At 62.9% G+C, this 653,742-nt stretch carries 664 protein-coding genes and 7 tRNA genes; 337 read left to right on the top strand and 334 right to left on the bottom strand.

The genetic code is table 11. From position 1 onward, the window contains the following. Both BM173_RS14530 and BM173_RS03905 read right to left on the bottom strand, forming a co-directional pair. On the bottom strand, positions 1-2,443 hold a 2,443-nt coding region (locus BM173_RS14530; protein ID WP_177201793.1), incomplete at its 3' end, for a beta strand repeat-containing protein. 382 nt (positions 2,444-2,825) lie between these two features. Beyond that, positions 2,826-3,668, bottom strand: coding sequence for a DUF2569 family protein (locus BM173_RS03905; protein ID WP_143089558.1), 843 nt, complete (start codon positions 3,666-3,668; stop codon positions 2,826-2,828). 368 nt (positions 3,669-4,036) lie between these two features. Here BM173_RS03905 and BM173_RS03900 point away from each other — a divergent pair, with 368 nt between their 5' ends. The 14 genes from BM173_RS03900 to BM173_RS03835 all read left to right on the top strand — a co-directional run bounded on the left by BM173_RS03900 (position 4,037) and on the right by BM173_RS03835 (position 16,254). Then, positions 4,037-4,225: a Flp family type IVb pilin gene (locus BM173_RS03900; protein WP_090477458.1), complete on the top strand. Its 189-nt coding sequence runs from the start codon at positions 4,037-4,039 to the stop codon at positions 4,223-4,225. Between the two features lie 72 nt (positions 4,226-4,297). Continuing rightward, entirely contained in the window at positions 4,298-5,221 is a 924-nt protein-coding gene (cpaB, locus tag BM173_RS03895; RefSeq protein WP_090477455.1) for a Flp pilus assembly protein CpaB, read from the top strand. Next, entirely contained in the window at positions 5,211-6,677 is a 1,467-nt protein-coding gene (locus tag BM173_RS03890; RefSeq protein WP_245755744.1) for a type II and III secretion system protein family protein, read from the top strand. The genes cpaB and BM173_RS03890 overlap by 11 nt, the downstream gene beginning before the upstream one ends. Beyond that, on the top strand, positions 6,661-6,942 hold the full coding sequence (locus BM173_RS03885) for a hypothetical protein (protein ID WP_143089557.1): 282 nt from the start codon (positions 6,661-6,663) through the stop codon (positions 6,940-6,942). Before BM173_RS03890 ends, BM173_RS03885 begins: the two co-directional genes overlap by 17 nt. Positions 6,943-6,957: 15 nt before the next feature. After that, a complete protein-coding gene (locus BM173_RS03880) occupies positions 6,958-8,637 on the top strand; it encodes a TadE/TadG family type IV pilus assembly protein (protein ID WP_090477449.1) in 1,680 nt (559 codons plus the stop codon). Then, positions 8,634-9,128 (top strand): TadE/TadG family type IV pilus assembly protein, encoded by a 495-nt coding sequence (locus BM173_RS03875; RefSeq protein ID WP_090477447.1) that lies wholly within the window; start codon positions 8,634-8,636, stop codon positions 9,126-9,128. Before BM173_RS03880 ends, BM173_RS03875 begins: the two co-directional genes overlap by 4 nt. Further along, complete coding sequence (locus BM173_RS03870) at positions 9,125-9,733, top strand: TadE/TadG family type IV pilus assembly protein (protein WP_090477445.1); 609 nt, start codon at positions 9,125-9,127, stop codon at positions 9,731-9,733. The genes BM173_RS03875 and BM173_RS03870 overlap by 4 nt, the downstream gene beginning before the upstream one ends. A gap of 7 nt (positions 9,734-9,740) precedes the next feature. Beyond that, positions 9,741-10,922, top strand: coding sequence for a CpaE/TadZ family protein (locus BM173_RS03865; protein ID WP_090477443.1), 1,182 nt, complete (start codon positions 9,741-9,743; stop codon positions 10,920-10,922). A gap of 1 nt (position 10,923) precedes the next feature. Further along, positions 10,924-12,318 carry a TadA family conjugal transfer-associated ATPase gene (locus tag BM173_RS03860; RefSeq protein WP_090477441.1) on the top strand — a complete coding sequence of 465 codons (1,395 nt, stop codon included), beginning with the start codon at positions 10,924-10,926 and terminating at the stop codon, positions 12,316-12,318. Next, positions 12,318-13,319 (top strand): type II secretion system F family protein, encoded by a 1,002-nt coding sequence (locus tag BM173_RS03855; RefSeq protein ID WP_090477439.1) that lies wholly within the window; start codon positions 12,318-12,320, stop codon positions 13,317-13,319. Before BM173_RS03860 ends, BM173_RS03855 begins: the two co-directional genes overlap by 1 nt. A gap of 1 nt (position 13,320) precedes the next feature. After that, a complete protein-coding gene (locus BM173_RS03850; protein ID WP_090477436.1) occupies positions 13,321-14,295 on the top strand; it encodes a type II secretion system F family protein in 975 nt (324 codons plus the stop codon). 1 nt (position 14,296) lies between these two features. Beyond that, the gene (locus BM173_RS03845; protein ID WP_090477435.1) at positions 14,297-15,127 is read left to right on the top strand and encodes a tetratricopeptide repeat protein; all 831 of its coding nucleotides are present in this window, start codon (positions 14,297-14,299) and stop codon (positions 15,125-15,127) included. 9 nt (positions 15,128-15,136) lie between these two features. Beyond that, positions 15,137-15,601 carry an A24 family peptidase gene (locus BM173_RS03840; RefSeq protein ID WP_090477433.1) on the top strand — a complete coding sequence of 155 codons (465 nt, stop codon included), beginning with the start codon at positions 15,137-15,139 and terminating at the stop codon, positions 15,599-15,601. Positions 15,602-15,603: 2 nt separating this feature from the next. Beyond that, positions 15,604-16,254 carry a hypothetical protein gene (locus BM173_RS03835; RefSeq protein WP_090477431.1) on the top strand — a complete coding sequence of 217 codons (651 nt, stop codon included), beginning with the start codon at positions 15,604-15,606 and terminating at the stop codon, positions 16,252-16,254. A 6-nt stretch (positions 16,255-16,260) separates the two neighbouring features. On the opposite strand, the gene BM173_RS03830 is transcribed toward BM173_RS03835, so the two are convergent. After that, on the bottom strand, positions 16,261-16,950 hold the full coding sequence (locus BM173_RS03830) for a helix-turn-helix domain-containing protein (protein WP_177201791.1): 690 nt from the start codon (positions 16,948-16,950) through the stop codon (positions 16,261-16,263). 143 nt (positions 16,951-17,093) lie between these two features. On the opposite strand from BM173_RS03830, the gene BM173_RS03825 reads away from it, so the two are divergent. The 3 genes from BM173_RS03825 (at position 17,094) to groL (ending at position 20,686) form a co-directional block, all read left to right on the top strand. Next, the gene (locus BM173_RS03825) at positions 17,094-18,500 is read left to right on the top strand and encodes an MATE family efflux transporter (RefSeq protein WP_090477427.1); all 1,407 of its coding nucleotides are present in this window, start codon (positions 17,094-17,096) and stop codon (positions 18,498-18,500) included. A gap of 195 nt (positions 18,501-18,695) precedes the next feature. After that, positions 18,696-18,983 (top strand): co-chaperone GroES, encoded by a 288-nt coding sequence (groES, locus tag BM173_RS03820; protein ID WP_090477425.1) that lies wholly within the window; start codon positions 18,696-18,698, stop codon positions 18,981-18,983. Positions 18,984-19,036: 53 nt separating this feature from the next. Beyond that, positions 19,037-20,686, top strand: a complete 1,650-nt coding sequence (groL, locus tag BM173_RS03815; protein WP_090477422.1) for a chaperonin GroEL — start codon at positions 19,037-19,039, stop codon at positions 20,684-20,686. Positions 20,687-20,788: 102 nt separating this feature from the next. On the opposite strand, the gene BM173_RS03810 is transcribed toward groL, so the two are convergent. Continuing rightward, positions 20,789-21,814 carry an endonuclease/exonuclease/phosphatase family protein gene (locus tag BM173_RS03810; RefSeq protein ID WP_090477420.1) on the bottom strand — a complete coding sequence of 342 codons (1,026 nt, stop codon included), beginning with the start codon at positions 21,812-21,814 and terminating at the stop codon, positions 20,789-20,791. A 78-nt stretch (positions 21,815-21,892) separates the two neighbouring features. Continuing rightward, positions 21,893-24,085 (bottom strand): DUF305 domain-containing protein, encoded by a 2,193-nt coding sequence (locus BM173_RS03805; RefSeq protein WP_090477418.1) that lies wholly within the window; start codon positions 24,083-24,085, stop codon positions 21,893-21,895. Positions 24,086-24,291: 206 nt separating this feature from the next. On the opposite strand from BM173_RS03805, the gene BM173_RS03800 reads away from it, so the two are divergent. Both BM173_RS03800 and BM173_RS03795 read left to right on the top strand, forming a co-directional pair. Then, a complete protein-coding gene (locus BM173_RS03800; RefSeq protein WP_090477417.1) occupies positions 24,292-24,699 on the top strand; it encodes a baeRF12 domain-containing protein in 408 nt (135 codons plus the stop codon). A 126-nt stretch (positions 24,700-24,825) separates the two neighbouring features. After that, on the top strand, positions 24,826-25,848 hold the full coding sequence (locus BM173_RS03795; protein WP_090478488.1) for a serine hydrolase: 1,023 nt from the start codon (positions 24,826-24,828) through the stop codon (positions 25,846-25,848). A 100-nt stretch (positions 25,849-25,948) separates the two neighbouring features. Here the strand turns inward: BM173_RS03795 and BM173_RS03790 are convergent, their stop codons facing one another. Continuing rightward, positions 25,949-26,200 carry a hypothetical protein gene (locus tag BM173_RS03790; protein ID WP_090477415.1) on the bottom strand — a complete coding sequence of 84 codons (252 nt, stop codon included), beginning with the start codon at positions 26,198-26,200 and terminating at the stop codon, positions 25,949-25,951. Positions 26,201-26,443: 243 nt separating this feature from the next. Here BM173_RS03790 and polA point away from each other — a divergent pair, with 243 nt between their 5' ends. From polA to BM173_RS03775, 3 genes are read left to right on the top strand one after another with little or no spacing between them, the layout of a single operon-like run. After that, entirely contained in the window at positions 26,444-29,278 is a 2,835-nt protein-coding gene (polA, locus tag BM173_RS03785) for a DNA polymerase I (RefSeq protein ID WP_090478486.1), read from the top strand. Beyond that, positions 29,275-30,585 (top strand): sensor histidine kinase, encoded by a 1,311-nt coding sequence (locus BM173_RS03780; protein ID WP_090477412.1) that lies wholly within the window; start codon positions 29,275-29,277, stop codon positions 30,583-30,585. Before polA ends, BM173_RS03780 begins: the two co-directional genes overlap by 4 nt. A 12-nt stretch (positions 30,586-30,597) precedes the next feature. Then, positions 30,598-31,677: a mechanosensitive ion channel family protein gene (locus BM173_RS03775; RefSeq protein ID WP_090477411.1), complete on the top strand. Its 1,080-nt coding sequence runs from the start codon at positions 30,598-30,600 to the stop codon at positions 31,675-31,677. Between the two features lie 22 nt (positions 31,678-31,699). On the opposite strand, the gene BM173_RS03770 is transcribed toward BM173_RS03775, so the two are convergent. Next, positions 31,700-34,009, bottom strand: coding sequence for a CDC48 family AAA ATPase (locus BM173_RS03770; protein ID WP_090477409.1), 2,310 nt, complete (start codon positions 34,007-34,009; stop codon positions 31,700-31,702). 419 nt (positions 34,010-34,428) lie between these two features. Here BM173_RS03770 and BM173_RS03765 point away from each other — a divergent pair, with 419 nt between their 5' ends. From BM173_RS03765 to BM173_RS03740, 6 genes are all read left to right on the top strand, one after another. Beyond that, the gene (locus BM173_RS03765; protein WP_090477407.1) at positions 34,429-35,136 is read left to right on the top strand and encodes a CoA transferase subunit A; all 708 of its coding nucleotides are present in this window, start codon (positions 34,429-34,431) and stop codon (positions 35,134-35,136) included. After that, positions 35,133-36,038 carry a 5'-nucleotidase, lipoprotein e(P4) family gene (locus BM173_RS03760; protein ID WP_090477405.1) on the top strand — a complete coding sequence of 302 codons (906 nt, stop codon included), beginning with the start codon at positions 35,133-35,135 and terminating at the stop codon, positions 36,036-36,038. Before BM173_RS03765 ends, BM173_RS03760 begins: the two co-directional genes overlap by 4 nt. Before the next feature lies 1 nt (position 36,039). Beyond that, positions 36,040-36,705, top strand: coding sequence for a CoA transferase subunit B (locus BM173_RS03755; RefSeq protein WP_224803398.1), 666 nt, complete (start codon positions 36,040-36,042; stop codon positions 36,703-36,705). 7 nt (positions 36,706-36,712) lie between these two features. Beyond that, positions 36,713-37,861: a CaiB/BaiF CoA transferase family protein gene (locus BM173_RS03750; protein WP_090477403.1), complete on the top strand. Its 1,149-nt coding sequence runs from the start codon at positions 36,713-36,715 to the stop codon at positions 37,859-37,861. Positions 37,862-37,948: 87 nt separating this feature from the next. After that, positions 37,949-38,485, top strand: coding sequence for a GbsR/MarR family transcriptional regulator (locus BM173_RS03745; protein WP_090478480.1), 537 nt, complete (start codon positions 37,949-37,951; stop codon positions 38,483-38,485). Positions 38,486-38,567: 82 nt separating this feature from the next. Beyond that, positions 38,568-38,975 carry a hypothetical protein gene (locus BM173_RS03740; RefSeq protein ID WP_090477401.1) on the top strand — a complete coding sequence of 136 codons (408 nt, stop codon included), beginning with the start codon at positions 38,568-38,570 and terminating at the stop codon, positions 38,973-38,975. A 59-nt stretch (positions 38,976-39,034) separates the two neighbouring features. Here the strand turns inward: BM173_RS03740 and metK are convergent, their stop codons facing one another. The 6 genes from metK to hisS form a co-directional block, all read right to left on the bottom strand. Continuing rightward, positions 39,035-40,273, bottom strand: coding sequence for a methionine adenosyltransferase (gene metK, locus BM173_RS03735; protein WP_090477400.1), 1,239 nt, complete (start codon positions 40,271-40,273; stop codon positions 39,035-39,037). A gap of 33 nt (positions 40,274-40,306) precedes the next feature. Then, positions 40,307-41,902 (bottom strand): apolipoprotein N-acyltransferase, encoded by a 1,596-nt coding sequence (gene lnt / locus BM173_RS03730; protein ID WP_090477398.1) that lies wholly within the window; start codon positions 41,900-41,902, stop codon positions 40,307-40,309. A 64-nt stretch (positions 41,903-41,966) separates the two neighbouring features. After that, entirely contained in the window at positions 41,967-42,617 is a 651-nt protein-coding gene (locus BM173_RS03725) for a DUF4167 domain-containing protein (protein WP_090477396.1), read from the bottom strand. A gap of 234 nt (positions 42,618-42,851) precedes the next feature. Beyond that, a complete protein-coding gene (gene prmC / locus BM173_RS03720; RefSeq protein ID WP_090477394.1) occupies positions 42,852-43,673 on the bottom strand; it encodes a peptide chain release factor N(5)-glutamine methyltransferase in 822 nt (273 codons plus the stop codon). 9 nt (positions 43,674-43,682) lie between these two features. Next, complete coding sequence (gene prfA, locus BM173_RS03715; protein ID WP_090477392.1) at positions 43,683-44,750, bottom strand: peptide chain release factor 1; 1,068 nt, start codon at positions 44,748-44,750, stop codon at positions 43,683-43,685. Between the two features lie 2 nt (positions 44,751-44,752). Beyond that, positions 44,753-45,988, bottom strand: a complete 1,236-nt coding sequence (hisS, locus tag BM173_RS03710) for a histidine--tRNA ligase (RefSeq protein WP_090477390.1) — start codon at positions 45,986-45,988, stop codon at positions 44,753-44,755. Between the two features lie 219 nt (positions 45,989-46,207). On the opposite strand from hisS, the gene ppa reads away from it, so the two are divergent. After that, positions 46,208-46,741 carry an inorganic diphosphatase gene (gene ppa / locus BM173_RS03705; protein WP_090477388.1) on the top strand — a complete coding sequence of 178 codons (534 nt, stop codon included), beginning with the start codon at positions 46,208-46,210 and terminating at the stop codon, positions 46,739-46,741. 1 nt (position 46,742) lies between these two features. On the opposite strand, the gene BM173_RS03700 is transcribed toward ppa, so the two are convergent. The 3 genes from BM173_RS03700 to BM173_RS03690 all read right to left on the bottom strand — a co-directional run bounded on the left by BM173_RS03700 (position 46,743) and on the right by BM173_RS03690 (position 49,913). Next, the gene (locus BM173_RS03700) at positions 46,743-48,128 is read right to left on the bottom strand and encodes a mechanosensitive ion channel family protein (protein ID WP_090477386.1); all 1,386 of its coding nucleotides are present in this window, start codon (positions 48,126-48,128) and stop codon (positions 46,743-46,745) included. Beyond that, positions 48,128-49,474, bottom strand: coding sequence for a TldD/PmbA family protein (locus tag BM173_RS03695; RefSeq protein WP_090477383.1), 1,347 nt, complete (start codon positions 49,472-49,474; stop codon positions 48,128-48,130). Before BM173_RS03695 ends, BM173_RS03700 begins: the two co-directional genes overlap by 1 nt. Before the next feature lie 64 nt (positions 49,475-49,538). Next, complete coding sequence (locus BM173_RS03690) at positions 49,539-49,913, bottom strand: hypothetical protein (protein WP_090477382.1); 375 nt, start codon at positions 49,911-49,913, stop codon at positions 49,539-49,541. 219 nt (positions 49,914-50,132) lie between these two features. Here BM173_RS03690 and lptB point away from each other — a divergent pair, with 219 nt between their 5' ends. The 3 genes from lptB (at position 50,133) to ctrA (ending at position 53,219) form a co-directional block, all read left to right on the top strand. Next, positions 50,133-50,903 (top strand): LPS export ABC transporter ATP-binding protein, encoded by a 771-nt coding sequence (gene lptB, locus BM173_RS03685; RefSeq protein WP_407692144.1) that lies wholly within the window; start codon positions 50,133-50,135, stop codon positions 50,901-50,903. 26 nt (positions 50,904-50,929) lie between these two features. Continuing rightward, positions 50,930-52,384: an RNA polymerase factor sigma-54 gene (gene rpoN, locus BM173_RS03680; RefSeq protein ID WP_090477378.1), complete on the top strand. Its 1,455-nt coding sequence runs from the start codon at positions 50,930-50,932 to the stop codon at positions 52,382-52,384. Between the two features lie 139 nt (positions 52,385-52,523). Then, a complete protein-coding gene (gene ctrA / locus BM173_RS03675) occupies positions 52,524-53,219 on the top strand; it encodes a response regulator transcription factor CtrA (RefSeq protein WP_090477376.1) in 696 nt (231 codons plus the stop codon). Positions 53,220-53,283: 64 nt separating this feature from the next. On the opposite strand, the gene BM173_RS03670 is transcribed toward ctrA, so the two are convergent. Next, the gene (locus BM173_RS03670; protein WP_177201790.1) at positions 53,284-54,174 is read right to left on the bottom strand and encodes a glycosyltransferase family 2 protein; all 891 of its coding nucleotides are present in this window, start codon (positions 54,172-54,174) and stop codon (positions 53,284-53,286) included. A 100-nt stretch (positions 54,175-54,274) separates the two neighbouring features. Here BM173_RS03670 and trmB point away from each other — a divergent pair, with 100 nt between their 5' ends. Genes trmB through BM173_RS03655 form a run of 3 tightly spaced genes read left to right on the top strand, consistent with a single transcriptional unit; the run spans position 54,275 to position 57,072 of the window. Beyond that, on the top strand, positions 54,275-54,976 hold the full coding sequence (gene trmB / locus BM173_RS03665; protein ID WP_090477372.1) for a tRNA (guanine(46)-N(7))-methyltransferase TrmB: 702 nt from the start codon (positions 54,275-54,277) through the stop codon (positions 54,974-54,976). Between the two features lie 60 nt (positions 54,977-55,036). Continuing rightward, positions 55,037-56,410 carry an NAD-dependent succinate-semialdehyde dehydrogenase gene (locus tag BM173_RS03660; RefSeq protein WP_090477370.1) on the top strand — a complete coding sequence of 458 codons (1,374 nt, stop codon included), beginning with the start codon at positions 55,037-55,039 and terminating at the stop codon, positions 56,408-56,410. Between the two features lie 5 nt (positions 56,411-56,415). Next, positions 56,416-57,072: an SDR family NAD(P)-dependent oxidoreductase gene (locus BM173_RS03655; RefSeq protein ID WP_090477368.1), complete on the top strand. Its 657-nt coding sequence runs from the start codon at positions 56,416-56,418 to the stop codon at positions 57,070-57,072. A 3-nt stretch (positions 57,073-57,075) separates the two neighbouring features. Here the strand turns inward: BM173_RS03655 and BM173_RS03650 are convergent, their stop codons facing one another. From BM173_RS03650 to BM173_RS03640, 3 genes are all read right to left on the bottom strand, one after another. Then, positions 57,076-57,684, bottom strand: coding sequence for an outer membrane protein (locus BM173_RS03650; protein WP_090477366.1), 609 nt, complete (start codon positions 57,682-57,684; stop codon positions 57,076-57,078). Between the two features lie 114 nt (positions 57,685-57,798). After that, on the bottom strand, positions 57,799-58,935 hold the full coding sequence (locus BM173_RS03645; RefSeq protein ID WP_245755743.1) for an aminotransferase class V-fold PLP-dependent enzyme: 1,137 nt from the start codon (positions 58,933-58,935) through the stop codon (positions 57,799-57,801). Positions 58,936-58,939: 4 nt separating this feature from the next. Next, positions 58,940-61,204: an NADP-dependent malic enzyme gene (locus BM173_RS03640; RefSeq protein WP_090477364.1), complete on the bottom strand. Its 2,265-nt coding sequence runs from the start codon at positions 61,202-61,204 to the stop codon at positions 58,940-58,942. 116 nt (positions 61,205-61,320) lie between these two features. On the opposite strand from BM173_RS03640, the gene mutS reads away from it, so the two are divergent. Genes mutS through BM173_RS03625 form a run of 3 tightly spaced genes read left to right on the top strand, consistent with a single transcriptional unit; the run spans position 61,321 to position 64,768 of the window. Continuing rightward, positions 61,321-63,945, top strand: a complete 2,625-nt coding sequence (mutS, locus tag BM173_RS03635; protein WP_090478474.1) for a DNA mismatch repair protein MutS — start codon at positions 61,321-61,323, stop codon at positions 63,943-63,945. A gap of 26 nt (positions 63,946-63,971) precedes the next feature. Further along, the gene (locus tag BM173_RS03630; RefSeq protein WP_090477362.1) at positions 63,972-64,316 is read left to right on the top strand and encodes a hypothetical protein; all 345 of its coding nucleotides are present in this window, start codon (positions 63,972-63,974) and stop codon (positions 64,314-64,316) included. 41 nt (positions 64,317-64,357) lie between these two features. Further along, the gene (locus BM173_RS03625; protein ID WP_090477360.1) at positions 64,358-64,768 is read left to right on the top strand and encodes a YidH family protein; all 411 of its coding nucleotides are present in this window, start codon (positions 64,358-64,360) and stop codon (positions 64,766-64,768) included. Here the strand turns inward: BM173_RS03625 and BM173_RS03620 are convergent. The 5 genes from BM173_RS03620 to gluQRS all read right to left on the bottom strand — a co-directional run bounded on the left by BM173_RS03620 (position 64,765) and on the right by gluQRS (position 67,771). Beyond that, the gene (locus BM173_RS03620) at positions 64,765-65,109 is read right to left on the bottom strand and encodes a hypothetical protein (protein WP_090477358.1); all 345 of its coding nucleotides are present in this window, start codon (positions 65,107-65,109) and stop codon (positions 64,765-64,767) included. The genes BM173_RS03625 and BM173_RS03620 overlap by 4 nt on opposite strands. A 47-nt stretch (positions 65,110-65,156) precedes the next feature. After that, on the bottom strand, positions 65,157-66,029 hold the full coding sequence (locus BM173_RS03615; RefSeq protein ID WP_090477356.1) for a 3-hydroxyacyl-CoA dehydrogenase NAD-binding domain-containing protein: 873 nt from the start codon (positions 66,027-66,029) through the stop codon (positions 65,157-65,159). A 71-nt stretch (positions 66,030-66,100) separates the two neighbouring features. Continuing rightward, a complete protein-coding gene (locus BM173_RS03610) occupies positions 66,101-66,679 on the bottom strand; it encodes a cob(I)yrinic acid a,c-diamide adenosyltransferase (RefSeq protein WP_090477355.1) in 579 nt (192 codons plus the stop codon). Between the two features lie 21 nt (positions 66,680-66,700). Further along, complete coding sequence (locus BM173_RS03605; protein WP_090477353.1) at positions 66,701-66,931, bottom strand: HIG1 domain-containing protein; 231 nt, start codon at positions 66,929-66,931, stop codon at positions 66,701-66,703. A 9-nt stretch (positions 66,932-66,940) separates the two neighbouring features. Beyond that, the gene (gluQRS, locus tag BM173_RS03600; RefSeq protein WP_090477351.1) at positions 66,941-67,771 is read right to left on the bottom strand and encodes a tRNA glutamyl-Q(34) synthetase GluQRS; all 831 of its coding nucleotides are present in this window, start codon (positions 67,769-67,771) and stop codon (positions 66,941-66,943) included. A gap of 116 nt (positions 67,772-67,887) precedes the next feature. Here gluQRS and BM173_RS03595 point away from each other — a divergent pair, with 116 nt between their 5' ends. The 3 genes from BM173_RS03595 to BM173_RS03585 all read left to right on the top strand — a co-directional run bounded on the left by BM173_RS03595 (position 67,888) and on the right by BM173_RS03585 (position 70,735). Then, positions 67,888-68,496 (top strand): HNH endonuclease, encoded by a 609-nt coding sequence (locus BM173_RS03595; RefSeq protein WP_090477349.1) that lies wholly within the window; start codon positions 67,888-67,890, stop codon positions 68,494-68,496. A gap of 2 nt (positions 68,497-68,498) precedes the next feature. After that, positions 68,499-69,524 carry a S41 family peptidase gene (locus BM173_RS03590; protein WP_090477347.1) on the top strand — a complete coding sequence of 342 codons (1,026 nt, stop codon included), beginning with the start codon at positions 68,499-68,501 and terminating at the stop codon, positions 69,522-69,524. Between the two features lie 164 nt (positions 69,525-69,688). Continuing rightward, entirely contained in the window at positions 69,689-70,735 is a 1,047-nt protein-coding gene (locus tag BM173_RS03585) for a phosphatase PAP2 family protein (RefSeq protein WP_090477345.1), read from the top strand. On the opposite strand, the gene kynU is transcribed toward BM173_RS03585, so the two are convergent. The 7 genes from kynU to dksA all read right to left on the bottom strand — a co-directional run bounded on the left by kynU (position 70,728) and on the right by dksA (position 76,366). Continuing rightward, positions 70,728-71,966, bottom strand: a complete 1,239-nt coding sequence (gene kynU / locus BM173_RS03580) for a kynureninase (RefSeq protein WP_090477343.1) — start codon at positions 71,964-71,966, stop codon at positions 70,728-70,730. The two genes, BM173_RS03585 and kynU, sit on opposite strands and share 8 nt — an antisense overlap. After that, positions 71,959-72,606, bottom strand: a complete 648-nt coding sequence (gene kynB, locus BM173_RS03575) for an arylformamidase (RefSeq protein WP_090477341.1) — start codon at positions 72,604-72,606, stop codon at positions 71,959-71,961. The genes kynU and kynB overlap by 8 nt, the downstream gene beginning before the upstream one ends. Beyond that, a complete protein-coding gene (locus BM173_RS03570; protein WP_090477339.1) occupies positions 72,603-73,394 on the bottom strand; it encodes a tryptophan 2,3-dioxygenase in 792 nt (263 codons plus the stop codon). Before BM173_RS03570 ends, kynB begins: the two co-directional genes overlap by 4 nt. A gap of 51 nt (positions 73,395-73,445) precedes the next feature. After that, entirely contained in the window at positions 73,446-73,916 is a 471-nt protein-coding gene (locus tag BM173_RS03565) for a DUF4112 domain-containing protein (protein ID WP_090477337.1), read from the bottom strand. A 5-nt stretch (positions 73,917-73,921) separates the two neighbouring features. After that, positions 73,922-75,382, bottom strand: a complete 1,461-nt coding sequence (locus BM173_RS03560; protein ID WP_090477335.1) for an ABC transporter substrate-binding protein — start codon at positions 75,380-75,382, stop codon at positions 73,922-73,924. Positions 75,383-75,421: 39 nt separating this feature from the next. After that, positions 75,422-75,787, bottom strand: a complete 366-nt coding sequence (locus BM173_RS03555; protein WP_090478472.1) for a PilZ domain-containing protein — start codon at positions 75,785-75,787, stop codon at positions 75,422-75,424. Positions 75,788-75,907: 120 nt separating this feature from the next. Beyond that, positions 75,908-76,366 carry an RNA polymerase-binding protein DksA gene (gene dksA / locus BM173_RS03550; RefSeq protein ID WP_090477333.1) on the bottom strand — a complete coding sequence of 153 codons (459 nt, stop codon included), beginning with the start codon at positions 76,364-76,366 and terminating at the stop codon, positions 75,908-75,910. A gap of 271 nt (positions 76,367-76,637) precedes the next feature. Here dksA and BM173_RS03545 point away from each other — a divergent pair, with 271 nt between their 5' ends. Continuing rightward, positions 76,638-76,970: a sel1 repeat family protein gene (locus BM173_RS03545; protein ID WP_090477331.1), complete on the top strand. Its 333-nt coding sequence runs from the start codon at positions 76,638-76,640 to the stop codon at positions 76,968-76,970. A gap of 7 nt (positions 76,971-76,977) precedes the next feature. On the opposite strand, the gene BM173_RS03540 is transcribed toward BM173_RS03545, so the two are convergent. From BM173_RS03540 to BM173_RS03520, 5 genes are read right to left on the bottom strand one after another with little or no spacing between them, the layout of a single operon-like run. Continuing rightward, on the bottom strand, positions 76,978-78,111 hold the full coding sequence (locus tag BM173_RS03540) for a GNAT family N-acetyltransferase (protein WP_090477329.1): 1,134 nt from the start codon (positions 78,109-78,111) through the stop codon (positions 76,978-76,980). Next, positions 78,108-78,875 (bottom strand): glycerophosphodiester phosphodiesterase family protein, encoded by a 768-nt coding sequence (locus BM173_RS03535; RefSeq protein WP_090477327.1) that lies wholly within the window; start codon positions 78,873-78,875, stop codon positions 78,108-78,110. Before BM173_RS03535 ends, BM173_RS03540 begins: the two co-directional genes overlap by 4 nt. After that, positions 78,853-79,311: a RidA family protein gene (locus tag BM173_RS03530; RefSeq protein ID WP_090477325.1), complete on the bottom strand. Its 459-nt coding sequence runs from the start codon at positions 79,309-79,311 to the stop codon at positions 78,853-78,855. The genes BM173_RS03535 and BM173_RS03530 overlap by 23 nt, the downstream gene beginning before the upstream one ends. Beyond that, complete coding sequence (locus BM173_RS03525; RefSeq protein WP_090477323.1) at positions 79,308-79,937, bottom strand: hypothetical protein; 630 nt, start codon at positions 79,935-79,937, stop codon at positions 79,308-79,310. The genes BM173_RS03530 and BM173_RS03525 overlap by 4 nt, the downstream gene beginning before the upstream one ends. After that, on the bottom strand, positions 79,934-80,140 hold the full coding sequence (locus BM173_RS03520; protein WP_412093797.1) for a DUF3572 family protein: 207 nt from the start codon (positions 80,138-80,140) through the stop codon (positions 79,934-79,936). Before BM173_RS03520 ends, BM173_RS03525 begins: the two co-directional genes overlap by 4 nt. A 131-nt stretch (positions 80,141-80,271) precedes the next feature. Here BM173_RS03520 and BM173_RS03515 point away from each other — a divergent pair, with 131 nt between their 5' ends. The 4 genes from BM173_RS03515 to BM173_RS03500 all read left to right on the top strand — a co-directional run bounded on the left by BM173_RS03515 (position 80,272) and on the right by BM173_RS03500 (position 82,747). Continuing rightward, positions 80,272-80,640, top strand: a complete 369-nt coding sequence (locus BM173_RS03515) for a response regulator (RefSeq protein WP_090478469.1) — start codon at positions 80,272-80,274, stop codon at positions 80,638-80,640. 118 nt (positions 80,641-80,758) lie between these two features. Beyond that, complete coding sequence (locus BM173_RS03510) at positions 80,759-81,001, top strand: acyl carrier protein (protein WP_090477319.1); 243 nt, start codon at positions 80,759-80,761, stop codon at positions 80,999-81,001. Continuing rightward, positions 81,001-82,257, top strand: coding sequence for a serine palmitoyltransferase (gene spt, locus BM173_RS03505; RefSeq protein WP_090477317.1), 1,257 nt, complete (start codon positions 81,001-81,003; stop codon positions 82,255-82,257). Before BM173_RS03510 ends, spt begins: the two co-directional genes overlap by 1 nt. A 58-nt stretch (positions 82,258-82,315) precedes the next feature. Further along, a complete protein-coding gene (locus BM173_RS03500; protein WP_090478463.1) occupies positions 82,316-82,747 on the top strand; it encodes an OsmC family protein in 432 nt (143 codons plus the stop codon). A 57-nt stretch (positions 82,748-82,804) separates the two neighbouring features. Here BM173_RS03500 and BM173_RS03495 read toward each other — a convergent pair whose 3' ends face one another. Next, a complete protein-coding gene (locus tag BM173_RS03495) occupies positions 82,805-83,650 on the bottom strand; it encodes a sterol desaturase family protein (RefSeq protein ID WP_090477315.1) in 846 nt (281 codons plus the stop codon). A gap of 100 nt (positions 83,651-83,750) precedes the next feature. Here BM173_RS03495 and BM173_RS03490 point away from each other — a divergent pair, with 100 nt between their 5' ends. Next, positions 83,751-84,386, top strand: coding sequence for a Crp/Fnr family transcriptional regulator (locus BM173_RS03490; RefSeq protein WP_177201789.1), 636 nt, complete (start codon positions 83,751-83,753; stop codon positions 84,384-84,386). Position 84,387: 1 nt separating this feature from the next. Here BM173_RS03490 and BM173_RS03485 read toward each other — a convergent pair whose 3' ends face one another. Further along, positions 84,388-85,026, bottom strand: a complete 639-nt coding sequence (locus BM173_RS03485) for a YqaA family protein (protein ID WP_090477310.1) — start codon at positions 85,024-85,026, stop codon at positions 84,388-84,390. Positions 85,027-85,239: 213 nt separating this feature from the next. On the opposite strand from BM173_RS03485, the gene BM173_RS14755 reads away from it, so the two are divergent. From BM173_RS14755 to BM173_RS03470, 4 genes are all read left to right on the top strand, one after another. Then, on the top strand, positions 85,240-85,785 hold the full coding sequence (locus BM173_RS14755; RefSeq protein WP_245755742.1) for a hypothetical protein: 546 nt from the start codon (positions 85,240-85,242) through the stop codon (positions 85,783-85,785). Continuing rightward, the gene (locus BM173_RS14890) at positions 85,689-86,000 is read left to right on the top strand and encodes a DUF2793 domain-containing protein (RefSeq protein WP_425438795.1); all 312 of its coding nucleotides are present in this window, start codon (positions 85,689-85,691) and stop codon (positions 85,998-86,000) included. Before BM173_RS14755 ends, BM173_RS14890 begins: the two co-directional genes overlap by 97 nt. Positions 86,001-86,197: 197 nt before the next feature. Continuing rightward, positions 86,198-87,331: an OmpA family protein gene (locus tag BM173_RS03475; protein WP_177201787.1), complete on the top strand. Its 1,134-nt coding sequence runs from the start codon at positions 86,198-86,200 to the stop codon at positions 87,329-87,331. Between the two features lie 95 nt (positions 87,332-87,426). Continuing rightward, positions 87,427-87,960: a superoxide dismutase family protein gene (locus BM173_RS03470; protein WP_090477305.1), complete on the top strand. Its 534-nt coding sequence runs from the start codon at positions 87,427-87,429 to the stop codon at positions 87,958-87,960. An 8-nt stretch (positions 87,961-87,968) separates the two neighbouring features. Here the strand turns inward: BM173_RS03470 and BM173_RS03465 are convergent, their stop codons facing one another. The 7 genes from BM173_RS03465 to BM173_RS14840 form a co-directional block, all read right to left on the bottom strand. Then, positions 87,969-89,612, bottom strand: coding sequence for an MFS transporter (locus tag BM173_RS03465; RefSeq protein ID WP_245755741.1), 1,644 nt, complete (start codon positions 89,610-89,612; stop codon positions 87,969-87,971). Positions 89,613-89,616: 4 nt separating this feature from the next. Beyond that, on the bottom strand, positions 89,617-90,333 hold the full coding sequence (queC, locus tag BM173_RS03460) for a 7-cyano-7-deazaguanine synthase QueC (RefSeq protein WP_090477303.1): 717 nt from the start codon (positions 90,331-90,333) through the stop codon (positions 89,617-89,619). A gap of 39 nt (positions 90,334-90,372) precedes the next feature. Continuing rightward, positions 90,373-90,783 carry a hypothetical protein gene (locus BM173_RS03455; RefSeq protein ID WP_245755740.1) on the bottom strand — a complete coding sequence of 137 codons (411 nt, stop codon included), beginning with the start codon at positions 90,781-90,783 and terminating at the stop codon, positions 90,373-90,375. A 125-nt stretch (positions 90,784-90,908) separates the two neighbouring features. After that, complete coding sequence (gene hslO / locus BM173_RS03450) at positions 90,909-91,814, bottom strand: Hsp33 family molecular chaperone HslO (RefSeq protein ID WP_090477299.1); 906 nt, start codon at positions 91,812-91,814, stop codon at positions 90,909-90,911. 46 nt (positions 91,815-91,860) lie between these two features. Next, a complete protein-coding gene (gene argF, locus BM173_RS03445) occupies positions 91,861-92,823 on the bottom strand; it encodes an ornithine carbamoyltransferase (RefSeq protein WP_090477297.1) in 963 nt (320 codons plus the stop codon). Continuing rightward, entirely contained in the window at positions 92,823-94,013 is a 1,191-nt protein-coding gene (locus BM173_RS03440) for an aspartate aminotransferase family protein (RefSeq protein ID WP_090477295.1), read from the bottom strand. The genes argF and BM173_RS03440 overlap by 1 nt, the downstream gene beginning before the upstream one ends. A 133-nt stretch (positions 94,014-94,146) precedes the next feature. Then, positions 94,147-94,902 (bottom strand): cold-shock protein, encoded by a 756-nt coding sequence (locus BM173_RS14840; RefSeq protein ID WP_090477293.1) that lies wholly within the window; start codon positions 94,900-94,902, stop codon positions 94,147-94,149. Positions 94,903-95,158: 256 nt separating this feature from the next. On the opposite strand from BM173_RS14840, the gene BM173_RS03430 reads away from it, so the two are divergent. Both BM173_RS03430 and BM173_RS03425 read left to right on the top strand, forming a co-directional pair. Next, complete coding sequence (locus BM173_RS03430) at positions 95,159-95,977, top strand: TerC family protein (RefSeq protein WP_090478458.1); 819 nt, start codon at positions 95,159-95,161, stop codon at positions 95,975-95,977. Further along, the gene (locus BM173_RS03425; protein ID WP_090477291.1) at positions 95,974-96,414 is read left to right on the top strand and encodes a protein tyrosine phosphatase family protein; all 441 of its coding nucleotides are present in this window, start codon (positions 95,974-95,976) and stop codon (positions 96,412-96,414) included. The genes BM173_RS03430 and BM173_RS03425 overlap by 4 nt, the downstream gene beginning before the upstream one ends. On the opposite strand, the gene BM173_RS03420 is transcribed toward BM173_RS03425, so the two are convergent. Beyond that, entirely contained in the window at positions 96,415-97,833 is a 1,419-nt protein-coding gene (locus BM173_RS03420; protein ID WP_090477289.1) for an amidohydrolase, read from the bottom strand. A 62-nt stretch (positions 97,834-97,895) separates the two neighbouring features. Here BM173_RS03420 and BM173_RS03415 point away from each other — a divergent pair, with 62 nt between their 5' ends. From BM173_RS03415 to BM173_RS03405, 3 genes are read left to right on the top strand one after another with little or no spacing between them, the layout of a single operon-like run. Further along, positions 97,896-98,297 carry a hypothetical protein gene (locus BM173_RS03415; RefSeq protein WP_245755739.1) on the top strand — a complete coding sequence of 134 codons (402 nt, stop codon included), beginning with the start codon at positions 97,896-97,898 and terminating at the stop codon, positions 98,295-98,297. A gap of 9 nt (positions 98,298-98,306) precedes the next feature. Next, the gene (locus tag BM173_RS03410; protein ID WP_090477287.1) at positions 98,307-99,245 is read left to right on the top strand and encodes a sterol desaturase family protein; all 939 of its coding nucleotides are present in this window, start codon (positions 98,307-98,309) and stop codon (positions 99,243-99,245) included. A 24-nt stretch (positions 99,246-99,269) separates the two neighbouring features. Continuing rightward, positions 99,270-100,856 carry a GMC family oxidoreductase gene (locus tag BM173_RS03405; RefSeq protein WP_090477285.1) on the top strand — a complete coding sequence of 529 codons (1,587 nt, stop codon included), beginning with the start codon at positions 99,270-99,272 and terminating at the stop codon, positions 100,854-100,856. Here the strand turns inward: BM173_RS03405 and BM173_RS03400 are convergent. From BM173_RS03400 to BM173_RS03365, 8 genes are all read right to left on the bottom strand, one after another. After that, positions 100,853-101,386 (bottom strand): GNAT family N-acetyltransferase, encoded by a 534-nt coding sequence (locus tag BM173_RS03400; protein ID WP_090477284.1) that lies wholly within the window; start codon positions 101,384-101,386, stop codon positions 100,853-100,855. The genes BM173_RS03405 and BM173_RS03400 overlap by 4 nt on opposite strands. Positions 101,387-101,454: 68 nt before the next feature. Beyond that, the gene (locus tag BM173_RS03395; RefSeq protein WP_090477282.1) at positions 101,455-104,223 is read right to left on the bottom strand and encodes a TonB-dependent receptor plug domain-containing protein; all 2,769 of its coding nucleotides are present in this window, start codon (positions 104,221-104,223) and stop codon (positions 101,455-101,457) included. A gap of 245 nt (positions 104,224-104,468) precedes the next feature. Continuing rightward, positions 104,469-105,809: an ammonium transporter gene (locus BM173_RS03390; RefSeq protein WP_090478453.1), complete on the bottom strand. Its 1,341-nt coding sequence runs from the start codon at positions 105,807-105,809 to the stop codon at positions 104,469-104,471. Positions 105,810-105,826: 17 nt separating this feature from the next. Then, complete coding sequence (locus tag BM173_RS03385; protein WP_090478450.1) at positions 105,827-106,165, bottom strand: P-II family nitrogen regulator; 339 nt, start codon at positions 106,163-106,165, stop codon at positions 105,827-105,829. Positions 106,166-106,307: 142 nt separating this feature from the next. Beyond that, complete coding sequence (locus BM173_RS03380) at positions 106,308-107,009, bottom strand: endonuclease/exonuclease/phosphatase family protein (protein WP_090477280.1); 702 nt, start codon at positions 107,007-107,009, stop codon at positions 106,308-106,310. Between the two features lie 7 nt (positions 107,010-107,016). Further along, positions 107,017-107,574, bottom strand: a complete 558-nt coding sequence (locus tag BM173_RS03375) for a pyridoxamine 5'-phosphate oxidase family protein (protein ID WP_090477278.1) — start codon at positions 107,572-107,574, stop codon at positions 107,017-107,019. Then, positions 107,574-108,443, bottom strand: a complete 870-nt coding sequence (locus BM173_RS03370; RefSeq protein WP_090477276.1) for an alpha/beta fold hydrolase — start codon at positions 108,441-108,443, stop codon at positions 107,574-107,576. The genes BM173_RS03375 and BM173_RS03370 overlap by 1 nt, the downstream gene beginning before the upstream one ends. A 37-nt stretch (positions 108,444-108,480) precedes the next feature. Next, a complete protein-coding gene (locus BM173_RS03365) occupies positions 108,481-110,025 on the bottom strand; it encodes a peptide chain release factor 3 (protein ID WP_090477274.1) in 1,545 nt (514 codons plus the stop codon). Between the two features lie 143 nt (positions 110,026-110,168). Between BM173_RS03365 and BM173_RS03360 the strand changes: the two genes are divergently transcribed. After that, on the top strand, positions 110,169-110,759 hold the full coding sequence (locus BM173_RS03360) for a hypothetical protein (protein WP_090477272.1): 591 nt from the start codon (positions 110,169-110,171) through the stop codon (positions 110,757-110,759). Positions 110,760-110,768: 9 nt separating this feature from the next. Here BM173_RS03360 and BM173_RS03355 read toward each other — a convergent pair whose 3' ends face one another. The 9 genes from BM173_RS03355 to hisN form a co-directional block, all read right to left on the bottom strand. Further along, entirely contained in the window at positions 110,769-111,521 is a 753-nt protein-coding gene (locus tag BM173_RS03355; protein ID WP_090477270.1) for an SDR family NAD(P)-dependent oxidoreductase, read from the bottom strand. Beyond that, on the bottom strand, positions 111,518-113,911 hold the full coding sequence (gene pheT, locus BM173_RS03350; protein WP_090477268.1) for a phenylalanine--tRNA ligase subunit beta: 2,394 nt from the start codon (positions 113,909-113,911) through the stop codon (positions 111,518-111,520). Before pheT ends, BM173_RS03355 begins: the two co-directional genes overlap by 4 nt. Next, positions 113,908-115,008, bottom strand: coding sequence for a phenylalanine--tRNA ligase subunit alpha (gene pheS, locus BM173_RS03345; RefSeq protein ID WP_090477265.1), 1,101 nt, complete (start codon positions 115,006-115,008; stop codon positions 113,908-113,910). The genes pheT and pheS overlap by 4 nt, the downstream gene beginning before the upstream one ends. A gap of 110 nt (positions 115,009-115,118) precedes the next feature. Further along, positions 115,119-116,024 carry a helix-turn-helix domain-containing protein gene (locus tag BM173_RS03340; RefSeq protein WP_245755738.1) on the bottom strand — a complete coding sequence of 302 codons (906 nt, stop codon included), beginning with the start codon at positions 116,022-116,024 and terminating at the stop codon, positions 115,119-115,121. Then, positions 116,021-116,953 carry a helix-turn-helix domain-containing protein gene (locus BM173_RS03335; protein WP_090477263.1) on the bottom strand — a complete coding sequence of 311 codons (933 nt, stop codon included), beginning with the start codon at positions 116,951-116,953 and terminating at the stop codon, positions 116,021-116,023. Before BM173_RS03335 ends, BM173_RS03340 begins: the two co-directional genes overlap by 4 nt. A 114-nt stretch (positions 116,954-117,067) precedes the next feature. Next, positions 117,068-117,427, bottom strand: coding sequence for a 50S ribosomal protein L20 (rplT, locus tag BM173_RS03330; protein ID WP_090477261.1), 360 nt, complete (start codon positions 117,425-117,427; stop codon positions 117,068-117,070). Positions 117,428-117,452: 25 nt separating this feature from the next. Then, positions 117,453-117,656 (bottom strand): 50S ribosomal protein L35, encoded by a 204-nt coding sequence (gene rpmI, locus BM173_RS03325; RefSeq protein WP_040964345.1) that lies wholly within the window; start codon positions 117,654-117,656, stop codon positions 117,453-117,455. Positions 117,657-117,775: 119 nt separating this feature from the next. Next, positions 117,776-118,540 carry an SDR family oxidoreductase gene (locus BM173_RS03320; protein WP_245755737.1) on the bottom strand — a complete coding sequence of 255 codons (765 nt, stop codon included), beginning with the start codon at positions 118,538-118,540 and terminating at the stop codon, positions 117,776-117,778. A 12-nt stretch (positions 118,541-118,552) separates the two neighbouring features. Beyond that, positions 118,553-119,335: a histidinol-phosphatase gene (gene hisN, locus BM173_RS03315; protein WP_090477260.1), complete on the bottom strand. Its 783-nt coding sequence runs from the start codon at positions 119,333-119,335 to the stop codon at positions 118,553-118,555. A gap of 84 nt (positions 119,336-119,419) precedes the next feature. Between hisN and BM173_RS03310 the strand changes: the two genes are divergently transcribed. Beyond that, the gene (locus BM173_RS03310; protein ID WP_090477258.1) at positions 119,420-120,430 is read left to right on the top strand and encodes a helix-turn-helix domain-containing protein; all 1,011 of its coding nucleotides are present in this window, start codon (positions 119,420-119,422) and stop codon (positions 120,428-120,430) included. 3 nt (positions 120,431-120,433) lie between these two features. Here BM173_RS03310 and BM173_RS03305 read toward each other — a convergent pair whose 3' ends face one another. Both BM173_RS03305 and glpX read right to left on the bottom strand, forming a co-directional pair. After that, on the bottom strand, positions 120,434-121,369 hold the full coding sequence (locus BM173_RS03305) for a ribose-phosphate pyrophosphokinase (RefSeq protein WP_090477256.1): 936 nt from the start codon (positions 121,367-121,369) through the stop codon (positions 120,434-120,436). A gap of 94 nt (positions 121,370-121,463) precedes the next feature. Next, positions 121,464-122,438: a class II fructose-bisphosphatase gene (gene glpX, locus BM173_RS03300; RefSeq protein WP_090477254.1), complete on the bottom strand. Its 975-nt coding sequence runs from the start codon at positions 122,436-122,438 to the stop codon at positions 121,464-121,466. Between the two features lie 89 nt (positions 122,439-122,527). Here glpX and BM173_RS03295 point away from each other — a divergent pair, with 89 nt between their 5' ends. After that, positions 122,528-123,160 (top strand): hypothetical protein, encoded by a 633-nt coding sequence (locus tag BM173_RS03295; RefSeq protein WP_143089555.1) that lies wholly within the window; start codon positions 122,528-122,530, stop codon positions 123,158-123,160. On the opposite strand, the gene BM173_RS03290 is transcribed toward BM173_RS03295, so the two are convergent. From BM173_RS03290 to BM173_RS03280, 3 genes are all read right to left on the bottom strand, one after another. Beyond that, positions 123,114-124,421, bottom strand: coding sequence for a homoserine dehydrogenase (locus BM173_RS03290; protein ID WP_090477250.1), 1,308 nt, complete (start codon positions 124,419-124,421; stop codon positions 123,114-123,116). The two genes, BM173_RS03295 and BM173_RS03290, sit on opposite strands and share 47 nt — an antisense overlap. Next, positions 124,414-124,830: an acyl-CoA thioesterase gene (locus tag BM173_RS03285; protein ID WP_090477248.1), complete on the bottom strand. Its 417-nt coding sequence runs from the start codon at positions 124,828-124,830 to the stop codon at positions 124,414-124,416. The genes BM173_RS03290 and BM173_RS03285 overlap by 8 nt, the downstream gene beginning before the upstream one ends. Before the next feature lie 69 nt (positions 124,831-124,899). After that, on the bottom strand, positions 124,900-125,721 hold the full coding sequence (locus BM173_RS03280; RefSeq protein WP_090477246.1) for a hypothetical protein: 822 nt from the start codon (positions 125,719-125,721) through the stop codon (positions 124,900-124,902). A 392-nt stretch (positions 125,722-126,113) separates the two neighbouring features. On the opposite strand from BM173_RS03280, the gene BM173_RS03275 reads away from it, so the two are divergent. The 5 genes from BM173_RS03275 (at position 126,114) to BM173_RS03255 (ending at position 129,254) form a co-directional block, all read left to right on the top strand. Further along, positions 126,114-126,767, top strand: coding sequence for an energy transducer TonB (locus BM173_RS03275; protein ID WP_224803303.1), 654 nt, complete (start codon positions 126,114-126,116; stop codon positions 126,765-126,767). Between the two features lie 50 nt (positions 126,768-126,817). Further along, positions 126,818-127,606 carry a MotA/TolQ/ExbB proton channel family protein gene (locus BM173_RS03270; protein WP_090477242.1) on the top strand — a complete coding sequence of 263 codons (789 nt, stop codon included), beginning with the start codon at positions 126,818-126,820 and terminating at the stop codon, positions 127,604-127,606. 75 nt (positions 127,607-127,681) lie between these two features. Then, complete coding sequence (locus tag BM173_RS03265; protein WP_177201785.1) at positions 127,682-128,212, top strand: ExbD/TolR family protein; 531 nt, start codon at positions 127,682-127,684, stop codon at positions 128,210-128,212. A gap of 36 nt (positions 128,213-128,248) precedes the next feature. Beyond that, positions 128,249-128,680 (top strand): ExbD/TolR family protein, encoded by a 432-nt coding sequence (locus BM173_RS03260; protein WP_090477240.1) that lies wholly within the window; start codon positions 128,249-128,251, stop codon positions 128,678-128,680. Between the two features lie 142 nt (positions 128,681-128,822). Continuing rightward, entirely contained in the window at positions 128,823-129,254 is a 432-nt protein-coding gene (locus BM173_RS03255) for an ExbD/TolR family protein (RefSeq protein WP_090477238.1), read from the top strand. Positions 129,255-129,257: 3 nt separating this feature from the next. Here BM173_RS03255 and BM173_RS03250 read toward each other — a convergent pair whose 3' ends face one another. The 5 genes from BM173_RS03250 to BM173_RS03230 are packed head-to-tail and all read right to left on the bottom strand — an operon-like array spanning position 129,258 to position 135,120. Continuing rightward, a complete protein-coding gene (locus BM173_RS03250) occupies positions 129,258-131,726 on the bottom strand; it encodes a ligase-associated DNA damage response DEXH box helicase (protein WP_090477236.1) in 2,469 nt (822 codons plus the stop codon). A gap of 46 nt (positions 131,727-131,772) precedes the next feature. After that, positions 131,773-132,585, bottom strand: a complete 813-nt coding sequence (locus BM173_RS03245) for a DUF2059 domain-containing protein (RefSeq protein ID WP_143089554.1) — start codon at positions 132,583-132,585, stop codon at positions 131,773-131,775. Between the two features lie 23 nt (positions 132,586-132,608). Further along, positions 132,609-134,012: a phosphoglucomutase/phosphomannomutase PgmG gene (gene pgmG, locus BM173_RS03240; protein WP_090477232.1), complete on the bottom strand. Its 1,404-nt coding sequence runs from the start codon at positions 134,010-134,012 to the stop codon at positions 132,609-132,611. After that, positions 134,009-134,311: a J domain-containing protein gene (locus BM173_RS03235; protein ID WP_090477230.1), complete on the bottom strand. Its 303-nt coding sequence runs from the start codon at positions 134,309-134,311 to the stop codon at positions 134,009-134,011. Before BM173_RS03235 ends, pgmG begins: the two co-directional genes overlap by 4 nt. After that, positions 134,308-135,120 (bottom strand): division plane positioning ATPase MipZ, encoded by an 813-nt coding sequence (locus tag BM173_RS03230; RefSeq protein ID WP_090477228.1) that lies wholly within the window; start codon positions 135,118-135,120, stop codon positions 134,308-134,310. The genes BM173_RS03235 and BM173_RS03230 overlap by 4 nt, the downstream gene beginning before the upstream one ends. Positions 135,121-135,209: 89 nt before the next feature. Between BM173_RS03230 and panC the strand changes: the two genes are divergently transcribed. Beyond that, positions 135,210-136,061, top strand: coding sequence for a pantoate--beta-alanine ligase (gene panC, locus BM173_RS03225; RefSeq protein ID WP_090477226.1), 852 nt, complete (start codon positions 135,210-135,212; stop codon positions 136,059-136,061). 29 nt (positions 136,062-136,090) lie between these two features. Here panC and BM173_RS03220 read toward each other — a convergent pair. From BM173_RS03220 to pepN, 9 genes are all read right to left on the bottom strand, one after another. Next, positions 136,091-136,164: transfer RNA gene (locus BM173_RS03220), tRNA-Gly, on the bottom strand. A gap of 57 nt (positions 136,165-136,221) precedes the next feature. Continuing rightward, on the bottom strand, positions 136,222-136,854 hold the full coding sequence (locus BM173_RS03215; protein WP_090477224.1) for an OmpA family protein: 633 nt from the start codon (positions 136,852-136,854) through the stop codon (positions 136,222-136,224). Next, positions 136,851-138,704: a cation:proton antiporter gene (locus tag BM173_RS03210; protein ID WP_090477222.1), complete on the bottom strand. Its 1,854-nt coding sequence runs from the start codon at positions 138,702-138,704 to the stop codon at positions 136,851-136,853. Before BM173_RS03210 ends, BM173_RS03215 begins: the two co-directional genes overlap by 4 nt. A gap of 92 nt (positions 138,705-138,796) precedes the next feature. After that, positions 138,797-139,333 (bottom strand): adenine phosphoribosyltransferase, encoded by a 537-nt coding sequence (locus tag BM173_RS03205; protein WP_090477220.1) that lies wholly within the window; start codon positions 139,331-139,333, stop codon positions 138,797-138,799. Between the two features lie 93 nt (positions 139,334-139,426). Continuing rightward, a complete protein-coding gene (locus BM173_RS03200; RefSeq protein ID WP_090477218.1) occupies positions 139,427-140,278 on the bottom strand; it encodes a cytochrome c1 in 852 nt (283 codons plus the stop codon). Positions 140,279-140,303: 25 nt separating this feature from the next. Beyond that, entirely contained in the window at positions 140,304-141,596 is a 1,293-nt protein-coding gene (locus BM173_RS03195; RefSeq protein WP_090477216.1) for a cytochrome b, read from the bottom strand. A gap of 23 nt (positions 141,597-141,619) precedes the next feature. Continuing rightward, positions 141,620-142,192, bottom strand: a complete 573-nt coding sequence (gene petA, locus BM173_RS03190) for a ubiquinol-cytochrome c reductase iron-sulfur subunit (RefSeq protein ID WP_090478439.1) — start codon at positions 142,190-142,192, stop codon at positions 141,620-141,622. A 217-nt stretch (positions 142,193-142,409) separates the two neighbouring features. Beyond that, positions 142,410-143,093 carry a peptidoglycan editing factor PgeF gene (gene pgeF / locus BM173_RS03185; RefSeq protein ID WP_090477214.1) on the bottom strand — a complete coding sequence of 228 codons (684 nt, stop codon included), beginning with the start codon at positions 143,091-143,093 and terminating at the stop codon, positions 142,410-142,412. 10 nt (positions 143,094-143,103) lie between these two features. Beyond that, the gene (pepN, locus tag BM173_RS03180; RefSeq protein WP_090478437.1) at positions 143,104-145,758 is read right to left on the bottom strand and encodes an aminopeptidase N; all 2,655 of its coding nucleotides are present in this window, start codon (positions 145,756-145,758) and stop codon (positions 143,104-143,106) included. A 42-nt stretch (positions 145,759-145,800) separates the two neighbouring features. Between pepN and BM173_RS03175 the strand changes: the two genes are divergently transcribed. After that, a complete protein-coding gene (locus BM173_RS03175; protein WP_090477212.1) occupies positions 145,801-146,577 on the top strand; it encodes a Rossmann-fold NAD(P)-binding domain-containing protein in 777 nt (258 codons plus the stop codon). On the opposite strand, the gene BM173_RS03170 is transcribed toward BM173_RS03175, so the two are convergent. Continuing rightward, positions 146,560-147,498 carry a DMT family transporter gene (locus tag BM173_RS03170; protein WP_090477210.1) on the bottom strand — a complete coding sequence of 313 codons (939 nt, stop codon included), beginning with the start codon at positions 147,496-147,498 and terminating at the stop codon, positions 146,560-146,562. The genes BM173_RS03175 and BM173_RS03170 overlap by 18 nt on opposite strands. After that, a complete protein-coding gene (locus tag BM173_RS03165; protein WP_090477208.1) occupies positions 147,495-148,502 on the bottom strand; it encodes a threonine aldolase family protein in 1,008 nt (335 codons plus the stop codon). The genes BM173_RS03170 and BM173_RS03165 overlap by 4 nt, the downstream gene beginning before the upstream one ends. A gap of 52 nt (positions 148,503-148,554) precedes the next feature. Here BM173_RS03165 and BM173_RS03160 point away from each other — a divergent pair, with 52 nt between their 5' ends. Continuing rightward, complete coding sequence (locus tag BM173_RS03160) at positions 148,555-148,848, top strand: GNAT family N-acetyltransferase (RefSeq protein ID WP_218152619.1); 294 nt, start codon at positions 148,555-148,557, stop codon at positions 148,846-148,848. On the opposite strand, the gene BM173_RS03155 is transcribed toward BM173_RS03160, so the two are convergent. The 4 genes from BM173_RS03155 to BM173_RS03140 all read right to left on the bottom strand — a co-directional run bounded on the left by BM173_RS03155 (position 148,845) and on the right by BM173_RS03140 (position 152,294). Then, the gene (locus tag BM173_RS03155) at positions 148,845-150,365 is read right to left on the bottom strand and encodes a PH domain-containing protein (RefSeq protein ID WP_090477206.1); all 1,521 of its coding nucleotides are present in this window, start codon (positions 150,363-150,365) and stop codon (positions 148,845-148,847) included. The genes BM173_RS03160 and BM173_RS03155 overlap by 4 nt on opposite strands. Further along, a complete protein-coding gene (locus BM173_RS03150; RefSeq protein WP_090477204.1) occupies positions 150,362-150,829 on the bottom strand; it encodes a PH domain-containing protein in 468 nt (155 codons plus the stop codon). Before BM173_RS03150 ends, BM173_RS03155 begins: the two co-directional genes overlap by 4 nt. A 32-nt stretch (positions 150,830-150,861) precedes the next feature. Beyond that, positions 150,862-152,031, bottom strand: a complete 1,170-nt coding sequence (locus BM173_RS03145) for an acyl-CoA dehydrogenase family protein (protein WP_090477202.1) — start codon at positions 152,029-152,031, stop codon at positions 150,862-150,864. Between the two features lie 188 nt (positions 152,032-152,219). Next, positions 152,220-152,294: transfer RNA gene (locus tag BM173_RS03140), tRNA-Thr, on the bottom strand. A 113-nt stretch (positions 152,295-152,407) separates the two neighbouring features. Between BM173_RS03140 and BM173_RS14525 the strand changes: the two genes are divergently transcribed. The 10 genes from BM173_RS14525 to BM173_RS03095 are packed head-to-tail and all read left to right on the top strand — an operon-like array spanning position 152,408 to position 161,230. Next, the gene (locus BM173_RS14525) at positions 152,408-152,551 is read left to right on the top strand and encodes a hypothetical protein (RefSeq protein WP_177201784.1); all 144 of its coding nucleotides are present in this window, start codon (positions 152,408-152,410) and stop codon (positions 152,549-152,551) included. Between the two features lie 33 nt (positions 152,552-152,584). Next, positions 152,585-153,271, top strand: a complete 687-nt coding sequence (gene gpmA / locus BM173_RS03135) for a 2,3-diphosphoglycerate-dependent phosphoglycerate mutase (RefSeq protein WP_090477200.1) — start codon at positions 152,585-152,587, stop codon at positions 153,269-153,271. A 2-nt stretch (positions 153,272-153,273) separates the two neighbouring features. Further along, the gene (gene purE / locus BM173_RS03130; RefSeq protein ID WP_090477198.1) at positions 153,274-153,756 is read left to right on the top strand and encodes a 5-(carboxyamino)imidazole ribonucleotide mutase; all 483 of its coding nucleotides are present in this window, start codon (positions 153,274-153,276) and stop codon (positions 153,754-153,756) included. Continuing rightward, the gene (locus tag BM173_RS03125; RefSeq protein ID WP_090477196.1) at positions 153,756-154,814 is read left to right on the top strand and encodes a 5-(carboxyamino)imidazole ribonucleotide synthase; all 1,059 of its coding nucleotides are present in this window, start codon (positions 153,756-153,758) and stop codon (positions 154,812-154,814) included. The genes purE and BM173_RS03125 overlap by 1 nt, the downstream gene beginning before the upstream one ends. Continuing rightward, entirely contained in the window at positions 154,811-155,287 is a 477-nt protein-coding gene (locus tag BM173_RS03120; RefSeq protein ID WP_090477194.1) for a dihydrofolate reductase, read from the top strand. Before BM173_RS03125 ends, BM173_RS03120 begins: the two co-directional genes overlap by 4 nt. Continuing rightward, positions 155,284-156,453 carry a dipeptidase gene (locus tag BM173_RS03115; protein WP_090477192.1) on the top strand — a complete coding sequence of 390 codons (1,170 nt, stop codon included), beginning with the start codon at positions 155,284-155,286 and terminating at the stop codon, positions 156,451-156,453. Before BM173_RS03120 ends, BM173_RS03115 begins: the two co-directional genes overlap by 4 nt. Next, positions 156,450-157,391: a bifunctional riboflavin kinase/FAD synthetase gene (locus BM173_RS03110; protein WP_090477190.1), complete on the top strand. Its 942-nt coding sequence runs from the start codon at positions 156,450-156,452 to the stop codon at positions 157,389-157,391. The genes BM173_RS03115 and BM173_RS03110 overlap by 4 nt, the downstream gene beginning before the upstream one ends. After that, positions 157,384-160,284 (top strand): isoleucine--tRNA ligase, encoded by a 2,901-nt coding sequence (ileS, locus tag BM173_RS03105; RefSeq protein ID WP_090477188.1) that lies wholly within the window; start codon positions 157,384-157,386, stop codon positions 160,282-160,284. Before BM173_RS03110 ends, ileS begins: the two co-directional genes overlap by 8 nt. Then, the gene (lspA, locus tag BM173_RS03100; protein WP_177201783.1) at positions 160,281-160,823 is read left to right on the top strand and encodes a signal peptidase II; all 543 of its coding nucleotides are present in this window, start codon (positions 160,281-160,283) and stop codon (positions 160,821-160,823) included. Before ileS ends, lspA begins: the two co-directional genes overlap by 4 nt. Beyond that, on the top strand, positions 160,820-161,230 hold the full coding sequence (locus BM173_RS03095; protein ID WP_090477186.1) for a DUF3035 domain-containing protein: 411 nt from the start codon (positions 160,820-160,822) through the stop codon (positions 161,228-161,230). Before lspA ends, BM173_RS03095 begins: the two co-directional genes overlap by 4 nt. Before the next feature lie 24 nt (positions 161,231-161,254). On the opposite strand, the gene BM173_RS03090 is transcribed toward BM173_RS03095, so the two are convergent. After that, a complete protein-coding gene (locus BM173_RS03090; RefSeq protein ID WP_090477184.1) occupies positions 161,255-162,580 on the bottom strand; it encodes a hemolysin family protein in 1,326 nt (441 codons plus the stop codon). A gap of 168 nt (positions 162,581-162,748) precedes the next feature. On the opposite strand from BM173_RS03090, the gene BM173_RS03085 reads away from it, so the two are divergent. Continuing rightward, positions 162,749-163,441: a YiaD family glycine zipper/OmpA-like lipoprotein gene (locus BM173_RS03085; RefSeq protein ID WP_090477182.1), complete on the top strand. Its 693-nt coding sequence runs from the start codon at positions 162,749-162,751 to the stop codon at positions 163,439-163,441. Between the two features lie 70 nt (positions 163,442-163,511). Here BM173_RS03085 and BM173_RS03080 read toward each other — a convergent pair whose 3' ends face one another. Then, positions 163,512-164,294, bottom strand: coding sequence for a 3'(2'),5'-bisphosphate nucleotidase CysQ (locus BM173_RS03080; RefSeq protein ID WP_090477180.1), 783 nt, complete (start codon positions 164,292-164,294; stop codon positions 163,512-163,514). A 118-nt stretch (positions 164,295-164,412) separates the two neighbouring features. Between BM173_RS03080 and sucC the strand changes: the two genes are divergently transcribed. Continuing rightward, the gene (gene sucC / locus BM173_RS03075; RefSeq protein WP_090478430.1) at positions 164,413-165,612 is read left to right on the top strand and encodes an ADP-forming succinate--CoA ligase subunit beta; all 1,200 of its coding nucleotides are present in this window, start codon (positions 164,413-164,415) and stop codon (positions 165,610-165,612) included. A gap of 13 nt (positions 165,613-165,625) precedes the next feature. On the opposite strand, the gene BM173_RS03070 is transcribed toward sucC, so the two are convergent. Next, a complete protein-coding gene (locus BM173_RS03070; protein ID WP_090477177.1) occupies positions 165,626-166,135 on the bottom strand; it encodes a DUF6265 family protein in 510 nt (169 codons plus the stop codon). Positions 166,136-166,337: 202 nt separating this feature from the next. On the opposite strand from BM173_RS03070, the gene BM173_RS03065 reads away from it, so the two are divergent. The 4 genes from BM173_RS03065 (at position 166,338) to BM173_RS03050 (ending at position 170,067) form a co-directional block, all read left to right on the top strand. After that, the gene (locus tag BM173_RS03065; protein ID WP_090477175.1) at positions 166,338-167,084 is read left to right on the top strand and encodes an electron transfer flavoprotein subunit beta/FixA family protein; all 747 of its coding nucleotides are present in this window, start codon (positions 166,338-166,340) and stop codon (positions 167,082-167,084) included. A gap of 27 nt (positions 167,085-167,111) precedes the next feature. Next, positions 167,112-168,041, top strand: a complete 930-nt coding sequence (locus BM173_RS03060) for an electron transfer flavoprotein subunit alpha/FixB family protein (protein WP_090477173.1) — start codon at positions 167,112-167,114, stop codon at positions 168,039-168,041. Between the two features lie 161 nt (positions 168,042-168,202). After that, positions 168,203-169,033: an energy transducer TonB gene (locus tag BM173_RS03055; protein WP_090477171.1), complete on the top strand. Its 831-nt coding sequence runs from the start codon at positions 168,203-168,205 to the stop codon at positions 169,031-169,033. A gap of 110 nt (positions 169,034-169,143) precedes the next feature. Then, positions 169,144-170,067 (top strand): energy transducer TonB, encoded by a 924-nt coding sequence (locus tag BM173_RS03050; RefSeq protein WP_090477170.1) that lies wholly within the window; start codon positions 169,144-169,146, stop codon positions 170,065-170,067. 16 nt (positions 170,068-170,083) lie between these two features. Here BM173_RS03050 and BM173_RS03045 read toward each other — a convergent pair whose 3' ends face one another. From BM173_RS03045 to BM173_RS14380, 6 genes are all read right to left on the bottom strand, one after another. Continuing rightward, positions 170,084-171,295, bottom strand: a complete 1,212-nt coding sequence (locus tag BM173_RS03045; RefSeq protein ID WP_090477168.1) for a DUF445 domain-containing protein — start codon at positions 171,293-171,295, stop codon at positions 170,084-170,086. Positions 171,296-171,377: 82 nt separating this feature from the next. Beyond that, entirely contained in the window at positions 171,378-174,848 is a 3,471-nt protein-coding gene (locus BM173_RS03040) for an efflux RND transporter permease subunit (RefSeq protein WP_090477167.1), read from the bottom strand. Between the two features lie 4 nt (positions 174,849-174,852). After that, a complete protein-coding gene (locus BM173_RS03035) occupies positions 174,853-176,049 on the bottom strand; it encodes an efflux RND transporter periplasmic adaptor subunit (protein ID WP_090477165.1) in 1,197 nt (398 codons plus the stop codon). Positions 176,050-176,263: 214 nt separating this feature from the next. Beyond that, entirely contained in the window at positions 176,264-176,530 is a 267-nt protein-coding gene (locus BM173_RS03030) for a GlsB/YeaQ/YmgE family stress response membrane protein (RefSeq protein WP_090477163.1), read from the bottom strand. Between the two features lie 136 nt (positions 176,531-176,666). Next, complete coding sequence (gene sciP, locus BM173_RS03025; RefSeq protein ID WP_090477161.1) at positions 176,667-176,966, bottom strand: CtrA inhibitor SciP; 300 nt, start codon at positions 176,964-176,966, stop codon at positions 176,667-176,669. Continuing rightward, the gene (locus BM173_RS14380; RefSeq protein ID WP_143089552.1) at positions 176,967-177,260 is read right to left on the bottom strand and encodes a hypothetical protein; all 294 of its coding nucleotides are present in this window, start codon (positions 177,258-177,260) and stop codon (positions 176,967-176,969) included. It lies immediately after the preceding gene. A 105-nt stretch (positions 177,261-177,365) separates the two neighbouring features. Between BM173_RS14380 and mnmA the strand changes: the two genes are divergently transcribed. Continuing rightward, positions 177,366-178,520: a tRNA 2-thiouridine(34) synthase MnmA gene (mnmA, locus tag BM173_RS03015; RefSeq protein WP_090478427.1), complete on the top strand. Its 1,155-nt coding sequence runs from the start codon at positions 177,366-177,368 to the stop codon at positions 178,518-178,520. On the opposite strand, the gene BM173_RS03010 is transcribed toward mnmA, so the two are convergent. Then, entirely contained in the window at positions 178,521-178,859 is a 339-nt protein-coding gene (locus BM173_RS03010; protein WP_090477158.1) for a hypothetical protein, read from the bottom strand. Positions 178,860-178,893: 34 nt separating this feature from the next. On the opposite strand from BM173_RS03010, the gene BM173_RS03005 reads away from it, so the two are divergent. Continuing rightward, a complete protein-coding gene (locus tag BM173_RS03005; protein WP_090477156.1) occupies positions 178,894-180,027 on the top strand; it encodes a serine hydrolase domain-containing protein in 1,134 nt (377 codons plus the stop codon). Here BM173_RS03005 and BM173_RS03000 read toward each other — a convergent pair. From BM173_RS03000 to pdxH, 3 genes are read right to left on the bottom strand one after another with little or no spacing between them, the layout of a single operon-like run. Continuing rightward, positions 180,006-180,809, bottom strand: a complete 804-nt coding sequence (locus tag BM173_RS03000) for a PhzF family phenazine biosynthesis protein (RefSeq protein WP_090477155.1) — start codon at positions 180,807-180,809, stop codon at positions 180,006-180,008. The two genes, BM173_RS03005 and BM173_RS03000, sit on opposite strands and share 22 nt — an antisense overlap. Beyond that, the gene (locus BM173_RS02995; protein ID WP_090477153.1) at positions 180,806-181,741 is read right to left on the bottom strand and encodes a cation diffusion facilitator family transporter; all 936 of its coding nucleotides are present in this window, start codon (positions 181,739-181,741) and stop codon (positions 180,806-180,808) included. Before BM173_RS02995 ends, BM173_RS03000 begins: the two co-directional genes overlap by 4 nt. Next, positions 181,738-182,361 (bottom strand): pyridoxamine 5'-phosphate oxidase, encoded by a 624-nt coding sequence (gene pdxH, locus BM173_RS02990; RefSeq protein ID WP_090477151.1) that lies wholly within the window; start codon positions 182,359-182,361, stop codon positions 181,738-181,740. Before pdxH ends, BM173_RS02995 begins: the two co-directional genes overlap by 4 nt. 201 nt (positions 182,362-182,562) lie before the next feature. Here pdxH and BM173_RS02985 point away from each other — a divergent pair, with 201 nt between their 5' ends. The 3 genes from BM173_RS02985 to fabI are packed head-to-tail and all read left to right on the top strand — an operon-like array spanning position 182,563 to position 185,335. Then, on the top strand, positions 182,563-183,510 hold the full coding sequence (locus BM173_RS02985) for a DnaJ C-terminal domain-containing protein (RefSeq protein WP_090477149.1): 948 nt from the start codon (positions 182,563-182,565) through the stop codon (positions 183,508-183,510). Positions 183,511-183,515: 5 nt separating this feature from the next. Next, entirely contained in the window at positions 183,516-184,505 is a 990-nt protein-coding gene (locus BM173_RS02980) for a YihY/virulence factor BrkB family protein (RefSeq protein WP_090477147.1), read from the top strand. A gap of 23 nt (positions 184,506-184,528) precedes the next feature. Then, complete coding sequence (fabI, locus tag BM173_RS02975; protein ID WP_090477146.1) at positions 184,529-185,335, top strand: enoyl-ACP reductase FabI; 807 nt, start codon at positions 184,529-184,531, stop codon at positions 185,333-185,335. Position 185,336: 1 nt separating this feature from the next. On the opposite strand, the gene wecC is transcribed toward fabI, so the two are convergent. The 10 genes from wecC to BM173_RS02925 all read right to left on the bottom strand — a co-directional run bounded on the left by wecC (position 185,337) and on the right by BM173_RS02925 (position 193,973). Beyond that, on the bottom strand, positions 185,337-186,602 hold the full coding sequence (wecC, locus tag BM173_RS02970; protein WP_090477144.1) for a UDP-N-acetyl-D-mannosamine dehydrogenase: 1,266 nt from the start codon (positions 186,600-186,602) through the stop codon (positions 185,337-185,339). Between the two features lie 72 nt (positions 186,603-186,674). Continuing rightward, a complete protein-coding gene (wecB, locus tag BM173_RS02965; RefSeq protein WP_090477143.1) occupies positions 186,675-187,799 on the bottom strand; it encodes a non-hydrolyzing UDP-N-acetylglucosamine 2-epimerase in 1,125 nt (374 codons plus the stop codon). Positions 187,800-187,841: 42 nt separating this feature from the next. Continuing rightward, the gene (locus BM173_RS02960; RefSeq protein ID WP_090477141.1) at positions 187,842-188,447 is read right to left on the bottom strand and encodes a hypothetical protein; all 606 of its coding nucleotides are present in this window, start codon (positions 188,445-188,447) and stop codon (positions 187,842-187,844) included. Between the two features lie 95 nt (positions 188,448-188,542). Beyond that, positions 188,543-189,070, bottom strand: coding sequence for a demethoxyubiquinone hydroxylase family protein (locus BM173_RS02955; RefSeq protein WP_090477139.1), 528 nt, complete (start codon positions 189,068-189,070; stop codon positions 188,543-188,545). Next, positions 189,067-189,546, bottom strand: a complete 480-nt coding sequence (locus tag BM173_RS02950) for a disulfide bond formation protein B (protein ID WP_090477136.1) — start codon at positions 189,544-189,546, stop codon at positions 189,067-189,069. The genes BM173_RS02955 and BM173_RS02950 overlap by 4 nt, the downstream gene beginning before the upstream one ends. Positions 189,547-189,564: 18 nt before the next feature. Then, complete coding sequence (locus BM173_RS02945) at positions 189,565-190,905, bottom strand: S41 family peptidase (RefSeq protein ID WP_090477134.1); 1,341 nt, start codon at positions 190,903-190,905, stop codon at positions 189,565-189,567. Between the two features lie 103 nt (positions 190,906-191,008). Next, positions 191,009-192,241 (bottom strand): murein hydrolase activator EnvC family protein, encoded by a 1,233-nt coding sequence (locus BM173_RS02940; RefSeq protein WP_090477133.1) that lies wholly within the window; start codon positions 192,239-192,241, stop codon positions 191,009-191,011. 18 nt (positions 192,242-192,259) lie between these two features. Next, positions 192,260-192,682 (bottom strand): 23S rRNA (pseudouridine(1915)-N(3))-methyltransferase RlmH, encoded by a 423-nt coding sequence (locus BM173_RS02935; RefSeq protein ID WP_090477131.1) that lies wholly within the window; start codon positions 192,680-192,682, stop codon positions 192,260-192,262. A gap of 130 nt (positions 192,683-192,812) precedes the next feature. Beyond that, positions 192,813-193,232 (bottom strand): ribosome silencing factor, encoded by a 420-nt coding sequence (gene rsfS, locus BM173_RS02930; protein WP_090477129.1) that lies wholly within the window; start codon positions 193,230-193,232, stop codon positions 192,813-192,815. Between the two features lie 69 nt (positions 193,233-193,301). After that, complete coding sequence (locus tag BM173_RS02925; RefSeq protein WP_090477128.1) at positions 193,302-193,973, bottom strand: nicotinate-nucleotide adenylyltransferase; 672 nt, start codon at positions 193,971-193,973, stop codon at positions 193,302-193,304. Positions 193,974-194,288: 315 nt separating this feature from the next. Between BM173_RS02925 and BM173_RS02920 the strand changes: the two genes are divergently transcribed. Both BM173_RS02920 and BM173_RS02915 read left to right on the top strand, forming a co-directional pair. Beyond that, the gene (locus BM173_RS02920; protein WP_090478423.1) at positions 194,289-195,374 is read left to right on the top strand and encodes a M23 family metallopeptidase; all 1,086 of its coding nucleotides are present in this window, start codon (positions 194,289-194,291) and stop codon (positions 195,372-195,374) included. Positions 195,375-195,393: 19 nt separating this feature from the next. Further along, entirely contained in the window at positions 195,394-195,786 is a 393-nt protein-coding gene (locus tag BM173_RS02915; RefSeq protein WP_090477126.1) for a bactofilin family protein, read from the top strand. A gap of 87 nt (positions 195,787-195,873) precedes the next feature. Here the strand turns inward: BM173_RS02915 and BM173_RS02910 are convergent, their stop codons facing one another. The 5 genes from BM173_RS02910 to BM173_RS02890 all read right to left on the bottom strand — a co-directional run bounded on the left by BM173_RS02910 (position 195,874) and on the right by BM173_RS02890 (position 201,610). Further along, a complete protein-coding gene (locus BM173_RS02910; RefSeq protein WP_090477124.1) occupies positions 195,874-197,577 on the bottom strand; it encodes a long-chain-fatty-acid--CoA ligase in 1,704 nt (567 codons plus the stop codon). Positions 197,578-197,675: 98 nt separating this feature from the next. After that, complete coding sequence (locus BM173_RS02905; protein WP_090477122.1) at positions 197,676-198,410, bottom strand: DUF1013 domain-containing protein; 735 nt, start codon at positions 198,408-198,410, stop codon at positions 197,676-197,678. A 117-nt stretch (positions 198,411-198,527) separates the two neighbouring features. Beyond that, the gene (locus BM173_RS02900) at positions 198,528-199,604 is read right to left on the bottom strand and encodes a glycosyltransferase family 4 protein (protein ID WP_090477120.1); all 1,077 of its coding nucleotides are present in this window, start codon (positions 199,602-199,604) and stop codon (positions 198,528-198,530) included. Further along, positions 199,601-200,500, bottom strand: a complete 900-nt coding sequence (locus BM173_RS02895) for a UDP-2,3-diacylglucosamine diphosphatase (RefSeq protein WP_090478421.1) — start codon at positions 200,498-200,500, stop codon at positions 199,601-199,603. Before BM173_RS02895 ends, BM173_RS02900 begins: the two co-directional genes overlap by 4 nt. A 96-nt stretch (positions 200,501-200,596) precedes the next feature. Further along, positions 200,597-201,610 carry an NAD(P)H-quinone oxidoreductase gene (locus tag BM173_RS02890; protein WP_245755736.1) on the bottom strand — a complete coding sequence of 338 codons (1,014 nt, stop codon included), beginning with the start codon at positions 201,608-201,610 and terminating at the stop codon, positions 200,597-200,599. Positions 201,611-201,710: 100 nt separating this feature from the next. On the opposite strand from BM173_RS02890, the gene BM173_RS02885 reads away from it, so the two are divergent. The 5 genes from BM173_RS02885 to BM173_RS02865 all read left to right on the top strand — a co-directional run bounded on the left by BM173_RS02885 (position 201,711) and on the right by BM173_RS02865 (position 207,670). Next, positions 201,711-201,911, top strand: coding sequence for a DUF1192 domain-containing protein (locus tag BM173_RS02885; RefSeq protein WP_090478415.1), 201 nt, complete (start codon positions 201,711-201,713; stop codon positions 201,909-201,911). A 142-nt stretch (positions 201,912-202,053) separates the two neighbouring features. Then, the gene (clpA, locus tag BM173_RS02880; RefSeq protein WP_090477118.1) at positions 202,054-204,444 is read left to right on the top strand and encodes an ATP-dependent Clp protease ATP-binding subunit ClpA; all 2,391 of its coding nucleotides are present in this window, start codon (positions 202,054-202,056) and stop codon (positions 204,442-204,444) included. Between the two features lie 69 nt (positions 204,445-204,513). After that, positions 204,514-205,518: a ligase-associated DNA damage response exonuclease gene (locus tag BM173_RS02875; protein WP_090477116.1), complete on the top strand. Its 1,005-nt coding sequence runs from the start codon at positions 204,514-204,516 to the stop codon at positions 205,516-205,518. Between the two features lie 2 nt (positions 205,519-205,520). After that, positions 205,521-207,113 (top strand): cisplatin damage response ATP-dependent DNA ligase, encoded by a 1,593-nt coding sequence (locus BM173_RS02870; RefSeq protein WP_090477114.1) that lies wholly within the window; start codon positions 205,521-205,523, stop codon positions 207,111-207,113. Between the two features lie 47 nt (positions 207,114-207,160). Further along, a complete protein-coding gene (locus BM173_RS02865) occupies positions 207,161-207,670 on the top strand; it encodes a DUF1993 domain-containing protein (protein ID WP_090477112.1) in 510 nt (169 codons plus the stop codon). Here the strand turns inward: BM173_RS02865 and BM173_RS02860 are convergent. Genes BM173_RS02860 through BM173_RS02830 form a run of 7 tightly spaced genes read right to left on the bottom strand, consistent with a single transcriptional unit; the run spans position 207,654 to position 214,267 of the window. Beyond that, positions 207,654-207,941 carry a DUF167 domain-containing protein gene (locus tag BM173_RS02860; protein ID WP_090477111.1) on the bottom strand — a complete coding sequence of 96 codons (288 nt, stop codon included), beginning with the start codon at positions 207,939-207,941 and terminating at the stop codon, positions 207,654-207,656. The genes BM173_RS02865 and BM173_RS02860 overlap by 17 nt on opposite strands. After that, on the bottom strand, positions 207,922-208,488 hold the full coding sequence (locus tag BM173_RS02855; protein ID WP_090477109.1) for a gamma carbonic anhydrase family protein: 567 nt from the start codon (positions 208,486-208,488) through the stop codon (positions 207,922-207,924). Before BM173_RS02855 ends, BM173_RS02860 begins: the two co-directional genes overlap by 20 nt. Further along, on the bottom strand, positions 208,485-209,042 hold the full coding sequence (locus tag BM173_RS02850) for a GNAT family N-acetyltransferase (RefSeq protein WP_090477107.1): 558 nt from the start codon (positions 209,040-209,042) through the stop codon (positions 208,485-208,487). Before BM173_RS02850 ends, BM173_RS02855 begins: the two co-directional genes overlap by 4 nt. Then, complete coding sequence (locus BM173_RS02845; RefSeq protein WP_090477105.1) at positions 209,035-209,589, bottom strand: GNAT family N-acetyltransferase; 555 nt, start codon at positions 209,587-209,589, stop codon at positions 209,035-209,037. Before BM173_RS02845 ends, BM173_RS02850 begins: the two co-directional genes overlap by 8 nt. Further along, positions 209,586-211,631 carry a spermidine synthase gene (locus BM173_RS02840; protein WP_090477103.1) on the bottom strand — a complete coding sequence of 682 codons (2,046 nt, stop codon included), beginning with the start codon at positions 211,629-211,631 and terminating at the stop codon, positions 209,586-209,588. Before BM173_RS02840 ends, BM173_RS02845 begins: the two co-directional genes overlap by 4 nt. Further along, entirely contained in the window at positions 211,624-212,625 is a 1,002-nt protein-coding gene (gene hemB, locus BM173_RS02835) for a porphobilinogen synthase (RefSeq protein ID WP_090477102.1), read from the bottom strand. The genes BM173_RS02840 and hemB overlap by 8 nt, the downstream gene beginning before the upstream one ends. 37 nt (positions 212,626-212,662) lie before the next feature. Continuing rightward, positions 212,663-214,267 carry a peptidoglycan DD-metalloendopeptidase family protein gene (locus BM173_RS02830; RefSeq protein WP_425438792.1) on the bottom strand — a complete coding sequence of 535 codons (1,605 nt, stop codon included), beginning with the start codon at positions 214,265-214,267 and terminating at the stop codon, positions 212,663-212,665. Positions 214,268-214,463: 196 nt separating this feature from the next. On the opposite strand from BM173_RS02830, the gene BM173_RS02825 reads away from it, so the two are divergent. From BM173_RS02825 to BM173_RS02795, 7 genes are all read left to right on the top strand, one after another. Continuing rightward, positions 214,464-216,971, top strand: coding sequence for a helicase-related protein (locus BM173_RS02825; RefSeq protein WP_090477100.1), 2,508 nt, complete (start codon positions 214,464-214,466; stop codon positions 216,969-216,971). Then, the gene (locus BM173_RS02820; protein ID WP_342741967.1) at positions 216,866-217,285 is read left to right on the top strand and encodes an RNA-binding S4 domain-containing protein; all 420 of its coding nucleotides are present in this window, start codon (positions 216,866-216,868) and stop codon (positions 217,283-217,285) included. Before BM173_RS02825 ends, BM173_RS02820 begins: the two co-directional genes overlap by 106 nt. Then, positions 217,282-217,620, top strand: a complete 339-nt coding sequence (gene fdxA, locus BM173_RS02815) for a ferredoxin FdxA (protein WP_040964444.1) — start codon at positions 217,282-217,284, stop codon at positions 217,618-217,620. Before BM173_RS02820 ends, fdxA begins: the two co-directional genes overlap by 4 nt. Before the next feature lie 13 nt (positions 217,621-217,633). Beyond that, the gene (locus tag BM173_RS02810; protein ID WP_245755734.1) at positions 217,634-218,452 is read left to right on the top strand and encodes a YihY/virulence factor BrkB family protein; all 819 of its coding nucleotides are present in this window, start codon (positions 217,634-217,636) and stop codon (positions 218,450-218,452) included. A 183-nt stretch (positions 218,453-218,635) separates the two neighbouring features. Further along, positions 218,636-219,169, top strand: a complete 534-nt coding sequence (locus BM173_RS02805) for a CarD family transcriptional regulator (RefSeq protein ID WP_090477095.1) — start codon at positions 218,636-218,638, stop codon at positions 219,167-219,169. A gap of 134 nt (positions 219,170-219,303) precedes the next feature. Then, a complete protein-coding gene (locus tag BM173_RS02800; protein WP_090477093.1) occupies positions 219,304-220,083 on the top strand; it encodes a head GIN domain-containing protein in 780 nt (259 codons plus the stop codon). Between the two features lie 53 nt (positions 220,084-220,136). Then, on the top strand, positions 220,137-220,466 hold the full coding sequence (locus BM173_RS02795) for a hypothetical protein (protein ID WP_090477091.1): 330 nt from the start codon (positions 220,137-220,139) through the stop codon (positions 220,464-220,466). Here BM173_RS02795 and BM173_RS02790 read toward each other — a convergent pair. Continuing rightward, positions 220,463-221,398 (bottom strand): L-threonylcarbamoyladenylate synthase, encoded by a 936-nt coding sequence (locus BM173_RS02790; protein ID WP_090477089.1) that lies wholly within the window; start codon positions 221,396-221,398, stop codon positions 220,463-220,465. The two genes, BM173_RS02795 and BM173_RS02790, sit on opposite strands and share 4 nt — an antisense overlap. Positions 221,399-221,446: 48 nt before the next feature. On the opposite strand from BM173_RS02790, the gene BM173_RS02785 reads away from it, so the two are divergent. Continuing rightward, the gene (locus tag BM173_RS02785) at positions 221,447-223,186 is read left to right on the top strand and encodes an acyl-CoA dehydrogenase family protein (RefSeq protein WP_090477087.1); all 1,740 of its coding nucleotides are present in this window, start codon (positions 221,447-221,449) and stop codon (positions 223,184-223,186) included. Positions 223,187-223,206: 20 nt separating this feature from the next. On the opposite strand, the gene BM173_RS02780 is transcribed toward BM173_RS02785, so the two are convergent. After that, on the bottom strand, positions 223,207-224,658 hold the full coding sequence (locus BM173_RS02780; protein WP_090477085.1) for a PQQ-dependent sugar dehydrogenase: 1,452 nt from the start codon (positions 224,656-224,658) through the stop codon (positions 223,207-223,209). Positions 224,659-224,735: 77 nt separating this feature from the next. Between BM173_RS02780 and BM173_RS02775 the strand changes: the two genes are divergently transcribed. Further along, a complete protein-coding gene (locus BM173_RS02775; RefSeq protein ID WP_090477084.1) occupies positions 224,736-225,218 on the top strand; it encodes a GAF domain-containing protein in 483 nt (160 codons plus the stop codon). A gap of 99 nt (positions 225,219-225,317) precedes the next feature. Beyond that, the gene (locus BM173_RS14740; RefSeq protein ID WP_245755733.1) at positions 225,318-226,082 is read left to right on the top strand and encodes a glycine zipper 2TM domain-containing protein; all 765 of its coding nucleotides are present in this window, start codon (positions 225,318-225,320) and stop codon (positions 226,080-226,082) included. A 42-nt stretch (positions 226,083-226,124) separates the two neighbouring features. Here the strand turns inward: BM173_RS14740 and BM173_RS02765 are convergent, their stop codons facing one another. From BM173_RS02765 to BM173_RS02740, 6 genes are all read right to left on the bottom strand, one after another. Continuing rightward, positions 226,125-227,063 (bottom strand): ParB/RepB/Spo0J family partition protein, encoded by a 939-nt coding sequence (locus tag BM173_RS02765; RefSeq protein ID WP_090477082.1) that lies wholly within the window; start codon positions 227,061-227,063, stop codon positions 226,125-226,127. After that, positions 227,060-227,851, bottom strand: a complete 792-nt coding sequence (locus BM173_RS02760; RefSeq protein ID WP_090477080.1) for a ParA family protein — start codon at positions 227,849-227,851, stop codon at positions 227,060-227,062. The genes BM173_RS02765 and BM173_RS02760 overlap by 4 nt, the downstream gene beginning before the upstream one ends. Then, positions 227,848-228,477, bottom strand: a complete 630-nt coding sequence (gene rsmG, locus BM173_RS02755; RefSeq protein ID WP_090477078.1) for a 16S rRNA (guanine(527)-N(7))-methyltransferase RsmG — start codon at positions 228,475-228,477, stop codon at positions 227,848-227,850. The genes BM173_RS02760 and rsmG overlap by 4 nt, the downstream gene beginning before the upstream one ends. After that, positions 228,477-230,333, bottom strand: coding sequence for a tRNA uridine-5-carboxymethylaminomethyl(34) synthesis enzyme MnmG (gene mnmG / locus BM173_RS02750; RefSeq protein WP_090477076.1), 1,857 nt, complete (start codon positions 230,331-230,333; stop codon positions 228,477-228,479). Before mnmG ends, rsmG begins: the two co-directional genes overlap by 1 nt. A 65-nt stretch (positions 230,334-230,398) precedes the next feature. Beyond that, entirely contained in the window at positions 230,399-231,673 is a 1,275-nt protein-coding gene (gene mnmE / locus BM173_RS02745; RefSeq protein WP_090477075.1) for a tRNA uridine-5-carboxymethylaminomethyl(34) synthesis GTPase MnmE, read from the bottom strand. Between the two features lie 14 nt (positions 231,674-231,687). After that, a complete protein-coding gene (locus BM173_RS02740) occupies positions 231,688-231,951 on the bottom strand; it encodes a DUF6489 family protein (RefSeq protein WP_090477074.1) in 264 nt (87 codons plus the stop codon). 110 nt (positions 231,952-232,061) lie between these two features. On the opposite strand from BM173_RS02740, the gene BM173_RS02735 reads away from it, so the two are divergent. Genes BM173_RS02735 through BM173_RS02725 form a run of 3 tightly spaced genes read left to right on the top strand, consistent with a single transcriptional unit; the run spans position 232,062 to position 234,756 of the window. Beyond that, positions 232,062-232,757 (top strand): dienelactone hydrolase family protein, encoded by a 696-nt coding sequence (locus BM173_RS02735; protein ID WP_090477073.1) that lies wholly within the window; start codon positions 232,062-232,064, stop codon positions 232,755-232,757. A 14-nt stretch (positions 232,758-232,771) separates the two neighbouring features. Next, entirely contained in the window at positions 232,772-234,361 is a 1,590-nt protein-coding gene (locus BM173_RS02730) for an FMN-binding glutamate synthase family protein (RefSeq protein WP_177201782.1), read from the top strand. Next, a complete protein-coding gene (locus BM173_RS02725; RefSeq protein WP_090477071.1) occupies positions 234,358-234,756 on the top strand; it encodes a nuclear transport factor 2 family protein in 399 nt (132 codons plus the stop codon). The genes BM173_RS02730 and BM173_RS02725 overlap by 4 nt, the downstream gene beginning before the upstream one ends. A 26-nt stretch (positions 234,757-234,782) precedes the next feature. Here BM173_RS02725 and BM173_RS02720 read toward each other — a convergent pair whose 3' ends face one another. The 4 genes from BM173_RS02720 to hemE form a co-directional block, all read right to left on the bottom strand. Then, entirely contained in the window at positions 234,783-235,172 is a 390-nt protein-coding gene (locus BM173_RS02720; RefSeq protein WP_090477069.1) for a BLUF domain-containing protein, read from the bottom strand. Positions 235,173-235,215: 43 nt separating this feature from the next. Then, on the bottom strand, positions 235,216-236,481 hold the full coding sequence (gene rho / locus BM173_RS02715) for a transcription termination factor Rho (protein WP_090477067.1): 1,266 nt from the start codon (positions 236,479-236,481) through the stop codon (positions 235,216-235,218). Positions 236,482-236,644: 163 nt separating this feature from the next. After that, positions 236,645-237,088 carry a CopD family protein gene (locus tag BM173_RS02710; protein WP_090477066.1) on the bottom strand — a complete coding sequence of 148 codons (444 nt, stop codon included), beginning with the start codon at positions 237,086-237,088 and terminating at the stop codon, positions 236,645-236,647. Between the two features lie 31 nt (positions 237,089-237,119). Continuing rightward, entirely contained in the window at positions 237,120-238,145 is a 1,026-nt protein-coding gene (gene hemE, locus BM173_RS02705; protein ID WP_090477064.1) for a uroporphyrinogen decarboxylase, read from the bottom strand. Positions 238,146-238,457: 312 nt separating this feature from the next. Here hemE and BM173_RS02700 point away from each other — a divergent pair, with 312 nt between their 5' ends. From BM173_RS02700 to BM173_RS02660, 9 genes are all read left to right on the top strand, one after another. Beyond that, complete coding sequence (locus tag BM173_RS02700) at positions 238,458-239,315, top strand: pyruvate, water dikinase regulatory protein (RefSeq protein WP_281247522.1); 858 nt, start codon at positions 238,458-238,460, stop codon at positions 239,313-239,315. Beyond that, on the top strand, positions 239,312-239,908 hold the full coding sequence (locus BM173_RS02695) for a Maf family protein (RefSeq protein ID WP_090477062.1): 597 nt from the start codon (positions 239,312-239,314) through the stop codon (positions 239,906-239,908). Before BM173_RS02700 ends, BM173_RS02695 begins: the two co-directional genes overlap by 4 nt. Beyond that, a complete protein-coding gene (gene aroE / locus BM173_RS02690; protein ID WP_090477061.1) occupies positions 239,905-240,756 on the top strand; it encodes a shikimate dehydrogenase in 852 nt (283 codons plus the stop codon). The genes BM173_RS02695 and aroE overlap by 4 nt, the downstream gene beginning before the upstream one ends. Continuing rightward, positions 240,753-241,355 carry a dephospho-CoA kinase gene (coaE, locus tag BM173_RS02685; protein ID WP_090477059.1) on the top strand — a complete coding sequence of 201 codons (603 nt, stop codon included), beginning with the start codon at positions 240,753-240,755 and terminating at the stop codon, positions 241,353-241,355. Before aroE ends, coaE begins: the two co-directional genes overlap by 4 nt. A 41-nt stretch (positions 241,356-241,396) precedes the next feature. After that, the gene (gene dnaQ / locus BM173_RS02680; RefSeq protein WP_090477057.1) at positions 241,397-242,083 is read left to right on the top strand and encodes a DNA polymerase III subunit epsilon; all 687 of its coding nucleotides are present in this window, start codon (positions 241,397-241,399) and stop codon (positions 242,081-242,083) included. A gap of 67 nt (positions 242,084-242,150) precedes the next feature. Next, positions 242,151-242,720, top strand: a complete 570-nt coding sequence (gene hpf / locus BM173_RS02675; protein ID WP_090477055.1) for a ribosome hibernation-promoting factor, HPF/YfiA family — start codon at positions 242,151-242,153, stop codon at positions 242,718-242,720. Between the two features lie 18 nt (positions 242,721-242,738). Beyond that, positions 242,739-243,191, top strand: a complete 453-nt coding sequence (locus tag BM173_RS02670; RefSeq protein ID WP_425438791.1) for a PaaI family thioesterase — start codon at positions 242,739-242,741, stop codon at positions 243,189-243,191. Then, on the top strand, positions 243,188-243,538 hold the full coding sequence (locus BM173_RS02665; protein ID WP_090477052.1) for a DUF1491 family protein: 351 nt from the start codon (positions 243,188-243,190) through the stop codon (positions 243,536-243,538). The genes BM173_RS02670 and BM173_RS02665 overlap by 4 nt, the downstream gene beginning before the upstream one ends. Positions 243,539-243,740: 202 nt before the next feature. Then, positions 243,741-244,394 carry a cell wall hydrolase gene (locus BM173_RS02660; protein WP_090477050.1) on the top strand — a complete coding sequence of 218 codons (654 nt, stop codon included), beginning with the start codon at positions 243,741-243,743 and terminating at the stop codon, positions 244,392-244,394. Positions 244,395-244,458: 64 nt separating this feature from the next. Here BM173_RS02660 and xth (BM173_RS02655) read toward each other — a convergent pair whose 3' ends face one another. Genes xth (BM173_RS02655) through BM173_RS02645 form a run of 3 tightly spaced genes read right to left on the bottom strand, consistent with a single transcriptional unit; the run spans position 244,459 to position 246,075 of the window. After that, complete coding sequence (gene xth / locus BM173_RS02655; protein ID WP_090477049.1) at positions 244,459-245,244, bottom strand: exodeoxyribonuclease III; 786 nt, start codon at positions 245,242-245,244, stop codon at positions 244,459-244,461. 38 nt (positions 245,245-245,282) lie between these two features. Continuing rightward, the gene (locus tag BM173_RS02650; RefSeq protein ID WP_090478398.1) at positions 245,283-245,612 is read right to left on the bottom strand and encodes a HesB/IscA family protein; all 330 of its coding nucleotides are present in this window, start codon (positions 245,610-245,612) and stop codon (positions 245,283-245,285) included. Between the two features lie 31 nt (positions 245,613-245,643). Beyond that, entirely contained in the window at positions 245,644-246,075 is a 432-nt protein-coding gene (locus BM173_RS02645; RefSeq protein WP_090477047.1) for a CBS domain-containing protein, read from the bottom strand. Between the two features lie 111 nt (positions 246,076-246,186). Between BM173_RS02645 and BM173_RS02640 the strand changes: the two genes are divergently transcribed. Then, on the top strand, positions 246,187-246,492 hold the full coding sequence (locus tag BM173_RS02640; RefSeq protein WP_090477045.1) for a hypothetical protein: 306 nt from the start codon (positions 246,187-246,189) through the stop codon (positions 246,490-246,492). An 8-nt stretch (positions 246,493-246,500) separates the two neighbouring features. On the opposite strand, the gene BM173_RS02635 is transcribed toward BM173_RS02640, so the two are convergent. The 5 genes from BM173_RS02635 to BM173_RS02615 are packed head-to-tail and all read right to left on the bottom strand — an operon-like array spanning position 246,501 to position 251,687. Continuing rightward, positions 246,501-246,869, bottom strand: a complete 369-nt coding sequence (locus BM173_RS02635; protein ID WP_090477043.1) for a (2Fe-2S) ferredoxin domain-containing protein — start codon at positions 246,867-246,869, stop codon at positions 246,501-246,503. Further along, positions 246,859-248,979, bottom strand: a complete 2,121-nt coding sequence (locus tag BM173_RS02630) for a dipeptidyl-peptidase 5 (RefSeq protein ID WP_090477041.1) — start codon at positions 248,977-248,979, stop codon at positions 246,859-246,861. Before BM173_RS02630 ends, BM173_RS02635 begins: the two co-directional genes overlap by 11 nt. A 42-nt stretch (positions 248,980-249,021) precedes the next feature. Further along, on the bottom strand, positions 249,022-249,528 hold the full coding sequence (locus BM173_RS02625; RefSeq protein ID WP_090477039.1) for a DUF2497 domain-containing protein: 507 nt from the start codon (positions 249,526-249,528) through the stop codon (positions 249,022-249,024). A 56-nt stretch (positions 249,529-249,584) separates the two neighbouring features. Beyond that, on the bottom strand, positions 249,585-251,087 hold the full coding sequence (locus BM173_RS02620) for a TolC family outer membrane protein (RefSeq protein ID WP_090477037.1): 1,503 nt from the start codon (positions 251,085-251,087) through the stop codon (positions 249,585-249,587). After that, positions 251,088-251,687, bottom strand: coding sequence for a protein-L-isoaspartate O-methyltransferase family protein (locus tag BM173_RS02615; protein WP_090477035.1), 600 nt, complete (start codon positions 251,685-251,687; stop codon positions 251,088-251,090). Between the two features lie 159 nt (positions 251,688-251,846). Between BM173_RS02615 and BM173_RS02610 the strand changes: the two genes are divergently transcribed. The 3 genes from BM173_RS02610 (at position 251,847) to BM173_RS02600 (ending at position 255,420) form a co-directional block, all read left to right on the top strand. Further along, positions 251,847-253,364 carry a fumarate hydratase gene (locus BM173_RS02610; protein WP_090478397.1) on the top strand — a complete coding sequence of 506 codons (1,518 nt, stop codon included), beginning with the start codon at positions 251,847-251,849 and terminating at the stop codon, positions 253,362-253,364. A 99-nt stretch (positions 253,365-253,463) separates the two neighbouring features. Next, entirely contained in the window at positions 253,464-254,690 is a 1,227-nt protein-coding gene (locus tag BM173_RS02605; protein ID WP_090477032.1) for a sensor histidine kinase, read from the top strand. Next, positions 254,683-255,420, top strand: a complete 738-nt coding sequence (locus BM173_RS02600) for a LytR/AlgR family response regulator transcription factor (protein ID WP_090477030.1) — start codon at positions 254,683-254,685, stop codon at positions 255,418-255,420. Before BM173_RS02605 ends, BM173_RS02600 begins: the two co-directional genes overlap by 8 nt. A gap of 90 nt (positions 255,421-255,510) precedes the next feature. On the opposite strand, the gene BM173_RS02595 is transcribed toward BM173_RS02600, so the two are convergent. Further along, positions 255,511-255,816 carry a UrcA family protein gene (locus BM173_RS02595; RefSeq protein WP_090477028.1) on the bottom strand — a complete coding sequence of 102 codons (306 nt, stop codon included), beginning with the start codon at positions 255,814-255,816 and terminating at the stop codon, positions 255,511-255,513. 129 nt (positions 255,817-255,945) lie between these two features. Between BM173_RS02595 and BM173_RS02590 the strand changes: the two genes are divergently transcribed. The 4 genes from BM173_RS02590 to BM173_RS02575 all read left to right on the top strand — a co-directional run bounded on the left by BM173_RS02590 (position 255,946) and on the right by BM173_RS02575 (position 258,296). Continuing rightward, entirely contained in the window at positions 255,946-256,287 is a 342-nt protein-coding gene (locus tag BM173_RS02590; RefSeq protein ID WP_245755731.1) for a hypothetical protein, read from the top strand. A gap of 39 nt (positions 256,288-256,326) precedes the next feature. Then, positions 256,327-257,184 carry a diacylglycerol kinase family protein gene (locus tag BM173_RS02585; protein ID WP_090477024.1) on the top strand — a complete coding sequence of 286 codons (858 nt, stop codon included), beginning with the start codon at positions 256,327-256,329 and terminating at the stop codon, positions 257,182-257,184. Continuing rightward, positions 257,174-258,034: a metallophosphoesterase family protein gene (locus BM173_RS02580; RefSeq protein WP_090477022.1), complete on the top strand. Its 861-nt coding sequence runs from the start codon at positions 257,174-257,176 to the stop codon at positions 258,032-258,034. Before BM173_RS02585 ends, BM173_RS02580 begins: the two co-directional genes overlap by 11 nt. Positions 258,035-258,098: 64 nt before the next feature. After that, on the top strand, positions 258,099-258,296 hold the full coding sequence (locus BM173_RS02575) for a hypothetical protein (protein ID WP_090478394.1): 198 nt from the start codon (positions 258,099-258,101) through the stop codon (positions 258,294-258,296). A gap of 107 nt (positions 258,297-258,403) precedes the next feature. On the opposite strand, the gene rpsI is transcribed toward BM173_RS02575, so the two are convergent. The 5 genes from rpsI to BM173_RS02550 all read right to left on the bottom strand — a co-directional run bounded on the left by rpsI (position 258,404) and on the right by BM173_RS02550 (position 261,625). Then, positions 258,404-258,928 carry a 30S ribosomal protein S9 gene (gene rpsI, locus BM173_RS02570; protein ID WP_090477020.1) on the bottom strand — a complete coding sequence of 175 codons (525 nt, stop codon included), beginning with the start codon at positions 258,926-258,928 and terminating at the stop codon, positions 258,404-258,406. Beyond that, the gene (gene rplM / locus BM173_RS02565) at positions 258,928-259,407 is read right to left on the bottom strand and encodes a 50S ribosomal protein L13 (RefSeq protein ID WP_090477018.1); all 480 of its coding nucleotides are present in this window, start codon (positions 259,405-259,407) and stop codon (positions 258,928-258,930) included. The genes rpsI and rplM overlap by 1 nt, the downstream gene beginning before the upstream one ends. 166 nt (positions 259,408-259,573) lie before the next feature. Further along, the gene (locus tag BM173_RS02560) at positions 259,574-260,290 is read right to left on the bottom strand and encodes a hypothetical protein (RefSeq protein ID WP_090477017.1); all 717 of its coding nucleotides are present in this window, start codon (positions 260,288-260,290) and stop codon (positions 259,574-259,576) included. Continuing rightward, a complete protein-coding gene (gene cutA / locus BM173_RS02555) occupies positions 260,283-260,603 on the bottom strand; it encodes a divalent-cation tolerance protein CutA (protein WP_090477014.1) in 321 nt (106 codons plus the stop codon). The genes BM173_RS02560 and cutA overlap by 8 nt, the downstream gene beginning before the upstream one ends. Then, entirely contained in the window at positions 260,600-261,625 is a 1,026-nt protein-coding gene (locus BM173_RS02550; RefSeq protein ID WP_090477012.1) for a COX15/CtaA family protein, read from the bottom strand. Before BM173_RS02550 ends, cutA begins: the two co-directional genes overlap by 4 nt. Positions 261,626-261,766: 141 nt before the next feature. On the opposite strand from BM173_RS02550, the gene BM173_RS02545 reads away from it, so the two are divergent. From BM173_RS02545 to BM173_RS02530, 4 genes are all read left to right on the top strand, one after another. Further along, positions 261,767-262,171, top strand: a complete 405-nt coding sequence (locus BM173_RS02545) for a MerC domain-containing protein (RefSeq protein ID WP_090477010.1) — start codon at positions 261,767-261,769, stop codon at positions 262,169-262,171. 9 nt (positions 262,172-262,180) lie between these two features. Beyond that, a complete protein-coding gene (gene thiS, locus BM173_RS02540) occupies positions 262,181-263,152 on the top strand; it encodes a sulfur carrier protein ThiS (protein ID WP_090477008.1) in 972 nt (323 codons plus the stop codon). 73 nt (positions 263,153-263,225) lie between these two features. Beyond that, a complete protein-coding gene (locus tag BM173_RS02535; RefSeq protein WP_090478392.1) occupies positions 263,226-263,753 on the top strand; it encodes a hypothetical protein in 528 nt (175 codons plus the stop codon). A gap of 3 nt (positions 263,754-263,756) precedes the next feature. Continuing rightward, positions 263,757-264,236, top strand: a complete 480-nt coding sequence (locus tag BM173_RS02530; RefSeq protein WP_090477006.1) for a hypothetical protein — start codon at positions 263,757-263,759, stop codon at positions 264,234-264,236. Here the strand turns inward: BM173_RS02530 and BM173_RS02525 are convergent. The 3 genes from BM173_RS02525 to BM173_RS02515 form a co-directional block, all read right to left on the bottom strand. After that, complete coding sequence (locus BM173_RS02525; protein ID WP_425438790.1) at positions 264,233-266,035, bottom strand: AMP-dependent synthetase/ligase; 1,803 nt, start codon at positions 266,033-266,035, stop codon at positions 264,233-264,235. The genes BM173_RS02530 and BM173_RS02525 overlap by 4 nt on opposite strands. A gap of 111 nt (positions 266,036-266,146) precedes the next feature. Beyond that, positions 266,147-267,859, bottom strand: a complete 1,713-nt coding sequence (gene ggt / locus BM173_RS02520) for a gamma-glutamyltransferase (protein ID WP_090477004.1) — start codon at positions 267,857-267,859, stop codon at positions 266,147-266,149. An 11-nt stretch (positions 267,860-267,870) separates the two neighbouring features. Then, positions 267,871-268,899, bottom strand: coding sequence for a quinone-dependent dihydroorotate dehydrogenase (locus tag BM173_RS02515; RefSeq protein ID WP_090477003.1), 1,029 nt, complete (start codon positions 268,897-268,899; stop codon positions 267,871-267,873). 351 nt (positions 268,900-269,250) lie between these two features. On the opposite strand from BM173_RS02515, the gene BM173_RS02510 reads away from it, so the two are divergent. The 12 genes from BM173_RS02510 to BM173_RS02455 all read left to right on the top strand — a co-directional run bounded on the left by BM173_RS02510 (position 269,251) and on the right by BM173_RS02455 (position 277,756). Next, entirely contained in the window at positions 269,251-270,168 is a 918-nt protein-coding gene (locus BM173_RS02510) for an AraC family transcriptional regulator (protein WP_090477001.1), read from the top strand. 99 nt (positions 270,169-270,267) lie between these two features. Then, positions 270,268-270,678: an SUF system Fe-S cluster assembly regulator gene (locus BM173_RS02505; protein WP_090477000.1), complete on the top strand. Its 411-nt coding sequence runs from the start codon at positions 270,268-270,270 to the stop codon at positions 270,676-270,678. Between the two features lie 8 nt (positions 270,679-270,686). After that, positions 270,687-272,171 (top strand): Fe-S cluster assembly protein SufB, encoded by a 1,485-nt coding sequence (gene sufB, locus BM173_RS02500; RefSeq protein WP_245755780.1) that lies wholly within the window; start codon positions 270,687-270,689, stop codon positions 272,169-272,171. Further along, a complete protein-coding gene (locus tag BM173_RS02495) occupies positions 272,171-272,503 on the top strand; it encodes a hypothetical protein (protein ID WP_090476996.1) in 333 nt (110 codons plus the stop codon). Before sufB ends, BM173_RS02495 begins: the two co-directional genes overlap by 1 nt. Beyond that, positions 272,500-272,985, top strand: a complete 486-nt coding sequence (locus BM173_RS02490; RefSeq protein ID WP_090476994.1) for an endonuclease domain-containing protein — start codon at positions 272,500-272,502, stop codon at positions 272,983-272,985. Before BM173_RS02495 ends, BM173_RS02490 begins: the two co-directional genes overlap by 4 nt. Beyond that, the gene (locus BM173_RS02485; protein WP_090476992.1) at positions 272,982-273,656 is read left to right on the top strand and encodes a hypothetical protein; all 675 of its coding nucleotides are present in this window, start codon (positions 272,982-272,984) and stop codon (positions 273,654-273,656) included. Before BM173_RS02490 ends, BM173_RS02485 begins: the two co-directional genes overlap by 4 nt. A 22-nt stretch (positions 273,657-273,678) precedes the next feature. Further along, the gene (sufC, locus tag BM173_RS02480; protein WP_090476991.1) at positions 273,679-274,431 is read left to right on the top strand and encodes a Fe-S cluster assembly ATPase SufC; all 753 of its coding nucleotides are present in this window, start codon (positions 273,679-273,681) and stop codon (positions 274,429-274,431) included. Next, entirely contained in the window at positions 274,428-275,198 is a 771-nt protein-coding gene (locus tag BM173_RS02475) for a SufD family Fe-S cluster assembly protein (protein WP_090476989.1), read from the top strand. The genes sufC and BM173_RS02475 overlap by 4 nt, the downstream gene beginning before the upstream one ends. Continuing rightward, positions 275,195-276,412, top strand: coding sequence for an aminotransferase class V-fold PLP-dependent enzyme (locus BM173_RS02470; protein ID WP_090476987.1), 1,218 nt, complete (start codon positions 275,195-275,197; stop codon positions 276,410-276,412). The genes BM173_RS02475 and BM173_RS02470 overlap by 4 nt, the downstream gene beginning before the upstream one ends. After that, positions 276,409-276,912, top strand: coding sequence for an SUF system Fe-S cluster assembly protein (locus BM173_RS02465; protein ID WP_177201781.1), 504 nt, complete (start codon positions 276,409-276,411; stop codon positions 276,910-276,912). Before BM173_RS02470 ends, BM173_RS02465 begins: the two co-directional genes overlap by 4 nt. Further along, positions 276,912-277,397 (top strand): GNAT family N-acetyltransferase, encoded by a 486-nt coding sequence (locus BM173_RS02460; RefSeq protein WP_090476985.1) that lies wholly within the window; start codon positions 276,912-276,914, stop codon positions 277,395-277,397. Before BM173_RS02465 ends, BM173_RS02460 begins: the two co-directional genes overlap by 1 nt. After that, a complete protein-coding gene (locus tag BM173_RS02455; RefSeq protein WP_090476984.1) occupies positions 277,397-277,756 on the top strand; it encodes a HesB/IscA family protein in 360 nt (119 codons plus the stop codon). Before BM173_RS02460 ends, BM173_RS02455 begins: the two co-directional genes overlap by 1 nt. Positions 277,757-277,780: 24 nt before the next feature. Here the strand turns inward: BM173_RS02455 and BM173_RS02450 are convergent, their stop codons facing one another. Genes BM173_RS02450 through BM173_RS02440 form a run of 3 tightly spaced genes read right to left on the bottom strand, consistent with a single transcriptional unit; the run spans position 277,781 to position 279,870 of the window. Further along, positions 277,781-278,710 (bottom strand): hypothetical protein, encoded by a 930-nt coding sequence (locus BM173_RS02450; RefSeq protein WP_090476982.1) that lies wholly within the window; start codon positions 278,708-278,710, stop codon positions 277,781-277,783. 58 nt (positions 278,711-278,768) lie between these two features. Next, positions 278,769-279,194: a hypothetical protein gene (locus BM173_RS02445; RefSeq protein ID WP_090476980.1), complete on the bottom strand. Its 426-nt coding sequence runs from the start codon at positions 279,192-279,194 to the stop codon at positions 278,769-278,771. After that, positions 279,187-279,870 (bottom strand): EI24 domain-containing protein, encoded by a 684-nt coding sequence (locus tag BM173_RS02440; protein ID WP_090478383.1) that lies wholly within the window; start codon positions 279,868-279,870, stop codon positions 279,187-279,189. Before BM173_RS02440 ends, BM173_RS02445 begins: the two co-directional genes overlap by 8 nt. A 113-nt stretch (positions 279,871-279,983) precedes the next feature. On the opposite strand from BM173_RS02440, the gene BM173_RS02435 reads away from it, so the two are divergent. Continuing rightward, positions 279,984-280,979: an adenosine kinase gene (locus tag BM173_RS02435; protein ID WP_090476978.1), complete on the top strand. Its 996-nt coding sequence runs from the start codon at positions 279,984-279,986 to the stop codon at positions 280,977-280,979. Between the two features lie 7 nt (positions 280,980-280,986). Here BM173_RS02435 and BM173_RS02430 read toward each other — a convergent pair whose 3' ends face one another. Genes BM173_RS02430 through purD form a run of 3 tightly spaced genes read right to left on the bottom strand, consistent with a single transcriptional unit; the run spans position 280,987 to position 283,645 of the window. After that, entirely contained in the window at positions 280,987-281,385 is a 399-nt protein-coding gene (locus BM173_RS02430) for a hypothetical protein (RefSeq protein ID WP_090476976.1), read from the bottom strand. Positions 281,386-281,443: 58 nt separating this feature from the next. Next, positions 281,444-282,361, bottom strand: coding sequence for a M23 family metallopeptidase (locus BM173_RS02425; protein WP_090476974.1), 918 nt, complete (start codon positions 282,359-282,361; stop codon positions 281,444-281,446). 9 nt (positions 282,362-282,370) lie between these two features. Further along, on the bottom strand, positions 282,371-283,645 hold the full coding sequence (gene purD, locus BM173_RS02420) for a phosphoribosylamine--glycine ligase (RefSeq protein ID WP_090476972.1): 1,275 nt from the start codon (positions 283,643-283,645) through the stop codon (positions 282,371-282,373). On the opposite strand from purD, the gene xseA reads away from it, so the two are divergent. The 4 genes from xseA to BM173_RS02400 all read left to right on the top strand — a co-directional run bounded on the left by xseA (position 283,644) and on the right by BM173_RS02400 (position 287,219). Then, positions 283,644-285,053, top strand: coding sequence for an exodeoxyribonuclease VII large subunit (gene xseA / locus BM173_RS02415; RefSeq protein WP_090476970.1), 1,410 nt, complete (start codon positions 283,644-283,646; stop codon positions 285,051-285,053). The genes purD and xseA overlap by 2 nt on opposite strands. A gap of 24 nt (positions 285,054-285,077) precedes the next feature. Beyond that, positions 285,078-285,287 (top strand): DUF2093 domain-containing protein, encoded by a 210-nt coding sequence (locus tag BM173_RS02410; protein ID WP_090476968.1) that lies wholly within the window; start codon positions 285,078-285,080, stop codon positions 285,285-285,287. Beyond that, a complete protein-coding gene (locus BM173_RS02405; RefSeq protein WP_090476966.1) occupies positions 285,287-286,204 on the top strand; it encodes a M23 family metallopeptidase in 918 nt (305 codons plus the stop codon). The genes BM173_RS02410 and BM173_RS02405 overlap by 1 nt, the downstream gene beginning before the upstream one ends. Before the next feature lie 103 nt (positions 286,205-286,307). After that, complete coding sequence (locus BM173_RS02400) at positions 286,308-287,219, top strand: esterase-like activity of phytase family protein (protein WP_177201780.1); 912 nt, start codon at positions 286,308-286,310, stop codon at positions 287,217-287,219. Positions 287,220-287,308: 89 nt separating this feature from the next. On the opposite strand, the gene rpmB is transcribed toward BM173_RS02400, so the two are convergent. After that, positions 287,309-287,599 (bottom strand): 50S ribosomal protein L28, encoded by a 291-nt coding sequence (gene rpmB / locus BM173_RS02395; RefSeq protein ID WP_090476962.1) that lies wholly within the window; start codon positions 287,597-287,599, stop codon positions 287,309-287,311. 157 nt (positions 287,600-287,756) lie between these two features. Here rpmB and BM173_RS02390 point away from each other — a divergent pair, with 157 nt between their 5' ends. Then, complete coding sequence (locus BM173_RS02390) at positions 287,757-288,212, top strand: nucleoside deaminase (protein WP_090476961.1); 456 nt, start codon at positions 287,757-287,759, stop codon at positions 288,210-288,212. After that, positions 288,212-288,748, top strand: a complete 537-nt coding sequence (locus tag BM173_RS02385) for a TPM domain-containing protein (RefSeq protein ID WP_177201779.1) — start codon at positions 288,212-288,214, stop codon at positions 288,746-288,748. Before BM173_RS02390 ends, BM173_RS02385 begins: the two co-directional genes overlap by 1 nt. Before the next feature lie 22 nt (positions 288,749-288,770). Here the strand turns inward: BM173_RS02385 and BM173_RS02380 are convergent, their stop codons facing one another. Genes BM173_RS02380 through BM173_RS02360 form a run of 5 tightly spaced genes read right to left on the bottom strand, consistent with a single transcriptional unit; the run spans position 288,771 to position 292,800 of the window. Beyond that, the gene (locus BM173_RS02380; RefSeq protein WP_342741966.1) at positions 288,771-289,541 is read right to left on the bottom strand and encodes a ribonuclease T2 family protein; all 771 of its coding nucleotides are present in this window, start codon (positions 289,539-289,541) and stop codon (positions 288,771-288,773) included. Beyond that, positions 289,471-289,893 carry a hypothetical protein gene (locus BM173_RS02375; protein ID WP_090476956.1) on the bottom strand — a complete coding sequence of 141 codons (423 nt, stop codon included), beginning with the start codon at positions 289,891-289,893 and terminating at the stop codon, positions 289,471-289,473. Before BM173_RS02375 ends, BM173_RS02380 begins: the two co-directional genes overlap by 71 nt. Positions 289,894-289,931: 38 nt before the next feature. Then, positions 289,932-290,792, bottom strand: coding sequence for a carboxylating nicotinate-nucleotide diphosphorylase (nadC, locus tag BM173_RS02370; RefSeq protein WP_090476954.1), 861 nt, complete (start codon positions 290,790-290,792; stop codon positions 289,932-289,934). Next, complete coding sequence (locus BM173_RS02365) at positions 290,792-291,586, bottom strand: LytR/AlgR family response regulator transcription factor (protein ID WP_090476953.1); 795 nt, start codon at positions 291,584-291,586, stop codon at positions 290,792-290,794. The genes nadC and BM173_RS02365 overlap by 1 nt, the downstream gene beginning before the upstream one ends. Next, entirely contained in the window at positions 291,583-292,800 is a 1,218-nt protein-coding gene (locus BM173_RS02360) for a sensor histidine kinase (protein WP_090476951.1), read from the bottom strand. Before BM173_RS02360 ends, BM173_RS02365 begins: the two co-directional genes overlap by 4 nt. An 81-nt stretch (positions 292,801-292,881) precedes the next feature. Between BM173_RS02360 and BM173_RS02355 the strand changes: the two genes are divergently transcribed. Next, positions 292,882-293,490 (top strand): HD domain-containing protein, encoded by a 609-nt coding sequence (locus BM173_RS02355; RefSeq protein WP_090476949.1) that lies wholly within the window; start codon positions 292,882-292,884, stop codon positions 293,488-293,490. Positions 293,491-293,493: 3 nt separating this feature from the next. Here BM173_RS02355 and BM173_RS02350 read toward each other — a convergent pair whose 3' ends face one another. From BM173_RS02350 to BM173_RS02310, 9 genes are all read right to left on the bottom strand, one after another. Then, positions 293,494-294,174, bottom strand: coding sequence for a DsbA family protein (locus BM173_RS02350; RefSeq protein WP_090476947.1), 681 nt, complete (start codon positions 294,172-294,174; stop codon positions 293,494-293,496). Between the two features lie 25 nt (positions 294,175-294,199). Beyond that, complete coding sequence (locus tag BM173_RS02345; protein WP_090476945.1) at positions 294,200-295,582, bottom strand: M48 family metalloprotease; 1,383 nt, start codon at positions 295,580-295,582, stop codon at positions 294,200-294,202. Positions 295,583-295,593: 11 nt separating this feature from the next. After that, a complete protein-coding gene (locus BM173_RS02340) occupies positions 295,594-296,517 on the bottom strand; it encodes an alpha/beta hydrolase (protein ID WP_090476943.1) in 924 nt (307 codons plus the stop codon). Then, complete coding sequence (locus BM173_RS02335) at positions 296,514-297,617, bottom strand: App1 family protein phosphatidate phosphatase (RefSeq protein WP_090478377.1); 1,104 nt, start codon at positions 297,615-297,617, stop codon at positions 296,514-296,516. The genes BM173_RS02340 and BM173_RS02335 overlap by 4 nt, the downstream gene beginning before the upstream one ends. Before the next feature lie 56 nt (positions 297,618-297,673). Next, positions 297,674-299,686: a PAS domain-containing protein gene (locus BM173_RS14885; RefSeq protein ID WP_090476941.1), complete on the bottom strand. Its 2,013-nt coding sequence runs from the start codon at positions 299,684-299,686 to the stop codon at positions 297,674-297,676. A gap of 104 nt (positions 299,687-299,790) precedes the next feature. Continuing rightward, on the bottom strand, positions 299,791-300,246 hold the full coding sequence (locus BM173_RS02325) for a DUF2141 domain-containing protein (protein ID WP_090476939.1): 456 nt from the start codon (positions 300,244-300,246) through the stop codon (positions 299,791-299,793). Beyond that, positions 300,243-300,959, bottom strand: coding sequence for a sterol desaturase family protein (locus BM173_RS02320; protein ID WP_090476938.1), 717 nt, complete (start codon positions 300,957-300,959; stop codon positions 300,243-300,245). The genes BM173_RS02325 and BM173_RS02320 overlap by 4 nt, the downstream gene beginning before the upstream one ends. A gap of 49 nt (positions 300,960-301,008) precedes the next feature. Beyond that, on the bottom strand, positions 301,009-301,512 hold the full coding sequence (locus BM173_RS02315; protein WP_090476936.1) for an MmcB family DNA repair protein: 504 nt from the start codon (positions 301,510-301,512) through the stop codon (positions 301,009-301,011). A gap of 49 nt (positions 301,513-301,561) precedes the next feature. After that, entirely contained in the window at positions 301,562-301,960 is a 399-nt protein-coding gene (locus BM173_RS02310) for a hypothetical protein (protein ID WP_090476934.1), read from the bottom strand. A gap of 127 nt (positions 301,961-302,087) precedes the next feature. On the opposite strand from BM173_RS02310, the gene BM173_RS02305 reads away from it, so the two are divergent. The 3 genes from BM173_RS02305 (at position 302,088) to BM173_RS02295 (ending at position 304,167) form a co-directional block, all read left to right on the top strand. Beyond that, positions 302,088-302,164: transfer RNA gene (locus BM173_RS02305), tRNA-Arg, on the top strand. 87 nt (positions 302,165-302,251) lie between these two features. Continuing rightward, positions 302,252-303,274 carry a diacylglycerol/lipid kinase family protein gene (locus BM173_RS02300; RefSeq protein WP_090476932.1) on the top strand — a complete coding sequence of 341 codons (1,023 nt, stop codon included), beginning with the start codon at positions 302,252-302,254 and terminating at the stop codon, positions 303,272-303,274. Then, positions 303,271-304,167, top strand: coding sequence for a hypothetical protein (locus BM173_RS02295; RefSeq protein WP_090476930.1), 897 nt, complete (start codon positions 303,271-303,273; stop codon positions 304,165-304,167). Before BM173_RS02300 ends, BM173_RS02295 begins: the two co-directional genes overlap by 4 nt. Here the strand turns inward: BM173_RS02295 and BM173_RS02290 are convergent. The 5 genes from BM173_RS02290 to BM173_RS14520 all read right to left on the bottom strand — a co-directional run bounded on the left by BM173_RS02290 (position 304,158) and on the right by BM173_RS14520 (position 308,862). Continuing rightward, positions 304,158-304,652: a DUF2141 domain-containing protein gene (locus tag BM173_RS02290; protein ID WP_090476928.1), complete on the bottom strand. Its 495-nt coding sequence runs from the start codon at positions 304,650-304,652 to the stop codon at positions 304,158-304,160. The two genes, BM173_RS02295 and BM173_RS02290, sit on opposite strands and share 10 nt — an antisense overlap. Positions 304,653-304,772: 120 nt before the next feature. Continuing rightward, the gene (locus BM173_RS02285) at positions 304,773-306,377 is read right to left on the bottom strand and encodes an ATP-binding cassette domain-containing protein (RefSeq protein WP_177201778.1); all 1,605 of its coding nucleotides are present in this window, start codon (positions 306,375-306,377) and stop codon (positions 304,773-304,775) included. Between the two features lie 109 nt (positions 306,378-306,486). Beyond that, entirely contained in the window at positions 306,487-308,322 is a 1,836-nt protein-coding gene (locus tag BM173_RS02280; RefSeq protein WP_090476924.1) for an asparagine synthetase B family protein, read from the bottom strand. A 75-nt stretch (positions 308,323-308,397) separates the two neighbouring features. Further along, entirely contained in the window at positions 308,398-308,532 is a 135-nt protein-coding gene (locus tag BM173_RS14835; protein ID WP_281247520.1) for a hypothetical protein, read from the bottom strand. Positions 308,533-308,592: 60 nt separating this feature from the next. Next, positions 308,593-308,862: a PqqD family protein gene (locus tag BM173_RS14520; RefSeq protein WP_177201776.1), complete on the bottom strand. Its 270-nt coding sequence runs from the start codon at positions 308,860-308,862 to the stop codon at positions 308,593-308,595. Between the two features lie 133 nt (positions 308,863-308,995). Between BM173_RS14520 and rpe the strand changes: the two genes are divergently transcribed. The 8 genes from rpe to BM173_RS02235 all read left to right on the top strand — a co-directional run bounded on the left by rpe (position 308,996) and on the right by BM173_RS02235 (position 317,830). Continuing rightward, entirely contained in the window at positions 308,996-309,658 is a 663-nt protein-coding gene (rpe, locus tag BM173_RS02270) for a ribulose-phosphate 3-epimerase (protein ID WP_090476921.1), read from the top strand. Beyond that, on the top strand, positions 309,655-311,517 hold the full coding sequence (locus tag BM173_RS02265; protein ID WP_090476919.1) for a heparinase II/III family protein: 1,863 nt from the start codon (positions 309,655-309,657) through the stop codon (positions 311,515-311,517). Before rpe ends, BM173_RS02265 begins: the two co-directional genes overlap by 4 nt. A 5-nt stretch (positions 311,518-311,522) precedes the next feature. Further along, positions 311,523-313,109, top strand: a complete 1,587-nt coding sequence (gene purH / locus BM173_RS02260; protein WP_090476917.1) for a bifunctional phosphoribosylaminoimidazolecarboxamide formyltransferase/IMP cyclohydrolase — start codon at positions 311,523-311,525, stop codon at positions 313,107-313,109. Positions 313,110-313,328: 219 nt separating this feature from the next. After that, on the top strand, positions 313,329-314,009 hold the full coding sequence (gene msrA, locus BM173_RS02255; protein WP_090476916.1) for a peptide-methionine (S)-S-oxide reductase MsrA: 681 nt from the start codon (positions 313,329-313,331) through the stop codon (positions 314,007-314,009). A 36-nt stretch (positions 314,010-314,045) separates the two neighbouring features. Further along, complete coding sequence (locus BM173_RS02250) at positions 314,046-314,513, top strand: Fur family transcriptional regulator (RefSeq protein ID WP_090476914.1); 468 nt, start codon at positions 314,046-314,048, stop codon at positions 314,511-314,513. Positions 314,514-314,594: 81 nt separating this feature from the next. Then, entirely contained in the window at positions 314,595-316,517 is a 1,923-nt protein-coding gene (gene dxs / locus BM173_RS02245; RefSeq protein ID WP_090476912.1) for a 1-deoxy-D-xylulose-5-phosphate synthase, read from the top strand. A gap of 6 nt (positions 316,518-316,523) precedes the next feature. Then, the gene (locus BM173_RS02240) at positions 316,524-316,946 is read left to right on the top strand and encodes a hypothetical protein (protein ID WP_090476910.1); all 423 of its coding nucleotides are present in this window, start codon (positions 316,524-316,526) and stop codon (positions 316,944-316,946) included. A gap of 86 nt (positions 316,947-317,032) precedes the next feature. Next, positions 317,033-317,830 (top strand): crotonase/enoyl-CoA hydratase family protein, encoded by a 798-nt coding sequence (locus BM173_RS02235; protein ID WP_090476908.1) that lies wholly within the window; start codon positions 317,033-317,035, stop codon positions 317,828-317,830. A 1-nt stretch (position 317,831) separates the two neighbouring features. Here BM173_RS02235 and BM173_RS02230 read toward each other — a convergent pair whose 3' ends face one another. The 5 genes from BM173_RS02230 to BM173_RS02210 all read right to left on the bottom strand — a co-directional run bounded on the left by BM173_RS02230 (position 317,832) and on the right by BM173_RS02210 (position 323,584). Beyond that, positions 317,832-318,509: an NnrU family protein gene (locus BM173_RS02230; protein ID WP_090476906.1), complete on the bottom strand. Its 678-nt coding sequence runs from the start codon at positions 318,507-318,509 to the stop codon at positions 317,832-317,834. A 54-nt stretch (positions 318,510-318,563) separates the two neighbouring features. Next, positions 318,564-319,073, bottom strand: coding sequence for an FKBP-type peptidyl-prolyl cis-trans isomerase (locus tag BM173_RS02225; protein WP_342741965.1), 510 nt, complete (start codon positions 319,071-319,073; stop codon positions 318,564-318,566). Next, on the bottom strand, positions 319,070-320,449 hold the full coding sequence (locus BM173_RS02220) for an amidohydrolase family protein (RefSeq protein ID WP_090476904.1): 1,380 nt from the start codon (positions 320,447-320,449) through the stop codon (positions 319,070-319,072). The genes BM173_RS02225 and BM173_RS02220 overlap by 4 nt, the downstream gene beginning before the upstream one ends. Continuing rightward, positions 320,446-321,816 carry an amidohydrolase gene (locus BM173_RS02215; protein WP_090478371.1) on the bottom strand — a complete coding sequence of 457 codons (1,371 nt, stop codon included), beginning with the start codon at positions 321,814-321,816 and terminating at the stop codon, positions 320,446-320,448. The genes BM173_RS02220 and BM173_RS02215 overlap by 4 nt, the downstream gene beginning before the upstream one ends. A gap of 103 nt (positions 321,817-321,919) precedes the next feature. Next, complete coding sequence (locus BM173_RS02210; RefSeq protein WP_090476902.1) at positions 321,920-323,584, bottom strand: peptide MFS transporter; 1,665 nt, start codon at positions 323,582-323,584, stop codon at positions 321,920-321,922. Positions 323,585-323,793: 209 nt separating this feature from the next. Here BM173_RS02210 and BM173_RS02205 point away from each other — a divergent pair, with 209 nt between their 5' ends. The 8 genes from BM173_RS02205 (at position 323,794) to BM173_RS02170 (ending at position 329,916) form a co-directional block, all read left to right on the top strand. Beyond that, positions 323,794-324,135, top strand: a complete 342-nt coding sequence (locus tag BM173_RS02205; RefSeq protein ID WP_090478369.1) for a GntR family transcriptional regulator — start codon at positions 323,794-323,796, stop codon at positions 324,133-324,135. A gap of 157 nt (positions 324,136-324,292) precedes the next feature. Continuing rightward, positions 324,293-324,574 (top strand): integration host factor subunit beta, encoded by a 282-nt coding sequence (locus BM173_RS02200; RefSeq protein WP_090476900.1) that lies wholly within the window; start codon positions 324,293-324,295, stop codon positions 324,572-324,574. Between the two features lie 67 nt (positions 324,575-324,641). Beyond that, a tRNA-Leu gene (locus BM173_RS02195) sits at positions 324,642-324,726 on the top strand. Between the two features lie 162 nt (positions 324,727-324,888). After that, positions 324,889-325,518 (top strand): PilZ domain-containing protein, encoded by a 630-nt coding sequence (locus tag BM173_RS02190; RefSeq protein ID WP_090476897.1) that lies wholly within the window; start codon positions 324,889-324,891, stop codon positions 325,516-325,518. Between the two features lie 98 nt (positions 325,519-325,616). Next, entirely contained in the window at positions 325,617-327,179 is a 1,563-nt protein-coding gene (locus BM173_RS02185; protein WP_090476895.1) for an NAD(P)/FAD-dependent oxidoreductase, read from the top strand. 7 nt (positions 327,180-327,186) lie between these two features. Further along, positions 327,187-327,594, top strand: a complete 408-nt coding sequence (locus tag BM173_RS02180) for a GtrA family protein (protein WP_245755730.1) — start codon at positions 327,187-327,189, stop codon at positions 327,592-327,594. 55 nt (positions 327,595-327,649) lie between these two features. After that, positions 327,650-328,123, top strand: a complete 474-nt coding sequence (locus tag BM173_RS02175) for a GtrA family protein (protein WP_090476893.1) — start codon at positions 327,650-327,652, stop codon at positions 328,121-328,123. After that, a complete protein-coding gene (locus tag BM173_RS02170) occupies positions 328,123-329,916 on the top strand; it encodes a hypothetical protein (RefSeq protein ID WP_090476891.1) in 1,794 nt (597 codons plus the stop codon). The genes BM173_RS02175 and BM173_RS02170 overlap by 1 nt, the downstream gene beginning before the upstream one ends. A 6-nt stretch (positions 329,917-329,922) precedes the next feature. Here the strand turns inward: BM173_RS02170 and msrB (BM173_RS02165) are convergent, their stop codons facing one another. The 4 genes from msrB (BM173_RS02165) to BM173_RS02150 all read right to left on the bottom strand — a co-directional run bounded on the left by msrB (BM173_RS02165) (position 329,923) and on the right by BM173_RS02150 (position 334,217). Beyond that, positions 329,923-330,417, bottom strand: coding sequence for a peptide-methionine (R)-S-oxide reductase MsrB (gene msrB / locus BM173_RS02165; RefSeq protein WP_090478364.1), 495 nt, complete (start codon positions 330,415-330,417; stop codon positions 329,923-329,925). Between the two features lie 96 nt (positions 330,418-330,513). After that, entirely contained in the window at positions 330,514-331,851 is a 1,338-nt protein-coding gene (locus BM173_RS02160; protein WP_090476889.1) for a cytochrome P450, read from the bottom strand. Between the two features lie 150 nt (positions 331,852-332,001). Continuing rightward, a complete protein-coding gene (locus BM173_RS02155) occupies positions 332,002-333,222 on the bottom strand; it encodes an ABC transporter permease (protein ID WP_090476886.1) in 1,221 nt (406 codons plus the stop codon). Continuing rightward, positions 333,219-334,217: an ABC transporter ATP-binding protein gene (locus BM173_RS02150; protein ID WP_245755729.1), complete on the bottom strand. Its 999-nt coding sequence runs from the start codon at positions 334,215-334,217 to the stop codon at positions 333,219-333,221. Before BM173_RS02150 ends, BM173_RS02155 begins: the two co-directional genes overlap by 4 nt. A gap of 71 nt (positions 334,218-334,288) precedes the next feature. Here BM173_RS02150 and queG point away from each other — a divergent pair, with 71 nt between their 5' ends. Then, positions 334,289-335,323, top strand: a complete 1,035-nt coding sequence (gene queG / locus BM173_RS02145) for a tRNA epoxyqueuosine(34) reductase QueG (RefSeq protein ID WP_245755779.1) — start codon at positions 334,289-334,291, stop codon at positions 335,321-335,323. Here the strand turns inward: queG and BM173_RS02140 are convergent. From BM173_RS02140 to BM173_RS02095, 10 genes are all read right to left on the bottom strand, one after another. Then, on the bottom strand, positions 335,307-336,533 hold the full coding sequence (locus BM173_RS02140) for an NAD(P)/FAD-dependent oxidoreductase (RefSeq protein ID WP_090476883.1): 1,227 nt from the start codon (positions 336,531-336,533) through the stop codon (positions 335,307-335,309). The genes queG and BM173_RS02140 overlap by 17 nt on opposite strands. Before the next feature lie 53 nt (positions 336,534-336,586). After that, complete coding sequence (locus BM173_RS02135; RefSeq protein WP_090476881.1) at positions 336,587-341,284, bottom strand: NAD-glutamate dehydrogenase; 4,698 nt, start codon at positions 341,282-341,284, stop codon at positions 336,587-336,589. Positions 341,285-341,457: 173 nt separating this feature from the next. Next, complete coding sequence (locus tag BM173_RS02130) at positions 341,458-342,432, bottom strand: LLM class flavin-dependent oxidoreductase (protein ID WP_090476879.1); 975 nt, start codon at positions 342,430-342,432, stop codon at positions 341,458-341,460. Further along, on the bottom strand, positions 342,429-343,265 hold the full coding sequence (locus tag BM173_RS02125; RefSeq protein WP_090476877.1) for a tetratricopeptide repeat protein: 837 nt from the start codon (positions 343,263-343,265) through the stop codon (positions 342,429-342,431). The genes BM173_RS02130 and BM173_RS02125 overlap by 4 nt, the downstream gene beginning before the upstream one ends. Then, on the bottom strand, positions 343,262-344,011 hold the full coding sequence (locus BM173_RS02120; protein WP_090476875.1) for an alpha/beta fold hydrolase: 750 nt from the start codon (positions 344,009-344,011) through the stop codon (positions 343,262-343,264). Before BM173_RS02120 ends, BM173_RS02125 begins: the two co-directional genes overlap by 4 nt. Positions 344,012-344,049: 38 nt before the next feature. Next, positions 344,050-345,123: a M48 family metallopeptidase gene (locus tag BM173_RS02115; RefSeq protein WP_090476873.1), complete on the bottom strand. Its 1,074-nt coding sequence runs from the start codon at positions 345,121-345,123 to the stop codon at positions 344,050-344,052. 1 nt (position 345,124) lies between these two features. Then, positions 345,125-346,210, bottom strand: coding sequence for a YjgN family protein (locus tag BM173_RS02110; protein WP_090476871.1), 1,086 nt, complete (start codon positions 346,208-346,210; stop codon positions 345,125-345,127). A gap of 93 nt (positions 346,211-346,303) precedes the next feature. Next, positions 346,304-346,495, bottom strand: a complete 192-nt coding sequence (locus BM173_RS02105) for a helix-turn-helix transcriptional regulator (protein ID WP_090476869.1) — start codon at positions 346,493-346,495, stop codon at positions 346,304-346,306. Further along, positions 346,492-347,070: a hypothetical protein gene (locus tag BM173_RS02100; RefSeq protein WP_090476867.1), complete on the bottom strand. Its 579-nt coding sequence runs from the start codon at positions 347,068-347,070 to the stop codon at positions 346,492-346,494. The genes BM173_RS02105 and BM173_RS02100 overlap by 4 nt, the downstream gene beginning before the upstream one ends. Further along, positions 347,067-347,252 carry a hypothetical protein gene (locus BM173_RS02095; RefSeq protein ID WP_143089550.1) on the bottom strand — a complete coding sequence of 62 codons (186 nt, stop codon included), beginning with the start codon at positions 347,250-347,252 and terminating at the stop codon, positions 347,067-347,069. The genes BM173_RS02100 and BM173_RS02095 overlap by 4 nt, the downstream gene beginning before the upstream one ends. 161 nt (positions 347,253-347,413) lie before the next feature. Between BM173_RS02095 and BM173_RS02090 the strand changes: the two genes are divergently transcribed. The 4 genes from BM173_RS02090 to BM173_RS02075 all read left to right on the top strand — a co-directional run bounded on the left by BM173_RS02090 (position 347,414) and on the right by BM173_RS02075 (position 352,854). Further along, on the top strand, positions 347,414-349,078 hold the full coding sequence (locus tag BM173_RS02090) for an alkaline phosphatase D family protein (protein ID WP_090478358.1): 1,665 nt from the start codon (positions 347,414-347,416) through the stop codon (positions 349,076-349,078). A 260-nt stretch (positions 349,079-349,338) separates the two neighbouring features. After that, positions 349,339-351,357, top strand: a complete 2,019-nt coding sequence (thrS, locus tag BM173_RS02085) for a threonine--tRNA ligase (RefSeq protein ID WP_090476864.1) — start codon at positions 349,339-349,341, stop codon at positions 351,355-351,357. 9 nt (positions 351,358-351,366) lie between these two features. Next, positions 351,367-352,113: a sulfite exporter TauE/SafE family protein gene (locus BM173_RS02080; RefSeq protein WP_090476862.1), complete on the top strand. Its 747-nt coding sequence runs from the start codon at positions 351,367-351,369 to the stop codon at positions 352,111-352,113. Continuing rightward, entirely contained in the window at positions 352,114-352,854 is a 741-nt protein-coding gene (locus BM173_RS02075; RefSeq protein ID WP_090476861.1) for a sulfite exporter TauE/SafE family protein, read from the top strand. On the opposite strand, the gene BM173_RS14830 is transcribed toward BM173_RS02075, so the two are convergent. The 10 genes from BM173_RS14830 to BM173_RS02030 form a co-directional block, all read right to left on the bottom strand. After that, on the bottom strand, positions 352,843-352,971 hold the full coding sequence (locus tag BM173_RS14830; protein WP_263617854.1) for a hypothetical protein: 129 nt from the start codon (positions 352,969-352,971) through the stop codon (positions 352,843-352,845). The two genes, BM173_RS02075 and BM173_RS14830, sit on opposite strands and share 12 nt — an antisense overlap. Before the next feature lie 34 nt (positions 352,972-353,005). Beyond that, the gene (locus tag BM173_RS02070) at positions 353,006-354,010 is read right to left on the bottom strand and encodes an agmatine deiminase family protein (RefSeq protein WP_090476859.1); all 1,005 of its coding nucleotides are present in this window, start codon (positions 354,008-354,010) and stop codon (positions 353,006-353,008) included. A gap of 87 nt (positions 354,011-354,097) precedes the next feature. Beyond that, complete coding sequence (locus BM173_RS02065) at positions 354,098-355,828, bottom strand: flotillin family protein (RefSeq protein ID WP_425438794.1); 1,731 nt, start codon at positions 355,826-355,828, stop codon at positions 354,098-354,100. A 39-nt stretch (positions 355,829-355,867) separates the two neighbouring features. Then, positions 355,868-356,506 carry a YqiJ family protein gene (locus BM173_RS02060; RefSeq protein ID WP_090476855.1) on the bottom strand — a complete coding sequence of 213 codons (639 nt, stop codon included), beginning with the start codon at positions 356,504-356,506 and terminating at the stop codon, positions 355,868-355,870. 474 nt (positions 356,507-356,980) lie between these two features. Next, positions 356,981-358,279, bottom strand: a complete 1,299-nt coding sequence (locus tag BM173_RS02055; protein ID WP_090476853.1) for a cytochrome P450 — start codon at positions 358,277-358,279, stop codon at positions 356,981-356,983. Further along, complete coding sequence (locus BM173_RS02050) at positions 358,279-359,826, bottom strand: acyl-CoA synthetase (RefSeq protein WP_090476851.1); 1,548 nt, start codon at positions 359,824-359,826, stop codon at positions 358,279-358,281. The genes BM173_RS02055 and BM173_RS02050 overlap by 1 nt, the downstream gene beginning before the upstream one ends. Positions 359,827-359,986: 160 nt before the next feature. Next, positions 359,987-360,676, bottom strand: a complete 690-nt coding sequence (locus BM173_RS02045) for a M23 family metallopeptidase (RefSeq protein WP_245755728.1) — start codon at positions 360,674-360,676, stop codon at positions 359,987-359,989. A 141-nt stretch (positions 360,677-360,817) separates the two neighbouring features. Next, positions 360,818-361,618 carry a ferritin-like domain-containing protein gene (locus tag BM173_RS02040; RefSeq protein ID WP_090476849.1) on the bottom strand — a complete coding sequence of 267 codons (801 nt, stop codon included), beginning with the start codon at positions 361,616-361,618 and terminating at the stop codon, positions 360,818-360,820. After that, a complete protein-coding gene (locus BM173_RS02035) occupies positions 361,615-362,085 on the bottom strand; it encodes a peroxiredoxin (protein ID WP_090476847.1) in 471 nt (156 codons plus the stop codon). Before BM173_RS02035 ends, BM173_RS02040 begins: the two co-directional genes overlap by 4 nt. After that, on the bottom strand, positions 362,082-364,766 hold the full coding sequence (locus BM173_RS02030; RefSeq protein ID WP_090476844.1) for a bifunctional [glutamine synthetase] adenylyltransferase/[glutamine synthetase]-adenylyl-L-tyrosine phosphorylase: 2,685 nt from the start codon (positions 364,764-364,766) through the stop codon (positions 362,082-362,084). The genes BM173_RS02035 and BM173_RS02030 overlap by 4 nt, the downstream gene beginning before the upstream one ends. A gap of 101 nt (positions 364,767-364,867) precedes the next feature. On the opposite strand from BM173_RS02030, the gene BM173_RS02025 reads away from it, so the two are divergent. Continuing rightward, positions 364,868-366,556, top strand: coding sequence for a M28 family metallopeptidase (locus tag BM173_RS02025; protein ID WP_090476843.1), 1,689 nt, complete (start codon positions 364,868-364,870; stop codon positions 366,554-366,556). Positions 366,557-366,632: 76 nt separating this feature from the next. Here the strand turns inward: BM173_RS02025 and galU are convergent, their stop codons facing one another. Next, positions 366,633-367,511: a UTP--glucose-1-phosphate uridylyltransferase GalU gene (gene galU, locus BM173_RS02020; protein WP_090476840.1), complete on the bottom strand. Its 879-nt coding sequence runs from the start codon at positions 367,509-367,511 to the stop codon at positions 366,633-366,635. Positions 367,512-367,636: 125 nt separating this feature from the next. Here galU and murA point away from each other — a divergent pair, with 125 nt between their 5' ends. Continuing rightward, positions 367,637-368,920, top strand: coding sequence for a UDP-N-acetylglucosamine 1-carboxyvinyltransferase (gene murA, locus BM173_RS02015; protein ID WP_090476838.1), 1,284 nt, complete (start codon positions 367,637-367,639; stop codon positions 368,918-368,920). Between the two features lie 71 nt (positions 368,921-368,991). Further along, entirely contained in the window at positions 368,992-369,219 is a 228-nt protein-coding gene (locus BM173_RS02010) for a hypothetical protein (RefSeq protein WP_177201775.1), read from the top strand. Here BM173_RS02010 and BM173_RS02005 read toward each other — a convergent pair whose 3' ends face one another. The 3 genes from BM173_RS02005 to BM173_RS01995 form a co-directional block, all read right to left on the bottom strand. Beyond that, positions 369,220-369,513: a ribbon-helix-helix domain-containing protein gene (locus BM173_RS02005; RefSeq protein WP_090476834.1), complete on the bottom strand. Its 294-nt coding sequence runs from the start codon at positions 369,511-369,513 to the stop codon at positions 369,220-369,222. A gap of 155 nt (positions 369,514-369,668) precedes the next feature. Then, complete coding sequence (gene phbB, locus BM173_RS02000) at positions 369,669-370,394, bottom strand: acetoacetyl-CoA reductase (RefSeq protein WP_090476832.1); 726 nt, start codon at positions 370,392-370,394, stop codon at positions 369,669-369,671. Positions 370,395-370,524: 130 nt separating this feature from the next. Then, on the bottom strand, positions 370,525-371,319 hold the full coding sequence (locus BM173_RS01995; protein WP_245755727.1) for a hypothetical protein: 795 nt from the start codon (positions 371,317-371,319) through the stop codon (positions 370,525-370,527). A 273-nt stretch (positions 371,320-371,592) separates the two neighbouring features. On the opposite strand from BM173_RS01995, the gene BM173_RS01990 reads away from it, so the two are divergent. Genes BM173_RS01990 through holA form a run of 4 tightly spaced genes read left to right on the top strand, consistent with a single transcriptional unit; the run spans position 371,593 to position 376,138 of the window. Next, positions 371,593-372,042 (top strand): DUF3576 domain-containing protein, encoded by a 450-nt coding sequence (locus BM173_RS01990; protein ID WP_090476828.1) that lies wholly within the window; start codon positions 371,593-371,595, stop codon positions 372,040-372,042. 46 nt (positions 372,043-372,088) lie between these two features. Then, positions 372,089-374,602, top strand: a complete 2,514-nt coding sequence (gene leuS / locus BM173_RS01985; protein ID WP_090476825.1) for a leucine--tRNA ligase — start codon at positions 372,089-372,091, stop codon at positions 374,600-374,602. After that, positions 374,602-375,087, top strand: coding sequence for an LPS assembly lipoprotein LptE (gene lptE, locus BM173_RS01980; protein ID WP_090476824.1), 486 nt, complete (start codon positions 374,602-374,604; stop codon positions 375,085-375,087). The genes leuS and lptE overlap by 1 nt, the downstream gene beginning before the upstream one ends. 13 nt (positions 375,088-375,100) lie before the next feature. After that, positions 375,101-376,138, top strand: a complete 1,038-nt coding sequence (gene holA, locus BM173_RS01975) for a DNA polymerase III subunit delta (protein WP_090476821.1) — start codon at positions 375,101-375,103, stop codon at positions 376,136-376,138. On the opposite strand, the gene BM173_RS01970 is transcribed toward holA, so the two are convergent. The 4 genes from BM173_RS01970 to BM173_RS01955 are packed head-to-tail and all read right to left on the bottom strand — an operon-like array spanning position 376,135 to position 379,141. Continuing rightward, positions 376,135-377,277, bottom strand: a complete 1,143-nt coding sequence (locus BM173_RS01970; protein ID WP_090476819.1) for a nucleotidyltransferase domain-containing protein — start codon at positions 377,275-377,277, stop codon at positions 376,135-376,137. The genes holA and BM173_RS01970 overlap by 4 nt on opposite strands. Beyond that, positions 377,277-377,828, bottom strand: coding sequence for an LptA/OstA family protein (locus BM173_RS01965; protein WP_090478353.1), 552 nt, complete (start codon positions 377,826-377,828; stop codon positions 377,277-377,279). Before BM173_RS01965 ends, BM173_RS01970 begins: the two co-directional genes overlap by 1 nt. Then, complete coding sequence (lptC, locus tag BM173_RS01960; RefSeq protein WP_090476817.1) at positions 377,828-378,499, bottom strand: LPS export ABC transporter periplasmic protein LptC; 672 nt, start codon at positions 378,497-378,499, stop codon at positions 377,828-377,830. The genes BM173_RS01965 and lptC overlap by 1 nt, the downstream gene beginning before the upstream one ends. Before the next feature lie 24 nt (positions 378,500-378,523). Then, positions 378,524-379,141 carry a ribonuclease D gene (locus tag BM173_RS01955; protein WP_090476815.1) on the bottom strand — a complete coding sequence of 206 codons (618 nt, stop codon included), beginning with the start codon at positions 379,139-379,141 and terminating at the stop codon, positions 378,524-378,526. 80 nt (positions 379,142-379,221) lie between these two features. Here BM173_RS01955 and BM173_RS01950 point away from each other — a divergent pair, with 80 nt between their 5' ends. The 3 genes from BM173_RS01950 to BM173_RS01940 all read left to right on the top strand — a co-directional run bounded on the left by BM173_RS01950 (position 379,222) and on the right by BM173_RS01940 (position 381,050). After that, a complete protein-coding gene (locus tag BM173_RS01950; RefSeq protein WP_090476814.1) occupies positions 379,222-379,908 on the top strand; it encodes a uracil-DNA glycosylase in 687 nt (228 codons plus the stop codon). 163 nt (positions 379,909-380,071) lie between these two features. Continuing rightward, a complete protein-coding gene (locus tag BM173_RS01945) occupies positions 380,072-380,398 on the top strand; it encodes a molecular chaperone DnaK (RefSeq protein ID WP_090476812.1) in 327 nt (108 codons plus the stop codon). 106 nt (positions 380,399-380,504) lie between these two features. Further along, on the top strand, positions 380,505-381,050 hold the full coding sequence (locus BM173_RS01940) for a DUF4287 domain-containing protein (RefSeq protein WP_090478350.1): 546 nt from the start codon (positions 380,505-380,507) through the stop codon (positions 381,048-381,050). A gap of 44 nt (positions 381,051-381,094) precedes the next feature. Here the strand turns inward: BM173_RS01940 and BM173_RS01935 are convergent, their stop codons facing one another. From BM173_RS01935 to BM173_RS01920, 4 genes are all read right to left on the bottom strand, one after another. Next, complete coding sequence (locus tag BM173_RS01935) at positions 381,095-382,531, bottom strand: glutamate synthase subunit beta (protein ID WP_090476810.1); 1,437 nt, start codon at positions 382,529-382,531, stop codon at positions 381,095-381,097. Then, a complete protein-coding gene (gene gltB, locus BM173_RS01930) occupies positions 382,531-387,192 on the bottom strand; it encodes a glutamate synthase large subunit (RefSeq protein ID WP_090476808.1) in 4,662 nt (1,553 codons plus the stop codon). Before gltB ends, BM173_RS01935 begins: the two co-directional genes overlap by 1 nt. A gap of 264 nt (positions 387,193-387,456) precedes the next feature. Continuing rightward, the gene (locus BM173_RS01925) at positions 387,457-388,209 is read right to left on the bottom strand and encodes a hypothetical protein (RefSeq protein WP_090476806.1); all 753 of its coding nucleotides are present in this window, start codon (positions 388,207-388,209) and stop codon (positions 387,457-387,459) included. Beyond that, a complete protein-coding gene (locus BM173_RS01920; RefSeq protein ID WP_090476804.1) occupies positions 388,206-389,438 on the bottom strand; it encodes a TIGR04063 family PEP-CTERM/XrtA system glycosyltransferase in 1,233 nt (410 codons plus the stop codon). Before BM173_RS01920 ends, BM173_RS01925 begins: the two co-directional genes overlap by 4 nt. Before the next feature lie 101 nt (positions 389,439-389,539). Between BM173_RS01920 and BM173_RS14515 the strand changes: the two genes are divergently transcribed. The 5 genes from BM173_RS14515 (at position 389,540) to BM173_RS01900 (ending at position 394,027) form a co-directional block, all read left to right on the top strand. Beyond that, on the top strand, positions 389,540-389,713 hold the full coding sequence (locus BM173_RS14515; RefSeq protein ID WP_177201757.1) for a hypothetical protein: 174 nt from the start codon (positions 389,540-389,542) through the stop codon (positions 389,711-389,713). After that, entirely contained in the window at positions 389,706-391,085 is a 1,380-nt protein-coding gene (locus BM173_RS01915) for a putative O-glycosylation ligase, exosortase A system-associated (RefSeq protein ID WP_090476802.1), read from the top strand. The genes BM173_RS14515 and BM173_RS01915 overlap by 8 nt, the downstream gene beginning before the upstream one ends. 41 nt (positions 391,086-391,126) lie before the next feature. Next, the gene (locus tag BM173_RS01910) at positions 391,127-392,194 is read left to right on the top strand and encodes an acyltransferase family protein (protein WP_245755726.1); all 1,068 of its coding nucleotides are present in this window, start codon (positions 391,127-391,129) and stop codon (positions 392,192-392,194) included. Between the two features lie 143 nt (positions 392,195-392,337). After that, on the top strand, positions 392,338-392,787 hold the full coding sequence (locus BM173_RS01905; RefSeq protein WP_090476800.1) for a MaoC family dehydratase: 450 nt from the start codon (positions 392,338-392,340) through the stop codon (positions 392,785-392,787). 61 nt (positions 392,788-392,848) lie between these two features. Beyond that, positions 392,849-394,027: an acetyl-CoA C-acyltransferase gene (locus BM173_RS01900; protein ID WP_090478344.1), complete on the top strand. Its 1,179-nt coding sequence runs from the start codon at positions 392,849-392,851 to the stop codon at positions 394,025-394,027. Positions 394,028-394,104: 77 nt separating this feature from the next. Here the strand turns inward: BM173_RS01900 and BM173_RS01895 are convergent, their stop codons facing one another. Further along, positions 394,105-394,875, bottom strand: coding sequence for a GIN domain-containing protein (locus tag BM173_RS01895; protein ID WP_090476798.1), 771 nt, complete (start codon positions 394,873-394,875; stop codon positions 394,105-394,107). Between the two features lie 128 nt (positions 394,876-395,003). Between BM173_RS01895 and BM173_RS01890 the strand changes: the two genes are divergently transcribed. Further along, the gene (locus tag BM173_RS01890) at positions 395,004-395,612 is read left to right on the top strand and encodes a DUF4126 domain-containing protein (protein WP_090478341.1); all 609 of its coding nucleotides are present in this window, start codon (positions 395,004-395,006) and stop codon (positions 395,610-395,612) included. Here the strand turns inward: BM173_RS01890 and metW are convergent. Continuing rightward, on the bottom strand, positions 395,602-396,189 hold the full coding sequence (gene metW / locus BM173_RS01885; protein WP_090476796.1) for a methionine biosynthesis protein MetW: 588 nt from the start codon (positions 396,187-396,189) through the stop codon (positions 395,602-395,604). The two genes, BM173_RS01890 and metW, sit on opposite strands and share 11 nt — an antisense overlap. Then, on the bottom strand, positions 396,186-397,277 hold the full coding sequence (gene metX, locus BM173_RS01880) for a homoserine O-acetyltransferase MetX (RefSeq protein ID WP_090476794.1): 1,092 nt from the start codon (positions 397,275-397,277) through the stop codon (positions 396,186-396,188). Before metX ends, metW begins: the two co-directional genes overlap by 4 nt. 69 nt (positions 397,278-397,346) lie before the next feature. Here metX and hisC point away from each other — a divergent pair, with 69 nt between their 5' ends. Further along, complete coding sequence (gene hisC, locus BM173_RS01875; protein ID WP_090476792.1) at positions 397,347-398,465, top strand: histidinol-phosphate transaminase; 1,119 nt, start codon at positions 397,347-397,349, stop codon at positions 398,463-398,465. After that, on the top strand, positions 398,462-399,367 hold the full coding sequence (locus tag BM173_RS01870) for a prephenate/arogenate dehydrogenase family protein (RefSeq protein WP_090476790.1): 906 nt from the start codon (positions 398,462-398,464) through the stop codon (positions 399,365-399,367). Before hisC ends, BM173_RS01870 begins: the two co-directional genes overlap by 4 nt. Here BM173_RS01870 and BM173_RS01865 read toward each other — a convergent pair whose 3' ends face one another. Genes BM173_RS01865 through ftsE form a run of 4 tightly spaced genes read right to left on the bottom strand, consistent with a single transcriptional unit; the run spans position 399,368 to position 402,243 of the window. Beyond that, the gene (locus BM173_RS01865) at positions 399,368-400,048 is read right to left on the bottom strand and encodes a lysophospholipid acyltransferase family protein (RefSeq protein WP_090476788.1); all 681 of its coding nucleotides are present in this window, start codon (positions 400,046-400,048) and stop codon (positions 399,368-399,370) included. Between the two features lie 4 nt (positions 400,049-400,052). Next, positions 400,053-400,583, bottom strand: coding sequence for a YdcF family protein (locus tag BM173_RS01860; protein ID WP_090476786.1), 531 nt, complete (start codon positions 400,581-400,583; stop codon positions 400,053-400,055). Then, positions 400,580-401,515: a cell division protein FtsX gene (locus BM173_RS01855; RefSeq protein WP_090476784.1), complete on the bottom strand. Its 936-nt coding sequence runs from the start codon at positions 401,513-401,515 to the stop codon at positions 400,580-400,582. Before BM173_RS01855 ends, BM173_RS01860 begins: the two co-directional genes overlap by 4 nt. Further along, positions 401,512-402,243: a cell division ATP-binding protein FtsE gene (gene ftsE / locus BM173_RS01850; RefSeq protein ID WP_090478338.1), complete on the bottom strand. Its 732-nt coding sequence runs from the start codon at positions 402,241-402,243 to the stop codon at positions 401,512-401,514. The genes BM173_RS01855 and ftsE overlap by 4 nt, the downstream gene beginning before the upstream one ends. A 159-nt stretch (positions 402,244-402,402) precedes the next feature. On the opposite strand from ftsE, the gene BM173_RS01845 reads away from it, so the two are divergent. The 4 genes from BM173_RS01845 to BM173_RS01830 all read left to right on the top strand — a co-directional run bounded on the left by BM173_RS01845 (position 402,403) and on the right by BM173_RS01830 (position 407,575). Then, the gene (locus BM173_RS01845; protein ID WP_090476782.1) at positions 402,403-403,254 is read left to right on the top strand and encodes a zinc-ribbon domain-containing protein; all 852 of its coding nucleotides are present in this window, start codon (positions 402,403-402,405) and stop codon (positions 403,252-403,254) included. A gap of 114 nt (positions 403,255-403,368) precedes the next feature. Further along, positions 403,369-403,455: transfer RNA gene (locus tag BM173_RS01840), tRNA-Leu, on the top strand. A gap of 127 nt (positions 403,456-403,582) precedes the next feature. Further along, positions 403,583-404,140, top strand: coding sequence for a PAS domain-containing protein (locus BM173_RS01835; RefSeq protein ID WP_090476780.1), 558 nt, complete (start codon positions 403,583-403,585; stop codon positions 404,138-404,140). Continuing rightward, positions 404,141-407,575: a CheR family methyltransferase gene (locus tag BM173_RS01830; protein ID WP_245755725.1), complete on the top strand. Its 3,435-nt coding sequence runs from the start codon at positions 404,141-404,143 to the stop codon at positions 407,573-407,575. Here BM173_RS01830 and BM173_RS01825 read toward each other — a convergent pair. After that, a complete protein-coding gene (locus BM173_RS01825) occupies positions 407,535-407,912 on the bottom strand; it encodes a response regulator (protein ID WP_090476778.1) in 378 nt (125 codons plus the stop codon). The two genes, BM173_RS01830 and BM173_RS01825, sit on opposite strands and share 41 nt — an antisense overlap. Positions 407,913-407,996: 84 nt before the next feature. Beyond that, complete coding sequence (locus tag BM173_RS01820) at positions 407,997-409,439, bottom strand: patatin-like phospholipase family protein (protein ID WP_177201774.1); 1,443 nt, start codon at positions 409,437-409,439, stop codon at positions 407,997-407,999. 72 nt (positions 409,440-409,511) lie between these two features. Between BM173_RS01820 and BM173_RS01815 the strand changes: the two genes are divergently transcribed. Beyond that, positions 409,512-411,107 (top strand): FAD-binding oxidoreductase, encoded by a 1,596-nt coding sequence (locus tag BM173_RS01815; protein WP_090476774.1) that lies wholly within the window; start codon positions 409,512-409,514, stop codon positions 411,105-411,107. A gap of 3 nt (positions 411,108-411,110) precedes the next feature. Here the strand turns inward: BM173_RS01815 and BM173_RS01810 are convergent, their stop codons facing one another. Continuing rightward, positions 411,111-413,876, bottom strand: coding sequence for a phosphoenolpyruvate carboxylase (locus BM173_RS01810; RefSeq protein ID WP_090478333.1), 2,766 nt, complete (start codon positions 413,874-413,876; stop codon positions 411,111-411,113). Between the two features lie 267 nt (positions 413,877-414,143). On the opposite strand from BM173_RS01810, the gene mtnP reads away from it, so the two are divergent. The 4 genes from mtnP to BM173_RS01790 all read left to right on the top strand — a co-directional run bounded on the left by mtnP (position 414,144) and on the right by BM173_RS01790 (position 420,299). Next, a complete protein-coding gene (mtnP, locus tag BM173_RS01805) occupies positions 414,144-415,016 on the top strand; it encodes an S-methyl-5'-thioadenosine phosphorylase (protein ID WP_090476772.1) in 873 nt (290 codons plus the stop codon). Beyond that, positions 415,013-416,500 (top strand): glycerol-3-phosphate dehydrogenase, encoded by a 1,488-nt coding sequence (gene glpD / locus BM173_RS01800; RefSeq protein ID WP_090476770.1) that lies wholly within the window; start codon positions 415,013-415,015, stop codon positions 416,498-416,500. The genes mtnP and glpD overlap by 4 nt, the downstream gene beginning before the upstream one ends. A gap of 86 nt (positions 416,501-416,586) precedes the next feature. After that, positions 416,587-419,724 carry a bifunctional proline dehydrogenase/L-glutamate gamma-semialdehyde dehydrogenase PutA gene (gene putA / locus BM173_RS01795; RefSeq protein WP_090476767.1) on the top strand — a complete coding sequence of 1,046 codons (3,138 nt, stop codon included), beginning with the start codon at positions 416,587-416,589 and terminating at the stop codon, positions 419,722-419,724. A gap of 47 nt (positions 419,725-419,771) precedes the next feature. Then, positions 419,772-420,299, top strand: a complete 528-nt coding sequence (locus BM173_RS01790) for a hypothetical protein (protein ID WP_090476765.1) — start codon at positions 419,772-419,774, stop codon at positions 420,297-420,299. Here the strand turns inward: BM173_RS01790 and BM173_RS01785 are convergent. Further along, on the bottom strand, positions 420,296-421,375 hold the full coding sequence (locus BM173_RS01785) for an AI-2E family transporter (RefSeq protein WP_090476763.1): 1,080 nt from the start codon (positions 421,373-421,375) through the stop codon (positions 420,296-420,298). The two genes, BM173_RS01790 and BM173_RS01785, sit on opposite strands and share 4 nt — an antisense overlap. A gap of 19 nt (positions 421,376-421,394) precedes the next feature. After that, positions 421,395-423,935 (bottom strand): DNA topoisomerase (ATP-hydrolyzing) subunit B, encoded by a 2,541-nt coding sequence (gene gyrB, locus BM173_RS01780; protein ID WP_090478330.1) that lies wholly within the window; start codon positions 423,933-423,935, stop codon positions 421,395-421,397. A 128-nt stretch (positions 423,936-424,063) separates the two neighbouring features. On the opposite strand from gyrB, the gene BM173_RS01775 reads away from it, so the two are divergent. Together BM173_RS01775 and BM173_RS01770 are read left to right on the top strand one after the other, a co-directional pair. Next, complete coding sequence (locus BM173_RS01775; protein ID WP_090476761.1) at positions 424,064-425,449, top strand: L-serine ammonia-lyase; 1,386 nt, start codon at positions 424,064-424,066, stop codon at positions 425,447-425,449. Continuing rightward, positions 425,443-426,147 (top strand): ZIP family metal transporter, encoded by a 705-nt coding sequence (locus BM173_RS01770; protein WP_090476759.1) that lies wholly within the window; start codon positions 425,443-425,445, stop codon positions 426,145-426,147. Before BM173_RS01775 ends, BM173_RS01770 begins: the two co-directional genes overlap by 7 nt. On the opposite strand, the gene BM173_RS01765 is transcribed toward BM173_RS01770, so the two are convergent. Beyond that, complete coding sequence (locus BM173_RS01765) at positions 426,144-427,037, bottom strand: alpha/beta fold hydrolase (RefSeq protein WP_090476757.1); 894 nt, start codon at positions 427,035-427,037, stop codon at positions 426,144-426,146. The two genes, BM173_RS01770 and BM173_RS01765, sit on opposite strands and share 4 nt — an antisense overlap. Before the next feature lie 193 nt (positions 427,038-427,230). On the opposite strand from BM173_RS01765, the gene BM173_RS01760 reads away from it, so the two are divergent. Next, positions 427,231-427,602: a PilZ domain-containing protein gene (locus BM173_RS01760; protein ID WP_177201773.1), complete on the top strand. Its 372-nt coding sequence runs from the start codon at positions 427,231-427,233 to the stop codon at positions 427,600-427,602. Positions 427,603-427,611: 9 nt separating this feature from the next. Here BM173_RS01760 and nadB read toward each other — a convergent pair whose 3' ends face one another. Beyond that, entirely contained in the window at positions 427,612-429,189 is a 1,578-nt protein-coding gene (nadB, locus tag BM173_RS01755; protein WP_245755724.1) for an L-aspartate oxidase, read from the bottom strand. 129 nt (positions 429,190-429,318) lie between these two features. On the opposite strand from nadB, the gene BM173_RS01750 reads away from it, so the two are divergent. After that, positions 429,319-429,507, top strand: coding sequence for a hypothetical protein (locus BM173_RS01750; RefSeq protein WP_090476753.1), 189 nt, complete (start codon positions 429,319-429,321; stop codon positions 429,505-429,507). Between the two features lie 4 nt (positions 429,508-429,511). Here the strand turns inward: BM173_RS01750 and BM173_RS01745 are convergent, their stop codons facing one another. Beyond that, positions 429,512-430,450, bottom strand: a complete 939-nt coding sequence (locus BM173_RS01745; protein ID WP_090476752.1) for an ABC transporter ATP-binding protein — start codon at positions 430,448-430,450, stop codon at positions 429,512-429,514. 55 nt (positions 430,451-430,505) lie between these two features. Between BM173_RS01745 and BM173_RS01740 the strand changes: the two genes are divergently transcribed. From BM173_RS01740 to BM173_RS01725, 4 genes are all read left to right on the top strand, one after another. Then, positions 430,506-430,766, top strand: a complete 261-nt coding sequence (locus BM173_RS01740) for a zinc-finger domain-containing protein (RefSeq protein ID WP_090476750.1) — start codon at positions 430,506-430,508, stop codon at positions 430,764-430,766. 54 nt (positions 430,767-430,820) lie between these two features. Then, positions 430,821-432,245, top strand: a complete 1,425-nt coding sequence (gene tldD, locus BM173_RS01735) for a metalloprotease TldD (RefSeq protein ID WP_090476747.1) — start codon at positions 430,821-430,823, stop codon at positions 432,243-432,245. A 63-nt stretch (positions 432,246-432,308) separates the two neighbouring features. After that, entirely contained in the window at positions 432,309-432,719 is a 411-nt protein-coding gene (locus tag BM173_RS01730; protein WP_224803053.1) for a hypothetical protein, read from the top strand. Continuing rightward, positions 432,716-433,267 (top strand): DUF924 family protein, encoded by a 552-nt coding sequence (locus tag BM173_RS01725; RefSeq protein WP_245755723.1) that lies wholly within the window; start codon positions 432,716-432,718, stop codon positions 433,265-433,267. The genes BM173_RS01730 and BM173_RS01725 overlap by 4 nt, the downstream gene beginning before the upstream one ends. Here BM173_RS01725 and BM173_RS01720 read toward each other — a convergent pair. From BM173_RS01720 to BM173_RS01690, 7 genes are all read right to left on the bottom strand, one after another. Next, positions 433,257-433,904 carry an endonuclease III domain-containing protein gene (locus tag BM173_RS01720; RefSeq protein ID WP_090476745.1) on the bottom strand — a complete coding sequence of 216 codons (648 nt, stop codon included), beginning with the start codon at positions 433,902-433,904 and terminating at the stop codon, positions 433,257-433,259. The two genes, BM173_RS01725 and BM173_RS01720, sit on opposite strands and share 11 nt — an antisense overlap. A 6-nt stretch (positions 433,905-433,910) precedes the next feature. After that, the gene (locus BM173_RS01715; RefSeq protein ID WP_090476743.1) at positions 433,911-434,624 is read right to left on the bottom strand and encodes an endonuclease III domain-containing protein; all 714 of its coding nucleotides are present in this window, start codon (positions 434,622-434,624) and stop codon (positions 433,911-433,913) included. Positions 434,625-434,665: 41 nt separating this feature from the next. Continuing rightward, the gene (locus tag BM173_RS01710; RefSeq protein WP_090476741.1) at positions 434,666-435,448 is read right to left on the bottom strand and encodes a class I SAM-dependent methyltransferase; all 783 of its coding nucleotides are present in this window, start codon (positions 435,446-435,448) and stop codon (positions 434,666-434,668) included. Positions 435,449-435,519: 71 nt separating this feature from the next. Then, entirely contained in the window at positions 435,520-437,094 is a 1,575-nt protein-coding gene (guaA, locus tag BM173_RS01705) for a glutamine-hydrolyzing GMP synthase (RefSeq protein WP_090476739.1), read from the bottom strand. 69 nt (positions 437,095-437,163) lie between these two features. Beyond that, positions 437,164-437,499, bottom strand: coding sequence for a hypothetical protein (locus BM173_RS01700; RefSeq protein WP_090476737.1), 336 nt, complete (start codon positions 437,497-437,499; stop codon positions 437,164-437,166). Between the two features lie 86 nt (positions 437,500-437,585). Beyond that, the gene (locus tag BM173_RS01695; protein WP_177201772.1) at positions 437,586-439,625 is read right to left on the bottom strand and encodes a toll/interleukin-1 receptor domain-containing protein; all 2,040 of its coding nucleotides are present in this window, start codon (positions 439,623-439,625) and stop codon (positions 437,586-437,588) included. A 492-nt stretch (positions 439,626-440,117) separates the two neighbouring features. Then, positions 440,118-441,674: a class I adenylate-forming enzyme family protein gene (locus BM173_RS01690; RefSeq protein ID WP_090476733.1), complete on the bottom strand. Its 1,557-nt coding sequence runs from the start codon at positions 441,672-441,674 to the stop codon at positions 440,118-440,120. A gap of 349 nt (positions 441,675-442,023) precedes the next feature. Between BM173_RS01690 and BM173_RS01685 the strand changes: the two genes are divergently transcribed. The 3 genes from BM173_RS01685 to BM173_RS01675 all read left to right on the top strand — a co-directional run bounded on the left by BM173_RS01685 (position 442,024) and on the right by BM173_RS01675 (position 446,535). Beyond that, positions 442,024-442,524 (top strand): energy transducer TonB, encoded by a 501-nt coding sequence (locus BM173_RS01685; protein WP_177201771.1) that lies wholly within the window; start codon positions 442,024-442,026, stop codon positions 442,522-442,524. A 580-nt stretch (positions 442,525-443,104) separates the two neighbouring features. Further along, a complete protein-coding gene (locus tag BM173_RS01680; RefSeq protein WP_090476730.1) occupies positions 443,105-445,159 on the top strand; it encodes a ribonucleoside-diphosphate reductase subunit alpha in 2,055 nt (684 codons plus the stop codon). Positions 445,160-445,248: 89 nt separating this feature from the next. Beyond that, entirely contained in the window at positions 445,249-446,535 is a 1,287-nt protein-coding gene (locus BM173_RS01675; RefSeq protein WP_090476727.1) for a glycosyltransferase, read from the top strand. Positions 446,536-446,626: 91 nt separating this feature from the next. On the opposite strand, the gene BM173_RS01670 is transcribed toward BM173_RS01675, so the two are convergent. Both BM173_RS01670 and BM173_RS01665 read right to left on the bottom strand, forming a co-directional pair. After that, positions 446,627-446,872: a DUF2171 domain-containing protein gene (locus tag BM173_RS01670; protein ID WP_090476725.1), complete on the bottom strand. Its 246-nt coding sequence runs from the start codon at positions 446,870-446,872 to the stop codon at positions 446,627-446,629. A 383-nt stretch (positions 446,873-447,255) separates the two neighbouring features. Further along, positions 447,256-447,567 carry a hypothetical protein gene (locus BM173_RS01665; protein WP_090476723.1) on the bottom strand — a complete coding sequence of 104 codons (312 nt, stop codon included), beginning with the start codon at positions 447,565-447,567 and terminating at the stop codon, positions 447,256-447,258. Between the two features lie 196 nt (positions 447,568-447,763). On the opposite strand from BM173_RS01665, the gene BM173_RS01660 reads away from it, so the two are divergent. Together BM173_RS01660 and BM173_RS01655 are read left to right on the top strand one after the other, a co-directional pair. Beyond that, positions 447,764-448,822 (top strand): ribonucleotide-diphosphate reductase subunit beta, encoded by a 1,059-nt coding sequence (locus BM173_RS01660; protein ID WP_090476721.1) that lies wholly within the window; start codon positions 447,764-447,766, stop codon positions 448,820-448,822. 119 nt (positions 448,823-448,941) lie between these two features. Further along, on the top strand, positions 448,942-449,859 hold the full coding sequence (locus tag BM173_RS01655) for a sulfotransferase domain-containing protein (RefSeq protein ID WP_090476719.1): 918 nt from the start codon (positions 448,942-448,944) through the stop codon (positions 449,857-449,859). A 16-nt stretch (positions 449,860-449,875) separates the two neighbouring features. On the opposite strand, the gene BM173_RS01650 is transcribed toward BM173_RS01655, so the two are convergent. Next, a complete protein-coding gene (locus BM173_RS01650) occupies positions 449,876-450,415 on the bottom strand; it encodes a thermonuclease family protein (protein ID WP_090476718.1) in 540 nt (179 codons plus the stop codon). 86 nt (positions 450,416-450,501) lie between these two features. Here BM173_RS01650 and BM173_RS14725 point away from each other — a divergent pair, with 86 nt between their 5' ends. The 3 genes from BM173_RS14725 (at position 450,502) to BM173_RS01635 (ending at position 451,852) form a co-directional block, all read left to right on the top strand. After that, the gene (locus tag BM173_RS14725; protein ID WP_245755722.1) at positions 450,502-450,954 is read left to right on the top strand and encodes a DUF1294 domain-containing protein; all 453 of its coding nucleotides are present in this window, start codon (positions 450,502-450,504) and stop codon (positions 450,952-450,954) included. Positions 450,955-451,044: 90 nt separating this feature from the next. Then, positions 451,045-451,296, top strand: a complete 252-nt coding sequence (locus BM173_RS01640; protein WP_090476716.1) for an HP1242/YdcH family protein — start codon at positions 451,045-451,047, stop codon at positions 451,294-451,296. A 259-nt stretch (positions 451,297-451,555) separates the two neighbouring features. Then, on the top strand, positions 451,556-451,852 hold the full coding sequence (locus BM173_RS01635) for a DUF1294 domain-containing protein (RefSeq protein ID WP_090476714.1): 297 nt from the start codon (positions 451,556-451,558) through the stop codon (positions 451,850-451,852). Between the two features lie 189 nt (positions 451,853-452,041). On the opposite strand, the gene BM173_RS01630 is transcribed toward BM173_RS01635, so the two are convergent. Then, the gene (locus BM173_RS01630; protein WP_090476712.1) at positions 452,042-452,677 is read right to left on the bottom strand and encodes a hypothetical protein; all 636 of its coding nucleotides are present in this window, start codon (positions 452,675-452,677) and stop codon (positions 452,042-452,044) included. Between the two features lie 101 nt (positions 452,678-452,778). On the opposite strand from BM173_RS01630, the gene BM173_RS01625 reads away from it, so the two are divergent. The 6 genes from BM173_RS01625 (at position 452,779) to BM173_RS01600 (ending at position 456,605) form a co-directional block, all read left to right on the top strand. Beyond that, positions 452,779-453,054, top strand: coding sequence for a hypothetical protein (locus BM173_RS01625; RefSeq protein WP_090476710.1), 276 nt, complete (start codon positions 452,779-452,781; stop codon positions 453,052-453,054). Between the two features lie 117 nt (positions 453,055-453,171). Beyond that, the gene (gene argB / locus BM173_RS01620) at positions 453,172-454,056 is read left to right on the top strand and encodes an acetylglutamate kinase (protein ID WP_090478317.1); all 885 of its coding nucleotides are present in this window, start codon (positions 453,172-453,174) and stop codon (positions 454,054-454,056) included. Positions 454,057-454,133: 77 nt separating this feature from the next. Then, complete coding sequence (locus BM173_RS01615; RefSeq protein WP_224803033.1) at positions 454,134-454,418, top strand: YggT family protein; 285 nt, start codon at positions 454,134-454,136, stop codon at positions 454,416-454,418. Further along, the gene (folD, locus tag BM173_RS01610) at positions 454,415-455,308 is read left to right on the top strand and encodes a bifunctional methylenetetrahydrofolate dehydrogenase/methenyltetrahydrofolate cyclohydrolase FolD (RefSeq protein WP_090476708.1); all 894 of its coding nucleotides are present in this window, start codon (positions 454,415-454,417) and stop codon (positions 455,306-455,308) included. Before BM173_RS01615 ends, folD begins: the two co-directional genes overlap by 4 nt. Continuing rightward, positions 455,305-455,985, top strand: a complete 681-nt coding sequence (locus BM173_RS01605; protein ID WP_143089548.1) for a hypothetical protein — start codon at positions 455,305-455,307, stop codon at positions 455,983-455,985. The genes folD and BM173_RS01605 overlap by 4 nt, the downstream gene beginning before the upstream one ends. Then, positions 455,982-456,605, top strand: a complete 624-nt coding sequence (locus BM173_RS01600) for a MarC family protein (RefSeq protein ID WP_090476704.1) — start codon at positions 455,982-455,984, stop codon at positions 456,603-456,605. The genes BM173_RS01605 and BM173_RS01600 overlap by 4 nt, the downstream gene beginning before the upstream one ends. Before the next feature lie 3 nt (positions 456,606-456,608). Here BM173_RS01600 and BM173_RS01595 read toward each other — a convergent pair whose 3' ends face one another. Together BM173_RS01595 and BM173_RS01590 are read right to left on the bottom strand one after the other, a co-directional pair. Beyond that, positions 456,609-457,220 (bottom strand): LON peptidase substrate-binding domain-containing protein, encoded by a 612-nt coding sequence (locus tag BM173_RS01595; protein ID WP_090476702.1) that lies wholly within the window; start codon positions 457,218-457,220, stop codon positions 456,609-456,611. Between the two features lie 4 nt (positions 457,221-457,224). Next, positions 457,225-458,148, bottom strand: coding sequence for a tetratricopeptide repeat protein (locus tag BM173_RS01590; protein WP_090476699.1), 924 nt, complete (start codon positions 458,146-458,148; stop codon positions 457,225-457,227). Between the two features lie 197 nt (positions 458,149-458,345). Here BM173_RS01590 and BM173_RS01585 point away from each other — a divergent pair. Together BM173_RS01585 and BM173_RS01580 are read left to right on the top strand one after the other, a co-directional pair. Then, a tRNA-Gly gene (locus tag BM173_RS01585) sits at positions 458,346-458,420 on the top strand. A gap of 111 nt (positions 458,421-458,531) precedes the next feature. Continuing rightward, on the top strand, positions 458,532-460,712 hold the full coding sequence (locus tag BM173_RS01580; protein WP_090478312.1) for a TonB-dependent receptor: 2,181 nt from the start codon (positions 458,532-458,534) through the stop codon (positions 460,710-460,712). Positions 460,713-460,720: 8 nt separating this feature from the next. Here BM173_RS01580 and BM173_RS01575 read toward each other — a convergent pair whose 3' ends face one another. The 4 genes from BM173_RS01575 to BM173_RS01560 all read right to left on the bottom strand — a co-directional run bounded on the left by BM173_RS01575 (position 460,721) and on the right by BM173_RS01560 (position 464,987). Then, complete coding sequence (locus BM173_RS01575; protein WP_090476697.1) at positions 460,721-461,896, bottom strand: saccharopine dehydrogenase family protein; 1,176 nt, start codon at positions 461,894-461,896, stop codon at positions 460,721-460,723. Between the two features lie 76 nt (positions 461,897-461,972). Next, positions 461,973-462,527 carry a dCTP deaminase gene (gene dcd, locus BM173_RS01570; protein WP_090476695.1) on the bottom strand — a complete coding sequence of 185 codons (555 nt, stop codon included), beginning with the start codon at positions 462,525-462,527 and terminating at the stop codon, positions 461,973-461,975. Positions 462,528-462,606: 79 nt separating this feature from the next. Continuing rightward, positions 462,607-464,559, bottom strand: coding sequence for a hypothetical protein (locus BM173_RS01565; protein ID WP_090476693.1), 1,953 nt, complete (start codon positions 464,557-464,559; stop codon positions 462,607-462,609). Then, complete coding sequence (locus BM173_RS01560) at positions 464,556-464,987, bottom strand: hypothetical protein (RefSeq protein ID WP_090476691.1); 432 nt, start codon at positions 464,985-464,987, stop codon at positions 464,556-464,558. The genes BM173_RS01565 and BM173_RS01560 overlap by 4 nt, the downstream gene beginning before the upstream one ends. A 105-nt stretch (positions 464,988-465,092) precedes the next feature. On the opposite strand from BM173_RS01560, the gene BM173_RS01555 reads away from it, so the two are divergent. Continuing rightward, the gene (locus tag BM173_RS01555; RefSeq protein ID WP_090476689.1) at positions 465,093-466,334 is read left to right on the top strand and encodes a glycosyltransferase family 4 protein; all 1,242 of its coding nucleotides are present in this window, start codon (positions 465,093-465,095) and stop codon (positions 466,332-466,334) included. Here the strand turns inward: BM173_RS01555 and BM173_RS01550 are convergent. From BM173_RS01550 to BM173_RS01515, 8 genes are all read right to left on the bottom strand, one after another. Continuing rightward, entirely contained in the window at positions 466,331-467,548 is a 1,218-nt protein-coding gene (locus tag BM173_RS01550; RefSeq protein ID WP_090476687.1) for a WcaI family glycosyltransferase, read from the bottom strand. The genes BM173_RS01555 and BM173_RS01550 overlap by 4 nt on opposite strands. Before the next feature lie 10 nt (positions 467,549-467,558). Next, complete coding sequence (locus BM173_RS01545) at positions 467,559-468,140, bottom strand: hypothetical protein (RefSeq protein ID WP_245755721.1); 582 nt, start codon at positions 468,138-468,140, stop codon at positions 467,559-467,561. A gap of 133 nt (positions 468,141-468,273) precedes the next feature. After that, positions 468,274-469,071: a DUF1295 domain-containing protein gene (locus BM173_RS01540; RefSeq protein WP_090476685.1), complete on the bottom strand. Its 798-nt coding sequence runs from the start codon at positions 469,069-469,071 to the stop codon at positions 468,274-468,276. After that, positions 469,064-469,693 carry a 1-acyl-sn-glycerol-3-phosphate acyltransferase gene (locus BM173_RS01535; RefSeq protein WP_090476683.1) on the bottom strand — a complete coding sequence of 210 codons (630 nt, stop codon included), beginning with the start codon at positions 469,691-469,693 and terminating at the stop codon, positions 469,064-469,066. The genes BM173_RS01540 and BM173_RS01535 overlap by 8 nt, the downstream gene beginning before the upstream one ends. A gap of 64 nt (positions 469,694-469,757) precedes the next feature. Beyond that, entirely contained in the window at positions 469,758-470,420 is a 663-nt protein-coding gene (locus BM173_RS01530; protein ID WP_090476681.1) for a hypothetical protein, read from the bottom strand. Between the two features lie 161 nt (positions 470,421-470,581). After that, positions 470,582-472,192 (bottom strand): carboxyl transferase domain-containing protein, encoded by a 1,611-nt coding sequence (locus BM173_RS01525; protein ID WP_090476679.1) that lies wholly within the window; start codon positions 472,190-472,192, stop codon positions 470,582-470,584. A 10-nt stretch (positions 472,193-472,202) separates the two neighbouring features. After that, a complete protein-coding gene (locus BM173_RS01520; protein ID WP_090476676.1) occupies positions 472,203-472,508 on the bottom strand; it encodes an alkylphosphonate utilization protein in 306 nt (101 codons plus the stop codon). Further along, positions 472,505-473,674, bottom strand: a complete 1,170-nt coding sequence (locus BM173_RS01515; RefSeq protein ID WP_090476675.1) for an isovaleryl-CoA dehydrogenase — start codon at positions 473,672-473,674, stop codon at positions 472,505-472,507. The genes BM173_RS01520 and BM173_RS01515 overlap by 4 nt, the downstream gene beginning before the upstream one ends. A 232-nt stretch (positions 473,675-473,906) precedes the next feature. Between BM173_RS01515 and BM173_RS01510 the strand changes: the two genes are divergently transcribed. From BM173_RS01510 to BM173_RS01495, 4 genes are read left to right on the top strand one after another with little or no spacing between them, the layout of a single operon-like run. Beyond that, positions 473,907-475,349 carry a sensor histidine kinase gene (locus BM173_RS01510; RefSeq protein ID WP_245755720.1) on the top strand — a complete coding sequence of 481 codons (1,443 nt, stop codon included), beginning with the start codon at positions 473,907-473,909 and terminating at the stop codon, positions 475,347-475,349. Between the two features lie 49 nt (positions 475,350-475,398). Then, positions 475,399-475,884 carry a hypothetical protein gene (locus BM173_RS01505; RefSeq protein WP_090476671.1) on the top strand — a complete coding sequence of 162 codons (486 nt, stop codon included), beginning with the start codon at positions 475,399-475,401 and terminating at the stop codon, positions 475,882-475,884. Continuing rightward, positions 475,881-476,648, top strand: coding sequence for an ATP-binding cassette domain-containing protein (locus BM173_RS01500; protein WP_090476669.1), 768 nt, complete (start codon positions 475,881-475,883; stop codon positions 476,646-476,648). The genes BM173_RS01505 and BM173_RS01500 overlap by 4 nt, the downstream gene beginning before the upstream one ends. Beyond that, complete coding sequence (locus BM173_RS01495) at positions 476,645-478,180, top strand: ABC transporter permease/substrate-binding protein (protein WP_090476667.1); 1,536 nt, start codon at positions 476,645-476,647, stop codon at positions 478,178-478,180. The genes BM173_RS01500 and BM173_RS01495 overlap by 4 nt, the downstream gene beginning before the upstream one ends. A gap of 1 nt (position 478,181) precedes the next feature. Here the strand turns inward: BM173_RS01495 and BM173_RS01490 are convergent, their stop codons facing one another. Genes BM173_RS01490 through lgt form a run of 3 tightly spaced genes read right to left on the bottom strand, consistent with a single transcriptional unit; the run spans position 478,182 to position 480,590 of the window. Next, on the bottom strand, positions 478,182-478,607 hold the full coding sequence (locus BM173_RS01490) for a DUF2147 domain-containing protein (protein ID WP_090476665.1): 426 nt from the start codon (positions 478,605-478,607) through the stop codon (positions 478,182-478,184). 55 nt (positions 478,608-478,662) lie between these two features. Next, positions 478,663-479,718: a class I SAM-dependent methyltransferase gene (locus BM173_RS01485; protein ID WP_245755719.1), complete on the bottom strand. Its 1,056-nt coding sequence runs from the start codon at positions 479,716-479,718 to the stop codon at positions 478,663-478,665. Further along, a complete protein-coding gene (gene lgt, locus BM173_RS01480) occupies positions 479,715-480,590 on the bottom strand; it encodes a prolipoprotein diacylglyceryl transferase (protein ID WP_090476663.1) in 876 nt (291 codons plus the stop codon). The genes BM173_RS01485 and lgt overlap by 4 nt, the downstream gene beginning before the upstream one ends. A 176-nt stretch (positions 480,591-480,766) precedes the next feature. Between lgt and BM173_RS01475 the strand changes: the two genes are divergently transcribed. The 3 genes from BM173_RS01475 (at position 480,767) to BM173_RS01465 (ending at position 488,038) form a co-directional block, all read left to right on the top strand. Further along, positions 480,767-482,461 carry a class I adenylate-forming enzyme family protein gene (locus BM173_RS01475; protein WP_090476661.1) on the top strand — a complete coding sequence of 565 codons (1,695 nt, stop codon included), beginning with the start codon at positions 480,767-480,769 and terminating at the stop codon, positions 482,459-482,461. After that, positions 482,458-485,217: a [protein-PII] uridylyltransferase gene (locus BM173_RS01470; RefSeq protein ID WP_090476659.1), complete on the top strand. Its 2,760-nt coding sequence runs from the start codon at positions 482,458-482,460 to the stop codon at positions 485,215-485,217. The genes BM173_RS01475 and BM173_RS01470 overlap by 4 nt, the downstream gene beginning before the upstream one ends. Before the next feature lie 85 nt (positions 485,218-485,302). Further along, positions 485,303-488,038 carry a TonB-dependent receptor gene (locus BM173_RS01465; protein ID WP_090476657.1) on the top strand — a complete coding sequence of 912 codons (2,736 nt, stop codon included), beginning with the start codon at positions 485,303-485,305 and terminating at the stop codon, positions 488,036-488,038. Between the two features lie 79 nt (positions 488,039-488,117). On the opposite strand, the gene BM173_RS01460 is transcribed toward BM173_RS01465, so the two are convergent. Continuing rightward, positions 488,118-488,780 (bottom strand): YggS family pyridoxal phosphate-dependent enzyme, encoded by a 663-nt coding sequence (locus tag BM173_RS01460; RefSeq protein WP_090476655.1) that lies wholly within the window; start codon positions 488,778-488,780, stop codon positions 488,118-488,120. Here BM173_RS01460 and BM173_RS01455 point away from each other — a divergent pair. The 4 genes from BM173_RS01455 to ald all read left to right on the top strand — a co-directional run bounded on the left by BM173_RS01455 (position 488,779) and on the right by ald (position 494,603). Beyond that, a complete protein-coding gene (locus BM173_RS01455) occupies positions 488,779-489,318 on the top strand; it encodes a thiamine phosphate synthase (RefSeq protein ID WP_090476653.1) in 540 nt (179 codons plus the stop codon). The two genes, BM173_RS01460 and BM173_RS01455, sit on opposite strands and share 2 nt — an antisense overlap. A 185-nt stretch (positions 489,319-489,503) precedes the next feature. Next, the gene (locus tag BM173_RS01450; protein WP_090478303.1) at positions 489,504-491,843 is read left to right on the top strand and encodes an FtsK/SpoIIIE family DNA translocase; all 2,340 of its coding nucleotides are present in this window, start codon (positions 489,504-489,506) and stop codon (positions 491,841-491,843) included. 12 nt (positions 491,844-491,855) lie between these two features. Continuing rightward, the gene (locus BM173_RS01445; protein ID WP_090476651.1) at positions 491,856-493,409 is read left to right on the top strand and encodes a DUF389 domain-containing protein; all 1,554 of its coding nucleotides are present in this window, start codon (positions 491,856-491,858) and stop codon (positions 493,407-493,409) included. A 78-nt stretch (positions 493,410-493,487) separates the two neighbouring features. Continuing rightward, positions 493,488-494,603: an alanine dehydrogenase gene (ald, locus tag BM173_RS01440; RefSeq protein WP_090476648.1), complete on the top strand. Its 1,116-nt coding sequence runs from the start codon at positions 493,488-493,490 to the stop codon at positions 494,601-494,603. Here ald and BM173_RS01435 read toward each other — a convergent pair. Genes BM173_RS01435 through BM173_RS01430 form a run of 3 tightly spaced genes read right to left on the bottom strand, consistent with a single transcriptional unit; the run spans position 494,600 to position 497,287 of the window. Continuing rightward, positions 494,600-495,004 (bottom strand): acyl-CoA thioesterase, encoded by a 405-nt coding sequence (locus BM173_RS01435; RefSeq protein ID WP_177201770.1) that lies wholly within the window; start codon positions 495,002-495,004, stop codon positions 494,600-494,602. The genes ald and BM173_RS01435 overlap by 4 nt on opposite strands. Next, on the bottom strand, positions 495,001-495,123 hold the full coding sequence (locus BM173_RS14825) for a hypothetical protein (protein WP_281247519.1): 123 nt from the start codon (positions 495,121-495,123) through the stop codon (positions 495,001-495,003). The genes BM173_RS01435 and BM173_RS14825 overlap by 4 nt, the downstream gene beginning before the upstream one ends. A gap of 4 nt (positions 495,124-495,127) precedes the next feature. Continuing rightward, positions 495,128-497,287: a S9 family peptidase gene (locus tag BM173_RS01430; protein ID WP_090478300.1), complete on the bottom strand. Its 2,160-nt coding sequence runs from the start codon at positions 497,285-497,287 to the stop codon at positions 495,128-495,130. A gap of 153 nt (positions 497,288-497,440) precedes the next feature. On the opposite strand from BM173_RS01430, the gene BM173_RS01425 reads away from it, so the two are divergent. From BM173_RS01425 to BM173_RS01400, 6 genes are all read left to right on the top strand, one after another. Beyond that, entirely contained in the window at positions 497,441-499,246 is a 1,806-nt protein-coding gene (locus BM173_RS01425; protein ID WP_090476644.1) for an aminopeptidase P family protein, read from the top strand. Positions 499,247-499,308: 62 nt separating this feature from the next. After that, positions 499,309-499,704 (top strand): VOC family protein, encoded by a 396-nt coding sequence (locus BM173_RS01420; protein WP_090476643.1) that lies wholly within the window; start codon positions 499,309-499,311, stop codon positions 499,702-499,704. Continuing rightward, positions 499,704-500,105, top strand: a complete 402-nt coding sequence (locus tag BM173_RS01415) for a cupin domain-containing protein (RefSeq protein WP_090476641.1) — start codon at positions 499,704-499,706, stop codon at positions 500,103-500,105. The genes BM173_RS01420 and BM173_RS01415 overlap by 1 nt, the downstream gene beginning before the upstream one ends. Before the next feature lie 180 nt (positions 500,106-500,285). Beyond that, the gene (locus BM173_RS01410; RefSeq protein WP_090476639.1) at positions 500,286-500,966 is read left to right on the top strand and encodes an EF-hand domain-containing protein; all 681 of its coding nucleotides are present in this window, start codon (positions 500,286-500,288) and stop codon (positions 500,964-500,966) included. A 46-nt stretch (positions 500,967-501,012) separates the two neighbouring features. Continuing rightward, the gene (locus BM173_RS01405) at positions 501,013-501,747 is read left to right on the top strand and encodes a response regulator (protein ID WP_090476637.1); all 735 of its coding nucleotides are present in this window, start codon (positions 501,013-501,015) and stop codon (positions 501,745-501,747) included. Continuing rightward, a complete protein-coding gene (locus BM173_RS01400) occupies positions 501,744-503,147 on the top strand; it encodes a sensor histidine kinase (RefSeq protein ID WP_090476636.1) in 1,404 nt (467 codons plus the stop codon). The genes BM173_RS01405 and BM173_RS01400 overlap by 4 nt, the downstream gene beginning before the upstream one ends. Here the strand turns inward: BM173_RS01400 and BM173_RS01395 are convergent. Continuing rightward, positions 503,144-504,670 (bottom strand): helicase HerA-like domain-containing protein, encoded by a 1,527-nt coding sequence (locus BM173_RS01395; protein ID WP_090476634.1) that lies wholly within the window; start codon positions 504,668-504,670, stop codon positions 503,144-503,146. The two genes, BM173_RS01400 and BM173_RS01395, sit on opposite strands and share 4 nt — an antisense overlap. A 109-nt stretch (positions 504,671-504,779) precedes the next feature. On the opposite strand from BM173_RS01395, the gene pabB reads away from it, so the two are divergent. From pabB to BM173_RS01355, 8 genes are all read left to right on the top strand, one after another. Beyond that, positions 504,780-506,588 (top strand): aminodeoxychorismate synthase component I, encoded by a 1,809-nt coding sequence (gene pabB, locus BM173_RS01390; protein WP_090476632.1) that lies wholly within the window; start codon positions 504,780-504,782, stop codon positions 506,586-506,588. After that, positions 506,589-507,251 (top strand): RluA family pseudouridine synthase, encoded by a 663-nt coding sequence (locus tag BM173_RS01385; RefSeq protein ID WP_090476630.1) that lies wholly within the window; start codon positions 506,589-506,591, stop codon positions 507,249-507,251. Continuing rightward, complete coding sequence (gene arfB / locus BM173_RS01380) at positions 507,251-507,655, top strand: alternative ribosome rescue aminoacyl-tRNA hydrolase ArfB (protein WP_090476627.1); 405 nt, start codon at positions 507,251-507,253, stop codon at positions 507,653-507,655. Before BM173_RS01385 ends, arfB begins: the two co-directional genes overlap by 1 nt. Positions 507,656-507,797: 142 nt before the next feature. Then, complete coding sequence (gene rpmG / locus BM173_RS01375; RefSeq protein WP_090476625.1) at positions 507,798-507,965, top strand: 50S ribosomal protein L33; 168 nt, start codon at positions 507,798-507,800, stop codon at positions 507,963-507,965. 77 nt (positions 507,966-508,042) lie between these two features. Then, complete coding sequence (locus BM173_RS01370) at positions 508,043-508,705, top strand: LolA family protein (protein WP_090476623.1); 663 nt, start codon at positions 508,043-508,045, stop codon at positions 508,703-508,705. Positions 508,706-508,969: 264 nt separating this feature from the next. Further along, a complete protein-coding gene (gene xth, locus BM173_RS01365; protein WP_090476622.1) occupies positions 508,970-509,767 on the top strand; it encodes an exodeoxyribonuclease III in 798 nt (265 codons plus the stop codon). Further along, positions 509,716-510,825, top strand: a complete 1,110-nt coding sequence (gene ribA / locus BM173_RS01360) for a GTP cyclohydrolase II (protein WP_090478297.1) — start codon at positions 509,716-509,718, stop codon at positions 510,823-510,825. Before xth (BM173_RS01365) ends, ribA begins: the two co-directional genes overlap by 52 nt. Then, entirely contained in the window at positions 510,822-511,322 is a 501-nt protein-coding gene (locus BM173_RS01355) for a GNAT family N-acetyltransferase (protein ID WP_090476620.1), read from the top strand. Before ribA ends, BM173_RS01355 begins: the two co-directional genes overlap by 4 nt. Here the strand turns inward: BM173_RS01355 and asd are convergent. From asd to recQ, 7 genes are all read right to left on the bottom strand, one after another. Further along, positions 511,301-512,161, bottom strand: coding sequence for an archaetidylserine decarboxylase (asd, locus tag BM173_RS01350; protein WP_090476618.1), 861 nt, complete (start codon positions 512,159-512,161; stop codon positions 511,301-511,303). The two genes, BM173_RS01355 and asd, sit on opposite strands and share 22 nt — an antisense overlap. A gap of 26 nt (positions 512,162-512,187) precedes the next feature. Continuing rightward, positions 512,188-512,451 carry a DksA/TraR family C4-type zinc finger protein gene (locus tag BM173_RS01345; protein WP_090476616.1) on the bottom strand — a complete coding sequence of 88 codons (264 nt, stop codon included), beginning with the start codon at positions 512,449-512,451 and terminating at the stop codon, positions 512,188-512,190. 46 nt (positions 512,452-512,497) lie between these two features. After that, on the bottom strand, positions 512,498-513,511 hold the full coding sequence (locus BM173_RS01340; protein WP_342741964.1) for a right-handed parallel beta-helix repeat-containing protein: 1,014 nt from the start codon (positions 513,509-513,511) through the stop codon (positions 512,498-512,500). Between the two features lie 33 nt (positions 513,512-513,544). Then, positions 513,545-513,802: a hypothetical protein gene (locus BM173_RS01335; RefSeq protein WP_090476612.1), complete on the bottom strand. Its 258-nt coding sequence runs from the start codon at positions 513,800-513,802 to the stop codon at positions 513,545-513,547. 1 nt (position 513,803) lies between these two features. Next, positions 513,804-514,007: a type II toxin-antitoxin system antitoxin gene (locus BM173_RS01330; RefSeq protein ID WP_090476609.1), complete on the bottom strand. Its 204-nt coding sequence runs from the start codon at positions 514,005-514,007 to the stop codon at positions 513,804-513,806. A gap of 25 nt (positions 514,008-514,032) precedes the next feature. Beyond that, a complete protein-coding gene (locus tag BM173_RS01325; RefSeq protein WP_090478293.1) occupies positions 514,033-514,923 on the bottom strand; it encodes an SPFH domain-containing protein in 891 nt (296 codons plus the stop codon). 92 nt (positions 514,924-515,015) lie between these two features. Continuing rightward, a complete protein-coding gene (recQ, locus tag BM173_RS01320) occupies positions 515,016-516,800 on the bottom strand; it encodes a DNA helicase RecQ (protein ID WP_090476607.1) in 1,785 nt (594 codons plus the stop codon). A 130-nt stretch (positions 516,801-516,930) separates the two neighbouring features. On the opposite strand from recQ, the gene BM173_RS01315 reads away from it, so the two are divergent. From BM173_RS01315 to BM173_RS01290, 6 genes are all read left to right on the top strand, one after another. Then, positions 516,931-517,221 (top strand): hypothetical protein, encoded by a 291-nt coding sequence (locus tag BM173_RS01315; RefSeq protein WP_090476605.1) that lies wholly within the window; start codon positions 516,931-516,933, stop codon positions 517,219-517,221. Between the two features lie 103 nt (positions 517,222-517,324). Beyond that, positions 517,325-517,525, top strand: coding sequence for a lipoprotein (locus BM173_RS01310; protein ID WP_090476603.1), 201 nt, complete (start codon positions 517,325-517,327; stop codon positions 517,523-517,525). Between the two features lie 3 nt (positions 517,526-517,528). After that, positions 517,529-518,710 (top strand): acyl-CoA dehydrogenase family protein, encoded by a 1,182-nt coding sequence (locus tag BM173_RS01305; protein WP_224802989.1) that lies wholly within the window; start codon positions 517,529-517,531, stop codon positions 518,708-518,710. A 3-nt stretch (positions 518,711-518,713) separates the two neighbouring features. Beyond that, on the top strand, positions 518,714-519,940 hold the full coding sequence (locus BM173_RS01300; protein WP_090476599.1) for a CoA transferase: 1,227 nt from the start codon (positions 518,714-518,716) through the stop codon (positions 519,938-519,940). A gap of 5 nt (positions 519,941-519,945) precedes the next feature. Continuing rightward, on the top strand, positions 519,946-521,178 hold the full coding sequence (locus BM173_RS01295; RefSeq protein WP_090476597.1) for an acetyl-CoA C-acetyltransferase: 1,233 nt from the start codon (positions 519,946-519,948) through the stop codon (positions 521,176-521,178). Next, entirely contained in the window at positions 521,178-522,032 is an 855-nt protein-coding gene (locus BM173_RS01290) for an HTD2 family dehydratase (RefSeq protein ID WP_090476593.1), read from the top strand. The genes BM173_RS01295 and BM173_RS01290 overlap by 1 nt, the downstream gene beginning before the upstream one ends. On the opposite strand, the gene ppk2 is transcribed toward BM173_RS01290, so the two are convergent. After that, a complete protein-coding gene (gene ppk2, locus BM173_RS01285; protein WP_281247518.1) occupies positions 522,029-522,799 on the bottom strand; it encodes a polyphosphate kinase 2 in 771 nt (256 codons plus the stop codon). The two genes, BM173_RS01290 and ppk2, sit on opposite strands and share 4 nt — an antisense overlap. 56 nt (positions 522,800-522,855) lie before the next feature. Between ppk2 and phhA the strand changes: the two genes are divergently transcribed. After that, the gene (phhA, locus tag BM173_RS01280; protein ID WP_090476591.1) at positions 522,856-523,797 is read left to right on the top strand and encodes a phenylalanine 4-monooxygenase; all 942 of its coding nucleotides are present in this window, start codon (positions 522,856-522,858) and stop codon (positions 523,795-523,797) included. A 70-nt stretch (positions 523,798-523,867) separates the two neighbouring features. On the opposite strand, the gene BM173_RS01275 is transcribed toward phhA, so the two are convergent. The 5 genes from BM173_RS01275 to BM173_RS01255 all read right to left on the bottom strand — a co-directional run bounded on the left by BM173_RS01275 (position 523,868) and on the right by BM173_RS01255 (position 529,491). Next, the gene (locus BM173_RS01275; RefSeq protein ID WP_090476589.1) at positions 523,868-524,119 is read right to left on the bottom strand and encodes a hypothetical protein; all 252 of its coding nucleotides are present in this window, start codon (positions 524,117-524,119) and stop codon (positions 523,868-523,870) included. A gap of 82 nt (positions 524,120-524,201) precedes the next feature. Then, positions 524,202-524,456 carry a GlsB/YeaQ/YmgE family stress response membrane protein gene (locus BM173_RS01270; RefSeq protein WP_090476587.1) on the bottom strand — a complete coding sequence of 85 codons (255 nt, stop codon included), beginning with the start codon at positions 524,454-524,456 and terminating at the stop codon, positions 524,202-524,204. Positions 524,457-524,552: 96 nt separating this feature from the next. Further along, entirely contained in the window at positions 524,553-525,347 is a 795-nt protein-coding gene (locus BM173_RS01265) for an undecaprenyl-diphosphate phosphatase (RefSeq protein ID WP_090476585.1), read from the bottom strand. Between the two features lie 95 nt (positions 525,348-525,442). Beyond that, positions 525,443-527,557, bottom strand: a complete 2,115-nt coding sequence (locus BM173_RS01260) for a M13 family metallopeptidase (protein WP_090476582.1) — start codon at positions 527,555-527,557, stop codon at positions 525,443-525,445. Positions 527,558-527,694: 137 nt separating this feature from the next. Then, positions 527,695-529,491, bottom strand: a complete 1,797-nt coding sequence (locus BM173_RS01255) for an ABC transporter transmembrane domain-containing protein (RefSeq protein ID WP_245755777.1) — start codon at positions 529,489-529,491, stop codon at positions 527,695-527,697. 201 nt (positions 529,492-529,692) lie between these two features. On the opposite strand from BM173_RS01255, the gene BM173_RS01250 reads away from it, so the two are divergent. Next, positions 529,693-530,925, top strand: coding sequence for a polyhydroxyalkanoate depolymerase (locus tag BM173_RS01250; RefSeq protein WP_090476578.1), 1,233 nt, complete (start codon positions 529,693-529,695; stop codon positions 530,923-530,925). A 75-nt stretch (positions 530,926-531,000) separates the two neighbouring features. Then, positions 531,001-531,372 carry a SpoIIAA family protein gene (locus BM173_RS01245; RefSeq protein WP_090476576.1) on the top strand — a complete coding sequence of 124 codons (372 nt, stop codon included), beginning with the start codon at positions 531,001-531,003 and terminating at the stop codon, positions 531,370-531,372. A gap of 17 nt (positions 531,373-531,389) precedes the next feature. On the opposite strand, the gene fghA is transcribed toward BM173_RS01245, so the two are convergent. The 5 genes from fghA to BM173_RS01220 form a co-directional block, all read right to left on the bottom strand. Further along, positions 531,390-532,238 (bottom strand): S-formylglutathione hydrolase, encoded by an 849-nt coding sequence (gene fghA, locus BM173_RS01240; protein WP_090476574.1) that lies wholly within the window; start codon positions 532,236-532,238, stop codon positions 531,390-531,392. Continuing rightward, on the bottom strand, positions 532,235-532,744 hold the full coding sequence (locus BM173_RS01235) for a prolyl-tRNA synthetase associated domain-containing protein (RefSeq protein WP_090476572.1): 510 nt from the start codon (positions 532,742-532,744) through the stop codon (positions 532,235-532,237). Before BM173_RS01235 ends, fghA begins: the two co-directional genes overlap by 4 nt. A 4-nt stretch (positions 532,745-532,748) precedes the next feature. Next, the gene (locus BM173_RS01230; protein WP_090476571.1) at positions 532,749-533,129 is read right to left on the bottom strand and encodes a VOC family protein; all 381 of its coding nucleotides are present in this window, start codon (positions 533,127-533,129) and stop codon (positions 532,749-532,751) included. Positions 533,130-533,190: 61 nt separating this feature from the next. Then, positions 533,191-533,547, bottom strand: a complete 357-nt coding sequence (locus BM173_RS01225; protein ID WP_090476570.1) for a cupin domain-containing protein — start codon at positions 533,545-533,547, stop codon at positions 533,191-533,193. After that, positions 533,547-534,653 carry an S-(hydroxymethyl)glutathione dehydrogenase/class III alcohol dehydrogenase gene (locus tag BM173_RS01220; RefSeq protein WP_090478287.1) on the bottom strand — a complete coding sequence of 369 codons (1,107 nt, stop codon included), beginning with the start codon at positions 534,651-534,653 and terminating at the stop codon, positions 533,547-533,549. The genes BM173_RS01225 and BM173_RS01220 overlap by 1 nt, the downstream gene beginning before the upstream one ends. A gap of 99 nt (positions 534,654-534,752) precedes the next feature. On the opposite strand from BM173_RS01220, the gene BM173_RS01215 reads away from it, so the two are divergent. The 4 genes from BM173_RS01215 (at position 534,753) to BM173_RS01200 (ending at position 536,780) form a co-directional block, all read left to right on the top strand. Then, a complete protein-coding gene (locus tag BM173_RS01215; RefSeq protein WP_090476568.1) occupies positions 534,753-535,157 on the top strand; it encodes a hypothetical protein in 405 nt (134 codons plus the stop codon). Positions 535,158-535,228: 71 nt separating this feature from the next. Beyond that, on the top strand, positions 535,229-535,675 hold the full coding sequence (locus BM173_RS01210; protein ID WP_090476566.1) for a hypothetical protein: 447 nt from the start codon (positions 535,229-535,231) through the stop codon (positions 535,673-535,675). A gap of 74 nt (positions 535,676-535,749) precedes the next feature. Next, positions 535,750-536,421: a glutathione S-transferase family protein gene (locus BM173_RS01205; RefSeq protein ID WP_090476564.1), complete on the top strand. Its 672-nt coding sequence runs from the start codon at positions 535,750-535,752 to the stop codon at positions 536,419-536,421. Between the two features lie 38 nt (positions 536,422-536,459). Beyond that, positions 536,460-536,780, top strand: coding sequence for a hypothetical protein (locus BM173_RS01200; protein ID WP_143089547.1), 321 nt, complete (start codon positions 536,460-536,462; stop codon positions 536,778-536,780). Between the two features lie 31 nt (positions 536,781-536,811). Here BM173_RS01200 and mutM read toward each other — a convergent pair whose 3' ends face one another. Beyond that, positions 536,812-537,627, bottom strand: a complete 816-nt coding sequence (gene mutM, locus BM173_RS01195; protein WP_090476560.1) for a bifunctional DNA-formamidopyrimidine glycosylase/DNA-(apurinic or apyrimidinic site) lyase — start codon at positions 537,625-537,627, stop codon at positions 536,812-536,814. Between the two features lie 56 nt (positions 537,628-537,683). Between mutM and BM173_RS01190 the strand changes: the two genes are divergently transcribed. Further along, complete coding sequence (locus BM173_RS01190; RefSeq protein WP_090476558.1) at positions 537,684-538,415, top strand: class I SAM-dependent methyltransferase; 732 nt, start codon at positions 537,684-537,686, stop codon at positions 538,413-538,415. A gap of 2 nt (positions 538,416-538,417) precedes the next feature. Further along, positions 538,418-539,980, top strand: a complete 1,563-nt coding sequence (gene ubiB, locus BM173_RS01185; RefSeq protein WP_090476556.1) for a 2-polyprenylphenol 6-hydroxylase — start codon at positions 538,418-538,420, stop codon at positions 539,978-539,980. Position 539,981: 1 nt separating this feature from the next. Here the strand turns inward: ubiB and BM173_RS01180 are convergent, their stop codons facing one another. Then, entirely contained in the window at positions 539,982-540,365 is a 384-nt protein-coding gene (locus BM173_RS01180; RefSeq protein WP_090476554.1) for a hypothetical protein, read from the bottom strand. 129 nt (positions 540,366-540,494) lie between these two features. On the opposite strand from BM173_RS01180, the gene BM173_RS01175 reads away from it, so the two are divergent. Together BM173_RS01175 and dut are read left to right on the top strand one after the other, a co-directional pair. Further along, entirely contained in the window at positions 540,495-542,276 is a 1,782-nt protein-coding gene (locus BM173_RS01175; RefSeq protein WP_245755718.1) for a bifunctional phosphopantothenoylcysteine decarboxylase/phosphopantothenate synthase, read from the top strand. Further along, a complete protein-coding gene (gene dut, locus BM173_RS01170) occupies positions 542,269-542,730 on the top strand; it encodes a dUTP diphosphatase (protein ID WP_090478286.1) in 462 nt (153 codons plus the stop codon). The genes BM173_RS01175 and dut overlap by 8 nt, the downstream gene beginning before the upstream one ends. Here the strand turns inward: dut and BM173_RS01165 are convergent. Both BM173_RS01165 and BM173_RS01160 read right to left on the bottom strand, forming a co-directional pair. Further along, positions 542,727-543,017 carry a hypothetical protein gene (locus tag BM173_RS01165; RefSeq protein WP_218152618.1) on the bottom strand — a complete coding sequence of 97 codons (291 nt, stop codon included), beginning with the start codon at positions 543,015-543,017 and terminating at the stop codon, positions 542,727-542,729. The two genes, dut and BM173_RS01165, sit on opposite strands and share 4 nt — an antisense overlap. 131 nt (positions 543,018-543,148) lie before the next feature. After that, positions 543,149-543,859 carry a DUF4136 domain-containing protein gene (locus BM173_RS01160; RefSeq protein ID WP_245755717.1) on the bottom strand — a complete coding sequence of 237 codons (711 nt, stop codon included), beginning with the start codon at positions 543,857-543,859 and terminating at the stop codon, positions 543,149-543,151. Between the two features lie 239 nt (positions 543,860-544,098). Between BM173_RS01160 and BM173_RS01155 the strand changes: the two genes are divergently transcribed. The 3 genes from BM173_RS01155 (at position 544,099) to BM173_RS01145 (ending at position 545,903) form a co-directional block, all read left to right on the top strand. Continuing rightward, entirely contained in the window at positions 544,099-544,845 is a 747-nt protein-coding gene (locus BM173_RS01155) for a YebC/PmpR family DNA-binding transcriptional regulator (protein WP_090476550.1), read from the top strand. Positions 544,846-544,953: 108 nt separating this feature from the next. Then, positions 544,954-545,436, top strand: a complete 483-nt coding sequence (gene ruvC / locus BM173_RS01150; protein WP_090476548.1) for a crossover junction endodeoxyribonuclease RuvC — start codon at positions 544,954-544,956, stop codon at positions 545,434-545,436. 119 nt (positions 545,437-545,555) lie between these two features. Further along, positions 545,556-545,903, top strand: a complete 348-nt coding sequence (locus BM173_RS01145) for an ArsC family reductase (RefSeq protein WP_090476546.1) — start codon at positions 545,556-545,558, stop codon at positions 545,901-545,903. On the opposite strand, the gene BM173_RS14505 is transcribed toward BM173_RS01145, so the two are convergent. Together BM173_RS14505 and ubiG are read right to left on the bottom strand one after the other, a co-directional pair. Then, positions 545,897-546,064 (bottom strand): hypothetical protein, encoded by a 168-nt coding sequence (locus tag BM173_RS14505; RefSeq protein WP_160595685.1) that lies wholly within the window; start codon positions 546,062-546,064, stop codon positions 545,897-545,899. The genes BM173_RS01145 and BM173_RS14505 overlap by 7 nt on opposite strands. A gap of 50 nt (positions 546,065-546,114) precedes the next feature. Next, positions 546,115-546,873: a bifunctional 2-polyprenyl-6-hydroxyphenol methylase/3-demethylubiquinol 3-O-methyltransferase UbiG gene (gene ubiG, locus BM173_RS01140; RefSeq protein ID WP_090476544.1), complete on the bottom strand. Its 759-nt coding sequence runs from the start codon at positions 546,871-546,873 to the stop codon at positions 546,115-546,117. A gap of 53 nt (positions 546,874-546,926) precedes the next feature. Here ubiG and BM173_RS01135 point away from each other — a divergent pair, with 53 nt between their 5' ends. From BM173_RS01135 to BM173_RS01120, 4 genes are all read left to right on the top strand, one after another. Beyond that, positions 546,927-548,207 (top strand): aspartate kinase, encoded by a 1,281-nt coding sequence (locus BM173_RS01135; protein WP_425438789.1) that lies wholly within the window; start codon positions 546,927-546,929, stop codon positions 548,205-548,207. Next, on the top strand, positions 548,204-548,479 hold the full coding sequence (locus BM173_RS01130) for a hypothetical protein (RefSeq protein WP_143089546.1): 276 nt from the start codon (positions 548,204-548,206) through the stop codon (positions 548,477-548,479). The genes BM173_RS01135 and BM173_RS01130 overlap by 4 nt, the downstream gene beginning before the upstream one ends. Positions 548,480-548,486: 7 nt before the next feature. After that, positions 548,487-549,659, top strand: coding sequence for a formate-dependent phosphoribosylglycinamide formyltransferase (purT, locus tag BM173_RS01125; RefSeq protein ID WP_090476539.1), 1,173 nt, complete (start codon positions 548,487-548,489; stop codon positions 549,657-549,659). A gap of 65 nt (positions 549,660-549,724) precedes the next feature. Next, positions 549,725-550,741, top strand: a complete 1,017-nt coding sequence (locus tag BM173_RS01120; RefSeq protein WP_090476537.1) for an NAD(P)H-dependent flavin oxidoreductase — start codon at positions 549,725-549,727, stop codon at positions 550,739-550,741. Positions 550,742-550,802: 61 nt separating this feature from the next. On the opposite strand, the gene BM173_RS01115 is transcribed toward BM173_RS01120, so the two are convergent. Continuing rightward, positions 550,803-551,090: a MarR family winged helix-turn-helix transcriptional regulator gene (locus BM173_RS01115; RefSeq protein WP_143089545.1), complete on the bottom strand. Its 288-nt coding sequence runs from the start codon at positions 551,088-551,090 to the stop codon at positions 550,803-550,805. Positions 551,091-551,359: 269 nt separating this feature from the next. Between BM173_RS01115 and BM173_RS01110 the strand changes: the two genes are divergently transcribed. Next, positions 551,360-553,003, top strand: a complete 1,644-nt coding sequence (locus BM173_RS01110; RefSeq protein WP_090476533.1) for a YadA-like family protein — start codon at positions 551,360-551,362, stop codon at positions 553,001-553,003. A gap of 143 nt (positions 553,004-553,146) precedes the next feature. Continuing rightward, positions 553,147-554,001 (top strand): formyltetrahydrofolate deformylase, encoded by an 855-nt coding sequence (gene purU / locus BM173_RS01105; RefSeq protein ID WP_090476532.1) that lies wholly within the window; start codon positions 553,147-553,149, stop codon positions 553,999-554,001. Here purU and BM173_RS01100 read toward each other — a convergent pair whose 3' ends face one another. Beyond that, positions 554,002-556,149 (bottom strand): PQQ-dependent dehydrogenase, methanol/ethanol family, encoded by a 2,148-nt coding sequence (locus tag BM173_RS01100; RefSeq protein WP_245755716.1) that lies wholly within the window; start codon positions 556,147-556,149, stop codon positions 554,002-554,004. 129 nt (positions 556,150-556,278) lie between these two features. Here BM173_RS01100 and BM173_RS01095 point away from each other — a divergent pair, with 129 nt between their 5' ends. Then, the gene (locus BM173_RS01095; RefSeq protein ID WP_090476530.1) at positions 556,279-557,145 is read left to right on the top strand and encodes a dienelactone hydrolase family protein; all 867 of its coding nucleotides are present in this window, start codon (positions 556,279-556,281) and stop codon (positions 557,143-557,145) included. A 1-nt stretch (position 557,146) separates the two neighbouring features. Here BM173_RS01095 and BM173_RS01090 read toward each other — a convergent pair whose 3' ends face one another. Then, positions 557,147-558,097, bottom strand: coding sequence for a complex I NDUFA9 subunit family protein (locus tag BM173_RS01090; protein WP_090476528.1), 951 nt, complete (start codon positions 558,095-558,097; stop codon positions 557,147-557,149). Between the two features lie 172 nt (positions 558,098-558,269). Here BM173_RS01090 and BM173_RS01085 point away from each other — a divergent pair. After that, positions 558,270-558,356, top strand: a tRNA-Leu gene (locus BM173_RS01085). Positions 558,357-558,416: 60 nt separating this feature from the next. Here the strand turns inward: BM173_RS01085 and BM173_RS01080 are convergent. The 3 genes from BM173_RS01080 to BM173_RS01070 all read right to left on the bottom strand — a co-directional run bounded on the left by BM173_RS01080 (position 558,417) and on the right by BM173_RS01070 (position 561,060). Continuing rightward, entirely contained in the window at positions 558,417-559,955 is a 1,539-nt protein-coding gene (locus BM173_RS01080; RefSeq protein WP_143089544.1) for an acetyl-CoA acetyltransferase, read from the bottom strand. A gap of 113 nt (positions 559,956-560,068) precedes the next feature. Beyond that, positions 560,069-560,407 (bottom strand): ArsR/SmtB family transcription factor, encoded by a 339-nt coding sequence (locus tag BM173_RS01075; RefSeq protein WP_090476524.1) that lies wholly within the window; start codon positions 560,405-560,407, stop codon positions 560,069-560,071. Beyond that, complete coding sequence (locus BM173_RS01070) at positions 560,404-561,060, bottom strand: peroxiredoxin (protein WP_090476522.1); 657 nt, start codon at positions 561,058-561,060, stop codon at positions 560,404-560,406. The genes BM173_RS01075 and BM173_RS01070 overlap by 4 nt, the downstream gene beginning before the upstream one ends. 72 nt (positions 561,061-561,132) lie before the next feature. Here BM173_RS01070 and BM173_RS01065 point away from each other — a divergent pair, with 72 nt between their 5' ends. The 9 genes from BM173_RS01065 (at position 561,133) to BM173_RS01030 (ending at position 568,982) form a co-directional block, all read left to right on the top strand. Then, positions 561,133-562,065, top strand: coding sequence for an MBL fold metallo-hydrolase (locus BM173_RS01065; protein WP_090476520.1), 933 nt, complete (start codon positions 561,133-561,135; stop codon positions 562,063-562,065). Beyond that, a complete protein-coding gene (locus BM173_RS01060) occupies positions 562,062-562,523 on the top strand; it encodes a YeeE/YedE family protein (protein WP_090476518.1) in 462 nt (153 codons plus the stop codon). Before BM173_RS01065 ends, BM173_RS01060 begins: the two co-directional genes overlap by 4 nt. Further along, a complete protein-coding gene (locus BM173_RS01055; RefSeq protein ID WP_090476516.1) occupies positions 562,520-562,939 on the top strand; it encodes a DUF6691 family protein in 420 nt (139 codons plus the stop codon). The genes BM173_RS01060 and BM173_RS01055 overlap by 4 nt, the downstream gene beginning before the upstream one ends. Next, entirely contained in the window at positions 562,939-563,349 is a 411-nt protein-coding gene (locus tag BM173_RS14670) for a protein tyrosine phosphatase family protein (RefSeq protein ID WP_218152617.1), read from the top strand. Before BM173_RS01055 ends, BM173_RS14670 begins: the two co-directional genes overlap by 1 nt. After that, positions 563,346-564,569, top strand: coding sequence for an NAD(P)/FAD-dependent oxidoreductase (locus BM173_RS01050; RefSeq protein WP_218152616.1), 1,224 nt, complete (start codon positions 563,346-563,348; stop codon positions 564,567-564,569). Before BM173_RS14670 ends, BM173_RS01050 begins: the two co-directional genes overlap by 4 nt. A 15-nt stretch (positions 564,570-564,584) precedes the next feature. Then, a complete protein-coding gene (locus BM173_RS01045; RefSeq protein WP_177201768.1) occupies positions 564,585-566,342 on the top strand; it encodes a SulP family inorganic anion transporter in 1,758 nt (585 codons plus the stop codon). 74 nt (positions 566,343-566,416) lie between these two features. Beyond that, positions 566,417-567,859, top strand: a complete 1,443-nt coding sequence (locus BM173_RS01040) for a cytochrome ubiquinol oxidase subunit I (RefSeq protein ID WP_090476511.1) — start codon at positions 566,417-566,419, stop codon at positions 567,857-567,859. Beyond that, entirely contained in the window at positions 567,859-568,854 is a 996-nt protein-coding gene (gene cydB / locus BM173_RS01035) for a cytochrome d ubiquinol oxidase subunit II (protein WP_090476508.1), read from the top strand. The genes BM173_RS01040 and cydB overlap by 1 nt, the downstream gene beginning before the upstream one ends. Next, positions 568,854-568,982 carry a DUF2474 domain-containing protein gene (locus BM173_RS01030; RefSeq protein ID WP_090476505.1) on the top strand — a complete coding sequence of 43 codons (129 nt, stop codon included), beginning with the start codon at positions 568,854-568,856 and terminating at the stop codon, positions 568,980-568,982. The genes cydB and BM173_RS01030 overlap by 1 nt, the downstream gene beginning before the upstream one ends. 51 nt (positions 568,983-569,033) lie before the next feature. Here the strand turns inward: BM173_RS01030 and BM173_RS01025 are convergent, their stop codons facing one another. Beyond that, on the bottom strand, positions 569,034-570,218 hold the full coding sequence (locus BM173_RS01025; RefSeq protein WP_090476503.1) for a glycine C-acetyltransferase: 1,185 nt from the start codon (positions 570,216-570,218) through the stop codon (positions 569,034-569,036). A gap of 9 nt (positions 570,219-570,227) precedes the next feature. Then, positions 570,228-571,256, bottom strand: a complete 1,029-nt coding sequence (tdh, locus tag BM173_RS01020; protein ID WP_090476501.1) for an L-threonine 3-dehydrogenase — start codon at positions 571,254-571,256, stop codon at positions 570,228-570,230. A 74-nt stretch (positions 571,257-571,330) separates the two neighbouring features. Between tdh and BM173_RS01015 the strand changes: the two genes are divergently transcribed. Then, on the top strand, positions 571,331-571,897 hold the full coding sequence (locus BM173_RS01015) for a helix-turn-helix domain-containing protein (RefSeq protein WP_090476499.1): 567 nt from the start codon (positions 571,331-571,333) through the stop codon (positions 571,895-571,897). Between the two features lie 18 nt (positions 571,898-571,915). On the opposite strand, the gene BM173_RS01010 is transcribed toward BM173_RS01015, so the two are convergent. Together BM173_RS01010 and BM173_RS01005 are read right to left on the bottom strand one after the other, a co-directional pair. Further along, positions 571,916-573,388, bottom strand: a complete 1,473-nt coding sequence (locus BM173_RS01010; protein ID WP_090476498.1) for an SLC13 family permease — start codon at positions 573,386-573,388, stop codon at positions 571,916-571,918. Next, a complete protein-coding gene (locus tag BM173_RS01005; protein ID WP_143089543.1) occupies positions 573,375-574,220 on the bottom strand; it encodes a hypothetical protein in 846 nt (281 codons plus the stop codon). Before BM173_RS01005 ends, BM173_RS01010 begins: the two co-directional genes overlap by 14 nt. Positions 574,221-574,361: 141 nt before the next feature. Here BM173_RS01005 and BM173_RS01000 point away from each other — a divergent pair, with 141 nt between their 5' ends. From BM173_RS01000 to BM173_RS00985, 4 genes are all read left to right on the top strand, one after another. Continuing rightward, entirely contained in the window at positions 574,362-575,279 is a 918-nt protein-coding gene (locus BM173_RS01000; protein WP_090476494.1) for a LysR family transcriptional regulator, read from the top strand. Positions 575,280-575,382: 103 nt separating this feature from the next. Next, a complete protein-coding gene (locus BM173_RS00995; RefSeq protein WP_090476492.1) occupies positions 575,383-578,514 on the top strand; it encodes a TonB-dependent receptor domain-containing protein in 3,132 nt (1,043 codons plus the stop codon). Positions 578,515-578,537: 23 nt separating this feature from the next. Then, positions 578,538-579,755, top strand: a complete 1,218-nt coding sequence (locus tag BM173_RS00990) for a M14 family metallopeptidase (protein WP_090476490.1) — start codon at positions 578,538-578,540, stop codon at positions 579,753-579,755. Beyond that, a complete protein-coding gene (locus BM173_RS00985) occupies positions 579,752-581,362 on the top strand; it encodes an N-acyl-D-amino-acid deacylase family protein (protein WP_090476489.1) in 1,611 nt (536 codons plus the stop codon). The genes BM173_RS00990 and BM173_RS00985 overlap by 4 nt, the downstream gene beginning before the upstream one ends. Here the strand turns inward: BM173_RS00985 and BM173_RS00980 are convergent. From BM173_RS00980 to BM173_RS00970, 3 genes are all read right to left on the bottom strand, one after another. Then, positions 581,359-582,738 (bottom strand): FAD-dependent oxidoreductase, encoded by a 1,380-nt coding sequence (locus BM173_RS00980; RefSeq protein ID WP_090476487.1) that lies wholly within the window; start codon positions 582,736-582,738, stop codon positions 581,359-581,361. The genes BM173_RS00985 and BM173_RS00980 overlap by 4 nt on opposite strands. A 191-nt stretch (positions 582,739-582,929) precedes the next feature. Then, positions 582,930-584,210: an acyl-CoA dehydrogenase family protein gene (locus tag BM173_RS00975; RefSeq protein WP_090476485.1), complete on the bottom strand. Its 1,281-nt coding sequence runs from the start codon at positions 584,208-584,210 to the stop codon at positions 582,930-582,932. Continuing rightward, positions 584,210-585,529: a phosphotransferase family protein gene (locus BM173_RS00970; protein WP_245755715.1), complete on the bottom strand. Its 1,320-nt coding sequence runs from the start codon at positions 585,527-585,529 to the stop codon at positions 584,210-584,212. The genes BM173_RS00975 and BM173_RS00970 overlap by 1 nt, the downstream gene beginning before the upstream one ends. 196 nt (positions 585,530-585,725) lie before the next feature. Here BM173_RS00970 and BM173_RS00965 point away from each other — a divergent pair, with 196 nt between their 5' ends. The 9 genes from BM173_RS00965 to BM173_RS00925 all read left to right on the top strand — a co-directional run bounded on the left by BM173_RS00965 (position 585,726) and on the right by BM173_RS00925 (position 595,440). After that, positions 585,726-586,907, top strand: coding sequence for a molybdopterin molybdotransferase MoeA (locus BM173_RS00965; RefSeq protein ID WP_090476482.1), 1,182 nt, complete (start codon positions 585,726-585,728; stop codon positions 586,905-586,907). A 23-nt stretch (positions 586,908-586,930) separates the two neighbouring features. Then, positions 586,931-587,926, top strand: coding sequence for a GTP 3',8-cyclase MoaA (gene moaA, locus BM173_RS00960; protein WP_090476480.1), 996 nt, complete (start codon positions 586,931-586,933; stop codon positions 587,924-587,926). 79 nt (positions 587,927-588,005) lie between these two features. Continuing rightward, the gene (locus BM173_RS00955) at positions 588,006-589,094 is read left to right on the top strand and encodes a CaiB/BaiF CoA transferase family protein (protein ID WP_090476478.1); all 1,089 of its coding nucleotides are present in this window, start codon (positions 588,006-588,008) and stop codon (positions 589,092-589,094) included. Positions 589,095-589,122: 28 nt separating this feature from the next. Beyond that, on the top strand, positions 589,123-590,541 hold the full coding sequence (locus BM173_RS00950; RefSeq protein WP_090476476.1) for an aldehyde dehydrogenase family protein: 1,419 nt from the start codon (positions 589,123-589,125) through the stop codon (positions 590,539-590,541). Continuing rightward, a complete protein-coding gene (locus tag BM173_RS00945; RefSeq protein WP_090476474.1) occupies positions 590,541-590,990 on the top strand; it encodes a MaoC family dehydratase in 450 nt (149 codons plus the stop codon). Before BM173_RS00950 ends, BM173_RS00945 begins: the two co-directional genes overlap by 1 nt. 55 nt (positions 590,991-591,045) lie before the next feature. Beyond that, the gene (locus tag BM173_RS00940; protein WP_090476472.1) at positions 591,046-591,714 is read left to right on the top strand and encodes an exopolysaccharide biosynthesis protein; all 669 of its coding nucleotides are present in this window, start codon (positions 591,046-591,048) and stop codon (positions 591,712-591,714) included. Positions 591,715-591,764: 50 nt separating this feature from the next. After that, positions 591,765-593,693, top strand: a complete 1,929-nt coding sequence (locus tag BM173_RS00935) for a DUF3604 domain-containing protein (protein ID WP_090476470.1) — start codon at positions 591,765-591,767, stop codon at positions 593,691-593,693. Next, positions 593,690-594,472 (top strand): peptidyl-prolyl cis-trans isomerase, encoded by a 783-nt coding sequence (locus tag BM173_RS00930; protein WP_090476468.1) that lies wholly within the window; start codon positions 593,690-593,692, stop codon positions 594,470-594,472. The genes BM173_RS00935 and BM173_RS00930 overlap by 4 nt, the downstream gene beginning before the upstream one ends. Continuing rightward, positions 594,469-595,440: a HupE/UreJ family protein gene (locus BM173_RS00925; RefSeq protein WP_090476466.1), complete on the top strand. Its 972-nt coding sequence runs from the start codon at positions 594,469-594,471 to the stop codon at positions 595,438-595,440. The genes BM173_RS00930 and BM173_RS00925 overlap by 4 nt, the downstream gene beginning before the upstream one ends. On the opposite strand, the gene BM173_RS00920 is transcribed toward BM173_RS00925, so the two are convergent. The 4 genes from BM173_RS00920 to BM173_RS00905 are packed head-to-tail and all read right to left on the bottom strand — an operon-like array spanning position 595,410 to position 599,545. Then, complete coding sequence (locus tag BM173_RS00920) at positions 595,410-596,837, bottom strand: efflux transporter outer membrane subunit (RefSeq protein WP_090476464.1); 1,428 nt, start codon at positions 596,835-596,837, stop codon at positions 595,410-595,412. The two genes, BM173_RS00925 and BM173_RS00920, sit on opposite strands and share 31 nt — an antisense overlap. Continuing rightward, complete coding sequence (locus BM173_RS00915) at positions 596,834-597,826, bottom strand: efflux RND transporter periplasmic adaptor subunit (RefSeq protein WP_090476463.1); 993 nt, start codon at positions 597,824-597,826, stop codon at positions 596,834-596,836. The genes BM173_RS00920 and BM173_RS00915 overlap by 4 nt, the downstream gene beginning before the upstream one ends. A 1-nt stretch (position 597,827) precedes the next feature. Continuing rightward, positions 597,828-598,535, bottom strand: a complete 708-nt coding sequence (locus BM173_RS00910; RefSeq protein WP_090476461.1) for an ABC transporter ATP-binding protein — start codon at positions 598,533-598,535, stop codon at positions 597,828-597,830. Continuing rightward, entirely contained in the window at positions 598,532-599,545 is a 1,014-nt protein-coding gene (locus BM173_RS00905) for an ABC transporter permease (protein WP_342741969.1), read from the bottom strand. Before BM173_RS00905 ends, BM173_RS00910 begins: the two co-directional genes overlap by 4 nt. A 194-nt stretch (positions 599,546-599,739) precedes the next feature. Between BM173_RS00905 and BM173_RS00900 the strand changes: the two genes are divergently transcribed. From BM173_RS00900 to BM173_RS00885, 4 genes are all read left to right on the top strand, one after another. Then, positions 599,740-600,384 (top strand): TetR/AcrR family transcriptional regulator, encoded by a 645-nt coding sequence (locus BM173_RS00900; protein ID WP_090476459.1) that lies wholly within the window; start codon positions 599,740-599,742, stop codon positions 600,382-600,384. A gap of 80 nt (positions 600,385-600,464) precedes the next feature. Continuing rightward, on the top strand, positions 600,465-602,429 hold the full coding sequence (gene ftsH / locus BM173_RS00895) for an ATP-dependent zinc metalloprotease FtsH (RefSeq protein ID WP_090476457.1): 1,965 nt from the start codon (positions 600,465-600,467) through the stop codon (positions 602,427-602,429). Between the two features lie 74 nt (positions 602,430-602,503). Beyond that, positions 602,504-602,887 carry a hypothetical protein gene (locus tag BM173_RS00890; RefSeq protein WP_090476455.1) on the top strand — a complete coding sequence of 128 codons (384 nt, stop codon included), beginning with the start codon at positions 602,504-602,506 and terminating at the stop codon, positions 602,885-602,887. Positions 602,888-602,961: 74 nt separating this feature from the next. After that, the gene (locus BM173_RS00885) at positions 602,962-603,261 is read left to right on the top strand and encodes a hypothetical protein (protein WP_090476453.1); all 300 of its coding nucleotides are present in this window, start codon (positions 602,962-602,964) and stop codon (positions 603,259-603,261) included. Positions 603,262-603,267: 6 nt separating this feature from the next. Here the strand turns inward: BM173_RS00885 and BM173_RS00880 are convergent, their stop codons facing one another. Together BM173_RS00880 and rpoZ are read right to left on the bottom strand one after the other, a co-directional pair. Continuing rightward, a complete protein-coding gene (locus BM173_RS00880) occupies positions 603,268-604,419 on the bottom strand; it encodes a DUF3667 domain-containing protein (protein ID WP_090476451.1) in 1,152 nt (383 codons plus the stop codon). A gap of 108 nt (positions 604,420-604,527) precedes the next feature. Then, positions 604,528-604,872 (bottom strand): DNA-directed RNA polymerase subunit omega, encoded by a 345-nt coding sequence (rpoZ, locus tag BM173_RS00875; protein ID WP_090476450.1) that lies wholly within the window; start codon positions 604,870-604,872, stop codon positions 604,528-604,530. Positions 604,873-604,981: 109 nt separating this feature from the next. On the opposite strand from rpoZ, the gene BM173_RS00870 reads away from it, so the two are divergent. Continuing rightward, positions 604,982-606,163: a phospholipase D-like domain-containing protein gene (locus BM173_RS00870; RefSeq protein ID WP_090476448.1), complete on the top strand. Its 1,182-nt coding sequence runs from the start codon at positions 604,982-604,984 to the stop codon at positions 606,161-606,163. A 3-nt stretch (positions 606,164-606,166) separates the two neighbouring features. Here the strand turns inward: BM173_RS00870 and BM173_RS00865 are convergent, their stop codons facing one another. Continuing rightward, a complete protein-coding gene (locus BM173_RS00865; protein ID WP_177201767.1) occupies positions 606,167-607,690 on the bottom strand; it encodes a replicative DNA helicase in 1,524 nt (507 codons plus the stop codon). Positions 607,691-607,830: 140 nt separating this feature from the next. Between BM173_RS00865 and BM173_RS00860 the strand changes: the two genes are divergently transcribed. Genes BM173_RS00860 through BM173_RS00845 form a run of 4 tightly spaced genes read left to right on the top strand, consistent with a single transcriptional unit; the run spans position 607,831 to position 610,462 of the window. Next, complete coding sequence (locus BM173_RS00860) at positions 607,831-608,334, top strand: UPF0262 family protein (protein ID WP_090476444.1); 504 nt, start codon at positions 607,831-607,833, stop codon at positions 608,332-608,334. Positions 608,335-608,338: 4 nt separating this feature from the next. Beyond that, positions 608,339-609,046, top strand: coding sequence for a glycoside hydrolase family 25 protein (locus tag BM173_RS00855; protein ID WP_090476441.1), 708 nt, complete (start codon positions 608,339-608,341; stop codon positions 609,044-609,046). A gap of 19 nt (positions 609,047-609,065) precedes the next feature. Next, the gene (locus tag BM173_RS00850; protein WP_090476439.1) at positions 609,066-609,470 is read left to right on the top strand and encodes a cytidine deaminase; all 405 of its coding nucleotides are present in this window, start codon (positions 609,066-609,068) and stop codon (positions 609,468-609,470) included. Next, entirely contained in the window at positions 609,467-610,462 is a 996-nt protein-coding gene (locus tag BM173_RS00845) for a S66 peptidase family protein (RefSeq protein WP_090476437.1), read from the top strand. Before BM173_RS00850 ends, BM173_RS00845 begins: the two co-directional genes overlap by 4 nt. A gap of 10 nt (positions 610,463-610,472) precedes the next feature. Here the strand turns inward: BM173_RS00845 and BM173_RS00840 are convergent, their stop codons facing one another. The 3 genes from BM173_RS00840 to BM173_RS00830 are packed head-to-tail and all read right to left on the bottom strand — an operon-like array spanning position 610,473 to position 612,633. Beyond that, positions 610,473-610,832 carry a hypothetical protein gene (locus BM173_RS00840; protein ID WP_090476435.1) on the bottom strand — a complete coding sequence of 120 codons (360 nt, stop codon included), beginning with the start codon at positions 610,830-610,832 and terminating at the stop codon, positions 610,473-610,475. Positions 610,833-610,878: 46 nt separating this feature from the next. Continuing rightward, the gene (locus tag BM173_RS00835) at positions 610,879-612,018 is read right to left on the bottom strand and encodes a M14 family metallopeptidase (protein ID WP_090476434.1); all 1,140 of its coding nucleotides are present in this window, start codon (positions 612,016-612,018) and stop codon (positions 610,879-610,881) included. Continuing rightward, entirely contained in the window at positions 612,019-612,633 is a 615-nt protein-coding gene (locus tag BM173_RS00830; protein WP_090476432.1) for a DUF4136 domain-containing protein, read from the bottom strand. It lies immediately after the preceding gene. Between the two features lie 103 nt (positions 612,634-612,736). On the opposite strand from BM173_RS00830, the gene galE reads away from it, so the two are divergent. The 3 genes from galE (at position 612,737) to BM173_RS00815 (ending at position 614,675) form a co-directional block, all read left to right on the top strand. Beyond that, complete coding sequence (galE, locus tag BM173_RS00825; RefSeq protein WP_090476430.1) at positions 612,737-613,750, top strand: UDP-glucose 4-epimerase GalE; 1,014 nt, start codon at positions 612,737-612,739, stop codon at positions 613,748-613,750. A gap of 93 nt (positions 613,751-613,843) precedes the next feature. Next, positions 613,844-613,969: a type B 50S ribosomal protein L36 gene (ykgO, locus tag BM173_RS00820; protein WP_007165381.1), complete on the top strand. Its 126-nt coding sequence runs from the start codon at positions 613,844-613,846 to the stop codon at positions 613,967-613,969. 91 nt (positions 613,970-614,060) lie between these two features. Further along, positions 614,061-614,675: an HAD family hydrolase gene (locus tag BM173_RS00815; RefSeq protein ID WP_090476428.1), complete on the top strand. Its 615-nt coding sequence runs from the start codon at positions 614,061-614,063 to the stop codon at positions 614,673-614,675. Positions 614,676-614,759: 84 nt separating this feature from the next. Here the strand turns inward: BM173_RS00815 and BM173_RS00810 are convergent, their stop codons facing one another. Continuing rightward, positions 614,760-615,101 (bottom strand): CC_3452 family protein, encoded by a 342-nt coding sequence (locus BM173_RS00810; RefSeq protein WP_090476425.1) that lies wholly within the window; start codon positions 615,099-615,101, stop codon positions 614,760-614,762. Between the two features lie 187 nt (positions 615,102-615,288). Between BM173_RS00810 and BM173_RS00805 the strand changes: the two genes are divergently transcribed. From BM173_RS00805 to BM173_RS14720, 3 genes are all read left to right on the top strand, one after another. Beyond that, a complete protein-coding gene (locus BM173_RS00805; RefSeq protein WP_090476423.1) occupies positions 615,289-615,843 on the top strand; it encodes a winged helix-turn-helix transcriptional regulator in 555 nt (184 codons plus the stop codon). Between the two features lie 41 nt (positions 615,844-615,884). Then, on the top strand, positions 615,885-616,145 hold the full coding sequence (locus tag BM173_RS00800; RefSeq protein WP_245755714.1) for a hypothetical protein: 261 nt from the start codon (positions 615,885-615,887) through the stop codon (positions 616,143-616,145). A 111-nt stretch (positions 616,146-616,256) separates the two neighbouring features. Then, complete coding sequence (locus BM173_RS14720; RefSeq protein WP_245755713.1) at positions 616,257-616,604, top strand: hypothetical protein; 348 nt, start codon at positions 616,257-616,259, stop codon at positions 616,602-616,604. A gap of 3 nt (positions 616,605-616,607) precedes the next feature. On the opposite strand, the gene BM173_RS00790 is transcribed toward BM173_RS14720, so the two are convergent. Together BM173_RS00790 and BM173_RS00785 are read right to left on the bottom strand one after the other, a co-directional pair. Then, positions 616,608-617,831 (bottom strand): serpin family protein, encoded by a 1,224-nt coding sequence (locus BM173_RS00790; RefSeq protein ID WP_090476419.1) that lies wholly within the window; start codon positions 617,829-617,831, stop codon positions 616,608-616,610. A 34-nt stretch (positions 617,832-617,865) separates the two neighbouring features. Beyond that, on the bottom strand, positions 617,866-619,374 hold the full coding sequence (locus BM173_RS00785) for a YifB family Mg chelatase-like AAA ATPase (protein WP_090476417.1): 1,509 nt from the start codon (positions 619,372-619,374) through the stop codon (positions 617,866-617,868). A gap of 292 nt (positions 619,375-619,666) precedes the next feature. Here BM173_RS00785 and BM173_RS00780 point away from each other — a divergent pair, with 292 nt between their 5' ends. From BM173_RS00780 to yihA, 6 genes are all read left to right on the top strand, one after another. Continuing rightward, complete coding sequence (locus BM173_RS00780; RefSeq protein ID WP_143089542.1) at positions 619,667-620,416, top strand: alpha/beta hydrolase; 750 nt, start codon at positions 619,667-619,669, stop codon at positions 620,414-620,416. Positions 620,417-620,564: 148 nt separating this feature from the next. Continuing rightward, entirely contained in the window at positions 620,565-620,699 is a 135-nt protein-coding gene (rpmH, locus tag BM173_RS00775) for a 50S ribosomal protein L34 (protein WP_090478272.1), read from the top strand. Between the two features lie 88 nt (positions 620,700-620,787). After that, entirely contained in the window at positions 620,788-621,171 is a 384-nt protein-coding gene (gene rnpA / locus BM173_RS00770) for a ribonuclease P protein component (protein WP_090476413.1), read from the top strand. After that, the gene (gene yidD / locus BM173_RS00765; RefSeq protein ID WP_090476411.1) at positions 621,168-621,377 is read left to right on the top strand and encodes a membrane protein insertion efficiency factor YidD; all 210 of its coding nucleotides are present in this window, start codon (positions 621,168-621,170) and stop codon (positions 621,375-621,377) included. The genes rnpA and yidD overlap by 4 nt, the downstream gene beginning before the upstream one ends. 70 nt (positions 621,378-621,447) lie before the next feature. Continuing rightward, complete coding sequence (gene yidC, locus BM173_RS00760) at positions 621,448-623,205, top strand: membrane protein insertase YidC (protein WP_090476409.1); 1,758 nt, start codon at positions 621,448-621,450, stop codon at positions 623,203-623,205. 11 nt (positions 623,206-623,216) lie between these two features. Beyond that, the gene (gene yihA, locus BM173_RS00755; protein WP_090476407.1) at positions 623,217-623,870 is read left to right on the top strand and encodes a ribosome biogenesis GTP-binding protein YihA/YsxC; all 654 of its coding nucleotides are present in this window, start codon (positions 623,217-623,219) and stop codon (positions 623,868-623,870) included. 22 nt (positions 623,871-623,892) lie between these two features. On the opposite strand, the gene BM173_RS00750 is transcribed toward yihA, so the two are convergent. The 3 genes from BM173_RS00750 to BM173_RS00740 form a co-directional block, all read right to left on the bottom strand. Next, a complete protein-coding gene (locus BM173_RS00750; protein ID WP_143089541.1) occupies positions 623,893-624,765 on the bottom strand; it encodes a helix-turn-helix domain-containing protein in 873 nt (290 codons plus the stop codon). 117 nt (positions 624,766-624,882) lie between these two features. After that, complete coding sequence (locus BM173_RS00745) at positions 624,883-625,911, bottom strand: cupin-like domain-containing protein (RefSeq protein WP_090476403.1); 1,029 nt, start codon at positions 625,909-625,911, stop codon at positions 624,883-624,885. Between the two features lie 55 nt (positions 625,912-625,966). Beyond that, positions 625,967-626,383 carry a VOC family protein gene (locus BM173_RS00740; RefSeq protein ID WP_090476401.1) on the bottom strand — a complete coding sequence of 139 codons (417 nt, stop codon included), beginning with the start codon at positions 626,381-626,383 and terminating at the stop codon, positions 625,967-625,969. 280 nt (positions 626,384-626,663) lie between these two features. Between BM173_RS00740 and BM173_RS00735 the strand changes: the two genes are divergently transcribed. Beyond that, the gene (locus tag BM173_RS00735; protein WP_090476400.1) at positions 626,664-627,323 is read left to right on the top strand and encodes a glutathione S-transferase family protein; all 660 of its coding nucleotides are present in this window, start codon (positions 626,664-626,666) and stop codon (positions 627,321-627,323) included. Next, the gene (locus BM173_RS00730) at positions 627,290-628,183 is read left to right on the top strand and encodes a S1/P1 nuclease (RefSeq protein ID WP_090476399.1); all 894 of its coding nucleotides are present in this window, start codon (positions 627,290-627,292) and stop codon (positions 628,181-628,183) included. Before BM173_RS00735 ends, BM173_RS00730 begins: the two co-directional genes overlap by 34 nt. On the opposite strand, the gene BM173_RS00725 is transcribed toward BM173_RS00730, so the two are convergent. After that, positions 628,180-628,647, bottom strand: coding sequence for a cupin domain-containing protein (locus BM173_RS00725; RefSeq protein WP_090476397.1), 468 nt, complete (start codon positions 628,645-628,647; stop codon positions 628,180-628,182). The two genes, BM173_RS00730 and BM173_RS00725, sit on opposite strands and share 4 nt — an antisense overlap. Positions 628,648-628,676: 29 nt before the next feature. Here BM173_RS00725 and dapE point away from each other — a divergent pair, with 29 nt between their 5' ends. The 3 genes from dapE (at position 628,677) to BM173_RS14500 (ending at position 631,408) form a co-directional block, all read left to right on the top strand. Further along, a complete protein-coding gene (gene dapE, locus BM173_RS00720; RefSeq protein WP_090476395.1) occupies positions 628,677-629,810 on the top strand; it encodes a succinyl-diaminopimelate desuccinylase in 1,134 nt (377 codons plus the stop codon). 38 nt (positions 629,811-629,848) lie between these two features. Next, entirely contained in the window at positions 629,849-631,087 is a 1,239-nt protein-coding gene (locus BM173_RS00715; protein WP_090476394.1) for a dicarboxylate/amino acid:cation symporter, read from the top strand. A 144-nt stretch (positions 631,088-631,231) separates the two neighbouring features. Further along, on the top strand, positions 631,232-631,408 hold the full coding sequence (locus BM173_RS14500; RefSeq protein WP_177201766.1) for a hypothetical protein: 177 nt from the start codon (positions 631,232-631,234) through the stop codon (positions 631,406-631,408). On the opposite strand, the gene nth is transcribed toward BM173_RS14500, so the two are convergent. Genes nth through dapB form a run of 3 tightly spaced genes read right to left on the bottom strand, consistent with a single transcriptional unit; the run spans position 631,405 to position 633,609 of the window. Beyond that, positions 631,405-632,055 (bottom strand): endonuclease III, encoded by a 651-nt coding sequence (nth, locus tag BM173_RS00710; RefSeq protein WP_090476392.1) that lies wholly within the window; start codon positions 632,053-632,055, stop codon positions 631,405-631,407. The two genes, BM173_RS14500 and nth, sit on opposite strands and share 4 nt — an antisense overlap. Next, positions 632,052-632,876 carry an ion transporter gene (locus BM173_RS00705; RefSeq protein ID WP_090476390.1) on the bottom strand — a complete coding sequence of 275 codons (825 nt, stop codon included), beginning with the start codon at positions 632,874-632,876 and terminating at the stop codon, positions 632,052-632,054. Before BM173_RS00705 ends, nth begins: the two co-directional genes overlap by 4 nt. Positions 632,877-632,880: 4 nt before the next feature. Beyond that, positions 632,881-633,609 (bottom strand): 4-hydroxy-tetrahydrodipicolinate reductase, encoded by a 729-nt coding sequence (gene dapB / locus BM173_RS00700; RefSeq protein WP_090476388.1) that lies wholly within the window; start codon positions 633,607-633,609, stop codon positions 632,881-632,883. A 35-nt stretch (positions 633,610-633,644) separates the two neighbouring features. Between dapB and BM173_RS00695 the strand changes: the two genes are divergently transcribed. Next, on the top strand, positions 633,645-634,349 hold the full coding sequence (locus BM173_RS00695) for an NAD-dependent deacylase (RefSeq protein ID WP_090476386.1): 705 nt from the start codon (positions 633,645-633,647) through the stop codon (positions 634,347-634,349). Positions 634,350-634,380: 31 nt separating this feature from the next. Next, positions 634,381-634,857: a hypothetical protein gene (locus BM173_RS00690; RefSeq protein WP_090476384.1), complete on the top strand. Its 477-nt coding sequence runs from the start codon at positions 634,381-634,383 to the stop codon at positions 634,855-634,857. Here BM173_RS00690 and BM173_RS00685 read toward each other — a convergent pair. From BM173_RS00685 to rpsT, 4 genes are all read right to left on the bottom strand, one after another. Further along, positions 634,854-635,618 carry a HesA/MoeB/ThiF family protein gene (locus BM173_RS00685; protein WP_090476382.1) on the bottom strand — a complete coding sequence of 255 codons (765 nt, stop codon included), beginning with the start codon at positions 635,616-635,618 and terminating at the stop codon, positions 634,854-634,856. The genes BM173_RS00690 and BM173_RS00685 overlap by 4 nt on opposite strands. 2 nt (positions 635,619-635,620) lie before the next feature. Continuing rightward, positions 635,621-636,046, bottom strand: a complete 426-nt coding sequence (locus BM173_RS00680) for a DUF983 domain-containing protein (RefSeq protein WP_090476380.1) — start codon at positions 636,044-636,046, stop codon at positions 635,621-635,623. Between the two features lie 111 nt (positions 636,047-636,157). Then, a complete protein-coding gene (gene dnaA / locus BM173_RS00675; RefSeq protein WP_090476379.1) occupies positions 636,158-637,615 on the bottom strand; it encodes a chromosomal replication initiator protein DnaA in 1,458 nt (485 codons plus the stop codon). 455 nt (positions 637,616-638,070) lie between these two features. Continuing rightward, entirely contained in the window at positions 638,071-638,331 is a 261-nt protein-coding gene (gene rpsT, locus BM173_RS00670) for a 30S ribosomal protein S20 (RefSeq protein ID WP_090476377.1), read from the bottom strand. Positions 638,332-638,553: 222 nt separating this feature from the next. Here rpsT and msrB (BM173_RS00665) point away from each other — a divergent pair, with 222 nt between their 5' ends. Then, positions 638,554-638,952 (top strand): peptide-methionine (R)-S-oxide reductase MsrB, encoded by a 399-nt coding sequence (gene msrB, locus BM173_RS00665; RefSeq protein WP_090476375.1) that lies wholly within the window; start codon positions 638,554-638,556, stop codon positions 638,950-638,952. A 106-nt stretch (positions 638,953-639,058) separates the two neighbouring features. Then, positions 639,059-641,263: a transglycosylase domain-containing protein gene (locus BM173_RS00660; RefSeq protein WP_090476373.1), complete on the top strand. Its 2,205-nt coding sequence runs from the start codon at positions 639,059-639,061 to the stop codon at positions 641,261-641,263. A 79-nt stretch (positions 641,264-641,342) separates the two neighbouring features. Here BM173_RS00660 and BM173_RS00655 read toward each other — a convergent pair whose 3' ends face one another. The 3 genes from BM173_RS00655 to hflK all read right to left on the bottom strand — a co-directional run bounded on the left by BM173_RS00655 (position 641,343) and on the right by hflK (position 644,982). After that, complete coding sequence (locus BM173_RS00655; RefSeq protein WP_090478269.1) at positions 641,343-642,893, bottom strand: Do family serine endopeptidase; 1,551 nt, start codon at positions 642,891-642,893, stop codon at positions 641,343-641,345. Positions 642,894-643,025: 132 nt separating this feature from the next. After that, positions 643,026-643,859, bottom strand: a complete 834-nt coding sequence (gene hflC / locus BM173_RS00650; protein WP_090478266.1) for a protease modulator HflC — start codon at positions 643,857-643,859, stop codon at positions 643,026-643,028. Between the two features lie 13 nt (positions 643,860-643,872). Beyond that, entirely contained in the window at positions 643,873-644,982 is a 1,110-nt protein-coding gene (hflK, locus tag BM173_RS00645; protein ID WP_245755712.1) for a protease modulator HflK, read from the bottom strand. Positions 644,983-645,294: 312 nt separating this feature from the next. Between hflK and BM173_RS00640 the strand changes: the two genes are divergently transcribed. Genes BM173_RS00640 through BM173_RS00625 form a run of 4 tightly spaced genes read left to right on the top strand, consistent with a single transcriptional unit; the run spans position 645,295 to position 650,847 of the window. Next, positions 645,295-646,062 (top strand): Mrp/NBP35 family ATP-binding protein, encoded by a 768-nt coding sequence (locus tag BM173_RS00640; protein WP_245755775.1) that lies wholly within the window; start codon positions 645,295-645,297, stop codon positions 646,060-646,062. Then, a complete protein-coding gene (locus BM173_RS00635; RefSeq protein ID WP_090476367.1) occupies positions 646,041-648,365 on the top strand; it encodes a xanthine dehydrogenase family protein molybdopterin-binding subunit in 2,325 nt (774 codons plus the stop codon). Before BM173_RS00640 ends, BM173_RS00635 begins: the two co-directional genes overlap by 22 nt. 10 nt (positions 648,366-648,375) lie before the next feature. Beyond that, complete coding sequence (gene hemH, locus BM173_RS00630) at positions 648,376-649,398, top strand: ferrochelatase (protein WP_090476366.1); 1,023 nt, start codon at positions 648,376-648,378, stop codon at positions 649,396-649,398. A 48-nt stretch (positions 649,399-649,446) separates the two neighbouring features. Next, positions 649,447-650,847: a cytochrome P450 gene (locus tag BM173_RS00625; protein ID WP_090476364.1), complete on the top strand. Its 1,401-nt coding sequence runs from the start codon at positions 649,447-649,449 to the stop codon at positions 650,845-650,847. Here BM173_RS00625 and BM173_RS00620 read toward each other — a convergent pair. Together BM173_RS00620 and BM173_RS00615 are read right to left on the bottom strand one after the other, a co-directional pair. Next, a complete protein-coding gene (locus tag BM173_RS00620) occupies positions 650,822-651,094 on the bottom strand; it encodes a hypothetical protein (RefSeq protein ID WP_090476362.1) in 273 nt (90 codons plus the stop codon). The genes BM173_RS00625 and BM173_RS00620 overlap by 26 nt on opposite strands. Further along, positions 651,094-651,252 (bottom strand): DUF1674 domain-containing protein, encoded by a 159-nt coding sequence (locus tag BM173_RS00615; RefSeq protein WP_177201765.1) that lies wholly within the window; start codon positions 651,250-651,252, stop codon positions 651,094-651,096. The genes BM173_RS00620 and BM173_RS00615 overlap by 1 nt, the downstream gene beginning before the upstream one ends. A gap of 56 nt (positions 651,253-651,308) precedes the next feature. On the opposite strand from BM173_RS00615, the gene BM173_RS00610 reads away from it, so the two are divergent. Together BM173_RS00610 and BM173_RS00605 are read left to right on the top strand one after the other, a co-directional pair. Then, entirely contained in the window at positions 651,309-652,556 is a 1,248-nt protein-coding gene (locus BM173_RS00610; RefSeq protein ID WP_090476359.1) for an RsmB/NOP family class I SAM-dependent RNA methyltransferase, read from the top strand. Positions 652,557-652,670: 114 nt separating this feature from the next. After that, positions 652,671-653,684, top strand: coding sequence for an amidohydrolase family protein (locus tag BM173_RS00605; protein WP_090476357.1), 1,014 nt, complete (start codon positions 652,671-652,673; stop codon positions 653,682-653,684). Positions 653,685-653,742: the final 58 nt, after the last annotated feature.

Raw genomic sequence — 653,742 nt, 5'->3', positions numbered from 1 at the left:
TGAAGGACGTGACAACCGCATCGTCCGCGCCGACGGTGTCGTTGGCAAGAACATTGCCGCCAACCGGGCCGTATTCGCCCGCAGCAATCGCATTGCTGTCGTTCTCTGCACTTGGGGCATCGTCGATGATGGCGATGACCAGCGTGGTCGAAGCCGTGTCGCCGTCGCTGTCGGTAACGGTGAGAGAGAAGCTCTCGCTGTCCGGATCGGAGAGCGTATTGTCGAGCAGTTCGAAGCTGTAGCTGTAGGCGCCATTGCTTTCGGTGATCGTCAGTACGCCGCTGTCGGTCGCAACCTGTCCGCCACCGGTCACATTGACGCCGTTGATGACGAGCGAAGCTACGGTATCGCCGTCGGTCGTGATCGAGATGACACCGGTTGCGATTTCCCCGTCGCTTGCCGAGTTCGAACCGGCAGGTTCGCCATCGCGAGCGCCCAGGGCGGCCTCGTCGACGTCATTGTCGCCTTCGACCGCAATCTCCGGAGTGGAATCGGGCGAAAGGGTCAGCGTTACGGTGGCGGTCGAGACATCACCGTCGCCATCGGTAATGGTATACTGGAAGGTGACGGTTCCGGTCTCACCTGCACCCGGGGTGTAGGTGAAGCTGCCGTCGTCATTGTAGGCGAGGCTGCCTGTACCGCTGAGCGATCCGTCTACGGCTTTAACGCCGGTCGCAAGGTCCACGCCGTCTGCGCCGACAGTATCGTTGGCCAGGACATCGATCGAAATCGAAGCGTTTTCGCCAGCCTGCGAGGCGGTGTCGTCGATCGCCTCCGGAACGTCGTCGACGATCGTGATGTTCAGATCGTCTTCGGCCTGGTCGCCGTCGAGATCGGTAATGACGATCGGGAAAGTGACGGTCGTGCCGTCGGTATCGCCAGTATTGTCGGTCAGCTCGTAATCATAGGTGATCGTGCCGACGCCGGTTTCCGGGTCATAGGTGTAGCCGGTAACGGTAAGCGTGCCGGTATCGTCCGACACAACGACCTGCGGCAGGTTGTCCGGATCGATGACGGTGCCGCCGATGGTGATCGTGTCGACGCCGTCGGGCGAAGTGAAAGTGATCGTGCCGGTCGCGGTCTCATCATCGCCGTCGAAATTCGAGCCTTCGGGTTCGTCGTCGCGGGTATCGGTCGTCGGCGGGAGCTGGCCCTCTTCGACCACTGTCGCGTCATCGCCTTCGGGAACGTTGGTGATCACGTTCGGCGCATCGCCGATAATGATCGTCAGCGTCGCGGTGCTGGTGCTGCCGTCCGCATCGGTGATCGTATAGGTGAATTCCTCGCTGACACCGCCGGGAGTGTTGACGAAGCGATCATAGGAATAGCTGCCGTCGGCATTGAGCGTAAGTTCACCATAAGTGCCGACAAGGGTGTCGCCGGGGGCTGCCGATCCGCCGCCATTGGCGAAGCTCGTGACCGCACCGGCTTCGGCATAACCGTCGGCGCCGGATTCGTCGTTGTCGGTGACATTGCCGAAGATCGTGTCGTGCGAACCGCCCGGCACGTCGTTGCTGTCATCGCGTGCAATCGGCGCATCATCGATCACATTGATCTGGAGCGTCGCGGTGGCGCTGTCGCCATCGGTGTCGGTGACCGTCATCGAGAACGAGCCGTCGACGGTTTCGCCGACAAGGTTGTCCGTCAGCGTGAAAGAAAATCCGATCTCGCCACCTTCGATGTCGATGCTCGTGATCGTAAGGATGCCCTTGTCACCGACGAAGGTCTGGCCGACTTCGGTGATCGCAACGCCGTTGATGGCCACCGACGCAACGCCGTCGGGCGAATTGAACACGATCGTCCCGGTCGATGTTTCGAGGTTGGTCTCGTCCTGGGTGCCTTCGCTCTCGTCGGTCCCGTCGACAGTGCGGGCCGGCAGGCCCGATTCGTCGACCGTCGCGATCGCGTTGATGACGCCTGCCGGATTGTCCGGCGTTTCGACCACAATGTCCGGATCCTGGTCGACCAGGTACGGAATGATCTCGCGTTCTTCGGGTTCGGGGAACTGGAGCTGCGTATAGGGAAGCAGGTCGCCGATATCGTAGGCGGCCTGGATATTGCCCGGATCGACTTCGAAGTTGCCGCCCGAGCTCTGCGGATCACCGGCAGCGGGCTGCGGCTCGTTGCCGGTCAGCAGGGCTGCGAGGTTGGCCGCAGGAACGGTGACACCGTCGACCACGATCTGGGGCACGATGATCGCGCCTTCGGGAATGACGATGCGCGTTCCGTCGTCGAGAACGATTACGAGGTCGCGGCCTGAGGAAGTCAGGTTTTCGAGCGACGCCCCGTCGGGAAGGAAGACGACACCGTCTTCATTGGGAACGAGGACGATGTCCGCATTGGCACGAGTGGCCGCGGCCGAGGACTGGCTGTTGCCGGTGTCCATGTCCTGGCTGTCCTGTGCGTCGGCGAATTCGCCATTCTGCTCGAAACTGTCCATCATCTCGGTCCTCTTCTCAGCCGGATGGAGGAGCGAAATCCCCTCCGTAACGCGAGAATTGCCGAACATGATGCGAGCCGCGAAAGACTGGGAGACCACCCCCCAAAGATCGTTTCGAGCAAGATACGGGCACAGGCCCGTCCAGCAATTTTCGCGGCCCGACTTTTCATCTCCACTCGGCGAATCGAGTTGCCGGAGAGACGTGTCGTTGCATTATGTGAAACAGTTTGGGGGCGATCTTTCAATGTTGTTAACTACTTGGCGTCGCCCTCAAATCACCCGAATCAAGCAAATTTCAGGCGAAAATCGCCACTAAAACACTGATTTTTCGCGATACATTGTCACTGTCCGGTTTTGGGACGAGAAGACAACAATTCGGTGCGGCTCAGGCGCTCGCAGAGACCCTTTGCCGGAAGGTAACGTTCACACGGTCCGAGAGGAGCAGATAGGGCATCCAGATGAAGATGCTGACCATGACCGTGTTCATATTGGCCATGAGCAGGGTGCCCAGGGGCTCGGCCACTTCGACCGGCAGACCCACGCCTGAAAGGGATCCCGCGATCGCAACCTGCGCGAGAATGTCGAGGATCCAGACATAGGCGAGCATCTTTGGAAAGAGGGGCACGCGGCGGAGTGCCAGGACAAAGCAGACCATGTAGAAGAAGTTCATCATCGCGAGCTCGGTCGCCATCGCGAGATAAAGGATATGACTCCACGCGGGCGCGTGCGCGAGAAGCGCGGGCTGGATCATGAAGAACTCACCTGTCCGCATCACGATGCCGAACAACAGCCCGACGAGAAGCGAGGTCAGGAAGCCGGTCGTCCCATAAAGCGGGTGGCTATGCGCCTCCTTGAGACGCAGACTCCTCCAGCGCCCGAACAGGGCGAGCCGGACACCCGGTGCATCGTCGATCGACTGAAAGGCAGCGCGGGCCAGTAGGAAGCCGATCAGCGGCGCAATGATGATCGCGAGGTAGGGAACTGCGGCAAGGGCAAGCCAGTCCATGGTTGCCCCAAGCCTCCCCGCCTTGACCAGCTTTGCAACCGAAAGCAGCGCCATGACGCTCACCCATGCAACGGCCAGGTGGGTGAGATGCGCCTCGATCCAGCGGGTTATTGCCACACTCCTGAGCGCGAGCTTTCCGGCATAGGCCCTGACAGCGATAGCGATCGGCCCTGGGGATCGAACCCCTTCCTGAGTCACCACCCCCAGGAAGTTCCGAATCATTTCAATCTCCTAGCCGAATCACAATCGTGCGGCGCACGCGGCATTCGGGTAAAAATGCATCACTTCTAGCTTTTGTTAACCTACGATCTTTACTTTTGCCCAATTTAAGTTACTAAAAAGTAGACAAATTATAAAAGCGTTGCACCGAAGTTGACCGTAAGCAGCGTTTGAGTGAACTTAATTGTGCTCCGAGGGAGCCAGCGTGAAACGAGCCGGTGCATCCGGTTACATAACCAAAACAGGTCGCGCCGGTTCCAACACGTTACCCCCCTCGGGCGGGCCAATCCGGAAATAGATGCCGGAGGTCCTGTGTATGAAATGACAGATCGTCTCTCCTGGCGGATGTCTTCAAGACTTGGGGTAATACTATGTTCAAGAACTACATCACTGAAGAAGCCGGTGCATCGGCAGCTGAATACGCTCTGATCCTCGCTATCGTCGGCGCCGTGATCGCTACGGCAACCATCGCGCTTCGCGGCGAAATCGTCACCGCGATCAACAACGCGAAGTTGAATGTTGCTAATGCGAACTCGCAGAACACCGCTCCGTCGGTCTAAGCAATAATTAAGGTCCCGCCGGCACAGTCGGCGGGACCTTTTCTCGTTTGTCAACTCGGGGGGGTAAAGATCATGCGTGGCAGGAATCTGCTCATTGCGGGTATCGCCGTATTTCTCGGCCTGTTGGCCGTGTACCTGGCGAATGCCTATTTTACCGGAATGGAAGAACGGCAGGAAGCGATAGCCGAAGAGCAGCAGCTCGCCCGCATCGTGGTCGCCACCCAGCCCATGAGTTTCGGCCAGCCGTTGACCGACACCACGGTCCGGCTTGCAAACTGGCCCGCAGAATCCGTTCCGGACGGGGCCTTCACTTCTCTCGAACAGGCCATGATGGGCGGGCGCGTCGCGCTTCGTCCGATCGTGCCTGGCGAACCCATCCTTGCCACCAAGGTCAGCGGCGACAATGGCCGCGCGAGCCTGGCATCCAACCTGCCCGAAGATATGCGGGCAGTCTCCATCCCCGTTAATGCGGTTGCCGGTGTCGGCGGTTTCGTTCGCCCGGGCGATGTGGTCGACGTCATGTTGACCCGCATGATCCCTGGCCAGAACCAGCAACAGCAGGACAAGATGACCACGGTCGTCCTCGAGAACGTACTGGTTCTCGGCATGGACCAGGTTGCAGACGAGAATGCGACCGAGCCGGTAGTCACCGCCACCGCAACTCTGCAGGTGGACATGTTCGGCGCGCAGAAGCTGACGCTCGCCCGCGAAGTCGGCAACCTCAGCCTGGCACTGCGCAACGTTGAAAACCAGGAAGTCGGCGCGACGGAAACGGTCGTGGCAAACGATCTTGGCGGCGGTGGGCGCTACATCAACCGCAGCTCCGGTGCTCCGGCGCCTGTTCTGGCGGCTCCGTCCTATTCTCCGCCTTCCCGCGGCGCGACTTCTGCGCCCAGGCAGGCACGCGCACCGGCCCGTTCGCGCGGTCCGACCATGAGCGTGGTGCGTGGCACCAATGCTGAAACCTATTCCGTGGAGACGCTCCGTGGCAATTAAGCACTCAGCCCTTTCGGCTCTCGCCTTCGCAACCGCGCTCGGGGCGGCCACCGTTCCCCACGCAGCCATCGCCCAATCGGGTTATGCCAGCGAATCCATGCATGCCGGTACGGTGGAAATCCCGGTCAACAAGAGCCAGGTCGTAACGGCTGACGTGCCGATCGACCGTGCGATGATCGGAAACGACACGATCGCAGACATCCTGCCCGTATCCGACCGCTCGGTTTACGTGCTCGGCAAGGAAATCGGCACGACGTCGCTGACGCTTTACGATCGTTCGAATCGCGTCATTGCGGTTATGGACATCGCCGTCGGTCCCGACGTGCTGAGCCTGCGTGAACAGATGGCCGACCTCATGCCCGGCGAAACTGTCGACGCGCGCATGACCGGTGACGCTATCGTTCTCTCTGGCACCGTAAGCGATGCTGGCGTTGCCGACCGCGCGGTCCAGCTAGCCTCCGCCTATGCAGGCGAAGACAAGGTCGTGAACCTCATGACCCTGGGCGGCAGCCAGCAGGTGATGCTGGAAGTCCGTTTCGCCGAAGTATCCCGCAGCATCGGCAAGGACCTTGGCGTCCGAACGTTCTTCAACGGCGATAGGGTTTCAGGTGTTACCGGCCCCGGTTCCCAGCTTACGCCTGGCGGTGGGTCCAGCAATTTCGGCAATGGCGACCTGCAGGTCTCTGAAGTCACTAACGCTTTCGGCGTTATCACCCGCAGCTTTACCGATATTCTCGGTCTCGATGTGGATGTCGCGCTTGATGCGCTGGAAGAGAAAGGTCTCGCCAAGACGCTTGCCGAGCCTACTCTCGTCGCCCTTTCGGGGCAGCAGGCATCGTTCCTTGCCGGTGGCGAATTCCCCGTACCGGTTGTCCAAAGCGGCGGTGTCGGCGGCGGACAGGCAGGCATCACCGTCGAATTCAAATCCTTCGGCGTCGGGCTTGGCTTCACTCCGACTGTGTTGTCGAACAAAGTCATCAACCTGATCGTCGAGCCGGAGGTCAGTTCGATCGACCAGAGCGCGTCGATCACGCTCAACGGCATTCGCATTCCGGGCCTCCAGACTCGGCGTGCCAGCACGGTGCTGGAACTGCGCGATGGCGAAAGTTTTGCCATTGCCGGGTTGCTGCAGCGCGATTTCCAGACGACAGTCAATCAGGTTCCGCTGCTCGGCTCGATCCCGCTGATCGGATCGCTGTTCCGCTCGACCAGCTTCCAGAAGGGCGAGACCGAACTGCTGATCATCGTGACGCCGCGCCTGGTCGCGCCGATCCGGCCCGAGCAGGTTCAGTTGCCGACAGACAGGGTCAAGGACCCGATTCAGGCCGATGTACTTCTGAACGGCAATGCACATCGCACCAACGACCTGCCGCCGATCGCCGGCGATACTCCGGCCAATACGCAGCAGGGCACAGAAACCAACGCGCAGGAGGCAGCCGATGGCTACGAATACTAAGGCTCTTCGCACCGTGCTGCTGACCGCAGGCGTTATCGCCACGGCAGGCTGCGCGACCGGTAGCGGAAACGACTTCATGGCGGACACCAGCTGGGGCGAAGCAAATCGTCGCACGATGGCCGCCCAGGTTATCGATCCCAATCCTGTATACGAAACCGCGATCCCGCCGACGACTGCCCAGAACGCGGTCGCTGCCATCGATCGTTATTACGACGATGCGGTCAAGGAGCCCGACGAGGTCTCCACGACTGCATCGCCGGAATAGACCGGACATGAAACAATGGTTAGCGCAAAAAACCTCATAAACAGGTTCCGTAAGGAAGAGCGCGGCGCAGTCGCCGCGACCTATGCGCTAGCCATTATCCCACTCGTTGCCATGGCTGGGCTCGGTTTCGACTATGCCCGCATGGCCGGGATGGATTCCGAACTTCAGAATGCGGCCGACCAGGCGGCTTTGGCAGCGGCCACCCAGTTGGACGGGAAAGCCGGAGCTTGCGCACGCGCAGGAAACGCCGCGATCGGTCTTGTCCAGAACCAGACCATTCTTGCCGACGGCAATGACGCGATCGATGTTGATACGACGATCGCAGTAGCCAACAATCAGTGCAGCGCTTTCGCTAATATCAGGTTCTTCTCTGCCTACACCGATCCGGGCACCTTTACGCTCGCAACCGGTGACGCAGATGCCGATTTCGTGGAAGTAACAATTGACGGACGCGAAGTCACCTATTCGCTCGTCGCGGCGGCTGGTGCCGACGGTGCGGACGGGCTCGCACTGGCCGTTGCCGGCCTAGGGTCTGCGCTATGCAAGGTGCCGCCAGTCATGATGTGTAATCCGAACGAGACCACAGATCCGGATTTCAACATCGCCAATTATGTCGGCAAGGGCATCCGGCTCGTTGCGAATGTGAATGGTCAGAACGGCGCTGGCGAGAGTGTCGACGAAGATCCCGGTAGTTATGGCCCAGGCGTTTTCGGTTATCTCGAAACCGGCGCCGGGAATGGTGCGGTCGCAACGGCGCGGACGCTTGGTCGATCGTCGCTGCCCGGCGATTGCGTCTCCATCGACGGTGCAGATGTGAAGCCAGGTCAGCAGGTTAGCGTACTAGATGCCCTTAATGTGCGCTTCGGAATCTACGCCAACGGTCTCAATAATGTATGCGATGCGGACAACGGCTTGTGCCCGCCCTCCGCCAACAGCCGCATCGACCTGGTTCGGGAGGTTCCGCCCGGTGGCAGCAGCGGCTCGTGCTCCATTGGCCCCGGAGGCTGGGAAGTCGGTCCCCGACCCTACCGCGCGGTCGACGCGGTGAACAATATAGATCCCAGCAACACCCAGCCCATGGGCTATCCGCGCGACAAATGCCACGCGACCAGTCTTGCGGGCAACTGCACGGGGAACGGCAATTCGCGCATCGGTGACGGCAACTGGGATCGAAATGCTTATTACGTGACCAACGGGCTTGGCAGTATGCCGACGACCTGGTCGTCCTACGGCTATCCCGAGCTTGCGGGACGAACCACCCCCACACGGTATCAGCAGTTCCGTTACGAGTACGAGAACGCCGCGACGATGCTGGCTAGAAAAACTTTTCAGCACACTCGCACCAGTCCGCCGATCAAGACCATCGATTATGAACACCAGGGTTCACCGTTGTGCCAGGCGCCTGGCATAGCTCCCGGCACCACTCCGGACCGGCGCGTGCTGAGCATCGCCGTGATCAATTGCTCGACAGCAGACAATGGTGGTCCAGTTTCGGCTAGCACGACAGACGCTGATATCGGGAAGTTCGTCGACGTGTTCCTCGTCGAACCGACCGCACGCCGCCTCGCACCCGATGGAACGCGCTACACGAACAACAGCGATGTCTACGTTGAAGTTATCGGCGCCACCACCGTTGGGGGCGGCGGCACGCAGGGTCAGGAAATCCGCAAGGATGTTCCTTATCTGATCGAATGACCGACTGCCGTGCCTTTTGCCATCGGCAGGATGGGGCTGCCGCGTCTGAAATGGCGCTGATGCTGCCGCTTTTGCTGGCGATGATGTTCGTGGGCTTTGAGGCGGGCCACTATTTTTACACCGAACAGAAGGTAGTCCAAGCTGTTCGCGAAGGGGCTCGCTATGCCGGACGTCGTCCATTCGCCGATTTCCCTTGCGGGGGCGCTGCCAGCGCAACTGCAATCAGCGAAATCAAAAATGTCACACGCACCGGTGTTCTCACTGGTGGGACGCCGCGTATTTCAAACTGGGACGCGAACCTGATCAACGTCAGCTACACCTGCAACGCAGGCTACGCGACCTCCGGTATCTTCAAGGGTAACAGCGGCGGCGCTCCCATTGTTACGGTGAGCGCCGCTGCAGGTTACCCTTCGCTTTTCGAGAGCCTTGGCCTTATTGACAGCAGCACTCAGGTCTTTGCGTCGGCTCAAGCAGTGGTGAACGGCATATGATGCGTTTCACATCCCAATTCTCGACGTTCATTAAGGACACACGCGGCTCTGCGGCGGAATTCGCTCTCGTACTTCCGGTCTTGATCCTATTTCTTCTCGGAATTTTCGATGTCGGCTATTATGCTTGGCAGATAAACCGTGCCGAAAAGGCTGTGCAGATCGGCGCTCGGTGGGCCGTCGCAACAGAAATGGTACCGTCTGGATTGGCGAGCTACAGCTTCGCCACGAGCGGCGGCATCGAACAGGGCACAATCGTCCCGCAGTCGTCATTTCCAGGCCTGACATGCACCAGTAGTGGATGCACATGTAAAGGCAGTTGCAGTTTTCCAACTACCGCTAACTCCTCTGCATTCACGAGCATCGTAAATCGAATGCAGGAGATAAAATCCGAAATCCAGGCCAGCAACGTGCGGATTGAGTACGACTGGTCAGGCCTCGGTTTCTCGGGAGACCCCAACGGCCCCGATGTCGCGCCAATCGTCACGGTGAAGCTCATCAATATGCAGCACACACCGATTTATAGCCTGTTTACGGGTACTATCGCGTTGCCTGAGTTCGCTTATTCGCTGACCGCCGAAGACAGCGCTGGCAGCTATTCGAATTGAGAGCGCCATGACCGATTTTTCTGACACCTACGAAACGGACAACGGGATGACCCTTCCAGAAGGCGTGCATGTGTTCGCGCGTAAAGAGGCGCTGGGCAATGTCGCCATCCTCGAAGATTCGGTGACCTTGCACCGCCTGGGCACGGCCGAGGATTTTCCGGAGCAGGCCGTCGCCCAAGCAGCGATCGCGGTGGTCGAGATCGATTCCGATGATCCGGCGTCGCTTGCCCGGCTCGAACGCTTGCGGGCCAAGCGTCCCAGCCTGCCCGTCATTGCCGGATTGCAGGACGCACCGGTAAGAACGGTCCGCTCCTTGCTGCGTAAAGGCGTTTCCGATGTGCTGGAATTGCCCTTCTCCAGCGAAGAACTGATTGCTGCCATTGTAGACGTTTCGCGCGATGCCAAGCCGTCTACGCCTGCGGTTCCGACCAAGCTTGCACCGGTTGTCGCGGTACTCGGCGCGGCTGGCGGTGTCGGGGCCACCACCGTGGCGACCCAACTGGCCACGATGCTGAGTTCGCGTTTCGGCGAAGGCGCGCGCACCGCTCTCATCGACCTGTCCTTGCAGAGCGGCGATGCCGGAGCTTATCTCGACAAGCGCCCGCGGATGACGATCAGTCACCTGTTCGACGCTATCGACAAGATCGACGACGACCTCATGCGGTCGGTAGCCGTGGACTGCGGTGACGATCTCGATCTTTTTGCCGCTCCCGACGATATCGACCCGATCGAAAGTGCATCGGCCGATGCGATCGCAAGGATGATCCGCGAAACGCGCAAACGTTACAGCGCTGTGGTGCTGGACATGCCCGCGACCTTGCCGAACTGGGCGATGCCCATCCTGCTGTCGGCGGATGAAGTCGTACTGGTCGGCGTGGGCCGTATCGCTGCGCTGCGTCACGTGAAACGCAAGCTGTCGCTGCTCCAGATGCTCGGCCGCGAACGCCAGAACATCTCGGTTGTGCTCAACCGGATTTCGGGCGGTTTATTTAAGCGTTCCGATGTGTCCCAAATGGAGGACCTGCTCGGATATGACGTTGCGCAGACGTTAGAGGAAGATACGCAGTTGGTCGAAGAGGCACAGCTGCAGGGCGTGGGTGTCTCGACGCTACAGAAGCGTGCGCGCCTATCTCGCCAGATCGCCGACCTGGCCACTTCGATCAGTGCGAAGATCGGGAAGGAATACTGAGATGTGGAAGACCAAACTCGACGAGACGTCGCACGAGGCGCCGGTCACCCAGCAGAATGACGCCGACCTGATTTCTGCCGAGGATGAGGAACGGATCCTTTTCGGCAAGAAGGACGAGCATACCGAAAAGATGCTCAGGCTGAAGCTGTCGATCCATCACAGCCTGCTCGATCGCCTGAACCTGGCCATGCTCGACCAGACGCCTACCGAGCAGATCAAGGCACAGATTTCCAGCATCCTACCAGAATTGCTGGCCGACTTCGACGAACCGCTCAACCGCGAAGAGCGCGAAAAGCTGGTGCAGGAACTGGTCGACGAGCTGATGGGTCTCGGCCCGCTCGAGCCGCTTCTTGCCGACGAAACGATTACCGACATCCTGGTCAATGGCCCTGAAACGGTCTTCGTGGAAAAGCGCGGGATGCTCCAGCCGGTGCCGACAAGGTTTCAGGACGAAAAGCACCTGATGCGCGTGATCCAGAAGATCGTCAGCGCGGTCGGTCGCCGGGTGGATGAAAGCTCGCCTTTCGTTGACGCCCGCCTCGCCGACGGCTCGCGTGTGAACGCCATCGTCGCACCGCTTGCGCTCGACGGTTCGCTGGTCTCCATCCGTAAGTTCGCCAAGAGCCCGATCAGCATCGCCAAGATGATCGATTTGGGCAGCGTTCCCGAACAAATGGCTCCGGTGTTCGAAGCGATTGTCAAATCGCGGCGCAACGTGCTTATCTCCGGTGGTACCGGTTCGGGTAAGACGACGCTGCTCAATGCCATGTCGTCCTACATCGACGAGGCGGAACGCATCGTCACCATCGAGGACTCCGCCGAACTCCAGCTGCAGCAGGCGCACGTTGCCCGCCTGGAGACACGTCCGGCGAACATCGAAGGAAAAGGCGAGGTCACCCAGCGCGATCTCGTCAAGAACGCGCTTCGTATGCGCCCCGACCGCATTATCGTCGGCGAGGTCCGCGCCGGCGAAGCCTTCGACATGTTGCAGGCCATGAACACTGGCCACGACGGCTCGATGACCACAGTCCACGCCAACACCCCGCGCGACGCGCTGAGCCGTGTCGAGCAGATGATCGGCATGAGCGGTATTGACATCACGTCGAAGAGCTCCCGCGCCCAGATTGCCTCGGCCATCAACGTCGTCGTCCAGGTCGGACGGCTTTCCGATGGTCGCCGCAAGATCAAGAGCTTGTCCGAAATTACCGGCATGGAAGGGGAAACGATCACCATGCAGGAAATCTTCCGCTTCCGCATGACCGGACGCGCAGATGACGGCTCGGTCCTCGGCCATTTCGAGGCCACCGGCATCCGGCCCAAGTTCCTCGACGAGGCTGAATCCCACGGCATGCATCTTTCGCCCGAACTGTTCCGTCCGGACATGCAGCTGGGCTGATGACGACCGAGATCATCCGCATCGTCTTCCTGCTGGCGATTTTCGCCGCAGCCTTCCTTCTGTTCCAGACTGTCGGCCGAGCGGTCGCGGCCCGCAGGGCACATACTGTCGCCACCAACCGGCGTATGTCGCTGATCCAGAAAGGGACGACACGCGAGGACCTGTATGGAGAACTGCTGAAGAACCGGCCTCGCGAACACGAGGCGCTGCCTCCGCTGTTGCGACGCATGGCGATCGGCTTCGAGCATATGATCTACACGTCCGGCATTACCTGGAGCATTTCGCAGGTTCTGATCGCGATGGCAGTCGGCATTGGCCTTCTCTTCATCATCGCGTTGGGAATCGCTGTAGGTGCCGGAGCGGAAATCGGCTTTGGCGCTGTCCAGCTGTGCCTTCTTTTTGCGATCGCAGCAGGGGCAGGCATTCCGTATTTCATCCTCAAGCAGGTCGCGAATAGCCGTCGCAAGACCATGGAAAAGCAGTTCCCGGTCGCGCTCGACATTTTCGTGAGGGCCCTTCGTTCAGGGCACCCTGTCGCCTCTGCAATCGAGCTTTTGACCCAGGAGATGGAAGACCCGATCGGTTCGGAATTCGGCCTTGTGAGCGACGAGATCACTTATGGTGCGGATCTGACCACCGCCCTTGATTCAATGGCCGACCGCTGGAAACTGGAAGATATGCGCATGTTTGTCGTCTCGCTCTCGGTCCAGAGCGAAACGGGCGGCAACCTTGCGGAAATTCTCGAGAACTTGGCCGGCGTGATCCGCGATCGTGCAGCCATGTACATGAAGGTTCGCGCTTTGAGTTCGGAAGGGCGAATGACCGGCTGGATGCTCAGTATCCTGCCGATCTTCGCATTCGTGACGACCTTCCTCGGGGCGCCCGAATTCTATCTCGATGTCGCGGAAGACCCGATTTTCATCTTTGGCTCGATCTTCCTGATCCTGCTCTATTTCGTCGGTGTCTTCGCCATTCGCAAACTCGTCGATCTGAAGGTCTGATATGCTCGAACTCGCAGCCACAAGCCTTGTCGTCCGCCTCCTCGTCCTCGCGCTGATCTTCGCGTTGGTGACGGGAGTGATCCTAATCGTCGTGAATGGTGTCGAGGCACGTCGCCGGGCCAGCCAGCAAATCGCACGACTGGATTCCAATGCCGCGTCGAACGAAAAAGCAAATCTCGTCCGCTCGGATTCCGACAGCCGTTGGGCAAAGATTGCGGACAGCATCGAGCGCACGGGCCTGAGCCTAACCGATCCGAAGAACCACAAGCTTGAAAAGCAGCTCAAGATGGCGGGCTATTCCAGCCCCAGCGCACCGCGCGTCTACACAATGGCGCGGATCGGAATGGTGTTTCTTTTCCCGGGCCTTTTCCTGCTGCTGATTTCTTTTAGCTCGGAGCCGCCCGGGCTTCTGAACATCTACCTCTATTGCTCGATCCTGGCTGCTCTCGGCCTCTACATCCCCAACCTTTTCATTCGCGCCAAGGCGGACCGCCGGAAATCCGAAATCATCAACGGATTTCCCGATGCGCTCGACCTCGTGCTGGTCTGCGTCGAGGCAGGGCTTGGCCTTGAATCCGCGCTTGACCGAGTGGGCCGCGAAATGACGAGGTCTCACCCTCTCATCGCGCACCTGATGATCGAGACCGTTCTGATGACCCGTGCCGGTGCATCGCGCGAGACCGCGCTACGCCAGCTGGCGGATTCCTCGGGTGTCGATGAAATTCGCTCGTTCGCCACGCTGCTGATCCAGTCGGACAAGCTGGGCACGAGCATCGCCAACACCTTGCGCGTCTATGCCAACGAGATGCGTGAGGCGCGCAGGATGCGGGCCGAGGAAAAGGCCCACCGCATCCCTGTTCTGATTTCCATTCCGCTTGTCGCTTGCATGTTGCCGACAATGATCGGCGTGCTGGTCCTGCCGGCAGTCATCATGTTCGTGCGCGACATCGGTCCCGCTATGTCTGGAGGAGGATAAGATGAAGAAAGTTCCTGCAACACTGGCCGCACTTGCGGTCGTCATGCCGCTGTCGGGCTGCCAGAGCTTCATCAACGCCTTCAACTTCGGCGATCACACCCGGTCCACCCAGCCACTGTTCGGTCAGGCCGACCTTGAAGAAGGTCGTCGGCTTCTTGCCGAAGGGCAGTACGGCAACGCAATCCCCGCCCTTCAGCGTGCAGCGCTGAATCGCCAGACCGCGCCTGATGCGGCCAACGCGCTCGGCGTGGCCTATGCGCGCATTGGCCGAGGCGACCTGGCAGAAAGATATTTCCGCGCAGCAGTGACGCTCGCACCCCAGGATGCAAAATTTGCAGCCAATCTAGAGCGTTTTTATGCCAGCGATCTCGCTCAGGATATGCGAACGCTCCACGCTCAACGCGAAGAGGCCCGCAAGGCCTATGCGGAATTCGCGCAGTCCGAGGCCTCGATTGCCGCACAGCCAATCAACGAGGAACGCCTTGTCCAGAGTGGTGGTGAGCAGCGCAAGATCACTCTCGAACGCGGCACGGCGACCGCTCGTATCGCCCTCGACGGCGCAGAGCCAGGCAAGGCCCGTGTAAGGGTCCGCACCGCCAAGGCAGGCGAAACTCCTGCCGCATCGAGCCGGTCGGTCCGTGTTCGCGTCAGCGGCGAGCCGGTCCGTCCGCGCGCTTCCGCACGCCCGACCGAAGTACGCATCCAGTCGTCGGGCAACTATCCGATGCGCGTTCGCATCGGGGCCGATCGCCCCAATGAAAGGACCGTCGCAGACGGGTATCCCATGCGTGTAAGCCTCAGGGGTCCCAAAACCGACGAGCGTAAGGACTAACGACGGACGATGGCCCTCGCGACTATCTCGTTCGGCGTTCTCGCCGCGCTTTCCTCTGTCGGTGCGATCACCGACATCGTCACTCGCAAACTCCCGAATATCCTTTCGCTTGTCCTGGTATTGGCCGGGCTGGGGTTTGCATTGGCGATAGGAGGCTGGGCCGCACTGGGCTGGCACGCCCTTCATGTCGTCGTCGCCTTCGCGATCGGATATTTCATGTTCGTCTGGAACATCTTCGGCGCGGGAGACGGTAAATTCTATGCCGGCTCGGCCGCATTCTTCCCGATCATGGATGCTCCTGCCCTGGCGCTCTGTATCGTCCTGGCGGGCGGCGTCCTCGCCCTGTTCTGGTTTACCTTGAAGCGTTTCATCAAAGGCATGAAGCGCCGCAAAGATGATTTCGCAAAGCTGCCCTACGGTGTCGCCATCGCAGTAGGTTCCGTCGGATACGCCGCTTTAACCACGCTTGGATGAGCATGGAGGCGGCTCTGGCAAATGCGCGACCGAGGGGGGCAAGGCAAAAAGCCACCTTCCTCGGTGTCGCAATAGTCCTGGTCCTCGCCGGGTTTGCCATTTTTGCTGCTCCTTCATGGCAAACCGCGTCCAAAGAGAAGGCGGGGATATTCCGAGTTGCCCTTCAGCCCAACCAGACCAAGACGCGTCTGCCTGAAATCCAGCCTCTTTCGCAGAATAGGCAGACAGTTGAGGACGAGCCGGCTCAAACAGCTGAAACCCGTGGCCCGGAAGAATTGCCCACCCCTGAAGCACCGAAAGTCGAATTGGTGGATGACACCCCATCCAACGAGCTGATGAAACTTTCGTACCGGCTCGAACCGGCATTCGACGGTGGGCCTGACGGCGTGCAGGTGCAGAAGAACCTCGTCCGGGAAGGAAGCGGCGAGACGAGCCTGCCGATTTTCCTGATGGGCGGGACGCGCATCGAAATCGATCGCGAAGCTCTGGCTGACGCTCTGACTAAACTCGGCCTCGACCAGCAAGCCTTTTCGTTGCCCGAGCAAAAGCGCCTGACCTTGGAGGCTGTGCGGGGCTCCGGCGTGGATCTCGCTTATGACGCAATCCGGGACCGGCTCGTTCTCAACAACGCACCGGACGAAGCCCGGCCTTAAGAAGGGTCAGTCTTCTTCGCCCCAGTCGATCCGGACATCGATGCGGCTCTCATCGACACCTGCCGCCTCCGCTATCCGGCGGCGGGCATCGCGCACTATGTCCGCGAGTGATCCGGTTTCGAGATCATCGGATGAACGTACTGCCGGTGCGCCATAGACCAGTTCAAGCTCCGAAATACCGAGTTCGACAGCAAGCCTTTGCATCGTGGTATGGCGCGGACGCACACGGTCGCTTTCCCATTTCCACAAGGTCGGTTTGCTCACTCCAGCCAAACCCGCGAGCGCGCGCATGGACAGTCCGCGATTCTTGCGCAGGCGCTTGATGCGCTCGCCTAGCGTTTCGTTGTCGACACCGTGCAGTTCGTCGGAATGGCCGGATGCGAAATCCGCCGCTTCCACTTCCTCGTCGGAGAGCTGCTTTGCGAAACTGCAGCCGTAAAGCTGGTCGTCGAACCAGACCACCTTGGCGATCACCGGACCGATTTTCGGAAGGACCACCTCAAGCGGATCGTCGAGCGACAGGCTCGCGGCTGTCTTCACCAGCATTCCGCTCGGGGAGAGGTTGAGGACTTCCGCGTCGAATGCCCGCCCCGACTGGCCCACACCGGTGCGAAGCCGCAGGACGAGACGTCGCGCCCGCCGACGCGGGTCTCCTTCTTGCGCGACACTTTCCGCAGTCTCGACTTCTTCCGACACCCTAACTTCCCGCATTATCCATGGACACAGCCCATGATCGACCCAAAGCCGTAGTGTGGCAAAGCGGTGCCAGTTTGTCACCGCGTAATCGCCGGGCACTCACAGCCATTGGTTCCCACTTTCACTTATCTTACCAGACAGCGATGCAGGACGCGCGTTCCATTGCACCCACGTCATCGGACGTCGAAGGCTGGAGCGGCGAATTTCGCGCGACCTTGAAGCTGGGGTGGCCCCTGGCAGCAGCAAACCTGCTTCAGATGCTGACCTATGCGGTCGACGTCATTTTCATCGCACGGCTTGGCGAAGCGCAATTGGCGGCTTCGGCGCTTGCGATCGCCCTGTTCGGCCTGGTGATGTGGGCATTGTCGGGGCTGACCGGGGCTGTGGCTCCGGTGGCCGCCGCCGAATTGGGGGCGCGCGCACCTGCGCTGCGGCCGGTGCGGCGCAGCGTGCGCATGGCCATGTGGCTCGCGGCAATCGCCGGGACACTGGGGATGGGATTGTGCCTATCGCTCGGCCCGCTGATGCGCGTCACCGGTCAAGAGTCGCAAATCATCGCACTCGCGATCGAATATAACGCGATACTCGTGCTCTCCCTCATCCCGATGCTGTTTAATAACGTGTTGCGCAGTTTCGTATCGACGCTCGACCGACCGATCCTGGCCACCGCAATCACGGCAGGTGGCATATTCGTCAACGCGCTCGCCAACTATGCCTTCATCTTCGGCAATCTCGGCGCTCCCGAGCTTGGTCTTCGCGGCGCGGCCGTGGCCACCATCATCACTACGCTGACAACCCTCACCGCGTACGTTCTGGTGATCCGCCTCGATCCGCGCCTTCATCGCTACCGCGTGTTCGGCAGGTGGTGGTCGCCCGACTGGGCGCGGTTCCTGCTGATCGTCCGGATCGGTGCACCCATCGCCCTGACGATCACGGCGGAAGCGGGCATCTTCGGGGCAGCTGCATTCCTGATGGGCAATATCGGGGCGGCGCAGCTTGCCGCGCATACGGTGGCGCTGCAGATCGCGGCCCTCGCTTTCCAGGTCCCGTTCGGTATCGGCCAGGCTGCGACCATCCGGGTCGGCTATTTTTATGGGGCGCGGGATCGAGAAGGAATGAAGCGCGCCGGATGGATGTCGATCTGGGTCGGGACGGGGTTCATGGTGATAACGGCCCTCGCCATGATCCTGATCCCCAAGCCGCTGATCGCTATCTACGTGGATCCGTGGGACCCGAAAAATGCAGTGCTGGTCGGTTTTGCGCTCAAATACATCGTCATCGCCGCGGCATTCCAGCTTTTCGATGGAATGCAGGCGGTCGCGGCCGGGGCTTTGCGCGGTCTGCAAGACACCCGCGTCCCGATGTGGATAGCGGCCTTTTCCTATTGGGTCCCCGGGATCGGTACTGCGCTTGTCCTTGGATTCTACACGCCGCTCGAAGGCACAGGCGTGTGGATCGGCCTTGCGACCGGCCTCGTATTTGCGGCCGTGCTTTTAGGCTGGCGCTGGCATCGCAGGGACGAATTGGGGCTCACCACCTTCGCTCGTTGAGAGGTCTGGCGTCGCGCTTGAACGGCGAAAGCGACGGGCCCCTGTTGGCACCACCCACGGTCGATCCAAATTTAGAAAATTTCCGTTCCGCGACCTGTTGACTCGGCCGCGGCGCATCCCCATTTGCGCCCCGCTGGCACTCTCGACGTGGGAGTGCCAAATCAGGTATTCACTCTCAGTAGAAAGGTCATCACCATGGCATTTCGTCCGTTGCACGACCGAGTTCTCGTGCGCCGCATCGAAGCAGAAGAAAAGACCGCCGGCGGGATCATCATTCCCGACAGCGCCAAGGAAAAGCCGAGCGAAGGCGAAGTCGTCGCCGTTGGCAACGGTTCCAAGGCGGAAGACGGCACCGTGACCCCGCTCGACGTGAAGGCGGGTGACCGCGTTCTCTTCGGCAAGTGGTCCGGCACCGAGGTCAAGCTCGACGGCGAAGACCTGCTGATCATGAAGGAAAGCGACATCATGGGAATCATCGGCTGATCGCCGACCCTACCGCTTTCTAACGACACCCAAGTATTCCAGGAGAAACACCAATGGCAGCCAAGGACGTAAAGTTCGGCCGTGACGCGCGCGAAGGCATCCTGCGCGGCGTCGACACCCTCGCCAATGCCGTCAAGGTCACGCTGGGCCCCAAGGGCCGCAACGTCGTGATCGACAAGAGCTTCGGCGCACCCCGCATCACCAAGGACGGCGTTTCCGTCGCCAAGGAAATCGAACTGAAAGACAAGTTCGAGAACATGGGCGCGCAGATGATCAAGGAAGTCGCATCGAAGGCGAACGACGCCGCCGGTGACGGCACCACCACGGCAACCGTTCTTGCCCAGTCGATCGTGACCGAAGGCATGAAGTCGGTCGCAGCGGGCATGAACCCGATGGACCTCAAGCGCGGCATCGACCTCGCGGTTGGCAAGGTCGTCGAAGACCTCGCCGGTCGTTCGAAGGAAGTGTCGGGCAGCGAAGAAATCGCACAGGTCGGCATCATTTCGGCCAATGGCGACCGTGAAGTCGGCGAAAAGATCGCCGAAGCCATGGAAAAGGTCGGCAAGGAAGGCGTGATCACCGTCGACGAGAGCAAGGGTCTCGAATTCGAGCTCGAAACCGTCGAAGGCATGCAGTTCGACCGCGGCTACCTGTCGCCCTACTTCATCACCAACCCGGAAAAGATGACGGTCGAACTCGAAAACCCGTACATCCTGATCCACGAAAAGAAGCTTTCGAACCTTCAGGCGATGCTTCCGGTTCTGGAAGCGGCTGTCCAGTCGGGCCGTCCGCTCCTTATCATCGCGGAAGACATCGAAGGCGAAGCGCTGGCCACCCTCGTGGTCAACAAGCTGCGCGGCGGCCTCAAGGTTGCAGCGGTCAAGGCTCCGGGCTTCGGCGATCGTCGCAAGGCGATGCTGCAGGACATCTCGATCCTGACCAAGGGCGAAATGATCAGCGAAGACCTCGGCATCAAGCTCGAGAACGTCACGCTCGGCATGCTCGGTGAAGCCAAGCGCGTCACCATCGACAAGGACAACACGACCATCGTCGACGGTGCCGGCTCGGAAGACGACATCAAGGCCCGCGTTTCGGAAATCCGCACGCAGATCGAGAACACCTCGTCGGACTACGACCGTGAAAAGCTGCAGGAACGCCTCGCGAAGCTTGCTGGTGGTGTGGCCGTCATCAAGGTCGGCGGTGCTACCGAAGTCGAAGTGAAGGAACGCAAGGACCGCGTCGACGACGCGCTGCACGCAACCCGCGCAGCCGTCGAAGAAGGCATCGTCCCGGGCGGCGGTACTGCCCTGCTCTACGCGACGAAGGCTCTCGATGGTCTCGAAGGCGCCAATGACGACCAGACCCGCGGCATCGACATCATCCGTCGTGCGCTGCAGGCTCCGGTTCGCCAGATCGCGACCAATGCCGGTCATGACGGTGCGGTTGTCGCAGGCAAGCTAACCGACGCCAACGACACCTCGCTCGGCTTCAACGCCGCTACCGACACTTACGAAAATCTCGTGGCTGCCGGCGTGATCGACCCGACCAAGGTCGTGCGCACCGCGCTGCAGGACGCAGCTTCGGTTGCCGGCCTGCTCATCACCACGGAAGCTGCCATCGTCGACCAGCCGGAAGACAAGAGCGGCGCGCCCGCAATGCCCGACATGGGCGGCATGGGCGGTATGGGCGGCATGGGCTTCTAAGCCTAACCGACCAGCCGACAGGCTAAGAAGAGGCCCGGCGGGAGCGATCCTGCCGGGCCTTTTTCTTTTGTTCGTGCCTTAGACCCCGGCGACCGGGGGCTATCAGCTCTCGGCAGCCTCAGCGGCAGTTGCTCCTTCGATATCGGCGTCCGCCGAATTCGGGTCGACGCAGACCTTGGCGATGAGCGGCAAGTGATCGGAACCCACGTCCTCGCCGATCTCCAGCTCTTCGACCTTCACGCCGTTCTTCACGAAGATCTGGTCGAGCGGCCAACCGACGAAGGAATAGTCGGCCGGGAAAGTCGGGTAGCTGCCGCGCCCGGCGCGAGGGTCGAAATAGCCGCCCTCGCGGGCGAAGCGCGATGTCGTATCCGACCACGGCACGTCGTTGGAATCACCAATGGCCAACACATTCTCAAGCTCGTCCGGTGTCTTCGCGCCCGCCCTGGCGATATTCGCATCGCGCGTTGCGGTAGATTCACCCGGCAACGGGGGCCTGGGATGCAGACCGATCACTTCGAAGCGCGCGCCGTCGCCCATGCGAAGCGTTGCGTAGAGCGTTGGTGTGTTCGAACTGGTGTTCGCCACCATTTCGGCCCGATCGGTCCGCAACCTCGTGGCGAATGCCATCCCGTATTTATTCTCCAGCGGCATATCCAGGCGATAGGAATAGCGCGACAGCTGCGGGGCAAGCTCTTCGACCCACTTCTCGTTCGTCTCCATCAGCAGGAGAATGTCGGGGTCGACGCTATCGATCAGTTGCGCCGTGCGATCATACTGATCGTTCGATTGCAGCACATTGAAGGCGAGCACACGGGCACAGCTCATCCCGTCTACCTCGTCCGGCAGAGCGACCTGCGGCGAGGCGAGGAACGTGTAAGGCCAGAGCCGCCACAGGTTGATGCCGATGGTCAGGAAAGCCAGCACCAAGGCCGTGATCCATCGGGGCCGCGCAACGAATATCGCAGCAATCCCCAAGATTCCGGCGAGCATCATCATCGGCTCACGCAGGAAGTCGAGCATGCGGACAGCGCCGCGGTTGGTATCGTAAAGCGACACCAGCGACAGGATCAGGAAAAGCGCGAGAAATGCGAGGATTGCTTTCCCGGCAAGGCTCAGATTTTTCAAAGATATTCCCCCACAGCCTCAAAAATGGCTCGGGGTCTATACCTCGGCGCTCCGCGATTGTTCCGCTTCTGGGGGCGATCAGCCCCCCTTGCGGCTCTCCTCTGCTGCCCGGACCACCTCGTCGGGCCAGGTGACCTGAGTCTGCGTTTGCGGGTTGAACAGTTCGCCCTCGAACTGCGCCGCTTCCGCCGCCGCGATCTCCTCTGCCGTGAGGAACTCGCTCGGCTCGAGCGCGAAGATGTCGAGCCCGCGGGTAATTTCGGTCGCGTAGATACGTCCTTTATACCAGTAGGCCGACCAGTAACCGCCGGTGACCAACTGGTCCTCGTCGATCGGTCCGCGGTCGAAATAAGCGATCTCGAACGGGTTCGCCGCATCGGTGAAATCGATCACCGAAATGCCGCCCTGGTACCAGGCCTGCACGAAAATATCGCGGCCCGGGACCGGAATGATCGAGCCGTTGTGCGCGACGCAATTTTCCTTGTCGCTCTGCGGTGCGGGCAGTTTGTAGGTGCCGCGATATTCCAGCTTGCTGTCCTCAAGTGCATAGAATGCGTTGGCGCCCCAATCCATCGGATCGCCTGCCTGGCAGCGCGGACGGCCGCCCCCGCCCCACTCGTCGGTGAAGAGGACCGTGGTGCCATCATTGCTGAAAGTGGCGGAGTGCCAATAAGCGAAGCCCTTGTCGGTGACGTCGGCGATCCGGACCGGTTTACGCGGATCGGAAATGTCCATGATGATGCCATTGCCCGAGCAGGCACCGGCGGCGAGATTCTTGGCCGGGAACACCGTAATGTCGTGACACTGGTTGGTCACATTCGTTTCCTGCGTGCCTTCGCCGTGATTGCCGCCACGCCACAGGCCAGCAATTTGCCCATCGGTCGCGAAGACGCGCGGGCTATCGACGATGCGGGCCGCCGAAGGATTGGCGACCGGGATTTCGATCACGTCGATGCTGAACAGAGCGGTCTCGTCACCGGCGGTATCGAAGCATCCGGCCAGCTCCTCGTCATCACGGACATAGGATGTGCCCGAATTGTAGAGGACGATTGTCTCGTCATCCGCAGAGACGATCGAATGTGTGTGACTGCCGCGACAAGTCTGGACCAGCCCGACCTGGCGGGGCCGCGTGATGTCCGAAATGTCGAAGATGCGGATACCGCGGAAACGGTCTTCGCTTACTTTTCCATCGACACCCTGGAGGCCGCAATCGACGCGGGCGCGGCTGTCCTGAACGCTCATGACCAGAAGATCGCCGACGATGGAAACGTCACCCTGCCCACCAGGGCAAACCGTGGAACTGACAAGCTGGGGCACGCCGTCATCGCCAAGTCGGTAAGCGTTGAAGCCGTGATAGCTGCCTGCCACCAGGAGGTCGCCTGAGAAGGCCATGTCGGTATTGGCGAAGTCCAGCAGCGAGCCGCGCTTGCCGAACTGGGGCTCATCCTCTTCCTCGTCGCCGTCCTTCTTGGCCTTCTTCTCGTCATCGTCCTTTTCGATCAGCGGCTGCAATTGCGCCGGATTCTTGGGGTCGAAGAAACCCGCGGGCTTGGGCTGGGCCGCAACGAGGCGCAGGCCGGAGATTGCCTCGCCCGCGTCGCGCAGGCCGGCGGTCAGTGTCGCTCGCGGATCGCTGGACAGCTGGGCGAGCAGCGCGTTCATACGGTCGATCTCGGCCTGCTGGTCGCTGACCACGTCATTGGTGAACTCGAACATCACTGGCTCGTAGGCGCTGCCCGGGGCCTCATGCAGGGTCTTGACCATGGTGAGCGCGCCCTTGTGATGCTCGATCATCAGGCGCAGGAACTGGCGGTCGAAATCCGTTCCGCTGGATGCCGCGAGTTCAGCCATTTGAGCAGGCGTCGCCATGCCCTTCATGATCGAATGGCCCGCGTGACCTGCGTGCATGGAATGGTCCATCGCAACCGCTTCGCCGCGCGCTTCCAGCCACTCGGTCATGAAGGCGATTTCGTCCTTCTGCGTGGCGAGGATACCGGCGGCGATCTTGCTCACCGCATCGTTGCTGGTGCGATCCGGTGCAAGTTCCGCCATCTGGACCGCTTGCCGGTGGTGGGTGATCATGCCCTGCATGAACACGACATCGCCAGGCGAGTAGGAGATATCTGCAAGCGCAATCGCTTCTTCACGGTCGATTACGCGCGGTGCTTCGCCCGGCGCACCGGGCAGAACGATCGGCACTTCCTGCGCCAGTGCTGCGTGCGAAGTCGTGAGCAGCATGCCCGCAACCATGGTGCGAAGTGTCGTTTTCATGTCAGTCCTCTGCGAATCCCAAACCCTTGGCGCGCATAGTCCCGACCGCGCCGGGCGGGTCAAGCGCAAAGGCCGCGGGCACAAGTCGCTGGTCGATCATCGTCGGCAGTCCGGCGAAGTGCGCAAATGATCGGTGCTTGGCGGACCAAATCGGACGCTGGCTCGTTGGTAGGGAGGGAACCTAAAAAGCATCCGAGGAGAAACCGATGAAAGTGCCCCACAAGGCGCATGTCGCAATCGTAGACGGCGAAAGCTTCACGATCATGAGGAACACCGGCAAGCCGTTCGAGCCCAAGCTCGGCGACGCCTCGAAACCGAACCTGAACCCGAGCAATTTCAGCGCGGGAGTGCGCCACCAGGACGATATGGGCCAGCGCACCGGCGCTACCGATCTCAATGAACTGGCCCATGGCGCAGCCGCAGCGGAATGGCTCAATGCCAAGGCGATTTCCGGAGAGATCACCGACGTGCTGGTGATTGCCGATCCCAAGACGCTGGGCGAAATGCGACGCCACTATCACAGCGAACTCGAAAAGCGCCTGGTCGGCGAAATCAACAAGACCGTGACCGGCGAAACGACCGAGCAGATCGAGAAGGTTATTGCGGCTTCATAACGTCGAGAACCACCCGATCGAAAGCAACGAGCGCCCGCGCGACACATTCTGTCGCGCGGGCGCTTGCGTTTCGGCCGCAGGTTTCGTTAAGCAACGCCTAACCAAGGACTTGCTACACAGATGGACATGCGGATGAGGAAACTAGGCAAGATACTTGTTACGGCGGCTCTGGCAGTCGGTGCGGCAACTGGCGCAAATGCGCAAACCACCACCTACCAGGCGCAGTTCGACCAGATGCTCGGCACGCAAGAGCGCGCGCCGCAGACGTTCGAGGCAATTTACGAAAACGCGCTCGAGCAGACCATTGCGGAACTCGCCGATGGTTCGAAGGGCCGTATTGGTGTTGCCGCAGTCGACTTGTCGACCGGCAAGACGGTTTCGGTCCTGGGCGACCAGCTTTTCCCGATGGCGAGTACCAGCAAGATCGCCGTGGCGGCGACGTTCCTCGAAGGCGTCGAGAAGGGCAAATGGAGCCTGACCAGCGAGTTTCCGCTGCTGCTTCCGCGCCGCTCCGCGAAATTCTCCAGCCCCCGTGCACCGGTCTACGAAGGCCAGTACATGAAGGCGATCGACCTGATCGAAATCATGATCACCCGTTCCAGCAACCCGGCAACCGACGCGCTGCTGCGTGTTGTGGGCGGACCTGAGGCGGTCAATGACTGGATGCGCAGGCAGGGTATCGATGAATTCAGCATCGATCGGGACATCGCCACCCTCGTGCGCGACGATGGCGAATATGACCCGGCCCAGCATATCGACCCGCGCGATGCCGCGACCCCCAAGGCGATGCTCGAACTCCTGACCGGCCTCTACCAGGGCAAGTACCTGTCGTCAGAAAGCCGTCGCGTTCTACTGGGCGCTATGAGCCGTACGCGGACAGGGAAGCGCCGTATTCCGGCCCTCATGCCCGCCAGCGTGAAGGTAAGCCACAAGACGGGTTCGCTGAACAACACTTCGAGCGACGTCGGCATTCTCGAGACCCCGGATGGACGCGCCGTCGCGGTCGCCATCTATGTGACCGGCCAGGGCTCGCGCCTCAATCGCGAAGCGAAGATCGCACAGATCGCCCGCGCCCTGCACGATGGGTATTCCGCCCAGAGCGGCCAGCGCAAGCGCGTGTGGACCAACGCGGAACACAACGGCGGCTAATCCCCTCACGGGCATCGAAAAGCGAGCGGACACGAAAAAGGGCGGCGCCTTGCGGCACCGCCCTTCTTGTTTCGTCGGTTAACCGGCGAAGCGTGCTGGATTAGTCAGCAGCAGCTTCAGCTTCGGTTTCGCCTTCGACTTCAGCTTCGACTTCAGCAGCAGCTGCGTCAGCTTCAGCAGCAACTTCTTCACCAGCTGCTTCCATGGATTCGCCAGCGGCTTCCATGTTTGCTTCTGCGTCTGCAGCAGCCGAGTCAGCGGTGTCAGCAGCTGCGTCTTCGGTAGCTTCCGAGCAAGCAGCGAGCGAGAGAGCAGCAGCCGAAGCAGCAGCGAAAAGAGCGATCTTACGCATAAAGATAATTCCTTAAACAGCGAGTTTATGGGCCGGGGAATCGGTATTCCGTCCCCCGACGCAAGGTCCGAATTCGGGCCTCACAGTGTCTAAATAATGGCGGGATTGTGGCGCTGCAAGCGAATTCGCCACATTCATGCCCGATTTGCCATCGATTTGCCGGATTTCCGCCACTTCCCGGCCACATTTTTTCGTGTGCTTTGCGCTCCCCAAAGTGTCGACTCGCTGCTAGTCACCGTTGCAATGGCCGATAAAAACCACCTCTATCTTGTCGACGGATCCGCCTACATATTCAGGGCGTACCACCGCTTGCCTCCCCTGACCGATCCGGAAGGCACCCCGGTCGGCGCAGTTTACGGCTACACGACCATGCTGTGGAAGCTGGCCGAAGATCTCGACAAGGCAGACGGCCCCACCCACCTTGCGGTGGTGCTCGACAAGTCGAGTCATTCCTTCCGCAACGAAATTTACGACCAGTACAAGGCCAACCGGCCCGATCCGCCGGAAGACCTCGTTCCGCAATTCCCGCTGATCCGCGATGCGACCCGTGCGTTCTCCTTGCCCTGCATCGAAGAACCGGATGTCGAGGCGGACGACATGATCGCTTCCTACGCCCGCGCCGCGCAGGCCCAGGGGTGGGACGTCACCATCGTTTCCTCCGACAAGGACCTCATGCAGCTTGTCGGCGAAGAAAACGGGGCGAGGATCGACATGCTCGATACGATGAAGAACGCCCGCATCTATATCGAGGAAGTCGAGGAGAAGTTCGGCGTTCGCCCCGAGAAGGTCGGCGATGTCCTCGCGTTGATGGGTGACTCGGTCGACAACATCCCTGGCATCTTCGGGGTCGGCCCCAAGACCGCCAGCAAGCTGATCGCCGAACACGGCGACCTGACGTCCGCGCTCGATGCTGCCGAAGACATGAAGAAAAGCAAGCTCAAGGAACGCCTGATCGAGCATCGCGAGGATGCCGAACTCAGCCGCGTGCTTGTGACGCTTAAGGAAGACTGCGGTCTTCCAGTCGAGCTTGACGACATGAAGCTCGACGGCGTGCCGAGCGAGCCGCTTGCCGCTTTCCTCGAAAAGCACGGCTTCACCAGCCTCTTGCGCCGCCTAGAAGCCGGTAGCGGGAGCCCGGGCAAGTCGAATGATCTCAATCCCGCCAAGCAGGAAACTGCCGGAGCCGCGTCGGCGCCCGAAGGTTCCGTCCAGCCGCTGCCCGAGATGCCTGCTGTCGACCGGTCGACCTATGAGTGCGTGCAGTCGCTCGACCGGCTCGAGGACTGGATCGCCCGCGCCCAGAAGGCTCGCCTGCTGGCAGTCGATACGGAAACCAGCGCGCTCGACAGCATGGCCGCCGATCTCGTCGGCATCAGCCTTGCGATCGGCCCGAACGAGGCGTGCTATATCCCGCTCGCCCATGGCGGATCGGATATGTTTGCCGAGAAGCCAGACCAGATCGGTCTCGACGAAGCGCTGGACGCGCTGCGACCCCTGCTCGCGTCGGATGCGGTCATCAAGGTCCTGCACAACGGCAAATACGACCTCAACGTCCTTTCGCGATACGACGTTGCCGTATCGCCGGTCGAAGATACCATGGTCATCAGCTTCGATCTCGATGCCGGTCGCGGGCTCGACGGGATCGGCGGTGGTCACGGCATGGACGAATTGGCGGATCGCCACCTTTCGCACACCTGCCTCACGTTCAAGGAAGTCTGCGGCACGGGCAAGAAAGCGATCCCCTTCGGCGAGGTTCCGCTCGACAAGGCGACCGAATATGCAGCCGAGGATGCCGATGTAACGTGGCGCCTTTACCAGCACCTCAAGCGCCGCCTCCCGCAGGAGGGCGGCACGGCGATTTACGAGCGGGTCGATCGCCCGCTCGTGCCGGTCGTCGCGCGCATGGAACAGCGCGGTATCAAGGTAGACCGCGCGCGGCTCGCCGGACTGTCGCAGGAATTTGCGACCGAAACCGGGCGACTGGAAGGCGAGATTCACGAGCTTGCGGGCAAGGAGTTTACCGTCGGCAGTCCCAAGCAACTGGGCGACGTGCTGTTCGATACCCTAGGATACAAGGGCGGCAAAAAGGGCAAGAGCGGCCAGTATTCGACGGATCAGTCGGTGCTGGAGCGGCTGTCGGGCGAAGGCGCCAAGATTGCCGACAAGGTGCTCGAATGGCGGCAGCTCACCAAGCTCAAGTCGACCTACACCGATGCTCTTCAGGAAGCGATCAATCCGAAGACCGGCCGCGTCCATACCAGCTATAGCCTGGTCGGCGCGCAGACCGGGCGCCTGTCATCGACCGATCCGAACCTGCAGAACATTCCGATCCGCACGGCGATCGGCCGCCAGATCCGCGAAGCTTTCGTGGCTGAGGAAGGCAACGTCCTGCTCGCCGCCGACTATTCGCAGATCGAACTTCGCCTTGCTGCGCACATGGCCGATGTCGGTCCGCTCAAGGATGCTTTCGCCAATGGCGAAGACATCCACGCCCGCACCGCAACCGAGATGTTCGGTGAAGTGACGCGCGACACCCGCGCACGGGCAAAGACGATCAATTTCGCGATCCTTTACGGCATTTCGCGCTGGGGGCTGGCCGGCCGCCTCGGCGTCGAACCCGACGAAGCGCAGGACATGATCGATACCTATTTCCAGCGTTTCCCGGGCATCCAACGTTACATCATGGAAACCCTCGAGACGGTACGGGAGCGAGGATATTCAGAAACGCTTTTCGGTCGCAAGACGTGGTTTCCCCGGATCGGCTCAAAGAACCAGGCGGAACGGCAAGGAAGCGAGCGAGCGGCCATCAACGCTCCGATCCAGGGGACCAGCGCGGATATCATCAAACGCGCGATGATCCGCATGGAAGATGCCTTGGCCGACGCGGGATTGGAGAAGGTCAAAATGCTGCTTCAGGTGCATGACGAACTCGTCTTCGAATTGCCTGAAGGCGATGTCGCCAAGGCGTCCGAGGTGATCGAAGAAGTGATGTCCAGCGCGGCCCGGCCAGCCGTTACGCTCGACGTGCCTCTCGGTGTCGAAATCGGCACCGGCAAGAGCTGGGACGCAGCACATTGAAGGATTTTGCCGCCCTAGTGCGCCGCGGACAGCGCTGGCCGAATGCGGTCCTTTCGCTGATCATTTTCGGTGCGATGTTCGCCCTGATTTTCCTCGTCTACCAGACGCTGGAAGGCGAGCGCCGCGAACGCGAGCAATCCCGCCTGACGGCCAGCGTCCTGGCCGAATTACAGGAAGTGGAATATGCCGCACTCAATGCCGAAACCGGCCAGCGCGGCTATCTGATCACATTGGATCGACGCTACCTGTCGTCCTACCAGCAGGGTAGCGAACAGATCGAACCGTCACTGAGGCGCCTGCGCGACCTGCTGGGCGATGAGACCACGGTCCGCCAGGCTGAACTGCTCGACCAGATCGACTCTCTTGCGCGGGCGAAGTTCTCCGAAATGGAGGAATCGGTCATGCTGATCGAGGATGGACGTCTTCTCGACGCGCGTCGTTCGATCCTTTCCGATGAAGGCCAGGAAGCGATGGAACGCCTGCGCAGGGCGGTCGACGAAATGCGCGTGATCGAGCGCCAGATACTGGCGCGGCAAGCCGCCGACACAGCCCGCCTCGAAGCGCGCATCCTGCCGCTATTGGGCGGTCTCATCATCCTGATCCTCGTAGCGATCCTGCTCGGCGCGAGACTCGTTTCCCGAGCAGCGCGCGCCGAGGCCGAGGCGGCGCAGGCGGCGGCAGTGGGCGAAGCGCGCGACCGCGCCGACCTGCTCGCTCGCGAACTCAATCACCGCGTGAAGAACCTGTTCGCGGTGGTGCTTGCCATCGTCCAGATGAGTGCACGCGACAAACCAGAAGCAAAGCCCGTGACGGACAGTATTGCCGAGCGTATCCGCGCGCTGCTGACCGCGCACGAGGTAAGCCAGGGGGCGCTGGACACCCAATTGGCGTCCCTGGAGGCGCTGATCGACACTTCGCTGGCGCCTTACAGGTCATCGACCCAGACAGCGAACATCGACGGGCCGGAGGTCCTGCTGCCTGCCAAACGGATCACTCCGCTTGGCCTCGTCTTCCATGAGCTGACGACGAACGCGGTCAAGTACGGCGCCTGGGCCCATGGTGGAACGATCGACGTCAGCTGGACCCGCAAGGATGACAGGATCAAGCTCGTCTGGCGTGAAACCGGCGTGCCGCTCGACGGTGAACCGGACCGCAAAGGCTTCGGCAGCCTGCTGATGAACAGTGCCGCACGTCAATTCGGCGGCACGGTGGAGCGCGATTTCACCAAGGACGGGCTGATCGTCACCATCGACTTGCCGGTCGAACAGGGCGCGACTTCGCTTGCAAGCGATCCGGAGGCTCCCTAGTTGCTCTCTCGCATGCTCGAACGTTACGATCCGCGAAACTGGCCCATTTCGTACGAGGGCCTACTCCACACGGGTATTGTTCTGACGGCGGCGGTCATTCTCGCGCTGGTCCTGCACTACCTCGTCTTCGCCGCGCTACGCAGGTTCACCAAGACTTCGGACAGCCAGATCGACGACGTCATCGTCGAACGCGTGCGCAAGCCGTTGCGCTGGGCGATCATCGGCTTTGCCATCTCCATTGCTGCGGAAAACGATCATCTCGTCGGGGATGGTTGGGACGTCTTCAGCTCGTTCCTGACGCCTTTCGTGCTCGGCTGGGTCGCCTATTCGCTGGTGAAGGGATTTGCAGCCGGGTATTCACGCCAAGTCGAACTGACCGGCGACGAGGTCGCCACACGGTCCCTTCGCACCCGCATCTCCATCCTGTCGCGCACCGCGACCTTCGCGATCGTCATCATCACCATATCGCTGGTCATGCTGAGCATTCCCGGCGTCGCAAAAGTCGGGACAACCCTGCTTGCATCGGCCGGTCTCGCCGCACTCGCTATCGGTGCCGCGGCGCAGCCGGCCCTGAAATCGCTCATCTCCGGCCTGCAGATGGCCCTGACCCAGCCCCTGCGCATCGGCGATCTCGTCAAGGTCGAAGGCCAGGCCGGTCGCGTCGAGGAAATCCGCATGAGTTTCGTGACCGTGCGCACATGGGACGAACGGGTACTGGTGGTACCCACTTCCGTATTCCTCGAGAATGCGTTCGAAAACTGGTCACGCGTCAGCGAGAAGTTGACCGGTCCCGTGATGCTGCATCTCGATCCGGCGACCAAGGTCGAACCGATCCGCGAAGAATTCGAACGCTTCGTGAAGGCGCATCCGCTGTGGGATGGGCGCAACGTCGCCCTGTTGATGACGGAAGCCTATCCCGAAAGCATCGAACTGCGCCTTTCGATGAGCGCAGAGACGATCGGGGACCTGTTCAACCTGCGCTGCGCCACCCGCGAGCACATGGTGGAATGGCTACGCGAGAACCAGCCGGGCGCGCTTATCCGGCACCGCCTTGAAGTAGAAGCGGCAAACCAGCGGGTGATGGGCGGCTGAGCGACGCCCACCACCGCTCGGCTCAGTGTTTCTGGTCGCGGGTACTCTCGACCATCCCTTCGTGAATAAAGCCGATCGGCTGCACCTCTGCTGCCCGCTTCTTCAATTCGCCCCGCATCTTGCGATACTCTGCTTCCATCTTGGAAGTTACCGTGGCGCGGCTGTCTTTCAGGGCTTCGGCAAAATCGGCTGCCGTGACTTCCTGCACATCGCCGCCCGCCCGCTGGAGCGCGTTGAGACCCGCACGGCGAACCACGTCTTCGAGGTCGGCGCCGGTGAAGCGCTCCGTCTTGCCGGCAACGTCGGTCAGGGAGACGTCCTCGGCTAGCGGCATGTTGGCCGTATGGATGCCGAGGATCTGTTCCCGGCCCGGCTTGTCGGGCGTGCCGACATAAACGAGTTCGTCGAAACGACCGGGTCGCAGCAGGGCAGGATCAACCAGCGTCGGCCGGTTGGTGGCCCCGATGACGACGACCGACTGGAGTTCTTCCAGCCCGTCCATTTCGGCAAGAATGGTGTTCACCACGCGGCCCGTGACCTGTGGTTCGCCCTGCCCGCTTCCGCGCGCGGGGACGAGGCTGTCGATCTCATCGATAAAGATCACGCAGGGTGCGACCGCACGTGCGCGTTTGAACATGCGGGCAATCTGTTGTTCGCTCTCGCCATACCATTTCGACAGCAGGTCCGAACTCTTCATCGAGATGAAATTAGCCTTGGCCTCCTTCGCCACGGCTTTGGCAAGGAGGGTCTTGCCAGTGCCGGGAGGACCATAGAGCAGGAAGCCCTTGGCGGGCCTGATCCCGAGGCGACGGAAAGCGTCGGGATTCCTCATCGGCAATTCGATGCCTTCCTTCAGCTTCTCGATGGCATCGCCGACGCCGCCGATATCGCTCCACCCGACATTGGGCATCTGGACCATGACTTCGCGCATTGCCGAAGGCTGGATGCGCTTGAGGGCTTCGAGAAAGTCCTCGCGCGTGACGCATAGCTCGTCGAGCACTTCTGGCGGGATAGTCCGTTCATCAAGGTCGATCTTGGGCATGATGCGGCGCACGGCATCGATGGCCGCTTCGCGTGCAAGCGCGGCGATGTCCGCGCCAACGAAGCCGTAGGTAGCCTTCGCCAGTTCCTGCAGGTCGACCCGATCGCCGAGCGGCATGCCGCGCGTATGGATGCCAAGAATTTCGCGACGCCCCTGTTCATCGGGAACACCGATTACGATCTCGCGATCGAAGCGGCCCGGCCGCCGCAGCGCTTCGTCGATCGCGTCTGGCCGGTTGGTCGCGGCGATCACCACGAGATTCAAGCGCGCTTCCAGTCCGTCCATCAGCGTGAGGAGCTGGGCGACAAGGCGCTTCTCGGCCTCGCCCGGCACGCGGTCGCGTTTCGGCGCAATGGAGTCGATCTCGTCGATAAAAATGATCGCAGGCGCCGACTTGGTAGCTTCCTCGAAGACCTGGCGAAGCGCCTTTTCGCTTTCGCCATAGCCGGAGCCCATGATTTCCGGACCGTTGATGGTGAAGAAATTCGCATCGCTTTCATTGGCGACGGCCTGCGCAAGACGGGTCTTGCCGGTTCCGGGCGGGCCGTGGAGCAGCACGCCCTTGGGCGGATCGACGCCGAGGCGGGTGAAGAGTTCTGGATAGCGCAGGGGCAGTTCGACCATCTCGCGCAATTGCTGGATGGTCTCGCCCATGCCGCCGACATCGTCATAGTTGATGATCGCCCTGGCGTCGCGCGGTTCTTCGAATTCCGCACGCAGTTCCACCTCTGTATTCTCGTCGATATGGACGATCCCCTTGGGGCTGGTCGAAACGACCGACAGCCTGATCTGGGTCAGCGCATAGGCAGGCGCATTGAACATGCGGCGCACTTCCTGAGGCATGTTCTGCACCGGCTGCTGTCCGGTCGTGGCGACGAGGTCACCGGCCATGATGGGCTTCTGGAAAAAATTGCGCTTCAGCGCTTGAGCCGGCCCCTGGAGGCGCATCTCGCGGTTGGCCGGCGCGAAGATGACCCGTGTCGCAGGCCGCGATTCCGCAGCGACCACTTTGACATGCTCGCCTGAACCGACTTCCGCATTGCCGCGCTGCAGGCCATCGAGGCGGATCACGTCGAGCGACTGGTCCTCGTCGTAAGCGGCCATCGCAATCGCAACGGTGTCGCGCTTGCCGGTGATCTGCACGGTGTCGCCTTCGGTGATGCCGAGAGCCTGGAAAGCGGAGCGCGGCATGCGCGCGATACCCTGGCCGCTTTCTTCCTGGCGTGCTGCGGCGACCTGAAGTCTTACCGTCTTCTCATCCACCGCAGTCGCTGCATCGGCATCGGCCATCCGGAAACTCTCCCTTGCATCAATTCGAATTCGTCATGCCAGAAATGGGCACAGGACACGAAACTGCAATGAGCGAAGCGCCCGAGGGGTCCGAAAAGGGGCCAACCGCAAGCAAGAAAAAACCCGGCTGGTATTCCGAGGAATGACCAACCGGGTCTGAAAGTCTTGGGAGAGGATGCCTGAAAGGCACGCCTGCATATGCTCTCGTCGCGCAAATTGTGCAAATGCGAAAAGAACAAGGTTTGTTGCGTCAAACGCAACTAAAGGGGGGTGATATGGAGAAAACCAATTTGTTTTCATAAGGATACACACGCCCCACCAGTCGGCGTTTGTATTGCAATGCAGCATTGCGTTGGCGATCCCGCAGAGCCCAATTCCACGACGTGACACTGTCGGATGAAGCGGTTAGATGGCGATGCATGAAGAAACTCTACCCAGACGCCGCCTCGGCCCTCGACGGGCTTCTCAAGGACGACATGTTGATTGCCAGCGGCGGTTTCGGCCTATGCGGCATACCCGAGCGACTGCTCGCGGCGATCCGCGAGAGCGGCGTGAAGGGTCTGACCTTCGCCAGCAACAATGCCGGCATCGACAATGAAGGCATCGGCATGCTGCTACGCACGCAGCAGGTGAAGAAGATGATCTCTTCCTACGTGGGAGAGAACAAGGAATTCGAGCGTCAATTCCTCTCCGGCGAACTGGAGGTCGAGTTCTGCCCCCAGGGCACCCTGGCAGAACGCATGCGCGCCGGCGGCGCTGGCATCCCGGGTTTCTACACCAAGACGGGCGTTGGCACGCAGGTCGCCGAGGGCAAGGAAGTAAAGACTTTCGACGGGGAGGATTACATCCTCGAACGCGGGATCTTCGCCGATCTCGCCATCGTCAAGGCATGGAAGGCGGACGAAACGGGCAACCTCGTTTTCCGCAAGACAGCGCGTAACTTCAACCTGCCCGCCGCGACCTGCGGCAAGACCTGCGTGGTTGAGGTCGAAGAGATTGTGCCGACCGGCAGCCTCGATCCCGACTGCATCCACCTGCCTGGCGTCTACGTCCAGCGCATGATCGTGGGAGCACCCTACGACAAGAAGATCGAATTCGTGACGACGCGTGAGAGGGCCGAAGCATGATGCGCACAATCATGACCTCGATTGCGGCGCTTGCGCTGGCCGGTTGCGCCACCACCCCCGCTCCGCAAGCGCCGGTCGCCTCGGCCGATGCGCCCGACACGATGCAATGGCTCTACGGCTCCGGCGAAGCCGCCGGTGCCTCCATCCAGGCGTGGCGCAATATCGCCGACTACGCGATCGCCCGTTCGCGTGAGCGCCGCACCCCGCAGTCGGTCACCATGGGCATCGGCGGCAAGATCGCAGGACCTGCAAGCTGTGCGCTGGGCGAAAGCTGGAAGCCGCTGGCAGTCGTCTTCGACGTCGACGAGACCGTCATCCTGAACCAGGGGTATGAATACTGGACGACCGTCACCGGCAATTCCTTCTCCAAGGAAAGCTGGGAAAAGTGGGAGAAGACGGGCGCCAGCTATATCCGCCCCGTCCCCGGCGCGGTCACGGGCATCCGCCGCCTTCGCGAAGCGGGCATCACCCCGGTCTTCAACACCAATCGCGAATTCAGTCCCGAAGGCGCCGCGCGCGCGATCGCGGCCGCAGGCCTTGGCGAGGCGGTCCACCGCGACACGCTGTTCCTGCGCGGCGACGACGGCGTGAACAGCGGCGACAAGGATGGGCGCCGCGCTCTCATCGCGGAGCGCTATTGCGTTGTGGCACTGGCCGGGGACAATCTTGGCGACTTCGCCGACGTCTTCAACGACGATGCGCGCACCCCGCTCGAGCGCCGCGAACTGGCTGCACGTGGCGATCTTGCGCAACTGTGGGGCAATGGCTGGTTCGTCCTGCCCAACCCCGTCTACGGATATTCGCTGAAAGGCACGGTGGAGCAGGTCTTCCCCGAAGGCACCCGCTGGTCGCCCGAAACCGTACCCTCCGACGCCCCGGCAATCATGAATGAAGGCAATTGATATGAGCGAGACAGCAGAAAAGATCGGCTGGGACCGCGACCAGATGGCTGCCCGCGCCGCGCAGGAGCTGGAAGACGGCTATTACGTGAACCTCGGCATCGGCATTCCGACGCTGGTGGCGAACCACATTCCCGATGGCATGCACGTCACCCTGCAGAGCGAGAACGGCATGCTCGGCATCGGGCCCTTCCCCTATGCAGGCGAAGAAGACGCCGACCTCATCAACGCGGGCAAGCAGACAATCAGCGAATTGCCGCACAGCGCCTATTTCGACAGCGCTGCCAGCTTTGCGATGATCCGCGGCGGCCATATCGACCTGACCGTTCTTGGCGCGATGGAAGTGGCCGAAAACGGCGACATCGCCAACTGGATGATCCCCGGCAAGATGATCAAGGGAATGGGCGGCGCGATGGATCTCGTCGCGGGCGTGAAGAAGATCATCGTGGTCATGGATCACAACAGCAAGGCGGGCGATCCCAAGTTCATCCCGGAATGCACCTTGCCGCTGACCGGCCAGAACGTGGTCGACATGATCATCACCAACCTCGGGGTGTTCAAGCGATCCGACCATGAAAGCCCGTTCCGGCTGATCGAACTGGCCCCCGGCGTGAGCGAGGAAGACATCGCCGCCAAGACGACCGCCCATTACGAGGTCGCCCTGGGCTGACGCCGCCATGGCCGACTGGCTCGACAATCCACGCAACGAGAATGCTCCGCTCGCGGGGTTGAAGGTGCTCGAGCTGGCGCGTGTGCTGGCGGGCCCCTGGGCGGGACAGATCCTTGCCGATCTGGGTGCAGACGTCATCAAGGTCGAGAGCCCGGAAGGCGACAATACGCGCATCTGGGGGCCGCCTTGGATCGAGCACGGAGGCGAGAAGACAGCGGCCTATTATCATGGCTGCAATCGCGGCAAGCGCGGGATCGTGGCGAATTTCCGCGACGCAGATGACCTGGCCGCGATCAAGACGCTGGCTGCCGGGGCGGACGTCGTGCTCGAGAATTTCAAGCCCGGTGCGCTCGCCAAGTTCGGCCTCGACTATGCTTCGCTAGCGGAGGCGAACCCGGCGCTGGTCTATTGTTCGATCACGGGGTTCGGCCAGGATGGCCCGCGCCGTGACGAGCCGGGATATGATTTTGTTATCCAGGCGATGAGCGGGTTCATGTCCCTTACCGGCGAACCGGATGGCTATCCGATGAAGCACGGGGTCTCGATCAGCGATCTGGCCTGCGGGCTCTGGTCGGCCAATGCGGTGCAGTCGGCACTTTTGATGCGGCATCGCACCGGCAAGGGCCAGCGGATCGACATGAGCCTGCTGGATTGTTCGGTCGCCCTCTTGGCAAACCAGGCGATGAGCTATTTCGCGACCGGCCAGAATCCGCCGCGCATGGGCAATGCCCATGCACAGGTCAGTGCGTATGGGGTCTTTCCGACAAAGGACGGACCCGTCGTTCTGGCTCCCGCCAACGATGCGCTCTTCCGCAAGCTGCTGGCGCTGCTCGACCGGCCCGACCTGCTGGAAGACACGCGTTTCGCAACCAATGAGGGGCGGGTCGCAAATCGCGCGGAAATCGATGGCCTCATCGCGGGCGAAACCGCCAAGTGGTCACGCGAAGACCTGCTTGCCGCTTGTGCCGAGAAGGGCGTGCCTGCGGGCCCCATCAATACGCTCGACCAGGTGTTTGCAGACCCTCAGGTACGGGCGCGCGGAATGCAGATTTCGCCAGAGGGCGTACCCGGCCTTCGCAGTCCGTTCTCCTTCTCGGATGCCGAGATGACGCTTGATTGTCCCTCCCCTGCGAAGGGCGAGCACAACGCCAGCTGATCCGTAGATCTTGCACCCCTTATTGACGTCACCCGTAATTTCTGTAATTACAGAAATCACAAAAGGAGCCGAGTCGTGGCCGAGATCATGGAAATCCCCGAAGCGCGCGCATTTATCCTCCATTGGGGTGAGATGGGCAGCGAATGGGGCGTCAACCGCTCGGTCGCGCAGATCCACGCCCTGCTCTATCTGTCAGATCGCCCGCGCCACGCGGAGGATATCTGTGACAAGCTAGGCCTCGCCCGTTCGAATGTCTCGAATGGCCTGAAGGAACTTCAATCCTACCAGATCGTGCGCCGCGTCCACGTCGAGGGTGACCGGCGCGACCACTTTGTCGCGGAAAGCGATCTGTGGGACATGCTCATGAAGATCACGGCCGAGCGCAAGCGGCGCGAGATCGATCCGACGATCCAGCTATTGGGCGAGCTGTCCGAAAGCCTGGCCAAGCGGGAGCACGTGCCCGAGCACCTGCGCGAACGTGTCGGCCGGATGCACGAATTCATCGGCAATCTTGCAGGCTGGTATGCCGACGTCCGGCGCCTGCCCAAATCGACCCTTGTGACCTTGATGAAACTCGGCAGCCGCGTGGCGCGTCTCCTGCCGGACGGCAAGACCAAGACCTGATCCCTAAACCAGCGAAAAGGAGCGTCATCGAAGTGCTGTAAATAGCGATTTCTCAAATTTCAGAAATTAGAGGAGAAACCTCATGTACCTCGTTCCAGCATATGTCGCCTATCTCGTTATCAGCATCGGCCTCACGATCTGGGTCGCGCGCACGCTGTCGAAGAACGGGATCGTCTTCCTCAAGGAATGCTTCGGACACGACGATAATCTCGCGCACTCGACGAACCACCTGCTCGTTGTCGGCTTCTATCTCGTCAACCTGGGATGGATCTTGCTGACGCTGCGTTTCGGCAGCGAGCCCCAAGGCGCGGCAGAGGTGCTCGAATTTCTCTCGACGAAAATAGGCCTCGTGGTCGTCGCGCTCGGATTCATGCACTTCTTCAACATGAATGCCGTCGCCAAGTTCGGGCGCAAGGTCGGCCAATGGCTGCGCGAAGACGACTATGGCAACCAGCGCGAACCGCAGCCCCAAGGCGTCAAGCTCGGCTGAAGCGGTTCGACTGCAAGAAAAAGGGCGGCCTGTAGAGGGCCGCCCTTTCTCGTTTCAAATCAGGCCAGCGCGGCCTTCAGATCGTCGATCAGATCGGTGCGCTCCCACGGGAAGGCATCGCCGTCAGCCTGCCGCCCGAAATGCCCGTAGGCGGCGCTCTGGCGATAGATCGGCTTGTTGAGGCCCAGATGCATGCGAATGCCGCGCGGGGTCAGGCCGCCCAGTTTCTCGATCGATGCGATCGCATTTTCCAGCGCTTCGTCGGTAACGCCATCGGCACAAGTGCCGTGCGTGTCGACATAGAGCGACAGCGGCTTCGATACGCCGATCGCATAGGCAAGCTGGATCGTGCAGCGACGCGCGAGGCCTGCCGCGACGATATTCTTGGCAAGGTAGCGCGCGATGTAAGCGGCGGAACGGTCGACCTTGGTCGGGTCCTTGCCACTGAAGGCGCCGCCGCCATGCGGAGCCGCGCCACCATAGGTGTCGACGATGATCTTGCGGCCAGTGAGACCGGCGTCGCCATCAGGACCACCGATTTCGAAAGCGCCGGTGGGGTTGATATGCCATTGCGTGTCGTCGGACAGCCAGCCTTCGGGCAGGATGTCGGCAACGACGCCGCGGACATAGGACTTCAGTTCGGCTTCCTTTTCGCCCTCGTGATAGCCCCTCGCGTGCTGAGAAGAGACCACGATAGCAGTGCATTCCTTGGGAACGCCGTTTTCGTAACGCAGGGTGACCTGGCTCTTCGCGTCCGGTTCGAGGAACGGCGCGGCCCCGCTCTTGCGATCTGCGGCGAGACGCTCGAGGATCTTGTGACTGTAGTCGAGGGTAGCCGGCATCAGATCGGGCGTTTCGTTACAGGCAAAGCCGAACATGATGCCCTGGTCGCCAGCGCCCTCGTCCTTGTTGCCGCTGGCATCGACGCCCTGCGCAATTTCCGAGGACTGGCCGTGAAGATGGTTTTCGAAGGTCAGCGTCTGCCAGTGGAAGCCTTCCTGCTCGTAACCGATTTCGCGCACGGTACGGCGGACAGCCTTCTCGATCTCTTCCTTTGCGCCCGGCGCCCAGCCGCCGTTCTCTGCCCATTCGGGGTTGGCGGCATCATACATCGGTGCGCAACGGATTTCGCCCGACAGGATGACCCGCTGGGTGGTGGTCATGGTTTCGCACGCCACGCGAGCTTCCGGATCCTTGGCCAGCATGAGGTCGACGATGGCGTCGGAGATCTGGTCGGAAACCTTGTCTGGATGGCCTTCCGAAACGCTTTCGGAAGTGAACAGGTAATCAGTGCGCATTGAGACCCCGGAAATAGAGATATAAAGAAAGCTTTATGTGTGACCCGACACGTAACGGTCTCGCACGCGCATGGCAACCAAAGAACAGGCGAAAAGAACCATTGACCAGATAAGTGTCAGCCAGTGGCCGAAGAGCGAGAACAGGGTCGCGCCCGAAGGCGGAGGCACCATGGTGTCGATCCGGTCGGCCTCGCCCCGGCCGATATGGCTGCGCACGACGCCGCGCGCGTCGATCACGGCGCTGATCCCTGTCGTGGTGGAGCGAAGCACCGGCAGGCCTTCCTCTATTGCCCTCATCCGCGCTTGTGCGAGGTGTTGCGGCGGGCCCCAGCTTCCGAACCAGCCGTCGTTCGAGGGATTGAAGATATAGTCCGGGCGCTCCTCCCGATCGACGACCTCGCCGGAAAAGACGATTTCGTAGCAGATCTGCATGCCCGCCTTGCCGTATTGTTTCAGATCGACCGTCTGAGGTCCGGGCCCGGGGATGAAGTCGATACTGCCCGCGACCAGCCTGGTCAGACCGAGCGGCTCCAGCAAAGCGCGCATCGGGAGGTATTCGCCATAGGGGACGAGGTGGGCCTTCGCATATCGCGGTCCGATCAGCCCGTCGGCCGTGATCGGCGTGATCGCATTGTAGGCTCCAGTCGCCCTGCGGTATCCCTCGACCTCGCCGATTTCCAGATCGACCGCACCTGTCAGTAGCAACCCGCCATCGCCGATCGCCTGGCCGATACGGAAGCGGGCGAAGGCCGGGTCGCCTCCCGCTGTCATCCGGTCGTAATAGCGCTGCGGATACCCCTCGCGCAAATAGTCGGGCACGCCGCTTTCGGGCCACAGGATCAGCCTCCTGTCCACTTCACGCCGCTTTTGGCTAAGCGATGCTATCTGCTGGAACTGGTCCTCGAACTTGGTCGGATCGTCAATCTCTTCCTGCTTGAGATTGGGCTGCACGAGCGTGAGGGCGAGTGTCCCTTCACGAGCCGTTCCCGCAGGCCAGAGCATGCCAAGGATGAGCAGAACGCCGACGATGCCAAGCGCCCTCCGGTGCCGTGCGGCAACCAGCCAGGCGAGCACTCCGGCAAGAGCGACCAGCAATCCCGACAGTGCGTAAGTGCCGGTAATAGGCAGCAGGCGCGCCAGGCCGGGGCGCGTCCAATCCCCCAGGAATGCCATCGAAAATGGTCCCCAAGCATAGCCGGTGAAGACCCAGCTCTTGAACCATTCCGCAGCGATCCACAGCCCCCCGAAAGCCAATGAAAAGACGGGTAACTTATGCCTGCCGCAGAGCATCCATGCGCCCCAGCTTGCCAGGGCAGGCCAGATCGCGAGGTAGAGCGAGAGGAGCGGGACGGCGAGCCAGCCGAGCCAGGCGGGCATTTCCGCTTGGTAGGTGAAGGCCGTCGCGATCCAGTTGTTCGTGAGGGTGAAATGCGCGACCCCGAACAGCCATCCCGCACAGAAAGCGCCCTTGGCGCTCGTCAGTCGGTGGAGCAGCCAGACGAAACCGGCCATCCCTGCTAGCGCAAGTGGCCATAGGCCGAGCGGCGGATACCCGAGTGCCGACACCAGCCCAAGCGAAAGCACGCTCCAGTACGGATGCCGGTCAAGGAAGTCGGAAATGCGATCCATTGCCACGCCTGTTAACAACGGGCGCGGCAATGGCAATCGAAAGCGTCAGCCGTAATGGCCAGCCTCAGCCGACAGCGCTTTCCGCGTCGGTGTCTTCGGCCTTGCGGCGACGGCGACGCGGTGCGGGCTTGTCGTCACCGTCATCGTCGTTCGAACCGATCGCAGGCGGCAGGGCGGCTGCGTCGATCTCGCCTTCTACGCCCTGCTCTCCCTCGATGCTCTTCGGAGCCTTGCGGGGGGCGCGGCGCTTCTTCGGCTTGTCTTCGCCGTCGTCGCTGCGGAACGAGTTGTCCGAACCGTCGTCGTCATCGCCGGAATTGTCGCGCGACTTGCGTTGGCGGCCACCCGACTGGTCCTGGCCATCGTCGCGACGCGAGCGCTGACGGCGGTTCTGGCGGCGATCATCGCCGTCGTCGTCATCATCCTCGTCATCGGAAGAATTGCCTCCGCGCTCTTCGTTGCGCTTCGCCTTGGCTTCTTCCTGGCGTGCCTTGTTGTCCGCGATCACGCGGAAATAGTGGTCGGCAAACTGCAGATAGTGTTCGGCCTGCACGCGGTCGCCATTGTGCTGGGCGTCCTGGGCAAGCTTCTTGTACTTGTCGAGCAGCTGCGGAGCGTTGCCGCGCGCGCGACTGTCGATCCGGTTCGCCGAATTGGCACCGCCCTGGTTGCGATTGCCGCGACCGCGACGACGGTTATTACGATTATTGTTCAAGGATACTCGTCCTCATCAATGGCGCGGCACGAGGCAAAGCCCGCAACTGCCGCGAATCCCCTTGCGCACAAGACGCCTCCTGACGTCGTGCGTGCCCCTTTTCGTGCATGGTATACGGGGCCGAATGCCTCGCACCAGAACTGCAATGTCGGAGCTAGAACCGGTGGGGCGAAGTTACCCGCACACCACTGGCCTATGGCCAGATTTAGAGCCTCGAATCGCCTTTGCCAAGCCTTATCTAAGGATAAGTGCTCTCGGACGGTCAGCGAGGTCCCTGCGAAGCTCGATTGCGAAGCCCGAGTCGTGCGCGATGGCGGAGACCTGCGCGGCCTGATTTGCGCCGATTTCGAGCACTGCCGCACCGCCTGCAATAATCAGCTTGCCAAGCTGCGGAATAATCACGCGATAGTCGTCAAGCCCCTCTGCACCGGCAAACAGGGCGCTGGCGGGTTCGTAATTGCGCACATCCGGGTCGAGGGAGGCATCCTCTTCGACGTAGGGCGGATTGCAGAGGATGAGGTCGAATTGGCCCAATCCTTCCGACCAACCGGCATCCAGCCAGCTACGTGTCAGGAATTGTGCGCGTTCCGCAAGGCCGAGGCGCTCCCCGTTCTCTTGCGCAATTTCCGTCGCAGCCGCCGAGGCATCGATACCGACCCCGCTCGCCTCAGGCAGCTCGTGGAGCACGGCGAGCAGCAGGGCGCCCGTCCCCGTCCCCATATCGAGCACGCGCCGCGCGTCCGGCGCCACTTCCAGCGCCGCCTCGACGATTGTCTCGCTATCGCCGCGCGGGATCAGCGTGTCCGGCGTGACGAGAAACTGCAGCCCGAGAAATTCCTGCAATCCTGTGATGTAGGCAACCGGTTCGCGTGCGATGCGCCTTGCGACGAGACCGTCGAACGAAGGAGGTTCGTCCTCGCGCATCAGCGTGACGAGCATGCGAGAGCGCGAGACGCCCAGCGCATGCGCCATCAGCAATTCGGCATCGAGCCTAGCAGTGTCGCTGGTTGCGGACAGCCGTTCCGCCGCTTGGCGGATCGCATCGGCGACCGTCATCGCGCGCGCTCAATCATTGAGGGCGGCGAGACGCTTGGCTTCGTCTTCCGCGATCAGCGCATCGATCAGTTCGCCTAGGCCCGGCCCGGCGATGATCTGGGGCAGCTTCTGCAAGGTCAGGCCGATGCGGTGATCGGTCACGCGGCCTTGCGGGAAATTGTAGGTGCGGATGCGTTCGGACCGGTCTCCGCTGCCGACCATGGCCTTGCGCGCTTCCGCCTCGGCACCCTGCGTCGCTTCGCGCTGGGCATCGTAGAGGCGCGTGCGCAGGACCTGCAGCGCCTTTTCCTTGTTCTTGTGCTGGCTGCGCCCGTCCTGGCAGGTGACAACCGTTCCGGTCGGCAAGTGGGTGATACGGATCGCGCTATCGGTGGTGTTGACGTGCTGGCCGCCTGCGCCGCTGGCGCGGTAGGTGTCGATCTTGAGCTCGGTCGGATCGATCTGCACATCGACCTCGTCGGGTTCAGGCAGCACGGCCACGGTGGCCGCCGAGGTATGTATCCGCCCGCCGCTTTCGGTTTCGGGCACGCGCTGGACCCGGTGGACCCCGCTTTCGAACTTCAGTTTCGCAAAGACGCCGGCGCCCGTGACATTGGCGACGACTTCCTTGAAGCCGCCGACTTCACTCGCGCTGAGGCTGACCGGTTCGACCTTCCAGCCCTGCTCGGCCGCGAAACGTTCGTACATCCGGTAAAGATCGCCTGCGAACAGCGCCGCCTCGTCGCCGCCTGTCCCGGCCCGGATTTCCAGCATGGCCGGCTTGTTGTCGGCACTGTCGCGCGGGAGCATGGCGATGGCAAGTTGCCGTTCGGCTCGCGGAAGGCGCTCGCGCAGCGCGGCGAGCTCCTCCTCGGCCATGGCTTTCATTTCCGGATCGGCGAGCATTTCTTCCAGCTCGGCAATCTCTGCGCGCGCCGCCTTCACTTCGGCCGCGACCTTGGCGACCGGTTCCAGTTCGGCATAATCGCGGCTTGCCTGGACGAACTCGTCGCCCTCCAGCTGGCCCGACGCCATGCGCGCCTCGAGCTCGGCGAAGCGATTGGCGATCTGGTCAAGACGTTCGGCGGGGACTTTCATGATCAGTCGAGCAGCTTCTCGATAGTGTCTTTGGCACCGTCATCGGCCTTGATACGCACGTGTTCAACACCGTCGCGCAGGTCGAATGCGACGATCTTGTCCGCTCCCGCTTTGACAGCCTTGTCGAAACGCTTGCGAGGGCTGCCAGTGGCCATGAGGTCGGCAGAGTGACCGGCCGCCCTGATCTTTCCGATCGCAGCAATGGCGCTCTGGATCAGTTCGTCGTTCTCGACCACCACGACCACGTCGGCGTTCGGCTCATCCTTGTCCCCCACCAGCATCGCCAGCCGCTCGATCCCCGCAGCCCAGCCTACGGCAGGCGTCGGCGCGCCACCCAGGCTTTCCATCAGCCCGTCGTAGCGGCCGCCGCCGAGGATGGTGCTCTGACTACCCAGCTTGCCGGCGGCCTCGCTGCCCTCGTCGGGAATGAATTCGAAGGCCGTGTGACGGTAATAGTCGAGCCCGCGCACGAGGCTTTCGGCGCGCTGCCATTTCACGCCCGCCGCATCGAGACCGCTGGTGACGGCTTCGAAGAAGGCCTTGGCCTCCTCGGTCAGGAAATCGTCGATCTTGGGCGCATCGGCAACGAAGCGCTGGTCGCGGCGATCCTTGCTGTCGAGGATGCGCAGCGGGTTCTTTTCCAGCCGTTCCCGCGAATCTTCGCTCAATTCGTCCTTCACGGCGCGGAAGTATTCGACCAGCGCGGCGCGCCAGGCTTCGCGGCTGTCGCCATCGCCCAGCGTGTTGAGGTGCAGCGTCACGCCCTCGATGCCGAGTTCCTTCAGCAGCTGGTCGGCCATGGCCAGCAGTTCCACGTCCGCCTGCGGTTCTGCCGCGCCGATGATCTCCGCATCGATCTGGTGGAACTGGCGATAACGGCCCTTCTGCGGCCGCTCGTAACGGAACAGGGGGCCGTGCGTCGCGACCTTGAGCGGGGCGTGCTGCTGCCAGCCGTTCGACAGGTAGGCACGCGCGATCCCGGCGGTGAATTCCGGGCGCAGTGTCAGCGAATCGCCGCCGCGGTCCTCGAAGGAATACATTTCCTTCGACACCACATCGGTGGTCTCGCCGATGGCGCGGCTGAATACCTCGGTCTTCTCGAAGACCGGCATTTCCACGCGGCGGAAGCGGTAAAGCCTGCGCACGCGCTCGAAAGTCTCGACCACGAAGGCGAAGGCTTCTGCATCGGCGCCGAAAATGTCCTGCGTTCCGCGGATAGCTTGGGGAGTTTTTGCCATGGGAGGCGCGATTAGGACTATCGTCCCCCTTCCGCAATGCTTCGCAAGCCGCTATCGGCCCCGCGAAGTCTTTCTGGGGAGAGGGGCCAGTGTCTTTTCCGCCTCGCGGCGGGACGGTGTCAGCCCGCTCCCCCACCCGGCCACCCAACGAATACAATCCCATGGGTGGCCGGGTGGGGGAGTGGGCCGGAGCCGCAACCTTTTAGAAGAAGAGTATCCATGCGCATCGACATGATCCCCGTTGGCGACAATCCGCCCGAAAGCCTCAATGTCATCATCGAAGTGCCCACCGGCGGCGAACCGGTGAAGTACGAATTCGACAAGGAAAGCGGCGCGCTGTTCGTCGACCGCATCCTCCATACGCCGATGCGCTATCCGGCGAATTACGGCTTCGTGCCGCACACGCTCAGCCCGGATGGCGACCCGCTCGATGCGCTGGTCATCGCGCGCTCGCCCTTCATCGCAGGCTGCGTCGTGCGTGCGCGCCCCATCGGCGTGCTGAACCTCGAAGACGAGCATGGCGGCGATGAAAAGCTGATCTGCGTGCCGGTCGACACCACCTTCCCGTATTATTCGGACGTTGGCGAAACCAAGGACCTGCCGAGCATCATCTTCCAGCAGATCGAGCACTTCTTCACCCACTACAAGGATCTCGAAGCCGAAAAGTGGGTTCGCGTGGGCGCTTGGGGCGATGCCGCCGAAGCGCGCAAGATCGTGAAAGAAGCGATCGAACGTTACGAAGCGGACAAGTAAGTCATTCCACAGGCCGTGAGTGGTCGAGCAGGTCCTTGTCCTGCTCGCCGCCGGTCTGGCGCCGTTCTTCCTCGACCATCTCCACGATCTCGTCGACAGGCCGCACGTCATCGTCGGCTGCGGTGACGGTAATCGGGGGCGCCTTCTGGCTTGCCGCTTCCTGTTCCTTCTCGCGCGTTCCTTCCGCGCGGTTCTCGAACGGCAGGGTGGCGGAGCGCGGATCGAAGCGCAGGCGATAGATCGGCTCGGGCAGTCCGAAGCCTGCTTCTTCGAGCGCTTCCTTCACTGCCGGGATGGCCTGGCTCTGCGCCTTCCACCAATCGGTCTCGTTCTGGTCGATCCAGCCGAGGAAACGGATCACCACGTTCGAATCGCCGACTTCGATGATGCGTGCTTCAGGCGCGGGTTCGGGCAGGATGAAATCCAGCCCTTCCAGCACTTCGCGGCCAAGCTTGCGGGCAGCGCGCGCATCGTCATCCGCATCGACGCCCAGCTCGAACTGGAAGCGGCGCTGCGGGTTGCGCGTGAAATTGGTGATGACCGCCTTGAACACCTGGCTGTTGGGAATGCGAAGGTGGTTGCCATCAAGCGTCATAAGGATGGTCGCGCGGCTGGTGAGGCGGATTACGCGCCCTTCCAGATCGCCGATCAGCACCCAGTCGTTGGCGCGAAAGGGCTGGCGCAGGCTCAGCATGAGCGAGGCGACGTAATTCTCGATCGTATCGCGTAGCGCAAAACCGAGAGCGAGACCGATGAGGCCCGCCCCGCCGAGCACCGCACCAAGCAGGGCCGCCGCACCGATCATGTCCAGCGCCACGACCAGGCCGCCGACGACGAACACGAAGCGGATTGCACTGGCAATAAGCTCGGCAAGGAAGCTGTTTGGCGCGATCCTGTGCCACAGCGCGCCGAGGCCTGCGATCAGGTAGCCGACCAGGGCAATGCCTGCCCATACTGCGAGCGCCAGGCCGATAAGCGGCAACATGGCGAGAAATTGCGACCAGCGATCGGCCAGCGCGTTGAGCCCTTCGCCCTGGGCGGCGATCGAGACATCGCGTTCAAGGTCGTTCTCGACCGTGACCACACCGCTCACGCGCCCGGCTATGGCCTCGGCGCGGGAGATAGCATCCTGGTCGGGCACGACTCCGGAAAGGGTCACGACGCCAGAGCTCACACCCACTTCGACTTGTCGGAAGGCAGGCAGTTCGGCGAAGATTCCCTCGATACGCTCCGCAATGCGTTCATCCGACCCTTCATCGACGGTGGCGTCGATTTCCTGCTCGGGCGCTTCGGGCGGCGCCTCCTCGGCGGCCGGTTCTGGAGCGGACGGGAGGATCGCGAGGGCAGGCGTGGCGAATGCCAGTGAAAGGGCGGCGAGCCAGCGCATCAGTCGCCAGCCACCGTCATGCCGTCAACGCGGATTGTCGGAACGTTGATCGATTTGTGCATCTCGAGGTCGTTTGCAGGCGTCATGGCGCGGAACATCTCCAGCAGGTTTCCAGCGATGGTGATCTCCGCCACCGGCCCGGCGATCTCGCCATTGCGGATGCGGAAGCCGGTTGCGCCGCGGCTGTAATCGCCGGTGATCATATTGACCCCCTGCCCGAAGAGGCCCGTGACATAGAGGCCGTCGGCAATATCGGCCATCAGTGCCTCCGGAGTTACATCGCCTGCCTCCAGATGGCCGTTGCTGGCGCTGACGCCGGGCGAGCCGCCCCCCGAACGCGCCGCATGCCCCGTCAGTCCGAGGCCAAGCTGCCGGGCGGAGGCGACATTGCTCAGCCAGCCGAAAATCCGTCCGTTCTCAACCAAGGCGCGCGGTGTGCTGGCGACGCCTTCGCCGTCGAACGGGCGCGAGCGCATGCCCCGCACGCGCAAGGGATCTTCGACGATCCGGATGCTGCTGTCGAACAATTCATCGTCTTCGCGGCCGAGCAGGAAGCTCGCCTTGCGCGCGATTGCAGGCGCGCCCATCGCGCCGATCAAATGGCCGAGAAGGCCGCCCCCGATGCGCGGATCGAAAACGACAGGCATCTTGCCGCTGGGCACCGAACCCGGCTTGACCTTGGCCACCGTCCGCTCGCCCGCCTTCGTGCCGATTTCTTCCGGCGTAAGCAGGTCAGCGTAATGACGGGCGCTGCGCGAAGCATAGTCGGTCTGCATGTCGCTGCCCTCGCCCGCGATGACATTGGCGGACAGCGAAAATCCGGTTCCGGAGTAGCCGCGCGCGAAGCCTTCCGAAGTGACGAGTGCAACCACCGCCTGGCCGGCGCTGGCCGAACCACCATTGCTGTTGGTGACGCCTTCGACTGCCCGTGCCGCTTCTTCGGTGGCACGCGCAGCCTCGCGCAAGGCGGCAGGTTCGATGTTCGTATCGTCGAAAAGGTCGAGATCGGGCAGGTCACCGGAGAAAAGGTCATCCCGGTCCGCCAACCCCGCATAGGGGTCCTCGGGCGCATGACGCGCCATTTCGACCGCGCGCTGGGCCAGTGCCTTCAGCCCCTCGGGTGCGAAGTCGCTGGTGTGGATCGAGGCGGAGCGCTTGCCCACGAAAACGCGCAGGCCGATTTCCTCGCTCTCGGTGCGCTCGACCTCTTCCAGTTCGCCCAGGCGGACGGTCACGCTTTCCGAGGAATCCGCCCGCGCCACGGCATCGGCCGCATCCGCTCCGAGGGAGCGGGCCAGCGCCACGAGGTCGTCGCAGCGCGCCAGCGCGGTTTCGGTATCGATCATCTAGGAATAACTCCGCTGAACCCTGTTGGGGTCCGGCTAGAGCGCGAAGGCTGCGCCTGCAAGCTCAGGCAAAGGCCAGCTTGAACGCACCGGTCAGCAGGACGGGCAGGCCGATCGCCAGTGCCCACAGCATGATCTGGTCGCGGCGGAACGCGCCCGTCATTTCGGGATCGGCCGCTTCGGCGTCCGACAGATTGACCCAGCGCTTCTCGAACCAGCGGCAGGCGGGAATGATACCGGCCACGAGCACAACGAGCGCGAGATAGGGAAGGATGGAGGATACGCCCTGCTTCATAGCGTGGACGGTCATGAAAATCTGCAAGGCGGTGTAGACGATCAACGCGTAGGCGACATTGTCGCTCATCGCCCGGCGCAGGTCGCGGTGGTGTTCCGTGTCGTGCGTCTCGGCTGCGGCTGCGTCGTCGATTGCCTTGCCCATCAGGCGTCTCCCCGTATTTTCTCTCCGACTCGCATTGTTTCAAAATTGCGAAACTCTGGCAAGCGGCTTCCGATATATTACCCGACCGTCTCGCCCGGGGCGTTTCACGACGTCCCTATGACGTCCATGCATAAATCCTGCCAGTTCGTCGATTCCCAAGCTGCGCGGGGTTTTCAGGGACGCCATGCATGCTATGGCCAGCCCATGGCAGATCTCACCATGAGTCCTGAGAACGATGCGGTGCATGACGCCGCCCCGCCCATTCCGCAGGGCGGCCTCGAAGTCATTTCCATTGCGAAAAGCTACGACAAGCGCGCGGTCCTGACCGATATTTCGCTGTCGGTCGGCAAAGGCGAAGTGCTCGGCCTCCTGGGCCCCAACGGCGCGGGCAAGACGACGTGCTTCTATTCGATCATGGGCCTCGTTCGCCCTGATGCGGGCCGCATCCTGATGGACGGCGAAGACGTGACCAAGCTGCCGATGTATCGCCGGGCGATCCTGGGACTAGGCTACTTGCCGCAGGAAACCAGCATCTTTCGCGGGATGACGGTCGAGCAGAATATCAACTGCGTACTCGAAATGGTCGAACCGGACGCGGCGACACGAGAAGCGGAACTGGAGCGTCTGCTGGACGAATTCGGCCTCACCCGCCTGCGCTCTAGCCCAGCGATGGCGCTGTCGGGCGGTGAACGCCGCCGCGCGGAAATCGCCCGCGCCTTGGCGGCGAAGCCTTCGATCATGCTGCTCGACGAACCTTTTGCAGGTATCGACCCGCTCTCGATCAGCGACATCCGCGATCTCGTGAAGGACCTTAAGACCCGCGGCATCGGCGTACTCATCACCGATCACAACGTGCGCGAGACGCTGGAAATCGTGGACCGCGCCTGCATCATCTATGGCGGACAGGTGCTCTTCGCCGGAACGCCCGAGGCACTGGTGGCGGACGAAAACGTCAAACGCCTCTACCTCGGCGAAAACTTCACGCTGTGATCGCGGCGCGCGCCCGGAGCTGACTTATGGCGCTCGGTCCGAGGCTAGACCTACGGCAGACGCAATCGCTGGTGATGACGCCGCAATTGCAGCAGGCGATCAAGCTGCTGGCGCTGTCCAATTTGGAAATCGAAACCTTCGTCGCCGAAGCGCTGGATAGCAACCCGCTGCTCGAAATCGGGGAAACGCGGCGCGAGGCCGGAGAGGACGCCCCCGAGGCATCACCCGATGAACATGACAGCGCGCCGGGTCCCGACGGCGAAGGCGCGCTCGACATTGCCCAGCATGCGCTCGATCCGGAGGCCGCGCCGGGCGACATGGGCGATTGGGGGCAGGCGGCCAGCGGCGGCGGTTCGGGCGAAGACATGCCCGAATTCGAAAATCGCACATCGGACGGGGTTACGCTGGCCGAGCACCTGATGGAACAGGTCGGCGCGCAGGCGCACGACGCGCGCGAGGCGCTTATAGCGATCCGGATTATCCACGAGCTGGACGACGCCGGTTACCTCCAGGCGGAACTCCGCCAACTGTCGGACGAACTGGGCGCGCCGCTGGCGGAAGTCGAGCGCGCACTGGAGCTCGTCCAGTCGCTCGATCCCACCGGCGTCGGAGCGCGGTCGATCAGCGAATGCCTTGCCCTGCAAGCCAAGGAGGCCGACCGCTACGATCCCTGCATGGCGCGGCTGATCGACAATCTCGACCTCCTGGCCAATGGCGATATCGCCCGGTTGAAGCGGTTGTGCGACGTCGATGATGAAGATTTCGCGGACATGCTGGCGGAACTCAAAGGATACGATCCCAAGCCGGGCTGCCAGTACGGCGGCGCGAGCGAGGCGGCGGTCGTACCCGACGTTCTGGTCACACCGAAAGGCAAGACCGGCTGGTCGATCCGCATCAACGAGGCGAGCCTGCCGCGCCTGGTGGTGAACCGCGAATATTACACGGAACTGGAATCGGGGGCGCGGGACAAGGCTTCGCGCAAATGGCTTAATGAACAGCTGGGCGAGGCCGACTGGCTGATCCGCGCCTTGGACCAGCGGCAGAAGACCATCCTCAAAACCGCCAGCGAAATCGTTAAGCGGCAGGAGGGCTTCTTCCGCGAAGGCGTATCCGCGATGCGCCCGCTGACCCTGCGCGAAGTAGCGGAAGAAATCGAGATGCACGAAAGCACCGTCAGCCGCGTGACGAGCAACAAATACCTCCACTGCCCGCGCGGCACGTTCGAGATGAAATACTTCTTCTCCAGCGGCGTCGCGGCCGCCGACGGCGAAGGCGCCAGCAGCGAAGCGATCAAGGCGCGCATCAAGGCGCTGTGCGAAGGGGAGGACCCGAAGAAGGTCCTGTCCGACCAGAAGCTGGCCGACCTCCTCAACGAAGAGGGCTTCGACCTCGCCCGACGCACCGTGGCGAAGTACCGCGAGGCCATCGGCATCGGCTCTTCCGCGCAGCGCCGCCGCGAGAAGAAGCTGAAATCATTGTGAGTCCCATCTGCAACACTGAAAAATGTTAACCCTTTTTACTCCACGTTAACCTTTTCCGTTCAGACCTGCTGTGGTTAACAACGGGCAACACCTCTTTACAGGGGGTTACCGCAAACAGGGGCAAGGGGGGACCAGACCCATGCGTGTACTGCTGATCGAAGACGAGCCGACAACCGCCAAGGCTATCGAGCTCATGCTGACTACCGAAGGGTTCAACGTCTATTCGACCGATCTGGGCGAAGAGGGTTTGGATCTCGGCAAGCTGTATGATTACGATATCATCCTGCTCGACCTCAACCTGCCGGACATGCACGGCTATGACGTGCTCAAGAAGCTGCGCGTCGCCAAGGTGCAGACCCCGGTCCTGATCCTTTCGGGCATTGCCGAAATGGACAGCAAGATCCGCAGCTTCGGTTTCGGCGCAGACGATTACGTCACCAAGCCGTTCCATCGCGAAGAACTGATCGCCCGCATCCACGCCGTTGTGCGTCGTTCGAAAGGCCACAGCCAGTCGATCATCCGCACCGGCAAGCTGGCCGTGAACCTCGATGCGAAAACCGTCGAAGTCGACGGCGCCCGCGTCCACCTGACCGGCAAGGAATACGCCATGCTGGAGCTGCTTTCGCTCCGCAAGGGCACCACGCTGACGAAGGAAATGTTCCTCAACCACCTCTATGGCGGCATGGACGAACCCGAACTCAAAATCATCGACGTCTTCATCTGCAAGCTGCGCAAGAAATTGAGCCATGCTTGCGGCGGTGAGAACTACATCGAAACCGTCTGGGGCCGCGGCTACGTCCTGCGCGACCCGAACGAAGAGGCGGAAGCCGCCTGATAAGATCAACCGCTTGGACAGCGAGTGAAGGCCCGGCCCCGACAAGGGATGCCGGGCCTTTTCGTTATTGGTGCGGCCTGTCCAGCAGGATGCGAAGATAGGGTGAGAGGCGGTGGCCCATGCGGGTGATCGGCGAGCTGCTGTATCGCGCCACGAACCGCCGCCAGTCGCGACCATGGATTGCACCGGCCTCCCGCCAGCGCGCGCGCAGTCTCGCGAACTTGGACAAGACGGGGTCGAGCGAACTTCCCGCGACCGGATTGGCATCACAATAGCCGACCGGCTTGCCCGCAAGCACGCAAGGGATACCGGCAGCCCCGGCACGCAGGCCATAATCGAGGTCGCCGTAGATATGCTCGAACATGGGATCGAGCGGGCCGAGACGCTCGAAAGCCGCTGCCGACACCAGCACCGCATTGCCGCTGATCGTGTCGATCTTCTGCGGCGCGCCATCGGGTGTGGCTAGTCTCATCCGCAATGGCCTGCGGAGCGGTTCAGGCCTGAGATGTCCGCCATAAGTGACCTCCCCCTCCGGCCCGCGTGCAAGGGTTGCTCCTGCGCAGATTACCGCGCCGCGCTCATCCCGCGATTGCTCGGCATCGGTCAGCATGCCCTCCAGCGCGCACGGAAGGAGTTCGACATCGTCGTTCAGCCAGAAATACCAGTCGTAGTCCGTGGCCGCCGCGCTCGCCCGTTCCCAGGCCAGCCGCATTCCGCCGTTCCAGAACAGCGTGCCGTCACCCTCGATGACATTGGCCTGCGGCAAGAGGTCGAGCACCGCCCTGCCCGTTCCGTCCTGCGATCCGTCATCGACAAGGAAAAGATCATCGTCCCGGAACTCCGGCTGGTCGGCAAGCGCGCGAAGACAGGCGAGAGTCGTCTCGCGCCGGTTGTGGCACGTCATCAGCACCGCGATGCGCGGACCATGCGTTTGATCGGATGCAGTGACGGCCATTTCGCCTGAACGCCTAGCGTGCGTTTCCCGCCCGCTACAAGCGGCAAGCCCTCGCCTGCCTCTGGACAAGTCGGGCGCAATCGGCTTAGCGCCGCGCCCCATGTCAGCATTCAAGGAAGGCGATCCGACCACGCTCAACCGGCTGTATGGCCGCAGCCAGGGCAAGCCCCTGCGCGCCGCCCAGCAGGAACTGGTCGACAAGCTGCTGCCCCAGATCGCCGTCCCCGCCGAGGGACCGGTGACGTCCGAGCGCCTGTTCGGTTTCGAGCGCCCGCTGCATTTCGAGATCGGCTTTGGCGCGGGCGAGCATCTGGCCTATCGTGCCGACCTCTTGCCCGACCACGGGTTCATCGGGGCCGAGCCCTTCCTTAATGGTGTGGCGCAGGCGCTGACCCATATCCGTGACGGCGGCCTTGCCAATGTCCGTATCCAGCACGGCGATGCATTGGAGGCGCTGGCCCGCGTTCCCGATGGGGGCCTGACGATGCTCTACCTCCTCCATCCCGATCCCTGGCCCAAGAACAAGCACGCCAAGCGCCGGATGATGAACGACGGGCCGGTCCGCATGATCGCCGACAAGCTCAAGCCCGGTGGCGAATTCCGGTTCGGGACCGACCACCCGGTTTACCTGCGCCACGCGCTCATGGTCATGCGCCGCTTTACCGATGAATTCGAATGGCTTGTCGACGGACGCGAGAGTTGGGAAAACCGTCCATCCGGCTGGTGCGAGACGCGCTACGAACACAAGGCGCGCAACACCTACGGCCACGAGGTCTGGTACTTCCGCTTCCGCCGCAAATAAGCGCGGAACGCATGGCGGGGCGCGGCGATTGAACGGGTATAGGCCCAAAGGAGCGCCCGCTTGATTACCACGACCAACCCCGCCACCGGCGAAACCATCGCCACTTACGAAACGCTCGACGACAACGGCATCGACGCGAAGCTGGAAGCGGCGACGCGCACCTACCGCGAATGGCGCACGAGCCCGATCGAGCAGCGGGTGGAATTGCTCTCCGCCCTCGGCGATCTCTACGAAAGCAACAAGGAAGAGCTGGCCCGCCTCGCGGTAACCGAGATGGGCAAGCCGATCACGCAGGCGCGCGGCGAGGTCGAGAAATGCGCCAGCCTGTTCCACTATTTCGCCGAAGCCGGCCCGCCCATGCTGGAATCGGAATTCTGGGAGCTGTCGGACGGCGGACGCGCAGAAGGCCGCTGGCTGCCGCAGGGCCCGGTCCTCGCCGTCATGCCCTGGAATTTCCCTTTCTGGCAGGTAGTGCGCTTCCTTGCGCCGACCATCCTTGCCGGCAATGTCGGCGTCCTGAAACACGCCAGCATCGTGCAGGGCGTGGCGCACCGGATGGAAGAACTGGTGCTCGAGGCTGGCGGGCCGGAAGGCCTCTTCCAGAACCTGTGCGTTTCCTCCGATCCCATCGGCGACGTCATTGCCGACACGCGTATCGTCGCCGCTACACTGACCGGCAGCGAAGGCGCGGGTAGCGCAGTGGCCCAGCAGGCGGGCAAGCATTTGAAAAAGGTCGTACTGGAACTTGGCGGCAGCGATCCTTTCGTCGTCATGCCGTCCGCCGATCTCGACCAGGCGGTGGAGGACGCGGTCTTCGCGCGCATCCAGAATAACGGCCAGTCCTGTATCTGCGGCAAGCGCACCATCGTCCATGCCGACATCCACGATGCCTTCGCCGAAAAATTCATCGCCGCGCTCAAGGACGTTAAGCTCGGCGATCCGATGGATGACGATACCGAGCTCGGCCCGCTGTCGAGCGAGGGGCAGCGCGACACTGTGCTCGACCAGGTCGCCACGGCGAAGGATGAAGGCTGCACACTCCTGTTCGGAGGCGAGAAGCTGGACAGCGAGGGCGCGTGGATGACCGCCGGATTGCTGACCGACGTGCCGCTCGCGAGCGAGACCGGGACCGACGAAATCTTCGGCCCCGTCGGCCAGATCTACAAGGCGAAGGGCATCGAGGAGGCGATCACTATCGCCAACGCCATACCTTTCGGCCTCGGCTCGGCAGTCTGGACCAATGACGACGAAGAGCGCGAGATTTTCGCCAACCGTATCGAAGCGGGCATGACGACTTTCAACGCCGTCAATGGCTCCAAGATCGAAGCGCCCTTCGGCGGCATCAAGAAATCGGGCTTCGGGCGCGAATTGTCGCACCACGGCCTGCATGAATTCATGAACCTCAAGACGCTGGTCTATCCGGCGGAAGGATAATCGAAATGAGCAAGACCATCCTCATCGTCGGCGCATCGCGCGGCATCGGCCTCGGCCTCGCCAAGGAATTCAAGAGCCGCGGCTGGGACGTCATCGCGACCGAACGCTCCACCAGCCACGAGCTGCACGCGCTCGACGACGTGCGCATCGAGACGATGGACGTGACCAAGCCCGAAACCTTCGAGGGCTTCGACACCAAGGTCGATGCGGTAATCGTGAATGCCGGGATCACCGGCGCGAAACACCAGTCGGCCGTCGATGCGACTGCGGACGAGGTGGCCGAGGTGATGATGACCAATGCCTTCGGCCCGGTGCATCTCGCCAAGTCCGTCTTGCCGCATATCGCGGACGGCGGAACGCTTGCCTTCATGACCTCGCTCATGGGTTCGATCGAAGACAGCTCGGGCGGGTTCGAGCTTTACCGCACCAGCAAGGCGGCGCTCAATATGCTGGCCAAGGGCGTTTCGGAGCAGGACGCGGGTCCGCGCGGCATTGCCACGCTCGCGCTGCATCCGGGCTGGGTCCAGACCGACATGGGCGGCCCCAATGCCAAGATCACCGTCGATGAAAGCGTGAAAGGCCTTGCCGATGTGGTCGAGGGCGCCGCGGGGAAGAGCGGCTTCCGCTACGTCGACTACACCGGCAAGGACTTGCCTTATTAAGGCTTAGAAGCGCACGCCGAGCCCGGCGACGACCTGGTCGGTCGTGGCATCGCCCTGGTCGATATCGGCCAGGTTGCTGTAGTTGGACCGGCGATATTCGAGGCGTGCCTCGAACGGTCCGGGAAGCTGGACCTGCAGGCCGCCGCCGAAGCGGAAACCGTCGGCGTTTTCATCGAGATCGGACAGCGATCCACTCTCGGTGAAAGCCGTGGTGTCGAGCGCGGTGTAGCCGGCCTTGCCGTACGCAGTGATGCCAGGCGTCAAGGCGAAACCGGCGCGCGCGCCAATGTAGTACTGGCCGTTAGTTTCCAAGCCCTCGCGCGCACCGCCGAAGCTGTCCGGGAAGCTGGTCGTACCGTCGCTGGTCGAGAGTTCACCTTCCACGCCGACGAAGGCGCTGCCGAGCGAAAGGTCGTAACCGGCAGTGATGCCGTAGACCGCATTGTCGGCGCTGGCCGTCGCGCTGCCGTCTTCGGCATCGACATCGAGGCCTTCATAGCCGCCGATGACGCCGATGTGCAGGCCGCCGGGAGCAGCGTTCTGCGCCTGCGCAACCGACGGAACGGCGATCATGCCTGCGCTAAGCGCAGCCATTGCGAATATCTTCTTCATGGGAATTTCCTTGTTTTGCGATCCCTGTTGAACCGCCCCCTGTCGCCGCGCGGATTGCGCGCGCGTGAACCGCGGCGTCAGGATTGCAGAGCGCTCGACGAACGGTGCCCGCAGCTAGGCGAGGACCCTGCGCAAGGTCGCCAGCAGCGCCTCTTCGTCGGCCTCGGTATTGTAGAGGTGCGGCGTCACGCGCAGCGACTGGCCGCGGGCGGATACGAAGACCTTCGCTTCGCCCAGCTTTTCGGTGAGGCCGTCCGGCAGGCCAGCGGGAAATTCGAGCGAAAGGAAGTGCGGCGCTCGTTTTCCGACAGGGGCGGAGGTTAGACCCAATTCCGCTGCCTTTGCGGCAAGGCGACTGGTCTTGTGCGCAAGGGTCTCCGCGATCGCGCCGACGCCGTGATCCAGCAGGAAATCGAGGGCGGCACCCGCCCCCATCATCGAGGGCGCATTGGACTTCTCGCCCATGTCGAATCGGCGCGCGCCCGGCTGGTAATCGCCGCGATAATCGACCAGCCGGGTGAAATCCTGCGATCCGGCGCGGTTGATCCAGTTCTGCTCGATCGGCCGTCCGCCTTGGTGCTTGGGATCGACGTAAAGAATACCGAGGCCATAGGGGCCCATCAGCCATTTGTAGCAGGCGGCAACCGCGAAATCGGGCTTCACGGCATTAAAATCGATCGGCATCGCCCCCAGCGATTGCGTGAGGTCGAGGACCAGCGCCGCGCCGACACTGCGACATTTCTCGCCCACCGCGACGAGGTCGACCACGCGCCCGTCGGCCCAGTGGCAATGCGGCACGGCAACGATGGCGGTATCCGCGTCGATCGCGTCCAGCACGGCACCGGTCCAGCAGGCATCGGCCTCGCGCCGGACGGCGATCACCTCGCCTCCTTCGCGCTGGGCCAGTTCCTGCCAGGGATAGACGTTGGACGGGAATTGCTCGCCCAGCGTCACAACCTTCCGCCCCTGCCCGAGCGAAAGGTTCGCGGCTGCGACGGCAAGGCCGTAACTGACCGAAGGCACCACGGCGAGATTGTCGGGCGCCGTGCCCACCAAGCGCCCCGCTTTTTCGCGGAAGGTTTCGACCAGCGTGAAGAAGTCCTGCGGGTGGAAATTCCATGGCTGCTCTTTCAGCCGCGCGCCCTCCACCATCGCTGCGCTGACCGCGTGCGACAGCGGCGCCATGTAAGCGCAGTTGAGGTAGCGGACGTCCTCAGGGATCGAGAACAGGTGCCGCTGCGAGGCGATCACCGGATCAGCCCAGCACGCCCGCGCTCGCCAGCACCGCCAGCGTCAGGATGTCGGGCGCGATCGCCGTCATGGGCGCGATCTGGACCGGCTTTTCCATGCCGATCATCATCGGGCCGACAGTGGTTTCCCCGCCCAGTTCGCGCAGCAGCTTGGCCGACAGGTTCGCGGATTGCAGGCCGGGCATGATGAGCACGTTCGCCGGACCCGACAGGCGGTTGAAGGGATAAAGCTCCATCACCTTGGGGTTGAGCGCGGCATCGGGCGCCATCTCGCCTTCGTATTCGAAGTTCACCGTATCGTCTGCATCGAGGATCGCCACCGCATCCCGGATATTGCCAAGCCACTGGCCCGACGGATTGCCGAAGGTGGAATAGGACATAAAGCCGACGCGCGGCTCGTGGCCCATGCGGCGTGCGACCGCAGCAGTCTCGCGCGCGATATGCGCCAGCTGTTCTGCCGTGGGGCGTTCGTTGATGGTGGTGTCGGCAAGGAAGGTGGTGTGGTTCTTGCCGATCATCATGTGGATGCCGAAGGGCACCGCACCGGGCTTTTCGTCCAGTACCCTGCCCACTTCGCGCGCGGTCTGGGCAAAGGTCCGGGTGAGGCCGGAAATCATCCCGTCACCGTGCCCCAGCGCCACCAGCAGGGCGGCGAAGACATTGCGCTCCTGGTTCACCATGCGGGCAACGTCGCGCTCGGTATAGCCGCGGCGTTGCAGGCGCTTGTAGAGATAGTCGACCATGGCCGGGACCTTGTCCGACACCTTGGAATTCTCGATGATCCAGTCGTCGGGATCCTCCACCGCCAGTTCGATCAGCTTTTCGCGAACCTTGTCGGTCCGGCCCACCAGGATCGGCTCGCCATAACCGAAATCGCGGAACTGGATCGCGGCGCGCAGGGCCACTTCCTCTTCCGCTTCGGCAAAGACCATCCGCTTGGGATTGGCCTTGGCGAGGTCGTAGATGTTGGTGAGCGCCGCCGTGGTCGGGTTGAGCCGCGCCTTCAGCTTGTGGCGGTATTCGTCCATGTCCTCGATCGGGGCCTGGGCGACGCCGGAATCCATCGCCGCCTGCGCCACCGCGCTGGAGACGACTTCCATGAGGCGCGGATCGAAGGGTGCGGGAATGATGTATTCCTCGCCGAACTGGTGGGTCACGCCATAGGCGGCGGCGACTTCCTCGGGCACGCGTTCACGCGCGAGTTCCGCAATCGCGCGTGCGGCGGCGACCTTCATTTCCTCGTTGATCGCGGTTGCCTGGACGTCGAGCGCGCCGCGGAAGATGAAGGGGAAGCCCAGCACGTTATTGACCTGGTTGGGATAATCGCTGCGCCCGGTCGCGATGATCGCATCGGGGCGGACCGCCTTGGCGTCTTCCGGCATGATCTCGGGCACCGGGTTGGCCATGGCGAAAATGATCGGCTTGTCCGCCATCTTCTCCACCCATTCCGGCTTCAGCGCACCGGCAGCCGACAGGCCGAGGAAAATGTCCGCCCCGTCGAGCGCTTCTTCGAGGCTGGTTGCCGAAGTCGCGACGGCATGCGCGCTCTTCCACTGGTCGACGCCTTCGCGGCCCGGAGTGATCGGGCCGGACCGGTCGCACACGATGACGTTCTCGTGCGGAATGCCGATGGCCTTGATCAGCGCGGTGCAGGCAAGCGCAGAGGCGCCCGCGCCGTTGACCACCATCTTGCAGTCCTTCAGCTCGCGCCCGCTCAGGTGGCAGGCGTTGATGAGGCCCGCAGCGGCAATGATTGCGGTACCGTGCTGGTCGTCGTGCATGACCGGGATGTTCATGCGTTCGCGCAGCGCCTGCTCGATGATGAAGCATTCGGGCGCGGCGATGTCTTCGAGGTTGATGCCGCCGAAGCTCGGCTCCATCAGGGCAACCGCTTCGATGAACTTGTCCGGGTCTTCCGTGTCGAGTTCGAGGTCGATCGAATCCACGTCGGCGAAGCGCTTGAACAGCACCGCCTTGCCTTCCATCACCGGCTTCGACGCGAGCGCGCCGAGGTTGCCGAGGCCGAGGATCGCCGTACCGTTGGAAATCACCGCCACAAGGTTCGAGCGCGCGGTATATTTAGCCGCATCCTGAGGGTTGGCCGCAATCGCTTCGACCGGAGCCGCCACGCCCGGCGAATAGGCGAGGCTGAGATCGCGCTGGCTCGCCATGGGCTTCGACGCGATGATCTCGATCTTACCGGGACGGATCGTCTCGTGATAGAACAGCGCCTCGCGCGTGGTGAATGCGGTCGGTTTTTCGTCGGCCATGAAAGTCCCTGTGTCGGCTATTGCCTTCGCCCTAAGGGCATTTGGCGACAAGTCATAGGGGGAAAGACGCTTTGCGCCGCTTCCCGAATCGCGCGGCTCCCAGCTACGGCATGGGCATGGCCGGCAAACCCACCCCGATGATGGAACAATACCTCGCGCTCAAACGCGAAGCGGGCGACGCGCTCCTGTTCTATCGCATGGGCGACTTCTTCGAACTGTTCTTCGACGATGCGCGCATTGCGGCGGGCGTGCTCGACATCGCGCTGACCAGCCGCGGCGAGCATGGCGGGGAGCCGGTGCCGATGTGCGGCGTGCCGGTCCATTCGGCGGAAGGTTACCTCGCGCGCCTGATCAAGGGCGGGTGCCGGGTCGCGATTGCCGAGCAGACGGAAACTCCCGACGAGGCGAAGGAACGCGCCAAGCGCGAAGGCAAGCCGGTGTCGAAAGCGCTGGTGGCGCGCGATATCGTGCGCTTCGTCACGGCCGGCACCCTGACCGAAGAAGCCCTGCTGGAGCCGCGCCGCGCGAACCTGCTGGTCGCGATTGCGCCGGTTCGCGATGCGATCGGGCTAGCGTCCTGCGACATCTCCACCGGCCGTATGGAACTGGAAGAATGCGCGCCCGACCGGCTCGATGCGGCGCTGGCGCGCTTGGGCGCGAGCGAAGTGGTCGCCCCCGAGGATTGGGAGCCAAACTCCGAGGACGTGATTGCCCGCCCCCGCGCCGATTTCCGCAGCGAGGATGGCGAAGCGCGGTTGAAGGATCTGCACGGCGTCGCGACGCTGGACGGCCTCGGCGATTTTACGCGTCCCATGCTGGCGGCGGCGGGCGGGCTTATCGCCTATCTCGACCATGCGGGGCGCGGCCAGCTGCCCTTTCTCCTGCCGCCGGTCGCGCGCGGATCGGGCGCGCATCTCGCGATGGATGCGGCAACCCGCACCAGCCTCGAAATCCTTGCTGCACAGAACGGCGGGCGTGAGGGCAGCCTCATTGCCTGCGTCGATCGCTGCGCCACCGGGGCCGGTGCGCGGCAACTGGCCGAAGACCTGTCCGCGCCCTTGGCCGACCTTGGCGCGGTCGAGGAACGGCTCGCCGCCGTCCATCACTTCCACGCCGACCCTCTGCTGCGCGCAGACCTGCGCGCGATCCTGCGGCAGGCTCCCGATATCGGGCGCGCATTGGGTCGCATCGTGGCAGGGCGCGGAAGCCCGCGCGACCTGGGCCAAATCCGCGACGGCCTCTCGGAGGCGCGCCGCGTGAGAGACATGCTTTCGCAAAGCGCGGACCTGCCCCCGCTGCTCGAAAGGATGCTCGGCGCGCTTGGCGGACATGGTGCGCTAGTCGACCATCTGTCGCGCGCACTCGTTCCGTCCCCGCCGACGGAACGCAGCCAGGGCGGTTTCATCGCCGAAGGCTACGACCACGCGCTCGACGCGCTACGGGAAACCAGCGGCAATGCGCGGCGCGCGATTGCGGCGCTGGAGGCGAAGTATCGGGAGGAAACCGAAACCGCCTCGCTCAAGATCAAGCACAACAAGGTGCTCGGCTATTTCATCGAAGTGCCTACCAAGCACGGTGACAAGCTGATGGCGCCCGACAGCGGCTTTGCGCATCGCCAGACGATGGCCGGCGCGGTCCGCTTCAATTCGGTGGGCCTGCACGAAGAAGCCAGCCGCATCGCCGAGGCCGGCGCCCATGCCCTCGCCGCCGAGGACGCGCATTTCGAGCAGCTGGTGGGTGAAGTGTGCACCGACCGCGAAGCCATCGCCGCGACTGCTGCCGCGCTTGCCCGAATCGATGTGTCCGCTGCGCTGGCGGAACGCGCGGTAGAGGGCGACTGGTCGCGGCCCGAGATGCTGGACGAGCCCTGCCTCGAAGTGACCGGCGGACGTCACCCGGTCGTGGAGCAGGCGCTGGCCAAGGCGGGCGAACGCTTCGTCGCCAATGACTGCACGCTGGGGCAGGACGACCGGCTGTGGCTGATCGGTGGCCCGAACATGGGCGGTAAATCGACTTTCCTGCGGCAGAATGCGCTTATCATGTTGCTGGCACAGGCGGGCAGTTTCGTCCCCGCGACCTCTGCAAGGATCGGCCTTGCCGACAGGCTGTTCAGCCGCGTCGGGGCGAGCGACAATCTGGCGCGCGGGCGCTCCACCTTCATGGTCGAAATGGTCGAGACTGCTGCGATACTGAGCCAGGCGACGGATCGCAGCTTCGTCATCCTCGACGAAGTCGGGCGCGGCACGTCGACCTATGACGGCATGGCGCTGGCGTGGGCCGTGGTCGAGGCCGTGCACGAACAGCTCGCCTGCCGGTGCCTTTTCGCAACGCATTATCACGAGCTGTCGCGCCTTGCCGACACCTGCGACGCGCTCAGCCTCCACCATGTCCGTGCGCGCGAATGGAAGGGAGACCTTGTCCTCCTTCACGAGCTTGCAAAAGGTGCGGCGGACCGCAGCTACGGCCTTTCGGTGGCCAAGCTGGCTGGTGTCCCTGCCCCTGTCATCAAGCGCGCGAAAGCCGTGCTCGACAAGCTGGAAAAGGGCCGCGCAGAAACGGGCGGACTTGCCGCAGGGCTCGGCGACCTGCCCCTGTTCGCCGCTAGCGTGGAAGCTGCCGGAGAGCAGGACGATGGCCTCGGCGCGCTGATCGATGCCATCGACGTCGACGCGCTCAGCCCGCGCGAAGCCCTTGAAAAACTCTACGAGCTGAAGGCGCAAGCGGCGGAAAGAAAGGTTTAACCGGGGCGGCGCTATAGTTGCTTCCCATGGAAACCAGCGTCTTTACCAAACAGCGCAAGAAGCTCATCATGATTGGGCTGTTCCTGCTGTCCGTCGTCTTCATGGTCGGCCGCGAGGAAGACCCGGGTATGCTCCAACAGATTGCAGAGCAGACGGGCGAACAGACGCAAGGTCCGCCGGTCGCACAACCCGGTGCACCCGTGCAGCAACAAGCGTCCGCGCCGCGCTCGCAGGTCCGGCAGGACCCCGCGCTGGACGACTGGTATGCTCAGGCAGGCACGCTCAATGCGCCGATGGAACCCTCGCCGCAGGACAACAGCTGGCTGATCAACGACACCGAGCCGCTCGTTTCCACCGAACCGGTCGGTTGAGCGACCGGGGAACCTGCGCCTTCGCCATTCGCTGAAACTGAATGGCACAGGACGATCCACCCAAAGATACCGACAAGAGCACCGAGTGGGCAGAGTTCCGCACGGACCTTGCCGAAGACCGCAACATCATGGCGATGGAGCGCACCTTCGCCGGTTGGATGCGCACGGCATTCGCGGCGATCGGTATCGGTCTTGGCTTCAGGGCCGTGTTTGGGGAATTCCAGCCGCCCTGGCTAGCCAAGGCAATCGCGACGATGTTCATCGTGGGTGGTGCATGGCTCGCCGTCACGGCGGAAAGGCGCGCATGCAAGACGCTCGCCCGGCTCGATCCGCACGAGTTCGAGGCGATCAGCACGCCGAATTTCAAGGTAATGGCCTATGCCGTCGCCACAGGCTCCGCGATACTTGTCGCGGGCCTGTGGATCCTCAATGACGGCGATCTGGCCGGTTAGGTGCCGTCGCCGCGCAGGCCGTCGGGCTTGTGCTCCTTGCCGTACTTATCGACATTGTCGTCGTGGTTCGGTTCGCCGCGATAGGCGTCCATGTCGATCCGGCCCGAACTTTCCATGTCGCGCATGTGATCGATGGTGTCCTGCGTGGAATCGCCCATCAGGCCCGACTTGTTGTCGCTCTTTTCGCTTTCGGTCGGCGAAGTGGTTTCCGTCGTCACCTGCTGCGCCTGTTCGGCCACTTCATGGGCCTGGTTGCGGTGATCGTCCTGTTCGTCGTTATGCGTTTCGGGCGCGAGGCCCGACTGGCGCATTTCCTGGCTCTCTGCCTTCGTATCGGTCATGCAAAATCTCCTTTGCACAACCAACGGGCGGCGAGGCTGGGAGGTTCCTAGCGCGTGGGGATCGGAGCCTCGCCCGCATAGTCGTAGAAGCCGCGACCGGTCTTGCGGCCGAGCCAGCCGGCTTCGACATATTTCACCAGCAACGGAGCCGGACGATACTTGCTGTCGCGCGTGGTGCGATAAAGGACCATCAGGATGTCGAGACAGGTGTCGAGACCCACGAAATCGGCCAGCTGCAGCGGTCCCATCGGGTGGTTGAGGCCGAGACGGCAGCCCTTGTCGATGTCTTCGATGCCCGCCGTCGACTGACCAAGGACGAAGATCGCTTCGTTGATCATCGGCAAGAGGATGCGGTTGACGACGAAGCCCGGCTCGTCCTGGCTCAGCACCACTTCCTTGCCCAACGCTTCTGCGAAGCCGCGGGTGCGCGCGGTGGTTTCCTCGCTGGTGGCAAGGCCGGGAATGACCTCGATCAGGCCCATCACGGGGACGGGATTGAAGAAGTGCAGGCCGATGAAACGCGCCGGGTCGGGCGAATAGTTCGCCATGCGGGTGATCGGGATCGAACTCGTGTTCGACGCCATGATCGCATCGGCGCGCAGTTTCTCGCCCGCCTTTTCGAAGATCGCCTGCTTGATCTCTTCCTTCTCGGTCGCCGCCTCGATGATCATCTCGGCCTCGTCCATGCGCGCATAGTCGCCGACCGGCGTGATCCGGCCCATGGTCGCTTCGGCATCCGCGATTTCGATCTTGCCGCGCCCGACCAGCTTGCCGAGGGCCTTGTCGATCTTGCCGACGGCAGCCTCTGACACGTCCAGGTTCACGTCGGCGAGCAGCACCTGCATACCGTGCTGCGCAATGGTCTGCGCAATGCCGGAGCCCATCTGGCCCGCACCGATGATGGCGATCGTCTTGCTCACGTGATTTTCCCTTCGCAGATGCAGCAAAGGCGCTGCACTAGCGAGAAGGAAGGCCGCTGGCTAGCGCGGCTTCAGCGATTTGCGCCGGGAACCCACTTCACATCGTCCGCGCCGTTGGAATTGGCCACGCGGGCGAGGACGAAGAGATAGTCGGAGAGCCGGTTGATATAGGCCAGCGCCTGCGGATTGACCGCCTCGCCGGCGGCAAGTGCAACGCAGGCACGCTCTGCCCGGCGGACGGCCGCGCGCGCCACGTGAAGGCGCGCCGAGGCTTCACTACCACCGGGGAGCACGAAACTGGTCAGGGGTTCGAGATGCGCGTTGGCTGCATCAATAGCCTCTTCCAGCCATGTCACCTGCGCGGCGACGATCCGCAGCACCATTTCCGAAGGCGCGAAATCATCGCCCTCTTCGGCAGGTGTCGCAAGGTCGGCACCGAGATCGAACAGATCGTTCTGGATGCGGAACAGCGCCTGTGCATGCTCGCTATCCACCAGGGCGACGGCTGAATGGCCGAGCGCGCTGTTCGCCTCGTCCACCACCCCGATCGCGTCCATGCGCGGCGCGTGCTTGGCAACGCGTGAGCCGTCGACGAGGCCGGTCGACCCGTCATCGCCGGTGCGCGTGTAGATCTTGTTGAGCTTGACCACCCCTGACCCCGCCTGGCCGGATCAGGCGGCGACGGCGAGCATGATCGCCATGATCACGATGGCTACCGCCTGCCATTTGACGCGCGCCATCATCGCCTTGTTCTGCTTCAGCTGCATTTCGGTGGCGTCCACCTGCTCGCCGCTCTGCAGATCGATCTTGGTCGATTGGAGGAAGGCCACCACGCCGCGAACGAGGGACACGACGACCATGATCATGGCCGCGAGGATTAGGATGACGAAGACAGTGTTCATGGGGCCTACCTAGGTACTGACGAGCGAAATTCCAGTTGGAAACTCTTCAGCGCGCAGCGCGCCGGCAAGTTCCCGCCCGTCCTCGCCCGCAAGGCGGCGATCGGCGAGGCTCGGCGATCCGCGCCGCTTGGCCAGCTTCTGCCCGGTCTCGTCGACCAGAATCGGATGGTGGTGCCATTCGGGCACCGGCAGGTCGAGCAGCGCCTGCAGCACCCGGTGCACATGGGTGAGGGCAAACAGGTCCTGCCCGCGTGTGACCAGTGTCACCCCGTCCGCCGCATCGTCGAGCGTCATGGCAAGATGGTAGCTGGCGGGTGCGTCCTTCCTCACCAGTACGACATCGCCGAAGGGGCGCGGGTCGGCCATGATGAGACCGGCAAGCTCGTCCTCCCAGAAAATCTCGCCCACTTCGGCCATCGCGCGGTCCACGTCCAGCCGCAGCGCGGCAGGCTTTTCGGGATCGAGCAGGCGGCCCTTGCAGGTGCCGGGATAGATCGCGCCCTCCGGTCCGAAGCGCGGCTCCGCCGCCTGGATATCGGCACGCGTGCAGGTGCACGGGTAAAGCAGGCCGCGATGCAGCAGCTCGCGCGCGGTCTCTTCATAACTCGCCAGCCGGGTCGATTGCGCGGGCACTTCTTCCCATTCCAGCCCCAGCCATTCGAGGTCGGCGCGGAATTCGTCGGCCAGTTCGGGGCGCGAGCGTTCGCCGTCGATATCCTCAACCCGCAGCAGGAAACGCCCGCCCCGCTCGCGCACCAGATCGTGCGCCACGATCGCCGCATAGGCGTGGCCGAGATGCAGCGAACCATTGGGGCTTGGGGCGAAGCGGGAAACGATCAAGTGACGGGACTCGCTGGATAAGCTTGTGGATAGCCTGTCTGTAACAGTCTTGACCCTTTTGTTTGCAAGTGCATTCTCAACCTCATCGGGGAGGGACGCGCACGTGTCTACGACTGATGTTCAAGGCTGAGTTACTCGAACGCGCGGCTCGTTTCCGCAGCGCCGACGAGGATCCGACACGAAATCTGGAATCGTGTCCCTCGCTCGTGCTCAATGCGGATTACACGCCGCTATCCTATTATCCGCTGAGCCTGTGGCCCTGGCAGACCGCGATCAAGGCGATCTTCCTCGACCGGGTGGACGTGATCGAGACCTATGAGCGCGAGGTCCATTCGCCCAATCTCGATATGAAGATCCCCAGCGTGATCGCGTTGAAGCAATATGTGAAACCGTCCGAATTTCCGGCCTTCACGCGCTTCAACCTGTTCCTGCGCGACCGCTTTTCCTGCCAGTTCTGCGGCGACATGAACAACCTGACCTTCGACCACGTCGTGCCGCGCCGCCTGGGCGGCAAGACGACGTGGGAAAACATCGCGACCGCCTGCGCGCCCTGCAACATGAAGAAGGGCGGCCGCACGCCGAAACAGGCGGGCATGACGCTCTATCACGAGCCGATCCGGCCGACGCACTGGCAATTGCAGCAGCACGGCAAGATGTTCCCGCCCAACTACCTGCACGAAACCTGGCGCGACTGGCTCTATTGGGACATCGAGCTGGAGGCGTGAGCTTGGCGACATTGCCAAGCCGCTGGTCGCTGGCTGCGGCCTGTGCCGCCCTTGCCCTCGCCAAGCCGGTTGCGGCGCAGGAGGGTGCTGCGCCATCAGAGCCGGAAACCCCCGCCGCCTATGTCGAGCATGCGCTGGACCTCCTCCAGCGGTTCCACATGAATCGCGAGCAGGTCGATTGGGATGCAATGCGCAGAGCCGTCATGGTGCTGTCCGCACACGCACAAGCCCCGCGCGACACGCATTCCGCCCTGCGCGCAGCGGTGGTCGCGATGGGGGACAATCATGGCTACCTCTACGTACCCCAGCCGCGCCTGCAATCGACTGGGTGGTCCGGCAAGGACGCCGCCGCGCCGCCCATGCCCGAAGGAAAGGCGCTGGAAGGCGACATCGCCTATCTCATGCTCCCCCGCCTGACGACGGTGGGCGGGAACGAGGATGTCGGCGCGCAATATCGCGATGCTCTGGTCCAGACCGTGCAGCGGCTCGATCCGTCGGCCCGCTGCGGCTGGGTGATCGACCTCGCCCGGAACTCGGGCGGGAATATGTGGCCGATGCTCAACGGGCTGGACCCGCTCTTGGGCAAAGGGCCGTTCGGCTATTTCGTCGGCATCGAGGGCCGCGCAGCCTGGATCAGGGGCGAAGAGGCGATCTCGTCCCAGAGCGGCGCTGAAGCCGATACGGGCGAACCGAAATACGCGATCGCCAATTCCGACGCGCCGATTGCCGTCATCTTCGGACCGCGCACTGCCAGCACCGGAGAGATGGTCGCCGTTGCGCTCGCCGGGCGCACCGGCAGCCGCAGTTTCGGGGCGCGTTCGGCCAATTACACCATGGCGGTCCGCCCCTTCGAACTGAGCGACGGCGCCGTTCTCGGCGTCACCTCGAGCAAGGTCGCCTATCGCGACGGCACTGTGATCGAAGGCCCGCTGGTCCCCGACGAGGAGGTCGAGGGCGACGCCCTCGAACCGGCGCTGGAATGGCTGCGTGGACGGTGCGGGTCGGCGGCCGGCCAACCAACCGGCTAGGTCCTTTAAGGTGTGCCGCTATCATTAGTTCCAGACGTCGATTGATCGCACGATAATCCGGCGTCTTCGCGGAGATTCGGGACAGGATACGCGGAACTGTCCTGCTGGGGAACAAGCGCACCTTTCTGCTTCAATGGGAGATAGTAGTAGGACACTCTGTAGAAATGGAACAAGCACTGGATCGACCGAATGTCGGAATGCGGGGGAAATTGTTCGAGGGTTATGCCCCCCAGTTCCTGTGTCTTTTCTCTCTTATGCTCACCCACTTCCTGATCGCTGCGCATTTCACCTCGCGAACAATACAGGATTTGCTACCGCTCAAATTTTTCGGCGAGGTCATGGTATTAGGAACGCTGCCTGTTCTCGCACTAATATTACTGTGTGCAATAAAAATAACAGTCCGACAGATCGACAAACCGACGATTACGCTAGTTCGTCTCGTCTATTCAAATCGTAGCTGGATTCTGCGATCGCTGCTCTTGTTCGCGATAATGCTGCCTACCGCTCAAGCCTTCGTTGCGCTCAAGGTTGCCATACCTTCAATCGTTCCATTCTACGCCGACCCCTATTTGGCGGCATTAGATCGTATGTTGTTTCTTGGTATCGACCCTTGGCGCTTTACGCACGCAATTTTCGGTCTGCCGGCTACCGTAGTCATTGATTGGGTATATGCGTCCTGGGGAGGAGTGGCGACTGCAGTCATGCTTTGGGCGGCGTTCGACCGTGACCCGCAATTTCAAATCAAGGCAGCATTTTCGCTGTTTCTCACTTGGGCCGTGCTCGGAAACGCCCTCGCCATCGCGCTGTCATCGGTGGGTCCGATCTTCTACTACGATTTTTATGGCGCGACGACCTTCGCACCATTAATGGAAATGTTGCCGGAATCCCTTATCCTGCACGATGCGCGCAACTTCCTCCTCGAAAGCCTTGGCCAAGGCAATTTCGGTTCTGGTATCAGCGCCGCGCCATCCCTTCATGTCGCGGTGACATGCCTTTTGTTCTTAATGGTCCGAACAAAATTTCGAAATCGGTGGGTAACAAGCTTCGCGGCAACCTATCTGGTATTGATCTTTATCGGCTCGATACATCTTGCATGGCACTACGCGCTGGACGGAATTATCTCGCTTTTTGCTGTGCCGTTAATCTGGCGTTACGCTGTCCGTTCGCAGGCGCAAACGTCCGCTTCCGATCAAATACAAGCCGTCAGGTAACTGCCGCGCGCTCCTGGAATTCGGCGCGTTGCCATTCTCCGCTGTCCAGCACTTCGGCTAAGTGCCTTGCAGCTTCGGCCATGTCTTCGAAGCGTAGGTAAGCCGGAGCGAAGCCGAAGCGCAGGATGTCCGGATCACGGAAGTCGCCGATCACGCCGCGCGCGATCAGGGCCTGGCAGATGGCGTAAGCCTCTTCATGCCGGAACGAGAGCTGGCTGCCCCGCTCCGCCGGGTTGGACGGGCTGACGAGTTCCATTTCCACGCCGTTTTCCGCGAGGCACTGGCGGAAGAATTCGGACAGCTTCTGCGATTTGGCATAGAGCCGCTCGATCCCGATTTCTGCGATGAGATCGACGCCGACCTCCAGCGCCACGAGCCCGAGAATTCCGGGGGTGCCGCACAGCAGGCTGTCGACCCCGGCGGCTGGCGTGTAGTCGTCGCTGAAGGCGAAGGGCCTTGCATGCCCCATCCAGCCAGAAAGTGGCTGGCGAAGTGCGGAGTCCTCTACATTATCGGCTATATGGTGTTCAGTCGCGACGAAGGCATATGCAGGCGCTCCGGGGCCTCCGTTGAGATATTTGTACCCGCAGCCGACGGCGAAATCCGCTTTGCAATCAGCAAGATGCACCGGAAGAGCCCCGCCCGAATGGGACAGGTCCCACAGCACCAGCGCACCCTTTTCATGGGCCGCGCGGGTCAGTGCCTCCATATTGAATAGCTCACCGGTCTTGTAATGTGCATGGGTGAGCAGCAGCAGGGCCACGTCCTCGTCGAGCGCCTCGAGCAATTGGTCGCGCTCGACCAGCCGACGCTCCGCAAGCCCCTGTTTTTCCAGCCCTTCGATCATGTAGACGTCGGTCGGGAAATTGCCCGGCTCGCTCAATACGACCTTGCGCCCTGGCCGCATCGCGAGGGCTGCAGAAATCAGCTTGTAGAGGTTCACCGAAACGCTGTCGCACGCGATGACCTCGTGCGGCTGCGCGCCGATCAGCGGTGCGATCTTGCCGCCGACACGCTGCGGAAGGTGGATCCAGTCGGCGCTGTTCCAACTGCGGATGAGGTTGCGGCCCCATTCCTCGCGCACCACCTGCTCCAGCCGCGCCGGCGTGGCGCGTGGCAGGCAGCCGAGGGAATTGCCGTCGAGATAGACAACACCTTCGGGCACATCGAACCGCTCGCGAAATTGCGCCAGCGGATCGGCGGCATCGAGACTACGTGCGCGCTCAAGCATCCGGGATTTCCCGCAGAATTGCGCGGGTCAGGCCAGCATCCCCGCCCCCGACCTTGAGCGGGAGGGCGATCAATTCGTACCGCCCCTCCTCCACCCCGTCGAGCACGAGGCCTTCGAGGATACGCATCGCATTCTTCGCCACCGCCTTGTGGGCATCCATCGTCTTGGAATCCTGCGGATCGACGCTCGGCGCGTCCGTGCCGATCAGCTTTACGCCTTGCAGCGCCAGCCACTCGATCGCCTCTGACGAAATCGGTGTCCAGTCGCTGCGCCATTCGTCATGCGGGAAGCTGTCCCAGGTGCGGAAGAGCACGCGGTCGACGCTGTCGAGGTGCGGAAGATCGGCGACGTCGATTTCGCCGGAAACGCCGCGGGCATCCACAACAAGGCATTGCCCGATGAAGGGGTCGAGCTCCATGCTCGCGGCATCCATTCCGTCGGCGGAATAGTGCAGCGGCGCGTCGGCATGGGTGCCGGAATGCGTGGTCATCGTCATCTTGCCGACATTGACCGGAGAGCCGTCCTCCATCCGCCACGTCCGCTCGAAACCGAACTCGGTATCACCCGGCCAGACCGGCAGTCCGGGGCGCAGGACCTGGCTGATATCGAAGATCCGGAGCGAACTGCGCCACGAACTCATATCGCGGTCCTCACGCTCAGCAATTCGGGGAAAAAAGCCGCTTTCAGCACGCCGGCGAGGTAGGGCACGCCCGGCGTGCCGCCAGTGCCGCGCTTGAAGCCGATGATCCGCTCAACCGTCTTGAGATGGCCGAAACGCCAGCGCTGGAAATGGTACTCCAGGTCGACCAGCTTCTCGGCCAGTTCGTAAAGGTCCCAGTGCTCCTTGGGCGAACGGTAGATTTCGGCCCATGCCGCCTCGACTTCGGAGGAATGCTCCCATGCGGCTCCGACATCGCGATCAAGTACTGCGTCCGGAATGGCGAAGCCGCGCCGGGCGAGCAGCGCGACGACTTCGGCATAAATGCTCTTGCGCTCCATTTCCGCGCGCAAATCCGCCGCCACTTCGGGCGTCGCTTCGTGCATGGTGATCATGTCCGGATTGCGCCCGCCGAGAAGGAATTCCATCATGCGGTATTGCGCGCTCTGGAAACCACTCGACCCGCCGAGATGGGGGCGGATGGTCGAATAATCGTGTGGCGTCATCGTGCTGAGCACATCCCAGCTCTGGATCAGCTGACCTTGCGCCCGTGCCACCCGTGCCAGCATCTTGAACGAGGGCCTGAGGCGATCCTCGACAATGCAATCGCGCGCCGCGAAGAGCTCGTGCAGGCACAGCTTGAGCCACAGTTCGCTGGCCTGGTGGACGATGATGAACAGCATCTCGTCATGCGCATCCGAGGAAGGATGCTGGGCGGCGAGTATCCGATCGAGGTCGAGATAGCTGGAATACGTTACGTCCTGCGTCATGCGCCCTGCCTTATGGCTGGGACGCACAAGGCGCAATGGTCGCAACCGAAACTACTGATCGATGACCCGCGTTTCAGGGTGGTGCTTGTCGAGGTGCTTGCGGATGGTGCGCAGGTTCTTGGTGTTGGACCGGTAGAGCACGTCGAACGCGTCGCCGATTAGCGGCACTGCACCGACTGCCGTGTCGAAACCGACGCGGCCGAGCATGTGCCAAAGCTTCCATTTCGGCAGGCCGAGATTGCGCGCTTCCCACACGATATAGCTGCCCATTGCGGCGGTAATGATATCGCCTACCACCGGAACAAGGCCCACGATCGTGTCGAGACCGATGCGATAATTCGTGCCCGGCAGGACCATGCTGCGTTCGAGGATCATTTCGAGCGCTTCGACCCTGCGCCGGATCGATTGCGGATCGCTTCCGGTGGGCAAATCGAAGGCAAAACCCTGCGCATATGCGCGATTTTCGGTGCGATCCTGGCCGCCCTGATAGGGCTCTATCGGAGTGAGGCGATTGTCTTCCATTACCCCTAGATGGGCGCGCGGGTGAGCGGGAACAAGGGATGGAAGGCCCACGGGTTCTCGGAAAAGCCTTCTACATCCGAGCGCACCTGCGCCCAGCGGATCGGCGCACCGAGCGGAATATAGTAGTTTAGCGAGGTCAGACTTTGCTCCGCTTCGATGAGGTAGGACGCTTCCTCGTCCGGGCTCTGGGCATCGACCGATAGCGAAACGAGGAAGTCGACATCTTCCGAGCAGACCTGCGGCGAAACCTTGCAATTGAACTGGTTCAGGAACCAGCGGGTACCGGCGAACCGCGCAACGCGGTCCCGCAGGACGAGATCTGCCGAACGGCGGTTCTCGGCGCGCTCGGCCGCGATCCCGACCTGCCCGAGGTCAGCGCTCAGACGCTCGAACAATATGTCGGAACCCGGGCCGTCCGGCAGGGCAATGGAGATGCTGGGCGCCCGGCCATTGGCATTGGTCCACGTCGAGGCGCGTTGAGCCGCCCTGCTGCGGCGCTGGTCGAGCGACAACCCGTCCCACCGCGCCGGGGCCCGGGCGACAGTCGCGGGCAAATCGTCCGGCACGATGCGGTTCGATGCATTCCAGCCCTCGATACTGAGCGCACTGGCAATCGCGCCGCGGTCGATGGCGAGCGCGATTGCTTCACGGTTCTCGCTCGATGCGAGAAAACCCTCGCGGCGGATGACGTCAAAGCCAAGCAGTCCGACCGCAGAGTCGAGCCTTACGCTGGCGCGAGCGAACGTACTGGTGGATGCAAGGGGCAAGTCCTGCATTCGCCCGCCAAGCATGAGGTCGTACCGGTTCTGCGCGAAACCCTGTGCCGCCTCTTCAGCGCTCACCGATTGGAAGCGGATAGAGCGCAAGCCTTCTTCCCAGTCCTGCTGCGGCGGCAGGCCGCGTTGTTCGGGCGGCATCACTTCGAGATTGACTGCATCGTCCGATCTCGCCGCTACCAGCGGTCCCGTGCGCGCGAATTCTCCGGCAATCCCGAGTTCGGGCTGTGCGAGCAGCTGCAGGAGGCCGGGCATCGCGCTTTTGAGGCGGATTTCGACCACCCTCCCGGTCATCGCACGCACATCGGCAACCTTGGCAAGGTCCAGCCCCAGGCTCGTCCCCTCGAGCCGGGATAATGTGCGGACCAGCGAATCCCTCACACTATTGGCGGTGAGGCGCGAGCCGTCCGGCAAATCGAACTCGGTGATCCTGAAGATATAGCTCTTGCCATCGTCGGTGACGATCCAGCGTTCGGCAATGGCGGGCACCACCTGCCCGTCGGAGTTCAGCCTGACCAGGCCCTGGTGCGTAGCGGCTCGGATATGCTGGGCTGCCGGCCCGATCCGCAGGCCGGTCTCGAAGGCATCGGATGGCGCACCGATAAATGCGACATCGACGACTCCGTCATCCTCGCGATTGTCGCAGGCGGCCAGTGCCAGGATTGCGATAAGGGCTGCCGGGAAACGCATGACGCTGGGTTAGCAGCGACACGGTTTCACGCAAGCCGGTCAGATTTTACGCAGTCCGTTGCCGTATTGCGCGAATTTGCCGACCGGACGAGCGTAGCGGGGCGCTTCGGACTCTGACTGGACAGGCTGCGCCCGCGCGGCTTTCGAATCGATGTCCTGTTCGAACGCGATGCCCATGCGGTTACCCTGCACCCATGCGACAGTGCCGCGCACGGGGTGGATGTTCCGCAGTTCGACGACCACGCGGTCTCCGCGCGACAGCATAAGGAGGCCTTCCGCCATCATGCCGCCGTCCGACAGGTTGCGCACCTTCACGCGCGACATTTCGTTCGCGCTGTCCAGGCGGATTTCCGCCGTCAGGAAAAGGCTATCCCGATTGAGATGTCGCGTGTCGATCGAAGACAAGGCCAATCGCTCCAAGGCTGCTCGTTCCAGGCACGGCGAAGTGCCATGCGTCGTAACGTCGCAAGCTAGCGATTGCCCGTGAAGAAATGGTTACCTCGCCCGCAAGATTTGCGCGGCAAGTCAGGTGTCGCGCGAGATCTTTTCGCGGCGCTCGTGGGCGGTCTGCGCTTCCACGGTCATGGTAGCTACCGGCCGCGCGATCAGACGACGCAAACCGATGGGATCGCCCGTCTTTTCGCAATAGCCGTACTCACCCTCGTCGATCCTGCGCAGCGCCGCATCGATCTTGGAGATGAGCTTGCGCTGGCGATCGCGGGTGCGCAGTTCGATGCCCCAGTCGGTTTCGGACGATGCGCGGTCGTTGAGATCGGGTTCGCGGATCGGACCGTCCTGAAGCGACTGCAGCGTCTGTCCCGCTGCATCGTGGATGGACTTCTTCCAGTCCAGCAGCAACACGCGAAAGAAGTCGAGCTGCCGTTCGTTCATGTACTCTTCGTCGTCTGACGGAACATAATTGTCGTCGACGGCGGCTTTCGCCTTTGCAAGTTTTTCGGAGACACTCGAAGCCGAAGTGGCCATTGATCCCGTATTCCTTCTACCCAAGGTACTCGAAGCTGCTCCTACCCGCCGGGCCGAATTTTTCCGGTCCCGTGCTGCTTCCTAGATGGCGCGGCCTATAGGTCGCAGCTTGGCGCCGCACAAGGAGCAATCCGGAGACTTCCAGAGCCCTGTGGCAAATTCGACGCATCGAAAGCGCAGATGCATGAAACCGCGTTAACCTTTTATTGACCATAAAGGCCGAGGACTGTCCTCACCCGGCGGGGGGCCGGGGCAATGGGGGAAGTTCGAAATGACCGTACTCACGAGCATCGAAGGCGGCGCAGGCCGTATCGACCAGACCAATGAAGGCGTAGCCACGATCGCCGAATGCCTCTCGCAGTATGCCAAGGGTAGCATCGACGCGCTTTACGATCTGGGTGTCGCTTTCTCGACCGGAAGCCACGGTGTCGTGTGCGACATGATCGAAGCGCACAAATGGTTCAATATCGCTGCATCCAAGGGCCACGAAGAAGCGGCCTGGTGCCGTGCGGACGTGTCCGACGAAATGACCGCCCGCGAAATTTCCGAAGCCCAGCGCCGCGCTCGCCAGTGGCTCAGCGAAGGACAGCGCAAGGTCGCCTGAACGCCGGTCAGCCGCGCTTGAACGGAGTGCGGCGATCAAGGTAATTGCGATCTGCGGCAACGCCCTTGCGCTCGCGCTCGAGGAAGTCCGCGATGGCTTCGCGAAAGCCGGGGTCGGCGATCCAGTGAGCGGAAGTGGTCTCCACCGGCTCATAGCCGCGAGCCAACTTGTGACCGCCCTGCGCACCCGCCTCGACGCGCGACAGGCCGAGTTCGATCGCGGCATCAATCGCCTGGTAATAACAAAGCTCGAAGTGCAGGAAGCGCACGTCCTTCGTGCACCCCCAATACCGCCCGTAAAGCGCCTCGCCGCCGATGAAATTGAGCGCACCGGCAATCGGATTGTCGTCTTCCAGCGCCAGAACCAGCATCAATTGATCGCCCATCCGCTCGCCGAACAGATCGAAGGCATCGCGGGTGAGATAGGGACGTCCCCATTTCCGCGCGCCGGTATCCTGGTAGAATACCCAGAACGCATCCCAATGCTCGGGGCGGATATCGTCTCCCGTCAGCCTGACGATATCGAGACCGGCTTGCGCGGCTGCCCGCTCCTTGCGCAGATCCTTGCGCTTGCGGGAGGTGAGCGAGGCGAGAAAATCATCGAAACTTGCGTAGTCGCGGTTCATCCAGTGGAACTGGATATCCTTGCGCAGCAACCATCCGGCAGCTTCGAAAAACTGGATCTGGTGTGGCTCGATGAAGGTCGCATGAGCACCCGAAAAACCGTTCTGCAGGCACAATTGCTCGGCAGCTTTCAGGAGCGGAGCTGCAAGGCTGTCGTCCGACAGCAGCAGCCGCGGACCTGTGGCGGGTGTAAAAGGCGCGGTGATCAGGAGCTTTGGGTAATATTCGCCCCCTGCCCGCTCGTATGCATCGGCCCAGGCGTGATCGAAGACGAATTCGCCTTGGCTATGCCCCTTCAGATACGCCGGCAGTGCGGCCAGCGGCGGGCCATTTTCGGAAGATATGATGACCGGCGCGCTCTGCCAGCCGGTCCCAGCGCCGACGCTGCCTGAATCTTCCAGTGCCGACAGGAATTCATGACGCATGAAGGGATTATCGCCCGCCAGCGCATTCCAGGCATCTTTCTCGATCGCGCCGACCGATCCTACAACCCTTGCGGCAAGTTCGCCTTCGCTCACGCCAGGCCGTCCCCTTCGGCAATAAGCGCGTCGGCAAACTGCTCACCCTTCTTACGGCTTGCGGCGGAATTGACCGTCCAGGTCAGGACCGGAAAACCGCGCTCCTTCAGTGCCGCGACCATGGGATTGGGAAGCGCAGCCACGTGATAGGCGATGAATTCCGGCTTCGCGATCCACAGGGCAAGATGACGCTGCCACGCCTGCTGCGTCATCCCATGCTCGTCCTCGCGCACCACGAGCCCGCGAACGGTGTTCGGCGAGTGTTCGGCAAACCAGCGGCTGACGCGGGGATCGAAACTCATCACAGCGTGACGGCCGTCGTAGCCTGCCAGCGCATCGCGCACCGCTCGGCAGCTTTCCTCGATATCGTAGCGGCGACGGGACTTGAGTTCGACCAGGATCGGGACACGTGTGTCGACCAGATCGAGCAGGTCGCCCAGTCGCGCAAGCTTGTGCTCGCTGTCGAGGAAAGCGATCTGCGCCAGCTCGTCGGCACTGTAGTCGGACAAGGGGCCGGAAATGCCGGTTAGCCTGTCGAGCTCCCAATCATGGACCAGCATGGGCGCGTGGTCGCGGCTGCGCTGGATGTCGCATTCGATGCCCAGCCCCGCTTCGGCGGCGAGCTCGAACGCGGCGAGGGAATTTTCCGGCACGCCGTCCCGATGCATGCCCCTGTGCGCATAAGTCCAGTCGCGCAGCCACCCGACCCGCGCCGGGTCGGGGGCAGGTACGATCAGCCGGTCAAGCGGGGCGAAGAGCGACAATCGCGTCGACCTCTACTGCTGCATCGAGCGGGAGGACCGGCACGCCGACAGCGCTGCGCGCATGACGGCCCGCGTCACCGAAAACCTCGAACATGAGGTCGCTGGTTCCATTCACGACCTTGGGCTGGTCGGTGAAGTCCGGCGTACTCGCGACGAAGCCGCCGAGCTTGACGATCTGTTCGACCCGCTCGAGCAAGCCGGCAGCCTTGAGCTGCGCCATGATCATCAGGCCGGAGGCGCGCGCCGCTGCCTGACCCTGTTCGAGCGACACATCCGCGCCTAGCTTGCCGGTCACAAGCCTGCCTTCGACGAAGGGAAGCTGGCCGGAGATGTAGGCGGTCTGCCCGGACACGACGAACGGCTGGTAGCTGGCTACCGGTGCGGCCGCTTCGGGCAATGTAATGCCCAGTTCTTCCAGCCTTGCTTCGATGGTCATGCGGTTTCCTTTTCGAGTTCGTCCTTCAGCCACGGAAGGGCGTGTTCCCAGGTATCGATCCGCGCATCGGCATGGCCGGAGGTATGTGCGCAGTCGATATGCGGTGCCAGCATCGGCTCGCCGCACAGGTGCAGCGTCGTGATCTGGCCGATCGTTTCGCGCGCCGAACGGTGATGCTGGGCAAGGTCATCGATGAAGATCGCCTTGGTCGGATTGTATTCGTCGAGAATGCGCTGGAGCGCCGGTCCTTTGGGGCCCTGGTTGGTGAAGACGCGGGCGTTGAGGCCGTGATCGGCAAGCTGTCGGGTGCGCATCTGCTGGCGCTTGTCGACGAGGTTGGTGAGGATCACCACGTCCGCCTGCTCGCCGAGTTCGTTGATGCCTTCGATGGCGCCCGGGATCGGCGACTGGCGGTGCATCTCGGTATCGAAGAACTTGCCCAGCATCCGCCAGATGTCGTCGGGCGCAAGGATCTCGCCGGTTTCCTGCCACCTCAGGGCCTGGGAGAAATCGTTGCCGTTCATGCGGAATTCGACGCCCTGCGTTTCGTCCAGCCAGTCGCGGAAGGGCGATACCATGTAGAGCAGTACTTCATCGCAATCGGAGATGATCAGGGGGCGGCTCATGCAGACAGGCTCCTGTGGGCAGCGACAAGCGCTTCGGGCGTCGTGCCCAGCGCATCGGCAGCCGAGATAAGGTCGGGTTCGTGATTTGCGAGGAATTCAAGCACGGCCGCCTGCACTGCGCGCTCGCCGATACCATGGCGAAGGCGTTCGGGCGTCAGGCCGGTAAGGGACAGCAACCGCTCGGCGCGCCGGTCGTCTACCAGCGCCCAGCCGAGTGCCTCAAGCGCCAGGACTTCGGGTGCGCGGGTTTCGCCGGATTTGTCGTTGGATAGAATTGTCAGCCCTTTCGCTTCTCACTATGCCCCGGTGCCAGATCGCAGGAGACGGCAAGCACGTGGCAAAGAGAATACTCGTTGTCGAGGATAACGACCTCAACCGGAAATTGTTCTGTGACGTGCTGAAGGCCAACGGCCACGAGGTCGTGCCGGTCGCCGATGGCAACAATGTCATCGCCACTGCCCGCAAGTTTGCGCCCGATCTCGTCATCATGGACATCCAGCTGCCCGGTGTAAGCGGGGTCGATTTGATCGCCGAGCTCAAGGACAATGGCGATCTCGCCAAGGTGCCGGTGCTCGCTGTAACCGCCTATGCGGGCAAGGGCGACGAGGAACGCATCCGCGGCGCGGGCGCGGAAGATTACCTCGCCAAACCGGTATCGATCGGCCCCTTCATGGCGGCCGTACGTCGCCTTGTCGGCGAGTGAGATAGCGCGCCCACGCTTGACAAGCGGGTCCGGAAACCGCTTTGCCGCCCATTGATTATCTACTGCAAGCGCCGCGGGTCGCCCCTGCCGCTGTAACATTACAAGGACTGGACCCTTCATGGACCGTGCCGAAGTCGACGCAAAAATCCGCGAAATCGCAGAACCCTTCAACAAGAAGGGCGTCACCATCACCGAAGAAACCAGTTTCCAGAACGACCTGGAATTCGACAGCCTGACCGTCATGGATTTCGTCGCCGAGATCGAGGACGAATTCGACATCATCATCAGCATGAACCAGCAGGCCGAGATCGAGAAATACGGCCAGCTCGTCGATGCCGTGACCAAGATGCAGGCCGACTGATGAGCGAGGGTATCTCCCAGCCGGACCAGCCGCAGGCGCTCGAGGGACACGCGGGCGACAAGGATCTCTTCTCCAAGTTCGACGACATCATCGCGATGCGCCAGGGTCTGCTCGATAGCGGCGTCGAGGACCCGTTCAACCTCGTCATGGAAAAGGTTCTCTCGCCGACCCGCGCGATCTGCAACGGGCGCGAGACGATCCTGCTCGGCACTTATAACTACATGGGCATGACCTTCGACCCGGACGTGGTCGAAGCGGGCAAGCAGGCGCTGGCCGATTTCGGTTCGGGCACGACCGGCAGCCGCGTTCTCAACGGCACCTACCAGGGGCACAAGGATGTCGAGGAAGCACTCAAGGACTTCTACGACATGGACCACGCGATGGTCTTCTCTACTGGCTACCAGGCCAATCTTGGGATCATCAGCACCATAGCCGGAAAGGGCGACTACATCGTCCTCGACATCGATAGCCATGCCAGCATCTGGGACGGCTGCGCGATGGGCAATGCCGAGGTCGTGCCTTTCAAGCACAACGACATCGAAGCGATGGAAAAGCGCCTCCGGCGCATCCCCGAGGATGCCGGGAAGCTGGTCATCCTCGAAGGCGTCTACTCGATGCTTGGCGATATTGCACCGCTGAAGGAAATGGTCGCCGTCGCGAAGAAATACGGCGCGATGGTGCTGGTCGATGAAGCGCATTCCATGGGGTTCATCGGCGAAAACGGACGCGGCGTGGTCGAAAGCGCCGGCGTGATCGACGACGTCGATTTCATCATCGGCACCTTCTCCAAGAGCGTCGGGACGGTCGGCGGTTTCTGCGTTTCGAACCACCCGAAGTTCGACATCATGCGCCTCGTCTGCCGCCCATACGTCTTCACCGCCTCGCTCCCGCCGAGCGTGGTGGCGACCGCCTGCACCTCGATCCGCAAGCTCATGCACGGATCCAATAAGCGCGCGCATCTCTGGGAAAATTCCAAGAACCTGCACAAGGGGCTGAAGGACCTGGGCTTCCAGCTTGGCACCGACGAACCGCAAAGCGCGATTATCGCGGTGATCATGCCCGACCTCCAGCAGGGCGCGGCCATGTGGGAAGCGCTGATCAAGAACGGGCTCTACGTGAACCTCGCAAGGCCGCCGGCAACGCCTGCCAACATGACCCTGCTACGCTGCTCGCTCTGCGCCGAACACAGCGAAGAGGAAGTGGGCGAGATCCTCGAAATTTTCGAGAAAGCGGGCAAGGCCGTAGGGATAATCTGACCAGGCGGGAACGCGCATCCCCGCCTGCTCGTCTCCTTCCATGAAGGAGAACGATCAGATGAAGACGACCAATAGCGGCAGCGCGACATACGAAGGCCTTGGCAAGGACGGCAAAGGACATGTCTCAACCGGGTCGGGCGCACTTGCGGCCCAGCCTTATGGCTTCAATACCAGGTTCGAGGATGCGCCTGGCACCAATCCGGAAGAGCTTGTCGCCGCTGCCCATGCAAGCTGTTTCACCATGGCCCTGTCATTCAAGCTGGCCGAAGCAGGCTTCACCGATGGCAGCGTCGTCACCAGCGCGGAAGTCACGCTCGAAAAGGAAGACGGCGGATTTACGGTGACGAAATCGGCGTTGTCGACCAAGGGCAAGGTCGAGGGTATGGACCAGGCCAAGTTCGAAGAACTGGCCGCCGATGCGAAGGCCAACTGTCCGATCTCGAGACTGCTGAACTGCGACATCACTCTCGAAACCGAATTCGAAGGCTGAGACCAGTTCTTCGCGAGAAAGGTCGGCCGGGGGTTGCGAACCGGCCGGCCTTTCCCGTCAGGCGACCTTGGCGGTCGCCTCCTCTCCAACTGAAGGTTCAATTTCCCGGTTCTCGGGGAAGATCGGCCACATAAGCTGCTGGCCCAATGTGGCGGGCGCGAGGTTTTCAACGCCATAGCTCTTTGGGAAGCTGCGCGTGATCTTCGCAGTGCCGAACAGCATGTCCCAGAAGAATAGCAGGTTCCCGTAATTACCCTTGTATTGCACCGCCGGATCGTCGGCGTGTCGGCCGTGGTGCGCATGGTGCGTGGCAGGGGTCGAGATGGTGCGTTCGACCACCCACATGACGGGAGAGAGCCACTTGATCTTGTAGAGCGGCTTGTCCCAGGCGACGTCGGAATGCGCGCCGGTGATGACCAGCAGCTTCACCACGATATACCCGGCATATACCCAGCCAAGGCCGAGGTAGATCAGGATACCCGACAGCCAGATGCCCGGCATCATCGCATAGTAAAATAGGTTGTTTCGGTACACGAGCCGCACGCTCATGTATTTCGCGTTATGGTGCGCGCGATGGAGGTTGTAGAGCCAGTGAAAGCTGTGGCTCGCGCGGTGCCACCAATACTGCATCATGTCGTCGAGGATCAGGAACAGGCCGATCGCAAGGAAGATATTGATGCCGGACAGCGCGCCCTCCCATTGGGGGGCGACCATTCCGGCGAGAGTCGCCGAGGTAAAAAGAACGACAGGCTGGGTTAGCCCGAGCAGCATGATCATGCTGACCGCTTCCACGATTCCATCGTCGCGGGTCTGTTCGGATTTGCGGAACAGGTTGGTCCGCCACAGCTCCAGCAAGGCGAAGCCGAGGTAGATGCAGATGATCGCAATGGTCGAAGCAGGCATGGGTCTCTCCCTTGTCGATTCCCGGCCTAGCGTTTACCGAAGCGAAATAATGTCAAATGTTTTACATTCTGACCCGACTCGGCGCTCGCTGGTGTCGCCCATGCTGTTTTCCAGCCTCGATCCAGCCTTGCAGGCCCACCTGCTGCGCGGGTCGGCGGAGCGGCGCTACGAGGACGACCAAATCATCCAGCAGCGCGGAGAGATGGCGGATGGTTTCTGGCTGATCGAGGCCGGCGAGGTCATGGTCGGCCAGTTCCTGCGCGAAGGAGATTTTCGCGCGGTCGCCCTTCTTGGCAAAGGCGATTCCTATGGCGAGCTCGCGGTATTCTCCAACCGCCCCCGCATCGTCGATGCCGTGTCGCGCGGGCAAAGCACGCTGAGGCACATATCGGCACACCGCTTCCTCGATGCGCTGGGCAACTACCCCGCGTCGATGAGAGCGCTATTGGGCGCCCTCTCTCACCAATTGCAGGACACGCTTTCGCTGCTGGCAGGGATGCGGCGCGGGACCAATCCGGCGAGAATGGCCGAGCTGCTCGTCAACCTGGCAGGTGAGGTCCGGCGCGAAGCCCGGGTCGAAATCACCCAGCAGGAACTTGCAGAGCTGCTCGGTATCACACGGGTCACGGCCAACGCCGCGCTCAAGATCCTGCAACAGGCAAGGCTGATCGAGCGCGGGTACGGCACGATTATCGTGCGCGACCGCGACCGGTTGATGAAGTTCGCGTTGGACTAGATCAGCTGGCCTCGATGGCGGGCGGACTGCTGCACACGCCGCCTTCCTCGTCCTCGCTGCCGCCAAGCTGCGTGAGGACCAGCACGCCGCCTACCACCAGGACGACGAAGGCCGTGGTGACGAGGCCCAGGTACTTGTCGATCACCTGCTTGATCGGCGCGCCGAAGACGCGGAACAGGATGCCCACCGTCATGAAAATGAGGGCGCGGGCAAACAGGCTCGACAGAACGAAAGTGACGAGGTTCATGCCGACAAAGCCCGCCGTAATGGTCAGCAGCTTGAACGGCACCGGCGTCGCTCCGGCGATCAGGATCGCCTCGAAGTCGTATTCGCGCAGATGGCACGCCGCGACGGGAAATGCCTCGGTCAGGCCAAGCGCGCCGATAAGCCAGACCCCGACCGTATCGTAGAGGCCCCACCCGATCGCATAGCCGAGCAAGGCACCCGCGACTGATGCCAGAGTGGCGACGAGAGCGAACTTCACCGCCTTCTTCGGTTCGGCAAGGCACATGAGGCCGAGCAGAGGATGCGGCGGGATCGGGAAAAAAGACGATTCCACGAAGCAGAAGAATGCCAGCCACCAGACCGCATGCGGGTGCGCAGCCTTGTCCATCGTCCAGTTGTAGAGGCTGCGCAGCATGTTCGTGTGACCCTCGAAATCGAAGCCAGCGACCTAAGGCACCGGGACTGTGTAGGCAAGCGTCACCGTATAACCTATTTGGTTCTTTTTTCTTGACATCGTGGCGCTATTTGGCTAGACAAATGAAACATCGCGATAGTGTGATTCACTCCGAAGGGCGGCCGGCAGGTCGCCCTTTTGCGTTTCATGCGTCCGCCGGATCGGGAGGGAGCCATGGGAAAATCACGATCTTCTGCCCGCCACGCCTGGGAAGCCGCGTTCCTCAAGGCATTGCGCGAAAACGGCAAGGTCAATGCAGCTGCGCATGCCGCCGGAATAACCACCGGGCCGCCCTATAACCGGCGCAAGGTCAGTGCATCCTTCGATGCGGAATGGAAACAAGCGCTCGCCGCCTACAACAGCGGGAAAAGCAAGCGCATCCGCAACAGCGAGGAGCGCACCGCCCCGCGCCAGTGGAAACGCGTCTTCCTCGATGCGCTTGCGGAAACGTCCAATGTCGCAGGCTCGGCAAGACAGGCGGATATCGCCCCGCGTGTGGCCTATCGCACCCGTCGCAGCTGCGACGACTTCGCCGCCGACTGGCGCGCCGCGCTGTTCGAAGGATATACCAATCTGGAAATGGAAGTGCTCGGATACCTTCGCGATCCGGCCCCTGCCAGGCAATTTTATCGTCGCCTCCGGCCTCGCCGGAACCCGGAGCTTGCTACATTGTCGGCGCCCAACCGAGCGATGAGTGGACCGGGAGGGAAGGCTCGATAGCTGGATGGATCGATGGTCAATGGACCTTCGTGGCCCCGTACCACGGCCTGATCGTCTACGATCGGCAAACCGCGGGATCGCTGGTGTACCGGGATGGGTGGGTACGCCATCAGGCACCCACGCTGCCTTCCGGTGGCAATACCATAGATGCGGAAGCAAGAACGGCTATCGAGGAATTGGTCGCGATACTGAGGCAGCACGGCTTATTCCCTTGATTGTTCGGAACCGTCTTCGCAGGATGTCGTTTGAGTGATGTCCGAGGGTGAGATATCGCTCGGACAGCTTTGTATTTCGACGGGAATCGCGACATTCTTGCAACAGTTCCCGTCCAATGCTTGCTTGCCACGTGTGAACGGGAAAGTTAGATAACCACCACTCGGTGGCTCCAATTCGCAAAAAGGGGAAATAAATAATGCGGAATTTCGTCCTAGGAATGGCGATGGCCTCTACGGCCCTTGCATCGCCTGCCCTCGCACGAGACAATTCGTGGTACATCGGCGCCGAATTCGGCCCGATGATCGCTGAAGATCTCGATCTCAACCTTCTTGATGAAGACGACGCAACGGTCGATACGCTCATCGTAGATACCGACACCGGCTATGACGGTGGTGGTTACGTCGGATACGACTTCGGTGCGTTCCGCCTCGAAGCTGAAGTAAGCTATCGCGATGCGAATGTCGAAAGCGTCGATGTGGGCGCTACGGGCCTCGCAAACGCTTCAGGAGCTATCGCTCCGGCTGGTGAGACCGCCGCTGTCGGTAGCATCAACTCGCTCAGCTTCATGCTGAACGGCCTGTTCGACTTCGGTCCCGATGATGGCCTCCAGCTCTACGCTGGTGGCGGTATCGGTGTTGCTCGCACTAGTGTCGAAGGACGTATCGCAAGCGCGGGAAGTCCCTCGATCGACGATTCGAGCAGCGACATCGCATGGCAGCTTCTTGCTGGCATCAATGCTCCGCTGAACGACAATCTCGACGTTGGCCTGCGTTATCGCATGTTCACCGCTGAAGACGTCCAAGTTGTCGATCTCGGCGGCCGCGCTCTCGACGGCAAGCTGCGCACGCACTCGCTGATGGGTACGCTCACCTACAACTTCGGTGCGCCTACTCCTCCGCCGCCCCCGCCGCCGCCGCCGCCGCCGCCTCCTCCGCCCCCGCCGCCTCCGCCGCCGCCGCCGCCGCCGCCGGCTCCGGTTTGCCAGCAGGGCCCGTACATCGTCTTCTTTAACTGGGACGAGTCGGACATCACTCCGGAAGCGGCAACGATCCTCGACAACGCAGTCTCGGCATACGCCAACTGCGGCATGGCTTCGGTCATGCTGGCGGGTCACACCGATACGTCGGGTTCGGCTCAGTACAACATGGGTCTCGCCGAGCGTCGTAACTCGTCGGTCCGTGATTACCTGACCGCACGCGGCATTCCCGATGGTCGCATCAGCAGCGAAGCCTTCGGCGAATCGCAGCTGCGCGTTCCGACCGCCGACGGCGTTCGCGAACTCCAGAACCGTCGTGTGGAAGTCACCTACGGTCCGGGTTCGGGCATGTAATTTCACTCACCGAGTGAAAACAGGATTAGGGGCCGGAGCAATCCGGCCCCTTTTTCGTTGGTCCCTTGTCTTCTCAATGAACAAGGGATCCCGGAATGAAATACGCAAAAGCCCTCGTCGCGATATCCGCAGCACTCCAGCTCGGCGCCTGCTCGAGCTACGGCAGCCTGCCGACCGAACGGGTGGGCAGCGCTACACTCACTTTCGCAAACGGGCTGCCCGCCGGAACAGTCCAGCTTTTCTCGGACAGTGATGGAGTTACCATGGGAGTAGCGGTCACCGGCCTCGAACCAGGCCCGCACGGCTTCCACCTTCATACCACCGGCAAATGCGAAAGCCCCGGCTTCCAAAGCGCAGGGGGCCATCTCAACCCTGCAGGACGCGAGCACGGGAGTGACAATCCCGCCGGCAAACACCTTGGCGATCTACCGAATCTGGTAGCGAACGACACAGGACGTGCGACCGCCCAGTATGACTTGTCAGGTTCGGCCGGCGACGTTCTTGGCGATATATTCGACGCAGACGGCACTGCGGTCATGATCCACGCAGGACCTGACGATTATCGCAGCGATCCGGCAGGCGATGCCGGTTCGCGCATCGCCTGCGGTGTCATCAAAGCCGCCAGCTAGAATACCTCTCAGACTGCCTCGCCGGCCGCGCGGGCGCGCTCGAGCACCGAGGCGCCCGCCGCCGGAACAAGCTTAAGCGCGGCGAGCAACAGCACGAAGCCAAAGGGTGCAGCCACCAGCGTGGTCAGCATCCCGGTGCTCAACCCTCCGGGGCTGACGGCCGAGACATATCCTGCAAGGAACGGCCCGATGCCCAGTCCGATCAAGGTGGTCGACAGGAAGAAGATGGCTGTCGCCATTCCACGCATGCGGGGCAGAACCAGCGCCTGGCTGCTGGCAGCCGCAGCGCCGAGCGCCGAAGCGCCGGTCATCTGCGCAAAGAAGCTAGCCACATAGAAAACCGTCAGACTGTCGGTAGTGTACGCGACGACGATCGGCGGAAGCGAAGCGAGCAGCCCGAACAGGATGACCATCACGCGACCGTTCTGGAATTTCTCGAGCAAATAGTCTGCCATGCGTCCACCCAGGATCACTCCGAGAAAACCTGCGACCGCAGAGGGTGCGCCAAGAAACCAGCCAAGATCCGTTTTGTCGGCCCCGAGGACACGCTCCGCATAGGGCGCGCCCCAATAGGACGCTGCATAAGCCATGAATGCTACCGTGCCGTAGCCCAGCACGACGCTGAGGAACGCGGGCGAGCCCCAGGTCAGGCGGAAGGTCGGAAGATCACGTGTGTACAGCGCGGTCGCCCAGCTGAAGACAGCGTAGTATCCAACTCCGAGGAAGAGCCACTGGTCGCTTACGGGCACACCGGCCGCGGTCAGTCCTACCGCGTCCGACAAATAGGCCGAGGCCCCGGGGGTGATTGATGTCAGGAAGACCGCAATGACAGCAAAGGCGACAAGCCCGGCGACATTGACGGCGAAGGCACCAATTCCACGTTGAAACGCTCCAAGCAGTGTGAACGGGGGGATGACCTGGAAGAGTTCCTGGAAGAAGCCGCGGAACGGATGCGGATTTTCCGGAGTGGGCAGGCCGTCGATTTCTCCGCGCACCGGTTCTCGCAGGGTCAGGACCCAAAGCGCGAGCAGAAGTCCGGGAATACCCACCGACAGGAACGCTGCCTGCCATCCGACGAGACCTAATGGACCACCATCGGGATAAGCTTCGTTCCAGTTCTCGACGACGAGTCCGCCGATTAGCAGCGAAATACCACCGCCGATGTATAGGCCGCTCGAATAAATCGCGAGCGCAGTTGCACGCAGCCGCGCCGGAAACCAATCGGAGATCAACGAATAAGCCGAAGGGCTGGCCGTCGCCTCGCCCACGCCAACACCTACGCGCGCAGCTGTTAAGGCCCCGGCATTCTTGGCAAAACCCGACAGTGCAGTCATTGTCGACCACAGTGCCAAGCCAATCGTCATCAGCCGGATGCGTTTCCAGCTGTCGGCCAGTTTGCCGAGCGGGATCCCGAAAAGAGCGTAGAAGACGGCGAACGCAGTCCCGTAAAGAAATCCGAGATAGTCGTCCTCGACACCAAGGTCGGCCTTGATGTCATTGGCCAGGATCGAAAGAATCTGCCGGTCGATGAAATTGAGAACGTATACAAGGACGAGAACGCCCAGCGCATACCAGCTGTAGGCGGGGACCTTGGTATCCGGTTGAGGCGACGCTTCGATCGGCTTCTCGCTTGTAACGTCGCTCTGGTTCAAATTCCTACTCCCTCAAATCAGGCGCTCCCGGCGCATAGGCAGTCGTATCGATTAGCCCCGCTTCGTCAAAGCCCTTTCGACGAAGTCGGCAGGAATCACACGCGCCACAGGCCGTTCCGTCTTCGGTTGGGTCATAGCAAGACCAGCTCCAGGAAGGGTCGAGATCGAGGCGATAGCATTCGCGCGCAATGTCGGCCTTGCTCATGTGCTGGAGCGGCGCGTGGATCGAGAACGGCTCGCCTTCGACACCCTGCTTGGTACCGAGCCTCGCGGTTTCGGCAAAACTGGCAATGAACTCCGGCCGGCAGTCGGGATAGCCCGAGTAGTCGAGCGCATTAACACCGATGAATATATCGCGGGAGTGCACGCTTTCGGCAAAAGCGGTCGTGAGGGCGAGAAATACGAGATTGCGGGCCGGAACATATGTGACCGGTATGTCGTCTCCGACGCCTTCCTTGGGTACGTCGATATCGTCGGTTAGCGCCGATCCGCCGAAACGTCGCAGATCGAGAGGGAGCTCAACGTGGCGGGACACGCCCAGAAGTTTGGCAATCTTCCGCGCCGATTGGAGTTCGCGAATATGTCGCTGGCCGTAGTCGATCGTTAGCGCATGGACCGCATATCCCGCTTCCCGTGCGAGAGCTGCGCTGACCATCGAGTCCAAGCCGCCCGACAGCAGTACGACTGCCGGCGGCGAATCCGCATTGTTCACTTCATTCATGAAACGCCAGCTAAAGCCTTCACCCTGCGCGGGCAATGCTCACTGGCAGGAACCGATGCGGCGCGCCTCGGCCGAAAACTGGAATGGACGCCCGCCCACAATGCCCTGGCTATCGATCTGCACCAGAGCAGGACCTTCCTTGCGCACGTTGGTGCGGCCATAGCCGTCGCCCGGGCACGTGTACTGGACAGTCACTTCGTTGCGGCCATCTTCGACCACGAAGCGATTGCATCCGCTCGCCGAGTGACGCAACTGGATCAGCTCACGGCCGGAACGGACACACACCTTGCGGGCCGGGGAACCGTCGCGAAACCGCAGCTGCCATTCGCCTTTATCGAGCGAATCGAGCATGGCGAGCGATGACTGGGCGAGAGTTGGTGACGCAACGGCACCGGCGCACAGCAATGCAAATGCGCCTCCGATCACACCAAGTTTCTGTTTTCCGGTCACTTTTCCCAATTACCTCGATTTATGTGCCTGATACTTCGTATCTAGTGCAAAATTATGAACATTCTGCGCTGAACCACTGCAGAACAAGCGGGTTCCCAGTATCGACAGGCACACAGTGTATCAGGCTAGGCCTCAATCGGGAACTGGCGCGAACAGAATGCGCAGTCGACTTGAATTATTCCGTTCTCGTCACGCATTTCGGCCCGATCCGCTTCCGCGAACTTGGCAAGTACGCTTTCGTAGTGCTCGACCGAACACCTGCAGCCCTTCTCGATTGTGTGGCCGCTGCTGATCCGGATCTCCTCTTCTTCGTGGAAGAGACGCCAGACAATCGCTTCGAGTGACAGTTCCGGGTCGAGCAATTCCTCGTGGCGGAGCGAACCTGCCAGGACCGAGACATGCTCCCACTCCGGGTGGTCGAGCCTTGCGTGAAGGCGCTCGCGCCCCTCTTCACCATCAGGCAAGTGCTGCACCAGCATGCCCGCAGCCATACAACTGCCCGCGTTTGATCTGACCGCGGTACGGATCAGGGTCGGAACCTGCTCGGACTGGAAGAAATAAGCCTCGCAAGCCTCGGCAAGGGAGTCTCCTTCGAGAGGGACGATACCCTGATAGCGCCCACGCCCTTCGGCCATGTCGAAGGTGATAGCGAGGTAGCCCTTCCCGAACAGCGCGAAAAGCGACGGGTTCGCGCCAAGTTCGACGAGCTTGTCGGAGTCGAAATCGACGTAGCCGCGAAGCGCGCCGTCCTTGTAGTCGCAAACGAGCAGGTTGATGGCGCCGGCTTCGGTTTGAGCCTGCATCGTGACCTGCGATCCCTCGCCCTTCAGCAACCCTCCCATGAGCGATGTGAGCACGAGCGCTTCGGCCAAGAGGTGCGTAATCGGCGCAGGGTAATCGTGGGCGGAGAGGATCTCGTCGAGAGCCGTATCCAGCCGCACGACGCGGCCGCGCGCATCCCGCGACGGGATGGCGAATGAAAGGGTCTTGCCGGCGAAAGTTTCGTCCTGGTCGGGCTGATTATCGGTCATGCGGCGCAATATGGTGCGGCGCGCCCGGATTTACAGACCCCGATGGCTAGCCCAGCAATCCGTGACACCAGAGCAGGATGGCTTTTTGCGCGTGGATGCGGTTCTCCGCCTCGTCGAAAACGACCGATTGGGAGCTTTCGAACACGTCCTCGCTCACTTCTTCCCCGACATGGGCAGGCAGGCAATGCAGGAATTTTGCGTCTTGCTTGGCCAGCGCCATCAGGTCGGCATCGACTTGAAACGGCGCCATCGCGGCGAGCTTGGCTTCCGCATGATCCTGACCCATCGACACCCACGTGTCGGTTACAATCACGTCCGCTCCGCGCGCCGCTTCACCGGCATCGTTGGTCAGTGTTACCTTCGAGCCGGCAGATCGGGCCAATTCGACGAACTCGGATTCCGGCTCATATCCGGCTGGCGTTCCCACGCGCACGTTGAACTTGAAGAGGCCAGCCGCTTCCAGGATCGAATGAAGCACGTTGTTGCCATCGCCCAGCCAGGCGATCTCCAGCCCGGGCAGCGCCTTGCCATGTTCCACCATGGTCAGCAGGTCGGCCACGATCTGGCAGGGATGCGAGCGGTCTGTCAGCCCGTTGATCACCGGCACGTGGGCATAATGCGCCAGTTCCTCCGCCTTGGCGTGATCGTCGGTGCGGATCATGATCGCATCGACCATCCGGCTGAGCACGCGAGCGGTGTCTGCGATGCTCTCGCCGCGACCGAGCTGGCTGGTACCGGAATCAAGGATCAGCGCCGATCCGCCGAGCTGGCGCATCGCGATATCGAAGCTGACGCGCGTACGGGTCGAATTCTTCTCGAAGATCATGCCGAGGACATGGCCCGCGAGCGGTGCATCGGCGTCGGGCTTGCCCTTGGGCCAGCCTGCCCGCGCCGCCTTACGGTCCTGCGCATCGGCGAGCATGGCGGCAATCGCATTTCCGCCCGCGTCTGACAGGTCGAGGAAATTCCTCACTGCCGGCCCCAGGTCTAGTGCGTTGCCGCCTGCCATCAGGCGCCTTCCGGATCGAAGCTTGCCGCGCCTGCGGAAAGCTTGTCGAGGAATTCGTCGAACTCCGCATCGCCCGCCACCAGCGGCGGCAGGACACGCAGGGTCTGGTCGCCGGCCGCAACGCAAAGCAGCTGGTGATTGTCACGCAGGTGGACGAAGAACGGCCGGCTTTCGACCTTCATCCGGATACCGAGCATCAGGCCCTTGCCGCGCACGAAATCGAAGAGGTCGGGATAGTTGCCGATGAATTGCTCGAGGCGGCTGCGCAGGCGTTCGCCCTTTTCCGTCACTTCGGCGAGGAATTCGTCATTCGCGACCGCGTCCATCACGGCCATGCCGGCAGCCATGGCCAGCGGATTGCCGCCATAGGTTGATCCATGGGTGCCGAAGCCCATACCGCGCGCAGCCTTTTCGGTCGCAAGGCAGGCGCCAAGCGGGAAGCCGCCGCCGATGCCCTTTGCACTCGCCATCACATCGGGCTCGACGCCGTAGTGTTCATAGGCATAGAGCTTGCCGGTGCGAGCGACGCCGCATTGCACTTCGTCGAATACGAGCATGAGATCGTGCTCGTCACACATGGCCTTGAGGCCGTGGATGAATTCGTCCGATGCCGGACGGATGCCGCCTTCGCCCTGGATGGGTTCGACGAGGAAGCCCGCGGTCTTGTCGCTGACCAGCGCCTTCGCGCTCTCCAGATTGTCGAATTCGGCATACTGGAAACCGGCGAGCAAGGGGTGGAAGCCCTTGTGCATCTTTTCCTGATTGGACGCGCTGATGGTGGCCATCGTGCGGCCGTGGAAAGCGTTGGTAAAGGTGATCAGCTCGGTGCGGTTCGAGTCGCCATCTTCATGCTGGTGATATGCGCGCGCAGTCTTGATCGCGGTTTCGACCGCCTCTGCGCCGGAATTGGTGAAGAACACCGTGTCGGCGAAAGTCTTGTCGACGAGCCGCTGCGCCAGTTCCTCGCCCTGCGGACTGCCGTAGAGGTTCGAGACATGCATCAGCTTTTCGGCCTGGCGCTGGATCGCCCCGATCAGCCCCTTGTGGCTGTGGCCGAGCAGGTTGACGGCGATCCCGCTGGCGAAATCGAGATAGCGCGTACCATCTTCGTCGATCAGGTGGCAATGGTCGCCCTCGACAGGACGAACGCCGCAACGCGGGTAAACGGGCATCAGCGGGGTAATCGACATCGGACCTCCGGTATTCTCGAAAAGCGAAACGACAAATGGCGGCCCCTAAAGGGAACCGCCATCTGCGTAATGATCGACGATCTATTGCTTCTGCAACGCCGGGTCAAACCGGCGCTACGGAAACCGGCGGAAATTATTCCGCAGGTACGAGATTGACCGCCGAATACTTGCCTCGTCGGTCGACCTCGAGATCGAACTCGTAGCGTTCGCCCTCGTTGATGGCCGACAGACCCGAACGCTCGACCGCGCTGATGTGCACGAAAGCATCGGGCTGGCCGTCGTCACGCGTCAGGAAGCCGAAGCCCTTCATAGAGTTGAAGAACTTGACCGTGCCGGTCGCCTTCTCACCGGTCAGTTCGCGGCGCGGAGCTTCGCTGCGCGATTCGACCGCGATGACATCGCCGACAACCTGCAGGTCCTGCGCCGACACCTTGCCGCCGCGATCCACGAGGTTGAATTCGAGTTCCTGTCCTTCTGCCAGGCCTTCGAGACCGGCGCGCTCGACAGCGCTGATGTGAACGAAGATATCTTCGCCGCCGGTATCCTGCTGGATGAAGCCGAAGCCCTTCTGCGAATTAAAGAACTTCACCTTACCTTTGCCGGTGCCGACAACCTGGGCAGGCATGCGGTTGCCACCGCCGCCACCGCCGCCACCGCGCGGACCACCGCCGAAGCCGCCACCGCCGCGATTGCCGCCGCCGAAGCGGTCACCACCGCCACCGCCGCCACCGAAACGATCGCCACCGCCACCGAAGCGGTCACCGCCGCCACCGAAGCCGCCGCCCTGCTGGTCGAAACCGCCGCCCGGACCACCGAACGGATCGTAGCTGTCTTCCCCGAAACCGTCCCGCTTGTCCCGTCCGCGGCGGCGCCCTCTGTCGTAACCCATAACCCTGCAAATACCTTGTCGTTCAGCTCGAAACTCACTGCGAACGGCGCGGGAGCTGAAACGCGCCGGACGCGGGCAGACACGAGCGAAATGCGCGAGACCTACCCCTCAAACCATTACGCATAGCGCGAAACCGCGCGTCAAGCGAATGATTTAGCATTTACACCAAGTGTCGCGAGCGATTGTGACATTTTCGCATGAAATCACGCAGGTTTCTTCGCTTGCATGGGCGACCGGGCTTCGGCATCGGTTCGACATGGAAATCATGCAGCTTCTCAGCGACCCGGCCGCCTGGCTTGCGCTGCTCACCTTGATCGCCCTCGAAGTCGTTCTCGGCGTCGACAATCTCATCTTCATCGCGATCTTGTCCAACAAGCTGCCCGAACACCAGCAACAGCGCGCGCGACGTATAGGGCTTGCGCTGGCGCTGATAATGCGGATCGGCATGCTGCTCCTGATCGGCTGGCTAGTCACCTTGCAAACCCCGCTGTTCGATCTGGGAATCGTGGGTCCTCCGGTCGAGGGGACCAATAAGGCGAGCTTCGAGACTGCCTTTTCCGGTCGCGACCTGATCCTCCTGGCAGGCGGCCTTTTCCTCCTGTGGAAGGCCACCAAGGAAATCCACCATTCGATGGAGCCGGAAGACGATTCGGGCGATCTCCTCGACAAGACCCCTGGCGTCGGCGCAGCCGCCACCGCAACCTTTGGCGCGGTCATCGCACAGATCGTCGCCATCGACCTGGTGTTCTCCGTCGATTCGATCCTGACTGCGGTCGGGATGACGGACGACATTCCGATCATGGTCACGGCGGTCGTGATCACTGTCGGCATCATGATGGTTGCAGCCGACCCGCTGGCCAAATTCATCGAGAAGAACCCGACGCTGGTCATGCTGGCCCTCGCCTTCCTCGTGATGATCGGCCTCGTGCTGATCGCCGACGGCTTCGGCTTCCATGTGCCGAAGGGCTACATCTACGCCGCCATGGGATTCTCGGTCGGCGTGGAAATCCTCAATATCGTACAGCGACGCCGCCGGGCAAAAGCCGCTGCGCTCGCCAAGGGAGACGTCGCATGAGCGATTTTCGCAGGATCACCGACACCTTCTACGCCAGCCCCCAGATCGACCCCGCGCAGGTAGGGGAAGCCAAGGAGCAAGGCGTCACGCTGATTGTCAACAACCGTCCCGACGGCGAGGAAGCCGGACAGCCGGAAGGCGCAGCAATCGAAGCTGCCGCACACGAGGCCGGCCTCGACTATGTTGCGATCCCGGTCAGCTCGGCGGGTTTCAGCCAACCGCAAGTCGAAGCCTTGCGCGACGCGCTGGGCCAAGCCGAGGGCAAGGTCCTGGGCTTCTGCCGGTCCGGTACCCGCTCGACCTTCCTGTGGTCGCTTGCACAGGCTGCCAATGGTACGGAACCCGACACAGTGGCAGCCGCAGCGCTGAGCGGTGGCTACGATGTCTCGCCCATTCGGCCGGCCATGGATGCGCTGTACGCCAACGCCCGCGGCTGATTACTCGCGATAATCGAGCGGGGGATCGCGGTCCCCCAGCAACGAGACGTATTCGTAGTCTTCGCCCCGCGCAGCGTCGAATTCGGCGCGGGCCGCCTTGCGCAATTCCTCGTTCGTATAGAGTTCGGCTGCCATCAGGGTCAGCGCCTTGGCGGCCAGCTGGGCACCTTTATGCCCGATCGAATGGCCGCTTGCTGCAACAGCCTGCCAGCTGTGTGCGCTCGTCCCGGGTACCCAGGTCGCGGTGCGCACGCCGACAGTCGGGGTCGCCCAGGACACGTCGCCTACGTCGGTAGAGCCATAGCCCAGTGTCTTTGCATAAGGCTGCACCTTGCCGGCCTCTTCGAGCGGTTCGGCATTCTCGCCGAAGCTCTTCGAGATTTCCTCGGCCCAGGCACGTTCTTCGGAAGTATACTCGATCCCGCCGAGGCTGCGCAGCTTGCGATCCATGGCGCGGGCCAGCGTCTCGTTGACGAGCAAGGGGTTGTTGCCGTGGATGACCTCCCACTCGACCTCCGTGCCCGTGCCCATTGCAGCGCCTTTTGCCGCCGCTTCCAGGCGGGTCCACAGCGCCTGCACTTCGGCAGCATCCGAATGCCGCACGTAATAGAATACCTCGGCAAAATCGGGGATGACATTGGGGGCCGATCCACCCTCGGTGATGACGTAGTGGATGCGCGTGTCCATGCTGGTGTGCTCGCGCATCATGTTGACCATCATGTTCATGGCCTCGACCCCGTCAAGCGCGCTGCGTCCGCGTTCGGGAGCGCCGGCGGCATGGGCGGAGATACCCCGGAACCTGAACTTTGCAGAACGGTTGGCGAGGCTGGTCCGGGCTGCTGCACTGTTTTCATCTGCCGCGTGCCAGTGAAGCGCGATATCGACATCGTCGAACAGCCCGGCACGGGTCATGTAAACCTTGCCCGATCCGCCTTCTTCGGCCGGCGTGCCATAGAGCCGGATGCGCCCGGGCGTCCCGGTCTTTTCCAGCCAGCGCTTGACCGCAATCGCCGCAGTCAGCGAACCGCCTGCAAACAGGTTATGGCCGCAGGCATGTCCCGCACCATGTTCCGATTGCTCGCGCGTGGGCGCAGCGGTCTGGCTGATACCGGGCAGGGCATCATATTCTGCAAGGATCGCGATGATCGGGCCGCCTTCGCCCCATTCGGCGAGGAAAGCGGTGGGAATATCTGCGATGCCGGCCTCAACCTGGAAACCCTCGCTCTGCAACTCATCCTGCAGCAGCCCGCTAGACCGGTTCTCAAGATAGCCGAGCTCGGCCCAGTCCCAGATTTGCTGCGAAACGCGCGCCGTGCGGTCACCCTGCGCTTCGACCTCTGCGACCGGGTCCGCAGTTTGTGCAGCAAGGGGCATGGAAAGGCAGGCGGCGACCAGCGGTATCAGGGCGAGTTTTTTCATTGTGCATCTCTCCGTTTGGACAAGCTTGCCGCAAAGCGAAGCGCGTGCCAATCGGTATCGCCATGGATATCCCACCCGCCCTCCTCCAGTTTCTCGGATCGCTCGTCGCCATCCTTGCGCTGGCAGGACTGGCCTTCGCCTTGCGGCTGGGGCCAGCGCCACGCCTAAAGGACGAGCAAGCAGCTCGCGCGGCCGCAGACGAAGCGGTCAGCGGTTTCGATCCGGTGGACATCGCGCTCGATCGGGGCGGCGCCGGCGCACTCATGCGCGATACTAAAGGGCGCATCCTGCTGCTCCGGCAGCACGGGAGCCATTTTGCAGGACGCGTGCTGACAGGCGCTGCGGTTGTCTCTCGCGACGGCGATGCCCTGCTGATCGACACGGCAGAGAAACGGTATGGCACGGCGCGCCTTGAGATCCCCGATCCTTCAGCTTGGATGCAGGCGATCGAGGCGATACAGTAGCGCATAGCCATGCCCGATTTTTCACCCACCGAACTGGCCGTTCCAGGCTTTGTCGCCCTCGTCCTGATCGAGATGATCTGGGCCTGGCGCAAGCGGCCGGAAAGCTATGAGCCGAAGGATACGCTCACCAGCCTTGCCTTCGGCCTTGGCAGCACGGTCGCCGGACTGCTGTTCGGGGGCCTGTTTTTCGCGCTGTTCCTGTGGGTCTGGCAGTTCCGCCTGTTCGACATCGAATGGAGCTGGTGGGCCTTTGCGCTGTGCTTCGTGCTCGACGACCTCAAATATTACTGGGTCCATCGCTTCGGCCACCGGGTGCGGTGGTTCTGGGCGAGCCATGTGAACCACCATTCGAGCCAGCATTACAACCTGTCCACCGCGCTCCGCCAGACCTGGACCGGGTTCCTGACGCTCGGCTTCGCTTTCGCGCTGCCGCTGGTGCTGATCGGCTTCCACCCCGGGATGATAGCGCTCGCGGGCGGGTTCAACCTCATCTACCAGTTCTGGATCCACACCGAGGCGATCGACAAGATGCCCCGCTGGTTCGAGGCAGTGATGAATACGCCCAGCCATCACCGCGTCCACCATGCCACCAACCCGCGCTATCTCGACCGCAACTATGCCGGCGTGTTCATCGTCTGGGACAAGATGTTCGGGACCTTCGAGCCGGAGGTGAAGGACGAGAAAATCCGCTACGGGATCGTCAAGCAGCTCGGCAGTTTCAACCTGCTGTGGGCGGTCTTCCATGAATGGATCGGCATAGCGCAGGATATGTGGCGCGCGCCTTGGGGCAGCAAGCTCGGCTACCTGCTGCGCGAGCCCGGCTGGACCCATGACGGTAGCCGCGAGACGAGCGACCAGATCCGCGCCGCCTGGCTCGAACGGCAGGGGGCGGCCCCAAAACAGGTTTCAAGTGAAAACCCGATTGCAGGCGACGCCGAGGCTGCCTAACCTCTCGAATCGAGAGGAGTTATCATGGACGAATTCGATGTAGTCGTTGTCGGTGGCGGCAGCGGAGGCAGTGCAGTCGCGGGGCGTCTGGCTGAAGCGGGCAAGCGCGTCTGCCTGCTCGAGGCAGGCCCGCGCAACAACGGCATGCTGGTGCGTACGCCGGGCTTTATGCCTTTCCTGCGCAATGCGTCGAACTATCGTTATGACACGGTTCCGCAAAAGGGGCTCAACGGGCGTATCGGATACCAGCCGCGCGGACGGGGCCTTGGCGGATCGTCGGCCATCAACGCGATGGTCTACATCCGCGGCAATTCCTTCGATTACGACCAGTGGGAAAGCCTCGGCTGCACCGGCTGGTCCTATGACGATGTGCTGCCCTATTTCAAAAAGGCCGAACACAATGTGCGCGGCGAAGACGAATTCCATGGCGATGATGGCCCTCTGTGGGTGAGCGACCAGAAATGGCCGAACCCGGGCAGCCTCGCCTTTGTCGAAGCCGCTGCGCAATTGCAGCTGCCGCGCAATGGCGATTTCAACGGCGCAAAGCAGGAAGGCTTCGGCCTCTACCAGGTCACCCAGAAAGATGGTGAGCGCTGGTCCGCCGCGCGCGCCTATGTCGAACCCAAGCGGGGATCGAAGAACCTCGATATCAGGATCGGGGTAACGGTGCAAAAGCTGGAGATCGCGGACGGCCGCGTGACCGGCGTGACCTATTCGGCCGGCAAGCGCCGCCGCACCGTTACCGCAAAGGGAGGCGTTGTCCTTTGCGCAGGCGCTTTCAATTCTCCTCAGGTGCTCATGCTGTCCGGGATCGGCCCGGCCGAGCACCTGAAGGAACACGGCATCGATGTCGTGATCGACAAGCCGGCCGTCGGGTCAGACCTGCAGGATCACATCGACTACGTTTCCAGCTGGGAAACCGAGAGCAAGGAATTCATCGGGAGTAGCATTGCCGGCACCGCCCGGATGGCGAAAGCCATTATCGAGCATCGCCGCAAGCGGACCGGCATCATGACCACGCCCTATGCAGAGGCTGGTGGCTTCTGGAAGGTCATGGATGATGCCCCTGCCCCCGATATCCAATGGCACTTCGTGCCCGCAATGCTGGAAGATCACGGCCGCGAGAATGTGAAGGGCCATGGCTTTTCGCTCCATGCCTGCGTGCTGCGCCCCGAAAGCCGCGGGACGGTCCGCCTCGCCAGCCGCGAGGCGAGCGATGCGCCGGTGATCGACCCGAACTTCCTCGACGACGACCGCGACATCGCTGTCCTGCGCAAAGGCGTTCGCCTCTCGCATCGCATCGCCGCCTCGCCGAGCCTTGCAAAGTACGATCCGCAGGACCGCTATCCCATCGATCTCGACGATGACGCCCAGCTTGACGAGCTGATCCGCAACCGCGCCGATACCGTTTATCACCCGGTCGGAACCTGCCGGATGGGACCCGACGATAGCGATGTCGTCGATCCCACGCTCAAGGCGCGCGGTGTCGAAGGTCTGTGGATCGCAGATGCATCGATCATGCCGCGTCTCGTCAGCGGCAACACCAACGCGCCGAGCATCATGATCGGCGAACGGTGTGCCGATTTCGTAAAGGCGGAACTGGGCGCCTAGCGCGCGAGCCGCTTGGCCATGGTTGCAAGGGGGACGGGCACCGCGCCGTTGGTGTCCTCCCATTCGCTTTCCACCAGATAACCGCAGCGCTCGTAGAACGGCTTGCCAGCCATGGTGGCCGCCATTTCGATTTCGGCGAAGCCTTCCTTCGCAGCAGCGGCTTCGGCTGTCTCCAGGATGAGGCGACCGATACCCTTCTTCGTATGATGCGGATGGGTATACATCGCCCTGATCCGGGCGCGCTCGCTGGCAGGATCGAGGAGGCGCGGATCGCGTCCCGCCGAATGATTGCCGCCGTATAGCGTAGCCCGGCGCGACCATCCGCCGCACCCTACGACGATGCCGTCCTCGACGACACAGAAATAGGTCCCGTCTTCGATCAGCAGGCGGTCAAGGCCCATTCCGGCCTTCGATGCCTCGATCTGCTCGTCCGTCAGATACCCGACCTGCAATCGCTCGATCGCGAGGTCCATGAGTTGGCGGATATCGTCTTCGTCCTGATCGGTCGCAATTCTGATTTCGAGCATCATCAGGTCCTCAAGCAAAAAGGGGCGACCATCGAGGCCGCCCCTTTTCGATCACTGTGTCTACCCGTGGCTTACCACTGGAAGCGGGCGCGCAGGTAGTAGCTGCCGCCGTTGAAGCCGAAGGGCGAACGTTCGCCGTACTTCGCACCGACGATGCCCGAATAGGGGTTCAGCGTCGGGTAGTTGTCGAACATGTTCTGCGCACCGACTGCCAGTTCGAGGCCGTCGATCACTTCATAGCCAAGCTCCGCGTCGAAGGTCAGCTCTGCCGATGCATCGATCGGAAGGGTCGAATCCTCGAGGTGGGCTTCGTAATAGCTGCCGAAGTAGTTCGCGCGCAGGAGTCCGCGGAGACGGCCCTGTTCGTGGGTGATGTTGAGGAACCCCTTCCACTTGGGCAGGCTTTCCTCCAGCTGGCGGACACGGGTAGCCGAGATGGTTTCGCCAACATCGGTCACTTCCGTTTCGGTGTAGTTGATTGCCAGCGTTGCACGCGTTGTGCCGCCTTCGATCGGGTAGAGCCTTGCATTCGCCACGAAGTCGAGACCCTGCGTGCGGGTATCGAAGTCGTTGTTGAAGAAGGTGAAGGCCACGAGGTCTTCGAACCCGGTGAAGTCGTTGCGGTCGATCACCCCTGCACCGTCGAGCTGCGTGAGCAGTTCTGCCGGAGCCGGCGTGAAGGTATCGGTGCAATTGTTTGCCACGCCTTCACGATTGGCGAGATAGCAGAGCGCTGCCGGGAAATCGATCGTCGAGGAACGCGAGATGCGATCCTTCAGCTTGATGTTGAAGTAATCGAGCGTGACCGAGAAATCGCCCATGTCGCCAGCGACACCGAGGGTGAAGCTGTCGGCTTTTTCGGGCCCGAGGGTCGGGCGATCGAGGCCGAGGCCGCCATTGGCGACCGTGTCCGCGATGTAGTCCGAAGCGATCAGGCCGGCAGGGCTGAACAGCGGGAAGGTGCCTTCGTCCTGCAGTTCGCCGTTGGAGAACTGCGTGGTGACGTTGATCACGTTCGCCTGGCCTGCGGTCGGGACGTGGAAACCGGTCGAATAGGTACCGCGAAGGCGCCATGCGTCCGACAGTTTGAACAGGCCGCCCAGTTTCCAGGTCACGGTATCGCCGAAGCTCTTGGTGTCTTCGTAACGAACCGCGCCCTGCAGCGTCAGGGCGTCGATCAGGTCGGCTTCGATATCGATGTAAGCCGCCTTGTTGTCTTCCTTGCTTGTGCCGGCCGAATTGGTGGCGAAGCCGGGGAAGCCGTTCGAGCTGGTCGAGAAGCCCTGTCCGGTCGGATAGGCAGCGCTCGGCTGGGCGAGCGGGCCGAGCTCGAAGGAGGCCGGATCGCCGGCAGTGATGCCGAATTCCTCGTCGCGATATTCGGCACCGGCCGCGATGTAGACGCTGCCCTCACCCAAGGCGAGATTGTAGCCGAGATCGAGGTTGACCACATTTTCCGTCTGCGAATAACCGCCGGGGTTGAATTCGGTCGGCGTGTTCGGGCCAAGCGAAGCGTTCACGGTGTTGCGGATCGAAAAGCTCGATTTGTTGCGACCGTGGCGATAGCTGAGGTCGAAATCGAGCGCGTTGAACAGCTGGCCGCGGATACCGACGGCAGCCGAGTAATCCTCGATATCGCCGCCGAAACGCGGGGTGAAGCCGCCCGGGAACAGCTCGACGAACGAGAAGCAGTTCGCGTCTGCCGAAACCTGCGCCAGGATGGTGGGATCGGGAATCAGGCCGCCCTGCGTAAGCGGGATACCGGCCGGGCAATCGCCTGCCGTATCGATCGATAGGTCACCCACGAGGACCGAAGCGACACCGCCATCTTCCTCGGCAAGGGGAGCGCCCGTCGCAGGATCGACGAAGGGTCCGGCATAGACGCCGCCGCGATTGGTCGGGTTGCGGAAGAAGAAGCCGCCGTCGACGTTACGCTCGGCGTAGTTGCCGAAAGCGTAGAGTTCGATGGCGGGCGAGAGTTCGAGGCCGAAGTTGGCAAAGAACTTCATATCGTCGTTGACGTTCGGCTGGCCCCAGATCTGGGCCGGATCGGCAACGGCGGTATTGCCGGCGGCGATCAGCGCGGCAGCGTCGTCGCGCTGGACGGAGCGGACAGTCGCATCGGATTCGCCATATTCAGCCGACAGGTTGAGGAAACCTGCTGCCGTGACCGGGATGCCGACATTGGCAGCGATGGTGTATTTGTCGCCGTCGCCTTCATAGGTTTCGCCCCATTGGGCGGACACGGTGCCGCCGTCCGGGCTATCCTTGAGGATGAAGTTGAGAACGCCGGCGATCGCGTCCGAACCATATTGCGATGATGCGCCGTCGCGCAGCACCTCGAGTTGCTTGATCGCGATCGACGGGATGACCGAAATGTCGGGGCCCTGCGAGCCGTCCGAGATCCCGCCGCCGAGGAAGGCGATAACCGCAGCACGGTGCTGGCGCTTGCCGTTGACGAGGACCAGCGTGTTATCGGGCGAGAGCCCGCGAAGGTTGGCCGGGCGTACCAGCGTGGCAGCGTCCGAAATCGGCTGCGTGCCGACGTTAAACGAGGGCACCGAAACGCGCAGGACGTTGCCGATGTCGCTATCGGCCTGGTTGTTCAGTTCTGCAGTGGAAACGATATCGACAGGTGCGACGGTGTCCGCAGCCGAGCGGTCGGCCTGGCGGGTACCGGTGACGATGATGGCGCGATCGGCCTGTTCGGCGGCGACTGCATCGGTTTCGATCCGTGTCTGAGAATCCTGCGCCATTGCAGGCGCGGAAGCGACAAGCGCTGCTGCACCACAAAGAAGCGCTGCACGCGTCGCAAGAACACTGTTCTGATTATTAGTCATTACTCTCTCCTCCCGAGAACAAAGCCTAGTGATTGAATCTGACGCCTGAGAACGAACTTGCGCAATAGTATTTCGTGAGGTGGTGAATGAAGCGAAAATTAGTGTGACAGCTTTGCAACATAAAAAGAGGCCGGCCCCGTTAGGGAACCGGCCTGTTAAAGTCTTGTGTTCGCAGGAGGAACATGGGTGGGCGGGGCCGCCCGTGAGGAGAGAGGAGAGAGGAGGCGGCCCCGCCGAGTTGGTGATCAGTTGTAGGCGCGTTCTCCGTGTTCGGAGATATCGAGACCTTCGACTTCGGCGTCTTCGGTGACCCGCAGTCCGATCAGAGCCTTGACGATGAGGCCGGCGATCAGGGTGCCGATACCGGCCCAGGCTATGGTTACGAGGACGCTGAACGTCTGGATCCAGAGCTGCGCGCCGAGAGCGGTCGAACCGTCTCCGGGGCCGCCGAGGAACGGCTGGTAAACGACTGCCGTACCGATGGCGCCGACGATGCCGCCCACGCCGTGGATGCCGAATGCATCGAGGCTGTCGTCATAGCCGAACTTCATCTTTACCTTGGCGACGAAGATGTAGCAGACGGCCGAGCTCAGGATGCCGAGCAGGATCGCGCCGAACGGGCCGCTGTTGCCTGCTGCCGGGGTGACGGCGACGAGGCCTGCGATAACGCCCGAGCAGAAGCCCAGCGCGCTGCCCTTGTGGCCCGCTGCCCGCTCGATGACCATCCAGGTCAGCGCACCGGCTGCAGTGGCGACGAAGGTGTTGATCATCGCAAGACCGGCCGAACCGTCGGCTTCCAGAGCCGAACCGGCGTTGAAGCCGAACCAGCCCACCCACAGCAGGCCCGTGCCGACCATGGTCAGCGTCAGGCTGTGCGGCATCATGGGCTCCTGCGGCCAGCCACGACGCTTGCCGAGGAGGTATGCAAGGACAAGGCCCGAGATACCGGCGTTGATGTGCACCACCGTACCGCCAGCGAAGTCGAGCGCGCCGTCTTCGAACAGCAGACCTCCGCCGGCCCAGACCATGTGTGCGATCGGGAAGTAGACGATGGTCAGCCAGATCGGCACAAATGCCATAACCGCGCTGAACTTCATGCGCTCTGCCGTAGCGCCCAGGATCAGGGCAGCGGTGATGGCTGCGAATGTCATCTGGAAGCTGATGAAGACGTACTTGCTGATGACCTCGTCGGTGAAGGTCGCGGCAGTGCTGCTCGCGTCGGTACCGGAAAGGAAATAGCTGCCACCGCTGATGAAGAGACCGAGAGTGCCTTCATAAGTGGTGTCGCCGAAAGCGAGGCTGTAGCCCCACATCACCCAGATCAGCATGGCGAGCGCGGCAGTGGCGCCGATCTGCGTCATGGTTGAGAGCATGTTCTTCGAACGGGTCAGGCCGCCATAGAACAGGGCCAGGCCCGGAAGAATCATCAGCATCACCAGAACGGTGGCGGTCATCATCCAGGCGTTGTTGCCGGGGTTGGGCACGGCGGCAGCCGCTTCGGCGGCCTCCTGTGCGAAAGCTGCCGTGGCAGTGGTGAACGAGGCGGCAAGGACGCCGGCCCCGGTAAGAATCTTGCGCATGGTCATGGTGCTCTCCTTGCGGCTCACAGCGCGGTTTCGCCGGTTTCGCCGGTGCGGATGCGGGTGGCGTCGGCGAGGTCGAAGACGAAGATCTTCCCGTCGCCGATTGCTTCGGTGCTGGCAGTTTGCTGGATCGTCTCGATGACTTGCGGTGCGAGATCGCCCGCCACTGCGATTTCCAGCTTCACCTTGGGAAGCATGTTGGTCGAATATTCGGCACCGCGATAAATCTCGGTCTGCCCCTTCTGGCGTCCGAAGCCCTTGACCTCGGACACGGTCATTCCGGCCACACCAATGCTCCCGAGCGCTTCGCGCACTTCGTCGAGCTTGAATGGCTTGATGACAGCGATGATGTATTTCACGCCTTCACCCCTCTGGCTGCGCACCGGCCAAGCACCGGCTTTCGCACCTGCAGCACGAAGCGTGCCAAACGCGTATCGGGAGTGTTTTCAGGCTAATTCAGGAGCTCGGGCAGGATGCAATGCCCAATTATTAGGCTGCTGCCTATTTTTCCATCAGCTCCAGCGTCGCAACCACGGGAAGATGGTCAGAAGCCACTGCGGAAAGCGCGGTGTGGTGGACATGCGCCGAATGGCAGGCCCAGTGACGGCTCGCGACGATCCGGTCGAGCGTGGCAACCGGCTGGCGGCTCGGATAGCTTTTCCCCGGCGTGACCACGGTCCAGTCGCTGGCAAATTCGCGCATGGCCCCTGTCGCGCGGCCCCACTGGTTGAAATCGCCCATAATCACCGTCGGCACCGGCTGCGTGGCTGACGCAACGAAATCCAGCAGCGAGCGGATCTGGTCGCGACGACGCAGGCCGGACAGGTCGAGATGCGTGCCGATAACCCGCATCATATGCCCCTCGACCATCAGATCGCCGCAGGCGGCCCCGCGCGGCTCCAGCGTCGGCAGGTCGAGCGCCTCGCCGCCATGGACATCCATCCCGCGCCTGACGAGGATCGCATTGCCATGCCAGCCGATACTGCGCGGGCGCTTGGCCACTTCAACCAGCCGCCAATGCGTGTCGTCGAGTTCGGCGCGCGGAATCGTGGTCGCCCGATCACCGATCCTGCGATCGACTTCCTGAAGTGCGATTATGTCGGCGTCGATTTCGTGGATGACCGAAAGGATGCGCTCGGGATCGCGCTTGCGGTCGAGCCCGACCGCCTTGTGAATGTTGTAGCTGGCGAAAGTAAGCTTCACGCGCGCGCTATTCGCCCCCGATATAGCGGTCGGTCGTGCGCACGGGGATGCCGTCGATACTTGTGTCGCGGCCCTGCTGCTTGGTCAGCCATTCTTCCGGATCGGACTGCTTGTGCGCCTTCTGCAGCGTCGCGCGTTCGTCGCGATATTCCATGAAAGGTACACCCCAGCCGCAGCTAGTCTGGACGCTTTCGACGGCAATGTCGAAAATCTGCCGCGTGCCGGGCAGCAGGTCGAAATGTGCTGCGAGTTCCGCCCAATCCGCGTCCTGAGGCAGCACCGCGCGCCCGGTGCCGTAAATGCGCAGGATCAACGCCGGCCGGTCGAAATTGCAGAACATCAGCGTAATGCGCCCGTCGCGCGAAAGGTGGGCGTGGGTTTCATTGCCCGATCCGGCAAGGTCCAGATAGGCGACACGCCCGGGCCCGAGAACGCGAAATGCATCATAGCCCTTGGGGCTGAGATTGATGCGGGCATCTTCGGCGGCGGTGGCGACAAAGAAGACCGGCTGCTTGCCGATCATCGCGATGTGCTTGTCATCCAGCGCGTCGAAGAATTCCGCCATCAGAGAAAATCCCTGATCGTCTTTATGAACCGGTCGAACTGGTCGTGATGGAGCCAGTGTCCGGCATTTTCGAACTCGATCACCTTGGCATTGTCGAAATGATCGAGCCTGCCGTCGCCTTCGGGATTGGAGGCCCAGCTGTCCGCCCCGTAAAGCAGGAGGGTGGGCGCAGTGATCGCAGACCATGTCTGGTGCAGGAACTCATCGGCGATGTCCTCGACCGCCCAGACGTTGAGATGCGGATCGAATTTCCAGCTGTAGGTTCCGTCCTCGTTGCGGTTCACACCATGGATGGTGAGATGCCGCGCCTGTTCTTCCGTCAGGTAGCTGTTTTCCTCGATCATTCGCGCGAAAGCGGATTCGATGCTGTCGTACTTACGCGGCATCCGTCCCGAAGCTCCGCGCTTTTTCTCGATCCATTCCTTCAAGCGCACGGGATATGGGTCCTCCCGCATCTCGGCCTGCCGCTTGGGGCTGGGACCGAGGCCCTCGATCGCGACGATCTTGGTCACCATTTCGGGGAATGTGCCCGCGTAGCGCAGCGAGACGTTGCCGCCCATCGAGTGGCTGACGATCGTGACCGGGCCGACGCCGAGCTGATGGACCAGCTGCGCAAGGTCATAGACCATGTCGTTGACGTGGTAATTGCCGTCCGAAACCCAGTCGCTGTCGCCGTGGCCGCGGTGATCCATCGCCACGACGTGCCAGTCGTCGCGCAATTCTTCGGCCACCCAGTCCCAGCTGCGCGCATGGTCGCGCCCACCATGAACCAGCACGAGAGGCGGCTTTCCGCGGTTGCCCCAATCGAGGTAATTGAGGCGCAGGCGTTGGGAAATGAAGGTTTGGGAAGTCGGGCCGGTAAGCGTCATGGCGTTCCCATGCCGCGAAGCAGCGCCGCTCGCAAGCCTACCGCTCCTTCGTGGCCGAGAAGGTCAGGTCGGGATTCTTTTCCTGCTGGTAGGAAACGTCCCACGGGCTCTTGGCCATGAACACGAGGTCGCCGTCGCGGTCGCGAGCGAGGTTGGCGCGATTGTATTTCTCGAATTCATCGAGCGCCTTCTCGTCGCCCTTGAGCCACCGCGCGGTCGCGAAGGGCGACGCTTCGAGGCCCGCCTCCACCTTGTATTCGGCCGAAAGGCGGCTGATCAGCACTTCGAGCTGGAGCTGGCCGACCACGCCCACGATGTGCTGGGCGCCGAGTTCGGGATAGAAGACCTGGATCACGCCCTCTTCCGACAGATCGTCGAGCGCCTTGCGCAACTGCTTGGTCTTGGTCGGGTCCTTCAGCTGGACGCGGCGCAGAATTTCCGGTGCGAAATTCGGCAGGCCGGTGAAGCGGATGTCGTTCTTTTCAGACAGCGTATCGCCCACGCGCAGCGTGCCGTGGTTGGGGATGCCGATGATGTCGCCGGGTTCGGCGAAATCCGCGACCTCGCGGTCCTGTGCGAAGAACAGGATCGGCGAATGGATCGAGATCGGCTTGCCGAGGCCCGACGGGGTCAGCTTCATGCCGCGTTTGAAGGTGCCGGACACCTGCCGCATGAAAGCGATGCGGTCGCGGTGGTTGGGGTCCATGTTCGCCTGGACCTTGAAGATGAAGCCGGTGACCTCGTCACGGGTAGGCTCGATCTGTTCGTCACCCGCCGGCTGGGGGCGCGGCGGCGGCGCGTATTTCGCGATCGCCTCGATCAGTTCTGTCACGCCGAAATTCTTGAGTGCCGACCCGAAATAGACCGGGGTGAGGTCGCCATTGCGATAGGCCTCGAGATCGAATTCGGGATAGCCGATCTGCGCCAGTTCGATGTCCTCGGCGAACAGCTCGGGCAACTCCGGGTTTTCGTCGCGCTTGCCCTTAAATTCCTTCGACGGACCTTCCGGCCGCGCCACCGCGCCGGTTTCGAAATCGAGGATGCCTTCGAACTGGCCGCCCATGCCCACCGGATAGGCTTGCGGACTGACGTCGAGCGCCAGCATGTCGGCAATCTCGTCGAGCAGTTCGAACACCGGACGCCCTTCGCGGTCGACCTTGTTGACGAAAGTGATGATCGGCACGCTGCGCAACCGGCAGACCTCGAACAGCTTGCGCGTCTGCGGCTCGATACCCTTCGCGGCGTCGATCACCATGATGGCGGAATCGACGGCAGTCAGCGTGCGATAGGTGTCTTCGGAGAAGTCTTCGTGCCCCGGCGTGTCGAGCAGGTTGAAGGTGATGCCATCGCGCTCGAACGTCATGACAGAGCTGGTCACCGAAATGCCGCGCTGCTGTTCGATCTTCATCCAGTCCGAACGCGCACGACGGGCGGCGCCGCGCGCCTTCACTTCGCCGGCGAGGTGGATCGCGCCGCCGGTAAGCAGCAGCTTCTCGGTCAGCGTCGTCTTACCCGCGTCGGGATGCGAGATGATCGCGAAAGTGCGGCGGGACTGAGTGGTATCGGAATTCGCTTGCGCCATGCGCCGCGCGCTAGACCGACAGCGCCCCCGCGTCCACCGCTAAGCGTGTTGGACAGGGCTTGTCGCCTTAAGCGAATGGAAACACTCGCTATTTAGGTTGAGGCGACGAATTGGGGGGCATCATGTCTATATTACGCAGCATAATGACTATATTTGGCGCTATTTTCTTGGCGTCTTGCGGGAATTCCGGCGAATATTACGAGAAAACGCCTGAACAGGTGACGCATGCTATCAAGAGTGCGCACCTTCCAACACATGTGCTCGGCAAGCAGATCAAGCGCAGCCGCGTCACCCAGCCCGCTCCCGATACGGTGGTCACGACCCTGCTGGGCGAAGGCGGACGCGAAATGATGCACTTCGTCACCACCGTCACGCCCGATGGCACCGGCTCGCGCGTCGCCACCGAGATCGCGATCCCGGAAGGGGTGAAGGAGCGGCTCGACGAAGCCGTGGCGAAGGACCCGATGGCGAATTACGCAATGAATCTGATGCACGTCGTCGCGCGTGAACACGTGGTCGCGGCGATCGAGGGCCGCCCGTTCGACATGACGCTCGGCAACCCGAACGCGCAGGCAGCAATGGAAATGAACCCGCAAATGCGTGCCCAGTTCGAACAGGCGAACAAGGCCGCGTCGGATATGGCCAAATACGAGCAGCAGCTCGATTTCGAACAGAATTACGGCAGCGACTGGGGTGACAGCGGAGCTGGCACAAGCGACGGCTGGGGCAATTGAGCGGGGGCGTCAGCCCTCGCCGCGGGCGACCCGGAAGCCGCCGAAACTCTGGCTGACCGGCATCAATTCGAGCGTATTGATGTTGAGATGCGGCGGCAGCTCGGCGACCCAGCGCACGGTTTCGGCGATATCGCCTGCGGTCATGGGATCGGCGCCGCCATAAAGCGTTTCGTGCGCTTCCTCGTTGCCGCCCGTGCGCACGAGCGTGAATTCGGTTTCCACCATGCCCGGCTCGATCGAGCACACGCGCACGCCCGTGCCATGCAGGTCGGCCCGCAGGCCAAGGCTGAACTGGCGCACGAAGGCCTTGGTCCCGCCATAAGCATTGCCGCCCGGATAGGGATAATTGGCCGCCACGCTCGAGATATTGATGATCGCGCCCTTGCGCTCGATCAGCGCAGGCAAAAGCTTGTGCGTGATCGAAGCCAGGGCCGTGACATTGGTCTCGATCATCGTCTTCCACTGGTCGAGATCGGCCTCCTGCGCAGGAGCCGTGCCAAGCGCCAGGCCGGCGTTGTTCACCAGCAGGTCGATAGCCGCAAACGCTTCGGGAAGATTGGAGAGCGCCTCATCGCGCGCCGCTTCGTCGCGGACGTCGAAGCTGGCCGCATGGACCTTATCCGCACCCAGATCCGCGACCAGTGCGTCCAGCCGTTCCTTGCGCCGCCCCGTCGCCACACAGCGCCAGCCGCTCGCAACCAATGCGCGAACCGTCGCCTCGCCGATCCCCGAAGTTGCGCCAGTGACGAGGGCAGTCTTCATCCGCGCAGCTCCGCACCCTGCTTGGCCGCATTTGCGACGATCTTGTCCGAGATCGCCTTGATCTCTTCGTCGGTAAAAGTCTTCTCGCCGGGGCGCAGCACGACTTCAACCGCGACCGACTTGTGGCCTTCGGGCACTCCCTGGCCGGCAAAGACATCGAAAACGCGAGCGTCGACTATCGCTTTCTTGTCCGCTCCGCGCACTGCTTTAACGAGGTCGCCTGCAGGCAGCTCCGCCGGGACGAGGAACGCGAAGTCGCGGGTCACGTCCTGCAAGGCCGGTGGCGCATAGGTCGCGCGCGCAAATCCGCCCCCGCCTTTCTTCGCCGGGATCGCGTCGAGGAATATCTCGACTGCCACGACCGGACCATCAATGTCGAAAGCCTTGAGCGTGTTGGGATGCAGCGCACCGAAGCGGGCGAGCACGTTCTTCGGGCCGAGACGCAAGGTGGCGGACTGGCCGGGGTGGAACTGCTCGCCAGCCTCGCCCATCACCATCAGGTTGCCGACCGGGGCACCGGCTGATTCTAGCAGCGCAACGGCTTCTGCCTTGGCGTCATAGGCATCGAACTTGGCGCCCTTGCCATTGGACCAGCCGCGCGCGGTCTTCTCTCCGGAAAGCACGACGCCGAGCGTCGGCTTTTCGTCACTCGCGCCATTTGCCCCGCGGAAATAGCGTCGCCCGATTTCGAACAGGCGCGCGCCGTCGGACCCGCGATCGGCATTGCGCTTGGCTGCAGAAAGCAGGCCCGGGATGAGCGAGGGGCGCATGGCCTTCATGTCCTCGCTGATCGGATTGTCCAGAACCCACAGCTGGGCACCGTCCGCGAAATGCTCCGCTTCGGCGGTCGGCAGGAAGGACCATGTGATCGCTTCGTTGAGACCGCGTGCGGCCGCGGCACGGCGCAGCTTGCGCTCCGCCTGCTGGAGCGGGGTTGCCGTCGGCAATGCGACACCGGGACGGCGCGGAAGTGGGGTGCTTTCCACCTCGTCGATACCGTGGATGCGGACCACTTCCTCGACCAAGTCGGCCGGGCCTTCGATATCGTGGCGGCGCGGCGGGCATGTGACCGTCCAGTCATCACTCACTTCGAAATCCAGCGAAGTCAGGATGGCGCGCTGCTCGTCCTGGGGGACTGCAAGGCCGCCGAGACGCTCGGTCAGGTCGGGGTCGAACTCGATCTTCAGCGCTTCGGTCGGCGGAGTGCCTGCGCGCACCACTTCGGTCGGCTCACCACCGCAGGTCTTGGTGATCAGGCTGGTGAGGATGGCGAGGCCATCGTCGAGATATTCCGGATCGACACCGCGCTCGAAACGTGTGCGCGCGTCGGAGGCAAGGCCGAGCTTGCGCCCCGTCACGCCGATGCGCTCCGGATTGAAGTATGCGATCTCGAGCAGGACGTCGGTGGTGCCCTGCGTCGCGCCCGAATGCTCGCCGCCCATGATGCCGGCGATATCGTGCACGCCGTTGTCGTCGGCGATCACGGTCATCGTGTCGTCGAGCGTGTAGGTCTTCTCGTTCAGCGCCTCGACCGTTTCGCCGTTCCTGGCGCGGCGCGCCACGACAGCGCCCGACAGCTTGGCCAGGTCATAAACGTGCGCCGGGCGACCGAAAGCGAGCATCAGGTAATTGGTCGCGTCGACCAGTGCCGAGATCGGGCGCTGGCCTGCCGCAATCAGGCGGCGCTGCATCCACTCGGGCGAAGGCTTGGTGTTGTCGACCCCGCGTACGACGCGGCCATAGAACGCCGGGCATCCTTCCGGATCGTCGGTGCGGATCTCGATCGGGCATGGGCCTGACGTCTCGATAGCCGAGGCTTCGACCGGCTTGAAGGTGCCGAGACCGGCCGCCGCAAGATCGCGCGCGATGCCTTCGACGCCCATGCAGTCGGGGCGGTTCGGGGTAATGGCCACATCGAAAATGGGCGAAGCATCGTGATACTCGGCGAAGGTCTGGCCGACCGGTGCGTCTTCGGGAAGCTCGATGATCCCGTCGTGCTCTTCGCCCAATTCTAGTTCGCGAACCGAACACATCATTCCGTTCGATTCGACTCCGCGGATCGCGCTCCTGCGCAATTCCATGCCGTTCGCCGGGACAACCGCACCGGGCAGACCGAGCACGCCCTTCATGCCGGCCCGCGCATTGGGCGCACCGCACACGACCTGCAGCGGATCGCCCTCACCGGTATCGACAGTCAGCACCTGCAGCTTGTCGGCATCGGGATGCTTGGCTGCGGTCAGCACCTTGGCGACACGAAAGCCTTCCAGCTTTTCTGCCGGGTCCTCGATCCCCTCGACCTCATGGCCGATACGGTTGAGTGCAGCAGCGATGTCCGCGACGCCCGCGTCGGTATCGAGGAAGTACTTCAGCCATTCGAGCGAGAACTTCATGCGCTTGCTCCCACGCCTGCGGAGAGGGTCGGCTGGTCGAAGGGCGAGAAGCCGTAATGATCGAGCCAGCGCTGGTCGCCGTCGAAGAAGGCGCGCAAATCATCCATCCCGTATTTGAGCATCGCGAGGCGGTCGACGCCGACGCCGAATGCGAAACCCTGCCATTCGTCAGGATCCAGCCCGGCGAATTCGATCACGCGGCGGTTGACCATGCCGCTGCCGAGCAATTCCATCCAGCCGTGACCCGGCGCATCGCCGTCCCCGCCAAGCACGCGGCGCCCGTTCACGTCCTGCCAGCCCACATCGACCTCGACCGAAGGTTCGGTGAACGGGAAATAGGAGGGGCGCAGGCGCAACACGATATCGTCGCGCTCGAAGAACGCCTTGAGGAAGGTTTCCAGCGTCCACTTGAGGTGGCCGAGATTGATATCCTTGTCGATGACGAGGCCTTCGACCTGGTGGAACATCGGCGTGTGGGTGGCGTCGCTGTCGGAGCGATAGACGCGGCCCGGCGCGATGATGCGGATCGGCGCGCCCTGCTTGACCATCGAGCGGATCTGCACCGGCGAGGTGTGCGTACGCAGCAGCATGCGGCGCCCCTCGCTGTCCACATCGGGGAAATAGAAGGTGTCATGCATGGCGCGCGCAGGGTGCGTTTCAGCCATGTTGAGCGCGGTGAAGTTGTGCCAGTCGTCTTCGATTTCGGGACCGGTGGCGACCGAGAAACCGAGGTCGGCGAAAATCTCCGCCAGCTCGTCCATTACCTGGCTGACGGGGTGGACGCTTCCCTTTGGCGATTGCGGTTCGGGCAGGGTAAGGTCGAGCGTTTCGGATGCGAGCCGGCGTTCCAGTTCGGCTGCATCGAGCGCATCCTTCTTGGCGGCGATCGCATCGGCGACATCGCTGCGCAGGCCCTGGATCTTCGGCGCTTCACTCTGGCGCTCTTCAGGGCTCATCTTGCCCAGCGTCTTCATCAGTCCGGAAATCGAACCCTGCTTACCAAGCAGTTCGACGCGCAAGCTCTCCAGGGCGGCGGCATCCTGTGCTTCTTCGATACGCGTCAGCGCGCTCTCACGCATTGTAGCCAGATCGGTCATCTATTCCTCGGGAATCCTGTAGGGGGCTGCCTCTAGCGGCATAGGCCGAAATGCTAAAGCCCAGTTTCGGGGTCGAGGGCTAGGTGCGTCGCCAAAACTCGACTTCGCTGTCAGCTTGCGGGTCTTGCCGGCCTGTGAAGCACCTGCACCGCTTCCCCCGCCACCGCCTGGCGCGCCTTGGCGGCCGCACCGAGAACGGGGTGGGGCAATCTCGCATATTCGCGCGGCCCCATTCCCATGAATCGCTTGAAGTCGCGGGTGAACTGGGCCTGGTCGTAATATTGCGGGTCGAGCGTCTCGATCCAGCGCATCGACGGGTCAAGCATGAACTGCGCAAGGCTACGCAGGAAGCGTTGGTGTCGGATCAGGAGCTGTGGCGGAAAGCCGAACACATCCAGGGCGAACCGCTCCAGCGTGCGGGTCGTCATCGCGAGTTTTTCGGCGAGGTGGGCGACAGTTGCGCAACCGGGGTCGAGGAGGGCGCGCTGGGCCTCGACAATTTCCGCTTCACGCTTGCTGGGCTTGGCCAGCAGCTTGCCGAAGAGCGTGAAAATCGCATCTTTCTGCGCGAGGGTGCTGTTGCTGCGGGATATCTGTGTGAGCGGCGTCAATTGCTGCAAATCTGAATCGGCTTCGACATCGCACATTCGGTCCGCATATTCGGCGGCACTTTTGCCGGAGAGCCTTGCCCAGCCGGCGGGGAGTATGCCCACACCCCAGGTGTGGCATGGTGGAGCGACGAATTCGGCAGCATGGCTCGTCGGGCCGGTCATCACGAGGCGTGGCACGTTCACGGGGGTGCCTGGCCCGATACTGGCAGACAGCTCCCCTTCCAGCACGATGCGAAGATTGAACCACTCCGGGTGCAGCCAATCCCGGATCGGCTCCGCCGCGCTGCCAAGCTCAGGCTCGACCACATCGAACCGGTATACGGTCGTAATGAAAGGCCTCAGCTGCTCGGGAGGCAGGAAGAATTCGAGTTCGACGGCCAGCGCGCCGCGCGCAGTGTCGGTCAAGACGCGCTTCCGCCGTCGAGATCCTGCCGCGGCTTGTCGAGCGTCTGCACAGGAGACCCCCAGATGCGCTGACGCTCGGTCATGAACGCGTTGAGGATGGGATGATCGATGGTCGCATATTCGGTCGGACTCATGCCCATGAATTCATGAAACTCGCGCACGAAATGCGGCTGGTCGTGATAGTGCCGGTCGATAGTCCGCGACCAGCTCTCCCCTTCTGACAGCATGAATGCAGCGAGACTGCGCATCATCCGCTGTCGGCGCAGCAGGAACCGCGGCGAAAATCCGAAGTGCCGGTTGCAAAGCCGCTCCAGCGTACGCTTGTGCATCTTTGCCGCGTCGGCAAAGTCGTCGATCGAGGTGAGGTAAGGATCGACCATGGCTTCATGGATCGCGATGATCCGCGTCTCGTCACGCGTCGGCTGCAGATTTTCGCGCAAGACCTGGACCAGCTTTGCAAACTGCTCCTCATCGTCCTGCGATGGCTCACACAGCAATTCGCACAAGTCCGCCAAATGCCGGAAGGTCGGGTGTTTTTCGCCATCGGTGATGATGTTTGCGGATTCGTTGGCGGGCTTGGCTATCAATTTCGCCCAGCCTAGCGGCTTCAGGCCGATGCCCCACATCCTCGTCTCGCCCATCTCGAAATAGACCGGCTTGGAACTGGGGCCGGTTGCCTGGAATCGTGCGCCGTCGACAAAGGACGACTCGGGCGCGTCAGGGTTCACCACCTTCGCGTAGGGCGCGTTTTCGCAGAAGAACCTCAGATTACCCCATTCGGGCTGCAGGTAATCGGTCACCTTGGCCCCGCCACCGATCCTTGTTTCGAGAAGGTAGACCGTCGTCAGGCACGCCGCGAGGTCTTCGGGCGGCGGAAAGAAGCGCACCGTCAGGTCGAAGTCCGTTTCGGGTTGCTGGTCGTGGACCATGCAATCCAAGATATCGGATGGACGGGATTTCGCAAATCCGGCGGCACAAAAAGAAAGGGCGCCTCCCAAAAGGAGACGCCCTTGCTTGCGTTCAAACCTGAAGGTTCGAGCCGATTAGGCCGGAAGAGCCTTCTTGGCCTGCTCGATGATCGCCTTGAAAGCCGCAGCTTCGTTCATGGCGAGATCGGCCATGACCTTACGGTCGAGCTCGATACCGGCAAGCTTGGTGCCGTGCATGAACTGCGAATAGGTCAGACCTTCGGCGCGAACCGCAGCGTTGATACGCTGGATCCACAGAGCGCGGAAGTTGCGCTTCTTGATCTTGCGGTCGCGGTAAGCGTACTGGCCAGCCTTTTCGACGGCCTGGCGAGCGACGCGGATGGTATTCTTGCGGCGACCGCGATAGCCCTTGGCCTGGTCTAGGAGCCGCTTGTGCTTCTGGCGCGTGGTAACGCCGCGTTTAATGCGAGGCATATCTTATTCTCCTTGAGTGTCGCGATCAGTCGAGGCCGTAAGGCGCCCACTTCTTCACCGTCTTGGTGTCGGCTTCCGACAGGACAGTGGTGCCGCGGTTCTGGCGGATATACTTCGCATTGTGGCTGATCAGGCGGTGACGCTTGCCAGCGACGCCGTGCTTGACCTTGCCGTTGGCGGTGATCTTGAAGCGTTTCTTCACACCGCTCTTGGTCTTCAGCTTGGGCATTTTCATCTCCTTTGCAGAGACACGTCGAACCAGCCCTGGCAGCCCTTGTCGCCAGGCCGGCACATGAATCACGTGTCGGTGAAGGCGCGCGAGATAGCGATTCTGCCCGCGAATGCAAGTCAGAAGTGGCTGAGGTAGCCGCCGTCCACGGCCAGGGTCTGCCCGGTGATGTAACTCGCCTCGTCCGAGGCGAGGAAGGCAACCGCCCCCGCGATTTCCTCCGGCTGCCCCCAACGCCCCAGCGAGGTCCGCCGCGAAAGGTGGGCGGCCGTTTCGTCATCGGCGACCATCTCGCTGTTCGCCTCCGTGGCGAAATAGCCGGGCGCGACCGAGTTGACCGTGATACCTGCAGGCCCGAGCTCTGCAGCGAGGGCACGCGTGAGGGCATCCAGCCCGCCCTTGCTGGCCGTATACAGGACATCGCCTCGAGCAATCCGGGCGGCGATGGACGTGATGTTCACGATCCTGCCGCGACCCTTGCGCGTCATATAGGCAGCGGCCCTGCGAGCCAGATCGAACGGCGCCACGAGGTTGACCTCGAGCATTCGGGCCATGTCCGCACGCACGACGTCATCAAGATCGCGCCGGTCTCTCTGGCCGACATTATTCACCAGTATGTCGATCCCGCCCGCGCCTGCCATTTCCTCGATGGCCGCCCGGGTGGCATCGTCGTCGCAAATGTCGAATGGAAGGATCCGGCAATCGCCTGCGATCGCCGCGCGGGCCTCCTCCAGCGCCGAAGCGTCCCTGCCATTCAGCCAGACCTGCGCTCCTCGCTGCGCCAGACGCTCGGCAATCGCAAAGCCGAGCCCTCTCGAGGCACCCGTTACGAGGGCCGATCGGCCCTCCAGCGAAACGCCCGCATCCATTTCAGCCTTTGCCATCCTGACGGCAGGTCAAAGCGCCAGGTCCATCGCTTCCAGGACGTCCTCTAGCCGGGCGGCATCGCCGATAGCCAGCACATTGCCGTCGCTCGCGGAATGCAGCGGCCCGCCGCTCCAGTCGCACATCAGTCCGCCCGCCCCTTCAACCACCGGAGCCAGCGCGGCGAAATCGTGCAGCTTCAAACCCGCTTCGCACACGATGTCGACATGACCGCTCGCCACCAGACCGTAATTGTAGCAGTCGCCGCCATAGATGATCTTGCGTTCGGCCACCGCCTTGGCGAGGCCCATGAAGTGATCGGCCTCCTGGTCGCTGAACTGGTGCGGAGTGGTAGTGGCAAGGACCGCGTCGGACAGCGACCGGCAGGGCGCGGATCGCACGGGCTTGCCGTTGAAAGTCGTCTCCTTGCCGGAGAATCCAGCCCAGCGTTCGCGTCCGATTGGCTGGTCGATGATGCCCAGAACCGGGAAGCCGTCCTGCAGCAGCGCGATAAGGGTCCCGAAAATCGGCCTTCCGGCAATGAAGCTGGTGGTGCCGTCGATCGGATCGAGCACCCATTGCCGCCCTGCGCCCTCGTTGCGGGTGCCATATTCTTCCCCGACAATACCATCATCCGGATACTCCGCCTCGATCAGCGCGCGCATCGCTGCCTCGGCAGCGCGGTCGGCTTCGGTGACGAAGCTGGAGTCGGATTTCTTCTCCTGTTCCCAGTTGCCGCGAAACAGGGGGCGAATGGCATCGCCCGCCGCATCGGCAAGGCGGTTGGCGAAGGTAAGATCGGAACTTGTTGGCATGGGCCTGCATTTGCTGTCTTAAGGTCCGCGGTCAAGCTCGCTTGATCGCGCCTCCGCCTTCGGGTCGTACTGAAGGGGAATTTCGTGACCACGTCGAAAGACGACCAGGAGAAGCCGGCCAACGGTAAGGCCGATGCAGACCTGCCTCCGATTCAGTCACATACTGGGTCCACGCGGCAGGGCATGCCGCTTGCCCTGAACCGGGCACCCGGAAAGGACCTGCAGGACTGGATCATGCGCATCGGCGTGACGTCGGTCGACATGCCAGAAGGCGCATCGATCGAGTGCATGTCATTGTGCGAACATCCGGTCATCCGCATGATCTACGGCGCGAAATGGACTGCGTGGACAGCCGATGGAAAAATCGAATACGAGCCCGGCAACAAAGGCCTCGTGCTCTATTTCGGCCCCGAAACAAAGGCGATGAACCTCAGGGTCGATGGATCCTTCCGCGTGGTTTCCATCAACTGCACCTCGGCATTCGCGACGAATTTCGGACTGCCGGACCCCCGCGATACGCTCGATCGCATCCTTCCGTTCGATCCCATTAGCGGTCTCCAGAAGATCGCGCCTGGCCACCACCCGCAAGAAGATCCCCATGCTTGGCTCGATGCGAGCGAGGCTGCATTGCGCGACTCCCTGCACGCAGCATCGCCGGACAGGCCGCATGATCTGCTGGACGAGTTCGAGCGGCTGACTCTTACCAAACCCACCGCCAGCCTTTCCGAATTTGCGGCCGACCGCGACATCACACCGCGCACGCTTGAGCGCACTATTTCGCGAAATTGGGGAGTGACGCCAAAATTCGCGCTCCGGCGAGCCCGCGCGCTCGACATGGCGGCGGCTCTCCTGGGTGTTGCCGATACCTCCGAGGAGCCCGAGCTGCGCCTGCGTTATTTCGACCAATCGCACATGACGCGCGAGATGCGTCACTTCTTCGACCACACGCCGGGCGCCATGCAGACGGGCGACTGCCCGCTCCTGCGGATCACGATGGAAATTCGCCAGTCGCGCAGGCTCGAGGCCATCGCCAAGCTTGCGGGGTCGGAAAAACCTTCGTGGCGCGACCCGTCGGCCGAGCCGGGTACCGACTAGCCCTCAGTCGAAGAGCGAGCTGACCGAACTTTCGTCGGCGATCCGCCGGACAGCTTCGCCGATCAGCGGGGCGATGGTCAGGATGCGGATGCGTTCGGAATCCGAGGCCGCATCCGTCGGCTTGATGGAATCGGTGATGACCAGTTCCTTCAGAGCCGACCCGTCGACGCGCGCGACCGCACCACCGGAAAGAACGCCGTGCGTAATATAGGCCGCCACCGAAGCGGCGCCTTGGTCGAGCAGCGCCTGGGCCGCGTTGCACAGCGTGCCGCCCGAATCGATGATATCGTCGATCAGGATGCAGTGACGGCCCGATACGTCGCCGATGATGTTCATGACTTCGCTTTCGCCCGGACGATCGCGGCGCTTGTCCACGATGGCCAGCGGTGCATTGTCGAGGCGCTTAGCCAATGCGCGTGCGCGCACGACGCCGCCGACGTCGGGCGAAACGACCATGAGGTCCTGGTCGCCGTACCGCGCCTGGATGTCGGCAGCCATGACCGGCGCCGCATAGAGATTGTCGGTCGGGATATCGAAGAAGCCCTGGATCTGGCCTGCGTGCAAATCGACCGAGAGAACGCGGTCGGCACCTGCCTCGGTGATGAGGTTCGCTACCAGCTTGGCCGAGATCGGCGTACGCGGTCCGGGTTTCCGGTCCTGCCGGGCATAGCCGAAATAAGGGACCACGGCGGTGATGCGCCGCGCCGAAGCGCGCTTGAGCGCATCGATGCAGATCAGCAATTCCATGAGATTGTCGTTCGCCGGATAGCTGGTCGACTGGACGACGAAGACATCCTCGCCGCGCACATTCTCGTGGATCTCCACGAAGATTTCTTCATCGGCGAAGCGGCGCACCTGCGCATCGACGAGAGGCATTTCGAGATAGCCTGCGATCGCACGCGCGAGCGGCAGGTTCGAATTGGCGGCCATGATCTTCATGTGAGCGAATCCCGTGTCGGCTGGCAGTCACTCCCGCCTAGCGACACGTCATGGGATTGCAACATGACAAGCGGGGCATTCCCCGCTTCGCTGGTTATTTCGTGCGATGTTCGCCCTTGATCCAGCGCACCGTGCCGCTGGAGGCGCGCATGACCACGCTTTCGGTCGTCATCTTGCCGCCGCGCAGGTACTTCACGCCTTCGAGCAGGCTGCCCGAGGTGACGCCGGTCGCGGCAAAGATGCAGTCGCCCTTCACCAGATCGTCCCGCGTGTAGATACGGTCGAGATCGGTGATGCCCCATTTCGCAGCGCGGGCCTTTTCGTCGTCGTTGCGGAACACCAGCCGTCCATTGAACTGGCCTCCGACACAGCGCAGCGCGGCTGCGGCCAGCACACCTTCGGGTGCGCCGCCCTGGCCCATGTACATGTCGATCGTGGTTTCTTCGTCCGTCACTGCGATCACGCCTGCCACATCGCCATCGCCGATCAGGACAACGCCGCATCCCAGCGAGCGCAATTCGGCGATCAGGTCGGCATGCCGGGGACGGTCGAGCACGCAGACGATGATGTCGCCCGGCTCCACACCCTTGGCCTCGGCGACGGCTTTCACGTTCTCGGTCGGCGATTTGGCGAGATCGATAATGCCTTCGGGATAGCCCGGGCCGACCGCGAGCTTGTCCATGTAGACATCGGGCGCGTTGAGCAGGCAGCCTTCTTCGGCTGCTGCCAGCACGGCCAGCGAATTGGGCCCGGCCTTTGCGGTGATGGTCGTGCCTTCCAGCGGGTCGAGAGCGATGTCGATTTTTGGCCCCTTGCCCGGTGCGCCGCCGACCTTTTCACCGATGAACAGCATCGGCGCCTCGTCACGCTCGCCCTCGCCGATGACGACCGTGCCATCCATATAAAGGGTGTCGAATGCCTTGCGCATCGCTTCGACTGCAGCAGCGTCGGCGGCCTTCTCGTCGCCGCGGCCGATCAATTTCGACGCAGCAACCGCTGCCGCTTCGGTCACGCGGACCATTTCAAGGACGAGGACGCGGTCGAGGGAATTTTCAGCAGGCGAGTTCATGGGGTGTTCAGTCCTTGGAGCGAGTTTGGGGCCCAGGTGGATGGCCCGCGAATTCGTATGCGCGGGCCGATATACGCAGGAGCATCATCTTGTCGAGACTTGGCTGGACGGGCCTCTGCATTCTTCTGGCTTCGGTCTCCCAGCCGGCCTTGGCGCAGGAGGCGCTGGAAGCCCAGTCAGCCACGCCGCCGGAGCGGATCGACCTGCTGGTACCCGAAGAGGTGGACGACGAAGACGAGCAGCGTCTCGAGGATTGCAGCGAGGAACAGGACGCGGCGGAAATCTCCCGCGAGATCATCGTCTGCCGCCGTCGTAACACCGAAAATTCGAGATATTACGACAAGGACGAAACAGAACGACGCATCGCTGCGCGCTCGCAAGGTCAGAAGCCCGTAGATACTTTCGGCATCCCCAATCACGGATTTGTGGCAGCGCGGGGCTGTTTCATCGGCCCGTGCCCGCCCCCGATGCCCGTCCTTATCGACGTCGGTGCCTTGCCCGAAGCACCGCCGGGATCAGACGCGGACAGAGCCGCGCGCGGTCTGGCCCCGCGCGGAAACGACGGCCTCGTCGCGCCTGGCCCTGGCGAAGCAGAAATCGTTCACAGCGCTGGTATGCAGGACAATGCCGAGCAGCTCGGCCTGCCCGAGCCCGACCTGCACGACGATGAGGAGGTCAGTCCTTCAGGATCGGCATCACCAGAGGAGCAGCCGTCAGGCTAGGCGAGCCCTCCAAGAGCGAAAGCGCTTCGGTTACGCAGCGCTCCGGCCCTTCGTGGGTCACCATCGCCACCTGGACTTCGCCGCCATCGTGGTCGCGGCTGCGCTGGATCATGCTTTCGATCGAAACGCCCGCATCGCGCATGGCGGCGGTTATCTCGGCCAGCACACCGGGCCGGTCCGCAACTGTAAAGCGCAAATAGTCTCGCCCGATCCTGTCGCCGGGGTCGGCCGCAGCGCAGCTTTGCAGCGCCGTGACGGGGACCGAGAACGGCGCGCCGCTCTGGCCGCGCGCGATTTCGATGAGATCCGCGACCACGGCGCTGGCGGTCGGCTTGTCGCCTGCCCCTGCCCCCTGGAATAGCAACCTGCCCGAAAAATCGCCTTCCGCGACCACGGCATTCGTCGGGCCGGTCACCGCTGCAAGCGGGTGGCGGAACGGCACGAGGCACGGGCGCACCCGCTGCAGCAGGCGCGGCCCCTCTCCGTGGTCCTCCAGCGTGGCGATACCGACCAGCCGCACCACGTAACCGAGTGCATCCGCTTGGGCGATGTCGCTCGCCCGGACCTGCGTTATGCCTTCGGTCTGGACGGCATCGAAATCGATCCGCGTCCCGAATCCGATGGCTGCAAGTATCGCCAGCTTGTGCGCGGCGTCCACGCCTTCGATGTCGAAAGCCGGATCGGCTTCGGCGTAGCCCTTCTCCTGCGCGGCCTGAAGCATCTCGTCGAAGTCGGCGCCCGTGCGCTCCATCTCCGACAACACGTAATTACAGGTGCCGTTGAGAATGCCGTAGATACGGTTGAGCGCATTTGCGGCAGTACCTTCGCGCAATCCCTTTACGACCGGGATACCGCCAGCCACCGCAGCTTCGAAAGCGAAGGGCGACTTCTTGATCGCGGCGAGTTCGGCCAGCTCGAGCCCGTGATGGGCCACCATCGCCTTGTTCGCAGTGACCAGGCCCTTGCCTGCATCGAGGGCGGAGCGGGCGAGCGTGAGCGCGGGGCCGTCGGAGCCGCCGACCAGTTCGACAACGACATCGACATCCGCGCGGGCCGCCATGGCCTGCATGTCGTCGACCCAGGCATACCGGGAAAGGTCGACGCCCCTGTCCTTGCTCCGCTCGCGAGCAGTCACCGCGACGATCTCTATCGGCCTGCCGGCGCGGGCAGCGATCATGTCGCGGTTGGTTTCGATCAAGCGGATCACTCCGGTGCCGACAGTGCCGAGACCTGCCAGCGCTATGCGCAAGGGATCAGACATCGGCGCCCTCCCGTGCCGGGAAACCGAAAGCCTCGCGCACCGCGTCGGGCACAGGAGTAGGGCGACCTTCGGGCAGGTCGACATGAACATTGTAGAGACGAATCTCCGCGCGAAGGTCGCCTTCTTCCGCGCCGTGAAGCGTGATGAGCGTCTCCATGCTCGAATTGCCGATCCGGACCACCGTAAGGCGGCCCTCGATCAATTCTTCGAGGCGGATTGGCGCGAGATAATCGACTTCCGCGCGGCGCACGTGGAATTCGACGTCGGTTGGCATTCCGCGCTCCCGCGCTTCGCGGAAAAATTCGCTGACGAGGACGTCGGCGTATTCGAGATAGCGCGAATTGAAGACGACGCTTTGGGGGTCGACCTCTGCGTAGCGCACGCGGAATGTATGACGATAGGGATCCATGCGGGACCGCCTAGCGCAGCATATGCACCCGCGTGAACCAGTTTGTCTTTGCAGGCCCTAAGCGGGCATTCAGTCGGTCGTACGCTCGCACGGGCCCAGCTGGTCGATCACGAAGGCGTAATCGCGCGCCGCAAGGTCGCGAGCACGCTGGTCCTGGGCGAGGTTTGCCGTGCCCGGCAGGTCCCGCGGCAAGGCGCAGGCTAGACGATACCACTCCAGCGTTCCGGCTTGCGGCGGGCGCGCGGCCTGGTCGACGATTTCGGTCCACGACACGCCCCAGCGCGGAGCCTGGCCGGGGCGGCGAACCACGGTCACGGACACCGGCCCGTCTTCTTCCGTATCAAGGAACAGCTGGGTTTCCGATTCGCCCACGAGCGTTCCTTCGACAGCAAGGGCATCGGAAACGCGGGTGATTTTCGGCGGGGCTTGCGGAGATACGAGATCTGCAAGGATCGGCCGCAGCCGGTTTTCCAATTCGGGTGAATAGAGCAATTGCGCATCGGTGCCGACGAGCTGGATCTCCCCCGGACGGCCGGCCACCGGCCTAGCGAACAGGATGACCTCCTGCTTCTTGAGCTTGGGAACCTTGCCTTTCGCATCGAGCGGGACATCGACCAGATACTTCAGTTCTTCGCCCACCGGCACGGTCCCGGCGATCAGCGAGCCGGTACGCGCCTCGACATAGAGACGCGCAAATCCGGGTGCGAGTCCCGGTGCGCGCTCGGGTGAAACCTGCGCCTGCTTGCGGATTTCAGCCCTGATGACGAGCGGCGTTCCATCGGAAAGCTGGACCAGGTCGGCATAGGTCATGCGCGGCGCGTTGTCCTGCGAAGCAGCCGGGACGGCAAGCGCCACTGCCGCCGAAATCGCGAAGAAAGTCTTTGAAAACATGGGCGCAATAAGCCTTCTCGAATGCTGGGACCATTAAGGTTTCGCCGTCTCGTAGGTCAACCGATCCAACGCTGCCAAGGTTCCTCTCATCGTAGCCGTGAATTGCCCCTTAACCGGAAAAGGGTTTGCCCCTGTAAAGCATCGCAGCTAAGGGATGGGCCTGAGCCGGGCGAATGATACAATATTGCCTGAAACGACCGTTTTCGGGAGTTTTCGGGAACAGCCCCTGGTTCGCAGCGCTCTATCCCCTAGGGGATATTGCTTGCATAGTATGGAATTCGGCGTCGGGATTGCGGTCAGAAATACCTCCCCCCACGGCGCCAAAACGGCCCGGTGCGAATCGGGCAGACACGATGGAGTGATGCAACCGAATGGCTTATGCTGACCAAGAGATGAGTGGCAATCGCATCGTTGCGATCATCATCGTTGCCCTCATCCACATAGGACTCGGTTACGCCCTGATTACCGGACTTGCCCTCGATGTGGCTAAGTCGGTCGTCGAACGCGTGACCACAATCGACGTGGAAGAGCCGCCGCCGCCGGAGCCTGAGGACGAACCTCCGCCCCCGCCGGAAGATATCCCGGAGACGGCACCCCCGCCGCCCGTGGCACCACCGCCGCCGATCAATATCGCTCCGGCTCCGCCGCCCATCCGCACCCAGACGACGATCCCGCCGCCGGCACCGCCCGCCGTCCGGATTCCGCCGCCCGCTCCGCCCGCTCCGCCGGCACCGCCCCCCGCGCCTTCCAAGGCTCGTGGTGCAAGCCCCAAGGGCCAGAGCAGCTGGGCAAGCCGGATTCAGCGTAACTATCCTCGCCGCGCAGAACGCGACGGTGTCGAAGGTAACGTTGGTGTGAGCGTGACTGTTGGCACCGATGGCCGCGTGGCTGGCTGTACAGTTACAAGTTCCAGTGGTTCGAGCGACCTGGATACCGCAGCGTGCGATGGCATGACCCGCTATGCGCGTTTCGATCCGGCTCTCAATACGGCGGGCGATCCGATTACGGATACCTACCGGACCACGATCGTATACCGTCTCAACTAAGCTTTTCCCGCCATTGAGGCGGAACGTAATTTTCGAGAGGACTACTCGCTATGACCTTTGAACTTCTTGCTGCTGCCGCCGATGCAGCTCCGCAGACCTCCTTCGGTTTCTGGGAAGCAATGGAACAGGGCGGCTTCGTCGCCTGGTTCATTCTCTCCGTCATGATCATCATGTCGGTCGGTTCGTTCTACATTCTCTTCACCAAGCTGTTCGAACAGCAGAAGGTGATGAACCAGTACAAGGGTGTGAAGAACACCTTCTGGCGCTCCAATTCGCTCGACGAAGGCGCCAAGAAGCTCGACAAGAACAGCGCATGGCGCCAGCTGGTCGACGATGCCGTCAAGGCACGCGACAGCCACCACAAGATGGGCGACAGCCTCGAAGCTCACGACTGGCTGCACGGTTCGCTCGATCGTTCGGAAGCAACGATCAACGCCAAGCTCGCAGGCGGCCTGCCGTTCCTCGCGACCGTCGGTGCAACCGCACCGTTCGTCGGTCTGCTCGGTACGGTTATCGGTATCTACCGCGCACTGATCAACATCGGTGCCGCCGGTTCGGCTTCGATCGACAAGGTCGCAGGCCCGGTCGGTGAAGCACTGATCATGACCGCCATCGGCCTCCTGGTCGCTGTTCCGGCCGTGTTCGCCTACAACTGGCTGCAGAGCCGTAACCGTCGCATCGCCGAACTGATGAGCGGTTTCACCACCGACCTGCTCGCCAACATCAGCTCGGACGGCAAGATCCGCCCGGCTGCAATGACGGCGACGTCGACCCAGCAGGCAGGCAAGGTAGCTGCCAAGCCCGCAACCGGCACTGCGACCGGCGCGGTCAAGAAGTAAGACGGATTGGCGGGGGCCACTGGCCTCCGCCCCTTCCGACACATTGATTTCTTTTAGCTACGGACAGGACACAAGATGGCGGTTCAGGTAGGCGGCGGCGCAGAAACGCCCATGTCGGACATCAACACCACCCCCCTCGTGGACGTGATGCTGGTGCTTCTGATCATCTTCCTCATCGCGGTCCCGGTCGCGATCCAGACGATCGAGAAGCTCGAGATCCCGATCTTCGAGTCCCTGGAATCCAAGGACAAGGTCGAGAACCTTCTCCTCACGGTCAGCACCACCGATGCATCGGGCCGGAGTGCTGGCGAGCCAGGTTTCGAGGGCGCATCGCGCAACGGCGAATGCCGGGTGTATTTCAACAATACGACCCCGGTTACCTCCGAAGAGCTTTACGACCAGGCGTTCGAACGTCTCGACCAGATCGTCCAGCGCTACGGTGGTCCCGAAGCGATCATGGAAGACCCCGAAGCAATTCCGCAGGTCCACATCCGCGGTGACGTGAATGCACCGTGGTCGTGCGTCGCGGGGGCGATCTACAACGTGCAGGCGGCCGGTTATCCGACTGTCGGCTTCATCTCGAACCCGGTCGACCCGAACGGCTGATCGGCTTCGAGCCAGAATTTCTAGGGAGATACCCTCATGGCAATGTCAGGCGGCAAGGATGATGGCGCCCCGATGATGGAAATGAACATGACGCCGTTGATCGACGTCCTGCTCGTTCTCCTCATCATGTTCATCATCACCATCCCGGTGGCGACCCACTCGGTCGATATCGACCTTCCGCAACCGAACCCGAATCCGCCCCCCGTCACGGTGGAGCCGGACAAGAACAAGCTGGTCATCACACCGACGGATGAGCTGCTCTGGAACGGCGAAGTCATCCAGGAAGGCGATCTCGTCAACCTGCTGGCCCAGTCGCTGACGATCAATCCGGAACCCGAACTGCAGTTCGAGCCGGAAGCACAGGCAAGCTACGAAGCTTCGGCCCGCGTGCTCCAGATCATCAAGTCGAGCGGCGTGACCAAGTTCGGCTTCGTCGGAAATGAACGCTATCGCAGCTTCGGCAAGTAAACGCCGAGCCAGATTTAAGGAAAGGGGCGGAGCGATCCGCCCCTTTTTTTTTGTGCCTGCAATCCCCGCCGCCCACCTTCCCTCCCGTATTGCGCATTCCATTTGGTATGTTATGCTATTACATATATAGAGGGAGAGTGAGATGCCGTATCCCGCCACCACGAGACAGAATGTCGGCCGCCCGATGAGCGATCTGAACATCACTCCGTTGATCGACGTGATGCTGGTCCTGCTGATCATGTTTATCCTCGCCATCCCGATCGCCACGCACGCGCTGCAAGTCCCTTTGCCAAGCGGAAGTCCGTCCAACCCGATCGAAGAAACGAATGTCGTCCATATCGATGCATCCGATCGCCTGTTCTGGAACGGCGCGGAGATGGACCGGCAAGGCCTGCTCAACCAGCTGGCTGGCGTCGCTGCGATGGACAGCCAGCCGGTCGTCCGCTTCGACCCCGATGGCCGGGCGAGCTATGCCACCTCGGCCCGCACCATCGCTCTGATAAAGGATTCAGGGGTCGAGAATTTCGCGTTTGTCGGGAATGACCGGTATCGGAACTTCGGTCGCACACAGTAGGGCTCAGTGGGGCTCGTGAGCCTCGTCGACACGCATGGCCGCACCGGCCAGGCTCTCCGCCTCGAGCAGCAACTCGTCATCGACCGAGCCCTGCGGCGTCGCTTCACGCCCGATCATGACCATGACCGGTACAGCGAGCGGACTGACCCGGTCGAGTTCGACATGGACCAGCTCCTCCGCCGCCCGATCGAGCAGGCTGCCCAACCGCCCCACATCGGTCATCCGCGTCCTTGCATCGGCCCATGCCGCTTCGAGGAGGACGTGGTCGGGTTCGTACTTGCGGAGCACATCGTAAATCAGGTCGGTCGAAAACGTGACCTGCTTGCCCGTCTTTCGCTTGCCGGGATGCTGCCTCTCGACCAATCCGCCGATAACGGCCACCTCTCGGAAGGCCCGCCGCAGCAGGTGCGAATTTTGAACCCACTCGATAAATTCGTCCTGCAGGATGTCGGGTGACAGAAGCGGGGCGGGATCCTTTACCGATTTTAAGCCCCATACCGCCAGTGAATAGTCATTGGCCACGAAGCCTCCCGGCATGAGGCCGCGATCCTCCATCCGGCGGGTGATCAGCATTCCAAGGCTCTGGTTCGCGTTCCAGCCTTCGAAGGTATAATAGACGCTGTAATGGCGTTTCGCGTGTGGGAAGCTCTCGACCAATAGCTGGCCCGGTCCCGGCATCTGCGAGCGCCAGTCCTGCACCTCCAGCCATTCGCGCACGTCTTCGGGAAAACGTGCCCACCCTGCCCGGTCGACCAGCATGCTTCGCACGCGGTCAGCCAGATGTGTGGTGAGCGGCATTCGCGCCCCGCCATAGCTCGGGATCATCGCGCTCGCCTTGGCGGCCTTCACAAGCACTTCCATGTCCTGCAGCTTTACGACCTCCAGGCTCATCCCGGCAAAGGCAAATGTGTCGCCCGGGCTCAGGGAGGCTGCAAAGCGTTCCTCGATCTTGCCCAGGCTGCGTCCGCCGCGCCCGCGACCCGAATTGATCCGCACCTCCAGCATCTCGCTGTCGATGATGATCCCTGCGTTCATTCTGTGTCGCTGGGCCTGTTCGGGATGGCTCAGGCGCCAGACACCCTCATTGTCGCGCACGATACGCTTGAACTTGTCATAGGCTTCGAGCGCATAACCGCCGGTGGCTACGAAGGTCAGGACGCGCTGCCATATCTCCTCGTCGATCCAGGCGTATGAGAGGCTGGACCGGACCTGCGCCAACAGCTCACCTTCCTCGAAAGGCGCGGCACAGGCACAAGCCATCACGTGCTGGGCGAGCACATCGAGGCCTCCGGGACGGAAATCCTCTCCGTCGCGCCGCCCTTCGTCGACCGCTTCCTTGGCCGCGGTGGCCTCCAGGAATTCAAAGCGGTTGCCCGGGACCAGCAGCGCCCGGCTCGGCTGGTCGAGCCGGTGGTTCGCACGCCCGATGCGCTGCAGCAAGCGGCTCGATCCCTTCGGAGCGCCCATCTGGACGACCAGGTCGATATCGCCCCAGTCGACGCCGAGATCGAGGCTAGCCGTCGCGACGAGCGCGCGCAGTTCGCCGCGCGCCATTGCACCCTCCACCTTGCGCCGCGCCTCTTTGCTCAGAGAACCGTGATGGATGCCGATCGGCAGGTTCTCATCGTTCACATCCCACAGGTGCTGGAAGATGTATTCGGCAAGGAACCGCGTGTTCGTAAATACCAGCGTCGTACGGTTCTTGCTGATGCGCTCGTAAAGCTGGGGAATGGCCCACGTCGCCGCATGCCCGCCCCACGGCACCCGCTCCTCGTCCGGAAGCAGTATCTCGACCTCGGACGGCGCGCCCTGCTCGCCCTCGACCAGCTCGACCGTGTCGAGATCGCCCCACGGGGCGAGCCACTCGAGGAAAGCCTCGGGACTGGCAACCGTCGCCGACAATGCCGCGCGCCGCATGTCCTGAGCAATTGCTTGCAGGCGCGAAAGGGCAAGCGCGAGGAGATCGCCCCGCTTGCCGGTGGCGAAGGCATGCACCTCGTCGATAACTATCCGCTTGAGGCCCGAGAACAGCTCGAAGCTGTCAGGGAAAGAAAGCAGGAGCGACAGGCTCTCAGGCGTCGTCAGCAGGACATGCGGCGGTTTCTGTCGCTGGCGGCGCTTGCGATCCGACGGCGTATCGCCGCTGCGCGTTTCCACCGTGATCGGCAGTCCCATCTCCTCGATCGGCGTGAGGAGGTTGCGTTGCACGTCATGTGCGAGCGCCTTCAGCGGCGAGACGTAAAGCGTATGCAGGCCATCGGGGGGGGCCTTCCCGTCAAGTCGCTCTTCGGTGAAGTCGGCAAGCGTCGGCAGAAAACCCGCAAGCGTCTTGCCCGCGCCCGTGTCGGCGACCAGCAAGGCGTGGCGCGAGGCATCGCTTGCCTCGAGCATCTGGCGCTGGTGCCGGCGGATGCGCCAACCGCGACCGGCAAACCAGTCGTTGATCTGGGAAGGAACCGCCTGCTCGCTCACCTAATCACAGCGCACCGAAAGGGGCGACGTTCCCAGCCTCAATGGTTCAGAACGGCGTGTCCTGGGCAGCGGTTTCGACCGCGACCTCCATTCCGAAGACCAGATCTTCTTCGCTCAGCCCGGTCAGCTCCTGCAGCCGCGCCTTCTCTTGCGCGGAGAGCGCCGAATAGGTCCGGCGTTCGGGCAGGTCGGCCATCGCTGCCTTCATCTTCTCTTCCATCGTGGCGAACTGTTCCATCATCACGGGCATGCTGCTCATGGCCGCGCTCATGATGCGGGGGTCGTTCGCCAATTCGAACGATTTCGCCGCGAAGGTCGAGCCCGATGGCGTTGCGAAAAAGGCGTTGAGATCGTTGAGTTCGGTGGCGGTGAAGGCGACGGCATAGGCCTCGCTCATACCCTTGCGCATGGCGGGTTCCATCGCTGCCATGACCTCACCCATCGCATCCTTGACGAATGCCATTTCGCGGCGCTGGCGCTCCTGCCAGTTGGGATCGATGATCGAGGCGATTTCCTTGACCTGTTCCTCGGTCACTTCAAGCTCGGATTCGTCGTAACCGATCGTATCCGCAAGGCTCGGCCCGGCTTGCGCCGCAAGATCCATGAACGGGCCCAGTATACCGCCGAAAGTGGAATCGATGACTTTCTGCATCGAACCTTCGGGCATCATCTTGTCGATGACCTGCCGGGCCAGGGGAAGGCGTCCCTCCTCCTCCGCAGAGAGTGGTTCGACGGCGAATGCCTGCATCATCGCAGCCATGACCTCGGCGTCTTCGGTTCCAGTATCCTCGTCCTGCGCCCATAGGGGCTGGGCCGACAGGGCCAGCGGCGCGCCGAGCGCCAGGATCCACTTTTTCACGATAATACCCTCCATCCGGAAAATCAGTGTCCGACGCTCTCGCCGCGCTCGAGGCCGGACAGGCGCAGCTGTTCGTCGATCTGGTCCATCAGTCGCGCGAGACCTTCCTGCGTATCGCTCTCGGCCCGCGCAACCAGCACGTCCTGCGTGTTCGAAGCGCGCAGCAACCACCAGCCGTCCTCGGTATTGACGCGCACGCCATCGGTGCCGTTCACTTGCGCATCGCTGTTCGCAAGGCGGTCCTTCACTTCCTCGATCGCTGCGAACTTGCGGCTTTCGTCCACCTGGAAGCGCATTTCCGGCGTGTTGATCATATCGGGCATCGCGCCGCGCAGATCGGTCACCGACTTGCCCAGGCGCGCCGATGCCGCCAGCAGGCGCACACCTGCATAAAGCGCATCGTCGAAACCGTAATATTCGTCGGCGAAGAAGACGTGGCCGCTCATTTCGCCGGCCAGCGGCGAGCCAGTTTCCTTCATTTTGGACTTAATCAGCGAGTGGCCGGTCTTCCACATCAGCGGTTCGCCGCCGCACTTCTCGACATGGTCGAATAGCGCGCGGCTGGCCTTCACATCGGCGATAATCGTCGCTCCGGACATGGTCGTCAGAAGGTCTTCGGCATAGATCATCAGCAGTTGGTCGCCCCAGATGACGCGCCCTTCGCCGTCGATCGCCCCGATCCGGTCCCCGTCGCCATCGAAAGCCACTCCGAAATCGAGGGACTTTGCGGAGACGAGCTTTTTCAAATCTGCAAGGTTTTCCTCGACAGTAGGGTCGGGATGATGATTGGGAAATTCGCCGTCGACTTCGGTATAGAGAAGATGATGCTCCCCGGGCAGCCGGGCGACCAGCTTTTCAAGAGCGGGTCCGGCAGACCCGTTCCCGGCATCCCAACCGACGCGAATACCCTCCAGCGCCTCGGCATCGATCCCGTCGAGTGCGGTAATCATGCGCGAGACGTATTCGTCGACGATATCGCGATCCTCGACCGTGCCCGTACCGTCGCTCCATTCGCCCGCAGCCGAACGCCTGCCAAGCTCCTGGATGTCCCCGCCGAAAAACGGACGGCCCTGAAAGACCATCTTGAAGCCGTTGTAATTGGGGGGATTGTGGCTGCCGGTTATCTGAATGCCGCCGTCGATATCGCGGTCGCTTGCTTCGGCATAATATAGCATCGGCGTCGGGCCGAGGCCTACGCGAACCGCATCGCAGCCTGCTGCGTTCAAGCCTTCGACCAGGGCGTGTTCGAGCATCGGGGAGCTAACTCGTCCATCGTAGCCGACGGCAACCCGCTCGCCCCCGGCTTCGCGCAGCATGGACCCGAATGTACGGCCGATCGCGCGCGCATCGTCCGCGCCCAGCGTTTCGCCGATGATGCCGCGAATATCGTATTCGCGCAGGATTGTGGGGTCGAAAGTATGGCTCATCGGGGAGGCTCCGGAGATTCGTAAGGGAGTTCGTTGATCAGCAGGTCGCGTGCGGCGTTCAGTTCCTGCATCTGCGCCTTGTCGCCACCCTTGTCGGGGTGGAGCATGCTGGCCATCCGGCGATGCGCTTCGCGAATCTCGCGGTGATCCGCGCGCGCCGAAACATTGAGCAGCTTGCGCGCCTTGAACAGCGCTTGCTCGCGCGTCGGTGTAGCGCGCAAGTAGTCCCATGGCCACTTGCCGAGCGCCCAACGACACAGGACGGAAATCAGCGCGGCAATAATCAGGAAACGGGTCATTCGGCCGCCTCATCGATCGGTGGAAACGCGGTTCCCGGCAATCGCAGCGCCGCGACGAGACCGCGCAGCTCCTGCCGGGCGACCAGGTGGCTGGTGCCCAGCTCACCCAGATGCCCCTTGTCGAGGAGGGTGAGGCCGGACGGGAACAGTTCGCGGTAGATCACGCGCTCCGACAGGCCTTTCGCAGTGCGAAAACCGACGCGCTTGGACATTTCCGCCAGCGCCTGTTCGATGCGAGCCATGTTGCGCGCCTCGGTGTGGCCCGTGCGGTTGCGCACGACGACCCAGTCCATTTGTGCACGCTGCTGGTCGATCTGCTGGCGGCCGCGCTTGATCCGCGCCTCCCAGATGAGTTCAGCGTAGAAAGAGAGCTTCTTGACCTTGAATGTCTCTCCCTCGACCTGGCCGATGAGGTCGAAATCGACGAAGCTGTCGTTCATCGGGGTCACAAGCGTGTCAGCCTGGGTCGCCGCGAACCGGGCGAGCGGATCGTCGCGGCCGGGCGTGTCGACGATGATGAAATCGGCTCCGGCGCTGTGCTCCTCAACGAAGGCGGCGAACTCCTCCGGTGCCAGATCCTCGATCGTGTGGCAGCGCACTGTAGGAAGCTCGATATTCCGGCGCTCGGCGGTGTCGGCCCGGTTCTCGAAATAGCGGCACATGGTGCGCTGGCGATGGTCGAGATCGAATGCGACCACATCGGCGCCGCGATAGGCCAGCGCGACGGCCACGTGAACGGCCGTGGTCGACTTTCCGGTGCCGCCTTTTTCATTGGCGAAGGTAATCCAGTGGGGTGCGGTCTGGGACACGGTAAGTAAAGATACTCGCAAATTGTTGCTGCAAGCCCGCGCTCGGCGCTAGGGCGTCTGAATTGATCCTTATCCAAGGGGATAGACTGGTGCAAACGGCCCGTGAACTGGAAGTGTTGAGGAAGGCGGTCGACGCGCTGCGAGGCGATGGCGCGACCATTGCGCTGGTGCCGACGATGGGTGCCCTGCACGAGGGACATCTGACCCTGATGCGCGAAGCCAGGCGCACTGCGGATCACGTCGTCGCCTCGATCTTCGTCAACCCGCGCCAGTTCGGAGAGGGCGAGGACTTCGACGCCTATCCCCGCCAGCTTGCGCGCGATTCCGAACTGCTCGAAAAAGAAGGCGTCGCGCTGCTGTGGGCGCCGCAGCCGCAGGAAGTCTACCCGCAAGGCTATGCGACCAATATCTCGGTGGCGGGCGTCAGCGAAGGGCTGTGCGGCGGAGACCGGCCCGGCCATTTCGACGGCGTCGCCACCGTCGTCTGCAAGCTGTTCAACCAGGTCAGGCCGGACATAGCCTTCTTCGGCGAGAAGGACTGGCAACAACTTGCCGTCATCCGCCGGATGGCGCGCGACCTCGACCTGACCCAGCCCCATGTCGATGCGATCAGGGGCGTGCCGATCGTGCGTGAAAAGGACGGGCTCGCGATGAGCAGCCGTAACGCGTATCTTTCCCGCGAGCAGCGCGAACAGGCAGGCGCCCTTCCCCGCGCGATGCGCGATGCAATCGCCGTTTTGTCCGAAGGCGGAGAAGCAGAGCGGCCACTCGGCAATCTTCGCGAAGTGCTCCAGGTCAGCGGGTTCGACAGCGTCGATTATGCCGAGTTGCGCGATGCAGACAGCCTGGAACCCCTGGAAAAGGACAATGGCAATGCACGCCTGTTCGTGGCGGCACGCATCGGCGGCACGCGGCTGATCGACAATATGGCGGTGGAATAGACCCTACAGACGCTGGCGAGAGCGGAGGTTGGAGCGGGTAAGGGGAATCGAACCCCTCTAGCCAGCTTGGAAGGCTGGAGCATTACCACTATGCTATACCCGCCCACACCTGCTTGGGCGGGAGCGCAGATGCCACCGGGAGTGGCCCCGCGTCAACAGGTCATTCGCCGTTGGTGCTGCTTTCTTCGCCGCCCGCCTCATCGGTCTGCGTGATGGTTTCGATAAGCGTGGGTGCGCGGGCTTCATCTGCGTCGAATGCCTCGGTTTCGATCGTCACTTCGACCCGGCGATTCGCTGCGCGCCCTTCTTCGTTGGGTGAGCCGTCGGGAAGGGCATTGGGCTCCACCGGGTTCTGCTCGCCGAATGCGACGATCTCAATGCGCTCTTCCTCGACGCCGTTCTCGACGAGGAAATCGCGCACGGCCTCGGCGCGTTCGCGAGAAGCAGTCTCGTTCGCTTCGTCGCTACCGTCGCTGTCGGAATGACCGCCGAGCAGGATCCGCCCACCTGCGCCCATCTGAGGTGACTTCAGGATCGTAGCGAGCTCGGCGCGCGCGGCCTCGGTCAGTTCACTGGTTCCATCGGGAAAACCCAGCGTCGTTTCGAGCGGCGGAAGCGCGTCTGCAGCGGGGCCTCCGGCAGGCCCTTCGCCTTCTTTCTCGAAGATCGACCGCGGACCATCGCTATCCGTAGGTGCGGGTTCGGGCGCCTCCTCGCGGCCGCATGCCGACAGACCGACTGCTGCACATGTCAGGAAGGCCGCACCGGCCCAGTTGTTCCAATTCCGGTTCATGCCGGCTCTATCCCCTGTTTTCGTCCAGATTTCTTGCGCGCAGCGTTCTCTTCCGCCGTGCGCGGCTGGGGCGGAAGAAAGCTCAGGATCGTGTCGCCAGCGCGGGGTTCCGGGCGCGACGCATGAGTGAAGAAACGGATCACCCCACCCCTGCGGATCAGCAGCAGCATGTTCGCCGCATCGGGCAGCCGCTCCTGCGCGTCCTCGAAGTCGAATTCATCGGACAGCTTGGTCTTGCGAAATACCCACCCCTGACGCTGCCGCTCGGAAACATCCTCGACACCGAAACCCGATTCGAACAGCGCGCGCCCGCGTAAGCTTTCCGGAAGCGAGTGCTTGTCGTCGGACTGAGCCGCCTCGCCGAGCTGGAACACCGCGTCCCGCCCGATTTCATGGGCGAATTCGTTGCAGACGAGCGCATTGTAAGCTTCGTTCTCGGTCGCGGCCACGAGGTTCTGATAGGGCGCCAGCTCAAGATTGTGCTCCGTCGCCTCGTTCAGGATTTCGCCGTGATAGAAGGGAATTCCCTTCTGGCGGGCCAGCGCGAGACGCTGCCAGCTGGAATCGACGATCAGGACCGGAGCCTTCATCTCCTGGACCTGCTCCGCCAAAGCGATGGTCCACGGCGTGCTGCCGACGATCAGAATGCCGGGGCGGGTTGCGCCTTTCACCTTGAGCAGCTTGGCAACGAAGTCGACTGTGAAACCGTGCGCCACGATAGTCACGACGACCACGGCGAAGCTGAGGCCGATGAGCAAGTTGCCATCGGTGAAGCCGAGATCGGACAGGCGCAGTGCGAACAGGCCCGAGATGGCGACCAGCACGATCCCCCTCGGCGCGATCCAGGCGAGAAACAGGCGCTCATTCCACGGGATGTTCGTGCCGAGCAGACTGATCAGGATGGTCGCCGGGCGGACGAGGAACAGCAGGGCGAGCAGGAACAGCCCGATAGGCCAGTTGATGTAGCGAATGTCCTCGATACTGAGCGATGCCGACAGGAGAATGAAAATCCCCGACACCAGCAAGACCGCGATATTCTCCTTGAACGGGTGAATGGACCGCAGACTTGATACATTCATGTTCGCAAGGGCTACGCCCATGACCGTTACGGCTACAAGACCGGCTTCGTGTTCTATGAGATTGGATACGACGAACACGCCGACAACCGCCGTGAGTAGGACCGGAACCTTGAGATATTCCGGGACTGCACCGCGGGGGAATGACCATGCTATCGCCAGCGCGGCGACATAGCCGATAAGTCCGGCGATGATCGCGGCGATAATCAGCGGGGGGACGACCTCGAACAGCGTCGCATTCGGCTGTTCGGCCACCTTGCGGAAATACTCGTAAGCAATGACAGCGCACAGCGCCCCGGTGGGATCGTTGACGATCGCTTCCCACTTCAGGATCGAGGCGGGCCGCGACTTGATAGAGCTTTGCCTGAGCAACGGAATGACGACCGTCGGTCCTGTCACCACGAGGATGCCCCCGAACAGGATTGCTACTTCGGGAGCCAGGCCGGCGATGTAGATGCCCGCCAGCGCTCCGAGCAGCCACCCGATCGCGACCCCCACCGTCGCAAGGCGAATGACGGCACTACCGGTATGGCGCAATTCGCGGAAATCGAGGCTCAAGCCGCCTTCGAACAGGATCAGCGCGACGCCGACTGCGACCATCGGTTCGAGAAGCTCGCCGAACGCATGTTCAGGATCGAAGATTCCGAGCACGGGCCCGGCCAGGAAGCCTGCTGCGAGCATGAGAACGATTGCGGGCCACCCGGTTCGCCACGCGATCCATTGCGCACCGATGCCCAGAATCCCCACCAAAGCTATGACTAGTGTCTGTTCCATGCCCCTCGCAACGTCAGTCGACCTTCAGCAAAAGGCCACCGTGCATCAATGCCCGAAAGCCGAACTATTTCCAAATTTAGCGAAATTCCGGGCTAGTCGCCTTCGAATTGCATGAGCGAGGTGACCTCGACGCTGCAATCGCGCAGCTTTCGCGCGCCCCCGAGGTCCGGCAGATCGATGATGAAGCTTGCTGTCTGTACCCGCGCACCGGCCTTGCGGAGCAGTTCCGTTGCGGCACAAGCCGTGCCGCCTGTCGCGAGGAGGTCGTCGACGATGGCCACGTGGCAGCCATCGCCGATGGCCTCGGGATCCATCTCGAGCCGATCGCTGCCGTATTCCAGCGCATAGTCGACACCGATCGTCTTGATAGGCAGCTTCCCGGGCTTGCGAATGGGAATGAACGGCTTGCCGAGCGCCGCTGCCACTGCCGCGCCGAAAATGAAGCCGCGGGCCTCCATGCCCGCGATCGCATCGACAGGAGCCCGGGAAACCTCGGCGGAGAGCCAGTCGACGCTTGCACGGAAACCCTCGCCGTGACCGATCAGCGTCGTGATGTCGCGGAACTGGATGCCGGACTTGGGGAAATCGGGGATCGTTCGCACAAGCGACTTCAGCTGTTCAGGTGACATGGCGCGCCTTTACACTGGAGAGGAACAGAAATGAAAACGCCCCCGCCATCGCTTCGATGGCAGGGGCGTTCATAATGAGCGAGAGGATCTCGATCAGTCTTTCTTGGGCTTCACTGCCGCCCAGATCTGCTGCTTCGACATGTACGCGAGGATGGTCGCGAACAGGAGGAAGATGAGCACCGGCCAACCGGTCTGCTTGCGCTTCACCAGGGTCGGCTCGGCCGTCCAGGTCAGGAAAGCGGCGACGTCTTTCGACATCTGCTCGATGGTTGCTTCCGTACCGTCGTCGTAAGTCACCTGACCATCGGTCGTGAGCGGCGGTGCCATCGCGAGGTTGAGGTTCGGGAAGTACGGGTTGTGGTGCAGGCCCGGTCCCGGAGCTGCTTCGGGATGTTCTGCAAGGAGCTCTTCCGAAGGAGCCTGGTAGCCCATCAGCAGCGAGGCAACGTAGTTCGTGCCGTCACCGCGTGCCTTCGTGATCAGCGAAAGGTCCGGCGGGATCGCATTGTTGTTGGCAGCGGCAGCGGCCACGGCGTTGGGATAAGGCGACGGGAAGTAATCGGTCGGAAGGCCCGGACGCATGGCCGCCTCACCGGTATTCGGGTCGATACCCGGCACCTGCTTGGAGGCTGCGTAGGCTTTCACCTGACCTTCGTCGTAGCCGAGTTCTTCCAAGTTACGGAACGCTACGAACTTGAGGCTGTGACATGCCGAGCAGACTTCGTCGTAGACCTTGAGGCCGCGCTGGAGCTGCGCCTTGTCCCACTTGCCGAAGGGCCCGTCGAACGAGAAGGCGATGTCCATCGGCTTTTCGTAGGGTACGTGGGCGGCAGTCTCTTCCGTAGCGGCATTATAGGCGCCGATGACGAATGCGAAGAGGGCTACAAATGCGAAGCCGAGGCCAACCAGGATGGCTACGAGGCGGACGCTGAGAAGTTTGGTCATGACCTGAAGATCTTTCTCGTATCGCTTAGACGGCCGGCGTCGTGTTTTCGCCGAGCACGGCCTTCTTGTCCGAACCAAGCACCGCCTCGGTGATGGAATACGGCAAGGGTTCGGGCTTTTCGACACTGCTGATGATCGGGAGGATCACCAGGAAGTGCAGGAAGTAGTACGCCGTGGCGATCTGGCTGAGCATCACATAGGGCTCTTCAGCCGGAGCACCGCCGCAGATGAACAGGACGATCATCGTCGGGATCAGGCCGAACCAGAAGAACTTGCGGAACAGCGGACGGTAGTGGCCGCTGCGAACCGGCGACTTGTCCAGCCAGGGCAGGAAGAACCACAGCAGGATCGAAGCGAACATCGCGATCACGCCCCACAGCTTGGCCGGGAGAATGAAGTCGACGGTGAAAGCGCGCAAGATCGCGTAGAACGGCCAGAAGTACCATTCGGGAACGATGTGCGCCGGCGTCGAAAGCGGGTTGGCTTCGATATAGTTGTCCGGGTGACCGAGTGCGTTGGGCAGGAAGAAGACCATCGCGAAGTAGGCCAGCAGGATGACGCCGAGGCCGAAGCCGTCCTTTGCCGTGTAGTACGGGTGGAAGGGAACGGTGTCGCTTTCGCTCTTCACTTCGACGCCCGTCGGGTTCGACGAGCCCGGGATGTGCAGTGCCCAAATGTGGAGGATGACCACACCGGCGATCACGAACGGCAGCAGGAAGTGCAGCGAGAAGAAGCGATTCAGAGCGGCGTTATCGGGGGCGAAACCACCCAGAAGCCAGATCTGGATCGGCTCACCGATAAGCGGAATTGCGCCGAACAGGCCGGTGATGACCTTCGCGCCCCAGAAGCTCATCTGGCCCCAGGGAAGCACGTAACCCATGAAGGCGGTTGCCATCATGAGCAGGAAGATGACGACGCCCAGCAGCCAGATCATCTCGCGCGGGGCCTTGTAACTCGAATAGAACAGGCCGCGGAAAATGTGCATGTAGACGACGATGAAGAAGAAGCTCGCCCCGTTTGCGTGGGCATAGCGCATCATCCAGCCCCAGTTGACGTTGCGCATGATGTGCTCGGTCGTTGCGAATGCGACTTGGGCGTTCGCAGCATAGTGCATCGCCAGCACCACGCCGGTGACGATCTGCAGCACGAGGAAGAAACCGGCGAGGACGCCGAAATTCCAGAAATAGGAAAGGTTGCGCGGAACCGGGTAACCGGCACCGACCGCATTGTAGACGAGGCGCGGAAGCGGCAGCTTCTCGTCGAGGAAGCGGGTGAAGCCGTTGCTCGGCTGATATTCGCGTGCCCAGGGAAAGCTCATGTCTGTGTCTCTCGTCTTCTAGCTCAACCGACCTGGATTACCGTGTCCGAGGTGAACTCGTACTCCGGCACTTCGAGGTTCGTCGGGGCCGGACCCTTCCTGATGCGGCCGGCAGTATCGTAGTGCGAACCGTGGCAAGGGCAGAAATAGCCGCCATACTCACCCTTCACTTCGCCTTCTGCGGCGCCAAGCGGCACACAGCCGAGGTGGGTGCAGACACCCATCGTGACCAGGATGTCGCGATGACCTTCCTTGGTGCGGTCTTCGAGGCTCTGCGGATCACGGAGCGAACCTGTCGCCGTGGCATTTGCCGCAGCGATTTCCGCATCGGTCAGACGCTTCACGAATAGCGGCTGCTTGCGGAAGACCGCCTTGATGGCCTGGCCCGGTTCGATGCTCGATACGTCCACTTCCGTCGAGCTGGCCGCGAGAACATCCTTCGACGGCGCCATCTGGCTGACCAGCGGGTAGACGATGAAGACACCGCCCACGCCTGCAGCGCCGATTGCGGCGATGTCGAGGAAGTCGCGACGACGGATTCCGTCATCGGTCTGTGCTACGGTTTCAGTGGAAGCGGTTGCAGTTGTGTCTGCCATCAGCGCGTTGCCTTGCCTGCCTTGCGGGTCGAATGCCTGGGTTGGCACACGACGTGAAAGAATTGCGATCCGTTGCCCGGAAATCCGGTGCGGGCAATGCCCGAGGCGAAAAAGCCTGTGCGAAAGCCCCCGGTGTCCCGGTTTGGTCCGGGCCTCTAGCCTTATTGCGCCCCCTTGCCAACCGCCATTTTGGCCATGCGAGTTCGGCTTTATGCAACTATGCAGTCAGGCAGATTGCGCTGAACTGGCGTCCCTCGGTCGGCTCTGCGCGATGTGTCGACCGGCGATAGGAGTAAAACCGCGATTCGTTGGCATAGGTGTCGAGCGAGAGGCGATCGATATCCTCTACCCCGGCGAGTGACAGCCGCCACGCCGCGTAACCCTCCAGATCGAACTGCCAGTGGCCTTCACGACCGGCCTCGAAAAATCGATGCGCGGCGCTTTCGAACTTCGCCCGAAAAGCATCGTCTACCTCGTAACTGGCCTGGGCGATGCACGGGCCGATCGCAGCGGAGATGCGATCTGGCCGGGCGCCGAGTGCTTCCATCGCCGCGACGGTGTTTTCGAGGACACCGCCATGCGCACCGCGCCAGCCGGCATGGGCCGCACCGATGACCCCCGCGCCGGCATCGTGGAGCAATACCGGTGCACAGTCGGCGGTCACGATCGCCAGGCGAAACTGCGGCACCTTGGTCACCATCGCATCCGCCTCGGGCCGGCTCTCGAAATCGAAATCGCTTCCTACGACTATACAGTCTGCAGAATGCACCTGCTTGAGCAACGCGGTCGGCGCATCGCCGCCTATTCGATCCAGCTCTCGCCTGTCCGATTGAGGTCCGGTGAGGAAACCATGGGCAATCCCGATACGGTCGGATCGCAACAGATCTTGACCTTCCGCCACGCGCTTTTCCTCAATCGGCCAGGCTTCTGGAAACCTGCTCGTACGTATCGCGCGACAGCTTCTCCGCCTTTGCGATCCGCTCAAGCTGCTCGCGCATGAGAGCCGCCCGTTGCGACTCCACCTTGCGCCACCGCCCGAGCGGCGGCACGAAGCGCGCAGCCGTCTGTGCGTTGATCGGATCGAGCTCGAGGATGAGGTCGCCGATCATCTTGTAGCCCTCGCCGCTGGCCGCGTGGAAGCCTTGCGGGTTCCCGGCAAAGGCCATGTAGAGCGACCGCACGCGGTTCGGATTTCGCAGGGTGAAATCGGGATGGTCGGCAAGGGCCTTCACATGCTCGACGACCTTGGGATGAAGCGAAGAGGCCTGCAGTGCAAACCACTTGTCGATCACGAGGGCATTGCCTTCATAGCGGTTGTAGAAATCGAGCAGCTTGTTGGTCCGCTCCACACCTTCTAGTCCGGTGAGCACCATGAGAGCGCCCTGCCGGTCGGTCATGTTGTCTGCCCGGTCATACTGGTGGGCCGCCAGTTCAGCCGCCTTTTCGGGATCGCTGGCTGCCGCATAGGCGAGCACCATGGTTTTCAGCTTGCGCGCGCCTTTTGCTTCCGCATCGAGCGAGAACGGGACCTGTTCGGCCCGCTCGTAGAGCCGATGCAATGGCTCCGAAAGCTGGCTACCGATCAGCGCCTTGAGACGCTCGCGCTCGGCATGGATGAGGCCCGGGTCGGCCAGCTCCATCTGTTCTGCGATGTAGGTCTGGCTTGGCATGCTCATCAGCTCGCCTCGCATCAGGTCGTCGATGTCCGGATCGGCAAGGATAGCGCCCATCGCTTCGGCGATACTCGCGCCGCCACGGTTGCGCTCCTCTTCGGAAAGCTTGCCGCCGACCGCGGCGACCAGATGCCGGACCATCAAGTCCTGCATGGCCTCGTAGCGCGCAAAGGGATCGTTATCGGAGGCTGCAAGGAACACGAGATCCTCGCGATCGATCGCACGGTCGATCGTGACCGGCGCCGAAAAGCCCCGATTGATCGACAGGACTGGTTTGTTGGCAAAGCCGTCGAACCGGTGCTCTGCCGATTCGGTGTCGAGCACGACCAGCTTTTCGCCGCTGTGCGACGCGCTCTGTTGGTCGAAAAGAGCCAGCTTCAGCGGGATCGGCATCGGCTTCTTGTCCGGCTGACCGGGCGTCGGCGGGACGGTCTGGCGAAGTTTCAACACTGCCTCCTCGCCTTCGTGCGTCAGCTCGACCGAAACCTTCGGCGTTCCGGCCTGCGAATACCAAAGGCGGAACTGTTCCAGATCGAGCCCCGCGCCATCCTCGATCGAGCGGACGAAATCCTCGCAAGTCGCCGCTTCGCCGTCGTGCCGGTCGAAGTAGAGGTCCGTGCCTTTGCGGAAGGCTTCTTCTCCGGCCATCGTGCGCATCATGCGGATGACCTCGGCGCCCTTGTTGTAGACTGTCGCCGTGTAGAAATTGCTGATTTCGCGATAACTGTCCGGGCGGATCGGGTGCGCCAAGGGTCCGGAGTCTTCGGGGAACTGGGCGAGGCGGAGGATGCGGACATCCTCGATCCGTTTCACCGGCTCGCTGCCCATGTCCTGGCTGAAGAGCTGGTCGCGCAAAACGGTAAAGCCCTCCTTGAGCGAGAGCTGAAAAAAGTCGCGGCAGGTGATCCGGTTACCCGACCAGTTGTGGAAATACTCGTGACCGATAACGCCTTCGACCGCATCGAAGTCGCCGTCGGTCGCGGTTTCGGGATCGGCCAGCACGTATTTCGTATTGAAGACGTTGAGGCCCTTGTTCTCCATGGCGCCCATGTTGAAGTCCGAAACCGCAACGATGTTGAACAGGTCGAGATCGTATTCGCGCCCGAAGGCTTCCTCGTCCCATTTCATCGAGCGCTTGAGGCTCTCCATCGCGTGCTCTGTCCGAGGCAGGTCGCCGTCGCGAACCCACACGTTGAGCTCGACCTCGCGGCCGTTCATGGTGGTGAAGCTATCGCTACGGGCGACAAGGTCGCCAGCCACCAGGGCAAAGAGGTAGGACGGTTTGGGCCAGGGGTCGTGCCACTCTGCCCAGTGAGTGTCGCCGTCCTCTCCTTCGTCGGTCCGGTTGCCGTTGCACAGGAGGATCGGGAACTGGTCCCTCGCACCGCTCATCCGAACGGTGAATGTGCTGAGCACATCGGGCCGGTCGGGGAAAAAGGTTATCCGCCGGAAGCCTTCCGATTCGCATTGCGTGCAGAGCATTCCGTTCGAGGCGTAAAGGCCCATCAGCTGCGTATTGGAGGACGGATCGATTTCGGTCTCGATCGCGATCTCGTGCGCTTCGCCAGGAAGCGTCAGCACGAGATCGTCGCCATCCATGGTGTAGGCTCGCGTCGGTTCGCCGTCGACTTTCACACTCGTCGGGACCAAGCCGTCGCCATTCAGCCTGATTGTCGGTGAGGCATCGGCCTTGGCATTGCGCGCTACGGTCAGCCGCGATCTGACGCGGGTGCTCTCTAGGCCGAGGTCGAACTCGAGACGGGTCTCGGGCACCATCCACGGGAAAGGACGATAATCCTCGCGCCTGATCTCGGGCGGATCGTGCGGCTCCACGGCTGCATCCGCCATTTCGATGTTGCCGTCAGGGCTCGAGGGAGTGCGTGCTATATCCATGTTCATCCTGTGAATCTGAAACCTTTACGCTAGAACGCGCCGATGGCTCGATTGTTCATCTTCGGTCTCGGCTACACGGCGGGACGAATTGCGCAAGCGATGCGCGGTTCCGGCTGGCACATCGATGCAAGCGGAAGTGCTGGCAATATCGCTTTCGACGACATGGACGCAGTGCTTCGCGCCCTGGGTTCGGCCAGCCATGTCCTGAGTTCGGTGCCACCCGCCGACGGCACGGATCCGGTGCTGGACCGATACGGACACGCGCTGGAAGGCAAATGGCTTGGCTATCTCTCCTCCACCGGGGTCTACGGAGATGCAGAGGGCGCCTGGGTCGATGAAGGCAGCCCGACCGGCGGTGGGCGGCGCACGGCGCGTGCGCAATGCGATGCGCGGTGGCTGGAGCTGGATGCACGCGTCTTCCGACTACCCGGCATTTACGGCCCCGGACGCAGCGCTTTCGAGAGGGTGCGCGAAAACAAGGCCCACCGCATCGATCTGCCCGGACAGGTTTTCAGCCGTGTGCATGTGGAAGACATCGTTTCGGGTGTCGTCGTCGCCATCGAGAAAGATGCGCCGGCGGGCGCCTACAATCTCGCAGACGACCTGCCCACGAGCCAGAATGCGGTGATCAAGGAGGCCTGCCGCTTACTAGGGACCGAACCGCCACCCTTGGTGTCGATGGAGGAAGCAGACCTCTCGCCCATGGCTCGCGGATTTTATGCCGAGAACCGCCGGGTCGCGAATGGAAAGGCCAAGCGGCTGCTGGACTGGAAGCCTCGCTATCCGACCTATCGAGAAGGTCTAGGCAGCCTGCTTTAGCGCCGGTGGCGGCGTCTGCCGGGCGCGCAGGGCAATGACGAGGCCGATCAGCGCCAGCACTGCGCCAATCACGGTCTGCGTGGTCCACCGGTAATCTTCGAACAGGGTGGACAGGAGCATCGCTACGATGACGGTCACAATACCGTTATAGGCTGCCCTGCCTGCCCCGATTTCGCGTACGAGGGTATAGTGGAGCGGAAAGGTCACGACGCTACCGGCCAGTGCCAGCCACCCGATGCCGAGCCAGAAGCTCTGCCTGTCCGGAAGCTGCGGCGGACCGGCTGTGAACCAGGCAAGGGCGAAATCGGCGATCGTCCCGTAGAGCATCGCCCAGGCCAGCAAGGAGACCATCGGCAGCGCGCGGCCGGTCTCGTTGGCCTGCACGACATTCGCGATACTTGCGGCAAGAATGCCGAACACGGCCCACAGAATTCCGAGCGGGATGCTGCCGCCCAGCGGGTTCAATCCCGCTTCGTGGATGAGCAGCAGGGCGATGCCTGACAGTGCGACGACAGTTCCCACGACAAAGCCCCGGGTGATCCTTTGCCCAAGTAGCCACCAGCCGAATGCGGCATTGCTCACGATCAGCATCGTGAACATGACCGCGACGATGCCGGAAGTCAGGTGAAGCTCGGCCCGGTAGACGAAGTTGAAGTTGGCGCAGAACTGGGCGATCCCGATGGCGATTGCGAGGATGTGGCCGTTCCTGCCGATCGCCAGCGACCGGCCCATGACGCGGGCCAGCAGGAACATGGCAGGGGTCGCAATTGCGAAACGTACCGCCACCGACCAGCTGGGCGCGGCCCCGTCGATCTGGTCGGTAATGACCCACCAGGTCGAGCCCCAGATCATTCCGGTGAGGAGAAAAGGGATGACGATGCGCCAGCGCAGCAGCGTCGTCTCTCCCGCCGAAACGCTCATAGGCCGGAGATCGCCGATGCCAGCGCCTGCGCGTCTTCTTCGCGGGTGTTCCACGCAGTGACGAACCGCGCTGCGTCGTCGCCCCAATCGTAAAAGCCGAACCCACGTGACCTCAGCGCCTCGCGCTCTGCAGCACTGCAACGCACGAACACCTCGTTCGCCTCGACAGCGTGCATCAGTCGCTCACTGCAGGCTCCAGCAATTTCCTGTGCAGCGGCATTTGCCGAGCGGGCATTGTGGAGCCAGACATCACCGTCGAGCATGGCGTGAAGCTGTGCCGCGAGATAGCGCCCCTTGCTCTGCAGATGGCCAGCGCGCTTGCGGCGATAGCGCGCGACATCGGCCAGTCCGCGATCGAAGAATACGATCGCCTCTGCGGTCATTCCGCCGTTCTTGACGAAGCCGAAGCTGAGCGCATCCACATCACCGGCAGCTTCCGCGGCTGAAACATCGAGAAACGCCACCGCATTGGCGAACCGCGCACCATCCATGTGAAGCCAAAGCCCGCGATCCTTCGCGAGAGCGGAAATAGCGGCGAGTTCCTCGGGCCGGTAAACGCGCCCGTACTCGCTCGCCTGGGTAATGGAAATCGCGTGCGGCTGGACCTGGTGTACATCGTCGCGGATCGGATCGATTACCGCGCGAATGCTATCGGGCGACAGCTTTGCGCCATCACCCTCGCCCAGAAGCAATTTCGCGCCGTGCAAATAGAAGCCCGGCGCACCGCCCTCGTCCATTTCGATATGTGCCTCTTCATGGCACACGACCCCGCCGTGCGGCTGGACCATGGTCGCCAGCGCGAGGCAATTGGCGGCCGTCCCCGTCGCCACCCAAAGGACTTCACAATCGCGCCCGAACAGCGCGGAAAACTTCTCGTCGAGCGAAGCGCTGTGTGCATCGCCGTCATAGGGTGCATCGCTCGCATCGGCGGCACGCAGGGCGTCCCAGATCGCCGGGTGGACGCTGGCTGCATTGTCGGAGAGAAACTGGGCCTGGCTCGTCATAGGGGAACGCCTCTAGCGCGCACGGCGTTGCTTGCACAGAAAGGAAATCTGCGTGAGCGATACGATCGAAATCCAGCACGAAGGAAACGAAACAGAGGGGCGGTACTTCACCTCAGTCGAGGGTGCTGCGCGGGAAGCCGAGCTGACCTGGCGCGCCGAAGGCGACGTACGTCACGCCACCCATACCTTCGTCCCGACCGAGGCACGCGGGCAAGGCCTGGCCGCCAAGCTGGTCAAGGCCATGATAGAAGATGCGAAGGAACAGGACTTTCGTATCGCGCCGGATTGCTCATACGTGGAAGGATATTTCAGGCGGCATCCTGAACTCTCGGACTTGCGCGCCTAGGCCGGCTCGACCCGCGCCTCCAGCAAGTCGGAGAAATCGGTTTTGCCGATACTCTCGAGGATAGCGCTCCGCCACTTGTTCGCTTCCTCTAACGGCATTCCGTGAACGCGCAGCTTTCCGCCAGCAAGCCCTAAGAGCAGGCTTGCATAACCACGGCGCCTGGCGATCGGCCCCTGCAGGATTTCGACCGACTGGAGCTTCGTGCGCGATCCAATAGCGAGGCTGGGCGCAAACCAGCCATGCCTTGAATAGAGCTGGGTCTTATCGAGCGCATGACGATCATGGCGCCAACGCCACCAGTGATGCGCAATGATCCATGCGAGCGCGATCGCGGGGATGAGCCATTGCCAGGATGGCGTGATGAAGATCGCGGCAATAGTGACCGGCAAGAGTACCAGGCTGGCGAGGATCATCTTGTCGAGGCGATACCGGTCCATGGCGCGGTGCCAGGTGATGTCGCTCCCTGGCAGCGCGAAGCCGGTTTCCGCAACGATAGGCGCGATTTCGTCCATCTGTGCGAATGGCGCAGCTTCGTGATTGGCCGCGCCGCTGTCACTCGCAAGGCTGATCACCTTGAGCCCGTGCCAGCCGAACAATCTGCGCAGGAAACCCGTTTCCAGCCTCAGTGCCTGGACCCTGTGCACGGGCATGACGAGATCGGTGCGGGTCAACAATCCGCGGCGGCGGCGAAAACCTTTCGGTGTGCGATCGAGACGAAAATCCCACTCGCGCAGCGCCGTGCGCACAATCCCGGTCGCGAAACCGAGAACTGCGAGGCTCGCCACACCGATCATGACGCCGATTGCTTGTGCCAGGGGGCCAAGCCCGGCCAATTGCTGGCCCGGCCCTGCCAACCTTTCCTGCCAGAGGTCGAGATCCCAGATATCGAAGGGGAGCAGGAACTCGAATTGCTGTGCAAGACCGCCGATCACCGCGACCACAGCCATCGAAAACTCGAACAGCCCGAATGTCAGCACCCGCTTCGGTCCCATCTGGAAAAGGGGCGCGCTGCTCTGTTCGGGATCGGTTTGCGGAACTTCGGACAAGGCTTGCGGTGCATCCTCGTCGCGTCGCTCCTTCACGACTTCCCGCAGCCGCTCCCCTTCCGCTTCGGAAAGATAGGCAAGCGAGAGGTCCTCCTTGCCGCCAGCTCCGGTCTCGAACTTCACTGCGACGAGGCCGAAGAGCCGGGGAAGCAGCTTCTGTTCGATGCTCACATCCTGGATACGCTCGTAAGGGACCGATCTGGCGGCGCGGGACAACAAGCCCTTCTCGACCCGGATGTCGGCATCGCCGGTAGCGTAGGTCAGCCGTGTCCACTGTAGGTACTGTGCCACCAAGTTGCCGACGAACAGCAGGCCAAATATCGGCAAGGCAAACGAAAGTCTGTCCAGTTCGTCGCGCATGACGACGAACAGCGCGGCCGCGGCCGGAATGAAACGGATTATGTAGCTGACCGCCTCCACCAGGAAGGTGCGCGGATCGGTTCGCTTCGGTTCGCGAAGGTCGCCCGTCATTGCGTGTCGCGGCGGATAGCGGCGCGGATCTGCTCCCGCATCGCCATGGCGTCTTCATGGGCAAGACCGGGAAGCGATACGGAGGAATTGTGACTGCCCGCCGTGTGAACCGTGAGCGTTGCAAGATGGAACGCCCGCTCGAGCGGACCTTGGTCGACATCGATGTGCTGGACGCGGCCGAAAGGCACGACCGTATCCGAGCGGAAGAGCACGCCGCGCACCACGCGCAGCCTTTCTTCCGCCAGGGAATAGCCGCGCGTCGCATAGCGGCGCATTGGCAGCCAGACGACGAGGTACAAGACGACCAACAGGACCGGACCCCAGACCACACCGGTCCAGCCCGGTATCATGAATTCCGCAATGCTGGCCCCGGCGAGCAAGACGACCGCAAATATCGCCGCGACGAAGCGCATCATCGTTTTGTAGCGCGGATCGAGTTCGGTCAGCCCCGTCGTGTCTTCCATGCCGTTATACCTAGGCAATACAGCGCCGGCTATCAACGCCTTTGATCGAAGCGGCGCCCAACGATTGCTGCGGCGATATTGGTTTTCTGCACGTCGGTGGTGCCGCCAGCGATGCCCCAAGCGAACCCGTCCCGCACGCGCTGCTCCATGCCGTATTCCTTGTGGTAGCCATAGCCGCCCATGACCTGCATTCCATTGGCGGTCACGCTACGCACGATATCGTTGGCAAAACACTTCGCGGTCGAGCTTTCGTATACGCTCGGCAGCCCATCGGGGTTGTGCTCCGCATTGGCAGCCGCGCGATAGATCAGCAGGCGCGACGCTTCGACCTGCATCGCCATTTCCGCCAGCCGCATCTGCACCGCCTGGAAATCGACGATCGGTTTCCCGAACGCCTCCCGCTCCTGCACATACTCGGTCGCCTGCTCCAGCGCGGCCGCAGCAAGTCCGAGCGACTGCGTGGCATTACCGCAGCGTTCCAGCCCGAAGGCGCTCATCAACTTTCCGAAACCGCCGGCGGGGACGATCTCGTTTTCCTTGGGCACCTCGACCCCGTCGAAGGTGATGTCCCGCGTTTCGATCCCCCGAAAGCCCATAAGCTGTTCGCGCTTGCCGAAGCTCACGCCTTCCATTTCCTTGTCGACCAGCAATGCGCCGATCCCCTTCGCCCCCGGGGCGTCGGAAAGCCGCGTGTAGACGACGTAATAGCGCGCATGCCCTGCGCCGCTGGTCCATCGCTTGTTGCCATCGAGAAGGTAGTGGGTGCCCTCGTCGCTTGCGCGGGTGGTGAGGTCTGTGAGCGCCGTTCCGGCATCGGGTTCCGACATGGAAACGGCCACCGTCGCCTCGCCTGAAACGACCTGCGGGATCACTTTCGCCTTGATCGCATCGCTTCCGAATCGCTCCAGCGTGCGAACGGGTCCGACCAGCGCCTCGAATACGGGGAAGGCGACGGCATTGGAGATCATCGCGAATTGTTCGAGCACCAGCAGTGCCTCGAGATGGCCCAGCCCCAGACCGCCATATTCTTCCGGCAGGTTCACCCCCAGAAAGCCCATCTCGCCATACCGACGCATCATGTCGGCCGGAACGGAGAAGTCCTTTTCCTCCATCTCGCGTGCTAGGTCGGGCAGTTCCTTGCGTGCAAAGGTGCGCGCCGCGTCCTGAAGTTCGCGCTGTTGTTCGGTCAGGCGGAAATCCATGAAATTCTCCCTCTGCGAAAGGACTGCCGCCGGGAGTGGGCTGGTGCAACCGAAAATCCGGGCCGGCGGAGGCCGGGCAAGGGCGACCGCCCGCCCGCAGGCGCTCGACGCGGAACGCGGCGAGACTGCGCCGAGGACGCTCGCACGGAGGTGCGAGCGAAAAACCAAGATTCATTTTCGAAAGAAAATGGTGCTGCTGGGGAGGATTGAACTCCCGGCCTCACCCTTACCAAGGGTGCGCTCTACCACTGAGCTACAGCAGCACGGATCCTCCGCAAGAACGCTTGCGGGGTGGAGGCGCGCGCTATTGGCAGACACGGCGGATAAGTCAACCTTCGCTTGCGACACAGGCCGAATTTCGCAAAAGGATTGCGCAATGAGCCAGCCAAACGACAAGATGACCCGCGAAGAGCGGCTTGCAGCGAAACTTCGCGAGAATCTGCGCCGCCGAAAAGGACAGGCGCGGGAAATCCGCGAATCGGATGCAGACGGGGTTTCCAAGCCCGACTCAGACCGCTAACGCGCAGTGCTCCTAGGGAAACAGGGAGCGCCCATGTCCAAGCTGATCCTCGTCCGTCACGGCCAGAGCGAGTGGAACCTCGCCAACCGGTTCACCGGCTGGTGGGATGTCGACCTCACCGAGAAGGGCGAAACTGAAGCGCGCCAAGCCGGTGAGCTGATGAAAGCGAAGGGCGTACTGCCCACGACCGCTTTCACTTCCGTCCAGAAACGCGCCATCAAGACGCTCAATATCGCGCTCGAAGCGTGCGACCGCCTCTGGATCCCGGCGACGCGCGACTGGCACCTCAACGAACGGCATTATGGCGGGCTGACCGGCCTCAACAAGCAGGAAACGCGCGAGAAGCACGGTGACGAGCAGGTGCATATCTGGCGCCGCAGCTTCGACGTTCCGCCTCCCGAGCTCGAGCCGGACAGCGAATTCGACCTCTCCGATGATCCGCGTTACGCCGGTATCGACGTGCCGCGCACCGAAAGCCTCAAGCTGACGATCGAGCGTGTGCTCCCTTATTGGGAAGAAGCCATCCTCCCGCAGCTAGGCAAGGGCGAGACGGTCATCATCTCGGCCCATGGCAACAGCCTGCGCGCCCTGGTCAAACACCTGTCCGGCATTTCCGACGACGAGATAACCGGGCTGGAAATACCGACCGGCCAGCCCATCATTTACGAATTCGACGGGACGCAGGTGTCGGGCGAACGCTATTATCTGAAGGACAGCTGATTATGGGGGCAAAGGTCGCAATCGTCATGGGTAGCCAGTCGGACTGGAAGACCATGACCTGCGCAGCCGAAGTGCTGGAGGAACTGGGTGTGGAGACCGATGTGCGGATCGTCTCCGCCCACCGGACACCGGACCGGATGTACGATTTCGCCAAGGCCGCGGAGGCCGATGGCTTTCATGTCATCATCGCAGGGGCAGGCGGCGCGGCTCACCTTCCCGGCATGATCGCGGCCCTTACCCACATTCCCGTCCTCGGCGTCCCGGTCCAGTCCAGGGCCTTGTCCGGAGAGGACAGCCTGCTCTCCATCGTGCAAATGCCTGCAGGCGTCCCGGTCGGCACTCTCGCAATTGGCGAAGCGGGCGCCACCAATGCTGGCCTCTTGGCAGCGGCAATTCTGGCCAATGGGGACGCCAAGCTCGCAGCGCGGCTCAAGGCCTGGCGCCAGGCCCGCAGCGATGCCGTCACAGAGCGGCCGGAAGACTGATGCTGAAGCGGGGCTCGACGATCGGCATCCTCGGAGGAGGCCAACTCGGCCGGATGATGGCCGTCGCCGCGACCCAGCTCGGATATCGCTGCATCGGCTATTCGCCGGAAGGCGATAACGTCGCTGCCGAGGTCTGCGAGGACTTCTTCACCAATCGCTGGGACGACCAGGCGGCCTTGGCGGCATTCGCCGCACGTTGCGACGTCGTCACCTGGGAATTCGAGAACGTGCCCGTCGCGACCGCCCGGGCCTTTCCTTCCGACAAGATATTTCCCGACCCCAAGGCTCTCGAAACGGCGCAGGACCGCCTCAACGAGAAAAGGTTTATCGAGGGGCTGGGCGGCAAGCCGGCAGCCTATGCGAAGATTGATTCCCAAAGCGATCTCGAAGCGGCGACCGACCGGCTTGGCGCGCCCGGCATCGTGAAGACCCGCCGCGACGGTTATGACGGCAAGGGCCAGTGGCGCATCATGTCGGGCCGCGATGCCGCGGCCCTCAAACTCCCCGATGTCCCCGCGATCTACGAAGGTTTCGTGGAATTCGATGCCGAGTTCTCGGTCATTCTCGTGCGGGCTCAGGATGGCGAAATCCGTTTCTGGGACAGTTCGCGCAACGTCCATGAAAGCGGGGTTCTCGCAGCGTCCTACCTTCCGGCCGGAGAAGCGGTCGAACCTCAGGTGGAACAGGCTCGCAAGCTCGCGGGACAGGTGGCCGATGCCCTTGGATACGTCGGCGTACTGACGCTCGAATTCTTTGCAACTCACGAAGGCCCCATCTTCAACGAGATGGCACCCCGGGTGCACAATTCCGGCCACTGGACCATCGAGGGCGCGGCAACCAGCCAGTTCGAGAACCACATCAGAGCCGTTGCGGGACTGCCCCTCGGCGACACGCGCACCACCGCAAACGCGGTCGATATGCGCAACATCATCGGCAGGGATATCGAGGCTGCCCATGCATTCCTCGCGGACGCCGATACCCACCTGCACGATTACGGCAAATCGGAAGTCCGTGAAGGGCGCAAGATGGGCCATCTCACCCGCCTGACCCGCGCATGAGCCTGTTCTGTATCTATGCACGGGCCGCCAATGGCGCGATCGGCAAGAACGGCCAGCTTCCTTGGCACCTGCCTGCCGATCTGAAACGTTTCAAGGCGCTTACCATGGGCCAGCCGATGATCATGGGCCGCAAGACCTTCGAGAGCTTGCCCGGCCTGTTGCCCGGACGCCGCCATATCGTCCTGACCCGGAAAGAGCGTTGGGACTCCACCGGCGCCGAGGTGGTGCGCTCTGTCGAGGAGGCCATCGCGACCGCTGGCGATAACGCTGCTATCATTGGCGGCGCCGCCATTTTCGACGTCTTCCTGCCTCTGTCGGACCGGGTAGAACTGACGGAGATCCACCAGGATTTCGATGGCGATGTCTTCATGCCCCCGCTTGGCCCTGAATGGGAAATCGCCGGACGCGAGGATTTCGATGCCCAGGCAGACGCTCCTGCCTATTCCTTCCTGACCTACGAGCGGTCGGAATGAAGCGGCGCATCCTTCTTGGTCTTGGGGCGGTAGTCCTGCTGGCAGTTGTCGGCTTCTTCGCTTTTGGTCCGGCGATGGTCGAGCGGGGCATGAACAAGGTCGATGGCCTGCCCCTGATCGAAGTGTCGGACGAAGCGCGGACGCTTCATGACAGCCTCACCATCGTCGACCTGCATTCCGATACGCTCTTGTGGAACCGTGATCTTCTGGACCAGAGCGACCGGGGGCATGTCGATCTGCCGCGCCTCCAGCAGGGCAACGTCGCGTTGCAGGTTTTCTCCAGCGTTACAAAAACACCGCGCGGGCAGAATTACGATGCGAATGGCGCGGACACCGACAACATCACCCCGCTGGTCATCGCGCAGCTGCAGCCGGTGCGGACCTGGGGAAGCTTGCTGGAGCGCTCGCTTTACCACGCACAAAAGCTTGATCGGGCGGTCCAAGGTTCCGGCAATCAGCTCGTGTCGATCCGCGGCCGGGATGACGTAGCCGGGCTGCTGGGGCGCCGCGCGGTCAAGAACAATGGGACCGGCGTCCTCTTCAGTGCGGAAGGCCTGCAAAGCCTCGAGGGCGACATCGACAATCTCGACACGCTATACGCTGCTGGAATGCGCATGGCGGGGCTCACGCATTTCTTCGACAATGAACTGGCCGGTTCGATGCATGGCCTCGAGAAGGGCGGGCTGACCGACATGGGCCGCGAGACCGTCAAGCGGATGGAAGCGATGGGCATGATCGTCGATATCGCGCATTGCAGCCACCAGTGCGTTTCGGAAATTCTCGCCATGGCGACCCGCCCCGTGGTCTCCAGCCATGGCGGTGTGCAAGCGACCTGCGAGGTGAATCGCAATTTGACGGACGAAGAAATCCGCGGTGTCGCGGCGACCGGCGGGATCATCGGTGTCGGTTACTGGGAGGGCGCCGTATGCGACACCTCCCCTCGCGCAACTGCGAAAGCGATGAAACATATTCGCGATCTCGTCGGGATCGAACACGTCGCGCTGGGCAGCGACTATGACGGCGCGGTCACCGTGCGCTTCGACACTTCAGAGCTGACACAGGTGACGCAGGCCCTGCTCGACGAAGGCTTTTCCGAGGAAGAAATTCGCGCGGCCATGGGCGGCAATGCGGTGCGCGTGATCGGCGAAGGGCTGGTGCCGCAATGAGGTTTCTCGACCACCGCGACCCGCTGCCCGAGAGCCTGCGCGGCGCGATCATCGCGCTGGGCAATTTCGACGGGTTCCACCTCGGCCACCAGGCTGTCGCGAAGCAGGCGATCGACTGGGCGCGCGCAGACGGACGCCCCTCGATCATCGCGACCTTCGATCCGCATCCGGTCCGCCATTTCAAGCCCGACGCCCCGCCGTTCCGGCTGACCACGCTGGAACAGCGGCAGGAGCTTTACCTTGCCGCCGGTGCGACCGCGATGCTGGTGTTCCACTTCGACGGCGAACTGGCGGGGACGACCGCAGAAGATTTCGTGAAGGTCCTTCTGGCCGAACATCTCGGTGCGGCAGGTGTCGTCACCGGCGAAGACTTCACCTTCGGCAAGGCGCGCGGCGGCAATTTCGAGAAGCTCGTCTCGCTCGGCAAGGAAGTCGGGATCGAGGCGCGCGCCGCTCAGCCGGTTCTCGATGGCGGCAAGCCGGTTTCTTCCAGCCGCGTGCGCGAGGCGCTGCGTGAAGGCGATCCGCAGGAAGCCGCACGCCTGCTTACCCGGCCTTTCGCGATCCGCGGGATCGTGGAGCATGGCGACAAGCGCGGGCGCACGATCGGCTATCCTACTGCGAACCTGTCGATCGAGCATTACCTGCGTCCCAAATACGGTATCTACGCCGTGACGGGCCGTATCCTTTCGACCGGCCAAGAACTGCTCGGCGCGGCGAATATCGGGGTCCGCCCCCAGTTCGAGCCGCCCAAGGAATTGCTCGAACCCTATTTCTTCGATTTTTCCGGCGATCTTTATGGCCAGGAAATCGAAGTGGCCTTCCATCACTTCCTGCGCGGCGAGGCGAAATTCGATTCGCTCGAGGCGCTCACCGCGCAGATGGAGAAAGATTGCTTGGAAGCGCGCCATCTACTAAGCGCGCGCGGCAATGACTGAACAGCGCGACTATAAAGACACGGTCTTCCTTCCCAAGACCGATTTTCCCATGAAGGCCGGCCTCCCCCAGAAGGAGCCGAAGATCCTTGCGCGCTGGCAGGAAGAAAACCTCTACGAAGAGCTGCGCGAGAGCCGCAAGGACCGCGAGAAGTTCATCCTTCACGACGGCCCGCCCTATGCCAATGGCGACATGCATATCGGCCATGCGCTGAACCGCATCCTCAAAGACATGGTGGTGCGTTCGCAGACGCTGCTCGGCAAGGACGCGCCCTTCGTCCCCGGCTGGGATTGCCACGGCCTGCCGATCGAATGGAAGGTCGAGGAACAGTTCCGCAAGAAGAAGCGCGACAAGAACGCGATTCCGGCCAGCGAATTCCGCGCCGAATGCCGCGCCTATGCGCAAAAATGGGTCGATGTTCAGCGCGAGCAGCTGAAGCGCCTCGGCCTGATGGCCGATTTCGACAATCCGTACCTCACCATGCAGTTCGAGAGCGAGGCGACCATCGTTGCCGAGCTGATGAAGTTCGCCGAAGCCGGAAACCTCTATCGCGGTTCGAAGCCGGTGATGTGGTCGCCGGTCGAGGAAACCGCGTTGGCCGAAGCCGAGGTCGAATACGAGGACATCACCTCGACCCAGATCGACGTGGCGTTCGAGATCGTTGAGGGCCCCCTATCCAACATGGCAGGAACTCATGCCGTGATTTGGACGACGACACCTTGGACGATCCCGGTGAACCAGGCTTTGGCCTATGGTCCTGAGGTCGACTATGTCATTCTTCACATCCACACGCAGCCGAATGGTGACGTAGCGCAATCGGCGCGAGTATCGGATGTCCTGATCGCAGAAGCGCTAGTCAGCGAATTCTCGGCGCGTGTGGGCCTAGAAGAAGCTCATTACGAAGTCGTCTGGCAAGGCAAGGGCTCCGACCTCGCCGGAACGATCGTTCGCCACCCGATGCACCATCTTGGCGGGTTCTACGCCAAGCCGCGTCCCCTTCTCGCGGGTGATTTCGTCACCACGGACAGCGGTACGGGCCTCGTCCATATGTCGCCCGACCATGGCGAAGACGACTTCCTGCTCTGCCGCGAACACGGCATCGAACCGGTCTTCGCGGTCATGGGCGACGGGCGCTATCGCGACGACTGGGAATGGCTGGGCGGCAATGACGAGCGCCGGCGCGCGGTGATCAACAAGGCGTTCAATTCGCCCGAAGGGCCGATCTGTTCGGACCTTCGCGAAGCAGGTGCGCTGCTTTCGGCCAGCGACGACTACGCGCACTCCTATCCCCATTCGTGGCGCTCCAAGGCCAAGGTCATCTATCGCTGCACGCCGCAGTGGTTCGTGCCGATGGACAAGCCGCTCGACACGGGCGACTTCGACGTCGCCGCGCCCGAAGGCTTCGGCGCTGCCGTCGCGATGTTTACCAGCAAGGACCACTCGACCTTGCGCGAAATCGCCATGCGCGAGATCGAGCGGGTGAAGTTCTATCCCGAGAAGGGCCGCCGCCGCATCGGCTCGATGGTCGAAGGCCGCCCTGACTGGGTGCTTTCCCGCCAGCGCGCATGGGGTGTGCCGATCACGCTCTTCGTGCGGCAGGACGGCACCTATCTGCAAGACCCGCAGGTCAATGCCCGCGTGGTCGCAGCGGTGAAGCAGCAGGGCGTCGATGCCTGGGACGAAAGCCGCAAGGCCGAATATCTCGGCGCGGACCACGACCCGGCAGAGTTCGAGATGGTCACCGACATTCTCGACGTCTGGTTCGATTCGGGTTGTACTCACGCCTTCACGCTCGAAGGCGACCGCTGGCCCGACCAGCGATGGCCCGCCGACCTTTATCTTGAAGGCAGCGACCAGCATCGCGGCTGGTTCCAGTCTTCGCTGCTCGAAAGCTCCGCCACCCGCGGCCGCGCGCCTTATGACGCGGTGCTGACCCATGGCTTCACCATGGACAAGCAGGGCAAGAAGATGTCGAAGAGCCTCGGCAACACCATCGACCCGCTGAAGGTCATGGAACAGTACGGCGCCGACATCATCCGCCTCTGGGCGCTCTCCGTAGACTTCACCGAAGACCACCGCATCGGCGATGAAATCCTGAAAGGCGTGGGCGACCAGTACCGCCGCCTGCGCAACACCTTCCGCTATTTGCTCGGCGCGCTCGACGGTTTCGTCGGCGACATGGGCGATGCGGGCGAAATTCCCGAGCTCGAAGTCTACGTCCTTGCGCTGCTGGCCGATCTCGACGGCAAGCTGAAGGCGGCGCTCGAAAGCTACGACTACAACACCTACACGCGCCTGCTGGTCGATTTCTGCAACGAGGACCTGTCCGCGTTCTATTTCGATATCCGCAAGGACTGCCTCTATTGCGATGGGCCAGACAGCGTGAAGCGCAATGCCTATCGCACCGTGCTCGACCTGCTCTTCCACGCGCTGGTCCGCTATGCCGCGCCGGTGCTGGTGTTCACGGCGGAAGAGGCCTGGACCACGCGCTATCCCGATGGCGGCAGCGTGCACCTGCTCGACTGGCCCGCGGTGCCGGGCGTGACTGCCGATGGCGCGCGCTGGGATGCCTTGCGCGAATTGCGGGAGCGGGTGACCGAAGCGATCGAACCGCTGCGCCGTGACAAGACCATCCGCTCCAGCCTCGAAGCCGATGTCGTCGTGCCTGCGAGCGCGGTGCCCGAAGGCTTCAGCGACGAAGACCTCGCCGAACTGTTCATCACCGCGTCAGTGACGCGCGGCGATAGCGATACTGTGACTGTCACTCGAACCGGCGAATCCAAATGCGGCCGTTGCTGGCGCCTGCTGCCCTCGGTTTCCGAGGACGGTGCCCTGTGTGACCGCTGCGACGATGTCATCGAACAGATGGACGCTGCAGGGAGTTTTGGGGAATGACCCCGGTCCTGCGCAATCGCCTGATCGGCGTGGCGATCGCCTTTGCGATCTATGCGGTCGACCAAGTCGTCAAATGGTGGGTCGACGGCCCGCTCGCCCTCAAGGTGCCGGGCGACAAGCTCGACCTCCTGCCTTTCTTCGATTTCTACCGCGTCCACAATTACGGCGTTTCGCTGGGGATGTTCGAGGCGACCAGCCCGGAGACGCGCTGGATCCTCGTCGGCGTCACGGCGCTGATCGCCCTGTTGGTCACGGTATGGATGTTCCGTGAGAAGCTGCTTGGCGACATTCTCGGCCTCTCGCTGATCCTCGGCGGTGCGCTCGGGAATATCAAGGATCGCTACGAACTGGGCTATGTCCTCGACTATGCCGACTTTCACATCGGGGATTTCCGCCCCTTCCTCATTTTCAACATCGCAGATGCCGCTATCACCATCGGCGTCGTAATCATCCTTGCCCGCGCGTTCTTCATGGGCGACAAGGAAGTCGACGACATGATGGACGGCAAGACGGCAGACGCCGCGGAGAGCAATACATGAACACCTTCACTCGCATCGCCCTGGTGAGCGCCGCCGCAAGCACGCTCGCAGCCTGTGGCAGCGGCGGTTTCCTCAATCGCGAACGTCCCGACGAATTTGCCGTGCAGCGCCAGGCTCCGCTGGTCGTGCCGCCGGACTTCAACCTCGTCCCGCCGGCACCGGGCGCTCCGCGTCCGGCAGAAGGCACGGCTGCAGAACAGGCTCTCGAAGCCCTGTTCGGTGGTCCGGCTGCGCGTAGCTCGGTCGAAACTTCGGTGCTCGACCGTGCCGGCTCTGCGGAGCCGGGCATTCGCAGCATGATCGGTAGCGAAGGCACCAATACGGTCGCCAAGGGCAGCGTGACCCGCGATATCGTGGCCGCACCCGAAGGCGACGGTGCTACGGCGCAGGCCGTAATCCCGGGCTGATTACGCTTCCCGCTTCGGGAAGCTTCAACCGTCCCCGTCTTCGGAAGGTTTCGCTGCGTCGAGCGCGCTGACCAGGAGCTTGTCGATCCGGCGTTCGTCGAGGTCGATGACTTCGAAGCGCCAGCCTTGCTCCTCGAACCACTCGCCCTCGGCCGGAAGCTTTTTCAACACTGCGAGGACGTAGCCCGCGACGGTCGCGAATTCGCGGTCTTCGCCATATTCGAGCCCCAGCCGGTCGGCGAGCGCATCCGCACTTAGCGAACCCGAAACCAGGAGCGAGCCATCCGCACGCTCCACGATACCCGGCGAGTCGCCCGGATCCTGGTCGCTGGCGAAATCGCCGACGATTGCGGTCAGAAGGTCGACCGGCGTCACAATCCCGTCGAGATGGCCGTATTCGTCATGGACCATCGCCATGGCGATATCGGCCTGCTGCAAGACGCGCAGGGCATCCACGGCATCGAGCTGGTCCGGAACCACCTCCGCCTTGCGCAGGAGGTCCTGCAGGATCACCGGACCTCCGGCCACTTGGGCCGCCAGGATTTCGCGCACCCTCACAAGGCCGAGGACCTTGTCGGGGGATCCGTCCGCAACGGGCCATACCGAATGGGGGCTTTCGGCCAGAAGGCTGGAAATCGCATCCTCGTCCGCTGCGATATCGATCCAGTCGATCTCCGTCCGCGGCGTCATCACTTCGCGCACGGGGCGTTCGGCAAGCCGGACCACGCCCGACAGCATCTGGTGCTGTTCGTGCTCGATTACCCCGCTTCGCGTAGCCTCTGCGAAGAGCATGTGCAGCTCTTCCGCCGTGACCGCACTTTGACCGGCCGGGCGCACGCCGAGCAGGCGGATGATGAGGCTGGAAGAGGTATCGAGGAGCCAGACGAGCGGCGCGGCGACCTTCGCGATAAAGGCCATCGGCAATGCCATCGCAGTGGCGATCGGCACGGCAGCGCGTAACGCGATCTGTTTCGGCACCAGTTCGCCGATCACGAGGCTGAAATAGGTCGTAAGCGCAATGACCAGCGCAAAACCGACCTGGGGCGCCCAGTCCGCGGGCAGCCCGATGGCGGCAAGGCGTTCCCCGACCGGACCGCCGAGGCTGGCACCGGAGTATGCACCCGCGACGATGCCGACGAGAGTGATCCCGATCTGTACGGTCGAAAGGAATTTGCCCGGATCCGCCGCGAGGGCGATGGCCGCTTGCGCTCCGGCACTGCCTTGCTGGGCTGCGCCTTGTAGCCTTCCGGTGCGCGCGGAAACGATGGCAAGTTCGCTCATGGCGAAAACGCCGTTGAGCATGATGAGCCCGGCGATGATGAGCAGGTCTGTCCAGGGAAAGGGTGTCACAATCCTGCGCTAGCACAAATTATCGCGCATGCCAGTGCTTCGCGGAACACTAGGCCGTTTCGCTTGTTTGGAACCTTCAGAGGCGCTGGTGGGCGCGTCCCACATGGCGTGTCGGCACCGGCTCGTAAGGAGCCGCTGGCCGTCATAACTCTAGAAGGGGATATATTTATGCAAAAATCACGGATTTTCCTCGCAGGCTTCTCGGCTGTCGCCCTCATGGGCACCTCGGCCTGCGTCACCGACCCGAACACGGGTGAAAAGAAGATTTCGCGCACCGTTCTCGGCGGCGTCGGCGGTGCAGTCGCCGGCGGCCTGCTTGGCGGCGTCATCGGCGGCAAGACCGGCCGTATCATCGGTGCTGCAGGCGGCGCAGCTGCCGGCGGCTATGTCGGCTACAAGATGGACCAGCAGATCAAGGAGCTCGAAGAGCAGACTGCCGGTTCGGGCGTAGACGTCAGCGAAGTAGATGGCGGCGAGGCTATCCTCGTGAACCTGCCGGACGGCGTAACGTTCGCCACGGGCAGTGCCACGATCAACAGCGCATTCCGCCAGACACTCGACCGGGTCGCGCAGAACCTCGTCCAGTATCCGAACAGCCTGATCGACGTATACGGCTACACCGACACCGTTGGTGCCTCGGACTTCAACCAGCGCCTTTCGGAACAGCGTGCGCAGGCAGTCGCAAACTATCTGACCAGCCGCGGCGTGAGCTCTTCGCGCATCCGCTGGATGGGCTTTGGTGAAACCAACCTCGCAGTCCAGACTGCGGATGGCGTTGCCGAACCGCTCAACCGCCGCGTCGAAATCAAGATTATCCCCTTCGACCAAGACGATGTCGAAGCAGCCCAGCAGGGCAACTGATCCGAGCCTTTCGGAAAAGTCGCAGGAAAGGGGCCGGGCCAAAACCCGGTCCCTTTTTTATTTCGGGTTGCTACTTGGAAGCCAGGGTCGCCGCCCGGTCGGCGAGATGCGCAACCGTTGCGGAATGGATGCCGGGGGCGCTCACCACCATCCCGAACTCGCGCGGGTCGCGCTTGTTGTAGTTCAGCTTGCGGCCGAAAGCGTCCGAGACTGCGGCCCCCGCTTCGCGCGCGATAAGTGCCGCTGCCGCGATGTCCCACTCGAATCCCCAGCGCAGGGTCGCGACCAGATCGGCCTCATCCGCTGCAACCATCGCCATGCGCAGCGCAATCGAGTTGGGCTGGTAGACTTTCTCGAGCATCCGGTCCTGCTTCATCAGGTCCGCTGCAGGGACACGGGCGCCGGTGAATTCCTCGCGCTTGGACGAAACGAGCTTCTCGCCGTTTCGCCACGAACCCTGTCCGGCAGTTGCCTGCCAGACTTCCTTGCGGGCGGGCGCGCAGAGCGAGCCGATCAGGGGCCGCCCTGCACTTATCAACGCCACCGACACTGCCCAGCCCGGACGGCCACGAATGAAATCGCGTGTTCCGTCGATAGGGTCGACGAGCCAGATAAGATCGCGGTCGAGACGCGCCGGATCGTCGACCGTCTCTTCCGAAAGCCAGCCGGCTGCAGGCAAAAGAGCGCCCAATTCCCGCTTGAGGAAGGCGTCGACGGCCAGGTCGGCTTCGCACACCGGGCTGCCCGGAGTCTTTTCCCAAGTGCGCACGTCGTTGCCCGCCCCGGGCCAGAGGTCCAGCGCGATGCGCCCCGCTTCGGAGACGATCGATTCGAGTCGCTTTGCGTCGATCATGGATGGGAAGCGCACCTGCACCCGAAAGTCGCACTTTTCAAGCGCGGCCAGACATGCTTATGCGGCCCCGCAACTCGATTCCCCCAGCCGCGCAATACGCGAAGGACGAAAGCCCGAAATGAACATCCACGAATACCAGGCCAAAGAACTCCTCGCTAAGTACGGCATCGCCGTTCCCGCAGGACACGCAGCGATGACCGTCGAAGAAGCGGTCGCAGGCGCGAAACAGCTTCCCGGGCCGCTTTACGTCGTGAAAGCCCAGATCCACGCCGGTGGCCGCGGCAAGGGCAAGTTCAAGGAACTCGGCCCCGATGCGAAGGGCGGCGTCCGCCTGTCGAAGAGCATCGAGGAAGTCGAGGCGAACGCCAAGGAAATGCTCGGCAACACGCTGGTGACGATCCAGACCGGCGATGAAGGCAAGCAGGTCAATCGCCTCTATGTCACCGACGGCGTCGACATCGCGCATGAATACTATCTCTCGATGCTGGTCGACCGCGCCAGCGGCCAGGTCGCCATGATCGCGTCGACCGAAGGCGGCATGGACATCGAGGATGTCGCGCACGAGACGCCCGAGAAGATCACCACGATCACCATCGACCCGGCACAGGGCTTCATGCCCCACCATGGCCGCGCGGTGGCCTTCGCCCTCAAGCTGACCGGCGATACCAACAAGCAGTGCCAGAAGCTGGCCAAGCAGCTCTACACCGCCTTCATGGACCTCGACATGGAAATGCTCGAGATCAATCCGCTGGTGGAAGACAAGGACGGCAACCTGCTCGTCCTCGACACCAAGATGAGCTTCGACGGCAACGCGCTCTATCGTCACAAGGACGTAGAAGCGATGCGCGACGAGACCGAGGAAGACCCGGCCGAAGTCGAAGCATCGGAATACGACCTCGCCTACATCAAATTGGACGGTAACATCGGCTGCATGGTCAACGGCGCAGGCCTCGCCATGGCGACGATGGACATTATCAAACTGAACGGCGCTTTCCCGGCGAACTTCCTCGACGTGGGCGGCGGCGCGACGACCGAGAAGGTCACTGCGGCGTTCAAGATCATCCTCAAGGATCCGGCAGTCGAAGGCATCCTCGTGAACATCTTCGGCGGCATCATGCGCTGCGACACGATTGCCGAAGGCATTGTCGTGGCGGCCAAGGAAGTCGAGCTGGACGTGCCGCTAGTCGTCCGCCTCGAAGGCACCAATGTCGAGAAGGGCAAGGAAATCCTCGCCAATTCGGGCCTGCCGATCGTTCCTGCAGACGATCTGGGCGATGCCGCTCGCAAGATCGTGGCAGAGGTGAAAAAGGCGGCCTGAGCGCCGCCCGGATTTACTCGACCCGTTCGAACCGGAAAACGAGCTCGCTTATCTCGCCGCCTGCGCTCTTCATGCGCACGGCGGCGACGAGGCCGTTGTCGCCATCGCAGCGCAGCGTCAGCGCCCGGAAATAGGCGGCGCAGTCCTCGAGAGCGATGAGCTTGAAGGTTACCATGCCTCCCTTGTCTTCCCACGCGGTCAGGTCGGCATTGAAGTGTTTGAGGCGCATGACCAGCGAGCCTTCTTCCTCCATCAGGTAGATGTGCTCGGTAAACATGATCTCGGTTTCATCCTTCATCTGGATGAAGGTGCCGACCATGGTGTTGCCTGTGGGAAGCAGCCAGCTTTCGTGCGCGGGAGCACCGCCTATGCCGGTGCCGCTCCAATGGCCCACCAGCCACCCCATCTGCTTTAGCGAAGCGGGGGGCGGAGTGTGATCCTCAGGCGTGTCCCGTACTTCTTGCGCGGCGACCGACGAGGGTGCGAGGGTTAGGGCCGCTGCAATCATCATCCAGTCGCGCATCACAAACCTCCTGCCTTTGCAGGGAAACTATTCGCTACGCCATCCATAGTAAAGGTGAGCAGCCTGCAGCGCTTGACCTGAGGATTTCCGCGGGCGAGAGGCTGCTGCAACGGTTTCGAATATCCGCCCCTCCCAACTTGACGTTTACGTAAACGCAAGCTAGGCGGGCGGCACAGTTTCTATCGAGAGGAAGGTAACACCCATGAAAATCCTCGTCCCCGTCAAGCGGGTGATCGATTACAACGTCAAGCCCCGCGTGAAAGCCGATGGCTCGGGCGTGGACTTGGCGAACGTCAAGATGAGCATGAACCCCTTCGACGAAATCGCCGTCGAAGAGGCGATCCGGATCAAGGAAGCCGGCAAGGCGGAAGAGATCGTCGCCGTATCGGTTGGCCCGGCCAAGGCGCAGGAAACGCTGCGCACTGCACTCGCCATGGGTGCGGACCGTGCGATCCTCGTCGAAACCGACGATGAAGTCGAACCACTCGCCGTCGCCAAGATCCTCAAGGCTATTGCCGAGGAAGAGACCCCGGGCATCGTAATGCTGGGCAAGCAGGCGATCGACGACGATTCGAACCAGACCGGCCAGATGCTCGCAGCCCTCATGGGCCGTCCGCAGGGCACCTTCGCCAACACCGTCGAAGTCGATGGCGACAGCGTCACCGTGAAGCGCGAAGTCGATGGCGGTCTCGAAACCGTGAAGCTTACGCTTCCGGCCATCGTCACTACCGATCTTCGCTTGAACGAGCCGCGCTATGCTTCGCTGCCCAACATCATGAAGGCGAAGAAGAAGCCGCTCGATACCAAGAGCCCGTCCGATTACGGCGTCGACACCGCGCCGCGCCTGAAGACAACCAACGTCTCCGAACCGCCGGTTCGCCAGGCAGGCGAGAAGGTCGAAGACGTCGATGCGCTGGTCGCCAAGATCAAAGCGCTCGGCATCGCGTAAGAACCCGGACAGGAAAGGAATAGACTTATGAAAACTCTCGTCTGGGTCGAACACGACAATGCCGAGATGAAGGATGCAACGCTGGCTGCGGTCACTGCCGCCAGCAAGCTGGGCGAAGTCCACCTGCTGGTTGCAGGTTCGGGCTGCCGCGCCGTTGCGGAACAGGCCGCAAAGGTTGCGGGCGTGGGCAAGGTCCACCTCGCCGACGACGCAGCTTACGAGCATGCCTTGGCTGAGAATGTCGCGCCCCTGATCGCCGATCAGATGGGCCACCACGACGCTTTCGTCGCACCCGCCACCACCACCGGCAAGAACATCGCGCCGCGTGTTGCAGCACTGCTCGACGTTATGCAGATTTCGGACATCCTTTCGGTCGAAGGCGAGAAGACCTTCACCCGTCCGATCTATGCCGGCAATGCGATTGCGACCGTCGAATCGTCCGACGCAAAGCTGGTCATCACCGTCCGCGGTACTGCCTTCGACAAGGCGGCGACCGAAGGCGGCAGCGGCACGATCGAGGAAATCTCCGGCCCTGCCGATGCTGGCCTATCCAGTTTCGTAAGCGCCGAGATCGCCGAGAGCGACCGCCCGGAACTCACCAGTGCCAAGGTAATCGTATCGGGTGGTCGTGCGCTCAAGGACGGCGAGACCTTCGAACAGATCATCACGCCGCTGGCGGACAAGCTCGGTGCAGGCATCGGCGCATCGCGCGCCGCGGTCGATGCCGGCTACGTCCCCAACGACTACCAGGTCGGCCAGACCGGCAAGATCGTCGCTCCGGAAGTCTATATCGCGATCGGCATCTCCGGCGCGATCCAGCACCTTGCAGGCATGAAGGATTCCAAGACCATCATCGCCATCAACAAGGACGAGGACGCGCCGATCTTCCAGGTCGCCGACATCGGCCTCGTGGCGGATCTGTTCAAGGCGGTTCCGGAGCTTACCGAAAAGCTTTAAGTCAAACTTCGACTTGAATTCATAACCCCTCCGCTACATGATCGTAGCGGAGGGGTTTTTCTATGTTCGGTCGCAAATCATTACTTTCGCTTGTCATAATGGCTTTGCTCGCGGGATTTTCGTCGGGCGCCTCGGCTAAGGAGCGGGAGCCTGAATTGCTCATGCCGCTCGGCCCGTGGCAGCTCGATATGGGCGAACACAAATGTCGCTTGGCGCGTCTGTTCGGCACCGACGAAGCGCAGACAATATTCATCCTCGACCAATGGAACCCGGCTGTTTCAGCGCAGTGGGCAGTAGCGGGCCCGCCGGTGCGCAGGATCAGGTACAGCCGCGAGGCTTCTTTCGCATTCGGACCGGATGGAGACGCGGAAGAATTTCGCTTCACCCCCGGCACGCTTGATAACTATGGAGATGTCATCGGCGACAGGTCGACAGTAACGGCCCACTCCCATCCGCTGCCGGGAGAGAGTGACTACGATTGGGGCGCAAGTCCACGCGGCATTCTCTCACTCGACACTTCGAACGCCGCCTCGATCGAGACGCTCATGATCAGCCAGAAGGGCGCCCACTCATTTTCCTTGCGGCTCGGCCCGATGGAAAAGCCGTTGACGGCGTTCAACGCCTGTATGGAAAATCTGGTCGAGTTCTGGGGCTTCGATCTGGAAGAACAGAAAGCCGTTTCTACTCCGGCCCGGATCCTGAACCTGGAGAAGGTCGCGGGACGCGTGCAGCAGAGCTACCCGCGCGATGCGTTACGCAACCGAGCACAAGCCGACTTTCACTTGCGCCTGACAGTGGGGACGGATGGCAGTGTGGAGGAGTGCTTCCTGATCAATCAGACGATCGCCAAGGACTTCGACATGACCCGCCATCCATGCACCACCTTCAAGACGATCGCTGAGGCCGAACCGGCGCGAATGGCCGACGGAACTCCTGTCCGCACGTTCTTCAACACGCGCATCGTCTATCGCATGCGCGGGAATGCGCCGTGATTCACTCGCGCGGATACTCGCTAATTCGAGTTCAACGCGCGCTCCGCACCTTGGAGCAATCTCGAAGTTCGCCAGGCTGTCCCAGCTCCCATCAAGATGAGAATTATCGCATGAAAGCTATCAAAACGTCAGTGCTTGCTATCGCACTTACCATTGGCGCACCGGCTCTTGCAGAAGCAGGGTCGAACGGCGAGACCAGTGCAGCCCAGGGGGAGAATGAGCTGCCCTTCCAGCCAGACGGCCAATGGCGCCTGTCTTCGCTAGATGACGGGTGCTCTGTTTCCCGCGATTTCGTCCGCAAGGATGATCGGGTCACCCTGTCCTTCAAACGCATCCATCCCGCGTCCGATGTGCAATTCGCGATTATCGGCGGCCCCCTTTCACAGCGAAGCGGATCGCTGAAGGCGGGTTTCTCAGTCGAGCGCGAACTCACCGATTATCGGCGTATAGCGACGGCATCCATTGGCGATCGCGAGGGCTTGGTTTTTGCCGGCCCCCTGTTCGGGAGTGCGGATTGGGATGAAAGCGACGATCTAGCCAAACAGACCACCGATTTCGTCGCCATCGATCCGCTCGAGAGCCAGATTACGCTGCGTACACGGGCAATCGACAAAGCTGTCAGCGCGCTGGACCAGTGCGTGACCGAACACTTGAGAAAGTCGGGTTTGGACCTTGAAGCGCACAGGGGCTTCGAGACCCATGCAACCCCCAAGGACATCAAGGATTGGGCGCAAAAGCTACAACGTGACTATCCGAACGACGCTTTGCGCGGCGGATTGCAGGGCCCGGTGCCGGTGCGCCTAATTGTCGACGGGTCGGGTCGCGTGACCCGTTGCGATGTGACGAACTACCTGACTGCCCTCGTTTTGCGGCAGACCGCCTGCGATCTCTTGGTCAAGCATGCGCGTTTCAATCCCGCAACCGGCAGGGATGGCCAGCCGGTCACAGATTACTACTGGACAACTGTAGTGTATCGCATGGCAGGTCGCGGATTTTCATCAGACGCACACGGTTTCCAGATCCGTCACGACTGAGGCCAGAGCCAGTCGCTTAGAACAGGAACGTCGAAAGCCCGTGGATCGTCAGGCCGACGAGCCCGCCCACCAGCGTCCCGTTGATACGGATGAACTGGAGATCGCGGCCGACTGCGCCTTCTACACGGTCGGTCAGGGTAGTGGCATCCCAGCGGCGGACGGTTTCGGACACCAGCTGCACGATCTGGTCGCCGTAACGCGTCGAGATTCCTACGGCCGTGCGGCGTGCGAAGCGATTGACCTGTAGCTGGAGCCGGTGGTCATCGCGCAACGCGGCGCCAAGCTCGCCCAAGGTTTCGCCAAGATAGGAGGGCCCGACACCGCCGGACTCCTTGATCGAGCGGATCAACCTTGCCCTGATCCGCTCCCAAACGCCCTGCCACCAATCCGCAATCGCGGGATTGGTGAGGAGCTCGCTCTTCAACCGCTCGACCCGTTCCTGCATTTCAGGATCCTCGCGCAGGCCCTTGGCGAGTTCTTCAAGCCCTTCCTCGATCTTGTCGCGAAGCGGGTGTTCCGGATCGACGAGCACCTCTGCAAGGAGCTTGTAGAGGCCATCGATGACCGAATTCGCGAGCCGCTCGTCCAGGCCGGTAAAGCGCAGGACGGCGTTGGCGCGCTTGTGAACCATGTCGCGGACCAGCGCTTCGTTGTCTTCCAGGACCAGGCCGGCCCAGCGGATGATTTTATCGATAAGCGGTTTGTGCCGGCCATCTGCGATCATCGCATCGAGCATTCCGCCGAGCAGCGGAGCGATCTCCAACTTCTCGATCTGCGCAGCGATCCCGCTTCGCACCTGAGTGCCAAGCCGGTCGGGATCGAGGGATTCGAGGACTTCCACGGCCAGGTCCCCGGCACCTGCACGTATGCGTGCATCCTGCGCAGCCCTTGGGTCGGCGAGGTAGGAGCCGACGGCACCGGCAAAGTTCATGGTGCCCATCCGTCTCGCCACCACCTGCGGCGTCAGGAAATTGCTGCGCAGGAAATCCGCCATCGTATCGGCGATGCGATCCTTGTTCTCCGGGATGATTGCGGTGTGCGGGATCGGAAGCCCGAGGGGGCGCCGGAATAGCGCGGTAACCGCGAACCAGTCCGCGAGGCCGCCAACCATCGCCGCCTCGGCAAAGGCATGCACGTAACCCCATGCAGGGTGCACAGCCAGGTAACGGCCGGAGAGGATGAATATCGCGGCCATCAGGACGAGCATGCCGGTTGCCGCGCGCCGCATCGCTCGCGCACGGTCCGGTGGTATCTGTCCCGCCGTTGCTCCGGAAAGGGGAGTTAGTCCATCCGCCATAATCAGGCGACGATCACTCGGCCGGATCGATCCCGGCTTCTCCGTGGGCGTTACCGGAGACAGGCTTGCCGTCATCGCCAGGGCGATAGGTCAGGAAGCGCCTGCGCATCCATGGTCCCGCGCGCTTTTCGAAACCGTCGGCGAGACTGAAGCCCGCCGGGACGATCAGCAGCGTCAGGAGGGTGGACAGGATGAGGCCGCCGATGACCATGGTGCCCATCGGGGCACGCCAGGCGCCATCGCCCGAGCCAAGCACACCCGACAGCGCCGTGGGCACCATGCCCGCGGTCATGGCGACAGTGGTCATCACAATCGGCTGGGCGCGTTTGTGACCCGCATCGATGATTGCGTGCAGCTTGCGAGTGCCGCGATCCATCTCTTCGATAGCGAAGTCGATCAGCAGGATGGAGTTCTTCGATACGATGCCCAGCAACAAAAGGATGCCGATGTAGACCGGCATGGACTGCGGCTGGCCAAACATCCAGACAAGCAGGATGCCGCCGAGCGGAGCCAGCGCAAGAGACGTCATATTCACCAGCGGGCTCATCAGGCGCTTGTACAGCAGGACGAGCACGGCGAAGACCAGCAGCACGCCCGACATGATCGCGATGAGCAGGCTGGAAATCAGTTCCTGCTGCCATTCGTCCTCGCCCACCACGTCGCGAATGACGCCTTGCGGCAAGTCCTGCAGGATCGGCAACTGGTCGATTTCCTGCTGTGCCTCACCCTTGACGACGCCCTGGGCGAGATCGGCGCCGACCAGCACACGGCGGTTCTGGTTATAGCGCTGAATGGCCGTGGGCCCGGAACCGAAGGATACTTCGGCGACGCGAGACAGGGGCACCGAGCCGCCCGACGCCGTCGGGACCGGAAGGTTCTTGATCGTGTCGAGGTTCTCGCGCGATTGCTCGGGCAACTTCACCCTGATCGGGATCTGACGATCGGAGAGCGAGAACTTGGCTGCGTTCTGTTCGATTTCGCCCATGGTCGCGATACGGATCGTCTGGCTAAGCGCGACGGTGGAAACACCGAGCTCGGCAGCGATATTATCGCGCGGCGTAATCAGGATTTCCGGCCGGTTGATGTCGGCGCTGATGCGGGGGGCAACGAGCGAATCGATACCCTTCATCTGTTCGACCAGCGTAGCCGCGGTCTCGTTCAGCAAATCGGGATCCGAACCGGCGAGCATGACCGTCATGTCGCGGCCGGAACCGAAGCCACCCGATTGCGATGCGAAGCGCACGCGGGCATCGGGGATTTGTGCGAAGACAGGAGCGATTGCGCGCTCGAATTCGATCGAGGTCCGTTCACGGTCCGGACGAAGCGTCACATAAAGCGTTGCCTGCCCTTCGCGCACGCGCTCCAGCGCGAGCTCGACTTCCTGCTGCTCGTAGAGAATGTCGGCGACCTGATCGACGACCCGCTCTGTCGTTTCGAGCGTGGTGCCTGGCACCATTTCGATTTCGACGCGGCTATTCTCGTCGTCGATGACAGGCTGGAACTGGGCCGGAGTTATCGAGAACAGGAGGATGGTCAACAGCAGCGAGAAATAACCGACGCCCAGCATCCAGATACGATGATCGAGGAAGCGCGCGCGCATGTATTGCCAGCCATTACGGATGTTCTGGCCGCAGAAGCGCACGACCACGCCTATGGCCGCAAACAAGGCCAGAATAGCGAGAAAACCGGCGGCGAGGGAGGCCACGAGCTGAAGCAACTCGATAAGGCGTGAAACGAGGCCGGCAAAAAAGCCGTCATCTGATCCGACGACTGACTCTACGAGCTCTAGCCCCGTCAACATGCCCGAGACCGCAAAGGTCGCTGCGGCAGAAAGCACCAGTGTTACCAGCACAACGCCCAGCAGACCGATGACGTAGAGCCAGCGGCGGCGCGGGCTCTCTATTCCGTCACGCGCCGCGTACATCTTGCCCCGGTTGAGCGACCAGCGCAGCACATCCATATAGCGGTCCATCATCGGACCTTCGCCGTGCGATTGCTGGCCCTGCGCCTTCAGGAAGTAGGCGGCAAGCATCGGCGTGATCATTCGCGCCACGGCAAGGGACATGAGCACGGCAACCACTACGGTGAAGCCGAAGTTCTTGAAGAACTGGCCCGAAATCCCCGGCATGGCGCCGACCGGGAAGAAGACCGCGACGATGCAGAAGCTGGTCGCTACGACCGGTAGGCCGATCTCGTCGGCGGCGTCGATCGATGCCTGATAGGCGCTCTTACCCATGCGCATATGTCGCACGATGTTTTCGATCTCGACGATCGCGTCATCGACCAAGACCCCGGCCACGAGCGCCAAGGCAAGCAATGACAACTGGTTCAAGTTGAACCCGAGCAGGTCCATGAACCAGAACGTGGGAATGGCGGAGAGCGGAATCGCAACCGCGGAAATCGCCGTGGCACGCCAGTCACGCAGGAAGAAGAAGACGACAACAACTGCCAGGATCGCGCCCTCGATCATGGCTGCCATGGCACTGTCGTACTGGTTCTTCGTGTATTTGACCGTGTTGAAAAGAGGTATGAATTTCACGCCCGGGTTGGCGGCCTCGATCTCTTCGATCTGGACGAGAGCTTCCTCGAACACGGTGACGTCCGACGCTCCTTTGGCACGGGACATTGCGAAGTTGACGACTTCCTTGTTGCGCACCTTGCTGATCGAAGTCCGTTCCGAAAAGCCGTCACGTACAGTCGCCACATCCGAGAGCTTCACCGTGCGGCCACCGCCGAGCTGGATCTGACGCTCGCCAAGCTCGAATGCGCTGGCATTATTGCCGAGAACGCGAACCGACTGACGCGTGCCGCCGACCTCGGCCATTCCGCCGGCTGCATCGAGATTATTCTGACGCAGGACACTGTTGATCTGGCTGGCCGTTACGCCGAGCGCTTGCATACGCGGAAGGTCGAGAATGACCTCAATCTCGCGGTTGACGCCGCCGAAGCGATTAACCTCCGCCATGCCTTCGATGCCGAGCAGTTGCTTCGCGACCGTATCGTCGATGAACCAGCTGAGGCCTTCGATGGTCATGTCGTCGGCTTCGACGGCGTAGATGGCTAGGAAACCGCCGGAAATCTCTTCCTTGGTGATCCGGGGCTCAAGGATACCGTCTGGCAGACTGCCGCGAATCTGGTCGACCGCGTTCTTTACTTCTGCAACCGCATCGTTCGGATCGGTACCGATCTCGAATTCTATGAACGTATTCGAGCTGCCCTCGCGGGCCGTCGAATTGAGCGAAGCCACCCCGTTGATCGAGCGCACTGCCGATTCCACGCGCTGGGTGATCTGGTTCTCGATCTCGGTCGGCGCTGCACCGGGCTGCGAGATGGTGACGTTGACCGCAGGAAATTCGATGTCCGGATTGTTCACCACGTCCATGCGGGCAAAGCTGATCAGGCCCGCCAGCAGGAGGGCCGTGAAAGCAACCAGGGGAATGACTGGATTGCGGATCGACCATGCAGAGATATTGCGGAAATTCACGCGCTTATTCCCCGCCCAGCTTGACCAGGTCCGGCACCACCGTTTCGCCTTCGGTCAGGAAGCCACCGGCCCGCAGAACGACCTTTTCCGAACCCGTCAGGCCTTCCGAGATGACGATGCCGCGCGAGGTAACCTCACCGGTGGTAACGCTGCGGCGCACGGCCTTGTTCTCGCCATCGATGACGAAGACATAGTCGCCCTCGCGATCGGACAGGACGGCGCTTTCGGGCAGGATGGGCGCGACGAGCGTCCCGCTCGAAATCGTTGCGGTAGCGAAGCCGCCGGGACGCAATTCGGGTGCGTAAGGAAGCGCTATGCGGGCGGTGCCCTGGCGGTCCTGCGCATCGATAGTCGGCGCAAGCTGCCAGATCTGGCCCGAGAAGGACTTGTCGGAACCCGAAGGGGTGACTTCGGCGGATTCACCGGGCGAAAGGCGCGCGAGGTCCGCTTCGCTCAATCGCGCAAGCATTTCCATCTCACCGCCCTTGGCGATCAGGAAAAGCGGCGGGGAGCCACCGCTGACGGTCTGGCCCGGCTCGACATTGCGTTCGAGGACCAGCCCGGCGCTCGGCGCGACGATATTCAGACGTGCATTGCGAGCCTGAAGTTCGCGCAGGGATGCCTGGGCTACACGGACACGTGCGGCTGCTGCATCGCGGGTGGCGGTCAGGCGGTCGACATCGGCCTTGGACACGAAGCCGCGCTCGACCAGCTGCAAGGCGCGGTCGAGATTTGCCTGCGCCAGATTGGCATCGGCCTGGGCGACCTGGATCTGGGCAGCAGCGCTTTGCGCCTGCTGTGTCTGGACGGAGCGGTCGATGACGGCAAGGACCTGGCCCTGTCGCACCCAGCTACCCTGCTCGACCGGCACGGAGATGACCCGGCCACCCTCGCCGACGACACCAACCGGCATTTCCCGGCGCGCGGCAAGCGTACCTGTCGCAGTAATTTCACCGGTCACAGTCGTGCGACCAGGCGCGATGACGCTGATCGAGGGCGCCTGTGCATCGCGATTGTCGTCGGCAGCAGTCTCGCCGCCCGACATCAGCATGTATCCGCCGATGATTGCGGCCAGGATGAGGATCGCAGCAATCACCCAGCGGGCCTTGCCGGTGGTGAAGCGTGCGAAACCGCCCTGCTCTGCGAACTTCACGTCCGAGGCATCACCAAGGTCGGATTTGATTTCGGTCTCGTAATTCATTCGTTCGCCCCGGCCGTCACAACCTTGTTACTCGATCACTGTATTAGTCGAGTAAATCACAATGCGCAAGACTGCGCGTTTCCGCCCTACGAGCGTGCTTCGATGAGAGCAATGGCGCACTCTATGAAGGTGCGACCCTGCCTGACGAACGGGCACTAAAAAGGGCGGCGAGTTGCCCCGCCGCCCCAAATACTATTTCTCTAGACGTTCGGCGTTACCGGACCCGGCCACGCTGGACGAGATTGGCGATGCCGAGCAGGACGACTGCGCCGACAACGGCAATGATGAGGCCGGTCAGCGAGAATTCCTGGACGCTTCCCTGGACGCCGAGCAGCGGGCCGGCGATCAGGTTACCGAGGACCGAGCCTATGCAACCGACGACGATGTTCCAGAAAATGCCCATCGAGGCATCACGGTTCATGACGAGACTTGCGAGCCAGCCGGCAATACCACCGACGATAAGTGCGATAATCCAACCCATTGAACTTCCTCCTGTTATTTGCCGTCGCCCTCCCCTCGAAAGAGGCAAAATGACGGAAGAACCCCACACCGCATGGCGGAGCGGGGATAATCGGAAAGCGAATGGTTTCGGGATTGGTTCCCGCTGTCGGAACCGATCAGTACTTGAACTGGCGCTCGTACAGGTCGCGATAATGCTGGATGCGGGTCACGCGCAGGCCCTGCATGCCGGAACGGTCGACCGCCCGCTGCCATGACGCGAATTCTTCCAGCGTCAGCCCGTAACGTTCGAGCACCTCGTCGATGGTCAGCAGACCGCCGTTGACGGCAGCCACGACCTCGGCCTTGCGACGCACGACCCAGCGCTTCGTCTTGGGCGAAGGAAGGTCCTTCAAGGTCAGCGGCTCGCCAAGCGGGCCGATTACCTGTGCAGGGCGGATGTCCTGGTTCTCGATCATCTATTTCTCTTTGTCGCCATGCACCGCACCATTTGCGGCTCGAGAAGGGTTTAGCCCGGCTACTTTGCCATGCACTAAATCAGTGTGGTTAATGGCGCTTTTACCATTCTCGCAGTTTTCGCGCCGGACTTCGCCGAAGGCCTCGAAGCCACCGACCGAACCCTTGGCGAGTTCGGTCCGCAGTTCGCGAGTCGCCTCGAGGCGCGCGACCAGCTCGGTCCAGCGAAACCGCTGCAAAACCTCGCTTTCACGTCCGTCGACGAAAGCCTTCCGATTGATGTGCCCCTCAAACATGCCATCCTGAATAGCGCGCTATGGTAAAGAGACTGTGAAGCATCGGTTCCGGCGCGAAACCGTAAATGGTGGAGATGCAGCGCAAGGGCGTGTATGGGGCGCGCCATGCCCGAATCCCGCCTTCTCGAACCGGCCGCTGCGGCCGATCTTTTCGACCTGCCTCGTCCGGCCAGCGAATGCCGCATCGTCGTGGCGATGTCGGGCGGCGTCGATTCATCGGTCGTGGCCGCGCTCGCTGCAAAGAGCGGCGCCGAGGTCATCGGCATTACCCTCCAGCTTTACGATTACGGCGCAGCCACAGGGCGCAAGGGCGCATGCTGCGCGGGCGACGATATCGCCGATGCGCGCGCCGTCGCCGATCGCCTCGGCATTGCGCATTACGTCTACGATCACGAAAGCGCCTTTCGCGAGGACGTGGTCGAGGCATTTGCGGACGAGTATCTTGCCGGGCGCACGCCGGTGCCGTGCATCCGTTGCAACATGGGCCCGAAGTTCACAGACCTGTTTGCCATGGCTCGCGAGCTCGGCGCGGACTGCCTCGCCACCGGACATTACGTCCACCGCGTCATGGGGCCCGCCGGAAGCGAGCTACACCGCGCAGTCGATCCTGCGCGCGACCAGTCCTATTTCCTTTATGCAACGACGCAGGACCAGCTGGACTATCTCCGCTTCCCGCTTGGCGGATTGCCGAAAGCGGAAGTGCGCGAGCTGGCCGAAGCGGCCGGCCTGCGCAATGCGGCCAAGCCCGACAGCCAGGACATCTGCTTCGTGCCCGATGGCGACTATGCAAAGATCGTCAAGAAGATGCGTCCCGAGGGTTCGGCTGCCGGAGATATCGTCCACGCGGCGACAGGCGACGTTCTTGGCAAGCATCAGGGCGTCATCCATTATACCGTCGGCCAGCGCCGCGGCCTCGATATCGGCGGCCAGCCGGAACCGCTTTATGTCGTGGGCATCGATGCGGAAGCCGCCCGCGTACTCGTCGGCCCGAAGCGGATGCTCGCCGTGTCGAGCGCGACCGTCATCGAGACGAACCGCATCGGCCCGGTGCCGGATGCAGGTCTGACGGCCAAGGTGCGCAGCATGGCAAAGCCGGTTCCGGTGACGATCGAGGGGCCTTTCGGCGAAGGCGCGAAAACGAGAATACGTTTTGCGCAGCCCGAGTTCGGTGTGGCGCCCGGACAGGCGGCCGTTATTTATGCAGGTGAAAGGGTCGTCGGCGGCGGCTGGATCGACGAGACCGAACGCCTCACGGCGTAATCAGCGGTCCCATTCCTTGAGGATGCAGCCGTAACCTTCACGGTAGGTCGCCGTATCGGAAGCGATGAGCGGCACGCTGGCCGTCACGGTCATCGAATCCGTATTCTCGCTCAGCATCACGAATTCCATGCCTTCCAGCTTGTCCTTCGCGCAGTCCGTAAGGCTGCGTCCGGCAACGAAGCGGCATGAACACGCCACGCGTGCGCCATAGGCCGTGCCGGCCTCGGCCGTGCGCCTCACGCTGTCGCCCCAGGCCAGCCACAACGCGCCCGCCAGAACCGCGACGAGGATCAGGAGCCACAGCCAGCGGCTGGAAAAAATTGAGCGATTTTTCGCCATTGCGAGAGCGGTTTCCCCGTGCGAGTGCGTGCGTATGATTCTGCGGTCGCGCTCCCTTATCGCCCTTGTCCTTGCCACTACAAGCCTCGCGTCTTGCGGAGGCCCCGGACCCGCGGAAGAGCCGCCGCTGAGCGAAGAAGCGATGGCCGCCGTGACGGACAATGCAGGCGCGCCGCGCAAGGCGCTGGCCCGTGAAATCGACGATTTGTTCGAGATGGAAGGGCTTGGCGATACCCGCGCGCTCGTCGTCATGCACGACGGCCAGATCGCGGCCGAGCGGTATGGCGAGGATTACGATGCCGACACGCGTTTCGTCAGCTGGTCCATGGCGAAGACCGTGACTGCCATGCTGATCGGCCAATTGGTCGGCGACGGCCTGCTGCGCCTCGATGCGCCCGCCCCCGTCCCGCGCTGGCAACGGAGCGGCGATCCGCGCGCTGACATCACGCTGCGTCACCTGCTCCAGATGCGCTCGGGCCTCGAGCATACGGAGGCCGGCGACCCGCCTTACGAGAGCAGCGAAGTGCGTATGCTCTTTCTAGAAGAACGCGACGACATGGCCGGTTTCGCGACCGCCCAGCCGCCGGAAGCCGAGCCGGGCGAGAGGTTCGAATATTCCTCGAACACCACTGTTATCCTAGCCGACATTGCCGCTCGCGCGCTTACGGAAAGTAGCGATCCCGACGAGCGGCGCCGCGCAGTGAGCGATTATCTCCACGCCCGCCTGTTCGATCCGCTCGGGATGGATTCCATGGTTCTGGAATTCGACCGTGCCGGCACGCTGATCGGCGGTAGCCTGATGCATGCCGACGCCCGCGACTGGGCGAAGCTGGGCGAGCTCCTGCGCCGCAAGGGCTCGCATCGCGGCGAGCAACTGGTGCCGCGCAGCTGGGTGGACGAGATGGTGAAGTCCAGCCCCGCCTCGCCGCACTACGGACTGCAGACCTGGCTCAACCGGCCCAATGGCGAGGACGAACACCCGCTGTTCCCCAACCGCGCACCGCAAAGCGCTTTCGCAATGATCGGACACATGGGGCAGTATGTTTTCGTCTCGCCCGAACAGGGGCTGACCGTGGTGCGCCTTGGTCATTCCGACGCTGCCGAACGCAAGGCCATGCTTCAGCAGCTGGCCGATATTATCGAGCTCTATCCCGCCGAGGGCAGGTAGAACTCGCCCTTCACCACGGTCACGCAGTCGCCCGACAGCCAGGCCTGATCGCCCTCGCGGCGACAGGTCGCATGGCCGCCGCGCTGCGAGGCCTGGAAGGCCGTGAAGCTGTCGCGGCCGAGCTTTTCGGTCCAGAACCACGTCAGCGCGGCATGGGCCGACCCGGTGAAACTGTCCTCATCGACGCCGCCGCCTGGAACGAAGACACGGCTCACGACATCGGTATCGCTTCCGCGTGCCGTGCAGATGAACTGGTCATTCCCGAGCGCCTTCAATCCGCGCATATCGGGCTCGATCGCGCGCACTTCGTCTTCACTCTCGTAAAGGTAGACGCCGTAACCTTCGGGATTGAGCCAGACTTCCTGCGGCTGTGCACCCAGCAGCGACACGGCATCATCCCAAGACCCGCGCTCTGTGGGGATCAGCGGTAGGCCGAGTTCATAGCCCGCACTGCTCTTGCGCACTTCCAGCAGCCCGGCCTTGCGCGTGCGAAAGGTAACGCGGTCCTCGCCGCTCTTCGAAAGCAGCACATGTCCGCTCGCCAGCGTCGCATGGCCGCACAGGCGCACTTCCTCCGTCGGTGTGAACCAGCGCAACTCGTAATCCGCCTGCCCGCTCGTATCGGGAATGACAAAGGCGGTCTCGGCGAAGTTGTTCTCTTCCCCGATGGCCTGGAGGACATCATCGTCGAGCCAAGCCTCCAGCGGCATCACGGCCGCCTGGTTCCCCTTGAATGCGGCATCCGCAAACGCGTCGACATGCCAGTATTCGAGTGCTGTCACTTCTCGCCTCCCAGACGATCGAATTCGTTTTCCTCGACCAGCGGGTTGTCGGGTTCATCGACATGGCCTTCGGGATCGATGTGGATCAGCAGCTCCATATCGGGGAACTGGCCGCACAAGTCCTCCTCGACCCGCTCGATGATGTCGTGCGCTTCCTCAACCGTCATGGTGCCGGGCAGGTCGACATGGAACTGCACGAAATCGCGGTGCCCGCTGGTGCGAGTGCGCAGGTCGTGCAGGTTCGATAGCTCGGGATGTTTTGCAGCGGCCTCGACGAAGGCGAGGCGTTTTTCCTCGGGCCATTCGCGGTCCATCAGATCGTCCACCGCATCCCGCGCGGCGTTGAAGGCGCCCCAGGCCAGCCACGCCGCGATGGCGAGACCGAAGGCGGGGTCCGCACCCCGCAACCCCACGAACTGGTCGAGCACCAGGGCCGCAATCACTGCAAGGTTGAGGAAGAGATCGGACTTGTAATGCAGGTGGTCGGTCTGGATCGCCAGGCTCCGCGTCCGGTTCATCACGTAGCGTTGCCAGCCGAGCAGCGCGAAGGTCAGCACGATCGCGACCAGCGACACGCCAATGCCCTCGGCCGCGGCCTCGGTTTGCTGGCCCTCCGCAAATCGCAGGATGGCGCGGGTCGCGATGCCGAACGCCGACAGGGATATAAGCATGACCTGGAAAATCGCGGCCAGCGCCTCTGCCTTGCCGTGGCCGAAGCGATGGTCTTCGTCCGCCGGCTGCGAAGCGATCCACACGCCGGTCAGCGTGGCGAGGCTGGCGATAAGGTCGAGCGCGGAATCGGCAAGACTGCCGAGCATGGCCGTCGAACCGGTTTTCCAAGTCGCCCAGGTCTTGAGCGAAACGAGGATGACGGCAACGCTGATCGAAGCGAGCGCGGCAGAGCGTGCGAGGCGGGCGCGATCGGTGCTCATGGATAGAGCAACGTGTTGGACCAGCCATCGGTCGGCGCTGTCCGCGTGAAGCGGCGGCGGTCATGCAGGCGGTACTGGCGGTCCTGCCAGAACTCGACCGCGGTCGGCGTCAGCAGGAAGCCGGTCCAATGCGGCGGGCGCGGGATGTCGCCCTCCGGATAGCGTTCTTCCAGGGCCGCCACACGGTCGAGATATACTTGCCGGTCGGGCAGCGGCCGCGACTGGTCGGAGGCCGCCGAACCGATCTGCGAGACGCGCGGTCGCGAATGGAAATAGGCATCGGCCTGTTCGCTGCTCACTTCCTGTAACGGTCCCTCGATACGGATCTGGCGGCGCAGGCTTTTCCAGTGGAAGAGGAGCGACGCCTGCATATTGGCACGGATTTCCTCGCCCTTGCGGCTTTGGGCATTGGTGTAGAACACGAAGCCGCCGCCCTCACCCCAATGCGTGCCATGCCCTTTCAGCAGCACCATGCGCACCGAGGGCATGCCGCTTTCACTGGCCGTGGCGAGCGCCATGGCATTGGGATCGTTCGGCTCGCTCGCCTTCGCCTCTCCGAACCATTCTTCGAACAGGGTGAACGGATCGGTGACGGGAATCGCGCTTTCGCTATCGCTCATCGGGCAGTCCTACAGAGTGGAACGGGTGGAACACAGTCCTGGGGCAAAAAACCTTGCCCGCGCGTTTGGCCGCAGAATGGCGGAACTTCGCGGGGATGAGGATGGTTGAAGCGGTGCATGACGCGTTCCCTATATCCCGCTTCGTCCGTAGGAAAGCCTCTCCGCTTGCGCGGACAACGTGTTGCACCTAGCTAACACGCTATGGCCGATCCCTATTCCACCCTTGGCGTCCCGCGCTCTGCATCCGAAAAGGATATCAAGAGCGCATATCGCAAGCTCGCCAAGGAGCTTCATCCCGATCGCAACAAGGACAACCCCAAGGCGGCCGAGCGCTTCAGCGAAGTGACCAACGCCTACGACCTGCTGTCGGACAAGGACAAGCGAGCCCAGTTCGACCGGGGCGAGATCGATGCCGAGGGCAATCCGACCAATCCGTTCGGCGGCATGGGCGGCGGGTTCGGCGGTGGCGGCCACCCGGGTGGCCAGCGCGGCTTCCGGCCCGAGGACTTCCAGGGCTTCAGCCAGGAAAACGTCGATCTGGGCGACATTTTCGAAGGCTTGTTCGGCGGCGGTCGTGCAAGCTCGCGCGGTCGCGGCGACCCGTTCGGCGGGCGCCGTGCGCCACCGCCCAAGGGCGCCGACATAGCCTATACCCTGCGCGTCCCCTTCACCGATGCGGCCTCGCTCAAGGACCAGCGCATCACACTGGCCGACGGTAAAACCATCGACCTGAAGCTCCCCAAGGGTGTCGAGGACGGCACGCAGATGCGCCTCAAGGGCAAGGGTGAACAGGGTCCGGGCGGCGCGGGTGACGGGCTCGTCACGATCCGCATCGACCGGCACAAGCTCTACAAGCGCGAGGGCGACGATGTGCGCTTCGACCTGCCGATAACGCTCGATGAAGCGGTGAACGGCGCCAAGGTCCGCGTGCCCACGGTCGATGGTCCGGTCATGATGACCATCAAGGCCGGCACCAGTGGCGGATCGGTCCTGCGCCTGAAGGGCAAGGGTTTTTCCAAGAAGGACGGCAGCCGCGGCGACCAGCTCGTGACGCTCGAAATCCAGCTTCCCGGCGACCTCGGCGAACTTGCCAAGCGTCTCGATGGGTGGAAGGACGAAAGCGACCCACGGAGCAAACTCGGGGTATAGGGCCTTTGGTACATCATCCGCTTCCGCAGCCTGAAGAGCGCGAGGTACGGTCGCTCTCTCCGGAAGCGAGGCGGCAGGAGGCGGTCACCCTGCGCGGCCGTGTGGCCAAGCGGGTCGGTCCCGGTACCTATTTCTTCCAGGTCCTGAAGCGCACCGCCGTCGGCACGTTCAACGACGGCTTCATCCACGCGGGAAATCTCGCCTACCTGGCGATGCTGTCGATCTTCCCCTTCTTCATCCTGGGCGCAGCGATATTCTCGCTTTTCGGCGAAGAGGCGGAGCGGGCGGCAACGATCAACGCTGTCCTTGTCGCCCTTCCCCCCATGGTCGGCAATGTGATCGAACCGGTCGCGCGCGACGTGATCGAGGCGCGTAGCGGCTGGCTGCTGTGGGCCGGTGCCCTTGTGGCCCTGTGGACCGTCGGCAGTCTTGTCGAGACCATCCGCGATATCCTGCGCCGGGCCTATGGGACCAAGATGACCAAGGCCTTCTGGAAGTACCGGATATTTTCGACCGGCGTGATCATCGGCGCCGTCCTGCTGCTGATGCTTTCGCTGCTCGCACAGGTCGTCATCGGTGCGGCGCAGCAAGTGATCGAGGCCTATTTCCCGCAGCTCGTCAGCTACATCACCGACCTCAGGATTTCGCGCATCCTTCCCGCAATCGGCCTGTTCGGCTCGCTGTACATGATCTTCTATTCGCTCACCCCGTCGCATTATCGCCACCGTCGCTATCCAAAGTGGCCGGGTGTGCTGTTCACTACCTTGTGGTGGATCCTCGTCACGACGCTGATGCCCATCGTTCTGCGCAGCTTCTTCACCTACAACCTGACTTACGGCAGCCTTGCCGGGATCATGATCGCGCTGTTCTTTTTCTGGCTTGTCGGGCTTGGTGTGGTTATCGGCGCGGAATTGAATGCGGCGCTTGCCGAAACGCCCGAGGAAGAAGAACTGGGCGAAGACGGCGAAGCAGACACGGCCGCGCAGACGGATTGAAGATCGAAGGAAGGAAGGCAGCTATGGGCTCACTGATGCAGGGCAAGCGCGGACTGATCATGGGTCTCGCCAACGACAAGTCGCTGGCATGGGGCATCGCCAAGAGGCTGCGCGAAGAAGGCGCGGAACTGGCGTTTTCCTACCAGGGCGAGGCTCTGAAGAAGCGCGTCGGCCCGCTCGCCGAACAACTCGGCAGCGACTTCACTTTCGAATGCGACGTTTCCGACATGGATGCGCTCGACAGCGCGTTCGACACGCTGAAAGAGCGGTGGGACACGATCGACTTCGTCGTCCACGCGATCGGTTTCTCCGACAAGAGCGAACTTCGCGGAAAATATGTCGACACCAGTCTCGACAATTTCCTGATGACGATGAACATCTCAGCCTACTCGCTGGTCGCGGTGGCCAAGCGCGCGCGCGAGATGATGCCCAATGGCGGCAGCATATTGACGCTGACCTATTACGGGGCGGAAAAGGTCATCCCGCATTACAACGTGATGGGCGTGGCCAAGGCGGCGCTGGAAACCAGCGTGCAGTACCTTGCCAACGACCTCGGCCCGGAAAACATTCGCGTCAACGCGATCAGCGCCGGACCGATCAAGACGCTGGCGGCCAGCGGCATCGGCGACTTCCGCTACATCCTGAAGTGGAACGAGTACAATTCGCCCCTGCGTCGCAATGTCACGATCGAGGACGTGGGCGGATCGGGCCTCTATTTCCTGTCCGACTTGTCATCGGGCGTGACCGGCGAGACGCACCATGTCGATGCCGGCTATCACGTCGTCGGCATGAAGCAGGAAGACGCGCCGGATATCGCGCTCGACAAGTAGGTCAGGCGACGTCGGGCCAGATGCCGCGCGTGTCGTAGACGGCCTTGCCCTGCCGTTCTTCGGGCGGGATCACCTTGAAGACATCGTGGTCGACCAGCGTGATGAGGACATCGCTTTCCTCGAGCGCCGTGTCGATATCGACCAGCTCGGCACCCGTCCCGTCGAATTCCTTCGGCAGCTCGCCCGCATAAGGCTCCACCACCTGCACGCGCTCGCCGAATTCGCGCGCGAGGCTGGCTGCCACATAGCGCGCCGGGCTTTCCCGAAAATCGTCGATATTCGCCTTGAAGGCGAGGCCGAGACAGGCGATTTTCGCGCCCGGGTGCGCCTCTACCAGTGACTTCGCGCGGGCGAGGACGTGATGCATTTTCGCGTCATTGGTCTCGCGCGCCTGGCGAATGATCTTTGCTTCTTCGGGCGCGCCGTGGACGATGAACCACGGATCGACCGCGATGCAGTGCCCGCCCACACCGGGGCCGGGGGTGAGGATGTTCACGCGCGGGTGCCGGTTGGCGAGTCGGATCACTTCCCACACGTCGAGGCCCTGCTTGTCGGCGATCATCGAAAGCTCGTTGGCAAAGGCGATATTCACGTCGCGGAAGCTGTTTTCGACCAGCTTGGTCATTTCCGCGCTGCGCGCATCGGTGGTGACGCATTCGCCTTTTACGAAGCGCTTGTAAAAGGCGAGCGCCTTGCGAGCACAGCGCGGGGTGATGCCGCCGATCGAGCGATCGTTATGCGTCAGCTCTTCCAGGATCTTGCCCGGCAGCACGCGCTCCGGGCAATAGGCGAGGCTGACGTCGGGCTGTCCGTCCGTCAGACCGGGCATGGCGAGATCGGGCCGTTCGGCCGCCATCGCATCGCGCATGGCCTCCGTCGTGCCGACGGGCGAGGTTGATTCGAGGATCACCACGTCGCCCTTCTTGAGGACCTTCGCCACGTTCTTCGCCGCAGCCATGACATAGGACGTATCCGGCGTGTGGTTGCCGTCCTTGGCGAAGGGCGTGGGCACGGCGATGACGAAGACGTCGGCCGGGGCGACTTCGGTGGAGGCCTTGAGCAGGCCGCGCTGGACCACCGCCTGCACCAGGCCATCAAGGTCGACTTCCTCGATATGGATCTCGCCGCGATTGATCGTGTCGACGACATTCTGCGTCACGTCCACGCCGTGAACGGGGCAACCCGCCCGCGCGATGATCGCCGCCGTGGGCAGGCCGATATAGCCAAGTCCGATGACACAGACTTCCGGTTTGATGTCGCCGCGCATTGTAACTGTGATTCCCGTCCCAAATTCCCCGCCTGCCTAGCCGACGAGGGTAAATTTACCAGTAACGCTAAGTCAGGCTTTCGCCAGCAGGTCGCAGATGCGCTGTGAAGAGTGTCCATCCCCGAACGGATTGTGTGCTCGTGCCATGGCGGCATAGGCATCATCGTCGTCGAGCAAGCCCAAGGTCTCGCGCACGATGGTGTCGGCATCAGTGCCCACCAGTTTTGCCGTACCCGCCTCCACGCCCTCGGGGCGTTCGGTCGTCTCGCGCATGACCAGGACCGGCTTGCCGAGGGCGGGCGCTTCTTCCTGCACGCCGCCGCTATCGGTGAGCATGAGATGGCTGATATCGAGAAGGCGCGCGAAATGCGGATAATCCAGCGGTTCGATCAGCGCGACATTGTCGAGCCCTGCAAGCTGCTCGTTCATCACGGCGCGCACATTCGGGTTGAGATGGACGGGGAAAATAACCGCAACATCATCACGCGATGCAATAATCCTAACCGCATTGGCTATACTCTGCATCCCGTCGCCAAAGTTTTCGCGGCGGTGGCTGGTCATCCCGATGATGCGCTTGCCCGCAAAACGCGCCTCGAGATCGGCAAGGCCCGAGGCAAGCGAAGGCTCCTGTTCGATGCGCGCGGTCACCCATTTGAGCGCGTCGATCACCGTATTCCCCGTAACGTGAACGCTGGCAGGATCGACGTTTTCCTTGAGCAGGGCTGCAGCGCTGGTTTCAGTCGGCGCGCAGTGTAGCGCAGCGAAGGTGCCCACGACCCTGCGATTGACCTCTTCGGGCCAAGGATGATGGATATTCCCGCTCCTGAGCCCCGCCTCCACATGGCAGACAGGGATCTTGCGGTAATAGGCAGCGATCGCGCCTGCCATGACAGTTGTCGTATCGCCTTGCACCACCACCCAGTCGGGCTGCTCTTCGTCGAGCACCTTGCCGATGCCTGTAAGCGCGCGGGCGGTGAGCTCGTCGAGGGTCTGGCCCGGCGTCATCAGGTCGAGATCGTGGTCGGGCGACACCCCTGCGATATCGAGCACCTGGTCGAGCATCCCGCGGTGCTGCGCAGAGACGCAGACGCGGCTTTCAAAGCGCTCGTCCGCCTGCAAGGCGTGGACAAGCGGGAAAAGCTTGATCGCTTCGGGCCTGGTGCCGAAGACGGTGAGGATTTTGGGGCGCGCGGTCATGGCGCTGCGCTGTAACCGCAATTGGTTAACGGGCCATAGACCTTATTCGGGCTGCTCGTCGGTCTCGGCATCGCCGGCAACAACGGTCGCCTCGGGCTGGGGCAGCGCCTCTTCATCGCCCGGCAGCGGTTCGCCGCGCTCGCGGGCGAGGCGCTCCATATATTCGCGCTCGATCATTTCGACATCGCGCTGCTGCGCTTCGGCATCTTCGTCGATCGTCGAAAGGCGCTCCGCGCGCTGGGCCGCGATGATTTCCGAGAAGCGCACGGCAGAGCCTTCGCGCTTTTCTTCATAGGCCTGGTCGATGAATTGCTCGGTACAACCGGTGAAGTTTGCCGGGCCGGTTGGGGTGCAGGACATGATGCCCGAGGCACCGACCATTTCGAAGCTTTCGACGCGGTCGGCCCAGCTCTGGTTGGCCGGGCTCTTCGAATAGCGCAGCGCTTCGGGGATGCGATAGCGTTCCGCCTCGGCCTTGCGCGCGCAGACGACGATTACGTCACCCTCGCTCGGCGGGCATTCGTCTTCGCCGTAGACGATCACCATGTTGTAGCGGTCGTCACCCGTGTCCACCGGCACCTGGGCGATCGCCGGAGCGCCGAGCGTTGCGCCAGCGATTGCGGCAAAAGCGAGAAGCGGCTTGGACATGGTCAACCTCGTGAATTGTGTGCGCCCGTGACTAAGCGCGCGCATGCGTGAACTGTCAATGAAGCGAACGGGCGCGCGGCCCGGTTCCCGTCCCGCTAGATACGCTCGGAAATGCGGATGGCGGCGCGGCATCCGAGGCGGATGAGGCCCGAGAGGACCGGATAGGCGGGCGCACGCTCGGCCCCCGCGGCAAGCGCCGCATCGCGGTGTTCGCGTTCGTCTTCGCGAAATTGTTCGATCATCGCGGCAAGCTCCGGATCCTCGCCGGTTTCTTCCAGCTGGTCGAGCTGGTCGGAATAGTGCTTGTCGATCTCGGTTTCGACCGCAGCAGTGCAGGCCATGGCCGCTTCCGGCCCGATCATCGCCGTTACTGCGCCCAAGGCGAAGCCGGCGCGATCCCAGAACGGCTGCAGCGCTGTCGGGCGCACGCCCCGGCGAGCCATAAGCGCATCGAACTTGGCCCGGTGATCGGCTTCCTGCTCGGCCATCCCCGCGATTTCCGCCGAATGCGGTCCGCGATCGCCCATGACGGCAAGCTGTCCCGCGTAAATCCGCGTGGCGCCGAACTCTCCGGCCTGATCGACGCGGATCATGCGGGCGATGTGGTCGGGGGTCTTGGTCATACTGCCTTGTCCTTTGCCAACAGGCGCAAGATGGTGAGCCCGCCCAGGGTGGACAAGAGGAAGTTGAAGCCCGCAAGGCTGATACCGAACAGCGTCCAGGGCGCTTCGTCGCAGCGCACCAGCGGGGCGTTCATGATGGCATCGAGCGCGCTCTGCCCGTCACCGGGTAGCGGGGCAGCGGCACAGGAGGTGATTCCTTCCCACAAATCGTATTCCACACCGGCGTGAAAGAACCCGATGGCGCCAGATGTGAGGATGCCGCCGGCCGCCAGCGCGACGAGCAGCTTCTTGTTCGGCACAAAGAACGACAGCAGCGCGAGTGCCAGCGCGGCGAAGTGGGGCCAGCGCTGCCACCAGCACATTTCGCACGGATAGAGGCCGAAACCGTATTGCGAGATATACGCGCCCGCCAAGAGCGCGGCAGGAAGTGCAAGGGCCAGCCGCTGGGCCAGCTGCATCGAGGGGGTCTCGGTCATAGCGGGCGGGTGCTAGCCCTACTTGCGGCGCGCGGCAACCGAGCTCGGGGACGTGCGGCTGAGCGTTTGCAGTGCATAGTGGAGCTGGAAATCCTCGATGCCCTGCTCCTCAAGCTCCGCAGCCGTCATCTGGAAGCGCGGATCCTGGCGCTTGTCCGCCTCCATGTCCTCGTCCTTGAGGCCAAGCTCGTTGACGAGATGCCCGCGAAGATCGCTTTCGCGCATCAGGAAGCGGTTGCGCTTTGCAAGGTCCGGATCGGACAGCTGCGGCACAGTGATGTCAGGCTTGATACCGCCTTCCTGCACCGAGTGGCCCGAAGGCGTGTAATAACGCGCCGTCGTCAGCTTCAGCGCGGCATCGCGGCCTAGGGGCAGGAGCGACTGCACACTGCCCTTGCCGAAGCTGCGCTCGCCCATGACCACCGCACGGCGATGGTCCTGCAGCGCGCCTGCCACGATTTCGCTGGCGGAAGCGGAGCCTGCATCGATCAGGACGACGATCGGTAGGCCTTCTGCGATGTCGCCCCGGAACACGGTTTCCGCTTCGTAGCTGATCGATTCGCCGCGCGCCCTGCCGCGCTGGGATACGATCTGCCCGTCGGTCAGGAACAGGTCGGACAGCGCGACAGCCTCATCGAGCGATCCGCCCGGGTTGGAGCGCAGGTCCAGCACGAGGCCGGTCAGGCGGCCCGTGGCCTGCTTCTGCAAGTCCTTCCACGCGGCGAAGACATCGCTGCCGACATCGCGGGAGAACTCGTTGATCATGATGTGACCGATGGAATTCTTCTCCAGCTTCCAGGTCACAGGTTCCAGTTCGATCAGGCCGCGCGTCACGTCGACTTCGAAAGGCTCGTCACGGCCGGGGCGGAACACGGTAAGGCGGATCGAAGTGCCTGCCTTGCCGCGCATGCGCGCGACGGCTTCATCGAGTTCGAGGCCATAAATCAGTTCGCCGTCGAGGTGCGTGATGTAATCGCCTGCCTTGACGCCTGCTTCATCGGCCGGGCTGCCGCGAAAGGGCGAGATAACTTTCACTGCACCATCTTCACCGACGACCGAGAGGCCAAGGCCGGAGTAGTTGCCGTCGATCATCGTTTCGAGGCGCTGGAGGTCCGATCCGTCGAGATAGCCGGAATGCGGATCGAGCGCTGCCAGCATGCCGTCGATTGCGCCGTTGATAAGGACATCATCCTCAACCGGCTCGACATAGCTCGCCTTGATCCGCTGGTAGACCGAGAAGAGCTTACCGAACTCGGGCCCTGCGCTGCCTTCGACGCGGGCCAGCCCGGCCGTCGTTGCGGGGACCAGCGCGACTGCGGTCACAAGGGCTGCGGAACGGGCCAAGACGGCGAATTTCATCGGCAATATCCTTCAAACGTATGCGCATTGTATAGCGCACGCGGCGTGAATGAAAGATGAGCCGCAAGCTGTCCCGCAAGGGAACGGTTTTTCGACCGACCGCCTAGCGTAGAAGGTCGAGCGGATTGACCGGTTCGCCATCCCTGCGAACCTCGAGCGCCACTTGCGATCCTGCAGGGCCGGCTTGTCCGAGCGGAGAGCCTGCCGTGACCGACTGCCCGACCGCCACCGATACGCGTGACATCCCCGTAATGAGGCTGGTCCAGCCATTGGCGTGTTCGATAATCGCGATTGCGCCGAAGCCCCGGTATGGTCCGGCGAACACGACACGCCCCTCGCCGGGAGCAACGACCTGCGCGCGGGGCCGCGCCGCCATCGCCAGACCGGAACTGCGCTCGCCGCTCGCATCGGGATCACCGAAGCCGGTCACGACGCGGCCCCCGACAGGCAGGATATAGCGATCCGGAGCAGCGGTTGAGCTCGGCAGAGGCCGAGGTGTGGCCGCAGCAATGGGCGAGGTTGCTGCAGGCGCGCTTCCCGGCCGCAGCACCGGCCCGGGCAGTGCAGCCAGGCGGCTTCGCATCGCGGCCGCCGCCTCAAGGTCGCCTACCAGGCTGTCGAGGTCCCGGGCCTCTTCTGCGAGGAACAGGGCGCGTTCGGCCTCTCGCGAAGCGCCGCCAGCGGCGCGCTGGGCTTGCAACCGCTCTTTCTCCGCAAGGGCGAGCATATTGCGCCTGCGCGAATCGAGGCTGGCTTCGGCCGCTCGCAGGCTTTCGAGTGTTTGCAGCTGTCGCGTCTCGACATCGCGCGCGAGATCGAGTTCGGATCGCAGGCCGGATGTCCGCTCTTTCACGATCGGGATTGCGGCCGACAGGGCAGCCCTTGTGTGCACCAGATCTTCCAGCGAGCCAGGCTGGAGTGCCGCCAGGGCCAGGGGGCGGCGTGCCATGGTCTGCAGAGCCGCAGTGAGCCGCATGAGCGGTTCCCGCTTCCGCGAGAGCTGGCGATCGAGGTTCTGTTTCTGAATGTTGAGCAGGGCCAGTTCCGCCTCCGACGCGGCAATGGCAGCTTCGGATTGCTGGACGCGCGCAGCAAGCGCGGCCGCCTCGCTTTGCGCCTTGCCTGCACTTTCCTGCAAACGGCTCGCCCTCTGCTCGAGCCGCTCTGCCCGCGCACGGGCATTGCGTTGCTGCTGGCGCGCTGCCTCGAGCGCCTCGCGCGCGCCGCTCGCACCAAGGGCGGCCGCAGCGCTTGCGCCACCGGGCGATGCGGTCCCCGGCAAGGCGAGGACAAGGGCAATCAACAGGGCCGTGGAAATGGCTGCGGCGCGGATCATGACGCCATTACTGCCCCATCACCCACTGCGATGATAGGGGTGACCGGCGATGATCGTCGTCGCGCGGTACAATTGTTCGGCGAGCATCGCTCGCGCCAGAAGGTGCGGCCAGGTCGCCTTGCCGAAGGCGAGCAGGAGGTCCGCTTCGCCTCGCTCTTGCTCCGAATGTCCGTCTGCCGCGCCCAGAACGAAGCGACATTCACGCATGCCATCATCGCGCCAGCGCTCGAGAGTTGCGGCCAGCTTCTCGGACGAAATATCCTTGCCGCGCTCGTCCAGGAGCACGGTTTTATAGGGCGATTGCGGCTCCGGGATCCGCCCGCCGGTCTCGGGCAACTCGGTAAGTTTCACCGGCCATGTCAGCCGTTTCTCATACCGTGCCACGAGCTCCGCCTCCGGCGAGCGGGCAATCTTTCCACGAGCGATAATATGGAGAAGCAAAGCACGAACCCGTGGTCTCACCTGGCCGGAGTCACGGCAGTCAGAGGGCGACTGCCCGCCCGCAGGTGCCCGCAGCGAAGCGGAGGAATGGCACCGAGGACGCTCGCGCGGACGCGCGAGCGCAAGACGATTACGCCATGCCGGCTACCGGTGGCGCATCACCGAACGCCCACATGCGCTCCAGATTGTAGAAGCTGCGGACTTCGGGGCGGAAGAGGTGCACCACGACGTCACCGGCGTCGATCAGGACCCAGTCCGCTGCCGGAAGGCCTTCGAGTTTCACCGGGCCGAAGCCCTCTTTCTTGACCGTTTCGGCAAGCTTTTGAGCCATCGAAGCCACCTGGCGGGTAGAGCGGCCCGAAGCGATCACCATGTGATCGGCAATCGAGGTCTTCCCTTCGAGATCGATGGTAACGATCTCCTGCGCCTGGTCGTCGTCGAGTTGCTTGAGCACGAGCGAAAGCAGCGGATCGTCCTTGGCATCAGCCATGCGAACCACCTTCGCCGTGTCGGTCCCGGAACTGGCCGGGTTGGTATGCGCCTGTGTCATAGGCGTGCATCGTACTCCTGAATGCGGGGGTCGAAGAGACCGTGGGTATCATGGGAAAGGCAACGCGCATCATGGCGCAGTTGTTTCCTCCCGTGACGGGATCGGACGATGAGTCACCTGGTCTCGAAGGGTTTTACCGGCGTGGCGTGATGCCCAGTCGGGATCGGCGCGGCGGATTGCCGTGGCCGAACGCGGGTCGGGATCGAAACGCAATGTCACCAGTGCCGGTGCGCTCCATTCGCCCCCATTAGCAAAGCTGGCGAGAGGAACACGAAAGCGCCCCAGCCAGGCCATCGCGGGGCTTGCGATAGCGGCACCATCATAGCCGGGCCGCGCGATGACCGCAATCGGCATCCTTCGCGCGATCCCCCGCCAGTCGCGCCAGCGATGGAACTGGGCAAGGTTATCGGACCCCATGAGCCACACGAAATCGTGCTTGGGATAACGCCGCTGGATCGCGCCCAGCGTATCGACGGTAAACCGCGTCCCCAGCTCGCGTTCGATTGCGGTCGCGCGGATCGGCGCGCGGCGGGCCTGCTCCATCGCCGAGGAAAGGCGAGCGGCTAACGGAGCCATGCCCTCCTTGGGTTTGAGGGGATTACCGGGAGAAACCAGCCACCAGACTTCGTCCAGTCCCAGCGCCTCGCGCGCGAAAAGCGATATGCGCCTGTGGCCGCCATGCGCGGGATTGAAACTCCCGCCCAACAGGCCGATTCGCCGTCCATTCGCGCGGTACGTCATTCCCACCGCCTAGCACTGCGGCAAATGCTTGTCAGCGCGCCAGAATCGGACCGAATCATGCGCCGCGTGGTAAACACCGACTTAATCTTTGGTTCCCGGTTTTGATCGGAAATTTCGCGTCGATGAAACGACTCGTCCCGCCAAATCATCGACTCGTGGATTCCGGTAAGGGTTTATTCGATTTTCCCGGGAACCTTTGTTAGCGATCTCAAACAAGGGTCAAAGACCAAGGGACGGGTCGTTTTGGATAAAGACATCGCAAGCGGCGGGCGCATTGCCCGTATCAAGAGCTGGTTTCCGGATCGCGAATTTTTCATGCGCTCCGAAGGCCAGGTTCGCTTCATCACCATTTCATCGCGCGTACAGATGACCGCAGCGGCAGTGGCCGTCACGGTCCTTCTGGTGTGGGCGCTGTCGATGGCAATTGCCGGCTGGGCGCAGTACCGCGCCTCCGCAGATCGCGACCTCCTGCTCGATCGCGAAGCCAAGGTCGCCACCCAGGAAGAACGTTTCGCCGCCTATAGCGAAGATCTCGACGCGGTGAGCGACGATCTCGACCGCCGGATGGAATTCATTGAAGGCGTCGCAGAACTGCTCCCCGAAGATCTCAAGGTGGACACGGCCGTATCCGATTCGACCGGTGAAGCCGCCGCCACGGTCGAAAAGGTTTCCGCCGCGTTCCCCGAAGCCGCCAAGCTCGCCCGCATCGAAGCCCGCCAGCTTGCCGTAGTCGAAGGACTGACCCGCTATGCTGACTGGCGTGCGCAGCGCGCCGCAGAAGCGCTCAAGAAGCTCGACCTCAACCCGGCGCAGGTGATCCGCACCAGCCGTAACCAGGCGATGGGTGGTCCGCTCGACGGCCTGGCCACTGCCGCCGACGGCTCGATCGATCCGCGCTTCGAGCGCCTCGGCCTGTCGATGGAGCGCATGGCCGCTCTCGAACAGGCACTTGAAGGCGTCCCCCAGTTCGCCCCGGCCCGCAAGGACCTGATCTCGTCGGGCTTCGGCTATCGCCGCGATCCCTTCAACGGCCGCGCAGCGATGCATAACGGCCTCGATTTCCGCGGCGCGACTGGCACCCCGATCTATGCTGCCGCCAAGGGCCGCATCACCTTCGTCGGCCGCAAGGGCGGTTACGGCAACACGGTCGAGATCACCCACGGCAATGGCCTGATGACACGCTATGCGCATATGTCGCGCTTCAACGCCAAGGTCGGCCAGCAGGTCGGCGCAGGCGACACCATCGGCGCGATCGGCAGCACGGGTCGCTCCACCGGTCCCCACCTCCATTTTGAGGTCCGGATCAACAACAAGGCGGTCAATCCGCGCACCTTCCTGGAGACAGCCCCCCATGTTCTCGAAGAAATCCGCCGAGCCCCCGAGCTCGCCCACGCCCACTAATTCCGGACGCAGCGCACCCATGGCCAGCAAGAGCAATTCCACGTTTTCGGTCCTCGGTTCGGACCTTGCCATCAAGGGCGACATCAAGGCTTCGGCCGACCTGCATATCGACGGCAGCGTCGAAGGCGACATCTCCTGCTCCAGCCTGGTGCAGGGCGAAACCAGCACCGTGACCGGCGCGATCAAGGCGGAAAGTGCCCGCCTGGCGGGCACCGTCAATGGATCGATTACTGCCCGCGAACTGGTCATCCTGAAAACCGCCAAGATCAATGGCGACGTATTTTACGATGCGCTGACCATCGAACAGGGCGCACAGGTAGAGGGCCGCTTCGCACACCGCGATGCAAAGCCCGCCGCAGCGGCGCCGCAGCAGCAGCAGGCGAGCAAGCCGGACCTCCAGGTCGCCAGCTAAAGCCGCTTACAGTTTGGAGGGGATGAAGGTCGCCCTGCGCACGACGCAGGGCGACCTTCTTCTTTCATGGAATAGGCCGACAAGTCCTCAGTCGAGCACTTCGGCGCGCAAAGCCTTGCGGTCGAGCTTGCCGATCATGGTCTTGGGCAGTTCTTCGCGTACTTCGACACCGCACACGCGTTCGTGCTTGCCGATGCGAGCGTTGAGCCATTGGCGCAGGGCGTCGCCGTCCGTTTCGGCATCGGCGTTCAGCGTCACATAGGCTTTCGGACACTCGCCAAGGTAATCGTCCGGAATGCCGATCACGAGCGCTTCCTTGACCGCGGCGTTTTCGAGCAGGACATCCTCCACCTGGCTCGGGAAGACCTTGAATCCGCCCACGGCGATCATGTCCTTGATGCGATCGACAATTTCGAGGAATCCGTCCTCATCCATCGTCGCGACGTCTCCAGTGCGAAGATAGCGTTTGCCGTCGCGTTCGACGAACGTGTCGGCATCGGTGTCCGGACGGTTCCAGTAACCGCGCATGATCTGCGGTCCGTGAACCGCCAGTTCGCCAGGTTCTCCTTCGGGGGCGAGTTTCGTGGGATCTTCCTTGTCGAGGAAAATGACCTCGGTGCCCATCACCACCTGGCCGATCGTGCCTTTCTTGCGCACCCCCTCATAGGGATTGGCCGACACTACGCCCGAACTTTCCGTAAGTCCGTATCCTTCGACGATGCGAACCCCGGTCGTTTCCTCGAACTTGGTGTGGACCGGCGCGGGCATGGGCGCGCCCCCGGAAATGCACACCTTGATCGACGAGACATCGGTCGAAGAGAGCTTGGGATGGTCGAGCAGTGCCTGGAACATCGTGGGGACGCCCGGAAACCCGGTGGTCTTGTACTTTGCAATGGTCTCCAACACCTGCCCTGCCTCGAAGCGCGGGACCATGGCGATCGAAGCGCCGGTCACCATGGCGTGGTTCAAGAGCGCGGTATTTGCGAAGACATGGAAGAATGGCAATGCGCCCATGAAAACTTCGCTCGATGGATCGCCGTAAGGGTTGAGGCCGGCGACCTGCTGCGCGTTCATCGCAAGCTGGGAATGCCCGAGCATGGCGCCCTTGGGCCGCCCGGTCGTGCCGCCGGTATACTGGAGCAGGGCGATATCGTTCTCGATATCGATACTGGGCAGTTGGGGCGGTCGTCCATCCAGCCAGTTGGCCCAAGCGAGGTCGCCCTGGACATCCGACCAGCGCCGGACAGAAGCACTCGACTTCCCCTTGGGCAATTTGGCAATCTGGCTACGCTTGAAGAGCTTGTATGCGAGGCCCTTCAGCGACGGGAGCATATCCGCCAGCGATCCAACCACCAGTTTTTCGAGGCTCGATTCCTCAAGAACCTGCTCGGCAGTTCCGTATAGTTCGGGCACATCAACGGTCACGAGGACGCGGGTGCCGGAATCTTCGACTTGCCAGCTCAGTTCCTCGACCGTGTAGAGCGGCGAGAAGTTCACGACGATCGCACCAGCCATCATCGCACCATAATATGCCGAGGCGTAAATCGGGACATTGGGCAGGAACAGTCCGACCCTGTCGCCCTTGGCGATCCCCATTTCGATCAGTCCAGCAGCGAAGCGCTGCGCATCGGCGAAAATCTCGCCGTAGGTATAGGTCCGTCCCAGAAAATGGAGGAACGGCGCCTGCGGATTCTTCGCGGTCGTCTTGGCCAGCAGATCGGGCAGGCTGGCCACTTCGAACTTCGCGTCCCACGGCGTCGGATGGTGATAGGTATACTTGCTTACATCCATGTCAGTAACATGGCCTATCTCGCACTAAACGCAAGCAAAAAGGGCGGGCGAAGCTCTGTGCCTCGCCCGCCCTTCGCGTATCGTATGTCGGAGGAAATTCAGCCCTCGTCGGAAGGGGCCGCAGGTGCTTCGCCCGCTTCTTCGGCCGCACGCTTGGCGCGCAGCCATTCCTCGGCCTCGGCTTCCTGTGCAGCTTCGGCGGCGGCCTTTTCATTGGCATCGCGTTCGGCGCGCAGTTCTTCGATCAGCTTTTCGCGATCGCTGACACCGCTGGGTGTTGCCGCAGCCTCACCCTCTTCGGTCACGGGCTTGTTCTTGGCTGCCTTGGCGACGACGGCATCAAGCTCGCGCTGCGAACACAGGCCCAGAGTGACCGGATCCTTGGGCTGGATGTTCTGGATGTTCCAGTGGCTACGCTCACGGATCGCGGTGATCGTGTTGCGCGTTGTGCCGATGAGCTTGGAAATCTGGGCGTCCGAAACTTCCGGATGGCTACGCAGCAACCATGCAATACCGTCGGGCTTGTCCTGCCGCTTCGAAACCGGCGTGTAGCGCGGGCCCTTAGTGCGGCTGACCGCGACGGGCGCGCGCTGCATCTTGAGCCGGTATTCCGGATCGGCCTGCCCCTTCTCGATTTCTTCCTGCGTCAGCTCGCCCGAATGGAGCGGGTCGCGACCGGTGTACTTGCTGCTGGCGAGATCGTCGGCCATGGCCTGGACTTCCAGGATGTGGAGGCCGCAGAACTCGGCGATCTGTTCGAACGAAAGACCGGTGTTGTCGACCAGCCAGGTGGCGGTCGCATGCGGCATCAGCGGAGTGGGTTGGTCGGCCATGAATATGCCTTTTCTCAAGTCTGAAAATAGAAGGGCCGCCCCTCGCGGAGCGGCCGTTGCCCTTCGCATGTAGGCGACAGGTGCGGATTCGGCAAGCGCGATCAGCCCGCCGCCGGCTCAGGCGCGGATTGTTTCCCGGTGCGAGAGCGGCGCAAGTCCGTCGAGGAATTGCGCGCTGGCCGCTTCCCATGAATACTGCCGCGCGAAACGGGCGCAGGCCTTGCGGTCGCAATAAAGTGCGGCGTCGATCGCCCGGTCGAGCTGAAACGAAAGCGCCCCGACCTCGTCGGACACGATGTCGCGCGGTCCGGCAACGGGAAATGCCGCGACCGGGGTTCCACAAGCAAGCGCCTCTATCATGACAAGGCCGAAGGTGTCGGTGAGGCTGGGAAAGACGAAAACGTCCGCGCCGGCATAGCAACCGGCAAGCTCGCTTCCAGTCCTGCGGCCAAGAAAGAGGGCATCGGGATAGGCCCTGCGCAGATGCTCGAGCGCCGGACCGTCGCCGACTACGACCTTGCTGCCGGGGCGCGAGGAGTCGAGGAAAGCCTCGAGATTTTTCTCCACCGCTACTCTTCCGACGTAAAGCTGGATCGGTCGCTGGAGGTTCTCGAACTCCTTTGGCGGCGGCGCGTCTGGGGTGAAGCAATCAAGGTCGACACCCCTGCTCCAATGATGGAGCCGGTCCAGGCCATGCTCCCTCAGCTCCGTGCGGATGCTCGGCGTTGCCACCAGGATCCGGCTAGCGGGTCGATGAAACCAGCCGATGTAGCGCCAGAACCAGTCGCTTGGCAGGCGGGTGCGCTTGGCCAGATAGTCGGGAAACTGGGTGTGATAGGCGGTGGTGAATTCGATGCCATGCTTCACACAGTGATGGCGCGCCGCCAGCCCCAGCGGGCCTTCGGTCGCGATATGGATGGCATCCGGGGTGAAAGCACGCAGGCGCGCGGAGATTGTCGCCGGGCTCGTCAGCGCGAGCCTGATTTCGGGATATGTCGGGCACGGGACGCTGCGAAAGGCATCGGGCGAGACGACCATCACATCATGGCCCAATCTGCGCAGATGGTCGCACGTCGTGGTGAGCGTGCGGACCACGCCGTTCATCTGCGGGAGCCACGCGTCGGTTACGATGGCGATCCGCTGGGGGGTAATGGCAGGCCCCTCGAATTCGAGCGACAGGCGCTGCGCGTTCATGCAGCCTGCATGGCCGGTGCCGCCTGCGCGGCCTTTTCGGCCTCGCGCTTGGCGATTTCGTCGGGCCAGTGGAGGATTTCCATGGTGCCGTCGAAATGCTCGACCAGCGCGGTGCAGCCTTCGACCCAGTCGCCGTCGTTGTAATAGGCGACCTCGCCCTCGCCGTGCTTGAAGTCGCGCATTTCCGCGGTGTGGATGTGGCCGCAGACCACGCCGTCGACACCGCGTTCGCCCGCGGCCCGCGCAACTACCGATTCATATTTCGAGATGAACTCGACGGCATTCTTCACCTTGTGCTTGGCCGCTTTCGAGATCGACCAGTACGGCAGGCCCAGCAGCTTGCGCACCGAGGCGACCCAGCCGTTCAGCTGCATCATGGCGTGGTAAAGCGCATCGCCCACGAAAGCGAGCCAGCGGTGGGCGAGCATGACGGTATCGAATTCATCGCCATGGAGGACCATGAGGCGGCGCCCATCGGCAGTATCGTGAAATGCCGCGCGAGCGATCTCCACCCCGCCGAAATTCATGCCCGAGAAGGGCCGCACCATCTCGTCGTGATTGCCGGGAATGTAGACGATGCGCGTACCGCGATGTGCGCGCTTGAGGATGCGCCAGACGATGTCGTTGTGTTCGGCTGGCCAGTAGAACTTCTTCTTAAGCCGCCAACCGTCGATGATGTCGCCGACCAGATACATCGTGTCGCTGTCGGTGTGGTCGAGGAAGTCGATCAGCAGTTCGGCGTTGCAACCCTTGGTGCCGAGATGGATGTCGCTGATCCAGATCGTACGGAAGCGGCGGCGCTCCTCCAGGCTGGTGCGTTCGGGCACCTTTGGTTTGACCGGCAGGAAGCTGGAAACATTGGCGAAAGCGGTAAGGTCGGGCGTGAGATTGGTCATGCACATTCCCCCTGAATCTGGGGCGTGCATGGCAGGGAATTGTTACGTCAGCATCGCAGGCGCATTACACAAGCGCGTCTTTGCTACGGTTCGGAGTCAGTCCTCGCCGGACACTTTGAGGACAATCTTTCCGATGTGATCGCCTGCTTCCATACGGGCATGGGCCGCGCCGACCTCGGTCAGCGGAAACACCTCGTCCATGACCGGGGCGACCGTGCCGTCCTCGAACAGAGGCCACGCATGGTTGTAGATTTCGTCTGCCAGCAGAGCCTTGAACTCGTCCGAGCGCGGGCGCAGCGTCGAGCCGGTCAGCGTCTGCCGCTTGCTCATGAGCTTCGCCATGTTGATTTCCGCCTTCAGCCCGCCGAGCACGGCAATCGTCACATGACGCCCGTCGACTGCGAGGCAGTCCAGGTTTCGCTGCACGTAATCGCCCGACACCATGTCGAGGATGACATCCGCCCCCTCGCCATTGGTAAACTCGTTCACCTTCTCGACGAAGTCGTCGGTCTTGTAATTGATCGCGAGATCCGCGCCGACGCCGCGCGCAGCCTCGCACTTTTCGTCGCTGCCCGCCGTGGTCACGACCTTGAGGCCGAATTCCTTGGCGAGCTGGATCGCCATTGTGCCGATCCCGCTGGTGCCGCCGTGAACGAGGAAGGTTTCCCCGTCGCGCGCCCAGCCCCGCTCGAACACATTGTGCCACACGGTGAACAGTGTTTCGGGAATTGCCGCAGCGGTTGCCATGTCCATGCCCTGCGGGACCGACAGGCAGTGTTCCGCATGGGCGAGGCAATATTCGGCATAGCCACCGCCCGATACCAGCGCGCAGACGCGGCGGTTGAGCATCTCCGGCGGGGCCTCGTTACCGATCGCCACGATCGTCCCCGAAACCTCCAGCCCCGGAATGTGCGAGGCACCCGGCGGGGGCGGATAGAAGCCCTGGCGCTGGATTACATCGGGCCGGTTCACGCCGGCATGGTCGACCTTGATCAGCACCTGCTTGCCGGTGGGCACCGGGACGGGCAGGGTTTCGGCACGAAAAACATCCGGACCACCCGGTGCATCGAAGCCCATCGCGGTCATCGTTTCCGGCAGATTGCTGGCCAAACCTTCCCCCTTTTCAAATGTGCGGCCCGGCGGCCACGAAGCGGTGCATTAACGCGCAGCCGTGTTGACAGCAACCGCGCAAAGGCAGAGCATGGCCGCCATGGATGACGACGCCCGTCCACGCCCCAAAGGCGATGCCGCCAGCCTCCTCGCCGGAGAAGACCTGGCACCCTATTCCATCGACGAACTGGCCGACCGCATCCGTCTTCTCGAAGACGAGATCGCGCGTGTCGAAAAACACCGCCTGAAAGCCGCCGCGCATCGCGATGCAGCCGACGCCCTGTTCGGGCGAAAGGACTAGGCGGTGGTCGGGGGGCTGAAATTCCGCAGCCCGCTTCCCATATGCACGAAACACGCCGCCGCGTGGTCAGCTTTCGTCAAGCTTGACCCCTTAGGCTCTCCCTGTCTCGCCATTCTGCGAGTCCCTCGAAAGTAGGAACCGAATGCCAAGCTTCGCCGCGAACCTCGAAAAGACCCTTCACGCAGCTCTCACCGATGCGGGCGAGCGTCGCCACGAATATGCGACGCTGGAGCACCTGCTGCTCGCGCTTATCGGCGATGAGGACGCCGCCCAGGTCATGACCGCTTGCGGTGTCGATCTCGGCGAACTGACGACGGTCGTCACGCAATATCTCGAACAGGAATACCAGTCGCTGAAATCGGACGACGGTGCCGATCCGCAGCCGACAGCCGGTTTCCAGCGGGTGATCCAGCGCGCGATCCTGCATGTCCAGTCTTCGGGCAAGGACACGGTGACCGGCGCAAATGTGCTGGTGGCCCTATTCTCCGAACGCGACAGCTATGCGGTCTATTTCCTGCAGCAGCAGGACATGAGCCGTCTCGATGCGGTCAGCTTTATCAGCCACGGCATCGGCAAGGGTGGCAAACAGGTCGAAGGCCGTCCGCCGCAGGGCGCGGAAGAAGCGCAAAGTCCCGATGCTCCCGAACAGGCGAAGGGCGGCGACAAGAAGGAAACCGCACTCGACCAGTTCACGGTGAACCTCAACCAGAAGGCCGAGGACGGTCGTATCGACCCGCTGATCGGCCGCGGGCCGGAAGTGGACCGCACGGTCCAGATCTTGTGCCGCCGGTCGAAGAACAACCCGCTCTATGTCGGTGATCCGGGCGTCGGCAAGACCGCCATCGCGGAAGGTCTCGCGCGCAAGATCGTCGAAGGCGACGTCCCCGAAGTGCTGCAGGACGCGGTCATCTACTCGCTCGACATGGGCGCGCTGCTGGCAGGCACCCGCTATCGCGGCGATTTCGAGGAGCGGCTGAAGCAGGTCGTGAACGAGCTCGAGAGCATGCCCGAAGCCGTGCTCTTCATCGACGAAATTCACACGGTGATCGGTGCCGGCGCGACCAGCGGCGGCGCGATGGATGCGTCGAACCTGTTGAAGCCCGCACTTTCGAGCGGTTCGATCCGCTGCATCGGCTCGACCACCTACAAGGAATTCCGCAACCACTTCGAAAAGGACCGCGCCCTGTTGCGCCGGTTCCAGAAGATCGACGTGAATGAGCCGACGATCGAGGACACGATCAAGATCCTCAAGGGTCTGCGCAGCGCCTTCGAAGAGCATCACAAGGTCAAGTACACCCCCGATGCGCTCAAGACCGCCGTCGAGCTTTCGGCGCGTTACATCAACGACCGCAAGCTGCCCGACAAGGCGATCGACGTGATCGATGAAGTGGGCGCCATGCAGATGCTGGTGCCGCCGAGCCGCCGCAAAAAGAAGATCACCGCACGCGAGGTCGAAGCCGTCATTGCGACAATGGCGCGCATCCCGCCGAAATCGGTATCGAGCGACGACAAGAAAGCACTCGAAAACCTCGAGCGCGATCTCAAGCACGTCGTCTTCGGCCAGGATCCGGCAGTCGAGAAGCTGTCGACGGCCATGAAGCTGTCCCGCGCAGGCCTGCGCGATCCGGACAAGCCCATCGGTTCGTTCCTGTTCAGCGGCCCGACCGGCGTCGGCAAGACCGAAGTCGCGCGCCAGCTCGCCTCGATCATGGGTATCGAACTCAAGCGCTTCGACATGTCCGAGTACATGGAGCGTCATTCGATCAGCCGCCTGATCGGTGCGCCTCCGGGCTATGTTGGTTACGACCAGGGCGGTCTTTTAACCGATGCGGTTGATCAGAATCCGCATTGCGTGCTGCTGCTCGACGAAATCGAGAAGGCCCACCCGGACCTCTTCAACATCCTGCTGCAGGTGATGGATAACGGTCGCCTGACCGACCATCACGGCAAAACGGTCGATTTCCGCAACGCGGTCCTCATCATGACGACCAATGCGGGTGCATCCGACATGGCCAAGCAGGGCATCGGTTTCGGCGACGTATCCAAGGAAGATGCGAGCGAGGAAGCGGTGAAGCGCATGTTCACGCCGGAATTCCGCAATCGTCTCGATGCAATCGTGCCGTTCGGTTACCTCAACAAGGCAACCGTGGCCCGCGTGGTCGACAAGTTCATCCTCCAGCTCGAACTGCAGCTGGCCGAACAGAATGTCGATATCCAGTTCGACGCGGAATCGCGCGCATGGATGGCGGACAAGGGCTATGACAAGCTCTACGGTGCACGCCCGATGGGTCGCCTGATCCAGGAGAAGATCAAGCAGCCGCTCGCCGAAGAACTCTTGTTCGGCAAGCTGGCCGATGGCGGTGAAGTCGCAGTGACGATGAAGGATGGCAAGCCGTCGTTCGAACTCACACCCGCCCCGCCCAAGACCAAGCCGAAGCGCAAGCCCGCGGCGAAGAAGAAGGCGGCGCCCAAGAAAAAGCCCGACGCAGATGCCAGCGAAGGCGGCAGCAAGGGCGATAAGGGTAAGGACTGACATCCTGCCTTAAGCAATCGAAGGGGCGCGGATCGGGAACGGTTCGCGCCCCTTTCGCTTGAGTCGGCGATGGCCGCGCCTTTTTCCTGGATCAAACCCGAACCGCACGGGATCTACATCGAGCCGGCCGATTGCTGGGTCGATCCTTCGCGGGCAGTCGGCAAGGCGTTGGTGACGCATGGCCACGCCGATCATGCGCGCGGAGGTCACGGCCAGACCGTCGCAACCCCCGAAACGCTGGCGATCATGAAGTTGCGCTACGCAACTTCCGAAGGCGCTACCCCGGTCGAATATAGCGAAACGATCCGCCTGCCCGGCGGGGTCGATGCGACCTACATCCCGGCAGGCCATGTTCTCGGCAGCGCGCAGATATTGCTAGAACATGCGGGCGAACGAGTGATCGTGACAGGCGACTACAAGCGACGCGCCGACCCCACCTGCCCGCCCTTTAAGGTCACGGCTTGCGACATCTTCATCACCGAGGCGACCTTCGGCCTGCCCGTGTTCTGCCATCCCCCGATCGAGGAGGAGATGCGCAAGCTGCTGGACCGGCTCGCCGCCCATCCGGATCGCTGCGTGCTTGTCGGTGCCTATGCCCTGGGCAAGGCGCAGCGCGTCATCGCGGAATTGCGGAAAGCTGGGCACACGGACCCGATCTACCTGCACGGCGCGATGGAGAAGATGTGCCGTCTCTACGAGGAGCACGGCGTGGATCTTGGCGAGCTTCGGCTGGTCGCCGACCACACGAGAGAAGAAATGCGCGGGGCCATCGTCGTATGTCCGCCATCTGCGCTGAACGATCGCTGGAGCCGCCGCCTGCCCGATCCGATCACTGCCATGGCAAGCGGCTGGATGCGTGTGCGCCAGCGTGCTCGTCAGCGAAACGTCGAATTGCCGCTGGTCATTTCGGACCACGCGGACTGGAGCGAGCTCACCCGCACGATCCGCGAAGTCGATGCGCAGGAGAACTGGATTACCCACGGGCGCGAGGATGCACTGCTGCGCTGGTGCCAGTTGCATCAAAGGCGCGCCCGCGCACTGGCTCTCGTCGGCTATGAAGACGAGGACGATTGAGCGTGGAAGAGTTTGCCGCACTCGTCGATGCCCTGGTCTATACGCGGTCGCGCAACGAGAAGTTGCGCCTGATTGCGGAATATCTGAGGGCCACACCCGATCCCGACCGGGGCTGGGCGCTGGCCGCACTCGCTGACGGACTGGATTTTCCAGCCGTAAAGAGTTCGACCATCCGTAATCTGATGAAGGACCGCGTCGATCCGGTCCTTTGGACGCTCAGCCGCGACTTCGTCGGAGATACGGCAGAAACCGCCAGCCTACTCTGGCCGGCACCGGAGGAGCCACCCTCCCCGCCCACGGTGAGCGAGGCGGTCGAACTCCTTTCCTCGATGAACCGCAAGAGCGTGGTCACCGAACTGCCGCGCCTGCTCGACCGGCTCGACGCATCGGGTCGCTATGCCCTGCTCAAGCTGGCGACCGGCGGAATGCGCATCGGTGTCTCGAGCCGACTGGCGAAGACCGCCTTCGCACAGGCGTTCGACGTGTCAGTCGACGAAGTCGAAGAGTACTGGCACGGCCTCGCCGCGCCCTATCCCGAACTGTTCGACTGGGCAGCGCACGGAAAGGACCCGCCCGATATCGAGAACCTGCCGACTTTCCGGCCGTTCATGCTCGCGCATCCGCTGGAAGAAACGGTCGTCGACCCGGCGGAATATGCCGCCGAATGGAAATGGGACGGCATCCGCGTGCAACTAGTACGGGCAGGCGGTGAAACCCGGCTTTATTCGCGCAGTGGCGACGATATCTCTGCGACGTTCCCCGAACTTCTCGACGTGCTTCCGTTCAACGCCGTGCTCGACGGGGAATTGCTGGTGCGAGGCAATGTGCAGGGCGGAGAGGCCGGAGGCGCCGCCAGCTTCAACGCGCTCCAGCAGCGCCTCGGCCGCAAGACCGTGAGCAAGAAGATGCTTGCCGAAGCGCCCGCCTTCGTGCGCCTCTATGACGTCCTCATCGCCGAGGGGGATGACCTGCGCGAAAAGGACTGGACCAGTCGCCGCGCGGCGCTGGAGCGGCTGATGGCACGGCTGCCGGAAAGCCATTTCGACCTTTCGAGCCTGGTGGAGGCCCGCGATTTCGAGCACCTGGCAGAAATCCGCGAAGGCAGCCGCGACGATGCGATCGAGGGCCTCATGCTCAAGCGCAAGGACAGCCCCTATATCGCGGGGCGACGCGTCGGCTACTGGTACAAGTGGAAACGCGATCCGCTGCTGGTCGACTGTGTGCTTATGTACGCCCAGCGCGGCAGCGGGAAGCGATCCAGCTTCTTTTCCGACTACACCTTCGGTTGCTGGGACGGCGATCCCGACCAAGGAGCCGACCTGCTGCCTGTCGGGAAAGCCTATTCCGGATTCACGGACGAGGAACTGAAGAAGCTCGACCGCCACGTGCGCAGCAATACCGTCAACCGCTTCGGACCGGTGCGCGAAACCGACAAGAGCCTCGTCTTCGAGGTGGCTTTCGACAGCGTGCACGAGAGCAAGCGGCACAAGTCCGGTCTCGCCATGCGCTTTCCGCGGATTCACCGCATCCGCTGGGACAAGCCTCCGCACGAAGCGGACCAGATCGAGGCGCTGCGCTCCCTAGTGAGGGATTGACGCCGCGGCTGCTCCGGCTAGGCCAGGCGCCTGTCCGGGAGATTTCGATGACACCTCACGATTTGCTGATACCGACGTGGCGCAACATGCTGCGCGCCCTTTCGGGTATGACCGACAAGGCTGCCACGCACGAAAAAGGCGATGCATTGCTGGCCGAGAAGCTGGCGGATGACATGCTCCCCCTCTCGACCCAGTATCGCTTCGTGACCAATCTGCCCGGTGAGGGCCTGGCCAGGCTGGCGGGCCTCGACTTCACATCCAGGGACGACGATCCTGCGACCTTTGCGGAAGCCAAGGAGCGGATCAGCGAAGCTTTGGCCATGCTCGACCGGGTTCGTCCGGACGACTTCCTTGGCGCCGAAGAGAAATTCGACATGACATTACCCATCGGCATGACCTTCCACCTTTCGGCGCAGGACTATGCGCGCGATTGGGCACTGCCGAACTTCTATTTCCACACGAGCACCGCCTACGCCATCATGCGGATGAACGGAGTCGGTCTCGGCAAGGCGGACCTGGTCCCGCACATGGGCGCTTACGTCAAAGCTGCCGGATAATCCTGAAGAGCTTTTCGCGCGAAGTTGCGCCGCGCAACAATTCGACCTCAGACGGCGCAACGCGCAAAGCCTGAGCAAGCAGGACACGCACTGCCTCGTTTGCCGCGCCATTCTGAGGTTTGGCTCGGACTTTGGCCGACACCTTCTCGTTCTCGATCAGAATGGCTTGTGTCCGGGCGCCCGGAGTGACCCGGACCGCAAGGCGGCCCTCGGAATCGATCAAACGGGCAAGCGCACCGGGTTCGGGCAGGTCAGCTCTTGAGCGCTTCATCCACTGCCGCCGCATGGTGCCGCGCGTTTTCGGCGTAATGCGCGGTGCCCATTCGCATACCCATCACCGCCGCTTCGTCGAGGTCACGCATCTTGCGCGCGGGGCGACCGCCCCACAACTCCCGCTCTCCCATCACCTTGCCTTCGGTGAGCATGGCGCCGGCGGCGAGCATGGCATCGCTGCCGATCACGGCCTTGTTCATCGCGATTGCGCCAAGGCCGACGAACCCGCGGTTTTCGATCACGCAACCGTGGATCATGGCCATGTGACCGATCAATACGTCATCGCCGATGATGAGCGGAGAGCCATCTGGGTCCCCCGGACGCGGCGGATCGCAGTGGAGTACGCTGCCATCCTGCACATTCGTCCGCTCCCCGATGACGATACGGCTGACATCCGCGCGCAGGACACAGTTGTACCAGATCGAACTTTCTGCCCCGATCGTGACATCGCCAACGATAGTGCAGCCGGGTGCGATGAATGCGCTGTCGTCGATCTTCGGAGTCTTGCCGTGGATCGGCACGATATTCACACCGGGGCGGTTCATTGGTTCTTCTCCCATTCCTCACGGGTCAGGCTGTACTGGATGACCCGCTGGTCTTCGGGCGGGTATTCGGGATCATCGAAATCGAGATCGGTCCGCCGCGTCATGCCGAGCTTTTCCATCAGTTTCCAGCTTCCGACATTCGCCTCGCTGGTCAAGGCGACGACGTGCGGCGCATGCACCCGGCAGAATGCCCATTCGAGCACCGCCTCCATCGCCTCTCGCGCATAGCCGCGCCTCCACCGGTCTTCGCGGACCAGCCAGCCGACTTCGTGATCGCCCTGGTTCGGAGCAAGCGGGTTGTCGACCTGCTTGATCCCGCAATGACCCACGAGATCGCCGGTCGCCTTTTCGATCATCATCAGGAAGCTGAAGCCGTGACGCGAATAAAGCGCCTGGGCCTTCGCATGCTTCGCCTCGATTTCGTGCAGTTCCTTTACACCGCCGAGTCTCGCCATCACCGTTGGCGTGTTGAGAACGCGCATCTGCTCTGCAGCGTCGCTCTCTTTGATTGTTCGCAGGATGAGACGGTCGGTTTCAGCGATAATGTCAGCCATTCCAGCTATCCGCCTCGATCGAGTACACGATGATTACAGGGTTCTCCGCATCGAACTCGTCATTGGCGAAGTCCAGATCCTCGCGCCGCTTCATACCGAGCCTTTCCATGAGTCCCCAGCTGGGGGAATTGCCGTGGACGGTCAGGGCGATCACTTCTTCTGCGCCAAAGCGGGCGAAAGCGAGATCCAACGACGCTATGGCTGCCTCTTTTGCGTAGCCCTTACCCCAGGCATCTTCGCGCAGGCGCCAGCCGACCTCCATCATGCCGACCGGCCCGCCGGCCTGGTTACACCGCTTCAAGCCGCAAAAGCCGAGAATGGAGCCGTCGGACTTGCGTTCCACCACCCAGAAGGTGTGGCCATGCTCCTCTTGATAGGAGAGCAAGCGGTTTTGCGCAGCGGCGCGCTTTTCATCGTCGCAGATCCCGCCCAGCCAGCGCATTACGGAGGTTGTATTGGTCGCCTCCCAGAAAAGAGGCCAGTCCTCGTCCCTCCAGTCCCGCAGGACCAGCCTATCAGTCTCATGCCGGAAGGGGGCGCCGTTCATTCGGTCAGGTTCACCTTCAGATGCGGAAGTACCGAAGCGTAGTCGTCCGTCCAGAGCCTTTCGGCAGGCTCGCCCAAGGGCTCCCAACCTTCTTGCGCGGTAATGCTCTCGAGCTTGGATCCGTCAGCGCTCAGCGCGATCCAGCCGGACGTGAACGTCCGCGCTTCCTTGTTTTCCATATCGTTGCGGATGGTGGCGGTTAGCCCGGCATCACGCGCCAGAGCTTCGATCACCGGCTCGAGCTTGATGAAGCGATTGCTGATGTGGATCAGAAGTACGCCATCGGGCTGCATCACCCGCCGGTACACGGCGATTGCCTCGCGGGTCAGCAAGTGCAGCGGAATGGAATCAGACGAGAAAGCATCGATGACGAGCACATCGAACGCATCGCTTGGCAAGGCTGCCAGCTCCAGACGCGCATCACCGATGATTGTTTGCGCATCGGGGGTACATTCCGAAAGGTAGGTGAATTGCCCGCGGGTGGAATAGTCGAGGACGGCGGGGTCGATCTCGAAATAGGTCCACTCCTGGCCCGGCTGGCGATAGCAGGCGAGCGTTCCGACCCCCAGGCCGACTACGCCGACGCGCGCCTCGTCACCGACCAGGCGCGGCGTCTGTGCCAGCACCCGACCGACACCGGAATCGCGGCCATAATATGTCGTCGGCTCGGTACTTCCCTCCATCTGCATTCCGTGGGTCGTCGTGCCGTGGATGAGCCAGCGCGAACCGTCGTTCTGTTCCGCGACAGTGTAGATTCCGAAATAGCTTCGGGTCCGGTCGCCTACAGTGCTCAGGGCGATTTGTGTCGTCAGGCCCGTAAACATCATCACGCAGAAAACTGCGAAGACCAGTCCGGCACGAAACAGGATTTGCCGGATACGGATGCGCTCGAGCAGGTGCTTCCAACCGTCCAGTGGCAAGAGCGCTACCAGCGCGATGATCAGGATGGGATGCTCCCAGGTCCAATCAAACAGGACTGGTGCAAACAGGGCGGTGAAAGCCCCGCCTATCACGCCGCCAAGCGACATGAAGAGATAGAAGCGCGTAAGTTCGCTCGCCGGCGGGCGCAAGGAGTAAAGGCGCGCGTGGAGCGCAATCGCTCCGATGAAGAGCAGCGCTATCGTGGCTATCCCGGCGGTTACCCCAAGGTCCGCTTTCTCGCCGATCGAAAGCGCTGCACACAGGGGCACCAATACCGGCGCGGACAGCACGAACAGCCGGGCCAGTTTGCGGTTCTCGGCAAAGGCAATCGAGAACGAGAGCAGGTAAAGACCGAGCGGAATCACCCACAACAGCGGCATCGCCATGATGTCGGTCGTGAGGAAGGTGGTCGTTGAAAGCATCAATCCCGAAGGCACGGCCGACAAGATCAACCACAGCGCGATTGTGGAGCCCTTGATCTTGGAATGCGCCTCTTCGGCGACATGAGTGACCGCAACCGCCTTGCGCCGCGCGAAGGCAACGCTCGCGACCAGCAGGACCAAGGCGCCGTACCCGATCGTCCAGAGCTGGCTTTGCTCGCCGAGAGGAAGGATGGGTTCGACGAGGAGAGGATAGGCAAGCAGCCCGCCGAAGCTTCCGAGATTGCTGGCAGCATAAAGCGGATATGGATCGCCCGCTCCGTCGCCCGCGGCGTACCAGCTCTGCATTAGCGGTGCCTGTGCCGAAACGGCGAAGAAGACCGGGCCCACGGTCAGGAGGAAGAGCCACGGCACCCAGACGACTTCCCAGCCCGGAGCCGCAGCGCCGCCTGCCTTCAGTGCAAGCGGCAGGGTCAGGCCGGCGAGGACGAGCAAGGCGACGTGGACCATCGCCTGGCGCTTGATCGCAAACCTGCCGATGAAATGTGCGTAAGCGTATCCGCCGAGAAGCAGCGCCTGGTAAACCAGCATCGCGCTGTTCCAGACATTGGGCGCGCCGCCGAGCCGCGGCAATGCCATGCGCGCGACCATCGGCTGGACCATGAACAGCAGGAAACTGCCCACGAAGATCGTGAGAGTGAACAGCCAGCGGCGCGAAGCTGCGCTACCCGCCTCAGCCATTTAGCAGCCTTGCCGCCACAGGGGCGTGATAGGTCAGCACGCCCGAACATCCGGCACGCTTGAATGCGACGAGCTTCTCCATAAGCAAGGCATCGCGGTCGCCGATGCCCGCTGCAGCGCCTGCCTCGATCAGCGCATATTCGCCGCTGACCTGGTAAGCATAGACCGGAACGCCGAATGCCTGCTTCGCCCGCCAGATAACGTCGAGGTAGGCGAGACCGGGCTTCACCATGACGCTGTCAGCCCCCTCGGCGATATCGAGCGCAATTTCGCGCAAGGCCTCGTCACCGTTGGCAGGGTCCATCTGGTAGCTCTTCTTGTCGCCCTTGAGCAGACCGCCGGACCCCACGGCGTCACGGAACGGGCCATAGAAGGCCGAAGCATACTTCGCGGCGTAGCTCATGATCTGGACATTGGGATGCCCGTTCATCTCGAGCGCCATGCGAATGGCCTTCACGCGGCCGTCCATCATGTCCGATGGCGCGACGATATCCGCCCCGGCGTCTGCCTGGACCAGCGCCTGGTCGACCAGAACTGCGACGGTGTCGTCGTTCAGGACATAGCCGTCCTCATTGACCAGCCCGTCCTGGCCGTGACTTGTATAAGGGTCGAGCGCCACATCGGTGAGGATGCCGATATCGCTCCCGCAAGCGTCGCGAACGGCCTTGATGGCCCGGCACATCAGATTGTCCGGATTGAGGGCCTCTGCACCGTCCTCGCTGCGCGCGCTTTCCGGAGTGTTCGGGAAAAGAGCGATGCAGGGAATGCCCAGGTCGACAGCTTCCCTCGCCCGCTTGACGATCCCGTCGACCGACCAGCGCGATACTCCGGGCAGGCTCTGTACCGGATCCTCCACACCTTCGCCGTCGGTCACGAAAAGCGGCCAGATCAGATCGGACACGGTCAGCACGGTTTCGCGCTGCATGCGGCGGCTCCAATCGTGGGCTCGCGTGCGGCGCATGCGCGTGGCTGGGTAGGATGCGTTGCTCGTCATGGGGCCCCTGTGCTGCAATCGCTGTGGCGGTTCAATCTCAGGATACCTGCTGCGGCATGTTGAGCTTGTCGATCTCGCGCTTCGGCCCTTCTTCCGCCGCTTCATCCGCTGTAGGCGCCAGATCTTCCAGCGCAGCCCCTGCTTCGACGGTTCTGATCTTGCGCAGCGCCTCGCGGAATTTCTGAAGCTCGTCGCCGGAAAGCTGGGCGCGGGTGACAAACTTCACCGACGCCGGATTTACCGAGCGGCCACCGCGATACATTTCGTAGTGAAGGTGCGGTCCCGTCGAAAGGCCGGTCGATCCGACGTAGCCGATGACCTGCCCACGCTTGACCGATTGGCCGCCGCGCACCGCGATCCGGCTCATGTGGCAATAGCGCGTATCGATGCCGTTCCCGTGACGCAGGCGCACCGCATTGCCGCACCCGCCCATTCGGCCTGCTCCGGTCACCCGGCCATCGGTTACGGCGACTATCGGCGTGCCGTGGCGCGCTTTGAAATCGACCCCGGCATGCATTCGCCGATAGCCAAGAATGGGGTGGCGACGCATACCGTAGCTCGAGCTCATTCGGCCCGGAACCGGTGCCATCAGGCCGCCGCGCTCTTCCCCCACGCCCGAAGCTTCGTAGAACTGTCCGTCCTTGCCCCAACGCATCAGTTGGATCGGCTGGCGCGAACCGCGCTCCAGTCCGGCAAACAGCAGCTGGCCCGCCTGACGCTCCCCCGTCGCAGCACGGCGATGCGAGATGATCATATCGAAAGTGTCCGTCTCGCGGACTTCGCTGTCGAGGCTGACCTGAGCGGAGAGGGCCTTGAGATATGCCTGGATCGCGCTTGCCGGCGCTCCGGCGGCCCGGGCGGACCGATACAGGCTGTCGCCTACGGTTCCGCGGATGCGAAGCGGCGTTTCATCGACCCGGATGATCTTGCGCGACAAAGTCAGGTTGTCGCCGGGGTCCAGTCTGGACACAGCCAATTCGAGATCGAAGCGTGCGCGGAACTTCAGTTCTTCCAAAGGCCGCGAAGCCCCGGGAGCTGGTCGCCGGCCCAAGGTGATGTCGATCTGGGTGCCCGGCTCAAGCTCACTCAGCGGCATGGCCCGTTCCACCAGCGACAGGATGTCTTGTGCTTCCGACCTGCCGACACCCGATCGCAGCAGGGTTCGCTCGAAGCTGTCTCCCGACCCCAGCGTTGCCAGCATCTGTAACTGCGGACGTTCGGGCGCCTCGGCCAGCGGTCTCACGAGGTTGCTCGGCCCCATCCGGCGCCCGGTATCGGCTCCGAGCGCAAGCGGAAGGATCGCCTGGCTGTGATACTCGCCAAGGATTTCGCCATCGTCAGGCAGCGGCGAAGCAGCTTCCAGCGGCGCAAAATCGGGCCAGAATGCCAGTGCTACGACAGACAGGCCGACAAAGGTGCCCAGCCCCCTGAACCAGCGCTTCGAGCCGATGTCGGCCCCGAGGTCAGGCGCGATGTCGAGTGTTTCGATGCGAGCGAAAACTTGCGATTTGAGCGTGCCGAGAGAGAACTTGCCGGTGCTGCCGGCGCGGCCGGTTGCATCGGCCACAGGATCAGCATCAGGAGCGCGCTCACCCGCAGCCTGCCCCACCGAAATCTGATCTGGCTTGTCCAAACCGGACACCTGCACCTGAATTCCTCCGTCACGACGAATGGCGCGATCCCGCGCGCCCGCCGATCTATATTTGCGGAGTAGTCTATGCAGGATTCAAGGTAAAGACACGCTTAACTCAGGCCTTCTCGGGCCCGAATTGCGCCGAGTTGCGGGTATTGCGTGGCGAGCGGTTGCACTGCCTGCGGCGCACTGCCACCTAGGTTTCGTGAAAGACGCCTCGATCAAGGCGGTCCTCGGGCCCACCAATACCGGCAAGACCCACCTCGCCATCGAACGAATGTGCGCGCATTCGAGCGGTGTGATCGGCTTCCCGCTGCGCCTGCTTGCGCGCGAAGTCTATGACCGACTGGTCGCGATAAAGGGCGAGAAGGCGGTCGCGCTGATTACCGGCGAGCAGCGCATCGAGCCTGCTGGGGCGCGATACCTGTGCTGCACGGTGGAGGCCATGCCTCGGTCGCCCGACGCGGCCTTCGTCGCACTCGACGAAGCACAGCTGTCCGCCGACCGCGAACGGGGACACGTCTTTACCGATCGCCTGCTCAATGCGCGCGGGCGTGAGGAAACGATGCTGCTGGGTGCCGCAACCCTGGAGCCGATGGTCAAGGCACTCGTTCCCGACGCCGAGATATCCGACCGGCCGCGCTTTTCGACGCTTACGCATATCGGACCGAGGAAATTGTCGCGCCTGCCGCCGCGCAGCGCGATTGTCGCGTTCAGTTCCGAAGCGGTCTACGCCGTCGCCGAGATGCTCCGCAGGTTTCGCGGCGGTGCGGCTGTCGTCATGGGAGCGCTTTCACCGGAAACGCGCAACAAACAGGTCGAATTGTTCCAGAATGGTGAAGTCGACTACATCGTCGCGACCGACGCCATCGGGATGGGGCTCAACCTCGATGTGAACCACGTGGCCTTCGCGGGGCTGACCAAGTTCGACGGCGTGCGGATGCGCAGGCTTCATCCGGCCGAAATGGCCCAGATTGCCGGGCGCGCAGGCCGCCACCAGCGGGACGGGACCTTCGGGACGCTCGCCGGTGCAGGCGGGAAGATGGGGCCCGCCCCAGAATTTACCGAGGAAGAAGTCTACGCGATCGAGGAACACCGCTTCGCGCCGATCACCAAGCTGTTCTGGAGAGAGGCGGAGCCACGCTTCGACAATATCGCCACACTGATAGGCGATTTGGAGACGCCGCCCCGGCACGAAGCGCTCCGCCTTGCGCCGGAAGCGATCGACCTGGCCACCCTCAAGCGCCTCGCCGAAGAGCCTTTCGCCGCCACCATCCGCGGCCACGGACAGGTTCGCCGGTTCTGGGAGGCCTGCTCGCTTCCCGACTTCCGCCAGCGTGGGCCGGACGTACATGCCCGCTTCGTTGCGCGGTTGTGGCAAGATCTCCAGCAGGGCTATATCGGAGCGGACTTCGTCGCGGCGCGGATCTCCGAACTCGACAATACGAGTGGTGACATCGATACCCTGCAAGGGCGGATCGCCGCGATTCGCTCCTGGGCTTATATCTGCCAGCGCCCGGACTGGGTTCTGGCGCGTGACGAAATGGCGTCGCGTGCCCGCGCAGTCGAAGCAAAACTATCGGACGCGCTCCATGCGCGGCTGACCGAAAGATTCGTGAACCGAAGGACGGCTATCCTGATGAAATCGCTGGGACAGGACGCATCCATGCTCCCCATTACCCTTACGGACGACGGCATCCTCAAGGTCGAGGACGAACCCTTGGGCCATGTCGAGGGATTCCGGTTTGTCGTGGATGCGGCGGCCAATCATGCGGACCGCAAGATGCTTCTTGCTGCGGCCGAAAAGGCTTTGCCGCGCCTGCTTGGCGAACGCGCCGATGCCTTGGCTGCGTCCGGGATGGAGGAGATCGAGATCGGACGTGGGGCCATCCGGTGGAAGGGCCAGATGCTTGCGAAACTGCGTACGCGCGACGGGCAGGTGAAGCCCGAGCTCGAACCTGCACGAGAGCTGGCAAGCCTGTCCGATGCTTCGCGAGCCAATCTGATGGCGGCGCTCGACGCATGGCTCGACAAGCAGCTCGAGCCGCTCGAGCCGCTGCGCAAGATGCATATCGCCGCCACCAATCCCGATGCCGGATCGCAGGCCCGCGCCTTGTTGTTGAACCTCATTTCTGGCCACGGCTTCGTCACGCGCGAAAAAGCAGGGATCGAGCATCTGCCCAAGGAAATGCGCCCTTTCCTGCGCAAGATCGGGGTCACGTTCGGCGCTCTCGACATCTATTCGCCGATGCTGCTCAAGCCTGCGCCGCGACAGCTGCTCCATGCGCTGGGCATCGATCGTCGTCCGCTGCAGGAGGCCATGCTTCCTGTCATTCCGGACGCGAAGAAGCTTCCGTCGGGCTATCGCCATGCCGGGTCGCAGGCCATCCGGCTCGACCTTGCAGAGAAGATCTTTCGCTCCGCCCACGAAGCGCGGGCCAAGGCGGACAAGAGCCGCAAATTCCGCCTCGACCTCGCCCTTCCGATCTCGATCGGCCTGGAAGAAAAGAATGCCGAGCGCCTGCTCGGACAGGCCGGATTCCGGGTCCAGCGCGCGAAGCCCTTGGCAGAAGGCGCATTCGGTCCGCCCCGTCCCGACAGCTGGGAGTGGCGTCCCTCCCGCCGCAAGCAGCAACGCAGCGCTCCCGCCGCGAGCAAACCGCGCGAAGGCAGCGCATTTGCCGGGCTGGCGGATCTCATGAAGCAGGGCTGAGCGTGCGGATCGACCGTTTGCTCTGCTTGCTGCGCTTCGTGCGAACCCGCAGCGCGGCGAACAGGCTGGTCGGCATGGGTCACATCCGGCGCAATGGCGAACGCGTCACCAGGTCCAGCCGGGACATCCAGCCGGGCGATGTGCTCACCCTCCCCCTCGGGAACGCAGTGCGCCTGATCGAAGTTCTCTCACTACCCGATCGCCGCGGACCCCCAAGAGAAGCGCAGGCTTGCTACCGCGAGCTTGACCCGGGCGGACAAAATGGAAATAGCAGCGGCAAGACCACTGCGAGACAGGGAAATATCGCACCATGACCTATGTCGTCACCGACGCTTGTATCAAATGCAAATACACCGATTGCGTCGAGGTCTGCCCCGTCGACTGCTTCTACGAAGGCGAGAACATGCTCGTCATCAACCCGTCTGAATGCATCGATTGCGGCGTGTGCGAGCCGGAATGCCCGGCCGAAGCCATCCTGCCGGACACGGAAGACAATCTGGAAAAGTGGCTCGAGCTGAACACCAAGTTCTCCGCCGAATGGCCGAACATCACCAGCCAGAAAGAGCCGCCCGCAGATGCGGACGAACACAAGGGCGAAGAAGGCAAGTTCGACAAGTACTTCTCGCCTGAACCCGGCGAAGGCGACTGATCCAGCCATCGCTTTGCTGGACGATCTGAAAGCCGCTTGGGCCAGGGGCGGCGAAGACAATATCGGTATCATCGCTGCGGGAGTGGCGCATTATGCGTTGCTCGCCCTCGTGCCTACGCTCGGCGCAGTGGTTCTCGGCTATGGCCTCTTCGCCGATCCGGAGACGGTCGCGGGCCATATTGCGACATTATCAGAGAATTTGCCCGCATCTGCGGCAGAACTGATCGGCGATCAATTGAAGAATGTGAGCGAAGGCGCAGCCGGGGCGAAGGGATTCGGCCTGCTGCTTTCGCTCGCAATTGCCCTGTTCGGCGCCCGCAACGGAGCGCGCGCCCTGATGACGGGTTTGAACATCGCTTTGGGCGCGAAGGAAGAGCGCGGCTTCGTAAAAGGTAACCTGGTCGCACTGCTTATAACGATAGCAGGCGTCGTGGGACTGGCCGCCGCCGGCGGGGTGATTACCGCCATTGCCGCAGTGTCCGGTCCGATCGGCGATATTGCGGGTTTCGCGACCCTCCTGCTTGTCGCCAGCGGTGCGGCCGCCCTGCTCTACCGTTTTGCACCCAACAAGCCCGCGCCCGATTGGGACGTCATCTGGCCCGGTGCCATACTGTTTGCAGTGACCTGGATCGCGGCAACAGCAGCCTTCGCCTACTACGCCGCAAATTTCGGCAATTACAACGCCACTTACGGATCGCTGGGTGCGGTGATCGTCCTGATCACCTGGTTCTATGCCAGCGGCTTCTTCCTCTTGCTCGGGGCGGAACTGGTGGCGGAGCGCGCGAAGGGAGCGCGAACCCGATCGACCGAAAGCGTCGCAGACTCGCAATAATCCACATACTGTGCTATATAATGCAACAACTGCGCCGGTGTGCTCCCGGCCAGATGTGAGAATCGAAAGGGCCGGAAGAGCATCCAACCTGCAATTTGACCACTATACCGTGCTCCCTTGGGGATTGCGGGCAGGGTCATTCGCAGCGCGGAAATCTCGGTCGGCCCGGTGAAAGGATTATGCATGGCGAGCAAGGCTGATGCCTTCGACGTTGGCGATTACGTCGTTTACCCCAAGCACGGTGTGGGCCGTGTGATCGAACTGCAGAGCGAAGAAATCGCGGGAATGCAGCTCGACCTCTACGTACTGCGTTTTGAAAAAGAGCGGATGACCCTGCGCGTCCCGGTCAACAAGGTCGAATCGATTGGTATGCGTAAGCTGTCGTCGGACAAGACGCTCAAGGAAGCGATGGAAACCCTGAAGGGCAAGCCCAAGGTCAAGCGGACCATGTGGTCGCGCCGTGCGCAGGAATACGAAGCCAAGATCAATTCGGGCGAAATCGTCTTGATCGCCGAAGTGACGCGCGATCTTTTCCGTCCCGACGATCAGCCGGAACAGAGCTATTCCGAACGCCAGATCTTCGAAGCTGCCTCCAGCCGCCTCGCTCGCGAGCTCGGTGCGATGGAAGAAACCGACGAAGCGACTGCGCTTGAAAAGATCCTCGATGTCCTGCGCGAGCATGCGCCGCAGTATTACGAGAACACCGAAGAAGCCTGATCGGCAAACGCCATCGAGCAATCGACGAAGGGGCCGCTCCGCAAGGGGCGGCCCTTTTCGTTTGCCTTGAATTGGCGGCCTCAGTGTATTACGTAGGCAATACGGAAAATGCGGGCAATAGAGGGATACCGCCAATGCTGACCAGAATTCTCAAGGGCCTCGCGCCCGTCGCCGCCCTGGCCGCCAGCACGCTTATCGCGGGTTGCGACGGCGTGAACGTCACTATCGGCGATAGCGAAGGCGTGCCGCTGGCAGAAGTCGACATGGCCGGTGCGAACCCTTCGGAAATCGTTCTCGCCTCGCCCGACACGATCATCGTCAACAAAGGCGACGCGCTCGATATCGAGGTCTCCGGCGACCAGGCTGCAGTCGATGCCTTGCGCTTTCATCTCGATAACGACTCTCTCGCCGTGAGCCGCGAAAAGGACAGCGGCAAGGACCTCGGCACGGCTACCGTGCGGGTCACCATGCCTAGCCTGACCGCCATGGTCCTCGCTGGCTCTGGCACCATAGAAGCCGACGAAATGAGCGGACCGGCCGAAGCGACCATCGCGGGGTCGGGATCGGCGAAAGTCGGCACCATCGCGGCCGAGAAGCTCGAAGTTACCATTGCCGGCTCGGGCGATTTCGAGGCATCCGGCGATGCGAAGTCGCTTGAAATGACGATTGCCGGGACCGGTAAGGGCGCGATGAGCAATCTCCAGGTCGACACCGCGGAAGTCACCGTCGCCGGTTCGGGCGATGCGGAATTTTCGTCCGATGGCACGGTTGAAGCGAATATCGTCGGATCGGGAACGGTGACGGTGAACGGCAGCGCAACCTGCGAAGTCTCCTCGATGGGATCGGGCAAACTGGTATGTCGCAGCGGCGCAAAACCGGCGCAGGACGACGCCGCGGAAGAATCCGAAGCTTAAGTCATCGCCTGGCAAGGGAATATGGGCTAGGCGGCCACGCGAAAGGACTTCGCATGCGCCGCCCAGCCACCCTTGCCCTGATTTTCGCCGCATTTTCCGTAAGCGGCTGCGTAAGCACGCTTGTCGATGTTGCGACCGCTCCCGTAAAGGTTGTGAGCAAAGGTGTAGACCTGGCGACTACCAGCCAGTCGGAAGCCGATGAAAAGCGCGGGCGCGAGATTCGCCGTCGCGAAGAGCGCCTGGCCAATCTGGAACGGGAATACGAAAAGCAGCTGGATGAATGCGAGGAAGGCAATCGCCGAGCCTGCAGCGAGGCGCGCGATACCTACGCCGAGATGCAGCAAATCTTGCCGACTATTCCCGTCGAACCTGACGAAGATTAATCCGGCGGTGTCGCCGCGCGGCGCAGCCTGTCGTTGATCGCCTTGCCGATATCCCGATCCGGGATGGATGCCACAGCCATGCGCGGCTTGTCGGATGCCGCGCCGAGGTGCAGGCAGGCATAGAGGCGTGACGCCGCCTCTTTGAGATCGCCGACCTCGGACAGCGTGCAATCTCCAGCGATATCGCCGAAGCCGATCATGAACTCGTCATCTCCATGGTCGCCAGCATTGAGGCGCAAGGGCTTTCCGGGAGCGTAATGGCTGGCGAGCTGGCCCGGCGCCTCGATGCCCGCAAAGCCGGAAGCCGAGTTGCGCCGCGCAACTTTGACCGGACCCGGTCGTAGCTGGTCGACGTTACCGTCGTCCCGGACAGCAAGAATCGTCGATTCAAGCCCCGCCTGCGACGCTCCCCCATCGATCACCGCATCGATACGGCCATCCAAGGAGGCAAGCACATGCTTCGCACTCGTCGGGCTGATAAAGCCGCTGCGATTGGCGGACGGGGCCGCCAAGGGAAAGTCGACAGCTTCGAGCAATGCCGACATGACAGGATGATCCGGCATACGCAGGGCCAGCGTCGGGAGTCCGGCCGCGACCCTTGCTGCCAGTCCTGCATCTTCCCGCCTGGGCAGTACGAGCGTCAGGGGCCCCGGCCAGTAATCCTGCGCAAGCTCCCTTGCTTTCGCGCTGAATACAGCGAGGCGCTCCGCCCGCTCTATCGTAGGCACATGGACGATGAGCGGATTGAAGCTCGGCCGTCCCTTCGCCTCGTAGATGCGGCCCACTGCTTCTTCACTGTCCGCCCTCGCAGCGAGTCCGTAAACCGTTTCGGTCGGCACTGCGACGAGCCCACCCGCCCGCAGGATCGCCGCGGCACGTGCAATGCCACTTTCGTTCGCCTGAAGCGTTTCCGTAGCGTATTTGCCGCTCATGCCCGCGCGCTATATCTGACGCTCGAGAAAGCCAAGAGGAATGCATTCGTGACCTACACCCCCGCCACCCAGGACCAGCTGCTCGCCATTCGGGTAAATGCCGGAATCGAAGAGCTCGCGACGACCGAGAAATTCGCCGCAGCCGAGCCCGACATGGTCGAGGCTATTGTAGAGGGCGTGGGACAATTCGCGGCAGGGGAATTCGCCCCCCTCAACCGAATCGGTGATCTCGAGGGCGCAAAGCTAGAGAATGGGGTGGTGCGCCTGCCGGACGGGTTCGACTCTGCCTACGAGGCCTATGTCGAACAGGGCTGGAATGCGATCGCGTCCCCTGCCGAATTCGGTGGCCAGGGTCTGCCCTTCACGCTTGCATGCAATGTGCTGGAAAATCTCGGCACGGCAAACATGGCCTTCAACCTTCTGCCTATGCTGAGCGTTGGCGCGATTGAGGCGCTAGAACATCACGGTTCTGGTGAACTGCAGCAGAAATATCTTCCCAAACTGGTTAGTGGTGAATGGTCCGGGACGATGAACCTTACCGAGCCGCAGGCCGGTAGCGACGTGGGCGCCCTCAGGGCAACCGCCGTACCGATCGAAGATGGTGAGCATGCCGGAAAATACCGCATCAAGGGCCAGAAGATCTACATAACCTGGGGCGAACACGAGCTCTCGAAAAATATCATCCATCTCGTGCTGGCCCGGCTGCCGGATGCGCCGGAAGGCAGTAGGGGCATTTCCCTTTTCGTCGTGCCCAAATATCACGTCGATGCCGAGGGCAATCCCGGAGCGCGAAACGACGTGCGCTGCGTCAGCCTCGAGCACAAGCTTGGTATCAACGCCTCGCCCACCTGCGTGATGAGTTATGGCGATAACGACGAATGCATCGGCGAACTGGTCGGCGCTCCGCACCGCGGGCTGATGGCCATGTTCACGATGATGAACAATGCCCGCATCAATGTCGGCAACCAAGGCGTCCAGATTGGCGAGCGCGCGACCCAGCAGGCGCTCGATTACGCTAAGGAGCGGGTGCAATCGGCTCGCGCCGGTTCTCCGGATCGCAATCCCGTGTCGATTATCGAGCATCCTGACGTACGCCGCATGCTCCTGAGGATGAAGGCCCTGACCGAGGGCGCGCGAGCCTTGCTTTACTACACCGCTGGCCAGGTCGATCGCGGAACGCTGGGCGACGATGCGGCGCGCGCGCGTGGCGAAGTCCTGACGCCGCTGATCAAGGCGTGGGGAACGGACATCGGGATCGAAGTCGCCAGCCTTGGCATCCAGGTCCACGGAGGCATGGGATTTGTCGAGGAGACCGGTGCCGCGCAGCATTGGCGCGATTCGCGTATCGCACCGATCTACGAAGGCACTAACGGTATTCAGGCCGCCGACCTCGTTACACGCAAGCTGGGCATGGACGACGGCCAAGCGCTAGTCTCGCTGACGGAAGACATCGCGCGCGACTGCGCCGAAGAACCGGCGTTGTTTGCGCTCGCCGGCGATTGCGCAGCGGTCGCCAAGTGGATGCGCGAGGAAGCCAGCCTCGACGACCGCCTCGCAGGCAGCGTGGCCTTTACGACAATGCTGTCCGTAGCTGTCGCCGCATGGCAGCTGGTGCGCCAGCTGCGCGCCGTAGAGGCTGGAAGCGCACCGGCATTGGCCAAGACCAAGCCGGCGAGCGTCCGGTTCTTCCTCGATCGTATCGTGCCCGAAGCCGCCGGCCTGCGCGCCGCTGCGACAGCAGGTTCGGAAGATCTCTACGCGATCCCCACCGAGGCGCTGCTCGGCTAAGCCAAGTTGCGCCGCGCGACTTAGTCTACAGTCACTTCCCGGGCAAAATCTTCGCCGGAGAACGTCGCGGCTTGCCCTCTAAGCTCACGCTGCGGAGGCAGGCTGCGACCGGTAACCCTTTCGATAGCGCCCTGGGGCGTGGCGCCTGGAGCGCTGACGCGCCAGATGATCCCGGCAGTGTCGTCGCTAACCAGCAGCGAGCCGTCTCCGGCCCATTCGACCCACGTCGGCCGCCCGCGGGTCTTCCCATCACCGGTCAGGAAGCCGCCCAGAACCTCGATCGGCTGCCCGGTCGGGTTTCCGCGGTCGTCGAAAGGAACGTAAACGACGTCGTAGCCCGACGGCGGCTTCCGGTTCCACGAACCGTGGCGCGCAATGAAGGCCCCGCTCGAGAAGCCCTCGCCCAATGCTGCACCTTCGCGGCTGAAGACCAGGCCCAGCGCCGCCACGTGAGGGCCAAGCGCATATTCGGGCGTGCGAATGTAGTTGATGTAAGAGGGGTAGGGATATTTTACGCGGCGATCGAAGTTGTCGCCCCAATATACCCACGGCCAGCCGTATTGCGCGCCTATGGGAACATTGGTGAGGTAATCGGGCACAAGGTCCGACCCGAGCATGTCGCGCTCGTTCACGGTCGTCCAGAGCTCACCCGACCAGGGGCTGAAATCCAGGCCGTTTGCATTGCGAAGCCCGCCGGCGAACATTCGCTGGGTTCCGGAAGCGAGATCAATCTCCCAAATCAGGGCGCGGCCCTCTTCTGCCTCCATACCCTTGTCGCCGATATTGGTATCCGAACCGACCGCCACATAGAGCCTGTCACCGTCAGGGTGGATGGCCAGATTACGCATCCAGTGGCCGCCAGCCGGCGCCAGGTCGGCAACCTTGACCGCTTCGCCAGAAGGTGCGTCGGCACCAAGTTCGTAGGGGAATGCAAGCACTTCGTCGTGATTCGCGACGTAGAGAGTGCCATCCGTCCAGGCGAGGCCCGAAGGAGAATCGAGGCCGTCGATGAGCACCTGGCGCGTTTCTGCAATTCCGTCGCCGTTACCATCCCGAAGCAAGACCACCTGATTAGGCGATTCGCCCCCGGCGCCCGCACGACTCATCAGCAAATCGGCAATCCACGCGGTCAGGCCGCCCCCGTCTTTGGCGGGAGCGCGTGTCAGCGAGACCAGAATATCGCCGTTCGGCAGGGCCTGCAGGGTACGCGGATGGTCCAACCCGTCCGCAAAGCGCTGCACCTGAAAGCCTTCTGCGGCATCCGGCACTTCGCCTTCCTGCCAGCCGATCGGCTCGGCGATCGCAATGGTCGGGAAGGTTTCGGCATCCGGTTCATCGAGACGCGGATCGGTGCCCACCACCTCGTCGAACGGAATGTCGGCCGTGTCGCCGCGCGAGACGAAGAAGAAGACGATCCCGAGGATCACGATTATGACGAGAAGGGCGATGCCCAGCTTTTTGAGGATGCTCATGCGATCCAGCGTTACGCCAGCGAGGCTTGACCCGCAACGCCCCTTGCATCGCGCGCGCCGCCGCCTAGATCGCTGGCATGTTTGATTTTCGTCCCGATCCCGATTGCCCCAAGCCCGAAGCATACCGGCAACTATGCGAGGCGGCGGACGCCCTGACGTCCGGCGAGCCGGATGCCGTCGCCAATATGGCGAACAGCGCTGCCTTGCTTTGGGAGTTCCTTCCAGAGCTGAACTGGGCGGGTTTTTATCGCCTTGTCGAGGGTGAGCTCGTGCTCGGTCCTTTTGTGGGCCGTCCGGCCTGCATCCGGATACCGCTCGGTAGCGGCGTTTGCGGTGTAGCTGCAGCCAAGAACGAAACTCAGTTGGTCGAGGATGTCCACGCGTTTCCGGGGCATATCGCATGCGACGCCGATACCAATTCGGAACTGGTCGTTCCCGTGGTCCGCGAAGGCCAAGTCGTCGCGGTTATCGACCTGGACAGCCCCCAAAAGGCTCGCTTCGACAATGAAGACCGCGCCGGGATAGAGAAACTGGCCGCGATCCTGTCCGACCGGATCTGATTCTGCCCCGCAATAAGACGGTCGGCAGCGGCGCTTTGCGATAACGGGCCCGGCTTGGTATTTCGGCTCGAGTAGCCTTTGCCTCATGGAGTCTCGGGAATGAAGAATTTCGCCATCGCCCTGTCCGGCGCAGCTCTGTGTGCGTTCACCCCAGTGTCTGCCCAGACGTCCGAAGGGGACGCGGCAAGCGCGGGCGACGCACCGGCAGACCGGGGAATTGAGGTCGAAGTCGTTGAAACGGTATTTCCGACGGAGCGCGTCATTCCGAGGCGCCAACCGCCGGTCGTTATCGAGAGAGTCGAGATCGAGGACGTCCCTGACCGAGCAGGAGCCAACTTTACCCGAACCCCTTCAGTACCGACCGCGCGACGCGTGGTGACGAAACGGCGAATGTACACTCAGGGCAGTCAGGGCGAGCAGGTGGAGGTCATCGGTCTTCCCGCCGGTGCGCATGTCGTGCAATTCGATCGAGAGGCATGGCTTGCGGAATGCCGTAGCCGATTGGCAACTTATGACGAGACCGATCGGGGCAAGGTTCTAGGCGCTTTGGTTGGCGGAGCGATCGGCGGGGTAGCCGGAAATCGAATAGCCGGCGACGGGAATCGCTCGCTCGGCACCGTCGTAGGAGCAGGCGTGGGCGCAGCAGCGGGTAGCGCTGTCGGGGATTCCGTAGACGACGCGCGGCGTGGAGCAGCCTCGCTCTATGGAGAATGCGAGGCCTACCTCGACGACTATATGGAAAGTGCCGCTGCAGGCGAGCTACGTCACTCGCCAAGCTATTATGGCCAGGAGTATATGCTGGTGCCGGTGACGGTTTCCGAGCCACAGAAGGCTGTCTATCGGGAAGTCACTCCGGAAGAATGATCTATCGATTTTAAGCTATTGATTTTGCGTTTTTTCTCAAATTCAGATGTCCCCGCCTGTGAGGCGCTGACAGATAAGATCAAGCTGGTCTAGCGTATGGTAGCGGATGGTGACCGTCCCCGTGCTCGGCGTCTCGTCCGTCTTGATCCGCACCGGCAAACCGAGAAATTCCTCGAGATGGCCCTGTACGGCCGCAATATCCGCATCCGTTTCGGCTTCGGGGATCTGGGGTTTGACGCGACCTGAGGCTGCCGGGCGAGATGCCTTGCGTACGAGTTTCTCGACTTCGCGGACCGAAAGCCCTTCCTTCGCTGCACGTGCCGCAATGGCAGACGCGTCGTCATTGCCGATCAAGGCGCGCGCATGGCCCATTGAAAGCTTGGAGTTGGCCAGGAGATCCTGGACATCGTCGGGCAAGGCCAGTAAGCGCTGCAAATTGGCGATGTGGCTACGGGATTTGTCGACCAAGCCCGCGATTTCGGCCTGAGTCATGCCCTCGTCTTCCGCGAGTTTCTGATATGCGCGGGCCTCTTCCAAAGGATTGAGATCCTCGCGCTGGAGATTCTCGATAAGCGCCAAAGCGAGGACTTCGCGCTCTTCCAGATCGCGAACGATCGCGGGGATCTGGTGAAGTCGCGCCCGCTGGGCAGCGCGCCAGCGACGTTCGCCGGCCACCAGCCGATATTTGCCGCTCGCCCTCGCAGTGACGATGACGGGCTGGATCACGCCCCGCTGGGCGATGGATGCGGCCAGTTCGTCGAGCGCCTCGTCGTCGAAATGCGTCCTTGGCTGCCCGGGCAATGGTTCGATATCGGCAACGGGGATTGAGCTGAGCCCCGAGGTGACAGAAGGCGCAGCTGCACTAGCCAACTCGTTGCTTTCGTTACCGGAATTGACCAGCGGCTCCTCGCGCTGGACTTCTCCAAGCAGCGCGCCGAGCCCGCGGCCAAGCTTCTTCTTGCGATCGATTGCCTGGCTCATGCGGCCTTCCTCCTCTCGGGCAGTCTTCCGATTAATTCGCGCGCCAATCCGATGTAGGCGCGACTACCGGGACAATTGTGGTCATAGACGAGCGCCGGCATGCCGTGGCTGGGCGCTTCGGATAGCCGCACATTACGCGGGATTACGTTCTCGAAGACGAGCTTCCCAAGGCAATCACGGACATCGTCCGCGACCTGGTCGGTGAGCCGGTTGCGACGATCGAACATGGTGAGCGCTATTCCGACGATACCCAGGTCCGGATTGAAGCGTTGCTGGACACGTTCGACCGTCTGCAACAGTTGGCTCAGCCCCTCCAGCGCAAAGAATTCGCATTGCAATGGCACTAGAAGCGTATCGGCTGCTCCCAAAGCGTTCAGGGTCAGAAGCCCCAAAGACGGCGGGCAATCGATAAAACAAATATCGTAACTTCCGAAACCGGTTGTGCCTGACTGTGCCAGCGCTTTCGACAGGCGCGCAGTGCGGTCATCGACGGCGACCAGCTCCACCTCGGCTCCTGATAGGTCCTGGGTCGCGGGAACGATGTCGAGGCCGGGAATTTCAGTCGGCTGCGCGCATTGCGCCAAGGTGCCTTGCTCGAGCAGAAGATCGTAGCTGGAATACTTCCGATCAACGCCCTCAATCCCCATACCGGTCGACGCGTTGCCCTGAGGGTCAAGGTCGATGAGGAGGGTTTTCCAGCCGGTGGCGGCCATCGCGGTTGCGATATTGATGGCCGTGGTCGTTTTGCCCACGCCACCCTTCTGATTGGCAATTGCGACGGTAATCACGCTTTTTCCCTCACTTTGCCCCGACCAACAACAATTCCCGCCTCCCGATCCGTGAGTGACTGTTCCACGTGGAACATTTTCGACTCCCGTCCGGGTAGCTCCTGCACTTCATGAGCCGCAGAACGCCCTTTCGGCAACACCCAGCGTGTGTCGTCTGTGGAGAAGCGTGCGGATAAACGCAGCAGTTTGGCAAGCGGCGCAAACGCGCGAGCCGAAATAATTCCAGCCTCGACTGTCGTGACTTGCTCTAAACGACACCCTTCGATGCGGCAATTTTCCAGGCCAAGCTCCGAGCTCATTCTTTCGAGCCACTCCACCCGTAAACGGCGGGACTCGATCAGCACAAACTCAATTTCGGGCCGCAAGATCGCAAGGACCAACCCGGGAAAGCCGGCACCACTCCCCAAATCTAGCCAAGGGCCCTTTGTTTCACGTGGAACGTGGTCCAGCAATTGCGCCGAGTCTGCGAAATGGCGGACCCAGATGTGGTCCAGCGAACCCTTGGCCACAAGGTTCTGGCGCTGATTCTCTTCTTTCAGCCGTTCGGAAAGCTCTGACAGGGAGTGAATAGCTCGCGCCCCGCCCTTCTCTTCAATGTAGGCTCGCGCTTCTTTTTCCCGCTCCATCACAGGGCTTGAACCTCTTGCGCACGCTTCACATGTACCATCAACGCGGCGAGAGCTGACGGGGTAACTCCGGGTATTCGCCCTGCCGCCGATAAAGTTGGAGGCTTTGCGGCTGTCAAACGCTCGACCATTTCGTTGGACAGGCCAGGTACTTCTGCAAAAGCGAACTCCTCCGATATCCGCAGATGCTCGCCCGCACGAAGCTCGCGCAGCTCAGCATCTTGGCGCTCAAGATAAGGCGAGTAGAAGGCATCCTCCGCCATCTCGACGGCGAGCGAGTCCGAGGCATCGAAACCATCAAGGTGAGAGGCAAGATCTTGCAGCATGACGTGACCGCCCTTCAACCATTCCCGAGCGCTTCGACCGCGCGCATCCGGCTTCACCGAGCGGGCGCTGGACTGCAGATCTTTGGCGGAGATCGTCTGCGAGAGAAACGCATCGATCATGTCGCGCCTGCCCTCACGCTCCTCAAACCACCGGCGGCGCCCCTCGCCAACCAGTCCGACGTCGATCCCCAAGGGTGTGAGGCGTGTGTCGGCATTGGCTGCGCGTAGCCGCAGCCGATATTCCGCACGCGATGTGAGCATGCGATATGGCTCCGTCACACCCTGCAGGGTGAGATCGTCGATCATCACGGCGATGTATGAATTTGCCCGATCGAGCTGCGCGCCCTCGGTCTCAAGCGCCCTCCCCGCCGCATGCATTCCGGCCACAAGCCCTTGTGCTGCGGCTTCCTCGTAACCGGTCGTGCCATTGATCTGACCTGCGCAATACAAACCGGGTATCGCTCGCACCTCGAGAGTTGAACGGAGGGCGCGTGGATCGATGTGATCATACTCGACGGCATAGCCCGGCACCTCCATCGATACTTTCTCCAAGCCTTCTATCGCGCGGAGCATGTCCAGCTGCACGTCGACCGGAAGCGAAGTACTTATGCCGTTGGGGTAGACCGCACGCGTCGAGAGGCCTTCCGGCTCGAGGAAGATCTGGTGCCCGTCCCGATCTCCAAAGCGATGGATCTTGTCCTCGATCGAAGGACAATAGCGCGGACCAGCGGCGCCAATCGCGCCCGAGAATAGCGGTGATCGCTCAAGATTACTGCGGATGATGTCGTGGGATGCCTCGTTGGTGCGGGTGATTGCGCAAAAGACCTGGGGGTTTGCCCGTCCACTCGACAGGGACGACATAGTCCACTGCTCTTCGTCCGATGGCTGAACATCCAACCGAGCCCAATCGATTGTCCTCCCATCGAGGCGGGGCGGAGTTCCAGTCTTGAGGCGCGCCATCGGCAAATCAGCACCACGCAGCTGCTCTGCCAGACGATGTGCGGCATTCTCCCCGATGCGCCCACCTTCGAAACGCTCCTCGCCGCGGAATAACGTGCCCCCGAGGAAGGTTCCGGTACACAGAATGACCGAGCGCGCCTCGATAGAACTACCGTCGGCAAGCTCAATGCCCGTAACGGTGCCATCTGCGAGCCTCAGCGCCGCCGCTTCCCCCTCAACCAGTGTCAGATTGGATTGAGAATGTACGATGCCCTGCACCGCCGCATGGAATAGCGCGCGATCCGCTTGCACACGCGGTCCCCATACGGCACTGCCTTTTGACCGATTGAGCATCCGGTAATGGATTGCCGCCGCGTCGGCAGCACGGCCGATCACCCCGTCGAGAGCATCCACCTCCCTCACTAGGTGACCCTTCCCGAGCCCGCCGATTGCAGGATTACAGCTCATCGCACCGATCTTCGACAGGTCGAAACTGACGAGAGCCGTATCAGCGCCCATCCGCGCAGACGCGCAGGCCGCCTCAACGCCAGCGTGCCCGCCGCCGATCACTATGGTGTCAAATCTTTGCATAAAGCGCCCGATAAATGTGTTTGCCTATCGGGTCAAAGCCTCGCGGTGTTCCACGTGAAACAATCTCATTTCCCGATGCAGAAGCGCCCGAACAAGGCGTCGAGAACTTCCTCGGTCGATTGGCGGCCAAGCAGCCTGTCAAATGCCCTGCGGGCGAGCCTTAAGCGCTCCCCTATGAGGAGGAGGTCATCACCCTCTCCAATCCCCTCCAGAGCATCGAATGCGTGACCGAGCGCCTCGGCCTGGCGTTGGTTGAAGGCAGCCATCCCGCGCTTGGGGACCAAGCCCCTCGCCCTCGCCACCAAATCCTCCACCAAGCGCTCCAGCCCGACACCGCTGGCGGCCGAGAGTGTGTGATCAGCGTTCTTCTTTCCAGTCCCTTCGAGATCGCATTTGGCCGCAATCTCCAATGCACCTTCCGGGCCTTCTCCTTCAGCGCCAAGCCAAAGGACGATATCGGCCTTCTCGAGCTCTTTGCGCGCGCGGTCGATGCCGATGGCCTCAACCAGGGCCGCGCCATCGTCCCTGAGGCCGGCAGTGTCGATCAATACGAATGGCATGCCCTCGAACGCCACCGGCCTCTCGATAACGTCACGGGTAGTCCCCGCTTCATCGGTGACGATCGCAGCGCCTTCGTTGAGAAGAGCATTGAATAGAGAGGATTTTCCGGCGTTCGGCGGACCGGCAAGCACGACCCTGATGCCATCGCGCAGCCGCTCTGCACGCGGAGCCTGCAGCGCGCCGCGAATATCTGCCAAGACTGCTGACAACCCATCCTGAAAGGCGGGCGGCAACACCTCCACATCATCCTCGTCAGAAAAATCGAGCGCCGCCTCGACATAGGCGGACAAGCCGAGAACCTGCGATCGCCACACATCGACCTGGCTAGAAAGCGCGCCGTCGGCAGAGGCCTGGGCTGCGAGCCTCTGCAATTCGGTTTCTGCCGCCAGCAGGTCCGCCAGACCTTCCGCCTCGGCGAGATCCAGCACACCATTCGCGAATGCCCTTCTGGTGAATTCGCCGGGCTCCGCTCTACGCAACCCCGGGATCGAACCCAGTGCACCCTCGATCGCAGCGACAACGGCGCGCCCACCATGGCAATGGATTTCCGCCAGCTCTTCCCCCGTGGCTGTTTGCAGGCCGTCGAACCAGAGGACGAGCGCACGGTCCAGAACGCCCCCTGCCCCGTCCCTCAGGGTCCGCAGCGTTGCCCGGCGAGGCTCCGGCACTTTTCCTGCAAGCCGCTCCAGAGCCTCCCGCGCACTTCCACCGCTGATCCTGATGATCCCGATAGCGGCAGGAGGCGATCCGCTCGAAAGAGCGAAGATCGTATCACTCATGAGGAAGAGCTATCCTAGTCGTCCGAAGACTTGGTGGTCTTGCCGGAAGTGCGCGCAGCATTGGCGCCTTCCATAAAGCTCTGGAACAGCTTGAAACCGGCCTGCCCCATAGGAGCGAGCTGCCGCGCGTATTCCTGCAGCTGGTCCGGACTGGAAACGCCCTTCATCGCTTTCGACATCATATCGACGTAGACATCGTTCGCCTTTCCGACATCGGGCAGGCCCATGAAGGTCCGCGCCTCCTCTGGCGTACAGTCGATTTCGATTTGGACCTTCATCGCGTTTCCTCCGTTGAATGCCCAGAAGACATCTGGGTCTTTCCATATCTGGGTTTGCCAGCCCCGCGCCACAAGCGCTAGGCCTGCAACTATCTAGGGAGAATACACGCATGAGCGAACTGGTCACCATCTCCACACTCGATGGCGCAAACACATTCAACGCGTATGTCGCGAGGCCGGCCGACAAGCCGAAGGCCGCGATCGTAGTCATCCAGGAGATTTTCGGAATCAACGCCGGAATTCGCCGCAAGTGCGACAAGCTCGCGGAAGACGGATACCTGGCGGTGGCCCCGGACCTGTTCTGGCAATTCGAGGATGGCATCGAACTCGATCCCGATATCGAGCCGGAAATGAATAAAGCTTTGGATTTATTCGGCAAGTTCGACCAGGACCAAGGCGTCCGGGACATCGAGGCGGCGATCAAATATGCACGCGGCCAAGGGTGCTCCAAGGTCGGCGCGGTCGGATACTGTCTTGGCGGACGGCTCGCCTACATGACCGCGGCACGTACGGACAGCGATGCGACGGTCGGATATTACGCCGTCGGCGTCGACAATCTTCTGGACGAAAAGCACGCCATCGCGAACCCGCTCATGCTCCACATCCCGACCGAGGACGGTTTCGTGGACAAGGAAACCCAGGCAGCCATGCATGCCGGCCTCGACGACCACCCCAAGGTAACGCTTCACGATTACGAGGGTCTCGATCACGGCTTCGCGACGGAGTTTGGTAATCGTCGAAGTGATGAAGCTGCGAACCTTGCCGACCGCCGCACGAGCGAGTTTTTTGCCGAACACCTGGCCTGAAGGCGTCGATCCAAATGGAAAAGCTCCCCTTCCGGTACATTATCCCGGTCCTTCTCTACGCGCTGGTGGCGATTGCCGGACTATGGGAGCCGGCAAGGTGGTTGCTGTGGATCCTGGTTCCCGCTCTGCTTGTTGCAGTCTGGGATTTTTCGCAGGAAAAACATACCCTTAGAAGGAATTACCCGCTCATCGCCCGGATCAGGTGGATCATGGAGGACCTGCGCCCCTTCGCCCAGTCCTACGTGGTCGAAGGGGATCTCGAGGGCAGGCCGTTCAGCCACCAGGCTCGCGCGCTTGTTTATGCACGGGCCAAGGGCGACCTCGACTCGCACCCCATGGGGACCGAGCTCGACGTCTATTCAGACGAGTATGAGTGGGTCGGCCACTCGATTGCCCCCTCCTCCACCGCGCCCGAGGAATGGCGCGTGACGGTCGGCGAAAACACTTGCGCCAAGCCGTACTCATCGTCCCTCCTCAATATCTCCGCCATGAGCTTCGGGTCGCTTTCCGGACGTGCGATCGAAGCGCTTAACGCCGGCGCGAAAGAGGGTAACTTCGCGCACAACACCGGCGAAGGCTCGATCAGCAAGTATCATCGCAAGCCCGGAGGCGACCTGATCTGGGAATTGGGAAGCGGCTATTTCGGCGCAAGGGCCAAGGATGGCCGGTTCGATCCGGACCAATTCAAGGAAAACGCCGCCTCCGACCAGGTCAAGATGATCGAACTGAAACTGAGCCAGGGGGCCAAGCCCGGTCACGGCGGCGTCCTGCCCGGCGCAAAGGTGACCAAGGAAATCGCAGAAGCCCGCGGTGTGCCGGTTGGGGAAACCGTCACCTCACCGGCAGCACACCCGGAATTCGACACACCGATCGAAATGCTCGAGTTCGTGACAAGGCTGCGCGAATTATCGGGCGGCAAGCCTGTCGGCATCAAGCTGTGCGTGGGCCTTCCTCACGAGATTTTCGCTGTCGGGAAAGCGATGCTGGAAACCGGGATGCACCCGGATTTCATCACCGTCGATGGCGCGGAAGGCGGGACGGGCGCCGCACCTCTCGAGCTTTCCAATTCTGTCGGAATGCCCCTGCGTGAAGGGCAGATCTTCGTACGCAACATGCTTGTGGGCACCGGCCTGCGCGATAAGGTCAAAATTGCCACGTCAGGCAAGATCCACTCGGGCGCCCAAATGGCCAAGAGCTTCGCCCTCGGTGCCGACTGGTGCAATGCGGCGCGGCCTTTCATGTTCTCACTCGGCTGCGTGCAGTCGATGAACTGTCACAAGGGCACCTGCCCTACGGGCATCGCCACACAGGAAGAGTGGCGTCAGCGCGGCCTGATCGTCGAGGACAAAGCCCCGCGCGTAGCCCGTTTCCAGCGACAAACGCTACATTCTTTGCGCGAGATCACGATCGCCATGGGTCTCGATAAGCCCTGGGACATGAAACCGCTCGATATGCGAGAACGGATCAATGGTGCGCGATCTGATGCCTTCGACAAGATATACTATTTTGCCGAACCGGGTGTGCTGCTCGACAAGCCGTCTTCCACTCCCCTCGCCCGCCATTGGGAGGCGGCGAGAGCCGACAGCTTCCGGAGGCATGCATGAGCGCAAAAATCGGTTTGAAGCGATGGCATGAGGTAATCGATGCCGGGTCGCAGCCGGAGGACCTCGCCGCAATCATCCGGGAAGATGCCCAGTTCCACTCACCCGTCGTGCACACGCCGCAAAAGGGCCGCGACTTGGTGGTGGGTTATCTCTCCGCTGCGGGCAAGACTCTTGGGAACGACAGTTTCGCCTATGTGCGCGAACTGGTCGACGGCCCGAACGCCATGCTGGAATTCACTACGGAAATGGGCGGGATACACGTCAACGGCATCGACCTGATCGAGTTTGACGAAGCCGGTATGATCGTGGATTTCAAGGTGATGGTGAGACCACTCAAGGCGGTCAACAAGGTCTGGGAAGAAATGGCCGCAATGCTGCAAAAGCAGGCCGGCTGAGCTGCTGACCGGCTCTCTTGAGAGGTCTATTTTCCCAGGAAGCCATCCACCAGCGCGAAGATCTCCGGCCCGCCGGGCTTGGTCGACAGTTTGCGCCTCAATTCCTCGAGGGCCGGCTCGGCCGAAAAGGAAATCAGGTGCTTCATTTCCCAATCGGGAAACCAGCGCTCGTCTGCCGCACTGCGGTGCAGGACCTCGATGGTGTGGTGCCTTGGATCCGCTTCGAGGTCTTCCAGCAAGGCCTGGAGCGCCAATGCCGGTCCTTCGATCATCTGCAGGAAGCGGTCCGCATCGTACAGCAGGAAGCCTGTCACCGCGCGCTTGGGATTGTTGCGTGCCGAAACCTCCACGATCTCGAACACGTCGGGCGTGTCGGTGCCTTTCGAGGCGATGCTGCTGTAGACGATCCGATCCACTGAAGTGCCGCACGGCGGGGCGGGCCCGCCGTGCCTCGTCCTCCTACTGGTTCATATTGGCGAAGAAGTCTTCGTTGGTCTTGGAATCCTTCATCTTGTCGAGGAGGAATTCCATCGCATCGACCGTGCCCATCTGCATGAGGATACGGCGCAGGACCCACATCTTCGACAGCTTGTCCTTCTCGACCAGCAGTTCTTCCTTGCGGGTACCGGACTTGCCGACGTCGAGAGCCGGGAAAATGCGCTTGTCGGCAACCTTGCGGTCGAGGACGATTTCGCTGTTACCCGTGCCCTTGAACTCTTCGAAGATAACTTCGTCCATGCGGCTGCCGGTATCGATCAGCGCGGTCGCAATGATGGACAGTGAGCCACCTTCCTCGATGTTACGCGCCGCACCGAAGAAGCGCTTAGGGCGCTGGAGGGCATTGGCATCGACACCGCCGGTGAGCACCTTACCCGAGCTGGGCACCACGGTGTTGTAGGCGCGGCCAAGGCGGGTGATGGAGTCGAGCAGGATGACGACATCGCGCTTGTGCTCGACAAGACGTTTCGCCTTCTCGATCACCATTTCGGCGACCTGGACGTGGCGGTTTGCAGGTTCGTCGAAGGTCGAGGAAATAACTTCGCCCTTCACGCTGCGCTGCATGTCGGTGACTTCTTCCGGACGCTCGTCGACGAGCAGGACCAGGAGGAAGACTTCCGGATGGTTATCGGTGATCGCCTTGGCGATGTTCTGCAGCAGGACGGTCTTACCGGTACGCGGCGGAGCGACGATCAGCGCGCGCTGACCCTTACCCTGCGGCGAGATGATATCGATCACGCGTGCCGACTTGTCCTGGACCGTCGGATCGAGCGTATCGAGCGACAGCTTCTGTTCCGGGTAGAGCGGGGTCAGGTTATCGAAATTGGTGCGGTGGCGGACCTGGTCGGGATCTTCGAAATTGACGCTGGTCAGCTTCGTCAGCGCGAAATAGCGCTCGCCTTCCTTGGGTGCGCGGATTTCACCTTCGACAGTGTCACCGGTGCGCAGGCCCCATTTACGGACCTGGTTCGGCGAGACGTAGATATCGTCGGGACCGGCGAGATAATTCGCCTCGGGGCTGCGCAGGAAGCCGAAGCCGTCTTGCAGCACTTCGATCGTGCCGATGCCCATGATCTTTTCGTCATATTCTTCATCTTCCGCCAGTTCGCGAAGAATGCAGAACATGAGGTCCTGGCGGCGCATGGTCGATGCGCCTTCGACGCCCAGTTCCTCGGCCATTGCCACGAGGTCTGCGGGCGCTTTTGCTTTCAAATCTTTGAGATGCATGTGTTTTTACTCAGGTATATGGAATGGCCGGCGGGTCGGTATGGGCTTGGAGAAAGCAGACCCGGCACCCTTTTGAATCGCGGGGGCCTCTTGCCGGTTGGTGGAATGCAGATAAATGTAGCCCCGCCTGCCGTCAATCGGCAAACGATGGTCGCGGCCAGCGTCAGAACGGTTTGACGATCACCAGGACGACAATCACCGCAAGCAGGATGCCGGGCACTTCGCCGTACAGCCGCAACTGTTTTTCGCTAAGCGGGCGGCCGCCTCTCGACATGGCCTTCGACTTGGCGACCATGAATCCGTGAAAGCCGGTCAGAAGCAGCACGAACAGCAGTTTCGCATGAAACCAGCCCTGATCGAAGGCACCGATACTCATCGCAAGCGCGAGACCAAGGACCCAGACGACGATCAGGCTCGGCGTCAGGATGATCTTGCGCAGCAGGCCCATGCGCTTGGCCCATGTCGCTTCCTCGTCGGATCCCACCGCGGCTTCGTGGCAGTAGATCATCTGGCGCGGGAGCATAAACAGACCGGCCATCCAGAACACCATGAAAATGATGTGGCCGGCCTTCAGCCAAAGATAGGTCATCGCAAGAATATCCTGCATGCAGTCGATGTAGGGATAGCAGGCAGCTTCGTCACCCCTGCCAGCCTCGGACGGTTGCAATCAGGCGCTCCACATTCGCAATCGGGGTGCGGCGATCGATGCCGTGACCCAGGTTGAAGACATGGGGCCGGTCGGAAAAAGCCTCGAGGATTGTCTCGATGCGCGTTTCGAGGGCCGGACTACCCGAAAGCAGCAGAAGCGGGTCCAGATTGCCTTGTACGGCAATCCCAGCCGGTAATTCGCGCGCGACCCACACCGGATCGAGCGTTTCATCGACCCCGACGGCCTTCACACCGGTTTGACGGGCATAGGCAGGGAGCTTTTCACCAGCCCCCTTCGGAAAGCCGATGATGGGCGTTTCGGGATGTCGCTCGGCCAGCGCCGTAACGATCTTCGCATTGGGAGCGATGACCCAGCGTTCGAATTCATCGGGCGCCAGACTGCCGGCCCAGCTGTCGAAAAGCTGGACGGCTTCTGCCCCGGCCTCGATCTGACCGGAAAGGTATTCGATCGTCTCATGGGCGATCGCATCGATGATCGCCTGCAGTTTGCCCGGGTCTCGATAAGCCATGGCCCGCGCATCGTGCTGGTCGCGGCTCCCCTCGCCCGCGACCATGTAGGTCGCAACTGTCCACGGGCTACCAGCAAAGCCGAGCATCGTAGTATCGCTCGATAGACGCTGACGGCAAAGGCGAACCGTTTCGTAAATCGGTTCATAGCGGGAGCGGTCGGGACTTAACCCGTCGAGGTCGGCATCCACCAGCGGCGGGGAAAGTTTCGGGCCTTCGCCTGCCAGGAATTCGAGATGCTGACCCAGCGCATGGGGCACGATCAGGATATCGGAGAAGAGGATCGCTCCGTCGAACCCGAACCTGTCGATCGGCTGCATCGTGATCTCGCAAGCCGCCTCGCTGTCGTAAGCCATCGCGAGGAACCCACCCTTCTCGGCGCGCAATTCGCGGTATTCGGGAAGGTATCGACCGGCCTGGCGCATGAGCCAGAGCGGCACCTTGTCAGCGCGCTTACCGTTCAGAGTGTCGAGCAGAAGGCCGGGCATCGAGAGAGAGTCCAATCCAATAAATAAGTATTATTATAAGAGTTGAAGGAGTCTGTTGGCCCTGTGGATATCGGGCATAGCCGCCCCCTGCCCCATTTCTCCCGCAAGGAAAAGGCCGGATGCCGGATTGCGACTCGTGGCAGGCCGTGAGTCGAGTCAAACTTATCCCGCTTCTCCCCAGCCTGCGCAAAAATTCCATTTGCTGTGCGGGAATCGCCCCCGAAGAGGACTCGCAATGGGGAGTGAATCGATCCCCGAACTTGTCGCCAGACTTGTGCCGTGGTTTATCCGGTGCTTCTCCACAGGCCGAAAGTGACCACCATCGCCGACCGTATCCATCTCCACCTCCTGTCCGATTCCACCGGCGAAACGCTTGAAATGCTGGCCAAGGCCGCGCTCGCCCAGTTCGACGATGCCGATGTCGTGCGCCATTTCTGGCCGATGGTCCGCTCGCGGCAGCATCTCGACAGGATCGTGCCGGAACTCAAGGCCAATCCTGGCCTCGTACTCTTCACCCTCGTCAATCCCGAAGCGCGTGCCCGCCTCGAAGAGGTATGTACGAAAAATGGCCTGCCCGCCGTGCCGATCCTCGACCGGGTGACCGAAGCGCTTGAGAAAGCGCTTGGCCAGGAAGCCCATGGAAGACCGGGGCGCCAGCACCAAATGGACAAGGCCTATTTCGAACGCGTCGAGGCTATCCAGTTCACGATCGCCCATGACGACGGGATCGGGTGGGAAAACTGGGAAGAAGCCGACATCATTCTCGCGGGCGTGTCACGTAGCTCCAAAACCCCGACAAGCATCTATCTGGCCAACCGCGGGTTCAAGGTCGCGAACATTCCGCTGGTTGTCGAGAGCCCCCCGCCCCCCAAGCTCTTCGAGCTGAGCAAGCCCCTGGTGGTTGGCCTTACGACCGCGCCAGAGCGGCTCGTCCAGATCCGCCGCAACCGCCTGCTCACGCTGAACGAACAGTCGCAGACCGCCTATATCGATAACGAGCGGGTCAAATCGGAAGTGGCCTTCGCGCGCCGGATGTTCGCCGACAATGGCTGGCCCGTTATCGACGTGACGCGCCGCTCGATCGAGGAAACGGCGGCCGCCATCATTCGCCTTTGCAGCGAGCGCAGCCACAAATCCGGTGGCGATTTCGAAGGGGTGAAGGCGATATGAGCGGCATTGCAGGCACCGGCATCGTGCTCGCCTCGAATTCCGCCTCGCGCAAGGCGATGCTGGATGCAGCCGGCGTTTCCTATTCGGCAAAGCCCGCCGATGTCGACGAACGTGGTTTGGAAGCGGAGATAGAAGGCGCCGATCCTGCGGAAATCGCGCAGGCTCTCGCCGCGGCAAAGGCGACCGGCGTGAAATCCGACTGTCTGGTCTTGGGCAGCGATTCCCTCGTCGAGGTCGATGGGCGCAGGTTCGACAAACCTGCAACCCGCGACCAGGCCGCCGAGCACCTGCGTTTCTTTTCGGGCAAGGTAATGACCTTGCACAGCGCTGCTGCGCTGGCACGAGACGGGAAGATCGTCTGGATGGGATCGGATTTCGCGCGCCTCAGAGTTCGGGAGCTGTCCGAGGATTTCATCGAAGCCTACCTCGATGCCGAATGGCCGGAAGTCTCCTACTGTGTCGGGGTTTTCCGGATCGAGGGTCCGGGCGTGCAATTGTTCGAAAGCATCATGGGCGACCAGTTTACCGTGTTGGGAATGCCGTTGCTCCAGGTTCTGGGCGCGCTGCGCGATGAAGGCGCCCTTCCCTCGTGAAGCCTTACGCAGAGGTCATCGGCGACCCGATCGCGCAGTCCAAGTCTCCTGCGATCCATGGCTTTTGGATCGAGAAGCTTGGGATCGAGGCCGAATATCGCGCCCACCACGTCGCATCGTCCGGTCTCGAAGGTTATCTTGTCGAACGGCGGGGGGACCCCGATTGGCGCGGGTGCAATGTCACCATGCCGCACAAGCAGGCGATAATCCCTTACCTCGACCGGATGGAGCCCCTCGCCAAGCGCGTGGGAGCGGTAAATACGGTCGTGAAGGCTCCTGACGGAGCGCTGGTAGGGCGTAACACGGATGTCGCAGGCTTTCTCGAACCTTTGCGATCGGAACTGTCGGGCACGCATTTTTTCCGGATGGCACGCATTCTGGGCACTGGAGGTGCAGCGCGTGCGATCGTGGCGGGTCTTGCGAAGGAAGGGTTCACTCTAGTCCTCGCCGGACGCAATACCGATAAGGCACGCGCTCTTCTCGACGAGCTGGCCGAAGGAGAACACCACGTCGCGCCGCTGTCGCATTTTGCCGAAGTGACGGACTTTGCCTTCGACGACCGGGACGGCTGCTGCGATTTGGTCATCAATGCCAGCCCACTGGGAATGCGCGGACAGCCCCCCCTGCCCTTCGACTGGAGCCATGCCCCACCCGGATCCATCGCCTATGACATCGTCACCGACCCGCTCGAGACAGCTTTCCTGAAGTCGGCGCGCGATGCGGGGCTGCAGACTATCGATGGCCTTTCCATGCTGATCGGTCAGGCCGCGGCCGCCTTTCGGTTTTTCTTCGGCACAGAGGCACCGCGAGAGCATGATGGCGAGCTGCGCAAAAGGCTGACCTCGTGACCCGTCCGACCATAATCGGCCTGACCGGCTCGATCGGGATGGGCAAATCCACGGTCGCCGAGATGTTCGAGCGTGCGGGCGTGCCGGTTTTCGATGCCGACAGGGAAGTGCGCAGGATGCAGGGCCCCGGCGGGAGGCTCGTCGCCGCTATCGAAGCTGAATTTCCGGGTAGCACCGATGAAACCGGGGTTCTGCGCGACAAGCTCGGCAAGCTGGTGTTCGGCGACAAAGCCGCCCTCGCCCGCCTCGAGGCCATCGTTCACCCGGCAGTCGCCGAAGAACGGGGGGCCTTCCTGATCGAACACGCTGGCCAGGACATGGTCGTCTTCGACATTCCGCTCCTGTTCGAGAAAGGAGGCTCCGAGGCGGTGGATGTGGTGGTCGTCGTCTCTGCCCCGGCCGAAGTCCAGCGCGAGCGCGTGCTGGCCCGGCCCGCGATGACGCCCGAGAAATTCGCGCACATACTGTCGCTTCAGGTTCCCGACGCAGATAAGCGCGCTCGCGCCGATCACATCATCGACACCGGGACAACGCTTTCGCAAACCGAACAGGCGGTGCGCACCCTCATCGATGAATTGCGCAGCCAGTCGCGAGTCTAAAATCCTTGTAATCCGCCAGCACGAGTCCGATAGTCCCTGCAATGCGCGAGATCGTTTTCGATACTGAGACCACCGGCCTTGATCCCAAGACAGGCGACCGGATGGTCGAAATCGGTTGCGTGGAAATGGTCAATCTCGTCCCGACGGGTGAGGTGTTCCACGCTTACTACAACCCGGAACGCGACATGCCCGCCGGAGCAGAAGCGGTGCACGGCTTGTCTGCGTCCTTCCTGTCCGACAAGCCTCTATTCCGCGATACGGCGCATGAATTGCTCGATTTCATTGGCGATGCACCGCTGATCGCGCACAATGCCGGCTTCGATTTCGCGTTTCTCAACGCCGAACTGGCCCTGTGCGAGCGCGAGGCGATCTGCATGAGCAGGATGGTCGACACCGTCGCCATGGCCAAGAAAAGGCACCCGGGCGCGAAATTGTCGCTGGATGCGCTGTGTTCGCGCTACGGCATCGATCGCAGCCATCGCGTCAAGCACGGCGCACTGCTCGATGCGGAATTGCTCGCCCAGGTCTATGTGGAACTCAAGGGCGGTCGCCAGATCGGCCTGGAGCTCGCGGCAGAGCGGGTGCAGGTCGTGGAACAGGATGTGGTCGCCGTTCGCCAGGCCCCGGACCGTCCGCGCCGCGAACCGCGGGCCCACGCGCCCAGCGAGGAAGAGCTTGCGCGCCACAGGAAATTCATGAGCGGGATCGAAAACCCGCTTTGGGGTTAGTTTCGTTGGAAGGCGCGGCGCATGTCGCCACGTTCCCGACCGGCATGCTGCGGTAAAGGAGAGAATTATGGATATTCGCGTCTCGGGTCATCAGATCGATACCGGCGCTGCGCTGCAGACCCATGTCGAAGACCGCATGCAAGGCATCGTCGACAAGTATTTCAACCGCGCGATTTCCTCGCACGTCACCTTCGGCAAGGCGGCTGGCGGCGCGTTCTCTTCGGACATCGTCACCCACGTCATGCAGGGCCTCATCCTCAAAGGTCATGCAGAGGCGCACGATATCCACCAGGCGTTCGACAAGGCGGCAACCAAGATCGAAAAGCAGCTCCGCCGCTACAAGAGGCGGATTCAGGACCGGCACGAGCAGGCACAATATGCCATGCGCGAGGAAGAGGCCGCCTATACGATCTTCGCCGCGCCCGAGCCCGAGAATGACGATGAGATCACTGCGGACAGCCCGCCGATCGTCGCAGAGACAAGCGCGATGATCCCCGAATGCTCCGTGGCCGATGCGGTCATGATGCTCGACCTGCAGAACACCAATGCGCTGCTGTTCAAGAACGGCGCTACGGAAGCGCACAACATGGTCTACCGCCGGCCCGATGGTTCGATCGGCTGGGTCGAGCCGCGCTGACGGGACATTTCGATGGCAATGTCTGGCAATAGCGGCGCGGAGGGTCACTGGCGCGCTCTTGAGGGATTGTACGCCTCTGCACCCGTAAACGGCCTGTTCGATTCTTCGCTCGAGATCACCGGGGAAGGCAGCGCGCGCATCACTTTCGATGTGACCGAGGCTGCCTATCATGCAGCCGGCGCAGCGCACGGGACGATCTACTTCAAGATGCTCGACGATGCGGCATTCTATGCGGCGAATACGCTGGTTACGGACCGTTTCCTGCTGACCACGTCCTTCAACCTCCATTTCACCAAGCCGGTCCGCGAAGGGCGCGTTACTGCGGAAGGGCGCTGGGTCAGCGGCAAGCGGCGCGTTTTTGTGGCCGAATCACGGTTGGTCGATGCCGAAGGTGACGAAATAGGCCGCGGCACGGGCACCTTCATGAAATCGCGCATCTCGCTCTCCGGCCTGCCGGGATATGCCGCTTGAGCCACGGCTTCGAAGACGCGCGCCTGCCGACACATATCGAGGTGAGCGGCCTGATACGCCAGGCCCAGGCCGCCGGAGGTTTTGCTACCGTACTTCAATCGGGCGAGCGCGATGCAGGAACGCTGGGCATATTAACCACACACAGTGGCAAAAATACAATGTTTTGGGAGCGAATGCCGCAGCTTGATGGGACACGCCGCTTTCAGGCGACAAAGCTGCAAGACACTGAAAACACGACGGATTTTGACGAGTATATCCGTCGCCGCATGGACCAGGACCCCGATCTTTGGATTTTGGAGCTGGATGGCCCCGAAATGGAACGGCTCATCGATTCCGACCCCCGTTAACTTGACACGGTTTCAATTGTGACTATTTGGCTGCCCAGCTTCGATGCGTAGGCGGCTTTGGACGACAATGGGGTCGGCAAGCTAGCACGCAGACGGGGAACGACCGGCAGGCTCGAAAAACGGATCTGAATACCATGGCGCAAGTAACGTGCCTCTGATCCCGGCCTGCGACTGCGAGTTCACCGCTTAGTCACTCGGAATAATGCGAAAGACTTACCTAGCCCTCGCGGCGAGCGCGGTTACGCTTGTTGCAAGTTTCGCCGGTGCAGAAGAAACCGGCTCCATCGCCTTCGCTGCTGAAGCGGATGGCGAGACGATCGTCTCCGAAACCGAACTGACCGATGAGGTCGTGCCGGTATTCGTCGAAGGCGAAGTCGTCCAAGAGCTTCCTGAAGAAACGGAAGCCACCCAAGAAATTCCCGCGGACGCGCCGAAGGCCGAGAGCCTGCACGCCCTGGTTTCCACCATGCCTGCAGCCGGACAGCTGTCGGAAGAGATGCGCTGCCTTGCAGGCGCCGTCTATTTCGAATCGCGCGGTGAGCCGCTCGAAGGCCAGCTGGCTGTTGCGCAGGTCGTCATCAACCGCAGCGAATCGCGTCAGTTCCCCTCCAGCTATTGCGGTGTGGTCTACCAGCGCGCCCAGTTCAGCTTCGTTCGCGGCGGTAAAATGCCGCGCATCAAGCAGGGCTCTGCTGCGTGGAAACGCGCCAAGGCTGTTGCGCGCATTGCGCACCAGGGCCTGTGGGACAGCGAAGCCGACGATTCGCTCTATTTCCATGCGAATTACGTCCGCCCCAGCTGGGCAAAGCGCAAGGTCGCTCGCGCCACAATCAAGACGCACATCTTTTACCGATAAATTTCCTTGGACGGGAATATGAGGCCGCTGCGCTCAGGCGTGGCGGCCTTTTGCTTTCGGGTTGTCAGTCGGCGATCTCAACCCAGACCGGCGTGTGGTCGCTGGACTTCTCGCGACCGCGATATTCCTTGTCTACGCCCGCTGCCGTCATCCTGTCGGCGAGTTCGGGCGAGAGCAACAGGTGGTCGATCCTGAAGCCATGGTCGCGCTGCCAGGCGCCTGCCTGGTAGTCCCAGTAAGTCCACACGCCGCCGCGCGGATTGAGTGTATCGATCGCATCGGTCCAGCCGTCACCAAGCAGCCTGAAATAGGCGTCGCGCGATTCCGGTTGCATCAACGCATCGGATGCCATCGCCTTGGGCGACCAAACGTCCTTGTCTTCCGGAATGACGTTGAAATCGCCCAGCACGACAGCAGGCACTTCTTCTTCCCACACGGCTTTCATGCGCGCGCGAAGCTTTTCCATCCACGCCAGCTTGTAATCGAACTTCGGGCCCGGATGCGGATTGCCGTTGGGCAGGTAGAGATTGCAGATGCGCACCCCGTTCACTTCGGCTTCGAGATAGCGGGCCTGTTCGCCTTCGCCATCCTTGGGTCCGTCGATGCCCAGCCCGCGCTGGATTTCGACCGGCTTCACGCCATCGGCCAGGATCGCGACGCCGTTGAAGCTCTTCTGCCCATGCCAGATGGCATGATAGCCGATGCTTTCGAATTCTTCGGCCGGAAAGCCCTCGTCCATCGTCTTGATTTCCTGCAGGCAGGCGACGGATGGGCGGGTTTCTTCAAGCCACTCCTTGAGGCGTGGAAGGCGGGCCTTGATCCCGTTGATGTTGAAAGTGGCGATACGCATGGGCGAACTGATGCCCGAAAGCGCCGCGCGGGTCTAACCTAAATCCCGAAGCTCGAACCGCATCCACACCCGGCCGCAGCCTGGGGGTTCTCTACCTTGAATGCCGCGCCGCCGAGGGATTCGACGAAGTCCACTGTGCTTCCCGCGACCAGATCGAGACTTACAGGGTCCACCACGAGGCGCACTCCATCGGTTTCGCTCACGCTGTCGTCCGCATCGGGACCGTCGGAAAGATCGAACTTGTACTGGAAGCCGGAGCACCCGCCGCCTTCCACGGAAAGGCGCAGGATGGCAGGTTTCGCCTGCTTTTCGGCAATGGCCGCGACTCGCGCAGCTGCCGAGGGGGTAAGGGTGAGCATATCGGCCATGTCGGTCATGTAGGGAGCAGGTCGGCCCTGCTCAAGCGTGCGTGATGTAATCCCGCAAGGCCTCGGCTTCGTGCTGGACCTCGTCGAAACGTGACTTAACGAGGTCGCCGATCGAGATGAAGCCGCACATCGCCTCACTCTCGATCACCGGAAGGTGGCGAATGCGACGACGCGTCATGAGCGCCAGGGCGTCGTCGATGAGCGTTGCACGCTCGACGGTAATCGCCGGGGAGGTCATCACGTTTCCGACACGCTGATCGAGGCAGCTTTGCCCCTCTTCGGCCAAGCGGTGAATTACATCGCGTTCGGAAAAAATTCCTGCGACACGGCCCTGTTCGAGCACGGGGAGGGCGCCGATCCGCTTCTCCGCCAGGATGCGAACGGCATCGCGCACGGTCTGACCCACTTCCACCGAGATGATGTCCGAACTTGCCCGACCCTCGATAAGTGTGCCGATATTCATGCGCGCCTCCGTGTTCTGCCTGTCGGAAGAATGCCATTTTTTGCCTGCTTTGGCGAGTCGGGCGCATCACGCTTGTTGAAGAGCCGTGCCGCAATCGCCATGAGAAGGGCCATGACCAGACATTCGCCGCTCGATGATCCGGAACAGGCTGCATATGCCTGGGCGCGTTTTCGCCGCCTCATGCGCTTCCTGTTCCTGCTGACCGTCGGCATCGTCGCGATTGCCATGGCGCTGCTGTACAAGCAGGGGAGCGCGGCTTCCGTGCATTACTACATCGCCATCGCGCTCGGCATCGGTTTCACGATGCTGCTGACAGGCGCGCTGATGGGATTGATGTTCCTGTCGTCCGGTACGGGACACGATGAATCGGTCGAAGACCCGACCCGCGAGAGTTGGCAGGACAAGGACGCGGACTAGGACAGAGGCTATTCGGGCGCGTGAAGCCGGTATTCTTCTACCGGAACACCGCCGATCAGGTGGCGCTGGATGATCGCCTCGAGGACTTCCTCGTTGCAGGAGTGGTACCAGACGTTCTCCGGCCACACGACAGCAATCGGCCCTTTCGCGCAAATCTGGAGGCAATCCGCCTTGCTACGCTGGACTGTCGCTTCCCGGCCGACGAGGCCGAGTTCCTTCATCCTCTTCTTGAGATAGTTCCAGGCCGCCTTGCCGTCCTCGCGCGAGCAGCATTTCTGCTTCTCGCTGACGGCGCACAGGAAAATCTGCCGCTCGACACTGCCCGCTCCGATCTTGGCAAAGGCGCGCCGGGCTTTCTCCAGCGACTTACTCACTATCGCTTTCCGGCTTCAGCCAGCGGTCGAGCCAGGCGAATACGGTGTCATGCCACTGCAACGAGTTCTTCGCGCCGAGAACCCAGTGGTTTTCGGTCGGGAAGACCAGCAACTGGCTCGGGATCTGGCGCTCCTGCAAGGCGGTGAAGCTGGCGAGGCCTTGCGTATAAGGCACGCGGAAGTCCTGCTCGCCGGTAATGACGAGCATGGGTGTCTGCCAGTTCTCGACGTAGTTCACCGGGTTCCAGCGCTCATAGGCTTCGCTGTTTTCGGCATAGGAGCCTCCGAATTCCCACTTGGGAAACCACAGCTCTTCCGTCGTGTAATAGAAGCTGCGCATGTCGAAGAGGCCGTCGTGCTGGACGAGGCAGTCGAACCGGTCGGGCCATTGTCCGGCGATCCAGTTCATCATGTAACCGCCGTAACTTGCACCCATTGCACAGGCGCGAGTGCCATCGATCTGGCTGTCCTTCTCCAGCGCTGCGGCGAGGCCCAGTTGCAGGTCTTCGAGGGGCTTTCCGCCCCAATCATTGCGGATGCTATCGGTGAAGGCCTGCCCGTAGCCCGTCGAGCCATGGAAATCGACGGAGATGACCGCATAACCCTGGCTGGCGACAACGCGGGGGTTCCACCGGCTCGACCAGCCGTCGTTGAACGATCCTTGGGGGCCGCCGTGCACATAAAGGATAGCGGGCATGGGCCCTTCGTGACCGTCGAGCTTGGTAATCTGGCCCCACACGGTATCGCCACCCGCGCCTGTGAAACTGAAGCGTTCGACCACGACAGGAGCGAGCCGTTCCATCACGTCGGCCGCGACCTGCGTCATCGGCTTGGCTTGGCCCCAGTCACGCGACAGGTACAATTCGGACGGCGCACCGATCGAATTGCGTGTGAACACGAGATCACCGCCGTGCAGCGGTGTGATGTCTGAAATACGCGCCTCGTTCCCGGCCATCAGATCGAGCCGTTCGACCGACCCGTCGCGCGGATCGATGCGGTATGCGGGCGTATCGAGCACGTCCTGCGCCCCGGCAACCAGCCAGCGCGAATCCGGCGTCCAGGCGAGGCTCTGGAAACTGCGGTCGAAGGCTGAGGTAAGGGCGGTCGTCACGCCGGTCTTGAGATCGCGCAGCATGACCACCTGGCGGTCGGCCTCGTAGGTGGGGCGCGCCATGGCGACATAGGCCAGATACTGGCCGTCGGGCGAGGGTGTGGGAAGCGCATCGAGAGCTTCGTTCGCGGCGGTCAGGTTGACCGGCGCATTGCCGGACAGGTCCGAAAACCAGATGTCGAGATTGGTGGAGTAGGGCTCGCCCGCGCCGGTTTCGCGCGCGGTAAAGAACATGCTCTTGCCATCGCTCGACCATGCGACGTCTTCTCCGCCGCCGAAGGGCATCGTCGGGGTGTCGCCGTTCGGGCCGCCCGCACCCAGCGGGCCGTCGACAGCCGTACCCGTGCCTGTGGCGACACCGTTTTCGATCGGGAAGGTAAAGACACGGCTGAGCGTGCCGGGCGTCTCCCAGCTATCCCAATGCCGGTAAAATCCGCCGTCGCCTTCGTAGAGCCGACCGTTGCCGGGCCCCGGGAGGTGCGCCTTCGCGCTGTCATCGCAATCGATGGCGGTGCAGGTGCGCGCAATGTCGGTCCAGATCGCGATATGCTCACCACCGGGCGAGACGCTGTATCCGTGAACTGCGCGGGGCAGCGCGGTGACCTGGGACTTGTCGGAAACCGTGCCGTCCGCAGCGATCCGTGCGCGCCAGACCTGGCTCGTCGCATCGTCTCCCTCGCCGTCGGCGATGAAATAGAGCCAGTTGTCGTCGGCGAAGGACGCCGATCCGCCATCGATGTCGAGTGCGATAGGGGCGCTGTCCGGCTCTGCAAGCGAGCGGAGGTACAGAGTGCTGGTTCGCTTGTAGCTTTCCGGGTCGGTGGTCGTCACCGCGTAGACCGCGTGCGTCCCTTCGGGATTCACCGCCGGGCTTCCGAGGCGCGGCATGGTCACGAGATCCTGCGCGCTCATCGGGGCAGCTGCGTCTTGCGCAGCGAGCGGCGTGGCGAGGAGCGCGAGTGCGCTAGCGAGCGGGAGTGCGGCCCGGATGTTCTTCGTCATGGCGCGCGGTGTAGCGCGCACAAGTGCGCAAGGGTAGGGGGATTAGCTCTTCTTGCCGGCGATGCGGGCGATCTCTGCCTTCACGAGGTCTTCGACCATCCCGGGCAGGTTGTTGTCGAGCCATTCCGCCAGCATCGGGCGCAGCATATCGCGTACCAGGCCCTCGAGCGAAGTTTCGCCCTGACGCACGATCTGCGGCTGCTTGCCGGGCTGCGAAAGCATGGCGAGCGCGGCAAAGTTATCGCGCATGGCCTGACGGGTATCGCCGCGGGTCAGGGCGTCCGCGTCGTCATCATCCTCGTCAGAAGCGTAAGCGTCCGCATTGCTGGAATGGGCTACATCGACAGCGATCTCTTCGCCGAGATCGTTGCCCAGCTCGAGCACGTCTTCCGCTTCCTGCTCGTCGACGGGTTCGCTGATTTCGGCTGGCGCTGCACGGCGGCTGCGACGCTCGGCGATCATCTCGCTGCGCTCTTCGCTATCGCGTGCGATGACTTTCTTGATCGAGTCGAGGATTTCCTCGACCGAAGGTTCGCCCTGCTGTCCCATGCCTGTCCCTGTTGCCTCCAACGAATCCCGAATCGGGACGCTTGGTATAGACCAGCCTAGTCGGCCGAGTCAGCAGTTTCGGGAATTTCCGCAGTCGCAGCAGGGACATCCACCGTCCTCGGGGACTGCGCGACCGGGTCGGGATCCCGCGCCCAGTCGAAGATATTGCCGCTCACGCGGTCGTAATTGACGACCGGATCGTAGAGGACACCTTCGTCCGCAAGACCCAGATCGCGCGCTTCGGCACGGCCCATTGCAGCGAGGAGGCTGAAGCCTGCGACATAGGCATTGCGGCGCGCGGTCACGAGCTGGACGCGGCTTTGCAGCAATTCCTGTTCGGCATTGAGCACGTCGAGGATCGTCCGGTTGCCGATCGAGTTTTCCGCCCTCACGCCTTCGAGGCTCAGTTCGGCGGCGGAGACGGCGGATTGCGAACTTTCGATGATAGCGAGGCTGGCCTGCCAGCTCGACCACGAGGCCCTGACCTGCGCAATCACGTCGCGTTCTGCGGCGATGACGTTTTCGAGCGCAGCGGAAGCGCGGGCCTGCGCCTGGCGCTGGAGCGCTGCCGTCCGGCCGCCTTGGAAGATCGGGAGGCGGAGGGAGACACCCATCGATGCTCCGGCTGCCGTCTGGTCGCTGGGCACGATCGGGCTATCCGGATCGGTCGGGTCGAGGCGCCCGTCGGCCACACTGCCAAGGAAGTTCTGGTAATCGTAGCCGGCGAAGACGGATACCCGCGGGAGCCGGCCCGAACCGGCCACGTCGATATCGTAGCCTGCGGCGGCGGCCCGTTCGCGCGCGGCGATCAGGTCCGGATTCGATTCCAGCGCGATATCGACAGCCGTCGATAGGTCTTCCGGGAAGCCCGGAAGCGGGGGAGGGGGGGCGAGCTCGCTAGGGGCGTCGCCTACGAGGGCGATGTAGGTCTCGCGCGCGGCAATGAGGTTGGCTTGCGCGCTACGAAGATCGCCCTGGGCGACGGCGAGGCGCGCCTGCGATTGGGCAACATCGGTGCGCGTCAGGTCGCCGATCTCGAATCGGTCGCTCGTTGCATCGACGTTGATCGAGAGCACGTTCACCTGGTTGGCCGAAAGAGCGACCAGTGCCTGGCCGCGCAGCACGTCCATATAGGCGGCGACGACCTGGCTGAAGATGGCGCTTTCTGTGGCGCGCAGGTCGGCCCGGCCGGCATCGACACGTTCCTTGGCGGATCGAACGGCATTCTTGACCGCCCCGCCGGAATAGATCGGGACGCCGAGATCGACCCCGGCAGTCAGCGAACGGCCTGGAGCGAAGAAACTGGTCGAGTTCTGCTTGAGGACCTCGGTATAAGTCGAGCTGGCATCGACCGAGGGCAACCCGGCCGCGCGTTCCAGCGGCACGCCGGCGTCGGTCGCCCTCAGCTGGGCGCGCGCAGCCTCGAGGGTGGGGTTATTCAGATAGGCGTCCGTCAGCGCTTCCTGAAGCGTGTCTGCGTGTGCAACACCCTGCGGTACGGCTAACGCTGCGACAGCTGCCGAAAGCGCCAGGACTGTACGGACCCCTCCCGAATTCATTCAGAAACTCCAGCTTTCCGGTTTGTCGAATGCGCCGAGGCGGGGAACGCCCATTTCGGCGAGCGGCAAGAGCGCCAGCGCCTTGCCCGATTTGCGTCCGGTGGCGAGGCGGGTCACGCCGCGCTCGACCAGACCGGTTACGATGCGCCCTTCTTCGGCCACCAGCTTGGCCACATTGGCGGGGACGTGCTCTACGGCACCGTCGATCAGGACGAGTGTGTAATCGCCCTTTTTCTTCGTTGCCGCAGCCTTGTCCGCGCTCAACACCTCGACCGAGCCGACCAGCGGTTCGATCAGGGCTGGCAAATATCCGCTGCCGCCATCGATCACGAGAACCCTGTCCTCGCTCGAAGGGCGTGCTTCGGCCAGCATCGCACCGTGAAACAGCGGTGCAGGCAGGAAGCCGCCATCGGCAAGCCGGATGGCGCGGTCCATATAGGCCGTGCCCTTGGCGTTGTCGGGTACGAAGTCTTCGCGCGGCACGGTCCCCATGCGTTCGATGACGAAAGCCTCGTTGACACCGCTGGTGCGCAACTGGCTGTCGATCATCGCCTTGCGGGCGACGGAGAAATCGGGGCGAGTGGTCGTTGTAGTGTTCATGGCTATCCGCGAGCTGTATTGCAGTAATAACACGCTTATGCAAGCTCCCGTTGCCTTAGGCGCAAGACCCGTTGCTTCCAAGCGCTTTGACCGATGGCCTCAATCGCGCCTATCGGGGAGCGCAAATCTGCAACATGGGAACGCGCGGCGATGAGCGACATGACAACCATCAAGGAACAGGACCTGATCGAGAGCGTCGCCGACGCTCTGCAATACATCTCCTATTATCACCCGATGGATTACATCCGCGCCCTGGGCGAGGCGTATGAGGCGGAGAAGGGCCCGGCGGCAAAGGACGCGATCGCGCAGATCCTGACGAACAGTCGCATGTGCGCGGAAGGTCATCGTCCGATTTGCCAGGACACGGGCATCGTCAATGTCTTCGTGAAATGGGGCATGAATTGCCGGCTCGATTCGAAGCGTTCCCTCCAAGAAGTCGTCGATGAGGGCGTGCGCCAGGCATACAACCATCCGGACAACAAGCTGCGCGCCTCGATCCTTGCCGATCCCGCCTTCACCCGCCGCAACACGCGCGACAACACGCCCAGCGTACTCTCGGTTGAAATGGTCCCCGGCGATACTGTCGAGATCGACGTCGCAGCCAAGGGCGGCGGCAGCGAGAACAAGTCCAAGTTCAAGATGATGAACCCATCCGACAACATCGTCGACTGGGTGGTCGAACAGCTTCCCTCCATGGGTGCGGGCTGGTGCCCTCCGGGTATGCTCGGGATCGGCATCGGGGGCACGGCCGAACACTGCATGAAGCTGGCCAAGCTGTCGCTGATGGACCCGATTGACATGGGGCAGCTCAAGCAGCGCGGTGCGCAGACTGACCTCGAACAGCTGCGGATCGATATCTTCGATGCGGTCAATGCGCAGGGCATCGGTGCCCAGGGGCTGGGCGGCCTGTCGACCGTGCTCGATGTGAAAATCATGGATGCGCCCTGCCATGCGGCGGGAAAGCCGGTGGCGATGATTCCCAATTGCGCCGCGACGCGTCATGCGCATTTCACGCTCGACGGATCGGGTCCCGCCTATCTCGACCCGCCGAACATCGACGAATACCCGCAGGTCACGTGGAAGCCGGATTCGGCCGCACGGCGCGTGGACCTTAATTCGCTGACGCAGGAAGAGGTCGCCAGCTGGAAACATGGCGATCGCCTGCTCCTGTCTGGCAAGATGCTGACCGGGCGCGATGCCGCGCACAAGCGGATCAAGGACATGCTGGAGGCCGGTGAAGAGCTTCCCGTCGAATTCAAGGGCAGGGCGATCTACTATGTCGGCCCGGTCGATCCGGTCATGGGCGAGGTCGTCGGTCCCGCGGGTCCGACCACTGCCACGCGCATGGACAAGTTCACCGAGATGATGCTCGACCTCGGCCTTCTCGCCATGATCGGAAAGGCCGAACGCGGCCATGACGCGGTCGAGGTCATCAGCAGATTCAAGGTGGCCTACCTCATGGCCACCGGCGGGGCCGCCTATCTGGTCAGCCGAGCGATCAAGGGAGCAGAGGTCGTCGCTTTCGAAGATCTCGGCATGGAGGCGATCTACGAGTTCGAAGTTCAGGACATGCCTGTCACCGTTGCCGTGGATAGCGAAGGCAAGAATGTCCATACGCTCGCACCGGCCGAATGGCGTCGGCGCATAGCGGAAAACGATCTCGAACCCGCCGAATAGCATTCATCATCGACCAACGGCATGAGCCGTTCGACCGCCGGACTTCCCTTGTGACCGGCAGACAGGCACATAGGGCCTGTTTTGAACGCTGAACGCCAGATGAATTCGGAAGTCGCCAATGTCCCGGTCAGGACGGTCCTCGTCTCGATCGCGGGGCTGTGGCTGGCCTATTTCCTGCTGATCACAGCCCGCGGTGCGGTTGTCGGTCTGGAAATGCAGGACGCGCTGCTGTGGCGCCGTTTCCTGGTCTGTGTCGCGGGGGCGGGGGTAACCGTCCTGCTGTGGCTATGTATCCGGCTCTTCATGCGCCACACGCTGGCGGTGAAGATGTGGGTGGCCATCGTCATGGCCGCGCCTGCCTCGCTGCTGATTGCGCAGATCAACACCATGGTTTTCTCGCCCATCGAAGACCAGGTCCGGCAGGAAATAGGCGCGAAGAGGGGCCTAAATATCCGCCGCGACGAATCGGGTAACCTTCTCCTCGATGTGCCCGCGCCCATTCCCGATAACGGAGGAGCGGGCGACGGATCACCCGATGCCGATAGCCAGACCGTCACGGCATCCATCGTAATCGAACCGGCACCGACTGCTGCCGACACCTGGCGCCGACTGACGGACCTCGCGCTCAGCCGCTATTTCCTGCTGCTCGCGTGGGCCGCGCTCTATCTGGCAATGTTCGCCGGAGTTCAGGCCAGGGCCGCAGAGCGCAGGGGCGAGCGGTTCAGGAGTGCGGCGAAGGCGGCCGAGCTGCGCAGCTTGCGTTATCAGGTCAATCCGCACTTCCTGTTCAATACGCTCAATTCCCTTTCAGCCTTGGTGATGACCGGCAAGGAGGATCGCGCCGAACAGATGATCCAGTCGATCTCGCGGTTCTATCGCCACTCTCTCGCCGACGATTCCACCGGCGATGTAACGCTCGAAGACGAAATCGACCTGCAGGAGCACTACCTCGAGATTGAGTCTGTTCGTTTCCCCGAGCGGCTGAAGGTCGATGTCGACCTTCCCCGAGACCTTGCCCAGTTGAAAGTGCCCGGCATGATCTTGCAGCCGCTAGTCGAAAATTCGGTCAAGTACGGGGTTTCGGCCAGCAACAAGCCGGTGACCATCAGGATCGTCGCGCGCGAGGAATACGGCCGGCTGGTGCTGCGTGTCAGTGACGACGGTCCGGGAATGCCAAGCGGGCACAAGGGCGGCTTCGGAATCGGCCTCGCCAATGTACGCGATCGTCTGGAGGCGCGGTTCGGGAACGAGGCATCGATCACATCCGGCGCATCGCTCGACGGTTATGAAACAGAACTCCGACTACCGATGGTGAAGCATGGCTGACGAGAACGGCGATAAACTCAAAACCCTGATCGTCGATGACGAGCCGCTTGCGGTTGAGCGCATGCAGGTGATCTGCGCGAAAATGGAAGACCTTTCGGTCGTGGGCACTGCCAGCGACGGTGCGCAGGCGCTGCGCTTGATCGAGGCCCTGGGCCCCGACCTGATCCTGCTCGACATGACCATGCCCGAGGTAGATGGCCTTTCCGTCGCCCGCGAACTGGCCGGCCAAGACGAACGGCCGGCGGTCGTATTCGTTACCGCGCACGATAACTACGCGGTCGAGGCCTTCGACCTCGACGCAGTCGATTATGTGCTGAAGCCGGTCAAACCGGAAAGGCTGGAGCGCGCAATCCAGCGCGCCCTGTCACGGCGCACCGATACCGAGCGCAGCGAGAGCAAATGGCTCGAGGAATTGTGGATCCCGCATCGTAGCGAACTCATTCGGATCGAAACCGATGAAGTAAGCCGCATCGATGCCGAACGCGATTACGTGCGCCTGCACGTCGGAGACAGGTCCTATCTCCTGCTGCAGACGATCGCGGGGTTGGAAAAGCGGCTGGACCCGGCGAAATTCATCCGCATCCACCGTTCGACCATCCTCAAGAAGGAACACATCAAGGGCCTGCGCCACGATGGGCTTGGCGTGTGGTCGGTGGAAATGGATGACGGTGAGGCACTGCGCATCGGGCGGACTTACCTGCCCAAGGTCAAGGCGATGGCGGGCCGTTAATAGTCTGGCGAGTTACCTGGGAAAAGGGAGGACCCCGACCGGGGGACTGCATTCCGATCGGGGTCCAGAGGATTAGACGGACTGGGGGTATCAGCCGCCTCTTGCGTGCCGTTCTACGACGGCAGCAAACTGGGCATCGATCGTTTCCTTGGTTTCATCATAGCAGCGCTGGGAATCGCGGCTGCGGATGCGCGATCCGAGGCGCGTTTCGTCGAGGCCGCAAACCTTCCGTGCTGCCGCTTCGATGCGGAATTCCAGGCGTTCCAGGCCTTCCGGCGAGGACAGGTTGAGGTCGCGATATTCGACTGAAATCGTTTCTTCCTGCGCCTTGTTTGCAGATGCGGCTCCGGGCGCTGCAAGGGCAATGGCGGCGAGCATAATCAGGGGGGTCTTCATAACATCTCTCCAGTTGGCGGCAGGCCCCGGGTGTCTAGGGGGACTGTTGGGGTAGGGCCTGCCGCTGCACACCGTATTACTCAGCTACAACTGTAGTCGCACGCCTGTATCGACCGGCGGCGACGGCGATTGGACGATTTGCGTTCAACCTCCGACGAAGCGCGATTCGCAATCTGCGAACGACAAGCCTATTCTTTCGCCCCTATGCTTCTGGTTGTTCTTTTCGTTCTTGGGGTCGCAAATTTTGCCGTTCATCGGGCCGTGCTCGACAGTGGACACCCCATGCTCGATGCGCTCCCCGGCTTTTACCGCAGCGCCGGAGGCCGCATGTCGCTCGGCTTCGAGTTTTTAGTGTTGCTGGCCGCGATGCTTCTGGCGGGTAACGGATGGCCCGGCGCGGTCACTGCGTATGGCGTCTATAGCGTGCTGAATCTCGGGACGGCGTGGCTGGTTTTGTCGGGCCGGATATAGCCGCAGGGAACCGCCTCGGAGCTGGCGCGCTAAACCCCTATGCCGACTGAGGAAACCATCTGGCTTCTGTGCAACGCCGAAAGCGGCAGCAATAGCGACGCTGCGCTTGAAACGCTCGACACCTATTGCTGCGATCACGGCTTTAACATCTCGCGGCGGATATGCTTCCCGGACGAAGAACTGCCGAACGCCGAAGACCTCGAAAATGCCGGGATCGAACGCCTCGCCATCTTCACGGGGGACGGCACGTTGAATGCGGCCATCACCAATCTCTACGGATGGTCAGGTGAAATCCTCGTGCTGCCGGGAGGCACGATGAACCTCCTGTGCAAGAGGTTGCACGGTGAAGACGCCGATCTCGAAACGATTGTGACGCGTGTTGCCAAGGGCGCAGGACGCAGGGTCAGGCCCAATATCGCACGCTGCGAAGCGGGCGATGCACTCGCAGGGCTGCTTGTGGGGCCGGCAACCGCTTGGGGCGATGTGCGCGAGGCCATGCGCGACGTGGACGTCGCCGCGCTCTCAGAAGAAACCGGCGACGCGGTCGCGCAGACCGCGGGAGGTGACAAGATTCATTGTCTCGAGCCCGCGCTCGGGCGCAGGGACGGCTATCCCCTGGTTGAAATCACACCATCCCATCGCGGTATGCAGCTCGACGGGTATTACGCCGACACGACGACGGATTACCTGCGCCACGGTTTCTCCCTCTTGCGCCGCAGGTTCCGAGAGGGCCCTCACGAAAGGCTCGGCCTCGTCGACGAGATGGTGTTCGAAAGCCAGCAGAAGCAGGATATTCCCGTCCTCGTGGATGGGGAGAAGGGCAAAGTGAGCGCCGGATCCGCATTCACGGTGGCTGCATGCGAGGTTGATCTGCTAGCGACACACCATGGCTACTGACGCACGGCGCATATTCCATCTTTCGGACATTCATTTCGGGCTCGAAAACAATCGCGCCCTCGACTGGGTGAAACAGGAGATTTCAGAGAAGCGTCCCGACGCCGTGGCGATTACCGGCGACTTGACCATGCGGGCGCGACATCGTGAATTCGCGGCGGCGACAAGCTGGATCAATTCGCTGGACGCCCCGGTGACTGTCGAAGTCGGCAATCACGACATGCCGTATTTCAACCCGATCGAACGCTTCTTAGATCCATATCGCCGCTTTCGTGGAATGAGCGAGAAGGTCGAACGCGAAATCGACCTGGGCTGTCTCGCCATAATACCCCTGAAGACAGCTGTGCGCGCACAGCCGCGACTGAACTGGTCCAAGGGATGGGTCACCGACGCCGCTCTCGAAAAATGCCTGCGGATGATCGACAACCTGCCAGCGGGCGAGAAGGCTCTTGTCACAGTGCATCACCCGCTTCGCGAGGTTGGCACGCAAGGGACTGCGCTGACGAAGAACGGTGACAAGGCGCTGCGCGAACTGGCAAAACGTCCGGTCGCGGCCGTCTTATCCGGTCACGTGCATGACGCCTTTGATATTCTCGAGGACACGGTAGAGGGCCCCGTCCGGATGATCGGTGCCGGTACGCTGTCGAAGAGGACGCGGTCTACACCGCCCAGCTTCAACGAAATTGCGTGGGACGGCGAGCGGCTTTCTGTCACAGTGCGCAATCTGGAGGACGTGCAGACCGGTGACATGCAGATCGACGATGTCCCTGAAAATGCACTGCCTCCCCGCAGCCCGGGAGAGCCGGTCGCTCCCGTCCGGCAAATCCCTCGGGTTGACCCGCCGGTTCACTGATCGTCGCCTAAGCAGATTTTAACCAGTTTCTGCGATGTCGGTTTTCTACAAAGGGAAACTGGCGATGGAATTTGTCAAAGCTGTGCCCCTTGGGGGCATCCTGACCTTCGTGGTCGCATTGATCATCGGATCGCAGGGGTCGCGCGGCGGCTTCCTGTCGATCTTTCGTGCCGACATGATGCAGTACGAGTTCTGGTGGAGCTGGCCGCTCTTTTTCGCAGGCACCGGTCTCGCCTGGATGATCATGATGATCCAGCGCTGACAGCCGGGCGACTGGCTCCGCAGCAATTCTCAGAAGTACAAACGAAAAGGGCGGCCCCAACCGGAGCCGCCCTTCCTCGGTGTTCGTAAAGAACCTTGTGAAGCGAATTAACGCTTCGAGAACTGGAAGCTACGACGTGCCTTGGCGCGGCCGTACTTCTTACGCTCGACCACGCGGCTGTCGCGGGTGAGGAAGCCGGCGGCTTTGACCGTCGAACGCAGGGCCGGCTCGTACTTGGCGAGTGCCTGCGAGATACCGTGCTTCACGGCGCCTGCCTGGCCCGAGAGACCGCCGCCCTTGACGGTGGCGACCACGTCGTACTGACCCTGGCGCTCGGTGATGGCGAACGGCTGGTCGATCACGAGGCGCAGCGTCGGACGTGCGAAGTACACTTCCTGATCGCGGCCGTTGACGGTGACCTTGCCGCTGCCCGGGACGAGCCAGACGCGTGCGGTAGCGTCCTTACGACGACCGGTTGCATAAGCGCGGCCCTGGGCGTCGAGTTCCTGCTCGCGCAGGGGAACGTCGGCCTTGGCAGCGATCTCTGCCGAATCACCCTCGGGTGCGTCGCCGGCGATGTCCTTCAGATCTGCGAGATCCGAGACGGTTTCGTTCTTGGTTTCGTCAGCCATTATGCAACAGCCTTGTTCTTGCGGTTCATCGAAGCGACGTCGAGCGTCTTGGGCTTCTGGCCCTCATGCGGATGCTCGGTGCCGTTGTAGAGGTGGAGCGCCTTCATCTGCGCACGGCCAAGCGGGCCACGCGGGATCATGCGCTGCACGGCCTTTTCCAGGACGCGCTCGGGGAAACGGCCTTCCAGCACCTTGGCTGGGGTCGTTTCCTTGATGCCGCCGGGGTGGCCGGTGTGCTTGTAATAGATCTTGTCGGTCATCTTCTTGCCGGTGAACTTCACCTTGTCGGCGTTGATGACAATGACGTGATCGCCGCAATCGACGTGCGGAGTGTAGCTCGGCTTGTGCTTGCCGCGCAGGATGTTGGCGATAATCGCCGCAAGACGGCCGACGACGAGGTTTTCCCCGTCGATGATGTGCCAGTCCTTTTCGACCTCTGCCGGCTTTGCCGACTGGGTCACCTTGGTGAGAGCCTTCATGGCTTGATGTCCGTTTTCTCGAGTTCAACGTGCCGTCAGCCGACACGAAATCACATCGCAAGCCTTGAATCAGACCTGCTGAGCGCGCGCCAATTGGCGTTTGAACCTCGATTCGTCAAGCTTTTCCGCGCGTCTTGGGGGAGGTAAAATAGTACGCAGAGATAAATCAGGCGATTTCCCACACCTCGCCGGACTGGCGCGAAGTATAGCCGACAGTTGTCGCCACGGTTCGCTCGAATGTGCGCAGCAGGCCGCTAACAGGATCGACCTCGACCGTCACCGCCACTTCGTAGGAGCCCGAGAGCCCCTCAGAAAGTTCCACCGGACGCGTGTCGATCCGGGTCCCGGGGACAGGATAGATCAGATCCTGCGGTATCTGGCTGACCATTTCGGCCGCCGTCTTGCCGATATTCGTCACGAAATCCGCCGCGGTCTGCCTTTCGCTCGCGTTAGCGAAGGCGTCGTCGAACATTTCGATCGCTTGTCTGACGGCCTGGCGGGCGCCGACGCCCTGCCCTTGCGACCAGTCGACGATCAAACCTGTACGATCCAGTTCCAATGGCAGGAAACCGCTTGCATCCCGCTGCTCCTCGATCGCGGCCATCGCCTTTAGAGGAGGCGGGACCTGTACGCTGACGGCTACCTGTTGCCCGCTTAGCCGGGCGCCTGCACCCAATTTCTCGAACTTACAGGACCAGTCGCGCACCACCTCGATGGCGGCACCTCCACGAAGGCTGCGGACCAGTTTGCGCCTCAGCCGGATCGGATGTTGCGGAAATGCGACCGGCTTTCTGGGGGAGGCAATCACGTGCGTCGCGCCCATCGGCAGCAAGGCCAGCGCACCCAGGGCACGCAAGACGCGTCGCCGTTTGCTGTCAGTCATCGACCCCGCTCCCCAAATGCCCCAGCCAATCGGTCGTGGCCGATCCGGCGATGCAGGGCCATCCGAGTATTGCCGGAGTGTCGTAAGGGTGCAAGTCTTCCAGCCGGGAAATTGCCCGCTCAAGCAAGGACTTGTCCGTCTTTATAAGGACCGGAATCTCTTCGCCTTCCCCGATCTCGGAATTCCAGACGAAAAGCGAATAGATTGATGCCCCGACATTGATGCAGCCTATCAGCCCTTCCTCGATCAGGACGCGACCGGTTTCCTTCGCGCTATCCTCGTCGGGGAACGGACAATAGATCAGGGCGGTCACACCCTGCGTCCAAGGAGATGTGCGGCCCAAACAAAGGCTGCCACCAGCAGCGCGCCGACCACTTGGTGCGAAACCGCTATCCAGAGCGAAACGCCGGTCATCACGGTGGCTATACCCAGGACGATTTGCGTCCCGAATGCCGAATGGATCGCAACCGAAGCCTTGCGCTCGATTGTGCGCACCCTCCGGGCCATCACGATCAGTGCGGCGACGGCCACCCACGCCCACCAGCGGTGCATCCAGTGGATGAGGTAGGGATCGTGCGCCATCGCGTAGAGCAGGCCGCGCGAGCTATCATATTCGGGGATGAAGCGCCCCTGCATCAGCGGCCAGCTGTCACTGGCGAGCCCGGCATTGAGGCCCGCCAACCACGCAGCCAAGAGCAATTGGAGGAACAGCACGGCACCGACCCAGCTCGCCGTCGCGGTCCAATGCGCCATGCGCTTGTTGCCTCGCGCAAACTGCCTGAGGTCGAGCGCGACCCAGACCAGCGCGCCAAGCGTCAGCATGGCTGTGAGGAAATGGAGCGACAGCATGAAGTGGCTGACGTCGGTCATCGTCTCGTTGAGGCCGCTCTTGACCATGAACCAGCCGAAGACGCCCTGCAGTCCGCCGAGCGCCAGCAGCGCGACCAGGCGAAGCTTGTAGCCTTGCGGGATTGCCTTGCGGACCCAGAACCAGGCGAGTGGCAAGGCGAAGGCAAGGCCGATCAGCCGGCCCCAGAGCCTATGGAACCACTCCCAGAAATAGATGAACTTGAAGGCAGCCAGATCCATTCCGGCGGGTCCGGTCACATTCTTATACTCGCCGGTCGCCTTGTAGAGGTCGAACTCCGCTTGCCAGGCCGCTTCGCTCAAGGGCGGGATCGCGCCCGTTATCGGTTTCCATTCGGTAATCGAAAGGCCGCTTTCGGTGAGGCGTGTGATGCCGCCCACGGCGACCATCACGATAACCATAGCGGCGACGAAAAAGAGCCAGTTTGCAAGGGCAATCGGGCGAAGCTGCGCAGGATTGGAAATCATGACGCGCCTGTTTGCCGCCGCAGGACGCGAGCGCAAGTGAGAATCGCTCAACGGCAGGTTCGCCGCCTGCAAGTCCGGAAAAAGAAAGGTTTTAACGCGAGACCCTTGTATCACGTGATACTATCACATATCTCGCATGACATGTTGCAACGCGCCATTTCTCCGATTCGTCGGCGTCTCGACCGTGTCGGTATCGGCCTTTCGGGCCTGTGCGCGCTTCATTGCCTGCTTTCGATCGTGCTCGTTTCCGGTCTTGGCATCGGCGGGGAATTCTTCCTTGCACCCGAACTGCATCGCTGGGGGCTCGTTGTCGCCACGCTGATCGCGGCAGTTGCAATCGGCTGGGGCGCACTGCGCCACCGGATGGCCGCGCCTTTCGTTATCGCCATGACCGGCCTGACCTTCATGGGCGGTGCGCTGGCCGTTCCGCACGGGATGAAGGAAGCGGTCCTGACGATCATCGGGGTCGCCCTGGTTTCGCTCGGACACATATTGAATATGCGCCATTGCCACTCGGCCGCTTGCAAGGAGCGCTGCGGAGACTAAGTCGGGCGCATGATTGCGCTGACTGTAAATGGCGAAACCCGCCGCACCGCTGCCTCGACCATCGCCGAACTCGTGCGTGAGCTCGAACTCGATCCGGCCAAGGTCGCAGTCGAGCACAATGGCGTGATTGCTCCGCGCAGCGAACTCGATTCGCACGCGATCGCGGATGGAGATACGCTCGAGATCGTCCATTTCGTGGGTGGCGGCCAGGGCGACGACAGCTGGAGCGTGGCGGGTCGTACCTTCAAGAGCCGCCTCATCGTGGGCACTGGCAAATACAAGGATTTCGAACAGAACGCTGCCGCGCTCGAAGCGAGCGGGGCGGAAATCGTCACTGTGGCGGTGCGCCGGGTCAATGTCAGCGACCCCAAGGCGCCGATGTTGACCGATTATATCGACCCCAAGAAGGTCACCTACCTGCCGAACACCGCGGGATGCTTCACGTCCGAAGACGCCATCCGCACCTTGCGGCTGGCGCGCGAGGCAGGCGGCTGGGACCTCGTCAAGCTGGAGGTGCTGGGCGAGGCGCGCACGCTCTATCCGAACATGCGCGAAACGCTCACCGCGACGGAAACGCTCGCCAAGGAGGGCTTCTTGCCCATGGTCTACTGCGTGGATGATCCGATCGCAGCCAAGCAGCTCGAAGATGCGGGCGCGGTCGCGGTCATGCCTCTCGGCGCACCTATCGGCTCGGGCCTTGGCATCCAGAACCGCGTGACGATCCGGCTCATCAAGGAAGGCGCCAACGTCCCTGTGCTGGTCGATGCGGGTGTCGGCACAGCCAGCGATGCTGCGGTGGCCATGGAACTGGGTTGCGACGGCGTGCTGATGAACACTGCGATCGCGGAAGCGAAAGACCCGATCCGCATGGCCCGCGCCATGAAGAGGGCGGTCGAGGCCGGGCGCGATGCCTATCTCGCCGGGCGCATGGCGACGCGGAAATACGCCGATCCGTCGAGCCCGCTTGCCGGCCTGATCTGATCCGGCCCAGGCCGCTTACCGGACGTTAACCATATTCGCGGACACTCTACCTGTAACAGGGGGGGTGCCGATCATGGCCGTTGCAAATACCGCTTCGATGACCATCGCAGAGATGCGCGAGTTCGCCAGCTTCACTGCGGCGGAACAGCGATACATCCGGCGCAGCCTCGATATCGGCCTCGGCCGGTGCGATGCCTTCCGCATCTGGGGGCGCAATGCGGGCGAGAACGCAGCGATCCGCAGCCAGTATGTGACCTATCAGGAACTCAAGGCCCTGCGCGGTTCGATCCCGGTAGATTCGAGCCTCGACCGGATCGAGGGTTTCGTGGGCAAGCTTACCCGCGTCGCCGCCTTCGACCTGGCGCAGGAGCGGATCGACAGCTTCTCGGCTTTCCGGTTCCTCTACGAGCGTCTGCTCGGCGCCGACGCACGGCCATGGCTGCCGAGCGCCTTTTGCGCCGCAGCCGCCCTTCCGCAAATCCGGCCCGACCGGCGCAAGATGCTGCTGCAATCGCTAAGCGAAGCCGCCGCAACCGCTCCCGGCTGGTCCGACCGCGCGCCGAGCTTCTACCCCGAATTTATCGAGGAAGCGGCTGCGTAATCGATGTCTGATCTTGTCGAATTGGCCCACGCTGCCGACTGCTGGCGAGGCTCATGCCTCAATTACTTTGCCCGCACCGAGGCTGCGGTTGCGAAGACGCTCGAAGCCGCACAGGCAAGTGGGAAACTCCGAAACATCAGACATCTCGCCGGTCAGCGTCTGTCAGACTTGATTGCCCTATCAGGTGAGATCGATGCGACCGACAAACAGAAATCAGCGTTGTCGAAAGCACTGAAAAGCTGGCAATCTCTGGAGCAAAACCGTCAGTATCTCGCGCATGGCGTCGCGACCATCGCAGTCGATCAGAAAGGTGCTTGGATCGCGATCTATGATTTGAAAACTTACCGCTCGAACGTGGGGAAAGAAGAGCGCTGGGCCGTTAAACAATCGGAAGCCGAAGAATTTTCTTCCCAGTTAGGACAAGCGTTCAAGTTGCTCAGCGGTCAGCTAGGACAGTTTCGCAAACGGATCGAAGCAGCCTAACCCCGGTAAAGCCCGTCCAGCCGGTCGCCGTAGCGTTCCTTGATCTTGTGGCGGCGGATTTTCATCGAGGGGGTCATTTCCTCGTTCTCGATGCTGAAGGCTTCGTCTGCAAAGGCGAACTGGCGGACTTTCTCGATGACCGACAGGTCCTTGTTCACGCGGTCGACCGCCTTGCGCACGGCGCTGCGGAATTCCGGATCGTCCTGCAGCGCCTTGAGGTCGAACTTCTTGCCATTGGCGCGCGACCATTCGACTGCCCATTCGGCATCCGGCACCAGCAGGCCGACGATGTAGGGGCGCTTGTCGCCCGCCACCATGGCCTGCCCGATCTCGGGCTGCAGCGTCAGCATGCCTTCGATCTTCTGGGGCGCGACATTGTCGCCCTTGTCGTTGACGATCATGTCCTTCTTGCGATCGGTGATCACGATCCGTTCTTTCTCGTCCAAATGGCCGATATCGCCCGTGTGCAGCCATCCGTCCTTGATCGTGCGCTCGGTCTCCGACTCGTTCTGCCAGTAGCCGTGCATGACAAGCTCGCCGCGGCACAGGATTTCGCCATCCTCGGCGATCTTCACATCAACGCCGCGCATGGCAGGACCGACGGAATGCATCGCGATGCCAGCCTTGGGCCTGTTGCAGGCGATCACCGGGCCCGCCTCGGTCTGGCCGTATCCTTGCAGCATGGTGAGGCCCATCGAATCGAAGAAGATACCGACTTCGGGGTTGAGCGGTGCGCCGCCCGATACCATAGCCTTCATCCTGCCGCCGAAGCGCTGGCGGATCTTCGGCTTCAAGAGCCGCCCGACCATCGCATCTTTCAAGCCGTCGCCGAACTGGCGCTTGCCCTCTGCGCGGCGGGCGCCGACTTCGAGCGCGGTGTTCATGAGCTTTTCGGCAAGGCCGCCCTGCTTTTGGACCTGCTTCATGATCCGTGTGCGCAGCACTTCGAAGAGGCGCGGCACGACGACCATGATGGTGGGGCGGGTTTCCTCGATATTGCTCGCGAGCTTTTCCAGCCCTTCGGAATAGAAGATCTGCGCCCCAACGCTGATCGGCAGGAATTGGCCGCCGGTATGCTCATAGGCGTGCGACAGCGGGAGGAAGGAGAGGAATCGCTCTTCGTCGCCAAGCCCGAAATCCTCGATCAGGATTTCCGCCGCGCCTGCAGAATTGCACAGGATCGCGCCGTGATGCTGCTTCACCCCGCGCGGGGCACCGCCGGTGCCGCTGGTATAGATGATACAAGCCGTATCGCCCCTGCCGATCTCGGCAATGCGCTTCTCGACCGCGGCCCGCGCAGCCACGGCGTCGCCTTCGATCATGGTCGACCAGTCATGATAGGTGAAGCTGCCCGACTGCTGGCGATGCAGGTCCTCGATGCCGATGACATGCTCAGCAATGCCGGTCGATTGCAGCGCGCCGTGTAGCGGCTTGAGCAGTTTTTCGGTCGAGACGATAACCGCGCGCGAGCCCGAATTGTCGAGAATATGTGCGTGATCGCGCTCGGTGTTGGTAACGTAGGCGGGAACCGTGATGCACCCTGCCGCCATGATCGCGAGATCGGCGATGCACCACTCCGGGCGGTTCTCGGAGACGAGGCACACGCGGTCGCCGTCCTTGAGGCCGAGCCCGCGCAGGGCTCCGGCGAGCAGGCAGACGCGGTTTGCCGCTTCGCCCCAACTCATCGTTTGCCAGCTGCCATCCGCTTTCCAGCCGAGGAACGGCTGGTCGGTCTTGGCATCGGCGCGCTTCAGGAAAAGTTCGACCAGATTGTTCGCGGAATCGATATCCGACAGCACAGGCAGGCTCCTCGAAAAACGTATGTTCTGTTCTGTTCTGACGCGGCAAGGCCGCACGGCAGGGGCTTAGGCTCACGCCGCGCCAACAGCAAGAGAGCTGCGTTTCGCCCCTCAGGGCATATCGACAAATCCTTCGAGGCGCGGATCGCGCGCACTCTGCCACCTATCGCCGCGCATCAGCAGCGCGCCCGCCTTGATCGGCGCCTGGCGTATGACCAGATCTTCGTGACCGAGCGCGCGGAAGGCCTCTGCCTGATCCTCAAGCCATGTGCCTTCTTCCAGCAATACGCGCTCGCCGAAGGCCATCATGAACGGCAGGCGCAGCGCCTCTTCGGCCGACAATCCGAAGTCGATCGCTCCAATGATGGCGCGCGCGGTCGTCACCGGGATCGTGCTGCCGCCCGCAGCGCCGACGGCCATGAACGGCCGTCCTTGGGAATCGTAGATCACGGTCGGTGACATGGACGAGCGCGGCCGTTTCCCGCCCTCGACCCGGTTGGCCACCTCTCGTCCCTCCACGACAGGCGAGCGGCTGAAGTCGGTCAGCTCGTTGTTGAGATAGAAACCACCGACCATCAGGCCAGAGCCGAACGCGCCCTCGATCGTCGAGGTATAGCTCACCATCGTATTCTCGCTGTCGACGACGGCGAAGTGCGATGTGCCGTGTTCTTCCGGCTCGTCGCCGTCGGCCATTGCGGTGGTGGCACCGGGCGGTGTTCCGGCTTTCGCCTCGGCCAACGATTCCTGCGGCGAAATCAGCGCACTCCGGCCGGCAAGATAGGTGCGGTCGAGCAGCCCTTCGACCGGAACGCTCACGAAGTCGGTGTCGGCAAGGTAGATCTCGCGGTCGGCATAGGCGAGCCGCTGCGATTCGAGGAACAGGTGCCAGGTGACCGGATTGTCCGCGCCCAAGGATGCCAAATCGAACCGTTCGAGCTGGAGGAGCATCTGCTGGACCGCCACGCCGCCCGATGTCGGCGGACCCATGGAACAGATGCGATAGGTGCGATAGCTGCTGCAGACAGCGTTGCGTTCTTTTGCTTCGTAACCGGCGATGTCCTCATAGGTCATCGCGCCCGGTTTAGGCGTGTCTGCCGCCACAGCCGTCGCAATCGCAAGGGCGCGGGTGCCGGAATAGAATGCCTCGCGGCCGCCGCTGGCTAGCGATTCGAACGTGCGCGCCAGCGCCTCGTTCTGCACCAGCGTGCCGACCGGAAGCGGCTCTCCGAAGGTGTCATAATAAAGCGCCCGCGCTTCGGCGGTGTGTGCGGCGCGATCCTTCGACCGGCCAAGCGCATCGTGCATCCGCGGATTAATCTGGAAGCCTTCGCGTGCCAGCTCGATGGCCGGGCCGAACAGCTCCGACCATGCCAGCTTGCCATGCGCGGCATGGGCCTTCGCGGCGAGCGCGATGTTGCCCGGCACGCCCACACTCAGGCCGCTGCGGACCGATTGCATGAATGGCGGTACATTTCCTTCATCGTCGAGGAACCAGTCGGGCGTCGCGGCGGCGGGCGCGGTCTCGCGTCCATCGAATGTCGTGACATCGCCGTCGGCTTCGCCACGCACCAGGAAGCCGCCACCGCCGATGCCGGAACTTTGTGGCTCGACCACCGTGAGTGCCAGCATCACAGCGATCGCTGCATCGGTGGCGCTGCCACCCTTGGCGAGGATCGCCTCGCCCGCTTCCTGCGCGCGCGGATCGGCGGCGCTCACCGCTCCTGCGGGCACGGTGGCGACCGTGTCCTGAGGCGCGGGTGCGGGATAGGTCGCGCACCCGGCGAGGGCGAGCGATGCGAGCGAGGTTACGAAGATGTTTCTCATGGTCGGCGACGCTATGCCGTTCCGACGGCCTCTGCAATCGAGGAAAAGCCGTCACGCTTCATCAGGCGTTCCAGCCCGCGAGTGATCGCACGGGGCAGGCCCGGTCCCTCGTAGACCATGGCGCTGTATAGCTGGACCAGGCTCGCTCCCGCCCGGATGCGTGCCCAGGCATCTTCTGCGGTCGCAATTCCGCCGACGCCGACCAGCGGTATGCCCCCGCCTGTCGCGCTGCGGAAATCCTCGAGCCGCTGCTGTGCGAGGTCGCGCAGCGGTTTGCCCGAAAGGCCGCCGGCTTCGTCACGCTGTCGCGACGCCAGGTCGGGCCGCGTGATGGTCGTATTCGAGACGATCAGTGCGCCCAGTTTCTTGTCGAGCGCGATGCGCGAGATCGCATCGATATCTGCCGGTTCAAGATCCGGTGCGACCTTGAGAAAAACCGGTGGACCTTCATCGCCGCGCGCATCGAGAACCGCTTCGAGCAGCCCGGTAAGGGCGCTCTCGTCCTGCAAGGCGCGCAGGCCCGGTGTGTTGGGGCTGGAGATGTTGACCGCGAGATAGCTGGCCAGCGGCGCCATCATGCGCGTCATTTCGACGTAATCGGTAACCCTGTCTTCGCTGTCCTTGTTGGCGCCGATGTTTATACCGACGATCCCGCCACGGAGCGCTCTCGCCTCTAGCCGCTGGCGGGCCGCTTCTCCGCCGCCATTGTTGAAACCCATGCGATTGATGACGGCGCGGTCTTCCACCAGCCGGAACAGGCGCGGCTTCGGATTGCCAGACTGCGGGCGCGGCGTGATCGAGCCGACCTCGGTGAAGCCGAATCCCAGGCCCAGCAATTGGTCGGGCACTTCTGCGTCCTTGTCGAACCCTGCTGCCATGCCAACGGGGTTGGGGAATTCGAGTCCGGCCACATTCACAGCGAGTTTGCCGGGGCGCGATCGGGTTGCCCGCGGCATTGCTTTCAGTCCGGCGATCGTAAGGCGGTGCGCGCGCTCGGGGTCGAGTGCGAACAGGGCGGGACGGGCAAGATGGAAGATCATGGGCGGGCGCTATGACGCAGCCGCAATCGGCTGTCGAGCGAGCGCCTCAAGTCATTGTAAAATTCCGCCAAAGTTGCCTGAATTGAAACGAGTGTCGCATGCATACAATCAAAAATCGGCCGACTCGTTCTATTCAGCACCTGCGACCCGAAGGGCTCGGAGCAGCTTTGCAACGAGTTCTCAACTATAGAGGGCGGCTCTCAACGGGCCGCCCTTTTTTTGTCCGGCTGGAATTCTGCACTTCATTTTGCCCCGTCACATTCCGGACATAAACATAGGACAATTGCCTGTTTAATCGCGCAACGCTAGTTACTGCGCACGAATGGGTGCTCGGGTCGCAGGGGACAGAGCTTGGAAAATCCAAACGGGGCAGATGGCCTTCCGTACAGCTTCGAATTTATCGAAGCCCCGGCGGACCTGAAGCCCTATTGCAATTCGCTTTACATCTTCCGGGCGCAAGCGCCGGGGTTCGAGGACTGCCTGCCCGCCTATTCCGGACAACTCGCCGTAGTGCCTCAGGGTTCGGCGGACGTATTCTTCGAGAAGGGCAAGCCATCGCGAACAGGCAATGTCGTGATGCAAGGCGCGCTGCTGAAGGCGCGCGAATTCCATATTCATGGCCCCATGCTGATGCTGGGCTTCTCGCTGAACTTTCGCGGCTGGGCTGCGCTGACGGGCCTGCCCGTGAACGAATACCACGATTGTTTCGTCCCGATCGAAAAGGCTTTCGCTCCCGATCTGCAAGACCGGCTGAAGGCGCTTCCCCTTGCCGTGCGCGAGGGCAGGATGGACGAGAAGGCCGGCCTCGAAGAACTGGCCGACATCGTGCGGTGCGGGATCAGCGAATTGTCCGAGCGCCATGTCCAGGTGATCGACACGACGCTGCAGTGGCTGTCCTCTTCGTTCAAGCCGGACATCGAGGAATTGCAGGACAAGCTGCCCTATTCGGAACGGCAGATGCAGCGCCTCGTCACGCGCTTCTTCGGCCAGCCCCCGGTTCGCCTGATTCGCCGCTATCGTGCGGTTCGCGCCGCCACGATCCTGTCGCTGCCGCAGCTTGACCCCGAACTCGAAGCGGAAATCCGCGATGCGTTTTACGACCAGGCACACATGATCAAGGAAATCCGCGAGTTCACCGGGCGCACGCCGCGCCGGCTTGAGGTGAACAAGGAAACCCCGGTCCGCGACATGCTTGGGCCCGACGGCTATTCCTCGGTCGACCTGTTCGGCGGCAGCCAGGACCGCCAGCTCGGCCGCACCCCCAACTAAGCCAGAACTGCTAACGACTCGCAACAAGCGGAAATCCGTTGAAACCGCGGGTTTGCGCCCATACGTGGCTAATCGGAACAGATTCGTCCGATTTAAGATATGCGCCTTTCGAACCTTGCAGATTACGCTGTCGTCACGATGAGCCAAGCGGCCCGCCATTGCGGCGGGGGCAGGGTAAGTGCGTCCGAACTGGCTGCGGAAACCGGCCTTCCTGCACCCACCGTGCAGAAGCTGGTCAGCAAGCTGGTGGGCGCAGGGTTGCTCCGTTCGGTACGCGGTGCAGGCGGCGGCTTGCAGCTGGCCCGGCCGGCTGCAGCAATCAGCCTGGCCGATATCGTCGAGGCCGTCGAAGGCCCCATCGCCCTCACCGCCTGTGTCGAGGGAACCGATTGTTCGGTCGATCATGAATGCCGGGTCAGGCCGCACTGGCCGCTGGTGAACGAAACTTTGCGCAGGGCGCTGGCTGACATCAGCCTGGTGCAGCTGGCGCAGGAAAAGGAACTCGCGTGAGCGAAGACATGGACATCCAGGACCGCGCGGAAATGGACAAGGATGCGCGTGAAGCTGCCGAAAAGGCGGCCGAATACGAGCACGGCTGGTCCTCCGATATCGAGACGGAATATGCCGAAAAGGGCCTGACCGAAGACACGGTCCGGTTCATTTCGGCCAAGAAGAACGAGCCGGAGTGGATGCTCGACTGGCGGCTCAAGGCCTTCCGCCTGTGGCAGAAGATGGAAGAGCCGAACTGGGCGAAGCTCGGCTATCCGGAAATCGATTACCAGGATGCCTATTATTACGCCGCGCCCAAGAAGAAGGAAAAGCTCAAGTCGCTCGACGAGCTCGATCCGGAGATCAAGGCGGTCTATGACAAGCTCGGCATTCCCGTGGCAGAGCAGGAAGTGCTCGCCGGGGTCGAAGGGGCGCGCAAGGTCGCCGTCGATGCCGTGTTCGACAGCGTCAGCGTCGCGACCACCTTCCGCGAGGAATTGAAGAAGGCGGGCGTCATCTTCCTTTCCATCAGCGAGGCGATCCAGGAATATCCCGAGCTGGTGAAGAAATGGCTCGGCAAGGTCGTGCCGCAAAAGGACAACTACTTCGCGACACTGAACTGCGCGGTCTTTTCGGACGGCACCTTCGTCTACGTGCCCGAAGGCGTGCGCTGCCCGATGGAGCTGTCGACCTATTTCCGCATCAATGCCGAAAATACCGGCCAGTTCGAACGCACGCTGATCGTTGCCGAGAAGGGCAGCTATGTCAGCTATCTCGAAGGGTGCACCGCGCCGATGCGCGATGAAAACCAGCTCCATGCCGCCGTGGTCGAACTGGTCGCGATGGAAGATGCCGAGATCAAGTACTCGACCGTCCAGAACTGGTACCCGGGCAATTCCGAAGGCGTCGGCGGGATCTACAATTTCGTCACCAAGCGCGGCCTGTGCCAAGGCGCGCGCTCGAAGATCAGCTGGACGCAGGTCGAAACCGGCAGCGCAGTGACGTGGAAATATCCGTCCTGCGTGCTCAACGGCGAAGACAGCGTGGGCGAATTCTACTCGGTCGCGGTGACCAACAATTTCCAGCAGGCCGACACCGGCACCAAGATGATCCACAACGGGAAGGGCAGCCGTTCGACGATCATCTCCAAGGGTATTTCGGCGGGCAAGTCGAACAACACCTATCGCGGGCGCGTGGCCGTGGCGGCCAATGCCGACAATGTGCGCAATTTCACCCAGTGCGACAGCCTGTTGCTGGGCGACAAATGCGGTGCGCATACCGTGCCCTATATCGAGGTGAAGAACCCCTCGGCCACGATCGAACACGAAGCGACGACGTCCAAGATTTCGGACGACCAGCTGTTCTACGCCATGCAGCGCGGGCTCGACGAGGAAGAGGCCGTGGCGCTGATCGTCAACGGCTTTGCCAAGGACGTGCTCAAAGAGCTGCCGATGGAGTTCGCCGTCGAAGCGCAGAAGCTGCTGGCTATTTCGCTTGAGGGGAGTGTGGGGTGATGCGGCGCGAATGGATTCTGGGTTGTGCCCTATTCGCTGCTGCGTGCGGGCAGAGTGCGGAGAAAGAGGCGTCGTTCGAGGATGTCTCGACTGCGACCCTCGCCTATGCAAATTGCATCAATGACGAGGCTGCCGGGTCTGCCCCGGACGCGGGCTCACAGGACGAGGTCGTAGCTGTGATCCTCCGGGCCTGTGATGCGCAACGATCGACCGCCCTTGAGAGCGGGGCGGTGCCGACCATGGCGGCATCTCAAGCCGAGTTCGATGAAATACACGAAGGGTTGGCGCGTAGCCTGCTCATGGACGCGCAAGAAAAGGCTGAAGCCCAGTGACCGACCGCAAGACCCTCCAACTCCGCGATCCGTCCGAAACCGGTGACGAGGCCCCTTCGATCAAGAAGAAGGGCCGCGGCTGGGAGATTTCCGAGAAGCGGCTCGATGCGCTGCATGAACAGGCACGCGAAATGCGGCGCCACTCTACCGAGGCGCACAAGGCGCTGGCCGAAAAGTTCGCCAAGGCCAATCTCGGCCCCTTCACCTTCAAGCGCCATGCCGTCGTCGGCAGCGCGATCGTCGACTTCAACTGTCACAAGCTCGGCATGGCGATCGCCATCGACGAGGAGGGCCAGAACGACACGCTCGCCAAGCGCCGCGACAAGAGCCTCGAGGCTGTCGGCATCCGCGTGATGCGCATCGCCGCCAAGGACATCCTCGAAAACATGGATGCCGTGCTCGAACGCATCACGCTCGGCATGCGCAGCCGTATCGCCGACAAGCGCCAGCGCCGCGCCGATCACGAAGGAGCCAACCGATGATCCTTGCTACTGCCGCCTCCCTACTGCTTGTCAGTTCTCAGGCAGGCGAAGCCGTAACAGCCGAGTATCCGGAAGATTCCGAAACCTGGGCACTCGAATACCCGAGCCTCATCGGCGCTTTCGTCGATGACTATTACAGCTGCCTCAAGAGCGGGAACTACATCGTCGGCGACGGAAGAGGGTTCGCTGACCAGTATCGAGGCGATATCCAGCGCTGCGCCAAGCAGGCAGTCAAGCTGGAGCAGGGCGCTAACGATCGCTTGTCCGAGCGCGGGCGCACCGATGAAGCCAGCCCCGAACATGTCGCGGAGATCTTCGAGACGATCCGCCGCATCCATGTCGCGCGCGGCGCTGATCTCGACGGCTTGATTGCGGCCGGTCTTTCCAATCACCGCCGGTATCGTGCGGAACAGGAAACGACGGTCGACGCCGCCTGCGTGGCGCGCGTCACCGAGCTTCGCACCCAGCGCGAGGACTTCGCAGCCACGGAAGGCCCGAAGCTGGAGCACATCCACGACAAGGACGAATATAGCGACGAAGATCGCCTCGCCCTGATGAATTATTCAACCGAGCTGCTGCGCCTCACGCGCATGATGCAGTTCGAGATGCGTCGCTGCCCGGGATCGGAAATCGCGGACAATACGGCGCAAGACCAAGTGCCCAATAGCTAAGCGGCGCGAACAGGACATACCGATGCTCAAGATTGACAATCTCACCGCCGAAATCGACGGCAAGACCATTCTCAATGGCCTCAGCCTGGAAGTGGCTGCGGGCGAAATCCATGCCATCATGGGGCCCAACGGCGCGGGCAAGTCCACGCTGTCCTATGTGCTCGGCGGCCGTCCGGGCTACGAAGTGACGGGCGGCTCGGTCACCTTCCGCGGCCAGGACCTGCTCGACATGGAACCGCACGAGCGCGCTGCGGCAGGGCTGTTCCTCGGCTTCCAGTATCCGGTCGAAATTCCCGGCGTGTCCAATGTCCAGTTCCTGCGCGAGGCGCTCAATGCCCAGCGCAAGGGCCGCGGTGAAGAACCGCTCTCGGGCGGCGAATTCCTGAAGCTGGCCAAGGAAAAGGCCGCCCTGCTGAAGCTCGACATGGACATGCTCAAGCGCAATGTGAACGTCGGCTTTTCCGGTGGTGAGAAGAAGCGCGCCGAGATGGTCCAGATGGGCATCCTCGACCCTGCCTTTGCCGTGCTCGACGAAACCGACAGCGGTCTCGACATCGATGCGCTGCGCGTGGTGGGCGATGGCATCAATGCGATCATGCGCGACAGCGGCAAGGGTGTCCTGTTGATCACCCACTACCAGCGCCTGCTCGACGTGGTGAAGCCCGACAAGGTCTCGATCCTGAGCAAGGGCCGCATCGTCAAGACCGGCGGACCGGAGCTTGCGCTGCGGCTCGAGAACGAAGGCTATGACGCGGTGATGGCGGAGCCTGCATGACCCAGGACGTCGCTTTCCCCACCCGCAAGGACGAGGCGTGGCGCTATTCGGACACGGATGCGCTGGCCGGCATGGACCTCGGCGTATTCGACCGCTGGCAGGACATCGAAGTCCCCGCCGGCGAGACCTTGCGCGAAACACTGGTTATCTCCGACGAGAATGCCGATCCCGACGGCGTCGAACTGCGCCGCTTGCGGGTCAAGATCGGCAAGGGCGCGCGTTTCGAACTGTTCGGCGTCATCGCCGGTGCGCAGCTGGGCCGGGTCGAGGTTGTCCTGACCCTTGCCGAAGGTGCTCATTTCGAAATGGGCGGCATCACGGTGGGCGGTCGCTCGACCGTGCGCGAATTCGTCACGCGGGTGGCCCATGAAGAGCCGAACGCAACCAGCAACCAGATCGTGCGCAGCGTCCACTGGGGTAAGGGCACGGGCAACTTCCTCGGCCGGATCGATGTTGTGCGCGACGCGCAGAAGACCGATGCTGCGCAAAGTTTCAAGGGCCTGCTGCTTGAAAAGGGCGCGAGCGTGAATGCCGTGCCGCAGCTCGAAATCTTTGCGGACGACGTGAAGTGCGAACACGGCGCCAGCGTCGGCCAGATGGACGAGAATGCGCGTTTCTACATGGCTGCGCGCGGGCTTTCCCCCGAAGCGTCGCGCCGCCTGCTGGTGCAGGCCTTCATCGGCGATGCGCTGGTGGAACTGGACGACGAGGCCGAGCAGGAACGCCTGCTGCGCATCGCGCTCGACAAGCTGGACAAGCACCTGTGAGCGACACGGCAACACTGACCCGCAAGGCCGATTTCCCGGGCCTGCTGACGCCTGACGGCGCCCCTTGGCACTACCTCGACACGGCCGCCACGGCGCAGAAACCGCAGGCGGTGATCGACGCCATGTCGCGCGCCATGGGCAGGGATTACGCGACCGTGCACCGCGGCGTCTACTCGCGCAGCGCGATGATGACGCAGGGCTATGAGGCCGCACGCAGGCGCGTTGCGGACTTCACCGGCGCGCAGTCGGAAAACGAGATCGTGTTCGTGCGCGGCGCGACCGAAGCGATCAATCTCGTCGCCGCAAGCTGGGGCATGACCCGGCTGACCGAAGGCGACCGCATCGTGCTGTCGACGCTTGAACACCATTCCAACATCGTGCCCTGGCAGATGGTGGCCGAGCGCACGGGCGCGCAGATCGACGTCTGCCCGCTGACCGAAAACGGCTGCATCGACCTCGGCGCGCTGGAGGCGATGATCGGCCCGCGCACCAAGCTGGTGGCGCTGGCCCATGTCTCGAACGTCCTCGGCAGCGTGCTCGATGCGCGCAAGGCTGCGGATCTCGCCCATTCGGTCGGTGCTAAGATCCTGCTCGACGGCTGCCAGGCGGCACCGCGCATGACGCTCGACATGAAGGCGCTGGATTGCGACTTCTATGCCTTCTCGGGCCACAAACTCTACGGCCCGACCGGGATCGGCGTGCTGTGGGCGCGTGAAGACATCCTCGACTCCATGCCCCCTTGGCAGGGTGGCGGTGCGATGATCGACAAGGTCTCGTTCGAAGGCACGACCTATGCCCCGCCGCCGCAGCGTTTCGAAGCGGGAACGCCGATGATCACCGAGGCGATCGCGCTCCATGCGGCGATCGATTACGTGGCCGCGCAGGACCCCGATAAGCTGTACGAACACGAGAACGGCCTTGCGAGAAAGCTGCGCGAGGAATTGCGCCGCACGAATGCCGTGACGCTGTTCGGACCCGAAGAAAGCGCGGGGATCGTCTCCTTTGCTCTCGAAGGGGTTCACCCGCACGATCTCGGCACCATATTGGATGAAGAGAACGTGGCGATCCGCGCAGGCCATCACTGCGCACAGCCTCTGATGGAGCATCTCGGCGTGCCCGCAACCGCACGCGCCAGCTTTGGCCTCTACAGCGACGAGAACGACATTGCCGCCCTAATGCGGGGCATTGAAAGGACCCGGAGGATCTTCGGATGAACAAACCGTCTGACGACAAGGATTTCATTGCCGCACCATCGCCGGCGGACACGGTGGTCGGGAAGCCTCCGCGTGCGCGTGTGTCCGATGCGATCGACCCCGACGAAACCGCGGGCGAGAAGCTGGAGCGTAAGCGCGATTACCTCGAAGGCTTTCTGCAGAAGAAGCCGGAAGCGGAAAGCGTGACGGGCACCGGCGGCAAGCTGCAGCAGGCGGTCGTCGATGCGCTCAAAGAAATCTACGATCCGGAAATCCCGGTGAACATCTACGACCTCGGCCTGATTTACGGCGTCGAGGTATCGGACGAAGCCGACGTGATCGTCACCATGACGTTGACCACGCCGCATTGCCCGGTTGCCGAAACCATGCCGGGCGAAGTCGAATTGCGTGCCGCCAGCGTTCCCGGCGTGCGCGATGCAGAGGTAAATCTCGTCTGGGATCCGCCGTGGGGCCCGGACAAGATGACCGACGAGGCACGGCTCGAACTGGGCATGCTCTGATGGGCAAAATCACCACCCGGATTGCCAATTATGGCGATGAAAGCGATGCGAGTACCGTGGTCGAATTGCTCGACTGCTACGCCCGCGATCCGATGGGTGGTGGCGAGCCGCTTGGCGACGAGGTTCGCGAAAACCTCATTCCGGGCCTTGCAAAAACGCCCGGCGCCTTTTCGATCCTCGCCTTCGACGGCGATGATGCGGTCGGCCTCTCCAATTGCTTCACCGGCTATTCGACCTTCGCCGCGAAACCGCTGGTCAACATCCACGACATGGTGGTGCGCGATGGCCAGCGCGGCAAAGGCGTGGGCAAGGCGATGTTCGATGCCATCCATGCAGAGGCCCGCCGCATCGGCGCCTGCAAGGTGACGCTCGAAGTCCTCAGCGGCAACCACTCCGCCAAGGGGCTCTACACCGCGCAAGGCTACGGCGACTACGAACTGGACCCGGACAAGGGCCACGCGCTATTCTGGCAGAAGAGACTGTAATGACCGAGACACGCACCCGCCCCGCACCCAAGGCCGCCGTCATCCTGACGCCGCGGGCCGAGCAGCGCGTTGCCGACCTCATGGCCAAAGCTCCCGACGATGCCATCGGTGTGAAACTGTCGACCCCGCGCCGCGGGTGTTCGGGCCTCGCCTATTCGGTCGATTACGTGACCGAAGAGGCCAAGTTCGACGAGAAGATCGAGACCCCGGGCGGCGTCTTCTACATCGACGGGGCGAGCGTCCTCTACCTCGTGGGCAGTACGATGGACTGGGTGGAGGACGATTTCTCCGCCGGATTCGTGTTCGACAATCCCAACGCCAAGGGCGCGTGCGGCTGCGGCGAAAGCTTCATGGTCTAAGCCGGTCCCGCCGGCCGGACCCGATCACCCTTCCGCGAGGAAATCCAGCAAGGCCTGCTCGTATTCGTCGACTTCGCCGTCGGCGTGAATTTTGCCGTCGAGCCACGCCTGTTCGGTGGTGGTGACCTTTTCTGCTTCGACGATGCGATCTTCCATCGACGCGGTTGTGCCACGCTTGCCGAAGACCTGGCCGAAGACGTTGGGCGATGCTTTTGCCATGCGCCCGACGAACCGCCCGACGCTGCGCGAGGTGTCGGCCATGAAGATGTCCAGTTCTGCAGCTCGTTCGCGGCTGATCTGGGCATTGGGCAGGTGGAAGCCCTGCAAGTAGCTGGCGATGCCTTGCACGAAGAGGCGCTTCCATTCCGGATCGTTGTCGGCGTGGAGCGTAGCGTCCTTGAGGCGGAACAAGAGGTCGGCTTCCGACCGCCCGACCCCACCCGGACGGGCGCTGGAGGGAGCAAAGATCGCGCGGCGCAGGATCTGCGCTTCGGCGGCGGTGACGTTACCCTTTTCCATCTGGCCGCCGCGATGGGTCGGCCCGGTGCCGTTAAGGACGGCATCTTCCATGCGTTCGATCACCCAGTCCTTCAGGCTTTGCGGGACGTTCTTCGCACGCTCGAAAATCTTCACGACGAGTTCGCATTCGGCCATCGAACCGAATTCGCCGTCATGGTCGATCCGTGCGACCAGCCAGTCGGCGTTTTCCTGGCTGACATAGCCCTTGGGCTCCAGCTGCATGACCGTGAAAACGCTCAGCGCCTCGACGAAAAACTCGGTCCATTCGGGCCCGCGCTCGGTCAATTTGTCGTTGAGCGCGAAGATCGCGTCCGCCTCCGCCCTGGTGATGATACCATCGGGCCAGCATTCGCGGCGCAGCTGCAGAACTTCTTCGGGCGTGACCTTGCCGACTGCCGCAGCATGTTCGGCGATTTGGTCGAATTGCGTACTCATTGTTCCAAGTCCCCCTGAATGGACCCGATTTCCCTAGTATTACGCTATTAATTTCATCTTACCGACGCAGCGCCGCGACGCAAGCTGCGCGGTCGACGTCGAGGGAATCGCTGGCCCTGCGCGCCGATACATAGGTCGCGCTGGGCTGTGCGCCGGGCGACAGGGGGTAGAGGTAGATATCGAGTACGCAGGCCGGCCCGGTGAACTGCAGCTTGAGCGCATCGCCCTCCTTCACCTCCAGCCGCGGCGGACCGAAGATATTGGCGAGCGCAGTCGCATTCTTGCCGATCACGCCCTCGAGGCCGGGGACATTCATGACCCGCGGGGCGATGAAACCTCCCGAAGACGGGGCGACCTCGACCGGTTGCTGGGGCGGCGGCGTCGTGACCGGCGCGCGCGGCGGCGGGGCCGAAGGAGCGGGCGGCGCGCTGACGCAGGCCGAAAGCCCGGTGGCGACAAGTAGAAGCGGAACGAACTTACGCATCGGTTTCTCTCCCGCGATGCACCATATGGGTTGCGCTTGCCGCGCCGATGACGGGAGCAAGCAGATTGGCGAAGGGCACGAGCAGGATCGCCGCCACCGTGCCGCCGAGGAGGAATCGCTGCGCAGCCGAAATCGGCGCAATCTCCTGCGGATGTCCGCGATGACGCAGCCACACCATGTCCTGCAACTCGCGGCCCAGCAGCCAGGCGTTGACCGCCCAGAACAGGATCGCCGTCCCCACGCCGGTCACCAGCAGGATCAGCGCGAAAGGCAATGCCGCAAGGTTTACCAGCAAAGCGCGCACGGTCGATCGCACGCTGTTCGCCAGCTCCTGCCGGAACGGGAGATCGGCGACCTTTGCCGCATGGGGATAGTGGCGCGCTTCCACCGCCCGCACGATCTCATCGGCGAAGAATTGCAGGACGAATAGCGCCACGAAGCGGAACAGCAGCCAGCCGGCAACGACCGTAAGCAGGACGGCGGCAATGGCGCTAATCTCTGCACTCAAGCCTACACCATAGGCTACAAGTGCTTTGTAAAGCGCGGTGAGTACTACAGAACCTATCACGAGAAATATCGCGATCGTGACCGCTATGCTTTTTACCAGCACCTTCACGATCGCCGGATCGCCCAACTGGCCGAGTGACAGGGTAAGGGCGCGGGGAAGCGATATCATCTCCTGCCAGCGATTGCGCAGATGGGCGGCGCAAGTCAACGCCGCCCTTGGCCAATGCCCGACGAAGCGCTAACGGCGCCCGACACACCGTTTACACATCCTCCGGAGTACCAATGTCCCAGCCCCGTTACGACGTCATCGCCATCGGCAACGCAATCGTCGATGTCATGGCCCCCTGTGAAGACGATCTGATCGAAGAGCTCGGATTGGCGAAAGGCGGAATGACGCTTGTCGATACGCCGCGCGCCAAGGAACTTTACGACGCAATGGGCCGCGCGACGGAGATCTCCGGCGGTTCGGCAGCCAATACGCTGGCGGGTATGTCCTCGCTCGGCGCGCAGTGCGCCTTTGTCGGCCAGGTCGCCAAGGACCAGCTGGGCGAAATCTTCAGCCACGACATCCGCGCCGTCGGTATCGACTTCGACACCGCGCCGCGCGACGGCGATCCGCCCACCGCGCGCTGCCTCATTTTCGTGACCCCCGATGGCGAGCGCACGATGAACACCTTCCTCGGTGCCAGCCAGTTCCTGCCCCCTGCTGCGCTCGACGACGAGCTGATTGCCAGCGCCGGGATCCTCTATCTCGAAGGCTATCTCTGGGACCCTGAAGAACCGCGCAGCGCCATGCGTCGTGCGATCGACGTCGCCCGCGAGGCTGGCCGCAAGGTCGCTTTCACCGCCAGCGAAAGCTTCGTGATCGAACGCCACGGCGACGATTTCCGTGCCCTGATCGAAGAGGGCAAGATCGACATCCTCTTCGTCAACGAGCACGAACTGGCGACGCTGACCGGTGAAGACGACTTCGACGCCGGCCTCGCTGCGCTGACCGATAAGGTCCCTGTCCTCGTCGCAACGCGCAGCGCCAAGGGTGCCGTCGGCATCGCGAATGGCGAGCGCGTGGCAATCGAAGCCGAACCGATCGAGCAGGTCGTCGATACGACGGGTGCGGGCGATCTCTTCGCGGCAGGCTTCCTTACTGGCCATGCACGCGGCGAAAGCCTCGAAACCTGCCTACGGATGGGCGCGATCTGTGCGGCCGAAATCATCAGCCACATCGGCGCGCGCAGCGAGAAAGACCTGAAGGCGCTCGTCGCCGAAAAGCTCGGCTGAGACCCGGTCAGGACGGGGGCTTGTGGTAGTCCTCGTCCTTCAGGCTGAGGATGTAGTGGGCAAGTTCTGCCGCCTGCTCGGGATCGAGATCGAAATCCATCACTAGCGGGTAATTGTGCGCGTCGGTGAGATAGGTTTGCAGCGTTTGCTCGGTCACGCCTTCACGATTGGCAATATCGGCAAAGGTCGGCGCGTCGGGATTGGGCGATAGCCACGGTTTCTCGACCGCGTGACATCCGCCGCAGGCGCCCTGTGCAAAGGCGAGCGGATTGTCGTGCGCCATATTCGAGGGCGCAGGGCCGGCACTGGCTTCCTGTTCATCGGCATAAGCTGTCTGGCAGCCGCATAGGGCAAGGGCGCCAATGGCGGGCAGGGCGAGGCGAGCAAGCGATCCGGTTCTTTCCATGCTCCGAGTGTGCCGCTCCAATTGCCGAAAAGGCAAGTGCAAAGCGCTGGGCTGCATCTCAGAGGCAGTCGCCGCGCGCGAGATAACGCCCTTCGAAACGGATCGGTACCGGGACAAGGCGTCCATTATCACCCTCCTCCTGCGCGTGAATATGCAGGTGCGGTTCTTCAGTATTGCCGGAATTGCCGACCAGGCCGAGAACGCTTCCCGCTGAAACGGTATCGCCTTCCGAAACCCTTACGGAACCCTGCTTGAAATGGGCCATCAGCACTTCGCGCCCGTCGCAGCTCAGCAGGACGATGTTCGCTCCGTCGCGAGAGCGGTATTTGTGCCCCGCCAGGACATCCGTCTTGTCATTCTCCGTCTCGACGACCTCTCCGGTGCATGGTGCGATTACCGGTGTTCCGAACACCGCGTAATCTTCCGGCGAAAGCGGCTTGGGATAATGGGATAGTCCGGACTTTGTCCTGAACCCCTGTGCGTTGGTCGCTATCAGGTCGACGGAATGCTTTTCGAAGTCCGCCGCCGTGCTTGCGCTCACGACGTAATGCAGGTTCAGGCCGACGGAGGCTCCTCCCGACAGGACGCAATAACCGGCGTCCTCGGGCAGCGGGCTGGCCAGTGACAGATAAGGTTCGTCGGGGGCGATCCGCCCCGTCACTCCCTGCCAGATCATGGCTGCCCCCAAGGCGGCCAGGCCAACTGCCGCGAAGAGGCTGGCGCGACCTGCGGCATTGTCGGGCGCAGGTTGACGGAGCCATCTAATGCAGGCCGCTCCGAACAGGGCGAGATAGAAAACCGCGCCCAGCGGGGGCGGGTATATCCACACACCGAGCAAGAGGATGCCCGCTAGGAATGCGGATGCCCCGCCGACCACCCACAGCTTTCTTCCAAACGGAGCGGGTCGTGCGAAAAACAGGCCACGGATCAGCGCAATCAGCGCCAGGTTCTGGAAGACCAGCCCGTAAAGCAGCATGGAACTGCCTTACCCCCGCTCGCGCCTGACCTCTCGCTGGCCGATGTCGCGGCGGCAGAAACCTTCCGCGAAGTCGATGGCGTCGACCGCGGCATAGGCATTGCGCTGCGCCTCGGTCGCGCTCGCGCCTTTTGCAGTCACATTGAGCACCCTGCCGCCGTTCGCAACGAGCTGGCCATCTGCCATCTTCGTACCTGCATGGAAGACCTTGGCCCCGTCCGCCTCCGCATTGCCGAGATGAATGGCGCCGCCCTTCTTCGGAGTATCGGGATAGCCTTCTGCAGCCATGACGACTGTCAGCGCGAACTGGTCCGCCATGCGCGGCACCTCGATCTGTCCGAGCCGCCCTTCCGCGCAGGCGTGCATGATCTCGACCAGATCGCTTTCCAGCCGCATCATCAGAACCTGGCATTCCGGATCGCCGAAACGCACGTTGTATTCGATCAGCTGGGGGCCGGTCTTGGTAAGCATGAGACCTGCGTAAAGGACGCCCGAATAGGGGTGTCCTTCTTCGCGCATGGTCCGGACCGTGGGTTCGATGATCTCGCGCATGACCTGGTCTTTCAGGGCGTCGGTCAGGACCGGTGCAGGTGAATAGGCGCCCATGCCGCCGGTATTGGGGCCGGTGTCGCCCTCGCCCACGCGCTTGTGGTCCTGCGCACTGCCGATCGGAACAATGGTCTCGCCATCGGTGAGGGCGAAATAGCTCGCCTCCTCGCCCTGCAGGAATTCCTCGATGACGACTTCGCTGCCCGCGCTGCCGAATTTGCCGTCGAACATTTCGGAAAGGGCGTGCTGCGCTTCCTCGCGGGTTTCGGCGATGACGACACCCTTGCCTGCCGCAAGACCGTCTGCCTTGAGGACGAAAGGCGGGTCGAATTTCTTGAGCGCACCCCAGGCCGCCTCGAGCGAGGTGCACCGTTCGAACCGCGCGGTCGGGATGCGGGCGCGCTGGCAGAGCTCCTTGGTAAAGCTCTTGCTGCCTTCCAGTTGCGCGGCTGCCTTGGAGGGACCGAAAACCGCCACGCCTGCCGCACGCAGATCGTCTGCCAGCCCGTCCACCAGCGGCGCTTCGGGGCCGATCACGACCAGGCCGATGGACTTGTCGCGGCAAAACTGCTCCACCGCTGCGTGATCGCTTGCATCGAGCGCAATGCACTCGGCACATTCGGCCATTCCCGGGTTGCCGGGACTAGCCCACAGCTTGTCGCATTGCGGCGATTGCGCCAGTTTCCAGCCAAGCGCATGTTCGCGACCACCGCCGCCCAGCAAAAGGATATTCATGCCCGCCGATTTCCCGTCAGATTCCCAAGATGACAGTCTGGTAGCGAAGGGGCGCGCCGGGGACAACGCCGCCCCGCTCTCGATCAGCGAGATTTCCGGCCTGCTCAAGCGCACGGTGGAGGAGCGGTTCGGCTATGTGCGCCTGCGCGGCGAGCTTTCGGGCGTCAAACGCGCGGCTAGCGGACACATGTATTGCGCGCTCAAGGACGAGAAGGCGGTTATCGATGGGGTGATGTGGCGCGGCAATACCCAGCGCCTTGCGTTCCAGCCCGAAGATGGCCTGGAGGTCGTGGCCAGCGGCAAGTTGACGACCTATCCCGGCCGCTCGAAATACCAGATCGTGATCGAGCGGATGGAACTGGCAGGCGAAGGGGCTCTGCTGGCACTGCTCGAAAAAACGCGCGCGCGCCTCGCTGCAGAAGGGCTGTTCGACGAGGGGCGCAAGCGGGCGCTCCCGTTCCTGCCCCGCACCATCGGCGTGGTGACCTCACCCACCGGCGCAGTCATTCGCGACATCCTCCACCGCCTTGCCGACCGCTTCCCCAGCCGGGTGATCGTGTGGCCCGTCCTCGTGCAAGGGCAGGGTGCGGCGGACCAGGTGGCAGGCGCGGTGCGCGGTTTCTCGGCGCTACCCGAAGGGCATTCCGACCGGCCGGACCTCGTCATCGTCGCGCGCGGGGGCGGTTCGATCGAAGATTTGTGGAGCTTCAACGAAGAAGCGGTCGTTCGCGCGATAGCCGAATGCTCCATCCCGACGATCAGCGCGGTCGGTCACGAAACCGATACCACTCTGGCCGATTACGCTGCCGACAGGCGCGCGCCGACGCCGACCGCGGCCGCCGAAATCGCCGTGCCTGTCCGACAGGAACTTGCCGCTACATTGGCCGATTTCGGCGCACGGCAGCAGCGCGCCATACTGCGCCCCGTGCAGCTCGGTCGCGAGCGGCTGGAGGCTCGGGTCCAGCGCATGCCCAAGCTGGAGGTGCTGCTGCAGCCCCAGGCGCAGCGGCTGGACGATGCCGCCACGCGGCTCGCCAACGGGCTACGCGACCGCGCAGCCCGCGCGCGTGACCGGCTGCAATCCGACCGGGCAAGGCTCAATGCACCCCTTTTGAAAATCCGCGTAGAGCAGGCGCAGCAGCGCCTGACTGCCGTATCTCGCCTGATGGTCTCGCTCGATCCGGACAATGTCGTGAAGCGCGGCTACGTGCGGGTTATCGGACCGGAGGGCAGGACTGTTACTACCCATGCGGCCGCGGCGAAAGAGGCTGCCCTGACGCTGAAATTCCGCGATGGAGACCTGGCCGTCACGACGGGCAAGGCACCGCAGGCGCCCACGGCCCCGAAACCGCGCGCGAAGCGCCCGGCGAAGGGAACACCACCAGCGCAGGATGATTTGTTCGGATAGGCGCGAAGTGCTAGGACGCTCACCATGCTGATGAACAAGAATTCCGGCCCCGCTTCGGGCGAGGCAAAGCTGCAATACGGCCCGAACGGCTTTCGCGTGTTGCGCGCAGGCCAGCACGTTTTCTGCGCCGCTTCGGGCGAGGCGATCCCGCTCGACGAATTGCGTTACTGGTCGGTAGAGTACCAAGAGGCCTACGCGACACCGCAACTCGCAACGGAGCGTCTCAAACCGTGATGCGCCATAGGGTCGCGCCGCTACTTTTTCTCCTCACTGCCGCTTGCGTCGCTCCCGCGCAGGGCACGCCCGTGACCGCATCGGAAGAGGTGGTCGTGAGCGAGCCTGCGCCGGCGCCAGCGCCGACTGTGGTTGAAGAGCCAAGGCCCGAACCCGCAAAACCGGTCGATTTCACCTTCATCGGCGAACTGACGCAAGGCGGCTGGATGCGCGGCGACCTTGGTCCCGGGCGATGGACCGCGCAGTTGGGCGATCAGGAAATCGCCGTCGATGACGAAGGCCGCTTCTTTGCCGCATTCGACAGGGACAGCCCCGCGAAGATCGAATTCAAGGCGACGAGTGGCAATCTGGTCTATGCGCGGGAGACCATCACCGTCGATCCGCGCGAGTGGGATATCGAGCGCGTCAATGTCGCCAAAGGTACGGGCGGGGGCGGTGCGGCTTGGTGGGCGAAGCGTGAGCCGGAATGGCTGGCGATCCGCGATGCCCGGGCGAAGGAAACCGGGGCCGAGGGTTGGATGCAGGAGTTCATCTGGCCGGTAACCGGGCGCATCTCTGGTCGTTTCGGCCGCCAGCGTATCTATCGCGGCGAACCGGGCAGCTATCATTCCGGTATCGATATCGCTCCCGGCAATGGCGCTCCTTTTGTTGCGCCTGCTGGCGGTGTTGTCGTGCTCGCGCGGACAGGGTTCAGCCTTGAGGGCGGTATCATCATCCTCGATCATGGTGCGGGCCTGAACAGCGCCTTCATTCACCTCTCGCGGCTGAGAGTGGCGGAGGGTGACCGGGTCGAACAGGGCCAGCTGCTTGGAAATGTCGGTGCTTCGGGCCGCGCTACCGGGCCACACCTTCACTGGAGCCTGATGTGGCGCGAGAAGCGGCTCGATCCGCTCCTGTTCCTGCCTCCCATGCCATGAGGTTGGGAGCATACCCGCAGGTCGCGCCACGGCATGCGTTTACTCGATGCGGATAGGCCGGATTTTCTTTGTTGCGCTTCTTGCCCTGGGCCTGTCGCCCGGGGTGTTCGTGCGCAGCGATGTCGCGCCGCCGGATCTAACAGGGTCAGTCGAGATACGCGCGCTCGCGTTCGATGCTGTGACGAATGGCCCCCTGTCACTTGGCGGGCTTTGGCACCTGACAAGCGAGAACGACGGGTTCGGTGGTTACTCCGCATTGGTTTCCCTGGGCGAGGACATGTTTCTCGCAGGCAGCGATGCAGGACGCGTCCTGCTGCTGACCCGACCCGACCGGGAGGGGCCGGCCCCGGAAGTGTCCGGTTTCACGGGGTTCTCGAACGACGGCTGGATCCGGATCGACCTCGAATCGATAGTGCGAGATCCGCAAACAGGACGTTTCTGGTCGGGCATCGAGGGGTCGAACCATATTGTGAGGTTCAACCCGGACAGGACTTGGTCGGCGGCATTTAAACCGCCTGCCATGCAGGACTGGGCGAACAATTCAGGCGCGGAAGCAATGGTGCGCCTTGCCGACGGCAGGATCATCGTGATCGCCGAGGAGGATCGCGGCGATGCCCGGCACGAGGCGTTGCTTTTCGAAGGCGATCCCGTCCGCGGCGCCGTTCCTGCCGGCTTCACCCTGATCGGCGAGAGGGGGTACAACCCTGCGGAAGCGACGCTTCTGCCCGATGGAAGGGTCCTCGTAATCCTTCGGGCATTCGAACTTGGCTTGCCGCCCTATTTTTCCGTGAAGCTCGCGACGTTCGACCCGCAGGACATAAGGGACGGTGAAGCTATCGCCCTGCAGCCACTGAGCGATCTTGGGCGCCCGTTCCCGCAAGAGAACTTCGAGGGGGCCGTGGTTACGCAAGAGGCCGGTGGCGATTGGGCTATCTGGCTCATCTCGGACGACAATTTCAGCAAGCTCCAAAGGACCCTGCTGATGCGATTGGACTGGCCCGAAGCCGCTCGATAACCAGGTAGAAAACAGCAAAAGGCGCGCAGGCAAGACCCGCGCGCCTTTTCACATATCAAGCCCTGGAACGGCGCCGAAGCGCCATCGCCTTAAGCGGCTTCGGCGACAGCCTTCTTGAGCTCGCGCTTTACCTTGAGCGCGTTGGCCGAAAGCTTTTCGTCCTTGGTCTTCAGCAGCCAGTTGTCGAGACCGCCGTTGTGTTCGACCGAACGCAGGCCCTGGGTCGAAACGCGGAACTTGAAGCTGCGATCGAGCTTTTCGCTCAGCAGCGTGACGTTCTGCAGGTTCGGCAGGAAGACGCGCTTGGTCTTGTTGTTGGCGTGGCTCACATTGTTGCCGACCTGGCGGCCCTTGCCGGTGAGTTCGCAAATACGCGACATGGTTCAGTCTCTTCGTTCGAATGGGCGGGCGAGTTCCCTTGACCGCTTTTGCGGGTGAGGGGCTCATAAATCCCGGAAAGCGGCGCGCATAGCGGCGAGGGTGCGAATCGTCAAGCACGTTGCGCCCCCGCAGCCTGCGGGCTAGCGAGGCGCTGGTATGACAGGCTGGACCCTTCCGCAACCGATGAAGCGCGCGCTCGAACTGGCGGAGGCCAGCGCAGCAGCGGGCGAAGTACCGGTGGGTGCAGTCATCTCACGCGACGGCGAGGTAATTGCCGAGGCGCACAATACGCCGCGCGAGACTTGCGATCCGACCGCGCACGCCGAGATCCTCGCGATTCGCCGTGCGGCAGTAGTGCTCGGCCAGGAACGCCTTTCCGACTGCGAACTATGGGTCACGCTGGAACCTTGCGCCATGTGCGCAGGTGCGATCGTGCACGCAAGGCTGGGCAAGGTTTACTACGGGGCGAGCGACCCCAAGGGAGGCGCGGTGGAACACGGCGCCCGGGTTTTCGAGCAGGAACAATGCCTGCACCGCCCCGAAGTCTATTCCGGGATTGGGGAAGCCAGGGCCGCCCGGATGCTGCGCGAATTCTTCAAGGCCCGCCGTTGATGAGGCGCCTCTCCCATATAGTCTATGGTCCGCTCGTTTTCGGCGCAGCGCTGGTCGGATGCCTGGATCAATCGCAGGCCGATCCAGCCCCGGTTGCGGTAGAAGAATCCCGTCCGGCTCCCTCGGTGGAACTGCTTGGGCCGGTTTCGGATCATGCCAATCTTCTTACGCCGGCAGCAGAGCAGGCGATTGCCCAGAAGCTTATCGACCTGGAGAAGGCCACCGGACACCAGATGGTGGTTGTTACCGTCGGCAGTCTCAAGGGGCGCGAGATTGCGGACTACACGACCGATCTGGGCAATGCCTGGGGGATCGGTCGCGCAGGTGTCGATGATGGCGTCATCCTCCTGGTTGCTCCTAACGAGCGCAGGGTGAGGATCGCCGTCGGCTACGGTCTTGAGGAGGTGTTGCCGGACGAGTTCTGCTCAGCGGTGATCCAAGATTCGATCCTGCCTCATTTCAGGCAAGATGATTATCTTGCGGGCATCGCTGCCGGGACCGATGCGCTGGTCGGAAGGCTGAGGAAGCAAAGCTGACCGGGCGTCTTCTTGTTGTTCCTTACAGACCCCGCCAGATCTTCGCAGCCTGCTTGTCCTTTGCGCCAAAGCGCTGTGCATCGCAGGCTTCGGGCATGAAGCGCCTGTCGTAACAAAGCCGCAATTCCTCGAGCCATCCCTTGCGATCGAGGTGCACGCCCACAGCCTCGGGAAACCAGCCCGGATTGGCGTCTGCAAAGCGGGTGCGGATGGTGCCGGCGGTGAGGTCGTCCTCGCGGCTGATGCGCACGAAATCCGGCCACCGCAGACCATCGTAAAGTATGCGCGTCACCTTGAAATAGGTCGCCGGGCGCCGGGTCATGCAACTGCCGTGCTTTTGCCACTGGCGGGCAAGGAGCGACGCATCGGGGCTCATGCAGAGATTGGGCCTCAGTACATCGGCGCTGACCGGTGTCCGCGCACACCACTGGGGCCATGTACGCCCGCTGTTCGGCCATAGGCCGTGAACGGTGAAACCGAACCGGCCTTGCCTGCCGGAGCATTGCCGGGCGTGCCGCCTGTCATCCTCGCGAAAGCGGCAAAACTCCGGACTCCAGCTGAGCGCCAGGGTGTAGCCGGTGACAGGCAGGTTCCGCGCCCGTCCTTCGTCGCGAAGCTGCGGTGTCTGTACATTCGCAGGAAGACGACATTGATAGGCCTGCGCCTGGGCAACGCTGGCAAACCCCAGCGAGGCGATAACAGACGCAGCAATAAGACCGGCTCTAATCGCCCGAGCCTCGCTTCTGCGCGAACCAGGCCTTCGCTTCGGGAGTAAAGAGGAAATAGACGGCACCGACCGTCATGATCGTACTGATCCAGCTGATGATCACGCTGACCATTGGCGCCTCGCCGCCGCTTCCCATCGCCGCCGCGTAGACGCCGTAGGCGGCGAAGAGAGCGAGCACGTATTTAACGAACTCGATCCGCAGTTTGGAAACGAGGAACCACAGTGCCAGAGCGATGAAGATCCAGAACGCCAGACCGGCAATCAGGAGCCCTTGTCCCATCGGTGCGATACCCTGGGCGGCCAGCTCGTCGTTGGAAATCTCGACCATGGTGTCGAAGACCAGCAACACGCCGAGCAAGGAAACGGCCACCGAGCCGAGATAAAGCAAATCGAACTTTTTGATCGCTGCAGGCTTCATGGCATCCCCCTCACATTCAGGAACGGAATGCACCCGAATTACAGCGGGGTAAAGTCCAGACCGATATCTGCCGCAGGTGCGCTCTGGGTGAGCCTGCCGACGGATACGTAGTCGACACCGGTGGCGGCCTTTGCCTTGATCGTGGCAAGATTGATGCCGCCGCTGGCTTCGGTCGGGACCCGGCCCGCCACCAGCTCAACGGCTTCGCGCAACGTCGGTGGCTCCATGTTGTCGAGCAAGAGCCGCGTGGCCCCGGCTTTGAGCGCTGGTTCGATCTGGTCGATACGGTCGACTTCGCAGATGATGTCCTCGACGCCTGCGTCGACCGCGCGGCGCACCGCCTCGCCAACGCTGCCCGCGACGAGGACGTGGTTGTCCTTGATCATTGCAGCGTCCCACAGGCCCATGCGGTGGTTCGCACCTCCGCCCATGCGGACCGCGTATTTCTCGAGATGGCGCAGGCCGGGAATGGTCTTGCGGGTGTCGAGCAGGGTGCAGTCGGGATTGTCCATCGTCGCGACATATTGCGCAACCATGGTGGCGATGCCCGACAGGTGCTGAACGGTGTTGAGTGCACTGCGCTCTGCCGTCAGCATGGCTCGGGCGTTGCCTTCGAGGCGCATCAGGTCGGTCCCGGCCGGAACGCTTTCGCCCTCTTCGACCAGCAACTCGATTGTCATGTCCATATCGAGCGCGCGGAAGAAAGCTTCCGCCACCGGAAGGCCTGCGACGCGGATGTCGTCGCGCGTGTCCATTACGCCGGAGAACCGCGCGTCTGCTGGAATGACGCTTTCGCTGGTTACGTCACGCCCGCCGCCGGGAAGGCCTTGGCCGAGATCCTCGGCGAGCGTCTCGCGCACGAAGGCGGCGAGGTCGAATCCGTCTAAGGTGAAGCCCATCAGTGGACGAAGCGTGCCACGACGTCGCGATAGGAACGCGAAACTTTCACTTCCGCGCCGCTATCGAGGACCAGAAAGCATTCGCCGTTCGTATGCGGCTTTACCTGGCGCACCTGGTCCAGATTGACGATGGTCGAGCGGTGTACGCGCTGGAACTTGCGCGGATCCAGGCGGCGTTCGAGGTCCTTCATCGTCTCCCGCAGGATAAGCGAATTATCGCCGGTATAGATGCACATGTAGTCGCCGGCAGCCTCGATATGCTCGATTGTCTCGACTTCCACACGGAAGATCTGGCCGCGGTCTTTCACGTTGATCAGCTTCTCGTAGCGGCCGGCAGCCTCGGCATCTTCCTCGCTCGTCTCGACCGCTTCGGGTGCGACTTCGGAAAGGACGCCGCGCAGGCGATCGGCTTCGTCGGAGGACTTCTTCTCGGCGAGGCGCTGGCGGACGCGCTCGATGGTATCGGCGAGCTTGTCCTCGTCGACCGGCTTCATCAGGTAGTTGACCGCATTCGCCTCGAAGGCGCGGATGGCATGTTCCTGGAAGGCGGTGACGAACACGAACAGCGGCGGTTCGATCTCCATGACGCCCTGGACCACGGAAAAGCCGTCGAAGCCCGGCATCTGGATGTCGAGAAAGACGAGGTCCGGTTTCAGCGTCTTGATCGCGCGGATCGCCTCACGCCCGTTCTGGCAGGTTTCGATGATCTCAACGTCATCGAACGGTTCGAGGCGTAGCTGAAGCCCCTGGATTGCGAGCTTTTCGTCGTCGACGAGGATCGTGCGAATAGTCATGGCTTGGTACTTACCTTCTGGGGGGCAGACGGGGGATTAACGGCCAAGGCAGTGGCTTGTTTCTCGGCCAATGTCCCCTGCGCTGCGGCAGGCGGCTCTTCCTCGTCGGCGAGTTCGTGCGGAATTTCGATCAGCACGGTGAATCCGCCCGACTCGGGTGAGCGGATTTCGAAACGGTGGTCGTCGCCATAGGCCTGCGCCAGGCGATCGCGAATATTGGCGAGACCCACGCCCGTCGAATCGCGGCGCTTGTGCGTGGCCATTACGGCGGGAAGGTCGTCCGCGACCCCTCCGACGTCGACGCCGGGCCCGGTGTCAGACACCGTAATCCTCAGGCGTGGCCCGACGATCTGTGCGAGCAGCGAGATTTCGGCGCCCTCTTCTTTGGGACTGACGCCGTATTTGATCGCATTTTCGATAAGCGGCTGGAGGAGCATGGAAGGGACCTGGGCCTTGGCGGCCCTGTCTTCGATCCTGAAATTGGTGCGCAAGCGGTCCTCGAACCGCATCTTCTCTATACTGAGGTAGAGCTGCAGCGTCTCCGCCTCCTGTGCGACGCTCACCTTGCCGCCCGGCTGGGTTACCAGCGTGTGCCGCAGGAAGCTGGAAAGACGGGTCAGCATCGCATTCGCCGGCTCGGTCTGCTTGAGCAGGACCAGTGTGCTGATCGAGTTGAGAGTGTTGAAGAGGAAATGCGGATTTAGCTGGTACCGCAGCATGGCCAGCTGTGCGCTGGTGGCCTGGGCCTCGAGCCGCTCCAGACGGTCGGATTGCTCCTCCACCTGGAGGAAGAAATTGATCGCATAGTAGAGCGCCGACCAGGCGCCGAGCAAGGTTAGGTCGAAGAAATAGATGCCCACGAACAGGCTGACGAAACTCCCGCTCGAAGACGTGCCCGCGACTTCCAGCACCCAGCTATCGATGAAGGCATAAATGCCCGTTGCGAACATCAGGACAACCGCGGTGCTGCCCCATGTCACCAGCGGCCTTTGCGCGATCAAGTAATTGTACACGACGGAAAGGATCAGGCTGAGCGAGAAGCCCGTGATCGTCGCAATCAGGATAATGACGAGGCGCTCTGCCGGCTGGTCGTTCGCCACGGCAGACATGACGCGCAGCATTGTCGCCCCGCCCCAGCCTAACAGCTGGAGGTTCCAGAACGCCTGGTTCTTGTTCGCGAAGAACGGCGTAGGGCTAAAGGGCAACACGGCCATCGTGAGGCTTCCCTAGCCCAATTGCCGCGCCCTGCGCCAGTCGCTAGGATATATGGCAAGAAAGCACTTGGGAGAGAGCCGATGAACAAGCCGGAAAACCTGACCCACTCGATCGAGGAGCGCGCCAAGTTCCGCGAAATGAAGGAAGGCACGCAGGAAGACTGGGCGATCATCGGTGCGGAATACATGGCTTTTGCCAAGGACTTGCCCGACCGTGTGCTCGATCACCTCAAGCTGCTCGACGGCGATTTCGGCGGATTTCCGGTCTGCCGCCTCGAACATTCCCTGCAAACCGCGACTCGCGCGCATCGCGACGGACGTGACGAGCAATATGTCGTGATGGCGCTGCTCCACGATATCGGCGACACGCTGGGCAGCTACAACCACCCGGAAGTCGCGGCTTCGATCATCAAGCCCTTCGTGACCGAGGAAATCCACTGGATCTGCCAGAACCACGGCGCGTTCCAGGGCTATTACTATTTCCATCACCTCGGCATGGATCGCAATGTGCGCGACAAGTTCCAGGACAGCCCGCATTACCAGGCCTGTGCCGAATTCTGCGAGAAGTACGACCAGGCGGCCTTCGATCCCGATTACGAGAGCGAACCGCTGGAATTCTTCGAGCCGATGGTGCGCCGTGTGATGGCGAAGCCGCTTGCCTCGATGTACGCCAAGGCGATCGAGGAATAGGGCCTAGCTGCCGATCGCTTTCGCCAGCTGGTCGTAGCCGACCGCGCCTTCGAATGCCTTGTCGCCGGTCACCCAGCTGGGTGTTCCGGAAAAGCCGAGCTGCTGGGCCAGCGCCTGGTTGCGTGCAAGTTCTGCCGTGACCTCTTCCGATGCGCCGTATTCCTGGGCCGCCTCGAGATCGAGACCGGCTTCGCGCGCCGCCGCCATCACGTTTTCGGGCGCGGTCGATCCCATCGCGAACATGGCGTGGTAGAACGCGTCGAACTTGCCCTGTTTCGCTGCGGCCAGTGCCATCCGTGCGGGCACATCGCTGCCCTGGAACAGCGGAAGTTCGCGGATGACAACGCGTAGCTCGGGATCGTCGGCGACGAGGCGGTCGATATCCTCGGTGCTGATCCTGCAATAGCCGCAGGCATAATCGGTGAACTTCACCAGCGTGCGCGAACCCTCCGGATTACCGAGAACCGCGCCGGGGAACGGTGTCGTCACTTCGCTGGAAATGGAGGCCAGCGAATCGCGCGATTGCTGCTCCTGGTAGGCGTTTGCCATCGCGGGCAGGATGTCGGGGTTTGCGACGAGGTACTCGCGGGTCTGCGAATTGCCCAACCCGCTGAACGAGAAGAGCGCCGCGCCTGCGAACCCGAACACCAGCGCAATCAGCGCTGTTACAAAATGCCGTGCCATCGTCCTGTTCCCCGTTCCTGCTGCTCTATCGCCGCCTGCGGCAGCTACGGTCCTTGCTCATTTCGCACTGCTGTTCGAGCAATGCCCGTGCCTGCATGCCGATATCCTGCGCCCGCAACCAGTCGGGTGATCCGACAGGCAAACCTGCTTCCGCCGCCTGTGCGCTGCGCATCGCGAGTGCATATTCGCGCTTCATGACTTGCTGTTCCGCACTGGCCAATCGTGCGCGGGGCATGTCGCCGCGCGCGGCATAGACGACCCCGAGCTGGTACCATGCGAAGGGATTGTAGCGATCACGACCCACCGACGCGCGCAGCACACGCTCCGCCTCTTCGTAGTTTGTCTCGTCCTCGGTAGCGATCAGCGCATGGCCGAAGAGCGATGCGATTAGGGGCTCGGCGCGGCTTAGCGTGGTGGCTTCGCGAAGGTACGTAAGCGCCTCGTCCGGGCGGCCCGATTCCAGCAGGACCTGGCCCTTCAGCTCGAGGAAGTAAGGGTCGGCAGGGGCGCGCTCGATCAGCAGATCGGCGGTTCCGAGCGCGCGCTCCATCTTGGCCTGCTTGTGATAGGCATAGGCGCGAGCGACGAGCGCGGGTGTGGAGGTGTCGCTTTCCGGATAGTCACGCAGGGTGTGCTCGGGTTTCGCGACATAGCCCATGAGTTTGGCCTTCACCCGCTGGAAACGCGCTTCCAGCGCCGGGTCGCTCGGCTTGTTCCAGGCGGGATCCTTTTCATAGGTGCCGCGCAGGGTCGAGATGCGGTCGCCCGAAAGGGGGTGCGTGCGCCAGAAGCCAGCTTCCTCGTCCTGGCTGAAGCCCCGCCGCATCTCCATGTTCAGCAGCTTGCCAAAGAAGGATAGGGAACCGCGACCGGAAATGCCTGCGCGCGACAGATATTCGGCACCCGCCGCATCGGCACTCGCCTCCTGTGTGCGGGTGAACGAGAGAACGGAGCTGAGCGCGGCGCTCTGCCCGGCCATCATCAGGCCCATCGCAGCGTCGGTCGAACCGGCAAGCGCTGCGCCGATACCGGCAAGCATGGAGAGCAGCGAGATATTGCCGGCCTTGGCGTAACCTTCGCCGATGCGATTGATATGGCCGCCGGTAATATGGCCCAGTTCGTGAGCGATCACGCCCTGCACTTCGTTTGCGCTATCGGCAGCGTCGATCAGGCCACTGTGGAGGTAGATCGCCTGGCCGCCTGCAACGAAGGCGTTGAGGCTCGGGTCATTGATCAGCACCATCTCGACATTGCCAGGCTCGAGGCCTGCGGCTTCGACCAAGGGAGCGGCAATCTCGTCGAGGAACGCTTCGGTTTCCGCATCGCGCAGAACCGATTGTGCGGCCAGGGGCTGGGCCGCCAGGACAAGAAGCGCGACAAGGGCGAAGAGGTGGGAAAGCAGGCGCATCGGCTCTCCTCTTACGGGGTTTTGGCCTGAACCGGAACTGAAAGCGCTGCGTTCCGATCGAGGAAGCTGATGAACGTATCGATCACTTCCGGGTCGCGCCGCCAGGGATGGGCGAGGGCAAGCAGCGGGTCATTATGCGTCATGGCCGGCATGAAAAGCGTCTGCACGCCTGCCCCGCCTTGCTCCAGCGCGGCGGCAAGGGCGCGGGTATTGCGCGGTTTGACGAGGCTGTCCTGTTCCCCGTGCACCAGCAGCATGGGAGGGGCATCGCCGCGCACATGGTTTACCGGCTGGCTTTCCGCGCCCACACCCACAGAGCCGAAGGCGGCCCGGGTGGAATCGCTGTCATAGGGATAGAAATCGTAAGGCCCTGCCAGTCCGATCACGCCGCGGATCGCCGCACGCGGAACGCCAGCTTTTGCCAGCCAGCGTTCTTCCAGTGCCACCTGCGCAACATTGTATGCTCCGGCTGAGTGACCGGAAAGCAGGATGCGGTCGGGGTCACCGCCATAGGTCGCGATGTTCTCATGGACCCACGCCGTCACGGCTGCCGTGTCCTGAAGCATCGCCGGATAGCGGCCGTTGTCGCGCAGGCGATATCCGCCCAGCACCACGACGAACCCTTCCGGAGCAATGTTCCGGGCGATGAAGCCGTAGTCGTCCGGATCGCCATTGCGCCAACTACCGCCGTGGATGAAAATCAGAACCGGCAGGGCCTTGCTGGCGGATGGGTCGCCATAGACGAGGAGTTTCTGGCGCTTGTCGTCGCCGAGGCTCTGCTTGTGCAGCAGCTGGACGGCGGTCTTGCCGCCGGAAATCCGATCCACCGCGTCGAGGACGGCAGGACCGTTGCGATTGATTGCGATCAGGACCGCGCCGCCGGCGATCAGGGCGAGGCCCACGATCACGCCCACTATCAGCATCACCGTCTTCACGCTGCCTCCGTTTCGCCCTTGCCGACCGACTTGACGACATTCTGTGCTTCATCGTCCTCGAGCAATCCGATCGAGGCGAGGAATTTGCGCCCTTCCTCATAACCCTCACCAAGCCAGAGCGGGATGTTTGCGGACTTCAAAGACTGTTTGGCAGCAAGTTCTTCCGGGCTCATCGCTTCGCCGACCTTACGGATGAAGACCGCCCTGACCCTGCCCGGATTGCTGGCCGCTACATCGGCAAAGGCGGTTAGGTCACCCTGGCTGTCATCGCCGATCAGCGCGAATTTCATGTCGGGATAGGTCGCCAGGATCCCGTCGATTGCGGCGCGCTTGTGAGCGCCGTGGCTGGAGGATCCGAATGTTGCGCGATTGAGGCCCCAGTCGCGCAACATGATCGGGCCAAGCGGCAACCCGCGGCCCTTCATGTAGGTGACGAGATAGGAAAACAGGTTCCACGGGCTCGACGAAACGTAGAAGAAGGGGCGCCGTGATGCGCGCTGGTGATCGCCGGCGTGGCCATTCTGCCCGTGATGGTCCTGCCCGCCGCCCAAGGCGTTGTAGAATACGTCCGCGCCGGGAACGAGGATACGTTCTTCCGGCATCTGCATGAGCACTCGCCGCCAATTACGCATCACCGCGCGGAAATTCCCGGTGATCCCCGTTTCGATGATCGTATCGTCGATATCCGAGATGAATCCGAGCGACGTGCTTTTGCCCGGCGCGAGCACGTGTCCGTCGAGGCAGTGTTCGCCTTCGCCATTGGACCAATGGAAGCTGACCGTCTCCCATTCCGGTTCCTCGCCATAGGGCCAGTCACCCTCCAGCCTGATGTCGAAATGGACGAAGCCCTCCTTGTCGGTCACGCCCTGGTGCCGCTGCGATTGTTGGCCCGGAGCGGCGATCTCGAGCTCGACCGGCAGGCCCTCCACTTCATGGCTGGCAAACTGACCCATCATGGTGCGCATCGCCTGCCATTTTCCCGACTTCGCAAAGCTGCTGTCGCGCGAGCGCAAGGCGCGGGCGGTGATGAACAGCCGCTCCTCGTTGCGATATCCGAAATAGGGCTGGATCCGGACGGGTGCGGTGGGGAAAAATGGCATGGGCCGCAGCGCTAGCGCGTGCGGCCCATCCATCTCAAGCACTTATTCGGGAAGGTTCACTTCGCCAGCAGTTTGCGGGCCGCCTTTTCGAGCAGCACACGATCTTCTTCCAGTTCGCCGACGACGACCAGTTCACCCGTTTCGGTGCGTCGCACCATGACGAGGGCGAATTCGGGGCCTTCCGCGTCGATATCTTCAAGCTGAGCAGGCTCGATCGCGCGCAGCTTCTTCGCCAGCGTTTCGCGGATGCCCGTGCCATCGTCTTCGACCGGCTTGCCCTGTTCTTCCTTGCGGGCACGGCGCTCTGCCTGGACGACGCCCTTAAGGCCGCCCTCTGCCTCGCGCAGGAATTCGGCCAGATGGCCGCGTTCGATGCCGACACGGTGCGCATGGGTCAGCACGGCTGCATATTCGGTCAGGCGCGTCTTGTCGTAATCGGCGCCAAATACCAGCTTCACGATCGGCGTCATCGGCGCGCGATCCTGCACGGTCAGGCCGTTGTCGGCGATGATCTCGCCAAAGTCCTCGGGCGAGTTCTGCGCCTCGAGGCTGAAATCGTAGGCAAGGCCGACCGCTGCATAAAGTGCCTTGCGGCTGCGGTCTTCGGTGCTCTGCGCGGCCTGCGCCAGCTCACGTGCCGCAGCCAGGCAATCATACAGGCCTTCGGGCGCGACCTCTTCGGCAGCTGCGATGACGGCAGCGTCTTCCGCAGCTTCCACCACAATCGGGTCATCATCGGTCCGAACGGGTAGTTCCTCGACATCCCCGCCCGCAACGGAGGCTGGCGCTTCCTCGATCGCCCCCTCGAGGTCGAGCTGTGCGACGCTGTCGTCAGTGTCGACATGCTCGACCGATTCAGCCGCCGTTTCTTCCGCTAATTCGGGCGCTTCGAACGGTTGATGTGCCGCGATCTCGAAGGGTTCGGCCGGTTCTTCCGGCTCATAGGCCTGCGGAATGGGCGACGATTGGGGATCGCTCGCGGCGCTGATCGTGCTGAGGTCGACGGTCTTCTTGTCACGTTCGCCGCGGCTCACCAGCGACATGAGGCTGCTGCCGGCGTTCTCGTCGGCAAGCGGATCCACGACGTCTTCGACGTCTTCGTCTTCAATCTCTTCGTCGTCCCAGTCCGGCAGCCCGTAGTCGGCCGCAGTCTTCATGCCGCTATCGAAATCGCCGTCGTCCATGTCGGCATCTTCGCTACCCGGATCGGGCGCAAGGCTGCCGAGCGGGTTGCCCAGGGCATCGACGCCGCGTTCCTTGCGAGCCGGCAGGTCCTCCGTGCCGGTGTCGCCGAAGCTCGGAGCCGGCAGCGCCTCTTCGATATCCTCTTCGACGACTTCGGCGGTGCCGAGATCGAAAACATCGTCTTCCTGGTCCCAGTCGTCATCGTCCTCGGCGGACAGGTTCTCAGCCGGCTGCGTCAGGTCGAGGACATCGTCGATATCGCTGTCGTCACTCTCTTCGAGATCGTCTTCGCCAGCCAGCGCCTGGTCGATCTGTAGAAGCAATTCGTCGGCAGTCTTGGCGTCGGCCAATTCCTTCCAGTTGATCACACCGAAGATGAAGTCGATGCTTTCGTTATTGCTGGAATACGGAAGCAGGATGCCGCGATACAGGATCGTCACGCCGCGCTGGTTGACGAATTCCGCTTCGAAACCGATCGGCGCCTCGTTGGCGATGATCTGCATGTAGTGATCGGTAATCCGGCTCAGCAGCGAGCGTGGCGACACATCTTCGAGATGCGTCAATTCGCCATCGACGTCGCATTCCTGGCGCAATTCGTCTCCGACGAAGCGCACAGCCGGGTTCTCAACCCCGCTCGTGAAATCGAGCAGCACCGAATAAGGACCGAAATCGTCGAGCAATTCCGGTTCGAGATCTTCGATATCGGGATAATTGGCATCGCCGAGCAGGCTGGCCCAGTGATTGTAGGCGCGCACCTGCATGCGGCGCTCGTCCTGGCCGACCGGCGAGGGCGGCGGATCGAGATCGACGCCGTCCTCCTCGACGAAATCGTCGAGATGGTCCTGTGCGTCCTGCGCGTCAAATGCGCCGCCAAACCTGTCCATCGCTTAAAAGCCCCCGAATGCGAGTTACGGTATTCGAGACAGGCTATGAGGCAGGTGTAGTAAAAATAGGGTTAAGGTTAATGCCGGTTAGGCTGCGCGCACCATCACAGCAGATAGCGCATCTTGATCGTAAGCTCGCGGTCGCTCGTTCCCATGTCGAATGCGGCGTCGCGAAACTTCGGCGGACCCATGCGAACCGGCGCATCGCGCGAAAAACCGAAGCCTTCCTTCGGCATCATGCCCAGGACACGGTCGGCCTTGCCGTTGGAGTTTTCGTCATGGAGCAGAGCGATTGCATAGCGGCCGGGCTTCACTCCATCGAATGTGAAAGTCACTCCGCTCTCGCGAGCGTTCACACTCGTAGCGTGGATGCTGGCGGTATCCTTGCAATCGGGAAAATCGCTTTGTGCAGTCGTCATGCAGGCGCGCAGGAGGCCCTTGTCGTTGCGCAGGTCGGTGACCTTCACCGTAATGCGTACGCCGGTATCCTTCGCGGGCGGCGGCGCGCCCGCGCTCAGCGCCAGTGCGCATAGCGGCAGCACGGCGAACCGGGCTTTCATACGCGTTCGCTCAGACCGCGATCGGTCTTGCACAGCCGGTCCCAGAACCGGAAGTAGAGGCCGTAATTGCATCGATACTCTTCATGATGACGCTGGTGATGACTGGCGGTTATAAGCCAGCCTCCCAACCGGGAATGAACGAGGCGGCGGGGAAACATCTCCCACCCCATGTGATTGGTGACGCCCATGATCGTCATCACGGCCAAGACGAGGCCAAGCATCGCGATATGGATCGGGATGACGAAGACGAGCGCGGGAATGACGACGGCACCGGTGAGCGCTTCCCACGGATGGAAGCTCATGGCTGCCCATGCGGTGGGAGGGCGGCTGGCGTGATGCACCGCGTGCATGGCGCGGAACAGGCGCGGACGATGCATCCACCGATGCGTCCAGTAAAACCAGGTGTCGTGCAGCGCGAGATAGGCCAGCGGCGCGATGGGCAGATACCAAAGGGGCATTGCGTCCCACTGCGTATAGATTTGCGTCCAACCGCGTTCCTGCCAGCCCCAGGCGACTATCCCCGCCGGAATGCCATAGATCGCCGCCGACACCAGCGACCACGAGATTTCGCGCCGTATCTGCGGTCCGAGCCGGTCGTGGTAGCCCGGACGCCGGAAACGCGTCGCGAGCGCGAATACCCCGCTCGACGCGAAGTATCGCGCGGCGATGATCGCCGTCATGGCCAAGGCCGAAAAGAAAATCGCGTCCCACATGATCCCGCGCGCATTATGCCGCAGGATGCATTAAAAAAAAGCCGAGAACTTACTCTGCGTTGCCCCAGGGCGCACAGTGTGGATCGCTGGCAACGGTCATGCGCCGCATTGCGGCCCGGGCGAGACGCTCCACCTCGACCTTGCGGCGGGCGGCTGCCAGCGGCTGGAGCGGGGCCGGCCGGACGATTTCACCGTCATAGCCATCGGCAAGGATGATGCCGCAGCAATCCGGGCGATAGTCATCCCCCTCGAGCACGGACCGGTCGAGCCCGGGCGGCAGGCCCCAGTAGAAGCGGTCGCAAAAATCGAGATAATCGGGCCACTTGCCATCGCCGAGCAGGTCGCCGCGCTGGACCTTGATCTCTACGATCACCACGCGGCCCTTGTTGTCGAGCCCCATGAGGTCGGCCCTGCGTCCATTGCGCAACGGCACTTCGGGGATCAGCCAGACATCGTTCCTTGCAAAGAGCCGGGCGATGCCGCGTGCCACGTCGACAGCAGTTTCGGAGCCTGTAGCGCGCTCGGCAGATTCGATGACGGGGGAATCACTCATACCCCCGAAATGGAACAGAATGGGAACGCGGTCAAGCGCGAGGGAGTGCTCAGCAATCGGGAGCGAGGGCGATGATCGCATCGCGCGAGGCATGGAATTCCCGCCACAGGGTGAGCGCTGCGCTGGTGGTGTCCCGGCCGCCGGCGCTTAGGGCCAACAGCGCGCGCAGGCCTGGCTGCATTACTGCTGCAAGGTCGTCCACGCCCCGAAGGACCATGTCGTACTGGTAGCCCCCTTTGGCAGCCGCTCGGCGGGGCAGGCCGGTCACGGCTTCGCTTTCTTCGGGGCGGCCAAGCTGGGCGAGCACGCCGATAGCCGCGGCGGCCTCGTGCACCGCTTCCCATTGTGCCGCCAAATTGGCGTGGTCGCGCGCAGTGGGCGCACGTCGATCCAGCGGCGGAAGCATGGTCGCGTTCGAAAGGTCGAATTCATGGCTGAGCGCGTTCATGGACACGATGTGTAAGGCGGCGGCGATTGCCAAATCGCTAACGCCCCGCGCTGGCGGGGAGGAAATTTCTCTGGCAGGGCGCCAGCGGCCTTGCTAAGCGCCCGCTTCGCCCAGGCGGCAAGGCCAGGCACCCGTAGCTCAGCTGGATAGAGCGCTGCCCTCCGAAGGCAGAGGCCACAGGTTCGAATCCTGTCGGGTGCGCCACTTGCTTCGGGCGTTTCTCCCACCCTCGCATTGCAGGCCGGACAGCGCTGCACTATCGAGAGGGTTCCTCTTCCACGGCGAACCGCAATGGAGCGCACCATTCACAACCATCGGACAGCGCCTGAGGCAGGGACGCGAACGCCCGGCAGTGAGCCGCCGTTCGTGGCCGCCAAGCCGCGCATAGCGATGGTCCATAACCCCCGCTCGCATCGCAACAAGGGCAGGCAGGCGGAGAATGTGGAAGGCGTCGACATCACTGTCGTCCAGCCGCGGACGAAGGACGAGTTGTCGGAGGCGCTGGCGCAGCTCCGCGACGACGGTGTCGAATTTCTGATCATCAATGGCGGCGACGGCACAATCCGCGATGTGCTGACCATGGGCCAGCTCGTGTTCGGCGAGAATTGGCCGACACTAGCCGTCCTGCCACGCGGCAAGACCAACGCGCTCAATGTCGATTTGGGCGCTCCGTCGGACTGGAGCCTTTCGGCGGCAGTCGAAGCGCTTCGTTCGGGCAAGCGGGTGCAGCGGCGCGCCCTCACCGTCGCCGGCGAAGGCAGCGACGAACTCCCGATGCTCGGTTTCATCTTCGGCGCGGGCGCATTCACGCTCGGGATCGAGGCCGGGCAGGATGCGCACCGGATCGGGTTTTTCGATTCCCTTGCGGTAGGGGCAACTGCCGCCTGGGGCGTGTTGCAGGTTCTCTTCGGTAGCAATGCGAACCGGTGGCGCCGCGGTACTGCAATGGAGCTTGCCTACGAGCCATCGGGCGAAGCGATGGCGCATTCAACGCATGGCGATCCCGGACGCAGGCATATCATGTTGGCCACCACGCTTCAGCGAATGCCGATGGGCATCCAGTTGTTCGCAAAGGACCAGGCGCCGATCCGGCTCGCGATCCTCGATCGGCCACGGAGGCGTATTTTCGCTTCGCTCCCGGCCATCCTTTCAGGTTGGCATCCCGCCTGGCTTTCTTCGGCCGGCCTCCATCAGATCAGTGCGGAAGCTTTTTCGATCGAGCTCGAGGCGCCGTTCATTCTCGATGGCGAGCACTTTCCGGCAGGCCGATACCATATCGGCCAGGGCCCCGAACTGACCTTCGTGACCGCGTGACCGGAACGCTGGGCCAGCGCATCGAAACCTCGCTCGATGCCGGGGTCCGCGATGAAGTGTCCGCCTATGCGGCCATGCTCGCCGAAGAGGCGGGTGCGCGCGCCGTGCTGTTCTACGGCTCCAACCTGCGCACAGGATCGCTCGAAGGCGTGCTGGATTTCTATGTCCTGCTTCCAGGTTCGCAGGCAGAGCGAATCTGGCCGCGCGTCAGCTACCGCGAATGGGTGCATGGCGGAGCGGTGTTGCGCGCCAAGATCGCGACCATGTCGCTCGAACAGTTCGCCTCGGCCGCCAGCGGCCAGAGCCGTGACACCACGATCTGGACCCGCTTCGTCCAGCCGAGTGCGCTGGTATTTGCCGGGGACCAAGATGCGCGCGGCGAGGTTCTGGATGCCATCGAGGCAGCGGCGAAGACGGCCGCACGTTTTGCGGCCGCGCTGGGACCGCAGGAAGGCAGGGCGGAAGATTTCTGGCGTGCACTTTTCCAGGCAACCTACCGGGCAGAGTTCCGCGTCGAAAAGCCGGGCCGCGAGGATTCAATCCTGTCGGTAAATGAAGCGCATTTCGATGGGCTGTTGCCTCTTGCATGGTCAGCGCAGGGCATCGCCTTCGAACGCAATGCAGAGTTGTTGAAGCCGAACTTGCCGGATCGGGAGAAAACGGAAATCCTGCGGCAGTGGCGAAAGCGGGAGCGGCTGGGCAAAGCCCTCAATATCCTGCGCCTTGCCAAGGCCACAACCACCTTCGACGGAGCGGCACGCTATGGTGCGTGGAAACTCGAACGCCACACCGGCATAGCGCTTGAAGTGACGCCGTTTCGCGAGAAGCACCCGCTCCTGGCAATGCCGGGCGCGGCATGGGAATTGTGGCGCGCAAGGCGCAATCAGCGATAACGCATCCGGATCGAGATCGATTCCACACCCTGGCCGACCGTGAAGGCGACCTTCTTGTAGCTGGGTTTGCCCAGATTGAAGATGTTGAGGCTGGGATTGTTCGACATCGCGCCGCCATCGGCGAAGATATCGGTCTTGCCATTGCCATTGATATCGTGACGCACGGCGATGCCATAGGTCCCCGGGGTCGCTATCGGCATGCAGAAACGCATCGTGCCCGCCTTGGCGGGGACTTCCATGCGAGTGAGCCATCGTCCTGTCTCAAGCCAGTCCGCTTTGGTGGCGCGGTACGACTGGATGCGCAGGGTGCCCTTGCTTTCCTTGATGTCGGTTACGCTCACCCAGACCCCCGGCTTTCCGCTCTGACAGCGGGCAGGGTCATGTTTAATTTCTTGGCCGTACCCGGCTTGGGCAACGGCAGAAGGGGCGATCGCAGCCAATGCGATCGCGGCAGAGCCTGCGAGGGCAAAAGGTTTGATAGTCATGAAAAGCCCCGTGAATTACTAACTAGGATCGAGAAGGCGGCGCATGCGCATGTCTCGAAGGTTTGGATACTGGATAGCAGAACGCGCTGAATTACGCCTGAATTGCCGCTCTTCGACCTGTTAAGGTGCCACCACTCGGCCACGCTCCAGCCGGATCACCTGGTCGGCAAGCTCGGGCAGGATGCCGCGATGGGCGATCGCGATGACGGTGGTCTTCTTGGTCATTCGGCGCAGCGCCTCGGCGATCGCTTTCTCGCTGGCACTGTCGAGTGCGCTGGTCGCTTCGTCGAGAATGATAAGGTCGGGTGAGCGAAGGAGCGCCCGCGCGAGGGCAATTCTTTGTTTCTCGCCACCCGAAAGCTCTCGTCCTGTGGCCCCGACCGGGCAATCGAGCCCACCGGGAATTTCCCTGACGAACCCTGCGTGCGCGTCCTCCAGCGCGGCCCACATGCAATCATCCGTAGCCTTGGCATCGGCGAACCGTAGATTGTCGCGAATGGTCCCTCCGAAAATCACGGGTTCCTGCTGGACATAGGCCGTCCGGCTGCGCCAGCTGCGCAGCATAGCGCCCTCCAGACATGTCCCATCTATCGCTACGGTGCCGGTATCAGGAGACGTCAGGCCAGAACAGATATCGGCCAGCGTGCTCTTGCCCGAACCGGATGGTCCACAAATCGCCACCAGGCAATTTGCCGGGATTTCCATGTTGATATGTTCGAGTGCACTTTCCCGACCTGCAAATCGCACACCGACATCACGCAAGCTGAGGACGGTTCTGAAATTCGGAGCCGGGGCACTCGCGGCCGTGTCGGTGTGAGCCTGCGAGGCCTCGATGAACCTTCGCGCATTGTCGAAAGCCGGCGCAGCATGTGCCCAGCCTTGCGCGTGGGCCTGCACCTGGCCGACCAGCGGCAGCGCGCGCACGAAAATGGCAGCGAGGGTAAGCACTGTGGGCAGCGGAATGGACAGTTTAGCCACTGCCGCCCAGATTGCGAGCGCCGCCACAATGGCGCCGCCGATTTGCAGGATCGCCTGGGCCAGCGCATTCGACCCGATATAGGCGCGCTCGGTCCGGCGCAGGCTGGAGAATCCATGGTCGAGCAGGCTAGCGTGCTCGCTTTCCTTCTCGAAACTCTTGATGACCCGCAGCCCGCGCATCGTTCTGGAGAGATTTGCGTGGATCGCGTCATGTCTTTCGGAAAGGTCTTCCCCGATCGCGCGCGCCCTTCGCCGGACAGGAGCAAACAGCAGATACGTCAGAAGCGCGCCCGCGGCTGCGACAAGGGCTGCAGGCGGCGAAACGACGAGCGCCGCTGCCAAGAGGGCGGCAAGCGCGAGTGTGAGCCGCACGAGGCTGGCGAGCATTTCCACCGCATAGGCGCAGCGGTTGATATCACTGACAAGAAGGGCCTCGGCTTCGCCCTCGCGCAATCCCGAAAGCCAGCGCCAGCGCGCGCCCAGCATGCCTTGCACGGCCGTCATGCGCAGGCTGTCGACCAGCGCGCGCGAGAGATCCTGTACGCTCAAGGCTCGCCAGACTTCTGCTGCAGCCCGAAGCGCTACGAGCGCTACGAAGAGTGCCAAGAGGACCGGTAGCTTTAGCTCTAGCCCGGTAGGGAGAATGGACGCCTGCCCGGTGGTCGCATCGAGAGAAGCGAGTAGCGGGACGAGCAGGACGAAACCGGCGCCCTCGGATGCGGCTGAAACGAACGATGCGAGGGCCAAGTTGATTGTGCCTCGCCGCATTGCGGGCTGCCTCAATTGCCTGAATGTCTCGCGCAGTGCCATCGTCACGCCTCTATGCTTTGGCGTGCGCGCGGGTCAAAGCCGGCGCTCATAGGTCGTTTCGATTCTCGAGATGGCCGATGAAGCGCGCGGCGAGTATGGCGCGCGGCAATGCCAGTATACGGGGCCAGTCCGTTTCGATGTCGTGGCCGGGATGTTCCGGCCACTCGTCGATCAGAGTTAGCAGCCTTTCTATGTCGAGGATTTCGCCCAGGAAGGGGTGTGTCCTCGCAATCTCGAGGACGTGCCGCATTTCCTCGCGCTCGGTCGTCATTCGTGCATGCCAGTCGATATTGTGAAGGCCATGCTTGCGGTTCGTGCGGATCGCTTCGGGAAGCCTGCCAATGCCCATGAGGCGAGCGAGCCGCCGCTCTTCGCCATCCCACGCGAAGGCCCTGGCAGGGAGGGAGAGGCAGAACTCGATCAGCGGGCGATAGGCCGTAACGTCGCGTTTGCGCACGCCATAGAGCTGCTCGAATGCCAGATCGACATCGAAGGCTGGACCATCTGCGTCCCGCAATTCGCGCTCGACCGCCTCCTCGCGGCTGCGATCGAAAGTGAGGTCGCTCCATGCCGAGCTGGTTCCCCTCATCTCCGCTCTCGCAGCTTGTCGCTTGCGCGCATCGCCCGATAGCGGCGTGAGCAAGGCGACCATGTCCGCGCGCCCGGGATGTACCAGGGTGCGAAGCGCGCGCCGGATAGGCCGGGGTAAACGGGGCAGGACGGTCAGCGCCATGAACTTTCGCGACAAGCTGCGGCTGTCGCCGGGACGGTTCTTCAGCAGCCGCACCAATTGTCCCAGTTTCCCGGGCGCTGCATATTCGCAATAGGCATAGCGACCATCGTCGCTGATCGTCGGATTTCCCATGTCCGCTGTCAGCAGGCTGTCGCATCCCAACTCGCGCGCCTTGCGATACACTCCGTGATACATCCCGACATTCGCGAGGCCGGGGGCGAAAACCTCCGAAGCGGCGAACACGTCTCTCGCACCACGATCTGGAGGGCCGATGTCGTTATCGGCTACGTGCCAATCGATTTGTGGGTACTGAGCGACCAGCGTTCTGGCCAATTCGCTTTCGTCCCCCATGGTGCCTTCAGTCGCGGTTCCATCCCAACGGGTATCCGGCACGAAGGTAATTGCCGCCAAACGTCGATCTTTCGGCAAGGCTTGCAAAAGCGACGTGGCAACCAGAGGAGAATCGAGGCCGCCGGACAATGTGACCGCGGGCTTACTTGCCCATTCCCAGGCCTTGCTCGCAGCCTCGTCCAGTAGCTCGCGCGCCCGCTCGACGGCGGCATGTTCATCGTAAGTTTCTTCGCTGACAGGCGGAGGCAGGCAGTACCAGCGGCGAGTGCGATGCTCCGCCGTCGCGACAGTTACAGTGGCGCCAAGCGGCACCATGCGGATGCCCTTGTACCACGCCTCTTCCTCGTCCGACCGCCAATCGTAGGCGAGCTCGTCGACCATTCTTTCGAAGTCCGGTTCCCGAGGAGCGTTTGCCGCGAACAGGGCGCGCAAAAGGGGCGATGCAACGCAGCGTTCCGCTGTTGCATGGTAGTAGATGGGCGGCGCACTCCAAGGCGAGCGAGACAGGCGAAGTGCGCCGTCGGGAAGCCGTGAAATCGCGGCATAACAGCCGATAATCAGCTCATCCGCCTGCTCGCCTAATTCTTGCAGTGCCGCAGAATACAGGACGGCCGGATTTTCGGGCGCGACTGAAAGCTGCTCCGCTAGCTCTCGGGCGTTGTCGATCCAGCCGGAGAAAGCCGTGTCGACGCCATGCGCATTGCCGATCGAATCTCGCGCCGATGCGGCGAGAAACAGGCTGTCCTTTCGAAGGGTTTGCGGCGTGGCCCTATCGTAGAGCGAAACTGCATCCAGCACCGATCTTGTGTGGGGAGGTCGTGCCCCGGACCAATCGACAATTCCAGCGATCATGCCGATCGTGCGGACTTGTCGTCAGGAACGCTTGTTTCCGGCAGCTTGCGCAAAAGGAACGGGCGGGCCAGCGATGTCGCGGATCGTGCCGAGGCGCACCAGTTCCGGACGCTGCCACGGGGCCTTGCCGGTTTTGTCGTCATTCTTTCGGGTCATGCTGGTGGGCCTTTCGATGCCGATCATAACATTCCATTGCCGCGGGTCAAAAGCCCGATTTCAATTGATTTCCTCGACCAGCCGTACGTCGGCCAGCGCTTTCACCAGCCCGGCCGCGTCCCGCTCTATCGCCTGTGCCGTCGCATCGAAAGAGGGCGCGAGAGCCTCTGCAATCGCCTTTGTATCGCGCCTCCCGTCGATAGCATCCCAGATTGCGCGGGCGGTACCGCTCAGCGAAAACAACTCACCACCATCGAGATCGATCAGCAGGATCTCGTCTCCGACCTCGGTCGCGATGAAATTCCCTGTAAGCTTTCGGATGGCGGGCATGCTCGCGACCTTATCGGGAAAACGCACCGGTTCCACCCCGTATCGTGGAAAAGCGTGGGCGCGCGGCTTGTGGGGTGGTGGCTCGCGCGCGTAGGCGAAAGGCAGGCTCATCGCGAACCGCCGGAAAGCGCCCATGACTGCCCCGTTGATTTCCCCCTCCATTCTGTCCGCCGATTTTGCCCGGCTGGGCGAGGAAGTGCGTGCAGTCGACGAAGCTGGTGCCGACTGGATCCATATCGATGTGATGGACGGGCACTACGTCCCCAACATCACCATCGGTCCGGCCGTCGTGAAAGCGCTGCGCCCCCACTCGGACAAGCCGTTCGACGTCCATTTAATGATCGCTCCGATCGACCCTTACCTTGAAGCATTCGCAGATGCGGGCGCGGATATCATCACGGTCCATCCCGAGGCGGGTCCGCATATCCACCGCACGCTGCAAGCCATCAAGGGCCTGGGCAAGAAGGCGGGCGTGGTCCTCAATCCGGGTACGAGCGTCGATGCGCTCGACTATCTGCTTGAAGACGTCGACCTGGTCCTGGTGATGAGCGTCAATCCCGGCTTCGGCGGACAGAGTTTCATTCACTCCCAGCTGCGCAAGATCGAGGCAATCCGCAAACGGATCGACGCGCTTGGCAAGGATATCCGCCTTGAAGTGGATGGCGGTGTCGATCCCACTACTGCGCCCCTCTGCGTCGATGCAGGGGCGGACGTGCTGGTGGCTGGGTCTGCCACCTTCAGGGGTGGGCCGGACAAATACGCATCCAATATCGCAGCCCTGAAGGGGCTTGGATGATGGAAGGGCATGCCGACCTGCTGAGCGTTGCGCGCGAAGATGCGTCGGACGAAGAGCAGGTCGCGCTGCCCCTCGGCGATACGCCCGAACCACTCGTCACGCCGGCGCCGGTGAATGAACCGGAAGCGGAAATCGAACCGGCACGGGCGCTCGTGCTTGCGGACTTCCAGCCGCCTCGCAGCGGCCCGCTCCATTCTGCAATGCGGCTGGCGTACAAGCTCGGGGTGCCCGGGCAGATCCTGTCCTCTCCCCTGCGCAAGCCTGCCAAGCCCCGCCTCCTTGGAACGGTGCAAAGCCCGCTTGAAGGCAATCGGACGGCTGGTGTCGCCCTGCGGGCCGGGCAGTTTTTCGCAGGTGGGCTGAAGCATCCGCTTGCCAAGGTCGACTATCGTTCGCCGTCGAAGATGACGCCGCCGTTCGTTCGCGCGGTGCATGGCTTCACCTGGATGCGTGATCTCGCGTCCAGCGCTCCGCGTGCGCAATGTGCTGGCACGGCGGGCGACATGTTTGCTGCCTGGCTCAAGGCGAACCCGCAGCCGGGGAAGGGTCCTGCCTGGACTGTCGAGCTTGCCGGCATCCGGCTGCTCAACTGGCTGGTCCATGCGCCGATCGTGCTGACCGGCGAGGGTGAGAAGCACAAACCCAGGTTCCTCGAGGCGCTCGAGGCCACGGCTCGCTGGCTCGATCGCAATGTGACGCGTGAAGACGACCGTCTGGCGCAGGCGTCCGGCTGGTCGGGAATGCTCGCTGCGGGTCTGCTCCTGCCCGATGGCAAGGCACGGAAACTCTACGCGGAAGCAGGGCTGCTGCGTACTTTGGGCGAGATGGTCAGCGACGACGGAGGTGTCCTCTCGCGTTGTCCTTCGGCGCAGGCCGATGCGATCGCCCTGCTTGTCGAAGTCCGTGCCTGCTATGCTGCCGTCGGCGAAGAAGCGCCTGCGGCCCTCGACACGATGCTGGCTCTGCTTGTTCCTGCCTTGCTCGGTGTGCGCATGGGCGATCGCGGTCTTGGCAGTTGGCAGGGCGGCGCGGCCATGAGCGAGAGCGATCTCGACGCTCTCGTTACTGCGAGCGGCGTTCGGACCCGCCCTTTGGCAGAAGCCGGACAGTGGGGCTTCCAGAGGGTGAAGGCCAAGGAGGCGGTGCTGGTATTGGACGCTGCCCCGCCGCCAAAGCCTCGCCATGCGCGCCATGCATGTGCATCGACGCTGGCGTTCGAATTCTCGCACGGGCCGCAGCGCATCATCGTCAATTGCGGCGGGGCGGCGTTGGCGGGCGCATTGGTCCCGGCGCGGATCGAACAGGGATTGCGGGGCACTTCGGCCCATTCGACCATGGTATTGGACGATGCCAACTCCACTGCGATCCTCTTGCACGGCCAGATCGGCAAGGGTGTCGAAGAGGTCGATTTCACGCGCGAGACCCTGTCGCAGGGCAAGAAGTCGGGCACCAGGCTGGAGGCTGCGCACAATGGCTACGCCGCGCGCTTCGGCCTCGTCCACCGCCGCATCCTGATCCTGTCGGACGAGGGCGAGGAATTGCGCGGCGAGGACGTCCTCGAACCGTCGGGCCGCAAGGGCAAGCGCGGCAAGATCGGTTATGCCATGCGCTTCCATCTCGGACGCGGGATAGAGGCCAAGCCGACAGAGGACGGGCGCGGCGTGCATCTCGTCATGCCCGATGCAAGCTACTGGCAATTCCGCCTCGGTGGCGATAGCGGCGAGGCCGGCTGCAGCGTCGAGGATTCGCTGTGGGTCGATGGCCACGGACGTCCGCATGCAACGAAGCAGATCGTAGTCGAAGGGCTGACCGCCCGCAGCGGGGGACGCTTCCCCTGGCTGCTCAAACGAATGGGGTAATTCACTTGGCTGATGTGGCAATCAAACGGGCACTGCTTTCGGTGTCCGACAAGAGCGGATTGGTGGAACTGGGCACCGCGCTGGCTGGCAAGGGCGTGGAACTGGTCTCGACCGGCGGCACGGCCAGGGCGCTACGCGAGGCCGGCCTCGAAGTGAAGGACGTCTCCGATCTGACCGGTTTTCCGGAAATGATGGATGGCCGGGTCAAGACGCTGCATCCCATGGTCCATGGCGGCCTTCTCGCCGTGCGGGACAACCCCGAACACGCCGCCGCCATGGAGGAGCACGCGATCGGGGCGATCGATCTCGTCGTGGTCAATCTCTATCCCTTCGAGGCGACCGTGGCCAAGGGAGCGGAGCGTGACGAGATCATCGAGAATATCGATATCGGCGGTCCTTCGATGGTGCGTAGCGCCGCCAAGAACCACCAATATGTGACGATCGTCACCGATCCTGCCGACTACGAAATGCTGATCGGCGAGCTTGATCAAGGTGGCGCTACCTCGCTCGAATTCCGCCGGAAATGCGCTGCAAAGGCCTTTGCGGCCACGGCAGCCTACGACAGCATGATCAGCCAGTGGTTCGCTTTCGCCGACCAGGGTGAAACCTTTCCCGGCATGCTGGCCGTCAACGGCAAGGCCCCGGTCGAATTGCGTTACGGCGAAAATCCGCACCAGAAAGCGGCGCTTTACACACCTGTCGGCCCGCACGCGAAAGGCATCGCACAGGCGGAACAGCTGCAGGGCAAGGAGCTCAGCTACAACAATTACAACGACGCCGACGCCGCGCTCGAACTGTGCGCGGAATTTGCGGGCGGCGACCCGGCAGTCGTCATCGTCAAGCACGCCAACCCTTGCGGCGTGGCGCAGGCATCGACCCTGATCGAGGCGTGGAATGACGCGCTCGCGTGTGACAGCGTTTCGGCCTTCGGCGGCATCGTCGCGGTCAATACCGAGCTCGACGGAGAAACGGCTGCGGCAATCTGCGAGATTTTCACCGAGGTCGTGATCGCTCCTTCTGTCAGCGACGAGGCGCGCGAGGCTTTTGCAAAGAAGAAGAACCTTCGCCTGCTCGTTACCGGCGACCTGCCCGATCCGCGTCGCGGCGGATTGATGGTCAAGCCCATCACCGGCGGCCTCCTCGTTCAGACGCGCGATAATGGCGCGATCAGCGAAGCCGATCTGAAAGTCGTCACACAGCGCCAGCCGACGGAGCAGGAGTTGAAGGATTGCTTCTTCGCTTGGACCGTTGCGCGGCACGTGAAATCCAATGCGATCGTCTATGCCAAGGACGGCGCCACCGCCGGAATCGGGGCAGGTCAGATGAACCGCCGCGATTCGTCGCGCATCGCCGCGATGAAGGCTGCGGAGGCCGCCGAGAAATACGAGTGGTCCCAGCCGCGGACGGTCGGCAGTGCAGTGGCGTCGGATGCATTCTTCCCCTTCGCCGATGGCCTGCTGGCCGCGGCGGAAGCAGGGGCGACGGCTATCATCCAGCCCGGCGGATCGATCCGCGATGACGAGGTTATCGCCGCCGCCGACGAGAAGGGTCTCGCGATGGTGTTCACGGGCATGCGCCACTTCCGTCACTGATGCGCGGGCTGATCGCCTGAACGAATTACAACCATCGCATTAACTATGTTGCAATCGGTGTGCCTGTAACCAGATGGCCAGGCACACCGAAAGACATCGCATGAACCTGTTTACCCCTGACCTCTATCGCAATTTCGGCATCGGCTTCATTGCCGGTGCGCTCGTCGTCGCCGCTTCGAACGGAGAGGCGCTGCTAGCAGCTATTCCGGCGCTGTTCTGATGCGCAAGGTTGCCGCCCTCGTTGCCGCAGCCGCCCTGTTCGGGGCAAGCGCATGCCAGCAACCGGCTTTCGCCGCCGAGCGGGTCGTCGAAGCGCCTGCCGCCTCGCGCATTGCCAAGGAAGGCTCCGGCCTCAAGACCGCCATCTTTGCCGGCGGGTGTTTCTGGGGTGTGGAGGCCGTGTTCAGCCATACCAAGGGCGTCACCAGCGCGGTTTCAGGCTATCACGGCGGCACCAGACGCCAGGCGGACTACAAGCTGGTATCCTCCGGCATTACGGATCATGTCGAAGCGGTGAAGGTCACCTACGACCCCCGCGTCGTGCGCTATGACGAGTTGTTGCGCATCTTCTTCTCGGTCATCGCCGATCCGACGTTGAAGGATCGCCAAGGTCCGGATCGCGGCGCACATTACAACGCAGAGCTTGTTCCGCTTTCAGCCGAACAGCGCGCTGTCGCCTCGGCCTATCTGTCTAAGCTGAAGAAAAGCGGTCTCTGGTCACGCCCGATCGTGACTTCGATAGAACCTGCGAAAACCTTCTATCCTGCCGAGACTTACCATCAGGATTTCGCCGCGAAAAACCCGCGACATCCGTATATCGTCCGCTGGGATGTGCCCAAGGTGTCGGCGCTGAAGCGGCTCTACCCCTCGCTTTACCGGGCAAAGTTCAGGCGCAACTAACTTGCACCTTGGCGGGTGGGCGCTTACCTCCCTCCCATGGCCCAGCACGCACATTCCCATAAGGAACATTCCGGCGAAGACCTGGTCGATGCCGCTCGTCACACGCTCACTGATGCGGGCGAGCAATGGACCGGTATGCGCCAGTCGGTTTTTGAAGAGCTTTCCCGCCACGAAAAACCGGCGAGCGCTTACGACATCGCCGACAATCTTTCGGCCGCGCGGGGCAAGCGCGTGGCCCCCAACAGTGTCTATCGCATCCTCGACCTGTTTGTGCGCAACAATCTCGCCAACAGGATCGAGAGCGCCAATGCCTATCTCGTCAACACGCATCCGGGCTGTCGCCACGATTGCATTTTCCTGATCTGCGACGATTGCGGCAAAGCCCTGCACATCGACGACGACCGGGTGACCGGCGCGCTTCGCGAAGCAGGCAAGGACGCCGGTTTCGTCGACGTCCGCCCGGTGGTCGAACTGCGCGGCCTGTGCGACGAGTGCGGCGCCTGAAGGCTTCTGCCGCCAGGCCGTGCATGACTTGCGACAAGCCGTTCATCGACAGTTGTGAAAACGCCGTGTAAGGCACTCGCCATGACGACGCGCCCCGATACGCCGCTGCTGGATACAGTCGATACTCCGGCTGACCTTCGCAAACTCGATAAATCCCAGCTGCGCCAGCTCTCCGACGAGCTGCGCGCGGAGATGATCGATGCCGTCGGCACGACCGGTGGCCATCTTGGCTCGGGCCTCGGCGTGGTCGAGCTTACGGCGGCCATCCATTATGTTTTCGATACGCCGACCGACAAGCTCGTCTGGGACGTCGGACACCAGTGCTATCCGCACAAGATCCTGACCGGGCGGCGCGACCGGATCCGCACCCTGCGCCAGGGTGGCGGCCTTTCGGGCTTCACCAAGCGCGCAGAAAGCGAATACGATCCTTTCGGTGCGGCGCACTCCTCTACCTCGATCAGCGCGGCACTGGGCTTTGCCATGGCCAACAAGATGCAAGGGCGTCCCGGTCGCGGCATCGCGGTAATCGGCGACGGCGCGATGAGCGCGGGCATGGCCTATGAGGCGATGAACAACGCCGAACAGGCCGGCAATCGACTGGTCGTGATCCTCAACGACAACGACATGTCGATCGCTCCGCCGGTCGGTGGCCTCTCTGCCTATCTCGCGCGCATGGTGTCGAGCAGCGAGTACCTCGGACTTCGTTCGATGGCATCGAAGATCGCCCGCAAGATGGGCCGCCGCGTGTGGGGCGGGCTCGAAAAGGCGGAAGAATATGCCCGCGGCATGGTTACCGGCGGGACGATGTTCGAAGAACTCGGCTTCTATTACGTGGGGCCCATCGACGGGCACAATCTCGACCACCTGATTCCGGTGCTGGAGAATGTGCGCGACAGCGAACAGGGCCCTGTCCTGATCCATGTCGTGACGCAAAAGGGCAAGGGCTATGCGCCTGCCGAAAACAGCGCCGACAAGTATCACGGTGTCGCCAAGTTCGACGTCGTGACCGGTGAGCAGAAGAAATCTTCGGGCGGTCCGCCCGCCTACCAGAACGTCTTCGGCGAAACTCTGGCCAAGCTCGCTAATGACGACCCGCGTATCTGCGCGATTACCGCCGCCATGCCCAGCGGCACGGGGGTCGACAAATTCGCCAAGGCGCATCCCGACAAGGCCTTCGACGTGGGCATTGCCGAACAGCACGGTGTGACCTTTGCTGCGGGACTTGCGGCCGAAGGCATGCGTCCGTTCGCGGCGATCTATTCGACCTTCCTCCAGCGCGCCTACGACCAGGTCGTCCATGACGTCGCGATCCAGAACCTGCCCGTGCGCTTCGCCATCGACCGCGCTGGCCTCGTGGGCGCCGATGGCTGCACCCATGCCGGCAGCTTCGACATCACCTATCTCGCCACCCTGCCCAACATGGTCGTGATGGCCGCCGCCGACGAGGCGGAGCTGGCGCATATGACCTATACCGCGGCCGAATATGACGAGGGCCCCATAGCCTTCCGCTATCCGCGCGGCGCGGGTGTGGGCGTGAAAATCCCGGAGAAGCTCGAGAAGCTGGAGATCGGCAAGGGCCGCATCGTGCGTGAAGGTACGAAGGTCGCCATCCTCTCGCTCGGCGCGCGTCTCGAAGAGGCGAAGAAGGCTGCCGACCAGCTGGAGGCCAAGGGCCTTTCGACCACAGTTGCCGACATGCGTTTTGCCAAGCCGCTCGACACTGCCCTGATCGAGAAACTGATGCGCAGTCACGAAGTAGTCGTGACCGTCGAGGAGGGTGCAATCGGCGGCCTGGGCGCACATGTGCTGACCTTTGCCTCGGACGAGGGCCTTACCGACAGCGGCCTCAAGGTCCGCACCATGCGCCTGCCCGATATTTTCCAGGACCAGGACGATCCGGCCAAGCAATATGACGAGGCCGGTCTCAATGCGCCGCAAATCGTCGACACCGTGCTCGGCGCGCTTCGCCACAATTCCGCAGGTGTCGAAGAGGCGCGGGCTTAGCATTGCATGGGGGAAGCGTTTGGCATCCCCGAATGGCTGGCGATGTTGCTATGGGTCGCGACGGGCTTGATCGTCGCGATGGCCTATGGCTATTGGAGCCTTAAGCGCTCGCACGAGCGTGTTGCCGCAAGCCGGCCGAACCTCGCCAAGGACCAATTTATCGCCGCCATGGCTCCGGACTGCACGGACAAGGTTTCGAGATTCTTGTGGGATCAAGCGATCCAGTACGTCGAGCCCAGGCTCACTCCGCACCCTGACGACGATCTGATCCTCGACCTGAAAATCGACGATGATGATCTTGCCATGGACTGGCCGCGAGAGTGGGCGGAGCGGGAAGGGTTCCACCACAGCAATTTGCCAGACTGGCCAGACGGTTGGTCCAGCACAATTCGCAACTTTGGCCGTTGGTTGGACATGGGCCCGCAATAGGCAATGTCGTTTTGGACTCGATCCGTGGCTGGGGTGACGACAAAGGCGGCTAGTGCCATGGGTAGGTCCGAAAGGATTATCAGCTCATGAGCCTGCTCCAGATCGATACCGACAACCACATCACCACACTCACGCTGAACCGGCCCGACAGCATGAACCCGCTGGGTGCGGCAGGGGACGGCGACGCTTTCGTCGCCGCGTGCGAGGCGATCAACGCCGACATGGACGTGCGCTGCGTCATCCTGACCGGGGCAGGGCGGGCATTCAGTGCCGGCGGCGACATCAAGGCGATGAAAGAGAAGACGGGCAATTTCGGGGGTACCGCGCCCGAGATCGCCGATGGCTATCGCAACAACATCCACAAGATCCTGCGCGCGCTGTATTCGCTTCGCGTGCCGCTTGTCGCGGCGGTCAACGGTCCCGCGATCGGCCTGGGCTGCGACCTCGCCTGCCTCGCCGATATGCGGATTGCGAGCGAGAAGGCGAAGTTCGGCGTCACGTTCCTGAAGCTCGGCATCATTCCGGGCGACGGAGGCACGTGGATCCTGCCGCGTATCATCGGTGAGGCGCGTGCGGCGGAGCTGTTTTACACCGGCGACGTGATCGATGCCGGAACCGCTCTCGACTGGGGGCTGGTGAGTAGGGTTGTCGAGCATGATGTCCTGATGGATGAGGCGCAGACACTCGCCGCCAAGGTCGCAGCCATGCCCCCGCATGCCCTACGTCAGGCTAAGAACCTCATGCGGCAGGGGCGTTCGACGACTTACGACGCGGCGCTCGAGATGGCCGCCAATGCGCAGGCGCTGATGCATTCGACGCGGGATCACATGGAAGGCGTCGACGCCCTGATCGAAAAGCGCGCGCCGAAGTTCACCGGAGACTAGGTCAGCCGATCCAGCGCCATACCCCTGCCGGTATTCCGCCTGCGTGGATGTGGCTCCAGCTGATCAGAAGCCAGACTGCGATACCTGCAACCCAGAGGCCGACGCCCGCCTTCGGCAGATTGCTCCAACGCGGCCAGTAGCTCGTGCGGGCCTCCCAGTGTTGCCAGGCTTCGCCCATCAGGACTTCCTTCTTTCGATCCTGCATCCGCGCGCCGACGAGAGCCAGGACGAGGATGGAAATGGCGACTATATTCGTGCGCCAACTCCACCACAGGACGATGTGGCTCACCGCCCACAAGGCGAAACCCCACATCATCGGATGGCGGGTCACCAGGTAGACGCCGCCCGGGTCTCTTTCGGCAAATTTCTCTGCGCCGGGTGCCGGGGAGGCAGGATTACCCCTCAGCGAGCCAAGGAACAACACCAGCGCGGGCAGCGTCAGTGCGGTCGCGATGATCCAGCCGATTGCGCCGCTACCGCCCAGGCCGCCGGAAGTAACGCTGGTGAAAGCGAAATACATCCAGACCATGCACGCCGCCGCGACCAAGCTGTAGAGCGCCATGAAGCCCCCTGAGCCGAGCAGCCGCACAAGCGTGCCGCGCAGCGGGTGCGACAATGCGAAATGTGTCCCGACAAAAGCGGTCGACGCGGCGATCAGCGAAACGAGAGCGGTATCCATGGCTATCTCCCCAGCCGGAGCAAGGTAAGTAGCAAATAAAAACCTATCTGGCAATCACTGGCTTTCGATGCCCAGCAATTCGACCTTGAAGACAAGTGTCGCGCCGCCCGGGATCGGACCCTTGCCCTTCGCTCCGTAGGCCAGGTCGGCGGGTGCCGCGATCTCGATCGCATCGCCGACACGCATCTCGGGAATGGCCATTTGCCATGCCTTTATGAGGCGCCCCAGGGGGAAGGTAACAGGCTCTCCCCGGTCATAGCTGGAATCGAACGTTTCCCCGTCGATGAACATGCCCGCATAGTGGACGGTGACCCGGTCGGCGACAGTCGGCTTGGCGCCGCTGCCCGCATATTCGAGATAGCGCCAATAAAGACCACCATCCATGTATCGCCAGCCATCTTCCGGCGCGAGATTGGCAAGATAGGCCTGCTGCGCGTTCATCCAGGCGATATCCTGCGAACGGTCGGGCGGGCTATCCTGCGCAACCGCCGTGTATGTTCCGACTGCGGCGAAGGCGGCCGCTACGGCAAAGGCCATGCCGCGCATTTCCTTGGGAATGCTCACCAGTCGTAGGCCTCCGGCAGGGTGCTTTCATCGAGCTCGCGATATCGATCGCGCAGGCGGCTCTGATGGTTTTCGAGTGGCTGCTCGATCCCGTCGATATAGACCCGCACCACCGATGACCCGACTTCGAGCGGATCGCCGTCCCAAATCACCAGGTCGCCATTGGCGCCAAGCGCAAGGACGCCGGCCTTGCCGCCCATTCCGCTGATTTCGGCAGGGACCGAGGTGATCGCTGCGAATGCCTGACCCCAGCTAAGCCCGTCGGCACCCGGCATGCGTGTCAGCGCGACCAGATTGCCCGCATACTGGTTGAGATTGCGCGGATTCTCCATGGCTGAGGCGTTGATCGCAACCTTCACGCCCGCCTTTACCATGCGTCCGATATTCGATTGGGTGCTGGCCAGCTGATCGAAGCCTTGCGGCAAATCGTCGAGGCCGTCGGCAATGACTGGAATACCCGATGCGGCGATGTCGCTAGCCACCAGCCAGCCTTCGCTCGCGCCCACCAGGACCATGTCTAGGCGCGGGAACTCCTTCTTCAGGGCCAGCGCGCTGCGAATATCGGCGGCCCGCTCCACCATGACGTAGAGCGGCTGCTCCCCGCGTGCGACCGGCACCAGTGCTGCTGCGTCGAACCGGGTCAGAAGGACGTCGGACGCGCGATCGCGCGACGTGCGTGCCATGCGGCTGTCGATACCGATATCGTCACCCTGGCGCGAAGTGCCTGCGCTACCGGTGCTCCGGATCGTACCGCTGCGTTCGAACTCGCCTGCTTCGAGGAGGGCATTGCGGAAGAGGGCTTGCGCCGAGGTCCTGCTGCCGCCCGAGAGGCGTGCACCGCCTTCTCCCAGCTCGACGACCTGGAATGCGCGTGGCTTCGTGACTGCATTCGCGTCCGACCCAAGGTCGATGATCGCGCCCTGACCTGCGAAGATCGACCCGCTCGCAGAGCCGACCACTGCGGCGCGCGTGATGCCCGCCGCACGGTGGATGAGGATGTGCTGCGAGGCAGGATTGATCACCGGTGCCACGTCGAGCGCGGCGCTGAATGGCGAGCCACCAGCGCGAATATCGTTGGATTCGCTTACCGCTCCGACGTCCCACAACCCGAGGTTTGTGACCGTCGCGAAAAGTCCCGGCGTAACCCAGCGACCTTCCCCGTCGATAATTGCGGACTGCGGCGCGGTGGGCATATTCGCAGCGCTTCCCGCGTAAACCACCTTCCCGCCTTGCAGGACCACCGCACCGTTTTCGACCGGTTCGGAGCCGTCACCGGTCGCAACGGTCACGCCGGTGATGGTTACGTCCTGTGCCGCCAGGGGAAGAGCGGAAGCGAGCGCTGCGAGGCTCGCTGTGAATGTCAGCGCGCGCTTCATTTCACGTCTCCTTCACCCGGCTGGCCGAGCTCGAAGTCGCTCACCGGCCGACGCTTGCGGTCCATGGCATCGAACAGCAATGCGCCATCCACCCAGACCTTTTCGGGGCGCGAATAGACGCTGAGGGGATCACCGTTCCACAGGACCACGTCGGCCATCTTGCCCGGCTCGAGGCTGCCGGTCATCGCGTCGATGCCCATGGCCTTGGCGGGGTTGAGGGTGATCCAGCGGATGACCTGCGCATCGGAGATATCGATCCCGACGCGCGCACCGGCAGCCTGTGCCTTCGCCGCTTCCTGGTTGAGACGCTGGATTCCGTTAGCATCGTCGGAGTGGATAACGACGCAAGCATCTTCGCGCTGGAGGTAGGCCGCGTTCTCGAGAATGCCGTCGTAGGCTTCCATCTTGAAGCCATACCAGTCGGCCCATATCGCGCTGCACACGTCGTTTTCGCGCAGGAGATCGCCGATTTTGTAAGCTTCGACTGCGTGGTGAAACGCGCTCACCTTATATCCCATCTCCTTGGCCATATCCATGACCAACGCCATCTCGTCAGCGCGGTAGCAGTGATTGTGGACGAGGATTTCGCCGTCGAGAACGCCCTTCAATGTTTCCTTCGCAAGGTCGCGCTTCTTGCCGTCATAGGCCTTCGCATCGAGCCAGGTCTGGCGATTGACCGCAAAATTGCCCATGCGGGTCGAGGGCATCCGGCCGCGATTTCCGTAGACGCGTTTCGGGTTCTCGCCGCAGGCCATCTTGAAGCCATAGGGCGCGCCGGGGAACTTCATGCCCTGCACGGTGCGCGATGGCACGTTCTTCAGCGTCGCGCTGCGTCCGCCCATGAGGTTGGCCGAGCCGGGCAGGACCTGGAGGCTGGTCACCCCGCCATTCGCCAGAGCGCGGGCAAAGCCCGGGTCCTGCGGCCAGACGGAATGTTCTGCCCAGACTTCCGGGGTGGTCGGGCTGGTGGCCTCGTTACCGTCGGAATGCGCATCGACGCTAGGCGTCGGATAGTCGCCGAGGTGGGAATGGATGTCGATAATACCCGGCGTCACGAACTTGCCCGTTCCGTCGAACACCGCGATGTCGGCCGGAACCGGTGTGTCGGGGCCCCCGATCGAGACGATCTTGCCGCCGCTGAAGAAGACCGTTCCGTTGTCGATCCTGCCACCCACACCGTCGTAGATGGTCGCGCCGACCAGTGCCGTGGGCGCACCCGGATAGGGCTCATACGTCGACGGGAACGGCGTGTCGGTGGTCGCCTGCGACGCGCTGGCGCTCTCGGCTTCCGCGGTCCCGGTGGTGGAACAGGCGGCGAGAGCGATGGCAAGCGCACCTGCGGCGATGGTCTGGAGCTTTGTTGTCATGGGTGCCTTCATGCCGTGAGACTTCGGATTTGCAAATATGGCGCGCAAAGAAAAAGGGCGCGGATTTCGCCGCGCCCTTTTCGTCAGTGTTGCAACTGAACGATCAAACGTCGTTGCGGGTCGCCGGGTGGACGCCTGCAGCCTGCGGCTCGGCCGGGAATTCCGACTGGCCTTCCAGATCGTCGTCGATGGACTCGTCCTTGATCGTGTCGAGATGCATCAGCTTCTTGATCAGCGGGCTGACGACCATGACGCCGACACCGATCGCGACGGCAAACCAGCCGACGGTCGAGTAAACGTCGAGGACGACCTGCTTGCCGGCTTCCTCGCCAACGCCCTCTGCACCGGTTGCCGCGGCGATCAGGCCGGCAGCGAAGTTACCCGTGGCCGAAGCGAAGAACCAGGTACCCATGATGAGCGAAGCCATGTGGGCCGGGCTCAGGCGGTTCATCGCCGAAAGGCCGACCGGCGAAAGGCAGAGCTCGCCGGTGGTGTGCAGCAGGTAGATGAGGAAGATGAAGATGACCGGCGTCGGCACGTTCACGCCAACGCTTTCAGCGCCCCAGACAAGAACCAGAAAGCCGAGGCCGACCTGGATCACGGCAAGGCCGAACTTGAGCGGGGTGCTCGGCTCGGCACCCTTGCGGGCCAAGCCCTGCCACAGCATCGCGAAGAGCGGCGCCAGGAGCACGATGTAGATCGCGTTGATCGACTGGAACATCGAGGCGTTGACGCCCTGAGTATCGACGTGACGGTCGGTAAACAGGTTCAGCGACGAACCGGCCTGTTCGAACAGCGCCCAGAAGACGATCGAAGTCAGGATGAGGAACATGGCCGCGAAAATGCGGTCGCGTTCTTCGCTTGGCAGCTTGGTGACTGCGGTGAAGAGCACGTAAAGCACGAGGCCGCCACCGAAGGCGCCGAGAACGTATCCGACCATTTCCTGGTACTGGATTGCAGCCCAGCACAGGGCGACCATCGCAAGGCCGGCACCGTAGATGCCCCATTCCTTGCCGCCCTTGATCTTGGACGGATCCTTGGGCTCGCCCTTGCCGAGAAGCAGCGGCTTGCCGAGGACGAAGAACACGAGGCCCAGCAGCATGCCGAAGCCGGCGAGGCCGAAGCCGTACTGCCAGCCATAGGTCTGGCCGAGATAGCCGCAGATGATCGAGGCGGTGGCCGCGCCGACGTTAATGCCCATGTAGAAGATGGTGTAGGCCGGGTCGCGGCGAAGGTCGGTGCGCGAGTAGAGCTGGCCGACGATGACCGAGATGTTCGCCTTGAGGAAGCCCGAGCCCACGATGATGAGGGCAAGCGCCAGCCAGAAGACATTGATCATCGGGTCGGCCTGGCCGCCGCCGCCTTCGAAGGCCATGAAGAAGTGGCCGAAGGTCAGCAGGACGGCGCCGAACAGGACAGCCTTGCGCTGGCCGATGTACTGGTCGGCGAGATAGCCGCCCACGACCGGCGTAATGTAGACCAGCGCCGTGTAGGCGCCGTAGATGACCGAAGCCTCGCTATCCGAGAACAGCCAGTGCTGGACGAGGTAGAAGATGAGCAAGGCGCGCATGCCGTAGTAGGAAAAACGCTCCCACATTTCGGCCATGAACAGCAGGAACAGACCCTTGGGGTGTCCCAGAACCTCTGCCTGCGGGCGCGTGACCAGCACGCTGCCCCCGATAAGGAACGCGGCCAAAGCGATGACGGCGATCCAGAAAGCCCACATTTCGAACATGGAGTCGAAAGTGAAGAAGAGACCTTCGATCATTAGTGTGAAATCCTTATTGTCCCTGAGGGACGCGCAGCTGCGCCTGCCCTCCCCGAAGAAGCGCGCACCCTAGCGCTATCTGCGCTCATGTGAAGCCTTAGTTACAAACGCTACCAGCTTGTTGGGGGTGTGACGGAAGAAATCCGGGAACCTTGCGCGCCGCGCTGTATTATGGCACTGAAGCACTATTCGCCAACCGGGGACCGGCCATGAGCAACCAGACCAAGCCCGTTTATCTCAAGCTGCGTGACCAGATCGCGGCTGCAATCATCGACGGGCGCTACCAGGAAGAGGAAATGCTTCCCTCGGTCCGGGCTCTTGCTGCCGAACAGGGCGCCAATCCGCTCACCGTTGCGAAGGCTTACCAGCAATTCCAGGCGGACGGGCTGGTCGAAGTCCAGCGCGGTGTCGGCATGTATGTGGCGCGCGGTGCCGCCGAGAAGCTGCGCAAGCGCGAGAAAGAGACCTTCCTTTCGCAAGAGTGGCCAGAAATCACTGCGCGGATAAAGCGCCTCGGCCTTAAGCCGGACGAGCTTCTGGCTGCAGTTTGAGGCGCTGATGTCCCGCTAAGCTACGGGCGGGCATTAACAATTGCTATCTTATCAGGGTTCTGGCAGGGTTTCCCGCGTTGTGCAGGGGGTCAGGCATGACGTGAGGGCGCATATCATAATCTGCATCGCGCGGGGCGCGATCGAGGGAGCCTGAAAAATGATTCGATCCGAACTTCTTGCTGCGCTGGCAGACGACAATCCGGACCTGCGCCCTGAAGAGGTCGAACAGGTAGTCGATATCTTCTTCGAAGAACTTGCCCAGCGCCTTTCCGAAGGTGGCCGCGTGGAACTGCGTGGTTTCGGTGCCTTCTCCACCCGTGAGCGCCAGGCACGCCAGGGCCGTAATCCCCGCACCGGCGAAATGGTCGATGTCCCCGCCAAGCGGGTGCCCTATTTCAAGCCGGGCAAGGATATGCGGGAAAATCTCAACAAGAACTAACCGGGGCTCGCCCCGCCTTCGCGATTGCGAGGGCCGAAGCTTCGTTCTAGGCACCCTCGCCAGACGTGCGGGTGTGGCGGAATGGTAGACGCCGGGGACTTAAAATCCCCTGTCCTCTGGACGTGTGGGTTCGAGTCCCACCACCCGCACCATATCCCTGACATCACCGTCCATGCATAGCGGCTGCCATTTGCGCAACGCCTTTATCCAGGTGTTAATACCTACTGCTTTACTAGAGCCCTTCAAAGGGGCGCTAAGCCAAGACTCGTTCCGGCCAATTGGGGACTGCCGGATTCTTGGGAGAATGTGTGAGCATGGATTATACATCGGGCATCGGGACGCGTGCCGGGACTGGCTATGTCGATAGCGAGCAGCGGGGGGCTCCGCGATACACATCGCTCATCAGGTCTGCCAAGCTGGTGTGCGGCCAGGGAGAATTCCTGTGTGTCGTGCGGGACGTGTCATCGACGGGCATCTCGCTGCGCGCATTCCACAGCTTGCCGACCGACCCAACTCTCGCGCTCGAGCTGCAAAACGGCGAATCCTTCGAGATCAAGCAGGTCCGGTCCTCCGGCCTTGAAGGCAGTTACCGGTTCGACAAGCCGGTGGTCGTGGAACGCCTCGTCCATGAGACCTGGAACTTCCCCAAGCGACAACTGCGCCTCAACATCACGATCCCGCTGACGATTTCCTCCCTTACCCAGAAGGCCGAGGCAGTCACTCTCAACATCTCGCAGCAGGGCGCGCGCATCGAATGCGACAGCGTCTTTGCGCTGGACCAGACTGTGCGCGTGGAAGGTGAAGGTTTCCCCGAAACGCAGGCGAAGATCCGCTGGCGCAGGGATTCGAATTACGGTCTCGTGTTCGAGAATACATTCTCGCTGCGCGAATTTGCACTGATGGCGGCGTCGGTCCAGTGCCCGACCATGCTGGAGCCGCAATAGCCGGTTCAGTACGGCAAATTCACGGCGTCCGAGACACTTTTTAACGAATAGCTAACCATTTTCATTCACTTCCGGCTATAGAGATGCCGGGGGTTTCAATGAATAGTGTCAACACGCCGCTCAAAGTCGACGTAGCGATCATCGGTGCGGGGCCTGCGGGCCTGACGGCAGCCTACCTGCTGACTAAGCAGGGTAAGTCGGTCGCGATTATCGAAAAGGATCCGACTTACGTCGGCGGCATCAGCCGGACCGTGGAGCACGAAGGCTATCGCTTCGACATCGGCGGGCACCGCTTCTTTTCGAAGAGCTCGCAAGTCGTCGACATGTGGAACGAGATCCTCGGCGAGGACGATTTCATCCAGCGCCCCCGCATGAGCCGCATTTATTACGAAGGGAAGTTCTACAGCTATCCGCTGAGGGCCTTCGAGGCTTTGTCCAACCTTGGCATCCTGCGCTCGACCGCCTGCATGGTCTCCTACCTTCGCTACAAGCTCTTCCCGATCAAGGAGGTGAAAAGCTTCGAGGACTGGACCACCAACCAGTTCGGCAAGCGCCTCTATTCGATCTTCTTCAAGACCTACACCGAGAAGGTGTGGGGCATGCCGTGTGACGAGATGAGCGCGGACTGGGCAGCCCAGCGCATCAAGGGCTTGTCGCTCTGGAGCGCTGTTGTCGATGGTCTCAAGCGCAGCCTTGGTCTCAACAAGAAGCCCAATGACGGTATGGCGACCAAGACGCTGCTGGAAACCTTCCGCTACCCGCGCCTTGGCCCCGGCATGATGTGGGAAGCTGCGCGCGACAAGGTTCTGGCAAGCGGACATGGCCATCTCTTCATGGGCCACGAACTGTCGCAGCTCTCTGCCGATGGCAAAGGGGGGTGGCGCATGAGCGCGCGAGGCGATGGCGGCGAGGTCGTCATCGAAGCGGACCATGCAATCAGCTCCGCCCCGATGCGTCAGCTGGCGAAGCGCCTTCACCCGCTGCCGGAGAGCACGATCCAGGGCAACGATCTTAAGTATCGTGACTTCCTCACCGTCGCGCTCATGGTCGAGGGAGAGGACCTCTTCCCCGACAACTGGATCTACATTCACGACAGCAAGGTACAGGTCGGCCGCGTGCAGAACTTCCGTAGCTGGTCGCCGGAAATGATCCCCGACCCGGATATGGCGTGCGTGGGTCTCGAGTATTTCTGCTTCGAGGGCGACGGGCTGTGGTCGATGGACGATGCGGACCTGATTGCCCTGGCAACCGATGAAATGGAAGCGCTCGGACTGGTGGACCGAAATAAGGTCAAGAGTGGTGCAGTCGTCCGCCAGGAAAAGGCGTATCCCGTCTATGACGAAGATTACGCCAGTAATGTCGAGGCGATGCGGGCCGAACTGGAAGCGAAGCACCCCACTCTCCATCTCGTCGGCCGCAATGGAATGCACCGCTACAACAATCAGGATCACGCCATGATGACGGCCATGCTCACCGTCGAGAACATTCTGGCGGGCGAGCGGATTTACGATACCTGGTGCGTCAATGAAGATGCGGAATACCACGAAGCGGGCGATGAAGGCGCGGAGACTTCTCTACCGAACCGGACGATAAGCGCCGATCAGGCCGCAGCGCTGGCCTCGGTCCGCGACGTGCCGGAGCGGGTCAAGAAATCCGCCTGACCATGAATTGAGCGGGCTTTTCCATCGCATTTTCCAGTGGCGGCTGGCCCGCTACATGGTGGCGAGCTTTGCCGGCACGATTGTCGATCTCGGCGGCTTCCTCTTGCTGTATGCAAACGGAATGGCACCGGTTGGCGCTGCGACCGCAAGCTACATTCTGGGTGTAGCGATCCACTGGATCGTATCGAGCCGCTTCGTGTTTGCCGATCGGCTCGCAAGGCCGGGCATGGCGCGGGGCGCCCAGCAGGTGCTCTTCGTGCTATCGGCCCTCGCCGGTCTCGCAATTACGGCAGGCATTGTCTGGTTCGCCGGCGAGGCCGAGGTCGATCCCCGGATTGGGAAACTGGTGGCGATGGGCGCAAGCTTCCTTGCCGTCTGGACTATTAGGCTGCTGTTCGTGTTTCGCCCCGATTGATCCCGGTATTACTTCAAATGGCTGGCGCCCGGCGCGAATTTGCGTTTTATTTACCATGATTTGCGAAACAGGCTTGCTGCACGAACGTGCGGCGCCGATCGCGATAGGGGGCAGATTGATCGAATTGCTGGCACGGCTGCGGGATATCCGCCTGGTTCGCTACGGATTGGCGAGCATCGGTGCGCTTGCCGTGGACATGGGCTTTTTCCTGCTCTTGCTGGCAGGGGGAATGTCCTCGCCATTGGCTGCAGCTGCGGGCTATTCGCTCGGCATTATCGTTCACTGGCTCATGTCCAGCAGGGCCGTATTCCAGGATAGCGTTGCACAGCGCGGTGCGGGACGCGGACGCCAGAAGGTCCTGTTCGTCGCCTCCGCTCTCATAGGCCTTGCCCTGACGACCGGCATCGTCTGGGCCGGAGAGCGATCGGGTGTGGATCCCCGGCTGGCCAAGATGGCTGCGATCCTCGTCAGCTTCCTCGTTACATACCTGTTGCGCAAGACGATCGTTTTCAGCCGGGCGCTACCCTGATGGACGAAGACCGCCGCCTGCGAGCAGACAAGCATCCTGTGTTCTGGGTGATTGCCATCTGGCTTCTGGGCGTCGCGTTCCTGAGCGTGCTTGCATATCCCTATATCATCGAGCGGCGTTTTCCCGGGCCTGACGATGTCTTGCGCCTGGTTCAGGTGCGTGACCTCCTGGCCGGTCAAAACTGGTTTGATCTGCAGCAATACCGCATCAATCCGCCGGACGGCGTGGCGATGCATTGGTCGCGCATAGTGGATATTCCCCTCGCGCTTTCGATCCTTGCGCTGCAACCGCTTGTCGGCACCGCGACGGCCGAATGGGTCGTCGCCCTCGTACTGCCGTTACTGCTGTTGCTGGCCATATTCCTGGTCGTTTCCCGCCTTGCCTGGCGCCTGCTCGGCAGGAGCGCGGCGATCATGTCTGTGCTCGTCCTTACCCTGTGGTCGAGCTTCATGATGCAGATGCAGCCGCTGCGCATCGACCACCACTCATGGCAAATACTGAGCGTCGCCATCGCTCTCTGGGCAATTTCATGGCGCAAGGCGGCTAGCGGAGGAGCGGTCGCCGGTATTGCCATGGGCGTGGGCGTCATGGTCTCGCTGGAAGTCTTGCCGATGGTCGCCGCTTTCGGTGGCGTGCTCGCACTTCGATGGGCGAGGGATTATCGCAATCGGGCGTGGCTCACCGCCTATATGCAGGCGCTGGCGTTGACGATGGTCATAACCTTCGCACTGACGAGAGGGCTGCCCGGGGCTTCGGTATATTGCGACACGATTGCGTTGCCGCACGTGGGATTCTTCGTGATCGCAGCCCTGGGAACAGGAGTGATCGCCGCGTTGCCGAAATTGCCCCTCGCCGTTCTGGTTTTCCTTTTTGGAATAGTCGGTGCGTTGGGGTTGGGCTTTATCGCGCTGGCCGGCCCGCAATGCTTTACCGCCCCCTTCGGTGTGCTCGACCCCCTCGTGAACGAGTTCTGGTACTCGAACGTGCGCGAAGGAATGCCGATCTGGGAGCAGAAAACCGACAGCGGTCTGAGGGGCGCGGTCCAGATGCTGCTGGGGCTGGGTACCTGCGTGCTGCTAGTACTCAGAAAGCGGGACTGGCAACGGACCTGGTGGATCGAGCATCTGCTGCTGCTTGTCGTGGCTTGCCTCGCCACCATTGCAACCTTCCGTTCCTTGTATTTCGTCGCCGTGATCGCTGCGGTGCCGATCGGATGGGCGGCGAGCGTCGCAATCCGAATGGTGCTGGAGGGCGGTACCCTGCCGAAGCGGGCAGGCGCGGCGCTACTGACGTATTATGTCTTGCTTCCGGGCGGCATCGTGACACTCGGCGCGACCTTCTTGGGCAAACAGGACACGCTCGTGACGCAGGAAAGCCATTCGGACATAGTGGAGCTGAGGGAATCCGCTTGTGATCTCGGGCGCAGCACGACGGGGCTTGCCGCACTGCCAAAGTCGACGATTTTTGCGCCGCTGGACGTGGGGCCATTCATCCTGCTCAACACCCCGCATTCGGTCGTTGCCAGCGGTCACCATCGTGCGAATTTCGCGATGCGCGACGTTCTCGCTGGAATGATGTCGCCACCCGATGAAGCACGACGGCTGGTGGCGCGGCACCAGGCGGATTTCGTTGTCATCTGCACGGATATTGCCGAGCCCCACACGCTGGCGAATGCCGGTGGTGAGCAAAGTCTTGCCGTGACGCTCTTGGCAGGAGATCCGCCCGACTGGCTCGAGCCGGTAGACCTCGATGGCCCCGAGGCTTTGAAGGTTTGGCGCGTGCTCCCCTACTGACGAAAGTCAGGCCGGACGAAAATCCATCGCGACGCCATTGATGCAATGACGCTTCCCGGTCGGGCGCGGGCCGTCGCTGAAGATGTGCCCGAGATGCCCTCCGCAGTCGGCGCAATGCACTTCGGTGCGGGGGTAACCGAGTTTGAAATCCCGGCTTGTGCCGACAGCCCTCTGGTCGACCGGCGCCCAGAAGCTCGGCCAGCCGGTTCCGGAATCATACTTGGTCTTGGAACTGTACAGAGCATTGCCGCATCCCGCGCATACGAAGACCCCGGCGCGCTTTTCGTCGTTGAGGGGGGACGAGTAAGGCCGTTCGGTACCTTCCTGCCGCAGGACGTAGAATTCGCTTTTGGTCAGCTTGCTGCGCCATTGGGCTTCGCTCAGCGAGACGGGGAAGCTCTTGGCCTCGGCCCGGCCGGACCCGCAGGCCGCGAGAGCTGCAAAGCTCGCTGTTGCACCGATCCAGCCGAGAAAGCCCCGGCGCGAAGGTATGTTGGTCATGGCGTCGTTCCGTTTCATGCGCGAATGATAGACCTGCGCACCTGAACTTACGCTTGAAACGGCAGAAAGGTTACGAAGCGCTGCGGCGCATCACCGTCAGAATTCGGTGATTTCGACCTCGAGCTTGCGGAACCCATGGACGAAGTTCGCCCGCACGCGCTCGATGTCGCCGGCCACGTGGACCCGCATGCGGCGCTTGTGCAGTTCTTCGAGCAGGACGCGCAGCTGCAGCTCTGCCAGGCGGGCACCGACGCAGCGGTGGATGCCGTAGCCGAAAGCGATGTGGCGACGGGCGTTCTCGCGCTCGATATCCAGCTTGTCGGGGTTCTCGAACACCTGCTCGTCGCGATTGGCGCTGAGATACCACAGCACCACCTTGTCTCCCTTCTTGATCTGCTTTCCGAAGACCTCGGTGTCTTCGGTGCAGGTGCGGCGCATATGCGCGAGCGGGGTCTGCATGCGCAGGATTTCCTGCACGGCGTTGGGAATGAGGTCGGGGTTCTGTTCGAACTTCTTGCGCTGGTCGGGGTTCTTGTCGAGCTGGTAGATGATACCGCTCATCGAATTGCGGGTCGTGTCGTTGCCGCCGACGATCAGCAGCACCAGATTGCCCATGAATTCCTCGGGCCGCATCTGGTTCATCGCTTCGGAGTGGATCATCATGGAGATGAGGTCGTCGCCCGGCTCCTTGTCCATCGTGCGTTCGACCCACAGCGACTGGAAGTAAGCCCCCATTTCGTGGAGGAAGCTCCAGCGCATCTCGTCGAGCTCGCGAACGCTGGCGAGTTCGGTATCGCCCGACCAGTCAGACCAGAAGGTCAACAGGCGACGGTCTTCCCAGGGGAAGCCGAACAGGATCGCAAGCATGCCGGTGGTCAGTTCGATCGATACCTTGTCGACCCAATCGAAGACTTCCCCGCGCGGCAGGGAGTCTAGCAATTCGCCGGTGCGCTGCCGGATCTCGCCTTCCATCTCGGCCATGCCGCTCGGCGTGAACTTGGGAGCGACGGTGCGCCGTTGGCCCGTGTGCTGCGGCCGGTCCATGGCGATGAACATCGGCAATTCGCGCCGGTCGACACCGCTTTCGGCCAGCTCTTCTTCGGTAAGACGGTTGAGGATCGTGATGCCGCCATATTCCCAGCTGGACGAGAATATCTCGGGCAAGGCTTCGATATGCTGGATCGCCTTGTGCTGCACGACCGCCCAATAGGGGCCGAAGGGGCTATCTTCGATATAATGCAGCGGGCCGGCTTCGCGCATCTCCTTGAAGATCGGCTGCCAGGTGTTCTCGTAATAGATATCGCTCCGGCTGACGTCCCACTTGTGCGTGTGCTGGAGCCGCTGTTCCGGATGCTCTTCGAAGTGCCTGGTCAGCGCTTCGTAGGCTGTCGGGCTCGAACGGACTTCGGGTCGCTGCGGGGCGATGGTGGCCATATCTCTCTCCGTTTTGGCGGACTCTTTGGCGAGTCTCTGCCGTTATCCTCTGCGGTGCATCCTGAACTAACTGACATGCGTGTCAATAGTGCGTTGCAAAACGGAACCTAAATCGCCCCCCTTTCGCAAGATTGCATCAATGCGACGCAATTACGGGCGCGTAGCCCTGCGCAAGGAAAAGCGTGACTTCGCCGTGCCGCCTCCGGTGCCCGACTTCATGACCAGCTTGCGGAACAGGCCTGACCCGGTGCGCACGAAAATCGCGACCCAAAGCAGCTGCCAGGCAAGTGCTGCGGTATGGGTCCAGAGGACCGGCGACTGTGCCGCGCGGGCAACCATCGCATAGGGCGAGGAGACCGGGAAAAGCACCGCGAAGATCTCCGCCGCCGAGCCGGGATCGCTGAGCGAGTAGGTGGCGAGGAAGAACACGGCGAGTTGCAGGATCGTTGCCGGCATCGACAGCGTCTGCACATCGCGCACGGTCGGAGCCATCGAACCGATCGTGAGGAAGATCGAGCCGATCAAAAGATAGGCCGTGGCGAAATAGGTCACGAACAGGATCACGAAGAGCGGCCAACCCACGGCAGGCTCGGGTATTGGGCCGAGCGCGGCGCTGCCGAGGGTCAGGACCAACAGCGCAATGCCGCCCCATACCGCGATGCCGACGAAACTGACCGCCAGCATGGCGAAAAGCTTGCCATAGAAAACCGCTTCCATCGGAATGGCCGCAGCAAGGATTTCGATGATCTTGTTGGCTTTCTCCTCGACGAGGTTGGAAAGGACCATGCCGGCCAGAAGCATCGTCAGGAGGAACAGGAGCGTGATCGCCCCGGTGGCGGTCGCCGTCTGGGCGCTACGGATTGTCGCGACGCTGGTTTGCGTCGGCGAGAGGTTCACTTCCGGCAATTCCGCACTCGAACCGCCAAGCGCCTGCGCAGAAAGCAGGGCGACCTCACCCTGCCACCGTGCGATCCGTTCCTCGGTACCCGTCAATTGCGGGGTCTCGAGCGACCCTGTCAGGACCGCGCCGAAATTGTCCGATTTGTCGGCAAGCAATTCGGCCGCATCTCTTCGGTCGCTTTCCGGGACTGTCACGATCGCTGGCAGGCCTACCGCTTCGGCCAGATGCTCATGCGCCCTTGCGAAGGCGGCATTCTCGGCATTGGACAGGGCTACTGCCAGTTTGGGTGGATCGGAACTCTCTGCAGCCTTGGCGCCCAGTGCACCGGCGGTCGCACTGATCGCTCCGAAGAAGATTGGGCCGAGCAGGAAGAAGAGGAAGGCCTTGGAGAACAGGATTGCCCTGAAATCCCGCCGCGCCATGACCAGCGCCGCGCGCCAGAGCGGAAGCCTGCTTGCATTGTCGCTCATGCCAGATCTCCTGCCGCGTCTTCATCGAGTGCGCGCGCCGCGGCTTCACCGGCAATCTCCACGAAGGCATCGTGAAGACCGGCCCGTTCTATCGATAGCGAGAGAATGCCTGCGCCTCCCTCTATGAGCCGTTTGAGCAGCTCTTCGATCCCGCTCTCGGGCACGGGGAAATACCAGAAATGGCCACCATGCGCCTTCGCGTCGTGGCGGGCATCGTCGGGTAGGGCAGATCTCCATTCGCCGCCGCCATTGGCTGTCTCCAGTCGCACTTGCGCGGGGATTCGGTCGCGTGCAGCGTCCACCGATCCGGCATAGGGCACCTTGCCGCCCGCGATGATCGCCACGTCGTCGCAAAGCCTTTCAGCGTGGTGGATGACGTGGGTCGAAAAGATAACCGTCGTCCCGTCATCCGCCAGCTCGCGGATCATGCCTTCGAGCTTACCCTGGTTGATGGCATCGAGACCGCTGAAGGGTTCGTCGAGCACTACCAGTTTCGGCTTGTGGACCAGGCTTCCGAGCAGTTGCACCGTCTGCGCCATGCCTTTGGACAGCTGGCGGATCTGGCGGTCGATGGCGTGGCCAAGGCCGTGCGCTTCCATCATCTCGCGCCCGCGCCGCTTGCCTTCCTCGACAGGCAGGCCGCGCAAGGCACCGAGGAAACCGATGGCTTCATCGCACTTCATCGCAGGATAGAGGCCGCGCTCCTCGGGCAGGTAACCGATCAGGCGCGCTATCTCGTGGGGGCGTTCATGGCCGAAAATGCGGCGCACCCCCTCGTCGGGATCGATAATGCCGAGCAGCATGCGCAGGGTGGTCGTCTTGCCCGCTCCATTGGGCCCAAGAATGCCGTAGATCGCGCCTTCAGGGACGCTGATATCTACTCCGTCGACGGCGAGTGTATCGTCGAACCGCTTGACCAGGCCCTTTGCTTCTATGGCAAGTGGGGGCGACGTGTCGGTCAGGGGTCGCGGCATGGCGTTCGGCTCGGTAAGCATGCATCAGCGTTAACCGCGCCGAGTGAACGGGAGCAACAGCAAGTTTGGTTAAGAACCCTTCTTTGAAGGCCCTGCAGGAGGATCTGCGCAAGGAAGCACGCGCACTCGGCTTCGCTGCATGCGGCTTCACTTCTGCGGGCGAGGATCGCACGCGTACAGAGAGGCTCGAAGAATGGCTGGGCGAGGGCAGGCACGGCTCGATGGAGTGGATGGAGGCGCGAAAAGAGCAGCGCGCTTTTCCGCAGGGCCTGTGGTCGGAAGCGCGCAGCGTGATTGCGCTGGGCATGAGCTATGCGCCCGATGTGGATCCGCTGGCGCTTGAGGGCAATCCCGATAAGGCGCGGATTTCGGTCTATGCCCAGGGACGTGACTATCATGACGTCGTGAAGAAGGCGCTCAAGGCCCTGGCGCGCTGGCTCATCGAACAGGAGCCGGACAGCGAGCTCAAGGTCTTCGTCGATACTGCACCGGTCATGGAAAAGCCCCTGGGAGAAGCCGCCGGGATCGGCTGGCAGGGCAAGCACACCAATCTGGTCAGCCGCGAACATGGCAGCTGGCTGTTCCTCGGTGCTATCTATTCGACTCTGCCGTTCGAACCCGATGCGCCGGGCAGGGATGTGTGCGGGTCGTGCCGCGCCTGCCAGGATGCCTGTCCGACCGCCGCCTTCCCGTCACCCTACCGGCTCGATGCGCGCCGGTGCATTTCCTACCTGACGATCGAGCACAAGGGACCGATCGCGGAAGAGTTTCGCGAAGCACTGGGCAACCGGATTTACGGCTGCGACGATTGCCTCGCGGTGTGCCCATGGAACAAGTTCGCGGACAGCGCGCACCGGCATCTGAAGCTTGCACCACGCGAGGAATTGCAGGCCCCCGATCTCGCGCGCTTCCTCGCATTCGACGATGCAGGGTTTCGCCAGTTCTTCTCTGGCTCGCCGATCAAGCGGATCGGCCGCGATCGGTTCGTGCGCAATTGTCTCTACGCAGCGGGAAACAGCGGGAGCGCGTGGCTGGCTCCATTGGTCGAGGCGCTTCGCGGCGACCCAGATCCGGCAGTGAGCGATGCGGCCGACTGGGCAGCCGCGCGGCTCAGAGCATTTCCTTGAGCGGAACCGCGGTGTCGGCGAGAAGGTCGGGATCGACCTCCGCCCGCGCTTCCACCAGCTTGCGTCCCTGCGCGTAGTCGCGGGTATTGTTTACGCAATCGAGCGCGATGACGCCGCCTTCCTTGAGGTAGATCATGGCGAACTTCCGGTCGGCCGGGTCGCCCCGCAGCACGCAGCCATCGTGGCCGGTGGAAATGCCGACAGTCTGCAGACGCAAATCGTACTGGTTCGACCAGAACCAGGGGACGGCGTCGTAATCCTGCTTGTCGCCCATGATCGCCTTGGCCGCGACGGTTGCCATGTCGTTGGCGTTCTGGACCGATTCCAGCCTGATGACCGCGTTGTCCGCATAGGGATTGGCATGCGCGGCGCAGTCACCGATGGCGTAGATATCGTCGAGTGACGTGCGGCAGTAAGTGTCGACGTCCACTCCGTTGCTGCCTGCGGCGCCTGCCGCAATCAACGGCCCGACCGAAGGCACGATGCCGATCCCTGCAATCACGATGTCGCAGGGAATGGTCTCTCCGGTGGTGAGGGTCACGCCGGTTACGCGTCCGTCGTCGCCTTCAATGCGTTCCACGCCCGTCTCGAGCCGCAGGTCGACCCCGTGCGCGCGATGTTCGGCAGCGTAAAAGCCCGACAGTTCCGCTCCGGCAACCCGCGCGAGAACGCGGTCCTGCATCTCGATTACGGCCACGTCGCAGCCGAGCTTGCGCAATACGGCAGCGGCTTCGAGCCCGATGTAGCCCGCGCCCACGATGACCGCTCGCTTGGCGCCGCCTTCCAGTTCGGCCTTTAGTGCATCGGTGTCACGGCGTCCGCGGATCGTATGGACGCCAGCCAGGTCCGCGCCCGGGCATGACAGGCGCCGCGCATCGCCGCCACCGGCCCAAATGAGCTTGCGGTACGTCACCTTGGTATCGTCGGACAATGCGATGGTGTGCGAACGCGGATCAATCTCGTTCGCATTCGCGCCGAGGCGCAAGGTCACGTTGCGATCGGCCCAGAACTGTTCCGGCCGGATCAGGATCTTCTCGAAGGGCTTGTCGCCCGCCAGATAATCCTTCGACAGTGGCGGGCGCTCATAAGGCGGGTTGCGGTCGCGGCTGACCATGAGGATCGTATCCTCATGCCCCGCCTGGCGTAGCGCGATAGCAGCCTGCGCTCCGCCATGACCCGAACCCACGATGACGACGTCGTAATGCTCCATGACGCGCAGGGCTGGCGCTAAACTCTCACGCGGTCAAGCATTCCTGCGCCGGATCAGCGCGCCAGCAGGTTACGCGCCATGCTGGCAATCTGCGCCAGCATGGCCGGTGCAACCGGGGTTTGCGACTGAGCCCGCTCGATCATCGAGCGGAACTGCCGCATCGCCGACTGGTGGTCCGCAGCCCAGGCCTGGACCACCCCGCGCATGTCTTCCTTCGCATCCTTGCGGCGCGAGAGGCGGCGCAGCAGGTCAAGCCGCATCTGCTGGAAATCGCGCGCGATCCCGGAGACGAGCAGGCGCTCCCACACATCCGACGGGTTCATCAGGGCAGCAGTACCCTGCGCCCAGTCGATGCCGAGGCTTGCCCCGATATCGGTGAAGCCCAGCGTCAACGGTTCCGGATCGAGGCCCGTATCGGCAGCCAGCTTGGCGAGGCCGACCGATCCGTCGAGATTGAAGATATGCGTGATCCGCGAGGCAATCGCATCATTCGCCCCTGCGTCAGTGAATGTCTCGTGCAGGTTTTGCGACTGGTCCTTTAGCTGCGAGCCAAGCAGCTGGTCGGTCGACTTGACGAGCAGGGCGACGTTCTTGCCGAGCTCTTCAACCATCTCGGCAGGACGCACACGCCCGGCAGCGGTGCGCAGGACGTCGGACATCAAATTGCCGACGGCAGCGGCAAGGCGATCGAACAGCAGGAGACGCGCGGTCTCGTCGATCTTGGCATTGTCCAGCTCGTTCCAGATGGTCCTGAGATCGAACAGATGCGCGGCCGCGACGAAGGCACCCGCGACTTCGGAAAGTTCGACCCCTTCTTCTTCGGCCAGCTCGAACGGGTGGATGATCCCGATCCGGTTGACCATCGCATTGGCGAGCTTGGTCGCAATGATCTCGCGGCGCAGGCGATGGTTTTCGATCTGCTTGCGGAACCTGCCGCGCATCGGTTCGGGGAAGCTGCGCATGAGCAGGTCGTGCAGGATCGGATCGTCCGGCAGGTCGCTGGTCTGGATCGCGTCCTGAAGCACCAGCTTGGCCGACGACAGCAGCACTGCGAGTTCGGGGCGGGTCAGGCCGATGCCGTCGGCCGCACGGCGCTGCAGCGTCTGGTTGTCGGCGAGGCCCTCGGTCTTGCGATCGAGGTTGCCGCCGTCTTCCAGCGTTTCAATCAGGTGCAGTTGCGACGCCATGGCCCGCGCGCCGCCCTTCTCGGCGATCGACAGAGCCAGCGCCTGCAAGCGATTGTCTTCCAGGACGAGATCCGAAACCTCGTCGGTCATCTCTTCCAGCAGCTCAACGCGCTTGGGTTCGGACAGGCGGCCTGCGCGCTTGGCAGCGGCGAGGGCGATCTTGATGTTGACCTCGTTGTCCGAACAATCGACCCCGGCGGAATTGTCGATGAAATCGGTATTACAGCGCCCGCCGCCAAGCGAATATTCGATGCGTCCGGCCTGCGTCGTGCCGAGGTTGGCGCCTTCGCCGATAACCTTGGCGCGCAGGTCCTTGCCGTCGACGCGCAGCGCGTCGTTCGCCGGGTCACCGACCTGGACGTTATTTTCGCTGCTGGCCTTGATGTAGGTGCCGATGCCGCCGAACCAGATCAGGTCGACCGGTGCCTTGAGGATTGCCGAGATCAGCGCTTCGGGCTCGATCTCGTCCTGTTCGATGCCGAGCACGCCCTGCATCGTTTTCGACAGCTTGATGGTCTTGGCATCGCGCGGATAGACACCGCCGCCACGCGAGATCAGGGCCTCGTCATAATCCGCCCAGCTCGACCGGGTCATTTCGAAGAGGCGCTTCCTTTCCTTCCAGCTCTTGGCCGGATCGGGATTGGGATCGAGGAAGATGTGGCGGTGATCGAAGGCCGCGACGAGCTTGATGGCCTTGGACAACAGCATGCCGTTTCCGAAGACGTCGCCGGACATATCCCCGCATCCCACGACCTCGATGGAATCGGTCTGCACGTCGATCCCCATTTCGAGGAAGTGGCGCTGGACGCTGACCCAGCCGCCCTTGGCCGTGATGCCCATGGCCTTGTGGTCGTAGCCCTTAGAGCCGCCGCTGGCGAAGGCGTCGTCGAGCCAGAAGTCGCGGCTTTCGGCGATCGCATTCGCGACGTCGGAGAAACTGGCCGTGCCCTTGTCCGCGGCCACGACGAAATAGGGATCCTCGCCGTCGGTGATGACGACATTGTCAGGGTGCACGACCTTGTCGTCGACGATGTTATCGGTGACCGACAGCAGGCTGCGGATAAAGACTTCGTAGCTGGCCTTGCCCTCTGCTGCCCAGGCATCGCGATCGATGGACGGATCGGGCAGTTGCTTGGGGTAGAAACCGCCCTTCGCGCCCGCCGGTACGATCACGGCGTTCTTCACGCGCTGCGCCTTCATCAGGCCAAGGATTTCGGTGCGGAAGTCGTCCCGGCGATCGGACCAGCGCAGGCCTCCGCGGGCGACCGGGCCGGAGCGCAGGTGGATGCCCTCGACGCGACGCGAATACACGAAGATCTCGCGCCATGGCACGGGCTTGGGAAGTCCCGGCACCATCGAACTGTCGATCTTGAATGCCAGCGCCTCGTTGGCTGCCGGCGCGAAGACATTGGTGCGCAGGATGGCGTCGATCAACGCCTTGTAAAGGCGCAGAAGGCGGTCGTCGTTGATCGCCTTGACCCTGGTCAGTGCGCGCCGGATCGTGTCGCCCGCTTCCTTGGCCGCTTCCTCGCGGTTGCCGTCGAAGTCCGGGTCGTGGCGTGCGGTGAACAGGTCGATGAGGGCGCGGGTGATATCCGCCGATTTCGCCAGCGCATCGACGACCGTGTAGATCGTGAACCCCATCCCGATCTGGCGCAGGTAGCGATAGAAAGCGCGCAGCCATTCGGTCTGGTGCGCGTCAAGCGCGGCTTCGACGACAAGGCGGTTAAAGACATCGTTTTCGGCCTGCTCGTTGAGCACGGCGCCGATCGCATCCTCGATCCCTTCAGCCCGCTCGATCAACTCGTCAGCATCGAGCCCGGGGGCAAGCTGCAGTGCAAAATCGTGGATAGTCCCGAGGCGTCCTTCTTCGAGGACCGTCGGCATTTCCGAGCGCACGTGGAAGCCGAAGTTTTCCAATGCGGGGACGGCATCGGACAGCGGCAGGCTGCCCTCAGCCTGGTACAGTTTCAGGCGCAGGCAGCGCTCGTCATCACGCTCGCACAGATACAGGCGTGCGCCGCGGTGGGGCGCCTCGTCTTCGTCATCGGCGTGATGGCCGAGTGCGCGCAGGCGGGCGATATCCTCGGCCGCCTCGCGAGGGCCGAAGCGCGCGCGATAGGCGGTCGGGAAAGCTTCTGCGAAACGCAGGGCCAGCGCCGCTGCCCGGCCTTTTTCCTCGAAGGCGAGCAATTCGTTCTCGACCGCTTCGCTCCATCCGCGAAGCAGGGTCTGGAGCTGTTTTTCGAGAGCCGCTTCGTCGGGCTTCTGGGCGCCTTCGCGAATGTCGAGGACGAACCGTAGCATGGCGAGATTGCCGCCTTCTACCTCGAGGCTCCAGTCCAGCAGTCGCGCTTTCGCGCCTTCTTCGAGCAGGCCGAGGATCTGCAAGCGCACCTGTGTGGCGAGCATGTCGCGCGGCATCCACACGAAGGCAAAGAGGTGGCGGGCCAAGGGCGCTTCGACCAGGGCCAGGCGCGGGCGAGGCCGGTCGACCAGGCTCATCATGGTGGTAGCGATGCGCGCGGTGTCTTCTTCGGAAAAGCCGATCACGAGGTCGTGCGGCAGGGCCGTCAGGGCGTGGACCAGCGCCTTGCCGGCATGGCCGGTGTCGTCGAAATTCAATTCGTCGCGGATGGCGTCGAGCCGTTCGCGCAGGATCGGGACGCTGCGTGGAGGCGAGGCGATTGCAGCGCTCGTCCAGACGCCGGCGTGGACCGAAAGAGCCGTAACCTTCTTGCCGTCGCGGATCGGGACGATGAACAGGTCGAGCGGCACGCGGCGGTGCACGCGCGCCATGTGGTTGGCCTTGATGATCAGCGGCGTGCGTGCTTCGCCCTTGCCCTCGAACCAGGCGAAGGCGCGCTCGTAGCTGGCATCGACCAGCAACTGGCGGGAGGAAGTGCGGCAGATGCCAAGCTCGTTTTCCTGCGATCCATCGCGTTTGCGAACGACATGGCCCAACTGCGTGAGCATGCCCGAATTCAGCCATTCGAGCAGCGCAGCGCCTTCTTCATTATCGACCCGGTCGACATCGGCGCCCATCGCTTCCTGGAGCTTTGGCCAATCGCACACGGCGGCGCGGACGTCGGCGAGCGTTTCCAGCAGGGTCTCCTCGATTGACTGCCTGCGCTTGGCGTCGACGCGCGGCGCCTCGAGGTAGATCATCGATTCCCAGAAAGCCTCTTCCGGCTCGCCTTTTATGACCTTGCCGAGTGCGCCATCGCTGGTCCGTTCGACCGGGACGACCGGGTGGATCAGGCGATCGATGGCAAGGCCCATTGCAGCGATTGCCGCCGCAGTGGAATCGACCAGAAACGGCATGTCATCATTGATGATCGCAATGCGCGTATAGCGGCGGTCGTCGCTGATCGACTGGATCGCGATCGCGGGTTCGCCAGCAGCGCGCTTCTCGGCAGTTTCGGCAAGGAAAGCGGCTGCTTCGAACAGGTGCTCGTCATCGATCGGAGTGTCGCCTGGAAGCAGGGATTCGCGCATGTGCTGCGCAATGGCCTTGGCTTGGGGGGACATGCTCTGGCTTGCCTTGGCGGCTGTGGAACCCATGAAAGGCCTCTCGCTTGCGGCGTACGATACTTTCGCACCCGTGTAATTTCCGAGTCGTCTTCGGCGACGCGCTGGCTCGCGATTAGGCCCGTTGTCGCAGGCTCGCAAGGCCAACCAAAAGGAAAAGGCGCAATCGTATGCGTTCCTCGGTTCCGTAGCGTCGGCGAAGGATGTCAGCCGAGCGCTGAAAGCGCACGGGACAGCGAGTCCATGCGCTCTTGCGGATCGAAGGTCGGTCCGGCGAAGATGATCTCGTCCGCTCCGGTACGTGCAATGAACGAGCGGATCGTGTCCGCGCATTGACCGGGCGTCCCGACCGCGCTGGCTTGCCCGATATGGGCGAGCATGGCTTGCGCAGGGGCCGGAAGGCTCTCGCGATAACCGGCCACCGGCGGCTTGAGTTTTGCGGGTGACCCGGTCCGCAGGGCGACGAAAGCCTGCAATTGCGACGTCGAGAGCGTCTCCGCCTCTTCTTCCGTCTCTGCGCAGAAGAGGTTCATTGCCGCCATCACATAGGGCGCATCGAGCTGGTCCGAAGGCTCGAAATCGCGGCGGTAGATTTCGAGCGCCGCGTCGAGGTGATCGGGGGCGAAATGGCTCGCGAAAGCATAGGGCAGCCCCAGCCTGGCAGCCAGCTGCGCGCCGAACAGGCTGGACCCGAGCATCCAGAATTCAGGCTTGGCGCCAAGGCCCGGTGTCGGATGGATGGTGGTGTCCCCGCGCATCAGGGCCTGCAACTCCACCACGTCCTGCGGAAACATTTCCGCAGCCCGATTCAGGTCCTTGCGCAAGGCGCGCTGTAGCTCCGGACCCGCTCCAGGTGCCCGGCCCAGCCCCAAGTCGATCCGCCCTGGAAACAGCGCGTCGAGCGTGCCGAACTGCTCGGCAATCTGGAACGGGGTATGGTTGGGCAGCATGATGCCGCCCGAGCCGATCCGGATCGTGTCCGTTGCGTTACCGATATGCGCGAGGACCACGGAAGTGGCCCCGCCAGCGATGCCCTCCATCGCATGATGCTCGGCCACCCAATATCGCGCGCAGCCGAGTCTTTCGGCGGCCTGCGCCAATAGGGTGGCGGCTTCGAAGGCTTCCGCAAGGGTCCCGCCTTCACGGACGGGAACGAGATCGAGGACCGAGAAAGCGGTCATTCTGCCGGTGCGATCTGCGCAAGATATTCGCGTGCCTGATCGGCCTGCGGACTGTCCGGTGCGACGTCGAGCACGGACTGGAAGCTCTTTCGCGCAGCCTCCTCGCGGCCGGACAGCGCGGCTATGACGCCTGCTTCCAGCCCGACCTGCGGATTGCGGGGGGCAAGGAGTGCGGCCCTCTCGATCTGCTGCTGCGCTTCGCCGAGTCGCGACAGCCGACGGGACAAGGTCGCCGAGAGCAGCCATGCCTGCGCATCGTCACCATCGGCTTCGCGCGCTTCGGACAAGGCTTCTGCCGCGTCTTCCTGACGGCCCATGCGCACGAGCACGCGGGCGAGATCGACGCGAAGGTCGGCGGCAAGGGCCCCGTCGGGTGCCGCAAGTGCCTGTCCTCCTGCCCGGTCGAGCAGGACGAGAGCATTTTCCATATCGCCTTCAGCGAGGGCCGCATTGCCTGCCATCGCATTCAGCCGGGCGGCATAGGCGAGATTGTCTGCAGGCGCTTCCGCGCTGGCGAGTTCGAAGATCTCGCGCGCTTCCCCCATGCGATCAAGCTGGACCAGCGCGAGGCCAAGGCAATGCGCCGATTGCGCCATTTCGAGGTCGGTTTCTGCCGTCTCGCGCCAGCCCTGCGCATAGTCGAGTGCCGCATCGGGAGTATTTGCCGCCTGCCGCAGGCAGGTCGCGAGGCGCGGCTGCACCTGCGGCTCGGTGCTTTCGGCCCGCGGCGGCCGGTTGGCGAGTTCGTCCGGGATGCCGGGCATGGCGCCTGCGGACGGGTTTGGGCCGACCTGCATGAAAAGAAGGGCGAGAGGAGCAAGGCTAAGGGTCATTCGGCTTCCAGATCGTCGATTAGTCCGCCAATCGTGCGCAGCAGCAAGGCGATATCCTGCGGCCGCGACAAGCGGTGGTCGCCGTCCTTGATGTAAGTGACTTGAACATCGTCCGAACGTAGCGCCTCGGCGAGCCGTGCGCTGATTTCCCACGGCACGTCGGCATCGCGCTGGCCGTGAAGCAGGCGCACCGGCGCATCGATCGCGATGGTCCCTGTCAGCTGGCGCTGTGCCTGCCCGTCGGCCCAGAAAGCGCTGTGCATCGGTGTCGGCTCGGGGCCATAGGGGTTTTCGTCGAAGACGGTTTCGCCCGCCTGCAGCCTCGCCTTCTCGGCCGCGTCCCTGCCCCAGTCGGTGAAATCGGGTGCGGAGGCGATGCCGACGATACCTGCAAGGCGTTCCTCGAGCGCGAGACCGACGAGGAGCATGAGCCAGCCGCCCATGGACGATCCGATCACGATGAACCGGTCCTGCACCCGGGCTTCGATCAGGGCGACCACTTCGTCGCGCCATCTGGACAGCGTGCCATCTGCGAAATCGCCGTCGCTGCGGCCGCAGCCCGAGTAATCGAGCAGCAGGCAGCCATGGCCGCGCGCTTTCGCCCATTCATAGAGCGCCGTCGCCTTGCCGCCGTCCATGTCCGACATGTAGCCCGGCAGGAATACCAGCGTGGGGCCGTTACCCGGCGTGTGGCGGAATGCGATCCGGCGTCCGTCCGGCATGGCATGAAACTGGATATCGTTCATGCGTCACGATGTCGGCCCGTGCGCGCGGCATTACAAGCCTAGAAGAATTCGAACTCTTCGACGTCGGGGTCCTGTTCGCACATCGACTTGATGGCTTCGAATTCCGCCGCTGTGAGCACGGGGGCGAAGGTCTTCCCCTTGGCCGCTTCGCGATAGGCGCGCGCCCTTTCTCCCGGAGCGGGGTGGCTGGCGATCCATCCGGAAATCCCCAGGCTCTCGCCTTCTTCATGATCGCCGCCGAGCCGTTCGAAGAACTTTGCCGCGCCTAGCGGGGAGACATTGCTTTCGGCCATGCGGGCTCTCGAATAGGCGTCCGCCTCGCGCTCCGCGTCGCGCGAATACCCCATCTGGGCGACGCCGAAGAGCGTGTCACCGAAACCGCTGTCTGCACCGGCAAGCAGGATGGACAGGCCGAACTGCCTGAGCAGCGCGGTCATGACGTGGCGTTCGCGGACGTGGCCGACTTCGTGCCCGAGCACGCCTGCAAGCTCCTCGGGTGTTTCGGCATCCTGCACCAGTCCATCGAACAGGAGGACCCGTCCGCCGGGCAATGCGACGGCGTTGACCATGTCGATGTTCGCCACATTGGCGCGCACCTGCTCGCGTTCCGGATCGACCGCGTCGAGCAGTTTCGCCATGGCTGCATCGCCATCCGGCGTGCTGCACAGGCGTCCACCGAAATCGCCGATCATCGCATCGCCCATTTGCCGCTCCCAGCTTTCGGGAACGCGCGGGCCCAGCCATTCGGGAGCGGTCATGAACAAGGTTACGGCAGCGGCGCTGACGATTGCGAACAGGGCGGCCGCCTTGGGCAGGCCGAGATTGTCGACCCAAGCGCCATAGGTCGCCTTCGCAGGCAACCGCGAGGCGAGACCGGGAGGCAGATCCTCCGGTACCATGAGGCGGAAGTCGGGTTCGCTCTGGCGACGGTAGACATTCTCCCCGCCGCGATTTTCGCCCCATTCGAGATCGGCGAAGGGGACTTCCATCGTGCCAGTCGCGCCGGCGAGGAGGAGCGTGTCCTCCTCGCTCCATATGGCTTCGCCCTCGTGGCGGATGGCGTTGTGGCCGTCATACCATTGTGCCGGAGTGCGAAAGGACGCGTCGGTCATGTCAGATCGCGCCTATGTCGAACGCGTCCAGCAGTCCCTCGCCGTGCTTGGCGGTGGTCGTGGTCGACTGGGTGAGTTCGTCGAGCAGGATTTCGCCATTGGCTTCAAGGTGCACCATGAAGAACTTCCAGTGGCGATAGCTCAGGAAGATGAAGCCGATGCCGGCGGTGAAGACCACCAGCAGCGCATCCACGATCAGCAGCTTGACCCAGTCCATGGTGGACGCTTCGAAGCTGAAATTGAGGTTGCCCCAGGTCGTGCTGCCGACGACTTCACGATAGAATTTCGCGAAGAACGCCACGGCGATCAGGCCGAGGCCGAGGTAGAAGAACAGGACCAGGAATACCACCGCGCCGACCATGCCGATGCCGGCTCCCTGGTCGCCGCCAAGGCTCTGTCCGGCGATCATTCCCATCGCGCCCGCCGCGATCCCGCCGATGAAAAAGATGATCGGGGCGAGATAGAAGAGGAGGTAGCGCGCGAAGACGTTGGAGCTGTCGGCATGGGCATCGAACTCGTGCGGGCCGAAGCTCATCTTGCGCATGCGCTCGTTCCACAGGCTGGTCATCGACCATGGCACGAGCAGGCCGAGCGGGATGTAGCCGACAATCGTCTTCCACATATAGGACAAGCCATAACGGAAGCCCTGATGGTTGCTGCCCCCGCGGATGCCGCGCCAGCGCGTGCGCGACAGGCGATACCGCAGCGCGCGGAATCTCGCGACGCCGGTGAGATAGAAGAAGCCGAAGAAGATTACGAAGGTCAAAACCATCGCCACCACTTCGTACCCGCGGGCGATCAGGCCCTGCTGGACGAAGCTGAACAGCGAAAGCGGGAGAATGAAGAGGATGAAAACCAGCACGAAGCCGACGAACAGTTCCTTGCCGGTGCCGGTCCATTCGAGACGCTCGTCCACGAAGCGGCTATGCGCCCAAAGGTATTGCCGCTCTCGCGTGGTCGCCCAGAAGCGGTAAATTCCCAGCGTAACGATAGTCAGCAACAGGTTCGGGAACGCGATTTTTGCGAAGTCCTGCCAATTGCCGTCGAAACCGAAGGCGCTTTCCGCCTCGATCGGTGCCTGTTCCATATTGTGAGCGACCCCCCGCTTGTAAAAATTGTAATCGAAAACCCGTCCGTGTCCGGTTTTTCAAAGCAGGGGCCCGCAAGTCAAGGCAAAGGGTCAGTCGCGCTGGAATATATCTTCGATTTGTGTCCCGAATACATCGGCAATTTTGAATGCCAGCGGCAGCGACGGGTCGTAACGCCCTGTTTCGATGGCGTTGACCGACTGGCGGCTGACTTCGAGCCGGTCGGCAAGGTCCTGCTGGCTCCAGTCGCGCTCTGCGCGCAGCACCTTGAGGCGGTTCTTCATGCGCCCCTGACCTTCTGCCACAGCTGCGCCCCGGCAAGTCCGATGGCCCAGGCGGGGAGGACCCACCACGCCCAGATATGCGGGACGAGGCCGAACATCTCGAGGAAGCCCCAGAAGATACCGAGCGCCAGCACGAAGCCGAGCGCTGCCAGCGATGCCATCATGGACTTGTGACGCAGGTATTCGTCGCTCTCTTCCTTAAGGTATCGTGCCATCGCCCAGATCATCCCGAAGGTCGGCAGGATCGGGAGCAAGGTGAGCGCGAAGACCGTCCAGTCGGCCAGTTCGTAATTGCGCCACAAGACAATGGCGATCCCAAGGCCCAGGACATAGCCAATGCTGCACACCATCATGCGCCGGTTGTAGACGTCCATGGCCTCGCTGTAGGTGCAGGCACTGTTCTTCATTGCCTTGTTGAACGGGATCATCAGGCCCATCGACAGTGCGAGCAGGATGAAGCCCACGGGCTCTTCGATAGCTCCGCTAAGGCGCAGCGCGATGATGACGCCCGCGCTGGCGAAGAACAGGCCGACCCACAGTCCGGGGCGCCCCCTGATGTGCGTTCGAGCAGTCATCGGGCCGTTCCTCTCGAAAACCTGCAGGGACGATCGTCGCCCAGCCAGACCGGGGCGAAGAGGACGAGCAGCAGGAAGGGGGCGAGCTGTGCGACCGTGCCCGGCAGCACGCCAGCATTCCCCAGCAAGGCGACGCCCAACATGGATAAGGCTAGCAAAACGGGAGGAGGTAGCGATTTCATGACAAGCATCCTTTTCTTGGTGTAAAGGGTGTTTGTCATGTCGAGGCATTAGAGTCAAGGTTGCTTTACAAGTTGGCGACTGTCCTTTCCATCACCTCTTTCTACTTGTCATCTGCCTGCCATCCGGCGCAGTCATGGAAGGAGGAGAGAGGACCTATTCGATGATAAAGACCGAACCGCCCGTAACTGCGCCGATCCTGCCGCTCGATCGCAGGCAATTGCTCAAGGGCGGGGTGCTGGGTGCAGGTCTCGCTGCGGCGCCCCTGTCTTCCGCCGGCGGCGCGCGCGGCTTCACGCATGGTGTGGCCAGCGGAGAGCCGGGGTCCTCGCGCGTCCTTTTGTGGACGCGTTACGCAGCCGATCAGGACGTCCCGCTGACCTGGGAGATGAGCGAGACGGCTTCCTTCGCTTCCCCGATTGCATCGGGCTCCGTCACGGCGAGCCCCGCCAATGACGGATGCGCCAAGCCGTGGGCCGACGGGCTCGCGCCGGGTCGCTGGTATTACTTCCGTTTCACTGCGCCCGACGGCAGCCACTCCGATATCGGTCGCACGCGCACCCTTCCTGAAGGACCGACCGCGCGCTGGAAGATGGCGGTCTTCTCCTGCTCCAACATAGGCTTCGGCTGGTTCAACGCCTACGCGCACGCAGCCGCGGCGAACGAGTTCGACTGCACGCTGCACCTAGGCGACTATTTCTACGAATACGGCCAGGGCACCTACCCCTCGGAGAGCGAGTGGCTCGGCACCCGCGCTCCGCTCGATCCGCAATCCGAAACGGTGGCCCTTGCGCAATACCGCGCGCGCTATGCCCAGTATCGCAGCGATCCGGACCTGCGCCGCATCCACCAGATCTATCCGATGATCGCCGGCTGGGACGACCACGAGAGCGCAAACGACAGCTGGGAAGGCGGTGCGCAGAACCACCAGGGCGAGACCGAAGGCGAATGGAGCGTGCGCAAAGCCGCTGCCATGAAAGCCTATCGCGAATGGATGCCCGTCTCGGATGAACCCTGGGCCGAATACGAGATCGGCGATCTCGCGACCCTGTTCCGCCTGGAGACCCGCCTGTCGGCGCGCGCACAGCAATTCGATTACGGCACGCTGCTGCGCGGAATGGCTTCTCCCGAACAGGGCATCGCTGCCCTCACCGCATTCCGGGAGGAGAGCTATCGCGACCCCACGCGCGAAGTGCTCGGCGCCGCACAGCAGGCCTGGCTCGGCAATGGTCTCATGCGCTCGGCCAAGGGCGGCAAGACGTGGCAGGTGCTCGTCCAGCAGGTCCTGATGGGCAAGACCGCCTCCGCCACCTCGCTAACCGACGCCCTGCCGCAAGGACTGCCAGACTACATCATGCGCCGCGTGGTCGCAGGCGCCATCGCCTCGCGCGCCGGTCTGCCGCTCAACATGGATGCTTGGGACGGCTATCCCGCAGCCCGCGCCCGTCTTTACGAAGCGGCTCTTGCGGCGGACGCAAATCTCGTCAGCCTCGCGGGCGATACCCACAACGCATGGGCTTTCGACCTTGCCCACGAGGGCGAGAAGGTCGGCGTCGAATTCGGCGGCCAGTCGGTCACCTCGCCCGGCTTCGAGGGATACTTGCCGCAATTGGCGCCCGGCGATGTCAGCGCGGCCATGGTCGCCCGCAATCCCGAGCTTAAATGGATGGACGCCTCGCGCCGCGGTTACATGGCGGTCGAACTCACGCCGACGCGTGCGACGAGCGAATATCGCTTCCTGTCCTCGGTGCGTGAGAAGGGGGCCGAAGTCGTCGCGACGAAGCGCCTCTCAACCCTTGCCGGAGCGCGCGCGCTCGATCTCGGTTGAGATTTTAACCTGTCGTCGCTATCTCCTGGCGCATGACGCATCAGCGCATCACGACAACCACCACCACCACCCCGGGCGGCCGGGGGCGGGTGCGCGCGTCCTGACGTAGCGCTCCGCCGCCCGGTTTCGGGCGGTCGGCGTTTCCTCCCGAAATCGAATTTCTCACAAACGCCGCTTCAAGCGCGCGCCTAGCTGTGCCATGGGCCTCGACATACCGAGGCCGGTCACGGGAGGCCGCGCCAGGATAACGGACGGATAGAATGACGGAACTGCTCAAGATCAGCCTGCCCGATGGTTCGGTGCGCGAGATGGAACCCGGCAGCACGCCTGCCGATGTCGCCGCCGCGATCGGTCCGGGCCTTGCCAAGGCCGCCATCGCCGCGCGCGTCGATGGCGAGCTGCGCGATATCAACCGCCCCTTCGAAGGCGATGCGGAACTGGCGCTGGTCACGAGCCGCGACGAGGAAGACGCGCTGGAACTGGCGCGCCACGATTTCGCGCACGTCCTTGCAGAAGCGGTGCAGTCGCTCTTCCCCGGTACGCAGATCACCTTCGGTCCGGCGACGGACGATGGCTTCTATTACGATGTGAAGGCGCCCGATACGCGCGAGCCGTTCTCGATGGACGACCTCCCCGCGATCGAGGAGGAAATGCGCCGCATCATCAAGGCCGACAAGCCGCTCAAGCGCGAAGTGTGGAGCCGCCAGCAGCTGATCGACAAGTGGGAAGCGGAAGGCGAAGTCTTCAAGGCCGAATGGGCCAAGGAACTTCCCGAAAACGAGGAACTGACGGTCTACTGGTCGGGAGAAGACTGGCTCGACATGTGCCGCGGACCGCACCTTGCCTCGACCGGCAAGCTCGATCCGCAGGCGTTCAAGCTGACGCGCGTTGCCGGTGCCTATTGGCGCGGCGACCAGAACAATCCGCAGCTCACGCGCATCTACGGCACGGGCTGGCTCAACAAGAAGCAGCTCAACGCCCACCTCACGCGGCTGGAAGAAGCCGCCAAGCGCGACCACCGCAAGCTGGGCCGCGAGATGGACCTGTTCCACCTGCAGGAAGAGGCGCACGGCAGCGTCTTCTGGCACCCCAACGGCTACATGATCTGGCGTGAGCTCGAAGCGTACATGCGCCGCAAGATGGACGGTGCGGGCTACCAGGAAATCAAGACGCCGCAGCTGATGGACGTGCGCCAGTGGGAGCAGTCCGGACACTGGGGCAAATATGCCGAGAACATGTTTGCCGTGCCCGACATGGTGCCCGAAGTGGACGAGCTGGGTGATGGTCCGGCGAACCCCTCGGTCGCGCCCGATGCCGACTGGATGGCGATCAAGCCGATGAACTGCCCGGCCCATGTGCTGGTCTTCAAGCAGGGCATCACGTCCTATCGCGAACTGCCCATCCGCCTTGGCGAAATGGGCTGCTGCCACCGCAACGAACCGCATGGCGCGCTGCATGGCCTCATGCGCGTGCGCCAGTTCACGCAGGACGATGCGCATATCTTCTGCACCGAGGACCAGGTGGTCGAGGAAGTGCGTGCCTTCTGCAAGCTGGCCGACAGCGTCTATCGCGACTTCGGTTTCACCTATCACGTCAAGCTCGCCCTGCGCCCGGAAAAGCGCTTCGGTAGCGAAGCGGACTGGGACAAGGCCGAGCAGGAATTGCGCGACGCCGTGGCCGAAGCGGGCATGGCGAACGAGGAATACGGCTGGGAAGAGCTCCCCGGCGAAGGCGCTTTCTATGCGCCCAAGCTCGAATGGCACCTTACCGACGCCATCGGCCGCACCTGGCAGGTCGGCACGATCCAGGGCGACCGCGTGCTGCCCGAGCGCCTCGATGCAAGCTTCATCGGCGAAGATGGCGAGAAACACCGCCCGGTCATGCTGCACCGCGCGATCTTCGGTTCGTACGAGCGTTTCATCGGCATTCTGATCGAACACTTCGCCGGACGACTGCCCGTCTGGCTCGCCCCAACGCAGGCGGTGGTTGCGACGATCGTCTCGGACGCCGATGGCTATGCCAAGGAAGCCGTCGCCAAGCTCAAGGCGGCGGGCATCCGCGTCGACAGCGACCTTCGTAACGAGAAGATCAATTACAAGGTCCGCGAACACTCGGTCGCCAAGGTCCCCCACCTCCTGGTGGTGGGCATGCGCGAGGCGGAAGAAGGCATGGTCGCTGTCCGCACGCTCGGCCAGCAGCACCAGAAGGTGATGCCGCTCGAAGAAGCGATTGCGATGCTCAAGGCCGAAGCCACGCCGCCGGACCTGCGCGAAGGCTAAGCGCGCGCGATGGACCTGTTCGGCGGCTATTCTGCGGTAGCGATCGCCGCCGCGCTGGTGACTGCATTCGGCTCGGCTTTCGTGCGCGGGCTGACCGGGTTCGGAATGGCGATCCTCATCGTACCGGTGCTGGCGCTTGCGCTGTCGCCGGTCGATGCCGTGCTGCTGACCAATTTTCTTTCGGTCTTCATCGGTCTGACGGAGATTCGCCGCCTGCTGCGCGGTGCGGAAAAGTCGGCATGGGTCATAATCGCGCTTGTCGCGCTGACCACGCCGGTGGGGCTGTACCTGCTCAGCGTGACCACGCCTGCCCTGGCGCGCGTCGTCATCGCCTTCATCGCACTTTCCGCCTTCATCGCCATCCTGCTGCCACGTCGCGGTGCGCTGGAGCATCATCCGGCGACCACCGGCGGGGTAGGCATATTGAGCGGCCTGATGACGGGATATGCCGGCATGCCCGGACCGCCGGTCGTCCCCTATTATGTCGGGCGCGACATTCCGCGCGAGACCGCCAAGGCATCGATGCTGCTGATCTTCACCTGCGCATCGAGCACGGGCCTGATCAGCGGGGCGGCCATCGGCGTGCTCGACTGGTCGCTGCTCCTGTTCGCCGTGCTGCTGTTCCCGGCCGTGCTGGCGGGCAACTGGCTGGGCAACAAGGCGTCGGGCAGGATCGAGGATCGGACCTGGCGCATCTGCGTCGGTCTCGTGCTCGGCGGAGCGGCTCTTGCAGCCTTGTGGAAGGCATTCTCCTAGATGCTCGGCCTGTCCCTCGAAGCGATCGGCATTGCCCTGGTAACCGCGCTGGCGGCGGGTTTCGTGCGCGGGCTTGCCGGGTTCGGACTGTCGGTCGTGATCGTGCCCGTCCTCGCGCTGACCATCGCTCCGCGTGAAGCGGTACTAGTGGGCAATATCTCGCTATTCCTGATCGGCCTGACCGACATCGGGCGCATCCGGCGCGAAGCCGACCGTTCGGCCATTCCGATCACACTGCTGGCGCTGGCCTTCATGCCGCTTGGCCTGTGGGCGCTCGTCACGCTGAGCGCGGATTGGGCGCGGCTCCTGATCGCTCTCGTGTCGCTTGGCGCATTCGTGCTGGTGGTGGTGCCGCTCGGCAAGATCGCCATGCCGCGCAAGCCTGCCATGGGGCTGTCGGGCTTTTTCACGGGCTTTTTCGGAGGGTTCGCGGGAATGCCGGGGCCGGGCATGGCGCCGTTCTACCTGCGCGGCCGCCTGCCCCCGCGCGAGGCGCGCGCATCCATGATGGCGATTTTCCTGGTGCTGACGCCGCTATCATCTGCCTTGTTCATCGCGCTCGGCGTCGGCGGGATGCGCGAGGTCCTGCTTGCCCTGCTGCTCTTTCCGGCGGTGCTGGTCGGCGATCTCATGGGCCACGCGGCGTTCGGGCGCGTGACGCCGCGGCAATGGCAGGTGAGCGTCGCCCTCGTGCTGGGCGGCGCGGCAGCCGGTGCGGTCTGGAAACTGTTAGAAGGGTAGCGCCGGTCCGGCGAGGACCAGGGCGAAGCCGCATCCGCTCACGATAAGCGCGCGCGCAGCCTCTGCCAGCGGGAATGCCGGGACGTGGGTGCGTGCGAGAGCGATAGCCTTTGCCATGCCGCCATTCTCGCGGCCAAACCCTAACGAAGCGTTAAGGCTTCCATCCGGCAGAGGGCATTTGCTGGCTGGCGCAGTGAAAGCCGCCGCCGCCTGCTAGCACGGCATCGCCCGGCAGGCCGATAGTCGCGCGATCCGGGAACAGCGCGCCGATCGCCGCCACGCCCTCCTCGTCGTACGAGCTGTCGAAGGTGGGCACCACGACGAGGTGGCTGGTAATGGCGAAATTCACGTAGCTCGCCGGCTCGACATGGTCGCCGCTGGTCACGAGGCCGGGCGAGGGGATTTCGACCACCGAAACGCCAGCCGCTTCCGCCCGGCGGCGCGCATCGGCATATATCTCCGCATTGGGATCTGCGCTGCCCGTGGCGCGCGGGATGACGAGCGTGTTGGCCGCAACGAAGCGGGCGAGATTGTCGACATGGCCGTCCGTGTGATCGTTGATCAACCCGTCGCCGAGCCACAGCACGCCGGTAAAGCCGAGATCGCGTTCGAGACGCTGCTCGATCTCGTCGCGCGAGAGCTGCGGATTGCGATTGGGGTTGAGCAGGCATTGCTCGGTCGTCGCGACGAGGCCGGTCCCGTCGCCATCCACCGCGCCGCCTTCGAGGATCCAGTCCGCCGTCTGCAGCGGCAGGCCCTCGTCCGCGGCCAGCTGCGCGCCGACGGTCTGGTCGCCGTCCATCAGGTACTTCCCGCCCCAGCCGTTGAAGCCGAAGCGGCGGGCCGCACGCTCGCCATCGCGGTTCGAGACAACCAGCGGCCCGGTGTCGCGCAGCCAGACATCGCCGTAGTGACGTCGCTCCAGCGTGACGTTCGCGCCGACCAGCTGCCGTGCGCGCGCCTCGTTCGCGTCGTCGCGCACCAGCAGGCGGACTTCCTGCCCGCAATCGGCCACGGCATTGGCGAAGGCCGCGATCTGCTCCTGCGCCCTTGGCAGGACTTCGGGCCATTCCTGCGGGTCGTGCGGAAAGCCGATCCACAGCCAGTCCTGCGGGGCCCATTCGGGCGGCATCATCCATTCGGGCGTTGTGCTCATGCGCGGCGGTTAGGACGAGGTGATCGTCCCGCGCAATAAAAAAGGGGACGCCGAAGCGCCCCCTTTCCCGTCAGGTCGCAGAGCGGATCAGGCGTCGGCCTTGGGGCTTTCGTCGCTGTCCTTGCTCTTGCCTGCGTCCTTGCCGTTGGCGGGAAGCGCCTTGGGGGCGTCTTCCTTCTTCGGCTCGGGCGCGTCTTCCACTTCGAAGCCTCCGGTCTGCTCGGCCGGGCCCTTTACCAGGCTGTTGAGGCTGGAGCCGTCGAGGCCCAGTTCCTTCATCAGCCCGTCAAGCACCGGAGCCTGGGCACGGTAGGCAAGTGCTGCGCTGACCGCATCGGTCGCGAGGTTGCCCGATCCGCCGCTGACACCGGCTGCACCGCCCGACGACTTGCCGCCGCCATTGGTAAGCCCGTCGACCTGGACGATCTTGATGCTCTCGATCGCTTCCATCGGCTTGGCGCTTTCCTTGACCAGTTCGGGCAGGACCTTGAGCAGGGCCATCTTGGTTTGCAGGCTGATCTGGTCGGACGACAGGATGTTCGCCGCTTCGTTGATCGCCTTCTGACCGGCTGCCTCGACTTCGAAGCGCACACGGGCAGCTTCTGCCCGCAGCTTCTCGGCCTCGGCCTCACCCTGCGCTTCGAGGCGCAAAGCTTCGGCGCGGTTGGTCGCAGCGTCCTTCTCTGCCTCGGCTTCGACGCGGACCTGGATGGCTTCGCGCTCGGCCTGCTTCGAGGCTTCGATCAGCTCGATCTTCTTCTGCCTTTCGGCGATCTCGCTTTCACGGCTGGTGGCAACCTGCTCTTCGGCAGCGACTGCCTTGGCGCGGGCCTCATCGGCCTCCGCCTTGGCCTGGCTTTCCTCGCGGCTCTTGTTCTGGACCGCGATCTGCTGCTCCTGCCGGGCGATTTCGAGCGCGCGCTGCTGGTCGATCCGCGCCTCTTCGACAAGGCGGTCGGCCTCGATCTGCTGCGCGTCGACCTGCTTCTTCGCTTCGATCCGGGCAGCATCGGCCTCGCGGCTGCGCTCTGCCTGTTCGCGGGCGATTTCCGAGGACTGCGCGGCGCGGCGGATTTCCACCTCGCGCTCTTGCTGGAGGCGGGCGTATTCCTTGTCGCGCCCGATTTCGAAGCTGCGTGCATCGGCCTCGAGGTTCTTCGTTTCCATCTGCACGCGCGTGTCCTGCTCGATGTCGTTGCGCAGTTTCTTGCGCGCCTCGATCTGCTCGGTCAGCTTGGTCAGACCTTCGGCGTCGAAAGCGTTGTTGGCGTTGAAGTGCTCGATGCTCGTCTGGTCGAGACCGGTCAGCGAGACCGATTCCAGCTCCAGGCCGTTCATGGCGAGGTCGTTCGACGACACCTGCTGCACCTTCTGGACGAAGTCGGCACGCTGCTCGTGCAGCTCGTTCATCGTCATGCCGGCTGCGACGGAGCGCAGTGCGTCGACGAACTTGCCTTCGACGAGGTCCTTCAGCATTTCCGGCTGCATCGTGCGCTGGCCGAGCGTCTGCGCGGCCATGGCGATCGCATCGGCATCGGGCTTCACGCGGACGTAGAATTCCGCTTTCACGTCGATCCGCAGGCGGTCGAGCGTGATCAGCGCCTCGCCATCGCGGCGAATGACCGAAAGCACCAGCGTGTTCATGTTGACCGGCATGGTTTCATGGAAGACCGGCAGTACCAGTGCGCCCCCGTTCATGACGACCTTTTCGCCGCCGACACCGGTCCGCACGAAGGCGATTTCCTTCGAGGCACGGCGATACATTTTCAGCAGGAAAGTGATGATGATGATGCCGAGTAGGGTGGCACCCCCGACCATTACCAGCGAGGTTCCAAATAGACTGTCCATTGCTTCTCCTTATTGTTGATTTGTTGGCGACAGGCGACGCTCGGCGAGCGCGGTCGCATAGAATTGATTGCCCTCGCGGCGCACGAGGAGGACCTCGTCACCTGCGTGGAGTTCGGATGATGCCTCGTGCGGCTCGACCATCACGTAATGCGACTGGCCGTGCACGTCCTTGACCCGGGCACGCGCAGGCGAAGCCTGGCGGGCGACGCCGTCTGTGATCCGGGCGCGGCGACCGACAAGGCTGTCCGTGCTCACCGCGGTAGTGTGATCCTTGGGCATGATCCGGCCCAAAGGCCGTGCGAAGATGCCCGTGACCGGCAGTGCGGCAGCGCCGGCGATCAGCGCGGCGAGCCAGCTGTAGAGCGGACCGCCGGTAAGGCTGGCGGCAAGCTCCTGGATCGAAAGGCCTATCCCTGCGAACAGGAAGAGGAACAGTGCCAGCCAGATCGTCAGCGGTATGCGCCCGATGCCGAGCAGCGTGAGCAGCCCGTCGAGCATTCCCGCATCCGGCATCCCGTCGGCATCCACCTCCATGTCCACGTCGGCATCGCCGAAATCGGCAACCCCGATCAACTGGACGATCGCGAGGATGAGCATGATGACGAGCGCGGCCGCAAACGGCATGTTGTGCGGCTCTAGCAATGTCATAGATTCCCCCCTTTCTTATGCGCAGGAAGTCCCGCCTCCGGCCTCAGCCGAAAGTGGATCCCCCTACTGTTGTATCCATGTCATTCATCTAGCAGAAATGTGCGGTGAACCGTAGAAATATGCGATGAACCGAGTTCGATTTTCCCCACAATTGCGCGGGTTTGACTTGGTTTTGCGGACTTTCGACTTCGGCCGGGCAAATGTTATGGTGACCAAGTCTTGGGGCAGGCGAAGAAAGACCGGTCCCGGCCGACAGGTGCTGCTCCTGCATCCGGCCAGGGGCATCGCAAGCGGCAATTTCCTACATGGCGATCGGCGGCTATGTGGACATCATTCCCGTTGCTCGCCGAAGGACAAAATGCAGCGAAAGTGTCACCCGGCGGGTTGGGCCGTAAAAATCTTGTAGTAAAAGAACAAATGTCCTTTCGCCGCGGGCGACACACTGTCGCCTTCGTCACCCGTCGGCATTACGTCTCAGGCAGCGGCGATCCGGAGCGGCAAGGTCTTGAGCCCGCCGACGAAGGTCGACTTCGCGCGCTTCGGTTCTCCGGCCAGTTCCACGCTCTCGACCCGGTCGAGCAGGGTTTCGAACAGGATGCGCATCTCCAGCCGTGCGAGGTGGAGGCCGAGGCATTGGTGCGCCCCGGCCCCGAAAGCGAGGTGCCGGCTGGGGCTGCGGCTGGCATCGAACTTGCGCGGGTTTCCGAACTGGGCCGGATCGTGATTGGCGGCGACGTAATTGATCATCAGCCAGTCGCCCTTGGCGATGTGCTGGCCGCCAAGCTCGGTGTCCTCGGCCGCCGTGCGCATGAAATGCTGCACCGGGCTGGTCCAGCGGATCGCTTCTTCCACGATACCGGGCAGCAGCGAGCGGTCGGCTTTCACCTTGTCCCATTGCTCCGGGTCCTGCGCCAAGGCGAGCATGGCACCTGCCGTGCTGGCGCTGGTCGTGTCGTGGCCGGCGGCAGCGACGATGATGTAATAGCCCATCATGTCGCGGTCGTTGAGCGGTTCTCCGTCGACCGTGGCATTGGCAATGGTGCTGGCGACATCGTCGGTCGGATTGGCGCGCTTTTCGGCGGTCAGGCCTGCGAAATAGGCTTCGAAATCCTTCACCGCACCTGCGACCAGCTGGGTGATGGCTTCGGGCGGCAGGTCCTTCATGCCGGACTGGTTGAGGTCTTCGTCCTGTCCGCCGAACATTTGCTGCGTGAGCATCAGCATGCGCGGCTCGTCTTCCTCGGGCACGCCGAGGATCTGCATGACCACGTGAAGCGGATAGGGCTGCGAAACGAGCTTGCAAAAGTCCGCTTCCGGCCCGGCTTCGATCAGACGGTCGACCGTCTTTTGCGCCAGCTCGCGGATCTCGTCCTCCAGCGTGCGCAGGTTCTTGGGCATGAACCATTCCTGCGTGAGCTTGCGGTATTTCATGTGGATCGGCGCGTCGAAGGTGACGAGGCTGGCGACCATATGCGGGCTGCCGCCGGTCAGGTTCTTGGCGAACTCGATTCCTTCGGTCAGGCTGAAGACGACCGTCTGCGGATTGTTGAGGAAGGTCGCATTGTCCTTCGAGACGCGCATCACGTCGTCATAGCGGCTGACCAGCCAGAACGGCGGGTGGCGGCCCTCGGGATCCTCGACCCAGGCCACCGGGCTTTCGTCCCGTAGGCGATCGAAGGTGTCGAGCAGCGGGTCCCATCCGGCGTAGCTTTCCGGAGAGATGACCTCGTAGGCGGTTGGCGGATCGAGGCGGGGTTTCGCTGCGCTCGCCATCACGCCTGCTCCGCTTCTATCTCCGCCTTCTTCGCGTACTCGTCGCGCAATTCGCGCTTGTAGAGCTTGCCGTTCGCCTCGCGCGGCAATTGCTCGCGGAAGTCGAACAGCTTGGGCATCTTGATCTTGGCTAGCTGCGGGGCGAGAAAATCGCGCAGTTCGGCTTCCAGCGTTTCGCCAGCCTCGCCCATGTCGATTGGCTGGACAACGGCAACGACCTTCTCGCCGAAATCGGGGCAGGGCGCACCGATCACGGCGGCGTCCATGACCTTGTCATGCGTGACGAGCAGGTTCTCGATCTCTTGCGGGTAGATGTTGACGCCGCCGGAAATGATCATGTGGCTCTTGCGGTCGGTCAGGAAGAGGAATCCGTCCTCGTCCACATGGCCGATATCGCCCAATGTCATCCACCCCTTCGGATGCATGGCGTCGGCGGTCTTTTCCGGATCGTTGTGATAGGTCGGAATGTTCTCGTTTTCGAAATAGAGCAGGCCGTCGGTCCCTGCGGGCACTTCCTCGCCATCGGGACCGCAGACATGCAGCTGCCCGTGGATCGGCTTGCCGACCGTGCCGGGGTGCGTGAGCCAGTCCTCGCTCTTCACCAGCGTCATGCCGATGCCTTCCGATCCGGCGTAATATTCGATGACGATGGGGCCCCACCACTCGATCATTTCGCGCTTCACCGGAACGGGGCACGGGGCCGCCGCATGGATCGCGCGGACATGGGTGGAGAGGTCGTAGCGCGTGCGCACTTCGGGATCGAGCTTGAGCATGCGCACGAAATGGGTCGGCACCCACTGGCTGTCGGTCACGCGGTATTTCTCGATCGCTTCAAGAGCGGTCTCGGGGTCGAACTTTTCCATGACCACGATAGTCGCGCCGAGGCGATGCGCTGTGGTGCACCAGCCAAGCGGTGCCGCGTGATAGAGCGGGGCGGGCGAAAGATAGATCATGCTACCATCCGCCGGCCAGCCGACGCCCATCACGGCAAGGCCGACGAGCGGGTTCACCGCGAGGATATCGTCATCGGCGGGCGGCGCGGGGCGGATACCCTTGGGCCTGCCGGTCGTGCCGCTGGAATAGAGCATGTACTGGCCCGGAGCCTCGTCCGCGATCGGTTCGGCGGGATATTTCGCCAGCGCAGCCGCAAGATTTTCCTCGCCCTCCCCGTCCTTGGCGAGGATTTCCATGTCCGGACAGTCGGCACGGATATCATCCATTACCTCGTCGAAGTAGCGCGAGGTGACCAGCAGCTTCGCGCCTGCGTCCTTCAGGATGTAGCAGATTTCCGGTGCGGTGAGGCGTGTCGAGATCGGCACCATCATGGTGCCTGCGCGCTGCGAACCCCAGACCAGCTGCAGGTAATCGATGGTGTTTTCCATCAGTATCGCGACGTGGTCGCCGCGTTTCAGGCCGTGCGCGCGTAGCAATTGGGCGAAGCGGTTGGCGTAGGCGTCCATCTCCCCATAGGTGACCGTCTCGCCGGTGCCCGCCATGATGATCGCGGGATGGTCGGGGCGCGCCTGCGCATGGGTGATGGGGTGCATAGGGTCCTCTCTCTCACTGCCGTCGGTCCTGTTGGCGGACTCGTCCGGTTGCTCAAAGAAACCTACCTACCTGTTGCGTTCGGGCAAGAAAAAAGGCGCCGGATCGCTCCGACGCCTAATTCCGCTGACCCGAAGGGCTCGTGGCCTTTCGAATAAAAACTCAGTCTTCATCGCCGCCGCCCTGGCCGCCTTCACCGATCGCAAGGGCGAAAGCGCGCTGTGCGGACGATTCGACCATATAGGGAACCGGGTTGACCGCTTCGCCGTCGATGCGGACTTCATAGTGAAGGTGCGGGCCGGTGGAGCGGCCGGTCGAGCCGACATAGCCGAGCAGGTCGCCCTTCTTGACGCGGGCACCATCGGACACGGCGATCCGGGACATATGCGCATAACGCGTCTGGATGCGGGCGCCGTGTTCGATGCTGACGAACTTGCCGTAGCTGGAGAAGCGCTCCGCCTTGGAGACGACGCCGTCGGCCGTTGCGTAGATCGGCGTGCCGGTCGGTGCGGCGAGATCGACGCCCTTGTGGCCCATGCGGCGGCGCAGAACCGGGTGGGTGCGCATGCCATAGTCGCTCGTCAGCTTGGCGTCTTCGAGCGGCATACGCGAAGGGATGGCAACCTGCGGACCCGCCGTGATGAGCGAAGCCTGGTTGGGTGCTTCCCAGCGTGCGAAGAGTTCGGTGAACTGCTCGTCCGCTTCGCCGGCACTGTCGGAGGTAACCTTCGACACGTCGATGGCACCGACCGCAGCTGCCGCTGCGTTGGTTTCCGCGTGCGCCGGAGCGGCTGCGATGCTCATGCCTGCGGCAAGCATCGTCACGGCAATCGTGCTGCGCTTGGAAATCATTGCTAACCCGTCCTGTCGATACCTTTTCGGTATCGTGTCCTTGCGATCCTCAGGCGTCCCATGCCTTTCGGACCGTGTTTCTTCAAAACCGCCGGAACCCCCCGGCATCTCGTGAGTATGGGTTATGGCTGCAAAGGTTAATCAAGCAATAGCTGCGTAGAAGTCGCGCGATAAACCGGCTGCCGCACGCGCCGAGTCGTTGAATGGCGGCTTCAGCCCCCCTGAAAAATGCATTTCGACCAATTTTTGCCATGATTCCGGCGGCTTTTCGTCGCGCGTAATGCACAGCTCACGAAAGTGCTTGGCCCCGAAAGCGACGTGGCGAATCTCGTCGTCAAGGATTCGTTCGAGGATTCGCGCCCCGTTTTCGTCTCCCTGAGACCGTACGCGCTCCAGCATGGCCGGCGTGACGTCGAGGCCGCGCGCCTCGAGCACCATGGGAACGATCGCCAGTCGTGCAGTGACGTCATGCGCTGTATCCTGCGCGGCGCCCCACAGCCCGTCATGCGCCGGCAGCGCGCCATAATGCGACCCCATGGTCGCGAGCTTGCGCTCGATCAGGGCGAAATGCATCGCTTCGTCTGCGGCCACGGACAGGAAATCGCCGACGAACTGCTCGCCCATCGATTCGCCGAACCGCCCGGCCATATCGAGCGCCAGGTCGATCGCGACGAATTCGATGTGGGCCAAAGAGTGCCACAGGGCGATCCGACCCGTCAGAGATCCCCCGCGCGAGCGCCGCGGCATCTTGCCCGGTGCCAGCAGTTCCAGCTCTTCCGGCCAGGCCGGTCGGTCGGGCATCGGGCAGTCGAAATCGAACGCCAGTCGTCCCAGCCGCCAATCGCGGGCGACTTGCCGGGCGGCGAAGACCTTGGCGGACTTATCGCCCGTGAGGAGGGCGTCCCTGATGGCGCCCGATACGCTGCGGCGTCGTGACGTCACGCGGAGCGTGCTGCTTCGAGTACCTCGTCGGCGTGCCCCTTGACCCTGACCTTCGGCCAGACCCGCAGGATCTTACCATCTTCGCCGATGAGGAAGGTCGAGCGGATCATGCCCATATAGGTGCGCCCGTAATTCTTCTTTTCGCCCCATACGCCGAGCCTATCCGAAAGGCCGTCTTCTTCCGCGTCGGTAGCGAGTTCGACCGTCAGGTCGTGCTTGGCGATGAAGTTCTGGTGCTTCTTCGCGCTATCCTTGCTGACGCCAAGCAGGCGCACCCCGGCCTTCTCGAACTCCGGCTTCAGGGCGCTGAAATCCTTCGCTTCGGTCGTGCAGCCCGGCGTGTTGTCCTTGGGATAGAAGAAGATCACGGCCTTCTTGCCGGCGAGGTCGCCCTTGGTGACCGTGCCACCGTCGGGGGTCTCCATTTCGAAGTCAGGAAAGGCATCGCCCTGTTCAAAGCTCGTCATCGTTCGATCTCCAATTGCTCTTCCAGCAAGCGGTTCCATTGCTCTGCCACCTGTTCGCGCGCCTCATCGAGCGCGGTTCTCAGGTGGCGGAATTTCTCGACCCGGCACAGGCGCGACAGGATCGCCTTTTGCGGCTTTTCCGGGATCGCCAGGTCGGGTGCGAGCAGCCGCGTACCCACCAGCAGTCGCGTCATCAAGTCGTGGGCCTGACCCAGCGAAGAGGGAATGAGTTCGCGCGCGGCAAGCTGGGCGATCGCATCGTCCAGCCGCGGCGTCAGTGCCTCGCCTTCGCGCAATTGCAGGTAGTGTACGAGGAATTCGAGATCGACGAGCCCGCCGCGCAGCAGCTTGATGTCGAGCGGACCGCGCGCGGGTTTGTGCGTCGCCATGTCGCTGCGCATCGTCCTGACGTCGTCGACCAGCGCCTCTGTGGAGCGCTTGCAGCACAAGACTTCGCGCAAGGCCTCGTCGACCTGGCGTCGTGCCTCACCGCTTCCCGTCAGCGCGCGCGCGCGGGTGAGGGCCATGTGTTCCCACGTCCAGGCGTCTTCCTTCTGGTACCTGAGAAAGCTTTCCAGACTGACGGCAAGCGGTCCCTGTGCGCCTTGGGGGCGGAGCCGGGTGTCGACCTCGTAGAGCGCGCCTTCGGCAGTCGGCACGGACAGCGCCGCGCTCACCCGCTGCGCGAGCCGGTTATAATAGAGCGTCGCGCCGAGCGGGCGCTCGCCATCGGATTCGCCTTCGTGGCTGCCGGTGAAGAGATAGACAACGTCGAGGTCAGAGGCGTGCGTCAGCATTCCGCCGCCAAGCCTGCCAAGCCCCAGCACCACCAGCTCGCTGTCAGCGATCCTGCCGTGGCGTTCTGCGAACTCCGCTTCTGCGGCTTCCTGCGCAACCTCGATCGCGGCTTCGGCCACGCGCGACAGGGCGGCAGCGATATCGAGTGGGTCGTGCGCCGTTTCGATCACCTGCACGCCGAGAGCGAAGCGTGCTTCCCCGGTGACGATGCGAATGCGGTCGAGCCTGTCTTCGTAAGTGTCGCCCCGTTCGCCGCGCCGCATCTCTGCAGCCAGATCACCACGCTCGCCCGGCAAATCGAGTGCGGTCCGGTCGATCAGAGCGTCGACGAGTTCGGGGCGCAGGGCGATCGCGTCCGCCAGTGGCGGGGCCAGTGTCAGGCAATCGGCTAGCAACTGGAACAGGCCGGGCCGCGCCTCCAGCAGTCGGAAAAGGTTGATCGCGCTCGACAGCTTGGAAAGCAGGCTCTCCCAGCGCGCGGCGGCGCGTTCCGGTTCCTTCGCCGATGCGAGGGAATCGAGAAGAGGCGCGCGTATCGCTTCGAAGGCCGACAGGGCCGCGGTGCTGCGCAGGGGCGGATAACGGCCGTCGGTCCAGCTTGCGACACGTTCAACCATGTCCGCGTCGAGTTCCTTCCGGGCAGGTGCGGCCTCCACATGCGGGCTGTCGACTGGCACGGAGACCTCGTCTTCGGCGAGCAATGCATCGTAGCGCTGCGCAACAGGAGCGGTCAGCGACGTGATATGCTTGATCCAGGCGGTGCCATCGGAAAAACCGTCGAGCCGGGCGACATTGTCGAGTGCGTCGCCTTCGGGGAGAGTGTGCGTCTGGCGGTCTCCCACCATCTGCAGGCGGTGTTCGATCTGCCGCAATCCGTCGTAAGCAGCGCCAAGCGAAGCGGCGTCCTCTTTGTCGATATGTCCGGCATCGGCCAGTGCGTCGAGGGCGGCGCGCGTGCGCTTGTCACGCAGATCCGGATTGCGCCCGCCATGAATGAGCTGGTGCGTCTGGGCGAAGAACTCGATCTCGCGAATGCCTCCCCGACCGAGCTTCACGTTGTAGCCCGGCGCAGGAGCGGTGAGTCCGGTCTGCTGCTCCCTGATCCTGCGGGTCAGCTGCCGCACCGCGTCGATCGCACCGAAATCGAGGCTGCGGCGCCAGACGAAGGGACGGATCTGGTCAAGGAATTTCTCGCCTGCCGCAATATCGCCCGCACAGGAGCGTGCGCGAATGAAAGCGGCGCGCTCCCACGCCAAGGCAGAGCTTTCGTAATGCGTAATCGCGGCATCGAGGGGGATCGCCAGCGGGCTCACCTCGGATGCCGGGCGCAGGCGCAGATCGACCCGGAAAACATATCCTTCGCTGGTTACGTCAGACAGCGTGCGCACCATCTCGCGGGCATAGCGCTGCGCCGCTTCTCCCGGCTCGTCCCGCTCGCGCCGTGCCAGCCTTTCGGGATCGTAGAGCAGGATCGGATCGATATCGGAGCTGTAGTTCAACTCACCCGAACCGTGCTTGCCCAATGCCAGCGCGATCATGCCATCGCTGGGCGCGCCTTCGACCCGGCGCGCGATCGCTGCCTCGATAGCCCGGTGCATTGCGCGGTCGGCAAACAGCGAAAGCTCGCGCATGACCTTGTCGAGATCGAAAGCTCCGGCGAGGTCACCTATCGCGAGTGCCGTGGCGAGTGCACGCTTCTCGCGCCGCAGGGCGAGGCCGACATCATCGACACCTGCCGCGATCCGCTTTGCTTCTTCGAGAGCCGCCTCGCCATCGCCCTGCGCCAGCAGGTCCGCAATCTCCGGATATAGCTCCAGCCCGCGCGCCAGGTAAGGGGCGTGAGCCCGCGCTCTTTGCAGCGCGTCGGTCCAGTCGGCGGTCATTGCGCGCGGTCTGCCTCCCTTGGCCGTCCGGTGCAAGCTTGCCCTCTTTGCCCGGTGCTGCAACAAGCGCGCCACGCAAACCAACAAGAGGGTGCATTACCATGATCCGCACAAGCCTGACCGCAGCAGGTGCGCTGCTCCTGGCGGCCTGTACCGCCGGCAGCGATGAAGGGGCGAGAGCAGGGCTCGATATCCCGGATATCGCAGCAACCGACATTTCCGAGCAGACGATGAAGGACATTACCGAGCAGCTGTCCTCCGACGAATTCGAAGGCCGCATGCCCGGCACGATCGGGGAGGAAAAGACCGTCGCCCTGCTGACCGAACGGTTCGCTGCGGCCGGGCTGGAGCCCGGCAACAACGGCTCGTGGGTGCAGGAAGCGCCGCTTGTAGAAATTACCGGCAAGGACTTTGCGCCGCTGACGATTTCCGGCGAAGGCACCGATATCGCGCTCGAATATGGCAGTGACTGGGTCGGAGTGACCTATCGCGAAGATGCGCAGACCACGCTCGAAGCCAGCGAGCTGGTCTTCGTGGGCTATGGCGTCAACGCGCCCGAGCGTGGCTGGAACGATTACGAAGGCGTCGACATGACCGGCAAGACCGCCGTGATCCTCGTTAACGATCCCGATTTCGGTACCGAAAGCCTGGAAGGTCCCTTCAACGGCAAGGCCATGACCTATTACGGCCGCTGGACCTATAAATATGAAGAAGCTGCCCGCCAGGGCGCTGCCGGAGCGATCATCATCCACGATACGGAGCCTGCTTCGTATGGTTGGAACGTGGTCGAAAGCAGCTGGTCGGGGCCGCAGGCCTATGCCCAGCGCGGCGAGAATGCGCCTGCGCTCACCGTCATGAACGGCTGGGTCCAGAACGAGGCGGGTCGCCAGATCCTCGAAGCTGCCGGACAGGATGCCGACAAGCTGTTTGCCGCTGCCAAGAAGGAAGGCTTCAAGACAGTGCCGCTGGGCCTCGAAGCATCGACCAGCTTTTCGAACGACATCCGCACTTTCGAATCGCAGAACGTGATCGGTATCCTTCCCGGGACGGAAGCGCCGGACGAATACGTCATCCACACCGCGCACTGGGACCACCTGGGCCGGTGTACCGCAGCGCCCGACGGTGACGACATCTGCAATGGCGCGGTCGACAATGCCACCGGCACGGCGGCCCTGGTCGCTCTGGCCGAAGCGCACGCCAAGGTCGGGCCTGCGCGCCGCACGCTGGTGTTCCTCGCCGTTACGGCCGAGGAATCGGGGCTTCTGGGCGCCGATTATTACGCGGCCAACCCGGTCTTCCCGCTCGACCAGACGGTCGGCGGCATCAACATGGATGCTTTCCTGATTGCCGGACCGAGCAAGGACGTGACGGTGGTCGGGCCGGGCAAATCGCAGCTCGACCAATTCCTCGAAGCGGCTCTTGAAGCCGATGGCCGGGTTTCGACGCCCAACCCCAATCCGGAAGCGGGCTATTACTACCGGTCCGACCACTTCGCCTTCGCCAAGCGCGGCGTGCCCATGCTCTATGTCGATGGCGGTGAGGACCTTGTCGACGGCGGCACGGAAGCGGGCGCGGGAGTGGCGCTCGACTATCGCGAGAACCGTTACCACGGCCCCAAGGACGAATACGATCCGAACTGGGACTGGTCCGGCGTGATGGCCGATCTCCAGCTCTTCTACCGCCTTGGCCGTATGCTCGGCATGAGCACGAGCTGGCCCAACTGGAACGAGGGCGACGAGTTCAAGGCCACGCGTGATGAAACCTGCACGGCGGCTGAAACCGGCTGCTGATAAAGGTTGTTTCAAACAGGAAGGGCCGGCCTGCCACAGCGGCGGACCGGCCCTTTCCTTTTGAAATGGGCGCTTTCTATTTCGCGAGCAGGCGCTCGGCGATGGCGCGGACTTCGCTTCCCATGTCGTCGCGTTCAAGCGCGAGCGCGAGGGTCGCTTCGACGAAACCGGTCTTGCTTCCGCAATCGTAGCGGTTGCCGGCGAAGGTCACGGCATGGAACGGCTGGTTGCCGATCATGCGCGCCATGGCATCGGTCAGCTGGATTTCGCCGCCCGCACCCTTGCCCTGCGTTTCGAGCGTCCGCATCACCTCGGGCTGGAGGATATAGCGTCCGGAGATAATCTTGTTCGACGGCGCTTCTGCAACCGGCGGCTTTTCGACCAGTCCCGTCACCTCGGTCAGCGCATCGGAGATTTCCGCGCCAGGAGCGATGACGCCATAGCTCGACACCTCGTCCTGCGGGACTTCGAGCACCGAGATCAGGTTTCCGCCGACCTCGTTATAGGCTTCGACCATCTGCTTCATGCAGCCCGGCTCGCCGACCATGAGTTCGTCTGGCAGCAGGATCGCAAAGGGATCATTGCCGACGATTGCACGCGCGCACCAGATCGCGTGACCCAGTCCCAGCGGCACCTGCTGGCGCACGGTGATGATGTCGCCCGGCGTCGCTCGCGTCGGATCGAGCACGCTCATGTCCTTGCCGCGCTCTTCCATCGTGCTTTCGAGCTCGTATGCGACGTCGAAATGCTCGACGATCGCGGTCTTGCCGCGGCCGGTTACGAAGATGATCTGCTCGATCCCGGCCTCGCGGGCCTCGTCCACCGCATATTGGATCAGCGGCCGGTCGACGATGGGAAGCAGTTCCTTCGGAATCGCCTTGGTGGCGGGCAGGAATCTTGTGCCGAGTCCCGCAACGGGGAAGACGGCCTTCTTGATCGGTTTGTGCTGGGTCATGCGGCCGGGGTTAGGTCGGCGACCGGAACAGGTCAATCGCTGGACGGTTGAGCGAGCAGGAACCGGGGGAGGCACCAAGCGCATGGCGCTTGCCACAGCCCCGGAGAGGATTAAGGCAGGGGGCCATGGACAAACTTATCATTCGCGGCGGCAATCGCCTTTCGGGGACCATTCCCATTTCCGGCGCCAAGAACGCGGCGCTTACGCTGATACCGTGCGCGCTGCTCACCGAAGAGGCGGTGACGCTGCGGAACCTCCCGCGTCTCGCCGATATCGACGGTTTCCAGCACCTCATGACCCAGTTCGGTGTCAGTCACACGATCCCCGGCAAGCGGCCCGAGGAGTTCGGCCGCAATGTCACGCTCGAAGCCATGCGGATCACCAGCTCGGTCGCGCCTTACGATCTCGTTCGCAAGATGCGCGCGTCGATCCTCGTTCTCGGTCCGCTGCTTGCCCGAACCGGCGAAGCCACGGTGTCGCTCCCTGGCGGCTGCGCGATCGGTAACCGCCCGATCGATCTCCACCTCAAGGCCCTCGAGGCTTTCGGCGCGCAGATCGAATTGGCGCAAGGGTATGTGAAGGCAGTCGCTCCGGACGGCGGGCTGCCGGGTGGCGAGTTCGATTTTCCCGTCGTGTCCGTGGGCGCCACGGAAAATGCCTTGATGACGGCGGTGCTGTGCAATGGCACCAGCAAGCTGATCAATGCCGCGCGCGAGCCGGAAATCGTCGACCTGTGCAACCTGCTCACCGCCATGGGCGCCGAAATCGAAGGTATCGGCAGTTCCGAACTGACCATCCACGGAGTGAAGAAGCTGCACGGCGCGACCTATCGCGTGATGCCCGACCGGATCGAGGCGGGGTCTTACGCCTGCGCTGCGGCGATCACCGGTGGCGAGGTGTTTCTCGAAGGCGCAGATGCCGATGACATGGCGTCGACGATCCATGCCTTGCGCAACATCGGTGTCGAGATCGAGACCGACAAGAAGGGCGTGCGGGTCGCCGCGAACCAGCCGCTCAAGGCGCACAATCTCACGACTGCGCCATTCCCCGGCCTCGCGACCGACATGCAGGCGCAGTTGATGAGCCTGCTGTGCAAGGCAGAGGGCACCAGCGTGCTCAAGGAAACGATCTTCGAGAACCGCTTCATGCACGTTCCCGAGCTCATCCGCATGGGCGCCGATATCGAGACCACGGGGCGTACTGCAATCGTTCGCGGTCCGGTAGAGCTGACCGGCGCCGAAGTGATGGCCACGGACCTTCGCGCTTCGATGAGCCTGGTGATCGCGGGCCTGGCCGCGAAAGGCGAGACAACGGTGCGGCGCCTCTACCACCTCGACCGCGGTTACGAACGCCTGGAGGAAAAGCTTCAGCTGGTCGGCGCGGATATCGAACGGGTCGGCGACGATTGAGGAGGGGGTTGCGGACCTTTCGTCGCTTTCAGCCGTTGATCGGATGAAATCATTTTCGAAAGGGAAGCATTATGATCCTCAAGCTCGCAGCACTCGGTGCACTCGGCTATGCCGGGTACAAATACTACGAGAAGAACCAACGCGACAGCAACGGCGTCGCATTTGCGGACGGTCAGCCGGAAGGCGCCTTCCGCAATGCCGGCTCGGAAGCGACTGCTACGAAGGGCGATACGATGAGTTCGACCGACGAAGCGCTCGACGAAACCTATCCGGCTAGCGACGCGACCGCGAAATACTGATCAGTCCTGCTGATCGTTACCAGGGGCGGCGGACCACGGTCCGTCGCCCTTTTGCGTGCGCTCGGTCATTTCGTGAGTTGCGAGCCACACGCGGATAGCTCCGGCGAGGCCCGGCGGCGTGTCGCTCCTGATGCGTTCGGCATCGATACCTGCCACCAGCGTGTTGACGGCCAGGCCGCGTCTCGCGGCTGCACGGCGCAGCAGGTCCCAGAATACAGGCTCCAGGCTCACCGAAGTGCGATGCCCTTCGATGCGGACCGAGTATTTCTTCGGCGGATGGTAAGGGGTCGTCATGCACCTGACCTAAACTGCTTCGCGCCGGCGCGCATCATCAATTGATATGCCGGACCGGCTCGAGAATGAGCGTCGCCTACCTGAACAAGGTAAGCCGCCGCGTCATTTCAGGCATGCGTAATTGGGAAAACCTCGTCAGAGGTTGCGATTCCTTGTCAGTACATGTGCTGGCCGCCATTGATGCTCATGGTCGAGCCGGTGACGAACTCGGCATGTTCGGAGCACAGGAAGCTTACGCCGCGGGCGATTTCGCTGGCCTTTCCGAGGCGGCCTACCGGGATCTTGGCAACGATCTTTTCGAGCACAGGTTCAGGCACGGCTGCGACCATGTCGGTATCGATATAGCCCGGGGCAATCGCATTGACCGTGATGCCGAAGCGCGCGCCTTCCTGGGCGAGTGCCTTGGTGAAGCCGTGGATCCCGCTCTTGGCGGCGGCGTAGTTTACCTGGCCATATTGTCCGGCCTGTCCATTGATGGAACCGATGTTGACGATCCGGCCCCAGCCGCGCTCTTTCATGCCGGGAAAGGCGGCCTTCGCCATGTTGAAGCAGCCGCCCAGATTGGTGCGCATCACGGCGTCCCAGTCGTCATAGCTCATCTTCAGGAGCGTGCCGTCGCGCGTGATACCGGCGTTGTTGACGACGATGTCGATGGTGCCGTGCTCTTCCGCTACTTTTTCGCAGGCTTCCTGCACGGCGTCGAAATCGCCGACGTCGAATTTCACTGTGGGAATGCCGGTTTCTTCGGTGAACTTACGGGCCGCCTCGTCATTGCCGGCGTAATTGGCAATGACCGTACAATCACGTTCGTCGCGCAGTCTTTCGCAAATAGCCCGACCGATTCCGCGCGTGCCGCCGGTTACGATTGCAACTCGTCCCATAGTGATTCTCCCAAGCATTCCGTAGCGTTTTGCCTATTACTAGGCATGGATACATTACGGCGCAAAGGCAATCAGACCTTCGGGGAAGGCCGACAATCGTATTCGTTGGAAAATGGAAGTGTTCGTCCGCCTAGAAGCGGATCTGCGTGCCGACGTAGACGGCCTGATCGTCTTCCACCCCATTGGTAAGCGGAGCGAGACGATCGCGTTCCTGCTTGAGGCGAACCCCGGCGGTCACGTCGAGGTTGCGGCTCAGACTATAGGAGCCGCCGAGGTCGACCTGCTGCGAACCGGCACCTTCGATAGTGAGCGGCGAGGAACCGGCACGGCCTTTCTGACCGATCTCGATCCGCGACTGGAAGCGGCTGGGCTCGTCGCGTTCGCCGTCACGGTAAGACGACAGGTCGGGCATCGCGATATCGCGAATACCCGTCGGTACGGCTGCTGCCGAACGGGTCGGCTGCGCAAAGCTCTGGTAACCGCGTGCGACGCCGAGGTTGTAGCGGGTCGGCGTAACCGGCAGCACGCTTTCGATCGGGTTGGCGCTGGCGATTTTGTCACCCGGTGCACGACCGGAAATGGATGCCGCGATATCCTTGTCCACCCGGACCGCGAAATTCACGGTACGCTGGCTCGACAGGCGGGGCTTGGTGGCCGGGGTGAACCGCAGCGCGTCTTCACCGATCACTGCAGCAACGCGAGCTGCCAGTTCCGGATCGACACCTGCAGGCGTGAACGGCAGGAATTCCATCGTTTCGGGCGCGGCTTCGGGTGCGCTCGATACGACGGCGAGGCCGGCGCCCGGAATGGCGAGTGCGCAAACGGCAGCCGCCAGCACGACCGGCGCGAGCCGATCCTTGCCTTTGCTGTTCCGTTGCGTGCCCATCAGGCCGAATGTCCTCTCCATTGCGGGTGTGCCAGTCATTAAAGACGAGGCCCGCTTAACTGTTCCCGAACGCGATATCGCCAAACTGCGACTCGGCCCGGACCAAAGAGACTACGCCTCGCATATGGCCAAGGCCAGCTTTTCCACAAGGGCGTCCCGACATGATGACGGAGTGTTGCATAGCCTCCACAAATACCATTCAATTCAGACGGTATTCACGCGCCTGCGACGTCTATGCGGCCAAGCTGGCGCTTGCCCGAGCGCGAGCAGGCACTATAGAGCCGGATAACACTTTTGACCCAAGGATCGTTCATGACTTTCACCCGCTCCATCCGTCGTACTGCTGCCATTGCCGGCCTTGCGGTCGCCACACTGGCGCTGGGCGCTTGCAGCAAGGGTGAACGTCCCCGCGCCGACCTCGCCGCTGCGCAGGTCTCGACCATCGGCGTGAACTCCTATCTCTGGCGCGCATCGCTCGAAGCGGTCAGCTTTGCCCCGCTGCTCCAGGCCGACAGCAGCGGCGGCGTGATCGTCACCGACTGGTATGCGAATCCCAACAATCCGGGCGAGCGGGTCAAGATGACCGTGACCATCCTAGACCGCGACTTGCGTGCCGATGCCCTGCGCGTTGCCGCCAGCCGCCAGGTCGCCCAGTCGGGTGGCTGGGTCGATGCCCCGGTCCAGGCCGCCACGGTCCAGAAGCTGGAAGACATCATCCTGACCAAGGCGCGCGAATTGCGCCGCCAGGCAATCGCCAACTGATTCTGACGGGTTCCATTTGCGCCCGAATTGCCTAAGGGCTTCGGGCATGAGCGATACCCGTTTCAATCCTTCGTCCGCCGACCCGCGCTGGCAAGCAGCGTGGGAAGACGCGCAGACCTTCCGCGCGGATAGCAATTCCGACAAGCCCAAGAGCTACGTGCTCGAGATGTTCCCCTATCCCAGCGGGCGCATCCACATCGGCCACGTGCGCAATTACACGATGGGCGACGTGCTGGCGCGCTACAAGAAGGCGACCGGGCACGAAGTCCTCCACCCGATGGGCTGGGACGCCTTCGGTATGCCGGCGGAAAACGCCGCGATGGAGAAGGGCGTCCATCCGGGCGGGTGGACCCGCGACAATATCGAACACATGAAGGCGCAGCTGAAGCGCCTCGGCTTCGCGCTCGACTGGAGCCGCGAGCTGGCGACCTGCGAGCCCGATTATTACGGCCACGAACAGGCGCTCTTCATCGACCTGTACGAAGCGGGCCTCGTCTATCGCAAGGAAAGCGAAGTCAACTGGGACCCGGTCGACATGACCGTGCTTGCCAACGAGCAGGTCATCGACGGCAAGGGCTGGCGCTCGGGCGCGGAGGTCGAGAAGCGCAAGCTGAACCAGTGGTTCCTCAAGATCACCGACTTCGCCGAGGAACTGCTGGAGGGGCTGGGCAGCCTCGAGAACTGGCCCGACAAGGTCCGGCTGATGCAGGAAAACTGGATCGGCAAGTCGAAGGGCCTCGAATTTAGCTTCGAGCTTTCGAACGGCGAGAAGCTGCCGGTCTACACGACGCGTCCCGACACGATCTTCGGCGCAAGCTTCGTTGCGGTTGCCGCCGATCATCCGGTCGCGCAGGCTATCGACAGTGACGAGGCGCGCGCCTTCATCGCCGAATGCAAGAAGGGCGGCACCACCGCTGCCGAACTCGAAACCGCCGAGAAGCTCGGTTTCGATACCGGCATCACGGCGAAGCACCCGTTCACCGGCGCGGACCTGCCGGTCTACATCGCGAACTTCGTGCTGATGGATTACGGTACCGGCGCCATCATGGCAGTGCCGGGCCACGACCAGCGCGACTTCGAATTCGCCACCAAATACGGCCTGCCGATCCCGCGCGTCGTGGCGTCGAGCGTCGAAGAGGCGGGCAAGGGTTTCGACGGCGAGGCCGAAGCTGGCGACGGCGTGATCGTCAATTCGGACTTCCTCGACGGCATGGATGTGGAGACAGCCAAGCGCGAAATCATCCGCCGCATCGAAGAACAGGGCCGGGGCCAGGGCAAGACCGTCTGGCGCCTGCGCGACTGGGGCGTTTCGCGCCAGCGCTACTGGGGCACCCCCATTCCCTTCATCCACTGCGAAGACTGCGGCGTGGTCCCCGCTCCCAAGGACAGCCTGCCGATCACGCTGCCGGAGGACGTCGATTTCCAGACGCCCGGCAATCCGCTGTTGCGCCACGCGACGTGGAAGCATGTCGATTGCCCCAAGTGCGGCGGCAAGGCGGAGCGGGAGACCGACACGCTCGACACTTTCGTCGATAGCTCCTGGTATTTCCTGCGCTTCGCGAGCCAGCCCAACGACCGGCCCTTCGACCCCGAGGAAGTATCCAAGTGGCTGCCTGTCGAACAGTATATCGGCGGCATCGAACATGCGATCCTGCACCTTCTCTACGCCCGCTTTTGGACCCGCGCGCTCGCCCACATGGGCCAGATCGAAGTGAAGGAGCCCTTCGCCTCGCTCTTTACGCAAGGCATGGTCACGCACGAGACCTACAGCCGCAAGACCGGCGGCAAGACGGTCTATTACGCGCCCGACGAGATCAGCCGCGAAGCCGAGCGTGCGCTCCTCCTGGAGGATGGCGGCGAGGTCGAGATCGGCCGCGTCATCAAGATGTCGAAGTCGAAGAAGAACGTCGTCGACCCCGACACGATCATCGACACTTACGGTGCCGATGCAGTGCGCTGGTTCATGCTGTCCGACAGCCCGCCCGAACGCGACCTGCCGTGGTCCGAAGCGGGCATCGAGGGCTGCAGCCGTTTCGTTCACCGGTTGTGGCGCCTGTTCGCGGCCTATGACGCAGGTGCCGAAGGCGAGGACAAGGCGCTCGCCCGCAAGACGCACCAGACCATTGCCGCCGTCGCCGAAGACATCGAGGCGCTTGGCTTCAACAAGGCCGTCGCCCGCATTTACGAGCTGACAGGGGCGGTTGAGAAAGCTGCTCCCTCGGCAAGTCGCAGCCACGCGATCCGCACCCTCGTGCAGCTGGTCGCGCCGATGATGCCGCACTTGGCGGAAGAGGCATGGGCCGGTCTCGGCGAGAGCGGGATGGTGGCCGACGCTGCGTGGCCCGCAGTCGATCCGGCATTGCTGGTGGAAGACGAGGTGACCATCGCCGTCCAGCATAAGGGCAAGCTGCGCGATACGCTTACCGCGCCCAAGGGTGCCTCGAAGGAAGACCTCGAAGCGATGGCGCTGGCATCCGAAAAGGTCCAGCGCTCGCTCGACGGTGCAGAAGTGCGCAAGGTCATTGTCGTGCCCGACAGATTGGTGAATATCGTTACGTGATGCGTTTCGTCTTCAGCCTTCTCGCCTGTTTCGCGCTCGCGGCCTGCAACCTGTCGCCCATGTATGCCGGCGGTGGCAGCGGGGCGGTCGCACAGGGACTGGCAGCCGTGGACGTTCCGCCGATCGCAGGACGGGCCGGATGGCTGGTGCGCGGTGAGTTGAACGACCGTCTCGGCGCGGCGGGCAATTCAGCACCGCAATATCGTCTCGACGTTCGTCTCGACGACAATCTCGAAGCGCTCGGCATTCTGGCCGACGACACGGTCAGCCGGGAACGGCGGACTTTGCGTGCCCGCTACCAGCTGGTGGATGCGTCGACCGGCGAAATCCTGCTCGATGCCACGGAAGGCGCCGATGCAGGGATCGATGTCGTGTCCAGCGAATACGCCACCATCGCGGCGGAGCAGACGGCGCTGGAAAACCTCGCCCGTGAAATCGCGGACAGGATCGTGACCCGCGTGGCGCTGACGCTGCGCGAGCAGTGAGGGCGGCCGGGGCGTGAAGGTCAGGGGCAACGAATTCGCTGCGAAGCTGCAGGGCCTCGCGAAGGATTGCTCCATCTTCTTCTTCTGCGGCCAGGATGAAGCTGGTGCCAGCGCCGCTGCTCGGGAGCTTGTAGCAGCCCTGCCAGATGCCGGAGAGCGGGTAGAGATACCCGGCGCAGAGCTTCGCGCCGATCCCGCCAGACTGGGCGACGAGGCGCGCTCTTCCTCCCTCTTCGGGGACACGCGCCATATCTGGTCCCGGGTCACAGGCGACGAAGCCCATGCCGCGCTCGAAACGCTGATCAAGACGGGCGAGATGGGCGCGGGCGAAGCGTGCCCGGTCATCGTCGTCGCGACTTCGGCCACAGATAAATCGCGCACGGCGAAGCTGCTCGAGAAGCGCAAGGATGCGGTCGTCGCGATGTTCTATCCGCCCGATTTGCGCTCGGTGACGCAGTCCGTGCGGGCGATGGGCGATGCGGCCGGCGTGCGCCTCGACCAGGCGGTGGCCGAACGGATTGCCCGCGGTGCCAATCTCGACGTGCGGCTTGCGCAGAGCGAGGTCACCAAGCTGGCGACCTATCTCGATGCCACCGCGCAATCGCCTCGCCCCGGCACGATGGAGCATCTCGATGCCATCGGCGCGGCCAGCGAGGAGGATGGCTTCGCCAGCCTTGTCAATGCGGTTCTCGGCGGCCAGACCGGCAAGGTGGGCGGCGAGATCGCGCGGATGAAGCAGGTCGGCCTCAATCCCGTCGGCACCTTGCTCGCCATCGAACGCCGCGCCGCACAACTCGCCCGCATTTCGGCTGCGCTCGGCAATCGCCGATACCAGGATCTCGACAAGGGCCAGAAGGCCCGGCTCGGCATCTTCTGGAAGGAAGAGCGCGATATTGCCGACCAGGTCAATCGCTGGCGCGGGCCCAAGCTCGACCGCCTGACCAACGGCCTGACCAAGCTGCACCGCGACCTGTTGTCGAACAGCCAAGCGGCGGAACTGCTGCTTGCCCAAGGCCTCACGAACCTCGCCAGATTGGCCGCGCGACGCTAGTCTGAGGACAGCCAGCGGGCCAGTTCGGCCGTCGCAAGCCCGTCATTCCTGCTCTGCCTGTTCACCAGCGTGCCTGCCAATGATGCGCCGCGAGTCGCGAGGCGCCCGAGACGCCGGAACCCTGTCGAGCCCTCCGCCTGGTCGAGCGGTGCCACTTTCAGGCGCGTACCTCGTTCTCCGTTTGCCAGCCCGGCAATCGCGTTGATGTCCTTCCGCGCAGCGGGGTCCTGAACGAGCAGGTCCTCGACCCGGTCGAGCAGCGCGGCGTCGGCAAGGATCGGACAGCTGGTGTTCTCCTGAAAGCCGGGTCGCACCCACCGGTCCACCAGGGCAAAGACCAGCGCGGCCGGGCGTGCGAAGCCCTCACCTTGCGCGCGCTGCCAGAACGCAGCCCAGTCGATCTCCCGTTCGGCAACGAAAAGGTCGATGTCTATCAGTCCGAGCGGCCCGACATTGAACAGGTGGGACACTGCGCAATGGACCACCAGGTGGACGAGCATGTCCTCGTCGCCGGGCACCATCATGCTGACCACCTCGTCCTGCCGGGCTCGCGCAAAAATTCCAGCGTCATCGCATGGCGGCATCGCCACACTCGCCAGCGGCGCGCTGGCCCAGGCGTGGGCGTGCACTTCGCACATCACCCCGTCCGGCGAGAACAGCGGGGGCAAGTGCGTTTCCTCGCTTGCCATGCGGTCCAGCAATTCGCTGTCCGCCTGCGGAGCCTGCCATCCCGCGTCGCGAAGCGCCCGATAGGCCTGCGTCGCCCGAGCTTGCGGGACCAGCACATCAATATCGCGCATGACCCGTTCGGCAGGTGAGGGCCAGACGCTCCACGCGAGCGCAGCCCCCTTGAGCGCGACGGTCGCGATGCCGCGTTCGCCCAACGTCTCTGTGACTTGCGCCAGCGCCCGCCGTTGCACGAGCTGGTCGAGCGCGTTGAAGCGGTGCGCTTCCTGCCAGCCTTGCGCGATATCGCCGGGCACCTCCGCCTCTATTTCCTTGCGAACCAGCTTGCCGTGCAAATGCGGCTGCAAGCGATGCCCCGATGCAAGCCGGTCGAGCGAGTGCCACTGCCTTTCGGTCAGCGTCCCGATTTCGCCGGAGCGATGCCCTGTCAGCGCCAGCAGGGCGCGGCGCATCAGTCTTGCGGGACGGAGAAAGTGCCCGTGACGCGGCCGCCCGATTGCTGGGTGTCGCCCGTCACCGAGGAGGACCCGCTGGCCCGACCATCGACGCTCGACACTCCGCTCGCCAGGTCGATCACCAGACGTCCGCCGTTCAGGCGATCGGTCCCGCGATTGAGGCTGACATTGCCGGCCATGGTGATGATCCGGCGGTTGAAATCATAGACCGCCGTATCACCGCTCGCGCGTTCATTGCCGCGCGACACGGTCACGCCGCCGGTGGCCAGGATGCGCTGGATTTCCAGCGTTCCGGCATCGCTGTAATCGACGACGGTGCGCGCTGCGTTCAGCGTGAGGCCGGCTTGCGTGATGCGCACTGCGCCCGAAAGGACCACGCGGTTCTGCCGGTCCTGCAATTCGATCCGCCCGGCATCGAAGGACACCGGCGCGTTCGAATTGTGGCTGGCGATGGCCTGCGCGTTTAACTGCATCCCGCCCAGCGCCGCGCATGTAAGCGCGAATCCGGCGAGGAGCGATTTGGTCATGGCGGGCAGGTGCTGCTTCATCATGGCATTCTCAGCTTTCCGGGTTCCATGCGCAAGCGCGCTTCGCCCGATAGGGTTACAGTCCTTGCCGCAAGATCGGCATCGAGGCGATTGGCGCTGAACGTGCCGGCAGGCACCGCGCCTTCGACGCCGCCCGCGCCGGTCACCGTCTTGGTATCGAGTTCGACGGAGACGCCGCTGGCGCGCATGCGATAGCCGTCGGCGGCCTCCATGCGCATGGTCCCGGTCACATCGATCCGCTCGGCATCGATATCGTACTGGCCGCCTTCCGCGCTGATCCGCGCGGGGCCTTCGGTCATCAACAGGCGGGCGACGATATCGCGCATCCGCACGATCCCTTCCGCGCTTGAGCGCTGGACTGCTTCATCCGCAGTCAGCGAGAACGGGCGCCCCTGGGCATCGGTGCCGCGATACAGCGCATTGTCGACGCGCAGGCGTTCCTGAATCACGGCAACCTCGTTGCGGTCGAGCAGGAAGCTGATCTCGCCGCGCGGGCTGAGCGGGGTGATGACCATCAGCGCAGCGAGGACGCCGACGCCCATCGGCAGGGCGCGGGCGAGGAAGTGGACCAGCTTGTCGTGACTGCCGCCGGGCGCAGCGAAATGCTGGCGGCGCGAGCGGAGTTGCTGCGCTTCCTGCGTTTCGATCCTGCGCTTGCGGCGACGTATCATGGGGTCCTGCTGCCTGCCTTGCCCTTACGCGTGGCTGAAGATGTCGTGATCGGCCCATCCGAGAATGTCGAGATGGGCGCGTGCAGGAAGGAAATCGAAACAGGCCTGTGCCAGTTCCATCCGGCCTTCGCGTTCGAGGCGCTTGTTCAGTTCTTCGCGCATCCGGTGGAGGAAGCGCACGTCGCTGGCGGCGTATTCGCGCTGCGCATCGTTGAGGACGGGCCCGCCCCAGTCGCTGCTCTGCTGCGCCTTGGAAATGTTTTCGCCAAGCAGTTCCTCGACCAGGTTTTTGAGGCCGTGGCGATCGGTATAGGTGCGCACCAGCTTGCTGGCGATCTTGGTGCAATAGCAAGGCGCTGCGGTGACCCCGAGATAGTATTCGATCGCGGCGAGGTCGAAGCGCGCGAAGTGGAACAGCTTGAGGCGTTCCGGGTCCGCCAGCACCGCCTTCAGGTTCGGCGCATCGTATGTGCTGTCGGGGCCGAAGCGCACAAGGTGCTCGTCGCCCTTGCCGTCGCTGATCTGGACGACGCACAGACGGTCGCGGATGGTGATGAGCCCCATGGTCTCGGTATCGACGGCCACCGGGCCATCTGCGAGCACGCCTTCGGGGAGGTCTTCTTCGTGAAAGTGAACTGCCATGCCCCGCGCCTTAGGCCGATTGGGGATTGTAGGGAAGGGGCCACTGGTTTGCCAACCGAAGCGGGGCCAGAGTGCCGCGCATGAGCGAGAGCGTGCCCGACAGCTGGAAGCCGGTCCTCGACCCTGTGCTGGGGAGCGAGGAGGCGCGTCGTCTCGGCGGCTGGTTGCGGGCGGAAGAGGATGCCGGCAAGACCGTCTACCCGCCGCGCGGAAGCCGGTTGAAGGCGCTCGAACTCACCCCGCTGGATGCCGTGAAAGTGGTGATCCTCGGGCAGGATCCCTACCACGGGCCGGGACAGGCGATGGGCCTCAGCTTTTCCGTGCCCGAAGGCGTGAAGGTCCCGCCCAGCCTTGCCAATATCTACAAGGAGCTGGAGGCCGATTGCGGCATCGCGCCGCCGGGCCATGGTGACCTGACGCCATGGGCGCGGCAGGGGGTTTTGCTGCTCAACAACACGCTGACGGTCGAGGCAGGGCAGGCGGGCAGCCATGCCGGACGAGGCTGGGACGCTGTCACCGATGCCTGCGTGGCGGCAGTCGCCGCGCGCGACGAGCCGTCGGTCTTTATCCTGTGGGGCAGCCATGCGCAGGCCAAGGCGAAGCGCGTCGGCGCGCTGAAGGCGGGGCCGCATCACGTCATCGCCAGCCCGCACCCAAGCCCGCTATCCGCCTATCGCGGTTTCTTCGGCTCGAAACCCTTCAGCCGGACGAATGCCTTCCTGGAGGAGCATGGGCGCGGGGCGGTGGACTGGCGGCTTGGCGGGTGACGAAGTTGACACTGTGTCGCTCGACGATCCAGTGCCTTAACTCCTGAAATTAAAAGAGAAACTGCCCGAAAGCCCGGTTGACAGTCAGGCGGCATGCTTCCGCCCGGATCGACGATTTGAAAGACCTGGTCCCAGCTCTTACGCTGCCATGAGGGAGTAGGAAATGACCGAGGCCGAGGCCCGCAGGAAGCTGATCGCACGCCGCGAAGCGCTGGACGCGCAGGACGCTGCCAATGCGGATTCGCGCGAAGCGGTCGAACTGCAACAGGACAGCGTGGGTCGGCTGAGCCGGATGGATGCGATGCAGCAGCAGGCGATGGCGCAAGCGACTGCGCGGCGCCGGGTTGCCGAGCGTGCCCGGATCGCAGCCGCCCTCGAACGAATGGACGAAGGCGAATGGGGCTGGTGCACCGCCTGTGGCAACGAGATCGCGGCGAAGCGGCTTCAACACGACCCTAGTGTGGCGAAGTGTGTGGAGTGTGCTGGCTAAATTGGAAATGCGCTAGCGACCCGGAATTGCAAAGCGGCCTGTTGTGTCATTCCATGGCACTATGCTGGTCGAGCTACGCGAAACAATCTAGATGGGAGAATGGAAAATGGGCAGTTCACCAGAAGACCAGCTAGCCACCATGTTAGCAAACATCCCCGAAAAGACCGGGAAGCCGCTAGCTGAATGGATCGGCATCATCCGGAAGAGCGGCCATGAAAAACATGGTGCGATCCTCAAGTTCCTCAAGGAGGAGCACGGAATCAGTCACGGCTTCGCCAATCTGATTGCATCCAAAGCGCGCGAGACGGGAGAAGAAGTGGATCTCGTCGCCTCGCAGTATTCGGATGCGAAGGCTGAGCTACGGCCGCTCTATGAGGAAATTGTCGCTTTCGCGAAATCTCTCGGGCCTGATGTCGAGATCGCTCCGAAGAAGGCGAGCGTGAGCCTCAGGCGGAAAAAGCAATTCGCGCTCGTTACACCAGCGACCAAGACGCGGATTGATCTAGGCGTTGCGCTGAAAGGCGAGGAGCCGACCGGCCGCCTGGAAAGCTACAACGCAATGTGCAGCCACAGGATTCGCCTCGAAAGCATTTCCGAATTCGATGACGAGGCCAAAAGCTGGGTCAAGGAAGCCTACTCCAAATCGGGCTAGGCAGTCGCATCGCGACCGCTCTCACCCAAGAACGGAGCCGGTGCTTACCTCGGCAGTTCGCTCGCCCCCATAAGTTCTTCGTCCACCGCGCGTGCGCACTGGCGGCCTTCGCGGATGGCCCAGACGACCAGGCTTTGGCCGCGGCGCATGTCGCCGCAAGTGAAGACATGGGGTTCGCTCGTGGCATAGCGGTTGGTGTCGGCTTTAACATTGCCGCGCGCATCCAGTTCGACGCCCGCCCGGTCGAGCAGTCCGCGGCGCTTGGGGCCGGTGAAGCCCATGGCGAGGAGGATGAGGTCGGCTTTCAGCGTAAACTCGCTGCCTTCGATCTCGACCATGCGGCCGTCTTTCCATTCGACGCGCACGCATTCGAGGCCAGCGACATCGCCGCCTTCCTCGATCACGCGCTTGGTCAGGACAGCCCAGTCGCGCTCCGCGCCCTCTTCATGGCTGGAAGAGGTGCGCAGCTTCAGCGGCCAGTCGGGCCAAGTCATGGCCTTGTCTTCCTTTTCCGGCGGCTTGGGCATGATTTCGAGCTGCGTGACGCTGGCCGCGCCCTGGCGATTGCTCGTGCCTACGCAGTCAGACCCTGTATCGCCGCCGCCGATCACGATGACGTGCTTGCCGGTCGCGGTCAGGCTGCCGCGCGGGGCGGCGCGCACTTCGTCGTCGCCCGCATTGCGCTTGTTCTGCTGGGTGAGGAATTCCATCGCGAAGCGCACGCCGGACAATTCCGCGCCGGGAATGTCGAGCATGCGCGCTTCTTCCGCGCCGCCCGCAAGGACGACAGCGTCGAAGTTCTCTTTCAACGCCTCGAAGCTGACTTCCACGCCGACTTCGCTGGAGGTGCGGAACTGGACGCCCTCGGCCTCCATCTGCACCGCGCGGCGGTTGATGAGGTGCTTTTCCATCTTGAAGTCGGGAATGCCGTAGCGAAGGAGGCCGCCGATCCGGTCGGATTTCTCGAACACGGTCACGGCATGGCCGGCGCGCGCCAGTTGCTGGGCAGCGGCAAGGCCTGCGGGACCGGAGCCGATCACCGCGACCGACTTGCCGGTCTGTTTTTCGGGCACCTGCGGCTTGATCCAGCCTTCCTGCCATCCCTTGTCGACGATCGCGCATTCGATCGACTTAATGGTCACCGGGCTGTCCACGATGTTGAGCGTGCAGGCTGCCTCGCACGGGGCGGGGCAGATGCGGCCGGTAAACTCCGGGAAGTTGTTGGTCGAGTGCAGCACTTCGAGCGCGTTCTTCCAGTCGTCTTCGTAGACGAGGTGGTTCCAGTCCGGGATGATGTTGTTCACCGGACAGCCGTTGTGACAATAGGGAATGCCGCAATTCATGCAGCGCGCGGCCTGGCGCTTCAGAGCATCGGGGCTCTGCGGGAGGGTGAATTCCTTGTAGGTCTTCAGCCGCTCTTCGGGTGCGACGTACTCACGCTCTTCGCGATCGTACTCGAGGAAACCTGTTTCCTTGCCCATTATTCTGCAGCCTCCATTGCCGCCTGCTCGCGCTCTTCCTCGAGCGACTTGAGCGCGCGCGCGTAATCGCGCGGCATTACCTTGCGGAAGTTTTTCAGTTCGTTCGACCAGTCGTCGAGTAGCGCCTTGGCGCGTGCCGAACCGGTGTGAAGATGATGCCTCTCGACCAGGATCTTGAGGCGCTCGGCATCGTGGTAGAGCGGATCGCCCATGCCCGCATCGTCGACGGTCTGGGCGCGTTGCTGCGGGTGGCCCCAGCTCTTTTCCGCGCCTTCTCCGTCGCCCGGCGTCACGTCGAGGACATCGACCTGCGCATGGTTGACCAGCGCGTCGAACGCGCCGTCCGGATCGTAGATATAGGCGATGCCGCCGCTCATCCCGGCAGCGACATTGCGGCCGGTCTTGCCGAGCACGCAGACCACGCCGCCGGTCATGTATTCGAGCGCGTGGTCGCCCGTACCTTCCACAACTGCGACCGCACCCGAATTGCGCACGGCGAAGCGTTCGCCTGCAACGCCTGCGAAATAGGCTTCGCCTGCTATCGCGCCGTAAAGGACGGTGTTGCCGACGATGATATTGTCGGTCGGATCGCGCGAAACGCCTTCGGGCGGCCTGACGACGATGCGTCCGCCGGACAGGCCCTTGCCGACATAGTCGTTGGCATCGCCGGTCAGGCTCATGGTGACGCCGTGGGCGAGCCATGCGCCGAAGCTCTGTCCGGCAACGCCCTTGAGGTCGATGCGGATCGTGTCCTGCGGCAAGCCGGCATGGCCGTATGCTTCCGCGATGCGGCCCGAAAGCATGGTGCCCACGGTGCGGTTCACATTGCGGATATCGCGCGAAATCTGGACCGCCTGCCCGCTTTCGATCGCAGGTTTGCACGCCTTGATGAGCTCGACGTCCATCGCCGCGCCGAGGCCGTGATCCTGCGTTTCGGTGTGGTGCAGCGACCTGCCTTCTTCGAGCGGGACCTCGTGGAGGATGCGCTTCAGGTCGACCCCATGCGCCTTCCAGTGGCGGCGCACGCGGCGCATGTCGACACGGTCCACGCGGCCGACCATTTCCTCGACCGTGCGGAAGCCCATTTCCGCCATGATCTGGCGAAGCTCTTCGGCGACGAAGAAGAAGTAGTTGATGACGTGTTCGGGCGTGCCGGTGAAGCGCTTGCGCAGCACCGGGTCTTGCGTGGCTACGCCGACGGGACAGGTGTTGAGGTGGCATTTCCTCATCATGATGCAGCCCGCCGCGATCAGCGGGGCGGTGGCGAAGCCGAACTCGTCCGCGCCCAGCAGCGCGCCGATGGCAACGTCGCGGCCCGTGCGCAGGCCGCCGTCGACCTGCACCGCGATACGGCTGCGCAAATCGTTGAGAAGGAGCGTCTGCTGCGTTTCGGCAAGGCCGATTTCCCACGGGGACCCGGCATGGGTGAGGCTGGTCAGCGGCGATGCGCCGGTGCCGCCTTCATAGCCCGAGATGGTGAGGTGATCGGCCTTCGACTTGGAGACGCCCGCGGCAACCGTGCCGACGCCGACTTCGGACACCAGCTTCACGGAAATGCGTGCTTCGGGCTGCACGTTCTTGAGGTCGTGGATCAGCTGCGCGAGATCCTCGATCGAATAGATGTCATGGTGCGGCGGCGGCGAAATGAGGCCCACGCCCGGCGTCGAATGGCGCACCTTGCCGATGCGCTTGTCGACCTTGTGGCCGGGCAGCTGGCCGCCTTCGCCGGGCTTTGCGCCCTGCGCCATCTTGATCTGGATGTCGTCGGAATTGACAAGGTATTCCGTCGTCACGCCAAAGCGGCCGGATGCGACCTGCTTGATACGGCTGCGCATGGAATCGCCATTGGGCAGCGGCTGGAAGCGCTCCGGCTCTTCGCCGCCTTCGCCCGTGTTCGAACGCCCGCCGAGGCGGTTCATCGCGATGGCGAGGGTCGAGTGCGCTTCGTGGCTGATCGAGCCGAAGCTCATCGCGCCGGTGCTGAAGCGCTTGACGATGTCGGCCGCCGGTTCGACTTCGGACAGGTCGAGCGGACGCTCGGCCTTCTTCAGTTCCATCAGTCCGCGAATGGTCAGCAGGCGTTCGGACTGCTCGTTCACGCTCTTGGCGAACTCTTCGTAATTCTTCGGATCGCTCCCGCGAACGGCGTGCTGCAAATTGGCGATGTTCTGGGGGGTCCAGGCGTGGTCTTCGCCGCGGATGCGGTACTGGTAGATACCGCCCACATCGAGCATGCCCTTGTAGAGCGGGCTGTCTCCGAACGCCTGCGCGTGGCGGCGCACGGTTTCTTCCGCCACCTCGGCAAGGCCGATGCCCTCAATCGTGGTCGCGGTACCGGTGAAATAGGTGTCGATGAAATCGCTCGACAGGCCGACGGCGTCGAAGATCTGCGCGCCGCAATATGACTGGTAGGTCGAGATGCCCATCTTGGACATGACCTTCAGGATGCCCTTGCCGACCGCCTTGACGAAGTTCTTCTGGACCTCGCCAGCGTCGAGTTCGGGCAGCTTGCGTGCGCGCAAATCTTCCAGCGTTTCGAAAGCGAGGTAAGGATTGATCCCTTCCGCGCCATAGCCTGCCAGCGCGCAGAAATGGTGGACTTCGCGCGCTTCGCCGGTCTCGATGACGAGGCCGGTCTGCATGCGCAGGCCCTGCCGCACGAGCTGGTGATGGACGGCTGCGGTCGCCAGCAGCGCAGGCATGGCGATGCGGTCGGGCCCCTGGCCCCGGTCCGACAGGATCAGGATATTGGCATCGCCGAGCACGGCCTCGGTCGCGGCCCAGCACATTTCCTTCAGCGCCATGGCGAGGCCGTCCGCGCCGGTGCTGGCATCCCAGGTGATGTCGATCGTCGCGGTGCGGAAGGCCCCGTCGAGCGCCACTTCGACCGAGCGGATTTTCGCCAGGTCGTCGTTCGTGAGGATCGGCTGCTTCACCTCCAGGCGCTTGTGCGTACCGCCATCGCGGCCGAGCAGGTTCGGGCGCGGGCCGATCATCGACAGCAGGCTCATGACCAGTTCTTCGCGGATCGGGTCGATCGGCGGGTTGGTGACCTGCGCAAAGTTCTGCTTGAAGTAATCGTAGAGCAGGCGGCTCTTCTGGCTCAGCACTGCGATGGGCGTGTCGGTCCCCATCGAGCCAATCGGGTCCTCGCCCTTGGCGGCCATCGGTTCGAGGAAGCGCTGGATGTCTTCCTGCGTGTAACCGAATGCCTGCTGGCGGTTCAGCAGCGCAATCTCGCTTTGCGGGATTTCAGACAGGTCCGGCTCGATATGATCGAGGTCCTCGAGCTTATACTGCGCCTTTTCGAGCCACGCCTCATAGGGTTCGGCAGCGGCGAGGCCGGCCTTCAGTTCTTCGTCCTCGACGATGCGGCCCTGTTCGAGATCGATCAGTAGCATCTTGCCGGGCTGCAGGCGCCACTTGCGGGTGATGTCCTCTTCGGCGAACGGCAGCACGCCGCTTTCCGAGGCGAGCACGACGAGGTCGTCCTTGGTGGTGCAATAGCGCGCAGGGCGCAGGCCGTTGCGATCGAGGCAGGCGCCGATCTGGCGGCCGTCGGTGAAGCAGACCGCTGCCGGGCCGTCCCACGGCTCCATCAGGGCGGCGTGGTATTCGTAGAAGGCGCGGCGCGCCGGATCCATCAACTCGTTCTTCGCCCAGGCTTCGGGCATGAGCATCATCATCGCGTGCGCAAGGTCGTATCCGCCGGTGAGCAGCAGCTCGAGCGCATTGTCGAGGCAGGCCGTGTCGGACTGGCCATGCGGGATCAGCGGCCACATCTTGTCGAGGTCGGCGCCCAGCAGTTCGCTTTCCATCGTGCGGCGGCGCGCTTCCATCCAGTTCACATTGCCGCGAACCGTGTTGATTTCCCCGTTATGCGCCATGAAGCGATAGGGGTGGGCAAGCCGCCAACTCGGGAAGGTGTTCGTGCTGAAACGCTGGTGGACGAGGCCGAGCGCGCTGACGCAGTCGGGATCGCGCAGGTCGTCGTAGAAAGTGCCGACCTGGTTCGCCAGCAGCAGACCCTTGTAAACCACGGTGCGGCTGGAGAAGCTCGGGATATAGGCCTTGCTGAGGCCCGGGATGCCGTGCTTGTCTTCCAGCGCGGCGAGCGGGTTCAGCGTCTGCTTGCGAATCACCACCAGCTTGCGTTCGAAGGCGTTGCGATCGACGCAGTTCTGGCCGCGCGCGATCACACACTGGCGGATAACCGGCATGGAATCGATGACGGCCTTGCCCAGCCCGTCGAGCGTGACGGGCACATCGCGCCAGCCGACCACGCGCTGGCCTTCCTTTTCGGCGAAGCGCTCAAGCTGCTTCTCGACGAATTCGCGTGCCTCGTCCTGTTGCGGGAGGAAGCACATGGCGACGGCGTAATCGCCTTCTTCGGGCAGGTCGTGCCCGTGCGCCTTTGCCCATTTGCGGATCAGCGGATCGGGGGTCTGGATGAGGATACCAGCACCATCGCCCAGCAGCGGGTCCGCGCCCACCGCGCCGCGATGGTCGAGATTGGCAAGGATTGTCAGCGCCTGCGTAATGATGTCGTGGCTCTTCTCGCCCTTGATGTGCGCCACCATGCCGACGCCGCAAGCGTCGTGCTCATTGGCGGAATCGTACAAGCCCTGGGGGGCGGGAAAAGAAGAAAGCGGAACCTGCATGCGCCGAGGCGTCCTCCAACCGGACCCGTCTCCATTGCCGACCGAAGGGAAGGACAGAGGCGAGTCAAAATGTCGCAGCGCCGCATCTGGCACTGCCAAAATTTCGCGAACCATCCCTTTGCAGGCACGAAACCGCTTTTGCAATGGCCCGGACGGGTAGCAAAATTTCACGCGGCCCAAGTTTTAGGGCGTTTTACCGCATTGCAGCATAGAGGAATTCGTATCCGCGCCCGGCGGACGTAGCGGCAGGTGCGGGTGGAGAGGTCAGTCGGTCCTGCCGACGCGGCCCAGCTTGTCGAGCGCGCTGCGCAACGCGGCCTGCGGATCCTGCACCGATTCGCCGCCCTCGCGCTCGGCCTCGCGGCGCAAAAATGAGATCACCTGCTCGGTATCCTCGTCCCGCGAGGGCGCGGCTTCAGCGGCCTTGTGCGCTTCCAGCGCGGTGGCAAGGCGCGCGGTCAGCTGGTCGAGTGAAAGGTCTTCGGCGGCGCGCACGGGGGCAGGCGTTGGCGCGTCCTCTTCTTGGGGGGCGTCGATATGCGCGTCTTCTTCGAGAACCTCGACCTCGGTCTCGACCGGCTCATCGATCTCGACGAACTCCGCGGTCTCGGTAATGGCGATGCCGTCCTCGTCGATATCGTCGCGGGCCGAGAGAACACGGTTTCGCGCCGGTTCATCTTCGACGACCTCCTCGCGGGCGTCTTCGTCGGCCCAGCCCTCCTCGAGGTCCGCATCATCTCTTTTGGCGAGACGCGCCGCGATAATCATCCCGAGCACCAGGCCGACAAGCGCGGCCACGGCTGCGGCGGCGGCAAATCCAGCCATGCCGACAGGCGCTTCGAAATAGGGGTGCAAACCGGCCAGGCCGGTGCGCGCGAAGTAGTAATCGCGCGTTGCGGGAGCCATCACGTACAGCACGCCCAGCGTGCCCGCACCCAGCAGGAAGGCGAACCACAATCCCACCAGGGGGCGGAACCATGCGCGCTGCGTCATGCTGCTGTCTTCGGTGTAGCTCATGCCTGCTTCATTCCCGTTCGCTTCGGCGCTGCCGCTTCTACCAGCGCCTGGTAAATCTCGCGATAACGCGCGACATTGCGTCCCCAGTCGTGATGCGCGGCCACATGGCGGCGACCTGCCTCGCGCATGGCATCCCACTTCTCTCGGCTGTCGATCAGGTCGGAAAGAGCCGTTGCGATTGCCTGCGGATCGTCGGGCGCGAACAGAGCGCCGGTCACCCCGTCCTCGATCAGTTCGCGGTGTCCGCCCACATCGCTTGCCGCGACGATCCGGCGCTGGGCCATGGCCTCGAGCGGCTTGAGCGGTGTCACCAAATCGGTCAGGCGCGACTTCTTGCGCGGATAGGCGAGCACGTCGATAAGCGAATAATAGCGATCCACCTCGTCATGCGGCACGCGCCCCGTGAAGATTATCGCATCGGCCGCCGGGGAGGCGTTTGCCTGCGCCCTCAAAGCTCCTTCGCGCGGCCCACCGCCGACCAGCAGGAGGCGCGCTTCGGGATGATGGTCACGCAAGGCAGGCATGGCGGCGATTAGGTCGTCCAGCCCTTCGTAATCGTAGAAGCTGCCGATGAAGCCGATCACTGGACCATTCCCGAGGCCCAGCTGTGTCCCGAGCGCATCGTCGCGCTGACGCGGCTCTCCGAACAGCGACAGGTCGACGCCATTGGGCGAAAGCCGGATCTTGGCCGTGTCGTGCCCCCGCTCGGCGAGGTCATTGCGCAGGCCCTCGCAGATCGTGAAAACGGCATCGGCGCGTTTGACGACCCGGTTTTCGAGAGCGCGGGTCAGGCGATACTTGGCCGAGCCCTCGCGCCCCGTGCCATTGCCGACGGCGGCATCTTCCCAGAAAGCGCGGATTTCGTAGACCAGCGGGATGCCCAGGTTGCGGGCGGCTTTTAGCGCGGCCATGCCGCATAGCGCAGGCGAATGGGCATGGATGACGTCAGGACGCCATTGCGACGCGACGCTTTCGATCGTTTCCTTCAGCGCCGCCACTTCGCGCATTTCGCGCACCACGGGTGGGCCCGACGGGGTGCCCGGCGTGCGATGGAAGACCAGCCCGTCCACTTCCTCGACCTGCGGCCCGTCCGCCGAATGGCGCTGCCCGGTCACGGCCCGCACTTCGCACCCTGCCGCCTGCAGGCTCTTCAGGATGGCGCGCGTGCGGAAGGTGTAGCCCGAATGGAGGGGCAGCGAGTGGTCGAGGATGTGAAGGACCCGTGTCATTATCGTTGTCCTGTGACACAACAGGCTTAACGACGCGTCAACCCTGTGCTGTTACCGGGTGGCGAGCCGTTTTGCGGGCAACGGGCGGGCCATAACCAAGCGTGATCGACTATTTCGCCATTTTTCTGACCCACGGGCTGATCGTGCTCGTGTGCTGGCGATTGCTTGCGCGCGAGGATCTCGACGATCCGCTGGCAGCACCGCCGCCTGCGCCGGGCAAGCCGGGCACGCGCAAGCGCCGCCGCCGTGACAAGGGACGCGGCGGCGATGTTTGACTTCGTCATCCTCGCCTTTCTCGCGGTTCTCGTCGTGCTGGGCCTGCGACGACCCTTCATCTGGGTGCTGGCCTATCTATACGTCGACATCGTCGTGCCGCAGCAGGTGGGTTACGTCTTCCTGCCCGATCTCAAAGTGTCTCTCATCACCTTCATCCTGGCGTTTGTCGGATGGGCCATGTTCGACAACAAGAAGGGCAGCAAATTCACAGCGCGCCAGGGACTGCTTCTGGCGCTGCTGATCTGGTGTGCATTCACGACTTCGATTGCAGACTTTCCCGAAAGTGCAGCATCGAAGTGGGCCTGGGTGTGGAAGTCGATGCTTTTCGCCTTGTTCCTCCCCCTGGTCCTGCGTACCAAACTCAGGCTCGAAGCAGCTGTCTATGTCTGTGTCCTGTCGCTCGCGACCATATTGATATCGGGCGGCATCAAGACCTTGCTCGGCGGCGGCGGTTACGGCGTGCTGGTTACGCTCTCCAAGAGCAATTCGGGAATTTACGAAGGCAGTACGCTTTCGACCATCAGTATCGCCTCGATACCATTGGTCTGGTGGCTTGCCCGTCATGGCAAGATTCTTCCCGGCGGGACTAGGGCGGCGCTGCTGTTTGCAGTTGCCCTGACAGCCGCGTCTCTACTGGTGCCCATCGGAACGCAGACACGAACCGGATTGCTTTGCATCGCCTTTCTCGCCGTACTGATGATGCGCACCGTCAAATACCGCTTCGTATATGCGGCGGCTGCAGCAGCCTTGGCGCTGCTTTCCCTGCCTTTTCTTCCGCAATCCTACCAGGAACGGATGTCGACTATTGTCGATCACCAGTCGGACCAGTCTGCCTCCACTCGTGTCGAGGTATGGAAATGGACGATCGGCTATGTCGCGCAAAACCCGCTCGGAGGCGGGTTCGACTCCTTCCTGGGCAACTCTTTCACCTATGAAACGGTCGAAAAGGTGCGCGAAGGTAATGTTACGAGCACCGAACGACGCGAAGTCAGCGAAAGCGGCCGCGCATTCCATTCCGCCTATTTCGAAGTTCTCGGCGAGCAAGGGATCCCCGGCTTCGTTTTATGGATCTTGCTTCATGCCACGGGGCTGATCGCGATGGAACGATTGCGCAGGCGCGGCTTGGCATCTGACGATCCCGATATGCAGCGATGGGGTGCGCTGGCCAATTCGCTGCAGCAAGTGCAACTGGTTTACCTGCTTGGCGCTCTGTTTGTCGGCATAGCCTACCAGCCTTTTATCCTCATGGTTCTGGCTTTGCAGATCGGGTTGGCGACGGTCATCAAGAATGATGATCGCGTGGAAGCCGAGCGCGCCAGAAAACAGCGTCTGGCAGAGCGGCGCGAAAGCAAGCGGGAATTCGCGACATGATCGCCCCGCCCCTCCGACCAACGATTCCGCAATTACACCAATTGACCGGTTTGCGTGGGCTCGCCGCATGGTTCGTCGTGCTTTATCATATACGCCTTTCCATGTCCGGGATCGTATCTGCGGAAGCGATCTGGGTCCTGGGCAAGGGCTACCTTGCGGTCGATCTCTTTTTCATGCTGTCAGGTTTCGTGATGTGGCTCAATTACGGGCATCGGCTCAGGGGACACGGCTGGCGAGCAACGGCCGACTTCTGGTGGAAGAGGATCGCCCGGATCTGGCCGCTCCACTTGCTTGTGCTTGCCGGCATGGTGGTATTTGCCCTCGTCCTGGTGATGACCGAACGCAGCACCGACATGTATCCCTTCGCGGAATTGCCCATGCACCTGGTGCTGATCCAGAACTGGGGGGTCACAGACCAGCTGAGTTGGAACCATCCCGCGTGGTCGATCAGCACAGAATTGGCAGCATACTTGCTCTTTCCGGCATTCGTCGCAGCCCTTCACTGGAACAGGATCGGCACAGGTGGCCTCTTCGCGATCGCAGCGCTCCTGATTGCATTGCTGCACGGGGTCTTTGCCTATTTCGGCCATCGGGAATTGGGCCAGGATATCGCAAGGCTGGGATTGATACGTTGCCTCATCGAGTTTGCGGTCGGCGCTCTGCTGTGCATGATATGGCAACGCTGGTCCCGCGCAGGAGCACGCATGGCCTTCGCAGCAGGTGGCATATGTATGGCGAGTGTCGCGGCTGGCCTATGGTTGCTTGTGCCGGAAACCGCTTTCGTGCCGTTGGCATTGGCAAGCGGTTTGCTCGCGCTCGCGCTTTCAGGCGGGGTTATCGCAAAGCTCTTCTCGAGCAGCCCCATGCGCTGGCTGGGGGATTTGAGTTATGCGACCTACCTCACGCACTTCTTCCTTTTCATCCTCTTCAAGATCGCTGTGGTTGGCGCCGATGGCCAGCTGACCCTTGCGCAATGCGCCGCCTTCCTCGCGATTGTGCTCATCGTTTCGGCTGCTCTCCATTACCGTTTCGAGAGGCCCGCGCAGAAGTGGCTTGTCTCTCGCAGACCTTACAAATCCGCGCCGACTACGGGCGATGCCCGCAGCTAACTCGCCAAGCGGCGCCGTAAGCACCCCAATGCCGTAACGGCAACTTTGCGGCAGTTGCACAGCCCCTCTCCATGCGCCATGAGTCCGCGCGCAAATGCGATGCGGAGTCGCGTAATTCAGCAAGTTTTCGAGGAGAGCGAGCAATGACCCCCCAGGACGTAGCAGCCAAGGTCGGCGAACAGGTCGGCACCAGCGAATGGGTCGAAATGAGCCAGGAGCGCATCAACCAGTTTGCCGATGCGACCGGTGACCACCAGTTCATCCACGTCAACGAGGAAGCGGCCAAGATGACGCCGTTCGGCGGCACGATCGCCCACGGCTTCCTGACGCTTTCGATGATCCCCTACCTCACCGCAAACAGCGATGTGCCGCGCGTCGACGGGATCAAGATGGCCGTCAATTACGGCGGCAACAAAACCCGCTTCATCAACCCCGTTCGCTCGGGCAAGAAGATCCGCGGTCACTGGAAGCTGCTCGAAATGACCGAGAAGCGCCCCGGCCAGTGGCAGCAGACAATGGAGATCACCATCGAGATCGAAGGCGAGGACAAGCCCGCCCTGATCTGCGAATGGATGACCATGTATTTCGTCTGATTTCTTTCCCCTCCCCGGGAGAAGCAGACGTTCAACGACCAGATAGATTTAAGGAATGACCATGCGTGACGCAGTCATCGTTTCCACCGCCCGTACCGGTATGGGCAAGGCCTATAAGGGCGCTTTCAACTCGACGCCCGGCGCAACGCTCGGCTCCTATGCTCTGAAGCCCGCGATCGAGCGCGCCGGCATCGACGCCGGCGAAGTCGACGACGTGCTGTGGGGCGCCGCGCTCCAGCAGGGCGCACAGGCCGGCAACCTCGCCCGCCAGGTCGCGCTGCGCGCCGGTTGCCCGATCGGTGTTTCGGGCATGACCATCGACCGCCAGTGCTCCTCGGGCCTGATGACCATCGCTACGGCTGCCAAGCAGGTCATCACCGACCGCATGCAGATCGTCGCGGCGGGCGGCCAGGAATCGATCAGCCTCGTGCAGACCAAGGAAATGCGGGTCATGCCCGACCCCGAACTGGTGAACATGCACGGCGCGATCTACATGCCCATGCTCCAGACGGCAGAAACCGTCGCCCAGCGTTACGGCATCAGCCGCGAAGCGCAGGACGAGTATTCGCTCCAGAGCCAGCAGCGCACCGCCGCGGCACAGGAAGCCGGCATCTTCGACGACGAAATCGTTTCGGTCAGCACCACGCACAAGGTGATGAACAAGGAAACCGGCGAGGTTTCGGACGAAGACGTGACGATCGCCAAGGACGAAGGCAACCGCCCGTCGACCACGCTCGAAGGCCTCGCCTCGCTGCAGCCGGTCATGGGTCCGGGCACCACGATCACGGCTGGTAACGCCAGCCAGCTGTCCGACGGTTCGGCGGCAGTCGTCGTCATGGAAGCCAAGGAAGCCGAGAAACGCGGCCTCAACCCGCTCGGCCGTTACATCGGCATGGCGGTTGCAGGCACCGAGCCCGACGAAATGGGCATCGGCCCGATCTTCGCGATCCCCAAGCTGCTCGAACGTTTCGACATGAAGGTCGAGGACATCGACCTGTGGGAGTTGAACGAAGCCTTCGCCGTGCAGGTCCTGTACTGCCGCGACAAGCTGGGCATCGACAACGACAAGCTTAACGTCAACGGCGGCTCGATCTCGATCGGCCACCCCTACGGCATGACCGGCGCGCGCTGCGTCGGCCACATCCTGCGCGAAGGCCAGCGCCGCAAGGCGAAATACGGCGTCGTAACCATGTGCGTCGGCGGCGGCATGGGCGCAGCGGGTCTGTTCGAAATCTTCTGATCCGTCTCATCACAGACAAAAGAAGGGCGGCGCCGCGCAAACGGTGCCGCCCTTTTTCTTTGCCGGTAACTGGCTGATCAGCGGGCGCGGATAACGCCGCTGCCGTTTACCTCTCTCCGGGTGATGACGCGTGCGCTGCGATAGCTGATGTCGCCCGATCCGTTGACGTCTGCCGCTAGCTCTCCGACATCGCCTGCGCGGATATCGCCCGATCCGTTGATCGACGCGACCAGCCGGTCGACGGACCCGATCGCCACATCGCCAGACCCGTTGATTGCCGCATCGACCCGCGCCGCGCGGACGGGGGCCAGGTCGATATCGCCCGAACCACCGATGCGTGCGCGAATTTCGTCGACCGATCCGTCGATCTCGATATCTCCCGAACCCCGGATCGACAGCGAGAGTGCGGGGGCATCCCAGCCTTCGAGGCGCACGTCGCCGCTGGCGTTGACCGTCACTTCCTGCAGGTCGGGGACCGAAAGGTAGGCAAGGATCGGCTTCTTCGTGCGGAAGCTGCCGTCTGTCGTCAGCGACAGCGTGTCGCCGTCCTTCCTCGCGTCGATCAGACCGATGATATTGTCTTCGGCGACAAGCCGCAGCGAGGGCGCGCCCTGCCGGATCACGACATCCACGGGGCCGTCGATGGCGAGGGCACCGAAGGCCGGAATAGGCCTGTTCTCTTCGACCACCACGCCCGATCCCACGATCTGGGTTTCGCCGCTGCGATAGACCGAGACCGACGTGTTGTGCGAAGTGGTGGTATGCGTTTGCGACCCCGCATTCGCGCTGTTGCAAGCGGCGAGCGAAGTTGCCGCGAGCGCGGCCGCGATGGTGAATTTGCCTATCATAATGACCTCCCGGAAGGTTTCGTTGACATTTGTAAACGATAGGCCCGCATCGCCGTCCGGGTCAATTCCCGCTCGTCGTTTGCACTTGGTCGTTGGACGAATGGAAAATCACGGGCATACTGGCACTTATGGGAGTGATGGAAATCATCGGGATAGCCGGAAGCGTCAGCCTGCTGGCGGGCTGGCGACTTTACCTCAGTATCTTTGCGACAGGCCTCGCCATGCGGCTGGACGCGATCCCGCTGCCCGAACATCTGCAGAGCCTCGACGTGCTGGCGAACCCGTGGATCATGGGCATCGCCGCCATCGCGGCCGTGGCCGAATTCTTCGCCGACAAGGTCATGTGGCTCGATAGCGCATGGGATGCCGTCCATACTTTCGTCCGGCCGATCGGCGGTGCGCTGCTGGCTCTTGCGATCGTCGATCCCTCCGATCCCGCGACGCAGGTTGTCGCCTTCCTCCTGGGCGGCGGGGCTGCGCTGACGGCGCATGCCGGCAAGGCGGGCGCGCGCGGTGTGGTCAATGCCAGCCCCGAACCGGTCAGCAATGTCGCGGTCTCCACGGTAGAGGACGTGGTGACGGTCGGCCTGCTCTACCTCGCTTACGAATATCCTTATGCGGCAGGTGCAATCGCGCTGGTGCTGCTGGGCCTCACGGTCTGGCTGATCCTGACCGCCCGCAGGCTGATCCGCTCCTTCTTCGGCGCGGGTAAACCTGTCGATCCGCCTAGCGGCTGAGCAGGAAGACCGCGAATTCGGCGCGCAAGTTCGCCGCGCCCGAAACCGGTTTCTCATTGGCGAAAAACCACTCGCGCTCGATCCGTGCGTTCTTCTCGCGCGCCAGTTCGCGAAAGTCCTTCACCGTCACGTGGTGGATGTTCTGCGTCTCGTACCAGCTGACCGGAATGGAGCGGGTGACCGGCATCCGCCCGCCGAGCATCAGCGCGCCGCGGGTGCGCCAGTGGGCGAAATTCGGGAAGGAAACGAAGGCCTGCTTGCCCACGCGCAGCAGCTGGTCGAGCATGAGATCGGGCCGCCGCGCGGTCTGCAGCGTCTGGCTGAGCACCGTGTAGTCGAATCCCTTGTCCGGATAGTCCGCGAGCGCGCTGTCGGCATCGCCCTGCACCACGGAAAGCCCCTGCGCCACGCAGCGTTCGACGCAGCCGCCATCTATTTCGATCCCGCGCGCATCCACCCCCTTCGACGCGCGAAGCTCGGCCAAGAGGGCGCCGTCGCCGCAGCCGATATCGAGCACGCGGGTGCCCGGTTCGATCGCGGAGGCGATGGCGGCGAGGTCGGGGCGAAGGGCGCTCATTCGATGAAGCCCTTCACCACGCGGTCGAGTGCGGGGACATCGAGCAGGAAGCTGTCATGCCCGTGCGGGGCGGACAATTCGACGAAGCTCACCGCCGCACCTGCTGCATTCAGCGCATGCACCACGTGGCGGCTTTCGGCGGTCGGATAGAGCCAGTCGCTGTCGAAGCTGACTAGGCAGAAACGCGCTTCGGTCCCGGCAAAGGCATTGGCGAGCTTGCCGCCATGCTCTTCCGCCAGGTCGAAATAATCCATCGCGCGCGTGATATAGAGATAGGAATTGGCGTCGAACCGCCGCGTGAAGCCGCTGCCCTGGTAGCGCAGATAGCTTTCGACCTGGAAATCGGCATCGAAGCCGAAGCTCTTGGTATCGCGATCCTGCAGATTGCGCCCGAACTTCCCGGTCAGCGCCTCTTCGGAAAGATAGGTGATGTGCGCGGCCATGCGGGCGACGGCCAATCCGCTGTCGGGCTGGCTCTCCTGCGCATAATAATCGCCCTGGTGCCAGTTGGGATCGGCCATGACGGCTTGCCTGCCGAGCTCGTGGAAGGCGATATTCTGCGCCGAGTGACGGCTGGTCGATGCAATCACGAGCACGCGTTCGGCGCGGTCCGGCCAGTTGGCGGCAAGGCTGAGCGCCTGCATCCCGCCCATCGACCCGCCGACCACGGCGTGCAGCTTATCGATGCCGAGCCCGTCGAGCAGCGCGACGAGCCCGCGCACCATGTCGCGAATAGTGATCACCGGGAAGCGCATGGCGTAAGGCTTGCCGTCGGGTGCTTCGCTTGCCGGGCCGGTCGAGCCCATGCAGCTGCCGACGACATTGGCGCAGATCACGAAATAGCGATCCGTGTCGATGGGCTTTCCGGGTCCGACCATGCGCTCCCACCAGCCGGGCTTGCCGGTTACCGGATGGGGCGAAGCGACATACTGGTCGCCCGTCAGCGCGTGGCAGAGCAGGATCGCGTTCGAACCATCCCCGGCCAGCGTCCCGTAGGTCTCGAAAGCGATCTCGGCGCCATGCAACTCGCCCCCGCCGTCGAGCGGCAGCGGATCGGTCAATTGCAAAACTTGTGACGCCCCGGCCATTCCTTGGCCTCTACAGCCAAGGCAGGTGCTTGTCGAAGGGCCGTTTTTCTTTCATGCGAACAAGCCGCGATGACAGACACAGCAGACAGCGCCGCCCGCCCGACAATGAAGCCCTGGATCGAGGCGATCCATGCCTATGTGCCGGGCAAGTCGAAGGGCAGCGACGGGCGCGAACTGGTCAAGCTTTCGGCCAACGAGAACCCGCACGGCTGCAGCCTGCTCGCGCAGGAAGCGCTGGCAGATATCGCCAATCCGGCGCTCTATCCCGATCCCGACAGCACGGCCCTGCGCGAGGCACTGGGCGCGGCCCACGGAATCGATCCCTCGCGCATCGTGTGCGGGGCGGGGTCAGGCGAGCTGCTGCATGGCGCGGTGCAGGCCTATGCGGGCCCTGGCGACGAGGTCGTCTGCGCGCGCTACTCCTTCTCGCTCTACCCGCTGCTCGCGGCAAAGGTCGGCGCAAGCATCGTTTACGCGGACGATGACGATCATGCCCCCAGCGTCGATGCCTTGCTGGCGGCGGTAACCGACAAGACCCGCGTGGTCCTGCTCGACAATCCGAACAATCCGGTCGGCACATGGCTCGATCGGGACGAGGTCGCGCGCCTCCACGATGGTCTGCCGCGCGATGTGCTGCTGGTAATCGACCATGCCTATGTCGAGTACCTGGCCCCCGGCCTGGACGACGGCGGAATGGAGCTGGCGGCGCAGCACGACAACGTCCTCGTCACGCGGACATTCTCCAAGGCGTTCGGCCTTGCGGGGGAGCGGATTGGCTGGGCGACCGGGGCTCCGGAGATCATCGGCGCGCTCAACCGCCTGCGCGGCGCTTTCAACGTGACGGCGGCAGGTCAACGCGCAGCGCTTGCGGCAGTGAGGGACATGGCTTTCGTCCGCAAGTCCTGCGAGGAAAACCTCGCCGCGCGCGATGCTTTCGAGCGGCAGATCGCGGCGCTCGGCAATCACGGCCTCAGGGCCAAGCCGAGCGAGGCCAATTTCGTGCTGGTCCTGTTCGAAGGTGCGCTGAGCGCGGATGCGGCATTGGAGGCATTGGCCGAAGGTGGCTATGCCGTGCGGCACTTGCCCTCACAGGGCCTTCCCCATGCACTGAGGATTACGATCGGCACGCGCGAGCAGATGGGCGAGATTGCTGCGATCCTCGCCAATGCCTGCGAGGCTGCGGCGTGACCATCGACCGCGTCGCCATCATCGGTCTCGGCCTTATCGGCGGGTCGATCGGGCTAGCTGCGGGCAAGATGGCTCCGCATATCGCGACCACGGGTTGGGATGCCGATCCCGATGTGCGTGCACGCGCCGCGGAGCGAGGTCTGGTTGGGACAATATGCGAAACCGCCAGCGATGCGGTCGCGAATGCCGACTTCGTGGTGCTGTGCGTGCCCGTCGGTGCGATGGAAGAAGCGGCGCGCGCAATCTCTGCCTCGCTCAAACCGGGCGCGATCGTCAGCGACGTTGGCTCGTCCAAGGCGAGCGTTGCGGCGGCCCTCGCCAAAGCGCTTCCTGATGCCACGGTCATTCCTGCGCATCCCGTTGCCGGTACGGAGAAAAGCGGACCGGAAGCAGGCTTTGCCGAACTGTTCCGTCATCGCTGGTGCATCGTTACGCCGCCCGAAAATGCGCCCAAAGAGGCTGTCGCCGACCTTGCCGCGTTCTGGGAGAGCCTCGGCGCCAAGGTCGAGATCATGGATGCCGCGCACCATGACCTCGTCCTCGCCGTGACGAGCCACATTCCCCACCTCATCGCCTACACCATCGTTGGTACCGCGTCCGACCTCGAGGATGTGACCCGTGGCGAGGTCATCAAATACTCCGCAGGCGGTTTCCGCGATTTCACCCGCATCGCCGCGTCCAATCCCGTCATGTGGCGCGACGTGTTCCTGTCGAACCGCGATGCGGTCCTCGAAGTGCTGGGGCGTTTCACCGAGGACCTCACCGCGCTCCAGCGGGCGATCCGCAATGGTGATGGCGATACGCTGCACGATTTGTTCGATCGCACGCGCACGATCCGCCGGTCGATTATCGAAGAGGGGCAGGACGATGCGCGGCCGGACTTCGGCCGGTCCGACCACTAATCAGTCGTTGAGCGCGTTGATCGCGTCGAGGACCCGCGCTTCGACCTCTTCGCGCGGCAGGCCTGCAGGGATCGTCTCACCGAAGCGGTAGGTGATCGTGCCCTTCTTCTTGAGGCCGCGATGGTACAGCGGACCGCTGTTCACCGCGACTGGCACGACGGGCAGGCCGATCATCTTGTAGATTCCGGCAAAGCCAGATTGCAGCCGCCGCCGCTCGCCATGCGGGACGCGCGTTCCTTCCGGGAAGATCACCAGCGGGCGGCCTTCGGCAGAGCGCGCCTTGGCCGAGCGGATCATCGTCATCAGGGCCTTCGCCCCCTGTTCGCGGGCGACGAAGATCAGACCGTAGGCGGCCGCCGCGCGGCCCCAGCCGGGAATGCCGTGGAGTTCCTTCTTCGCGAACACGGCCGGGCTGTCGAACAGGGTCGGCGCGTCGATCGCCTCGAAGAAGCTCTCGTGCTTCACCGCGTAGAGTGCAGGTCCTTCGACCGGACCGCCTTCGATCACGAGCTCGATGCCGAGGAAGGTGCGCATGCACCAGCGTTGCCACCCGCTCCAGTCCTCGACGCGCCTGCGGAAGGCGGGTTTCGAGAAAGGCACGCAGGCCAGCGCTGCGGCAGTGATGAAAATCGAGCCGAAATAGAACGCCAGGTAGAACGCGATATTGCGCAGGACTATCATCGGATCAGACCTTCAGCCCCTGCGATATCTCGGACGCCAGCAACTTGTTGTATTCGAGGAACAGCGTCTGCAGGTCCGGATGCGAAGGCACCGCGTCCCTTACCAGCGTGGTTTCCGCAGGCAGCACACTCGCCACTTCCGAGTAGGCGCGCGCCATATGCCAGTCGGTCGTCACGAGGCGGGCGGAGGTAAATTCCTTTTCGGCCATCCACTGTGCGACTTCGCCTGCGTTGCTGCGTGTGTCGACGGCAAGATACCCGAGAGTGACGCAGCAATTCATCGTCCTGCGAGAGACATCGAACTGGGCGGCGAATTCGCCTTCCTTGACCTCCGGGTCGACGCCCGAAACGAACATTTCCTGCGCCTGGCCTTCGGCGACGACTTCCAGCCCGCGGGCAATCCGGCCCGGCCCGCCCGTCAGCACGATGACGGCATCGGTCTCCACTTGCTTTGCAGGCGAGGGCAGGGTCACCGAAAAGGCCACGAAGCCGAAGGTGTAGAGCAGCACGAGGGCGGCGACGAAGCGAAGGATCACAGCATTTTCCGCAAGGATGCGAGGACGGTCATGCGTGCCGTGTAGACTGCAATGACGACGGCGAAAAGCGGGACCATGGCCAATATAACCCAATCGATCGCGGACAGTGACCCGGCTGCAACCATACCCGAATCAAGCGCGGCGAACCTGTTGGCGAGCAGGGCTATCGCTCCTGCGCCCAACACCAGCCCAAGCAGTCCGCCCGCGATCGCATCGAGCAGGATCGAGCGCTGGAATACGCTGGCGATCTGGGCATCGCTACCACCGAGCAGGTGGACGATTTCGATCGTATCGCGATTGCCGCCCAGGGCATTGCGCGCAGCCAGCCAGACTGCCGCCACGCCTGCAAAGGCAAGCAGCCCGATCAGGGACAAGGCCATGAACTGCAAGGTGCGCAATGCGTCCAGCACCGGAGCGAGCCATGTTTCCTGGCTGTCGATCCGGGCGGACGGCGCATAGGCCGCGATCCGGGTTTCAAGCTCCGCCAAGGCATCTTCATCCACCTCCGCAGCCAGCTCCAGGTCGATCAGGGCGGGCAGCGGGACAGCATCGACCGCTTCGCCCGATCCCAGCCAGGGCTCCAGCAGGGCGGCGACTTCGCTCTCGGGCACCATGCGCAGGCCCGTTACTGCCGGATCCTCACGCAGCAGGCCGGCTATGCGGCGCGCCTGTTCGGCCCGCAAATCATTGTCCGCCTCGATGATCTGGACCGTGGCGCTACCGGCGAGGTCCCCCCTGGCGCTGGCGGCGAGGTTGGAAAGGGCCAGCGCGCCGCCAGCGGCGAGGACGCACAGCGCGACCATGATCGCGATGACCCACGGCACCGGTCCTCCAAGCCGCGTGCGCGGAAGGAGGCTTGCCGCCCTGCGCCCGCGGAATGGAGCGAGGCCACGATCGACCGCTCGGCCCAGGGTCGGGGGTTTGCCGGTCATGCCTCTACTCCGCTCGGCGCGCGCTTGGGCGGATAGCGCAGCGCGCCGGTCGGATCGGAAAGCGTCCCCTTGTCCAGCCGCATGATGAGGCTTTCGGGCACTTTCCTGATCAGCTGGTAGTCATGGGTCGCGACGACGACTGTGGTGCCCAGCCGGTTGAGCGCCTCGAACAGCCGGATCAGTTTTAGCGCCATTTCGGGATCGACGTTGCCGGTCGGTTCGTCGGCGACGAGGATTTCGGGGCGGGCGATGACGGCGCGCGCAATGGCGACGCGCTGCTGCTCGCCGCCGGAAAGGGTCGCGGGCCGTGCATCGGCACGGTGACCCAACCCGACCCAGTCGAGCATGTCGTTGACGGGCCCTGCCAGGTCACGCTCCCTCACTCCCGATACGCGCAGCGGCAAGGCGACATTGTCGAATGCGGACAAGTGGTCGACCAGCCGGAAATCCTGGAACACCACGCCCATGCGGCGGCGGAAGCCCGGCAATTCGTCGCGCGGCATGGTGATCACGTCGGTCCCGAACATGCGCATCCCGCCGCGGGAAGGGCGCTGGGCGAGATAAAGCAGTTTCAGGAGCGAAGTCTTGCCGGCTCCGCTGGCGCCGGTGAGGAAATAAAACCGGCCCGGAAACAGGGTGAAGGAAATATTCGACAGCACCTCGCGCTCGGTGCCGTAGCGCAATCCGACGTTGTCGAACTGCACGATCGCGCTTTCCTTTGCGCTCATCGGCCTGGTTTCGCCGAGAAAAAGAGGTGAATTAGGGCCGACATCGTCCAAATGGAGCCTATAACCGCGCTTCGATGTGGAAAAAAGCCGCTTGGGGCTTTCACGCACAGATGCGCCGCTTGTCGCGATTCGCACCAATGCGTAAGGCTTTCATCCACCATGATTATCGCCTGTCCCGCCTGTAGCACGCGTTATGTCGTTCCCGACAACGCAATCGGTGTGGACGGCCGGACCGTTCGCTGCGCAAAGTGCAAGCACTCCTGGTTCCAGGATGGCGCAGATGTCGAAGGGGTTCAGGCGAGCGAGGCGGCTGCACCACCTCCGCCTCCGCCGCCCCCTCCTCCGCCACCGCCGCCGGTCGAGGAAGAGGACGTGCAGGCGCGCCCCGGCTTCACATTCGATGAAGGCGACGCCGGGCAGGATGACGAGGACCATTCTGCCAATGATGGCGGAGAGGCGCCCGATTTCGACGAGACGCATCCGCCTTCCTACGACGACGTAGAGCCGGCCCCGCCGGTCTATACCGATGATGACGACGGCGACTTCGTGTCGCGCTTCGATCATTCACCGCCCTTCCGTCCGCGCCGCAACATGATGAAGCTGTGGACCTGGGCGGCCGCGATATTCGCGGTCCTGGCGCTTGGCGCGGTGGTCGCCATCACGCAATTCGGCACGCCGTCCTGGTGGCCGGTCGACAAGCCGACTTTCGGGCAGGCGCAGCCCGATCTGGAACTGCGATTCCCTCCCGAAGCGCAAAGCTGGCGCGAGCTGGAAAACAAGACCTACCTGTTTTCCGCCCGGATCGAGGTTGAAAACACCTCCCGCGAGAGCCGTGACCTTCCGCCCATCCAGATCGTCATGCTGAACGAGCGCGAGGATCAGGTCTTTACCTGGATCGTCCAGCCGCCGCAGCCGACCCTGGCGCCGGGCGAAACGGTGACGATCGACGAGGCGAGCACGCAAGTGCCGCGCAATGCGGTCTATGCCGACGTGGGTTGGGCGCCGCTTTAGAATTTGCATGAACAAGGTGCTTGCGGGGGCGCATTCTCGCTGCTAGTGGCGCGCTCCTACCGGCGGTAGCACGCCTCCTGCGCATGCGGGATTCGCTACCGGATTTGACTGTGTGCGGTCGTGGCGGAACTGGTAGACGCGCAACGTTGAGGTCGTTGTGGCCGCAAGGCCGTGGAAGTTCGAGTCTTCTCGACCGCACCAACAGTCCCCTTCTCCAGGAAAAGTCGTTTGTTCGGGCACGGCAAGCATTCGCTTGTCCGGATGTGCTCTTGTGCCTAGAACAAATGCCAAAGCTCCGGAAGAATCCGGATATCGCAAGGCGTTGCACATGTATTGGTTGGAAGCAGATATTGAGCCTCCCGTGGCTCTCGGGACCGCGCTCGACAAGAGCAAGGTGTCCCTGTCGCTGTCCGACATGGGCATGGACGATGCGCCGCTGGTCGGCGTGAACACCGCATTTTGCGAGATGACCGGATATTCGCCCGACGAGGTCCTGGGCAGGAACTGCCGTTTCCTGCAGCCAGCCGGTGGAGCGGGCCCCGTGCGGGAACGGATGCGAAACTTCATTTCCGATGACAAGCTGACGGAAGGCAAGTTCCTTGTGCCGAACGTGAAGCATGACGGAACGCCCTTTCTGAACCTCGTCTACCTGTCGAAGATCAAGCTGGGAAAGAAGATAGTCTACATTCTCGGCTCGCAGTTCGAGGTGAAGCCGGCCGGGAAGGACCTGCTGGATGTCTACGAGGAAGCGCTGAAGCAGGACATTCGCGACCTGCGTTCGATTGCAGGCGAAATGGGCATGGTCATGCTGGGAACTTACGAACAGCTCGCATCGAGCCATTCGATCATCGCGGAGGCGCGGTTGTCGGACCAGAGGGGGGAATAATTGAACGATAATCTGGACAAGGTTGTGCCGGTTGTCGGAATTGGCGCGTCGGCAGGGGGGCTGGAGGCGCTGCGAGAGGTGTTCGGAGGCCAGGAAGGCAAGACCGGCCTCGCATACGTCGTGGTCCAGCACTTGGACCCGACCCATGAATCGCTCATGGCGCAGCTGATCGAGCGCTATACGGCGATGACCGTTACCCAGGCCGAAGGGGACGAAAAGCTGGAAGCCGATCACGTCTACGTGATCCCGCCTGGTCACGGCCTGGCGATCCACGACGGGGTTCTCGAACTCACCGAATTTTCCGATCCGCGTGGTCAGCGGCGCCCGATCGACGATTTCTTCGACAGTCTCGCCAACGATCGCCAGCACATGGCAGCCTGCGTCATCCTTTCAGGCACAGGTGCAGACGGCAGTCGCGGATTGCGGGCAATCAAGGAACTGGGCGGCCTTGCCGTGGCGCAGGAGCCGGAAACCGCTCGCTATGACGGGATGCCCGTGTCGGCCATCGGCACCGGCCTGGTCGACGTGATCGCCAAGCCCGCGGACGTCATCGAGCTCGTCAGCGACTTCTTCAGGCGCGCCCCGACCGAAGAGGTCGAGGAAGAAGCGCGCGAAGTCGCCGATCGGATCGACGAGCTGTGCGAAGTGCTGCGCGACACCGTGGGGCACGATTTCTCGCGATACAAGCGCTCGACGCTGATCCGCCGTGTGGCCCGGCGGATGCAGGTTCTCTCGATCGAGGATGCGGGCGATTATGTCGGACGGATCAGGACCGATGCGGACGAGTGCCAAGCGCTTTTCCAGGACCTGCTGATCAACGTCACCCAGTTCTTCCGCGACCACGAAGACTTCACCGCCCTGCATGAGCAGGTCATCGATAAGATCGTCGGCTCTTCGCGCGACGGGCAGGAAGTCCGCGTCTGGGTGCCCGGCTGTTCGAGCGGCGAGGAAGCCTACACCATCGCCATGTTGTTCGCCGAGTCCATGCGGAAGGCGGACAAGCGGCCCTACGTGCAGGTTTTCGCGACCGATATCGACGACAAGATGCTCGATATCGCGCGCAGCGCGACCTACCCCAATTCCGCGCTACCAGACATTCCCGCCGACTATCAGAAGCATTATGTGATCGGCGGGTCGGATACCTTCACCATGGTTCCGCAAGTCAGGGACATGGTGCGTTTCAGCCTGCACAATGTGGTGCGCGATCCGCCCTTTTCGAAGATCGATATCGTTTCCTGCCGCAACTTGCTGATCTATTTCGACGAAGAGTTGCAGAAGGTGGTGCTGCCTCTCTTCCACTTTGCCCTGCGAGACAGTGGCCATCTCTTCCTCGGTTCATCGGAAGGGATCGGGCGGTTCGAGGACCTCTTCGAAGTCGTCGACCAGGGTTCACGGATATTCAAGCGTCGCAACGTGAAGAGCAATTACAACCTACACATTCCAAAGATAAGCGCCCCGACATACGTCCGGCGTCGCGAGCGCAATACCTCGCATTCGGGACCCTCGAACACGAGTTCTACCGAGGTGCTCGCTCTGCGAAGGGTGGCCGACAAGTATGCGCCCGTAAGCCTGCTCCTCGATTCCGAGGGCTTGCTGCTTCAAAAATGGGGCGCTGCGGGGCGTTATCTCGAATTTCCCGACCAGCTGGAACGCACGGTGCACGTGCCGACCCTGGCGCGATCCGGTTTACGCGAAGTCATCGGACCGCTGCTGCGCAGGGTGGTGGAAGAACAGAACCGCCTGGTCGTGCGCGACCAAGAAGTCACGACCGAATTCGGGCGCATCAAGACCTCGATCTTGTGCGAGCCGGTGGCACCCGGCGGCTACCTGGTCGTCATTCGCGAGACAGGTGCGCTGCAACCGTTCGAGGACGACGAATTCGAAGAGTTCGAAGTAGGTGACGGCCAGCTGCAATTCCTCGAGGAAGAACTGCAGAATACGCGCCACCGGCTGCGGTCCACGGTGGAAGAGCTCGAAACTACGAACGAGGAGCTCAAGAGCAGCAACGAAGAAATGATGTCGATGAACGAGGAGCTCCAGTCCACCAACGAGGAGCTGACCACGGTCAATGACGAACTGAAATCGAAGGTCGACCAGGTCACGGTCGCCAATGCGGATCTCAAGAACTTCTTCGCCACGACCGAGCTGATGGTGCTGGTCGTCGATGGCGATCTCAACCTGCGCAGCTATACCGACGCCGCGCCGAAGATCTTCCACATCAACCAGAGCGATATCGGGCGGCCGCTCGACGTCCTGCCGACCCAGCTTGCCGATCAGGATTACCTGAAGATGGCGAAAGCGGCGGCTGCGCAGGGTCGCACCCAGGATTATCATTCGTCCTCGGAAGACGGATCGCGCAAATATCTGGGCAGGGTCATTCCATATCGCCAGACGAACGGCGACATCGACGGGGCGACGATCATGTTCACCGACGTCACGCAGGCCCTGACGATGGAGCGTGACCTGCGCGAGGAACGCGAACGCCTGCGTCTTGCGCTCGAAGTGGCGAAGATCGGTGTGTGGGAATACGAACCGGCGACGGATCGCACGATCCTCGACGAAACGGAACGTCGCCTACTCGAACTGGACGAGAGCGAAGGCGACACGATGGAGCCGATCCTCGCCAAGCTGCCGGGCCCCGACCGGGACCGGGTCAATACCGCACTTCGCCGTGCGATGGATGGGGAAAAGGATTTCGACGAGGTGTTCTGCCTGCCGCTCGAAGATGGCAGCGTGCGCTGGTTGCACGGTCTCGGACGCAGCATCACCAACACCAAGCCCGCCAAGTTCATCGGCGTGACCTATGACATCACGGCCGAGCGCGAGATCCTTGCCGAGCGCGAGATCATGCTGCGCGAGATGAACCACCGCGTGAAGAACCTGTTTGCGGTGATCGCCGCCATGGTCGCGATCTCAAAGCGCGAAGCCGACAATCTGGACGATTTTGCAGAAGACCTGCGCAATCGCATCCACGCGCTCGGGCGCTCGCATGCCCTGACTACGCGTCATGCGGATGGCGGCTCGGTCGGGCTTCGCGAATTGCTCGAGACGGTGCTCGCGCCGTCGCATGAGAACCAGAAGCTCAACTTCGACGGCCCGGACGTCGATATCCCCAACGCCAAGCTGACCTCGGTGGCACTTATCCTCCATGAGTGGGCGACCAATGCCTCCAAATACGGAGCTTTGGGCGACGAGGAAGGGTCCGTGACCGTCCATTGGGAGGTCGAAGACAGCGACCTGCGCCTTGAGTGGGTCGAAGCCGGCAGCACCGGCAAGGACGGGGCGGGGAAGGGATTCGGCACCCGCCTGCTCGAAGTGACCGCGCGTCAGCTATCGGGAAGGGTAAAGGGCGATAAGGTGGAAAACGGCTTTAAGCGCAGCCTAGTTTTCCCGCTCAGTGACAGTGGGCCGGCTGCTCCGCCAAACCCTGGTTGAGGGCCTTCAGCAGGTCGCCTTCGCAAACCGGCTTGTCGAGGCGGGGTTCATCCTTGAATTCGGTCGCCAATTCTTCGTGACGCAGGTTCGCGCTGACGAAAACGATATGCGTGCCACTTTCGCGAAGCTTGCGCGCCAGTGGCCAGACGGGTCTGGCGTTGAGATCGATGTCCAGCACGGCGGCGCGCGGCGTCTCCTCGCTCACCATGTCGAGCGCCTCGTCGAGCGAGGTGGCCGGTCCAAGGACGTCGTAACCGGCGTCGACAAGAGTCATCTCGAAATCGAAAGCGATCAAGGCCTCGTCATCGACGATCAGGATCCGATTGGATAGCGACACGAAAATTCTTCCCCTTTGCGGGACAGAATACCTTCGTCGGCAAAAGGTTTCGCACTTTAAACATTTGTTTCGTCGAGGGACGGTTTAGCGGTTGTCGATCGGGCTCATGGACCACCATGCGCCGCCAAAGCGCTGGACCTTGTGGCGGCCCAGATCGCGCAGGCACGCCATGAAGCCGGGCTTGAACATCTCGGTGCCTTTCGAACAATCCGCCTCTTCGCACTGGCAGTCGAAGGTATACCATTGGTCGGCAGTGGTGAGATAGATGTCGCCGTAGGGGTTCAGCAGGCGCAAGCCGGCGATGGCGCCGACCTCGCTTTCGTTGACCAGGAGGTCGTATCCGCGCTTCCCGTTGAGAATCGGGCCATCCTTCGAATCGAGATCTGGATCCGCCACGCGCGTCGTCGGCCCGTTGCGCACGACGAAGAAGGCGGGTGTGACCGCCCGCCTTTCGGCACCGTTGGGATGCTCATCCGCCGGCGAGCCGGCGTGGCGGCACACGCTCTGGTGCATCCGCTCCATCGACCTTTCAAAGAAGACAGAGCGCCTGACGCCGCCATCGTATAGCGCGCGCGATCCCTTGCTGGACCCGGTCACGCGCAGCTGCTGGTGGAACACCGGCATGGCGGAAGATGCCATCGCCGCAGCGCTTAACGCGTCGACCGCCTTTTCATTGTCGGGTTCGTCCCGCACCAGGCCGCGCACATCGACATAATGGAACAGGCCGCAATTCGCCTCGACGAAGCCGATGTAGCCGGCGATCTTCGACTGGCGCAGTGCGTCGAGAAGCGTTGAGTCTCCGTTTTCGAATATGGCATTGCGAATGCGCTTGCGGAGCGGAGCAGTACCCGCCTGCGCACCGCGCAAGGGCAGCATCTCAAGGCCGGTGTTGCGCACCACGTCGCGCTCGGTACGCGGGGAATAGCCCCATTCCAGCCGGTCCATTGCATAGCGCCGGGTCTGCACCGGCTGGGACTCGTCCAGCGCCACCATGAGCAGCAGGGTCTGCAGCGAACCGGTGGAAATGCCGGTGATGATCTTCACGTCGCGCATCGCGAGGTCGCGGCCGCTGGCATCGTGCATGGTGCGGAAAAGCCCCGCGCCATAGGCGCCCCACTGGCCCCCGCCCGAAAGCATCAGCACCTTCGCGCCCGGCGCATTGTGCGGCTCGTCCGGATCATGCGCGATCTTGCGGCCATGCTCGTCGTGACCGTGCAACGCGCATTCTTCGACCAGCTTTTCGAGGTCGTCGCCAAGCGGGTCGCTGTCATGACCGGCTTGATGGCCGTGCCCGGCCTTGGCGATTGCCGACTGGCTGTGCGGAGGGGGCGCATCGCGCTGGATGTCGCGGATGAAGCGGTTGGGTGCTGCCTCGTGCACGTGATCGTGGAAATGGCTGCAGGGAACCTCGTGCGGTCCCCAGTTGAACAGCTTGCGCCCGATGAAGAAGAACAGGAACGGCAGGCAGAAGCCCACCACGAGAAAAAACAGGTTTTCCAGCATCTTTGCTTGCCCCCCGACAGCCACCAGTCGGATTTTGCCTATAGTGTTTTCGCGTCCAAGCCTATTGGAGAGGGACGACATCGGCGGGGACAATTGATGCGCATCGAACGCAAGCGCGGCGGGCCGTGGGTGAACGAGCACCGCTCGATTTTCAAATTCATGCGCCGGACGGTCGAGATCCAAGAGGATGCGGCCGATGACGTGGCCAGTGTTCTCGCGCAGCGCGGTGACGCGATGGGCGAGCTCATCGATTACGAAGCGAAGCGCGACCGCGAGCTGTGCGTGACCGGCTCAGGCTGGTCGCAGAGCAAGCTGTTCCACGGCCTGTCCAGCCATGTGACGACGGACGGGGACGAAGGCATCTGGCCGGTCCCCGACGAGGCGTTCCTCGAAGGAATCGAACACCGACGACGCTATGTCCTGGTGACCGGAGGGACGAAGATCCACCGGTTGATGGACTGGCTCGGCAAGCCGGGCCGCGACCTTTCGCTGCGCACTGCCGGTTCGCACAAGGGCCAGAGCGTTGCGGGCATGGTCGCCACCGGATCGCATGGCTCGACGCTCGATGAGACGGGCTGCGAAACGCATGTGAGGGGCATGGTCCTATCGACCGGCAAGGGCGAGGGAATATGGCTCGGCGATCCTGACAAGCCCGTCCTCAAGGATGAGTGGATCGCGCGCTTTGCGACACCCGGCGATCCGGCCCATTTCGCGGCTGCGCGGGTCCATCTCGGCGGCATGGGTTTCGTTTCGGCCTACCTCATTGAAGCGGTGGAGGAATTTTACTGCGGCTTGGTCAAGCGCGCGCGCAAGCTCCCCGCCGACTGGGCCGATTTGGTCGCGCAAGGCCGCTTTGCCGAGGCGATGGGCGACATAACCCAGGGCCGCACGCCGCATTATTACGAACTGACCTTCGACCCCTTCGCTGCGGATGACGAGGAGGTGCTCGAGACTATCTGGCTCGACATCGAGACGACGGTCAAGCCAACCCTCGATGCGGCCCCGGTGAGCCGGACCTCGTTCGAAGCCCTTGGCGAGCAAGCAGCCAGGGGGGTCAAGCAGATCACCGAGAACCCGCTGGCGTCCGAAATGATCGAGGCGCGCCTGCGCGATCTGATCGACGTGCCCGGCATGATTTTCGATGATTTCAAGGAGCACGCCTGCGACGAGCGCGACGTGCCACGCACGCTTTCGCAGCTGACGGCACAGTGGGAGCCGCACCGGCTCTTTGGATTGAGGGTCGATGTCTACAATGCGGCCTTCGCAGTGCCATTGGAGCGCTTGCCCGAAGCCTTGCGGATTGCGCGCGAAATGGCTGCGGGGACCGAGGACAACATCCGGACCTTCAGCAAGGATTTCGTCTACACCGTACGCTTCGCGAAGAAGAGCCCCGCCGCGATGGGCTTCCTGAAATTCGACAACAACGCCATCATCAATATCGACGGGTTGCCGAAGAACTTCCTGCTCGGCACCGATGCGCATGTGGCTGCGCGGCGCCTGCAATACCTTTTCAAGAAGGCGGGCATTTCCTTCACCATGCATTGGGGCAAGGACGCGCAGATGGATGCGGCAGATATCCGCGACCAGTACGGGGCGGCGGTCGACGCCTATCGCGCGGCACGCAAGGCCCTGCTGGGGGAGCGGGACGAGGTTTTCATTTCGCCCGCCCTCGAACGCTGGGGCCTCGCCTGACCCTTATCCGTGAGCGCCGAACAGGTTCGCGATCGCGGTCGAGATGCGCAGCGATAGATTATGCGCGTCGTCGATCGGGTCGATGTAATTCGCCCTGATTGCGTCATACCCTTCGCCGGTTCCGCGCGGGTATTCGCCGCCTTCGTCCATCGCGAAATCGGTCTTGCGCGGGAAGCTGGTCGGATAGGCGCGGCGCAACTGAGCCAGCGCCTCGTCGACGCGCAAGGTGAAGACCATTTCCAGCACGTCGGTCCGGCTGATGTCGTTGGCGCGGCTGAAGACCGGGACGGATACGATCTTGAGGAACATGTGCTGCATCAGCGCAAGCCGCACCGCCTGGAGCACGCCGATCATGCGCCGCGTGTGCTCGCGCTCGGGACGCGGTTCTTCATCCGGCACGAGGTCGAACAGACGATGCAGCTTGAGCGCGTCGACCCGCAGGCGCGAGGCAAGCCGCCGGAACACGCCGTTGCGATCGTCCTGGATGAGATATTCGGCCAGCGCCTCGCAGGCGCGCGAAAGATGGTCTTCCGTCCCGCGATAGGGGCGGCTCGCCCAGTAGGCGGAATTGAACAGCTCGCCATAGGCCGCCACCGTCTTGATGCTGGCCAGCGCATTGGAGGCGCGCACGAGGCGCATGATCTGGCGGCCGCGCGGGCTTTCGCGCAGTAGCTCTGCAATATCCTCGTAATTGCTTTCGGCCGCGCTCCCGACACCGGCAATGATGTTCACCGGATAGCCCAATTGCTGGAGAATGGCGTTGTGCGGGATCGCGCGGATCTGCCGCAGGCTCATCTCTCGGTCGGCGTTGAGATCGCTCTGGCGGCGCGACACGCGGCTGCCGGTTGAATTGAGCAGACCCAGGCCGAAGGCGGTGATCGCCCGGCTGTAGGTGCGGCTTTCCAGGTGCTCCTGCTGGTGGTCCTTCACCGCTCGGTAGAAGTCGAGGCTGAGGTCGGTCCGGCGATAGAAGGGGTCGGTCGGCGCTTCCAGGTCTGCCGTCGCAGGCGCGCGCTCGGCAATTTCGGAAAGCGTAGCCAGCGCCAGTTCGGGCGTCGAGAAGAACAAATAGCCGTCACCGCCCTGGAAGCTTGCCTCGGGCTCGAGCCGGATATTCGCGCGCGCAAACCGGCGGCGCGCCCAGGGGCTCATCGGCCATTCGAGGCGGTCCTTGAAGCTGGCCGGATGCGCGCCGCGGCCCATGCCCTCGCCATGCGTGTTGAAGACGAGCGCGGCGACGTCGGTCAGGCCATTGGCGGCCATCGCTTCGGCTAGGCGGCCCTGCAGGCGTTCGATTGCGAGGCTGGCAGGGATCTGCCCGACGAAACGGCCCGCATCGGAAAAGCCGGTCTGGATCGCGACCCTGCCGCGCAGGCGCGCATAGTCGCGATAGGCTTCCTCCGCGAGCAGGGCGTCGAGGAAGCGTCCGCCATGTTCCAGCGCACTTTCGGTCTCGAACAGGGGCGATACGTCGACCTTGTCCTCGATGCCGAAGAGGCGTGCAAAATAGAGCGCCGAGAGCACGGTCGCGGGCTGTTCGCATTCCGCCACCAGCATGCGGATCGGCGCATCGGCGTCCACGTGTTTGAGGATCTGCGCCATGGCGAGAAACTGGCGTACCGCGGTCGAACTTTCGATCGCGAGCGAGGCGAAATTGGCCGAGAGCGGCTTGGCCTTGGCGAGCAGGTCGCGCAGGGCGCCCAGCGCACCTTGGCTGCCGAGGTCCAGCTCTTCGCCATTGTCGATCCGCGTGCGGATGGCGTTATGAAGCTGCTTGGCATTCACTCGGAAGTGGATGTGGCCCATGCCCAGGCCATCGGCGCGCATGGCGGCGGCCAGCGTCTTGAAGGCGATCGCTTCCTCGGTCGCTTCGTCCGCAGCTTCGCTTTCCAGCTGTTCGATTATCGGGGTCAGCGACAGGAGCTTGTCGTCGTGGTCGGCGGTCAGGCGATTGGCAGCTTCGGATAGGTCTTTCGGGTCGGTCAGGTCGCCCGCGAAGTCTTCCGCACTGCGCAGCGTGTGGGCCTGTGCCGCACGCAGGGTGGCAACGAGCGAATGATCGGAATCGATGGCAGCGAGCTGGTCGGCATAGCGGCCCAATCGCTCTGCCTTTTCGGACAGGCGAAAGCGGATCGAAGTGTACCACTTGATGTCCGTGCGCCCGTCCATGTCATAGCCGACCCAGCTGGCGAAGTGGAACGGCAGCGGCTGCAATTCGCGCCAGCGCTTGGGCCATTTCTTGGCGGCGCAATCATAGAGCGAGGTGACTATCCGGTCGCGGGCTTCCTGGGCGTGCGCCAGCGCGGACATCGCCTCGCCATGTTCGTAATCGAGCGTGATCTGCGCACGCTCGCCGTCGGGGTGGCCCACCTTCACGCCTTCGCCGGCGGCCTTAGCGACGGCGGCGGTCTGTCCCGGCGGGAGCAGGAAGGTCGGGTGCGCGGTAAAGACGACGTGGAGCTGCGGATGGGCCCAATGCGCGGCGAAGGCATCGAAATCCTCGGCATCCTTGCAGAAGGTGTCGAGCCGCTGCGGCGCAGCGTCGGGCGATACCAGATCGCGCAGGTGGTCGGCTCTCACTTCGAGGGCCTGTCCTTCCAGTTCCTCGATCAGTCCCGCCAGATCCTCGAGCGACAGCTCTCCCGCTTCCAGCTTGCGCGACAGATCATGGGCGAGCTGGAACACCGGATTGAAGAGCGGGGTTTCCTGCGTCCTTGCGTGCAATTCGCGCAGTCGTTCGGCCAGAGTGTCGAATGAGAGGGGGGACAGATCGGTCAAGGCGCGCTCCACATGAGTTTCGGCGCATAAATGCCGGGAAAAGGGGGCGGTGAGTCAAGGGCGGGGTCCCGGCGGCGCCATGAATAGGTTTGCGCATCGGTAACGGCGCACTGTCCGGGGGTGTTCCGCCCTTCTCCCTTTACACCTGCACATTCCTTCGTCACCCAATCGCCAGGCGTTAACAGCTCGCGCACACTCACGCGCTAGGTCCGCAAGGGCCGGCTTTGCGGTGAAGGGCACGAAACAGGATATGTATACATGAGCGATTGGACCATCGGCATCATCGGCGGGTCGGGCCTCTATGCGATCGACGAGCTTGAAGACGCGCAATGGATCGAGATCAACTCGCCATGGGGTGAGCCGTCCGACCAGATCCTGTGCGGCACTATCGGCCATGTCCGCGTCCGCTTCCTGCCGCGCCACGGACGCGGCCACCCGATCATTCCCGGACGGATCGATGCGCGCGCCAATATCGACGCGCTGAAGCGTGCGGGCTGCACCGACATTCTTGCCATCAGCGCGGTCGGTTCGCTATCGGAAGAGCTGCCTCCGGGCCGCTTCGTGACGGTCGATCAGTTCATCGACAACACCAAGGGCCGCGCCTCGACCTTCTTCGACAACGGTTTCGTGGCACACGTGCCCTTCGGCGATCCGGTCTGCAGCCGCCTGTCGAAACATATCGGCAAGGCGGTCGAGAAATCGGGCGGCGATGTCACCACCGGCGCGACATATCTCGCGATGGAGGGCCCGCAATTCTCCACCCGCGCGGAAAGCAAGCTCTACCGCCATTGGGGGGCAGAGGTGATCGGCATGACCGGCATGCCCGAAGCCAAGCTCGCCCGCGAAGCAGAGCTCCCCTATGCGCTGCTCGCGATGGTGACCGACTGGGACAGCTGGCGCGATGACGAGGCGACTGTCGACGTCGCCGAAATCGTCGCCCAGATGCAGAAGAATTCCGAACTGGCGAAGAAAGCGCTGGTGGCGTTCTGCAAGGGGCTGCCGAAAAAGCGCAGCCCCTCGCCGATCGACCGCGCGCTCGACGATGCGGTGATCACTGCGCCCGACCAGCACGACAGGGAATTGATGGCCAAGCTCGACGCGGTGGCAGGACGGCTTTTCCGCGCACGATGAGCGAACGCTTCGACCTCCTTGTAATCGGCGGCGGCATCAACGGGGCCGGTATCGCCCGCGACGCGGCAGGGCGCGGACTTTCGGTCGCACTGGTCGAAAAGGACGACCTGGCCTCGCACACGTCGTCGGCCAGCACCAAGCTCGTCCACGGCGGCCTGCGCTATCTCGAACATTACGAATTCAGGCTGGTGGCGGAGAGCCTGCGCGAACGCGAAGTGCTGCTCGCGAATGCGCCGCATATCATCTGGCCGCTGCGTTTCGTCCTGCCGCACGAGCCGGGTATGCGGCCGAAGTGGATGCTGCGGGCGGGGCTATTCCTTTACGACCGCCTTGGCGGGCGAAAGACGCTGCCGGGCTCGCACAAGGTGGACCTGCGCGATCCGCCGCATCGCGCGATCCTGCAGGATCACCTGACCAGCGGCTTCGAGTATTCGGATTGCTGGGTGGAGGATTCGCGCCTTGTCGTCCTTACCGCAATGGATGCGGAAGAGCGCGGCGCGAAGGTGTGGATGCGAACCGAATGCATCGCGCTGGAGCGCAAGGCCGACCATTGGGTTGCGACGTTGAGCGATCCGGATGGCGAGCGTGTGGTGGAGGCCAAGGCGGTAGTGAATGCCGCCGGTCCTTTCGTCGACAAGGTTGCCAAGTCCGCGCTTGGCGAAGGAACGCCGGCGCACCTGCGGCTGGTCAAGGGCAGCCACATCATCGTGCCCCGCGCCTACTCCGGCGACCATGCCTATATATTCCAGCAGGCCGACGACCGGATCGTCTTCGCCATTCCCTATGAACGCGATTTCACCCTGATCGGAACGACGGATCTTCTGTACGAAGGCGACCTCGATCATGTCGAGATCGCCGCGGAAGAGCGCGAATACCTGCGTGAGGCGGCGACCCGCTATCTCAGGAGCGGGATCACCGAAGAGGACATCGTGCACACCTATTCGGGCGTGCGGCCTCTCTATGAAGACAATGCCGCATCCAATTCCACGGTGACGCGCGACTATGTCTTCGAGATCGACGCCGACGGCGGTGCGCCCATCCTGTCGGTCTATGGCGGCAAGATCACGACCTATCGAAAGCTGGCAGAACACGCGCTCGAAAAGCTGGCCGACCACGCCGAAATCCCGTCGCAAGGGTGGACCGCACACGCGCCCCTTCCTGGCGGCGACATCGAAAAAGGTGACTTTGCCAGATTCCTCTGGAAAGCGAGCGACCGCTTCAGCTGGGTGCCGCCGGAAATGCTCTTGAGGTTGTGCCGCGCCTACGGAACCCGGATCGACCGCGTTCTCTCTGACGCACATAGCCTCGACGAGCTTGGCACGCATTTGGGCGGCGATCTCTACGAGGCGGAACTGCGCTATCTCGTCGATTGCGAATATGCCCGGTCTGCCGAGGACGTCTTGTGGCGCCGGAGCAAGCTTGGCCTGCATTTGTCCGACGAAACGCAAGAATCCGTAAGGGAATGGTTCTCGTCGCGCTCCTGAGGCGCCCTGCGGTTCACAAAGCTTGAAAGCGCGGGTGCTCGGGTCCAAGTGGCGGGGGTTAAATCCCTTTCTACTCTCGGAGTCGCATGGCCCTGCACGATCCAATCCGCCCCCAGTCCATTTCCCGCCAGACGCTGCGCGAAGCCTACCGTGCAGAAGAGAACGCCTGTGTCGCTGAGCGACTGACCCAGGCCGCTCCCGCCAGCGCGAAGCATGACGAGGCTGCGGAATTAGCTGCACGGCTGATCGAGGGCGCGCGCCGCCAGAAGGCGAGCGGGATCGACGCGTTCCTGCACCAGTACGGGCTGGCCACCGAAGAGGGCGTGGCACTGATGTGCCTTGCCGAAGCGCTCCTGCGCGTACCCGATGCGCCGACGGCGGATGCGTTGATCCGCGACAAGATCGGCGACATCGACTGGTCGGAACACCTTGGCGAAAGCTCGTCGACATTCGTCAACGCAGCGACCTTCTCGCTGATGCTGACCGGCGAAGTGCTGGAACGGCCCGAAGAAGCACAGAAAGGCATGCGTCGCACGCTCAAGGGGGCGGTTACGCGGCTGGGTGAACCGGTCATCCGCAAGGCGACGCTGCAGGCGATGAAGATTCTCGGCGGCCAGTTCGTTTACGGCCGCACGATCGAGGAATCGCTCAAGCGCGCGGCACCCGAACGCGCCAAGGGCCTGACCCACAGCTTCGACATGCTCGGCGAAGCGGCGATGACCTATGCCGATGCGGAACGCTATCGCGCCAGTTACGAGCGCGCGATCGACCGGCTGGCCCGCGAGGCGACAGGCGATCTTGCCACTTCGCCCGGCATTTCGGTCAAGCTCTCCGCGCTGCATCCGAAATACACCTTCCTGCATGCGGATCTCGCCATCAGCGGCCTGCTGCCGATGCTGCGCTCGCTGATCGTCAAGGCGCGCGATGCTAATATCCATTTCACCATCGATGCCGAAGAGGCGGACCGCCTGGAGCTGTCGATGGATATCATCGAGGCGCTGGTGCGCGACGATGACCTGTTCACGCGCCCAGACGGCTCGCGCTACGAAGGCTTCGGTCTTGCCATCCAGGCGTATCAGAAGCGCGGCGTGCCGATGTGCGAATGGGTTGCGCGCCTCGCCCGCAAGTATGACCGCCGTTTCTTCGTCAGGCTGGTGAAGGGCGCGTATTGGGATACGGAAATCAAGCTCAGCCACGTCGGCGGGTTTACCGACTTTCCGGTTTTCACCCGCAAGCTGGCGACCGACGTCAGCTACCTCGCTTGCGCCGACAAGCTGCTGGCCGCAGACGACGTCATCTATCCGGCCTTTGCGACGCACAACGCCTACACCATCGGTGCCGTGAAGGCGCTGGCCGGTGCGAAGCGGTTCGAATTCCAGCGGCTGCACGGCATGGGCGAAGACGTCTACGGCGCGCTGGCGCAGGTTGAGGGAAACCGGAAGACGAATGTCCGCATCTATGCGCCTACGGGAACGCATAAGGACCTGCTCGCCTATCTGGTGCGCCGCCTGCTTGAAAACGGCGCGAATTCGTCCTTCGTGAACCGCATGGCAGATGCCGAGGTGCCGGTGTCCGAACTGGTCACCGATCCCTGCGCGGACCTGCTCGAGCTCGAGCCGTATCGCAATCCGGCGATCCCGCTTCCGGCAGACATCTTTCCCAACCGCAGGAATTCGGCAGGGATCGACCTGTCCGACCCGCTGGAGCGCGAACCGCTGCTCGACCGGCTGCACGAACTGGAATCGCGGCACTGGCATGCAGAGCCGACCTTTGCTTCGGGTGCGGATGCGGAAATCGCCCCGATCAACAAGCCGCACGACCTTACGGCAGAAGTCGGAACGCGGCGCGATACGCTCGATTTCGAAGTGGAAGAGGCGATCACGCGCGCCGAACGTATCCAGCATGGCTGGAATGCGCTGGGCGGTGAACGCAGGGCCTTGCTGCTTGAGGAAGCGGCCGACCTGTTCGAAGAGCACACGGACGAATTCCTGTCCTTGTGCCAGCGCGAAGCCGGCAAAACCCTGCAGGACGCCATTCTCGAATTGCGCGAAGCGGTCGACTTCCTGCGCTATTACGCAGGCGAGGCGCGGCGTCTTTTCGAAGGCTCGATGCCGCTGCCCGGACCAACGGGCGAGGAGAATCGCCTGACGCTGGCCGGTCGAGGCGTCTTTGCGACGATCAGCCCGTGGAACTTCCCGCTGGCTATCTTCATCGGACCCGCTGCCGCTGCGCTTGCCGCCGGCAACACGGTCGTCGCCAAGCCGGCGGAACAAACCCCCCTCATAGCCGCACTGGCCGTTAGGCTCTGCCACGAAGCGGGCATCCCTGAAGAAGCCTTCCAGCTTCTGCCGGGTGCGGGCGATGTGGGTGAGTTCATCACGTCCGATCCGCGTATCGCGGGCGTGGCCTTTACCGGCTCGACACAGACGGCACAGGCGATCAACCGCAGCCTCGCCGCGCGCGACGGACCGATCGCCACTTTCATTGCCGAGACCGGCGGCCAGAACGCCATGATCGTCGATTCCACCGCGCTGCCCGAACAGGTCACTCGCGACGTCGTCGCCTCTGCCTTCCAGAGCGCGGGCCAGCGCTGTTCCGCCCTGCGTGTCCTGCACATCCAGGACGAGGTCTATGACGAGATGCTGGGCATGATCCGCGGCGCCTTCGAGGCGCTGACGATCGGCAATCCGGAGAATTTGTCGACCGATGTCGGTCCGGTCATCGATCCCGATGCCAAGGCCGCGCTTGAGCGCCACGTCGCGCGCCGCAAGAAAGGCGGAATGCCGGTCTGGCGCCGCCGCTTGCATCGCGGGGCCAATGCCGGATGCTTCGTCGCCCCGACGATCATCGAAATCGATTCGATCCTCGACCTGAAGCGCGAGAACTTCGGCCCGGTTCTCCATGTCGTTCGCTACAAGTCGAGTGATCTCGGGCGCGTGGTCGAAGAGATCAACGCCACCGGCTATGGCCTCACGATGGGCCTGCACAGCCGGAACGATGACACCCGCGCCTTCGTGGAGGCGCGGGCGAAGGTCGGCAATTTCTACGTCAATCGCAACCAGATCGGCGCCGTGGTCGAAAGCCAGCCGTTCGGGGGCGAGGGCCTGTCGGGCACCGGTCCCAAGGCGGGCGGCCCGCACTATGTCGCGCGGTTTGCGACCGAGCGCGTCGTGTGCATCGATACCACTGCAGCCGGAGGCAACGCCACCCTGCTGGCGAGCTGAAACAGGTGTGCTTGCGAATCCATGGCGTGCCGCGTTAGAAGCGCGCCATGGTTCGCACCCTCCGCAATTTCATCGTCCTCTTCGCCCTTGCCTGGTCATCGATGGCCGCGGCGGCAGTCGAGATCACGTTCCACTCATTCAATGGCTCCGTCTTCGCCGGGCGTTACCCGCACACATTCGTGTCCATGACGGGCACGCTGGAGGATGGCACCGCCGTGAAGGAGAACTTCGGCTTTTCTGCCAAGCGCGCGACTCCTGCCGTGCTGCGCGGCCCGGTCGAACACATCGTGATGACGGAAAAAGAGAAATGGCTGACCAAGACGAACCGCCATTTCACTCTCCAGATGACCGATGCGCAGTACCGCAAGGTGAAGAAGCTGGTTTCCGAGTGGCGCAATGCACCGGGCAAGTTCTATGATCTGGACACGCGTAACTGCATCCATTTCGTCGGGGAGATCGGCCGCATCCTTGGGCTGACGATCGAATATCCCGACGATATGCTACGCCGCCCGAAGAAATGGCTGAACCACATCAGCGCGCTCAATCCAAAGCTGGGCGTCGCCGCGATCGACTAGGTTGTCGCGGTCGCCGCAGCAGCCGCGCGTTGCTCGCTCAGGATGCCCCATCCGGCAAGGAACAGGCCGACGACGAGTGGCCCGATGACAATCCCGGACAGCCCCGCGAGGGCGATGCCGCCAAGCGTCGAAACAAGGATCAGCCAGTCGGGAATACCCGTATCGCGCCCGACGAGGATGGGGCGCAGGATATTGTCGATCGTGCCGATCAGCGCGACGCCCGATATGATCACGACCACGCCTTCCCAGATCGCTCCGGTCGCCAGCAGGTAGATCGCAGCCGGAACCCAGACGATTGCCGGTCCGACCGCCGGGAGTAGCGAGGCAATGGCCATGATGACCCCGAACAGCAGGACCGACGGCATGCCGACGACCCAGAAGGTGATCGCACCCAGCGCACCCTGCACCAGTCCCACCACGATCGAGCCCTTGATCGTGGCCCGTACGATGCCGAGAAATCTCTCGGCCAACCGCTGTGAAATGGATTGGTCGAAGGGCAGGGATCGCAGGATAGTCCGGCTGATTTCCTTGCCGTCGCGCAGCAGGAAGAAACTGACGTAAAGGCCTACAGCGAAGGCAAGCACGTAACCGAACACGCTCCCGCCAAAGGCGATCGCTTGCTGCGCGATCAGGCCGAGACTGTCCTGCGCGAATTCCTGCGCCCTTTGCTGTAACGCCGACAGGTCACCAAAGCCGGAAGCGCTTAGAGACGCCTGGATATTCGCGGGAAGCGCACCGAAGACTTGTTCGAACCAGTCGGCCACGTCGATGCGCCCTTGCTGGAAAGCGACCACCAGGCCCGCCGCTTCGTCGACCACCTCGCTGCCGATCCAGAACGCGGGCAGGATTACGGCGACGAAAATGACCAGCAGCGTCAGGGATGCCGCCAGGCTATCGCGACCCGGCAAGCGCGCATGGAACCAGCGCAGCAGGGGCTGGAACATGATTGCCGCCAGAGCAGCCCAGAGCATGGGCTGGAGGAACGGCAGGACGACCACCAGCAAGGCCAGTGTGATCAGGCCGAGGAACAGCAGGAACCCGCCCTGTTCGATTGCCTTCCCGCGTTGCGCCTCCATCCCGTCCTGCCCCTTGTCGTCAGACGTCGAGGTTGGCGACGTTGAGCGCGTTCGCCTGGATGAATTCGCGGCGCGGCTCGACCACATCGCCCATCAGGCGCGTGAAGATCTCGTCGGTCACGTCCGCATCCTCGACCTTGACCTGCAGCAGCGCGCGGTTGTCCGGATCGAGCGTGGTTTCCCACAACTGCTCGGCATTCATTTCGCCAAGGCCCTTGTAGCGCTGGATCTTCTGGCCCTTGCGTCCCGCGGCCATGACGGCGTCGAGCAATTGCGTGGGCAGGGTGATCGCGCTGTCGTCGATGAAGGCGGGCGCATCGGCGTCCGTTTCGTCGGCGCTTTCCGGATCGACCGGCTCGGCCTCGCCGCTGTCGCCCTTAACGAGGCGAACGGGCGCGCCGTAGACTTCCGCATGCTCTCCGGCGATGCGGTGAAGCTTACGGGCCTCTGCGCTTTCCATGAAGGCAGGCTCGATCTCGTGCACGTCGGTCACGCCGCGCCACAGGCGGAAGAAACGGACCATGCCGTCTTCACCGGTTTCGGCCGACCATTTCGCTTCGGGATCGCCCATCTGGAGGTGTGCGGCGGCGCGGTCGAGACCGGCCCCGCGATCGCCGTCGGGGTCGAGCGCGCCAGCCAGCGCCATCGCCTCGATCAGGTCGAGCTTGTACTTGCGCGGCACGAAGGCGAGCAAATTGCGCATGCGCAGGCCGTGCTCGACCAGCTGGCCCATACCGGCTGCGGGGATCGAACCTTCCTTGGTGTCGAGATGGTGGCCCGACAGGCCCTGATCGATCAGGTAGCGGTCGTAGGCGGCCTGATCCTTCAGATAGACCTCACTCTTGCCACGCGCGACCTTGTAGAGCGGCGGCTGGGCGATGAAGAGGTGCCCCGCCTTCACGATCTCCGGCATCTGGCGATGGAAGAAGGTGAGCAGCAGCGTGCGGATATGCGCACCGTCGACGTCGGCGTCGGTCATGATCACGATCTTGTGATAGCGCAGCTTTTCCAGGTTGAATTCATCGCGCAGTCCCGTGCCCATCGCCTGGATCAGCGTGCCCACTTCCTTGGACGAAATGATCCGGTCGAAACGGGCGCGTTCCACGTTGAGGATCTTGCCCTTGAGCGGAAGGATTGCCTGCGTCTTGCGGTCGCGGCCCTGCTTGGCCGATCCGCCTGCGGAATCACCCTCGACCAGGAAGAGTTCGCAGTTTTCGGGATTGCGATCCTGGCAGTCGGCAAGCTTGCCGGGCAGCGAGGCCACGCTCATCGCGCCCTTGCGGCTCATCTCGCGGGCGCGGCGCGCGGCTTCGCGTGCGGCGGCCGCATCGATTACCTTCTGGACGATGGCCTTCGCGTCATTGGGATTTTCCTCCAGCCACTCGGTCATCTTTTCGCCCATCAGGCTTTCGAGCGGTTGGCGCACTTCGGAGGAAACTAGCTTGTCTTTGGTCTGCGAACCGAACTTGGGGTCGGGCAGCTTGACCGAAACGATCGCGGTCAGGCCTTCGCGCATGTCTTCGCCGGACAGGCTGACCTTTTCCTTCTTCATCAACCCCGATGCCTGCGCGTAATTGTTGAGCGTACGCGTCAGCGCGGCGCGGAAGGCGGCGAGGTGGGTGCCGCCGTCACGCTGCGGGATGTTGTTGGTGAAGCACAGGACGTTTTCGTAATAGCTGTCGTTCCACTCCAGCGCGACATCGATGCCGATGCCGTCCTTTTCCGCGCTGACGGAAATCGGTTCGGCGACCAGCGCCTGCTTGTTGCGGTCGAGCCATTTGACGAAGGCCGCGATGCCGCCTTCGTAGAACAGGTCGTGTTCCTGGACTTCCTCGCTCCGCTTGTCGCGCAGCAGGATGCGCACGCCCGAGTTGAGGAAGGCGAGTTCGCGGTAGCGATGTTCCAGCTTGTCGAAATCGAATTCGGTGACGTTCTTGAAGGTCTCTTCCGACGCCTTGAAGGTGACGCGGGTGCCCTTCTTCAGGCCGTCGTCATCGCCATTGCTGGCCACCGGCGGGGCATCGCCCACGACGCGCAGCGATTCCACGGCTTCGCCATGTTCGAAGCGCATCCAGTGTTCCTTGCCGTCGCGCCAGATGGCCAGTTCCAGCCATTCCGACAGGGCGTTCACCACCGACACGCCCACGCCGTGAAGGCCGCCCGACACCTTGTAGGCGTTGTCGTCCGAGGTGTTCTCGAACTTACCGCCGGCGTGCAGCTGGGTCATGATGACTTCTGCAGCGGAAACGCCTTCTTCCTTGTGCATGCCGACGGGAATGCCGCGACCGTTGTCTTCCACGCTGACGGATCCGTCGGCGTTGAGTTCGATCAGCACCAGGTCGCAATGCCCGGCCAGGGCTTCGTCGATGGCGTTGTCCGAGACCTCGAAAACCATGTGATGCAAGCCCGATCCGTCATCGGTATCGCCGATGTACATGCCGGGGCGTTTGCGCACCGCGTCGAGGCCCTTGAGGACCTTGATCGAATCTGCGCCATATTCGTTGGAATTGCGGGCTTTTTCGCCCTTTGCGCCGGAGGCGTCCTGAGTGTTCTCGTCCATGCCCATTATATAGGCTCTGGAGGGGCAAAAACCAAAGGATTCGAGCCTAATTTACCCACAGGCACGGCCAGCGAAGGTTTCAAGTGAAACCGGTTGATTCTGCACCGGTTTGGGCGCATCCATGCGCCATGCTTTCGGTACTCGACATCTTCCGGATCGGGATCGGTCCTTCGTCCTCCCACACAGTGGGGCCGATGCGGATCGGTGCGTTGTTCGCACGTGCGCTCGCCAAATCGGGCAAGCTCGACGAGGTTGCGACTGTCAAAGTCGAATTGCAGGGATCGCTGGCGCTAACAGGGGTCGGGCACGGCACGGTCGATGCGAGCATTCTGGGCCTTGCAGGATTCCGGCCCGATCGCACCTGTCCTGACGAAGCGCAGACAGCGCTCAAAACCGTGCGCGAGGACAAGCGCCTCTGCTTTGCAGGGAAGCGCGAGATCGCATTCGACCCCGACAAGGACATCGACCTTGCCGGTCACATCATTCCGGACCTGCACCCCAATGGCATGAAGCTGGCAGCACTGGGCGCTGACGGCTTGGTCCTGCTGGAACGGACCTATTATTCGACCGGTGGCGGCTTCGTTGCCAGCGAAGCGCAATTGAAGCGCAAACCGAAGAACGACCGCATCAGTACCGGCACTCTGGCCCCGTTCGACTTCGGATCGGCGAAGGAGCTGCTCGCAAGTTGCGAGGCTACGGGCATGAGCGTTGCCGAGCTGGTGCTGGCGAACGAGGACGCCTTCCGCCCGCAGGATAAGACGCTCGCCGGGATCGACCGGATCGCGCAGGCGATGGACCAGTGCATCGACCGCGGCCTGTCGCAGCGCGGCATCTTGCCGGGCGGCCTCAAGGTGGAGCGGCGTGCGCCCGACCTGTGGGACAAGCTTTCCGCCAATCCGCAATCGAACGAGCGCGAACAGTTGTTCGACTGGCTCAATTGCTATGCCATGGCGGTGAACGAGGAAAATGCCGCCGGTGGCCGCGTCGTCACCGCGCCGACCAATGGCGCGGCCGGGATCATCCCTGCGGTAATCCGCTTCTACTGCCAGACCGCAGACGAGATGCCCTGTACCGAGAGCCGCCGCACATTCCTGCTCACGGCGGGCGCAATCGGCCTTCTCTACAAGCAGCGCGCTAGCATTTCCGGTGCTGAAATGGGCTGCCAAGGCGAAGTGGGCGTTGCCTGTTCGATGGCAGCGGGGGGCTTGGCCGCACTATGGGGCGCGACCCCGCCTCAGGTCGCGAGCGCTGCCGAAATCGGGATGGAGCATAATCTCGGCCTCACCTGCGATCCCGTTGGCGGATTGGTGCAGGTGCCGTGCATCGAACGCAATGCGATCGGCGCGGTAAAGGCCGTCAATGCTGCGCGCCTCGCCCTTCACCGGACCGGTGCGGAGGGGTGTGTCAGCCTCGACCAGGTGATCGAGACGATGCGCCAGACGGGCCTCGACATGTCGAGCAAGTACAAGGAGACCAGCCAGGGCGGGCTGGCGGTCAACGTTATCGAATGCTGACCTTGCTGGCCGTCGTTTTCGTGGTTTCGGGCGCCCTGATCGCCGGGGCCGCCTGGGGAATTTACGGCCATTTGTCCAAGAAGCTCGAGGGTTTTCTCGTCGCCCTGGCAGGTGGGGCCCTGCTGCTGAGCGTTACCACCGAGCTTATCCAACCCTCGATAGAGAAAAGCAGCCTGCTGCACGCAATGCTCGGGGTCGCGGCAGGAGCGTTGGTGTTCACCGTCACCGACTACCTCATCGATGAGCGCTGGAATTCGGAATCGGGTGGCGGCCTGCTGGCTGCCATCACTCTCGACGGGATCCCCGAGAACCTTGCGCTCGGGGTCGCCTTGATCGGCGCGAGCAGCATGGAAGTGGCGGCGCTTGCCGGTTCGATCCTGCTATCGAACCTGCCAGAGGCCGCGGGCGGCGCGAAGAGCATGGCCGAAGCCGGACGCTCCAGGGGCAGGGTCATGCTGCTCTGGATCGCGACTGCAGCGCTGCTGTCGGCTGCCGCGATTTTCGGGAACATGCTGCTGGACGAGGCGGGCGAGGGAACGCTCGCCATCATCCGCTGCTTTGCCGCCGGTGCGGTGGTTGCCAGCCTTGCGACCGAGGTCTTCCCGAAGGCCTATCGCGAGGACGCCCATCTCGCTGGCGTCGCGACGGCGATCGGGGTTATCCTCGCCTTCGTCCTGGGCAGCCTGGGCGGCGGTTAGGCCGCAACGCTGCCGCGGGCATGGGACGCGATCTCGCCTGCGAGTTCATCGACCAGTTCCAGCGGCAAGTCATGGCCCCAGCCGGGGATCGTTTTAAGCTTGGCGTTGGGTATGCACTCGGCCGTGTGCTTGCCGCCTTCGCACGGGACCAGCGGATCGTCTTCTCCGTGGAGCACGAGGGTCGGCACGCTGATATCGCCCAGCATGGAACTGCGGTCGCCGTCCGCCACGATTGCGGACAGGTGCCGCGTCGGCCCTTCGGGATAGAAGCTGCGGCGCACGCTGGTGAGAGTCCGCTCGCGCAGTCGCTCTTCGGGCGAAGGATAGCCGGGCGAACCGATGGTCCGCGCCAGCATGATGCCGTGCGAGACCAGCTCTTCTTCCGCATCGCTCTTCGGGCGGGTCACCAGCGCCTGCAGCGCTTCCTTCTTCGCCGGCGGCAGTTTGGGATTGCCGGTCGTCGAGAAGACCTGCGTGAAGGACAGGCAACGGTCGGGATACTTTGCCGCGACATGCTGCGCGATCATGCCGCCCATGCTCGCGCCGACGATGTGCGCACGGTCGATGCCGAGCGCATCGAGCAGGCCGATCCCGTCGGCAGCCATGTCGGCAAGCGTATAGGGCACGCGCGGGGTCAGGCCGATCTTGCTCATCAGCGTCATCTTGACGAGACCGGGCGCCTTCACCCCGTCGAACTTCTGGCTGAGGCCAATGTCGCGGTTGTCGTAGCGGATAACGCGGAAGCCATGGCCCACCAATTCATCGACCAGCTCGTCGGGCCAGAGCGTCAACTGCGCACCGAAACCCATAATCAGCAGCATCGCGGGGTCTTCGGGCTTCCCGTGCTCTTCGTAATGGATTTCGATCCCGTTTGCGGTGGTCTTGGGCATCAGGCGCTCTCCCGGCGGTTGTGCAATCTGGCAACCATCTGCCTTACTTTGGATGCAGTTGTCCAATGCAACCTATCGTGTCGCTGACACCGCTCAAGTGGCGAGCCGGGGCGCTTCAAGCCACAGTCGTATTCATACAAGCCTTTTCGCTACGTTTTGCTAGGTTCGCGCTTGTGAAATGGGGGTCGATCTAATGGAACGCCGCGCCGCGGAACGCTACGATGCGTCTTCCACGATCCCTTTTCGTGCGCCTGGTTTCGAAGGGGAGGGCCGCATTTCCGACCTCTCCCTGGCCGGATGCCGCCTCAAGGATATTGAGCCTGAAGGGCTTGAAAGCGGGCAAAGCATCACACTCTCCCTGATGGAAAACATGGAGGCCGCCGGCATCGTTTGCTGGGCTAAGGGGCGCAGCGCAGGCGTCAGGTTCGACGCTCCTATCGCCATGGCGACGCTCGCCTATTTCCGCTTTGCAGAAGGCATAGATGTCCCGGAAGACACCAACGTCGACGGGTTCGGCAGGGTGCTGCCGCCGCTGGATCCGCGCACGGTCGCACCGCCCGAATAGAAGCAGACCTCAGGGGACGAGAACGGTGTCCCGCGCAATCGGGTCGGTTTCCGGATAATCCAGCGTGAAATGTAGGCCGCGGCTTTCCTGCCGCTTGAGCGCGCTCGTCACGATCAGGTTCGCGCATTCGAGCAAATTGCGCAGCTCGATGAGGTCGGTGGTCACGCGGAAGTGGCCGTAATAATCCTCGACCTCGTCGCGCAGCAGGCGAATGCGGTGCGCAGCACGTTCGAGCCGTTTCGTAGTGCGCACGATCCCCACGTAGTTCCACATGAACCGGCGGATCTCGGTCCAGTTCTGCTTAATCACGACTTCCTCGTCCGAATCCGTGACACGGCTTTCATCCCACGGCAGGATTTCCGGCGGATCGTCCAGTTCGTCCCAGCATGACAGGATGTCCTTGGCCGCGGCTTCGCCGAAGACGAAGCATTCGAGCAGGCTGTTCGACGCGAGGCGATTGGCGCCGTGGAGCCCGCTTTCGGTGCATTCTCCGGCCGCCCAGAGGCCGGGCAAGTCTGTGCGTGCATCGAGATCGACCTTCACGCCGCCGCAGGTGTAATGCTGCGCAGGGACGACGGGGATCGGGCCCTTCGTCATGTCGATGCCCAGACCCAGCAGCTTTTCATGGATCGTCGGGAAATGCTCTTTCACGAATTCCGGCGGCTGGTGGCTGATGTCGAGATGGACGTAATCGAGGCCGTAGCGCTTGATCTGGTCGTCGTTTGCGCGCGCCACGATATCGCGCGGCGCCAGCTCCATCCGCTCGGCGTCGTATTTCTCCATGTAGCGCTCACCCGTTACCGGGTTGAACAGGCGACCGCCTTCGCCGCGCACGGCCTCGGTAATCAGGAAGTTCTTCACCTCCAGATTGTAAAGGCAGGTCGGGTGGAACTGCATCATCTCCATGTTGGAGACTCGCGCGCCTGCCCTCCACGCCATCGCGATGCCGTCTCCCGTCGCACCGCGAGGAGCGGTCGAGAACAGGTAGACGCGGCCAGCGCCGCCAGCCGCCATCACGGTCGCCCGTGCCAGATGGGTGACGACCTTGCCGCTGTCCTCGTCCAGCGCATAGGCGCCCCAGACCCGGCCCGATCCGGAATAATCCTTCTGGTTGCGTCCGGTTACCAGGTCGACGCAGCTCTGGTTCGGCAGAAGGGTGATGTTGGGGTTCTCTTCCGCCGCCTTGAGCAGGGCGGCCTGAACCGCCCAGCCGGTCGCGTCGTTCACATGGACGATGCGGCGATGCGAGTGCCCGCCTTCGCGCGTGAGGTGCAGATCGCCTTCTTCGCGGTTGAAGGGCACGCCCAGCTCGCACAGCCGGTCGATCGCCTTGGGCGCCCGCTCGATCACGAATTCCACCGTCTCGCGGTCGTTCAAACCTCCACCTGCGACCATCGTGTCGCGGATGTGGTTGTCGAAGGTATCGCCTGCATCCAGCACGGCCGCGATGCCGCCCTGGGCCCAGGCCGTCGATCCGCTGGTCAGCTTGCCCTTGGCAAGGACGAGCACCTTCTTGTGCTCTGCCAGTTCGAGTGCGGCGGTCAGTCCGGCAGCACCGGACCCGATGACGAGAACGTCGTGTGTCATGCCCCGCGTCATGCCCATGCAATCGCCATGCGGCAAGCAGAGAACGACTCGGCGAAAACCGGGTTAACCATGGCGAACAGCGCGTTATGGCCCGAATCGGCAGGGGCAGGACTTTGGAGGGTCGCGATAATGAAAATGGGATTGCTCGCCTGCGCATTCGGGCGACACACGGTCGATTACGCAAATATGCGCAAGGCCGGCGGAATGCATGTCGGCAGGTGCCGTTGCTGCAGCACGCCGATGGAAGAGGTCGAACCGCACGTATGGGAAAAGCTGCGGGTGAAGGACGCGGGCCTGGGGCCGCGCAATTTCGTCTGAGCGATCAACCCGCGCCGGTCAGCTGGACGAAAACGTCCTCCAGGTCGGCCTCGCGCGTGGTGACGTCTTCGATCGTGTAACCGTGTGACTGGACGAGCGCGAGCACCTGGCCCGCGCTCGCCTTGTCGCGGTCGAAGGTGATGTCGAGGCGGCGCGGCTCCACCACGTCGGATTTCAGGAAAGCAGGCTCTACGATCGGTCCGCCTAGATCCTTGTCGACGGTGACCGACACGATCTTCTCGCGCGCCATGCCGATCAGCTCTTTCGTCGGCTTGTTGGCGATCAGTTCACCGTGGTTGATGATGGCGATCTGGTCGCAGAGCTCTTCTGCCTCTTCGAGATAGTGCGTGGTGAGCACCACGGTGACGCCTTCTGCGTTCATTTCGCCCACCAGTTCCCACAATTGCCGCCTCAGCTCGACGTCCACCCCGGCGGTGGGTTCGTCCAGCACGAGGATCGGCGGCGAATGGACCATCGCCTTGGCGATCAGCAGGCGGCGTTTCATCCCGCCCGAAAGCGAGCGGGCATAGGCGTTGCGCTTGTCGGCAAGGTGGACGGCGGCCAGCAGTTCCTCGCTGCGCCGGTCGCTCTTGCCGATCCCGTAGAATCCCCCCTGGTTTTCCAGCACTTCGAACGGCGTGAAGAAGGGGTCGAACACGATCTCCTGTGGCACGATGCCGATCGAACGCTTCGCATTGCGCGGGCTTTCGTCGATATCGAAACCCCAGATTTCGGCATTGCCGGAAGTCTTGCGAACGAGGCCGGCAAGGATGTTGATGATGGTCGATTTGCCCGCGCCATTGGGGCCCAGCAGGCCGAAGACGCCGCCTTGCGGAACATCGAAACTCACACCTTTCAGGGCCAGCTTGCCTTCTTCGCCGGGCCCGCTCGGGGCGTAGCGTTTGACGAGGTTGTCGATGCGGATTGCGGGCGGAGTTGTCATGTCAGTGCCTCTAGGCGCTTGAGGCGCGCATAAAAACCCATTATCGGCACCCGCCATGAGCCTGCCTCCTCCCGAAGTGTCCAAGGTCACCACGCGTAGGGTGTGGTGCGACGGTGCAACCGACATCCGCAGCGGCGAGAATTACAAGCCGATCGCGCTGGGCCATCCCAAGGTCTATCTCGAGATCGACGAACATGGCTATGTCGATTGCGGCTATTGCGACCGGCGCTTCGTGCTGGAAGGCGGACCTGCCGACGGTGTCGACCAGTCGACCCTGATGGATATTTCCGAAGGCGGCGACCCGGGCCACCGCTAGGCCCTCCCGCCAACACCCCTCGCCAAGCGTTCCCTGCGTGCCTACATTGGCGGCATGACCATTGCCTCCGACCCGCACGCCCTCATTTACGGCCACAAGCTCACCCCCGAAGAAGCGCAATCGCTGACGCGGCGCCTGCTGTCGTCCTGCGACGATGGCGAGCTGTATATGCAGTTTATCGCGTCCGAGGCTTTCGGCTTCGACGATGGTCGCCTGAAGACAGCCGATTACAGCCGCGATTCGGGCTTCGGCCTGCGGGGCGTGTCGGGCGAGACCACCGGCTTTGCCCACGCCAACGACATCAGCGCAGCCGCCATCGCGCGGGCTGGCGAGACGCTGCAATTGCTCGATCCGACGAAGAGCCCGCTGGCGGCGGTACCGGAAAGGACCAACCGGCACCTCTACACCGATCTGTGCCCGCTGGACCTCGTGCCGTTCGAGGAAAAGGTCGCGCTGCTGGAAAAGATCGACGCGGTCGCACGGGCCAAGGACCCGCGCGTGGCGCAGGTTTCGGCCAGTCTTCTCGCCAATTGGAGCGTGGTCGAGATCGTGCGTCCGGATGGCTACACCGCGCGAGACATCCGTCCGCTGGTGCGGCTGAACATCCAGGTGGTGGCAGAGCAGAACGGTCGGCGCGAAACCGGCTTCTTCGGGCTTGGCGGCCGCTATCTCTACGATCGCCTGTTCGACGAGGGCGCGTGGATGCGTGCGATCGACGAAGCTGTGCGACAGGCGCTGGTCAATCTCGAGAGCGTGGCGGCTCCGGCAGGTGAACAGACGGTCCTGCTTGGATCCGGCTGGCCGGGTGTCCTGTTGCACGAGGCGGTGGGACATGGCCTTGAAGGCGATTTCAACCGCAAGGGCACCAGCGCCTTTTCCGGCCGCATTGGCGAACGTGTGGCAGCGCCGGGCGTAACGGTAATCGACGATGGCAGCATGGCGGAGCGTCGCGGATCGCTCAGCATCGATGACGAAGGCACGCCGACGCGCGAGACCGTGCTGATCGAGGACGGCATTCTCAAGGGCTACATGCAGGACCGCCTCAACGCCCGCCTCATGGGCGTGGAAGCGACCGGCAACGGGCGGCGCGAAAGCTACCAGCACGCACCCATGCCGCGCATGACCAACACCTTCATGCAAAGCGGGACCGACGACCCGGACGAATTGCTCAGCCGCCTCGACGACGGCATTTATGCCACCAGCTTCGGTGGCGGGCAGGTCGATATCACGAGCGGCAAGTTCGTCTTCGCCTGCACCGAGGCCTACAAGGTCGAGAAGGGCAAGATCGTCGCCCCGATCAAGGGCGCCACCCTGATCGGCGATGGTCCCAGCGTCCTCACGCGGGTCAAGGGAATCGGCAACGACATGGCCCTCGACGAAGGCATCGGCATCTGCGGCAAGGGCGGGCAGAGCGTGCCTGCCGGCGTGGGCCAGCCGACCCTGCTTATCGACGGAATCACTGTCGGAGGCACGGGCTGACCGCAACTCATGCGCGGTTCAGGCGTATTGTGTTACATAGTCCCAAGCATCAGGAGACTCGTCATGATCAAACGCCTTGCACTTGCCACCGCCGCCCTCGGCCTGCTGGCCGCACCCGCCGTCCAGGCGGACGACCACAAGGAAATGACGAAGGGCGAGGCGAAGCTCGCAAAGATGCTCGAAGGCCGCGTAGCCGGTGAGCCTGAAAGCTGCATCACGACCATCGGTTCGCGCTCCATGCAGCGGATCGACGACACGGCGCTGGTCTACAAGTCCGGCAAGACGATCTGGGTGAACTACACCAAGACACCCGAATCCATCGATGACGGCGATTACCTCGTGATCCGCAAGTTCAGCGGCTCGCAGCTTTGCCGCACCGACCAGGTCACCACGCGCGACCGCGCCTCCAACATGTTCAGCGGCGTCATCTTCCTCGACGACTTCATTCCCTATCGCCTGCCCGAAGAAGGGTGAGCGACAGCAACGAAGACTGGGTGCGTGCACTTCTGCGCACCTGGTTCGAGGAGCTCGACAGCTCCGACTGGTACGCATCCTCTCCCGACGTAGATGCGATGCTGCGCGACCGCTTCGGCGATGATCTGGAGCGCGAAGGCGTACAGCCCGCCGCCAGCTTCCTCGGCGAGCTCGATACGGCGCGCGCGGCAATCCTCCTGTTCGACCAGATCCCGCGCAACATCCATCGCGACACGGCAAAGGCCTTCGCTTGGGACCCCTTGGCGCGGGAACTGACACATGGTGTGCTGGAGCGCGGCTGGCTTGCCGGCCTGGAGACTGCACAAAAGCAATTCGTCCTGATGCCGCTGATGCACAGCGAGGCTATCTCGGATCAGAACCTTTGCGTCACCCTTTTCGAAAAGCATGTGCCCGGCGCGCTGGAATTCGCGACCTCGCATCGCGAAATGATCGCGCGTTTCGACCGCTTCCCGCACCGGAATGAGGTGCTGGGGAGAGAAACGACTGCAGAAGAAAAAGCGGCGATCGAGGCCGGCTTCAGCTGGTAGCGGCGTAGAATTCGCACAGCTGCGAGACCGGACAACGCGGACATTTCGGTGCGCGCGCGGTGCATACCCGCTTGCCGAACTGGATCAGCCAAAAATGTCCGTCGGCCATGGCCCATGCGGGGCTGCGCTCTTCCAATTGGGCCGCAGTCCTGTCGGCAGTCTTGGCCTCGGTCAGGCCGATGCGGTTGCACACGCGGTGCACATGGGTGTCGACCGCGATCACGTCCTTGCCGAAAGTAAAGCTCAGCACGATGTCCGCGCATTTGCGCCCTATGCCGGGGAGCGACAACAGGCCTTCCCGCGTATCGGGTACGATCCCGCCGTGGTCCTCCAACAGGCTGTGGCAGAAGGCGCGGATGTTGCGCGTCTTCATATTGTAGAGACCGCACGGTTTGATCGCGGCGGCGATTTGATCGTCGTCCAGCGCGAGCATTTCCTGCGGCGTTTTCGCGAGCGCGAATAGCCGACGCGCGGCCTTGGCCGTATTGCGATCGAGCGATTGCGCGGAAAGCATGAAGGAGATGCAGGACCGGAAAGCGTCGGGCTGGCCCTTGGGGCCCTTCGCGTCCGGCGTACGCCCCGGCATCTCTTGCGAAAGGATGCGGTAGACTTCCTCGATTTGGCGCTCGTCCAGCATGGACGATCAGCGCTTGCCGACCCGCTCGGTTCCGGTCTTGCACAGCGATAGCGCCAGGCAGGTGGCGCAGTCGGGGGATGCGGGGCGGCACCATGTCTGGCCGAGCTTCTTCATGAGCAAGTGATGTTCATCGAAAGTCGCGCCGTCCCACTTATCCGGCATGACGGGCATGATCGCTTCGAAGGCGCGATCGGTGGTGGCTTTGGGCGGAACCAGTCCCATGCGCTGGAGGATACGGGTGTGATGGCCGTCGAGGACGATGGCACGCCGGTCCAGCGTACTTGCATTCATCACGCCTGCCGCGATCTTGCGTCCGATGCCGGGTAGCTGCTCCAGCCAGCGCATGGCGGGCAGCGTTTCCATTTCCGCGAGGTGGGCCAAGTCGACTGCGCCGCGCCGCTCGACCAGCGCAGTAAGGCTGCCCTTCAGGCGCTCGGCGGCGATATTGGGATAGGTCTGCGTCGCCAGTTCCGCCTGCAATTCTTCCAGCGGCGCCTCGGCCACTTGCTCCCACGATCCATAGCGTTTGAGCAGGCGATCGGTCGCAGCATTAGAGATCTCGGACTTGGTCCGCGCGCCGATAACACCTTGGACCAGCACCCACTCCGGCTCGCGCCATTCAGCCGCCGCCCTCTCGATGCGCCCGAAACGCTGGATCAGCAGCGACTGCAGGCGAAGCAGCGTTTCGGTGCGCGGGTCGGGGCCGAGTGGGAGCTGCATCCCTGCGACCTGTAAGCGTCGCTCGTCCCCATCGCAACGCGCTAGAAAGTCAGGGCGGTCGGCATGTCTTCCTTGCGCACAAGGATCATCTTGCGAGGTACGCTATGCCCTTCGGGGTGATCTTGGAAGGATTCGACCGGAGCGTCACCGTCTATGCCGAATGGAGCCCTGGTGAGATCGATGCGCCGGAAATCACCGGTCACGATATCCGAATTTTCAAAGCCCGGTTCCACTATGTGCGTCGTCGTGAGCACGTAGCGATAGTCCGTTTTCGCCAGGTTGCGCAGGTATGCGTCGATATCCGCAAAGGACAGGTGAAAGAGGAAATCGCGGGCCACCACCAGATCGCACGAAGGGATCGGATCCTTACTGAGGTCTGCGACTTCGAACCGGATGCGATCGGATTGGAATGCCTGCCGGTTGCGTTCGATTACCGTGGGGACGATGTCGAGACCGATGTAATCGACATCCATTTCCGGCAGGATCAGCTTCATCCAGTTGAGATCGCCACGTGGCCCATCGACGATCCGTTCGATCTGATACTTCTCGACAAACTTGGGCAGCCTCGCGCGGACCTGCTCGGTACGCGACAGCTCCGATCCTCCCCCGCTGCCGGATTCACCGCTGGTCCAGAGGTTTTCTTCGTAGATTTGCGAAAAGCGTTCCTGGGCGGTCCCGCGCTGCAGCATTCGGGCGTATTTGCGGCGCATGGGCGCTTCGGCGATGGTGCGATACGCAATCCAGAACGGATATTTGACGAGTGCACGGATGGTGGGCAGCAGCCCGTCCTTGCGATACTTCCATTTCAGCTTTTCGACGATCATCGGTGACCACTCACGACAATTTGGATGCAGCCTAGGCGATTGCCGCTAGCATCAGAACCTCTTCGCCGATCTTATTCCCACTCGATCGTGCCGGGCGGCTTGCTGGTGTAATCATAGACAACGCGATTGATGCCTTGGACTTCGTTGACGATGCGCGTGGCGCAGCCGGTCAGGAAGGCCGCGTCGAAGGGATAGACATCGGCGGTCATGCCGTCGGTCGATGTTACTGCGCGCAGGCCGCAGACGCTGTCGTAGGTTCGATAATCGCCCATCACGCCCACGGTCTTGACCGGCAGCAGCACGGCAAAGGCCTGCCAGATCGCGTCATAGAGGCCCGCCTTGCGGATCTCGTCGAGATAGATCGCGTCGGCCTTGCGCAGGATGTCGCAGCGTTCCTTGGTCACTTCGCCCGGGATGCGGATTGCAAGCCCCGGTCCGGGGAAGGGATGGCGGCCGACGAACATGTCGGGCAGGCCTAGCTCGCGGCCCAGTTCGCGCACCTCGTCCTTGAAGAGTTCGCGCAGCGGCTCGACAAGTTGCATGTTCATGCGTTCGGGCAGGCCGCCAACATTGTGGTGGCTCTTGATCGTTACCGAAGGCCCGCCGGTGAAGCTGACGCTTTCGATAACGTCGGGATAGAGCGTGCCCTGGGCGAGGAAGTCCGCGCCGCCGACATTCTTCGCTTCGGCTTCGAAGACGTCGATGAAGGTCTTGCCGATGAACTTGCGCTTGGCTTCCGGGTCGGTGACGCCGGCGAGGCCTTCCATGAACATCTCTTCGGCGTCCACGACGACCAGCGGGATATTGTAATGGTCGCGGAACATGGTCTCGACCTGCTCGCGCTCGTTGAGGCGAAGCAGGCCATGGTCGACGAAGACGCAGGTCAGCTGGTCGCCGATCGCCTCGTGGATGAGGATCGCCGCGACCGAACTGTCGACGCCGCCCGACAGGCCGCAGATAACCTTGCCGTCGCCCACCTGCTCGCGGATCTCGCGAACCTTGGTTTCGCGATAGGCGGCCATGGTCCAGTCGCCGGCAAGCCCGCAGACATGGCGTACGAAATTGGCGATCAGCTTGCCTCCGTCGGGCGTGTGGACGACCTCGGGGTGGAACTGGGTGCCGTAGAACTTGCGTTTTTCATCGGCGATGACCGCGAAAGGCGCGCCGTCGGAGATGGCGACGATTTCGAAGCCGGGGGCGAACTTGGTCACCTTGTCGCCGTGGCTCATCCAGACCTGGTGGCGCTCACCCTCTTTCCAGAGGCCGTCGAACAGGGCGCACTCCTTGGTGACGGTCAGGAAGGCGCGGCCAAATTCGCCACCTTCACCGGTTTCGTGGCCCGGGCGGACTTCGCCGCCGAGCTGGTGGCTCATGACTTGCTGGCCGTAGCAGATGCCGAGGATCGGGATGCCCGCCTCGAACAGCATCTCGGGCGCGCGCGGACTGCCTTCTTCCGGCACGCCTGCGGGCGAGCCCGACAGGATGATGCCCTTGGGCTTGAGGCGATGGAACGCCTCTTCGGCCTGCGTGAAAGGCGCGATCTCGGAATAGACACCCGCTTCGCGCACGCGGCGTGCAATGAGCTGAGTGACCTGGCTGCCGAAATCGACGATGAGGATGGAATCGGGAAGGTGTGCGTCGTCCATGCGCCAAGCGGTTAGGCAGGACACGCGCGCAAGTCCAGCGCGCGCCTCCTGCCCCTGCCCGAAAGCGGTTTACCGGTCGACAATCTTGGGGTCGATATCGAGCTCGTCCCCATCATTGCTCTTCACGTGAACCGTGTAGTCGTGCTTCGGATGCTTCTTCTTGTCTTCACCGGAATCGGTGACGGTCAGGACCGTGCCCCCGCCGTCTTGCGGGGTCCAGGTGAAGTTCTCATCGTTCTTGATGGTGATCGGCTTGTCCTTGTACGTCCAGCTCTTGCTGCCGCTGGACACCAGGGTCATCACGATCTGGTTGTTCGCGTCCGGGGTAACTTCGTCGGCGCTGTAGCTCTTGTTCTTCTTGTCATCGATCGTGATCGTGACTGCTCCTACTGCGGTAGTCGTCATCGTGCTTCTCCTTCAGGAGGCCCGGACTGTCCGGTGCCTTTGGCGCGATCCGAAGGGCTGGAAGAACTTTGGGCCGGGTCCCTCCCCTAACGGTTCAAGGCATTGTCGATGGGCGGGTCGACGCCCAGTTCGGCCAGCCTGTTGCGCAGCGTCCGGGCGCGTTGCCGCTCGCCCAGCCGTTCTGCCGCCACAGCCTGAAACGCGATCTTGCGCGTGTTGACGACCTCGCGCGTGACCGCCCCGATGGAAAGCGCCTTGCGATAGGCGTCGCGCGCTTCATTCGTCCGGTTCATCCGGTCGAGCGCGAGGCCTTCGACCACATGACTGCCGACAATAAGAGCCGGGCTGTCGGGATCCTCCCGCTTGAGTGCCTTGCGCCAGGAGCGTGCCCTCTCTCGCAAGGCATCGGCAGGGTCCGCCATGCGGTCGCTGAACGCCCTGTAGAGCGCAAGTCGCACCGGGTCTTCGACGCCCCATTCGTAATTGTCCGGGTCTGCGCGCTTCAACGAGGCTGTGTGCGCTTCGAGCCGTCCGAACAGGCGCGTTGCTTCGTTTCTGTCCTCTTCCAGCCACGCCATCAACGCACGGTCACGCAGGCTGCCCCTGGCCAGTTCCTTGGCGAAGGTGTTTTGCGGATCGGCGGCTATCTGTCCTTCCGCAAGCGCGATGGACCTGTCCAGCATCTCCCGCGCGCCGGCAAAATCGCCCCGGTCGAACAGCATGCTTCCCATCGCGGCGGCGGCATAGGCCTCGGCGTAGATGATATCGACATTGCCGGGGTCGGCCCGGCGCATGGGGGAATAGATCGCCAGCTCCCGTCGCCTGACATCGATGGCATTCTCGATCCGCCCCAGGTCCCTGAGCGTCGTCGAGACCCATGAATGCGATTCCCCCAATTCGACCTGGCGTGCGACCGGGCGTCCTTCCTTTTCGGATACGGTATCGACAAGGTCGAGGCTGCGCTGGAAATAGCCCAGAGCGCTTGCAAGCTTGCCCTCCTCGAAATCCATGGTGCCCAGATTGCTGAGCGAATAGGCCTCTTCCATCTGCCATTCGAGATTGTCGCGATCGCGGGCGGCCAGTTCGTGGGAAATGTCGGAATAGCCTTCCAGCGCCTCGCGCGCTTCTTTCATGCGGCCGTGCTGCCAGGCGATGTAGCCGACCCAGAACAGGCTCTGTCCGTGATTATACAGGCGTTCCGGATCGTCGGGGTCGCGGGCCAGCAGGGCCTCCGTCGTCCGCGCCGCCTGCTGGAAGGCGGGCAGCGCCCCGGCATTGTCCCCGCGCACATTCTGGACCTCCGCCACAAGCATGGTGGCGCGGGCGCGGCGGCCGAGTTCGCTGTCGGAAAGGTCCTCCAGCTTCTGGCGTGCATAGTAGTCCATCGCGCGCTTGCCGACGCCGTCGAGCACTTCCAGCCGCCCGACCGGCTCCAGTTGCTTGCGCAAGTCGGTGAGCATGTATTCGATAAGGCCGTCTGCCTCGGCGCGCTGATCGCGGGCCTCGTTGCGCTGGTCGATCGCGTAAAGGGCAAGGCCGGACGTGCCGACCATGCCCACCAGCGAAGCGGCGGCGACCATGGCGAGCCTCTTCTGCCGTCGCGCTGCATCGCGCTGGACCAGGCTGTCGAGATCGATGTGGGCCAGGCCGGCAATCAGTTTGAGCTTGGCCAGCTTCCTGCCATCGCCTTCCGGCCGGATATCGGCTGCAATGGGTTCGGATGCGGCGTCGGTAGGTTCGCCGTTTTCGTAGTGGACCAGCAAGGGGGCAGGGAAATTGTCCGGTGGCTCGCCCTCGACGATGACGGGGAAGATCCCGCGGTCTCCGTTCAGCCGTTTGTAGAGATCGATCTCGCGCGCGATCCACGGGGACTGCGCGGCGCTCGGCGAGCACAGGACGATCAGGGCATCGCTGGCGCGGATCGCCTGCTTGATCGCTTCGCCGAGGTTGTCCGCAGCCGGAAGTTCGTCGCGATCCTTGAAGATCGGCTGGAGGCCCTCGCGACCCTTCGATCCAAGTTCCTGATTCGGTAGGCGATAGGTCTCCAGGGCATGGTGGAGCCAATTCGCAACCTGCTTGTCGCGGTGCGAATAGCTGATGAATGCCTTGTAACGACGTTCGGCCAAGTTTGCCCTCCGGACGCGACCCCGGATACGACTCGGCAACCCCCAATTTTTTCAAGAGGTTGGAGTAAAATTGCGTGCTTTGCAATCTGATCCGGCCCAAATGGCCCGATTATGTTGCGCAAAACGCAACAGGTCCTGACCTTTTCTCACTTTCGTTCGCGATGCCGCAATATTATTACAGGCCTCACAGCCGGGAACGGAACAGTCTCCCAAGTCCTTCCGACCGGCACAGAGATGGCGTCAGGCTCTCCCCTAAGGGTCCTGTCGTCGCCTTCCTCGCGCGGAACCGCTGGCCCTTGTGGCCCATGCGTTCTCCTGACGCTCAGCCCTTCCGGCGCGAGGCGATATGGCAGCGAGTAGAGACGCGGCCGCCCACACCTCCTCTCCCCCTCCCCCCAAGTGTCGGCGCCGCGTCTCGAACGCGGCGACCGCACATCCTTGTCATAACTGGTCGGCGCCGCGTCTCGAACGCGCCTGCCGGCCTTTGTTGTGTTATTCTGGAGTGCCGTGCTGCGCGGCAAGTTCACGCAAATCGGTCTTCAATAGCTTGCCGATATGGCTGCGCGGCATCTCGTCGATCGCGTGTAGCTGCGCCAGGCGCTGGGTCTTGCCCAGGCGGCCATTGACCGCGTCCCTGATTGCATCCGTCGCGCGCGCATCCTTGGCCAATTGCACGAAACCCACCGGGGTCTCGCCCCATTTGCGCGACGGCATTCCGATGACCGCCGCCTCGATGACATCGGCTTCCTTCATCAGCTCGTTCTCGAGGTCGACCGGATAGATGTTGAACCCGCCCGAGATAATCATGTCCTTGGCGCGGCCGACAAGTTCGACAAAGCCTTCCGCATCGACACGGCCGATGTCGCCCATGCGCTGCCAGGTCTCCCCTGTATCGGGATCGGTCCAGTAGCCCTCCTGCGTCCGGTCGGGGCGATTCTTGTACCCGCTCATCATGGTTTGGCTGCGCCCGACGAGGTTCCCTGGCGTTCCGGCCGGAACTTCGCGATCCTCATCGTCGAGTACCCTGAGTTCGCTGCCCGGCGCAGGTCGACCAACCGTGTGCAGCTTGTCCGGAAACTTGTGCGCTTCGAGCAGGCAGACCACGCCGCCTTCGGTCATCGAGTAAATCTCGATCAGGGCACCGGGCATCCGCGCCAGCACCTCGCGCTTCAGGTCCGCGGGGAAGGGTGCCGAAGTGCAATATTTCAGTAGCAGCGAGGAAAGGTCGAACTCGTCGAAGCGCGGCTCGTCCATGAGCCGCTGGTACTGGACCGGCACCAGCATCGTGATCGCCGTCTTGTCTTCTGCGGCATGGGTAAGCCAGCCGATCGTATCGAACTTGCCCATGATCCTGACCGTGCCACCAGCAAGCAAGGCCGGAAGGAAGGCCACCATGGTCGTGTTCGAATAGAGCGGGGTGGATGCGAGCGTGCGCACGGGTATGCCGGCTTCGAGCCAACTGGATGCAGTCGCCGCGAACTGTCGCCAGCGCATCTGGTGCGAATGGACGATACCTTTCGGAGTGCCCGTTGTGCCCGAAGAGTAGATGATATTGAACGGATCTGCGGGCGCCGGGTCCGATATGGGGGCCTTGCTCCCGGCGGGCGCCATCCAGTCGTCGAGCGCTTCATCGAGGACCACGACGTCAAGCCCCACAAAACGCGCTTCGCCGACCTCGTCCAGCTTGGCCCTGGTGACGAAAAGGTGTCGCGCGCCGCTGTCCCTGACCATGGCCTCGAGCTGCTCTGCACTGGCGCTCGTGGTGAGCGGAGCGGCGACCCCGCCTGCCCTTATGGCGGCCAGGAAGACCAGCGCGTAGGGTATCGAGGAGATGCCGAGGATGGCGACCGACTGGCCTCGCTCCAACCCGTCATCCACCAGCCGTGCCGCAATGCGCTCGATGCGGTCCGCCATTGAGGCCCACGTCAACGAACCCGTGTCATCGCGAAGCGCAGTGGCCTCGGGTTGATGCGCTGCCCAATGCGCCAGGACCTGCGTGAAATTGCCGAAAGGCTCGGATAGTGTGGCTGCTGCCGCGTTTGCTCCCATGCCGTTTTGATAGCGCACGCAAGAGATCTGTCCAGCACGCGGATCCGGCAACCGAGTCGCAATCGTGGCGCAATGCGATCGTTGCTCTCGAGCGAAGTTTTCGCACACCGCTTCGACACGGCAATGCGGGGCGCAGACCCGATCGAACAATTTGCAGGGTGCGGGGTCAAAAACGTGTCGTGAAATTTGGAAACGGACCGGGACGGGAGTATCGTGTCGCCGATCCGGGGAGTTCCGCAGACCTTCTCGGATCGGATCGACCATAGACCGTCATCGCAACAACACACAGTCGCACATCGTGTGATACTCTCTGCGGCCGATCATCCCGTCTTATGAAAGGATGATCACCATGACTAAATTTACAGTAGCTTTATTCGCCACCGCGGCAGCGGCAACAATGCTTGCCGTCCCTCTGTCCTCGCAGGAAATCGTCGTTTCCGCGCGCAGCGACCAGGCCTTCGTGGAAGACGTCTCCAAGGACCTGGATTCCCAGCTTCGCCGGATGCGGATCGACCACCGCTGGACGCCCAGTGGCATCGTGAAGGTGCGCTTCCAGGCCGGCCCCGACGGACGGCCGGTGGCAATGGAGACGTATGAATCGTCGGGAAGCAAGCGGCTCGACCGGCGGGTCCAGGACGCTGTGGGGCGTATCGATTCGCTGCTGCCCCTTCCCGCGAGCGCAGGCCGCGACCCGATAATCCAGGCAAATGTGATTGTCGCCGCCGGCCGCCGTACGCGCGAATCCCTCGAGCGCGAGCTCGCGGAATCGGAGGCACGGCGCCTTGCATCGAACGATCCCGAGGAACGCGCGGTGCTGGCTCTCAACATGGCGCCGTCACCCAGTTCCTGACCCTCCCCCAGGGCAGGAGCCGGCTCGGCGTCGAGGCGGTATCTGTCTGCGGGGTGCCGCCTCGCGTCGGGTCTGCCACATGGAAAGGGCCTCGCATGGAGCGGGGCCCTTTTTCGCATCTCGATTCTAAAATTGCGCGTCCGGATTCGGACCGTGCGCAATCCCGCGATGGGAAATTTGCCCGCAAAAATTTTTTCGCAATTTCATTTTGGGGCTTGCGCAGCGCCAAAGTCCAGCTTGGTCCACGCGTCGCTGCGTCGCATCAAGGTGATACACCGGGCCGATGCCGCCGCTTTGCGCATTAATTTGGCCTTTACCCTCTTGCACGCGAGTCCGCTCTGATTCACTATCTAGTGGTCGGTCACCGGGGGGTACCCACAAGACCTAGAGATTTCGGCATTCGTCCCCATATGGGTTGAGTGCCGTTTTCCGGTCGGCCCTGTGGGGAAAAAGGGGATAAGTTTTCAACCCGAAGACCGGCGAAATTGCTAGGCAGGACACACCGCTTGGCGACTCGAACAAGAGCCGGAAGGCAGGCGGGCAACGTCCCGCTGCGCAACAAACGAGAGTGGGGCACGACATGGATTTCAAGAGCGGGGACGAAGCGGCGATGGGACTGGATCTGGACACTCAGGACAGCGACGAAGGTACCGCACCCGCCAAGAAGCCGGCCCCGAAAAAGGACGCGGCGGAAAAGGCAGTGAAAATGGACAAGCAGGACAAGGGCAGCGAAGAACTGGTCGCCGAAGCCGCCGGTGAAGCGATGGCCGGTGCCATGGCCGAAGTCGCCAAGGCTGCCGCGGTGAAAGAGGATTCCAAGAAGGTCCTCGACCGCCGGTTCAACGTGAAGACCGACAGCTCACGCGACGATCTGCTGACCGTGTTCGGCAAGGAAACGCTCGAAGACCGTTACCTCCTCCCCGGCGAAAGCTACCAAGACCTGTTCGCGCGCGTCGCCGATGCCTTTGCCGACGATGCCGACCACGCGCAGCGCCTGTACGACTATATCTCGCGCCTGTGGTTCATGCCCGCAACGCCCGTCCTGTCGAACGGCGGCACGCAGCGCGGCCTGCCCATTTCGTGCTACCTCAACTCGGTTTCCGACAGCCTCGACGGCATCGTGAACACCTGGAACGAGAACGTGTGGCTCGCCTCCAAGGGCGGCGGCATCGGCACCTATTGGGGCAATGTGCGCGGTATTGGCGAGCCGGTGGGCCTCAACGGCAAGACCAGCGGCATCATCCCCTTCGTGCGCGTGATGGACAGCCTGACGCTGGCGATCTCGCAAGGTTCACTGCGTCGCGGTTCGGCCGCTTGCTACATCGACATCACGCACCCGGAGATCGAGGAATTCCTCGAAATCCGTAAGCCTTCGGGCGACTTCAACCGCAAGGCTCTGAACCTGCACCACGGCGTGCTCGTCACCGACGCCTTCATGGAGGCGGTCCGCAATGGCGAGGAATTCGACCTCCTCAGCCCGAAAGACGGTTCGGTCCGCAAGACCGTGGATGCGCGCGGCCTGTTCCAGAAGCTCGTTGAAACCCGCCTCGCCACGGGCGAGCCCTACATCGTCTTCTCGGACACGGTGAACCGCATGATGCCCAAGCATCACCGCGAACTCGGCCTCAAGGTCTCGACCTCGAACCTGTGCGCCGAAATCACCCTGCCGACCGGCATCGACCATCTCGGCAACGATCGCACGGCCGTCTGCTGCCTGTCCTCGCTCAACATCGAGAAGTGGGACGAGTGGAACGAAGACAAGCAGTTCATCGAGGATGTCATGCGCTTCCTCGACAACGTCCTGCAGAACTACATCGACCGTGCGCCGGAAGAGATGGCCCGCGCCAAGTATTCGGCCATGCGCGAACGCTCGGTCGGCCTCGGCGTGATGGGCTTCCACTCCTTCCTCCAGCAGAAGGGCATCGGCTTCGAAAGCCCGATGGCCAAGGTCTGGAACCTGAAGATGTTCAAGCACATCCAGGGCAAGGCGTCCGAAGCATCCATGCTGCTCGCCCAGGAACGCGGCGCATGCCCCGATGCGGAAGAAATGGGCGCGATGGAGCGGTTCAGCTGCAAGATGGCGATCGCACCGACCGCGTCGATCAGCATCATCTGCGGCGGTACCAGTGCCTGCATCGAGCCCATCCCGGCGAACATCTACACGCACAAGACGCTGTCCGGGTCCTTCGTGGTCAAGAACCCCTATCTGGAAAAGCTGCTCAAGAAGAAGAGCAAGGACAGCACTGCGGTCTGGAACTCGATCCTCGAGCATGGCGGCAGCGTCCAGCACCTCGACTTCCTGACGCCGGAAGAAAAGGCCGCGTACAAGACGAGCTTCGAGATCGACCAGCGCTGGCTGCTCGAATTCGCCGCCGACCGCGCGCCCTATATCGACCAGGCCCAGTCGCTGAACCTGTTCATCCCGGCGGACGTCGACAAGTGGGACCTCATGATGCTGCACTTCCAAGCGTGGGAAAAGGGCATCAAGTCGCTCTACTACCTCCGCTCCAAGAGCGTGCAGCGCGCCGGTTTCGCAGGCGGCGTCGAAGCGGACAACACCGCCGATGCAGCGAAGTACGAACTGGCTGCCGGCGCAGAGCAGACCGACTACGAGGAATGCCTCGCCTGCCAGTAAGCGAACCCTTGGACGGGTAACAAGACGCGCGCCGGGGCATCCGATGATGGCCCGGCGCGCTCTTTTTGAGGGCCTTGCCCTTTTCGCCCATGCGGGGCACCTATGGCGCGATGGGTCCGCAGCGTATCCTCTTCATTACGCCTAATTTTCCGCCCTTTGCCCAAGCGGGCGCGGCGCGGACGGGGGCGCTCGCGCTGCACTGGGCACGGCAAGGGCACAAGGTCACCGCCATCGGAGCACGCATCGGCACGGCGAGCGGGATCCATTCGGAGCTCGAGCACTCCAATCTTGCATCGGTCATGTTGCCGATCGACAAGCCGGAGCCGCAGGGTTCGCAAAGTCACGTCGAAGGCAAATCCACCACCGGCAGCAAGCCCGGCAAGTTGAAGCGCTGGCTCTGGCTCGCCCGGCAGATGCCCGACCGGTTTCGCGCGCACTGGGTGCCGCGGGCGGTGCAAGAGGCGATCGAACTGGGCGGCGGTGACGCCTTCGACCTCATCTATTCTTCCGGACCGCCGCACTCGGCCCATATCGCGGCTAGGCAGATCGCTGCGGCGACGGACCTGCCCTGGATTTGCGAGCAGCGCGACCTGTGGGTCGATAATCCCTATATCGAACGGCACCCCTTCCTCACCCGCTATTACGAATGGCAGGGACGCAGGGTGCAGCGCAATGCGGATGCTTTCGTCGCCGTCACCACCGGCGCGCGCGATACGCTGGCACAGCAGACCGGCAAGGAGGTGGTGCTGGCGCGAAACGGCTGGGTCGAAAGCGATTTCGCCGGATTGGAAGCGGCGCCCACTCCTCTCGATCCGGACCGTCTCACGATCGTCCATGCGGGCTTGATCTATGCCGAGCGGCGCGATCCAAAGGCACTGTTCGAAGCGATCGCCATGCTGGGCGAAGATCGCCACAAGGTGCGCGCGATATTCTATCACGATGAATACGGCTTCCTCGACCAGCGCATCCGCGAACACGGCGTCGCCGATAGCGTCGAGGTGCTAGATTTCCTGCCGCGGAGCGAAATCCTCGCGGTCGAGCGGGCGGCGGACGTATTGCTCATGTGCCGCTGGCCGCATCCCGCGGAGGACGATGTCATACCGGGCAAGCTGTTCGAATATATCGGCGCGCGCCGCCCGATTTTGGCCACCGGTCTCGAAAGCGGCGAGGCGGCGAAGATCGTGGGGGAAGGCGGCTTCGGGTTGGCCACGCAGGATGCGGGCAAGATCGCCGACCAGTTGCGCAACTGGATCGCCAGCAAGAAGGCGGGCGGCGGCCGGATACCGGATCTGCCGAAAGATGCGGCCCTGAAATTCACGCGCAACGAAGCATTCGCTGCCATCGATGAGTTGGTCGGGCGCTTCGCCAGCGCGTGATCAAGCATGCGAAAGGCCCCGACTGCATAAAGCGGCCGAGGCCTTTCGAATGTCATTGGTCTACCGGACGATGTGTCCGGGCTAGGTCGATTTAGGCGTCCTGCATGACTGCCTTGTTGCCCAGACCTTCGGGAATGCGTGCGCTTTCCTTGAGGTAAATGCGGTTGTCGTCGATCTTCTCGACGTCATCCAGCGAAAGGAAGTGGTGCATGTCGTCTGCACTGTCCGACTTCGTCAGCTTGATGGCGTCGTCCTGGACCGCGTCGACCGTACCGACGTGCCGGCCTTCATAGTTGGCGACTTCCATGTGTTCCTTGATGCGGATCTTCTCGAACATAGTGTACTTTCTGCCCGGATAACCGAGCGTTTTGAGTTGGTTATACCCTGTTAACGGGCGGCAACGAGATGCGCTCCACGCTTCGTCGAGGCTGATGCACGGGTCAGGGATTCGATGCGTGTGGAGGCGAGCCAGCCCTCAAGCGGCCCAGCGGTAGGGCGTACAAATCCACCCTCAATCAGCGCCGCGATAGGGCGGAAAAAACCCGCCCTCAAGCAGCGCAGCGATAGGGCGCAAAAACCCGCCCTCAAGCAGCGCAGCGATAGGGCTGAAAAGATTGACGCCCCAACCTCTTGCGAGGCGGGGCGTCGGGGATGCGGAGCCGAAGCCCGCAAAAGGGGAAAAACCGGACTAAGGTCCGCTAGTCCCCGAACTGGTAAAGCTCAGCTCTCGCCGAGCGGGCGGTTGGCATCGGCTTTGGCGCGCTCGTCCGGCTGGCCGGAAATCTCGCCCGGCTGCGCATCGGCGCTGCCCTGCGCGAGCGGCTGATTGCCGAGGTCGGCGGTGGCGACATCCTGCTCCATCGTGCCGTCTTCATTGCGCGCATTGCCATAGCCGCGCTGCGCCTGAGTATCGTCGGACTGTTCCTGCTGGCGGGTTTCGCCTTCGCGGGGTCCTGTGCGTTCGAGGCCGAAGGGTTCGTGCCCCTGATTGAGCGTGACGTCGCGGCTGTCGTTGGGTTCATACTGGCCCATGGAGTCTCTCCGAAAATCTGTCTTTGTCTGTCTTCAGTTAGATCAACCCGCAACGCCCCGGCGCGTTCCGGCAGTTTGTCGCAAACCGTGCACAGATTTTGCCGTCTTATCCCCGCGTAATTCTTTCCCCTTGCTATCGAATCGCAGCCATGATTCCTTATATAGGACGTTCAGCTGCCAACCGGAGAAACACAAGATGTCGTTGCTCGAAGCCCGCAAGACCTACAAACCCTTCGAATATCCGTGGGCCTACGACTTCTGGAAACGCCAGCAGCAGATCCACTGGATGCCGGAAGAAGTTCCGCTGGGCGAGGACTGCCGCGACTGGGCGCAGAAGCTGTCCGAGCACGAGCGCAACCTGCTCACGCAGATCTTCCGTTTCTTCACGCAGGCCGACGTTGAGGTGCAGGATTGCTACCACGACAAATACGGCCGTGTGTTCAAGCCGACCGAGATCAAGATGATGCTGACCGCCTTCTCCAACATGGAAACGGTGCACATCGCGGCATACAGCCACTTGCTCGATACGATCGGCATGCCGGAAAGCGAATATTCCGCCTTCCTCGAATATGAGGAAATGGCCGACAAGCACAATTACATGCAGCAGTTCGGCGTCGACAACGATGAAGACATCGCCCGCACGCTGGCCATGTTCGGCGCCTTCACCGAAGGCATGCAGCTGTTCGCCAGCTTCGCGATGCTGATGAACTTCCCGCGCTTCAACAAGATGAAGGGCATGGGCCAGATCGTCAGCTGGTCGATCCGCGACGAGAGCCTGCACTGCGAAGGCATCATCCGCATGTTCCACGAATTCGTGCGCGAGCGGGACTGCCTGACCAAGGCGGTCAAGGAAGACATCGTCGACATCTGCCAGAAGACTGTGCGGCTCGAAGACAACTTCATCGACCTCGCCTTCGAAATGGGTCCGGTGTCGGGCATGACGCCCAAGGACATCAAGAAGTACATCCGCTACATCGCCGACTGGCGCCTGGGCCAGCTGGGCATGCAGCCGATCTACATGGTCGACGACCACCCGCTGCCCTGGCTCGCCCCGCTGATCAACGGCGTGGAGCACGCCAACTTCTTCGAACAGCGCGCCACCGAATACTCCAAGGGCGCGACGCGCGGCGACTGGAATACCGTCTGGTCGAGCTTCGACAAGCGCCAGAGCGCCAAGGCCGCGAACGAGGAAGAAGCCACCGACGACGGCCCGGGCCTGTTCGGCGATGAGGCTACAACCGAAGCGGCTGAATAAGGCAAATCCTTCCGGCCGGCATTTACCCCAGATCGGGCATCGCCGGCCGGACTTCACAGTCCCCGCACTTCGTGACATATTCCTCGGTCTCGGGTCGCCGGAACCGGGGAGGGCTGATTATGCCTGTCGGAGTAGGGCGGCGCGCGCGCAGTATCGAGGAATTCGGGGCGAACATGGGGGCCTTGGCGGGGCTCACGCAGCCCGAGGCGCGCCATTCCATCGTGCCGCAACCGGACGATGTCTACATCACCAGCTGGGCCAAGAGCGGGACTACGCTCTCCCAGCAGATGTTCCACCAGCTTCGCATGGCGCACCTTACCGGTGCCATCGACATGGACTTCACCGACATCAGCGGCGTAGTGCCATGGGAAGACACCGCGACCATGATCGATTTCGACATGCATGCGCCGCAAAAGGCGGCGCCGCGCGGCTTCAAATCCCATCGCGAGTACGAACGGCTTCCGGCAGGGTCGCGCTATGTCGTGACGCTGCGCGATCCGCACGAGACCTATGTTTCGATGTACCGCTTCTTCGACGGGTGGCATCTGGAAAAGGGCGCACTCTCGCTCGAAGAATTCATGCCGTTATGGCTGGGCGGCGGCCCGGGCGGCTGCGATTATTTCACCCATTTGCTGAGCTGGTATGCGCGGCGGGACGAGCCGGACACGCTGCTCGTCACCTATCGATGGGTCGTCGAAAACAAGCGGCGGATGATCCGCGAAATGGCCTCGTTCCTTGGCATCGATGCAAGCAACGACCTGGTCGAAATGGTAGTCGATGCCACCGACCGCGAATTCATGCACCGCCACAAGGACCGGTTCGACGACGCGCTGGTGTGTGCCGTGATGGACAGGCATCTCGGCATTCCCGCAAACAGCGATTCCACCAAGGTGCAGGCCAGCGGGAGCGATGCAAAGGTTCTCCCGGCCTCGATCGCGCAAGAAATCGATGACATGTGGGCTGATTGGGTTGCGCCTGTGACCGGCCATGCGAATTTCGCATCGCTCAAAGAGGAGATAGACGCGCGTTTTTCCTAGGAAGCGTCATTGCGCGTCACCGGCACCAATTGACGCTCCCCATCCAGCCATCCCCCTCGGCGAGGCCGGCGTCGATCATGTGGTCCGCTAGTCGCTCGTCGCCCCGGTAGGCGGCGCGCAGTTCTCGGCCGTAGCGGTCGCGGGGTGGGTCCTGGCCGCCGGTCCAGCTGAAGCGGCCTTGCGATAGCCATTGGTGGAGGGCCGTGCGGGCCTCGCGCGCCTTGACCCGCTCGGCCTCGCACGACCCGTCCATCTCCGGCGCGTCGAAGCCGGTGAGGCGGATGCGCCGCTCGCCGATCCGCACCGTGTCCCCGTCGACCACGCAGGCCCCCCAGCCTTCACCGCACAGGCCGAAGCTCGAGGCCACCTCGGTCACTTCGGGACGCGGCCCGATGCGGTCCCCGACCAGGACCCAGGCACCCACCAGAGCCAGCGTGAGAACGACGGTCACCGCTCCTTGCCAGCCGCCTTTGCGCGGCGCGCGCCTCACCGGCTTGCGGTGAAAGCGGGGCACGCGCCTGACCGGCCTGCGCCTGAAGGGAAGGATCTTGCCCACGCCCTCACGATAGCCCGGCGCTCACCTTCAAGAAACCCGGCGGTGCGAGTGCGTTTCCTTAACCTTGTCCGCCGTAGGATCGCTCCATGCTGTTGGAATTACTCACCTATTACCTGATCGCGATCAACTTCGCGACCTTCGCCGCCTTCGGCATCGACAAGGCACGGGCCGAAAACGGCCAGTGGCGTATCAGTGAGGGGACATTGCTGCTCATGGCAACCGTGGGTGGCTGGCCCGGAGCATGGGCCGGACGCTGGGCATTCCGGCACAAGACCCGCAAGCAGAGCTTCAACGAAGGCCTTCGGGTCGCGACCATCGCACCGATGGGCATCGCGACATTCGCCTATTTCATGGTCCCCACCCTCTTCGAAACCGAAGAGGCAAGGGCAGAACGCTTGGCCGTGGAAGCATCGGTCTATTATGCGGGCTGCAACCAGGTCCGCGCAGCGGGCAAAGCTCCGCTTCACAGGGGTGAACCCGGCTATCGCATCGGCATGGACGGTGATGGCGACGGCACCGCGTGCGAAGACTATTATTGAACTGTGCGCTCGTGATTTTGATCTGCCGCAAAGAAGGGGCGGGCGCGGCGGCCTAAGACTGGGTCAACGGATACCACGAAGGAAGCCATCATGTCGCAGCACACGCCCAATGAACTGACCAAGATCTTCGCCCGCGACCGGGACCTCATCACGCGGTTGAAGCAGGAGGATGCGCATTACGCGCGGCTGGCGGACGAATATCACGAGGTGAACCGCGAAGTGCACCGCATCGAGGCGGAAACCGAGGCCGCCAGCGACGAGCGCACCGAGCAGCTTAAGAGGAAACGCCTCGGCCTCCTCGACGAAATCACCGCGATCGTCACCAAGGCCAAAGCCGCCTAGCGCCACGTCTTCCGGCAACTCGCACCAAACGGGCCAACGGCCCGCAAGCGCGACCGCGCGCCCGCAGCGACGCGACCTTCAGGTCGCATGAGCGAGGAAAGCCAAGGCTGCGGACGCAGCCGCCGGCGCCTGAGGCGCAACAAGCAAATGTCGTAAATCGACAATACCGCACTTGCGAAGGCGGGGTATTTCTTTTCGCACAAGCACACAACACGGCGTCGCTGGTCCCGAGTTTGCAAGCCCGAGAGCGGAGCGTGTCATGCCTGTCGAATTCACCCTGCTGGAATGGTTCGTCTATTACCTGATCGCGATCAATATGGTCGCGTTCTTTGCCTTCATGGCGGACAAGGTGCTGGCCGAAAGCGGCAGTTGGCGGCTGAGCGAGGTGAGCCTTCTGGGCTGGGCCTTCGCGGGCGGCACGCTGGGCGCCTATGCCGCGCGCTCGCTGCTGCGCCACAAGACGCGCAAGGAGCCGTTTTCCAACCGGCTGCACGCAATCGCCTGCATTCAGGTGATCGCGTTCGCCATGCTGATGCTGTGGTTCACGACGCGGTGATCAGTGCCGCTTTCCTACTGCGAGGCTTGCTGCTCTCCTAGAGCCATGCCAGAACGCCATTTCACGGCCCGTGTCCCTCCCGGATGCGGGCCGTTTTGCATGAGCGCAGGTTTTGTCGCCAGGACCGTGTTCCACCCGTTCCACTCTGTTGGAGCTGCGCGAGGGCCGCTCCAACTTTGCGGCCCGGGCTTACCAGCCCCAGGCGGGCGGGGGCGGGGCGACGGGATCGCTGGCGTCGAACTCCACCCGGAACAGGCGGGTGGGATCGTTGCGGCGGGTCAACTGGTAGGCAAAGCGCGCGCCGCTTGCCTCGGCGGGGTCGACCTCCACGCGCCACACATTGGTGAGCGATGCGTCCAGGCCTTCGCGCTCGAACAGGGCGATGGAGAAGGCATCGACCGGGAAATCCTGGATGCGCGGCGTCCCGCCCGACAGCGTGTCGCCGCCGTATTGGGTGACCGCATCCTCGCTGCCGTCCTCGTGGCGGTGGTCGTGCTTCAGGCGCAGGCCGTCCGCGGTGCGGCTGACGATCCAAGTGCGCGAGCGGTTCCAGCCGCCCGGAGCTCCGGCATCCTGGACATGGAAGGCGATGGCGACACGCGTGTCGGAGCAATCGGCCCAGTGCGCCACCATTCGCTTGCCAGCCCAGTCGGCGTCGCGCTCGTCGCTGCTGGCAAGCCCGCCTTCGTAGGCGTTGCCGCAATGGCTAGAGAGCGCGTCCCAGAACCGCTCCTGCGACGGGGCGAGGCGGGGCACGTCCGGCGTGCTGGCACAGGCAGAAAGGGCGATAAGCGGGGCGAGGGCGAGGGGCTTGGCGTAGGTCATGTGCAGGCTGTGCCACCACGCGCGCCCGTGCTCAAGCGCCGCGGTTTCGGAACGGGTGGCAGGGGCAAGGCATTGGACAGGAAAGCAAGAAGGAGTTCCCGATGACCGACCCCGTTCCCGATAGCAAACCCGGTACCCGCTGGCTGTGGGTGGCGCTGATCGTCCTGATGACGCTGGTGTTCCTGTTCTACATCTTCAACACCGATGGCGGCGAAGAGCCGGTCCCGGTCGGCGAGACCACCGGTGAAGTGCCCGATCCGCTGCCGACGACGACCTCGGTTCCGGTCTCGCCCGAAGGCGAATTCGGTGAAGCGCCGGTCAATGGCGAAGACCTCGATCCCGATGTCGAAATCGAGCAGATGCCCGCGCAGGAATAACGCGCCCCCTTTCGCCCGCACGCAGGGCACGCTAACGCCTGCGCTCCCCAGTCACGGGGATGCGCGGGCTTTGCGTATGGATGGAGCACGAGTTTGAGCGACGACACCGGACGGGCGATGCACGAGGCAAGCACCAAGGCGCAGACGCTGATCGAGGCGCTGCCCTATTTCCAGCGCTATGCCGGTCGCAGCTTCGTCGTGAAATACGGCGGCAACGCCATGGGCGACGAAGAGGCGGCGCGCGAATTCGCCGAGGATATCGTCCTGCTCAAGGCCGTCGGCATCAATCCCGTGGTCGTGCATGGCGGTGGCCCGCAGATCGGCGCGATGCTCAAGAAGCTGGGCGTGGAAAGCACCTTCGTCGACGGCCTTCGCGTAACCGATAAAGCGACGGCAGAAGTCGCCGAGATGGTCCTGTCGGGCGCGATCAACAAGGCGCTGGTGTCCTCGATCGCGCGGGCAGGCGGCAAGGCAGTCGGCCTTTCCGGCAAGGACGGCGGGCTTGTCACCGCGCGCAAGGTCGAACGCACGACCAAGGACCCCGAAAGCAACATCGAACGCGCCCTAGACCTCGGTTTCGTGGGCGAGCCGAGTGCGGTCGACACGACGATCATCGAAACCGCCACCGCGGCAGGCATGATCCCGATCATTGCCCCCATCGGTACGGGCGAAGACGGACACACCTACAACATCAATGCCGACACCATGGCGGGCGCGCTCGCTTCGGCTCTTGGCGCTGCGCGGCTGCTGCTGCTGACCGACGTTCCGGGCGTGCTCGACAAGAGCGGTGCCTTGCTCACTGACCTGACCCCTGCGGACATCGCCGCGCTGCGCGAAGACGGGACGATCAGCGGCGGCATGATCCCCAAGCTGGAAACCTGCGTAAGCGCGGTTGAGGCGGGATGCGAAGCGGCGGTCGTCCTCGACGGGCGCGTGCCGCACGCAATGCTGCTCGAATTCTTCACCGCAAGGGGCGCAGGCACCTTGATAAGCGCCCGATAGGGCTTGGCGCGGGGCGTCTTGCGCGTGTAAGACGCGTTGCCATCGGGATTGCACACACACCAGCGGGATAGACCCTAGTGCTCATCACACTCTACCAGATACTCGAAATGCTCACGAGCGTGTTCGTGATGCTGATCATCATCCAGTTCATCATCGGGCTGCTGTTCGCCTTCAACGTGGTGGGCAGGAACGAATTCCTGATGAGCTTCTACGAAGGCATCAACCGCCTGCTCGATCCGGTGCTCCGCCCGATCCGCAACCTGCTGCCGCAAACCGGGATGATCGACTTTTCGCCGCTGGTGCTGATCATCCTGATGAACATCATCCTTATCGTCCTCGGGAACATCATCTACTCGCTATGACCGCTGAACGTATCGACGGAAAAGCCTTCGCCGCCCTCCTGAGGGAGCGTGTCGGCGCGCTTGCCGGGCAGTTCGAACAGAAGGCGGGCCGCAAAGCCGGTCTCGCAGTCGTCCTGGTGGGAGAGGATCCTGCCAGCCAGGTCTATGTGCGCTCGAAGCACAAGGCGACCGTCGCTGCGGGCATGGAAAGTTTCGAGCACCGTCTGCCGGTCGACACCAGTGAGGCGGACCTGCTGGCGCTGGTCGAACAGCTGAATGCGGACGACGCGGTCGACGGCATCCTGGTCCAGCTGCCGCTGCCCGACCATCTTGACGAGCAGTCGGTGATCGCATCGATCAGCCCGGACAAGGACGTGGACGGTTTCCACGTGACCAATGCCGGACGCCTTGCCGTGGGGCAGAACGGCTTCGTTCCCTGCACACCGCTCGGCTGCATGATGCTGTTGACCGACCGGCTGGGCGACCTGTCCGGCCTCGAAGCGGTCGTGATCGGCCGTTCGAACATCGTCGGCAAGCCGATGGCGCAGCTGCTTCTCGACGCCAATGCCACCGTCACGATCGCCCATAGCCGGACCAAGGACCTGCCGTCGGTTGTCAAACGCGCCGACATCGTGGTGGCCGCCGTAGGCCGTGCGGAAATGGTCAAGGCGGAATGGCTCAAGGAAGGCGCGACGGTGATCGACGTCGGCATCAACCGCCTGCCCCCTGCCGAAGGCGAGGAGAAGGGCCGGCTGGTCGGCGATGTCGACTATGCAGGCGCCGAAGGGATCGCCGCAGCGATTACGCCCGTTCCGGGCGGTGTGGGTCCGATGACGATTGCGGTCCTCCTGCGCAACACCCTTGTCGCCGCCCACCGCAATGCCGGGCTGGAAGTGCCGCAAAGCCTGTGAGTGTGCGCCTCGCCTTGGCTGCCTGTGCGCTGGCGAGCGGCGCGGCCTGCGCTCCGCTGCCGAACCAGCGCGATCGCTATACGCGGTTGCTGACCCCGACAGCAGAGGTGAGCAAGGTAATCGCGACCGAACTCGCTTTCGCCCGCGCCGCGCGTGAGGACGGTCAGTGGACTGCCTTCGATGAATATGCAGCGGACGGTGCGCTGATCTTCGGCCGTAACGGCGCGATAGAAGCGAAGCCTTGGCTTAAATCGCAGGACAACCCGCCCGAAGCGGTCAGCTGGGAGCCGCATCGGGTCTGGTCGAGCTGCGATGGCTCGCTCGCCGTGACGCAGGGTGGTTTCACCGATCCGAACGGCTCGGTCGGGACATTCAACACGGTCTGGCAGAGGCAGCGCAATGGCGATTATCGCTATGTGTTCGACTTCGGCTTCCCGCAGGACGAAGCGCCCGTTGCGCCCGACATGATATCGAGCGCGGTCGCCGCGTGCGATACCAAGGTCGACACCGGCGAGCCGGACAGCGCCATTCCCCTGCGCGTCTCGCGTGACGGGACCCTGGCGTGGGGTTTCCAGATCGTCGGCCAGGGCGAGCGCCACTATGTCGTCTGGTTGGCCGGTGAAGATGGATGGGAGCAGGTCGTGAATATCGCTCTGGCACCGGACGCCGCACAATGACCCAGCTGTTCATCTCGGCCTTCATCACGCTGTTCGTCGTTATCGACCCGCCGGGTTGCGCGCCGATTTATGCAGGCCTCACCAAGGGGGCGACCCCGGCCCAGCGCCGGAACATGGCTATCCGTGCCTGTTTCATCGCGGCCATCATCCTCTTGATCTTCGCCCTGTTCGGCGAGGACCTGCTGAGCGCCTTGCATATCGAACTCGACAGTTTCCGAATTGCAGGCGGCTTCATGCTGTTCTGGATCGCGTTCGAAATGGTGTTCGAGAAGCGCACACAGCGGCGCGAAGACCGTGCGCAGAAAGTCGCGGCGACGCCCGAGGTCGAAGACGTTTCGGTATTCCCCATGGCCATGCCGATGCTGGCGGGACCCGGCGCGATTGCGGCGATCATGCTGCTTATGAATGAAGCTTCGGGGCTGGAGCAGACCTTCGTGGTGCTCGGCGCCCTTGGCGCCGTGCTGTTCATCACCATGCTGGCGCTGGTGGCGGCAGGCCCGCTGATGAAATTCTTCGGCGACCGGGTAGAGGCGGTGATCACGCGCCTGCTCGGCGTGCTGCTGGCCGCGCTCGCGGCGCAATATGTGATCGACGGGCTGAAAGGCAGCTTCGGCCTTTAACGCCTACTGCAGGGTGACGATTTCGTCGTCGTCATCGCGCAGGGCGAAGAACTGCATCAGCTGGATCATGAGCTCGCACCGATCGGCCAGGGTCGGCGCTTCCAGCAAGGCTTGCTTTGCGGCCGAATCGAACGGGATGATCTGCGCCACTCCGTTGATCAACGTCTCGTCATCGAGCCGTTCGACCGAATCCCAATCGACCGTATAACCCTGCATAAGTGCGAAGCGCTTTGCCTCGAATTCGAAGGCAGCACGCTCAACGCTGGAGAGCACTTCGTTCTGCGGGTCTTCGATGAATTCCGCCTCGACCTGCCGGAATGCGGTCGTCACGTCGAGTTCGCGCAGGACCCTGAAGCGCGCCTCGCCTTCGAGCACGATATTGTAGCGGCCATCCTCCAACGCTTCGACATCGCCGATACGGCCGACGCAGCCAACCTCGTAAAGCGGGGAGTTCTCACCCGACTTTTGCGGCTGGATCATCGCGATGAGGCGATCCTTCGCAAGCGCGCTGCCGACCAGCTCGCGATAGCGCGGCTCGAAAATGTGGAGCGGCAATTGAAGCCCGGGAAACAGGATCGCGCCGGGCAAGGGGAATATGGAGAGTTTGCGGGCCAATAAATTATCCGAACAAGAGACGTGAAAGCTTGCGGCGGGTTTCGACGACCCAAGGGTCTTCCAGCCCGACCGCGCCGAAGATATCCACCAGCTTGGCGCGCGCGGCGCCCTCGTTCCATTCGCGGTCGGCTTCGACCATTGCGAGCAGTTCCTCGGCTGCAGCGTCGCGCTGTCCGGCAGCGAAGGCGGCTTCGGCGTAGGCGAGGCGCGCATCCATGTCGGCAGGGTCGGACTTGGCCTTGTCCCTCAGGCCGGCGAGCTCGCTGTCGTCCACTTTGTTTCCGGCAAGCTCAAGGGCGCTTGCCGCCACTTCGATCGCGGGATGTTCAGCGAGGGTGGGATTGCCCTTTGCGGCATCGAGGACTTTCTTCGCTTCCTCGATCTGGTCCGCCTGCGTGAGCGCGCGGATCAGGCCCGCATGCGCTTCCGCATTGTCGGGAGCCATTTCGGTTACCTGTGCGAAAATGCCTGCAGCGCGCGGCGCATCGCCTTCGGCCAGGACCTGTTCGCCCATCGCCACGAACTGATCGACCTGCTGGGCGGCCTGAGCTTGCGGGTCGGCGCCTGCGCCTGCCTGTACCGGAACCTGGGCGAGGATCTGGTCGAGCGTCTGCTTTAGCTGTGATTCGCTGCGTGCATTGGTCAGGTCGGCAACGGGCTGGCCCTGGAACATGGCATAGACGGTCGGGATCGACTGCACCTGGAACTGCGAGGCGATGAACTGTTCCTTGTCGACGTCGATCTTCTTCAGGACCACGCCCTTGTCGGCATAGTCCGCCGCCACCTTTTCCAGCATGGGTGCCAGGGCTTTGCAGGGGCCACACCAGTCGGCGTAGAAATCCAGAATGACCAGGCTGGTCATCGAAGGCTCGACTACGTCTTTCTTGAAACGCTCGACCGCCTTCTGCTCGTCGATGTTCAACCCCATGCTCGCCACGTGTACCGCCTTTCGATGCTATAAATTGTCAGGCCACCCATGTGGGCCTTCGCTTGCAAATGTGAAGTACCGGGAGGCGCTGCACAAGGGCGGGACAAAAGGTGCATTTTTTCTCTTGCGGGACTCATGCGGCGTTGCTAACTGCGCGCCTCCCCACCGGGCCATGCGGCTCGGTAGAGCGTCAGTGAGCGGGCGTAGCTCAGGGGTAGAGCACAACCTTGCCAAGGTTGGGGTCGGGCGTTCGAATCGCCTCGCCCGCTCCATTTCTCCAAAAATCCGGACTTCGATCGGCGACCTTGCTGTCGTTTGTCGTGTCGCATGCACATTCGGCGGATAACGCTTGAATGACGCGTTTCCGCTGCTATGTGCGCGATATGTTGTATCAAACCAAAGCCGCCAAGCGCGCTCTTTTCGCCTCCCTTTCCACCTTGGCGCTGGTGGCTACCGCCCCGGCCGCTGCGCAGGACACCGATACGCAGCCTGCGGAATCGGAAGATGTGATCGACGATGTCCATGACCGCCGCATGGATTCGCGCAGCGTCATCATCGTCACCGCCGCAGGCCTTCGCCAGTTTGACCTGCTTGCCGGGACCAGCGTTATCGAGGGGGCAACTCTCGATGCCAATCTCGACGGGCAGCTGGGCGAGGTTCTCGCCGATGTGCCGGGCGTCACCGCCACCGGCTTTGCCCCGGGTGCATCACGGCCGATCCTGCGTGGGTTTTCCGGCGAGCGCGTGAAAGTGCTGGTCGACGGGATCGGCGCTATCGACGTGTCCAATACCTCTGCCGACCATGCGGTGTCGATCGATCCGCTGACTGCCGAAAGTATCGAGGTGCTACGTGGACCGGCCGTCCTTCTTTACGGCAGCCAGGCGATCGGCGGCGCAGTCAATGTGATCGACAAGCGCATCCCGCGCCGCGTCCCGAACGAGGCAGTGCACGTCGACGCCATCGTGCGCGCGGACACGGCCAGCGACCTGCGCGAAGCCGGTGCGTCGATCGACGTGCCGCTGGGTGGCGGCTTCGTGACACATTTCGACGGGTCTTACCGCACCACGGACGATCTCAGCGTTCCCGGCTTCGTGCTTTCCGAAAACCTTCGCAGCGAACTTCTCGAAGAAGCCGACGAGGAAGAAGAAGAGGGCGAATTCGAAGAAGCCGAAGAGCTGCGTGAAGCGGCCTTGGCGAGCGGAACGCTCTTCAACAGCGCTACCGAAACATGGACGGCAAATGGCGGCTTCGCCTTTTTCCGCGACAACTCGCATCTCGGCGTGTCGGTCGGCGTTTACGACACCTTCTATGGCGTGCCGATCCGCCCCGGAGCCGGGCATCATCACGGCGAAGAGGAAGAGGGCGGCGAAGCAGAACTCGAGGAAGAAGGCCCCGAAACCGTCAATATCGGTCTTCGCCAGTACCGCGCCGACCTGCGCGGAGACATAGCGCTGGGCGAGGGAATGTTCGAACGCCTCCGCGTGCGTGCGGGCTATTCCGACTATACCCACACCGAATTCGAAGGCGACGAGGTCGGCACCACGTTCGACGTGCAGGGCATGGAAGCCCGCGCCGAACTGATCCAGAACCCCAACGGTCGTTGGCGCGGTTCGCTCGGCCTGCAGTATTACTTCCGCGACTTCTTCGCCGAGGGCGAAGAGGCTTATGTCGCGCCCAACCGCACCGAGCAGATTTCGCTGTTTGCCCTTCAGGAATATGGCGACGGCCCGATCCAACTGGAAGGTGCGCTTCGCTATGAAGCGACAAATGTCGATTCGGTGCCTCTTGGCGTCGAGCGCGATTTCGATGCATTCTCCGGCGCGATCGGCCTCGCCTACGATGGCCCGCAGGCCTTCCGCGCGGGCGTGAACCTGTCGCGTGTGGCGCGCGCGCCGAGTGCCGAGGAGCTGTTCTCCAACGGCCCGCACATCGCGACCCAGCAATTCGAAATCGGCGACGTGGACCTCGGGATCGAGCGGGCCTGGGGCGCGGAAATCTTCGCGCGTGGCCGGCTCGGCGATGTCGAGTTCAGCGTCGCAGCGTTCAAGAACTGGTTTGACGACTATATCTATCTGTCCGAGACCGGCGAGGAGGAAGACGAACTGCCGGTGTTCGAATACCTGCAGCAGGATGCGACTTACCAGGGCATCGAAGGCGAGCTGATCTGGCGCTTCCTCGATACGGGTAACTTCGCTCTCACCGCAGACCTGCGCGGTGAACTGGTGGACGCGGAATTGTCAGACGGGTCGAACGTGCCGCGCATCCCGCCGCTCAGCCTGATGGGCGCGCTCGAAGCATCGACCGGGTCGTTCGATCTTCGCGGCGAGGTCGAATGGGTCGATAGCCAGGATGAAGTCGCTGCCTTCGAAACCCCGACCGACGGGTTCACCTTCGTGAATGCTATCGCAACGTGGCGCCCGATCGCTGCCAATCCGTCAATCAGCGTCATCGTGAAGGCCGAGAACATTTTCGACGTGACCGGTCGTCGCCACGCCAGCTTCACGAAGGACTTCGTGCCGATGGCGGGCCGCAATTTCAGTGCCAGCCTGCGGCTGAGCTACTGAGCGAAGGATTACTCCTCCAGGGAGAAGGTGAGAGCGGCATGTTCGCGCAGCCGCTCCACCAGATCCTCGCCCAGGAATGATCCTGGCGTGCCGACGCCGCCGTCGGCCTTGCTCTGGAGCAGGGCCATGCCGGTTTCGCCAAGCATGCGGCTGGTCGAACCATATCCCGGATCGTACTTGCCTTTCACACCGTATTTGATGCGCTTGCCGTCCGGGTATTCGCCCACGAACAAGACGTCGTAAAAGCCGTTTTCACGCTCTTCCGCAGTCGGGCCTTCGCCCGGCTTCGGCGGCTTGGCGCCGAACGGGTTCTTGGCCAGTTCGACCATGGCGTTTGCCGCCGCCTTGCCGGCATCGCCCGGGCTCGTGAGAACCATCTCGTCGTACCGGAAGTCCTCGCCATAGGGATGGCCGCGCAGGAAATTGGTGCGGTGGACGTTCTTGGTGTTGATCGGCGCCATCACGAACGGAGCGGCCCATTTGCCGATCTCGTCTTCGTAGCGCGGCACCATGCCCGAAGGCTGGTCCGGTCCCTCGAAGCCGGGTGTCAGCGCGAAGGGATCGCGCAGCACATTGATGACCTTGGGATTCTTCATCGCCGCCTTCATCGTGGCGCCGAGGCTGGCTGCAGTGCCACCGGAGAAGGTGCCCTGCATCGCGCGGACACGCCCTTTGACGCGCGGTGCAGGCGCTCCGTGCGCTGCTTTTGCTTCCTTCTGGAGCATGAGCACACCCAGATCGAAGGGGATCGAATCGAAGCCGGACGAGAAACAGATGCGCGCGCCGCTGGCCTTCGCTGCATCATGGTGCTTGGCGATCTGCTCCGCCATCCAGGCGGGCTCGCCGCACAGGTCGGCGTAATCCGTGCCGGTCTTGACGCATGCTTCGACAAGGGCATCGCCATAGAGCTGGTACGGCCCCACTGTGGTGAGCACTACCTTCGTGCGCTTGCACATGGCCTCAAGGCTGGCGGGATCGGATGCATCGGCCACGATCATCGGCGTGGTCGCCGGTGCGCCGATTTCGTCGCGAACTGCGGTCAGCTTGTCTTCGCTGCGTCCGGCCATCGCCCATTTCGGGGCATCATCGCGATCGCCATATTCGCGGATAAAATGCTCAGCGACGAGCCGCCCGGTATATCCCGTGGCGCCATATACGATGATGTCGAATTCGCGATCGGCCATGTCAGTCTCCTCTTTGCGGAGGAGATGTGGGCCGGACGGAGGCCAGAGTCAAAGACGCAGCGTCACAGCCGCGAGATTAAAGGCGCGGGAGGGTGACGCCGCGCTGGCCCATGTATTTGCCTGCCCGGTCCCGGTAGCTTGTTTCGCAGCGCTCGTTCCCTTGCAGGAAGAGGAATTGGCACGCACCCTCGTTCGCGTAGATCTTTGCAGGCAGCGGGGTCGTGTTGGAGAACTCCAGCGTGACGTGGCCTTCCCAGCCGGGCTCCAGCGGGGTGACGTTCACGATGATCCCGCACCGCGCATAAGTGCTCTTGCCAAGGCAGATCACCAGCACGTCTTCCGGCACACGAAAGTATTCGACCGTGCGCGCAAGGGCGAAGCTGTTGGGCGGGATGATGCAGCAATCGGTCTTCTTGTCGACGAAGCTGTTGGCTGCGAAATCCTTCGGATCGACGATCGCGCTGTCGATGTTCGTGAAGATCTTGAACTCGTCCGCCACACGCGCGTCGTAGCCGTAGGAAGACAGGCCGTAGCTGATAGTGCCGTCGCGCCGCTGGCTCTCGACGAAAGGCTCGATCATGCCTTCCGAATTTGCCTTTTCGCGGATCCATTTGTCGGAGAGAATCGCCATGGGTCTGTGATTCCCCAAGCGGCCCCTGCGAGCAAGCACGGTAGGGAAATAATCCCCTCCCGTCTGATTTCGGCCAAGCCTAGGCGGCGGAGAAGAACCCGTTCTCTTCCCAGCGCTGGAGTTCGCGATTGTACACGAATTCGATCCAGTCGTAGACGTCTACCAGGTTGCGCGTCGCGCGGACGGCGAAGCTTGGTGAGGCACCCTTCTCGAAGCGCAATGTTCCTGTCGCGCCATCCTTGGTGATGCGGATACGCTGCCCGTCGGCATAGCCGTGCTGGGCACCGCCCAAGGGTGTGCGTGAGAGGGTCATGTCGGCGATGATCGCGCTTTCCAGCCCGATCGACATGAGCGGGGCGGTGACGAGGATCTCTCCCGAACCGCTGAATGTTGCCGGACGATACCAGCCCCGGGCCCAATAGCTCGAACTCGCAGTCTCCTTTGCCATCGTGACGAGTGGCATGGAAAGCGGGGTGTCGCCGCCGTTTGGCACGCGCCCCGAAGCGAATTCTCCTTCGACATGGATGGCGCAGGAGTGGTCGATGTAACCGTGCCAGAGGACACCGAGCCACTGGCGTTCTGCTATTTGCGCCTCGCGAGTTCGGCGCTGCTTCAAGTTTATGGCCACGTTCGCCGGGGGCAGTTGGTATGTTCCGGCCGGTGCGCCGCTGACTTGCTCGGTCAGGGACACCACACCGTCGATGGTCAGGGCGTGGATGGACTGCTTGCGGTCGAGAACGGCCTCAATGTCGAGGTCGACATCACGCAGGGCCTGGCCTGCCCAGCCTGGCAGCCCGATCGGCGAGTCCACTGCGCGGATGCTGCCTCCAACCCAGCTGAAGAAGCGCAGCCAGCCGATATTCCTGAATTCACATTGATCAAGGCGGGTGAGCGGGGGAGGTAATTGGTCGTCGCGGGTGGGCCAGAGGAAGTTATGCTCGAGGGTATCGGTCGCTCCGCTTCCCAGACCCATGTGGTCGCAATCGTGCCAGATACAGTTGCGATAGATCGCACGCGATTTACCGACGTCTTCCTGTGCCTGGAAGCAGTCCCCGAAACTGCTATCGGATGCGACGATCTGGACATTGCATCCGGGATTGAAAGCGCTGCCATTGGTGGTGGCGAAGCGGCACCTCTCGAGGACCACCCTGTCGGCCATATCGAGCGCGCCGCCGAGATAGAATATCTCGCCCTTCCAGCCGATCATATCGGTGTCCGTGCAGATTATCTCGCCCACAAAGCAGTCTTGTACCCACAGCGCCTTGTCGGTGATGTCCCAGCCGTCTCCGGTCAGGATATCGGCCGGCCACGCATAGGCTCCCGTATGGTGGCGGCCACCCTCGAGGACCAGGCGGTCCAGTTCGAGGCGGCCGATCGTTTTTTCTCCGGAGACCGGGTTCACGACATCCCCCTGAAGAAACAGTCCGCCGCCGCGCCAGACGGCAAGCGCGGGATCGTCTGACGCTGTCGGTACCAGCTGCCAGCCGGTCTCCGGATTCTCGCCGTCTAGGCCGCGAAATTCGAGCACCGAGCGCTCGGCCGCTTTCCCTTTCAAGGCGACGGAGCGGCGAACTACGAGAGGGTGCCCGTCCTCTGCCCTCGTTTCGGCAGCGGGCGATACGCGCAGCGGACAGTCGATCCTGTAGCGGGACGAATAGAACGCGACTGTGGCTGCCTCTACAGCTGCGGCATAGTCTAACGCCGCCTGGATCGCTTGCTGGTCGTTGGTAATCCCGTCTCCCAAGGCGCCGGCCTGCTCCACGGCGATCTCGGCACAAACAGGGAGAAGGCGAAAGATCCGCCCGTTGAAGGTGCGTGCAGTGCATGCGGGATGTGCGGAATGAAACGCCGGGGTGCAGAGGTCGTCCGAGACGTAGGTAGCAGCGCCTGTGCCGGCCTCTGCGTAGCCGCTCGTTTCAACCCGAGCGATATCAAGCGGGATAGATCGCTTATCGAGATCGGCGAAAAGGACGGGAAGACATTGCGACGCGCGATTGGCAAGGCTCAGCGGGACAATCGAGAGCGCGCTCATTGCGACACCCGGTATTCCAGCGATCCTGAATTGATCGAGCAATCCAGCCAGAGGGAGGCACCCTCTTCACTTTCCTGCCAAACCGCTTCGCATGCCGGGCCGAAGAAGGCTCCCCACGTGGAGCCTGCGACCGTCAGCGGATGGAGGGTCTCGCCGCCGTCTGTCGAGCGCGCGACCTGCACCGAGCCTTCGAAGTCGCCCGAGAGCGTACAATAAACCACTGCATTCAGCGCAGGCTCGAACGGGCCGACGAGTGTCGATGTCGAGGTCGTCCCGACCAGGGCAGCAGGGACATCGGCGGGAGTAAGACGTGTCGGCAGCGGGCGAATGCCTGAAACGACCGAGCAATTACCGTATTCGTCTTCAATCCCGAACGCGACGATCGGGGCTAAACCGCCCGGGGCCTGGATAGGGGGAGGCTGACTCATGATTGTGGTTTCTCCAAGTGAATGTAGAAACCATATCGGTTATAATTGGGGCGGCATGTAGGAAAACGGTTTTTCCTTAAGGGCTTTGGCTTCAAGCACACACCCATGACAGTAGCCGTGTTTCATCCAGGCATGCAGCACAGCAGGCAGACCGCGCTCGCGCTGCAGCAACTCGGCAGGCTGGCTTTCCTCGCCACTGGCGTCTTCGACCATGAAACAAGCGTGTGGAGACGAGCGGGAGCGTATGCTCCCGCCGCTTTGCGGCGGCATATCGATGCGGAGTTCGGGCGGTTTGCGACACCGGGTCTTGATGCGTCGCTTGTACGAGCATTCCCGCAATACGAGTTGCCTGAGCGGATCCTGTCACGGATAGGCCTCGATGCCATGGCCCAGCTGTTCGACCGATTTGCCAATGATCGTTTCGGGAAAGTGGTCGCCCGCCTCGCACAAGACGAGGGAACGCGCGCGCTGTGGGGCTATGACAATTCTTCGCTCACGGCTTTCAATGACCCTAGAAACGCGTCAGCGACGAAGATCCTCGACCGCACGATTGCCGATTGGCGGGAATGGAACGAGCAGGTCGCCACAATCGAAGACACGCATGGCGATTGGCTCCACCCTTCGCTGCGGCGGGCACCCGATTGGCTCATCCAGCGCGGCGAAGCGGAGTTCGAGGCCGCGGATTATATCCTGTGCGTGAGTGATTACGTGAGCGGAACGATAAAGCGTCACTCATCTGCCGAGCGGATCGAGGACAAGATCCGCCACCTTCCATACTGCTTCGATTCTAGAATATACGGTTCGCTTCCAAGCCCTATGCCGCCTGAAGCCGATAAGCCCGTCCGCTTCCTGTTCGCTGGCCAGCTTTCCGCGCGAAAAGGCATACAGCACGTACTTGAAGCGGTGAGCGCGCTGCCTCCAGAACTGGCAAGTCTCACCTGTGTTGGCCCTAACCTGGTGCCCAATGCGCTGTTGAGCGGCTTTTCTGATCGGGTGCGTTTTCTTGGGGCGGTGCCCCGCGCAGAGATGCCCGCCATCATGATCCAGCACGACGTCCTAGTCCTTCCGAGCTATTTCGAGGGGTCGGCAATCGTCCTATTGGAAGCGATGGCCGCGGGCCTCGCCGTAATTGCGACCCCGCAAGCCGGCCTGGGCCCGACTGCCAAGAGCGGCATCTGCATCGAACGGCCCGACAGCGAATTTCTGGCCGCAGCAATGATCGACATTGCAAAGGATAAAGAGAAGCTGCTGGGAATGCGGCGGAGTGCGCAGATAGAGGCCCAATGCTACGATAGTGCGGCCTACCGCTCGAATATCGAGGCGCTGCTCGACAGCATAATCGCTTAGGCCAACAGCTCTTCCATTACTGCTTCGAAGGCGTCGACAACACCCTCCTGCGACCATCTCAACCGCGCAATTTCCACCGCGCGTTCGCCCATCGCTGCACACGCATCGGGATCGTCCGCAAGCCGTTCGATAGCCCAGCCCAAAGCCTGCGCATCGCCGGGTGGAACGATAGCTCCGGCCCCGTCGAGTTCGAGCGCGAGGCCGGAATCTCGCGTCGTCGTGGCAACGGTCGGCCTGCCTGAGGCGAGAATATTTCCAAGCTTCGAAGGCAGCATGAGATCCTTCGCTCCGCTGACCTGCGGAAGGATGTGCAAATCGGCAACCCGCAAGAGATCGCCGACATCTTCGCTTGGCTGGAGGGAATGGAAGGTGACGTTCGGCAGGCCCTCTGCAAGACCTTCCAGTCTTTGGCGATTGGGGCCGTCTCCGCAGATCACGAACTGGATGTCCGGCCTCTCGGACAAGGCCCGCGCAGCCTCAATGACGACGTCGAGGCCCTGCTTGTTCGCGATGTTTCCGGAATAGAGCGCGACGAACTTCCCTTGCAGGTTCCACTCTTCCCGAAAGTCCCGCCGACCGTTCGCTTTGCCATGATTGGCCCAGTTTCTTAGCTCGCGCACACGATCGGGCTGCACTCCCTTGTCGACCAGTAGCTGCTGCATGGGTCCGCTGATGGTGGACACGACATCGGCCGAGGCCAGGGTCCGCTTCTCGAACTTCAGGGCAGCGTCACCTACTGCCCCCTTGCCAAGCAGTCCGGTGGCCATCGCCGCGCCAACTTCGAAGTCCTGGATATGAAGCCACAAAGGCGCTTTCGAGCGTTTCGCAATTCGTGCTGCCACCGGCACCGCAACAAGCGAAGGTGCGACCGTAAAGACCAGATCAGGCTGCAATTCCCTGCGCGCCAAGCGGGCCGCCGGATAGCAGCTGCTCGCAAAGCTGAGGTGATGCGCGAGCCTTCGCTTACCCGTGGGATTTGCGGGGATATAATGTGGGCAGCGAGTGATCTTGACGCCGGATTCGACCGAGTTCTTCCAGCGGCCTCGGAAGAGGGAGTGCAGTTTCCATTCAGGGTAATAGGGTTGGCAGACCACCGCGTGGATGTGGTGCCCCCGGGCGGCAAGTGCGCTCATTAGGCCCGTGCTGTATGGCCCGATCCCAATGGGTTCGGGCGCGTAATTCAGGCCTATGAAGAGGATGCGTCTGTGGGCCATGCCGGGGGGATCACGCCGGGCGGAGTGCTTTCAGGCCAGACGCTCCGCCATCCCTTGCCGATAGACCTGCGAACAGGGTGTCCACGATTGCCGCGAGCTTGTCTTCAGCCAGCCGGTCGTTGATGATGATCAGCAGGTCGGGCATCGTGTAACACATCAGCATCTGGTTGATCAGCGTCAGCGCGCGGTCGATTTCGAGCCCTTCAAAGAAGCCGTCGGCTTGTGCTTCGGCGATAAGCTCACACAAGTAGTGATCCGCCAGATCGACATAGGATCGCACTTGCTCGAAACGGCGGGCGCCGAGATCGCACAGGACAGCGAAGGCTGCCGGATCACGCAGATATTCCTCGCGGTTACGCCGGAACCGCCGTGCATAGAATTCGAGAAACTTGCGATTGATGGGAAGGTTGCTTCCCAGGACCTCTTCCATGATCTCGACGTGAGGTTCGAACCAGAGTTCCGTAACCGCGTCGAACAGGTCGGCGTCCGTCGGAAACACAGCCTCCACCCTTGCAACCGATATGCCTGCCTCTGCCGCGAGTTGCGCGACCGAGATTTCGGTGCCGCGTCGGACCGTGAGGTCCAAAGCCATCAAGGCGAACTTCCTTCGCTCGGACGAATGCGTGGAAGACGACACGCTCAGGACCAATCAACGCTACTCATGGAAGGAGATTAGGGATGCTCCACAAGCTATTCCAGAGCAGAAATCGTATTTTTAAGCTTCGTCACCCGCTCGATTTGGGAGGGAGCGGAATGAATGAAGAGGTCCGGCGCTTGTATTCCTCATAGCCGGGTCGGGAATGCTTCATCCCCTTTTCCAGTAGCGCTGCGCCCGACCATTTGACGAGCGTGAAGGTGAGGAACAGCGGCCCCGCAATCGTCCAGAGTGCGATTTCCCAGCTGGCGCTGGCGGTTACTAGCCAAATGCCCCACCATGCACAGGCGTCGCCGAAATAGTTGGGATGGCGGGTATAGCGCCACAGGCCCTTGTCCATGACCTCGCCCTTGTTGGCAGGATCGGCTTTGAACTTTGCAAGCTGCCAGTCGCCGACCCACTCGAAGAATATCCCCACGAGGTAAAGCGCCAGTCCGATCCATGCGAGACCAACAATCGGCGCAGGTTCGCTGCTGGTCAGGATGCCGAGCTGTGCCGGCGAGCAGACGAGGAACAGCAATACCGCCTGCCCGAGCCATATCTTGGTGAGCGCGGCGATTGCGAAGCGCCCTTTCTCCCGGTCCTTGCGCAGCATCCGCTCATAGCGCTTGTCCTGCCCTTCCGCGCGCCAGCGCCGGAAGAGGTAAATGCCGAGCCGGAGCCCCCACGCGCCGACCATCACCAGAAGAAGGGTCGCCAGATCGCCCGGGTCGGCGAGTTGGAGCCAGCTGGTCAGAGCCATCAGCGCCATGCCCGCACCCCAGAACGCATCGATGAAGGAAACATCGTCGATCTGGACCGAAATGACCCACAGGATCAGGACGACGCCGATCAAAATCGCTGCATTGGCCAGCAGTGCATCAAGCATTGGTTTTCTCCTCCTCGATCAGGCGCAGGGCCTGGGCCTCCAATACCTTGTAACGCTCGTAGTCCGGGCGTTTGGAACGCATAAAACGCGCGATTTCCAGCAGGGTTTCGCCATAGCTTTCCGTCGGGACGATAGCCGGCCCGAATCCCAGCACCATGTCTTCGTTGCACACCCATGCAGGCACGATGGGGACATTGGCGGCGCGAGCGATGTTGTAGAAGCCCGATTTCCATTCGCCGTTGGAGCTACGCGTGCCTTCTGCGGCAATTACAAGGGCGAGATGATCGCGCTGGTCGAATTCGGCGGCGACCTGTTCGACCACATTGCTGCGTTTCGTCCGGTCGATGGGGATGCCGCCCATGTCGAACATGAAGTTGCGCATCATGCCCTGGAACAGCGTGTGCTTGCCCATGAAGTTGGGCTCGACACCCTCTTCGGCGGTGGCGCCGACGAAGAACACGAAGTCCCAGTTCGAGGTGTGCGGAGCCCCCGCGATGACGAACTTCTCGATATTCGGCAGGTGCCCGTCGAGCTTCCAGCCCTTGAAGCGGTATAGCGCCATGATGATCCGGCGCACGATGCGCGACAGGATCGAGCGCTTGCGGCTCGTTCGTTCCGACATGTTCTCTCCTGCAGCCCTGCCTAACAGATGTTAGCCAGATTGCGATAGCGATTGGGAACGCGGCTCACTGCCATTCCAGTTCCGGGAATTCTCGCGCTCCATAGAGGTAGGCACAGAACAGCTGTTTGACCTCTTCGATCTGGAACGTGGCAATTGAACCAGCACCAATCCTTCGAGCATTGCGCGGCCAATCGTCGCCGACATTGCGCCATTCGACCGAATAGCCGAATGCGGACGCAGCCGTTTGCACGAACTCTGTCTCGCTTTTGCTCAGGATCACGTGGGTCTCATGCCCATCGTGCATCGCATCGAGGGCAGCGGTCAGCTCTTCGATAGTCACGTTCTCGATAGTGCGCGTTCCGGACACGTCCATGGCCATTCGCCCGGGCTCGCCAGTGGGCCGCGCAAACGTCAGGGGCTCGGGGCTCTCCTGCGGCTCGAATTCCTTCCGCAGCAGCCCGACGATTGCATTATGCTCGTTGTTGTTCCGTCTCAGGAGCCAGGCGGCCAGCGCGAGGGCTAGGATCGAGACCAGAAGGATCGGAACCGCGCCCATCGCATAGAGTTCGCCCGTCACCATTCCGACAGCTGCCCAAACGGCGGCGACCGCGGGGACGAGGACGAGCGCCAGCGCAGCCTGCATGAGAACGGTGATGCCGCTGATGCGCGCCCCCCATCCGTCACGCCGGATCAGGGCTACCAGCTCGAATGTATGATAAAGAGACAAGCCGGACCAGATACAGACCAGCCGGCCGAGAGCGAAGCCTCTTGGGCCCGGCTTTGGATCGAACCATGGTCGCAACAGCGCCCGTACGCGTTGGCGCGTCTCGGCCACGTTCGTCGCCGACCGGATCTCAAAGCGAACTGCCACCGTGCGCTATGCCGGTTTTACATCCTGAATACGCCGAACTGCGGCTTTTCGGGAATGGGTGCTTCGAGTGTTGCGGTGAAGGCGAGGCCGAGCACATCGCGGGTCTGTGCCGGATCGATCACGCCGTCGTCCCACAGGCGCGCGGTGGCGTAATAGGGGTTGCCCTCGTCCTCGTATTTCTGGCGGATCGGCGCCTTGAATTCCTCGGCCTGTTCCTCGGTCCAGCTGTCGGCGTCGCGGTGGACTGTGGCGAGAACGCTGGCTGCCTGCTCGCCGCCCATCACCGAAATGCGCGCATTGGGCCAGGTGAAGAGGAAGCGCGGAGAATAGGCGCGGCCGCACATGCCGTAATTGCCCGCGCCGAAGCTGCCGCCGATCACCACGGTGATCTTGGGCACGGTGGCGGTGGCGACGGCGGTCACCAGCTTCGCGCCATGCTTGGCGATGCCTTCCGCCTCGTATTTGCCGCCAACCATGAAGCCGGAGATGTTCTGGAGGAACAGCAGCGGGATGCGGCGTTGCTGCGCCAGCTCGATGAAATGCGCGCCCTTCTGCGCGCTTTCCGAAAACAGCACGCCGTTATTGGCGAGGATCGCCACCGGCATGCCCCAGATGTGGGCGAAACCGCAGACGAGCGTGCTGCCGTAATGCTGCTTGAATTCGTGGAATTCGCTTCCGTCGACGAGGCGGGCGATGACTTCGTGCACATCGTAAGGCGCGCGCACATCGTCGGGGACGATAGCGTAAAGGTCTTCGGCATCGAACTTGGGCGCACGCGGCTCCTTCAGTTCGATTGCCTTCGCTGCAGCATGGTTGTCGCCGAGGTGGGACACGATATCGCGCACGATGGTGAGCGCATGCTCGTCGTTTTCGGCGAGGTGATCGACCACGCCCGATTTCTTCGCATGGAGATCGCCGCCGCCAAGGTCCTCGGCGCTGATTTCCTCGCCCGTCGCGGCCTTCACCAGCGGAGGTCCGGCAAGGAAGATCGTGCCTTGGTTGCGCACGATCACCGTCTCGTCGGACATGGCGGGGACATAGGCCCCGCCCGCAGTACAGCTGCCCATGACGCAGGCGATTTGCGGGATACCGAGCGCCGACATATTGGCCTGGTTGAAGAAGATGCGGCCGAAATGGTCGCGGTCGGGGAAGACCTCGGCCTGGTGCGGCAGGTTAGCCCCGCCGCTGTCGACGAGGTAGATGCACGGCAGGCGGTTCTCCTGCGCAATTTCCTGCGCGCGCAGGTGCTTCTTCACCGTCATCGGGTAATAGGTGCCGCCCTTCACCGTGGCATCGTTGCACACGATCATCACCTGTCGGCCCGACACGCGCCCGATACCGGCGATCATGCCGGCACCATTGATCTCGTCCTTGCCGTACATGCCGTTGGCGGCGAGCTGGCCGATTTCGAGGAAGGGACTGCCCGGATCGAGCAGGCGTTCCACCCGCTCTCGCGGGAGCAATTTGCCACGCCCGACATGGCGTTCCCGGCTGCCCTCTGAACCGCCGAGCGCGGCTGCAGCGACGGTGGATCGCAGGTCGGCTGCGAGCGCCTTGTTATACTCGAAACGCGCTTTGGCGTCTGGTGCGTCGCGGTCTAGGCTGGAGGTGAGAACGGGTGCGGTCATGTATCGGGCCCTAGCGTTTCTTTACGAACTCGGCACGCAGGACGAGGCCCTTGATGCCGGGGTATTTGCAATCGATTTCCTGTGGATCGCCGGTAAGCCGGATCGACTTGATAAGCGTGCCCTGCTTGAGCGTCTGGCCTGCGCCCTTGACGTCGAGATCCTTGATCAAGGTAACCTGGTCGCCATCGGCTAAAAGGTTGCCGACTGCATCACGAACCTCGACCTGATCGGCAGCAGCCTGCTTCGCCTCCAACTCGGATGCCGGCATCCATTCGCCGCTTTCCTCGTCGTACACGTAGTCTTCGTCGGAACTCACCCCGCAGCCCCGATCAGTTCACGCCCGATCAGCATGCGGCGGATTTCATTCGTGCCTGCGCCAATGTCGAGCAGCTTGGCATCGCGCATGTACCGCTCGACCGGCCAGTCGAGCGTGTAGCCTGCGCCGCCCAGCGCCTGGACGCTCTCGGCAGCCACGCGGAAGGCGTTCTCCGAAGCCAGTAGGATCGCGCCCGCCGCGTCGAAGCGGGTGGTCTTTTCCGCATCGCAGCTCTTGGCCACCGCATAGGTGTAGGCCCGGGCCGATTGCAGCGCGACATACATGTCGGCGACCTTGGCCTGCATCAGCTGGAAGCTGCCGATGGGTTTGCCGAACTGGGTACGCTCGCGAAGGTAGGGGATCACCGTATCGAGGCAGGCCTGCATCACGCCAAGCTGCAATCCGGCGAGGACAACGCGTTCGTAATCGAGGCCGCTCATCAGCACGCCGACGCCGCCGTTTTCCGGGCCCATCACGTTCTCTTCGGGCACGAAGCAGTCGTCGAACACCAGCTCAGCCGTGGGCGAGCCGCGCATGCCGACCTTCTCGATCTTCTGGCCGATGGAGAAGCCTTCGAAATCCTTTTCGATCAGGAAGGTCGTGATGCCGCGGCTGGCGGCTTCGGGCGCAGTCTTGGCGTAGACGACCAGCGTGTCCGCGTAAGGTGCGTTGGTGATCCAGAACTTGGTGCCATTGAGGACATAGCCGCCATCGACCTTCTCGGCCTTGGCTTTCATCGACACGACGTCCGACCCGGCGCTCGCCTCGCTCATGGCCAGGCTGCCGACATGTTCGCCGCTGATCAGCTTGGGGAGATACTTGGCCTTCTGCGCCTCATTGCCCCAGCGCGCGATCTGGTTGACGCACAGGTTCGAGTGCGCACCATAACTGAGGCCGATGCTGGCGCTGGCACGGCTGACTTCCTCGACCGCGACGACGTGTTCCAGATAACCGAGGCCCAGGCCGCCATCCGCTTCCGGCACGGTGATGCCGTGGAGGCCGAGTTCGCCCATGGCGGGCCACAGTTCCGCCTTGGGGAACCAGTCCTCGCGGTCCACTTTTTCCGCGAGCGGGGCGATCTGTTCGTCGGCGAAGCGACCCACGCTTTCGCGGATCATCTCTGCGCTCTCGCCAAGCTGGAAATCGAAGTCGGGGGTGGCGCGCATGGTATCTCCTGGTTGCCCTCAAAGGCAGTCTCTCTCTGCTCGGCGCGATAGCGAAGCTTTGTTGTCCGGGCAAACCCAAGCGGGTAAACTCAAGGGCGATCACGCTAAATTCTTGAAAATCAGACGGATAGCTTTAAACCAGCGGCGCATGAAAAGGGACGATGCAATAGACTGGCCTCAGGGAAGGGGCCCAAATCCTGCGTTTTGCAGCGAGGATGAGCGTCTGACCGTGATGGCTTCCTACGGCTTGGACGAGCTGATGGACGATCAGGAGCTCTCCCAAATCGTTCAATTCGCTGCGAAACTCTGCGGCGCGCCGATATCTCTGGTCAGCCTGGTCGAGGAGCAGCGGCAGCGTTTCCTCGCGCGTGCCGGACTGCTGACGACCGAGACTCCGCGACCGACCAGTTTCTGCGCCCATGCGATGATGGAACGCGAGCCGATGATCGTGCCCGACGCCCTGCTCGATCCGCGCTTCGAACGCAATCCGCTTGTGACCGGCGAGCCCAAGATTCGCTTCTATGCCGGTGCGCCGCTGCTTTCGGCGGAAGGCGCGCCGCTCGGCTCGCTCTGCGTCATCGACACCGAACCGCGTCCGGGCGGCCTGACCGATCTGCAGCGCGAGGGCCTGGAAGTGCTGGCCGCATCGGTCATGCGTCGCCTCAACGCGCGGCGCGAATATCTCGCGGTGCAGGAACAGCTCGTCCGCGAGAGCATGCGCCTGCGCAAGATGGCGGAACATATCCCCGTGCTGGCATGGGCCGCACGGCCCGACGGCTCTCTCGAATTCGGAAACTCCGCGCTCTACGAATATTTCGGCACGGAAGACCTTTCCAAAATCGATCTCAGCGACATGATCCATCCCTCCGACAGCGAAGAGGTGGAGCGGCTGCGCAAGAAATCCCGCGAAGAAGGCGGTCGATGGGATGCAGAAGCGCGCGTCCGCCGCTCGGATGGCGAATACCGCTGGATGGTCCTGAGGGCATGGCCCATGCGCGACGCCAGGGGTGAGATCGAAACCTGGTTCGGCGCCGGTATCGATATCGACGAGACGCACAAGCTTTCGGAAAGCCGCGATCTGCTTGCACGCGAGTTGTCGCACAGGATCAAGAATATCTTCGCGGTTGTCTCCGGGCTGATCGCGATGCATTCGCGCGGGCAGCCGGAAATAAAACCCTTCGTCGACAAGATCGGAGCGGCCATTCGCTCGCTGGCCACAGCGCATGACTACGTGAGGCCGGACGATGGACGCTCCAGCGATAACCTTGGCGGCCTGCTCGAGGGGCTGCTCGAACCATATGCGTCGCAGGACCGGGAGCGGATACTGGTCGATGGCGACCATGTCGGACTGGGCTCGCGGGCGGCCACGCCGCTGGCGCTGATCTTCCACGAGCTCGCTACCAATTCCGCGAAATACGGTGCATTGTCGAACGGTGTCGGCAAGGTGAAAATCAACGTCGTGGATGATTGCGACAGCGACGATAACGTATGCATCAGCTGGCACGAGGACATGGACGGATTTACGCCGCCCGCGCAGGACGAGGGCGAAGGCTTCGGGTCGCGTCTCTTGCGTATGGCGATCGAGGGCCAGCTGTCCGGTCAATTCACCCGCGAATATTCGGACGAGGGTTTGCGCGTGGAACTGGTGATCCCCAGAACCTCGATTACGCAATGACTCTGAGCAAGGGTCGCCAGATCGGACTCACCGCGATATGCCTGTGCGCATGACCCGAAGCATAGCTACGTTCGCCGCCCTGGCGCTCGCCCTGCCTGTTCTCTCCTGCGCTCCGCAGGAGGATGCCCCGGAAGAACCTGCCGCTGTCGCTGAGGAAGAGGGTGCCCAGGAGGCCTCCGGCGAGGCAGACTCTGCGCCGCCTTCGCATAGTGAATTCTCCGATACCGCATGGCGCGTCATGGCCGAGGACGGGGCGCGGTACGTCACCTATATCGACGCCGACGGAACCTATCGCGACTTCCGCAACGGAGAGCCGTGGCAGGAGGGCAGCTGGAAATTCGACCCTGCCGAGGACAGCGCGGATGGCGTCGATTTGCTGTGCTTCATGCCTGACGCGGAAGACGGCAGCGAGAGGTGCTGGGAGCCGGGGCGGCTGCTCGATGACGAGCTGATCGTCACCTCTGGCGGCGGGCGCCGTGTGGCGCTGGAAAAGGTCACCTATACCGCGCCCGAAGGGGCCGAAACCGAAGAGTGACGGAACCCGCCGGCTCTTATCTATCCTTCGACAATGTAAGCCGCAGGTTCGGCGCGGTAACGGCTGTCGATGGCGTCACGCTTCGCATTCCCAAGGGCGGGTTCGTGGCGCTCGTCGGCGCGTCCGGATCAGGCAAGTCGACGCTGCTGAAAATGGTCAATCGGCTGATAGACCCCAGCGGCGGGAATATAGTCCTTGGCGGCCATAATGTAGAGGACATCGCGCTTCCTGCCCTACGCAGGCGGATCGGATACGTCTTCCAGTCCATCGGCCTCTTCCCGCATATGGATGTCGGTCAGAATATTGCCATCGGGCCGCGACTGTCCGGGACAAGCCTGTCGCCCGACCGGATCGGCGAGCTGCTTTCGCTGGTCGAGTTGGAACCGGAAATGACAAGCCGGATGCCCGATGAATTGAGCGGCGGGCAGAGGCAGCGGGTGGGGGTGGCGCGGGCGCTCGCGAACGATCCCGAACTGTTGCTGATGGACGAGCCCTTCGGCGCGCTCGACCCGGTGACGCGCGACGCGCTGGGCGAACGTGTGCTGGCACTCCACCGCGAATTCGGCCTCACCACCGTGATGGTCACGCACGACATGGCCGAGGCATTGCTGCTCGCCGACCGTGTACTGGTGATGGATGCCGGCAGGATCGTGGCCGACGAGACGCCGGCGGCCCTGGTGGCGGGAGAAGGCGGAGAGGTTGCGCAGGCGCTGGTAGCGGTTCCGCGACACCAGGCAGACCGGCTGGCGGAGCTGTCACGATGAGCGGGCTGTGGGACGCAATCGCCGGACTTGGCGACCAGCTGGCCGCGCATGTCCTCTTGTCGGCATCGGCAATCGCGCTCGGCATAATCGTGGCACTGCCGCTGGCGGTTTGGGCCAGTCGCTCCCCGGCCGTTTCGCGCGCGAGCCTGGCTTTCGCGAGCCTCGTACAGACAATCCCGGCGCTCGCCCTGCTGGCGCTATTCTTCCCGATCCTCCTGAGCCTGCGCGCGGTGTTCGGCGAAGGCCTGCCGACGCTCGGCTTCCTGCCTGCCCTGCTGGCGCTGGCGCTTTATGCTCTGCTGCCGATCCTGCGCAATGCGGTGACGGCACAGGCCAATCTCGACCCCGGTGTAATCGAGGCGGCGCATGGTGTCGGCATGACATTCCGCCAGCGGCTGCTGCTGGTCGAAGCGCCGCTGTCCGCACCCTTCATCATGGCCGGTATCCGCACGGCCGCGGTCTGGACCATCGGCGCAGCCACGCTTGCCACCACCATCGGGCAAAAAAGCCTCGGCGACCCGATCTTCGCCGGATTGCAGACCCAGAACTGGGTGCTGGTGCTGGCGGGCTGTATCGCCAGTGCGGGCCTTGCGATCCTTGCCGACAGCCTGCTCGGCACGATCGAGCGCGGCTTTCGCGAACGCAGGCGCGGCCTGTGGCTGGGCGGCCTCGCGGCAGTGCTGCTTGGCGTGGGCGCGGCGTTCTTCGCTCAGTTCGGCGGGGACGACGATGACAGCGTCGTGATCGGCGCCAAGGGTTTCTCCGAGCAGTACATCCTCGCCCGCCTGATCGGGCAGCGGCTGGAGGCGGAAGGTTTCGCGGTCGAATATCGCGACGGGCTGGGTTCTGCCGTCGCGCATAGCGCCGCGGCCAGCGGCGAGATCGACGTCTATGTCGATTACACCGGCACCATCTGGACCAACCAGATGAAGCGTACCGAAAACCCTCCGCGCGAGCAGATGTATCGCGAGATCGCCCAGTGGGAGGAGGCGAATACCGGCATGGAAGTTCTGGGGCGGCTGGGCTTCGAGAACGCCTATGGCCTCGCAATGAGCCGCGAGGCCGCAACCTTCGGCGAATTCAATTCGATTGCGGACGTGGCGCAGCGCGGGCAGGCGATGGTGATCGGCGGTGACCCCGAATTCTTCGAGCGGCCCGAATGGATCGCGGTCCGCGATGCCTATGGCCTTCGCTTTGCCGGCCAGCGCAATTTCTCGCCCACCTTCATGTATAACGCGCTGCAATCGGGGGAGGCGGACATTATCGGTGCCTATACGTCGGATGGCCGGATCGTCGCCGACCGGCTCGTCATCCTGGACGATCCGCGCGGGGCATTTCCCAATTACGATGCGGTCCTGTTGCTAAGCCCGCAAGCCGCCGAGGACGAGGCGCTCAAGGCCGCGCTGCTACCTCTGATCGATGCGATCGATGTGGAGGCGATGCGCGAGGCGAATTATTCCGTCGATCGCGAAGAGGACAAGCTCAGTTTCGACGAGGCCGCGCGCCTGCTGGCAGAGCGCGCCGGACTGTAACTCAGCGGGCGCGTGTCCAGACCTGCGTCTGGCAGAACGGTCCGATGCATCCCTTCACCTCCAGCCGGTTCGCATCCTTGCGGCGCACGACGGATCGATAAGTCTTGCCGCTTTTCGGATCGTAGATCTCGCCGCGCCACAAATCGCTTTCCTCGTTGAACCCGGTCAGCACTGGCATGCCCAGTAGCTTGCGGCTGCGCAGGCGCGGTTCCTTGTTGTTCACGTCCCGCTGGTCGAGGCCCTGCGGCGGCGCGACGAGGAAGCGCGCGATCTTTCCGCACAGCTTGCTGCCGCACTTGCCGATCTGGATGACAGCGTCCTTTTCCGCCGTGACCCAGCGCCCTTCGATGGGCTGGGCGGCGAGCAGCGGCGCAGCGCTCGCAAGCGCGGCGATGGCGGCAAGGCGTTTAAGGGGCAGGCGTTTCATGGGCAGTCCTTCCAGATTGCTCGACGCGGAAACCCTGCTCAGGTTCCGATGAACCTCAGCCGAAGCCTGCACCCTGGGGCCAATCGGGTGGGGTCATGGCGAAGACTTTGAACAGGTCGCCCATCTCCTCGCCGCCCGTCAGACGCTCGAACGCCTGCGCGATCTGTGCTGCGCTTTCGGGCGATTTGTCGACAAGGGCCTGTGCGCGGGCACCCATGCCGAGAGCCATCAGCCACTGGCCCTGCATAGTCGAGGCATGTGTCATGCCCTGCGCCGAAGCGATTTCGGCCAGCACCGCAAAGTCGACATGGGCGGTGAGGTCCATATCGCCCGGCGCGTCGAACACGCCGACCTTGCGATGCGCCTTGATCGCCTGCAGCGTTTCGCCGGTTCTCGCGGCGAGGTGGCCGTAATCGATCAGCAGGGCTGCACCGCCTTGCCGGGCTAGGCGCTCGGCCAGCGCATCCGTCAGCGCGGCGGCAGCAGGGCAGGTCTCGATGACCGTGCCGACCGGCTGATCCTTCATCGCATCTGGCACCGCGTCATCCATCGGGCTCGGCCCTGCGGCAAAGACGAATGCGTCCTCGTCCAGCGCGACCATGCGTTCGCGCCAGCCTTTCTCGGTCATGACGAGTTGCCGGATCGGAAGCGCGTCGAGGAATTCATTGCCGACGACCAGCAGGGGCAAATCGTCAGGCAGGGTATCGATCGTATCGTGGAATACCGCGTCGCCAAGCGCGCCTGCCTGCACGTCGCGCAGCGCCTTGGATCCTTCGACGAGGTGGATCGCCGGTTTCAAACCTTGGCTCGCCATGGCGCGCAATGCGTCTGCGGCCAGCGTGCCCCGGCCCGGACCGAGCTCGACATAGGCGCATTCGGGCCTTCCCGCGCGCACCCACAGGTCGGTCAGCCACAGACCAATCATCTCGCCGAACATCTGGCTGATTTCAGGCGCCGTGGTGAAATCGCCGGCCGCGCCCAGCGGATCGCGGCTGGTGTAATAGCGCGCGTTGCTTTCGCCCATGTAGCGCGACACGGGCATCGGCCCGTGCCGCTCGATCAAGCGCCTGAAGCGCGCGGCGAGGTCGGTATCCTCGCGTTCGGCCGTCATGCCGTTTGCGCGGCGGGCGCCTTGGTCGTGCCGATGGGCTTCCTCGTGAAGGCATAAATCATCACGGCAAGGCCCACGGCGATCATCGGCAGGCTCAGCCACTGTCCGCGCGACAGGCCGGTTTCGGCCACGACATAGGCAAGGTGCGCATCGGGTTCGCGGAAGAACTCGTTGACGAACCGGCCCACGCCCATGCCGACCGTGAACAGGCCGACCAAGAGGCCGGGACGATAGCGCGCACGGGTCAGCCAGAAGAGCGCGATCAGCACGACGCCGAGCATCAGCCCTTCGAGACCGGCCTGGTAAAGCTGGCTCGGGTGACGGGCGACATCGCCGCCGCCCGGAAAGACCATCGCCCAGGCGACGTCGCTTTCGACCGGGCGGCCGTAAAGCTCGCCATTGATGAAGTTGGCGATCCTGCCGAGCATGTAGGCGAGCGGGACGTTGACAGCGATGTAGTCGCACACGCGCAGCCAATTGAGATTGCCGCGCCGCGCGACCCAGGTGATCGCTACCAGCACGCCGATCACGCCGCCGTGGAAGCTCATCCCGCCGCCCCATAGCTTGAACAGTTCGATGCTGGTCAAAAGGTCGGGCTTGTAGAACGCTGCGTAACCGAGCCTGCCGCCCAGAATCACGCCCAGCGTGCAATAGAAGAACAGGTCGTCGGCATGGCGCTGCGCCATCGGGCTGCCGGGCGACTTGATCATCCTGGACAGGTGCCAATAGCCCAGCAGGATGCCGAACAAATAGGCGAGCGAATAATAGCGCAGCTGGAATCCGCCGATCTCGAACAGGTAGGGGCGAAGGCCCAATTCCGCCCACTGGATGGCTTCGGAAACTGCCGCAGTGGCGGCCAATAGTGACAGCAAGGTTTTATCCCCTTAGAGACGTGTCGAAAGCCGCATGCGCGACCCGTTGCGGGGCGGCTTTTGGCATAGCAGGGGTTTTGGGGAAAGCCTGCGTCGCATCTCTATCCATCCCGAAGGGGGGATAGTGGCGATTCGCCATCGTGCGCGTGCATTTTGAGAGAGGACAAAAACACACCATGCCGACCGAACTCGACAAGGATATCCATCGTTTCACCGCCGCCGTGACCGCCCCGGGTCAGATGTTCGAAACCCACGATATCGAACGGCGCGGCGTGATGATGCCGGCCTTCGTGAACGCCCCGCCCAGCCTCGCGCATTATTTCGCGCACTTCTGCAACGAGAAGAAGGACGAGCTTTTCCTCGTCGATGGCGATCTGAGGCTGACCTTCGGCGAAGTCTATGCCGCCGCGACTCACGTCGCGCACGGCCTTGCGACCAAGCATGGCGTGAAGAAGGGCGACCGCGTCGGCATCGCCGCGCGCAATTCCGCCAACTGGATGATCGCCTATATGGGCATCCTGATGTCGGGCGGCTGCGCCACCCTGCTCAACGGCTGGTGGACGGGCGAGGAAATGGCTTACGGCATCGACCTGTGCGATTGCTCGTTGGTCCTTGCCGACGCGCAGCGTGCCGCGCGCTTCGAAGGCCAGGACATCAAGTCCAAGGTTGTGGTGTTCGACCACGGCGTGCCCGCCGAAGGGCTCGCCCCGGTATGGGAAGCGGGCGACACGGCGATGAAGATGCTGGGCGAAATTGGCCCGGACGATCTCGCCACCATCCTTTATACCTCGGGTTCGACCGGTCATCCCAAGGGCGCCTATTCCGACCATCTCGGCGTCGTGTCGGGCGTGATGAACTATGTCGCGCAGACCGCGATGATCCTGCAGATCCTGACCGAACGCGGCGATGCGCCCACCGTCCAGCCCTCCGCGCTGGTCGCCGTGCCGCTGTTCCACGTCACAGGCGAAGTGCCGCTGTTCCTCCAGAGCTTCGCGCTCGGACGCAAGCTGGTGCTGATGCCGAAGTGGGATGCGCGCGAGGCGCTGCGCCTGCTCGACCAGGAAAAGGTCACCTATTTCGTCGGCGTGCCGCTGATGAGCTATGAAATGGCCACCCACCCGGAACGCGACCAGTTCGACCTGTCGAGCTGCAAGAGCTTCGCCGCCGGCGGCTCCGCACGCCCGCCCGAGCATGTGAAGAAGATCAAGGACGCCTTCCCCGAAGGCTTCCCGCTTCTAGGCTATGGCCTCACCGAAACCAATGCGGTGGGCTGCGGCAACCTCAACGAAAACTACATGGAAAAGCCCGGCTCCACCGGCATGCCGTCGAAACCGCTGGTCGACATGGCCATCCTCGACGATGACGGCAACAAGCTGGAACAGGGCGCCGTGGGCGAGGTCTGCATCCGTTCGGTCGCGAACTTCCTCGGCTACTGGAAGAACGAGGACGCGACCGCGTCGGCCTATACCGACGATGCCTATTTCCGCACCGGCGACCTAGGCTATCTCGACGCGGACGATTATCTCTTCATCGTCGACCGCAAAAAGGACATCATCATCCGCGGCGGCGAGAACATCTCCTGCATCGAGGTGGAAGAGGCGATCTACGCGCATGACGCGGTGGCCGAATGCAGCGTCTTCGGCGTGCCCGACGAACGCTTCGGTGAAATCCCGGCGGCGGTCTATTTCACGCACCCCGGCAAGGATCTGAGCCCGGAAGAACTGCAGGGATTCCTCGCCGAGCATATCGCCAAGTTCAAGGTGCCGCATTACGTCTTCCGTTCGGACGACCACCTGCCGCGCCTCGGCACGCAGAAGGTCGACAAGCGCACCGTCAAGGCGACCTTCGCCAAGGACCTCGTCTCCAGTTGAGCGAACCGCAGATCCCCGACCGGCGCGCGATCATCGATCGCAAGGCGCTCGCCTCTCGCATAGAGGCGCTGGCCGGGGAGCAGGGCGCCAAGGCGCGTCCGCAAGTCGTTGCCGCGCTGAAAGAAGCGCTGGAGGCGGGCCGCACGGAAATGGAGCGGCGGCTGGAAGCGCGTCCGTCCGCAGGCCATGCCATTGCGGGCGGCTATTCCTTCCTCGTCGACCAGCTCGTGCGGATCATCCACGAGTACGTCACGCATTACGTCTATCCGGCAGCCAATCGCTCCTCGGGAGAACGGCTCGCGGTCATGGCGGTGGGCGGATACGGGCGCGCGGAAATGGCCCCGCACTCCGATGTCGACATCGCCTTCCTGGTCGGCGAGCGGCGCAATGCCTGGTGCGAACAGGTGGTGGAGGCAATGCTCTACCTCCTGTGGGACCTCGGCCTCAAGGTCGGCCATTCCACCCGCACGCTGGACGAGGCGATCAGGCTGGCGAAGGACGATTTGACGATCCGCACCGCGCTGCTCGAAGGGCGCTACGTCTGGGGTGACCGCGACCTCTATTCCGAAGGCGAGCGGCGCTTCACACTTGAGGTTGTCAAGGGCAACGAGCGCGCATTTCTCACGCAGAAGCTGCAGGAGCGCAACGCGCGCCACAAGCGCATGGGCGACAGCCGCTATGTCGTCGAACCCAATGTGAAGGACGGCAAGGGCGGCTTGCGCGATCTCCAGACGCTCTACTGGATCGGCAAGTTCATCCACCGCGTGCGCAGCGCGTCGGAACTGGTCGACAGCGGGCTGCTGACCCGGAACGAATACCGCACATTCCGCCGCGCTGAACGCTTCCTCCTGGCCGTGCGCTGCCACATGCATGCGATCACGGGGAGGGCGGAGGACCGGCTGACATTCGACCTGCAGCGGCAAGTGTCAGAGCGGATGAACTTCGCCGATCGCCCGGGTAAGTCCGCGGTCGAGCGCTTCATGCAGTTCTATTTCCTGCAGGTGAAGCATGTCGGTAGCCTGACCGGTGTCTTCCTCGCCCATATCGAGGACGATCTCGCCACCCGCGCCGCGCGCAGCGGTTTCTTCGCCACCTTCCGCCAGAAGCCGCGCGAATTGAAGGGCTACCGCGTATTCGGCGGGCGCATTGCCGCGCCCTCGGACGACTATTTCCGCAAGGACCCCGTGCGCCTGATCGAGGTGTTCCAGCTGGCCGAGGCCGAAGAGCTGGAAATCCACCCGGAAACCATGCGCCAGGCGGCACGCGACGCGAAGCTGATCGACCATGGTGTCCGCGAGGACAAGCGCGCCAACGCGTTGTTCCTGGACCTTTTGTCCGGACGCAACGATCCCGAAACGGTCCTGCGCTGGATGAACGAGGCCGGCGTCTTCGGCCGCTTCGTGCCCGATTTCGGCAAGGTCAACGCGCAGATGCAGTTCGACATGTATCATCACTATACTGTCGACGAGCACACGATCCGCGCGATTGGATTGCTAAGCCAGATCGAGAAGGGGGAGCTCAAGGCCGACCATCCGCGCGCAACCCGCCTGATCCACAAGGTCGCGTCGCGCAGGGTCGCCTATGTCGCCGCTCTCCTGCACGATATCGCCAAGGGTCGCGGAGGCGATCACTCGGTCCTCGGTGCGGATGTGGCGCGTGAATTGTGCCCGCGCTTCGGCCTTAGCGAAAGCGAGACCGAGCTGGTCGCCTGGCTGGTCCTGCACCATTTGCTGATGAGCCATACCGCACAAAAGCGCGACCTCACCGATCCCAAGACGATCGAGGATTACGTAGGCCAGGTGCAGAGCATCGAGCGTCTTCGCCACCTAGCGATCCTGACCGCGGTCGATATTCGCGCGGTCGGACCGGGGACCTGGAACAGCTGGAAGGGCCAGCTGCTCGGCGAATTGTACGATGCTGCATCGGAACGCTTGCGGCTCGGCCACATGCGGCACGGGCGCAAGGAAAAGGTCGCCGCGAAGAAGGCGCAAGTGGCCGAAATGCTGGGCGAGAAGGATCACCTCGTCGCAGAACTCGGCGACACGTTCGACGATTCCTACTGGATCGCCGAACCGCTCGATATCGTGGCGCTCAACCTCGTCCATTATGCGGCGGCACGCGATCTCGACCACGCCCTGTCGGTGCATTGCGAATTCTATGAAGCGCGCGGGGCCACGCTGGTCACGGTCATCGCCGCCGACCACCCCGGCCTGTTCTACCGCATCGCGGGCGGCATCCACCTCGCTGGCGGCAACATCATCGACGCGCGCATCCATACGACGCGGACCGGCTGGGCGCTGGACAACTTCCTGGTGCAGGACCCTCATGGTGCCCCGTTCCACGAGGAAGGACAGCTCGAGCGCCTCAAGACCTCCATTGCCGATGCGCTGGCGAACCGCGTCGACCTTGCGCCGAAACTGGCGCAGCGTCCGCTGCCGCACAGCAGGTCGAAGGCGTTCGATGTCAGTCCGCGGGTGCTGTTCGACAACAAGGCATCCAACCGCTTCACCGTGATCGAGGTCAATGCGCGCGATCGCCCCGCATTGCTCAACCGATTGGCCCGCGTATTGTTCGAAAGCAGGCTCGTCGTGCACTCCGCACACATCACGCACTATGGCGAACGGGCCGTCGACACCTTCTATGTGACCGACCTCACCGGCGGGAAACTGGTCGAGGGAGAGCGCCAGAACACTATAGAGGCGCGGCTGGTCGAAGCGGCAGGTGATGCAATGCAGGCACGGTTGGAAGACGCCTGACGGGTGTTCGACGTTTGATAGTTGCGTTTTGCATAGCGATTCGCCATCGAAAATTTCGAGAGAAACACAGAGGAGAGGTATTCCCATGAGGAAAACATCAGTATCGTTGCGTACGCTTGCCGTTCTGGGCGCAGGTCTTGCACTTGCCCCGCAGGCGGCACTTGCCCAGTCGACCGCCGATGAAGGCGACATGGTCGAAAATGCCGATGTCGAGCAGGATATGCCCGTCATCATCGTGACTGCGCAGGGGCGTGCCCAGGTGCTGGCCGATGTCCCGGTGGCAATTTCGGCAGTTTCGGCCGAAACGCTTGAGAATTCCGGCACCAGCGACATTCGCGAACTGAACCAGGTCGCCCCTTCGCTGCTCGTTTCCTCGACCGGCAACGAAGCCAACGGCTCGGCCCGTATCCGCGGTATCGGCACGGTGGGCGATAACCCGGGCCTGGAAAGCTCGGTCGCGGTCTTCGTTGATGGCGTCTATCGCTCGCGCTCGGGTAATGCCCTCTCCGAACTCGGCCCGCTCGACCGGATCGAAATCCTGCGCGGTCCGCAGGGCACACTTGGCGGACGCAACTCCTCGGCCGGCATGCTCAACATCTTCACTGCGGCGCCCAGCTTCGCATTCGAAGGTCACGCAAGCGCCAGCTACGGCAATTTCGACGCGCTTCGTTTCGAAGCCGGTGTCAACGCGCCGCTTTCTGACACTGTCGCCGCGCGCGTCGACGGGGTCTATTTCCAGCGTGACGGCTTCTACACCGACGTCACCAACGGCGTCGATGTGAACAACCGCGACCGCTACCTCGTGCGTGCACAGGCGCTGTTCGAACCGAACGACGATATCAGCTTCCGCCTGATCGGCGACTATTCGAAGAAGGACGAGGCCTGCTGCGCCGCCACCTTCGTGCAGCCCGATTTCGCCCAGTACGCGCGTGTTTCGCCGGGCCTCGATCCGTTTGCGCAACCCGTCGGAGCAGCGCCGGCGCTGACCAGCACCGACAATCCGATCGTCAACGTCCTGCTCGGCCTCGGACAGGATCCGCGTGCGCTTACCCAGTCGACCTTCAACCGCAACATCTACCCTACGGCCGGTCGCAGCTATGCTGGCGAGACCGAGGATTACGGTATTTCGGGCGAACTCAACTGGTCGTTCGGCAATGTGAACCTGACGTCGATCACGGCCTATCGCGAATATGCGAACACGCAGGGTTCGGATACCGACTACACGACGGTCGACATTCTCTACCGCGCCCCCGGCGACGATGCCGGCGCGCGTGAATTCGCGACCTTCACACAGGAACTGCGCCTCAACGGCACGGCCTTCAACGACAAGCTCGACTGGCTGGTCGGCGCTTATTACGCGAACGAAGACCTGCAGACGCGCGACAACCTGCGCTTCGGCAACGATTACGGCACGTTCGTGAGTTGCCGTATCGCGCTGGCCGTCAACCCGGCGCTGGTCAATCCGGCGGCGCAGGACTGCCTCGGCCCGGTCGGTCGCGGGGCCCTTCAGGCTGCCAATGGCGGTGCCGGTGCCTTCGGCGCAGCGACCCCGGCGATCCTTGCCGGTATTACGAACCTGTCGAACGTCAACGACCTCGGCGGTACGGGCGATGTGTACAACCAGACCAGCGAAAACTTCGCGATCTTCACGCACAACATCTTCCACATCACCGACACGCTCGATCTGACCCTCGGCCTTCGTTACACCAACGAAACCAAGGACTTCGACGCGACCTTCAGCAACGACAACGTGATCTGCCCGCAGAACCGTGCGCTGCTGTCGAACTTCCTCGCCGTTCCGGCATTGGCAGGTCTTGCAGGCGGCCTGATCGCACTGTCGTGCCAGGGCAACTCGACTGCCGAACTCGACGGTGTCTCGATCGCGAATTCGCGTGACGAAGACAAGCTGACGGGTACGGCGATCCTGAGCTGGAAGCCGATCGACGACTTGCTGGTCTACGGCTCGTATTCGCGCGGTTACAAGGCCGGCGGTTTCAACCTCGACCGTTCGGCTCTGGGCAACCCGGTGACCTTCAACGTGGCGAACATCGATCCGGCCTCGCTCCAGTTCGACGAGGAAACGGTCGATGCCTATGAAATCGGCATGAAGTATTCGGGCCGTGGCTGGGGGGTCAGCGTCGCTGCCTTCCGCCAGGAATTCAGCAACTTCCAGCTGAACACCTTCAACGGCTCGGTATACCTGGTGCAGAACATCAACGGCTGCTCGACCAGCCTGAACGGCGGTGACAGCGATGCCAGCGCCGCGACCGGTGTCTGCGATGCCGACGATGTGAGCCCGGGCGTGGTTTCGCAGGGCTTCGAATTCGAAGCTTCGCTGAGCCCGATCCGCGATATCACGATGACCATGGGCATCACCCACGCCGACACGCGTTATGCGGACGATGTGGTGGGCAGCGACCAGGGCGATCCGCTCGATCCGGCGCTGCGCCTGCTGCCGGGTGACAATATGTCGAACGCACCCGCCTGGGTCGGTACCAGCTCGTTCACCTGGACCCCGCCGATCGGCGACAGCGGCATGGAGGGCCTGTTCTTCATCAACGCCCGCATGACCAGCGACTACAACACCGGTTCGGACCTGCTCTACGGCAAGGAACAGGACGGCTATATCCTGGTCAACGGCCGCGTCGGCCTGACCAATATCGCCGACCGCTTCGCGATCGAAGGCTGGGTCCAGAACATGTTCGACGTCGACTATTCGCAGGTCGCGTTCAACACCCCGTTCGTGGCTCCGCAGCAGACCTACTCGGCCTTCCTCGCCGAGCCGCGCACTTACGGTGTCACGGTCAAGGCCAAGTTCTAAACTCGGCGCCGGTTACGGCAATCAAGGAGGGGCGCTGCCGGAAGGCGGCGCCCTTTCCCTTTGCAGTCGGTAAAGGTGCTCAGCCCCGCGCGCCGAACAGCGCCGTGCCGACGCGGATATGCGTGGCGCCCAGCATGATGGCGGTCTCGTAATCGCCGCTCATGCCCATGGAGCGTCCCTCCAGCGCGTTGTCTCGCGCCAGCTTGTCGAGCAGTGCAAAGAACGGTGCGGGTTCGATATCGGCAGGCGGAATGCACATGAGGCCCGCGAGCGGGATGCCCGCCTCGCGCGCCTGCTCGATCAGGCCGGGCAGGTCCGCGATCGCGCAGCCGCCCTTCTGCTCTTCCTCGCCGACATCGACCTGGATGAAGCAGTCGGGGCAACGGCCGGTCTTTTCCTTCGCCTTGGCGAGCGCCTTGACCAGGCTCGGGCGGTCCAGCGAATGGATGACGTCGAACAATTCCGCCGCATCTTCGGCCTTGTTGGACTGCAATTGTCCGACAAGGTGCAGCACGGTGTCGGGATAGGTCTCTTTCAGTGCAGGCCATTTGTCCTGCGCTTCCTGCACCCGGTTTTCGCCGAAATGGCGTTGACCCTGTTCGAGCAGCGGCTCGATCCTATCGGCGGGATGGGTCTTGCTGATCGCGATCAGGGTAACCTCGCCGGGTTCGCGTCGCGCGCGCTTGCAGGTCGCGGCGATTTGCGATCGGACGGTCTGAAGAGGAGTGTCTGCCTTTTCCATGAGGGCGCGCTATAACGTCCCTATGTCTGTGCGCCAGTCCCTGCCCCTGCTTTGGCTGCTTTCCGATGCCCGCAACGATGCCGGACTGGAGGAGGCTTTGCAGGCTTTGCCCAAAGGCTCGGGCTTCGTGTTCAGGCATTATCACTTGCCTGCCGAAGAACGCCGCGCGCGCTTCGACGCCTTGGCAGCACTGGCTCGGCCGCACGGTCACCTCGTGATCCTTTCGGGCGAGGAAGATTGGGGCGCGGACGGGCACTATGGCGCGGCCAAGACGCCGCGGTCCGGCCTGCGACTCGCAACAGCCCATGATGGCGATGAATTGCAGGAGGCGATCGCCGCGGGCGTCGACGGTATTTTCCTGTCGCCGGTTTTCCCGACCAACTCCCATCCCGGCGCGAAAACGCTCGGCGTATTCGGCTTCCGCGTGCTGGCACAGCAATCGCCGGTGCCGGTTATCGCGCTTGGCGGCATGAATGCGGCGCGGGCGCGCGAGCTCGACTGGCCGCGTTGGGGCGCGATCGACGGACTCATCTCCTGACCGACCTCAGGGAGGCAAGGGCGACCGCCCGCCCGCAGCGATGCGACCATGGAGGGCGCATGAGCGAGGATAGCCGAGTGAGCGGATGCGAACGCCGGCGATTGAGGCAAAACAAAAGCACTGCTTGACCTCGGACTCGCCGAGGATTCATAGTGTTTCCCACACGACGGACGGAAGGAATGACAATGGCCACGCGCGCTGGCGCAAAACCCGATTGGCGGGCGGCGTTTCGCCGTTCCCTGCGCCGCGCGACGCACATGGCGGGCGCGGGCCTGCTGCTGGTCTTGCTGGTCTTCCTGACGCTGGCGCTGGCCAGCTATACCCAGACCGATCCCAGCGCCTCGACGGCCGCATCGGGCACGACCATTTCCAACTGGATGGGCGCCAGCGGTGCCTGGGCCGCAGAGCGCGCCTATTTCTTCTTCGGACTGCCGGCGCTGCTTTTGCTGCCATTGATCTGGATTTCTGCGCGCCGCCTCTGGACCGGGGTCGAGGATGCGGACGAGGAAGAAACGCCGGGCCGGTGGTGGGGGCCCTTCGGCCTGCTGCTGGTCGCGATGCTGCTTCTCGGGACGGTCGTCAGCCTGCTGTTCGAAAGCAGCCCGGGGCCGTTCCCGGCGGGCGGGGGCGGTCTTGCCGGGCTTCTCGGTGCCGGCGGCATCGACGCGGTTGCCACACGCTTCGGCGGAGGTTTTTCGGGCTGGATTACCGGCGCGCTGGGCCTTGTGGCGCTGGCCGGCGGCCTCGCCCTGGTGACGAAGGTCTTCGCCCTCGACTGGGCGCAGTTTTTCACGCTGCCGAAACTCTTCGAACGCAAGGAGGTCGAGACCGACATCGACCTGCCGCTTGCGCCGAAGAAAACGAAGCGCGCGCGCCGCAAGGCCGAGGATATCGATGACGAAGAGGACGAGGAGGCACGGCGCGCCCCGCGTCGCTCGCCCGAAATCGCCGATCCCAAGCCTGCGCCTGTCCGCTCGCAGCCGGCCAAGGCCAAGCAGCGCGACATGTTCGCGAATTACCAGCTGCCGAGCCACGATCTGCTCGACGATCCGCCCGTACATGCGGCGCAGAAACTCGACAAGATCGCATTGGAGCGCAACGCCCGCCTGCTCGAAAACGTGCTCGACGATTTCAACGTGAAGGGCGAGATCACCGCCGTGCGCGCGGGTCCCGTCGTGACCATGTACGAGCTGGAGCCTGCACCGGGCATCAAGGCGAGCCGCGTGGTCGGCCTTGCCGAAGACATCGCCCGCAACATGAGCGCGATCAGCGCGCGCGTGTCGCCCATTCCGGGCAAGACCGTCATCGGCATCGAACTGCCCAATGCGGATCGCCAGATGGTCAGCTACAAGGAGCTGTCGACGTCTGCTGCATTCGTCGATTCCAGGGGCAGCCTGCCAATGATTCTGGGCAAGGACATCGGCGGCGAACCGATCATCGCCGACCTTGCTGCCATGCCTCACCTGTTGGTCGCGGGTACGACGGGTTCGGGTAAGTCGGTCGGCCTCAACGCCATCCTGCTGTCGCTGCTCTATCGCTTCACGCCGGACGAATGCCGCCTGATCCTGATCGATCCCAAGGTCCTCGAGCTGAAGACCTATGACGATATACCGCATCTCCTCAGCCCGGTCGTGACCGAGCCTGCCAAGTCCGTCCGCGCATTGAAATGGGCGGTCGAGGAGATGGAGAAGCGCTATCGTATGATGTCCAGCGTGAACTCGCGCAATATCGCGGGCTTCAACGAAAAGGTGAAAGCCGCCGCCGCCAAGGGCAAGCCGCTAGGCCGCCGCGTGCAGACGGGCTTCGATCCGGAGACGGGCGAAGAACTGTATGAAGAAGAGCAGCTCGACTACGAACCGCTGCCGCTGATCGTGCTGATCGTCGACGAATTGGCCGACCTCATGGTCACCGTCGGCAAGGAAATCGAGGTGCTGATCCAGCGCCTCAGCCAGAAATCGCGTGCTGCGGGCATTCACCTCATCATGGCGACACAGCGTCCTTCGGTCGACGTCATCACCGGCGTCATCAAGGCCAACCTGCCGACCCGTATCAGCTTCAAGGTGACGAGCCGCATCGACAGCCGCACCATCCTTGGCGAGCAGGGCGCGGAGCAGCTGCTGGGGAAGGGCGACATGCTCTACAAGCCCAACACCGGCGCGATGATCCGCGTGCATGGCCCCTTCGTGTCCGACGAAGAAGTCGAGAAGGTCGCCGATCACTGGCGCGCGCAGGGCAAGCCCGACTATGTCGATGCCGTTACCGAAGAGCCCGAAGACGGCGGCTTCAACTTCGAGGACGAGTTCACCGCTTCCGACAATCCGGACGAGCGCAAGTATCGCCAAGCCTGCCAGATCGTGATCGAGAACCAGAAGGCGAGCGGAAGCTGGCTCCAGCGCCAGATGGGCGTGGGCTACAACACGGCCGCCAAATGGATCGAGCGGATGGAAAGCGAAGGACTGGTCGGACCGGCCAACCACGTCGGCCGCCGCGAGATTTACCGCGACCAGGACGGCAATCCGATCTAGGGTGCATCGCTCATGGCACGAGTAGTCACGCCCAATTACGCTTCCAAGCGCAGGCCCCCGACCCCCGGCTGGGTGCATAGCCCGATCGGGCGTGCGCTGGTGCCGATCCGGCGCTGGTGGCTCGACAATGTTGTGGCGGATGTCGACCACACCGCCGTGATCGCCAAGATCGCGGGGGAGAGCGACGCCAGCCCGCGTTACATCTTCATGGTGATGATGTCGGCAGGCATTGCGATCCTCGGCATGCTATTGTCCTCGCCGGCCGTGGTCATCGGGGCCATGCTGTTGTCCCCGCTGATGAGCCCTATCATCGGGGCGGGTTTCGCGCTCGCCTCCGGCAAGCTGAAGTGGCTGCGCATCAGTATCCGGGCGCTGACGATCGGGACGATTGCCGCGATCCTTTTCACTGCGCTGATCGTGCTGGTGTCTCCCTTGCAGACCGTCACCTCGGAAATCGCCGCGCGTACCCAGCCGAACCTGTTCGACCTGCTGGTCGCGCTGTTTTCCTCGCTCGCAGGCTCCTACGCCTTGATCCGCGGGCGCGAGGGCACGATCGTCGGCGTGGCCATCGCAACCGCCCTCATGCCGCCGCTGGCCGCCGTGGGATACGGGCTCGCGACACTGAACTGGACGGTCTTCGGCGGGGCGCTGGCGCTCTACATCACCAACTTCCTGACCATCGCCCTTTCGGCAACGATCATGGCGCGCCTCTACGGTTTCCGCACGGACCTGTCCGCGCGGCAGGGCTGGTTCCAGAACTTCGGTATCTTCGTGGTGTTCGTGGCGCTTGCCATCCCGCTCGGCTTTTCGCTGCGGGACATTGCCTTCGAGGCCAATGCGCAGCGCGTGGTGCAGGATGTCATCGCCGAAAGCTTCCCGGACAAGGCGCGGGTCAATGTCACCGGCATCGACTGGGACGCGGAGCCGGTGGTCGTCACCGGGACGGTCGATACGCCTCAGTTCAACAGCAACGCGAATGCCGAAATCAAGCGCCGCTTCGAGGCCCGCTTCGAGCGCGAGGTCGTGATTGCGGTCGAACAGTACCGCGTGGGTACGGATCCTGGCGCTGCCGAAGCCGCCGAACTCGCCCGCGCCAAGGACGAACAGCGCGCGCAGGCCACCGAACGCCAGATTGCGGAGATGGTCGGCGAGCTTGCGCTGGTCGCCGGGGTCGAGAAGTCCGAAGTGACCGTCGACCGGGACAACCGCCGCGCCATCGTGCAGGCGAGCCACCTCCCGGGACTGACGGTGGAGGGCTGGCGCGTGCTGGAAGGCCGTGTCGATGCGGGCATGCCCGGCTGGTCGGTGGAATTGCGGCCGCCGCTCCTCGCCCTGCCTTCGATCACACTCAGCGAAGGAGAGCCGGACGCTGCGGGCCAGCAGGCACTTGACGTCGTCGCCTGGGCCGCCCGGCGGCAGGGACTCGGTATCAACCTTGCCGGACGCGAAGGTGAAGCCTTCGACGCGGTCGCCGCCCAATTGCGCGAACGCGGCGTGACATTAACGCAAACGAATGGCGGTTCTCCCGATCGTATCGAAGCGCGCTGGCAGGCTTTGCCGGAATAAAAATACGCTACGGCAAGCGCGCTTGCAGCGGAGGGTTTTCACGAGTAGCGGCGCTTCCCAGAGAAGGAGTCCGCACAAATGCGCATCGGCTGTCCGAAAGAAATCAAGAACCACGAATACCGCGTTGGCCTGACGCCCGAGAGTGCGAACGAGCTCGTCGCGCAGGGCCACGAAGTGTGGATCGAGACGCAGGCCGGTTGCGGCATCGACGCGACGGACGAACAATATGTCGCGGCGGGTGCAAAGATCGTCGACGGACCCGATCCGATCTTCGCCGAATGCGAAATGGTCGTGAAGGTGAAGGAACCGCAGGCGGTCGAACGCAAGAAACTGCGCGCGGACCAGATCCTCTACACCTATCTCCACCTCGCGCCCGATCCGGACCAGACGAAAGACCTCGTCAATAGCGGCGTGACTGCAATCGCCTATGAGACGGTTACGGGCCCGCGCGGCCAGTTGCCGCTCTTGAAGCCGATGAGCCAGGTGGCCGGCCGCATGAGCGTGCAGGCAGGTGCGACCGCGCTCGAAAAGGCGCATGGCGGGCGCGGCGTGCTGCTTGGCGGCGTGCCGGGCGTTATGCCGGGCAAGGTCGTGGTGATCGGCGGCGGCGTCGTCGGTTTCAACGCGGCGCAGATGGCGGCTGGCCTTGGCGCAGACGTCACCATCCTCGATCGCGACCCTGAAGTGCTCGAAAAAGTCGGCACCCATTTCGAAAGCCGCGCCAGCACGCGCTTCTCGAACAAGGCCAACCTCTATGATGCCGTGTGCGGCGCGGACCTAGTCATCGGCGCGGTGCTGATCCCCGGCGCGGCAGCCCCGAAGCTCGTCACCCGCGAAATGCTGGGCGACATGCAGAAGGGCGCGGTCCTCGTTGACGTCGCCATCGACCAAGGCGGCTGTTTCGAGACCTCGAAGCCTACCACCCACGCCGACCCGACCTATGTCGTCGACGACATCGTGCATTACTGCGTTGCCAACATGCCGGGCGCCGTCGCGCGCACCAGCACCTATGCGCTGAACAATGTGACGCTTCCCCACGCCCTGCGCATTGCGCGGATGGGCTGGAAAGATGCCATGCGCAACGACCCGCATCTTGCCGAAGGGCTGAACGTGCACGCCGGCGAAGTCACTTATGAAGCGGTGGCAAGCGAACTGGGCTACAACTACCGTCCGGTAGCCGACCTGCTCGGTTAACCCTGCTCTTTGGTGAGGGCTTCGAGCATTTCGGGCCGGACCCTCGCCAGCCTGTTCGATGCGCGTTCCAGCATGGCCCAGGTCGTGGCTGCGGAGACGATGACCTTGTCGTTCGCGTCGCGGAATTCGACCCGGCGAACCGATGTCGCCCCGCGCGCCGTGCCCTCGATCCAGGTAGTGCCGGTCACGCTTTCACCTTCGGCGACATTGCCGCGATAATCGATCTCGTGCCGGGTCACGACCCAGAAATAGGTTGCCTTGTCTTCGGGCCTCGCGGCGGCTTCCCAATGGCTGGTCGACATGTCCTGGATCCACTGGACCCAGATCGCATTGTTGACGTGGCCGAGCTCGTCGATGTGCTCGGGTAGCGCCGTAAAGGTGCGGGTGAAGCGTTGGCTCACGGGCAGGCTCCGAAACCGAAGAGGCAGGGACTGAAAACGAGAATGAAGAGAAGAGCCGCCAGCAGGACGCATGCCCCAAGCAGCAGCGCGATTTCCCGCAGGTAGTTCCTCTCTTTCAAGCCGTCATTCCTGACCGGTCATTCCCATCTGCCACAGGATGAAGGCGTATTCTTCCGCCACTTCGTAGACCGAATTCCAGCGGCCCGATTTGCCGCCGTGTCCTGCGCCCATATTGGTCTTGAGCAGCAGTTCGTTGTCGTCGGTCTTCACCTCGCGCAGCTTGGCAACCCACTTGGCAGGCTCCCAATAGGTTACGCGCGGGTCGTTGAGGCCGGCGGTGACCAGCATCGGCGGGTAGTCCTGCGCCTTCACCTGGTCGTAGGGCGAATAGCTCAGGATATAGGCGAAAGCGGCCTTGTCGGTGATGGGATTGCCCCATTCCTGCCATTCGCCCGGCGTCAGCGGGAGGCTTTCGTCCAGCATGGTGTTGAGCACGTCGACGAAGGGCACGTGGGCCACGACGGCGCCGTACTGCTCCGGATCCTGGTTGACGATCGCGCCCATCAGCTCGCCGCCTGCGGACCCGCCGCTGGCGGTAATCTTGCCCTCGGCGGTGTAGCCCTTCTCGATCAGGCCGCGGCCGACATCGACGAAATCGTTGAAAGTGTTGGCGCGCTCGAACATCTTGCCCTGCAGGTACCAGCGCCGGCCGAGGTCGTCGCCGCCGCGGATATGCGCGATGGCATAAGCGAAGCCGCGGTCGATCAGGCTGAGGCGCGTGGTCGAGAAGCCGGGCGGCATGGCATAGCCGTACGCGCCATAGGCATAGAGGTGGAGCGGCATGGCGCCGTCCTTGCGATCCTTGCGATAGACCACGCTGACCGGGATCATCGTGCCGTCCCGCGACTGCACGCTCAGGCGTTCGGTGGTGTAGAGCGAGGCGTCGTAGCCGCTCGGGATTTCCTGCTGCTTGAGCAGTTCGAGCCCGCCTGTGGCGACGTCGTAGTCATAGACCGAATCCGGCGTGACCATGCTTTCATAATCGAGGCGCAGCTTGGTGACGGCATATTCGGGATTGTTCGACAGGCCCGCATTGTAGCTCGCTTCGGGGAAGCTGATCGCGCGTGCCTGAAGCGGCGCATCGTATGTGCGCAGCTGGATCTGGTCGAGCCCGTCGAGGCGGCCTTCGGTCACGAAGAAATCCTGGAACAGGTCGAAGCCGGTCAGGTAGAATTCGTCCGATCCGGCGATGACGGTTTCCCATTCGCCGGGCGCTTCGATCGATGCCTTGGCGAGGCGGAAATTGATGTGATCGTCATTGGTCCACACGAACAGGTTCGTGCCTGTTTCGTCGGTTCGGACATCGACCGAATATTCGACACCCTTCTGGCGCGGCCTGACGAGGATCTGTTCGCCGGTCGGATCGTCTGCGCGCACGAGGCGCACTTCGCTGGTTTCGTTGTCGCCCGTGGCGATGATCAGCCAGTCGTCCTGCGCGGACAGGCCTGCGCCTACGCCGAAGCTCTGGTCTTCCTCTTGATAGAGCGTGACGTCGCTTTCGACCGGAGTGCCGAGCACGTGCAGCTTCGCTTCGAGCGAGCGCCATTCCTCGGTCGAGGGGCCGTAGACCAGCGCGGTATCGTTCGCGACCCAGGTGAGCCCGCCGCGCAGGTTCGTCAGTTCGTCCGGCAGCAATTCGCCGGTCTGCAGGTCCTTGATCCGCGCGGTGTAGCGTTCCGACCCGTTGCTGTCGGTCGAATAGGCGAGATAGCGCCCGTTCTTGCTCACCGACGCTGCACCGAGCCGGAAGTATTCCAGGCCTTGTGCCAGTTCGTTCTCGTCGAGGATCAGCACCGCATCGCCGCCCGAAACCGGCTTGCGGTAATGCTTGCGGTATTGCGCGCCCTCTTCGAATTCGGACCAGTAGAGCCAGTCGCCACCCTTTTGCGGAACGGTGGAATCGTCTTCCTTGATCCGGGCCTTCATCTCTTCGAACAGGGTGTCGACGAGTTCCTTCTGCGGCGCCATGCGCGCTTCGTACCAGGCGTTTTCCGCCTTCACATAGTCGAGGATGTCCTCGTCATCGATCGTCGGATAGCTCTGGTCCTTGAGCCAGTGATACGGATCGGAGATCGTGATCCCGTGATGGGTATAGGAATGGTCGCGCTTCTCGGCTTGGGGCGGAGAGGTAGGTGCAGTCACTGAAGTCCCTTCGGTTTCTTGGGCCACGCCAGGCGCAGCCAGAACGAGCGATACGGCAGATAGGCACGCAGCCAGTCGCATGTAAGCCATGAATGATCTCCCCGATGGCGGCACAAAGCTGGAAAGCGGGGCCGCAAGTGTCTAAGTTGCAGGCGTGACTATGCGGCAAGATGCAATGCCGCAAGCGCCGTCTCCACCGATGCGGGACGGCAGCCGACGAAAGGATTTACTCGCATGCTGATGCAGACCCACGAAGCGCGCCTCGATGCGCTCAGGACCGAACTCGAAAAGCGCGGCCTCCATGGCTTCGTCGTCCCCATTTCGGACGAGCATATGAGCGAATATGTCGGCTCTTATGCCCAGCGGCTCCACTGGCTGACCGGCTTCGGCGGCAGCGCGGGCAGCGCGGTGGTGCTGAAGGACAAGGCGGCGATGTTCACCGATGGCCGCTATACCGTGCAGGTGCGCGAGCAGGTCGACGGCAAGCTCTACGATTATGAGGACGTGCCGGCGACCTCGCCTGCAAAATGGATCGCTGCCAATGCGCCCGAAGGCGCGCGGATCGGATACGATGCCTGGCTGCACGGTATCGGCTGGGCGGAAGAGGCGGAAAAGCTGTTCGCCAAGAAGGGGATCGAACTCGTCCCTGTCGACGGCAATCCGATCGACGCGGTCTGGGCCGACCGGCCCGAGCCCAGCAAGGCTGCCGCCGTGCCGCATGAAGACCGCCTCGCCGGCCGGTCGAGCGCGGACAAGCGCGCCGAGATCGCCGACTGGCTGAAGCAGGAAGGCTATGACGCCACCGTCGTCACCGCGCTCGATTCCGTGGCGTGGGTGCTCAACATGCGCGGCAAGGACGTCGACAACACGCCAGTCGCCCTGTCCTATGTCGTCGCCCATGCGGACGGGACAGCCGATCTCTTCATCGCGCCCGAGAAAGTTACGCCCGAACTCACGCAGCACCTCGGCAATGCGGTGCGCATCAACGACCGCGCCGATTTCGAGCCTGCGCTGGCGAAGCTGCAGGGCAAGACCGTGGCAGTCGATCCGCGTCATGCGGTGGCAGGCATCTTCCACGCGCTTGAAGCGGGCGGGGCGAAGGTCGTTCGCGACGACGACCCGGCCGTGCTGCCCAAGGCGATCAAGAACGAGGCCGAACAGCAGGGCCACCGCGATGCCCAGGCGCGCGACGGGGCTGCCGTGGTGAAATACCTGCGCTGGATCGAGGAGAACGCTCCCTCGGGCGAGATCGACGAGCTGGCGGCAGCGGCCAAGCTGCGCGAATTCCGCGGCCTCAGCCCGGAACTCAAGGATACCAGCTTCGACACGATCAGCGCCGCGGCGGGCCATGCTGCCCTGCCGCATTACAAGGTCGACGAGGACAGCAATATCCCGATCCCGCCGTCCAGCATCTACCTGTGCGATTCGGGCGGCCAGTATCCCGACGGGACTACCGACATCACCCGCACCGTCTGGGTCGGCCCGGGCGAACCGACGGCGGAAATGATCGACCGCAACACGCGCGTGCTGAAGGGTCATATCGAGCTGGACCTCGCGAAATTCCCCGATGCGACCAGCGGCGGCGCTCTCGACGCGCTGGCACGGATGCACCTGTGGCAGGCGGGCGTGGATTATGGTCACGGCACCGGTCACGGCGTCGGCAGCTATCTGTCGGTCCATGAGGGCCCGCAGCGCATTTCGAAGCCAGGCGGCGCCTTCCCCGGGACCGAAACCCCGCTTCGCGAAGGCATGATCCTTTCCAACGAACCGGGTTATTATAAGCCGGGCGAATACGGCATCCGGATCGAGAACCTCGTCCTGGTGGTGGACGCCGGTATCGATGGATCGGAGGGCAAGTACCTCGGCTTCGAGACGCTGACCCACGTCCCGCTCGACCGCAAGCTGGTCGACAAGAGCCTGCTCAGCGAACGCGAAATCGCTTGGTGGAACGAATATCACGCCAGGACCCGCGACATCCTTGCTCCGCAGCTGGAGGGTGATGACCTCGCCTGGCTCGAACGCGAATGCGCACCCTTGTAGGAGTAGCTGTGTTCACGTAATGTTCCGCCGGTCGCGAGTCGTTTCCAACTAGGAGAGTTTGCATGATCGGTTACGTTACGCTGGGCACCAACGACCTTACGAGGGCGGCCAAATTCTACGATGCCATCGCGGCCGAAATGGGCGTGGGGCGGATGATGGAATTCGAAACTTTTATCGCCTGGGGCAAATGGGATGGCGGCGCGGGCATCGCGGCGACCATGCCGTTCGATGGCGAAAAGGCGACGGTCGGCAATGGCACGATGGTCGCGCTCGAGGCCAAGGACCGCGATCAGGTGAAGCGGCTTTACGACATCGCGCTCGCCAATGGCGGCAGCGACGAGGGTGAGCCCGGACCGAGGGGCGAGCCGGACGAGAACGGCATGCTCTTCTATGCCGCCTATTTCCGCGATCCCGACGGCAACAAGCTCAACGCCTACCTCATGGACAAGGTCGAGTGATGCAGGACAAGCGCCGCCTTGCGGACAGTTTCCTGCACCTCGGGCTGGGGGCGACTGCCGTTCCCCAGCCCCCCTTCGAAGGCGGGATGGAGTGGTACGAAGGCTATGGGCAGCGTCACGGCAGTGACGGGCGCGAAGGAAGGCTGGTCAGTCAGCACAGCTTTACCGAAGACTGGGACAGCTGGGAAATGCACCCGCTTGGTGAGGAAGTCGTCATCTGCACGGCAGGGAGCATGGTGCTGACGCAGGAATTTCCCGACGGGCGCCGCGAAACTATAACCCTGGAAGCGGGCGAATATGCGATCAATCCGGCGGGCGTCTGGCATGTCGCCGATGTCGAAGTCCATGCGACCGCGATCTTCATCACCGCCGGCGAGGGGACTCAGCACCGGCCGCGTTGAGATGCTGACACCCGGGTGAACAACCTGCCCGGAGCGTTACATTCCATTACAATTCTCCTGCGATCCGGCACATTGCTGCGACAAGACAGCCCTATAACGGTGACACGAACTGCGGCGCTGTCCCCTCAATCCCTCCCCCCAACCCAGGCGCGCCGCAGTTCTCCAAATTCAGGAGAACACATGATGAAGAAGATCACTTTGACCTTGTCCGCCGCAGCGCTCGCGCTGACCGGGACTGCTGCGATCGCCCATCAGCACATGGGCAAGACGAACCCCGATGCGGACGGCAACGGCGTTGTCACCAGCGCCGAACACACTGCCCATGCCGACGCGATGTTTGCGCGGATGGACGCCAATGGCGACGGTGTGATCAACGCCGAAGACCGTGCCGAGAGGCGCGAGGCCATGTTCGCCAAGGCCGATGCCAATGGCGACGGCGAGCTTTCGCAGGCCGAGATGAAGGCGATGCACGAAGCGCGCAAGCAGCAGCGCGAAGCACGCCGGGCCGATCGCTCGGAGCGCCGTGCAGCGCGCATGGAGCAGCGTTTCGCCCAGCTCGACACCGACAATTCGGGCGGCCTCTCGCAGGCAGAACTCCAGGCCATGAAGGAAATGCGCGGCGAACGCGGCGGTGAAGGCCGCAAGGCGCGTCGCGGCGGCAAGCGCGGCGGCCACATGGCCATGCTGCAGCGCGCCGACACCGACGGCGACAAGTCGATCTCCCGCGCTGAATTCCAGGCGGCAGTCGATGCCCGCTTCGCCCGCGCCGATACCGACGGCAATGGCGAGATCTCGGCTGCGGAACGCGAAGCGATGAAGCAGGCACGGCAGGAACGCCGCGCCCAGCGTCCCAGCCAGTAACCGGCTTTCTGTTTCGTTCACCGCAAAGCGAGTGCATAGGTCCCGCATGAACGATGCTGCGCCCATCACCGTGCTGCTGGTCGACGACGAAGCCAGTCTACGCGAACCCCTGGCGGAATATCTGTCCGGCCAGGGGTTCGTCGTGCTGGAGGCAGAAAGCGCTGCGCGGGCGCGTTCGCGGCTGGAGACCGACCGGCCCGACCTCGTCCTGCTCGACATCATGATGCCGGGCGAGGACGGGCTGTCGCTCTGCCGGCACCTCGTCGAAAGCCGGCAGCTTCCCGTCATCCTGCTGACGGCAAAGGGCGAGGCGATGGACCGGATCATCGGCCTCGAAATCGGGGCTGACGATTATGTCACCAAGCCGTTCGAGCCGCGCGAACTGGTGGCGCGCATACGCTCCGTCCTTCGCCGAGCAGACCGCAGCGGCGTGGAGCCTGCAGACGATCTCGCTTATGTTTTCGAGGGCTGGACACTCGACCCGCTCAAGCGCCGGCTGACAGACCCCGAAGGGACGCTGGTGCCGATCTCGACCGCAGAATTCCGCATGCTACGCGCGTTCTGCGACCACCCGCGCCAGGTGCTCGACCGCGACCGCCTGCTCGACATGGTGCAGGGTCGCGAAGCGCAATTGTTCGATCGCGCGGTCGACAACCAGGTCAGCCGCCTGCGCCGCAAGATCGAGGCCGACAGCCGCAACCCGCGCTTCATCCAGACGGTGAGGGGCGGGGGCTATCGCTTCGGCGCCGATGTGACGCGCAAGGCCCAGGACACGGCATGACGCGGTTGCTACCCAAAAGCCTGCTTGGCCAGACATTGATGGCGGTCGCCGGCGCGCTCCTGCTGGCGCAGCTGGTCACCACCGCGCTTCTCTACCGCATCGCCGAGGACCGGCGCGAGGAAGCGCTGGTCAGCGCGGCCCAGCTATCGCTGTGGGGTGCACCGGTGTTCCGGCAGGCCCGCGGCGAGGCGGTGCTTGATGGGGATCGCAGGCGCTTCCGGATGAACCGGCGCGAATTGGGTGGCCGCCCGATGAGAGGCGAGGTTACGCAAGACTACCCCCTCATGTCCGGAGAAACTTCGGATCCGGCGATGGCAGCGGCTATCGCGGAACGCCTGACCGGCTTCGTTCGAGAACCGCATGCCGTAATTGCCACTATCCGCTCGTCCGAAGACGATCCGGTCGTGATGCAGCGTTTTCGGGATCGCAATGCCGGATCGCGCAGAGGGGGCCGTACCTATCGCAAGGTCTTCGTTGCCGCAGTCCAGTGGGAAGAGGGCGGCGACTGGCACGTGGCGAGAATTCCCTATCCGGGCGACGACCGCAGGGTCTTCCTGATAACGGCCGCGCAGACACTGGTAATCTTCGTCCTGCTGATGACGGTGCTGTTTTTCCTTCTTCGCCGGATCACCCGGCCCCTGGCGAGGCTGACGCGCCAGACCGAGAGATTCTCGTCCAATCCGGGCAGTATCGTCCCGATCGAACCCAGCGGCCCTGATGACGTTCGCAGCCTGATTGCGGCACATAATGCGATGGAAGCGCGCATCGCTGCCATGCTCGACGAGAAAGACGTCATGCTGGGCGCCATCGGCCACGATTTGAAAACGCCGTTGGCCGCGCTGCGAGTGAGGATCGAGGCGATCCGAGACGAAGGTCTTCGGGCGAAAATGGCGGATTCGATCGAAGAGATCACGCGCACGCTCGACGAGATCCTGCTGCTAGCGCGCATCGGCCGCGCCGAACGCCCTGCGGAGCGTACCGATCTTTACGCCTTGCTGGTGTCGGTGGTGGAAGAATTCGAGGACATGAACCAGCCGGTCGCGCTGCTCGAAGGCCAGCGGGTGCCCGCGCCGGTGCACCTCACATGGCTGAAGCGCGGTGTGCGCAATCTCATTTCCAATGCCCTGCGCTATGGCGACACGGCAGAGGTCGCTTTGGTGCGCGAAGCCGACGAGGCGGTGATCCGCGTCGAGGATGACGGTCCCGGAATTCCTGAGGACCGCATCGCCGAAATGCTCGAACCCTTCACCCGCGGCGAGGCCAGCCGCAATCGCGCAACCGGCGGCGCCGGCCTCGGCCTAACCATCACGCGCGCCGTGGCGGAGCAGCATGGCGGTTCGCTGGTGCTGGAAAACCGGCAGCAGGGCGGCCTGCGTGCCGAATTGCGTCTTCCGATCTAGCGCATCAAACCGCCGACGATATTGCGAACGAAGGCATTGAGGCCCGTGCGTACCGGGTCGGCGCGCGACTTCTTGCCGAGGACTGCGGCCACGGCCACCGAGGTGAGCGAGCCTGCCGCAGCGGTCGCCGCCGCCTTGCCCGCCTTGGTCCACATCGACGGCGTCTTGCGCTCGCGCTTACGCACTTCCGCTTCGCCCTTTTCCTCGACTTCCTTGGCGGTTTCGGCCGCGTCGAGCGTCTTGGCCGCGAGCACTTCTTCTGCGCTTTCGCGGTCGACGGCCTCGTCGTATTTCCCGTCGAGATCGCTGACGGAATTCACGATCTTGCGCTCTTTCTCGGTCACCGGGCCGAGGCGCGAGTGGGGCGGCTTGATCAGCGTGCGCTGCACGACCGATGGTGCGCCGTCCTCGTCGAGCGTGGAGACCAGCGCCTCGCCCACTTTAAGCTCGGTGATCGCCTCTTCCACGTCGAGGTCGGGATTGATGCGGAAAGTCTCGGCGGCAGCCTTGATCGCGCGCTGGTCGCGGGGGGTGAAGGCGCGCAGCGCGTGCTGGACGCGGTTGCCAAGCTGGCCAGCGATCTTTTCCGGAATGTCGATCGGGTTCTGCGTCACGAAATAGACGCCCACGCCCTTGGATCGGATGAGGCGCACAACCTGTTCGACCTTGTCCTCCAGCGCTTCGGGCGCGTCGTCGAAGAGCAGGTGTGCCTCGTCGAAGAAGAACACCAGCTTCGGCTTGTCCGGATCGCCGACTTCGGGAAGCGTTTCGAACAGTTCGGCCAGCAGCCAGAGCAGGAAGGTCGCGTAAAGCTTCGGGCTGCGCATCAGCTTGTCGGCGGCCAGCACGTTGATCACGCCGCGACCTTTTTCATCCGTGGCGAGGAAGTCGTCGATCTCCAGCGCAGGCTCGCCGAAGAACTCGTCCGCGCCCTGGCTCTCGAAGCTGAGCAGCTGGCGCTGGATAGCCCCCACGCTGGCCTTGGAGACATTGCCATATTTGCCGGACAGGTCCTTGGCGTTCTCATAGGCGAAAGTCAGCATCGCCTGCAGGTCGCCGAGATCGAGCAGCAGCAGGTTGTTCTCGTCGGCATAGCGGAAGACGATGTTGAGCACGCCTTCCTGGGTGTCGTTGAGGTCCAGCAGGCGCGCCAGCAGCAGCGGACCCATTTCCGAAATCGTCGTGCGGATCGGGAAGCCCTTTTCGCCGTAAAGGTCCCAGAATACCGCCGCATTGTCGGCGTAGGCATAGTCGTCCATGCCCAGTTCCTTCGCGCGGCCTTCCAGCTTGTCGGCATGCTTGAACTGCGGGGAACCGGCCATGGAAATGCCCGAAAGGTCCCCCTTCACATCGGCAACGAATACAGGGACGCCGCGTGCGGAGAAGCTTTCGGCCAGCCCCTGAAGCGTGACGGTCTTGCCCGTGCCGGTGGCGCCGGCGATCAATCCATGGCGATTGGCCTGCGCCAGCCTGAGATACTGGTTCTCTCCATTGCCGCCCAATCCAAGGAAAATATCGCTCATCTGGCCCCGTGTCCCTGTTGTCATGTGTTGCCAGCGGTTTGGCGCAGTGGAGGCGGCAGGGTCAAGCTATCCCTCGACATAGGCTGCCGCTGCGGTAAAGGCAGGGCATATGGCGCGGCGCGACCCTTTCGTTCTTCTCGACGATGCACGCAGCGATGGTGCGGCAGATGCACTGTTGTTCGAAAACGCGCGCGCGGTCTTCGTCGCTTCGCGGCCCGAAGACGTGGCAGCGACGCTGGAGGCTGCGGAGCGGGCGCGGCGCGACGGCGGGGAACTGGCCGGCTATATCGCCTACGAGGCAGGGCTCGCGCTTGAAGAACGTCTGCAACACAGGGCGTCTGCAAAGACGGGGGCATCCGGCCCGCTCGTGTGGCTGGGCCTGTTCGATGCTCCCACCCGGATCGCGGCCGAGGCCATGCCGGACTGGCTGCGCGAACGCTCTGCCGGTGCTGGAAGTGTCGGTCCGCTGGAGCCGCAATTGTCGCCGGGCAGTTATGCCGAGGCGTTCGATCGACTACAGGAAGCGATCAGCGCAGGCGACATCTACCAGGCCAACCTCACATTCCACCTGGCTGGAAATTTCACCGGCGATCCGCTGGGCCTGTACTCTGCCCTGAGGCCTGCCGCCCAAGCCGGTTACGGCGGGGTCATCTTCGACGGCTCGCACTGGCTGCTCAGCCTCAGCCCCGAACTGTTCGTGTCGCTCAAGGATCGGGAAGCCAAGGCCAAGCCAATGAAGGGCACGCGCCCTCGCGCGGCGGACCCGCAGCAGGATGCGGCGCTGGCCGAAGAACTGGCACAATCGGTCAAGGACAAGGCCGAAAACCTGATGATCGTCGACCTGATGCGCAACGATCTGAGCCGGGTCGCCGAGGCGGGAAGCGTGCGGGTCGACGAACCCTTCGCGATCGAAAGCTATCCGACGGTCCACCAGATGGTGAGTGTGGTCCGCGCGCGGCTCAAGCCGGATGCGGGCGCGATCGACCTCGTGAAGGCGCTTTTCCCGTGCGGGTCGATCACCGGCGCGCCGAAAATCCGCGCGATGGAATTGATCGACGAGGTAGAGCGCGATCCCCGTGGGCCCTATTGCGGGGCCATCGGACGGATCGGTGCGGACGGTGATGCCGCGTTCAATGTGGCCATCCGCACGTTACGCCTGACCGAGATAGAGAACGGACGCGGCAAGGCCGTGCTGGGCGTCGGCGGCGCGATCGTGGCCGACAGCGAGGCGCGTACCGAATGGCGCGAGGCGATCCTCAAGGGCGCGTTCGCCCGGGCATCCTCGCCCGATCACCGCGCGGCGCAGTTCGACCTCATCGAGACGATGCGTTTTTCGCCCGACGAGGGGATCGCATACCTCGAGGAACATCTCCTGCGCATGAAGGAAAGTGCGGGCGAGCTGGGCTTCTCCTTCGACCGGCACGAGGCGCGCAACCAGTTGCACGCGCTATGCTTCGTGGTCGAAAAGCCAAGCCGCATACGCCTGCTGGCGTCGCGTTCGGGGGCTCTCGCCCTCGAAGTGCAGGATATGCCGGCGCCATGGCCGGAACCTGCCAAGTGCATCGTCATGCCCATGCCGGTCGATCCGGGCGATTGGCGGCTTCGTCACAAAACAACCGACCGCAGCTTCTACGAGGATGCGCAAGCAGTGGCCCGGCGCCATGGCGCGCAGGAATGCCTGCTGGTGCGCGAGGATGGCCTTGTCACGGAAGGGTGCGTTACCAACATATTCGTGGAGCGTGACGGCGTCCTGCTGACGCCGCCTGCACACCTTGGCCTGCTTCCCGGCGTGCTGCGCCAGACCCTCCTTGCAGAGGGCAGGGCAAAGGAAGCGGAGCTCACGATTTCCGATCTCGAGGACGGCTTTTTCCTCGGCAATGCGCTGCGCCAGATGGTGCGTGCGGAACTGAAGGACTGAATGACCGATATTCCCATCCTGTTCGAAGACGGCGAGGCGCTCGTCATCAACAAGCCAGCTGGCCTGCCGGTCGACCGGCCGAAGAAGGGTGGTCGGTGCCTTGAAGATCATTTCGAGCAACTGCGTCTGGGCTTCCAGCGCGAACCCTCGCCCGTGCACCGGCTCGATACCGATACCAGCGGCTGCCTGCTCTTGGCCCGCAATCCCAAGTCGCTCAAACGCTTTTCCAAGGCGTTCGAGGACCGCGTGGTCGAGAAGCGCTATCTCGGCATCCTGACCGGCATTCCTTCGGAAACCGAAGGCACTATCGAGCTGTCGCTCGCCAAGATCAGCAGCGCGGAAAAGGGCTGGCGGATGATCGCGGCGAAGAAGGGCAAGCCGTCCGTCACGCACTGGAAGGTCATTGGCGAAAGCGGCGGCCATGCGCTGGTCGAGTTCCGGCCTGAAACCGGGCGCACGCACCAGATACGCATCCATTGCGAGGCTGGGCTCGGCATGCCGCTGCTTGGCGATCCGGTTTACGGGTCGGGCAAGGGCGCGCCGCGCACGATGCTGCACGCGGCAGGGCTGGTCGTGCCACGCGAAAAGAAACCGACCATCGAAGCGAGCGCGCCGATGCCGCGCGATTTTCTCGCACTCGGTTTCACCGACAGTCCGGAATAATGGGCCGCATCGTCGACAAGGCGAATGAAATTGCCGAGGAGAAGTTCATCGCCTCCTCCGGGCCCGGCGGGCAGAACGTCAACAAGGTGGCGACCGCCGTGCAGCTGCGGGTCGATGTGTTCCAGCTCGGCATGCCGCCCGATGCATTCAACCGGCTGAAGGATATCGCCGGCAGCAAGCTGACGCAGGACGGCGAAATCGTCCTCACCGCGAACGAGCACCGCACGCAGGAACGCAATCGCGAAGCGGCTCGTGCACGGCTTGAGGCGATCCTGACGGAAGCGCTGACCCCGCCAAAGAAGCGCAAGAAGAGCCGCGTTAACCGGGTCGGCAAGGTGAAACGCCTCAAGGCCAAGAAGGCGCGCGGCGAGGTAAAGGCCAACCGGGGCAAGGTCCAGCTCTGACGCAGTGCGCGCCAATGCTTGACTTTTCACCGGGAATCACACAAAGGGCGCGCCGGACGGCGGTGCGACCTGCGCCGCCCTTATTTTTTCGGCCGGTTCCCCCGCGGGACGGCCCTTGCAACGAGATCTTTAGGAACACGCCATGGCGAAGCCCGCAACCGTCAAGATCAAGCTCGTCTCGACTGCCGACACGGGCTTCTACTACGTGACCAAGAAGAACCCCCGGAATCACACCGAGAAGTTCGTCTTCAAGAAGTACGATCCGGTCGTGCGCAAGCACGTCGAGTTCAAGGAAGCCAAGATCAAGTAATTTGATCCGGCAAGCTGAACGGCGGGAACGCACGCAGTTCAGTGACAGTTCAATGCTCCGACGCTAAATCGTGGAGCATGAACACCTTGACCCTTTTCAAGAATCGACCCTTCGCCTCGGCCATCGCGTTTGCGGTGGCCACTGCGATTCCGGCAAGCTTTCTGGCTGCCCCCGCCCCGGTAGAGGCGGCGGCAGGCGACCTCGACCGCGCGGTCGACGCGCTGCGCGGCATCGCCACCATGAAAGCCGACTTCGTCCAGACCGACCGCAATGGCCAGTCCGTCTCCGGCGTCATGACGCTGAAGCGCCCCGGCAAGATTCGTTTCGAATACGAAAAGGGTGTGCCCCTGCTCGTCGTTTCGAACGGCAAATCGATGTATATGGTCGATTACGAAGTGAACCAGGTCCAGCGTTGGCCGATCAAGAATTCGCCTCTCGGCGCGCTCCTCGACCCGAGCCGCGACGTGAAGCGTTACGGCAAGCTGGTCCCGACCGGACACAGCGATGTCGTCAGCATCGAAGTGCGGGATCCCAAGCGGCCCGAATTCGGTGCGATCACCCTCATCTTCGCGCGTGATGCCAGCGCCCCCGGTGGCCTGCGCCTCACTCACTGGGTTGCGCTCGATGCACAGAATCACCGCACCACCGTGCGCCTGCGCAATCACCGCTATGGCGTGTCGGTCGCCGACAGCGCATTCACTTTCAAGGACCCGCGCAAAACGTCCCGTCGTCCGGGATAAACGGACCGGCGACGAACCGTTCGTCTTATACGACTTTTGGCGACTCAATGTTCATTGAGCAGCAAGACGATAGGCCCTATTTATAAGTCTACGAAGCGGCGGACGGCAATTTCCCCCCTGTTGATTGCCACCCCTCAAACCGCTTCGTTCCAAGCGTGACGAACGCTCACAAGGAACCCTCGAGCCATTTGCCCCCGGCTCGAGGGTTTTTTGTTGTGTGCGGCAGGGTGGACCGCCGCGCTTCGCCGCCCTATCTCGGCGGCCATGGTTTCTGTTGCATCCTGGAATATCAATTCCGTCCGCCTGCGTATGCCGATCGTCGCCCGCTTTCTCGAAGAGCAAGGGCCCGACATCCTGTGCCTGCAGGAGATCAAGTGCCAGGAACACCAGTTCCCTTTCGAGGCTTTCCGCGAACTCGGTTACGAACACTTCGCGATCCACGGCCAGAAGGGCTATCATGGCGTGGCGACGGTCGGGAAAATCCCCTTCCGCGATTTTTCGAAGCACGACTGGCAGGACAATGGCGAAGCGCGGCACGTCGGCGTGGAACTGACCGATCCAGCACACCAGGGCATGATCGTCGAGAATGTCTATGTCCCCGCTGGCGGAGACGAGCCGGACCGCGAGAAGAACCACAAATTCGGCCAGAAGCTCGATTTTCTCGAACGGATGACGCGCTGGGCTGACAAGATCGACCGTCCGACGCTGATCGTGGGCGATTTCAATATCGCGCCACTCGAAAGCGATGTGTGGAACCACAAGCAATTGCTCAAGGTCGTCAGCCATACGCCGGTGGAGGTCGATGCGCTGCAGCGGTTCATGGACGCTCATGGCTGGGCCGATATCGGGCGCGAACATATCCCTGCGCCCGAACGCTATTACAGCTGGTGGAGCTACCGCGCGAAGGACTGGAAGGCCAACGATCGCGGTCGCCGGCTCGACCACATGTGGGCCAGCCCGGAACTTGCGAAACAGGCAACCGGCCATTCGGTCCACGAATATGCGCGCGACTGGGAAAAGCCCTCCGACCACGTCCCGCTGATGACGGAGTTTTCTCTCTGAGCGAACCGTCGCCTTCCCGCCGGGCGGCGCAGGCCGTTGATGCGCTGAGGCATGGCTGGCCGCTGGCGATCGCCGGTGCGCCGCTGTTGCAGCCGGTCGAAACGGCATTCGGTGAAGTGTCCGCGGGCGAGATGCTGATTTCCGCCACCCGCGCAGCGACGCTGAAGCTGGCAAACCAGCGCGAGGCCGCGGCACCGCGCCAGCCCGTCCTGCTGCGCGGGGCGGAGACGTTCGACCTGCCTGAAGCCTTGGCAATTGCCGATCCCGCGCTGGATCTGACCAAGCCCATGAAGGGGCCGTTCAAGGCGCTGGCGTTGGAATGGGAAGAGCAGGCCGCCGCCGCGCTGGAACTGGCGCGGATCGCCGGGATATTGCCCGCGTTTCTCGTCGCTCCGGACGGTGCGGGAGAGGCCGTGCATCTCGAAGCGTCGGATCTTGACGCTTTTTCGCAGGCTGACACCTTGCGCATCGCATCGCGTGCTTCCCTGCCGGTGGATGCTGCACCCGATGCGCGGATCGTGGCTTTTCGCCATCCCGACGATACGCGCGAGCACGTGGCGCTGGTGATCGGCAAGGAACGCTCGGACAAGCCGCCGCTTGTGCGCCTGCACTCCGAATGCCTGACGGGCGATGTGCTCGGCAGCCTCAAATGCGATTGCGGGCCGCAACTCGACGCGGCCCTTCATGCAATGGCGCATGAGGCGAAAGAAGGCGGCTGGGGTGTGCTTCTCTACATGAGGCAGGAAGGACGCGGCATCGGCCTCATCAACAAGCTGCGCGCCTATCGCCTGCAGGACCAGGGATTCGACACGGTCGATGCGAACACGCGGCTGGGCCTGCCGGACGAAGCGCGTGACTTTCCCACTGCCGCAAGGATGCTCGACCTGCTTGGTGTGCGCAGCATCCGCCTGATGACGAATAACCCGGCCAAGGTGGACGCACTTGGCGCGCATGGCGTCAAAATCGACGAGCGCGTGCCGCACGCCCTGCCGGACAATCCCCACAACGCCCGCTATCTTGCAACGAAGCGTGACCGCGCCGGGCACCTGCTGCCATGAATGCAGTGGCGATCAGGCCTGAAGAGCCATCGGACCACGCGGCTATCGCCGTCATGACAGAGGCCGCTTTCAAGGGCGGAAAGCACAGCGACGGCTCCGAAGTGGCAATCGTCGACCGGCTTAGGAAGGATGGCGACCTGACGCTTTCGCTGGTGGCGGAGGATGCCGAACGCATTATCGGACATGTCGCGGTGTCGCCGGTTACCATCGATGGCAAGGCGGGCAGCTGGTATGGGCTCGGGCCGATTTCCGTTCTGCCCTCCTTGCAGCGGGGCGGTATCGGCTTTCGGCTGATGCAGCGGGCTATCGCAGACATGCGGGAGAGAGGCGCTGCCGGAATAGTCCTGCTCGGCGATCCTGCCTATTATGCTCGCTTCGGTTTCGAACATGATCCGCGGCTGGAATACCCCGGTCCGCCGCCCGAGTATTTTCAGCGCCTTGTCATTGCCGGCGACGCGCCGACAGGTGTCGTGAGCTACGCCCCGGCGTTCGGCTGAAGGCGCCGTCCAAGCGCTTCGCCCATCCGGACGCTGTCGCCAGGCGTGAACCCGTCGAGCCATTCGACGCGGCCCGGTTCGAACAGCAGCACGACGGTCGATCCCAGGATAAAGCGGCCCATTTCGTCGCCTGCCTCGAAGGAATGTGCGCCGCCGGAAAAATCGGTCCGCTTCAGCTTGGGCGAATGGGTCTCTTCCAGTCCAGACCACACCGTTTCAATCCCCGCCACGATCATCGCGCCGACCATGACGCTGGCGAAGCAACCGTCGGGGCCGTCAAACAGGCAGGCGAGCCGTTCGTTGCGGGCAAACAGGCCATCGACATTCTCTGCCGTGACCTGGTTTACCGAGAACAGGTCTCCGGGGACATAGGTGGCGCTGGTGAGCCGGCCTGCTGCGGGCATGTGGACGCGGTGATAGTCGCGCGGGCTCAGATATACCGTGGCGAAGGTGCCGCCTTCGAACAGGCGCGCTGCGTCCTCGTCGCCGCCGAGCAGCTGGCGCGCGGTGAAATGCCGTCCCTTGGCCTGGAAAATCTTGCCATCTTCGATGCGGCCGATCTGGCTGATCGCGCCGTCGGCGGGGGAAAGGATATACTCGCCGGCATCGGCCAGCGGCCTGGCGCCGGGCTTCAGTTCGCGGGTGAAGAAGTCGTTGAAGCTGCGGTATTCATCGATGCCGCGCGCCGCTTCGCTCATGTCGACGTCGTATGCGTCGATGAAGCGGCGGATCAGCAGGTTCTTGACCGCGCCCGCCTCGCTCGAGGCGAGAGAGCCCGCCATGCGGGAGACGGCGTGGTGCGGCAGCATGTGCTGGAGCCAGATGAAGGGTGATGCCATTCCGGGGCCGTGAACCGAATTGCGCCCTAGCGCAACTGGCTGTCCTTGCTGCCGCGGCGATTGATGCCGGACTGGCGGGTGGTGGCATCGCGGGCCGACTGGCAGGCGACGCAAGTGCGTACGCCGGGCAAGGCATCGCGGCGCTTCTGCGGGATCGGCTCTCCGCACTCATCGCAATATTCGGCGCTGTCGCCACGCGGCATGCGCGCGCGCGCCGCACTGACGGCATCGCTTACCGTGTCGTCAATCTGGTCCTGTACGGCGCCGTCTCGCGCCCATCCGCCTGCCATGTTTCGCTCCTTTCCCGATCAACGATGCCGGGGGCGAGGGCGTTCCTCAGCGGCTTTCGAAAGGTTTAAGGTTCGTGCCCAGCGAGTTCTCGCCGACGGCAAGGGCGTCACCCGTCCAGTCGGCAATGAATGCGGGTTTGCGTGTGATGCCGGGCGCAAGGCGCGCGTCGTTGTCGCGGATGACCAGGCCGTCGGACGAATATTTCCCGCCTTCCGCGCCGATCGCGATCAGGGCGGACCAGTTTTCCTTGTCCTTGCCCTGGACGAACCAGTTCCCGCTGATCATGCCCGAGCCCCCTTCGGGCAGGTCGATCATGTAATTCGTGCCGCGCCCGCCGGTGTCGTCGAAACTGTTGTTGGCGATGCGATTGCGACTGGCGCGTGATTTCACATAGTGCCCGCCGCGCCCCTGTTCGAAGCGGCTGCGCGTCACTTCGAGTTCGCCATAGTCGCCGACATAGATCGAATGGGCGCACCCGCCGCTTCCTTCGCAGGTGCCGAGACGGGTGAAAGTGGATTTGTCGATGGTGATCCGGTTCGACTTGCCGTTGACCGTCAGCAATCCCTGGTCGCTATCGCGGAACCAGCTCTGGACGATGGAAAGTTCGCCATTTTCCAGGCGGATGCCGGCACCGTTCTTTTCCCGCACATGCATGTTGGCAAAGGTCAGCCCCCGGATGGCCGCGCTATCGCCGCGCAGGACAAGCGCCGCCTTGCCTTCACAGATTCCGCCGTCGAAAATCGCCTTGCCGGCCTCCGCCGCGCGAAATTCAATCCGGCCTGCTTTCTGGACCGCGCACTGGTCGTAAACGCCGGGCGCCACGAGGATCGTGCCCCTGGCATCGCCAATAGCGTCGACCGCGTCCTGGAGCAGCGCGAATCCCTGTCCCGTTTCTGCGATGGTGAAGTTTCCGCGGGCTGGTTGGGCCATGACTGCAGCAAGCGGAATGGCGCCAACTGCGAGGGCCGCGACGCCGGCCACGATCCAACGCGGGAGGCGATCGGCAGCAGAGGCGAAGGGCGAAACCATCGCAATTGCATAGGATTTAATGGTTAACATCGCGCAAACAGGATGATCGCGCGGATACGGATGTCAATCCTTCTCGCCATGACGCCAGCGCCAGCCGCCACGCGTCTTGTGCTTAGCGATGAAGACCACGGCGAGAGTGGCGAGCAGCCAGACCACGATCGCAAAGCCGAGCCCGATGGCCGGATCCCACTCCAGCACGGGCGCCGGAGACAGCATGACCAGCGTATAGACGGCCAGCAGCGCCCAGCCCTGCCAGGCGATCGGCAGCCCTGCGCCGTAACCGAAGCGCTTGGGGGCGAACCAGGGTTTGTCGTCCTTCATCTCAGTCCTCCTTCTTCGGGCGCCCGCGCTTGGGCTGCTTGGAAATCGCGACGTCGATACCGCGCTTTTTCAGCGCTTCGCGCAACAACATTTCGATCTGCGCATTGGCGCTGCGCAATTCGTCCGCCGCCAGGCGCTCGACCGCAGCATGGACAGCCGGGTCGAGACGCAGGGCGAAGGCTTTCTTGGCTGGTGGTTTGGCCATGAGGCCTCTCCGCTAGTCCTTCAGATCAGTACAGCGAGCCGGCGTTGACCACCGGGTGCGCATCCTTCTCGCCGCACAGCACGACCATCAGGTTGGACACCATGGCCGCACGCCGCTCGTCGTCGAGCTCGACGATATTGTCTTCGCTAAGCTTGGTGAGGGCATCCTCGACCATGCCGACCGCACCCAGCACGATCTTGGTGCGCGCCGCGATGATGGCGTCGGCCTGCTGGCGCTTGAGCATGGCGCTGGCGATTTCGCTCGCATAGGCGAGGTGCGTGAGGCCCGCTTCATCGACGACGATGCCGGCGACCTTGAGCCGGTCGTTGAGCTCTTCCAGGAGCTCGCGGTTGACCACGTCGCCGCCTCCGCGAAGCGTGACTTCCTCGCCTTCGAAATCATCATAGGGATGACGAGAGCCGACGGTGCGCAGGCCCGCTTCAATCTGGATGTTCACGAACTCCTTGTAGTCGTCGACATCGAAGCTCGCCTGGGCAGTGTCGCGCACGCGCCAGACCACGTTGCAGGCGATCTCGATCGGGTTACCCCGCAGGTCGTTGATCTTGACCCGTTCGGAATGGATATTGTGCGCACGGGCCGAAATCTTGTTCTTGCCCATCCACGGCCACACCCAGCGCAGCCCCTCGGTACGCTCGCTACCCTTGTATTCGCCGAACAGCGTGATGACCGCCGCCTGGTTGGGCTGGATCATGAAGAAGCCGAGGCCCACGATCACGACTCCGATGACCGAAGTGGACAGGGCTACCAGGAAGAGGATTTTCGCCCCCGACGCCGCGCCGTCCTCGGGCGCCAGGCCGGGCAGGACAAGAGCCAGGACGGCGATAAGGCCGACCAGCACCAACAACATGATGTAGCCATTGTAACTCGTCGCCGCGCTTTCGCGGCTGGTTTTCATTCCGGACAATTCCACCGACATAACCTGCCTCCTGTTATATAATTATGATATCATAAATATATCAGGCGCAGTGTTCGGTCAAGAACATCCGGTCAGTGGCGGGCGATCTCTGCCAGGAAACGTTCGCCATAGGCGTCGAGCTTGCGCGCTCCGACACCCCCGAGACGACCCAGTTCAGACAGGGTCGAGGGCCGGCTTGAAGCCATTTCGCGCAGGGTCGAATCGTGGAATACGACATAGGGCGGGACACCCGCCTCCTTGGCGAGATCGCGGCGCAGATCGCGCAATGCCTCGAACAAGGGATCGCCGACCGGATTGGCTGCCGCTTCGCCGCGCCGCCTGCGGCTGCGCTTGGGCGGGACGATGATCTCGACCTTGCGCTCGCCCTTGATTATCTCGCGTGCCGCGCCGCCAAGCGAGAGGCCGCCGTGCTCGGTCGGGACGAGATCCCCCCGCGCCTGGAGCGCCCGGCCTAGCGGTTGCAAGAGCCGGGCGTCCTCGCCTTCGACGATACCGAAGACGCTCAACCGGTCGTGTCCGCGCTGGCGCACGCGCTCGTCCTCGGCGCCGACAAGCACTTTCTGCAGATGTCCCATGCCGAAGCTCTGGCCCGTGCGGTAGACCGCCGAGAGCAGCTTGCGCGCGAGTTCGGTGGTGTCCGTGACCTTGGGCGGATCGAGGCAATTGTCGCAATTGCCGCAAGTTTCGTCGGGGTCCTCCCCGAAATGGCGCAGGAGAACCGCGCGGCGGCAATGCGGCGTTTCGACCAGTCCGGCCAGCGCATCGAGGCGCGCCCGCTCCGCGCTGCGTCGCCCTTCCGGTAACTCTATCAGGCGTTGGCGCGCCGTGGCGAAATCGGCTGCGCCCCAGAACATGGTCGCAAGGCTCGGATCGCCGTCGCGCCCGGCACGGCCTGTTTCCTGATAGTAGCCTTCGATCGACTTGGGCACGCCGACATGGGCAACGAAGCGCACGTCCGGCTTGTCGATCCCCATGCCGAAAGCAATCGTGGCGACGATCACCATGTCCTCGCTCTCGACGAAGGTCGCCTGGTTGGCGGCGCGCGTCTCTGCCGGAAGCCCTGCATGATAGGGACGCACGGCGCGGCCGGTTGCAGCGGCGAGCTTTTCGGCCAGCTCCTCCACCTTGCGGCGGGTCTGGGCGTAGACGATGCCGGGGCCGGGCTGGCGGGCCATGAGATCGGAAATCTGCCGCACGGGATTGTCGCGCGTGGTGATCGCATAGCGGATATTGGGCCGGTCGAAGCCGGCGAGCACCAGCCCGTCCTCCGGAACGCCTAGCTGCGTCATCACGTCGGCGCGTGTCTGCCGGTCTGCGGTGGCCGTCAGCGCCAGGCGAGGCACATCGGGGAAGGCGTCCATCAACGGGCGCAGCTGGCGGTAATCGGGGCGGAAGTCGTGCCCCCATTCCGACACGCAATGCGCCTCGTCGACCGCGAACAGGGCGAGCGGTGCAGCGCCCAGCATGTCGCGGAAACCCGGCTGGCTGGCGCGCTCCGGCGCTACATAGAGCAGGTCCAGCTCTCCCGCGCGGAAAGCATCCTGCGTTTCGCGCCAGTCGGCATCGGCACTGGTCAGCGTGGCGGCACGGACCCCGTTTGCCCGTGCGCTGCGCAGCTGGTCGTGCATCAGCGCGATGAGCGGGCTGATGACGATGCAGGTGCCTGGCATCATGACCGCCGGAAGCTGATAGGTCAGCGACTTTCCTGCACCGGTCGGCATCACTGCAAGTGTGGACTGTCCATTGAGGACACGCTCGACGACATCTTCCTGCCGACCGCGGAATCCGTCGAACCCGAAGGTCGAACGCAGGGCTTCGCGGGCGCGGTCCAGATTGTCTCCATCGAGCGGGGGCATGCCACCCTCTCGCCGCCTCGTGCTCAGCGCGCAAGCGGCGTTGCTGCATTTTCCCCTTGGACCTTGGGGCCAGTGCATATTAACCACCCCTCCCGACAGCGCCGACCGGCGCTCAGATCAGGAGAGACACATGAAGTTCCGTATTCTTGCCGCTGCAACCGCTTCGCTGGCGCTGGCCGCCTGTGGCAGTGCCGACGACGCGTCGACCGAAGCAGAGGCCGACACGGTCGAAGTTGCTGCGGACGAGGCGCTTGAGCCGGTGACCGAAGAGCCGGTCGAAGACGCCGCTGCAAGCGAACCGGTCGAAGTCGACAATTCGGCTGCAGAGGCAGCTGAAACCGCGTCGATCGAAGAGGCCGGCGATAATGCCGCCGCCACTGCGGAAGCCGCGCTCGACGCGATGGCCGAAGAAAACCAGTAAGCGTAGGTTACGCGGGCAGGGGACGGGCGCGAAGGGCGCGTCTGTCCCTTTGCTTGCCGTAGCGGATTTTGCCCCGCCGTTGCGCGGGATTAGTCTGTCTTCGATGAGACGACTCGAAACTCTTGCGGCCCTTGCCGCGATCGCACTCGCCGGATGCAGCGAGGGGCCTCCCGCCGCGCCTCCCGAAGTGACTGCGGACGAGGCGCAGGCGCTCGAAGACGCTGCCAGCATGCTGGACGAAGCGCGTCTCGAAACCGGACCCGATACGGTCCCCCAAGCAGATACCGAGGCAGGAGAGGAATAGGCCATGTCGACACCCAACCCCGGAATGGATGCGGAGACTTTCGACCAGTTCCTGGACCAGCTCGAACGCTATGTCCGCGAACGGCTGATCCCGGCTGAAAAGGACGTTATCGAACAGGACAAGGTCCCCGACGATATCCTGGCCGAGATGAAGGACATGGGCCTGTTCGGCCTGACCGTGCCCGAAGAATTCGGCGGCGCGGGCCTCAACATCACCCAATATGCCAAGGTCGTGCAGACCATGGCCTATGCCGCGCCGGCCTATCGCTCCATCTTCTCGATAAATGTCGGCATGTTCAATTCCGCGATCAAGAACGGCGGCACACCGGAACAGCAGGCCGAATGGTGGCCGCGTATCGCCGCCGGCGAGATTGCCTGTTTCGGCCTGACCGAGCCGGGCAGCGGCAGCGACAGCGCTGCGATGCAGACGATGGCGAAGCCCGATCCCGACGGCAACGGCTGGATCCTCAACGGGACCAAGCGCTACATCACCAATGCGCCGCACGCCGACGTCGCCCTGATCATGGCGCGTACGGAGAAGGACGCGCTGCCCAAGAACGCTCATGTCTCTGCCTTCATCGTGCCGATGGATACGCCGGGCATGTCCACCTCCAGCCCCGACAAGAAGATGGGTCAGGCAGGCAGCCATATCTCCGATGTCATGCTCGACGACGTGCACGTGCCGGGCGATGCCCTGCTTGGCGGGGAAACCGGACAGGGTTTCCGTTTCGCCATGATGAGCCTCGACAACGGCCGGATTTCCGTCGGCGCGGCGAGCGCTGGCTATGCCCGCCGTGCGCTCGACAGCGCGATCAAATATGCGAACGAGCGTCAGGCGTTCGGCGAACCCATCGCCAACTTCCAGCTGATCCAGCAGATGCTGGCCGAAAGCTGGACCGAGATCTACGCCGCCGAAGCGATGATGGCGGACGTCACCGCGCGCGTGGATCGCGGCGAGGACACCGTGAAACATGCCGCCGCCTTCAAGGTCTTCGCATCCGAAATGTGCGGCCGCGTTGTCGACCGTGTGGTGCAGATCTATGGCGGCGCAGGCTACCTCGCCGAATACGACGCCGAACGCTTCTTCCGCGATGCGCGCATCTACCGCATCTACGAAGGCACCACGCAAATCCTGCAGTTGCAGATCGCCAAGCGGATGCTGCGCGAATATGCACAGAGCGTTTGAGGCGTGTACGGCCTCCTCAACGACCTGAGCATCATAGAGGCGTCCAGCTTCGTCGCCTCCCCTACCGCAGGGCTTTATTGCGCGCAGATGGGGGCGGAGGTGATCCGCGTCGACCACAAGGAAGGCGGGCTCGATTACGATCGCTACATGCTCACCAAAGAGGGCCGCTCTCTAAGCTGGGAGAACCTCAACCGCGCGAAGAAATCGGTCGCACTTGACCTCAGGAGCGGCGAGGGGCGTGAATTGCTGGTCGAACTGTCGGCGAAAACCGGCAACCTCATCACCAACCTGCCGGAAAAGAGCTTCCTCTCGCACGATGCTGTCGCGGCGAACCGCCCCGACCTTGTCAGCGTGCGCATCATGGGCTGGCATGACGGGCGCCAGGCAATGGACTTCACCGTCAACGCCGCCAGCGGCTATCCGCTGATGTGCGGACCGGAGGACTGGGACGAGGCAACCGCGCCGCCGGTCAACCAGGTCCTGCCCGCGTGGGATTTCATCACCGGCGCCTATTGCGCCTTCGCGCTCGTCGCCGCGATCCGCCACCGCGACCACACCGGCGAGGGCAGCCAGCTGCGCGTGCCCTTGGGCGATGTCGCCATCGGCACGGTCGCCAACAGCGGTGCGATGGCCGAGATGCTCTATCGCGGGGCAGATCGCGAGCGGCTCGGCAATGCGATCTGGGGCGCGTTCGGGCGCGATTTCCGCAGTCTCGACAACACGCGCTTCATGGTCGCCGCGCTCACAGCAAAGCAGTGGGCAGGGCTAGTAAAGGCATTTGGCGTCGAAGACGAAATCGCCGCGCTGGAGAAGGAATGCGGCGTCCGTTTCGCCGATGGCGATGACCCGCGCTTCAAGCACCGCCATGCCCTCTTCGACCTCTTCCAGTCGCGCGCCGGAACAATGGACTGGCCGGAACTCGAGCGCCGTATGGCGGCAGAGGGCTGCACTTTCGAGCGCTATCGCACCATGCACGAAGCGGCGAACGATCCGGTTCTGGTCGACGACAATCCGCTCTTCACGCGGACGTCCGCCAACCCCTCCGGCTTCGAATATCCCGCCACTCGCAGCTTCGCCAATATCCCGGGACGCGATGCTGGCGAGCCTGCACCTGCGCCCTACCTCGGCCAGCATACCGAAGAAGTGCTCGCGACACGTCTCGGCCTGTCCTCGGGCGCCATCGGCGCGCTGGTGGACCGCGATATCGCCCGTCTTTCCGATAAGGACTAATTTTCATGACCCAGCTTCGCCGCGTTGCCATCTGCAAGCCCTTGCGCACTCCCGTCGGGAAATTCCTCGGCAGCCTCGCCCCGCTCGAGGCGGGCGCGCTGGGTGCGGTCATCATCAAGGCTCTGGTCGAGCGTTCGGGCGTCGACCCCATGCGCGTTGACGATGTGGTCTTCAGCCAAGGTTACGGCAGCGGTGAAGCACCTGCTATCGGACGCTGGAGCTGGCTTGCCGCGGGCTATCCGATCGAAGTGCCCGGCATGCAGCTCGACCGGCGCTGCGGTTCCGGCCTCCAGGCGGTCGCAACGGCGGCGATGATGGTCCAGACCGGCATGGCCGATTGCGTGCTGGCAGGCGGCGTCGAAAGCATGTCCAATGTCGAACACTATACGACCAAGGCCCGCCACGGTGCACGCCTGGGCGACATGGTCATGTGGGACCGCCTCACCCGAGGCCGCCTGATGAGCCAGCCGATCGAGCGCTTCGGCGTCATTACCGGCATGATCGAGACGGCTGAAAACCTCGCCAAGGATTACGACATCAGCCGCGAGGCGTCCGACGCTTTCGCGGTCCGCAGCCACCAGAACGCGGCAAAGGCATGGGAAGAGGGTAAGTTCGACGATCAGCTGGTGGCGGTCGAGATCCCGCAGCGCCGAGGTGATCCCGTCGTCTTCGCCAAGGACGAGGGCTTCCGCGCCGATGCCGACATGGAGAGCCTAGGCAAGCTGCGCGCTATCGACCTGAAGCGTGACCCGCAAGCCATCGTGACGGCAGGCAATGCCAGCCAGCAGAACGATGCCGCAGCGGCCTGCCTGGTCGTCGCCGAAGACAAGGTCGAGGAACTCGGCCTCGAGCCGATCCTGTGGTTCCATTCATGGAGCGCGGCGGGCTGTGATCCCAGCCGCATGGGCATCGGCCCGGTCCCTGCGGTCGAGCGGCTGTTTGCGCGGGGCGGCCTCGGATGGGACGATATCGGTCTCATCGAACTCAACGAAGCCTTCGCTCCGCAGGCGCTCGCCGTGCTGAAGGGCTGGGGATTTGCCGAGGACGACAGCCGCCGCGACATCGTCAACGTCAACGGCTCGGGCATCTCGCTCGGCCACCCCATCGGTGCGACCGGCATCCGCATCCTGGCCGACATGGCGCATGAAATGCAGCGCCGCGAAGTGAAGTATGGCCTCGAGACCATGTGCATTGGCGGCGGGCAGGGCATGGCCGCCGTTTTCGAGCGCGCGGCCTGATGAGCGACTGGCAGGCATGGGTCGGGCGCGAACAGCGTAGCGCGGACCGGCTCGATCCTGGGCTTGCCGCGCGCTGGTGCGCGACTTTCGATCGCGATGCGCCGACGAAAGCGCAGATGCCGCAGGGCATCCACCTATGCCTCTGCACGCCCGAAGCGCGGACTTCGCAACTTGGCGAAGACGGCCATCCGACGCGCGATCAGAGCCAGGCCAGCTTCCTGCCGCCCATTCCGCTTCCCCGCCGCATGTGGGCATCGAGCGCGATGCAGTTCCACGCTCCAATCTCCGTCGGCGCCACCATCGAGCGCTCCAGCCGCATTGTGTCGGTCACGCCCAAGTCGGGCAGCAGGGGTGAGATGGTTTTCGTCGAGATCGATCACGAGACCAGCGCCGATGGTGTGCTGGCCGTCAGCGAGCGGCAGAGCGTCGTCTACCTCGAAGCACTCGCCACAGACGCGCCCCTTTCCCCGCCGCCTGCTGGCGAGGGCAGTTTCGACCCCTCGCAATGGGAGGCGCACCGCGAATTCGTCCCCGACGAACGCCTGCTGTTCCGGTTTTCGGCGCTGACTTTCAACACCCACCGCATCCATTATGACGCGCCGTATGCGCGCGAGATTGAGCGCTATCGCGGCTTGGTCGTCCACGGTCCTCTCAGCGCTAGCCTGCTGTTGCAACTCGCCGCCGAAAAATATGGCGAGAACCGGCTTGCCAGCTTCACCTTCCGCGGGGCGAGCCCGGCAATAGCGGGCGAGACGCTGCACCTCGCATTGCGCGAAGGCGATGACGGGATCGAAATGGGAGCCTTCGCCGGAGACGGGCGACAGGTGGTGAAGTCAAGCGCGACCCTCGCCTAGTCGACCGGATAATCCGCAATAGGTTTGAGCGATCCATAGGTCTCTTCCACCGGATCGTGCCCAAGATCGGGAAAGTCGATAGAGGGCGGCTCCACCCGCGTGTCGGGCAGGCGATCCAATAGATTGCGTACCAGGGTCAATCGGCCGCGCTTCTGGTCGTTGAAATCGACCAGCGTCCACGGTGCCCATTCGGTGTGGGTCGCTGCCAGCATGGCTTCGCGGGCGCGGGTATACTCATCGTACTTGCTGCGCGCGGCGAGATCGATCGGAGAGAGCTTCCAGCGCTTGAGCGGGTCTTCCAGCCGTTCGCGCAGGCGCTCTTCCTGCTGTTCCTGATCGGTACCGAGCCAGTATTTGAAGAGCATTATGCCATCGTCGACCAGCAGCTTTTCGAAAGCAGGGACCTGGCGCAGGAAATCATCGACCTGGCCATCATCGGCAAAGCCCATAACCCGCTCGACCCCGGCGCGATTGTACCAGCTGCGATCGAACAGCACGATTTCGCCTGCGGAAGGGAGATGCTTGGCATAGCGCTGGAAATACCACTGGCTGCGCTCTTCCTCGCTGGGCTTCGACAGGGCGACAATGCGGCACTGGCGCGGATTGAGGCGTTCGCGCACGGCCTTGATCGCACCGCCCTTGCCGGCGGTATCGCGTCCTTCGAACAACACAACGATCCGCTGACCGGTCGCCATCGCCCAGCGCGCCATGCCGACAAGCTCTTCCTGCATGGGTTCGATCGCGTCTTCGTAATCGCTCTTCTTCACGCTCTGCTCCGATCGGTTTGTGTCCGGCTGCGTATGCTAGTATCAACGGCAACGATATGGCTACACTTGCAAAAACCGAACAGGATTTTTCGCGTCTCCCGGACTTGCCGGACGACGTCTTCACGGCCCCGCTGAAAAAGCCGGAGCATGTTGGCGACGACTGGCTGGAACCGAAGCAGACCGAATACGACAGCGAAGACGACGCGATCTGGAACGACCTTTTCGCGCGCCAGATGGACGTGCTTCCGGGCCGTGCGGCGACGGCTTTCATGGAAGGTACCGAAAAACTGGACCTCGGGCGCGGCGGCGTGCCCGAGTTCGGCAAGCTTTCGGAAGAGCTGGGCAAGCTGACGGGGTGGAGCGTGGTGCCGGTGCCCATGCTGATCCCCGATCACGTGTTCTTCTGGCACCTCGCCAATCGCCGCTTCCCGGCAGGCAATTTCATCCGCACGCGCGAGACCTTCGATTACATTCAGGAGCCGGACGTCTTCCACGACGTGTTCGGCCATGTGCCGATGCTGACCGATCCGGTCTATGCCGATTACATGCAGGAATATGGCCGCGCGGGCTGGAAGGCGATGCGCTACAACCGGCTGAAGGCGCTCGGTTCGCTCTACTGGTATACGGTCGAATTCGGCCTGATCGAGGAACAGCCCGGCGACATCCGTGCTTATGGCGCGGGTATCCTGTCCGGCCCGACTGAAGTCGTCTATTCAGTGGAGGCGGAAAGCCCCAATCGCATCATGCTCAATGTCGACCGGGTCATGCGCACCGACTACGTGATCAGCGACCTGCAGCCGACCTATTTCGTCATTCCCAGCTTCGAGGACCTTTACCGCCAGACGGTGGAGCGGGACTTCGACAAGCTCTACAAGAGCCTCGGCCCGGGTTTCACCTATGCCAATACGGCGGTGATCGATGTCGATTACGTCGTGAACCGCGGCACGCTGGAATACACCCTGCGCGGTGGGCGCGGATCGGGCGCGAAGCCGGTCTGATCGCTAAATGAAAACGGCCCCGGATCGCTCCGGGGCCGCTTCGTTTTGGTAAGCTTGGAAAGCTTCGAGATTACATCTCGTCGATTTCGTCAGCCTGTTCTTCCATCGACTCTTCCATCGCGTCGGTCTGGTCGTCCATGGCATCGGCCTGCTCGTCGGTGATTTCACCGGCAGCTTCCATTTCATTGACCTGTGCGTCGCGAGCGTCTTCCATCTCTTCGATGTTGGCTTCAGCTTCGTTTTCTGCGGCGCTGTCGCAAGCGGCAAGGCCGAGGCTCATGGCGGCGGCAGAAGCGACGAGAGTTGCTTTGGTGAATTTCATTGTGGTCTTCCCCTTGGTATTCGGGCGGCGCCAGGATTGGGCCGTCCGGTTATTGGTCAATCGATGTTGAGATACGCGCTGGTCAGCGCAGCACCCGCTCCCGAACGACATTGTAGAGTCCGACCATCACAATCGCACCGATGGTGGCCCACAGCAGCGTGCCCGCCCGGATCGCTCCGAGGAAAACGCCGCCGGAAGTAGCAATCCCCACGACGAGCGAACCGGCAATGCCGGCCAGCACGTTGCGAAGAATGGTACGGCCATCTTCGATCTTGAGTGCGATCGATCCAAGCCACCCCATCAGGGCGCCCGTCACGATCAGGATAATCAGACCCATAGTCAGTCCTTGCGGTTTACTCGTGCCCAATAAAAAGCCGCTTGCGGCGATTGGTTCCACAAATGTGACGGAACGGTGGCAGGTTTGGAGCTGTTCTCAGAGGAAGGCGAGCAGTGCTGCGCCGAGGGCAACCCGGTAGATCACGAAGACCAGCATCGACGCTTTCTTGAGGAAATTCATCAGGAAAACCATCGTTGCCAGCGCGGTGAAGAAGGTCAGGATGCCGGCGACGATGGCGTCCTGCTGCATCTGGGCCGTTGCGTCGGCCAGGTCGAAGGCTGCAAGCAGGCCCGCTCCTGCAACGGCAGGAATGGCAAGCAGGAAGGAAAAGCGGGCCGATTCCACGCGCTGGTAGCCAAGGGCCCGCGCGGCAGTCATGGTGGCGCCCGAACGGCTGGTGCCGGGGATCAGCGCCATCGCCTGGGCAAGACCGACGAGAATGGCATCGCGCAGCGTCATGTCCTCATAGGCCTTGGTTTCCTTGCCGAAACGGTCGGCAAGGCCGAGCAAGATACCGAAGACGATCAGGTTCGTCGCGACCAGCTGGGTCGAGCGGAAACCTTCCAGATACCCGCCGAGCTTGAGGAACAGCCCGAGCGCAACAGCAGGGATGGTTCCGATCACCACGAACCAGAACAGGCGGCGCTGGGCATCGTCCTTGGCCAGGCCCACGCTGGCAAAACCGCCCCGCGCAAGGCCCATCACGTCCTTGCGGAAGTAGAGGATGATCGCGAGCAGCGAACCCACGTGCACGGCGACGTCGATCAGCGGCCCCTGGTCGGGAAAATCCGTCAGCTTGGGGATCAGGATCAGGTGGCCCGAGGAGGAAATCGGGAGGAATTCAGTGATTCCCTGGACCAGTGCGATCAGCAATTCTTGGAGGAAGGTCATGTCGCGGTGGAATTGGCACAAGGTTTGGACAAGTCAAACAAAAACCCCGCCGGCACCGGGCCGACGGGGTTCGAATTGTAGGGATAGCGATCCGCTTACCAGATCTTGATGCGCTCTTCCGGCGGCAGGTAGAGATCGTCTTCCGGCGACACGTCGAACGCATCGTACCATGCATCGAGATGGCGCACGGCATTGTTGAGGCGGAATTCGCCCGGCGGGTGGTTGGCGGTCATCACGCGGTTGCGCAGGCTTTCCTCGCGCTCCATGCCGCGCCAGATCTGCGCAAAGCCCAGGAAGAAGCGCTGGTCGCCGGTCAGCCCGTCGATCACCGGCGCTTCCTCGCCATTGAGCGAGAGGCGATAGGCGCGATAGGCCATCTGCAGGCCGACCACATCGCCAAGCGTTTCGCCCATGGACTGGTTGCCGCGCAGGCAGACGGGGCCTTCCGGACTATCGACCGGGCAGTAGGCCTCGATGAAGCCGGCCATGCGCTTGGTGTATTCCTCGAAGCCCTTGCGGTCGGAATCCTGCCACCAGTTGCGCAGCGTGCCGGTGGCATCGAACTGGCTGCCCTGGTCGTCATATCCGTGGCCGATCTCGTGACCGATCACGGCACCGATGCCGCCATAGTTCACGGCTTCGTCGGCCTCGGCATTAAAGAAGGGCGGTTGCAGGATGGCTGCGGGAAAGACGATCCGGTTGGTGAGCGGCGAATAATAGGCGTTCACCGTCTGCGGGAACATGCCCCACTCGGTCGGATCCACCTTCGTGCCGAGGCGCGCGCGGCCGTCTTCTTCCTGCCACACCCGCGCATTCATCAGGTTTCCGAGCGGGTCGGTGGCGTCGATTTCGAGGCCGTCATAAGTCTCGAACTCGGCCGGATAGCCGATCATCGGGACGAAACCTTCGAGCTTTGTACGCGCTTCGGCGATGGTCTCCGGCGTCATCCACTCATTCGCATCGAGCGCCATGCTCATGGAGCGAGAAAGGTTTGCGACCAGCTCGTCCATGCGCGCCTTGCTTTCAGGCGGGAAATAGCGGGCGACGTAAAGAGCGCCAAGCTGTTCGCCCAGAGCGCCTTCGGCTGCGTTGATCGCGCGCTTCCAGCGCTCCTGCTGTTCTTCCTGGCCATTGATGGTCTTGCCGTAGAAGGCGAAATTCGCATCATCGAGCTCAGCGGAAAGGACCGCAGCGTTATTCTGGAGGAAGCGGGTAGCCATGTAGGCCTTGAGCGTTGCCAGCGGCGTCTCGGTCAGCAGCTGCATCATCGCCGGGAGGCCGCCGCCGATCATGTCCAGCTGTTCCTGCGTCAGTTCCAGCTCCTCGATTTCTTCCGCCGTCGGCGGGAGCTGGCGTGCGAGATAGCGTTCCTGTCCGCCAAGCTGCGATGCTTCGAGCAGGGCGGCGATCGGGAAATCGCCGGCCATTTCCGCCAGGTCGTCGGGCGTCAGTTCGTTGTAGGTGAGCTTCGGCATGCGCAGGACCTGGCGGGCCCATTCCAGCTCGGCGACCTTGTGTTCGAATGCGTACACTGCCTGCGCAGCCGCTGCGGGATCGGCATAGCCTGCCGCGCCCAGCATGGTCGCAAGATATTCCATATAGGCCTCGCGAACCTTCAGATTGCTTTCGGAATCGACGAGGTAATAGTCGCGGTCGGGAAGGCCCATGCCGTCGAACCCGATGCCGACTGCATGGTCGGTGGGGTTGCGGGCGTCGATCGTGACGCCGGCGGTGACGAGACCGGGATAGCGCGGATCGCCGAACAAGGACACCAGCGAGGCAAGGTCCTCTGCCGCGAAGATGGTGTCGAGATAGGGACGCGCAGGCGCCAGTCCGCTTGCATCGATGGCCTCGACGTCGAGATAGGCGCTGTAGGCATCGACGATACGGCGGGCCGCAGTGCCAGGCTCCGGGTTGGACGCGACGAGGTCGTTCACCAGTGTCTGCACGTCATGGATCGATCCTTCGCGCAGCATGTCGAACGCTCCGAAGCGCTGGCGGTCGGCAGGGATTTCGTTTTCGGCAATCCACTTGCCGTTGACGTAGGCGTTGAAATCGTCGCCCGGATCGACGCTGTCGTCGATCAGGTCGGTGCCGACACCCCAGGTGCCGAAGTCCATCGTCGGGCTGGCCGCTTCTTCGGCCGCTGCAGGCGCGCCGAGGATTAGGGCGATGGCAGACGCCCCTGCGGCAAGGAAATTCTTGGTCATGTGCGAAGTCTCCGAAGGAAATCTTGTATGCGCGCCCCCCGCGCGCGGATTCGAGTGCATGCTAGCTAGCGAAAGCGGGCGAGGATCGGTCGCCGCTCGTCGGTCCAGTCATCGCTTTGGTCGAAGAATTGAGGGAATCAGGCGCTTTCGAGGCCGAACTGGAGCGAGGCGAGCCGCGCATAGAGCCCGCCGCTTTCGGATAGCTGCGCATGGGTGCCCTGTTCGGCAATGCGCCCTTCGTCCATCACGACGATCCGGTCGGCCGCGCGCACAGTGGCGAGACGGTGCGCAATTACCAGCGTCGTGCGGTTTTCCATCAGGCGTTCGAGGGCATCCTGCACCAGGCGCTCGCTTTCGGCATCGAGTGCGCTGGTGGCTTCGTCCAGCAGCAGGATCGGCGCATCGCGCAGCAGGGCGCGGGCGATCGCGATACGCTGACGCTGGCCGCCTGAAAGCTGCGTCCCGTTCTCACCCAGATAGGTGTCGAGACCTTCGGGCAGTTTCTCGAGGAATTCTGTTGCATTCGCTGCGCGCGCAGCGGCCCAGATTTCTTCTTCACTCGCCTCCCAATTGCCATAGCGCAAATTGTCGCGGGCACTGGCGGAGAAGAGGACACCTTCCTGCGGGACGAAAGCGATCCGGCAACGAATTGCGGCGGGATCGGCGCTGGTCAGGGGAATGCCGTCGAGCCTGACCGTGCCCGCCTGTGGGTCGTAGAAACGCTCGGCCAGCTGGAAGATCGTCGATTTCCCGGCGCCGGAAGGTCCGACGATGGCGACCGTCTCGCCCGGCTCGACCTCGAGGCTGAAGTCGGTGATGGCAGGCGCTTCGAGCCGTGTCGGATAGCGGAAGGTGACGTTGCGGAAGGACAGGCTGCCGCGGGCAGGCTCGGGGAGGGCTTCCGGGCGCGCGGGTGCTGCGATGCCCGGCTTTTCGGCCAGCAGTTCGCTGAGGCGCTGGGCGGCACCGGCTGCGCGCAGCAGGTCCCCGACCACTTCGGCCAGCGCGCCGACGCTTCCGCCGACAATCATGCCTGCAAAGACGAAGGCCATGATCGTTCCGCCGGTCAGCTCCCCCGCCTCGACCAGCACTGCCCCGCGCCAGAGCAGCAATACGATGGAGCCGAAGATCAGCGTGATGGCGGTGGCGGTCATCAGGGCGCGCAGGAGCACGCGCTTGCGGGCCGTCTCGAAAGTGCGCTCGACCGCGTCGGCGAAACGGCCGCCTTCGCGATCCTGTTGGCCGAACGCCTGCACGACCTTCATCGCGGAGAGCACCTCGGTGACCATGGCGCCGACATCGGCAATGCGGTCCTGGCTCGATCGGCTGATATTGCGCAGGCGCGCGCCGAAAATCGCGATCGGCAGGATGACCACCGGTATCCCGATGAAGATGTAAACCGCCAGCTGCGGCGCCAGCCAGAACAAATAGCCTGCCGCTGCCACCGCCATGATGGCATTTCGTAGTGCCATGGAAATGGTCGTGCCAACCACCTGTTCGATGATCGCGGTGTCGGAGGTCATCCGGCTGGAGATTTCCTTGGGGCTGTTCTCCTCGAAGAAGGAGGGGGACAGGCGCAGCAGGTTCTCGTGCACCTTGCGCCGGATGTCGGCGACCACGCGTTCGCCCAGCCAGCTGACGAAATAGAAGCGCAGTGCGGTGAATATGCCCAGCGTCGCGACGAGGGCGAGCAGGTAACGGAACCAGCGGCCGATATCGCCCGTGCCGTCGCTGCCGAAGCCGCGATCGATGATCAGCTTGAGCGCGCTCGGCAGGGCAAGCGAGGTGATGAGGGCCGTTGCGAGCAGCGCGACCGAGGCCAGCGTCAGCTGGAGCGGATAGGCCTTGGCGGACTGCCAGACCATGGCCAGCGCGCCCAGCGACCGGCTTTCCCCGTCCTTGCGCCGGCGGCGGAACATGCCGCGTTTCGGCATGGCTTCGGCTTCTGCAATGTCGCCCGTCTCGTCCATTGGCTCCACCTAGGCAGCGCGGGCCGCAAAATCCACAGGGGAGGCACGTTTCGGGCACTTTTACACCATTTGTGCATTGCACAACGACAATTCACTCGTCAGACTGCCGGTTTGGATCAAGGGCCCGCAGCAAGACCATAACAGCGCGGGCAGCAGGGGACGCGAATGCTTTATCAAGCCTATGAACTCCAGCGCAGCTGGCTATCGAGCGCGAGCGCCTGGGCGTCTATCGGGGCGGAAATGCTGTCCAACCCGGCCCTGCCGCAGAATTACATGGGCGGATATCTGGGGCTGGGCCCGATCGCTGCCAGCGCGCTGGAGGTCTTCGCCCATGCCACCGCCACTTATGGCAAGCCCGCCTGGGGTATCGAAAGCGTCGAGGCGGAAGGCAGGCACTGGCCCGTCGTAGAAGCGACCGTGGTCAACCGGCCGTTCGGCGATCTCAAGCGCTTCCGCCGCGAAGGACTTGCCGAAGATGCGCCGCGTCTCTTGATCGTCGCCCCGATGAGCGGGCACTATGCAACGCTCCTGCGCGGCACAGTGGAGCGCATGCTGGAAAATTACACCGTGTTCGTCACCGATTGGGCGGATGCGCGCAATGTACCCTTGCACGAGGGGCATTTCGACCTCGACGATTACATGGATTACGTGATCGAATTCCTCGAGCACATCGGTCCCGGTTCCCACGCGATGGCCGTGTGCCAGCCTTCGGTCCCGGTCTTCGCCGCAACCGCGATCATGAACCGCGACGGCCATGACTGTGCGCCCAAGACGCTCACCATGATGGGCGGCCCAATCGACACGCGCTGTTCGCCGACCAGCGTCAACGACCTCGCGATGGAACGCCCGATCGAGTGGTTCCAGCACAATGTCATCGCCACCGTGCCGATGCAGTATCGCGGCGGCGGCCGCCGCGTCTATCCCGGCTTCATGCAGCTTGCCGGCTTCATGAGCATGAACCTCGGCAATCACATGATGAGCCACTACGAGATGTTCAAACACCTCACCGTGGGCGACGAGGCGAGCGCGCAGGCGACCAAGGATTTCTACGACGAATACCGCAGCGTGTGCGACATGACCGCCGAATTCTACCTGCAGACGGTGGAAGAGGTATTCCAGACGCACGCAATTCCGAATGGCACCTTCATGCACCGCGGCAAGCGTATCGACCTCGGCGATATCACCGGAACCGCTCTCCTCGCCATCGAGGGCGAGCGCGACGATATTTCGGGCCTCGGCCAGACCCGCGCCGCGCTGGAGCTTACGCCCAATCTGGATGCCTCGAAGAAGCGCTACTACATGGCCGAAGGGGCCGGGCACTACGGCATCTTCAACGGCAGCAAATGGCGCGGAAAGATTGCCCCGGTGGTCGAGGAATTCATCGCCGCGCACGGGTGAGGTCCGGGCCGGACGCGGGTGTGCTATAGTGCCTCTGCGGCAGCTTCATGCCGCGCCAGCACGAGGAGGTAGCACATGCTCACCATCACCAAGCCCTCGGCCGATCGGGTGGATATCACGCTCGACGGCAAGATCGATGCCGACATCATGCGCACCGCGCTCGACGATCTGATTGCGAAATCGGACGGGGTGAAGGGCGGCAAGATGCTGTACCGCATCACCAATTTCGAACTGCCGACGCTCAGCGCGATTGCGGTCGAATTCACCCGCCTGCCGAAACTTTTCGGCTTGCTTGGCGCGATCGACAAATGCGCAGTGCTGAGCGATTCCGACTGGCTCAGGAAAGCGGCCGAAATCGAAGGCGCGCTGTTCCCGGGCATCAAGATCAAGAGCTTCGGTCTCGACCAGCAGGACGTGGCCGAAGAATGGCTCGGTCTCGCGGACTGATCGGCGCGGGTGTGCGGTCAGCCTGCCCCGCGTAGACGCTCCGCATGCCAGGCCACGTGCTCGGCCATGAAGGTCGAGATGAAGTAATAGGAGTGGTCGTAGCCCTCCTGCATCCGGATCTCCGGGCTCAAACCTGCCTTGGCGCAGGCCATCGTCAAAGCGCCGGTCTTGAGCTGTTCTTCGAGGAACTGGTCTGCGCCGCCCTGGTCGACAAGGATATGGTCGTGGCGTGCGCCGTCCTCGATCAGGGCCACGGCGTCATAGGCGCGCCAGCTATCGCGGTCATCACCCAGATAGCGCCAGAGGGCTTTCTCGCCCCACGGCACGCGCGAAGGTGCGACGATCGGCGAAAAGGCGCTGATGGAGCGGAAGCGGGCCGGATCGCGCAAGCCGATGGTCAGCGCGCCGTGTCCGCCCATCGAGTGGCCCGTGATCGACTGTCGCGAAAGGTCGACCGGGAACTCTCCGGCCACGACCGAGGGCAGCTCTATCTCGATATAGCTGCGCATGCGGAAATGCTCGCTCCACGGGTCCTGCGTCGCATCAACATAGAAGCCGGCACCCTTGCCGAAATCGTATTCGTCCGCCGCGTCGGGCACGTTCTCGCCGCGCGGGCTGGTGTCCGGGGCGACGAAGATCACGCCATGCTCTGCACATGCGGCGCGGTATTCGCCCTTCTCGGTGACATTTGCGTGCGTGCAGGTGAGGCCCGACAGGTACCACAGCACCGGCAGCTTCGCGCCCGCTTCGTGCGGGGGGACATAGACCGAAAAGGTCATTTCGGTGCCGGTCGCTTCCGACTGGTGCGAACAGACGAACTGGTCGCCACCGAAGGCCTTGTTCTGCGAAAGGTAATCGAGCTTCATGCGGTCTCCTGAACCGGGATTTCTGCGACGACGGGCGCATGACCCCAATGTTCCAGCAGCTGCAAGATATGCGCGCCGGAAAGCCCCATTGTCGCGGTATTGCGAAGCGGGTGGACATTTACCTGCTCTGCGTGCGCCAAGCCCGCTTCGAGGACGCAGGTCACGCTGCCCGGCGATGCATGGATCATGGCGAGCGGCGTCACCGAGCCGGGCGCAATGCCAATCAGTCGCTCCATGTCGTCCGGCTTGCCGAAGCTCACGCGCTTGCAGCCGATGGCCTCGGGCAAGGCCTTCAGGTTCACCCGCGCTTCTGCAGGGACGGTCACCAGCCAGAAGGCGCCCTTGGCGTCTTTCAGGAACAGGTTCTTCGTATGCTCGCCGGGGATGCTGGCCTTGATGTCGCGGCTTTCCTCGACGGTGAAGACGGCCTCGTGCTCGTGATGCGAAAAAGGGATCGCGAGCGCGTCTATGTCGGCCCGCAATCCCTTTTCATCGATTGGCGTCAAGGCGTCAGCCCGGACGATACATCGCGCAGACCTTGTTGCCTGCCGGATCGCGCAGATAGGCGAGGTAGAGCTTCATGCCCGCACCTTCGCGAAGGCCCGGCGGGTCTTCGATCGGGGTGCCGCCATTCGCAGCGCCGGCTTCATGCCATGCATCGGCCATTGCTTCGCTGTCGGCTGCAAAGCCGATGGTCGAGCCGTTGCCGCAGCTCGCCGGCTGACCGTCGATCGGCTTGGTGATGAGGAAAATGCCGCCATTGTGCATGTAGATGACGCGGCCCTTGGGATCGACGGTGCCTTCGCGGCCGCCGAGCGCCTTGAAGCAGGCGTCGTAAAACTTCTTCGATGCCTCGATATCGTCGGCACCCAGCATGACGTGGCTGAACATTGAACTCTCTCCTTAGGTTTCGATTCGCTACCTTAAGCGCGCCTGCGGCCCGCGCAAGCGATCAGATGTCGATGGCGAGCGTGGCGGTCTTCTGGTCGCCGGTATTGGGCATGTCCTTGGGATCGATCAGCAGGAGGCGGACCTCGCCGTGGCGCGCGCAGGGGCGGTGTTCGACCCCGCGCGGGACGATGATCATCTCGCCCGCTTCCAGCACTTCGGTGCGATCCCGGAACTCCATGTCGAGCGTGCCGTCGAGGATCAGGAACAGCTCGTCCGTATCCTCGTGGCAGTGCCAGATGAACTCGCCCTCGACCTTCACCAGGCGGATCTCGTTATCGTTGTACCGCCCGACGATGCGCGGCGCCCAGCGGTCGGAAAACAGTGCGAATTTCTCGTCCAGATTGACCTTTGCGGGCATCAATAGACCACGACCGCGCGGATACTTTCGCCGGAATGCATCAGGTCGAAGCCCTTGTTGATTTCTTCCAGGCTGAGGCGGTGGGTGATCATCGGGTCGATCTCGATCTTGCCGTTCATGTACCAGTCGACGATCTTGGGCACGTCGGTGCGGCCCTTGGCCCCGCCGAATGCCGTGCCGCGCCAGTTGCGGCCCGTGACGAGCTGGAAGGGACGGGTCTCGATGGTTTTGCCCGCTTCGGCCACGCCGATGATGATGCTCGTGCCCCAGCCCTTGTGGCAGCATTCCAGCGCATCGCGCATGACCGCGGTATTGCCCGTGCAATCGAAGCTGTAATCGGCGCCGCCGTCGAGCATGTTGACCAGCGTTTCGACGACATTGCCGACATCCTTCGGATTGACGAAATCGGTCATGCCGAACTTGCGGCCCCATTCTTCCTTGGTCGGATTGATGTCGACGCCCACGATCCGGTCCGCACCGGCCAGCTTTGCGCCCTGGATGACGTTGAGGCCGATCCCGCCGAGGCCGAAGACCACGACATTGTCGCCCGGCTGGACCTTGGCGGTGTTGGTCACCGCGCCGACGCCGGTGGTGACGCCGCAGCCGACATAGCAGGTGGTGTCGAACGGCGCGTCTTCGCGGATCTTGGCGACCGCGATTTCGGGCAGCACGGTGAAGTTCGAGAAGGTCGAACAGCCCATGTAGTGGTAGATCGGCTTGCCGTTGTAGGAGAAGCGCGTGGTCCCGTCGGGCATCAGCCCCTTGCCCTGCGTTTCGCGGATCGCGCTGCACAGGTTGGTCTTGCCAGACAGGCACATCTTACACTGGCGGCATTCGGGCGTGTAGAGCGGGATCACGTGATCGCCTGCTGTCACACTGGTCACACCTGCGCCGACTTCGCGCACCACCCCGCAGCCTTCGTGGCCCAGCACGCTCGGGAAAATCCCTTCGCTGTCCAGCCCGTCGAGCGTATAGGCATCAGTGTGGCAGATGCCGGTCGCCATGATTTCGACCAGCACTTCGCCCGCCTTGGGGCCTTCGAGGTCGAGTTCGACGATCTCGAGCGGTTTCTTGGCTTCGAAGGCAACGGCGGCGCGGGTTTTCATGATGCGAATCTCCTGTTTCATGCGACGGGTAGGGGGGCAGCGCCTGCCTCGCAAGCCAAGTTGCTTGCGGTTCAGGCGCGGCGCGATAGGAGAGCGGGCATGAAGATCATTCTCCCCGCCATCGCCGCTGCGATGCTCGCCGCACCCGCAATCGCACAGGACAGCGCGCCGGCGGACACGCCCGCTCCGGTCATCACCATGGAACTGGTGGACCTGCCGATCGAACAGCAGACGGCGCTGCGCTGCGGGGTTGCAGTGGCCATCGCCACCGAGGCGCAGCGTGCGGGCAATGCGGATGGCAAGGACTGGCCCGACCTGCTCGAAAACGAGCGCGGCCGCGAATTCTTCGTGCGGACCATGGCCAAGCTAATGGACGACACGGGCATCGCGCGCGAAGGCATCGCGCTTCGCGGCCGGAAAGAGGCCGAGAAACTGGCGCAGGACGGCCAGCTCGATGCAGTCATGCCCGCCTGCCTGCTGATGATGCAGGCTTCCGGCTTCTGAAGCCCGTTCAGCAAGCTTTCAGCGCTGATCCCGCATAAACGGACCGTTACGGAACAACCGAAGGAAGTCCCATGCGTCGTCACCTGCTTGCCGCAGCCACCCTCGCCGCGTTTGCAGCACCCGTGCCCGCACTGGCGCAGGATGCCGATGAGGCTGCTTTCGACGAACGCGATGGCGCCGGGCTGACCGAAATGGCGGACACGCTTTCCGACCCCGAACGCCAGCGCGAACTTGCCATGATGCTGCGCGCGATGAGCGAGGTCCTGCTCGACCTGCCCATCGCCCCGCTGACCGATGCGGTTGCCGAGATTGCGGGCGAGGAAGCTCCGTTGGTCGAGGATGGCGCGACGCTGCGCTCGATCGCGCCGGAAGCTAGCCGCGTGCCGGAAGAGATCGAGAAGAACCTGCCGCGCGCCATGGAAGCCGCAGGCACGCTTGCCGAAACGCTGGAAGTCATGCTGCCGCAGCTGCGCGCCATGGCCGAACGCTTTTCGGACACGCTGCCGCAGCGCGACTGACTTCACAGGAAATTTTCGCCAAAATCGCGCGCGCCAGTGGACGCGTGGGCGCGCCTGCCGCATAGGCAGGGGCCATGTGGCAGCTCCACCAATTCCCCCTGTGCCCCTTCAGCCGCAAGCTGCGCCTGCTGATGGGTGAAAAGTCGGTTGCGTACGAACTCGTGCGCGAAAACCCGTGGGAAGGGCGTGACAGCCTTTGGCAGCTCAATCCGGCCGGGCGCACCCCGGTCCTGCATGACCCGGCGCGCAAGGTCACGCTGTGCGACAGCCAGGCGATCTGCGAATTCTTCGAAGAGACGGTGGACCGCAACCCGATGATTTCGGGCAATGCCATGCAGCGCGCCGAAATCCGCCGCCTGACGCGCCTGTTCGACGAAAGCCTCTATGGCGATGTCACCGCGCCTGCCCTGCACGAAAAGATGAAGAAGCGCCTGATCCTGCGCCAGTCGCCCGACGGACGGGTGCTGCGCGAGATGGGGCGGCTGCTCCACGGCCACCTCGATTATATCGACTGGCTGGTCGACACCCGCAGCTGGCTGGCCGGGCCGACGCTCAGCCTCGCCGACCTCGCCTGCGCGGCGCAGCTATCGGTGGTCGATTACCTCGGCGGGATCGAATGGAAAGGCCACGACCAGGCGCGCGACTGGTACATGGTCATGAAAAGCCGCCCGAGCTTCCGCCCGCTGTTGAGCGAGAAAATGGAAGGCCTGCCCCCACCGCGGGAATATGCTGCGCTGGATTTGTGAGGGGCCTTGTCCACACGCATACACATGAAGATCTGAACTTGATCACGCCGGATATGCCCACCTCGCTGTTTATATTCTTGATGGAGGCTGTCGCAGGGCCTGCCTCTCAATACCGACCGGGTGCAAGGCACGCGTTGCTGGTCTTCGTACTGGGCGGGACTATCGAACACTGCCAGCAAACAGCTATCGAATGCGTCGAGAATCAAGGCTGGCAATTCGTGGAACCCAAGCGAGCCAAAGAAGTCTCGACCGATATCGAGCAGATTGCAGATGATACCTTGCGGGCTGCTGCAACTCATGCGCTGAACAATGGTGACGCGATAATCGTCTATCAGGACGAGATACCAAGCGACTCCTGACCCGTTTGGTACAGAGCGGCAAAAGAGGCGCTTACCTCTGGCAAACCGGGCAGAACCACGTGCTTCTCCCGCCCTGTACGATGCGGCGGATCGTGCCGCCGTCTTCGTGGTGGCAGGGCTCGCCCTCGCGGCCGTAGACGTGGAAGCGGGTGGCGAAATAGCCCAAGTTTCCATCGGGCTGGGCGAAATCGCGCAATGTGCTGCCGCCGTCGCGGATGGATCGCTCCAGCACATCCTTGATCGCGGGGACGAGGCGGCGCAGCTGCGGCATGGTCACCTTGCCGCCTGCCTTTCGCGGATGGATGCCCGCGTGCCACAACGCCTCGCACACATAGATATTGCCGAGGCCCGCCACGATCCGCTGGTCGAGCAGCAATAGCTTGATCGCCTGTTTGCGCCCGCGCGTCGCCTCGCGCAGGTGCTCGGGCGTGAGATCGTCGCCCAGCGGCTCCGGCCCCAGCGCGGCGAAGGGCTTCCACGTCACCAGTTCGCCGCTCGTCATCAAATCGACCGAACCGAAGCGGCGCGGATCGTTGAGGGCGAAGCGATGGCTCGCCGTCTCGATGACGAGATGGTCGTGCTTGTCGTCTTCCTCCGGATCGATCCGCCAGCGCCCGCTCATGCCGAGGTGGAACACCATCGCATGATCGCGGCTGGTATGGACCAGCCCGTATTTCGCCCGGCGCGAGAGATGCGTCACGCTCGCCCCCGTCAGCGCCTGCACCAGATCGGGCGGGAAGGGGCGGCGCATATCCGGGCGGTTGACCTGGACCAGCGTGATCGTCTCGCCCTCGAGGAACCGCGCAAGACCGCGCACCGTTGTTTCGACTTCGGGAAGCTCAGGCATGAGTTACCCTCTAACACCCTTTGCGCTGGCCACAATTCCCCCTAAGGCACCTCGCCATGAACGACACAGTTTCCTTCGGCTACGAAGACATCGACGCGAACGAGAAAACCGGCCGTGTTGGCGAGGTGTTTTCCAGCGTCGCCGCCAAGTACGACATCATGAACGACGCGATGAGCGGCGGGATGCACCGGCTATGGAAGGACCGCTTCGTGCGCCGCGTCAAGCCGCAGCCGGGCGAGCAGATCCTCGACATGGCAGGCGGCACGGGCGACATCGCTTTCCGCATGGCCGCCAAGGGTGCCAGCGTTACCGTGTCCGACATCAACCAGGACATGCTCGATGTCGGCATCGAACGCGCAATGGATCGCGGGATCGACGGCCTGGTCTGGAGCCGCCAGAACGCCGAGGAACTGGCTTTCTCCAGCCGCACTTTCGATGCCTACACCATCGTGTTCGGCATCCGGAACGTGACCTTCATCGACAAGGCCCTTCGCGAAGCGCACCGCGTGCTGAAATACGGCGGGCGTTTCTACTGCATGGAATTCAGCCAGACCGACTGGCCGGGCTTCAAGGAAGTCTACGACCTCTATTCGCACCAGCTCATGCCCAAGATCGGCAAGGCTATCGCCAATGACGAGGATAGCTATCGCTACCTCGCCGAATCGATCCGCCGGTTTCCGAAGCCGCCGGAATTCGAGGCGATGATCCGCGCTGCGGGCTTCGAGAATACGCGGGTCGAAAAGATCCTTGGCGGCGCCGTGAACATCCATTCGGGGTGGAAGGTCTAGGCGTGACACGCCCCGCGACGCATATCTGGCGACTTGGTCGTTGGGCGCGCATTCTGGCGCGGCATGGTGCCCTGCGCGGTATCCAGAACGACCCCAACACTCCGGCCCCGGTCAAGCGCCTGATCGGCCTGTTCAGCATCGGCACGATCAAATCGCGTGAACCCGATTATGCCGGCGCCTTCCGCGATATCGGCCCGGCGGCCATCAAGCTGGGACAGACGCTGGCGACACGTCCCGACCTTGTAGGCGAGGATGCGGCGCGCAATCTGCTGAAGTTGCAGGACGACCTCCCGCCGGTCGGCTTCGACAAGATCAAGGCGAGCATCGAGGCGAGCTTCGAGCAGCCGCTCGAAAGCCTCTATGCCGAATTCGACCCCGTGCCGGTCGGCGCGGCCTCCATCGCGCAGGTCCACCGCGCGGTGACGACCGAGGGCAGGCCGGTCGCCGTCAAGGTCCTGCGCCCCGGCGTGCGCGAACAGTTCGCCAAAGACATCGATACGTACGAATGGGCCGCCGCCCATGTCGAAGCGATGGGCGGCGAGGCTGCGCGCCTGCGCCCGCGGCTCGTCATCGCCAATTTCAAGCGCTGGACCAATCGCGAGCTCGACCTGCGCCGCGAAGCCGCCAGCGCCTCGGAACTGGCCGAGCATATGGTCGGGACCGAAGGCTATGAAGTGCCCGGCATCGACTGGGACCGGACCAACGGCCGCGTGATGACCGTCGACTGGATCGACGGCATCAAGATCAGCAATATAGAGGCTATCCGGGCGGCAGGCCACGATACGGCAGAGCTTGCCAACCGCCTCGTCCTCGCTTTCCTGAAGCAGGCCATTGCCGCCGGCTTCTTCCATGCCGACATGCACCAGGGCAACCTGTTCGTGAAACCGGACGGGACCATCGCGGCGATCGATTTCGGTATCATGGGCCGGATCGACCGACAGGCGCGCATGTGGCTGGCGGAAATCCTCTACGGGTTGACGACGGGCAATTACAAACGCGTCGCCGAAATCCATTTCGAGGCGCAATATGTGCCGAGCTATCACAATGTCGACGAGTTCGCGACGGCGCTGAGGGCCGTGGGCGAGCCCATGCGCGGCAAGCCGGTGAGCGAGCTTTCGGTCGGGCAGATGCTCGACGGGCTCTTCGCCATCACCCGCGATTTCGATATGCAGACGCAGCCGCACCTGCTGCTGCTGCAAAAGACCATGGTGATGGTCGAAGGCATCGCCACCCAGCTCAATCCGCAGATCAACATGTGGGACACGTCCGCACCCTATGTGCGCAGCTGGATCCGCGACGAGCTGGGGCCTGAGGCCGCAATTGCCGACCGTATCCGGACCGATACCGAAACGCTGCTGCGCATCCCCGATCTCGTGCGCCGGATCGAAGACCGCTTCCCGCCCAAGGGCGGCGCGCCCGAACCGCCGCCGCTACCGGAAGTGGAGCTGGTGTGGGAACGCCGTGCCCGCAAGCAGGAGAGGCGCAGCGTCCTTGGCTATCTGCTCGTTGCAGCAGGGGCGGGCCTCGCCGGTTGGGCCGCCGCGACCCAGAGCTGGATCGGCTAGGTCAGGCCGTCCGCCCGCGCCAGCGCAGCATGGCGAAAGTCAGCACGAAGACGTGCACGGCCTCTACCAGCATCGGCATCCACCAGCCTTCGTAGGTCCCGACCGCGAACAGGTTCACCAGGCGTCCGGAAAAGGCAGTTGCGAACAGCAGCAGCGCAGGCAGCAACACGTCGCCGCGGCGCTTCCACGCGCCCCATGCCATGAAGAAGGCCGCGACCAGGAAGAAGGCGGTGAAATCGCCGCGCATGGCCGAAAGCCCCATGGCTCCGCTGGCGGTCAGACCGAAGTCTGCCCCTGCCAGCGCAGGGTCGACGAAAAAGCTCACTCCGAGGACCAGATCGAGCAGGGCACCCAGCGCAATCAGCGCGGCAAGAACGAAATTCATACGCGAAACCCCTCCGTTTCCTTTTTTTAAACCATAGGGTGGCAAGGGTATTTGGGCAATCGCGCGCGTTATGCGTGCTGGCAATGACGGACAGGGGGCGCTAGCAAGCGCAACAATGACGCAATGGGAATGCACCAGCCGATCGGCGCGGACAGCGCCAGTGACGAATTCGAGCGGGACCGCGAAGTGAGCGGACCCAAGATCCTGCTCGTCATCGGCGGCGGTATCGCTGCCTACAAATCGTGCGAACTCGTGCGCCTCATCCGCAAGGCGGGCGGCGAGGTGACCTGCGTGCTGACCGAAGGCGGACAGCAGTTCGTCACACCGATGGCGCTGGCGGCCTTGTCGGGCAAGAAAGTCTACACCTCGCTTTTCGACCTCAAGGACGAGGTCGAGATGGGGCATATCCAGCTCAGCCGCGATGCGGACCTCGTGGTCGTTTGCCCGGCGACGGCCGACCTCCTCGCCAAGATGGCGGCCGGTATTGCCGACGATCTCGCCACCACGCTGATCCTCGCCACCGACAAGCCGGTGCTGACGGTCCCGGCGATGAATGTGAAGATGTGGGAGCATTCCGCCACCCAGCGCAATGCCGACTGGCTGCGCCAGGCCGGCGTGAAGGTCATGGACCCCGACGAAGGCCCGATGGCCTGCGGCGAATTCGGCCCCGGACGCCTTCCCGAACCGGTCGCGATCCTGTCGAAGATCGCCGAAGAGCTCGAAATCGATATCGACCTGCCGGAACTCGCCGCTCCTGCCCCGCAGCTCGCTGCGCCGGTAGAAGAGGCAGACGCCGAGGATGCGGAAGCCGAAGCGCCCGAAATCGAGGCGCTCGAACCGGAAGACGGGGAAGAGTTCGAAAAGAGCGGCGGCGGCCTTGGCGGCCTGCTGTCGATGATCATTCCGCGCTCCACGCCCAAGCGCAGCCACGAGGAAATTGAGGAAGAGTACGAAGAGCTCGAGGACCTGCCCGAGCCCGACATGCTCGACGCCGAAGCGCTGGTCGAAAATACCGAGATCGATCCGGACGCCGCAGGGCCGCTGCTGGCGAAAAAGGGTGGGGCTGCAGCCGCACCGCCGATCGATCCCGAAGCGCTCAACCACACGGTCGCCCGCAAGGACGAACGCGCCAAGCCGCAGCCGGTCGAAGAAGAGGTTCAGACGCAGGAAGTCGCCTTCGAAGACTCGCCGCTTGCCGGACAACCCGAATTCGATCCCGATCCCGAACATCGCCCGCTCTACGGCAAGCACGTGCTGGTCACTGCCGGCCCGACGCGCGAGCCGATTGATCCGGTGCGCTATATCGCCAACCGGTCGAGCGGGAAGCAAGGATTCGCGATTGCCGCAATGGCCGCTGCCGCCGGTGCGCGCGTCACGCTGATCTCCGGCCCCGTGCACCTGCCCACTCCGCATGGCGTCGACCGCATCGATGTCGAGACCGCCGAGGACATGGCCGAGGAAGTGCGCAATGCACTGCCCGCCGATGCCGCCTTCATGGTGGCCGCCGTCTCCGACTGGAAGAGCAAGCACGTCGCCGGCGAAAAGATGAAGAAGCGCGGCAGTGCACCGCCGGCGCTCATCCTGGCCGAAAACCCCGATATCCTCGCTGCGGTGGCTGCAGGGCGCAAGCGCCCGCACCTCCTCATCGGCTTTGCTGCCGAGACGGAAAACGTGGTCGAAAACGCCAAGACCAAGCGCAAGCGCAAGGGCGCAGACTGGATCATCGCCAACGATGTTGCCGGAGCCGTCGGCGAAAGCGTGATGGGCGGCGATATCAACCAGGTGCACATCGTCACTCCCAAGGGAGTCGAAAGCCTGCCCGAAATGCCCAAGGACGAGGTGGCCCGCGAACTCGTGCGCCGCGCTGCCGAAGCGCTGGTCGAACCCAAGGATGACGACGAACATGACTGATCCGGTCGGTGTGAGGCTGAAACGCCTGCCCCACGGCCACGGCCTCGATCTCCCGCGCTATGCCACCGATGGCGCTGCGGGCATGGACGTCCTTTCAGCCGAAGCCGTCAGCCTGAAGCCGGGCCAGCGCCATGCTGTCGCCACCGGCTTTGCCGTCGCCATTCCCGATGGCTATGAAATCCAGGTCCGCCCGCGTTCGGGCCTTGCCTTCAAGCACGGCATCACCGTGCCGAACACGCCGGGCACGATCGACAGCGATTATCGCGGCGAATTGAAGGTCCTCTTGATCAACCACGGCGACGAGAGTTTCTCCATCGAACGTGGTGACCGGATCGCCCAGCTGGTGCTGGCACCCGTCACGCAGGCTGCATGGCAAGAAGTCGACGAACTCGACGAGACGACCCGCGGCGAAGGTGGGTTCGGTTCGACGGGCGGCCACGCGAAACTCGCCTAGTCGAACAGCCCCACGGCCAGTTCGGCCCAGACCAGCAGGAAGAGCGAGATCATCGCGGCAATGGCCAGCAGCCGTGCCCGCGCATCCAGCCTCGCCCGCAAGGCCATTTCGATACCGATCCCTACCATGCCCAGCAATCCGCCCATAAGCGCGAAATCGCCCGGACCCCAGGCGACATCGGCAGTGACGTTCATCGCGATGGCGGGAAGCAAAAGAACGAGTGCCGCCAGGGTCCAGTAGATCGCGCGAATACGGTTCGCTGCCGGTGCGGCAAGTGCCCTCATCATCTCAACTCCCTCATATTGCGGCGCTTTATAGCACGTCCGCGCACATTCCTGAAAACCCAATGAAAAGGGCGGCCCGTCGCCGAGCCGCCCCTTCCATTTCATCTACATATCGCTTCTTTGCGATCCGGCACTTACCGGTCTTCCGGCTTGACCGAGATGCGTACGGTTTCACCCGAATTGCCGGGGAAGTCCGTGAACATGGCTTCGACCAGGTTCGGCACCAGGTACTGCAGGCGGTTCGAGGTCGACAGGGCCTGCGCCTTGCCTTCGAACAGGCGCTCACCCGTCGCCGCGCGGTCGATCTTCATGTCGATGCCGCTGGTGTAGACGGTGTAGCTGCGCACTTCCGGGCCGCCGAACCAGGGGTCGTTGAAGCCGTAGCCCCAGCTGCTGCCGTAATAGCTCGTGCGGAAAATACGCCCGTCGCGGGTGCGGTAATAGCGCGGACGGACATAACCCAAGTGTCCGCGATAGCCGTACCACGGCGAATAGAACGGATCGTGGATACCGGTCGTGCGGACACGCTCGCGCCCGTTGTCGACGCCGTAATCGAAGCGGACCAGCAGGGTCGCGTCTTCAGCCGTTGCGGCCTGCGCATAACCCAGGCGCTCCATTTGCGCTTCGACCTGGTCGGCATACATCGAGAATTCCAGGCCGCCGGCAAGGGCCGGATCGTCTGCAACCACGAAGTAGCTTTCGCCGGTGGGGGCGGGCATCTTGGTTTCGAAACGGGTCACGTCGGCCTTGAAGGCAGGCGTGGCGCAGGCAGCGAGGCCTGCGAGGATCATGGGTACGGAGGCCAGCTTCAGCTTACGCCCCATTCCCTGTTTACGGGTAGTCATAGCTTGGTCCTTTCGCGTGTTGGCGGATCATATACACCAAACGGGAAACATGGGGCAGCCCGCCTTTCCCCAAGACAATCTGCCAGTGAATAGAGCAACTTCTATACCAAACGCCATGAACTGGCATTGAATGGCCGGATTCACTTATGTTGCACCCCGCTGGAGGGTTGTCGCAGTGCCCACAAGGCGGCTAAGGGTCGCCGCAATTCATTCCTTTTCGCGTAAGGCAGAGACGAGCCATGGCTGGCCATTCCAAATTCAAGAACATCATGCACCGCAAGGGCGCGCAGGATAAAAAGCGCTCTAACCTCTTTTCCAAGCTGAGCCGCGAAATCACTGTGGCCGCCAAGATGGGCATGCCCGATCCGGACATGAACCCGCGCCTGCGCCTGGCGGTGAACGCCGCCAAGAGCCAGTCGATGCCGAAGGACAATATCCAGCGCGCGATCGACAAGGCATCGGCCACCGACGGCGAGAACTACGAAGAAGTGCGCTACGAAGGCTATGGCCCGGGCGGCAGCGCGATCATCGTCGAAGCGCTGACCGACAACCGCAATCGCACCGCCACCGCCGTGCGCACCGCCTTCTCCAAGAACGGCGGCAACCTCGGCACCGAGGGCAGCGTCCAGCACGGCTTCGAACGACTCGGCCTGATCGAATATCCTGCCAGCGCGGGTGACGAGGACAAGGTCCTCGAAGCCGCGATGGAAGCGGGTGCGGAAGACATCGAAAGCACCGCCGACGGTCACACCATCTGGACCGCCGCCGACGATCTCCACCAAGTCGCGGGCGATCTCGAAAAGTCGCTGGGCGAAGCGGAAAACGTCAAGCTGGCGTGGAAGCCGAACATCACGGTCGAAATGGACGAGAAGGGTGCATCGACCCTGCTCAAGCTGATCGACACGCTCGATGATGACGACGATGTCCAGACCGTCTGGGGCAATTACGAAATCTCCGACGAGGTCATGGCCAAGCTGGACGCCTGATCGGTCTTCCGGTGAAGCTGCGCGAATGGATCCTCGCGATCGTATTGGGCAGCGCATTCCTGCTGGCGATTGCCTGGCGGCTCGGCTGGATGATCGGGTTGTGAAGCCATGCTAATCCTCGGCCTCGACCCCTCGCTTTCCTGCACGGGCTGGGGCGTGATCCGCGTCGACGGCAGCCGGATCACGCATATCGCGAACGGCCAGATCCCGACCGATGCCAAGGCGCCGATGGTGCGGCGGCTGTCGCTGCTGCACACCTCGGTCCAGGCCGTCATTGCCGAATACGCGCCGGATCGCGCGGCGGCGGAAGAGGTTTTCGCGAACAAGAATGCGCAGTCGACTCTCAAGCTTGCGCAGGCGCGCGGCGCCGTGCTGACGGCCTGCGGCGGGGCCGGGCTGGACGTGAACGAGCACGCCGCACGGCTGGTGAAGAAGGCGGTCGTCGGGACCGGCGGGGCCGACAAGACGCAGGTCCAGGCCATGCTGAAAGTGCTCCTGCCCGGCGCGAAACTGGCCGGCGCCGACGCCGCCGATGCGTTAGCAGTCGCCATTGCCGACGCGCACCTGTCCTACACGCCGCCCTCGCGCTAGGCCCTTGGCATGAGCGCGCCCGAACCCGTTGTATCCGCCCGAAACGGGCGCTTTGCGGCCTCCGGCGGATTTTCCGCCTGGACCGTGTTCCATGTGTTCCACTCTGTAGGACAGCTATCGTGACCATCCAGCTCTACGGCATCCCCAACTGCGACACAGTCAAGAAAGCCCGCAAGTGGCTCGACGCGCAGTCGATCGATTACGCCTTTCACGATTACAAGAAGGAAGGTGCCGATCCGGCCAGGCTCGCCTCATGGTCGGACGCGGTGGGCTGGGAAGTGCTGCTCAACAAGCGCGGCACCACCTTTCGCAAGCTGGACGATGAAGCCAAGGCCGATATCGACCGTGAAAAGGCGATCGCGCTGATGGCGGAGCACCCGAGCATGATCAAACGGCCCGTCGTCGAACACGCGGGCGGCCTATTGGTCGGCTTCAAGGAAGAGGACTGGGCGGCAGCGCTTCAATAGCCGCTCGAATTGCTCCAGCCGCCATTGTCGTTCTGCGTCACAGAGCGCGCATTGTCGTTCGCCGTGCCGGTAATCTGGCGCTTGACCGCGCCGAGGTTGCTGCCCGATCCGTAAATCAGGCCAAGCACGATCGCGCCGCCGAGGAGGAGTTTCTTGATCATGATCAGGCGAGGCTACCCGCCTATCCTAAAGATCGAGTTAATGGCGGGCCTCAGGCCTTGCGTGCGGTGACGATGTAATTGAGCGACATATCGTCGCCAAGATGGAGGCCTTTCATCGGGGAAAAGCCGATTCCGCGCGGTTCGCCCATGGAAAGACCCGCCTCGGACAGCAGGTCGCCGAGCTCGCCGGGCATGATGAAGTCGTCCCAGTGATGGGTTCCCTTGGGGATCATGCCCAGACCTTCTGCCGCCCCGATCATCAGCAGGCGCGATTGGGGCGTGCGGTTGGGGGTGGAGAGGACCATGAGACCGTCATCGGCAAGTCGCGCTGCCAGTTCGCGCACGAATGCTGCCTTGTCGGCCACGTGCTCGACCACTTCCATCGCGGTGACGAGGTCGAACGTCCCGATGTCGAGCGATCCGATCTCGCCCGCCATATACCGGATGTCGAGGCCCACGCCTTCGGCATGGACGCTGGCCGCAGCCACGTTCTCGGGAGCCGCATCGACGCCCGTTACCTGCGCACCCATACGCGCCAACGGTTCGCACAGGAGGCCCGCGCCGCAGCCGACGTCGAGCGCGCTCTTGCCGGCGAGCGGACGCGCATTGCGGATATCGCCCGCCCAGTGGACGTCGATTGCATCGCGCAGGAATTCGAGGCGCACTGGGTTGAGCTTGTGCAGCATTGCGGAAGAGCCCTTCGGGTCCCACCAGTCCCGCGCCAGCCTGCCGAAATGTGCGGCCTCTTCGGGCCGGATCGTTTGGCCGCCTGAAGTATTGCTTGGCGTGTCGGTTGTTGCATCACTCATGAGGGGTGGCTAGCAGCCATAGCCCACGCATTCCAGCACGGAGAGACATCCGCTTGGCCCGTATCGTGATGAAATTCGGCGGCACCTCGATGGCGGGGACGGAGCGCATCCGGCGCGTCGCCAACCTCGTGCGCAAACAGGCGGCCGGTGGCAACCAGGTCGCCGTGGTGGTCAGCGCGATGGCAGGCGAGACCGATCGCCTGGTCAATTTCTGCCGCGAAGCGAACCCGCTTTACGACCCGGCCGAATACGACGTCGTCGTGGCGAGCGGCGAACAAGTGACCAGCGGTCTGCTTGCTCTTACCCTGCAATCGCTCGGCGCCGATGCGCGCAGCTGGCTCGGCTGGCAATTGCCTGTCCGTACCGTCGAAGCGCATGCGAAAGCGCGAGTAGAGGCAATCGATGCCGACGCTCTCACTTCGGCCATGGAGGCTGGGCAGATTGCAGTGATCCCGGGCTTCCAGGGCGTGTCGGAAGACGGCCGCATCACGACCATGGGGCGCGGCGGGTCGGATACCAGCGCGGTCGCAATCGCCGCTGCTGTGAAAGCGGACCGGTGCGATATCTACACCGATGTCGACGGCGTCTACACGACCGACCCGAGGATCGTGGCCAAGGCCCGCAAGCTCAAGGCCGTGACCTATGAAGAAATGCTCGAGCTGGCGAGCGTGGGGGCCAAGGTCCTCCAGACCCGCAGCGTCGGCCTGGCGATGAAAGAGGGCGTGCGCGTGCAGGTCCTCTCCAGCTTCGTAGGCGACGACGCTATTCCGGCAGACGAACTCCCCGGCACGATGATCGTGTCGGAAGAGGAAATGAATATCTTGGTGGAGAAGGGCGAAATGGAACGCCAGCACGTAACCGGCATCGCGCATGACAAGAACGAGGCCAAGATCATCCTCACCCGCGTTCCCGACAAGCCGGGCGCCGTGGCGCATATCTTCGACCCGCTCGCAAAGGCGGCGATCAATGTCGACATGATCATCCAGAACGTGGGCCGCGACAAGGGCGAGACCGACGTGACCTTCACCGTCCCGCAGGCCGACCTAGCAAGGGCTCAGGCGCTGCTGGAAGACAAGCGCGACGACATCGGGTTCAATCGCCTCATCACCGACAGCAAGATCGCCAAGATCAGCGTCGTGGGTGTCGGCATGAAGAGCCACGCAGGCGTCGCCAGCACCATGTTCAAGGCGCTGGCGGATCGCGGGATCAACATCCAGGCGATCACGACTTCGGAGATCAAGGTCAGCGTGCTTATCGACGAGGACGAGACCGAACTCGCCGTTCGCGTGCTGCATACCGCTTATGGCCTCGACGCCGACGACGAGGCTGCGTGAGCAGAATTCGCAAGGTGGCGGACGGATGGAGTGCCATCGTCCGAAGCGCCTGGCGCGCTTATGCGGTGTTTTGCGGAGCGGGCGTGATTGCTGTCCTGCTCCGGTTTCGAGCCGGAGAGTATGCGGAAGCAAGCAATCGGGAGGTGATGGAAGAGATCGGCGTGGCCGCCATTCTCATGTTCGTCGCAGCCTTTGTCACCGCGCTCGTCTTCCATTACCAACTGCGCCGCAATTCGCGCTGGCCCGGTGGGGGAGGGCGCCGCAACAGGTGAATGTGAAATGAGCCACACAGCAAAAATCCTCCTTCTCGGCTCCGGAGAACTGGGCCGCGAATTCGTCATCTCCGCCAAGCGCCTCGGCGCCTATGTCGTGGCCTGCGATGCCTATGACGATGCCCCCGCAATGCAGCTGGCCGATGCGCGCGAGGTCTTCTCGATGCTCGATGGCGAAAAGCTGCGAGACGCGGCCGAAAGGCACCGGCCGGATTACATCGTTCCGGAAATCGAGGCCATTCGCACTTCGGTCCTTGCCGAACTTGAGGAAGAGGGTTTCAACGTCGTGCCTTCCGCCAAGGCGGCGCAGCTTACCATGAACCGCGATGCAATCCGCGACCTCGCGGCGCACGATCTCGGTCTCGTGACCTCGAAATACCGCTATGCGAAGAACCTCGACGAAGTGCGCGCAGCGGCAAAGCACACGGGCTTTCCCTGTGTCATCAAGCCAGTGATGTCCTCGTCCGGCAAGGGCCAGAGCACGGTCCGTGACGACGACGGGCTCGAGCCGGCCTGGGATTACGCCTGCGCCAATATGCGCGGCGACCGCAGCCGCGTTATCGTCGAGCAGTTCGTCGACTTCGACTACGAGATCACTCTCCTGACCATCCGGCACAAGGACGGTGTGAGCTTCTGCCCGCCGATCGGCCACCGGCAAGAGCGCGGGGATTACCAGGAGAGCTGGCAACCCACGCCGATGAGCGATGCGGCTATCGCGAAAGCCCAGGATATGGCGCGCAAAGTGGTCGATGAACTGGGTGGTCACGGCCTGTTCGGGGTAGAGTTCTTCGTCAAGGGCAAGGAGGTGATCTTCTCCGAACTCAGTCCCCGCCCGCATGACACGGGCATGGTGACGCTGGTCAGCCAGAACCTGACCGAATTCGACCTCCACGCGCGTGCCATCCTCGGCCTGCCGGTGCCCGACCAACTGCGCGCGCGCCCCTCCGCCAGTGCCGTCATACTGGCGAGCCAGAACAGCGATGCGCTGTCATACAGTGGCCTTGCAGAAGCCCTCTCCCAGCCCGGCACGGACCTGCGCATCTTCTCCAAGCCGACCAGTCGACCTTTTCGCCGTATGGGCGTGGCCCTGGCGACGGCAGGCGATACCGATGAAGCGCGACGGAAAGCTCGCGATGCGGCGGCCAAGGCCAGGATCCATTACGGCGACACCGCCGGTTAGAACGTTGCGCAAAGGCGCGGCCATCCGCTTGCCGTAAGGGCACTTGCGCCGTAAGCGCTTTTGCCATGAGCAGCTATCCCAAGACCGACCGCCTGATGCAGCGCGGCGCCGACTTCCTCGGATCCGAAACCGCCATCCTGTGCGGTGCGATGAGCTGGGTGTCGGAGCGAAACCTCGTTTCCGCCATTTCGAACGCCGGTGGCTTCGGCGTTATTGCATGCGGTGCGATGACGCCCGAATTGCTCGAAACCGAGATTGCCGAGACGCAAAAGCTGACCGACAAGCCGTTCGGCGTGAACCTCATCACCATGCATCCGCAGCTCTTCGACCTTATCGAGGTATGCGACAAGGCAGGTGTCAGCCATGTCGTGCTGGCAGGTGGCATTCCCCCCAAGGGCAGCGTCGAAGCCATCAAGGGCGGCGCCAATCCCGCCAAGGTGATCTGCTTTGCCCCCACGCTTGCCCTGGCGAAGAAGCTCCTGCGCTCGGGCGCGGACGCACTGGTGATCGAAGGCATGGAAGCGGGCGGGCACATCGGCCCGGTATCGACCAGCGTACTGGCGCAGGAAATGCTGCCCGAACTGGCCGAGGACCACATCATCTTCGTCGCGGGCGGTATCGGACGCGGCCAGGCGATTGCAGGCTATCTCGAAATGGGCGCTGCAGGGGTACAACTCGGCACCCGCTTCGCCTGCGCGAGTGAAAGCATCGCGCATCCCGATTTCAAGAAGGCCTTCTTCCGCGCCAATGCGCGCGACGCCGTTGCAAGCGTGCAGGTCGACGCGCGCCTGCCCGTCATCCCGGTGAGGGCGCTGAAGAACAAAGGGACCGAAGAGTTCACTGCCAAGCAGCGCGAAGTCGCCGGCACTTTAGACCGCGAAGAAATCGCGATGGAAGAAGCGCAGCTTCAGATCGAACACTATTGGGCCGGTGCCTTGCGCCGTGCGGTGATCGATGGTGATGTCGAGAACGGCAGCTTGATGGCAGGGCAGTCCGTCGGGATGCTGAAAGCGGAAGAGCCTGTCGCGGACATCATCCAGAAGCTGATGGCCCAGAGCGAAGAGGCCTTGTCGCGCCGCTAACTCAGGCTCGATCCTTCTGGTAATTCGTATGGCGGCCCGCCTTGGGTGAGGCCCCGCGCAGTCAGCATTCGGCTTCCATCATCCGCAGCTGTTCGGGTATTTCGTTCAGCCGGATGAGCCGCGCGCGCCTGTCGTTCGGGTCGATGTCCGCCGTTACCAGGCCTTTCGCCTTGAGGCGTTCGATCGCGAGGTAGAAGCCGCGATAGGAAGAGCCCGAGGCGTGCAGCAATTCCTTGATGCGCGAGCTGCCATTATTGAGAAGATGGATAATAATCCTGCCCTCAATAGTGAATACCTCGACCCCCGAACGACCGAACTCGTTCGAAAAATTCTCTAATAGTTTCTGCACTTGCCCGCCCGTTCCGATTCGCGGGAAATACACCCGACCATCGACCAAAATCTGTAAATGGCCCCCAAGCATTCGCAGAAAAGCGAAATGCCAACCATTATTTGCACCAAGTATTATATCAATAAAACGCCTACAAGTGCATCTTGTATATATAATATAAGACCTCAAAAGCGATATGAATGCCCCTACAAATCGCGTAGCTCCACGTCAACTGGGTCCTCGGATCGCCTGGTTTAATAAATGTTAAATACCTTTTGAGGGGTTACTTTATGCGTACTATGAATATTGCGGGTCGTGCAGCTGTTGCCGGCCTGATGACGAGCGTAGCAGGGGGCGCGCTTCTGGTTGCTTCGCCCGCGGCCGCACAGGCTTCGGACGAAACTTGCTTCCGTGATGCATCGGGCAATGTTTCCTGCTTCGAGCCGGGCGACGTAGATTATCTCGCAAGTAGCTATGGCTATGCGGGTATCAACGACGGAGCCTACGACAATCTCGATAGCAAGATCGAACAAACCGCTCCGACCGATGCCGAAGTCGAAACTGCGCAGGCAGAACTCGATGCTGCAAACGATGCGGCAGATACGCTTGCAGCAGATCAGACTGCAGTCGAAGCCACGCTGACCGACGAAAACCTTGCCGCTTTCGAAGATGTTGCAACGACTGAAGCCGCTCTCGAAGCCGCTCAGGCCGCTGAGCTGGAAGCACTGGCTGCCCAGACCGATGCACAGACCGCATTCGATGCGGCTGCTGACGACCTGACCGACGCCAACGTCGCTCTCGGCGCTGCCCAGACCGATCTGGCGGACGCGCAGGATGCCGTCGACACGGCTCAGGCAAACTACGACGCCAACCAGACCACTGCGAACCTCGCAGCCCTGAATGACGCTCTGGCCGACCGTGCAGACGCACAGCTCGCTCTGGACGCTGCCGAGGCGGACCGTGCAGATGCGCTGGCCCTCGCCAACGATGCTGCTGCAGACCTCACGGCTGCACAGGCTGCGTTCAACGACGCAGCTGCCGCGACTGTCGCTGCGAACGACGACTTCTCGGATGCTCTCACGGCCCTCGACACCTCGCTCGCTTCGAACACCGACTTCGTCGACGCGATCACCGACGCTGGCTACACTGCCGACGCTTCGGGCCTCAACACGCTCAGCAACGACGCAGTTGCAGCAGCGGACCAGGCTGTTGTCGAGCAGGCGCAGTTCGATGCTCTCGATGATGCGACCAACACCTACGCACGTGCTCAGGACGTTCTCGTCCCGGCTGCCGAAAATCAGAACCCTGCAATTGCTGCAGCTTCGCAGGCTCTTCTCGGCGACCCGCGCGCTGATGAGACCAATGCTGAAGTCGAAGTGATCGCTGCTCTCGTCGATCACGAAGAGCGTATCACGACCAACACCGCCGACATCGCGACCAATGCTGCGAACATCGCCGACAACTCGGCTCGCATCACCGTCGTCGAAGAAACGCTGGTTGAGTACGACACGCGCATCACCGCCAACGCCGATGCGATCGTCGCTGAATCGGAAGCGCGTGCCGCTGCCGACGCTCAGCTGCTCGATCAGCTGACCGCAGAAGAAAACGCCCGTATCGCTGGCGACGCCGCTCTGCAGACGCAGATCGACGGTCTTGGTGGTCGCGTTGGTCTCGTCGAAGCACGCATCGACCAGCTCGATGACCGTATCTCCAGCTCGACCGCTACCGCGATCGCTCTGGGCGGCATGGGCTTCCTGCCCGACACGCGTTTCAACCTGTCGGTTGCAGGCGGCTTCTACGAAGGTGCCAACGCAATCGCAGCCAACGCAGGCATCCGTGTCAGCGACAAGGTTGCGATCACTGCCGGTATCGGCGGCGGCCTGAACAAGAACGGCAAGGTCGGTGGCCGTGTCGGCATCATCTTCGGCTGGTAACTCCTAGCAGTCTTATTGGCTGACTACACCGAGGCGGCCCGGAGAGCGATCTCCGGGCCGTTCTTTGTGTCACAAGCATGGCTTTGAGGCCGTCGAGGAACTCCAGCTTGTCCTCCGGCAAAGGGGCGGTCATCTAGCGACCCATGTCCGAACCTCTTGTCCTGACCCTGTCCTGCGCGGATCGTCCCGGGATTACCGCGCGCGTGGCCTCGTTCCTGTTCGAGCGCGGCGGGAATATCCTCGAGGCGCAGCAATTCAACGACCGGGGCTCGGACGCTTTCTTCATGCGGGTCGAATTCGATCCCGGCTCGACAGGGCGCGAGCGACTCCGCAGCGACTTCGCATCCATAGCCGGCGAGTTCGCGATGGAGTGGAAGCTAGCCTTGCGGGACCGGCCGCGGCGTGTGCTGCTGATGGTCAGCAAGTTCGATCACTGCCTCGCCGACCTGCTTTACCGCTGGCGGATCGGTGAATTGGCGATGGAACCGGTGGCGATCATATCCAACCATCCGCGGGACGCGATCGGCCATACCGACATCGGCTCGGTACCTTTCCACCATCTGCCCATAACCCGTGAAACGAAAGCGGCGCAGGAAGCCGAAGTCCGCCGGATCGCGCAAGAATGCGATGCGGAACTGGTGGTCTTGGCGCGCTATATGCAGATCCTTTCGGACGATCAGGCAGCGCACTTCGCAGGGCGGTGCGTCAACATCCATCACTCTTTCCTGCCAGGTTTCAAGGGCGCCAAGCCCTATCACCAGGCGTACGAGCGCGGGGTCAAGATGATCGGCGCGAGCGCGCACTACGTCACTGCCGATCTCGACGAAGGCCCGATCATCCACCAGTCGGCAGAACCAATCAGCCACGCAGACAGCCCCGACGAGCTTGTCCGGAAGGGCCGTGAGATCGAAAGCCGCGTGCTGGCCGAAGCCGTCCGCTTGCACCTTGAAGAAAGAGTCCTCCTCAACGGCAAGCGAACGGTTGTCTTCCGCAGCTGATCAGCGTTTCGCCACCCGCGTCTTCGCGCGCTCGGCTTCCATCGCCTTGTCTTCGTTGGCGCGCTTGATGACATACTGGCGGATGGCCTCGATCTCGTCCTCGGATAGCGAGCCGGCAAAGCTTGCCATCCCATTGTCCTGCAATGCGCCCCCATGGACGATCTGAAGCCATGCGGCGGGGTTCTCGAGCGCGCCGGAGCGGCGCAGATCGGGCAATTCTGTCGATCCGACTGCTGCAGGCGCGTGGCAGACGGCGCAGTAGCGCGCGTATTTGGCACGCCCCACATTGATCGTCTCGGCACTCGCCCGTGAAAGCGGCGGATCGAGCGGCGCAAGCGCGAAGTCGGGCTCGGCAGGAAGCTGGGCTTCTCCGCCCAGCTTGAAGACCAGCAGTCTGCTGATGTTTCGTACCGGCTTCATCTGGTCGATGAGTTCACCGTCCACCGACAGAGCGAAAGCGCCGCCCCAGCCTGCCAGCACGGCAACATATTGCTCGCCGTTGACGGTGTAGGTCATCGGCGGTGCGACGACGCCGGTCTGCGCCGCGAATGACCAGAGCTTGTCGCCGGTGGCGGAGTTGTAGGCCGCGAATTCGCTGCCCGAATTGCCCTGGAACACCAGGCCGCCGCCGGTCGCCAGGAGCCCGCCGTTCCACGGTCCGGGATGTTCGACCTCCCAGCGCACTTCTTGCGCCACCGGGTCCCAGGCCAGCAGCTTGCCGCTGATCGTGCCCTGGACCTCTCGCCTAATGCCGAGGTCGGGCGGCAGGTCGCCTGCGCCAAGATCGTATCCGACGTTGAACCCCCGTGCCCGGTCGGGCTTCCAGTTCGCTTCGGGCGCATAGAGCATCGCGGCTTCGAATGCCGGAATGTAAACGAGGTTCTCGTCCGGGTGATATGCCATCGGGTGCCAGTTATGCCCGCCGAGCGGTCCGGGCATGACCAGCGCCGGCTCGCCGGTGATATCGACCCGCGTTTCCGGGTTCATGATGGGTCGGCCGTCCTCGGACATGCCGGTGGACCAGTTCTGCGGGATATAGGGCTTGGCGGACAGGAATTCGCCCGTCGCGCGATCGAGGACGTAGAAATAGCCGTTCTTGGGGGCCTGCATCAACACCTGACGCTCGCGCCCGTCGATCTCCATGTCGGCAAGGATGATGTGCTGGGTGGCGGTGTAATCCCAGGTCTCTCCCGGCGTTGTCTGGTAGTGCCAGACATAATCGCCGGTATCGGGCCGGATAGCGACGATGCTGGAAAGGTAAAGGTTGTCTCCCTCGCCTTTTCCGTCGGGGCCGGGGCTGCGATAGGCGCGGTTCCACGGGCTACCGTTGCCGACCCCGAAATACAGCAGGTCGAGTTCGGGATCGTAGGCCATTGAATCCCACACGGTGCCCCCGCCGCCGATGCCGTCCTCGCTGCCGAGCACGTCGCCGCTCCAGGTTTCGGCGGCCGCCTTCAGATATTCGGGCTCATCCTCGTCCTCGCCGCCCGGCACGGTGTAGAAGCGCCAAAGCTCATCGCCATCCTCCGCGTCATAAGCGGCGATATAGCCGCGCACTCCGAATTCGGCCCCGCCATTGCCGATAAGCACCTTGCCATCGATGACGCGCGGTGCGCCGGTAATGGTATAGCTCTTCGACTGGTCGACAGTTACCTTTTCCCAAGCGACCTCGCCGGTTTCACGGTCGAGCGCGACGAGGCGCCCGTCGAGCGTGCCGAGATAGAGATTGTCGCCCCACGCAGCGAGGCCGCGGTTCACGACGTCGCAGCAAGCCTTCACGCCGGTTTCGCCGGGGACCTGCGGATCATAGCTCCACAGCGGTTCTCCGGTAGCAGCATCGAAAGCGAAGACCTTGCTCCACGCGGTCGTCACATAGAGCTTGCCATCCATCACGAGCGGCGTGGCTTCCTGCCCGCGTGCGGTGTCCATATCCACGAACCAGGCGAGGCCGAGATCCGACACGGTTTCGCGGTTGACCTGGTCCAGCGGGGAGAAGCGTTGTTCGGAATAGGTGCGGCCGTGACTTATCCAGTTCGCGCTGTCCTGGTCCGCATTGACCAGGCGCATCGCATCGATGCCGCCCTCGTTTTCCGCCGAATTGCACGACGCAAGCAGCAGCGCGGCCGCAGCCGCCAAACCGTATTTCATCGCTAATGTCTCCCTCATCGGTCTTCCCGGACCGCTCAACCCGATTGCATCCTGCCTTCGATCTCGGGCCTTGTCCATCGCGAGGACTGGTCTAGGTTGGTGTGCGGACGGGGAAGAGGAGAGACTGCAATGTGTGATCAGGAACGCTTGGCCAATTGGGCACGGAGCGGAATTTCTCGGCGGACGTTCGGTGCAGGGGCCCTTGCCGGCACGGCAGCTGCCTGCACCTCGATGGAGCCGCCAGGCGATGACGCGGCCGAGAACATCATCATGCGCAGCACGGTCAGTTTCGCCACCCCTGACGGGACCATGGACGGCGAGTTCTTTCATCCATCCGACGGCACACACCCTTCGGTGATCTTCTGGCCCGACATTGCGGGCATCAGGCCGGCCAAGCGCCTCATGGCAATCCGGCTTGCGGAGGCTGGTTATGCCGTCCTTCTCGCCAACCCCTATTATCGGGATGTATCCGGCCAGCAGTTCGAGGACTTCGCAGATTTTGCCGGGAATGGCGGATGGGACAAGGTGAAGCCTTGGCGTGCCCGCTTCGACCATGAAACCATCCAGCGGGACAATGCGTCCTGCGCTGCTTGGCTACAGGAACAGGCCGCGGTCGAACCCAACCGGGGCGTGGGCGTCCAGGGCTATTGCATGACCGGCAGCTTTGCCGTGCTGGGCCCATGGTCGGAAGACATGATCTCAGCCGGGGCAAGCTTTCACGGCGGAGGTCTGGTGCGGGACGGCGAATACAGCCCCCATCGCCTGTTGCAGGACGATGGCCATTATCTCATCGCAATTTCGCGGGATGACGATGCCAAGCAGCCGGAAGCGAAAACGGCGCTGCGTACTGCCGCTCAGGATGTAAACAACCGGACCGAGATTGAAGTCTATCCCGCCGATCACGGCTGGTGTGTGCCGGATTCACCCGCCTACGACCAGGAGCAGGCCGAGCGTGCGTGGGCCCGCTTGCTGGTCCTCTACAAGGAGGCGCTGTAGCTTACGCGCTCAGGCGTTCTGCAAAGCGGCCGTGCTTGCGATAGCGCGTCATCCACTTGTCGAGGAAAAGGCCGAGCGGCTTGGGCTCGATGCCGAGCTTGGAGAAGCCGGGAAAGTCGCCTGAAACCGTGTTGCCTTGCGCCAGCAAATTCCACTGGTCGCTGCTCATCGGCGTGCCGGGCAGCGCAGCGAAGGTTGCCGAAAGCCGATCGGGCATCGGCAGGAAGGTGCGCTTGCGGCGCTGGGCTTCGGCAATCCGGCGATTGATTTCCAGCATGGTCAGCTTTTCCGGGCCGCCCAGCTCGAAGGTCTTCCCGCCAAACTTTCCGGGATCTTCGAGGGTCCGCGCGACGGCTTCGGCAACATCGTCGACATAGACCAGCTGAAGTTCTGAATCCGGCCCGAAGACGGGAAGGATGGGCAGGGTGGAGATCAGCTGCCCGAACATGTTCAGGAAATTGTCGTCCTTGCCGAACAGGATTGACGGGCGCAACACGGTTGCATTGGGGAAGGCTTCGAACACGCGCTTTTCGCCGAGGCATTTCGCCGCAGCGTAATCGTTCGAAGTGTCCTCGTCGGGCTCTGCAGCGATCGCGCTGATATGGACGAACGCGCTCGCGCCTTCCCTGGCTGCGGCCTCTGCCATCCAGCCCGGGGCCTCGCCCATGAGCGTGCGAAGATTGCCCTCAAACGAACCGACCAGGTTGACTACTGCATCGGCGCCTTCGATGCATTGTTCGACACTGCGGCGATTGGTCGCGTCGCAGCGGGCGAATTGCATCTGGCCGAGGTTGGCGAGAGGCTTGAGCTTGAAAGCCTTTTCGGGATTGCGGCTGGCGATCCGCACGCGCGCGCCCCGCTCCAGCAGCGCCTGCGCCACGTAATTGCCGATGAAGCCGCTTCCGCCCATCAGCACTACCAGCTTGCCGTTCAGTGCGCTGTCTTTTGCCATTTCGATGCCTGTCTTTTCCGGTCTAGAATTCGTGTTGCGCCCCTAGCCACAACCTGCGCGTGCCTGCAAGCGTTCCAAGTAGCGCGATTGCAGTTGACAAGAATCGCCCCCCTTCGCTAGTGGCGCGCTCCTACCTGCGGACCGGCGAAGGATGACCGGTCATGCAAAGTGTGCCCAGATGGCGGAATTGGTAGACGCACCGTCTTCAGGTGGCGGCGCTCGCAAGGGCGTGGAGGTTCGAGTCCTCTTCTGGGCACCATTTCTATCGGCTTCAAAACCGCAAGCGCAAACCTGACAGGGTTTGCGCCTGTCTCCGTGCTCAAGCTCTCGCAAGTCCCGAGACGAAGTTTACGCCGTCTCGATGGACAATCGAAACCTTCTTCCCGACCAGATCTTCGCTTTCTGCCAGGACTGATCCGGAGTTGGCGTCCTGCGTGTCGATCCGTGCGATGACGCGTCCATTCTCGTTGCGTGCAATGACGTAAGCACTGGTGGGGCCATCCCTGCCGTGAATGACGGTATATGCCTCAACCTCGGCCTCGCAGTCCTCGTTGATTAGCGCAATTTCAGGCCGGTCGGCGATTTTTGCCTGTCCCGCTTCACTAGAGACAGGAGCCCAGGTTGTGGGTGCAGCGGCCGAATAGATGCCGACAGACTCCTTGCTGATGAATCCACCGTTGGCGAGGACGAGGCCGTAGGCGTCACGATCTTTTCGCAGTGTCTCGACCATGCTGGCGATGGCGTGCATCGAATAATTGTTACCCGGCCCGCCGAAGAACGGCAGCCCGCCGGTGACAGTCAGCTGGTCTTCCAGCGGATCGAGCCCGAGGACTTCTGCGGCGAGCATGGGGACGATCGGGAAGCAGCTGTAGAGGTCGCGGTGCGCGATGTCGGAGCTTTCGAGGCCTGATGCCGTCAGCGCCTGCTCAAGCGCCAATTCAATCGCCGCGGAACGAGACAGGTCGGGCCTCTGGGAAACCAGCGCATCCTTGATGTCGGCATGGCCGTGCAGGAAAATCTGCTTTTCTTCCGGGATGCCCAGTTCGCGTGCCTTGCCGACGGTGGTCATGACCAGCGCAGCCGACTGGTTCACCGCGTCCTGTGCGACATGCCATTTCAGCAACGGGTCGCACATCGGGTAATTCTCTCTCGACGGGGTGGCGAGAAATTCGGCGCTCAATGCACTTGGAAACTGCGCGTATTCGTTGGCGGCTGCCACCTGGGAGAACCTGGAAAACATCTTGCTGGCAAGCTCGCGCCATTCGGCGGTCGAAAGGCCATGTCGTGCCCGCCATGCCTGCTCTTGTGCGGCATAGGTCTGGGGCGGCATCCCGAGGCCGTTGGTCAGTTCGTAACGGGAAAGGAGCGGTTCGCCTTTACCACGGTCTTCGACCGGGCCGTCGGTATCATCCGACCAATCCAGCCGGTGCCCGTGCTTCATCGCCGCCTTCATGGCGCCAATGACCTCTCCGCCGGCAATTATTGCGACTTCGCATTCGCCCGATGCCAGCGATGCAGCCAGCTCGTTGACCATTGCCTGTGGCTGGTCACCGCCAACCGCTGAATAGATCACCCGCCGTGGTGCAAGATCCGTCTTCGCCAACACGGCCTGCGGCAAATTGCCGATTGTGCCGAAGGGAATAACCGGTTCCCTCAGCGAGTCCGGAAACGTGCGAATAAACGCTGCGCAGTCAATCGCAGCGCCGATGTTGCTGCTGCCCGTGTCCTCGATCGCCAAGTCCATTCCAGCCCGGATCATCGCAAGCGGATGCGGCGCTTTTTCGGCATCCTGTCCATCCCAATGGTCGACCACCTGGCCAACGCCTACGATGACAGGAAGATTGTCCTTTTCGTGCATATTCGATCGTTCTCCGGTCAACGAGAGCTGAAGGGTGTAGCGTCACAATTGCCGGGAATGCCCTCTCCGGCAATTGCGAAACATCTCAATTCCAGGGCGTGAGGCCCGGACCCTCACGAAAGGCGGGCGAAATTCGCGACACCGGGTGCTGGCCGCCGGGTCTGGCGGGTTGGCGCGTCCTGGCATGCGTCGGAGTTGCCGATCAGCGCTGCCAGCTTGGAGAGGCGTTCGGCGGCGAGGCTGTAGTAGACCAGCTTCGCCTCCTTACGGGTCTCGACGAGCTCGGCTTTCCTGAGCACGCTCAATTGCTGGGAAAGGGCCGGTTGGCCGATGCCCGTAGCCTGCTCGATCTCACCGACGTTAAGCTCTCCCGATTTGAGGACCTGGAGTATCTGGAAGCGCAAGGGGTGGGCGAGCGCCTTGAGCTCGGCGATCGGCGCGTTCTCGCTCATGCTTCATCTCCATTACCCGCTTCTCGCAGGAACCAATCGGTTTCCCTCTGCGCGGCGAAAACGTCGTCGAGTGTCTGGCTTGGGGGTTGGAGAAGAGGCGTGCCGGGCGTCCAGTTAGCGGGCGCCAATCCGTTCTGTTCGTCGATCGCCTGCAAGGCATCGAGCATGCGCAGCATTTCCGGGATCGATCGGCCCATATTCGCCGGGTAGCAGGTCATCGCCCGGACCACGCCTTCGGGGTCGATGAAGAAGGTTGAGCGGACAGTCGCACTGTCACTATCCTGCGGGGCCACCATGCCGAACGCGCGCCCGATCACGAGCGTCGGATCCTCAACGATCGGGAAGCGCACTTCGACATCGAAGCGGTCGCGGATTAGGCGCAGCCACGCGAAATGCGAGAACAGGCTGTCGACCGACAGGGCCATGAGCGCGCAATCGCGACGCTCGAATTCCTGTGCCTGCCGGGCGAGCTCCACGAATTCGGTCGTACAGACGGGTGTGAAGTCGGCAGGGTGCGAGAAGAGGATGAGCCACCGTTCGCGGAAATCCTTCAAGCGCACCGGCCCGACGGTGCTGCGCGCCTCGAAATCAGGTGCGAAGTCGCCGATGCGCAGGCCCGCGGCCTGCTGCGATGTAGGGTGCTCGGTGCTCATGGCCCTTTCTTACCACTTGACTCTGCAAAAGCAATACATATACACATTTAACGTAAATAAAGGAGTTTGGCTATGGCTGGCAACGACACGGCCCTTCAGGCTGCAACCGACCAGATCAATCGCGCCGGAGCTGAAAAGGCTCTTCGCCCGACGATTGCGGGCTTTTTCGACGAGGCTACGTATACGGTCAGCTATGTAGTGCATGACCCGGTGAGCTGCGAGGCTGCGATCATCGACTCGGTCCTGGATTACGAGGCTGCCGCCGGGCGGACCTCCTACGGCTCTGCCGACCGTATCATCGAATATGTCACTTCGAATAATTTGAAAGTGACTTGGCTGATCGAAACGCATGCGCATGCCGACCACATTTCGGCAGCGCCGTATTTGCAGGACAAGCTCGGTGGCAAGCTGGCCATCGGCGCTGAGATCGTCCGCGTGCAGGAAGTTTTCGGCAAGCTGTTCAACGCCGGCACCGACTTCGAGCGCGACGGATCGCAGTTCGATCACCTGTTCACCGATGGCGAGACGTTCAAGCTGGGCGAAATCGAAGGCATTGCGCTGCACGTGCCCGGTCACACCCCTGCCGACATGGCTTTCATCATCGGTGACGCGGCATTCGTGGGCGATACGATTTTCATGCCGGACTTCGGAACCGCAAGGGCCGACTTCCCTGGCGGCGATGCTCGGCAGCTGTTCCAGTCGATCCGCCGCCTGCTTTCACTGCCCGACGACACGCGTCTGTTCCTGTGCCACGACTACAAGGCACCGGGACGTGACGAATATGCGTGGGAGACCACCGTCGGCCAGCAGCGCACGGAAAATGTCCATGTGAAGGACGGCGTGAGCGAGGATGAGTTCGTCGAGATGCGGACCTCGCGCGACAAGACACTGGCGATGCCGACGCTCATCATGCCTTCGGTGCAGGTGAACATTCGCGGTGGCCGCCTGCCCGAGCCCGAAGAGAATGGCGTCAGCTACATCAAGATCCCGGTGAACGCGGTATGATTGCGGGTTTCACACTCTCCGCATTTCCCGATGCGGCACCGATGAACGGCCTGTTCGGCGGTATTCTGATCGGCCTGGCGGCGGCGCTGATGCTGCTCGGCGCTGGCCGGATCGCGGGCGTGTCCGGCATCGCGGCACGCGCCACGGGCATAAGCGATAGCGGAATGTCGAAATCGAGCGCCTGGATGTTCCTGATCGGCTTGCCGGTCGGGGCCGCTATCGTCGCTTTCGCCTCGGGCGGGATGGAACCCAGCTTCGCAAGCCCGGTGTTCCTGATCGTCGCCGGTCTGCTCGTCGGAGTGGGCACGCGCCTCGGCAGCGGTTGCACCAGCGGGCATGGCGTTTGCGGTGTCAGCCGCCTTTCGCAGCGGTCCATCGTTGCAACGCTGACATTCATGGCCGCCGGTATCGCGACCGTCGCACTCATGAATGCCGCCGGCCTGGAGGTGCTGCCATGATGCGCCGTCTCCTTCCCCCGCTGTTGTCCGGTTCGCTCTTCGGCGCTGGTCTCGCGCTGGGCGGCATGACCGATCCTGCACGTGTGCGCGGCTTCCTCGACATTTTCGGCGACTGGGACCCGACCCTGGCCTTCGTCATGGGCGGGGCCGTCATCGTCATGGCGATCGCCTGGCGCTTTCGCGAGCACATGGCGCACCCGCTGTTTGCGGAGAAGTTCTCCCTTCCAGACCGTAGCGATCTGACCGGCCGCCTGATCGGCGGGTCTGCCCTGTTCGGGGTCGGCTGGGGGATAGCCGGACTGTGTCCGGGGCCGGGCATTGCGGCGCTGGTAATCGAACCGGCAAGCGCGGCCATCTTCGTCGTCTCGATGCTGGCGGGCATGTTCCTCGTGCGGCTGGTCGAAGGGAGCGCGTAATGGAAATTTCCGAGGTGACCCCCGAATTTGCGGTCGCTCCGCAAATCAAGCCCGAAGACGTCGCCGCGCTGCACGATCGGGGGATCGTAGCCCTGATCTGCAACCGGCCCGACGGCGAGGAAGAAGGCCAGCCCGAAGTGGCGGCCATCAGGCGCGCTGCCGAAGAGCAGGGCATGGCCTTCCACCATATCCCCGTATCCGGCGGCAATTTTCCCGAGGGTGCGGTGGCGACTTTCCGAGCGGTAAGGCGCGGCACGGAGGGCCCTATCCTCGCTTACTGCCGGACCGGCACTCGCTCGATCACGCTCGATACTCTCGCCAACCCGGATGGCGTTAGCCCTGCCGACCGCATCCATCGGGCGAAGGCCGCCGGCTACGATCTATCCGCCATCGAAGGGCAGCTGACATGAAACAATTCCACCAGGTCGCTGTGATAGGCGGGGGTTCTGCGGGGATCGCTACGGCTGCTTCCATGCTGCGGCGGCGATCGGATCTCGACATAGCCATCGTCGAGCCGTCCGACTTTCATGCCTATCAACCCGGCTGGACCATGGTCGGCGGCGGCGTTTTCCACCCCGAACAGACCCGCCGCTCGACCGCGAGCGTGCTGCCGAAGGGCGTGAACTGGATCAAGGCACGCGCCGCGTCTTTCGAGCCCGAGAACAATCTCGTGAAGCTCGAGGATGGCAGCGAGATCGGCTACGATGTCCTGGTCATGGCGCCGGGCATTCGTCTCGCCTGGGAAAAGATCGAGGGACTTGAAGAAACGCTCGGCAAGAACGGCGTTACCTCCAACTATCGCTATGACCTTGCTCCCTACACATGGGAGCTGGTGCAGCGGATGAAATCGGGGAAAGCTCTCTTCACGCAGCCTCCGATGCCGATCAAATGCGCAGGCGCCCCGCAGAAGGCGATGTACCTGTCCTGCGACCACTGGAACCGCAGCGGCAATCTTAGCGATATCGAGGTCGAGTTCTGCAATGCCGGCGGCGTGTTGTTCGGCGTGCAGGATTATGTCCCGGCGCTGATGAGCTATGTCGAGAAATACGATATCGCGCTCAAGCTGGGCAACAACCTCGTCGCGGTGGATGGCCACGACCAGATCGCGACATTCGCGACCGACGAAGGCGAAGTGACGCGCGACTTCGACATGATGCATGTCGTTCCGCCACAGGTCGCGCCGCAGTTCGTCGCCGACAGTCCGCTCGCTGCGGAAAGCGGCTTCGTCGATGTGGACCAGCACACCCTGCAGCACGTGCGCTATCCCAACGTCTTCGGACTGGGGGATGGATGTTCCGCCCCCAATGCCAAGACCGCCGCTGCCGCCCGCAAGCAGGCGCCGGTCGTGGCTGTGAATGCCCTGCGGCAGCTGGACGGCAAGGGGCCGACCGCCGGATATGACGGGTATGGATCGTGCCCGCTGACGGTCGAACGCGGCAAGATCGTGCTGGCCGAATTCGGCTACGGCGGGAAGCTCGCGCCCAGCTTCCCCACTTGGCTCATCGACGGCACCAAGCCGCAACGCCTCTCATGGATGCTCAAGGCTGACGTCTTGCCGTGGATCTACTGGAACGGCATGCTCAAGGGGCGCGAATGGCTTGCCGGACCCGGCGGGCTTATCGCCCAATAACGAGGGGCCTGCTTGATGCTCTCGCGTTACCTGCCGATCCTCGAATGGGGTCGGACATATAACCGGTCGATCCTGACCAATGACCTGATGGCCGCGGTTATCGTGACCATTATGCTTATTCCGCAGAGCCTGGCCTACGCGTTGCTGGCGGGATTGCCGCCGGTCGTGGGCCTCTATGCCTCCATCCTGCCCCTGGTCCTCTACGCCATTTTCGGCACCAGCCGGACCCTGGCGGTGGGGCCCGTAGCGGTCGTCTCGTTGATGACGGCGAGCGCGGCTGGCGCGGTGGCGGCGCAAGGGACGGCTGAATATCTCGAAGCAGCGATCACGCTGGCGATGCTGTCCGGTGTCATGCTGGCCATTCTCGGCCTGCTGCGCGCAGGTTTTCTCGCGAACCTGCTGTCTCACCCGGTCATCAGCGGCTTTATCACCGCCAGCGGCATTCTGATCGCAACCAGCCAGCTGAAGCACATCCTCGGCATTACCGCTGGCGGCGACAACTGGCCAAGCATGCTCGGGTCTCTGGCGAGCTCGTTCACCGAAACCAATCCCTGGACGCTGGCCATCGGCATCCCGGCGACGATCTTCCTGTTCTGGGTCCGCAAGGGCGCCAAGCCCGCGTTGCAACGACTTGGCCTTCCCGCTCGCGCCGCCGACATGACGGCCAAGGCAGGGCCGGTCGTCGCTGTGGCGCTGACGATCATGGCCGCAATCGCGCTCGATCTTGGCGACAAGGGGGTGAAGCTGGTCGGCGCTATCCCGCAGGGCCTGCCGCCGTTTGCCCTGCCCTCGACCGACCTGTCGCTGATCCAGCAATTGTGGGTCCCGGCGTTGCTCATTTCGATCATCGGCTTCGTGGAGAGCGTGTCCGTCGCCCAGACGCTGGCCGCCAAGCGCCGCCAACGCATCGAGCCGGACCAGGAATTGATCGGGCTGGGCGCTGCAAACATCGCCAGTGCTTTTTCGGGGGGCTATCCGGTCACCGGCGGCTTCGCCCGCTCGGCAGTGAACTTCGATGCCGGCGCGGAGACACCTGCTGCCGGAGCCTTTACCGCCGTCGGTATCGCGCTGGCGACGCTGTTCCTTACGCCGCTGCTATTCAGCCTGCCGATTGCGACCTTGGCGGCGACAATCATTGTGGCGGTGCTGAGCCTCGTCGACATGAAGACGCCCGGGCAACTGTGGCGCTATTCCAAGGCCGATTTCGCCGCGCATGTCGCCACCATCGCCGTCACCCTGATCGCCGGGGTCGAGCTTGGCGTGATCACCGGCGTGGCGGTCGGCCTCCTGCTCTATCTCTACCGGGCCAGCCGCCCTCACGCTGCCATTGTCGGGCGCGTGCCCGAGACCGAACACTTCCGCAATGTCGAGCGGCATTCCGTCTTCACCGTGCCGCATGTCCTTTCGATCCGCATCGACGAGGCGCTGACCTATCTCAACGCGCGCTGGCTGGAAGAATATGTGCTCGAGCGTGTCGCGGAGCGGCCGGAATTGAGGCACGTCATCCTGATGTGCAGTGCCGTGAACGAGATCGATGCTTCGGGTCTTGAAAGTCTCGAAGCGATCAACCACCGCCTGGGTGATGGCGGGATCGGCCTGCATCTGTCCGAGGTGAAGGGCCCCGTGATGGACCGGCTTAAACGGACGCACTTCCTCGATGAATTGAACGGCAAGGTCTTCCTGTCGCAGGACCGGGCATTTGCCGAAGTCTCGAAAGACAATGGCGAACCGCCGCCTCCGGTGGATCACTATCTCGCCCGCGGAATGATCTGATTGTTGCACCCGGGGCAAGTTCCGTTGTGTTTGTTCGACTGCTCCCGTCGCCCCGAATGATGTAAGGCCGTTTCATGCTCGATTTTCTCGATGCTCTGATGCTTGCGCGCATCCAGTTCGCCTTCACGGTGAGTTTCCATTTCTTCTTCCCGGCGTTTTCGATCGGGCTGGCAAGTTACCTCATGGTGCTCGAGGGCCTGTGGCTCAAAACCGGGCGGCAGATCTATCTCGACCTCTTCAAATACTGGCTGAAGATTTTCGCGATTGCCTTTGCGATGGGCGTCGTGTCGGGGATCGTGATGAGTTATCAGTTCGGCACGAACTGGTCGGTGTTCTCCGATGTGGCAGGGCCGGTGATCGGGCCGCTCATGGCTTACGAGGTGCTGACCGCCTTCTTCCTGGAGGCAGGCTTCCTCGGGGTCATGCTCTTCGGCATGAACAAGGTCGGCAAGAAGCTGCATTTCGCGGCGACCTGCATGGTGGCGCTCGGCACCTTCGTTTCGGCTTTCTGGATCCTGTCGGTGAACAGCTGGATGCAGACGCCGACGGGGTACGAGATCGCTGCGAACGGACAATTCCTGCCCGGGCCGAGCTGGTGGGACATCGTCTTCAATCCCAGCTTTCCGTACCGCTTGGTGCACACTGTCATGGCCGCTTACCTGACGACCGCCTTCGCCGTGGGCGGGGTCGGCGCGTGGCACCTGCTGAAGGACAGCACCAACCTGCACGCCCGCAAGATGTTCTCCATGGCGATGTGGATGGCGGCGATCGTGACGCCGTTGCAGATCTATGCTGGCGACATGCACGGCCTCAACACGCTGGAGCACCAGCCGCAGAAGGTCATGGCGATGGAAGGACACTTCGAAAGCCATCCCGACGGCGCGCCGCTGATCCTGTTCGGCATTCCCGATAGCGAGGCCAAGACGGTCCGCTACGCGATCCAGATTCCCAAGCTGTCCTCGCTGATCCTCAAGCACGATCTCGATGCGCCCATGGCGGGCCTCGATACGATCCCTGACGATGAAGAGCCGCCGGTCGGCGTCGTGTTCTGGTCCTTCCGCGTGATGGTGGGGATCGGTTTCGCCATGCTCGGCATCGGTGCCTGGAGCCTGTTAGCGCGGTGGCGCCGCAAGCTCTACGACTGGCCCTGGTTGCACAGGGCTGCGCTCGTCATGGCGCCTTCAGGCTTCGTGGCCGTGCTGGCAGGGTGGATCACCACCGAGGTCGGACGGCAGCCTTACGTGATCTACGGCCTTCTTCGCACGGCAGATGCGGCGAGCCCGCTGGACGCACCGGCTGTGGCGGCATCGCTGCTGGCCTTCATCCTTGTCTATTTCGCCGTCTTCGGCGTTGGCGTCTGGTACATCCTGCGCCTGATGGGCAAGGTCCCGCATGTAGGCGAAACAGGGGTCAAACGCGGCGATACGGGACCGATCCGGACCGCCGGTATCACCCCAGGCCCGACCCAGAACCCGGGCCATGACGACCCGCTTCCTGCCGACAAGGAGGACGTGTGATGGACCTGACCGTCATCTGGGCTTTCATCATCGCCTTCGCCGTCTTCGCCTATGTTGTCATGGACGGTTTCGACCTCGGCATCGGCATCCTGTTCCCGACCCTTAAGGTCGGGCAGGGCCGGGACCGGGCGATGAACTCCATCGCTCCGGTGTGGGATGGTAACGAGACCTGGCTGGTGCTCGGCGGGGGCGGCCTCTTCGCGGCCTTCCCGCTGGCTTATGCGGTCGTGTTGCCTGCGACCTATCCGCTCATCATCGCCATGCTGCTCGGCCTCGTCTTTCGCGGGGTCGCCTTCGAGTACCGCTGGCGCGATCCGGCACACCGGCCGTTCTGGGACGCAGCGTTCTTCGGCGGATCGCTGGTGGCCGCGATGGCGCAGGGCATGACGCTCGGCGCGCTGTTGCAGGGTGTCGAAGTGGTCGACCGGGCCTATGCCGGGAGCTGGTTCGACTGGCTGACGCCGTACACGCTGCTGTGCGGGCTGGGCGTGGTCGCTGGCTATGCACTGCTCGGTAGCACGTGGCTGATCTGGAAGCTCGATGGCGGCGCGCAAAAGCATGCCCGCTGGCTCGCGCTTCGCGCCGCAATCGCCACGATCGTGCTGATGGGAGCGGTGAGCCTCTACAACATCTTCCTCAACGCCGAATATGCCGAACGCTGGCTGACCGCGCCGGAGATCTACTTTGCCGCGCCGGTGCCGATCATCACGGCGATCATCGCGGTTTCGATGCTGCGGGCGATCGGCACGGACCGCAACAGCAAGCCCTTCTGGCTCTCGATTGCGCTGTTCCTGTTCGGGATGCTGGGGCTGGGCGTTACCATGTGGCCCTATGTCGTGCCGCCGGGCCTCACCATCTGGGACGCCGCGGCGCCCGAGCGAAGCCAGATCTTCATGCTTGTCGGCGTCGCGATCACAATGCCGTTGATCATCGCCTATACCGCGTGGGCCTATTGGGTATTCCGCGGCAAGGTCTCGGACGAAGGCTACCACTGATGGCGGAGCCTACCGATCCGCAGTCGCCGCTATGGAAGCGGCTGGCCTGGATGGCCGCGATCTGGCTCGCCAGCGTCGCTGTCCTGGGCGCTGTGGCGATGGTCATCCGCTTCTGGTTGAAGGTCTGAGCTGCCCCGGCTCCGCTTGGAGCCGAGGCAGCACTCAAGCTGTTTCCGCGCTTATTTGCCAAGGCTGGCCCGCGCCTGCGTGAAAACGTCCACCGCGTGGTCGATGTCGTCGCGCGTGATGGCGGAGGACATCTGCGTGCGAATACGGGCCTTGCCCTTCGGAACAACGGGGAAAGAGAAGGCGGTCACGTAGATCCCGTTGGCGCGGGCATGGGCGGCGAAATCGGCCGCATCCTTCGCATCGTAGAGCATGATCGGGATGATCGGATGCTCGCCCGGCAGGATGTCGAACCCTTCGGCCTCCAGCTTCTCGCGAAAATAGCGGGTATTCTCCCACAGCTTTGCGCGCTGTTCGCCGCGGCGGGCGAGTTCGAGCGCCTTGATCGAACCCGCGACCACGGGGGGCGCGACCGAATTGGAGAACAAGTACGGGCGCGAACGCTGGCGCAGCATCGATACGATCTCGGGACGCGCGCTGGTGTAGCCACCGCTTGCCCCGCCCAGCGCCTTGCCGAGCGTGCCGGTGGTGATGTCCACCCGGTCCATGCAATTGCGATATTCATGCGTGCCGCGGCCGTTCTCGCCAAGGAAACCGGTGGCGTGACAATCGTCGAAATGGACCAGCGCGTCGTATTTCTCGGCAAGGTCGCAGATCTCGTCGAGGCGGGCGATGAACCCGTCCATGGAGAAGACGCCGTCGGTCGTGATCAGCTTGAAGCGAACGCCGGCCGCATCGGCTTCCTTCAGCCGCTCTTCCAGCTCGCCCATGTCGTTATTGGCATAGCGATAGCGCTGCGCCTTGCACAGGCGCACACCGTCGATGATGCTGGCGTGATTGAGCGCGTCGGAAATGACCGCATCCTCGGCTGTCAGCAGCGTTTCGAACAAGCCCGCATTGGCATCGAAGCAGGAGGGATAGAGGATCGTTTCGTCGAAGCCGACGAAGTCCGAAATGCTCTGTTCCAGCTGCTTGTGGATGTCCTGCGTGCCGCAAATAAAGCGGACCGAGGCCATGCCGAAGCCGTGGGTGTCGAGCCCTTCGCGCGATGCCGCGCGGATTTCCTCGTTATCGGCGAGGCCGAGGTAATTGTTCGCGCACAGGTTCACGACCTTGCGCGATCCGAGGTCGACGGTTCCGCTTTGCGGCGAGGTGATTTCCTGTTCGGACTTGAACAGGCCCTGTTCCTCTATGCTTTCCAGTTCCTGGGCGAGATGTTCGTAAAAGCGCTGGCTCATCGTATTTCCTCAATTATCCCAGTTCAGCACGACCTTGCAGGCCTCGCCCGAGGCCATGGCGGCGAAGCCTTCCTCGAAGCGGTCGACCGGCAGGCGGTGGGTGATGATCGGCGAGAGGTCGAGGCCCGACTGGATGAAGACCGACATCTTGTACCAGGTCTCGAATATCTCGCGGCCATAGACGCCCTTCAGCGTCAACATGTTGAAGATGACCTTGTCCATGTCGACCTTCGGGGCTTCCGCAGGCAGGCCGAGGATCGCGACCTTGCCGCCATGCGCCATGTTGTCGATGAGCGAGGCGAAACCCGCCGGCGATCCAGACATTTCGAGGCCGACGTCGAAGCCTTCGGCCATGCCGAGTTCGCGCTGCATATCCTCGATCGTGCGCTTGGTGGGATTGACCGTCGCGGTTGCCCCCATCTTGCGCGCGAGAGCGAGGCGGTCTTCGTTGAGATCGCTGACGACGACGTGACGCGCGCCTGCGTGACGGCAGACGGCGGCGGCCATGATGCCGATGGGGCCGGCCCCGACGATCAGTACGTCTTCACCCAGCACGTCGAATTGCAGCGCGGTGTGCACGGCATTGCCGAAAGGATCGAAGATGGATGCGACATCGAGGTCGATGCCCTGCTGGTGCACCCAAAGGTTCGCTGCCGGGAGCACGAGATATTCGGCAAAAGCACCCGGGCGGTTCACGCCGATGCCCTGGCTGTCGGCACACACGTGGCGGCGACCGGCCATGCAATTGCGGCAGCGTCCGCAAACGACGTGTCCTTCGCCCGAGACGATCTGGCCGACTTCGAAACCGGAGACATTGTCGCCGAACTCGACGATCTCGCCGACGAATTCGTGACCGACCGTCATGGGAACGGGAATCGTGCGCTGGGCCCATTCGTCCCAGTTCCAGATGTGCATGTCGGTGCCGCAGATCGCGGTCCTGCGGATCTTCACCTTCACGTCGTTCGAGCCGACCTCGGGCTCGGGCACGTCCTGGAGCCAGAGCCCCTTTTCCGCCTTGGCCTTGACCAATGCCTTCACTAAACGTCTCCGTCACTATATCAGAATGGCGCCTCTATACTGGAAAAGCGCGTCGGTGCAACAAGGGTCCCAGCATGTCGGATAATGCCATCAGCCAGGAGTTCGGTCGCCGTGTGGGGGTGATGCGGCGCACGCACAAGATCACTCTCGACCAACTGGCCGAACGCTCCGGTGTAAGCCGTTCGATGCTCTCCCAGATCGAGCGCGGGAAGGCCAATCCTACGCTCGCGGTTGCGGCGCGGATCGCCGATGCCTTCGGCCTGTCGATCGTGCATTTGATCGAAGAGGAAATCCGTCCGTCGCTGGTCGAAGTCGTCGACGCGGACGACGAGCAGGCCCTGTTCAGCGAGAAGAACGGCTGCCGCCTGCGCACGCTGACCCCGCTACACATGGAAAAGAACGTCGAGTTCTACGAGCTCACCTTCGCGCCGGGGGGCGAACTCGACAGCGATGCCCATTTTGCCGGAACGCGCGAGATGCTCAGCGTGGCCAAGGGTTCTGTCGAAGTCGCAGTCGGGGTAGAGCCGCCCACCGCGCTAGCGCAGGGTGATACCGCGCATTACCCCGCCGACCGCAAGCACAAGATCGCCAACCGCGGCGGTGAAGACGCGGTCTGCTACCTAATCGTATCCTACGCCTGACCCGCCGAGGGCCCTGCGTCAGAGGACTGCCGGAACGAGCCAGACCGCGATGATCGAAACGAGGATGATCGCGACGATATTGAGCCATAGCCCTGCGCGCATCATGTCCTTGATCGCAACGTCACCGCTACTGAAGACGATCGCATTGGGCGGGGTGGCGACGGGCAGCATGTAGGCGCAGCTTGCAGCGATAGTCACCGGGACCACCAGGATGAGGGGATCGATCCCCAGTTCGATCGCCAGCGCCGCAACGACCGGCAACAGGGTCGCGGTGGTCGCGACATTGCTGGTTAGCTCGGTCAGGAAGATCACCAGCGTAGTCAGCGCAATCACGAGAAGAATGTGATTGATTTCGCCCAGCGGGGCGAGCTGCTGGCCCAGCCACAGGGTGAGGCCGGTGGACGATAGCGCCGCGGCCAGCGACAGGCCCCCGCCAAACAGGATCAGGACGCCCCACGGCAGGCGCTTCGTATCTTCCCAGGTGACGAGCGCGTGGCGATCGACGCCGCTCGGGATCAGGAATGCGAGCAGGGCGACGGCCATCGCTATGCCCGCATCGGACAACCCTTCGATACCGAGCAGGCCCGAAAGCGGCTTGCGCATGATCCAGCCGAAGACGAGTAGGGCGAAGAGGGCTGCCGTGCGCTTTTCGGCAATGGTCATCTTTCCAAGCGCGTCGTGACGCCGGTCCATCTCGGCAATCGTTTCGGCAGACGACACGAATTCGACCGGGAACAGGAAGCGCGTAAGCAGCAGCCAGCCGAGCGGTAGCAGGATGACGGAGACCGGTACGCCGATCATCATCCACTGGGCGAACGGGATCTCCACCTGGTATTCGCTTTGCAGGAAACCGGCCATGAAGGCATTCGGCGGGGTGCCGACCAGCGTGGCGACACCGCCGATCGATGCGCCGTAAGCAAGGCCCAGCAGCAGGGCGAGCGTGAAATCGCGCTTCCCCTTTTCGCTCAATCCCGGGGAAGTTTCGCCCACTACCAGCGCCAGCGATACCGCGATCGGAAACAGCATCAGCGTGGTCGAGGTGTTCGAAATCCACATGCTGAGGAGGGCTGCGGCCAGCATGAAACCTGCGACAAGACCCTTTCCGGTGCTGCCCATGTGGCGAAAGATCGCGAGGGCCAGGCGGCGGTGAAGCTGGCTTCGTTCTACCGCCAGGGCGACGAGAAATCCGCCGAGGAAAAGGTAGATGATAGGATTTGCGTAGGGCGCTGCTGCCTCGTCGACCGTGGCGATACCGGCCAGCGGAAATGCGATGATCGGGATGAGTGCCGTAACCGGAAGCGGCACCGCTTCGGTGGCCCACCAGATCGCCATCAGCACCCCGATTGCGGCGGCGATCTGTGCGGGGCGATCCAGTTCGTCCGGACTGAACGCGAAAAAGAAGACCGCAAAGGCGACGAGGCCTGCGATGAGGCCGATCGGATTGAACCCGCGCGGCTGTTCGGCGCTGGCGGCCGGGCTAGTCTGGGTCATTCGCTGTCCGTCCGAAGAAGCTTGATACGGTATCCTGCGCGACTTGCTGCAGGAAGAGCGCGTCCTCAGCGCTCACCGCGCCGAAATAGTCGTAGGGGTTGCCGACCGGCGATTGCCCGTAGAGCGTCGCGAAGACCGTCGCCGCGGCAAGGTAAGTGCCGAGCATGCTCGGGTGAGAGGAATCGAATGGCTTGTGCAGGACGATATCGGGCCGCCGCCGCAATGCCTCTTCGAACGCCAACCCGACGGGGATGATCAGGGCATCGAGCCGGTTTGCAGTGTCAATGTAGAGGCGCGCCGTCTGCTCGGTCATCTCTGGCGAATACCGGCGATGCGCAGGCGCATAGGCAGGTGTCATGTAGAAAACCGGTCTCGCACCGGCGGCGCGGATGGTCGCGGCGTGCCTTGTGGCCGCCTCGTTGAAACGCCTGCGGCTTTCTTCGTTTAGGGCGGCGGAGCTTATCCCTTGCAGGATTACCAGCTCGAAGGGGTCATCGACCCTAAGGTTGGCATGATCGACCAGGTGCGACACGGCATGATCCCGCAGCGCCGCGCCGCCGATAGTGGAGGATTTGTAGGACGGCTCCGCATCGCCCAGCACTCCTGAAGCGACGACCATGCGCTGGACGTGGTTGTGCAAGCTGTCGTTGTAATAAAAATAGCTGTTGCCCACGAAGAGTATCGTCTTCGGCGTTGCCTCATCCAGCTGTCTGACTGCGGGGGCCGGTAATGCCTCGGTCGCCGTTTGCGCGGCAAGCGGGGCGCACCCTGTGGCGAACGGCATCGCTGTGACAGCCGACAGCACCAGCAAGCCTGCACGTAAAAACGCCATCGCACTCCCCCAAATTCGCCGACCTCTCCCGAACGGCTCCGCGCGAGTGATGCAGGCAGAGGCGCGAATCTGCAAGCCGTCCTGCGCCGCCTTGGCGAAATGGAGCTTGCCAAGCGGCTTTAGGCGTAGCCATTAGACCCAATGCGACTACGCCAGATCGAAATCTTCTATCATGTATATCGGACTGGCTCGATCAGCGCGGCCGCCCGCGATCTCAACGTTTCGCAGCCTTCGGTAAGCAAGGTGCTGCGGCATGCGGAAGACCGGTTGGGGTTTGCACTGTTCATGCGCCGCAAGGGGCGCCTGATCCCCACCGCTGCTGCGGATGAGCTCTTCGTCGAGGCCGAGGACATTTACGCCCGGCTCTCCACTTTCAACCGTTCGCTGGAAAACATGCGCAGCAGGAAGGGCGGCCACCTGAGGCTGGGAGTGCTGCCCTCGCTCAGCCTGTCCGTCGGGCCCGAACTGGTTGCGCACCTGCGCTACCAGGACCCCGATCTCAGCTTCGAGCTGACGACTTTGCATTCGGTCGAGATAGAAGCGGCGCTGCGTGAAAAGCGTGTCGACATGTGCATCGGGTTCGAACCGGTCGACGATCCGCGCATCCAGAACCACCACGTCGGCGACGGCCGCATGGTCATAGTTTCCGGGCAACCTCTCGCCGGTTCTCCTGGAGGGGTGAGCGAACAGGTCCTGCACGGTGCCGAGATGATCGGCATCAGCGAAAGCGGTCCGTTGGGCGCGATGATAAGGCAGCAGCTCGACGATCGCGGGATCGTCCCGCAGGAAGTCGCGACCGCCCATACATATCACGTGGCCCTGTCCTTGGTGCGCAAGGAGGTAGGGCTCGCGCTTACGGACCAGTTCACCGCCTATTCCCACCTTGGTGCGGGTTTGCAGCGTTACCTTTTGTCGAATTTTCCCGGCTATTCGATATACGCCATCACGCTGGCCGACCACCCCGATGAGGGCAAGGTTGCGCCCGCCGTCGATGCCTTGCGCGAAGTCGTCGCAAGGGTCGCCGAAGGTATCCGTAGTCTCCAGCCCAGGGAGCCATAACCTTTCGCTATACCAAGCTTGTGAGAAATTAGCTGAAAGGAATTGCCGTTTTGGCGAAATTCCGTCAGCTTTGTCTCGGGACGCTCAGTGGGGAGAGGTTTTTATGAAATTCGGTGGCAAGACTACGTCCGCGCTGTTCTGCGGCACGGCCCTGGCGCTGGTCGCGGCGCAGCCCGCTTTCGCGCAATCAACTGAAGAAGGTGACGACGAGGAAGTTTACGCTGAAGACGCTGCTGCGACAGACGAAAATCTCATCGTCGTAACCGGTACGCAGATCCGCGGCGCGCAGGTCGACGATGTCCTGCCGGTCACGGTGGTGGGGGAAGAGCTTATCGACGCCATCGACCCTGCCTCCGGCGACGAATTGTTCCGCGCGATCCCACAGGCGGGCAGTGTCGAATTCAACGAGCAGAACACGACGGGCGGCGTCAACGGCGCACGCGGCGATATCGCTTCGATCAACCTGCGCGGGCTTGGCACGGGCAACACCCTGCTGCTGATCAACGGCCGCCGCATGGTGCTCAATCCGGGCTTCCAGACCGAGCTTTTCGTTCCGGTCGTATCGCCCGACACCAACACCATCGTGCCCGGTAGCATCCGCCGCGTCGAAGTGCTGCGCGACGGTGCCTCGGCCGTATACGGGGCCGATGCCGTTGCGGGCGTCGTGAACACAATCCTGCGGGGCAATCGCACAGGCGGGTTCATCCAGGGCAATTGGCGCGCCTCGGAAGGCACCAGCCTCTACAGCTATTCGCTGCGCGGCGGTTACGGGTTCGATTTCGCGGACGGTCGCGGCAATCTGACCCTCAACGGCTATTATTTCCACGAGAACGGTCTGCGAGCGACGGCACGCGATTATTCCGCGTCGAGCGACCTGCGCCCCTTCCTCGTCGGCACACCGTTCGAAGGCGACACCCAGTTCGACAACCGCTCGATCAATTCGCCCTTCGGTGCCTTCGACATCCAGGGCTCGCGCGCCACATCGTCCAACACCACGGCGCTGCGCGACGATGACTTCCACATCCAGCCGTGTATCAACTTCGGCCCGAACGGCGCAGCAGACAGCGATGGCCGCGTCATCGACCTCGGCAACGGATTGTGCGCTGACAATGGCGGGACCATCGATCGCAACCTGCGTCATGACCTCGGCGCCAATCGCTTCCTCTTCTCGGAGAAGGATCGCTATGCGGCGCAGGCGCTCTTCAGCTACGAGATCAGCCCGTCGGTAGAAGCCTATCTCGAGGGCTCCTACTACCGCTCGGAATCCTTCCGCGAACGTGAGCAGAGCACCATGCTCAGTGCCGTTCCGCTGGGCGTCGAGGCGAGCGCTTACTGGAACCCGCTCGGACCTACCCTGCTGGCGGACGGCTCGCCCAATCCCAATCGTGCGGACAATGGCCTCGGTTCGGGCGTGACCGACGAAGGGCGCGCGCTTCTGATGGAGGATTATCGCTTCATCGATGCAGGGCCGCGGCGCGGCTATGTCGACAAGGATACCTATCGCATCGTGGTCGGTCTGCGCGGCGACCTGTGGGGCTGGGATTTCGACACCGGCTTCCTCTATTCGCAGGCCAACACCACCGACCTTACCGAAAACCGTATTTCGAGCAGCCTTGCTCAGGATGCGATCAACCGCACCGATCCGACGGCCTACAATCCCTTCAACGGCGGCTGTTTCCCCGGCGAACTCGGCGCGAATGTCGCCGACTGCACACCTAATCCGCAGTCGGTCATCGATTCGATCACGGTCGACGTCTTCCGCAAGGGCGAGACCACGCTCGCGCTGGCCGACTTCAAGGTTTCGAAGGCGAATATCTTCGAACTGCCTGCCGGCGGTGTCGGTCTTGCGACCGGCGTGGAATTCCGCCGCGAAACCTTCGAGGATGACCGCGATCCGCGTCTCGACGGGACGATCACCTTCACCAATGCCGTGAACGGCGACTTCTTCGGCAGCGACGTCCTCGGGTCCAGCCCATCGCCCGACACCAGCGGCAGCCGCGAGGTCTATTCGGCCTTTGCCGAAGCGCTGATCCCGGTCGTATCGCCCGACATGGGCATTCCGCTGGTGAACGAGCTGGAAGTCCAGCTCGCCGCCCGCTTCGAGGATTTCTCGGATTCGACCAGCGCCTTCGTGCCGAGGGCTGCAGTGGCCTGGCGTCCGTTCTCCGACCTGCTGCTGCGCGGCGCCTATTCGCAGGGCTTCCGCGCGCCGAACCTCATCCAGATCAACGACGAGGGGACGACGCGTTCCAACTCGGTGGTCCGGGCTGTCGAATGCGTCGCAGAGATCATCAAGGGCGATGAAGACGATGTGCCCGATTGCGGCACGGTCGGTACGATCGACTTCCGGACCGGAGCCGGAACGCTGGAGCCGGAAGAAACGGAAAGCATCAACCTTGGCGCCGTGTTCGAGCCGAGCTTCATTCCGGGCCTGACGCTCACTGCCGACTACTGGCGCGTGAAGCAGGATGGCATCATCGGCATCTTCGGCAATCGCAATGCGCTCTTGCTCGACCTCGTCCTGCGCCTGCAGGGCAGCTTCAACCCGAACGTCGTTCGCGATGATCCGGACGCGGGCCAGATCGCGCTGTACGAGGGGACGGGGATCCTGCCAGCCGGTGACGTCCAGCAGATCCTCAACCCCTATCGCAACCTCGACCAGCGCACGTCGGAAGGCCTCGATTTCGGGCTTTTCTATGAATTCGATACCGGCTTTGGCGACTTCGACATTCAGGTCAACGCAGCGCGCCTGCTCGGTTTCGAGCAGGAAGCGGGCCCCGAAGCCCTGCCGCTGTTCACCGAGCTCACGCCGCTGCTCGAGGCAATTCCGGAACTTTCGATCAGCGATGTCGCTGCCCTCCAGCCCGAGGGTTTCGGCGAATTGCTCGAAATCGATGGTCGCCCGAAATGGCGCTATTCCGGATCGATCACCTGGAGCGACGGTCCGGTACGGGTAAACCTGTTCGGCCGCTATGTCGGCAGGGTCTTCGATCCCAGCGCCCAGAACGACGAGACGGCGGAATTTTTCGAGGTCGACGACTGGTTCACCATGAACGCATCGATCAGCTACGAGATCGAGGCCGACAACGCTCTCGATGGAACGCGCCTGCGCTTCAGCATCAATAACATCACCAACGAAGCGCCGCCGATTGCCGATGAAAGCTACGGGTTCTATGGCAGCTTGCACAGCGCTCGGGGACGCCAGTTCTCGATCGACCTGCGCAAGGAATTCTAAGGCCCGTCAGCCGGGAGACAGCGATGAAACGCGGAATTTCCGCATGCCTTGCCGGCGCGATATGGCTTAGCGGCTGTGTCGCGCCGGGGACGGCATCACTTGATCGTGCAGTGGAGCCGCTTGCGGTTGCCGATGCGCGTTGCAGCGACGGCTCGGTTGCGATCGACACGGCATTCGATGCCGGCGCGCTTGCTTTGTGCAGCGTGGGAGATGATGGACGCATTTCCATCACCCTGTCTCCCGAAGACGCGCCGCCGATAAATTGCAGCGCGTGGTATTCGTTTCGCGTGCACAGCAATGCGCCGCGCGTGGTAGGTATCGACCTCAATTACACCGCCTGTGGCCACCGTTACGAACCCAAGGTCAGTTACGACGGGGTTGAGTGGACGTATCTCGATCCTTCCATGGTCGAAGTGACTGAGATCGACGGGACCAGGATGGCTCGCCTTTCCGTCCGCACCGACGGACGGCCGCTGTTCGTCTCTGCGCAGGAAATTATCGGTCCTGCGACTTACGATGCATGGCTCGACGGGCTCGAAGAAACCGGAATGGTCGAGCGCGAAACGCTAGGACATTCGGCAGAAGGTCGCGCCATCGAGATCATGTATCTCGGCAATCCGGCAGCACGGGAGCAGGTGGTCCTGGTCGGTCGCCAGCATCCGCCGGAAGTGACCGGTGCATTGGCAATGTTCCCCTTCGTGGAAACCTTGCTCGAAGACACCGAATTGGCCCGCCGCTTCCGCGAGCGTTTCCGCGTGTCGGCGGTCCCGCTCCTCAATCCTGACGGTGTGGTGAAAGGCCATTGGCGACATAACACCGGCGGGGTCGACCTCAATCGCGACTGGGGCCCTTTCACCCAGCCCGAGACGCAGCTGATGCGCGATGTGCTGGTTGCTATCGACCATGATCCGGACAAGCGCCTGCGCCTGCTCCTCGACTTTCATTCCACCGGCCGCGACATCTTCTATACGATCCCCGACGAGCTGCCGACCGATCCGCCGCTATTCACGCGCGACTGGCTGGCCCGCTATCAGGACCGGATGAGCGGATATGAAGTGACGCGCGATGCTCGACACGAGGCCGGTCGCCCGATTTCCAAAGCACACGCTTTCGATACCTACGGTGTGCCTGCGGTGACATTCGAACTCGGTGACGAAACCGACCGGACGCTCATCCGTCGCATCGGGCGCGAAGCAGCCATAGCGATGATGGAAGAGCTGCTCGCCACCGAGCGGCCATGAAACTTGGCAACGCCGCCCTTCCGGCTCTTGCCGGGATCTTGGTGGGGTGCCAGTCGCTGCCGGACGATGCGCCGCGTGTTCCTGTCGACCTGCTCATAACCGGCGGAACGGTTTACGACGGGACCGGGAGCCCGGCGACGGCAGACGACCTGGTCATTTCCGACGGTCTCGTCGCCTACCTCGGCCCCGACGCACGAACAAAATATCTCCCGGCGCGCGAAATCGATGCGACCGGCTTGGTCGTTGCCCCCGGGTTCATCGACCCCCACACTCATGCGGCCGGCGATCTGTCCTCCGATGGAGCGGACCGCCGCGCCAACCTGCCTTTCGCTTTTCAGGGCATTACGACGGTGGTGGTGGGGAACGACGGGGGCGGAAGCCCCGACGTTGCCGCGCAGGCAGAATTGGCGAAGGCGCAAGGCATCGGCACTAATGTGGCCTACCTCGCGGGCTTCGGCCCCATCCGCGAGGAAGTGCTGGGCAAGGAGGATCGCGCGCCCGACGCGGATGAAATGTCTGTCATGAAGGCGCGCCTGCGCGGTGCCATGTGCGAAGGGGCATGGGGTTTTTCCGCGGGTCTCTATTATGTGCCCCAGGCCTATTCCCAGACCGACGAAGTCGTTGCCTTGGCTAGAGTGGCAAGCGGCCTGGGCGGCTTTTACGACACGCATATGCGCGACGAGAGCACGTACAATGTGACCGTCACCGGCGCTCTGGCGGAGACGCTGGAGATAGGGCGCCGAGCGGATATCCCCGTGCACATTGCGCATATCAAGGCTCTGGGACCTGCAGTCTGGGGGCACAGCGCGAAGATGATCGAGGCGATCGAGGACGCCCGTGCTTCGGGACAGCGTGTGACCGCGGATCAATATCCGTGGGAAGCGTCCGGCACCCGGATCAGCGCAGCGCTTGTCCCGCGATCGGCCCTTGAAGGCGGACTGGATGCTTTGCGGGAGCGATTCAAAGAGCCCGCAAGCCGCGCAGCCATCCGCGCTGCGATGGTCGATGGTATTGCGAGACGGGGCGGGGCAAGCAAGCTCCTGATTACCGGTCGGCTGGGGGAGGCAGAAATCGATACTGGCCAGACGCTGCAAGAGTATGCAGAGGCTGCAAAGGTCGAGCCGGTGGACGCGGCTATTGCAATCCTGATGCAGGGCGATGCCCGCGTTGCATCTTTCAATATGAGCACGGCCGACATCGCCGCATTCGCGGTGCGCGACTGGGTAGTGACTGGTTCCGATGGATCGAGTGGGCATCCGCGCAAATATGGCAGCTTCCCGAAGGCCTATCGCGACCTCGTCCTGGGCGAGCCGGGCATGGATCTGGCGCGGTTCATCGAGCGCAGCAGCGGGCAGACGGCGAAGCTGATCGGCCTGCAGGATCGCGGTCGCCTCGCGCCCGGGATGGCCGCCGACGTCGTTATCTTCGATCCTGCTACTTTCGCCCCGCAAGCGACCTATCAGGCGCCGCGGGAACTATCGGTTGGCGTGCGGCACCTCTTCGTCAATGGTGAGCAGGTGATTGCCGAAGGCGCGTACACCGGAAGCCTGCCAGGCCGCCCCTTGCTGAAACGTACCGCTTGCGCACAGGGCAACGGCGACAGTTAGCCGGGCGAACCTACGATCTGGGCGAGCCGGTTGGAAGAACCCATCGCCAGCGTCCATCCCAGCATGCCGTGACCCACGTTGATTGCCAGCGAAGGAGAAAGTTTGCGTGTAACCGGCAGCGAATTCGGGGTCATCGGACGAATGCCCGCCCACCCTTCGTCGCTTGCAGAATAGTCGGCGACATTGGGCATGACCGCCTGTGCCTGCCTTTTCATCGCCTGAAGGTGGTCGGCGTCGACTGCGGCCCAACTCTCTCCAAGCTCGGCGCGCCCGGCGACGAGGATCCGGTCTTCGAGCCGCGTGAAAACCAGCCTGTTCGCACTGTCGGTTATTGAGACTTCTGGTGCCTTGCGTCCGACAGGCGCGGTAAAGGAATAGCCTTTCATAGGGGCGATCGCTTGCCTGTGCCCGAGCGGGGCAAGCAACCAGTTCACCTCGTGCCCGCCTGCCACGACGACCATGGATGCGGAGCGAGCGTCGCCATTGGCGTAACGGACAACGCTTTCCGCTTTCCCGTCCTCAATGCTGACTGCCCTCATGCCACCCCGGAAAATGGCTCCGTATTCGGCCGTGATGGTCTCGAGCAGGCGCTTGCAGAACAGGGCGCAGTCTGCCGTCTGGTCCTGCGGCGCATAGACGGCGCCGGCGAATTGCGCGGCGAAGCCTTCAAGCGCTGGTTCGATCTCTATCGCAACCGAGCGTGAAACGATGTCCTGCGGCTGGCCGAACTGCGCAGTCAGGCGCAATGTGGCGCGCGCATCCTCGATCGATTTCGTATCGGGCAGCAGGACCAGCTTGCCGGCATCGCGCAAACCGAAGGAAAGGGCGTGATCGTCCAGGAGCCTGTCCATGGCGCGGCGGGATTCGCTTGCCAGCCGGCTGCATTCCAGCGTGTTGCGCACGTAGGCACCACGGCGGCACTGCCAGATGAAGGATGTCAGCCACCGGGCGTATGCAAGGTCGGGCCTGAGGGAGAGCCGGAAGGCGGGGTCGTATCCAAGGGCGAGCTGGGGCAGTTTCGCGATAAGGCTCGGCGAGGCGAGCGCGCCCGTATGCGAATAACTCAGCTGACGGCCGTTACCCCGGGAAGCCCCGGCCGCCACATCAGGTGCGGCGTCGACCAGTTCCACCGTCCATCCCTTCCGTGCGAGGGCATAGGCGCTGGTAACGCCGATCACCCCGGCGCCGATGACAATGGCAGTCCCCGTCGAACCCATGGGAGATAACCTGCGCTCTTGGGAAACAGCACGCCAGAGCGAGGCGTGATGCTTGGCATAGCCCCCATCTATGGCTTGGCTGGCGGCATTGATGGAACGCCGCCAGGGACGCCCAATGTTGTGCACGGTGCTCTCGCTCCAGCTTCGCCCGCGCTGCATATCATTCTGGCCATCAATTTCTGCACTGGTCTGCAAGTGCGCTTCATGCAGAGGTCCGGCTTCCGTAGCGTCACCTTTAAAGCCGATTCCTTGGCGCAGTGGAATGACCGCAGGGCCTCGTCGATTAGCAAATCCCCCTGGCGGCGACCTTCGGGTCGCCCCCTTTTTCGTTGCGGGTAGCGTCCGGCGTTCTAGCCCTGCCGTCTTGGCCCCAGATAGCCGAACAGATAGGCGCCAACCTTGCGCATCTGGATTTCCTCCGCGCCTTCGGTGATGCGGTAGCGGCGGTGGTGGCGATAGATGTGCTCGAACGGCTTGTGGCGTGAATAGCCGATGCCGCCATGCACCTGCATCGCGCGGTCGGCAGCTTCGCAGACCAGGCGGTTCGCCCAGTAATTGCACATGGACACCTTGTCGGAGATCGTCCGCTCGATCTCCTCGTGCGGCATGTTGTCCATTTCCCAGGCGGTCTTGTAGATCAGCAGGCGCAGCATTTCGCATTGCGTTGCCAGTTCTACCAAGGGGAACTGGATTGCCTGGTTGCGCGCCAGTTCTTCGCCGAAGGGTTTGCGCTCCCGCGCGTATTTCACGCTCTCCTCAACGCAGAATTGCGCCGCGCCAAGCGAGGATGCGGCCTGACGGATTCGGTTCTGGTGGACGAAGCTCTGCGCCAGCGCGAGGCCGCGGCCTTCTTTGCCAAGGATCGCGCTATCGGGCACCCAGACATCGGTGAAGCTTAAGCGCGGGTGGTCGGTGGGCATGTTGAAGGTCCACATCCACTCTTCGATCTCCAGCCCCTCGGTCGGATTGGGGACGAGGAAACAGGTGATCCCGCGCGCCGCGCCGTCTTCACCGTCCGTGCGGGCGAAAAGCGCGCAGTGTGTGGCGACATGCATGCCGGTGATCCACATCTTCTCGCCGTTGATCCGCCAGCCGTCGACACCGTCGCGCGTTTCGCGCACCGCGCGGGTTTCCATGTGGGTGGCATCCGAACCGTGGTCGGGCTCCGTCAGGCCGAAGGCGACGCGCCGCGTGCCTTCGAAACCGCCGAGAATGAATTCTTCTTTCTGTGCCTCTGTCCCGAAGGTCTCGAACATGGCGACGAAGGGGAAATTCCCGACGATGCTGTGTTCGTTCTGCAGGTCGTTGTGCAAGCCGAGCCCACGCTGCGCGAAACGGTCGCGGATCACCGCCATCCATAGGTTCGACCCGTCCTTGCCGCCATATTTCTTCGGCGCGGAGAAGCGCCAGTGGCCGGCCTCGTCCGCCACTTTGCGCGCCTGGCGCAGCAGGTCTTCCCACTCGTGGTTCGGCAGGCCGCCCCGGTCCCAGTCGGTGCGCGCATTTTCGCGGCGGTGGTCGAAGAAGCGGATGTTGTCGTCCTTCGCGACCAGCGGCTCGATCTCCGCCTCGATGAAGGAGACGAGTTCGGCGTAGTAGTCCTCAAGGTCGTGCGGAATCGTGAAATCCATCAATCGTCTCCGATCCATTGGCGCCGCGCCACCGCGAGCGAGGGGTATTTTGGCACATCCGCCGAAAGCTTTGCGAAGGCCATCTCGCGCAATTCGGCGAGCAGGCCGGGGGACGCGAGATCGATTTCGCCTTGCAGCAGTGCCTCGGCAAGCTCGGCATCCCCTTCGACCGGCATGAGCGCATCGTCCCGGGCAATCATGCCCAAAGCGTTACGGGCGACCGCGAGCTGGAAGCGGTCGTGTCCTTCCATGCGGTCCTTGATCGTCGCAAGCCATTCCGAGATCGCCGTTGCGATTTCACCGCTGGTCGCTTCTCCCTGCGCCTTGGGCGCTTCGGGCGCAGCGATCGACTGGCCGCGTTCGTCCTCCGGTGCATCCTCTTCCAGCAACAGCAGGAGGTCCAGTTCCTGCTCGCTGGTCCGGCGCGAAATTACCACGCGTTCCAGCATGCGGTCTTCACCGCTGCGCCAGTAACTCGCCATCTTGAGGCAGCCCAGCGCCCACCAGACGGTGCGATAGACAGTCCAGAAGCGGAAGCGGGCCGGATCGACGGTCCTGCCGCCAGCCCCCTCATATGCCGAGAAGTAATCTTCCAGCGAGCCGAGGCCGAGAGCCGGATGCTGGTAACCACCGAAACGCCACACGGCCATGCAGCCGAAGGCGAGGTCTTCGTGCCAGTCCCCGAAATGCGCCAGCTCCCAGTCGAGCACACCGGTCAGGTGGCTGTCCTCGGCAAGCAGGTTTCCGAGCCGGAAATCGCCATGATTGAGAACCGGCTCGACCGGACCGGGCAGATTATCCATCAGCCAGCGCAGGCCCAGGGCAATGATCGGCCTGTCGCCGCCTGCATCCTCGAATTGCTGGCGCAGGTTCGCCACCGCTTCGGCATATTCCATGACGGGGACATCGTCCGGAAGGTCGCCAGCCCCGAGCGAATGGATGCGGGCGAGATCTCCGGCAGCCTCGACGAGTATTTGCCGCGGTGCGTCCATCGACTGGATTGCGCGTGGATCGGGCGTGCCGGGTAATGCTTCCATGATAAAGCCGGAGCCAAGGCCGTCGCTTTCCTCCAGGACACCGGCAATGCGGGGCGCGGTTACTCCCTTCTTTCGAGCGGCCTCGATGATCGCCGCTTCGGTGGCGTGGCCGAACGGGCGCTCGGTCATGAACGCCATGCTCGGCGCGCGGCGCAAGACGTAGTCCTTGCCGCCCGCGTTGAAGCGCCAGCTCTCCATCGTGGCGCCGCCGGTCAGGCGTTTCGCTTCGTCGGGCGTTCCAAGGCCGAGGCGTGCGCACGCCTGTTCAAGTCCCGTCTGCATTGCGTCCGATTTTCCCCCTTGGTCCATAGTGGGTGTATGTGCCCCATGACTGCCGTGCCCTCAAGGATGGTCTCGCGCGGTTGCATGGCTGTCTCCCTTCGCTAGGGGTGGGGCGTTAACGAAGCGGGATGAAGAGAAAGCGAATGACCGATCGCCAGCTGAAAAATGCTTTCCCTGCCGCGGTCGGGCCGACATCTTGATATCGTTCGACGAAGCCAGCGCGATCCTGCGCGAAGCGGCAGGGCCCCTGGAAGAGGTGCTGGTCGCGATCGGGGAGGCTGCCGGGCTGCGTCTTTCGCGCTCCGTCGAGGCCCGCATAGACGCACCGCGTTTCGATGTCTCCGCGATGGATGGGTATGCCGTGCGCAATGCCGACCTTACCGGACCTTTGCGCATCGTGGGCAAATCCTATGCCGGTTCGCAGGCGCCGCGGGCTATGTCGAAGGGCGAAGCGGTCCGCATTTTCACCGGCGCCCCGGTTCCCGAAGGGGCCGATCGCGTGCTGGTGCAGGAGATCGTCGAGACTCGGGGCGATGCTCTCGAGATCGTCGGCGAATTTGGCGAGGCGCGGCACATCCGCGCCCAAGGTTCGGACTTTCGCGAAGGCGAGACCTTGCTGGAGGCGGGGGCACGGTTGGGGCCACGGCAACTGGTCGCTGCCGCCGCCGCCGATTGCGCAGAGATCTGGGCTTGGCGGGCACCGCGGGTGGCATTTCTTGCCACCGGAGATGAACTTGTCGCGCCCGGCACAGCTAGCGACCGTCCCGGCGCCTTGCCCGACAGCATCACGCCGGCCCTTGCCGAGATGGCCCGTCAGTATGGTGCGACGATCGTCGGCAGCGAAGTCGCACCGGACGATCCCGAGCGCATCGAGGAACTGGCCGCCCAATTGCTTGACCGGTGCGATGTCCTGGTAACGATCGGCGGCGCATCGGTGGGAGAGCGCGATTTTGCCAGTCGTTCGATAGAAGGAGGGAAGTTTCGCACTCTCTTTTCCAGGATCGCCATGCGGCCGGGCAAGCCTGTCTGGTGCGCCAAGCGTGATGGAGAGCGCTTCGTTCTCGGCCTGCCGGGCAACCCGACGTCTGCGCTCGTCACTGCGCGGCTCTTCCTCGCTCCGCTTGTCACTGCGCTTGCGGGCGGGAGTTATGACGAGGTGCTGGACTGGCGAGAGCTCGCACTGGCGGAGGACATGCCCGCTCCCGGTCCTCGCGAACATTTCGGGCGCGGCGCGTTCAGCAAGGGGAAGGCACTGCCTTTCGCCAACCAGCAATCGGGGGCGCAGGCCTTGCTGGCAAAGGCCGATCTGCTCCTGCGTCAAACCGGAGGATCCGGCGGTCTTTCGGCAGGGCAGTCCATTCAGGCGCTCGACTTCTGACCGGGCGTAGCTACTCTCCTGCCATGCATGATGCAGCGCCCCTGATCGACGGCTTCGGCCGGCGGATCGACTACGTAAGGATGTCGGTCACCGACCGGTGCAATCTGCGCTGCACCTATTGCATGGCAGAGGACATGCAGTTCCTGCCCCGGCGCGACCTTTTGACGCTGGAAGAGCTTGCCGGACTTGCGCGCCATCTCGTCGCTCGCGGCGTGAAGCGCATCCGGCTGACGGGTGGAGAACCGCTGGTGAGGCGTGGGTTCCTCGATCTTGCGAGAGAACTGGGCGCCCTTCGCGCAGATGGCCTCGAAGAGCTCACCCTGACCACCAACGGCGTGCTCCTGTCGCAGATGGCCGAGCAGCTTTTCGATGCCGGGATCAGGCGGATCAATGTGAGCCTCGATACGCTTGCCCCGTCGCGCTTTGCCACGATCACGCGGGGCGGGGATGTGGCGCGCGTGATCGAGGGGATCGATGCAGCGCGTGCGGCAGGCATCGCGGTCAAGATCAACATGGTCGCGATGCGCGGCGTCAACGATACCGAGTTCGTGTCGATGGCGCGCTGGTGCGGCGAGCGTGGCTGCGACTTGTCACTGATCGAGACCATGCCGCTAGGCGAAGTGGAGGGGGAGCGGGCCGACAATTACTTGCCCCTTACGCACGCGCGCGCGGCTCTCGAACGCGAGCTGACCCTGATGCCGACTACATATCAGACCGGTGGGCCGTCGCGGTATTTCGAGGTGGCCGGGACCGGGCGCCGGATCGGCTTCATCACGCCGCTGAGCGAGAATTTCTGCTCTTCCTGCAACCGCATAAGGATCGCGGCCACGGGCACGGTCTATGGCTGTCTCGGCCACGACCAGAAGGTCGAGCTGCGCGATATCATGCGTGAAGGCGGCGAGGGCGCGCTCGATGCGGCGATGGATGCGCTGCTGGCGGGCAAGCCCCGGCGGCACGACTTCGATATCGCGGCCGATACGCCTGCGACCTCCCGCCATATGAGCGTTACCGGAGGCTAAACGGAAAAAGCGTTGCAATTGCGAACCGTTTCGACTTGTCTCCAAGTCAGAGAGAAATCGAGATTGTGGAGAGAGAAGAATGGCCGAACACGCCGCGCATGGACCGCTGACCGGATTGAAGGTGGTGGAGTTCCAGGGGATCGGCCCGGGACCGCACGTGGCCATGATGCTGGCGGATCTTGGCGCGGAAGTCGTGCGGATCGAGCGCCCGGGTCACCAGCCGATGAACCCCGTCGTAGAACGGGCCCGCCACCGCGCCGCCGTCGACCTCAAGAGCGAGGAAGGCCAGCTTTTCGTCCATGAGGCGTTGAAGCATGCGGACGTTCTGGTCGAAGGCTTTCGCCCCGGCGTGATGGAGCGGCTGGGCCTCGGACCCGATGTGCTGCTCGAAGCCAATCCGCGTCTCGTCTATGCGCGTATGACCGGCTGGGGGCAGGACGGTCCGCTGGCGCAGGCTGCCGGGCACGACCTCAACTATATCGCCATCACCGGCGCGCTCGATTCCATCGGGGCGAAGGGCGAACTGCCGATCCCGCCGCAGAACCTCGTCGGCGATTTCGGGGGCGGGTCGATGTATTGCGCAATGGGCATTCTCGCCGCGCTCTACGAACGCGAACGCAGCGGCAAGGGACAGGTCGTCGATGCGGCAATCGTCGACGGCGTGACCAGCCTGATGAGCTTCTTCTACGGACAGCCGCACAGCGCCTTGCGGACGACCGAACGCGGCGCGGGCCTCCTCGGCGGGGCGGCGCATTTCTATCGCTGCTACACTTGTGCGGACGGCAAGGAAGTCAGCGTCGGGGCGATCGAGCCGCAATTCTATGCCGAACTGCTCCAGCGCGCGGATGCTCCTGAGGAACTGCGCGAGGGTCAGATGAACCCGGCGAACTGGGACGATTACACCGAAAAGCTCGCCGCGCTGTTCAAGACGAAGCCGCAGGCGGAATGGGTGAAACTGCTCGAAGGCACCGATGCCTGTTTCGCGCCGGTTGTTCCCTTGGACGAGGCGAAGGACCATCCGCACATGAAGGCGCGTGGTGCTTTCGTCGAACATGGCGGTCGCTCGCACACGGCGCCCGCTCCGCGCTTCGACCGCACGCCGGGCACGATCCGCGACAGTGCACAGGACGGCGAAGAGGTGGTGGCGCGCTGGTCGCAAGGGAGCTAATGGACCGCGCATAAGGAGAGAAATTCCCATGCGCGATTGCACCAAGTTCTACATCGACGGCCAGTGGGTCGATCCGGTTACCGAGAATACCCAACCGGTCGAGAACCCTGCCACCGAAGAAACCATCGGCCACATCAGCTTCGGCAGCGCCGCCGACGTCGACAAGGCGGTCAAGGCCGCGCGCCGTGCGTTCGAGACGTTCAGCCAGACGAGCAAGGAAGAGCGCCTCACCCTGCTGCGCGCCATCCAGGCCGAAATTGCCAATCGCAAGGACGATCTCGCGCTGGCGGTCTCCGACGAGATGGGCGCGCCGATGAGCCTCGCAAACGGCCCGCACACCGGCCTGCTCGCAGGTCACTGCCAGACCGCGATCGAAGTGCTGGAGAAGTTCGAATTCGAACGCCAGGACGGCCCGACGCTCCACATCTGGGAGCCGATCGGCGTGGTCGGCATGATCACCCCGTGGAACTGGCCGCTGAACCAGATCGCCTGCAAGGTCTTCCCCGCGCTGGCGACCGGCAACACCATGATCCTCAAGCCCAGCGAGATCGCGCCGTTCGACGCCTATATCTTCGCGGAGATCATGGATGCCGCTGGCGTTCCGGCCGGCGTATTCAACCTCGTGAATGGCGATGGCCCCGGCGTGGGCGAAGCGATCTCGGGCCATCCCGACATCGACATGGTCAGCTTCACCGGCTCGACCCGCGCAGGCGTCCTCATCGCCAAGAACGCCGCCGATACGGTCAAGCGCGTGGCACAGGAACTGGGCGGCAAGAGCCCCAACATCATCCTAGACGACAGCGCCTTCACGCAGTCGGTCATGCGCGGCACCACCGCCATGATGGGCAATTCGGGCCAGACCTGCACGGCACCTAGCCGTATGCTCGTGCCGCACAAGCGCATGGAAGAAGCCAAGGCCGCGGCGAAGGAAGCTGCCGAGGGCGTTATCCCGGGAGATCCCAAGGGCAACGCCACCATCGGCCCGGTCGTTTCCAAGGCGCAGTGGGACAAGATCCAGGGCCTGATCGAAAAAGGCATCGAGGAAGGCGCGACGCTGGTCGCGGGCGGTCCCGGAAAGCCGGAAGGCCTCGAAACCGGCCATTACGTCAAGCCGACCGTCTTCGCCGATGTCACCAACGACATGACCATCGCGCGCGAGGAAATCTTTGGTCCGGTACTCGCGATGATCGGCTATGACGATTACGAAGACGCGATCCGCATTTCGAACGACACCGAATACGGCCTCGCCAGCCACATCATGGGTGAGGATATCGAGACCGCGAAAAAGCTCGCCAAGCGCATCCGTGCAGGCCGTGTCGCCATCAACGGCGGCTATGACATGAACGCGGCGTTCGGGGGCTACAAGAAATCGGGCAATGGCCGCGAATGGGGCGAGTGGGGCTTCCACGACTTCCTCGAGGTCAAGGCCGTCATGGGGCATAGCTGATGGCGGGCCGGCACTTCGACGAATGGCAGGTCGGCGACAAGCTGACCCATGAAATCCGGCGCACGGTGACAGAAGCGGACAACCTCTTCTTCACCGTGATGACCCACAATCCGCAGCCGCTCCACCTCGACGTGGAAGCGGCGAAGGAGAGCGAGTTCGGGCAAATCCTCGTCAACGGGACTTACACCTTCTCGCTGATGGTGGGCCTGAGTGTGGGCGACACCACGCTCGGCACGCTGGTGGCGAACCTAGGCTATGACAAGCTGGTGATGCCCAAGCCGGTGTTTATCGGCGACACGCTGCACGCCACCAGCGAGGTCATCGCCCTGCGCGAAAGCAAGTCGCGGCCCGACACCGGCATCGTCACCTTCCTGCACGAAGCGGTAAACCAACGCGGCGAAGTGGTCTGCCGCTGCGAACGCTCGGCCCTCCTGAAAAAGAAGGGCTGACGGTCGCTTGCACCCCTTTTCGCCCTTCGCGCGTTGAAGGGCGAAGGGGAGCGCAATGGCCGAAGAAAAATCCCAGTCCGAACCCGATGGCGTCGAGAGCGTCCTGGGCGAACTCGACGACCTGACTACCAAGAACGACAAGGTTTGCGTAGGCGACGTCCTCGACGATTTCGGCGGGCGCAGCTTTGGCCCCTTCATCATGATTCCCGCCCTGCTGGAAATCACGCCGGTCGGCGGCATCCCCGGCGTGCCGAGCTTCCTTGCCGCGGTCATCGCGCTGATCGCGGTGCAACTCCTGTTCGGCAAGGAGCATATCTGGATGCCGCAATGGCTCCAGCAACGCGCAGTCGAGAGCAAGAAGCTGCACAAGGGCATCGCCAAGCTTCGCGGGATCGCCCACTGGCTGGACGAACACAGTCACGGACGCCTCGAGGGCCTTACCGAAGGTATGTGGATCAAGATCGCGGCGGTGGTCATCCTGCTGCTCTGCGCAACCGTCCCTCCGCTCGAAGTCCTGCCGTTCGCCAGCAGCGCGCCCATGCTGGCGATCGCCGCCATCGGCCTGGCGCTGACGGTCCGCGACGGGGTCATCATGCTCGCAGCCCTTGCGCTCGCCATCGCGGCGATCGGCGGCGGCACATATTATTATTATACGTCGGACGAAGAGGGTTCGGGCGGCGGCATGGCCATCGTCGAACCCGCTGCCTATCGCATAGCTGCTTGACCTGAACGCGATTGCTCTTGCACATTCCCCAACGGATGAGGGGATGAGGCATGGACTTTCGTATCGGCGTAATCGCGAGCGCTCTGGTGCTGGCAGGCTGCGACCTGTTCGGCGGGGGCGGCGTTACCGAAGAGCAACGCGGTGACGGCACAGATACCATCGAACTGGCCGAATTTCCCGACCGCCCCTATTGGGGCGATACCCACCTCCATACCGACGTTTCGGTCGATGCGTTCGGCTTCGGCGTGCGGCTCGGCCCGGAAGACGCACTGAAGTTCGCGCGCGGGGAAGAGGTCACCGCGACCACCGGCATGAGCGCACAGCTCGACCGGCCGCTCGATTTTCTCGTCATTGCCGATCACTCCGATGCGATGGGGGCGACCCGCAGGCTCTATGATGCGCCGCGCATGATGGTGCGCGATCCCACGCTGCGCCGCTGGCGCGACATGATGCACGAAAGCCCCGACCAGTCGACGCGGGCCGTGGCGGAACTCATTACCGCAGCTGCAAATGACGAGATACCCGAGGCGCTGCGCGATCCCGAGCGCCAGGCCAAGGCTACGCGCGAATTGTGGGACCGGCACCTGGGCCTGCTCGACCGCTATAACGAGCCGGGCACCTTCACCGCCTTCGCAGGCTTCGAATGGACGCTGATGCCGGGCGGAAACAACCTCCACCGCGTCGTCATGTTTCGCGACGGCAGCGCGCGGACCGCGCAGGTCCTGCCCTATCCGGGACTGGACGGCGATGTCACCGGCCTGTGGGATTACATGGATTCCTACGAACAGAGCACTGGCGGCAAGGTGCTGGCCATCCCGCACAATTCGAACCTGTCGAACGGCATGATGTTCGAATTCTCGGGCCCCGACGGCGGGCCGATGGACGCAGACTATGCCCGCCGCCGCGCCCGGCACGAACCCGTGGTCGAGGCAACGCAAATCAAGGGCGACAGCGAGACGCACCCCTTCCTGTCCCCGAACGACGAATTCGCCAGCTTCGGCGTGGCCGGATGGGACTTGGGCAATCTGCCGCTTACCGCGCGCAGCACGCCGGACATGTTCGCGGGAAGCTATATCCGCTCGGCCCTCTTGCGCGGCCTGACGCTGGAGCAGCAGATGGGCGAGAATCCCTATGCCTTCGGCCTGATCGGATCGACCGACAGCCACACCGCGCTGGCCACGGCGGACGACGACCAGTTCTTCGGCAAGCATACCGGCAACGAACCGCGCGCCGACCGCGCAATGGCAGCGCAGAACCTTGGCACAAGGCAGGGCCGTTTCGGCTGGCACTATCTCGCCAGCGGCTATGCGGCAGCCTGGGCGCGCGGCAACACGCGCGCGGAGATCTTCGATGCCTTCATGCGGCGCGAGGTCTATGCGACGACCGGGCCGCGCATGGTGGTGCGCCTCTTCGCAGGATTTGATTTCGGCGAAAGCGACTGGGAAGGCGACTGGGTGCGCGCAGGTTATACGCGCGGCGTACCGATGGGCGGCGACCTGGTGGATGACGGCAGGGCACCGACCTTCCTCGTCAGCGCGCTGAAAGACCCCGACGGGGCCAATCTGGACCGGGTGCAGATCGTCAAGGGCTGGGTCGATGCGAACGGCGCGGAGCAGGAAAAGGTGTTCGACGTCGCGTGGAGCGCGCGTCCCATGGATGCCGCCTCCAATTCGCCGGTGCCGCCGGTGGGCGATACGGTCAACCGGTCCGAGGCGACCTATGAGAATTCGATCGGCGCGGCTGAATTGCGCGCCACCTGGACCGATCCCGAATATCGCCGGGGCCAGCGCGCCTTCTACTATGTGCGCGTGCTCGAAATCCCGACGCCGAGCTGGGTCCTTTACGATGCGAAGCGCTTCGGCCTGACGCTGCCCAAGGAGGTTGTTGAGGCCAACGTCATCCAGCAGCGCGCTTATTCCTCGCCCGTCTGGCTGCGTCCCCGCGGCACCCCGGGCGATGCGCCGCCGATCATGCGATGATGCGCCGCCTGCTGCGCGATCCGCTCGCGCATTTCCTGGTGGCGGGGGCTGCTATCTGGGCCGCGCTGTCGTTTGCGGGCGAGCCGGTCGATCCGGCCGAACGGACCATTGCGCTCACGAAAGAGGGGCAGGCAAACCTCGCCCTCGGGTTTGAGCGCACCATGGGTCGCCCGCCCACCGATGCGGAACTGGATGCGCAGATTGAAAGCTGGGTGCGCGAAGAGGTGCTCTACCGCGAGGCGCTGCGGCTTGGGCTCGATGCGGGCGATCCGGTCGTGCGGCGACGCTTGTCGACCAAGATGGACGATCTGGCAGGGGCCGAGGTGGAAACCGCCCGGCCGAGCGAGGAGACGCTGGCGGCGTGGCTGCGCGACCATCCCGGCCGGTTCGCGCAAGGCGAGCGGTTCACCTTCTCGCAGAGATATTTCCGGAGCGAAGATGCGCTGCACGTAGCGCTCGACGCAGCGGGAGATGCAGACGGGGACGCCATCTCGCTGCCGGAGCGCATGACCGATGCGAGTTATGCGGACATCAAGGCGGTCTTCGGCTCGCAATTCGCGTCGCAGATCGCCGAGCTGCAGGAGACCTCCGGTGCGCAGGTGACGTCAGGCTACGGCTACCATCTCGTCGAAATCGAAGAGCGGGTCGAGGGACGGCAACGGCCCCTGTCGGAAATCCGCGACAGGGTGGAGGCCGACTGGCGTAGTTCGACGGCTGCCGCTCGCCGCGCAAGGGCATTCGAGCTCCTGCGCGAAGCTTACCGGATCGAGGTCGAATGATCCGCTGGCTGCTGGCGCTCGCCGTCCTCCTCATCGCAAACCCCGCCTTGGCGGACGAATTGCGGCCCGTCTCGATCCAGCTGGAGCAGGTCGACGAGGCGCGCTGGAACCTCGGGTGGAGGCAACCGCTCGCCTCGCCGCAGGCCGATCGGACTGCGCGCCCGGACTTGCCGGAAACCTGCGAAGTTTCAGGCGAGCCGGTGCTCGACAATTCCGCGCTTGCGGTGGTCGGACGCGCGCAAGTCACTTGCGAGGGCGATATTGCCGGGAGCCGCATCGGCTGGCCCGCTCTCTTCGGACAGGGCGATGCGATCCTGCGCGTGGCCCCTCTGGATCGACCAGTCCAGGTCTACCGCCTGACCGCGCAGGAACCCTACGCCGAGGTCGAAGCGCGGCCATCGCGCATGCAGGTCTGGCGCGGCTATTTCGTGATCGGGGTGGAGCATATCCTTGCGGGATGGGACCATCTGCTCTTCGTGATCGCGCTCGTCCTGCTGGTCGGGCGGACCTGGCCGGTCGTCAAGGCGGCGACGGCCTTCACCGTGGCGCATTCGATCACGCTTGCGGCAACGACGCTGGGGGTCACCGGATTGCCGCAGCGTCCTGTCGAGGCGCTGATCGCGCTCTCGATCGTGTTTCTCGCGGTCGAAATCGCGCGCGGCACGAAGGATACGATCACGCGCCGCTTGCCGTGTCTGGTCGCCTTCGCCTTCGGCCTTCTCCACGGCTTCGGCTTTGCAGGGGCCTTGCGCGAGATAGGCTTGCCGGAAGGCGAGGTGCCGGCAGCGCTCGTCAGCTTCAATCTCGGTGTGGAGGCGGGGCAACTGCTGGTGATTGCCGCCGTCCTAGCTGCCTTGTCAGTGATCCGGCGCGTGCGGGCGGGGGCCGAAGCGCCCGCCTTGCGTATCGCCTCCTACGCCATCGGCATTACCGGAGCCTATTGGTTGGTGGACCGCGTGATCGGCTGAGTATCGCCGCCCAGCGCCTGCCACAGAATGACACGTGCGCGCTCCGCCCGCCCAAGGGCCGCAGCCGCGCGCTCGCCGCTGGCATCCGCTGCACGGCGCGCTTCGAGAACGGTTAGGAAATCGGCGAGGCCAGCGCGTTGCCGCACCTCGGCGAGCGAGGCGGCGCGTTGCAGGCTCGCCGCTTCCTGCGCGGCAGCGGCGGCTTCGCGGTCGGCGGCGGCAACGAGGCCATAGGCCCCTTCCGCATCGCCAAGCGCGGTATAGACGGCCTGGCGATAGGCTTCGAATGCGGCGCGCTTTTCGGCAGCAGCACCGTCGATCTCGGCCTCGATTCGCCCGAAATCGAGCAGCGGCGCGGCGACGGATGCGGCGAGGCTACCGATAATGGAATCGCTGTCGAACAGGTCGCCCGGGCTGAAGGCCAGCAGGCCGATGGCGGCTGACAGGTCGAACACCGGGAAGCGGCGGCGGGCTGCCGCGGCCAGTTCCGCATCTTGCGCGGCGAGGGTCGCTGCGGCGGCAAGGACGTCGGGACGGTTGGCAAGCAGGGCGCTCGGCAAGGTAGCGGGGGCAGCTGGCAGGCCGCTTTCACGAGGTGCTATGGCGAGGGCCGAGCGCACCTGAGCGCCGCCCTGCGCTGTCAGGGTGACGAGGCGGCCGATCAGGCGGGCGCGCTCGCTCTCCAGCGCGGCGAGGCGGCTGCGCGAAGCGTCGGCGGCACTCTCCGCTCTCACGCGGTCGAAGCCGGGCGCGATGCCCGCATCTTCGCGGACCCTGGAAAGGCGCGCGAGTTCTTCGGCTGCAGCTAGGTCGTCCTTGATGGCGCTGGCCCTTGCGTCGAGCGTGCGCCAGTCGATCACGCTGGCAGCGATCTCGGCGAGCAGGGCGTTGCGTACACCGCGGGCGCTGGACGATGCCGCATCGATCCGGGCGAGCGCTGCGCGTTCCTGCGCGCGCAGGCGTCCGAAGATGTCCGGGTCCCAGCGTGCGGTGACATTGGCCGCATAGGATAGTTGTTCGGTATCGAACGCGATGGCGGACGGCAGGTCGCCGCCGAATTGCGCCGGGTTGCTGCGGCGCCCCTCGACCGTTGCATTTGCGCCCACAGAGGGCAGGCGGTTTGCGCCGCGCAGGTCTGCGCCTGCACGCGCCTGGTCGATCCGCGCCAAAGCCTCCCCCAGCGTGGGCGAACTGGCGAGAGCCTGCGCCGCGAGGGTGTCATAGGCAGGATCGTCGGTCGGAAGCAGGTCGGCGAGGTCGGTCGCCGAGGCCGCGTCGGGAGCGAACAAATATTCCGCCGGCAGGACCGGTGTGGGCGTGGCGATTTCGGGCGGCGGCCCGGCAACGCACCCGGCCAACGCCAGCACGCAGGTGGAGGCGAGTAGCAGGCGCATCATTCGTCGCCCTTGGCCGGGATATAGGCATCGACCTGCTGGCCCACGCGGAACAGAGTTTCGCTCGTTGATGCTGCTTCGGGCAACTCGTAGAGCACTTGCAGCACCCTAACGTCGACGCGCTCGGCCGCGGAATTGGTCAGCGAGCGCTTGGGCACCACCAGCGGTTCGGCGCGCACGAAGGTCGCTTCTACCTGCTGGTCGGAGGCGCCACGCGGGCTAACAGTCGCCACTGCACCCATGTCGAGGCGGGGCGCCTGCTCCTCGTCGATATCGATCCGCACGTAGAGCGGCTGCGTCTGGCCCATCTCGATGAATGGCTGCGATCCGCCGCCGCCCATGGTGCTGACATATTCGCCCTTGCGGATATTCACCGCCAGGATCTCGCCTGCAATGGGCGCGCGCACGGTCAGGCGGCCGATTTCGGTCCGCGCGCTGGCGGCACGCGCCTGGGCGGCCTGCAAGCGGGCACGGGCAAGCGTCAGGCGCTGGGCAGCCGCGCTAGCTTCGCCTTCGGCCCGGATGACTTCGGAACGGCTGACGGCGGCGGGATCATCGACATTGCGATAGAGCGCCAGTTGCTGCGAGGCCGTGGCGCGCGCGGTCTCTGCCTCGGCAATCGCGGCGCGCGCTTCGCCGATGGCGGCTTCCGCTTCGCGCAGGGCAGAGCGGGCGGCGCGGTCGTCCACCGTGAACAGCGTCTGGCCTTCGCTCACGCGGTCACCGGGCTGGACGAAGAGGCCGGTGACGAGGCCCGACAGGGCCGAGCCGATCTGCACCACCTCGCTCGACGGTTCGACCACGCCCGATCCGGCGACGCGCGGCGCATCGGCCAGCTGTTCGGGTGCGCGCGGCGGCTCGTTTTCCGGCTCGGACAATTCGCGGTCGGGGAGGCCCGAGACGATGAAGACAATGGCGAGCAGCAGCGCCAGCCCGGCAATGGCGGGCAGCACCTGCCGGGAAAAGCTGAGATTGCGGAGATTGAAAGCCATATCAGTGTTCCTCGGGCATTTCGGTGCCGTCATGGATGATCTTGCCGTCCTCGAGCACGAGGATGCGGTCGGCGAGGTCGAAAACGCGGTTGTCGTGGGTGACAATGATGCAGGCCCGATCTTCGGCGACGGCCACTTCGCGCAAGAGGTCCATCACCCGCCTGCCGGATGATGCGTCGAGCGCGGCGGTGGGTTCATCGCACACCACGAGGCGCGGTTCGTGGACGAGCGCGCGGGCGATGGCGACGCGCTGCTGCTGGCCGCCCGAAAGCTGGTTCGGCAGCTTGTCGGCTTGGTCCGCGATGTTGAGCTTGGCCATCATTTCGACCGCACGTTCGCGGGCTTCGTGGCGGTCCATGCCCTGTGCAATCAGCGGGACGGCGGCATTGCTGGCCGCATCGATGGCGGGGATCAGATTGTACTGCTGGAAGATAAAGCCGATGTTGTTGAGGCGGAACTCGACCAGTTCGGTGTCGCTCAATTCGTAAATGTCGGTGCCGAAGACCTTTACCTCGCCCTCGGTCGGCCAGAGGATCCCGCACATGATCGAGATCATGGTCGTCTTGCCCGAACCGCTTTCCCCCACAAGATAGGTCAGCTCGCCCGCACGGATGTCGAGATCGATCCCGTGCAGGACTGTGATCGTCTGCTGACCGGCCTTGAAGTCGCGCGTGACGCCGCGCGTGCAGATGGCGGGGGCCTCGCTCACCGGAATACCGCCGCAGGTTCTGTCTTGAGGACGTTGCGCAGCGCCAGCCAGCCGGTCAGCGCCAGGATCAGCGTCACCGCGACGAGGCTGATAATCGGTATCTGCCAAGGGATGTAAAAGCCCTTGAAGGTGGGGTTGGCCGAAAAACTCCAGATGAAGGCCAGCGTGCCCAGCACGCCGAGGCCGTAGCCGACGAAGCCGACGAGCGCGGCCTGCGCGGCCACCATCTTGCGGATCTTGCCATTGGTGACGCCGATCGCCTTAAGCGCGCCGAACTGCTTGATATTGTCGCGGATGAAGAGGCTGAAGGTCAGGCCGACAATGGCGACCCCGACGATGAAGCCGAGCGCGACAGTGATCCCGAAATTGAGCGGGATGCCGGTGTTCTCGATAATGAAATTGACCCCGTCGCGAGCGAATTCGTCCCGCGTCTGGGCCTTCAGTCCCGTCTCGCGCTCGATCTTTTCCGACAGCGCCTTGGCCTGCGAGGGGTCTTCAGCGCCGACCAGCACGAAGGACAGGCGGTTGCGCGTGCCGGGCACGTAATTCAGCGCCTGGCTGTACTTGGTATAAAGCACGACGGTGCTGGTGAAGCTGGGCGTCGCATCGGCAATGCCGCGGATCACGGCGCGCTGGTCGTTCAGCTCGAGACGCTCCCCGATAGGCGATTGCCCGGGGAACATGCGGGTCATGCCGACATCGTCGATAATCACGCTGTCGGGCTGGGAGAGGACGTCGGGCGAGCCTTCCACCATGTTCTTGGGCAGGCCGATCAGCGTCGCATCGTCTACCCCGATAACCGCCACACCTTCCAGGTCGCCGCTCTTGGTGCGCACGCTAGCCTGGGCGCGGATATGCGGCACGGCCCATTCGACACCGGGCACGCCGCGCACCTTGTCGAGCGCGGTGGAGGGAAGGGCATAGGATACGTCGGTCGTGCGGCTGACCGGGTCCATCACCCAGACATCGGCGCTGGAAACATTGTAGACGCCGCTGGCCCCGCGCTCGATCAGGTTGACGAAGATCGTCAGCTGCTAGGTGATGAGGAGCGTCGAGAAAGCGATGCCGAAGACCAGCCCGTAGAACTTCTGGGCATCCCCGGTCAGCATTCTGATTGCGATCCAGATCACGGCGCTTGGTTGCCTTTGCTGTGCGACTCGTTCATTAGTGAACGGATGCGTTCAACTGAACGGGACCGTTCACTTTGTCAACTGCTGCTGAAAAGCGATCGATCGGAAGGCCGGCGGACCAGGCCAAGCGGGAAGCGATTCTTGCTGCGGCCGCCCGTTCCTTTTTCGAGAAGGGCTTTGCCGCCACCTCGATCGAGCAGATCGCTGCGGATGCCGGCGTATCGAAGGTGACGATCTACAACCATTTCGGCGACAAGCAGGCGCTGTTCGCGGCCTCGGTCGACCGTGAATGCGCTACCATGCGCTCCAGCCTGGAGCTGACGTCTCTGCCGACGGGGAGCTTGCGCCAGAGGCTGACCGCGATTGCCGAGGCGATGGTCGCTTTCCTGACGCGCGATGAAATGGTGCAGTTCGACCGGCGCATCGCTGCGGAGACCGAGCGTGATCCCACCATCGGCGAGGCGTTCCTGGAAGCAGGCCCCTACCGTATGCGCACCGCCTTTGCGGGCCTGCTCGACACGATGGTCGCAAGCGGTGAACTCGCCATCGACGACACAGCACTTGCGGTCGAACAGTTTGTTTCCATGTGCAAGGGAATGGGCGATCTGGAGCGCCGTTTCGGCCGCCCGGTCGATCCCGAACTGGAACGCAGGCGTATCGAAGGCGCGGTCGATGTCTTTTGCCGCGCCTACGCCGTCGAAGAGTGTGATCGGAAATAGGACGAATTGGCGAGCCGTCTAAACTTGCCATTCACCTGCGCGATCCTACATTCTGGTGAGATTGAAAGGAATGTCCGCTCATGCGCGATCAGAATCAGGACCAGCAGCCCGATCCCGAGGGTAACGGCCCTAACCCCTGGCTGAAGAGTCTCCTCGTCTGGGGCGGGGTGTTTCTCGGCCTGCTCCTGGTCGTCTCAATGTTCGGCAACTCGTCCGGTGGCGGCGGTACGCCGCTGCTCTATTCCGACTTCAAGGAACGCGTCGCTGCAGGCGATGTGAAATCGGTCGAGATTTCCGACGAGCAGATCACCGGCACGACCAAGGAAGGCGAGGTGTTCAGCACCGTACCGGTCGCCAGCGACACGTCTCTGCCCAAGCTGCTGGAGGACAATGGCGTCCAGTATTCGGGCAAGGAAGCAGGCAGCCAGAACATCCTCCTTTACGCGCTCATCAACATGCTCCCCTTCATCCTGATCCTCGGCATCGCGATCTTTGCGCTGCGGCAGGTGCAGAAGGGCGGCGGCGCCGGCGGCGCAATGGGCTTTGGCAAGTCCAAGGCCAAAATGCTGACCGAAAAGCAGGGTCGCGTGACCTTCGAAGACGTGGCCGGCATCGACGAAGCGCGCGAGGAACTGGAAGAGATCGTCGAGTTTCTCAAGGACCCGAGCCGCTTTTCCAAGCTTGGTGGCCAGATCCCCAAGGGCGCGCTGCTGGTCGGCTCGCCCGGTACCGGTAAGACGCTGCTCGCACGCGCCATTGCGGGCGAGGCGGGCGTGCCCTTCTTCACCATTTCGGGTTCGGACTTCGTCGAAATGTTCGTCGGCGTGGGTGCAAGCCGCGTGCGCGACATGTTCGAGCAGGCGAAAAAGAACGCGCCCTGCATTGTCTTCATCGACGAAATCGACGCCGTCGGCCGCAGCCGTGGCCATGGCCTCGGCAATTCGAACGACGAACGAGAGCAGACGCTGAACCAGCTGCTGGTCGAAATGGACGGCTTCGAAGCGAATGAAGGCATTATCATCATCGCGGCGACCAACCGTCCCGATGTGCTCGACCCCGCGCTGCTGCGTCCGGGCCGTTTCGACCGCCAGGTCGTGGTGCCTGTCCCCGATATCGACGGGCGCGAAAAGATCCTCGCCGTCCACATGCGCAAGCTCCCGCTGGCGCCCGATGTGAACCCGCGCACCATCGCGCGCGGCACCCCGGGCTTCTCGGGTGCCGACCTTGCGAACCTGTGCAACGAGGCGGCTCTGCTGGCTGCGCGCCGCAACAAGCGTCTCGTCGCGATGCAGGAATTCGAGGACGCGAAGGACAAGGTCATGATGGGCGCGGAACGCCGCTCCATGGTCATGACCGAAGACGAGAAGAAGATGACCGCCTATCACGAGGCAGGCCACGCGCTCGTCTCGATCAACGAGCCGGCATCCGACCCGATCCACAAGGCGACTATCATCCCGCGCGGTCGTGCGCTGGGTATGGTGATGCGCCTGCCGGAGCGCGACAATTACTCGTACCACCGCGACAAGATGCACGCGAACCTTGCAGTCGCAATGGGCGGCCGCGTGGCGGAAGAAATCATCTTCGGTCACGACAAGGTGTCGAGCGGGGCGTCGGGCGATATCCAGTATGCAACCGACCTCGCGCGCAACATGGTCACCAAGTGGGGCATGAGCGACAAGCTCGGACCCCTGCAGTACGAGCAGAGCCAGGAAGGCTATCTCGGCATGGGCCAGACCGCGCGCACCATGGGCGGTGCGGAAACCAACAAGCTGATCGACGCCGAGATCAAGGAATTGGTCGAAGGTGGTCTCAAGCGGGCGACCGACGTGCTGACCGAGCAGGAAGACAAGCTCCACCTGCTCGCCCAGGCGCTGCTCGAATACGAGACGCTTACCGGTGAAGAAATCGACCAGCTGATGAAGGGCGGAAAGATCGACCGCCCCGATGCTCCGACCGGCCCGGTCGCGGTCAAGCCGACCACCGGCAGCGCCGTGCCCAAGTCGGGCAAGAAATTCGGTGGAGGCACTGCGCCGCAGGCGGGATAAGGACCGCGTTCGGCTGACGTTCAGCGCCGCTAGGAAAAAGCTCCGTTCCCGGACAAAGGGAGCGGAGCTTTTTCATGTACAGGCACATTCTCGGCGGCATTGCCGCGCTTACATTCGCAACCTCCGCACAGGCGGGTCCGGCCGACGTGAACGCGCAGGCGTTCTATGTTGATGCGGTGGAATTGGTGGACAAGGGCATGGGCGCCCTGTTCGACAAGCGTACCAAGCCGCGCATGGCGCAGCTGAAGGCGGCAGGACAGCTGGCGAGGGAAGAGAACGAGGCCGGGAAAGCCAAGGGCAAGCCGGTCTATTGCGTGAGCGAGGCGGAACGCAAGAAGGGGCTGGATGCCAAATCTGCGGTCAGGATCCTTGGTGCGCTGCCGGAAAGCGATCGCCGCAAGATGACGCTGGCCCAGGCCTGGCGCGCGGCGCTGATCCGCGAATACCCCTGCCGCTGAATCGCTGGCGGAAACGCAGGCGGCACATCGGGCGTTATGAAGGTCAAACCGTCACAACTACGAGGATGCAACCCATGAACCGTCTTGCCATTGCCTGCCTGTCAGCCCTTGCCCTTGCGGGCGCTTCTGCCTGCTCCGACCAGACGCAGGAGGATGCATCGCGCACAGCCGAACTGGCCGGAGACGATATCGAAGCGAACGCCGCCGTCGTCGGCGAGATTATCGAGGAAGGCGCGAAGAACGCGGCCGGTGCAGTGAGCGAAGGCGCAGCCGACGTGGAACGGCATATCGAACAAGGCGACAAGGAAACACCGGACACCGCTCCCATCCTAGGCGACAATCTCAACCAGGATCGGGTAGATCCTGCTAGCTGAGCGGCCTCAAAACGCTCCGAGTACGAGGAGCAACTGCAGGAACAGCGCCAAGATCACGATGATGAATACGGACATCAGCGCGAGCCGCCAGATCGCCGAGAACCGCGAGAGGCCATAAGTGCCCCGCAGGTGCTTGTAGATATGGATCGGCGGTATGAAGATGCTCGCCAATGCCACGATTTCGCTCGAGATGCCGCTAATCCCCGCGATGGTGAGGCCGAGGGTCAGCAGCGTCATGAAGCTAAGCGAATAGGTCACGAAAATGGCGTGATCATATGCCTTGTACTGCCGCTTCCACGCGAACATCAGCCACACGAAGGGTATGGATAGCGGGATCAGCAGCCAGCTGAACTTGTAGAAGTTCGTCTGCAGTTTGTAGAGCATCAGCCCCGGGTTCTTGCGCCACTTTTCGACCGCACCGTCGACCCAGTCGACGCCAGAGCCGCTCACCCGCATGGTAGTGCCGTCGACTTCTTCGAGCGGGATGACCATTTCTCCGTTCTGGATCAATTCGTCGCCCGTGCCTTCCTGCCGCAGGAAAGGCACGTTCTCCTGCGCCTGGCGCAGCGCCGTGATCTGGTCTGTGTATTCCTGTTGCCGTCGCTCGAGAACCTCCCTGCGTCCCGGATCGAGGTCCGGCTCGGCCAGTTCTTCTTCCGTGCTCTCCAGCAGCTTTTCCCGGCGGTCGAGTTCGGTCGCGGTGAATTCGGCCAGCTCTTCGCTATTGTCGCCCGGAATATCGGTCGGTGCGCTGATCCCGGCCAGCTGGAACACGGCGAACATCAGGAAGATCGAGAACAGGAACAGCGCCATGGGCGACACGAAGCGCATGCGCTCCCCGTCGATATAGCGGCGGGTGAGTTCGCCGGGCTTGAAGAACAGCTTGGGCAGCGTGCGCCAGGTCTTGCCGTCGAAATGCAGCGCGCCGTGCATCAAATCGTGCAGGAATGCGCCCATCGTGCGATGGAGATGCGCTTGCTGGCCGCAGGAATGGCAATGAGAACCGATCAGTTCGGTCCCGCAATTGAGGCAGGCATTTTCGGCGAAATGGCCCTTTTGGAGCGGCGTATTGCCCGCGCGTCCCGCGCCGCCGCTGACCACCTTGGCAAAGAGCCCCCCTTCGACGGCCGTCCCCAGACCTTCCCCGATATCGCTCAACCGATCCTCCTGTCGCAGGCGAATCTATGCCTGGATTGCGCGGCCTGCAACGCAAAAGGCCGCCCCGAAGGACGGCCTTTTACCTGATTTCCGAAACTGGAAAGGCGATCAGCCTTCGTAATCGGCACCGATCGAGGTCGAACGGGTCGGGGCCGAAGCGGTGATCCGCAGCGCCTCTGCCGACTGGCTGAGCGAACCGATTTCGTCCATCTCGTCGTCGTCGTCCGGGAGGATCTTCTGCAGGTTGGTCACTGCAGCTTCCCTGAGGTCCTTGGGCTTGACCGTCTGTTCGGCGATTTCGCGCAGGGCGACGACCGGGTTCTTGTCGCGGTCACGCTCGAGAGTGATTTCCGCACCGCCCGAGATTTCACGTGCGCGCTGGGCAGCCAGCAACACGAGATCGAAACGGTTGGGGATCTTGTCTACGCAGTCTTCGACGGTAACGCGCGCCATTGGGCACTCCGATATATTCTAGAGAATCCGGGAAAGAGGGCCAAATAGGTGCACAGGGGCAAAAGGTCAAGAATTTGCGCCTTTCGCACCAGCCGCTAAGGCAGGGGCGATGGGAGCAAGCGAAATGCAGGGCGAGGCCACTCAATTCCGCGATCCGGAGCCGTTCGAGTTCGATGCGGCCGGCCAGCACCTGGCCTTCTATCCGGCCGGTGCCGATCGCCGCGCCGCGTTGTTCGACCTCGTCGAAAGCGCAAAAGAGAAGCTCGACGTGTGCTTCTATATCTTTGCCGAGGACACGGTCAGCACCGAATTTCGCGATGCGCTGGTGGTGGCGGCGAAGCGCGGGGTCGACGTCACGCTTATCGTCGACCGGTTCGGGGCAGATGCTTCGGATCTTTTCCTGCGCCCGCTGATCGATGCAGGCGGCACCTTCCTGGTCTTCTCCGCCAAATGGACGCGTCGCTATCTCATCCGCAACCACCAGAAGCTGGTCGTCGCCGACGGCAAGAGAGCAATGTTCGGCGGCTTCAATATCGCCGACGACTATTTCGCCCCGCCCGAAGAGAACGGCTGGAACGACCTTGGCATCGTGATCGAAGGTTCGGCGGTCGAGGGGCTGAACGATTGGTATGCCAAGCTGCGCTCCTGGACCGAGCGCGAGGAACAGCACGCCCGCGAAATTGCGCGCACGGTGCGCGACTGGGAATGGAAGGAGCCGAACGCGACTTGGCTGGTAGGAGGGCCGACGCGCGGCTTGTCTAGCTGGGCGCGCTGCGTGTCGGACGACCTCGTCGAAGGCGAGCGGCTCGATATGTTCATGGCCTATTTCAGCCCGCCAAAGAAGCTGCTGAAGCACATGGGCCGGATCGCTCAGAAGGGCGAGACGCGGCTGGTGATGGCGGGCAAGTCGGACAATGGCGCCACCATCGGGGCGAGCCGTTCGCTTTATGATTTCCTGCTGTCGAAGCGGGCGAAGATCTGGGAATTTGTGCCGTGCAAGCTGCACACCAAGCTGATCGTGCTGGACGATTCCGTCTATATCGGCAGTGCCAATTTCGACATGCGCAGCCTCTACATCAATCTGGAGCTGGTGCTGAAGATCGACGACGCCGCGCTGGCCGACCGGATGCGACAGTTCGTCAGCGATCACATCGCGGCATCGCAGCAGGTGACGATCCCGCTGCACAAGAAACGCGCGACCTTGTGGAACCGGATCCGCTGGAACCTGAGCTGGCTGCTTGTCTCCGTGGTCGACTACACCGTTACGCGCAGGCTCAACCTCGGCATCTGAGGCCTATTCGTAATCGTCGTAACCGCCCCGCAGTTCGGGGCTGGTGAACTTCGTAAACTCGCTCTGGAACAAGAGCGGCACGTTGCCTGTCGAACCGTGACGCTGCTTGGCGACGATCAGCGTGGCGCGATTGACGAGTTCCAGGTGCCGCGCTTCCCAGTCGGCATATTTCTGGCGCACGTCTTCGCTGCTGGTTTCGTCCGGCGTGTCGGGCTTCAGCGCGTTGTGGTAGTATTCGCCGCGGAAAATGAACCACACCATGTCGGCGTCCTGCTCGATCGAGCCGGATTCGCGAAGGTCGGACAGCTGCGGGCGCTTGTCCTCGCGCTGTTCCACCGCACGGCTGAGCTGTGACAGCGCGATCACGGGCACGTTCAGTTCCTTGGCCAGCGTCTTCAAGCCGCGACTGATTTCCGAGATTTCGTTCACGCGGTTGTCGTTTGCGCGGCCCGAACCCTGCAGCAGCTGCAGGTAGTCGACGATGACGAGGCCGATATCGTGGCGGCGCTTCAGGCGGCGGGCGCGGGTACGCAGGGCGCCGATGGTGAGGCCGGGCGTGTCGTCGATATAGAGCGGGAGCTCGTTCAATTCCTGGCTGGCAAAGGACAGGCGCTGGAATTCCTCGCGGCTCAACTTGCCCGAACGCAGTTTCTCACTGGAAATTTCCGCAGTCTCGGCAAGGATACGCGTGGCCAGCTGGTCCGCGCTCATTTCCAGGCTGAAGAAGGCCGTGCCAGCACCCGGGGATTCGCTGCGGTCGATGCCGATCTTTTCATCGTCCATCAGGCGCCGTGCGGCATTGAAGGCGATGTTCGTCGCAAGCGAGGTCTTGCCCATGCCCGGGCGTCCGGCGAGGATGATAAGGTCGGAATTGTGCAGGCCCGAGGTCTTGTCGTTGACCGTGTCGAGGCCGGTGGTCTTGCCCGAAAAGCGCCCGCCCGAATTGATCGCCGCCTCGACCATCTTCAGCGCGCCGAGCGCCGCGGTGCGGAAATCCTGCGCCTCGTTACCCGAGGTCGCGCCTTCCGCGACCTTGTAGAGATCGGCTTCGGCTTGGCTGATACGGTCCATCGGCGCGACTTCGTCCGAGGTGTCGAGCGCCCCTTCGACGAGGTTGCGGCCCACGTGGACCAGTTCGCGAAGCAGGGCGAGGTCGTAGATCTGTTCGGCCAGCTTGCCGGTTGCCAGCAGGCCCTGTCCATCCTGCGTCAGCTTGGCGAGGTAGGTCACGCCGCCAAGCTGTTTCAGCGCCTCGTCGCTTTCGAAATAGGGCTTCAGCGTCACCGGCGTCGCGATCGAATTGCGATCGAGCAGCTTGTGGATGCGCTCGTAGATGCGCTGGTGCACCGGTTCGTAGAAATGATGCGGCTGGAGCGGGGTATTGAGCTCCTGCACGACCTGGTTGTCGATCAGCACCGCGCCAAGGAATGCGGCCTCCGCCTCGATATTGCTGGGCAGGGTCTGGCCCTGCTTGTCGGGGGTGGAAGTCGAATCATCGGCGGGGAAGAGGAGATCGGTGTCGGCCATGCGCGGCACCATGGTCGAGGGGCTTCGGCTCCACAAGCGGAGCATGTGGCCAAATTGGCCCTGTCGCTTGTGGATAGCGGGGATTATCGCGCAACCCCTTGAATGCATCTGCGCCAGTTGCGAAAGCGTCACTCACGACCATGACCGAATCCGCATCTTCCAACCCCGATCACCGCATCGCGCATATCGATCTCGATGAAGAGACGATCATCTGGCGCAACGCGGATATCGAACAGGAACGCCGGATCGCGATCTTCGACCTGATCGAGGAAAACACCTTCAAGCCGCTGCGCGCAGTGGAGCGCGGGGCGGATGGCCCCTATCACCTGACGCTGGCGGTGCGGGACGGGCGCTTGCTCATGACCATCGCCAACACCGAGGGCGAGATGGTAGAGGAATTGCTGCTGGGCCTGGCGCGTTTCCGCCGCCCGATCCGCGAATATTTCGCCATCTGCGACAGCTATTACCAGGCGATCCGCAAGGCGACCGCGAACGAGATCGAGACGATCGACATGGCCCGGCGCGGGGTGCACAACCAGGCGGCCGAGCTGCTGCTGGAACGGCTGGAGGGCAAGATCGAGACCGATTTTGCCACCGCACGCCGGCTGTTCACGCTGATCTGCGTCCTACACATCAAGGGCTGAGGGCATGGCGCGGCGCAAGAAGAAGCCCGGATCGGGCTGGTTGCTGAAGCTAGTGTTGCTCGCAGCGGTCATCGCAGGCGTCGCGGCGATCTGGCTGTGGAACGAGAAACGCAATTGGCGGCCCGACGAGGACACCTATCCCGACCAGGGCGCGCTGATCGGCGAAGAGGACGAGAACGTCGACTTCGAAGTGCTCGCGGGACTTGGCGCAAGCTTCGTCTATCTCGAAACCAGCAAGGGTGCCCGCGACAAGGATTCAGGCTTTTCGGACAATCTCGTCGCAGCGCGCGAAGCGGGTCTGGAGGTCGGCACGGTGCATGAATTCGACCCGTGCGAGCGGGCGGACGGACAATCGGCCAATTATGTCACCATCGTGCCGCGCGACGAACAATTGCTCCCGCCCGCGATCCGGCTGGCGCGAACCGCCGACGATTGCCCAACACGGGTTTCCGACGCCGCGGTGCAGAGCGAACTGCTGACGCTGGTCAACCAGATCGAAGCGCACGCGGGTGCGCCGGTGGTGCTGGCGCCCAGCCGCGATTTCGAGGAACGCTATCGCCCCGCCGCGCGGCTAGAGCGCGCGCTCTGGCTCGAGGGCGACATGGACGAGCCGGGCTATGCCGGAAGGCCGTGGACGGTCTGGACAGCGAATGCGTCGCATATGACGCAGGCTGCCGATACGCCGCTGCGCTGGCTGGTCGTGCGGCCCTGATCCGGCTAGGTGGTGACGAATGACCGATGACGACCTGATCGCCGCTGCCCGAGAGGCTGCCGCACATTCCTACTCGCCCTATTCCAGTTTCGCGGTCGGTGCCGCGCTGCGCTTTGCCGACGGCAGTGTCGTGACCGGCACCAATATCGAGAATGCGAGCTACGGTCTTGCGCTATGCGCGGAGACCGTCGCGGTATCGAAGGCGATGGCCGACGGGGTGCGCGGCGGGCTGGAAGCGGTCGCGGTGACGGGGCCGGGCGACATGCCGATCACACCCTGCGGTCGCTGCCGCCAGGTGCTGAACGAACTGGCGCAGCTTGGCGGGACCGATCCGCTGATCCTGTGCGTCGGCCCCGATGAAGTGCGCCGCACCACGCTGAGCGCGCTCTTGCCCGACGCCTTCGGTCCGACGAGCCTCGTTTGATCACGCGGCGCAGCGCGATGGGCGGATTTGCCGCCGCTTGCGCCGCGCTGACCGCCTCTCCGCTTGTCGCCGCGCCGATGCGTGTCCGGCCCCCGCGCTTGCAGGCAGGGGACAAGGTGGCACTGGTTGCGCCGGCCAGCGCCGTATCCGATGCCGAGATCGAGCGTGCACGGCACTGGGTGTCCAGCATGGGGCTCGTCCCGCAATTCGGGGCGAATGCCGAGGCCAAGTTCGGCTATCTCGCGGGCACGGATGCGCAGCGCGCAGCGGACCTCAATGCGGCCTTTGCCGACCAGACCATTGCCGGCATCTTCGCTATTCGCGGGGGCTATGGCGCGGCGCGCATCCTGCCTTTGCTCGATTGGCCGACCATCCGCGCCAACCCGAAGCTCTTTATCGGCTATAGCGACAACACCGCCCTCCATCTCGCGATCGCGCGCCAGGCGGGCTTTGCAACGCTCCACGCGCCCAATGCGGCGAGCCCGTGGAGCGAGGCGGCGAGTTGGGAAAGCCTGTGGCGGCTCGCCTTCACGGGCGAAATGCCCGAGCTCGACCTCGCGGCTGACCGCGTTCTGAAACCCGGCAAGCGCGAGGGGCGGCTGCTCGGCGGTAATCTCACCATCCTCTCCACCCTGATGGGGACGGGCCGCCTGCCTGCAATGGAGGGTGCGGTGCTTTTCCTGGAGGACGTGAACGAGGAGCCGTACCGGATCGACCGGATGCTCCAGCAGCTGAAGCTGGCGGGCGTACTCGATAGCGCTGCAGGCATTGTGTTCGGGCGTTGCCGGGCGTGCAGTGTCGACGATCCGGAAGGCGAAAGTTTCACGCTGGACGACGTGCTGGACCAGCATCTCGGCTCGTTGGACTGCCCTGTCGTGACCGGCGCGAATATCGGCCATATTCGCGGCCAGCTCTGCCTGCCGCATGGCGCAAGCGTCGCGTTCGATGCTGATGGCGGGACGTTGACGCCGCTAGAGGCGGTCACCGCCTAGCCGGGCCGGATCAGCTTCCCTTGCAGCGAACCCACCGTGTCCGGCCGTCATATTCGACCTGCCCGTCGTAATAATAACCGACCCGCTTCGTGCGCATCACGAGCAGCGATTTCATCGCATCGGGCGAGGTGAGCTCAAGCCGCATTTCCTTATCGTCGAGCCACCATTGCGGTGCGTGCGAGGCGATGAGCTTGCCGTCCACGCGCAGCCGGTGCCCGACCAGCGGCGCGCCCGGCACATGGCCGAAGCCGAGCGCGATCTCGATTTGCGGACCGGTAGCGGTCTTGCACAGGAACCCGCCCGTCGCCTGCGCGGGGGCGGCGATGGCGGAAAGGCCGATCAGGCCGAGAATGGCGAGGGGCAAGCGCATGGGTATCGTCTACCCTGCGCTCGCTTAACCCAGCATTTCCGATAGCTTACGCCTCGCGCGCTTCCAGCCATTCGAGCAGGCTCGCAAGGCAATCGCGTGCCAGCATCTTACAGCGTTCGGGCGACCAGCCCTGTTCGGGCTCGGGGCTCGCGGGGTTGTCCTTGTAAGGCATTTCCAGCGTCATCGCGATGGCGCCGAAACGCTCTGCGACCTGGTTGGTGCTCATCGACAGGTTCGCCTTGCCGGGAGCGGCCTTGGTATAGCCCTGTTCGGTCTGGAAATCGGGGGTCCGGCGGTCGAGGATCGCCTCGTAGCCGTAGTAGCTGTCGCCCTGCTCATCGGTCCAGCCCGGGATGCCTTCGAAGCCAGCAAGGAAGCTCACCGGAATGGCCTCGTCGCCGTGGACGTCCATCGCGAAATCGACGCCCGTTTCATCCATGCGGTTGCGGATGGCGAGGACTTCGGGGCTCTTTTCCGCGCTGGGATTGTCCCATTCGCGGTTGAGGTTGGTGCCTGCCGCATTGACGCGCAGATTGCCGCGCTTCGACCCGTCGGGATTGCAATTGGGCACGATGTGGAGGCGGCATTTCTCGCGCAGGAGGCGGCCGACACTGTCGCTCGGGTCGGTGAGCACTTCGAGCGCACCTTCCATCCACCATTCGGCCTGCGTTTCGCCGGGATGCTGGCGGGCATAGAGCCAGACCTTGAATTCGCCTTCGCCCATTTCGAGGCAGTCGATCGGCTGGCCGTCGAGCGTGGTGCCAAGGTGCAGGTGATCGACCCCTTCCGAGGCTGCGGCTTCGGACACGAGGTCGTGATGACGCTCTATCGAATAGGGCGCGAAATAGGCGAACCAGGCGATGTCGCTGGCCGGCGTGTAACGGATCGTCAGCGTGCCGCCGTCTTCGTTCTTGTCATAGGACGATGCGGCGCGGCCCCAGTAGTCGCGGTCTTCCGAAACGCAGGCGTCGTAGCCGGGCCAGCCGCCGGGATAGGCGCTGGATTCCAGGTCCGTGATCCTGAGCACCAGTTCGCGGCCCTGCGCACCGCTGACGCGGAAGTGGAACCACTGCTTGAATTCGCTGCTTGTATCGAGCGGAATGGCAAGCTTCGCGCTCGCGCCGTCGATGGAAAGGACTTCGATATTGCCGCTGTCGAAAGCCGCATCGATCCGGATATCGCTCACTTAGGGAACCTCGATTTCTATCGTTTCGCCATTATTGCCGGGAAAATCGCTGAACAGCGCGGCGGCGAGGGTTTGTGCGTTTGCTTGCGCCTGTGCAAGCTCTGAATTGTCGGGAACGCGCAGGTCCGCGCGGCCTTCCCACAGGTTTGCTTGCGAAGCGGCGCTGCGGATCGTGACAGACAGTTCGCTGCCGACCTTGTCGCGCTCTCCGCCGCCAAGATTAATGCCGATGCCGACACCAACGCCCGAGCCATAGGAGCCGGTGCGACCGCCCACGCCGACGCTGACCGGAGAGCGGCGACCCTGCGCGGTGAGGACATAACGCTCGATCCGCACGGTGGCGATCTGGTCCGCCGATGCACGGTCGGTCTCGACATAGCCGAGGCTGCGAAGTTCTTCGGCGACAGCCGATTTGTACGGCATCAGGGCAAGGCTGTTGTCCTCCCCATCTTCCGCGCTGGCGACGAAGATCGTCCCCTGGCCAAGCTGCGAGGCGGTCTCCGGCGCGACGAAGCGCGTCACCTCGACAGGGCCGGGCGTGGTGGCGCAGGCGGACAGGGCGAGGGCCGAAAACAGGGCCAGCGTTGGCGCGATGCGGCAGGTGGTGCGACTCATGGGCGGGGTCTTTCCGATATGGGCGTTAAAGAAAGAAGAACGCGCCAGAACCGCCAAGGCTCCGAGATTGCCCCTCGCGCGATTTCTGCTAGTGGCCGCTGCCATGGATAGGGACGCGAAAGTACCGGTGCTCGTCACCGGCGGTGCAGGATATATCGGAAGCCACGCAGTCTTGGCGTTGCGCGATGCGGGGTGGCCCGTGGCGGTCATCGACAATCTGTCGACCGGCTTCGCCTTTGCCGTGCCTGAGGATGTGCCGCTGTACGAAGGCGATATTGCCGACGCCGTCCTGCTGGAACAGATTTTCCTCGAACAGGGCACCAAGGCGATCATGCATTTCGCCGGATCGGTGGTGGTCCCCGATTCGGTCGAAAACCCGCTCGGCTATTACGAAAACAACACGGTGAAGAGCCGGACCTTGATCGAGGCTGCCGTGCGCGGCGGGGTGGATCATTTCATCTTCTCCTCGACCGCGGCGACCTATGGCACGCCCGAGACATCGCCGGTCACGGAAGACACGCCCAAACAGCCGATCAACCCCTATGGCTGGTCGAAGCTGATGACGGAGCAGATGCTGACCGATGCCAGCGCCGCCCATGGGTTCAATCACTGTGCGCTGCGCTATTTCAACGTTGCCGGTGCCGATCCCCAGGGGCGCACGGGCCAGTCGACCGCGGGTGCCACGCATCTCATCAAGGTCGCCTGCGAGGCGGCCACGGGCAAGCGGGACGGGGTGTCGGTTTTCGGCACCGATTTCGACACGCCGGACGGCACGGGTGTGCGCGACTATATCCATGTCAGCGATCTCGCTGCCGCGCATGTGCTGGCACTGGAAGCGCTAATCGAACGGCCGGACCGTTCGTTGACGATGAATTGCGGCTACGGGCGCGGCTTCTCCGTGCTCGAAGTGTTGGACGCGGTAGACCGGGTGACGAACGTCACGATCGAGCGGCGGATGGAACCGCGCCGCGCTGGCGATCCAGGCGAACTGGTGTCCGACCCGTCGCGCATCAGGGCGACCCTGCCATGGAAGCCGCAATATGCGGACCTCGATCAGATCATTACCCACGCGGTGCAATGGGAACGCAAGCTTGCGGAAATTCGCCGCGAAGCTTGACGAGAATCACCACCGCCGCTAACGGGCGCGCTTGAAATTGGCGCGTCGGGGCACCATCTCCGGCGCGTATTTATTTGTGAAACGAGACTTATCATGAAGATCCGCAACAGCCTCAAGTCGCTCAAGAACCGGCATCGTGACTGCCGCGTGATCCGTCGTCGCGGGCGGACTTACGTCATCAACAAGACCAACCGCCGCTTCAAGGCCCGCCAGGGCTAAGCAGCGATGTGGGGCATCTGCCCCGCAAGCGTCATGAACCGGCCCGGCTCCCGCAAGGGAGTGCGGGCCGTTCGTGTATGGAAGGCGTAAGATGAGCGATAATTCAATCGAGGCAGTCGTATTCGACGTCGGCCGGGTCCTTTACCAGTGGCAGCTTAGCGCCCTGTTCCAAAAGATCGTCGACGATCCAGAGCGGCTGGAGAAGGTGCTGGGCGAAGTCGTGACCGAGGAATGGCATTTCCTCCACGATGCCGGCCGTCCGCTTGCACAGATGGTCCCGGAACGTATCGCGCTCTACCCGGACTTTGCGGAGGAAATCCGCGCCTATGCCACCCGCTTCAACGAGACCATCCCGGGGCCTGTGCCCGGTAGCCATGCGCTGGTGGAACGGCTCGACGAGGCAGGCATGCCGCTGTTCGCGATCACCAATTTCGGCGCGGAATTCTGGGCCGGCTTCCGTCCGCAGGAACGCATCTTCGACCGGTTTCGCGATATCGTGGTCTCGGGCGAGGAGCGTGTCGCCAAGCCCGATCCGGCGATCTTCGCGCTGGCCGAACGGCGCTTCGGCCTGCCTGCCGCCTCCATGCTCTTCATCGACGACAACCCGGTCAATATCGAGGCGGCGCGCAACTGCGGGTGGCAGGTGCATCACTTCACCGAGGCTCGCCTGCTCGAGAACGATCTGAACGAGCGCGGACTGATCTGAACAAAAAAGGCCCCGGCACGAATGCCGGAGCCCTTGAGTTCCACCCTGATGGAGAGGGGGTGGGGGATATGATCGTGCGCGGGATCAGCCGTTGCACTTCGCCAGCTTGTCGGCGTCCAGCTCTTCACCCTTGGCGGTGAACGACTTCACTTCGCCGAGGTCGCGCTTGAGGTCGCGGCAAATGCGGACCGGGCGCGAAGTGCCCTTGCGAGCAACGCAGCTCGTGTCCGAGCAGATCCATGCAACGCCGCCTGCAACCGTGGTGCGTTCTGCAGCAGGCTGGGCGAGTTCGGCGGTGTAATACGGTGCTTCGCTGCGTGCTTCGGCAGCGGTGGGGGTGGTGAGGGCGCCGAAGGTGAGAGCGGTGTAGGCGAAAGCCGACACGAACACGCTGATCTTGGCGCTACGATCGAGGGAGAGGGTCATCGTTCATTCCTTCAGTGCATTGCATTTTTCTCAACTGGCCGTGCGAAAAATGCAATGTAGGTTTCAATTTGCAACCAGTTGCGAATCACCACCTAGATAATTAGGTTGCGCGATGCAACCCATTTTTCAAAGAATTTGGCTTTGCGGCGAAAAGCGGTAAATAGGTTGCACGAGAGGGACTGAATTTATGGGCGATATCCGCGAACCACTACGCGAACTGACAGAATGCGGCCTGCCGCAGGCACTCGAGGTCATGGGCGAACGCTGGAGTTTCATGATCCTGCGCGCCAGTTTCAACGGCCTGCATCACTTCGAGGAATTCCTCAGTGAGCTGGGCATTGCGCGCAACATCCTGTCGAACCGCCTCGCCAAGCTGGTCGAACACGGGATCCTCAAGCGCGATCCCTGCCCGGACGACCGGCGCAAGATTGAGTATCGCCTGACCGACAAGGGCTTCGACCTGCTGCCGGCCATGGTGGCATTGCGCCAGTGGGGCCAGAAATACGGCGGCGAGATCGTCGAGAACCCCGTACTGGTGGACGAAATCGACCGCCTGCCGATCGGGCCCACCTCGATCCTCAGCCATGACGGACGTATCCTCGGCCCGGCCGATCTTGCCCTGGTGGAGCGCAAGAACCTCGGCGTGCGCGCCGACGGCTCGACCGCCAGCCCGGTCATGACGCTCAAGAACGGCTCGGTGGTGGACATCGCCACTGCGCGCAAGGCCAAGGACGCCGCCTGAGCGATTTCGTCGAACGCACCGACGACGGGCGCTACATCATCGTGCGCGGCAGGCTGTGGCGCGCCTCTAATCCCCATTTGCCGGAAACCGAGCGAGCGCGTCTCGTCGCACAGCTCATGGATGCGCGCCGTGCGGTCGGTGCGGCGCTGCGCGATAAGGACGCAGCGGCAGAGCGAGCCGCCCGCCAGCAGGTGCATGAAGCCAAGGTGGCGCTGGGCGAACGCGGGCCCGTGTGGTGGGACGATGGCGCGCCCGATTACAATCGCCACCTGGTGAAGAACACGCCTTACGCGCAAAAGTGACGTCACTTTCCAAGGTGGCTCCGTGACGTCATCGTTAAAACGATCTCAACGCCTTGCTGTCATCGCGGTGGCTGCACACGGGATTCATTCCCCAACAAGCCGGGCCATAATGTGATCGAAATCGAAGTTCAGAACGAGACCCACCAGTCGGTCTTCCGGATCAAGACCGTGGCGGTGCCGCGCATCGGCGAAGGCATCCGGCTGCGCGAGCCGAGCGGATCGTGGGCGTCCTACGACATCCTCGACGTATGGTACCAGCAGGCCGATTTCGGCGAGGTCTGGATGCCCTACATCCATGTCCGGATGACGCCGGACGAACTGAAAGCGGTCGAGATGGCAAAGTCGAACCCCATGGTCGACAAGGCGCAGGCCGTCCCGATCGAGGATTTCCTGAAAAAGTTCGAAGGCGATGCAGAGCACGAGCCGACCAGGCTCAACCTCGATATGTCCGACAGCTGAGGATCAGGGTTCGTCGACTTCGGGTTCGAACGGCTGCGGGTCTGCAATCCGGCCGACGAACAGGATCGCACCTTGCTCGAGATCCCGCAACACGACCATGAAAGGCCGGTCGGCGCGGAACCGTCGCGGCTCCTTGGGCAGGATGCGCGCGCTGGTCGTGATGATCGAGATGGTCGTCACTGCCGCTGCCTTGGTGCCCTCGTCATAGACCTGCAGCTTGGTGAGGTGGCGAACGTCGCTCACCACCACGGGCGGCTGGCCCGGTTCTACCATGGCCGAGAAATCGGCCTCGCCTTTCGTGAAAGGTAACGTGAGACCGATCGCCTTGAGCGGTGCGACCAGGCTTTGCGAATAATCGGTTTCGAACTGGGGTATCTCGACTTCGACGAGGTCGGGCTTTGCCTTTGAGAGGTCGCCGGCAAAGGATTCCAGCAATTGCGCGGATGCGGCCCGCTCCATCACCTCGCGATTGCGCGGCATCACGATGTCCATGGCATAGCGTTCGTTGCGATAGGGCAGGCGGATCGCTTCCCAGTCGCCCCTGCTGGCATAAGCCACATCGAACGTCTGCCCGACGAAAGTGAAGGGCTCTTTTGCGCCGTTACCGAACAGGAAGGGATGCTGTTTGCGATACAGCAGCTTCGTCTTCCACAGCCCCTCGAAATAAAGGGCGTTGGCAAGCACCGCGATCATGGATTCGTCGATCGCCGGAGGAGAGATCACTTCGGGAATCAGCCCCCGCGTCGCCTTGTCGGCCCAGTCATTGATCGTTTTGGCCGAAGCGACGGCGTTGGAATAATCGACCGCAATGGCAGCAGCATCATAGGCCCGCCGCGTGCGACTGACGTAGCTGTCGCGGAACCGGAAGTCCCGGTCCAGGAACAGGGCGTTGGCCACGCTGACCTCGACGTCCTTCTCGTCGCTCGCATAGCCGAGCGGGTCGGCAGGCGGCGGCAGGATGCGGCCGATCTGGGCGCGGGTATCGCCGCCCGACCCTTCGTAAAGGAGCCCGAATGCAAGGTTTATGCTGGCAGGAGAGAAGACCACGTTCTCTTCGGGTCCGGCCTCTGCATCCAGCACCGGGAGGAGCGCCATGGCACCATCGCGCTGCTCGGTGACGGTTGCGGGTTCCTCTGCACCCGAATTTTCCGCTGGAGCCGTTGTGCAACCGGCCATCAAGGCGACAATGGCTGTAGAAAGAAGCGTCTTCGACCCGGCAGCAAGCATTGCATTTCTCCTTCCGATAGAAGGAGATAACGCATCAAGCGCGTGGAGGTTGCCGCCGGTAGCTCAATGCCTCCGCCACATGGATCCGCCCGACCTGCTCCGCACCTGCGAGGTCCGCAATCGTGCGCGCGACGCGGAGCATGCGCGTATAGGCGCGTGCAGACAAGCGCATGGCCGTTGCCGCCTGCAACAACAGAGCTCGCCCGTCCTCGTCCGGCGCGGCGAAACGGTCGAGCGCGTCGCCCTGCAATTCCGCATTGGTGCGCACGCCGGTTTCCTCCTTGCGCGCGGTCTGGCGCTGGCGGACGGCTGCCACCCGCGCTGCGACTTCGGCGCTACCTTCTGCCGGAGGCGGCAGGGCGAGATCGGCAGCGCTGACGGGATCGACCTCTACATGCAGGTCTATGCGGTCGAGCATGGGTCCCGAAACCTTGCTCTGGTAGTCGGCGGCGCATTTGGGTGCGCGCGAGCAGGCAAGGGCCGGATCGCCCAGGTGTCCGCAGCGGCACGGGTTCATCGCCGCGATCAGCTGGACATTGGCGGGGAAGGTGACGTGGGCATTGGCGCGCGCGACATCGACTTTGTTCGTCTCCAGCGGCTGGCGCAGCGAATCGAGCACTGCCCGCTGGAATTCCGGCAGTTCGTCGAGGAAGAGCACGCCGAGATGCGCCAGGCTGACCTCGCCCGGCTTCACCCGCAATCCGCCCCCGGTCAGTGCCGCCATGCTCGCCGAATGGTGCGGCGCGCGGAACGGGCGCGCCCGGCTGATGCGCCCTTCTTCGAGGATGCCGGCCACCGATTGCACCATGCTCACTTCCAGCGCCTCTGCCGGGGTCAGTTCGGGCAATATGCCGGGAAGGCAGCTCGCCATCAGCGATTTGCCAGCCCCGGGCGGGCCGACCATCAGCAGATTGTGCCCGCCCGCCGCAGCGATCTCCAGCGCGCGCTTGGCGGTTTCCTGACCCTTGACCTGCTTGAGATCGGTGAAGGGCGCGGGCTCTTCGACAAGGCCGCGATCGGGTTCGGCAAGCTGGGCGGTGCCCTTCAAATGGTTGAGCAGGCTGACGAGGTCGGGTGCGGCAAGGACCGGCACCTCGCTCGCCCATTTCGCCTCGGCCCCTTGCGCTGCGGGACAGATGAGGCCCTTTTCCGCCTCGCTTGCATGGAGCGCTGCCAACAGGACGCCGGGCGACGGCGCGACGCGCCCGTCGAGCGCCAGTTCGCCCACCACGACCCAGTCCTCCAGCTGCTCGGCATCGGTAATGCCCATCGCCGCCAGCACGGCGAGCGCCACGGGCAGGTCGTAATGCGAGCCTTCCTTGGGCAGGTCGGCCGGCGAAAGGTTGATCGTGATCCGCTTGGGCGGCAGCGCGAGGCCCATCGAGGCAAGCGCCGCGCGCACGCGCTCCTTGCTTTCGCCGACCGCCTTGTCGGCCAGACCCACGATATTGAAGTTGGGAAGGCCCGGCGCGAGGGAGCATTGCACCTCCACGCTGCGCGCCTCCAGCCCGAGATAGGCCACCGTCCGGACCAATGCGACCACGCTTAACCCCCGCCTGAGTATTCGTCCCCAGGCACTGGCAAGAAAGCCTTTGATTGTCGAGGCTTGCACGCGAAAAGGGGTGGGGAAGAGGTGCGGTTAACCCGGTGTTGACCATGACCCTTGGCAGGTCGGAAAGGCAGCCGGGCGCATTGGGTGGCCCATGCTTCGCGCGGCCCTCCTTCTGCTTGCCATGCTTGCCTCTGGATTTGCCTCCCCTGTTGTGGCGCAGTCGTTGGGCCTCGTGAAGCTGCCAGCTGCCTTCGTCGGGCAGCCGTCCGTATATGAGGCGCCCGTGAGCGCCATCGCTGAGGCCGCGCCGCACAAGGCCGCCGTCAGTGCGGACACGCCTGTCCTAGCACCGCCGCCGCCCGCGGCCACCACGCGCTTCGTGCCGCGTCCCGTGCCGCAGCCACAGGCAATCACGGCAAAACCCTTTTCCGCCGTCGCGCATCGCCTGCCGTCGATCGACACCAGCGCGCGCAGCTATGCGGGCGGCATCGCGCAATATGGACCTTTTCGCGTGATCGACGAGAACCGCGTCGCGCTTATGGGCGAGACCGACCGCGAGAGCCCGCGCTGGTTTCGCGTCATGCTGCGCAACCATCCCGGCCTTTCGCAGATCGACATGGTCGAATGCCCCGGGACGCGGGACGATATCGCCAATCTGAAGCTTGGCCGGATGATCCGTTCCGCCGGCCTTTCGACCTACGTTCCGCGGCGCGGTTCGGTGCGCTCGGGCGCGGTCGAGCTGTTCCTGGCGGGCGCGGTGCGCGAAATCGCGGAAGGCGCCGAATTCGCAGTGCACAGCTGGATGGACGAACAGGGGCGGGAAGCGCACGAATTTGCCATGGATGCGCCGCAGAACCGCCGCTATCTGAGCTATTATCGCGAGATGGGCATGAGCGAGCGTGACGCGCGCGCATTCTACAGCTTCACCAACTCGGTTCCGCATAGCGAGGCACGCTGGCTGGGTGCCCGCGAAATGCGGCGCTGGATCGGCGGCGCACCGCGTCCTGCGCAGATTGCCCATGCCGCGTTTTGAACGCCTCGAAGGACTTGACCGAAACCAAGCTTTGGCCTAAGCGCCCCTCCACCAATGCGGTCGCCGGAAGCGGCGGCCCTTTTTGTTGGCGCGATTCGCCTCTTCGCGTGTTGCCCGACGAACAACGAATTTTTTGAAGGACCATCCGATGAAGCGGACTTTCCAGCCCTCGAACCTCGTGCGCGCCCGTCGCCACGGTTTCTTTGCGCGCAAGGCTACCCCGGGTGGCCGCAAGGTGCTTCGCGCTCGCCGCAACCGCGGTCGCAAGAACCTCTGCGCGTAATCGCATGACCTGCCGCACCCCGGTGCGGACAGGATCGCGATAATCAAACGGGCTCCCATCGGGGGCCCGTTTTGCGTATCTGCTACCCATGCCCAACGGCCTTTCCGTCATCCGCAAGCGCAGCGACTTCCTCGCTGCCAACCGTGGGCTGCGCAATGCCAAGCCCGGTTTCGTGCTGCTGACGCGGCCGAACGAGGGCAAGGGCAAGCGCTATGGCATTACCGTCACCAAGAAGGTCGGCAATGCGGTGGTCCGCAATCGCATAAAGCGCCGGTTTCGCGAATTGCTCTGGGCCGCGCTGCCGGCACACGGCCTTGCCGATCACGACCACATCCTGATCGGCCGCGACGGTTCGATCGAGCGCGATTTCGCCGCGATGACACAGGAACTCGAGGCAGCGTTGTCGAGAGCGAGCGAAGGCAAGGGCGACCGCGCCCGCGGCCCCCGCAAACGCCGGAGCCCGCGCACATGAAGTATCCGCTGATCTGGATCGCGCGCGCCTGGCAGCTCGGCCCCAGCCGCATCCTTCCCCCGACGTGCCGCTTCACCCCCTCTTGCAGCCAGTACGCGATCGAGGCGCTGCAAAAATATGGGGCGATCAAGGGTGGATGGTTGGCCCTCAAGCGGCTATTGCGCTGCCAGCCATGGGGGGGCTGCGGGCACGACCCAGTACCGTAAGTACCGCCTACTGTCTTGACTAGATAACACACCATTCCCATCTGAACCGAAATCAAACCCGGGATCGACCTTGGAAAACTCGCGCAATATCATCTTCGTAGTCGTGCTCTCGATGGCCCTGCTGTTGGGCTGGGACGCTGCGATGAACTATTTCTACCCGCAGCCGGACGAACCCGTGGTGGCGGCAGAGGCGGCCACGACTCCGGTCGAAGGCGGCGAGGTCGTGCATTCGCGCACCGGCGGGCTGACCGATCCGGCGGCAATCGCGCAGGAAGTGGCCGATCTCGACACGGCGCTCACGTCGGGCAACCGCGTTGCCATCGATTCGCCCAAGGTCGCAGGGTCGATCAACCTTGTCGGCGCAGTGGTCGACGACCTCGTTCTCAAGGATTACGCCGAGACGACCGACGAGGATAGCGGCCCGGTGCGCCTTTATTCGCCGCGCGGCACCCCGGCACAGCATTTCGCGCAATACGGTTTCCTCGTGAACGGCCAGAAGGTGCCGGACGAAACCGTGTGGAATGCGGATGGAGAGGTTCTGTCGGTCGGAACCCCCGTCACTCTCACGCATGATGCGGGCAACGGGCTGGAACTGCAGCTGCGCTATTCGATCGACGAGAACTACATGATCTCGGTCGAGCAGAGCATCGCCAACCGATCGGGCGTGCCCATCGTGGCGCAGCCCTATGGCCTCGTCAGCCGCACCTCGGATACGGCCAGCGCCGACTTCTTCATCGCGCATTCCGGCCCCATCGGCGTGTTCGGCGACAGCGCGAATTACGATTTCGACTACAGCGACCTCGACGATGACGGTCCGGCCAATCCGGAAGGCCGCGCCGAATGGCTCGGCTTTACCGACATCTACTGGCTGTCGGCCCTCGTACCGCAGGACGGCGCCGCGCCCGAGGCGACTTTCCGCGCGCTCGGCAACGATACCTATCGCGCCGACATGATCTACGATCCGGTGACCATTCCTGCCGGGCGCAAGTACACGACGGATTCGCGCCTCTATGCAGGCGCCAAGGATTCCACCATCCTCGACGCCTACGAAGATGCGGGCCTAGAGAAGTTCGGCCTCGCCATCGACTGGGGCTGGTTCCGCTGGTTCGAAAAGCCGCTGTTGTGGCTGCTCAAGAACCTTTACGACCTGGTCGGCAATTTCGGCGTGGCGATCATCGGCCTCACTATCGTGGTGCGCGGCGTGATGTTCCCCATCGCGCAGAAGCAGTTCGCTTCCATGGCAGCGATGAAGGCCATCCAGCCGAAAATGAAAGCGCTGCAGGAAAAGTACAAGGAAGACCGCGTCAAGCAGCAGCAGGAAATGCAGAAGCTGTTCAAGGAAGAGAAGGTCAACCCGCTGGCCGGCTGCCTGCCCTTGCTGCTGCAGATCCCGATCTTCTTCGCGCTCTACAAGGTGCTCTACCTCGCGATCGAGATGCGTCACCGCGACTTCCTGTGGATCGACGACCTTTCCGCGCCCGATCCGGCGACCATCCTCAACCTGTTCGGCCTGCTGCCATTCACGCCGCCCAGCTTCCTCGCCATCGGCGTGCTGGCCGTGCTGCTGGGTGTCACCATGTGGCTGACGTTCAAGCTGAACCCGTCGGCGATGGACCCGATCCAGCAGCAGGTATTCTCGATCATGCCGTGGGTGCTCATGTTCATCATGGCCCCGTTCGCAGCAGGCCTGCTGCTCTACTGGGTAACGTCGAACATCCTGACGCTGGCGCAGCAGAAATACCTCTATTCCAAGCATCCGCAGCTCAAAGCCGCGGCAGAAAAGGAAAAGGCCGAGAAAGCTGCTGCGGCGGCCAAGGCCAAGGGCTGATTGGGCGAGCGATGACCGACGAAGAAGCCGCCGAACTGGCCCAGCTGGAACGGCGCGCGAACAAGCTGTTTTCGGGCCGGGTGGAGTTCCTCCTCTCGGCTCCGCAGCTTAAATTCCTGCCCGAGCCGACCGTGCCCGAAATCGCCTTTGCGGGCCGTTCGAACGTGGGCAAGAGCTCGCTGCTCAACGCGATCACCGGTCGCCGCTCGATCGCGCGCGCTTCGGTGACGCCGGGCCGCACGCAGGAACTCAACTTCTTCGAAGTGGGTGAACCGACCCAGTTCCGCCTCGTCGACATGCCCGGCTACGGCTTTGCCAAGGCGCCGGTGAAGGTCGTCGAGAAATGGAAGAACCTGGTGCGCACCTACCTGCGCGGCCGCCAGGTGCTGGTGCGCAACCTCGTGCTGGTCGATGCCCGCCACGGGCTGAAGGACGTCGACCGCGAGATGATGAAGATGCTCGACGAGGCCGCCGTGGGCTACCGCGTGGTGCTGACCAAGGCGGACAAGATCAAGGCGAGCGAGCTGGCCAAGACCGTGGCTGCGGTCGAGGCCGAGGCGAAGACCCACGTCGCCGCTTTTCCGCAGATCCACGTGACCAGCAGCGAAAAGGGCATGGGCATCGGCGAACTGCGCGCCGCCCTGCTTCAGGACGCCGGGATCTAAGACCCGGCATTGCCGCCGGCTGTCATTCCTCGTCGGAAATGAAGCCGCTTGGCGGCTGGAGCACCTGCATCGGTTTGCCGGCAATTTCCGTGCGCGCCTTGGCTGCGGCCCACAGCACCGGATGGGGCTGGGCCGCATAGGCGCTGGGCGTCGTATCCATGAACCGGCGGAAGTCGCGGATGAAATGCGCCTGGTCGACGTACTGGCTGTCGAGCGTGTCGATCCACGCCAGCGAGGGGTCGAGCATGAACTGGGCGAGGCTGCGCAGGAAACGCTGGCGGCGCAGCAGCAGGCGGGGGCTGAACCCGAAGACGGCAAGCGACAACCGCTCCAGCGCCCGCACCCCGATCCCCGTCTGCTCCGCGAGCGCAGCGACGGAATTGACCTCCGGATCGAGCAAGGCGCGATGGGCCCTGTAGATCACCTCTTCCCTGTGCGCCGGGCGATCCAGCATCGCGAGCAGGTGCTTGTCGATGCGCGCGGCCACTTTCGGCAGGCTCTGATGGCGGCGGTCGCATTCGAGCAAGGGGGCGAAATCCTTGAACGGGCTGTCTTCGCCGATTACCTCCCAATAGTCGGCGAAGTCGTTTGCGCGCAGGTCGAGGAACCGCGCCCAGCCGAGCGGCAGGAGGCTGATCGACCAGTAGCGGCCCGGCGCGAGCGAGAAATGCGTGGCGTGGGTGGTCGGACCGATCGCGCAGATGGGGTTGCAGTCAACGAGCGGGCCGGGACCGGTGCAGGCCGCCATATCGCCGCCCACCGACATGCGGATATTGGGCCATTCCGGATAGACCTGGTCGAACACCGTGGGCGTATCGGGCTCGACGATGGTCAGCGAATATGTGGAGACGTAAGGGCGCAAGGCGGGGGCAGGCAGCGCGTAGCTGACAGTCACACCCGTATCCAGGTTTGCGCCTCGATCTAGTACTGCGAACTCTCCGATGGTGGTTCACTTGACCGGTACATTTACCTGAGAGGGCCGGACAACTCCAGCGGCTTGTCGCGCGATGGCCTAGCGCCTGAAACGCGGGCTGAAGACCTTCTCCATCGTCTTCGAAAGCCCCGCCCCGAGCGATTGCCACATCTGCACCCGGCTCTGTTCGGTATGCGGGCCGAGACCGCCCTTTAGGTGCGGTTCGACGTGGTCCATCGGCTCGCCATGCTGCTTGAAAACGAAGGTCTCGAACATGGTCTGCCACGCATTGCGCATGGGTTCGGGCAGGTCGCGCACGGCGAGGATCGAATGCAGCATGGCATCGAGCGGGGTGCCCATTCCCTCGTGCTCGTTCCACCAGTAATTGACGAGCACGTTGAGATCGCCCTCGGCCTTCACATGGTGCCACCACATATAGGGAATGAAGATGCCGTCGCCCGGCTCGAGGTCGGCGACCAGCGCCTGCTCCTGCGCCTCGCGAAAGCGCGGGAAGCGCTCGAAATCGGGGTCTTCCAGCTTGACCATCGACACGGGCGCATTCGACGGAGATGCCTCGAACGGGGCCATGTAGAGATTGGGCGTCTGGTCGGGCGGGAAGAGGGTGAAGCGCCGCTTGCCGCTGAGCACATAGGCGACGTTCTGCATCACGTCGAAATGGGTGTGCGTGCCGGTATTGTTGCCCATCCAGACGCGCGGCTGGACCTGCGTCGACAGGATCGGCAGGTGTAGCGCGCTCGCCAGCTCGGCGCTGAGGTCTGCGACCTTGGTCGATTCCAGATAGAGCATCTGATCGCCCCTGTCGGGCGACAGGACGCTGTCGATGAAGCGCGAGAACGGCATATTGCCGCGCTGGAAATTGAGGCGCGAGACATCGCCGTCGAAGAAGAAGGTCGGGCCTGCATCCGGATTGGAGGCGAGCACGTTGATGGCACGCTCTCCGATCGCCTGCTTAAGATAGTCGGCCAGCTCGCCCGTGCCGCGTTTCGCCATCTGCACGGGCGCGAGGTCTGCGGCCACCTGTCGCAGGATCGCCGGGCGGGCTGTGGGATATATTTCGTCCCTGAAGGTCTGTGCGCTCGGGCGCTCGTATTCGCGTAGTTCGGGCATTGCCGCGCGTGCCTAGCTTAGAATTACGTGGAAGGGAAAAGCTGCGGGCGCGCGGTCATGTCGCAAACAGCATCGCATCGTTGGCAAAGGCCTTCATCTCCAGCGCATTGCCGCTCGGATCGCGGAAGAACATCGTCGCCTGTTCGCCAGGCTGGCCCTTGAAACGGATCGTCGGCTCGATAGCGAATTCGACGCCTGCCGCGACAAGCCGGTCGGCCAGCGCCTGCCAGTCCTCCATCGTCAGCACCACGCCGAAATGCGGCACCGGCACGTCATGCCCGTCGACCGGATTGCTGGCTCTGTCGCCTGCTTCGCCGCCGGTATGGGCCACGATCTGGTGGCCGTAGAAATCGAAGTCGATCCATTCCTCGCTGGACCGTCCTTCCGCGCAGCCCATCAACCCGCCGTAGAAGGCGCGGGCCTCCGCAAGGTCGCGGACGGGAAAGGCGAGATGGAAGGGACGTAGGCTCATGGCTTAAGGATAATGGACCGGCCGCCTGCGATAAAGGTTTTCCTACGCGGTAACGGCTGTGCATGGCCGGTTACCGGAGGCCTTGCTGGTGCATGGTGCGGCGGGAAGAGTGTCACCCTGTCGTCAATTATATAAGACCATGAATTGTAATCGGAATACTCCTTGATGCTCGGGTGACAGTGTGTCGCCTTCGTCACCCGTCCCCGCGTCGCTCATTCAGGCTCGACAGCAGGTTGCTGAACGCCTACCCCGCATGACGCAAGGCAATGGTGGAGCCCGCATGAAGATCATCGTCGGTAACAAGAATTATTCGAGCTGGTCGCTGCGCGGCTGGCTGGCCGCAAAGCAATCGGGCCTGTCGTTCGAAGAGATCGTGGTGCCCCTGTTCGGCGAGAATTGGGAAGCCACCAAGCAGGGCGGTGAGATCCGCCCCTCCAGCGGCAAGGTGCCGATCCTGTGGGACGACGACGTGGTCGTGTGGGACAGCCTCGCCATCCTCGAATATCTTTCGGACAAGGTCGGACGCGACCGCTTCTGGCCCAAGGATGATGCGGCCCGCGCCATGGCCCGCTCGATGGTCGCCGAAATGCATTCCTCCTTCTCCGCCCTGCGCAGCGAATGCCCGATGAACGTGCGCAAGCGCTTCGAGGGGTTCGAGCCGAGCGAAGCCGGCAAGGACGACATCCTGCGCATCCTCGGCCTGTGGGCGGAAGCGCGCAGCCGGTTTGGCAGCGGCGGGCCGTTCCTGTTCGGCACTTTCGGGGCGGCGGACATCTTCTTCGCGCCCGTTGTCAGCCGGTTCATCAGCTACCAGATAGCGGTCCCCGGCTTCGCGGCGTCTTACATGCAGGCGCTGTGGGAGCACGAGTGGATGCAGGCATGGATTTCGGCATCGGAAAGCGAAGAATGGGCTATCGAGCAATACGACACAGTCTCCTGACCGCACTGGCGGCGCTGGCTGCGCTGCTTCCGGCACAGGCGAGCGCGTGGGGCTTTTACGCCCACCGCACCACGGCCGAGATCGCGAACGAGAATATCCGTCCGGACACGCGCGCCGGCATCGTGAAACTGCTGCGCGCGGCGCCCGAACTCGGTGTCGCCGGCTGCGACCTCGCTACGCTGGAGGACGCGAGCGTCTGGCCCGATTGCCTGCGCAAGGATTACTGGCGCTGGGGGTACACTTTCGCCTGGCACTATCGCACCGCGCCGGTGTGCGAGGCGTATGAGCCGCGCAAGAATTGCTCGGGCCAGAACTGCATCCTCGCCCAGATCGAACGCAACCAGCGCATCCTTGCCGACGAAGACCTGCCGGCGAATGTCCGGCTGGAAGCGCTTGCCTTCCTCGTCCACTTCATCGGCGACGTGCATATGCCGCTGCACTCGGGCGATCACGAGGATCGCGGGGGCAACGATATCGAAACCGCCTATGGCATCGCGCCGGGACTGAACCTGCACTGGATCTGGGACGGCCCGCTGGCGGAACGGGCTATCACCTCCTCGCCCACGCCGCTGGTGCGTCGCTACAGCGCCGAAGAACGTGCGGAACTTGGTGGCGGGACGCCTGCCGACTGGGGGCGCGAGAGCTGGGAGACAAGCCGCGATTTCGTCTATCCCAACGCTTTCGACCGGCCCCCGTGCGAAGGTGCGGACCTGCCCGAAGAGACCGCGCTGACACAGGAGGATATCGAGCGCGCGATCCCGATCTCGCAGCGCCGCGTTGTGCAGGCGGGCATTCGCATGGCCGAATATCTCGATGCTGCCTTTGCGCCCGGGCCATTGCCCGAGCCAGAACGCGACTAGGGCACGCGGCTGGTCGGGTAGGGCGTGCCGTCTTTCCTGAAATAGCCATCGGGCGTGAAGACCATGTCGATGTCGGGATATTCGCCCCGGTCGGCATCCCTGTCGCCGCCGCTGATGGCAATGAAGACGCAGGGAAGGTCGCCGCGATTGTGGAGCCGGTGCCCGTTCGGCTCTCCTGCGGGCCAGGCAAGGATATCGCCGGGGCCGACGGGAATTTCGCCCTCGTCCTCGATCAGGACGGCCTCGCCCTGAAGCATGATGACCAGCTCGTCCTGCCCCTCGTGCCAGTGCCGCTGCGAGGAATAGGCCCCCGGGTCCAGTACCACTTGGCTTGCGCCGAGCTTGGTAAGGCCGGCGACCGGCGCGAGGCGGCGGTAGTTGCGCCCTGCCACGTCGGCATCGAAGGGCGGCGGATAGCCGGTCGCATTGGTCTGGGGGATGGCGTCGAGATCGAGCTTGGGCATTGGCACTCACTCCTGCTAGCGGACACAGCATGACCGAAGTCCTCGAACTCGCCAAGCGCCTGATGGCCGCTGAAAGCGTCACTCCCGCCACGGGCTCCGTCTTCGACCGGCTCGAGGCCATGCTGGACCCGCTGGGCTTTTCCGTGCACCGCTTCACCCGCGGCGATGGTGAGCCGGGCAGTCCGGAAGCGCCGGTCGAAAACCTCTTCGCCATTCGCCGCGGGCCCGAAGGTTCGAAGCATTTCGCCTTTGCCGGGCACCTCGACGTGGTCCCGCCGGGCGGCGGCTGGCACTCCGAAGCCTTCGAGCCGGAAGTGCGCGGAGAGCTGCTCTATGGCCGCGGCGCGGTCGACATGAAGGGAGCTATCGCCTGCATGGTCGACGCGGTCACCCATGTCCCTGCCGATGCCGGCACGATCAGCTTCATCATCACCGGTGACGAAGAGGGTCCGGCCCTTCACGGCACCCGCGCGCTGATCGACTATATGGGCGAACACGGACACCAGCCCGACCTGTGCCTCGTCGGAGAGCCGACCAGCGTCAATCGTCTTGGCGACATGATGAAGATCGGACGGCGCGGCTCGGTCAATATCTGGCTCGAAGTCGAGGGCACGCAGGGCCACGTCGCCTATCCGCACCTGGCGGATAACCCGATCCCCAAGCTGGTCGCCATGCTGGCGGAACTGGATGCGCTCGTCCTCGATGAAGGGAATGACTGGTTCCAGGCGTCGAACCTGGAAATCACCGATCTCGAAGTCGGCAACATGGCGCATAACGTAATTCCGGCCAAAGCCGAGGCGCGTATCTCGATCCGCTTCAACGACGAACATTCCGGAGCTTCGCTATCGGAACTTGTCGGGTCGATCGCGGAAAAGCATGGCGGCGTAGCGAAGCCCATCATCTCGGGCGAACCCTTCCTGACCCCGCCCGGCGAATTCAGCGACGTGATCGCCCGCGCAGTGAAGGCGGAGACGGGGATCGACCCCGAACCTTCGACGACGGGCGGCACTTCGGATGCCCGCTTCCTGCGCGCGGTTTGCCCGGTGATCGAGTTCGGCCTCGTCAACGCGACCATGCACAAGAGTAATGAGGCTGTGGCCATTGAGGACCTTTCCACGCTAAGCCGCATCTATACAGCGATTGCGAAAGACGCGCTGGGTTAGACACACCGGCACGAAGACCGGGACGAGAGGGGATAAGAATGCTGAAGGTCTGGTTCGAAATTCCGCTTTGGCAGCGCGTGCTGACCGCCCTGATCCTGGGCGTGCTGACCGGCTATAGCTGGGGCCCCGATGCGGAAAGCATCAAGTGGATCGGCGACTTCTTCATCAAGTCGATCAAGATGCTGGTCGTGCCGCTGATCTTCTTCAGCCTGGTGGCCGGTGTCGCTGCCATCGGAGACCTTAGGAAACTGGGCGCCGTCGGCGGCAGGGCCATGCTGCTCTTTGTCGTCACCGGCCAGATCGCGGTCTGGCTCGGCCTGGCGCTCGGCACGCTGGTGAAGCCCGGTGCGGGCGTCGACACCAGCGCCATCGCGCGCGGCGAAACGCCGGTGCCGAACGAGACGACGGCGGTCGACATGATCCTGTCCATCGTGCCTGAAAGCCCGGTGCAGGTGATGGCCGATGTTGCGGTGCTGCCGCTGATCGTCTTCTCGCTCCTCATCGGGATCGGCATCCTGATGGCGGGCAAGGACGGCGAGCCGGTCCAGAAGATCTTCGATAGCGGCGCTGTCGTGATGCAGAAGGTCACGATGATCGTGATGGAGCTGACCCCCTTCGGCGTCTTCGCGCTGATGGCCTGGGTGGCGGGCACGCTCGGCCTCGACGCGCTGGTCAGCCTCGCCAAGCTGGTGGGTCTCAATTACCTCGGCTGCCTGCTGATCATCGGCCTGATCTACGGCAGCATGATCAAGTTCCTCGCCAAGCTGCCGGTGCGCGACTTCTTCCGCGGCATCGTGGACGCGATGGCGGTGAGCTATTCGACCGCTTCCTCCAACGCCACGCTGCCGGTGACGCTGCGTTGTGCAGAGCGCAACCTGGGCGTCTCGAACTCGGTCGCAGCCTTCGTGATCAGCCTCGGCGCGACGATCAACATGAACGGCACGGCCATGTACCTTGGCCTTGCCACGCTGTTCGGCGCGCAGATCTTCGGGGTCGACCTTTCATGGGGCGACTACTTCCTGATCTCGATCCTGGCGACGCTCGGCGCAGTCGGCGCGGCGGGCATCCCGGGCGCAGGCCTCATTATGATGGCGCTGGTCTTCGGCGCGGTCGGCGTGCCGCTCGAAACTATCGCCTTCGTGGCAGGCGTCGACCGGATCATGGACATGATGCGCACCACCACCAACGTCAGCGGCGATGCCGCCGTGGCGACGACGGTGGCCGTAATGACGGGTGAGATCGATACGCGCGAGATGATCTCGGCGGATGATGTTTGACTTGCTGGCCGACTTGTCCGTGCTGTTAGCGTCGATGCGGACCGCGTCGCTTTGAGCGCAGTTAAGGATCCCCGCATCCTTTGAGCGCTCGGAGCGCTGGCCCTGGTCTTTAGCGCCGTAGGTAGTGCGATTGCAGGTGCGATCGTGGGCATCCCGATTGCCTTGATCGTGGCGGGTCTTGGCTATGGGCAGGATGTCACGCTGGACATCCTGCTCTATTCCGCAGTCTTGTGGCTTCCTCTCGGCTTCGGCGCGGGAATGGCTACGGCGGCCAGCATTCTCAGAGGCTATTTCGCCAAGGATGAAACGAAGGGCGGCTAGCGCCCCTTCGGCTTTTCCAGCACCTTCTTCCGATAGCTGCACAGATCCACCACCTTGCACCGCCAGCATTCCGGCGTGCGCGCCTTGCAGACATAGCGGCCCTGCAGGATCAGCCAGTGATGCGCGCCGAGGCGGAAGGGCTGGGGCACGCGCTTTTCTAGCTTTGCCTCGACCTGCTCGGGCGTCTTGCCCTTGGCGAGGCCGGTGCGGTTGCCGACGCGCAGGATATGCGTGTCGACCGCAAAGGTTTCCTGGCCGAACCAGCAATTAAGCACGACGTTCGCGGTCTTGCGGCCCACGCCAGGTAGCCTGACGAGGTCATCGCGCGTGTCCGGCACGTCGCCGTCATATTCGTCGACCAGCAATTGCGAGAGCAGGATGACATTCTTGGCCTTGGAGTTGAACAGGCCGATCGTCTTGATGTGCTCTCTCAGGCCCTCTTCGCCCAGCTCCAGCATCTGCTGCGGCGTCTCGACTTCGCGGAAAAGCGCGCGTGTGGCCTTGTTCACGCCGACATCGGTCGCCTGCGCTGACAGGGCCACGGCCACCACCAGCTGGTAGCAATTGCCGTATTCAAGCTCGGTCTCGGGCGAGGGATTGTCCTCCGCCAGGCGGCGGAAAAATTCGAAAATCTGGTCCTTGGTCACGTATCCTCGCGGGTGTCTTCGTCGTCGAGTTCGCCCCTCTCGCGGGCTTTCTCGAGGGCTTTTTGGATTTCCTCGCGGCGGTGCTGCATCGCATCGCTGAACGCTGCCGCGACGATGCCGGTCGGCAGCGCCACCAGCAGGACGCCGGTGATCGCCACCAGCGATCCGACTACGCGGCCGGCCGAGGTAATGGGATAGGCATCGCCATATCCGACAGTCGTGAAAGTGATGACCGCCCACCACAGCGCACGCGGGATGCTGCCGAACGCCTCGGGCTGCAATTCGCCCTCGATCCAGTAGAGCGCGCTCGCTCCGCAAAGCAGGAACACGAAGGCGAAGGCGATGCAGACCAGGAGGTCATAACTGCGCTCGCGGATGGCCATCGCCATTTCCTTCGTCGCCGCGGTGAAGCGGCCGAACTTCATGATCGAGACGACCCTGAGCAGGCGGACAACGCGCAGGGCTGCGGCATTGGCGATGAAGATCGGCGCAAAGGTCACGAGGATTACCACGAGGTCGATCACGCCGAGCGGTGAGAGCATGAAGCGCAGCCGTTTCGACAGGGCCGAGCCGGGGCCGGGATGCTCGGGCGCAGCATAGATGCGCGCCGCATATTCGGCGAGGAAGACGATCCCGAACACCAGCTCCGCCATCAGGATTTCGTCGTGCCACTGACGGTCGAACTCGACCTCGGTGGACATGATGGCGGTGACGACGGCGGCGATGATGACCCACACCAGCACGATGTTCAGCAGCGTCAACCTGCCATCGGTCTTCGCACCGATGTGAAGCTGGTGGTAGAGGATCTGCCGCAGGTTCATCGTGTCAGAGGCCCAGGACCTCCTCCATGGTGTAGCGCCCGGCTTCTCGCGCCAGCAGCCATTCGGCGGCCTTCACCGCGCCGCGCGCGAATATCTCGCGGTTCTCGGCGCTGTGCGACAGCGTCAGGCGCTCCTGCTCTCCGGCAAGGATGACGCTGTGTTCGCCGGCTACGGTCCCTCCACGCAGGGCGGCAAAGCCGATGGCACCGCGAGCGCGTGCGCCGGTTTGCCCGTCGCGCCCGCTTTCGCGATTGTCGGCAAGATCGATCCCGCGGCCCTTGGCCGCAGCTTTGCCCAGCAAGATGGCTGTGCCGGAAGGTGCATCTACCTTGCGGCGGTGGTGCATCTCGACGATCTCGATATCCCAGTCGTCGGCAAGGCGCTCTGCCGCCTCGCGCACCAGGTGAGCCAGCAAGGTAACGCCGAGCGAGGTATTGCCGGTCTGCAAGACCGCTGTCGCGCGGGCCGCCTCGTCGATCGCGTCGTGATGCGACTGTTCGAGGCCGGTGGTGCCGATGACGATGGGCACGCCCGCTCCAACGGCGGCGTGGAGGTTGGCAGCCAGTGCGCCGGGTGCGGAAAAGTCGATCAGCGCATCGCAGGCATCGGCAAGCGCCGCCGGATCGCCGCCCTTGTCGATCCCGCCCGCATAGGTGTGGCCCGATGCCTCTATGACGCGCTTCAGCGCCTCGCCCATCGCACCCTTGCTGCCGATTACGCCGAAACTTGCCATTGCCCCTCCTTGCACTTGTGTGGTTCATGGAACCTATGGCCGAGCTACGCAACATTGTCGTCCTGACCGGGGCCGGCATTTCCGCCGAAAGCGGGATCGATACCTTCCGCGACGCAGGCGGATTGTGGGAAAAGCACCGGGTCGAGGATGTGGCGACGCCGCAGGGGTACGAGCGTGATCCGGCGCTGGTCCAGCGCTTCTACGATGCGCGGCGGGAGGCGGTGCAGAAGGTGGCGCCCAATCCGGCTCACGAGGCACTGGCGCGGCTCGACCGGGAATGGGAAGGCGGGTTGCTGATCGTCACCCAGAATGTCGACGATCTGCACGAGCGCGCCGGGGCGAGCCGCGTCGTCCACATGCACGGGGAATTGCTCAGTGCGCTATGCCCGATTTGCGAGCGCCGCCATCATTGGACCGGCCCCCTCATCGATCGCCCGGAATGCCCCAGTTGCGAGGCGCGTTCGCTCAGGCCCGATGTCGTCTGGTTCGGCGAGATGCCTTACCAGATGGACCGCATCTATGCTGCCCTGCGCAGCGCGCACCTGTTCGTGTCGATCGGCACGAGCGGCGCGGTCTATCCCGCCGCAGGCTTCGTCAGCGACGCGCGCGAGCTTGGCGTAAAGACTCTCGAACTCAACCTCGAACGCAGCGAAGGATCGCACTGGTTTCACGAATCGCGCCAGGGGCCGGCCGGCAAGCTGGTCCCCGAATGGGTCGAGGAATTGCTCGGCACTGGGTAATTTCGCAAGGTTTCGCGGCTAGGGAGGGGACATGTCGCGCAGAGCAACGATCATTTGCACCCTTCTGGTGCTGCCGTATCTCTACCTCGCCTATTGGTGGTGGTCGGTGCTTTCGTCCGATAACGGCGTCTTTTCGAATGAACTCATCGTCTGGTCGCTCGGCCTGATGTTCCTGAGCCCGGTAGTGCTGGTCCTCTTGGGAGGTACCGCGTTCATCAGCGGCACCCGCAATACCAAGGCAAGCATGGCGCAGCACGATTACCAGGGCGCTGCGACCAGCGGAGGCTGCGCCTACTTCGGACTACGCGCACTGATTGCAGGCGCAGTGCTGTTGGCTGGAATGGCCTGGTGGGTGCTGGATACTCCTGAACCCGGACGCGACCGGCTTGGGCGCATTTGCGAGAAGAGCCCTACTGGGTCGAGCACACGGTGCAGGCCCGATCCCGAGCGCAAGAAATCGGCGCTCGAGCAGGCAAACGAGAAACGCCAACGGGAGTGGTGGCGCTAGCCGCAGCCGTTGCAGGCCGGATCCTTGGCGATCGAAAACGCCCGCAGCCCGGGATTGAGGCCGTCCAGCAAATAGACCTTGCCCCAGTCGGACCGTCCGAAGGCGCTGACCCCGTCCAACAAGATGCGGACTGCCTGCATCACACCGAATGTCGCCACCCATCCGGCCATCGCGCCCAGCATGCCGTCTTCCGCGCAAGTGTCGCAATCCTCGGCATCGAAAGCATCGCCGACAAAGCAGCGATAGCATGACTGGTCCGGCAGGTGCCCGGCAAAGGCACCGACCTGTCCCTGGAAGCGGCCCACTGCGGCAGAAAGCAGCGGGACGCCCGCCCTGACGCAGGCGTCGGAGACCGCCAGCCGTGTGGCGAAATTGTCGGTCCCGTCCATCACGAGGTCCGCGCCTGCGACCAGCGCATCGACATTGTCCCCATCGATCCGGCGGTCGCTTATCTCGACCTCCAGCACGGGGTCGAACAGCTTCACCCAGCGCTTGGCGCAGGTGGCCTTGCCGTAGCCGATATCGCGCTCGTTATAGAGCGTCTGGCGCTGGAGATTGCTCGCATCGACCTTGTCGTCGTCCACCAGTGTCAGCCGGCCGATCCCGGCCGCGGCGAGATACTGGAGAGCGGGAGAGCCGATGCCGCCGAGGCCGACCAGGACGAGATGCTTGTCTGCCAACGCAACCTGTCCCGCGCCGCCGATCTCGGGCAGCACGATATGGCGGGCGAAGCGTTCGAGGCGTTGTTCGTCGAGGCTCACGGCTACGTGTCCTCTTCGATCTCGGGCAGGCGCTCCTTGCGGAAACCGTGCATCCCGTTCCACCACTGCAGGCCGATAACCGCGCCCTTGGATGGTTGGAGCATGAGCACCATCATGGCGACCGCCAGGGGGATGACGATCGCCAGCACGGCCCAGGCAAAAAGGGTCTCGCTCGAGCCGAGAGCAATGATGACCGGCGCAAGGAGGTGTCCGGTGACGAAGATGGCGATGTAGGCGGGAAAATCGTCTGCGCGCTGGCCCGAGATGTCCAGCTGGCAGGAAGGGCACGCGTCCACCGGCTTCAGCCAGCGGCGGAATATCTTCCCCTCACCGCACCGCGGGCAACGGCAGCGCGCTCCGCGCAGCAGGGTTTCCCAGATTGTGGCTGGCAGGTCGGGGCGCTTGGCCGATTGATCGTCGAGGGGCATGCGCAGCCTTTGCCGCGTAAGACGCGCGCTGTCGACAACCCTGTGAACAGGGTGTCGACAAGCGGTGTGCCGGTTGTGGAGCGATCCGAAGGGCCGCGGCGGTGTCTGTCGTCAGCTTTCAAGCTGTCTCAGCAGGCTGCGCACATCGCCGTCCATGTCTGCATCGCGCTCGCGCAGGTCTTCGATCAGGCGCACGGCATGGATCACGGTGGAGTGATCGCGGCCACCGAACTTGCGCCCGATTTCGGGATAGCTGCGCGGGGTCAGAACCTTGGAGAGGTACATCGCCACCTGGCGCGGGCGTACAACCGCACGTGCACGGCGCTTGCTGCTCATTTCCGAGCGGTCGATCCGGTAGAACTGGCAGACCGTGCGCTGGATTTCGTCGATGGTGATCCGGCGGCGATTGGCCGACAGGATATCGGTCAGCTGTTCTTCGGCCAGCTGCAGCGAGACTTCCTGGCCCGTCAGCTGGGCATAGGCGATCAGCTTGTTGAGGCCGCCGACCAGTTCGCGCACATTGCGCGTGATGGTGCGGGCGAGGAATTCGATCACGTCTTCCGGCACGGCCAGCGGCGCGAACTTGCTCAGCTTGGAGTGCAGGATCTTCTTGCGAAGCTCGATGTCGGCGGGCTGGATGTCGGCCACAAGACCCATCGACAGGCGCGAAAGGAGGCGCGGCTCGACACCGTCGAGCGCCTGCGGTGCGCGGTCGGCTGCAAAGACCAGCCGCTTGCCTTCGTTCAGCAGCGCATCGATCGTGTAGAGCAATTCTTCCTGTGCGGAAGCCTTGCCGATGATGAACTGGATATCGTCCACCAGCAGCAGGTCGAAGCTGCGCAGGCGGGCCTTGAATTCGATCATCCGGTTGGCCTTCAGGGCCTGGACGAATTCCACCATGAAGCGTTCCGCGCTGCAGTAGAAGATGCGGCTGCGGGTGTGGGTCTTCAGGAAGGTGTGACCGATGGCGTGCAGCAGATGCGTCTTGCCCTGACCGGTCGCGGCCTTGAGGTAGAGCGGGCTGAACTGCGGCTTTTCCGTCGCGGCCATGCGCTGTGCGGCGTTGAAGGCGAGGATGTTCGCTTCGCCGGTCACGAATGCGGCGAAGCTGAGCGATGCGTCGAGGCCGACGCTGGAAGTGAAGCCCTGGTCGCCGAGCGTATCGGCACCGATAGCCATCATCGATGTGTCGCTGTCGTTGGCGGGGCGACGGCCATCGCCGTGGAGACGCAGGTCGGCGACCTGGCGGCGTCCCGGGTGGACCGAAATGTTCACCTTGCGCACTTCGCTGCGGGCGATCTTCCACGCCAGGCTGAGGCGGTCGGCGAACCGGTCCTTTACCCAGTTGGCGCTGAATTCCGTCGGCAGGAACAGGTCCAGCGTGCCGGTTTCGGCATCGATCTTCCCGACCTGGATCGGCTTGATCCACTGGCTGTGCAATTGATGTCCCAGATCCTTGCGCAGGCCCTGGCTGATGTCAGCCCAATCGGCTGCCAGGTTTACCGCTTCCAGATCCTCCATTTCGTCTTTCGCTTTCCGCTTATTGGCGAGGTCACCCGATTTGATCATGTGAATTCAACCCCCCGTATCCGGACCCGTCCAAAGGCCGGAAATTCTGTTCTCGTCGTAGGGGCGGCACGGCTCCGCCGTTGCCCGGAATCGCATGATTCACGGGCATCCCCCCACTCGACCGTCGATGTAAATGGCCTGGGCTGTCCCCCCCAGGCAGAACCATTTGATAGGTCGCAGACGGGATGAGTCGCAAGGGGGATAACTGCAAAAAATCTGAAATAAACTTGTTGACTCGCGCAAGGCCGCAGACCGCCGTTCAAACCCCTGTTTTTCCGTCGATATGCCCGTCCGGCAAAAGCGAATCGTTGGAAACGCTCACTTTTGATCGAGGGTCCGGCAAACGGCTCTCACGCAAATCCGTTGATCGACCCCAGATGTGTCAAAGGGGCCGACACCTGTGGCGTCGACCCCTTTGTCAATCTCGTGCCCGGCGTTGCCGCCGGAGCCGCGAATCAGAGCGCTGCGACGCGCTTCGAAAGACGGCTCAGCTTACGCGAGGCTGTGTTCTTGTGCAGAACGCCGCGAGCAACGCCGCGAGCCATTTCGGGCTGGGCTGCCTGGAGAGCGGTCTTGGCGGCATCCTTGTCGCCAGCTTCGCAGGCCGTTTCGACCTTCTTCACGAAGTTGCGGATGCGGCTCATGCGCGCACCGTTGATTTCGGCGCGGCGTTCGTTGCGGCGGATGCGCTTTTTGGCTTGCGGCGTATTGGCCATGTTTGTCCTCGGTCGGGCCGCATCAAACTTGCGGCGGAAATCTGTTTGGTCGTGTCGAAAGAGGCGGATGCCCCGCCGGAAAGCGGCGCACTTAGCGGCGGGTGTCCGAATCGTCAAGCAAATCGTCCAGCCCAAGGCGACACGGCATCGCATCAAAGCGAGGAACCGCGTGCACCGCCTCCTGTTGCCCCTATATGGGTTGGGAATGCGAAAGGACAATATGTGACCGACAAGCTGATCAAGAGCGATGCCGAATGGCGCGAAGAGCTCACGCCCGAACAATACCACATCCTGCGTGAAAAGGGCACGGAGCGCGCCTTTACCGGCAAATACGACAAGAACGCTCAGGAAGGTGAATATCACTGCGCGGCGTGCGGCCAGCTATTGTTCGAAAGCGACGAGAAATACGACAGCGGTTGCGGCTGGCCAGCCTTCACGGCTCCGGCAGATGATACCGCCGTCGAGGAGCATCGCGATACGAGCCACGGTATGATCCGCACGGAAGTGGTGTGCTCCAATTGCGAGGGCCACCTCGGCCACGTCTTCCCCGACGGCCCGGGCGAAACGGGCCTGCGCTATTGCATCAACTCGGCTGCGCTGGACTTCGAACCGGAAGACTGATCGTAGATGCGGTAAAGAACCGTGCGTTCAGCCGGGGTTGAGGGTCGCCATGCAAAATTGCGGCATCTATAAGGCACGGCTTGCCGCATGAGGGAATTTTCGACGGATGGATAAAAGAGGCAGCCGGCGCAAGAAGGCAACGCGCGCAGAGCGGGCGAAACGTGCCGAGGCCGATGGCCGTAATCCGCCGAGCCGGTTCTGGCGCTGGACCAAGCGGCTGTTCCTATGGGGTGCTGTCGCCGCTGTCCTCGGCGCGGTATTCCTCGCCATCGCCGTTGGCTTCGCCGCGCGATCGCTGCCAAGTTATTACCAGCTGAAGGCAACCCAGAACGCCCAGACGATCGTCGTGCGTGCACGCGACGGCACTGAGATCGTCGAGCTCGGTCCCAGCTACGGCAAGTGGCTGTCGTCCGAAGAAATCCCGCAGGTGATGAAGGATGCGATGATTTCGGTCGAGGACCGGCGCTTCTATTCGCATCCCGGCGTCGACCCCTACGGCCTGACGCGTGCCGTCTATGTCTGGGCGACCGGGCAGAATCGGCTGGGTGCGACCTCGACCATCACGCAGCAGCTGGCCCGCAACGTCTTTCTCAATTCCAATCGCACGATCGACCGCAAATTGCGTGAAGCGGTCCTGGCGATGGCGCTGGAATGGAAGTTCTCGAAGGACCAGATCCTCGAGCTCTACCTGAACAAGGTCTATTTCGGCGGCGGCGCCTACGGCATCGATTCCGCGAGCCGGAAGTTCTTCAGCCACCCGGCAAGCGAACTGTCGGTGGCCGAGGCCGCGATCATCGCCGGTCTCGTAAAAGCCCCAAGCCGCTATTCGCCCACCGCCGACGTCGATGCTGCAGTCGGGCGCGCCAGCGTTGTCCTGCGCCTGATGCGCGAACAGGGACGCATCACGGCGGACCAGGCCCGAGTCGATGTTTCGGCCGTCAATCTGAAAGAGGAGGTGGGGCAGAACTCTGTCCGCTATTTCACCGACTGGGCACTGCCGCAGCTCGACCTGCTGCTCCCGGAAACTTTCGAGCCGATCGAAGTCTGGACCACGCTCGATGTCGGCATGCAACGCGCCGCAACCGCGGCAGTACAGGCGAACGTGCCCGAGGGCACCCAGGGTGCCTTGGTAAGCCTCGACCGAGACGGTGCCATCCTGGCGCTGGTCGGCGGCACCGATTACGTCGAGACCAATTACAACCGCGCGACCAATGCGCTGCGCCAGCCCGGATCGAGCTGGAAGCTGTTCGTCTATCTCGCAGCGCTGGAAGCAGGCTACACGCCCGACGACCGCGTGGTGGATACGCCGGTGAAGATCGGCGACTGGAGCCCGCGCAATTCGAACGGGCGAAATATCGGCGAAACCGACCTGCGCACCGCCTTCGCCTATTCGGTGAACACGGTGGCGGCACAGCTCGGCAACGAGGTCGGTTTCGGCTCGGTCGCCTCGATGGCCCGCCGGTTCGGCATCACCACGCCGATCAACACCTATCCCGCAATGGTGCTGGGGTCGAACGAGGTTCGCCTGATCGACATGACCCGCGCCTTTGCGGCCATTTCGGCAAAGGGCGCCTCGGTCGAACCCTATGGTATCGTCAAGGTGACGACGGCGGATGGCGAGAAGCTCTACGAACACAAGCAGGCCCGCAGCTCGCAGCTCGTGCCCGACCATGTCGCGGCCGGCATCACCGACCTGCTTCAGGCCGCCGTCCAGACGGGCACCGGCCGCGCCGCGCAGATCGGGAGGCCCGTGGCGGGCAAGACGGGCACCACCAGTTCCAACAAGGACGGCTATTTCGTCGGCTTCTCCTCCGGCATCACGACAGGTGTCTGGATGGGCCGGGACGACAACCGCCGGGTGGGCGGCTTGCAAGGTGGCCGGGCGCCTGCGCAGGCGTTCTCGGCCTATATGCGCTATGCCGTGAAGGATCGCCCGGTCGAGGAATTCGACACCGACCTCAAGCTGCCCGACTGGCAGATCGAGGAGGATGACGAGTACTTCTTCGGCGATCCGGAAGACTATTACTACATCGACGAGCAAGGGAACCTGATCGAGCCAGGCCGCCAGCCGACCGGTCCCGAGGGGCAGCTGCCATTCCCTGTAGAGGGCGAAGGCATGCCGCAGCAGCAGCCGCAAATGCAGCCCCAGCCGCGCCCGCAACCTACCGACCCGACGCGTCCTCCTTTGCGCGAGCAGCCAGCCACCGGGCGCGGTGCCGACGGTGCCCCGCAGGCCATTGGCGACGACTTTCTAGACCGGGCCACCGGCAGGCAGGAACCGCGCCGGCAAGGCAATAGACCGCAGGAGTAGCGGCAAAGCACGGTCCACATAGAGAAAGGCCCTCCCGGCGCGAACCGGGAGGGCCTCTTCGTTTGCCTGTGCCTTGGCCTTAGCGGCTGAGACGGACCGCCACATACTGCGCCGGGCGACCGCGACGCTGCACGCGCAGTAGCACGGCTTCGCGATTCTCCGCCTGGGCCTCGCGCACCGTACCTTCGAGATCCTCGACGGTTGTGACGGGGCGATAGTTGGCGCTCAGGATGATGTCCCCGCGCTGCAGACCCTTGCGGGCTGCGTCGGAGTTTTGGTTCACGGCCGCGATAACGAGACCGTCCGTATCCGCGCTTGCACCCAGCTGGCGGGCGATCTGCGGCGTGATCTCGAGTACCTGCAGGCCGAGGCGATCTTCGATGATCTCGCTGTCGGCAGGGCCCATGTCTTCTTCGGGCTCCGCGTCGGGATCGAACATCTGGCTCTGGCGAAGTTCCTCTTCGCTGGGGCGCTTGCCGACCGTCACGTTGAGACGACGACGTTCACCCTCGCGGAAAATTTCGAGTGGGATGGTCGTGCCCGGTGCGATATTCGCCACGAGATAGGACAGCGTCTGGTCGGGCGTCACTGCACGGTTGTTGACCGACAGGACGATATCGCCCGGTTCCAGTCCGGCCTCCTCGGCAGGCTGGCCCGGCTGAACCGACTGCACGAATTCGCCGCGATTGCGCTGCAGGCCCAGCGATGCGGCCACGTCTTCGGTCACCGGCTGGATCTGGATGCCCAGGTAACCGCGCTCAATCTCCACGCCTTCGCGCAGCTTCGCGACGATGGGGGCTGCGGTCTCTGCCGGGATCGCGAAACCGATGCCCACGCTGCCGCCGGACGGCGAATAGATGGCGTTGTTGATGCCGATCACATTGCCCTGCATGTCGAACAGCGGACCGCCTGAGTTGCCGCGATTGATGGCGGCATCGGTCTGGATGTAGCGGTCGTATGCGCCCGCGCCCGTGTTGCGCAGCACGCTGGACACGATGCCGCTGGTCACCGTTCCGCCGAGGCCGAAGGGGTTGCCGATCGCGACCACCCAGTCACCCACGCGGGCCTGGCTGGAATCGCCGAAGCGGACGAAGGGGAAATCTTCGCGGCGGTTCACCTTCAGCACGGCAAGGTCCGACTGAGCATCGGTGCCGACCAGTTCGGCTTCGTATTCGCTGCCGTCGGGCAGGGTCACGGTAATCTCTTCAACCGTGCCGCGGCCCGAGGGGCTGACGACGTGGTTGTTGGTGACGACATAGCCGTCTGCCGAGATGAAGAAGCCCGAACCCAGCGACTGGCCTTCACGGTACTGCGGTTCGCGTTCCTGGCCCCCGTTGCGGCGGTTGAACAGGTCTTCGAAGGGAGTGCCGGCGAAAGGATTGCCATTGTTCGTCGGCACTTCGATCCGCTGGCGGGTCGAGATGTTGACCACGGCGGGCTGCAATTGCTCGGTCAGGTCGGCAAAGCTTGCGGGCGCTCCGGCACGCGGCACGACATTGGACATGCGCATGTCGTCGTTCTGGGCGACCTGGGCACCTGCGGGATAGCCTGCGAGCGAAAGGGCTGCGCCTCCGGCAAGCAGGGCGGCGGTTACGGAATAGGCATATCGCACTGGCTTCACGTCCTTCATTTCCTCTTCGATATCATCTGCGCGCGGCACGCATCTCTTCTATGCGGTCCCGCGCCTGCGGTTCCGGAAAGAAGAGAGTGCAAAGGGGCGCTGAATGCCCCTTGAACGCCGCACGGGCGGTTCGACGAACGGTCAACGCCGTCCGCGGAACTGCCTCAGATACTCATTGTCCGGCGACAGGATGATGCTGCTTTCCGCATCGCCGTTCTCGGGTGCGAAGGTCGCATCATAGCTCTGCATGGCGCGGTAGAAGTCGTAGAACTGCGCATCCTTGCCAAAGGCTTCGGCGTAGATCCGCGCGCTTTCGGCGTCCGCTTCGGCGCGGATGATGCGTGCATCGCGGCCACCCTGTGCGCGAATGGTGCGCGCTTCACGCTCACGATCCGATTCCATGCGGCGGAAAGCCGATTGCAGCGGCGCGTCGGGCAGGTCGGTGCGGGTGATCTTCACGTCCACGACCTCGGCACCGTACTGGCGTGCCTGGCGGTCGAGATTGGCGGTCACATTCGCCAGCGCACTGCCGCGCTCGGCGGTCAGCATGGACTGGAAGGTGCGGCGACCCAGTTCCTGGCGCAGTACCGAGTTGAGGATCGGCTCGAGCGCATTGCGCACCCCGTCGGTCGATCCGGCGCGTTCCACCATGGTGACAGGATCGATGATCCTGAAGCGCGCATAGGCATTGACGAGCAGGCGCTGCTGGTCGTTCGAGAGAACTTCCTCATCACTCATCTCGAGATCGAGCAGGCGCTTCTCGATGCGCACGACGCGGTCGATGAAGGGCACGCGGACGTAGGGGCCTGCACCGGTGGTGCCGTTTGGCGTGTTGACCACGCCGATCGGTTTACCTGCGCGGACGATTACGACCTGTTCCTCTTCGGGCACGACATAGGCGCTCATCATGAGGCCGACGAGCACGAGGGCGAGAACGACGAGTGTCGCCTTATGATCTTCCCAGATGCGTTGCATGTTCATGGCCATGTTACTGGCCCTCCTGCGCGGTGACAGTCGTGGTCGGGTTCGCCTGCTGGGCACGGCGCCTCAATTCGGGCAGCGGCAGGTAGGTCTGCACCCCGCCGGTTTCGACCACGGTCTTGTCGGTCTTCGACAACACGCGCTCCATGGTTTCGTAATAAAGACGCTGGCGCGTCACTTCGGGGGCGAGGCGATACTGTTCGTAGACCTTGTCGAAGGCCTCCGCTTCACCTTCTGCCTGTGCCAGCACCTGCTGCGCATAGCCGCGCGCCTGGTTGCGCGCCGCGTCGGCGTTCTGTTCGGCGACCTGCACGTCGCGGAAGGCGTCGACGACCTCTGCGGGCGGGTCGGCCTTTTCGATTTCGACACCCAGGACGCGGACACCCGCCTGGTAGCTGTCCAGCGTGCGCTGCATCCGCTCGCGCACATCCTGTTCGATGGCGGCACGGCCCTGGCCCGAGAAGGTCTCGTCCAGTTCCTTTTCCGCGACTGCAGCACGCATGGCGGCTTCGGCGACTTCGTTCACCGTTTCGACCGGATCGACCAGTTCGAACTTGTAGTTTTCGAGATCCTTGATGTTCCAGCGCACGATGAAGCTGAGGTCGACCAGGTTCTGGTCGCCTGTCAGGATCAGTTTCACCTGCTGGCTGCCTTCGGGAACGCGCACGACGCGGACGCCCTGCACGTCTTCCACATCGACGGTCTCGATCGGGAAGGGCAGAGAGAACCGCAGGCCCGGCGTCATCGAGCGTGTGTAGTTGCCCAGTGTCTTGACCACCGCTTCCTGTTGCGGGCCGATCAGGTGGACACTGGTCGCAGCAAGGCCCAGACCGATAATCGCCACGACAGCGACCGGGAACCAGCTCTTGCCTCCGGGGCGCTGGGGCATGCGGAAATTGGGGCCGCCGGGACCGCCGGTGCGGCGCGGACCTTCGGGACCGCGGCTCTTGAAGATGTCTTCTATATTGGGACCGCGGCGGTCGCCGTCACCGCCTCCGCTGCCTGGCGGAAGCCACGGGTTCTTCGGCCCGTTCGACTTGCCGCCCTTTGGCGTATCGCCATCACCGTCTCCGGATGATCCGCCCTTGGATCCCCAAGGATTCTTGCCACCAGCCATTGCAAGGCCGATCCTTTTTCCAAACCCGTCCATAATTCTCATAAATGTCTTATAGGTAGCCTTTGCGGGAAAAACAGGGGTTGCGGCCTGTAATTCGATGCTACAGCAGCCCCCAGCATGGCGACGAGCGATTTTACCGACAACCTGCCCCCCGAATTTGCCGACCGTGTGAGCGGTGCGACACTGAAGGAAGGGCGCGCGACACTTGTGCTGGATGCCGCAGGGCTGGGCGAAGAACAGCGCGCCGCGCTGGAACGCGATATCACCCAGCGTCTGACTGCACGTGACGATGTGGAGGAAGTGCGCGTCGTCATGACGGCAGAACGCAGCGCTCCGCTGTTGATCGCTGTCGGATCCGGCAAGGGCGGCGTTGGCAAATCCACGCTCACGGCGAACCTCGCCATCGCCTTGGCCCGTCGCGGTACGAAGGTTGGGCTCGTCGATGCCGATATATACGGCCCGTCGCAGCAGGTGATTTTCGGTACCGCAGACGCCAAGCCCGAAGCGCGCGAAAATAAGCTGGTGCCGGTGGAAAGCCGGTTCGACATTCCGATGCTCTCGATGGGGCACCTGGTGCAGCCGGGCCGCGCGATTGCATGGCGCGGGCCGATGGTCGGCAATGCGCTGTCGCAGATGATCGACGCGCATTGGGGCGACCGCGAAGTCATCCTGATCGACTTGCCGCCGGGCACGGGCGATGTTCAGCTGACCATGCTCCAGAAGTACAAGCCGGCCGGCGCCGTGCTGATCTCAACACCGCAGGATCTCGCGCTGATCGACGCCGCGCGCGCAGGGCAGCTGTTCGAGGCGGCCGGGGTTCCGGTGATCGGGTTGGTGGAGAACATGGCAGGATATGCTTGCCCCCATTGCGGCGAGGTATCCGACCCGTTCGGGGCAGGCGGTGTGGAAGCTGCTGCGGAGAGGCTGGAACTGCCGTTCCTCGGACGCATACCGCTCGACCTTGCGATCAGGCAGGGCAGCGATGCGGGCGATCCCCCGGCTGCCGGAGACACCGAACTCGCAGCTCCTTTTAACGCAATCGCCGACAGGTTGGCCGAATGGATTTCCGCGAGAAGCTGATCTCCGCCAAGGACCGGGCCAAGCTGCCCGATGTCTCCCGCCGCCAGCTGCTGGTCGGCGGAGCTGCGGCTGGCGGGTTGCTGGTCGCCTGGACGCTCTGGCCGCGAAATTACGCCACCACCCTGGTCCCGGGAGAAGCCGAGGCAGATTTCGGGGGCTGGCTGACCATCGGCCGCGATGGCGTGGTGACCGTCGCTATTCCCCAGCTTGAAATGGGGCAGGGCGTGACCACCCTGCTCGCCCAGATCGCCGCAGTCGAACTGGGCGCGGACTGGCGCCAGGTCGGGGCGGAGCCGGTCATGCCTTCTGGGCTTTTCCCGAATTTGCCGCTGGCCGCGGACTGGGCACCCTTATGGGCGAACTTCCCCTCGCTGGCCGATACGCCCGATGCGTGGCTGGTCGACCGCTTCGCTTCCGCGCAGGCCTTCAACGCGACCGCCGCCGGCACCAGCCTTGCCGCCTACGAGATGCCCCTGCGCATCGCTGCCGCCAGCGCGCGCGACATGCTGGTGCGCGCCGCTGCCGAGCGCTGGGACGTCGTGCCCGAGGAATGCGAGGTTGCAGACGGCTTCGTGCGCCACGCAGCCGGAGGCGCACTGCGGTTCGGCGAACTGGTCGACGAGGCCCGCGAACTCGATCCGCCCGATCCCGCGCCGCTGCGTCCGCAAGCAGCGTTCGAACAGCCCGTATTCGGCGAAGCGGATGCGCAGACCAGCTTCCCGCGCATCGACCTGCCATCGAAGGTCGACGGCAGCCATTTGTTCGCAGGCGACATCCGCCTGCCCGGCATGGTCTTCGCCTCCATCCGGCACGGCCCGGTCGGCCTGCCCGAACTCTTCCGGTTCGACGCCGATGCGGTTGCGGGGATGCGCGGCCTGGTCGGAGTCGTCAAATCGAAGCGCTGGCTGGCCGCTGTCGCGGAAAGCTGGTGGATCGCGGACCAGGCGCTCTCGCGAATGCGCGCCCATTTCACCGGTCCCGGCGCACTCGAACAGGCTGTACTCGACACCGATCTCGAACGCGCGTCGGAGCAGCGCGAAGAACTGGCAGAGCGGATCGTCGAAGTCGGCGATCCCGACGCGATGCTGGAAAACGCTCCGTTCGTCCGCCGTTATGAAATAGCGCCTGCGGTCCATGCCCCGCTCGAAACGGCGAGCGCGACGGCGCGCTTTGTCGACGGGCGGCTGGAATTGTGGATGGCCTCCCAAGTGCCCTCGCTGGCGCGGGAAGCGGCGGCAAAGGCGATCGGCATTTCTGCCGAGGACGTGGTGCTTTATCCCGTCGCCGCAGGGGGCAGTTTCGATGCGCGGCTGGAAAAACAGCACGCCATCGAAATCGCCCAGATCGCGGCGGAGATCGGTCGGCCCGTCCAGCTGACCTGGTCGAGGGTGCAGGACTTGCAGGCCGTGCCCCCGCGCGCTCCGGCAACGGCGGACATGGCCGCTGTGACAGGCGCGGACGGCCAGCCGCTGGCTTGGCGGGCGCGGATCACGACGCCGCCCTTCATGCGCGAAATGGGACACCGCCTGTTCGACAACCTCGTTCCCGAGGCCGCTCGTGCAGAGAGCCGGGGTGAAGCTGACGCGCTGGCAGTGGCTGGAGGGATGCCGCCCTACGGCATCTCTGACGTGGCGGTCGACCATGTCCCGGCCAGCATTCGCCTACCTGTCACGCGGATGCGCGGCGGGGCGGAGGCTATGACGGCGTTCTTTACCGAATGCTTCATCGACGAACTGGCGGCGGAGGCCGGACGCGATCCCTTCCTCTATCGCATGGCCCTTCTTGGTGGCGTGCCGCGCATGGCGGAATGCCTGCGCCGTGCGACGAGGCTGGGCGAATGGGATGGTGCGCGCTCGGGCAGCGGGCAGGGCGTTGCCATGGTCCGCATGGGCAACGATCCGCAGACGGCAGGCCATATCGCCTGCGTCGCGCAGGCGGGGATGGGAGCCGGCGGCGCGCGGGTCACAAGGCTGTCGGCCACGGTCGACATCGGCCGGATCGTCAATCTCGACATTGCCCGCCAGCAGATCGAGGGTGGACTGGTCTTCGGACTGTCACTGGCGCTCGGTTCCTCGGTCAGGTTCGAAAACGGCCACCCGGTGCCGCGGAACATGGGCGCGCTGGGCCTGCCGCGCCTTGCCGATTGCCCGGACATAGTGGTCGATTTCATTTCGAGCGATGCGGAACCCTTCGATCCGGGAGAACTTGGTGTAGCCGTGGCGGCGCCCGCCATCGCCAACGCCCTGTTTGCGGCGACCGGCCTGAGGATGCGGCGCCTCCCGTTGTTGTCAGAAGGTTTGTGAGAGGTTCGTTTTGACCTGGCAGGATCAGAAACTTCCCCATGATCATCCGCCCGTGAAATCGGGCAAGGTCGGCGTGCTGGTGGTGAACCTCGGCACCCCCGACGCGCCGGAAAAGGGGCCGGTGAAGCGCTACCTTGCCGAATTCCTGTCGGACCGCCGCGTTGTGGAAATCCCCGCGATCGCCTGGCAGCCGATCCTGCGCGGCATTATCCTCAACACGCGCCCCAAGAAGAGCGCGCATGCCTATTCGCAGGTCTGGACCGAAGAAGGCTCTCCGCTCGCGGTAATCACCCGCAAGCAGGCCGAAGCGATGCAGGCGCGGCTGGGCGATGGCGTGATCGTCGACTGGGCCATGCGCTACGGCACGCCCTCGATCCCCGAGCGGATGCAGGCGCTGATGGACAAGGGATGCGAGCGCATCCTCCTCGCCCCGCTTTACCCGCAATATAGCGGCGCGACGAGTGCGACGGTTGTGGACAAGGCTGCGGACAAGCTGCGGGAAATGCGTTGGCAAGCGAGCCTGCGGACCCTCCCGCCCTATCACGACGACCCGGCCTATATCGATGCGCTGGCGTTGGATCTGACCCGCCAGCTGGATGCGCTCGAGTTCGAGCCGGAGGTCCTGTTGCTCAGCTTCCACGGCATGCCGCAGCGCACGCTGGAGCTGGGCGATCCCTATCACTGCCATTGCCACAAGACCTCGCGTCTCCTGCAGGAAAAGCTAGCCGGGACGGGCCTTCGTTTCCGCACGACGTTCCAGTCACGCTTCGGTCCCGCCAAGTGGCTTGAACCTGCGACGGATGCTGTTCTGGAAGAAGAAGCGAAAGCCGGGACCAAGCGGCTTGCCATCGCGGCGCCGGGCTTTTCGGCCGATTGCCTCGAAACGCTGGAAGAGCTCGCGATCCAGGGCAAAGAGCAGTTTACCGAGGCCGGAGGCGAGCAGTTTGCCGCCCTTTCCTGCCTCAATGCCTCGGATGCCGGGCTCGACATGCTGGAGCATATCTTGCGCAGGGAATTGTCGGGCTGGATTTAGGCTGCGCGATTACTTACAAGGAGGTAAGTAGTCAGGAGCAACCTAATTATGGCCACCCTCGCGCCCCACCAACCGGCTGAAATCGCACCCACTCACTGGACCGAAGGCAATCCTTCGCCCGACGAATTGGCGCATATCCCGGGCGAGGGCGGCTGGCCGGTCGTCGGCAACACTTTCAAGATGCTGGCCGATCCGCACGGCTTCACGCGTCGCGCGGTGGAGAAATATGGCCGGGTCTACAAGAACAAGGCTTTCGGCGGCTGGAATATCGCGCTGATCGGCGCGGATGCGAACGAGCTGGTGCTGTTCGACCGGCAGAAGCTGTTCAGCAGCGAACAGGGTTGGGGGCCGATCCTCGACCAGCTTTTCCCGCGCGGGCTGATGCTGATGGATTTCGACCATCACCGCGTCGACCGCCGTGCGCTTTCCATCGCGTTCAAGCCTGGTCCGATGCGCCATTATTCCGGCAGCCTCAACCGCGGCATCGCTAAGCGGATGGAGGAATGGGGCGCAGGCAACCTCCAGTTTTACCCGGCGATCAAGGAACTGACCCTCGACCTCGCGGCAGACAGCTTCATCGGCATCCCCTGGGGCCCGGAAGCCGACCGCATCAACGAGGCCTTCGTCTACATGGTGCAGGCCAGCGTCGCCCCGGTGCGCAAGCCCCTGCCGTTCACCCTGATGCGCAAGGGCGTGAAGGGCCGCGAATTCCTGGTCGATTATTTCACCAAGGAAACCCATCGCCGCCGCGCGGAAGGCGGCGGACAGGACATGTTCAGCCAGTTCGCCACGGCGGAATATGAGGACGGCTCGCTCATGCCGGTGGACGAGGTTGTCGACCACATGAACTTCCTCATGATGGCGGCGCACGACACGATCACCTCCAGCGCGACCTCACTGGTCTGGTTGCTGGCGAAGAATCCCGAATGGCAGGAAAAGCTACGGCAGGAGATCGAGAGCGTGACCGGCGGGCTCGACGCTTCGGGCAAGCCGCGCGATCTCGCTTACGAGGATCTCGGCAAGCTCGAACTCACCGAAATGGCTTTCAAGGAAGCGCTGCGCATGGTGCCGCCGGTGCCTTCGACCCCGCGCCGGGCGCTGCGCTCGTTCGAATATGGCGGATACCGAATCCCGGCGGGCGCGCATGTCGGGATCAATGCCCACTTCGTCCACCACGAGGAAGAGCACTGGGAAACGCCGCACGAATTCAATCCCATGCACTTCACGCCCGAGGCGGTGAAGGCGCGTCACAAATACGCATGGATCCCCTTTGGCGGGGGTGCGCACATGTGCCTGGGCCTGCACTTTGCCTATATGCAGGTGAAGGTGCTGATGGCGCAGATGCTGCCGCGCTACCGCATCGAACTGGCTGGCGGGGATCCAGACTGGCAGGCCTGGCCGATCCCCAAGCCCAAGGACGGGCTCAAGATTCGTCTGAAGGCGATTTAAGCCGCCGCATTCCACGAACCGCGTAGTTAAGCAGGCCTGCACCGAGAAGGGCGATGAATATCCCGGTTGCGAGCCGTTCGGAAAAGGACATCTCGCTGCCGACGTTGCCCGTGAAGGTGCCACCCTGGATGACATTCCAGCTGATCGCCAGACCGGTCAGAAGTGCCGCGCCGCCACTTAAGGTGGCGAGGATGTAGCGAAGGTCCTGCGGCGCTTCTTGCGATTCAAGCGGATCGGGTCGGACCATCAGAAATCTATCGCGATGCCGTCCTTGACCCAGTCCCCATAGCGGGTCGGGCTGAGGTCCTCGTCGATCTCGCCTTTCTCGGGCTTGGGCGGCGGTTCGCTGCTCCAGTGTTCGGGCTTCTCGAATTTCTCGGGCCGCTTGGTCGCGCGTTTGGTCATGCATATGAAATGCGCAGGCTGGCGCACGGTTTCAAGAGCGGGTAGGCGCATCGCCCATGGCACAGCCCCCCGGAATTCACGCGCGCAAGGCCGCGCTTCGCCTGCTCGATGCAATCATGCGCCGCGGCGAGACGCTCGATACCGCCTTCGGCGCGGCCACGAAGGACGTGCGCAAGTTCGAGGACAAGGCCCTGGCGCGCGCCATCGCTAGCGAAGTGCTACGCTGGATGGTCGATCTCGATGCGGCAATCGACAGCGCGACGAAGAGCAATTTGCCCGGCGATGCCAAGGCGCGCATGGTGCTGCGCATGATGCTGGCCCAGTGGCTGCGGCTGGAGACGCCGCCGCACGCGGTGCTGGCAACCGGCTTGCCGCTGCTGGCTGGCGGTCCGCGCCGTCTGGCGCACGGGGTATTCTCGACTCTGACGAAACAGGAACTCGTATTGCCCGAAGCGCCGACGCTACCGACCGATGTGGCCCAGCGATGGGGAGAGCGGGCCGGGCCGATCGCCAGCGGCCTCGCCGAACCGCCCCCGCTCGACCTGACGCTGAAGGATGCGGGCGAGACCGAGATCTACAAGGCGAAGCTTGCCGCCGACAGCCTGATGCCCGGACATTTGCGCCTGCCGCGCGGCGAGAATGTCGAGAAGCTGGCGGGCTTCGGCACGAAAGAGGGCGGCGGCGCGTGGTGGGTGCAGGACCTTGCCGCTTCCCTGCCTGCGCGCCTGCTGGGCGAAGGCGATGGCCGCCACGTGCTCGACCTGTGCGCTGCGCCCGGCGGCAAGACCCTGCAGCTGGCAGCGCAGGGCTGGAAGGTCACGGCGCTCGATATTTCGAAGCGCCGCCTCGACCTCTTGAAGCAAAACCTGAAACGCACCGGGCTGAAGGCCGGAACCGTGCGCGCCGACGCACTGGCGTGGGAGCCCAAGCACCAGTTCGACGCGATCCTGCTCGATGCGCCCTGCACGGCAACCGGCACCTGCCGCCGCCACCCCGACGTGCTCCACCGCATCGGCCAGCGCCAGATCGAGGAAATGGCCGAGCTGCAGTCCGCACTATTGGAGCGCGCCCAGGGCTGGCTGAAGCCCGGCGGCACGCTGGTCTACGCCGTCTGCTCGCTGGAGGATGAAGAAGGCGAAGCGCAGGCCGAACGCGTGACGTTGCAACCGCACCCGATCACGCAGGACGAACTGCCGGAGGGCCTGTCACCCACTCCCGCAGGCTGGCTGCGCACCGATCCCGGAATGCTGCCCGACCACGGCGGCCTCGACGGCTTCTTCATCGCACGCTGGCGGGCGGGTTAGCAGCGAGATCGCTCGATGTCTGAAAATGGGTGGTTTGCTGACATCCAACCCTAGGCCTGAGGGGTTCACTTTCCTTCTTCTCGCTCTAGTCTTGCTATCGGGAGGGAGGGCGAGATGAAGAGATTGCTAGTGAGTTTGCCCATGTTGCTCGCTTTGGCACCGTCGAGCGCTTTTGGGCGCGAGCCGATAATCGACATGCACATGCACGCTGATGCAACCTCGGATTATCCGCCGAATATGTACTACTGTGTCCCACTCATGGATTTAGAACCCGCCATCGAGCATTCGTCAGATATTGGGCAGCAGTATCTCAAGGCTTGGCAGGCGGCCGAATGCGACGATCCTATTGTCCCAGCTGATTCAGACGAAGTCCTAATGAGGCAAACGATCGAGCGTTTGGAGGCGAACAATGCCATTGCCTTGTTGCAAGGTCCTCCTGATCGCGTGAAGGATTGGATGAAAGCTGCGCCAGGCCGATTCATTCCGAGCATTCAGTTTTCAGTCGAACGTGATGATCACGAGGATCTGGGTTGGTTACGCGAAGCTCTGACTAATGGTGGCTTCGTGATGCTGGGTGAAGTGACCAACCAATATCGAGGCATCGCGCCCAATGACCCGCGGATGAATGGTGTCTGGGCATTAATGGAGGAGTTGGACGTTCCGATCGGCTACCACATGGGAACCGGTCCTCCTGGTGCGTCTACTATTATTCCCAGTTATCGAGTCTCAGCAGGCAATCCGATTCTATTGGAAGATGTACTTTCTGGCCATCCGTCCCTTCGGATTTCAATCCAACATATGGCTACGGGATTTCAGGATGAACTGAAAATGATGCTGTGGACCTACCCGCAGCTATACGTCGAATTGAGTGGGCCAATTACATGGTCCCGTAACTTTCATACTGACTTGAAAGCCCTTGTCGACGCGGGGCTTGAAAATCGAATCCTCTTCGGCGTTGATGCGTTGATCTGGCCTGAGCTGCTTGATCGCTCGATCGAGATAATCGAGGGAGCAGAGTATCTTTCTGAGGAGCAGAAGCGCAAAATTCTTTTCGAGAATGCGGTCCGATTTCTAAAGCTCGACCCAGAAGATACGAGGGCAAAGGCGACGGGCGTTCTGCCCAACTAGGCATGACACCTGAAAATGACGTCCGGAATCGGGTCGTTAGCCGACGCTAGCGTCTTTC

The sequence above is a fragment of the Qipengyuania nanhaisediminis genome (assembly GCF_900115585.1).
GTDB classification, from domain to species: Bacteria; Pseudomonadota; Alphaproteobacteria; order Sphingomonadales; family Sphingomonadaceae; genus Qipengyuania; species Qipengyuania nanhaisediminis.
The sequence above is the reverse complement of the archived record's forward strand: the minus strand, read 5'-3'. Positions and strand labels throughout refer to the sequence as shown.

What these genes read in the sequence shown, in the direction of transcription:
- BM173_RS03905 (WP_143089558.1), bottom strand. Translation starts at nt 3,668, where the DNA reads ATGATTCGGAACTTCCTGGGGGTGGTGACTCAGGAAGGGGTTCGATCC.
- BM173_RS03900 (WP_090477458.1), top strand. Translation starts at nt 4,037, where the DNA reads ATGTTCAAGAACTACATCACTGAAGAAGCCGGTGCATCGGCAGCTGAA.
- cpaB (WP_090477455.1), top strand. Translation starts at nt 4,298, where the DNA reads ATGCGTGGCAGGAATCTGCTCATTGCGGGTATCGCCGTATTTCTCGGC.
- BM173_RS03885 (WP_143089557.1), top strand. Translation starts at nt 6,661, where the DNA reads ATGGCTACGAATACTAAGGCTCTTCGCACCGTGCTGCTGACCGCAGGC.
- BM173_RS03880 (WP_090477449.1), top strand. Translation starts at nt 6,958, where the DNA reads ATGGTTAGCGCAAAAAACCTCATAAACAGGTTCCGTAAGGAAGAGCGC.
- BM173_RS03875 (WP_090477447.1), top strand. Translation starts at nt 8,634, where the DNA reads ATGACCGACTGCCGTGCCTTTTGCCATCGGCAGGATGGGGCTGCCGCG.
- BM173_RS03870 (WP_090477445.1), top strand. Translation starts at nt 9,125, where the DNA reads ATGATGCGTTTCACATCCCAATTCTCGACGTTCATTAAGGACACACGC.
- BM173_RS03865 (WP_090477443.1), top strand. Translation starts at nt 9,741, where the DNA reads ATGACCGATTTTTCTGACACCTACGAAACGGACAACGGGATGACCCTT.
- BM173_RS03860 (WP_090477441.1), top strand. Translation starts at nt 10,924, where the DNA reads ATGTGGAAGACCAAACTCGACGAGACGTCGCACGAGGCGCCGGTCACC.
- BM173_RS03855 (WP_090477439.1), top strand. Translation starts at nt 12,318, where the DNA reads ATGACGACCGAGATCATCCGCATCGTCTTCCTGCTGGCGATTTTCGCC.
- BM173_RS03850 (WP_090477436.1), top strand. Translation starts at nt 13,321, where the DNA reads ATGCTCGAACTCGCAGCCACAAGCCTTGTCGTCCGCCTCCTCGTCCTC.
- BM173_RS03845 (WP_090477435.1), top strand. Translation starts at nt 14,297, where the DNA reads ATGAAGAAAGTTCCTGCAACACTGGCCGCACTTGCGGTCGTCATGCCG.
- BM173_RS03840 (WP_090477433.1), top strand. Translation starts at nt 15,137, where the DNA reads ATGGCCCTCGCGACTATCTCGTTCGGCGTTCTCGCCGCGCTTTCCTCT.
- BM173_RS03835 (WP_090477431.1), top strand. Translation starts at nt 15,604, where the DNA reads ATGGAGGCGGCTCTGGCAAATGCGCGACCGAGGGGGGCAAGGCAAAAA.
- BM173_RS03825 (WP_090477427.1), top strand. Translation starts at nt 17,094, where the DNA reads ATGCAGGACGCGCGTTCCATTGCACCCACGTCATCGGACGTCGAAGGC.
- groES (WP_090477425.1), top strand. Translation starts at nt 18,696, where the DNA reads ATGGCATTTCGTCCGTTGCACGACCGAGTTCTCGTGCGCCGCATCGAA.
- groL (WP_090477422.1), top strand. Translation starts at nt 19,037, where the DNA reads ATGGCAGCCAAGGACGTAAAGTTCGGCCGTGACGCGCGCGAAGGCATC.
- BM173_RS03805 (WP_090477418.1), bottom strand. Translation starts at nt 24,085, where the DNA reads ATGAAAACGACACTTCGCACCATGGTTGCGGGCATGCTGCTCACGACT.
- BM173_RS03800 (WP_090477417.1), top strand. Translation starts at nt 24,292, where the DNA reads ATGAAAGTGCCCCACAAGGCGCATGTCGCAATCGTAGACGGCGAAAGC.
- BM173_RS03795 (WP_090478488.1), top strand. Translation starts at nt 24,826, where the DNA reads ATGCGGATGAGGAAACTAGGCAAGATACTTGTTACGGCGGCTCTGGCA.
- BM173_RS03790 (WP_090477415.1), bottom strand. Translation starts at nt 26,200, where the DNA reads ATGCGTAAGATCGCTCTTTTCGCTGCTGCTTCGGCTGCTGCTCTCTCG.
- polA (WP_090478486.1), top strand. Translation starts at nt 26,444, where the DNA reads ATGGCCGATAAAAACCACCTCTATCTTGTCGACGGATCCGCCTACATA.
- BM173_RS03775 (WP_090477411.1), top strand. Translation starts at nt 30,598, where the DNA reads ATGCTCGAACGTTACGATCCGCGAAACTGGCCCATTTCGTACGAGGGC.
- BM173_RS03770 (WP_090477409.1), bottom strand. Translation starts at nt 34,009, where the DNA reads ATGGCCGATGCCGATGCAGCGACTGCGGTGGATGAGAAGACGGTAAGA.
- BM173_RS03765 (WP_090477407.1), top strand. Translation starts at nt 34,429, where the DNA reads ATGAAGAAACTCTACCCAGACGCCGCCTCGGCCCTCGACGGGCTTCTC.
- BM173_RS03760 (WP_090477405.1), top strand. Translation starts at nt 35,133, where the DNA reads ATGATGCGCACAATCATGACCTCGATTGCGGCGCTTGCGCTGGCCGGT.
- BM173_RS03755 (WP_224803398.1), top strand. Translation starts at nt 36,040, where the DNA reads ATGAGCGAGACAGCAGAAAAGATCGGCTGGGACCGCGACCAGATGGCT.
- BM173_RS03750 (WP_090477403.1), top strand. Translation starts at nt 36,713, where the DNA reads ATGGCCGACTGGCTCGACAATCCACGCAACGAGAATGCTCCGCTCGCG.
- BM173_RS03745 (WP_090478480.1), top strand. Translation starts at nt 37,949, where the DNA reads ATGGAAATCCCCGAAGCGCGCGCATTTATCCTCCATTGGGGTGAGATG.
- BM173_RS03740 (WP_090477401.1), top strand. Translation starts at nt 38,568, where the DNA reads ATGTACCTCGTTCCAGCATATGTCGCCTATCTCGTTATCAGCATCGGC.
- metK (WP_090477400.1), bottom strand. Translation starts at nt 40,273, where the DNA reads ATGCGCACTGATTACCTGTTCACTTCCGAAAGCGTTTCGGAAGGCCAT.
- lnt (WP_090477398.1), bottom strand. Translation starts at nt 41,902, where the DNA reads ATGGATCGCATTTCCGACTTCCTTGACCGGCATCCGTACTGGAGCGTG.
- prmC (WP_090477394.1), bottom strand. Translation starts at nt 43,673, where the DNA reads ATGACGGTCGCCGATGCGATCCGCCAAGCGGCGGAACGGCTGTCCGCA.
- prfA (WP_090477392.1), bottom strand. Translation starts at nt 44,750, where the DNA reads ATGAAAGTCCCCGCCGAACGTCTTGACCAGATCGCCAATCGCTTCGCC.
- hisS (WP_090477390.1), bottom strand. Translation starts at nt 45,988, where the DNA reads ATGGCAAAAACTCCCCAAGCTATCCGCGGAACGCAGGACATTTTCGGC.
- ppa (WP_090477388.1), top strand. Translation starts at nt 46,208, where the DNA reads ATGCGCATCGACATGATCCCCGTTGGCGACAATCCGCCCGAAAGCCTC.
- BM173_RS03700 (WP_090477386.1), bottom strand. Translation starts at nt 48,128, where the DNA reads ATGCGCTGGCTCGCCGCCCTTTCACTGGCATTCGCCACGCCTGCCCTC.
- BM173_RS03695 (WP_090477383.1), bottom strand. Translation starts at nt 49,474, where the DNA reads ATGATCGATACCGAAACCGCGCTGGCGCGCTGCGACGACCTCGTGGCG.
- BM173_RS03690 (WP_090477382.1), bottom strand. Translation starts at nt 49,913, where the DNA reads ATGGGCAAGGCAATCGACGACGCAGCCGCAGCCGAGACGCACGACACG.
- lptB (WP_407692144.1), top strand. Translation starts at nt 50,133, where the DNA reads ATGAGTCCTGAGAACGATGCGGTGCATGACGCCGCCCCGCCCATTCCG.
- rpoN (WP_090477378.1), top strand. Translation starts at nt 50,930, where the DNA reads ATGGCGCTCGGTCCGAGGCTAGACCTACGGCAGACGCAATCGCTGGTG.
- ctrA (WP_090477376.1), top strand. Translation starts at nt 52,524, where the DNA reads ATGCGTGTACTGCTGATCGAAGACGAGCCGACAACCGCCAAGGCTATC.
- BM173_RS03670 (WP_177201790.1), bottom strand. Translation starts at nt 54,174, where the DNA reads ATGGCCGTCACTGCATCCGATCAAACGCATGGTCCGCGCATCGCGGTG.
- trmB (WP_090477372.1), top strand. Translation starts at nt 54,275, where the DNA reads ATGTCAGCATTCAAGGAAGGCGATCCGACCACGCTCAACCGGCTGTAT.
- BM173_RS03655 (WP_090477368.1), top strand. Translation starts at nt 56,416, where the DNA reads ATGAGCAAGACCATCCTCATCGTCGGCGCATCGCGCGGCATCGGCCTC.
- BM173_RS03650 (WP_090477366.1), bottom strand. Translation starts at nt 57,684, where the DNA reads ATGAAGAAGATATTCGCAATGGCTGCGCTTAGCGCAGGCATGATCGCC.
- BM173_RS03640 (WP_090477364.1), bottom strand. Translation starts at nt 61,204, where the DNA reads ATGGCCGACGAAAAACCGACCGCATTCACCACGCGCGAGGCGCTGTTC.
- mutS (WP_090478474.1), top strand. Translation starts at nt 61,321, where the DNA reads ATGGCCGGCAAACCCACCCCGATGATGGAACAATACCTCGCGCTCAAA.
- BM173_RS03630 (WP_090477362.1), top strand. Translation starts at nt 63,972, where the DNA reads ATGGAAACCAGCGTCTTTACCAAACAGCGCAAGAAGCTCATCATGATT.
- BM173_RS03625 (WP_090477360.1), top strand. Translation starts at nt 64,358, where the DNA reads ATGGCACAGGACGATCCACCCAAAGATACCGACAAGAGCACCGAGTGG.
- BM173_RS03620 (WP_090477358.1), bottom strand. Translation starts at nt 65,109, where the DNA reads ATGACCGATACGAAGGCAGAGAGCCAGGAAATGCGCCAGTCGGGCCTC.
- BM173_RS03605 (WP_090477353.1), bottom strand. Translation starts at nt 66,931, where the DNA reads ATGAACACTGTCTTCGTCATCCTAATCCTCGCGGCCATGATCATGGTC.
- BM173_RS03595 (WP_090477349.1), top strand. Translation starts at nt 67,888, where the DNA reads ATGTTCAAGGCTGAGTTACTCGAACGCGCGGCTCGTTTCCGCAGCGCC.
- BM173_RS03585 (WP_090477345.1), top strand. Translation starts at nt 69,689, where the DNA reads ATGGAACAAGCACTGGATCGACCGAATGTCGGAATGCGGGGGAAATTG.
- kynU (WP_090477343.1), bottom strand. Translation starts at nt 71,966, where the DNA reads ATGCTTGAGCGCGCACGTAGTCTCGATGCCGCCGATCCGCTGGCGCAA.
- kynB (WP_090477341.1), bottom strand. Translation starts at nt 72,606, where the DNA reads ATGAGTTCGTGGCGCAGTTCGCTCCGGATCTTCGATATCAGCCAGGTC.
- BM173_RS03570 (WP_090477339.1), bottom strand. Translation starts at nt 73,394, where the DNA reads ATGACGCAGGACGTAACGTATTCCAGCTATCTCGACCTCGATCGGATA.
- BM173_RS03565 (WP_090477337.1), bottom strand. Translation starts at nt 73,916, where the DNA reads ATGGAAGACAATCGCCTCACTCCGATAGAGCCCTATCAGGGCGGCCAG.
- BM173_RS03560 (WP_090477335.1), bottom strand. Translation starts at nt 75,382, where the DNA reads ATGCGTTTCCCGGCAGCCCTTATCGCAATCCTGGCACTGGCCGCCTGC.
- dksA (WP_090477333.1), bottom strand. Translation starts at nt 76,366, where the DNA reads ATGGCCACTTCGGCTTCGAGTGTCTCCGAAAAACTTGCAAAGGCGAAA.
- BM173_RS03545 (WP_090477331.1), top strand. Translation starts at nt 76,638, where the DNA reads ATGACCGTACTCACGAGCATCGAAGGCGGCGCAGGCCGTATCGACCAG.
- BM173_RS03530 (WP_090477325.1), bottom strand. Translation starts at nt 79,311, where the DNA reads ATGACCATCGAAGCAAGGCTGGAAGAACTGGGCATTACATTGCCCGAA.
- BM173_RS03525 (WP_090477323.1), bottom strand. Translation starts at nt 79,937, where the DNA reads ATGAGCCGCCCCCTGATCATCTCCGATTGCGATGAAGTACTGCTCTAC.
- BM173_RS03510 (WP_090477319.1), top strand. Translation starts at nt 80,759, where the DNA reads ATGGACCGTGCCGAAGTCGACGCAAAAATCCGCGAAATCGCAGAACCC.
- spt (WP_090477317.1), top strand. Translation starts at nt 81,001, where the DNA reads ATGAGCGAGGGTATCTCCCAGCCGGACCAGCCGCAGGCGCTCGAGGGA.
- BM173_RS03500 (WP_090478463.1), top strand. Translation starts at nt 82,316, where the DNA reads ATGAAGACGACCAATAGCGGCAGCGCGACATACGAAGGCCTTGGCAAG.
- BM173_RS03495 (WP_090477315.1), bottom strand. Translation starts at nt 83,650, where the DNA reads ATGCCTGCTTCGACCATTGCGATCATCTGCATCTACCTCGGCTTCGCC.
- BM173_RS03490 (WP_177201789.1), top strand. Translation starts at nt 83,751, where the DNA reads ATGCTGTTTTCCAGCCTCGATCCAGCCTTGCAGGCCCACCTGCTGCGC.
- BM173_RS03485 (WP_090477310.1), bottom strand. Translation starts at nt 85,026, where the DNA reads ATGCTGCGCAGCCTCTACAACTGGACGATGGACAAGGCTGCGCACCCG.
- BM173_RS14755 (WP_245755742.1), top strand. Translation starts at nt 85,240, where the DNA reads ATGGGAAAATCACGATCTTCTGCCCGCCACGCCTGGGAAGCCGCGTTC.
- BM173_RS03475 (WP_177201787.1), top strand. Translation starts at nt 86,198, where the DNA reads ATGCGGAATTTCGTCCTAGGAATGGCGATGGCCTCTACGGCCCTTGCA.
- BM173_RS03470 (WP_090477305.1), top strand. Translation starts at nt 87,427, where the DNA reads ATGAAATACGCAAAAGCCCTCGTCGCGATATCCGCAGCACTCCAGCTC.
- queC (WP_090477303.1), bottom strand. Translation starts at nt 90,333, where the DNA reads ATGAATGAAGTGAACAATGCGGATTCGCCGCCGGCAGTCGTACTGCTG.
- hslO (WP_090477299.1), bottom strand. Translation starts at nt 91,814, where the DNA reads ATGACCGATAATCAGCCCGACCAGGACGAAACTTTCGCCGGCAAGACC.
- argF (WP_090477297.1), bottom strand. Translation starts at nt 92,823, where the DNA reads ATGGCAGGCGGCAACGCACTAGACCTGGGGCCGGCAGTGAGGAATTTC.
- BM173_RS03440 (WP_090477295.1), bottom strand. Translation starts at nt 94,013, where the DNA reads ATGTCGATTACCCCGCTGATGCCCGTTTACCCGCGTTGCGGCGTTCGT.
- BM173_RS14840 (WP_090477293.1), bottom strand. Translation starts at nt 94,902, where the DNA reads ATGGGTTACGACAGAGGGCGCCGCCGCGGACGGGACAAGCGGGACGGT.
- BM173_RS03430 (WP_090478458.1), top strand. Translation starts at nt 95,159, where the DNA reads ATGGAAATCATGCAGCTTCTCAGCGACCCGGCCGCCTGGCTTGCGCTG.
- BM173_RS03425 (WP_090477291.1), top strand. Translation starts at nt 95,974, where the DNA reads ATGAGCGATTTTCGCAGGATCACCGACACCTTCTACGCCAGCCCCCAG.
- BM173_RS03420 (WP_090477289.1), bottom strand. Translation starts at nt 97,833, where the DNA reads ATGAAAAAACTCGCCCTGATACCGCTGGTCGCCGCCTGCCTTTCCATG.
- BM173_RS03415 (WP_245755739.1), top strand. Translation starts at nt 97,896, where the DNA reads ATGGATATCCCACCCGCCCTCCTCCAGTTTCTCGGATCGCTCGTCGCC.
- BM173_RS03410 (WP_090477287.1), top strand. Translation starts at nt 98,307, where the DNA reads ATGCCCGATTTTTCACCCACCGAACTGGCCGTTCCAGGCTTTGTCGCC.
- BM173_RS03405 (WP_090477285.1), top strand. Translation starts at nt 99,270, where the DNA reads ATGGACGAATTCGATGTAGTCGTTGTCGGTGGCGGCAGCGGAGGCAGT.
- BM173_RS03400 (WP_090477284.1), bottom strand. Translation starts at nt 101,386, where the DNA reads ATGATGCTCGAAATCAGAATTGCGACCGATCAGGACGAAGACGATATC.
- BM173_RS03395 (WP_090477282.1), bottom strand. Translation starts at nt 104,223, where the DNA reads ATGACTAATAATCAGAACAGTGTTCTTGCGACGCGTGCAGCGCTTCTT.
- BM173_RS03390 (WP_090478453.1), bottom strand. Translation starts at nt 105,809, where the DNA reads ATGACCATGCGCAAGATTCTTACCGGGGCCGGCGTCCTTGCCGCCTCG.
- BM173_RS03375 (WP_090477278.1), bottom strand. Translation starts at nt 107,574, where the DNA reads ATGGCGGAATTCTTCGACGCGCTGGATGACAAGCACATCGCGATGATC.
- BM173_RS03370 (WP_090477276.1), bottom strand. Translation starts at nt 108,443, where the DNA reads ATGACGCTTACCGGCCCGACTTCCCAAACCTTCATTTCCCAACGCCTG.
- BM173_RS03365 (WP_090477274.1), bottom strand. Translation starts at nt 110,025, where the DNA reads ATGGCGCAAGCGAATTCCGATACCACTCAGTCCCGCCGCACTTTCGCG.
- BM173_RS03360 (WP_090477272.1), top strand. Translation starts at nt 110,169, where the DNA reads ATGACTATATTTGGCGCTATTTTCTTGGCGTCTTGCGGGAATTCCGGC.
- BM173_RS03355 (WP_090477270.1), bottom strand. Translation starts at nt 111,521, where the DNA reads ATGAAGACTGCCCTCGTCACTGGCGCAACTTCGGGGATCGGCGAGGCG.
- pheT (WP_090477268.1), bottom strand. Translation starts at nt 113,911, where the DNA reads ATGAAGTTCTCGCTCGAATGGCTGAAGTACTTCCTCGATACCGACGCG.
- pheS (WP_090477265.1), bottom strand. Translation starts at nt 115,008, where the DNA reads ATGACCGATCTGGCTACAATGCGTGAGAGCGCGCTGACGCGTATCGAA.
- BM173_RS03335 (WP_090477263.1), bottom strand. Translation starts at nt 116,953, where the DNA reads ATGGTCCACGACCAGCAACCCGAAACGGACTTCGACCTGACGGTGCGC.
- rplT (WP_090477261.1), bottom strand. Translation starts at nt 117,427, where the DNA reads ATGCCTCGCATTAAACGCGGCGTTACCACGCGCCAGAAGCACAAGCGG.
- rpmI (WP_040964345.1), bottom strand. Translation starts at nt 117,656, where the DNA reads ATGCCCAAGCTGAAGACCAAGAGCGGTGTGAAGAAACGCTTCAAGATC.
- BM173_RS03320 (WP_245755737.1), bottom strand. Translation starts at nt 118,540, where the DNA reads ATGGCAAAGGCTGAAATGGATGCGGGCGTTTCGCTGGAGGGCCGATCG.
- hisN (WP_090477260.1), bottom strand. Translation starts at nt 119,335, where the DNA reads ATGCCAACAAGTTCCGATCTTACCTTCGCCAACCGCCTTGCCGATGCG.
- BM173_RS03305 (WP_090477256.1), bottom strand. Translation starts at nt 121,369, where the DNA reads ATGAAGATCATGGCCGCCAATTCGAACCTGCCGCTCGCGCGTGCGATC.
- glpX (WP_090477254.1), bottom strand. Translation starts at nt 122,438, where the DNA reads ATGAACTCGCCTGCTGAAAATTCCCTCGACCGCGTCCTCGTCCTTGAA.
- BM173_RS03290 (WP_090477250.1), bottom strand. Translation starts at nt 124,421, where the DNA reads ATGTCTGATCCCTTGCGCATAGCGCTGGCAGGTCTCGGCACTGTCGGC.
- BM173_RS03285 (WP_090477248.1), bottom strand. Translation starts at nt 124,830, where the DNA reads ATGGATCCCTATCGTCATACATTCCGCGTGCGCTACGCAGAGGTCGAC.
- BM173_RS03280 (WP_090477246.1), bottom strand. Translation starts at nt 125,721, where the DNA reads ATGTTTTCAAAGACTTTCTTCGCGATTTCGGCGGCAGTGGCGCTTGCC.
- BM173_RS03275 (WP_224803303.1), top strand. Translation starts at nt 126,114, where the DNA reads ATGAGTGGCAATCGCATCGTTGCGATCATCATCGTTGCCCTCATCCAC.
- BM173_RS03270 (WP_090477242.1), top strand. Translation starts at nt 126,818, where the DNA reads ATGACCTTTGAACTTCTTGCTGCTGCCGCCGATGCAGCTCCGCAGACC.
- BM173_RS03265 (WP_177201785.1), top strand. Translation starts at nt 127,682, where the DNA reads ATGGCGGTTCAGGTAGGCGGCGGCGCAGAAACGCCCATGTCGGACATC.
- BM173_RS03260 (WP_090477240.1), top strand. Translation starts at nt 128,249, where the DNA reads ATGGCAATGTCAGGCGGCAAGGATGATGGCGCCCCGATGATGGAAATG.
- BM173_RS03255 (WP_090477238.1), top strand. Translation starts at nt 128,823, where the DNA reads ATGCCGTATCCCGCCACCACGAGACAGAATGTCGGCCGCCCGATGAGC.
- pgmG (WP_090477232.1), bottom strand. Translation starts at nt 134,012, where the DNA reads ATGAGCCATACTTTCGACCCCACAATCCTGCGCGAATACGATATTCGC.
- BM173_RS03235 (WP_090477230.1), bottom strand. Translation starts at nt 134,311, where the DNA reads ATGACCCGTTTCCTGATTATTGCCGCGCTGATTTCCGTCCTGTGTCGT.
- BM173_RS03215 (WP_090477224.1), bottom strand. Translation starts at nt 136,854, where the DNA reads ATGAACCGGAATTGGAACAACTGGGCCGGTGCGGCCTTCCTGACATGT.
- BM173_RS03210 (WP_090477222.1), bottom strand. Translation starts at nt 138,704, where the DNA reads ATGGAACAGACACTAGTCATAGCTTTGGTGGGGATTCTGGGCATCGGT.
- BM173_RS03205 (WP_090477220.1), bottom strand. Translation starts at nt 139,333, where the DNA reads ATGTCACCTGAACAGCTGAAGTCGCTTGTGCGAACGATCCCCGATTTC.
- BM173_RS03200 (WP_090477218.1), bottom strand. Translation starts at nt 140,278, where the DNA reads ATGACCAAACTTCTCAGCGTCCGCCTCGTAGCCATCCTGGTTGGCCTC.
- BM173_RS03195 (WP_090477216.1), bottom strand. Translation starts at nt 141,596, where the DNA reads ATGAGCTTTCCCTGGGCACGCGAATATCAGCCGAGCAACGGCTTCACC.
- petA (WP_090478439.1), bottom strand. Translation starts at nt 142,192, where the DNA reads ATGGCAGACACAACTGCAACCGCTTCCACTGAAACCGTAGCACAGACC.
- pepN (WP_090478437.1), bottom strand. Translation starts at nt 145,758, where the DNA reads ATGGATATAGCACGCACTCCCTCGAGCCCTGACGGCAACATCGAAATG.
- BM173_RS03175 (WP_090477212.1), top strand. Translation starts at nt 145,801, where the DNA reads ATGGCTCGATTGTTCATCTTCGGTCTCGGCTACACGGCGGGACGAATT.
- BM173_RS03170 (WP_090477210.1), bottom strand. Translation starts at nt 147,498, where the DNA reads ATGAGCGTTTCGGCGGGAGAGACGACGCTGCTGCGCTGGCGCATCGTC.
- BM173_RS03165 (WP_090477208.1), bottom strand. Translation starts at nt 148,502, where the DNA reads ATGACGAGCCAGGCCCAGTTTCTCTCCGACAATGCAGCCAGCGTCCAC.
- BM173_RS03155 (WP_090477206.1), bottom strand. Translation starts at nt 150,365, where the DNA reads ATGACGGGCGACCTTCGCGAACCGAAGCGAACCGATCCGCGCACCTTC.
- BM173_RS03150 (WP_090477204.1), bottom strand. Translation starts at nt 150,829, where the DNA reads ATGGAAGACACGACGGGGCTGACCGAACTCGATCCGCGCTACAAAACG.
- BM173_RS03145 (WP_090477202.1), bottom strand. Translation starts at nt 152,031, where the DNA reads ATGGATTTCCGCCTGACCGAACAACAGCGCGAACTTCAGGACGCGGCG.
- BM173_RS14525 (WP_177201784.1), top strand. Translation starts at nt 152,408, where the DNA reads ATGAGCCAGCCAAACGACAAGATGACCCGCGAAGAGCGGCTTGCAGCG.
- gpmA (WP_090477200.1), top strand. Translation starts at nt 152,585, where the DNA reads ATGTCCAAGCTGATCCTCGTCCGTCACGGCCAGAGCGAGTGGAACCTC.
- purE (WP_090477198.1), top strand. Translation starts at nt 153,274, where the DNA reads ATGGGGGCAAAGGTCGCAATCGTCATGGGTAGCCAGTCGGACTGGAAG.
- BM173_RS03125 (WP_090477196.1), top strand. Translation starts at nt 153,756, where the DNA reads ATGCTGAAGCGGGGCTCGACGATCGGCATCCTCGGAGGAGGCCAACTC.
- BM173_RS03120 (WP_090477194.1), top strand. Translation starts at nt 154,811, where the DNA reads ATGAGCCTGTTCTGTATCTATGCACGGGCCGCCAATGGCGCGATCGGC.
- BM173_RS03115 (WP_090477192.1), top strand. Translation starts at nt 155,284, where the DNA reads ATGAAGCGGCGCATCCTTCTTGGTCTTGGGGCGGTAGTCCTGCTGGCA.
- BM173_RS03110 (WP_090477190.1), top strand. Translation starts at nt 156,450, where the DNA reads ATGAGGTTTCTCGACCACCGCGACCCGCTGCCCGAGAGCCTGCGCGGC.
- ileS (WP_090477188.1), top strand. Translation starts at nt 157,384, where the DNA reads ATGACTGAACAGCGCGACTATAAAGACACGGTCTTCCTTCCCAAGACC.
- lspA (WP_177201783.1), top strand. Translation starts at nt 160,281, where the DNA reads ATGACCCCGGTCCTGCGCAATCGCCTGATCGGCGTGGCGATCGCCTTT.
- BM173_RS03095 (WP_090477186.1), top strand. Translation starts at nt 160,820, where the DNA reads ATGAACACCTTCACTCGCATCGCCCTGGTGAGCGCCGCCGCAAGCACG.
- BM173_RS03085 (WP_090477182.1), top strand. Translation starts at nt 162,749, where the DNA reads ATGCAAAAATCACGGATTTTCCTCGCAGGCTTCTCGGCTGTCGCCCTC.
- BM173_RS03080 (WP_090477180.1), bottom strand. Translation starts at nt 164,294, where the DNA reads ATGATCGACGCAAAGCGACTCGAATCGATCGTCTCCGAAGCGGGGCGC.
- sucC (WP_090478430.1), top strand. Translation starts at nt 164,413, where the DNA reads ATGAACATCCACGAATACCAGGCCAAAGAACTCCTCGCTAAGTACGGC.
- BM173_RS03070 (WP_090477177.1), bottom strand. Translation starts at nt 166,135, where the DNA reads ATGCGCGACTGGATGATGATTGCAGCGGCCCTAACCCTCGCACCCTCG.
- BM173_RS03065 (WP_090477175.1), top strand. Translation starts at nt 166,338, where the DNA reads ATGAAAATCCTCGTCCCCGTCAAGCGGGTGATCGATTACAACGTCAAG.
- BM173_RS03060 (WP_090477173.1), top strand. Translation starts at nt 167,112, where the DNA reads ATGAAAACTCTCGTCTGGGTCGAACACGACAATGCCGAGATGAAGGAT.
- BM173_RS03055 (WP_090477171.1), top strand. Translation starts at nt 168,203, where the DNA reads ATGCCGCTCGGCCCGTGGCAGCTCGATATGGGCGAACACAAATGTCGC.
- BM173_RS03050 (WP_090477170.1), top strand. Translation starts at nt 169,144, where the DNA reads ATGAAAGCTATCAAAACGTCAGTGCTTGCTATCGCACTTACCATTGGC.
- BM173_RS03045 (WP_090477168.1), bottom strand. Translation starts at nt 171,295, where the DNA reads ATGCGGCGCGCGGCAACCGGCATGCTCGTCCTGATGGCCGCGATATTC.
- BM173_RS03035 (WP_090477165.1), bottom strand. Translation starts at nt 176,049, where the DNA reads ATGAATTACGAGACCGAAATCAAATCCGACCTTGGTGATGCCTCGGAC.
- BM173_RS03030 (WP_090477163.1), bottom strand. Translation starts at nt 176,530, where the DNA reads ATGGGTTGGATTATCGCACTTATCGTCGGTGGTATTGCCGGCTGGCTC.
- sciP (WP_090477161.1), bottom strand. Translation starts at nt 176,966, where the DNA reads ATGATCGAGAACCAGGACATCCGCCCTGCACAGGTAATCGGCCCGCTT.
- BM173_RS14380 (WP_143089552.1), bottom strand. Translation starts at nt 177,260, where the DNA reads ATGTTTGAGGGGCACATCAATCGGAAGGCTTTCGTCGACGGACGTGAA.
- mnmA (WP_090478427.1), top strand. Translation starts at nt 177,366, where the DNA reads ATGCCCGAATCCCGCCTTCTCGAACCGGCCGCTGCGGCCGATCTTTTC.
- BM173_RS03010 (WP_090477158.1), bottom strand. Translation starts at nt 178,859, where the DNA reads ATGGCGAAAAATCGCTCAATTTTTTCCAGCCGCTGGCTGTGGCTCCTG.
- BM173_RS03005 (WP_090477156.1), top strand. Translation starts at nt 178,894, where the DNA reads ATGATTCTGCGGTCGCGCTCCCTTATCGCCCTTGTCCTTGCCACTACA.
- BM173_RS02995 (WP_090477153.1), bottom strand. Translation starts at nt 181,741, where the DNA reads ATGAGCACCGATCGCGCCCGCCTCGCACGCTCTGCCGCGCTCGCTTCG.
- pdxH (WP_090477151.1), bottom strand. Translation starts at nt 182,361, where the DNA reads ATGAGCGATAGCGAAAGCGCGATTCCCGTCACCGATCCGTTCACCCTG.
- BM173_RS02985 (WP_090477149.1), top strand. Translation starts at nt 182,563, where the DNA reads ATGGCCGATCCCTATTCCACCCTTGGCGTCCCGCGCTCTGCATCCGAA.
- fabI (WP_090477146.1), top strand. Translation starts at nt 184,529, where the DNA reads ATGGGCTCACTGATGCAGGGCAAGCGCGGACTGATCATGGGTCTCGCC.
- wecC (WP_090477144.1), bottom strand. Translation starts at nt 186,602, where the DNA reads ATGCGCGGCGACATCAAACCGGAAGTCTGTGTCATCGGACTTGGCTAT.
- wecB (WP_090477143.1), bottom strand. Translation starts at nt 187,799, where the DNA reads ATGACCGCGCGCCCCAAAATCCTCACCGTCTTCGGCACCAGGCCCGAA.
- BM173_RS02960 (WP_090477141.1), bottom strand. Translation starts at nt 188,447, where the DNA reads ATGTCCAAGCCGCTTCTCGCTTTTGCCGCAATCGCTGGCGCAACGCTC.
- BM173_RS02955 (WP_090477139.1), bottom strand. Translation starts at nt 189,070, where the DNA reads ATGACCAAGACCCCCGACCACATCGCCCGCATGATCCGCGTCGATCAG.
- BM173_RS02950 (WP_090477136.1), bottom strand. Translation starts at nt 189,546, where the DNA reads ATGACCGAGACCCCCTCGATGCAGCTGGCCCAGCGGCTGGCCCTTGCA.
- BM173_RS02945 (WP_090477134.1), bottom strand. Translation starts at nt 190,905, where the DNA reads ATGAAATTCGCCGTCTTGGCCCGTTCCGCAGCCCTTGTGACCGCAGTC.
- BM173_RS02940 (WP_090477133.1), bottom strand. Translation starts at nt 192,241, where the DNA reads ATGATCCGCGCCGCAGCCATTTCCACGGCCCTGTTGATTGCCCTTGTC.
- rsfS (WP_090477129.1), bottom strand. Translation starts at nt 193,232, where the DNA reads ATGACACAGGCGCATACCAACCCGGCCAGTTCCGGGACCGACACGGCG.
- BM173_RS02925 (WP_090477128.1), bottom strand. Translation starts at nt 193,973, where the DNA reads ATGACGTACCGCGCGAATGGACGGCGAATCGGCCTGTTGGGCGGGAGT.
- BM173_RS02920 (WP_090478423.1), top strand. Translation starts at nt 194,289, where the DNA reads ATGCGCTCCGAAGGCCAGGTTCGCTTCATCACCATTTCATCGCGCGTA.
- BM173_RS02915 (WP_090477126.1), top strand. Translation starts at nt 195,394, where the DNA reads ATGGCCAGCAAGAGCAATTCCACGTTTTCGGTCCTCGGTTCGGACCTT.
- BM173_RS02910 (WP_090477124.1), bottom strand. Translation starts at nt 197,577, where the DNA reads ATGGATGTAAGCAAGTATACCTATCACCATCCGACGCCGTGGGACGCG.
- BM173_RS02905 (WP_090477122.1), bottom strand. Translation starts at nt 198,410, where the DNA reads ATGGCCGACCAACCCACTCCGCTGATGCCGCATGCGACCGCCACCTGG.
- BM173_RS02900 (WP_090477120.1), bottom strand. Translation starts at nt 199,604, where the DNA reads ATGAACGCGCAGCGCCTGTCGCTCGAATTCGAGGGGCCTGCCATTACC.
- BM173_RS02895 (WP_090478421.1), bottom strand. Translation starts at nt 200,500, where the DNA reads ATGACCAATCTCACGCCCGACCTTACCGCTTTCGCCAATGTTTCCAGC.
- BM173_RS02885 (WP_090478415.1), top strand. Translation starts at nt 201,711, where the DNA reads ATGGATGACGACGCCCGTCCACGCCCCAAAGGCGATGCCGCCAGCCTC.
- clpA (WP_090477118.1), top strand. Translation starts at nt 202,054, where the DNA reads ATGCCAAGCTTCGCCGCGAACCTCGAAAAGACCCTTCACGCAGCTCTC.
- BM173_RS02875 (WP_090477116.1), top strand. Translation starts at nt 204,514, where the DNA reads ATGGCCGCGCCTTTTTCCTGGATCAAACCCGAACCGCACGGGATCTAC.
- BM173_RS02865 (WP_090477112.1), top strand. Translation starts at nt 207,161, where the DNA reads ATGACACCTCACGATTTGCTGATACCGACGTGGCGCAACATGCTGCGC.
- BM173_RS02860 (WP_090477111.1), bottom strand. Translation starts at nt 207,941, where the DNA reads ATGAAGCGCTCAAGAGCTGACCTGCCCGAACCCGGTGCGCTTGCCCGT.
- BM173_RS02855 (WP_090477109.1), bottom strand. Translation starts at nt 208,488, where the DNA reads ATGAACCGCCCCGGTGTGAATATCGTGCCGATCCACGGCAAGACTCCG.
- BM173_RS02850 (WP_090477107.1), bottom strand. Translation starts at nt 209,042, where the DNA reads ATGGCTGACATTATCGCTGAAACCGACCGTCTCATCCTGCGAACAATC.
- BM173_RS02845 (WP_090477105.1), bottom strand. Translation starts at nt 209,589, where the DNA reads ATGAACGGCGCCCCCTTCCGGCATGAGACTGATAGGCTGGTCCTGCGG.
- BM173_RS02840 (WP_090477103.1), bottom strand. Translation starts at nt 211,631, where the DNA reads ATGGCTGAGGCGGGTAGCGCAGCTTCGCGCCGCTGGCTGTTCACTCTC.
- hemB (WP_090477102.1), bottom strand. Translation starts at nt 212,625, where the DNA reads ATGACGAGCAACGCATCCTACCCAGCCACGCGCATGCGCCGCACGCGA.
- fdxA (WP_040964444.1), top strand. Translation starts at nt 217,282, where the DNA reads ATGACCTATGTCGTCACCGACGCTTGTATCAAATGCAAATACACCGAT.
- BM173_RS02805 (WP_090477095.1), top strand. Translation starts at nt 218,636, where the DNA reads ATGGCGAGCAAGGCTGATGCCTTCGACGTTGGCGATTACGTCGTTTAC.
- BM173_RS02800 (WP_090477093.1), top strand. Translation starts at nt 219,304, where the DNA reads ATGCTGACCAGAATTCTCAAGGGCCTCGCGCCCGTCGCCGCCCTGGCC.
- BM173_RS02795 (WP_090477091.1), top strand. Translation starts at nt 220,137, where the DNA reads ATGCGCCGCCCAGCCACCCTTGCCCTGATTTTCGCCGCATTTTCCGTA.
- BM173_RS02790 (WP_090477089.1), bottom strand. Translation starts at nt 221,398, where the DNA reads ATGAGCGGCAAATACGCTACGGAAACGCTTCAGGCGAACGAAAGTGGC.
- BM173_RS02780 (WP_090477085.1), bottom strand. Translation starts at nt 224,658, where the DNA reads ATGAGCATCCTCAAAAAGCTGGGCATCGCCCTTCTCGTCATAATCGTG.
- BM173_RS02775 (WP_090477084.1), top strand. Translation starts at nt 224,736, where the DNA reads ATGTTTGATTTTCGTCCCGATCCCGATTGCCCCAAGCCCGAAGCATAC.
- BM173_RS14740 (WP_245755733.1), top strand. Translation starts at nt 225,318, where the DNA reads ATGAAGAATTTCGCCATCGCCCTGTCCGGCGCAGCTCTGTGTGCGTTC.
- BM173_RS02765 (WP_090477082.1), bottom strand. Translation starts at nt 227,063, where the DNA reads ATGAGCCAGGCAATCGATCGCAAGAAGAAGCTTGGCCGCGGGCTCGGC.
- rsmG (WP_090477078.1), bottom strand. Translation starts at nt 228,477, where the DNA reads ATGGAGCGGGAAAAAGAAGCGCGAGCCTACATTGAAGAGAAGGGCGGG.
- mnmG (WP_090477076.1), bottom strand. Translation starts at nt 230,333, where the DNA reads ATGCAAAGATTTGACACCATAGTGATCGGCGGCGGGCACGCTGGCGTT.
- mnmE (WP_090477075.1), bottom strand. Translation starts at nt 231,673, where the DNA reads ATGAGTGATACGATCTTCGCTCTTTCGAGCGGATCGCCTCCTGCCGCT.
- BM173_RS02740 (WP_090477074.1), bottom strand. Translation starts at nt 231,951, where the DNA reads ATGAAGGTCCAAATCGAAATCGACTGTACGCCAGAGGAGGCGCGGACC.
- BM173_RS02735 (WP_090477073.1), top strand. Translation starts at nt 232,062, where the DNA reads ATGAGCGAACTGGTCACCATCTCCACACTCGATGGCGCAAACACATTC.
- BM173_RS02730 (WP_177201782.1), top strand. Translation starts at nt 232,772, where the DNA reads ATGGAAAAGCTCCCCTTCCGGTACATTATCCCGGTCCTTCTCTACGCG.
- BM173_RS02725 (WP_090477071.1), top strand. Translation starts at nt 234,358, where the DNA reads ATGAGCGCAAAAATCGGTTTGAAGCGATGGCATGAGGTAATCGATGCC.
- rho (WP_090477067.1), bottom strand. Translation starts at nt 236,481, where the DNA reads ATGCATCTCAAAGATTTGAAAGCAAAAGCGCCCGCAGACCTCGTGGCA.
- BM173_RS02710 (WP_090477066.1), bottom strand. Translation starts at nt 237,088, where the DNA reads ATGCAGGATATTCTTGCGATGACCTATCTTTGGCTGAAGGCCGGCCAC.
- hemE (WP_090477064.1), bottom strand. Translation starts at nt 238,145, where the DNA reads ATGCCCGGCCTTCTGCTCGACACTCTGAACGGTAAGCGCGCTGACAAG.
- BM173_RS02695 (WP_090477062.1), top strand. Translation starts at nt 239,312, where the DNA reads ATGAGCGGCATTGCAGGCACCGGCATCGTGCTCGCCTCGAATTCCGCC.
- dnaQ (WP_090477057.1), top strand. Translation starts at nt 241,397, where the DNA reads ATGCGCGAGATCGTTTTCGATACTGAGACCACCGGCCTTGATCCCAAG.
- hpf (WP_090477055.1), top strand. Translation starts at nt 242,151, where the DNA reads ATGGATATTCGCGTCTCGGGTCATCAGATCGATACCGGCGCTGCGCTG.
- BM173_RS02670 (WP_425438791.1), top strand. Translation starts at nt 242,739, where the DNA reads ATGTCTGGCAATAGCGGCGCGGAGGGTCACTGGCGCGCTCTTGAGGGA.
- BM173_RS02660 (WP_090477050.1), top strand. Translation starts at nt 243,741, where the DNA reads ATGCGAAAGACTTACCTAGCCCTCGCGGCGAGCGCGGTTACGCTTGTT.
- xth (WP_090477049.1), bottom strand. Translation starts at nt 245,244, where the DNA reads ATGCGTATCGCCACTTTCAACATCAACGGGATCAAGGCCCGCCTTCCA.
- BM173_RS02650 (WP_090478398.1), bottom strand. Translation starts at nt 245,612, where the DNA reads ATGGCCGATATGCTCACCCTTACCCCCTCGGCAGCTGCGCGAGTCGCG.
- BM173_RS02645 (WP_090477047.1), bottom strand. Translation starts at nt 246,075, where the DNA reads ATGAATATCGGCACACTTATCGAGGGTCGGGCAAGTTCGGACATCATC.
- BM173_RS02640 (WP_090477045.1), top strand. Translation starts at nt 246,187, where the DNA reads ATGACCAGACATTCGCCGCTCGATGATCCGGAACAGGCTGCATATGCC.
- BM173_RS02630 (WP_090477041.1), bottom strand. Translation starts at nt 248,979, where the DNA reads ATGACGAAGAACATCCGGGCCGCACTCCCGCTCGCTAGCGCACTCGCG.
- BM173_RS02625 (WP_090477039.1), bottom strand. Translation starts at nt 249,528, where the DNA reads ATGGGACAGCAGGGCGAACCTTCGGTCGAGGAAATCCTCGACTCGATC.
- BM173_RS02620 (WP_090477037.1), bottom strand. Translation starts at nt 251,087, where the DNA reads ATGAATTCGGGAGGGGTCCGTACAGTCCTGGCGCTTTCGGCAGCTGTC.
- BM173_RS02615 (WP_090477035.1), bottom strand. Translation starts at nt 251,687, where the DNA reads ATGAACACTACAACGACCACTCGCCCCGATTTCTCCGTCGCCCGCAAG.
- BM173_RS02610 (WP_090478397.1), top strand. Translation starts at nt 251,847, where the DNA reads ATGACAACCATCAAGGAACAGGACCTGATCGAGAGCGTCGCCGACGCT.
- BM173_RS02605 (WP_090477032.1), top strand. Translation starts at nt 253,464, where the DNA reads ATGAATTCGGAAGTCGCCAATGTCCCGGTCAGGACGGTCCTCGTCTCG.
- BM173_RS02600 (WP_090477030.1), top strand. Translation starts at nt 254,683, where the DNA reads ATGGCTGACGAGAACGGCGATAAACTCAAAACCCTGATCGTCGATGAC.
- BM173_RS02595 (WP_090477028.1), bottom strand. Translation starts at nt 255,816, where the DNA reads ATGAAGACCCCCCTGATTATGCTCGCCGCCATTGCCCTTGCAGCGCCC.
- BM173_RS02585 (WP_090477024.1), top strand. Translation starts at nt 256,327, where the DNA reads ATGCCGACTGAGGAAACCATCTGGCTTCTGTGCAACGCCGAAAGCGGC.
- BM173_RS02580 (WP_090477022.1), top strand. Translation starts at nt 257,174, where the DNA reads ATGGCTACTGACGCACGGCGCATATTCCATCTTTCGGACATTCATTTC.
- BM173_RS02575 (WP_090478394.1), top strand. Translation starts at nt 258,099, where the DNA reads ATGGAATTTGTCAAAGCTGTGCCCCTTGGGGGCATCCTGACCTTCGTG.
- rpsI (WP_090477020.1), bottom strand. Translation starts at nt 258,928, where the DNA reads ATGGCTGACGAAACCAAGAACGAAACCGTCTCGGATCTCGCAGATCTG.
- rplM (WP_090477018.1), bottom strand. Translation starts at nt 259,407, where the DNA reads ATGAAGGCTCTCACCAAGGTGACCCAGTCGGCAAAGCCGGCAGAGGTC.
- BM173_RS02560 (WP_090477017.1), bottom strand. Translation starts at nt 260,290, where the DNA reads ATGACTGACAGCAAACGGCGACGCGTCTTGCGTGCCCTGGGTGCGCTG.
- BM173_RS02550 (WP_090477012.1), bottom strand. Translation starts at nt 261,625, where the DNA reads ATGATTTCCAATCCTGCGCAGCTTCGCCCGATTGCCCTTGCAAACTGG.
- BM173_RS02545 (WP_090477010.1), top strand. Translation starts at nt 261,767, where the DNA reads ATGTTGCAACGCGCCATTTCTCCGATTCGTCGGCGTCTCGACCGTGTC.
- thiS (WP_090477008.1), top strand. Translation starts at nt 262,181, where the DNA reads ATGATTGCGCTGACTGTAAATGGCGAAACCCGCCGCACCGCTGCCTCG.
- BM173_RS02535 (WP_090478392.1), top strand. Translation starts at nt 263,226, where the DNA reads ATGGCCGTTGCAAATACCGCTTCGATGACCATCGCAGAGATGCGCGAG.
- BM173_RS02530 (WP_090477006.1), top strand. Translation starts at nt 263,757, where the DNA reads ATGTCTGATCTTGTCGAATTGGCCCACGCTGCCGACTGCTGGCGAGGC.
- ggt (WP_090477004.1), bottom strand. Translation starts at nt 267,859, where the DNA reads ATGAGAAACATCTTCGTAACCTCGCTCGCATCGCTCGCCCTCGCCGGG.
- BM173_RS02515 (WP_090477003.1), bottom strand. Translation starts at nt 268,899, where the DNA reads ATGATCTTCCATCTTGCCCGTCCCGCCCTGTTCGCACTCGACCCCGAG.
- BM173_RS02505 (WP_090477000.1), top strand. Translation starts at nt 270,268, where the DNA reads ATGCGCCTTTCGAACCTTGCAGATTACGCTGTCGTCACGATGAGCCAA.
- sufB (WP_245755780.1), top strand. Translation starts at nt 270,687, where the DNA reads ATGGACATCCAGGACCGCGCGGAAATGGACAAGGATGCGCGTGAAGCT.
- BM173_RS02495 (WP_090476996.1), top strand. Translation starts at nt 272,171, where the DNA reads ATGCGGCGCGAATGGATTCTGGGTTGTGCCCTATTCGCTGCTGCGTGC.
- BM173_RS02485 (WP_090476992.1), top strand. Translation starts at nt 272,982, where the DNA reads ATGATCCTTGCTACTGCCGCCTCCCTACTGCTTGTCAGTTCTCAGGCA.
- sufC (WP_090476991.1), top strand. Translation starts at nt 273,679, where the DNA reads ATGCTCAAGATTGACAATCTCACCGCCGAAATCGACGGCAAGACCATT.
- BM173_RS02475 (WP_090476989.1), top strand. Translation starts at nt 274,428, where the DNA reads ATGACCCAGGACGTCGCTTTCCCCACCCGCAAGGACGAGGCGTGGCGC.
- BM173_RS02465 (WP_177201781.1), top strand. Translation starts at nt 276,409, where the DNA reads ATGAACAAACCGTCTGACGACAAGGATTTCATTGCCGCACCATCGCCG.
- BM173_RS02460 (WP_090476985.1), top strand. Translation starts at nt 276,912, where the DNA reads ATGGGCAAAATCACCACCCGGATTGCCAATTATGGCGATGAAAGCGAT.
- BM173_RS02455 (WP_090476984.1), top strand. Translation starts at nt 277,397, where the DNA reads ATGACCGAGACACGCACCCGCCCCGCACCCAAGGCCGCCGTCATCCTG.
- BM173_RS02450 (WP_090476982.1), bottom strand. Translation starts at nt 278,710, where the DNA reads ATGAGTACGCAATTCGACCAAATCGCCGAACATGCTGCGGCAGTCGGC.
- BM173_RS02445 (WP_090476980.1), bottom strand. Translation starts at nt 279,194, where the DNA reads ATGCGTAAGTTCGTTCCGCTTCTACTTGTCGCCACCGGGCTTTCGGCC.
- BM173_RS02440 (WP_090478383.1), bottom strand. Translation starts at nt 279,870, where the DNA reads ATGATATCGCTTCCCCGCGCCCTTACCCTGTCACTCGGCCAGTTGGGC.
- BM173_RS02435 (WP_090476978.1), top strand. Translation starts at nt 279,984, where the DNA reads ATGTCCCAGCCCCGTTACGACGTCATCGCCATCGGCAACGCAATCGTC.
- BM173_RS02430 (WP_090476976.1), bottom strand. Translation starts at nt 281,385, where the DNA reads ATGGAAAGAACCGGATCGCTTGCTCGCCTCGCCCTGCCCGCCATTGGC.
- BM173_RS02425 (WP_090476974.1), bottom strand. Translation starts at nt 282,361, where the DNA reads ATGCTGCTTTACGGGCTGGTCTTCCAGAACCTGGCGCTGATTGCGCTG.
- xseA (WP_090476970.1), top strand. Translation starts at nt 283,644, where the DNA reads ATGCCCGCCGATTTCCCGTCAGATTCCCAAGATGACAGTCTGGTAGCG.
- purD (WP_090476972.1), bottom strand. Translation starts at nt 283,645, where the DNA reads ATGAATATCCTTTTGCTGGGCGGCGGTGGTCGCGAACATGCGCTTGGC.
- BM173_RS02410 (WP_090476968.1), top strand. Translation starts at nt 285,078, where the DNA reads ATGCTGATGAACAAGAATTCCGGCCCCGCTTCGGGCGAGGCAAAGCTG.
- BM173_RS02405 (WP_090476966.1), top strand. Translation starts at nt 285,287, where the DNA reads ATGCGCCATAGGGTCGCGCCGCTACTTTTTCTCCTCACTGCCGCTTGC.
- rpmB (WP_090476962.1), bottom strand. Translation starts at nt 287,599, where the DNA reads ATGTCGCGTATTTGCGAACTCACCGGCAAGGGCCGCCAGGTCGGCAAC.
- BM173_RS02390 (WP_090476961.1), top strand. Translation starts at nt 287,757, where the DNA reads ATGACAGGCTGGACCCTTCCGCAACCGATGAAGCGCGCGCTCGAACTG.
- BM173_RS02385 (WP_177201779.1), top strand. Translation starts at nt 288,212, where the DNA reads ATGAGGCGCCTCTCCCATATAGTCTATGGTCCGCTCGTTTTCGGCGCA.
- BM173_RS02375 (WP_090476956.1), bottom strand. Translation starts at nt 289,893, where the DNA reads ATGAAGCCTGCAGCGATCAAAAAGTTCGATTTGCTTTATCTCGGCTCG.
- nadC (WP_090476954.1), bottom strand. Translation starts at nt 290,792, where the DNA reads ATGGGCTTCACCTTAGACGGATTCGACCTCGCCGCCTTCGTGCGCGAG.
- BM173_RS02365 (WP_090476953.1), bottom strand. Translation starts at nt 291,586, where the DNA reads ATGACTATTCGCACGATCCTCGTCGACGACGAAAAGCTCGCAATCCAG.
- BM173_RS02360 (WP_090476951.1), bottom strand. Translation starts at nt 292,800, where the DNA reads ATGGCCGTGTTGCCCTTTAGCCCTACGCCGTTCTTCGCGAACAAGAAC.
- BM173_RS02355 (WP_090476949.1), top strand. Translation starts at nt 292,882, where the DNA reads ATGAACAAGCCGGAAAACCTGACCCACTCGATCGAGGAGCGCGCCAAG.
- BM173_RS02350 (WP_090476947.1), bottom strand. Translation starts at nt 294,174, where the DNA reads ATGGCACGGCATTTTGTAACAGCGCTGATTGCGCTGGTGTTCGGGTTC.
- BM173_RS02345 (WP_090476945.1), bottom strand. Translation starts at nt 295,582, where the DNA reads ATGCGCCTGCTTTCCCACCTCTTCGCCCTTGTCGCGCTTCTTGTCCTG.
- BM173_RS02335 (WP_090478377.1), bottom strand. Translation starts at nt 297,617, where the DNA reads ATGCCATTTTTCCCCACCGCACCCGTCCGGATCCAGCCCTATTTCGGA.
- BM173_RS14885 (WP_090476941.1), bottom strand. Translation starts at nt 299,686, where the DNA reads ATGGACAGGTTTGGCGGCGCATTTGACGCGCAGGACGCACAGGACCAT.
- BM173_RS02325 (WP_090476939.1), bottom strand. Translation starts at nt 300,246, where the DNA reads ATGAAAGCCCGGTTCGCCGTGCTGCCGCTATGCGCACTGGCGCTGAGC.
- BM173_RS02320 (WP_090476938.1), bottom strand. Translation starts at nt 300,959, where the DNA reads ATGTGGGACGCGATTTTCTTTTCGGCCTTGGCCATGACGGCGATCATC.
- BM173_RS02315 (WP_090476936.1), bottom strand. Translation starts at nt 301,512, where the DNA reads ATGAGTGATTCCCCCGTCATCGAATCTGCCGAGCGCGCTACAGGCTCC.
- BM173_RS02310 (WP_090476934.1), bottom strand. Translation starts at nt 301,960, where the DNA reads ATGAACGCGCTCAGCCATGAATTCGACCTTTCGAACGCGACCATGCTT.
- BM173_RS02300 (WP_090476932.1), top strand. Translation starts at nt 302,252, where the DNA reads ATGGAGCGCACCATTCACAACCATCGGACAGCGCCTGAGGCAGGGACG.
- BM173_RS02290 (WP_090476928.1), bottom strand. Translation starts at nt 304,652, where the DNA reads ATGACTATCAAACCTTTTGCCCTCGCAGGCTCTGCCGCGATCGCATTG.
- BM173_RS14835 (WP_281247520.1), bottom strand. Translation starts at nt 308,532, where the DNA reads ATGACCCGAAAGAATGACGACAAAACCGGCAAGGCCCCGTGGCAGCGT.
- BM173_RS14520 (WP_177201776.1), bottom strand. Translation starts at nt 308,862, where the DNA reads ATGCCCGCCATCCGAAAGCTTACAGGGAATTTCATCGCGACCGAGGTC.
- rpe (WP_090476921.1), top strand. Translation starts at nt 308,996, where the DNA reads ATGACTGCCCCGTTGATTTCCCCCTCCATTCTGTCCGCCGATTTTGCC.
- BM173_RS02265 (WP_090476919.1), top strand. Translation starts at nt 309,655, where the DNA reads ATGATGGAAGGGCATGCCGACCTGCTGAGCGTTGCGCGCGAAGATGCG.
- msrA (WP_090476916.1), top strand. Translation starts at nt 313,329, where the DNA reads ATGCGCAAGGTTGCCGCCCTCGTTGCCGCAGCCGCCCTGTTCGGGGCA.
- BM173_RS02250 (WP_090476914.1), top strand. Translation starts at nt 314,046, where the DNA reads ATGGCCCAGCACGCACATTCCCATAAGGAACATTCCGGCGAAGACCTG.
- dxs (WP_090476912.1), top strand. Translation starts at nt 314,595, where the DNA reads ATGACGACGCGCCCCGATACGCCGCTGCTGGATACAGTCGATACTCCG.
- BM173_RS02240 (WP_090476910.1), top strand. Translation starts at nt 316,524, where the DNA reads ATGGGGGAAGCGTTTGGCATCCCCGAATGGCTGGCGATGTTGCTATGG.
- BM173_RS02235 (WP_090476908.1), top strand. Translation starts at nt 317,033, where the DNA reads ATGAGCCTGCTCCAGATCGATACCGACAACCACATCACCACACTCACG.
- BM173_RS02230 (WP_090476906.1), bottom strand. Translation starts at nt 318,509, where the DNA reads ATGGATACCGCTCTCGTTTCGCTGATCGCCGCGTCGACCGCTTTTGTC.
- BM173_RS02220 (WP_090476904.1), bottom strand. Translation starts at nt 320,449, where the DNA reads ATGAAGCGCGCGCTGACATTCACAGCGAGCCTCGCAGCGCTCGCTTCC.
- BM173_RS02215 (WP_090478371.1), bottom strand. Translation starts at nt 321,816, where the DNA reads ATGACAACAAAGCTCCAGACCATCGCCGCAGGTGCGCTTGCCATCGCT.
- BM173_RS02210 (WP_090476902.1), bottom strand. Translation starts at nt 323,584, where the DNA reads ATGATCGAAGGTCTCTTCTTCACTTTCGACTCCATGTTCGAAATGTGG.
- BM173_RS02205 (WP_090478369.1), top strand. Translation starts at nt 323,794, where the DNA reads ATGAGCAACCAGACCAAGCCCGTTTATCTCAAGCTGCGTGACCAGATC.
- BM173_RS02200 (WP_090476900.1), top strand. Translation starts at nt 324,293, where the DNA reads ATGATTCGATCCGAACTTCTTGCTGCGCTGGCAGACGACAATCCGGAC.
- BM173_RS02190 (WP_090476897.1), top strand. Translation starts at nt 324,889, where the DNA reads ATGGATTATACATCGGGCATCGGGACGCGTGCCGGGACTGGCTATGTC.
- BM173_RS02185 (WP_090476895.1), top strand. Translation starts at nt 325,617, where the DNA reads ATGAATAGTGTCAACACGCCGCTCAAAGTCGACGTAGCGATCATCGGT.
- BM173_RS02175 (WP_090476893.1), top strand. Translation starts at nt 327,650, where the DNA reads ATGATTTGCGAAACAGGCTTGCTGCACGAACGTGCGGCGCCGATCGCG.
- BM173_RS02170 (WP_090476891.1), top strand. Translation starts at nt 328,123, where the DNA reads ATGGACGAAGACCGCCGCCTGCGAGCAGACAAGCATCCTGTGTTCTGG.
- msrB (WP_090478364.1), bottom strand. Translation starts at nt 330,417, where the DNA reads ATGACCAACATACCTTCGCGCCGGGGCTTTCTCGGCTGGATCGGTGCA.
- BM173_RS02160 (WP_090476889.1), bottom strand. Translation starts at nt 331,851, where the DNA reads ATGGCCACCATCGCCCCGCAGCGACCCGAAGTCCGTTCGAGCCCGACA.
- BM173_RS02155 (WP_090476886.1), bottom strand. Translation starts at nt 333,222, where the DNA reads ATGAGCGACAATGCAAGCAGGCTTCCGCTCTGGCGCGCGGCGCTGGTC.
- BM173_RS02150 (WP_245755729.1), bottom strand. Translation starts at nt 334,217, where the DNA reads ATGCTTACCGAGCCGAACGCCATGCCGCGACCCCTGACCGACACGTCG.
- BM173_RS02140 (WP_090476883.1), bottom strand. Translation starts at nt 336,533, where the DNA reads ATGGAGCATTACGACGTCGTCATCGTGGGTTCGGGTCATGGCGGAGCG.
- BM173_RS02135 (WP_090476881.1), bottom strand. Translation starts at nt 341,284, where the DNA reads ATGGGTTCCACAGCCGCCAAGGCAAGCCAGAGCATGTCCCCCCAAGCC.
- BM173_RS02130 (WP_090476879.1), bottom strand. Translation starts at nt 342,432, where the DNA reads ATGACCGCTTTCTCGGTCCTCGATCTCGTTCCCGTCCGTGAAGGCGGG.
- BM173_RS02125 (WP_090476877.1), bottom strand. Translation starts at nt 343,265, where the DNA reads ATGACCCTTAGCCTTGCTCCTCTCGCCCTTCTTTTCATGCAGGTCGGC.
- BM173_RS02120 (WP_090476875.1), bottom strand. Translation starts at nt 344,011, where the DNA reads ATGAACGATATCCAGTTTCATGCCATGCCGGACGGACGCCGGATCGCA.
- BM173_RS02115 (WP_090476873.1), bottom strand. Translation starts at nt 345,123, where the DNA reads ATGACCGACGCGTCCTTTCGCACTCCGGCACAATGGTATGACGGCCAC.
- BM173_RS02110 (WP_090476871.1), bottom strand. Translation starts at nt 346,210, where the DNA reads ATGGAACAGGCACCGATCGAGGCGGAAAGCGCCTTCGGTTTCGACGGC.
- BM173_RS02105 (WP_090476869.1), bottom strand. Translation starts at nt 346,495, where the DNA reads ATGAAGAACCGCCTCAAGGTGCTGCGCGCAGAGCGCGACTGGAGCCAG.
- BM173_RS02100 (WP_090476867.1), bottom strand. Translation starts at nt 347,070, where the DNA reads ATGACTGCTCGAACGCACATCAGGGGGCGCCCCGGACTGTGGGTCGGC.
- BM173_RS02095 (WP_143089550.1), bottom strand. Translation starts at nt 347,252, where the DNA reads ATGAAATCGCTACCTCCTCCCGTTTTGCTAGCCTTATCCATGTTGGGC.
- BM173_RS02090 (WP_090478358.1), top strand. Translation starts at nt 347,414, where the DNA reads ATGATAAAGACCGAACCGCCCGTAACTGCGCCGATCCTGCCGCTCGAT.
- thrS (WP_090476864.1), top strand. Translation starts at nt 349,339, where the DNA reads ATGACGGAACTGCTCAAGATCAGCCTGCCCGATGGTTCGGTGCGCGAG.
- BM173_RS02080 (WP_090476862.1), top strand. Translation starts at nt 351,367, where the DNA reads ATGGACCTGTTCGGCGGCTATTCTGCGGTAGCGATCGCCGCCGCGCTG.
- BM173_RS02075 (WP_090476861.1), top strand. Translation starts at nt 352,114, where the DNA reads ATGCTCGGCCTGTCCCTCGAAGCGATCGGCATTGCCCTGGTAACCGCG.
- BM173_RS14830 (WP_263617854.1), bottom strand. Translation starts at nt 352,971, where the DNA reads ATGGCAAAGGCTATCGCTCTCGCACGCACCCACGTCCCGGCATTCCCG.
- BM173_RS02070 (WP_090476859.1), bottom strand. Translation starts at nt 354,010, where the DNA reads ATGAGCACAACGCCCGAATGGATGATGCCGCCCGAATGGGCCCCGCAG.
- BM173_RS02065 (WP_425438794.1), bottom strand. Translation starts at nt 355,828, where the DNA reads ATGGTCGGGGGTGCCACCCTACTCGGCATCATCATCATCACTTTCCTG.
- BM173_RS02060 (WP_090476855.1), bottom strand. Translation starts at nt 356,506, where the DNA reads ATGACATTGCTAGAGCCGCACAACATGCCGTTTGCGGCCGCGCTCGTC.
- BM173_RS02055 (WP_090476853.1), bottom strand. Translation starts at nt 358,279, where the DNA reads ATGGCGAGCGCAGCGAAACCCCGCCTCGATCCGCCAACCGCCTACGAG.
- BM173_RS02050 (WP_090476851.1), bottom strand. Translation starts at nt 359,826, where the DNA reads ATGCACCCCATCACCCATGCGCAGGCGCGCCCCGACCATCCCGCGATC.
- BM173_RS02045 (WP_245755728.1), bottom strand. Translation starts at nt 360,676, where the DNA reads ATGATTTCCAAGCGCAGCACGATTGCCGTGACGATGCTTGCCGCAGGC.
- BM173_RS02035 (WP_090476847.1), bottom strand. Translation starts at nt 362,085, where the DNA reads ATGACGAGCTTTGAACAGGGCGATGCCTTTCCTGACTTCGAAATGGAG.
- BM173_RS02030 (WP_090476844.1), bottom strand. Translation starts at nt 364,766, where the DNA reads ATGACCGCCGACTGGACCGACGCGCTGCAAAGAGCGCGGGCTCACGCC.
- BM173_RS02025 (WP_090476843.1), top strand. Translation starts at nt 364,868, where the DNA reads ATGATCCGCACAAGCCTGACCGCAGCAGGTGCGCTGCTCCTGGCGGCC.
- galU (WP_090476840.1), bottom strand. Translation starts at nt 367,511, where the DNA reads ATGACCCAGCACAAACCGATCAAGAAGGCCGTCTTCCCCGTTGCGGGA.
- murA (WP_090476838.1), top strand. Translation starts at nt 367,637, where the DNA reads ATGGACAAACTTATCATTCGCGGCGGCAATCGCCTTTCGGGGACCATT.
- BM173_RS02010 (WP_177201775.1), top strand. Translation starts at nt 368,992, where the DNA reads ATGATCCTCAAGCTCGCAGCACTCGGTGCACTCGGCTATGCCGGGTAC.
- BM173_RS02005 (WP_090476834.1), bottom strand. Translation starts at nt 369,513, where the DNA reads ATGACGACCCCTTACCATCCGCCGAAGAAATACTCGGTCCGCATCGAA.
- phbB (WP_090476832.1), bottom strand. Translation starts at nt 370,394, where the DNA reads ATGGGACGAGTTGCAATCGTAACCGGCGGCACGCGCGGAATCGGTCGG.
- BM173_RS01995 (WP_245755727.1), bottom strand. Translation starts at nt 371,319, where the DNA reads ATGACTGGCACACCCGCAATGGAGAGGACATTCGGCCTGATGGGCACG.
- BM173_RS01990 (WP_090476828.1), top strand. Translation starts at nt 371,593, where the DNA reads ATGACTTTCACCCGCTCCATCCGTCGTACTGCTGCCATTGCCGGCCTT.
- leuS (WP_090476825.1), top strand. Translation starts at nt 372,089, where the DNA reads ATGAGCGATACCCGTTTCAATCCTTCGTCCGCCGACCCGCGCTGGCAA.
- lptE (WP_090476824.1), top strand. Translation starts at nt 374,602, where the DNA reads ATGCGTTTCGTCTTCAGCCTTCTCGCCTGTTTCGCGCTCGCGGCCTGC.
- BM173_RS01970 (WP_090476819.1), bottom strand. Translation starts at nt 377,277, where the DNA reads ATGCGCCGCGCCCTGCTGGCGCTGACAGGGCATCGCTCCGGCGAAATC.
- BM173_RS01965 (WP_090478353.1), bottom strand. Translation starts at nt 377,828, where the DNA reads ATGAAGCAGCACCTGCCCGCCATGACCAAATCGCTCCTCGCCGGATTC.
- lptC (WP_090476817.1), bottom strand. Translation starts at nt 378,499, where the DNA reads ATGATACGTCGCCGCAAGCGCAGGATCGAAACGCAGGAAGCGCAGCAA.
- BM173_RS01955 (WP_090476815.1), bottom strand. Translation starts at nt 379,141, where the DNA reads ATGGCAGTTCACTTTCACGAAGAAGACCTCCCCGAAGGCGTGCTCGCA.
- BM173_RS01950 (WP_090476814.1), top strand. Translation starts at nt 379,222, where the DNA reads ATGAGCGAGAGCGTGCCCGACAGCTGGAAGCCGGTCCTCGACCCTGTG.
- BM173_RS01945 (WP_090476812.1), top strand. Translation starts at nt 380,072, where the DNA reads ATGACCGAGGCCGAGGCCCGCAGGAAGCTGATCGCACGCCGCGAAGCG.
- BM173_RS01940 (WP_090478350.1), top strand. Translation starts at nt 380,505, where the DNA reads ATGGGCAGTTCACCAGAAGACCAGCTAGCCACCATGTTAGCAAACATC.
- BM173_RS01935 (WP_090476810.1), bottom strand. Translation starts at nt 382,531, where the DNA reads ATGGGCAAGGAAACAGGTTTCCTCGAGTACGATCGCGAAGAGCGTGAG.
- gltB (WP_090476808.1), bottom strand. Translation starts at nt 387,192, where the DNA reads ATGCAGGTTCCGCTTTCTTCTTTTCCCGCCCCCCAGGGCTTGTACGAT.
- BM173_RS01925 (WP_090476806.1), bottom strand. Translation starts at nt 388,209, where the DNA reads ATGAGCTACACCGAAGACAGCAGCATGACGCAGCGCGCATGGTTCCGC.
- BM173_RS01920 (WP_090476804.1), bottom strand. Translation starts at nt 389,438, where the DNA reads ATGACACGGGTCCTTCACATCCTCGACCACTCGCTGCCCCTCCATTCG.
- BM173_RS01915 (WP_090476802.1), top strand. Translation starts at nt 389,706, where the DNA reads ATGTTTGACTTCGTCATCCTCGCCTTTCTCGCGGTTCTCGTCGTGCTG.
- BM173_RS01905 (WP_090476800.1), top strand. Translation starts at nt 392,338, where the DNA reads ATGACCCCCCAGGACGTAGCAGCCAAGGTCGGCGAACAGGTCGGCACC.
- BM173_RS01900 (WP_090478344.1), top strand. Translation starts at nt 392,849, where the DNA reads ATGCGTGACGCAGTCATCGTTTCCACCGCCCGTACCGGTATGGGCAAG.
- BM173_RS01895 (WP_090476798.1), bottom strand. Translation starts at nt 394,875, where the DNA reads ATGATAGGCAAATTCACCATCGCGGCCGCGCTCGCGGCAACTTCGCTC.
- BM173_RS01890 (WP_090478341.1), top strand. Translation starts at nt 395,004, where the DNA reads ATGGGAGTGATGGAAATCATCGGGATAGCCGGAAGCGTCAGCCTGCTG.
- metW (WP_090476796.1), bottom strand. Translation starts at nt 396,189, where the DNA reads ATGAGCGCCCTTCGCCCCGACCTCGCCGCCATCGCCTCCGCGATCGAA.
- metX (WP_090476794.1), bottom strand. Translation starts at nt 397,277, where the DNA reads ATGGCCGGGGCGTCACAAGTTTTGCAATTGACCGATCCGCTGCCGCTC.
- hisC (WP_090476792.1), top strand. Translation starts at nt 397,347, where the DNA reads ATGACAGACACAGCAGACAGCGCCGCCCGCCCGACAATGAAGCCCTGG.
- BM173_RS01865 (WP_090476788.1), bottom strand. Translation starts at nt 400,048, where the DNA reads ATGATAGTCCTGCGCAATATCGCGTTCTACCTGGCGTTCTATTTCGGC.
- BM173_RS01855 (WP_090476784.1), bottom strand. Translation starts at nt 401,515, where the DNA reads ATGACCGGCAAACCCCCGACCCTGGGCCGAGCGGTCGATCGTGGCCTC.
- ftsE (WP_090478338.1), bottom strand. Translation starts at nt 402,243, where the DNA reads ATGAGCGCAAAGGAAAGCGCGATCGTGCAGTTCGACAACGTCGGATTG.
- BM173_RS01845 (WP_090476782.1), top strand. Translation starts at nt 402,403, where the DNA reads ATGATTATCGCCTGTCCCGCCTGTAGCACGCGTTATGTCGTTCCCGAC.
- BM173_RS01835 (WP_090476780.1), top strand. Translation starts at nt 403,583, where the DNA reads ATGTATTGGTTGGAAGCAGATATTGAGCCTCCCGTGGCTCTCGGGACC.
- BM173_RS01815 (WP_090476774.1), top strand. Translation starts at nt 409,512, where the DNA reads ATGCGCATCGAACGCAAGCGCGGCGGGCCGTGGGTGAACGAGCACCGC.
- mtnP (WP_090476772.1), top strand. Translation starts at nt 414,144, where the DNA reads ATGAGCGATTGGACCATCGGCATCATCGGCGGGTCGGGCCTCTATGCG.
- glpD (WP_090476770.1), top strand. Translation starts at nt 415,013, where the DNA reads ATGAGCGAACGCTTCGACCTCCTTGTAATCGGCGGCGGCATCAACGGG.
- putA (WP_090476767.1), top strand. Translation starts at nt 416,587, where the DNA reads ATGGCCCTGCACGATCCAATCCGCCCCCAGTCCATTTCCCGCCAGACG.
- BM173_RS01790 (WP_090476765.1), top strand. Translation starts at nt 419,772, where the DNA reads ATGGTTCGCACCCTCCGCAATTTCATCGTCCTCTTCGCCCTTGCCTGG.
- BM173_RS01785 (WP_090476763.1), bottom strand. Translation starts at nt 421,375, where the DNA reads ATGGAGGCGCAACGCGGGAAGGCAATCGAACAGGGCGGGTTCCTGCTG.
- gyrB (WP_090478330.1), bottom strand. Translation starts at nt 423,935, where the DNA reads ATGGACGAGAACACTCAGGACGCCTCCGGCGCAAAGGGCGAAAAAGCC.
- BM173_RS01775 (WP_090476761.1), top strand. Translation starts at nt 424,064, where the DNA reads ATGCTTTCGGTACTCGACATCTTCCGGATCGGGATCGGTCCTTCGTCC.
- BM173_RS01770 (WP_090476759.1), top strand. Translation starts at nt 425,443, where the DNA reads ATGCTGACCTTGCTGGCCGTCGTTTTCGTGGTTTCGGGCGCCCTGATC.
- BM173_RS01765 (WP_090476757.1), bottom strand. Translation starts at nt 427,037, where the DNA reads ATGCCCAAGACCACCGCAAACGGGATCGAAATCCATTACGAAGAGCAC.
- BM173_RS01760 (WP_177201773.1), top strand. Translation starts at nt 427,231, where the DNA reads ATGGAACGCCGCGCCGCGGAACGCTACGATGCGTCTTCCACGATCCCT.
- nadB (WP_245755724.1), bottom strand. Translation starts at nt 429,189, where the DNA reads ATGACACACGACGTTCTCGTCATCGGGTCCGGTGCTGCCGGACTGACC.
- BM173_RS01750 (WP_090476753.1), top strand. Translation starts at nt 429,319, where the DNA reads ATGAAAATGGGATTGCTCGCCTGCGCATTCGGGCGACACACGGTCGAT.
- BM173_RS01745 (WP_090476752.1), bottom strand. Translation starts at nt 430,450, where the DNA reads ATGACAACTCCGCCCGCAATCCGCATCGACAACCTCGTCAAACGCTAC.
- BM173_RS01740 (WP_090476750.1), top strand. Translation starts at nt 430,506, where the DNA reads ATGAGCCTGCCTCCTCCCGAAGTGTCCAAGGTCACCACGCGTAGGGTG.
- tldD (WP_090476747.1), top strand. Translation starts at nt 430,821, where the DNA reads ATGACCATTGCCTCCGACCCGCACGCCCTCATTTACGGCCACAAGCTC.
- BM173_RS01730 (WP_224803053.1), top strand. Translation starts at nt 432,309, where the DNA reads ATGATCAAACGCCTTGCACTTGCCACCGCCGCCCTCGGCCTGCTGGCC.
- BM173_RS01720 (WP_090476745.1), bottom strand. Translation starts at nt 433,904, where the DNA reads ATGCTGGACGAGCGCCAAATCGAGGAAGTCTACCGCATCCTTTCGCAA.
- BM173_RS01715 (WP_090476743.1), bottom strand. Translation starts at nt 434,624, where the DNA reads ATGCAGCTCCCACTCGGCCCCGACCCGCGCACCGAAACGCTGCTTCGC.
- BM173_RS01710 (WP_090476741.1), bottom strand. Translation starts at nt 435,448, where the DNA reads ATGATCGTCGAAAAGCTGAAATGGAAGTATCGCAAGGACGGGCTGCTG.
- guaA (WP_090476739.1), bottom strand. Translation starts at nt 437,094, where the DNA reads ATGGACGACGCACACCTTCCCGATTCCATCCTCATCGTCGATTTCGGC.
- BM173_RS01700 (WP_090476737.1), bottom strand. Translation starts at nt 437,499, where the DNA reads ATGACGACTACCGCAGTAGGAGCAGTCACGATCACGATCGATGACAAG.
- BM173_RS01690 (WP_090476733.1), bottom strand. Translation starts at nt 441,674, where the DNA reads ATGGGAGCAAACGCGGCAGCAGCCACACTATCCGAGCCTTTCGGCAAT.
- BM173_RS01685 (WP_177201771.1), top strand. Translation starts at nt 442,024, where the DNA reads ATGACTAAATTTACAGTAGCTTTATTCGCCACCGCGGCAGCGGCAACA.
- BM173_RS01680 (WP_090476730.1), top strand. Translation starts at nt 443,105, where the DNA reads ATGGATTTCAAGAGCGGGGACGAAGCGGCGATGGGACTGGATCTGGAC.
- BM173_RS01675 (WP_090476727.1), top strand. Translation starts at nt 445,249, where the DNA reads ATGCGGGGCACCTATGGCGCGATGGGTCCGCAGCGTATCCTCTTCATT.
- BM173_RS01670 (WP_090476725.1), bottom strand. Translation starts at nt 446,872, where the DNA reads ATGTTCGAGAAGATCCGCATCAAGGAACACATGGAAGTCGCCAACTAT.
- BM173_RS01665 (WP_090476723.1), bottom strand. Translation starts at nt 447,567, where the DNA reads ATGGGCCAGTATGAACCCAACGACAGCCGCGACGTCACGCTCAATCAG.
- BM173_RS01660 (WP_090476721.1), top strand. Translation starts at nt 447,764, where the DNA reads ATGTCGTTGCTCGAAGCCCGCAAGACCTACAAACCCTTCGAATATCCG.
- BM173_RS01655 (WP_090476719.1), top strand. Translation starts at nt 448,942, where the DNA reads ATGCCTGTCGGAGTAGGGCGGCGCGCGCGCAGTATCGAGGAATTCGGG.
- BM173_RS14725 (WP_245755722.1), top strand. Translation starts at nt 450,502, where the DNA reads ATGCTGTTGGAATTACTCACCTATTACCTGATCGCGATCAACTTCGCG.
- BM173_RS01640 (WP_090476716.1), top strand. Translation starts at nt 451,045, where the DNA reads ATGTCGCAGCACACGCCCAATGAACTGACCAAGATCTTCGCCCGCGAC.
- BM173_RS01635 (WP_090476714.1), top strand. Translation starts at nt 451,556, where the DNA reads ATGCCTGTCGAATTCACCCTGCTGGAATGGTTCGTCTATTACCTGATC.
- BM173_RS01630 (WP_090476712.1), bottom strand. Translation starts at nt 452,677, where the DNA reads ATGACCTACGCCAAGCCCCTCGCCCTCGCCCCGCTTATCGCCCTTTCT.
- BM173_RS01625 (WP_090476710.1), top strand. Translation starts at nt 452,779, where the DNA reads ATGACCGACCCCGTTCCCGATAGCAAACCCGGTACCCGCTGGCTGTGG.
- argB (WP_090478317.1), top strand. Translation starts at nt 453,172, where the DNA reads ATGCACGAGGCAAGCACCAAGGCGCAGACGCTGATCGAGGCGCTGCCC.
- folD (WP_090476708.1), top strand. Translation starts at nt 454,415, where the DNA reads ATGACCGCTGAACGTATCGACGGAAAAGCCTTCGCCGCCCTCCTGAGG.
- BM173_RS01600 (WP_090476704.1), top strand. Translation starts at nt 455,982, where the DNA reads ATGACCCAGCTGTTCATCTCGGCCTTCATCACGCTGTTCGTCGTTATC.
- BM173_RS01590 (WP_090476699.1), bottom strand. Translation starts at nt 458,148, where the DNA reads ATGGGGTTGAACATCGACGAGCAGAAGGCGGTCGAGCGTTTCAAGAAA.
- BM173_RS01580 (WP_090478312.1), top strand. Translation starts at nt 458,532, where the DNA reads ATGTTGTATCAAACCAAAGCCGCCAAGCGCGCTCTTTTCGCCTCCCTT.
- BM173_RS01575 (WP_090476697.1), bottom strand. Translation starts at nt 461,896, where the DNA reads ATGGCCGATCGCGAATTCGACATCATCGTATATGGCGCCACGGGATAT.
- dcd (WP_090476695.1), bottom strand. Translation starts at nt 462,527, where the DNA reads ATGGCGATTCTCTCCGACAAATGGATCCGCGAAAAGGCAAATTCGGAA.
- BM173_RS01565 (WP_090476693.1), bottom strand. Translation starts at nt 464,559, where the DNA reads ATGAGCGCGCTCTCGATTGTCCCGCTGAGCCTTGCCAATCGCGCGTCG.
- BM173_RS01560 (WP_090476691.1), bottom strand. Translation starts at nt 464,987, where the DNA reads ATGAGTCAGCCTCCCCCTATCCAGGCCCCGGGCGGTTTAGCCCCGATC.
- BM173_RS01555 (WP_090476689.1), top strand. Translation starts at nt 465,093, where the DNA reads ATGACAGTAGCCGTGTTTCATCCAGGCATGCAGCACAGCAGGCAGACC.
- BM173_RS01550 (WP_090476687.1), bottom strand. Translation starts at nt 467,548, where the DNA reads ATGGCCCACAGACGCATCCTCTTCATAGGCCTGAATTACGCGCCCGAA.
- BM173_RS01545 (WP_245755721.1), bottom strand. Translation starts at nt 468,140, where the DNA reads ATGGCTTTGGACCTCACGGTCCGACGCGGCACCGAAATCTCGGTCGCG.
- BM173_RS01540 (WP_090476685.1), bottom strand. Translation starts at nt 469,071, where the DNA reads ATGCTTGATGCACTGCTGGCCAATGCAGCGATTTTGATCGGCGTCGTC.
- BM173_RS01535 (WP_090476683.1), bottom strand. Translation starts at nt 469,693, where the DNA reads ATGTCGGAACGAACGAGCCGCAAGCGCTCGATCCTGTCGCGCATCGTG.
- BM173_RS01525 (WP_090476679.1), bottom strand. Translation starts at nt 472,192, where the DNA reads ATGACCGCACCCGTTCTCACCTCCAGCCTAGACCGCGACGCACCAGAC.
- BM173_RS01515 (WP_090476675.1), bottom strand. Translation starts at nt 473,674, where the DNA reads ATGCGCGCCACCCCCGACTTCGATTTCCAGCTTGGCGAGAGCGCAGAG.
- BM173_RS01510 (WP_245755720.1), top strand. Translation starts at nt 473,907, where the DNA reads ATGGCTTCCTACGGCTTGGACGAGCTGATGGACGATCAGGAGCTCTCC.
- BM173_RS01505 (WP_090476671.1), top strand. Translation starts at nt 475,399, where the DNA reads ATGACCCGAAGCATAGCTACGTTCGCCGCCCTGGCGCTCGCCCTGCCT.
- BM173_RS01495 (WP_090476667.1), top strand. Translation starts at nt 476,645, where the DNA reads ATGAGCGGGCTGTGGGACGCAATCGCCGGACTTGGCGACCAGCTGGCC.
- BM173_RS01490 (WP_090476665.1), bottom strand. Translation starts at nt 478,607, where the DNA reads ATGAAACGCCTGCCCCTTAAACGCCTTGCCGCCATCGCCGCGCTTGCG.
- BM173_RS01485 (WP_245755719.1), bottom strand. Translation starts at nt 479,718, where the DNA reads ATGACGGCCGAACGCGAGGATACCGACCTCGCCGCGCGCTTCAGGCGC.
- BM173_RS01475 (WP_090476661.1), top strand. Translation starts at nt 480,767, where the DNA reads ATGCCGACCGAACTCGACAAGGATATCCATCGTTTCACCGCCGCCGTG.
- BM173_RS01465 (WP_090476657.1), top strand. Translation starts at nt 485,303, where the DNA reads ATGAGGAAAACATCAGTATCGTTGCGTACGCTTGCCGTTCTGGGCGCA.
- BM173_RS01455 (WP_090476653.1), top strand. Translation starts at nt 488,779, where the DNA reads ATGAGGGCGCGCTATAACGTCCCTATGTCTGTGCGCCAGTCCCTGCCC.
- BM173_RS01460 (WP_090476655.1), bottom strand. Translation starts at nt 488,780, where the DNA reads ATGGAAAAGGCAGACACTCCTCTTCAGACCGTCCGATCGCAAATCGCC.
- BM173_RS01450 (WP_090478303.1), top strand. Translation starts at nt 489,504, where the DNA reads ATGGCCACGCGCGCTGGCGCAAAACCCGATTGGCGGGCGGCGTTTCGC.
- BM173_RS01445 (WP_090476651.1), top strand. Translation starts at nt 491,856, where the DNA reads ATGGCACGAGTAGTCACGCCCAATTACGCTTCCAAGCGCAGGCCCCCG.
- ald (WP_090476648.1), top strand. Translation starts at nt 493,488, where the DNA reads ATGCGCATCGGCTGTCCGAAAGAAATCAAGAACCACGAATACCGCGTT.
- BM173_RS01430 (WP_090478300.1), bottom strand. Translation starts at nt 497,287, where the DNA reads ATGCGACTGGCTGCGTGCCTATCTGCCGTATCGCTCGTTCTGGCTGCG.
- BM173_RS01425 (WP_090476644.1), top strand. Translation starts at nt 497,441, where the DNA reads ATGCTGATGCAGACCCACGAAGCGCGCCTCGATGCGCTCAGGACCGAA.
- BM173_RS01420 (WP_090476643.1), top strand. Translation starts at nt 499,309, where the DNA reads ATGATCGGTTACGTTACGCTGGGCACCAACGACCTTACGAGGGCGGCC.
- BM173_RS01415 (WP_090476641.1), top strand. Translation starts at nt 499,704, where the DNA reads ATGCAGGACAAGCGCCGCCTTGCGGACAGTTTCCTGCACCTCGGGCTG.
- BM173_RS01410 (WP_090476639.1), top strand. Translation starts at nt 500,286, where the DNA reads ATGATGAAGAAGATCACTTTGACCTTGTCCGCCGCAGCGCTCGCGCTG.
- BM173_RS01405 (WP_090476637.1), top strand. Translation starts at nt 501,013, where the DNA reads ATGAACGATGCTGCGCCCATCACCGTGCTGCTGGTCGACGACGAAGCC.
- BM173_RS01400 (WP_090476636.1), top strand. Translation starts at nt 501,744, where the DNA reads ATGACGCGGTTGCTACCCAAAAGCCTGCTTGGCCAGACATTGATGGCG.
- BM173_RS01395 (WP_090476634.1), bottom strand. Translation starts at nt 504,670, where the DNA reads ATGAGCGATATTTTCCTTGGATTGGGCGGCAATGGAGAGAACCAGTAT.
- pabB (WP_090476632.1), top strand. Translation starts at nt 504,780, where the DNA reads ATGGCGCGGCGCGACCCTTTCGTTCTTCTCGACGATGCACGCAGCGAT.
- BM173_RS01385 (WP_090476630.1), top strand. Translation starts at nt 506,589, where the DNA reads ATGACCGATATTCCCATCCTGTTCGAAGACGGCGAGGCGCTCGTCATC.
- arfB (WP_090476627.1), top strand. Translation starts at nt 507,251, where the DNA reads ATGGGCCGCATCGTCGACAAGGCGAATGAAATTGCCGAGGAGAAGTTC.
- rpmG (WP_090476625.1), top strand. Translation starts at nt 507,798, where the DNA reads ATGGCGAAGCCCGCAACCGTCAAGATCAAGCTCGTCTCGACTGCCGAC.
- BM173_RS01370 (WP_090476623.1), top strand. Translation starts at nt 508,043, where the DNA reads ATGAACACCTTGACCCTTTTCAAGAATCGACCCTTCGCCTCGGCCATC.
- xth (WP_090476622.1), top strand. Translation starts at nt 508,970, where the DNA reads ATGGTTTCTGTTGCATCCTGGAATATCAATTCCGTCCGCCTGCGTATG.
- BM173_RS01355 (WP_090476620.1), top strand. Translation starts at nt 510,822, where the DNA reads ATGAATGCAGTGGCGATCAGGCCTGAAGAGCCATCGGACCACGCGGCT.
- asd (WP_090476618.1), bottom strand. Translation starts at nt 512,161, where the DNA reads ATGGCATCACCCTTCATCTGGCTCCAGCACATGCTGCCGCACCACGCC.
- BM173_RS01345 (WP_090476616.1), bottom strand. Translation starts at nt 512,451, where the DNA reads ATGGCAGGCGGATGGGCGCGAGACGGCGCCGTACAGGACCAGATTGAC.
- BM173_RS01340 (WP_342741964.1), bottom strand. Translation starts at nt 513,511, where the DNA reads ATGTTAACCATTAAATCCTATGCAATTGCGATGGTTTCGCCCTTCGCC.
- BM173_RS01335 (WP_090476612.1), bottom strand. Translation starts at nt 513,802, where the DNA reads ATGAAGGACGACAAACCCTGGTTCGCCCCCAAGCGCTTCGGTTACGGC.
- BM173_RS01330 (WP_090476609.1), bottom strand. Translation starts at nt 514,007, where the DNA reads ATGGCCAAACCACCAGCCAAGAAAGCCTTCGCCCTGCGTCTCGACCCG.
- BM173_RS01325 (WP_090478293.1), bottom strand. Translation starts at nt 514,923, where the DNA reads ATGAAAACCAGCCGCGAAAGCGCGGCGACGAGTTACAATGGCTACATC.
- recQ (WP_090476607.1), bottom strand. Translation starts at nt 516,800, where the DNA reads ATGCCCCCGCTCGATGGAGACAATCTGGACCGCGCCCGCGAAGCCCTG.
- BM173_RS01315 (WP_090476605.1), top strand. Translation starts at nt 516,931, where the DNA reads ATGAAGTTCCGTATTCTTGCCGCTGCAACCGCTTCGCTGGCGCTGGCC.
- BM173_RS01310 (WP_090476603.1), top strand. Translation starts at nt 517,325, where the DNA reads ATGAGACGACTCGAAACTCTTGCGGCCCTTGCCGCGATCGCACTCGCC.
- BM173_RS01305 (WP_224802989.1), top strand. Translation starts at nt 517,529, where the DNA reads ATGTCGACACCCAACCCCGGAATGGATGCGGAGACTTTCGACCAGTTC.
- BM173_RS01295 (WP_090476597.1), top strand. Translation starts at nt 519,946, where the DNA reads ATGACCCAGCTTCGCCGCGTTGCCATCTGCAAGCCCTTGCGCACTCCC.
- BM173_RS01290 (WP_090476593.1), top strand. Translation starts at nt 521,178, where the DNA reads ATGAGCGACTGGCAGGCATGGGTCGGGCGCGAACAGCGTAGCGCGGAC.
- phhA (WP_090476591.1), top strand. Translation starts at nt 522,856, where the DNA reads ATGGCTACACTTGCAAAAACCGAACAGGATTTTTCGCGTCTCCCGGAC.
- BM173_RS01275 (WP_090476589.1), bottom strand. Translation starts at nt 524,119, where the DNA reads ATGAAATTCACCAAAGCAACTCTCGTCGCTTCTGCCGCCGCCATGAGC.
- BM173_RS01270 (WP_090476587.1), bottom strand. Translation starts at nt 524,456, where the DNA reads ATGGGTCTGATTATCCTGATCGTGACGGGCGCCCTGATGGGGTGGCTT.
- BM173_RS01265 (WP_090476585.1), bottom strand. Translation starts at nt 525,347, where the DNA reads ATGACCTTCCTCCAAGAATTGCTGATCGCACTGGTCCAGGGAATCACT.
- BM173_RS01260 (WP_090476582.1), bottom strand. Translation starts at nt 527,557, where the DNA reads ATGACCAAGAATTTCCTTGCCGCAGGGGCGTCTGCCATCGCCCTAATC.
- BM173_RS01255 (WP_245755777.1), bottom strand. Translation starts at nt 529,491, where the DNA reads ATGCCGAAACGCGGCATGTTCCGCCGCCGGCGCAAGGACGGGGAAAGC.
- BM173_RS01250 (WP_090476578.1), top strand. Translation starts at nt 529,693, where the DNA reads ATGCTTTATCAAGCCTATGAACTCCAGCGCAGCTGGCTATCGAGCGCG.
- BM173_RS01245 (WP_090476576.1), top strand. Translation starts at nt 531,001, where the DNA reads ATGCTCACCATCACCAAGCCCTCGGCCGATCGGGTGGATATCACGCTC.
- fghA (WP_090476574.1), bottom strand. Translation starts at nt 532,238, where the DNA reads ATGAAGCTCGATTACCTTTCGCAGAACAAGGCCTTCGGTGGCGACCAG.
- BM173_RS01230 (WP_090476571.1), bottom strand. Translation starts at nt 533,129, where the DNA reads ATGTTCAGCCACGTCATGCTGGGTGCCGACGATATCGAGGCATCGAAG.
- BM173_RS01225 (WP_090476570.1), bottom strand. Translation starts at nt 533,547, where the DNA reads ATGCCCGCAAAGGTCAATCTGGACGAGAAATTCGCACTGTTTTCCGAC.
- BM173_RS01220 (WP_090478287.1), bottom strand. Translation starts at nt 534,653, where the DNA reads ATGAAAACCCGCGCCGCCGTTGCCTTCGAAGCCAAGAAACCGCTCGAG.
- BM173_RS01215 (WP_090476568.1), top strand. Translation starts at nt 534,753, where the DNA reads ATGAAGATCATTCTCCCCGCCATCGCCGCTGCGATGCTCGCCGCACCC.
- BM173_RS01210 (WP_090476566.1), top strand. Translation starts at nt 535,229, where the DNA reads ATGCGTCGTCACCTGCTTGCCGCAGCCACCCTCGCCGCGTTTGCAGCA.
- BM173_RS01205 (WP_090476564.1), top strand. Translation starts at nt 535,750, where the DNA reads ATGTGGCAGCTCCACCAATTCCCCCTGTGCCCCTTCAGCCGCAAGCTG.
- mutM (WP_090476560.1), bottom strand. Translation starts at nt 537,627, where the DNA reads ATGCCTGAGCTTCCCGAAGTCGAAACAACGGTGCGCGGTCTTGCGCGG.
- BM173_RS01190 (WP_090476558.1), top strand. Translation starts at nt 537,684, where the DNA reads ATGAACGACACAGTTTCCTTCGGCTACGAAGACATCGACGCGAACGAG.
- BM173_RS01180 (WP_090476554.1), bottom strand. Translation starts at nt 540,365, where the DNA reads ATGAATTTCGTTCTTGCCGCGCTGATTGCGCTGGGTGCCCTGCTCGAT.
- BM173_RS01175 (WP_245755718.1), top strand. Translation starts at nt 540,495, where the DNA reads ATGCACCAGCCGATCGGCGCGGACAGCGCCAGTGACGAATTCGAGCGG.
- dut (WP_090478286.1), top strand. Translation starts at nt 542,269, where the DNA reads ATGACTGATCCGGTCGGTGTGAGGCTGAAACGCCTGCCCCACGGCCAC.
- BM173_RS01165 (WP_218152618.1), bottom strand. Translation starts at nt 543,017, where the DNA reads ATGATGAGGGCACTTGCCGCACCGGCAGCGAACCGTATTCGCGCGATC.
- BM173_RS01160 (WP_245755717.1), bottom strand. Translation starts at nt 543,859, where the DNA reads ATGACTACCCGTAAACAGGGAATGGGGCGTAAGCTGAAGCTGGCCTCC.
- BM173_RS01155 (WP_090476550.1), top strand. Translation starts at nt 544,099, where the DNA reads ATGGCTGGCCATTCCAAATTCAAGAACATCATGCACCGCAAGGGCGCG.
- ruvC (WP_090476548.1), top strand. Translation starts at nt 544,954, where the DNA reads ATGCTAATCCTCGGCCTCGACCCCTCGCTTTCCTGCACGGGCTGGGGC.
- BM173_RS14505 (WP_160595685.1), bottom strand. Translation starts at nt 546,064, where the DNA reads ATGATCAAGAAACTCCTCCTCGGCGGCGCGATCGTGCTTGGCCTGATT.
- ubiG (WP_090476544.1), bottom strand. Translation starts at nt 546,873, where the DNA reads ATGAGTGATGCAACAACCGACACGCCAAGCAATACTTCAGGCGGCCAA.
- purT (WP_090476539.1), top strand. Translation starts at nt 548,487, where the DNA reads ATGAGCCACACAGCAAAAATCCTCCTTCTCGGCTCCGGAGAACTGGGC.
- BM173_RS01120 (WP_090476537.1), top strand. Translation starts at nt 549,725, where the DNA reads ATGAGCAGCTATCCCAAGACCGACCGCCTGATGCAGCGCGGCGCCGAC.
- BM173_RS01110 (WP_090476533.1), top strand. Translation starts at nt 551,360, where the DNA reads ATGCGTACTATGAATATTGCGGGTCGTGCAGCTGTTGCCGGCCTGATG.
- purU (WP_090476532.1), top strand. Translation starts at nt 553,147, where the DNA reads ATGTCCGAACCTCTTGTCCTGACCCTGTCCTGCGCGGATCGTCCCGGG.
- BM173_RS01100 (WP_245755716.1), bottom strand. Translation starts at nt 556,149, where the DNA reads ATGAAATACGGTTTGGCGGCTGCGGCCGCGCTGCTGCTTGCGTCGTGC.
- BM173_RS01095 (WP_090476530.1), top strand. Translation starts at nt 556,279, where the DNA reads ATGTGTGATCAGGAACGCTTGGCCAATTGGGCACGGAGCGGAATTTCT.
- BM173_RS01090 (WP_090476528.1), bottom strand. Translation starts at nt 558,097, where the DNA reads ATGGCAAAAGACAGCGCACTGAACGGCAAGCTGGTAGTGCTGATGGGC.
- BM173_RS01080 (WP_143089544.1), bottom strand. Translation starts at nt 559,955, where the DNA reads ATGCACGAAAAGGACAATCTTCCTGTCATCGTAGGCGTTGGCCAGGTG.
- BM173_RS01075 (WP_090476524.1), bottom strand. Translation starts at nt 560,407, where the DNA reads ATGAGCGAGAACGCGCCGATCGCCGAGCTCAAGGCGCTCGCCCACCCC.
- BM173_RS01070 (WP_090476522.1), bottom strand. Translation starts at nt 561,060, where the DNA reads ATGAGCACCGAGCACCCTACATCGCAGCAGGCCGCGGGCCTGCGCATC.
- BM173_RS01065 (WP_090476520.1), top strand. Translation starts at nt 561,133, where the DNA reads ATGGCTGGCAACGACACGGCCCTTCAGGCTGCAACCGACCAGATCAAT.
- BM173_RS01060 (WP_090476518.1), top strand. Translation starts at nt 562,062, where the DNA reads ATGATTGCGGGTTTCACACTCTCCGCATTTCCCGATGCGGCACCGATG.
- BM173_RS01055 (WP_090476516.1), top strand. Translation starts at nt 562,520, where the DNA reads ATGATGCGCCGTCTCCTTCCCCCGCTGTTGTCCGGTTCGCTCTTCGGC.
- BM173_RS14670 (WP_218152617.1), top strand. Translation starts at nt 562,939, where the DNA reads ATGGAAATTTCCGAGGTGACCCCCGAATTTGCGGTCGCTCCGCAAATC.
- BM173_RS01050 (WP_218152616.1), top strand. Translation starts at nt 563,346, where the DNA reads ATGAAACAATTCCACCAGGTCGCTGTGATAGGCGGGGGTTCTGCGGGG.
- BM173_RS01045 (WP_177201768.1), top strand. Translation starts at nt 564,585, where the DNA reads ATGCTCTCGCGTTACCTGCCGATCCTCGAATGGGGTCGGACATATAAC.
- BM173_RS01040 (WP_090476511.1), top strand. Translation starts at nt 566,417, where the DNA reads ATGCTCGATTTTCTCGATGCTCTGATGCTTGCGCGCATCCAGTTCGCC.
- cydB (WP_090476508.1), top strand. Translation starts at nt 567,859, where the DNA reads ATGGACCTGACCGTCATCTGGGCTTTCATCATCGCCTTCGCCGTCTTC.
- BM173_RS01030 (WP_090476505.1), top strand. Translation starts at nt 568,854, where the DNA reads ATGGCGGAGCCTACCGATCCGCAGTCGCCGCTATGGAAGCGGCTGGCC.
- BM173_RS01025 (WP_090476503.1), bottom strand. Translation starts at nt 570,218, where the DNA reads ATGAGCCAGCGCTTTTACGAACATCTCGCCCAGGAACTGGAAAGCATA.
- BM173_RS01015 (WP_090476499.1), top strand. Translation starts at nt 571,331, where the DNA reads ATGTCGGATAATGCCATCAGCCAGGAGTTCGGTCGCCGTGTGGGGGTG.
- BM173_RS01010 (WP_090476498.1), bottom strand. Translation starts at nt 573,388, where the DNA reads ATGACCCAGACTAGCCCGGCCGCCAGCGCCGAACAGCCGCGCGGGTTC.
- BM173_RS01005 (WP_143089543.1), bottom strand. Translation starts at nt 574,220, where the DNA reads ATGGCGTTTTTACGTGCAGGCTTGCTGGTGCTGTCGGCTGTCACAGCG.
- BM173_RS01000 (WP_090476494.1), top strand. Translation starts at nt 574,362, where the DNA reads ATGCGACTACGCCAGATCGAAATCTTCTATCATGTATATCGGACTGGC.
- BM173_RS00995 (WP_090476492.1), top strand. Translation starts at nt 575,383, where the DNA reads ATGAAATTCGGTGGCAAGACTACGTCCGCGCTGTTCTGCGGCACGGCC.
- BM173_RS00990 (WP_090476490.1), top strand. Translation starts at nt 578,538, where the DNA reads ATGAAACGCGGAATTTCCGCATGCCTTGCCGGCGCGATATGGCTTAGC.
- BM173_RS00985 (WP_090476489.1), top strand. Translation starts at nt 579,752, where the DNA reads ATGAAACTTGGCAACGCCGCCCTTCCGGCTCTTGCCGGGATCTTGGTG.
- BM173_RS00980 (WP_090476487.1), bottom strand. Translation starts at nt 582,738, where the DNA reads ATGCAGCGCGGGCGAAGCTGGAGCGAGAGCACCGTGCACAACATTGGG.
- BM173_RS00975 (WP_090476485.1), bottom strand. Translation starts at nt 584,210, where the DNA reads ATGGATTTCACGATTCCGCACGACCTTGAGGACTACTACGCCGAACTC.
- BM173_RS00970 (WP_245755715.1), bottom strand. Translation starts at nt 585,529, where the DNA reads ATGCAGACGGGACTTGAACAGGCGTGCGCACGCCTCGGCCTTGGAACG.
- moaA (WP_090476480.1), top strand. Translation starts at nt 586,931, where the DNA reads ATGCATGATGCAGCGCCCCTGATCGACGGCTTCGGCCGGCGGATCGAC.
- BM173_RS00955 (WP_090476478.1), top strand. Translation starts at nt 588,006, where the DNA reads ATGGCCGAACACGCCGCGCATGGACCGCTGACCGGATTGAAGGTGGTG.
- BM173_RS00950 (WP_090476476.1), top strand. Translation starts at nt 589,123, where the DNA reads ATGCGCGATTGCACCAAGTTCTACATCGACGGCCAGTGGGTCGATCCG.
- BM173_RS00945 (WP_090476474.1), top strand. Translation starts at nt 590,541, where the DNA reads ATGGCGGGCCGGCACTTCGACGAATGGCAGGTCGGCGACAAGCTGACC.
- BM173_RS00940 (WP_090476472.1), top strand. Translation starts at nt 591,046, where the DNA reads ATGGCCGAAGAAAAATCCCAGTCCGAACCCGATGGCGTCGAGAGCGTC.
- BM173_RS00935 (WP_090476470.1), top strand. Translation starts at nt 591,765, where the DNA reads ATGGACTTTCGTATCGGCGTAATCGCGAGCGCTCTGGTGCTGGCAGGC.
- BM173_RS00930 (WP_090476468.1), top strand. Translation starts at nt 593,690, where the DNA reads ATGATGCGCCGCCTGCTGCGCGATCCGCTCGCGCATTTCCTGGTGGCG.
- BM173_RS00925 (WP_090476466.1), top strand. Translation starts at nt 594,469, where the DNA reads ATGATCCGCTGGCTGCTGGCGCTCGCCGTCCTCCTCATCGCAAACCCC.
- BM173_RS00920 (WP_090476464.1), bottom strand. Translation starts at nt 596,837, where the DNA reads ATGATGCGCCTGCTACTCGCCTCCACCTGCGTGCTGGCGTTGGCCGGG.
- BM173_RS00915 (WP_090476463.1), bottom strand. Translation starts at nt 597,826, where the DNA reads ATGGCTTTCAATCTCCGCAATCTCAGCTTTTCCCGGCAGGTGCTGCCC.
- ftsH (WP_090476457.1), top strand. Translation starts at nt 600,465, where the DNA reads ATGCGCGATCAGAATCAGGACCAGCAGCCCGATCCCGAGGGTAACGGC.
- BM173_RS00890 (WP_090476455.1), top strand. Translation starts at nt 602,504, where the DNA reads ATGTACAGGCACATTCTCGGCGGCATTGCCGCGCTTACATTCGCAACC.
- BM173_RS00885 (WP_090476453.1), top strand. Translation starts at nt 602,962, where the DNA reads ATGAACCGTCTTGCCATTGCCTGCCTGTCAGCCCTTGCCCTTGCGGGC.
- rpoZ (WP_090476450.1), bottom strand. Translation starts at nt 604,872, where the DNA reads ATGGCGCGCGTTACCGTCGAAGACTGCGTAGACAAGATCCCCAACCGT.
- BM173_RS00870 (WP_090476448.1), top strand. Translation starts at nt 604,982, where the DNA reads ATGGGAGCAAGCGAAATGCAGGGCGAGGCCACTCAATTCCGCGATCCG.
- BM173_RS00865 (WP_177201767.1), bottom strand. Translation starts at nt 607,690, where the DNA reads ATGGCCGACACCGATCTCCTCTTCCCCGCCGATGATTCGACTTCCACC.
- BM173_RS00860 (WP_090476444.1), top strand. Translation starts at nt 607,831, where the DNA reads ATGACCGAATCCGCATCTTCCAACCCCGATCACCGCATCGCGCATATC.
- BM173_RS00855 (WP_090476441.1), top strand. Translation starts at nt 608,339, where the DNA reads ATGGCGCGGCGCAAGAAGAAGCCCGGATCGGGCTGGTTGCTGAAGCTA.
- BM173_RS00850 (WP_090476439.1), top strand. Translation starts at nt 609,066, where the DNA reads ATGACCGATGACGACCTGATCGCCGCTGCCCGAGAGGCTGCCGCACAT.
- BM173_RS00840 (WP_090476435.1), bottom strand. Translation starts at nt 610,832, where the DNA reads ATGCGCTTGCCCCTCGCCATTCTCGGCCTGATCGGCCTTTCCGCCATC.
- BM173_RS00830 (WP_090476432.1), bottom strand. Translation starts at nt 612,633, where the DNA reads ATGAGTCGCACCACCTGCCGCATCGCGCCAACGCTGGCCCTGTTTTCG.
- galE (WP_090476430.1), top strand. Translation starts at nt 612,737, where the DNA reads ATGGATAGGGACGCGAAAGTACCGGTGCTCGTCACCGGCGGTGCAGGA.
- ykgO (WP_007165381.1), top strand. Translation starts at nt 613,844, where the DNA reads ATGAAGATCCGCAACAGCCTCAAGTCGCTCAAGAACCGGCATCGTGAC.
- BM173_RS00815 (WP_090476428.1), top strand. Translation starts at nt 614,061, where the DNA reads ATGAGCGATAATTCAATCGAGGCAGTCGTATTCGACGTCGGCCGGGTC.
- BM173_RS00810 (WP_090476425.1), bottom strand. Translation starts at nt 615,101, where the DNA reads ATGACCCTCTCCCTCGATCGTAGCGCCAAGATCAGCGTGTTCGTGTCG.
- BM173_RS00805 (WP_090476423.1), top strand. Translation starts at nt 615,289, where the DNA reads ATGGGCGATATCCGCGAACCACTACGCGAACTGACAGAATGCGGCCTG.
- BM173_RS00790 (WP_090476419.1), bottom strand. Translation starts at nt 617,831, where the DNA reads ATGCTTGCTGCCGGGTCGAAGACGCTTCTTTCTACAGCCATTGTCGCC.
- rpmH (WP_090478272.1), top strand. Translation starts at nt 620,565, where the DNA reads ATGAAGCGGACTTTCCAGCCCTCGAACCTCGTGCGCGCCCGTCGCCAC.
- rnpA (WP_090476413.1), top strand. Translation starts at nt 620,788, where the DNA reads ATGCCCAACGGCCTTTCCGTCATCCGCAAGCGCAGCGACTTCCTCGCT.
- yidD (WP_090476411.1), top strand. Translation starts at nt 621,168, where the DNA reads ATGAAGTATCCGCTGATCTGGATCGCGCGCGCCTGGCAGCTCGGCCCC.
- yihA (WP_090476407.1), top strand. Translation starts at nt 623,217, where the DNA reads ATGACCGACGAAGAAGCCGCCGAACTGGCCCAGCTGGAACGGCGCGCG.
- BM173_RS00745 (WP_090476403.1), bottom strand. Translation starts at nt 625,911, where the DNA reads ATGCCCGAACTACGCGAATACGAGCGCCCGAGCGCACAGACCTTCAGG.
- BM173_RS00740 (WP_090476401.1), bottom strand. Translation starts at nt 626,383, where the DNA reads ATGAGCCTACGTCCCTTCCATCTCGCCTTTCCCGTCCGCGACCTTGCG.
- BM173_RS00735 (WP_090476400.1), top strand. Translation starts at nt 626,664, where the DNA reads ATGAAGATCATCGTCGGTAACAAGAATTATTCGAGCTGGTCGCTGCGC.
- BM173_RS00730 (WP_090476399.1), top strand. Translation starts at nt 627,290, where the DNA reads ATGGGCTATCGAGCAATACGACACAGTCTCCTGACCGCACTGGCGGCG.
- BM173_RS00725 (WP_090476397.1), bottom strand. Translation starts at nt 628,647, where the DNA reads ATGCCCAAGCTCGATCTCGACGCCATCCCCCAGACCAATGCGACCGGC.
- dapE (WP_090476395.1), top strand. Translation starts at nt 628,677, where the DNA reads ATGACCGAAGTCCTCGAACTCGCCAAGCGCCTGATGGCCGCTGAAAGC.
- BM173_RS00715 (WP_090476394.1), top strand. Translation starts at nt 629,849, where the DNA reads ATGCTGAAGGTCTGGTTCGAAATTCCGCTTTGGCAGCGCGTGCTGACC.
- BM173_RS00705 (WP_090476390.1), bottom strand. Translation starts at nt 632,876, where the DNA reads ATGAACCTGCGGCAGATCCTCTACCACCAGCTTCACATCGGTGCGAAG.
- dapB (WP_090476388.1), bottom strand. Translation starts at nt 633,609, where the DNA reads ATGGCAAGTTTCGGCGTAATCGGCAGCAAGGGTGCGATGGGCGAGGCG.
- BM173_RS00695 (WP_090476386.1), top strand. Translation starts at nt 633,645, where the DNA reads ATGGCCGAGCTACGCAACATTGTCGTCCTGACCGGGGCCGGCATTTCC.
- BM173_RS00690 (WP_090476384.1), top strand. Translation starts at nt 634,381, where the DNA reads ATGTCGCGCAGAGCAACGATCATTTGCACCCTTCTGGTGCTGCCGTAT.
- BM173_RS00680 (WP_090476380.1), bottom strand. Translation starts at nt 636,046, where the DNA reads ATGCCCCTCGACGATCAATCGGCCAAGCGCCCCGACCTGCCAGCCACA.
- dnaA (WP_090476379.1), bottom strand. Translation starts at nt 637,615, where the DNA reads ATGATCAAATCGGGTGACCTCGCCAATAAGCGGAAAGCGAAAGACGAA.
- rpsT (WP_090476377.1), bottom strand. Translation starts at nt 638,331, where the DNA reads ATGGCCAATACGCCGCAAGCCAAAAAGCGCATCCGCCGCAACGAACGC.
- BM173_RS00660 (WP_090476373.1), top strand. Translation starts at nt 639,059, where the DNA reads ATGGATAAAAGAGGCAGCCGGCGCAAGAAGGCAACGCGCGCAGAGCGG.
- BM173_RS00655 (WP_090478269.1), bottom strand. Translation starts at nt 642,893, where the DNA reads ATGAAGGACGTGAAGCCAGTGCGATATGCCTATTCCGTAACCGCCGCC.
- hflC (WP_090478266.1), bottom strand. Translation starts at nt 643,859, where the DNA reads ATGCAACGCATCTGGGAAGATCATAAGGCGACACTCGTCGTTCTCGCC.
- hflK (WP_245755712.1), bottom strand. Translation starts at nt 644,982, where the DNA reads ATGGCTGGTGGCAAGAATCCTTGGGGATCCAAGGGCGGATCATCCGGA.
- BM173_RS00640 (WP_245755775.1), top strand. Translation starts at nt 645,295, where the DNA reads ATGACGGCAGAACGCAGCGCTCCGCTGTTGATCGCTGTCGGATCCGGC.
- BM173_RS00635 (WP_090476367.1), top strand. Translation starts at nt 646,041, where the DNA reads ATGGATTTCCGCGAGAAGCTGATCTCCGCCAAGGACCGGGCCAAGCTG.
- BM173_RS00625 (WP_090476364.1), top strand. Translation starts at nt 649,447, where the DNA reads ATGGCCACCCTCGCGCCCCACCAACCGGCTGAAATCGCACCCACTCAC.
- BM173_RS00620 (WP_090476362.1), bottom strand. Translation starts at nt 651,094, where the DNA reads ATGGTCCGACCCGATCCGCTTGAATCGCAAGAAGCGCCGCAGGACCTT.
- BM173_RS00615 (WP_177201765.1), bottom strand. Translation starts at nt 651,252, where the DNA reads ATGACCAAACGCGCGACCAAGCGGCCCGAGAAATTCGAGAAGCCCGAA.
- BM173_RS00610 (WP_090476359.1), top strand. Translation starts at nt 651,309, where the DNA reads ATGGCACAGCCCCCCGGAATTCACGCGCGCAAGGCCGCGCTTCGCCTG.
- BM173_RS00605 (WP_090476357.1), top strand. Translation starts at nt 652,671, where the DNA reads ATGAAGAGATTGCTAGTGAGTTTGCCCATGTTGCTCGCTTTGGCACCG.